This is a genomic window from Achromobacter pulmonis, assembly GCF_021733725.1.
GTDB lineage: Bacteria > Pseudomonadota > Gammaproteobacteria > Burkholderiales > Burkholderiaceae_B > Achromobacter > Achromobacter pulmonis.
Window position 1 is genome coordinate 1,246,905 of record NZ_JAIFOT010000001.1, and the last position, 905,392, is coordinate 2,152,296.

Below are 905,392 nucleotides of genomic sequence, written 5' to 3' on the forward strand. Positions count from 1 at the left end.
GTCGAGGCCAGCTGCGACTTGTCGGTCGTGAAGGCATCGCAACGGCCAGCCGCGAAGGCGCGGATGATTTCGTCGTACTTGTCGATCACGACCGGCTTGAATTCGATCTTCTGGCTGCGGAACCAGTCGGCCAGGTTCAGTTCGGTGGTGGTGCCCGGCTGCACGCAGATGGTGGCGCCGTTCAGTTCTTTCGCGCTCTTGACGTTCAGGTCTTTCGAGACCATGACGCCCTGGCTGTCGTAGTAGTTCACGCCCACGCCGATCAGGCCCAGCGTGGTGTCGCGCGTCAGCGTGACGGTGGTGTTGCGGGTCAGCACGTCCACTTCGCCGGACTGCAGGGCGGTGAAGCGCTGCTGCGTGTTCAGCGGCGTGACCTTGAACTTGCTGGCATCGCCGAACATGGTGGCGGCGATGGCGCGGCACATGTCCACGTCCAGGCCCTTGTATTCACCCTTGCTGTCCGCGATCGAGAAGCCCGGAATGCCGGTCGAAACACCGCATTGGACAAACCCTTTTTTCTTGACGTTATCGAAGGTCGCACCTGCGTTAGCGGCCGCGGATACCGCGAACAGGGCAGCGCCAATGGCAGCGAGTTTCAGTACTTTCATCGTGATCTCCGTAGGGGTGTTGCGAAGCCGAACGCAAGGCCGGGTTGGGCTTTACGCATGGGGCGGATGGTAGCGTCCGCACAGCAGCCTCCGCATCCGGGAATTCCCTTGAAATATAGGGACACTGGATGAAATCAAACAGGGTTTGACGACAAAAACGGGGACACTTCTTTGCGTCCGAAAAGAGTGTCCAGGTGGTCACTTGGTCCGACCCATGAGTGGTCACATCGGGACACTTTTTCCGGCCGTGCCCGCTGCGCCGTTTTAGGCCAGCTCACTGTCCCCGAGTTACTATTGCGGCTTCATCCGACAGCCGCCATGATCGAATTCCAGCACGTCTTCAAATCGTATGGCCGCGGCCGCAATATCCTGGCCGACATCAACTTCCGCGTAAGCGCGGGCGAGTTCGTTTTCGTGTCGGGTCCCTCCGGCGCGGGCAAGTCCACCCTGCTCAAGCTGATCGGCGGGCTCGAGCCCGCCAGCCGCGGCGCGATCCAGGTCAACGGCCAGCGGCTCGACAAGCTGCCGGCGCGCGCCCGGCCCTACCTGCGCCGCGCCGTCGGCGTGATCCTGCAGGACACCCACCTGCTGTTCGATCGCAGCGCCTTTGAAAACGTGATGCTGCCGCTGGCGGTCACCGGCCACCCCTGGGACTCGGCCGCCGCCCGCGCGCGCGCCGCGCTCGACAAGGTCGGGCTGTCGGGCAAGGAAGACCTCAACCCCATCGAACTGTCCGGCGGCGAACAGCAGCGCCTGGCGATCGCCCGCGCCATCGTCAACCGGCCCGCCATCCTGATCGCCGACGAGCCCACCGCCAACCTCGACCACGACAACGCGCAGCGCATCATGAACGTGTTCCGCGACTTCAACCGCGTCGGCGTCACCACGCTGATCGCCTCGCACGACCAGGAACTCATGGCGCGCTACGCCACCCGCACCCTGCGCATCGACCCCGGCAAGTTCTCCGACTCGCACGGCGCCCCCACGCCCGCGGCCAACGCTGGCCAAGGCATCGCGGGAGAACCGGCATGAACGCCTGGCTGCGGCAGCATCGCTATGCCCTCATGGTCACCTTGCGCCGGCTGGTGAAACAACCCTTCTCGTCGCTCGCCAACCTGCTGGTGATGGCCCTGGCCCTGGCCCTGCCGCTGCTGGGCAGCGCCATCCTGGTATCGGTGCAGCCGGTGGCGCGGCAGATGTCCGTCACCCCTGAAGTCACCGTCTTCATGCGGGTCGACGCGCCCGCCGGCGCCGCCGCCGACGTGGCCAGGCGCATCCAGGGCGAGTACGCCGGCGACGTGCGCGCGGTGCGCGTGGTCGGCCGCGACGACGCCCTCGCCGCCCTGCGCGCCAACCCGGCCTGGCAACAGGCGCTGGCCGTGCTGCCGGGCAATCCCCTGCCTGACGCGGTGGTGGTGACCCTGGCCGACGGCGAAGACCTGGCCGGCCGCGCCGACAAACTGGCGCGCGCCTGGAAGCAATGGGATCAGGTGGATCTGGTGCAGCTGGACAGCGCCTGGGTCCAGCGCCTGGAGGCGATCCTGCGTTTCGCCCGTATCGGACTGGGCTTCCTGGCTGCCTGCGTGGCGGTGGTGGTGCTGGCCACGGTGTTCAACACCGTGCGCATGCAGGCCCTGTCGCAACGCGAGGAGATCGCGGTGGCGCGGCTGGTGGGCGCCACCGAATCGTTCGTGCGGCGCCCCTTCCTGTACCTGGGCGCCCTGTCCGGCGCCCTGGCTTCGCTGCTGGCCATCGGCGTGGCGGCCGTGGCGCTGTCGCCGCTGAACAACGCCCTGCTCGGCCTGGCCCGCAGCTATGGGGCGGAATTCGCCTTGCATTTGCCCGGCGCCCCGGCATTGCTGGCCGCCATCATCGCCTCAGCCGCCCTCGGCGCGTTGTCGGCGCGCTGGTCCGTGACCCGCAGCACGCGCTTCTGACCCGGGATCGGGCGGCCGGCGCGGGCCTCTTCCCGCCCGGCCGTCTCCGGGCACATTCCCCTAAAGCCACGTATAGCCCCCGTTCGCCCCCGTGATCCGGGGAACGGCCGCGCCCAGCCGTGGTTAGGATGCAACCGATGGACAAACGGTCATATTTCCGGGGGCCATCGCAACGTTGCGGTTACATAGCTTTTCCCCCTATTTCCGGCCAAATGTGCAAGAATAAAGCGACATTTTTCTACATATTTTGAAACGTTTTTCTGTCCTACGAGCGCCGCCTTTCGTGATCCAACCGTTGTCCTTGCCCCTGATTCCGCCCCATGGTCGCCCGTCTTGACGCCCGCGCGACGCGCCATTACTTCGATAGCGCGTTCCAATCCCAGGCGGTGAAGGTACTTCCCAACGAGTACTACGTCACCGACGAAGACATCATGATCTCGACCGTGCTCGGCTCGTGCGTGGCTGCCTGCATTCACGACCCGGTCAACGGAGTCGGCGGCATGAACCACTTCATGCTGCCCGAGGGCGACATGCAGTCGCCCGCCTCGGCCACCATGCGCTATGGCGCCTTCGCCATGGAAGTGCTGATCAACGAACTGCTCAAGGCCGGCGCGGTGCGCGACCGCCTCGAAGCCAAGGTGTTCGGCGGCGGCGCGGTGCTGTCGGCGATGCAGCAGATGAACATCGGCGAGCGCAACGGCCAGTTCGTGCTGAACTACCTGCGCACCGAAGGCATCCCGGTCAAGGCCCAGGACCTGGGCGACGTGCATGCGCGCCGCATCAACTATTTCCCGCGCAACGGCCGCGTGATGGTGCGCAAGATGGCGCCGCACCATCAGCGCGCCGAAGAAATCATCGCCAAGCGCGAACAGGCTGCCGCCGAAAGCGTGCAGGCCAAGACCCAAAGCCCGCCGCGGGTCGAGCGCTTTGCGCGGCCCGGCGTGGAACGTTTCGACCGGCCCGCCGCCCGTGCGGGCGGCGATCGCCCCGGCGTCGAACGATTCGACCGTCCGGGGGTCGAGCGCTTCGATCGTCCCGCCACGCGTCCCGGCGTGGAGCGCTTCGATACCGGCGTCACCCGCCGCCGCAAGCCGGAAACCGCGGGCGGCTGAACCCGCCGCCCCGTCAGCAGCCGAAGCTGGCGCGGTACTGGCTGGGCGACACGCCCAGCCGCCGCTGGAACACCTCGCGCAGGTGCCGCGCATCACGGAAGCCGCAATCAAACGCCACGGTCTTGAGCGGCGCCGACGCGCGCTCCAGCCGCGCGCGGGCCGCATCCAGCCGGACGCTTTCGACGAAATCCGCCGGCGTGACGCCCGCATCCCGCAGAAACACCCGAGAGAAGTTGCGGCGGCTCATGTTGGCCACCGCCGCCAGCGCGTCCACGCCGAGATCGTCGGCCAGATGCCCCAGCACGTACTGCTGCACCTGCGCCACCGCCGAGGTCTCCTCGACGAAGGGCGTCAGAAACGGGCTGAACTGCGATTGCCCGCCAGCGCGCTGCATGAACACCACCAGCCGCTTGGCCACGTTCAGCGCCACCTCCTGCCCGTGGTCCTGTGCCACCAGATACAGCGCCAGGTCGATGCCGGCGGTCACCCCCGCCGACGTGTGCAGCCGGCCGTCCTGCGCGTACAGGCGGTCGGTCTCGACCCGCAGGTCCGGATAGCGCGCCGCCAACGCCGGCGCGTCGTTCCAGTGGGTGGTGACCGTGGCGCCCGCGGGCAGGCCGGCACGCGCCAGCAGGAAAACGCCATTGCAGATCGAGCCGTAGCGCTCGGCCCGCGCGCAGGCCGCGCGCAGCCAGGCCAGCGCGTCATCCGATTCCCGCGCCGCCGGCAGGCCCGGGCCGCCGGCCGCCAGCAGCAGATCGGGCACGTCCGCGACCTCGGCGTAGTGGCGCTGCGGCGTCAGCAGCATGCCGTTGGAACAGGGCACCACGCCGCGCGTCAGGCCGATCAGTTCCATCCGGTACTGGCGCGCGGGCAACAGGAAACGGTTGGCCTCGGCGAACACATCCAGCGGTCCGCAGACGTCCAGCGACTGCACGCCGGGAAACACGAGGATGGCAACGGATTTCATGGGGTCGAGGGCGAGAGGGTGGGCGCGGCGCGACTGAGCGCTGCCGCCGCTAAACGCTACCTTAGCCCAAGCCTTCCAGCATGCCGATCCCCCGCGTCAGGCGTGGCCGCAAACCGTGCCACGGCGGCCGCAATCCGCCGCCTTCCGGGGCCTTGGCCGTCAGCTGCGCCATGCTGGCCGGAATCCGTCCCGCCCGACGCTGGCCCGTGGCCGGACGTCCGCGCAGACTGTCTTGCATCGCCCTCCGGGCTCGCCACGCAAGGAAATGCAGCATGCAAACGCCCTCCTCCGACCCCAGCGAACGCGTCGGTCCCGCCTTTTCCGTCGACGGCATGCTACTGGCTCGCAACAAGACACGCCAGGCCATCGAGGATATCGCCACGCGCATCCGCCCCGGCATGATCGAGGAAGACGCCGTCGCCATGGCCAAGCAGACCCTGATCGACGCCGGCCTGGCGCTCAGCTGGCATCCCACCCGCGTGCGCTTCGGCGCCAACACCATGAAGGCCATGCGCCAGGCGTCCGCGCCCGGTGTGGCGCTGGGCGAACACGACATCTTCTTTCTCGACATCGCGCCGCGCCTGGACGCCTGGGAAGGCGACGGCGGCAAGAGCTACGTGGTGGGCGATGACCCCGGGCAGGCGCGCTGCGCGCGCGACGCCGAGGCGCTGTTCCACGATGTGCGCGGCGTCTGGCTGCGCGAGCGGCTGAGCGGCCAGGCGCTGTACGCCTACGCCGACCGCCAGGCGCGCGCCATGGGCTGGGAACTGAATTTCGACCTGCCCGGCCACCGCGTGTCCGACTTCCCGCACGCGGCGATCCACACCGGCTCGCTCGCCGACCTGGCGATCCGACCGTCGGAGATGCGCTGGATCCTGGAGATCCACCTGCGCGATCCGCAGGGTCGCTACGGCGCGTTCTTCGAGGACATGCTGCTGGACGACGCGCACTATCCGGCGTGAAAGCCGCACGGGGCGCCGGCGCGCAGGGCGGCCGGCACTATCCAGCGGCCCGACGGCCGCCCCCCGCTACGCCGCACGCACGCCGCCGATCGACACCACGCTGGCGCTGAAGTCCTTGAGCAGGGCCTCGCGCCGCGCGGCGGCCTTCTCCATCGCCGCCTCTTTCACGTGGCCGTAGCCACGGATCTCTTCGGGCACGCTGGCCAGCGCCACCGCGCGCTCCAGGTTGCCGCGATTGAGCTTGCACAGGATCGCGGTCAGCGTCTCGTGATACTCGCGCGCCAGCTCGCGCTCGGCGCGGCGCTCGCGGGTGTAGCCGAAAGGATCCAGGCGCGTGCCGCGCAGGCGCTTCATGCGCGCCAACAGACGGAACACCCGCAACATGCCGGGACCGTAGGCCTTCTTGACCAGATGTCCGTCCGGGCCGCGGCGCGCGAACAGCGGCGGCGCCAGGTGAAAGCGCAGCTTCCAGTCGCCCTCGAACTGCTCGCCGACGCGCTTGAGGAATTCGCCGTCCGTATACAGCCGCGCCACCTCGTACTCATCCTTGTAGGCCAGCAGCTTGAAGTAGTAGCGCGCCACTGCCAGCGCCAGGCGCTGGGTGCCGGTGGCCTCATGCTCGGCATGCGCCACCTTGGCCACCAGGTCGGTGTACTGCTTGGCGTAGGCGGCGTCCTGATACTGCGTCAGGAACGCGCGGCGCGCCTCGACCAGGCGTTCCAGTTCGCCGGCCGGCTTCTTCAGTTCCACCACCGGGCTGGGCGCGCGCGGGCGGCGGATCTCGATGATGCCTTCCGGATGCGCCGGCGCGCCGCCATTGGCCAGCAGGCGCGTGACGCCGGCCAGGTCATGGGCCGCGCGCCGGCCCCAGGCGAAAGCGGCCAGGTTATTGGGCACCTGTTGGCCATTGAGCTCGATGGCGCGCAGCAAGGCCTCGCGTGACAGCGGCAGCCAGCCCTTCTGGTAGGCATAGCCCATCATCAACGGGTTGGAATAGATGGCGTCACCCAGCAGGCCCACGGCCAGCGCCGAGGCATCCACCGTGTGCAGGTTGTCCTTGCCGCAGGCGGCCTGCAGGTCCGCCGCCAGGTTGCCGCCCGGCAGCGTCCAGTCGGGATTGGTGACGAACGCGGCGGTGGGCGCGGTGTCGCTGTTGAGCAGCGCGCGCGAGCGGCCGGGACGCAGCCGCGCCATGGCGTCGGCGCTGGTCGCCACCACCAGGTCGCCGGCCAGCATCAGGTCGGCCTCGCCCATGGCCACGCGCGTGTTCATCAGGTGTTCCGGCGTCTGCGCCAGCACCACGTGCGAATACACCGCGCCGCCCTTCTGCGCCAGGCCGGCCATGTCCAGCACCGAACAGCCCTTGCCCTCCAGGTGCGCCGCCATGCCCAGCAACTGGCCGATGGTGACCACGCCGGTGCCGCCCACGCCGGCGATGAACACGCCATAAGCCTGCGCCAGCGCCGGCAACGCCGGCTGCGGCACGTCGTCATCGACCGCGCCCTCCGGCGCCAGCGCGCGCGGCTTGCGCAGCTTGCCGCCTTCCACCGTGACGAAGCTGGGGCAGAAGCCCTTCAGACAGGAGAAGTCCTTGTTGCAGCTGGACTGGTTGATGGCGCGCTTGCGGCCGAACTCGGTCTCCAGCGGTTCCACCGACAGGCAATGCGATTTCTGCGAACAGTCACCGCAGCCTTCGCACACGCGCTCGTTGATGACCACGCGCCGCGCCGGATCGGGATAGGCGCCGCGCTTGCGGCGGCGGCGCTTCTCGGTGGCGCAGGTCTGGTCGTAGATCAGCACCGACACGCCGGGGTGTTCGCGCAGTTCGCGCATCACCGCGTCCAGCTCGTCGCGGTGCTTGACCGGCACGCCCGGCGCCATGCCGGCCATGCCCTGGTATTTCTCCGGCTCGTCGGTGACCACTACGATCTTGTCGATGCCCTCGGCCGCCACCTGGCGGCTGATCATCGGCACGCTGATGGGGCCGTCCACCGGCTGCCCGCCGGTCATGGCCACCGCGTCGTTGAACAGGATCTTGTAGGTGATCGGCGCCTTGGCCGCCACCGCCGCGCGGATCGCCAGCAGGCCCGAATGAAAGTAGGTGCCGTCGCCGAGGTTGGCGAACACGTGCTTTTCTTCGGTGAACGGCGCCTGCCCCAGCCACGGCACGCCCTCGCCGCCCATCTGGGTGTAGACCTGGGTATTGCGGCCCATCCAGGTCACCATGTAGTGGCAGCCGATGCCGGCCATGCCGCGCGAGCCTTCCGGCACCCGCGTGGACGTATTGTGCGGACAGCCCGAACAGAACCACGGCTTGCGGTCCTCCACCACGCGCGGACGCGCCAGTGCCTGTTCGCGATCGGCGATGAAAGCCAGCCGCGCCTCGATGCCGGCGCGCACGTCGGCCGGCAACTCGAAGCGCAGCAGGCGCGCGGCGATGGCCTTGGCCACCATCGCCGGCGAAAACTCGTAATGCGCCGGCAGCAGCCAGTTGCCCTGCGGCACCGCCCATTCGCCACCGTCCTTGTCGTCGAACTTGCCGACCACGCGCGGAATCTTCTTGCCGCTGCCGATCCAGCTGAACAGTTCTTCCTTGAGCTGGTATTCCAGCACCTGGCGCTTTTCCTCGACCACCAGGATCTCGTCCAGGCCGTCGGCAAAGCGCGCCATACCGGTGGACTCCAGCGGCCATACCATGCCGACCTTGAACAGCCTCAGGCCGATGCGCTGGCACACGGCATCGCTGAGCCCCAGGTCGGACAGCGCCTGGCGCGTGTCCAGGTAGGCCTTGCCCGAGGTCATGATGCCGAAGCGCGCATCGCGCGCCGGCACCTGCCACAGCTCGCGGTTCAGGTTGTTGGCCCGGGCGTAGGCCAGCGCCGCGTACAGCTTGTAGTCCAGCAGCCGCGCCTCCTGCTGCAGCGGCGTGTCGGGGATGCGGATGTTCAGGCCGTCCGGCGGCAGCAGGAAATCCTCGGGCAGCACGATCTGCACTCGGTACGGGTCCACGTCCACCGAGGCCGACACCTCGACGATGTCGGTGATGCACTTCATCCCGACCCAGACGCCGGCATAGCGGCTCATGGCCCAGCCATGCAGGCCGTAGTCCAGCACCTCCTGCACGCTCGACGGAAACAACGCCGGGATCATGCAGGCCTTGAGGATGTGGTCGCTCTGGTGCGGCAGCGTCGACGACTTGGCCGGGTGATCATCGCCGGCCACCACCAGCACGCCGCCGTGCGGCGAGGTGCCGGCCGCGTTGGCGTGCTTGAACACGTCGCCGCAGCGGTCCACGCCCGGCCCCTTGCCGTACCACATGCCGAACACGCCGTCGTACTTGGCGCCGGGGAACAGATTGACCTGCTGCGTGCCCCACACCGCCGTGGCCGCCAGGTCCTCGTTGATGCCCGGCTGGAACTCGACGTGGTGCGCCTTCAGGTACTTGGCCGCCTTCCACATGTTCTGGTCGACCCCGCCCAATGGCGAGCCCCGGTAGCCCGACACGAAGCCCGCCGTGTTCAGCCCCGCGCGCAGGTCGCGCAGCCGCTGCATCATCGGCAGGCGCACCAGGGCGTGGATGCCGCTCATCCAGGCGCGGCCGCTTTCCAGGGTGTACTTGTCGTCCAGCTGGACGGTCTCGAGCGCCGCGCGCAGCGCGGGCGTAAGGGGGGCATTCATGTCTACTCCGAGGGTCGTGGAACGCCCGCGGCAGCCAACGCATCACGCCCTCTTGAAGCGCATGCGGACAAGCGGCGGGAGGTGAATTCCGGGCGCTCGATGCGCCTCTGTCCTACGGTTGTAACCGCTCCCCCCACCCCCGGCAATAGGGCGATGCGATAATTGCGGGCATGGACTTCGCCCCCCGCATCGTCGCCTGGCAACGCCAGCATGGCCGCCACGATCTCCCCTGGCAGAACACCCGGGACCCCTACCGCATCTGGCTCTCCGAGATCATGCTGCAGCAGACGCAGGTGGCCACGGTGATCCCCTACTACGAACGTTTCCTGCAGCGTTTCCCCGACGTCGCCGCGCTGGCCGCCGCCGCCCAGGAAGACGTGATGCCCTACTGGGCCGGCCTGGGCTACTACGCCCGCGCCCGCAACCTGCACCGCTGCGCCCAGGAGATCGCGCGCGACTGGAACGGCCGCTTCCCGCCCAGCGCCGAAGCCATCGCCACCCTGCCCGGCATCGGCCGCTCCACCGCCGCCGCCATTGCTGCCTTCGCTTATGGCGAACGCTCGCCGATCCTGGACGGCAACGTCAAGCGCGTCTTCACCCGCCACTTCGGCATCGCCGGCGATCCCGCCAAGCGCGAGGTCGAACAGCGCCTGTGGGCCCTGGCCGACGCCCAGGTCGAGGCCGCCCCCGGCCTGGACATGGCCGCCTACACGCAGGGCCTGATGGACCTGGGCGCTACGCTCTGTACGCGCGGCAAGCCGGCCTGCGACCGCTGCCCGGTCGCCGATACCTGCGTCGCCCGGCGCGAAGGCCGCCAGGCCGAACTGCCCACGCCCAAGGCCCGCAAGGCGATTCCGGAACGCGAGATCGCCATGCTGGTGCTGCAATGGCGCGGCGCCTATCTGCTGCAGCAACGGCCCGAACCCGGCATCTGGGGCGGTCTGTGGAGCCTGCCGGAATTCGACGTGGCCGGCGACCCTGGCGCGGCCTCGCGGGCGCTGGGGCTGGAGCCGGAACGGCACAGCGCCCTGGCGGCGTTCTCGCACACCTTCACGCACTACCGGCTGCATGTACGGCCCTGGTGGGTCGAGGTGCGCGCGGCCAGCCAGGTCGTCGGCCATCCGCCCAGCCGCTGGGTGGCGCCCGACGACCTGGCGGCCACGGCGCTGCCGGCGCCGGTCAAGAAATTGCTGTTGGGACTGGCACAGGCGAACGCGGCGCACGGCACGCTGTTCTGAGCATCGTCCCGCGCCGGGCGGGACTACGGAGCCGCCCGGCGTCCCGGCGCGCCACCTCAGCCCGGCCCGGCCCCGTCCAGCAGCATCACCAGCTTCAGGTCCAGGTGCGTCGCCAGGCGGAAGGTGATCTGCTGAAAGGCCACGCGGCCGCGCCGCGGGTGCGCGAACTCGCGCAGCCCCCCTTCGCGCTCGACCACCGCGTGCCGGTTCCACCAATGGGCAAACACCGCGCTCTGCCGGTTCAGCGTATCGATCAGGGCCAGCACCGCCGGCTCATCCAGATGCGCGCCGGCATCCGCCCGGAACTCGGCCACCACGCGCCGCGCGCGCTGCTCCCAGTCCACCACCAGCGCGCGCGCCGCCGGGTCCAGAAAGATGTAGCGCAGCAGGTTCGGCTCGGGATCGCGCGCCGGCCAATCGTCGAACAGTTCGCGCAGCGGTTCATTGCAGGCCAGCACGTTCCAGGCACGGTCCAGCACGTAAGCCGGCGCGGTAATGGCGTCCACGCATTCGCGCAACGAACCCGGCGCGCCCAGCGCGTCATCGCGCGCATGCTGCGGATCGGCGCAGTCGGCCAGGTCGAACAGATAGGCTCGCTCGGCCCGCGCCAATTGCAGCACCCCCGCGATGCGCGACCACACCGACGGCGATACCGACACCTCGCGGCCCTGCTCGATCCAGGTGTACCAGGTGACGCTGATGCCGCACAGTTGCGCCACCTCTTCGCGCCGCAGTCCCGGCGTGCGGCGGCGCATGCCTTCGGGCAGGCCGGCCATCTGCGGCGTGATGCGCGAGCGGGCGCTGCGCACGAATTCGCCCAGCGCCTGGCGGCGCAGGCGGGAGCCTTCGTGGCCGGCGGCGCCGGCTGGGGGGGAGGCATTCATACCAGGATAAGCAAGGGACTTGTACGTGTATAAGGGTCGCCTATCTTAGCGCCAGAGGCGCCCGGGCGCGCGGCTGGCGACCACGGGGCGGACCGCCCGCCGGGCGCGCGGCGCTCGACAATGCTACGGTCGACCCTGTATAGAAGGGATCGACCCGAAAAGCCGCAATCGACAAACATCGAACCGACGAGAAGGATTCACCGCCATGGCCACCCCCGAGCCCCCCCTGACCTGCCCGACCGTGACCGAAGCCGCGGCACTGCTGCGCGACGGCCGCGTCACCAGCGCGGCCCTCACGCAGGCCTGCCTGGACCGCATCGCGTCGCGCCAGGACCTCAACGCCTTCATCACCGTCGACGCCGACGGCGCGTTGGCGCAGGCACGGGCGGCCGACGCGGCGCGCGCCGCCGGCCGCGCTGCGCGGCCCCTGGAGGGCGTGCCCCTGGCCATCAAGGACAACATCCACGTCGCCGGACTGTCCAATACCGCGGGCACCCCGGCCTTGCGCGACTTCGTCCCCGCCGAGGATGCCCCGGTCGTGCGGCGCCTGCGCGAAGCCGGCGCCGTCATCGTCGGCAAGACCCACATGCACGAACTGGCCTTCGGCGTCTCCGGCTACAACACCGCTTACCCCGGCCCGCGCGGCGCGGGCACGCGCAACGCCTACGACCCGGAACGCATCGCCGGCGGCTCGTCCTCGGGCAGCGGCGCCGCCGTGGGCGCGCGCCTGGTGCCAGCCGCGCTCGGCACCGACACGGGCGCCTCGGTGCGCCTGCCGGCCGCGCTCAATGGCGCCGTCGGCTTCCGGCCGTCGGTGGGCCGCTATGACGGTTCGGGCATCACGCCGATTTCGCATACCCGCGATACGCCCGGGCCCATCGCCAACAGCATGGCCGACATCGCGCTGCTGGATGCCGTGCTGGCCGGCGAGGCCACCCCTCTGCCCCCCCTGCCCGCGGCCGAGCTGCGCCTGGGCCTGCCCGGCTATTTCTGGCAGGACCTGGACCCGCAGGTGGCGGCCACGGCCCAGGCCGCCCTGGAGCGGCTGCGCGCCGCTGGCGTCACCCTCATCCCGCTGGACATGCCCGGCCTGGAAGCCAGCAACGCCGCCACCGGCATGCCGCTGTGCCTGTACGAACAAAAGCCCGATCTCATCGCCTACCTGCAACGCCATGGCGTCGGCGTCAGTTTCGAGGAACTGGTGGCGCAGATCTCCAGCCCGGACGTCAAGGCCATCTTCGACGACATGATCGTGCCAGGCGTGCTGCCCACGCCCTCGGGCGAACGGCTGCCATTGCAGCCCCTGTACGACAGCGCCATCGCGGTGCATCGCGACGCGCTCATCGACGTCTACCGCCATGCCTTCCAGCAGCATGCGCTGCACGGACTGCTGTTCCCCACGGTTCCCGTGACGCCGCCCCTGGCCGGACCGCAGGCCAGCAGCCTGGAATCGTTCATGCGGCTGGCGCGCAACGTCGACCCCGGTAGCAACGCGGGGCTGCCCGGGCTCAGCCTGCCGGCGGGATTGTCGGACGGGGGCCTGCCGGTCGGGCTGGAGGTGGATGGCTTGCCTGGCGCGGACCGCACGATTCTTGCGGTCGGGCTGGCGCTCGAAAGCGTCCTGGGACGCTTGGCGCCGCCGGCGCGGGCTGGCGCGTCGGCGCTGGACTGACGGCGGAACGCCCGGAAAGCCGGCCGCCAACGGCGGCAGGCTAGTCAAGCGACAGCATGGGCGTTTGCGAGACGATGTCCACAAGGTAATCCATGACGACGCGCACCGGCTTCAGGCGGCGAAGGTCGCGATGCACGACCAGCCAGATGTCCCGCGAGAAAGCGTCACCCGGATGCGCCAGCCGCGTCAGGTCGGCATGCGCGTCGCCAATGAAGCAGGGCAGTCCTGCCACGCCCGCTCCCGCGCGGGCCGCGGCCAGATGGCCGCTGATATCGCTCAATTCGCAGACCACCGGCCTGCCGCCCGCGAATTCCAGCAACCAGCTTTGCTGAGGCATGTCGGCCAGGGACTCATCGTAGGCGATGAACGCCCAATCCGCTGGCGCCACCGTGGCGGCGTAGTCGCGCTGCGCATAGAGCGCGAACGGCATGCGCCCGATGCGCCGGATCACGTTGCTGGATTCCTTTGGCCGCACCAGCCGCAAGGCGATGTCCGCCTCGCGCCGGCTCAGCGATACCTGTTGCGCCTGCGCCAGCACCGCGAGCTGGAGCCTGGGGTGGGCCAGCCGCAGAGCCGCCAGATGGCGCGCCAACAAATGCGTCGCCAAGACGGGAGGCGCGCTCAAGGTGACTTTCGCGTCCAGCGGCGCTTGATGGGCACGGGCGCGGCGCGCAATGCCAAAAGCCGCCGTTTCCATCTGCTGCGCCAGTTCCAGGATCTGCCCGCCGCGCGCCGTCAGCCGGCAGGCGCGCGGCAGCCGCTCGACCAGTTGCATCTGCAGTTCGGCTTCCAGCGCGCCCAGGCGGCGGCTGACCGTCGCGTGATCAACGCGCAATGCCCGCGCCGCGCCGGAGAGTGTCCCGGCACGGGCGATCGCCACGAAATAGCGCAGGTTCTCCCAGTCGAACATCTGTGCGTTTTCTCCAGTCTGACTGGCAATTTTATGGAATTTACGCACATATTCATACTGCCTAGCATGGCGTCAGATCAACGTCCCCCGGATTCTCGTCATGCCTTCTCGTCCTCACTCCCCGCGCGGCACGCTGCTGGCCGCGGCCACGGGTTTCGCCCTCGTGCTGCTCGATGTCAGTGTCGTCAATGTCGCCCTGGAAGCCCTGCGCCAGGAGTTTTCAACAGGCATTACCGGATTGCAGTGGGTGGTCAACGCCTACACCCTGGCATTCGCCGCGCTATTGCTGACCAGTGGCGCCCTGGGCGATCGCATCGGCGCGCGCCGCATGTTCTTGTGGGGCCTGACACTGTTCACGCTGTCATCACTGCTGTGCGGCCTGGCGAACAGCCTGGAGTTGCTGATCGCGGCCCGCCTTGCGCAGGGCATCGGCGCCGCGCTGCTGGTGCCCAATTCACTATCGATGCTGCAACGGGCGTTTCAGTCCGCGATTGCGCGCAATCGCGCGGTCGGCTGGTGGGGCGCGGTCGGCGCGCTTGCGCTGGCGGCCGGGCCGGTGCTGGGCGGCGTACTGGTCACGCATCTCGGCTGGCGCGCCATCTTCCTGTTGAATCTGCCGCTCGGCATGATCGGCCTCGTCCTGACGCTGCGCCACGTACCGCGCGATACCGCAGGCGCGCGGCGGGATCTGGATTGGCCGGGCCAGGCGGCCGCCGCGGTGGCGCTCGCGGCGCTCACGGCCAGCCTGATCGAAGCAGGTTCGCGGGGCTGGGGCGATGCGTGGGTCCTGGCCGGCCTCGCAGCCTTCGCGCTGGGACTCGGCGCCTTTCTCTGGATCGAATCGCATGCGCCAACGCCGATGCTGCCACTGGCGTTGTTCCGCGTGCCGATGTTCACGGTTTCATCCGTGTCCGGCATGATGGTGAACTTCGCGTACTACGGCCTGGTGTTCGTGCTGAGTCTGTTCTTCCAGATCCAGCAGCACCTGTCGCCCCAACAGGCGGGATTTGCATTCCTGCCCATGACAGTCGTCCTGATCGGCGCGAATATCGTGGCAGGCCGGCTTATTGCCCGCTTGGGCGCGCGCCGCCTGATGGTGCTGGGGTTGGGGCTCGCGACCGCCGGCTACCTGATGCTGCTGCTGGCCAGCCGCGACGGTCGCTACGCACTGCTTGTCGTGCCGATGCTGATGGCCGGCGGCGGCATCGCGCTGACGATCCCCACCATGACCAATGCCACGCTCTCGTCGGTGGATGTGTCGCGCGCCGGCATTGCCTCGGGCGTACTCAACTCGGCCAGGCAGATTGGCGGCATGCTGGGCGTTGCCGTGTTCGGGTATCTGGTGCGCGACACCGCGCCACGGGCATTCATGCATGGCATGTACGCATCGATGGCGTTGGCGGTCGCCTCTCTGGCCCTTGGGGCGCTCCTGTGCCTGGCGGGCATGCCAGGCGCCCCACGCCGGGAAAGGCCATAAAGGCCAATCCCTCGCCGCCCGGCCTTCAACCCAGGTTCGGCGCCAGCGTGCGCTTCAGATCCTCGATGCTGCGGCCGCTGCGCGCGGCGTAGTCCTGCAACTGGTCTTCGCCGATGATGCCGACGTTGAAGTACTGCGACTGCGGGTGGCTGAAGTAGAAGCCCGACACGCTCGAAGCGGGGAACATGGCATAGCTGTCGGTCAGCATCATGCCGATGTCGGCGCCGTCCAGCACGCGGAACATGTCGGTCTTGACCACGTGTTCCGGGCAGGCCGGATAGCCGGGCGCCGGGCGGATGCCGACGTACTTCTCGGCGATCATGTCGTCGTTGGACAGCGCCTCGTCGGGCGCGTAGCCCCACAGGTCCTGGCGCACGCGGGCGTGCAGGCATTCGGCGAAAGCTTCGGCCAGGCGGTCGGCCAGCGACTTGAGCATGATGCCGGAGTAGTCGTCCAGCGCCTTCTCGAATTCGGCTTCCTTCTTCTCGATGCCCAGACCGGCGGTCACCGCGAACATGCCGATGTAGTCCAGCTTGCCGCTGGACTTGGGCGCGATGAAATCGGCCAGCGACTTGTTGCTGACCCCCTCGCGCTTGGCGCCCTGCTGGCGCAGGTTGCGGTAGGTGAACAGCACCTCGCTGCGGCTCTCGTCCTTGTAGACCTCGATGTCCTCGTCGTTGACGCGGTTGGCCGGATAGAAGCCGACCACGCCATTGGCAGTCAGCCAGCGGCCCTCGACGATGCGCTTCATCATGGCCAGGCCGTCGGCATAGACCTTGCGCGCCTGCTCGCCCACCACCTTGTCGTCCAGGATCGCCGGGAACGGGCCGAACAGGCTCCAGGTCTGGAAGAATGGGCCCCAATCCACGTATTTGGCGATCTCGGCCAGGTCGTAGCTCTTGAAGGTGCGGCGGCCGATGAACTTGGGGCGCGGCGGCGTATAGCGGTCCCAGTCGATCTGCGGGCGCGAGGCGCGCGCCTCGGCCAGCGGCAGGATCGGCGTGGCCTTGCGGTTGGCGTGGCGGCGGCGCACGTCCTCGTATTCCTTGGCCAATTCCGCCAGGTAGGCGTCCGCCTGGTCGGACATGAGGCTGGTGGCCACGCCCACCGAGCGGCTGGCGTCCGGCACGTAGATCACCGGGCCTTCGTAGTTGGGCGCGATCTTCACGGCGGTATGCACGCGGCTGGTGGTGGCGCCGCCGATCATCAGCGGCACCTTGCGGCTGCGGAAATACTCGTCGCGCTGCATTTCCGAGGCGACGTAAGCCATTTCCTCCAGGCTCGGCGTGATCAGGCCCGACAGGCCGACGATGTCGGCATTCTCTTCCTTGGCCTTCTCCAGGATCTGGGCGCAGGGCACCATCACGCCCATGTTCACCACTTCGAAGTTGTTGCACTGCAGGACCACCGACACGATGTTCTTGCCGATGTCGTGCACGTCGCCCTTGACCGTGGCGATGACGATCTTGCCCTTGGCGCGCACGTCGCCGCCAGCCGCCGCGATCTGGCGCTTTTCCTCTTCGATGAAGGGAATCAGGTGGGCCACGGCCTGCTTCATCACGCGCGCCGACTTCACCACCTGCGGCAGGAACATCTTGCCGGCGCCGAACAGGTCGCCGACCACGTTCATGCCGTCCATCAGCGGGCCTTCGATCACCTCGATCGGGCGGCCGCCGCGCGCGGCGATCTTCTGCCGCACCTCTTCGGTGTCCTCGACGATGAAGGCGGTGATGCCGTGCACCAGCGCATGCGACAGGCGCGCCTCGACCTCCGCGTTGCGCCAGGCCAGATCTTCTTCCTTCTTGGCGCCCGAGCCCTTCACCGTGTCGGCGAACTGCACCAGGCGTTCGGTCGGCGTGCGCTCATCGGCCGGATCGGTCTTGCCGACCGGCTCGGCGCGGTCCAGCACCACGTCCTCGACCAGGTCGCGCAGCGTGGGATCGAGGTCGGCGTACACGCCCAGCTGGCCGGCGTTGACGATGCCCATCGTCATGCCTTCCTTGACCGCGTAGTACAGGAACACCGTGTGGATGGCTTCGCGCATCGGCTCGTTGCCGCGGAACGAGAAGCTCACGTTCGACACCCCGCCCGAAATACGGGCATGGGGCAGGTTGTCGCGGATCCAGCGGGTGCCCTCGATGAAATCGACGGCGTAATGGTTGTGCTCGTCGATGCCGGTGGCGACCGCGAACACGTTGGGATCGAAAATGATGTCTTCCGGCGGGAAGCCTTCTTCCTCGACCAGGATCTTGTAGGCGCGGCCGCAGATTTCCTTGCGGCGCTCCAGCGTGTCGGCCTGGCCCAGCTCGTCGAACGCCATCACCACCACCGCCGCGCCATAGCGGCGGCACAGGCGGGCGTGGTGGCGGAACGGCTCCAGGCCTTCCTTCATCGAGATCGAGTTGACCACCGGCTTGCCCTGCACGCACTTCAGGCCGGTTTCGATCACTTCCCATTTGGAACTGTCGATCATCACCGGCACCCGCGCGATGTCGGGCTCGGAGGCGATCAGGTTCAGGAAGCGGTGCATGCACGCCACCGAGTCCAGCATCGCCTCGTCCATGTTGATGTCGATGATCTGCGCGCCGTTCTCGACCTGCTGACGGGCCACGGCCAGCGCCTCGTCGTATTTCTCTTCGCGGATCAGGCGCGCGAACATCTTGCTGCCGGTGACGTTGGTGCGTTCGCCCACGTTCACGAACAGCGTGTCTTCGTCGATGTTCAGCGGCTCCAGGCCCGACAGGCGGGTCTTGACGGGGATCTCCGGCACCACCCGCGGCGTCAGCGCCGTGACCTTGTCGGCGATGGCGCGGATGTGGTCGGGCGTGGTGCCGCAGCAGCCGCCCGACATGTTCACCAGCCCGGCGCGGGCGAATTCCTCCAGCAGCGCCGAGGTGTCGGCCGGCGTCTCGTCGAAGCCGGTTTCGGCCATCGGGTTGGGCAGGCCGGCGTTGGGATAGACGCAGACGTAGGTGTCGCAGATCTTGGACAGCTCGGCCACGTACGGGCGCATCAGCGCCGCGCCCAGCGCGCAGTTCAGGCCGATGGTGACCGGACGCGCGTGGCGCACCGAATTCCAGAAAGCCTCGACCGTCTGGCCCGACAGGATGCGGCCGGAGGCGTCGGTGACGGTGCCCGAGATCATCACCGGCAGGCGCACGCCGCGCTGCTCGAACACTTCCTCGGTGGCGAAGATCGCCGCCTTGGCGTTGAGCGTATCGAAGATGGTTTCGATCAGCACGATGTCGATGCCGCCATCCAGCAGGCCATTGAGCTGCTCGATATAGGCCACCCGCAGCTCGTCGAAGGTGACGTTGCGCGCGCCCGGATCGTTCACGTCGGGCGAGATCGACGCCGTTTTGGGCTGGGGGCCGAGCGCGCCGGCCACGAAGCGCGGCTTGTCCGGCGTGCTGTACTGGTCACAGGCCGCGCGCGCCAGCTGTGCCGACACCAGGTTCAATTCGTAGGCCAGTTCCGGCAGGTCGTAGTCGCCCTGCGCGATCGAGGTGGCGCCGAAGGTGTTGGTTTCGATGACGTCGGCGCCAGCCTCCAGGTACTGGCGGTGGATCTCCGCGATCACGTCCGGCCGCACCAGCGACAGCAATTCGTTGTCGCCCTTCAGGTCCTTGCCGTGGTCGGCGAAACGCTCGCCACGGAAATCGGCCTCGCCCAGCTTGTAGCGCTGGATCATCGTGCCCATGGCGCCATCCAGGATCAGGATGCGCTGGCCGAGCAATCGGGCGAAATCGCCGCCACGGGTAAAGCTCTCGGGCGGATAAGGCAGGCGGGGATACGGCACGTTCGGGTCCGGAAGGAAAGTTTGGGACAGCAGGGACGACGGCGCGAATGTCGCGAAAATGCGATAAACGCCGAAAAATCAACCCCTGATCGTAACAAAACGGACCCTGTTACGGCCCGCGATGATACAGTTTCGGCCCCGAACCGGTGCTTTCGGCGCAACGGGACAGGCAAGAACGCAACACTTGCCGGTCCGCGTGCGAAAGGTAAACGGGAAACAGGAAGACGTCCGCCCCGCCGCCCACCAGGCTGGCATGGCGGGTATCCAGCCTGTGCTGCCCCCGCAACGGTCCCCATGCGCGCGATGCGCCCATGGCAGCCCGATACCGGCCTGTTCGATCGCCAGGACGCCCGTCCGGCACCCGCCCCCTCCCGGGACGCGGCGTGGCCCGGGTTTCCTCCCCATCGTGATTGACCTGCGGGGTCGCGGGTCGCATCGAGGTCCAGTAGATGAAATCCCGCTCCATCCGGCGCTACGCCGGCGCCCTGCTCTGCTCCGCCCCGGCCCTGTCGGCCGCCCAGCAAGCCGCCACCCCCGAACTTGACGCCATCACCGTCACCGCCCAGCGCGTGCCGACCGATGGCCGCACGCTGCCGGTGTCGATCTCGGTCATCACCGCCGAAGACATCGCCGCCAGCAGCGCCCGCACCATGCAGGACCTGCTGTCGACGCAAGCCGGCATCCACCTGATCAACACCACCAGCGCCAGCGACAACGCCATCGTCGACCTGCGCGGCTTCGGCATCACCGGCGCCAGCAACACGCTGATCATGATCGACGGCGTCAAGCAGAACACCAACGACCTGTCGGCCCCGAGCCTGGGCGTGGTGCCGCTGGATCAGGTCGAACGCGTCGAAATCGTGCGCGGCAGCGGCTCGGTGCAATACGGCGGCGGCGCCACCGGCGGCGTGATCAACATCATCACCCGCAAGGATTTCGCCAAGGAACCGGTCACGGCCCGCGCCACCGCCACCTTCGGCAGCTACGGCCTGCGCCAGTACGACGCCGCCGTGGCCCTGAACAACCAGAAAGTGGGCGTGGATGCCTACATGCAATCGCTGCACAGCGACGGCTACCGCGAGCACAGCGGCGAAAGCCGCGAGGGCGGCGGCGGCGGCATCACCTTCCGCCACGACAGCGGCTCGATCCGCCTGTTCGGCAACACCACCACGCAGAAACTGGACCTGCCCGGCCCGCGCCTGATCAACCCGACCACCGGCGAAAACCAGTTCGAAAGCGACCCGCGCGGCGCCAAGAACAAGGTCGACTTCGTCAAGACCACCACCACCACCTTCGGCCTGCAGGTCGAGCAGCAGCTCGGCGTGGGCACGCTGTACGCCGACGCCTCGACCCGCGAGAAGAAGCTCAACGGCCTGTCGTACGACGGTTTCGGTGACACGCTGCGCCAGCAGAAGCTGGAAGAGAACCTGGCCAGCCTGCGCTACCGCCTGCCGATCAACGGCGGCCACAGCGTGGTGTTCGGCGCCGACGCGCAGGAAGCCAAGACCTCCGCCGACCAGAACGCCTACTACGACTTCGCCCCCTCCAAGTGGCAGTCGCGCCAGCACCAGTACGGCCTGTTCGCCGAAGGCCAGATCCGCGCCACCGACAGCACCTACGTCACCCTGGGCGCGCGCCGCCAGTACGCCTCCGACAAGCTCGAAGTGATTTCCGGCTCGGGCGAGGAATCGGACAAGGGCCACCACCTGACCGCCTGGCAACTGGGCGTGCGCCAGGACCTGGCCGCCGGTTTCGGCCTGTACGGCAAGGTCGGCCGCAGCTTCCGCCTGCCCAACGCCGATGAAGCGCTGTCGGTGCAGTCGCCGCTGGCGCCGCAGACGTCCACCGACAAGGAACTGGGCGTGACCTGGGCCTCGGACACCACCAGCGCGCGCCTGTCGTGGTTCCGCTATGACCTGACCAACGAGATCCAGTACAACCCGCTGGCCGACGGCATGTGGGGCCCGGGCACGGGCGCCAACACCAACCTCGATCCGACCCGCCGCCAGGGCATCGAGCTGGAAGGCCACCACAAGCTGACCAGCAGCCTGACGCTGGACGCCAACCTGACCTGGATGGAAGCGCAATTCCGCTCGGGCACCTACGCCGGCGTCGACCTGTCGGGCAAGACCGTGCCGCTGGCGCCCAAGTGGCTGGCCAACGCCGGCGTGACCTGGCGCCCCACCGACGCCTTCCTGTGGAACGTGACGGCGCAGTACGTGGGCAAGTCGCGCATGGACAACGACCAGGCCAACCAGTTCGATACCCAGCTGGACGCCTACGTGCTCTTCAATACCAAGGTGGCCTACAAGTTCACCCGCAACATCGAAGGCGCGTTCGGCATCAACAACATCCTGGACCGCAAGTACGCCACCTACGGCATCCGTGGCGGCGATGCCTCGTTCCAGATGCTGGGCCCGGTTGCCAACTACAACCTGTACCCCGCGCCCGGCCGCAACTTCTACGCGTCCCTCACGGTGCGTTACTGAGCGGCGATCCGATATAGTCGGCGTTGTTCCACGCCGACCTATCGATCCCTCGCATGACCTGCGTCCGCGCCCTTTCGCTCGCCGTCCTGGGGCTGCTGTCCGCCCCGGGCGCGGCGGCGGCCGATACCGCCGCAGGCAGCCCGGCGGCCATCCACGCGCGCGACGATCGCGGCCGCGAGGTCACCTTGGCCGCGCCAGCGCGGCGCGCGGTCACCCTGGCGCCACACGCCACCGAGCTGGTCTACGCGGCCGGCGCCGGCGACTACCTGGTCGCCACCATCCGCGGCAGCGACTATCCGCCCGCCGCCCGCGCCCTGCCCGTCATCGGCGACGGCACCCAGCCCGATCCCGAACGCGTGGCCGCCACCCGGCCCGACCTGGTCATCGCCTGGCAACCGTCCGCCGCCGCGCCGCTGGCGCGCGTGATGGACAAGCTGGGCGTGGCCCTCTACTACAGCGATCCGCAGACGCTGGCGGCCATTCCCGACGCGGTCGAGCGCCTGGGCGTGCTGTTCGGCACCGAGGCGCGGGCCGCCCCCGCCGCCCGGGCCCTGCGCGCGCGCCTGGACGCGCTGGCCGCGCGCTACGCCGGCCGCGCGCCGGTGCGCGTGTTCGTGCAGGCGGGCCTGGCCCCCCTCTACACCCTCAACCACACCAGCATCGTCAGCGACGCGCTGCGCCTGTGCGGCGGCGTCAATGTGTTTGGCGACGCGCCCGTGGTGGCGCCGCAGGTCGGCCTGGAAAGCGTGCTGGCGGCGCGGCCCGACGCGGTGCTGGCCGGCGTCTCCACGCCCGCCGACACCGCCCGCAACCTGGCCGCCTGGCGCGCCATGGGCCTGCCGGCGGCGCAGGCCGGCCACGTCTACGGCATCGATGCCGACGCGCTCTATCGCCCTGGCCCGCGCCTGGTCGACGCGGCCGAGCAGTTGTGCGCGGACCTGGACCGGTTGCGCCAACCCTAGGCGGCCCAGCGCGCGCAGCCCCGCGCAGCCTCGCCACGCCGGCCGCCAGGGATACCCCTGCCGCCGACCCGGTCATTGGCGCGCCCCATGGCTGCGCGCCAAGCGCGATTTCTGGAACGCCGCGGCCCCGCCGCGCGGGCGGGCGCGCCGCCCCGTGCTTTATCATTCGCCTAACCGTGATCAACCCGTTGATCCGCCCGATGATCAGCCAGCCCCGCGGGTCCCGCAGCGCGCGCCCGCCCTTTGACACACCGCCATGACCACTCAAGACACTCTCACCATCGCCGGCCGCGCCTACTCGTCGCGCCTGCTCGTCGGCACCGGCAAGTACAAGGATTTCGAACAGACCCGCGCCGCGCTGGACGCCAGCGGCACGGAGATCGTCACGGTCGCCATCCGCCGCACCAACATCGGCCAGAACCCGGGCGAGCCCAACCTGCTCGACTACGTGCCGATGTCCAAGTTCACGCTGCTGCCCAACACCGCCGGCTGCTACTCGGCCGACGACGCGGTGCGCACGCTGCGCCTGGCGCGCGAACTGCTGGACGGCCACGCCCTGGTCAAGCTGGAAGTGCTGGGCGATCCGCACACGCTGTTCCCCAACATGCCCGAAACCCTCAAGGCCACCAAGACGCTGGTCGATGAGGGCTTCCAGGTCATGGTCTATTGCACCGACGATCCCATCCAGTGCCGCATGCTCGAAGACATGGGCGCCGTGGCCGTGATGCCGCTGGCCTCGCTGATCGGCTCCGGCATGGGCATCCTCAACCCCTGGAACCTGCGCCTGATCATCGACCAGGCCCGCGTGCCGGTGGTGGTGGACGCCGGCGTGGGCACCGCCTCGGACGCCGCCATTGCCATGGAACTGGGCTGCGATGCCGTGCTGATGAACACCGCCATCGCCGCCGCGCGCGACCCGGTGCTGATGGCCAGCGCCATGAAGAAGGGCGTGGAATCCGGCCGCGAGGCTTTCCTGGCCGGCCGCATGCCCAGGAAGCTCTACAGCGGCGCGCCCAGCTCGCCCACCGAGGGCCTGATCACCGCCGCCCCCGGCGCCGCCAAATGAGCAGCCGCCAAGCGGCCGGCGGCGGCCGTCCCATCCCCAACGCGCTCACCATTGCCGGCGTCGACCCGTCCGGCGGCGCCGGCATCCTGGCCGACGTCAAGGCCATGAGCGCCCTGGGCGCCTACGGCTGCGCCGTGATCGCCGCGCTCACCGCCCAGAATACCCAGGGCGTCAGCGGCATCTCGCCGGTGCCGCCGGCCTTCGTCGGCCAGCAGATCGACACCCTGTTCGCCGATGTGCGCATCGATGCCGTCAAGATCGGCATGCTGGGCCAGCAGCCGGTCATCCAGGTGGTGGCCGAAAAACTGGCCAAGTGGACCCCGGCTCACGTGGTGCTGGACCCGGTCATGGTGGCCAAGAGCGGCGACCTGCTGCTGGAGCGCGATGCCGTCGGCGCCATGCGCGAAGCCCTGCTGCCGCAGGCCACGCTGCTGACCCCCAACCTGCCTGAAGCCGGCGTGCTGCTCGAAGAGCGGCCGGTGGAAACGGTCAAGGAGATGCGGCGCGTGGCCGAGCGCCTGCGCAACAAGCTGGCGCACGCGGGCCAGCGCTGGGTCATGGTCAAGGGTGGCCACCTGCCCGGCAACGACACCATCGACCTGCTGCACGACGGCGACCGCATGATCGAGCTGCCCGGCCACCGCATCGAGACCGCCAATACCCACGGCACCGGCTGCACCCTGTCGGCCGCCCTGGCCGCCCTGCTGCCGCAGGTCGAGGATGTGCCCGAGGCCGCCCGCCGCGCCAAGGCCTACCTGACCGAGGCCATCCGCCACGCCGAACGCCTGTCGGTCGGCTCCGGCCACGGGCCGGTGCATCACTTCCACGCCTGGTGGTAAGGTCGGCCGGGGGCATACCGTCCCCGGTTGCCGGCTCCTCGCGCGCCACGCAATGCCCCCTCATCGCGTCCGAAAGCGCCGGGCGGGCGGGCGCTTTGCCCAGGCGATAACCCGCCGGCCCACCCGGCGGCGTCACAGGACGCTACGAATCGGTACAATGGTCGGCTGATTCCTCCGCTTTTTTTCAGACCGTCATGAACGCTTCGACCCTGCCCGACGTAGAACAAGCCCGCTTCAACATGGTGGAACAGCAGATCCGCCCGTGGGACGTCCTGGACGCCAACGTGCTGCAAGCGCTGTTCGATGTGCGCCGCGAACAGTTCGTTCCGCCGGCCCTGCGCGCCCTGGCGTTTTCCGACCTGGAACTGCCGCTGGAAATCAACGCGGTCAACACCCGCCAGAACATGCTGGCGCCCAAGGTCGAGGCCCGCCTGGCCCAGGAACTGCAACTGAGCAAATCCGACTGCGTGCTGGAAATCGGCACCGGCTCGGGCTACCAGGCCGCCTTGCTGGGCTACCTGGCGCAGCAGGTCACCTCGGTCGAGATCGACAGCCGCCTGGTCACGTTCGCGCAGCAGAACCTGCAGATGAACAACGTCACCAACGTCAAGGTCGAGACCGGCGACGGCCGCAACGGCTGGGGTTCCACCGAATACGACGCGATCCTGGTGACAGGCTCCGTGCCGGTCGTGCCGGATGCCCTCAAGTACCAGTTGCGCGTGGGTGGCCGCCTGGTCGTCGTCGTCGGCCAGGCCCCCGTCATGACGGCCTGTCGCATCACCCGCACCACCGCCGCCAGCTTCGAAACCGTCAATCTGTTCGAAACGGTCATCAAGCCCCTGCGCGGCGCCACGGTGTCGCAGTTCAAGTTCTGAATCCCCTGGGCCGGTCCGCCCGGCAACGGGCTCCCGGCCCCGGATTCCCTGGAGCAGCCCCCCTCCTCCTGACACATCATGCGCGTCCGACTGCTTACGGCTTTACTGGTTTTTACCTCCGCCGCAAGTGTCGGTCCGTCCCTCGCGTGCGCGCAGAACCTGCTGCAGGTGTGGCAATCCGCCCTCGGCAATGACCCGATCTACGCCGCGGCGCGCGCCAAATACCGCGCCGGCCTGGAAAAGGAACCGCAGGCGCGCGCCCTGCTGCTGCCCGAAGTCTCGGCCGGCGTCGGTGGCGCTTACCAGGAAACCCGCAGCACCCGCGGCCTGAGCATGGCCTACAGCGGCGGCCGCGGCGTCTGGGACCTGGCGCTGACCCAACCCCTGTTCGACTGGGCCCGCTGGCAGAACTACGAGCAGTCCAAGCTGATCGTGGCCGACGTCGAAGTGCAGTTGCGGCAGGCCTACCAGGACCTGCTGCTGCGCGTGGCCGACGCCTATTTCAATGTGCTGTACGCCCAGGATGCCCTGACCGCGACCGAGGCCGAAAAAGCCGCCGTGGCCGGGCAGCTGGAGTCGGCCAAGCGCAATTTCGAACTCGGCAACGCCACCATCACCGACACCTACGAGGCGCAGGCGCGCTATGACCTGGTGGTGGCGCAGGAGCTGCGGCTGCAGAATGACCTGGACGTGCGCCGCGACGAGCTGGCCCGGATCATCGGCAGCCCGCCCGGGGCGCTGGCCGAGCTGCCGCCCGGCGTGCAACTACCGGCGCCGCAGCCGGCGCGGGTGGCCGACTGGAGCACGCAGGCCGAGTCCTCCAGCCTCGAGGTGCTGCGGGCCCAACTGCTGACCCGCATCGCCGGCCGCGAGATCCAGATCGCCAAGAGCGGCCACTACCCCACGCTGAACCTGCGCGCCACCAGCGGCAGCGCCAGCGACGCCGTGATGCGCAACGCCGCGCCGGGCAAGCCGATCGACAGCACCATCGGCGTGGTGCTGTCGATTCCGCTGTATTCGGGCGGCGGCGTGTCGTCGCAGGTGACGGAAAAAGTGCAGTTGGAACAAAAGGCGCGCCATGATTTCGAGGCCGCGCGGCGCCAGGCGGTGCAGGCCGCGCGCCAGTACTACACCGGCGTCACCAGCGGCCTGGCGCGCATCCAGGCGCTCGAGGCCGGCGAGAAGTCCAGCCGCGCCGCGGTCGAGGCCAACCGCACGGGTTATGAAGTGGGCGTGCGCATCAACCTGGACGTGCTCAACGCCCAGCAGCAGCTCTATGCCACCCAGCGCGACCTGGCGCTGGCGCGCTACAGCACGGTATTGGCGGGGCTGCGCCTGAAGGCCACCAGCGGCATCCTCGGCGAAGCCGACCTGGACGCCATCAACCGCCTGCTGCGCGAGCCGCGCTGAGCGCGGGAGGGCCGCCTCAGGCGCCCTGGATCTTCCTGACCAGCGCCGTGGTGGAGCGCTCGAACTCGAACGGAATCGCCACCGCGCGCCCGCCCCAGGACTTGACCAGGGCCGTCTCGGGCAGTTTCTCCATGTCGTAGTCGCCGCCCTTGACGATCAGGTCAGGCTTGAGCTGGCCGATCAGGGCCTCGGGCGTGTCCTCGTGGAACGACGTGACCACGGTGACGAAGCCCAGCGCCGCCAGCAGCGCGGCGCGGTCCTCCATGCGGTTCAGGGGACGCTCTTCGCCCTTGCCCAGCCGGCGCACCGATTCATCGGTGTTGACCGCCACGACCAGCGTGGCGCCCAACTGGGCGGCCTGGTCCAGGTAGGTGGCGTGCCCGCGATGCAGGATGTCGAAGACGCCATTGGTGAACACCAGCGGCCGCGGATAGCGGCCAGCGGCGACGGCGGCGACGCAGTCGTCGCGGGACAGGACTTTGGATTCGAAACGGGCGGCTGGCATGGCGCGATTGTACGACGGCGGCCGCCCCGGCCGGCCTGTGCGGCCAACCCCGGGGGACAGCGCCGGCTCAGGCGCCGGCCAGCACGATGTCCTTTTCCCGGGGCAACACCAGCGCCGTCATTTCCTTGCGGTAGCGGTTCAAGTCCTTGACCGTCTCGAAGCTGCGGTCCATCAGCTTGGACAGGATGTGCAGGATGCGGGTGGCGACCTTCTGCTCCCAGACGCCGTCAAAGCGGATCTGGCTGTCCAGCCAGTGCTCCAGCCAGCCCGGCTCGGGCAGGCGCGACTGCACCGTATCGTTGGGGAACAGGTCCTTGTTGACGTGCAGGTTGGTCGGGTGCAGCGCCTGCTGGGTGCGGCCGGCCGAGGCCATCAGCACGCCGATCTTGGAGAACGCCAGGCGCGCCTGGACGCTGGTGTCCTCGCCGCGGTTGTGCAGCGCGCGGCGCATGTACTGCAGGTAGGCGCCGGCGTGGCGGGCCTCGTCCTGCGCCACGGTCTTGTAGATGGCCTTGATGACCGGCTCGGTATGCCATTCGGCGGCGCGGCGGTACCAATGGTTCAGGCGCACTTCGCCGCAGAAGTGCAGCATCAGCGTTTCCAGCTCGGGCGCAACGTCGAATTCGAAACGCACGTTGTGCAGCTCTTCTTCGGTGGGCACCAGGTCGGGACGGAAACGGCGCAGGTATTCGATCAGCACCAGGGAATGCTTCTGTTCCTCGAAGAACCACACCGACATGAACGCGCAGAAATCGCTGTCGCCGCGATTGTCGCGCAGGAACATCTCGGTGGCCGGCAGCGCGGCCCATTCGGTGATGGCGTTCATCTTGATCGTTTGCGCCTGCTCGTCCGAGAGCTTGCTGCGATCGAAGTCGCCCCAGGGAATATCGTGCGCCATGTTCCAGCGCACCGCTTCCATGGTCTTGAAGAGTTCAGGATAAAGCATGTTCTGCCCTTGTTTTCGTCCCGCTAGTGGGGCTATGGAAATTGATGAATGGCGCACGCGCTTGCCGGCGTGACGCTGCACAAGCCTCCGCAGCGCTATTTTTCGCCGTCTCCCGCGAAGCTATGATGACCGTTTCATGAATGAAACATGACAGGGGATCGCACCTACATCATCGCGCCGCCTATCGGGTCAAGGCCCACAGCGCCACCCCGATGCCCAGGGCCAGCACGCCAACCAGCGCCGCGATGAGCCGGTTGCCCTGCTCCTGGGCCCGCCGCAGTTGCACCATCTCGGCCAGCAGCGCCGGCGACAGGTTCGGGCGGTTCAGGTGGTCATGGACCAGCCTGGGAAGCGCCGGCAGCATCTGCGACCACTGCGCGGCTTCTTTTTCCAGGCTCTGCCGCAAGCCCTTGATCCCGACACGCTGGCGCATCCAGCGTTCCAGGTAGGGCTTGGCGGTCTTCCAGAGATCCAGGTTGGGGTCGAGCTGCCGCCCCAGGCCTTCGACGTTCAGCAACGTCTTTTGCAGCAGCACCAGCTGCGGCTGGATCTCCACATTGAACCGGCGCGAAGTCTGGAACAGGCGCAGCAGCACCTGGCCCAGCGAAATCTCCGACAACGGCCGGTCAAAATAGGGTTCGCAGACGGCGCGCACCGCGCCCTCCAGCTCTTCCTCGCGCGTGTCGGGCGGCACCCAGCCCGACTCGATATGCAATTGCGCCACGCGGCGGTAGTCGCGGTGGAAGAAGGCCAGGAAGTTCTGCGCCAGGTAGTTCTTGTCGAATTCCGACAGCGAACCGACGATGCCGAAGTCCAGCGCGATGTAGCTGCCCAGCGTCTCGGGCCGGTCGGACACGTAGATATTGCCCGGGTGCATGTCGGCGTGGAAAAAGCCGTCGGTGAACACCTGCGTGAAGAAGATCTCGACGCCGGTGCGCGCCAGGGTCGGGATGTCGATGCCGGCCGCGCGCATGCGCTCGACCTGGCCCACCGGCACGCCATACATGCGTTGCATGGTGAACACGGTGGAGGTGGTGTATTCCCAGATCACCTCGGGCACCATCAGCATGTCGCCGCGGCCCGATTCCGGACCGAAGTTGCGGCGCAGCTGGCTGCAATTGGACGCCTCGCGCACCAGGTCGAGTTCGTCGTGCAGGTATTTGTCGAACTCGGCCACCACCTCGCGTGGCTTGAGACGGCGGCCATCGGCGCCCAGGCGCTCGATGATGCGCGCCACGATCTTGAGCAGCGACAGGTCTTTCTCGATGATGCTGAGCATGCCCGGGCGCAGCACCTTGACCGCCACCTCGCGGCCGTCGTGCAGCACCGCGAAGTGCACCTGGGCGATGGATGCCGACGCCACCGGGTCGACCTCGAACTGCGCGAACAGCTTTTCCGGCGGCGCGCCCAGCGCGGCCTCGATGCAGGCGGCGGCGCGAGCCGATGGGAACGGCGGCACGCGATCCTGCAGCAGCGCCAGTTCATTGGCGATGTCGGCCGGGATCAGGTCGCGGCGGGTCGACAGCACCTGGCCGAACTTGACGAAGATGGGGCCCAGCGATTCCAGCGCCAGCCGCAACCGCAGACCGCGCGGCTGGCGCGGCCGGGTGCCCAGGCGGATGACGCGCAGCAGGCAGGTCGCCAGCGGGTGGTTGAGGCTGGAGAGCACCAGCTCGTCCAGGCCATAGCGCAGCGAAACCAGGATGATGCGGAACAGGCGCAGCAAGGGGAACATGGGTCAGGCGCCTCGCTTGGCGGCAGCCGAGGCCAGCCGGGTTTGCAAGGCGGCGGCCGAGCGCGCCAGCGCGTCGGCGCGGGCATTCAGCTCGGCCAGGTCCAGACGCCATTGATCCAGCGCCGGACGGCCCAACAGCATGCCGTTTTCCTCGGCCAGGTATTCGGACACGTTCTCGGCCAGGCGCTGGCCGGCCTGACGCGCGCCGCCCGCCGCCGCGCGCAGCCCGCCGGCGATGCGCAACGCGGGAATGTCGCCCACCAGCCGCGCCAGACTGTCTTCCGGGTCCCAGCGCAGCTGCTTGGACAGGTCCGCCACCACCTGCGCCAGCGCGGCATCGCCGGAAATGTGCGTGGCCTCGGCGAAATCGGGCGCCTCGCCGCCCGCGCCCAGCCGCGGCAACGGCAGCTTCTCGGGCGCCACCGTCAGGGTCACGTCGGGCACCACCGCGGCGTCGGCCTGGGCCGCCAGCCCCTCACTGTCGATAGTCAGGCCCAGGGTGAATCCGCCCAGCGCGAAACGCACGGTCTTGCCAGCATGGCGCGCCAGGCGTTCGCGCGCCCAGTCCTCGCGCTGCAACAGGGTGTTGAGCGCGCCGACGGCCAACCGGGAGGGAGTGGGCAGAAACGAAAAGGGCAACATGACAGTCCGCGGCCCCGGGCGACGGGGCTGACGAAGTTGATGGGTAAATCGGGAGTGTACCGGGTTGGATGAGGGTATGTTCCGGGCAGTCTGGGCGGGGTTTGCGCCCGCGCATGGAAAAACCGGCCCTGATGGGCCGGTTGGGGCGGCGGCCACGCGGCCGCCGTGATATCGGGAGACAGGCGCCAGCCAGATCAGCTGGCGTATTCCACCGGGATCTGCTGGATGCCGGCCAGCAGCCAGCCGCCGTTGGCGGGCTTGAACAGGTTCCAGACTTCCTCGAAGCGGAAGGCTTCGGCGCCCGGCGCCTCGCGCAGCATGCCCGAGAAGCGCACGCTGGCCAGGTGGCCGTCGGACACGGTTTCGATGCCCAGCAGCTCGGCGTTCAGCAGCACCACCTCGGTCTTGTTGGGCGAGGCGCCGCGCTCGGCCAGCTGCGGCTTGAGCTCGGTGATCAGGTCGTCGGTCAGGTAGTCGCGCAGGCGGTCGGTGCTGCCGCTGTCCCAGATGGCCTGGATGCGCACGAACTGGTCCTTGGCCTGCTTCAGGAAGTTGGGCGTGTCGAAGTCGCCCGGCACGAACCAGTTGTTGTCGTCGCCCGCCTTGGGCAGCACGGCGGCCGGGGCGGCAGCGGCGGCGGCAACCGGCGCTGCGGCCGGAGCGGACGGCTTCAGCGCCTCACGCCACATGGGCTGCTGCTGCGGCTGGCCGGGCGCATTGTTGGCGCCGCCGAAGGCGCCCTGGGTGGCCGGACGCGGCGCCGCGCCGCGCAGGCGGCGGATGATGAACATCACGGCGAACACGACCGCGGCGATCAGCAGGGCCGACCCCAGGAACTCGGCGAAGGCGCCCGACAGGCCCATGCTCGACAGCAGCGCGGCGATGCCCAGGCCGGCGGCAATGCCGGCGATGGGGCCGAGCCAGCGCGACGCGCCGCTCTTGGCGGCGGCGCCCGCGGCACCCGCCGTGGCCGCGCCCGCGGCGGCCGGCGCCGCGGTGGCGCCCGCGGTGTTGCTGGCGGCGGTCGGCGGCGTGGTGGCCTGGCGCTGCTGGGTCACATTGGAGGATTGGCGGCCGAAGCTGCCGCCGCCGCCGGCTCGGCGGGCTTCGGCGTCAAACGACGCCGTTACCAGCGCGGCGCCGGAAATGGCGATGAGCGCCGCGGCGACAAACCGCGAGAAACAGAATTTGGTCATGGATGTGCTCCCTCGTACCCGCGCCCCCGCTGCCCCGAGCAGCGGAAAGCCGCACGGATCGTGCGGTCCTTCAGCGCGACTTCCTTACATTAATCTGAATGACGTAAGAATAACGGACAAGCCGTCGCCCCACAAGTTCCCCCGGGGCGAAGGCAAGCCGTATCGGACCAAGGCGCGTCAGGCCAGGCGCACGCCCTCGTGCAGGGCGGCGATGCCGGCGGTCAGGTTGAAGTACTGCACCCGTTCCAGGCCGGCGGTACGCAGCATGTCGGCCAGGGTTTCCTGGTCGGGGTGCATGCGGATGGATTCGGCCAGGTAGCGGTAGCTGGCTTCGTCCTTGGCCACGGTCTTGCCCAGCCAGGGCAGCACGTTGAAGGAATACCAGTCGTAGGCCGGCGCCAGCGGCTTGGCGATGCGCGAGAATTCCAGCACCAGCAGCTTGCCTCCCGGCTTGAGCACGCGGGTCATCTCGGCCAGGGCGCGGTCCTTGTGGGTCATGTTGCGCAGGCCGAAGGCCACGCTGACGCGGTCGAAATAGCCCGACGGGAACGGCAGGCGCTCGGCGTCACAGACGGCGGTGGGCACCAGCAGGCCGGCATCGGCCAGGCGGTCGCGGCCGACCCGCAGCATGGAATCGTTGATGTCGGTCAGCCAGACCTCGCCGGTGGGGCCGGCGCGCTTGGCGAAGGCGCGGGCCAGGTCGCCCGTGCCCCCGGCAATGTCCAGCACCTTCATGCCGGGGCGGATGGCGGCGCGGCCGATGGTGAAGGCCTTCCAGACGCGGTGCAGCCCGGCCGACATGAAATCGTTCATGATGTCGTAGCGCTGCGCGACCGAGTGGAAGACTTCGGCGACTTTGCGGGCTTTTTCGGTTTCCGGCACCGATTGGAAGCCGAAATGCGTCGATTGGGGCGCGGAATCCGCGGAATGTTGCGATTCGGAGGGGTTTTGCATGGTGAATTCCCGATATATCGTCCAATGGTAGCCTATCGGGGGCCGCCGAATGCCGCCCTCGGACGCGGGACGACGCCTGGCGGTCACATACCTGAAATATTGCGGCCATACTATCGCAATGTTCGCGCCGCGCCGGCGCTCAGAAGCGTGCCCAATTCGCCATGTCCAGCACCATCCTCGTCGTCGAAGACGAACCCGCCATCCAGGAACTGATCGCCGTCAACCTGTCCTTCGCCGGCCACAAAGTGCTGCGCGCGTTCGACGCCGACCAGGCCCAGACCCTGATCCGCGCCGAACTGCCGGACCTGATTCTGCTGGACTGGATGCTGCCCGGCACCTCCGGCCTGGCCATGGCGCGCAAGCTGCGCAACGACGAGCGCACCCGCGCCGTGCCGGTCATCATGCTGACCGCCAAGGGCTCCGAGCAGGACAAGGTCGACGGCCTCGAAGCCGGCGCCGACGACTACATCACCAAGCCCTTCTCGCCCAAGGAGCTGATGGCCCGCATCAAGGCTGTCCTGCGCCGCCGCGCGCCGCAGCTGACCGACGACGTGATCGACGTCGGCGGCCTCAAGCTGGACCCCGTCACGCACCGCCTGTCGGGCAACAGCCAATCGCTGCAGATCGGCCCCACCGAATTCCGCCTGCTGCATTTCTTCATGACCCACCCGGAACGCGTGTTCTCGCGCTCGCAATTGCTGGACCAGGTCTGGGGCGATCACGTGTTCGTCGAGGAACGCACCGTCGACGTCCACATCCGCCGCCTGCGCAAGGCGCTGGAACCCAGCGGTCACGATGCGCACGTGGAAACGGTGCGCGGCAGCGGCTACCGGTTTACGGCACAGGTCCCGGCGCGGTAAAACTGCCGCACGATGATCTGGCTGCGCACCCTTATCCTGGTCGCCCTGTGGGCGGCGATCGCGCTCTTGGCGCAATGGCTCATTGGCGATCCGGCCGGCTGGGCGCTGTTCAGCGCCGCGCTGGTCACCATGCTGCTGTGGCGCAGCTGGCGCCTGCACCTGGTTTCCCATTGGGCCAGGCACCCGGACACCTCCCCGCCCGCTTCGGTGGGCCCCTGGGACGACATCCTCGCCCCGCTCTACCGCTACACCCGGGCCCGCGCCCGCGAGCTGGCCGAAACCCGCGACACCATGCAAGGCATGCTGGCAGCGGCCCAGGCCCTGCCGGACGGCGCGGTCACGCTCAATGAAGATTTCCAGATCGACTGGTGCAACCGCATGGCGCGCCAGCATCTGGGCCTGCGGCTGCCGGCCGACCGCGGCCACAACCTGCTGAACCTGCTGCGCGCGCCGGAATTCGTCGAGTACGCCCACCGCGCCGCCTGGCCCGACCCGATCCTGGTGCGCCTGGGCCAGAACGGCCAGGAACGGCTGATGATGATGCAACTGACGGCCTACGCCAGCAACCAGCGCCTGCTCATCACCCGCGACGTCACCCAGATCGAGCGCCTCGAAACCACCCGCCGCGATTTCGTCGCCAACGTCTCGCACGAACTGCGCACGCCGCTGACGGTGCTGGCCGGCTTCCTCGAAACGCTGCGCGACATGCCCGCCGACGCCCTGCCGCCCGAGCAGCGCGCGCAGTACCTGGACATGATGCACGAGCAGGCGCAGCGCATGCAGGCCATCGTCGAGGACCTGCTGACACTATCGACGCTGGAGTCGTCGCCCGGCAGCGACCCGCGCGCGGTCAACATGGGCGCGCTGCTGCAGAAGGCGCGCCAACAGATCGAGGCCCTGTCGGGCGGCCGCCACGTGCTCGAATGGCACGTCGACGAAACCCTCGACGTGCTTGGCGCCGAGACCGAACTGACCTCGGCCCTGTCCAACCTGCTGACCAATGCCGTACGCTACACGCCGGACGGCGGCACCATCACCGTGCGCTGGGAACGCGAAGCCGACGGCGGCGCCCGCTACAGCGTGCAGGACACCGGCATCGGCATCCCCGCGCGGCACATCCCGCGCCTGACCGAGCGCTTCTACCGCGTCGACCGCGGCCGTTCGCGCGCCGTCGGCGGCACCGGCCTGGGCCTGGCCATCACCAAGCACATCGCCATGCGCCACGACGCCGAACTGCTCATCAGCAGCGAGCCGGGCAAGGGCAGCGTGTTCGCGCTGCGCTTCCCGCCCGACCGCATCGCCATCGACCCGGCCGCCTGAGCCGCCGCGCCCCCGTGCCGCAAGCGCGGCACGGATGGTAAATTTCCGGCCATGCGCATCCTGGTCATCGAAGACGAACCCAAGCTGGCCGACTACCTCAAGAAAGGGTTGTCGGAACAGAGCCACGTCGTCGACCTGGCGCGCGACGGCGTCAACGGCCTGCACCTGGCGCTGGAAGTCGCCTACGACCTGATCGTGCTGGACGTGATGCTGCCCGGCCTGGACGGCTTCGGCATCCTGGCCGCCGTGCGCGCCAACAAGGACACGCCGATCCTGATGCTGACCGCGCGCGATGCCGTCGAAGACCGCGTGCGCGGGCTCGAAGGCGGCGCCGACGACTACCTGGTCAAGCCCTTCGCCTTCTCCGAGCTGCTGGCGCGCGTGCAGGCCCTGCTGCGGCGCGGCCGTTCGCAGGAACCCACCGTGTTCCGCCTGGCCGACCTGGAGCTGGACCTGGCGCGCCGCAAGGTTGCGCGCGGCGGCCGCCGCCTGGACCTGACCGCCAAGGAATTCAACCTGCTGGCCTTGCTGCTGCGGCGCCAGGGCCAGGTGCTGTCGCGCACCACCCTGGCCGAGCAGGTCTGGGACATGAATTTCGACAGCGACACCAACGTCATCGACGTGGCCGTGCGGCGCCTGCGCGGCAAGCTGGACGACCCGTTCGAGGCCAAGCTGCTGCACACCGTGCGCGGCATGGGCTACGTGCTCGAAGCGCGGCCGGAGCCGGCGCGCGAATGAAGCTGCCGCGCGTGCGCTCGATGCAGGCGCGCCTGACCCTGCTGCTGGGCGCCATCGCCCTGCTGGTCTCCAGCCTGGCCGGGGCCACCCTGTTCTGGGCCCTCAAGCGCGAAGTCGAGCGCCAGGAGATCACCGAAGTCAGCGGCAAGCTGGAGCTGATCAATCACCTGATCGACATGCAGAACAGCGCGCGCGGCCTGCGCGAGCTGGCCGCCACCTTCGACGACATGCGCGCCGGCCAGAGCCAGCTGGGCATCTGGATCGTCGACGCGCAAGGGCACCCGGTCTACGGCGGCGAGGCGCCCGACACGCTGCAGACTCTGCCGGACCGGCAGGTGCTGCTGCAGCGCGCCGACGGCACCCGCATGCGCGGCCTGCGTGTCGCGGTCGATGACCGCATCCTGCCCGGCGCGCAACTGACGGTGGCGGTCAGCACCCGCACCAGCTCGCAGTTCCTCTATGCCTACGGCACCGCACTGGCGCTGATCTGCGCGCTATGGGTCGGCGCCACTGTTGTGCTGGCGGCCTGGGCCGTGCGCCGCAGCATGGCGCCCACGCGCCGGCTGTCGGAACAGGCCGCGCGCATCCAGCCGGACAATCTGGCCGTGCGCCTGCCGCTGCGCGACACCGACCGCGAATTGCATGAACTGGTGCTGTCGTTCAACCGCACGCTGGAGCGGCTGCAGACCGCCTACCAGCAGATGGAAGGCTTCAACGCCGACGTCGCGCACGAACTGCGCACGCCGCTGGCCACGCTGATCAACGGCACCCAGGTGACCCTGTCCAGCGGCCGCGATGCCGCCGAACTGCGCGACGCGCTCGAATCCAACCTGGAAACGCTGGAAGACCTGAAGACGCTGGTCAACGACATGCTGTTCCTGGCCCGCGCCGACCGCGGCGAACGGGCCGTCGACCTGGCGCCGGTGTCGCTGGCCGCCGAGGCCCGGCGCGTCGCCGACTTCTACGAGGCGGCGCTGGAGGACAGCGGCGTCACGCTGCGCTGCGACGGCGATGCCCGCGTCGCCGCCAACCCCGGGCTGGTGCGCCGCGCGCTCGCCAACCTGATCTCCAACGCCATCAGGGCCACGCCGCGCGGCGGCGAGATCGTGCTGGCCTGCCAACCGCTGCCGACCGGCGCGCGGATCGAGGTACGCAACCCCGGCGTGCCGATCCCGGCCGCCGACCTGCCGCGCATCTTCGACCGCTTCTTCCGCTCGGGCCAGGCGCACGCGCCGCGCAGCGAAGGCCACGGCCTGGGCCTGGCGATCGTGCGCGCCATCGCCCGCATGCACGGCGGCGAGGTCGACGCCGCCTGCGGCGCCGCCGGCACGGTGGTCGGCATCACCCTGCGCGGGCCCGCGCCCACGGCCGTCGGCGCCAACATTACAAAGAAGTAATCCAACCGACAGAACCGGGTCACCCCGGTTTTCCTAAAGTGCCGCCATGGTCAACCCCTATGAAGGGAACAGCATGACAGGCACTTTGCCCCGCATCACCCGCGGCGTCGCCGCCAATCCGCCATGAAAGCCTTCCCCATTCCCGCGCGCCGCCGCTTCGTGCAGGGGCTGGCTGCCGGCGGCGCGCTGGCGGCGCTGGGCGGCTGGCGCGCCGCCAGCGCGACCCCGCCTGCGGCCCCGGCCATGCCCGCCGAACTGCGCGGCACCGAATTCCACCTGGAGATCGGCGAGACCCCGGTGAACTACACCGGCGCCGCCCGCATCGCCACCACGGTCAACGGCCAGGTGCCCGCGCCCCTGCTGCGCTGGCGCGAGGGCGACACGGTCACGCTGCACGTCACCAACCGCCTGCGCGAACAGACCTCGATCCACTGGCACGGCATCCTGCTGCCCACCGGCATGGACGGCGTGCCGGGCCTGAGCTTTGCCGGCATCGATCCGGGCCAGACCTTCACCTACCGCTTCGACCTGCGCCAGAGCGGCACCTACTGGTACCACAGCCATTCGGGCTTCCAGGAACAGACCGGCCTATACGGCGCCATCGTGATCGAGCCGCGGCGGCCCGATCCCATCGCTTCGGATCGTGACTACATCGTGCTGCTGTCGGACTGGACGGACGAAGATCCGATGCGGGTCTTCAACAAGCTCAAGGCCATGCCCGACTACTACAACCACAACCAGCCCAGCGTGCAGAGCCTGATCCGCGACGCGGGTGAGAAGGGTTGGCGCGCGGCGTTGTCCGAGCGCCTGATGTGGGAACAGATGCGCATGAACCCGTCCGACCTGGCGGACGTGTCCGGCGCCACCTATACCTTCCTGACCAACGGCGCAACGCCCGCCGGCAACTGGACCGGGCTGTTCAAGCCCGGCGAGCGCGTGCGGCTGCGCTTCATCAACGGCTCGGCCATGACGTATTTCGACGTGCGCATTCCCGGCCTGAAGATGACGGTGGTGGCGGCCGACGGCCAGGACGTGCGGCCGGTCGAGGTGGAGGAATTCCGCATCGCCGTGGCCGAGACTTACGACGTGATCGTGGAGCCCGCCGAAGACCGCGCCTACACCATCTTCTCGCAGGCCATGGACCGTTCCGGCTACGCCCGCGCCACCCTGGCGCCGCGCCCCGGCATGCAGGCGGCGGTGCCGCAGGTGGACCGCGTGCAACTGCTCGGCATGATGGACATGGGCATGAAGCACGACATGGGCGGCGGCGGCCACGACATGGCGGGGACGAGCGGCATGAACCACGGGACGGCCCCCGCCGCCGACGCGATGGCGGGCATGGACCACGGCGCCAGCCATGGCGACGGCGCCGCTCAGGGCGGCATCGTCGAGGTCAGGCATCCCTATCCGGCAGAACGCGGCCCCGGCAATTCGATGCTGCCCGACGTGGTGTCCACCCGCCTGGACGACCCCGGCATCGGCCTGCGCAACAACGGCCGCCGCGTGCTGACCTACGCCGACCTGCGCGCGATCCGCGAACCCGACGACAACCGCGCACCGACCCGCGAGATCGAATTGCACCTGACCGGCAACATGGAACGCTACATGTGGTCATTCAACGGCGTGAAGTTCTCCGACGCCAAGCCCATCTTGCTGCGCTACGGCGAGCGCGTGCGCTTCGTGCTGGTCAACGACACCATGATGACTCACCCCATCCACCTGCACGGCCTGTGGAGCGACCTGGAATCGCCCGACGGCGCCTTCCAGGTACGCAAGCACACCCTGTCGCTCAACCCCGCGCAGCGCCTGAGCTACCGCGTCAGCGCCGATGCGCGCGGCAACTGGGCCTACCACTGCCACCTGCTGTACCACATGGAGGCCGGCATGTTCAGGGCGGTCGTGGTGGCGTAGGCGATGAGAAACCGGACGATGCGTACTTCCTTTCCCCTGTTCCGCCGCGCCGCGCCCGCCGCCGCCCTGCTGGCGTTCCTGGCCGGCCAGCCCGCCCTGGGCCAGGCCATGAGCGACCACGCCGGCATGGATCACGGTTCGATGCCAGACATGAACCCGGGCGCCCCCAAGCCGCAGCCGGCGACACCGCCCGCCATGGATCATTCGTCCATGACCGGCATGGACCACGGCACGCCCGCCGCCGTCCCCCCCGTCGGCAGCCTGCCGTCCAGCGACGGCGCCAGCCCGCGCGGCTATGACAGCTACGGCATCCACCCGCACATGATGGACAACGACGCCTCGTCGCGGCTGCTGTTCGACAAGTTCGGCGGGTCGCGCAACCGCGACGGCCAGAACGCGCTGGAATGGGACGGCCGTTTCTGGTGGGGCACCGCCACCGACCGGCTGGTGGTCAAGAGCGAAGGCGAACGCGAAAGCGGCGGCGGCTCCGGCGCCAAGGTCGAGGCCTTCTGGAGCCACGCCATCTCGCCGTTCTGGGACCTGCAAGTGGGCGCGCGGCGTGATTTCGGCACCGGCCCCAAACGCAACTGGGCCGCGCTCGGCATCGAGGGCGTGCTGCCCTACAACATCGAGTTCGAAACCACCGCCTACGCCGGCCCGTCCGGCCGCACCGCGCTGGCCATGAAGGCCGAATACGACCTGCTGCTTACCCAGCGTCTGATTTTCACCCCCGAAATCGAAGCCAGCGCCTACGGTCGCAACGATCCCGAACGCGGCGTGGGCTCCGGTCTGTCCAGCGGTTCGCTGTCGCTGCGCCTGCGTTACGAGGTCACGCGCCAGTTCGCGCCCTACGTCGGGGTATCCTTTGCGCGTAAATTCGGCCGCACCGCGGACTACGCCTCCGCCGCCGGCCAAGGCCGCTCGCAGGCCGCCGTGCTGGCGGGCGTGCGCTTCTGGTTCTGATCCTTCTCGCGGAGATCCATGAAAACAATCCTCGTTCCCGCCCGCCTGATCGTGGCGGCCGCGCTGTCCCTGCCGCTTTATGCGCCAATCCTCGCGCAGGCCCAGTCCGCGCCCAAGGTCCAGGTCTGGAAGACCCCCACCTGCGGCTGTTGCGAGGATTGGGTCAAGCACATGCGCGACAACGGCTTCGAAGTCACCACCCACGACGTCCAGGACACCGGCCCGGTGCGCCGCAACGCCGGCATGGCCGACTATGGCTCCTGCCACACGGCCGTGGTGGACGGCTACGCCATCGAGGGCCACGTGCCCGCCAGCGACGTACGCCGCCTGCTGCTGGAGAAACCCGACGCCGCCGGCCTGGCCGCCCCCGGGATGCCGCTGGGCTCGCCCGGCATGGACGGCCCCGAATACGGCGGCCGCAAGACCCCGCACGATGTCCTGCTGGTGGACAGGCGCGGCGGCGCCAAGGTGTTCCAGGCGTATCGCTGAGCGCCGTGGTCGGGCACGCCCCGGCCACCCGCCTGAAACAATTCATCCCCACCATGGCTATGGGTACCTTTTGCACCGCAGCGGAAATGCGCCACAATAAATAGAACGCATTTCCTACCTCACCCCTGGCAGTCATGGCACACATCGTCCTGTTCGAGAACATCCATCCGAGCGCCCGCGCCGTCTTCGAAGCCGCCGGCCATACCGACATCGTCACGCACGCCGCGGCCCTGCCGCCAGCGCAGTTGCAGGACGCCCTGCGCGGCGCCCATGTCGTCGGCATCCGTTCTCGCACCCATCTGGATGCCGCCCTGCTGTCCGGCAATCCCGACCTGCGCGTCGTCGGCTGCTTCTGCATCGGCACCAATCAGGTCGACCTCGACACCGCCATGCAGCGTGGCATCCCGGTGTTCAACGCGCCCTTCTCCAATACCCGCTCGGTGGCCGAGCTGGTGCTGGGCGAAGCCATCCTGCTGCTGCGCCGCATCCCCGAGAAGAACGCCCGCGTGCATCTCGGCCACTGGGACAAGAGCGCCGCCGGCGCCTTCGAAACGCGCGGCAAGACCCTCGGCATCGTCGGCTACGGCAATATCGGCTCGCAGATCAGCACCCTGGCCGAAGGCCTCGGCATGCGCGTCATCTACCATGACGTCGAAGCCAAGCTGCCGCTGGGCAACGCACGCCCGGCCGGCTCGCTCAACGACCTGCTGGAACAGGCCGACGTGGTCACCCTGCACGTGCCCGGCGGCAAGTCGACCGAGAACATAATGAATGCGCAGACCATCGCGCGCATGCGCCGCGGCGCCATCCTCATCAACGCCTCGCGCGGCACCGTGGTCGACATCGACGCCCTGCACGCCGCGCTCAAGTCCGGCCACCTGGCCGGCGCCGCGCTCGACGTGTTCCCCACCGAACCCAAGAGCGCCGATGAACCGCTGGCCAGCCCGCTGATCGGCCTGCCCAACGTCATCCTGACCCCGCACATCGGCGGCAGCACGCAGGAATCGCAAGAGAACATCGGCCGCGAAGTGGCCGAAAAACTGGTGCGCTTCCTGCAGGCCGGCACCACCAAGGGCGCGGTCAATTTCCCCGAGCTGCCCTACCTGGAGCCGGCCGGCGCCACGCGCATCCTGCATGTGCACCGCAACGCCCCCGGCGCGCTCGGCACGCTCGACAACCTGATGGCGCAGCACGGCCTGAACATCGTCAGCCAGACGCTGCAGACCAAGGGCCAGATCGGCTATGTCATCACCGACGTCGAAGGCCAGGTCGACGACGTCGTCATGACGGCGCTGCGCGATCATCCGATCACGGTGCGCTGCGACCGCGTCTAAGACGCGGCCACGCCCCCCCGCAGCCCGCGATACGCGGGCTTGATGAGAAGGGCAGCCCGATCCCCACGAAGCGGCACGCCGAGTGGGGATTGTTCTTTTTGCGAGGCCGCTCATGCGCGCTATCGCGCTGGCTGGCATCGATCCGGGCACGCATCGCTTCGCGAGCCGCTGGCGCGCGGCATTGCGCGACGATACGGACTTCAGGTATAAACGATAACCATTCCTATCCATATCGCAATTGGCGCGGTTGCCGCGCCCAAGTCCGTCCGATGTCCGCCGCCGATCTTCCCGTGCAGCAAGACCTGCACGCTCTCTACAGCGATCATCATGGCTGGTTGCTGGGATGGCTGCGGCGCCGCCTGGGCAACGCCGCGGATGCCGCCGACCTGGCGCACGACGCGTTCCTGCGGCTGATCGTGCGGCCCGCGCCGGAGGGCTTTGCCAGCGCCGGCGCCGCGCGGGCCTATCTGCGCGCCATGGCCCAGGGCCTGTGCACCGACCTCTGGCGCCGCCGGCAGGTGGAACAGGCCTGGCTGGACAGCCTGGCCGCCCTGCCGCAAGCCTGCGCGCCATCGCCCGAGCACCAGGCGCTGGTCATCGAGACCCTGCTGGAAGTCGGCGAATGGCTCGGCCGCCTGCCGGAAAAAACGCGCACGGCATTCATCCAGGCACAGATTCATGGACGCTCTACCCGCGAGATCGCCGCCCAGATGGGGGTATCGCCGCGGATGGTACAGAAATACCTGGCCCAGGCCATGCTGCACCTGGCGTTGATCGACGCCGGGTTGAACTAGTGGCGGCGCCCCGCCCCGCCATGGCGTCGGACCTCGCGGCACGCGCGGATCATGAGAGCCTGAAAGTCGCGGCCGAGTGGTATGCGCGCCTGCAGAATGCCGATATCGGCACCCAGCAGCGTCTGGCCTGGCAACAGTGGCTCGACGCGCGGCCCGAACACCGCAGCGCATGGGCACACGTCGAGGCGGTGAGCCGCCGCTTCGCCGTGCTGCGCGCCGACGGTGAACGCGATGCCGGCGAGCAGGCAATACAGGTCGCCTCGCAGCGCCCGTCCGCGCGCCGCCGGGCGGCGGGACGCATCCTCGCGCTCGGCGGTGTCGGCCTGCTGGGCTGGTTCGGTTGGCGGTTCACACCGCTGCCCGCCGTGGTGACGGCCTGGCGCGCCGACTACGCCACCGGAATCGGCGAGCAACGCCGGCTCGTCCTGGACGACGGCACCCGCGTCTGGCTCAACACCCGCAGCGCCATCGACGTGCGCTTGGACGACACGCAACGCCTGTTGACCCTGGCTGGCGGCGAAATCCTCATCGACACCGCCCAAGACCCGCGCCAGCGCCCGTTCTTCGTCGACACCCGCTTCGGCCGGCTGCAGGCCCTGGGCACCCGCTACACCGTCAGGCAGGCCGACGACGACATCCTGCTGGCGGTCTACGAGGGTCAGGTACGGATCCGCACGCTCTCCGGGCGGGAAGCGCTCGTTAACCGTGGCGAACAAAAACGCTACAGCGCCGACGCCATCTCGGCGGCCGCGCCGGCCGACCCCGCCCGGCAAGCCTGGTCACGCGGCGTGCTCCTGGCCGAAAACCTGCCGCTGGGCGAGCTCGTCGCGGAATTGGGGCGTTATCACCTCGGCTACACCGGCGTCGATCCCCGCATCGCCAGCCTGCGCGTGATCGGCCGCTATCCGGCCAACGACCTGCCGCGCACGCTGGCGATGCTCGAACGCGAGTTGCCGATACGCGTCCAGCGCACCTTGCCTTGGTGGGTGACGCTGGAACCGAAGTAAACCGGTCCGCGCCGCCGGCCGCGCGCGGCCCCTCCAAAAAAAATGCGCGTCCTGGTTCGCTTTTCCGTCGCTCGTCCGATCAACAAGGAAAGAGGACCCCGCGGACCGCAACGCCCCCCCCCTGCGGCCCGGCCCCTGCCGGGCCGCAGGCCGACGCGCCGTATGCGCAAGCGGTTGGCCCCTCCTTGTCCACCCCTACTCCAAGGAAGACCGCTCCATGCGCCGCCCGCAACACCCCGCCCGTCCCGGGTCGTCTCCCCCTTCATTGCCACGGCCGGCCGCCGTGAATCGCATGTTGCGCCAGACCGTGCTGGGCGCGCTCCTGATGACCGCGACGGCTGTCACAACGGCGCACGCGCAGAACGCGGCGCCCGCCGCCAGCGCCCCCCATGCCTATGACGTCCCCGCCGGCCCGCTGGCCGGCGCGCTGAGCCGCTTCGCAGAACAGTCGAACATCCTGCTCAGCGTGCCGGCCGACATGACGGCGGGCAAAACCAGCCCCGGCGTGCGCGGCGCCTACCGCGTGGACACCGCATTCCGGATCCTGCTGAGCAACACCGGCCTGCAAGCCGTGCGTCGGCCCGAGGGCGGCTATGCGCTGCGGCCCGCGCCGGCGGCCTCGGCCACCACCTTGCCCGCCGTCGTGGTGACAGGCGCCAGCGCCTCGGGCCTGCCCGAAGCGTACGCGGGCGGTGAAGTGGCGCGCGGCGCGCGCATCGGCCTGCTCGGCAACCGCGACTTCCTCGACACCCCCTTCAGCGCAACGGCGTACACCGCCAAGTTGATCGAAGACCAGCAGGCGCAAAACATTGGCGATGTGCTGATCAACGATCCCTCGGTGCGCAACACCTACGCGCGCGGCGCTGGCCGCGACGAATTCAACATCCGCGGCTTCACACTGTTCAATTACGACGTCGCCTATAACGGCCTGTACGGCATTTCGCCGCGCAACGCCACGTCCCTGATCGGCATCGAACGCGTCGAGGTGCTGCGCGGCCCCAATGCGCTGCTCAACGGCATGGCGCCCTTCGGCTCGATCGGCGGCGCGATCAACCTGGTGCCCAAGCGCGCTGGCGACGAGCCGCTCAACCGCGTGACGCTGTCGTACATCGAGAACAGCCAGTTCGGCGCGCAGGCAGACATTTCGCGCCGTTTCGGCGAGGATGACCGCGCCGGCGTGCGGCTGAACGTGCTGCGCAGCGGCGGCGACATGAACATCTCCGGCGCCAGCGAGGACCTGGGCGCGCTTTCGCTCGGGCTGGACTATCGCGGCAACCGTTTCCGCATCGACGGCGACATCAACTACCAGAACCGCGTGACGGACGCCCGCAGCGGCCTGCTGTTCCCGCCCGGCGCGGGCCAGGAGATCGGCCGCGCGCCGGATCCGAAACGCAACGTCTTCCCCGACTGGACCTACTGGAAGGCGAAGGAATGGAGCGGCGACGTGCGGGCCGAATATGATCTTTCCGATGACTGGACGGTCTACGGCGCGCTGGGCGCGCGGCGCCACGATTTCGAGAGCTTGCAAACAACCTGGCTGATGCTCGACGGCACCGGACGGATCGGTTCGGTGCCCGCCCGCCTCAACGAAAGGCTGTTGAGCAAGACCGGAGAAATCGGCCTCCGCGGCCGCTTCGACACCGGCCCGATCCAGCACGAACCCACCCTGTCCGCCAGCTTCCTCGACATTGATTATTCGTCGGCGCGGGTGCGCGCTTCCACCGTGTTCTCCAACCTTTACGATCCCGTCGACCTGGCCAGGCCAGACATCGCCAAGCCCACCGATCTGGGCAAGACCAGCGACACGCGGCTGTACAGCGTGGCGCTGGCCGACACCCTGTCCGTGCTGGACGGCGCGGTGCAGTTGACGGCCGGCCTGCGCCAGCAACGCGTGCAATCGGTGAACTACAACCCGGCGACCGGCGACCGCACTTCGGACTACGGCAAGTCGGCCCTCACGCCGGCGTTCGCCCTGACGCTCAAGCCCGGCCCGCATCTGTCCCTGTACGGCAATTACATCGAGGGCCTGAGCCAGGGCGGCACCGCGCCGGCCGAGGCCGCGAATGCGGGCGAAACGCTCAAGCCGGACGTGTCCAGGCAGTACGAGATCGGAGCCAAGTACGACTTCGGCACCCTCGCCACCACGTTGAGCGCGTTCCAGATCGAGCAGCCCAGCGCCTACGTCGACCCCGATACGCTGCGCTACCAGGCCGATGGCCGGCAGCGTAACCGCGGCGTGGAATTCCTGCTGCAAGGCGAACTGGCGCGGCGTGTGCGCCTGCTTGGCGGCGTGGCCTATACCCAGGGCATGCTGACCAAGACCCGCGGCGGCGCGAACGACGGGCACGCCGCGCCCGCCGTGCCACGCTGGCAATTCAACGCCGCGGCGGAATGGGACACGCCGTTCGCGCAGGGCCTGACCCTGACGGCGCGCGTGCTGCGCACCAGCACCCAGTACGTCGACGCGGCCAATACGCAGCAACTGCCGGGCTGGACCCGCTTCGACGTGGGCGCGCGCTATGCGACGAACATCAACCGCACGCCCGTGACCTTGCGGGCGACGCTGGAAAACGTGTTCAACAAGCGTTACTGGCAATCCGCCGCGCGCGAAGGCCTGACCGTGGCGGCGCCGCGCACGCTGCTGCTGTCGGTGACCGCGGCGTTCTAGCGCGGCCGGTGTCAGGGGGCCGGCATCGCGCCGGCCGCCCTGGCCAGGCACTCCGCCATCTTGCCGCCGACGCTGCCCGAGTCAAACGGCAACCGTCCGATCAGGCCGATCTCGCGGTAAAAGGCGGCCTCCCCCAGCGACACCAGCCGCAGGCCGTCCGTGTCCAGTCCGCGCAGGCGCGGCAGCAACGCCACGCCCAAGCCATGGCGCACCATGTTGGCGATGGCCTCGATCTCGTCCAGTTCCACCGCTTCGTGCACGGCGATGCGCTGCTTCTTCAGGAACAGGTCGACCACCCGCCCCCCGAACGAGGCGCGGTCGTAGCGGATGAACGGCTGCGTGGTCAGCGCCTCGCGCCACGGCGTCGGCGCCAGCGCCGCGGGCATCGCCAGCACCACTTCCTCGCGCAGCAGCGGCTGCCAGCCCAGTTCCGGCGGCAGCGCGAACGGCGGCCGGATCAGCAGCGCCATGTCGACCTCGCCCGCGTCCACCTGCCCCAGCAGCGCCAGCGACACCCCGGGCACGATGCGCACGCGCACGTCGGGGTAGCCGGCGCGGAATTCGGCCAGCGCCCGCACCAGCAGGTCCTGCTGCGCCGAGGCGATGGCGCCGATGCGCAGCGAGCCGCTGACATGGCCGCCCCCGGCACTGGCCGCCATGCGCTCGGCCATGGCCACCAGTTCCTCGGCCTGCGGCAGCATCTCGCGGCCGTGGGCGTTCAACACCGCGGCGCGCGCGCTGCGATCGAACAATGCCACCCCCAGGTAGTCCTCCAACCGCCGGATCTGGGCGCTGACCGCCGACTGCGTCAGGCCCAGGCGGGTCCCCGCCCCGGTGAAGGTACCGTCGCGCGCGACCGCAATGAAGGTTTTGAATTCTTTGATCACAATCAATATTTTCGATGCTAAGACACAAAAAATATCGTTTTTCAATCAAAAAAACAATTCATAAACTTACGGGTCCGGACACGCCCCACTGGTGACGGTCCGCATTCTGAATTACCTTTTCCGTCTGACCCGGAGCTTTTCATGACCGCTCAAACCAATCTGCCGCCGTTCCACCTGGCCTTCCCGGTCCGCGACCTGGCCGAAGCCCGCGCCTTCTATGGTGAAAAGCTCGGCTGTCCGGAGGGCCGCAGCTCGCCCGACTGGATCGACTTCAATTTCTACGGCCACCAGATCGTCGCCCACCTGGCCCCCAGCGAGTGCGGCCACAAGGCCACCAGCGCGGTCGACTCGCACAATGTGCCGGTGCGCCATTTCGGCGCGGTGCTTTCCATGGAACAATGGGAAGCCATGGCCAAGCGCCTGACCGATGCCGGCACCGAGTTCGTCATCGAGCCCTACATCCGCTTCAAGGGCGAAGTCGGCGAGCAGGCCACCATGTTCTTCCTGGACCCGTCGGGCAATGCGCTGGAATTCAAGGCGTTCAAGAACCTGGACTCGTTGTTCGCCAAGTAATCCGTCTCTACAGGTTTCGTGCCGTTGAACGCAATATCAGACACATCTTCTCCGGCCGAAGCCGCCTGGCGCATCCAGCCCCAGGGTGATCGCTGCCTGCTCATCACGTTCGGCGACCAGATCGACGCCGCCATCGGCCGTACCTGCCTGGCGGCGGCGCGCCGACTGCGCGAGGCCGGCCTGCCGGGCGTGACCGACGTGGTGCCGTCGTTCGTGGCGGTGGCGGTGCACTACCGGCCCGACGGCCTGGGCAACGGCCCCACCTACGCCGATCTGGCCGAGCGCATCGAAGCGCTGCTGGCCGACGGCATCGCGGTGGACGCCGCCGCCGGCCGCGAGATCGACGTCCCCGTTTGCTACGGCGGCGAGCACGGTCCCGACCTCGACGAGGTCGCCCGCGCCGCCGGCCTGACTGCCGACCAGGTCATCGCGCTGCACAGCGGCCCGCGCAGCATGGTGTTCATGCTGGGCTTCGCCCCCGGCCACGCCTACCTGGGCGTACACGACGAAAAACTGAATCTGCCGCGACGCGCCTCGCCGCGCACCGCCGTGCCGCCCGGCGCGGTGGCCATCGCCAACCGCCAGACCGTGATCTACCCCAACCGCCTGCCGGGCGGCTGGCACATCATCGGCACCACGCCCCTGACCATGTTCGACCCCGCACGCGAACCCGCCGCCTACCTGCAACCGGGCGACTCGGTGCGCTTCGTGCCGATCAGCGCCGACGAATTCGAGCGCCTGCGGGAGGCCCGGCCATGAGCATCACCGTCATCAAGCCGGGCATGCTGTCCAGCTTCCAGGACCGCGGCCGCGAGGGCTACCAACACCAGGGCATCCCGGCCGCCGGCGCCATGGACGAACGCGGCCACCGCCTGGCCAACGCGCTGGCCGGCAACAGCGGCGACCCGGCCACGCTCGAAATGACGCTGACCGGCCCGACCTTGCGCTTTGACGCGCCGGCCTGCTTCGCGCTGGCCGGGGCCGACCTGGGCGCCACGCTCAACGGCCAGGAGATCGCGCTGCATCGCCCGCTGATCGCCCGCGCCGGCGACGTGCTGGCCTTCGGCGCCCGGCCCGCCAACGGCGTGCGCGGCTATCTGGCCGTCCATGGCGGCTTCGCGCTGACGCCGGTGATGGGCAGCGAAACCACCTACCTGCGCAGCGGTTTCGGCGGTTTCAAGGGCCGCGCGCTGACCAAGGGCGACCAGGTCGGCCTGCGCCACACGCTGGCCGGCGACGACCTCGACGCGCTGCAAAAGGCGCTGTGGGACTTGCGCATCTACCTGCCCGGCGCGCTCGGCGCCAAGCAGCGCGACACCATCCGCTTCCTGCCCGGCCTGCAGTGGCAGGAATTCACCGAGGCCAGCCGCCAGGCCTTTGGCGGCGCCGAGTTCCGCATCAGTCCGCAGTCGGACCGCATGGGCTACCGCCTGCAAGGCCCGGCGCTGTCCATGAGCCAGCCGCGCCAGATGCTGTCGGAAGCCGCCTGCTTCGGCACCGTGCAGGTGCCGGCCGGCGGCGAAGCCATCATTCTCATGGCCGACCGGCAGACCACTGGCGGCTATCCCAAGATCGCGCAGATCGCCACCGTCGACCTGCCGCTACTGGCGCAATCGGCGCCCGGCCGCACGCTGCGCTTTGCGCGCATCGAGCTGGACGAGGCGCAGCGCCTGGACGGCGAGCGCGAGCGCGCCTTCACCCAATTGCTGGACGCGCTGGCGCCGCTGCGCGCGCGGCTGGCAACGACAGGAACCCCCTCATGAGCACAAGCATCGACCTGAACTGCGACATGGGCGAAAGCTACGGCGCCTGGAGCATGGGCAACGACGCCGCGGTGCTGGCCTTCGTCAGCTCGGCCAACATCGCCTGCGGCTTCCATGGCGGCGACCCCGCCACCATGCGCAAGACCGTGGCCGCCGCCCTCGCGCAGGGCGTGGCGCTGGGCGCGCACCCCAGCCTGCAGGACCTGGCCGGCTTCGGCCGCCGCGCCATCCCGACCACGCCGGACGAGGCCTACGACATCACGGTCTACCAGATCGGCGCGCTGGCCGGCGTGGCCGCTTCGCAAGGCGCGCGGCTGCATCACGTCAAGGCGCATGGCGCGCTCTACAACATGGCTGCCAAGGACGAAGGCCTGGCGCGCGCCATCTGCCAGGCGATCAAGGACGTCGATGCCTCGCTGGTGCTGTACGGGCTGGCGGGCAGCAAGCTGATCGACGCCGCGCGCGCCATCGGGCTGGCGGCGGCCAACGAGGTCTTCGCCGACCGCTCCTACCAGGACGATGGCTCGCTGACCCCGCGCACCCGCGCCGGCGCCATGATCGAAGACGTCGGCCAGGCGGTGGCGCAGGTGGTGCGCATGGTCAGGGAAGGCAAGGTGCGCTCGGTCGACGGCAAGGACGTAGCGGTGCAGGCCGACACGCTCTGTATCCATGGCGACCAGCCCAATGCGCTGGTCTTCGCCCGCGCCATCCGCGAGGCGCTGGAACAGGCCGGCATCGCCGTGCGCACGCCGTCGGCACAGGCCTGAGACCCCGTCTGGGCCGCCGGCCGGCGAGGCGCGCCCTGGCCGCCGGCTAGCGCCACCGGCGCGGCGGGCCGCCGGCGCTAGCCGCGCCCGTAGCGTGGCGCCGGCTCTTCCGCGTCCAGCAGCGAAGCCTCGCGGTAGGCGCGCAGGATACCCGGCAACACTTCCAGCACGTAGTTGCGGGTCAGCTCGGCGGCACGGTCGAAATCACGGCTGGCCAGGGCCTGCGTGATGCCGTGGGGATAGGCCTGCAGATTGTTCGATTCCATGCTCTGGCGCGCCCGCAGGTAGCGCAGCGGCTCGACCTGCTCGTACAGCCGGGTCAGCACGTCCGCCAGCGGCGAGTTGCCGGTGTAGCGGGCAATGGCCAGGTAGAACTCGCGCTGCGCCACGATGTAAGCGCGCACGTCGCGCTTGGCCAAGGCGGCGGCAATCGCCGCGTCATAGCCTTGCAACTCGGCCACCAGCGGCGAAATATCGTCCACCTCGGCGACCTGGCGAATGCAATAGGCCTCCAGTTCCGCGCGCAGCTTGTACAGGTGGCGGATCTGGCTTTCGGTATACAGGGTGACCCGGAAACCTTTGCGCTGGACATGAGTCACCAGGCCGCTCAGTTCCAGCAGGCGCAGCGCTTCCCGGATGGGGCTGCGGCTGGTGCCGAAACGCTGCTCCAGTTCTTGTTCCCGCAATGGCTGCCCGGGCCTGATAGTGCCATCCACTATCAACTCACGAATCTGTTCCTGTAGGAAGTACGGAATCGTGGCGGGCGCTTTGACGTCCAATCGGCTCCCCTTGTACTGCGTGATGCAAGTATTGCGATATCGAGAAGATACTAGAAAAAAATTGAAACATAAATAGGAAAATTGTTGCAGGAATGCGCATCGACACCCGGCTCAGTGCCAATCGTCCCGATACACGAACTTCGGCATCTGCCAATTGAAGCGCAGCGCCAGCAAACGCAGCGCCAGCCCGGCCGCCAGGGCGATCGGCACCGCCGCATTGGCCGGCAGGCCCAGGGCCTGCGCGCCCAGGTAAAGCGCCCCGGTCACCACTGACACACTGGCATACAGTTCCTTGCGGAACAGCAGTGGCACTTCGTTACAAAGCACATCGCGCAGCACCCCGCCGGCACAGCCGGTGATCATGCCGCTGATGAGCACCACCGTGATCGGCAGCTGCATCAGCTGCGCCACCTGGCAGCCGATCACCGTGAACGCCACCAGGCCCAGCGCATCGGCCAGCAGGAACACGCTGCGCAGGCGCCGCATCACCGGCGCGATCAGCGCCGTCAGCAACGCCGCCCCCGCCGTCATCCACAGGTATTCGGGATGGATCACCCAGGTCAGCGGATAGTGCCCCAGCAGCACGTCGCGCAACGAACCTCCGCCCAGCGCGGTGACGCAGGCGATGATGCAGACTCCCATCCAGTCCATGTCGCGGCGGCCAGCCGACAGCGCCGCCGTCATGGCCTCGGCCACGATGGCGACCAGGTAAAGGGAATGCAGCAGAACGGGCGAAAGATCGTAGAACATGGACCGGGCCGGTGGACGGACAGGTCCGCGGCAGAACCGGAGACGGTCGCGCGGCGGACGGCAGGCCTCATTGTATTGACAGCGCGGCCGCCGGGCGATTGCCGCTCGCGCGCGCCTGTCTGACGCTGGAAGCGCGTTGATATCGGTCAAGCCGCCGCCCCTGGTCCGGCGGGACAATGGGGTATGCCCGCAAGGGCGATTTCGGCCAGCCGGAGGCTAGCGGGAGCCAACGGCCGGCCCCATATCGGGAGAAACGCATGTCACAACACACCGGCCCCATCCTTCTGGCCACGGACCTGAGCGCGCGGGGCGATCGCGCCCTGGACCGCGCGCTGCAACTGGCCAAGGAACTCAATACCAAACTGGTGGTGCTGCACGTCATGGAAAACCATGCCGCGCCGGCCCGCCTGACCACGCCGGTCTGGCGGCGGCTGGCGGCCGACCACAAGGCCCTGGCCGAGCGTGAACTGGCCGAGGACCTGGCCAACGCTGGCGTGCCCACCGAAGTCGTGGTCACCAAGGGCGATCCGCTGACATGCATCATGGAAACGGCCGACAGCTTCGGCTGCTCGCTGATCATCGCCGGCATCGCGCGCGACGAAACCCTGGGCCGCCTGCTGCTGGGCACCACGGTCGAAAAGCTGGTGCGCCAGGCGCGCCAGCCCGTGCTGGTGGTCAAGAACCGGCCGCGCAAGCCGTATCGCGACGTGCTGGTCGCCACCGACTTTTCGGCCGGCTCGCGCCAGGCGCTGCGCGCCGCGCTGCAACTGGTGCCTAACGCCAGCCTGACGCTGTTCCATGCCTACGACGTGCCGTTCCAGGGCAAGAACCCCGTGCCGGACGACGCCGTGACCCGCAGCTTCTACCACGCGGCCGAGCAGAGTTCGCGCGAGTTCATCGCCGCCACGCCAGAACTGGCCGACGTGGCGCCGCCCAACGTCGTAATGGAATGCGGCCAGCCGGAAACGGTGCTGTCGGAATATTCGTTCAACCATCGTTCCGATCTGGTCGTCACCGGCACCCATGGCCGTACCGGCCTGCTGCGCACGGCTATCGGCAGCGTCGCCGAGCGGTTGCTGGAAGCCTTGCCCAGCGACGTGCTGATCGTCCGGCTGACCGGCGAGGAATAACGCGAAGGCGGGCGCCGGGCCCAGGCGGCCCCGGCGTCAGCCGTCGCCGTTCTGGATCATGGCCTCGATGCGGCCGCGCATCGCGTGCAGCAGCAGCAGGCCCGGCAAGGCGATCGCCACCGTCACCAGGAAGAACCCGGGCCAGCCCAGGTGCTCGACCAGGGGCGGCGTCAGCGGCCCGGCCAGGTAGGTGCGGCCAACCGCCGATAGCGCGGACAGCAGCGCGAACTGCGTGGCCGAGAAGCGCTGGCGGCACAGGGCCATCAAGAGCCCGACGAAGGCCGCCGTGCCCAGGCCGCCGCACAGGTTTTCCAGCCCGACCGCCGCGCCCATCAGCCAGATGTTCTTGGGACTGACCGAGATCAGCCAGTAGCCCAGGTTGGACACCGCCTGCAGCAGCCCGAAGACCATCAGCGAGCGGTACAGGCTCCAGCGCGACATGACGAGGCCGCCGGCCAGGGCGCCAATGACGGTCGCGGCCATGCCCATGACCTTGTTGACCGCGCCGACCTCGGTGGGCGTGTAGCCCGCGCCGCGGATCAGGAAGGTAGTCGAGAGCGCGCCGGCAAAGGCGTCGCCCAGCTTGTACAGCACGATCAACAACAATATCGCCAGCGCGCCGCGCCGGGTGAAGAATTCCTGCAACGGCGCCGATACCGCCTCGCCCAGGCTGCGCGGGGGCTGCGACAGCTGCTCCGGTTCGGGCGCCCACAACGTCGCAAACGCGCACAGCAGCATCAGCCCCCCCATCACCACATAGGTATAGCCCCAGCCGATCCATCGATCCGCCATGATCAGCGCCAGCCCGCCGGAGACGATCATGGCCACGCGGTAGCCCATGACCTTGATAGCCGCGCCGGCGCCGCGTTCGTCCTTGCGCAGCACATCGGTGCAATAGGCGTCGAAGGCAATGTCCTGGGTGGCCGACAGGAACGCCACCAGCACCGCCAGCAGGGCCAGCCCCTGCAAGGCCGACGACGGCGACATCGTGCCCATGACCATGATCGCCAGCCCCAGCAACACCTGCGTCACCAGCATCCAGCCCCGGCGCCTTCCAAGCAGCGGCGGCGCATAGCGGTCCACCAGCGGCGCCCACAGAAACTTGAGCGTGTAGGCCGAACCCACCAGGGTCAGGAAACCGATCTGCTGCAGCGGCACGCCGGCCACCGTGGCCCAGGCCTGCAAGGTGCCGCTGGTCAGGGCCAGCGGCAATCCGCTGGCGAACCCCAGGACCAGCAGAGGCGCAACGCGGCGACTGGTGTAGACATTGGAAGCAAAGAAAATGACGGTCTCCTGAAACGGGCCGGCGCCACGCGCGGCCGGGCGCGGCGGGCCTGCGGCATTTTAGGCGCTGCCACCCAGGCCGTCAGCCGGCGTTTCAGAATATCAGGGCGAGGCGAAGCGGTACACCGCCAGGGTGCTGCGCCAGCTCGGAAAGACCTTGATCTCGCGCCCTTCGTTGAAGGTGGCGCGCTCCAGGATGCGCAGGCCGAGTTCGGCGGCCAGTTGCTCGAAGTCGCGCAACGTGCACAGGTGGATGTTGGGCGTGTTGTACCACTGGTAGGGCATCTGGCCCGTCACCGGCATGCGGCCGCGCAGGATGGCCCAGCCATGCGGCCAGTAGCCGAAATTGGGAAACGACACCACCCCATGGCGCGCCACCCGCGCCATCTCGCGCAGGATGTGCTCGGTGCGGTGCATGGACTGCAGCGTCTGCGACAGCACCACGGTGTCGAACTGCTTGTCGTCGAACAGCGCCAGGCCGTCTTCCAGGTTCTGTTGGATCACCTCGACGCCGCGCCGCACGCAGGCGATGACGCAGGTGTCGTCCAGTTCGACGCCCGCGCCGCGCACCTGGCGGTGGTCGCGCAGGTGCGCCAGCAGCGCGCCGTCGCCGCACCCCAGGTCCAGCACCCGGCTGCCGGGTTCGATCCAGCTGGCGATGCGCGCCAGGTCGGGGCGCAGCGTGTTGACGGCGGGACGGGGAGTCACGGGATTCATGCGGAGCGTCCTTCGGTCTGAGCGGCGGTCAGCCCCAATTCGCGGGCAATGCGCTCGTAATAGCCGCGCACCACGGCATGGTAGCGCGCATCGTCCAGCAGGAAGGCATCGTGCCCGTGCGGCGCGTCGATCTCGGCGTAAGTGACGGGGCTGGAATTCTTGAGCAAGGCGCGCACGATCTCGCGCGAGCGCTCCGGCGGAAAGCGCCAGTCGGTCGTGAACGACACCAAGAGGAAATCCGACTTGGCCGGCGCCAGCGCGCGCGCCAGATCGCCGCCGGTCTCGCGGGCCGGATCGAAATAATCCAGCGCGCGGGTGATCAGCAGATAGGTATTGGCGTCGAAATAGCGCGTGAACTTCTCGCCCTGGTAGCGCAGGTACGACTCGACCTCGAATTCAACGTCGTAGCCATAGCGGTAGGCGCCGTCGGCGGCCGGCTCGCGTTGGGCGCGGCCGAATTTCTCGGCCATGTCGTCGTCGGACAGGTACGTGATATGGCCGATCATGCGCGCCACCGACAGGCCGCGGCGCGGCACGGTGTCCTGCGCGTAGTAATCGCCGCCGTGGAAATCCGGGTCGGTGATGATGGCGCGGCGCGCCACCTCATTGAAGCCGATGTTCTGCGCCGACAGGCGCGGCGTGCTGGCGATGACCACGCAGTGGGCCACGCGCTCGGGCAGCGTGATGGCCCAGCTCAGGGCCTGCATGCCGCCCAGCGAGCCGCCCATCACGGCGGCGAAGCGCTCGATGCCGAAATGGTCCGCGACCCGCGCCTGCGCCCGCACCCAGTCCTCCACCGTCAACACGGGAAACGCCGCGCCCCAGGGCTTGCCGGTCTCGGGGTTGATGCTGGCCGGCCCGGTCGAGCCGAAGCACGACCCCAGGTTGTTGACGCCGATGACGAAGAACACGTTGGTGTCCACCGGCTTGCCCGGGCCCACCATGTTGTCCCACCAGCCGACGTCGCCGGGGTTGTCCGCGGCCTGGCCCGCGACGTGGTGCGAGGCATTCAGGGCGTGGCAGATCAGCACCGCGTTGCTGCGGGTGGCGTTGAGCGTGCCATAGGTTTCGACCGCCAGCTCGTAGCTGGCCAGCGACTGGCCGCTGAGCAGCGGCAAGGGCTCGTCGAAACGCAGGAAGACGGGAGCGACCGGTCCGACGGAACCGGGATCAGCGGCATCGGACCGAACAATGGCGGCGGGCAGGTTCGCGGGCGCGGCACTGGCCGGATCACCGGCCAAATTCTGGGCAGGAGTGGTCATACGGACCTCTTTAGCTGGATTTATTGGAAGGCGCCCGCAAGCGGATCAGGCAAATCGGCGCCGAAAATTGGGTGGTGCGGCAGGAATTCTAGCACTGCTGGCGGCGGGGTCGGCAAGCGGCTGGGCGGGCGGCGGGCAGCGGGTCCGCGCCCGGTCCGGCTCAGGCGCCCGCCTCCCAGGGCTCATGGCCGAGGTATTCATAGCGCCCGGTGTTGACGCGCGAGATGCGCCATTCGACCGGCTGACGGTTGTACGAATAGGCCACGCGGCGGATCTCTAGCAACGCCGCGCCTTCGGCCACGCCCAGCCAGCGCGCGTGGGCACGGTCCGCCAGGCAGGTGCGCAGGCGTTCGTCGGTGGCGATGACGTTGACGCCGAACACATCCTGGTAAAGCGCATACAGCGTGCTGGCGCGCTCGCGCAGGTGCGCTTCGGTCATGCCCGGAAAGCGCGATTCCGGCAGGCAGATGTCGTCGACCATCACCACGTCGCCGTTGAGCGACAGCATGTTGAGGAATTCGAACACGTAGGCGCCCGCGGCCAGGCCGAGCTTGTCGCGGGCCTCGGCCGAGGCCTTGACGCGGCGAAAACGCAGCAGCTCGGTGGTCGGGTACGACTTGTGGCCATCCTGGCGCAGGATGCGGAAGAACTTGAAGAAGTGGTGGTTGCGGGTGTGCGCCGCCACATAGGTGCCGCGGCCCTGGTGCCGCACCAGGATGTTCTCGGCGGCCAGTTCGTCGATCGCCTTGCGCAGCGTGCCGATCGACACGCCGAAACGCTCGGCCAGGTGCTTCTCCGGCGGAATCGCCTCGCCCTGCTTCCACTCGCCTTGCGCCAGCGCGGCAAGCACGGCCAGCTTGACCTGCTCGTACAAGGGACTGCCCAAAGGCACAGTCGATGACAGGCTGGTGTTCATGGGTGCATCGCAATAAATCAGGACCTCCAGTGTAGCGGCGCGCGCGGCACCTTCTCAAGTCATTCAATTCATATATATGATTTAGTTGACATGGAAAAAAGCCGGCCCTAAGATTTGCCGGACGTTGTGATCCGAAGCGCCCGCGGCAGTCCGCCGCGGCGCTCACCCAGGAGAGGAAGACGATGATTCACGCCGTATTGCACGATGCCAAGGACACGGTGGCGGTCGCCGTGGTGGAAGGCCTGACCGCCGGAACGGAGCTCAATGCCTGGATCATGGACGAGGACAAGATCGTCCATGTGCGGGCCTCGCAGGACATCCCCATCGGCCACAAGGTGGCGATGAAGGACATGGCCGTGGGCGACACGGTCTACAAGTACGGCGTGGACATCGGCCGCGTGGTGGCGCCGATCCAGGCCGGCCAGCACGCCCATGTGCACAACATCAAGACCAAGCGCTGGTAAGCCGCTCCCTTCGCCCACACAGGAAACCATCATGTCCGTCATCAATGCTCAGACCACCTTCCAGGGCTACCGCCGCGACAACGGCCGGGTCGGCGTGCGCAACCACGTCATCGTGCTGCCCGTGGACGACATCTCCAACGCCGCGGCCGAGGCCGTGGCCAACAACATCAAGGGCACCCTGGCCCTGCCCCACCCCTACGGCCGCCTGCAATTCGGCGAGGACCTGGAACTGCACTTCCGCACGCTCATCGGCACCGGCTGCAACCCCAACGTGGCGGCGGTGGTGGTGATCGGCATCGAGGAAGGCTGGACCAAGCGCGTGGTCGACGGCATCGCCGCCACCGGCAAGCCGGTCATGGGCTTCAGCATCGAACTGCATGGCGACCACGACACCATCATGCGGGCCTCGCGCTGCGCCAAGGAGTTCGTGCACTACGCCACCGCCCTGACCCGCAGCACGTGTCCGATCTCGGACCTGTGGGTCTCGACCAAATGCGGCGAGTCCGACACCACCTCCGGCTGCGGCGCCAACCCGACCGTGGGCAACGCCTTCGACAAGCTCTACGCGCTGGGCTCGACCCTGGTGTTCGGCGAAACCTCGGAACTGACCGGCGGCGAGCACATCGTCGCGGCGCGCTGCGCCAACGACGCGGTGCGCGAGCGCTTCATGTTCATGTTCGACCGCTACCAGGCCATGATCGACCGCTGGAAGACCAGCGACCTGTCCGAATCGCAACCCACCAAGGGCAACATCGCCGGCGGCCTGACCACCATCGAGGAAAAGGCGCTGGGCAACATCCAGAAGATCGGCAAGCAGTGCCGCGTCGACGGCGTGCTGGACAAGGCCGAGATCCCCGACGGCCCGGGTCTGTGGTTCATGGATTCGTCCTCAGCCGCGGCCGAGATGGTGACGCTGTGCGCGGCCTCCGGCTACGCGGTGCACTTCTTTCCCACCGGCCAGGGCAACGTCATCGGCAACCCGATCCTGCCGGTCATCAAGATCTGCGCCAACCCGCGCACGGTGCGCACCATGTCGGAACACATCGACGTCGACACCAGCGGCCTGCTGCAGCGCGAGATCGACCTGAACCAGGCTGGCGACGAGCTGCTCGAATCCATGCTGGCCACCGCCAACGGCCGCTGGACCGCGGCCGAAGCCCTGGGCCACCGCGAATTCGTCCTGACCCGCATCTTCGAAAGCGCCTGACGGCGCACCGGCGCGGCCGGGTTGCGCCGCAACCCCGGCCGCGCCGCGCGCCAACCGCCGTCCATGCCGTACGGACGGCATTCCCGCAGCACCGCAGTTCCCTCGGAGCACACGCACAAAAGCATGCAGACCCGGGCGCAAGCCGCCACGGCAGCACAGGCGTAAGCATTCCTACCCGGGCGCCACCCCCAAGGAGGAAGACAGATGAATCGCGAGCAACACCCCCCTATCGACGACGCCCAGCGCCGCCGCGTACTGGCCACGCTCGGCGCGGCCGGCCTCTGTGCGCTGACCCCATGGCAACGGGCGCTGGCGCAGAAAGGCGCCTGGCCGGACCGGCCCATCAGCTATGTGGTGCCGTTCCCGCCCGGCGGCCTGACCGACGTGGCCGCGCGCCAGGTAGGCAAGGCCTTGAACGATGCCGAAAGCTGGAACATCGTGATCGAGAACCGCCCCGGCGGCAGCGCCAACATCGGCGCGGCGCATGTGTCGCACGCCGCGCCCGATGGCTACACCTGGCTGGCGATCACCCTGTCGCATGCCGCCAATGCCACGCTGTTCGCCGGCAAGGCAGGCTACGACCTGACCCGCGACCTGGTGCCGCTGGCCGGGCTGGCGTCTTCGCCCATCATGGTGGTGGTCAACGCCAAGAGCCCCATCAAGACCATGGCGGACCTGGCACGCGCGGCCGCCGCCAAGCCGCTGGCGGCCGGCTCCAGCGGCAACGGCACGCCGCCGCACCTGACGCTGGCGCTCTACCAGAAGCTGACCGGCGTCCAGTTGATGCACGTGCCTTACAAAGGCGGCGCGCCGTCGCTGACCGACCTCATCGGCGGCCACCTGGACGTGGTCTTCTCCAATTACCCCGAATCGCTGGCGCACGTGAAGAACGGCTCGCTGCGCGCTCTGGCCATTACCACGCGCGCCCGCAGCGCCGACCTGCCCGACGTGCCGACGGTGGCGCAGGCCGGCCTGCCCGACCTGATCGTGGAGAATTTCACCGGGGTCATGGCGCCGGCCAACACGCCGCCGGAACTCGTGCAGCGCATCGGCGATGCCATCGTCAAGCAGGTCTCGCAACCCGCCATGAAGCAGGCGCTGACACAACTGGGCTTTGTGCCACAGCCGCGCGGACCGGCGGAATTCGGCAGCTACCTGCGCACCGAGGTGGACCGCTGGGCCAAGATCATCCGCGACGCCAACATCCAGATCGCCTGACGCCGGAGCCGACCCATGCATGTGCTTATCTCGGAGTTCATGGACGCGCCCGCCGTCGATGCCTTGCGGCAGCGTTTCGACGTGCGCTACGCCCCCGACCTGGTGGAACGGCGCGACGACCTGCTGCGGGCGGCCAGCGCGGCCGACGCCCTCATCGTGCGCAACCGCAGCCAGGTGGACGCGGCGCTGCTGGCGGCCGCGCCGCGCCTGCGGGCGGTTGGCCGGCTGGGCGTGGGGCTGGACAACATCGACCTGCCCGGCTGCGCGGCGCGCGGCATCCAGGTGGTGCCAGCCACCGGCGCCAACGCGCGCGCGGTGGCCGAATACGTCATCGGCACGCTGCTCGCGCTACTGCGCAGCGCGTATGCCGCCAGCGCCGAAGTGGCCGCCGGCCAGTGGCCGCGCACGGTCCTGTCGCAAGGGCTGGAGGCGCACGGCCGCACCCTGGGCGTGGTGGGCTTTGGCGGCATCGGCCAGTTGACCGCGCGGCTGGCCGCCGGCCTGGGCATGCGCGTGGTCGCCTGCGACGCGGCGCTGCCGGCGACCCACCCGGCCTGGGCCGAGACCGGGGCCACGCGGCTGGAACTGGACGAGCTGCTGGCCCAGGCCGACGCCGTCACCCTGCATGTGCCGCTGACCGCCGCCACCCGGCATCTGCTGGACGCCGACCGTATCGCCGCCATGCGGCCGGGCGCGGTACTGATCAACACGGCGCGCGGCGGCATCGTCGACGAGGCCGCGCTGGCGGCGGCGCTGCGCGCCGGCCAGTTGCGCGGCGCGGCGCTGGACGTGTTCGAACAGGAACCCCTGCCCGCCGGCGGCGCGCTGGCCGGCGCTCCCAACCTGATCCTGACCCCGCACATTGCTGGCCTGACTCAGGAAGCCAACACCCGGGTTTCCGATATGGTGGCCGCCGGGGTGACAATAGCGCTTACCGGCGGCGCCGAATAAAACGCGGCGCGCCTCGCTGACGGGAAGGATATGACTCACATTTATCTGGACGAACTGCAACACCTGGCCGCGGCAGGCCTGGCCGCCGCGGGCGCCAACCCAGCCATGGCCGATAGCACCGCCCGCGCGCTGGTCTTCGCCGAAAGCCAGGGCCTGAGCTCGCATGGCCTGTCGCGCGTGCCGTTCTATGCCGGCCACCTGCGCACCGGCCGCGCCATCGGTAGCGCCGTGCCGCGCATCGTGCGCGAGCGCGGCGGCGCGGCGCTGATCGACGCCGGCTCGGGCCTGGCGTTCCCGGCCTGCGCCCTGGCGGTGGCCGAGGCCGGCCGCCGCGCGCGCGAGCAGGGCGTGGCCTTCATCGGGGTGGCCAACAGCCACCACTTCGGCGAGGCCGGCTATCACCTGGAAGCCCTGGCCGACGCCGGCCTGGTCGCGCTGGCGCTGAGCAATTCGCCCGCCGCCATGCCGGCCTGGGGCGGCAAACGCCCGCTGTTCGGCACCAACCCGATCGCCGCCGTGTTCCCCCGGCGCGGCGGCGGCCGCATCGTCATCGACCTGTCCTTGTCGCAGGTGGCGCGCGGCAAGCTCATGATCGCCGCGCGCGACAACCAGCCGATTCCGCTGGGCTGGGCGCTGGACGCCGATGGCCAGCCCACCACCGACCCCAAGGCCGGACTGGCCGGCAGCATGCTGCCGGCCGGCGGCGTCAAGGGCGCGATGCTGGCGCTGATCATTGAACTGCTGGCGTGCGCCCTGACCGGCTCACAATTCGGTTTCGAGACGGAGTCGTTCTTCGTCGATGCAGGCGGCCCGGCGCGGCTGGGCCAGGCCTTCATGGCCATCGACCCTGGCGCGCTGGCCGGCGACGACGCTTACCTGGAGCGGGTCGAGACCCTGGTGGAAGCGATGCTGGAAGACGACGGCGTGCGCCTGCCCGGCGACCGCCGTCGCAAACTGCGTGACGAGGCGCTCAAGCATGGCGTGGAGATTCCCGATGCGCTGATGGCACAACTACGCGCGATGGCGGGCGCGGCGTAAGCGCTGGCCGCACGCCACCGCCCGACCGCGACGCGCCAGGCGCGTCGTGGCCGGCCCCGGGGGCGCTAGGGATTGGCCGCGTCAGCCCTCCATCAAGCCAACCCAGTCGACCTGGAACTCCTCGATGATCTGGTGCCCCGCCGCATCGGTGGCCGTCAGCTCGAAGAACCCGACGATGTGCGCGGTGGGGTCGGTAACCGTTTCCGGATGCCGGGCCACCACGACCTTGATCGCATCGCGGCCGGTTGGGCCGCCGTCCGACACCGTGATGTACTTCATCAATGTCGCGTCCGTGGATTCATCCGGCTTCAGGGTGATGGTGACGTTTCCGACCCCGCCCGACACCGTCGCGAAATCATCGGCGGAAACGTCATTAACCTGGTTGGACCTGACCAGAACGTCCGTCGTCAGCGTCACTTCAAGCGCTGGACGGATCTCCAGGCTGAAAAAGCCGCCCTGGGCCACCACCCCTGCCACCGCCGGGTCCCAGACCCCGACGCTGTAGGTGTCCTCTCCGAGCGCCTCGTTCGCGGTGCCGGTGATGACGCCGGTATCGGGATCTATCTGCATTCCCGCCGGCAAGCCTCCGCCATTCATGCGGTACTTGAGCTGCCGGTTGCCCGCGCCCGTGCCTTTCACGGGCTGGAAACTGATGGCATCGCCGAGCATGTAGGTCTTTTTGGCCTCCAGGACGGTCGCCGTCACGGGCTCGTACACCACGAGACCGAACCGGGCGGTGGCCGTGTGCGCGGGCGTGGCGCTGTCGGTGACCGTGACGGTGTATTTCTCGGGATCGGCGTCGATCTGCTCGGCGGTCGGCGTCCCGGAGATCACGCCGGTGGCCGGGTCCATGGCCAGGCCGGCCGGCAATGGCGGGCTCACGCTATACGTGAACGCCCCAACCCCGCCGGAGACCGTCACCGGACTGCCGGTGGCGGCCAGCGGTTGATTGAGGGCCATCGGCGGCAACGGCGTGGCCGCGGGCGCGGCGACGATGCCTGGGGCCACCGCCAGGGTGAATCGGCCAGTCACGGTTTGGCGGGGCTCCGCGCTGTCGACAACGGTGACGGTGTATTCGCGGGCGGCGGACACCTCTATGGGGGTCCCGGCAACGCTTTCGATAGTGCCGCTCAAGGCATCCATCTTGAGACCGGCGGGCAGGTCGGGTTGCACGCTGAAGTGATGCAACCCAAGGCCGCCCTCAGCCTTGACCGGTGTCACATTGACCGTGTCCGTGGCAAGCACGGATATCGTCTGCGCCTGGACCGTCGCGGCGAGCGCCGCCGCGATCTCCAGCGAGAAGCTGCCGCTCGCCGAATGGGGCGTTGGCGTGGCGCTATCCAACACGGTGTACGTGTAGGTGGTGTACGGAGACGGCGCGGTCGCGACCCCCTTGATGTTACCGGTGGCCGCGTCCATGGACAGGCCCGCGGGCAGCGCCGGCGTCACCGAGAACTGATATGGCGGCACCCCACCGAAGGTGTTGGCCGGCGTGTAGTCCACCGGGTCCGTGACGCGGTGCGTCTCGGCCGCGTTGAATAAATTCGACGTCAGGCCCACATTGACCTGCAGCGGGAAGGTGGCGGTGGCCGAATGCGCGGCGTCGTCGGTGACCGTGACGGTGTACGTGGTTTCCTTCGATTCGGCCGTCGGTGTGCCAGTGATGGCGCCGGTGGTGGCGTTCATCGTCAGCCCGGCCGGCAGGGGCGGCGCCACGCCGAAGTGCAGCGTGCCGGCGCCCCCGGCGGCTGTCACCGGTGTGATGCTAACGGTATCGCCCATGACCACGACCTGCGCGACAGTCGCCGCCTTGGTGGCCGACAGGCTCTCGGCGATGCCCAGCGAGAAGCTGGCGTTGATCGAATGCCGGGGCGTGGCGTCGTCGGTCACGGTGACGGTGTAGGTGGCGGCGGGCGAGGCCGTCGTGGCCGTGCCCGTGATGGCGCCGGTGGCCGCATCCAACTGCAGGCCAGCGGGCAGCGTCGGCGATACCGCGTAATGCAGGTCGCCGACGCCGCCGGCGGCCGTCAACGGGCGAAAATCGACGGCGTCGCCGGCCACGACGTTTTGGGTCGTCACCGCGGACGTCGCCGCGAGCACGCCATTGACGGCCAGCGTGAAACTGCCGGTGGTGGTGTGAGCGGGCGAGGCCCCGTCCGTCACGGTGACGGTGTAGGTGGCGGCGGGCGAGGCCGTCGTGGCCGTGCCCGTGATGGCGCCGGTGGCCGCATCCATCCGCAGCCCGGCGGGCAATGTGGGCGTTACCTCGTAATGCAGGTTGCCCATGCCGCCGGCGGCCGTCACCGGGCGGAAGTCGACGGCATCGCCAGCCATGACGCTTTGGTTCGTCACTGCGGGCGTTGCCGCAAGCATGCCATTGACGGCCAGCGTGAAACTGCCGGTGGTGGTGTGAGCGGGTGAGGCCCCGTCCGTCACGGTGACGGTGTAGGTGGCGGCGGGCGAGGCCGTCGTGGCCGTGCCCGTGATGGCGCCGGTGGCCACATCCAGGCGCAGGCCAGCGGGCAGCGTCGGCGATACCGCGTAATGCAAGTCTCCCACGCCGCCAGTGGCCGTCACCGGACGGAAGTCGATGGCATCGCCGGCCACGACGTTCTGGGTCGTCACCGCAGGCGTCGTCGCGAGCACGCCATTGACGGCCAGCGTGAAACTGCCGGTGGTGGTGTGAGCGGGCGAAGCGTCGTCCGTCACGGTGACGGTGTAGGTGGCGGCGGCCGAGGCGGTCGTGGCCGTGCCGGTGATGGCGCCCGTGGCCGCATCCAGGCGCAGGCCAGCGGGCAGCGTGGGGGATACCGCGTAATGCAGGTTGCCGACGCCACCGGCGGCCGTCACCGGGTGGAAGTCGACGGCATCGCCGGCCATGACGCTCCGGTCCGCCACCGCGGGCGTCGCCTCAAGCATGCCATTGACGGCCAGCGTGAAACTGCCGGTGGTGGTGTGGGCGGGCGAGGCGTCGTCCGCGACGGTGACGGTGTAGGTGGTGGCGGGCGAGGCCGTCGTGGCCGTGCCCGTGATGGCGCCGGTGGCCGCATCCAGACGCAGGCCAGCGGGCAGCGTGGGCGATACCGCGTAATGCAGGCTGCCGACGCCGCCGGCGGCCGTCACCGGGTGGAAGTCGATGGCATCGCCGGCCACGACGTCCTGGTTCGCCGCCACCGGCGTCGCCGCGAGCATGCCATTGACGGCCAGCGTGAAACTGCCAGTGATCGTGTGGGCGGGCGAGGCGCCGTCGGTGACGGTGACGGTATAGCTGGCCGCGGCCGAAACGGCCGCCGGGGTACCGCTGATGGCCCCGGTGTCCGGGTCCATGGTCAGGCCAGCCGGCAACGCCGGGGTAATGGCATAGCGCAGTGTGCCGACCCCGCCCGCGACGGTCAGCGGCGCCGTTCCGGTGAAGGGGGTGTTCGCCAGCGCCGTCATGTCGCCATGCGTGACGTCGAACCGCAACGCGGGCGCCACGCCCAGCGTGAATGTCGCTTCGATCGGCGGCGCCGATGCGCCGCTGTCGCTGACCCGCACGGTATAGGCGGTCAAGGGCGATTCGGCCGTGGCGCTGCCCGACAGCACGCCGGTATCGGCGGCAAAGGTCAGCCCGGCGGGCAACGCCGGCGTGATGGTGTAGCGCAGCGGGCCGTTGATGGCGCCGGTAACGCCCACGGGCGTGAACGGCTCGACGGGCTCATCGACCAGCCAGGTCCGCGACGTGAGGGCGGTGACAGCCGCCCAACCGCCGATGACGCTGAGCGGATAGCTGCCGGTGCCCGCCTCGAAAGCGGGTGGGTCGGCAGCCTGGACGGCGGTAATGGTGACCGTGCCGGGCGCGACCGCTTCGACCGAGCCATCGGCGGCAACCCGCGCGATCGCCGGATCGCTCGACAGGTAGCTGATGGCGCCCTTGCTGGCGGGCTGGTCGCTGCTTGCCGGGTTGGCCAGCACGCCCCCGACCCGGACCGCGAGCGGGGCCGGGTCCCGGAAGACCATATTCGGGGTGGCGCTGAGCCGCTCGATCACCACATTGACCACGTCGAGCCGCGACGCGGCGAACGCCGCGCCAGCGCTGGACACGGACAGGACAAAGCCCGCCCCGATGAGGCAGTGGAAAACCAGCTCGGAAGCCGCTTGGAGGGGTTTGGACATCTTCATCGGACGGTTCATTTACGGCCCACGGTGATCTTGACGTTGTAGGAGGCCATGGTGGCGTCGGTGACACGCGCGACGTACTCGTCGATCTGCGCCGGAACGGGCAGCGTGAACAAGTCGACCGTGAGTTGCGCCGGCGCGACCGAGAACTGCGGCGGCGCGGACAGCACGGCGCCGTTTCTCTGCACGGCGTCCAGCGTCAGGCCGCCGCTGCCCACGGCCACGACCAGGCGCTGGCCGTCGGCGCTGACGGTGGCGCCCGGCGGCAGGCCGGCCTTCTCGACGAAGACTTCCCGAACGCCGGTGCGATCGACCTTGGCCAGGAAGGTTTGCGGAATATGGTCTGGACGCGAAACGGCCTTGTCGAGCAGGCGCTCGCCCGTGAATTGCCGCAACGATTCGCGCATCGCCAGTGAACTGGCGTCAGCCGTGTAGCGCGCGGGCGAGATCAGCTTCATCAGGTCGACGTAGACCATGACCGTCTTGCTGTTCAGGGCGCCGTCGCGGCCGCGCGACAGGCCGAACGACAGGCGCGCCTTGTCGCCAGCCAGGGTGGCGACGAAATCGCGCGACACGCCGTTCGACACGCGCATGTCCAGCAGGTAGTCCTTGTAGAACTCGAACTTCAGCCCGCCCGACAGGTAGGGACGGCGGCGGCTTTCGACGGAGCCATCGCCCATCGGGTAGCGTTCGTGCTCCATGCCCAGCGAAGTGCTGAGCACGAGCGAGGAGAACGGCGCGTATTGCAGGTCCAGGCTGGCGCCGTACAACCGGCCGGTGGAGATGCGCCGCGGATCGTAGAGCAGCCGGGTGTAGTCGGCGTAGTCCTGGATCACCGTGCGGCTGGAAAGGTCGTTGGGGCTGCGGGCCCGCGCGCCCCACGCGGACGCGCCCAGCGACTGCAGCCCCACCCCCGATTCCGGCGCGAACAGCCGGCGCGCGGCCAGCACGCCAGCCAGCTGCGTGACCGGCACGCGCGCGCTGCCGGAATCGAAATCGAACGATGGCCGGCCCTTCATGAGCGACACGGCGGCATCGAACTCATACTGCTTGCTGGCATCGACGAAGATGCCGCGGCCGATCAGTTCGCGCTGGTACTGGCCCACCTGCATGCTTGCGCCCAACGCGAAACGGTCGGTGATGAGGTGGGAATATTCGACGCGGCCGATCGGCGCATCGTCCATGGCGCCGCCGCCGATGCGGAAACGCGAATCGGGCGTGGACAGCGCGAAGGCGTCCCGCGCCAGCGACAGGCGGCTGTCGCCCATGGGCACGGTCAGGCTGGGCCTCGAAGCGCCCGCGCGCGCGCCGCTGGCCGCGGCCATCAGCGGATTGCCGCGCGCATCGCGGCGCACCTGCTCGGACCGGGCCGCTTCCCGCAGGAACGACGCGAAGGCGCGTTCGAGTTCACGCTTGTCGGAAGCTTGCGGCGCGGGCAGGTCTGGCAGCGCGGCCCATGCCGGTACGCACCAGGCAGCGGCCAGCGCCAGCAACAGCATCGACATGCCGCGGACAGGCACCGGGCGGGATGGAAACCCCGCCCGCCGGCAGTCGGAGATTGCAGGGCCACGCGACGGCCGGTGAGGTTTCCGCGGACGGACAGGTTGAGACATTTTGATTGTTTTCCAACATCGGCCACGGCGAGGCGCCGGAGCCGGGAATCACAGGTGACGCGTTGATTCTGGGTAGCAGGAAGCGGCGCCATGCGCCTCGGGTCCGACACACCAAACCAAGTGAGTGAATCGACCATCACGGCCAATTGGCTATGAAAAATATCTGAAGGCCGGGCGTGAAAGAAGCGCATGCCGCCCAGAATCGGACAGCCTGAATGCGCAGCCGTCGATTGCCGGAAAACCGGGCGAGGAAATGACACGGTGCGTGACATTGCGCCCGCGTGGCGGACGTGCGCGCGGCGCAAAAAAACGCGGCCGCCGTTGACCGGCGCCGCGCGGCGGCAGGACCACGGCCGTGCTACATGCCGGCGTGGCTGAACCAGAGCATCAGTGGCGCCAGCAGCAGGAACACCACCGTTGACACCAGTACGGCGCCCGCGGCGGTATCGCCCATGGCGGTGTAGCGCTTGGCGTACATGTAGCTGACCACCGCGCAGGGCATGGCCATCTGCAAGGTCAGGGCGCCGGCCAGCACCGGTTCCAGGTTCAGGACCCAGACAATCGCCAGGCCCGCGGCCAGGCCGGTCACCAACCGCATCAGCGCCACCTTGGCGCCATCGCGCAGGCCGTTGGCGGGGATCAGCGCCAGCGCGTGGCCCAGGCTCAGCAGCATCAGGGGCACCGTCACCGCGCCCAGCATGCGGGCCGTCTCGATCAGCCAGGCGGGCACCGGAATATTCAGCAGCCGCATCGCGACCGCCACCACCGACGCCAACAGGATGGGACTTTTCCAGCTGCCCTTGGTGTTGACCCCGGGCAACAACCGCACCGCGATGGTGTGCATGACAAACGAGTTGACAGCGAAGAACGCCACCGCCACGGACAGGCCGGCATCGCCGAACGCCAGTTGCGAAATCGGCAGGCCGAGGTTGCCGGCGTTGGGCAGGAACGCCGTCGGCAGCAGCGTGCGCACCGGCAGGCGGCCCAGCTTGAGCAGCGCGGCGCAAGCCAGCGCGCACAGCAATAACGCCAGCAGCGTGGCGGCCGCCACGTCGGCCAGCGCGCGGTCGTCCAGACGCGTGGTGACGAAGGTGTGGAACACCAGCGCCGGCGTGGTCACCGACGTCACCAGCGTGGTGATGAAGGCGCCGCCGAACGGCAGGTCGCGCTTGCCCCAGAACACGCCAATGCCGACGCAGGACAGCAGCGGCAACATCAATACGATGGCCGACAAATAGAACTGCACGATGGCCAGCATCCGTTTATTCCATCAGAGATTCAAAGTGAGATACGTGCCGGCATCGGCGCTTGTCGGCCGCGCGCCGCCGATCGGAGCATGGGTTGTCTTTGCCAGCCACTTCGCGCCGAATCCGCCATGTCCGCCAAATCCGCTTTCGCCCCTCCGCCCGCCGTCGTCCGGCTGTCGCCGCGAGAATCGGCCTCGCTGCACTGGAGCGCCATCGGCAAGACCAGTTGGGAAACCGCCCGCATCCTCGACATCAGCGAAAGCACCGTCAACTTCCACCTGCGCAACGCCTGCCGCAAGCTGCAGGTGCGGGGCCGGCGCGCCGCGGTGGCGACGGCCATCAGGCGCGGACTGCTGCATCCGGTCACGGCTTGACCACGACCGACCTCAGGAATTCACGCGCCCGCTCCTCGGGCAGGCTGGCCTCGGTGCCCGCCGCCACCGCCTCGATCAGCATGGTGTCGGTGATCCACACCCGCGCCCGCAGCCAGCCGGGCTTGCCCATGGCCTTGCCCTGCACGTCGATGTCCTGCCCGTAGGGCGGCCATGCGGTGGGCGGCGGCGCCTGCATGTTGACGTACAACGAGCGCATCAGCGCCACGCCCAGCGCCTGGCGGGCTACCGGATCGGCGGCGATCTCGGGCGGCAGCGGCGCCGAGCCGATGGCGAACACCGCCTCGCCAACGGTCGCGCTGGCCAGGGTGAAATCCAGCGTATGGGTATCCAGCCGCAATTTACGGGTCTCGGTCTGCACCCGGTTCGGGAAAGCCGCCCGCGCGTGGCCGTCGGCCACATCGACCTCGCGCCAGTTGTAACGCGGCGAACAGGCGCTGACCAGCAGCGCCAGCGCAAGAATTACGCCGGCTTTCTTGAACATGAAACGAAACAGCGATGAAATCGTCATTACCGTAAAGACCCACGGTCTTTTCATTTCGAGGACAGCCCCAAATTGTCGCCGATTTCGATGACCCCAGCGCCCGACGGCACGCCCCTGGCCAATTATGTCTGGCCCGCCGCCCCGAATGTGCCCCCGCCGGTAGTCGGCCCGGGCACGCCCAGCATCTACCTGCTGCACGGCCTGAGCGAGCATGCCGGGCGCTACGACCGGCTGGCGCGCTGGCTGGCCGCCCGCGGCTGGACCGTGGGCGCGCATGACCACCGCGGCCATGGCCGCTCGGGTGGACGCCCGGCCACCCTGGCGCACCAGGAAGACCTGGTGACCGACGCCGCTGCCCGCCTGGCCGCCTGGAGCAGCGCCCAGGGCCGTCCGCCCATCCTGCTGGGCCACAGCCTGGGCGCCCTGGTGTCGGTGCGGCTCGCGCTGCGGCAGCTGGCGCCCATCGACGCCCTGGTGCTCAGTTCGCCCCCGTTTGTGGTCAATGTGCCGCCCTGGGTGCGCCGCACCCTGACCTGGATGTCGCTGCACGCGCCCGACCTGCGGGTCCCCCACGGCCTGGCGCCGGCCCGCATCTCGCATGACCGGGCCGTGGTCAAGGCGTACCGGTCCGACCCGCTGGTGCGCCGCAGCATGACCGGCCGGCTGGCCCGTTTCGTCGACGAAGGTGGCCGCGAATCGCTGCGCGAGGCGCACCTGCTGCCCTGTCGCACCCTGCTGATGGTGGCCGGCGACGACTCGATCGTGGCAGCCGAAGGCAGCCGCCAGTTCGCCCAGCGGGCCCCGGCCGAATTGCTGACATTGCGCTGGTACGACACCGCCTGGCACGAGATTTTCAACGAAACCGCCCCCATCGCCGACCCGGTCTACGCCGACCTGGACGAATGGCTGGCGCGCACCGCCGCACAATTGTCCCTGTCTCCAGTACTGGCTCCCTCGGCAGAGGAGGCCAGCACCCCGTAAAATCCGGCGACGACCCCTCCGAGAAGATTCCGTGACTGATACCGCCGCCCAACGCCTCTCCCGCCTGGAAGCCAACCGCGCGCTCCTGGCCCAGACCCTGCGAGGCATCGAAAAAGAAGGCCTGCGCGTCGATGAGCAAGGCATCCTGGCCCGCACGCCGCACCCGGCCGGGCTCGGCTCCGCGCTGACCAACGAACACGTCACCACCGACTATTCGGAATCCCTGCTCGAACTGATCACCGGCACCCACGACAACGTCGACGCCCTGCTGGCCGAGCTGACCGCCACCCACCGCCACGTCTACAGCGTGCTGGACCACGAACTGATCTGGAACCAGTCGATGCCGGCCACCCTGCCGGCCGAGGCCGACATTCCCATCGCCTGGTACGGCACGTCCAACACCGGCATGCTCAAGCATGTCTATCGCCGCGGCCTGGCCGAGCGCTACGGCAAGACCATGCAGTGCATTGCCGGCGTGCATTACAACTTCTCGCTGCCCGAGGCGCTGTGGCAGGTGCTCGACACCCAGCCCGGCACCGACCAGGAGCGGCGCTCGCGCGGCTACATCGGCCTGATCCGCAACTTCACGCGCTACTCCTGGCTGCTGATGTACCTGTTCGGCGCCGCGCCCGCGCTGGCGCGCGACTTCCTGCGCGATGGCGAACACGGCCTGCAGCGGCTGGGCGACCACACCCTGTACCTGCCCCATGCCACCAGCCTGCGCATGAGCGACCTGGGCTACCAGAACAAGGCCCAATCACAGCTCAAGCTCTGCTACAACGACCTCGACACGTTCCTGGGCCGCCTGTACGACGCGGTCACGCAGCCCTGGCCCGACTACCAGAAGATCGGCACGCATCGCAACGGCGAATGGATCCAGCTCAACACCAACGTGCTGCAGATCGAAAACGAGTACTACTCCAGCATCCGCCCCAAGCGCGCCACCGGCCGCTGCGAACGCCCGATCACCGCGCTGGCCGAGCGCGGCGTGCAGTACGTGGAAGTGCGCTGCCTGGACATCAACCCCGATTCGCCCGTGGGCATCGACGCCGACACCAGCCGCTTCGTTGACGCCTTTCTGCTGTTCTGCGCCGCCGCCGACAGCCCGTTCTTCCCCGCCAACGGCTACTGTCAACGCAGCGCCGACAACTTCGCCACCGTGGTCAAGGAAGGCCGCAAGCCCGGCCTGCAGCTGAACCGCGACGGCCAGGCCATCGGCCTGGCGCAATGGGGCCAGGAACTGCTGGACCAGATCGCGCCCTATGCCGCCCTGTACGACGCGGCCCTGGGCGGCAGCGCCTACGCCGACAGCCTGGCCGTGCAGCGCGCCAAGCTCGGCCAGCCCGACGCCACGCCGTCGGCGCGCCTGCTGGCCGCGCTGAGCGACAGCGGCGAATCGTTCCACGACTATTCGCTGCGCCAGAGCCGGGGCCATGCGCAGGCCCTGCGCGCCGAGCCGCTGGCCGCAGCGGTCGCGGCCGAGTACCGCCAGGCCGCGCTCGATTCCAGCGCCGAACAATTGCGCATCGAGCAGTCCGATGACGTCGACTTCGACACCTACGTCGCCCGCTATCACGCCGCCCTGAAGGCCCCGCGCAAATAAGGCGTATTGTTAGGGTTTTGGATCAGGAGGCTTTCCCCATGCGCCGCATTGCAACATTACTGCTGGCCCTGGCCGCCGGCGCGGCCGGGATCTCCCACGCCGCGCCGCCGCCCATGCAGACCGTGGCATCGGTCGACCTGAAGCGCTATGCCGGCAAGTGGTACGAGATCGCCAATTTTCCGATGTTCTTCCAGCGCAACTGCGTGGGCGACACCACCGCCGAGTACACGCAACACCCGGACGGCACCGTCGGGGTGAACAACCGCTGCCGCACCAAGGACGGCGACATCGACTCGGCCTCGGGCACCGCCACCGTGGTCGAAGGCAGCAACAACGCCAAGCTCGAAGTGTCGTTCTTCAAGCCGTTCAAAGGCGACTATTGGATCATCGGACTCGATCCGGATTACCGTTGGGCCGTGGTCGGCACGCCCAACCGCAAGTACCTGTGGATCCTGTCACGCTCGCCGCAGTTGCCCAAGGAAGACCTGGACCGCGCCCTGGCGGCCGCGACCGCGCAAGGCTATCAGCTCGACGAGCTGCGCTATACGCCGCAGCAGTGACGGCCTCGGGGCGCCGCCCGCGGTCGACGACCGCGGCGCCGCGCTCGCCGTGCGCTGTGCGCGCCTTCAGCCCGCGTAGGCACGCGCCAGCCGCACCACCGTCACGCCCGGCTTGAGCTGGCGCAGCGACGGCATCACCAGGGTGCAATTGTCATAGGGCGTGACGATCGCCCGGCCGTCGGCGCGGCCGATCTCCGACCCCGCCTTCTCCAGCGTTTCCAGGCCCTGCCAGGGTTGCGAGAAGCGCAGGTCCATCGACGGCGCCACCACCGCGTCGGTGACTTCCAGCACGCGCTGCGTGGCCGCGTCCGGCTGCCGCCAGCCGGCCGGCACATCGTCCGCATCGATCACGCCCGACTCGACCAACATGCGCGCCACCATGTCGCGCGCCACACCGCGCGCGGCTGGATCGCCATGAAACCCGCATTCGATCAACAACGCGCAGGCGTCGTCGTTCGATGCATCGCCGAAGCGGCCATAGTCGCGCATGCGCACGCCGTCCTTGTGGCCGGCGTCCACGATCACGTGCTGCGGCGCCTTCAGGCGTCGCGCCAGCGCAATATTGCGCGGCAGCACACCGGTCAGCAGCAGGGGTGCGCCCGGTTCATGCATGGAATGCAGGTCCAGCAGCCAGTCGGCGCGCTCGACCCAGGGCCGCAATTGCGCCGCGCGCCGGCGATCGCTGCTGGTGGGATTGTCCAGCCGCTCGGCGCTCCAGACACGGTTCATATCCTCGTCCACGAAACGCGAGGCGTCGTGGCGCGCCAGATCGAAACGGTCGAACGCCGGCAGGTTGCAAAAGGCCAATGTCAGGCGCCCACGCCGCGGCCGCAGCCCCGCCGCCAGCAGATCCTTGAGCGCCCAGGCGCCGCATAGTTCGTTGCCGTGCACCAGCGCCGACAGCATCAGGGCGCGGCCCGGCAAGCCCGAATCGAAATGCCAGACGCCCGGTGTGTCGGTATTGCCCAGGCGCTCGGCGGCGAGGTCGGGAACGGGAAGCGTGAAATCCATGGTGTTGCCTGCGTTGCTGCGGAAAAGGATGATGGAAAACGTGTAGCCGGACACGGCGACGGCCGCCAAGGGGCGGCCGTCGCCGTCCGGCCCGGATGCGCGCTACTGCGCCTCGATCCTGGCGGCCTTGACCAGCGCGCCGTACTTGCGCGCTTCCTCGGCCTGGTAGGCCACCGGATCCACGCCCACTTGCGCCAGCACGCCGCCGGCCTCCTGCATCTTGGTGCGGAATTGTTCAGACTTGAGCGTGTCGGCCAGCGCCGCGCGCAGCTTCGATGCCACCGGTTCCGGCAGGCCGGCCGGGCCATACAGCGAGAACGACACGCTGACATCGACCGCTTCGAAGCCCGGAGTCTCGGCCAGCGCGGGGATGTCCGGCGCCACCGGCGAGCGCTGCTTCTGCGTCACGCCCACCGCCACGATATTGCCGCCACGGACCTGCGGCAGGCCGGATGACAGCACCAGCATGCCGAAGTCCAGCTGTCCGCTCATCAGGTCGGTCACCAGCGGCGACACGCCGCGGTACGGGACATGCTCGGCGCGCGTGGCGGTGGACTGGTTGACCATTTCGCCGGCCAGATGCAGCGACGTGCCCACGCCGGATGAGCCGTAATTGAAGGTGCCCGGCGCCGCGGCGCGCAGCTTCTGCAGATAGTCGGCCGCGTTCTTGACGCCCGACTGCTTGCTGGCCGCCAACAGCATGGGCTGGGACGCGATCACGCCCAGCGCGGTGAAATCCTTGGCGCCGTCGTACTTCACGGCGCTGTTGATCATGCGGGCGATGACCATCTCATTGGTCGCGCCCAGCAGCAGCGTGTAGCCATCCGGTGCGGCCCGGGCCACCCGCTGCGCGCCGATGGTGCCGCCGGCGCCGCCGGCGTTCTCGATCACCACGCTCTGGCCCAGGCGCTTGGCCAGTTCCTCGCCGAACAGGCGCGCAGTCAGGTCGACGCTGCCGCCGGCGGGATAACCGACGACCAGCGAAATCGGATGATCGGGGTAGCCGGCGGCGCCGGCCGGCGCGGCGATGGCCAGCGTCGACGCGGCGCAGAGCGCGGCCAACGCGCCGCGTAGCGGATGCGTAATGGAAATCATGAGTTTCTCCCTGGGGTGCTGTCGTGGACGGCGGCGCCGTCTCGTTTGAAATGTCGGAAGACATTCTGCGGCGCGCTGCCGGGCCATAATGTGCCAAATCAGCACATTCCAGTGCTGATTGGGTTGGCAGGAGGCAAGCTTCACGATGTTCGCCCGTACGCCGGGCGGCCCGCGGCAGCCTCCCTGAAAGACGCCTCGCCCAGGCCCTAGGCCTTGCGGTTGGCGGTGGCTTCCCAGGCCGCCTCGGCCACGTCCGCCAGGCGCGCCCGCGAGCGGTACAGGCGCACTTCGAAAGCGATTTCGTCGCTGCGTCCGCCCAGCGATACCAGGGTGCCACGGCGGCAATCGGCCGCCACCATCGACCACGGCAGCCAGGCCACGCCCAGCCCCTTGGCCGCCGCGCCATGGGCGGCGTCGAGCGAATCACTGCGCACAAACGGCACCAGCGCATAGGGCGTGGATTCGAGCCGATCGCCGAGGATGCGTTCCATCGACAAGCCGCCGGCGTAGGTGATGAGCGGCACCGGATGGCCGCCTTCGCCCAACACGTAACGGGCGCGACCGCGGCCATCGGCCTGGCTCACCGGCACCAGCTTGTCGGTGCCCAGCGTCATGTAGCGGTAGCGCACCGGATTGAGCGGCATCGACAGGGCCGGATGCTCGTAGCAGCAAAGCAGGTCGACCTTGCCCTGCTCCAGCCGCACCGCCATGTCTTCCATCTTGCCCGTGGAGATTTCCAGCTGGGTGCCCTCGGTCAACACCTTGGGCGCGCGATGCCGCAGGCGCGCGATCCAGTCGGCCACCAGGGTGCGCGCCAGGCTGCGGCCGGTGGCAATGCGCAGCACCGCTTCGCCGCCCGCGCCGGAACTGCGGATCCGGTGGCGCACCAAGCCCATCTGCTCGACCACCTGGGTGGCGGTCTTGAGCAGCGCCTCGCCTTCGGCGGTCAGCGTGACCGGCACGCGCTGGCGGTCCACCAGCGGCGCGCCGGCCCAGGCCTCCAGGGCGCGGATGCGGCGGCCGAACGCGGGGTGCGTCACGTGCCGCGCCTCGGCGGCGCGCACGAAACTGCCGCTCTGCGCCAGCGCGATCAGGTCTTCGAGCAGCTTCAGGTCGGCCATGACGCGCCCGCTTACGGCTGCGGCGCCAGGCCCATCATCGCCAGCGTGGCGCGGGTCAGATCGCTGGCCGGGTCCTCCAGTTCGTTCACCAGGTCGAAGTGATTGCAATGCGGCGTGGGGACGCGCGTGGCTTGCAGGCCCGCGCCGGTCCAGGCCCGCTCGAACGCCTCGGTCTGGTTCTTGAAACCCTGCGTCTCCAGGCCACCCACCGCGAGCAGCATCGGGCCCGCGCGCTCGGGCAGGTTGAAGATCGGGCTGTGACGCGCCGCCTGGTCCGGCGTCAGCTGCAGCCAGGTATTGGGCAGGATGTCGCACAGCGGCCGCAGGTCGAACAGGCCGCTCAGCGCCAGCGTGCCCTTGACGATGTCGTCCGGCACCCCGTAGCGGGCCGGCCAGCCGGGCGCGGCCAGCATCCCCGCCAGATGGCCGCCGGCGGAGCTGCCGCCAACATAAATGCGGTCGGGGTCGATGCCGTAGGTGGCGGCGTTGCGGTACAGCCAGGCCAGCGCCGAACGCATTTCGCGCACCACTTCGGGCAGGGTCGCCTCGGGCGCCAGGGTGTATTCCGGCACCGCCACGGCCGCGCCGGCCGCGTTGAAGGCTTCGGCCATGACCGGCGCGTCTTCCTTGCGCTGCGCGCGCCAATAGCCGCCGTGGATGAACACGAACAGCGGCGCCGGCGCGCGGCTGGCGGCGGGCAGGAACAGGTCCAGCCGCTCGTCCTCGCCCATGCCGTAGCGCAGGTCCAGCAGGCCCGGGCGGCGCGATTTCACCGCGGCGGCCGATTCGGCGTAGCGGCGCACGCAGGCGTCGAAATCCGCCACTGACTCGCGAGCGTTGTATTGCACCTCGCGCTCGGCGATGGTGGGGAAAAAGAGATCGATAACCGAGTCACGCATGAATGGCCTGCCTGTCGTCCTGGGAAATGATGTGTTCGATGAATTGCGCGGTCTTGCGATAGTGCGCCGCCAGCATCGCCACCGAGCGCTCGGCATCGCGCGACAGCGCCGCCTCCAGCAGTTGGCGGTGCTCGTCGTCGACATTGCGTTCGGGGCCATAGGCGGTGGCGCCGGCGCGCGCCGGGCGCCGGTAGCGCTCGGTCTGCGCATACAGCTGCGTGGACAGGTCCAGCAGCCAGTGCGAGCGGCAGGCGCCGATCAGCGCGTGATGGAAATCCAGATGGCGCGCTTCCAGCGAGTCTTCCAGCTCCTGGCTGGGCGGCACGGCTTCGCTGGCGCGCTGCGCGGCCCGCGTCAGCGCGTGGTAGGCGCCGACCAGGCGCGCCTCCCAGGCGTCGTCGGCGTTGGCCAGCGAGCGCCGCAAGGCATCGCAATCGATCAGGATGCGGGTTTCGCAGGCATCCCACATTTCCTCGACCGATAGCGGCGCGATGCGAAAGCCGCGCGAGGTGGTGGTGATCACCATGCGTTCGCTGCGCAGGCGGTTCAGCGCCTCGCGGATCGGCGAGAAACTGCTGCCATAGCGTTGCTTGAGCAACTCCAGGCGCAACGACTGGCCGGGCGCGAACGCGCCGCTCATGATGTCGCGCCGCAGCAGGCGGTAGACCTGCTCGGACAGCGTGATTTCCTCGACCTCGGCGCTCCCGTCGGCGCCGGGCTCGTCCTGGCGGGAAGCTTTGATTCTTGGCTTCAACGTACTCTCCAGATGTCAGCGGCCTGGGGCCGGGGCCGGCGGGCGCTCAGGCGGCCCATTCTACCCGCGGCCCGGCCGCCCTCACCCGCGCGCCTCACGCGGCGCCTCGGGCAAGGGTTCGAAGCCGCCATCCAGGTCGGCCGCGCCCGAGTCGGCCAGGTCGTCATAGCGCGCCGCCTGCAGCGGCCGCCGGTTCACGCGCAGGTCGAACACATCGAAACGGTTGTAGTGGCCGACGATGTCGTGCATCTGGCGCGGCTGGATGCAGCGCGACAGGTCGATATCGGCATAGACGATGCCTTCGTCGTCGATCAGCGGCTCGCCGATCACGCGGCCGTCCGGCCCCAATATCCCCGAAAACGCGCTGTTGCGGCGCGCCAGCATTTCGCGCGCCTCCGGATGGCTGGCGCTGATGGCGTCCTGGATTTCGGTGGAAATGGTGGAGCAGGACACCACCGTGAACACCTTGCCCTCGAACGAGTGCGCCGCCGCCCGCAGGCGGATGGCCTCGGCCATGTCGTAGTCGGGCGGCGCCACCGGCAGCGAGATATAGCTGGCGACGTGCACCATTTCGCCCTGCGCCAGCAGCGCGAAGCGCGCCAGCGTGTTGGTGTTCTCGCCGCAGGCCAGGCCGCCGAGCTTGCCGACCGAGGTGTCATAGACGCGCAGCGATTCGCCGTCGCCGTGGGCCCAGGTCAGCTTTTCGGCCCAGGTCGGCACCAGCTTGCGGTGGCGGCCGAGGATGCGGCCCTCGTCGTTGATGAAGACCATGGTGTTGTAGATCGTGCCCACGCCATGGCGGCTGCGCTCGTTCACGCCCACCACCACGTTGACGCGGTGCTGGCGCGCGGCCTGCGCGATGCGGCGGATCTCCGGCCCGGGCAGTTCGATTGCGCTCTTGCAGAGCTTCTCGAACCACGGACTGCCCTGCACCGGGTTCATGACCCAGCTCCAGTAGGGATAGGCCGAAACAAACACCTCGGGAAAGGCCACCAGGGTGGCGCCGTGGCCGGCGGCCTCGGCGATCAGCGCACAGGTCTTGTCGACGGTGGCGTCGGTGTCCAGGAACACCGGGGCCGCCTGGACGGCAGCGGCCTTGAAGACGGGCAGGTTCAACATGCGTATGGCTCCCAGATACGGTCAGATGCCGAGATAACGTTGCGCCAGTTCGGGCTGCGCGGACAATTCCGCGGGCGCGCCGGACCAGGCCACGCGGCCCTTGTCGACGATGTAGTGGCGGTCCACCAGCGTCGCCATTTCGGGCAGATTCTTGTCGATCACCAGGATGGTCTGGCCTTCGGCCTTCAACGCGCGCAGGCAACGCCAGATCTCCTGGCGGATCAGCGGCGCCAACCCTTCGGTGGCTTCGTCCAGGATCAGCAGCTTGGGATTGGTCATCAGCGCGCGGCCCACCACCAGCATCTGCTGCTCGCCGCCCGAGAGCGTGCGCGACGACTGCGCGCGGCGTTCCCTCAGACGCGGGAACAGCGCGTAGACGCGCGCCAGGTCCCAGCCGCCGGGCGCGGCGCGCGAGGTGGCCACCAGGTTCTCCTCCACCGAAAGCGAGCCGAACACGCGGCGCCCTTCCGGCACCAGCCCCACGCCCAGCCGCGCCACCGCGCTCGGCGCCGGCCGCGACAGCGCCTGGCCCCGGAATTGCACCTGGCCGCCGGTGGCCGGCAGCATGCCCATCAGTGTCTTGATGGTGGTGGTCTTGCCCATGCCGTTGCGGCCGATCAGCGAGATCACCTCGCCCTCGGCGGCCTCGAAGGCCATGCCGAACAGCACCTTGCTCGACCCGTAGCCGCCGGTCAGGCCCTCAACCTTCAACATGCTCTTCTCCCAGGTAGGCGGCGCGCACTTCCGGATGACGCCGCACCTCGTCGGGCGCGCCGCTGAACACCACCTTGCCGTAGACCAGCACACTGATGCGGTCGGCCAGCGCGAACACCGCATCCATGTCGTGCTCGACCAGCAGGATGCCGTAGTCGCCCTTCATGCCCAGCAGCAGGCGCGTCATGCGCGCCGATTCCTCCGGCCCCATGCCGGCCATGGGCTCGTCCAGCAGCAGCAGGCGCGGCGCGCGCGCCAGGGCCACCGCCAGTTCCAGTTGGCGCTTCTCGCCGTGGGCCAGGTCCGCGGTGCGCACGTGGCGGCGCTCGGCCAGCCCGACGTGCGTGAGCCATTGCATGGCCTGCGCTTTCAGGCCGGCATCGCGACGCGGATCGGACCAGGCCCCAAAGGCGCGGCCGCCCTTGAGCATGCTGGACAGGATCACGTTTTCCAGCGCGGTGTATTCCTGGCACAGTTCGGTGATCTGGAACGAGCGCCCCAGCCCCAGTCGGGCGCGCTCGAAGGCGCGCAGCGCCGTCACGTCGCGCCCGTCCAGCTCGATGGTGCCCGAGTCCGGCCGGATCTCGCCGCAGATCTGTGCGATCAGCGTCGACTTGCCGGCGCCGTTCGGGCCGATGATGGCGTGGATTTCCCCGGCGCGCACGTCCAGGTCCACGCCATTGGTGGCGACCACCGCGTCGAACGCCTTGCGCAGCTGCGTCAGGCGCAGCAGGGAGGTGGGTTCAATCCGCATGGCGCGTCTCCAAGAGGCGGCCGAACAGACCCTTCTGGCCCCACAGCACCACCAGCACCAATATCGGCCCCATGTACAGCAGCCAATGCTCGGTCAGCGACGACAGCATCTGCTCCAGCCCCAGGAACACCGCCGCGCCGGCGATCGGGCCCAGCAGCGTGCCCACGCCACCGAGAATGACGATCGCCATCAGCTCGCCCGACTTGGTCCAGGCCGCCATGTCGGGCGTCACCAGCCCGGCGTAGTTGGCCCACAGCACGCCCGCCAGCCCCGTGCCCACCGCCGACAGCACGAAGGCGCTCAGGCGGTACGGCGTGGGCGCCACGCCCAGGTTGATGGCGCGCCGCTCGCTCTGGCGCAGCGCCTGCAACACCATGCCGAAACGCGAGTTGGTGATGCGGATGCACAGCAGCGTCCAGATCGTCAGCAGCGCCAGGCAGACGTAGTAGAACGTCAGCGGATTCTCCAGGTTGAGGCCTGGCAGCACGTTGCGCTGCGAGATCATCAAGCCATCGTCACCGCCATAGAACTGCAGCGACACCAGGATGAAATACACCATCTGCCCGAACGCCAGGGTGATCATGATGAACTGCACGCCGCGCGTGCGCAGCGCCAGGTAGCCGAACAACCAGCCCGCCAGCGCGCACACGACCAGCGCGATCGGCCACACCACCAGCGCGGCGTTGCTGCCGGCCCAGCCGAACAGCGGCCCGGCTTCCGTGGTGTGGAAGGCGATGATGCCCACCGCATAGCCGCCCAGCCCGAAGAACATCGCATGGCCGAAACTGACCATGGCGCCATAGCCGATCACCAGGTCCAGGCTGACCGCGGCCAGGCCGTAGATCAGAAAGCGCGTCACCACGCCGACCAGGAACGGCGTGTCCGTGGCCGCTGCCGCGCCCGGCAGCGCCAGCAGCAGGATCAACCCGGCCAGCCCCCAGCGCGCGCGATTCGAAAGTCTCTTTGCCATCATCATCCCCGCGCCGGGAACAGGCCGCCCGGCTTGGCGATCAGCACAATCGCCATCAACACATAGATACTGGCCGATGCCAGGCCCGCCGCCAGCGGATCGGCCGTGGCCGGGGAAAACACCGCGCCCAGCAGTTGCGGCAGGAAGGCCCGCCCCATGCTGTCGACCATGCCCACCAGCAGCGCCCCCGCCAGCGCGCCGCGCACCGAGCCCACGCCGCCAATCACAATGACCACGAAGGTGGTGATCAGGATGCGTTCGCCCATGCCGATTTCCACCGCCAGCAGCGGCGCCGCCATCACCCCCGCCAGGCCGCAGAGCAGAGCGCCCAGGCCGAACACCAGGGTGTAGAGCTTCTTGATGTCCACGCCCAGCGCGTCGACCATTTCGCGGTCGTCGGCGCCGGCGCGGATCAGCATGCCGATGCGGGTGCGGTTCACCAGCCACCACAGCCCCACGGCCACCAGCGCGCCGACCGCGATGAACGACAGCCGGATCAGCGGATACTGGAACCCCGGCGCCAGCGTCACCGCGCCTTCCAGGAAGGACGGGATGCCCACCAGCGGCGGCCGCCGCCCGAATATCAGGCTGACCGCCTCGTTGGAGAACAGCAGCAGGCCGAACGTCGCCAGCACCTGGTACAGGTGATCGCGCTTGTACAGTTTGCGGATCACCAGCAACTCCACCGACACGCCGTACAGCCCCGCCCCCAGCAGCGCCGCCAGCACGCCCGCCAGGAACGAGCCGGTGGTGCCGATGGCATAGGCCGCGCAGTACGCGCCCACCATGTAGAACGAGCCGTGGGTCAGATTCACCACGCCCATGATCCCGAAGATCAGGGTCAGCCCGGCCGCGAGCAGGAACAGCATCGCGCCGAACTGCAGCCCGTTGAGCATCTGTTCGAAGAACAAGGTCATGACGGCATCTTGCAGAATTGGGCGTAGGCGTCCTTGTCATCGGACACCAGCTTGCGCACCCGGTGCGGCGCCAGGTTGCCGTCGGCATCCTTCTCGATCCGCATCAGGTACAGGTCCTGTACCGGGTGCTGGTTGGTGTTCATGCTGAACTTGCCGCGCAGCGAGGCGAACGCCGGCTGGCGCAGCGCAGCGCGGAACTCGGCCTGGCGCGACAGGTCGCCGCCGGTGGCCTTCAGGCCGGCGCCGATCAGCTGCGCCGTGTCATAGGCCTGCATGGCGTAGTCGGTGGGCACGCGGCCATAGGCCTCCTTGAAAGCCCGCACGAAGGCCTTGGACTGCGGATTGTCGAAGTCCTGCGACCAGATGCCGGTGGTGTACGCGCCCAGTGACGCCTCGCCGGTGGCCTTGATCATGCGCGCGTCCATCGAGAAGCTCGGCATCAGCATCGGCACAGTCTTGTTCAGGCCCGCCGCCGCGTACTGCTTGACGAAGTTGATGCCGGTGCCGCCCGGATGGAACTGGTAGACCGCGTCCGGCGCCAGCGACCGCACCCGCGCCAGCTCGACCGAGAAGTCCGACTGGTCCAGCTTGGTGTAGATCTCGGCGGCCACCTCGCCCTTGTAGGTGCGCTTGAAGCCTTCGATGGCATCGCGCCCGGCCTGGTAGTTGGGCGCCAGCAGCGCCACGCGCTTGTAGCCCAGTTCGTTGGCCGCCACGCCGCCGGCCGTGTGGAAGGCGTCGTTCTGGTACGAAGCCACGAAGTAGTTCTGGTCGCACTTCTCGCCGGCGAAGTTCGACGGCCCCGGGTTCAGGCTGACGTAGAACGCGCCCGACCTGACCACGCCCGGCACCACCGCCGCCAGCACGTTCGAGAAGTTGACGCCGGTGAACAGCTTGATGCCCGATTGCAGCATGCGGTCCGCCGCCTGCTTGGCGTTGGCCGGCTTCAAGCCATCGTCCTCGATCACCAGTTGCACCGGCACCCCGCCCAGCATGCCGCCGCCCTGCTTGATCGCCAGGTTGAAGGCGTCGCGCTCGTCCTCGCCGATATAGCCGGCCGGCGTCGACAGCGTGGCGATGAAGCCGATCTTGACCGGTTCGGCCGCCTGCGCCGCGCCGCCCAGCGTCCAGGCCAGGCCCGCCGCCCACAGTGTTTGCTTGATCATTGTTTTCCCCTTGGAGACCGCCGCGCGACGCGCGCCGGAATTTCGCCTAGACCGCCACCACCGGATGGCGCAGCGTGCCGATGCCTTCCACGCACGCCACCACCACATCGCCCGGCCACAGCCATTCCTGCGGCTTGCGGCCCGCGCCCACGCCTTCCGGCGTGCCGGTGGCGATGATGTCGCCCGGCTCCAGCGTGATGCCGGCGCTGATGTCCGCGATCAGGAATGGCACCTTGAACAACATGTGGCGCGTGTTCGAGCCCTGCTTTTTCTCGCCGTTGACCGTCAGCCACAGGTCCAGCACCTGCGGATCGGGAATCTCGTCGGCCGTGACGATGCAGGGGCCGAACGGCGCATAGGTATCCTGGCCCTTGGAATAGATCCACTGGCCGGCGCGGCGGCAGTCGCGCGCGCTCATGTCGAGCATCACGCTGTAGCCGAACACGTACGACAGCGCATCGGCCTCGGCCACGCGCGAGGCGCGGCGGCCCATGATCACCGCCAGTTCCACTTCCCAATCCAGTTGCTGGGTGATCTTGGCGTTATGCTCGATGGGATCGCCCGGGCCGATCACGGTAGTGGGCGGCTTGGAGAAAATCACCGGCTGCTTGGGCAGGTCGGCCGAGGTATCCAGCGTGCGGCTCGATTCGGCCACGTGTTCGACGTAGTTCAGGCCGATGCCGAAGATGTTCTTGCGCGGGCGCGGAATCGGCGCCAGCAGCTTGACGTTCTCCTGTGGCAACGCGGTGCCCACAGGCCAGGCGCCGCGGTACGCCTCCATCAGCCTGGCGGCCTGCGCCACGGCCACGGGGCCCAGATCGATGAAGGCCAGCATGTCGTCCGGCAGCGCCACGCCGCCGGCCGCGCCCAACAGGGCCAGGTCGATCACATAGCCTTCGGCCAGCGCGCCCAGGCGGGCGGCGGCGGTGGGATGGGCGCGAAAAGTTACCAAGCGCATAGGAACTCCAGGAAATTCAAAACGAGTTGAGACAGGCGCCCGGCTTGCGCCGGGCGGCGGATAAAGATTCAGTAGGGTGGGCGCCAGCCGCTAGATCAGTTTCTGGTGGCCGTCGTTGTCCTTGACCGCTTCCTCGCGGTACAGCGCCAGCGCGCGCATCACCGGCAGGTCGTTGAAACAGAACAGGCAGGCATCGTCGTTGGACGACAGGTTGGCGTGCTCGTGCACGGCCCACGACGGCACACAGAAGATGTCGCGCTCGGTCCAGTCGTAGCGCTTGCCGTCGATGACCGAAAAGCCGCTGCCCTTGGCCACCTGGTAGAGGAAGCTGCCGGTGTGGCGGTGCGCCTTGGTGTGCTCGCCCGGACGCAGCAGCTGCATGCTGGCGCCGATGGTCGGCATGACCGGGCCGCCGGTGGCGGGGTTGACGTACTCCATCAGGATGCCGTCGTAGGGGCTGCCCGCCGACACCCGCGCATGGCGGCGCAGCGCTTCGTAGGTGGGCTCCCATTCGTACTTGAACAGCGGCGAATACGGCTTGGTCCAGCCCGTCGTCTGCGGCCGCAGCGCGGCATTGCCCCAGGCGGCGCTGGTGTCATCCACCGGGTGCGTCACGGTCTGGTTCAGGTCGGGATGCACGGCATAGAAACCGGCCTCGAAGGCGTTGACCAGCGGGATGTCCAGGCCGTCCTGCCAGATGCAGGTGGTGCCGTCTTCGGCCACGCCATGTTCGTGCCAGGTGCCGTTGGGCGTGAGCACGAAATCGTTCGCGCCCAGCGTCATCTTGTGGCCGTCCACCACCGTGAAGGCGCCCTGGCCTTCCATGATGAAACGCAGCGCCGAATGCGAATGCTTGTGCGCCGAGGCCAGTTCGCCCGGCCGCATCACCTGCAGGCCCGAATACAGCCAGCCGACCGCGGCGGCGACGTCGCGCCGGCCCGGGTTGTTCAGGTAGATCACGCGGCGGCCGGCTTCTTCGGGCGACACCAGCTCGGCCGAGCGCAACACGTGGCCACGCAGCTCCTGGTAGCGCCAGACCACCGGCACCGACGCCGAGCGCGGCGCCCACGGTTCGATCTTGTTGGCGACGGTCCAGAGCGCGCCGGTTTCGAGCCGCGCCAGGTCCTGGTAATAGGCGATGCGCTCGGGCGAATCCGCCACGTTGGCGCGGCCGGCGGTGTCTTCCCGATAGGCGTCGTACCTGTTCGCTTCCATCCCTTGCCTCTTTTTATAAAAATCAAAAGATTTTCGAAAATATTAGAGGTGACGGTGGAATCGGGCAATGATTGCGCGCTAGGGGTTTTCCTTGAGCCCGTCATTCCTGGCGAAAAAAACCGTCAGCGCCACGAAAAATACTGTACAAAAACACAGTTCACCGTGCTACATTTCGCTCGCCCCAGAAACGTCGTCCAGGAGACTCCTGTGTCCGAAGCCGCCCATATCGCCCAGACTCACGTCATCCAATACATCGTCGTTCCCTACCGCGCCGCCGCCAATGGCGTGGCCCCCGGCGAGATCCGGCCCGCCAGCAGCGAGTTCGGCGCCATCCGCATCGCCAACGCCATGGCTGCCAAGTTCGCCGGCGTGGCCGCCTACGAGGTCATGATCGACAAGGAAACCGGCGACATGGAGTCGCCGCGCATCCTGGCGCAGATCGGCACGGTGCCGTCGCTGGACGACTGACCGCGCCGCCTTGGCCGCGCCCAATGCCAACGCCGCCGACGCCACATCGCGGCGCCGGCGGCGCATGGACCGCTGAACGTGTGCGCATCCCGCCGAAGTTGGGGTGAGCGGACTGAGAGTGGAGCTAGGGAGGTGGCCGCTTTTTTCGCGTCTGTGGCCGGGTAAGACGCCCAGTCCGCTCAATACAACCGCGGCGCTCCGGCAACGCGCATCCCGCGCGCGCCGCCGGAGCGCTGGCCGCCGCTTAGAAGCGGTGACGCACGCCCACCATGCCGACGGTGCTCTTCACGCCGTCGACGAAGGCGAAGTTCGTCGCATACGACGCCAGCGCGTACAGGTTGGTGCGCTTGGACAAGTTGTAGGTGTAGCCCAGGCTGTAGATGTTCATGGTCGCATCGTCGCCCGTCAACGAGGTGTTGTTGGCGTCGGCACGCTGCCACGACACCATCAGGTTGCCAGCGCCACCGAGCGGCGCCGACAGGCCGACCAGGTACGCATTCGACTTGAAGTCCTTGGCGATCGCATTGGTGCTCAGGCCCTTGGCGGCGGGGCTGCCACTGCCGAAGGCGTTGATCGATTGGCCGCCGAACCAGCCGTCACGCGTCTGGCCATAAGCCAGGCCAAGCTTGACCACTTCGAAGTCATACGAAGCGCCAATGATCCATTGTTTCGGCGTCTCGTCGGTGCCGAGCTGGTTGGCCGGGTTCAACTGGTCGTAGGTCAGCGCCACATTCAGGGGACCGTTGACATAGCGCAGGCCGGTGGTGATGCCACGCGTGTTGTCGGCGGTCTTGAAGCCGGTTTGCGCGGAGGTCGTGTCGGCCACGTTGAACGAGTAGCCCAAGCCGAACTGGAAGCCGCTGAACGACGGGGTCTGATACATGACCATGTTGTCGTAGCGGACCGTGTTGGCGGCGCTGAAGGCAGCGCCCACGTTGGCCTGGCCGTAGCTGGCGCTGAACGGATCGATCGGGGCGATGTACTTCGAAGCGATGTTGGTCTGGCGGCCGAAGTCCAGCTGGCCCCAGGCATTGCTCTTCAGGCCGACGGTGGCTTGGCGGCCAAACAGGCGGCCGCTCTGGCCCGACTGGCCGTTGGTCGAGTTGAAGCCGCTTTCCAGCGTGAACACCGCGCTCAGGCCATCGCCCAGGTCTTCGGCACCGCGCAGGCCCCAGCGCGAACCGCTGGACACGCCGTTGGACATGCCGACCTTCGATTCCTTGTAGCCATCGTTACCCTTGATGCGCTGGAAACCCACGCCGGTATCGATCAGGCCGTACAGAGTCACCGAGGTTTCAGCCTGCGCCACGCCGGACAGCGCGGCGAAGAGAGCGGTGACGAGCAGAGTTTTCTTCATTACAGATTCCCGTTGATTGACAAGACATGCATATGCGGAGCGGCACGCAGGCGGCGGCTTCCGCGCATGACCGGAACGGATTCTAGGGACGCTGTATGTCAGTCTTTTTGCGCGGCGCCGCAAAAGCCGCGCAATCCGCGCAATTCACGGGAATCGGACGGCATCGTGGCGCGCAGCCGACATCCGCCCTGGCCTCGCCCACGTGCCCAGGCCTGTCATTGCGATGTGCTATGAAAGTGCGCGCGGCTTGTCTGGCCCCGGCCGGCTGCGGCAAAATGTTCGTACCCTGCCTTCCCTCTCCTCCCCGCCATGACCGATTCGGTGACCCAGTTCGATCGTCATCGCCCCCGCCTGTATGCCATCGCCTACCGCATGCTCGGTGAAGTGGCCGAGGCCGAGGACGTGGTGCAGGATGCCTGGCTGCGCTGGCACGGCGCCGACCGCGCCCGCGTGGACAACGCCGAGGCGTGGCTGGTCACCACCACCACCCGCCTGGCCATCGACCGCCTGCGCCTGGCCAAGGCCGAGCGCGCACGCTACGTCGGCGTGTGGCTGCCCGAACCCATGCTGATGGCCGCCCCGGCCACGCCCGAGCAGATCCACGAACGGGCCGATGACGTATCGGTGGCGTTCCTGTTCATGCTGGAACGCCTGTCGCCGGACGCCCGCGCCGCCTTCCTGATGCGCGATGTCTTCGACGCCGACTACGAAGACATCGCGCGGACCCTGGACAAGCGTCCCGCCGCGGTCCGCCAGCTGGTGCACCGGGCCCGCTTGCAGTTGCGCCAGGGCGCCCCGCGCGAGGCCGTGCCGCGGGCCACGCTGCGGCGCCTGCTGCTGGCCTTCGCCGACGCCATGCAGCGCAGCGATTTCCATGGCCTGCACGCCCTGTTGAGCGATGACGCCGAACTCATCGGCGATGGCGGCGGCAAGGTCGGCAGCTTCGCCAGCCTGGTGGGTGGCAAACGGTTGGCGCAATTGTTCTATGCGGGCAAGCGCCGCTACCGCGATGCGCTGCGCATCGAGGTGGTCGAAGTGAATGGGCAATGGACGCTGCTGCGCTTCATCGACGGCCAGCTCGAATCCGTGCAGTCCTACGACACGGATGGTGAACGCCTGACGCGCGTCCTGGTGCAGCGCAATCCCGACAAACTGGCACGCATCGCCGCCACGCTGGCCCACGCCTGAGCGCCCGCCGCGTTGGTGCCTGGCGGGCAACATGGTGATCCCCTGCAGGGGACTACCGCCTGGCCGGCGGCACTTCTACGATGCGCCTGTCTCCATTGAATCGAGGACCGGCCATGTCAACGCCCGGAAAGATCGCCATCACCCTTGCCGCCGTCGGCGTGTCGCTGCTGGGCCCGCTGGCCCAGGCCGCCGCCCCCCATTCCCCGCATACCGGCGGCGCGGCCGATCCGGTCGTCACGGAACTCATGAGTAAGGCCTTGCCGGGCGTCCCCGGCAAGGAAGCGCTGATGATCACCGTCGACTACCCGCCCGGCGCCGCCGACCCCATCCACCGCCATGACGCCTCCGCCTTCGTCTACGTGCTCGAAGGCAGCATCGTCATGCAGGTCAAGGGCGGCAAGGCGGTCACCCTGACCGCCGGCCAGACCTACTACGAAGGGCCGGACGACATTCACACGGTGGGGCGCAACGCCAGCCAGACCCGGCCCGCCCGCTTCCTGGTGGTGCTGATCAAGAATCCCGGCGCGCCCGCGCTGGTTCCCATCCAGTAGGCAATACCCATGGCGGCCCCGCATGCCCCGGGGGCCGCCGATGCAGACCGCTTTTTTTCGGGGACGATGTCACAAAGCCGGCGGGCGCCGCGTCTTGGAGGGTAGGATCAACCCACTCGCCGAGCCGCCATCATGTCGATCTCCCCTCTCGCCTCGTCTTCTTCCCCCGCGTGCGCCGCGTCGGATTCGCTGGCCGACAGTTTCGCCACCAGCTATGCCGGCGTGGTCGCCTTCATCGCCGTCGCCGCCGAAGGCAATTTCGCCAAAGCCGGCGACCGCCTGGGTATCGGCCGTTCGGCCGTCAGCCGCAGCGTCCAGAAGCTGGAAGACCAACTGGGCACGCGCCTGTTCCTGCGCACCACCCGCAGCACCTCACTGACCGTCGAAGGCAAGCGCTTCTATGAACAGTGCCACCCCGGCGTGGAACACATCGTGCGGGCCCTGGACGACATGCGCGAGCTGCGCGAGGGGCCGCCCGCGGGCCAATTGCGGGTGTGCTCGACCGTGGGGTTCGGCCGCAAGGTGGTCGCGCCCCTGCTGCAGGCGTTCCGCGCCGCCCATCCGGGCATCTCGGTGGAACTGTTGCTGGACGACGGCCCCACCGACTTCACCACCGACCGCGTCGACATCTCGTTCCGCAATGGCCGCATGGAAGACAGCCAGGTGATCGCCCGCAAGGTGATTCCCATGCAGATGATGCTGTGCGCCTCGCCGGAGTATGCGGCACGCCACGGTCTGCCGGACAGCGTCGACGCCATCGGCCGCCACCGCTGCGTCAACTTCCGACTGGCCTCGGGCCGGGTCTACGAATGGGAATTCAAGGTCGACGGCCGCCTGCGCAAAGTGACCCCACCCGCGATGCTCACGTTCAACGACGCCGACCTGGTGTTGCAGGCGGTACTGGACGGCCACGGCCTGGCGCAGATCGCCGGCTACCAGGCCTGTGAACACCTGCGCGCCGGCACGCTGGTGGCCTGCCTGCCGCACCACGCGCCGGACGACCGCGGACATTACCTGTGCTTCCTGAGCCGGCAGCACCTGCCGACGCGCATGCGCGTCTTCATCGACTACATGACCGAACGCATCCGCGCGCTGGACCTGCAGATCATCGACAGCCTGTCGCCGCCTGCCACGTGACGCTCATTGCGTCAGCGCCACCACGCTTTCGATGCCGCCTTGCGTCATCTTGGCGTAGGGACACAGGCGCTCGGTGTCGCGCACCAGCGCCTGGTCGACGCCGGGCAGATGGATGTTGACGTCCGCGCTCAACGCGAACAGGCCATCGACCGGGTCGCGACCAAAGGCGAGCCCTTCGCTACGGTCGCGCGCCCGAGCGGCCGAACCAGGTATCGAAGTCGATCGCGCCCAGGCGCGCGCCGGCGGCTGGCACCAACGTCGCGTCATCGAGCGCCGCGCCGAAATAGCGCGCCTGCGCATCCGCCTGCACACTTCGCAGGTCGCCGATCCGGGCCATATAGCGCTGCGCCAGCTCGGCCAGGCGCACGCGCTCAGGCCCGGCGATTTCCACGATGCCATTGACCGGCGCGGCCAGCGTCGCATCGGCCATGGCCAACGCCACGTCGTCGGCAGCGATCGGCTGGACGTAGGCCGGCGACAGCCGCACCTGGTCGCCCTCGGTGCTCGACTGCACGATGCCGGCCAGGAACTCGAAGAATTGCGTGCTATGGACGATGGTGTAGGGAATGCCGGCCGCCTGGATCAGGGCCTCCTGCGCGATCTTGCCACGGAAATAGCCACTTTCGGACAGCCGCTGCGTGCCCACCACCGACAGCGCCACGTGGTGGCGCACACCGGCGCGCGCCTCGGCGGCCAGCAGATTGCGTCCCGACGTCTGGAAAAACGCCAATACGGCCTTGTCTTCGAACGATGGCGAGTTGGCCACGTCGACCACCGTGTCGACGCCGGCCAGCGCGGCGTCCAGGCCTTCGCCGGTAAGGGTGTTGACGCCCGTCGCGGGCGATGCGGCAATTGCGTCATGGCCGCGCTCGACAAGCCGCCTGACGAGTCTGGCGCCGATCAGGCCTGTGCCGCCGATTACCAGGATCTTCATGCTGTCTCCTCAGTTGAACTTGGCCTTGTCCAGGCCATAGGCTTTATCGGCCGAACCCGGCACGGTCCGGAAGCCCACGTTCAAGCGGTTCCAGCCATTGATCGCCATGATGGCGAAACTCAGGTCGGCAATCTCCTTCTCCGACAATTGCGTGCGCACGCGCTCGTACACCTCATCAGGCACGCCCTGCGCGCCCAGCGTGGTCAGGGCCTCGGTCCACGCCAGGCAGGCGCGTTCGCGCGGCGAGAATTCGGTCGACTCGCGCCAGATCGCGACGTGATGCAGGCGCAGTTCGCGCTCGCCGTGGATCTTGGCTTCTTTCACATGCATGTCCAGGCAGAAGCCGCAGCCGTTGATCTGCGAAGCCCTGATTTCGACCAGGGACAGGATTGACGGCTCGATCGCGCCGGATTTCACGAGCATGCCGAACTCGACGAATTTCTTGAACAGTTCGGGCGATTGGGCGAAAGCGTTCAGGCGTTGACTCATGGTGATTCCCTCGATGGACAGGTGCGTCCAGCCCGTACCGCGCCGGACGGCGCGCCTGCTGGAACAATGATGCCCAGATCGTAGGTCAGCCCGGCAGGCCGCGGTAGGTACGGCGCCGGGCACACGGTGTTGCCCTGGCGGCAACAATCAGCGCGTACCGGCGTGGGCGGAGGCCAGGAAAGCCGCGGCGCGGCGCCACAGTTCCGGCCACTGCGCTTGCCAGCAGCAATGGTGCGTCGCGTCCGGGACGCTGACGACCGGTGGCCGCGCGGCCTGGGGATAGCGGGCGGCATAGCCGCGCGCGAGCGCCGGCGGCACAACCGTATCGCGCGCGCCGGTGAAATGGTATTGCGCCACGCCCGCGAGCCGGTCCGTTTCCAGGGCGGGATCGAGCGATCCGGTCAATGGCGCCAGGTCATGCAAGCGCGCCCAGCCGGCCAGGTCGAGGTTACCGGCCACGGTCACCAGCCCGATCACGTCATGACGGCGAGCGGCGGCCAGGGCCGCAATCGCCGCCCCGCCCGAGTACCCGACGAGCACCAGATCGCGCGGCCCCAGCCGGCGTTGCAAGGCATCCAGCGCCGCATTGGTAGCGGCCACCACTTCCGGCGAGAAACGCCGCGCGGTCCAATACGCGGCAGAACAGGGCGGGCGTTGCGCGCCCGTGTACTGGCAGGGACGCGCCAGATAGGCGGCCAGCCCGTCGGGCTGCGCCAAGGCCAGGCGCAACCCGACAGGCTCTGCCGGCGTCGGATCCCCTGACGCTTGGGATGGCGTCAGCCACGCCAGGCCATCGCCTTCGATGTACACGGTCAGCCATCCCGGCTGCGCTGGCCGCGCCGCCGGCACATACGCGCGCAGCGCAAAACCGGCCGCGGGCAAGGTCAACGCGGTCCAACCGCGCGACGCGGCCACTGCGTCGGCGTGCGCGACGCGCGCATCCCGCGTCGGGGGCACACTACAGCCGGCGGCCAGCGCCAGCAGCGCCGCCAACGCGGCCCGCCAGGCCAGGCCGCCAGGACGACGGCGCGCGCCCTTAGAACAGCCAGCGGACACGCAGCGAAGCCGTCTGGCCGAAGAAGCCATCGCGACGTGTGGCGTCATAGCGGCCCGAGATCTCCGTGCCATTCTGCGTGGTGTACGCCAGGCCCGCCCCAGCGCGCAACAGCCAGGGAGACTGGCTGGTGCCGTAGGTCACGAAGGCCGCGTCGGCCGCGCCGGCGAAAGCGGCCGTGATGCGGGCATCGCGGTTGTAGAGGTCATAGCCGGCGCCCAGATTGGCCGTGGCGGTGAAGCGGTCCGTCAGCGCGTGCGTGAACTTGCCGTCCAGCCCGAGCACCAACGCATCCGTGCTGCGGGACTTGACCTGCAGGTTCAGGCCGCCCGCGCCCTGCTCGCGATAAGCGTCATCCTTGATCCAGGTGTAGTCCAGGCGCAACGACGGCGCGAAGACACTGCGTTCACTCAGCGCGTAGCGCCGGTCCACGCCAATCCCGGCATGCACGGTCTTGCTGTCATAGCGCGATTGCGCGCTCAGGCCGGCAAGGTCGATCTGTCGCTGGCCCTTGTTGCGCATCCGGCCGCCATCGAACTGGTAGAACAGGTCGGACCGGCTGTCCAGCGCCTGCGAGCCATAGGCAATCAGTTGATAGCTGTCGATGTCGGACTTCTGCCGCGGACCGCTCGGGTTGCTCGACACGTCGGTGTGCGAATAGGCAAAGGCCAGGCCCAGGTCGGTACCGGGCCTCAAGCTGCCATCCAGGCCGATGACCAGGCCGCCGGTATCGGCGCTGTAGCCGGTCACGCCGTCCTGGTCCTGCTGACGCGAGTGCGTGCCAAAAGGCTTGATCCAGATATGACGGTCACTGAAAAAGCCGTCGCCCGAGGCCATGCCGCGACCGGCGTCGATGCGCGCCTGCACCACCGAATTGACGGTGGCCATCGTATTGTTGGCCAGCGACAGCCCGTTGCCCGTCAGTAGCGGCAGCGTCTGCTGCACGACGGCGTTGACTTCGCTGCTGTTACTGCTGTTGACGATCGTGTCCAGCGCGCGCTGCAGCTCGGGCGAGGAGGTTCCCTGGGCCAGCAGCGCGTCGAAGACCGCGGCGGCGCCGCGAGCGCCGGGCGCCTGCGAGCCCACCGCACCCTGGATGCTGCGCATGCCAGTATCGCGCGCGGCCAGGTCCACGCCATTGGCGCCGAACACGGCCGAGAAGGCGTAGCGCAACGAATTGTCGGTCACCGCCAGGCCATTGTTGGTGACGCCGCCCGTTGCCGTGACCACATTGGCCAGGGTATCGCCGCCATAGCTCGACTTGACGTCCACATCAATCGTGCCGCCCAGCGTGGCGCTGCCACCCACCGCCAGCTTGCTGTAGTCGCTGGCGCTGGCGGCCGCGATGCGCAAGGTGCCGCCGCCGGCCTGGGTGAAATCGCCGCCGACGCGGCCTGCGAGCGCGGTACCGGTGTAGCGCGGATTGGCCAGGTCGGCGCCCTGCTTGAGCAGGATGACGCCGGCGTTCGCCAGGCGGGTCCGGTCGCCCAGCGACAAGCCGCCGGACAGCACGCCACCGGCCTGGTTGTCGACGCGGAAACTGACGCCATCGGCCACGCGCACGGCATCGCCCGCGCTGGCGATGGTGCCGCTGTTGGCCAGCGAGCCCCCCGCCGCCGCGGCCGTGACATAAACCCCGGCGCCGGTCGCATCGCTGACCGTCATGGTGCCCTGGTTGGTCAGGTTGACCTGGCCGCCGCTCGAGCTGGCCTGAATGCCATAGCGGGCATTGATGCGGCCCGCATTCAAGACCGAGACATTGCCCAGGTCGGTGGCGGCGTTGATCCCCGCGTCCGCCGTGGCGTTGAGCACGCCGCTGGCGGTATTGGTGGCGGTGACCGCGCCATTGCCGTCGGTGTAGACGCGGATGGCCGAGAATCCGGGTCCGGTCTGCGGCTGGCCAGCCTGGCGATTGGCGGTGATCGTGCCGCTGTTGTAGACCAGGGTATCGGCGCCGGTGCCGGCGGCCACCACCGCATCATAGTGATCGGCGATCACCGTGCCGCTGTTGACGATTTCCGCGCCGCCATTGCTCGACCATGCGACCAGCCCCTGGAGGGTCGTCGAGCGCACGCTGCCCGCGTTTTCGATCCGCGACGTGCCCGCGTAATTGATCGCGCGCGCGGCGGCCTGGTAGGCCTGCACCGTGCCCAGGTTGCGGATCAGGACCGTGCCCGGCCGGGCGACGTTGCCGCCGTCGGCATACAGGCCGCGCGCCTGGGTGGAAGTCACGGCGCCGCGATTGATCAGGGTAACGGTGCCATTGTTGGAGGTGGCGGAAATGCCATAGGTATCGCTGCCGGTGGCGACCACGGTCGCCGCGCTGTCGATATAGATATCGTTGCGAAATGCCGTGTCCGCGCTTTCCGAGCGGATCCAGAGCGCGCCGAACGGTCCGGCCGAGCGCAACGTGACGCCCGTGCCGATAGTGACGTTCACGCTCCAGTCATTCGCGCTCGAATTCAGGAATACGGCGGGATAGTCGTTGCGCTCGAGCGTGGTGTTGCCGCTGATGGTCAGGTTCTGCACGAACGGCCCCGTCGAAACGGACGGATCGTTGCGCAGGGACACGGACGAGGCGGTGACATCCTTGACCACCAGCGACGAAGTGCCGGCGCCGCCGCGAAGTTCGATCTCGGTGGGACCGCATTGCAGCGCGACGACGCTGCCGGTCGCGCTACAGCCATCCAGCGGCGCGGGCGCGGCGAAAAGCGGGGCCGAGCCCGCGACGAGCAGCGCCGGCAACAGCGCATAGGAAAAGGGCAGATCTTTGGGCAGGCGCATCGCAATTTTTCAGATTTTGTAACAAAACGCTATTTAAAGATACCTCGGTCGATATCGTCAATCGATTAGTCGTTTTCTTGATCTTGGTATAGGAAGCCTGCCAAGCCGCCTGAGCCTGCTTTGTCCAGTGCCTCAATCTGAATCCGCGCCGCTCTCCACCCGCCAGGGCCTATAACAACAACTGAATAGCCGGCAGGCTGGCATCCGCGTTAAGCAGGACGACCTTTTTCATGCGCAGCTTGAATGCGCCCGGCGTGCCTTCAATGGTGTGATGGGCGGTTGCGGCCAGCATGCGTTGCGCATCACCTTGCGTCTCCACATACAGGAAGGGGGTGCGCGTCTGGTGCAAGGTAGAGCCGGGCTCGGCTTGAACCCACTGCGGCGCCTGCAGGATGCGTAGCCCGCGCACCGCCGGATGCAGCGAGTGTGCACGGGGATTGCCATACCGCTGCATGCGTAGCCGCAACAGCAGCAGATCTTCGTAGAGCAAGGATGGCGCCTCGTCCCCCAGGGGCTGGTCCGGCGACAGCGGCATCCAATACAAGCCCCCCTCCGCGTACAAAGACAGCCACTCGTCGTAGCGCTGCGTGTCCAGCAGCATGGCCTCGTGGTAGACGAATGCGCCCAGGGCTGCCTGTAGCGTCATGGTATCCAGGTCGATCCGATCCGTTGTCACGCCGTGTCTCCCATCAGGTTCAGCCAGCCACGGTGCTGGTTGCGTATGACCCACTCGTTATTGCCGCTCTCAATTGAACTGGCGCCGGCATGAAGTTCGCCTTCCCGATAGCCTCGGTGCAGGCTCAACCATTCATTACCGTCACAGGCCAGGCCACGTTGCTGGCTTTCGAACAGATGCACGTCATCATGCGCGACAACCGACATGGGCGAGAACACCAACCTGGCGTACGAAGCGGCGCGCTGGCGCAGGCGGGCCGGCGCGTTCTTGGGCGCGAAAGCCCAGGTTTCGATCAGGGTCTCATTGACCGCCAGCGGACGCAGCACGCGGAGGATCATGGGCGACGCCTTGGCTGCCAGGCTGGGATAAAGCACCGTGTTTTGCGGGGAAAACGCCAGGATCTGTTGCGCCCCCTCTTTGCCATGGCGCGCTTCCAGTTCGGCTTGATAGTCGGGCAGCGGGGCGTAGCCAGTATGGATGCTGAACTTCGTGCCCAGGATGCTGTGCCCGTGCGGCAGCACCCGCGCGCCCATCTCCGAATAAAAGCTGTAGCCCGCGCCGAAGGGAAGCAATTGCTCCATGGCCAAGACGGTGTCGCCGCCTTCGGGCAGGTCTTGCGCCACGTGCTTCGCGGCGCTGGCGGCCGATTCGTGCGTCGAGATGGGATGCACGGTGTCGTTGACGTTTTCCAGGTAGAGCTTCCAGTTGCAGCCGATGCGGTTGCGCAAGGGCGCGCCCAGCACGCACAGTTCGCCGTCCGGCGCGCGCGCCACCATGTTGTCGAGCGTGGCAAGGGCTTCCCCGAAATAGGACTCGAAGTCCGGGCCGTCGTGGCTGATCCGAGCAAACACAAAGCCCTTGTAGTTCACGTAGGCGCCCGGCGATGCCAGGCCTTTTCCGGACGGGCAGGCAGACAGGTTCGTGCCCTCGTAGTCGTTCTTCAAGGGGATGGACAGCAGGCTGCCATCCAGGCGATAGGACCAGGCGTGATAAGGGCAACGCAATACCTTGCCGCAATTGCCCGCGCGCTCGTGCACCAACTGGCTGCCCTTGTGCGCGCACCGGTTCATCAGCACCACCACCTCGTTCGCGCTGCCGCGCAGCATGATCATCGACTGCCCGGCAATGTCGGTGGTAGTGTAGTCGCCCACGGCGGGCGTCTGGCTCTCATGCCCCACGTACACCCAGGCGCGCGTCCACAACCGGGCCTGCTCGGCGCGATACACATCGGGGTCGGTGTACAAGTCCCGGTGCACCTGGTCTGGCCCGACCAGATGTTCGAACCCCTGCTGAAAAGAACCGTCCTTCATAGCGTCTCCTGAGCATTCATGGTTTGGCGTCAAGCCGCCGCTTGCGCCAGGTTCGGCGCGGGCGTATCGCCAACGGATATAGGCGTCCAGGCGCGGCTGGCGGAATCCGGGGGCACGGCCGCGATCAGCGCGCGGGTGTAGGGATGCCGGGGCCGTTCAAAGACCTCATCGACGGGGCCTTGTTCCACGACGTTGCCCTGGTGCAGCACCAGCACACGCGTGCACAGATAGCGGACGACGGCCAGGTCGTGCGACACGAACACCAGGGCGATGCCCAGTTCCTGCTTCAACCGCAGCAACAGGTTCAGGATCAGCGCCTGTACCGACACATCCAGACCTGAGACGATTTCGTCGGCCACGATCAGACGCGGCGTCACGCATAGCGCGCGGGCGATGTTGACGCGCTGCTTCTGTCCGCCGGATAGCTGCGAGGGCAAGCGGTCCACGGCCTCCGGCGGCAGGCCGACCGACGCCAACAGGCGCAGCGCCGCCTCCAGGCGCGCCGAACGCCCCGTGCCGGCGCCTGCGTCGGCGGGCGCAGCTTCCAAGATCTGGGTTACCAGCGAACCCACGGTGCGCCGCGGATTCAGGGCGGAATCGGGGTTCTGAAATACCAATTGCACGTCATGCGGGTTCGCCAGCGGCGCGCGGCCAGTGGCCGGCCGCAACGGCTTTGCGGAAGGCGTGTTGGCGGGAGGCCCGGATGTGCCATACACAATGCGGCCCGCGCTTGCCGGGACCATTCCGGCGATAAGGCGGGCAAGGCTGGTCTTGCCGCTGCCGCTTTCACCGACGATACCCAGAAACTCCCCTTGCGCGACGGACAGCGACAAGGGCTGCAGGATCTGCAGTTGGGGCCTGGCCTTGAACAGGCGCGCGCGCCCGGGATAGCTGAGCGCAACGTCGCTGAGCGTCACGACCGGTTCCGCGCGTGAAGACGGCATGGCGCGCATCGCCAGGAACGTGGCTCCGCCGTCGTCTGCCGGAGCGCGCAAGGGCGGAATGGACGGCAGGCAACGCGCGGCGCGCTCGCCGCCACGGTCGAGCAACGCGATATCGCGCTGGCCGCAAACGTCTTGACGCGACGGGCAGCGAGACGCAAACCGGCATCCGCGTAGCGTCGCGAAGTCACGCAAGCCGGGCATGAAGTCGGGCAAGGTGCGCAGGGCCTGCGTCGGTGCCGTCATGCCTGGCGCGGATTCCTTCAGGCTGCGCGTGTAGGGATGCAGGGGCTCGTCCAGCACCTGGCGCGCCGAACCGAATTCCACCACTTCGCCGGCGTACAGGACGGCGATCGAATCGCAGACGTGCGCGGCCAAGCGCAGATCATGGGTCACCAACACCACCGACGTCTTGTGGCGCCGCTGTTGTTCCGCCAGCACCCGCATGATCTGCGCCTGGGTGATGACGTCCAGCGCGGTGGTGGGTTCGTCGGCAAAGATCAGTGCCGGGTCGCCGCAGAACGCCATGGCGATCAGAATGCGCTGGCACTGTCCGCCCGACATCTGGTGCGGATACCGCGCCAGCATGCCGGCCGCGTCGGCCAAGCCGACCTCGTGCAGGCGCTCCCTGGCATAAGACTCGTGCCGCGCCGCCGGGATGCCCACATGGCGCAGGTGTTCGAACAGTTGCTGGCGTATCGTCAGCGCGGGGTTGAGGCCGGACAGCGGCTCTTGCGGAATGAACGCAATCTGCCTCCCCAACATGGCGCGGTGCTGCGCGGCGGACAGCAGGGTCAAATCGACGCCACGAAAATATATCGCGCCCTGCGTGATCGTGAACCCGGGAGGCAGGTTGCCCGCCACCATGCGGCCAACCATGCTTTTTCCCGCGCCCGATTCGCCGACCAGGCCCAGCATGCGCCCCTCGGGAACCTCCAGGTCTATGCCGCGCAAAACGGCGGCGGGCAGGCGCTTGCCGCCCACGTCGACGGTTACGGTAAGCGTCAGGTTCTGCAAGCTCAACAGCGACATGGCCCTAGTTCCTTCCACGCTTGCGCGGATCCAGCATCTGGCGCATGCCGTCGCTGAGCAAATTGAATCCGAACACCGTCAACACAATGCCGGTCACCGGCGCGATCAGGGTCCAGATGGCTTCCTGCATGGTGCTGCGGGCGTCGGCGATCATGACACCCCAGGCAACAACATCAGCGGGCACCGACAGCCCGACAAAGCTGAGGATGGCCTCGACAATGATGGCGATGCCGATCTGCAGGCTGAACAAGGTGAGGATCAGCGGCACCAGGCCCGGCAGCATCTCGCGCACCATCACCCGCAGGTGGCCAAAGCCCATCAGCCGCGCCGCCGTCACATAGTCGTTGCGGCGGATCTTCAAAGCCTCGGCCCGCACCACCCGGCAGAACCGCGTCCAGTCCACCAGCACGATGGCAAGAATCACGTTACCCACGCCGGTGCCCAGTCCCACCATCAGGATCAGCGACAGCACCACCGGCGGAAACGACATCCACAGGTCCACCAGATAGCCGATGGCCTTGTCCACGCGGCCGCCGAAATAGGCCGCCACCAGGGCCAGGGTGCAGCCGACCAGCATCGCGCCCGTGGCGGCGCAAAGGCCCACCCACAAGGCCACGCGCGTGCCGAAGATCAGGCGCGACAGCACACAGCGGCCCAGGCTGTCGGTACCCAGCGGGTATTGCGACAACCCGTCCGCCGCCCAGGCCGGCGGCAACAAGGGAGATAGCAGGTCCTGCGCCAGCGGATCGTTCGGCGCAATGACGGGCGCAAACAGCGCCACCGCCAGCAGCGCCAGCACAATCGCCCCGCCCAGCGCCGCCTTGGGCGATGCGCGCAGCGCAGCCCACCAGCCAGACAGACGGACGGCAACCGGGACCGCGTGAAAATTCAGCGTCGTCATCAGAGGTCTCTCAGGCGTGGGTCGATCACGGCATACAGGCAGTCAACGCTGGCATTGATCAGCAGGATCACCGCGCAAAAGACCAGCGAAATGCCCTGGATCAACGGCAGGTCATGGTTGCGCACCGCCTGCACCATCATGTTGCCCAGGCCGGGGAAAGAGAAGATCATCTCGATCAGCAAGGTGCCGCCAAACAGAAAACCGAACTGCACGCCGATCAGCGTCAGCGTGGGCAAGAACGCGTTGCGCAGCATGTGGCGCAGAATCACGCGCCGTTCGGGCTGACCGCGCAGCCGCGCAACGGTTACGTATTGTTCGTGGCTGGCTTCCAGCAGGCTGGCGCGCAGCACCCGCACGATCAAGGGGCTGAACCCCAGCGCTAACGCCAGGGCCGGCAACACCAGGTGCGATGCCGCGTCGCCCCATGCCGCCCAGCGACCCTGCAACAGGAAGTCCAGCAGCACGAAGCCGGTTGGCCCCGACATGGCCACGTCCGAACTGAACCTGCCCGAGAACGGCAGAATGGGCCAATGCACGCCGAAGCCCAGCATCAGGAATATTCCCCACAGGAACCCGGGAATGGAGATCAGCAGCACCAGTCCCGTGTCGGCGATCAGTTCGCCGCGGCGGTCGTGCAGCACGTACAGCAGCAAGCCGCCCGGAACGCTGATGGCAAGCGCCATGATGAGCGCGACGATCGATAGCTCCAACGTGGCCGGCAAGGTGGTTGCGATCAGTTGCGTGACCGGCACGCCGGAGCTGATGGAACGCCCCAGGTCGCCGTGCAGCACCTGCCCCAGCCAGATGCCGTATTGCACGATCAGGGACCGGTCCAGCCCCATCGTGTGCCGCAAGGCCTCGACTTCAGCGCTGGTTGCGCTGGGCGGCAGCATCATGCCCAAGGGGTCCGCGGGCAACAAGCGCAACACCACGAAGACCACTACGGACAGCGCCAGCATGGTGGGCACCGCCACCGCCAGCCGCCGCACAAAATGGGATACCAGCGCAGCCCACATCAGCGGCTCCAGCGATAGGTCGCGGGCAGGATGTAGCCGGTTTGATAGACCTGCATGTCCACGGATTTCTTGGACGCCACCGTGGCCACGGATTGCAACAGCGGCAGGCTCCAGGCGTGTTCGGTGGCCAGGCGCGCCAGGTCGCGGTAGCCCTGGATGCGCTTGTCTGGGTCGGCCTGGGCCGCCAGCGCGTCGATGGTCTTGGCCAGTTCCGGTTCTTTCCAGGTGGAAAAGCGCAGGCGCGGGTCCAGGATCTTGCCGGCGAATATTTCGGGGTCGCCGGTGGCGTTGGCCCAGCTGTACAGCATTACGCCGGGCACCTTCGATGAATGGCTCAGTTCCAGGTACTTCGCCAGCGTGATCTCTTGCAAATCGGCCTGCACCCCGATCTGCGACCACATCTGCACAATGGCGCGCGCCATTTCGTAGTCGCTGGGAAAGGTGTTGTTGGTCGACAGGAATTGGATCTTCAGCGGTTTGTCCGGTCCGTATCCCGCGCGAGCCAGCTCGGCCTGCGCCGCAGCCTTGTCAAACGCATAGTTGAAGCCGGCCACATCGCCCGGCGACCCGGGCGTGGCCAACACGGAAAGCGGCTTGGCCACGTTGGCATAGAACGCCTTGGAAATGGCCTGCTTGTTGATGGCCAGGTGCAAGGCGCGGCGCACGTGCTCATTCTGGAATGCCGGCACATAGCTGGGAATCTGCAGGATGAAGATCTCGCTGTACGGATAGACCTCGGCCTTGAGCGCGGGGCTTTTGTTCAGGCGGTTCACTTCGCGCAGCGGAATCTGCACCGCGACGTCGGCCCGGCCCGATTCCAGCATCGCCACGCGCGCCGACGAATCCGGCACGAACTCGAACACGACGCGCTTGATGGCGGGTTTTGGCCCCCAGTATTTGTCATACGCCTCCAGCACCACGCGAGACCCGCGTTCATAGCGCACGACCTTGTACGGACCGGCGCCAATGGGCGCGGCCTGGAAGCCGTCTTCGCCCACTTTTTCGAAGTAGGCGTGGGGCAGGATGTACGAGGTAAGAAAACCCAGATAGTTCGGCGCCGTCGGGGTCGGCGTGGAAAAAACCATCGTGGCTTCGGTGGGGCTGCTGACTTGAATGTCTTGCAGCGCGCCGAAGAAGCCGTTGATGGCCAGGCGCTTGTCCTGCTTGGGGCGGTCCAGGAAACTGAACTTGAAATCGTCGGTCGTCAGCTTGGAGCCATCGTGGAACGTCACGTCGTCGCGCAGCACGATGCCCAGCCGCATATTCTTGTCGTCCAGCCAGCGCCAGCTTTTGATCAGCGCCGGTTGCAGCTTCAGATCCCCGTCTATGAACAGCGCGGAATCGAATACCGCCTTGTACAGCGACTGCCCCGCCGGGAACGTGACGGCGGTGGGATCCCATGACGGCACATCCACCGGATACGCGATTTTCAGTTCTTCCGGCGGCGCCGCTGGCTTGTCCGACTGCGCCCACGCGGAGGACGCCATAAGCCCGCTGCACACCATTGCCAGACAGGCCACCAGGGCTCTGCCAAACCACCTTACCCACCCTGCGTCAATCATGAACGGCCTCCGATATCGGAATCGTTGCAAAGGCGCCCGGCACTGCCGCGCGAACAGTATACTGTTGTGGATTTAAGCACTATTAGTTGAACTTTAAACTAATTATTTACCCTAATATCAGTGGTTTACTAATCGCTTAAACAATATATTGTTAAGGGATAACCCCGCCCTGAGAGCCGCTACACCCGCCTCCACGCCCCGCCGGCCCGGCTATGGAACAGATCAAATGGGACAACTGCAAGAACGCTTGGTATGGGACGCCGATGCAGGCGCCATCCTGGATGCCGACCGCCGCTACGTCATGCTGCGCGCCGACGTACTGATGGGGCTGTTCGCCGCCCTGCCCCCCGCGCAACGCGACGCCGCACTTGGCAGCCTGCAGGCATCGGTGCGCAGCCACGGCGGCGCATCCGCGCGGGCCTATCAGACGCAAGGCGCGCCCGACCGCGCGCAGTTTCTGCAAGTGATGGCGCAGGCCGCCGCCGACCTGGGCTGGGGAGTCTGGCGCTTCCAGACGGCCGGCGCGGACGCGCTGGCGCTAGAGGTGGACAACAGCCCGTTCGCGATGGCAATCACCGGGTCCGACCGCCCGGTCTGCCATGCGATTACAGGTATGCTGGAGGCCGTCAGCGCATTGGTCGCCGGCAAAGCAAGCACGTTTCGCGAGACCCGGTGCGCCAGCATGGGCGCGCCTTGTTGCACGTTCCAGGCGCAAAACGATTAAGGCCGACAGGCAGTGATGAAGGCAAAAAACAGAACCAGAGACACGGCGCGCAAGCCGAACCTGCGCGAACAGGTGTACGGCATCGTCCGAGAGCGCATACAGATGGGCCTGATCCGTCTGGAAGACCGGCTGGTGGATCACGACATTGCCGAAGAGCTCGAGGTGTCGCGCATGCCCGTGCGCGAAGCGCTGATGCAGCTCAAGAGCGAAGGCCTGCTGGAAGGCACGGCGCGCGGCTTCGTGCTGCGCCGGTTCACGCTGGGCGAGATGAACGAGATTTTCGAGATCCGCACGTTGCTTGAGCCCGCCGCGGCCGCCTCGGCCTCGGTGCACGCCGGCCCCAAGGGCCTGGCCGACATGAAGGCTGCCCTGGAATGCGCCGAAGACGCGCATGCCCGCACCGACATTGACGAATTCATGCGCAGCAACGCGCATTTCCGGTGGGCCTGGCTGACCATGGTGCCCAACCGCGAGCTGGCCGAGGTGATCTCACGCTACATCGATCACGTGCAGGTGGTGCGCCTGGTGACGATGGACGACAAGGAAATCCGCAGCATCATCCTTCAGGGCATGCGGGGCCTGTACGAAGCGTTTCTATCCGGCGACACCGAACTCGTGCGTATCCGCATGCTGGGCCACGCCCGCGCGGCGGCGGCCTGTTATTACAGCGCCTATCAAAAGATGCTGGAGCAGTCCGCCCAAGAGCAGGCCACGAACCGCGCCTAGCGTGTGCGCGGCCGTCGCCGCGCTATTCCAGCGCCACCGGCACCGGCTTGGCGCGGAGGACGGGAAGAGGCCAAAGAACACGCGCGAATTTGCGCTGCCTGGGCCCAAAAAAGTAAGTCGTTGATGCTATGGCGCGCCCGACAGGAATCGAATCTGTGCATGCGCCAATTAGAACCAAATAGCGCGACTTTTCCCAGAAGTTAGGCGTGTTTTAGCGGCGCCAAGTGGCACTAAATGGTGCCGATGGTCCCAAAAATGGACACACTCGGTCGTGCTCGAACGGCCACTCTGGCTAGGACCCGGCGGCCTTGCAATAACCATTCCAGTACGCGAAAGCCCGTCCCGCAGGGGCACTCCCCCTAGGAATCCGACACCATGACGATTACCCACCGATCGGGCAGGCTAACGCCTGGCCGCCATGAACCCCGCTTTGAATACCCGTCCACAGCTCGGGCTGCTCGCCAAGCAGCTCGCACCTGGTTCGAAGCGGCTCCCGATGCCAGCCCGGCCAGATTTCGCGATCTCAAGTTCATCGAGCACTGCAAAGGCAAGTTTGACACATCCCTTGAGCGCCGCATTCGGCAAGACGCCTTCAAGCAAGCATTTGCGGAAGCCATAGGACACATCGTCGTAGAGGAGGGCCGCCTGTTTGAAGCCCCTGCTTGAACGTCCGGTCAGCTTTCGGCTATCCGCCGACGCTCACCAGCGCTATGAGGCCGCCGCGGCCCAAGTCGGCATGCGCCTGTCGCAATACCTACGGTTTCGCTTGGAAGCCGAGGACAGTGTTTCGGATCAGGTAGCCCAATTGCGCCTAAGTCTGCTCGACGTGGGACTGCCAACCGAGGAGGCCAAGGGCACACTCTCCATCCATCTGGAAATCCTCCTACTGTTGCGCCGGCTTGCATCACCAGCCGACGTGCGTGCCGTTCGTCATGAACTCGAACGCCAGCAAATAGAGCCTTGGTCCACCTCACGCGCCACTTGAGCGCTAAAGCTTTCGAGACGCGGCTCTTCTGCAGCCTGCTCGACTAAGACACCCACCCGCGCCATTCACCTGGCTGCTCCATCCCGTCATCGACGCGGGAGCCACGTCCTACCTCATCGGAGTTCATCCCATGCATGCCCGTCTTCTGGCGGCCGTCGTCTCGGTCGCCTGCGTTCTTTCGGCCTGCGGCTTCGTACCGCCCGCCGCGCCCACACCCGGCGATGGCCCCCGCATCGCAATCAACCACGGCGATCCGCGCAAGACAGATCAGCCGACTGCAACGGCGACGGCAACGGCAACCACGGCGACCGACCCAGCGCAGACCACTGCCCCGGTCGCCGTGGCCGCCATTCCGATTCCTGATGCGCCACCGGAGCCACCCGCCGTCGCCGCCCCTTCGGCTTCGCCGGCTCCGGAGCCCGAGGCCACGCCGCCCTCCAGTGAACCTATCCGGATTGCGAGCGCCACGCTCACCACGTCGGATGCACTTCCTGCGCTGCCGGCTACGGCCGACCCCGCCCCGCCGACTGATCTCCCACCCCCGCCCGAAGCCCCAACGGCGTTGCCGACGCCCGAAGCCGTGCCCGCGCCCGAACCCTTTATCCCCAAGCCCGTCTGGCTGATCCAACCAGAAGACGGCACGGTGCGCCAGGCCCTCGCGCGCTGGGCCACCAAGGCCGGCTGGACGTTCGGCCCGGATCAGTGGGAGCTGAACTTCGACCTGCCCATCCAAGCCCCGGCCCAGTTCGAAGCCGACTCGTTCGAAGACGCGATCCGCGCGCTCTCCGAGGCGATCGCCATGACCGATTCGCCCGTGCGGCCCTGCTTCTACGCCAACCACGTGCTGCGCATCATCCCCTTCACGCGCAGTTGCAACCGCGCTGCAGCGGCTACGCCCTCGCCCTGACCGCGCTCCACCAGGACCTTCCCTATGCCCCGTCTCCGTTTCTTGGCCCCGCTGCTGGCCTTCGCCGCGCTGGCCGGCTGCTCGGCACTGCAGGCCACCGACCGCCTTCACGATCGCGCCACCACCCAACGCGAGCGCAGCGATCTTGCGCTTCACGCCTTCAAAGACCAGGTCCGCGATCCGGCTCGCGCACGTGGGCAAGTGGTCGATCTGCCCTGGGTCGCGGGACGGCCCCAGCCACTCGCCCGCGACGTTACCCTGCCGCTGGCTCTGCGCGCCAACGTTAACACCACCCTGCTCTTTGAGAGCGGCGCCGCCGACCTCACCACGCTGGCCCAGCGCATCCAGTTGGCCACTGGCATCCTCACCCAGGTTGCCCCGGACGCCCTCCTGCCGCGCGAGTATTTCCTGCCGCGCCTTGGCAATGAACAGATGGCCGTCCAGGTGGCCACCAGTTCGGGCGCGGTCGCCAGCGCCGATACGCTGGTGCCCGCCCTGGTGCCCGAGGCCGGCGTAGACCGTGTCGCGGGCCCGGCGCTGCCCCAGGGGGTGGCCCGCACCAAGATGGAACCGCTGCCGGCCGGCCAGGCGCCGCTGTCAACCGTCCTCGACGCCATGGCCCTGCACCTGGGCATCTACTGGCGCTATGACGAAAAGGTCGGCGCTATCCGCTTTTACCGCACTGAGACCCGGACCTTCTATGTCAAGGCGCTCGAGCTGACGCCCGAGACGAGCCTGGAGCTGGGCCTGACGGGTCAAGGGGGTTCACTAAGCGCGAATGGTCAGTTCGCCTCGCAGAACCGATCCAAGTACACGACAGCTAGCCAAACCCTGCCTGCACAAGCAGTCATCACCAAGGTCAGCCAGTATCTGACGCGCGCCGGCGTGGTCAAGGCGGCAAACGGTGCAGCAAACAGTATTGTGATCACCGACACCAAGGATGCGCTTGATGCAGTGGGCCGGTTTCTCGACTCGGAGAACCGCATCATGTCGCGCAGCGTGCGCATGCTCTTCGAAGAGATCACGGTGCAGTTGGACCACACCAGCCAGGCTGCGGTGGACTGGCACCTGATTTACAACAGTCTTGGGCGTGCGAACGCGGCCGCAGGCGACGCTCCGGGCGCGCTGCTGGACTCCACCAAAGCCGCCGGCGCCCTGGGCGCGACAGTCGGTAACGGTCCCTTCGCCGGCACGAAATTCCTGCTGAGCGCCTTGAACGAAGTCGGCACTGTTGTGCGCCACACCAGCATCCCGCTCCTGGCCTCCAACCTTCGCCCGGCAACCTTCGCCATGCACCAAAACGTGCCGTACATCAAGGATCTGCAGCAAACGCAGAGCTACTCGGATGCTTCGGGGCCGACAGTGAGCGTCACGCAGGACGAGAAGACTGTGGGCACATTCCTGACCGTCGTGCCCAACGCCCAGGACGACGGCCGCGTGCAACTCACGCTCTCCTACGACGACAAGCGGCTGATCGGCGCGCTGCAGAAAGTGGAGTTCGGCTCGCCCGACTCCCCCTCTTTTGTGCAGCAGGCCAACATCGGCGGGCAAGGCGCCATTCTGCAGGTCGAACTCAGCCCCGGGCGGCCCTCAATCGTCGGCGGGTTCGAGCAGGCAGCAGGCAACAGCACGCGCCGGCGCCTGGACGAACGCGCCCCGATCGTCGCAGGCGGCTCTGACGCGGCGCAGGACAAGCAACAAGTCACGCTGCTGCTGATGACCGCCATCCCCGAAGAAGGATACTGATCGTGGCCCGGCAACCGCGCTATCACACATTACCCATCGCCGGCACGCAGAACGCGCTGGTGGTTGGCATGAGTTGGCAAACCGTACTTGGCCAGGATCTGACTGCCGCGGCGATGAAAGCCGCGCACCAGGCTGGCGCCACGCACTTCACCCAAGCCGGCCCGCGTAGCCCCGCAGTGGGCCTTCTCACCGCCATGGGGCGCGATCGCCGCGCCAGCGCCAAAACCCGTCTGTACTCGGCCGCGGCCGCCTTCGCGCAGTTGTACCGGCACGGCACACAGATCGTATGCACCGAACTGCCGGACGGCAGCTTCTGGGTAGCCGTGGCCATCAATGGCACAGTCCAGACAGGTGGCGACCGCATCCTGGAAAACGCTCAAGCCGCCCGCAAGGCGCTCGATGCCCTGATCGACCGCTATCGTGACGCCGCCATCCACGGGGCCGATCACCCGGGAGCGCTGCCTTTCCAGTTCAGTCAGTTGGCCGCACTTGCAAATGCGCAGTCGTCTCTGCGCCGGGCGTCCTTCCGACTGTCCATGATCTCGCCCCTATGGTGGGTCGTGCTGGCGCTCATCCTTGCCTATTTCGTCTGGGACACCTTCCAGACTTGGTGGCACGAGCGCGAAGCCCTCGAGCGTCAACGCTTGGAACAAGTGCGCACCGCCGTGGATGCGCACGCGCCCTGGCGCCAAGCACTCGACCAGTGGGCACAGAGCACCCGAACCGATGGGCAGGCAGGGTTGGCACACCTGCTGGATGTCATCACCCGGGTGCCGGTTACGCCCGGCCGCTGGGTACTCAAGGAAGTGGCCTGCACGCCCGCTACCGGCACGTGCGCGGCCGAATACGCGCGCGGCAAGCTTGCCGACAACAACACGCTCAAGGCGGTGCTGCCCCCTGCGTGGAAAGTGTCCTTCCAGAGCCTGGAGACGGCACGCGTGACGTGGGCGTTGTCGCCGGCGTCTGCCGTGCAGCCGCTGCTGCTGGCGGACATCCCACGATCAGCCGACCTGGACCGCACCTGGATCCCAGGCTGGCAGGGCCTAAGTCCGGCGCTGCAGGACGTCAAGCTCGATGCCACCAAGGCCGCACCGGTACGCGTTCCCAATATCCGACTGCCCAATGGGCTGGAGCAGCCCGTGGAGTTGCCCGCCGACATGGCAATTCCCGCCATGCGCACCTTCACGATCAATGCGCCCCTGCGCTCGCTCTATGGCCTGGCGCTCCCCGCTACCTCGGCCATCACGCAATTACAGGTGCGCTACCAGCCCGAAGCCCAGGCGCGGCTCACCGCCAGCCGCCTGGACGCCACTCTCGACGGAGTTCTCTATGTTCACCCCCACTAAGCCGCGACGTGCGTGCTGGCCGATGCTCTTCGGTCTGCTGACCAGCGTGGCCGCGCCGCTTTCGGCCGCCGCGCAATCGGCGACGGATCACGTCGTCCCCGCGCCGCCGCCCGCCCCGCCCGCGCATCTCGTGCGCGAGCTGCTGGAAGAAGACGCTCAACGTGCTCTGGCCACCGAGCGGCGCTCCGGCGCCATCCAGGGTACCGCCGCGCTTCCCACTGCGGTCAACCTTCCAGCCACAGTTAACGCTCCCTCTCCGCCTGCGCCGGCGCCGATCCCGACTAAGTCCAAGCCCAATGCCCGCCTCAAGGGCATTGTCGGTGTTGGGGGTCACCTCGCTGCCATCGTCCAGATCGACGGACAGGACCTGCTCTATCGCACCGGGCAGCCGCTGCCGGCCACCGGGCGCGATACAAGCTTGCGCCTAGTCAAGATCGCCACGCCCTGCGCCCAGTTCGTTGACCACCGCCACGATACCGAGACCACGATATCGGTCTGCCTGAATGAGGATCACCCATGACGTCCCCGATCCAGTGGCTGCGCCGCATGTTCTCGCGCCGCCTGGCCGAAGACATTTCAGCCGCCAATAACGAGCGGGCATTCCCCCATGATGCGCATGCACCGCAACCTCACTCCGACAATCCGCCCAGCGATGAACCCCGCGCAGACCTCGGAACCATGAAAGACGTGGCCGATCTGCAACCGCGCTTTCGGGCGCTCAAGGTCGATTGGTCTGGCCCCGACGCGGCGGTCATCGCGTGCGTGGCCGAACTCGAGGCGGATCACTACGCCGTCTTCGTCAAACGCGGCCAGCTCGATACCGACATCTTCCGGGCCGTGCTCGAGCGTGCTAGGCGAGCCGACAAGCACCGGCGCGGGGTGGCGATCTACACGGTGGCCCCGGTCGTGCTGCTCACGCTGGTGCGCGAGCGGCTGGGCGGCAAGGAACTGGCCGCCAAGGTGGGAGCCGACGGCGGACGTTCGGCGGTGCGCACGGGGTTTCATGACCTGATCGCATGGGCCATTCGTAACGGCGCAAGTGACCTACATCTGAACATCGATGATTCCAGCGCACTCTCCAAGGTAAGCGCCACCATTGATGGCCGGTACGTCACACCGGCACACTTGTCCATGCCTACCGAGCGCCTGCGCGAAATGGCCCAAGTGGCCTGGCAAGATGTGTCCGGGGGCAATGGCGCCGTGTTCAACACCAAGCAAGAACAGCAAGGTCGGTTATACGAAGTCATTGACGACCGCAACTACCTGCTGCGCTGGGGGTCATTCATCGCCGACTCGGGGCCATCCATCACGCTGCGCGTCCTGGACCTGGATGCCAAGGTCGAATCGGTCGATTTTGCGAGCCTGGGCTTTCTGCCGTCCCAGATCGAGCAGTTCGAGCGCGCCATGCAAAGCCTGGGCGGAGCCATCGTGTTTGGCGGCGTGCCGGGCTCTGGCAAGACCACCAGCAACGGCCAGCTCATCATTCGCCTGCCTGCCACGCGCAAAGTCATGACGCTGGAAGATCCGGTCGAGCAAAGGCTGCCCAATACGCTACAGGCCAGCTTGCCGCGCAGCAACGCCGAAGCCGACAAGGAAGCGTTCCAGTCCAAACTGATGGCGCTCAAGCGCGCGGCCGCCAGCGACGTGTTCCTCGGCGAAATCCGCGACATCCTGACAGGCCAAGCGTTTCTGGACATCACCCAGTCCGGCGCCAGTTGCTACGCCACCTTGCACGTGGGTCGCGCCCTCGGGATCCCCTCGCGGCTCGCCTCGGCGCAAATCGGTGTGCCCTGGGACGCGTTGGGTGCGCCCGGATTCCTCAAGCTGCTCGTACACCAGACGTTGCTTCCGGTCTTATGCGAGTGTGCACTGCCGGCCGGCGCCCTCTTTGAGGGTGCTCCAGACCTCATCGGAGAGCCGCGCTCGGGCGACTGGTGGCGGGCCTACATCGGCCGCATCGAACGGCTCTACGGTGTAGATCAGCCCCTTATCCGCGTGCGCAACCCCGAGGGTTGCCCATGCTGTCGCGCCAAAGGCATCCCTGAACTCTATGGCTACGCAGGACGTACCGTCGTGGCCGAGCTCTTCGAGCCGGGTATGGACCCCGAGGCGCTGCGCGCCATTGCCCAAGGCAACGAACTTCGCCTCTTGGAGATCTTCCAGGCCCAACGCACCGCGGCATTCGATGACCCGGATATGAATGGTAAGAGTTCGATGGAGTGCGCGGTCTACAAGATGAGCCAAGGCATGCTCGATCCCCGGGACATCGAGCAGCACTTCGTCACCTTCGCGTCCCTCGATCGGGGCAAGCCATGAGAGCCCTTATCACGCGGCTACGCATCAAGCTCGCCGCCGACCGTTTTGCCAAGCACCGCGACGACTGGTACGAGTACCTGGCGGACATGATCTCCGACAGCGCCGGCCAGCGCACCTTGCTGCGGATCTTCCAGGCAGACGCAGCACGCTACGGCCCAAGCACCGCCCGCGGGCTTCTCTCGGCGCACTGGGCCTATGGCATGGCCGATGGCGGTGATCTCGGCCACGCCACCCAGGGCACGCTGCCGGCGCGCGAAGTGGCCGACCTGGCCACGCTACAGCGCCGCGGCGATGACATCCTCATCGATGGACTGCGTGACATGGCCTCGCAGGTGCGATTGACCAACACTCTAAAGTCCATCCTGAAGTGGACGCTGCTCGCGGGGCTGGTCGCCCTGGCGATCCTGTGGGTGGTCATCATGATCTTCGTGCCCTACGTGACGGCGCCAGAACTTCTGGCCGCCTTCCCGCCCCTGGACCAGAGCTACTACGGCCCCTGGGCGAGCACGTTCTTCGGCCTTGCGCAGTGGATCCGCGACCGGGGCATTGTTCTGTGGCTGGTCTCGATCGGCTGCCTCGTCGCGCTGCCCCTGTCCTTTGCGCACTGGGATGGTCGGGTGCGGCGCTGGCTCGACACTTGGGGGCCTTATCGACTGTACCGCGACATTCAGGCCGTGGCGGTGGTCAGTTCCTTGGCCACCGCACTCAAAGCCCGCGCCGGCGTCTCGGTGCCGCTGCGTGAAGCGATCAGCGCGCAACGCGCCAGCGCCTCGCGCTGGTTGAGCGCCCGCCTGCAAGCCATGATCACCAAGCTCGATGATGTCGCTGACGGCGCGGCCATCTTCGATGTGGGTCTACTGGATCGCGAAAGTTACTGGTATCTCGAGGATCTGGCCGATGCCCTTGGCCTGGACGTGGCCTTGCAAAAAACCCGCATCCGGTTGGAGACCGCCATGGTCAAGCGCATCGAGCGCCGCGCGCTCGTCATCCGCTGGATTCTCCTGCTCGGCTCTGTCGCTGCCCTCCTGGGCATCCTCGCCTGGCACTACGCCGTCATCTTCGATCTGCGCAGCGCCATGATGCTCTCGAGCTTCTGACGCCTGGCCTCGGTCGTCACGTAAGTCCTGCATTTCCTGCCCCTATCTGCTTTTCTTATCAGGAGTTTTCTCTGATGCATCGTCCTCGCCTAACACCTGCCGCATGCCGCGCGCCGTTCCACATACGGGCATTCGGCTTGAGCACCCGCATGAAGCGCACCAACCCGGCCGCCTACCGCCAACTCGGCCAGTTCAGCCTGGTCGAAGTGGCCGTGGTCGCAGGCCTGCTGATCCTGGCCGTCGTCTTTGGCGTGCCGGCCGTCAATGGTTTTCTCATCGAAATGCGCGTGCCCTACGCCGCCGGCGAGCTGCAACGCTTCATGGCCCGCACCCGCGTACTCGGCGAATCCGACACAGTGACCCCGTACGCCAACATCAACACCGCCAGCAACCTGGTGCCGTCGCTGCAAGGCTCGTCGGTCTTTCGGGTTTCCACCACCACGGTGTCCCACCGTCTGGGCGGCTCGGGCGTGGGCAGCAATGGCACCATCACGCTGGCGCCCGCGGCGCTCGGCGGCGGTGCCATGGGTAGCGCCTTCTCCATCACGCTCACCAACGTCAACGCGAAGGCCTGCCCGACGCTTGCCTCCACGCTCAACTCAGTCGCCGAGACTATCTCGGTCAACGGCTCGGCGGCCAAAACCCTGGGCAGCAACAACGAAGTAGGCGCCTACGACCCTTCCACCGCCCAGGGCCTGTGCGAGAAGGGTGACTCCAACACCTTCGTTTTTGCCACGCGATAGCCCTGTACCTCGCCCGGCCTCGGCCGGGTATCACCGGACGTTCCCCATGCCCGCCTCATTCCAAACCGACCAGGCTGCGCGCAAAGCGCAACTGGCCCCCCTCAAGCGCAAGCGCCGCCACTTGCGGCGGATCGCCAACACTTACCGCAAAATCTCGGTGTTCCGTCTCATCTCGCCACGCGAAGACTTTGCGCGCCTGATCGCATTTCTTGTCGTGGTCGGCTTGGTGGGTACCACCCATCAGTTGATCGACCAGGCCGTCACCACGAACTTCCTCATCGGCTTCTACGGCCTGGTCCTGCTCGCGGGCTTCGTCGCGCACCGACTCGCCCTGCGCTGGAGCAAGCGCCCGTGGACCTACGTGTCGCTGCTCGACAGCTTGCTCGCCCGATATGACCCGGTCGACATTGACGCCTATCGCCGCTTGCAGGACGACGCGCGCAACCGAGGCTCGATCGCAAAGGCAAACGTAAGAGCATGGCTCGACAGCGAGTTCCTTGCCCTGGCCAACGCCATGCCGACCGTACCTCCGGACACCCACCTCTTTCTGGACAAGAAGCTCTAGCTCTCTTTACGGGCTCGGCCCCTCGCCTCTTATGAAGGATCCGCCGTGATCGCCATCATCATCACCATCGCGCTGGCCACGCTTGCGTCCATCTTCGTAGGTGGCCAGCAGCGCGACGCCATCGACGACAACGCGGCCGCCAGCACCGGCCGCTACCTCCTACAAGTGCGGGGCGCCGTCGTGGATCTGCAGCTCAAGTACCAGTCCTGGATCCGCGACGATCCCTTGGTCGCCGGAGACGCCGCGCCGGCAGGCTTGACCTGGTCCAACGTGCAGGGAGCCCAAGTGGCCCGCGGCAGTGTCACCGATCTCGTAAACCTCGGACTTCTACCCACCACCACGCCGCGCTTCCCTATTCTGGGCGACAACGTCCGCTTCGTGCTGGTACGCGAAGGGACCTGCCCAGGCGTGGACTGCCAGACCACGGCGTTTGTATATACCTGCCATCCGATCAACGCGCAGCGCAGCCGACGCGTCCCGGGCGACTGCACGACGCCCTCGAGTGATCGGGCGCGCTTCTCCCCTTCGCTCTTGGCCAAGGTGCTGCTATCCACCGATGGCTACGCGGGCCACGACGCGCGCGGCGGCACTCAAGTCACAGGTGCGCTCCTGAATGCACCCCGAGCCTGGTTTGACTTCAGCCCGCAACCGGGACACGCCGTGCTAGCTGCTGGGCTTGACGCCACGCCCTTCGGGCAATTCGTGCGTCACGGAGAAACCCGGCCCGTCACCCTGCACAACTCGCTTACGGTTGACCAGACGATCCAGTCCAACCAGGGCCTGCTGCTCAACACCGCCGTCGTGCCTGGTACCTCCTGCTCGCCCGAAGGCCTATACGCCTCGACTGCGAACAAGATGCTGGCCGTGTGCGTGAGCGGTACCTGGTTCGCGGCCGCGAGCCATCTCGTCACCGGCGTCTTCGAGAATCTGCCCAACAACGCCACCGTGCCGGCGCTGGCCTGCCCCCCCGGCCTGACCCCCTGGCGTCATGTTGCCCTCCAGGGCCTGGGAGTCACTGTCACCGGCGAAGATGTGAACGTTGCTGGCATCGTCAACGGCACCATCCAAGGCAGCGGCAACGTCAACGCCGCTGGCGCCGTATCCGTCAACGGCACCTTTGCCGGCACATTCCAGAATGCCGGCGCCAGCTACGTGCGCGTCACCCAGGGTGCCACGCTTGCAAATGACCGCATCGTCATCACTCCGACCGACGCCACAGCGCGTGCCGGAGTCATCCAAGGCTGCAAGGGATAGTTCGCCTTACCTCCCGGAGATTCCCCATGAAATTCCGCCTTCTCTCTCGGGCGCGCGCCTATACGCTCGCCTTCCTCTCCACTCTCGGAATGGTTCCGGTTGCCAACGCTGTCGCACAAGCCGATGTGCAACTGCAGACAGATCTGCAGCACCTGTCCGTACAGATCAACCAGAGTGCCCCTCTGCCACCTGGTGGGTGCGTTGCAGGTCACTCCTGGCACACGACCTATGGTGGATGCCGACGCGCCGAAACGCAGACCGAATCGACCCAATGCCCAACCGGCTACACGGGTAGCCAAGTCCGGTACCGCACAGCCTACATCCTGCAGGCCAACCCCAATGATGTGGCGTACACAAGCTGGGGAGCTTGGCAATCCAGTTGTCAGGCCGTAGCTCCCTCGCAGGCCGTTTTCACGATCCTCACGCGGCCCAATGGCGTGAACTGCCGCAGCACCGAATACAAGGTCCGGGCCAACTACCCGGACGGCTCCGCCGCGGCCGGCGTCACCTTGAACTGGTCGGTGGTTGGCATTGGTGCGATCAACACCAACACGACCACCACCAATGGCCGTGGCGAGGCCAGCGTCTTCGGCATGTATTTCCACAACCAGGTCTTGAAGCTGAGGGTCAGCTTTGGATCTTCGTCGCAGGAGATCATGGGCATCTGCGTTGCCGGCACTTGATGATGGTCTCAGTTCCGACATTGCCTCCCCCCCGTGACCTGACAATCCTCGCCTGCTTCTCCTGGAGATAACCCGTCATGCAACTCCTGCAACGCCTGATGATGCTCTTTGTCCTGACATTCTTGCCCAGCCTGGCCCCCGCCACCGGCATCCCTCTCACCTTTCCCTTGCCCGACACCTCAACCCTCGAAGGCGACCCGGGCCTGGCCTGCGCGGCGATCCTGTGCCTGGCGGGCAGCAAGCCGCCCCACGAATGCGATCCCGCGCTGTCGCGGTTCTTCAGTATCAAGAAGCGCAAGCTCTCGGACACGATCGATGCCCGCAGGGATTTCCTGAACCTATGCCCGTCGGCCAAGGAATCCTCGCCCATGCAGCGCCTGGTCGACGCCATGGCGCGCGGGGCCGGCCGGTGCGATGCCGCCATGCTCAACGCCACCTTACGCTATGACCTGGGTCCGGGTGGCGACTACGGCACGACGGGTTCGGCCATCGCCGACCGCATGCCCTCCTACTGCGCCGCCTACATCCTGCACGAGTACGTGCGCATCACCGATGAGCTGCCGCGCTACGTGGGTAAGCCCGAAGAGGACGGCTTCTGGGTCGAAGCCAACCGCTACGAAGCCGCCCTGACCCGCTATCAGCGCGAGCAAGCCGCCAAGAAGGCCGCCCGTGAAAACTATGGCAGCGCGGGAAACTGAACCATGGACCTGCTAGCCATGGACTTCCCCACCCTCGCTCGCCAATGCGCGCCAGACGTGCACATCAGCACCTTGGCAGCCGTCGTGCGCCACGAGTCCGCCTTCAACCCGCTCGTAATTGGGGTGAACAGTAAGCCCCACCGCAGCATCCGCCCCGCCTCGCGCCAAGAAGCGGTGCGGGAAGTGCGCAAGCTGATCGACCATGGCGTGAACTTCGACGTGGGCTATGGCCAGATCAATGTACGCAACTGGAAGTGGCTTGGCGTCACGCCTGAGACGATTTTTGACCCGTGCGTGAACCTCGCCTCGGCGCAGCGCGTCCTCGTCAACTGCTATCAGCGTGCTCAAGCGCGGCACGGTCGCAACCAGGCCGCGCTCTACGCCGCGTTCAGTTGCTACAACACCGGAAATCTCACCGATGGATTCAGAAACGGCTATGTGAGCAAAGTGCTCGCCGGCGCCGGTGTTCCCGTGCCAGCGCTGGCCCAGGACCCTAGATCCGCCCGTTCATCGAGCGCGCCCCGATCGTCAGCATCATCCTCCGCCTCAACTCGGCGACCTGGTGCTTTTGAACGCAAGCGTGCAGACGCCTTCGCCAACCCACGCGGCGATGCCTTCGCAACCACTGAGGCCGCCGCCATCGACACTGAACGCGAAGACGCACCGACCGCCGTCTTCGGCGCTCCCATTGCTCGTCCTCCGCGGTAATCCGTACAAAGGCTAGCCGCTCACACTCATGTTTAGCAGCTAAACACGGCTGCTAGACGAACGTGCCCCTGTTTTCCCATTTCCACCTGCTGCCGCCCTGCGCTCATGCGCCAGGCGGCGCTCCTGTATGGAGTTTCCAATGCGTATGTCCTCCCAAACCGCCGTCAACCTCCCCGCTTCGTCCCAGACGTCCTGCGGTACCTCGACACCGCCTATGTCGCAGTCGGTCATGGTTCTCGGCTACCTGGCTGTCGCCGCACTCCTCTTGCTGCACCCCGACCCCGCCTTCGCTCAACTCGAAAAGGGCACCTCGGCCCTGCAGAACTTCAAGGACTGGCTCTGGCTCATCATCCCAATCTGCGCGACCATGATTGGCGGGCTGATTGGCCTGGCCTATGCGAGCGACCTGGTCCGTAAAGACACCGCCATCCAATGGGGCGTGGGCGTCGTCTTCGCTGGCGCCATCGCCGGCGGCTTCATCAAATACTTCTGGGGCTGACGATGGCAGCGCCCGGCAAGGCCCCCACGGTCGCGCCCGCAACCTCGCCCCACATCGAACCCTCAAGCGTCCCGTCGAACCATTACCCGCTCTTCAAGGGCGCCACGCGCGCGGCCACCATCAAAGGCGGCGTGCCCACCCGCGCCTTCGTCGCCTTGGTTCTGCTCACGCTCTTTGTGGCCATGTTCACGCTCTGGGGCTGGGCGATTGGCCCCATCCTCTACCCGGTTGTGGCCGTCCTGAGCCGCAACGACGACCGCGCCTTCTGGATCTGGGAGCTGTGGCTCAAGACCAAGTTCTTCGCCAACAACAAGCGCTTCTGGGGCGCGATCTCGCTCACGCCCTCCCCCTATAGCAAGCGCCGGCCCTGGTGTCGGCTGCTCTCTCGCCAAAGCCAATGACTCACCTATCGCCCACGCTGCCCGCCCATGAGCCGGCCGTCAGCCATTACGTTCCCTTCTCGCATCACGTCACCGACGCCATCGTCGCCACACGCGACTGGGAGTACCTGAGCGTCTGGCGCATCGACGGTCGGACCTTCCAAGGCTATTCCGAGGAAGAGCATTGCCTGTGGCTCGAGGAGATCAACAACGTCCTGCGAGGCTGGCCCGCCGGCTTCGGCCTGTGGAGCCACCTGGTACGCCGCTGCGTCTCGGAATACCCCGAGAGCGACTATCCGGATGCGTTCTCACGCGCCCACGACGCTGCCTACCGCAAGGCCTTCGACGGCAAGCCCCCGATGATCAACGAGATGTACCTGACCATCCTGATGCGCGCCCAGGTCGACCCGGCCCTGCGCCTGCTGTCGAACTTCGAGCGGCGCACCGCCAGCCAGGCACTCGCCTGGCAGACCCAGGCAATCAATCACCTGGAGGAAATCAACAAGACGCTGGCGGGCACGCTCAAGCGCTATTCGCCCGAGCTGCTCAAGATCGTCGAGCGTAGCGTTGCGACCGAAGACAAGACGGGGAGCGACGGCATCGCCATCGAGGACAGCCAGCAAGAGAGCGCAGTCAACGCTCCCAAACGCGTCGGACTGTTCTCGGAGCCGGCTGAGTTCTTCGGCTTCCTGCTCAACGGCAAGATGTCGCCAGTCCCTGTCACCGACGCCCGGCTATACAACTACCTGCCCACCAGTCGCCAGTTCTTTTCCACGCACGGCGAACAGGCCGAGATGCGCGGCCCGGACTGGACACGGCGCTACGTGATGCTCGAAGTGCGCGAGTACTGCAACAATACCAAGCCCGGGCACCTGAACGACCTTCTCAACCAGCCCTACGAATTCGTGCTCTCGCAGTCCTTCGGCTCCATGCCCAAGGCAGAAGGTCTGAAAGCCCTGACCCGTCAGATCAAATGGCTGGAGGACTCGGGCGATTACTCGGCCAGTCAGATCGCCGACCTGAAGAAAGCACGCGATGACCTGTCCTCGGGAAAGTTCGTCATGGGTGATCACCACGCCACGTTGCAGGTATTTGGCGAGAACAGCGAGCACGCACTGCGCGCGGCCGCCGAGATCAGCGGGACCCTCGCTAGCAGCGAGATCGTGGCGCGCCTGGTGGACCGTGCGCTCATCGCTGGCTGGGCTGCACAACTTCCCGGCAACTGGAAATGGCGCCCGCGGCCCTGCCCGATCACGTCTCTGAACTTCCTGTGCTTCTCGTCCATGCACAACTATCTCTATGGCAAACCAGCGGGCAACCCGTGGGGGCCGGCGGTGACAATGCTCAAAACAACGGGCGGCACGCCGTACTACATGAATTTCCACGCGTCCCTGGAGGAAGCCGACGAAACCGGCAAGCGGCGTTTGGGAAACACCTCGATCATCGGCAAGTCCGGCACCGGCAAGACCGTGGCCCTGGGTCATTTCATCTCACAAGCCCGTAAGTTCGGCTACACCGCCGCGGTCTTTGACAAGGATCGCGGCATGCAAGTAGCAATCATGCAGATGGGCGGTAGGTACTTCCCCATGCAGATGGGCACGGCCACGGGTTGGAACTACCTGCAGCTCGAGCCCACCGCCAAGAGCATCGCCTTCATGGTCACGATGACCAAGCAGTTGGCGGCCGACGGGGCTCAGGCGGCAACCATGAGCGAACAAAAACAGATCGAGGCCGCGGTCCAAAAGCTGGTGAGCTTTTTGCCACGCGCTCAAAGGCGTCTGTCCACGCTCCTGCAGTTTCTGCCGGCAGCGCCTTCCGAGGGCGCCACGCTCAGCCTGCGTGAGCGCCTGCAGCGCTGGTGCGTGGGCCACGCCAACGGATGGCTCCTGGACAATGAGACCGATCTCCTGGATCTGTCGGTCACAAACCTGTTTGGCTTTGATCTGACCGAGTTCCTGGACCACGACGAGATCCGCGACGCGGCCATCACTTATCTGCTCTACCGCACTGAACAAATGGTCGATGGCCGGCGCTTTGCGTACTTCTTCGATGAGGTTCAGCACCCGCTCAAGGTGCCGTACTTCCAGTGGTTCATGCAGAACGTGAGCCGCACGATCCGCAAGAAGAACGGTGTCTTCGCCTACGCCACCCAGGAACCCGAGGCGATCAGCGAGATCCCCGTGGGCCGCTCCATGATCCAGCAGTCGGCCACCCAGATCTACCTGCCCAACCCCGAAGCCACAGCGACCACCTACATCGACCAGTTCAAGCTCACGCCGGCCGAGTTCAGGCTCGTGAAGAACCTGGGCGAATTCAGTCGCCAGTTTGTCATCAAGCAAGGCGGCTCGACCGTCACCGCCACGCTGGATCTGTCGACCTGCCCCGATTCGATCCTCGTCTTCTCGGGATCCGCTGACATGGCTGAACTCGCTGAGCAAGCGATTGCCGCGTGCGGCGAAGATCCCGAACAGTGGTTGCAGCACTACCTTACTCTCGCCCGCGAGGCGACCAGGAACTGAACATGCCCAACATGACACCCCCCCTGCGGCGCGTGGCCGCCTTCATCCTCAGCGCCACCCTGGCCACGACCGCCATCACGCCGGCGCACGCCAGCGGCATCCCAGTCGTGGACGGCGCCGCGATCGCCGACCGCGCCATCAAGCATGCCGAATCCATCGCCAAGTACGCAGAGCAGATCGCCGTTCTCAAAGACCAGCTCGATAACCAGCGCCGCCACCTCGAATCCTTGACCGGCACTCGCAATCTAGGCGACATCCTGAATAACCCCGCCATCCGCGAAGCCCTGCCCGAAGATGCGCGCCAGGTGCTGCGCGCGGCTAACGCCACGGGAGGTGATTTTGGCGAGATCCTCAAGCGCATCGAGCGCGAAGAACGCCTGACGGGCAACTACGAGGCCGATCGCAAGAACCTGGATGCCCGTGCCGACAGCCTCGCGCTGCGCAGCCAGGCGCTCATGGAACAGACTCAAAAGGCCATGACGGCACGAATGGCCCAAGTCAACAAGCTGCAGTCCCAGATCAACCAGACGCAGGATCCCAAGGCGATTGCAGATCTGCAGGCGCGTCTACTGGTGGAACAGGCGAACATCCAGGTCGACCAAAGTCGCGCCGATGGCCTGCAGCGCCAGTTGCAAGCCGAGCAAGCCCTGATGGAAGCCCAGGCCGACAAGCTTGCGGCCAGCGCCTTTAGCCTCGACGCGATCCGCGCACCGTTGCCGGGAGTACGGTAATGGCCGCCCCGACGACTGGTGTCCAGCTCTTTAGCCTGGGCTGGATCGCGGACTGGATCGACAAGTCAATCACTAAGATGCTGGTCGACGTTGTCACGCCGTTGGTGGCCTCCGTCACTGAAAGGATCATGCCGGTCGTTGGGTTGGGATTGTCGATCGCGCTGATTTGGTACGGTTGGCTCATCATGACCGGCGCCATCCAGACGCCGATCCTACAAGCTACGCGCAAGCTCGTGACCATTGCCGTTATCGTGGGCATTGCCGGCGCCGGCGGTCTGTATCAAAAACAGATCGCCGGCGTCATGCTTGAGCTTCCGACCGACGTCGCCAAGCTTTTCACGGGAACGCTCAAGACGCCGGCACAGATCATGGACGATGCGGCCAACAACGGCACCGAGATCAGCACCCGACTACAGGAGCGTGCGCCCACCGGCATCAAGAACATTGGCAAGGCCTTCGTCTTCGTGCTGATCGCCCTCATCATCACGGTAATCTCGTCCATCATGAGTGCCATCGGCATGATCGTGCTGATCACGGTCAAGCTCGGCATGGGGCTGGTGGTGGTGCTGGGGCCTATCTGCATCCTTGCGCTGCTGTTTGACGTCACCAAAGACTTCTTCAATAGGTGGCTTCGGCAGGCGGTCTATTACGCGATCTACGCCGGCCTTTTCATGCTTGTCTTTATGTTCATCATGGGCATGTTCGGCATGCTGCAACAAGGACTACTGGACACAACGAGTGCTGACCAGATCAATGTCTTTGGAATGTTGACTGCGCTCATTTTCTTCATGATGTGCGCGAAACAGATGCTGGCGCAGGTTTCAACGATTACGGCGAAAATTAGCGGTGGGGATGGTGGTGGCGTATCTGTTCCCTTCCTTGGGAGGATCGGCTAACATGATTTCTGCTCGTTAGCAAAACCTAGATTTCAATAGTGTCCTACGAGAGAACCACATGAGTCTGATCACACCGCTGGGTAAACCGCTGACACAAAGGCCGGTTGCAGGTGCTGACATTCCTGTCACGCCCGCAGCAGCAGCCTCGGCCGAGCAGCCGGTCACGGCATTTCAGTGGTTCAGCTTGGCTCGTGCAAGCTGGAACTGGATAGTCCGCCCGCTTTGGTACATCTGCGTCAAGTGGCCAACGCTGCTGATGGTTGGCACTGGATCGGCATCTGCCATCCGCGACGAGGAAATGCCTGCATGGCGAAAGCGCCATAAACGACAAATGGATGAAGAAAACTGGTAATTCTTCGTCCGTCCTGCATACAGCGTCCTCAGAAAGGCACGGCATTCGTCGTGCCTTTCTCATTGTGCGGTGCACTTTCATCCCGCTGACCCGATCTGCCCCCCTCCTCAGGCATTCTCCCGCCTACCCTGACGCGTCTGGTCTGACACCGACGCGCCCGCATTAGCCCCCCTCCTTTTCTCCCCGGAGAACCGATGAAGCTCCCTATTCTGGCCGCGCTCGCCGCGGCTCGCCCGTTGTCGTCCATTTCCCCCGCACGACACGCCACGCTCCTGCTTTCGCGAGGTCCCCATGCCGACCGATGATCCGAAGCTCTCCATCCAACAAGAGGTCGAGCGCAAACGTGGCCTGGAGCGCGATCTGCTCACCGAACTGCTCACCTCACGGCGCGTCGCCTGGCGCGTGGCTATCGGAGCGATGGCCATGGCCATCCTGTCGGCCGGCGCGCTGGCCTCGATCTTTCCGCTCAAGGAAGCCCCGCTGCCCTACGTGGTGCGCGTGAACGACGCCACCGGCGAGATCGAGCACGTCACGCAGCTCGGCAACGGCAAGGAAGACTACGGCGAACGCATCGCCCGGTTCTTCATCCACCAGTACGTGCTCGCCTGCGAAGGCTATGACTGGAACACCATCCAGAACAACTACGACCGCTGCGGCCTCTTTAGCGCCCCGGATGTCCAGCGCGCCTACTACGCCAAGTTCCAGGACAACGCGAACACCGGCTATGAGGCCCTGGACACGCGCTACGGCAAGCACACCCGAATCATCGTGAACGTGCGCAGCATCTCGCTTGGACCCAACCGGAGCGCCACCGTCCGCTTCACTCGCCATCTGGAAGGCGCGGACGCCAATCACAAACCCGAGCAGCTCATCGCCACGCTCGCCTACCGCTATGTAAACACCCCTCTGACCGAAAGCATCGGGCGTGACAACCCGCTGGGCTTTCAGGTCATCACCTACACCACTGACGTGGAAACGCTGAGGTAATCGTCATGAAGAAACAGCACATCACCGAGCTGGCCAGCCGCCTGGAGAAGGCTCACAGCCTGTCCAACGCCGAGCGCACGGCCCTTTTGCGCGACCTCGAGCGCTACGCCAAGACCGATCTCTACGGCGCCGCCCGTCTGGCCAAGGATCACCTGCACAAGGACTCCAACCTGCGTCTGCCCACCATCGTCATGGCCGCCGATCGCATCGGCAAGCACTTTGAGGAACGCATCCGCGAAGCGCGCCGCCCGGTCGAACTCTACGGCGAACAGGATCGTCAGATCCGGCAGCCCGAAGATGGCCGCGAGTACCGCGGCCCGGTCGTGGGCACCACACCGAACTGCCTGATCCAGCTCGACCGCGACACGGGCGATCTCATCGTGCATGCGCGCAACACGCTGAACCGTTCGTTCGAGCTGAGTGGCCAGGAGGAGTCGCTCGCCATCAGCTACCCCTTCAAGGCGGTTGGCGGCGTGGGCCTGGTGCGCGATGCCGATCACGACAAGCAGGCCGGCATGGAGATGCAGCACCTGCACCAACACCATCGTGGCCACACTCACGGGATGGAACACAGCCGATGAGAACCCGCATTCACTGCGCCGTGGCGGCGGCGCTCGCACTTGCCTTGTGCGCGGCCGCGCCGCCCGCCTGGGCACTTGATCGGCCCGCCGCCTCCCCCAAGGATCAGCGTATCCGCTGGACCGACTACGATCCGGCCGACGTCGTGCAGATCGACACCACGTTGGGCGTGGCCACGCAGATCCAGTTGAACGACGATGAGGACTACGTGACACACGCCTTTGGCGACTCGGCCGCCTATGACTTTCAGCAGATCGGCAAGCACCTGTTGCTCAAGCCCATCGTGGAGCAGGCCGACACGAACCTGATCTACATCACTACCAAACGCAATTACTCGTTCCTGCTCAAGTACGCCAAGCAGCGCAACGGCCGGGAGGTGTTCCGGGTCGTGCTGCGCTACCCCGAAGCCGAACAAGCCAGGTCGGCCGCACAGGCAGAGAAGGATCGCGTGCAGCAGGATCTGGCCACGGACGACCTGGCCATCAACTGGCAGAGCTACACCATGAGCGGTGACACTGTCATCGGACCCGAGGCGGCCTGGGACGATGGTGCGCAGACCTGGTTGCGCTTCGCGCCTGGCCAGGACCTGCCCACGGTGTATTTCGTGGATCCGGATGGTCACGAGGTGATCACCAACCGTCATATGGACGGCGATCGCACGATCGTACTGCACCGCACAGCCGCGCGCTGGCACCTGCGTCTGGGCGAGAAAGTGGTTGCAATCCACAATGATGCACCGGCCGCGGCGCGCACACTGCCCACTGGCACCGTCTCGCCCACGGTCCAACGGGTACTGCGCGAGGAGCCGCTGCCATGAAGCTTCTCAAACGCAAACGGGGCTCCAGCGCCCCGGTGGATGCGGTTGCCGAGATCGAGCGACAGCAGGCCCAGATCGAGGCACGGGGCCGGCCGGATCTTCAAGGCGCGGCCAAACCGCGTACACCCGGCGCCAAGGCGTTCTTCATGCTATTGCTGCTGATGGCGCTCATGATCGTGGGGTCGCTGTTCTGGCGGTGGTTTAACGGCATTGACCAGGCTGATCCGCATGCTGTCGCCGGAATCCCGGCACGGATCGAGAACATCATGCCTGGCCTGAAGCTGCGCAGTCCACCGGAACCCGCCCCTGCCCCGCCGCCGCCGTCGCCGCCCGCCGAATCGTCCCCCACAGCAACCGCAGTGCCCGCGACAGAGGCTGGCCTGGGCGAAATCGCCAAGTCCATCGTGGTGGATCCGGTCATGCAACGACGGTTGTCCAGTAGCCTGCAAGCGAAGAAGGACGGGGAGCAGCAAAGCGCCAACACGGCGCCAGCCGCCGCGCCCGCCCGCGAGGCTGACAGCGGCCCCATGTCCGAGCGTCTCAAGCCCATGAAACTCAACGCGGCGCGTGCTGGCACTCTGGGCAACCGCGACATGCTCGTGACCCAAGGCACCATGATCGATTGCCTGCAGGACACGAAGTTCGTGAGCGCCCAGGCCGGCATGATCACTTGCTATGCGCCGCATGATGTGCGCTCGACCAGCGGGCGGGTCGTCCTGATCGACGCAGGCACGAAGTTCATCGGCTACCAGCAAGGCGTTCTCGCGCAAGGCCAGCCTCGCATCGGCGTGGTCTGGTCCCGGCTGGAGACGCCCAAGGGGGTCATCATCCATCTTGATTCGCCGGGTACGGGGCCATTGGGCGAAGCAGGCCTAGACGGGCATATTGACACTCACTTTGCCGAGCGCTTTGGCGGCGCCATCCTGGTGAGCCTTATCGGCGACCTAGGGAGCTGGGCTTCGTCTCGGGGTGGCAACGGGAGCGGGTCGATTCGCTTTGACTCGACCGGGGACGCGGCCCAAAACGCCGTCAGCACCGTGCTGGACAACTCGATCAACATCCCCCCCACCCTGTACCGCAACCAGGGTGGCCGTATTGGCATCTATGTCGCGCGCGACCTGGATTTCAGTTCGGTCTACGACCTGCGCCCGATTGCCCGGTAATGCACCAGGCAGCGGCGCCAGCACGTCCCTTCCTCAACAGCCAGGTCCGGCCGCCCTTCCCAAGGGGGACCGGGTCTGCCCACCCCTACCCTATCAATATGAATGGCTTTCCCTCTGCCACCACCGGCGCGGCGGTGGCCAGCGACATCGCGCTGCGCCAAATGATGCAGCCCATTGCCCAATACATGGCCGAAGACCTGGTGCGCGAAGTCACCATCCCCCGCCCAGGCCTCATCCTGGTTCGGCGCTGGGGGCAATGGCACCGCTGCGAAGATGCTTCGCTCTCGTTTGACTATCTGCAGGCGCTGGTCTCGGCCATGGCAAGCTTCAACGGCGTGAACTTCTCGCCCATCATGTCGCTGCTGATGCCCGATGGCGAACGCGGCCAGGTCGCCCAGCCCCCGGCCGTGGTCAACGGCACGCTGTCGGTCAACATCCGCAAGCACGCCAACCTGGTCAAAACACTGCCTGAACTCCAGACCGACGGCGCGTTCGACAACTGGGTCAACGTCAGTCCGGCGCCGGCAACGCGCGAGACGCTTTCCCCACAAGATCGCGAGTTGCTGGATCTGTTGGACCGTCGCGACATGCTGGGCTTTCTGACCCAGGCAGTGCTCGGGCGCAAGAACATCATTGTCTCGGGCAAGACTGGCTCCGGCAAAACCACCTTTGCCCGCAGCCTCATCGAATGCGTTCCGACCACCGAGCGCCTGCTCACCGTTGAGGACGTCCACGAGCTCATGCTGCCCAACCATGACAACAAGGTCCACATGATCTACGGCGCGAGCGCCGGTCGTATTTCGGCCACGGACTGCATCGCAGCCGCCATGCGCAGCTCGCCCGACCGGATCTTTCTGTCCGAGCTGCGCGGCCCTGAAGCCTGGGATTACCTGAGTGCGCTCAATACCGGCCACCCGGGATCGGTCACCACCACCCACTCCAACGGTCCGCTAGACACGTTCCCGCGCGTGGCGCTGCTGGTCAAGCAGTCCGTTGCCGGCAACTCGCTGGATGTGCCCACGATCCTGCAATACCTGCACTCGACGTTGGACATCTCGCTCTACTTCGCCGACTACAAGCTCGTCCAGGTTTATTTCAATCCCGGCGCCAGCGCCGGCCTGTAATCGTCCCCTCGCAGTACACGCCCTTTGGCCCGCCGCAGCACCTCTCCACGCCGGCGGTATCGCTTAGGACTTCGCGGGCCACTGCAATACCCGCGTGCCCCGGGCTGGCGAACACTGGCAAACAAATCACGCAGCGGCCCGCCGGCACGCTGCGCGATGCCCGGCCCCTAAACAGTGCCCCTCGCCATGGGGCGAGCGCCACACGCCATACCGTCGACGCGCCCGCGTCTGCCCGACATTTCTCTCTCGCTCTGTCAGCACCATCGTTGGCCGAGCGCCTGTACTTCCCGGAGACTTCCATGACCCAAGCGATCCGCCAACGCGGCGCGCAGGAAGCGCGCACTCGCATGGCTTACAAGATCATGCAGCAGGTGTATCAAGACGGCCAGGCCAATGGCCTGTCCCTGGACCAGATCCACCTTGCCATCCGTGATGCCTACCCCTGGGGCGAGCGCCGCGCCTGGCCCTACAAGGCCTGGCTGCTGGCCCGCCGCGAGTTCTACGAAAAGCACGGCCTGCCGCTTCGGCCGCGCGCCTCCATCGCCGAATCTGTCCAGGAGGGCCACGCGTGATCGGCCCGACACGAACCCATCCGTTACCCGGTAAAAACCTTCAGCAGCACAAGGGGCGACCATGAGTGTCGAAGCATGCAAATGGGCCAGAATGGCCGACGTCCAGAAGTCATCGTCCAAGTTGATCCTCTTGAGCCTGGCCCAACTCGTTCGCTACGACGCCCGGGACTGGACGGTGTTCGCCTCCATTGAGTACCTGGCCAAGATCACACACCTGAACCGTAAGACCGTCATTGAGGCTCTGGCCAGGCTGCGTCAGTTGGGTGCCATCCAGGACACGCTCATGCGCGCGGGCGAAAACCGCAGCAGCGTCGTCTATCGCTTGTGTCCGAATGCCGTCCCCCGCATCAATATGGCCACTGCGGCTCACCAGGCCGACTATCAGCACGCATCCAAGCCCGCCCAGCAGGGCCTCGACTTAGCAGCGCCGACGCCTGACACCGTTCAGGATGCGGGAGACAGCAAGGACAACGCAGACCGCGGTGTCGAGACCGATCGGGTCGCCGAATACGCGGTAGCGTCTTTCTGCCCCGCCCAGCAGGCGCAGGATCACGACCAAGCGCTCAAGACGGCCGGCGGGATTGTCGGGGCCACGCGAAACGTTTGGCCAGACATCGAGTCAGATCCCGCCACGCCGTGCCTGGCCACTTCGACCACACCATCGGCCGCCGAAGTCCCGTCGGCGCGACCGGCAACGCCGGCCCAAATGCAGGGCATGCAGACGCGTGGCCACCGACGCAGATCTGCAGCCCGGGCGTATAGCGGCGCCGGTGCCACGCGGCTGCCGGCAGAGTGGAGCTTGCCCGCCCGCTGGCGAACCTGGGCGCAACGCGAGCGGCCGCACTGGACTGCTGAGAAGATCGACGCCATGGCTGCCACGTTCAGCGCGTACATGCGCTCACGGCCGGGCGAGGCGGGCATGTCCGAAGACTGGTTCGAATCCTGGCGCCTATGGGTGTTCCGCGAATGGGAAAGGCAGTCGTCCACGCGCAAGTCGTGGCAAAGCAGTTGGTCCGGCATCGTGGCCAAGGGCAAGGCCCTGGGGCTTGAACAGGCCCCCGATGAGCCCCCGCCCGATTTCAAGGCCCGGGTATTTCGAGCGGCCGGGCTTGTGCCACCACCCTGACCGGTTATACACAGCCGGTCCCAATTTCTTCGCCTGTCCCAAATTCGGGCTTAGCCCAAGATCACGTTTTGCCCGTCCCGTTTTTGGCTGGCGCTAGTCCCAAAAAAGGCGTTTTGCTAGTCCCAAAAACGGGCCTCTATAGGTATTTATAGGTTTATAGGTTTCAAAGAGGGTCGCGCGCGAGGCGCTGCGGCAAATCGCCGGCCGATCCGCCTACCCTTCGGTCGCTTTCGCTCCCTTCGCCCCGACGCCTGCGGCGCCGGCCTGAAACCCATAGCTTCAGTCCCCCTCTCCGCCGGCGCTGCGCCCCGCCGGGCGGGGGAAAGGTAGCCCCCCGGGGCGCTGCGGGCCTTTGGCCGCGCCACGCCCCAACTGCTGGCCACGGCCCCGCCCCGTGGCACCGCCTGCGACTCGCGCAGGTCGCTTGCCCAGATCCGCCACAGCAACTCCCCCTCGGCCCCGAGAGCAAGCGTCCCTTTCCCGGCGAAAACCCCGCTCGCCGGGCGGAGATGAACGGCCCCCAAAGCGCGGGGGCTGCTGCCCCCCTGGCCGGCCGCCTTGCGGCGTCCGCGCTTCCGACCCCCCTGGGGAACCGCAACGGTTCCCCCACGCCCGCCATGCGGGCGCGGCTCCCCCTCCCATCAACCCCGTCTGCAGCCCGGAGGCTCCGGGCATTTTCATCATGCGAAAAAGCCAATCCCCGCCACCGACGTCCGACACCCAGGATGCCGTTCAGCAGCTAAACGCCCTACGACAATCTGAAGTTCGCGCCCGATTTCGAACGTTGCTGCCGCTCATTGATGAACTGGTTCAGCAAGGCGTCCCGTATGTGGCCATCGCTGCCGCACTAGAAAGTGCTGGAATCCCCATGAAGGCGGCTTCCATTCGTCAAGCACGCTATCGATGGCGCACACAACAGTCCAAAGTCACCGCACGCATATCTCCGGGTGCGTCCCGTGAAGCTTCTGCCATGACCGCAATGGCGTCTACACCGCAACCGCCTTCCCCCGCCCCTGACATGCGCCGCCCCGGCACCGTCACCACCAAGGGCGATCTCGTTCAACTGCGTAGATCCGCCGACACCATTGACCTCAACCAACTGGCCGAACTCGGCCGCCAGAAATAGGAATTCTCCCCAATGAAAATCGCTACCCTGAACTATTCCGGCTCCGTCGGTAAGACCATGGCCACCAGCCACGTCTTCGCTCCGCGCGTGCCGGACGCGGAGATCATCGCGGTCGAATCCACCAACGAAAGCGCCGCAGACCTCGGCCTGGACGTCGAGCAGCTACGCGGCGAACAATTCGGACGCCTCTTTCGCAAGCTGCTTATGGCCGAAGCGGCGATCGTCGACGTGGGCGCGTCGAACATCGAGGACTTCCTGGCCGAACTGGTGAAGTACGACCAGGCCCACCTCGAGGTCGACTACTACGTGTTGCCTGTCGTTGCTTCCGGAAAAGCGCAACGCGAGACCATCAAGACGATCCAGGCCCTGGCCCAGATCGGCGTGCCGGCAGAACGCGTGCGCGTGCTCTTTAACCGCGTCGACGCCGACGTGCGCGACGAGTTCGCCGCCATCTTCGGTTACGCACGCCAGGCAGGCGGCTTTCTGGCAAACCCGGAGGCCGCGATCTTCGAGAACGAGGTCTTTGACCTCCTGGCCAACAAGCGCACTACCATCAAGGAGATCCTGGCCGACACGACCGACTACCGCCAGTTGCTGCGCGAAGCTGATCGCACGGACACCGCGCTCACCTCCCATCTGAGCGACATGCATGCACTGCAATCGCTGGCCCGGCCCGTCGATCGGCAGCTTGACCATGCCTTCAACGCGCTCTTTGCTTAGGAGCGGGTCATGACCGATGCCCCGCAGACCGCGCCGGCACACGCGCCGCCCCGAAGCAAGGTGGAGCTGCTCTACCAGGAGATCCTGCGCGAGAGCCACCAGTTGATCGGTCGCCTCGAGCAGATCGCCCTACAGCAGGCCGATATCCAGCAGGCGCTGGCGGCGTTGCCCGGCACCATCCGCCAAGCCGGCCAGGAGGCCGCCACTCAAGCGGCCGACCACGCCAGCCGGGCCATGCTGGATACAACCCGAACCCTCGCCCACGCCACGAGCGAGCTGCGCGGCGCATCACGCTTGGCCCAGGGCGCACTTCCCGCCACCGCCTGGCGGGCCGGCCTGCTCTGCGTGGCCAGCAGTTTCTTGGGCGCCACCCTCTGCGCGGCCGTCCTCGCCATCACCCTCTGACCCGCCCTCTCTTGCCGGCCTGGTCAACGTCCGACCGGCGCCTCGCGCCACGCGCGTGGCACTTCCCCCCTCTCGCAAGGATATCCATGGCACCCGATACTCGCCGGCGCATCCTCCGGCTCGCCGTCCTACTTCTGCCCTGCTTTGCCTGGTTCTTTACCGCCAAGGCGATGTCGGGCATCCCGTTCAACCGGATCACCTGGCTGATTCTCGCGCGCTGGATCCAGGCCACGCCCGAGCATATCCCGCTCATCGCCGCCCCGATCCTCGGATTGGTCATCGCCTTCTCACTTGCCTTCGCGCTCAAGCGCCATGCCACCAAGAAGGGCTTTGATGGTGCGGGCTACGCCAAACACATCCGCGGCACCGAAGCTGTCCCCATCAAGAAGCTGCGCAAGCTGTGCGCGGAGCCCCATGCCGCCCAGATCGATGTGGCGGGCGTCCCGATGCCCACCAACATCGAGAACCTGCACACGTTGCTCAACGGCGCCACCGGCAGCGGCAAATCCGTGCTGCTGCGTGGCCTGGTTTTCTCGGCGCAAAAGCGCGCCGACCGCATGGTCATCGTGGACCCCGACGGCGATCTGTACAGCCGCTTCGGGCGTCCGACCGACGTCCTGCTCAACCCCTACGATCAGCGCACCGAAGGCTGGTCGTTCTTCAACGAAGTTCGCGCCGAGTATGACTGGAAGCGGATTGCGCTTTCCATCGTGCCCCTTGGCAAGGACGCCAATACCGAAGAATGGAATGGTTATGCCCGCCTCCTGCTGCGGGAGACTGCGCGCAAGCTCCATGATTTGGGTACACCATCCGTGGAAGAGCTGTTCCGCTGGACGACCATCGCATCCGACAAGGATCTGCGCACCTTCCTGACCGGCACCCTGGCCGAATCGCTTTTCGCCGGCTCGGCCGAAGCCAGCAAGGCGCTTACCAGTGCGCGGTTCGTGCTGTCCAAGTATCTGGCCGAACACGTCACCGTACCGGCCGGCAAGTTCAGCATCCGAGACTGGATGGAGGTAGGCACCGGGAACCTCTACATCACCTGGCGCGAAGACATGAAGGAAGCCATGAAGCCGCTCGTCTCGACCTGGGTTGATGTCTTTTGCTCAGCCCTGCTGTCGCTACCCGAGAGCTATTTCCGGCGTTGGTGGCTCGTGATCGATGAACTGGCCTCGATGGAAAAGCTCGCCAGTATCGAAGACTACCTGACCAAGGGCCGGCGCAAAGGCGGCTGCTGCCTGGCGGGCCTGCAGACCGTCTCGCAGTTGGACGATATCTTCGGCGAGAAGATGGCGCAGACTCTGCGCGCGAGCTTCCGCTCGCTCGTCGTGCTCGGCGGATCCAAGACGGACCCGGCGACCGCCGAAGAAATGTCCAAGGCCCTGGGCGAGCACGAGGTCGCGCGTCCCGAGTACACCGACAGCCGAAATCCGGGCAGCGCGCGCAACACCAGCGAGCGCATGGTGCGTTCGACTGAACGCGTCGTCACGCCCGCGCAGGTCCAGACGCTGCCGGATCTGACGGGCTGGGTCGCCTTCGCCGGTGACCGCCCGATCGCCAAGTTCGTCCTGGAGCCCGTCACCTTCGCCGTGCGCAACGCGCCCTTCGAAGAGTCCACGCGCGTCAAGGCTCGCGCCGCCAGCCACCAGGCCGCCAACACGCCCCAGCCTTGGCAGCAAGTTGACCTGCCCGAAGACCCGACCTTGGCGGCATAACCGTCAATGCCCGCCGCCGGCCAGCGCTCCGGCGGCGCTCAACCCGATGGCATCATCATGATCTCGATGAAAACCGTACACCGCATTGCCGCCACCATGGCGTCGCACTACTACGCGGACCAGAAGGATGACTACTACAGCCGCGATGGCACGGCTGCGCAGTGGCAAGGCAAGGGCGCCGCGGCGCTCGGCTTGACTGGCGCGGTCGAACACGAGGAATTTCTGCGTGCGCTGAAAGGAGATTTTGGCCCCGACGTGCAGCTCTCTCGCTCTGTGCGCCTGGATTCAGAGGCCCGCGCCGCACTGGATATGACCTTCTCCCCGCCCAAAAGCGTGAGCATCCAGGCCCTGATCGGCAAAGACGGCGCCGTTATTAACGCTCACGATCTCGCGGTCACGAAGGCGCTGGAATTCATCGAACAGGAGCTAGTTCGCGCGCGCCATACCGAGAAGGGCGTCACCACAATGGAGCGAACCGGCAACGCGGTGATCGCCAAGTTCCGCCACGAGACCGCTCGGCCCACCGAGGGCCAGTATTCGGATCCGCAACTACACACGCATGCGGTGTTGATGAACGTCACGCAGCGCGCCGATGGAAAGTGGGCGGCGATCTCCAATGATGAAATTTTCCGCCTAAAAGCAATCGCCGAGTCCGTATATCAGGCTGAGTTGGCCAGCGAGTTGGAGAAGTCCGGCCATACCATACGCTACGAGGGTAAGAGCTTCGAATTGGCCCACGTCTCGCGCGAGCAGATCGAGGCGCTGTCCAAGCGCTCACAAGACGTCAACGCTGAGCTGGAAGCGATGGGGCTGGACCGACAAACCGCCAGTCGTGCGCAGAAGCAGACCATCGCACTGAAGACCCGCAAGGGAAAAGCCGCTGAGATTACCCGGGACGAGCTGCAGCGCGATTGGGAACGCCAGGCCGTCGAACTCAATATTGACTTCACGCCGACCAAAACGCGTGAAGACAAGACCATCGAGCGATCACCCGAAGCGCTTGCCATCGTCGCCGATGAATGCCTGCGGTGGGCCATCAAACACCACACCGAACGTGAGTCGGTGATGGATGGCAAGGCGCTTCTCAAGACAGCGCTGCTGCGCTCCCGAGGGACCGGCATGGAGTTGGGCGATATCAAGGCGGCCGTCAGGCGATCCCTGGACAAGGGGCATTTGATCCTGGGCACGCTGGAGTACCGCCAATCTCACGAGCGCGATGGCAAAGGGCTGTCTCGATCAGCCTGGATCAGCCAGCATCAAGAGGACGGGATGACCAAGAAGCAAGCCGAAGCCCATGTTCGTCAGGCAATCGCTCGTGGCGAACTCGTTCCCACGAACGCCCGGTATACCACGCAAGTAGCCCGCGAACGGGAAAAGCGAATCCTGCAGATCGAACGCGAAGGAAGAGACATGGTCGAGCCCATCCTACAGGTCGAAGCTGCCCAAGCGGCGTTGTCGGGTCGACGGCTCAAACCTGGTCAGTTGGCGGCCGCTGAGTTGATCCTCACGAGCACCAACCGCTTTATAGGCATACAAGGTCTTGCCGGCACGGGCAAGTCCCATATGTTGGCGCAGGTCAAGACGGCCGCCCAATCTGCTGGGTTCACGGTCAAGGCGGTGGCCTCCTACGGCAAGCAGATCGAAGCGCTGCGCGAACTCGGGATGGAAGCGCGCACCGTCGCATCGGTCCTGGAAGCGCGCCAGCAGGACCGCTTCAAACTGGACGCGAGTACCGTCCTGGTGATCGACGAGGCGGGCGTAGTGCCGGCGCGCATCATGGAACGCCTCATGAAGATGGCCGAAGCGGACGGCGCGCGCGTGGTCATGCTGGGCGATACTGGCCAGACCAAGGCGATTGAGGCGGGGCGCCCTTTCCACCAACTGCAGGATGCCGGTATGGCCACCGCCCTGATGGGCGACATTATCCGGCAGAAATCTCCTGAGTTGAAAGAGGCGGTTGAGCATGCCGCGCGAGGTCGGGCGTCCACCTCGTTGGGCGTCATCAAAACAAAGCTGCGATCTGTACACACCATCGGCGAAGACGTCGCGCGTTATCGGCGCATCGCAGCCGAATACGCGGCACAAGACATCGACGACCGGCGCGAAACGCTCATCGTGACGGGAACGAACAAGTCGCGCAACGCGCTTAACGAAGCGACGCATCAGGCTCTAGGCTTGGCCGGCCGCGGCTTCGAATTTAACTTGCTCACTCGGCGCGATACCACACAGGCCGAACGCCGTGTGGCGCACTACTACCGCCATAACGACATCATCCAGCCTGAGCGAGACTACAAAATCGGAGGTCTCAAGCAAGACGAGATGTACCGCGTAGTCGGCGCCAATCCTGATAAGCCGAACGAGCTGGAGGTCGAGCATATCGCCACGAAGACGAGGTTGACATTTAATCCGGCGAGAACGACGAAACTCTCGGTTTATCAGCCGGTGGAAGCCGAGCTGTCCGCGGGTGACTGGGTTCGCGTGACGCGGAACGATGCCAAGTTGGACCTGGTAAATGGTGGCCGCTTCGAGGTCCTGGCGGTCACCCCGACCACAGTGACGATCGGCAACGGCGGAAGGCGCCTGACGCTGGACGCAGCGTCTACCCCACTCCACTTGGATCGCGCCTATGCGACGACGAGCCATAGCGCGCAAGGGCTGACGTGCAATCGGGTACTCATCAATGCCGAAAGCTACAGCCGAACAACGCAGCGCGACGTCTACTACGTCGCCATCTCACGGGCCCGCTTTCAAGCGGACATCTACACTAACAACGCTGAGAAGCTTGGACGCGCAGTCGATCGTCTTGAAGAGAAGACTGCCGCACTCGATATTGGCCTGGAAACCACACGGCCATGGCGCCCGAAACCGAGACTGCAGCAGATAGAGATGGAAACTTGAGAAAGGCTGCTCGATACTGTGGCCAAGGGGCGGGAAACGCTACCGTGTTTGCCTGGCTGGCTTTCGTCTTCGGGTGCAGCAGACTAACACTAGAAGGGCCCCGTTGGTCAGTGACTGCCCATGTCCGGGAGCCGTTTGTTGTCATAGACGGCTCCCGGACACAACCTGGCGGTCCCTACAGCTTCATGCCTGGGCGCTTCGAAGCTGCCGGGGGACTAGGTGGCGGCGTTTGTTGAAGCGCACGATGCAACTCCTCCAGTCCAACTCTCTTGATCGTGGCATCCCCCTGCCCTCGCATTACCAAGCGTATTTTTTCTTGCCCGCCTTGCTGAGTAAAAACCCAATCTACATAGCGACGAAGGGCCGCAAAATCTACACCTCTGGTGCTTATCCTCGCGAAGAAGCTTTGAGCGAAGGTGTCAGCGCGAATTCGCTCCTTTTCGTTCGGCTTTTCCTGTGCCAGCCCGCAATCCGTGCCCATTCGACTGCAGTTACATACTTCGTGTCGGTAGATGTTCAGCCATAGAGCAAGGTCTTGTCGGCCTGCCCACGAGATGAAATGACATCTATCATGGAGTTTTGCAATCAAAGGCTCGCACTCCAGAGCTTTGCAGAGCTTATGCCGTTTAGGTTTCTCTCGCTCGGAGTTCAGGTCGCCATCCGAATCTTTGAACTCGACTAGCACGTATCGGCTCTCGCTAGAAAGTAAGTAATCTGCGAGGTCCTTATCGCTTGATCCAAAGGCAAACGGTCGGTAGGTTACTCCATTGGCTCGGGCAGCCTCCCGCATGTATTCATTGAAGACATCGATTACTCCTGGCTCGTTTCCGCTCATTGTTGGCCGGTTTCAAGTAAAGCAATAGTTTATCGTCAAGGGGCGACCAATGTGAACGCCCATTGAAATGGTTGTAATTGGTCGGAAGGCGCCAATCGTGTCTGGCTGCTCTCGGCCAAGACCGGTCACTAGCCCACGCACCGAAATCCGGCCAAAAACGGAAATTAGTCCTGTAAATTTACGAGCTAAGAAAAACTCAAGAGGAGAGGCGTATGAGTTCTGGCAAATACTACATTTCCAACGGTTACATCTACGGCCCCAAAGAGTCAGGTCGTTTCTATATTCAGAATGGCTACATTTATGGGCCAAGAAATAGCGGCAAATACTACATCTCAGATGGCTACATCTACGGTCCGAAGAAGAGCGGAAAGTTCTACATTTCTGACGACTACATTTACGGCCCCAACGAAGAACTCCCCTGGCTCGAAGATTAACTTTGTAGTAACCCACATTGCAGATGCGACGAATGGCCACGAGTGACATTTGATGGTCCCCCAAAAATCTCAACCGAGGATTCCCATGAGATGAATCATGGGGTATCTGTGAGTATTCACGGGGCAACAAGGGAAATCTCCAGTACTTTTGCTTCCCGGCAACCCAATCTCCGGTGAACTCAGCCCATCAGGCCAGAATCCCTATCTCTTCGCCCTCAAACCAGCCAGTTTTCAAAACGGCCTCGCGCGCCGCTTGAGGGTTCTTCGACCAGAGGACTAGAGCCAGGCTCTCCTCCGCTCGACTGCAGGTGACGTAGAGCAATCGAAGGGTCCGGTCGACTGATGTCTCATCGCCCTCTTCGATGCTCTCCAAGTCGGAATCGTTCAGCGCCTCGACTCCGAATACCCTTTCGTAAGAGAAGCCGCTGCCCTTCGCTTCAAGGTCATCCATAACGACCATGACGTGCGGAAACTCTGAACCTTTGACCACCTGGTGGGTGGCCAACTCGGTTTCACCACGCAAGTACTGCCGATAGCGCCCAATCTCCTCCCATTCAGTGTCGAAGAGTGCACACCAACCCCTGCGCCGTCTGACTTCCTTGTCCTCCTTGCCTCGGCCAACTGGAGCCGGCGGAGGCTCAGACTCATCATTGAACGCCGTCACAAAGCGGGCATCAACTTCAAAGACACCCGCTTCAAGCAACGGACGCATAACGTCGCGAACAGTACTCCCTGGCTTACGAGTGAGCGTCGCGAACTCTGCTATCGCTGAACTGAGTTTGTCCAAGGCCGCTCGCTTTTCGACCACATCATCGGGAAGGTTTGCTAATGCTGCGGCCTGTCTAAGTACCTCCATCGAGGAGAACTCGTCGAGCTGACCGGCTATGTCGACGCATTCCGCCAAGTCAAGGACCGAGCCAAGTAGCGGTCGCACCATGTTCGGACCCGAGCGCTCACCATTGCTCTTGGGGTTCGCAGCATCCTTGTCCAGGAGCTGCATCGCGCTGTACGCGTCGAGGAACCGTCCTCGCTTGGCCGCAAGCTTGTGTTCCAGCGCCAGCGTCTTGTATCCCTTCTCAGCATCACTCCAGGCGTTTTGTCCTGTAACTTGAGCCATGACACGAGCACAGCCCGCCTCCTTCTCCATCTTCGACTCCGTGACCTCGTTCGCATTGCCAATGAAGATTCGAACGATGCCACCGGTCTTCTCCGTCCGCGGGTGCTGAGCGAAGCCTGTCTTCGGCTGGGTCCGCCCAACCACGTCGGCATCCCAGATTGCGTTGATGAGGTCGACGATTCGCTTCTGGCTCCGATGGTTCATCTTCAGCGCTGGCACAGCCCACGTGTCCGGCACATGCGATGGCAGGTCCCTATGGCCATCGGGATAAATGCGCTGTCGATGGTCTCCCAGTAGACCGAGATGGAATCTCCCCGGTCGCTCCTTAGCGACGCCGAGCAACGCATCTAGTATGCCCTTCATGGTGTCCTGCGACTCGTCGATGAGAACGAGGGGATGGCGGTCCTCAAGGATTCGACGCAGCGTAGGTCGGTTGCTGATGAGCCACGCCGCAACGCTCAGCACGCTCGTGTGCGACAACGCTCCCATACCATGGGTTGTCTTGTCAGGGTGATAGAGGAACTTGGTGATGCCGCGGATCTCATCGGCCTTCTCTTCAATCTCGGCATACTTTCTGCGGTCCGTCTCGGTCTCTCCACGCTTCTTCGCCGCTGCTGCCGCCTTGGCTTCCGCAAGGGCGTTAGCGTTCAACGCGAGCAGAGCATCTTGGATGTCCCCATCGAAGCCTTGGATGAGTTCCCAGCAGAACGAGTGGATGGTGGAGACTACGGTCAGGTGATTCTCCCCCAACCTGCCGCCAACCACTGCCGTGGCGTTCTTCGTGTACGTGATAACTCGGACCGTTTGACCTCGGCTACGCAGGCGCTTAGCGAACTCGCCGCCGGCTTGATGCTCAACCACTCCCGTGATTCGGCGGAGTACTTCCACCAGGGTGCGAGTCTTTCCTGAGCCAGCTCCAGCGAACAGGAAAAAGCTGCGCGGTGCCGCGGCGGTGACATAGCCGCAGATGTCCTCAACCACATAAGCATCGCGCTCATTGCCTCTAGGCTCCACGTCCGCGCTCATGGAGTCTCCCCCTCGGTGACCTTCAGCTGAGCACTCAACCAAGTCAGTGCGTCAGCGATATAGTCCGGGCACTTCAGATTCGTGCCAGCGTTTAGCCGCTCAAACAGCGTCGCGGCAAAGTCCCCCTTGCTGAATGAGCCATGAAGCATGTCGTGCAGTTCCTCGAGAAGCTCCGCGTGGTCAGGGTGGTCGAGAACGAGCCCCAAGACCTTGCCCAGCGTCCCGACGTGCTTCACCTTCTTCCCATCGACATCCTTCTCGTTGTCCAGTTTCTTGAACCAGTCGATGTTCGTAAGGATGAGAGAGTCTTCGAACGAACTCGGCCACTGGTTACTCGCTGCAGTCACCGGAGCCTGCCAGGCAAAGCGCACCTTCAGGCCCGTGGGAGACACCCACTCAAGATGTGCCGCAGTCGGCTTGCCGTAGTCGTTGAAGCTCGGCAGGTTCGGATGCCACTTCGTCAGCGTGTCGTTCCCGCACTCGAGCTCCGCTTGGCCCGCGATGTGGACTGCAGCCCGGACCAAGCGACCCTTCTTGTTGATCTTGGGGATGACCGGGTCGAGGTCGGTGACGACGGCCGTCGGGATGCCTAGACGCTCCACAAGTGGTTTAAGCCTGTGCGCATGGCTCCCTCCGATGTCCAGGAACGACAGGTACTTCTTGGCAAGCCTAGGGAAGTCCCGTTCGATAAACAGCGGCACAAGCATTCGCTCTGCTGTTCCTTCCACAAAGATGGCGGCATCAGCGAACAGCAGGTCGGTGTGCTGTACCTGGAAATAGCGCTCCGCAAATGTCCGGGTTTCGATGTCGTCGCCGAACACATCGCCAAGGTTCACCACCTCCGTGCTCGGCTTTGCTCCAGTAGCTGTACCTGGAATCCGCTTGACATATCGAAGTCGGGTGAAGCTGTCTCCATGGGCCAGATGGCTTGAGTGAGTGCTGATGAGCAGTTGGCTCTTGAGGCTCGAATGCGGCTCGCCCTTTGGCTTAATGAGACCCAACGCGTTGGATGAGAAGTTGCGCTGGACCTGCACGTGAAGGTGAGCTTCAGGCTCCTCCACCATCACAATGTGAACCGCAGCCGGCGCCCCCTCGGGTGGATTCAATCGAGCCGTCCGGAAGGAAACCAGCATGAAGCTGAGCGACTGCAGGTTCTGATATCCGAGACCGATGGAGTGCTCTGGAAGGGCCTCATCTAGGACCGTTTTGTCGGCGCTGTACTGCACAGCAGTACTGTGGGCAAGTAGGTCGGTCGTCTTGATTCGGGTGCGGAAGTGGAACTGCTGTGGGTCGTGTAGGCCCGGGTATCCGAGCACCTCGACGTCTTCCATCGCTGGCTGCAGTGCGTTGTAGACGGACTTGTCCAACTCTGCCTGCGCTTTCGCAATCGCAGCAATCAGCTCCTCGCCGTTCCCATAGCTGCTGGTCGAGACGTTCAGATGTTGCCGCGCAAACTTCAAAAGCTGGCTTGAGAACAAGCCTGGGCGAGAGTTCGCCGTCTCCGACTTTGCTTCGTCCTCCTCGGCACCGAGGCCTCGCTGCGCCGCAACGAAGTCAACACGAATGAGCTTGCGAAGGTGGCTGATTTCGACTTGCGTCGCGCCTGCCGCCAAGTCCTGAAGGGTCACGCCCTTCTTGACCGCAAGCGGCCCCTTTGCCGGGTCAAGGCGATATGCAGAAACACGGCGAAGGTCGGCGGGATTACCGAGCCAGTAGTCGATGATGTCAACGGGCCAAGCATGGCCGTTCTTCGGCAGAGCCTTCACGGGCGCCCGGGCAGCGCGATACGCGCCGGCCAGCTTTCGTAGGTCCTTGGTAGTCGACACCGGCTCCAGACGAACTCGGACGCCTACAGCCCCGCCTGCCCACTTCAGCGATGTGATGAACGGCGCTACGTAGTTGTAGGCGCCCTCCTTCACGTCGAACCAAAGGTCCACGAACGGCATGCATGCGAGAAGTTTCTGAAGCTGCGCCGCCCAAGCCTCCTCATCTTTGGTCTCGGTTGTCGGGTCATCAGCAAGCACCTCCCAGGCCTTGCTGAGGTCGCGCAGCTTGGCCCAGTTCGACAGGCTCAAGTCGTAGGCGCGGAAAGCCGATGTCTCGCTCAGAAAGTTCCGAAGGACCGTAAGCAGCGAGGTCTTCCCGCTATTGTTGGCCCCCACCAGTATGGTGGTCTCCTCATCGAGGTCAAGACGAGTGCGCGACAGCCGCCGAAAGTTACAGACTTCTATGCAAGCTAAGCGGACGGGCGAAGAGGCGAACCCTGCTGCGCTTGTAGCCGCTGTGGCTGTTCCAGGCGCTTCTGGGAAAGCTACAGGGACTGCTATACGAGCGGATTCCGCAGCAGCCGGGATTTCATGTGTCTTCATGTCACTAGATTTGTTATCGTCGATGCTACGGCGGTTGTTATGTGTAGAGGTACAGGAAACCGAGCTCAAGCGAACTCTCCCCAAACTTCATTCTGACGTCCTCCCCCTTCGTCTTCTAACCGGCATTTTGATACAAAACCGATATGGCGCCTAATGTTCCGTCAATATCGGCATACATCTGCCGTATCGCCGTCGGTTAAAGCACCTCAGAAACAGAAGAGCCATGAAGAGTAGCCTTGGCACGCCAACCAACCGGCTTCAAGTGGCCAACCGCAGCGCGTCTGTAGCGTGTCTCGGCGGAAGAAGCTTAAGAACAATCGCCTCAACCTCTGCTCGGCCAATCGGTTTAAAGTCCATGGGCTTCCTTGCATCGTTGTAGCGGGCCTCGTTGGGATCCTGACGAAATTGCATTAAGCAATCGTCCTCCGACGAGGTTCGCCTGTGTCCGCTTGGGGAACTGTCGTACTTCCGCTTCGGGTCGAAAATCGACCATAGACGACTTCCGACCAGAAGCGGGCCTTCGAAGCGCGACACGGCAGAACCCTGGGAGTAAAGGCGGCTTCGCCGGAGATACAGCCCAAACGGGCGCTTGACGGCATTGCGACCGAAATGACTATGGGGTAGAGCCGCTCGGCGACAAGCCTTAAGCGGAGGCCTACTGGCGCCGCAACTCAGCGCAAATTCCTAGGCACGCGATACTTGAGAAAATATCTGCGAGTGCATTCCAGATGCGCAGGCTCCCAGTAAAGCGTCATCAGGTTCTCAATTTACATCGTATTAGCGCGGTGCACGATTTGTCCGGCTTATCCGGCGTGCTCTATATTTGTGCACATGACAGACGATCTACCCGAAGACAGCCCGCGTTATGTGCCGTCCAGCTTTATGCGGAAGCGGCGCCCATACCTGTTTTCAGACACACGAGACGGCACAGAATTCGCGCTCACACGGGAGGTGCTGGCAAACCACCTGGATACGATCACGGCGCGCAACGAAGAGAATGTTTTCGAGAAATTCGCGCGCAAGCTGGCCGCCGTCGAAATCTGCCCAAATTTGCGTCCAAACACTGGCCCTAGTGGCGGAGGAGATGGCAAGGTTGATACTGAAACCTACGAAGTCAGCCCGGAGATCTCCGACCGCTGGTACATAGGGCAGCCAGAGGCCGCGTCTGAACGCTGGGCATTTGCGATCAGCGCCAAGGAGCAGTGGAAGGGCAAGGTCCGCAGCGACGTTAAAAAGATAGCCGAGACGGATCGCGGCTACACCAAAATCTACTTCATCACGAGCCGCAATGCGCGCGCGAAAGACCGGGCCGACATCGAGTTGGCGCTCCTGAAAGAGCATGGCGTGCCGGTCACCATCCTTGATCAGGCCTGGATTCTGGAGTGCGTGTTCGAGCACGGGCGCGCGCCGCTTGCCGTGACCGCCCTCGGCATGAGCGATGAACTCAAGCGCCAAACCACTGAAACCGGCCCACGTGACCAAGTGCGCATCAAAGAGCTTGAGACGCTGGACGCGCAGATTGCGGATACGTCCCGGCTGCCGACCCTTGTCGCTGAAGACATGCTGGAGGCCGCGCTTGCGGCCCGAGGCCTTGAACGACCCCGCTCTGAAGTTGAGGGGCGGTTTACGCAGGCCCGCCGCGTCGCACGGAAGGCGGGAAACCATCTGCTCGAATACAAGATCGTCTATAACTGGGCGTGGACAGCGAACTTCTGGTTCGACGACTTCGACCTTCTGTCAGAGCTGTACGGTGATGCCGCAGACCTCGTGGTGGACCTAAGAAATGCAGAGCTGGCCTCCAAGCTGACAAACCTGTGGTCCGTGCTGCGCATGGCCGTACTCGCCGGCGCCCTGGACGAAACGCAGGCCAAGATCTCGGAGCGTAAAGCCACGCTCGCGAAAATTCTCGCCGATATCGCGGCCGATAAGACCCGGCCCAACAGCGCGCTGCATGCCCGCTCGCTGCAATTGTTCGTCGAGATGATCAATCGCCGCCATGAGCGCCCCGATGAGCCCATGGACGATATCTGGGTGGCGCTTCGCGAAGTGGTCGCCGGCGCCGACGGATACGGCATGTTTCCTTTCGAAGAGCTCGCGGACTCGCTCACGGAGCTTGGAACTTATATCAAGGACAGTGACGCTTTCGACGCGCTGTTTTCCGCCATCGCAGAAGTGCAGGCACAGCGAACCGGTGAGGGTGAAGCGGCGACCATGTTGGTGACCCGCGGCCATCAGAAGCTGGAGCAAGGCGAAACCTACGAGGCGATCCGCTGGTTCGGCAAGGCGATCGATCGCCTTGTGAAGAAAGAGTTCGAACGCGAACTGATGCTCGCGCTGGGCGGCCTTGCCATGGCGTACAACAAGGTCGGATTATGGTGGGCGGCGCGGGTCTGCGCACTCTCCGTCATCAGCCATCAGGTTACGGCGGGCACCATGGTAGACGGCAGTCTGGGCGCAATTAGCCCCGCCATGCTGCACGGACTAATGCGTATGGAACTATCTCTTGGGCGGGTGGGCTACGCCATACTCACACATCAGCTCGAGCTAATCGTTCAAAACGCACGTGGAATGAACGACGAAGCCGTTGATCGGTGCCGCCATGGCAACGCGATGCTGATGAGCGCGCTGCTGATCAGAGCGCCGTTCAATCGGCGAGAAGACCTCACGCGTCTGCCTGATATTCTTGATGAGTATGCGCTGTTTGAAGCGCGGATGCCGGTCCTGTTCCTTCTTGGCCGGCTCGACCAGCTACGAGAAGAAAGCTCGATTCCGCCAGATGTCGGCGATAACGAAATGCAGGCCCTCATCCAAGCGCTATGGGATGCCGGGCCGGAACACGGCATCCGAACGGCGCCGAAGTTGACCCTTGATGACATGCGCGTGCTCTCAACCCGCATCCTCGGCGTTAAGCTGACCTTTGAGACAGACGCAGATGTGCAGGGAATACAGATCGCGGAAACGATCCTGGGTGTGATCGAGAGCTTCGTCGCCACGAGCCTCGGCGCGCGAGTGCTGCCAAACGTCGACAGGTTGACCGTGCGTGTGGCTGCGGATGTGGCGCATATCGCTGCGCCCTCGATCCGGTTCGAGAGCGCGCGGGGCTCCTCCCTTGGCATCATAACCTACAGCCCGAGCTTTGCAGGTGAGTCGCGGGAAGACGCCCAAGCATTCCGAAATTTTTGCCATCAGGCACTCGCCCTGATCGTTGGCCGCATGATGGGCTTCGCCGAACCCCAGCAATGGCTTGAGCAACTTGCCGTCGAAGAGCGGGTATTCGACCGTGCGCTCATCTTCTGCAACGTGCCGCTGATGACGTGCAACGTCTTCGGCAAAGGCGTCCCCGTACCGCTGGCCCTCGCTGAGAAAGAGCCCGTTCTCTATCCCGATCAACGCACCCAAGCTTGGGCGCCTACTGGAGACGAACATCCCGCAGGCCCGCCGGTCTTTGGTGAAGGCGAGCCGCCGCCTGGCAGCTTTGACATGAAGGAGATGCCGCATACTGTTTATGAAGTGCGCTCTCCGATCGACGTGGAGGCGTGGAACCGGGCACAGTGGAACGGCTCAGCCTTCATATACACGCCCGCGCCATGTGACGACATTCCGTTTCTTGGCCTCTGCTTCGAGAACCGTGAAGCCGCCGAAGAGATTTTTGCCGGCTGGCATGCGCGCATCGGCAGCGACGATGGCACCGAGCATTTGCGGATCACCATCCTGCGTGGCGTCGATAACAAAGATTCCAATGCCTATTGCGTGTCGATCGGCCCGCCGATGCATTTCGGGGACGAGCTGAAGGGCGGGCAGCTGTTCGGCTACGTCACTCGCAACAACCGCATGTATCCAAAAAGTAGCGCGCATCTTGATGCTTTCCTTGGAGCCTATGCCCACGCGGGCTCGTTTCTGCTTGTGCCGTTTCATCTTCCAGGGAGGCGCGGCCAGCCAATCCCTATCCCGGTCAAACCGATCCCCATGCGCGAACTTCACGTCAGGCAGGCGTGGGAGGTTAGCGACAACGATCCCGATTTGATGGCGCTACGACCGGACGACGATCCCTACATACCGCCCGGCATCGGGAACCCTCCGGTGCTGCGCGCGCTGGCGCGCGTTCGCCGAATCAAGGATAGGGCTTAGGGCGACCGACCGCTTAGGGTCGTCATCGGCCGGTCGACAAGGGCGGCTCTCGGCCAGGAGCTGTCATCGATTGTATTCGTTAGGAGTTATATCTCTGAGCGTAGCGTTTTAACGTGGTCCGAAAGCACCTTAGGGTTGCCACAGCGCAACTGCACGCCAAATCAATTACCATCTCGCGTTTAAATAGTGCTGATGGTGAGTTCCAATGGAAGTAACAACAACTGAGTGGACTGGGGCGGTAGGTGTTGCCGCGTGCAGTGTCGCAGTACAGTTTTTGATCGCTTATCTAAGTCGTCGACAAATTGCGAAGCAGCTTGATCTGCAGCACCTGGTATCACATCGCACAACGGCAACTTTCGTTGCAGATAAGCGCCAAAAGTGGATTGATGAGCTTCGCACAGACATGGCGTTCTATCTGGCTTTGTCGCAAGAGATCGTATGGAAGTGGGATGGTATGCGCTCCCGTGCGGCATTGCGAGTCCAGGAGGACGCGAAAAATGATGCGGGAGAAATCGACCCAGTGATGGCCAGCAAGATTTTTCAGGACGTCGCTGACGCTTTTTCACCGGAGAACGGTGCGCGTGACCGCGAGCATCAGGAGCGACATATCCGCCTCATGTTCCGACTGAACCCGAAAAAGGACCTACACGTCAAGCTTCGGGAGTGCCTCGACCTCATCAGGAAATCGCTGCATCGTACCCAAGGCGCGCGCACACGAGCTGAGGCGAAGGAGCTGCTAGACAGAACGATTCACCTGATCCGCGAAGCGCAAGACCAGACGGAAGCCATCTTGAAAGCCGAGTGGCAGCGTGTGAAGCAGGAGGTTGCCTACCCCGAAGTGTTGATGTCGACAATTCCCAAGCCCGTCGCAAAGAAGTAATAAAACTTTGGGTTTTCGGGGCTCTGGCATGTACAACTGGCCGGGCAATCTCCAGGCCCTCGTCGACTACCGTTGGCTACAGCACGATCGACCGCTTCCGGCCGATTTTGTTGAAAAACTCGATTGCGCGTCGCGATTTGTCGCGCTTACAAGGCCGATGACCTGGCGGCTTTCGCCATTTTTTCGATTGGAACCGGGTACTGATGCCCGATTGCCTTGTTAATCGGTGGGTTTCGCCTCAACTGGGCGCACCTGTGCCCTGAACCGGTGGCCCCGGAGAGGTAAGCATCGCGAGACGACGTAGGTTTTGAACGGCTGCTGCAAGCGTGAATTCGTCTGCTGCACCAGTAAGTCCGCGTAGCCGCAAGCGGTTGGTCTTCAAAATACGTTTGAGGTGTGCAAACAGCACCTCGACTTTCTTTCGTTCGTGACGTGAGCGCTGGTACTGCACGGTGGCGCCGATACGCCTGGCTACATCGCGTGCATCCTCGTGAATGCTGCGAGCGATCTTGCGCATCGGCGTATTGGGGCAGCATCGGGGCTACATCGCGCACTTACCGCAGTCCGTGTTGCTGGCCCGGTAGATTACGGTGCCCGCCTTGGTGACGTGAGTGCGTTCGATCATGAACATGCGCCGCTCGCTGCGCAGTGCATGGCCCTCGGGGCAACGATATTCGTTGGCCTCGCCATCCCATTCGAAGTCGCTGCTCGATAGACTGTCGTCCTTGCGCTGGGTTCTGTCCCAGACGGGGACGTGCGGCTCTATCCCCTTGTCTTGCACCATCCACGCTAGCATCGGCGCCGTGCCGTAAGCGGTATCGCCGATGAGTCGATCAGGGATGATGTCGAATCGTTCCTCGACACGATCCACCATCGTCTTGGTAGAGTCCACTTCTGCGGTGCGATGTGCAGGGGTGGCTTCGACATCGAGGATCACGCCATGCTCGGTATCGAGCAGATAGTTTGTCGAATAAGCGAAGAATGCGGGACCGCCAGGGGCGGCCGTCCACTGTGACTGCGGATCGGTCAGCGAGATTCGCCGGGGAACGGATTGTTCGAACGCTTCGTCGTCGAGCGCTTCGAGATACTCGCGCACGGCACGCGTGCTGAGTGCGGGGTTCGACCAGTCAGTGGCCTCACTGGCAGGAACACCGCGCTGGCGGCTAGCATCAGCAGCCACGACGCTGGCATCGACAGCGAAGCCTTCGCCTTTGACTAGGCCCACAGCCATGCAACGGCGGACCACTTCATCGAACAACCAGCGGAAGGTATCGCTGGCGCGGAAACGTCCATGTCGGTTCTTGGAGAAGGTCGAGTGATCGGGCACTGCATCCTCGAGGCCGAGACGACAGAACCATCGATATGCAAGATTCAGTTGAACTTCTTCGCACAGACGACGCTCGGAGCGGATGCCGTAGCAATACCCAATGATCAGCATCCGGATCATAAGTTCGGGGTCAATGGACGGACGGCCCGTATGGCTGTAGTGCTCCGCCAGGTGTTGGTGGAGGTTCTTCAGATCCAGACAGCGATCGATGGCTCTAAGAAGATGGGTCGGCGGAACGACGTCTTCAAGGTTGAAAGCGTAGAACAACCGCTCTTGCCCGCTCGCTTGATGACCCATCATGTCGGTGCTCTCCGAACTCGTTGGCGCTTTGCAAATTCTGCCAGACGACCGAGACGGCCGCGAGTTTTTCAACAGAATCGGCCATAAGCGGTCGCCGGCCATCCGCGGCGGGTCGAGTGGCGTGACAGTCACCGCATCCATGACACTGCGGACCCTTGCATGCAGTGCTTAAAAGATGCTGCATCAATCTGTCGCACTGAGAGCTACCTCAACAGCCTTGTAGGATGCCACAGCGAGAGTGCCCGCGGCCCCGCTCAACGTCAAATATTTCTCATTGCTCTTCATTTCTATGCGATAATTCGTCAATTATTGGAAAGCATAAATGCCCGCTATTCATAGGAAGACCGCAATAAAAAGTGACGACCTCTCAGAATTGGAAGAGGATTTCGCTATTTTAGCGCAACTCGCCGCGTCGGAGTCGCCTGACGCGGTGCGCCTGCTGCTCGCCAAGATGGTACGCAAGTACAGGATGTCGCACCCCGTTCTCGCTAGCCGCTTCGGCGAGGCGCTGCGGGCAACCCCAACTCGCAGCGCCTCACAGTCGGTCCTGCGTCGCGTGATGCCGGATGCGGCCGCGGAAGCGATGACGTTGCCGATTGACTCGGATTCGCGGAACTCATTGATTCGGGTGTTCGACGATCTAGAGGGTCTGGAGCCGCCACTGCTCACCGATGAACTCGACCGCGGAATTCAGACAATCATCAAGGAACGGCAGCAGAGGTCGTTGCTTGAAACGCACGGAATGCTGCCGACCCGTTCGGCGATCCTCGTCGGTCCGCCGGGAGTGGGCAAGACCCTTTCAGCCCGCTGGATTGCATTTCAACTGGGCAAACCACTGTGGGTGCTCGACCTCACCACTGTCATGAGCAGCCTATTGGGAAAGACCGGTAACAATCTTCGCGCCGTGTTTGACCATGCCAAGCGTTCCGAAGCCGTTCTGCTGCTGGACGAAGTAGATGCAATCGCCAAGCGCCGCAGTGATGAGTCTGATGTCGGAGAACTAAAGCGGCTGGTAACCGCAATCCTTCAGGAGGTCGATGCGTGGCCTTCCTCTGGCCTCCTGCTCGCCGCGACGAACCACCCCGAGCTGGTGGACCCGGCGCTGTGGCGGCGATTCGACCATGTGTTGCATTTCGACAAGCCTCCTGCTGGTCTGATGGAGACTGCGGTTCGTCGTTTCCTGGGCAGCGCCCAGGAATCCTTTTCCGGCGTGATTCCCTTACTCGCGTACTCCATGGAAGGATTGTCGCTGTCGGACGTCGAGCGCGCCATCGCGGCGCTGCGCAGGGCCGCACTGCTGGACGAGGTCGATCCGGTGGACCTGGCAATGTCGCTTGCCGCCCAGCACGCCCACAAGCTAGAGCTTGGGCAGCGGCGCGAGCTGGCTGTACGACTCGCCAAGTCGGGCTTCCCCCACGACAAGATACGCGCGCTTACTGGCGTGTCGCGCGACACCATCCGCAAACACGCCGGCCCCTCTGCTGTTCGTGGCAGACCTAGAAAGGACACTTGATGGCCACACGTTTCATCATAGGACGCGGTGAACTACTCACCTATGACATCGACCCCCCGCCGATGATTGCGGAGAAAGTGCGGCCCTACACGCTTGCGCAGGCGCGTCAGCATTTGATGCCGCAGGTCCTGCAGGCGTTGAGCGACATCAATGAACTGCCCAGCGCCGCGTGCCCCGACGGCTACGCGGTCGCCAAGTTGGACCTGCATCCGACCTTCATCGCCAAGACGTTCTTCCCGAAAGGGTTCCTGCGGCAAGCGGGTCTAACATCCGTAGGAAGCAAGACCATCCGCAAGAAACCGCGCGTCGAGTTGCGCAAGACGGCACCCGAGGAGTCCGATACGACCCAGCTGTTTGTGGCAGGGCGGCGCGACACCTTCGCCCGCCTGCCTGGTGTGATCGCGTCACTTCAGGAACTCACAGGGCCAGCTTTGCAGTTCGCTGAAATCGAGGACATTGCCGCAATGGACTCGGCCGACCGCGTTCGCCACGGCGTAGCCGATGCTGCCGAGGATGTCTTTGAGGTGGGCCTGCACCTTCTGCCAGACGGCGGGCCCGCTCGCACGCAGCACGCCTTCGTTGCCTACGCCGAGCAGTGCGGCTTCAAGGTGCATACGGAGCTAGCGATTCCGGTGGGCGGGATGATGTTCCTGCCCGTCCGGGGCAATGCCGAGCGCCTATCGGAACTTGCCCAGTTCGCACTGATGCGGGTCGTGCGCCCGATGCCGCCGCTGCGCAGCTTCCGGCCGTTCATGCGCGCTACGTCGCTGTCGGTGCCCTTCGAGGTGCCGCGGGCCGAGCCGCTGTCCCGAGAACCCACGGTGGCGGTCCTCGATGGTGGTCTCCCTTCGCAGCACGTGCTCGGCCAGTTCGTGGAGAAGTATGTCGAGTCAGATCCTTCCGGTAACGACGTCACCGAGTATCTTGACCACGGTTTGGGCGTGACATCCGCGGTGCTGTTCGGTCCGATTGAGCCAGGACAGGCGGCCGCTCGTCCGTACTCTTACGTCGACCACTACCGGGTGTTGGACGACCAAACCGGCAACGAGGACCGGCTGGAGCTGTACAGAACGCTGGGCCACATCGAAGAAGTGTTACTGACCGGGCAGTACCAATTCATCAACCTCAGCCTGGGCCCCGAACTACCGATGGACGACGATGATGTCCATGGCTGGACGGCACTTATCGACAGCCTGCTGTCCGACGGCGAAACGCTACTAACGGTTGCTGCTGGCAACAATGGCGAGCAACCGTCGCTTGGTGGCTTGAATCGCATTCAGGTGCCGGCCGACAGCGTGAACGCTCTTTCGGTCGGCGCTTGTACACACACCGGAAAGTCGTGGGCTAAGGCGGGCTATAGTGCCGTCGGACCAGGCCGCAGCCCAGGTCGCCGCAAGCCAGACGTAGTCGCCTTCGGCGGCTGCCCCAAGGAGTACTTCCATATCGCTGCGACCGGTCACCGCCCCACGCTGTCCACGACGATGGGAACGAGTTTCGCCGCACCGCTGGCCTTGCGCAGCGCAATCGGCGTGCGCGCCGTGCTCGGTGAGGCGGTCAGGCCGCTGACGATCAAGGCGCTCGTGATCCATGCTTCGCATGCACATGACACGGACCCAGCGGAGGAGACGGGCTGGGGACGCGTGCCATCAGATCTGAATGAGCTGATCGTGTGCGGCGACGGAATGGCCCGCATTGTTTATCAGGGGCGCCTGAATCCTGGCAAGTTTTTGCGTGCGCACGTGCCCTTGCCGAAGGGGCCACTGGAAGGCATGGTGAAGCTGACGGCGACCTTCTGCTATGCCAGCCCGGTCGATGTCGAGGATGCAGCGGCGTACACCAAAGCCGGCCTGAAGATCACTTTCCGACCGCATTCGAGCAAGTCGTCGGGTAAGCAGGTCAAGACGCGGTCGTTCTTCTCCTCGAAAGAGTTCCGCACCGAGCAGGAGGAAAGGGCCGACCTGGGCAAGTGGGAAACCGTCCTCCACGCCAGCCACACGATGCGTGGCACGAGCCTGCAGGAGTCCACTTTCGATATTCACTACAACGCGCGCGAAGGCGGGGGGCAGGCTAGTGCCGGCAGCGAACTCATTCCATATGCCTTGGTGCTCACCGTGGAGGCCCTCCGCCACACGAACCTGCACGAGGAGATCCTGCAGGCCCATAGCGTGCTGAAGGCACTTGAGCCGAAGATCACACTGCCGATCCGCATTGGCGATCAATAATGAGGTGAATATGACCAAGTCCGTAAAACTTTCCAACGGCCGGCACTGGCGCACTCAGAGTGAAGCCATGGATCATTTCAAGGGAATGCTCTTCCGCAGCACCCTGGGTGAGCGTGTCACGGACGTCGACGACCACTCCGATCTAGCGGCATTACTGCAGGTCTATGACAGCGTGCTACCTCCAGGCGCTGCCACGAAGGCTGGCGCTGGTGTCGCCTTCTTCTCAAAGCAACGCAATCGCGGCGAGGGTTGGAGCAGCGACGGCTTTCACGTGCATCGGGTAGACGGCACCCAAATCGACTTCAGTTACAAGGAAGCCGTCCGAGTCGCTTCAGGTCGGCCTGGCTGAGCACGGGCGCCTTCCAATCCATCCCGCGATGGGTCTCAAAATGACCACAGTTCACGCAACAGCGTGCCGTACGGGCCCATAATTACAGACGAAAACCAAGATGTTCTATTCGCGAAAACTTAACCGAGAAACCGGCCTCGTTGAGGTGTGGGAGTGCGAGTGGTCAAATCCCGGCACGGGGATGGCCAAGAAGGAGTTTCTCAAGAGGCTCGGTAACGAGGAGGATCTCGAACTCGGCCTGGACCATCGTGACTTCTCCGCTGCTTCAGCAATCTGTTGGGCTGCCGGGCGGACAATCGGGAATATCGCAGTCAGTTCCGAAGAGGTTTTTGGCCATTTTGAAGGCAAGTCAGGAAACGACGCGATCCTTCCCTGTCACATCATTCCGTGCGGTAAATTTCGCAACGGCGCCAAGCGCTGGTATTGCAAAACGCACCAAATGCACTGGGGCACGATAGCTGACCGCGAAGCACTTCCCCCTACGGGCGAGGTGCGTTGCAGCAATCACGCGATGCCCATGAGTTACGTCGTCGACCCTCTCGTGGTCGATTTCAACGAATTCGAGGAAATCGGCATCTGGTGCTCGCTGCCGCCCGCACTCTCAAGTCGCCCAATTGAAAAACGGGCACCGAAAATCCATGTTCACAAGCGCTTCGCCGGGGTGGAGCGCAAAACTCTTGATCGCGATTTCGACGCGATTGTGTGCTCGTACAATCAGGATGCGGGGCTATTCGCGAGTACGGAGATCACCCACATCCAGGTAACCCCGCCTGCGGCATTTGAATTCGTGCGTTCGATCGAGACTAAGGCTGAAGCCGATTGCGTGACCTGCAAGAAGTGCGGATATCCGCATTTGGATCTAGGAAGTTTTGCCCGCCATCCACACTCGAAGCATTTCTGCGGCAACTGTGGCAACGATAGCGTCATCAGTGCAGGGAAAATCGTTTCTACACCACTCAAGCCGCTTCATGATCAGTTTCACCGCGCGAACGAATACATCCGTCCCGAGCGCTCGATCAATCTGGACGAGTACGACGGACATCACTTCGACATTTGGTCATCGACTCCCGCTGTATTGTGGACCGCCAATCGAGCGCAAGAGCAAGGTATACACGTACACATTTATCAAGGCGATGGTCCTCGCCGCATCATCGACGAAACCTTCGGCGAAGTGATCTATCGCGGACGACGGTTGGACCGAAAAATACTGTGGCAAAACATGACCGATAACACGCTCTATTGAGCGCACAGGTGCACGTGATCCCTCTTCCTTTGGGCAGTTCGCAGTCCAGACTACGGCGCGAGCCGATTTTCACAAAGCGAGTTCCGCCCCAGGATAGTCGTCACTATTTCCGAGTCCAGTACCCGGGGCCGAAAACATATTGCCAACACTTTCCCCTTTGACTCGCGTCGAACATGGCGTTCCATTCGTGCGCAAATTATCTGACCATGCGGGTTAAGTAGATCACCCGTTCAGGAGTTCACGAAGGCTTGAGCACGGGGCATCCATGTCTCTTGAGGGTCGGATGCGGTCGGTCGTGATTTGCGGGACGGGGAAATCGCTGAATCTTGTACCGGAAGTGGCCGTTAGTGTGAGGTGGCCAGCCGCACTCGATTGGATGCTAAAAGGGAGCGGCGCTTTGGCCGCTTGCTCTTCTGCACTTTTTTCGACGCCTGTCACTGCGCGTAGACATGGAGTCACAACGGGTCGACAACAGGACGCACCATGTCGACACCATGTCACAGCTCGTAGACGCAGCGTCACGTTCCATAGACGTAACGTCACAAGAGGGCCTATCGCGACGCCGAAATCAGCCTAACCCGGCATTTGTATACGCGGGCACTAGCGTCAAGAGTCAAGCCTAGCGCAGGTTTCGCGGTTTGAAGCCTTTTTCGTTGTCATACAAAAGAAAACCACTCTGCGCAGAAAAAACACAAGAAAATCAGAAAGATGACCGCACCCGCAGGGTGCGTCCTGTGTGGTGGCCTTAAGGGGCCCGACGCCGCCCTGGCGGCGGGGACCTTAAGGGCGCCGGTGAGCGTCCGGGGGACGCTCACATCGTCCGACGGACGGCCCCGCCGGCGCAGCCGGTGGGATCAGCCGCCCCGCACAAAGCCACCGCCTCCACAAAGCAAATGGGCCACCCGAAGGTGGCCCATTTGCTTTGGCGCAGGTTTAGCGCGTAGGTATAGCCCGGTGCTGGTCAGGTCAACTGGTGAGTCTCAAGCCAGTCCCTCAAGGCATTGTTCATGCGCGTCTGCCACCCCTGCCCAGTCGCCTTGAAAGCAGCCAGGACCTCTACATCAAGACGAATGGTGGTAGCGGATTTACGCACGGCCGCAGTGCTTCCGACAGGCCGGCCCCGGCGGCGCGCCGAGATTTGCTCCGGCGTGTGGACGCGGGCGTACCGCCCCGCAACAGCCTGGTCAGCACTGCGCAAGAGCGCGGCTTCGAATTCAGCCACTTCGGGATCAATTTTCTTGGGCATCGAATTTCTCCTTCAATTTCGCCAGGACGGCAGCCGAGATGTTGTCGAACTTCGCCTTGGCGTACACAATCAGCAGCACCACTTCGCCGTTAGCCAACCGCAAGTAGTAGATGACCCTCGCGCCACCACGCTTTCCCATGCCGGCGCGAGACCAACGCACCTTCCGGCACCCTCCCGAGCCAGGAATCACGTCACCCGCCTCCGGGTTTGCCGCGATCCAATCCACGAATGCCTCCCGCTCGGATTCGCTCCAGACCTTCTCGGCCCAGGCACTAAATTCGTCGGTTTCGATAACGGTTAGCATGATTTAATTGTACTAACAATTTAATTGAAGGGCAAGCCCTACCCATCTGACCGCCGTTCACCTGCGCAACGCGAGCAAGGCCGCCTTCGGACGGCCTTGCATTGGAGGGCGTCGCGGGTTACGCCTCCATCTCGCCCATTGGGTGTTCAACCGGCATTTCGATCTCAAGAGGTTGAACGCGCATCATTTCAGGCACCCAGCCGTTCCCTTCCAGCAGTTGCTCGGCTGCGGCAGCGGCCTGGGCCTTCTTCATGGCAAGCAGCGGCTTCGCCTGCTCTGCATCGAGCGCCTCGGTGACCACCGCCGCAATTCGGTCCTTTGACACGTGGGCAAGGTAGGATTGCGTGGTCGGCTTCCACCACTTGGCCATGTCCAGGCCAATCACTGCGCTCAAGCGGTCAAGGTGACGGGGTTCTTCACCATAGGCATGGCTTTGGCGGCGGTAAATCGAAACGCTGGTAAGCACAGCCAGCAAATCGATGAGGTCCGCGTGCGATTGCTTCAACAGCCATGGCAGTACCGCCGCGCCGTCTTCTGGAACCTGCTTCGTCACGGCCTCAATTTGAGCGTGGACCGCCGACCAGGCCGCACTTTCCTTGATGCCTTCGTCCGTCTTCGCCAGTTCGTAGTGTGCAGTCCGAATCGAAAGATCGAACGTGTCTCCGGCGCTGCTGCGGCGAGTCCTGTCGAAATCACCCAGCATCTGCTCGATAAGCAGGCTGAGCGCGAGCGTCGGGCGAGCCATGATTTCGGCCTGGAGGGCAATGACGCGCTGCGATTGGAGCCGGTTGGTGAGGGCCTCGGAATGCACAGGACGGGTCATGACGGGGGGCAAGTCCACCCCCGCCGTCGGCTGGCCGTCTCCGTCGCCGCTGCGCATGGCCTGGGCCACCGCGTCACGCTCGTCCTGGCGGATCAGGCCACGGGTGACGGTTAATTCGCCTTGATAGTCCAGGTGCACAATCGCACCGCACAGGGCTTTCAAGTCGGCCGGGTAGTTGTAAAGCTCGGCCCGGATTTCCCGGATTTGCCCTTCGTAGCCGCGAATGACACCACGAACCTTGTCCAGGTCGGCATCGTCGTAGCCGTCAACCTCTTGCAGTTCAGCAAGCTTCGGCCGCGCCGTTTCGATCTTCTTTTGCAGTCCGTCGATCAGCTTGGCCAGGGCCTTGCTGGGCTCCTGGTGGACGCGCTGAATTTCGCCAAACGGCTTTTTGTCCGCATACTCGAAAGACACGCGGCATTCCACCCACAACCAGCCCTCTGCCTGCACCGCTTTGAACAGCTTGGATCGCTGCATCTTGGCATCGGCCATGCTGCGCGCCTTCTCCGGATCGGCGAGATAGGCGTCGTTCTCAAAGAGGTCCCGGCGAACCTCGCCGCCCGCCTTCTCGTATGCGGCGACCGTCACGTACCGCGCCAAGGGCGAATCGCCGCGCATTTCCGTTTCGGCCAGCAACTGGCGAATGTGGTCATCGCGGTTCCAGTATTGGCCCGCCGACGCCTTCCATGCCGCCTCCTGGCGGGCATGGTCAGAGACAGACGCCAGCGCCTGCATTTCGTCCATCTTGATCTTGCCGTCCCGGAACAACTGCATGAGCGTGGGTGACACGCTACCCAGCGCCAGCAGCTTCTTGACGGCCGACTCCGACGCACCATGCGCGGCGGCGATGGCCGCCACCGTCCAGTTTTCGGCCCGCAGCCGCGCATATCCCGCATACACGTCTGCCGGGTGCATCGCTTTGCGTCCGACGTTTTCGATCAGGCTGGCGTGGTGCGCATAATCGCCCGGAATCACGAGGCACGGGACCGGGTAATCGGCGGGAAAAACCCCGTCGTCGATCAGCAGGCCGAGGGCCGTCCAGCGCCGGCCGCCCGCGCACACCTCATAGGAACCGTCCGGCGCGGCCACAACAACGAGGTTCTGCAACAAACCGCCCATCGCCTGGATAGTAGCTTTCAGTTCAAAAATCTCCGCGTCCTGCTTGCGGTCCTGCGCGCCACGGGCTTGATACGTGTCGCTCAGACGCAGTTGCGAATGGGGGATATCCATGCGCGTTGCGGCGGCGTGAACGGCGGCGAGTTCGTTGGAATCGAGGTTCATGATTGGGTTCCAGTCGTTATCGAGATCAGTGCAGTTGGGCGGGGACTTCGGCCGCGTCGAGCGCGGCAATGAGGGCGGTAAGCTGGCGCATCGTCATCGCGGGGATGCGAAAGCTCAGGCCCAGCCGATGGGCGCGGCGCATGTCATGCGCCAATCTGATAAAGTCGTGGTTCATCACGATTCTCCTTTTGACGGGTGGGTCGAGGTGCAAGCCCCTATCGGTTGCAGCCGAGTAGGGGCTTTTCGTTTAGTAGCCGAGCCAGTTCAACAGGTCGCGCCCGCGATACAGCGGGTGGTTTCCGTGATCGGCGAAAAAGCCTTCGGCGCTCAGTTGATGGTCGCGAATCTCCTGCATGACTTTGAACCGGGTCAGCACCGCGTCCTCTGCCACGTCCCTGTCGCGCAGGCCGTGCGCACCAACCGGGCCGGTGTCCATCAAGTCGGCCAGCATTTCGATCAGCTCCGGGCGATGGCCTTCCCATGCGATCAACTCGTTCTCAACTGTGACGGTCAACACGGGCGCGGACGAGAAGCCTTTGGCCGAGAGGGCGGCTGCGTAATCCGTGGCGCTGCGCAAAGTGAACTTGATCCCACGATCGGTCAGAGCGACTTTAGAAAGGTCACTTTGGGCGCAAGCGGGCCGGATGTAGAGCACGACGTTAGTAGGCATTTGGGCTCCTTGTCAGAAAGATTCGGGCAAGGTCCAGGTGTAGGCGTGATCCCATCCCTTGGACCAAGAAGCCGCCAATTCCGGGACATCCGCGAGCAGCGGCGGGACGTCAGTCCAAGCACGTCCGGCTTGAAAGTCGTGGTAGCCGTCGCCCTCTGCGGCTTGCATGGCGGAAATCGAGTCGCCTTCACGACCTGCTTTTGCCCATCCAAGGCGGGCGTTCAAGCCGCGAAGAAAAACTGCAACCGGCTTGGAGTCATTTGCAATCTGTACGGTGTTAGCCATGGAATTTCCTGTGCAATCGTTTGGTTTGAAGTGCTGACCTGGACTGAAGATTCCGAGCCCCTGCGTAGGTTTTCGAATCGGGTTTCGCAGTTCGGCGGCTGCGCGTTGTTTGCCGCCCGTCCTGTTAGTTCGTCGCCCTTGCCGTGCTGGATCACGGAGAGACGACTGGAAAGGGCGGGCGCGGATGCCGCATGCGGAGCGCAGGCCGAAGGCCGAGCACCGAACGGGAGAGCACCCGGCGAAGCGAACCCTTGGAACGAGGAACGCAGTGATACAGTCGGCGGTTTAGGGCGGCGGACTTACAGGACAGGCATTGCGCCTGCTCGATAGCGATCCCGAGTCGGCCGCGCGGCGAGCGCCCCAAGCCCGTAGGGCTCAAATTCGGCCGAAGGCCGTGGGCAAGCGACAGCGCGCAGCGCCGCCAGGCCCGATGCGTAGCATGAGAGCCCGGCCCGTAGCCGTCAGGCGTAGGGACACGCCCTAGTGTCTCTTCCGGTAGTGATCCACCATCCCGGCCAGGTAGGCGGCCTCCAGGGCATCTCTAATGCACCAGACCGCTTGCCCCCGAAAATCCAAGCCACTTTTTCGGGTTTCAAGCGTCTCCAAAAATAGATGCTCGCGTGCAATACGCAACAGTTCCTGCTGCGCACCTTCGGAAAGTGTGGGTTTTTCCATGGTTTACTCCATCTCCAGATTGGCCAGAATTTCGCGGGCAAAGTCGTTGAGATGAATTTCGCCATTCGCTATGGCGACCACTTCGAGATGCGGAAGTGATTCCAGTACCTTCTCCATACGTCGGTCCACCTCCCTGCGGGCAAGTGCCGGCCATCCGCGATATTCGGCAATGGTCACCAGACCATCACGGTTCGTGCGCCCGTACCCCCGCATGAAAGAAGACAACCCCTCCAAATCGATGCTCTTGTGGTTCATGCTGCGATCCTCTCTTGCTGGGCCAGATGTAGACGCTCCACCGCGGCCGCGTGATATTTCGGGTCCATTTCGATCCCGTAGAACCGCCGTCCGACCTGGCGGGCGGCAACGCACGTCGAACCGGAACCAGCAAAGGGATCCAACACAATGTCCCGCGGGCGGCTGAAAGACTCAATCAGCGGCGCCAGGCACCCGACGGGCTTTTGCGTGGGATGGTGGCGGTTGCCGCTGTACTTCCACTGCATGACGTCCGGCAAGGGCTCGGCCGGCAACGCCGGCTGGCCCTTAGCCAACAAGTACGCGGACTCATGCTGATACGCCAGAAATCGGGCCTTGGATTGGTACTGCTTTGCGAAAACCAGGTGGCCGACAACGCGAAAGCCGGCGGCGCGCCAGGCCGCAAAGAATCGGTCAACACGATTCCAGCCGTAGAACGAAATGCAGAAAGCGTCATCGCGAAGGACGCGGAACATCTGCGCGAATGCGGGCGCCAGCCACTCATCAGTACGATCGTTCGCAATGCTCCGGCCGGAGCGGTCCACGTAGTTGACGAGATATGGCGGATCGGTCAGCACCAGGTCGACGCAGCGATCCGGCAAGGTGGGGAGAATGGACAGGCAATCGCCCAGGACAACACGACTCATGGTTGGCTCCTTGCGTGCAGCAATGTCAGCCGATCTGCATTGCACTGCACGGGGCATGCGGGCGCAGCCCATGAGAGCGCGGTCAAGGGACGTGGAATAAATAGTGAGCGTAGCGAACGGTTTATGCCGCGAAAGCCCTTGAAGATGGGCCGCGGCTACAAAGCCGCGTGCCGCGGCCCGGTCGTCCGTGCGGGAGGGGGATGCGACTGTGTGCACCGTGCAGTGCTTGATGGCACCCACGGGAAGAGGATGGCGCGCCGCCGGCGCGCCTGGCCCCGGGTGGGGCTATCGCAACCTCACTAGAAGAGCGACATCTGGCCAGCTACGGCAGCCTGGCGAATCGACTTCGGAATCACCTGCAGCGGCTGCTCGACCTCGGGCACGTCAGCGTCAGCCGCACCCAGGTCAGCACGCGCCACTACCTTGGCCACCGGCTCCTGCACGAGCGCTCGAGCGCCCTCTTCCGCTTCCCGGCGCCGAAGCCGTGCGCTCCAGCCGCCCAGGATATGAGCCGGCGTGAACCACTGGCCACGGCATTCCCCTGTCAGGCCGTTGCCGTGAATGACCACGGCAGGCACGTGCAGCAGCGCGAGTTGGATGAACGTCATGTACACGCAGCGCTGATCGATGTCGATCGCCGTCGCGTGCATGCACTGCTGGTAGTTCAGGCCAGCTTCGTGCATCGCGTGTGCTGCCGCTATCAGCATGCCGCCTGCGCCGCAGGCCGGCTCCAGCACGCGGACGAATCCTTGCTCGTTTGTCTTGTCGACCAGCGCCTGGCCATCGCCCATCATCATGCCTCCCATCAGGCGCGACACCTCGTATGGCGTGAAAAATTGACCGGCGCCCGCGTTGCCCATATCCAGCATCATGAAGGTGCTCCCCAGGACATCGCCAAAGTCTGCCGCCTCAACGCGCAGTTCGTAGGACATCACCAAGTGCGCGAAGGCCTGCACGAGCTTGTCGAGTTCGGACCGCTCGTACTGGGCGATCATCTGCAGGTAGCGCTGCTCGCGCACCTCCTGTTGCGCGAGATCGGCACGGGCCAATGCGATCGCGCAGATCTCCACCCAATCGCTCCAGACGCGGTCGATCCCCCGCGTGTGTGCCACTTGGCGTAGCAGGCCGACGATCTCCTTCCGGTGTGCGTCGGCGTTGTTCAGAAAGCGACGCTGTTGTGCATTTGAGGTTTTGGCCATTTGATCTCTCCGGTTGCCAGGGCGGGAATGCCCGGAACTTGAGAGGCACGGCGCAGCGCAGCGCTCAAGTGTCGAAGACGGCCGCGGCCGCAAGCGGTGCCGGCAAAGCCGGCACCGCGCCGCACTTGAACGCGAGAACGGCGTGGCATCATGACCGGGAAAGCAGACCCGCCACCCCGTATGGCTTTCAACGGTCCAACTTCAAAGCGCAGCCGTTGCCCTGCAGCGCCACTTAGCAGGGACTGCGCCTCGATAGCCTGATGGCGCGCAGAAGAAGGGCCCGCCGAAGCGGGCCGGGATAGCGTCAATCGATCGCCGCGAAGATGGCGTTTGCCTCGGCGTGTTCGCCGGCGAAGTCGCGCAGCGCGTGGTACTTCTCGATCAAGTCGACCCTCGGATACTGACCGCACAATTCGCAGAGGGTGAAGAGCGTGGCCACGATGCCGGCGGCGTCCGCCGACATGATGCGATCGCACCAGTTCGTCGGCCATTCGATGCGAAGCGATTTGTAGTCGGCCGGCGCCATGTAAAAGCCGTTCGGAATTTCGTAGTAGTGCCAGTAGCCGCCCGCATAATCTTTCGAAAGACGGTCGAGCCAGTTGTAGACACTGATTTCGCCGCGCAGCATCAGGCGGCGCCCGAACGCCCTGGGCAGAAAGTCGGTGCGATCGCCATCGGGCACCAGGCGTGCGACGGATAGAATGGGTTGGGTCATATCGTGCTCCTCAGAAGTAGGGCCCGGCCGGGTGGCGGGACGGGAGCACTGGCGCCCTGCGGAACAAGCGCCGGGGGCAAGGGGTCGTGGAATATAAAGCGAGCGCAGCGAGCGGCTATATGCCGCGAAAGCCCCTTGAGCCCGGCGTGCGCAGGGCAAAGATGCGCCCAAGGCCTGACACCAGCGCCAGGCCAGGCGCTGCAGGTCAAGGCATGATCCCCTTCTCTACGAACGAGACGATCTTGCCGCCACCCACGATCAGGTGGTCGAGGACGTTGGTGCCGACCAACGCAAGTGCATCTTTGAGATGACGCGTTATGTTGATGTCGGCCGCGCTCGGCTCGGCATGGCCGCTCGGATGGTTGTGCGCCAAGATCACGCTCGCCGCGTTGTGCGCCAGGGCAGCTTTGACGATCTCGCGTGGGTATACAGGCGCGCTGCTCAACGTGCCACGGAACGGCTCTTCATATGCGATCAGTTCGGCACGCGGGTTCAGGTACATGATGCCGAACACTTCGTGCTCCAGACTGCGGTTCAACCGCAGCTGCAGGAACTCGCGCACGAGCTTCGGCGAATCCATAGGCTGGCCACGCCGGATCTCCTGCAGAACGACCTCGCGTGCCGCGGCGAGGATTTCTTTTGGCTCAAGCTGGACATGGCTCACTGAATTTTCTATTGAGGATCAACGTCTACATACGAAAAAACCAATGAGCAGCATTCCAATTAATGTTCCGCCAATAGCGACCGCTGCGCGCTCAGCACGCTCAGAGCCATAAAAATACAAAACGCACGAGATCGCGGCGGTGAAGACAATCAGCAGGCCCAGGACAAACGGGCGCCAATTGTTCAGAAACGCATGGTATACCCCGCTCAAGGCAAATCTATGTTTGCTCATCGGCATCCGCGAAAAAACATGACCGGGTCTTGATTCTGCCAAATATTCCGCCAATGGGATAGTCTTTTCCAGTGGCCAATATAATCGGACGAGTCCAGATTTGCCGGGGGGGCTTCGTGCAGGGAGTTCACTGACGAGTATTTCGCGCGACCGAATACTTACCAAGGCAGCTGCGCTAATCGGAGCAAGGAGAACTAGGCTCTTGTGCCGAAGATCTCAATTCTTCCTTCCTCTTGAGGTCGTCTTAAAAGGCAGGAAATAAAGTGAGCCAAGCCAATCCCAACTCTCCCTCGCGATAACAGTAACGGCTCGCCTCAGTGGCAGCTAAGTTTGTCTGCGTAAGTTCTCCACCGTGCAAATCCCTGCACCCTTCTGGAGATGCTCATGTACCGCTACACCAAACTCGCCCTACTGGCCATCGTCATTGCTACGACTGGCGCTGCCGCCTATGCCGCCAAAGGCAGCATGGAAAACGACGCCCTGGCGATCACCAAGGCCAAGATTGCTCTCACCCAGGCCGTCGCCGTTGCCGAGCAGCACGCCAATGGCAAGGCATCACGCGCCGAGTACGAAAACTCGAAGCAAGGCTGGGTCTACGACGTGGAAGTTGTCAGCGGGGCAAAAGTCTTCGATGTCCGGGTCGATGCCGAAAAGGGCACGGTCATCTCGTCTGCCGAGGACAAGGCGGATCACGATGATGGCCACGACAAGCAAGATTGACCGCCCGCCAGTGTGGCCGGATCGCGCATGACGCCGTGATCCGGCACGGAGACTTGATGGAACACCTCAATCAAACAATCTTCCTGTGGCTCAATGCGCCTGAACACCCGAATGCTCTGGTGGTGACTCTGGCCACTTTCTTTGCGGAATGGCTCATCTGGGCCGTCCCGATCCTGATCGGCATCGGCTGGCTGCGTGGCAACGAGAACACCCGAAAGACGCTGCTGATAGCTACCGCGTCCGGCTTGGTTGGACTGCTGGCCAACCAAGTCATCGGCCTGGTTTGGTCGCACCCCCGGCCTTTCATGATCGGGCTGGGGCGTACGCTCATTCCCCACGTTGCCGACTCGTCATTTCCCAGCGATCACCTGACGCTCTGGTGGTCGGTCGCCCTCAGCATTCTGATGCAGCGAGGACTGCGAAGAGTTGGTATCGCTTTGGCACTGTTTGCCCTCCCCATCGCCTGGTCGCGCATCTACCTGGGGGTTCACTTTCCGCTGGACATGGTTGGTGCCATCGTGGTCGCAGCGTTCAGTGCCGCTCTGACGCTACACGGAGCACGTTGGTATCTGGGACCGATCTACCGATTGGCCGCCTGTATCTATCGCAAGTTGTTCGGCAGGCTGATCGCGCTGGGATGGGTGCGCGAGTGAGCCTATGGATCGGCTAAGTCTGCTTGGTCAGACTAGCGGCAATCCCTTTCACCTCGGCAGGAGAACGCCATGAACAATTTGCCCACGGTCGGAGCAAGCGGCTGGCTCAACAAAGTCCCTGAAGTAACGTTGTCGTTTTGGATCATCAAGATCATGTCCACCACGGTGGGCGAGACGGGGGCTGACTTCCTGGCGGTCAACGCGGGCTGGGGCCAAGGCGTGACCCGTACGGTCATGGCCACTTTGCTAGCAGCCGCATTGTTCATGCAGTTGCGTACTCGCCGCTACACCCCTTGGATCTACTGGCTGACAGTCTTGCTGGTCAGCGTGGTCGGTACCCAGATAACTGACCTATTAACAGATGGCCTGGGTGTCAGCCTATACGTCAGCACCTCGGTTTTCGCCGCAGCGCTCGCCGCGATCTTCTTCGTCTGGTATCGGGTTGAACGTACCCTATCCATCCATAACGTCGTGACGCGCAAGCGGGAACTGTTCTATTGGTCAGCCATCCTGTGCACATTTGCGCTGGGCACCGCTGCCGGCGATCTGGCGACCGAGGCGCTGGGCTTGGGCTTTACTTGGGGCGCAGTCGCCTTTGGTGCGCTGATCGGCATCACCTTTGCCGCATGGCGCATGGGTGGAAATGCCGTTTTGACTTTCTGGATCGGCTACATCCTGACTCGTCCCTTCGGCGCTGCGCTCGGCGACCTGCTGACGCAAGCCAAGACTTATGGGGGCCTCGGCATGGGGGCTATGTGGACTAGCGCCCTGTTCCTCTCCGTCATTGTCATGCTGGTGGCCGTTGCGCAGTTCGGCATGAACGCAGGACGCTCAGTCCAAGCCGCCAAGTAACCCTCTTCTCAATTTTCAAGGAGAAACCATGCGCAAGCAGCACTCTATCGCCCGCTTTGCCGCGACCGCTTCGGCGGTGGCACTCGTCGCCCTCGCCGCTGGCTGCTCCAAGCCAGCCGACCAAGGCGGCGCGAGCGCCGAGCCCGCTGCCGCGGCCAACGCTAGCACGACGTCGCCGGGTAAAACTGCTTCCAAGCTAGGTGACCTGAATGCATTTCGTAATATTGCTGCCGATGTAGCCGCCATCGTAGACAACGGTGATCTGCCCGCTGCCAAGAGACGCATCAAGGATTTGGAGACGGAATGGGATTCGGCTGAGGCAGGCCTAAAGCCTCGAGCCGCCAATGACTGGCATGCCCTCGACAAGGCCATCGATAAGGCGTTGGCAGCACTGCGCGCTGAAACGCCGAATCAAGCCGACTGCAAGGCTGAGATGGGTGCGCTGCTGAAAACCTTCGACTCACTCGAAGGTAGGAACTGAACATGGACATTGCCAGCTGGGTCCAGAGCTGGGGCCTGCCAGCCGTGGCCGTTGGGAGCTTTCTCGAAGGCGAGTCCGTACTGCTGATCGCCGGCGCCGCCGCAGCGCGCGGCCATCTTTCAATCCAGGCGGTAATGGTCGTGGCGGCGGTGGCCAGCTTTATCGGAGATCAGTTGTTCTTTCTGATTGGTCGGCACTACGGGGCTACTCTGCTGACACGCTTTCCTGCGTTGCAGCCCCGCGCTCTGCGGGTGGCCCTTTTGCTCGAGCGTCATCACCTGCCGTTGATTCTGTCAATTCGCTTCCTCTACGGCCTGCGCGTTGCCGGGCCGATCGCGATCGGCATGAGCCGCGTGCCTTGGTCCCGCTTTCTGGTGCTTAACTTCGTTGGCGCCGTGTTCTGGGCCGTGCTGATTGGCGGTCTCGGCTACGGCACGGGTCATGCACTGGCGTACGCACTGCAAAGCGTCGATGCCGATGAACTATGGGGCTTGGCGCTGCTTGCCGTGTCAATTTTTCTCGCCTGGCTGATTGCGCGACACAGCCCACGAGGGACATCGGGTAGAGAGGGGGCACATCCCGATCTGACTCAAGCAGCAAAGAACCACATTTGGAGAAGAAAATGAACACCAATGAATCGACTGTCGGCCTCCAAGATGCATTGGCCAAGGTGCCCGAAGTTACGCTGGGCTTTTGGCTCATCAAAATCGCCGCCACAACGCTCGGCGAAACTGGAGGCGACGCTGTCTCGATGTCCATGAACCTGGGCTACCTGGTCGGGACAGGCATATTCGCAGTGGTCTTCCTGGCCGCCGTTGTCGCGCAGGTCAAGGCCAAGCGCTTCCACCCCTTTCTGTATTGGGTCACCATCATCGCTACTACGACAGTCGGCACGACGCTAGCCGATTTTGCGGATCGTTCACTCGGAATCGGGTACGCTGGCGGTTCGAGTTTGCTGCTGGTCTTGTTGCTAGGTTCGCTCTTAGTCTGGCATCGCAGTCTCGGCTCTGTGTCAGTGAGCACCGTCAGTTCACCCAAGGCGGAAGCGTTTTATTGGCTGACGATTATGTTTTCCCAGACTCTAGGCACGGCGTTGGGTGACTGGACGGCTGATACGGCGGGCCTGGGCTATACAGGCGCAGCCGTCGTGTTTAGTGGGTTGCTTGCTCTGATTGTGGCAGCCTACTACTGGACGGGTATATCCCGCACGCTGCTTTTCTGGGCGGCGTTTATCCTGACCCGCCCACTGGGTGCCGTGGTGGGCGATTTTCTGGACAAGCCGCTGAGCGCCGGCGGTCTGGCGCTGGATCGCTACTCGGCGTCGGCCGCGCTGCTGGCATTCATGCTAGCCGCCATCCTGCTCTTCAAGCAACAGGCAGCCAGGACCGCGCATTAAACTTAAGCCGCGGCGCAAGCGGCGCGGCAAATTCCAGGAGAGAAAATGAGCAAGACCGAAGCCATTCACTACGACGGAATCAGCAAGACCTTTCACTGGCTCACCGTCATCCTCATTCTTGCCGCCTTTGTTCTCGGCCCCGGAGATTTCGGACGCCTGGTCCATGCCAATGGCGATCCCGGCGCACGACTGGACATCGTGTGGCACGAAACGTTGGGAATAAGCATCTTTGCCCTGACCTTTCTGCGCCTGTTGTGGGTTGCCGTGCGCTCGGGCGCGCCTGATCACAAGCTCGAACCCAAGCTGCATCTGGCCTCCAGATTGATGCACATAGCCTTGTGGACCCTGCTGTTTGCATTGCCGTTGACCGCTTTGCTGACACTGGCTACGGAAGGCCAACCACTGACGCTGCTGGGCGGCTTGCGCATTACCGAACTGCCTTGGATCGCGTCCGCTCCGATCCTTGGCATGACCGATTGGGGCGATATCCACTCCTTCCTGGGAGATGCCATCATCTGGCTGGCGGGTATTCATGCGGTTGCCGCCCTCTACCACCACTTCGTGCTCAAAGACGGTGTATTCAGATCGATGCTGCCTTGAGCCGCTTACCCGGACTGCCTGGAGAAAATATGCGGGTTTTGCTGGTCGAAGACGATCTCATGATTGGCGAGGCGGTCCAAGGCGCATTGAAGGACGCCGCGTACGCGGTCGATTGGGTGCGGGATGGGCAAAGCGCGCTGGCGGCATTGGGCAGCCAGCATTACGACCTGCTCCTGCTGGACCTTGGCCTGCCGGGCAAGGACGGGTTGCAGGTCTTGCGCGATGTCCGCGCCAGCGACAACGGCGTGCCGCTGATCATCATCACCGCTCGGGACGGCCTCGATGACCGGCTGCGCGGCCTGGATGGCGGAGCCGACGATTACGTGCTCAAGCCTTTTGAGATGACGGAGCTGCAGGCCCGCATGCGCGCCGTGCTGCGCCGCAAAGCCGGGGCATCCGGACCGATGATGAGCAATGGCGTGGTTTCCCTCGATCTGGCCACCAAAGAGGCGCGTGTCAATGGCGCCGCCGCCCAGCAACTCTCCAATCGCGAGTTCTCGCTGCTGCAAGCCCTGCTGGCCAGGCCCGGAGCCATTCTCTCGCGCAGCGAACTGGAGGATCGCATATACGGGTGGGGCGAAGAAGTCGAAAGCAACGCCGTTGAGTATTTGATCCACGCACTGCGGCGCAAGCTCGGAAGCGAAATCATCAAGAATGTCAGGGGGCTCGGATGGATGGTCTCAAAAGGCGCTTGAACGAGTCGGTTCAGCTCAAGCTGTCCGTCACCCTATCGCTGGCCATCCTCGTGGTGGCCGTCGTGGCAGGTGTCTTTTCGTTCCTATCGGCCTTCGACGAAGCCCATGAGCTACAGGACGATGTTCTACGCCAGGTGGCACAGATCATGGATCGGCAGCGCCTGTCACCGGCCCCGCCGACAATAGATGTTCACCCCAACGATTTCGATGAAGAATCGCGTGTGATCGTCCAGCGCTTAGGCGAAGTCAATCCATCTGAGGCAAGCGTGGATGCAGGCGGCACACTTCCCCTTCCGACGACACTCGCCGATGGATTGCACACGCTCGAGGTCGGTGGCGAGTCGTTCCGCGTGCTGGTCAAGACCACGGCTGCCGGTGAAGGCATTGCCGTGGCACAAGAAGCTGGCTTCCGCAATGAAATCGCCCGCGATGCAGCGCTGCGCACCGTGATGCCTTTTCTGATTCTTATGCCGGTACTGCTATTGATCGTCGCCGACCTGGTGCGCAAGATGTTCCGCCCCATTGCCGCGCTTTCCAAGGAAATAGACCTGCGCGCCGAACAGGAACTGCACCCCATCGAAGACCGTCACCTTCCGGCCGAGGTGCGTCCGTTCGTCGTCGCAATCAATCGCCTGCTCGCCCGTGTCGGCCAGTCTTTGGAAACCCAGCGCCGCTTTGTGGCGGATGCCGCGCACGAGCTACGCTCGCCTCTGACTGCTCTCTCGCTGCAAGCCGAGCGGCTGGCAGATGCGGAAATGTCCGGCCAGGCACGTGAGAGACTAACGGTCTTGCGCCAAGGGATCGAGCGCGGCCGAAGCCTGCTAAATCAACTCCTAGCTTTGGCCAAGGCACAGTCGGCCACTGACGGACCGAAGTCGCCGGTATCCGTCCAAAGCATCTACCGCCGTGTGCTGGAAGATCTCATGCCGTTGGCCGAGTCCAAGCACATCGATATCGGGGTCGAAGGCACGCAAGATGCAGAGGTGTGGGCGAGCGAGATGGACATGATCACCCTGGTCAAAAATCTGGTGGACAACGCCATTCGCTACACGCCGGAGGGCGGGAGGGTCGATCTTTTCGTGAGTGCATCAGAAGGGAAGACCGAGCTTTGTGTTCAGGACAACGGACCAGGCATTCCGCTAGCCGAACGGGACCGGGTTTTTGATCCCTTCTACCGCACGCTCGGCAACGAGCAGATCGGTTCGGGACTGGGGCTATCCATCGTCCAAACGGTTGCCCATCGCGTCGGCGCAGAGATTCGACTCGACTTCTCGGATGAAGAGAGGCAAACCGGCCTGAGCGTCATCGTCCAATTTTCGAGATCCGGTTTGCCGCACGCATCGGATTAGTTGTTCGCGTAGGCTCCATCCCAAGTCAGATTTAGATCATCATGGGGCACTAATTTGAGGGCCCACACAGATAGGTGAAGCCCCATGTTCATACAGTATTCTCAGCCATGCCTTTCCGTCCACCCCTGACCGCCGAGCAGCTGCGCGCCATATATGAGCGCCAGCCGTGGAACCCTGATGTGATTGCCCTGCTATGGGAGGTCAAGCGCCTGCGCACCTGGCCGTTACGCTTTCACCAGATGGTCGACGAGCTGAAGCGCCCCGTCGGCATAACGGGCGTGGTCTATGACCAAGCAGTGGAAGATCTCCCCCAAGAGCCCTGTGTGCAGGAGCAAGAGCAAATGACGGCCGAGCTGCTGGAAGATCCGCGCAAGCTGCGCAAGGGCATGGGGCCGCTGTAGAAGACGACCATGGACTACAACGGAATTCTGGAACGGGTCCAGGGCACGTACGTGGCCCAGGCCGCCCTCACTCCGCCGCCGGCCGTGACCGCCGAGGACCGCGACTACCCAGTCGAAATTGACGCAGGCCACGCCGGTCTGGTGCGCATCACCTTCCGGCGCCAGAAGGCCAGACGAGCCAAACACAGCCATTGGTTCTGGTCGGCCAAGCGGGCGGACCCGGTCTAGGGCTCCCACGCATTCACAACAGGCCAGTGAGGCTCGGCGCACTCTGCATATTGGCCGCCCGGCCCCAGATGCACGTGCACCACGTCGTCCTAGGAACCCGAATCAATGCGAGGTTTAGCGGCTAAACCATAGCGGGCGCTGCAGAAGAACTTCTGTTGTGAAGTCCGTATTTCAAATTGGGATCTGGTGGGGACCGGTGGATATGTGGGTGAAGCCTGGTAGCCGGTGGGCATACCCTGTGGTCAAGCGCGTGGGCAGGCAAAGCCTGTCCACCGTTTGTCCAGCAGGGTTGTCCACGGGCCGAGCGTAGCGAGCCAGGCGGTCGCGCAGCGATCATCCACATATCCACGGGTTCGAATGAACGCGGATTCGAATGAGTTGCACGGTGGGCGACAATCTAGGCACAGAGGTCCTACATTGGGCCAAGGAGACGCAGTGAAGAATCTTTTCCCTAACTTGGCACGTGAGTCCAACGCGGACAACGAGGTACTTAGTCCGACGCAATGGTCTCGCGTATTCACGGAAATGAGGAAGGACGGCCTGTTCTTCGGCCTGCTTGGCATCGTGCTTGGATTTGTCCAAAAGTACGGTTACGACAATTTTGGCGGGAAGAATTGGGGAAGTGACCTACTTCAAGAGCATATCGCGTTCGAGTCGCTGGTTATTCTGACTGGGCTGGTCTGGTTACTCAAGCTGCTCCATCTTCTGTTGCTCCGCGTCCTGCCCCGTGTGGAATCAATAGGCCGCTTAATGCATATGGTTGCGCATGTGGAATTGCGAGTAATGGCGCTTGGATCTGTAGCCACACTTACCACTCTTGGATTCGCGCTCAGTGCACTTTGCTTTGGCGCGATTCATCCAGGCATAGTTTTCGTCGTCGGCGCTGCCTATTTTTCCGGAATCACAGCATTTGCCGTCACTCCAGCACGAAGAGCAGAGATCAAACGCCCAGGTTTTATTGTGGCTTGGGTATTGACTTGGGCTATCCCTTTGGCGTTCGTGTTAATGCCGTTGATGAGGCGACTTATAGTCGACGGCTAGTGTCAAATTTCGTTCAACTTGACATTGGCTCGCTGAAGTTGGAGGTAGCCTGGGAGGAAGGTACCTTGAGCCGTTCGACCGCTTCCGACCCTTCTCCGACATACCGTTCTGCGGGCGGAACGGCCGCTAACCGTAGTTGAACCGTCAGATCGCGCCCGTGTACATCAAAGATCGCGGAGAAACTCAATCAATGTCGCGTTGACGAAATCCGGCGCCTCCTGTTGCAGCCAATGCCCTGCTCGCGGAACGACCCGAGAAGCCGACAGCCTGGGCACGATCTGGGGCATGCCGTCGATAATTTCGTGCATGCCTGGCATTGCCAGACCTGTGTCTCGCTCGCCGACAAGGTACAGGGCAGGAACCTCGACGAGCAGGCCCTCCAAAGCCGATTGCACTTCCCAATTGCGATCGAGGTTGCGGTAGTAATTCAATCCACCGCGAAAGCCAGAAATGCTGAATGCTTGCACAAACTTGTCAAGGTCGGTGGGTGCGAGCCACGCGGGCAACAAAGGTGGATCAATCAGAGAGTCAAGGAGTCCACCACTTCGCGGCACGAGTCCGAATGGATTGGGCGTATTTGCGTCGCGGGCTCCGACGTCGCCTGATGCGGAAAAATAGATCTTGCGCAATGTCGTGGCAACGTCACGCTCAAGTTCGGTTTCGGCCAACCCAGGTTCGGAAAAGTAATGCGTATAGAACCTCGTTTGGTCGGTCTGCGGAAAAAGCCGGCTCGGCGTCATCGGCGCGCGGCCCATCATTGGCACCCCAAGCGCAACGACAGCGCGAAAGCGGTCAGGCCGAAGCAACGCGGCTTGCCAAGCAATGGTTGCACCCCAATCGTTTCCTACAACAACTGCGTCGCGCTCTCCGAGAATGTCAACGAGCGCCACCAGGTCACCGACAACGTCTAACGTCGTGTACTGTCCGATTGCCGTTGGGCATTCGCTTGATCCGTAGCCACGCAGATCCGGTGCTATTGCGTGGAAGCCGGCGTGCGCAAGTGCCGCCAGTTGATGGCGCCAAGCATGCGAGGTTTCAGGAAAGCCGTGACAAAGGAGCACCAACGGGCCGTCGCCCTGTTCAGCGACATGCAGGCGAATTCCGTTTGCTTCAATAAACGTTTGACGGTATGCGGTCATGGTTGCTCTGGCAGAGATGTATGCACACAAGAATCCCGAGATAGCGTAACATTAAAAGTTGCGCATTACCAAGCTTCTTAATATGCAACGCGATACCCGACTGGCTCGACTTCTGCACATCCTTATCCACATGCATCTTCGAGGAGGTGCGACCACCTCAGAGACGATTGCGCTGATGCTGCATACGAACCCCGTCTTTGTCCGCCGAACGATGGCTGCGCTACGCGAATCGGGGTACGTAAAGTCGACTGGTGGTCCAGGCGGAGGCTGGGCGCTCGCCTGTGACCTCAACGATCTTACGGTGAGAGATGTCTACCAGGCCATTGGACATACCGCGCCGTTTGTGATCGGCCTAGCCGACGACAATCACACTTGTCCGGTGGAGGCGGCGGTAAATCGCCACGTCAATGAGGCGTTGGGTTCAGCAGAAAATACGTTGCTTCAATTGCTCGGTGATAAGCGACTCTCCGAGATCGCGCACGACGTGACGTCGTCAAAGTCGCGCAAAACGACTAGGTAATCTCGCGGAGCAACGGAATGGGTGGCAATGGAGGCAAGCATCAAGCACCTGGCCGATAGCGATTTGCGGCATGAACGTGTGTCAGCTTCCAGCCCGCAAGCGGCCGTCGGCTTGCGGGCTGTCAATGCCTCTTGTTGGCCGGGAGCTGTCATCAACGACAGAAAGCTCCCGACCCAAAGCGCCCCTTTCGAAGCTTGTCACGTCGGGCGACCAGCTACAACGCTTCTATGACAAGCGGACGATAGATGTCGCCTTTCCGCCTTCAACGAACTTCGACTGCTAGCGTTCCAGATCTTTGTCGCGGGTCCGTTCAAGATCGTGATCCAACAACGGCACTGGCCTTTCACCACTTTGACCTTTGACCAGGCCGACGCCGCCGTGTGGATAGCGCACTGCGACAGAGTTTCCCGCTTCCAATATGGGCGTTTGGAGCAACGAGCGCTTGAAATGAAGCGCTATCTCATCACCGTGTTCTTGCACGACATGGCGCTCGGTCACACCTAGGATGACGCCTTCGTATGTACGACTAGGTGTCGCCGGGTGGACCGCCACTTTTCGCCGACAATAGCCCTAGCCAGGTCGATCGCCCGTTCCTGATCCAGATCGCAGATGTTGGTGCGTATCAGGCTCGCCATGCGGGTGGAGTCGACCTCGTAGGCCTCTATGGACGCTCGGATCATGTCAGCGCGGTCCACTCCCTTCCAGTCGATCGCATAGCCGGCCCCTCGCGCCACTTGGCCAACAAACTCGCGGATGGAACGGCCGTTACGATACTCTTCACGGCTCTTGCTAGCACCCTCCTCGGCAGCCAACCACCGCGGCGTCCGTCCTCTGCCCCTCCAAGATGCTCCTGTGGCTGGGTGGCGGTACTTGGCGGCAACGGGCCCCCGGGCGCGTCCCTTGTTGGGATTCCCCGCTTTAGGCTTCGTGGAACGGCGAGCGCCAAACGCCTCGGGAACTTCTTGAGGTGTGATGGCGGTGTCTCGCATCAGCACGATGATCTTCCTCACTTCTTCCGTGCGTCGCAGCGTTGCCTTCAGTCGTTCCTGCTCCTGCTGCAGCCTGCTGATTTGCGCATCGATGTTCTTGAGTGCAATGTCCATCCGTAGCTCCATGGGTTGTGTTGTTTAGCCGCTAAACGTTGGCATTCGTGGTCCGCCAGGAATCATCGCCATAGAAATCCCTGAACCCCCAGTCCTTCGCCAGCGCCTCCCAGATCTTCGACCCGTGCTCGAAATAGCGATGTACTTCCTGCTGCGGGCGAGCATCCATTCGCAGCACCGCAATGCAGTCTTCTACAAGCTCGTTGTCCAATCGACGCAGATCGGTGTTGTCGAACGGGAATCTGTTTCCGTTATAGAGATTCAACAGGAACCGGGCTATCACCTGCGACTGGCCTGTATCCCTCTGCGCGATCGGCAGCAGCCGCTTTAGCGCGGCTTCTCCAGCCTCCATTCGCGCCGGTCGCTCGGCGAGTTCACGAGACCGTTCCTCGCACATCTTGGCAAATGCCGCCTGTACGCTGGGCGGATTTTCAGGAGCTTGGCGCGACGTACCAGTGTCGTCGTTGAGGATGACGTACGTAGAAGCTTGTCGGACTATCCGCATTGCGTCCTCCGCGCTTGGAGTTACCTCCGCAGCACCCTGATGTCCGCTATCGGGTTGTTCCTTGCCTTGTGCCTTCGCCGACTTTCTGATCGCCTTGACTTCTGCCCGCGTGGGCTTTCTTTCCGGAGATTGCAGGAGGCCCTCAACAGCCTTCGGATCTTCGCGATGAGCAACGGCCAGTTCTTTTGCCAACGTGACGTCAGTCAGCTGCCCGTTCGCAACTGCATCGGCAACAGGTTCGGGAAGGCTAAGCATCGAAACGTGCATGCTGACCCACGCCTTAGATTTGCCCAATTTGCGGGCAATGTCGGCTTGCGTCATTCCTTCCGCGAGTTTCCCGCCGATGAAATCCGCCAATTCTCGGCCGTTGAGCTTTTCGCGTTGGAGGTTCTCGATTACTTGGTCGAAGTCATCGAAATCATGATCTTCGTGCCCGGGGATCTGCTGGAGACCCGCCTCGATCGTTCCCAGATAGCGACGGTGACCGTGGTTGATGATGAAGTCGCCGGGAATAGTGGGGTGCGGTCGCAACGAGATGGGGACCATCACCCCCCTCTTCCCCTGGCGCTGGCGTTCCTGAATGGAGGCGGCCATTTCACCGATGCTTTCCTTCGTCAGGCCTTGGTTGCCATCACGTCGTTTGTTGTTCTTGTCCGGGTGAATTCGGGCGACGTCATACATCTTGTAGCCCTCGGCCTGCTTGGGGCCATCCAGCAGCGATGCAAGGTCGCCCAGGCCATCCAGATCGAGGCCTCCCGGCATGATGTGCGATGCAGAGGTCATCTGGCGATCCCCATCATTTGCAGTACGTGCTGACCCAGCGCATGCATTTCGGCACCAGCCGCACGCGCGGTCGTCTTCTTGCTTTTCCAGACTGGTTCACCAGCAGCGAGAGCTTCCGCCACGCTGGCGCGCAGGCCAACGACGACGGGCGCAAGCAGCTTGGCATGAGCGGCCTGGACTTCTTCCAAGTGCTTGACTTGGCGAGGATTGCGGCGGTCGACGCGGTTGGGCACGATGCCGAGAAATTGCAGACTCGGATTCCTCTGCTTGGCTCCCACGATTACGCGCATCATGTCCTTGATGCCCTCGATGCTGTAGTCCTCCATTTCCACCGGGCTGATGACCGCGTCAGCGGAACTCAGCGCGGTGATTGTTGCGATGCCGATGTTCGCTGGCGTGTCGACGACGCAGAGGTCAAATCCACGGGCTTCGAACTCATGCAGGTTTGCCGGGTAATTCTTGAAGGCCTTCTCCGCAGGCATGTAGATGACATTTGCAAGCAGGCGGTCCGCATGCACCAAGCTTATGGCCCCGGAGATCGACGGTATGGCGGGCGGCTGATCGAGGAACAATGCGCTCGCCGGCACTTCCAGCCGGTGCTGGCGCATCGTCTTGGAGAGGTTGCCGGTATCGAGGTCGATCACCAGGGTTTTGTAGCCCGCTTCGGCCGCATGGAATGCGATGTGGGCAGCGTCGGCGGTCTTTCCAACTCCGCCTTTGCCGTTCGCGATCACAACAGTCTTCATCATTGCCTCTCGAGAGGATAAGGTCTGGCGGCTGGGCGATGGTTCCTCGTTTAGCCGCTAAACGCAGTCAGGGTTTGTGCAGAGTGGGGGGTGATGGCCGCTGCAGGTCGGGCCAAACCTCCCAATAGTCGGTGGGCCTTAGCTCTTCCCGCGGGATGCCAAGGGTTTTGAAAATCCGCACACAGTGCGTCGACCCCAGGGGGGCCTTGCTCTTGAGCATTTTGTTGACGGCCGGCTGGGTCACTCCCAAGATTCGGGCGAGCGCCTCTTGCGTCCCTCCAGCCAGTGCAATTGCCCTCTTAAGAGCAGGTTGGGAAGGTCCTAGGTCGTCTGAACGATCAGTCATAGATCTCATTTTATAACTATAGTTATTTTTAGTCCAACAGAATTTTATTCCTATAGTTTTTGACGCGCCACAACTACAAGAATACGCTCCGCGCATGAATCAGACGGCGATTGGCGCCAGGATCAAGCAACGCCGCAAAGAGCTAAGGCTCACCCAAGAACAGCTTGCGGACCTGGCCAACCTCACACAAGCAGCGATCGCCAAAATCGAGCGCGGCGGAGCCACGCGCCATATCACCGACATTGCCAAGGCTCTTGGGGTGGATACCAATTGGCTTGTTTACGGCCAAGAGGCGGAGAACACGCCATCTTCCGGGTACTGGCCGTTCAAGATCGCCCGTCTGCATGACTTCGAGTCCCTTTCTGCTGCCAAGCGTCACGAACTGGATGTCCGGCTTGCAGACTTCATCGCGGGCGCCATCGAGACCAAAAGAACCGCGTAGGCGCAAGGCCTCAGTGCGTTCCTGCCATCTGCAAGGGCTTCCGGCAAATCCCATCCCGAAGCGCTCGCCAGCCCGAGCAAACCTAGCGGTAGTACCTACGTTGTATAGATTTGCCTTCAAAGTAAGCAAATGAGATTTGCGAAACCAAATATTCCTATTTTTATAACTAGAGTATTGCGCTATTTTATGACTTTCGTTATATTTTAGCTCACCGGGAAAAAACCCGTTTTGTTCTTTCACAATCCGAAATGTTTGACCGTCCTGCGCTCGCTGTGAAGCGACGCCAAGGGGAGCTTGCCGTGAGGAATGAAAGGCCCCGGGGACAAAAACAAGCGGCAAGAATTGATGTGTCAGCTGGCGACCCGTGAAGTCCGCTGGTCTACCGGGGAAGCGAAAACAACAAAAACAGGGTAGGCGCCGGTGCAAAAGTCAGCGTCCACATCAATCTCGGAGACGTCGAGGCAGAGGCACGAAGTGCCCCCTGACGTCGTGTGAAGCATTCCGAGTGGCTAGCGCTGCCGGAGGAGCCCAGCCCGAGCGCCCAAGCAGTATCTGCGTGCCTTCCGTGGCGAGTAACGGATAGGGCGAACACCGAAAGGGCCCAACCTTTTTGCGCCGTGCAAGTCGGCAGGAAGTCGCATGCGTTGTGGTATCTCGCATGCGACATCCGAATCGGCATTCCTGTGACGCCCTGTTTAGCGGCTAAACACTTCCGGGGCGAGTGCTCCGATTCGGATGAAGAAGGGCCGGAGCCTATCGGTCCATACCGGGCGGCTAACCCGCTCGCGTCAACCTTGATGACGCTTATGAGAACTGCACTTTTCATATTTGCCGTGGCCGCTGGAATGGGTATTGTCCTGGCACTCAAAGGGTACCAAGAGGATTACGTCAAGCGTCACGTCAACCCAGATATAGCGCCTTTTGGAACAATTGAGGAGTCTACTAACTGTGTCAAACAACAAAGAACGCCGCGGAGTAACACCGGCCAAAGCGGCCAGGGATAGCGCCATCCTGGTGGTGACCATTGCGATCGGGGTGGTAGCCATAGCAGCTGTGGTCGCAATTTGCGTCGCCTCTATGTCGGTAGCCATCACCAAATGGCATGACATTGCGTGGGCTGTCACCGTGGGCGGAAGTTTCTGGGGCGGGTTCACCGTCGCCGTACTCGGACTATTTGCCGGGGCATGGCTTCTCGACACGGCTTGGCAGCTCGACAAGGATAAGCACTATCGCGCCATCTTCTGGCTAAAGGTCGCCGGACGCGTGGGGATCGGCCTATCGGTGCTCGTGCAAGCCAGTCTGCTCGGGCTCTGGATAAGCGGCGAATTGGGGAAACTCACTACACCTCAAGTGCTCGCCCTTGGATTCCCCATCAGTTGCACCATGATGTATCTGCTTTACCAGTCATATGCCGCAGCGGCCGAACGCACTTAAACACGCGAGGAAGTCCGGCCTGGGCCGCTTGGGCCGCTGCTTCCCCTGCCTGCCAAACGACAAATAGCATCCGGTTGCGAAACTGGCGAACGGAGGAACCCCACATGGACAGAAGGCTCTATCCTGTCGAGATCCGGGTGGGCGGCGCACCCCGCTCCTACTCGCCGCAATTCCAAACTGAAGAGCAATACGCCGACGCATGGAAGCGAGTGTTGCTCCTCTCCCATGGCAAGGCTGAAGTACGCTGCCTTTGCCCTGGAGCCGGCGATAAACGCCTGTCGATTCACAGCCGGCCAAGCTCCGATCGCTTCCACTTGGCGCGGTTCCCGGAAACGGGAAGCGAACATAGCGAAGACTGCCTTTACTACGCTGCAGACCCCGCAATGTCGGGCCTGGGCTCATACCGGCGCGGTGTCGTTCAAGAGCTGGACGATGGTGCCACGAAGATCAAATTGAAGGTCGGCCTACAGCAACGGCCAACAGCGGCGCCCGAAAGCGCTGACACAACATCGCCGGGTAAGCCCAAGGCTCCGCCATCACGCTCGCGATCCAGCCAGGCCAGCATGACCCTGAAAGGTCTGCTCCACTTCCTTTGGACCCAAGCGGCGCTGAACACCTGGTCACCCGGCATGGAAGGCAAGCGCAATGTGGGTGTCGTTCACCATCATGTCATGCGTGTTGCCGCGACTACGTATGCGGGCCGTGTGCGCCTCGCACAGAATCTGATTGTCGCCACGCCCACCAGCGCAGGCCAGCAGGCCAGCTACAACAAGGCGAAAACCCTGGATGCCGTGAGCCACCGCCGGCGCCTGGTCGTGGTTGCACCGTTGGCGCAACACCAGGAAGGCATGGACGGCGCAAGCTTGATGCCCATATCAGCATTTCATGGAATCCCGCACCTGGCGCTTGACGAGGGCATCTGGCACGCGCTCGAGCGCAGTTTCGGTCGGGAGTTGGATGCCTGGCGTGCAGGCAACCCTGTTGTGGCAATTGTGCAGACAGACCCACCGAAGTCCTCTGGCGGCACGGTTCGCGCTCAAGTCGTCGACGCGGCGCTGATGCACGTAACTCGCGAGTGGATTCCGGTGGACTCTGGGTACGAGGCGTTGATTGCGGACCAACTGATTGCAACCAAGCGCCGATTCGAAAAGCCTCTTCGCTTTGACGCTGGCGAAGATGCGACCTTTCCGGACTTTTGGCTCAAGGACATGGAGAACCCCATGCCGCTGGAGGTCTGGGGTATGGCCACCGCTGAATACCAAGCTCGGAAAGCTGAAAAGGCTGTGTTCTACAACGGCACGTATGGCGAAGACGGATGGTGGTCATGGAATGCCGCTATCGGCGATCCAGTGCCCGACTTCCCCCCAAAATTAGGAAGCCGCCCTCCGACGCCATTCCAGGCGGCTAGACCCGTCTTGTAGGCGTCAGCGCTGCCGCCGGAGCTTGGCGCAAGCCAAAGCTCGTCGCGGCCCGATAGCGTCACACTCAAAGAGAAGCAATCATGGTCCTCAACTACCGCCCTGTGAACTGGGTTTTGATGGAAAAGGCTTGCGAAGTTACGGGCCGCTCCCTCGACTCATTCCGACACTTGATCCGCAACGGCCATCTCATCGAAGGCACACACTGGAAGTGGTCCCAGGACAACCGACAACACATCAATTTGGGAGCCTACGACGAATGGGTATCAAAGAGCACCTCGAAGGGGTCTACCCGCGGACGACGTCGATCCTCGTCGATTTCCGCTGGAACGGAAAGCGCTATCGCGAGCGCGTAAATCTCCGCCCGACCATCGCCAATCAACGCGTCGCCGCGAGGTTGCGCGACGAAATTCTGCATTCGATCCGCCTCGACAAGTTCACCTGGGCGGACTTCTCTCGGTACTTTCCAGATTCGCCCCGAGCGGTCAATGCGACAGAGTCGGCAGGTCCCATGACGTTCGACGCCGCGGCAGATCGCTGGCTTCTGGTCGTCAAGCCACAAGTCGCCGCCACAACCCTGGATGAATACGAGAACACGCTGAACAACTATTGGCGCCCAACTCTCGGTGAGCGGGAAATCGCGGATATCACCTACGAAGACCTGCTGCTTGAAATCTCGGAGCTTCCGCCGCTCGCGGCCAAGACGTTCAACAATGCCATGACGCCTCTACGTGGAATCTGGGCGATGGCAACGAAGACCGGCAGGGTGCCCACGAATATCACGTTGGAAATTGACAGCCGGAAGGGGCAGAAACCGCCACCGGATCCGCTTGAAATCAACGAAGTGCTGTTAGTGCTGGACCACCTGCGAGACCATTTCGCCGAGGGTTGGTGGAACTACTTCGCCGTCGCCTTCTTTGCTGGCCTGCGTCCATCTGAAGCGATAGCCCTCCGCTGGAACCGGGTCGATTTTCGGCGGGAGCAAGTCCGAATCGATAGCGCGAGGGTGCGTCGCGTAGACAAGGGCACCAAGACGATGGTGGTCAGGGATGTCGATCTTCAAGAACTTGCGCTTGAGGCCCTGCAGCGGCAGAAACGCATCACCTACGACTGCGGAGAAATGGTATTTCTGAACCCCGTGACTGGCGATCGGCTGACCGATACTGCAGCCCCTCTCGCAATCTGGCACCAGGCCCTAGCGGAACTTGGGATCCGCGAGCGCGACGCAAGGCAAACGCGCCACACCTACGCCACCATGGGCCTGCATGCGGGTATGAACCCCGGTTACCTGTCGAGGCAGATGGGCCACAAGAACGCCAAGATGTTCTTCGAGGTGTATTCGAAATGGATTGATGGCGCAGCCAATCAACGCGAGAAGGACAAGATGCGCCAGCTCGTCGCCCAGCACCAGCCTGCAGAGTCGGGACAGGCCGACTAGAGGGAACTCACTTAGGCGTTTTGGTCACGCTGCGGTCACACACAACGCCTAAGTCTTTGATTTTTTGGCGCGCCCGACAGGAATCGAACCTGTATCAAGAGCTTCGGAAACTCTCATTCTATCCATTGAACTACGGGCGCAGCGCAAGGAGGCGGTATTGTACCCAGTTTTCCGCAATCTGCATGAAGGTGATGGATTCGCCGGGAAAACTGCGTGAAAACCCCGTCCGGCTGTTGGACGCGCGTCCCTGACACCGTTATATAATCCAGCGTTTGCTTGCAAGGCGGTCTGCTTTTTGCCGCCCTTTGTGCAGTACTGATTTTCTGTTGCCGCCGCCAGGCGCCCCGGTACCCGTTAGCAGGATTTGGTCATGAGCAACGAGCAGGAACACATAGAAGAGCACTCCTCCCCCATCAAGACCCCGAAGCAACTGATCGTCACGGTCATTCTGGCTTTCGTGGTGCCTATCGCCATCATCATCCTACTGGTGAACATGGTCGCCTCGGGCGCCAAGGTCGGCGCCGGCTCGGACACGCTATCGAGTGAGGCCGTCACCAAGCGCATCGCCCCTGTTGCCGGGTTCGAATTGGTCGACGCCAATGCCCCCAAGGTATTCAAGACCGGCGAGCAAGTCTTCGCCGCGGTCTGTACGGCCTGTCATACCGCCGGCGTGGCGGGCGCGCCCAAGGTCGGTGACAACGCCGCTTGGGCCCCCTTCATCCAGTCCGGCTTCGACACCATGCTGAACGTGGCCCTGCACGGCAAGGGCGGCATGCCCGCCAAGGGCGGCAACCCGACGCTGTCCGATTACGAAGTCGCACGCGCCGTGGTCTACATGGCCAACAAGTCCGGCGGGTCGCTGCCGGAGCCGGCCGCGCCGGCTGAAGACGGCGCCAAGAAGGAAGCCGAGGCTGCGCCGGCTGCCGCGGCTCCCGTTGCCGCTGCGGCTCCTGCCGCTGCGGCTCCTGCCGTTGCTGCCCCCGCAGCCGCTGCTGCCCCCGCCGCTGCCGCTGCTGCCCCGGCCGCCGCCGCACCCGCGCCGCAACAGACTGCCGCGGTCAACCCCGCCGGCGAAAAGCTCTACAAGAGCGTCTGTTTCGCCTGCCACGCCACCGGCGTGGCCAACGCCCCCAAGTTCGGCGACAAGGCCGCCTGGGAGCCCTACATCAAGACCGGCATGGACGCCATGGTCAAGGTCGCGATGCAGGGCAAGCCGCCCATGCCGCCCAAGGGCGGCGCGGCCAACGCCTCGGAAGACGACATCCGCGCGGCCGTGCAATACATGGTGAACGCGGCCAAGTAAGCCACGCGCACACCCTTCGCGCCGCCCGGCGCAGGACGAAAAAAAGCCCTTCGATGCGTCGAAGGGCTTTTTACTTGGCGCGGCCTCAATCGGCCGCGTACGTCTTGAGCAACGACATGCCCAGCTGCACGCGACGCTGCAGCCACAGGCTGGGACGATAGCGCGGATCGCCCGTGACGCGCTGCATGCTCTTGAGGATTTCGAGGATGCGTTCCGCGCCCAGCGCATCGCCCAGGGCCAGCGGCCCCACCGGATAGCCCAGGCCCAGCGTCACCGCGCGGTCGATGTCCTCGGGCGTGGCGATCTGCTGCTGCGCGATGTCGGCGGCGATGTTGACGATCATGGCCACGATGCGCTGGGCCACGAAGCCCGGCGAATCCTGGATCACCGAGACCGGCACGCCATCGCCGGCCAGCAGCGCGTGCGCGGCATCGCGCCACTTGTCCTGCGTGGCCGGCGACACCATGACGGTGCGGCGGGCGGCCTTGTCGAAGGCATGCAGGGTATCCAGGCCGACGCAGCGCGCCGGGTCCAGGCCCTGCGCCGACACGGTGGTGGAGACGTCCTCACCGAACGGCGTGACGATGATGAGCGTGTCGGCCGCCGGCGCGGCGCCGGAGACCAGCGGCGCGCCCAGCTTTTCCAGCAACGCGGTGGCGCGCGCGTAGCCTTCCGCATGGCGCGGGCTGACCCAGACCTTCAGGCCTTGCGGCAATGCCGGCACGGGCGGCTCGGCGGGCACCTGCTTCTGGCCGTCCACATATTTGTAGAAGCCTTCGCCGGCCTTGCGGCCGATCAGGCCGCCGGCCAGACGCACGGTGGTGATGGGTGACGGACGGAAGCGCGGCTCGTCGAAGAACTGGCGGTAGATGGATTCCATCACCGGATGCGAGACGTCCAGCGCGGTCAGGTCCAGCAGCTCGAACGGGCCCATGCGGAAACCGGCTTGCTCGCGCATGATGGCATCCACTTGCGCAAAGGTGGCCACCGACTCCTGCGCCACGCGCAGGCCTTCGGTGTTCATGCCACGGCCCGCGTGATTCACGATGAAGCCCGGCATATCCTTGGCGCGCACCGGCGTGTGGCCCATGCGGCGCGCCAGCTCGGCCAGCGCATCGCCGGTCTCGGGCGCGCTGCGCAGACCGTCGATCACCTCGACCACCTTCATCAGCGCCACCGGATTGAAGAAGTGGTAGCCCGCGACGCGCTGCGGCAGCTTGCAGGCGGCGGCAATGGCGGTGATCGACAGCGACGAGGTGTTGGAGGCCAGGATGCAGTCATCGGCCACCACGCCTTCCAGGGCGGCGAACAGGTCGCGCTTGACGTCCAGGCGCTCGACGATGGCTTCGACCACCAGCTGGCACGCCGCCATGTCGGTCAGCGCGGTGGCGGACTCGACCCGCTCCAGCGCGGCCTGTGCGTCGGCGGCCGTCAGCTTGCCCTTCTGCGCCAGCTTGTCCCAGACCTGGCGCAGCGACTCGCGCGCGGCGGCCACGGCGTCGGCGCTGGTGTCATACAGGCGCACCCGCAGGCCGGCCTGCGCCGCGATCTGGGCAATGCCTCGCCCCATGGCCCCGGCGCCCACGACGCCGATGGTTTGAATCTCCGTCATCAACTTCTCCTGCCAGTCATTGGAATGGTGTATGCGCGGCGGCCGCGCGATGCCTGTAGATCAGGACGGGCTTTGCGCCAGCGCCTGGATTTCCGCCGCCGAGAGCCCGAGCTTTTCGGACAGCACCTGCGCGGTGTGTTCGCCCAGCATGGGCGGCGCGCGCCGGTACTCGACCGGGCTGCCCGAGAACTTCAGGGGGCTGGCGGCCATCGGCACGGTGCCCGCCGCCGGATGCGGCAGTTCGCGCTTCATGCCGCGCGCCAGCACCTGCGGGTCTTCGTAGACCTGATCGAGCGTGTTGATCGGGCCGGCCGGCACGCCCACCGCTTCGAGCGCGGCGAGCCAGTGGTCGCGCGCGCCGGTGGCCATGCGTTCGGCCAGCAACGGCACCAGCGCCTCGCGGTTCTTGACGCGCTGCGGGTTGGTGGCAAAACGCGGATCGGCCGACAGCTCGGGCAAGCCGATGGCGCCGCAGTAGTTGCGGAACTGGCTGTCGTTGCCCACGGCGACGATCAGGTGGCCGTCGCTGGCCGCGAAGACCTGGTACGGCACCAGGTTCTGGTGGGCGTTGCCGGCGCGGCGCGGCGCCTTGCCGGAGGTCATGAAGTTCAGGTTCTGGTTCGCCAGCATGGCGACCTGGCAGTCCAGCAGCGCCATGTCGATGTGCTGGCCCAGGCCGCTGACGGAACGCTCGTGCAGCGCGGCCAGGATGCCGACGGTGGAGTACATGCCGGTCATCAGGTCAGCCACCGCCACGCCCGCCTTTTGCGGACCGCCGCCGGGCAGGTCGTCGCGCTCGCCGGTGATGCTCATCAGGCCGCCCATGCCCTGGATCATGAAGTCGTAGCCGGGACGGCTGGCGTAAGGGCCGGTCTGGCCGAAGCCGGTAATGGAGCAATAGATCAGGCGCGGGTTCACTTCCTTGAGGCTGGCGTAGTCCAGGCCGTATTTGGCCAGGCCGCCGACCTTGAAATTCTCGACCAGGATGTCGCTCTGCATGGCCAGTTCACGCACCAGCTCAGCGCCGCGCGGGGAAGCGATATCAAGGGCGACGGAGAACTTGTTGCGGTTGGCCGAGAGGTAGTAGGCGGCTTCGGTGGTGTCGTTGCCGGCCGCGTCCTTCAGGTACGGAGGGCCCCAGGCGCGGGTGTCGTCACCGGCCCCGGGGCGTTCGATCTTGATGACTTCGGCGCCAAGGTCGGCCAGGTTCTGGGTACACCAGGGGCCGGCTAGCACGCGGGTCAGGTCCAGGACGCGGATGCCTGTTAGGGGAGCGGGACGTTGCGACATCTTTTCTCTTTTCGCCAAAGGATGTGGGTCAAAGGGGATATTAGCCGGTGGGGGCTTGGGTGTGTTGGGGTGGTCGGTGGGCGGACGCGTCTGGGTTCTTGAGACGCCTTTTGCTGTGGGGCGCCGGGGTGGGCGGTGTGCTCAGCTATGCGCCTTGATGACCTCGCGGGCGATGACCAGTTGCTGGATCTGCGAGGTGCCTTCGAAGATGCGGAACAGGCGCACGTCGCGGTAGAAGCGTTCCACGGCGTATTCGGACATGTAGCCGGCGCCGCCGTGGATCTGGACGGCGCGGTCGGCGACGCGGCCGACCATTTCGGTGGCGTAGAGCTTGCAGCAGGCGGCCTGCATGGTGGTGTTCTCGCCGCGGTCGCGCATGCGGGCGGCATCCAGCACCATGCAGCGCGCGGCGTAGAGTTCGGCCTGGCTGTCGGCGATCATGGCCTGGATCAGCTGGAATTCGGCGATGGGCTGGCCGAACTGCTTGCGTTCGGTGGCGTATTGGACAGCGTCGCGCAGCAGGCGGTCGGCAATGCCGACGCACAGGGCCGAGATGTGCAGGCGACCTTTGTCCAGCACCCGCATCGAGGTGCGGAAACCGTTGCCCTCCTCGCCGCCCAGCAGGGCCGAGGCGGGGACACGGCAGTTGTCGAAGACCACGTCGCTGGTCAGCGCGCCGGCCTGGCCCATTTTCTTGTCGGGCTTGCCGATGATGAGCCCCGGCGTGCCGGCTTCGACCAGGAAGCACGAGATCGAGTTGGCGCGGCGTTCGGGCGCGGTGCGCGCCATCACCGAGAACAGGCCGGCGATGGGCGCGTTGGTGATGTAGCGCTTGGTGCCGTTGAGCACATAGTGGTCGCCGTCGCGTTCGGCCGACAGGCGCAGCGCCATGGCGTCGGAGCCGGCGTCGGGTTCGGTCAGGGCAAACGAGCCGATCAGCTCGCCGCTGGCCAGGCGCGGCAGATAGCGGGCGCGCTGTTCGTCGGTGCCGGCCAGCACGATGGCCTGCGAGCCGATGCCGATGTTGGTGCCGGCCAGCGAGCGGAATGCGGGCGAGGTCTGGCCCAGCTCGAACACCACCTTCACTTCCTCTTCCATCGTCAGGCCCAGGCCGCCGTGGTCGGGCGAGATCGACAGGCCGAACAGCCCCAGCTCGCGCATTTCGGCGACGATGTCCGGCGGCACCTGACCGCTGGCGGCCAGTTCGTCCTCGGCGGGAATCAGGCGTTCGTGCACGAAGCGGCGCACGGCGTCCAGCAACAGGTTCAGGGTTTCGGTATCCAGGGCCATGATCAAAGTCTCTCGGAGTGCGGGGCGGCAGCGCTCAGGGGCGCATGCCGCCAACCAGTAAATCGAAATAGCCGGCGGCGATGGTCTCGGCGCTGTCGCCCTGGCCGGGCTTGTACCAGCGCACCATCCAGTTCAGCATCGACAGCACGGCGCGACCGGTGGCGGGCACGTCCAGCGGCCGGAAGGCGCCCTCGGCCACGCCTTGGGCGATCAAGTCGCGCAGGCGCTTCTCGTAGCCATCGCGCAGGCGCGCGGCATCCTCGCGCTCGGGCAGCGCCATGCCGGAATAGCCGATCAGCATGGTGACGAACTCGGCGTGATGCTGCTCGAAGTAACGCGCGTGTCCCACCATGAAAGCGCGCAGGCGGGCGGCGCCTCCCTCGGCACGCGCCACGTCCTGGCCCACGTTCTGGGTCAGGCCATTGAGCACGGCCAGAATGATGGCGTCGTAGATGTCCTGCTTGGTGGTGAAGTAGTGATAGATGGCGGCCTTGGACACGCCGATGGCGGCGGCCAGATCCGACACCGAACTGCCGTCGTAGCCGCTGCGCGCGAACAGCTTGGCGGCTTCGGCCAGGATGCGTTCGCGCGGCGCCACCAGGGTCGGCGGACGGCCGGCGCGGGCGCGTTTGGTGGCGGGGGCTGCGGAAGTCGCCATGGAAGGCCTGTTCAGGGCGGCATCGAGCGCGCCAATGCCGGATCGCGTGCGGTTCCGTTCCATTGACAGCGGTTCGACGCTTGCCGTTAAATAAAGATTAATTAATTACCGGACGGTCGGTAGGTAATTATAGACACATCCCTTTCCGCGACTCAAGCGCGGCCAGGGCGCTCAACCCGAAACCACACGCGACGACGACGTTATGCCCCATTCCCTCGTGACAGATCTGTATGGCCAGATGTCCCTGCCGGTCATCAGCGCCCCCATGTTCATCGTGTCCAACCCGAAGCTGGTCATCGCGCAATGCACGAGCGGCATCGTCGGTTCGTTTCCCGCCCTCAACGCGCGCCCGCAGAGTCTGCTGACCGACTGGCTCGACGAGATCCAGGCCGGCCTGGCCTCGTACCGCGAGGCCAACCCGGGCGCGGCGGTCGCGCCCTACGCCGTCAACCAGATCATCCACCAGTCCAACGACCGGCTCGAACAGGACCTGGCGGTGTGCGCCAGCCATCGCGTGCCGCTGATCATCACCAGCCTGCGCGCGCCCGGCGACCTGGTCAAAGGCATCCACGACTGGGGCGGCAAGGTGTTCCATGACGTCACCACCATCCGCCACGCCGAAAAAGCGCTGGAAGCGGGCGTGGATGGCCTGATCCTGGTGTGTGCGGGCGCAGGCGGCCATGCCGGCACGCTCAGCCCGTTCGCGCTGGTGTCCGAAGTGCGCCGCTTCTATGATGGCCCGCTGATCCTGTCGGGCGCCATCACCTCCGGCGCCCAGATACTGGCCGCGCTCGCCATGGGCGTGGACTTCGCCTATATGGGCACGCGCTTCATCGCCAGCGAGGAAGCCAACGCCAGCGACGGCTACAAGGCCGCCATCGTCGAGGCCAGCGCCACCGACATCCTCTACACCCCTTTCTTCACCGGCATTCCGGGCAACTATCTCAAGGCCAGCATTGCCGCCGCCGGCCTCGATCCGGCCAACCTGCCGCAGCCGGACAGCGGCGCCTCCAATTTCGGTTCCAGCCGCGTCAAGCCCTGGAAGGACATCTGGGGCGCGGGCCAGGGCGTCGGCAACATCGCCAGCGTGCAACCCACGCGCCAGATCGTCGACACGCTGCGCCGCGAATACGCCGAGGCCAAGGCGCAACTGGCCGCCAGGACCTTCGCATGAGCGCCGGCTTGCGCGTCACGCGCGAGGGCGCGGTGCTGACGCTGGTGATCGACCGCCAGGAACGCCGCAACGCGCTCGACACGGCCACCTACGCCGCGTTGACCGAACAGCTCGCGCTGGCCAGCGCCGACACCAGCGTGTCGGCGGTAATCCTGGCCGGCGCCGGCGAACATTTCACCGCCGGCAACGACCTGCGCGATTTCCAGGCCGAGCGGGGCGCCGGCGACAGCGCCGGCCTGACCTTCCTGCGCGCCCTGACACAGGCCGACGTGCCGGTCATCGCCGCCGTCGAGGGCTATGCCATCGGCATCGGCGTGACGCTGCTGCAGCACTGCGACTTCGTCTACATCGGCGAAGGCGCCACGCTGCGCCTGCCGTTCGTGGCGCTGGGCCTGTGCCCCGAAGGCGCCTCCAGCCTGCTGCTGCCGCGCCTGGCCGGCGCCCGCCGCGCCGCCGAATGGCTGTTGCAAGGCAAGGCGTTCTCGGCCCGGGAGGCCTGCGATGCCGGCCTGGCCACGGCAGTCACCGCCCAGGGCGGCGCCCTGGCGGCGGCGCAGGCCACCGCCGCCAGCCTGGCCAAGCAGCCTCCCGCCGCGCTGCGGCTCACCAAGGCCATGCTCAAGCGGCCGGACCGGCAGGCGATCCAGGACACGCTCGATGATGAGGCGCAGCAGTTTCGCGCCCGCCTGCAGACCGAAGAGGCGCAGGCCGCGTTCGCGGCGTTCTTCAAGAAGTAGGTCCGGCCAGCGCGTCCCAGTGGGCGCGCCTTGCCGGGCCGGCGTATCCGGCACGGCGGAGCGACAGCCGCGCCCGCCCGCCTCAGAATGGCGAATCAGGCCGGAAGTTCGGCGCGCGCCGCTCGCGCAGCGACTGCACGCCTTCGCGTACGTCCGGGCCGCCGAACCCCATGAATTCCAGCGCCAGCGAGGTGTCGAACGTCGGGCCGGCCATGCGCAGCCAGTTGTTCAGCGAATACTTGGTCCAGCGGATCGCGGTCTGCGAACCAGCCGCCAGGCGGTTGGCCACCTCGAAGGCGCGGCCGATCAGCTCGGCCTCGTCCACGCACAGCGACACCAGGCCGATGCGCTCGGCCTCTTCGCCGCTCACGGTCTCGCACAGCATCAGGTAGTACTTGGCGCGCGCCATGCCGCACAGCAGCGGCCAGACGATGGCGGCGTGGTCGCCCGCGGTGACGCCCAAACGGGTGTGGCCGTCGATGATGCGGGCATCGCGCGCGGCGATCGAGATGTCGGCCAGCAGGCCGGCCACCAGGCCGGCGCCCACGGCGGCGCCGTGCATCGCCGAGACGATCGGCTTGCTGCAATTGATGATGTTGTAGACCAGGTCGCGCGCCTCGCGCCAGACGCGGGTGCGCACATCGAAGTCTTCCGCCATCTGCTGCACCAGGTCCAGATCGCCGCCGCCCGAGAAGCCCTTGCCCTCGCCGCGAATCACCACCACCCGGGTGTCCGGGTCGGTGTCGATATCGCGCCAGATGTCGGCCAGCTCGCGGTGCATCCGGTCGTCGGCGGTGGACAGCTTGCCCGGCTTGCCATCCTTGGACCCCATGATCAGCTCCAGCACGCCGTTGGGATGGCGGCGCAGCTTGAGGGACTCATAGGCGGAATAGTGTTCCAGCGTGATATCGGTCATCGTCGTCTCCGGTGGCGCGGGCGGAAGGCCGCGCGTTTTGGGGCACTATAGTGGATGGCACCCGTTCCGATGCCGCTCGCCGATCCTGGAGCCTCAGCCCATGAACACCTCCGCCTCCCGCTTTGCCGGCGAAATCCGCCGCGATGACCTGCCGGCCTTGTTCGCCGTGCGCGGCGCCGACACCCACAAAGGCAGTTTCGGCACCGTCGGCGTGGTGGGCGGCGGACGCGGCATGGAAGGCGCGGCGCTGCTGGCCGCGCGCGCCGCGCTCAAGACCGGCGCCGGCAAGGTCCTGGTGGGCTTCGCCCAGGACAGCGCGCCGCTGCCCTGCGATCCGCTGCAACCCGAGTTGATGCTGCGCGATGCGCGTTCGCTGCTGGACACGGACTGGGGCGTCACCGCCTGGGTCGCCGGTTGCGGCATCGGCGCCGGCGCGGGCGCCGCCAACGCCCTGTCGGAACTGTTCGTGCTGCGCCACCGCGCGCCGCTGGTGCTGGATGCCGATGGCCTGAACCTGCTGGCCAACGGCGGCATCCAGCCCAACTGGGGCGATGGCCCGGTGGTGCTGACCCCGCACCCGGCCGAGGCCGGCCGCCTGCTGCGCCAGGAAACCGCCCGCATCCAGGCCGACCGCCCCGCCGCCGCCCAGGCCTTGGCGCGGCGCTTCAGCGCCTGGGTAGTCCTGAAGGGCGCGGGTACGGTGGTCTGCGCCCCCGACGGCCAATGGCGCTGCAACACCAGCGGCAACCCCGGGCTGGCCACCGCCGGAACCGGGGACGTATTGGCTGGCATGCTGGGCTCGCTGCTGGCCCAGCGCCTGCCACTGGACCAGGCCGTGGCCGGCGCGGTCTGGCTGCACGGCGCGGCGGCGGACGCCCTGGTGGCCCGGGGCATCGGGCCGATCGGGCTGACTGCGGGCGAGCTGGCCGACGCCGCCAGGGGGCTGCGCAATGGCGGTCCTTCGGCCTAAGTCCCCGTGCCACATACATTTTTACAACATACTAGGGTTTTCCCTTAAAAACGCGTTGCTTTTAATTTAGGGTTATCCCTATAATGGTTTACCCCAAGACGAAACGGACTGGAGCCAACCATGAGCGAACTGACCCTGAACCACACTGCCCGCCTGACCGACGCGCTGGAGCGTGACCTGCTCCGCGGCGCTCTCGAGAACCAACCGAATTCCCACCCGCTGACCAGCCTGAAGAAGGCCGGCAAGGCCATCGCCGCCGCTGTCTCTGGCGTGTTCGCCTTCATCGACGAAGTCAACGAATCGATGAACCAGGCCCGCGCCGCCAGCTCGCGCTTCTCCGGCTCGCAGTGGTAAGACCAGCCGTGGCAGGCTGATTCGCGACCGATCTCCCGCGATTCAGCCTGACGCGCTGCCGGTGCAACGCCCGCCGCCGATGCGGCGCCCTTTGCATCGGACCCTGGCGCCCCCCGGCCAGGAGCCTTGCTCCCCTTACCGGCCGCGCTTGCGCCGCGCCGGCCCCGCTTGCGGGGTCCCCGCGACGCCCTGCCTCCCATTGCGCAGCACTCATCCCTGTCGCCCCAGTGCGAAGCCGTCCCGAAGCGGGACCGTTTCACGCTGGGGCGATTGGCATTTGGCGCGCGGCGACAGCGGATTTTCGCCTCTTGGCGTTTACCCTAGCGTCGGCCCGGCGCGCATTGACAGCGCGCGAACCGCCTACCGATAATCGGCCCCTTGCCGTCGTGCCTGGCGCAAAAACACCGCAAGCCCCCCCGGCCGACGTCCAGTTCCCCCGGTTGGCTGATCCGCTGTTTGCCGCCGCAAAGCACGATCCGGTTCGTTTCCCATCCGGAGTTGTCACCATGAAGTTGCGTACTACCCTGGCCCTCGTGGCCGCCGCCATTCCCTTGGCCGCAGCCCAGGCCCAGACGCTGAAGATCGGCCTGTCGGCCGAACCCACCTCGGCCGATCCCCACTACCACAAGATGACGCAGAACGACGCGCTCTCGGCGCACGTCTACAGTTCGCTGGTGGGCCGCAGCGCCGACATGAAGCTGGTGCCGGCGCTGGCCACGTCCTGGAAGAACCTGGATGACCTGACCTGGGAATTCAAGCTGCGCGACGACGTCAAGTTCTCGAACGGCAAACCGTTCACGTCCGAGGACGTGCTGTTCACGATCTGCCGCACGCTGAACAACGAAACCAATGTGTCGCAGTCCTACATGGACACGACCAAGCTGATCACCGACGTGCAGACGCCGGATGCGCACACCGTCATCATCAAGACCGGCACCCCCTTCCCGCTGATGCCCGCCGAACTGGCGCGCTCGCTGCCGATCATCTGGAACGGCATCGTCGAGCACGGCAAGCTGACGTTCGACCCGAAGAAGGGTTGCGGCGTGACCGGCGCCTGGCCGACCGTGGCCGACTTCAACAACGGCAAGGACGCCATCGGCACCGGCCCGTACACCCTGAAGTCCTACGTCAAGGGCACCGGCATCGAGCTGGTGCGCAACGAGAACTACTGGGGCCCGAAGCCCTACTGGAAGGAAGTGAAGTTCGTGCCGGTGCCGGCCGCCGGCCCGCGCCTGACCGGCCTGCTGTCGGGCGACTTCGACATGATCGAAAACCCCGCCGCGCGTGACCTGCAGCGCCTGAAGGACAATCCCAAGTTCGGTTTCGTGGCCACGCCCTCGACCCGCCTGGTGTTCTTCCAGCCCGACGTGGCGCGCAATCCGAGCCCGTTCGTCAAGAGCGCCGACGGCAAGAATCCGCTGCAGGACCTGCGCGTGCGCAAGGCCATCTCGATGGCCATCGATCGCAAGACCATCACCGCCCGCATCATGGACGGCATGGCCACCCCGGCCTACCAGTACATGCCCGACGGCATGTTCGGCGCGCTGCCCAAGGCCCCGGAAATCAAGTACGACCCGGAAGGCGCCAAGAAGCTGCTAGCCGAAGCCGGCTACCCCAACGGCTTCGAACTGACGCTGTCGTCGACCAACGACCGCTACGTCAATGACGGCCAGGTAGCGCAGGCCGTGGCCCAGTACCTGGCCCGCGTCGGCATCAAGACGCATGTCGATGCCATGACCGCCTCGATCTACTTCCCCAAGCGCGCCAAGCGCGAGTTCAGCTTCTCGATGGGCGGCTGGCCGGCGGAAACGGGCGAAGCCTCGGCGCTGTTCCAGCTGTGGGTCGCCTCGCTCGATTCGCCCAAGAGCCTGGGCACCAGCAACTATGGCGGTTTCAGCAACGCCGACTTCGACAAGGTCTACAAGCAGGCCATCGTCACCGTCGACGCGCCCAAGCGCGAAAAGCTGCTGCAGGAAGCCACCCAGATCGCGCTGGACAACGTGCCGCTGATCCCGCTGCACTTCGAAAGCAGCATCTGGGCCTTCCGCAAGGGCATCTCCTACGAAGGCCGCCGCGACCAGTTCACGCTGGCCACGTCGGTCAAGCCCGACGCCAAGTAAGCCATCCGTCGCGCGCGTTGAAAAACGGCTGCCTTCGGGCAGCCGTTTTTGCTGGGGCGCGCCCCGCGAGCCGGCGCCTCAGGCGCCCGGCCCCTGCGCCAGCAGCACGTCCAGTTCGCGCGACAGCAGGTCGATGAAGGCTTCCGTCTTGGACGGCAGCCGGCGCCCCTGCATGACATGCAGCTGCAGCGTGCGCGACTGCAATTGCGCGTTGGAGATGGGCACCGCCACCAATTCGTCGCGCTTCAGGCTCCAGGCCACCGAGATATAGCCGCTGAGCATGATGGCGTCGGAACCGAACACGAAACCGTGCAGCGGCGAGGAATCGTTGCAGGTGAAGGTGGGTTCGAGCTGCACCGACTCCAACAGGCAGCCCATCTCGAACAGGTGGCGGGTGGTGGTGCCCGGGCCGGTCAGCGCCAGCGGATAGCGGCCCAGGTCCTGCAGGCTGACGCTCTTGCGTCCGGCCAGGGGATGGCCCGCCGCCATCACCGCGTGCACCGGCGCGCGCCGCGAATAGCGCACGCTGACGCCACTGAGGCGTTCGACGTTGAAGGTCATGCCCAGCTCGACGCTGCCCTCGGCGACCCGCCGCGCGACGTCGGCCGGCGTGCCGACGTACAGATCGAAGCGGACCTCGGGCCAGTCGCGGCGGAACCGCGCCATGGCGGAGGGCAGGAAGATCCGCGCCACGCCCTCGACCGCCGCCATGCGGATCTCGTTGCGCGCCATGCCCTTGAGCGCGGCGATCTCCTGCAGCACCGAGTCCGATTCCAGCAAGGTGCGGCGCGCATGCGCCAGCAGCAGCCGGCCGGCCTCGCTCAGCAGCATGCCGCGCGCGGCGCGCTCGAACAGCGGCGCGCCAGCCTCTTCTTCCAGCTTGGCGATCTGCCGGCTGATGGCTGACACCGCCACGTGCAGGCGCTCGGATGCGCCGCTCAGGCTGCCGGCCTGGGCGACCTCGACAAAGTACCGCAAGGCAATGCCATGCATGTTCGGCCTCGTTGGGGCGGGAAGTGGTCACCATGAGCCTTGCCTTTTATGCAAAGCTCCCGATAAATATTCTAATTGTAGAGAAAGCTCCCCTGATCCTAGAATTTGCGCAACGATCCAGCCGGGCCTCCTGACGCGCCCGGCCACGAAAAGGGGAAGTCCGTGTCAGCAGCAGTCACCCACCCGAGCCGCGCCGCCGCTATCGGCCGCGCGGTCGCGTACGCCGAAAGCGGCGCCTTGCAACGCGACCTGGCGGAACTGGTCGCCCACCAAACCGAAAGCCAGGACCCCGGCCAGCGCGCGGCGCTGCACGACTATCTGCGCGCGGCGGTGGCGCCGCGCCTGGCGGGGCTGGGCTGCGCCTGGCATGTCGCGGACAATCCGGCGGCTGGCGGCCCGCCCTTCCTGCTGGCCGAACACATCGAAGACCCGGGCCTGCCCACCGTGCTGATGTACGCCCATGGCGACGTCGTGCGTGGCTACGACGACCAGTGGCGCGCCGGACTGTCACCGTGGCGGCTGACGGCCGAAGGCGATCGCTGGTACGGCCGCGGCACAGCCGACAACAAAGGACAGTACTGCATCAATATGACCGCGCTGGAACAGGTCCGGGCCGAACGCGGCGGACGGCTGGGCTTCAACCTGCGCATGCTGGTGGAATGCGGCGAGGAGGTCGGCTCGCCCGGCCTGCACCAGGCCTGCGACGCCTGGCGCGAGTCGCTGGCCGCCGATGTCTTCATTGCTTCCGACGGACCGCGGCTGGCGGCCGACCGGCCGACGCTGTTCCTGGGATCGCGCGGCACGCTGCTGTTCGACCTGACGGTCGACCTGCGCGGCCATGCCCACCATTCCGGCAACTGGGGCGGCGTGCTGCCCAACCCCGGCATCATTCTGGCGAATGCGCTGGCCAGCCTGGTGGACGCGCGGGGCCGGCTGCTGGTGGACGGCCTGCGCCCGCCCCCCATCCCGCCGGCCGTGCGCCAGGCCCTGGCGGACATCCAGGTCGGGCAGGACGACGACGCACCCGACATCGACCCGGCATGGGGCGAGCCCGGCCTGTCGCTGGCCGAACGCCTGTTCGGCTGGAACACGCTGGAAGTGCTGGCCTACAAGACCGGCAATCCCGACAATCCGGTGGGCGCGATTCCGCCGCGCGCCAGCGCCACCTGCAATCTGCGTTTCGTGGTCGGCACCGACTGGCGCCAGGCCGAGGGCATCCTGCGCCGGCACCTGGACGCGCAGGGCCTGTCGCAGGTCGCCGTCCGCGTGCGGCGCGGCACGCCGGCCACGCGGCTGGACCCGGACGACCCGTGGGCGCGTTGGGCCGTGGCCTCGCTGGCCGCCACCACCGGCAAGACGCCCGCGCTGCTGCCAAACCTGGGCGGCACGGTGCCCAACGACGCCTTTTCGGAGGTGCTGGGACTGCCCACGATCTGGGTGCCGCATTCCTACCCCGCCTGTTGCCAGCACGGCCCGGACGAACACCTGCTCGCGTCCGTGGCGCGCGAGGCCGTGGCGGTGATGGCCGGCCTGTTCTGGGACCTGGGCGAACAGGGCGCGGCCGTGGCCGCGCAACGCCGGCGAACGGCCGCCGGTTGAACGCCGCCTGACCGTCGTTCCGCGCCATCCCCTATACAATCCCCTTCGCTTGATCGGAGTTCCCATGTCCTCGTCCCCTACCGCGTCCCGTCCGCGCCCTTTCCTGCTCGCCTGTCCGGATCTGGCGGCCGAGCGCGTGGGCAACACGGATACCCCCGGCGTCTGGCATTTCGACACCGGCGTGCCGGGCAAGCGCGTGATCCTCAGCGCGCTGATCCACGGCAATGAACTGTGCGGCGCCTGGGCCCTGAAGGACGCGCTGGCCGCCGGCCTGCGACCGCGCCGCGGCTCGCTGACGCTGGCATTCTGCAACCTGGCCGCGTTCGATCGCTTCGATCCGGCCAACTACGCGCCGGCGCGCTTCGTCGATGAGGACATGAACCGGGTCTGGAGCGACGACAAGCTGGCCCAGCCCATCAGCCAGGAACGCCGCCGCGCCGCCGCCCTGCGTCCATGGGTGGCGCAGGCCGACTGGCTGCTGGACTTCCACTCGATGAGCAATTCCGACGTGCCGCTGCAGCTGACCGGCCTGGAACAACGCAACATCGACCTGGCCCTGTCGCTGGGCAACCCCGCCACCATCATCGCCGACGCCGGCCACGCCGCTGGCGTGCGCATGCGCGACTACGGCCGCTTCGGCGAGGCCGGCGACAACGGCACCCGTTCGCTGCTGATCGAATGCGGCTTCCATGGCGCGCCCGAGGCGCGCGGCGTGGCGCTCGACCAGATGGCGCGTTTCCTGGTGGCCGCCGGCACGGTCGACCAGGCCGACCTGCCCGCCGCCTGGTTCGCGCCGCAGGCCAGCGCCCAGCGCGCGCTGCGCGTGACCCACGCCATCGCCGCCAAGAGCGCCGATTTCCGTTTCGCCGAGCCCTGGAAGGGCCTGGAGACGCTGGCGCGCGCCGGCACCCTCATCGGCTGGTCCGAAGGCGAGCCGGTGACCACGCCCTACGATGACTGCGTGCTGATCATGCCGTCGACCGCCAACCTGCGGGCCGGGGTCACGGTGGTGCGGCTGGCGCAACCCATCGTCTGATGCCGCGCGCGGCGCGCCCTCGATGGCGCGCCGCCTCATATAAAAACCGCCAAGGGAAGCAGCATGTCCGCAAACGTTTTCATCCACAGCGCGTTATCCACCTGTACGCTGGCGAAGGCCCAGTACCTGTCGCGCGTGGGCATCAAGACCACCGCGGACGCGATGACGCGATCGGTCTACTTCCCCAAGCGCGCCCCGACCACCGTCGGTCCGGCCGCGCGCCAAAAGCGGCTGCAAGAGTCCCTGACCCTGGCCATGTCGGCCAGGCCCGCCCAATAAGATCGCCGTTCCGGCGCCTGCAACCCCCCGAGCCCACCAAGGAAATATCACGTGGCCCTTTTCATCCTACGCAGACTGATCCAGAGTCTGTTCGTGCTGCTGGCCGTCTCGGTCGTGGTCTTCTTCGCGGTGTATGCCGTGGGCGACCCGATCGAACTGCTGGTCAGCCCCGAAGCCAGCCAGGCGGCGCGCGAGGCGATGATCGCCCGCCTCGGCCTGGACCTGCCCGTGTGGCAGCAATACACAGGATTCCTGTGGCGCGCGCTGCACGGCGACCTGGGCACCTCGTTCGTGCATGGTATCCCGGCCATCGAGCTGATCGTGCAGCGCATCCCCGCCACCTTCGAACTGGTGATCGTGGCCATCGGACTGACCTGTGTGATCGGCATTCCGCTGGGCCTGGTGGCCGGCCTGTACCGCGATGAACCGCTGGGCCGCGGCATCATGTCGTCGTCGGTGCTGGGTTTTTCGCTGCCCAACTTCTGGCAGGGCATGATGCTGATCCTGCTGTTCGCGGTCTGGCTCGGCTGGCTGCCCGCCACCGGCCGGGGCGACACCGTGACGGTGCTGGGCGTGCGCCTGTCGATCCTGACGGCCGACGGCTGGGCGCACCTGATCATGCCGGCCATCAACCTGGCGCTGGCCAACATCGCACTGGTGCTGCGCCTGACCGCCTCGGGCGTGGTCGAGGCCCGTAGCCAGGACTACGTGAAATTCGCGCGCGCCAAGGGCATCAAGCCCGGCCGCATCGTGCGCCGCCACATCCTGCGCAACATCCTGATCCCGGTGGTCACCGTCATCGGCATGGAATTCGGCAGCCTGATCGCCTATTCCACCATCACCGAGACCGTGTTCGCCTGGCCCGGCATGGGCAAGCTGCTCATCGACAGCGTCTACCAGCTCGACCGCCCCGTGGTGGTCGCCTACGTGATGCTGGTGACCCTGATTTTCGTCGTCATCAACCTGGTCGTGGACATTCTGTACGCCGCGCTCGACCCGCGCGTGCAGCTCGTGACCCCCGCTCAATAACTTCCATGGCTCAATCTCCCAACTCCGGCCGCACCCGTACCGTCCAGCCCCTGGCCGATACACCCAAGCGCGCCTCGATCCTGAAGAAACTGCGGGCCCGCCCCACCGTGCGCGGGTCGGCCATCGCCCTGGCCGTCCTGGTGCTGCTGGTGGTGTTCGCGCCCTACTTCGCGCCGCAGAATCCCTATGATCTGGCCAACCTGTCGCTGCTGGACGGCCGCCTGGCGCCGCGCCAGGCGCTGATGGACGGCAGCATCGCCTGGCTCGGCACCGACGACCAGGGCCGCGACATGCTCAGCGCCATCCTCTACGGCCTGCGCATCAGCCTGATGGTGGGTCTGTCGGCGGTGACGCTGGCCACCGCCGTGGGCGGCGCGGTCGGCCTGGTGGCCGCCTACGTCGGCGGCCTGGTCGACACCGTGCTGATGCGCATCGTCGACTTCATCCTGGGCTTTCCGACCATCCTGGTGGCGCTGGTGCTGCTGGTGGTGCTGGGGCGCGGGGTCGACAAGGTGATCCTGGCGCTGGTGCTGGTGCAGTGGGGCCACTATGCCCGCATCATGCGCAGCCGCGCGCTGCAGGAGCGGCGCAAGGAATACGTCGAGGCCGCCACCAACCTGGGCTTCCCGGCCTGGCGCATCATGGTGTTCCACCTGCTGCCCAACTGCCTGGGCCCGGTCATGGTGTTCGCCACCATCCAGATCGCCACCGCCATCGCGCTGGAAGCAACGCTGTCGTTCCTGGGCGTCGGCGTGCCGATCACCGAACCGTCGCTGGGCCTGCTGATCTCGAACGGCTTCCAGTATCTGCTGTCGGGCGACTACTGGATCAGCCTGTTCCCGGGCATTGCGCTGTTGTTGCTTATTCTTTCCATCAATATCGTCGGCGACCGCCTGCGCGAAAGCCTGGACCCCAAGCGATGAGTGAAGTCCTTCTTGATGTGCGCGGCTTGCGCACCGCATTCCATACCGAGGCCGGCGCATGGCTGGCGGTCGACGGCGTCGACCTGACGGTGCGCCGCGGCGAAATCGTGGGCCTGGTCGGCGAGTCCGGCTCGGGCAAGTCGGTCACCGGTTTCTCGCTGCTGGGGCTGATCGACCCGCCCGGAGAGGTCGTCGACGGCGAAGTGAAGTTCAAGGGCAATGATCTGCGCAAGCTCTCCGAAGAGCAGATGCGGCAACTGCGCGGCAATCGCATCGCCATGATCTTCCAGGACCCGCTGATGACGCTCAATCCGGTGCTGCGCATCGGCGAGCAGATGATGGAAGCCATCCTGACGCACGAGAACGTGCCGCGCGCCGAAGCGCTGGAACGCTGCCGCGAGGCGCTCGCCATGGTCGGCATCCCCGCGCCGGAGAAGCGCCTGAAAAGCTATCCGCATGAGTTCTCGGGCGGCATGCGCCAGCGCGTGGCGATCGCCATCGCCATGCTCAACAAGCCCGACCTGATCATCTGTGACGAGCCGACCACGGCGCTGGACGTGACCATCCAGGGCCAGATCCTGTACCGCATGCAGGAGATCTGCCGCGAGCACAACACCGCGCTGATCTGGATCACCCACGACCTGGGCGTGGTGGCCGAGCTGGCCGACCGCGTCGCCGTCATGTATGCCGGCCGCATCGTCGAGAGCGGCCCGGTCGAACAGGTGCTGGACGCGCCGCGCCATCCCTACACCCGCGGTCTGCTCGATTCGATGCCCGGCGCCACCGCGCCGGGCGCGCGGCTGCACCAGATCAACGGCATGGCGCCGAGCCTGGCCGGCCGCCCGTCGGGCTGTGCGTTCCGGCCGCGCTGCACCCACGCGGTCACGCGCTGCACCGAGCAAGCCCCCACCGTCACCACCGAAGGTTCGCGCAGCTATCGCTGTTACGTCCCGATTGCCCGCGAGGCCGAGCAAGCATGAGTCAAGCCGATACCCCTGTCATCGAGCTCAGGAACGTCCACAAGCGCTTCGAACAGCGCCCGGATCTGGCGCAGCGCATCCTGGCCCTGGCCGGCCGCCCGATCGACCGCCGCACCGTCTATGCCGTCAATGGCGTCGACCTGCGCATCGGCCGCGGCGAAGTCGTCGGGCTGGTGGGCGAGTCCGGCTGCGGCAAGTCCACCCTGGGCCGCGTGGTCGCCGGCCTGCATCGCCAGACCGAAGGCGAATTGCTGTACCAGGGCCAGGACCCGCGCCGCCTGAGCGGCCGCGAGAAACTGGCCTACACGCTGGGCGTGCAGATGATTTTCCAGGACCCGCAGGCCTCGCTCAATCCGCGCCAGCGCCTGCGCCAGATCCTGGGCGAATCGCTCAAGGTGCACAAGCTGGCGCCGCCGGCCGAGATCCCCGCGCGCATCGACCAGGCCTTGACCGAAGTGGGCCTGGACACCGAATACCGTGACCGCTTCCCGCACCAGATCTCGGGCGGCCAGCGCCAGCGCATCGGCATCGCCCGCGCGCTGATGGTGGCGCCCAAATTCCTGGTGTGCGACGAGCCGGTGGCGGCGCTGGACGTATCGATCCAGGCGCAGGTGATCAACCTGTTCATGGATCTGCGCGAACAGCACGGCTTCACCTACCTGTTCATCAGCCACGACCTGGGCGTGGTGCGCCACATTTCGGATCGCGTGGCCATCATGTACCTGGGCAAGATCGTCGAAATCTCGACGTCGGCCGAGATCTTCGCGCGCGCCAACCACCCCTACACCCAGGCCCTGATGGCCGAGGTGCCGGACGTGGCGCGGCGCGGCCGCAAGTTCACCCCGATCAAGGGCGAGATCCCGTCGCCGCTGAACCCACCGTCGGGCTGTACCTTCAACCCGCGCTGCCCGCACGCCATGCCGCGCTGCCGCGAGCAGGCGCCGGCGTTGCAGGAAATATCCCCGGGCCACTGGTCGGCCTGCCATCTGAACGAAGCCACCGCCTGAACGCCATGAAACCCTCTGACATGTCCAACGTGGACCGCATCGCCATCGAAATGGGCCATGCCGGCCGCAACGCCATCGCCTATATCGACGAGGATCGCAATTCCGATCGCCCGTTCAAGCTGCAGACCTACCGCCCCTACGGCTACACCCCGGACCGTCCGGTGGTGATCGTGCAACACGGCGTGCTGCGCAACGGCGACGAATACCGCGACTTCTGGGTCGAGGCCGCCGACAAGCACAAGCTGCTGATCGTGGCGCTGACCTTCTCCAACGAGATCTGGCCGGGCGTGGAAAGCTACAACAATGGCCGCGTGTTCTCGGCCGGCGGCAACCCGCGCCACATCGACGGCTGGACCTACGCGCTGGTGGGCAACGTGATCCGCGACATGATCGACGCCGAGATCACCGATGGTGAAAACGTGTATCTGTTCGGCCACTCGGCAGGCGGCCAGTTCGTGCACCGCCTGATGAGCAGCCAGTCGCACGCGCCGTTCAAGGCGGTGGCGGCCGGCAACCCCGGCTGGTACACGCTGCCGACCTTCGACTATCCGTTCCCCGAAGGCATGGACGGTGTCGGCCTGACCGAAGACCACCTGGTCAAGCTGCTGGGCTACCCGATGATGATCCTGGCCGGCGACCAGGACATCGCCACCGACGATCCCAACCTGCCATCGGAACCGGCCGCCATGCGCCAGGGCCCGCACCGCTACGCCCGCGCCCACAACTACTTCGAGGCCGGCCGCAAGGAGGCCGAGCGCCGCGGCGTGCCGTTCAACTGGACGCTGCAAGTGGTGCCCGGCATCGGCCACGATGGCCGCGCCATGTCCGCCGTCTGCGCCAGCCTGTGGTTCGACGGCGCCATGCCGAGCGATGCCGAACTGGCTCGCCTGGCCGGCCAGCAGGTCGCCTGAACGCCCCCTTTCATTCCCGCTAGCAGAATCGCCATGTCATCCACTTCCCGCACTGAACAACTCGTCGCCGGCATCCAGAGCTGGCTGCAATGCGAATCGCCCTCGAACTTTCCCGATGGCATCGCCGCCATGGCCCGCATCATCGCCGACTACGCGGCCGCGGCCGGCCTGACGGTGGAACTGTCCTCGCTCGGCCCGGCCACCGGCCCGCTGCTGTACGCCACCAACCGCGCCGCCGGCGACACCCGCCCGGGCATCCTGATCCTGGCCCACATGGACACGGTGCACCCGGTCGGCACGCTGCTGGAGAACCCGGTGCGCATCGACGGCGACCGCCTCTACGGCCCCGGCAGCTATGACATGAAGGCCGGCATTTATCTGGCGCTGACGGCGCTGGCCGGCGTGGCGCGCCCCGGCGCGACGCAACTGCCGGTGGACTTCCTGGTGGTGCCCGACGAGGAAACCGGCAGCCATGCCTCGCGCGCCCATATCGAACGCTTCGCCGCCAACGCCAAGTACGCGCTGGTGTGCGAGCCGGCCCGCCCCAACGGCGGCAAGTGCGTGACGGCGCGCAAGGGCACCGGCATGCTGAACCTGAACGTCAAGGGCCGTCCGGCCCATGCCGGCATGCAGCATGAAAAGGGCCGCAGTGCGATCCGCGAGATGGCGCACCAGGTGCTGGCGCTGGAAGCGATGACGGACTATGAGCGCGGCATCACCGTGAGCGTGGGCACGATCGCCGGCGGCACCGTGACCAACACGGTGCCGGCCCTGTGCCGCTGCGTGGTGGACTTCCGCGTGCCCGACATGGGCGCGGCCGAGGACGTGCTGCGCCGCATGCGCGAGCTGTGCGCGGTGGGTCCGGACGTGGAACTGGATATCGACGTGGAACTGAACCGCCCGCCGATGGTGAAGACCGAGGAAGCCGCCGCCTTGCTGGCGCTGGTGCAGGGCTATGCCGAACGCGCCGGCTTCCTGCTGGAAGACGCGCCGATGACCGGCGGCGGCAGCGATGCCAACTTCACCTCCGCCATGGGGATTCCGACGCTGGACGGCCTGGGGGCCGACGGCGACGGCGCGCATACGTTGAATGAGTACATCCTGATTTCAACGCTGGCGCAGCGCCTGACGTTCTGGGAACTGCTGCTCAAGGAACTGGCGTAAGTTCTGGAAGCCGCAGTTGAAGGAGCTGGCGTAACGCCAGCTCGATGAGGCGGCGAAGCGTGGCCACGCAGGAACGGCAGAACGACTTCGCTGACGATCCGGAACATTCCTTTCGGATCGGTCTTGCATACGCATGCCCATGCCCATGCCCTCGGGGTTCTGGAATCGGCATAGATTATCAATCGATACTCTTACCGATCTATTCTCGTGCAAAAGACATGACGTCTGCCCCGGCAAGACAGGTCTCTCATGCACGGCAGCCCACCAGGTATTCCCAGACATGCGCATCCTGATCGCGATCATTCTATTTATCAGTCTCGCGGGATGCGGGGCAACATTGAAGCCGGTCAAGCCCGATGCCACCACGGGATTGTTCTCCACCACCGTCGGGATCGCGCCATCCGATATCGAAGTCGCCGAGCGCTTTGATCCCGCCTACCGGCGCATGCTGTTCATCAACGTCAAATCCAACTGGGGCTACCTGGAGACCATCGATTACTTCCAGACGTCCATCGAGCACCTTGGAACCTTCGAGCAGGTGCTGACGAGAAAAGACATCGATCAGAAGATCATTGCCTGGCATTTGCAGGACAAGGTGTCAGACGTCTCGAACTTGCTGGGGCTGAACCTGCTCAGCAAGCAAATCGGGAATTTCCTCATCCTCGACGTGGGCAACTGGTGGAAGGGCGGCTATCACTACGAAGGTTCGTTGCAGGCCATGGATGCCAGCACAGGCAAGACGGTGTTCAAGACGACGCTCCAGGCATTCAACTGGGACGGCTTGGACGCGTCGTTGTTCCGCCCGCTGCTCAACGCGTTCGTGCTCTGGACCAAGAACGAATTGCCCGGCCCACAGCCAGGCAGCAAGTAGGCGCCTCCCCAATCTGCAACGCGCTGGCGGGCCGGCGCCGCCAGCAGGCGAACGCAGCAGCCCGCCGTACCCTGCGGCCTAGAATTTCTCCGGCACGAACATCTCTTCGGGCACCGGGTGGCGCAGGTAGTCCTGGTGGTGAACCCGCTCGGGTAACACCACCTCCGCATGCGTCACGGGATGGTAGGGCACCTGTTCCAGCAGATGGCTGATGCAGTTCAGCCGCGCCGTCTTCTTGTCATCGGCGCGCACCACCCACCAGGGTGATTCCGGAATGTGCGAGCGTTCCAGCATGACTTCCTTGGCCTGCGTGTAGGCCTCCCAGCGACGACGGCTTTCCAGGTCCATCGGGCTCAGCTTCCATTGCTTGAGCGGATCGTCGATGCGGCTCTGGAAGCGCGACTCCTGTTCGTTGTCGGACACCGAGAACCAGTATTTGACGATCTGGATGCCGCTGCGCACGAGCATCTTCTCGAACTCGGGCACCGAGCGGAAGAATTCCTCGTACTCTGCGTCGCTGCAAAAGCCCATGACGCGCTCCACGCCCGCCCGGTTGTACCAGCTGCGATCGAACAACACGATCTCGCCGGCGGCGGGCAGGTGCGCAGCGTAGCGCTGGAAATACCATTGCGTGCGCTCGCGCGAACTCGGCGCGGGCAGCGCGGCCACCCGGCACACGCGCGGGTTCAGGCGCTGCGTGATGCGCTTGATGACGCCTCCCTTGCCGGCCGCGTCGCGCCCTTCGAACAGCACCACCAGGCGATGTCCGCTGTGCATCACCCAGTCCTGCAGCTTGACCAGCTCCCCCTGCAGGCGCAGCAGCTCGCGGAAGTACCGACGCCGCTGCGCGTGCCAGGACTCGCCCCTGGCGTCGCCGTTGTCGCCGCGCCAGTCGTCGAGCTCCATTTCCAGCTCTTCATCCAGACTGTCGATCAGGTCTTCCTGCAGGCGCATATGTCGCTGCAAGGTGTCGGCGCCGCGTTCAGGCATGTTTTCCATGGTGGCCTCCCATTGTCGTTTCACCCGTCGGCGCACCTGGCGTGCGTCCGAACTGCGCCAGGGTGACGGGTAAATATGACAGGCAATCAAGGCGCCTGCGGGCGGCAGTCTGGCCCTAAAATGGGCGCCGAGAGAGACGTCCCCGCAAAGAAGCCATGCAAGAAAAAACCGCAAACAGCGCCATCGCCTACGGCCTGGCCACGATCGCCGCCGACGGAACCATCCTGGACACCTGGTATCCCCGTCCGTCCCTGGCCGACAACACGCCCGCTGGCGGCACGCGGCACCTGACGCCGGAAGAAGCCCGCGCCGCGCTCGGCGAGCACGTTCCCACTTCGCTGGGACGCGACACCCGCCGCAAGGTCGACATCGTCGCCGTGCGTACCGCCATCGCCTCGCTCGACGCGCCGCCCGCCGACGCGCACGACGCCTATCTGCGCCTGCACCTGCTCAGCCACCGGCTGATCCGGCCGCATGGCGCCAACCTGGACGGCCTGTTCAACGTGCTGGCCAATGTGGCCTGGACCTCTGCCGGCCCTTGCGCCGTCGATCAGGTCGATGCCTTGCGTTGGCAATTGCGTGCCACCGGGCAAGTGCTGGAGATCCGCGGCGTCGACAAGATCCCGCGCATGACCGACTACGTGGTGCCCGCCGGCGTGCGCATCGCCGACACCGCCCGCGTGCGCCTGGGCGCGCACCTGGCGGCCGGCACCACCGTGCTGCACGAGGGCTTCTGCAACTTCAACGCCGGCACCCTGGGCGCCTCCATGGTCGAAGGCCGCATCAGCGCCGGCGTCATCGTCGATGACGGCACCGACATCGGCGGCGGCGCATCCATCATGGGCACCATGTCCGGCGGTGGCAAACAGGTGGTGGCCATTGGCAAGCGCTGCCTGCTGGGCGCCAATTCCGGCATCGGCATCTCGCTGGGCGATGACTGCGTGGTGGAGGCAGGCTGCTACATCACCGCCGGCACACGCGTGCTGACGCCGGAGGGCGCGGTGGTCAAGGCCGTGGAACTGGCGGGCCAGCACGGGCTGCTGTTTCGCCGCAACTCGCAGACGGGCGCGGTCGAAACGCTGGTGCGCACGGCCGCCTGGGGCACGCTGAACCCGGCGTTGCATACGGGACACTGAGCGGGCCAGCCACCGGTGTCGGCCGCATGCCGCTCGATGGCGGCGCGTCGGGTCCGCGCGGACATGTCCCGCCAGAGGTGGCCCAGCCGCGCAATGCGGCAGGCTTCAAGCGCCCGGCGGCTGCGGCACGAACGGATAATGCTCGACCCGGCCATGGCCCGCGATGATGGCGGTGGACTCGGGCACCTCTTCCCAGACGCCGGGCATTTCGCTCAACGGTTCGGACAGCAGCAGGAAGGCATCGTCATCCAGGGCCGCGACCTTCGGGTCGTCGGGATAGAGTTCGCGCAAGTGGCGCACGCAGGTGTTATGGAACAGCGTGCGCGAATCGCGCTCGCTGGAATAGCGCACCGCGATCAGGCGCTCGCCGTCCAGCGCGCAGACCGTCATGTTGATCGGCCGGGCCACGCCATGGCGCCGGCCGGTTTCCTCGACCGCGCCGACCATGCGCGCCAGCGCCGGCAGCGGGTCTGTCTCCAGGCCGAAGCTCAGCGCCAGCAGGAACATCACCTCGGAATCGGTCGACCCTTCCAGCGAGCCGAAGTACGCCGGCGCGATCATCAGCATCAGGTCGCGCCGCAGCAAGGGATAGTCGCGGATGACGCCGTTGTGCACGAACAGCCAGTTGCCGTGGCGGAACGGGTGGCAATTGGTTTCCTGGGCCGGCGTGTCGGTGGCGGCGCGGATGTGGGCCACGAACAGCGGCGAATGGATGGCGCGCGCGGCCTCGCGCAGATTGCGGTCGTTCCAGGCCGGATGCACGCTGCGGTAGCGGAACGGCGGCTCCACGGGCTTGCCGTACCAGCCCAGGCCGAAGCCGTCGCCGTTGGTGGTGGTGGCGCCCATGCGCGAATGCAGGCTCTGGTCGATCAGCGAGTGCCTGGCCTTGAACAGCACGCTCTCCATTTGCAGGGGACTCCCGGTATAAGCCAGCCAGCGGCACATGATGCGCTCCTTGGAAACAACCCCGGCGCGAGGCGGCGGGTGTGCCCCAGTGTAGGAGCCGGGCGCAATTTTCTACAAGCCCGGCGCGGCGGCGCGCGACATAGTGCGGGACTGACAGCTTCTCCGGAGCCTTCCATTTTGCATCCCCCCACCGCTTTCACGCCACAGCTGGGCTTTGCCAGCGACAACACCGCCGGCGCCAGCCCGCAGATCCTGGCCGCGCTGCAACAGGCCAATGAGGGACAGGCTCCCGCCTACGGCGCCGACGACATCACGCTGCGTGTCGAGCGCCGCCTGGCCGAGATCTTCGAGCGCGACGTCGACGTGCTGCTGGTGCCCACCGGCACGGCCGCCAACTCGCTGGCGCTGGCGGCGCTGACACCGCCATGGGGCAGCGTGCTGTGCCACGCGCACAGCCACATCGCCAACGACGAATGCGGCGCGCCGCAGTTCTACAGCGGCGGCGCGCGCCTGGCGCTGCTCGACGGCGCCGCATCCAAGCTCGACCCCGCCCTGCTCGCCCAGGAAGCGCGTCGCAAGGCCGGCGACGTGCACTCGATGCCGCCTGCCTGCGTCAGCATCACCCAGGCCACGGAAACCGGCAGCGTGTACACGCTGGACGAGATCCAGGCCATCGGCGCCGTCTGCCGCGATGCCGGACTGCCCCTGCACATGGATGGCGCGCGCTTCGCCAATGCCTTGGTCAGCCTGGGCTGCACGCCCGCGGAAATGACCTGGAAAGCCGGGGTCGCGGCGCTGTCGTTCGGCGCCACCAAAAACGGCGTACTGGGCGCCGAGGCCATCGTGCTGTTCGAACCCGGACGCGCCGCCGAGCTGGCCTACCGGCGCAAGCGCGGCGGCCACCTGTTCTCGAAGATGCGGCTGCTGTCGGCGCAAATGGACGCCTATCTGGCCGACGACTTGTGGCTGCGCAACGCGCGCCAGGCCAACGCCATGGCGGCGCGGCTGGCGGCCGGCATGGCGGGGCTGCCCGGCATCGAACTGCAGGGACCGGCCGAGGCCAACATCCTGTTCTGCCGGCTGCCCACCGCCGCGATCGACGGCCTGCTGGCGCAGGGCTTTCGCTTCTATCATGACCGCTGGGGCCCGGGGGTGGCGCGGCTGGTCACCTCGTTCACCACGCGTGAAGCCGATGTCGACCATTTCCTGGCGGCATTGCGGGCGCAGTTGCGATAGGCTCGTCGCGGTGGACTGGCGCGGCGGCCCGTCCGCGCTCAGGCCGCGCGCCGGTAGGCCGACGGCGCCACGCCGTAGGCCGAGCGAAAAGCGCGGTTGAAATGGCTCTGATCGTAGAAGCCGACCTCGGCCGCGACCTGCGCGATCGAGGCCGGCGCCCGCGCCAGCGTGGCGCAGGCCCGCTCCAGCCGCAGCCGCGTCAGCCAGGCGTGGGGCGTCAGGCCCACCGACAGCGCGAAGCGGCGCAGGAACTGATAGCGGCTCAGCCCGCACAGGCGCGCCAGATCCTCCAGCCCGATCTTCTCGCCCAGGTGCGCCTGGCAATAATCCAGCACCCCCCGCAGATGGGACGCCGACAGGCCTCCGCGCACCTGCTGCGGCTTCACCACGCCGGTACGCGCGAACAGCGCGCCCATCAAGGCCAGCGACGCGGCCTCGTGCGCCAGCGGCCCGGCGGCGGCGTCCGCCATCCATGACGCGTGCAGGGCCACGAAGCGGGCGGCCAGGCCGGCGTCTTCGATCAGGGTGCCCAGGAAGCATTCGTCGGGCGCGCCGTCCGAAACCTCGGCGATGAAGCCGCGCATCAGCTCTGGCGCGATGCGAAACGTGTTCAGGGTATGGGAATGGCCATAGTCGGCCACGCCGGCGCCGTCATGCACCTCGCCCGGCGGCATCAGGGCGATGCCCCCCGGGCCCAGCAGCGTGCTGCGGCCGCGGAAGGTCTGGCGCTGCACGCCCTGGGTCACCAGGCCGATGTGGTAGTCGACGTGGTAATGCCGCTCGAACCGGAAATCGACCAGGCGCGCCACGCCCAGCACCAGGCCCGGCGTACCGGGCACCGGTCGATAACGCACATCGTCCTTCATCGTCAGCGCCATGGTGCAAAGCGGCAGGTATAGCCCCGCGCGCGCCTCCCGGTCTTGTAATTTATTGCGGCATCACTTCTTCAGCAATGCCTTGAGCATGGCCATGCGCTCCTTGGGATTCATGGCGGCGGTGGTCTCGTCTTCCTGGATGCCCGGGGCGTCCAGGCCCATTTCCTCGATGAAGCGCGAAGGCTCGCGCACCAGGTCCTCGCGCGCCCGGCGGCGGCGCTTGCACCAGCTCAAATGCAGGCTGCGCTGGGCGCGGGTGATGCCCACGTACATCAGCCGCCGTTCTTCCTGGATGCGGGTGGCCAGGTTCTCGGCGGCGCGCGCCGGGTCGCCAACCTCGTCGTCCTTGCCCAGGTGCGGCAGCAGGCCTTCCTCGACACCGGCCAGGTAGACGTGCGGATACTCCAGGCCCTTGGACGCGTGCAGCGTCGACATCTTGACCGCGTCCGGCTCTTCTTCCTCGCCGCGTTCGAGCATAGTCACCAGCGCCACGTGCTGCACCAGCTCGAACAGGGACATGTTGTCCTCCTCGGCCTTGCGCTTGAGCCAGCCGGTCAGTTCCAGCACATTCTGCCAGCGGGTCTGGGCCGGGCGTTCGTCGAACAGCTCGAACAGGTGGCGTTCGTACTGGATGGCCTGCACCAGGTCGTCCAGGATGACGCCGGCGGGCTCGGCCGGCGCGCCGTCGGTGCCGGCGGTGGCGCCACGGCCGGCGCGCCACTGCATGCGGCGGATGAATTCGGTGAACGTGCGCAGCGGTTCGAGCTGGCGCGGCGCCAGCAGGCTTTCCAGCCCGGTCTCGGCGACCGCGGCCAGCAGCGACAGCTCGCGGCTGGCCGCGTACTGTCCCAGCGTCTGCAAGGTGGCCTGGCCGATGCCGCGCTTGGGTGTGGTGGCGGCGCGGATGAAGGCCGGATCGTCCTCGTCGTTGGCCAGCAGCCGCAGATAGGCCAGGATATCGCGCACCTCGGCCTTGTCGAAAAAGCTCTGGCCGCCCGCGATCGTGTAGGGGATCTTCAGGTTGCGCAGCGCCTGCTCCAGGATGCGCGACTGGTGATTGCCGCGATACAGGATGGCGAAATCCTTCCACTGTGCCTGGCGCTCGAAACGCGACGCCGAGATCTTCATGGCGATGGATTCGGCCTCGTGTTCCTCGCCATCCATGGCGCACACCACGATCGGCTCGCCCACGCCCAGGTCCGACCACAGCTTCTTTTCGAACAGCTTGGGGTTCTTCTCGATCACCTGGTTGGCCGCCGCCAGGATGCGCTGCACCGAGCGGTAGTTCTGCTCCAGCTTGATGAGCTTGAGATTGGGATAGTCGGTGGTGAGCTTGGCCAAGTTCTCGATGGTCGCGCCACGCCAGGCGTAGATGGCCTGGTCGTCGTCGCCCACGGCGGTGAACATGGCGCGCGAGCCGGTTAGCAACTGCACCAGGCGGTACTGACAGACGTTGGTGTCCTGGTACTCGTCGACCAGCAGGTAGCGCACGCGGTTCTGCCAGCGCGTGCGCACCTCTTCATTGTTGGCCAGCAGGATGGCCGGGATGCGGATCAGGTCGTCGAAGTCCACCGCCTGATAGGCGGCCAGCGTGGCGGCATAGCTGCGATAGACGTTGGCGGCTTCGACGTCGCCCGGCGTGATGGCCTCGCGCGCGGCGTCGTCGGGTTCCATCAGCGCGTTCTTCCACAACGAGATGATGCCCTGCACGTGGCGCAGGCGGCCCTTGTCGGTGGTGGCCAGCAGTTCCTGGATGATCGCCATGGCGTCATCGGCGTCGAGGATCGAGAAGGTCGGCTTCAGGCCAGCGTTGCGCGCTTCTTCGCGCAACAGCTTCACGCCCAGCGAATGGAAGGTACTGATGGTCAGACCCTTGCCCAGCTTGCGGTCCACCAGCGTCCTGACGCGCTCGTCCATCTCGCGCGCGGCCTTGTTGGTGAACGTCAGCGCCACCACGTTGCGGCCCATGTAGCCGCATTCGCGCAACAGATAGGCGATCTTCTGCGTGATGACGCGCGTCTTGCCGCTGCCGGCGCCGGCCAGCACCAGGCAGGGGCCATCCAGGTACAGCACCGCCTCTTTCTGCGCGGGATTCAGGCCGTGGCCGATGGGTTCGTGTGCGGACATGGGATTCGGGAAAACGGGAACGACATAGAGTAAACGGGTACGCGGCGGGCGCGCCGGTCAGATTTCCAGCGGATCGACCTCCAACTGCCAGCGCACCCGGGCCTCGTTGGCCAGGTACGGTAGGTGGTGCGACCATGACGCCAGGAACGTCTGCAAGGCGGGACGGCTACTGCTTTCCACCAGCAGTTGGGCGCGCTCGATGTTGGCCACCCGCACCACGCGCAGCGGCACCGGGTCGTACAGCATGACCGCGTCCAGCCCCGGGAAATCGGCAGCCCATTCGCCTTCGGGCAAGGCGCGCGCCTGTTGCAGGAACGCCTGCGCCACCGCCAGCTCGCGCGCCTCGGCCGTCAGCAACGCCTGATACGCAAACGGCGGCAGGCCGGTGCTTTCGCGCTCCTGCAGCGCATGGCGCGCGAAACCCGCGTAATCGTGCCGCAGCAAGGCCTGATACACCGGCTGCTCGGGATAGCCGGTCTGGATGATGACCTGGCCGTTGCCATGATGGCGGCCGGCGCGGCCAGCCACCTGCATCAACTGCGCGAACAGCCGCTCCGGCGCGCGGAAATCGTGCGCAAACAACGCCGAATCCGGATTGAGCACGCCCACCAGGCCGAGCCGCGCGAAGTCGTGGCCCTTGGCCACCATCTGCGTGCCCACCAGGATATCGACCTCGCCCGCATGCACCGACGCGAACAGGGCCTCGGCGCTGCCCTTCTTGCGGGTGCTGTCGGCATCGATGCGCAGGATGCGCGCCTCGGGAAACAGTTCGGCCAGGTGTTCCTCGACGCGCTGCGTGCCGCGCCCCATCGGCGCCAGGTCCTGGTCGCCGCATTCGGGGCAGGCATGCGGCACCGGCGCCTGGTAGCCGCAATGGTGGCAATGCAGGCGGTGGCCATGGCCGGCGGTGCGATGCAATACGGTGAAAGCGGTACAGCGCGGACAATTGCTGACCCAGCCGCAGGACTGGCAATGCAGCACCGGGGCGAAGCCGCGCCGATTCAGGAAAATCAGCGACTGCTCCTTGCGCGCCAGCCGCTCGCCGACAGCCTCCAGCAGTTGTGGCGACATGCCGTGCTTCATCGGCAAGCGGCGGGTATCGACCAGCTTCATGGCCGGCAGCGAACTGGCGCGGGCGCGCGCCGGCAGGGACAGGCGCAAGTAGCGGCCGCGCTCGGCGTGCTGCCAGGTTTCCAACGACGGCGTGGCCGAACCGAGCACCACCGGAATGCCCAGGTCATGCGCGCGCCATACCGCCAGATCCCGCGCGGAATAGCGCAGGCCATCCTGCTGCTTGTAGGAGGCATCGTGTTCTTCATCGACCACGATCAGCCCCAGCTCGCTCATGGGCGCGAAGATCGCCATGCGCGTGCCGAGCAGCATGCGCGCCTGGCCGCGCTGCGCGCGCGCCCATGCCTGCAATCGCTCGCCATCGGACAGGCCGCTGTGCATCACCGCCAGCCCATCCGATCCGAGCAAGCCTTCGAGCCGGGCGCGCAGGGCGCCTTCCAGCTGCGGCGTCAGGTTGATTTCCGGCACCATCAAGAGCACCTGGCGGCCGGCCGCCAGCACTTTCTCGGCGGCGCGCAGGTAGACCTCGGTCTTGCCGCTGCCGGTCACGCCGTACAACAGCACCGCCTTGAACCCGGAAAGTCCGGCGATGGTATCGACCGCCTCGCGCTGGGCGTCATTCAATTCGGGCGGCTGGTCGGCCGCGGCCGGCTGGCGGACGACCTTGCGCTTGCGCCCGTCCAGCCGCGCCACCGGACCGCCGGCCGAGCGCTTGCCCTGGTAGGCGGTCGGTTTGCGCAGCGGCGGCGGCAGGGTCGGCAGCATCACTTCGCCCAGCGGCCGCTGGTAATACTCGGCGGCAAAGCGCGCCAGGCGCAGCCAGCCCTCATCGAAGGGCGGCAGATCCTGCAATACCTCCTCGATCGGTTTGATCTGCTTCGGCTCGTAGGAAGGCTCGGCCGGGTTGTCGACCACCACGCCGACCAGCTTGCGGCGGCCGAACGGCACGATCACCCGCAGGCCGGCGGCGATCGGCTCATGGTGGCGGTAGTCGAACGGGCCGGGCAGCGGCACGTCCAGCGCGACCCGCACCCAGCAGACGGCCGCGGCCGGCGTGGATTCGACCAGTGCGAAGACTTCAGACATGGATCAGGGAGCGCGGCATGGACAGGGCGAACCGGCCGGGACCGGGAAAAACGGCATCAGGATGATGGGCCGGCCGAAAACCGGGCCAGCAGGGATTGTCGCCGCAAGCGGGTCCGGAACTCCAGACCCAGCCTGTGGATAACTTTGGGGAAAAGGCAAGAGCAACGTCAAAAATTGGAATAAGGCAAGATTGCATCAACTCTTGCAACTTTGTTGAAAACCCATTTTATTCCAATAAAAACAGTGGCTTATACAAACTTCCAAGATTGTAAGCCAGCTTCTAAAGGGTTTTCCCCGAGCGTAATCTTGCTGTGCACAACTGTGTCCGGCAGCCCTCGACGCCCGGCCCTGCGGACCGAAGCGTTCACTCACTTACCCCCTGAGCGAGCGGCTGTGATGGTGGACTTCGTCGACCAATTCGGCTACCGCTTCGGGTGGGGTGAAACGCGAAATGCCGTGGCCCAGATTGAACACATGGCCCCCCTTGCCCACCGGCCCGAACGCATCCAGCACGCGGCGCGCCTCGGCGCGGATGGCGTCGGCGCCGCCGAACAGGGCCATCGGATCGAGGTTGCCCTGGAACGCGACCGAGTCGCCGGTGCGGCGCCGCGCCGCGGCCAGGTCGACCGTCCAGTCCAGGCCCACGGCATCGCAGCCGCAGGCGGCGATGTCTTCGAGCCACTGCCCACCGCCCTTGGTGAAGACGATGACCGGCACGCGGCGCCCTTCGTGTTCGCGCGTCAGGCCGGCCACCACCTTGCGGGTGTAGGCCAGTGAAAATTGCTGGAACAAGCCGTCGGCCAGCACGCCGCCCCAACTGTCGAACAGCATGACGGCCTGCGCGCCCGCGGCGATCTGCGCGTTCAGGTATTGCAGCGTGGCCTCGGCGTTGATTTCCAGGATGCGGTGCAGCAGGTCCGGGCGCGAATACAGCATGGTCTTGATCAGGCGGTAGTCGTCGCTACCCCGCCCCTCGACCATGTAGCAGGCGATGGTCCAGGGACTGCCGGCAAAGCCGATCAGCGGGACCTTGCCGTCCAGGTCGCGGCGGATGGTGCCGACGGCGTCGAACACGTAGCGCAGCTTATCCATGTCGGGCACGGCCAGGCGCGCCACGTCTTCCTCGGTGCGCACCGGGCGGGCGAAGCGCGGCCCCTCGCCTTCGGCGAAGTCCAGGCCCAGGCCCATGGCGTGCGGCACGGTAAGAATGTCGGAGAACAGGATGGCCGCGTCCAGGTCGTAGCGCTCGAGCGGCTGCAGGGTGACCTCCGAGGCGTAGTCCGGGTTCTGTGCCAGCCCCATGAAGGAACCGGCCCGGGCCCGCGTCTGGCGGTACTCGGGCAGGTAGCGGCCCGCCTGGCGCATCAGCCAGATGGGGGTGTAGGGCACGGGCTCGCGCAGCAGCGCGCGCAAGAACACATCGTTCTTCAAAACGGAAGCGGACACGACTATCCTCGATGATCGGAAGCCATGATTCTACTGCCCCAAGCTGACAGGGCGCGGCGCCGCCGGCAGACCCGCTTGCCGTGGCGCAAAACCGCGCGGATTGCCTCAATCGGGTTGTGGCGCCTGCTCGGCCATGCGGCGATAAGGCGCGGCATCGATGCCGTGCTTGCGCATCAGCGCCCAGAATGCACGGCGGTGCTTGCTGGAGGCGCGCGCCGCCCGCGCCACATTGCCCTGGTGGCGCGACAGGGCCAGGCGGATGTAGTCTGACTCGAAGCCGTCGACCACGCGCGACTTGGCCTGCCGGAAGGGTTCCTGTGTGGTGCGATCGGGCTGGTAGCGCAGCCCTGCCAGCCCCTGCTGCAACACCTGCCGCGCGACCCGCGGCCGCGCATGCAGCCGGCCGGCGGGCCGCTGCGCCGGCCCGGCGTAGACCGCCGCCGGTTCTTCCAGCGTCGGCGCCAGCAGCGGCGCCCGGCGTGCCAGCCGCGCCAGCCGTACGCGCAGGCTTTCAAGGCAGCACGGCGCCGTGATGAAATCGGCGGCGCCCAGCCGCAGCAGGTCTTCGATGGCTGGCGCGGTCATGTCGTGCACCAGCAGCAGCAGCGGCGTGACCAAGGCGCGGCTGGCCTGCTGCAAGGACATGCGGGTCCAGGCCAGCGATGCCAGCGCCACCGGCAGGATGCAATGATCGTAGCGGCGCAGGCTGACCGCGAGCTCGGCCAGGGCGTGGGTGTCGAGTCCGCCAGGCACGCTGCCGGGCGCACGCAGCGGCACCAGATGCAGGCGCACGCGCGCCAGCCGGGGTTGATCGCGCGCGACCCAGGCGCCCATGGCGGTTTCGTGGCCGGGGGCCAGCAATACCCCGCAATCCATGGTTTCTCGCATGCCGTTCCTCCAGGCTCGAATTGCAATACCTGGAGACTAACGGCGCGCCCGGCGTGTCGCTATTCGTAGAGAACGCAAGCCGGTCGCGGGTGACCGAGGGTGGCCGCCCGCAAGCCGGCGCCGATTGCCCCGCGCGACCGCGAGCGCCGGCGGTTCCAATGAAAAAAGCGGCCATTGGCCGCTTTTTTCGATCCGGGGCGAACCCCGGCGGGTCGTGCGCTCAGTGCGAGCGGCCGCCTTGACGCAGCTTGCGCGCGGCAATGGCTTGCGCCGCCAGCATCGCCAGCTCGGCCTCGACAACCGCGATGTCGGCCTTGTCCTTGGCGTTGGCCAGGGCCTCTTCGGCGCGCTTGCGCGCTTCCAGGGCACGGGCTTCGTCCAGGTCGGCGGCGCGGATGGCGGTGTCGGCCAGGACCGTCACGCTGCCCGGCTGCACTTCCAGAATGCCCCCGGCGACGAAGATGTTTTCCTCGCCTTGGTCGGCACGGACGATCTTGACCGTCCCGGGGCGTATGCGCGAGATCAGCGGGGTGTGACCGGGCAGAATGCCCAGCTCACCCGCTTCGCCAGGCAGCACCACGAACTTCGCCTCACCGGAGAAGATCGCTTCCTCTGCGCTGACGACATCCACATGCAGGGTAGCCATATCGGTTCCTTATTGCAGTTTCTTGGCCTTCTCGAAGGCCTCGTCGATCGAGCCGACCATGTAGAAGGCCTGTTCCGGCAGCGCATCGCACTCGCCGTTCACGATCATCTTGAAACCACGGATGGTTTCGGCCAGCGGCACGTACTTGCCGGGCGAACCGGTGAACACTTCGGCCACGTGGAACGGCTGCGACAGGAAACGCTGGATCTTACGGGCGCGGGCCACGGCCTGCTTGTCTTCCGGCGACAGTTCGTCCATGCCCAGAATCGCGATGATGTCGCGCAGTTCCTTGTAGCGCTGCAGCGTCTGCTGCACGCCACGGGCCACGGCGTAGTGTTCTTCGCCGACGACTTGCGGGTCGAGCTGGCGGCTGGACGAATCCAGCGGGTCCACGGCCGGGTAGATACCCAGGGCGGCGATGTCACGCGACAGCACGACGGTCGAGTCCAAATGCTGGAAGGTGGTGGCGGGCGACGGGTCGGTCAAGTCGTCAGCGGGCACGTACACGGCCTGGATCGAGGTGATCGAGCCGGTCTTGGTGGACGTGATGCGCTCTTGCAGCTTGCCCATTTCCTCGGCCAGCGTGGGCTGGTAGCCCACCGCCGACGGCATACGGCCCAGCAGCGCCGACACTTCGGTACCGGCCAGCGTGTAGCGGTAGATGTTGTCGACGAAGAACAGGATGTCGCGGCCTTCGTCGCGGAACTTCTCGGCCATGGTCAGGCCGGTCAGCGCCACGCGCAGACGGTTGCCCGGGGGTTCGTTCATCTGACCGAACACCATCGCCACCTTGTCCAGAACGTTCGACTCTTCCATTTCGTGGTAGAAGTCGTTGCCTTCACGGGTACGCTCACCCACGCCGGCGAACACCGACAAGCCGCTGTGCTGCTTGGCGATGTTGTTAATCAGTTCCATCATGTTGACGGTCTTGCCCACGCCGGCGCCGCCGAACAGGCCGACCTTGCCGCCCTTGGCGAACGGGCACACCAGGTCGATAACCTTGATGCCGGTTTCCAGCAGTTCCACCGACGGCGACAGCTCGTCGAAACGGGGGGCCGGTTGGTGGATGCCACGCTTTTCTTCGTGCTGGATCGGGCCGGCTTCGTCGATGGGACGACCCAGCACGTCCATGATGCGGCCGAGCGTGCCGGTGCCGACGGGCACCGAGATCGGGGCGCCGGTGCCGGCGACCTTCATGCCGCGGCGCAGGCCGTCGCTGGAGCCCAGGGCGATGGTACGCACCACGCCGTCACCCAGCTGTTGCTGCACTTCCAGCGTCAGACCCTTTTCGGCGAACGAGGAACCCTCGTCGACCAGAGTAAGCGCTTCGTAGATCTTGGGCATGTGATCGCGGGGGAACTGAATATCCACCACGGCGCCGATGCACTGAACGATGGTTCCGTTGCTCATGTCGATTCCTTGCTTGATAGCTTTTGACGGGATGCTGCCTGCCTCAGACGGCGGCAGCGCCCCCTACGATTTCCGAAATTTCCTTGGTGATCGCGGCCTGGCGGGTCTTGTTGTAGACCAGCTGCAGATCGCCGATGACCTTCTTGGCGTTGTCCGACGCCGCCTTCATGGCGACCATCCGGGCCGACTGCTCCGAAGCCATGTTCTCGGCCACGGCTTGGTACAGCAGGCCTTCCACGTAACGCTGCAGCAGGTCGTCGATCACGCTACGAGCGTCGGGTTCGTAGATGTAATCCCAGCTGTAATCCGATTTCACTTCCGAAGTCTTGGCCAGGCTTTCGGCGCCCGTCTGGTACGGATCTTCCAAACCGCTGGCCAGGGGCAGCAGACGCAGGAACAGCGGCTCCTGCTTCATCGTATTGACGAAGCGGGTCGAGGCCACGTACAGCGCATCGATGCGGCCTTCCAGGTAGGCGTCCAGCTGCACCTTGATCGCGCCCAACAGGCGATCCAGCTGCGGCTTGTCGCCCAGTTGCACTTCCTGGGAAACCAGCTTGGCGCCGATACGGGACAGCACGCCCACGCCCTTGTTGCCGAAAGCGGTCGCCTGAACGGTGATGCCGTTCTTTTCGAACTCTTTCAGCTTCGACAGCACCACGCGGGTGATGTTGGTGTTCAAGCCGCCGCACAGACCCTTGTCCGTCGTCACCATGACCACGCCGACCGCCTTGACTTCGCGCTCGACCAGGTACGGGTGGCTGTACTCGGGGTTGGCCTGCATCAGGTGCGCGGCGATCTCGCGCACCTTGGTGGCGTACGGACGGCCCGCGCGCATCCGTTCCTGCGCCTTGCGCATCTTGGATGCGGCGACCATTTCCATCGCCTTGGTGATCTTGCGCGTGTTTTGCACGCTCTTGATCTTGGTTCGGATTTCCTTAATTCCGGGCATTGCGCTTTCCTGTGAAGACTGGCCGATGGGTTGGCGCTTGCGCCTCAACCATCCGATAAGGATGGGTGAGGCGCCGCTGACGCCTAACCCATCACTTTCTTAAAAAGCACCGTGCTTCTTGAATTCCTGGATGGCGGCGGCGAGTTCGCTTTCGTCGTCCTTGGACAGTTCCTTGGTGTCTTCGACGCGCTGGATCAGGTCGGCGTGCTTGGCCTTGAGCTGGTCCTTGAGCGACTTCTCGAACGACAGCACCTGGGCCACGTCCACGTCGTCGAGGTAGCCGTTGTTCACCGTGTACAGCGTGACGGCCAGTTCCCACACTTGCAGCGGCTGGTATTGCGGCTGCTTGAGCAGTTCGACCACGCGCTTGCCGCGCTCGAGCTGGCGACGGGTGGCGTCGTCCAGATCCGAGGCGAACTGCGCGAAGGCGGCCAGTTCACGGTACTGCGCCAGGTCGGTACGGATACCGCCGGACAGCTTCTTGACGACCTTGGTCTGGGCGGCGCCGCCCACGCGCGACACCGAGATACCGGCGTTGATGGCGGGACGCACACCTGCGTTGAACAGGTCGGTTTCCAGGAAGATCTGGCCGTCCGTGATCGAGATCACGTTGGTCGGAACGAAGGCCGACACGTCGCCCGCCTGGGTTTCGATGATCGGCAGCGCGGTCAGCGAGCCGGTCTTGCCCTTGACGGCGCCACCGGTGAACTTCTCGACGTAGTCTTCGTTCACGCGGGCGGCGCGTTCCAGCAGGCGCGAGTGCAGGTAGAACACGTCGCCCGGGTAGGCTTCGCGGCCGGGCGGACGGCGCAACAGCAGCGAGACCTGGCGGTAGGCCCAGGCTTGCTTGGTCAGGTCGTCATAGACGATCAGCGCGTCTTCGCCACGATCGCGGAAGTATTCGCCCATCGTGCAGCCGGCGTAGGCGGCCAGGTACTGCATGGCGGCCGAGTCGGAGGCCGAGGCGGCCACGACGATGGTGTATTCCAGCGCGCCGTGCTCTTCGAGCTTGCGCACCACGTTGTTGATGGTCGACGCCTTCTGGCCGATGGCGACGTACACGCAGGTGACGCCCTTGCCCTTCTGGCTGATGATGGTGTCGACGGCCACGGCGGTCTTGCCGGTCTGGCGGTCGCCGATGATCAGTTCGCGCTGGCCACGGCCGATGGGAACCATCGAGTCGATAGCCTTGATGCCGGTTTGCAGCGGCTGCGACACCGAGCGGCGGGCGATAACGCCGGGGGCCACTTTTTCGATGATGTCGGTGGCCTTGGCATTGATCGGGCCCTTGCCGTCGATCGGCTCGCCCAGCGTGTTGACCACGCGGCCTTTCAGTTCGGGGCCGACCGGCACTTCCAGAATGCGGCCGGTCGTCTTGACCGCGTCGCCTTCGGACACGCCGGTGTAGTCACCGAGAATAACGGCGCCAACGGAATCGCGCTCGAGGTTGAGCGCCAAGCCGAAGACGTTGTTGGGGAATTCGAGCATTTCGCCCTGCATCACGTCGGACAGGCCGTGGATGCGGGTAATACCGTCGGTCACGGACACGACGGTGCCCTGAGTACGGACATCAGCCGAAGCGCCCAGGCCCTCGATGCGGCTCTTGAGCAGTTCGCTGATCTCGGAGGGATTGAGTTGCATATTGACTCCTGGAATCCTGTTAGTGCTGCCTTTAAGCGGCGAGCGTATCGCGCATGCGGGCCAATTGGGCTTGTACGGAAGTATCGAGCACCTGGTCTCCGACGGCCACGCGCACGCCGCCGATCAACGACTGGTCGACAGTGACGACGGGCTTGAGCTTCAGGCCGAATTTCTTCTCGAGGCCGGCGACCAGTTCTTGGACCTGGGCATCGCTCAGCTCGAACGCGCTGGTGATTTCCGCCTGCGCCGTGCCGTCGTGACGGTTCCGCAACGCCACGAATTGCGTGGCGATTTCGGGCAACAGCAGCAGCCGGTCGTTTTCGACCAGCAGCGCGATGAAATTGCGGGCGGCCTGGGGCAGTTCGGCCTTCACCAGGCCGGAGAACAGCTCGACGCGCTGCGTGTCGCCCAGACGCGGATCGGCCATGGCCTCGCGCACGTCGGGGTTGGAGGCGACCTGCGACAGCTCGCTGACCAGGTCGGCCCAAGCCTGCAGGCCGGCCTTGTCGTCGCACGCGGCGGCGAACAAGGCTTCGGCGTAGGGCCTGGCAACAGTGGAAAGTTCAGCCATGACGGTCCCGGATTAAAGCTGCGCGCGAAGCTGGTTCAGCAGCTCGGCGTGGGCGCGGGCGTCAACCTCGCGCTTGAGGATCTGTTCAGCACCCTTGACAGCCAGCGCGGCAACGTCGTCGCGCAGCGCGTCACGGGCGCGCTGGACTTCCTGCGCGGCGTCCTGTGCGGCTTGCGCCACGATGCGGGCACGCTCGGCTTCCGCTTCACGGCGGGCCTGCTCGATCAGGGAGGCGGCTTGCTTTTCGGCCTCGATGATGCGGGCGTGGTTTTCGGACTTGGCAGAAGCCTCGATCAGACTGACGCGCGCCTGGGCCTGGGCCAGATCGGCCTTGCCCTTCTCCGCGGCGGCAAGGCCATCGGCGATTTTTTGGCGGCGCTCGTCCATCGCCTTCGTCAGAGGAGGCCACACGAATTTCATCGTGAACCAGCCCAGAACGAAGAACACGAGCATCTGGAAAATGATCGTCGCGTTCAGATTCACGGTCGTTCCTTTAACACCTTGCGGCTCCGACGGCACCCGGGACGGGCAACGCGGAGCACTCGATACTTTGCCGGTCGGCGACGGGGCTCAAGCCCGCATCGCCACCAGCGTCATGACCCGCCTTTTCGCCGGCGGGCGTGCCTTAGCCGACGAACGGGTTGGCGAAGGCGAACAGCATGGCGATACCCACGCCGATCAGGAATGCCGCGTCGATCAGGCCAGCCAGCAGGAACATCTTGGTTTGCAGAGCGTTCATCAGTTCAGGCTGACGAGCCGAAGCTTCCAGATATTTGCCGCCCATCAGTGCGATGCCGATGCAAGCGCCGATAGCGCCCAGACCGATGATAAGACCGCAAGCGAGAGCAACGAAAGCGACGTTGGTCATGACAACTCCTTGGTTAGAAATCTGAAGTCAAAAAATAAAAGATTGGGTACTGCTCAATGCAAGAGGATCTTGCTATCCAGCGCCGCCCGGATGGCCGGCGCCGGAAATTCGGGGGATCAGTGGCCTTCGTGCGCCTGGCCGAGATACACCAGGGTCAGCATCATGAAGATGAAGGCCTGGAGCAAGACGATCAGGATGTGGAAGATGGCCCAGATCGAGCCGGCCAGCACATGGCCGATTCCCAAGCCGATGCTGGCACCGTTGAAGCCGGTCCAGGCGCCGCCCAAGAGGGCGATCAGCATGAAAATCAGTTCGCCGGCGAACATGTTGCCGAACAACCGCATGCCCAGCGACACCGACTTGGCGGCGTATTCGATCAGGTTCAGCAGCAGGTTGAACGGCGCCAGGACGAGAGCGCCCAGGCCATGCGCGTGGAACGGCGCGGTGAACAGTTCCTTGACGAAGCCGCCCGGGTGCTTGATCTTGATGCCGTAGTAGAACATCAGCAGCAGCACGCCCAGCGACATGCCCATCGGCACGTTCAGGTCGGCGGTCGGCAGCACGCGGTGGTAATAGAGGGGGTCGCCATGGTGCGCGCCCAGGCCGGTCCAGCGCCAGATCGACGGCAGCAGGTCGACAGGCAGCAGGTCCAGCGCGTTCATCAGGATGATCCAGAGGAACACGGTGAGCGCGAGCGGAGCAATGAAGAGACGGCTCTTGGCATTGTGGACGATGCCCTTGGCCTGGTCGTCGACCATGTCGACGATCATTTCCACGAAAGCCTGGAAGCGGCCCGGGACGCCGGCGGTCGCGCGGCGGGCGGCGCGCCACAGGAAGAAGATGACGATCAGGCCCGTCAGGCCGGACCAGAACAACGAGTCGTAGTTGATGATGTCAAACTGAGCAATTGCAGTCTGTTTTTCGCCCGTATTGTTCAGGTGCACCAGGTGGTGCTGAATATAAGCGGACTGAGGCGACACGTCGCTGGCAGCAGCCATTTGAATCCTACCCTATTTGCTGTATGCCCGAGCCCTTGCGAGCCGGACGATTCCACGATTCCGTTTGCCGTACACCTACCCGGCGCGCTATGACAACTTGCGGAACATCAAAAGCAGGAGATATCCCTTCAAGGTGAGTATCAGACCCAGCAGCACCGCAGGCCAGACCAGGCTGTCCTGCGCCACACGCGAAAGCAGCCACAACAGCAATGCCGTTGCGAACAACTTGATCAACTCACCAGAGAGAAAGGTAAAGGGACTGGCCTTACCGGTCCGGACACTGACAGCCAGGCGCAATGCGAACAACGCATTGGGTATGAAATACGCTCCTGCCCCCGCCAGCGCCGACCAACCTGCCGCCGCCCCTCCGACAACCCCCGCTATTACTGCTGCTGCGAGCCCCATGGCGCCTTGCGCCGCCAGTGCCAACAAGAGACCGCGGCCAGCTTGCGCATCCAGCGCCGCACGATCCGCGTCGCTGAGAACCAGTACCCGGTCCACCGGATCCTGATCCGCCAGAACCTGGCGTGCCCCGCCCTGTTGCGCCGACTGATGGGAGGCGTCTCCCCCGGGGATGTTTCCCCTGGAGTGATGTCCTTCGGGATCATCTTCCCTGAAGGGTTGCTCCCCCCGGCGCGCAGGTTCGTGCCGCACTGTGTTCTGCTGCATCAAACTTTCCCCGCTCAAAGCCATACTGCAAGCCTTGCCCCTGTCAGAACTCAGGCGAAATTACCGCCACGTGTTCTTATCCCGCAAGCGTCAAACCCGCAGAGTATAGCGTGTTTCTTTTTACCCGAGCAAATGAACTTTCGGCAGTTTGTAAGGCGGCAACATGCCCCTCAACGCGCGCGGCGCGGCCGGAAAATTGGGGACGCGAATTGGCGCGGCGGCCAGCCCGGGACCGCCGCGCGTGTGCCGACCGATGGCCCGAAAAGGCCGAAAAAAAGCCCCTTGCGGGGCCCCGGGGCAAAGCTGGCCGGGCGAGACTCCCGGCCATCCCGATTCAATCTTCCTTGACGGGCGGCGGCGCCCACAGTCCGTCGAGCGCCACGTCCTGCGGCCAGTACAGGCGCATGCTGAGCAGGAACGGGCCGTCGGCGGCCGGGGTGGCGAGCCAGTTGGCGCGCTTGCGCTCGCCCGGGTCGCGGCGCTGGATATAGAGATCGAGCGAGCCGTCGGCGTTGTACTTCAGGCCGTCGGTGCTGCGCAGCACGTAGCGGTTGGCGGGATTATCGGGAAAGCCATGCTTGGCGTTGTAGACGTGCAGCGACCAGAAAGCATTGGCCGGCGGCAACTGGCCCTTGTCGAAATGCAGCACGTAGTCTTCATCCGAATTCAGCGCCCGCCCCTTGCTGTCGGCAGCGGTGACAGGATAGAGCACGTCCTCCGGCGTCGGCGCGCCCAGGCCGGCGTAGGCGATGGCGGCGCGGCGGGTGTAGTCGGTGCCATAGGTGCCGATACCGGTGAGCACGGTGTTCCAGCCATTGATGGGCGTGGCCAGGCGCGACACGCCGTCGGCGATGCGGCGGCCAGCCAGCGGCTGCGCGTCGGCCAGCGCCTGCTGCACGGCCGGACTCAGGCGGCCGTACGAAAACGGCTGGCGCCCGTCCAGACCGATGCGGCGCATGCGATCCAGCATCGGCGTGTCGTTGGCATGCGGCGGGTTGTTGCGCATGACGTCGAAGAACAGCGTGAAGAACGAAGCGGCATCCATGCTCGCGGCCTGCTCGGCCGGCGTGCCGTCGGGCACGTTGACGGGCATCGGCATGGGAACGTCGCTGCCGATCGGCGCCGTGCCCACGCCCGGGCCGGTCTGCGGATAGGGCCTGGTGCTGCCGGCGCCACGATGACGCCCGGGCACTGGCGCCACCGGCGGCACCATCGGGCTGGCCGACATATTGGCCTGGATCTGGTTGACCGCGGCGTAGTCCTGCGGGCCGCCGGTCTGCGTCCAGCCGATCAGCCAGCCGGTCGAGGTGGGGCTATGGATCACGTCCATGCCCGGCGGCAGCGCGCCCTGCCAGTTCGGGCCGACGATGGCGAACGACTGGGCGCCGGGGCCGTTGGTGCGCGTGCCGCGCGAGGCGAACACGTCGCTCCACATGTCCAGCGCCGACAGCACGGTGTAGCGGTTGCCGCTGTCGGGCAGGCGTACGATCAGCGGTGCGCGCGACACGTCAAACCAGAGACTGGAATACAACGCGTCGGCGCTGGGCCACGGCGTGTCGGCGGCGCGCGGATCGGGGAACGCGGCCTTGTGGCCGAACTGGTTGACGGGCGCCTTGCCATCCAGCGGCGCCTGCACCGCGGTGGCCTTGCGGCGCGCCAGCTCCATCAACACCATGGGATAGGCGTAGACATAGGCGTCGATGGCAATGTCGCGCAGTTCCTGCGCGCTCATTTGCGGCGCGGGCGCGGCCGCTGCGGGGTACGGCGTTTCGGACACCAGCCGCAGCGTCGGCCGCGGCGATTGGGCTTGCGTAGCGGTCACGAAGCAGAGACTGAGGGCACCCGCGAGCGCGGCGGCGGGCCACCGGCGATGAAAGGGGAAAGTACGCATGCAAGGCTCCTTGTTGCTTATTGTTTGCACACAAGCCGCCGCGCATGGGGCTTACCAGGTCGGGCAAACCCCTCTGGCGCGACAGCTCGTTTTCAGAGTGACGCCTTTTCAGGGTAGGGCTGATCGCTGCAACAATGTGCTATTCAAAAGTTTCAAGGCGCAACGCCTGCTCCCACCGCCCGCGCATGAAAAACGCGCCCTGGGCGGGCGCGTGATCGGACCGGCCGCGCGGCTTGCGGGGACCGTGTATGGACCCGCAAGCGGCGCGACAGGGCTCAACGGTGCTTGAAGTCCGGCTTGCGCTTCTCGGTGAACGCGGCCATGCCTTCCTTCTGGTCCTCGGTGGCGAACAGCGAATGGAACAGGCGGCGCTCGAACAGCAGGCCTTCGTTGAGCGACCCTTCGAAGGCGCGGTTGACGCATTCCTTGGCCATCATGACCGACGGCAGCGACATCGAGGCGATCACGGTAGCCGCCTCCATGGCCTCGTCCATCAGCTTGTCGGCCGGCACCACGCGCGACACCAGGCCGGCGCGCTCGGCTTCCTCGGCGCCCATCATGCGGGCGGTCAGGGCCATGTCCATGGCCTTGGCCTTGCCCACCGCGCGCGGCAGGCGCTGGGTGCCGCCGGCGCCCGGAATGACGCCCAGCTTGATCTCGGGCTGGCCGAACTTGGCCGTGTCGGCGGCAATGATGATGTCGCACATCATGGCCAGCTCGCAGCCGCCGCCCAGCGCGTAGCCGGCAACCGCGGCGATCACGGGCTTGCGGATGCGCTTGAGGGTCTCCCAGTTGCGCGTGATGTATTCGCTGCCGTACACGTCCATGTACGACCAGTCCTTCATGGCGCCGATGTCGGCCCCCGCGGCAAAGGCCTTTTCACTGCCGGTGATGACCACGGCGCCGATGTCCGCATCCGCCTCGAAAGCCAGCAGCGCCGCTCCGAGTTCGTTCATCAGTTGATCGTTGAGCGCGTTGAGCGCCTTGGGGCGGTTCAGCGTCAGCACACCGACGCGGCCGCGGGTTTCGACCAGCACAAACGACTCGCTCATTACCTGTCTCCAGAGGATGGGATGAAATAAGATATACGCATGGAAAAAACCGATGCTTTCCCCATACTTTACCGCCTCGCGCCCCACGACCCCGCGGGGCACCGCTACCGGATAACCCTAACCATCCAGTCGCCCTCGCCCGACGGCCAGCGCCTGTCGCTGCCGGCCTGGATTCCGGGCAGCTATCTGATCCGCGATTTCTCGCGCCAGATCGAGTCGCTGACGGCCCATTCGGGCAACCGCCGCGTGGTTGTCGACAAAATAGACAACCACACCTGGCAGGCCGCGCCTTGCGCAGGCCCGCTGCGGATCGAGTACACGGTCTATGCCTGGGACCTGTCGGTGCGCGGCGCGCACCTGGACGAAACGCACGGTTTCTTCAACGGCACCAGCGTGTTCCTGCGAGTGCATGGGCAGGATCACCTGCCCTGCCTGGTGGACCTGGCGCCGCCGCGCGGCATCGAAGGCTGGAAGGTCTACACCAGCCTGCCCGAGGCGCGCGGCCACCGGGGCGCGGCACGGCGGCACGGCTTCGGCCTGTACCTGGCCCCGGACTACGACGCGCTGATCGACCATCCGGTGGAAATGGGCACGCCGCAGGTGGCCCGTTTCACCGCGCATGGCGCCGAACACGAGCTGGTGTTCACGGGCGTCGCGCCCAACCTGGACCTGGCCCGCATCACCGCCGACGTGCGCAAGATCTGCGAAACCCAGATCGCCTTCTTCGAACCGCGCAGCAAGCGCGCGCCGTTCCTGGACAGCGCCGACCGCTACGTTTTCATGACGATGGTCACCGGCGACGGCTACGGTGGCCTGGAGCATCGCGCCAGCACCGCGCTGATGACGGCGCGCAAGGACCTGCCAGTGCTGGGCCAGCTGGGCCAGGGCGAAGGCTATCGCGGGTTCCTGGGGCTGGTCAGCCACGAGTATTTCCACACCTGGAACGTCAAGCGCATCAAGCCGCAGGCGTTTGTGCCGTACAACCTGGCGCAGCCGGACCTGACGCGGCTGCTGTGGGTGTTCGAGGGCTTCACGTCCTACTACGATGATCTGCTGCTGCTGCGTTCCAACGCCATCACGCAGAACGATTACCTGCGCCTGCTGGCCAAGACCATCACCAGCGTGGCGCGCACGCCGGGGCGGCACAAGCAGTCGGTGGCGGAAAGTTCGTTCGATGCCTGGACCCGCTATTACAAGCCGGACGAGAACTCCCCCAATGCGCTGGTCAGCTATTACACCAAGGGCGCGCTGGTGGCGCTGGGGCTGGACCTGCTGATCCGCCAGGAATCAGGCGGCGCGCATTCGCTGGATGATGTGATGCGCCTGCTGTGGCAGCGTTACGGGCGCGATTTCTATCGCGGCAAGGCGCAGGGCCTGCCAGAGGATGGGCTGCCGGCGCTGATCCAGGAAGCCACCGGGGTGGATGCGCGGCGCTTCATCGCGCGGCATGCCTACGGCACGGCGGATGTGCCGCTGGCGGCGTTGCTGGCGCCGCAGGGGGTGAAACTGCAATGGAAGGCTTCGGCCAACATTCCTGCCCTGGATGCGCGCACCCGCAAGCAGGGGGATTCACTGACGCTGGCGACGGTGCTGGAAGGTGGCGCCGCGCATAAGGGCGGGTTGTCGGCTGGCGATGTGCTGGTGGCGATCGATGGCCTGAAGGTCGACGGGGCCGCCGGCCTGGAGGTGCTGCTGGGACACTATCGGGCGGGGGACCGCGTGAGCGTGCATGTGTTCAGGCGCGATGAATTGAGGGTGTTCCAGGTGCGGCTCGGCGAGCCCGAGGCCTTGGATTGCGTGTTGTCGTTTGGGTGAGTCTCCTGGGGCCTTCTTCTGAAGGCCCTCTTCGTATCTGGGTCAGTTCAACTTGGCGCCGGAGGCCTCGACGGCTCGTTTCCAGGTGTCCAGTTCCCTGTCGATGTGGCCGGCAAAGGCGGCGGGGGTGGAGCCTACGGTTTCGTAGCCGTAGCTATTCAGTTGAGCCTTCAGGTCGGGCGCGTCGATCGCGGCGGCGATGGCCCTGCTGAGGGTGTCGAGGATGGCGGGCGGGGTGGCGGCGGGAGCGAGGATGCCGTACCAGCCGTTAACGACGAAACCGGGAACGGTTTCGGCGACGGTCGGCACATCGGGCAGCAGCGGCGAGCGATGTTCGCCGGTGACGGCCAGGGCCTTGAGTTTGCCGGCCTGGACTTGCGGCAGCGAGGTGGAGATGCTGTCGAACATCAGCGAGACTTCGCCCCCGAGCAGGGCGACGACGGCGGGGCCGCTGCCCTTGTAGGGGACATGCAGCATATCGGTGCCGGTCTGGTGCTTGAACATTTCGGCGGCCAGGTGGCTGGTGTTGCCGTTGCCGGCGGAGGCGAAGCTGAGCTTGCCGGGATGCGCCCTGGCGTAGGCGATGAGCTGCGGGATGGTGTCGGCCGGCGTGGAGGGCGGAGCCGCCACCAGCATGGGCAAGGTCGCGACCAGCGAGACCGGCGCGAAGTCGCGGCGCGTGTCGTAGGGCAGCGAGGGGTAGAGGCTGGGGTTGATGGCGTGGGCAGCCAGCACCATCAGCAGGGTATAGCCGTCGGGCCTGGCGCGGGCCAGTTGGGCGGAAGCGATGGCGCCGCCGGCGCCCGGCTTGTACTCCAGCACCACGGGCTGGTTCCACTTCTTCTGCAGGGCCGCGCCCAGCGGACGCGCCAGCATGTCGGCGCTGCCGCCAGGCGGGTACGGGATCAGCAGCGTGATGGGTTTGTCGGGGTAGCCGTCGGCGGCCGGCGCCGGCGCGGACTGGAGCAGTCCGGCAGCGAGGGCTAGCGCGGCAAAGCATGAACGGTGCATGAGCGGCTCCGGAAAGTTCAGGCGTAACGCGGCACGCCGGCGGCGTCCAGCGTGATGCGGCGCGGCGTGGCGTCGAACCCCAAGGGCGCTTCGGTCGCGACCTGCAGGTCCCCGGCGCTGACGCCTTGCAAAATGGCGTACACGCGCAGGCCGGCGGGCGTGACGTCGATCACGGCCAGGTCGCTGTAGATGCGCGTGACGACGCCGGCGCCGGTGAGCGGATAGCGGCACTGGCGCAGGATCTTGGGCGCGCCGTCGCGGCCACGGTGTTCCATCATGGCCAGCACCTGGCGGGCGCCGACGGCCAGGTCCATCGCGCCGCCCACGGCGGGAATGGCGTCGGCGGCGTCGGTTTTCCAGTTGGCCAGATCGCCGCGTTCCGACACCTGGAAAGCGCCCAGCACGGCGTAGTCGAGGTGGCCGCCGCGCATCATGGCGAACGACACGGTGTGCTCGGTAATGGAGGCGCCCGGCAACAGGGTGACAGGCTGGCGGCTGGCGTTGATGAGGTCGGGATCGATGGCCTCGCCCGCGGCCGCCGGCCCCATGCCAGTGATGCCGTTCTCGCTGTGCAGCAGGATGTCCTTGTCGGATGGCAGGTAGTCGCCGACCAGGGTCGGCATACCGATGCCGAGATTGACGACCGAGCCATCCGGAATGTCGCCGGCCAGCAATTGCGCGACCTGCTGGCGGGTCAGGGGGGTGATCGTCGGCATCTCAGGTCTCCACGCGCACCACGGTTTTGACGAACAGGCCGGGCGTCATGACCTGCTCGGGCGCGAAGGCGCCCAGCGGCACGACCTCGTCGACCTGGGCGATGGCATGGCCGGCGGCCATGCACATCACCGGATTGAAATTACGCGCGGCGTGGCGGTACATCAGGTTGCCCCAGCGGTCGCCCTGGTGCGCGCGGATCAGCGCGTAATCGCCGCGCAGCGGCTGTTCGAGCACGTAGCCGACGCCGTCGATCACCTCCTGGCGGCGGCCTTGCGCCAGCTCGGTGCCGTAGCCGGTGGGCGTGTAGAACGGCCCCAGGCCGGCGCCGGCCGCGCGCAGGCGCTCGGCCAGGGTGCCTTGCGGCACGCATTCCAGCTCCACTTCGCCGGCGCGATAGGCGCGGGCGAAGGCCTCGGAATTGGGCGGGCGCGGATGTGAGCAGATGATCTTGCGCACCTGCCGCCGATCGAGCAGCGCGGCGATGCCGCGGTCGTAGGTGCCGGCGTTGTTGGCGATAACGGTCAGGTCGCGCCGGCCCAGCTCGGCCAGGCAGTGCAATAACTCGTACGGCACGCCGGCTTCGCCAAAGCCCCCCACCAGCACGCTGGCGCCGTCGGGGATGATGGCCACGGCGTCGATCATGCGAGCCTGAATCTTGTCGATCACTTAGCGCTCCTGGGCAAGGCCGGCGGTGTCCACGGTCCGCGTCCAGCGGGCGTGTTCCTGGCCGATGAAGGCGATGTACTCGGCCGGCGCGTTGCCACCGGCCTGCCCGCCCATGGCGCGAAAGCGCGCGGTGATGTCGGCGCAGCGTTGCGGATGCGGCATGCTTGTCTCCCTGCGTGATCATTGCGCGGATCAGCTTGTGCGGGAGAGTGTGGCCGCGATGCCGCCGAATGCCTATTCCGGAATCTGGAGGAGCGGCTTCGCCTGCGCAAAAGAGCGCCGCCGCGGTCAGCGCGCCGGGCGCGCCGCCATCTGCGCCGCCGTGCGCAGGAAAGCCTGCAGCGCGCGGTTGCCGTCGTCGCGCCGCGTGACGGCGTAGACCATGCCGCTGCCGACCGTGGCCGGCAGCGCGCACACCGCGATCCGCGCGCCGAAGTGGCCGCAGGTCGACCGCGGCACCAGCGCCACGCCCAGTCCGGCCGCCACCAGCGCCAACTGCGCCGGCACTTCCGCCACGCGCTGCGCCACCGCCTGCGCCAGACCGGCGCGGGCGCAGGTGTCGGCCAGCTCGCGGGCAAAGGCCGAGGTGTCGGTGCGCAGCATCACGAACGCGTCCCGCGCCAGATCGGACAATGCCAGCCGCTTGCGGCCGGCCAGTCGGTGGCCGGCGGGCAGCGCCGCCACCACCGGATCGGGCCATAGCGCCAGCGATTGCAGTTCGTCGTCATCGACCGCCGTGCGCGAGATGCTGACGTCGATGCGATGGCCGCGCAGCGCTTCCAACTGCGCCGCCGGGTTCATTTCGTTGAGCAGCACCGAGACCTGCGGATGGCTGGCGGCATGGCGCGCGATCAGCGCCGGCACCGGCCCCAAGAAATGCGAGCCGGACAGGCCGATCTCGACCCGCCCCGCCCTGCCCTGGTCCACCGCGCGCGCCCGCACCGTGGCGTCCTTGAGACCGGCGAGCGTGGCGCGCACGTCGTTCAGGAAGGCCGCGCCGGCCGCGGTCAGCGCTACCCGGCGGTTGGTGCGGTCGAACAGCCTGACCTCCAGTTCGCGTTCGAGCTGGGCGATCTGCAGACTCAGCGGCGGCTGCGAAATATGCAGCCGAGCGGCCGCGCGGGTGAAGTTGAGTTCTTCGGCCAGCACGGCGAAATAACGGAGTTGGCGGATTTCCATGGCGGCCAATGATTTGCGAAAGATATGAAACCAGACAAAAACTATATTGGAAACTATCGTTCGCGGCGAGCAGAATTGCTTGCGCGCCACCTTGGGCGCAGACAATGCCCACCGGAGACCCGCCATGACCCAGTCGCCCCGCGTCCTGCGCATCGGCCAGATCGTTCCCAGTTCCAACACCACCATGGAAACGGAAATCCCCGCCATGCTGCGCCGGCGCGAGACCATCGCGCCCGAACGCTTCACCTTCCACTCCAGCCGCATGCGCATGAAGCAGGTGACGGCGGCGGAGCTGGCCTCAATGGACCGCGAATCCGACCGCTGTGCGCAGGAACTGTCGGACGCCCGCGTCGACGTGCTGGGCTATGCCTGCCTGGTGGCCATCATGGCGCAAGGCCTGGGCTACCATCGCGCCTCGCAGGAACGGCTGCACCAGGCCACTGTGGCCAACGGCGCCCCTGCGCCCATCGTCTCCAGCGCCGGCGCGCTGGTCGAAGGCCTGCACGCCATCGGCGCGCGCAAGGTCGCGATCCTGACGCCCTACATGAAACCGCTGACCAAACTGGTGGTGGACTACATCGAACACGAAGGCATCGAAGTGCACGACAGCCTGTCGCTGGAGATCGCCGACAACCTGAAGGTGGGCGCGCAGGACCCGATGGCGCCGGCCAGCCACGTCGAGCGCCTGGATACGCGCGGCGTTGATGCCGTGGTGCTGTCGGCCTGCGTGCAGATGCCATCGCTGGCGTCGATCCAGCCGGTGCAGGACCGCTTGGGCCTGCCGGTGGTGACCGCCGCCGCGGCCACGGTCTATCGCATGCTCAAGGTGCTGGACCTGGAAACGCGCGTGCCCGACGCCGGTGAACTGCTGACGGGCAAATACTGAGCGGCACGGCCGCACTACGGCATGCGGCGGATCACGCTGTTGGCATACATCGGCCCCTGCACGTGGTGCCCCGTGACGACGTTGGTCTGGTAGCGCTGCACCACGCCTTCGAGCGATTGCGGATCGAGCAGCGCGCGCATTGTGGCAAAGCCCGCCGAGTCCACGCGCGCGGGCGCCTTGCCCTTGGGATAGAGGCGGCGCTTGCCCTCGTCCATCGGCGCCTGCAGCACGCCGCCGCTGGCGGTCAGGTCCAGCACCAGCTGGCCATCGCGCAACCGCGCCGAACCGTGGGCGCCGAGTTCGGCATCGTCCAGCAGCAGGCTGCCGGTCAGGACGTAATCGCCCGATGGCAGCGGCTGCACGTACAGCCGCAAGGTGTAGGGCGGCTCACCGTTGCGATCGTCGATGTGCCAGCGGTACTCGCCGGCGGCCCAGGCGGACGCGGCCGGCGCCGACGCCGGAGTGACGGGCGCGGCGGACTGCGCCATGGCGCCCGCGCACAGCGCCAGCCCCAGGACGGCGGCGCGCAATGGCTGCGACAGGAAGGCGTGCATGGTGTTCTCCTTGTGATGCGTGCCCCGAGGGCACTCGGTTGATGCGTTCCAGGCCGGCGTCAGTACTTGACGCGCATGCTCAGCATGAAACTGCGCGGCTCGCCATAGGCGTTGCCCATGTCGGCGTTGCCCAGGCGCTGGTAATAGACCTTGTCGAACAGGTTGTTGACGTTCAGCCCCAGTGAGACGTGCTCGTTGACGCGGTAGCCGACGCGCGCGTTCCAGATCGCGTAACCGCCTTGCGACACGCGCACGGCGCTGCCGCTGACCGGCCCCTGGGCCGCGCTTTCGGTGTAGATGCCGCTCTTGACGTTGACGCCGCCGCCCACGCTCCAGCGGTTCCATAGGCCGGGAAGCTGGTAGGTGGTCCACAGCTGGAAGATGTGCCGGGGCGTGAAGGTGCGGAAGACCGCGCCGCCGTGGTTGTTGTCCTTCAGGTAACGCGTGGTGTTGAAGGTGTAGCCGCCCGCTACTTCCCAGCCCGGCGCGAGCCGCCCCGACACCTCGGTCTCGAAGCCCTGGCTGCGCACCTGGCCGCTGGCCTCGTAGCAGCAATCGCCGACCTCGGGGTAGTTCGGGTCACGCTGCGCGCGGTTGCGTTCGGTGATGCGGAACAACGCGAACGAGGTATTCAGCCTGCCGTCCAGCCATTCGCTTTTCAGGCCCGTTTCGTAGTTGGACCCCACCACCGGCGGCAGCGATCCGCCGCTGGCCGAGCGCAGGTCGCTCTGCACGCGGAAGATGTCGGCGTAGCTGGCGTAGGCGGTCCAGTGGCTGTCGATGTCGTACACCAGCCCGGCGTAGGGCGTCATGCGGCCATGTTCGCTGATGGCCGGATCGCCGCGGCCGCTGATCAGATTGGTGCTCTGCGTGCGCCACCAGCTCATCCGCGAGCCCAGCACCAGCGTCAGCGGGTCGGCCACCTTCAGGCGCGCCATCGCGTAGATGCCCGACTGGCGCGTCTTGACATCGCTCTTGCTGCCCCATTGCGGATCGGCCGGCTCCGGATAGTCGTGCACGTCGTAATGGAAGACGTCCACCGGCCGCGCCGCGAAGCCCGGCAGCGAATAGGCGTTGTAGGTACGCGCGCTGCGGTCGTACCAGTTGCCGCCAAATACCAGTTCGTGGCGGCGTCCCAGCGCCTCGAACGCGCCGGTCACCATCAGGTCCACGCCCAGCTGTTCATTGCGATACTGGTTGCCGCCGCCGTACAGTCGCGGCCCCAGGCCGGTCTGGCGGTCGACGGCGCCGCGCACGTAGGCGTACTTGAGCTTGCTGGTTTCCTCGGCCTGGTTGACGTTGAGCTTGACGCTCCAGTCCGACGAGAACTGGTGCGCCAGCTCGGCGAACACCTGCGTGTTCTCGAAGTCCCAGCGGTTCCAGTCGGCGCCCAGGTAGGTGCCGCGCGTCAGGCCGAGATCGCCGCCATCCTTGTAACGTGGCAGCTGCATCATGTAGGGCAACCAGTCGCGCTTCTGGTAGCTGCCGCCCACGGTCAGCAGCGTGCGCTCGCCCAGGTCGGCTTCGACGATGCCGTAGTAGGCCTGCTTGCGCGAATTGGCCACGTCGTAGAAGTACTTGCGGTCTTCCTGCGCGGTGGCGATGCGGCCGCGCACCGAACCTGATGCGTTCAGCGGCGTCGACAGGTCGAGTTCGCCGCGATAGTTGTCCCACGACCCGGCGCTGGCCGAGCCGCTGAATTGCAGCTCACGCGTGGGACGCTTGCGCACCAGGTTGATGACGCCGCCCGGCTGGCCGGCGCCGTTGAACAGGCCGGCCGCGCCGCGCAACAGCTCGACGTGGTCGAACATGAACAGATCGGGCTGCGCCCATGACGCACCGCCGGTCTGCATCGGCACGCCGTCGTACTGGAAGTACTCGATCTGGAAGCCACGCGAATAGAACTGCGGCACCGCGGCGGTGCCCATCAGGTCGATGGTGATGCCCGGCGTCTGCGCCATGGCGTCCTCCAGCGACGCCAGGTTCTGGTCCTCGATGCGCTGGCGCGTGATGACCGACACCGATTGCGGAATCTCGCGCAGCGACAACGGCAGCTTGCCGCCGATGGTGACGCTGGGCGCGGTGTAGGACGCGCTGCCTTCGGTGACGCCGACCTGCTCGCCCCGCACCGTCACCGGCGCCAGCGTGGCCGTATCGGCCGGCCCAGCCGTTTGCGCACCGGCGTGCGCGCCCGCCGCCAGGCCCATCATCATGGCGCCGCGCCGCAGCCATGCGGCGCCGTTGTGGGAAGCGGCCCGCCCGCGCGCCGGACGCCCCCGTTTCGCGCGAATCCCACGTGTCTCGATACCCACCATTCCCTCCGCTTCCAGCCCGTTCAACAAGATTGATAATCATCTTCAACGGCGCCGCGGCGGGCAATGCAAAAGGCTTTCGAATTCCGGATTAAGGCTTTCGTTTTTTCACCGGCGACACCGCCTGGCGGATGGCCGGCGCGTGGGCGCGCAGGGCGTCCCACAGGCGCGCTATGACCGGCCCCTGCGGCCGGTCGGCGCGCCGCGCGGCGGCCAGCGTCTCGGTGCTGCCCGGCAGGTAGCGGTTGGCCAGCGACAGCAGGCGGCCGTCGCGCAATTCCTCTTCGACCAGGAAGCGCGGCATGTGGCCCCAGCCCAGGCCCAGCAGGATGATCTCCTTCTTCATCAGCTGGTCGGCCACGGTGCACTGGCGCGCCCCCTCGACCATGAAGTAGTCGCGCGCCGGCGTGTGGCGGGCGGTGTCGCGCATGACGCACTGGGTGTAGTCGTGCAGGTGTTCGGGCCGCAGGGCGCGCGGCGACGGCGCCAGATAGCCCGGCGCGGCCACCGGCACGAACGGCACGCTGCCCAGTTCCAGCCATTCGACGCGCGCATCGCCCGGTTCCACGCGATGCAGGATCAGGTCGGCATCCCCATCCATCAGCCGTTCCCACGGCCCGGTCACGGCCTCGAAGTGCAGGTTCAGGCGCGTGGCCGGCCACTGCGCGAAAAACTGGCCCAGCAGCCTCAGCAGCAGCGGGCGCGGGCAGAAGTCGCCGAGCACCACGTTCAATTCGCTTTCCTGGCCCATCGCCAGTTGCTCGGCATGGGCCCGCAGGCCCGCCAGTTCGCGCAGCAGCGCCTGGGCGCGCGCATGGAACGACTGCCCGGCGGCGGTGGGCCGTACACGGTAGCCGCTGCGGTCCAGCAGCGCCAGATCCAGTTGCCGTTCCAGCTTGGCCACGGCCGCGAACACCGCGGGGTGCGAGCGATGTAGCGTCTCGGCCGCGGCCTGGAAGCCGCCGGCCCGCACCACCGCGTCGAAGCACTGCAGGTCGTGCAGCGTGAATTCGCTCATGTCAGGTTTTCCTACAGTGACTGTGCGATCTTTGTAATTTCTTTCAGGATGGGCCGCAACTACGATCCGTCTCACGGTCGACACCGTTGCCCGGCCCGGCAGATGAGCGCGACATCGCCCCGAGCCCCGCACCTCCCTCATACAAGACAGGACGCTCATCATGACTACCGACACGACTTTCATCACCACGGGCGACGGCGCCCGCATCGCTTACCGCTGGGACGGCGACGCCGGCCTGCCGGTGCTGGCCCTGTCCAACTCCATCGGCACCACGCTGCGCATGTGGGACGACCTGGTGCCGGCGCTGGCGCGGCACTTCTGCGTGCTGCGCTTCGACACCCGCGGCCATGGCGATTCCAGCGTGCCGGCCGGCCCTTATTCGCTGGACCGGCTCGGCCGCGACGTGCTGGAGCTGTTCGATGCGCTGGGCGTGGAACGCGCCCACTTCCTCGGCCTGTCGCTGGGCGGCATCATCGGCCAATGGCTGGGCGTGCATGCGCCGGACCGCATCGACCGCCTGATCCTGGCCAACACCTCGCCCTATCTCGGGCCCGCGCCGCAATGGGACGAGCGCATCGCCGCCACGCTGCAGGCGCCGGACATGAAGGAGTCCGCCGAGACCTTCCTGGCGAACTGGTTCCCGGCCGCGATGCTGCAGGCCGGCGGACCGGTCATCGACACGTTCCGCGACATGCTGCTCAACACCGACCGGCACGGCCTGGCGGGCGCGTTCGCGGCGGTGCGCGATGCCGACCTGCGCCGCACCATCGCGCTGATCCCGCGGCCGACGCTGGTGATCGCGGGCCGTGACGACACCGTCACCGCCGCCAGCCATGGCGAGCAGATCGCCGCGACCGTGCCCGGCGCGCAATGGCGCCTGCTGGAGGCGGTGCACCTGTCCAACATCGAACAACCGGATGAATTCCGCGAAGCGGTGCTGGGGTTCCTACTGGCGCGCTGAAGCCCGTGCTTGTCGCACCCGACGGCCCCGGCGCGCTCAGCGCAGGCTGCTGGGCACGGCGCCGAAACGGCGCCGGAAGGCCACCGAGAAATGCGCGGGCGCGTAGCCCACGTGCCAAGCCGCTTCGGACACGCTCAGGCCGCCGTTCAGGATCAGCTCGCGGCCGCGCGTCAGGCGCGTTTCCTGCAGATGGCTCGCCATGCTGACGCCGAAGGCGCGCTTGAACGCCAGGTCCAGCTGACGCGCGTTGAGCCCGAGTTCGCGCGCCAGCGCCGCGGGCGATGGCGCCTCGCGCAGATCGGCGGCCAGGCGGCGGTGCGCCTCGTGCGCCGCATCCAGTTCGCGGGCGGCGGCCACGGGCGACGCGGCGCCGCCAGCGGGCAACGCCTGCCCGGCCTGGGCCAGGGCCACCGCCGCCAATTCCAGGCTCTTGGCCGCCAGATACAGCGCGCGCGCCGCGCCCTCGTAGGGGCAGACCCGCACCTGGGCCGCGACGCGCCGCGCCTCGCGGCCCGCCGCGCCGTGCCAGAAGACGGGGCCGTCGGCGCCCGCCGCGGGATCCAGGCCCCGCAGGAAATCAGGGTCGATGCCCAGTTCGTCGCGCAGTTGCCCCGCCGGCAACGTCGCCAGCGTAAATTGCTGGTCGACGCCGGCCTCGAACGCGTCGGCGCCGCGCGCCTGCCCCGGCGCCCAGGCCAGGCACAGCACCGGGCCGCGCAGGGCCAGCGACTGGCGGTCCTCGACCCGGCTGCTGACGCGCCCGTCGAGCAGGATGACCTTCAGGCCGGGATACAGGGCTTCTTCGCGCCATTCGGTGCGGCCACGGCGGAACACGCCGGCGCGCAGGCCGCGGCCGTTGGCGAGATCGAAGGCCGCGTCGATGCGGTGATAGTCGGCGGCGGCCGTAGCGCGGCTGGCGCGGGAATGGAACATGGGAAACGATCCGGGAGGACCGGACAGGCTTATTTGAGAATAATTATTATTACCCGTGCGCTGGCGGAACTCAATCCGGACGCGTGCGCAGCCGGCGGCGCATCGTGGCGGCGCGCCCGGCGCTACTCCCCGGCTCGTTCCCAGCGCCGCTGGATCGCCTTGGCGGCCACCACGCCGTCCGCCATCGACGTGACCACGCAGGGATGCATGCGGTGGGCCACCTCGCCGATGGCGTAGATGTCCGGCACGCTGGTCTCGGCGGTGGCGAAATCGGTGCGGATGTAGCCACGCTCGTCGCGCGCCAGCTGCAGGCCGTCGGCAAACGCCGCCTGCGGCTCCCAGCCGTAGAACACCAGGATCAGGTCATAGCGCTGGCCGTCGACGCTGCGCGTGGCCGGGTCGACCTGATACGGGCCGATGCGCACGCCTTCCTTGCCGGCGCGCAGCACCCATTGCTGCTGCGCCCGCACGCTGCGGGCGTACAGGTGCACCGCGCGGGCGCCGCGGTTGCGCACGTAGACGTAGTTCTCGAAAGCGTTGTCGCCGCCGCCCAGCACCGCCACCGACAGGCCGGAGTAGTCCTGCGCCACGATGGGCGAACCCGGCCCGATCAGCACGCCGGGCCAGCTGGAGCCGGGCGGATGTTCCGGAAAGCCCTTGGCACGCACGCCCGAGGCGATCACCAGGGTGCGGCCGCGCACCTGCGATACGTCCCCATTGGTGCCGGAAAGCGTTGCCTCGATGCCGCCCTTGCACGGCCGCACGGCCGTCACCCGGGTGTCCAGGCGCAGCGGCACGCCCGCGGCGCGCACGCTGGTGTCGATGTTGGCGGCCACCTGTTCGCCGGTCATGCCGGGCAGCACCGCGATCCAGTCGTCGACGAATGGGTTGCCCGCGCTCAGGCCGCCCAGGCGGCCGCCGGCCTCGACCAGCAGCGGCGCCAGGCCGAGCCGGGCCAGCCAGAGGGCGCAGGAGGCGCCGGCCGGGCCGCCCCCTACAATGACCGCATCGTGCATCTGTTGCATTTCATCCCTTGTTCGCCGTCGCCGCCCCCGCGCGGGCGCCCGGCCATGGCCGGATTGTAGCCAGCGGACCCGGCCCGGTCCGCCGCCGCCTTACAATTCCGGGATTCCACCCAGGTTTTCATCATGCCCACTCGCCGCATCATCCTTTCCGGGCTCGCGCTCGACGCCCGCATCGGCATCCTCGAACACGAACGCCGCGCGACCCAGCCGCTGCACGTCGATGCCGAATTCGACGTCGACATCCAGCGCTCGGTCGATGACCACGACATCCACAGCGTGCTGGACTACCGCCGCCTGCGCGAGGCCATCGTCGAGGAATGCACCCAGGCGCACGTGAACCTGATCGAAACCCTGGTGGAACAAGTCGCCGCGCGCCTGTTGGCCGACTTCCATGAAATCCGCTCGCTGCGCCTGCGCATCAGCAAGCCCATGGCCTTTTCCGACTGTGCGGCGGTGGGCGTGGAAATCCAGATCTCGCGTTGACCATGAACGATATCGCCTCCCCTGACATCCGCGCCGTGGCGGAAAACACCGATGCGGCAGCGCCGGCTGGCGCCGCCGTGGCCGGCCCCGACGACAAGAAGGCCCGCCACGAAGGCAACAAGCTGACCAAGCGGCTGGCGCGCGAAACCACGCGCGCCATTTCCGACTACAACATGATCGAGTCGGGCGACCGCGTGATGGTGTGCCTGTCGGGCGGCAAGGACTCCTACGCCATGCTGGACATCCTGCTCCAGCTGCAAAAGCGCGCGCCGTTCCCGTTCGAGCTGATCGCGGTCAACCTCGACCAGAAGCAGCCCGGCTTTCCCGCCGACATCCTGCCGCGCTACCTCACCGAGCTGGGCGTGAAGTTCCACATCGAGACCCAGGACACCTACTCCATCGTCACGCGCGTGCTCGAAGAGGGCAAGACGATGTGCTCGCTCTGTTCGCGCCTGCGCCGCGGCATCCTTTACCGCGTGGCCTCGGAGCTGGGCGCCACCAAGATTGCGCTCGGCCATCACCGCGACGACATCCTTGGCACCTTCTTCCTGAACCTGTTCTACGGCGGCAAGGCCAAGGGCATGCCGCCCAAGCTGGTGTCCGATGACGGCCGCCACACCGTCATCCGGCCGCTGGCCTACGTGCCGGAAACCGACCTGATCGCCTACGCCGAACTCAAGCAGTTCCCGATCATCCCCTGCAACCTGTGCGGCTCCCAGGAAAACCTGAAGCGCAAGGAAGTCGGCCGCATGATCAAGGAATGGGACCGGCAGCATCCGGGCCGTTCATGGAACGTCTTCAACGCGCTCTCGCGGGTAGTGCCGTCGCACCTGATGGACCGCGACCTGTTCGATTTCGTCGGCCTCAAGCCGACCGGGGTGCCGGATGCCAATGGCGACACGGCATTCGACGCGGTCGATCCGTCGGCGGCAACCGCCGAGGCCTGTGGCGATACGCCCGCCACGCCGGATGCGGCCGGCATCGTCGAAAAGAAAGTCATCTTCACCCGCGGCTGAACGCCGCCCCGCGCGCGCCGAACGCGCACGGCAAAAGGCCCCGAAGACCCACCCGCCGGTGGATTTTCGGGGCCTTTTCGTCGAGCCGGCTCAGGCGTTCAACACCCGCACCGGCTGACCGTCACGCCAGGCCTTCACGGCCTCCAACGCGTTGCGGTAGAAGGCCTCGAAGTTCTCGCGGCTGACATAGCCCAGGTGTGGCGTCAGGATGACATTGTCCAGGTCGCGCACGCTGTCGGTTGGCGATAGCGGCTCTTCCGGATACACGTCCAGGCCGGCGCCGGCGATGCGGAACTTCACCAGCGCGTCCATCAACGCCTCCTGGTCCACCAGTCCGGCGCGCGAGGTGTTCACCAGGTAGGCGGTCGGCTTCATCGCGGCCAACGCGGCGGCATCGACGATATGGCGGCTGCGCTCGGACAGGATCAGATGCAGGCTGACCACGTCGGAGGTCGAGAACAGTTCGTGCTTGTCGACCCGCGTGACGCCGGCCTCGCGGGCGCGCTCGTCGGTCAGGTTGGGGCTCCAGGCCACCACGTCCATGCCGAAGGCCAGCCCGACCCTGGCCACCGCGGCGCCCAGCTTGCCCAGCCCCAGCACGCCGAGCCGCTTGCCGGCCAGGGGTTCGGGCATGCCGGTCTGCCACATGCCGCGGCGCATTGCCGCGTCTTCGGCGGGCAAGTGCTTGAACAGGCCCAGGATATGGGCCCAGGCCAGTTCGGCGGTGGCGGTGCTGGCGTCAGCGCTGCCCGGCGCGCCGCTGACCACGATGCCCTGCGCGGCACAGGCCGGCAGGTCGATGGCGTTGTTGCGCATGCCGGTGGTGACCAGCAGGCGCAGGTTCGGCAGCGCGCGGATGCGGCCGGCGGGGAATGGCGTGCGTTCGCGCATGGCCACGATCACGTCGAAGGGTTCGAGCGTCGCGTCTACCTGGTCATCGGGGATGAAGTTGTTGAAGATCCGCACTTCGGCATCGCCGCCGAGGGATTCCCAATCCGCGTAGCGCTTGGCGACGTCGTGGTAATCGTCGAGTATTGCGATTTTCAAGTCTGTCTCCGGGTGGCGTGGCGCTTGCCGCGCCAGCCGCCCGGCCGACGCGACCCGCGCCGGTCAGTTCAATCGTGCCTTGAGCTGGTCCAGCGGCAGCGCGCCGCTGATGCGCGAGCCGTCGGCAAAAAACAGGGTCGGGGTGCCGCGCACCATCAGTTGCTTGCCCAGCGCCAGCAGCTTGTCCTCGGGCACGCTGCAATCGGCGGCGGCCGGCTTCTTGCCGCGCAGCATCCAGTCATCCCAGGCCTGGCCCGGGTCCGAGGCGCACCAGACATCGCGCACCTTGGTATTGGAGTCCGGCGACAGGATTGGATAGAGGAAGGTGTAGACGGTGATGTTGTCAACGTCTTCCAGCGTCTTGCGCAGCTGCTTGCAGTAGCCGCAGTTGGGATCTTCGAAAATCGCGACCTTGCGCGAACCATCGCCCTTGACCTGCTTGAGGGCCAGGTCCAGCGGCAGCTGATCGAACGGGACCGAACCGAGCTTTTCCTGCGACTCGCGCGTGACGTCGCGGCGCGTCATGGCGTCGATCAGCGGCCCTTCCATGACCCAGGTCACTTTTTCATCGGTGTAGATCAGGTCCATGCCCACCTGCACCTCGAACAGCCCATAGGGCGTGCGGCGCACCGCGGTCACGTCCATGCCGGTGAAGCGCTGCCGGAAACGGTCCTTGACCGCGTCCGCCACCGGGTCAGCCGGCGCCACCTGGGTGGTGGCATAGCGCTTGCTGCCCTTGTCCGTCTGGCCGACCGCAGTGGTGGAGACGGATTTGTCGCCGGCGGCGTGCGCCAGGGCGCCGGACAGGCCCAGACCCGCGGCCATGCAACTGGCGGCCAATACGGCGGGGAAACGGAAATTCATGCGGACTCCTGTTTGGATCGTGACATATCGCGGTCTACGGCCGAAAGCGTAACCGATGCATTCCCCGCGCCGCGGGAATGCGCGCCCGGGGGAGCCGGAATCAGACCTGCCGGCCGCCGCCGGGTTCCACGCCGGCGGCTGATGCTCAGTTGGTCGACGCCCCGGCGATCAGGCGCCGCTTGATCAACGGCGCGCGCTCGACCCAATGCATGCCGGCGTTGCGCAGCCAGGCCAGCGGCGTGGCGCGCGAGCCGAACAGCTTGTGCAGGCCGTCGGTGGCCAGCCGCAGGGCCAACACCGGCTCGGCGCGGGCGCGCTGGTAGCGGTGCAGCACCCGCAGGTCGCCGGCCTGGCGGTAGGACTCGCGCCCGGCCACGGTGCGCGCCAGCGCCTCGACGTCGCCCAGGCCCAGGTTCAGCCCCTGCCCCGCCAGCGGATGCAGGCGGTGGGCGGCGTCGCCGGCCAGCGCGATGCCAGGCGCCACCATCTGCGCGCGTTCCAGCGTCAGCGGGAAGCCATGCAGCTTGCTGCGCACCTTCAGGCGGCCCAACCGGCCCTGCGCTGCGTGCTCCAGCAGCGACTCCAGCCGGGGCGCCTGTGCGTCGGGGGGCAAGGCCAGCAATTCCCGCGCCTGCGCGTCGCGCATCGACCAGACCATCGACACCTGCGGACCGTCGGCCGTATCCGGCAGCGGCAGCAGCGCCAGCACGCCGTCGTCGCGGAACCACTGGAAGGCGGTGCCCTGGTGGGCGCGCTCGGCGTCCAGGTTCACCACCAGCCCGGTGTCGTTGTAGGAGACGGCGTCGTGCTTGAGGCCGGCGGCGGTGCGCAGCGGCGAGGCCGCGCCATCGGCGCCGACGAACAATTCGGCCTGGATGCGCGCGCCGCTCTCGGTTTCCACCGTGCCGGCCTGGTAGCCGGTGCAGCGGTCTTCCAGCCAGGGGATGCCGAACATGCGCACCGCCTGGATCAGCACCCGCTCGATTTCGCCGGATTCGACGATCCAGGCCAATTGCGGCAGCGCCGCCTGCCAGGCGTTCAGGTGCACCAGGCCGTCGGCGTCGCCATGGATCTCCATGGCCTGCACCGGCGTCAGGCGGGCCGACGGCATCGCCTCCCACACGCCCAGCTCGGCCAGGAAACGCTGGCTGGCGGGCGAAATGGCGTAGACGCGCGCATGGTAATGGTTGGGATCGGCCGGCGGCACGGTCACGCGCGGCGCCAGCAGGGCCACGCGCTGGCCGCGGCGGGCCAGCGCCAGGGCCGAGGACAGGCCGACGATGCCGGCCCCGCAAACCACGATCTGGTGTGTCATCTTGCGGTCGGCTCCCCGGCCTGTTTCGGCCACAGCAGCCACATCTGGCCGCGTTGCTTCATGCGTCCGGCCTGCTGGCCGGCCTCATCGCCGAAGCCCCAGTAGAAGTCGGCGCGCGCCGCGCCGCGGATGGCGGTGCCGGTGTCCTGCGCGAACACCAGGCGCTGCAGCGGCCGGTCGGAAGCCGGGAAGGTGGTGGCCAGGAACACCGGCGTGCCCAGCGGCACGAAACCGGCGTCCACCGCGATGGCGCGTTTCGGCGCCAGGTTGACGCCATAGGCGCCCTTGGGCCCGAGTTCGGGGTCGATCACCGGCTCTTCGCGGAAGAACACCACGGCCGGGTTGGCATTGAGCATTTCGGGCACGCGCTTGGGATTGCGCCGGGCCCAGGCGCGGATGTTCTGCATCGAGGCCTGGTCGGCGGACAGTTCGCCGCGCTCGGCCAGCCAGCGGCCGATGGATACGTAGGGCTGGCCGTTGTGGTCGGCGTAGGCCACGCGGATGGTCTTGCCGCTGTCGGGGCCGTCGGTCAGCAGCACGCGGCCCGAGCCCTGCACCTGCAGGAAGAAATTGTCGACCGGGTCGTCCACCCACACCACTACCGGCGGGCGGCGGCCGGAGGCCTCGATGGCAGCGCGGGTGTCGTAGGGCACGACGCGCTTGCCTTCGAGCTTGCCGCGCACACGCTTGCCGGCCAGGTCGGGGTAGACCGAGCCCAGGTCGATGGTCAGCAGGTCGGCCGGCACCGCGTACAGCGGCCATTGGTAGTGGCCGCCCTGGCGGCGCGAGCCGCGCACCAGCGGCTCGTAGTAGCCGGTGACGGTATTGGTGGCCGGCTTGCCGTCGGCCGTGTTCAGGCGCCACGGTTGCAGATAGGTCTGCAGAAAGCGGCGCACGCCCTCGGGATCGTTGGCGGCCGGCGCCCGCGACGGGTCGGCCGCGGCGGCACAGACCGGCTGCCAGGCGCGCGGCGTGGCGCGCGCGGGCGCGGCCAGGTTGCCGCTGGTCGGGCGCATCAGCCCCTTGCAGTTGCGCAGGAACAGGGGCCAGAACTGGCTCAGGTCGTCGCTGCTCCAGCCCGGCATCTCGGCCCAGGTGCCGGCCTTGTACTTGCCGGCCAGGGCGCGCGGCGGCGTATCGGGCAGGGCCGACAGCGCCGGCACCACCAGCGGGCCGTCGACGGCCGCGGGGCGGGCGCCGGGCGCGCCGGGCGCGCCGGACTCGGGCGGGATCTCTGAAGGGGTGGTACACGCCGCCAGCAGGACCGACAGCACGGACAGGCTAAGAATGCGCTTCATGAGCAGATGGAAAACCGTACAACGTATGGCCGCGTCCCGTCAGTGCAGGGTGCGCGGCATGGCCAGGACGAATTCGGAAATCGGCACTTCGAACGGAATGCCGTTCTCGCCGACGCAATGATAGGTGCCGCGCATCGTGCCGACCGGCGTGGGCAGCGGGCAGCCGCTGGTGTATTCGAAGGTCTCGCCCGGCGCCAGCAGCGGCTGCTGGCCCACCACGCCCAGCCCGCGCACTTCCTGCACGCGCTGGTTGCCATCGGTGATAATCCAGTGGCGGCTGATCACCTGGGCCGGATGCTCACCGGTGTTGGTGATGCGCACGGTATAGGCGAACACGAACTGCTGTTCGCCGGGATCGGACTGTTCAGGCACGAAGCGCGGAGTGACAGAGACGCTCAGGTCGTAGGGTTTCACAGTCCTTTCCTGTGTGGCACGAGCAAGCTGCAATAATGGCACATTATGCCCTTACCCACCCCGAACGCCATGTCTACCACCACCCGCATCACCCCCAGCATCCTGTCCGCCGACTTCGCCCGCCTGGGCGAGGAAGTGCGCGATGTGGTCGCCGCCGGCGCCGACTGGATCCACTTCGATGTGATGGACAACCACTATGTGCCCAACCTGACCATCGGCCCCATGGTCTGCGCGGCGATCCGTCCCCATGTTTCCGTGCCGATCGACGTGCACCTGATGGTCGAGCCGGTGGACGCCCTGGTGCCGATGTTCGCCAAGGCCGGCGCCAATTACATCAGCTTCCACCCGGAAGCCAGCCGCCACGTCGACCGCACCCTGTCGCTGATCCGCGAGAACGGCTGTAAGGCCGGCCTGGTGTTCAACCCCGCCACGCCCCTGTCCTACCTGGACCACGTCATGGACAAGGTCGACCTGGTGCTGATCATGTCGGTCAACCCCGGCTTCGGCGGCCAGAGCTTCATCCCCGGCGCGCTGACCAAGCTGCGCGAGGCCCGCGCCCGCATCGACGCCTGGACCCAGGCCGGCGGCCAGGAAATCGTGCTGCAGGTGGACGGCGGCGTGAAGATCGACAACATCGCCGAGATCCGCCGCGCCGGCGCCGACACCTTCGTGGCCGGCTCGGCCATCTTCGGCAAGCCCGACTACCCCGGCATCATCAAGTCCATGCGCGAGCAGATCGCCATCGGCGAAACCACCGCCGTCTGAGGAACCCCGCCATGACTCCCTTTCGCGCCGCGCTGCTGGACCTGGACGGCACCCTGCTCGACTCCATCCCCGACCTGGCCTTCGCCGCCAACGCCATGCGCGTGGAACTCGGCATGATCGCCCTGCGCGAGGATGTCGTGGCCACCTTCGTCGGCAAAGGGGTGGACAACCTGGTGCGCCGCAGCCTGGCCGGCAGCCTGGACGCCGCCGATCCCTCGCCCGAGGACTTCGACCGGGCGCGCGAGGCCTTCTACCGCCACTACCACCTGGTCAACGGCGAACGCGCCCAGGTCTACCCGGGCGTCATCGAGGGCCTCAAGCACATGCGCGAACAGGGCCTGAAGCTGGCCGTGGTCACCAACAAGCCCACCGAATTCACCCTGCCGCTGCTGCAACGCACCGGCCTGGCCGGGTTTTTCGACGCGGTGGTGTGCGGCGACACCTGCACCCGCCGCAAGCCCGACCCGGACCAGGTGCTGCACGCCTGCGAACTGCTGGGCGTGACGGTGGCCGAGGCCGTCACTATCGGCGATTCCATCAACGACGCCCAGGCCGGCCGCAGCGCCGGCACCCAGGTGCTGGTGGTGCCGTATGGCTACAACGAAGGACGTGACGTGCGCGAGCTCGATGTCGATGGTATAGTGGACACGCTCGTCAACGCCGCCCAGTGGGTGGAGCTCTGGAATCAAAACCAGAACGCCGCGAAAGCCCAGGCCTGAAGCCGGGGTCCACGCCTTTGACGGCATACCTGACTATCGAACCGATATCTCCCTGATGAACGTTTCCATCCAGAACCAAATGCTCGGCGCCTCGTGGCGCTGGTGGCGTTTGTCTTCCGGGTGGCGATGATTCCCTTCCCGGCCCTAGACGCGTACCACACCGCCTAGCGCCGATACTGTGTAGAACACAGAGCCAAGCCCGGAACCAGTAACCTGGACCGGGCTTTTTGTTGTGTGCCTGGTCCCAAGCAGATACCCATCGCCCCCGAGACCGACATGACCGAAATCGAATTCAAAGCCCTCGCCGCCCAAGGCTACAACCGCATCCCGCTGGTCGCCGAGACCTACGCCGACCTGGACACCCCGCTGGGCATCTACCTGAAGTTGGCCCACGCCGGCCCGCAGGGCGGCCGCATGACCTGCCTGATGGAATCGGTGGTGGGCGGCGAACGCTTCGGCCGCTATTCCTTCATCGGCCTGCCGGCCCGCACGGTGATCCGCGCCAGCGGCACCCGCACCGAAGTGCTGCACGACGGCCAGGTGGTGGAAACCCATGACGGCGATCCGCTGGCCTTCATCGAGCAGTACCAGGCCCGTTTCAAGGTGGCCCTGCGCCCCGGCATGCCGCGCTTCTGCGGCGGCCTGGCCGGCTATTTCGGCTACGACACGGTGCGCCACATCGAGCCGTGCCTGGGCCCCGCCGTCAAACCGTTCCCGGCCGGCATGGAAGGCGGCACCCCCGACCTGATGCTGATGCACGTGGACGAGCTGGTCATCGTCGACAACCTGGCCGGCCGCATCTACCTGATGGTCTACGCCGACCCGGGCCAGCCCGAAAGCTACAGCCGCGCGCAGCAGCGCCTGCACGACCTGCGCGCGCGCCTGCGACGCCCGGTCGAGATCCCCTACAGCCACGCCAGCATGCAGACCGAGGAACGGCGCGACTTCAAGAAGGAAGACTACCTGGCGGCCGTGCGCCGCGCCAAGGAGCACATCGCCGCCGGCGACCTGATGCAGGTGCAGATCGGCCAGGTCATCGCCAAGCCCTTCCGCGACTCCCCCCTCTCGCTGTACCGCGCCCTGCGCTCGCTCAATCCCTCTCCCTACATGTACTTCTGGAACTTCGGTGATTTCCAGGTGGTCGGCGCCTCGCCCGAGATCCTGGTGCGCCAGGAGCGCGTGGTGGTGGACGGCGCGCCCAAGTCGCAGGTCACCATCCGCCCGCTGGCCGGCACCCGCAAGCGCGGCGCCACGCCCGAGGAAGACGCCGCCCTGGCCGCCGAGCTCAAGGCCGATCCCAAGGAAGTGGCCGAGCACGTGATGCTGATCGACCTGGCCCGCAACGACGTCGGCCGCGTCGCCGAAGTGGGTTCGGTCAAGGTCAGCGACACCATGGTGATCGAGCGCTATTCGCACGTGATGCATCTGGTGTCCAACGTCACCGGCAACCTGAATCCCGGCATGAGCAGCATGGACGTGCTGCGCGCCTCGTTCCCGGCCGGCACCTTGACCGGCGCGCCCAAGGTCGAGGCCATGAAGATCATCGACGAACTCGAACCCGTGCGCCGCGGCATCTACGGCGGCGCGGCCGGCTACCTCAGCTATGGCGGCGAAATGGACGTGGCCATCGCCATCCGCACCGGCGTCATCAAGGACGGCACGCTGTACGTGCAGGCCGCCGCCGGCATCGTTGCCGACTCCAATCCCGAAGCCGAATGGGCCGAGACCGAGGCCAAGGCCCGCGCCGTGCTGCGCGCCGCCGAGCAGGTCCAGCACGGCCTGGACGAGCCCATCTGAGACGCCCGACGCCCCCAATGACCGCCCCGGGCCGCGCGCCGGCCCGCCTGGAGAAAAAAATGCTGTTGATGATCGACAACTACGACTCGTTTACCTACAACCTGGTCCAGTACTTCGGTGAGCTGGGCGAGGACGTGCGCGTGGCGCGCAACGACCAGATCACCCTGGAAGAGATCGCCGCGCTCAACCCCGACCGCATCTGCGTGTCGCCCGGCCCCTGCTCGCCGGCCGAGGCCGGCATCTCGGTGCCCGTCATCCAGGCCTTCGCCGGCAAGAAGCCGATCCTGGGCGTATGCCTGGGCCACCAGGCCATCGGCGCCGCCTATGGCGGCGACATCGTCCGCGCCCAGCAGATCATGCACGGCAAGACCGTGCAGATTTCGCATACCGGAACGGACATCTTCACCGGCCTGCCGACGCCGTACACTGTCATCCGCTACAACTCGCTGACCATCGACCCGGCGACCCTGCCCGACTGCCTGGCCGTGACCGCCACGGCCCCGGATGGCGACATCATGGGCGTGCGCCACAAGACGCTGCCCCTGTACGGAGTACAGTTCCATCCCGAATCCGTGCTCAGCGAACACGGCCACGCCCTGCTGCGCAATTTCCTGAACCTCGCCTAAGAAGGACGCACCGTGACGATCTCCCCCTCCGAAGCGCTGACGCGCTGTATCGAACACCGCGAAATTTTCCACGACGAAATGCTGCACCTGATGCGCACGCTGATGCGCGGCGAGATGTCGCCGCAGATCGCCAGCGCGCTGCTGATGGGCCTGCGCGTGAAAAAGGAAACGATCGGCGAAATCACCGCGGCTGCGCAGGTCATGCGCGAATTCGCCACGCCGGTGGTCACGCCCAACCCCGAAGACCTGCTCGACATGTGCGGCACCGGCGGCGACGGCAGCCACACCTTCAACATTTCCACCACCGCCATGTTCGTGGCGGCGGCGGCCGGCGTGCCCATCGCCAAGCACGGCAACCGCAGCGCCTCGTCCTCGAGCGGCAGCGCCGACGTGCTGGAAGCGCTGGGCGCCAACCTGGTGCTGACGCCCGAGCAGGTGGCCGAGTGCATCCAGGCCACCGGCATCGGCTTCATGTTCGCGCCGGCCCACCACGGCGCGATGAAGAACGTGGCCGCGGTCCGCAAGGAACTGGCGGTGCGCACCATCTTCAACATCCTCGGCCCGCTGACCAATCCGGCCGGCGCCGCCAACCAGTTGATGGGCGTGTTCCACCCCGACCTGGTCGGCATCCAGGTGCGCGTGCTGGAACGCCTGAGCTCGCGCCACGTGCTGGTGGTGCATGGCAAGGACGGCATGGACGAGGCCTCGCTGGGCGGCGCCACCCTGGTGGGCGAGCTCAAGGACGGCAAGATCAGCGAGTACGAAATCCACCCCGAGGACTACGGGCTATCCATGATGTCCAACCGCGGCATCAAGGTGTCCAATCGCGAACAATCGCGCGAGCTTGTCATTGAAGCGCTGGACAATGTCCCGGGCACCGCCCGTGATATCGTCGCGCTCAATGCGGGCCTGGCCATTTACGCAGGCAACAAAGCCGATTCCATTCCCGCAGCGTTAGCGCTAGCATTTGAACTGATCTCCACCGGCGCGGCGCGAGCCAAGCTGGAAGATTTCTGCGCATATACCCGGAAATTCCAGAAATGAACGATATTCTCGCGAAGATCCTCGCCGTCAAGGCCGAGGAAGTCGCCGCCGCGCGCCAGATGCGCAGCGAAGCCGAAGTCCTGCGCGAAGCGCAGGCGCGCCAGGACGTGCGCGGCTTCGCCCAGGCCATCGAAGACAAGATCTCGCAGGGCAAGGCCGGCGTCATCGCCGAAATCAAGAAGGCCTCGCCGTCCAAGGGCGTGCTGCGCGAGACCTTTCAACCGGCTGAAATTGCATCCTCGTATGCCGTGCATGGCGCGGCCTGCCTGTCGGTGCTGACCGACGTGCAGTTCTTCCAGGGCTCGCACGACCACCTGCGCCAGGCGCGCGCGGCGTGCTCGCTGCCGGTGCTGCGCAAGGACTTCGTGATCGACCCCTACCAGATCATCTCGGCGCGCGCGATGGGCGCCGACTGCGTGCTGCTGATCGTGGCCGCGCTCACCCCGGCGCAACTGCGCGAGATGGAAACGCTGGCCATGGAGCTGGGCATGGACGTGCTGGTGGAAGTGCACGATGCCCAGGAACTGGACATCGCGCTGACCCTCAAGACGCCGCTGCTGGGCATCAACAACCGCAATCTGCGCACCTTCGAGACCAGCCTGCAGAACACGCTGGATCTGTTGCCGCGCATTCCCGCCGGCAAGCGCGTGGTGACCGAGAGCGGCATCCTGGCGCCCGAGGACGTGCGCCGCATGCGCGAGCACAAGGTCGATGCCTTCCTGGTCGGCGAGGCCTTCATGCGCGCCCCCGACCCGGGCGCCGAGCTGGCCCGGCTGGTCGGCTGACCCCGGATCAGCGCGGACGCGCCACCCCCAGTGCGGCGGCGCGCCGGTATAACGTGCTGCGATGCACGCCCAGTGCGCGCGCCGCGGCGCTGACGTTGCCCGCGTGCGCGGCCAGCGCCGCCCGGATCGCATCGTCGGCCACCGCCTGCAGGCTGGTCGCGGGCGGCAGGGACGGCGCCGCCGCCGCGCCGCCGATGTCGGCCGGCAGCATGTTGCGCTCGACCACGCCTGACGCGCCCGCCAGCACATGCAGCGTGCGCAGCACCGCCGCCAGTTGGCGGTAGTTGCCGGGCCAGGCATAGCGCACCAGGGTTTCCTCGATCTCGGCCGGCAACACCGGCCCCGCGCCTTGCGCGGCCCACTGCGCGCGCAATAGTTCACGCAGATCGACGCGCTCGCGCAGCGGCGCCAGCGTCACGGTGTATTCGGCGATGCGGAAATACAGGTCGGCGCGCACCGGCGCGCCGGCCCCTTCATGCGCCAGCGGACGATGGGTGGCGCACACCAGCGTGAAATCCACCGGCACCGGCCGCGCCGCGCCCAGCGGCGACACTTCGCGCGATTGCAGCACCCGCAGCAGGCGCGACTGCAATGCCAGCGGCATGTCGCCGATCTCGTCCAGGAACAGCACGCCGCCGTGCGCCTGCCGCAGCAAGCCCTTGCTGCCCTGGCGGCGCGCACCAGTGAACGCGCCGTCTTCGTAGCCGAACAATTCGGATTCGATCAGGGTTTCGGGCAGCGCCGCGCAATTGACCGCCACGAACGGGCCGCCGGCGCGGCGGCTGCGCGCGTGCAGCTGGCGCGCGAACACTTCCTTGCCGGCCCCCGTCTCGCCTTGCAGCAGAATCGAAACACCCGCGTCCGACAGATGCACCGCGCGCGCCAGCGCGCTCAGGGTGGCGGCGTCGAAGCTGGCCGCCTCGCCGCGCGCCAGCGGCGCCGGCGTGGCCGGCGTGGCTGGCAGGCGCGGCGGCGCCACCGGCGGGCGGGCGCGGGGCCGGCGCAAGCGCGCGTGATAGATGGCGCCGCCGCGCGCATGCACGCGCCCAGCCGCGTCGGGCGCCTGCTCCAGGTCGCCGTCGAACAGATCCGCATAGCGATAGACGCCCAGCGCCGTGGCCGCCAGGCCGAGGGCCTGCATGGCGCGGCGGTTGGCCCCGACCAGCAGGTCCCCCTGGAAGGCCAGCAACCCCTCGCCGGGCGTGCCCAGGCCGGAACGGTCGACGTGCAGATGCAGCACCGCGCAGGGTTCATGCGCCGTATCGAACAACTGGTGTTCGATCAGGTCGACGGCCGCGCGCACCCGCGCCAGCACGTCGGGGCGCACCTCGCGCGCCGGGCTGGACAGGTCCAGTACCCCCAGCATGCGGCCTTCGCTGTCGGTGATCGGCACCGCCGCGCAGGTCAGGATGCGGTTCGGCTCGAAGTAGTGTTCGGCGCCGTCGACGATGATAGAGCGGCCTTCCGCCAGCGCGGTGCCGATGGCATTGGTGCCGGCCGCCGCTTCGTCCCATGGGGCGCCGGGCATCAGGGCCACGCGCGAGGCGCGTTGCGCGAAATCGATGTCGCCGTCGCTGTCCAGCACCAGCCCCTGCGCATCTGACAGGATCACCAGCCCATCGCTGCCGCCCTCGCGGCGCAACAGCGCCATGGCCGGTTCCGACATGCGCCGCAGGGCTTCGTTGCGCTGGCGCGCCTCGCGCAATTCGGCGGCGGTCATGGGTTCGGCGCGGCGGGCGCCGCGCATGTCGATACCCAGGTCGGCGCAGCGCCGCCAGGAACGCAGGATGGGCTCGGCGACCAGCCCGCCGGGCACCACGCCCTGCTGGTTGAACAGCTGGCGCGCGTGCGTCAGCGATTGCCAACGGGATTGAGTGGCCATGCATGTCTCCTTGGACGGTGTTCTGCGACACCTGTTCCGCGACGGTGTCGCGAAACGCGACACCCTGGGGCGGCGCCAGACCGCCCACGCCCTTGCCGGCGCGTGGAAATGTACTTTCGCACGCGGCACGCGCGCTTGTCCAGCCGCGTCCCCCGACATGGCACGCGGTTTGCTTGATACGAAGCAGGCACCCGACTGCCGTTACACCGATCTATACGGAGACAAGCATGGACATCGCAACCCGCGTCACCCCCGAATCCTATGGCATGCGCCTGGACCTCAGGACGCAGTACGACAACTTCATCGACGGCAAATGGCAGGCGCCCGCCGACGGCGAATACTTCGACAACGTCACGCCCGTCACCGGCCAGGTGCTGACCCGCAACGCCCGCTCGAAAGAACGCGACATCGAACTGGCGCTGGACGCCGCGCATCGCGCCGCGCCCAAATGGGGTGCGACCCCGGCGGCCGAACGCGCGCAGATCCTGATGCGCATCGCCGACGTGATGGAAGCCAACCTCGAACGCCTGGCCACCGCCGAGACCTGGGACAACGGCAAGCCGATCCGGGAGGCCCGCGCCGCCGACATCCCGCTGGCGATCGACCACTTCCGCTATTTCGCCTCGTGCATCCGCAGCCAGGAAGGCGGGCTGTCCGAGATCGACCACGACACCGTGGCCTATCACTTCAACGAGCCGCTGGGCGTGGTCGGCCAGATCATCCCGTGGAACTTTCCCATCCTGATGGCCGCCTGGAAGCTGGCGCCGGCGCTGGCCGCGGGCAACTGCGTGGTGCTCAAGCCGGCCGAGCAGACGCCGCTGGGCATCCTGCTGCTGATGGAGCTGGTGGGGGACCTGCTGCCGCCGGGCGTGGTCAACGTGGTCACCGGCTTCGGCCTGGAAGCGGGCAAGCCGCTGGCCTCCAGCAAGCGCATCGCCAAGATCGCCTTCACCGGCGAAACCACCACCGGCCGCCTGATCATGCAGTATGCGTCGCAGAACATCATCCCGGTGACGCTGGAGCTGGGCGGCAAGTCGCCCAACATCTTCTTTGCCGACGTGGCCGCGCAGGACGATGACTTCCTGGACAAGGCCATCGAAGGCTTCGTCATGTTCGCGCTCAACCAGGGCGAGGTCTGCACCTGCCCCAGCCGCGCGCTGATCCAGGAATCGCTCTACGACAAGTTCATGGAGCGCGCGCTCAAGCGCGTGGCCGAGATCAAGCAGGGTAACCCGCTCGATGGCGACACCATGCTGGGCGCGCAGGCGTCGACCGAGCAATTGGAGAAGATCCTGTCGTACCTGGACATCGGCAAGCAGGAAGGCGCGGCGGTGCTGGCCGGCGGCGCGCGCGCGCAGCTGCCGGGCGCGCTCGAAGGCGGCTACTACGTGCAGCCCACCGTCTTCAAGGGCCACAACAAGATGCGCGTGTTCCAGGAAGAGATCTTCGGGCCCGTGGTGGCGGTGACCACGTTCAAGGACGCCGATGACGCGCTGGCGCTGGCCAACGACACGCTCTACGGCCTGGGCGCGGGCGTCTGGTCGCGCGATGCCAACACGTGCTATCGCATGGGCCGCGCCATCAAGGCCGGGCGCGTATGGACCAATTGCTATCACGCCTATCCCGCGCATGCGGCCTTCGGCGGCTACAAGCAATCGGGCATCGGCCGCGAGAACCACAAGATGATGCTCAACCACTACCAGCAGACCAAGAACCTGCTGGTGAGCTATTCGCCCAAGAAGCTGGGGTTCTTCTGACCCCCGGGGCGGCGAGGAGCCCATCATGCCAGGACCCACTCCCCGCGTGGTCGCCACCGACGCGGCCCGTGCCTTGATCGAGACCCTGCGAGCCAGGCACGGGCCGCTGATGTTCCACCAGTCCGGCGGCTGCTGCGACGGCAGCTCGCCCATGTGCTATGCGCAGGGCGAGTTCATGGTGGGCGCTTCGGACGTGCTGCTGGGCGATCTGGAGGGTTGCCCGTTCTACATGGGCGAAGACCAGTTCGCCTACTGGGAGCACACCCAGTTGATCATCGACGCGGTGCCCGGACGCGGCGGCGCCTTTTCGCTCGATAGCGCCGAAGGCCAGCGCTTTCTGCTGCGTTCCCGGCTGTACTCGGACGAGGAGTGGGCCAACGTGGCGCCGGTCACGCACGGCTGAGGCCCCCCCCAGGGCGGGCGCGGCGCGTCAGGTGCGCTGCGGCCCGCCGCCCTTGGCGGCCGGCTCTGCGCTGCCGGACTGCTGCTGCCACTGGAACGAAACGCGACGGATGCGCGCGGCGCGGAATTGCGTGAACGAACGGCCACCCGGCATGGGTGCGCCGCGAAGCGGACTGCTGCTGTTTTTCATTGCGGATAAAACGTCGAGGAAAAAAGGAACAAACGTCCGTAAAGCGACGATGCCGCCGCCAGGCGATGGCGGCACGGCAATGGCTCGGACGGTTTCAGCCGTTGGCCGCGGCCCGGACGCCGACGGCCGCGCGGCGGGTCCATTCAAGCGCGTCTTCGAGGCGGTCATTGCCCCAGAACATCTCGCCATCGACAAAGAAGGTGGGCGCGCCGAACAGGCCCAGGTTGCGCGCCTGGTCCACCTGGCGGCGCAACGCCTCCTTGGCGGCCTCGGACTTGCCACGCGCGATCAATGCATCGGCATCGAGCGACAGGCCGGTCAACAGCGTATGCACCACGTCCTCGGCCTGGATGTCCTGGTCATGCTGGAAATTGGCGCGGAACACGGCCAGGCAGAAATCGCGGCACCACGGTTCGTCCTGACCCAGCCGCGCGATGCGGGCGGGCAGCACGCTCATGCGCGGAAACAAACTCGGACGGTGGTAAGGCACGCCGTATTTTTCGGCCAGGCGGGCGATGTCGCGCATCATGTAGGCGCCCTTGCCAGGAAACAGCCGGAAAGGCGTGTCGTGCCAACCCTGGGCCTGGAAGATCGGCCCCAGCAGGAACGGCCGCAGGTCGACCCGCACGTCAGCCTGCCTCGCCAAGGCCTCGATGCGCTCGATCGCCAGGTAGCTGTATGGGCTGGCGAAATCGAACCACATCTCGAGGCGGGGCATGGCAGGCAGGGGCGCATTCATGACAAAAGCTCCAACGACGGGGAAACCCGGGATATCAGGGCGACCTGCGCTTGCGGCAGGCCGCTGAGGACGACGTCGCGATTGCTGGCCACGATGATGGACTCGCCGGCTTGCAGCACGCTGTCATCGCGGCACCGATACTCGGACATCCAGACCGTGCCGGCATGACAGACGATGCGAACCCCCGAGGCGCGCCTGAGCAGCATAGTCGAACCCTGGGCCAAACGGAATGACATTCCCGCAGTGCAACATATTCGGATCATGGCGCAACCCCCCGCCGCGATGGCGGCCATCATGGCGGGCGTCATCGGCTTGCCACCGCTTCACCCGTCGTCTGAGTCATATTGGACGCCGCAGGCGTTATATTGCTCAAGCGACATTTCCGCCGCATACGCATGAGTTTTACGAATGTCATACCCCTTGGCCAAACTCCCTCCGCTTGACCTGGTGCGCGGCTTCGTCGCCGTCGGCCGCCGCATGAGCATCACGTTGGCGGCTCAGGACCTGCACGTGACACAGTCGGCGGTCAGCCGGCAGATCCGGGCGCTGGAGGCCCATCTGGGCGTGCCGCTGCTGGTGCGGGGCTTTCGCAGCGTCTCATTCACCTCCGAGGGCGCGCAACTGTTCCGGATGGCCGACACCTGGCTGAGCCAGCTGGGCGATCTGACCGAACAACTGCGCGCGCCGGAACGCCGCACGCCGGTCACGGTCACCACCACCATCGGCGTGGCGTCGCTGTGGCTGCTGCCGCGGCTGGGGGACTTCCAGGCGGCCTATCCGAATATCGACGTGCGCGTGGCGGCCGACAACCGGGTCATCGACATCGACCGCGAAAGCGTCGACATCGCCATCCGCTACAGCCTGCGCGACACGGTGCCGGACGGCGCTATCTGGCTGTTCGGCGAATCCGTGGTGCCGGTGGCCCATCCCTCGCTCCAGGCGCGCGCCCTGGACGCGCGCGAATTGCAGCGCCACGTACTGCTCGAATTCGACGATCCCACCCGGCCCTGGCTGCAATGGTCGGAATGGCTCAATGCGCGCGGCCTGGGCCGAGTGCGGCCCAAAGGCATGCTGCGCTTCAACCAGTACGACCAGATCGTGCACGCGGCGCTGGCCGGCCACGGCATCGCGCTGGGACGGCTGGCGTTGATCGCGCCGATGCTGGCAGACCGCCGCCTAGTCACGGTGGGGGGCCAACCGGCAGACGCCACCGAACACGCCTACTGGCTGGTGCGCAACGCCCGCCGCAGCACGCCCGATGCCGAGATCGTGACGCGCTGGCTGGTGCAGCAAGCCACGGCCACGGCGCCGCTGCTGACACCGGAATCGGACCGATAAATACCGATATCCGCCCGCGCGCCAACATTGTCGGACTGACAGACCCGGCCTCTCCCTGGGCGGCACGCTACAAGTTCTATACAAACCTTCATAGATTCGCGCCTCCCCTGCGGTAGATTGCGGCCTGCATAGCCCGCATCGATCCGAACTCCCCCTGCGAATGCCCCCCGCGCCCCCCTGTCGGGCGCGGGTCCGTTGCCGCCGTTTTCCGGCGGCTTCCCCGCCTTTTCTCTTCATGGCGCAGATGAAGCTCTTCCGTTCCGCCGACGCCTGGCAAACCTGGTTTCTCAATTTCCAACGTTCCTTTCTGATCCTGCTGGCGCCGTGGCTGGTGTCGGTACTCGCGCAGGGCGCCGGCCGCGCCTACCTGCTGGCCGCGTATGCGCCTCCCGGCGCCTACGCGGCGCTGACGCAGGACATCAACCGCACGCTGCTGGTCGGCCTGCTGTTCGACATCAAGGTCGCGGCGATCGCGTTCGCGGCGCCGCTGCTGGCGGCGCTGGTGCTGGCGGCCCGCCCGGCGATGCAGGCCCGGTGGCTGCGCTGCCTGCCGGGTCTGGGCGCCGTGCTGGCAACCCTGTTCGCCGCCAGCACGGTGGTCAGCGTGTACTACTTCGCCACCTTTTCGCGCTCGATCGACATCTTCGTGTTCGGCCTGATGGACGACGACACCCACGCCATCCTGGTGACGCTGTGGCACGGCTATCCGGTGTTGCGGACCCTGGCGTTGCTGGCGGCGGTGCTGGGCGCCACCTACTGGCTGGCGCGCCGCTGGGGCGCCGGGGTCCTGCGCGCGCGACTGGCACGGCGCGGCCTGGCGCACAGCGCGGCGCGGCTGGCGCTGATCCTCGGCCTCACCGTGCTGGCCTGCCGCGGCTCGCTCGGCACCTTCCCGCTCAACAAGGACGACGCCGGCATCTCGTCGCTGCGCCTGCTCAACGATATTGCGCCCAATGGCATTTCGGCGTTCTTCTGGGCATTGTCCGAGCGCGGCAACGACAAACGCTTCACGCCGGTCAGCGACGATGAGGGCGCGCAACTGTACCAGCGCTTCCTGGGCCGCCCCGGCCATGGCCTGCAGCCCTTCATGGCCAGCACCGGCGCCAATCCGCAGGCCCGCGACCAGCCTCCCCATGTCGTGCTGCAGGTGATGGAGAGCATGGGGCATCACATGGCCATGTACGACCTGCCCGGCCGCGACCTGCTCGGCGCACTGCGGCCGCATTGGCGGCAGGACTGGCGCTTCGACCGCTTCCTGTCCGAAGGCAACGGCACCATCGATTCACTCAGCCGCCTGCTGGTGCGCAGCCCGGTGCCGGCCATCAGCCAATCGTCGGCGGCTCACGCCGACTTTGCAAGCAATGCCTTCACGCCCTTCCTGGCGCGCGGCTACCGGGTGGTGTTCGTCACCTCGGGCGCGGCCACCTGGCGCAACCTGGGGCGCTTTGCCAGCCATCTGGGCGCGCACGAATTCGCCGACCAACTGACCCTGAAACAGCGCTATCCCGAGGCCCGGCCGGGCGCCTGGGGCGTGCCGGACGAATACATGTTCCGCTATATCGCCGAGCGGCTGGCGCGGGCCGACCGCGATGGCGAACGGCTGTTCATCGTCGCCCTGTCCACGACCCACCATCCGCCTTTCCTGGTGCCCGAGGGCGGCCAGCGCGGCGGCCTGGACCTGCGCGATATCAAGCGGCTGCCCTACTACGCCCACTGGTCGGGCCTGGAGGATGCGTTCGACACCTTGCGCTATGCCAATGACCAATTGGGCCGCTTCCTGACCGGCTTGAAAAGCTCGCCCCAGGGCGCCCGCACCATCGTCGCCGTCACTGGCGACCACAATATCCTGGGCGTCGACTATGCCCGGGAGACCGATGCCGCGCTGGCCCACGCGGTGCCCTTCTATCTGTACGTGCCGGCCGCCTATCGCGGGCAGTCGACCTACGATCCCTCGCGGCCGGGCAGCCACAAGGACATCCTGCCGACGCTGTATCACCTGAGCCTGCCGGACACGCCATACTTCCGCAGCGGCTGCGACCTGCTGGCCGCGCGGCCCGATCCGCAATGGTGCTTCGGCTTCAACAACCCGCGCCTGCTGATCACGCGCGATGGCGCCTACCGCAGCGACCGGCAGGGCCGCATCCTGCCATGGGCCGCGCAGACGGGCCTGGCACTGGCCGCCGAGCAGGCGGCAACGCCGGCCCAGGCGGCCGAACAGGCCCGGCTCGACGCCTATGCCCCCTTGCTGCAATGGCAGATCAATTATCAGGTGCAGCACCAGGTGTCATTGCGGCCTGACCGGCCCTGAGACGGCCGGGGCGGCAACGTATGGCGGGCTAGTCGACGCGCACCAGCGCCTCGCCCGCGCGCATCTCGCCGACAACGGCGGCATCGGCGAAGCCCTGCTGGCGGAACAGGTCCAGCACCGCCGGCGCCGCTTCGGGCGCGCAGGCCACCAACAGCCCTCCGGAGGTCTGCGGATCGGTCAGCAGGGCGCGCTCGGTATCGGTGACATCCGCGCCCAGCCGGATCGAGGCGCCGTACGAGGCCCAGTTGCGGCCCGATGCGCCCGTGATCACGCCATCGGCGGCCAAGGCGCGCACGCCCGGCAACCACGGTAGCGCCTCGCGCCGCAAGGTGGCCGTCAGCCCCGCGCCGCGCGCCATCTCCAGCGCATGGCCCAGCAGGCCGAAACCGGTGACGTCGGTGATGGCGTGCACGCCATCCATCGCCGCCAACGCCGCGCCGGGGCGGTTCAGGCGGGTGGTGGTGTCGATCATCACGCGGTAGCCGTCCGCATCCAGCCGGTTCTTCTTCAAGGCCGCCGACAGGATGCCTACCCCCAATCCCTTGCCCAGCACCAGCACATCGCCGGCGCGCGCGTCCGCATTGCGCTTGATGCGGTCCGGATGCACCAGCCCCATCGCCGCCAGGCCGTAGATCGGCTCGACCGAATCGATGCTGTGGCCGCCCGCGACCGGGATGCCGGCATCCCGGCAGACCGACTCGCCGCCGCGCAGGATATCGGCGATGACCGCGTGCGGCAGCACGTTGATCGGCATGCCGACAATCGCCAGCGCCATGATCGGCGTGCCGCCCATGGCGTACACGTCCGACAGCGCGTTGGTGGCGGCGATGCGGCCGAAATCGTAGGGATCGTCGACGATCGGCATGAAGAAGTCGGTGGTCGCGATCAGCGCCTGCTCGTCGTTGAGGCGGTAGACGGCGGCATCGTCGGCGGTTTCGGTACCCACCAGCAGGCCGGGGTAGGCGGTAGCCGGCCCACAGCGCGCCAGCAGCTGCGACAGCACGCCGGGCGCGATCTTGCAGCCGCAGCCGCCGCCATGCGATAACGAAGTCAAGCGCGGCACCGCCGCGGACGCTGCATCCTGGGTCATGTCGGTCTCTCCGTAGGGGATGGGAAAAGGATAGCACCGCGCCCCCAAATAGCCCTATGATGAGCCAAGCAGCAGGCAGCAACGGACGGCCGCCCGCCACCGGGCGCACCGACAGCCAACATTCACCACGCGTGAGGGCTTCATGGACCGCCGACACTTTCTCCGTTTCTCGGGCGCCCTGTGCGCCACCCAAGCGGCCTTGCCCCTGGCCGCGCGCGCCGCGCAGGCGCCTGTGGACGCCGGTTGGCGTACCTTCGAATTGACCACCCTGGTCCGCCTCCAGGACCCCGGCGCCCAGGCCCGCATCTGGATTCCCGTGCCCTATGCCACCGACACCGACTACCAGCGCGGCGTGCAGAGCGCCTGGCTGGTCAGCGGTGGCGGCGAGGCGCAGTTGGTGCAGGCGCCCGGCTACGATGTGCGGATGCTGGCGGTGCAATGGCCCGACGCCCAGGCGCCGCGCGAGGTCAAAGTCACCAGCCGATTCCAGACCCGCAACCGGCGCGTCGACCTGACCCGACCGTCCCCGGGCGCGCCGCGCGAAAGCGCCGCCACCCTGCGTGAATTCCTCAGGCCCACCGCTTTGCTGCCGACCGACGGCATCGTCAAAAGCACCGCCGACCGCATCACCGCAGGCCACCAGGGCGCCCTGGCGCGCGCTCGCGCCCTCTATGACTGGGTGGTCGCCAACACCTGCCGCACCGCCGCCACCCCGGGCTGCGGCACCGGCGACGTGCGCTACATGCTCACCGCCAACGACCTGAACGGCAAATGCGCCGACATCAACGCGCTGTTCGTCGCCCTGGCGCGCGCGGCCGGCATCCCTGCCCGCGATGCCTACGGGCTGCGCGTGGCCAACTCGCAGCTTGGCTTCAAGAGCCTAGGCAAAGCCGGCGACGTGACAAAGGCGCAGCATTGCCGCGCCGAGTTCTACGCCGACGGCTACGGCTGGATCCCGGTCGACCCGGCCGACGTGCGCAAGGTCATGCTGGAAGAACCGCCCGGCGACCTGCCCGCCACCGACGCGCGCGTGCGTGCCGCCCGCGTCATGCTGTTCGGCGCCTGGGAAATGAACTGGGTGGCCTACAACCACGGCCACGACGTCGCCCTGCCCGGCACCGCCCACGGTCCCATCCCGTTCCTGATGTACCCCAACGGCGAAACCGCCGACGGCCGCCTCGACAGCCTCGACCCCGACAGCTTCCGCTACACCCTGAGCGCGCGCCAGCTAGCCACGTGACCCGGCGGCGTCGCCATGGCCAGCCGCCGCCTGCTCCTGCAATCCGCCCTGTCGCTGGCGGCGCTGCCCGCCTGGGCCCGCGCCGCCGCCAGCGACAGCGCCCTGAAGGCTGCCACCGGCCCCGACTGGGCGCCCTGGACCCTGCCCACCCCGCCTCTGGTCCTGCCAGACCTCTCGGGGCGCGAACAGAAACTTGCCGCCTGGCGCGGCAATGTCGTCATCGTCAGCTTCTGGGCCACCTGGTGCGATCCCTGCCGCGACGAAATCCCCCTCATGTCCGCCATGGCCAAACGCCACCGCGAAGAAGGCCTGCGCCTGGTCGCCGTCAACGTTGGCGAAGCCCTGGGAAAGATCACCACCTTTCTGGCCAAATGGCCCATCGCCGGCACCGTCCTGCACGACCGCAACAGCACGACCTCAAGGAAATGGAACGCCGCAGGCCTGCCCGCCAACTATCTGGTCGACCGCAGCGGCAGCATCCGCCACTGGCATCTCGGCGCCCTTGACTGGCAGGCCGAGAACATCAACCGCGTCGTCACCAGGATGTTGCGCGCGGCGCCGCGCTGACGCCAGCGCGATGGCAGAACCGGGGACCGCCCGCGAGAAGGATTGGCGGAAGGCAGCAGGAGTCGAACCTACCTGGGAGCGTCTGACGCCCCCAACCGGGTTTGAAGCCCGGCCGTGCCACCGGACACGGATGCCTTCCGGAAAGACCTGCCTATGATAGCGCCTGTCCGTCAGCCAAGTAGGCGCTATCGGCCCGCAGCACATGCGTGTCCCGCACCCGCCGCGTCAGCCCCGTCCGGTCGAAGAACTCCAGGATCTGGATCGCGCGTTTGCGCCCCAGGCCGGTGGCATCGCGGAAGGCCGCCGCGTTCAACCCATCCGGCTTCGCGGCAAGCTCGACCGCCAGCGCCGCCAGTTGCGTCACCCGTTCGCGGTGATAGAACAGATCCTTCACCACCTGCGCCACGTCCGCGCGCCGCAGCAGTTTGCGCAGCACTTGCCGCACCCGCTCCTCCGGCTCGCCCAACGCGCGCGCCAGGTCGCGCACCCACGGCGGATCGTAGGCCCCGGCCGCCAGCAGCGGCAGCAGGCGTTGCGCCAGTTGCGCCTCGGCCTCGGCCAGCGCCGCGGTGTGGCCCGGCAGATGCAGCCACGGCCCATTGCGCAGCACCCGGCCCTGCTGCCGCAGATCGTCCAACAGCCCCTGCCACAGCGCCTCGGGCGCCGCCGGCAAAGCCATGCGGCGCAGGCGTGAGCCGTCCGGCCCCGGCTCGTCCGGCGCCCCCTGGTGGAATGTCGCCAGCGCCTGCTCCACCCGCGCCCGCAGCGCTTCCCAGTGCGTGGCCAGGATCAGCGTGCGCGTGCCCTGCGGCGTGCGCGGCTCGATCCAGACCGCGCCATCCGGCGCCGGCAGTTCACGCACCGGCTTGCCGGTCAGGCGTTGCAGCGCCGTTTCGTCCAGGCCCAGCGCGGCCTGCGCCAGCAGCGGCTGCAACCCGCCCCCTTGCAGCATGTCCGCCACGCCTTGCAGCCATTGCAGCCGCGCCGGCGCGCGGCGCTTGCGGTCCGGCGCATTCGGATCGAGCACCCGGCCGCCGCCCACGGTGCGCGTGGCCTGCGCGTTGCGCACGATGTAGCGGTCGCCCGGCATCGCGCACACCGGCGCATCGAAAACCAGCTGCACCCAGCCCGATTGCCCCGGCGCCAGCGCATCGGCCGACAGCGGCACCACGTGCGCCATGTGCCGCGCCGCGCCCAGATGCACATGCAGCGGCGTCCAGGGGCGCAAGGGCGCATCGGCCGAAGACAGCAACGCCAGCGTCACGTCGACATGGCGCGACGGCTGGAAGCAGCGCGCGTCCGCGATCCAGTCGCCGCGCGTGATCGCATCCTTGTCGATGCCCGCCAGGTTGAGCGCGCAACGCTGCCCGGCCGCGCCGGTCTCGCTGGGCTGGTTCTGCGCGTGGATGCCGCGCACTCGCACCCGCGTCCCGGCCGGCATCAGGCGCAGATCGGCGTCTTCGTCGCCGACGCGGGCGCGCCCGCCATGGACGGTGCCGGTCACCACCGTGCCATGGCCGGCCAGCGTAAAGACCCTGTCCACCGCCAGCCGGAACAGGCCCGCGCCGTCGCGCGCGCCAAGCGCCTGCGCGGCCTCGTCCAGATGCTGCTTGAGCCGCGCCACGCCCGCGTCACCGGCGCGGGCCGCGCACACCTCGAACACCGGCGCGTCATGCAGGAACGTGCCGGCCGCCAGCGCCGCGATATCGGCCCGCACCGCCGCCAGCCGGTCCGTGTCGGCGCGGTCGGCCTTGGTCAACGCCACCGCGCCACGCGCCACGCCCAGCAACGCCAGGATCGCCAGATGTTCGCGCGTCTGCGGCATGACGCCGTCGTCGGCGGCCACCACCAGCAGGCCAAAGTCGATGCCGCTGGCGCCCGCAGCCATAGTGTGCACCAGCTTCTCATGGCCTGGCACGTCGATGAAACCCAGCACGTCGCCGTTGGGCAGCGGCGTGTAGGCGTAGCCCAGCTCGATGGAAATGCCGCGCGCCTTCTCTTCCTTCAGGCGATCGGTATCGACGCCCGTCAGCGCCCGCACCAGCGTGGTCTTGCCATGATCGATATGGCCGGCGGTGCCGACGATCATGCCAGCGGCTCCGCCAATTGCGCCGCGAAGGCGTCCTCGTCGCGCGCTTCCAGGCAGCGCAGGTCGAGCCACAGGGCATCGTCGGCGATGCGGCCGATCACCGGCACCGGCAGGTTGCGCAAGCGCGTCTCCAGGCGGTCCAGGTGACGCCCGGGGCGCCCCTTGCCGCGATAGCGCACCGCCAGCCCGTAGCTGGACAGTTGGTCCACCGGCAGCGCGCCGCTGCCGATCTGGCTGAACATCGGCACCGCCTCGACCTCGTAATCCGCGCCCGCCGCGTGCGCCAGCGCGCCGCGCAGGCGCTCGGCCTGCGGCTGGATCTCGCGCTGCGGCCGGGTCAACAGGCGCAGCGTGGTCAGGCGCTGCGCCAGGAATTCGGGCGCGCGGTACAGCTGCAGCACCGGCTCGAGCGCGGCCAGCGTCAGCTTGCCCACGCGCAGGGCGCGCTTGAGCGGGTTCTTCTTGATCTTGCGGATCAGGTCGGCGCGTCCCACCAGCAGGCCGGCCTGCGGGCCGCCCAGCAGCTTGTCGCCGCTGAAGGTCACCAGGTCGGCGCCGGCGGCGATGGTCTCGCGCACGGTGTCCTCGCGCGGCAGGCCGAACTGGGTCAGGTCCACCAGCGTGCCGCTGCCCAGGTCCACCGTGGCGGGCAGGCCGCGCGCATGCGCCAGCGCCGCCACCTCGGCCACGCTGACGCTCTTGGTGAAGCCGGTGACGGCGTAGTTGCTGCAATGCACTTTCATCAGCATCGCGGTGCGCGGGCCAATGGCGTTCTCGTAGTCGGCGGCATGGGTGCGGTTGGTGGTGCCGACCTCGACCAACCTGGCGCCGGCGCGCTTCATGATGTCCGGGATGCGGAAAGCGCCGCCAATCTCGACCAGCTCGCCGCGCGACACCACCGCCTCGCGGCGGTCGGCCAGCGCGTTCAGCATCAGCAGCACGGCGGCCGCGTTGTTGTTGACCACGGTGGCGGCCTCGGCGCCGGTCAGTTCGCACAGCAGGTCGTCGATCAGGTCGTCGCGGTCGCCACGGCCGCCCGTGTCCAGGTCGAATTCCAGATTGGCCGGCGTGGTCAGCGCGCGCAGCACCGAGGCCACCGCCTCGTCAGGCAGCAGGGCGCGCCCGAGGTTGGTGTGCAACACGGTGCCGGTCAGGTTGTAGACGGCGCGCAGGCGCGGCGCACTGGCACGCGCCAACGCGGCATCGACGGCTGCCGCCACGCAGCTTTCGGCCAGTTCCGCGCGCGGCAATTCGCCCGCCACGGCGCGTTGCCGCAACGCATCCAGGTGACGGCGCAAGGCCGCCACCACCTGGGTGCGGCCATGCACATCCAGCGCCGCGGCCACGGCCGGTGCGTTCAGCAACCGGTCGAGCGCGGGAATCTCGGCGGCGGCGGCAAACCCGGTCATGCTCACTCCTCCTCGGCGCCGTGCCATAGCAACGGATTGCCGCTGGCGCGCGAATAGCCGGCTTCGCCCACCAGCACGTCCAACATCAGGCTGGCGAGATCGTCGGCCACCGGCTCGACGTTCAAGTCCTTGTCCTGGTAGAAGATCTTGCGATAGGTGTGGCAATGGTCGCAGGTCTCGGCCTTGATGGCCGGCGTGCGCCCCTCGATGGCCTGGTAGGCGACCGATTCGACGTCCTCGCAATGCGAGCATTTGACGCGCACCATGTGCCATTGCGTTGCGCACAGGCTGCAACACAGGTAGCGGTAGCCTTCGAATTGTCCTCCCACGCGCACCACGCTGGCCACCGGCAAGCTGGCGCAGACCGGGCAAACGCCGAAGGGCGAGGCAACCGGCAATTGCTTTTCGTCGAAACGGCTGGCCAGGTCGGTCCAATAGACCTGCAGCGCGGCCATGACGAAGGGCGCGGCGGCGCCATCGACGCCGCGATGCTGCTCCGACAGCAGCGCCTCGGCCAGGTCCTCCAGCGATTCGGTGTCTTCATCCAGCGCGCGGCGCAACGCCGCGCAAACCTCCAGCGCCTCGGCCGGCACGTCCTGGCCGCCGGCCACGTCGTCGACCAGCCGGCGCAGGATATCGCGCCACAGCGCGGTGCGCGGCCAACCCACCGCCTGCAACGGCGGCATGCCATGGGCCTGCGCCAGCGCAATGCGATCTTCCGATGCCGGCGGCGCGGCGCAGTCGCGCAGCGCCCGCTGTTGCGCGTCCACCAGCCGCGCCATCAGCAGCAGGTAATCGGCCACCGGACTGTCGACAGCCAACTGCCGCAGGCGCGCGGCGCGCGTCGCGAAAACCGACTCGCGCGCGGGCAGCTGGACGCGGGGAATGGTGTTGTGGTCTAGCGCTTCGATTTCGCCACGCGGAAGAATTCGCTGCAATTGCGTCTCCAGATAAACGAACACGGCTGCCGCCCCACAAAGGGGCGACAGCCGTGCGGTGGGATCGGGAAGTGCCAACCCGGCCGGCCCGCCACGCCAGGGACGCGGACGCCAGCCAGGCGGCGCCCGCTTACTTCGTGGTGGACTGCTTGCCGATTTGCTCGCGGAACCAGGCGCGGTGGTGTTTCCACGCCCAGCCCGCGGTCACGTAGCCGCGCAGCATCGCCGTGAGCGAGCCCTTGACCCAGATCGCCGCATAAATATGCACAATGATCGCGCAAATCAGCACCAATGCACAAACGGCATGCAGCACCGAGGCCGCGCGCACGACCCAGATCGGGAAATAGAAGGCGAAGTAATCGCGCCAGATCACGATGCCGCTGGCGAACAGCCCCAGCATGCACAGGATCAGCACGTAGAACAGCAGCTTCTGGCCGGCGTTGTACTTGCCGACCTCGGGCAGCTTGTCCTCGCGGTTCTCGACCACGTCATTGAGCTGGCTCAGCCACTGGCGGTCGGCCTTGGTCATCAGGTTGTGGCGCCACATGTGGCCGGCGAACACCACGAAGCAGAAGAACATCACCAGCCCGATGAACGGGTGCAGGATGCGGGTCCAGGGACCGCCGCCGAACAGGTTGGCGAGCCAGAACATCGACGGGTGGAACAGCGCCAGCCCGGACAACGCCAGCAGGATGAACGTGAGGGCGATGATCCAGTGGTTGGTGCGCTCGCCGGGCGAATAGCGCTTGATCCGGCGGTGATGGCGATCGTCAGTCATGGCGGATCTCCTCTTCGGCACGGCGTTCGTCTTCCTCGTCGACCTCGTTGCGGCCGACGCGGGCGTAATGGAAGAAACCGGCCAGCGCCGTCAGGGCCATGGCGGCCACCCCCAGCGGCTTGGCGATGCCCTTCCACAGCGCCACCATCGGGCTGATCTGCGGGTCCTGCGGCAGTCCGTGGTACAGCCCGGGCTGGTCGGCGTGATGCAGCACGTACATCACATGGGTGCCGCCCACGCCCTGCGGGTCATACAGGCCGGCCTGCTCGAAGCCGCGCGACTTCAGGTCCTCGATGCGCTCGGCGGCGTGTTGCTTCATGTCGTCCTTGGTGCCGAACACGATGGCGCCGGTGGGACAGGCCTTGACGCAGGCCGGCTCCTGGCCGACGGCCACGCGGTCGGAACACAGGGTGCACTTGTACGCCTTGTGGTCCTTCTTGCTGATGCGCGGCACGTTGAACGGGCAGCCGGTGATGCAGTAGCCGCAACCGATGCAGTTCTCTTCGTGGAAATCGACGATGCCGTTGTTGTACTGGATGATGGCGCCCGGGGAGGGGCAGGCCTTCAGGCAGCCCGGGTCCTCGCAGTGCATGCAGCCGTCCTTGCGGATCAGCCACTCCAGGTCGCCTTGCGTGTTCTCGTATTCCGAGAAGCGCATCACGGTCCAGGAATGCTCGGTCAGGTCGGCCGGGTTGTCGTAGACGCCGACGTTGGTGCCGATCTCGTCGCGCAGGTCGTTCCACTCCATGCAGGCGCTCTGGCAGGCCTTGCAGCCGATGCACTTGGAGACGTCGATCAGCTTGGCCACGGACCCGGTGATGGGTTCGCGAATGCCGGGAGGCGGCGTGGTGGTGGCCGAGCGCCGTTTGATGTCGAGGGATTGCATAGACATGTGCGCTCTCCTAGATCTTCTCGACCTGCACCAGGAACGACTTGAATTCCGGTGTCTGGGAATTGCCGTCGCCCACGAATGGCGTCAGGGTGTTGGCCAGGAAGCCGGGCTTCGCGATACCGACAAAGCCCCAGTGGATCGGAATGCCGACGTGGTAGACGGTCTTGCCCTCGATGGTCAGCGGCCGCAGGCGCTTGGTGACCAGCGCCACCGCCTTGATGTAGCCGCGGTTGGACGACACCTTGACGCGCGAGCCGTTGGCGATTCCCAATTCCTTGGCCATGACTTCGCTGATCTCGACGAACTGCTCGGGTTGCAGGATCGCGTTGATGCGGACGTTCTTGGTCCAGTAATGGAAGTGCTCGGTCAGGCGGTAGGTGGTGGCCACGTACGGAAACTTGTCCACCGTGCCCATCGCCGCCAGGTCGTCCTTGAACACGCGCGCCGCCGGGTTGTTAGTGACGCCCTTGGCCTGCGGATACAGCGGGTTGTAGCCCAGCGGCGTCTCGAACGGCTCGTAGTGTTCCGGGAATGGCCCTTCGGCCATGCCGGCGCGCGCGAAGAAGCGCGCCACGCCCTCGGGGTTCATGATGAACGGCCCCATGCCGCCGTCAGGGTTCTCGTCGCCCTTGAAATCGGGAATGTCGGCGCCGACCCAGGCCTTGCCGTTCCAGGAAATCAGGCTGCGGCGCGGGTCGAACGGCTTGCCCGAGACGTCACAGGACGCCCGGTTGTACAGGATGCGGCGGTTGGCCGGCCAGGCCCAGGCCCAGTTCAGGGTCTGGCCGATGCCGGTCGGATCGCTGTTGTCGCGGCGCGCCATCAGGTTGCCGCCCGGCCCCCAGGCGCCGGCGAAGATCCAGCAGCCGCTGGCGGTGGAACCGTCGTCGCGCAGCTCGGCGAAACCGGCCAATTGCTCGCCGCCCTTGCGCGTGATCCTGGCGGGGTCCTTGGGATCGGCCAGGTCGACCAGGGCCTTGCCGGAATATTCCTTGGCCAGTTCCTCCGGGGTCGGGCTTTGCGGGTTGGAATACGGCCACGACAGGTTGACGATGGGGTCGGGATACTTGCCGCCTTCTTCCTGGTACATCTTGCGCAGGCGCGTGAAGATCTGCGACATGATCTCGATATCGCTCTTGGCCTCGCCCGGCGGCTCGGCGCCCTTCCAGTGCCATTGCAACCAGCGCCCGGAGTTCACCAGCGCGCCATCTTCCTCGGCGAAGCAGGTGGTGGGCAGGCGGAACACCTCGGTCTGGATCTGCTTGGGATCGACGTCGTTGGCCTCGCCGGCGTTGCGCCAGAACTCCGAGGTCTCGGTGGCCAGCGGGTCCATGATCACCAGATACTTCAACTTGGCGAAACCCTGGTTCAGCTTGGCCTTGTTGGGCGCGGCCGCCAGCGGGTTGAAGCCCTGCGCCAGATAGCCGTTCATCTTGCCCTGGTGCATCAGCTCGTAGACCTGCAGCATGTCGTAGAGCTTGTCGAGCTTGGGCAGGTAGTCGAACGCCCAGTTGTTCTCGGCGGTCGCGGCCTTGCCCCACCAGGCCTTCATCAGGCTGACGTGGAACTTGCCGTAGTTCTGCCAGTAGCTGAGCTGGTTGGGCCTGAGCGGCTTGAGCGCGCGCGCGGCGATGTACTGACCGTAGTCCTGCTCGGGCTCGTTGGGCAGGGTCAGGTAGCCGGGCAGCAGATTCGACATCAGGCCCAGGTCTGTCAGGCCCTGGATGTTCGAGTGCCCGCGCAGCGCGTTCATGCCGCCGCCGGCTACGCCGATATTGCCCAGCAGCAGCTGCACCATGGCGCCGGTGCGGATGATCTGCGAGCCGATGGAATGCTGCGTCCAGCCCAGCGCGTACATGACGCTGGTGGCGCGATCGGGGGTGGCGGTGGACGCCAGCATCTCGCATACCTTCAGGAACTTGTCCCGCGGCGTGCCGCAGACCCGCTCGACCATTTCCTCGGTATAGCGCGAGTAGTGCTTCTTCAGCAGCTGGTAGACCGTGCGCGGATGCTGCAGCGTCGGGTCGGTCTTGACATAGCCGTCATCGCCGCGCTCGTAGTCCCAGCTGGCCTTGTCGTAGCTGCGCTTCTCGGCGTTGTAGCCCGAATACAGCCCCGCGTCGAAGGCGAAGTCCTCGCGCACGATAAACGAGAAGTCGGTGTAGTTGCGCACGTACTCGTGCTGGATCTTGTCGTGATCCAACAGGTACTTGATGACGCCACCCAGGAAGATGATGTCGGTGCCGGTACGGATGGGCGCGTAGAAGTCCGCCACGGATGCCGAGCGCGTAAAGCGCGGATCCACGACGATCAGCTTCGCCTTGTTGTGGGCTTTCGCTTCCGTGACCCATTTGAACCCGCACGGGTGGGCCTCGGCGGCATTGCCACCCATGATCAGTACTACGTCCGCGTTCTTGATGTCGACCCAATGGTTCGTCATCGCTCCACGGCCAAACGTCGGGGCAAGACCTGCCACCGTCGGGCCATGTCAGACACGGGCTTGGTTGTCGAACGCCAGCATCCCCATGCTGCGCACGGTCTTGTGCGTGATGTAGCCCACCTCGTTGCTGCTTGCCGAGGCGGCCAGCATGCCGGTGGTCAGCCACCGGTTGACCGTTTTGCCGTCTTCGGTCTTTTCGACGAAGTTGGCGTCACGGTCGGCCTTCATGAGCTTGGTGATGCGGGTCAGGGCCTCGTCCCACGACATCCGCACCCACTTGTCCGAACCGGGTGCCCGGTACTCCGGGTACATCAGGCGGTTGGGGCTGTGGATGAAGTCGATCAGGGCCGCGCCCTTGGGACAGAGCGTGCCGCGGTTGACGGGGTGGTCGGGGTCGCCCTCGATGTGCATGATGCTGGCGCGGGCGTTCTTGGCGCCGTCGCCCAGGCCGTACATCAGCAGACCACAGGCGACCGAACAGTAGGGACAGGTGTTGCGCGTTTCCGTCATGCGCGCAAGCTTGTACTGGCGCACCTCGGCCATGGCCGTGCCGGGGGCTGCCCCCAGCAAGGCCAGGCTCGAGCCGGCCAGCGTAGTACCGGTCACCTTGAAGAACTGGCGGCGGTTCATGTTGACCATGAAGCACTCCTCTCCGGGTGAAATGGGGGAAGCCGAGGGCCGGTCCGGGCAAAGCCCCTACGGATCCCAAGGATATGAAATCAAGTATAGGCTCAGCGCGGAGCGGGCGCCATGCCTGGCGATCCCGCCGCGACGAAATCAGTCGCTGCGAACCGATAAGCCGCCAGAATCAGGGTTCTTCGCGGATTTTGGATCATCGCGCGACTGCTACCATTGCCGGCGGCGGGTTCCGACCCGCTTTTCCGCCCGTCCCGCCTGCCTGTTGGAGCGCCGATGCGCTGTTTCGCCCCCTTGCTCCTGTCCCTGTCACTGGCCGCGCCGAGCCTGGCCCCGGCCGCCGCCGCGCCGCCGCTGACCCCGGCGGCGGCGGCCACCGAGTCCGCCCGCGAGGCGGCGATGGCAGGCTATCTGTATTTCTACCCGTTGCTCACGCTGGACCTGACACGGCGCCAGTTCACGCATCCGTCGCAGGGCGCCGAAGGCGCGCCGGCCAATGCCTTCCTGCACGCGCGCGCCCTACCGCGTCCCGGCGCGGCCACGCCCTGGGCCAATCCCGACATGCTGCGCAGTACCGCCTGGCTCGACCTGAGCGCCGGCCCGGTGGTGCTGTCGGTGCCCGACAGCCAGGGCCGCCTGTATACGCTGACGCTGCTGGACCTGTGGAATGAGGCCTTCGCCACCTTCGGCAAGCGCAGCACCGGCACCACCCGCGGCAACACCGCGATCGTACCGCCGGGCTGGACCGGCACCCTGCCCTCGGGCATGCCGCGCATCGACGCGCCCACCGCCTACGTCTGGGCCCGCTCGCTGATCCAGACCGGCGGCCCGGCCGACTATCCGGCGGTGCACGCGCTGCAGGATGGCTTCACCCTGACGCCGCTGGCGCAGTGGAATCTGCCGCCGCAATCGCAGCGGATCAAGGCCGACCCGTCACTGGACCTGACAACGCCGGTACGCGAACAGGTCGAGTCGATGCCGACCGACGCCTTCTTCACCTACGCCGCCGAATTGCTGCGCCGCAACCCCGCGCACGCCACCGACCAGCCGGTGCTGGCCCAGTTGCGCCGGGTCGGGCTGATCCCCGGGCGGCCGTTCGACTTTTACAAGCTCGACCACCCCGTCAAGCAGGGCCTGCGGCGCGGCCTGCGCGACGCGCGCGAACGTATGCAGGCGGCCGCCGGCGTCAGCCTGACCAGTGTCAACGGCTGGCAGCGGGAGACGGCCAGCGTCGGCGTCTACGGCAACGCATACCTGCGGCGCGCGTTGTCGGCCCAGGCCCAGCCCGGCGCCGGGCTGGCCGAAGACCTGTCGGCGCTGCTGCTGGCGGCCGACAGCCAGGGCCGGCCGCTGGACGGCGCCCACCGCTACACGCTGCATTTCGACAGCGGCCAGTTGCCGCCGGCAGGCGCGCTGTGGTCGCTGGCCGCCTATGACGCGCAGGGCCAGCCGATGGCCAACCCGATCGGGCGCTACGCGCTGGGCGTGCGCGATCCGCTGCAATACAACGCCGATGGCTCGCTCGACCTGCTGCTCAGCCACGGCGCCCCCGAGCCCGGGGCCCAGTCCAACTGGCTGCCGCTGGCCGCCAGCGGGCCGGTATACGTGCTGCTGCGCGTCTATGCCCCCGGGCCGGCCTTGCTGGACGGCCTGTGGGCGCCGCCGCCCGCCGTGCGCGACGAACCCGAGCCTGAGCCGGAACCCGAGCCGCAGGCCGCGCCGGCACCCGCAGTCCCGCCCGCCGTGGGCGCATCCACGCCCGCCGCCCCCGCGAAGAAACCCTGACAGACGCGCCGCCGACGGCGTCATGACAGGGTTTCGCCACTACCATAGGCGTTTTTGTCGCCGAGTAGAACGCCCGCCATGGACGAAGCCTTTAGCCACCAACTGTCGATGACCATCCTGATGACGCCCGATATGGCGAATTTCTCGGGTAATGTGCACGGCGGAACCATCCTCAAGTACCTCGACCAGGTCGCCTATGCCTGTGCCAGCCGCTATGCGGGCCAGTACGTCGTGACCCTGTCGGTCGACCAGGTCGTGTTCCGCGAACCGATCCACGTCGGCGAGCTGGTGACTTTCCTGGCGGCGGTGAACTACACCGGCCGCACCTCGATGGAAATCGGCATCAAGGTGGTGACCGAGGACATCCGCAAGAAGCTGGTGCGCCACACCAATAGCTGTTACTTCACGATGGTGGCGGTGGACGACCAGGGCGCGCCCACCGCGGTGCCGCCGCTGGCGCCGCGCAACCTCGAGGAAAAGCAGCGCTTCGAGGCCGCCCGCCTGCGCCGCGAACTGCGCCAGGAAATGGAACGGCGCCACGACGAGATCAAGCGCGAGACCACTCATGAAGGGGGTTGAGCGCCACGCCGCGCGCTAGCTGCCCCCGAGAGGGCTGCCCGCCCTTGGGGCGGCCCGGCGAGGGGCGGCTATTCTTGCGACGGCCAGCGTTCGGGTCGCAAGAATAGCCAACATGAAAAAACCGGGCCTTGAAGGCCCGGTTTCTCTTGGCGACGATGCCGCGCGGCGCGTCAGGCCCCCTCGGCCGCGCCCGGCGGGCGCGACGGCGACGGCGACGCCGTCACGGCCGGCTCGCGGTCGCGGCCCACCATGCGCTTGAGACCCAGCCACTGCTGCGCCCAGAAGCCCCGGCCGTAGTCGCGGCCGCCCAGTTCCGGCTGCTGATCATGGATGCCGGTGGGGCCGTAGCCGACGCCGAAGCGCGCCGAGCGGAACAGCACGTCCCAGACCGGGAACAGCGCGGCGAAGTTGTAGCCGCCGGCCGCCCCCGGGGTCGAGGCGTCGTAGGCGATGGAATGGTGATGGCGGTGAAAGCGCGGGCTGACCAGCAGGCGCTCGCCGATGGCGCCAAAGTGCATGCGCAGATTGGCGTGCGAGAAGCTCTGCGCCAGCTGGGTGATGGCCACGATCGCCACGAACTGCGCCGGCGGCACACCCACCAGCTGCGACACGAACACCACCACCACGTCGCGCAGCATGTCGTCTAGCAGGTGGTTGCGGTCGTCGCTCCAGATGGTCATCTGGCGCTGGCTGTGATGCACCGCGTGCAGCGCCCAGAGCCAGGCGAAACGGTGCTGGGCACGGTGGTACAGGTAGTCCACCAGATCGAACAGCAGCAGGTAGATGATCAGGCTGACCCAGGCCTGGTCGGTCACGCCGGGCCAGTACTGGTCGAGCTGGAACGGCGCGAAACCCCAGATGTGCAGTTGCCCGAAGATGCTGTCCCAGAATGGGTCGATGGTGAAAAACAGCGCCAGGCGGAACAGGCCCAGGCGGTGGATCAGGGTATAGATCACGTCGATGCCGATCTGGCGCCGGTCGACGACCGGCTCGACCGGGCGCAGGCGCTGCAGCGGGCCGAACACCAACACCAGCACGGCCACCTGCAGCAGGCCGACCAGCAGCCACATGGTGGCGTCATAGCCGTCCTCGATGAAATTGCTCAGGCCCAGGTGGAACAGCGCCGGCTGCACCAGGGTTTCGAACAGCCATTGCTGGCAGTTCCCGAACCATTGACTCAGCGTATCCATGATCAGTGATGCGTGGCGATCCAGTCGCGGTAAGCGGGATGCGTATCCAAGGTGGCAAAACAATACCCCTTGCGCTGCAGGCCTTCAATCAGCGGTTCCAGCACGGCCGGGGCCCAGGGGTCCTGGCGCGACCAGATGCCCAGGTGCGCCAGCAGGATGTCACCCGGCTTGATGGTGCGCAGCGCCTGCTCCAGCAGCCTGGCGTTGGGGTATTTGTCGCTGGGCAGTTCGTCGCCCAGGAAGCCGGCCGGCGCCCAGCCCACGTGCGCGTAACCGCAGGCCTTGGCCGCGCGCAGCAAGGCCGGCGAGGTCTTGCCCCCCGGCGCGCGGTACAGCGGCAGCATCTGCTTGCCGGTCATCTGCGTGAAACGGGTGGCGGAACGCTTGATCTCGGCGCAGTACTGCTCGGCCGTCCAGGTCTGGCGCTTGCCGGCGTCGGGGCCGGCGCTGGGTTTGACGCGGAACTTGCCATCCGGCAGGTCGCCCTGCCAGTAGACGTGGTCGTAGGTGTGCGAGCCAAACACGTGGCCCTCGGCGGCGCGCGCCCTCCACCAGGGCGCCCAGTGGTCGTCCAGGCTGCTGCCGTCGGTCAGGGTGCGCTCGTTGGCCAGGAAGAACGTGACCTTGACGTGATGGCGCGCCAGCACCTCGGCGATCAGCGGCGCCACGCCCATGTGGCCGGTGTCGAAGGTCAGGTAGACCGGCTTGTCACAGGACGCCGGGGCCGCCGTGGCGGCCTGCGCCGCCAGCGCCAGGCAGACGGCGGCGGCCAGCCGTTCAGCGGGTCGGCGCATGGTTCAGCGTCCAGACGCCGTGCGGCGATTTGCCGACATTGACCTGCTTGACGACTTTCTTCTGCTCCAGGTCCACCACGGTGAGCTTGCGGGCCCAGCGCGAGGTGACCAGCAGGGTCTTGCCGTCAGCCAGCACGTCCATGCAGTCGGGACCGCCCGGCACCGGGAAGGTATCGACCACCGCCAGCGTCTGCATGTCGATGCGGCTGATGGAGTTGGCGGTGCGGTTGCTGACAAACAGGTGGCGGTGGTCGCCCTGGGCGCGGAAGGCGTGCGCGCCGGCGGCGGTCTTGATGCGCGAAATCAGCTTGGCCGGGCCCTTGCTGACGTCATAGGCCTCGACGTAGGAATCGCCGGTCAGCGCCACCAGCAGCGTCTTCTGGTCGGGCGTGAGGAACACGTCGGCCGGCGTCTTGCCCACCGAAACGGTCCACTTGGGCGTCTGCGTGGCCAGGTCGATGGCGATGAGCTGATCGCTGTCCTGCAACGTGACGTACGCCGTGGTGCTCTTGGCGTCGATCATGATGTGGCTGGGCGTCTTGCCGGCCGGGATGCGCTTGACCAGTTTCAGGTCGAAGCCCTTTTCCAGCGGCTGCCAGGCGTAGATGTCGATGTGGTCCAGGCGGTTGGCCGCCGTGACGAACCACTTCATGTCCGGCGAGAACTGCAGCTGGTAGGGATCGACAATGCCGGTCAGGGTGCGCTGCACTTCGCCGGTCTTGGGATCCATCAGCGTGATCGAATCGCCGGTGGCATTGGCCACCATCAGCGACTTCCGGTCAGGCGTGAGATACAGGTGGTGCGGTTCCTTGCCGGTGGGAACACGCCGCAGTTCGGTGTAGGTGGCCGGATCGACGATGCTGACGTTCGCATCCAGGGAATTCAGGACAAAAATCGGGGCCGACGCCGCGACGGCGCTGAGCGCCATCCCTGCGCCGAAAATGGCGCAGCGGACAAAATGCAAGGGATTCAATTTCCAGGTCCGACAAAAGGGGATCGGGCACCGATCCCGGCGGCTGCCATTTTGGCATAGCCGCCTGTCAAAAAACCGTAAGTCGGCGCCGGGTCGGCAAACCCGAAAGCGTGTTGCCGCCCCGCAACAGGCGGGGATTTATCCGATCGCAACAATCGCAAAAAAACATTGCTGGCCAGCCGCGCGACTCGGCCGAAAGCCGTACTGGATCGCGCCAGGGCGCCGCCCTATACTGGACCTGCCCTTGCTGGACGTTCCTTTTCCCAAAGGAGACGCAACATGTACAGGCATCTGCTCATCGCCGTGGACGGCTCGCTGCTGTCCGAATCGGCCTTCAAGAAAGCGCTCGCGTTCGCCAAGGAAATGAACGCGACGGTCACCCTGCTGCGCGCCATCCCTGAAGACCACCTGACCATCTACCAGGCGGAAATGCTGGGCGCCCACCAGGCCCAGCACACCGACCAGGCCCGCAAAAACGCCACCGCCTACCTCGAAGGCCTTGAAGCCGAGGCGCGCCACGCGCTGGTGCCGTGCGACAGCGCCGTGGTGATCAACGACCATCCGCACGAAGCCATCGTCGACACCGCGCAGCAGCGCGGCTGCGACCTGATCGTGATGGGGTCGCACGGCCGCCACGGCATGACCGGCTTCCTGCTGGGCAGCGAAACCCAGCGCGTGCTGGCGCGCACCAAGTTGCCGGTGTTGGTGTTCCGCTAGCGGGCGTTCCCGAGGCTGCCGCGCGGCGGCGCCTTTCCGGGCTGACGGCGCCGGGCCGCTGCGGCTACGGCATCACGGCCGTGGCCGGCGCGTGCTGGAAGGTGAAGCTGTCGGCGTAGACGTGGTCCAGACTGGCGCCGCGCTCTGCCAGCAACGCGGTCGCCTCGCTGATCATGGCCGGCGCGCCGCACAGGTAGAAGGCGTGCTCGGACAGATCGGCATGGTCCGCCACCACCGCCTGCTGCACGTGGCCACGCCGTCCCCGCCAATCGGCACTGGCGCGCGACAGCACCGGAACGAAATTGAATTCGTACAGGCGCCCGGCCCAACTCTCGATCACGTCGCGCAGATACAGGTCGGCCTCGGTGCGCATGCCCCAGTAGAGCGTCACCGGCGGGCAATCTTCATTGTCCAGCAGCGATTCCAGGATGGCCTTGATCGGCGCGATGCCGGTGCCAGTGGCCATCATGATCATGGGCCGCCAGTCTTGCTCGTGATAGCTGAACACCCCCAGCGGCGCTTCGATCTCGAGCGTCGCGCCAGGCCGTGCCTGGCCCAGCCAATGATCGGTATAGCGGCCGCCGGGAATGCGCCGCACATGGAAATCGAGCCGGTTGGCGGCCGGCGCCGACGCCATCGAGAAGCTGCGGGTGGCGCCGTCGGGCAGCACCACGTTCATGTACTGGCCGGGCGCATAGTCCAGCGGCGTGTCCGGCGGCAGCGCCAGCGTCAGGTGGATGACGTCGTCGCACAGCGCCGTGATCTCCTGCACGCTGGCCGCCAGGCGGCGGGGCTCGGCGAACGGGCGCGGATTCGGCACGCTGATGCACAGGTCGCCGCAAGGCCGCGCCTGGCAGGCCAGGGCATAGCCCTGCGCCGCCTCTTGCGGCGTCAGCGCCATGGGGAATTCCTCATACGTGACGGCGCCTTCGGCCAGCTTGACGCGGCAGGTGCCGCAGCCGCCGAAGGTACATTCGTGCGGCAGCCGGATCGCGGCGCGCTCGGCCGCCTGCAACACGGATTCATCCGGTTCGACCATGAAGGCCTGTCCGGTTTCGAGGATCTGCACGCGATATGCCATGACCGCCAGCCGCCTATTTCTTGATGTCGGCCTGCACCAGCACTTTCATGCCGCGCGGCTCCAGCAGTTCGGCCAGCGCGGTCAGCGCCGCCAGCCCCGCCTGGGTATCCTGCTCGCCATTGCCGCCGCTCAGGCCGACGCCGCCGATCACCTCGTCATTGACCACGATCGGAAAGCCGCCCACGAACGCGGCGAACTTGCCCTCGAAGCTCCACTGGATGCCAAAGGCCTCATTGCCCGGCAGGGCGGGGCCGTTGGGCGGGGTCGTGAACAGGTGCGTGGAGCGCTTGTGCCCGGCCGCCGTGAAGGCCTTGTTCCAGGCGATCTGCGGGCCGGTGATGCGGGCGCCGTCCATGCGTTCCAGCGCGATCGGATAGCCGCCATCGTCGACGATGCATACCGATTCGAGCACGCCAATCTGCTCCGAACGGGCTATGGCCGCGCGCACCATGAGACGCGCTTCTTCGAGTTCCAGGCGATATATCTGCTTCATGTCCTTGCTCCAGGTGGGCCGTCAGCCGGCGCGGTAGACGGTCTTGATCTGCGTGTAGAACTCCAATCCGACGCGGCCCGACTCGCGGAACGTCGAGGTGCTGGAGCTTTTCAGGCCGCCGAACGGGGCGTTGATGAGGTTGCCGGTGGTGGTGCGGTTGATCTTGACGGTGCCGGCCTGGATGTCGCGGGCAAAGCGATGGGCATAGCGCGCATCCGTGGTGGCGATGGCGGCCGACAGGCCGTACTCGGTGTCGTTGGCGCAGGCGATGGCCTCGTCGTAGCCATCCACCGCGATCAGCGCCAGCACCGGGCCGAAGATTTCCTCGCGCGCGATCCGCATCTGCTGCGTCACGTCGGCGAACAGGGCCGGCGTCACGAAATAGCCGTGGTCGAAGCCCGGGCCTTGCAGGCGCTCGCCGCCGGTCAGGTGGGTCGCTTCCTGCTTGCCCAACGCGATATAGCTCAGCACCGTATCGAGCTGCTTGCGCGTGGCCAGCGGCCCCAGGTCGAAATTGCCGTCCAGGCCGTTGCCGATGGTCAGCTTGCCCATGCGCGCCAGCAGCTTGTCGGTGAACGCCGCCATCACCTTGCGGTCGACCAGCAGCCGGCTGGTGCCGGTGCAGGCCTGGCCGCTGAGCGAAAAGCCGCCCTTGACCGCCAGATCCACCGCGCGGTCCAGGTCCGCGTCCGCCAGCACGATCAGCGGGTTCTTGCCGCCCAGTTCCATCTGCGTGCGCGTGGTCAGACCGGCGCCGCGGTGGATCTGTTCACCGGCGGCGGTCGAGCCGGTGAAGGAGATGGCGCGCACCGCCGGCGCGGTGGTGATGGCCTGGCCCACCTTCGAGGCGGGGCCGGTGAGGAAATTCAGCACCCCGGGCGGCAGGCCGGCGTCGACAAACGCCTCGGCCAGCCGGTAACCGCTCAATGGCGCATCGGATGAGGGCTTGAACACCACCGTGTTGCCGGTGATGAGCGCCGGCGCGATCTTGCGGGCCGGAATCGAGATGGGGAAATTCCATGGCGAGATCACCGTGACCACGCCCAGCGGTTCGCGCTGGCTGTAGACCACCATGTCGGGATCGTCATTGACGAAGGTCTCGCCCGTGAACGACTGCCCCTCCACGGCGTAGAAACGCAGGGTCTGGGCCGAGCGCAGCACTTCGTCGCGCGCCAGCCCCAGGCTCTTGCCTTCCTCGCGGGTCAATTCCCGCGCCACGCGGTCGGCCCGGTCTTCCAGGATCTGGGCCGCGCGAAACAGGATGGCGGCGCGCTTGGAGATCGGCGTGTCGCGCCAGGCGGCGAACGCGTTGGCGGCGGCCGCCACCGCGCGGGCGGCATCGGCCGCGTCCGATTGCTGAAAGTGCCCCACCACGTCCGACGTGTCGGCGGGGTTCAGGTTGGGCGCCGTAGCGCCCGAGGCGCACGCCACCCATTCACCGCCGATGTAGTTGAGAAATGCCTGCTGCGAGAGATCGTCCACGGAGGTTGTTCCTTTGCCGGGCTGGCCGGAATGCCCGGAAATTGGCCGTCTTAGGTAATTTCTGAACATTGTATACTTTAATCCGTTTGATTCGATCCACGTAAACCCGAACCCGCCCTCAACCCCAGATCAGCACGGCGCAGATGGTGGACACGCATAGCGCCAGCACGACGGGCAATAGCAGCGCCCGCACCAGCGACAACACATGCACCCGCGCGAACCCCGCCACCGCGATCAGCGATGACCAGGCGATCAGTGTGCCGCCGCCGGTCCAGACCGCGCCCATCTGCCCGACCGCCGCCAGGGTCGCCGGGTCCACACCTACCACCGGTCCGAGCGCGCCCGAGAGCGTGCCGGTCAACGGCAGGCCGGCGAAGCCCGAGCCGTCAATGCCGGTGATCATGCCCACCAGCAACACGCCGAACGCCACCAGGAAGTGGTTTTCCGGAATCAGGTGCTGCCCGGCCGAAATCACTTCGAACAGCAGGCCCGGCGCCTGCGCTTGCGGCATGCCCAGAATCTGCGCGGCGGTCTCGTTGGCGCCGATGAAGAAAAAACCCGCGATGGGCAACACCGAGCCCATTGCCTTGAAGGCGAACACGAAACCATCGGTGACGTGCTCGGGGCAGACGTCGAGCATCTTGCGCGGCCCCTCGGCGGCCAGCGTCACCAGCATCATCACCACGAACGCCACACCGCCCACCAGCGCCGCCGCGTCGCCGCCGCGCAGGGCCGGCAGCGCCGGGAACAGCCGCGGCAGCACCATCACCGCGATCACGCCCAGGAAAGCCAGCGGCGTCACCACCGCGAACACCCGCGACCAGCGCACCCGGCGCCGCTCCTCGTCGTCCAGGCCGGGGCCGCGCGGCAGCGCCGGGTTGGCGCCCATGGTGCCGCGCGCCAGCTCGGCCTTGTCGAACGAACCGGAATGCTCGATCTCGGCCAGGCTGCCGTCCTGCGCCCGCGCCTGCCAGGCCGACAACAGGCGCGCGTCGGCCGGCACGATGTGCTTGCGTATCAACAGATAGGCCGCCGTCAACGCCACCGCTCCGGTGATCAGCGACAGCACCAGCGCCCGGTCCGCCACCACCGCGGCGCTGACGGCGGCGCCGGCAGCCTTGGCGCTGATGCCCGGCGCCACGCCGATCACGTAGTCCGACGACAGCGCCATGCCCTGCCCGGCGATGGCGATCGCCATGGCCCCCGCCAGCGGCGGCAGCCCGGCCGCGATGGCTGCGGGCAGCAGGATCGCCGACACCAGCGGCACCGCCGGCGTGGGCCAGAAGAACAGCGAGATCACATACGTACAGAGGGCGATGATGATGAACGACGAGTGCCCGCCGCGCATCACCCGCCGGAATGGCTGCACCATGCGCACGTCCGCCTGCAGCGTCTTGAGCGCATTGAGCAGGGCGGTCATGAAAGTGATCACCAAGAAAATATTGAAGAGCTCTTTGGCGGCCACGAAGCTGGCCGAGAAAATCCCGATCAGCGCGCTGATCGGATTGCCGGTGATGGCCAGCACGACCAGGAAAGTGCCGATCACCGACGGCACCACCACATTGGCCCGCAGGATCATCGTCAGGATGATCGCGGCGACGCTGATCAGGTACATCCAGTGAGCGGCGTTGAGCACGACGTCCGATTGCATGCGCTATTCCCCTTGTCTACGTGGCTGTTAAGTCGCCACGTCGGTATACTATATTTCGTTGTGCGCTATACCAATTGAAATATGCAGTGCTTAGGGAAAGCGATAATTCTGAAAATTCCATGAATATTCGTGGAAAATCAGCGCATTATGTTGGGGCATCGGCCCAATGTTGGTGCATCGCCCATTCTTCTATAGACTATCGTATACAAAAAGACGCGACGTCGGCATGGCAAACTACCTTCCGGATTTCTGGCATTACGCCGCCATGGCCGCGGTGGTGTTCGGCGCGGCGCTGGCACAGGGCGTGGGCGGCATCGGCTTCGCCATGTTCGCCGCGCCGGTGGCGGCGTTGTGCTTCCCGCAACTCGCGCCGGGGCCGCTATTGACCCTGGGCGGCTTCATTTCCCTGCTGACCGCGCTGCGCGAACGCGCCGCCATCGACTGGCCAGCGGTCGCCTACGCTCTGGGCGGACGCGCCGCCGGCACGCTCATCGCCATCTACGCCATGGCGCGTTTCGCGCCGCAGACATTGGGACTGTTGTTCGCCGCCATGATCCTGGCGGCAGTCGCGCTCAGCGTGGCCGGGCTGCGGTTTACCGCCACGCCCGGACGCGTCTCGGGCGCGGGCGTGGCCTCGGGCATCATGGGCACCATGACCTCGGTCGGCGCCCCGCCGATCGCCCTGGTGCTGCAGCACACTGAACCGGCGCGGCTGCGCGCCACGCTCGGCATGGTGCTGTTCCTGGGCTCGATCTTCTCGCTGGCCATGCTGGCCTGGGCGCGCCGCTACACCGGCTACCACGCCGGCCTGGCCCTGAGCCTGGCGCCTTTCCTGCTGGCGGGATTCGCGGTTTCGGGGCGCCTGCGCCATCGGCTGCCGCCGCGCGCCGTGCGCGCCGTGCTGCTGGCGGCCTGCGCCCTGGGCGCGCTGGGCGTGATCGGCAAGGCCCTGTGGGCCGGCTGAGGTCCGCGTGACCCGCCGCCGGCGCGCCGCCCGGTAATACAATGAAGACTGTATCCATTCCGCCAGACCTGCTCGCCATGACCACTACGCCCGTCAGCCCGCAAGCCGTAGACACCCAGTCATCTGCCCCGCTGAAAATCGGCGAGCAGCATCCGCAGTTGTTCGCGGTCATCCGCGACAAGCTGCGCGAGCGCATCCTCAGCGGTGAATTCACCCCTGGCGACCGCCTGGTCGAAGGGCGGCTGTCCGAGGAGATGGGCGTGTCGCGCATCCCGGTGCGCGAGGCGCTGCGGGCGCTGGCGGCCGAAGGCCTGGTCACCATCGAACCGCGCCGCGGCGCGTCGGTCTCGGTGCTGTCGGACGCGGTGGCCTATGACATGGTGGAAGTGCGCGCCACGCTCGAGGGCCTGAACGCCAAGTTGGCGGCCCAGCGCCGCGATAACGAAACGGTCGAGCGCCTGCAGGCATTCCTGCGCGAGGGCGCCGAGGCCGCGCGCAGCGAGCAGTTGGACAAGTTCCTGGCGCTGAATTCGCAATTCCACGAAATGCTGGCCACCATCGGCGGCAATGTGGTGCTGACCGACCTGATGCGGTCGTTGCGCGACCGCACCGCGCTGCTGTTCGCGCCCAGCAACATGCACCGCGCCAAGCAGAACTGGGACGAGCACTCGCAGATCCTGAACGCCGTCATCGCCGGCAACGGCGACCTGGCCGCGCTATTGGCCAGCCAGCACGTGCATAACGCCGCCAAGGCCTACACCGACACGCGCCAGGCGCATTCGTCGGCCGCCTGAGGGCGGCGCCGCGCCATCAGGGTATCGCCGGCGCCGGCTGGCTGCTGGCGCCGTCCACCACCACGCCCTTGCCGTCACGCACCACCCACGATACCGCCACGTCGCCCAGCACGAAAGTCTGGCAGGCCATGCGGTAGCCGGCCTCGAAGTCCTCGGGCCGCAGGTGCTTGCGCTCCTTGGGTTTGATGGCGTCGGTGTTTTCCACCCCCTGTTCGATGCGGCATTTGCAGGTGCCGCACAGGCCGCCGCCGCACTTGAAGGGGATGCCGCCCTGCTCCTTGAGCGACACCCGCAGCAAGTTGCTGTTCTCGGGCGCCTGGGCCACCTTGCCGCCATTCGATAGAAACGTAATCTTGACCATATGCTGCTCACTGCTCCGCGACGGGGCCGGGACGCCGCGTCAAGGTGGTTTGCATGCTGCCGAAGCGGCTCAGGTGCGCCAGCTCGCGGCGCGCGGCCTCGAGCGTGGCGAACGCGTCCAGGAACTTGGACGGCACGCGGTTGACGATATAGGGCGGGGTTTCCTCGGTGACCAGCAGGCGCGCCGGCCCGTGCAGGCGGGCAATGCTGAACACGGCGCGCGTCCTGCCATCGCAGGCGTAGTCATAGGTCTCGACGATCTCGGCCTGCGCGTCCACCTCGGTGCGGTACACGCCGGGCTTGGACGTCAGGATCACGAACACGGCGTCATTCGCGTCGCGGGTCATGCGCGGTTCCTTTGCATCGGGTTGAGCGGCGGCGCCGGGGCTGGTGGACGGGGAGCACGCGCGGCGCGCTAGGGCTGCCCGACCGTGGCCGCGGGCACGGGCACGGACGCGACCGCCACCTCGGCATCCTGGGCCAGTTCGATGTCATGGCCCAGCCACAACTGGCAAGCCAGCCGGTAGCCCGCGTCGATGCGCTCGCCCAACTGCTTTTTTTCCTTCCAGTTCACTGGCGGCAGGTGTTCCGCGCCCGCCAGCACGCGGCAGGCACATTTGGCGCATTTGCCCATGCCACACTCGTAGCGCAGGTGCGGGAAGGGGAATTGCCGGATGCCGGCGCGGACCACCAGGTTGGCGTTGTCCGGCACCTCACCGGTATAGGTCTGGTCGCCTTTGTGGAATACGACGGTAGGCATGGATGGGTTATCCGGTTGGACCCCGCGGCGATGGCCCGCGCCAGGGCGCGGGCCGTCGCCGCGAATGGGGCATCAGGCCGCCAGGCCCAGTTCCGGCAGCGCGATTTCCTGCTGCACGTAATCGGTATAGAGCGCGGTGGTATAGAGCAGACGCATCTGCGCGCCGATTTCGCAGATCTTCAGGCAACGTTGCTGCAGCTCGACCGTGTTGGCATGCTCCAGCACGATCTGGTAGCCGCGTTCACCGTGGATTTCATCGGACACGATGTGCAGGTCGAAGAATTCCACTTCCTCGTCGGTGAAGCCGTATTTTTCGCGCAAGGTCGGCGTCTGCTTGCGGTAGATCGACGGCACTTGCGATTCCAGACCCACCACCAGGCCGGCCACGGCCACGATGGGGTCTTCGCGCATCGCCACGGCATAGCACCAGCTTTGCAGGGCCCGGGTGGTGGGCGACATGTTGTCCGGATTGGTGACCCGTTCGCGGCTGGTGCCGCAGGCCTCGGCGAAACGGATCAGCAGGTCGGTATGGCGGTCGCCGCCGATTTCCTCTTCGTACATGTTGGCCAGCAGGAAGTCCTTGGCCTCGGTGTAGGTGTCGGGCGTGCGGGCGTACAGATAGCCCAGATAGTCGGCGAACGGACCGACATAGTGATAGTGATTCTCGGCCCAGCGCGCCAGATGCTCGCGGCTGAGCTTGCCTTCGGCCCAGGCAATGGAAAAGGGCGACGCGTTGGCGCTCTTGCCCTTGATCGCGTTTTCCAACGCGGTACGGAATTCATCTCGGTTCATCAGTTCTGCCATGACGCGCTCCAGGTCTAGGTGGGGGCCGGCCGAAAACCTCGACCGATGCAGAACATTGTATACCGTCTACTGTTTTGATCGACTAGGGTATTCCCGTTGCCATGACTGCCAACGGGGACTGTCCCTTTGACATCAACGTGTTGGATGAAGGTGCCGAGGTTGGAACTCCGGGTTTACCCTGGTACAATGAATACACTTTCAATGCAATCCGGAAATACCATGACTACCCGCCACCCCCTGGGAGACGCCCCGATCGGCCAGCAATTGCTGGCGCATTACGCCCGCCGCGATGCGGTCCGCCACGCCACGCCCCTGTTACCCTCGTCCTGGGCCGAATGCCTGGCCCCCTTCCGCAATGCGCGGCTGCGCGCGCAGGCAGCGCGCGCCGGGCAGGCTGGCGAAGGCACGCCGGTCGGTCAGGCCGGCTGAGCGTGCGCGGGGGCCGCGCCCCGCATTGCATGCGAGTCGGGCAAACGCCCGCCGCGCAATCGCCTCAGGGCCGAACGTCGCGTTCGGCGGCGCGGCCGCCAGCGTCTTGCGGGCGCGGCCGCCGCCGCGCCGTCAGCAGCAGCACCAGGAAGAACCCCAGCGTATAGGCCAGCATGTCCCACCAATCGGGCACGCTGCCCAGAACCACGCGCAGCACCGGTTGTTCCAGGCGCCAGCCAAAGTGGCGCGCCAGGTACTGGCCCAGTTCAACCGCATAGCCGGTCAGCAGGGCCGCCAGCGCCAAAGGCAGCACGCTGGCGCGGATGAAGCTGCGGTACACCAGATAAGCCCAACCCACCGCCACCACATCGCCCACGAATCCGCGCAACAGCGGATAGGGCTTGCCCAGGGTCGCGATCAGCACCTCCACGGCGGTCACCGCGAGCAGGGCCGCGAAGGCTCTTCGATTGAAAGTCAGTCTCATTCTGGCGTCAGGCGCGCGGCGCGGAAAACCCGGTTATTGAAACGGCCGATGCAACTGTTAACGTATTTTTCAGGCCGGCAGGCGTAGCCTGAATCGACCGCGCCGCAGGCGAGGGTACTAGAAAACACGAGGAGACAAGCATGAGCGCATTCGATCCGGATGGGCGCCGACGCTTCCTGCGCCAGGCCTGCACCCTGGGCGCGACCAGCACACTGGCCGGCCACGCCCTCACCAGCCTGGCGGCCCCGGCCACCGTCACCCTGCCTTTCGCCAACGGAGAGCGCGACCTGATCGCCTACCCGCAGAAGCGCCCCCTGATCCGGCAGACCTCGCGGCCCCCGCAACTGGAAACACCGTTCGCCGTCTTCAATGAAGACCTGATCACGCCCAACGATGCCTTCTTCGTGCGCTACCACCTGGCCAATATTCCCACTGCCATCGACCCCGCCGCCTACCGGCTGCGCGTGGGCGGAATGGTGGCCACGCCGCTGGAACTGTCGCTGGCCGACCTGAAGCAGCAGTTCGGCGCACCGGTCGAGCTGGTGGCGGTGACCCAGTGCTCCGGCAACAGCCGCGGCTTTTTCGAGCCGCGTGTCGGTGGCGGCCAATCGGGCAACGGCGCCATGGGCAACGCCCGCTGGCTCGGCATCCCGCTCAAGCGGGTGCTGGACAAGGCCGGCATCAAGGCTGGCGCGCGCCAGGTGACCTTCGAGGGGCTGGACCGGCCGGTGCTGCAAGGCACGCCCGAGTTCATCAAGGCGCTGGACGCGGCCCACGCGCTCGACGGCGAGGTGATGCTGGCCTATGCCATGAACGGCGCCGACCTGCCCATGCTCAACGGCTATCCGGTGCGGCTGGTGGTGCCGGGCTATTACGGCACCTACTGGGTCAAGCACCTGGCCGACATCCAGGTGCTCGACCGGGAATTCGACGGCTTCTGGATGCAGAAGGCCTATCGCATCCCCGACAACGACTGCGCCTGTACGCCGCCGGGCAAGGCACCCGGCAAGACCCGTCCCATCGGCCGCTATAACGTGCGCAGCTTCATCACCAGCCTGGCCGATGGCGCCCGTGTGGCCAAGGGCAAGCGCGTGCCGGTGCGCGGTATCGCCTTCGACGGCGGCCAGGGCATCCGCGGCGTCCAGTTCTCCGCCGACGGCGGCAAGACCTGGCATGCCGCCAAGCTGGGCCGCGATCTGGGCCGCTATTCCTTCCGCGAATGGCACGCCGATTTCACCCCGGCGCAAGCCGGCGCCTACCAACTGATGGCACGCGCCACCAACATGGCCGGCGAGACCCAGCCGCTGGAGGCGCGCTGGAATCCGGCCGGGTACATGCGCAATGTGGTCGAAACCGTGCGCGTCGACGCCGCCTGAGGAGAGCGCCATGATCCGACTCGTCCGCCTCGTCCTGGCCTTGGCCGCCGCCTGCGCCGCCACCCCCGCGCTGGCCCTGGACATCCAGCTGCCCCAGGAGACCGCCACCCTGCGCCCCGGCACCGGCCCCGGCGCCCAGGGCGCCACCCTGTGCCTGATGTGCCATTCGGTCGACTATCTCTCGTCGCAACCGCCCATGCCGCCGGGCTTCTGGGAGGCCGAAGTCAAGAAGATGGCCGGCACCTACGGCGCGCCGATACCGGCCGAACAGGTGCCGCTCATCGTCGAATACCTGAATCAGGCCTATCCGCCGCGCGGGCCGTCCGCCAAGCCCTGAGCCCCGTGCCGCGCGCCCCTGCGGACGCGCGGCCCGGCACTCCCCCGCCGACTCGTCGCCACCGTGACGCCCCAATAGGCGTACCATTGGACGGCTCCCGCCCGCCGCCGCCGGGCGATGACAAAAGCCGCCATGCTCCAGCCCGTTTCGGCCACCAACGATCTGCCCCCCACCGCGCCGGGTACGGCCGCCGCGCCGCCGCGCCCGGTGCTGCGAGCCGGCACGCTGTCTCCCTTCGCCTTCCCCGCCTTCCGCCTCATCTGGATCGCCAATCTGTTCGCCAACCTCGGCACCTGGGCCCAGTCGGTCGCCGCGGCCTGGGTCATCACCACCGAGCAGAGCAGTCCGCTGATGGTTGCCATGATCCAGGTGGCCGCGGCCTTTCCGCTGGTGGCGCTGTCGATCCTGACCGGCGTGCTGGCGGACAACTACGACCGCCGCAAGGTCATGCTGACCGGCATGCTGCTGGAACTGGCCGGCGGCATCTTCATCACCATCCTGGCCTATCTCGGCCTGCTGCACCCGGTCACCCTGATCGTGTCGGTCTTCTGCATCGCCATCGGCAGCGCCATCGTCACGCCCGCCTGGCAGGCGGCGGTGGGCGAACAGGTGCCGCGCGAGCACATCGGCAGCGCGGTGCTGCTCAATAGCGTCAACTACAACGTGGCGCGCGCGGTCGGGCCGGCGATCGGCGGCCTGCTGTTGGGCGCGGCCGGCGCGCCCACCGTGTTCCTGCTGAACTGCGTCTGCTATGGCAGCCTGATCTGGGCCATCTGGCGCTGGCGCCACGATGTCCCGGCGCGGCGGTTGCCGCCAGAACGGCTACTCGAAGGCGTGGTGGCCGCCCTGCGCTATACCCAGCATTCCACCGTGACGCGAGTGGTGATGCTGCGCGCCTTCGCCTTCGGCCTGTCGGCCAGCGCGCTGTGGGCGCTGCTGCCCTTGCTGGCCTACGCCCACGAACAGGGCAACGCCCTGCTGTACGGCTACATGCTGGGCGCGCTGGGCCTGGGCGCCATCCTCGGCAGCGTCGTGGTGCGGCGGCTGCAGGCGGCCTGGGGCGCCAGCGGCCTGGTGAGCGCCGCGGCGGGCCTGCTGGCCGCCTGCCTGCTGGGGCTGGGGCTGACCCGCACGCTGTGGCTGGCGTTTCCGGCGTTGCTGCTGTCCGGCGCCTGCTGGATCGGGGTGCTGGCCACCTACAACACCACCGTGCAGATGCTGGTGCCCGACTGGGTCAAGGCGCGTTCGCTGGCGCTGTACCAGACGGCGATCTTCGGCGGACTGGCGGCCGGTTCGTTCATGTGGGGCCACTTCGCCGGCACCATGGGCGTGTCCGGCGCCCTGTCGGCCGCGGGCATCACGCTGGCGGTCACCGTCGCGCTGCTATACCGCTCCCGCCTGCCCGAGCCGGTGGACACGCAATCGCTGGCGCGCGCCGACGCCGCCGAACCGGCGCTGTCGGCGGCTGGCTTCAACACCCGGCATGGCGCGGTGCTGGTGGCGGTGGAATACCTGATCCCCACGGAAAAGCTGTCCGCCCTGATCCACGCGGCGCGCCCGCTGCGCCTGCTGCGGCTGCGCAACGGCGCGCAGCAATGGCAGCTGTTCCGCGACCTGGAGCGCGAGGGCGTATGGCGCGAGGTATTCCTGGTCGAAAGCTGGATGCAGTATCTGCGCATGATCGACCGTATGACGCTGGCCGACAAGATGGTGCTGGACGAACTGCGGGCGATGCACAGCGGCGACCAGCCGCCGCGGGTCTCGCGCAATGTCAGCTATCTGACCATGAACGACGCGCAGGGCTTTTCACTGCGGCGTGAACCCGAACCGTCCTGACCCGCGCGAGGCTCCCATGCTGAACTCCCTCTGGCGTAAATGGCTTGCGTCGCGGCATGGCGGGCCGCAACTCGACACCATCCTGGCCAGCGCCGATCCTGAAGCGCCGCTGGCGCAGCGCAACCTGTGGATGGTGGACCTGTGCCGCTGGATCGACCGCCCCGGGCGCGACCCGGCCGAAGATGGCCGCCACCCGCAACATGCGCGGCTGCGCTACGCGCTGCAGGTGCTGGAGAACAACCCGGCGCTGGCTGCCCCGGTGGCTGCCACGCTGCGCTCGCTGGTTGCCGATAACGATCCCACCTCGCTGCTATGCGATACGGGCGTGGCCTCGCACCCTGGCTTCTGGGGTGAATTCTGGGAACGCGCGCAGGCGCGGCTGCTGCCGCCACCGCCGAACCGCAGCGACATGTTCGGACTGTTCTCTCTGATTTTCCGCAAATCCCATGACGCCGCCTGGATCGAAGCGCTGGACGAGGACACCCGCGCCCGCATGCGGCGCCTGTTGCGCCACGGCGATGGCATCGACCGCATCGACGCGGCCGCCCCCGAAGCCCCTCCACGCCACCTGGTCGATGCACTCACCAGCAGCATCCAGGTGCTGGCCAGCCAGGTGCGCGCCACCGGCCTGAGCCAGGACATCCGCTCGCGCCTGCCGGGCCGGGTGCGGGAAAGCCCGTTCTTCGCCCTGGCGGCCGCCGCCGCCGAACTCTGCGACAGCCCAGCCGACACACCGCGCGAGGTCTTCGCCCGCCGCCTCAACCTGTTTCGCGCGCAACTCGACAGCTGCCGCGCCGCCTCGCAGCATGTCTACGCCGAACTGGAACAGAACGGGGTATCGGTCGAAGTCGTCTTCCAGATCGAACGCATGAAGCTGCGGCTGGCGCGCATCGAGTTGCTGCTGGGCGTGTGGGTCGACCCGACGCAGCGCCACAAATACGTGCATCTGATCGCCGAGCTGATCCGCTCGACCCAGGCGCGCAGCAGTATCCGCCACCTGGCGGCCTCGTCGTTCGCCCAGTTGGCGCGCCGCGTCATGGACCGCACCGCCGAAACCGGCGAGCATTACATCGCGCGCGACAGTGCGGAATACCTGGCGATGCTCAAGGCCTCGGCCGGCGGCGGCCTGTTGATGGTGCTGACCGTCTACCTGAAGTTCTTCATCGTTTCGCTGCACCTGGACAAGTTCATCGAAGGGCTGCTGGCCGCGCTGAACTACGCCGGCGGTTTCCTGGCCATCCATTTCTCCCATTTCACGCTGGCGACGAAACAGCCGGCCATGACCGGGCCGGCGCTGGCGCACCGCCTGGATGAAGCCAACACGCCCGAGGGCCGCGAAGCCTTCCTCGACGACACCCTGTCGATGATCCGCTCGAACGCCGCGGCCATCCTGGGCAACCTGGCGGTGGTGTTTCCGCTGGCCTGGGCGGCGCAATGGGTGGCGCAGCATGGGCTGCAACGGCCGCTGATCGATGCGCACAAGGCGCAGGCGACGCTGGACTCCTTTTCGATCTGGGGGCCCACGCCGATCTACGCCGCGGCCACCGGCGTGCTGCTGTGGCTGTCCAGCCTGATCGCCGGCTGGGCCGACAACTGGTTCGCGCTGCACCGCGTGCACGACGTGATGGCCTACGACCGCCGCATGCGCCACCTGTTCGGCGCGCGCGGCGCGGCGCGCTGGGCCGGGTTCTGGCAGCGCAATATCGCCGGTATCGCCGGCAATGTGTCGCTGGGCCTGATGCTGGGCCTGGGCCCGGCCATCGTCAGCTTCTTCGGTCCGCACGTCGAAGTGCGCCACGTGACGCTGAGCGCAGGCCAGCTCGGCTCGGCCATCGGCGCGCTGGGCTGGGAAGTGGTGCACACGCCGGCGTTCTGGCTGGCAGTCGCGGGCACCGCGTTGACCGGCGTGCTGAACGTGGGCGTCAGCTTCGCGCTGGCCTTCGACGTGGCGCTGCGCTCGCGCAACCTGCGCCGCGGCGACCGCCAGGCATTGACCCTTGGCGTGCGCCGACGCATCTGGCAACGGCCGGCCACGCTGTTCTGGCCGGTCAAGCCACGGCCGCCGGGTCCGCAATCGTAATGGGGTTCAGAACGTAAACTAGAATCAACCCTCACCCAAAGCCGGCGTGCTCCCGCGCCCCGGTCTCTTGCCGCGGCGCCCCATGCTCTCTTTCTCGCACCACACCATCCATCCCGCGGGCCAGGGTCTGCCCGCGTCCGAGCGCCTGGGCGCGCTGCTGGCTGTGATGCTGGCCGTTTGCATGGCCAGCCTCGACACTGCCATCGCCAACACCGCGCTGCCGACCATCGCCCGCGACCTGCGCGCCAGCGATGCCGGCTCCATCTGGGTCATCAGCGGGTACCAGCTGGCCATGGTCGCCGGCCTGCTGCCGGCCGCCGCGCTGGGCGAGATCCTGGGACACCGCCGCGTCTACATGGTCGGCATCGCGGTCTTCACGCTGGCCTCGCTGGCCTGCGGGCTGGCCCCGTCGCTGCCGGTACTGGTGGCCGCCCGCATCCTGCAAGGGCTGGGCGCCGCCGGCGTCATGAGCGTGAATGCCGCCCTGCTGCGCTTTATCTACCCCGCGCCGGTGCTGGGGCGCGGCATGGGCCTGAACGCCATGGTGGTGGGGCTGTCGTTCGCCGCCGGGCCGACCGCGGCATCGGCCATCCTCTTGCTGGGCTCTTGGCATTGGCTGTTCCTGATCAATGTGCCGATCGGCCTGCTGGCGGTCGGCCTGGGCCTGCGCGGCCTGCCCCAGACCACACGCGCGCCGCATGGCTTCGACGGTCTTGCCGCGGCGCTGTGCGCGCTGACGCTGGGGCTGTTCGTGCTGGGGTCGAATGAATTGGCGCACAGCGCGCCGTGGCAACGCGTCGCCCTGGAATGGGGCCTGACGGTCGCCAGCCTCTGGCTGCTGATGCGGCGACAAGCCGGCCATCCCGCGCCGATCCTGGCGGTGGACCTGCTGCGCCGGCCGCTGTTCGCGCTGTCGGCCGCCACTGCGGTCTGCGCTTTCGCGGCGCAAGCGCTGGCCTTCGTGTCGCTGCCGTTCCTGTTCCAGACCGTACTGGGCTACAGCCAGGTGCATACCGGCTTTCTGATCACGCCCTGGCCGGTTGTGGTGGCCTTCATGGCGCCCATCGCCGGGCGCATGTCGGACCGCTATCCGGCCGGCATCCTGGGCGGGGTCGGGCTGGCGCTGCTGGCCCTGGGCATGGTCTCGCTGGCGCTGCTGCCGGCGACGCCATCGGCATGGGACATCGCCTGGCGCATGGCGCTGTGCGGCGCCGGCTTCGGCTTTTTCCAGTCACCCAACCTGCGCGCCATCATGACCTCGGCGCCGCCCTCGCGCGCCGGTGGCGCCAGCGGCATGATCGGCACGGTGCGATTGCTCGGGCAGGCCAGCGGCGCGGCCCTGGTGGCGGCCTGTTTCAATGTCTCGAGCAGCCATGGCGCGGTGATGGCGCTGTGGCTTGGCGGGCTGAGCGCCGCGCTGGCGAGCCTGGCCAGCTTCGCGCGGCTGCGCTTTGGCGCGCTCGAACCGGCCGAAATGCCCGCCGCCCGCTGAACCCGCTTTTTATTGCGTTTTATGTCGTTATAAATCAGGCCGCGCCAGACATATACGTAAGATGTGCAACACCCGCTAAATATCGGTGGCGCGGGGACGTTGTCCGGGATGTAGCAGTCTCCTACACCCTGGAAAGACACGTATGACAAAGTTCCTGAAAGACATCACCATCCGCCGCATGATCCTGTGCACGCTGCTCCTGATCAGCGCCCTGCTCGCGGGCCAGTCGGCCATCAGCGTAAAAGGCCTGCGCAACTCCGGGGAAGCGCTCACTGCCAGCTATGCGCTCCTGAATGAAGTTTCCGCCCTTTCCCGCGTCAACGACCAGATCATGCGGGCGCGCCTGCGGCTGTCGCGCCAGCTGGAATATGCGCGCGACGGCCTGGCCGGACCGGCGGCCGAGGAAAACCGCAGCATCGACGCCGCCATGACGCTGGCGCGAAAGTACCAGGCCGCCTTCCTGGCGTCGGCCAAGGACGACACCCCCGCCGCCATCCTGGAGCCGCTGCAGCGCGGGTTCGACGCCCTGGTCGGCGACATCGACACGCAGCGCAGGCTGCTCGCCGCGGACGAGGTCGAGAAGGCGCGCGCCCATGCCACCGGCCCGGTGATCGTCGCCAGCCGGGCCTTCGGGGCGAGCATCGAAAAATACGAGGTCTATGCGCAGGAACGCCAGGATTCGATGCGGGCCGATGCGATCGGCGAGCGCCGCAACGCCTATGCCGGCATCGGCATCGTGCTGGGCGTGACGCTGCTGCTGCTGTTCCTGGGCGACCGCTACGTGGTGCTCTTCGTGCGCCGGCCGCTGGACGACATCAAGCGGCATTTCCAGCATATCGCCGCCGGCGACCTGACCGTGCCCATCGCGCCCTTCGGCCGCAACTGTGTCGGCCAGTTGATTCCGTATCTGCAGGAAATGCAGTCCAGCCTGGTGCGCACCGTGCACACGGTGCGTGACGGGGTGGCCGAGATCAACACGGGCTCCAGCGAAATCGCCGCCGGCAACCAGGATCTGTCCAGCCGGACCGAACAACAAGCAGCCTCGCTCGAAGAAACCGCGGCCAGCATGGAACAGTTGCTGTCCACCGTCACCAGCAACGCCGACAACGCGCGCCAGGCCAACGCCATGGCCACCGAGGCTTCGGATGTGGCCCGCCGCGGCGGCGCGGCGGTGCGCAGCGCGGTGAGCACCATGCGCGAAATCGCCCAGGACTCCGGGCGTATCGAGGATATTGTCGGCGTCATCGACGGCATTGCGTTCCAGACCAATATCCTGGCCTTGAACGCCGCCGTGGAAGCGGCCCGGGCCGGTGAACAGGGCAAGGGCTTCGCGGTGGTGGCCGGCGAAGTGCGCTCGCTGGCGCAGCGCAGCGCCAGCGCCGCCAAGGAAATCAAGCAACTGCTGGCGACCTCGGGGTCAACCGTGCAAGCCGGCGCGGCCCAGGTGGAAACGGCCGGGCGCACCATGGAGGAAATCCAGGCCGCGATCGAGCGGCTCACCACCCTGGTCGGCGACATCGCCACCGCCTCGCAAGAACAGGTCACAGGCATCGACCAGGTCAATACGGCGGTCACGCAGATGGACCAGGTCACGCAACAGAACGCGGCCCTGGTCGAACAGGCGGCCGCCGCGGCGGCTTCGCTCGAATCGCAGGCCCAGCGGCTGCAACAGTCGGTCAGCGCCTTCCGGCTGCCGACCCATCCGCTCGAACACGAACAGCGTACCCTGCCGGTGCGCGAGCGGCTGGCGCTGTCGGCCTGAGGCGCCGTGGCGGCCATGCCGGCATCGCCGGCGCGGCCGTCCACACGCGTCAGGCCAGCGAGGTGGCGCAGACCTGTTGGCCGTGGCGAATGACCCGCTTGGGCAATTCGCCGCCGATCCAATACGCCAGCTCGGCGGGGTGCGCAATCTCCCATGCCACGAAATCCGCGGTCATGCCGGCCGCCAGCACACCGTGGCTGGCCTGCAGGCCGAGCGCGCGCGCCGCGTGGACCGTGGCGCCCGCCAGCGCCTCCTCCGGCGTGAGGCGCAACAGCGTACACGCCATGCTCAACATCAGCCGCAACGACAACGCCGGCGAAGTGCCCGGATTGAGGTCGGTGGATATCGCGATGGGCACCCCATGACGGCGCAGCAGGTCTACGGGCGGCAGCTGCGTTTCGCGCAGGGCATAGAACGCGCCCGGCAGCAGCACCGCCACGGTGCCGGAGGCGGCCATGGCGCGCACGTCGGCTTCGGTCAGGTATTCCAGGTGATCGGCGGATAGCGCGTCGTAACGCGCGGCCAGGCTGGCGCCATGCAGCGGCGACAACTGCTCGGCGTGCAGTTTCACCGGCAAGCCAAGCTGGGCCGCGGCCTGGAACACCCGTTCAACCTGCGCCGGCGAGAACGCCAGGTGCTCGCAGAACGCGTCCACCGCATCCACCAGGCCCTCGGCCGCCAGCATTGGCAACATGCGGCGCGCGACCTCGTCGATGTAATCATCGGCACGGCCGGCGAATTCCGGCGGCAACGCATGCGCCGCCAGACAGGTGGCGCGCACGGTCAGCGGCAGCGTCTGTCCCAGGTGGCGCGCCACCCGCAACATCTTGCGTTCATTGGGCAGATCCAGACCATAGCCGGACTTGATCTCCAGCGTGGTCACGCCGTCTCGCAGCAGGTGCAGCGCGCGCAGCCGGGCGCTGGCATACAGTTCCTGCTCAGTGGCAGCGCGGGTGGCGCGCACCGTGCTGGCGATGCCGCCGCCCTGGGCCGCGATCACCGCGTAATCCACCCCCTGCAGGCGCTGCTCGAACTCCTGGCTGCGGTTGCCGCCGAACACCAGGTGGGTATGGCAGTCGATCAGGCCCGGCGTCACCCAGGCGCCGCCCAGGTCGTGCGAGGGCGCATCGATACCGCCGGGCAGCGCCCGCTCCGGGCCGATCCATTCGATCCGCTCGTCCCGGGTCACCAGCGCGGCCCGCTCGATCACCGCGTACCGCCCGCCAGCCATCGTCGCCGCTTGGCAATTGCGCCATACCTGCTTCATCGAAAGACTCCTGTCATCCGCCATGCCGGCGGCTCAATCCGCGGCCTCGGCGCGCGGGGCGCCGACGCCGCAGCCAGGGCCCTGGGGCCGTACCCACAGGCGATAGACCTGGCGCCACAGCCCGACCCATGTCGCGCCGGCAGGCCTCGCCTGAGATTCTTCTCCTGAGTCTGCATCCTTGTCTCCATATTTTTTGGCCGAGCGACGGCCAGCGTCCAGGGGACGGCGCCTCGCCCGGCGCGCGCCGGCCGCCGGCAGACATCACAGGCTGGGCAACAGGCCGGCCGGCATCAGCGCGTTCAGTTGGCGGCCGGCGATCAGTTGGCTGGCGGCCTCGATGTCGGGCGCGAAGAAACGGTCTCTCTCGTAATGCGCCACCTTTTCGCGCAGCAGGGCGCGGGCGCGCTCCAGCTTGGGCGATGTCTTCAGGCCGGCGCGGAAGTCCAGACCCTGGCAGGCGCCCAGCCACTCGATCGCCAGAATGTCGCGCACGTTGTCGGCCATCGGCCAGAGCCGCTTGCCGGCGTTGGGCGCCATCGACACGTGGTCTTCCTGGTTGGCCGAGGTTGGCAGGCTGTCGACGCTGGCCGGGTGGGCCAGCGCCTTGTTATCGCTGGCCAGCGCGGCCGCGGTCACCTGCGCGATCATGAAGCCCGAGTTGACGCCGCCGTTGCTCACCAGGAATGGCGGCAGCTGCGACATGTGCTTGTCCATCATGAGCGAAATGCGGCGCTCGGACAGCGCGCCGATCTCGGCCAACGCCAGGGCCAGGTTGTCGGCCACCAGCGCCACCGGCTCGGCGTGGAAGTTGCCGCCCGACAGCACGTCGCCCTGTTCGGCGAACACCAGCGGGTTGTCGGAGACGGCATTGGCCTCGATCCGCAGCACCTGCGCCACATGACGGATCTGCGTCAGGCAGGCGCCCATCACCTGCGGCTGGCAGCGCAGCGAATAGGGGTCCTGCACCTTGTCGCAGTCGGCGTGCGAATGGCCGACTTCGCTGTCATCGGTCAGCAGGTCACGGTAGACGGCGGCCACGTCGATCTGGCCCGGCTGACCCCGGGCGTCGTGGATACGGGCGTCGAACGGCACGCGCGACCCGAGCATGGCCTCGACGCTGAGGCTGCCGCAGACCAGGCCGGCGGCCAGCAGGTCCTCGGCCTCGAACAACCCGCGCAAGGCGTAGGCGGTGGACACCTGGGTGCCGTTCAGCAACGCCAGGCCTTCCTTGGCCGCCAGCGTCAGCGGCTCCAGCCCGGCGCGGGCCAGCGCCGCCTTGGCGGGCAGCCACTGGCCGTCGCAGCGGGCGCGGCTTTCGCCCAGCAACAGCAGCGACATGTGCGCCAGCGGCGCCAGGTCGCCGGAAGCGCCCACCGACCCCTTCAGCGGGATATGCGGATAGACGCCGGCGTTGACCAGCGCGATCAGGCTGTCGATGACCCGGCGGCGGATGCCCGAACGGCCGCGCGCCAGGCTGTTGATCTTGAGCACCATGATCAGGCGCACCAGGGCGTCGTCCAGCGCCTCGCCCACGCCGGCCGCGTGCGACAGCACCAGCGAGCGTTGCAGCGCCTGCAGGTCCTCGCGCGCGATCCTGGTGGACGCCAGCAGGCCGAAGCCGGTGTTGATGCCGTAGGCCGTGCGGCCTTCGGCGATGATGCGCTCGACGCAGGCGACGCTGGCGTCGATCGGGCCGTAGGCGGTCGGGTCCAGCGTCAGGCGGACCGGATGCTGGTACGCCTGGCGCAGTTGCGCCAGCGTCAGGCGGCCGGGTTCGAGGTGCAGGTCCATTTCTTGTTCTCCAGGATGAGGCTGCGGTGTCATGCAATATCGTGGCCGCGCCGCGCCGGCACGCGCGCGGGTTGCCCGGCGCGGCGGGCGAAGATGAAGTAGAGGATGCCGGGCACCACCAGCCCGATGATCCAGGAAATATCCACGCCGCCCAGGTGCGCGACCATCGGACCGGTGTAGAGCTTGGTCGAGATGAAGGGCATCTGCACCAGCACGCCCGTCACGTAGACCAGGATGCCGGGCCAGTTCCAGCGGCCGTAGCGGCCATCGGGGTCCGACAGCGCGGCCACGTCGTAGCGTTCGCGGTTGATCAAGTAGTAGTCGACCAGGTTGACGGCGCTCCAGGGCGTGAAGAAGGCCAGCAGGAACAGGATGAACGACTTGAAGGCGTTCAGGAACGAGTGCTGCCCCGCCAGCGCCACACAGGTGGCCGCGCCCACGATCAGCAGCACGAACACCAGCCGCTGGCGCCGCGAGATGTCCACATGGCCGCGAAAGCCGCTGATGATGGTGGCGATGCACATGAAGCTGCCATACGAATTCAGCGTCGAGATGGTGACCTTGCCGAACGCGATGCTGAAGTACAGCAGCGCCGCCGTGGCGCCCGCGCCGCCCAGGCCGACGATGTAGGCCACCTCGCGGCCGGCGAACTGTCCGGCCGCCATGGCCGCCGCCAGCACGCCCAGCGTCATGGCGATCTGCGCGCCCAGCACCGAGCCCGCGCCGACCGCCAGAAAGGTCCTGAGCGGCGACGTGCGGCTGGGCAGGTAGCGCGAATAGTCGGCCACGTAGGGGCCGTAAGCGATCTGCCAGGAGGCCGCCAGCGATACCGCCAGCAGGAACGCGGTCCAGCTGAAATGGCGGATCCGCAGCAACTGGCTGAGGTCGCCCAGCGCGACCACGCGGCTGAACAGGTAAACGAAGGCGACCAGCCCCAGCACGCTGGCCACGCGGCCGATGAGGTGGATCATGCGGTAGCCGAACACAGTCACCAGCACGATGACGGCGGCGAACAGCAGGATGCCCGCGCTGTCGCTGACCCCGAGCAGCTGGCCGATGGCCTGGCCCGACAGCACCGTGCCCGTGGCGGTGAAGCCCAGGTACATCAGGCACACCAGTACGATGGGGATCGCCGCGCCGTAGACGCCGAACTGCACCCGGCTGGAGATCATCTGCGGCAGGCCCAGCCTGGGCCCCTGCGCCGCGTGCAGGGCCATCACGGCGCCGCCGAACACTTGGCCGATGAACGGGCCGATCAGCGACCAGAACACATCGCCACCCAGCACCACCGCCAGCGCGCCCGTGACAATGGCGGTGATCTGCAGGTTGGCGCCGAGCCAGAGCGTGAACTGGCTGTAGAGCCGGCCGTGGCGCTCGCTCTCCGGGATGTGGTCGATGGAGCGTCGTTCGATCAACGCCCCTTTTTGCGCCGCGCGGTCCTGCTGCATGAGAGGTCTCCTCGTGGACACCGTCCGGCGGCGCCCTGGTTGTTCCACAGCGTGCCGCCGTCTCAACGGATGGCGTCGACCATGGGCAGGTCCAGGCCCTGTTCGCGGGCGCAGTCGATGGCGATGTCGTAGCCGGCATCGGCATGGCGCATCACGCCGGTTCCCGGATCGTTGGTCAGCACGCGGGCGATGCGCTCGGCCGCCGCGTCGGTGCCATCGCACACGATCACCATGCCGGCGTGCTGCGAGAAGCCCATGCCCACGCCGCCGCCGTGATGCAGCGAGACCCAGGTGGCGCCGCCCGCGGTGTTCAGCAGGGCGTTGAGCAGCGGCCAATCGGACACCGCGTCGGTGCCATCGCGCATGGCCTCGGTCTCGCGGTTGGGGCTGGCCACCGAGCCGGAGTCCAGGTGGTCGCGGCCAATCACCACGGGCGCCGACAGTTCGCCGCTGCGCACCATCTCGTTGAACGCCAGGCCCAGCCTGGCGCGCTGGCCCAGGCCGACCCAGCAGATGCGCGCCGGCAGGCCCTGAAAGCGGATGCGTTCGCGCGCCATGTCGAGCCAGCGATGCAGGTGGGCATCGTCGGGAATCAGTTCCTTGACCTTGGCGTCGGTCTTGTAGATGTCCTGCGGGTCGCCCGACAGCGCGGCCCAGCGGAACGGACCGACGCCGCGGCAGAACAGCGGCCGGATGTAGGCGGGTACGAAGCCCGGGAAATCGAAGGCGTTGGCCACGCCTTCCTCCTTGGCCATCTGGCGGATGTTGTTGCCATAGTCGAAGGTCGGCACCCCCAGCTGCTGGAAAGCCAGCATGGCGCGCACGTGGACGGCCATCGACTGCTTGGCGGCCTTGACCACCGCGGCCGGTTCGCGCGCCGCGCGTTCGCGGTACTCGGCCCAGGTCCAGCCGACCGGCAGGTAGCCGTTGAGCGGATCGTGGGCGCTGGTCTGGTCGGTCACCATGTCCGGCCGCACGCCGCGGCGCACCAGTTCGGGCAGCACCTCGGCGGCGTTGCCGCACAGCGCGATCGATACCGCGCGGCCTTCCGCGGTGTAGCGAGCGATGCGCGCCAGCGCGTCGTCCAGGTCGCGGGCCTGCTCGTCGACGTAGCGGGTGCGCAGGCGAAAGTCGATGCTGGCCTGCTGGCACTCGATGTTCAGCGAGCAGGCGCCGGCCAGCGTCGCGGCCAGCGGCTGCGCGCCGCCCATGCCGCCCAGGCCGGCGGTCAGCACCCAGCGGCCGGCCAGGTCGCCGCCGTAGTGCTGGCGGCCGGCCTCCACGAAGGTCTCGTAGGTGCCTTGCACGATGCCCTGGCTGCCGATGTAGATCCAGCTGCCGGCGGTCATCTGGCCATACATCGCCAGGCCCTTGGCGTCCAGCTCGTTGAAGTGTTCCCAGGTGGCCCAGTGCGGCACCAGGTTGGAATTGGCGATCAGCACGCGCGGCGCGTTGGCGTGGGTCTTGAACACGCCCACCGGCTTGCCCGACTGTACCAGCAGGGTTTCGTCGTCCTCCAGCCGCTTGAGCGTCTCGACGATCCGGTCGTAGCAGTCCCAGTCGCGCGCGGCGCGGCCAATGCCGCCGTACACCACCAGCTCCCTGGGATTCTCGGCCACGTCCGGGTCGAGGTTGTTCATCAGCATCCGCAGCGGCGCTTCGGTCAGCCAGCTCTTGGCCGTCAGCTGGTTGCCGCGCGGGGCGCGGATCTCGACGTCGCGGTATCGGTTCGATTTTTCCAAGGCAGTCTCCGTGTTCGAGGGCGGCGCGCGGTGAAACGCGGCGGATGCCGAATCATAGGATGCCTATGCTTGTATATACAAGTCCGATGGAGTTGTTTTGCGGTCAGGGATTTCCCGTACAAAAACGACCGATCAGTGGCTGAGGCCGTTCAACCGTGGCGCCGCTGCAGTTCGATCAGGCAGGCGTCCAGCATCGACGCCGACGCCAGCCGGTACTCGGCCAGATCATCGCGGCCGTCCTCGCGCGCCGCGGCCTGCTGTTCGATGTGCAGGCAGTCGTAGCGCGCTGGTTCGAGCAAGGCGCGGCCGTCACGCTGGACGGTCAGCGCCTGCCCCGCATTCAGCAGCAACACCGTGCTGGCGGCGCTATGGAACGCCCACTCGCGCACGCCGCCGATCCACTGCAGCCGGGCGCGGTAGTGACGCGGCGAGTAGATCAGATTGAAGTCGCGGATGGCGCCCGCCAGCAGGCGGCAGTCGACCCGCGCTTCGCCGGAGAACGCATAGGCCTGGCGCGGCCGCAACGGCGCCTGCGCCTGGCCGTCGACAGTCAGCGCGATGCCGGCGCCTTCGAGCACCGTGATGATGCGTTGCTGGCCGCGAAAGAGCGAGAACCCGCCGTCCTGCGCCACGTCGGCGATGGACAGGCGCCATTCGAACGCGGCGCTGCTGCCGCCTTCATTGCAGGCCACTTCCTGGGTGGTGCCGCCGCCATTGCGCCAGGGCATGCGCGGGTAATCCTGTGCCCGGTACAGGCGCACATCGAACGGAGTCATGTGGTGAACTTTCCTTCAAGGCGATGGCGCGAACCGGGGTGGATCAAGCGCGCCAGGGTGACGGCGCGTTCGCCCGACCAGGTGCGGCGGCGGATCAGCAGACAGGGTTCGCTGCGCTCGATCTGCAGCAACTGGCACTCGCGCGGCTTGGCGACAATGGCCTCGACCACATGCTCGCCCTCGGTCAGCGGCGCCACGCGCGTCAGGTATTCATAAGGCGTATGGCGGGTGAAGTCCTGCTTCAGATAGTCAGGCGCCAGACGCACGTTGACGTAGCGGTCCTCGAGCTGGATCGGCACGTCGTCCTCGTAATGCACGATAAGCGAATGGAATAGCGGCTGGCCCTCGCGAATGTCGAGCGCGGCGGCCTGCTCGCCGCCGGCCGGTTCCTCGGCCAGCCGCACCACGCGCGCGTGGTGGCGATGGCCGCGCGCGGTGATCTCATCGGCGATGTTGTTGACCGCGAACAGCGCCGAGCGGGTCTTGGGCTGGGCCACGAACGTGCCCACGCCCTGCATGCGCACCAGCAGCCCCTCGGCCGTCAGTTCGCGCAGCGCGCGGTTGACCGTCATGCGGGAATAGCCCAGCTCCCGCACCAGCTCGCTTTCCGAGGGCACGCGGTAATGCGCCGGCCATGCGCCGCTGCGGATCTGCTGGGCGATCATCTGCTTGAGCTGGGCGTACAGCGGCGCCGGCAGGGCCGAGGGCTGGGCCGGCAGACGGGGCGGGGGAGAGGCCAAGAGGTATCCTGTGTCGTGCCATGGGACGAATCCCGATTATAGGGGTCAGCTCGACATGTACAGACAGGCGGCCCGCGCTGGACGCGGCGGCCTCGCTTGCGTATACTCCCCCCCTGTATCTAACGGAGCCTGCCGTGCCCCATTCCCCCGCAGAGAAGAAACGTGTCACCACGCGCCTGCGCCGCATCCAGGGCCAGGCGCTGGCGCTCGAGCGCGCGGTCAACGAGGGCACGGAATGCGGCGCGCTGCTGCAACAACTGGCCGCCCTGCGCGGCGCGGCCACCGGCCTGATGGCCGAAGTGCTCGAAAGCCATCTGCGGGAGACCTTCCTGCAATCCTCGCAGGGTGAACGGCCCGGCGCCGCGATCGAACCCGAAGCGGAGATCGACCAGATCATGCGGATCGTCCGTTCCTACCTGAAATAACCCCATCCGACCTCGTGGAGCCCCTTATGAAATCACGCGCAGCCGTCGCATTCGGCCCTGGCAAGCCGCTGGAAATCGTTGAAATCGACGTCGCGCCGCCCCAACGCGGCGAGGTGCTGGTGCGGATCACGCACACCGGCGTCTGTCACACCGACGCCTTCACCCTGAGCGGTGACGATCCCGAAGGCCTGTTTCCCGCCGTGCTCGGCCATGAAGGCGCCGGCGTGGTGGTCGAGGTCGGCGAGGGCGTGACCTCGCTCAAGCCGGGCGATCATGTCATCCCGCTCTATACCGCGGAATGCCGCGAGTGCAAGTTCTGCCTGTCGGGCAAGACCAACCTGTGCCAGAAAGTGCGCGCCACGCAAGGCAAGGGCGTGATGCCCGACGGCACCTCGCGCTTCAGCTACGAGGGCAAGCCGCTCTACCACTACATGGGCTGCTCGACCTTCAGCGAATACACCGTGGTCAACGAGATCTCGCTGGCCAAGATCAACCCGGCCGCTCCGCACGAGAAGGTGTGCCTGCTGGGCTGCGGCGTCACCACCGGCCTGGGCGCGGTGCACAACACCGCCAAGGTCAAGGAAGGCGACACCGTGGCCGTGTTCGGCCTGGGCGGCATCGGCCTGGCGGTGATCCAGGGCGCGGTGCAGGCCAAGGCCGGCCGTATCATCGCGGTCGACACCAATCCCAACAAGTTCGTGTTGGCCAGCGCCATGGGCGCCACCGACTGCATCAACCCCAAGGACTACGACAAGCCGATCCAGGACGTGATCGTCGAACTCACCGACGGCGGCGTGGACTTCTCGTTCGAATGCATCGGCAACGTGCACGTGATGCGCGCCGCGCTCGAATGCTGCCACAAGGGCTGGGGCGAGAGCATCATCATCGGCGTGGCCGGCGCCGGCCAGGAAATCAGCACGCGCCCGTTCCAGCTGGTCACCGGCCGCGTCTGGCGCGGCTCGGCTTTCGGCGGCGTCAAGGGCCGCACGCAGTTGCCCGGCATGGTCGAGGATGCCATGAGCGGCAAAATCGACCTGGATCCGTTCGTGACCCACACCCTGCCGCTGAGCCGCATCAACGAGGCCTTCGACCTGATGCACGACGGCAAGTCGATCCGCACCGTGATCCACTACTGACGCCACGGCAGTGTCCCCGCGCGGGCCCGGTGCGCAAGCACCGGGCCCGCGCCGTTTCATGACGGCCGCGCGATAACGGCCGGGTCCGGATGTGACAGGCCTGTCATTCATCTTCACGTCATCTCGGCCCGCGACCATGCGTCCTCCGACGACAGAGGATGCGCGCGAATGATCACGTGGAAAAGGAACGCCAGCGCGGCCGCCTTGAGCCTGGCGGCGCTGCTGGCCGGTTGTGGCGGCAACGAGGACGACAAAACGCCCGCCAGCCCCGCCCCGGCCGCCAGCCGGCCGATGGCACTGACCATCCTGCATATCAACGATCATCATTCCAACCTGGACAGCAAGAAGAAAGACCTGAAGCTGCTGGACGCGGCCGGCACGCGTGTCGCCGTCAACACCCAGGTGGGCGGCTTCGCGCGCGTGACGGCCGCCTTCGAAGCGCTCGCCGCGCAAGCGCCCAATGTGCTCAAGCTGCATGCCGGCGATGCCACCACCGGCACGCTCTATTTCAACCGCGCGGGCGAGCCCGGCGAGGCCGACGCCACCCTCATGAACACGGTCTGCTTCGACGCCATGACGCTCGGCAACCATGAGTTCGACAAGGGCGACAGCGGCCTGAAGCGCTTCATCGAGCTGCTGCATGCCGGAACCTGCCAGACGCCCCTGCTCAGCGCCAACGTCACCTTCGGCGCCAACTCGGCGTTGAACCCGGCGCGCGCGCCCGGCCTGGTCAGGCCATCTATCGTGCTGCAGCGCGATGGCCAGCCCATCGGCCTGGTCGGGCTGACCATCGCCAACAAGACGCAACAGTCGTCCAGTCCCGATCCCGGCACGCGCTTCTCCGACGAGACCGCCGCCGCGCAGCAACAGATCGACGCGCTGCGCGCGCAAGGCGTCAACAAGATCGTGGTGATGAGCCACATCGGCTACGACTACGACAAGCGGATCATCCCCAATCTGAGCGGCGTCGACGTGGTGGTGGGCGGCGATTCGCACACCCTGCTGGGCCCGGATGCGTTATCGGCCTACGGCGTCGGCACGCCCGCCGGCGCTTACCCCACCGAACTGCGCGACAAGGACGGCAAGCGCGTCTGCCTGGTCCAGGCCTGGGAGTACTCGCAGGTGGTCGGCGAACTCAAGGTCAGCTTCGACGCCAATGGCGATGTGACGGCCTGCGCCGGCACCCCGCACGTGCTGATCGGCGATACCTTCACAATCGCTGGCGCCGAGCCTTCCGCGCCCGATCTGGCCGCCATCCAGGCCGATGTGGCCGCCAGCGGTTTCCTGCGGGAACAGGCGCCGGACGCGCGGGCCATGGCGGTGCTGCAGCCGTTCAAGGCCAAGGTAGATGCCTTCAGCGCCAGCCTGGTGGCGACAGTGCCCCAGGAACTGTGCTCGCGGCGCGTACCCGGCGGCCCGGGCTCGCGCGACTATGGCCGTTCCAGCGTCGCCTGCAACACACTGGGCAACGTCAGCCTGCATGGCGGTGACATCCAGCAACTGGTGGCGCAGGCCTATCTCGACGTGGCCAATACCCGCTACGGCGGCGCCGACATCTCGCTGCAGAGCGGCGGCGGCGTGCGCGTGCCGCTGCTGGGCAATGTGACCGCCGCCAACGTGATCGAGGTGGTGCCCTTCGGCAATATGCTGTGGCGCCTGGAGATCACCGGCGCCGAAGTCAAGAGCATGCTGGAGGACGGCATGCAGGCGGTCTATGGGCCGGGGGGTTCCACCGGCCCCTACCCCTATGCCGGCGGGCTGCGTTGGGACGTGAATGCGGCCCTGGCCGAGGGCAACCGCGTCTCCAACATCGAGGTGTTCGACAACGCCGGCGGCGGTTGGCTGCCGCTCGACCCGGACCGCACGTACAAGCTGTTCGTCCTGAGCTTCAACGCCACCGGCGGCGACGGCTACAAGACGCTGGCCAGTGTGCCGGCGGCGCGGCGCCAGGACATCGGCGTGCTCGACGCCGATGTCCTGCAGGCCTACATCGACAAACAGGCCAAGGACCCCGTGTCCGGCCTGCCGGTGCTGAACCGGCTGCCGATCAGCCTGTACAGCACCAAGACGTACAGCGAGTGAGGGCGGGGCGGCGCGACGGCGGTTCAGCGCGCGCCGCGCAGGCGCATCAGGCTCAGGATCTCGAACAGGATCTGCGCGCCGGCGTGCGCCGTGTTGGCGGTGGCGTCGTACGACGGCGCCACCTCCACCAGGTCGCCGCCGACGATGTCCAGGCCCGCCAGCCCACGCAGCATGGCCTGGGCCTCGCGCACCGTCACGCCGCCGACCTCGGGCGTGCCGGTGCCGGGCGCGAAGGCCGGGTCCAGGCAATCGATGTCGAACGACACATAGACAGGCGTATCGCCGACCACGGCGCGCGCCCGGGCGACGATGGCCTCTACGCCCAGGCGCGGAATGTCCTCGGCGTGGATCACCGTCATACCCGATTCGTACGAGAACTCCCAAAGATATTCGGCCGAACCGCGAATGCCGATCTGGATGGTGCGGGTGGGATCGAGCACGCCTTCCAGCACCGCCTGGCGAAACGGCCCGCCATGGTGGAAGCGGCTGCCGTCGAATGGGCCGCCGGTGTCACAGTGCGCATCGAAGTGCACCAGCGCCACCGGTTGCCTGGCCCCCAGCGCGCGCAGAATCGGCAGCGTCACCGAATGATCGCCGCCGACCGTTAGCGGCGTGACGCCGGCCGCCACGATCTTTTCGTAGGCCGCATGGATATCGGCGTGCGACTGCTCCAGGCTGAAGCGGCTGCGCATCGGCACATCGCCAATGTCGGCCACGCGCAATTCGCGCACCGGCACGCACTTGAGCGCGTGGTTGTAGGGACCGACCCGCTCGATGGCGCGCAAGGCGCGCGGCCCGAAACGACAGCCGCTGCGATTGCTCGCGCCCAGGTCCATCGGCACCCCCAGCAGCGCCACCTGCAGATCCCCGAAATCCGGCCGCTGCCAATCGATCTGCCGCGCCGGCGCGTCCAACAGTGTCGGCATGCCGGCATAGGGCGCGCTGCGCGTGCCGCTGTCGTCGATGACATTAGCCGCCACCGCGCGAAAATGCGGGTCGTGGATGACGGCCTCGTTGGATCCACCGAACCGGGCGCGCAAGGCGGCCAGTTTTTCGGGCGTGAAACTCATGGAGCACTCCTGGAAGAGGTTGCGCCAGGGGCGGGCGCGGGCGCCTGCCCCATCAGGCTGATAACAATGAAACTGATGGCGCTGACGGCCAGGCTGGCGTAGATCGGCGTATTGGCCGCCAGCCCGTCGCGGATCATGCAACCGACCGCCGTGGCGCAGCCCAGCAACATGCTGGCGATCGCCGCCGCCGTGGTCGCGCGGCGCCACCAGATCGCGCCCAGAATCGGCACCAGCATGCCGCCCACCAGCAGGTTGTAGGCGCAGGTCAGCGCATCGAGCACGTCATCCACCGCCAGCGCGATGCCCAGCGTGACCAGACCGACCAGCAGCGTCATCAGCCGATGGCTGCGCACGTGCGCAAAGCCGCGCCCGCCGCGCAGGGCCGGCAGCAGGTCTTCGGCCAGCACAGTGGCCGAGGCCAGCATCGCCGCACTGGCGGTGGACATCATCGCCGCCAGCGCCGCCGCGATCACCAGGCCGCGGATGCCGGCCGGCAGTTCGGCCTGCACGATGGCGGCAAAGGCATTGTTGACGTTGTCGAGATCCGGCAGCAGCACCCTGGCGGTCATGCCGATCAATGCCCCCACCAGGCCGTAGACAATGCAGTACATGCCCGCGGCCGCGCCCGCCAGGCGCGCCACCCGCTCGCTGCGGGCGGTGAAGACCCGTTGCCAGATATCCTGGCCGATCAGGATGCCGAAGAAGTAGATCAGGAAGTAGGTAAGAATGGTGGGCCAGCCGATCGCGGTGGCCTCGAAACTGGTCGGCGGCAATTTCGCCACCAACTGGTCCCAGCCGCCGACCCGGTACAGACAGATCGGCAGCAGCACCGCCATCAGGCCGACGGTCTTGATCAGGAACTGCACGATATCGGTCAGGGTGAGCGACCACATGCCGCCCACGGCCGAATACACGACCACCACGCCGCCACCCACCAGGATCGCCAGCCAGAAGGGCATGTCGAACAACACCTGCATCACCGTGCCGGTCGCGATCACCGAGGTCGCCGCCAGCATCAGCGCGTAGGCCATCATCACGAGCGCGCTGACATGCCGCGTGCGCGCGCTGTAGCGGAACTCCAGGATCTGCGTCACGGTGTAAATGCGCAGCTTCAGCAGCGGCCTGGCCAGGCACACATTGAGCACGATGATGCCCAGGCCCAGCATGGCGCACAGCCAGAAACCCGAGATGCCATGCACATACCCCAGCCGCACCGTGCCGACGGTGCTGGCGCCGCCCAGCACCGTGGCGGCCATCGTGCCCATGTAGAAGGCCGGCCCCAGATTGCGGCCCGCCACCAGGAAATCCTCCTGCGTCCTGGCGCGGCGCATGCCGTACCAGCCCAGCAGCAGCATCGCGGCCAGATAGACCGCGACCACGGCTATGTCGACAAACATGTCCTTCCCCTTGTCCGTTCGCGTGCGGCACGCACGCGGATTGGCCACCGCCGCCAAAACAACTATTGCAATAGAAGTGAATCTGGAAAATCAGGCTTTCCAGACCTCGATCCGCCCGCCCTCCGGCGACGGCACCGCAGCCGGGTCGAATCGATAACACCGGTGGAATAATAGGAATCCGGACTTTTTCCATCCATGCTTAGTTCGGAAAATTCACATCGATATTCATCAATGTTCTTTCGGTATTAACCCTATGCTCTCGAACGTTTCCGACCTCGACCTGCGCCTGATCCGCGTCTTCCTCACCATCGTCGACGCCGGCGGCGTATCGGCCGCGCAGGCCCTGCTGGGCGTGGGCCAGTCCACCATCAGCAGCCAGCTCGCCACGCTCGAAACACGGCTCGGATTCACGCTGTGCGAGCGCGGTCGCGGCGGCTTTCGCCTGAGCGCCAGAGGGCAACGCTTCGACAAGCTGGCGCGGCGCGCGCTGGCCTCGCTGGACGACTTCAGCGCGCAGGCCCGCAACATGCACCGGCAATTGGTCGGCAATCTCACGCTGGGCCTGATCGGCAACGCCACCATGGCGCAGAACGCGCGCATCGGCCACGCCATCGAGAAATTCCGCCGGCGCGACGAGGCGGTGCGGCTGTCGGTGCTGATCCGCAGCCCGCGCGAACTCGAAGAACTGATCCTGAAGGACGAAATGCAGGTGGCCATCGGCTACTTCCTGCACCGCGTGCCGATGCTCGACTACACGCCGTTGTTCCAGGAGCGGCAGATCGCCTATTGCGGCGCCACCCATCCGCTGGCCGGCAGCGCCGGCCGCGTCACCGAGGCGGATCTCGCCGATGCCGACTGGACCTGGCGCTCCTATCCGCTGCCCGAGTCCTCGTTCGCCGGCCGCCCGCGCCGCATTACTTCGGAAGCCGACAACATGGAGGCCGCGCTGATCCTGATCCTGTCCGGCGCGCACCTGGGCTACCTGCCCGAACACTATGCGGCGCCGTATGTCGCGGCCGGCCTGCTGCACGCGCTCGACGCCGACACTTACCAGTACGATGTCGAGATCAGTATGGTGGCCAAGCGGCGCAGCCAGCTGAACGACATTGCCGCCGCCTTTCTCGAGGACATGCGCGCGGCCCTGGCGGCTGCGCCCGGCGCCGCGTCGTGATATACCTTTGCGGCGCGCCACCCCCCGTACCCGGGCCGCGCGCGCCGCATACAGGAGCCTCGCATGTCTACCACCGCCACGTTGACTTCCGCACCCGCCGCGCCGCGCCGCATGACCGTCCCGGCGTTTCGCGCCCGCAAGCGCGCCGAGCCGCTGGTCATGCTCACCGCCTACACCGCGCGCATGGCCGAACTGCTGGACCCGCACTGCGACGCGCTGCTGGTGGGCGATAGCCTGGCGCAGACTCTCTACGGCCTGCCGTCCACCGTGCCGGTCACGCTCGACATGATGATCGCGCACGGCGCCGCCGTGGTGCGCGGCGCGCGCCAGGCATTGGTCGTCGTGGACATGCCTTTCGGCAGCTATGAGGCCAGCCCCGAGCAGGCGTTTCACTCGGCCGCGCGCATCCTGAAGGAAACCGGCGCCAGCGCGGTCAAGCTGGAGGGCGGTCAGGCCATGGCGCCGGCCATTGCCTGCCTGACGGCGCGCGGCATTCCGGTGATGGCGCACATCGGCCTGACCCCGCAGGCGGTCAACCTCCTCGGCGGCTACGGCGCGCGCGGCCGTGGCCAGGCCGAATACGCCCGCATCGCCGCCGACGCCAGCGCGGTGGCCGACGCGGGCGCGTTCGCGGTGGTGATCGAAGGCGTGGTCGAGCCGCTGGCGCTGGCCGTTACCGAGGCCATTGCCTGCCCCACCATCGGCATCGGCGCCTCGGCCGGCTGTGACGGCCAGGTGCTGGTAGTGGACGACATGCTGGGCATGTTCGACCGCACCGCCCGCTTCGTCAAACGCTATGACAGCCTGGCCGAGCGCATCCAGGCCGCCGCCCGCGATTATGCGGCCGACGTGCGGTCCCGCCGCTTCCCGCAAGCGGAACACCTGTACGGCTGACACGCCCGGCGCGGTCCGGCCCGCGCGCGCATTTGTCGCTAGAATCAGGCCATGCCCGACTTTCGCGCCGTCCGCCAGCCATGAATCCGCCTCGCCATGACACCCCGCAGTTGCAGGACGCGATCGCCGACGCGATCAGCACCGCCACCCGCGGCGCCGGCCGCGTCAACATCCTGGTCGCCGGCAAGACCGGCGTCGGCAAGAGCACCCTCATCAACGCGGTGTTCCGCGGCGACCTGGCCAGGACCGGCGCCGGCAAGCCGGTCACGCAAACCACCCAGGAGTTCTCGCGTCCCGGCCACCCGCTGACCATCATCGATACCCGCGGGCTGGAGGTCGGCGACTACGCGCGCTCGCGCCAGCAACTGGCCGACCTGATCGGCGAGCGCGCCGCCGCGCAAGACCCGGACCGGCATTTGCACGTCGCCTGGCTCTGCCTCCAGGAAAGCAGCCACCGTGTCGAAGACGCCGAAATCGAATTGTGCGCGCTGCTGGCCGATGCCGGCATTCCGGTGATCGGCGTGCTCACCAAGGCGCGCAAGAACAGCCCGTTCCTGGAACAGGTCCGCGCGCTGCTGCCGCGCGCGCGGCAGGTGGTGGCGGTGCGCGCCCTGCCCGAGCACATCGAGGAGCTGGGCGCCGACCTGCCGCCCATGGGGCTGGACGCGCTGATCGAAGCCACCGCGCAGTACATCCCCGAATCGCAACAGCGCGCCTACGCCAACGCCCTATCGACCCGCAATCTCAAGGCCCTCGAAGTAAAAAAAAAGCGGGCTGAAATAGAGGTCAACGTCGCCGCCGGCCTGGCCGCATCGGCCGCCGCCGCGCCGATCCCGTTCTCGGACGCGGTAGCCCTGGTGCCGATCCAGGTCGGCATGATCGCCAAGATCGGCATCACCTTCGGCATGGAACTGAACACCACCGCCATCAGCACGCTGGTGACCTCGTCGCTGGGCGCGTCCGCGGCCACGCTGGTCGGCCGCTCGGTGGTGTCGGGCCTGCTCAAGTTCATTCCCGGTGCCGGCAGCGCGGTGGGCGGCACCATCGCCGCCACCACCGCCGGCGCCATCACCAAGCTGCTCGGCAACGCCTATATCGCCGTGCTGTACGACTTCTGCGAGAAACATCCGGGCCAGGATCTCGACATCCCGATGATCACGCAGGCGCTGAAACAGCGCATGGGACGCTAGGCGCGGCACACGCCTGCTGCTTGCGCCAGGTCCGTTGCCCGGCGCAAGGATCCGACTTAATGCGTCAAGATCGGCAAGAATGCGCCTTTTCGCGCCATGCCGGTAAATAATCACGGCGGCACGACGTAAAGGGAGTGCCGCGAATCCCGCAACGCCCGCCCAATCCAATGATCCTCGAAAATTCCGACGTCATGTACCGGCACCTCGTGCAAGGTGTCGTCGACTACGCAATCTACATGCTGAACCCCGACGGCACGGTCGCCAATTGGAACGCCGGCGCGCAGCGCGCCAAGGGCTATACGCGCGACGAAATCGTGGGACGGCACTTCTCCTGCTTCTACAGCCCGTCCGACCAGGCCGCCGGCCTTCCCGCGCGCGGCCTGGCCACTGCCCGCGAGCAAGGCCGCTTCGAGGCCGAAGGCTGGCGCATCCGCAAGGACGGCACGCCGTTCTGGGCCCATGTCGTGATCGATGCCATTCACGACGACGCCGGCGCCCTCATCGGCTACGCCAAGATCACCCGCGACTGCACCGAGCGGCGTGAACGTGAATTGCAGCTGCTGCAAGCCAAGGATCTGGCCGAACGCTACAACAGCGAGCTGACCTCGCTATCGAGTTTCCTGGAAGCGGTGGTCTCGCACATCCCCTCTTGCGTGCTGGTGCTGGACGCCGTGTCGCGCCGCATCCTGCTGGCCAACCGCCAGACCGAGGCCGCCTTCGGCGCGCGCCGCGAACAGATGCTAGGGCTGACCATGCAGCAGTGCCTGCCGCCCGCCGTGCATGAGTTCTTCGAGCGCCTGACCAACGACGCCCTGCGCTCGGATGGCGCGCTGCGCGAGGCGGGCCAGGAGGAAGTGATGACGGGGCGCGGACCGCGCACCCTGCGCAGCCGGACGCTGGTATTCCACAGCAACGATCCGCGCTCGCGTTACGTGCTGCTGATCGCCGATGACATCACCGACGAGAACGCCGCGCAGGCTCAGGTGCGCTACATGGCGCACCACGACACCCTGACCGGCATTCCCAACCGCCGGCTGTTCCGCGAGCGGCTGCTCAAGGCGCTGGCGCCCGATGGCCGCGAACGCAGCGCCGCGGTGCTGTGCCTGGACCTGGACAACTTCAAGAGCGTCAACGACACGCTGGGTCACTTGCACGGCGACGAACTGCTGCGCCAGCTGGCGCGGCGCCTGGCCAAGAATCTGCGCGAACAGGACACGCTGGCGCGCCTGGGCGGCGACGAATTCGCGGTCGTGCTGCCCGGCATCGAGAAAACCGACGACCTGCGCCAGATGGCGCAACGCCTGATCGACGCAGTGCGCGAGCCGTTCCAGGTCGACGGCCATACCGTGCCGGTCAGCGTCAGCATCGGCATCGCGCGCGCCACCGCGCAGGAGTCAGGCGCAGACCACCTGCTGCGCTACGCCGACATGGCGCTCTACGAAGCCAAGCGCAATGGCCGCAACTGCCTGGCGTTCTTCAAGCCCGAAATGGAAGCCGCCGCGCTCAAGCGCCACGAAATGGAGATGGACCTGCGCCAGGCGATCCTGTCGCACCAGTTGCAGCTGTACTACCAGCCCATCAAAGACACCAGCCACGTGCGCACGGTGGGCCGCGAAGCCCTGATGCGCTGGCAACATCCGGCCAAGGGCCTGATCATGCCCAACGACTTCATCCCGATCGCCGAGGAAACCGGGCTGATCCACGAGTTGGGCGCCTTCACCTTGCATGAGGCCTGTCGCGAGGCCATGACCTGGGACGCGCACGAAACCGTGGCGGTGAACCTGTCGGCCACGCAGTTCAACAACAGCGCGCTGGTGTCGCTGGTGGAGTCCGCCCTGGCCACCTCGGGCCTGGCGGCCAGCCGGCTGGAGCTGGAGATCACCGAATCGGTGCTGCTGGCCAACTCCGAGGCCAACCTGAACACACTGAACCGGCTCAAGCAACTCGGCGTGAAAGTGGCGCTGGACGACTTCGGCACCGGCTATTCGTCGCTGGGATACCTGCGCACCTTCGAGTTCGACAAGATCAAGATCGACAAGTCCTTCACCCAGGACGTCGAATCGAGCAAGGAAGCGCTGGCCATCATCCGCGCCATCAACGGTATCGGCCGCAGCCTGGACATCCCCACCACCGCCGAGGGCGTCGAAACACCGGCGCAGCTGGAACGGCTGACCCAGGAAGGCTGCTCGCACTTCCAGGGATACCTGCTGGGGCGGCCGGTATCGCACGAACCGCCACCGCAGCCATAGCGCCGCGGCGGTGGCGCGTCAGCCCCGCAGCAATGCCTGGCTGGCGCGGGCCGCGGCCTGGCGGGCGCGCACCCGTTCGAACAGGTTCTTCGGATCGGCCAGGTCCGGCGCCACTTCGATGCGCGTACCAGCACCATGCTTGAGCGCGCTGTCGCGCAGCCAGCGCAGGGCCGAGAAATCCTCCAGCGCGAAGCCGACCGAGTCGAACACGGTCACGTCGCGTGCGTCCTGGCGGCCGGCACGCTGGCCGGTCAGCACTTGCCACAGCTCGGTCACCGCGAAGTCGGCCGGCATCTGCTGCAGATCGCCTTCGATGCGTGTCTGCGGCTCGTATTCGACGAACACGGGGCCGGCGCGCAGCACATCGGCATGCAACTCGGTCTTGCCGGGACAGTCGCCGCCGACGGCATTGATGTGCATGCCGGGCTCGACCATGTCGGCCGTGAGGATGGTGGCGTAGGCCTTGTCGGCCGTCACCGTGGTCACGATGTCCACGTCCCGGACGGCGGCGGCGGTGCTGTCGAAACGTCGCAGGCGCAGGCCCGGCACATCGGCCAGGTTGCGCGCCAGCTTGTCGCTGGCGGCCGGATCGACATCATGCAGGTGCAGCGTGTCGATGCCGAGGATGTGATGGAACGCCAGCGCCTGGAATTCGCTCTGCGCGCCATTGCCGATCAGCGCCATGCTGCGCGCCCCCGGCCGGGCCAGGGCGCGCGCGGCCAGCGCCGAGGTGGCGGCGGTGCGCAGCGCGGTGGTCAGGGTCATTTCACTGATCAGCAAAGGCTCGCCAGTGCTGACCTGCGCCAGGGCGCCAAAGGCCATCACGGTGCTCAGGCCGGCCGCCGGATTGCCGGGATGGCCATTGACGTACTTGAAACTGTAGAGATCATGATCGGCGATGGGCATCAACTCGATCACGCCGCTGGCCGAATGGCTGGCCACGCGCGCGCTTTTGTCGAACTCCGGCCAGCGCAGGAAGTCGGCCAGCAGGTAATCCAGCAGATCCTCGAACACCTTGCGCGGTCCCTGCGCGGCCACGATTTTCGCAACATCGGTGGTGGTGAGCAGTGTCGTCATTGTTTTCCCCTGATGGTCCTGATACGGAAATTCTGTCCGATGCCCAGGTCAATGCCTAGCGCCCACTTTCCACACGAAATGCGAGGAATCTGCCATTCTGGCAACGGCCGCTGCCACTTGTCGCAAACCGGCGCCATCGCCCTGGAGCGGCCCTCAGGCCTGGCGCGCGTCGGCGCGCAACTCCGATGGCAGGTGTTCGCGCATGGTCTCGATGAAGCGCCGCAGGCGCGCCGGCTGCAGCCGCGACGGCGCATAGACCAGGTACACCGGCAGCGGCGCGGCGCGCCATTGCGGCGCCAACTGCACCAACTGGCCTGTGGCCAGTTCCTCGCGTAGCGCCCAGGCCGATGCGATGCCCACGCCCAGGCCCAGCAAGGCTGCCTTGCGCAGCGCGTACAGGCCGTCGGTCGACAGGCGCGGCTGGATCTCGAAGCTCGCGACCTCGCCGGTATCCACGTGGGTCAGGCTGACCTGGTCGCGATAGAACGTGCGCAGCGCCAGCCAGGGCAGGCCGGCCAGTTCGGACGGATGCGCGGGAACCGGACCGCCGCCCAACAGCGACGGCGCCGCCATGACGCTGCGCGGCACCTCGCCCAGCTTGACCGCCACCACCGAGGGGTCCTCCACAGGACCGACCTTGATGGCGCAATCGATGTTTTCGGCAATGAAATCCGGCAACCGGTCATGCAGCAGCCATTCGACATGCATGCGCGGGTACTGGCGCAGGTACTGCGCCAGCGCGTCCATGAATTGATTCTGGCCGAACGCGTGCGGCGCCACCACGCGCAACGTACCCGCCAGCGCCTCGCCGGCCCCGCGCACATCGCTCTCGAACGACTGCCAGGAGGCCAGCAGTTCCTTGGCGCGCTCGTAGCAGCGCTGGCCGTCCTCGGTCAGGCCGATGGCGTGGGTCGAACGCTGCAGCAAGCGCACCGCCAGCGAACGTTCGAGCTGTTGCAGGCGGCGGCTGACCGTGGGCTGCGTGGCCCCCAATTGCGCCGCGGCGGCCGACAGGCTGCCGGCCTCCACGATGCGCACGAAGGTCTCGATCAACAATATGCGGTCGGAGCCGGTCGGGGCGGCCAGGGCGGGGATGGTCATACGTCTATCGTATAACGGATCTACCCGACGGACGGCTACTCAGGGCCCGCCCATGCGCGCAGAATCTGCGCCGTACCCACCTCGCGGTGCTTTTCCGAACGGATTCCGACTATGCCCTCCGATACCCGGGCGCACGACGCGCCCCCCACCCAAGAGCTCTCCGCCGGCCTGGTGCTGCTGCTGGCGATCGGCGCCGGCCTGGCGGTCGCGTCGCTGTACTACAACCAGCCCATGCTCGGCATCCTTGGCGCGGACCTGCGCGCCAGCCCCGCCGCGCTCGGCTGGATTCCCACGCTGACCCAGCTTGGTTATGCGTTCGGCATATTGACGCTGGCCCCGCTGGGCGACCGCTACGACCGCAAGCGCATTGTCCTGATCAAGGCCGCGGCGCTCAGCGCAGCCCTGCTGCTGGCCGCCCTCGCGCCCGCGATCGGCGTGCTGCTGGCCGCCAGTTTCGCCATCGGCCTGTCCGCCACCCTGGCCCAGGACATCGTGCCGGCCGCCGCCACGCTGGCGCCCCCGGCGCACCGCGGCCGCATCGTCGGCACGGTGATGACCGGCCTGCTGCTGGGCATTCTGCTGTCGCGCGTCATCAGCGGCGTGGTGGCCGAACAGCTCGGCTGGCGCACCATGTTCCTGGTCGCGGCGGTGTCCATCCTGGCGCTGGGCGCGGCCCTGTGGCGCGGCCTGCCAGCCTTCGCGCCAACCACCCGGCTGCCCTACCGCGAATTGCTGGCCTCGCTGCCGCGGCTGTGGCGCCAGCATGGCGAACTGCGCCGCGCCGCCACGGCACAAGGCCTGCTGTCGCTGGGTTTCAGCGCCTTCTGGTCGACGTTGGCGGTGATGCTGCACGAAGCGCCATTCCATCTCGGCGCCGCCGCCGCCGGCGCCTTTGGCCTGGCGGGCGCGGCGGGAGCGCTGGCCGCGCCACTGGCCGGACGCTATGCCGACCGGCGCGGCCCGCACGCCGTCAGCCGCCTGGGCGCCGCGCTCACGACCGTGTCGTTCGCCGCCATGGCGCTGCTGCCGCTGCTGTCCGCCCAATCCGGCCTGTGGCTGATCGCGGCCAGCGCCATCGGCTTCGACCTGGGCATTCAGGTGGCGCTGATCGCGCACCAGAGCATCGTCTACGGCATCGACCCGGCCGCCCGCAGCCGCCTCAACGCCGTGCTGATGGTCAGCGTCTTCATCGGTATGGCCGCGGGCGGAGCGCTGGGCAGCCTGGCGCTGGCGCACTGGGGCTGGATCGGCGTGACACTGGTGGCCACGGCGGCAGCCGGCGGGGCGTTGCTGTTGCGTCTCTGGCCGGCTGCGGGCGAACGCCGCGCCCGGGCGGGCTGCGCGGCCTGACCGGCGGCGGCATGGCGGCGCCGGCCCGGGGGAATCCCCGGCCCCTGCGGCGGGCCGGACCTCAAACGCCAATGTTCTCCGGCATAGGCCCCCCGGTGCGCCCGGCGGGAACGAGGGCCGGAACCCCCGGGAAAACATGGGTGGAAATCCCTCGGATCTGATTTATGCTTTCAATGAGCATAAATCAGCTCTTTTTTTCCCCAAAAAATGCTCAATATGAGCATTTAAAGCGCCCAAGGAGTCCATCATGACCGCCGCCCCCCTGCGCACCGTCGCCTTCGACCTGCCCACTGCCAGCCATCCCGGCGCCGTCGGCCAGGCTTGGGCCCGCGTGCCTGCGCCCCTGTCGACCGCCGGACGCGCCGAGGCGGCGCAACGCATCCGCGCGCTGCTGGCGCGCGAAAACGCAGTGCTGGTGGCGCATTACTACGTCGACGGCGACGTCCAGGAACTGGCCGAAGCCACTGGCGGCTGTGTCGGTGATTCGCTGGAGATGGCGCGCTTCGGCCGCGACCACCCGGCCGCGACCCTGGTGGTGGCCGGCGTGCGCTTCATGGGAGAGACCGCCAAGATCCTCAGCCCCGCCAAGCGCGTGCTGATGCCGGACCTCGACGCCAGTTGTTCGCTCGATCTGGGCTGCCCCGCCCCGGCCTTCGCCGACTGGTGCGATGCCCACCCGGATCGCACCGTGGTGGTCTACGCCAACACCAGCGCCGCCGTGAAAGCGCGTGCCGACTGGGTCGTGACCTCGTCGGTCGCGCTCGATCTGGTCGCCGACCTGCATGCGCGCGGCGAAAAGATCCTCTGGGCCCCCGACCGCCATCTGGGCCGCTATGTGCAGGCCCAGACCGGCGCCGACATGCTGCTGTGGCAGGGCGCCTGCCTGGTGCACGACGAGTTCAAGGGTACCGAGCTGGAACTGATGCGGGCCGCCTATCCCGACGCGCGCGTGCTGGCCCACCCCGAGTCGCCATCGTCCGTCCTGGCGCAGGCCGACGTGGTCGGCTCCACCACCCAGCTGATCGAAGCCGCCCGCCACCTGGACGCGCCGCGCCTGATCGTCGCCACTGACCAGGGCATCCTGCACAAGATGCGCCAGCGGGCGCCCGGCAAGACGTTCCTGGCGGCCCCCACCGCCGGCGACAGCGCCACCTGCAAAAGCTGCGCCCACTGTCCCTGGATGGCGATGAACGGATTGGCCGGCCTGGCTCACACGCTCGAACACGGCGCCAACGAAATCCTGCTGGACCCGGCCTTGGCGCGCCGCGCCAAGGCGCCGATCGACCGCATGCTGGACTTCGCCGACACGCGCAAGCGTCCGGTACGCGCCAGCGGCGACCTGGCGCGCGACGGCGCGCTGTTCCAGCGGGTCGGGCCGGCCTGATGCCGCACCCCGGAGCCTCCGCCATGGCATTCGACGTCATCATCATCGGCAGCGGCTTGGCCGGCCTGGCCGCTGCGCTGGAATTGGCGCCGCACCGGCGCGTGGCCCTGGTCAGCAAGGGCGCGCTGCGCTCCGGCGCCAGCCAGCATGCGCAGGGCGGTATCGCCGCGCCACTGGGTCCGGGCGACAGCGTGGCCGCGCACCTGCGCGATACCCTGGAGGCCGGCGCCGGCCTGTGCGACGCGAACGCCGCGCGCGCCATCATCGACCAGGCCTGCGCGGCCATCGGCTGGCTGCAGGCCCAGGGAGTGGCCTTCTCGACCGAGGGTGCGCACCTGCACCTGACGCGCGAAGGCGGCCATGGCCAACGCCGCATCGCCCATGCCGCCGATGCCACCGGCCGCGCCATCATCGCCGCGCTCGTGGCGCGGGTCGAGCAGCAGCCCGCGATCACCGTACTGGCGCGGCACTGCGCCATCGACCTGCTGCTGTCCGGCGCGCCCGGCAGCCGCTGCCACGGCGTGCGCCTGCTGGATCTGGACCGAGGCCTGCGCCGCGATATCGCCGCCGCGCAAGTCGTGATCGCCACCGGCGGCGCCGGCCAGGTCTACGCCAGCACCACCGCACCGCCCAGCGCCACCGGCGACGGCATTGCCATCGCCGCGCGCGCCGGCGCCCGGGTCGCCAACCTGGCGTTCACGCAATTCCACCCCACCGGCCTGCACCACCCGCGCGCCGACGGCTTCCTGATCTCGGAGGCCGTGCGCGGCGAAGGCGGAAGACTGTGCCTGCCCGACGGCAGCCGCTTCATGCCCGCCCACGATCCGCGCGCGGAGCTGGCGCCGCGCGACATCGTGGCGCGCGCCATCCATGCCGAGATGCAGCGCCACGCGCTCGACTGCGTCCATCTGGACATCCGCCACCAGCCCCGCGATTTCCTGCTGGCGCACTTTCCTCTGATCCACGGACGCTGCCTGGCCCTGGGCCTGGACATCGCGACCACGCCCATCCCCGTGGCGCCGACCGCCCACTACACCTGTGGCGGCATCGCCACCGACACCGACGGCCGCAGCAGCGTGCCCGGCCTGTATGCCGTGGGCGAAGCCGCCTGCACCGGCCTGCACGGCGCCAACCGGCTGGCCAGCAATTCGCTACTGGAATGTGTCGTCACCGGGCGCGCCGCGGCGCGCGATATCCTGGCCAGCCCCCTCGCCACGCCATCCGGCGCCGCCATGGCGACCGCCGTGGCGCCGGCCCATGCCGCGCCGGCCGACGCCGCGGCCATGGCCGCTTGCGTGGCGCGGCAGCGTCAGGCGCTGCGGGCCTCGATGAGCCGCGATGCGGGTATCGTGCGCAGTGATGCCTCGTTGCGGCGCGCCGCCGACCACATCCGCGCATTGCGGCGCGCGCTTGAAGCGCACGACCCTGCTGACGACGGCCTGGCGCTGCTGGAACTGCGCAATCTGGCCCTGGTCGCCGACCTGATCGTGGGCGACGCCCAGGCACGCCGTGAGAGCCGTGGCGCGCATTTCAACCAGGACTGGCCGGACCGCGCGGAAGCGGCCACTGGCCAGGCCGCGCCCCCTTGAACCGCCGACGGGCCCGGACCGGACCGATCACGACGGCGGAAACGAAGTCCGGACGCGGGGGTGCCGCGGGCCGTGCTCAGGGTAACTGCGATCCGACAGCGTATTGACGACCTGGTACCCCACCGCCTGCACCAGCAGGCCGATCAGGCCGCCATTGCTGTTGCTGGACTGCACCCCCTGTTATGGCGTAGTAGCCCGACTCCGCCAACGGTATGGTCGCCTGCGCCAGCACTGCGGCGCCGGCGGCCACATCGCCAACTGCTCGACCAGCGCCAACACGACGATACGCATGATCGGGTTCATGTCGGGCTCCCGTCCCGGTGGCTTGCGGTTGGCTGGGGAGACGCGGGCGCGTCGGCCGGAGCGCCGGCGGGTTCGGGGTCAGTCGCTGCGGTCGCCGGCCGGAGTGTTGACCTGCGAGGCGTCGATGATCTCCGTGACCAGCACCGCGTCCGGCCCGTGCAGGAAGTACTCGGTCTCCAGCGGCTCGCGCAGTCTCATGTAGCGGTCTTCGCCGATCTGCATGGTGTGTCCGGCGGCCAGCTCGGCGCCGCTCTCGCGCAGGTAGGCCATGATGTTGTTGAACATGTCCGAATACAGCTCGCCCTGGTGATGGCCCTCGGCCAGCGCGGCGAAATCCGGCAGCCCGAAGCGCCCGGCGCCATAGGTGCGCATCCACACGCCCTGGACGCCTTCGACCTCGTATTTCACGAAGCCGCAGTACAGCATGTTCAAGGGCAGCGAACGCAGCAGTTCCAGGCTCTCGTCGCCCATCGAGTCGCGCGCGAACACGCCCGCGGGCAACGATGTGCGGGCGCCTTCGTTCAGCACCGCGACGGCCTGCGAATCCGTCAGCGCCCCGGCCACCGCCGCCAGCGCCACGTACTGCTCGAGCGGGTCCGTTTCGAAACCTGCGTAGTACAGCAGCACATGGCTGACATGGCCGCGCACCTGTTCCTTGACCTCGGCGGGATAGTGGGCCGGCGCCACGCACGCTTCCAGCGCGTCATGCGGGAAGGGCGCGTCAAACCCCACCAGGCGCACCACATGCTTGCCCCAGCCGGCCAGGGCCAGCAGTTCCGGCATGTCCGGCTCGATCTCGGCGCGCGCCTCGCGCATCTCGGGGTGATAGGCGCGCAGCGCCGCCGCCAGCGCCTCGGCCCGCAGCGCCAAGGGCGCGGCAAACACCACCTGCAGGCACGGGCCGTCCTTCATCGCAGGATTGGCCACCAGGGAAGCGGCGGCGGCCGCGGGCGATTCGGCGCGGCCGAAGAAGCGGGAAAAGATACTCATGTGCGGGGGTCCTGACGATGCGGGAAAAGCGGGGATGCTAGCAAGGCGGCGCCACATGCACGCGGCGCATGTGCAACAAAACCAGGCCGCGCGCTACCGGACGTTAGCAGCCCCCCTGGCTACCGCACCGCTTCACTTCAATTCCCGCGTCGCGCCGATGACGCGCAAGGTCGGCATCAACTGACGCCAGGCGTCCTTGGGAATGACCGCCGGCCGCTTCAAGTCCGCCACGGCCGGATCGTCCAGCAAGTCCCCCTTGCAGGCAAACACGATGCTGTTGGTCATATCGTCGTCCACCACCTCGAACATGGCGCCGCCGAACGCAGCCCGTACCCGCTCGAGATAGACATGGTGCAGCGGATGGTTCACATGGAAATTGATCACCAGGATGCCGTCGTCGCGCAGCGCGCGATGGCAGTCCGCGTAGAAATCCGCGGAACACAGCCCGGGCGGAATGCCGGCGTCGTCGAAGCCGTCCAGCAGCAGCACGTCAGCGGCTTCGCGCAGCCCGCGCAGATGCTCGGCCGCATCGGCCAGGACCACCTTGAAGCGCTCGCCATCGGGCGGCACCATGAACGTGTCGCGCAAGGCGATGACCCCCGGGTCGACCTCGACCACCTCGATACGCGACTGCGCCAGGTAACGGTGGCAGAACTTGGCCAGCGAGCCGCCGCCCAGACCCACCATCAGGATGTCCGCGGGCGCCGGCGCGAACAGCACGAACCCCATCATCATGCGCGTGTATTCCAGGTCCAGCGCGTCCGGGCTGAGGGTGGACATGCGGCTCTGGATGACCTTATCGGAAAAGTGCAGCGTGCGCGTCGTGCCGGATGCCTGCACATAGGGCTGGGCCGGGCTGGCGCCGCGGCTGGCGGCATCCGGCGCCTGGGGCAGGGTGGACAGGGACGGAGAGGAATCTGGGGCGGACATGGGGCAGAAGATACCACCGCCACGGGTCATGGCACTTTCTCGGACAGATCCCAAGCAACCCGGTTAAAGAACCGGCGCCGGCCTGCCGTACATCCCGTATCACCGCAGCATCGCGGGTGCGGGCCGCGCCGGCCCGCCACGACGCCACGCGTCCCGCCACAACGGAATCCCCATGCAACCCCTGGCCCCCGACACCCCTCTTGCGCAAACCGTTCCCGCGGACCACGACGCCCGCGCCGCCGCCCGGCGCGCCGATACCGCCGCCGGACAAGACCGGGACGGCGCGCAAGCCGCCCAACCCGTCTCGATCCGTGTCGTCCTCAGCGACGAGGCCCTGGAGCGCGCCGCCAAGGCGCGCAAGGCGGCGCTCCACATCGCCGCCGACGCGGCCCAGTCGCGCCAGGACCTGGCGCGCGCCCGCATCGCGCAGATCAAACAGCGCATCGATACGCTCAAGAAGATGCTGATGTTCTTGGGCAAGGCCGCGGCCAAGGTCATCCTGCGCGAGCTGCGCCAACTGGCCGGCGAACTCGGCCAGGCCGCCAACGCGCTCAAGGACAGCGGCGGCGCACAACTCGCCACCGGCAGATCGGCGGGCGGCGCCGCCCCCGTGGTCCATGGCGCGCAGGGGGGCCAGGCCAGCGCCGACGCCGCCGGACCGGCCGCGGCCGCCACGGCCGATGGCACCGGTGCCGACGGCGAATCGCAGGCCCACGCCGCCACCTCGCGCGCCCTGTCGGCCTACGCCGCCGCCAGCGACAGCGCCATGGATCCCAGCGCCGAGGCCGACGCGACCCCTGCCGATCCGGCCGCGCAAGACGGCGCCGCCTCGGCCCGCGCCGCCGCGGACGACACCGCCACCTCCGGCGACACCGACACCGCCGGCAACCCGGACGACAAAGACGGCGTCACCGGCGCATCCCGCCAGGACCCGCAAGCCGCGCGCCAGCGCCGCCAGGAAGACGCTCAGGCCGTGCGCGACGCCATCCGCGCCATGAAGGAACTGCTCGCGATGCTCAAGAGCAAGCTGCGGCAACAGGACAAGGAAGCCCAGAAGCAGGTCGCCGAGGTGCGCGACGCCCTGGCCGAGGCCGAAAAAAGCGCACAGGCGATCGAAGGCGGCGCCATGGGCGGCGGCATGGATGGCGGCGCCAGCAGCGACGCCATGACAGGCGCGGCAATGGACGGCGGCGGCGGCCCTGCCGCCCCGGCCTGACCTCCCTCCTTCCCGCGCGGCATCGCCGCGGCCGGGCGCAGGCCGCGCCCGGCATATGATGGACCTCCCGCCACGCCGGACGTCCCCCGCCATGCCTTTCATCCGCCCGCTCTGCTTTGCCTGCCTGCTGGTTCCCTTCCTGGCCACGGCCCAGACCGATACCGACGCCGAGGCCGCTCGGGCGCGCGAAACCCTCAGACAACGGGCCGAGGATCCGGGCTGGATCGACGAGTGCTTCACCGCCGGCAATCCGTTCCGCTATTGCATCTACCTGGACAAGCCGTCCGGCGGCTTGCGCGTCGTCGACCAACACTTGCAGGAACCCTACCAGGTCTACCTGTTCGACAACGGCCCGGACTACCCGCGGGACGGCCGCTACCGCATCCGCCTGAACGGCAAGATCGGCTATGCCGACGAAGAGACCGGCGCCATCGTCATCGCCCCGGTCTATGACTGCGCCTTGCCCTTCGAAGAGGGCCGGACCCGGGCCGGCGTCGGCTGCCGGCAAGAAAGCGACGGCGAACACCGCTGGTGGTCGGGCGGCCGGTGGCAGACCATCGACCGGCAAGGCAAGACCATCGACTAGCTCGACCACTTCGGGAACGTACGTCTTGCCGCCGGCGATCGGGCGGACCTCGTGGGGTGAACGAGCCGGAAAGCGCCGTCAGACGCCCAGCTCATCGAGCCGGGCCTTCAATCGCGGCCCGGCGAAATCAAGAAAAGCGCGCAACTTCAGCGGCAGGATGCCCTGCCCGGGGTGGACCAGGCTGATGGGCCATGGCGCCGGCTCGAACGCGTCGAGCACGGTCCTGACCGCACCGGCACGCAGCGCATCCGCGATCTGGTAGGACAGCACGCGCGTCAGACCGACCCCGGCCATGGCCGCTTCGATTGCGGCTTCCGCGGTGCTCACGGCAAGCCGCGAGCGGATCGGCACCGCCACCTCCGCCTTGCCGGCCCCGAAGGTCCAGACTTGCCTGGACGCAATCTGTTCCATGGTGACGCATGCGTGACCAGCCAGCTCAAGCGGGTGCCTCGGCGTGCCATGCGCGGCGAAGTAGGCCGGACTGGCGCAGACCACCCGACGTGTCGTGCCAACCCGCCTGGCGATGAAACTGCTGTCGGAGAGCTCCGCGATCCGCACGGCCACGTCGATCTGATCTTCCAGGAGATGCATCACGCGATCGGTCAGCACCATCCGCACATCGACGTCCGGATAGGTCCTGAGGAATTCCGCGACCACGGGCACCAGATGCACGCGTCCGAAGACGACCGGCGCGGTCACGACCAGCTCCCCTTTGGGCGCCGCGTATTCCCCCGACGCGGCGCGCTCGGCCTCTCCCACTTCTTCCAGAATGCGCCGGCACGCGGCGACATAGGATTGACCGGCTTCGGTCAGGGCAAGTCGCCGGGTGGAGCGATGCAGCAGTCGGGTTTTCAGGTGCGACTCCAGATCCGCGACCTTGCGGCTGACCGTCGCAAGCGGAATCTCCAGCTTGCGGGCCGCCGCGGAAAGACTCCCTGCATCGACCACGGCAACCAGAATCGACATGGCTTCGAGACGATCGGTCATGTTCTCATTTCTTGAGAGGATGATTCCCAATTATGCGGGGTTATCTTTCCCCCGAGAAGCTCCTACGATCCAGACGTCCCCGGCGAACGCGCCGGACATCTGGAGATGCGCCGTGTCCACCCTTTCGAGCACCAAACCGGAGGCCCTGCAATGCAGCGCTTCCCTTGAACACTTGCCCGTCAACCTGTTCGCAGCGGTCATGGGCATTGCCGGACTCTCGATCGCATGGCGCCAAGCCAGCCAGCAATTCGGCGTTACGCCGCTGATATCCGCGGCAACCGGGCTGCTTGCCATTTTGGTGTTCCTGGTGCTTGGCGGCGGCTATCTCGCCAAGGCAATCAGGCATCCGGCGGCGGTCGCCGCCGAGTTTCGGCACCCGGTCGCGGGCAACTTCTTTGGCACGATCACAATTGCCGTCCTGCTGCTTTCCGCTGTGATTTCACCGGTGAGCCAGCCGCTCGCCGAAGCGGTCTGGGGGGTGGGGGCCGTTGCCACGGTCGCATTCAGCTTCACCATTGCAAGCCGGCTGCTGCAGGGCAAGATCGAAACCCGGCATGCGGTTCCCGCGTGGTTCATTCCCGGGGTCGCCACACTGGATATCGCGGTCGCCGGGGGCACCATGCCCATGCCGTGGGCCCATGAGCTCAACCTGTTCGCACTGGCCGTTGGAACAATGATTGCCCTCTTGTTCTTTACGATCATCATGTCGCGCGTGATTCATCACGAGCCCCTGCCGGCCGCCATGATTCCGTCGCTGTTGATCATGATGGCGCCGTTTGAAGTGGGGTTTCTCGCCTACACCAACTTCACCCAGCGTGTCGACACGTTCTCCGGGCTGCTGTTCTACTTCGGTCTCTTCCTCTTCCTGACACTGGCGCCCAAAGTATTTCGCAAGGGAATTCCGTTCGCTTCCGGATGGTGGGCCATCAGCTTTCCAATGGCGGCTCTCGCAAGTGCCGCGCTGAAGTACTCGATGTTCGCCCAGGCCTGGCCGGTCACGCTGATTGCAATCATCCTGCTCGCCCTGCTGAGCATCGCGATCGCGGTTCTCTTCTTCAGAACGCTGCAAATGCTCCTGAATGGCAGGCTGCTGACCGGTTGAAACCGTCATTGGCCAACGGCGCAGGGAAGGTTGCGCGTGGGAACGTATTGTAAGGTTACAATAAATGGTTTCCATTCTCATTGATGCGCGGGGTTTTGCGCATCCATCCTCTCCAGCCCTTCGCCGCCAGCCATCCCTGCCATGCACCTTCGTTCCGCTCCGGCATTCGCCGCCGCCGTGGCCCTTGCCGCGCCTTTCACCGCGCCTGCGCAGACGCCTGATTCCGCCGTACAACTGCCCGCCGTGCGCGTTACCGGGGAGGGCGATTCTGGCGAAGGCAACCTGTTCAACCCTGTCGCACCGCCGGCGGTCAACAAGTCATCCGTTCCCCTGGCCAAGACGCCCCAGTCGATCACCGTGGTACCGCGGGCGGTCCTGGACGCGCAGCAGGCGCAGACCCTGGCCGATGCGCTGCACAACGTGCCCGGCGTGGTCGCCAATCAGTTTGGCCGTCGCGGCTGGGACGACCTCATCATCCGCGGCCAGGTGGCCTCGGATTCCGTATTCCTGGACGGGCTGCGCACGGCGGCAAGCAATCGCATCGCCGAAACGCTTTTCGGCGTGGAACAAGTGGAGGTCCTGAAGGGGCCCGCCTCGCTGCTTTACGGCCAGGTTCTTCCTGGCGGCCTGGTCAACATGGTCAGCAAACGCCCGCGCGCCGAGGCCTTCGCCGATGTCGCCACCACCCTGGGCAGCCATGACTTCCGACAGGCCACGCTGGACATGGGCACGCCTTTGTCGGAGAACGGCAAGGCGGCCTTTCGCATCAATGCCCTGGCCATGAATTCGCATGACGAAACCGACCACGTGTGGTTCAAGAACCGGTTCATAGCCCCGTCGCTGTCATTGGATCTGGGTCCGCGCACGGATTTCACGATCCTGACCAGCTACCAGGAACGCCGTTACATCCGCCAGCAGGGCTTGCCGATCGTAGGATCGGTCAAGCCAAATCCCAATGGCGCGATCCCCCGCGACCGCTTTACCGGCGAGCCTGGCCAGGACCCCTATCGCGGCTACCAGAGCCGCGTGGGCTATGCGCTGACGCATCGCTTCGACAATGGCTGGACGGTCAATCAGAACGTGCGTTGGCAAACCTTCACCCTCAACGGCCAGTTGGTCGCCAACGGCCTATTGCGCGCCGACAATCAGACGCTGCGGCGCACCGCCACGGACCAGCATTGGGACGGCGACACGATCACGCTGGACACCAACGCGCAGCGGAAATTCGCAACGGGATTCGGCCGCCACGAAATCACCCTGGGCCTGGACTACCTGCGCACGCGCGAGAACAGTCTGTCGTACAACTGCTCGGTGCGGGACCTCAACGTGTACCAACCGGTTTACGGCAGCCCCATCAACTGCCCCGCCAATCCGCGCACCGACAGCAGCAGCACCGTCCGCTCGATCGGGCTGTATGCCCGCGACCAGATCGCTTTGGGAGAGAAATGGAACGCGGTCTTCGGCCTGCGCCATGACACCGCAACCACCTACTCGACCGACCATCGCACCCAATCGCGAGAGGACAGCAGCGACAACGCCATCACGGGATCAGGCGCATTGATGTACGAGGTCCTGCCAGGCGTGCGGCCCTATGTCAGCTATGCCACATCGTTCTATCCAAACAGCGGCACCGACGCGAACGGCAGCGCATTCAAGCCGGAAAGCGGCAGCCAATGGGAAGCCGGCGTAAAAATCGACCTTGACGAGGGCGCAACCAGCATCACCGTGGCGGCGTTCGATCTTGAGCGCCGCAACGTCCTCCAGGCGGACCCGTTGAACGACGGTTACAGCATCGCGGTCGGCAAGCAGCGCACGCGCGGCGCGGAACTGGGATGGGCGTCGGACCTGGGCAACGGCCTGAGCCTGACGGGAGGCTACGCGTATCTCTCGGCCGTTGTCGTCGACGATGGCGGCCAACAGCCGTCGACCGACAATACCCGCCTTAACAGCGTCCCGCGGCACAGCTTCAACGTGACCGCGCGCTATCGGATGCGCGGCAGCCTGACCGGCTGGGAACTGACCGGCGGCCTGCGCGGCGAAGGAAGCCGCTATACCTACGGCTACGACCTGCCTGGTTATGTCGTGGCGGATGCTGGCGTGGCCTATAACGCGGAACGCTGGCGCGCGGCGCTGACCGTCAACAACCTCCTCGATAAACACTACTACGCCGGAGGGGTGCGTAACGCCGTCGCGCTGGGCGATGGCCGCATTACCTTGCTTACGCTGTCGTACCGCCATTGAGATGACGGAGCGCTTCGGGGTGGCGGGAGCAACGCCGGCGGCCAGCCGGCCGGTACGGCGTGGCGCTCGCAGGTGGCGTTGATCGCGCAATGCCCGGAGCGCTCAGGCGGTCAGGAAGCGCATGACTTCGGCCCAATCGTTCGTCGACAGGGCGACATCCTCGAAGTCGCCAGCTTCCTCGTCGTAGCGTGACACGCAGAAGCGCTGGCTCCTGCCGGATTCGCGGTCGGCATAGTTGGCGTAGTCGACATACACCTTCAAACTACGCGCCTCGTTCTCGAACGAAGGAGCGGCATCGATATAGCTCGACGTGTCGAAATATCCTTCGGGAAGGGGCGGCAGGGTTGTTATGTCGAAGTCGGGAAATTCGCGACGTAGTCGTTCAAGATTCATAAGGGATGCATGTAGAGGCTGGAAGCCTGACATTTTACGTTGCTCAGCGCAATCGCCGCGATGGCCTCCGAAACTGGCGGTTCTCAGCGAGGGCCAGTCACTTGCTACCTGCGGGGACCAGGTCAAAGGCAAAGAACGACGGCGCCGTCGATGGCGAGCATGAAGGGCCACCCCGGGGGTGAACAGCAAGGCTCTCGAAGATCAACACAGAAAACGCCTTGGCGTATCGGGCTTCCCAAAAATCCTCCGATGGCGACGCCAGCAAGCCGATGCGCTCCCGCCCCATGATCGGCCCGGCCAGCGTCCAATGAGGGGGGGCTCAGAAAACGGAAAGCGAAGCGCGCGAGGCCGCTTTCAGCGGACGCTTGCACTATCGGGAAGCGTGCCGTTTCGCCATTCCCGTGGCGTCATGCTGCAATGTGCCTTGAATGCGCGAGAAAGCGCGGCTTCACTGCCGTAACCAACCTCAATCGCGATCATCTTCAACGGCCGCCCCTGTCGCAACGCCCGCTGCGCCAACCTGATGCGCCAGCCCTGTAAATAAACGCCAGGGGTACAACCGACAACGCTGCGGAAACTGTTGGCGAATACGGTACGGGACATTCCCGAGATGCCGGCCAGCGTATCCAGTGACCATGCTTGCCGCGGTTGATCGTGCATTGCCACGAGGGCGTGGCGCAACTTGGGGTGCGACAAGCCGGCCAGCATGCCCCCGCTGATCTTCCCTGTCTCCATCAAGTGCCGCAACACCTGAATCAACACCACCTCGAACAACCGGTCAATTAGCACATGCCGACCACAGTTGTTGCCGAATGCCTCATCGAACAGCAGCGTCAGCACTTGATCGACCCCATCGACGTCATCCAGCGCCAAGCAGATCACGTCGGGCAACGCACCCGCCACCGGATTTGAAATTCCGCCATCGAATTGAAGATCTGCACACACCAGGTCTGAGCCGCGCTGGGTGTCCGTCATAAAGCGCCTGGACATGGGGCGCGGATAGAGCAGCAGGCTTGGAGCGTTCACCTGGAGTGAGGGGCGCCCAGGATGGATGACCTCCACCGCCCCTGTCCTGACCAAATGCATCTGACCACCCTCGTTTGGGGCGGAGAAATCGGTGATGCCGCACATGGCACCCGAATGAAACATGCGTGCGCGTACCGGGAAGTGGTTCAGCAGTGCCCCCAAGCGGTCGGTACATGCATCGGTCAATTTGGAACTCCTAATCAAGTTTTATGCATTTTATGAACCCATCCGTACCGCGTCCAGTTCTAAAGTTCGTCCTGCCACCCGGCTCCATTCAACCTCAAGTCACAAGGAGGACCTTATGTCGATCAGAAAACTCCTGTACCGCGCCCAAGCCACTGCCATCGGCGGTCGTGAAGGGAGCGCCCCCTCTTCGGTTGGCGTCCTGAAAGTCCGGCTTTCCCCCCACGGGAACTTGGTGGCGCTGGCGGGTGCAATCCCAACCGGTTTCGGCATTGAGGTCGATCTGCAAATCAGCCGCGCTTGAGCCTCGTTTGAGTCTCACGGCCCTATTCATCTTCAACCAAAGGATCAGCATCATGAAGTTCACAAACAAGCTCATCGCCGCCTCTGCCATGGCTCTGGCGTCCACCCTGTCCCTGGCGGCAGGCAGTCCCGGTGTCGAGCGCAATACCCAAGCCTTCCTCGAAGCCTTGGCTAAAGGCGGTGGCCAGCCACTGGAAACGCTGTCGCCTGCCGATGCCCGCCAAGTGCTTGTTGGCGCACAGAAGGGCGCGAAGCTAGCGCCTGCCGACGTGAGCGAGAAAACGATCACCGTTGATGGCAAGCCGATCGTGTTGAACATCGTTCGTCCCGCCGGCTCCAAAGGCGTATTGCCCGCGTTCATCTTCGTGCATGGCGGCGGCTGGATTCTGGGCGATTTTCCGACGCACGAGCGCTTCGTTCGCGATCTGGTCGCCGACTCCGGCGTGGTGGGGATTTTCGTGAACTACACCCCTTCGCCCGAGGCGCGTTACCCCGTGGCCATCAACGAAATCTACGCGGCCACCAAGTGGGTAGCTGACAACGGCTCGCAGATAAATGTGGATGGTAAGCGGCTGGCCATTGTGGGCAACAGCGTAGGCGGCAACATGGCCACGGTGGTGGCGCTGATGGCCAAGGCCAAGGGCACGCCCAAGCTGCGCTCGCAAGTATTGTTCTGGCCCGTCACCAACGCCAACTTCGAGAATGCGTCCTACGACGAGTATGCCAACGGCCACTTCCTGACCAAGGGCATGATGAAGTGGTTCTGGGATGCCTATACCACCGACCCGAAGCAGCGCCAGGAGATTTACGCCTCGCCGCTGCTGGCAACATCCGAGCAGTTGAAGGGGCTTCCCCCGACGCTGATCCAGACGGCCGAGAAGGACGTGCTGCGCGATGAAGGTGAAGCCTACGCACGCAAGCTGGATGCCGCAGGTGTGAACGTGGTCTCAACCCGCTATAACGGCATGATTCACGACTTCGGCCTGCTCAATGTGCTAGCTGACGTGCCGGCTACGCGCGCCGCTTTGCATCAAGCTAGTGAAGAGTTGAAGGCGCGTTTGCGCTGAAGTGAAATAGCCGCACCCAAGCCATAGGGGTATCCGGTTTGGGTGTGATCATTTTTGCTGAAAAGCCGCGCGAACTTGGCTGGCCTGGCTGCGCCAGTGACCAGTCAAGCCCATTTCACGGTACCTGCTGGAGCACATCGAACGACGCAAGGCATGGCCGGCGACGCCATCGCCTTCCCGGCCGTCAATCATCCAGCACGCAGTGCGAGAGACTCCGCATCGCATCGATGGCGCGATCGGTGGATTCGCCCATCTGGGCATGCACGATGGCGCCGTCAATCGCGACCGTAAGGGCGGCGCCCAGGGTGTGACCAGGGCTCTCGAAGAGCACGTCCAGACATCTCGCGACGTCCTTCTTGTGCTCGCGCACGATCTTCAAAATGGCGGGATGCGTGGAGCCGAACTCGGCCACGGCATTCAGAAAGGCGCAACCGCGGAAATCCTCGCTGTCGAACCAATCGCGCAGCGTAAGCGCCAGCGAGTCGATCTTCGAGGCGCCGGAGTCCAGATTGGAAGCGAGACTCTCTCGAAACCACTGCATCCAGCGTTCGTGGCGGAACTCGAGATACGCCATCACCAGCAATTCCTTGCTGGGATAGTGCCGATAGAACGTCACCTTGGTGACAGCGGCGGCTTCGATGATCTTGTCGACCCCGGTGGCGCGGATGCCCTGGCCGTAAAACAGGGCATGGGCCGCATGCAGGATGCGTTCACGAGGCGAGAGCGTGTCGACGGGGGGAGTGTTGCGTGTCATGGCGCATTGTAGACAGATCGGTCCACTGCCCGCAATTTGAAGTAGACAGGTCGTTCCACTTGCATTAACCTGCGCATGTAGACAGATCGTTCTACTTTCTTTTGCCCAGGAGCAATCATGGAAACTCGTCCCCCCCTGCCGCCGTTCACGAAAGAAACCGCCATCCAGAAGGTACGGCTCGCGGAAGATGGCTGGAACTCGCGCGACGCCGCGAAGGTCGCACTGGCCTACACGCTGGATACCAAATGGCGCAATCGCGCCGAGTTCGCCAACAACCGGACGGAAGCCCAAGCCTTCCTGGATCGGAAATGGAAGAAGGAACTCGACTACCGGCTCATCAAGGAACTCTGGGCCCACGATGGCAACCGGATCGCCGTGCGTTATGCCTACGAGTGGCACGACGACGCGGGCAACTGGTTCCGTTCTTATGGAAACGAGAACTGGGAGTTCATGCCTGATGGACTGATGCAACGCCGCTACGCCTGCGTCAACGACATGCCGATCAAGGAATCGGAGCGAAAGTTCCATTGGCCGCTCGGCCGCCGGCCCGACGATCATCCGGGCCTGTCGGAGCTCGGCCTCTGAACGACCGCAAGAATGGTGAGTCGGAGCGTCCAGCCCGCATGCGCTTGACCTCCGCTCCCTATTTCGCCTTGCTAAGCCTGGCCTGACAGTCCCTCTGCGACCGACTTTATTTCCCGTTTTCAGCCGTGAAGAACAGGAATAAAGTTCGCTTGGTTACTCAAGCCAGCCGCGGCCGCGTACCATCCGCGAGCGTCAGCTTTCGGAATGGGGCTGGTTCCCCGGCTGCGCTACAGGCGGCCGTCCAGAGTGTGACTTGAATCCAGCCGCGGCGTATCCAGCAGTCGTGCCTTCACATCGAGTAGCTCGTCGTCAGACACATCGAAACGCTCTATCCACACTTCGCCTTTCAGTCCGGTCAGCCGCGGTTCGCCGGCGGCACTGGCTGCCAGGTGTAGCCCAAACACGGCGCTGCGCAGCTGTTTGAGCGCTGCGTTCGGAAGTGCGTACTGCGGAGGCTTAGGATCAATCGCCGTCGCAGCCAGGTCGGGCTCATTGCCAGCCTGAATGACGATACCGGCGCCATAGTCATAGAAGGCAAACCAGTCCGGAGGCAATTCCGAGCGCAACGTGTGCAAGCCGCCGGCCTGCGTCACCATGTCGCGATTGATTGCGGTCAGCCAAGACACCGTCTTGAGCGTGTTGGGTTTGAGCACCATGGCGGAGAATACTGGTGCCCCTACGTCAACGCCGCGGGCCTGCTCCGACGCGAAGGCTTCGGTGGGCTGGTTACTGTTCCATTCCGACGGGGACAGCACAAAACCAAAACCACCATGACCATGCAGTGCTTGCAGCCGGCCTGCAAACTCGACGAACAAGGCTTGAAAGACTTTGGGTTGCTCGACAATATCAACAAAGGGCAACGCAAACCGCAGCACGTCCAGACGGCCTGTTTTTTTAGCGGTCCAAGCCGGTGCGGCGTTGACATAAAAGGAGTTGGGACCGGCGTCCTCGCGCTTGATGCCGCTCGTGTACTGCAGGTCGAGCTTCTCGTCTTCGTCGAGCGTTTTGAAAAAATCGCGGATCTTCGGAGCTTTGGCGTAGGGCATGCACGGCGGGCCTGACGGGGGCTCTCCACGCCACAGCCATGTGAGAGCATCGCCCGCCTGCGCTACGTAATCGTCAAAACACTGTGCGATTGCGTCCCGCTTAACCTGTGTATGGCCCCCCTCAAAATACAAGGTGCCTGTGATGGCGATGACCGCGCCCACATAGTCGTGACGGCTCTTGGGCATGAGCATCGCCCCGGGGAACTGCTGCGCCTGCGTGTTCTCGCGAAGTGCTGCGGCAAACGCCTCGCGGCTCATGTCGGGATGAAAGTCTGTCATAGGTCGTCTCAGGGTACGGCGGGGGCGGGCTCAGGGATTCCACCGGGCAAGGGGGGCAGGCGACCGCGCATATACATCCGCAGCAAAGTGTAAAGCGCCTGGCTCGCCGGTACGGCGTACTTGTATTGACCCAGCGGAACCTGCCCAGGTTAAGCGGCTAAAGCAAATGCCTCAGCCGGTGTTTTCATGCCAAGCGCCTGGTGTGGTCGTCGGTCGCTGTAAAAGCCTATCCAGTCGCCGATCACGCGGCTGGCATGTTGGATCGTCTCGAAGCGATATCGATGCACACACTGCTCTTTGAGCGTGCGTATCACGCGCTTGACCATACCGTTCTGCTGAGGGCAATGCGGTGTGATGAACTCCTGGCGCAATTCATAACCGCGTACCAGTGCGGTGTAGCTGCGCGACGTGAACACCAGCCCATTATCCGAGCGCAACAGGAACGGTATCGGTACGCGGCCCAACGCCCCGAAGCGCGCAATCAAGGCATGTTCCAGGGCGCTACCCGCGGTGCCCGCCTTGCCGCTGCGAGACAGGTGCCAGCCTAAGAGTTCGCGCGTGTGGCAGTCGATCACCAGCGCCAGCGTTGCCCAACCGTCCCGGCCAGCCCACACCCGGCACATATCCGTGGACCAGCGTTCGTTAGGCATCGTTGCCACCGAGGGCAGCGCCTGGATCCGAGGCCTGAAGCCGATCGGCCGCTTACGAACTTGCCAGCCCATCAACTGAAACACGCGTTGCACGGTGTTCTTGTTGAACCCCAGCAGGGGCGCGACGGTCCGGTATCCAAACGACGGCGACTCCTCGATCACCGCCTTGATCGGCGAGGCGAACTTCGGGTCAACCTTTGGCGCGGACTTCACCGCCTTGTAGTACACCGTGCGGCGCGGCACACCGAACCAGCGACACAGCTTGGCGATCGAGACCGTGATGCCCTCGGCTTGCAGTCCCTGGCGGATCGTCGGGGACGCCGAGTCTCGATCACTTCTCGTCCTCGCCCAGCAGGGACTGCAATTTTTTTCTGGCGCGCAGCTCCAGCATCGCCTCGCCGTACGCCTCTTGCAGGCCTTTAAGCTGGCGCTCGTACTGTTCACGCACATCCTGCGGGTTGGCTCGCAAGGCGTTCTCCATCCCCCGCTTGCCGTCATCGACCCACCGCTCGACTTCCGATGGCGACAGGTCATATTGGCGGCTCGCCTCGGCCACTGTCGTCTTGCCTTGGATGATGTCCAGCACCAGCGCGCCTTTGCGCTTGGCTGTCCAGCGTTTGATGTCTTCTTCCATCTTCGTGCTCATCGTCATTTCCTCGATTATGACGTGAGCAGGTTTTTACTGGGTCAATACATGTGCTGCGACCGACTTTATTTCGCGTTTTCACGCGCCATAAAGCTGTCTCATCCAAACACCAAAAGCGAAAGAGACCGCGGCATGCGGCCTCTTTCGCTTTTTAAAGATACTTAGTGAATTTTGAAATCTAAACAAGCACTTTTTACAAACGTTGCTGGAGTACAGATTTTATTTCTTAATACAGACTTTATTTCTTATCTTCAATCTTCACCCAGCCTGCCTGGCGGCTCACTCCACCGTCACACTCTTGGCCAGATTGCGCGGCTTGTCCACGTCGGTGCCGCGAGCGCACGCGGTGTGGTACGACAGCAGCTGCAGCGGCACCGTATGCAGGATCGGCGACAGTTTGCCGTAGTGCTCGGGCATGCGGATCACGTGCATGCCTTCGGCGCTCTGAATCTTGCTGTCGGCGTCGGCGAACACGTACAGCTCGCCGCCACGCGCGCGCACTTCCTGCATGTTGGACTTCAGCTTTTCCAGCAGCTCGTCCTTGGGCGCGATGGTGACCACGGGCATGTGCTCGGTCACCAGGGCCAGCGGGCCGTGCTTGAGTTCGCCGGCCGGATAGGCCTCGGCGTGGATGTAGCTGATTTCCTTGAGCTTGAGCGCGCCTTCCAGCGCGATCGGGTAGTGCATGCCGCGGCCCAGGAACAGCGCGTTTTCCTTGGAGGCGAAGCGGTCGGCCCAGGCCATGATCTGCGGTTCCAGCGCCAGCACCGAGCCGATGGCCACCGGCAGGTGGCGCAGCGCTTTCAGGTGCTCGGCCTCCTGCTCGTCGGTCAGGCGGCCACGCACTTGGGCCAGCGCCAGCGTCAGCAGGAACAACGCGGTCAGCTGCGTGGTGAAGGCCTTGGTCGAGGCCACGCCGATTTCGACGCCGGCGCGCGTGATGTACGACAGCTTGCACTCGCGCACCATGGCGCTGGTGGACACGTTGCAGATGGTCAGCGTGTTTTCCATGCCCAGCGAGCGGGCGTGCTTGAGCGCCGCCAGGGTATCGGCGGTCTCGCCCGACTGCGAAATCGTCACGACCAGCGAGCGCGGGTTCGGCACGCTGTCGCGGTAGCGGTACTCACTGGCGATTTCGACGGCCACCGGGATCTTGGCGATGGACTCGATCCAGTATTTGGCGGTCAGGCCGGCGTAGTAGCTGGTGCCGCAGGCCAGGATCAGCAGGGAATCGACATCCTTGAAGATCTTGTAGGCCTGGTCGCCGAAGAGTTCGGGCGTGATGGACTCGATGTCCTGCAGCGTGTCGCCAACCGCGCGCGGTTGTTCGAAGATTTCCTTCTGCATGTAGTGGCGGTAGGGACCGAGTTCGGCCGCGCCGGTGTGCACGTGCACGGTGTGCACCTGGCGTTCCACGCTCTTGCCCTGGGCGTCCACGATCCAGACGCGCGCCAGTTGCAGATCGACGACGTCGCCGTCTTCCAGGTAGATGATCTGATCGGTGGTGCCGGCCAGCGCCAGCGCGTCCGAGGCCAGGAAATTCTCGTTCTGGCCCACGCCCACCACCAGGGGCGACCCCTGGCGCGCGCCGACCACGCGGTGCGGCTCGTCGCGGCAGAAGACGGCGATGGCGTAGGCGCCGTGCAGGCGACGCACGGCGTTCTGCACGGCCTCGAACAAGTCGCCGGCGTACAGGTGATTGACCAGATGCGCGATCACTTCGGTGTCGGTCTGGCTTTCGAAAACGTAACCCGCGGCCTGCAGTTCGGCGCGCAGTTCGTCGTGGTTCTCGATGATGCCGTTGTGCACCAGCGCGATGCGCGGCTCGTCGTTGCCCAGGTGCGAGAAATGCGGATGGGCGTTATGCGTGGCCGGCACGCCGTGCGTGGCCCAGCGCGTGTGGGCGATGCCGGTGAAACCTTGCAGGTGGTCCTGGGCAACCTGCTCGGCCAGCTCGGCCACGCGTTGGGTGCTGCGCGTGCGGCGCAGGTGGCCGTCGGCGTACACGGCCACGCCGCAGGAGTCATAGCCGCGGTATTCCAGGCGCTTGAGGCCTTCGACCAGGATCGGGGTGATGTCGCGCTGGGCGACGGCGCCAACAATGCCGCACATAGGGGGAGACTCCTGAAAGTTCGAGTACGGAACGCATTGTGCGCGCACCATCAAGAAATTTGATTTCTTTATCTGGTCAAATTTGACAGTTTATTCACTTACATATTTGTGATTAAATAATATTTCACTGAACATGCATTAATGAATTAATCATGCAAAATCAGCCGGTAACCCTGCCCGAGCTGGACGACCTGGATCTGCGGATTCTGGAACAACTCCAGGACGACAACTCCCTGACCAACCAGGAACTGGCCGCGCGTGTGCACGCCTCGCCGCCAACCTGCCTGCGGCGGGTGCGGCGCCTGGTGGAAGAAGGGGTGATCGCGCGCCAGGTCGCCATCCTGGCGCCCGGCAAGCTGGGCAGCACACTGACCGCCATTGTCGAGATCACGCTGGATGTGCAGGCGGCCGAAAGCCTGGATGCCTTCGAACGGATCATGCTGGCCGAACCGGCAGTGCTGCAGTGCTACCGCGTGTCGCCGGGACCCGACTTCGTGGTGATCGCGCAGGTCAAGGACATGCCGGCCTATCACGCGCTGGCGCACCGCGCCTTCACCGCGCACGCCAATGTGCGCAATGTGCGCACATTCTTCTCGGTGCATCGCGCCAAGTTCGAGACCCGCATCGATCCGCGCGGGTAAGCACCCCGCCGGCAGGCGCCGCGCGGTTCAGCGGGCGGCCAGCAGGCGCTCGAACTGCGCCAGGTAGCGGTTGCCCATCTTCTGCACGTCGTGTTCGTCACGCACGTAGCGATAGGCGCGCTCGGTGATCTCCTGGCGGAAGGCGGCGTCATCCAGGCAGCGCGCCATGCCCAGAGCCATGGCGTGGAAGTCGGCCACCGCGCACAGCACGCCGCGGCCGTCGGCCAGGCTTTCCTTCAGGCCGCCGGCATCGGTGGACACCACCGGCACGCGTTGCAGGAAGGCGTCCAGCACGCTGCTGCCCAGCGCCTCTTCCTCGGAACTCATGACGAACACGTCGAGGATGCTGTAGAAGTCCTCGACGCCCTTGCGAAAGCCGGCGAAGCGGTAGACGTCCTCGACGCCCAGCGTCCGCGCCTCGTCGCGCGCCTGCTGTTCGCGGTCGCCGCCGGCGCCGAAGTGCAGGAAGACAAAGTCGCGCCGCGTCTTCGCCAGTTCGGCCACCGCGCGCACCAGCGTCACCGGATCCTTGTCGCGGATCAGCGCAGCGGAGGTGGCCATGACCTTCTTGCCTTCCAGGCCGAACTCGCGCACCAGCGCGGCGACGTTGTCCTGGTCGATCTGGTGCGGCTCGACCGCGCTGCGGATGATGACCGGGTCCAGCCCCAGGCGCCGCGGCTCGCTCGCCGCCATGTCGCTGATCGCCACGAACAGGTCGGTGTGGCGCCACTTATAGCCGGTCTTCCATTCCTCGTTCGGCTTGACCACGAACGAGGTGCGGCGGGAAAACACCACCGGGCGGCGGTGCAGCCACTTGGTCAGCACGGCCCAGGTGATGGTGTTGGCGGTCTGGGCATGGATGATGTCGTAGCCGCTGCCCGCGCGCGCCAGGAAGGCCAGTTGCGCCGGCACGTTGCGGCAGGTGTGCGCCACGAAGCCTTCCTGGCGCGCGCGTTCGGCCAGCGGGCCGCCTTCGCGGCACAGCACTTCGACCTGGTGGCCGGCGTTGCGGAACGCGCGCATGCAGTACAGCGTCTGGCGTTCGCCGCCGCGCCAGCCTTTCTCGAAGTTGAGCTGCAGGATCTTCATGCGCGGCCGATGCCCGAGTACTCGAAGCCCTGGGCGCGCACGTCGGCCGGCGTGTAGAGGTTGCGGCCGTCGATGATCAGCGGCGTCTTGAGCAACGCCTTGACGCGGTCGAAGTCGGGCGCGCGGAAAACCTTCCATTCGGTGGCGATCAACAGCGCGTCGGCACCGTCGAGCGCGTCGTACATGTCGGTGGCGAAGCTCACGCCGGGCTTGCCGTCCAGCACCCGCGCGGCCTCGTGCATGGCCACCGGGTCGTAGGCGCGCACGCTGGCGCCGCGCCGCGTCAGCTCGGCGATCACGGTCAGGCTGGGCGCCTCGCGCATGTCATCGGTGTTGGGCTTGAACGACAGGCCCCACAGCGCGAACGTGCGGCCGCTCAGGTCCTCGCCATAGCGCGCCACCAGCTTTTCCGAGAGGCGGAACTTCTGCGCGTGGTTGGCGGCCTCGGCCGCCTCGATCACACGCATCGGCAGAGCCTTGTCGGCAGCGGTGTTGACCAGCGCCTGCACGTCCTTGGGAAAACACGAGCCGCCATAACCGGCGCCCGGATACAGGAAGTGGTAACCGATGCGCGGATCGGCGCCAATGCCGCGGCGGACCTGCTCGATGTCCGCGCCCAGCGCCTCGGCCAGGTTGGCCATTTCGTTCATGAACGAGATGCGGGTGGCCAGCATGGCATTGGCCGCGTATTTGGTGAGTTCGGCCGAGCGCACGTCCATCACCATCAGGCGGTCGTGGGTGCGCTGGAACGGTTCATAGATGCGGCGCATGACGCCGATGGTGTAGTCGTCGTCGGCGCCGACGATGACCCGGTCCGGGCTCATGAAGTCGTTGATCGCCGCGCCTTCCTTGAGGAATTCCGGGTTGGAGGCAACGCTGAACGGCACCTCGACGCCACGCTTGGCCAGTTCCTCGGCCACCGCGGCGCGCACCTTGTCGGCGGTGCCGACCGGCACGGTGGATTTGTCCACGATCAGCTTGCGGCTGGTCATGTGGCGGGCGATGTTGCGGGCGGCCGCCAGCACGTACTTCAGGTCGGCCGAGCCGTCCTCGCCCGGCGGCGTGCCGACGGCGATGAACTGCACGTCGCCGAAGTCCACGCTCTGGGCCACGTCATCGGTGAAATGCAGGCGGCCGGCCTGCACGTTGCGCCGCACCAGGTCTTCCAGGCCTGGCTCGTAGATGGGGATGCCGCCCTGGCGCAACAGGGCGATCTTGGCCGCGTCCACGTCCAGGCACATGACGTCGTTGCCCATATCGGCCAGGCACGCCCCCGACACCAACCCTACGTAACCGGTACCCACGACCGTGATTTTCATGCCTGAACGCCTTAAAAATAGGTAAACACCGCGCCGGGACCGTCCGCCGCGGCGCTGGCCGCCATTATAGAAGCCGGCCGGCCCGCAGGGCTTGCGGCGGGCTGCCGCGAGCCGCCGCCCGCGCGGAGCGCGGCGCGGCCGACCAGCCCCCCGGTCTGGCCGTCACGGCTCCGAGGGCGTACGCAGCTTGCTGAAGCGCACCGTGTTCACGACCACCGCCAGCGCGGCGCAGATCGTGCCCAGCACCAGCGCCAGCCCGGGGCCGTGCGCCAGGCTGATGCTGAAAGCGATCGCCACCAGCGCGGTGCCGAAGCTCTGGCCGAAGACCCGGGTGGTCGCCTGCAGGCCGCCCGCCGCGCCGCTGCGCGCGCGCGGCGCGGCCGACAGCATGGCGCGATTGTTCGGCGTCTGGAAGAAACCGAAGCCGACCCCGGCCACGAACATGCCCGCCATGATCGACACATTGCCCACCTCGGCCGGCAGCGCCGCCAGCCACAACATGCCGGCCACCATGGTGGCCGCGCCGATCCCGCTCAGGGTGGCGGCCGAATAGCGGTCCGACAGGCGTCCGGCCAATGGCGCGATCAACGCCGTGCCCACCGGCCAGGCGCCCATCAGCATGCCCACCTCCAGGTAGGGCCGGCCCAGCACCTGCTGAAAATAGAACGGCAGCGACACGTATGACGCCATCTGCGCCGCGAAGGTGCAGGCCGACGCCGCCACCGCGAACGCCAGCGGCCGGATTCGCAGCAGATCCACCGGCACCAGGGGCGCGGGCTGGCCGCTGGCGCGGCGCACCAGCACCAGGCCGGCCACGGCGGCGATCGCCACCAGGCCGATGCCGCGCAGCAGATCCTCGCCCATCATGTCGATGCCGGAAATGAACACCCCCAGCGTCACCATGCACAGCAACGCGCTGATCCAGTCCAGCCGCACATCATTGCGCGGCACTTCCGGCAGATGGCGCAGGCCGAACATGGCCAGCACGCAGATCGGCAGATTGACCGCGAAGATCCACGGCCACGGCGCCACCGACAGGATCGCCGATCCGATGGTCGGGCCCAGCACCGACATCACCGCCACCGTGGTGGCGTTGATGCTGATGCCGCGCCCCAGCATCCGCAACGGATAGATATTGCGCACCAGCCCGCCGAACAGGCACATCAGCGTCGCCGCCCCCACACCCTGGAACACGCGCGCCAGCGTCAACTGCAGCAGCGAGCCGGCCAGGGCGCAACCCAGCGACGCCAGCGTGAACAGCACCAGCCCGAAGGTGAACATGCGCCGGAAGCCGATGCGCTCGGCCAGCGCCGACAGGGGCAGCAGCATCATCACCACCGCCAGGTTGTAGGCGTTGACCACCCACACCGCCTGCGCCGGCGAGGCGTTCAGGTCGGTGGCGATGGTCGGCAGGGCGACGTTGGCGATGGTGGTGTCCAGCACCGACAGGCTGATGCCGGTCATGACGGTCGCCGCCGCCCAGTAGCGGCGCGGCACCGGCAGGCCGTCCGGGACGGCGGACCTGGCGCCGTCGGCCGGCGCCTGTGACGCCGGCGGCGTCACGACTTCTTGACCGGCCGTTGCCAACCGTCGACGGTGACCTGCTTGCCGCGCGACACCGTCAGCTTATCGGCCGGCGCATCGCGGGTCAGGGTGGTGCCTGCGCCCAGGGTCGCGCCGCGGCCCACGCGCACCGGGGCCACCAGCTGCGTATCCGATCCGATGAAGACGTCATCCTCGACGACGGTACGGTGCTTGTTGACGCCGTCGTAGTTGCAGGTGATGGTGCCCGCGCCCACGTTCACGCGCGCGCCGATGTCGGCGTCGCCGATGTAGGCCAGGTGGTTGGCCTTGCTGTCGGCGCCCAGCACGCTCTTCTTGATCTCGACGAAATTGCCGACGTGGGTGCGGTCGCCCAGCTCGGCGCCCGGACGCAGGCGGGCATACGGGCCGATGCGCGCGTCAGCGCCGACCTGGGCCTGCTGCAGATGGCTGAAGGCCTCGATCTGCGTGCCCGCGCCAATGCTGACGTCGCGCAGCACGCAGTGCGGCCCCACGCGCACGCCGTCGGCCAGCGTCACCTGGCCCTCGAACACGCAGCCCACGTCGATGAACACGTCGCGACCGCAAGTGAGCGTGCCGCGCACATCGAAGCGCGCCGGGTCGGCCAGCGTCACGCCGGCCTCGAGCAGGCGGCGCGCCTGCTCACCCTGCCAGCGGCGTTCCAGTTCGGCCTGCTGCACGCGGCTGTTCACGCCCAGCGTCTCCCACGACGCGCCCGGTTGGGCCGCGCCCACCGGCACGCCGTCGGCCACGGCCAGGCCCACCACATCGGTCAGGTAGTACTCGCCCTGGGCGTTGTTGTTGTCGATGCGCGAGAGCCAGTCCTTGAGCTGCGCGGTCGGCGCGGCCAGGATGCCGGTGTTGACTTCCTTGAGGGCGCGCTCGATCTCCGAAGCGTCCTTGTGCTCGACGATGCGGCAGACATTGCCGGCCGCGTCGCGCACGATGCGGCCATAGCCGGTGGAGTCGGCCAGCACTTCGGTCAGCACCGCAGCGCCGGCGCCGCGCGCCTGCAGCAGACGGCGCAGCGTCTCGGGCTGAACCAGCGGCACGTCGCCGTACAACACCAGAGTCACGTCGTCCTTGCCGTCGCCTTCGCGCAGCAACGGCACGGCCTGCTGGACCGCGTGGCCGGTGCCTTGCTGCGGCTGTTGCAGCGCGAACTGCAGATCGTCCTGGCCGCTGAAGGCCTGCTTGACACGATCGGCGCCATGGCCGACCACCACGATGATGCGAGCCGGTTCGAGCTGGCGGGCGCTGTCCAGCACGTGGGCCAGCATCGGTTTGCCGGCCAGGGTGTGCAGCACCTTGGGCAGGTCCGACTGCATGCGCTTGCCGAGTCCGGCGGCGAGAATCACTACATTAAGCATAGGTTCCGGTATCGAAAATGCCCGGCGCCGCCGTCTCGCGGCCCGGGCCTGGATTGAAAAAATCAGGGCTTGCCGTCGGCAGGCCCGCTGTTCCTGGCGGCCGCCTTGGCGGCCGGTTTGCGCGCGGTCTTGCGGGCGGGCTTGGCGCCCGTCTTGGCGGCCTTGGCCGCCGGGGCGGCCGGCTTGGCCTGGGATTTGTCGGCTTCGGCGGCGGGCTGGCTGCCGGGCATCGATGCCGCCGTCGCCGCCGCGATCTGGTTGAATTGCTGTTGCAGCAGGTCCCACCAGGCCTTGGAGGCCGACTGCGCCGCCGCGCCCATCTGCTCGCTCATGCCTGGCTGGGCGCCGGCCGCGCCGCCCTCGGCCTCGGATGCCTTGGAGTCAGGCTGCGCGGCGGCCGGAGCGTCTTGCGGGGCGCTTTTGGGCGCGCTCTTGGCGGCCGGGGCCGGCTTCAGGCCCAGCACCACCTCCAGCGGCGATGCCGCGCCGCTGTCGCGCACCGTACCCAGATCCAGGTTGGCGGCCGAATCGACAAAGGCGCGCAGGGTGCTGATGGTGGAGCGCTGCACTTCCATGCCCTGGATCGTGCTCGACAGCATCGACAGGTTCATGCGCAGCCAGTTCTCCACCGAACGCAGCTCGGCGATGCGGCGATCCAGGTCTTCCAGGTTCATGGGCGGCGCCATCGGCAGGCTGCTCGCCAGCCCGCCCGGTCCGGTCAGCCCGGCCCAGGCCTGGCGCATCATTTCCATGCTGGCCAGCAAGGGATTGCCCGACAGGTCGGAATTCTGGCCCATGCCGGGCAGGACGAACGGGTTGCTGTGTTGGTCGCTCATTCCGGTCTTCCCATAGATCAAGAAACGCTGCCGGCCGGCACGGTCATCCCGGCAGCAGCTGGTTGTTCTCCACGCGCACGTGATCGCCGGACGCGAAAGCGAACGGCTGCGCGCTGCGGAACTGGCGCGTGCTGCCGTCGTTCATGCGGACCGTGAGCTCATAGTGCGTCACCGTTTGTTGCTGCCTGATATTACGCTCAACTTCACGGCCTGCCAAAGCGCCGCCCACCGCCCCGAGCACGGTCAGCGCCGTCTTGCCGCTGCCGCCGCCGAACTGATTGCCGACCACCCCGCCCGCGACGCCGCCGGCGATGGTGCCGACCAGATGGTCGCTATTGTCCTTGACCGGCACCGGCACCTGGCGAATGGTTTCCACCACGCCGCAGGTGCGGCAGGCCTGCGCGGCCGGCGCGGGCGCGGGCGCGGGCCGGCCTTGCGCCTGGGCCTGAGCCTGGGCTGCTGGCGGTCGCGCGCCCGGGGCCTGCGGCTGGCCGGGGCTTGCGGGCTGGGCCGGCGCCAGGTTGCCGCCCTCGGGGCCAGCCTGGATCCGCGCATCCTCGGCGTGCGGCGTGGCCGATGGCGTCGGCAGCCAGCCCATCACGGCGGCCACACCGACCGAGCACATGACGATCACCGCGACGGCGGCGGCCGCGACCAGCGGATGCAGGCCGCGGCGGGGAGATTCGGTAGGGGCGGGATAATTCATGACGATGCTCCATCGTTACTAACCGGCAGTGGTATAGCACCCGGACGCAGTTTCGGCATGTTGCGATGGTGACGCTTCATTGCTGCGCCAAGGCGATTGGACAGCCCCCGGCATTCGTGGAAAATAGCCTCATGAATGCCATCACCTTGCCTCAGATCGAAGCGGCCATCAACTACTGGCGCAACCGCTCGCCTTCGACCGGCGATGAATGCCGCCTGTGTCCCGAAGCGGCCGCGCTGGCCGCCCCCTATGCCTTGATGATCATGTCGCACCGCCGCGAAGTGCCCGAGGCGGAACTCACCGACCCGGCCCGCGATGCGCTGGCCGGCTGGCGCGCGGCCGGCGGCCAATGACGCCTGCGGGCCTTTGAGCAAGCGCGCCCGGCCGCGACATCCGGCCGGGGGCCGGCGACGGTCGCGGCGTCAGCCCTTGAGCAGGGCCTGGATATCGTGCACCAGGGCATCCACCCCGATGTTGTTGTTGGCCAGCACCCGCGATTCGCCCTTGCCGTCGAGCAGGTAGAACGCCGCGGTATGGTCCATGGTGTAGTTGCCGTCCTTGGTCGGCGCCTTGGCGTAGTAGGCCTTGAACGCGGCCGCCGCCTTCTTCACCTGGTCGGGCGTGCCGGTCAAACCCAGAAAACGCGGGTCGAACGCCGTTACGTATTGCTTGAGCACTTCCGGCGTGTCGCGCTCGGGGTCCACGGTGATCAGCAGCACCTGCACGCGCTCGGCGTCCGGCCCCAGCTTCTTCATGACCTCGGTCAGCTCGGCCAGCGAGGTCGGGCAGACGTCGGGACATTGCGTGAAGCCGAAGAACACCACCACCACCTTGCCGGCGAAGTCCTGCAGCGTGCGCGTCTTGCCGTTGTAGTCCGACAGTTCCAAGCCGCGGCCCAGCTGGGTGCCGCTGATGTCGCTGCCCTTGAACTGGGGCGCCTGCTCACCGCAGGCGGCCAGGGCGGCGGTGAAAGCGGCGGCCGTGGCCAGGCGCAGGGCCAGGCACCGGCTGGCGGAAAATACGGACATCGACAACCTCCAGGGGGTCAGAGCAGCGCGACCCAGTGGTCCACCAGCAGGGCGCCGAACAGCAGCGCCAGGTAGAGAATGGAAAAACGGAACATGCTGCGGGCCAGTTCGTCGCTGTAGTTGCGGTACAGCCGCCAGGCGTACGACACGAACATGCCGCCCAGCACCAGCGCCGCCAGCAGATACAAGGCGCCACTCATGCGGATCGCGGTGGGCAGCAGCGTGGTGGCGACCAGCGCGATGCTGTAGAGCAGGATGTGCAAGCGGGTGAACTGCTGGCCATGCGTCACCGGCAGCATCGGCAGGCCGGCCTTGGCGTAGTCATGGTTGCGGTACAGCGCCAGCGCCCAGAAATGCGGCGGCGTCCAGATGAAGATGATCAGCACCAGCAGCCAGGCCTCGGCCGGCACCGAATCGGCCACCGCCGCCCAGCCCAGCGCCGGCGGCATGGCGCCCGACAGGCCGCCGATGACGATGTTCTGCGGCGTGCGCGGCTTGAGGATGATGGTGTAGATCACCGCGTAGCCGACGAAGGTGGCGAAGGTCAGCCACATGGTCAGCGGGTTGACCAGCGTGTACAGCACGAACATGCCGGCCCCGCCCAGCAGGCCCGACAGGCTCAGCACCTGGAACGCGGAAATGGTGCCGCGCGCGGTGGCGCGCCGCGCCGTGCGCAGCATGCGCGCGTCGACTTCCTGCTCGATCAGGCAATTGATGGCGAAGGCGGCCGCCGCCAGCAACCAGATGCCGATGGTGCCGAACAGCACCCGCCGCATGTCCGGCACGCCCGGCACGGCCAGGAACATGCCAATCACCGCGCAGAACACCGCCAACTGGGTGACGCGCGGCTTGGTGAGCACGAAATATTGGCGGAGCAATCCGGATTGGGGAGCGGCAAGACTGGTCATCATGGACCCTATTTTAAACGCGCACCGAATTGGGGCCGTAGCCCCCGGCCGGCGCCGCGCCCGCGGTGGACAGGCGCACCATCAACACCACGGCGGCCAGCGTCAGGCCAGCCGCCCCGCCATTGTGCAACACCGCGATCAAGAGTGGCCACTGGAAGAAGATGGTGGTCAGCCCTGTCAGCAGTTGCGCGCCCAGCAGAGCCAGCATCAGCGTGGCCGGGCCGCGCAGTCCGCGGTCGGCGCGCAGGCGCCAGGCCAGCACGCCCAGGTAGGCGAACACGACGAAGGCGAAATTGCGATGCACCCAGTGGATCGCCGTTAGCGCCGGCTGCGAGATCATCTCGCCGGACGGCAGTTCGCCCAGCCCGCGGATGATCGAATAGCCGCCATGGAAGTCCATGTCCGGCACCCACTTGCCGTGGCACATGGGGAAGTCCATGCAGGCCAGGGCCGCGTAGTTGGTGCTGACCCAGCCGCCCAGCGTCACCTGGATCAGCAGCAGGATGAAACCGCCCACCACCCAGGGCTTGAAACGCCGCGCCGCGGCGGCCACGGCGTGGTGCGGCCGCTCGCGCGCCGACAGCCAGGTCATCAGCGCCAGCACCGACAGACCGAATACCAGGTGCGCCGTAACCACGGCGGGCATCAGTTTGTGCGTCACGGTCCAGGCGCCGAACGCGCCCTGCACGCACACCGCCACCAGCGTGGTCACTGCGAGGGCCGGCGAACGGCCCAGCTCGCGCCGGTAGCGCCACGCCATGTAGACGATGCCGATGATCAGCATACCGAGGATCGAGCCGACATAGCGGTGGATCATCTCGATCCAGGCCTTGGACAGCGTCACCGGGCCGAACGGCATGGCCTGCGAGGCCTGGTGGATGTCGCCGATCGCCCCCAGCGGGGTGACATTGCCATAGCAGCCGGGCCAGTCCGGGCAGCCCAGGCCCGAATCCGTCAAGCGCACGAAGGCGCCGAACATGATCAGGTCCAGCGTCAGGAACCAGGTGAAGAAGACGAGTTTGCGATACCGCGCTTTGATGCGTTCCATGGAAACCAACTGAATAACCGATTCAACCGATGCGCGAGTTATAGACCAGCTTGCTGATGTCCTTGCGCACCTTCACGCCGTCGGCGTCGGCGGGATACTGCATCATCAGGTTGCCCAGGGGATCAATCACCCAGATCGGTTGCGCCAGCCCGGGTTGACCGGCCGCGCTGTCGCGCGCCAGCAGGAAACGCGCCAACTGATCGGGATCGGCGCGCAGCATGACCGTGCCCTGGTAGGCCTGCAGCACCTTGTCCGGCACCGGGCCGTCGTCGGTGATGAACCAGACCCGCGCCAGGCGGTCGACGTTCTTGCCCTGGCTGGCGTGGGTGTTGCGGGTGATGTAGAGCTTGCGGGCGCAGCTTTCAGGGCAGGCCGCGCCGTCGGCCGCCACCAGCAGCCACTTGCCCTTCAGGCTCCCCAGGTCGAACGGCTTGCCGTCCAGCGTGGTCAGCTTGAGCGCCTCGGGCGCCGGCATCGGCCGCTGCGGCTCGATCAGTTGGCCATAGTTGCTGGCGTCAGCCGGCCACCATTGCGGGTTCATATAGACCACGAAGGCCGCCACGATCGGCGCCAGCGTGCACAGGAACACCAGCACCATCGGCATCAGCGAGCGCCGGGCGGGTTGGGAAGCAGTCATGTCGCGAGCCACGTGGGTCATGGATTCTGTTGTCGGAAAAGGGGGTCAGGCCGCCGGATGGTCGGCCCCGCGTTGGCGCATGCGCTTGATGGCGCCCCCCAGCACCACCAGCCAGGCAATGGCGGCAAACAAGGCAAAGGAGAACCATTCGACGGCGTACACCGTGTTCTGCTGGAAATTCACCGACGGTTGCGGCCAGTCGTGCACCAGGCCGTCGTCCTCGCCGTTGCCGAACTGGCTCATCACGGTGGGCAGCAGCGTCAAGCCGGTGGCCTTTGCATAGGCGTCCAGCGGCAGGTTCTGCACCTGCGGCGCCGCGCCGCCGGCCGCGGGCAGTCTGGCCGGCAGGCTGGAGGCGTCCTGGCCGCCCAGCGACCACAATTCAAACATGCGCGGCACGCGTGGCGACAGCTCGCCCTTGATGGTCTGCACGCCCTCGGGCGTGGCCGGCAGCACCGGCGCGCCCTGGCCCTGGATCACCCGCGGCAGCCAGCCGCGCAGCACCAGCACCGCGCTGCGGCTGCCGGCATCCAGCAGCAGCGGCGTGGCCAGCCAGTAGCCGGGCTTGCCGTCGTGGTTGCGGTTGTCCAGCAGTACACTGAACTCGGGCAGCCAGGTGCCGCGGGCCTCGGCCACGCGCCACGGTTTCATGGCGGCCGGCGCGGTCGACGGCGCCAGCGCCAAGGGCGCTTGCTTGCGGCCGGCTTCGATAGCCGCCAGAATGTCGCGTCGCTCGTCGGCCCGCCGCAGCTGCCATTGGCCCAGCGAGGCCAGGATCACCACGGCGATCCCCAGCAGGAGCAAAGCGGCTACCGTGTAGCGGGTTGAATGCGGTCGGGCCATTTGTCTTGAATCAATCGATTTTGTCCGGAGACCATCATGCGCGTTTTCGTCGTACTGGCCTTCATCGGTATCCTGGCCAGTCTGGCATCCGCCCTGGTCTACCTGATGCGGGACAAAGGCAGCACCAACCGCACGGTCAATGCGCTGACGGTGCGCATCGGCCTGTCGGTGGCCCTGTTCCTGTTCGTGCTGTTCGCCCACCACATGGGCTGGATCGAAAGCACCGGTTTTAGATAGGCCCGCGCGCGGCCGGTTCCCCGGTCCGCGCCTCGCGGTCCAGCCGTATTGGAACACGGACCGCCAGCAAGCGAAGGGCGAGGCCCGTGGCGCCGGTTTCCCGGCGGCCCGCCAGCCTCGCCCCGTCCGGCGGATCGGCCCGGCGCTGCCGGGCCCCGCGTCTTAGAACCAGTAGACGAACAGATACAGGCCCAGCCACACCACGTCCACGAAGTGCCAGTACCAGGCGGCGCCCTCGAAGCCGAAGTGATGATCGGGCCGGAAATGGCCGCGCATCAGGCGGATCAGAATGACCGTCAGCATCGTGGCGCCCAGAATCACATGGAAACCATGGAAGCCGGTCAGCATGTAGAACAGCGAACCGTAGGCGCCCGAGTTGAACTTGAGGTTCAGCTCGGTGTACGCGTGGTGGTATTCAGCGGCCTGGCAGGCCACGAAGATGAAACCCAGGATGACCGTGGCGGCCAGCCAGAACATGGTCTTGCCGCGGTGGTTCTCGCGCAGCGCGTGGTGGGCGATGGTCAGCGTCACGCCCGAGCTCAGCAGCAGCGCGGTGTTGATGGTCGGCAGCCAGAACGGGCCCACGGTCTGGAAGGGCTCGACCACGCCGGCCGGGCCTAGGTTGGGCCACACCGCCTGGAAGTCGGGCCACAGCATCAGGCGGTGGTCCATGTCGCCGAGCCACGGCGTGGTGATGGTGCGCACGTACCAGAGGGCGCCAAAGAACGCCGCGAAGAACATCACTTCCGAGAAGATGAACCAGCTCATGCCCCAGCGGTAGGAGCCGTCGATGCGCTTGCTGTTCAGGCCGGCCTCGGACTCCTGGATGGCATCGCCGAACCAGTAATACAGCACCACGATCAGCCCGATGAAGCCGGCCAGCACCGACCATTTGGCCCAGCTCACGCCGTTGATCCAGCCCGCGGCGCCCAGGCCCATGAACAGCAGCGCCACGGCCGTGCGCACGGGGTGGCCCGAGTCGGCGGGCACGAAGTAATAGGGTGCCTCTTTACCTTGAACCGAGTGGCTTGCACTCATGGCTTTCTCCCTGGTACTGATTTATAGAATTAAGTGATTCAAGTCAGGCTGGATACCGCCCAACGCACAATTAACACCAGCACGGCCACGAAGATCGCCGCCGCCAGCAACCCCGCCACGATCACATGGACGGGATTGAGCCTGGCGCTGTCCTCGCGATAGCCCGCGCCCTTGCGGACGCCAAAAAATCCCCACGCCACCGCCTTCATCGTCTGGAAGAAGCTCAGCTTGCGCTGGGCGGATTCACGCAGGTCGTCGCTCATGGCTCGCTATCCGCCAATGGCCTTGCCCGCCAGCAGCGCCGAACCGCGGAACACGGTCCAGGCGAACACGGCGATGACGAATACCAGCAGAACCAGTCCTGCGATCTTGTTGCGTCGGCGCTGCTCGGGTGTCATGGCCATGCTGCCTGTTACGGGGTTGGAATCGGCGCTCACTTGACTTCGGGCGGCGTCTCGAAGGTGTGGAATGGCGCGGGCGACGGCACCGTCCATTCCAGCCCTTCGGCGCCCTCCCACGGCTTGGCCGTGGCCTTTTCGCCCTTGCCCATGTAGCAGCGCAGCACCGCCCACAGGAAGATCAGTTGCGACAGGCCGAACCAGAAAGCGCCGATGGTGGCGATCTGGTGGAACGTCGTGAACTGCGCAGCGTAGTCGGCGTAGCGACGCGGCATGCCGGCCAGGCCCAGGAAGTGCATCGGGAAGAAGGTCACGTTGAACGAGATCAGCGTCGACCAGAAGTGCAGCTTGCCCAGCTTTTCGCTGTACATGCGGCCCGTCCACTTGGGCAGCCAGTAGTAGGTGCCGGCGAACAGCGCGAACAGGGAGCCGGCCACCAGCACGTAGTGGAAGTGGGCCACCACGTAATAGGTGTCATGCACCTGGATGTCGATCGGCGCGACCGACAGGATCAGGCCGGTGAAGCCGCCCATCGTAAACACGAAGATAAAGCCGATCGAGAACAGCATCGGCGTCTCGAACGTCATCGAACCGCGCCACATGGTGGCAACCCAGTTGAACACCTTCACTCCGGTCGGAATGGAGATGAGCATGGTGGCGTACATGAAGTACAGTTGCCCGGTCACCGGCATGCCGGTGGTGAACATGTGGTGGGCCCAGACGATGAACGACAGCACGGCGATCGAGGCGGTGGCATATACCATCGAGGCATAGCCGAACAGCTTCTTGCGGGCGAACGCGGGCACGATGGCCGACACGATGCCGAACGCCGGCAGGATCATGATGTAGACCTCGGGGTGCCCGAAGAACCAGAACACGTGCTGGTACAGCACCGGGTCGCCGCCGGCGGCGGCGTTGAAGAAGCCGGTGCCGAAGTGGCGGTCGGTCAGCACCATGGTGATGGCGGCGGCCAGCACCGGCATCACGGCCAGCAGCAGGAAGGCGGTGATCAGCCAGGTCCAGCAGAACAGCGGCATCTTCATCAGCGTCATGCCGGGCGCGCGCATGTTCAGCACGGTCACGATGATGTTGATGGCGCCCATGATCGAGGACGCGCCCATGATGTGCATGGCGAAGATGGCCAGGTCCATGCCCGGGCCCATCTGCAGCGACAGCGGCGCGTACAGCGTCCAGCCGGCGGCGGTGGCGCCTCCCGGCACGAAGAACGACGCCGTCAGCATGATCGCGGCCACCGGCAGCAGCCAGAAGCTGAAGTTGTTCATGCGCGCGAAGGCCATGTCGGACGCGCCGATCTGCATCGGGATCATCCAGTTGGCGAAGCCCACGAAGGCCGGCATGATGGCGCCGAACACCATGATCAGGCCGTGCATGGTGGTGAACTGGTTGAACAGCTCGGGGCGGAAGAACTGCAGGCCCGGCTCGAACAGCTCGGTACGCAGCAGCAGCGCCAGCGTGCCGCCTTCGAGCAGCATGACGAACGAGAAGATGAGATACATCGTCCCGATGTCTTTGTGATTGGTGGCGAAAAGCCAGCGACGCCAGCCGGTGGGGGTGGCGTGGTGGTGGTCATCGTGACCGTGGCCGTGGCCCGGCGACACGTGGTCTACAGTGACGCTGCTCATGATGGACTCCTTCCTGCTGAGTGCCGGCCCCGTTCCACGGAACCGGCAGGGTATCTCTGACTAAACGGAACCAGCTCTGCGTTGGGAAGCGGGCGCGATCAACGCGCGGCCGCCACGTCCTTCGGCATCACTGTCGGGTCCTGCCCCTTGCCGGCATTGCTCCAGGCATGGCGCGTATAGCTGATGACCGCGGCGATCTCGACATCATTGAGCTGGGGACCGAACGCCGCCATGGCGGTGCCGGGCTTGCCCTTCAGCACGGTGTTGATCTGGACGTCTTTCGGGCCCAGCACAACCTTGTCTCCATCGAGGGCGGGGAAACTGCCCGGGATGCCCTTGCCGTTGGCCTGGTGACAGGCCACGCAATTGGCGGCGAAGACCTTCTCGCCACGGGCAACCAGTTCGGCTTCCGTCCACTCTTTATTGGGATCGTCGGCGTTTGCCGCCATCTTCTTTTTCTGGTCCTCAACCCACTTATCGTAGTCCGCTTGCGCCAGGACTTCCACGACGATGGGCATGAAGGCGTGGTCCTTGCCGCACAGTTCGGCGCACTGGCCACGGTAGATGCCGGGTTTTTCGGCGCGGAACCAGGCATCGCGCAGGAAACCGGGGATCGCATCCTGCTTGACGCCGAAGTCCGGAACCATCCACGAGTGGATGACGTCGGCGGCGGTCAGGACCACGCGCACCTTCTTGTCCACGGGCACCACCATGTGGTTGTCCGTTTCCATCAGGTAGAACTCGCCCTTGGGCTCGCGGCCTTCGATCTGGGCGCGCGGCGTCGACAGGGTGGCGAGGAATTTGACGCCGGCGGCGGGGCCATCGAGGTATTCGTAGCCCCACTTCCACTGGTAGCCGGTGACCTTGACGGTCAGGTCGGCGCTGGAAGTGTCTTTCATGGCGACGACCGTCTTGGTGGCCGGCAACGCCATGGCGATGACGATGATGAAGGGGATGACCGTCCAGGCCACTTCCACGCCGAGGTGCTCGTGGAAGGTCGCGGCCTTGTGTCCGCGCGATTTCCGGTGCGCCCAGATGGAGTAGAACATCACTCCGAAGACGCCGACGAAAATCACGATACAGATCGTGAGCAACAGCCAGTGCAACCACATCACATCACGCGTGATTTGCGTGACGCCTTCATGCAGGTTCAGCTGATTGACCTTCGGGCCGCCGGGCATGTCCTGCACCTGGGCAATGGCCGCGCTGCCAATCAGCAGCGCACAAGCGCCCAGTATCCCTCTCCACTTCTTCATGCTTACCTCGAAACACGGCGCGAGGGCCCTTGTCGCCTAGTGGCACGGATGTCACTGAACAGGACTACGCGCAATTATTAGATGGCAGGGTTAGGCAGGGGGAGATAGAGCGGCCCCCGCGTTCCCACTCGAAATCACAAAGAAACTGGCGGATTATAGCGGACGCGCAAATGGATGTAAGTTTGTGCTCTTGAATTCATACCGGCCGCCCCCATTTGCGCGCGTCCGTTGCGCACCAGGGTAAACAGGGGTGGCATAAAATCGCGGACAGTCTTATTAACAGCGCCTCAAGATGCCCAAACAGCTGTCCGATCTGTATGCCGCCCTGGGCGCCCGCGCCCAGGAACCCGCCCCCGTCGGCGCGCACGCGCTATATATAGCGGGGCGCCGCTGCGGCTGGGCCACGCATGCGGCCTGTGACGCGTTGCAAGGCGCCGCCCACATCCAGGCCGACGCCGACGCGCTGCGCATCGGCGCGGCCCTGCCCCCCGGCGCGGCGCTCGACGCCGTGCTGGAACAGGCCGCGCAACTGTTGCGCCAAGCCAACTGCCTGCGCGGTTGGCGCGATGAATTGCTGGACGTGCTGGACGGCGACACCGCGCTCGGCGTCATCGAGCGCGCCGCGGTGCGGCCGCTGGGCCTGCTGACCAAGGCCGTGCACCTGAACGCCTGGACCCCGGACGGCCGCATCTGGATCGCCCGGCGCGCGCTCAGCAAATCCACCGACCCTGGCATGTGGGACACCCTGGTGGGCGGACTGGCCGGCAGCGGCGAATCCCTGGACGCGGCGCTGGTGCGCGAATGCGGCGAGGAAGCCGGCCTGGACGCGCCGGACCTGGCGCAGCGCTCGCCGCTGCGCACCATCCTGCGTATCCATCGCCGCCTGCCCGAGGGTTACCAGGTCGAGGATGTGCTCACCAGCACCTGCGTGCTGGCGGCCGACGCCCGCCCCGCCAACCGCGACGGCGAAGTCATGGAGATCGCCGCCGCCGACGTCGATACGGTGGTGCGGCGCGTGGCCGAGGGCGAATTCACGCTGGAAGCGGCCCTGGTGATCATCGAAGACATCATGCAGCGCCGCGCGGCCGGCGAAATCTGAGCCGGCGCGCGCGGCCCGCCATCAGGCGCTGGCGCTTCCCGGCGCCGCTTCCGCGTCGCGCGGATCGACTGCGCGCGCCCCGGCCTGGCGCGTCTCGACCTGCTGCGGCATGACCGGCCGCGCATCGGCAGCCTGTGGCGCGGCCGAGGGGGCCGCCGACACGCCCGGCTCGACCGCCCGCAGCGCCTGCACCGCCCGCGTGTCGAGCTCGCTGTCGGCCGTCGCCCCCGCCGCTTCGGCCGCTTCCGCCGCCTGCGCCGGCGATGGCACGGGCGCCTGCGGCGCCGCCGCCGCGTTGTTCGCCTGCGAGAATTGTTTCCAGACCTCGATGGCGCGCAAGCGCTGCTTGGCCACCACCTGGATGCGCTCGCGCAGGTGCTCATCGCGCGCCAACAGGGCATGGAAATCGCGCGATGACAGCATCAACAGCTTGCTGTAACCCAGTGATGTCACCTCGGGCGCGATCTGCTGCTCGCCCAGCAGGCCAAGTTCACCGAAGAACTCGCCGCTGCCCAGCTCGATCATGGTGTTGTCCGGTAGGTGCACCGCCACCGCGCCCGAGGCCACGAAACACATTTCCTCGCCATGCCGGCCCTTGGTCAGCACACGCTGGTCGGGCAGCGACAGGCGCGGCTTGAGCAGCTTGCTGATGGCGCGCAGCGAATCAGCCGACAGCCCCTCGAACAATGGCACGCGCTTGATCAGGTCGGCCGCGCTCATTTCGATGTCCAGCGGCGGATGGGTGTCGATATGAGCCCAGCGGCTCTCCAATTGCGCCATCAGGTCGGCGTACACTTCGCCGCTGATCAGGAACTGCTCGAGCATGTCGCGGTAGCGGATCCGCTCCAGCTCGCGCGCCACCCGGCCCAGATAGCTCTCCTGCAGCCACTGTGCATACGACGGATACTGCAGGTTCAGGGCCTGCATGGCGTTCTCGATCAGGTCCAGCCGGCGCTGGTGCAGCGCCACGATGCGCTGCGTGGCGGTCTCGCCCAACAACGGTGAAATCTGTTCGCGCGCGAACACGATCAGGCGCTGCGCCACCGACCGCTTGCTCATCAGGTTGGCGAAACGCTGGCCCAGCTCGCGCGCCAGCCAGCCCTGGAAGCCGAACAGGTAGTGCAGCCGCAGGGCCAGCCGGAACGCGGTGGAATAGCGTACATCGGCGACGATGGCGCGCTCGAAGCCCGCCACCCCGCCCATGCGGATCGCATCCTCCAGGCGTTCGGCCCGCGCCAGCAGCGTTTCCGCCATGCGCCAGTCGACGATCTGCGCCTTGAGGATATCGAAGAACATTTCTTCCTCGCGCTGCGCCACGATCGCCAGCCCGACGGCCACGCGCTGTTCGTCGCTCATCTGGCTGACCTGACCATCGTGCACGCTGGTCAGGCTGGCATCGAACACGGCGCGGATGCGATCACGCACTTCCGTGCCGATATGCTCGGTCTTGGCCACCTCGTCGGTCTTGCCCTGCAGGTCTTCCAGCGCCACCGCCAGCGCCTGGTTGCGGATGGTGCGTTCGACCGGCGACAACTGGTTCAACCCCAGCATGCGGATCAGCGGCCGCAGGCTGATGCCATTGACGAACAGCGTCAGCAACACGAAGCCGGTGGTGGCCACGGCGATGAACTGGCGCGCCTCTTCGGGTACACCGGTCTGCTCGGTCACGGCCAGCGCCAACGCCAGCGACACCGCGCCGCGCAGGCCGCCCCACAGCATCACCGCCTTATAGGGATTGCTGACCTTGGTGCCGAGCCGGGTCAGGCCCAGCAGCGGCAGCAGGCCGAATACCACGATGGCGCGCGCCACCAGCGTCGCCACGAACACCACCGCCACCAGCACCAGTTCCTGCCAGTCGGCCGCCGCCATCAGCTTGGGGATCAACATGGCCGCGAACAGAAAGATCAGGGAGTTGGCCCAGAAGCCGAACTGTTCCCAGGCACTCGACAGGTACTCGAAGGTAGTTGGCGACATGCGGGTACGGCCGGTCGACCCGACCACCAGGCCGGCGATCACCGTGGCGACCACGCCCGACACATTGAGGTAGTGCTCGGAGATGAAGAAAGACAGGTAGGCCAGCGTCAGGGTCAGCGTGATCTCGGCGGTGGGAAAGCCGCGCAGCCAGGCAAACAGGAAGCAAGCCAGCCGCCCCATGGCGTAGCCGGCGATGCCGCCGCCGATGAAGTGCACGATGAAGTCATTGAAAATGCCGCTGACACTGAGTTCGCCATGACCACCCAGCACAGCCAGCAGCACCGAATACAGGGCAATGGACGCGGCGTCGTTGAACAGGCTTTCACCTTCCACCAGCGTGGTCAGCCGCTTGGGCGCGCCCACTTCGCGGAAAATGCCGACCACGGCCACCGGGTCGGTCGTGGCCACGATGGCGCCCAGCAGCAGGCACACCACCAGGCCATAGGAAGAAATGGCGTCCAGCGTCACCCCGACCACCACGGTGCATACCACCACCGCCACAATCGCCATCATCAGGATCGGGCCGATATCGTCCATCAGGCGCCGTACGTTCATGGCCAGCGCGGTCTCGAACAGCAGCACCGGCAGGAACACCATCAGGAAGGTCTCGGAGGAAATCTCGAAGCGTTCCAGCGAGTCGAGGAAATCGGCAATCCAGCTGGGCGCCCAGCCATGGAGATGCACGACGATCCCCAGCAGGCAACCGACGATCGCCAGCAGCACCGAATACGGCAGCTTGAGGCGGCCGGCCAGCGGCGGCATGAAGCACACCAGGGTGAGGAGACCGGCCAGGCCGAATACGAGAAACCCTACATCCATGGAAAACGCCCGCGTCCCGATCATGAAGCTTGTGAGAAGTTTCACAAGAATAGCGGGTTTCCGGCCGATTCCGGCGAGCGGCCATGACGGTGCACGTTTCGTTACCCCGATCGCGCCGCCCGATGCGCGCCGGGACGCGTTTTTTCGGTAAGGTAGGAGCCCGTGCACAAACTTCGCAGGAGCCGCACTTGGCACGCGTCCACACCCTGGCCCGCCGCAACGATGCCCCGGCCATGCTCGTCCAATTGACCGATTGCCATCTGTTCGGCGAACCCGACACGGTGATGCTGGGCGTCAACACCGACGCCAGCCTGCGCGCGGTGCTGCGCCAGATCGAAGCCGACGGCAAGCACCCCGACCTGCTGCTGGCGACCGGCGACCTGTCCCAGGACGGCGAGCCCGCGGCCTACCGGCGCCTGGCCGCCATGCTGGGCGCCGCGCCCGCGCTGGAGGGCGCCCGGATCCGCTGCCTGCCCGGCAACCATGACCTGCCCGCCGCCATGCGCCAGGAACTGCCCGACTGGTCGGCCCCGGTCAGCGACGTGGGCGCCTGGCGCGTGGTTTCGCTGGACACCACCGTGCCCGGCTCGAACGCCGGGCACCTGCCCGACAGCCAACTGGATCTGCTGGAAGCCGCGCTGGCCGCAGCGCCCGGCCGGCATACCTTGCTGGCCATGCACCACAACCCCATGCAGATCGACAGTCACTGGCATGACTCGATGATGATCGACAACCCGCAGGCGCTGTTCAAGTTGCTGACGCGCTGGCCGCAAGTGCGCGTGCTGCTGTGGGGCCATGTGCACCATGAATTCGACCGCCGCCGCCACAACCTGCGCATGCTGGCCACGCCGTCCACCTGCTTCCAGTTCAGCATCCGCGACGGCAAGCACGTGGTCGACAACCTGGCGCCCGGCTACCGCTGGATCAAGCTCTACCAGGACGGTTCCATGGCCACCGGCGTGCGGCGCGTGCAGGATGCGCTGTGGCACACGGCCACGCAACCCGATCCGGACAGCATGCGGGCGGCTTGAGCGCCGCACGCTGCGCGCGCGCATAAAAAACGGGGCACCATATGCGTGGTGCCCCGCAAGCATCCGTCTCATAGGGGAGGGGAAAGAGGAGAAGCCGAGACGGATGACAAGACTGCCAACCAAAGTTCGCGGTCTACGTGAAGTTAGGCGGCGCGTGCTCCATTAAGTTTCTGAAAACGCGCGTTAATTCGGGGTGAATTTGTATCAATTTATTGGCTTGACGCTACAACGGCCCCGGCGGCGCCCGTCCCCGGCGCCACGCCTGTGTCACCGCAAAAGAAAAGGGCCGCGATCGCGGCCCTTGGCATGCTTGCAGCGAGGAATCAGGCAGCCAGGCTGCCACGCATCTTCTTCAACGCGGCGGCTTCGATCTGGCGGATACGCTCGGCCGACACGCCGAATTCCTGTGCCAGCTCATGCAGCGTGGCGCCACCGTCATCCTGCAGCCAACGGGCTTCGACGATGCGGCGCGAACGCGGGTCCAGCGCTTCCAGCGCGCTCGACAGCCCCGCGCTCTGCAACTGGTCGCGCGCGGCGCGTTCCAGCACGCGGGTCGGTTCCTGGCGGCCGTCGTCGGACAGGTAGGCGATGGGCGCGAAGCTGTCGTCATCGTCGTCCTGGTTTTCGAGCGACATGTCGCGGCCGGACATGCGCACTTCCATTTCGCTGACGTCTTCGCGGCGCACGTTGAGTTCGCGCGCGATGTGATCGACCTGGTCCGGATCCAGCGTCTGGCCGTCCGGGCGCATGCGGCGCAGATTGAAGAACAGCTTGCGCTGGGCCTTGGTGGTCGCCACCTTGACCAGGCGCCAGTTGCGGATGATGTATTCGTGGATTTCGGCCTTGATCCAGTGCACGGCGAACGACACCAGGCGCACGCCGCGCTCGGGATCGAAGCGCTTGACGGCCTTCATGAGGCCGACATTGCCTTCCTGGATCAGGTCGGCATGGGGCAATCCGTAGCCCAGGTACTGGCGCGCCACCGACACCACCAGGCGCAGGTGCGACAGCACCAGCTCGCGCGCCGCGCCCAGGTCTTCGCTGTCGCGCAGGCGGCGACCGAGTTCGGTTTCACGTTCGGCCGACAACACCGGCAGGCGGTTCACGGCCGAGATGTAGGCATCAATGGTGCCAAGTGCGCCCGGATTGGCGATGGCCAACGCCAGGGCGTTGCCGGAAGTGGCCAACGAGGTACTGGGTTGCTTCATTGCGGCGGTCTCCGGAAAGCGAAGGGGTAAAGACATGGATTCGATGTTAGCACTCTAGCAAAGGGAGTGCTAATTCGACTATTGCGGCGCGTCAAAGTTTCGTTTTTCCGGTATGTCCCTATTTTAAATCCACACCGGTTGCCGGACCTGCGCCGGCCGGGAGCTTGCGCCTACCAGCCCAGCCGTTTCAGGCCGGCCGCGGTGGCCTCGCCGTCCGGACGCACGAACAACGCGCCACGGGGATCCATATAGACCTGGTACTTCGCGCCGTCGAACAGCGGCATATAGGCCGCGCTGCCAAATTGGACATCGACGAACGGGAACCAGTTCGGAAAGCGCTGCTTGAGCGAACCCAGGTCCGGCGCCGGCCAGTCATCCAGCGCATGGACGGATCGGGTGGCCGATGCCTCGCGCGCGGCGTCGCTGTAGCGGCCCGACAGGCGTTCCAGGCGGTACAGCGGCGGCGCGCCGGCCATCAGGGCCGGCAGACGCCAACGCACCACCCGCGCATCGATCTGCCACTGGTCGCCGTAGAGCACGTACGGCTTGTCGCCCACGCCTGACGCGCTGGCATTGACCAGGAACTGACCCTCAGCCTGCTGGCGCACCTCGATGCGGGCCACGGGTTCGTCGGCGGTCAGGCGGAAGAACTGCACCAGCGACAACGCCAGCAACCCCGACACCCCGCCCAGTAGCAGCAGCATCAGGCCGAACAGGCGCCGCACCGGGCGGAACTGGAAGGTACGCCGGCCGCGCTCGTCACGCGGGCCGCCGCGGCCCAACAGCATCGCCAGGCCCGGCAGGAATACGACCACCGCGGCCAGCAAGATCCAGACGAAGGGAGCGATTCCGTTGATCAAATCAGGCGATCCTATGCGGGGAACGCCGTGGTCGGGCCCCGGACGCCAGGCGTCGCGGGCCTGCCACGGCAGGCCGCCCAGTATAGAAGCGAGGCATCAGCCCGCCGGTTTTCCAAGCCGCTCGACGTGAAACCGGATGTGATCCTCGATGAAGGTCGAGATGAAGTAATAGCCATGGTCGTAACCTTCCTGGCGGCGCAGCGCCAGCGGCTGGCCGGCGGCGGCGCAGGCCGCCTCGAATACCTCGGGATACAACTGCTCGGCCAGGAACTGGTCGGCCGTGCCCTGGTCGACCAGGATGCCCGCGGGAAACGGCTGGCGCAGGCCGCGCATCAGCGCCGACGCATCATAGGCGGCCCAATCGTCGGGCTTGTCACCTAGGTAGGCGCCGAATGCCTTCTTGCCCCAGGGGCATTGGCTGGGCGCGGCGATCGGCGCGAAGGCCGAGACCGACCGGAACTTGCCCGGGTTGCGCAACGCCAGCACCAGGGCGCCATGACCGCCCATCGAATGCCCGAAGATGCCGACCCGCGCCGCATCGCCGGGCAGGACGCCAGTGACGATGGCATGCAGTTCACGCGTCACGTAGCTGTCCATGCGGTAATGATCGCGCCAGGGGCCGGTGGTGGCATCCAGGTAGAAGCCGGCGCCGGTGCCAAGATCCCAGCTTTCATCCTCGCCGGGCACGTTGGCGCCGCGGGGGCTGGTGTCGGGCGCCACCAGCATGACACCGAGCTCGGCCGCCAGGCGCTGGGCGCCAGCCTTGATCATGAAGGTTTCCTCGGTGCAGGTCAGGCCGGCCAGATAGAACAGTACCGGCACCGGCCCCTGCTCGGCCTGGGGCGGCACGAACACCGAGAACCGCATCGGCAGGCCGATCTCGGCCGAGTCGTGGCGGTAATAGCGCTGCGAGCCGCCGAAACAACGATGCTGGGAAATGAGTTCCAGGGCGGCGGGCATGGCAGGGGTCTCCGGGTCTGAAATAGGAAGAAAAATTCGGGCGGGATTAGGGTATATCCACGGTACGACGATCCGTCGCCGAATGTTAACCTGCCCGAAACGGAGTCCTTCCCACAAAAAGTATCGATTCCGTGCCCATATTGTGCTTACGGGGCTTGACCAGCGTCCACCGTGGCACTATTTATATACGTGAGAGAAGACAACCCGTTCTTCTGGAAGCGCAAGCCCTGACACTATGGCCCGTCTGCCCCGTCTGTACGCCCCTGGGCTGCCCCAACTGGTGCAGGCCAATTTCATCCAGCCGCTGGCGGCGCCGTCGCAGCCCGCCCCGGCCGATATCCTCAACCAGCTCGCCACGTGGCTGGGCGAATCCGCCCAGCGCCATCGCGTCTCAGTGCACGGCTGGCTGCTGGCCAACGATCGCATTCTGCTGCTCGCGACGCCGGCCGACGAAGAGGGCCTGCCGCGCCTGATGCAGACCCTGGGCCGCAACCTGGCCGCGCGCCTGCGTGGCGGGCGGGTGTTTGCCGGCCGCTACCGCTCGGCCTTGCTCGAACCCGGCGCCTGGGTGCTGCCCGCGCTGGTCTGGCTGGAAACCTACCCGGTACGCAGCGGCGCGTCGCAGGATCCCGACTCCTGGCCTTGGTCATCGGCCTCCAGCCACACCGGCAATACAACAGCCGCGCCGGCGCAATGGCAGTCCGACCACGCCGACTACTGGGCCTGCGGCAACACGCCGTTCGACCGCCAGGCCAATTACCGCAAGCGCCTGCAGGATGGCCTGTCGCGCGAGGAATCGCAGCGCATCGACCAGGCCGTCTCCGGCCAATGGGCGCTGGGCGGCCCGAGCTTCATCGCCAGCCTGGCCCATACCGCCAGCCGGCGCGTGGCGCCCGGCCAGCGGGGGCGTCCGCGCAAGAAACCCGCCGCGCCAGCCGGCGCCGATACCGACACGCCCCCGGCCACCACGCCGGCGCCGCCAGCCGGCAACGGCAACGGGCCCGGCCCGGGCGCCGGTTCCAGCTCCGCATCCTGACACAGCGCCTTCGGGCGCTTTTTTCATGCCTGCCCGACCCGCCCGTGGCGGGAGGGCACACCCATCCCGCGCGCCGCGAGGCCGTTCCCGCAGCCAAAAAGCATCACAATAAACAGGGACACATAAAGAGGGAAATAGGGATTCCACCTACCCGGAACCGACCCGGGAGACCCCATGGGTCTGGACAGCCTTTATTGGCGCGCCAGTTGCTATGTCCCTATATTAATGCCCTATGGCAGTGCGCCTAATTAAATAGGGTCACACCCCGTATGTTTCTGTTGCGCCCTACTGCGCGTGGGGGTATTGTCCGATCCTGCACTGCAACATTAGAACGCAGTCTTTACTGCGGAGCACGCCATGCCCCAAATCCTTCCGAACGATTCCTGTCCCACCCCCAAGGCGACCCCGATCGATGCCAGCCGCATCGGTCTGCCGCCTGCCCAGGGCCTGTACCACCCCAAGAACGAACATGACGCCTGTGGCGTGGGTTTCGTGGCGCATATCAAGGGCAAGAAAAGCCACGCCATCATCCAGCAAGGCCTGAAGATCCTGGAAAACCTGGATCACCGCGGCGCGGTGGGCGCTGACAAGCTGATGGGCGACGGCGCCGGCATCCTGATCCAGATTCCCGATACGCTGTACCGCGACGAGTTCGCGCAGCATGGCGTCACGCTGCCGCCGCCCGGCGAGTATGGCGTGGCGATGGTGTTCCTGCCCAAGGAAACCGCCTCGCGCCTGGCCTGCGAGCAGGAGCTGGAACGCTCGGTGCGCGCCGAAGGCCAGGTTGTGCTGGGTTGGCGCGACGTGCCGGTGGACGTCGACATGCCGATGTCGCCCACCGTGCGCGACTGCGAACCCGTGATCCGCCAGCTGTTCATCGGCCGCGGCGCCGACGTGATGGTGCCGGACGCGCTCGAGCGCAAGCTGTACGTGATCCGCAAGACCGCCAGCCACGCCATCCAGAACATGCACCTGGCGCATGGCAAGGAATACTTCGTGCCCTCGGCCTCGGTGCGCACCGTGGTCTACAAAGGCCTGCTGCTGGCCGACCAGGTCGGCCGCTACTACCGCGACCTGGCCGACCCGCGCACCGTGTCGGCCCTGGCGCTGGTGCACCAACGCTTCTCGACCAACACCTTCCCGGCCTGGCCGCTGGCCCACCCGTACCGCATGATCGCCCACAACGGCGAAATCAATACGGTCAAGGGCAACTTCAACTGGCTGCGCGCCCGCGAAGGCATGATGCAGTCGGCGGTGCTGGGCGACGACCTGAAGAAGCTGTACCCCATCGTCTACGAAGGCCAGTCGGACACCGCCACGTTCGACAACTGCCTCGAACTGCTGGTGAACTCGGGCTATTCGCTGGCCCACGCCATGATGATGATGATCCCGGAAGCCTGGGAGCAGCACACGCAGATGGACGAAAGCCGCCGCGCTTTCTACGAATACCACGCCGCCATGATGGAGCCGTGGGACGGCCCCGCCGCGGTCGCCTTCACCGACGGCCGCCAGATCGGCGCCACGCTCGACCGCAACGGCCTGCGCCCGGCCCGCTACCTGGTGACGGACGACGATATGGTCATCCTGGCCTCGGAAGCCGGCACCCTGTCGATTCCCGAGAACCGCATCGTCAAGAAGTGGCGCCTGCAGCCGGGCAAGATGTTCCTGATCGACCTGGAACAGGGCCGCATCATCGACGACGCCGAGATCAAGCTGCAACTGGCCAACAGCCGGCCGTACCGCCAATGGATCGAGCGCCTGCAGATCAAGCTGGAGTCGCTGCCGGCCCCGCGCCAGGCCGCTGTCGCCACGCAATCGTCGGTGTCGCTGCTGGATCGCCAGCAGGCTTTCGGCTGGACCCAGGAAGATTACAAGTTCATCCTGGAACCGATGGCCTCGACCGGCGAGGAAGTGATCGGCTCGATGGGCAACGACGCCCCGCTGGCTGTGCTGTCCGACCGCGCCAAGCCGTTCTACAACTATTTCCGCCAGCTGTTCGCCCAGGTCACCAACCCGCCGATCGACCCGATCCGTGAGCAGATGGTGATGTCGCTGGTGTCGTTCATCGGCCCCAAGCCCAACCTGCTGGACATCAACAACGTCAATCCGCCGCTGCGCCTGGAAGTGTCGCAGCCGGTGCTGGACTTCGCCGCCATGGCGCAGATCCGCGACATCGAGCAGGTGACGGGCAAGAAATTCCGCAGCTACGAACTCGACATCACCTATCCGGCGGCCTGGGGCTCCGAGGGTATCGAAGCCCGCGTGGCGGCGCTGTGCGCGCGCGCCGTGGACGCGGTGCAAAGCGGCTACAACATCCTGATCGTGTCCGACCGCCTGGTCGATAGCGAACGCGTGGCGATTCCGGCGCTGCTGGCCACCTCGGCGGTGCACCAGCACCTGATCCGCGCCGGCCTGCGTACCAACACCGGCCTGGTGGTGGAAACCGGCTCGGCCCGCGAAGTGCATCATTTCGCGCTGCTGGGCGGCTACGGCGCCGAAGCCATCCACCCCTACCTGGCGCTGGAATCGCTGGGCAAGATGAACGACCCGGACAAGGCCGTCAAGAACTTCATCAAGGCGATCGGCAAGGGCCTGAACAAAGTGATGTCCAAGATGGGCATCTCCACCTACATGTCGTACACCGGCGCGCAGATCTTCGAAGCGGTCGGCCTGCAGAGCAGTCTGGTGAACAAGTACTTCACCGGCACCGCCTCCAACATCGAAGGCATTGGCATTTTCCAGGTGGCCGAGGAAGCGCTGCGCCAGCATCGCGCCGCGTTCGGCAGCGACCCGGTCCTGGCCAACGACCTGGATGCGGGCGGCGAATACGCCTACCGCGTGCGTGGCGAAGAGCACATGTGGACGCCCGACTCCATCGCCAAGCTGCAGCACGCCTCGCGCGCCAACAACTACCGCACGTACAAAGAGTACGCGCAGATCATCAACGACCAGAGCCGCCGCCACATGACGCTGCGCGGCCTGTTCGAGTTCCGCTTCGATCCGTCGCGCGCCATCCCGCTCGATGACGTCGAACCGGCCAAGGAAATCGTCAAGCGCTTCGCCACCGGCGCCATGTCGCTCGGCTCGATCTCGACCGAAGCGCACTCGGTGCTGGCCGTGGCCATGAACCGCATCGGCGGCAAGTCCAACACCGGCGAAGGCGGCGAGGACGAACTGCGCTACCGCGCCGAAATGCGCGACGGCCGCAGCGGCATCAAGGACGGCGACACGCTGGCCTCGGTGCTGGGCTCGGATCGTATCGAAGCGGATGTCGCGCTCAAGAAGGGCGACTCGCTGCGCTCGAAGATCAAGCAGGTGGCCTCGGGCCGCTTCGGCGTCACCGCCGAATACCTGTCGTCGGCCGACCAGATCCAGATCAAGATGGCGCAGGGCGCCAAGCCCGGCGAAGGCGGCCAGTTGCCCGGCCACAAGGTCTCGGAATACATCGCCAAGCTGCGCTATTCGGTGCCGGGCGTGGGCCTGATCTCGCCGCCGCCGCACCATGACATCTACTCGATCGAAGACCTGGCGCAGCTGATCCACGACCTGAAGAACGTCAATGCCAAGGCCTCGATCTCGGTCAAGCTGGTGTCGGAAGTCGGCGTCGGCACGGTGGCCGCGGGCGTGGCCAAGGCCAAGGCCGACCACGTCGTGATCGCCGGCCATGACGGCGGCACGGGCGCCTCGCCGGTGTCGTCCATCAAGCATGTGGGCACGCCGTGGGAACTGGGCCTGGCCGAAACCCAGCAGACGCTGGTGCTGAACCGCCTGCGCAGCCGTATCCGCGTGCAGGCCGACGGCCAGATGAAGACCGGCCGCGACGTCGTCATCGGTGCGCTGCTGGGCGCCGACGAATTCGGCTTCGCCACGGCCCCGCTGGTCGTCGAAGGCTGCATCATGATGCGCAAGTGCCACCTGAATACCTGCCCGGTGGGCGTGGCCACGCAGGATCCGGAACTGCGCAAGAAGTTCCAGGGCAAGCCCGAACACGTCGTCAACTTCTTCTTCTTCATCGCCGAGGAAGTGCGCGAAATCATGGCCCAGTTGGGCATCCGCAAGTTCGACGACCTGATCGGCCGCGCCGATCTGCTCGACATGCGCTCGGGCGTGTCCCACTGGAAGGCGCAGGGCCTGGACTTCACCCGCGTGTTCCACCAGACCCAGTCCGACGCCGACGTGCGCCAGACCGAAACGCAGGATCACGGCCTGGCCGGCGCGCTGGATCACCAGTTGATCGAACGCAGCAAACCGGCGCTGGAACGGGGCGAGAAGGTCTCGTTCATCGTGCCGGTGCGCAACCGCAACCGCACCATCGGCGCCATGCTGTCGGGCGCGGTGGCGGCGCGCTACGGCCACGACGGCCTGCCCGATGACACCATCCACATCCAGTGCAACGGCACCGCCGGCCAGAGTTTCGGCGCGTTCCTGGCGCACGGCATCACCATGGATCTGGTGGGCGAGGGCAACGACTACGTCGGCAAGGGCCTGTCGGGCGGCCGCATCATCGTGCGTTCGCCCAATGATTTCCGCGGCTTCGGCCCCGACCACATCATCGCCGGCAACACCGTCCTGTACGGCGCGCTGGCGGGAGAGGCCTTCTTCAACGGCGTGGCCGGCGAACGCTTCGCGGTGCGCAACTCGGGCGCCGCCACCGTGGTGGAAGGCACTGGCGATCACGGCTGCGAATACATGACGGGTGGCACCGTGGTGGTGCTGGGCGCCACCGGCCGCAACTTCGCCGCCGGCATGTCGGGCGGCGTGGCCTACGTGTGGGATCCGGAACGCACGCTCAAGCAGCGCGCCAACCTGTCGATGGTCGAACTGGAACCCGTGCTGCCGCATGCCGAGCAACAGGCCCAGAACAACATCGACGTCTGGCACAGCGCGCAGCGCGGCGGCGAGCGCGAAACCGATGAAGCCATCCTGCGCCGCCTGGTGGAAGACCACTTCCGCTACACCGGCAGCTTCCGCGCCCGCGAAATCCTGGGCGACTGGGAGGCCTCGCGCGGCAAATTCGTAAAGATCATGCCGACGGACTACCGCCGCGCATTGGGTGAAATGTGGCGTGCAGCCAACCCGCAACAACTGGCTGCGTGAGGGATACCATGGGAAAGATTACCGGCTTTATGGAATATCAGCGCCTGCAGGAGGCCGCCGAGGCCCCGCAGAAGCGCTTGAAGAACTGGCGCGAATTCGTTCTGCACCTGACCGACGACCAGGCCAAGCAGCAGGCGGCGCGCTGCATGGACTGCGGCATCCCGTTCTGCAACAACGGCTGCCCGGTCAACAACATCATCCCCGACTGGAATGACCTGGTGTACAAGCAGGACTGGCGCCGCGCGCTGGACGTGCTGCACTCCACCAACAACTTCCCGGAGTTCACCGGCCGCATCTGTCCGGCGCCGTGTGAAGCCGCCTGTACCTTGAACATCAACAGCGACGCCGTGGGCATCAAGTCCATCGAGCACGCCATCATCGACAAGGGCTGGGAAGAAGGTTGGGTCGTGCCGCAAGTGCCGGCGCGCAAGACCGGGAAGAAGGTCGCCGTGGTCGGCTCGGGTCCGGCCGGCCTGGCTTGCTCGCAGCAGTTGGCGCGCGCCGGCCACTCCGTGACGCTGTTCGAGAAGAGCGACCGCATCGGCGGCCTGCTGCGCTACGGCATCCCCGACTTCAAGCTGGAAAAGCACCAGATCGACCGCCGCATTTCGCAGATGGAAGCCGAAGGCGTGGAATTCGCGCCCTCGACCTACATCGGCAACCCGTCCGACCCGGTGGCCGACGGCCTGACCGTGCGCACGCCCGAATCGCTGCTGGCCGAATTCGACGCCGTGGTGATGAGCGGCGGCTCGGAAACCCCGCGCGACCTGCCGGTGCCGGGCCGCGAGCTGTCGGGCGTGTACTTCGCCATGGACTTCCTGCGCCAGCAGAACAAGGCCGTGGCCGGCGACCGCCTGGCCAACCAGACGCTGGCCAAGGGCAAGCACGTGGTGGTGATCGGCGGCGGCGACACCGGTTCCGACTGCGTCGGCACCAGCAACCGCCACGGCGCCGCGTCGGTCACGCAGTTCGAACTGCTGCCGCAGCCGCCCGAGTCCGAGAACAAGACCATGACCTGGCCCTATTGGCCGCTGAAGCTGCGCACCTCGTCCTCGCACGAGGAAGGCTGCGAACGCGACTGGTCGGTGACCACCAAACTGCTCAAGGGCAGCAATGGCAAGGTCGAGAAACTGGTCGGCGCCCGCGTCGAGTGGTTCAAGGACGACTCGACCGGCCAGATGAAGATGCGCGAGGTCGAAGGCTCGGAATTCGAGATCAAGGCCGACCTGGTGTTGCTGGCCATGGGCTTCGTGTCGCCGGTGCAGACCGTGCTGGACGCTTTCGGTGTCGACCGCGACGCGCGCGGCAATGTGCGTGCGAACACCGACGACTACCGCACCAACGTGGAGAAGGTCTTCACCGCCGGGGACATGCGCCGCGGCCAGTCGCTGGTGGTCTGGGCGATCCGTGAAGGCCGCCAGTGCGCGCGCTCGGTGGACGCCTACCTGATGGGGTCGAGCGAACTGCCGCGCTGATCGCGCCCCTCGAAAAAGGCCGGGCCTCTCGCGAGGCCCGGCCTTTTTCATGCATCCGGGACGCCGATCCCCGGGTTCACGCGCCGCCGCGCTGCAGGCGCGGCCCGGACACCGCGGCACGCGCGAGCCAGTACACAAGGCCCGCCACCGCGAAGCTGGCCGGCGCCGCGAACGTGGCGGCCAGCCCGTTCACATGCATCAGCGCCAGGCCGCTGACCGCCCCCGCGAACCAGGCGCCCAGGCCACTGCGGTTATAGGCGCTGGCGCCGCCCGCCGCCTCGGGCGCATCGCCGGCCGCCAGAATGTGCACCAGCGCCACCGCGACCCACGCCACCACGAAGATGCCCTGATAGGCGAGCGCCTGCAGCAGATACGCGAACACGTCGAACAGCATCAGCGCATACGACACCAGGCCCACGATCACCGCCCACACCGCCTTGGACGGACCGCCCAGGCCGAAGCGCGCGAAGAAGGCCTGCATGTTGATGGTGGCCAGGTAATAGTTGGCGGTATTGATGCGGGTCTGCGTCACCCAGACGAAGAACAGGCCGCCCAGCCCCATCAGCTTGAGCAATGCCAGCACCACCGACACTTCGCTCAGGGCGCCGTCGCCCGGGATGATGCTGACCAGGTAGATCCCGGCCACGCCGTTGAGCAGGAAGGTGACCAGGTAGAACGGCATGCCGAAGTTGTAGCGGCCATGGTAGCGCGCGTCCTCGCGGCGGCCGAAGCGCGCGTAGTCGAAGGTGAACATCATCAGGATCCATACGCCCATGTAGTACACATAGGCATCCCACCAGCCGCCCGCCACCGGCCCGCCGGCCGGGCCAAAGGCCAGCCAGGCGTCGCTGTAGCCATATTCGCGCGTGGCCAGCGCCACCGCCAGCAGCAGGCCGCCCAGGTAGAACGGCAGCAGCACACCGTTGAACTTGTCGAGCCAGCGCTGCACGCTGCCGAAGATCAGCAGCACGCTGTAGATGACCACCATCAACGCGAACGCCCAATAGGGCACGGCGGGAAACATGTGGTGCGCGGCGACCGCCATCACCGAGCCTTCGAACACCGCGTAGTAAATGGCGGTGGCGAAGAAGATCAGGGTGGCCAGCGCCGCGCCCGAGGTGCCGAACACGGTGCGCGAGAACAGCGCCACCGATTGGCCGGTGCGTATCGCGTAACGCGAGATCACGGCGTTGATCAGGCCATAGGAGATCACCGACAGCACCATGCCGATGATGGCGTTGCGGGCGCCGTAGTTGAGCGCCAGCGTGGCCCCGACCACGATGTAGAAGATGGCGCTACAGACGGCCCACCAGGCCATGGTGAGCGGGAATCGGCCCATGCGGTCGGCATCGGCTACGGTGGCCAGGGAGGTGTCCCGGTCGGAGGATGAGGAGCTGGAAGCAAGGTTGGCCATGGAGGCTCTCCTGACGTGCTGAAGAACCGCGGAACGCGGACGGGTACGGCATGCAGCATGTGAAACGGGAAAAGCACAGGCGCGAGCGCGCCCGCCCGGCCTGTCGCGACAGGCCGGAGGGAAAGCGGCAATCAACGGGAAAGCGGGGCGGCGATCAGCCCAGGGCGGCGCGCAAGCGTTCGAGGCGGGCGCGGTAGTCCTTGCGGGCCTGCAAGGCCGCCGCCAGCGTGATGCGCTCGAAGCGGGCCTGCTGGTTGGGCTGCATCTGGCCGACCTTGTCCAGGTCGGCGCTGATCACCGTGCCGATCATGGCGTAGCCGCCGCCGGAAACGGCATCGCGGTGCAGGATGATGGGTTCCACCCCGGCCGGCACCTGGATCGACCCGATCGGATAGCAGGCATCGACGATGTTGGACGGGTCCGCCCCCGCGCCAAAGGGTTGCTCGCGCGGCTGGAACTTGAGCGCCCGTCCCTTCTTGTAGCGGTAGCCAATGCGGTCGGCCTCCGAGGTCACGCTCCAGGCGTCCTCGTAGAACGAGGCGGCCGACTCCGGCATCAGGCGGTGGTCGTACAGACCCGGCACCACGCGCAGCACCTGTTCCTTGGGGCATTCGCCGGCCAGTTCCGCCGGCAGCGCGCGGCCGGCCCGCGCCCCGGGACGCGGCGCGCCCACGCGCAGGCGGTCGCCGGCCTGCAGGCGGCGACCCTCGAAGCCGCCGATGGCGCCCAGCGTGTAGGTCGAGCGGCTGCCCAGCACCTCGGGCACGTCGATGCCGCCGGCGATCGCCAGGCAGGCGCGCGCGCCGGCCTGCACGAAGTCGAACGACAACCGGGCGCCGGCCGGCACCGCCAGCGCGACGTTGCAGGCCTGCGCCTGGCCGTCGATCCTGGGCACCATGGTGGCGCCGGTAACGGCGATCACCGCGGCGCGCGTGAAGCGCAGTTCGGGGCCCATCAGCGTGCATTCCAGCACGGCGGCGTCCTCGGGGTTGCCCACCAGCAGGTTGGCGGCGGCCAGCGCGTACTGGTCGAGCGCGCCCGACGGCGGAATGCCGAGGTGGTAGTAGCCCTGGCGGCCACGGTCCTGGACCGACGTCGCCAGCCCGGGCTTGATCACTTCGATGAGCGGTTCGTCATGCGACATGGAGCGTCTCCAGAAGGCGGGCGTTGTACTGCTGCGGCGCGGCCATGAATTCGGCCAGCGAGAACGACACCGGGCGGATGTCGAGCCGGAAGGTGCCGGCCTCGACCTCGGCCACCGCGGCGTCATAGTCGGCACGGCTGATCGGCTTGAACTTGACGATGTCGCCGGGACGGAAGAACACCATGGAATCGCGCAGGTGCGCCTGGCGCTGGGCCGGCTCGAAGATCGGCGCGGGCGTCACGCCGAACATCTGGTAGCCGCCGGCGCCGCGCACGGAATAGATGCAGGCGAAGCAGCCGCCATGCCCCACCGTGTGCTTGGGCGTGTCGGTGCGCGGCCGCAGGTACTTGGGCACTTCGAGCTGGCGCTCGCGCTCGACCATCTGGAACATGAACGGCAGGCCGGCCACGAAGCCGACCATCGACACGAACCAGGGCGCGCTGGAATGCGCCGCGATGAACTCGTCGACATCCGCAAAACCGTTGATGCGCGCGGCGTATTCCAGGTCGGTCGAGTCCGGGTCCTGGTGGCGCTCGCGAAAACGCATCAGCGTCTCGTGAGTCCAGGGGTCGTTGTAGAGCACCGGCACCTCGATGATGCGGGTGTCGAGCCGCAGGTTGTCCAGGTCGATGGAAGCCTCGATCTCGCGCAGGATGGCCAGCATGGCCTCGGGCGCGACCTGCTCGGGGTCGTAGCGGATCTGGTAGGAAGCGTTGGCCGGGCAAATCTCGCTGACGCCGGGCACGGCGCGTTCGCGCAGGGCACGGGTGATCGCCATGCCCTTGAAGAACGCAGCCAGCGACATCGATTCGCTGATCTCGGCGAAGATGAATTCATCGCCGCCATGGGTGTAGCGCACCGTCATTGGGTTCCCTCCCGCTGCTGCATCCAGCTTTCCAGATAGTTGGTGTGATAGTCGCCCGCGATCACGCCCGCGTCGGCCACCAGGGCGCGGTGCAGGGCCAGCGTCGACGGCACGCCTTCGAATTCGGTTTCGTCCAGCGCCCGCGCCATGCGCGCCAGCGCGGCGGCGCGATCCTCGTCCCAGACGATCAGCTTGGCCAGCAGCGAATCGTAATAGGGCGGCACCACGCTGCCGGCGTACACCATCGAGTCGATGCGCACCCCCGGGCCGGCCGGCCAGCGCACGTGCGACACGGTGCCGGGGCCAGGCGCAAAATTGCGCGCCGGGTCTTCCGCATTCAGGCGACATTCGATGGCGGCGCCGCGCATGACGATGTCCGATTGCGCGAGGCGCAGCGGTTCGCCGTCGGCAATGCGCAGCATCTCGCGCACCAGGTCGATGCCGGTGATGGCCTCGGTGATCGGATGCTCGACCTGGATGCGCGTGTTCATCTCGATGAAGTAGAACTCGCCGCGGACCTCGTCGTACAGGTATTCCAGCGTGCCGGCGCCGCGATAGCACACCGATTCGGTCAGGCGCAACGCCGATTCGCACAACGCCTGGCGCAGCGCGGGGCTGAGCGCCGGCGACGGCGCTTCCTCGAACACCTTCTGGCGGCGGCGCTGCAGCGAGCATTCGCGTTCGAACAGATGCACCGCGCGCGTGCCGTCGCCCAGCACCTGCACTTCGATATGGCGCGCGCGCGGCAGGTAGCGTTCCAGATAGACGCCGCCGTCGCCGAACGCGGCGCGCGCCTCGGCCTGCGCCATAGGGATGGCTTCGCGCAGTTGCGCCTCGTCGGCCGCCACGCGGATGCCGCGTCCGCCGCCGCCGGCGGACGCCTTGATCATCAGCGGATAGCCGATCTGCGCCGCGTGGCTCAGGGCCTCGTCCAGCGAACCGACCACGCCCTCGCTGCCCGGCACGGTGGGCACGCCCGCCGCCTTGGCGCAGGCGCGCGCCGCGGCCTTGTCGCCCATGCTGCGGATAGTACGGGCGTCGGGGCCGACGAACACCAGGCCGGCATCGGTCACGGCCTGGGAGAAGTCGGCGTTCTCGGCCAGGAAGCCATAGCCCGGATGGATCGCGTCGGCGCCGCTCTCGCGCGCCGCCGCCAGCAGGGCGTCGGCGTTCAGATAGCTGCGGCTGGCATGGGCCGGCCCGATATGCACGGCCGCGTCGGCCAGGCGCACCGCGAGCGCGTCGCGGTCGGCATCGCTATAGACGGCCACCGTGCGCATACCCAGTTCGCGCGCGGCGCGGATCACGCGCAGCGCGATTTCGCCGCGATTGGCGACCAGCAGCGTGTGGATGCGGCGGGGACGGTAGAAGGATTGCACGCCCATGCCTCAGCCCTCGATCCGCAGCAGCGCCTGGCCGGGTTCGACCGGATCGCCGTCGGCCACCAGGATCTCGGCGACCACGCCGCCGATCTCGGCCTCGATCTGGTTGAACTGCTTCATCACCTCGACAATGCCGACCACGTCGCCGGGCTTGACGCTGGCGCCGACCTCGACGAACGGCGCGGCGTCGGGGCTGGGACGGCGATAGAAGGTGCCGGGCAGGGGGCTCTGGATCTCTTGCTGCGACATGGTTTTCTCCTTGGAATGTGTAGGAATGTTGGGCGGATCAGGACAGTTGCGGCGGCGCGATGCGGATACCGCGCGCCTCCAGGCGGGCCCGGGTGGCCTGCACCAGCGCCAGCGCGCCGGGGGTATCGCTGTGGATGCAAACGGAATCGAAACCGATCGGAATATCGCGGCCGTCCACGGTGCGCACCTTGCCTTCGGTACACGCGCGCAGCACCTTGTCGGCCACCTGTTCCGGATCGAGCGCCTGGGTGTAGCGCGTGAACACGATCGAGCCGCTGCTGTCGTAGTCGCGATCGGCATAGAACTCGCGCACCACCGGCAGGCCCATTTCGCGCGCCACCTTGCAGGTCAGCGAGTTCTCCATGCAATACAGCATCAGCGTGGGCTCCAGGTCGCGCAGCGTCTGCACCAGCCGGCGCGACAGGGTCTCGTCGCGCGCGGCCCGCATGTAGAGCGCGCCATGCGGCTTGACGTGCTGCAGCCGCAGGCCATGGAGGCGGGCGAACTCGCGCAGCGCGCCGACCTGGTAGACGATGTCGTTGACCAGCCCTTCGGCGTTCTCGTTCAGGTCGCGGCGGCCGAAGCCGACCAGATCGCGAAAGCCCGGATGCGCGCCGATGCCGATGCCGTGTTCGCGCGCCATCACCACGGTGCGGTTCATGATGTTGGGATCGCCGGCATGAAAGCCGGTGGCGATGTTGGCCGAGCTGATCAGCGGCATGATGGCGTCATCGACGTCATCGCCGATCTTCCAGGAACCAAAGCCCTCGCCCATGTCGGAGTTCAGGTCTATCGTCGCCTTGCTCATGAAACAGGATCTCCTTCCATTTGCGGGCCGGTGGCCCGCGCAATGCCTGCACAGTAGCGAAGCGCCCAGGGGATAAAAAGTTCTTTTTTTGGATCAATGCTTATCTGAATTTTTGATGCCCCACATTGCGCACCAAATCAGGGCGATTGCCAGATTCCTATGAAATTTCAGGGATTTCCCTGAGATTCGCTGCACCCCTGTGATGCGGATAAACAGATATTCTGGTGGATGACTATCTATTAATCAGATATTTCCACCATGTCACTCACCCTCCGGCAGCTCAAATATTTCGTCGCCGCCGCCGAACTCGGACAGATATCGCAGGCAGCCATCCAGTTGGCGATCTCGCAATCGGCCGTCACCACGGCGATCCGCGAACTCGAGGACATCGTCGGCTCGCCGCTGTTCCTGCGCAGCGCCAGCGGGGTGGCGCTGACCGAGACCGGGCGCGGCTTCCTCAACCATGCCTACAACATCCTGTCGTCGGTCGACGAGGCGCTGCGCATGCCCAGCGCCGATGGGCGCGAAAGCGGGCGTCTGCTGCTGGCGGCGTCCTACACCGTGATTGGCTATTTCCTGCCCTATCACCTGCAGCGCCTGTCGCAGCTCTATCCGAACCTGGACATCCAACTGCACGAGCTGAACCGCAACGCCATCGAGGAAGGCCTGATCGCGCACCGCTACGACATGGCGGTGCTGCTGACCTCGAACGTGGTGAACCCGGAACTGGCGGTCGAACACTTCTTCGGCTCGCCGCGGCGGCTGTGGGTGGCGGCGCGCCATCCGCTGCTGGCGCGCGACACCGTGACACTGGAAGACGTGGCCCACGAGCCATTCATCATGCTGACCGTCGACGAGGCCGCGCATACCGCATTGCGCTACTGGAGCGAGACGCCGTTCCGCCCGGACGTGCGCCTGCGCACGTCGTCGGTCGAGGCGGTGCGCAGCATGGTGGCCAACGGCGGCGGCGTGGCGGTGCTGTCGGACATGGTCTATCGCCCCTGGTCACTGGAAGGCCGCCGCATCGAGACCATCCAGTTGAAGGACCCGATTCCGCCGATGAACGTGGGGCTGGCATGGCGCAAGGGCGCCGAGGTCACCGGACCCATGCGCGCCGTGCGCGACTATTTCCGCCATGCGTATGCGGTGCCGCGCGGCACCGACACCCTGCGCTGAGTCCGATTCAGCGCGCAGTTGTGGCGCAGCAACCACGCGCCATGTCCCCGCTTGATACACGTCAAGACCGGCTTTTCCCGCCTCTGCGAACCTGAGTGCCTGCATTCACGCAATACACGGAGAGAGGAAAATGTTCGCGATGTATCGGCGCACCCGCGCCCTGGCCCTGGCCACTGCCTGCGGCGCCCCCCTGATGCTTGCCGCCCCCGCCCACGCCCACGAAGCCGGCGATATCCTGTTCCGGGTCGGCGCCACCCAGGTGCGTCCCACGTCCAACAACGGCACGGTGCTCGACGGCAGCGTCAAGCTCGACGCCAGCAACAACGTGCGCCCCAGCTTCACGCTGGCCTACATGGCCACGCGCAACATCGGCATCGAGCTGCTGGGCGCCTGGCCGTTCCAGCACGACGTGCGCGGCAGCGGCCTGGGCAAGATCGGTTCCAGCAAGCAGCTGCCGCCGACACTCAGCCTGCAATGGCATATCCTGCCCGACAGCATGGTCCAGCCGTACATCGGCGTGGGCATCAACTACACCAAGTTCTTCGACACCAAGGCCGAGGGCGCGCTCAAGGGTTCCGACCTGAAGATGGGCGATTCCTGGGGCGTGGCCGCGCAACTGGGCGCGGACATCAAGATCAATGAACGCTGGTTCATGAACGCCGACATCCGCTACATCGACATCAAGTCGAAGGTGAAGCTCAACGGCGAGCACATCGGCACCGCCCGCATCAACCCGTGGGTCGCCACGCTGGGCGTCGGCTACCGCTTCTGATCGCCTCCCGCCCCAGGCTACTGGCGCCGCTGCGCCAGTAGTTGCCGCAACGCCTGCAATGCAGGCGTTTCGTCGTCCGCGCACCAGATCAATCGCGTCTGCGCACGGCCGTGTTTGCCGGACAGCGGCGTCACGCGCAGCGACGGCTCCGCGCCCAGCAGCGCCAGCACCGAGCGCGGCACGATCGCCACGCCCGAACCCGCCGCCACGCATGCGACGATGGCGTGGTACGACGCGAACTCCATCACCTTGCCCGGCGCCACGCCATCCTGGCCGAACCATGATTCGAGGATGCGGCGATACGAGCAGCCCGCGGCGAACGCGATCACGCTACGCTCGCCCACATCCTTGGGGCCATGGATCGCGGGCCAGGCCAGCGGCGAGATCAGGGCCAGCTCTTCGTCGAACGCCGGCTGCTGCGCCAACCCTTGCGACTCGAACGGCTGCGCCACGAACGCGGCCTCGATCTCGTAGTTGCGCACCATGGCGGCCAGCGCGCCCGAGGTGCCCGTCACCAGCTCGATACGCACCTGCGGCCAGGCCGCGTGATAGGCCGCCAGGATCGGCGGCAGGCGCGCCGCGGCCGTGCTTTCCATAGTGCCAAGCCGCAGCAGGCCTTGCGGCGCGCCGTCGCGCACCGCCGCCTGGGCCTCGGCCGACAGGCGCAGCAACCGGTCGGCGTAGGACAGCAGCACGCGCCCCTGTTCCGACAGCACCAGACGCCGGTTCTGGCGCCGGAACAACGGCGCCTCCAGCGAGGCTTCCAACTGCTTCAGGCGCGTGGACACATTTGACTGCACCCGGTTCAAGTGGGCGGCGGCGCGCGCCACGCCGCCCTGTTCGGCCACGGCCTTGAAGATCTGCAGCGCGTCGAGGTCCAAGTTTCTCATTTCAAGAACTCTAGTTCTTAATAATTCACTATTCAAGATATGAGTACAGCCGTAGAGTGGGAGCCATGTCAAGCGCTATCTCCCCTGATCCCGCCCGCCCGCGCGGCGCCTTCGCCCTGGCCTTGCCGGCCGCGCTGGCGCTGGCCGCCGCCATGGGTATCGGCCGCTTCGCCTTCACGCCGATCTGGCCGTTGATGGCGCAGGAAGCCGGCCTGTCGCTGGCGCAGGGCAGTTGGCTGGCCTCGGCCAATTACGCCGGCTATCTGCTGGGTGCGTTGGCCGCCGCCGCGCGGCCGCCACGCCATCCGCGCGCCACGCTGGCCGCCAGCCTGCTGGCCGTGGCGCTGCTGACGCTGGCCATGCCTTGGTGCCATGGCGTCCTGGCCTGGAGCCTGCTGCGGCTGGCGGCGGGCTACGGCAGCGCCAGCGCTTTCATCTGCGTGGCCGCGACGCGGCGCGTGGGTCCCGGCGACCCGCGCGCGCCGGCGGTGGCAGCCATCACCTACGCCGGGGTCGGCGCCGGCATCGCGCTGACAGGCCTGGCCTGTCTGGCGCTGATGGCCGCAGGCGCCGGCGCCAATGCCAACTGGACCGCGCTGGGCGCGCTGACCCTGGCGCTGTCGACACTGGCCTGGGCCGGCCTGAAACAGCCGGCGGCGGCCCGCCCGCAGGGCGCCGCGCCGGCCCCGGGGCCGCTGCCGCCGGGCCTGGGCCGGCTGGCGTTGCATTACGGCGTGTTCGGCGCCGGCTACATCATCCCCGCCACCTTCCTGCCGGCCATGGCGCGCGAGATCATCCCCGATCCCGCGGTGTTCGGCTGGGCTTGGCCGCTGTTCGGCCTGGCCGCCGCGCTGTCCTGCCTGCTGGCCCCGCGCGTGGCCCGGGCCCGCGACGACAAGACGGTGTGGCGCGGCGCGCAGGCGCTGATGGCGCTGGGCATGCTGGCTGTCGCGCTGTGGCACAACATCACCGCCGTCATTGTCGCGGCGCTGCTGGTCGGCGGCACATTCATGGTCATTACACAATCGGGCATGCTGGTGGCCCAGCGCCTGGCCGGGGCCGCCGCGCCGCGGGCCGCCGCCGTGATGACCTCGGCGTTCGCCGCCGGGCAGATCGTGGGGCCGCTGCTGGCCTCGGGCGCCGCGCGCTGGGGCGCGACGCTGCCGCAGGTGCTGGCCGGCGGCGCGGTCCTGTTGGCGCTGTCGGCCTGGCGCTTGGGAAAAATCAGCGCCGCGGGCAGCAACGCTGGGCATAATGCGATGGGTTCCCAGGAACCACCACATTAAGAATGAGGAGTCACCCCAGCATGAAATCGTTCCGTCCCCTGATCGCCGCCCTGGCTACCTGCGCCGCCCTCGGCGGCACCGCCCAGGCCCAAGCCACCGACTGGCCCACCAAGCCCATCACCATGATCGTGCCCTACGCGCCGGGCGGCTTCGCCGACACCCGCGTGCGCCTGCTGGCGCGCAAGCTGGGCGAGTCGCTGGGCCAGCCGATCGTGGTCGAGAACAAGGCGGGCGCGGGCGGCGTGGTCGGCACCAACCTGATCGCCAAGGCCGCCCCCGACGGCTACACCATCGGCACCGGCAACCTGGCGCCGATGGCGGTCAACCCGTCGTTGATGAAGGACATGCCGTACGACCCGCAAAAGGACCTGGCCCCCATCATCCTGATCGAAACCAGCCCGCTGGTGCTGAGCGTCAACAACGAGCTGCCGGTCAAGTCCCTGGCCGACCTGATCGCCCTGGCCAAGAAACAGCCAGGCAAGCTGTCGTTCGGCTCGTCCGGCGTGGGCGGCGCGCACCACCTGTCCGGCGAAATGTTCCGCGAACAGGCCAAGATCGACATCGTGCACGTCCCCTACAAGGGGGGCAGCCTGGCCGCGACCGACCTGATGGGCGGCCATATCTCGATGATGTTCGAGATGGGGTATTCGGCGCTGCCCGCCATCCAGGGCAAGAAGATCCACCCGATCGCGGTGACGTCGGCCCAGCGTCTGGCGGTGCTGCCGGACGTGCCGACCATGGCCGAATCCGGCCTGCCGGGCTTCGAGTCGTACAACTGGCAGGGCATCGTCGCCCCCGCCGGCACGCCGGCGCCCATCATCGCCAAGCTCAACACCGAATTCAACCGCATCCTGAAGGAAGCGGACGTGCAAAAGGCCATCGCCGACACCGGCAGCCAGGCCGGCGGCGGCACGCCCGAGGAATTCGGCGCCTTCATCAAGAATGAAACGGCCAAGTGGGCGCAGGTCATCAAGGCTGGAAACATCCAGCTCCAGTAAACCAACCAGGAGTATCCCCATGACATCCCGCCTGCTCGACCGGCTCCCGCTCGACCACCCCATCATCCAGGCGCCCATGGCGGGCGGCGCGACGACGGTGGAACTGGTGTCGGAGGCGTCGAAGGCGGGGGGTCTGGGTTCCCTCGGGGCCGCCTATATGAGCCCTGAACAGATCGAGGCGGCCGTCACCGCGATCCGCCAGCGCACCGACCGGCCATTCGCCATCAACCTGTTCGCCACGGTCCCCGAGGCCGCATTCACGGGCGATGCCAGCCGCATGCTGGCGCTGCTGGCGCGCTACCATGCCCAGCTCGGCCTGCCGCCCCCCGTGGCGCCCGGGCCGCAACCCGACCCGCTGCCCGGCCAGATCGAGGCAGTGCTGCGGCTGCGTCCGGCCGTCTTCAGCTTCACCTTCGGCCGCATGCCGGCCGCCGCACTGACGCGCTGCCGCGAACTGGGCATCCTGACGGTCGGCACCGCCACCACCGTGCGCGAGGCGGTAGCGCTGCAACAGGACGGAGTCGATGCCATCGTGGCCCAGGGCGCCGAGGCAGGCGGGCATCGCGGCACCTTCCTGGACGATTTCGAGCATTCGCTGATCGGCACCATGGCCCTGGTGCCGCAGATGGCCGACGCGGTGTCGGTCCCGGTGATCGCCTCGGGCGGCATCATGGATGGCCGCGGCATCGCCGCCGCGCTGGCCCTGGGCGCCGCCGCGGCGCAAATGGGGACGGCCTTCCTGGCCACCGATGAAGCCGGTATCGGCGAGGCCTACAAGGCGGTGCTGCCGGCCTCCCGGCCGGAACAATCGCGCATCACCCGGGCCTTTTCCGGCCGGCCGGCGCGCGGGATCGTAAACGCCTTCATGCGCGACGCCGACCAACTATCAGACGATATCCTGCCATACCCGCTGCAAAACGCCCTGACCCGGCCGATGCGCACCGCTGGCGGCAAGGCTGGCAATATTGCCGTCCTGTCGCTGTGGGCCGGGCAGGGCGCGCCCCTGGCACGCCGTGAAAGCACCGCTGCCCTGATGGCACGGCTGGTACGCGAGACGGCCGCCGCGCGCGGCCACGCCTGACACCGCCGCGGCGGGGTGGGAACGGGCCGGGACGGCTCGGATTGTTCCTAATGGCGAAAACACTGTTCCACGAACAGGCATATCCCACTGCGGTGACAATTGGTCGGGCTACAATGGCCCCTCGCCGCCGGGTGCGACTGGTTTTTCCGCGTCCCCGGCATATGAGTAACAGGGCGCTTCCCGACGCAGCCCGTCTCGCTCGCGCCGGCCGGATTCCCGCCCCGCACGAGCGCGGCGGCAGGGCATCCGCCACCGAAACACCCGTTTGTTGCCCATGCCCGATCAAACCCGCAGCACCCCGGAATTCGCCCTGCGCCTGGAAGGTGTGGCGCTAGGCTACGGCGATTTCACCGTCTTGCGCGACATTTCCATGGAAGCGCGTCCGGGCCAGGTGGTCGCCATCATGGGCGGCTCGGGCTCGGGCAAGACCACGCTGCTGCGGGCCGCCACCGGCCAGCTCACCGCGCAACAAGGCACGGTGCGGGCGTTCGGCCAGGACATCGCCCAGGCCACGCCGGCCGGGTTGCAGTCCCTGCGCAAGCGCATGGGCGTGCTGTTCCAGCAGGGCGCACTGTTCACCGACCTGAACGTGTTCGAAAACGTCGCCTTCCCGCTGCGCGAACATACCAGCCTGGCCGAATCCGAGATCACCACCCGCGTGCTGGACAAGCTCGACGCCGTCGGCCTGCGCGCCGCCGCCCACCTGAAGGTGGCCGAGATCTCCGGCGGCATGGCGCGCCGGGTGGCGCTGGCCCGCGCGATCGTGCTGGAGCCCGAACTCATTCTGTACGACGAGCCCTTCGCCGGCCTCGATCCGATTTCGCTGGGCATCACCGCCCGCCTGATCCGCAGCCTGGCCGACCGCCTGGGCTGCGCCTCGGTGCTCATCACCCACGACGTGCACGAGTCGTTCGCCATCGCCGACCAGGTCTATCTGGTGGGACAGGGCCAACTCAAGGCCGCCGGCACGCCGGACAGCCTGTCGTCCTCGCCGGACCCCTACGTGCAGCAATTCCTCAAGGGCGAACCCGACGGCCCGGTCGCGTTCCAGTATCCCGAAACGCCGGCTTTCCAGAAGTGGCTTTCGCAACAACAAGGGCGCAAGGCATGAGCGGATCCAACAACGCCGTGGGCGCGCTGGGCGGCTGGGTACGCACCCGCATCGCCGGCATCGGCTACTTCACCCGGTTCTTCGGCGCCATGCTGGCGCGCAGCGGCATCGCGCTGTCGCGGCCGCGGCTGGTGTCGCAGCAAGTCCATTTCATCGGCAACTACTCGCTGCTGATCATCGCCGTGTCCGGCATGTTCGTGGGCTTCGTGCTGGGCCTGCAGGGTTACTACACGCTGAACCGCTACGGCGCCGAGGAATCGCTCGGCCTGCTGGTGGCGCTGTCGCTGGTGCGCGAACTGGGCCCGGTGGTCACCGCGCTGCTGTTCGCCGGGCGCGCCGGCACCTCCCTGACCGCCGAGATCGGGCTGATGAAGGCCGGCGAGCAGCTGTCGGCCATGGAAGTCATGGCGGTCGACCCGATGCGGCGTGTGCTGGTGCCGCGCCTGTGGGGCGGCATCATCGCCATGCCGATCCTGGCCGCCGTGTTCTCCATGGTGGGCATCATGGGCGGCTGGGTGGTCGGGGTGCTGATGATCGGCGTGGACGCCGGCGCCTTCTGGTCGCAGATGCAAGGCGGCGTCGATGTCTGGGACGACGTCGCCAACGGCGTCATCAAAAGCCTGGTGTTCGGCGTCACGGTGACGCTGGTTGCGCTGTACGAGGGCTGGCAGGCCAAGCCCACGCCCGAGGGCGTCGCCCGCGCCACCACCCGTACGGTCGTGGTGGGTTCGCTGGCGGTGCTGGGGCTGGACTTCCTGCTCACCGCCTTGATGTTTGGAAACTGATTACGGATCGATCATGTCTCGTGAAAAAACCGATTTCTGGGTAGGCCTGTTCGTCTTGCTGGGCGCGGCCGCGCTGGCGTTCCTGGCGTTGCGCGCCGGCAACTTGAGCACCTTTTCTTTCGCGCCCACCTATACGCTGACGGCCAATTTCGATAACGTAGGCGGCCTCAAGGTGCGGGCCCCCGTGAAAAGCGCCGGGGTCGTGGTGGGACGGATCGCCAAGATTTCCTTTGACGACAAGACCTTCCAGGCGGTGGTCGCGATCAACCTGGAGACCGCCTACCAGTTTCCCAAGGACTCTTCCGCCGCCATTCTCACGTCTGGCCTGCTGGGCGAGCAGTATCTGGGCCTGACGCCGGGAAGCGACGAAAACAACCTGGCCGATGGCGGCAAGATCCGCTATACCCAGAGCGCCATCGTGCTGGAACAGCTGATCAGCAAGTTCCTGTATGGGTCGGCCGAGAAGGAAGGCACGAAAGCGCCGGCAAATTAAAGAGGATCCGTCACGCGCGGCAACAACCCGCCGCTTGACGCACGCTGCAATAAGAATACAAATCTGTTGATAGGGATGCCCTGATCATGAACAAGAACGCTCTCTCCCGAATCGCCACCATCGCCGCCGCCGGGGCGCTGATGGCGGGTTGCGCCGCGCCGCAACAGCCGGATCCGCGCGATCCCTGGGAAGGCTTCAACCGCGGCGTCTACAAGTTCAACGACACCGTCGACCGCGCGGTCTTCAAGCCGGTGGCGCAGGCCTATACCTACGTCACGCCGGAACCGGTGCGCAGCTGCGTGCACAACATCTTCAGCAACGTCGGCGACCTGTGGTCGGGCACCAACAGCTTCCTGCAGGGCCGCGGCCACGACTTCGTCAACACGCTCGGCCGTTTCCTGTTCAACACCACCATGGGCGTGGGCGGCTGTTTCGACGTCGCCTCGGCCAACGGCGCGCGCAAGATCCCCAACGACTTCGGCACCACCCTGGGCGTCTGGGGCTTGGGCCAGGGCCCGTACCTGGTGCTGCCGTTCTTCGGCTCGTCCAGCGTGCGCGATGGCGTCGGCCTGATCGGCGACTGGCAGGGCCGCATGCATGGCTACATGGGCGTGAGCGCCATCGACAACGTGCCGCTGCGCAACTCGCTGTGGGGCCTGGAAGTGGTCGACACCCGCGCCAGCCTGCTCAACGCCACCGACACCATCGACCGCGTGGCGCTCGACCCGTACAGCTTCGTGCGCGATGCCTATCTGCAACGCCGTGCCGCCATGGTGAACGGCCAGCGCGCGGATGACGAATCCAACCTGCCCAACTACGAGGACGACGAGGGCTCCGGCGCCGGCCAGGCCAAGGGCGCCCCCGCCCCCGTGACGAATCCCGCGACCAAGTAAGCTGTTGGATCGCGTTTTCAGTACAGCAAGGAGTTTCCATGCGGTTTTCTTTTTTCCCCCTGCTCCAGCGTCTGGCGTTTGCCGGTCTGCTGGGTCTGGCGGCTTCGGCCGCCGCGCAGGCGCAACCCGACGCCCACAGCGCGCCGGACCAGTTCGTGCTGGCCGTGGCCAATGAGACCCTGGACGTCCTGAAGGCCGACGGCGCCGCCAAGGCGGGCAACACGGCCCTCATCAACCAGGTCGTCAACGAGCACATCCTGCCCTACGTCAACTTCCAGAAGACCACGCGCCTGGCGGCTGGCCGCTACTGGCGCCAAGCCTCCGAGCAGCAGAAGACGGCCCTGGCCGATGCGTTCCGCGGCACGCTGGTGCGCACCTACAGCGGCGCGCTGACCCGCGTCACGTCCAGCACCAAGATCACGGCCCTGCCGTTCCGCGGCGACCCCAAGGCCGACGACGTGGTCGTGCGCACGCTCATCAGCCAGTCCAATGGCCAACCCACCGGCGTCGACTACCGCCTGGAAAAAACGCCCCAGGGCTGGAAGATCTACGACATGAACGTCGAAGGCATCTGGTTGATCGAGAACTACCGCAACCAGTTCGCCCAGCAGATCAACCAGAATGGCATCGACGGCCTGATCCAGGCGCTGAACCAGCGCAACCAATAGGTCAGGGTCCAGGCTGTTCCCGGCCCGGCGCGCCTTGCGGCCCGCCGGGCCAGTTATTTTGGGGACAATTCACTCCCGTCCGCCCCCACGGCCGCCGGGGCTATCGGCGCCTCGGGTAACGGGGCGCTTATATAATGATCAATTCGCTCTTTGCCGGGCTCCCTCGCCGCCGTCATGTCTGCCGTCAGTCTTGAGAACGTCTCCAAAATCTACTCGCCGCGCCGCAGCGGCTGGGACAGGCTCACCGGGCGCGCGCCCGGCGCCGGCTTCCAGGCGCTGGACAATGTCAGCCTGAACATCGAGCACGGCGAGTTCTTCGGCCTGCTCGGCCCCAACGGCGCCGGCAAGACCACCCTGATTTCCATCCTGGCCGGCCTGGCGCGCGCCACCACCGGCCGCGCCAGCGTCTGTGGCTACGATGTCGTGGCCGACTACAAGTCGGCACGGCGGTCGCTGGGCGTGGTGCCGCAGGAACTGGTCTATGACCCGTTCTTCACGGTGCGCGAGACGCTACGCATCCAGTCGGGCTACTTCGGCCTGCGCAAGAACGACGACTGGATCGACGAGATCCTCTTCAACCTGGGGCTGGCCGACAAGGCCAACGCGAACATGCGCGCGCTGTCCGGCGGCATGAAGCGCCGCGTGCTAGTGGCGCAGGCGCTGGTGCACCGCCCGCCCGTGATCGTGCTGGACGAACCCACCGCGGGCGTCGACGTCGACCTGCGCCGCACGCTGTGGGAATTCATCTCGCGCCTGAACAAGGCCGGCCACACCATCATGCTGACCACCCACTACCTGGAAGAGGCGGAAGCCCTGTGCGGCCGCATCGCCATGCTCAAGGGCGGCCGCATCGTGGCGCTGGACACCACCCAGGCGCTGCTGGCGCGTGTCGGCGGCGTCGATCTCGAAGACGCCTTCGTGCGCATCATGCACCAGGACGACACGCCGCAACCTGAAGAGATTTCGCAATGACGCAGTCCGCCGCCAACGCCAACCAGCCATTGGTGCAGCCCCGCCTGGACGCGGGCTCGGGCTTTCCGACCCTGCTGCGCAAGGAATTGCTGCGCTTCTGGAAAGTCAGCTTCCAGACCATCGCCGCGCCCGTCATCACCGCGCTGCTGTACCTGCTGGTGTTCGCCCACGTGCTCGAAGGGCGCGTCATGGTCTATGGCAGCGTGCCGTACACCGCGTTCCTGATCCCCGGGCTCATGATGATGAGCATGCTGCAAAACGCCTTCGCCAACCCGTCGTCGTCGCTGATCCAGAGCCGCATCACCGGCAACCTGGTGTTCATGCTGCTGCCGCCGCTGTCGCACCGTGACATCTTCGCCGCCTACGTGCTGGCGGCGGTGGTGCGCGGGCTGGCGGTGGGCCTGTGCGTCTGGCTGGTGGCGCTGTTCTTCGTCTCGCTGGTGCCGTCCAACCCGCTGTGGCTGCTGCTGTTCGCGGTGCTGGCCTGCGGCATCATGGGCGTGCTCGGCCTGATCGCCGGCCTGTGGTCCGAAAAATTCGACCAGCTGGCGGCGTTCCAGAATTTCCTCATCATGCCGGCCACCTTCCTGTCCGGCGTGTTCTATTCCATCCATACGCTCCCGGCCTTCTGGCAGGGGGTGTCCCACTGGAACCCCATCTTCTACACCATCGACGGTTTCCGCTACGGATTCTTCTCGGTGTCGGACGTCTCCCCCTGGCGCAGCCTGGCGGTGGTGACGGGGGTGTTCCTCGCGCTTTCGATCTATGCGCTGCGGCTCCTGGCCAGCGGCTACAAACTCAGGAACTGACGTCCATGCTTCCCACTCCCGCGCAAGTCCGCCAATACATCGCGGACGGCCTGCCCTGTGAACACCTCGACGTACAGGGCGACGGCTCGCATTTCGACGCGGTCATCGTCAGCGCGGCCTTCGAAGGCAAGCGCCTGATCCAGCGCCATCAGTTGGTCTACGCGGCGCTGGGCGACCGCATGAAGGCCGAGATCCATGCCTTGTCGATGCGCACCCTGACCCCGGCTGAATACGCCCAGGCGGGCAAGTGACCATGGACAAACTCCGCATTACCGGCGGCGCGAAACTGCACGGCGAGATCGCCATCTCCGGCGCCAAGAACTCGGCCCTGCCGATCCTGTGCGCCGGCCTGCTGACGGCCGACGCGCTGACCATCTCCAATGTGCCGCACCTGAACGACACCGCCACCATGCTGCGCCTCTTGGGCCGCATGGGCGTGCGCGCCGAACGCGGCAGCGATGGCATCGTCACCCTGCAGGCCGACCGCGTCGACAGCCTTGAAGCGCCGTACGACCTGGTCAAGACCATGCGCGCCTCGATCCTGGTGCTGGGCCCGCTGGTGGCGCGCTTCGGCGAGGCCCGCGTCAGCCTGCCGGGCGGCTGCACCATCGGCCAGCGGCCGGTGGACCAGCACATCAAGGGCCTGGCGGCGCTGGGCGCCGACATCAGCATCGAGCACGGCTTCGTGGTGGCGCGCGCCAAGCGCCTGAAGGGCGCTTCCATCCGCACCGACATGGTCACCGTCACCGGCACCGAGAACCTGCTGATGGCCGCGGTGCTGGCCGACGGCCAGACCGTGCTGGAAAACGCCGCGCGCGAGCCCGAAGTGGTGGACCTGGCCGAACTGCTCATCAAGATGGGCGCCCGCATCCAGGGCCACGGCACCGACCGCATCGTGATCGACGGCGTCGAGCGCCTGCACGGCGCCGCGCACCGCGTGATCTCCGACCGCATTGAGGCCGGCACCTTCCTGTGCGCGGTGGGCGCGGCCGGCGGCGACATCATGCTGCGCAACACCGACGCCGGCATTCTCGGCGCCACGCTGGACAAGCTGACCGAGGCCGGCCTGACCATCGAGACCGGGCCCGACTGGATCCGCGGCGCCATGTCCACGCGCCCCAGGGCCGTCGGCTTCCGCACCCACGAGTACCCCGGCTTCGCCACCGACATGCAGGCCCAGCTGATGACGCTGAATACGGTGGCCGAGGGCACCTCGGTGATCGTCGAGACCATCTTCGAGAACCGCTACATGCACGTGCAGGAACTGCGCCGCATGGGCGCGGACATCGACATCGACGGCCATACCGCCATCGTCCGCGGCATCCCCCGCCTGTCGGGCGCGACCGTCATGGCCACCGACCTGCGGGCCTCGGCCAGCCTGGTCATCGCCGGCCTGGCCGCCGACGGCGACACACTGGTCGACCGCATCTACCACCTGGATCGCGGCTACGACCGGATGGAAGTCAAGCTGCGCGCCCTGGGCGCCAACATTCAACGCGTTACCGGCAAGGAATCGGCATGAGCAATGCCCCGCTCGCCCCCCTGACCCTGGCTCTGTCCAAGGGGCGCATCTTCGAAGAAACCATGCCTCTGCTGGCCGAAGCCGGCATCGAGGTGCCCGAGAATCCCGAAAGCTCGCGCAAGCTGATCCTGCCGACCAGCGATCCCGGCCTGCGGCTGATCATCGTGCGCGCTTCCGACGTGCCCACCTACGTGCAGTACGGCGCGGCCGACCTCGGCATCGCCGGCAAGGACGTGCTGATCGAGCACGCCGCGCAGCAGCCCGGGGGCCTGTACCAGCCGATCGACCTGAACATCGCCAAGTGCCGCCTGGCCGTGGCCGTGCGCAACGGCTTCGACTACGAGGCCGCGGTGCACCAGGGCGCGCGCCTGCGCGTGGCCACCAAGTACGTGCAGTCAGCCCGTGAACACTTTGCGGCCAAGGGTGTGTACGTCGACATCATCAAGCTGTATGGTTCGATGGAACTGGCGCCGCTGGTGGGCCTGGCCGATTGCATCGTGGATCTGGTGTCCACCGGCGGTACGCTGCGCGCCAACGACCTGGTCGCGGTCGAGGACATCATGCCGATCTCCTCGCGCCTGATCGTCAACCAGGCCGCGCTCAAGACCCGCGGCGAACGCCTGCAACCGCTGCTGGACGCTTTCGAGCGCGCCGCTTCCCGCAACGCCTGACCCAGGCCGCCGCGCCCCGGCGCGGCCGCCGCCACCCGCCTGAACGCCATGGCCCTGATCAATCGTCTCGACTCTCGCGATCCCGGATTCGCATCCGCCCTGTCCAAGCTGCTGGCCTTCGAGGCCACCGAGGACGAGTCCATCGACCGCGCCGCCGCCGGCATCCTGGCCGACGTGCGCGCCCGCGGCGATGCCGCGCTGGTGGAATACACCCAGCGTTTCGACCGCATGCCGCATGTGTCCGCGGACACGCTCGAAATCCCCAAGGCCGACTGGCATGCGGCCCTGGCCGCGCTGCCGGCCGCCCAGCGCGACGCGCTGCAGGCCGCCGCCGAGCGCGTGCGCCGCTACCACGAGCGCCAGCGCGCCGAAACCTGGACCTACACCGAGACTGACGGCACCATGCTGGGCCAACAGATCACGCCGCTGGACCGCGTCGGCCTGTACGTGCCGGGCGGCAAGGCCGCGTATCCCTCGTCGGTGCTGATGAATGCCATCCCCGCCAAGGTCGCCGGGGTGCAGGAACTGGTCATGGTCACGCCCACGCCGGACGGCGCGCGCAACCCGATCGTGCTGGCCGCGGCCGCGATCAGCGGCGTCGACCGCGTGTTCGCCATCGGCGGCGCGCAGGCCGTGGGCGCGCTGGCCTACGGCACCGCCACCGTGCCCGCCGTGGACAAGATCGTCGGCCCCGGCAATGCCTACGTGGCCGCCGCCAAGCGCCGCGTGTTCGGCGTGGTCGGCATCGACATGATCGCCGGCCCCAGCGAAATCCTGGTGATCTGCGACGGCAAGACGCCGGCCGACTGGATCGCCATGGACCTGTTCTCGCAGGCCGAGCACGACGAGCTGGCCCAATCCATCCTGCTGTGCCCGGACGCCGCCTTCATCGCCGAGGTCGAGGCCGCCATCGCGCGCCTGCTGCCGACCATGCCGCGCGCCGACATCCTGCGCACCAGCCTGGCCAACCGCGGCGCGCTGATCCAGGTGCGCGACCTGGACGAAGCCTGCCGCATCGCCAACGACATCGCCCCGGAACACCTGGAGATCTCCACCGAGCAGCCCGAGGCCTGGACCGCGAAGATCCGCCACGCCGGCGCCATCTTCATGGGCCGCTTCAGCTCGGAAGCCCTGGGCGACTACTGTGCCGGCCCCAACCACGTGCTGCCGACCTCGCGCACCGCGCGTTTCTCGTCGCCGCTGGGTGTGTATGACTTCCAGAAGCGCTCCAGCCTGATCCAGGTGTCGCACCAGGGCGCCCAGACGCTTGGCCGCATCGCCGCGGAACTGGCGCTGGGCGAGGGCCTGCAGGCCCACGCCGCCAGCGCCCAGTACCGGATTGACCAGCCATGAGCGAGGTCGCCGGCCGCATCGCCGGCACCATCCGGCCCGATATCCGCGAACTGAGCGCCTATCCGGTCGCGCACGCCGAAGGCTGCATCAAGCTGGACGCGATGGAATCGCCCTACGAACTGCCCGAGGCGGTGCGCGACGACCTGGCGCGCGTGCTGCGCGACACGCCGCTGAACCGCTATCCGGCCGCCGACCTGGCCGAACTGCGCCAGGCGGTGAAATCGGCCTTCGGCGTGCCCGCCGAGGCCGGCGTGCTGTTCGGCAACGGTTCGGACGAACTGATCCACATGGCGGTGCAGGCCTGCTGCAACCCGGGCGAGGTGGTGCTGGCGCCGTGGCCATCTTTCGTCTATTTCGACATGGCCGCGCGCTTCGACCACGCCCGCTTCGTCGGCGTGCCGCTCACCGAAGATCTGTCCCTGGATCTTCCAGCCATGCTGGCGGCGATCCGCGAGCACCAGCCCAAGGTGGTGTTCCTGGCGGTGCCCAACAATCCCACCGGCGGCGCCTGGTCGGACGCGGACATGGCCGCCATCATCGCCGCCGCGCCCGGTCTGGTGGTGGTGGACGAGGCCTACCAGCCGTTCACCGACCGCAGTTGGATGCCGCGCCTGCTGGACGCGCCGAACGTGGTGGTGATGCGCACGGTGTCCAAGATCGGCCTGGCGGGCCTGCGCTTCGGCTACCTGGCCGGCCACCCCGACTGGATCGCCGAGCTGGACAAAGTGCGCCCGCCCTACAACCTGGACGTGCTGACCCAGGCCGCGCTGCTGACCGTGCTGCGCCACAAAACGGTGCTGGACGAACAGGCCGCCCGCCTGCGCGCCGACCGCGAGCCGCTGGCCGCGGCCCTGGCGGCGCTGCCCGGCGTCAGGGTATTCCCTTCCGCGGCCAACTTCGTACTCGCGCGCTTTTCCGGCAAGCTGGACGGCAACGCCGTGCATCTTGCCCTGAAACAGCGCAAAATATTGGTTCGTAACTTCGCCAACGCCCACCCGCTCCTGGCCGACTGCCTCCGCATCTCGGTAGGCGCGCCGGCCGAGAACGCCGCTTTGCTATCGGCACTGCAAGACATCCTCAGTGCCTAATCGAGTCCTGACATGCGTACCGCAGAGATCACCCGCAACACCAACGAAACCCGCATCCGCGTGGCCATCAACCTGGATGGCACCGGCAAGCAGACGATCGACACCGGCGTGCCGTTCCTGGACCACATGCTGGACCAGATCGCGCGCCATGGCCTGATCGACCTCGACATCAAGGCCGAGGGCGACCTGCACATCGATGCGCATCACACGGTGGAAGACGTGGGCATCACGCTGGGCATGGCCATCGCCAAGGCGGTCGGCACCAAGGCCGGCCTGCGCCGCTACGGCCACGCCTACGTGCCGCTGGACGAGGCGCTGTCGCGCGTGGTGGTCGACTTCTCCGGCCGCCCGGGCCTGGAATATCACATCCCCTTCACCCGTTCGCACATCGGCGCCTTCGACGTCGACCTGACGCGCGAGTTCTTCCAGGGGCTGGTCAACCACGCGCTGATCACCCTGCACATCGACAACCTGCGCGGCACCAACGCCCACCACCAATGCGAAACGGTCTTCAAGGCCTGTGGCCGCGCGCTGCGCATGGCCATCGAAGTCGACCCGCGCATGGGCGACGTCGTGCCCTCGACCAAGGGCGTGCTGTAAGCTGCGCGACCTCCCGCCACGCACCAGGTAAACCGAAGTGACCACTATCGCCATCGTCGACTACGGAATGGGCAACTTCCACTCCGTCGCGCGCGCGCTCAAGTACGCCGCCCCCGACGCGGACATCCGCATCTGCAACCAGCCCCAAGAAATCGACGCGGCCGACCGCGTGGTGTTTCCCGGGCAGGGCGCCATGGCGGACTGCATGCGCACCCTGAACGAATCCGGCCTGCGCGAAGCGGTCGTCAAGGCCGCCCGCAGCAAGCCCCTGCTGGGCGTCTGCGTGGGCGAACAGATGCTGTTCGAGTCCAGCGAAGAGGGCGATACCCCGTGCCTGGGCCTGTTCCCGGGCGTGGTGCGGCGCTTTGCCGGCCCGCGCTTCGCCGACCCGGTCGCGGCGGACGACGCGGCCTGCGAGGCCGACACTGGCGCCGCCGGACTGGTCGACGTCCGCCCCGAGCGCTTGAAAGTCCCGCACATGGGATGGAACAAAGTCCGCCAGACGCGCTCTCACCCTATCTGGGACGGCATTCCGGACGACACGCATTTCTATTTCGTCCATAGTTACTACGCCGACCCGGCCGATACCAGCCTGACCGTTGGTGAAACCGATTACGGCGTTGCCTTTACCTGCGCGGTGGCGGCAGCTAACATTTTCGCGGTGCAGTTCCACCCCGAGAAGAGCGCCGAGCACGGTTTGCGCCTGTATCGCAATTTTGTAGACTGGCAGCCGTAAGCCGCAAGCACACCGCTGCGGCCCACGCGCTCCAGACCATTCAACCCCATATTTTCCCGCTGCCCACCATGCTGCTGATCCCCGCCATCGATCTCAAAGACGGACGCTGCGTGCGTCTGCGCCAGGGCGACCTGGACGATGCAACGGTGTTCTCCGAAGACCCCGCCTCCATGGCCTCCAAGTGGCTCGAACAGGGCGCCCGCCGCCTGCACCTGGTCGACCTGAACGGCGCCGTCGCCGGCAAGCCCAAGAACGAAGCGCCCATCAAGGCCATCCTGGAAGCCGTCGGCGACGACATTCCCGTGCAGATCGGCGGCGGCATCCGCGACCTCGACACCATCGAGCGCTATCTCGACGCCGGCATCTCCTACGTGATCATCGGCACCGCCGCGGTCAAGAACCCGGGTTTCCTGCAGGACGCCTGCGGCGCCTTCCCCGGCCAGATCATCGTCGGCCTGGATGCCCGCGACGGCAAGATCGCCACCGACGGCTGGAGCAAGCTGACGCGCCACGACGTGCTCGACCTGGCCAAGAAGTTCGAGGACTACGGCTGCGAAGCCATCATCTACACCGACATCGGCCGCGACGGCATGCTGTCGGGCGTGAACGTCGAGGCCACCGTGCGCCTGGCGCAGCACGTGCGCATCCCGGTGTACGCCTCGGGCGGCATCGCCGGCATCCAGGACATCGAGGCACTGTGCGCCGTCGAGGAAGAGGGCGTCGAAGGCGCCATCCTGGGCCGCAGCATCTACGAAGGCACGCTCAACTTCCAGGCGGCGCAGGCCCGCGCCGACGAATTGGCCAAATGACCAACGCCAGCAGGTCCACCGGGGCCGGCGCGCCCGTCCAGAGCGCGCTGACCCGCCGCATCATTCCCTGCCTTGACGTCACCGCCGGCCGCGTCGTCAAGGGCGTCAATTTCGTCAACCTCGCCGATGCCGGCGATCCCGTCGAGATCGCCCGCCGCTACAACGAGCAGGGCGCCGACGAGCTCACCTTCCTGGACATCACCGCCACCAGCGACGGCCGCGACTTGATCCTGCCCATCATCGAGCAGGTCGCCTCGCAGGTCTTCATCCCCCTGACGGTGGGCGGCGGCGTGCGCCAGGTATCGGACATCCAGCGCCTGCTGAACGCCGGCGCCGACAAGATCAGCATCAACAGCGCCGCCGTGGCCAACCCGGAACTGGTGCGCGCGGCCTCCGACTACCACGGCTCGCAATGCGTGGTGGTGGCGATCGACGCGCGCCGCGTCTCGGCCGCGGGCGAGGCGCCGCGCTGGGAAGTCTTCACCCATGGCGGCCGCAAGGCCACCGGGCTGGACGCCGTGGCCTGGGCGCGCCGCATGGCGGCCTATGGCGCCGGCGAGATCCTGCTGACCAGCATGGACCGCGACGGCACCAAGTCGGGCTTCGACCTCGAACTGACCCGTACCGTGTCGGACGCCGTGCCGGTGCCCGTCATCGCCTCGGGCGGCGTCGGCACCCTGCAGCACCTGGCCGACGGCGTCACCACCGGCCGCGCCAGCGCCGTGCTGGCCGCCAGCATCTTCCACTTCGGCCAGCACACGGTCGGCGAATGCAAGCGCTTCATGGCCGCGCAGGGCATTGAAGTAAGGATATGACGATGAGCAACGAACCCGGCTGGATGGCCGATGTCGTCTTCGACGAGAACGGCCTGATCCCCGCCATCGCGCAGGACGCCGACAACGGCCAGATCATGATGGTGGCCTGGATGAACCGCGAATCGCTGGCCGAGACCGCCGCCACCGGCCGCGCGGTGTACTGGTCGCGCTCGCGCCAGCGCCTGTGGCGCAAGGGCGAGGAGTCCGGTCACGTGCAGCAGGTGCACGAGCTGCGCCTCGATTGCGACGGCGACGTGGTGCTGCTCAAGGTGCACCAGGAAGGCGGCATCGCCTGCCACACCGGCCGCGCCAGCTGCTTCTACCGCCGCCTGGAAGGCCCGACCGACCAGGCCTCCTGGGTCACGGTCGATCCGGTGCTGAAAGACCCCGAACTGATCTACAAATGACCGACTCGCCCCTGACCGCCCACGACGTCCTGGCCCGCATCGCCGACACCCTGGAGACCCGCCGCCCCGAGAACGGCGGTGATCCCAAGGCCTCGTACGCGGCCAAGCTGCTGTCCAAGGGCCCCGACGCCTTCCTCAAGAAGATCGGCGAAGAAGCCACCGAACTGGTCATGGCCGCCAAGGATGGCGTGCCCGAACGCATCGTCAGCGAAACCGCCGACCTGTGGTTTCATTGCCTGGTCGCGCTGACGCACTTCAACCTGCGCCCCGACGACGTGCTGGCCGAGCTGGCCCGCCGCGAAGGGCTGTCGGGCCTGGCCGAGAAGGCCAGCCGTCCCCAGGACTGACACGGAACCGGAAAAATGAGCGCCAACTGTATTTTCTGCAAGATCGCCGCCGGCGAGATCCCGTCCAAGAAGGTCTACGAGGACGAGGAGTTTGTTGCATTCCACGATATCAACCCGGCCGCACCGGTGCATTTATTGCTGATCCCTCGACGTCATGTCACATCCATGCAGGATATTACGGCCGAGGACGCAGGTTGGTTGGGTAGAATGATGGCATTGGCGCCGCGGCTTGCCGCTGAAAACGGTTGCCGTCCGGGCCCCGATGGCGGATTTCGCATCATGATCAACTCTGGCGTCGAAGGCGGCCAGGAAGTCCCGCATCTGCATTTCCACATCCTCGGCGGCCAGCGACCCTGGAAAGGGCGCATGGCCCCCACCGCGTAATACGGAGAACCGTCATGGGTAGCTTTAGCATTTGGCATTGGTTGGTCGTTCTGGTCATCGTGGCGCTGATTTTCGGCACCAAGAAACTGCGCAACATCGGGTCCGACCTCGGCGGCGCCGTCAAGGGCTTCAAGGAAGGCATGAAAGACGCCAACAGCGACAAACCGGCCGAGCCGATCGCGCAACAACGCGTCTCCGGCGATACCATCGACGTGCAGGCCAAGGAAAAATCCAACTCCTGAGCCCTGCCCCCCGGACCGGCCTGAAACCGCCGGTCCTCATTGCCTCAATTTCCGAGCGGCCGTCGAATGTTTGATGTCAGCCTCACTGAACTGATGGTGATCGGCGTCATCGCGCTGATCGTCATCGGCCCCGAACGCCTGCCCAAGGTCGCCCGCACGGTCGGCCACCTGCTTGGCCGCGCCCAGCGCTACGTCAATGATGTGAAGTCCGACATCCAGCGCGAAATCGAGCTGGACGAACTGCGCAAGTTCAAGAGCGAGATGGAAACCGCCGCGCAAGACGTGCAGCAATCGCTGCACGACACCCACAATGCGCTGCAGGAGCCGGTGCAGCAGTTCCGCGCCGAGCTCGACGAGGTGGCCCGCGAAGCCAGCGGCAAGCCCGCCATCGCGGCCGGAACGGCCGGCGCCACCGCCGCCAGCGGGCCACTGATGACACCGCTGGCCGCCGAGCCGGCCGAAGCGCCGCCGTCCATCGCGCCGCCCAGCCCCAACCTGAACCTGGACCTGGATCCGCCCGCCCCCGCGGCCGGCGGCCAGCCCGCTCCCGCCCCGCAACCCGCGCCCGCCCCGGCGCCCGCGGCCGACGCGCCCGCCGCCAGCGATCCTCCGCCGGCCGCCAAGCCCGCCACGCCCTCCGGAACGACAACGTGACCCAGGACGCCTCCCAAGAAGACGGCCAGCAGGAAAGCTTCATCTCCCACCTGGTCGAACTGCGCACCCGCCTGCTGCGCGCCGTCGGCGCGGTGGTGGTGGTGTTCATCATTCTGTTCATCTACCCCGGCGCGTCCGCCATCTACGACGTGCTGGCCCAGCCCATGCTGGCCTCGCTGCCCCAGGGCACGCGCATGATCGCCACCGGCGTCATCACGCCCTTCATGGTGCCGGTCAAGGTCACTATGATGGCGGCGTTCATCCTGGCGCTGCCGGTAGTGCTGTACCAGGCCTGGGCCTTCGTCGCCCCCGGCCTGTACAAGCACGAAAAGCGCCTGGCGCTGCCGCTGATCATTTCCAGCACGCTGCTGTTCATCGCGGGCATGGCGTTCTGCTATTTCGTGGTGTTCCGCACGGTCTTCCACTTCATCGCCACCTTCGCGCCGCAATCGATCACGCCGGCGCCAGACATCGAGGCCTACCTGAGCTTCGTCATGACCATGTTCATGGCGTTCGGCATCACCTTCGAGGTGCCGGTGGCGGTGGTGCTGCTGGTGCGCATGGGCGTGGTGGAACTGTCCAAGCTCAAAAGCGCGCGCGGCTACGTGGTGGTGGGCGCATTCATCATCGCCGCGGTGGTGACGCCGCCCGACGTGGTCAGCCAGTTCATGCTGGCGGTGCCACTGTGCCTGCTGTATGAACTGGGGCTGATCTGCGCGCGCATGGTCACGCCCAAACCCAGCGCCGATGACACCGCGGGCGACGGTTCGCTGACCGAGCGCCACTGAAGCCGCGGCGCGCTGGCGCAAACGGGGGCCGCGCGCCCCCGATTTTCCACAAGCGGACGCTTTCCGCTTGTCCCGCATCGACTGCAAACTTACATTGCAGCCATGTCGCTCGCCCTACGGCTGCGCACCCTGATGCGGTGGCGCGGCATCAAAAGCCAGAACCAGCTCGCCCGCATCTCCGGCGTGCCGCAGTCCTGCATCCACCGCATCCTCACCCGCGAAGAACGCTACGCGCCGACCCGCGCCACCCTGCAGCGGCTGGCGCGCGCGCTGGACACCCAGGTGCCCTGGCTGGCGGACGGCATGGTCGCGCAGGCCGCTGACGCATCCCCGCCGCACCAGGACGAGCAATCCGATGCCTATTGCGCCGAAATCTGTGCGCTGCTGCGGCACCAGCCCGAGGCCACGCGCAAGCGCGTGCTGCAGGTGGTGCGCCTGGTGCTCGACGCGCCTTGCCGGCCCCGCCGCCAGGTCGCGTCCCGCCAGCCCCAGGTCCGCTAGCGGCCCATCCGGCATGGCCGGCGCGCGGCGGCCGCCGGCCACCGCGTCATCGCGGCAGGCCCGGCCGCGTCCCCACCACCACCGCCACCTCGGCGATCTTGCCGCCGCGCAGCACACCCAGCGTGGCGCGCTGCCCCGGGGTCAACTGCGCGATCTCGGCCAGCAAGCCCGAGGTGTCCAGCATCGGTTTGCCGTTGACCGTCTGCACGATGTCGCCGACCCGCAATCCTCCCTTGGCGGCGGGGCCATCGCGCAGCACTCCCGCGATGATCACGCCGCGGGCGTTGCGGCCCATCTGGAAAGCGCGCGCCAGCTCGGCTGTCAGGTCCTGCGGTTCCACGCCCAGCCAGCCGCGCTTGACGCCGCCGGTCTTGACGATCTCGTCCATCACCTTGCGCGCGATATCGATCGGCGTGGCGAAGCCGATACCCATCGACCCGCCCGATTCGGAGTAGATCGCGGTATTGATCCCCACCAGGTTGCCGCGCGCATCGACCAGCGCGCCGCCCGAGTTGCCCGGGTTGATCGCCGCATCGGTCTGGATGAAGTTCTCGTAGGTATTCAGGCCGAGGCCGTTGCGGCCCAGCGCCGACACGATCCCCTGCGTGGTGGTCTGGCCCACGCCGAACGGATTGCCGATCGCCAGCACGACATCGCCCACGCGCAGGCCGCCGTCCGGCGCCAGGGTGGCCGCCGGCAGGTTGCGCAAGGTCGCCAGCTTCAATACCGCCAGATCGGTGTCCGGGTCCGCGCCCACCACCTTGGCCGAATCCTTGCGCCCATCGGCCAGCGCCACCTCGATGGCGTCGGCGGCCTGCACTACGTGATAATTGGTCAGCACATAGCCATCTTGGTTGACCACCACGCCCGACCCCAGGCTGGTACTGGCCTGGCGCCGGCTCACTCCCGGCACCTGGCCGAACAGCTGGCGCAGGATGGGGTCGTCCGGCAGCGGCACCAGGGGCACGTCCACGTGCTTGGTGGTATAGACGTTGACCACCGACGGCGCCGCCCGCGCCACGCCGTCGGCATATGACACCGGCCCCGTGGCGGCGCGCAACGCGGCCGTTCCCGGCGCCGTTGCCGCCCGCGGCGCGGTCGCGCCCGACGTGGCGGCGGGCCCGCCCAACCGCAGCAGATCCGGCCGCAAGGTGGTGACGACGAATAGAATACCCAGGCAGACCGTGACGGCCTGAGCGAAGATCAGCCAATATCGGCGCATGTTTCTGATAGGACTAGCAATGAGTAAAGTGGACTCCCACGTCCTGGCCGCCTGGCTGGACGACACCCTGCAAGCCGCGCGTTTCAAAGACTACTGCCCCAATGGGCTGCAGGTGGAAGGCCGATCCGAAGTCGGACACATTATCACCGGTGTCACCGCCAGCGAAGCCCTGTTGCGCATCGCCGTCGAGCGCGGCGCCGACGCGGTGCTGGTCCACCACGGCTGGATGTGGCGCAACGAAGACCGTCGCGTCATCGGCACGCGCCGTACCCGCATGGCACTGGCCTTGAAGAACGACCTCAACCTGTACGCCTACCACCTGCCCCTGGACGCGCATCCGAGCCTCGGCAACAACGCCCAGCTGGCCCGCGTCCTCGGCCTGGAACCCGAACGCCGCGACGACGGCACGCCGCGCACCTGTGGCGCCGACAACCTGGTCTGGCTCGGCGCCGCCCCCGACCTCGCCACCCTGGGCCAACTCGCCGCCCGCATCCAGCAACGGCTCGGCCGCCCGCCTCTGGTCGTCGGCAATCCCGACCAGCCCCTGGCCCGCATTGCCTGGTGCACCGGCGGCGCCCAGGGCATGCTGGCCGACGCCGTCGACGCTGGCGCCACCGCCTACATCACCGGCGAAGCCTCCGAATCCACCTTCCACCTTGCCCAGGAAACCGGCGTCGCCTTCCTCGGCGCCGGCCACCACGCCACCGAACGCTACGGCATCCAGGCCCTCGGTCAGGCCGTGGCGGAACGCTTTGGCATCAAGGTGGAATTCGTGGATCTGGACAACCCGGTGTAATCGAAGCCGCCCCGGACGGCCCACGCAGCATCGACGTCCGCCGGGCAATCAAACCACGAGCCCATGAAAAAGCGCCCCGCAGGGCGCTTTTATCTTCAGGCTCATGGCTTCTTCAGCAAATCCCGGATCTCGCGCAGCAGCGCCACATCCTCAGGCGTCGGGGCCGGCGCCGCCGGAGCCGGCGCTTCCTCGGCCTTGGTCCGCGCCTTGTAGATGGCCTTCACCATCCAGAAGATCACCAACGCCAGCAACACGAAATTGATGACGATGGTGAGGAAATTCCCCCAGGCAAAGACGATCGCTCCCGCCTTCGTCATCTCCGCATACGTCATCGGCCCGTTGTAGCCCGCGGGCATCGACAGCACCAGGAATTTGTTCGAGAAATCGACCGAACCGCCAAGCACGAAATTGACCAGCGGCATGACGATATCCTTGACCAGCGAGTCGACGATCTTGCCGAACGCCGCCCCGATGATCACACCAACCGCCAAATCGACCGCATTGCCTTTGACAGCGAAATCCCGGAATTCTTTGACGAAACCAGTCGCTTTGCTCATAAAAGCACTCCCTTCGTGATACGCCCACCAGTAGGCTGGCGCTATAATACGCGGTTGCTATGTTGTTACACATTCCCGCGAAGCCGATGCCGCAGAAGTGATGCTACTCGTAGAGCGGGCGCATCAACAAGGATAGGAAGATGAGTCAGGATACGCTGGTGCATGACGATGACGGTGCGGTTGATCCAAAGCTGCCGCCCGATCCTTCGCGACGTTTCTGGGTAACCACCGCCTGTGCTGTAGGTGGCGTAGCAGGTGTCGCAACGGCCATACCGCTTGTGAGCACGTTTTCCCCTTCTGAAAAAGCCCGCGCCGCCGGCGCCCCTGTCGAAGTCGACATCGGCGACATCCCGGTCGGCACCATGAAAACCGTGGAATGGCGTGGCAAGCCGGTCTGGATCATCCACCGGTCTCCTGAACAAATCGCCGGCCTCAAGACCCAGGACGCGCTCCTGGCGGACCCTGACTCGAAACGGCCCGGCTTCACTCCCAAATACGCAGAAAACGAAGGCCGCTCGCGCAAGCCCGAGCTCTTCGTCTGTGTTGGCATCTGTACCCATCTGGGCTGCTCGCCCACCGCCCACTTCGAAACGGGTGGCGGTGGCGGCATGGGCGCCTCCTGGCAAGGCGGATTCCTCTGTCCGTGCCACGGCTCCACGTTCGACCTGGCTGGCCGGGTCTACAAGAACAAGCCCGCTCCCGATAATCTCGAAGTTCCGCCGTACCAGTATCTCACCGACTCCCGCATCATCGTGGGCGTCGATGAAGAGAACAAGGCCTGACGCTCGCGTCGCGCTTTTTTCCCGAATTACGTAAGTAAAACAAAATACGCCACGTATTAGAGAAGGAGCTGTTACATGGCTGGCGAGAAAACCGTCGAGACGACAGGCCTGTTGGGCTGGCTGGACCGGCGCTTCCCGGTGACCTCCACCTGGAAAGCGCATCTGTCCGAATACTACGCACCGAAAAACTTCAACTTTTGGTATTTCTTCGGCTCCCTGGCACTGCTGGTGCTGGTGCTGCAGATCGTGACCGGCATCTTCCTGGTCATGCACTACAAGCCGGACGCCGAGCGCGCGTTCCAATCGGTCGAATACATCATGCGCGAAGTCCCGTGGGGCTGGCTGGTGCGCTACATGCACTCGACCGGCGCCTCGATGTTCTTCGTCGTCGTCTACCTGCACATGCTGCGCGGCCTGCTCTATGGCTCGTACCGCAAGCCGCGTGAGCTGGTCTGGATCTTCGGCGTGGCGATCTTCCTCTGTCTGATGGCCGAAGCATTCTTCGGCTACCTCCTGCCGTGGGGCCAGATGTCCTACTGGGGCGCACAGGTGATCGTGAACCTGTTCGCGGCCATCCCGTTCATCGGCCCCGAGCTGTCGATCTGGATCCGCGGCGACTACGTCGTGTCCGACGCCACGCTGAACCGCTTCTTCGCCTTCCACGTCATCGCCATTCCGCTGGTGCTGGTGGGACTGGTGGCGGCGCACCTGGTGGCGCTGCACGAAGTCGGTTCGAACAACCCGGACGGCATCGAGATCAAGGAAGGCCCCAAGGACAAGTACGGTCGCCCCAAGGATGGCATTCCGTTCCATCCGTTCTACACGGTGCACGACCTGGTCGGCGTCGCGGGCTTCCTGCTGGTGTTCGCCTTCATCGTGTTCTTCGCGCCGGAGATGGGCGGGTACTTCCTGGAGTTCAACAACTTCATCCCGGCCGACTCGCTCAAGACGCCGCCGCACATCGCCCCGGTGTGGTATTTCACGCCGTTCTACTCGATGCTGCGCGCCACCACCGACGAGTTCACGTGGGTGCTGGCCGGGGCCTCGGTGCTGGGCGCCATCGCGCTGCTGGTCAAGAGCAACCTGAAGGGCTTCATGCGCATCGCCGTGCCCGGCATCCTGATCGTCGTGGCCGTGCTGCTGCGCGTGATCGACGCCAAGTTCTGGGGCGTGGTCGCCATGGGCGGCACCGTGGTCATCCTGTTCTTCCTGCCGTGGCTGGACCATTCCCCGGTCAAGTCGATCCGCTACCGCCCCACTTGGCACAAGTGGATCTACGGCATCTTCATGGTCAACTTCCTGGTGCTCGGCTACATCGGTACGCAGCCGCCCAGTCCGCCGTTGAACATCACGTCGCAGATCGGCACGCTGCTGTACCTGGCATTCTTCTTCCTGATGCCGGTCTGGAGCCGCCTGGGCACTTTCAAGCAAGTGCCCGACCGCGTGACGTTCCACGCCCACTGAGCCAACCAGAATAACGGACCGACCATGATCAAGAAGCTGATTGGTGCCGTGGCCTTGATGCTCACGTGTACCGCTACGTTCGCCGCCGAGGGCGGCTATCCGCTGGACAAGGCGCCTTACCGCGTCAACGACATGGCGTCGCTGCAAAACGGCGCCAAGCTGTTCGTCAACTACTGTCTGAACTGCCATAGCGCATCGTCGATGCGCTACAACAAGCTCAAGGACATTGGCCTGACCGACCAGCAAATCAAGGAAAGCCTGCTGTTCACCGGCGAAAAGGTCGGCGACATGATGACCGTCGCCATGACGCCCAAGGACGCCAAGAAGTGGTTCGGCACCACGCCCCCGGACCTGTCCGTGATCGCGCGCGCCAAATCCGTCAACGCCGGCCCCTCGGGTTCCGACTACATCTATACCTACCTGCGCACGTTCTACCGTGATACCTCGCGCGCCACGGGCTGGAACAACCTGGTGTTCCCGGCCGTGGGCATGCCGCACGCGCTGTGGCAACGCCAGGGTCCGCGCGAGCTGACCACGGTGGCGATGCACGAGGTCGAAGGCAAGGACGGCGCGCCGAAAACCTGGGAACGGGTCACGACGGTGTACGATGCGCAAGGTTTTTCCACGGTCAAGGCCGAACCGGTAGCCAACTACCCCGGCCATGCCACCTTCGAGGCCAAATTCAAGGCCGCCGACCCGGCCCAAACCGCAACATACGACAACGACGTCGCTGACCTGACCGCGTTCATGGCATGGATGGCCGAACCCGTCCAGACCTTCCGCGTCCAGCTGGGCGTCGGTGTCATGTTGTTCCTGCTCTTGTTCTTCCTGGTGATGTGGCGCCTGAACGCCTCTTACTGGAAACACGTGCGCTAACCGCAACGCCCCGCCAGGCTCATCCGCCCCCATTTTCACGGCGGTGGATAATGGCGGGTTAGGGCTGTATGCCTACCCCCCGCCTGGCAATCGGGGCCAGCGCCTGCTAGATTAGGGCGCTGGCCTTTCGTTTTTAATAAAGGATTTATCGCCATGATGGTGCTCTATTCCGGAACCACGTGTCCGTTTTCGCAACGCTGCCGCTTCGTGTTGTTTGAAAAGGGCATGGATTTCGAGATCCGCGACATCGACCTGTACAACAAGCCCGAAGACATCTCGGTGATGAATCCGTACGGTCAAGTGCCCATTCTGGTCGAACGCGACCTGGTCCTGTACGAGTCGAACATCATCAACGAGTACATCGACGAGCGCTTCCCGCACCCGCAGCTCATGCCGGCCGATCCGGTGATGCGCGCGCGCACCCGCCTGTTCCTGTACAACTTCGAGAAAGAGTTGTTCGTCCACGTCTCGACGCTGGAAGACCGCAGCGCCAAGCCCGACGAGAAGAAGCTGGCCAACGCCCGCCAAAACATCCGCGACCGCCTGGCCCAACTGGCTCCCATGCTGCTCAAGAACAAGTACATGCTGGGCGAGGAATTCTCCATGCTCGACGTGGCCGTGGCCCCGCTGCTGTGGCGCCTGGACCACTACGGCATCGAACTGCCCAAGAACGCGGCCCCGCTGCAAAAGTACGCGGAACGCATTTTCTCGCGCCCGGCCTACATCGAAGCGCTGACGCCTTCGGAAAAAGTGATGCGTCGCTAAGGTTGTTGCGTGATGGGTGAAACTTCGACCAAACCGTATCTGATCCGCGCGCTGCACGAATGGTGCACCGATAACGGCTACACGCCGTACATCACCGTGCAAGTCGACGAGCACACCATGGTGCCCGTCGCCCATGTGCGCGACGGCCAGATCACCCTGAACGTGGGCACGCTGGCCACCAACCGCCTGGTGCTGGGCAACGAATTCATCGAATTCCAGGCCCGCTTCAGCGGCGTGACCGAAAACGTCTACGTGCCGGTGGGCGCCGTCAGCGCCATCTATGCGCGCGAAACCGGCGCCGGCATGGGCTTCGAAGTCCAGCCCTACGAACCGCCGGCGCCCGGTACACCCGGCGCGTCCGAGTCTGCCGCCCCCGAAACCGACGCGGACACCCCGCCGGGCGACGATGGCGGCGACGACGAACCCAAGCGTCCGCACCTGACGATCGTCAAGTGACGCGGCGCGCCGGAACCGGGATTCTCTTGCATCGACGGACCCGCGCCACGCACCGGCCGCGCCGGTAATGCCCGCTTGATCTGAAACGCCCCTGCCCAGGGGCGTTTCCCTGTCCGCCCCCGCTCCGCCCGCTTGACAATTCCCGCAATTCGGAACGATAGCGCGTATCATTTGCAAATATTGCCGGAATCCCGTCTCATACGGCTGAACCGGGCCTGATGTCGTCCGCCATGCGTCGTGCCGCGCGCCGCCGGGCCCCAGGAGCCGCAACAAACCATGCCGTACCTGATCGGAATGCCGCCCTTCGGCGTGTCGACACAATTCGTGCCGCAGATCGACCGTCAGTTGCTCGCCAAGCTCTGCCTGTTCGACGATCTGTCGGACGAGGACCTGGCGCGGATCCCGCGGCAGATCCGCCTGACCCTGCGCGGCGCAGGCCGTGTACCGGCGATCCTGGGCTGGGATGGCGGGCCGTTCGCGGTCAGCGCGCGCGTGCGCGAACTCATGGAATCGCTGGAGCCCGATACGCACCGGTTCCAGCCGATCGACGTCGAAACCATGACCACGGGCCGCAAGCGCCGCCCGTTCCGCACCTACCACCTGCTGGTGTGTCCGCCACGGGTCGATGCCGTGATCATCGAGAAAACCGAGTTCGCCCGCGGCATGGGGCAGGCTGGCTACGAAGCCAGCAACGGCTTTTCCTACCTGAAAGGCACGCCGCTGGTGCTGGACCAGGCCGCCATCGAGAACCGCTGCTTCTGGCGACTGCCGCGCCAGTTCGGCGTGCGGCCGACCCATCCGCACAGCGGCATCAGCGGTTATTTCTGCTCCGACGAGTTGTGGCGGGCGCTGCGCGCCGAGCGCCTGCATGGCTGGGAAACCAGACGGCGCTGCGCCACCGCCGTCCGGCCGGCATGAGCGACGCCGCGTCCTGCAAAGCGCTCCGGCGCCGGAAAGGATCTCCTTTTTTCATTACAATGCAGTCCCTGCGCGTGCCCCGTCACGCCAAGCCGGTGTAGCTCAGTTGGTAGAGCAGCTCACTTGTAATGAGAAGGTCGAGGGTTCGATTCCTTTCACCGGCACCATCCGCATCAACGGCCCGGGCTCCTTGCCCGGCAGCTCCACCCGCCTACCAGGCCTGGCCGAACGTTCCCGTTCGCTGATCGCTCACGTCGTCGCGCGCCGCGCCTCCCGTTAACGAGTTCAATGCATGTCGGCCTATCAAGCTTGGCCAGGCTTGTCTTGACCCCATGCACGGCACCCACGGCCACGCGACGGTCCATGGCATGGAGGATCGCTTGCCTATGAAGCGCTCGATCGGGAGATGCCGATCCATGTTCCGTCACATCACGGCCGGCGTCAGCGACCTGGCCCGCCCTCGGTTTTCTACGATGCGATTCTGGCGAGCCACGCCGAAGCCCTGTTCATCATCAAGATTGCGGGCGGTCGGTATCTGTTCTATCTGGGCTGCAAGGCGGCCCGCTCGGCGCCCATCATACGAGGCCGGTGGCGCCGTTCACCCCAGCGCCGGCAGCATGTTGAACAGCAGCACCATGACCAGGCCGACCACCGCCACGATGGACTGCACCACCGAGATCGTCTTGGTGGCCTCGCCCATGGTCATGCCGAACGATTCCTTCACCATCCAGAACCCGGCGTGGTTGGCGTAGTTGAAGAACAAGGAACCGCACCCGATGGACAGCGCCAGCAGCGGCAGGTTGAGGGTGGGGTCGGCTCCCGCCAGCGGCGCCAGCAGGCCGGCGGCGCCGACGATGCCAACCGTGGCCGAGCCGGTCGAGACCGACAACAGCATCGCAATCAGCCAGCCCAGGATCAGCGGCGGGAACGCGAACTGCTGAGTCAGGTGGACGATGGCATCGCCCACCTTGGCACTGGTCAGGACCTGCTGGAAGGCGCCGCCGCCGGCGATGATCAGCATGATGCCGGCGATCGGCTTGAGGCTCTTGCCGAGCGCATCGCGCAGCTTGTCGGCGTCGCCGCCGCGCAGCAGCACCAGCGTCACGGCCGCGAACAGCACGCCCAGCAGCATGGCGACCATCGGATTGCCCAGGAACGCCGCCACATGCAGCAGGGGCGAGGTCTTGGGCAACAGCATTTCGGCCACCGCGTGCAGCAGCATCAGCAGGGCGGGCAGCAACGCGGCCAGCACCCCCAGGCCGACACTGGGTTGGCCCTGACCGGCATCGGCCGCCCGGGTCACGGTGAACTGTTCGAGCAGGGCTTCGTCGGGGCGGGTGCGCATGCGCGGCGCGATGAAGGCGCCGTACAGCGGACCGCCCAGGACCATCGCCGGCAGCGCGGCCAGGAACCCATAGATCATGGTCGGGCCGACGCTGGTCTTGAGGCTGGCGATCGCGGTCAGCGGCCCCGGATGCGGCGGCACCATGCCATGCATGGCAGCCAGCGCCGAGATCACCGGCACGCCCACGTACACATAGGCCGAGCCCTTGAAGCGCTCCTGGCCTTCCAGTTTGCGGGCCACGCTGAAGATCAGCGGCAGCATCACCACCAGGCCGACCTCGAAGAACATCGGGATGCCGATGATGAAGGCCACCAGCGTCATGGTCCAGGGGATCATGCGCGGCGAGGTGCGTGTCAGGATGGCATTGGCCAGGCGCTCGGTGGTGCCGGAGTCCGCCAGGATCTTGCCGAGCATGGCGCCCAGCGCGATCACCACGCCCACGGCGCCAAGGGTCTTGCCCGCGCCGTCGGTCAGGTTCTTGGCGATGGCGGTGGGCGCCATGCCGGTGGCAAAGCCGACGCCAATGGAAACGATCAGGAGCGCCAGCAGCGGGTGCATGCGGATGCGCGAGACGATAAGGGCGACCAGCACCAGCACACTCACCAGGGCGGTAAGCAGCAATTGGATGTCGAACGAAGACATAGGTGAAATCCAGAGAAACGTGAGAGGTCGCGAACCTTCTGCGTGCCATGATAAGGGATTACCCCGGCGCGACCCGCCATAAACCCCGCGGCCAGCCGGGCCGTTTTGCATTCCCCGCGAAATTTGTGCATAATTCGCCCCCTCTACCTGTTCCCCGATAGCTCAGTCGGTAGAGCGACGGACTGTTAATCCGCAGGTCGCTGGTTCGAGCCCAGCTCGGGGAGCCAAAGAATTGCCATACCCAAAATGCACCACCGAAAGGCCCGCGACATGCTTGCGGGCCTTTTGCATGGGCGCCAGGGCAGGATTCGCGAACTCGGATTTTCGGACTTGATCACCCGCTGAACCGGCCGCGACCCGCCGAATGCATGACGGAAAGGTTTTACGATTGACGTTGAATCAACCGTCAAGCCTCGGCATCAGTCCGGCCCCGTCCATGCCTCAGTCCCCGAACACGCAGCCCATCGATTCAAAAACCGCCTTTGAACTTGTGTTTGGCCTGTTGCAGGACATCCCCTGGCTGGTTCGCGGCGTGTCCACGGCGCTGCCGGACATCGAGGTCATGAAGGCGCATCAGGCCGAGGCGGTCAATGCGATCCTGTGGATATGTGAAACCGGGGATCTGGCGAACTGGCCCAGGCAAACCCACCGCGACGCACAAGCCACGGCGTCCTACCTGCTGACGGACCTGGCCTTCCAACTGCTCGATCCGGCCTCGCCATCCGCCACGCGCACCTGGGACGTGGCCGCCGACCAGCCGCGGCATCGGCAGGCGCTGCAGGTCGTGCACCACGAAATCCTGCGCAGCAAACCCATCTCCACACGGCCGCGCTGATCCGGTTCCGCCACGGGGCCTGATTTGCGAGAATGAGGCTTCCGGCCGGATACTTCGGCCCCACCTCCTCCGCGCTGCGCCCGCTCCATGCGTTCCAACCGATCCCTGCCTGCCTTGGTCTCGCTGCGTGCTTTCGAGGCGGCCGCCCGGCGCCTGAGCTTCAGCCTGGCGGGCGAGGAACTGTTCGTCACGCAAAGCGCCATCAGCCACCATATCCAGCGGCTCGAAGCCGAGCTGGGCGTGACCCTGTTCGAGCGCCGTACACGCGCGGTGGCGCTGACGCCGGCCGGGCAGGCGTATTACGAGCGCGTGCACGCCGCCTTCGAATTGCTGCGCCAGGGTACCGAGACGATCCGCGCGCCGGCGGCCGCGCGCGACACGCTGCGGGTCGGCCTGCTGGCCTCGTTCGCCACGCGCTGGCTGGCGCCGCGCCTGCCGGACTTCGCCGCCAGCCATCCGGACATCGACCTGCAATTGCTGCCCGCCATCGGCCTGGCCGACGTGGCGGCCGGCGAAGTGGACGTGGCCATCCGCTACGGCCGCGGCACCTGGCCCGGGGTGCGGTCGCGACGCCTGATGCCGGAACGGCTGTCGGTGGTATGCGCGCCGGCCCTGGTGGCGGGCCGGCGCCGGCCGCGCGCGCCCGCCGACCTGCTGCGCTACCCGCTGCTGGTCTCGCACGCGCAGCTGCCGTTCGAATGGGACGCCTGGGCGCGGCAGCATGGCCTGGACCTGAGCCGCGCCCAGACCGTGCATCTGCACGACTACAACATCGTGGTGGAAGCGGCGCTGGCGGGACAGGGCATGGCCATGGGCCGCCACCGCCTGATCGCCACGCAGCTGGCCAGCGGCGCCCTGGTGGAAGCGCTGCCGGACACCGCGCTGGACGATCCGCGCATCGGCTGGTGGTTCGTCGGCCCGCGCGGCAAGTCCGGCGCCGCCGCCCAGGCGTTCCAGGCATGGCTGACCCAAGCGGCGGCGGATGCTTGACGCATTACTTTTTCTCATGCTTGACTCGCAATAATTGATTGGTCAGGCACGGCCCGCGCCGATAGCATGAGGGACCGTTCTTCCTCATCCCTCTCATAGGTGACACCCATGACCCGTACCATCTCCGGCCGCGTGGCCGAACTCGGCCTTGTGCTGGAAGCCGCGGCCGCGCCCGCCGCCAATTACGTCCCCTTCGTCCAGGAAGGCAACCTGCTGTACATCTCCGGCCAGATTTCGCGCAGCGGCGGCAAGGCCGTCTTCCTGGGCCAGCTTGGCAACCAGATTGCCGAAGCCGACGGCGTCTCGGCCGCGCGCTTGTCGGCGCTGGGCATCCTGGCACAGATCGCCGCCGCCACCGGCGACCGCCTGGATCGCGTGGCGCGCGTGGTGCGCCTGGGCGTGTTTGTCGCCAGCACGCCGGATTTCAATCGCCAGAGCGCGGTCGCCAATGGCGCTTCGGACCTGATGGTGGAAGTGTTCGGCGACGCCGGCCGCCATGCGCGCAGCGCGGTCGGCGTGGCCTCGCTGCCGCAGGGCGTGGCGGTGGAAGTGGAAGCCGTCGTCGCCCTCACGCCCGCCTGATGTCCCGGCGCCGGGTCAGCGCCCGGCGCCTCTTTCCTGGAACCGCCATGACCGCCGCCGTCCTGACTCCCGCCGCCCTCGACACGCTGCGCGCCGCCACGCCCGGCACGCGCACCACCGTCCACTTCAACCATGCCGGCGCATCGCTGCCGTCCGCGGCCACGCTCGATGCCATCCACGCCCATCTGCGGCGTGAAGCCGAGCTGGGGCCGATGGAGGCGGGCGTGGCCGCGCGCGCGCAGACGGGCGAGGCGCGACAACTGGCCGCGCGACTGCTCAATGCCCAGCCCGACGAGATCGCCCTGACCGGCGGCAACTCGCCCGGCTGGGGCGCAGCCTTCGCGGCACTGGGCCCCTGGCGCGCCGGCGACCGCATCCTGGTGGGCCGCCACGAGTGGGGCGGCAACCTTGCCGCCATGCGGCTGGCGGCACAACCGGCGGGCGTCCGGATCGAGACGATTCCATCGGACGACAGCGGCTGCGTCGACCCCGCCGCGCTGCAATCCATGCTGGACGAACGCGTGCGGCTGATCGCGCTGACCTGGCTGCCGGCCAATGGCGGCCTGATCAATCCGGCCGCCGCCATCGGCCGCGTCGCGCGCGCCGCCGGCGTGCCGTATTTCATTGATGCGGCCCAGGCCGTGGGCCAGTTGCCGATCGACGTCGCCGACGTCGGCTGCGATGTCTTGAGCGGCGCGGGCCGCAAGGCGCTGCGCGGCCCGCGCGGCACCGGCCTGCTTTATGTGCGGCGCGATTTCCTGCCGCGCCTGACCCCCGCCTTCGTCGACACCTATTCGGCGCCCCTGGACGCCGACGGCCGTCCGCAACTGCGGGACGACGCCGCGCGCTTCGAATCGGCCGAAGCCTCACTGGCCTTGCGCTGCGGGCTGGCCAACGCATTGCGCGAGGCCCTGGACATCGGGCTGGACGCCATCCGCGCCCGCATCGACACGATCGCCCAGACCCTGCGCCACGAACTGGCCGCCATCGACGGCATCGAGGTGCTGGATCAGGGCCGGGATCGTTCCGGCCTGGTGTCGTTCAATCTCGCGGGACACGATGCCGCCGACCTTCAGCGCGCCCTGGCCGCGCAGGGCATCATCATCGGCAGCAACGGCGTGCCGTACACGCCGCTGGACATGAATGCGCGCGGTCTGGCGCAGATCGCGCGCGCTTCGGTCAGCTACCTGACCCGCGACGACGAAATCGACCGCCTGCTCGGCGCATTGCGCGCGCTGTCACGCCGCGGCGCGTAAGGCCCCCCGGGCGCCGCGCGGGCGCGCCCGCACGGCATGCGCCGGGTCACGCCGCCACGCGGCGCGCGAACGGCGACCATCGGGTGAAGACCAGCAGGTTGCCGAACATCACCAGCGCCAGCCCCAACAATGCGGCCGGCGTCCATTGGTAGCCCTCGGCGAAGGTCGACACGCTCAACGCCACCACCGGAAACAGCACCGTGCAATAGGCGGCGCGCGCCGGGCCCATGCGCCCCACCAGCGTCAGATAGGCGGTGAAGCCGATCACCGAGCCCGGAATCGCCAGATAGAGCAGGGCGCCGACGTAGGCCGTCGAGGGGTCGAAGGCGAATGGCACGCCCGCCGCCGCGCAGCCCGCCAGCAACACGCTGGCGCCATACAACATGCTGTAGGCGTTGCCGGTCAGCGGCCGGATGCCGGCGCGCTGCTGCAGCGACGACAACATGTTGCCGGTGGAAAAGCAGAAGGTGCCCAGCAGCGCGAAGCCCAGCCCCAGCAGCGTCTCGTGGCTGGCCTCCTGGCCCGCGAGCTCGGGCCAGAACAGCAGCAGCAGGCCGGAGAATCCGATCACGCCGGCCCACATCACGCGCGGCGCGATCCGCGTGCCGAACCACAGTCGCGCATTCAGCGCATTCCACAGCGTCGCGGCCGAAAACACCACCGACACCAGGCCGCTTGGAATCCATTGCGTCGCCGTGTAGAAGCACAGGAAATTCAGGCAGAACAGGCACAGCCCCTGGCCCAGGCACAACGCATGCCCGCGACGATCCAGTCGCTGCAGTTTTCGGGTCAGCCACAGCGCGGCGAACAACACCAGGCCAGCCAGTGCGAAGCGGTAGAAGATGGACACGGGAATCGCCACCACCCCAAGCTGCAGCTTGATGGCGATCCAGGTGGTCCCCCAGATGACGACGGTCAGGAAATACAGGAAGAGGTTCACTTTGGGACACTCGGCGGGGCCAAAAAGGACATGAGATCCGGACCCGTGAAAATCGCGGGATCCGGCGCCCAGTCTGCAGCCGCCGAAGACGAAAAAATTGCCGGTTCTTGCGGTTTTTCGGCCTCCACGCGCGCCACGCGAACGGGGATCGCAGTAGCATTTCGGTTCCATGGGCACCACCGCTTCGGCTCCGTCCGACTTCTCCGTTTTTCGCACGCTGTCCGCATCGACCGCGACCCTGGCGCGCGCCGCCTCGCTGGGCGAGGGGATCGCCATCTCGCAATGGGGCCGCAGCGCCCGCGAAACGCTGGGTTACGACATGCCCGGGCACCACACGCTCTCGCTGTACCTGCACGGCGGCGAAAAGTCATTCCGCGTCGGCCATGCGCTGCACGGCGGCGCAGGCAAGTTCTGCGTGCTGCCCGCCGAACACTATTCGCGCTGGTGCATGAACGACACCGTGCATTTCCTGCATCTGTACATCGCGCCCGAGCGGCTGGCGCGCGAAGCCGTGCTGCGGCTCGACTGCGAACCGCGCGCGCTGGAATTGCGCGATCGCACCTACATCCACGATGACTCGCTGACCGACGTCTGCCGGACCCTGCTGGACACCGACTGGAACGCGCCGGCCGAGCGCCTGGCCGCCAGCAGCGCGGCCGAGACCGTGCTGCACCATCTGCTGCGCCAAGGCGTATCGCGCAAGGCCGCGCCGCCGGCGCGCGGCGGCCTCGCGCCGGCGGTGCGGCGGCGGATCATGGATTACGTCGACGCGCATCTGGCCGACCCCTTGACGCTGGACCAACTGGCCCGCGTGGCCGCGCTGTCCACCTATCATTTCGCCCGCATGTTCCACGCCTCGTTCGGCGCGCCGCCACACGCCTGGGTGCGCGCCCGGCGCCTGGCCCACGCGCGCGGCCTGCTGGCCGCCGGCAAGGGCGACCTGGCCGGCATCGCGCAGGCGGCCGGCTTCGGCAATGCCAGTCACCTGTCGCGCGTATTCCGAGACGCCGTCGGTGTCACGCCCGGCCAGTACCGCGCCGCGCATCGCCGCCACTGAAGACACGGGGCGCGCGGTCTACAATGGCGCATCGCCCTTCGCGGCCTGATCGCCTGTCCCGCCCGCGATGCCATCGCCGACTTCCCGCGACGTTTCCGCTACCTTCGATGCCTCCGGCCAGGCGCCGCTGCGCGCCTATTGGCTGGCCGAACTGATCCGCTTGCGCGAAGCGCACTGGGGGCCTCTCGAAGACACCGCCATCGTGCGCCAGGTACGCCAATTGGAAGTCGGGCTGCCGGACCGCATCCTGGCCCGCGCGCAGGCATTGGCGCAACAAGAGAACCTGGCGCCGCTGGTGGATGGCTGGCGCCGCAGCGCTTTCGCCGTGCTGGCGCTGTTGCTGCTGCTGGCGCTGCTATCCGGCGCCGGCGTGGCGGCCGGCGCGCTGGGAGACGGCACCCGGGCCGTCAATGTACTGTGGGCCATGGGCGCCTTGCTCGGCCTGCACCTGCTGACTTTCCTGCTGTGGCTGGCCAGTTTTCTGCTGCGGCCCGCCGCCATGACCCCGCTGGGGCGGCTGTGGCTCTGGATCACGCGCAAGCTGGCGCGCGGCCCCGACAGCGCGCTGGTGCCGCAGGCACTGCTCAACCTGCTGGCGCGCGCCGGCGCCCTGCGCGGCCTGTTCGGCGCGATCAGCCACGGACTGTGGCTGGCGGGGCTGGCGGCCGCGCTGGCGACGCTGCTGGCGTTGCTGTCCACCGCCAGCTACCGTTTCATCTGGGCCACCACGCTGCTGGCGCCGGACACCTTCGTCCGGCTGACCCAGGTCATCGGCTGGCTGCCCTCGCAGCTGGGCTTCCCGCTGCCCGATCCGGCCATGGTGCGCGCCAGCGACGGCACCCGGCCGCTGGCCGCCGACGCGCAGGTGCAATGGTCGCTGTGGCTGATCGGGGTATTCGTGACCTATGGCATCCTGCCGCGCCTGCTGGCCTGGCTGGCCTGCATCGCCGCCACCCGCCGCGCCCTGCGCGGCCTGGCCATTGACCCGGCGCTGGCGGGCCACGCCGCGCTGCGGGACCGCCTGGAACCACCGGCCCAGTCGACCGGCATCGACCGGCCGGTCGATCCGCTGCACCAGCCACGCGTGGCCACCGCCGTGCCCGCCGGACTGGGCGGCCAACCGGTGTTGCTGGGGCTGGAGCTGCCGGCCGACCTGGACTGGCCGCCCGCCACGCTGGCAGCGTCCATCCGCCAGGCAGGCAACCTCGATACCCGTGAACAACGCAACCGCCTGCTCGACGCGCTGGCGCAGGCGGCCGCCTCGCGCCTGCTGGTGGCCTGCGATGCGCGCCAGACTCCCGACCGCGGCACCCTGGCGCTGATCGCCGAGCTGGCGGCGCACGCCAACCAGACCCGCGTCTGGCTATTGGCGCCGGCCGGGGCCGAGACGCGCGAGCCGCAATGGCGCCAGCGCCTCTCCGCCCTCGGACTGGACGCCGCCGCCATCATCGGCCCGGGCGGCACGCCACTGGATTGGCTGGAGCATGGCCATGACTGAACCGGTCATCCCCATCGCCGTGGTGGGTCACACCAACACCGGCAAGACCTCGTTGCTGCGCACGCTGACGCGCGACACCGCTTTCGGCGAAGTCGCCGACCAGCCCGGCACCACCCGCCACGTCGAGGGCGCGCGCCTGCGGCTCGATGGCCGCGCGGTGTTGGAATGGTTCGACACCCCCGGCATGGAAGACAGCATCGCGCTGCTCGAATACCTGGAGCGGCTCGACTCGCCCGGCGAACGGCTGGACGGGCCGGCGCGCATCCGCCGCTTCCTCGACACCCCGCAAGCGCATGGCCGCTACGAACAGGAAGCGCGCGTCCTGAAGAAAATGCTCGACTGCGACGCCGCGCTGTACGTGATAGACGCGCGCGATCCGGTGCTGGGCAAGCATCGCGATGAACTCGCCATCCTGGCGGCCTGCGGCCGGCCCCTGCTGCCGGTGCTGAACTTCGTCAACGCGCCCGCCCACCGCGCCGCCGAATGGCGCGATGCCCTGGCCCGGCTGGGCCTGCACGCCGCGGTCGAATTCGATACGGTGGCGCCGCCGCTGGATGGCGAACAACAGCTGTATGCCAAGCTCGGCGTGCTGCTGGATCGCCACGCCGACACGCTGGCGCGGCTGGCCGACAGCCTGGCGCGCCAGCGCCGCGAACGCCATGCGGCGGCCTATGAATTGCTGGCCGATCTGCTGGTCGACGTCGCCGCCCTGCACATCGCCAGCGCGGGCGACGAGACAGCGCTGGCCGCGGCGTCACAACAACTGCGCGAGCAGGTACGCCAGCGCGAACAGGCCTGCGTCACCGCATTGCTGGCGCTCTACAACTTCCGTGCGTCCGATTTCGATGACGACGCGCTCCCCTTGCAAGGCGAGCGCTGGGGCATGGACCTGTTCCACCCGCAAGCGCTCAAGGACATGGGCGTACAGGTTGGCATGGGCGCCGCCGCCGGCGCCATGGCCGGCGCGGCGGTGGACCTGTTCAGCGCCGGCTTGAGCCTGGGCACCGGCATGCTGATCGGCGCCGCGGCCGGCGGCCTGTGGCAGGGCGTGGAAAAGCTCGGCAAGCGTGTCGCCGGCAAACTGCGCGGCTGGCGCGAAATCAGTGTCGACGACGCCGTGCTGCGCCTGCTGGCCTTGCGCCAGCGGCAACTGATCGACGCGCTTGAACGCCGTGGCCATGCCGCGCGCGCGCCGCTGCGGCTCGATCGTCCCGATGATGAAGTGCTGCGCCGCGGCCCCCTGCCCGAAGCATTGAAGGAAGCGCGCAGCCGGCCGGCCTGGTCGGCGCTGGCCAAGGGTCATGAAGACAGCGAGCGGCGCAAGCAGATCGTGCGCGAACTGGCGCGCAGCCTCGCCACCGAGCCCGTGTCCGGCCCCTGATTTAGCCGGCCCGGCGGCGCGCCAAACCCACCATTCGCAACGCGAAGCAAGCACGTAATAACCCCAATCCAAACCGATTGACGCTTAAACGAATCGATCGATAAGATTCGTTCTACATCGGTGTGGTCCTTCCCGCCATGACAATCACAAGGGGTTGGATCTGCCGTGAACCGCCTTTCCTCGTAAGCAGCAACGCCATGCCCCGGCTCCCCATGGGGCCAGGGCCCGATCACTTCTGTCGCGCAATCCGCGCATTACGGAGCATGAGGGCTATGCGTACTCTTCCCTATCTGAAACAAGCGGCACTGGTGGCGGCCCTGACCGCCTCGCTGGCATTCAGCGCCGGCGCCGCCGCCAAGACCTTCCACTGGGCATACCAGGGCGACGCCACCTCGATGGACCCGATGGCCCTGAACGAGACCTTCACGCTGGGTTTCCAGGGCAACATCTACGAAACGCTGGCCGGATATGACGGCAACCTGAAACTGACGCCGCTGCTGGCCGAGAGCTGGGAAAACCCCGAGCCCACCAAATGGGTCTTCAAGCTGCGCAAAGGCGTGAAATTCCACGACGGCTCGCCGTTCACCGCCGACGACGTGATCTTCTCCTGGAAGCGCAGCCTGACGCCCGGCTCCGACATGAAGGGGTATGGCGCCAAGGCCTCCGATATCAAGAAGATCGACGACTACACCATCGAAGTCACCACCCCGACGCCCAATCCGATCCTGCCGCGCGAATGGGTGTTTCTCTACATCATGAGCAAGTCGTGGGCGGAGAAGCACAAGACCACCGAGGCCACCAACGTCAAGGGCGACAACCAGGGCAACTACGCCAACCTGAACGCCAACGGCACCGGTCCGTTCATGCTGGTCTCGCGCCAGCCCGACGTGAAAACGGTGCTCAAGCGCTACGACGGCTACTGGAACAAGAACATCAAGACCAACATCGACGAGGTCATCTTCCAGCCCATCACGCAGGAAGCCACGCGCGTGGCCGCGCTGATCTCCGGCGAGATGGACCTGGTGCAGCCGGTGCCGGTGCAGGACTGGAAGCGCCTGGAAGACGCCAAGGGCGTCAAGCCCTTGACCGCACCCGAAGCCCGCGCCATCTTCATCGGCATGGACCAGGCGCGCGATGAATTGCTGTTCTCGGACGTGAAGGGCAAGAATCCCTTCAAGGACCCGAAGGTGCGCGAGGCGGTGGTGCTGGCCGTGGATACCAAGGCCATCAACGAGAAGATCATGCGCAACGCGGCCAAGCCGCTGGGCTCCTTGATCGCCACCTCGATCAATGGCTACGACGAATCGTTCGGCGCGCCCTACAAGCCCGATCCCGCGCGCGCCAAGAAACTGCTGGCCGAGGCCGGCTATCCGAAGGGCTTTACCGTCACCATGGACTGCCCCAACGATCGTTATGTCAACGACGAGAAGGTCTGCCAGGCGGTGGCCGGCATGCTGGCGCGCGTGGGCATCAAGATCAACCTGCTGGCGCAGACCAAGTCCAAGTATTTCGGCAAGATCCTGCTGCAGGCCGGCAACCAGACCAGCATGTACATGCTGGGGTGGACGCCCAGCTCGACCGACGCGCACAACACGCTGCTGAACCTCACCGCGTGCCGCGACGCCAAGACCGCGGCGGGCCAGTTCAACCTGGGCGGCTACTGCAACAAGAAGGTCGATGCGCTGATCGCCAAGATCGGGGTCGAAACCGACCAGGCCAAGCGCAACGCGATGATCAAGGAAGCCTTCGGCATCGTGCGCAGCGACTACGGCTACCTGCCGCTGCACCAGCAGCCGATGTCGTGGGGCGTGAAGGACAACATCAAGGTCACCCAGCGCGCCGACGACGTGCTCGACCTGCGCGACGTGGTCCTGCCTTAGTACCCGGGCGCCGCGCCTGGCCGGACGGCATGCGCGGCGCCAAGTTGATGCGACCCCCGCGGCGGCGCCAGCCGCCCGGGCGCGCCCGGCCCAGCCCCGCTTGCCGCGACCGGCAATGCGCGGCCCGGCGTTTTCCGACCAAGAGGGCATCCAACCATGCTTTCCTTTATTGCGCAGCGGCTGATCCAGTCGGTGCTGGTGATGTTGACGGTGGCGCTGATCGCGTTCTCCATGTTCCGCTATGTCGGCGATCCGATCGCCAGCATGGTCGGGCAGGACACCACGCCCGAACAGCGCGATCAACTGCGTGAACAGTTGGGTCTGAATGACCCGTTCGTCGTGCAATACGCCCATTTCGTCGCCAACGCCGTGCGGGGCGATTTCGGCATTTCCTATCGCCATCGGCGGCCGGTCAGCGAACTGCTGGAAGAGCGCCTGCCGGCCACGCTGGAACTGTCGCTGGTATCGGCCCTGATGGCGCTGGTGCTCGGCATTCCCATGGGTATCTACACCGCGCTCAAGCGCCATGGCGTGCTGTCCAAGACGTTCATGGCGATCTCGCTGGCCGGGATCTCGCTGCCGACCTTCCTCATCGGCATCCTGTTGATCCTGTTCTTTGGCGTGCAACTGCGCTGGCTGCCCAGCTTCGGACGCGGCGATGTGGTCCAACTGGGCTGGTGGACCACCGGCTTTCTGACCAAGTCCGGCCTGCTGGCGCTGATCATGCCGGCGATCACGCTGGCGCTGTTCCAGATGACCCTGATCATGCGGCTGGTGCGCGCCGAAATGCTGGAGGTGCTGCGCGCCGACTTCATCAAGTTCGCCCGCGCCCGCGGCCTGCCGGAACGGCTGATCAACTTCCGCCACGCGCTCAAGAACACCATGGTGCCGGTCATCACCATCACCGGGCTGCAGCTCGGCTCCATCATCGCTTTCGCCATCATCACCGAAACCGTGTTCCAGTGGCCTGGCATGGGCCTGCTGTTCATCCAGGCCATCAGCATGGTGGATATCCCGGTGATGGCCGCCTACCTGGTGCTGATCGCCTTCATGTTCGTTGTCATCAACCTCGTGGTCGACCTGCTGTATTTCGCCGTCGACCCGCGCCTGCGCGTGCAGAGCAAATAAGGGAACCCTCCATGAACGCCCGCATCGCTCCCTTCTTCGCGCGCGCCGCCGACAGCGACCTCTGGCACAGCTTCAAACGCTCGCCCGGCGCCATCATCGCCGCCGCGGTCACGCTGACCATCCTGCTGGGCGCGCTGTTCGCGCCGGTGATCGCGCCGCACAATCCCTTCGACCTGGCATCCCTGGACATCATGGACGCCAACACCCCGCCGGCCTGGCAGGAAGGCGGCAGCCCCGCCTTCCTGCTCGGCACCGATGACCAGGGCCGCGACATCCTGTCGGCGATCCTGTATGGCTCTCGTGTCTCGCTGCTCGTGGGTTTCGCGTCGGTGCTGTTCTCGATGGTGCTGGGCGTCACGCTGGGCTTGATCAGCGGCTATGTCGGCGGCCGTGTCGACAGCTTCATCATGCGCATCGCCGATGTGCAGCTGTCGTTCCCCGCCATCCTGGTGGCGCTGCTGATCGACGGCGTGGCGCGCGGGCTGCTGCCGCGCGACATGCACGACGAACTCGCGCTGTACGTGCTGATCTTCGCCATTGGCATTTCGGGCTGGGTGCAATACGCCCGCACCGTGCGCGGCTCGACCCTGGTCGAACGCCACAAGGAATACGTGCAGGCGGCGCGCCTGATCGGTATCGGGCCGGTCACCATCCTGCGCCGCCACATCCTGCCCAACGTCATGGGGCCGGTGCTGGTGATCGCCACCATCCACCTGGCCATCGCCATCATCACCGAAGCCACGCTGTCATTCCTGGGCGTGGGCGTGCCGCCGACCGCGCCGTCGCTGGGCACGCTGATCCGCATCGGCAACAGCTACCTGTTCTCGGGCATGTGGTGGATTTCCATCTTCCCCGGCATCGCGCTGGTCGCGCTGGTGCTGTCGGTCAATCTGCTGGGCGACTGGCTGCGCGACGCGCTCAACCCCAAGCTGCGCTGAGGACGTCATGGCCCTGCTGAACATCGAAGACATCCGCATCGAGTTTCCCAGCCGCCGCGGCACCCTGGTGGCGGTGGACGGCGTATCGCTGGCCCTGGAAAAGGGCGAAATCCTGGGCGTGGTCGGTGAATCCGGCGCCGGCAAGTCGACCATCGGCAACGCCGTCATCGGCCTGCTCGAAGCGCCCGGCCGCCTGGCGGGCGGCGCGGTGCTGCTCAACGGCGAACGCATCGACACGCTGACGCCGGCGCAGCAGCGCAAGGTGCGCGGCCGCCGCATCGGCATGATCTTCCAGGACCCGCTGACCTCGCTCGACCCGCTGCAGACCGTGGAAAGCCAACTGGTCGAGACCATGCTGGTGCACCTGGACCTGACGCACGACCAGGCCAAGCAGCGCGCGGTGCAGTTGCTGGAGCAGGTCGGCATCGACCAGCCCGAGCTGCGCGTGCAGCAGTATCCGCACCAATTCTCGGGCGGCATGCGGCAGCGCGTGGTGATCGCGCTGGCGCTGTGCTGCGAGCCCGAGGTCATCATCGCCGACGAACCCACCACCGCGCTCGACGTGTCGATCCAGGCGCAGATCCTGGAGCTGCTCAAGAAGCTCTGCCGGCAGGAAGAGGTCGGCATGATCATCATCACGCACGACATGGGCGTGATCGCCGACGTGACCGACCGCGTCGCGGTGCTGTACCACGGCAAACTGGTCGAGCAGGGCCCGACCGCCAAGATCCTGGGCGACCCCGACCACCCCTACACCCGCAGCCTGATCTCTGCCGTGCCACGGCCCGACATCAAGCTCAAGCGGTTCCCGCTGGTGACCTACATCGAGGACGTAAAGACCCCGGCCCAGCCGCTCGACCTGGCAACGCACTGGCTGGGCCAGCGGCGCGACTTCGGCGTGAGCAGCGACGGACCGCTGGTACAGGTACGGGACCTGAGCATGCGTTTCGTGCTCAAGAATGCCCTGCTCAAACGCAACCAGCGCACGCTGGACGCGGTCAAGCGCGTCAATTTCTCGATCGGCGAGGGCGAGGTGTTCGGCCTGGTGGGCGAGTCCGGCTCGGGCAAGTCGACCGTGGCCCGGCTGATCTCGGGCCTGTATACACCCAGCGCCGGCACGGTGAACTTCGGCGGCACGGACCTGACCGCGCTCAAGGGCGAGAAGCAGCTCAACCCGTTCCGGCGCCAGATCCAGATGATCTTCCAGGATCCGTTCTCATCGCTCAATCCGCGCATGCGCGTGCTGGACATCGTGGCCGAACCGATCCGCTTCCACAAACTGGCGGCCAGCGAAGCGGAGGCGCGCCGCGTCGTCGCCGACCTGCTCGACGTGGTCGGACTGGGCGATCGCGCCGCCGAACGCTTTCCGCACGAATTCTCGGGCGGGCAGCGCCAGCGCATCTGCATCGCGCGGGCGCTGGCCACGCGGCCGCGCTTCCTGATCTGTGATGAACCGACCTCGGCGCTGGACGTGTCGATCCAGGCGCAGATCCTGAACCTGCTCAAGGATCTGCAGGAACAGCTCGGCCTGACCATGCTGTTCATCAGCCACGACCTGCCCGTGATCCGCCAGATGTGCGACCGCGTGGGCGTAATGCGCTACGGCGAACTGCTGGAAGTGGCCGAGACCGAGGCCCTGTTCGAGCATCCGCAGCACCCCTACAGCCAGCACCTGCTGGGACTGATGCCACGGCTGCAATCCATGTCCCGCGCGGGACTGGAGGTGGCCGGTTGACCCCGGCCGACACGACGAGGAGCAAGACATGAGCGCGTTGCCACAGACCCTGTTCATCGGCGGCAAGGTATTCGATGGGCGCGGCGCGATACTGCCGGACCACGGCGTGCTGGTAGAGGGCGCCCGGGTGACCCGTGTGGCCCCGGCGGCCGAATTCACCGGCTTTGCCGGACGCCGCGTCGACACCCGCGGCATGACGCTGATGCCCGGCATGGCCGACTGCCACGTACACCTGGTCTATACCGGCGGCGCCGACCCGCAGACGCAGATGTCCAAGCAAGGTCCGGCGCAGATTACGCTGACCGCGCTGGAGAACGCCCAGGCCGCGCTGCGTGGCGGCTTCACGGCGCTGCGTGACTGCGGCGGCAAGGATTACCTGGAGTTCGGCGTGCGCGATGCCATCGCGCGCGGCGTGTTCCCGGGTCCGTCCATCAAGGCCTCGGGGCGCATCATCTGCATGACCGGCGGCCACGGCAACCGTATCGGCCGTGTCGCCGACGGCTGCGAAGAAGTGGTCAAGGCGGTCCGCGAGCAAGTCCATGCCGGCTGCGACCTGGTCAAGATTATGGCCACCGGCGGCGTCATGACGCCGGGCGTGAGTCCCATGGACGCGCACTACAGCTTCGACGAAATGAAAGCCGGCGTGCACGAAGCCAAACGTTTCCGCAAAAGCACGGCCAGCCACGCGCAAGGCACGCAGGGCATCCTGAACGCGGTGCGCGCCGGCATCGATTCCATCGAGCACGGCATCTTCATGGACGAGCAATGCCTGAGCGAAATGCTGGCGGCCGAAACTTATCTGGTGCCGACCATCGCCGCGGTGCGCAACATCGTCGCCAATGCCGACAACGGCATCCCCGCCTATGCGGTGGAGAAGGCGCGCGCGGTGGAGCAGCGCCACCGCGAATCGATCCAGATGTACTACAAGGCCGGCGGCCGCATCGCGCTGGGCACCGACGCCGGCACGCCGTTCAATCTGCACGGCGAGAACGCAATGGAGCTGGCCTACATGGTGGAGTTCGGCATGACGCCGGTCGACGCGCTGGTTGCCGCCACCTCGCGCGGCCACGACCTGATGGGCATGGATGGACATGGCGTGGTGGAACAGGGCGCCGTGGCGGATCTGCTGCTGGTGCAGGGCGACCCGAGCGAGGACATCATGCGCGCTGCCGACAAGCGCTTCCATGTGGCCGTACTGCGCAACGGCGAAGTGATGGCGGGCGCCTTGCCCCATTGATACCCGGCCTTGGCGCCCGGCCGGGCGCGCCGCGGCATCGCGCTTACGGGACGCCGCGCGATATCAGCAAGGCCAGAAAGCGCTCGACCGGCATGCGCTCGCCGTTGACGTCCACGTCGCCCCCCTGATAGCTCAGGCTCGCGACCAGCCTGCCGTCGTCCAGGCGTCCCCACGGGCCGCGCAGAACCTGGTCACGCAGGCCGTCAGCCTGTTGGCGCGCTGCGTCACGCGCAAGGTCCTCGGCGATACCGCCGGCCTGCAAGCGTGCCGCGATCAGGTCGGCCAGACTGGCAACCGGCATCGACAATCGGATATCGAGCTGGCGCACGGCTTCCTTGACGACTGCGGCCGGCGAGCGATTCCACAGCGTCGGCGCGGTCAGCCCCAGGTCCAGCTGCAAGGTCGCGGCCCCGCTGGCGGTCTCGACCCGTAATGACGACACCGAAACCTGCGGCTGGCCCAGCAGGAATTTCATCAAGTAGCCGGCCCCCACCATTTTGGCGCTCAGATCGCCGCCGTCCCGGGGTTGCTCCAGGCTCTCGCGGAACGCACGGAACGAGACCAGATCCAGATTGTTGGCGCTGGCGTCCAGGCGCAGGCTGGCGGCGCGTTGGCCGTTCAAATCGACACCAGCGATCCGCAGGGCCAGCGCGCCGCGCTTGGCGGTATCGGCGCCGCTGGCATCGGCGGTCACGGCGACATCGTGCAGCGTGACCGGCTTGCCATCGATATCCAGGGTCCATTGTTTCAGGCTTGCGCGGGTCTGGCTGGCCGCGGTCCCGTCGTCGGCGCGGGTCATCTCGTGCGCGATCGACAAGTCCTGCAAGGCCAGCCGGCGCATGCGGTCCGCCCCCGCCTTGGTGAACGGCTCGGCCAGGTCGACGTGATCGGCGCGGAGTGCCACCGCGACGTGCTTGCCGCCCCCGGCAAGCTCGGCCTGGAGGGTCAGGCCCGAGAAATTGAAGCGGGCCGCGCCGCGCACCCGCTCCAGCGGCGCCAGGGCCAGGGAAGCGGTAATGTCGCGGCCATAGCCCGCCACCGCGCTAGCGGTCAAGGGAATGGCGCCGCGGGCGGCGGCGAACCAGGGCTCGACCGCAGGCGTGGACACCAGCTCCGCGCGGGCGGCCGTCATGACCGGGATCAGATTGCCGCGCGACAGGCGTTGCCAGGGAAACGGCCCATGCGCCAGGCGCACCACGAACTCGACGTCGCGCCCTGCCGCGGCGGCGCCGTCGCCGGGTGACGGCTGCGCTTTCAGGCGGTAGCGCGCCTGCGACGCGAACACGCCGCGCTCGTATGACACCTGCTCGAACGACAACGATTCGTCCAGCGATGCGCCAAGCTGACGCACCTGCTGGTTGACGCTGTCGGCCAGCCGCGTCATGCCGCTCTCCAACCGCTTGCCGGTCACCCATGCCGCACCGGTCCAGATGGCGCCCAGCGCCAGCACGGCCACACCGGCAGCTACCCATTTCCTCATGACGCTCGCCCCTCCCGAATCAGGCTCGCCGGCGCAGGTCGGCGCCCGCCCGCGGCCGCATGAAAAACGGGCCGCCGCGCCCGATGGCGCCGCGGCCCGCATGAGGCGCCGGCCTCACGCCGGCGCCAGGTTCGGATGGCGCCTCAGCGCATGCCACCCATCGCACCGCTCATGACCATCATCATGAACTGCTGCAGCGGCATTTTCTTGCCATTGAAATCCACCTGGCCGTCGGCGTAGTTCAAGTAGGAAACGATGTTGTCGTTTTCCGTCTTGGCCACGCCCATCGCGACCGCCATGGTGCCGATCATTTCGGCCTGACCCTTGGCGGTCGTGGCGGCGCGATCGGCCGGCACGCCGCGCATCTGCGGTTCGATCGCCATCAGGTCGGCCAGGTTGCCCTTGGACAGCACCAGCTTGGCATCGAGCTTGCGGATGGCTTCCATGGCCAGGTCGCTGGCCGGCTTGTCGGTCGAAGCCGGCTTGGCCAGGTCCACATCCAGGTTGAAGGTCGAGGTACCGTTGGCCGTGCGCACCTGCAACGGCGACACCGACAGGCTGGGCTTGCCGGCCAGCAGCAGCTCGACGTTGGTCTTCAGGATCTGCTGCTCTTCGGGCGTGAACTCGGGCTTGGGCTCATTGCCGTCGGCTTGCATCATGCGGCGCGAGGAGGCTTCATAGACCTCGTTCAGCGCCTTGAGCGCCTTGGGGTCCATGTTCTTCAGGCCAATCGCCAGCTGCAGGCCCGCCATGTCCTTCTGCTGGACGTTGATCATGCCGAAGTCCAGCACCATCTTGGCGTTCACGCCGGTATCGGCCTCGGCCAGGTCCACGCCGATGCTGGTGTCCTTGAACAAGACCGGCGGCTTGGTCTTGGACGTGATGGCCCATTCCTTGAAGACCAGCTTCTGGCTGCCCATGGCAATGTCGTTCTTGCCCGGCGCCAGGTCGCTGTCGAGCGTGATGCCTTTGACCGCCATGCCCACGATATCGCTCTCGCCAGCCGGGCCGGCCAGCGCCAGGCTGTCGCTCTTGAGCGCCAGGATCGCATGCTTGGTGTTGGTATCGAAGTCGACATCGCCGGTCATGCCGGAGAAAGTCAGCTTGGTCTGGTTGCTGGTGGCTTCGGCGGGGGCCAGGTTGAACGTGCCGGAGACATGCTTGCCATAGCTGACGCTATAGGCGCCAGACAGTGGCGTGGCGCCCTTGGTGGCGGCGAACCAGCCCTTGACCGCCGGGGTTTCCTCGATCTGGAAGCGGCTCGCGACCATGGCCGGCGCCAGCTTGCCGGAAGCCAGGTTGCTGAACGGGAAGGGACCGTGCGACAGATGCTCGACGAACTGGATCTCGTGTTCCTCGGCGGGCTGGCTTCCCTTGGCGGGCAGCGTGAACTTCACGCGGTAGCGCTCGGTCGAGGAAAACACGCCGCGTTCGAACGACATCAGTTCGATCACCGGCGTCATGCCCCATTTTTCGCCGAACTTGCTCAGTTCGGCGTTGCCGTCTTCGATCGACTGCTTGACGAACGCCTCGGCCTTCTGGCCGGTGTACCAGGCCGTGCCGGTCCAGATTGCGCCCAGTGCAACGACCACACCCGCTATTGCCGCCTTTTTCATAGCAACCCTTAATTCTTTTGATGGAGGTAAGCCGTGGGATTATAGGGAGGACTGCCTAGGGATTACACTGATTTCGTTCATATTTCGTGCAAAATGTTACCCGGCGATACTGTTGCGACCGCCCCGCCTGCCCAGGCTGCGCATCGGCTACAATGGCTGCGCGTGCTTTGCCAATCTGCACGCGTCCGCTAGGCACTTCGCCGCCAAGCTTCGCCCCCTGGGGCGCTTCCCTTTTCTCCTTATTCGTCCGCCTGGATTGGAGTCTCTCAACTTGAGCGACGGGCTGCCGCTGGAGTTGTTTTGACTACCTCTTCCTCTTTCGCCGACCTCGGGCTGGCCGATTCCCTGTTGCGCGCCATTGCCGATACCGGCTACACCGCACCCACCCCCATCCAGGCCCAGGCGATTCCGCAGGTGCTGAAAGGTGGCGACCTGCTGGCCGCCGCCCAGACCGGCACCGGCAAGACCGCCGGCTTCACCCTGCCCATCCTGCACCTGCTGATGCAGCGCAAGCCGGAGGCCCGCAAGGCCGGCCGCCCGCGCTGCCTGATCCTGACCCCCACGCGCGAACTGACCGCGCAGGTCGCCGAATCGGTGCAGACCTACGGCAAGCACACCGCGCTGACGTCCATGGTGATGTTCGGCGGCGTCAACATCAACCCGCAGATCTCCGCGCTGCGCAAGCCGCTGGACATCCTGGTGGCCACCCCCGGCCGCCTGCTGGACCACTGCGGTCAGAAGACCGTCGACCTGTCCGGCGTCGAGATCCTGGTGCTGGACGAAGCCGACCGCATGCTCGACATGGGCTTCATCCGCGACATCCGCAAGATCCTGGCCCTGTTGCCCAAGCAACGCCAGAACCTGCTGTTCTCGGCCACCTTCTCGGACGAGATCCGCGCGCTAGCGCGCGGCGTGCTGAACAACCCGGGCGAAGTCTCGGTCACCCCGCGCAACACCGCCACCGAACTGGTCACCCAGACCGTGCACCTGGTCGAACAGCACCACAAGCGCGACCTGATCAGCCACATCATCCGTGAAAGCGGCTGGCACCAGGTGCTGGTGTTCACCCGCACCAAGCACGGCGCCAACCGCCTGGCCGAAAAACTGGTCAAGGACGGCCTGACCGCCGCCGCCATCCACGGCAACAAGAGCCAGTCGGCCCGCACCCGCGCGCTGGCCGGCTTCAAGGACGGCACCGTGACGGTGCTGGTGGCCACCGACATCGCCGCCCGCGGCCTGGACATCGACCAACTGCCCCAGGTGGTGAACTTCGAGCTGCCCAACGTGCCGGAAGACTACGTGCACCGCATCGGCCGCACCGGCCGCGCCGGCGCCACCGGCGCCGCCGTCTCGCTGGTCGACAACAGCGAAATCAAGCTGCTCAAGGACATCGAGCGCCTGATCAAGAAGACCATCGAGCGCAAGCCGGTGCTGGACTGGACCCCGCCCGCCACCAGCGCCGCGGCCTTCGAACGCCAGGAACGCGACGAAGATGCGCGCCAGCCGCGTGGCGGCGGCCGTAACGGCGGCCGTGGCGGCAATGCCGGCGCGCCCCGCTCGCGCCCGGCCAACGCCGCGCCGCGTAGCGCCAATGGCGGCCGCGCCCCGGCGCCGGCCCGTGCCGGCGGCGACAACCGCGGCGGCCAGGGCGCGCGCGACGGCAAGCCGGCCGAGCGCCCGGCCCATGCCGGCCGCAGCGATGCGCGTCCGGCGCAGAACCACCGCCGTCCCGACGGCAACGCGCGTCCCGCCGGCAACGGCGGCAACGGGCGCCCGGCCGGCGCCCCGCGCGCGGCGCTGCTCTCCAAGTAATATCAGCGGCATACCTGTTACTGCGACCCACGGACCCGCGCCATCATGCCTCTTTCCACCTGGTTGACGTTCTTCCTGGCCTCCTGGGCCATTTCGTTCTCGCCTGGCGCGGGGGCCATCTCGGCGATGTCCTCCGGACTGAAGTACGGGTTCGCCCGCGGCTACTGGAACACGGCCGGCCTGATCCTGGGCATCCTGTTCCAGTTCGTGGTGGTCGCGGTCGGCCTGGGCGCGGTGCTGGCCACTTCCGAAATGGCCTTCAACGTGGTCAAGTACCTGGGCGTGGCCTACCTGATCTACCTGGGTGTGCGCCAGATCCGCACCGACGCCGCGCCCGTCGCGGTCGATGCCGGCGATCCCAAGCAGGCCACGATCCGCGAGCTGGTGATGCGCGGCTTCCTGATCAACACCATGAACCCCAAGGGCACGGTGTTCCTGCTGGCGGTGGTGCCTCAGTTCGTCGACACCGCCTTGCCGCTGACGCCGCAGTACGCGGCGCTGGCCGGCACGCTGGCATTCACCGACCTGGTGGCGATGGGCATCTACACGCTGCTGGCGGCGCGCGTGCTGCGCCTGCTGCGCAGCGCCAGGCACATCCGCTGGATGAACCGCACCTTCGGTTCGCTGTTCATCCTGGCGGGCGTGTTCCTGGCCTCGTTCCGCCGCCATTCCTGAATTTCCACGCGCGGGGCACGCGCCGGCAACGGCGCGTGCCCCGCTTGTTTCGATGCACCATACCGGACCGCGCCGGGCTGAATCCGCGGCGTCAGGTTGAATCCTCCGATCATGAACATCCCACAAGAAGTAGCGCGGCGCCGTACCTTCGCCATCATTTCCCACCCCGACGCGGGCAAGACCACGCTGACCGAAAAGCTGCTGCTGTTCGCGGGCGCGATCCAGATCGCCGGCAGCGTCAAGGCGCGCAAGGCCTCGCGCCACGCGTCCTCCGACTGGATGGAAATCGAAAAGCAGCGCGGCATTTCGGTGGCCTCGTCGGTGATGCAGATGGAATACCGCGACTGCGTCATCAACCTGCTCGACACCCCGGGCCACCAGGACTTCTCGGAAGACACCTACCGCGTGCTGACGGCGGTCGATGCCGCGCTGATGGTGATCGACGCCGCCAACGGCGTCGAGCCCCAGACCATCCGCCTGCTGCAGGTCTGCCGCGCGCGCAACACGCCCATCATCACATTCATCAACAAGATGGACCGTGAAGTGCGCGAACCGCTCGAACTGCTGTCGGAAATCGAAGGCCACCTGGGCATGGACGCGGTGCCGTTCTCGTGGCCGGTGGGCATGGGCAAGGCCTTCGGCGGCGTGTTCGACATCCGCCGCGACCGCATGCGCGTGTTCCGCCCCGGCCAGGAGCGCCGCGCGGACAACGACGACTTCATCGAAGGCCTGACCAACCCCGAGATCGCGCGCCGCTTCGGCGCGGCCTTCGAGCAGGCCAGCGGCGAAATCGAACTGATCAACGAGGCCGCCCCAGCCTTCGACCGCGACCAGTTCCTGGCCGGCAAGCAGACCCCGGTGTTTTTCGGCTCGGCCATCAACAACTTCGGCGTGCAGGAAGTGCTGGACGCGCTGGTCGAACAGGCTCCCCCGCCCGGCCCGCGCGTGGCGCTGCAACGCGAGGTGCAGCCCGAGGAACCCAAGTTCACCGGCGTGGTGTTCAAGGTGCAAGCCAACATGGACCCGGCGCACCGCGACCGCGTCGCCTTCGTGCGCGTCAGCTCCGGCCGCTTCGAGCGCGGCATGCGCCTGAAGGTCGCCCGCACCAACAAGGAAATGCGCCCCAACAACGTGGTGTCGTTCCTGTCGCAACGCCGCGAGCTGCTGGACGAGGCCTATGCCGGCGACGTCATCGGCATTCCCAACCACGGCGTGCTGCAACTGGGCGACGTGCTGACCGAAGGCGAAACGCTGCAGTTCACCGGCCTGCCGTTCTTCGCGCCGGAACTGTTCCAGGCCGTCGAAGTGAAAGACCCGCTGCGCACCAAGCAGTTGCGCACCGGCCTGACACAACTGGGCGAAGAGGGCGCCATCCAGGTGTTCCGCCCCGAGGCCGCCGGCGGCTCGCTGCTGCTCGGCGCGGTCGGCCAGCTGCAGTTCGAAGTGGTCGCGCACCGCCTCAAGACCGAGTACGGCGTGGACGCGCGCATGATGCCTTCGCGCTACACAATGGCACGTTGGATTACTTCCGATAACCCCAAGGCGCTGCGCAAGTTCATGGATGCCAATGCTGCCCATATCGCCTATGATGTGGTCGATGCGGCGGCGTTTTTGATCGGTTCGCCCGCGCAGTTGCGCGTGGCCGAGGAACTGTATCCGGATGTGAAATTCCACGCGATGCGAGAGCATGGCGGCAAGGTTTTCGGAGACAAGGCGTAGACCCGTTCGGGTACCGCACGGCAGATTTGAGGGTAGCAATGTCTTGGCGTTTATTATTCGCAACGCTTCTGCTGGCGCTTGGCGCGTCGGCCTGGGGCGGCATTCAACTGGGTGATTGGCTGGTGGCGCACGCGCCACAGGCCGCGCCTGCACCCGGCCAGGATGCGGCCGCGTCGCAACAACCCGTGCTCGACGCCAACGGGCGTCCCTACGTGGCGCAGCCCCCGCAACCGCGCATCGACGGCACGCTCGGCGTGCCCGACAAACCGGCCGACCACGAATGGACCATCAACACGGTCTCGCTGTTCGACACCCTCAGCGATCCGGCTGTGCAGATTTCGCGCGAGCGCATCAGCCAGGACCAGGCGCGCGAAATCGCCGCGGCCTCGCAGGTACCGCTGCCGCAAGGCACCTCTGACGTCAGCACGCTCGACCTGCAGGCGCCGGGCACCGGCACCGCCATCAACGGCGGCCAGGCACCGGCCCAACAGGCCGCCGGCTACGGCAACACGCCCATGGTGCAGGCGCCGCCCCCGCCGAATTCGTCACCGGCGCCGGGCGCGCCCGGCTGGCAGGACGCGCTCAAGCGCGAACTGGCGCACTGCGCCACGCAGGGCTTCTTCGAACGCCCCTCGTGCTCGTGGGCGGCCCGCAACAAGTACTGCGGCCCCAACCGGGCCTGGGGCACGATGGCCGAATGCCCGGCCCGCCCGCAGTAAATCCGATCCCACGGCTCGCGCCAGACGCGAGCACTGCAAGAAAATGGCGCCCCGAGGGGCGCCATTTTGCATGCCGCGGCAAGCGCCTCAGTCGGGCACGGACATCTGGCTTTGCAGGTAGTTCTGCAGGCCCACCTTGTCGATCAGGTCGATCTGGGTTTCCAGGTAATCGATATGCTCTTCGGTGTCGTCCAGGATGTCCTGGAACAGATCGCGCGAGACGTAGTCGCGCACCGATTCGCAATAAGCCATGGCTTCCTTCACGGTGGCCTGGGCGCCTTGCTCCAGCTTCAGGTCACAGGCCAGCAGTTCCGGCACGTCTTCGCCGATCAGCAGCTTGTGCAGGTCTTGCAGGTTGGGCAGGCCGTCGAGCATGAAGATGCGCGCGATCAGGCGATCCGCATGCTTCATTTCGCCGATGGATTCCTCGTACTCGTGCTTGCCGAGCTTGTCGAAACCCCAATGATTCAACATGCGCGCATGCAGGAAGTATTGGTTGATCGCCGTCAACTCGTTGGTCAGCTGCTTGTTCAAGAATTGGATGACGGTTTTATCGCCTTTCATAATGGACTCCTTGCAGTCAGGCGCGACGCGCACTGCATCGCGACAAGAAGCGCACGATGCCGCGAGTACGCAACCCCGGCAGACTAACATCGGCCGCGGGGCCGCGCCTAGCCTTGGCGCGCATCTGGTAAACCGCTTTACGAGCGCAACCGGAAAGCGATACATAAATGAGAATGAGTATGCGTACTTGATGATTTGCATCCGACCACAAGGCATGGCGCGGGCTGCACGGGCATGCATCAGGCCAATTCGCAGGCATTCCGGGGGTCGCGCGGCGGCGCAAGCGGCACGATACGGCCCTGAATTTCTAGGACCACTCCCCGAGCGCGCCGCGTTGTGCGCGAACAACCGCTGAAACGCGGCCCTACGGCGCGCGCCGCGTCGCCAGCCAGATGCCGAACGCGATCGGCACAATGCCCAACAGGTCGAGCCACGATACCGGCTCGCGCAGCACCGCCCAACCGAACAACAGGCCCAGCGGCGGCATCAGGAAATGCAGCGCGCTGGCGGCCGTGGCGCTGGCCCGGCTCAGGATCATGAACCACAGGTAATAGCCGCCGATCGATACCGCGACGATCATGTATGCCATGCTCCAGAACAGACTGGCCGTCATGCGTGCATCGCCCATGCTCTCGTGCAGCAGCGCCACCGGCAGGAGCGCCGCCGCGCCGGCCAGCGACTGGATCCCCGTCGCCATCCACAGGCCCGCGGCCGGCTTGAGGCGCTTGTAGAGCAGCGTACCCGCGACCAGCGCCACCAGCCCGCCGGTCACCAGCAGCGTGCCGTGCGTATCTTCCTGCATGCCGGACAGGCGCGAGCGCAGCACCAGCGCCACGCCCCCCAGCCCCAGGCACAGCCCGAACATCTTGCGCCAGCCCAGCCGCTCGCCCAGCACTGGCCCGGCCAACACGCCGATCAGCAGGGGATTGGTGCTGATCAGCACCGCCGTGAACGCCGACGAGACCGTGGTCATGCCGCTCCAGCTCAAACCCAGATACGCGGCGTTGTTCAACACGCCCAGCAGGATCAGCGCCGCCAGGTCGCGGCCGCCGGGCCGCGACCAGCGCCCACTGGCCGCCGCCACCCCCAGCATCAGGGCGCCAGCGATCAGGAAGCGGATCGTCAGCAGGGTCAGCGGCGGACAATCGCGCACCGCGATCTTGGCCGCGGCGAAGGCCGAACTCCACAGGAAACAGAACGCCGCGATGGGCGCCCAGGTCACGCCCATCGGCGCGTCGGCAGGCAAGGCGGCAACGCGCACGGCTGATGACACCTTCATGGCACATCCGATCCAGGCAGGAAACGAGGAGCCCATTCTGGGCGCCGCCTCATTCATTGACAAACGATTTATTCGGAGAGAGTCCCAACCTCATGGGGTTGCAGGCCGCATTGACAGGAGGGCTGGGCGTGGCATTGCAGGCATGCCGCGGCATCGCGCGCCGGGCCACCGCCTGGCGGGCGCGGCGCAGCCGGCGGTACCGTCGACGGAATCGGCGCTACGCCTACTGGCGTCGGGGATCAGGGAATTCTGTGAAGCGGAAACAAAACGGCTTGCAGGGCTGGGCCTGCAAGCCGTGGCAGGTGGCGGCGCCGCTCAGGCGACGGCGACCTGGATGACCGGATAGCTGCTGTTCGCCGCGGTCGCGCCCGCGTCGGCCAGGGGGGCCGGCGGATTGACCGGAACGGCGATCGAGCGCACGTCGCACACGCTGGAGCAGCGGCCGCCAGGCAGGTATTCGGCGGCGGTGGCCGCGCAGCAACCGCAACACGTGGCCACGCCCAACTCGAACTGCAGGTCGGAAAGCGACGTCGCGCCCGCGTCCACGCTGGCGCGGACTTGGCGTTCGGTGATGGCATTACATACGCAAATGTACATGAGAATAATTATCGGGATTTATTCCTGCAATGGCAAGTACCCTGCGTAAATAATTTGCAACCACGTACGCCTCTAACCCCTTGAAATAAGGGACGTTTTATTGCTGCGGCGCCACACACAGGCAGGCGCCACGGACGCGGTCCGGCGCCCGACGCCACCCCGTTTGCAGGCGGATTCAGCGCGCCGCGGCCTGCGCCTTGCGCAACGCGGCGGGCGCGATCCGCAGCGCCTCGCGATACTTGGCGACGGTGCGGCGGGCAATGACGATGCCCTGGTCCGCCAACTTTTCCATGATCTGGCTGTCGGATAGCGGCTTGGCCCGGTTCTCCTCGGCCACCATCTGGCGGATGAAGGTCTGCACTGCGGTGGCCGACGTGGCATCGCCGCCATCGGTCGACACCCCCGCCCCGAAGAAGCGCTTGAGCTCCAGCGTGCCGAACGGAGTGAGCATGTACTTCTGGGTGGTGGCGCGCGAAATCGTCGACTCATGCAAGCCGAGTTCCCCGGCGATGTCCTTCAGGATGAGCGGCCGCATGGCCGCGGGCCCCTGGCTGAAAAAGGCGGTCTGGCGATCGACGATGGCCTGCGCCACCCGCAGGATGGTGTCGAAGCGCTGCTCGACGTTGCGGATCATCCACTTGGCCTGTTGCAGTTGCGACTGCAGGCCGGCGTGGGCCGATTCCTTCTGGTTGGCCAGCATCTGCGCGTACAGGCCGTTGATCTGCAGGCGCGGCATGGCGGCGCTGTTGAGCGTCACCTGCCAACCACGGCGCGTCTTGCGCACGATGACATCCGGCACCGCATAGTCCGCCGCCGGCACCGTCCAGGCCCGGCCCGGACGCGGCTCCAGACGCAGGATCAGGGCATGGGCGGCGCGCAGTGTGGCCTCGTCGCAACCGGCCGCCGCGCACAGCCTGGCGTGGTTGCCCGTCGCCAGCAGCGCCAGATGCTGGGCACAGACCTGGCGGGCGCAGGCCAGCACTGCCGGGTCGGCGGCTTCGGGCAGGCGCGCCAGGTCAGGGTTGCGCAGTTGCAACAGCAGGCAGTCGGACATGTCGCGGGCGCCGATGCCCGGCGGGTCGAATGATTGCAGCAGCGACAACGCCGCGCGCAGCTCGTCCAGGTCCGGCTCCATTTCGGCCGGCAGCCAGCCCAGGATTTCCTCCAGCGGCGAGCCCAGGTAACCGTTCTCGTCCAGCTCGTCGATCAGCAACGCCGCCAGCGCGGCATCGCGCGGCGCGGCGCGGGTCAGCACCAATTGCCCCAGCAGGTGCTCGCGCAGGGTATCGGGCCGGGCCGCCTCGGGCATACCGGAATCGTCGTCGGGATAGACCCCGCCGGAACCCGGCATTTCCTCCACCGGCGCGTCGCGCTCGGGCGCGGGCTCGTCGTCCTGGACCGATGATTCGCGCTCGGATTCCGCCTGGGTCTCGGCCGACGCGGGCTCATCGTCGCGCTCCAGCAACGGATTGTCGGCGAGCACTTGCGAGATCTCCGCTTCGAGCTCGAGCGTGGACAGTTGCAGCAATCGGATCGATTGCTGCAATTGAGGGGTCAGCGTCAGATGCTGGCCGGGCCGCAGTTCTAAAATAGGACGGGTCATAGGTACAATATTTTGCATGATGAATCAGACTTCGCCCGCACGCGTTCGCCAGGATTGCCGACTTATCGGTCAGACCCTGCTAAAACTGGCGCTTCCCCGACTTCTCGTGCGCGCGATCGTGATCGCCGTGGCCGTGATCGTCTGGTATCTCGCCGCTTCCTGGATCCTGGATTTCGGCAAGCGCGTCAACTATGACTTCCTGCATACGCTGGGCCAGCCCACCATGGACATGGTGCAGAAGGTCAACCCCTACATCTGGTGGGTCGCGGCCGGCATCTGGACCCTGATTGTGTTCTTCATCGTACGCGCATGGCTGTCGTCCAGCCTGGCGTCCGGCCGCGCCACGCCGATTCGCATCGAAGTACTGGCCGACCTGGCGCCGCAGTTGAGCGCGGAATCGGTCGGCGTGCTGCGCTGGGCCTGGGGCAACCGCGAAGAACCGTTCACCGTCGGCGACCTGTACCGCTCCCTGTCGGAAATCCGCCACAATCGCATCGGCAAGATCGCCATGGTGGCCGAGCAAGCGGAAATTCTCGACGGCACGGCCGCGCGGCCCTCGGACGGCGGGCGCGACGACCGTCGCCGCGAGGCCCGCGAGCAGCGCTATGTCGAGCCGCGCATCGGCGATCCGGCGCGCTGAGGCGGGACGCCCGCCGGTTTGTGCCCCCGCCACCAGGCCGCCGCAAGGCGGCCTGGGCGTTTCAGTCCCGTGCCAGCCGGGCTCCCCTATACTGGCCCTCCAGGCTCGCGCAACCGCGGCCGCGCCCATACCCTGAAACATAACCGGCAGCCGAGACCTGCCGGATGCGCGGCCAGCCCCTGGAGTTTGCTTTACATGTTCCGCACCCCTGTCCGGTATGCCGCCGGCCTCATGCTGGCCTGCTCGGCCGCCTTCGCTGCCGCCCCGGCCTGCGCCGCCTGGCCCGACAAGCCCATCACGTTCGTCGCGCCCTTCAGCGCCGGCGGCGCCAACGACCTGGTCGCTCGCATCATCGCCAAGGCGGTGGGCAAGACCCTGGACCAGCCCGTGATCGTCGAAAACCGCCCTGGCGCCGGTGGCGTGGTCGGCGCCGCGCACGTCGCTCGCAGCGCCGCCGATGGCTACACCTACCTGGTGGGCAGCAACGGCACGGTCACCAATAGCCTGATCCGCTCGGATCAGCCCTACAAGGACGAAGAACTGACCCCGGTCGCGCTGCTGTCGATCACCCCGTCGGTGATCGTCGCCAATCCATCCAACCCGGCCAAGGACCTGAAGGACTTCGTCGCCCGCGCCAAACAGGCCAAGACCGACCGCATCACGTTCTCGACCGCCGGCAACGGCAGCACGCCGCATTTCGTCGCCGAGATGGTCAAGGAAGCCACCGGCCTGCCGATCGAGCCCATCGCCTACAAGAGCGGTTCGGAAGGCGTGACGGCAGTGATCGGCAACCAGGTCGTCGCCACGTCGGAAGCCAGCATCGTCACGCTGCCGCTGATACGCAGCGGCAAGCTCAAGGCGCTGGCCACGACCTGGGACAAGCGCATGGCCAGCGCGCCGGATATCCCCACCACCGCCGAAGAAGGCTTCCCGGGCGTGCGTATCGGCCACTGGGCCGGTCTGTTCGCGCCCGCCGGCACGCCGGCGGACGTGCTCGACAAGATGAACGCGGCGATCGAGAAGTGCCTGCAGACCAAGGAAGTGCAGGACGCGCTGCGCCAGAGCAGCATCGAGCCGGGCGGCGGCTCGCGCGCCAGTTTCGTCGCCTTCACCAAGAGCGAGCGCGAACGCTTGGGCAAGGTGGTGCAGAGCGGCCACATGCAGACGCAATAACGCCCGCCGCGCCACCCGCCCGCCGGACGCCGGCGGGCGCCGGGGACCGATCCGTCCCCGGCTTTTTTATCGCCTTTCCAATTGCGCTCGCCGCAAAAGTGTGTTTGACTAGCAACCTATGGCCGCTTACCGCACCTCCCTCGCGATTGCCACCGGACGCTCCGTCGCTCCGGTCGCCGGCCTGCGCGCTCGTACCGCCTTCATCGCGCTATCGCTATACCTACCGATCGGTTGCCGGGCCTAGTGTCCCCGTGGTAGCTCGGCAGCCACGCTTGCCACACGCGAATTCCTTTTTTCCAAACTGAATCTTGTGCCGCCAAACGCGGCCAACCCTGGCATATCAGGCCGCCATCCGGCCGCATGCCGGCCGAGGAAACCGATCCCGGGATTCACAAGAAACCGATCGAGGTGTAGTGATGATGCTTGCCAACCCCGCCACCAAATACGTCCCTTTCGCGCCCTTTGCCCGCGACTTTTCCGAGCGCACCTGGCCCAGCCGCCGCATCACGCAGCCGCCCATCTGGATGAGCACGGACCTGCGCGACGGCAACCAGGCCCTGATCGAACCGATGAGCGTCGAGCGCAAGCTCCGTTTCTTCGAGCAACTGGTCAAGATCGGCTTCAAGGAAATCGAAGTGGGTTTCCCGTCGGCCTCGCAGACCGACTTCGATTTCGTGCGCAAGCTCATCGACGAAAGACGCATCCCCGACGACGTCACCATCATCGTGCTGACCCAGTCGCGTGAAGACCTGATCAGCCGCACGGTGGAATCGGCCGCCGGCGCCAAACAGGCCATCGTCCACTTGTACAACGCCTGCGCCCCGGCGTTCCGCAAGGTCGTGTTCAACATGACCAAGGACGAAATCAAGAACATCGCCACGACCGGCACGCGCCTGGTCAAGCAGTACATGGCCAAGCACCCGGAAACGAAGTGGCGCTACCAGTACTCGCCCGAAGTCTTCAGCACGACCGAACCCGAATTCGCGCTGGAGGTCTCGAACGCCGTGGCCGACGTATGGGAGCCCACGCCGGACTGCAAGATGGTGCTGAACCTGCCCGCCACCATCGAGGCCACCACGCCCAACCTGTACGCCGACCAGATCGAGTGGATGCACAAGAACCTGGCGCGCCGCGACAGCATCGTCCTGAGCGTGCACCCGCACAATGACCGCGGCACCGCCGTGGCCGCCGCCGAGTTCGCCGTGATGGCCGGCGCCGATCGCATCGAAGGCTGCCTGTTCGGCAGCGGCGAGCGCACTGGCAACGTCGACCTGGTCACGCTGGCCTTGAACCTCTACACCCAAGGCGTGCACCCGGGCCTGGACTTCTCCGACATCGACGAAGTGCGCCGCTGCGCCGAGTACTGCAACCAGTTGCCCGTGCACCCGCGCCATCCGTATGCCGGCGACCTGGTTTTCACGGCCTTCTCCGGTTCGCACCAGGACGCCATCAAGAAGGGCTTCGCGCAACAGCAGCCCGACGCCGTCTGGGAAGTGCCGTACCTGCCGATCGACCCGGCCGACCTCGGCCGCAGTTATGACGCCGTGATCCGCGTCAACAGCCAGTCGGGCAAGGGCGGCGTGTCGTACCTGCTCGAACAGGAACACGGCCTGGTGTTGCCGCGCCGCCTGCAGATCGAATTCAGCCGCGCCATCCAGCGCGTCACCGACGAAACCGGCCGCGAAGTCACCGCCGACGACGTGCACACCATCTTCAACCGCGAGTACCTGGAACAGAAGGCGCCGTGGAAGCTGGTGCGCCATCGCATCGACGGCAACCCGGCAGCCGGCGAAGGCCAGCACTTCAGCATCGAGGCCGAACTCGAATACAACGGCGAACGCCGCATCGTGACCGGCAAGGGCGACGGCGCCATCTCGGCCTTCGTGGCCGCGCTGGACGTGCCCGTGCGCATCATGGACTACCACGAGCACGCCATCGGCACCGGCACTGACACCCGCGCCGCCTCCTATGTGGAACTGCGCGTCGGTGATTCGGGCACGGGCTTTGGCGTGGGCATCGACCGCGACATCGTCACGGCCTCGTTCCAGGCCGTGCTGAGCGCCGTGAACCGCCACATCAACGCCGGCGCCATCGCCGCCGAACAGGAAGCCGCTGAAGCCGCGTGATCCGCGCCCCGGCCGCAGGCGCGGGGGTTACCGCCTCCCGCGCCCAGGCCTGCTTCTTACCGTGAAGCGGCCCTGCGTAAAACGAAAAGCCCGATCCATGGATCGGGCTTTTTCATGGGCATCGGCGTTGGTCCACGCATGCGTGGCGCGCCGGCTCAGCCCCGCGGCCACATGCCGGATGCGCCGATGTCGGGCTCGCGCGCGGCCAACAGCCGCTCATGCACCCAGGCAGCGATCGCCAGCGTGCGATGGTCGTCGTGCCGCTTGCCGATCAACTGCAGGCCGACGGGCAGGCCCTGCGGGCCGGTGGCGAAGGGCAGACTCAGGCAGGGCAGGCCGAACAGGGTCCAGGCGCGCGAGAATTGCGGATCGCCCGTGCCAAGGTCGGCGAAAGGCGCCTCGCCGCTGGCGGCGGGCGCCAGCAGCACGTCGTACTTGTCGAACCAGCCGTCCACCCGCGCCCGCGATTCGGCGGCTCGCGCCAGGTTGGCGATGTGTTCCTCGGCGCAGATCCGCGCGCCGGCCTCCAGGATCGCCTGGATCTTGGGGCTGAGCTGCGCGGCGTGTTCCAGCCGCTCGTAGGCCAGCGCCTGCGACGACTCGAACGCCATGATGTCCGCATGCAACTGCACCAGCAAGCAATGCTCGGGCGGCAGCGGCACTTCTTCGACATGGGCGCCCGCACGCGACAGCGTGGCGGCGGCCTGGGCGAAGGCTTCCTTGGTCTCGGCCTGGGCGTGGCGCCATTGCAGGCTGCGATACATGCCGATGCGCGGCTTGGCGTCATAGGCGAGGTTCAGCAGGCGCGGATCGCGCATCAGCACCGAGGCGAACAGCGCCACGTCCGGCACCGAGCGGGCGAAACCGCCGACGGTGTCGAGCGATTCGGCCAGGCTCTTGACGCCGGCGCGCGAGATGGCGCCGAAGGTCGGCTTGTAGCCGACGATGCCGCAGTACGAGGCGGGACGGATGATGGAACCGGCGGTTTGCGAGCCCAGGGCAAACGGCACCATGTCGTCGGCAACCGCCGCGGCCGAGCCGCTGGAGGAACCGCCGGGCGTGTAGGCCGCGTTGCGCGGGTTGCGCGTGGGGCCGGCCTGGTAGGTGGCGAATTCGGTGGTGACGGTCTTGCCGATCACGACGGCGCCGGCATGGCGACACAGTGCCACGGCGGCGGCGTCGAGTCCGGGCTGGTGGCGCTCGTAGATGGCCGAACCGTAACGCGTGGGCAGGTCGACGGTGTCGAAGAGATCCTTGACGCCGATCGGCAGGCCGTGCAGCAGGCCGCGCAAGGCGCCTTGGTCGAGGGCTTCCGCGTGTTCGAGGGCGGCCTGCTTTTGCAGCGCCGTCCAGGCATGGATGGTGTTTTCGCGTTGCTCGATGCGAGCAAAACAGGCCCGCACCAATTGCACTGCCGTCAATTCGCGCCGTTGCAGCTTGTGCGCCGCCTCAAGCGCGCCAAGTCTGTTCAAGGCAGTAGACATGATCCTTTCCTCTATCCCGGTGCCGCGCGAGATACGCGGTACTGACTTACGCACCCGGTCCCCTTGACCCTCGGGTTTATCCTGATCCGGTGCGTCCCATGATGCGTGCCGGCCATGACAAACCCAACCATTGGGCGCGCCGCGTCAATTAGGAAAACCACTGAAAAAACCGCGTTTTCGCAGGGATTTCGTGTTGCGCCGCGCCTTGGCCTTATGTTGTTGCGTTGTTATCAGCATAGCGCAAACGCGTGCAACACAAAGGTCATAATTGTCTTGTAAGATGAAAACGTTTTCAGCAAATAACCAGCCACGTAGCCATGGCGTCGCGCGCATCGCCCCGATTCTCCATCATCGAAGTTGCCCGCAAGGCGGGGGTTTCGCCCGCCACGGTGTCGCGCGCGTTCAACCAGCCCGAGATCGTCCATCCGGAGACGCTGGCGCATATCCGCGCCATCGCCAAGCGCGCGGGCTTCCGGCCCAATCGCGTCGGCCGCAGCCTGCGCTCCGGCAGCACCCGCACCATCGGGCTGATCCTGCCGACGCTATCCAACCCGGTATTCGCCGAGTGCTTCGAAGGCGCCGAAAGGCGTGCCCGTGAATCCGGCTACAGCGTGATGCTGACCGCCACCGGCTACGACCCGGCGGTGGAATCGGCGGCGGTCCAGGGCCTGATCGACCATCAGGTCGACGGCCTGATCCTGACCGTGGCCGATGCCGCCCGCAGCGCCACGCTGGACGACCTGGACAGCGCCGGCGTGCCGTACGTGCTGGTCTATAACGAATCCTCCGACCATCCCTACGCGTCGGTCGACAACCGCGCCGCCGCCGTCGACATGGTCGCGCACCTGGCCGCGCTGGGACACCGCCGCATCGCCATCGTGACCGGCCCGCTGACCGCCTCGGACCGCGCCCGCCGCCGCCTGTCGGGCGCGCGCGCCTGCGCCAAGAAGCTGGGCCTGGCGCCGCTCCAGCATATCGCCATGAGCTCGCATACCGGCAGCGACGCCGACGCCCTCAAGACCGCGCTGCGCGGCAAGCAGGCTCCCACCGCACTGTTCTGCTCCAACGACCTGCTGGCCACGGCGGTCATCGCCGACCTGGTGGCGCTGGGGCTGTCGGTGCCTGGCGATATTTCGGTGTGCGGGTTCGACGGCATGCGCTTCGGCGCGCTGTTGACGCCGCCGCTGACCACCGTGGCGCAACCCAGCGACGGCATTGGCCAGGCGGCCTGCTCCAACCTGTTGGCGCAGATCCACGGCCAACCGCCGCAATCGAATCGCCTGCCGCATTGCATCGTGGTGGGCGGCACCGCGGCCCCGGTGCGCCGCTGATTTTTCCAGAATAAGCAAAGACCGAGACACGCTTCATGCTCATCGCACAGATCACCGACCTGCACATGCGCACCCCCGGCGACAAGGCCTACGGCATCATCGACTCGGCCGCCTTCCTGGGGCCGGCGGTGCGCGCGCTCAACGCCCTGACGCCGCGGCCCGACTGTGTGCTGATCACGGGCGACCTGACCGACCTGGGCCGGCCGCACGAATACCAGGCGTTGCGCGCGCAGTTGCAGGCGCTTGAAATTCCGTATTTCCTGCTGCCCGGCAACCACGACGACCGCGCGCAGCTGCGCGCCGCCTTTCCGGAACATGGCTATCTGCAAGGGCAGGGGCCGTTCATCCAGTACGCGGTCGAGACCTGGCCGCTGCGCCTGCTGGCGCTGGACACCGTCGTGCCGATGAAGAGCCACGGCGAATTGTGCGATGCGCGCCTGGGCTGGCTGGCCGCGCGCCTGGCCGAACAGCCTGGCCGGCCGACGCTGGTGCTGATGCACCATCCGCCGTTCCTGACCGGCATCGAGCACATGGACGACATCGGCCTGCTGGCCGGCGCACCCGAGCTCGAACGCATCGTGGCACGCTATCCCAACGTCGAACGGGTGCTGTGCGGACACCTGCATCGCACCATCTTCCGCCGCTTCGGCGGCACCATCGCATCGACCTGTCCCGGGACCGCGCACCAGTTGGCGCTGGAACTGGGCCCACGCCCGACGCTGCAGTACATCATGGAGCCGCCGGGCTACCAGTTGCACTGGTGGCATGACGGCGCCCTGGTCACCCACCATGCCGTGATTGGGGAATACCCCGGGCCATATCCCTTCGCCTGAGCGCCAATCTCGATTACAAACACTAAGCCCTGCCATATCTCCGTCATGTTTGCGCTGCACAATGAAAAGGTTTTCATCGCACGCGCCGCGGGCGGATCTGAAAATTAGATCTACGAGACAGCATGTCATCCATCGTTCTGGATAACCTCACCAAGCAATACGGCGACGCGGCCGCGATCCACGGCGTCAGCTTCACCGTGCCGGCCGGCAGTTTCACCGTGCTGCTGGGCCCCTCCGGCTGCGGCAAGTCCACCACCCTGCGCATGATCGCCGGGCTGGACACGCCCACGTCCGGCACCATCCGCATCGGCGACCGCGACGTGACCCAGTTGCCGCCGGCCAAGCGCCGCATTTCCATGGTGTTCCAGTCGTATGCGCTGTTCCCGCACCTGTCGGTGCGCGAGAACATTCTGTTCGGCCTGAAGGTGCGCAAGGAACCGGCGCGCGATTACGACCGGCGCCTGCAACGCGTGGCCTCGCTGCTGGGGCTGGGCCATCTGCTGGATCGCAAGCCGTCGCAACTATCGGGCGGCCAGCAACAGCGCGTGGCGCTGGGCCGCGCGGTGATTTCCGAAGCCCCGGTGTGCCTGATGGACGAACCGCTGTCCAACCTGGACGCGCAGTTGCGCCACGAGATGCGCCGCGAGATCCGCGCCTTGCAGCAGGACCTGGGCATCACCATGGTGTACGTCACGCACGACCAGACCGAGGCCATGAGCATGGCCGACCAGGTGGTGCTGCTGCGCGGCGGCCAGATCGAACAGCACGATACGCCGGACGGCCTCTATGCCCGTCCGGCCACCGAATTCGCGGCGCGCTTCATCGGCACGCCGCCCATGAACCTGATCACCCTGGCGAACCTGCACGGCGCCACCGTGATCGCCGGCACCCACGGCCCGGCCATCGCCGGCGCGCCCGCCGGCGCCGCCAAGCTGGGCGTGCGGCCGGAACACATCCGCATCGACCCCGATGGCATTGCCGCCACGGTGGAGAGCGTGGAGTACTTCGGCGCCGATTCCATCGTCGTCTGCCGCATCGGCGACAGCGGCGGCGTGGCAGTGCGCGTGGGGGGCCATCTGCGGGCCCGCGCCGGCGAATCCCTGCGACTGTCGTGGGCAGCCGAACAACAGCATTTCTTTGCCGCCGATTCGGCGGTCATCAACACCGTCGGGCGCTGAAGACGCCCAATCCACAGGAAAGGAAACGCAATCATGCGACGCATCGTACTCAAGACCCTGGCCGCCAGCCTTGCCGCCGCCTGCCTGTCGCTGCCCGCCCAGGCGCAGCAGAAGCCCGTCGAAGTGGAGTTCTATTACCCCGTCGCCGTGGGCGGCCCGATCACCAAGATCGTCGACGACATGGTGACGGACTTCGAGAAGGAAAATCCCAACATCAAGATCAAGCCGATCTATGCCGGTTCGTACCAGGACTCGATCGCCAAGGCGCTGACCGCGCTCAAGGGCGGCACGCCGCCGCAACTGGCGGTGCTGCTGTCGACCGACATGTTCACGCTGATCGACGAAGACGCCATCGTGCCGATCGACGGCCTGGCCAAGAGCGATGCCGACAAGAAGTGGCTGGGCGGCTTCTACGATGCCTTCATGCAGAACAGCCGCACCGGCGGCCACACCTGGGGCGTGCCGTTCCAGCGTTCGACCATCGTGATGTACTACAACAAGGATCTGTTCAAGGCCGCCGGCCTGGATCCCGAGCGCGCGCCCGCCACCTGGGCCGAGCTGGTCGAGTACGGCAAGAAACTGACCAAGCAGGACGCCAACGGCAACACCACGCAGTGGGGCATCGAGATCCCGTCGGGCGGCGCCTTCGCCTACTGGCTGTTCCAGGCCCTGACCACGCCCAACGGCGCCATCCTGATGAATGAGGCGGGCAACGAGGTCTACCTGGACAAGCCCGCCGTGGTCGAGGCCGCACAGTTCTGGCGCGACCTGTCGGCCAAGCACAAGATCATGCCCACCGGCACGATCGACTGGGGCACCACGCCCAAGGACTTCCTGGAAAAGAAGGCCGCCATGGTCTGGACCACCACCGGCAACCTGACCAACCTCCGCAAGAACGCTGATTTCCCGTTCGGCGTGGCCATGATGCCGCAGCAAAAGCGCGGCGGCAGCCCGACCGGCGGCGGCAATTTCTACATCTTCAAGAGCGGCACGCCGGAGCAGCAGCAGGCCGCGCTCAAGTTCGCGCAATGGGCCACCACGCCCGAGCGCGCCGCCGACTGGAGCATCGCCACGGGCTACGTGGCCGTGACCCCGGCCGCCTGGCAGACCGAGAAGATGAAGAAGTACGCGCAGGAAGTGCCGGCCGCCACGGTGGCGCGCGATCAGCTGAAGGTGAGCGTGGCGGAATTCTCGACCCACGAAAATCAGCGCGTCACCAAGACCCTGAACGATGCCCTGCAGGCCGCGTTGACGGGTTCCAAGACGCCGCAGCAGGCGCTGACCGACGCCCAGCGCGAAGCCGACCGCATACTGCGTTCCTACAAGTGATCCCGCAAGCACGATGAGCCGCTCTTTGAATGCGCTTTATGGCTGGCTGCTGTTGCTGCCAGCCATCGTGCTGCTCGCCGCGTTCACGCATTACCCGGCGCTGGCGACGCTCTGGCACAGTTTCTTTTCCACGCCCAAGGGCGCGCGCCCGGCCCGCTTTGTCGGGCTGGAGAACTACGCCGTCATGCGCGACGACCCGGTGTTCTGGCAGTCGCTCTGGAACAACCTGTGGTTCGCCCTGGGCACCATCCCCACCTCGATCGGCATCGCGCTGATCATGGCGCTGTGGGTCAACCGCAACCTGCGCGGGCGCGGTTTCCTGCGCATGGCCTACTTCACGCCGACGGTGCTGCCGATGGTGGCGGTGGCCAATATCTGGCTGTTCTTCTACACCCCGCAGTACGGCTTGATCGCGCAGGTGACGCAGCTGTTCGGCGTGCCCGGACCCAACTGGCTCGGCAACCGCGAAACGGCGCTGCCGGCGCTGATGCTGGTGACGGTGTGGAAGGAATCGGGCTTCTTCATGATCTTCTACCTGGCCGCGTTGCAGACGGTGTCGCCGTCGCTGCGTGAAGCGGCGATGCTGGAAGGCGCCTCGCGCTGGCAGTACTTCCGGCGCGTGCTGTGGCCGCTCTTGATGCCGACCACGCTGTTCGTACTGATCAATGCGCTGATCAATGCCTTCCGGCTGGTGGACCACGTGGTGGTCATGACCCGCGGCGGGCCCGACAACGCCAGCACGCTGCTGCTGTATTACATCTACCAGGTGGGATTCAGTTTCTGGGACACCGCGTACGCCGCGACGCTGACCGTCGTGCTGCTGGTGGTGCTGGCGCTGACGGCGCTGGTCAAGTTCCGCTGGCTGGACCGCAGGACGCACTATCAATGAAAGACAAGCTCGATACCCTGGGCGCGTGGGCGCTGGGCCTCTTGTGGATCCTGCCGCTGGCCTATGCCGTGTGGGCGGCGTTCCATCCGCCGGCCTACGCCACCCGCTTCGACCTGTTCGCGCCGCTCACGCTCGACAACTTCGCGCGCGCCTGGCACGCGGCGCCGTTCCCGCGCTATTTCGCCAATACCTTCCTGCTGGTGACGATGGTGCTGGCGGCGCAACTGGTGCTGTCGACCCTGGCCGGCTACGCCTTCGCGCGCTTCGAGTTCCGTGGCCGCGATTTCGTCTTCATGCTGGTGCTGCTGCAGCTGATGATCATGCCGGACGTGCTGCTGGTGGAGAACTACCGCTCCATGAGCCTGCTCGGCGTGCGCGACACCGTGTTCGCCATCGGCCTGCCGTACTTCGCCTCGGCCTTCGGCATCTTCCTGCTGCGCCAGACCTTCAAGACCGTGCCGCGCGAACTGGAAGAGGCGGCCCGCATGGAGGGCGCCAATGCCCTGCAGGTGCTGTGGAAGGTGTACGTGCCCCTGGCCAAGCCGATTTACGTGGCCTACGGCCTGGTGTCGGTCAGCCACCACTGGAACAATTTCCTGTGGCCGCTGATCATCACCAACTCGGTGGAATCGCGGCCGCTGACGGTGGGCCTGCAGGTGTTCTCGTCGACCGACCAGGGCATCGACTGGTCAGTCATCACCGCCGCCACGCTGATGTCGGCCGCGCCCCTGCTGATCGCCTTCCTGCTGTTCCAGCGCCAGTTCGTGCAGTCGTTCATGCGGGCCGGCATCCGCTGATGCCGTCGCGCGCGCGGGCCCGGGCCGCCGGGCCCGGCGCTCAGGCGCGCCCGGCCAGGAAGGCCGGGTTCTGCCAGTCCCGCAGGTCACGGACCTGCTGCTGGTCGCCCGCGACCAGCGTGACCTCGCGCTGCAACGCGGCCAGCAGCGAAGACTGATGCGCCTCCAGCTGTTCGCGTGACCAGCCGGAGAAATCCGCCTGCCGCTCGCCCGGCTGCGCCGGGCTGTGCAAGGCCTGGTACATGGCAAGCAAGACGCCATGCTCATTGGCCAACGGCGTGAACACCGGACGCGCGCGGTCGGCAACGAAGCGCACGCGCAGCTCGGCGGCGCCCTGCGCGTCGAGCGTGGTTTCAAATTGCATGCCGCGCGCGCCGTCCGGAAAACCGCGGCGGTAGTCGTCCAGCGTGAGCCGGCCCGGCTCGCCGCCCGGCTCGCCCGCCATGGAACCGGTGTAGACCGAAGGCGCATGCATCAGGAAGCTATAGAGTTTGCGGTCCGGATCGGCCACCGACAGGCTGCCATCGGTGTTGCGGGTGACGGCCGGTTGCTGGCCGTTGCCGCGCTCGGCGGCATCGGCCGCGCCCGCGAAGTACCAGGCCATGGCGCGCGCCGTGGTCAGGTTGGCGGTGGCGGCGACCTGTTGCAGGCCCGTGCCCACCGCGATCGCGCCGAACGCGGGGGAGTCATTGTCGCGCAGGGCGTGCGTGAGGTTCTCGCCGATGTACATCTGGCGGCGCACCTCGGCCAGCCCCTGGGACACGCCGCCGGCATCGACGGCGCGCTGCATGGTCCGCACGTCGACGCCATCGCGCACGATGCCGCCTTCACGCGGCGACGCCAGAAGATTGAGCGCGGCGCGCCCCGCGCCCCCGACGTAGGCCAGTTCGCTCTTGCCCGCGGCGCGGCGCTCGAGCAGCCGGCCCGGCACATTGGGCAGGTCGGCCAGGAAACGGCCGACGCTGGACAGGCCGCGCGCGATCGAGCCGAAGAACGATTGGAATGCCGACTTGGCGCGTTGTGCCAGGCCCAGCGTCTGCGCGCGAGCCTGACCATCGCCCAGGGCCACAGGATGGCGCGTGGCGGCGCCTTGCAGCGGCGCCGAGGGCGCGGCCTGCAGCGCTTCACCGACCTGCGCCAATTCGCGCTGCAGCGCTTCCATGCGCGCGCCGCGCTCCAGCGACACCAGCATGGTGCGCTCGGTGGCGGTCTGGCGCGATTGCTCCTGCGCGATCAGGTTGTCCAGTTCCTGGAACTGCGGCTGCAGCGCCTGCAAGGTGCTCTCGACCAGGCTGAGGGCGGCGCGGTTGCTCGCCAGCTCGGGGAAGTCGCGCAGGGCGGTCAGGCCCAGATAGGCGCCGCCGAGCGTGGCCGTGGCGTTGATGCCGATGCCGGTCGGCGTCCAGCCCATGGGCGAGGTAATGACACTGGTGGCGGTCGGGATGGCGACGGCGGCAGTGGTCCAGCCCAGCGTGGTCAGCCCGGCCGACATGGCGCCGCGCACCTGATGGTTCCAGCGCGACAAGGTGTCCCAGGCCGACAGCGTGGGGGCGTTCAGGCGTTCGCCATCGGGCACGCGCAGCGCGTCCCCGCCCATGCGCCGCAGTTGCTCATTGAGCTTGGCCATTTCCGCGTCGATCTTGACCGCGACCTCGCCGGCGCGCGCCAGATTACGCTCGGAGACGGTCTGGCCGGCGCTGACGCCGGCGCTCCCGGACACCGGCGTGCCGCCGCCCGGCAGGTAGCTCGCAACCGTGTTCATCACACTCGACGCGGTGCTGGTCACGGTCGCGGTGACCGCGCCCAAGGCATTGCCACCCATGGCCGCCAGCCGGCCCAAGATGCCTTGCTGCTGCTGTTGCGTCTGCTGCGCCACCTCCTCGCGCACGGGAGTCGGGTCGGTCTCGACGCCGCCCTGGACCTCCAGTTCGCCGCTCTCGCCCAGCAAGGACGACAGCGGCAGGACCGGCACGTCGCCCAGGGACGAGGGGCCGGTCGCGCCGCCCGGCATCGCCTGCCGCTCCAGCTGACGGGCGTTATAAGCGGCGACCCCCTCCTCATCGCAGTCGAAGAACTCGTCGTCGTCGTCCTCGATCTCGGTCAGCGTGGCGTCGTCGTCCTCTACCTCGCTCAGGGTGGCGTCATCGTCCGTGCGCAGACCGTCACCGGGGCCGCCTTCGGCGCGCACGTCGGTGTCCTCGTCCAGCGGGTCGCCGTGCATGGCGGCGGTGAACGCCTCGGCCGCCTGCCAGAACGCCGACAGCGCGCCGCTGAACCAACCCCGCGCCTGCGCCGCATCCTCGCGCAACGCGTCGGTGCCGCCTTCGCCGACGGCCACCAACGTGCCCTGCAACCCGCCCGCGCCGGGCCGGGGCGCCGTCGCGCCGACCACAGTGCCGGTCGTGTGATCCTGCGCTGGAAGCTGCTCGCCGCCGGGCACGCGGCCGGCATTGGGATTGATGAACATGGCGGCGCTCCGGGTCAGGCCGCGCGTTGCGGCAATTCGGGGGTGACGCGGCCCTGCACCACCTCGCGCCACAGCAGTCCGACATCGGCGAACGCATCCAGCGCGGCGGCCAGCGCCGGGGCATCGCACAAGGCCAGCGGCGCCCGGGCGCACAGCAGCACGGCGCCGGTGCCGGCCTGCAGGCCCAGCGTGCAGCCACCCGTGCCCACCCACAGGGCATTGGCCTCCAGCATCAGCTGCAACAGCGGCTCGCGCGCCACCTGCGGCGCCGGCCGGCCCAGCGAGGTGAAAAAGGCGATATCGCCACGGTCGGCATCGCCTTCGACCGTCAGGCCGATCACGAGATCGGCGATGACCAGTTCCTGGCTGGCCAGGAAATCCTCGACCGGCGCCAGGCCGGCGAGGCGCGCGTAGTCTGCGAGCAATGTTTGATAGCGGGACATGGGAAGCTCCTGTCGCGTAGCGGATTCAGCGGGGGCCGGCGGAGTCGCCCAGCCCTTGATCGATGGCGGCCGCCCATCCGGCCGCAACCTCGGCCAGGTCGCGCCAGGCTTGCGCCAGGCGCTCGGACGGCTGGTCCAGCGGTTGGCGGCTGGCCAGCACCAGATGGCCCGAGCGCTGCAAGCCCAGGGTGGCGCCGCGGGTGGCGGGGCCAAGCGTATTGGCCTGCAGCAGCAAGGGCAGCAGGCCCGCCGGCGGCTCGGCCGGCAAGGGCTGCGCGCCGACCCGGCAGGCGCCCTGCATGGCGCCGCCCAGGCCGTCGTCCACATAGGCCAGAGCGATGGCGGCGCCATCGATGATGAGTTCCTGGCGGGCGGCCAGCGCGGCTGCGTCCACGCCGATATGGACGGCAAGATCGGCCAGCGCGGTGTGATAGCGTGCTTCGGACATGGGGCTAGGCTCCAGCAGGAGGGCAGGCGGAATCAGGCGCGCAGGTGCAGCATGCCGGCCTCGGCGCCGGCGGCGGGCGGCGCAGCGCGGCGCGTCAATTGCGCGGCCCAGGTGCAGGCGTCGATGTGCAACTCGACCAACAGCGTGTCGAGCGTGGCGGCGCTCAGGGAACCGACGCGGCGCGCCGCGCTGAGCATCACAGTGTCGTGACCGCGCAGGCCCAGCGTGGCGCCATGCGTGCCAGCCCACAGGTTGTTGGCCTGCAACAGCAAGCGGCAGACCGCGGCGGGCAGGCCCGCGGGAAAGCGCGCCACATCGGTGCGGCACACCAACAGGGCGTCCTCGGCGTCGGCTTCGGCCTCGGCGGGCGCGCACCACAGGCTGATGGCGCGCCCGTCGATGACGACCTCTTGCGTGCGCGCCACGTCGGCATGGGCCGGACGGCGGCGCGCGTAGGCGTTCAACAGGGCGAGATAGCGATCCTGGCGCATGTCACGGGCTCCGCGCAAAGGGGTGATCGGCGGACGGCTCCAGGCCATCCCTGCCCATGAGTAACGGGCGCGCGGGATTGGTTCCGTGGCGGCGGGCGGCAGGCGCCGCCTCGGTCAATAACCGACCGTCAGGCCGGGCAGGTCCACGGTGATGCGCGGGCGCTCCAGCGCCAGCGCCAGGTTCTCGGCGAACTCGCGCGCTTCCTTTTCGTCGGTCGACAGGGTGTCATAGCCGAGCGCGTCGGCCACGCCCAGCACCTTGTCCAGCAGCAGCACCTTGCCGCTGGGACGCAGGGGTTCGCAGCCCAGGGTTTCCCAGGCGCCATCGAACCAGTCGCGGGCCTGGTTCTGGCGCTGCGGGCTGGGCTCGACGTTGGCCGAGAGGTCCAGCGAGCGCCGGGTATCGAAAACGATGGTGATATCGCTGCGCATGGGGCGGATTCCTTGAAGTGACGTAGCCGCAAAGGGTAGGCAAAAAACGCCGGGCAGATTGTCGGTCCGGCGACATTGGCCTACCAGCCGCGCGACACCTCCCAAGTGACCTCGGCGCCGGCCGCCTGCGACTGGCGCATCATGTCCAGCAACGGAAAGGCCCGTTCCTTCAGGCCGACCGCGCGCGCCATCGGCGCCACCGGCGCCTTGTCCACGTCTTCCTCGTCCTCGTCGGACTGCCCCTGGGCCTCTTCGATGGCCCGTTCGATTCCCTGGATGGCCGGGCCGAGCTGGTCGACGGTGAACACGCCGCGCTCGGGGATCTTGTCGCCGAAGGATTTGCCTGCCGCCTGCAGCAGGGCGCTGGCATGGTCCGTGAGCATCAGGACTTCGGCCACGACCTTGGAATGAAATGTAATCAGCATATTCCGGTCTCCTACGGATTGAATACCTTCCATACACTACCGCAACGCCCAGGGGATGCCAACTGGCCCCCTGGCCCGCCGCGCCCACGGCGGCCCGGCCCCGGGGCGCCCGGCCGGTGATGGCCGCCAAATCAAGCTATGATTCAGGAGATTCCCGTGACGGCAGGATCCGCGGCGGCCCAGAGCCGGCGTCCGCGCGGTGGTTGTGCTTCCCGACGCGCGCCGGCCAGCCGATCCCACCCCCCGGCGCCGCCGGTGGGTCGCCCGCGCGGGCCCGCGGCCCGGCCGCGCCCGCTGCCGCTCTCGTCACCCACCCAGAACTTCTCCAGACGCCCATGCTCCCCGAGCAACAAAAACAGCTTATCTCCCTGATCCAGGCCGCCGTCGCGCAGAGCCTGCCCGACGCCCAGGCCGATACGGCCCGAGCCAACGTGCTGCTGGAGCGCCCCAAGGTCGCCTCCCACGGCGACGTCGCCACCAACGTGGCCATGCAACTGGCCAAGCCGGCCAAGCGCAACCCGCGTGAACTGGCCCAGGCCATCGTCGACGCGCTGCTGGCGCAGCCCGGCGCCCGCGACCTGGTCGAGAGCGCCGAAATCGCCGGTCCCGGTTTCATCAACCTGCGCGTCACCGCCGCCGCCCGCCAGGCCGTCATCAACGCCGTGGCCGAGCAGGGCGAGGCCTTCGGCCGCGCCCCCCGCAGCGGCGAGAAGATCCTGGTGGAATTCGTGTCCGCCAACCCCACCGGCCCGCTGCACGTCGGCCACGCGCGCCAGGCCGCCCTGGGCGACGCCCTGTGCCGCCTGTACGACGCCATCGGCTGGGACGTGACGCGCGAGTTCTACTACAACGACGCCGGCAACCAGATCGAGAACCTGGCCATCAGCGTGCAGGCGCGCGCCCGCGGCCTGGACACCGATTCGCCCGACTGGCCCGCCGACGGCTACAAGGGCGACTACATCCTGGACATCGCCCGCGATTTCCAGGCCGGCAAGACCCTGCAGGCCTCTGACGGCGAACCCGTCACCGCCACTGGCAACATCGACAGCCTGGAAGACATCCGCGCCTTCGCCGTGGCCTACCTGCGCCGCGAGCAGGACCTGGACCTGCAGGCGTTCGGGCTGAAGTTCGACAACTACTACCTGGAAAGCTCGCTGTACACCTCGGGCCGCGTGGAAGCGACCGTCAAGGCGCTGATCGCCGGCGGCCACACCTACGAGGAAGGCGGCGCGCTGTGGCTGCGCACCACCGAGCTGGGCACCGGCGACGACAAAGACCGCGTCATGCGCAAGAGCGAGGGCGGCTACACCTATTTCGTGCCGGACGTGGCCTACCACAAGGCCAAGTGGGAACGCGGTTTCCACCGCGCCGTGAACATCCAGGGCAGCGACCACCACGGCACCGTGGCGCGCGTGCGCGCCGGCCTGCAGGCGCTGGGAGAGGGCATTCCCAAGGACTACCCGGCCTACGTGCTGCACAAGATGGTCAAGGTGATGCGCGGCGGCCAGGAGGTCAAGATCTCCAAGCGCGCCGGCAGCTACGTCACCATGCGCGACCTGATCGACTGGGTCGGCCGCGATGCGGTGCGCTATTTCCTGATCCAGCGCCGCGCCGACACCGAATTCGTGTTCGACGTCGACCTGGCGCTGTCCAAGAGCGACGAAAACCCGGTCTATTACATCCAGTACGCCCACGCGCGCATCTGCTCGGTGATCAATAACGCCGGCATGCCGGCGGCCGACGTGGCCGCGGCCGACGCGTCCCTGCTGACCGCGCCGAGCGAATTCGCGCTGATGCAGCGCCTGGCCGAGTTCCCCCACGTGGTGGCGCTGGCCGCCCAGGAACTGGCCCCGCACCACATTGCCTTCTGGCTGCGCGACTGCGCCGCGGATTTCCACGGCTGGTACAACGCCGAGCGCGTGCTGGTCGACGACCCCGCGCTCAAGCTGGCGCGCCTGCGCCTGGCCGCGACCACGCGCCAGGTGCTGGCCAACGGCCTGGCGCTGTTGGGCGTGTCCGCGCCCGAGCGGATGTAACATCGGGTCATGGCCACCAAGCGCAAAACCACCCGCCGGTCGGGCGAAAGCGGCAGCACCCTGTACGGGGCGCTGGCCGGATTGCTCCTCGGCTTGATCGTCGCCGCCGTCGTGGCGTTCTACGTCACCAAGGCACCTGTGCCCTTCGTCGACCGTGCCTCCCGGCAAGGCGATGCGGGCAAGCTGCCGGATCCACGCCAGGCGCCGGATCCCAACGCCGGGCTGTACGGCCGCGACGGCGCGGCGGGCTCCTCGCCCACCGGCCCCACCGCCACGGCCCCCGTACCGCTGCCGGGCGCGGGTGGCGGCGCCGAGCCGTCGCGCAAGTCCGACGACCTGGGCGCGCTGATCGCCACCCTGCCAAGCACCAGCAACGCGCCCGCCGCGGCGCCGGCCGCCAGCGCGCCGCCCACGCCTATCGCCAAGGCGGCCCCGGCCCCCGCCGCCAAGGCGCCAGCGGCCTCGGCCAACGGCAACTACTACCTGCAGGCCGGCGCGTTCCGAGGCCAGGACGATGCCGAGTCGCTCAAGGCCCGCATCATCCTGCTGGGACTGCCGGTGGCGGTGCAGAAGGCCGAGGTCAACGGCAAGCCGATCAATCGCGTCCGCGTCGGCCCGTTCGCGCGCCTGGACGACATGAACCGCGCCCGTGGCCGGCTGGGCGAGAACAAGATTGAAACGGCGGTGGTGCGCCAGTAACACGGCGCCCGCATCATGGTCTTGATTGAACTAAACCGGGCCTGGCCCTGTCTGTAACCTCTTTGTTCAGGAACCTCATTCCATCATGCTGTCCTCCAAGCTCATCCGCATCCTGGCAGCCACCGCGCTGACCGCCACCGCGTTCTTCAGCCCGGTCAGCCACGCCCAGGGCGCCCAGGCCTACGTGCCGATCAATCCGCCGCTGCCGTCGGATACCCCGGGCAAGATCGAGGTTCTGGAATTCTTCGCCTACACCTGCCCGCACTGCGCCGCCATGGAACCCATGGTCGAGGACTGGGCCAAGACCAAGCCCGACGATGTCGTGCTCAAGCAGGTGCCGATCGCCTTCAACGCCGGCATGCGGCCGCTGCAACAGCTGTACTACACCCTGATGGCCCTGGATCGCCCCGACCTGCACGCCAAGGTCTTCACCGCCATCCACGGCGAACACAAGCGCCTGATCGACAAGAAGGCCATGGGTGAATGGGCCGCCGCGCAAGGCGTGGACCGCGCCAAGTTCGACTCGGTGTTCGAGTCGTTCAGCGTGCAGACCCAGGTGCAGCGCGCCAACCAGTTGGCCGACGCCTACCGCATCGACGGCACGCCGTCGTTCGCCGTCGGCGGCAAGTTCATGACCTCGCCCGTCATGGCCGGCAACAGCTACGAAGGCGCCCTGAAGGAAGTGAACCAGCTGATCCCCATGGCCCGCGGTAAATAATCGCGCCAGACCCGGCATCGAGGCGTCGCGCGCGACGCCGGAACGCACCCCAGAGCGTGGATACGGATCCCGCCTCTGGGGTGTTTTTCATGGGGTCTTCCCCAGGGCGCGCGCAGGCGGCAAAGCGGACAGCGCGCGCTACACTTCCTCCAATAATTATTCGCCGCCACGCGCGGCCTACAAGGGGTGGAAGATGAGACAGCAATTCCTGCGCCGCATGGCGCTGGGCGTGAGCCTGGCCCTGGCCGGCATGGCCGCGCATGCCAATGACGCCGACGGCGTCAAGATCGGCGTCCTCACGGACATGGCCGGCGTCACCGCCGACGCCACCGGGCGCGGCTCGGTCGAGGCCGCCCGCCTGGCGATCGAGGAACTGGGCGGCAGCGTGCTCGGCAAACCCGTGTCGCTGGTATCCGGCGACCACCAGCACCGGCCCGACATCGGCAGCAGCATGGTGCGCAAGTGGTACGACACCGACGGCGTCGACGTGGTGGTGGACGTGCCCAATTCGTCGGTGGCCCTGGCGGTCCAGGGCATCGCGCGCGAAAAGAAGAAGCTGGTGCTGTTCTCCAGCCCCGGCACCACCGCGCTGACGCAGGCGCAATGCTCGCCCTATGGCGTGCAATGGACCTACACCACCTACGCGCTGTCGCGCGGCACGGCCACCGCCGTGGTCAAGGAAGGCAACAAGCGCTGGTTCATCCTGGCGTCCGACTACGCCTTCGGCAAGCAACTGGCCGCCGATACCGAAACCGTGGTCAAGGCCAACGGCGGCGAGGTCGTGGGCACGGTGTTCCATCCGCTCAACGCCTCGGATTTCGCCTCGTTCCTGCTGCAGGCGCAGGCCTCCAAGGCGCAGATCATCGCGGTCGCCAATGCCGGCGGCGACACGATCGCGGCGATCAAGCAGGCCGCCGAATTCGGCATCACCAACGCCGGACAGAAGCTGGCGGCGATGCTGTTGCTGCTGACCGACGTGCACAGCCTGGGATTGCAGGCGGCGCAGCACACGTACCTGACGGTGCCGTCCTACTGGGACATGAACGATGGCACGCGCGCCTTCAGCAAGAAATTCGAAGCCCGCCTGGGCCGCCCGCCCACCTTCCTGCAAGCCGGCGTCTACAGCTCGGTGCGCCACTACCTGCGCGCGGTGCAGGCGGCCGGCACCACCGATTCGGATGCGGTGATGGCGAAGATGAAGTCGATGCCGATCGACGACCCCTTCAGCCTGCACGCGCACATCCGCGCGGACGGCCTGGTGGTGCGCGACATGATGCTGGCGCAGGTCAAGTCCCCCGACCAGTCCAAGGCGCCCTGGGATTACTACAACGTGGTGCGCACCATTCCCGGCGACTCGCTCGCCTGGCCCCTGTCGGAAAGCCAATGCCCGCTGGTCAAGAAGTAGGCCCCCTGGCGCTGGCCGATTTCGGCAGCTTCTACGCAGGCGGGCGGCAGGCGCGCATCGCCGGCCGCCCGGTGCGCGAGATCGCCTTCACCAAGACCGCCTCGCTCTCGTACGACCCCAACGGGCTGTACCACGTCGAGCAGGCCTACGTGCAGTACTTCATTCCGGCCGCGCGCCGCCATCCGCTGCCGCTGGTGCTGCTGCACGGCGGCGGCATGACCGGCGCGATGTGGGAACAGACCCCGGACGGCCGCCACGGCTGGCTGCAGCACTTCGTGCGGCAGGGCCACGCGGTCTACGTGGTCGACAACGTCGAGCGCGGCCGCGCCGGCTGGACGCCGTTCGAGGAGATCTGGCCGGATGCGCCCATCGTGCGCAACGCCGAGGAAAGCTGGTCGCTGTTCCGCTTCGGCCGCGCCGAGGACTATGCGCAACGCCGCGCCTTCGACGGGCTGCGCTTTCCGCTGGCGGCCTTCGATGAGTTCATCCGCCACGCCGTGCCGCGCTGGCTGGGCAACAACGACGCGGCGCTGGCGGGCTTGTGCGCCGCGCTGGAACGCATCGGGCCGTGCCTGGTGCTGGCCCACAGCCATGGCGGCGAAGTGGCCTACCGCGCGCAGCAGGCGCGGCCGGACCTGGTGCGCGGGGTCATCGGCATCGAGCCGTCCGGGTTCTCGCAGGCGGTGGATCCGGCCGCCGTGGCGGGCAAGCCGTTCCTGTTCGTCTATGGCGATTATCTCGACGCCACGCCTCTGTGGGCCAGGCTGGACACCGCCGGGCAGGCCTACGCCGACCAGTTGGCGGCGCACGGCGGCCGCGTCACCAGCTGGCGCCTGGCCGCCATGGGCATCCGCGGCAATTCGCATATGCCGATGATGGACGACAACAGCGACGATATCGCGGCGCGCATCGGCGCGTGGATCCGCGCCAACGCCTGAGGCCGGCCCGGCAGGGAGCCCTGCGTCAGCCCTTGACCGCCGCGGCCTTTTCCAAGGCCTGGGTCAGGTCCGCGATGATGTCCTGCGGCGACTCCAGGCCGATGTGCAGGCGCACCAGTGCGTTCTCGCCTTCGCCCCAATAGCGATGGTGCGCCAGGTCCTTGGGCGACACCAGCTGCACCAGGCTTTCGTAGCCGCCCCACGAGAAACCGATGCCGAACAGTTCCAGTTCGTCCACGAACACGCGCGCGGCCGCTGGCGACAGGCGCAGCTCGACCGACAGCATGCCGTTCGAGCCGGTGCAGTCGCGCTGCCACAGCGCATGGCCCGGATCTTCCGGCCAGGCCGGATGGAACAGGCGCACGGTCTCGGGCCGGTGCTTGAAGAACTCGCACACTTGCAGCGCATGGCGTGCATGCTGCGCCATGCGGATCGGCATGGTGCGCACGCCGCGCAACGCCAGCCAGGCGTCGTCGGCACTGATGGAGTAGCCCATGGCGTACTGGGTACGGTTCAGCTTCTTGGCGATGGCTTCGTCATGGGTGACGACCGCGCCCAGCATCAGGTCGGAATGGCCGCCCACGTACTTGGTGCCGGCGATCACCGACACCTGCGCGCCCAGCGTCAGCGGCCGGTAGATGTAGCCCGAGCCCCAGGTATTGTCGGTGGCCAGCACCAGGCCGTGGCGCTGCGCGACGGCGGCCATGGCGCCCATGTCGAGCATCTCGAACAGCAGCGAGCCGGGCGATTCCACGTACAGCAGCGTGGTGTTGGGCTGCACCAGCGCGTCCAGGTCCTCGCCGGCGGCGAAGTAGGTGACCGAGATGTTCATGCGCTTGAGCACGGCGTCGTCAAGCTCGCGCATCGGGCCGTAGACGCAATCGGAGATCAGGGCATGGTCGCCGGCCGAGCACAGCGCCAGCATCACCATTGTCATCGCCGCCATGCCTGACGATGCCAGGTAGGCATGGGTGCCGCCTTCGAGCTGCGCGAACACCTGCTCCAGCGCGGCGTGCGTGTCCATGCCCATGCGGCCATAAGTGGTGGCGCGGCCGCCGGCGGCCTTGGTGCGCTGGGCCTTTTCCAATGCCGCCAGGTTCTCGAAGCGCACCGTGCTGGCCCGCATCGGCGGCAGCGGCACCGGCGCCGTGCCGGTCTCGGGGTTGAACGGGGCGGTGCCCGCGTGCTGCAAAACCGTATCGATGTGTTTGGGGATAGCCATCTTCTGGAGCCAATGCTTGCGTATTGTCGGGAATCGGAACCGTAGCAGGAACGCGCGGGAATGTCGCGCCCCAGGCAGGTCCGGTGTCAGTCGATCCAGCGCACCGCCGCGTCCAGGCCGGCGCGGCTGGTGCGGTAGCTGTTGGCCGGATGCGCACGATCGGCATGGCCGAACGAGATCGCGCAGACCACGCGGCGCTCGGCGCCGATGCCCAGCTGCTCGCGCAGCACTTCGGGATACATCGCCAGCGAGGCCTGGGCCACCGTGGCTACGCCGTTGGCCTGCGCCGCCAGCAGGAAATTGGCGACATAGCCGCCGCAATCGATGGCGCCGTATTCGCCCAGCGCTTCGTCCGTGGTGATGATGGCCACGTGCGGCGCGTCGAACAACTGGAAGTTGCGCAGCTCCTGGCGGCGGTAGGCCTCGCGGTCGCCGCGCGCCACGCCCACCGCGCCGTACAGCTGGAAGCCGGATTCGCGACGCCGTGCCAGGTAGTCGCCCTGGTACTCGCGCGGGAACGGGAAATCGGGGGTGAAACCGGCCTGCGCCGCGCGTTGCACCAGGGCCCGGCTCAGGCGCCGCGCGCCGTCGCCCGACACCACCGTCACCTGCCACGGCTGGCAGTTGCACCAGGACGCGGTGCGCTGCGCCAGCGTCAGGATGCGTTCGATGGTGGCGCGCGGCACCGGCTCGGGCAGGAAGGCGCGGCAACTGTGACGCGCGCGCAGCCAGTCTTCGAGCGCGGCGTCGGGGCGCGCGGCGGGCGCTTGCGGTACGGCGGGCATGGTGTCTCCTTGGTTTCCTCGTATGATGCCACTTGATTGCCGGCGCGCAAGGCGCCGCCCGACTCTGGCGAGACCCCATGCTACCTCTCGACGCCCTGATCGCGTTCTTCGGCATTGCCGTATTGCTGGCCCTCACACCCGGGCCCGACAACCTGTTCGTGCTGATGCAATCGGCCATCTGGGGCCGCAAGGCCGGGCTGTTCGTGGTGCTGGGGCTGTGCACCGGCCTGCTGGGCCACACGGCCGCCGTGGCGCTGGGGCTGGCCGCGGTGTTCGCCGCCTCGCCGCTGGCCTTCACGCTGCTCAAGCTGATCGGCGCGGCGTATCTGGCCTACCTGGCGTGGCAGATCCTGCGGGCGCCGGTGCACGCCGAGGACGGCCCCCGGCCCGAGCCGCTGAAGCCGTCGGCCCTGTATCGCCGCGGCATCGTCATGAACCTGACCAATCCCAAGGTGCTGCTGTTTTTCTTCGCCTTCCTGCCGCAGTTCACCTCGCCCAAGCTCGGGCCGGTGGGCTGGCAGACGGTGCAGCTGGGCGCGGTGTTCATGCTGGCCACGCTGCTGGTGTTCGGCGCCATCGCCTTTTTCTCGGGCGCGTTCGGCGAACTGCTGCAGCGCTCGGTCACGGCCAAGCGCTGGCTCAACCGGATCGCGGCGCTGGTGTTCGTGGGTCTGGCCGTGCGGCTGGCGACGGCCACGCGCTGAAGCGGCCTCAGGCCGCCTTGAAGCGGACGATGCCGTCCGCGCCTTCGCTGCGCGTCAGCTTGCCCTCGAAGTACAGCGCATGCAGATGCGCCAGCGCCTCGCCCATGGCGAAGGTGAGTTGATGCAGGTCGAGCTTGCGCTTGAACAGCACCGGCACGATGTCCGAGGTCGATTGCGGACCGGCCTTACAGGCCTCCAGCACCTCGGCCAGGCGGTCGCGGTGGTGTTCGTGCTGTTGCGCGATGCGCTCGTGCAGGCCCTTGAACGGCCGGCCGTGCGACGGCAGCACCAGGGTGTCGCGCGGCACGTCGGCGTAGCGGTCGAGCGAGCGCAGGTACAACGGCAGCGGATTGGCGTCGGGTTCGTAGTCGAACACGCTGACGTTGGTGGAGATGCGCGGCAGCACCATGTCACCGGAAATCAGCACGCCCAGGTCGGGTGAATGCAGCGAGGCGTGCTCGGGCGCGTGGCCGTAGCCGACGATGACGCGCCAGTCGTGCGCGCCGATGCGCACCGGGTCGCCATGCATGATGCGCGTGTAACGCGCGGGCACCGCCGGCACCAGGTTGGGGAAATAGTTGGCGCGCTGGCGGATCTGTTCCTGCGCATCCGGGTCGGTCAAGCCGTGGCGGGCAAAGTGGTCCACGGCCGACTGGCCGCCAGGGCCGGCGCCTGCATCGTTGCGGCGTGACGACCATAGCGATGCGACCATGAAGTCCGTCATGGTCATCCACAGCCGCGCGTCCCAGCGTTCGCACAGCCAGTAGGCCAGGCCGATGTGGTCGGGGTGCATGTGGGTGACGATGACGCGCAGCACCGGCAGGCCTTCCAGTTCGTTCTCGAACACCTGCTCCCATAGCGTCTTGACCTCGTCGCGCGAGATGCCGCAATCGACGATGGTCCAGCCGTCGCGGCCGTCGATGCGGTCACGCAACAGCCAGAGATTGATATGATCCAGCGCGAACGGCAGCGGCATGCGGATCCATTTCACGCCCTCGGCCACCTCATGGGCGCGGCCGGCTTCGGGCTGGAAATCAGCGAAGGGATACTGCAGCTTCTGTTCGTTGGGGTTCATTGCCTCGCTCTCCACGCTTGACGATCGCGTCAAGTCATCATAATTTACGTTTACGTAAACTGCCACACGTCGCATGTCCCCGTCAACCTGGACCATCTCCGAGCTCGCCCGCGAGTTCGACGTCACGCCCCGCACGATCCGCTTCTATGAAGACCAGGGGATCGTGAGCCCGGCGCGCGAGGGCCGCAACCGCATCTTCGGGCCGCGCGACCGCACGCGCCTGAAGCTGGCCCTGCGCGGCAAGCGCCTGGGGCTGCAGTTGTCGGAGATCCTGACGCTGATCGACATGTACGACGGCCCCGGCGACACCGAGGTGCAGTTGCGCCAGTATCTGGCGGTGCTGGCCCAGCACCGCGCCACGCTGGAACAGCAGCGCCGCGACATCGAAGATACGCTGCAGGAGATCGCCGTGCAGGAACGCCAGTGCCGCGAGCTGCTGGCGGCGCAGCAGTCCTGAGGCCGTTCCATGGCCATGCTGCAAACGCTTGCGCTGTTCGTCCTGACCGCGCTGGCCGAGATCGTCGGCTGCTATCTGCCGTACCTGTGGCTGCGCCGCGGCCATTCCATCTGGCTGCTGGCGCCGGCCGCCGTCAGCCTGGCGCTGTTTGCCTGGCTGTTGACGCTGCATCCGACGGCGTCCGGGCGCGTGTACGCGGCCTATGGCGGCGTGTACATCGGCATGGCCTTGCTGTGGCTGTGGGCCGTCGATGGCGTGCGGCCCAGCGTCAGCGACTATGTCGGCATGGGGCTGTGCCTGGCGGGGATGCTGGTGATCATGTTCGGGCCTAAAGCCGCCTGACGCCGTTGCCGCGGATAACCGGGAGACGCCCCTCCCGGCACCCCGCCCGATTCGCCTGGCGCAACCGGCCCGCCCTCGCCGCGCAGCGCGTCGGCTACCCCCCCTTGTGCCGGCGCGGTGCTCTTCTTAGCAGAGCTCGGGAGGGGCATGCAGGCCGCGCCGCAGCGCCACAATATCGTCGAGATTGGCCAGGTCGGACACCCCTTACTCCGTCCCGCATCTCAAGTGTCAAGGACCGGGAGGGCATCGTACCCACGGCCATTCCCCGGGGCGCAAACATTTGCCTAGGGAAAACCCGACTCTTATTTACGTTTACGTAAACGTAATATTTGCGCTGCATCATTGCGTAGCCATCGCCGATCGGCGCATCATGGGCCACGCGGCAAGATCCGGCGCGGCTCCTTGCGCCCATAAGAATGTAAGCACCTACTATCACGGAGACAGCGATGAACCTTCCTGGCCTGAACTTCGATCTGGGCGAAGACCTGGACATGCTGCGCGACGCCGTGCGCACTTTCGCGCAGGCCGAGATCGCGCCGCGCGCCGCCGAAGTCGACCGCAGCGACCAGTTCCCCATGGACCTGTGGCGCAAGTTCGGCGACCTGGGCGTGCTGGGCATGACGGCCAGCGAAGAATATGGCGGCGCCAACATGGGCTACCTGGCCCACATGGTGGCGATGGAGGAAATCTCCCGCGCCAGCGCGTCCATCGGCCTGTCCTATGGCGCGCACTCCAACCTGTGCGTCAACCAGATCAACCGCAACGGCACCCCGGCGCAGAAGGCCAAGTACCTGCCCAAGCTGATCTCCGGCGAGCACGTGGGCGCGCTGGCCATGAGCGAACCGGGCGCCGGCTCGGACGTGGTCAGCATGAAGCTGCGCGCCGACAAGAAGGGCGACCGCTACGTGCTCAACGGCACCAAGATGTGGATCACCAACGGCCCCGACGCCGACACCCTGGTGGTCTACGCCAAGACCGACCCCGAGGCGCACCAGCGCGGCATCACCGCCTTCCTGGTGGAAAAGAGCTTCAAGGGTTTCTCGGTGGCGCAAAAGCTGGACAAGCTCGGCATGCGCGGCAGCCACACCGGTGAACTGGTGTTCCAGGATTGCGAGATCCCCGAGGAAAACGTGCTGGGTCAGGTCAACGGCGGCGTCAAGGTGCTGATGAGCGGCCTGGACTACGAACGCGCCGTGCTGTCCGGCGGCCCGGTCGGCATCATGCAGGCCGTCATGGACGTGGTGGTGCCGTACATCCACGACCGCAAGCAGTTCGGCCAGGCCATCGGCGAATTCCAGCTGATCCAGGGCAAAGTGGCCGACCTGTACACCACGCTGCAGGCCAGCCGCGCCTTCTGCTACCAGGTCGGCAAGAACCTCGACCGCCTCGGCGCCGAACACGTGCGCCAGGTGCGCAAGGACTGCGCCGCGCTGATCCTCTACACCGCCGAGAAGGCCACCTGGATGGCCGGCGAAGGCGTGCAGATCCTGGGCGGCAACGGCTACATCAACGAGTACCCGGTGGGCCGCCTGTGGCGCGATGCCAAGCTGTATGAAATCGGCGCCGGCACCAGCGAGATCCGCCGCATGCTGATCGGCCGCGAACTATTCGCCGAGACCCTCTGAGCGGCCTGGCCATGATCCGCACGTCCGACGTCCAGCATATCGAGCAGGCGCCCGTCCAGGGCCCCTCGCCGCTGGACGTCGCGCGCCGCATCCTGGCCGGCTTCGACCGCCACTACGCCCTGTTCCGCTACAGCGCGCAGCGTGCCAAGGCGCTGTTCGAATCCGGCGACTGGCACGGCATCCAGCACCTGTCGCGCGAACGCATCGAGTATTACGACATGCGCGTGCGCGAATGCGCCAGCCAGCTCGAAGGCGTGCTGCGCGGCCGGCCCGAGGGCGCTGTCGGCGTTCCCGGCGCCGAGGGCGGCAACGGCGCGGCCAGCCCCGCGCTGACCGCAACCCAGACCGCCTACTGGCAGCAGATCAAGCAGGAATTCGTGGGCCTGCTGGCCGAACACCGCCAGCCGGAATGCGCCGAGACCTTCTTCAATTCGGTGTCGTGCCGGCTGCTGCACCGCGATTATTTCCACAACGACTTCCTGTTCGTGCGGCCGGCCGTGGCCACCGACTACCTGGACAGCCGCGTGCCGTCGTACCGCGTCTACTACCCGGTGACCGAAGGCCTGCACAAGAGCCTGATCCGCATGGTGGCCGATTTCGGCCTGGCGCTGCCGTTCGAAGACCTGCCGCGCGATACCCGCCTGCTGGCGCGCGCCGCGGTCCGGCAACTGCGCCAGCAGCTGCCGCGCCACGTCGGCCGGCGCATCGCCAGCGACTGCCAGGTGCATGCGCTGGGTTCGCTGTTCTTTCGCAACAAGGGCGCCTACATCGTCGGCCGCCTGATCAACCAGGGCACCGTCTACCCCTTTGCCGTGGCGCTGATGCGCAATCCGGCCGGACAGGTGCGGCTCGATGCGCTGCTGCTGGGCGCCGACGACCTGAGCACGCTGTTCAGCTTCACGCGGGCGTATTTCCTGGTGGACATGGAAACGCCGGCCGCGGTGGTCAACTTCCTGGCCAGCCTGTTGCCGCGCAAGCCCAAGGCCGAGCTGTACACCATGATCGGCCTGCAGAAGCAGGGCAAGACGCTGTTCTACCGCGACTTCCTGCACCACCTGGCGCATTCGCGCGACGCCTTCGACATCGCGCCGGGGATCAAGGGCATGGTGATGTGCGTGTTCACGCTGCCGTCCTACCCCTATGTGTTCAAGCTGATCAAGGACCATATCGACAAAGACGGCATGGACCACGCCACGGTGCGGCGCAAGTACCAGATGGTCAAGCTGCACGACCGCGTCGGCCGCATGGCCGATACCTGGGAGTATTCGCAGGTGGCGCTGCCGCGCGCCCGGTTCGCGCCGCCATTGCTGGCGGAACTGCGGCGCCTGGTGCCGAGCCTGATCGAGGAAACCGGGGACACGGTGGTCATCCGCCACGTCTACATCGAACGGCGCATGACGCCGCTGAACCTGTACCTGAGCCAGGCGCCCGACGCGCTGCTGGAACCGGCCGTGCGCGAGTACGGCGATGCCATCCGCCAACTGGCCACGGCCAACATCTTCCCGGGCGACATGCTCTACAAGAACTTCGGCGTGACGCGGCTGGGCCGGGTGGTGTTCTACGACTACGACGAAATCCAGCGCATGACCGAAATGAATTTCAGACGGATCCCGCCGGCCCCCAATGAAGAAGCCGAAATGGCGTCGGAACCCTGGTACGCCGTCGGGCCCAACGACGTCTTCCCCGAGGAATTCGGCCGTTTCCTGCTGGGCGATGCGCGCGTGCGCGCCGCCTTCCTGCGCCACCATGCCGACCTGCTGGAACCGGAATGGTGGCAGGCCTGTCGCGACCAGGTGGCGCAAGGCCGAATTGAAGAATTTTTCCCTTACGATACAGACAGGCGCCTGCGCCCGGCCATTGCCGCCGCGGCCTCGTAAAAGACGCTGTCCCGATCCTCACAGGAGCTAGTCATGTCAGATCCCATCGTTATCGTTTCCGTCGCCCGCACGCCCATGGGCGGCATGCTCGGCAGCCTGTCCGGCCTGGCCGCGCACGAACTGGGCTCGGTCGCCATCAAGGCGGCCGTCGAACGCGCCGGCCTCAAGCCGGAGCAGATCGAAGAAGTCATCATGGGCAACGTGCTGCAGGCCGGCCAGGGCCAGGCCCCGGCGCGCCAGGCCGCGCTCGGCGCCGGCCTGCCGCTGGGCGTGGCGTGCACCACCATCCACAAGGTGTGCGGCTCGGGCCTGAAGGCCGCCATGTTCGGCCATGACCTGCTGGCCGCGGGGTCGGCCAACGTCATCGTCGCCGGCGGCCAGGAAAGCATGAGCAACGCCCCCTACCTGATGCTCAAGGGCCGCCAGGGCTACCGCTACGGCCACAGCACCATCTATGACCACATGGCCCTGGACGGCCTGGAAGACGCCTACGACAAGGGCAAGGCCATGGGCGTGTTCGCCGAGGATTGCGCCGCCAAGTATTCGTTCACCCGCGAACAGCAGGACGCGTTCTCGCTGGAATCGCTGCGCCGCGCCCGCGCCGCCACCGAAGATGGCAGCTTCAAGTGGGAAATCACCCCGGTCACGGTGGCCGGCCGCAAGGGCGACACCGTGGTCGACATCGACGAGGCCCCCACCAAGGCCATGCCGGAAAAGATCCCCACCCTCAAGCCGGCGTTCAAGAAGGACGGCACCGTCACCGCCGCCAACTCGTCGTCGATCTCCGACGGCGCCGCCGCCATGGTGCTGATGCGCGCGTCCACCGCCGAGAAGCTCGGCGTCAAGCCGCTGGCCCGCATCGTGGCGCACAGCCAGCATTCGCAGGAACCGAGCTGGTTCACCACCGCGCCGGTCGGCGCGCTCAAGAACCTGTTCGCCAAGACCGGCTGGAAGGCCGAGGACGTGGACCTGTACGAGATCAACGAAGCCTTCGCGGTGGTCACCATGGCCGCCATGGCCGACTTCAAGCTGCCGCATGACAAGGTCAACATCCACGGCGGCGCCACCGCCCTGGGCCACCCGATCGGCGCCTCCGGCGCGCGCCTGATGACCACGCTGATCGGCGCGCTGCGCAAGACCGGCGGCAAGCGCGGCGTGGCCACGCTGTGCATCGGCGGCGGCGAAGCCGTGGCCATGGCGATCGAGATGATCTAAGGCTGTATGCGGGAAGCGGGCCTTGCCCGCTTCCCGCGTCGGATTCCGCTGCGCCTTTCTGGTTTGGCGAAGTACGCGACGGGTCGGTCGCGGGCCTTGCCGGAAAGGCGCAACGAAATCCGGATCGAAAACCCGCATCAATGACAAGAATGCCCGGTTCAGCGGGCAGCGAGACAAACCGCTCGACCCCGAGCGCCTTCAACATCCCAATCAGCAGGACGGGTGGTACCCCATGCCCATCATCGAATCCCGCATCAATCCGCGGTCGCAGGACTACACCGACAACGCGCGCGCCATGCAGGCGCAGCTGGACGACCTGAGCCGGCAACTGGCGCAGACCGCGCTGGGCGGCAGCGAATCCTCGCGCGCCAAGCACGTGGCGCGCGGCAAGCTGCTGCCGCGCGACCGCGTCGAGCAACTGATTGATCCGGGTTCCCCGTTTCTGGAGCTGTCGCCGATGGCGGCGCACGGCATGTACGACGGCGATGCGCCGGGCGCGGGCGTCATCACCGGCATCGGCCGCATCGCCGGCACCGAATGCGTGATCGTCTGCAACGACGCCACCGTCAAGGGCGGCACCTACTACCCGATGACGGTCAAGAAGCACCTGCGGGCGCAGGAGATCGCGGCGCAGAACCGGCTGCCGTGCGTCTACCTGGTCGACTCCGGCGGCGCCAACCTGCCGCAGCAGGACGAGGTCTTTCCCGACCGCGACCACTTCGGCCGCATCTTCTACAACCAGGCGCAGATGTCGGCGCAGGGCATCGCGCAGATCGCGGTGGTGATGGGCTCGTGCACTGCCGGCGGCGCCTACGTGCCCGCCATGAGCGACGAGTCCATCATCGTCAAGAACCAGGGCACCATCTTCCTGGGCGGCCCGCCGCTGGTGAAGGCCGCCACTGGCGAGGAAGTCAGCGCCGAGGACCTGGGCGGCGGCGACGTGCACACGCGCCTGTCGGGCGTGGCCGACCACCTGGCCGCCAACGACATGCACGCGCTGCAACTGGCGCGCGGCGCCGTGGCGCGCCTGAACCGCAAGAAACCCGCGCCGCTGGCCACCGTGCCGGTGCGCGAGCCGCGCTACGACCCGGCCGAACTGAACGGCATCATCCCCGCCGACACGCGCAAGCCGTATGACGTGCGCGAGGTCATCGCCCGCATCGTCGACGGCTCCGAGTTCGACGAATTCAAGGCGCGCTTCGGCCCGACGCTGGTGACCGGCTTTGCCCACATCCACGGCATGCCGGTGGGCATCGTCGCCAACAACGGCATCCTGTTCTCGGAATCGGCGCAGAAGGGCGCGCACTTCATCGAGCTGTGCGCGCAGCGCAAGATCCCGCTGGTGTTCCTGCAGAACATCACCGGCTTCATGGTCGGCCGCAAGTACGAAAACGAAGGCATCGCGCGCCACGGCGCCAAGATGGTCACCGCGGTGGCCACCGCCAACGTGCCCAAGTTCACCGTGCTGATCGGCGGCTCGTTCGGCGCCGGCAACTATGGCATGTGCGGCCGCGCCTATTCCCCGCGCCTGCTGTTCATGTGGCCGAATGCGCGCATCTCGGTCATGGGCGGCGAGCAGGCCGCCAGCGTGCTGGCCACGGTCAAGCGCGACGGCATCGAGGCGCGCGGCGGCCAGTGGTCGGCGGCCGAGGAAGACGCCTTCAAGGCGCCGATCCGCGAGCAGTACGAACGCGAGGGCCATCCGTACTACGCCACCGCGCGGCTGTGGGACGACGGCATCATCGCGCCGGCCGACACGCGCCGCGTGCTGGGGCTGGCGCTGTCGGCGGCGCTGAATGCGCCGATCGAAGACACGCGCTTCGGCGTCTTCCGGATGTAGAGCGCGCTGCGCGCTCCATTTCGGCCCACGAATCATCCCAGTCTGGATAACGCCATGTTCGATACCCTGCTGATTGCCAACCGCGGCGAAATCGCCTGCCGCGTCGCCGCCACCGCCCGCCGCCTGGGCATCCGCACCGTCGCCGTCTATTCCGACGCCGACGCCAACGCCCGCCACGTCGCCGCCTGCGATCTCGCCGTGCACATCGGCGGCGCCGAGCCGCGCGCCAGCTATCTGCGCGCCGACGCCATCCTGCAGGCCGCGCGCGATACCGGCGCCGGCGCCATCCACCCCGGCTACGGCTTCCTGTCGGAAAACGAAGCCTTCGCCGAAGCCGCCGAACAGGCCGGCATCGCCTTCGTCGGCCCGCCTGCCTCGGCCATCGCCGCCATGGGCAGCAAGTCCGCCGCCAAGTCGCTGATGGAAAAAGCCGGCGTGCCGCTGGTGCCCGGCTACCACGGCGACAACCAGGACCCGCAATTCCTCAAGGAACAGGCCGACGCCATCGGCTACCCGGTGCTGATCAAGGCCAGCGCCGGCGGCGGCGGCAAGGGCATGCGCGTGGTCGAATCGTCCGGCGCCTTCCTGGACGCGCTGGCCTCGTGCCAGCGCGAAGCCGCCTCCAGCTTCGGCGATGAGCGCGTGCTGATCGAACGCTACCTGCAGAAGCCCCGCCACATCGAGATCCAGGTGTTCGCCGACTCCCACGGCAACTGCGTCTACCTGTTCGAGCGCGACTGCTCGGTGCAGCGCCGCCACCAGAAGGTGATCGAGGAAGCGCCCGCCCCCGGCATGACCGAGGAACGCCGCCGCGCCATGGGCGAGGCGGCGGTGGCCGCGGCGCGCGCCGTGGGGTACGTGGGCGCCGGCACGGTGGAATTCATCGCCGAACCCGACGGCCGCTTCTACTTCATGGAAATGAACACGCGCCTGCAGGTCGAGCACCCGGTCACCGAGATGATTACCGGCCACGACCTGGTCGAATGGCAGCTGCGCGTGGCCGCCGGCCAGCCGCTGCCGGCGCGCCAGGAAGACCTGCGCATCCACGGCCACGCCATCGAGGCCCGCATCTACGCCGAGAACCCCGAGAAGGGCTTCCTGCCGTCCATCGGTACGCTGGCCTACCTGGGCCTGCCGGCCCACGTCGCCTTCGCCAACGGCGACATCCGTGTCGATGGCGGAGTACGCACGGGCGACACCATCACGCCGTTCTACGACCCGATGATCGCCAAACTGATCGTGCACGGGGCCGACCGCGACCAGGCCCGCGCCCGCATGCTGCAGGCGCTGGCGCAGACCCAGGCGGTGGGAGTGCAGACCAACGTCGCCTTCCTGGCGCGCCTGATGCGCGACAGCGCTTTCGCCGCCGCGGACCTCGACACCGGCCTGATCGAACGCCAGCGCGCGACCCTGCTGCCCGAGCCGGCGCCGGCCGACGCCGCCACGCTGGCGCTGGCCACGGCCGCCGTGCTGGCCAGCCAGGGCCAGGCGCAATCGGCGCCGCATGCCGCCGCCGCCCCGGCCGATCCGTGGGCCGCGCGCGACGGCTGGCGCCTCGGCGGCCGCTACCAACGCCAACTGCAATGGATCGACAACGGCGAGACGCGCCACGTCACCGTCGCGCGCCAGGGCGCCGACTGGACACTGGACAGCGGCAACGGCGCCCAGCCCTTCGCCTGGCGCGCCGAAGACAAGCACGGCCCGGCGCGCGTGCTGCGCATCACCCTGGACGGCCGCGAGCGCGCCGGCACCGTGGTGCTGCATGCCGACAAGGCGCACGTCTTCGGCGACGGCGGCGCGCGCGTGCTGGACCTGTACGACCCGCTGGCGCACGCCCAGGACACCCAGGGCGACCACGGCGGCGGCCTGACCGCGCCCATGCCGGGCAAGATCATCTCCATCGCCGTCAAGGCCGGCGACGGCGTCACCAAGGGCCAGCCGCTGCTGGTGATGGAGGCCATGAAGATGGAGCACACCATCTCGGCGCCGGCCGACGGCAAGGTCGAGGAACTGTTCTACGCGGTCGGCGATCAGGTGGCCGAAGGCGCCGAACTGGTGGCGATCGGCGCCTGAAGCCGGCCGCCCCGGGCGGCGCGCAAGACCCCACGGCCGGCGGGCGCTTTAGTTTGGCGTCAGCCGGCTGTTTATAGAATGCGCATTCCGGCGCCATCCGCGCGCCTGCCGCGCGTTCCGCCCCGATGCCCGCCCCCGACTCGCCCAGTCCGCTTCACCGTGCCGCCTTCCTGCACTTCCTGTTCGCGCGCATCGGCGCCTCGCTGGCCTTCCAGATCGTCTCGGTGGCGGTGGGCTGGCAGATCTACGCGCTGTCGGGCAGCGCGCTCGACCTGGGCCTGATCGGCCTGGCGCAGTTCCTGCCGATGGCGGCGCTGACGCTGGTGGTGGGCCACGTCGCCGACCGCTACGACCGCCGCAAGATCGTCGCCGTCTGCATGGCGATCGAAGCGCTGGCCACGCTGCTGCTGGCCGTCGCCGCGCTGCATGGCGTCGGCGGCAAGACGCTGATCTACGCCACCCTCATCATCATGAGCGCGGCCCGCGCTTTCGAGGCGCCCACGCTGACCACCCTGATTCCGGCCATCGTGCCGCGTGAATGGCTGCCGCGCGCCACCGCGCTGTCCTCGTCCGGCGGCCAGATCGCCCAGATCGCCGGCCCGGCGCTGGGCGGCGTCGGCTACGGGCTGGGGGCCGGCTGGATCTATTGCGTGGCGGCGGCGCTGTACCTGTGCGGCTTTGCCTGCATCGCCAGCATGTCGATCGAGCGCGCCCTCCCGCGCAGGGAACCCACGACCTGGCGCACGCTGTTCGCCGGCATCACCTTCATCTTCCAGCGCCGCATCCTGCTGGGCACCCTGTCGCTGGACCTGTTCGCGGTGCTGCTGGGCGGGGCCACCGCGCTGCTGCCGATCTTCGCCAAGGACATCCTGCACGCCGGCCCCTGGGCGCTGGGCGCGCTGCGCGCCGCGCCGGCCTGCGGCGCCATGCTGATGTCGCTGACGCTGGCGCGCCTGAGCCTGGGCGAGCACGTCGGCCGCCTGCTGTTCGGCGCGCTGATCCTGTTCGGCCTGGCCACCACGGTGTTCGGCTTATCCACCTCGATCCCGCTGTCGGTAGGCGCGCTGGTGGTGCTGGGCGCGGCCGATGCCATCAGCGTGGTGGTGCGCTCGTCGCTGGTGCAGCTCAACACCCCCGACCACATGCTGGGCCGCGTCAGCGCGGTCAACACGCTGTTCGTCGGCGCCTCGAACCAGCTGGGGGAATTCGAGTCCGGCGTGATGGCGGCGCTGTTCGGCGCGGTGCCGGCGGTGGTGATCGGCGGCGTCGGCACCATCGCGGTGGCGGGGTTGTGGATGCGCTGGTTCCCGGAGCTGCGCAAGCTGCGTTCGCTGCATCCCGAAACCGAGCCGGCCTGACCCCGGCCGCATCCCCCGGCAAACCGCAATTGTTGCTGGGCGAAATTTTGTTGCAACGCAACTTTACCCCTGCCGCGGCCCTGCCTATCTTGTGACCATGTTCAGCCATCGGGTCCTGCCGCTGCCATGTCTTCACCGGATACAAGCCTTGTTTCTGCGACGAAAAAGGTCTGCCGCGTTCTCGCCAGCCTGTCGAACCGGCGCGTCCAGCGCCTGACCGACATCGCCCACGCGGCGCAGCTGGACGTGTCCACGGCGCTGCGTATCCTGAAAGACCTGGAGGCCGAGGATTTCGTGGAGCGAGACCCGGTCAGCAAGCATTACATGCTCGGTCCGCAGGTCTACGCCATGCATCACGCCATGGTCGACGGCCTCGATCTGCGCGCCCTGGCGCGGCCGGCGCTGATCCGCCTGGCGCGCAAGTTCGGCGACACGGTGATCCTGTCGATACCCACCGGCTGGGAGTCCGTCTGCCTGGACCTGTGCTTCGGCGACTATCCGATCCGCGCCAACTACCTGGAGGTCGGCAGCCGCCGACCGCTCGGCATCGGCGCCGGCAGCCTGGCGCTGCTGGCCGCCATGGACGAGAACGAAACACAGGCGGTGCTGCCGCCGGTGCGCCAGCGGTTGCAGGAACGCTACCCGCGCTATTCCGAGCGCCTGCTGGAACAGATGACGGCGCGCGCCCGCAAGCTCGGCCATGCCATGCTGCTGGACGTGGTGGTGGAAAAGATGGGCGGCCTGGGCGTGGCCGTGCGCGGCCCCAGCGGCCGCGCCATCGCCGCGCTCAGCGTGGCGGCATTGAGCGAGCGCGTTGAATCGCGCGAACAGGAACTGGCCCAGGCGCTGGCCGCCGAAGCCCGCGCCATCGAACGCGCCTGGATGCCCCATGCCTGATATTCAGCACGCCTACCTGCTGGCCGCGGCCACCACGCGCTTCGGCCGCCACGAAGGCCGCTCGGCCCTGGACCTGATGGCCGAGGCCGCCAACGCCGCGCTGGCGCAGGCCGGCCTGCGGCGCGCCGATATCGACGGCGTGCTGTGCGGCTACGCCACCACCTTCCCGCACCTGATGCTGGCCACGCTGCTCAGCGAAAAGCTGGGCCTGGACCCGCACTACGCCCACGGCATGCAGATGGGCGGCGCCACCGGCGCGGCCATGGCGATGCTGGCGCGCGAACTGGTGCGGGCCGGCCGCTGCCACCGGGTGCTGGTGGTGGCCGGCGAGAACCGCCTGACCGGGCAGGCCGTCGATGCCTCGATCCAGACGCTGGCGCAGGTCGGCGAAGCCGACACCGAAGTGCCCAACGGCGCGTCGGTGCCGGCCTACTACGCGCTGCTGGCCAGCGCCTACATGCACCAGACCGGCACCCGGCGCGAAGACCTGGCCGAATTCGCCGCGCTGATGCGGCGCCACGCCGCCAGCCACCCGCATGCGCATTTGAACGAAGCCATCAGTGTGGACCAGGTGCTGGCCTCGCGGCCCATTGCCACGCCGCTGCACCTGCTGGACTGCTGCCCGATCTCGGACGGCGCGGTGGCGCTGGTGGTCGGCGCCGACGAAGGGCCGGTGCGCATCAGCGGCGCCGGGCAGGCGCACCGCCACCAGCACCTGTCGGCGCTGCGCGACATCCTCGACACCGGCGCGGCGCGCGCGCTCAAGTTGGCCTATGCCGACGCCGGCATCGGCCAGGCCCAGGTCGACTACCTGGGCATCTACGATTCCTTCACCATCACGCTGGCCATGCTGCTGGAAGAACTGGGCTTCGCGCCGCGCGGCGGCGCGGGCGGACGCGCGCGCCGCGGCCACTTCGATGCGGCCGGGCCGCTGCCGCTGAATACGCACGGAGGCCTGCTGTCGTTCGGGCATTCCGGCGTGGCGGGCGGCATGGCGCACGTGGCCGAGGCCTGGACGCAACTGGCGGGACAGGCGGGCGCGCGGCAGCGCGGCGCGCCGCGCTGCGCGCTGGTGCATGCGGACGGCGGCGTGCTGTCCGCCCACGTCAGCCTGGTGCTGCAAGCGGAGACCGCACGATGACGCCACATGACCCACTCGACCTGCAGCGCTGCGAAGACTGCGGCGCCTGGTGGGCCCTGCGCCCCTACGCCTGCGCCCATTGCGGCGGCGCCAACCTGGCATGGCAACGCAGCGGCGGCGTTGGCCAAGTGCTGGCGCGCACCGAGATCCACCGCGCGCCCGACGCCTTCTGGCGCGCGCACGTGCCGTATGTGCTGGTGCTGGTGCGCCTGCAAGAGGGCGCGGTGCTGATGGGCCATGCCGACGCCGGCATCGCCATCGGCCAACAGGTCCAGGGCCGCGCGATCACGATCGACGGCCGCGCACTGCTCGGTTTCGAGGCGCGCCGGCCGCCTTGAAGCGCCGCCGGCAACACCATCCCAAAGCAGAACAACCTATCCGCACGACGGAGGAGACAATCATGCGCGCAATCGCAGCATGCCGCACGGCCCTGGCCGCGCTTTCCCTGGTGGCAGCCGCCGCCTCGGCCGCCCAGGACTGGCCCGCCAAACCCATCACCCTGGTGGTGCCGTACCCGCCGGGCGGCCCCACCGATATCGTGGCCCGCGTGGTCGCGCAGGGCCTGGGCGAAGAACTGAAGCAGACCATCATCGTCGACAACCGTTCCGGCGCCGGCGGCAACATCGGCGCCGACATGGTGGCCAAGGCCACGCCCGACGGCTATACGCTGCTGCTGGCGACGACGGCCCACGCCATCAACATGTCGCTGTTCAAGAACCTGAACTACGACACCCGCAAAAGCTTCGCGCCGGTGTCGCTGCTGACCGCCGGCCCGCTGGTGATCGTGGCGCGGCCGGACTTGCCGGCCGCCAACGTGGGCGAGTTGATCGCGCTGGCCAAATCGACGCCGGGCAAACTGACCTTCGCCTCATCGGGCAATGGCCAGTCCACGCACCTGGCGGCGGAACTGTTCGACGCCATGGCCGGCGTGCGCATGGTGCACGTGCCATATCGCGGCAGCGCGCCGGCGCTGACCGACGTCATGGGCGGCCAGGCCGATGTCATGTTCGACACCATGCTGTCGTCGATGCCCTACGTCAAGGGCGGCAAGCTCAAGGCGCTGGCCGTGACCGGCGCCAGCCGCTCGCCGGCCGCGCCCGATGTGCCCACCGTGGCCGAGGCCGGGCTGCCCGGCTACGAAGCCACCGCCTGGAACGGGCTGCTGGCGCCGGCCGGCACGCCGGCCGCGGTGGTGCAACGCCTGAGCAGCGCCTTGCAGAACGTACTGGGCCGCCCCGACATCCAGCAGAAATTCGCGGCCCAGGGCTTTGCCTCGCAATGGAAGACACCCGCCGACACGGCGCGCTTCCTCGATAGCGAGGTCAAGAAATGGGCCGGCGTGGTCAAGACTTCCGGCGCCACGGTCAACTGACCCGGCGCGCCCGCCTTCATCCTATCCAGGGGAGTTCCATGGCTTCTGTACCCGCCGGCGACGCCGGCCTCGCGCGCCTGCTCGATCCGGCCTCGATCGCGATCGTCGGCGCCTCCGACAATCCGGACAAGATCGGCGGCCGGCCCATCCACTACATGCGGCGCCACGGCTATGCGGGCACGCTGTACCCGATCAACCCGCAACGCGCCGAAGTGCAGGGCGAGCGCGCCTGGCCCAGCCTGGCCGCGCTGCCGGTGGCGCCGGACCTGGCGATCGTGGCGGTGGCGGGCGAGCAGGCGGTGCGGGCGGTGGATGACTGCGCCGCGCTGGGCGTGGCGGCGGCCATCGTCATCTCGGCCGGCTTCTCGGAAACCGGCGAGGCCGGCCGCGCCCTGCAGGATGCGATGACCGCGCGCGCCCGCGCCGCCGGCATGCGCATCGTCGGCCCCAACTCGCAAGGGTTGGCCAACTTCGGCAACGGCGCCATCGCCAGCTTTTCCACCATGTTCCTGGAAGTGGCGCCGGGCGACGGGCCGGTAGCGGTCATCAGCCAGAGCGGCGGCATGTGCGCCATGGTCTACGGCCTGCTGCGCCAGCGCGGCATCGGCGTGCGCCATGTGCACGCCACCGGCAACGAGGCCGACGTGTCGGTGGCCGAGCTGGCCTGCGCGACCCTGCGCGATCCGCAAGTCGGCTGCGTGTTGCTGTACCTGGAATCGCTGCGCGAAGCCGGGCCGCTGGCCGACGCGGCGGCGCTGGCGCGAGCGCGCGGCGTGCCGCTGATCGTGGTGAAGTCGGGCCGCTCCGAGGCCGGCGCCCGCGCGGCCGCCTCGCATACCGGCGCGCTGGCCAACGAAGACCGCGCCGTCGACGCCTTCTTCGAACACCACGGCATCCTGCGGGCGCGCGATCCGCAGGAACTGGTGCGCTACGCCGAATTGGCCCTGCGCGCCCCCTTGCCGCAAGGGCCGCGCGTGGTGGTGGTCAGCAACTCCGGCGCCAGCTGCGTGTTGGCCTCGGACGCCGCCGCCGAGCGTGGCCTGGAGATCGCGCCGCTGGCCGATGCCACCCAGCAGGCGCTGGCCGACCGGCTGCCCGGCTATGCCACCACGGTGAACCCGGTGGACATCACCGCCGCGCTGCTGTCGAACAACGGCCTGTTTGGCCAGGTGCTGCCGGTGATCGGCAGCGACCCGGCGGCCGACATGTTCCTGCTGGACATCCCGGTGGCGGGGCGCGGCTACGACGTCGCTTCGTTCGCAACGGATGCGGCCAATTTTGCGCGGGCGGCGTCCAAGCCGGTGGCGGTGGTGGCCTGGCAGGACAACGTAGCGGCCACCTTCCGCGCGCACGGCCTGCCGGTGTACGCCGACGAGATCCAGGCGATGGATGCGCTGTTGGCGCTGTTGCGGCTGCGCCGCTTGCGCGAGCGCGACGGCGGGGCCCCCGCATCGCACGGCGTCGTGGCGGCCGATCCGGCGCCGGAGGCGGCCGGCGGCTTCCTGTCCGAAGCGGCCAGTCTTGCGCTGCTGGCCGGCAACGGGCTGGCGGTGATCGAACATGCCGTCTGCCACACGGCCGACGAGGCCGTGGCCGCGTGGCGCCGGATTGGCGCGCCGGTGGCCTTGAAGGCCTGCTCGGCGCAATTGCCACACAAATCCGAGCACGGACTGGTGGCGCTGGGCCTGGACGACGACGCGTCGCTGCGCGCGGCGTTTTCCCATCAGGCCCAAACCTTGGGTAAGCTGGGTGTTCGCGACGGCGCCTGGCTGGTGGCGCGGATGCACCGCGGCCTGCACGAATGCGCCTTGGGCGCGCGCGTCGATCCGGTGCTGGGGCCGGTTGTCATGATCGGCAGCGGCGGCAAGTACGTCGAGGCGCTGCGCGACGTGGCGGTGCTGATGCCGCCGTTCGATGCCGCGCAGGTGGTCGAGAAACTGCGCGGCCTGCGCATCGGCGCGCTGCTGCAAGGGGTACGGGGCGATCCGCCAGCCGACGTCGAGGCGCTGGCGCGGCAGGCCGTGGCGTTGGGCGAATACGCGCGGGCGGCCGGTCCGCGGCTGGCGTCGATCGACATCAACCCGGTGATGGTCGGCGCCGAGGGGCAAGGCGCGGTGGCGGTGGATGCGCTGGTGGAACTGCATCCCGCCAACGCGCGCGAGGCGGCCTGATGCCGCCCGTATGCAAACAAAGGAGACGCACCGATGTTTGAAGACCTGAAGTCCAAGACCGCGCTGGTCACCGGCGCCTACAGCGGCCTGGGCCGCCATTTCGCGCTGCGGCTGGCCGAGGCCGGCGCGCGCGTGGCCTTGTGCGGCCGCAGGACCGAATTGGGCGAGGCGCTGGCGCAGGAGATCCGCGCCGGTGGCGGCCAGGCCTGCGTCGCGGGCATGGACGTCACCCATCCCGACAGCGTGCAGGCCGCGTTCGCGCAGGCGCAGCAGGCGCTGGGCCCGGTGGACATCGTCGTCAACAACGCCGGCATCGCCATGACGCGCCCGGCGCTGGAGATCAGCGAGGACGAATGGACCGGCCTGATCGACGTCAACCTGAACGGCGCGTGGCGCGTGGCCCAATGCGCCGCGCGCCACTTCCACGGCCACGGCCGGCCCGGCGCCATCATCAACATCGCCTCGATCCTGGGCCAGCGCGTGGCCTCGCACGTGGCCGCCTACACCGCCGCCAAGGCCGGCCTGCTGCACCTGACCCGCGCGCTGGCGCTGGAATGGGCGCGCCATGGCATCCGCGTGAACGCGCTGGCGCCCGGCTACATCGGCACCGACCTCAATCGCGATTTCTTCGCCACGCCCGCCGGCGAGGCCCTGGTCAAACGCATCCCGCAGCGCCGCCTGGGCACGCCGCAAGACCTGGACGGCCCCTTGCTGCTGCTGGCCTCCGACGCCTCGGCCTACATGACGGGCGCCGTCATCGACGTGGACGGCGGCCACCTGGCCAGCTCGCTCTGAACCTGCATCCCCATCCGGAGACCCCGCCATGGATTTTTCGCTGCCCCCTGAACTGGAAGACTACCGCCAGCGCGTGCGCGCCTTCGTCGACCGCGAGCTGATTCCGCTGGAAGCCGACCGCGCCAACTACGACGCCCACGAGAACATCGACGAAGCCCTGCTGGACCGCGTGCGCGCCAAGGCCCGCGAGGCCGGCCTGTGGGCCTTGCAGATGCCGCGCCAGCGCGGCGGCCAGGGCCTGCCGATGGTGGGCCTGGCCGCCTGCTACGAAGAAATGAACCGTTCCATCTTCGGCCCGGCCGCCTTCAACGCCGCCGCCCCCGACGACGGCAACATGCGCGTGCTGGCGCAGGTGGCGCGGCCCGACCAGCAGGACCGCTGGCTGCAACCCATCATCGACGGCAAGGTGCGCTCGTCCTTCGTTATGACCGAACCCAATCCGGGCAGCGGCTCGGACCCATCGATGATGCGCACCACCGCCACCCGCCAGGGCGACAAATGGCTGATCCATGGCCGCAAGTGGTTCATCACCGGCGCCGGCGCGGCGCAACACTTCATCCTGATCGCGCGCACCTCGGACGATACGCGCAAGGGCCTGTCGGCCTTTCTGTTCGACGCCGGCCAGCCCGGCTGGCGCATCGTGCGCCGCATTCCCATCATGGGCCCCGAAGAACACGGCGGCCATTGCGAACTGGAATTCGACGGCCTGGAGATCCCCGACGAGAACCGCCTGATGGACGTGGGCGACGGCCTCAAGCTGACGCAGATCCGCCTGGGCCCGGCGCGCCTGACGCACTGCATGCGCTGGCTGGGCCTGGCGCGGCGCGCCATGGCGGTGGCGGTGGACTATGTCGGCGAACGCAGCAGCTTCGGCCAGAAGCTGGCCGACCGCGAGGGCGTGCAGTGGCTGCTGGGCGACGCCGCCATGCAGATCGAGATCGGCCGCCTGCTCACCATGCGCGCCGCCGCGCGGCTGGACCAGGGCGACTTCGCGCGCAAGGAAATCTCCATGGCCAAGATCGTGGTGTCGGAAACCCTGCACAAGGTGGTCGACACTGCCTTGCAGCTGAACGGCGCACGCGGCTATTCCAAGGACACACCGCTGGAATGGATCTACCGTTACGCGCGCCAGGCGCGGCTGGTGGATGGCGCCTCCGAAGTGCACAAGATGGTGTTGGCGCGCTACCTGATGGACCAGGGCGACGCGTTCTGGCATTGGGACGACGCGGACGCCCCGCGCAAGGCGCTGGTATGAACGCGCCCGACCATGCGCCGAACGCCGCCCCTGAATGGCTGCCCGCGCTGGCCGCCTACCTGTCGGCCCAAGGCCTGGGCAGCGCCGACGGCCTGCGCGCGCGGGCGCTGACGGGCGGCCAGTCCAACCCGACCTACCTGCTGCAAGACGCCAGCGGCGCGCGCGTGCTGCGCAAGCAGCCGCCCGGCACGCTGCTGCCGTCCGCCCACGCCATCGACCGCGAATACCGCGTCATGGCCGCGCTGGCCGGCACCGCCGTGCCCGTGCCGGCCATGCTGCACTACTGCGCCGATCCGGCCATCATCGGCACGCCGTTCTACCTGATGGGCTACGCCCGCGGCCGGGTCTTCATGGACCCCGCGCTACCCGGCCTGGCGCCCGCCGAACGCGCCGCGTTGTACGCCGAAACCGGCCGCGTGCTGGCCGCGCTGCATGCGGTGGAACCGGCCACCGTCGGCCTGGCGGACTACGGCAAGGCCGGCGACTACTTCGCGCGGCAGGTAGCGCGCTGGACCCGCCAGTACCGCGACACCGAGACCACCGCCATCGCCGCCATGGACGCGCTGATCGACTGGTTGCCGCAACACCTGCCGCATGACGACCAGACCCGCCTGGTGCACGGCGACTACCGCATCGACAACCTGGTGTTCGCGCCCGACGCACCGCGCGCCATCGCGCTGCTGGACTGGGAGTTGTCCACGCTGGGTCACCCCCTGGCGGACCTGGCCTATCACTGCATGTGCTGGCGCATCCCGCCGGCCCTGTGGCGCGGCATCGCCGGCCTGGACCTGGCGGCGCTGGGCATTCCCGACGAAGCCGCGTTCGTGCACGCCTATTGCGACACGCGCGGCATCACGCCGCCAGCCAACTGGGATTTCTACCTGGCCTACAGCTTCTTTCGCATCGCCGCGATCCTGCAGGGCGTGTATGCCCGCGCCCGCGCCGGCAACGCCGCCGCCACTGACGCGCTGGAAATGGGCGCGCGCGTCGCGCCGCTGGCGGCGCTGGGCTGGCAGGCCGCGCAACGGGAATCCGCACGCCTGGCCGCCGCCGGCCGATAGGAGCGCATCATGACCGCATCGCCCCCCGACGCGCTGCCGCGCAACGCCGCCAATCACCAGCCGCTGACACCGCTGGGCTTTCTGCAATGGGCCGCGGCCGTCTACCCGGAGCGCGCCGCGCTGCTGCACGGCGACCGTAGCCAAAGCTGGCGCGCGACCTACGCGCGCTGCCGGCAGATGGCCGCGGCGCTCACCGCCTGGGGCGTGCGCCGAGGCGAGGTGGTGGCGGTGCTGGCGCCGAACACGCCGGCCCTGTACGAAGCGCATTTTGGCGTGCCGATGGCCGGCGCGGTGCTGAACGCGCTCAACACCCGGCTGGACGCGCGCACCCTGGCATTCATCCTGCAACACGGCGGCGCCACCGTGCTGCTGTACGACAGCGAATACGCGCCCCTGGTGCGCGAGGTGCTGGCCCACCTGCCGACCCCGCCGCGCACCGTGCGCATCGAGGACAGCGAGTACGCCTGCCCCCACGGCGACCTAGGCGATGCGCAATACGAAGCCTGGCTCGCCGCGCAACCGCCCGACGCGCCCTGGGAAGGGCCGCGGGACGAATGGGACAACCTCTGCCTGAACTACACCTCGGGCACCACCGGCAACCCCAAAGGCGTGCTCTATCACCATCGCGGCGCCTACCTGAACGCCAGCGGCAACGTGCTGGCCTGCGGCATGCCGCCGCACGCGGTCTACCTGTGGACCCTGCCCATGTTCCACTGCAACGGCTGGTGCTTCCCGTGGACCATGGCGGCGCTGGCCGGCACCAACGTCTGCCTGCGGCGCGTGGAGCCGGCGGCCATCTTCGAGGCCATCCGCCGCCACCAGGTCGGCTTCTTCTGCGCCGCCCCCGTGGTGCTGAACATGCTGGTCAACGCCCCGGCCGACGTCCGCCATCGCGCCACCCATCGCGTGCAGGCCATGACCGGCGGCGCCGCGCCGCCCGCCGCCATCATCGAAGCGATGGAACAGCTGGGCGTGGGCGTCACGCACCTGTACGGCTTGACCGAAACCTATGGCCCGTCGATCAGCTGCGCCTGGCACGAGGAATGGGACGGCCTGCCGCTGGCCGAGCGCGCCGCGCTCAAGGCGCGCATCGGCGTGCGCAAGCTCAACGTCGAAGCGGTGCAAGTGATGGACGCCGACCTGCAACCGGTGCCGGCCGACGGCGCCACGCTGGGCGAGATCATGCTGCGCGGCAATACGCTGATGAAGGGCTACCTGCACAACCCCGACGCCACCGCCGACGCCTTCGCCGGCGGCTGGTTCCATTCCGGCGACCTGGCCGTGGTGCATCCCGACGGCTACATCGAGATCAAGGACCGCGCCAAGGACATCATCATCTCGGGCGGCGAAAACATCTCGACCGTGGAAATCGAAAGCGTGCTGTACCGCCACCCCGACGTGCTGGAAGCCGCCGTGGTGGCGCGGCCCGACGCGGTATGGGGCGAAACCCCATGCGCCTTCGTCACGCTGAAAGAGGGCGCGTCGCGCAGCGCCGACGACCTGATCGCCTACTGCCGCGAACACCTGGCGCGCTTCAAGACGCCGCGCACCGTGGTGTTCGGCGCCCTGCCCAAGACCTCGACCGGCAAGATCCAGAAATTCGTGCTGCGCGAGCAGGCGGCGGCATTGGGGCGCGGCGAGCCTCCCGCATGAGGCACGGGGCCCGGCGGCCCAGCCCGCCTGGCCCCGTAACGGCGCGGGCACAACGCGCTAGTCGCATTGATACATGACACGCGCCAGATCGAACCGGCGCGCCGCGATATCCTGTTCGCGCATCAGGACATAGTAGGCGCCGGGCTGCGGAATGCCGGCATGCGGGTCCGCGCCGATCTGCAGCACCAGCCGCCATTCGTGCGCGCCGGGCAGCAAGGCCTGCGCCGCCTGGCTCTTCCAGGCCGCATGGCCGCCGCAATCCAGGCCGTGCGACACCAGTTGGCAGGTCGCCTGCATGCCGTTCTGCAACGATTGCGGATAGCCGCCAAGCTGATGGTTGTCGCGGCCGTCCATGTCCGGCGTGCCGAACCGCGAGCGCCAATCCTGGTAGCTTTCGTAGCTATCCTCATCGTCGAACGCAAATGCATCCCAGCCTGCGTCATCGACGCCGATCGGCGTCAGCACCGTGCGCGCCGAGACCGGGGCCGCTCGGAACACGCAGGTCCACTCGTCATCCGACAGCGAGGCCAACGCCCGCGGCACCGGCGCCCGTTGCAGCGCCGCCGCCGGCGTGGTGTCCCACAGCACCCGCCAGCCCACCGAGGCGGCGGGGGTGAAACTCTCGGCCTGCTCCAGGAAATCGTAGAACACCAGCAGCCGGCCCTCGCGCGGCAATGCGGCGTCGAATCCCGGTTCGCGCGACAGCGTGACCAGGTCGAACTGTCCCAGGAACGTCAACGGGAAGGTCGTCTCCACCGCATCCGCCCGGGCGCGGGCATCGGCGCTGAAGCGCTCGCCTTGCGCCGGCGTCATCCACGACCCTTGCTTCTTCGACTCCGCCAGCAGGCGGTCGGCCTCCCTTCGATGCCCCGCCGCGCGCTCGGCCGCATCCGGATAGGCGGGCCGCGTCGGCCAGGCCATGCCGGGCGGCAGGTCGGGGCGCCCGCCGATCTTGCTGGCGCCCAACGGAATCGCCGCCTCGTCGGCGGCGGCGGTCGCCAGCACCAGCGCGGGACGTGCCTGCGCCAGCAAACGCGCAACTACATCGGCCGGCAGATCAATGTCGTCCAGCGATCGGCGCAGGGCGTCCAGATCCGAAGGGAGCGGGGTGATATCCATCATCGGCGAATCCTCCTTGGGTGGGCCGCGCCGCGGCGCGGGCAACGGGCATGCCGTTCAACAGCCCCATTCTAGGACGGCGGCATGACATGCCCCTTCGCCCCTCCCGGCCGGCGCATCATCGGCCACCCATACCTACCTACGTCTATCTATTGACGCGCAAAAGCCGTCGATATCATGGGCACATGGAAGGGCATTGCCTGCCGCGATGCCCGTGATCCGCATCAGGAGCTGCCCCATGTCCCATCACCTGTCCAGTGAAGAAGCCGCGGCCTTCGAGAAAGACGGATTCCTCATCGTCCACGAATTGTTCGACCGTGACGCGGTCGCCTCGATGCGGACCGCCATCGACACGGTCATCGCCGGCGCGCCCGACCTGCGCCAGATCGCCGAACTCGAACCCGGCGATGCGCGCATCATCCGCCGCATCTGGCAGCCCTCGAAAAAGCACGAGGCCTTCCGCCGCATCCAGGAAGACGCGCGCCTGCTCGACCGCCTGGAATCGCTGATCGGGCCCGACATCGTGTTCCACCACAGCAAGCTCAACATGAAGGGGCCACGCATCGGCTCGCCAGTGGAATGGCACCAGGACTTCTCGTACTACCCGCACACCAATTCCAAGCTGGTGGCCTGCCTGACCTACCTGGACGACGCCACCGAGGACAACGGCTGTCTGCGGCTGCTGGCCGGTTCGCACAAGGCCAACGTCTACGATCACACCGAAGACGGCGCCTTTCGCGGCAAGGTCAGCCCCGCCAACCTGCCGTCGGGCTGCCAGGAAGTGGTGGCCGCCGGCAAGGCCGGCACGGTCGTGTTCCTGCACTGCAAAGTGCTGCACCGCTCCGACGCCAACCATTCCGACCAGTACCGCCGCGTCTTCATCCCGGCCTATCGCGCCGCCGACGCGCTGCCGATCTACTTCGGCCCGCACGCCGCGCACAACGAACCCGACGTCTATCTGCTGCGCGGCCGCCACCGCGCCGAGGTGACGCTGGAAGGCGGGCGCTACCCGCTGCCGATCGCGGCCAAGGCGTTCAACTCGCTGTACGCGCTGCAGCAGGGCGAGCACCTGCTCAAGGAAGAACTGCACACCCGCGCCAGCGGCTACGCCACCCACGCCTGATGCGCGTCAGCGTCCAAGGAGACTGGCGTGAAACCGCATATCCTGGTGCTCAACCGCTGGCCGCAGCATCGCGGCGGCCCGAAGTGGGACCACGAGCTGTGCCGCTATGACGAGATCATCCCGCCGCACTGCGATGTCTCGTACCTGTGCGACGCGGAAGGCACGATCGGACTGCCGGCCTCGGTCGATGGCGCGCGCGTGCGGGTGGCGGACGACATCGGCAACGCCGCCGAAGCGGCCTCGCACGCGGCGCGCCTGGCGGCCCGCCATGGCCCCATCACGCACGTGTTCGCCGGTTCCGAATACCTGCTGGACACGGCGGCGGCGATCCGCGCGCGGCTCGGCATCGCCGGCCATACGCCCGAACAGGCTGACCGCTTCCGCGACAAGACCATCATGAAGCGCATCCTGCACACCGCCGGCCTGCGCGTGCCACGTTGGCACGCCTGTACGGACGCCGCCCAGCTCACCGAACAGGCCCGCGAACTGGGCTTTCCGCTGATCATCAAGCCGGTGCGTGGCGCCTCCAGCAAAGGCGTGCGGCGGATCGACTCGCCGGATGAACTGGCCGCCTTCCTGCGTGCCACGGACCCGGCCGGCCACGAAGTCGAGGAGTTCATCGACGGCGACATCCTGCACGTCGACGGCGTCATCGACCAGGCGGGCGATTGCCCCTTCCTCTGCGTCAGCCGCTACATCTCGTCCTGCCTGGGCTTCGAGACCGGCGGCCAGCCACTGGGCTCGGTAATCCAGCACGACACGCCGCTGGCCACGGATTGCAAGGCCTTCGCGCTGGCCTGCCTGAACGCGCTGGAACTGCGCGGCTCGGCCTTCCACCTGGAACTGTTCCACCGCGACGGCGAACTGGTATTCCTGGAGGTGGGCGCGCGCGTGCCGGGCGCCGACGTGCCCTACACCATCCACCGCGCCTACGGCGTCAACCTGTTCCAACTGTGGGTCGAGGTGATGCTGGGCCAGCCCGCGCGCCCACGCGCGGCCGCCGCGCCGAAGGCGGCCGGCTGGATCACCTTTCCGCGGCCCCGCCCGCTGCCGCGCAAGGTGGTATCGGCCAACTCGCTGGTCGGCGTCGTGCCCGGCGTGTATCGCGAGCTGATCCCGGCGCCCGAGCAATACCTGAAGGACACCGGCGGCGGCTACACGCACATGCAAGGCGGCCGCTTCCTGGTCGAAGGGGAAGACGAAAGCCAGGTGCTGGCCGCCCTGGACGCCATCAAGCAGCGCTACGTACTGAAGACCCTGCCCGCCTGAGCGCCGCTCCGGCAACCACCTTTGGGAGATTTGAATGGACACGCTTTCTCATGCTGAACTGCTTGCCAAGCCTTGCGTGGTGTTCGCCGAAGGCTGCTTCGGACTGTTCACCAGCAAGGTCGCCGCCTCGTTCCTGCGCTATCGCCCGGAAAACTGCCTGGCCGTTATCGACAGCACGCAGGCGGGCAAGCGGGTACAGGACGTGATCGGCTGGGGCGGCGACATCCCCATCGTCAAGGACATCGAAAGCGCGCTGGCGCTCAAGCCCGAGGTGCTGGTGATCGGCAAGGGCCTGCATTCGGCGCAGTTGCCGCCGGAGTGGAAGGCGCCCATCAAGACCGCCATGCTCAACGGCCTGCACATCATCAACTGCATCCACTTCCGGCTGCGCTCCGATCCCGACCTGGCGCGCGCCGCCGACCAGACCGGCATCACCATCTGGGAAACCAAGGAACCGGTGCCGCTGGAACTGAACAAGGCGCGCGTGCTGGAACTGTCGTGCTTCGTGGCGCATACCTGTGGCAGTGATTCCAACATCGGCAAGAAGACCACCGCCCTGGAAATCACCCGCGAAGCCACGCGCCGCGGCATCGCCACGGGCTTCGCCGCCACCGGCCAAAGCGGCATGATGATCTCGGGCACCGGCATCGTGGTGGACTGCATCCCCAGCGACTTCGTCGCCGGCGCAGCCGAAAAAGCGGTGCTGGACGCGGCCGAGGGCAACGACTGGGTGGTGCTGGAAGGGCAGGGGTCGCTCAACCACATCGGCGCCAGCGGCATCGCCCTGGCCCTGCTGCACGGCGGCCTGCCGCATGCGCTGGTGTTCTGCCACCGCCTCGGGCTGGAACGCACCAAGGTCTGGAACACGCCGCTGCGGCCCATCCCCGAACTGATCCGCCTGAACGAGCAACTGACCGTGTTCGAACGCCCCGCCAAGGTGGTGGCCATCAGCGTCAACAGCGCCGGTTTCAGCGACGCCGACTACCGCGCGCAGGTCAAGCAGCTTGAGGACGAAACCGGCCTGCCGGTGGTGGATCCGTGCCGCGAAGGCGCCGGCATCCTGGTCGATGCGCTGCAGGCCTATCAGCGCAGCTTGCAGCAGCGCGAACAGCTGGCCGAGGCCTGACCATGAAGGAAGCCGTGCTGCTCCTGATGCACCAGGGCAATTCCTTCACCGCCGAGCTGCATGAGCGGCTGGCCGCGCGCGGCATCGCGCTGGTCGCCATCAGCTCGCGGCCGGCGGACATGGCGGTGCTGGAGCGCAACCAGCCGCTGCTGGACGCCTGGGTGGTGGGCGCAGGCCCCGAGCTGTCCGACGCCGACGTGCGCGCGGGCGTGGCGCAACTGGCGCAGCGCGGCTACCGCTTCCTGGCCGCCATTGCCACCTTCGAAGGCTACCGCCTGTTCATGGCGGACCTGAACCACGCTTTCGGCGCGCCCGACGTGCCGCGCGTGGCGCTGGAACGGGCGCTGCACAAGCATCGCTGCCGCGAGTTCCTGCTGATGCAGGGCCTGAGCGCCGCCACCTGCCGCCTGATCCCGGCCGGCAGCGGCGCCGATGCCGCCGGCCTGGATCCGCAGCGCAAATGGTTCATCAAGCCGGTGCGCGGCGCGGCCTCGTTCGGCTGCTTCATCCTGGAAAACCGCGACGACTTGACCGACGTGCCGGCGATGCAGGCGCAGATGCTCAAGGACGGCAAGCTGGCGGCGATCTTCATGGGCCGCTATGACTTCTTCGCCGAGGAATACATCGAAGGCCCGGAGTTCAGCTACGAGATCGTGGCGGCGGCAGGCCGGCCGCGCGTTCTCTGCGTGCATGAAAAGGCGCGGGTCGAACGCCTGCCGCGCACCACCCTGGAAAGCATGTCGATATCGCCGCCGCTCTCGCTGCCGGTGGACACGCTGCGCGAAGGCGAACGCTTCGTGGCCGAATGCCTGACGCGCATGGGGCTGGGCGAGGGCGCCTACCACGTCGAAATGAAGTACTGGCAGGCTCGGCGGCGCTGGGAAATCATCGAGATCAACCCACGCATGGGCGGCAGCCTGATCAACGCCAGCACCACGCGCGCCACCGGCGCATCCATCCTCGACCTGTGGCTGCGGACGCTGCTGGCGCGCGCGCCGGACGACATCGCCGCCTTCCATGCGCAGGCCGACGCCGTGGCGCAGCTCGATCGCCTGGACCGCGACGACGACCGCCGCGCGGTCGTTTTCATCAGCAAGTACGGCAAGAAGGGGGCCACTGTGGATTCCATCGACTACGACACCAGCGGGCATTCGCCGGACCTGCTGGAATTCCATGTCAAACCCGGCACGCGGCTGGAGGACTCCGACCGCGCCATCTGCGTCATGGACGCGCTGTGGCAGGTCGACCGCGCCGCGCTGGCGGACGCCGTTGAATCCATCGACCGCGAATCGGACGAGAACTTCCGCATCACCTACCAGGCCGCCCAGGGCGTGTGACCCGCAAGCGCCATCGCACCCTCCCACCCTCGCAGAGGCACGATCCATGACCGAAGCACTGCTGGCGCCGCAGGACCTGACCCATCCCGCCTTCGATGTCCACCTGGGCGGCAAGCTGGAAATCCGCGGCCGCGTCGCCATCGAGTCGCGCGAAGACCTGGCGCGTGCCTACACGCCGGGCTTTGCCTACGTGGCCGCCGCGATCCAGCGCGACCCCGCGCTGCTGGCGCGTTACACCATGCGCCAGAACACCGTGGCCATTGTCACCGACGGCACGGCGGTTTCCGGCATCGGCGACGTCGGCCCCAAGGCCGCTCTGCCGGTCATGGAGGGCAAGGCGCTGGTGTTCAAGCGCTTCGCCGGCATCAACGCGATCCCGATCTGCCTGGACACCAAGCACAGTGGCGAGATCATCGACACGGTGCGGCGCATCGCGCCGGGCTTCGGCGCCATCATGCTGGAAGACATCTCGGCGCCGCGCTGCTTCGAGATCGAAGACGCGCTGCACCGCGAATTGCAGATTCCCGTGCTGCACGACGACCAGCATGCCACCGCGATTTCGGCCGGCGCGGCGCTGATCAACGCCCTCAAACGCGTCGGCAAGCGGCTGGACCAGATCAAGGTGGTGATGGTGGGCGCGGGCGCCGCCGGCACCGGCTGCGCCAAGATCTTCCTGGCCCTGGGCGTGCAGCGGCTGATCGCCTGCGACCGCGCCGGCGCCATCCACCGCAAGCGCACCGACCTGAACCCGGCCAAGGCCTGGTTCGCCGCGCATACCAACCCGCTGCAGGAAAGCGGCAGCCTGGGCGAAGTCATGGCCGGCGCCGACGTATTCCTGGGCGTCTCCGGCCCCGGCGTCATCACGGTGGCGGACGTGGCGCGCATGGCGCGCGACCCGATCCTGTTCGCGCTGGCCAACCCCACCCCCGAGATCCTGCCCAGCGAAGTGGCCGGCCTGGCCGCCATCGTCGCCACCGGCCGCAGCGACCTGCCCAACCAGATCGACGGCGGCCTGGCGTATCCGGGACTGTTCAAGGGCATCCTGGACAGCGGCGCGCCGCGTTTCACCGATGCGATGAAGTGCGCGGCGGTCTACGCCCTGGCCGGATTGGTCGACGCCGCCGAGCTGGACGCCGGCCGCATCATTCCCGACATCTTCGACGAACTGGTGATGCCGTCGGTGGCGGCCGCGGTGGCCGCCGCCGCGTGACCCTCGGCCCACCGCCGGGCTCGCTCGCACCGCCGGCCCGGCCCGTGCGCGGCATCATGAACGATCCAGCAGCGCGGCCCGCACCCGCGCCGGCAGGGCGTAATCCGCCGCGCAGGCCCGCGCCGGGGCGCCGCGATGGCGGCGGCCATGGTGACGCGAACCGGCATCGCTCAGCAACTCGACGCCGCGTACCGCCGCCATGGTGCGATTGGTCACGCCGAGCTTCTTGAACAGCATGCCGACATGCATCTTGACCGTCACCAGCTCGATGCCAAGCAGATCGGCGATGGTCTTGTTCTGATGCCCTTCGATGATGTATTGGAGGATCTCGTGCTGGCGCGACGACAGGGGAATGAAGGCGGGTTCGGCATCCGCCTCATGCGCGCCGGACCCATGGCCCGGCGCAGCGGTCCGGCCTTCCGCGTCTTCACGTGCATCGCCGGCCTCGGCCGGTTCGGCCGGCGCGTTTTCATGTGTCGCATTCGTGTAGAGCTTGATTTGTCTGGCCACGTATACCTCCCACATCGCCTTAACGAAGTTGCGTTCGAATCGCGGGCGCCAGGGCGGCGCCGGCGACGTGCTACTCATCGGCCGCTTCCAGGTAATACTGCCGGGCCGTGGCGCAGGACACGCCCAGGCCGCGGAACTGGTCGATGAAATCAGGAAAGGAACAGATCACATCGGCGTAGCCGTCGAGGTGGCAGGCCTCCTCGCAGCGCAGCGACGCGACGAACAGCGACATGAAATTGCGATGGTCGCCACGGCTGCTGAGCGTCACGCCGCCGGCATAGCGTGGCCGTCCGCGCGTCACGAAGCCGTCGATGTGGCCATCGACATGCCGCAGCATTTCGATGTCGGCACCCAGCTTGCGCACCTCGCCGATCATCGACTCCACCCGCGACGACTTGTGAAACCGCGTGACCGATCCTCCGGTCACCGTGAACGTGCCGCGCACGAACAGACTCAAGGCCACCAGCGTGGGAATCACATTGGGGCCGTTGCGCACGTCGAAGGTGTAGTTGCCCTCCAGGCGCGCACTGGTGCTGTCAACGTGCAGCATGCCATCGTCGTAGCGCAGCCGCACCCCCAGCGCCTCGACGATGTCGGCGAACAGCTTTTCGCCCTGCAGCGTCTCTTCTTCGATGCCGCCGATCCGGTAGCGGCCCGGAAACAGCGTACACGCCATCAGCAAGTACGACAGCGAGGTGTAGTCGGCATTGATGCGGGTCTCGAACGGCTGGTACACCCCCGGCGCGACGTGGTAGCGCGTGTACTCGGGGTTGACCTGCGCATCGATGCCGCAACAGCGCAGCGTTTCCACCGTCTGCGCCAGGTAGGACTGCGACAGCACTGGCGGCGTCACCTCCAGGCTGATGCCTTGCCGCGTCAGCGGCGCCGCCATCAGAATCGCGGTGATGAACTGCGAGCTGATGTCGCCCGCCAGCCGGCAGTGCTTGCCGCTCAGCGACGCGCCCCAGTTGATCACCGGCGCCTTGCCCTCATCGCCCAGGCAGGCGAAGTTCGCCCCCAGGTGGCGCAGGCCATCCAGTAGCGGTTGCATCACCCGGCGGCGCAGGGTCGCGTCGCCGGTCAGGATGGTGGGGGTCGCCTTCATGCAGCTCAGCGCCATCATGGTGCGGAACACCAGGCCGGATCCCTTGGCGTCGATGACCTCGATGCTCGACGCGAAGCGGCCGCCGGTGCCTGTGATGAACAGCGCCTCGGCGGCCTCTTCGATCTTCGCGCCGAGTTGGCCACAGGCGATCTTCATGGTCTCGGTCTCGGTGCAGCGCAGATCGTTGCGGATGATGGACGTGCCGTCCGCCAGCGTGGCGGCGAGGATGGCGCGTTGCGTTTCGGGCTTGGACGCCGGAACGTTCATCCGGGTGCCCAGTTCCTTGATCGGTTCGACGCGTAGATACATGCTTTCTCCACGTAAGTTGAAGGCTGACAGGCCCCCGCGGGAACAGCGCCCCGCGCGCGCGGGCCGACGCCGCCGGCCCCGCGGCCGCGCCTGCCGGGGCGCGCCGCTCGGGGCCCGGCCAGGCGCCTTATCAGGCGGCCGCCTTTTCGGCCGGCCGCTGCACCGTGTCCTCGTAGATTTCGCGGAAGAACATCGCCAGGATGGCCTGGACGTCGTCGATGTACTTGAAGACGGCGTTGTAGTCGTCTTCGCTGAGAATCAGCTGGTTCAGGATCTTCCACATCTCCATCGAATGGTCGTCGCGCGTATCGACCGTCAGATGGGCTTCCTGGCCCTTGACCATGTCATGGCCCAGCGTGGTGCGCAGGTTCTTGACGATGTCGGGCTGCAGCTTGGCCTGGGTGTATTCGACCAGATAGTTCGACACCACCGGGGCCATCGGATGCTCGTGTTCCAGCGTGTAGTAGAAAAAGCCCTCGAACAGCCGCGTCGACAGGTAAGGCTCGGTCTTGAGCACCTCGTCCATCGTCACCCCCGCCGCCTCGCAGTCGTGGATATACAGCTTGTCGTGCAGCATCTCGTCGGCCTGGTAGTGGGCATAGTCCTGCGCCGCCGAGGGTGAGATCTGGGCGATCTTGTAGATCGCCTTGGACTGGCTGACCCGCGACAGGCGGATGCGCCAGATGTGCTCGATCAGGGTGCGGCGGTAATACGCCATGTTGATGTTCTTGTCCTTCATGTGGGACGCGTACGGAATGGTCTGCCGCCATTCCTCCATCTTCTTGTCCAGATAGCGGTCGATCTTGGCCTTGCGCTTGAGGCCTTCGGCTTCGTTGAAGTAGGGGGTGGGATGCTGTATGCCGGAATGGCGCACTCGGTTCATGTGTGGCTCCGTGGTGACTGTAGATGCACCTTGGCGGTGCAAGGCTTATTCACATAGACCGGCGGAGTTGTGTGGAGCAGGCGTCAGGCACCCCGCCCGCTGAAAGGCGTATCGGGGCGCAACGCTGTCCGTGCCGGGACGAGACTATCGCGTTGGCACCGATGCCATTCTCTGGAGGCGGTACAGGCCGCGGACAGGCGCGCAACACGCGCCGCCCCGGCTGCTGTCCACCCGCTCTCGATGGCTATCGGGTCCAATCGCATGTCACATAATAGGCGTCCTATCTGAGCGGAAAAGCTATCCATAGGTATAGGCGTGCGCACGGTTGCAACCGCCGTTTCGCGCACGCGCGGCGCGTATCGCCGCGTCGTCCGCGCGCGCCGTCATTCACGTGCAAGAATCCGTAAAAAACTCACAACACACGCGACAGCCGCCAGCAGGGCGCCGATCCACAGCGCCGCCTGCGCGCCTGCGGCGCCCAGCAACGTGAAACAGGCCGCCACCAGCGCCGCCCCCGACGCCTGGCCGATCAGCCGGGCCGTGGGGATGATGCCGCTGGCCGCGCCGCTGCGCTCGGCCGGCGCGCTGGTCGTCAAGGCCTTGAGATTGGGCGACTGGAAGAATCCGAAGCCGGCCCCACACACCGCCAGCCGCCAGATGATGTCCGCATCCGACGCCCGCGCCGGCAGCAGCGCCACCAGCACCATGCCGACGCACAGCACCAGCAGCCCGCCGCCGCCCAGCAGCGCCACCGAACGGCGTTCCGACAGGAAGCCGGCCAGCGGCGCGGTCACCGCCACCACCACCGGCCAGGCGGTCAGGAGCAGGCCCGTCTGCACATCGGAACGCCCCAGGCTCATCTGGAACAGAAACGGCAACGCCACCAGCGCCAAGCCCTGCGACGCGTACGACAGCACGGACGTGGCCACCGACATGGCGAACAGCGGCCGCCGGAACAGGTCCACCGGCAGCATGGGCGCCGGATGCGCGCGCTGGCGCCGCAGCAGCAGGGCGCAGCACAGCGCCGCGGCGGCGGCCTCGGGCAGGATGCGCGCCCAGCCCGCATGGTGGGCCGCGTCGCCCAGCGCCAGCACGGCCAGCGCGAAGGTCGCGCCCAGCAGCAACGCCGCCACGCCATCGAAACGCGGCGGCGCCTTGCGCGGCGGATTGTGCGGCAGCGTGCGCCAGGCCATCGCCATGGCCAGCGCCCCCAGCGGGATATTGATCAGGAACAGCCAGTGCCACGTGCTGACCGCCAGCACCGCCGACGCCACCGAGGGCCCCACCACGTAGAACACCGCCACGGTGAACGCATTGATGCCCTGCGCGCGGCCGATCTGACTGCTGGGAAACGTCAGCCGGATCAGCGCGGTGCCGACCCCCAGAATGCCCGACGCGCCCACGCCCTGCAGCACGCGCGCCGCCGTCAGCATCGGCAGCGAATCGGCCACGCCACAGGCCAGCGACGCCAGCGTGAACACCAGCAGGCCATACAGGTAGACACGGCGGTGGCCGACGATGTCGCCCAGCGCCGCGAACGGCAGCAGCGTGGCGACCATGGCGATCTGGTAGGCGTTGATGATCCAGATCGACGCGTCCGGCGTGGTGCGCAGGTCCGCCGCGATGGTCGGCAGCGCGGTGTTGGCGATGGAGGTATCGAGCGTGGCGATGGCGCTGCCCAGGATGAGCGTGGACACCGCCCAGAGCCTTTGCCGGCCCGGCAGGCCGTCGCCGATCTGCGGCAACGCCAGGGTGCTTTCAGAGGAGGACGACATGCGGGACGGCTCCTGGGCGGCGTCCGGGGCGCGCGGCGGATACGGCCGTGGCAGGGCGCGGGGAAGGCGGTCGGTTGTCAGGCTGTAAGACAGCATAGCAAGGCATGACCCGCCCCGCAACGGGACCGCGCCCGGCGCCGGGCGAAGCGATATCATGACGCCATGGCGCTGCCCGCCGGCGTTGTTGCGCCTTTGGATAGGAAGCAGACATGCAAGTCATCGAGCGTCCGCAGACCCTGGTGGACCAGGTCATCGCGGCCCTGCGCAAAGAGATCGCCGAAGGCCGCTTCGCGCCCGCCTCGCGCCTGCCGGCCGAACAGGAACTGGCGCGCACGCTGGGCTGTAGCCGCCCGGTCATCCGCGAAGCCGTCTCGCAACTGAAGGCCGACGGCATCCTCGTCACCACCAAGGGCGTGGGCGCCCACGTCGCCGCCAACCCCGCCGGCAGCGTGTTGCGCCTGCCGCGCGGCGATGCCTCGGCCAAGGACCTGGCGCAGCTGTTCGAGCTGCGCTTCTGGATGGAAACCGCCGCCGCCGAAGCCGCCGCCCTGCGCCGCAAGACCGCCGACCTGGCGCGCATGCGCGACGCGCTCACGCGCATGGAACGGCACGCCGGCGACTATCCCGCCGCGTCCAAGGCCGACGTCGACTTCCACGCCGCCATCGCCGGCTCGACCCAGAACGCCTACCTGGTGGCCTTCAGCGGCTTCATCGAAGGCCAACTGCTCAAGGCGCGCGAAATGGGCTGGCAGAATTCCGCCCGGCTGGCCGGCGGACCGCGCCCCGCGCAACAGGAACATCTGCGCCTGTTCGACGCCATCCGGGCCAAGGACCCCGAAGGCGCGCGGCAGGCCGCCGCCGCGCATCTGCTGGCCTCGGGCCGGCGCATGGGCCTGGACGTGCAGAAACTGGAACGCTTCGGCCCTGCCGCCGGGCGCTGAGCCCCCGCAGCCCGCCCCACGATTGCAGTCCGACACAATTGGCAAACTGCTGTTCGACGCCAACCGCGGCAGGCCACTAACATGGCGCCGCACCGCGCCGCGGCGCATCCATACCGAAGGCCGACAAGAAGATCTCCAACATGAAAACGCGTCCGCAAGACACTCCCTCCCGCGCCCGCCTGCTGCGCGGCGCGCTGACCGGCCTGTTCGCCGCCGCCGTGACCGCCGCCGCCAGCCCCGCCGCCCTGGCCGCCGGCCCCGCGGCGCGCCTGGATGCCGCGCAAGCCACCCAAACCGCCCAGGCGGCCGCCGTGGCGCCCCCCGACGCGCCCGCGGTGATGTACGCCATCTACCAGATCGACGGCAAGGGCGCCGACTCGTACGAAGTGGCCAACGGCAGCATCGCCACCTATTGGTTCGGCCATGCTTTCGAACTGGGCGGCACGCAGTACTTCACCGGCTTCACCTGGGACACGCGCGAGCGCTACGGCAAACCCGGCGAGGACGAAGCCGGCCCCGAGACCCAGGTCAACCTGGCCGAAGCCACCTTCACCCTGACCGGGTCCAGCCCCGAGCGCCCCTGGAAATTCCGCGGCATGGAGCACACCATCGGCATGTTCGGCGCCTACGAACGGCCCGAAGCCATCGACACCCGCCGCCAGCCGCTCGAATACCGCACGCCCGCCGGCAAGCTGGTGCTGGCCGTGCCGACGCAAGGCTTCGATAACGGCACCAGTTTCGAGGGCTACGCGCTGTTCGTCTTCAACATCGGCCCGCGCGATGAACTCAAGGACAAGGTCTGGGCCTACATCGGCAGCATCAACACCGGTGACGACAACAGCGCCGCCTGCGCCGACGGCGACGTCATGCCCTGTGTCGCCAGGACCGGCAAGCTGACCTTTGCCGCGCAGCCCGGCGGCGACATGCCTCGCATCACCGTCACCCCCAGCGGCACCGAGATCGCCGGCCCGGGCAAGACCCGCCAACTGGGCGCGGCCGACGCGGTCACCTACGTCTACGACGAAGCCGGCAAGCAGTACGCCGAGAAATAGACGACAACGCGGAAGGCGCGCGGGCCAATCACCCGATCCGCGCCGCCGCGCGCCCCGACGCCGCCCGACTGCCGCTACACTGACAGGTCATGACGACCCTCTTCGCGGAGCGACACATGACCGCCCAGCCCCTGGCCATCGCCCCGGCGCGCAGCGCCCTGTTGGTCATGCATTACCAGACCGACATCATGGACCTGTTCCCGTCGGTCGCCCCCACGCTGCTGGCCAATACGCGGCAACTTTGCGATGCCGCCCGCCGCGCCGGTGTGAGCGTCTACTTCGCCAAGCTCCATTTCAGCCCAGGCTACCCGGAAGTCAGTCCGCGCAACAAGAACGGGCAGGGCATCAAACAACTGGGCCGCTTCGTGCATGACCGCGTCTCGCCCGAACTCGGCCCGCGCGACGACGAACCCGTCATCCTCGCCCACCGCGCCAGCGTGTTCTTCGGCACCGACCTGCAACCGCGCCTGTCGGCGCAGGGCATCGACACCCTGATCATGGTGGGCGTGGCCTCCACCGGCGTCATGCTGTCGTCCATCGCCCACGCCAGCGACGCCGACTACCGCCTGCTGACCGTCAAGGACTGTTGCTACGACCCCGACCCGGTGGTGCACGACCACCTGTTCGCGACGGCTTTCGAGTCACGCACGACCGTGCTGTCGCTGGACGCCGCCCTGTCCCTGCTGGGCGGTCTATCGAACGAATGAGTTGACCCATGCGTACCCTGATCATTGCCTCCTTTGCCATCGCCCTGAACCTGTCATTCGCCGCCACGGTGCAAGCTGAGCACGGCTGCCCCGCCGGCTACACCCCCAGCGCCGTCACGCCCGGCCAGCAATGCGTGCCGATCCCGGGCGAAATCCGCGCGGACGGGCCATCCGCCCCCGTCTCGCGCGACGCCCAGCGCTGGGGCGCCGTCGCCTATGACGCGCCCTCGGGCGTGATCGGCATCGCCGCCGAGTGGGCCAGCAAGGCCAAGGCCGAAAAAGACGCGCTGGCCCAATGCACCGCCAAGGGCGGCGCCCGCTGCGAGATCAACATCAGCTACCGCGACCAGTGCGTGGCGGTCGCCTACGGCCCGTCGCCCAAGGGCAGTGGCGTCATGGTGCGTTCCGCCACCGCCGCCAGCGAAGAACTGGCCCGCATGCGCGCCATGGAAACCTGCGCAAAAGACAGCGGCACCAGTTGCCAGACGTTCTACACCGGTTGCAGCCTGCCCCAGCAGCCCCGCTAAGACCCCGTCCACGCCCCGCCCGCCGAAGAACCTTCCATGCTCGATCCCGCCACGCTAGTCCTCTTTGGCGGCGCCTGCGTCGCCCTGGCCATGACCCCCGGGCCCGACATGCTACTGATCGCCTCGCGCAGCGCCGCCCAGGGCCGCGCCGCCGGCTTCGCCTCGCTGGCCGGCATCCAGGCCGGCACCTACTGCCACGCGCTACTGGCCGCCTTTGGCCTGTCGCAGCTATTCGTGGCGGTGCCCATGGCGTACGACGCGGTGCGCTTCGTCGGCGCGCTCTACCTGCTGTACCTGGCCGTGCGCGCGTTCCGCTCGCGCCCCGTGTCGCACATGCCCGATGCCGGCCGGGCCCGCTCGCCCGTGCGCGAAGTCTTCCTGCAAGGCCTGCTGACCAACCTGCTCAACCCCAAGATGGCGCTGTTCGTGCTGGCGCTATTCCCGCAATTCGTGCGCCCGCAGGACGGCTCGGTGGCGATACAGATCCTGGTGCTGGCCACCATCCTCAACGTCATCGGCCTGTTCATCAACGGCGCCGTCATCCTCGCCGCGCACCAGCTCAGCCGGCGCTGGGCCGGCCGCCAACGCGTGTCGCGCTGGCCGCAATACGTGCTGGGGTCGGTCTTCCTGGCGCTGGCGCTGCGCCTGGCCACCGCCAGCCGCAACTGACACGCACGCTCCATGCAAAAGATCGAAGGCCAGGAATTGCGCATGGCCCTGGACAAGGGCAACGCGCATTTTCACGACCGGCACCTACACGAAGACGTTTCCCGTTGCCGACAGCGTTTTGCGCGGCCTCGATGAATCCGACAAACCGGCCATACTGCTGACGGCGCCGATGGGCACGCCAAAGAAGCGGCGCGATGAAGAGCTGGGCGCGATCCAGGAACTGCGCAGGCTCGGGTTTCTGGAAGATTGAACCGGGCGCCGCGTCAGCGCCATAGCCAGTAGCCAACCGCCGCCACCGCCGCCGTCCACAATGCCACGATCACCACGGCACCCACCCGACTGCGCGGCTTTTCGCGCTTCGCGTCCATCCACGCGTCCGCCTGGTTGCGGCATTCCTGCAGAACATCGGGCGGCGACAGCTTGACGGCCAACCAGATCAGGCCCGGCAGCAACAGCACGTCATCCAGATAACCCAGCACCGGGATGAAATCGGGAATCAGGTCGATGGGACTGAGGGCGTAGGCCACCACGAACACGCCCAGCGCCTTGGCGTGCCATGGCGTGCGGGGATGCTTTGCTGCGAACCAGAGGATCAGGCCGTCGCGCTTGACGCGCCGGGCCCACGTTTGGAGGCGGTCGCGGGTTGACATGGGATGGGCTCTGCGGCTCGGGGAACGGCGATGAATTCCAGGTTGATAACCCGAAGGATAAAACCACAGTCGGGCGATCCATATAGGCTGGCGTTTGTGCAGGGGGTCTGATCTACATCCGTGGCAAATCAGACCGGTAGCTATGTGGGATGAGCAACCCTGGTACTACCTTCAATGGACTGCAAAAGTCGGTTGCAGCGTTTGCGGCCGACGATAGACGACCACCATGCCAAGCCAGTCCCCCTTTATCGAGCCGGTTTTTCTTCCTCGTCCATGGCATATACAATTTGGCATATGCCAAAAGGAAGACGCCATGACGATTCCGACCTCCCCCGCCAAACCCCGCGAAGCCAAGCTCTTTCGCAACAACCGCAGCCAGGCGGTGCGCATTCCCGCAGAGTTCGAATTGCCAGGTGATCGCGTGCTGATCCATCGTGAGGGCACGAAGCTCATCATCGAACCGGTAAACGGGCCGCGCGACATCGTGGAATTGTTGGCCCAATGGCGGCAGGACGAACCGCTTGGGCCGGAAGACCAATTTCCAGACATCGCCGACGCGCCGCTCAAGCCTGAGGACGTCCTGTGAGCGGTTATCTGCTGGACACCAACGTCATCAGTGCGCTGCTGCGTGATCCCAACGGCCCGGCGGCCCGCCACATCGAGCGCGTAGGCCCAAAGGTGATCTTCACCAGTGTCGTCGTCGCGGCGGAACTGCGCTACGGCTGCGCCAAAAAGGGGTCCGCGAAGCTGCAAGCGAAAGTCGAAAGCCTGTTGGGCGCGCTCCCCGTCCTGCCCCTGGATGTGCCCGTCGACATCAAGTGCGGCAACCTGCGCGCCGAACTGGAAGCCGCTGGCGAGCCGATTGGCGCAAACGATCTGTGGATAGGCGCGCACGCCTGCACGCTCGGGCTGACGCTGGTGACGGGTAATACCCGGGAATTCGAACGCATCCCCGGGCTCGTCCTGGAAAACTGGCTGGCCTGAATCGAGCACATCGTCTCGTTCTTTTGCAGCATCGAGACCACGCGCCCCATACCGCCAATCTGCAATAGCTCCATTCGACGGAGCAACTTCGGCCGCGTTCAAGGCTAGATCACCCCTCCACCAGCCTTGGAGGCGTTGAGGTTCGGTCTGCCCAACTGCTCCCCCCATTGGCAATCCTCAGATATCAGTTCCTTTCGCCGCTCCTTGAAATAACGGAGCGCGTGGGCCGCTTGGCTCATTCATCGCTTTCTGGCCAAACTTCGGCTTCGGGTTCTATGGCGTATCAGAATTGTCACCGCCATACCTTGACTGCACCTTGGGGCGACCAGCAAATGGCTTGATGCCTAGCATCGACGCCTTCGATGCGTACATCCCGACTGAACCGATCAAGAAGCCCAACAAAATCACGAGGTAGGAGCCATACCTAAGCCCACCAAGTAGCAACGAAATGCCCACAAGGGAGAGTAGGCCGCGTACCAAGCGCTTGAAGTTTCCATTTTCTATAAGCACGTTCTTCTACCCATTTAAAACAAAGCCGACATACCAAATCCAGCCAGCATTCCAAATTTGATATCTGCAACTCCTGCCAAATGACAGCAGCCGCGGCCGCTACCAAAAAAATAGAAGAATGGCATCTGATCTAACTAAGGTAATAAACCCCGCAACTCCAAGAGAAAATAATGCCAATGGCCACTTGCTCGCCCAAGGCCAGCGTATGCACATCCATATGAACACGAGCAACCCACTTACCAGGGAAGACTTGAACCAATACATGAATCCCCCAAGCCATCCTTTTATTTCTTTTCGTCCAAATAAAAACCACGTGAGGCCCAGCGATAGCACAGAAATTACCAGCACCCCAAAGGCAGTGAAGTCCGTTTTCAATAAATGCATCAAAACTACTCTCCAGGAGGTCTTTCCTTAATATCATGCACCCCCGCCGCAAAAGTGCTTCCTGCCCGCATCCCTACGCCTGCACCGGAAAAATTTTCTTACCCCAAGGAATATTGTTTTCAGCAAAAGTTTTCTCGATTTCATCGATAAATGGTTTGCAGACAGAATATTCTTTCCCTGCCTCATAGCTTTCTAACGTAGCCAAATCATATTTTTTAACCAATTGCTCGCCCAAATCGGAGGAGTAAATTAGAGGTGCTAGCCAATACATCATCCCTTCGTTCGAAAGCTTATGTGGATTGAATTGGGCCAGTTTGCTGCAAAAATCTTCGTAATTCCGCAATTGGCGTGCTTTCATCCACCCCTCACTCCAAAGATTCCAATAACCAACTTTCAAGCATCTATATATAATCTCAACGGCGTACTGCCATGCGCCAGGAGAAGTGCCAGCGAACCAAATGGGTGGATAGTCATCTAAGGTCAATAGATAGAAATCATATTGGATACGTGCTGCGTAATCGGGATAAATATTACTCATGGTGCCACCTCACTTTTCCCGGGACGGCTTAGCATTGGTCATGGCCGCCTTCGCTGCGTACATTCCAACCGACTCGACAACCATTCCGATCAACGTAAAAACAAAAATATCAAATTCCAACCCAAGCCAGACCAATATCGCGCCAACGCACAATAACGACCCTCGTAGCCAGCGTTTGAGATCCCCTTGCGAATGAAAGATCGAAAAATCATACCCCCATCCCCCACTGAAAATTGACAGCGACTGCGCCCGCTACCAAAAAAATAATAGAAGGATCGCATTCGATCTACATAAGGTAATAAATCCTGCAAGCCCAAGAGACAATAATGCCAACGGCCATTTGCTCACCCCTGGCCAACGTATGCACATCCACATGAACACGAGCAACCCACTTACCAGGGAAGACTTGAACCAATACATGAATCCCCCAAGCCATCCTTTTATTTCTTTTCGTCCAAATAAAAACCACGTGAGGCCCAGCGATAGCACAGAAATTACCAGCACCCCAAAGGCAGTGAAGTCCGTTTTCATTAAATGCATCAAAACTACTCTCCAGGAGGTCTTTACTTAATATTATGTGCCCCCGCCGCAAAAGTGCTTCCTGCCCGCATCCCTACGCCTTCACCGGAAAAAGTTTCTTACCCCAAGGAATATTGTTTTCAGCAAAAGTATTCTCGATTTCATCGATAAATGGTTTGCAAACAAAATTTGGCTTGCAAACAAAACTATCCCCCCCTTCCTCATAGTCTTCTAACGGAGCCAAGTTATACTTTTCAACCAATTGCTCGCCCAAATCGGAGGCATAAATGAGAGGTTGTAGCCAATATACCGCCCCTTCGTCCGAAATCTTATCTGGATTGAATTGGGATAGTTTGTTGCAAAAATCTTCGTAATTCCGCAATTGACGTGCTTTCATCCACCCCTCATTCCAAAGATTCCAATAACCAACCTTTAAGCACCTATACATAATTTCAACAACGTACTGCCATTCTGATGAAAAATTCGTCAAAAAAGGAATGGTGCCAAAGAGTCCGCGGGGGGAATAGTCATCAAACGTCAATTGATAGAACTCAGTTTGAATAATTGCTGCGTACTTGGGAGAAATATTACTCATGGTGCCACCTCACTTTTTCACCGGAAATTTAAGTTTTAGAATATTACCTGCGCCTTTTTTATCTGCATTCAGTGCCTTAATGACATCGCTATTGATCTCTACCGTCGCGGTGGTCGAGGATGTTCTGGCGCCAGCCTGACCCGCAGGACGATAAGTAACCAATGTGCCATCTGCGGTCTTGGCCACCCAGCAACCAGGGCAGTCGTCCAATAACAACTTGTCGATCCTGGCCCCCTCAAATATCTGCTCCGCGAAATTCTCCGCAGTAGCGTTGGGGTTTGCACTGCCTGGCATACTTCTTGGCGAACCCGGGCCCTTTCTGGGCGTACCAGGCAGCTTTCCTGCTTTCAAATCAATAAGCGCTTGTGCGTTGACAGCGCTATTGGGAGCCTTGTTTTCGTGATCAGGCCCTTTGGGGTTCCGTGCAATGCGATCAAGTGCGGCCGTTTCTGCATCGGCCAGCGGATTTCCCGTCGCTTTGAGGCCGATCGTTGACGCTATCGACGCCTTGCCCTTCGCCACGATGCCGCGCAGTTGGCCAATCGAGAGCGTCCCATCCAGGCCGGCACTCAATGCCAAGCCGACCCCTATGCGATCCTCTATCGGCAGTGACCGTAAGTCATATTCACCGCCACGCTGGATGAGATCGATCGTCGCCAGCGTGCTATCAAACACCCCGACCAATGGGTACTTTTCCGCGCGTTGCGCGATCTCACGCTCGTCCTGCAAAGTCCGGATCAGCTTGGCCACGTCATCGGGGTGAGTCGAGTAACTGTCGACGTCTTGCGCCGCTTCAATCAACGCGAGGTTCGAGCGCGTCAGTACATTGCGCGGCGAGCGCTTCCCTGCTTGCCGCCAGGCCCCTGCGCGATCGTAGAGATCGGCCAGATCAGCGTCTTCCTTGATACCTCCGGCAAATACCAGCGCATGCCCGTACGAGGCGTCCGCGTTGCCATCGAAATAGACAAAACCCGGTCCCTGGGTCCCCGATGCGATTTCCGCCAGGAATGCACGGGCCTTCTGGTTCTCGTCATAGTGTTCAGCGGCCCAGGAATCGGTCTGCCGCAACGCCTGCGCGGTGAGTTCTTCCTCGGCCTGGGAAACGGATATCCCATTCTTTTCGGCGTAGCGCTTTGCGCTTTTTCGGATCAACGAACCTTCGTCAGGATGCAGTTGCCGGTTGTACATATCGGCCAACGACGCACCCGAGGCGCCGCTCATACCGCCGGTCGCGCCCCCCGCCGCGCTCGCCACGACGTTCAGAATGACCTTGGACACCTGATCGCGCGCATCCGCCGGCAAACCAGCAACCGCCTGATTGACCTGATCGCGCAAGAGGTCAGAGGCCGCGTCACCGGCCAGCGTGCCCGAGATGGCGCCGGCCACATCGCCACCGCCCAGCGCCGCGCCAATCGCGGCGATGGCCGCATGCAGCGCCATGCGCCCAGGCTTGCCCTCGCCCCAGAGTTGTTGATCGTCCGCCGTGAGCCTATCGGCAACATCCCCCGCAATCTGCATCCCCAACTGCCCAAACGCCTGCTGGAACTCCAGTTGCTCGCGGACCTTGTCCTTGTCGAAGATCTTCCCAATACTGCCGTTCGCCCCAGCCGTATCCCGGCTCAACCCGGCCGTGCTATCTCGGCCCGTTTCCTTGTCCGAGCGCACCTCGAGCATGCCGGCAGACACCGCCGCGCGGGTCGTGCCCGTTTCGCTGCCGCTGGTGCTGGCGAAGCTCAATCCCGATGGCCCGGCGCCCAGCGCGGCGCCTTTGTTCGGCTTGTCGAACGCACCCGACATGCCCAGGTTGATGCCGACCGTGGTCGACTTGTATTGCGCCGTGTTGTGGATATCGCGGAATCCCAGCGTCTCGGTGGACAGCCGGTTTGTCGCCGTATCGGCATCGCTGGCGACGACCGCGCCGTCCAATTGCGTGTGCTTGCCCACGTGGATGTCATAACCGCCCGCGCCCGCATACAGCCCCGTCTGCTCGACGACGCTGTCGTAGTTGGACTTGGTCTTGCCGACACTCGCACCCAGATAGGCATTGCCTGTCATCGAACCAAAGCTGAAGCTCCCCCCGGCGTTGACCTGCTTCTGCTTGGCGTCGTAGCGATCCGAATCCTGCTGGCTCGCCAGTGTCAGGTTGCGGCCGATATCGGCGCGGATGCGGTCGGCGCGCGCCTGGGTGCCCTCCAGCAAGGTGTCCCGGCCGGAAATCAGCGCGAGGTTGTCTCGCGCGCTGACCTGCGTCTCGCGATGGGTCGTGCCGTTGCCATGGGCCTTGCCACTGCCCACGAAGCCGCTGGCAAAGACGTTGATGCCGCCGCCGCTACCGCTATCGGACACGCCGATGCCGACACCGACCTTCCAGCCGCTGTTCTTGCTGGTGGAGACTTCGGTGGTGGTCTCGGCCTGACTTTGCAGAATCAAGTCATCGGTGGCCGCCAGCAAGATGTTCCTGCCGGCCAGATCGCTGCCGATGATGGACACGTTGCCCGTGCCTGCAGCGTCTTTTTCGCCCGCGGCCATGAGAGAAAGATTGCCCCCGGCCATAACGGATGAGGCGAAGGCGGTGTCCTGGGTGCGCCTGGTTTCACTAACGGATTTGCTGGCGCCCAGGCTGATCTGGATCTGGGCGCTGGCGGCTTCCTTCTGCGCCGCCGATGCGTTGTCGGCCTTTGCAGCCTCCATCATCCGATTGGCCTGCACGGCCTGATAGGCGGCCTGCCCGACCTTGACGGCGGCCAGGCGGCTATCCTTGGCCTCGCCGGCTTGCTGCAAGGTTCCCTGAATCTGTTGGGCCGCGCCCAGCATGCCGCCAGCCACGCCGATGGTCAGGCCGGACCGTTTGACCTCGTGATATTCGTGTTGCCGCGCGTCGCCAACGCCGGCGCGGACCGCGACGTTGCTGCCGGCAACGGAAATGTTGCCATCCTGGGCCAGCAGGTTGCTGGCCATGACATCGACATTGCGTCCCGCATCGATACCGAGGTTGCCGCCGGCGCTGCCCACCGTGCTGGCCGAATAGCCCCCGCTGGCGCCGCGCATCCAATCGGTGCGCTGTTGCGTGCTGTAGCCGATGCTGAATCCGCCACCGCCACCCAAGCCCGACTTCTTGACCTTTTCGTACTGGTAGTCCTTGTAGGTTTCGCCCTTGGCCAGGGCCTGCAAGTCCCTGCCGACGGCAATTCCGACGTCGCGGTCGCCCAGGACGTTCGAGCCAAGGACGGTCATGTCACGCCCGGTCAGCATCGCGACCGTGTCGCCGCCAAAGGTCGAGCTCACGCCTCGCGTCCAATCCGTCTCGCTCTTGCGATGGGTCTTCTTGCTGGACAGGAATCCTTTTTCCTTGAAGTAGGTCTCGTTGTACGTGTAGCCGGCCGAGTCTCCCGCCAGCACGTTGATATCGCGCTGCGCGTTCACGCCCAGGCCGCCCGCCGCCGAGACATCGGCGGCGCGGGCGTTGACATCGTTGCCGGCGATCAGCGTCAGGTCGCCGCCCGCGGCGATGCGCGTGCCAACATCGGTCGCGGCGCGCATCTCGGCGCGGTTGCGGCTGTCGTAGCGGAAAGATTCGGCGTAGCGGGTCTCGGCGCTGGTCAGGTTGATGTCGTGGCCAGCCTGGATGCGCGCAGCGCCCGTGGCGTCGATGACGGCAGCCTGGGCCGAGAGGTCACGCCCGGCCTGGATGTCGAGCGTGCCGGCGTCGATGCGCGACACGCCGTCGATGCGGGTGCTGGAGACGCCGCCGCTGGCGCTGGATCGGGTCGAAGCCGACAGCGTGATGTCGCGGCCCGCCTTGAGCGCGATGGCGCCGCCCTTGATCAGCCCCGCCAGGTCGTGGATGTCGTTGCGGGCGTTCAGGTCGATGCCGCCGGCCTGCAGGGTGCCGACGACGTTACGCAGGTCGCCGGCGTTAATGACCAGGGCGCGGCGCGCGCCCAGCGTGCCGCTGTTGGTCACGTCGCCGGCCACGTCGATGTGGGTATCGCGGCCGGCGATCAAGGTGCCGTCGCCGCGCAGGTCGCCCGGCTTGACGGCCAGGTAGACCTGGGGCGCAAGCACCTTCTGACGCGAGCCGTCGGGCAGCGTAACGGTGGTCTCGACCAGCCAGACGATGTCGCCGGTCAGCCGGCGCATCTGGTCTTCGGTAAGGGCGGTGCCCAGCGTCAGGTCGAATCGGCCGGCAAAGTCGGCGCCGGCCGCGAGCAGCGCCTTGTACTGCGATTCATTGTCGGCGTAGTCGCCGACAAAGCGGCTGCCGGTGGCCAGCATGATCTGCTCGGCCACCTGCCGCTGTTCGTAGAACCCATCGCCCAGGCGCTTGAGCGTCAGGCCCGGGTCCTGGTTGAGGCGACGCAGCAGCATGTCGCTGGAGACGGCACTGCGCGAACCGGTGAATTGGCGGTCGGTGACGACCAGGGCCGGCGCATCCGGCGAGGCGACCACTTGATACAGCCTGTTGGTTGGCAATACCGGCGGCAGGGTGACCACGCGTACCGTCTGATTGCCCGGAGCGCCCACGTCGATGATGCGTGCGACGGGCCGCCGGGACGGTGCCGCGCTGGCCGGCGGATTCGACAGAAGCGCGGCAGGCGGCGCAGCATGACCGCTGTCGGGCAATGCGGCGTGGTCCATCGTCGACCCGACTGCCACGTCCAGACGCGCGGGGTCGGTGACACTTTCGTAGTGCCCCCAGGAGTCGTTGCGATGACGCCGGCGGGTAACCGTGTACACGATCGAGCCGACCCGCTCGATATGCGTTTCGCCGGGCGCGCCCCGGTTGTCGATGCCCGGGCCATTCACGGTCAAGGCACCGCCCGCTACGATGCGGCTCTTGTCATTGATGACCGCACCGCTGAAGGCGGCATCGCCACCGGCCACGATGCTGGCGGGGTCCGACGACGTGACGCGAGTCTCGCTGACGTCCTCGCGCACGATGTAATAGAAGAAGTTGCGAACGAGGCGGTTATTGAAGTCGGCGTTGAAGGCGCGGATTCTGGCTTGCAGTTCGTCGTGGCGCGCCTTGTTGATCGCCAGCGCTTCTTCGCGCGCTGCGGTGGCTGCCTTTGTGCAATCATCGGTGTTGCACTGGCTTTGCTGTGGGACGGGAACGGGCATCGGTTCGTCCACGCCGAACACTTGCCAGACGCGATCGCCGGCCTGGTAGCGAGGGACAGGAACGCGTGCCGAGAGTACGCCCCCTGACCGTACCCACGCATAGGCTGGGGGAATAGGTGCGTCCACGCCCTCTTCGCCCTTGATTCGAGGCACGTAGTCGAACGGCGGACCGTAGCGCGACTCCGGATACTTGGCCGACGGCAGCAACAGGCTGCGGTCGGGGTCGTCGTTGAGGAACACCGGATCCTTGCCGCACGAGGTGGTGACCGAATCGCATAGCCACGTGGTGGCGCCGTCCAGCAGTTCGGTGCCGTTCTCCAGCCGGTAGTAGATCTTGCGGTCGGCATGGCTGACCTGGACCTGTTCGCTGGTGAAATGCGGATTGAGGTTTTCGATGCGATCGACGGCGATGCGGGCGTCACCGCCGGCCTCGAGGGTGGCGGATACGTTCGAGACCGTGTCCGCCTGGCCCGTCGCCAGACTTGCGGTATCCAACTCGCGCCCGATCCGCAGGTCTCCCGCCGCGTACAGCAGGGCATGCTCGCGGTTGGTCAGCGTGCCCACGCCCAGATCGATATCACCACGCGAGGCGATGACGGCGTCGGCGTCATTCAACAGCACCGGCGCCTGGATGGCAATGCGGTCGCCGTAGAGGCGCCCGCTGTTGCGCAGGCTGCCCGCACGGATGTGGCTGTACCCTCCGTCGATCAGGCCGGCATTGGCCAGATCGCCGCTGATAGCGAGGTCGATGCCGCGCAGGCCAATGAGTTCCCCCGTCGCGCCATTGGTCAGTGCGTCGGCGGTGATCCGCAAGTCATGCCCCGCGTGCAGCTTGCCGTCGTTGTGCAGCGTGCCGGTGGCCAAGGCCAGCGACCCGGCCGTGGCCAGCTCGCCCTCGGCATTGCGCAGATCACCGACCTGAAGCCGTGCATCGCCTTGGGATGAGAGTCTGCCGCCGTCGTTGTCGAGCGCGCCGGCGGTCAGGTCCAGTTCGCGGCCGGCGTCGATGCGGCCAGCCCGGTTGTCGAAGGCATCCGTCTCCAGCGCGATACGCGTCCCCGCCAACCCGAGGCGAACGGGGAGGGGATCGGTATCGGCCGCGCGGGTGTCCGTGGCGCCGGCAACACGGCTCACGATACCGTCGGCCAGCGTGTCGCGGTTGTCCACGTGGCTCGCGCGCAGGACCAGCGCATCGTCTCCCTGGATCCGTCCGGCACGGTTGTCGAGCATGCCTTGCGTCTGAAGAGTGAGAGCGTCGGCGGCAATCAGGCCGTTTGCGTTCGCCACCTCCTGCGCACGCAGCAATGCCACGCCCTCGGCGGCGAAGGTGCCACCCACGTTGTCGATCTTGCCGCCGGCATTCAGCGTAAGTTCACCAGCGCCAAGAATCTTGCCTCGCGCATTGTGCACGCCCGCGGCGCGGATGTCGGCCACGCCCCCGTAGACGCTGCCGCCCTGATTGCGCAGGTCGCCTCGGATATCCAACGACAACCTCTCGGCCGCGACGTGACCGCGTTCGTTGAACATGTCTGCCGCGCCCAGCGTAGCGCGGCCCTGAGCGAGCAAGGTGCCGTCCGTGTTGTCGAGGCGATCCGCGATGGCAATGTCCAAGGCGCCAGCGCTGGCGAGCTTGCCTGCGGTGTTGACCAGACTGCCGGCATCGATGCCGACCACGCCGCCGTATACGCGACCGCCCTGGTTCCGCATCGCGCCCACGCTGGCGACCGCCAGCGGGCCTTGCGCCTGCAGGACGCCATCGCGGTTATCGATATCGGCCGCCTGTAGCGCGATGTCGCCGCCAAGCAGCTTGCCGCCCTGGTTGTGGAACGTGCCACCGCTATCGATACGTACGGTGTCGCTGGCCTGGATCACGCCGTCCTGGTTATCGATTCGGCGGGTGGCGCTGATCGCCACGGCACGGCCGGACACCACGCCACCAGCCGCGTTGACGATGACGTTTCCGCCAAGCGCTACCGTATCCACGCCGGCGATCGTGCCCCCGCCGTTATCGATGGCGCCGACCACGTGGCCATTGAGTACGCCACCGCTGGTGAGCTTGCCAAGCGTGTTGTCCAGGCTGCCGGCATGCAGCGAGACCGATGCGCCATATAGCGCACCGCCTCGGTTGACGAGCGCGCCCGTGGCGTCCAAGGCCAATACGCCGCTGGCCGCCAACTGGCCGTCCGACAGATCGAGGGTGTCACCACGCAACAGGGCATCGCCGCCGGCCAGCAGAGTGCCCGCATTGCCGATGCGCGCGGCCTGCACGTCCAGCGTGGCCGGCCGCACCGAGCCATCCGCTTGCAGGCCGACGGTCGCCGCACCCACGTTATCGAACCGGCCCGCCACGAAGCGGCTGCCTGCGCCCGAGGACATGGCCCCGTTGTTGGCGATCCTGCCTGCGGCATCCAACGCCAATGCGCCGGCCGCGGCGACCTCGCCTGCGTTGGCGACATCGCCCGCGCTACGTACCGCCAAGTCGGTAGCGGCCTGTATATGCCCCGACGGCTGGATACGGACATCACCGTTGACGTCGACCGACAGGGCGCCCGTCAACGCCGCCAGATTGCCGCCGATGTTCACTCCCACGCCGGCCTCGGTGCCAACCAGGCGGATGCTGTTGGCGTACATGCCGCCCAGCGCGGCCGTATCCAGCGCCACGGCGGGTGCAGGGCCATCACCCGCCTGCGCGGATACGGCGCCCGTGCCGTAGTCAACGCGCGATGCGCCGGCCGTCACGTTCAGACGGTTCGCCCAGATGCCCGCGTTGATCTCCAGCGTGCGCGCGATCAGGTCCATCTGGCTCAGGTTCATGCCGTTCAGGCCTTCCCCTTCGACCGCGAGCCGGCCCCCCGCCACATCAAATCCGATGCCCCCATCTGGCCCGACGCGCGGCGTGCCGGTGGTCAGGGTGGCGCGGTCCGCGTTCAGAAACCCGCAGCCATTGCACGTAATGCCCGCCGGGTTGGCGACGATGACGTTCGCCCGATTTCCAGCCACTTCCAGCGTGCCGAGCAGTTGCGACGGATTCGGCGCGGTCACCTGGTTGAGGATGGTGCCCGCATGCCGATTGCCCAACATCGGGTTGCCCGCCACGTGCCCGGCCAGTTGCGTCTGGCTGGCGCCGCCGCTGTTGTTGAGCACCACCCCAGACGGGCCGACGTTGAATTGCGTGTAGCGGTTATTCGACACGCCGCCGGCCGAAGGCGGCGCGATGTTGATGACGGGCACGCCATTGCTGACACCCACGAAGGGCTTAGCGCCCGGCACGCTCCTGTCCACCGCGATCGGCAGCGTCTGCGCCAGCACCGGCGACCAGACCTGCGTGAAAACCACGGACCACACGATCAGGGAACGGAGCTTGGACATCATGCGTACTCGGTTGAAGAAGGCCTGGAGGGAGGACAGCGCAAGCGTCTTGATGGCCGCGGGGACATCCTGTTGCCCGCGGCAAATCAGCGGCGACATCTGGGATCGGCAATTGCGCGTTTCGCAAAGCGCCATGCAGGACTTCGTTTTTAGTCGCGCTCCGTTCGTACAAGACGTAGGAACGATCCGAGATTCGGCGAGACACGCACGAAAATCGGATGAATGGCGTGTTGTGTGGGCGATCCGCGCAGCGGCAGCCATCGCGCTGGATCGAGGCCATCCAACGCCACGGAATGGGCGTGCGGCGGACGCGTTCGTCTCGGCTACCGGGCAGGCATCATTGCGGAATGACGCCGCCAATACGGACGATCATGAGGGGGACGAATTCTCCGGTGGAGATCGTGGGGACGAGCCCGAAGGGGTATCGGCGGGCGTTCCGACAGGCGGGGTGAGGGTGGCTGGGGCTGCCTGATGCTTGGGGGATGGGGGGCCTGACGCTTGGTGGCCTGGAACTGGCCTGACGCGTTGCGCGGCAGGCCGTTGGTCTTTTTCGGGTTACTGGATCGAGCGCGGCGCGGTGTGCGTGGCGGCGTCGAAGGCGGCGTCATCGGCGTAGGCGCGGGCCGATTCCAGCATGGCGTCGGTCAGGGTGCCGAGGTGTTCGCACAGGCCTTCCACGCCGCCCATCAACGCGGCCACCGTCCATGCGTCCAGCGGCTGGCTGCCGGTGGCGGCGGGTTCCAAGGCGCTGTTGCCGACCAGGCGGGCGATGGTCTGGATCGCGTAGCGGGCGCGTTCGATGTTGTAGAGGTGGGAGAGGGGGACCGGGCCGTGTTCGGGGTCGGTGTCGACCAGCCAGGGGTTTTGGGTGAGGGGGTGGGATTGCATGACAGGCTCCAAAGACTGATGAAGCCCGCTCCCCACTTCCAAATGGGGTGGGCGGGCGCAAGGCAAGGTTGGAAGACCGGCGTCTTTGGAAACCGGCGTGCGCGAACGCACCCTCGCCAGGGCCCGCCCATAGGGACGTGCAAAGGCATACGGACGTGAAAAAGCCGCCAAGCGGCGGCGGTCCGCCAAAGACATTGCCGGCTTCCAAACCGGGGCTACCGTTGGTGTGGTAGTCGAGAAAGTATAGACCGTAAAAGAGGCTGTACGGGTGAGGAATGATAGTTTGGAATACGGGCGGTCTACCACGCAGAAACGCCACTATCTGACTAACAGCAGCGATTGATATGTGACGTCAACAAGCTTCTCTGTAGCGATGGTCAACCAGGCAGGTAGGTCGATCCCTGGCCTCTCCTGCATCACCAATCGACTAGGCCGAATTCCTTACTTATCCCACTTGCGACAGTCATCCCAAGTAAGATCGACCACTGTTGGTTATACGTCCAGACCTACCCGATCGTAATCCAGCCTGGCACTTCAATAGCTTTCTCAATGCAAGGCCGAACGAGCGGCACCGCCTTATCAAACGCCATTCATGGAGAACCGACATTCACACTTGCTGAACGAGAATTTCCACAAATAATATCGGCATAGTAATTAGATTGGCGCGATTAAAAACTAGATGCCACTTACCTCATGTGCATCGCTCCTCGCCGTATCATTTTCTTCAGCGAGAAACTGCTCGGAATTCTCTGAAAAGTATCGTTCCATCGCATTTGCTCGCGACCACATAAATATAGTGGGCACGATCCAAATTCCCAATGCCGATAGCCAAAAGGTCACGCTATCCCAATGAGAAATTGGAGCGACAGCTCGATCTATCCTCATACCACCGAGCACTAGCGCAAGCATGCTAATTTCAACGGCCACAATGAAGACCGCATTCGAATGCTCGCGAAGATGGGAATATGTATCACGCACATCTCTCGCTCCAGCTTTACGCCTTGCTGCAAAAAGCTTCTTATAGAATTCGTAGTTATCCTTCGAGCCACTGAAGATTTTAAAAAGCACAAAATACTGCGCAAGACCAATCCAAACAACAGGCGCCCCGATTACAAGAAGCCTAATATCGGATATCTGCGGTTCAACCCCAAAGTATAGAGGAATGAATTGAGAGAAAGACCAGATTGCGCAGGAAAATATAAAAACCAGTAGATAATCACGCTTTCTGTAATCAACGCCCCCCGGCTCAGGCACTATTGCATTCGACCTATCGACAACCGCATTGCTTGCATGATTAACACGCTCGCCCTTATCAAATCGCCAAAAGGCAATTAATAGAGCAGAAATTAAAAACGTGACCACATAAGAAAATAATGCACATGAAAACTGAACTTTCGCCAACTGTGGGAAAAACATTAAAATGCTTAGCACAAAAACCCAACCGAACCAAAAGAACCGCGACAGCCTGTCGGCCGCCCCCTTGCTATATCGCCCCGCATGCAAAACAGTAATCGGAGTGCTAGCCACATAACAATATGCTAGTCCCAGCAAAGCAACCGCCACGACAATTGATGTCACCCCGTACTTGGGCTCAGTGGAAGCTACCCGTGACGCCTCATTTGCTACAAATAGTGCCCCGGGTATCAGGCCACCGTATACCACAATGATTGCAATGCATATGGCGCCAACCACGAATCCCAGGAAATATCTAACGAGATAAGACTCCCACCACCTGTTATTAGAATTTGAGGTTTCTGATTTTTCTGGTGCAACCATTTTTTCCTGCCGGAATAAAAGAGTAAAAACAACTGAACAATGCACCTCGGCCGGCACATACGAACTTCGTTTCACCACAAAGTTTTCAGACTATGGGGCAGATTTTTATTATTAGCATTTTGCACCAAACAGCCGTTGCGATTTACTAAATGTAGACAGGTTGGCTTAGCGAAGAAACCGCCTGATCAAACGATATTTTCTCCGAAAATATTAGAACCTCATCTCCGACACGATTGGAGGCACTTTGCGAGAGTTTGTACATGACCTTTTTTCGGTCGGCGTAAAGATTCAAAATAAAGTCGTGATTATCATAGGACACCATCCATTTATTTTTTATTTTTTCAACATGCCTAGATAGCTTTTTGTGATCAGCTTCAGAGTAGAAATTCATATACAAATCAGACCCTTTTTGAAAATAAGGAGGATCCAGATATATAAATACCTCTTCCCGCATGGCATCCATTTTTTTTACGAAGGACAGCCCATCCAGATTTGACACATTTATTCTATCTTTGAATCGCGCGATTTTTCTTATCCTTGCTATTAAATCGCTTTTATTGAAGCGAGCATCTATTTTAAATTTTCCCTTCTGCTCATAACCACCAATAACCCCTCCCTTTAGCACCCCAGAAACATTAGTTCTATTGAGAAAAAATGTTGTTTTCGCGATTTCAAAGAAATCTAAATCTTGGCCTTGCTGCTTCTTAAAGTAATGCCAATTGTGCATTGAAACCTCTACTTGGCCTATCCAATCGCACAACTCATCTGATCTTTCGAGAACAGTCTTCCAGAACGCGTAAATCGCAGGATCCAAATCATTAATATATATTCGATCCACGTACTCCTCGAACAATAAGCGCAATGCAAGTCCGGCCCCCCCCGCATAAGGTTCCGCATATGCGACGCCGACAAGGTCGTTTTCATAAAAAAGATTGGAGACAAATGGAAAAATGGAATTTTTCCCACCTGGATATCGTAACGGGGAGCAATAGCGGCTCACGACTTGGCTGCCTTACCATGTGAATCAGTTAGTATTGCTCCAATTATAACGGACACTGCAATAGTTTGATCCAAACCTGCGGCGGCAGAATAATTGTGAGCGCCAGTATGCAATAGCTGCACCAGGCTTCCCTCATTCACGTTGTGATTAGAAAGCGTTGTCTTTGCATTAGTATCAAGCGTACTCTTTGCAGCTTGAAAATGTGAACTTACATAGGCTTTTAAATCTTTCCCCTTATCTTTTGCTGCTGTTTCGGTGAGCAAGCGAAGGGCCATGCGGATCAAGCAAGGGAACATCGCGGATAGATCTTTCTTATTTTCTCTGTAGTATCTATGTAGGTCAGCGATGTCGCGATACAGGTTGCTGACATCTCCGGCGTTTAAATACAGAGGACCTCCGAATATCTCATGCCCCTTTCCTCTTACGCGCCTGGTTTGCCGCAGCCCATCATTGCTAGGAGGAGTCGATTCTGTGACATTCTTAAGATCAACCTCTTTAGCCGATTTTTTTTTGCCGGAATCAATAACACGTCTATTATCAGGGTTCAACACACCCAGCACATCCCCTCTATTTTTGCGCGTCGAAATTGTCCTATTTTTAATTTTCTCGGAAATATCTTCGAGTATTTCTCTCGTTTCCTTCGGGTCGAACTTGCTCAGTAACTTCCCATCTTCCAAAAAAATTCCTAATTCTTCTAGCGTATCCGGACGGAAAATCTCCTCCTTCACGAAACGTTGATTCAAATGTGGGTTCTTACTAATTAAACCCGTATTCTCTTCCATCATTAAAAATGGCGTTTTTGGCTTTCCCATGAATTTATGCAGAAAAATATCACGCTCCAACGGCTGCCATGAACCTGTATCAGCGTGCTTTCTAAAAATATTTGCGAGAGCTATATCTCGCGAACATAAATTGCAAGGAATTTTTTCTGGAAAATCGGGAATAGCGGCAACGTCAATGCCATCGGCCTTAACATGACCATGCTTTATTTTTCCTAGAATTATTCTCCTATTTCCGTCATAAACGATCGGAGTCTGCCCATGCAAAACTACCGTTGGTAATTCACTGAAATCGTAGTACTCCCCCATTTCTTGCGCCAACTTCGGAAGAGTCCATTTTCCCCGTTGATCAGCAATTGCTCTATCAACAATAGTTTGGTCGCTTGCTCGCGCATCAATCACATCACGAGGGTTTTCTGTCCAGAGCCTTAAATCCTTAAGATGGAACGTTGTAACCTTTTGACTCATGAGCCCCTCCTTAGCGGATGTCAAAAAAGGCACTTATTCACCGTGCTTGTGATCGTACGAACCGGCGCTTAAGCACAAAAATATGGTTTGAGTAACTAGAATAGTACAAATTAAATAATTTTTATCATAATAGACAAAACATAAGGGTAAACCCTTACATCCCATCCTCGACACGCAAGAAATTGCTACGGCGGTTACTCGCCGAGCGAACTTAACAGGGGACGGACCCTACCCTGATTTGGCTTTCCATGCGAACGGGGCATTGTCTTTTTGACTCATCACGAGAACTGTTCCCAATCACTTAACGGTTTCTCCTATTGGAGCCTCCAACCTACCAATTGAAACAGATTCGTTCTAGAATCTATCAACGAACAGGCCACTTTTATCGCTATTCAAGCGGCGTCACCAATAAATAGTATTCAGACATTAGTTTCGTGCACATAAGTTCCCAGTCTTCGCAGGTGGGACGATCTGAACATGGACCTCACCGACAGATCTTCGCCCACAAAATGCGAACGTTGGTACCGCCTGTTATGGCGGCCAACACCGATTAATATTAGTCATCTACCTTCAACGCACAGACATGGCTCACTTTTCCACAGAATTCCCGATCGATTCAAAGAACACTGTCGAAGAAGTCATGCGCCTTGCGTGTGAGTGGATAGCAGGAAGTCCACACACCAAAACCCAAAGATCTGATCTGTCGGATCTACCAAAAGAGGGGGAACGCATCGTCACTATCGGGGATGAACAAGTAACTTTGGCGAGAGCTGGTGGAAGAGATTTTGAGATTGGCGGTCTGCACTATGTACGAATGGAAGAAGGACTTCAGTGGACAACTGCCATAGTTACGTTTAAGACACATGAGAAACAAAGCCTCAGCATTCAAACCGTCTGTGAAGCTTTGAGCACTGCTGCTAGGCTACCTCCGCCCAAAAAGCCGTACTTCATTCGGCAAGCACTTAATCAACTTGGTGGAGGTACAGATGGCGAAATTCCAGTTACGGACCGCCCATTTCGACTAGGAGAGGAAGAGGCAGAAGTTGCCGCAGATCTCATTCTCGGTACCGCAAATAATTCGCTTCCCATCGTTTATGTAAGCACCGGTTTCCGGGGTGGGCATCTAATTGACCCTGATGTGTTAGCGAAATCAGTTTCGGGTATGGCCCACGTGGTGGTAGAACCGTCCAGGACCTTTTCCATAAAAGTGAAAGGTTTAACCCGGGCAAGAAATGTGTTTGGCGGCACCGTTGGTGTGTACTGGCCGAATTCTCAGTCTAGAAAAGCATACTTTCTAGATGACGAAACCCCTGATCCGCGAGCGCTGCAATTCGAGGTTGCAAGGGACATCCGCATTGCCTTGTCTAACCGGCGCCTGGCAACTCCGTGTACGTGGTCTAACCTCAAGGAGGCGGTGGCTCGCAATCGGATTGATCAACTTAAGTCCGCAGGATCCACTGAACTTCACGCATATATTGAGGCCTTTGACGCAGACCTAGCAGCAAAAGAAGCACGCGCAAAAGAGGCCGAGGAGGAGGTATCTCGGCTTTCCTCTGAAAATCGTCGACTTTCTGTGGCGAACCAGTCCTCAGCAGACGGACTAATCCAACGCGGCAATGAACAAGACCTGTATCAACACGAGATCGCGGATATCATCATAGAAGCCCTCAGGGATGCGAGCCGCAGTGCTCGCGAGGGCAGTCGTCGTCAACATGTACTGCAAGACTTGATTACGGCCAACCTTGCATCTGGCGCGGGCCAAGCGCTAGGAAACGAGATCAAGACTCTACTCAAGACTTACCAAGAAATGGATGCAAAAACCCGGAACGCGCTGGGTCGCCTCGGCTTTGATCTCACTGACGATGGAAAGCACTACAAGGCCATTTTTCAAGGTGATGGCCGTTACACTTTTTCTTTCTCAAAAACTAGTAGCGACCATCGTACCGGCAAGAACTTAGCAAGTGATATAAACAACAAACTTTTTTAATATTGCGCGTGCATATTTAATAGTGCCCATGACTCGTGAATAAATATCATAAGCCCCGTTTCTGCGCGACGCTATCAATAAAAGTAAAATACGCAATGTAACGATGGTGTAAAATAAAGTGCTCTTTACTTCAACCTCTTTTCAACCTTTACGCGCTCGCGCGATCAATCCAACTGCGCCAGCATCGCCTCAATCTCCTCAGCCGTCACATTCAACGCTGGCATATTGACGTCACCCCCGTTTCGCAGCAGTTGAAAACTAGAATTCGGTCGGCTCAGGCAGGCTGACCTGCTGTGTTTTGGCGTATTCACTCGGGGTCAGCATGCCGAGGGAGCCATGGGGTCGGTGGTCATTGTAATCAGCACGCCATGCTTCAATGACCGTCTTCGCATGCTCAAGCGATAGGAATTCATGCGCGTTCAGGCACTCATCCCGTAGCCGGCCGTTAAACGACTCGCAAAGGCCGTTATCTGTGGGTTTGCCCGGCCGAGTGAAGTCCAGCAACACTTTGTTCTCCCAAGCCCATAAATCCAGTGCTTTGGACGTGAATTCTGTTCCATGGTCGACGGTGATACTGGCCGGCAAAGCAACCCTCTTGGCGACTCGATCGAGCGCCTGAACCACGCTGTCACCGGTTAGCCGAAAACCCACCTCCAACACGGGACTCTCACGGCTCCAGTTATCCACGACGGTCAGCACCCGAAACGCTCGCCCGTCAGCTAATTGATCATGCACGAAATCCATGCTCCAGCGCTGCCCAGCACCTGTTGCTTGCGGTGCGGGCCCCCGATGCAGACTCAACCGCTTATTGCGGCGGACGCGCATCCGAACCTGCAGCCCTTCCAGGCGGTACAGGCGATGGACTCGCTTGAGATTGACCTGCCAACCTTCTCGGCGCAAAAGGATATGAATCCGCTCATAACCAAATCTCGGTCTGCTCATCGCGATGTCTCGAATGCGCATCCGCAATGCCGACTGATCTCGCGCGCTGCTTTTGCGATACCAACTGCCGCTGGAAAATTGACCCAGCCGACACGCCCTCTGGACACCTACCTGATGCACGTCCAGGATCCATTGAACCACCTCCCGGCGGCGTGTCGGCGTCAGACCTTTTTTCGGATCACGTCCTGCAGAATATGCTTGTCCAAAGTCAGGTCGGCCACAACCCGCTTGAGCCTCGCGTTTTCCTCTTCAAGCTGGCGCAGCCGACGAATCTTGCTAGCCGCAAGATCGCCGTACTTCTTCCTCCAGTTGTAGAACGTCGCCTCTGATATCCCCAATCCGCGGCAAACATCCGATACAGGCGTACCGGCTTCTGCTTGGCGCAGTGCGTATGTCACTTGCGCCTCGGAGTAGCGTGACTTCTTCATCGCGTCCTGCTCCTTCTTCAAAAAGAGCCTGAAGCGACCTTACTCTAGTTTTGAGATACCCACGTTTTTTGGGAGAACGTCAGGCAGAAGCCTTGCACGAATGAGTACGTAAACTGGATGGAAAAGATAAGGGCCGCTTTTGCGGCCCTTATCTTCATGGCTTAACGAATCGCTTCCATCAAGCCTTACGCACCCGCCCAATCAACCCATCCAACTGCGTAAGCATCGTATCGATTTCTTCCGCCGTCACATTCAACGCCGGCATAAACCGCAGCAAATTCCCCCGCGGCGCATTCAGCAGGAGTCCATTCGGCGTCAGATTCCGCGCAGCCTCGACAATCGCCGGACCATCATCGCGATCCATCACCAGCGCGCGCAGCAGGCCCATCCCACGCTCACCCTTCATCCCATACTTGGCCGACAGGGCCAGCAGGCCTTCGGACAATTGCTTGGCGCGGGCATTCACCGATTCCATGAAGCCCGGCGCAGCCAGCGCATCAAACACCGCCACACCAACCGCAGCCATCAACGGATTCCCGTTATACGTGCCGCCCTGGTCCCCATGCGAAAACACGCAGACTTCCTGACGGGCCAACAAAGCAGCCAACGGCACGCCACCGCCAATCCCCTTGGCCAGCGTCATGATGTCCGGCACCACGTCGGATTGCTGGTAGGCGAACAGGGTGCCGGTGCGGCCCATCCCCGTCTGCACTTCATCAACGATGAACAGCAGCTTGTGCTCATCGGCCAGCTTGCGCAGGCCCTGCATGAATTCCTTGGTGGCGGGGATGACACCGGCTTCGCCCTGGACGGGTTCGAGCATGATGGCGACGGTCTGATCGTCGATCAACGCACGCACCGATTCCAGATCATTGATCTCGGCCTTCAGGAAACCTTCCACCTGCGGCGCGAACATCTTGTCCCAGCCCGGCTTGCCGGACGCCGACATCGTGGCCAGCGTGCGGCCGTGGAAGCCGTGATTCATGGTGATGATCTTGTAGGCGCCCTTCTTGTTGACCTGGCCCCATTTGCGCGCCAGCTTGATGGCGCCTTCGTTGGCTTCGCCGCCGCTGTTGGCGAAGAACACGCGGTCGAACACCGACGCGCCGGTCAGGCGGCTGGCCAGTTCGATGGACGGCAGGTTGTAGAAGGCCGGCGACGGGTTCATCAGCAGCTTGGACTGGTCCAGCAGGGCCTTTTGCATTTCCGGGGCGCAGTGGCCCAGGGTGTTGACGGCCCAGCCCTGGATGAAGTCCAGGTATCGCTTGCCCGCGTGATCCTCCAGCCAGGACCCCTGACCGCGCACGAACACGAGGTCCGGGCGGGAGGTGATCTCCATGAGGGCGTTGACGTTGTACTGGCTGAATTCCATGGCGGTGCCTGCTGAATTGTGAGAACCGGGTTGAAAAAGGGTGGGGAAACGCGTAAATGCCGAATTTAGCATCGGCGGCGGGATGCTATCGTGACGCACCCCCAGCCGATCCGCCCCACGGCCGCCTCAAAAGGGCCGCTTGCGCGGGGCTCCCTATTTTATGCAACAGGGCCGGCGCCAGGCGCCGCCCTTTGTCGCTTTTTACTGACCGATCATGACACGAATTCTTTCCAGTCTTGCCGCCGGCCTGGTGCTGGCGGCGGCCACGACGGCCGCGCATGCGGCGTATCCCGACCGTCCCATCCGCCTGGTGGTGCCGTTCCCGCCGGGGCAGGCCACCGATATCTTCGCCCGCGCGCTGGCCGAGAAGCTGGGCGCGGCGCTCAAGCAGCCGATCGTGGTGGAGAACCGCGCCGGCGCCGGTAGCAATATCGGCATGGAGCAGGCCGCGCGCGCGACGCCGGACGGCTACACGCTGGTGATCGCGGGTTCGGCCGCGGCGGTGAACCAGACGCTGTACAAGACCATCAACTACAGCCTGACCAAGGATTTCGCGCCGGTGTCGGGGGTGTTCTCGGTGCCGCTGATGTTCCTGGCGACGCCGGCTTCGGGCATCACGTCGCTGCAGCAGCTGGTGAAGCAGGCGCGCGCCAATCCGGGCGAGCTGGCGTATGCCAGCGCCGGCATCGGCGGCACGCAGCATTTGTCGGCCGAGATGTTCAAGGCGGCGGCCAATATCGACATTCGCCATATTCCGTACAAGGGCAGCGGCCCGGCGCAGGCGGATTTCCTGGGCCATCAGGTGCCGCTGATGGTGGATTCGGTGACGGCGGGCCTGCCGCACGTGCAGAGCAAGAAGGCGGTGGCGCTGGCAGTGACGACGGCCAAGCGCCTGCCGCAGTTGCCGGACGTGCCGACGGTGGCTGAAAGCGGTTATCCGGGTTTCGAGGCGATTGGCTGGGCGTCGGTGCTGGCCCCGCGCGGCACGCCGCCCGAGGTGACCCACTACCTGAGCCAGCAGATCGGCCACGTGCTGGGCACGCCCGAGATGCAGAAGTTCTTCCATGACCGCGGCGCGGAACCGATGCCGATGACGCCCGAGGCCACCGCCACCTTCATCGCCAGCGAGGTCGAGAAGTGGGGCAAGGCGGTCAAGCAGTCGGGCGCGCAGGTGGACTGACGGCGCGGTGGGAGGGCGGGCGCGGCGGCCTTGCGGGGCATCACGTCGGGCGCCTGCCCCAAAGCAAGCCGCGCAATGACAAACGCCGGGCCCAGGCCCGGCGTTTTTGCGTCAGTTGATGACGACGTGGTTGTTGTCCTTCTCGCTGCCTTCGATGGCGCCGTGCGGGCCGATCTGCACGTAGGATGCGCTGGAGCCGATGTGCATGCCCCACGACAGCATGTGGCCGCCGAATTCCTGGGCCCATTCGCCCCAACCTTGCTGCGGGTTGCCGACGCCGTGCGATTCCAGTTGGAAGAAGCTGTCGCCGTTGTTGGTGCGGCCGATCAGCAGGTGGCCGACGCCGGGCAGGTCCATGCCGTGTTGCTGGTGCGGCGAGCCCTTGTAGTGGCTGGAGCCGCGCGCCTGCATCTGGCCGCCGCCATCCTGTTGCAGTTGGTTGGCGAGCGCGCCGCCATCGTTGACGACGAAGTGGCCGCCGCACATCAGGGCGGCATGGAACTGTTGCTGGGTCATTTGCAGGGCCTGGCCGCCGCGCGTCAGGTTATTGAGCGCAACGCCGTTCAGGCGGTTCATGACGTCGGTTTCCTGCTGAGTCGCCTGATTGTTGTTCAAGGCGTTGGTGAAACGCCCCGACAGCACGCCGCCATCGTTGATCGCGCTCTGGAAGCCCGGAGCGTTGGGCAGCGAACCCAGCACGGTGGTGCGCGAGATCTCGTCCAGGTCCGGCGCCGGCGCATTGCCGAGCGCATGGGCCTCGGACTGCACGTAAAGATCGATTCCCCGCACGACGTTCGACAAGGCATGCACGGTGCCGCCGATCACGTTTTCCACCAGGGTGTTGAGGGTACTGGCCCAGGACCCGCCCTGCGCCTGCTGCACGTTGCCGTTCTGCGGCGCCTGCTGCACCCCGACGGGCGCCACGGCGTTGACCTGGCCACCGCCGACCTGTCCGATTCCTCCTGCGACCATGTCGTTCTCCTTCAGGCAAGGTTGAGGGCGGGGGACATGCCCGGCGCCGCGGCGGCCGGGGCCGGCGTGTCCTGCGCGGTCAGCTTGCCGTCGGCGTAGGCCTTGCGCCAGGTCTGCTGCACCAGGCGGAAGTCGCCCAGCGCGCGCACCAGGCCGTCGGCGTCCAGGCCGTCCAGCGGCAGCGTCTTGAACAACAGGATCTTGCTGGCGTCGGCGTCGACGCTGAAGGCACAGCCGTCGGTCAGCAGGCCGTACAGCTGGGCTTGCAATAGCGTTTCGAACAGGCGGGCCTGCTGCGCCTGCGGCGGATAGAAGCCGATGGCGCCGGCCAGGCTGATCTGGCCGCGGCTGTCGTGGTGCTCGATGCGCACCGGGTGGTCGTCCTGGAACTGGATGTCCAGCGCCTGGGCCTTGGCGTCGACGCCGCCGCCCAGTTGCAAGCGGTCGGCGGCCGCGTTGATGAGGTCATGAAACGCCATTGCCATTCTCCTTGGGTTGGATCGATAGACAAGGCGTGAGTAACGCGGGAGGCCGCCCCGGTTCCGTAGCGTTACGAATTCGGCCGGCGCGAGGCCGGCCGGACGGGCGGGTCAGGTGTTGTCTTTGACCGTGGTGCTGGGGCCGTTGGTCTTGACCGACGCGATGCCGTTGTCGCGGGCCGCGGTGCTCGAATACATCTCGCTGCGGCCGATGGTCTGGCCATTGGTGGCGGTCAGGGTGAAGTAGGGCGAGCCGTCGGTGGCCGTCTTGCGCTCGTAGCGCGCGTCGACCTGCGAATTCTGCCGGACCGAGGCGATGCCGTCCTGGGCACTGGCCTTGCTGGTGTAGCGCTCGCTGGTGAGGATGACTTCATGGTTCGCGGCTTTCAGGTTGAACATGAACTGATCGCCGCTGCGCTTCAACTCGTAGTAACCACTCATGGAAATCTCCTTCAGGGGGATGGATTCGACAATTGGCCAACCTGCGATGCGTCCGCGAGAACACTGGCCGATAGTAGTGGATACCAACCGGCGTGGCCAATTTCCAGACGCGTGGAGGCGCGGGGCCGGCGCGGTCCATGGCGGTGCGCGCGCTGCGCCACGGTGGCGCGCGGCGCACCACGGCGGTGCGGGCGCATCCGCCTCGGCCGGGCGTGGTCCGGGGGCCGCGAAATGGCACGGAACTTGCTTTTCCCGTTTTGTATACCGAATTGGTGTGCAACGCTCGACCCCGCTCCCGGGGCGGCGCGCCCTGGAGAGTTCCTCATGAACCGTAGAACCCTGTTGCTGTCCCTTTGCACCGCCGCCACCTTGCTGGCCGCGCCGCTCACGCATGCCGACACACTGGACGATATCGTCAAGGCCGGCACCATCAAGATCGCCGTGCCGCAGGACTTTCCGCCGTTCGGCTCGGTCGGCGCCGACATGAAGCCGCTGGGCTATGACATCGACACCGCCGCGCTGATTGCCAAGCAGTTGGGCGTGAAGCTGGAACTGGTGCCGGTGACCAGCGCCAACCGCATTCCCTACCTGCAGACGCGCAAGGTGGACCTGGTGATTTCCAGCCTGGGCAAGAACGCCGAGCGCGAAAAGGCGATCGACTTCTCCGACGCGTATGCGCCGTTCTTCAACGGCGTGTTCGGCCCGGCCGACCTGAAGGTGGCGTCGGCCGCCGATCTGGCGGGCAAGACCATCGGCGTGACGCGCGGCGCGGTCGAGGACATCGAACTGAGCAAGATCGCTCCGCCCACGGCCACGCTCAAGCGCTATGAAGACAACAACGGCACCATCACCGCCTTCCTGTCGGGCCAGGTGCCGCTGATCGCCACCGGCAACGTGGTGGCCGCCGCGATCCTGGCGCGCAACCCGCCCAAGAAGCCGGAGACCAAGTTCCTGATCAAGAATTCGCCGTGCTACATCGGCCTGAACAAGGATGAGCCCAAGCTGCGCGCCAAGGTCAACGAGATCCTGGCCAACGCCAAGCGCGATGGTTCGCTGGCGGCGATTTCCAAGAAGTGGCTGGGCGCCGACCTGCCCAAGGACCTGTAAGGCGGGCGCGTCGGAGCGCGGTTCATGGCTTACCAATTCGACTTCGCTTCCGTGTTCGATTACACGCCGGTGCTCATCAAGGGCATCGGCGTGACGGTCGAGCTGATCGCCTTTGGCGCGGTGGCCGGCGTGGCGCTGGGCATCGGCTGCGCCTGGGCCCGCACGCAGGGGCCGCGCTGGCTGCGCGCGCCGGTCACCGCCTATGTGGAGGTGGTGCGCAATACGCCGTTCCTGATTCAGTTGTTCTTCGTGTTCTTCGGGCTGCCGTCGCTGGGCGTGCAGTTCAGCGAGATGCAGGCGGCCTGCCTGGCGATGGCGCTGAACCTGGGCGCCTATAGCGCCGAGATCATCCGCGCCGGCATCGACGCCACGCCCAGGGGCCAGTACGAGGCTGGCGCCAGCCTGGCGATGACACGCTGGCAGGTGTTCCGCCATATCGTGCTCAAACCCGCATTGGCGCGCATCTGGCCGGCCCTGTCGTCGCAGATCGTGATCGTGATGCTGGGCTCGGCGGTGTGTTCGCAGATCGCGGCCGAGGACCTGACGTTCGCGGCCAATTTCATCCAGTCGCGCAATTTCCGCGCGTTCGAGGTGTATTTCGTGACCACCGGCATCTATCTGGCGCTGGCGGTATCGTTGCGCCAGTTGCTGCGCATGACGGGCAAGCGGTTGTTCCGCAGGGCGGTGCGATGATCGAGTTCTCTACCTGGGACATCGTCCGCAATCTGCTGCTGGCGGCGCGCTGGACCGTTGTGCTGTCGCTGGTGGCGTTCGTCGGCGGCGCGCTGATGGGCGGGCTGGCGCTGATGATGCGAACCTCGCGCGTGCCGCTGATGCGGCGCGTGAGCTGGGCCTATATCGAACTGTTCCAGGGCACGCCGCTGCTGATGCAGTTGTTCCTGGCGTTCTTCGGGTTGTCGCTGCTGGGGCTGGAAGTGCCGCCGTGGCTGGCGGCGGGCGCGGCGCTGACGCTGTGGGCGGGCGCCTTCCTGGCCGAGATCTGGCGCGGCTGCGTGGAAGCGATTCCGAAAGGCCAGTGGGAAGCCTCGGCCAGCCTGGCGCTGGGCTATGTGCAGCAGATGCGCTACGTGGTGCTGCCGCAGGCGCTGCGCATCGCGGTGGCGCCCACCGTCGGCTTCGCGGTGCAGATCGTCAAGAGCACGGCGCTGACCTCCATCATCGGTTTCACCGAGCTGTCCAAGGCCAGCACGGTGATCACCAACGCCACCTTCAGTCCCTTCACCGTCTATGCCTGCGCCGCGCTGATCTACTTCGCGCTGTGCTGGCCCCTGTCGCGCCTCAGCCTGCTGCTGGAAAGGAAGTTGCATGCCCCTCATCGCCCTTGAAGACGTCCGCAAGAAGTTCGGCGACAACGAAGTCCTGAAAGGGGTGACGTTGCGCGTCGAGCCCGGCGAGGTGATCGCCATCATCGGCAAAAGCGGTTCCGGCAAGAGCACGCTGCTGCGCTGCATCAACGGGCTGGAGCAGATCGACGGCGGCGCCATCATGGTGGCCGACGCGCAACTGGGCGACGACGAGTTGCGGTTGCGCGCGCTGCGGCTGAAGGTGGGCATGATCTTCCAGCAGTTCAACCTGTTCCCGCACCTGACGGTGGGACGCAATGTGATGCTGTCGCCGATGGTGGCCAAGCGCATGCCGCAGGACCAGGCCGCCGATCTGGCGCGGGCCATGCTGACGCGGGTGGGGCTGGAGCACAAGTTCGACGCCTGGCCCGATGAATTGTCGGGCGGCCAGCAGCAGCGCGTGGCGATCGCCCGCGCCCTGGCGATGCAGCCGCTGGCGCTGCTGTGCGACGAGATCACCTCGGCGCTGGACCCGGAGCTGGTCAACGAGGTGCTGGCGGTGGTGCGCGAACTGGCCGCCGACGGCATGACGCTGCTGATGGTGACGCACGAGATGCGCTTTGCGCGCGAGGTGTGCGACCGGGTGGTGTTCATGCACCAGGGCCGCGTGCATGAGATCGGGCCGCCCGAGGAACTGTTCACGGCGCCGGCGACGCCGGAGCTGCGGCAGTTCCTGGGGATGACGGACCTGGCGCGTTGAGCGCGCGTCCCGGCGGCCGGCCCGGCGCCTCAGCGCGAGAAGCCGCGCGCCGATATCTCCCAGATGTCCTGCACGATGCCGTCGCGGTAGACCACCAGCCCGTCGTGCAGGTTGAAGGTGGGATCGACGTGCGACGGCACCAGCAACAAGGTGTCGCCCAACGCCAGCGCCCGCGCATCGGCCGCCACGCGCACCACGCCATGCTCGTCGTTGATGGCGGCGTATTGCAGCCCCGGGGCGCCGTGGATCGCGGGCGGGCCGCATTCGGCGGTGGTGGACTTCAGGCCGGCATCGAGGATGACGCGGTCCGGCGCGGGCGTGCTCATCACGGTCGACAGCAGGAACAGGCTGTGCTGGAAGGCCAGCGCGCCGTCCCAGTCGTTGGCGCCGTAGTCGCCGTCCATGAAGGCGTAGGAACCGGCCTGCAATTCGGTGAAGACGCCGCTGGCGGCGTCGAATTCGACGCTGCCGGTGCCGCCGCCGGTGATGACATCGCAGGCAATGCCGCTTTCGCGCAACAGCAATTGGTACGACGCCGCGATGCGCGCGGCCTGGCGGCAGACGGCGGCGCGTTCCTCGCGGGTGCGCAGGTGCTGCACCGAGCCGTGGTAGGCCTGCAGCCCGACGAAGTTCACGCCCGGCAGGGCGCGCGCCTGCTGCGCCAGCGCCAGCACGGTGGCGTCGTCGGCCACGCCGCAGCGGCCCTGGCCCACGTCCACCTCCACCAGCACGTCGATCTCGGCGCCGGCCGCGGCCATGGCCTGCGAGACCTGGGTCAGGTTGGCGGCGTTGTCGACGCAGACGCTGAACTTGGCGGCGCGCGCCAGCTGGCCCAAGAGGCGCAGCTTGGCCGGGCCGACCACTTCGTTGCTGATGTGGATGTCGGTGATGCCGGCGGCCACGAAGGGCACCGCCTCGCTGACCTTCTGGCAACAGATGCCGCGCGCGCCCAGCGCCAGCTGGCGGCGGGCGATTTCGGGGCATTTGTGGGCCTTGGCGTGCGGGCGCAGCGCGACCTCGTGGCGGTCGGCCCAGGCCTGCATGGTGCGCAGGTTGGCCTCGAACGCGGCCAGGTCCAGGACCAGGCTGGGCGTATCGACGCTGGCCAGGGGATCGCCGGCCTGGGCGGGCGGCGGCAGCGCAATGCCGCGAATGACTTCTTGGGACATCGAATGGCTCCGTGATAAAACCTGCTGCGCCGCCGTGGGCCAGCGCGCTTGCGACGGCCCGCCCGGCGGGGGATTTTGCCGCGGTGCAGCACCCCCCTGGTAAACGATAGCCTCCAGGCCATTGGCGCGCGGCGGCCGGCATGCCAGAATTTCAACACAACAAACAATAGGTTACTTCCACTTATTTTGGAGAAGCTCGCATGAAACTCAGGAATTGGATCGCTACCCTGGCCATGGCCGTTGCCGCCGTCGGCGCCACCGGATCGGCACAGGCCCAGCAGTTCTTCCGCATCGGTACCGGCGGTACCGCCGGCACCTACTACCCCATCGGCGGCATCATCGCCAATGCCGTGTCCCAGCCCGGCAAGCTGATCGCGACCGCGGTTGCCTCCAATGGCTCGGTGGCCAACATCAACGGCATCATGGGCGGGTCGTTCGAAGCAGGCTTCACGCAATCGGACGTTGCCTTCTGGGCCTACAGCGGCACCGGCACCTTCGAAGGCAAGCCCAAGGCGCAAGACCTGCGCCTGATCGCCACCCTGTATCCGGAAAGCATCCACCTGGTGACGCGCAAGGGCGCCGGCATCAAGAGCGTGGCCGACCTGAAGGGCAAGCGCGTGTCGATGGACGAGCCGGGCTCGGGCACGCTGGTGGACGTGCGCCTGATCCTGGGCGCCTATGGCATGACCGACAAGGACGTCAAGGCCGAATACCTCAAGCCCAACCAGGCCGGTGACAAGCTCAAGGACGGCGGCCTGGACGCGTTCTTCTTCGTCGGCGGCGCCCCCGCCGGCGCCATCGCCGAACTGGCCTCCAGCGGCGCCGGTATCGACATCGTGCCGCTGGTCGGCCCCGAAATCGATGCGCTGCGCGCCAAGCAGGAGTTCTTCACGCCCGACACCATTGCCGCCAATACCTACCAGAACGTGGGCGAGGTCAAGACCATCTCGGTCAACGCGCAGATGGTGACGTCGGCCAAGCTGCCCGAGCAGGTGGTGTACGAAGTCACCAAGGCGCTGTACAGCGACGCCACGCGCAAGACGCTGGACAACGGCCATGCCAAGGGCAAGCTCATCACCCGCGAAAACGCGGTCAAGGGCGCCGGCATCCCGTTCCACCCGGGCGCCGAGAAGTTCTACAAGGAAATCGGCCTGCTGAAGTAAGCGCCGGTCGTCTCCCTTGCGGGAGTGCGCGGCGCCCAGCGCCGCGAATGCACAGGGCCGCCGCGGGCGGCCCTGTTCACGGAATCACATGAGAAGCACGGCTATGCAAATAGACCACGAAAAAACGCAGCAGCTGGCGGAGAAATACGATTCGGAAATCCGCTTCCGGCCGCTGCACAAAAGCGCCACCTGGATTGTCTCGGGCCTGCTGGTGGCGTTGTCACTGTTCCATTACTACACCGCCGGCTTCGGCCTGCTGCGCGAAGCCACGCACCGGGGGGTGCACCTGGCCTTCGTGCTGAGCCTGATCTTCCTGGTGTTCGGCTTTTCCAAGGCGCACTACCAGCGCGAGCCGAAATCGACCTGGTACGCGCCCGGCGGCGTGCCGCTGTATGACTGGATCATCGCCATCGCGCTGGCCCTGTCGGTGCTGTACATCCCCTACATCTTCGAGGACCTGGCGTTCCGCGTGGGCAATCCGCTGCCGCAGGACGTGTTCATGGGGTCGATCCTGCTGATCGGGCTGCTCGAAGCGACGCGCCGCGCCATGGGCTGGCCGCTGCCGATCATCGCCCTGGTGTTCATGGCCTACGCCGCGTTCGGGCCGTATTTCCCCGGGCTGCTGCAGCACGCGGGCAATACGTGGTCGCAGATCGTCAACCACATGTACCTGACCAGCCAGGGCGTGTACGGCGTGGCTGTCGGCGTGGTGGCCACCTACGTGTTCCACTTCGTGCTGTTCGGCGTGCTGGCCACGCGCATCGGCCTGGGCCAGTTGTTCCTGGACGTGGCCTCGACCATTGCCGGCCGCTATGCCGGCGGCCCGGCCAAGGTGTCGGTGTTCGGCTCGGCGATGTTCGGCATGCTGTCCGGCTCGTCGGTGGCGAACGCGGTGACGGTGGGTTCGCTGACCATCCCGGCGATGATCCGCATCGGCTATCCGCGCCATTTCGCCGCGGGCGTGGAAGCGGCCAGCAGCACCGGCGGCCAGATCACGCCGCCGATCATGGGCGCGGCGGCGTTCCTGATGATCGAGTTTCTCGGCATCCCGTACCAACAGATCGCCATCGCGGGCATTTTCCCCGCGCTGCTGTATTTCTTCGGCATGTTCATGCAGGTGCACTTCGAAGCCAAGCGCGAAGGGCTGCGCGGGCTGACGCCGGAAGAAATGCCGCGCCTGCGCGAGTCCTTCAAGAAGCGCTGGCCGACGCTGATCCCGCTGGCGCTGCTGATCGGGGTGCTGGCCAGCGGCCGCACGCCGTACCTGGCGGCGTTCGCCGGCATCACCGGCTGCATCATCGTGGGCCTGCTCAACCCGTTCCAGCGGCTGCACTGGCGCGACCTGTACGAGGCCTTCGAGACCGGCGCCAAATACGCGCTGGCGGTGGGCGCGGCGGCCGGCACGGTGGGCATCGTGATCGGCGTGGTGACGCTGACCGGGGTGGGCTTCAAGATCTCGTACATCGTGATCTCTGCGGCGCAATCGATCGCCGGAGCTGCCGGCGCGATCATTCCCGACGCCATCGCCAACACCCAGTCGCTGACGCTGGTCGCGGCGCTGATCATGACGGGGGTGGTCTGCATCCTGATGGGCTGCGGCATTCCCACGACCGCCAACTACCTGATCATGGTGGCGGTGGCCGCGCCGACGCTGGTGCAACTGGGGGTGCAGCCGATCGCCGCGCACTTCTTCGTGTTCTATTTCGGCATCCTGGCCGACATCACGCCACCCGTGGCGCTGGCGGCGTATGCGGCGGCGGGCATGGCGGGCAGTGATCCGTTCAAGACCGGCAATACCGCGTTCCGGCTAGGCATCACCAAGCTGATCGTGCCGTTCGTGTTCGTGTTCTCGCCCTCGCTGCTGATCTCGGTGCAGGGCTTCACGTGGTACGACTTCTTCGTGACGCTGTTCGGCTGCATGATCGGCCTGGTGCTGCTGTCGGCGGCCTTCTCGCGCTATCTGCTGGTGGGCATGAAGCGCTGGGAACGCTGGCTGTGCGCCCTGGGCGCCTTGCTGACCATTCTGCCGGGCCTGACCAGCGGATTGATCGGCCTGCTCGTCTGCATCCCGGTGTTCATGCGACAGCTGACGCAGTACAAGCTGGTGTCGGCGCCGAAGACCGCATAGGCTTCAGGGGTATTAAAGAGGGGCGGACCCAGGAAAGTCCGCCCCGCCTGGGGAATTCTCGATTCTGCCGGCATCGGGGCGGGGATTTCGCGACTGTCGCGAGGCCGCTACGCCCCCTTTACTCCGCCTTTGCGGCGGTTGCCCGGGGATATAAATCAGCGTACAGTAAAATCCATGTTTGCTGGTCTGCCGATATGCGGGCCGACTGTGCAAACAGGCACAAGACTGCGCCATATGTTCGATATCCTGGTTTATCTGTACGAGAATTACTACACGCCGCAAGCCTGTCCCGCCGCTGACGTACTGGCCAAGCGGCTGGCTGCCGCCGGGTTCGAGCACGAAGACATCGACGACGCGCTCGGCTGGCTGTATGGCCTGGCCGAAACCACCGAACGCTGTGTGGATCTCGCCCAAGCCCCCACCACGGGCACCCGCATCTACACCGATAACGAATACCAGCAACTCGGCTCCGAATCCATCGGCTTCATCGCCTTCCTGGAATCGGCCGGCGTGCTGCCCGCGCCGCTGCGCGAGATCGTCATCGACCGGGGCCTGGCCGCGTCGGAATCGCCCGTGCCGCTCGCCAAGATCAAGATCATCGCCCTCATGGTTCTCTGGAGCCAGGAAGCCGAGATCGACAACCTGGTCCTGGAAGAGCTGCTGGACGAAGACGGCGCCCGCTTGCTGCACTGACGGCGCCGGCCCACGCCGGCGTCCGTATCCGCCTGGCCCGCGCGCCGCGAGCGCGCGGCGCCGTGTCGCCGCAACCCCACTGCTTTCACTCGCTTCGTGACTTACATCGGCCGCTTCGCCCCCAGCCCCAGCGGCCCGTTGCACGCCGGCTCGCTGGTGGCCGCGCTGGCTAGTTGGCTGGACGCGCGCGCCCATCACGGGCGCTGGCTGCTGCGCATCGAGGATGTCGACACGCCGCGCACCGTGGCGGGCGCGGCCGAGACCATCATGGGCCAGCTCCAGGCCCTGGGCCTGCGCTGGGACGGCGACGTCATGTGGCAATCGGCGCGCGGCGATGCCTACCAGGCGGCTTTCGACGCGCTGGCCGCGCGCGGCCTGGTCTATGGCTGCGGCTGCACCCGCCGCGAGATCGCCGATTCCGCGCTACGCGGCCAGACCGCCCCGGGCGCGGATGGCGAACGCCCCTATCCCGGCACCTGCCGCCACGGCCTGCCGCCCGGCCGCCAGGCGCGCGCCTGGCGCGTCATCCTGCCAGCCGGGCTGGAACGCTTCGAGGACCGCTGGCTCGGGCCGCAGGAACAGGACGTGGCGCAGGCGGTGGGCGACATCGCCGTCAAGCGCGCCGACGGCCTGTGGGCGTATCAACTGGCGGTGGTGGTGGACGATGGCGCGCAGGGCGTGACCGACGTGGTGCGCGGCGCCGACCTGCTCAGCTCGACCGCGCGCCAGCGCGTGCTGGGCCGGCTGCTGGGGCTGCCGCCGGTGCGCTACCTGCACGTGCCGCTGATCCTGGACGCCGCCAGCGGCCTGAAGCTGTCCAAGCAGAACGGCGCCCCGGCCATCGACACGGGCGCGCCGCTGGCGGCGCTGCAAGACGCGTGGCGCGCGCTGGGCTTCGCGCCGCTGGACGCGCCCGACCTGGGTATGTTCCTGCGCGAGGCGACGGCGCGCTGGGCGGCGCGCTTTCCGTTGCCCTGATGCGCGGTCCCGCCACCGGGTGGCGGGCGGCGGGCCCTACAACGGCTGCAGCTCCGCGCCCAGCATGCGCACCAGCAGGGCATCGCCATTCTCGGCCACGCGCAGCTCGCCGAACTTGGCGGCTTCATAGCGCTTGGCCTGGCCTTCGGGGAAGAAATAGGCGTTGGTGACGATGCGCACCCGGTTGTCGCGCACCCGATAGCGCAGCGGCACCTCGCCGTCGGCGCGCGGATCGGCAGCCTGCTGGATGCGCACCGGCTGCGCCACGCCGCGCGCATCCAGCGTCAGCATCACGTAGCCGTCGGACGCTTCGTCCAGGATGGAAGCGTCCGCGTCCTGGCGCTCGCCCCCCAGCCGCAAGCGCGTGACCTCGCGCGCGGCGGCGAAGTTGAGCGCCATGTAATCGCCCTGCATCAGCGAGCGCGGGTCGACCGGCGCCAGCTCCAGGATCACCACCTTGCCGCTGGCCAGCAGCTTCTCGCGCTGCCAGATGCCGCCATTGGCGAAGGCCAGCGCCAGCGCCAGCCCGCCAAGGATGCCCAGGGTGCGCCAGCGCAACGGCGCCGAAATGGGCGGCAGCGGCGCGCGGCGCGAAGGCGCTTGCGTGCGCATCAGCCGCGGCACCAGCCACACCAGCGCCCGCAGCACGAACAGCAGCAGCGCGCCGCCGCCCAGCCACAGCGCCTTCTGCAGCAGCGGCACGTCGAGCTGGTAGTAGTAGACGCCCAGGTAGGCCAGCAGGCTCAGCACGCCGAACAGCGTCACGCCTAACTGGTTCAGGCCGAATCCCAGCAGCAGCCACGCCAGCGCGAAACCGACCCCGGGACTGGGCAGCCAGAACAGCGCCAACAGCAGCAGGGCGATCGGCACGCCCCAGGTGACGCCGGCGGTCAGCACATGGCGGCGCGGCCACAGCACCGCCATCGCCGCCGCCGCGGGCAGCAGGGCGCCGGCGCACACCAGCAGCGCGGTCTGCGCGTGCAATTGCCACATGACCGGCAGTTGCAGCACCGACAGGCCGCTGGCCAGCCAGACCATGCCCTGCACCGACAGCAGGAAGGCCCAGGCCAGCGGTTGCAGCGCATGGCCGCGCTTGCCGCCCAGCCGGTGCGCCAGGGTCAGGATCACCGCCGTGGCCCAGGCGCCAGTCACGGCGATCGGCAGCCAGACGAAGGCGGCGCGGGCCATGTCGAAGCCCAGCAGGGCGTCCAGCAGATCGTCGCGCAGCAGCTCGGGCGCCAGGACGCGCCAGATCAGGCCGGCGCCGGCCGCCGCGATCAGCCCGCCGCTCAGGAAGCGCAGGATCACGTCCGGCCCCAGCGCGTACACCGCCGTGGCCATCAGCAGCACGAACAGGCAGGCGCTGGCGAACGAGGTCGAGCTGGACATGCCGTAGATGATGAGGATCTGGCCGGCGAAGGCCATGGCCGTGCCGCACTGGCGCCAGAACGGACCGGCGTCGCTGCGCAGCACCGCCACGCCGACGGCGCACAGCACCAGGCCGGCCACCAACGCGCCTTCCTCGGAATTGACGATGCCGGAGAAGGCCACGAACGCCAGCAGCAACAGGGTCGCCAACCAGGCGCTCAGGCCCAGGATGCATTGCACGTACCAGGGCGGCTCGGTGTGCGGCACGGCGGGCGGCGCGACCTGGGCCACGGGTTCGCCCGCCTCGGCCGGGTCGACCGCGTTGCCGGCCGAGGCGGCGGCCGGCTCGGCATCGGCGGGCGCGGCAGCGGCGGCGGCCCGCGCCGGCTGGGCCAGCCCGCGCAGCCAGCGCGCGGCCCACACGCCTTCGGCCATCAGCAGCGCCGCCAGGGGCAGGGCCGCCCAGACGCCGGGCTCCAGTCGCAGCAGCCATTCGCCGACGATGCGCAGCGACACGCAGATGACGCCAGCCACCAGCATGGCCAGGATGACCAAGTCGCGGCGGCCGCGCTGGTAATAGAAACCCAGGCCCAGCGTCACCGCGATCCAGGCCAGGCCGTTGATGGAACCCAGGCCGCCCGCCATGCCGTTGCCGATCACCAGCACCGTCACCATCGGGCCGAACACCAGTGCCGTCACCAGCGCGCTGATCACCAGCGCCGCCAGGACCCGCGGTCCGACCAAGGTGCTGGCGCGCCAGCGGTGCGCGGCCAGTTCCCAGCCCAGCAACAGCAGCAGGTTCCAGGCGGCCACGATCAGGCTGGCGACCTCGGGGCCGCCGAGGATCAGCCACCAGCTGAGGGCGTGCTCACCCAGCCACAGGACCAGGGCGACGTTGGTCACCAGCGCCCACAGCAGCCAGACCGCCTGGCTGGCCGCGGCCAGCGCCCAGGGCAGCAGCAGAAGCGCCCACCAGGCGAACAATTCCCAGGTATCGGCGCCAGTCTGGTAAGTTTGACCTAATAACGCGAGCAGCGCGCCCAGCAGGATGCCGGCCAGGGCCAGCAGCGCGCCGGGGATGCTGCGGCGTACGCCGGGGGTGCCGCGCAGGCGCAACCCGGCCCACGCCGCGGCCAGCGCGCACAGGGCCAGCAAGCCCTGCGCGCCGGCAAAGCGCTGCACTTTGGTCATGTCCTGCCAGTTCGCGGCGACCCAGCAAATGGCGGCGCTGCCGAGCAGCAGCACCCCCAGCCAAAGGGTGCTGCGTGCCAGGAATTGGCGCCATGCGTGAAGTTCCGATCCCACTTGCCGTTCAATGCCGACTTGCATATCGCGAAACTCCGATCTTATTATCCGCGCTACTACGGCGGGTCTGCCGCCACTGGATACACATGAATAAAACGCTGATTATTGCCGAGAAGCCCTCGGTGGCCCTTGATATATCACGCGCCTTGGGAGGCTTCGCGCGCGAGGGCGACTATTTTGAAAGCGAACGTTACGTGCTGGCGTCGAGCATCGGCCATTTGCTTAGCTTGGTCGCGCCCAACGATCCGGTCAAGGGGAAGTGGAGCTTCACGCACCTGCCCGTAATTCCGCCTGAATTCGAACTGGGCCCGACCGACAAAAAATCGGCCGAGCGCCTCAAGCTGCTGGTGCGGCTGGCCAAGCGCAAGGACGTCGATGCCATCATCAACGCCTGTGACGCGGGACGCGAGGGCGAGCTGATCTTCCGCTACATCATCCAGTACGCCGGGGTGAAAAAGCCGATCCAGCGCCTGTGGCTGCAATCCATGACGCAGGCCGCCATCCGCGAGGCCTTCGCCAATCTGCGCGACGACGCCCAGCTCAAGCCGCTGGAGGCCGCCGCCCGTTCGCGCGCCGAGGCCGACTGGCTGGTCGGCATCAATGGCACGCGCGCCATGACCGCCTTCAACAGCAAGGACGGCGGCTTCTTCAAGACGCCGGTGGGCCGGGTGCAGACGCCCACGCTGGCCATCGTGGCCGAGCGCGAGGAACGCATCCGCCGCTTCGTGCCGCGCGACTACTGGGAAGTGCGCGCCACCTTCGTGGCGGCCGCCGGCCTGTACGAGGGCCGCTGGATCGATCCGGACTTCAAAAAGGACGAGCGCGACCCCGAGAAGCGCGAATCGCGCCTGTGGTCGCAGGCCGCCGCCCAGAGCGTGGTGGCCGCCTGCCGCGAACAGCCGGGCAGCGTCACCGAGGAATCCAAGCCGTCGACCCAGATGTCGCCGGCCCTGTACGACCTGACCTCGCTGCAACGCGAGGCCAACGGCCGCTTTGGCTTCTCGGCCAAGACCACCCTGGCGCTGGCCCAGACCCTGTACGAACGTCACAAGGCGCTGACCTATCCGCGTACCGATTCGCGCTATCTGCCCGAGGACTACATCGGCACGGTGCAGGAAACCATGCGCGCGCTGGCCCAGGGCGGCTCGAACGCCGTCGGCGGGCTGTCGCGCCATGCCGGCACCGTGGTCAGCCAGCAATGGGTCAAGCCGAACCGCCGCATCTTCGACAACAAGAAGGTGTCGGATCACTTTGCGATCATCCCGACGCTGCAGATCCCGCACGACCTGAGCGAGGCCGAGGCCAAGCTCTACGACCTGGTGCTCAAGCGCTTCCTGGCGGTGTTCTTCCCGGCCGCCGAGTATCGCGTCACCACCCGCATGACCGAAGTGCAGGGGCATCGCTTCCGCACCGACGGCAAGGTGCTGGTCAACCCGGGCTGGCTGGCCGTGTACGGCAAGGAAGCCCAGGGCGAGGACGCCAACCTGGTGCCGGTGGGCGACGGCGAGACCGTGCGCACCGAGGACGTCGAAGCCGTGGGCCTGACCACCAAGCCGCCGGCGCGCTTTAACGAAGGCACGCTGCTGTCGGCCATGGAAGGCGCCGGCAAGCTGGTGGACGACGAGGAACTGCGCGAGGCCATGTCCGAGCGCGGCCTGGGCACGCCAGCCACGCGCGCGGCCATTATCGAAGGCCTGCTCAACGAGCTGTACCTGCGCCGCGAGGGCCGCGACCTGGTGCCGACCGCCAAGGCGCGCCAGCTGATGACGCTGCTGTCGGGCCTGGACGTGTCGGAACTGACCTCGCCCGAACTGACCGGCGAATGGGAACACAAGCTCAAGCAGATCGAGCAGGGCGCGCTGGACCGCCAGGCCTTCATGCGCGAGATCGCCCAGATGACGCAGGTGATCGTCAAGCGCGCCAAGGAATACGAGCGCGACACGGTGCCCGGCGACTACGCCACGCTGCAGACGCCGTGCCCCAAGTGCGGCGCGGTGGTCAAGGAGAACTACCGCCGCTTTGCCTGCACCCACTGCGACTTCTCGATCGGCAAGCACCCTGGCGGACGCACCTTCGAGCTGCCGGAAGTCGAGGAACTGCTGGCCAAGCGCGAGATCGGGCCGCTGCAGGGCTTCATCAGCAAGATGGGCCGGCCGTTCGCCGCCATCCTGCGCATCAGCGACGAGTACAAGCTGGAATTCGACTTCGGCCAGAACGACGAGGACGACAACGAGGCGGTGGACTTCTCCGGCCACACGCCGGTGGGCAACTGCCCCAAGTGCCAGTCGCGCGTGTTCGAGCACGGCATGAGCTACGTCTGCGAGAAGTCGGTCGGCCCTGAGAAGAGTTGCGACTTCCGCTCCGGCAAGGTCATCCTGCAGCAGGAAATCTCGCGCGAGCAGATGGAAAAGCTGCTGACCGACGGCCGCACCGACCTGCTCGACGGCTTTGTCTCCAGCCGCACCAACCGCAAGTTCAAGGCCTTCCTGGTGCGCCAGCCCGACGGCAAGATCGGCTTCGAGTTCGAGCCGCGTCCCGAGAAGCCCGGCCGTGGCCGCGCCCCCGCCAAGACCGCCGCCAGCGCGACCAAGACGGCGGCCAAGAAAGCGCCGGCCAAGAAAGCCGCGGTGAAAAAGACCGCAACGAAAACGGCCACCAAGACGGCGACCAAAGCGGCAACCAAGACCGCCGCCAAGAAGGCCGTGAAGAAAGCCGCGCCCAAGAAGACCGCGGCCTGAGCCGCCACGGTCTACACTGGCGTGGCACGACGAGAACGCCCGGGCAACCGGGCGTTTTCCATTGTTGGACGGCAAGCGCCGCTGCGGTATTGTTGACGCCAAACAATCACAACCCGATCAAGACCGAGGACGACATGAGCACCAGCCCCCACTTCACCACCCGCCGCCGCGTGCTGGCCGCCACCGGGGCGCTGGCCGGCGTGACCTTGATCGGCGGCCGTGTCGCCTTCGCCCAGCCCAGGCTGGGCCGCGTGGTCTACGGGCAGGGCAGCATCGATCCGTTTTTCGCGGCCGGCTACGTGGCGCTCAAGAAGGGCTATTTCGGCGAAGCCGGCCTGGAGGTCGAGTACCTGAATTCGCAAAGCGGCCCGCGCACCAACCAGCTGCTGGCGGCCGGCCAGATCGCCTTCGGCGCCACCGCCGCCACCGCCGCGCCGGCCCTGACGCTGGCTGGCAAGCCGGCCACGCTGGTGTTCGGCTTCGACCGCAAGCTGACCTACGCCAACGTCATCGTGCGGCGCGAGGACTTCGACAGCGGCAAGATCACGTCGCTCAAGGACCTGGCCGGCAAGCGCGTGGGCGCGACCCAGCCGCAGTCCAGCACCTGGCTGATGGCGTTGTACCTGATGCAGAAGGCCGGCGTGGCCGACAAGGTCGACATCCGCCCCCTGGGCGACCTGGCCACCATGCTGGGCGCGCTCAAGACCGGCTCGGTGGCCGCCAGCATGGCCACCATGTCGATGATGGAACAAGCCAAACAGGAAGGCTGGGGCGTGCCGATCTTCGACGCCACCACCGAAGCCTCGTGGAACGAGTTCATGGGCGGCGACGTGCCGGGCATCGCCGCGCTGACACTGCAGGACACCATCCAGAAGCGGCCCGAGACGGTGCAGGCCTTCGTCACCGGGCTGGTGCGGGCGCAGGATTTCATCACGGCCCATAGCGCCGCCGAGATCGCCGACACGATCTACGACGATTATCTGAACGCCTTCCCGCGCGCCGCCATCGAGAAGACGCTCGGGGTGTACAAGGACACGGTGTTCCTGAAGGACAACCTCATCACCCAGGACGCCTACGATCGCATGACCGCGATCATGGGCGACGGCCGCCAGTTCTCGAACGACGAGATCAAGACCGTGCCCTACGCCAAGTGCGTCGACATGGGCTTCGTGCGCCGCGCCCGGGGCCTTTGATGATCACGCTGGACCGGGTAGGCAAGGCCTACCAGACGCGCCAGGGCGCCACCCACGCGGTGGGCGAGGTCAGCCTGGAGATCGCGGCGGGCGAGTTCGTGTCCATCGTCGGCCCCTCGGGCTGCGGCAAGAGCACGCTGCTGAACATGATCGCCGGCTTCCTGCCGCCCACCACCGGCCGCATCGTGGTGGACGGCCAGGTGGTCGACGGCCAGGTGCCGCCAGCGCTCGGCTACATCTTCCAGAAGGACACGCTGCTGCCCTGGTTCAGCGTGAAAAAGAACGTGGCGCTGGGCCTGAAGTTCCAGGGCGTGCCGGCCGCGCGCATCGCCAGCCGCGTGGCCGAGCTGCTGGAACTGGGCCACCTGACGGCCTTCGCCGACGCCTTTCCGCACCAACTGTCGGGCGGCATGCGGCGGCGCGTGGCGCTGCTGATGAGCCTGGCGGTGGAGCCGCGCATCCTGCTGCTGGACGAGCCATTCGGCGCGCTGGACACGCACACCAAGACCCACCTGCACCGCGAGCTGATGGAGATCTGGCGCAAGCTGGGCCAGACCGTGGTGCTGGTCACGCACGACCTGGACGAGGCCATCCTGCTGTCGGACCGCGTGGTGGTGCTGTCCGGCCCGCCCAGCCGCGTGCTGCTGGACGAGCGCATCGCCATCCCGCATCCGCGCGACGTCTTCACCCTGCGCGAAACGCCGCAGTTCGTTGCCCATGTGCAAAGCCTCTGGAGCGTGCTGGGCCAGCAGTTCCGCGCCGCCGCCTGATTCCGCCATGACCGCTCCCGAATTCACCGATAGCCTGCAGGATCAGTTGCGGCTGGACCGCCGCGCCAGCGCCTTGCGGCGCGTACGCATCACGCTGTGGCAGGTCCTGATCCTGGCCCTCATCCTGGGCGCCTGGGAAACGCTGACGCGCATCCCGTGGTTCACGCAGAACACGCTGTTCGATCCGTTCTTCATCAGCCAGCCTTCGCGCGTGGCGGTGCGGCTGTGGGAATGGCTGCAGCCCGGACCGCGCTCGGTCTGGCCGCATCTGTGGCTGACGTTGCAGGCCACGCTGATCGGGCTGCTGGTGGGCGTGGGCAGCGGCTTCCTGGTGGGCATGACCCTGAGCCGCAGCCGCTTCCTGGCGGACGTGTTCAACCCGTTCATCGTGGCCTTCAACTCGATGCCGCGCATCGCTTTCGTGCCGCTCATCACCATGTTCTTCGGCCTGGGGCTGGCCTCGAAAGTCGTGACCTCGTGGTTCGTGGTGTTCTTCCTGGTGTTCTTCAACACCTACAAGGGCGGGCGCAGCGTCGAGCGCGAGCTGGTCGACTTCTGCCGCACGCTGGGCGGCTCGCCGCGCCAGATCCTGTGGCGCGTGCGTATCCCGACCGCGGCGGCCTGGACCTTCGCCGCGCTGCCCAACGCCATCAGCTTCGCGCTGATCGGCGTGGTGTTGGCCGAGTTCGTCGGTTCCACCACCGGCATGGGCTACCTGATGATCACCGCGCTGGCTACACTGAACGCCACCGACATGTTCGCCGCGGTCACGCTGCTGTCCATCGTCGGCATCGCGCTGGTGTACTGCGTGACCTGGCTGGAACGGCGGCTGCTGCACTGGGCGCCCGAATTCCGCGAATGAACCGAGCCCGACCATGACGACTTCCTTGCCCTACCTGCGCAACTTCGACCTGAGCGGCCAGGTCGCGCTGGTGACCGGCTCGGCCCGCGGGCTGGGCTTCTGTATCGCCCGCGCGCTGGCCGGCAGCGGCGCGCGCGTGCTGATCAACGGCCGCAACGAACCGGCCGCCGCCAGCGCCGCCGCCGCGCTGCGGGGCGACGGCCTGGACGCGCACGCGCTGGCCTTCGACGTCAGCGACGACGCGGCCATGGCGCGGGCGTTCGCGCGCATCGACGCCGAGCACGGCCGCCTGGACATCCTGGTGAACAACGTCGGCGCGCGCAACCGCAAGACGCTGGCCGCCACCAGCGCCGCCGAGATCCGCGAACTGATCGACACCGACATGGTGGCCGGCATCCTGCTGGCCAAGCACGCCACCGAACGCATGGTGCGCCAGGGCGGCGGCCGGCTGATCGCCATCACCTCGGTGGTGGGGGAACTGGCGCGCGCCGGCGACGCGGTCTATCCGGCCGCCAAGCAGGGGCTGACCGGCATGGTGCGAGCGCTGGCGGCGGAGTTCGGCGGGCGCGGCATCACCAGCAACGCGATCGCGCCGGGCACCTTCGCCACCGAGACCAATGCCGGCATGGTGGCCGACCCGGCTGTCGGACCGCGCATCGCGGCGCGCAACCCCACCGGGCGCTGGGGCGACCCGGAAGAGATCGCCGGCGCGGCGGTGTTCCTGGCGTCCAAGGCGGCCTCGTATGTGAACGGCCACGTGCTGGTGGTGGACGGCGGCCTGTCGATCCAGTTCTAGCAGGCGATCAGGTCGTCTCGTCCTGGTACCAGACGCCCTCGGCCAGCATCATCTTGTGATGGCCATGGCCGGCCGGCATCATGGGAAAGCAGTTCTCCTGCGCCGTCACTGCCACGTCGAGGAAGTAGGGGCCGTCGTGCGCCAGGCATTCGGCCAGCGCCGCATCCAGTTGCGCCGGGTCCTCGACCCGCGCCGCGCCCCAGCCAAAGGCCCGCGCCAGCGCCACGAAGTCGGGCAGCGAGGCGTTGTAGCTGTGGCTGTAGCGGCCGCCGTGGATCAGTTCCTGCCACTGGCGCACCATGCCCATGTAGCCGTTGTTACACAGCACGACCTTGACCGGCGTCTGGTGCTGCATGGCGGTGGACAGTTCCTGGATGTTCATCAGCACCGAGGCATCGCCGCTGACGCACACCACGGTCTTGTCCGGATGCGCGACCTGCGCGCCGATGGCGGCGGGCACGCCGTAGCCCATGGTGCCGGCGCCGCCCGAGGTGAGCCAGCGGTACGGCTGGTCGAAGCGCAGGTACTGCGCCGCCCACATCTGGTGCTGGCCGACGTCGGTCGAGACGATGGCGTCGCGCCCGGCCAGCGCCGCGTTCAGGCGCGACATCAGGTGCTGCGGCAGGATGGCGTCGGCCGCCGGGGTGTAGCCCAGGCAGTCCTGCGCGCGCCAGGCCTGCACCCGCGCCCACCACGGCGCCAGCCGCGCCGCGTCGAGCGGCCCGCCCAGTTCGGCGTGCAGGGCGCGCACCAGGGGCAGGCAGTCGCCCACCAGGGCCACGTCCACCCGCACCACCTTGTTGATGGAAGCCGGGTCGATGTCGATGTGGATCTTGCGCGCATGCGGGCAGAACTCGGACAGCTTGCCGGTGATGCGGTCGTCGAAACGGGCGCCGATGCATACCACCAGGTCGGCGTTGTGCATGGCCAGGTTGGCCTCGACCGTGCCGTGCATGCCCAGCATGCCGACGAACTGCGGATCGGAGGCGGGGAACGCCCCCAGGCCCATCAGCGTCAGGGTGCAGGGCGCGCCGGTGGCGCGCACCAGCTCGGTGAAGGCGGCGCAGGCCTCGGGGCCGGCGTTCACCAGGCCGCCGCCGCCGTAGAAGATGGGGCGCTTGGCCTGCGCGATCAGCGCGGCGGCGCGGCGCACCGCCGACTGCGGCAGCTTGGGCGCCAACTTGCCCGACTGGCGCCGCGCGCGCAGCGCCGCCAGACGTTGCTGCGAGGGCGCATAAGGCGCATCGTCGTCGGCGTCACGCGGCACCGCCAGTTGCACGTCCTTGGGAAAGTCCAGCAGCACCGGGCCGGGGCGGCCCTGGCGCGTCAGTTCGAAGGCGCGGGCGGTGACGCTGGCGACATCGTCCACCGCACGCACCTGGGTGTTCCACTTGGTCACGGAGCGCGAAATGCCGATGGCGTCGCATTCCTGGAAGGCGTCGGTGCCGATGGCGCTGGTGGCGACCTGACCGCTGATGCACAGCACCGGGATCGAATCGCACATGGCGTCCAGCAGGCCCGAGGTGGTGTTGGCCATGCCCGGCCCGGAAGTCACGAACACCACGCCGGTGCGGCCGGTGGTGCGGGCGTAGCCCTCGGCGGCATGCACCGCGGCCTGTTCATGGCGCACCAGCACATGGCGCAGGCGCGGCTCGGCATAGAGTGCGTCGTACAGCGGCAGCACGGCGCCGCCGGGATAGCCGAACACGGTGTCCACGCCGTGCGCAATCAGCGTTTCCAGCAGAATCCTGGCCCCATTCGCGGGGGGAGTTTCAGGCGCGGCAAGCGCGGCGACGGCAGAGGGGTGCAGGCGATCGTTCATGCTATCCATCTTATTGGGAATCCGGGAGAATATTTATCTTCTTTTCCGCAAATTGCCGGCAAACGCAGTAAATTTATCTTTGGATAGGAGGAAACAAAGAAAATGAACCTGGACAAGTTTGATTTGGCGATTCTGCGCGTGCTGCAGGAGAACGCCCGCGCCAGCCTCAACGACATCGGCGCGGCGGTCGGCCTGTCGTCCACGCCCTGCTGGAACCGGATCAAGCGCATGGAGGCGGCCGGCGTCATCCGCGGCTACACGGTCGACATCGACCCGGCCAGCCTGGGCTTCATGGACACGGTCATCGTCCACGTGACCCTGGAAAGCCACAGCGAGGAAACGCTTTATGAATTCGGGCGCGCGCTGGCGCAGATCCCGGAAGTGCTGGAAGCCTTCCTGGTGTCGGGTGACTACGACTACTACATCCGCATCGCCGTGCGCGACACCCGCGATTACGAGCGGCTGCTGCGCGAGCAGCTGTACCGCATCCCCGGCATCCGCCACAGCAAATCCTGTTTCGTGCTGCGGCGCCTGAAGGAAACCATGCTGCCGCTGAACGGGCCGGCGGGCTGAACGGGCAGCAGGCAGGGCCGGCCCAGGCAACGCATCCCGCGTCCCTGAATACGCGACGGCCGCGGCGATGTCAGCGCAGCACGCAATCGACCGGCTGCGCCGGTTCGGGCAGCGGCCGCACGCCCAGCCCGTCCAGCAGGTCAATCTCGATCACCCGCGCCAGCGCCGACAGCGGCAGGTCGTTTTCCTCCAGGCCGAACGGATCTTCCAGTTCGTCGCCCAGCGCGTCCAGCCCGAAGAAGGTGTAGGCGATGATGGTGACCGCCACCGGCATCATGTATTCCAGCGTGCCCACCAGCCCGAACGGCAGCAGCAGGCAGAACAGCCAGGCGGTGCGATGCAGCAGCAGCGAATAGGCGAAGGGCGTCGGCGTGTACTTGATGCGTTCGCAGGCCGCCTGGATCGCCGCGCATTGCGCCACCCGCTGGGTCAGCGCCTGGTACAGGATGTCGGTCAGTTCGCCGCGCCGCAGGCAGGCCGCCAGGTCGCGGTTGATCGCCAGCAGCAACGCGTCAGGCACGTTGCGGTTGCCAGCCAGTGTCTCCAGCTCGTCCGGCTGTACCCACGGCTGCACCGCCGCCAGCATGTCCTGGTCGCGCAGCCGCGCCGCCAGCGCATAACCGAAGCCGATGCAGCGCCGCACCAGCCGCTCCTGCACCGGATTGGCGGTACTGGCCGCCAGCAGCACCGCGCTTTCGCGCGCCAGGCTGCGCGCCTGCACGATCAGGTCGCCCCATTGCTTGCGCGCTTCCCACCAGCGGTCATAGCAGACGTTGTTGCGAAACCCCATGAACACCGACAGCGCCAGCCCGAAAAGGGAAAACGGCACCGCCGACAGATGCGCGGGCGAGAACCCGTGCCGGTGATACATCCACACCACCACGCACGACAACACGGTGATCACCAGGATGCGGCTGAAGATGCGCGGGATGATCGAACCGCGCAAGACAAAGAACAGAGCCAGCGCGGAAGGCCGCGGACGGACAATCATGGTGCGGGTACGGAAAAAACAAGGCGGCGCTCACTATACGCCTGTCATCGTGTCATGAGCGCGCCGATATAATTCTGTTTCGTCTCACCGCCCCACTGCCGCCAATCAATGACCACCGAAGACACCCCCATCAAGCCCTGGTACGTCGTGCGCCGCTCCAAGCTGCACGGCAACGGCGTCTTCGCCGCCCGCAAGATTCCCGCGGGCACCCGCATCATCGAATACGGCGGCGCCCGCATCAGCGCCAAGGAAGCCGATCGCCGCCACCCCACCAACCCCGACGATCCCTTCCACACCTTTTTCTTCGCCCTGAGCTCCGGCCGCGTCATCGACGGCGGCGACAACGGCAATGACGCCCGCTGGATCAACCATTCCTGCGAGCCCAACTGCGAAGCCCAGGAAGGCAAGCACGGCAAGCGCGTCTACATCGTCGCCCTGCAAGACATCCCGCGCGGCACCGAACTGTCGTACGACTACGGCCTGGTCCTGGACGGCCGCATCACCAAGGCCCTGAAAGAAGGCTACAAATGCCTCTGCGGCACCCCGCCGTGCCGCGGCACCATGCTGGCCCTGCCGGAGAAGAAGAAAAAGAAAAAGGCTGAAGCGCAAACCGAAGCCGCGAAGTAATCGAGCGGCGAGGGCGCCAACCGCGCAGCCACGCTGGCTGCGCTCACCCGACACCCGATATCCAGGCCCCCAGCCCCGCTCCCCCGGCGTCCCAAGAACCCCACCCAGACGCCAACAAACCCCCACCCCGAATAAGCATATTCCGCCCCATTCCCAAGACAGGCGTAAAATCCCCGATGTCGTTAACACGACAAACAAGCAGTACGTCTTCAGGGCGGGGCGAAATTCCCCACCGGCGGTATGCCAAGCAATTTGGCGAGCCCGCGAGCGCCCGGCGTCCATCACGGACACCGGGGTCAGCAGATCTGGTGAGATGCCAGGGCCGACGGTCACAGTCCGGATGAGAGAAGATGTGCCGTCACATGACCCCCTGTCCGGGCGCCAAACGCCTGGGCAGACGGTTTGCGTTCGGCTGTCGATGAGCCCTGAAACGTTTTTCGCCCACTTTTTCGCGAGAGCGTTTCAATGTCCAACGTTACCCTTACCCCGCAGTCCCCCAGCCTGGCCGCCCAGCCCTTCGCCGTGCGCCTGCAACGCGCCCTGCATCACCTGCGCCTGGGCCGTCCCGTCATCCTCATGGATGACTTCGACCGTGAAAACGAGGCCGACCTCATCGTCGCCGCCGACAAGCTGACCGTGCCCGTCATGGCCAAGCTGATCCGCGACGGCAGCGGCATCGTCTGCCTGTGCCTGCCCGGCGAAGTGCTCGACCGCCTGGACCTGGCCCCCATGGTCCAGCGCAACCAAAGCCGCTTCGCCACCGCCTTCACCGTCTCGATCGAGGCGCGCGAAGGCGTCAGCACCGGCGTGTCGGCCGTGGACCGCGTCACCACCATCCGCGCCGCCATCGCGCCCACCGCCCAGGCCGACGACATCGTCAGCCCCGGCCACGTCTTCCCGCTGCGGGCCCAGGCCGGCGGCGTGCTGACCCGCCGCGGCCACACCGAAGGCTCGGTCGACCTGGCCACCCTGGCCGGCCTGCGTCCGGCCGGCGTGTTGTGCGAACTGATGAACGCCGACGGCACCATGATGCGCGGCGCCGCGCTCGAACGTTATGCCGCCCAACACGGCCTGGTCGCCCTGACCATCGCCGAACTGGCCGACCACCTGCAGCAGCTGCGCGACGGCCAGGCAGCGCCGGTGGACGACGAAGTGCTGGAAATGGCCGCCACCGTCTGAACGCAAACGGCGCCCGCCGCGGCGGGCGCCGTAACCGTCAATCAGATCGCCCCACGCGCGGCCCTGCGCTGGGCGCAGCCTATGCGGCGGCGGCGCGGCCACGCAGCGCCATCGCCACCAGCATCGCGCCCAGCGCGCACCCGCCGCCCAGCGCATAGACCGCGCCATAGCCCTGCATGCCCGCCAACCAGCCGGCAACGGGGCTGGCGATGCCCAGCGCCACATCCAGGAACGCCACATACGCCCCCATTGCCGCGCCCCGGCTGGCCGGCGGTACGCGCCGCACCGCTTCCACGCCGAACGCCGGGAACGCCAGCGAGTAACCCGCGCCGCTCAACAGCGCGCCGCCGAACGCCCATGCCGGCGTCGGGCCCATCCAGATCAGCCATTGGCCGGCCGCCTCGATCAGCACGCACACCAGCGCCACGCGCGCCCCGCCCAGCTTGTCCGGCAGGCCCGCGAAGAACAGCCGCGCCACGATGAAGCCCACCCCGAACAGGCTGAACATCCAGGCCGCGCCATTCCAGCCGCGCTCGGCGAACAACAGGCTGATGAAAGCGGTGATGACGCCAAAGCCGACGCTGGTCAACGCCAGGCCCAGGCCGGGCAGCACCACCAGGCCCAGCACCCGGTAGAACGGCGTGCGCACACCGCCGGCCGCGGGCGCGCCGCGTTGCGGCAGCACCAGCGCCAACGCCACCACGGGGATGAACACCGTGGCCCAGGCAATGCCGCCAAAACCGGCCGCGCCGTACAGCTGCATGCCGGCGGGCGCGCCCAGCCCGAAGGCGGCGTAGATCGCCACGCCGATCCAGGCCATGACCCGGCCAGCGTGCTGCGGCCCGACGCGGCCCACGCCCCAGCTGAGCGCGCCGGTGACAATCAGGCTCTCGGCGCAGCCCATGATGGCGCGGCCCGCCATCAGCGCGGCCAGCGCCGCGCGCGGTTGCTGCCGCGCCAGGTCGTCGGCCAGCAGGTAGAGCAGGCCGGCGACCGAGCCCAGCAGAAAGCCGCTGACCACGGCGCGCCGGGCGCCGCGACGGTCGGCCAGCGCGCCGGCGTAGGCACGCGACAGCAGCGCCGAGGCAAATTGCAGGCCGGCCACGATACCCACCACCAGCGCGCCCTGCGCCAGCACGCCATCGACGTAGAGCGGCAGCACCGGCATTGGCAGGCCAACCATAAAGAAGCCAACGAACACCGCCAGCGCCAGGGGCAATATCTGCATGAATACGGGGCGCGCGGCCCCGCCGGCCGCGGGCAGCGCCGCGGCCTTCGATGCACTCGACATGAGGATTCCTTGAAGAGGGGGAAAAGCGGCGCCGGGCGGCCGGCTCGCTGTAATCAGCGATGGCATAATCCGCCGGTGCTCGACGCAATTGCATTGCGTATCGAAATTTTATGAGCCCGTACTCAGGTTTGAAACTCGCTTTCCCCGCCGCCCATGACATCCATTCCGCAGCCCCGTAAATCGCCGCGCCAGCAGCGTTCACAGCAAACCGTGGACGCCATTTTGCAGGCGACAGCTCGCGTTCTGGCCGAGCACGGCTACGCCGGCACCAACACCAACCGGATCGCCGAGACCGCCGGCGTCAGCATCGGCTCGCTGTACCAGTACTTCCCCAACAAGAACGCGCTGATCGCGGCGCTGCACGACCGCCACGACCAGCAGATGCTGGCGCTGATCGACCAGGTGCTGGACGGCAACCCCGCAGCCACGCTGCGCGAGCGGGTCGCGGCCATCGTCGCCGCCTCGCTGCGCGCGCACCAGCTGGAGCCGGCGTTGCACCGCGTGCTGGAGCGGGAATTCCCGTTGTTCGACCCGCCGCGCGACCACAGCCGCGCCGACCAGGACATCCACCGGCGCATGCGCCACCTGCTGGAACTGCATCGCGCCGAGATCGCGCAGCCCGACCGCGAGCTGGCCACCTACGTGGTGCTGCGCATCATGGAATCCATGGTGCACGCGGCCGCGCTGGAGCCGCCGGCCGGATTCAGCGCCGGGCAGCTGGAACAGGCGGTGGTGGACGCGGTGATGGGATATCTGGGCATGGCGCCGGCCCGCGCCACGGCCCGGCCCGCCCGCACCCGCAAGACGGCGCGCTAGCCGCGCGCCATGCGCGCCAGGCAGTCGGCGGCGTTGCCCACCACGATGCGGGCGCTGCACGCCAGCATCAGGTTCAGGTTCAAGCCGAAGTCCTCGACGGTGAAGCCTTGCGCGTCCACCGCGCGCGCCGCATCGTCGGCGGCCACGCCCACGGCGACCTGCTCGCGCACGCTGCCAGCCTGCGACGTATAGCCCCACACCGGCTTGCCCAGGGCGATGGCGTAGCCGACCTCGAAGGCCGTGCCCGAGTCGGGTTCGGCGCCACGGAATGTGTTGAGGTTGGCCATCACCAGGTCGGCGCGCCGGATCATCGCCACGTTGGCCTGGTAGATCCATTGCGCCAGCGCCACGCCGGACAGGCCGGCCGGCGGCGCGTTGTCCAGCGGGTAGAGGCCTTCGAAGCCATTCGCGGCCGCCAGCGCCTTGAGTCGTTCGCCGTGCGCCACCGCGTCGGGCAGGAACACGTCGAAGCCGGCGAGGTAGACACGGCGCATGGGCTTACTCCGGGTCGGGGACGGCAAACGCTTCGCCGGTGGCGAAGAACGAACCGCCGGCGACGTAATGCACCGAGCGGCGCGCGTCGTCGTTGAAGTGCCAGCGGTTGCCGGAGAACACGTCGGGCGCGGCCCAGGCCGCCACCACTTCGCCGATGAACAGGTCGTAGGCCTGCTGGTTGTGCGGCTCGGGCACCACCTTGCATTCGAGCCAGCCGAGGCAGCCTTCGATCAGCGGCGCGCCGATCTTGCTGGCGGGGAAGGTGGTCAGGCCGCTGGCCTGGAACTTGTCTTCGTCGCGGCCCGAATGCGAGCCGACCTGCAGGGTGGCCTGGGCCTGCGCGCGCGACGGGATGCACAGCGCGAATTCGCCGGAGGCCTCGATCAGGGCGCGGGTGTAGGTGTTCTTGTCCACCACCACCAGCATCTTGGGTGGGTTGAAATCCAACGGCATGGCCCAGGCCGCGGCCATGACGTTGCGCTCGGCGCCGTCGGCGCTGGTGACCAGCACGGTGGGGCCATGGTTCAGCAGCAGGTAGGCGCGGGGCAGGTCGACGGGTTCGATGGCGGACATGGGCGGGCGGCTCAGAACATGCCGTTCTGGTTGGCGGGGTTGTCGGGGATTTCCTGGCTCACGTCCCAGTGCTCGACGATCTTGCCGTTCTCGACGCGGAAGATGTCGACCACGGCCTGGCCGCGGTCTTCCGGCGATTCCTTCCACAAGTTGTGGATCATCACCAGGTCGCCCTCGGCGATGACGCGCTTGATGTCGACGCTGGCCTGCGGGTGCTGTTCGAAGTACCGGGGAAAGAAGTCCAGCATCGGCTCGACGCCATCGCGCATGTAGGGATTGTGCTGGATGTAGGGCTTGCCGAGGTACAGGCGTGCCGCCTCGTCGATCTCGCGGTCCTGGAACATCATGCGGAAGAAGGCCATCACGATGTCCTTGTTGGACTGCGGCGCGGCCGCCTGGACCGGCGCCACACAGCTGGCGGCCAGCAACAGGCAAAAGACCAATGATTTCAACTTCATGCTCATGCGAACGACTCAGGGTAGGGCCGCCGGCTGGCGGTTTGCCAGTTTACAAACAAAACCGGCCGATTCGACCCTACCGCGACCACGGCATTCGCCTGAGAATGACACGGCCGCCCGCCGCGCGGGCAGGCCGTGCCAGCCCTGCGCCGCAAAGCGGCGCGGACCGGCTCAGTAGCCGACGGTGAAGCGGCGGCGCGAGTGCTTGGGCGCTTCGATCTCGTCGGCCAGGGCGATGGCGTAGTCTTCCATCGAAATCCAGCTCTTGCCGTCGGCATCGGCCAGCAGGCTGTCGTCGCCCAGGCGGAAGGCGCCGGTGCGCTCGCCCGGCTCGAACAGCGCCGACGGCGACAGGAAGGTCCAGTTCAGCACGCTTTCCTGGCGCAGCGTGTCCAGGAACACCACGCCGGCACGGGCCTCGGGCTTGTAGGCGTCAGGAAATTCCGGGGTGTCGATCAGCATCTTGCCGGGCGCGACTTCCAGGCTGCCCGCGCCACCGACCACCAGCAGGCGCGGCACGCCGGCGTCCTTGACGGCGGCCAGCAACGGCTTGGCGTCGGTCGAGACAAAGCGCGAGGCGCTGATGACGGCATCATGGCCCTTGAGCAGCGGTGTGAGCGCCTGCGGGTCGGTGGCATCGCCCTGCTGGACGGTCAGGCCGGGCTGGGGATTGACGTCGCCCGGGTTGCGGGCGATGCCCGTGACCTGGTGGCCGCGCTTGAGCAGTTCGTCCGCCACGCGCGAGCCGACACGGCCCGTGATTCCGATCAATGCGATTTTCATGGTCTTGCTCCTGGAAGGTGGGCTCCGGACGGTGGCCGCGACGCGCGGCGCTGTGCGGTCCGGAGCACAGGCAAAGCCATACTATTCGGCCGGATCGGATCCAGGAACCCACGGACACGGAAGAATTTTTTGCAATCCATGCACCAATGGGTTCCGGTCACGGCATCAGGCCGCGGCGCGTTGCGCCTGGTAGACCTGCAGGTGGGCGTAGGCGGTGCGCAGGGTGGTGGCGTCCACCCCCAGCATGCGCGCGCGCCGCACCATGTCGCCGACGATGTGGTCGGCCTCGACCGGCAAACCCTGGCGCAGATCGCGGAACATCGAGGCGGTCATGGGCTGGGACGGGTCGGTCAGGATCTTGAGCGCATTCGCGTCGGCCTCGGGCCGGACCGCGTGGCCGCTGGCGGCGGCCACCGCCTGCGATTCGCGCAGCAGGCCGCGCATGATGTCGGCGCCGTCGTCGGTGGACGCGATCTGGCCGACCGTGCCGCGCATCAGGCAGGTGGCGGCGGCCAGCGTCGTCAGGAACACGTATTTTTCCCAGATGTCCTGGTAGATGTCTTCGCTCAGGCGGCTGACGTACTCGCCGCCGGCCAGGGCCTCGGCCAGCGCTTCGCAACGGGCGCTGCGGGCCGGGCCGGCGCGTTCGCCGAAGACGATACTGGCGTGCTTGCCCAGGTGCACCACCTGGCCTTCGGGGCCGAGCGTGGCGTTGATCTGGCACAGGCCGCCCAGCACGCGGTGCGGTTCGAATTCGCGGTCCAGCACGTCGTACTGAAGCACGCCGTTCATGATGGGCAGCACCGCGGTGTCCGGGCCGACGGCGGGGCGGATGGCGTCGATGGCGCTTGGCAGGTCATAGGCCTTGCAACTGAGCACCACCACGTCGTAGAAGCCTTTGAGCGTGTCGGCGGTGACCAGCTGCGGTTGCAGCGTGGCGTCGCCGAACGGGCTTTCGATGCGCAGTCCCTGCTGGCGCAGGCGCGCGGCGCGGGCCTCGCGCACCAGGAAGGTTACGTCCGCGCCCGCCTGGGCGGCGCGGCCGCCGAAATAGCCGCCGGTTCCGCCGGCGCCCAAGAACAACAACTTCATGCCTGTCTCCCTGGCCCGTCAAAGGCGCGGGCCGATGGAGCGATTATGCCCCCGTGGCAAAACCAGGCGCGGGCCGGCGCCGCCAGGATGCCCACGGCCCGGACAGACGGCGGCGGCCGGCGGCGCGCCGCAACCCTATGTCCCATGCGCAAAAGTGTCCACGCACCGCAACGGTGCGCACCGTGCTGGTGCCACGCTTGCCCGCCAGGGTGCCTATAATCGCGCCCGGCCATCCGGATTCCCCCGACTTGTCGCGGGGACACCCCATGGCATACAACTTGCTTGGCCAGGACAGGCCGCGAACCCGCCATTCGGACGGGGCGCGCCGCCCCGGCGCCCCCCATCCGATGACCGATCCCACGCCTTCGTTCCCGCCCGCCCACGCGTGCCGCACCGCGACGCCCGGACATCGCGGCCATCCCTCTCATTCCCTTTCCATCCCCGCGAAGGAGACTTGCGCATGAAATCCCTTTCCCTCCCGGCCGCCGGCGGCATTGCCCGCCGTGGCCTGCTGAAGCTGGCCGCCGCCGCCGCCGGCGCGCTGCTGCTGTCGGCCGGCGCCCAGGCCCAGGCGCCCGCCAAGACCAAGGTCGCCGCCATCTACACGGTGCCGGTCGAACAGCAATGGGTATCGCGCATCCACAAGGCGCTGACCGCCGCGCGCGACCGGGGTGAAATCGAATACACGTTCTCGGAAAACGTCACCAACGCCGACTACGAGCGCGTCATGCGCCAGTACGCCGAGCAGGGCAACAAGCTGGTGGTGGGCGAGGCCTTCGCGGTGGAAGCCGCCGCCCGCAAGGTGGCCAAGGACTACCCGCAGACCGCCTTCCTGATGGGTTCGTCCGGCAAGCCGCAGCAGCCCAACTTTTCGGTGTTCGACAACTACATCCAGGAACCGGCCTACCTGACCGGCATGATCGCCGGCGGCATGAGCAAGACCGGCAAGATCGGCCTGGTGGGCGGCTACCCCATCCCCGAAGTGAACCGCTTGATGCAGGCCTTCATCGCGGGCGCCAAGGAAATCAATCCCAAGGCCGAATTCACCGTGACCTTCATCGGCTCGTGGTTCGATCCCCCGAAGGCCAAGGAAGCCGCCTTCGCCATGATCGACAAGGGCGCTGACGTCCTGTACGCCGAACGCTTCGGCGTGTCGGACGCCGCCAAGGAACGCGGCAAACTGGCCATCGGCAACGTCATCGACACCCAGCCGCAGTACCCCGAAACCGTGGTGGCCTCGGCCCTGTGGAGCATGGAGCCAACCATCGACGAGGCGCTCAAGCAGGTCAAGGCCGGCACCTTCAAGGCCGCCGACTTCGGCCAGTACTCGCTGATGAAGTACAAGGGTTCGTCGCTGGCGCCGCTGGGCACCTTCGAAAACAAGATCCCCGCCGACCTGATCGCCAAGGTGCAGGCCAAGCAGAAGGCCATCCTGGACGGCAGCTTCAGCGTGCAGGTCAACGACAAAGAACCCAAGTCCTCGGCACGATGAACCAAGCGCCTCTCGCCCTGCGGCTGGCAGGGATCACCAAACGCTTCGGCAGCCTGACGGCCAATGACGATGTCTCGCTGACGCTGGCGCAAGGCGAAGTGCTGGCCCTGCTGGGCGAGAACGGCGCCGGCAAATCGACCCTGGTGTCGATCCTGTTCGGCCACTATGTGGCCGACGCCGGCAGTATCGAAGTCTTCGGCCAGCCGCTGCCTCCTGGCCGGCCCGACGCCGCGCTGGCGGCGGGCGTGGGCATGGTGCACCAGCACTTCACGCTGGCCGACAACCTGACCGTGCTGGACAACATCATGGTCGGCACCGAATCGCTGTGGAAGCTGGCCTCGGGCCGCGGCCCGGCGCGCCGCCGACTGGTCGAGCTGGGCCAGCGCTTCGGACTGGGGGTGGACCCGGACGCGCGCGTCGGCAGCCTGTCGGTCGGCGAGAAGCAGCGCGTGGAAATCCTCAAGGCGCTGTACCGTGGCGCCAAGGTGCTGATCCTGGACGAACCCACCGCCGTCCTGACGCCGCAGGAAGTGCAGGACCTGTTCGCCACGCTGCGCGGCTTCGTCGACGAGGGCCTGGCCGTCATCTTCATTTCGCACAAGCTGGACGAAGTCATGGCCGTGTCGCGCCGCGTCGCGGTGCTGCGCCAGGGCAAGCTGGTGGCCGAGCGCGACACCGCCGCCACCACGCCGGCCGAACTGGCCGAGCTGATGGTGGGCCGCAAGGTCGCCATGCCGCACGCCGAGGCCATGGCGGCGGCCGGCCAGGCCGCCCCCGTGGTCACGCTGTCCCAGGTCACCGTGCGCGACCCGCGCGGCGGCGCGCCGCGCCTGGACAACCTGGACCTGGTGGTGCACAAGCACGAAATCGTCGCCATCGCCGGCGTCGCCGGCAACGGCCAGCAGGCGCTGGTGTCGGTGCTGACCGGCCTGCGGCAACCGTCCGACGGCGCCATCCGCCTGGGGCCGGAACACGCGGCCGCGCCCACCACGCCGGCCGGCTGGACCGCCGCGCACGTGGGCCGCATCCCCGAAGACCGCCACGGCGAAGGCATGATCGGCGACAGCCCCCTGTGGGAAAACGCCATCGTCGAAGACCTGAAGGACCCGCGCTTCTCGCGCTTCGGGCTGATCCGCGCCAAGGCCGGCCGCGCCTACGCGGCGGCGCTGGCCAAGCAGTTCGACGTGCGCGCCGCCTCGCTCGACGTGCGCACCCGCAGCCTGTCCGGCGGCAACATGCAGAAGCTGATCCTGGGCCGCACCCTGGCGCGCGAACCGCGCTTCATCGTCGCCGACCAGCCCACCTGGGGCCTGGATATCGGCGCGGTCGCCTACGTGCGCGAACAGTTGCTGGCTGCGCGCCGCCGCGGCGCCGGCATCCTGCTGGTGTCGGAAGACCTGGAGGAGATCTTCGCGCTGGCCGACCGCATCGCCGTGCTGTGCGGCGGCAAGCTGGTCGCCGACAAGCCGGTCGCGCAATGGACGCCCGCCAGCGTCGGCCTGGCCATGACGGGCACGCGCGCCTGACGCCGCGCCCCTTCTACTGAGCATTTCTCGAATGAAACTGATCCTGGAACGCCGCCCCGAGCCCAGCCGCGCCGCGCTGGCGCTGGCCCCGATCGCGGCCATCCTCTTTACGCTGGCGGTGTGCACGCTGCTGGTGGCCTGGGCCGGCGCGCCGGTGGGCCGCACCTACGCGCTGCTGTTCGAAGGCGCGTTCGGCTCCAAATTCGCGCTGTCCGAAACCCTGACCCGCGCCACGCCGCTGATGCTGACCGGGCTGGCCTGTGCCGTGGCCTTTCGCGCGCGCTTCTACAACATCGGCGCCGAGGGCCAGCTGTACCTGGGCGCACTGGCGGCGGTGGCGGTGGGCGGCCTGCATGACGGCACCGGCTTCGACCTGCCCGTGCCGGTGCTGTTCGGCGGCATGATGCTGGCGGCGGCGCTGGCCGGCGCCTTGCTGCTGCTGATCCCGGCCCTGCTCAAGACGCGCCTGGGCGTGGACGAAGTGGTGACCACGCTGCTGGGCAACTTCATCGTGCTGCTATTCGTGTCGATGATGCTGGACGGCCCCATGAAAGACCCGATGGCCATGGGCTGGCCGCAATCGGTGGCGCTCAATCCCGACCTGGAACTGGGCAAGCTGATCGAACGCACCCGCGCCCACACCGGCCTGCTGTGGGCCGCCGGCCTGGCGCTGGGCCTGTGGCTGCTAAACCGCTATACGGTGTTCGGTTTCCAGATGCGCGCGGTCGGCGCCAACGCCCACGCCTCGCGCTTTCTGGGCCTGCCGGTGAACCGCGTGATGCTGGGCACCGCCATGCTGTCGGGCGCGCTGGCCGGGCTGGCCGGCGCCATCGAGGTGGCCGGGCGCACCAGCTACGTCACGCTCGACATGTCGCCGGGCTACGGCTACACCGGCGTGGTGGTGGCCATGCTGGCGGGCCTGCATCCGCTCGGCGTGATTCTGGCCAGCATCTTCGTGGCCGGCATGCTGGTGGGCGCGGACAGCATGAGCCGCGCCATCGCGGTGCCGAACTACATCGCCGACGTCATCGTCGCCACATCGTTGCTCGCCATGCTGGTCGCGACGCTGTTCGCGCAGTACCGCCTGCGCCGCAACCGGGCTTGAGGAGCACGCCATGGAATGGATGGACCTGTTGAGTTCCGCGGCCTTCTGGGTCGCGGTGTTGCGGCTGGCGACGCCGCTGATCCTGGGCACGCTGGGTGTGCTGCTGTGCGAGCGCGCCGGCGTGCTGAACCTGGGCATCGAAGGCATCATGGCCGCCGGCGCCTTCACCGGCTGGCTGGTGGTATACCTGGGCGCACCGCTGTACGTGGGCGTGCTGGCGGCCGCGCTGGCGGGCGCGGTGTTCGGCTTGCTGCACGCGGTGCTGACGGTGCCACTGGGCCTGTCGCAGCACGTCTCGGGCCTGGGCGTGACGCTGCTGGCCACCAGCCTGAGCTACTTCGCCTACCGCGTCACCTTCCCCAGCGTGAACACGCCGCCCACCATCACGCCGTTCGCCGAAATGAAATTCCTGGACGGCATTCCGCTGATCGGCCCGGTGCTGGCCGGGCAAACGCCGATGACGCTGCTGGCGCTGGCCGCGGTGCCGATCCTGGCCTGGGTGCTGAACCGCACCCCGGTCGGCCTGGCGATCCGCATGGTGGGCGAGAACCCCGCCGCGGCCGAAGGCCAGGGCCTGTCGGTAACCAAACTGCGCATGGGCGCCATCGTCGCCGGCTCGGCACTGATGGGCGTGGCCGGCAGCTTCCTGACACTGGCGGCCTTCAACGCCTTCTTCTTCAACATGGTCAACGGCCGCGGCTGGGTCTGCGTGGCGCTGGTGGTGTTCGCCTCGTGGCGGCCCGGCAAGGCGCTGCTGGGCGCGTTGATCTTCGCCTTCTTCGACGCGCTGCAGCTGCGGCTGCAGCAGGGCGGGGCGGCGTTGCCGGGCCTGCCCGAGCTGCCCTATCAGGTCTACCTGATGCTGCCCTATATTCTGTCCATCCTGGCCCTGGTGGTGATGGCGCGCCGCGCCGCCTACCCGCAGGCCCTGATGAAGCCCTACCGCAAGGGCGAACGGTAATCCACAAGGTTTGACTATGCTCGATCTGATCCTCAAGCACTGCACGCTGCCCGACGGCCGCCAGCACATCGACATCGGCGTGGCCCAGGGCCGCATCGTGGCGCTGGAACCGGCGCTGAAGGCCGAGGCCGCGCAGACCATCGACGCCGCCGGCCAGTTGGTGACTTCGCCGTTCGTCGACGCCCACTTCCACATGGACTCGACGCTGTCATTCGGCCTGCCGCGCGTGAACCAGTCGGGCACGCTGCTCGAAGGCATCGCGCTGTGGGGCGAACTCAAGCCGCTGCTGACGCAGGAAGCGCTGGTCGAACGCGCGCTGGCCTATTGCGACTGGGCGGTGGCGCGCGGCCTGCTGGCGATCCGCTCGCACGTCGACGTGTGCGACCCGCGCCTGCTGGCCGTGGAAGCGCTGCTGCACGTGCGCGAGCAAGTCAAACCATACCTGGACCTGCAACTGGTCGCCTTCCCGCAGGACGGCGTGCTGCGCGCGCCGGGCGCGCTCGACAACCTGAAGCGCGCGCTGGACATGGGCGTGGACGTGGTCGGCGGCATTCCGCACTTCGAGCGCACCATGCAGGACGGCGCCGAATCCGTGCGCATCCTGTGCGAACTGGCCGCCGAGCGCGGCCTGCGCGTCGACATGCACTGCGACGAAAGCGACGACCCGCTGTCGCGCCACATCGAGACGCTGGCCTATCACACGCAGCGCCTGGGCCTGCAAGGCCGTGTCACGGGTTCGCACCTGACCTCGATGCATTCGATGGACAACTACTACGTGTCCAAGCTGATCCCGCTGATGCGCGAGGCCGGCGTGTCCGCCATCGCCAACCCGCTCATCAACATCACGCTGCAAGGCCGCCACGACACCTATCCGAAGCGCCGCGGCATGACGCGCGTGCCCGAGCTGCTGGCCGCCGGCGTGCCGGTGGCGTTCGGCCACGACTGCGTGATGGACCCCTGGTACAGCCTGGGTTCAGGCGACATGCTGGAAGTGGCGCACATGGGCCTGCACGTGGCGCAGATGACCGGCCAGGATGCGATGCGCGCCTGTTTCCAGGCCGTCACGGCCACGCCGGCGAAGATTCTTGGCCTGGACGAGACCGGGCTGGAAGTGGGCAAGCGCGCCGACATGGTGCTGCTGCAGGCCCGCGACCCGGTCGAAGCGCTGCGCCTGCGCGCCACGCGCCTGATGGTGCTGCGCGCCGGGCAGGTCGTGGCGACGACGCCGCCGGCGACGGCGACGTTGAATCTGCCGGGGCGGCCGGGGCGGGTGAGTTTTCAGATGGTGGGGTGAGTGATCGGGCTGGTCGGCGTAGTCTGACTCAAGCTGACCGGCCTCTGCGAAAACCCGGGATGTTCATTTCGCACCAATGGCTCAATAGGAGCCATCTCGTGAACCTCCCGTAAAAGATCTCGACGAGTTTGAGACCTTGCAGTTCCAGTTGAGTAACCACAAATGGAAATGCTCATTCTAGAACATCGGGAATCAACACACGGCATACGGGCTTAGCCATTATCTACTCTCAGAAAAGACCTTGACGTTACCTTCGAAAAATATCTTTGTTGCAAGGTTGATTGCTGTTGGCATCGTGTTTTTTCGACAGTACTGGGAACCGTCTCGGCGGAGAGAAATCGACTTTCCACACATCAAGCTCATATATGTCTCCATACTCATCCAGATTAATTGCCACCCGAACGGGAACCCCATCGCTATCTACGAATTCTCTGTCGATTAGTCTCTTAGCGAAATGACGGGACTTCGAATCAGAATAATGAAATCGTAGACTTCCCATCCCCCCGTCGTCCATTTCTTCAACCAAAACCTGATTGAGAGACTCAACAAGCTGTGTTGCTTGGAGACTTTCCATCATTAGCGCAGTTAGCAGCGCTCTCTCTTTATCTTTCAATAATCTTAAAGTCCGCATGCTTATCTCGCTGGTGTAATGCGTCCGACGTTAATCGTGCCGGTGGGGAATTTGTAGGGTAATCCCCCATTTATAGCGATTGTGGATTCAGACGGTCAGCGCAACATTGCGTCCAGCGCTTCAGCCGGGGTCTTGAATCCCAACGTTTTTCTGGGCCGGGAGTTTAGCTTGGCGGCAACTGCATCAAGCTCGCACTGCGTATAGTTTGCCAAGCCTGTTCTTTTTGGGAAGTACTGGCGTAGCAGGCCATTCGTATTTTCGTTGGTGCCTCGCTGCCAGGGGCTGCCCGGATCGCAGGAGTAAACGACCATGTTGGTAGCAATATCCTAGGCGAGATGCCTCCGTGGTACAGGAGATATGAATAGACAGTCGCAGGAGGCTTAGATATGTCGCGCGCAATGGAGCTCATCGGGGTCCCCTTGCGCCATAGCTCCCAAATCCTAGACTTCCTCTCCGTAGTCATGGCGCCGTAAATACTGACCATTGCACACCTCTATCCATCAGGCTTTCAATAGGGTGTTGCACTGACCGTCTGAATCCACAGGTACTAAAAACTGGGTTAGGGTCATCGTGGCTCGATTTAGAACTCGGTTCCTTTTTCACCAACTTATTGGTGAGAAGCTAAAGTCTTAGTCGCCTGATGCAAAGCAATCATAAGGTCCTCAAGCTTGAAATTCCATTTTCCTCCCGCAATGGGGGGGTAAATTTCTATTTCGATTGGTCTCCCTGGCTCATTTGATACCTCAGCCAACTGACGCGATCCCGCCCAAATCTCGAATACACAATTCTCTCGATCTGGGGGGCTTGTTATCACAGTAGATAAAATATTCATGGCTTCGGAGGCTCCAAAAAAACCAATAAATTTTCCATTCGAATCGTAGCGAAGCCACGTCCATCGGGGGCAATCACATGGTAATCCCCCTATTTTTAGCTATTGCCAGAAGTAGGAACGCTACGCGGCCATGGCCAACCGCTGTTTTAGGGTAAATCCGCCCAGAGCCATATTTGGGCGCTCGTGATAGTAGGACCACATTCACTGCGTGGCGACGCGCTGTACGTGGTCCAGATCGTCCCAGTGATATTGGGACAGCCATTCGTAGCGCACGGTCCTGTTAAACCATTCGACGTAGGCATTCTGTTGTGGCTTGCCCGGCTGGATGTATTCGAGCTTTATGCTCCATACCCCGGTCCACTCGACAATTGCCGCGCTCAGATATTTTCTCTTTTTCATTTTCACCCCGCCCTATTTTGGCGACACCAACCCATAGGCCCCATTGCTCACTTATCACACAAACATACGACTTCAGCCCCCCAGGAGGGCTCTAAAAAAAACAGTCTAAAACTCCCGTCTCTAACTCCCACTTTAATTTCATCCATAGCACCATCATCTATTAATCGAGTGCCATCCGATAACGTGTACAGCCACTCAACTTTATTATCAAGGCACATGGAAGAGTTAGACCCAACAAGAGTGGAATCAAAAACGCGCGACACCACATTTTGCCAAATAAAATCACAAACCCTAATAAATCTAACCTTCTCTAAAACCACCTCCCTTCTGACACCATTAACAAGCTTAAAAGAAAGAATCACACGATCATCGGATGAGTAGTCAACCCCTACAAACCTTGCATCATGAAAATCAGCATACGTCGATAACATTTCTTTCATACATACCTCAGCAATTACCAAGTATTAGTTCCGGGGCCATTTTGATACAGAAACCCCAGGCCCTCTTACTGGAGCACCGTTAGCATCCCTATCCCAGTTGTGCGCATGTGGAGTCCCCTGCCCATGGTCGTGATCTGAATCTAGATCGACAAGCGGCCGCCCATCGTTTCCATATAGCCGTTCTTGGCCACTACCTGGATTTTTAACCCACTCTCCTGCCTCACCTTTATTTGGAGTTTTTGACGATCTCTCATTAGATTCGCTTATTATGGGAGAAAATAACTCGTTCCATTTCCGCTGCAGTGCACTCGCAATCTCCTCATTAAGAGTCATCGAGCTTGATTTACGTCCGCGCAGAACATCGACGACATCCTGGCCACTTCTCCCTCCCCCAACGATTCCTCCTATCAGGCTCCCGACTGAAGGCATGGCAGGCGGCGGCACCACAAACTGGTTGTTCTCCAACTCCAGCCGCGCTGCGTCGTTCACCGCCGCCACAGCATTCGGGTCCAACGCCGCCGTCAGCCCGCCAAGCACGCTGGTCACCAGATTGATGCGCGCCTCGCGCTCCACGGGGTCGAGCTTGCTTGATGGCTTGCCGGACACCTGCTCCATGAGCTGGCTGATGACGATGCCCGCGGATGCACCGGTGGCGGCTGCGCCGCAGCTTGTGCGGGTTGCCGCGGCGCCCGTGCAACCGAGCAAAGCATGGAGTGCCACATGTCCGGCAGAACCTTCGCCGCCAAGTAACGGCGCAATTTCCTTGATCTTGGTCGCACTCAGGCTCTGCAAGTAATTCACGGTGGCCGCTTGCACGAACCCGCTTGCGCTACCCGTCACGTTTGCGCCAGTCGCCAAGCTCACGGCCATCAGCGCTTCACGGTATCTGCCTCCCGGTCCCCATTTCTGGGCCGCTTCGTATTGGGCGCGCAATTGCTCTTTACGCGGCCCCTCTGGCGTACCCTTCAGCGCATCTTCAAGCGCCTTGGCTTCCCTGGCCCGAGCCTCCAGGAACTGCCCGACCTGCTTCTGCGCCTCCGACGCAATCTCGAATCCCGCCTCGATCTTTTCCTTGTCGAAGATCGGCTTAAGCGCGTTCAACGTATCGGACGAAGTGGCGCGATTCAGGGCCGCGACCGTTTCCGTCGCCGTCATTCCCGTCAGATCCTGCTGCGCGGCCTCATCGCGAATCACGACGTTGCCGCCGCTGATCGCGCTGCGCGTGGTCGAGCTGGCATTGCCGGACGCGCCTACGACAGCAGGCAGGCCTGCCGACGCGCCGCTCTTGTCGGCCGGGTCTCGCGCCTTGTCGGCGCCGCCCGCCGCCTGGCCGTGGGTGTTCGCGCCTACGTCCGCTTTGCCTGCGTCGTCTTTCTTGGGTGCGCCCCCGCCGTCGCCGCCCCAGCTATAGCCCCCGCTGAGCGCAATCTGGTCGGCCTTGTATCGCGCCGTGTTCTTGACGTCCTGAACGACCAGCGTGCCGGTAGTGAGCGCGTTTCGGCCATCGAGCGCCGCGCGCTCGCTGCTGGATATCAGCCCGCCGATCAATGTCGTGTTTCGCGCGACATCCAACTGGAATCCGCCGTCACCGGCCTTCAGTCCCGCCTGTTCGCTGGCGGACTTGAAGTTGCTGTCCATCCGGCCTTGCGCCACGTTGCCGGATACGGAACTCTTGCAGTAGCCATAAACGCAGATCTTGGCTTGGACACCGGCGCTCTGCTGCTTGGAGGCGTACGTGCTGACATCCTGCAAGGTCTCGATGCGCAAGCCACCGCCTACCGACGCCATGATCCGGTCGGCCTGTGCCGCCGCGCCGATCAAGGAGGTGTCGCCGCCGGAGTGCAGCGCAAGCACATTGCCAACGCTCACGTTGCTGTAGGCCCAACTCGCATCCCGGCCATCGGCATGGCCGCGAGCGCCGCTGACGCCGATGCTGACCATGACGCCAGCCCCGTTCTCGCTATCGGCCGACACGCCGATACCCACGCTTGCGCTGGAACTCTTGTTCTTTGTGCGCTGCTCGTATGTGTTTTGCGCGGCCCGCAGCAGGATGCTTCCCTCGGCCTCAAGCAAGACATTGCCGCCCGCCGACAAGCGCGATCCCGTGACCGCAATGTCCGATGCGGCCCCAGCGCCCCGGGCCAGGAGCGTGATATCCCTGCCGGCAGCCACGGTCGAGCCGGCCGTCGATGCAGACGCGCGGTCCGTGGCGCTCTGGCTCTTGCTGGCGCCCAGGTCGATGCTCAGGCTTGCGCCGCCGGCGCTCTTGGGATCCGCCATCACCGAGTCGTAGGCATTGAGCGCGGCCATGCCCGTGGTCGCCAGCGCCAGGCCCTGCATGACCTTGTTGTCGGTCTTGCCGGCGGCCTGGTGCATTTTTCCCGCCGTCTGCATCGCATCGATCACGGGTGCCCTGGCGTTGATGCTGAAGCCGGACTGCTTGACCTCGTGGTATTCCTTGTCGCGCGTGGTGTCGATCGCCGCGGCGATATTGACGCCGCGCCCGATCAGCGCCACATCGCCCTGGCGCGCCACGATGTTGCTGCCCGTCAGGTTCAGCGCGCGGTTCGCGCGAATCAGCGTGTCGCCCTCAACGCTGCCCACCATGCTCGCGGTATGGAACACGTTCTTGCCATCGAGCGAGTCGGTTTGCTTGCGGCTGCCGTAGCTCAGCCCGCCCATGGCGCCCATGCCGGACTGCTTGTCCTGCTCGTAGTGGCGGATGTCCATGGTGTTGGCGCCGGCGGCGATCTTCACATCCCGCGCGCCCGACACTGCCAGGTCATGCTGCGCGCCCAGATTCGAGCCGCTGACCACTACGTCCCGGCCGGCCGTCAGCGTTGCCGTGTCGCCCGTGAAGGTCGTGGCCTGCGCCCGCTCGGTCGTGATGGCGTTGACCATGTGATTGGAACGGCTGGACAGGAAGCCGCGCTGCTTGCTGTAGGACTCGATATAGGAGTGCTGCGTCCGCACGCCGGCCGTCGCGTTGATGTCGCGCCCGGCTTGCACCGCCAGATGCTTGCCCGCGGTGACATCGGCCGCGCGCGCGTTGATGTCCCGGCCCGCCGCCAGGGTCAGGCTGCCGCCGGCGGCAAGCGCCGCGCCGATCTCGCGGCCCGTGCTCAGTTCGTAGCGGTTGCGCGGGTCGCGCTCGAGGCGCTCGCCCTTGCGCTCGGTCAGGGTGGCCATGTTGACGTCGCGGCCGGCTTGCAGGCGCGCGTGGTCCCGGGCGGCGATTTGCGCCGTGGTCAGGCGCAGGTCGCGCCCCGCCCGCACATCCAGGCTGCCCGCGTCGATCCGCGCCATGCCCGTGAGATAGGTGCCCCAGGTATTGCTGGCGCGTTCGGACGCCGAGGTCGAGGTCAGTGCAATGTCGTGTCCGGCGCTCAGGCCAATCTTGTCGCCCTTGATCAGCGATGCCAGATTGGTCAGGTCTTCGCGCGCGATCAGGTCGATGGTGCCGCCCGCCTGGAGGGTGCCGCCGGCCTGGTTGACGATGTTGCCGGCGCGGATCACGGTGGCTTGACGCGCCGCGACGGCGCCACTGTTGACGAAATCGCTCTCAGCGGTGATGTCGACGTCGCGCCCGGCGATCAACGTGCCGTCCCCCTTCAGGTCGTCTTTCCGGACCAGGAGATACACCTGCGGCACCAGCACCGACTGGACGCTGCCATCGGCCAGGGTCACGGGCTGTTCCACCAGCCATACCAGATCGGTGAGGAGCAACTGCTGCTGGGCTTCGGTCAGCCTGGCGCCCAGCTTGATGCCGTGCGCCTGTGCGAAGCGGGCGCCGGCCGCGAGCAAGGCCTTGTACTGCGCATCCTGATTGCTGTAGTTCTCCAGGAAGCGCTGGCCGCTGGTGGCGAGAATCTGGTCAGATACCACCTTTTGCTCATGGAATCCGTCGCCCAGGCGCCGGGGCTGGCCCGCCGGCGTGAGGAACGTGGCGCCCGGCGGGATCAGGTCGTCCCAGCCGCCCAGGCGCGCCACCGGCAAGGCGTCCCCCGCGCCTGCCATATCGTCGTTCTGGCGCGCGGGTGGCGATACCAGGACGGGATCGCCGGCGCGGCGATCGCCACCGCCCGCGGTTTCGCCGGCCAAGACCCCAGGCAGCGTGCCGGGCTGCCGCAGCAGATCGAGCAGGTAGTCGCTGGAGACGTGGGCGTGGCCGGCAGTAAAGCGCGGGTCGGTCGCCACCAGGTAGGGCGCCTGCGGCTGCCTGTTGACCACGAAGAGCTGGTTGTCGGGAATACCGGCCGGATGGGAAACGGTGCGGACGGCCTTGCCGCCCGGCAGATCGACACTGACGACCTGCACCGGCTCCGGCGCGCCTATGGGGGTCGCGGCCGGCGCGGCGCCCGACAGCGTCAGGGCGGCGCCGCCCGTCGCGGTGGCGACCGGCACGTCAATCGCTTCGGCCGCCAAGGTGCTGGCGTAGGGGCTGCTGCTTTCCCAGCGCGTGGATTTGCGCGCGTGCCGCTGCTTCTCGAAGCTCAAGGTCATGACGCCTTCGCGCGTCACGGTACGCGTGCCGCTGGCGCCGATGTTGTCGATGGCGGGTCCGACCACGGACAGCGCGCCGCCGGCGGCGATGCGGCTCTTGTCGTTGGTGACCGACCCGGTCAAGGTCATCGCGGCGCCAGACAGGATCTGCCCGGGATCGGACGACACCGTCCGGGTCTCGACGACCGTCTCATTGACGCGGTAGTACATGAACGCGTGTTGCCAGCGGCTGTTCACGTCGCGATTGAATTCCTTGATGCGCGCGTCCAGTTCGAGGTGCCGCGCCTTGTAGTCGGCGTAGGCTTGCTCATACGCGCCGCGGCGCGCGGCATAGGCTTCGCAAACCGATGAGTTGCCGTTACGGCATGCCGCCGGTTCGGTTTCGTCCCATTGCGGCAGCGGGCCGTCGGGCGGGGTGACCCCGAAGACCGACCAGATCCGTGCATCCGGGGCATACGCGAAGATGTCTTGCGAGATCTCGCAGTCATCGTCGGTTATGCCCGCGCAGCCCGGCTCCGCCGGGGTGTAGGAGGGCGCGATCGGCCAGGTGGTCGCCGTCGGATCCAGGCCCCAGTCTCCATACCAGTTCGGCACGCCATAGTCGAAGGGCGGCCCATAGCGCGCGGCCGGGTACTTCTCGCTGGGTGGCAATAGCAGCAGCCAGTTCTGCTTGCCCACGCCCTGCGCGGGATTCTGCGAGCAGATTCCCCGGTACTCATGGCACACCCAGAAGAACTCGCTGCCGTCCATCAACGGCCCGAACTCCTGCCGGTCCTGATTGACCTGCCGGAAATAGAACTTCGGCTCGGACGAGACCTGCTCCGTGCGGCTCGCATAGCTTGGGTTCAAGTTCTCGATCAACGCCGCGGCGATGCTGGCCTGGCCTGCCGCCTCGATCGTCGCCGCGCTGTTGCGCACCCGCGCGGCCTGGCCCGTGGCGGCTCCCGCCGCGTCCAGCGCGCCGCCCACTCGCACGTCCGCCGCCGAGTAGATCAGGGCGCCCTGCTCGTTGACGAGCGAGCCGGCGCCCAGATCCATGTCCGCTCGCGAGGCGATCACCGCCGCGCCCGTGGTTCCAACCGTGTTGATCAGTTTGCCGGCGCCGATCGATACCTGGTCGCCGTAAATGCGGCCCCGGTTATTCACAAAGCCGGCCGCAATGCGGGTGGTCTTGCCATCGATCAGGCCGTCATTGACCAGCCCGTTGGCGACATCGATCGTGTTGCCACGGCCGGCAATCCATTCGCCCGTTTCATGGTTCACGAACGACTCGGCGCGGATGCCGAGGTCGCGTCCGGCACTGACGCGCGCCCGGTTATCAAGCGCGCCGCCCAGCTTCAGTGTCAGGTCACGGCCCGCGGTGATATCACTATCCAGGTTCAGCGAGCCGGCGTAATCCAGCAACAGATCGCCGCCCGCGCGCAGCGCGCCCAGAGTCCGCGAGGCCTTGATGCCGAGCGCCAGGTTCCGGCCCGCCGCCAGCTCGCCTTGGCCGTTTTGCAGAACGTCGGTCGCTATGCTGGCATCGCCTTGCGAGACGATCCGGCCCGCGGTGTTGTCAATGTCACGGGCCTTGAGCGACAGGCCTTCGATGGCGTTGATCGCGCCGCCCTGATTGTTGATGCCATCAGCCTCGACGGCGACCACCCGGCCCAGCAAGCCACGAGCCGGCGCGGTGGCTGCGCGGTTGTCCAGGCTTGCGGCTGACAGCGCCAGCGTGCCATCCGCCTGGATCAGGCCACTGCGGTTGTCGACCGCGCCCGGGGTGGCGATGGTCAGATCGCCGCCGGCGAGCGTGCCGTGGGTGTTGTCCAGACTTGCACTCAGTGTGACGCGGGCTTCGCCCTCGGCGGTGAGCCTGCCGTTCTGGTTGCGCAGGTGAACCGCCGACAGATCCAGCGCCCCGGCGTGCAGGGCGGCCCCCGCCGTGTCGATGTCGCCCGTGGATGCCAGCGTCATCTGGCCCGCCGCCGACAGCACGCCTCCCTCCAACTGCAATCCGTTGGCGGACAACGTCATGGCCTTGCCCGCCAGGCTGGCGCCGGGATGCTGGATCGTGCCCGCGTTGACCTGAAGGCTGCCTGGCAGGCGCAAGCGGCCATCGGCGTCGACACCGGCCACAAGGCGGCCGGCGTTGTGCAGCAGACCCGGAACGCGAACGCGCAGATCACCGGCGGCGAGCACCGAGCCGGTATTGCTCAATGCGGTATTGGCGCTCAGGTCTGCCTGTGCGCCCGCAACGGCGAGACCCTCATGCGTCAGGACGTCGCCGGCCGCCAGGGCCAGTCCGGCGCCTGCTTGCAGGCGGCCGCCCGCCGCTATCCGCAGGTCGCGGGCGGCGGTGGCCGCGAGCATGCCTTGCCGCGTGGCGATCACGCCATCGAGCAGGGCATCGGTGCCGGCGCGCAAGGACAGATCCTGGCCGGCGCTGCTGCTGCCCGACATCTGCAATGCGCCGCCCGCCGTCAACATGAGCGAGCCGCCCGCCTGTTGGCGCGATGCCGCGCCGAAGATGGCATCGCCGCGCGTGGCGGCCAGAGACAGATCGCCCTGCAAAGCCGCGACCGTGCCCGCGACCGACAGGCGCTCGCCCGCGCCCAGCGATTGCGTGCGGCCCGCCACCGCGCGGCCCGCGATCGTCATCGAGCGGTCGGCCACGCCAGCCATCGTGGCAGCCGCCTGGATCAGGCCCGGGTCGCCCACCGTGATGTCGCGCCCGGTCAACGTCAAACCCGCGTCGCTGGCCGCCACGCCATCCACGCGTATGTCGCGCGCAGCGGCCAGCGTCAGATCCGCGATCGAAGCCAGCGTCCCCGCGACGGTCAGGTCGCGGCCTGCGCGCATGTCCAACGTGGTGGCCGCCCGCAGGTGCGCGTCTTGCCCGACCCGCAGGTCGCCCAGGCCCTTGCCCGCCGTGACGTTCAACAGGCCGTTGGCGGCCGTGTTGCCGTTTAGCACCGCGTCCGACGTGGCGGACAGGTGAATGTCGCTGTCGCCCTGTATCGCGCCGTCGGCAAGCAACGCGCCGCCAGCTCGCGCGGTCAGCAGTCCGCCCGCCTTCATGGCGCTGGATGCGGCCAGTTTCAGATCGCCGCCGCTGGCCAGCGTGAGCGCGCTTCCGGGTGCCAGCAAGCTACCGTCCAGAAGCAGTTCGCCGTTCGTGCGCAGATTGGTCACGCCCCCAGCGACGACTTGGCCGGCCAGCGTCGCCGAATCGGCGTTCGCGCTCAACGCGCCGTTGGCCTGCGTCTGCGCGCTGGAGGCGCTGACGAGCCTGCCACCCGCATTCAGGCGCACGTCGCCGGTGGCGAGACTCTGGCCCTGCAAGGTCAGGTTCCTGCTTGCCGCCAATGCCAGGTCGGCTAGCGATGACAACATTCCCGCGCTGGCCAACGCTCCGCCGGCCTGCGCCTTCAATGGGCCGCTCGCCAAGGCGCTGCCGTTCGCGCCCAACGTCAGGTCCTGTTCGGCATTCATGGTCAGCGCACCTTGCGCCGACGCGATCAAGCCCTGCACATTCAGCGTGCCGCCCGCATTGACCGCCGCGCCGCCATCGCCACGCAGCTCGCCGGCGACGGCGACTTCGCCGTCCGCGCGCAGCGTGGCCAGACCCGCCGATTGCAGACGCCCCGCCTCGCCAATCCGCGCGTCGCCCTGAGCGGACAGATCCAGCTTGCCATCGGCAACGATCGCGCCGTCTGCGCTCAGGTCATGGCCGGCAGCCAGATTGACGTCCGCGAAGGACACCAGTTGGCCATCCTGGCTCAAGTCGCCACCAGCGCGCGCGTCCACGCCCAGGCCTTGCAGGCGGCTGCCCGCTTCCAACCGCGCATTCTGGCCGACCTCCAGGCGTAACCGCCCGCCGAAAGCGAATGCCTCGCCCGCCATCGTCAGGTCACGCGCCGCGTTCAAGACCATGCCACCGTCCGCCGCCGCCATGCCGGCCAGCGCCAGATCCTGGCTGCCGTGCAGCGCCAATTCGCCATCGCTGCGGGCGCTGGCGCCGCGCAGCAGGGCAAGGTCGCCGCCGGCCGCCATGCGCAACGAGGTTGCGGCATGCAGCTTGCCGCCGGCCCGCGCATCGCGCGCCGCCTGCACAGACAGTTCGTCCAACGAACTGAGTTCGCCATCGATCACCAGATCCGCGCCCGCCGTCACCCCCATGCGATCCCTGGAAACCAGGCGGCCCGTCACGCCGATGGACAACGCGTCCCCCGCCGCGCTCAGCAGTCCGCCTTCGGCCGTGGTGACGAGGCCGTCGACGGACAGCCGGCGCGCGGCATCCAGCGCGATGCCGCGATTGGCGCGCAGGGCGCCTGCCCATGCCGCATCGTGCCCGGCCGCGATCGTTGCGCCGCCGTTCGCCTCCCAAAGCCCATTGGCGTCGGTGAACAGGTCGCGCCTGGCCTGCAGGCCGAGATTGCCCGAGGCCGCGCTCTTGCCCGAAAGCCGCAGATCGCGGCCGGACAGGAGCCCGATATCACCCCGTGCGCCCATTTCGCCTCGGGCGTCCACATCGCTGCCCGCGCGCGCGATGAGGTCCCAACCTTGCACGCGGCTCGCGGCGCCTAGCGTCAACGCCTGGCCCGCGGTCATGGACACGGAGCCGCCATCGGCCAACGCGCCGCCATCGACCTGCAGATCACGGCTGGATGACAAGATCAGGCCAGCATTGCTTTGCGCGAGGCCAGCCAGCGAGAGGTCGCCGGCCGCGTGCATGCGCGCCTGGCCCGACGCGTCTGCTTGCCCGTCGGCGCCAACCCGCAGATGACGCCCCGCATCCAGATCCAACGATCCACCGGCGCTGAGTTTTCCGTCCACGCGCACATCGCGCTTGGCCCGCGCCTGAGCATCGGCTGCGGACACCCATGCGCCGCCCAAGGCCAGGTCGCGGCCGGCACTGGCCTGCACCTGCTTGCCTTGCAGCCTGCCCGCCGCGCCCTGCACCAGATCGCCGCCACTGATCAGGCTCAGCGCCGCGTCGGTCAGGACCGCTCCGCCCAGGGCCATGTCCTGGCCCGCTCGTATCGTCACGTTGCCGGCCGACTGCAATTGCGTGCCGGCCGCCAAGGCCACGCGCCCGTCTGCCTCGGTGAGCAGCGTTCCCGACACCAGCACCTGTTGCGGCAGCACCAGGTCGCGGCCCGCTTGCAGCGTGACGCCATCTTGCGCGGACACCACGCCGTCCACCGTGGATACGCCGCCGGGCGGCTCGCCGGGCGCGGCTGGGCCGGATGGCTTGCCCGGCTGCGCACGTGCCTCCGCGTCCGCGCCAGCGCCGCTTTCGGTGGCTCCGCCGCGGGCGGGTGGCGGCATTGCCGCCTGAGCGGCCGCCGTCAGATTGCGGCCCGATTGCGCGCGCGCGTCCTGACCGGACGTTAGCAGTCCTCCCGACAGCGAAAGATCCCGGCCTGCGGCCACGCGCAAGGCGCCCTGGGTGCGCAGGCTGCCTTGTGCGCCCACCGCCGCATCGCCGCCCGCCTCGATACTCAGCGACGAGCCCGCGCCGACCGCGCCCGGGATCGTCACGTTGCGCGTGGCGACGAGCGCGGCCGCGCCTGTCGCCTGCGCCGCGCCCTGCACGGCCAGATCGCCGCCGCTCTCCACCCGCAGATCGCCGGCCGCCTGCACGGTGGCGCGTGGCGCAATGCGCACATCGCCAGCGGCGCTGACCAGCAAATCGCCCGTCAGCGCCGCCAGGTTGCCGCCGATGTTCACCCCCACGCCGGCCTCGGTGCCGATCAGGCGGATGCTGTTGGCGTACATGCCGCCCAGCGCGGCCGTATCCAGCGCCACGGCGGGTGCAGGGCCATCACCCGCCTGCGCGGATACGGCGCCCGTGCCGTAGTCGACCCGCGATGCGCCGGCCGTCACGCTCAGACGGTTCGCCCAGATGCCCGCGTTGATTTCCAGCGTGCGCGCGATCAGGTCCATCTGGCTCAGGTTCATGCCGTTCAGGCCTTCCCCTTCGACCGCGAGCCGGCCTCCCGCCACATCAAAGCCGATGCCCCCATCTGGCCCGATGCGCGGCGTGCCCGTGGTCAGGGTGGCGCGGTCCGCGTTCAGAAACCCGCAGCCATTGCACGTAATGCCCGCCGGGTTGGCGACGATGACGTTCGCCCGATTTCCAGCCACTTCCAGCGTGCCGAGCAGTTGCGACGGATTCGGCGCGGTCACCTGGTTGAGGATGGTGCCCGCATGCCGATTGCCCAACATCGGGTTGCCCGCCACGTGCCCGGCCAGTTGCGTCTGGCTTGCGCCGCCGCTGTTGTTGAGCACCACCCCAGACGGGCCGACGTTGAATTGCGTGTAGCGGTTATTTGACACGCCGCCTGCCGAAGGCGGCGCGATGTTGATGACGGGCACGCCATTGCTGACGCCCACGAAGGGCTTGGCACCCGGCACGCTTCGGTCCACCGCGATCGGCAGCGTCTGCGCCAGCACCGGCGACCAGACCTGCGTGAAGACCACGGACCACACGATCAGGGAACGGAGCTTGGACATCATGCGTACTCGGTTAAAACAAGAAGGTGGGACGGCTTTGCGGGCATTGCGGCCACGCAAAGGGGCGGGATCAGAACTCGAACATCAGCGTGGCGGCGAAGACGGTGCTTTGTGTTTTCAGGTTGTCGGGCTTTTTCAGGGGCCAGCCGGCCGACAGGTCGTAGCTGGCGTTGACATAGGGCATGGCGATGCGGCCGCGCAGGCCGGCCACCGCGCCGACCAGCGTGCGGCTGGCCAGGTACTGGGCCGACGGGCCGCCAACGCGGCCGGCGTCCAGCCCGGCATAAAGCTGCTGGCCCGGCATGCCCGCCAACCCGCCCAGGTCCAGCGACAGGTCATTGCGCAAGGTCCAGCCGTCTTCCGCGGCCAGCGTCATCTGCCCGTCGAAGCCGCGCACCGCATAGCGGTTGCCGATGGTGAAGTAATCGGCGGGCACGACCGGTGTCTTGGCGTGCTGGATCTGCCAGTTGGCCTGGTAGGCCAGTTGCTGCCCCGCCACCTTGAACGGCAGATACAGACCAGCGTTGGCGCTCAGGATGGTGCTGCGCCCATTCCAGTCCGGGTCGCCGTAGACGTAGCCGGGCTGGTTCGAAAACTGCGGCAGCGTGCCGCGCACGCCGCCGCCGATGTCCAGCACCATCTGGTCGATGTAATGACGATGGCCGTAGCTGAATTCGTAGCCGGCCACGTCGCGCCGCTGCACCTCGATGTCGATGTCGTTGAGCGTGCTGTTGGCGCGCTTGCGCAGGAACTTGAGCACGGCGGTGCCCTTGTAGCTGGCGCCGCGATACGGCACCACCGACACGCCCACCTCCACCTGCTTGCTGGTGCCGCCGTAGACGATGGGTTCCTCGAAGCCGGCCACGGTCTGGCGGTAGCGCGACTTGCTGGCCCCGGCGAACAAGGTCCAGTAGCCAAACGGGATGCTGTAGTTGATGGAGGCCGCGCGCGAGCCGGCATCGCCGTTGCGCAGGTCGGCGTTGCTGTTCCAGGACACCGACAACTGGTCGTACAGGAACAGCGGCGAATCGAGCGTGAGGCCGGCGTTGACCTGGTTCTTGCCGGTCGATTCCAGGCCGGCGTTGTCGCCGCCCACGTAGGCGTGCCAGCGCTTGCCGCTGCCGGGTTTGATGATGATGTCGGAGTCGCCCAGCTCGGGGCCGGGAGCGACGTCGATGGAGGCGTCGGCCTGGCCACCGAGGCGGCGGATGTTCTCCAGCGCCTGGTCCAGGTCGCGCTGGTTGACCTCGCCGCCGGGCCAGGTGGGCAGCGCGGTGCGCCACCAGCCGGGCGCGCCGTCGCTCCTGACCCCGGAGATGCGGCCGGGTACGTAACGCAGGGTCAGCGTGCCGCTGGCCAGCGACTGTTCGGGCACCAGCACCCGCGCGGTGATCAGGCCGCGATCGATCAGGCGCGCCATCAGGTGTTCCTGCAAGGCGCGCAACCCTTGGCCGCCGACGCATTGACCCAGTGCCGCCTCGCTGGCGCGGCGCAGCGCGGCCGGTGGTGCTGCGCCGTCCCAGATCACCTGGCTGATTCGGAAGCAGGGCGATTCGTCGGGGAAGACGAGCGCACCCTCGCCAGCGACGGCCGGCGGCGCCGACAACACGTCCGGCCGTTCCGCGGCGCGGGCGCGCTGCGCGTCCAGGTCCTGTTCCTGGCGGCGCTGGATGTCGCCGGCGCGCGCGGCCGCGTCGGCCGGCAGGGGTTGCGCGGCCAGCAAAGGGGGGAGGGTCAGGGCGATGAACCCGACGCACAGCGCCAGGCAGACGCTATCGCGCAGGGCGGCCAGCGTGCGGCGCCAGCCGCCTTGCCGCAAGCCATGACGTTCGCGGCAGGATGCCTCGATACTGCGGGTAAAGAACTGACCGGTAGGCACGATACGAATTCCCGGAGGCCGAGCTTGCCGGCCAATCCAAAACACTTCCTTTTCAACGCGCCGATTATCAACAGCGAGGAAGCGTAAAACCGGGAAAATGCATCACGGGATAACGAAATAAGGCGTGTCCGAGGCCAGACGCCGCCTTCACCCGCCGCTGTCGGGGCAGCGACGGCCTACCACTGACACGAGCCGGCGTCATGCTGCCGGCTCGTGCCGGCCGATCAGGCTTCCGACACCGGCCCGCCGACGTATCCCGGCCGCTTCGCGGCCGTGACGACGATTTCTACCAACAGTTCGGGCGAAGCCAGTTTGGCCTCGCAGGTGGCGCGGGTCGGCAGCGCATTGGCCGGGGCCCACTCGGCCCACACCGCGTTCATGCCGGCGAAATCACGCTCGATGTCCTTGAGCCAGATCTGCACCGACAGCAGGCGCGTCTTGTCGGTGTCGGCGCGCGTCAGGTAGCCGTCGATCTTGGCCAGCACGTCGCGCGTCTGCGCGGTGATGCCGCCTTCGGCCGACGAGGTCACGCCCGCCACGTACACGGTGTCGCCGTGCATCACGATGCGGCTCAGCCGCTCGTTGGAATCCTTGCGCACGATATCAGTCATGGGTGCTGCTCCTTGGAGGTGGATGCCGGCGCGTCCGTGGCGCCGGCGAAACGATCGATGGCGAACGGCGCGATCGGCAGGTCGGTGGCGCCAGTGGTGATCAGGTCGGCCATGATACGGCCGACGATCGGTCCCAGTTCGAAGCCGTGCGCCGAGAAGCCGAAAGCGTGAAAAGCGCTGTCATGGCGGCGGCTGCGGCCGATCACCGGGATCTCGTCGGGCATGGCGGCCTCGATGCCGGCCCAGCCCCGGTTCACGATGGCGTGCCGCATGTGCGGGAACAGGTCGCAGACGGTGCGCGCGCCCTCGGCCAGCGAGCGGAAATCCAGCTCGGTCCATTCGGCGTCGCGGTCGACCCAGGCGCGGCGCCCGCCGCCGATCAGCACGGTGCCATTGGCGCGCTGCTTGAACGACAGCGGCCGGCCGGTGCCCAGCACCACCGCGTCCAGGAAATGATCCATGCGCAGCGTCACCAGCATCATCGGGCTGATGGCGGTCAGCGGCACCGGCTCGCCCCATTCGGCGGCGATACGGTCGGCCCAAGCGCCGGCGCAGTTGAGCACCTGGGGCGCGGTGTAGACGCCGGCGTCGGTTTCGACCCGCCATTGTCCATGCTCATGCGACGTGCGCAGCACGCGCACGCCTTCCAGGAAACGCGCGCCCAGGCCGGCGGCCTTGCGGCGGAACGCCAGCGTGGTGCGGTAGGGGTCGGCGGCGGCGTCTTCGCGCGCGATCAGGCCGCCCTGCACGGTGGGCGTCAAGGCGGGAATCATTGCCAGCAGATCGTCGCGCTCGATCCATTGCTCATGCGTGTAGCCATGCTGCTGCATGATCGCGAGCCGTTCGCGCAGCGCCGCCGCGTCGGCCGCGTTCTCGGCCACGCGCACCTGCCCGTGCTGCTCAAAGCCGCAATCGTCGTCGACCAGATCACCAATGCGATACCACAGCGCGCGCGAGGCCAGCGCCAGCGGCACTTCGGCCAGGTGCCGCGACAGCGTGCGCACGCCGCCCGCATTCACGCCCGAGGCGTGGCGGCCAACGTAGTTCTTCTCGATCACCAGCACCGGCACGCCGGCGCGCGCCAGGTGCAGCGCGGCCGAGCTGCCGTGCAGGCCGCCGCCGATGACGATGACGGCGGCCGAACGCGAAGCGTCCGTCATGGCGGGCTCCTATTTCTTCAGGCGCACCACCGCCTGGCGGGATTCATCGGTCTGCGGCAGCGACGCCAGTTCGCCCAGCGTCAGCGGCTTGGTCGGGAAGCGCAGGCGGTAGTAGCCGACCTCGGGCACCGGCACGCCGCGTTCCTCGGCGATGAGTTCCGACACCGTCAGGCCACAGAAGCGGCCCTGACACGGCCCCATGCCGCATCGCAGGAAGGCCTTCATCTGGTTCGGGCCGCTGCAACCGAGCTTGACGGTCTCGCGCACCTGGGCGGCGGTCACTTCCTCGCAGCGGCACACGATGGTGTCACCGGTGGGGCGGCGGAAGGTCTCCGGCGCCTTGTAGAGCGTGTCGAAGAATTCGCGTCCGCGTACCGCCCGCGCCAGCGCGGCGCGCGGCGCGGCGGCCTCGTGGTCGCGCCGCGCCGCGTCGATGCGGCCCAGCAGATGCGCGGCCTGCAACGCCGCCAACCGGCCGCGCTGTTCGGCCGCCAGCGCGCCGGCGATGCCGGCCCCGTCACCCGCCATGCCGACGCCGTCGACCGAGGTCAGGCCCCAGTCGTCGACCTCCGGCTCCCAGCAATCCAGCGCCGCGTTCCAGCGGTGCTCGGCGCCGATGGCGCGCGACAGGTTGACGTTGGGCACCACCCCCTGGTGCAGCATCAGTTGCTGCGCCGGCAAGGTCTTGGTTACCCCCGCCGCGGTGGTATAGCGCACGCTTTCCAGCGCGTCCTGGCCCAGCGCTTGCAGCGCCGTCACGCCCTTGACGATGGGCACCGCCGCTTTGACCGCGCGCAGCAGCGACAGCCCCTTGCCCAGATAGGGCGAGCGCAGGAAGTCCCACACCTTGGGCAATGCCTGGCGCAGGCGGCCGGGCGGCGTGGTTTCAAGCAGCGCGTCGACTTTCACGCCAGCGTTCAGGTACTGCCAGGCCACCAGATACAGCAGCGGCCCGCAGCCGGCCAGCACCGTGCGGTCGGCCGGCACCACGCCCGCCGACTTCAGCAGGATCTGCGCGGCGCCGGCGGTGATGACGCCGGGCAGGGTCCAGCCGGGAATCGGGAACGGCCGTTCCTGCGCGCCGGTGGCCAGCAGCAAGCGCCGCGCGTGCAGCACACGCGCCTGGCCCGCCACCGAGTAGGCCACCTCGAACCCGCGTTCCGGCTCGGGCGCGGTACGCTCGGCCACCGCCCACACGGTCGCGCCCGGCAAGTAGCGCGCGCCCGACTGGCGGAAGGGCTCGACCAGCGAGGCGCCGTGCCAATAGTCCGGCCCCAGCACCGTGCGGTCGGTCACCGGCGTGGTGGTGATGGCGCGGTAGATCTGGCCGCCCGGCGCGGGTTGTTCATCCAGCAGCACTGTGTCCACGCCCAGGCGTGCGGCCGTGGTGGCGGCGGCCAGTCCGGCGGGGCCCGCGCCCACTACCAGCAAATCGCATTGCGTCGTTTCGATCATGCCTGCACCTTGCGCGCGCCCAACTGGCGCTCGATCTTCATGCCGTCACGCACGGCCGTCATGCAGCCCTGCTGGTTGGCCTGGCCGTCGATCGTGACCAGGCAGTCGTAGCACACGCCCATCATGCAATAGGGCCCGCGCGGCACCTCGCCCACCGCGGTATCGCGACAGGCCTGCACGCCGCCGGCGAACAACGCCGCGGCCACGCTGTCGCCGGCGCGGCATTGCAGTTCGGCGCCGTTGACCGTCACGCGTACCGGCGCGCCCTGCGCCTGGCGCTGCGCCTCGTCAAGCCTCTTGAACATGGAACCTCCGGGTCGAGAAGGGCGCCATGTCGTCGGCCAATTGGCCGGCGGCGATCATGGGCGCCAGTTTGAACGCGTGCGCGGCGGCCAGGGTGACGCCGCTGTGACAGGTGGCGACGAAGGCGCCGGGGCACGTTTCGGATTGCTGGTAGATGGGAAAGCCGTCCTGCGACATCACGCGCAGCGCGGCCCAGCTGCGCACCACGCGCACCTCCCGCAGCGCCGGCAGCGTGCGCACGGCGCGATCGGCCAGCGTGCCAAGAATGGGCAGGCCCACATGGTTGTCCACATAACCGGCTTCTTCCTGTGAATCGCCGATCAGCCAGGTGCCTTCGTCGGTCTGGCGCAGCGTGGACAGCGGCGTTTCCAGCAAGCGGCGGGTGCGCTCCAGCACCACGATCTGGCCGCGCTGCGGGCGCACCGGCACGACCAGGCCAATCTGTTCGCCCAAGGCCTTGTTGGACAGGCCGCCGGCCAGCACCAGCTTGCGCGCGCGCACCGTGCCGGTAGGCGTGGTGATCTCGAACACGCCGTCGCGCTGCCGGATTTTTTGCGCCGGACAGCGCGGCAGGTAATCCACAATCCGCTGTGCAAAACTCATGTGCAGCGCCCGCAGCAGCTTGAGCGGGTTGGCGATGCCGTCCACCGGTGTCCAGGTGGCGCCGCGTACCTCGGGGCCGATACCGGGCACCAGGTCCGCCACTTCATTGCGGTCGAGCAGTTTCCAGTCGTACTGCGCCATGCCGGGCTGCGCCAGCAGGGTACGCATGAAGGTGGCCCGCGCCTGCATTTCCTCGTCGCTCAGCAACACGTGCAGGCCGCCGCGCTGCTCCAGGTGCACGTCCACGCCGGTCTGTTCCAACAGTTCTTCCGCCAGCTGCGGCCACGCGCCAGCCGAGGCCATGGTCCACACGCCATAGCGTGGCAGGCCCATGCCCTTGCTTTGCACCCACACCAACCCGAAATTGCCGCGCGAAGCGCGATAGGCCACGTCGCCCTCGTCCAGCACGGCAACGTGGTCGAGCGCGCGCCGCAGCCCGTAGGCCACGGCAGAGCCGACCAGGCCGCCACCGATCACCACGGCATCGTAGATGCCGCGATGCGCTGGCGCGCGCGGCGCCAGTTGTTTCTCGTCCGTCATTAGCGTCCCTTTCCGACAAACAGCTTTTCCAGGCCCACGAAGCGGTCCAGGATGAAGATGGCGATGATGGTCACGTAGATCAGCACGGCGGACACCGCCGTCACCAGCGGGTCGATGGTGTCCTCGATGTGCAGGAAGATGCGCACCGGCAGCGTGGTGGTCGACGGCGAGGCGATGAAGATCGACATGGTCAGCTCGTCGAAACTGGTGATGAAGGCAATCACCCAGCCACTGACCACGCCCGGCAGCAACAGCGGCAACACCACGCGCCGGAACGCGGTCCAGTTCGACGCGCCCAGCGATTGCGCGGCACGCTCCAGCGCCGGGTCGATGCCGGTGGCCGACGCCAGCACCAGGCGCAATGCGTACGGCATGATGAGGATGACGTGCGCCACCACCAACCCCACATAGGTGCCCGCCAGATCCACGGTGGTGAAGAACTTCAGGAAAGCCAGCCCCAACACGACGTGCGGAATCATCAGCGGCGACAGGAAAAAGGCCACCAGCGCCTCGCGGCCGCGAAAGCGGTTGCGGGCCAGCGCCAGCGCGCTCGGCACCGCCAGCCCGATCGCCAGGGTGGCCGACAATGCGCCCAACCCCAGGCTGAACCAGAACGCCTCGATGAAACGGGGGTTGTCGAGAATGGCGCGGAACCAACGCAGCGACAGGCCGCCGCTGGGCAGCGAGATGAAGCCTTCGGCGGTGAAGGCCACCGCGCACACCATGACGATGGGCGCCAGGATGAACAGGATGAAAACCGTATGGAACAGCAGGCCGATCGGGCCATTGCGGAAGTTCATGTCAGGCCCCCGACGGATTGAAGACCGCGCCATAGCGGCGCTCGATCAACCGGTTGGCCGACAGCAGCACCACCACGGTCGCCACCAGCAACACCACCGCCAGCGCCGCGCCCAGCGGCCAGTTGAGCGTGTTCAGGAACTCGTCGTAGGCGGCGGTCGCCACGTTCTTCAGGCGCCTTCCGCCGATAATCGCCGGCGTGGCGAAGGAGCTGGCCGCCATCGCGAACACCATGATCGAGCCGGACAGGATGCCGGGCATCACCTGCGGCACGATCACGCGCCGGATCACGGTGAACTGGCTGGCGCCCAGCGACAGCGCGGCGGCCTCGGTCGACGGATTGATCCGCTGCAGCGAGGCCCACACCGAGATCACCATGAACGGCACCAGCACGTGCGTCAGCGCAATGCCCACGCCCAGGTTGCTGTACATCAGGTCGATCGGCGTCGAGATCAGGCCAATGCCCATCAGCGCCTTGTTGATCAGGCCGGTGGAGCCGAACAGCAATGCCCAGCCCAGTGTGCGCACCACCACCGAAATCAGCAGCGGCCCCAGCACCACCATCAGGAACAGGCCCTTCCACGGATTGGCCATGCGCGACAGCACGTAGGCCTCGGCCGTGCCCAGAAGCAGGCAGGCCACCGTCACCAGCGCCGCGACGCCGAAGGTGCGGGCGTAGATCTCGTAGTAGTAGCCGTCGCTGAAGATCTCGATGTAGTTCTTCCAGGTGAAGGTGGCTTGCATGCCGCCATAGAACTGGAAGTCGAAGAAACTGATCAGCAACACCAGCGCCATCGGCACCACCAGGAAGGTGGCGTAGACGGCCAGCGCCGGCGCGCTCAACAGCCAGGGGTTGGCGCGCGCGCTCATTGCGGGGACTCCTGGCCGGCCACGGCGCACATGTCTTGCGCGCGCCAGCGCAGATGCACGGTTTCACCTTCGGCCGGCACCGGCACGCCGTCGTTCTGGCGGATCACCAGCACCTCGCCCACCGATGTATCGACCTGGCACAGCCAGTGGTTGCCCTGGAACACGCGCGTCTTCATGCGGCCGGGCAGGGCACAGGCGCCGGCCTCGGCGAACAGGATTTTCTCAGGCCGCACGATTACCGCACCCTGGGGCACCGGCTGGCCCTCCATGGGAATGTGGGCCTCGCCGATGCGCGCGCGCACCTCATCCGCATAAGTCTGCGGCGTCGGCGTGAAGATGTTGGCCTTGCCCAGGAATCCGCCGACAAAACGGCTGTTCGGCGCCTCGTAGGCGGCGAACGGCTCCGCCACTTGCTCGACCCGCCCCTGGTTCATCACCACCACCCGATCCGACAGGGCCAGCGCTTCGGACTGGTCGTGCGTCACCAGGATGGTGGTGGTGCCGACGGTACGCTGGATGCTGCGCAGCTCCAGCTGCATTTCCTCGCGCAGCTTGGCATCCAGATTCGACAGCGGCTCGTCCAGCAGCAACACGCTAGGCCGGATCACCAGCGCACGCGCCAACGCCACGCGCTGCTGCTGGCCGCCCGACATGCGCGCCGGATGGCGGTCGGCCAGGTGCGCCAGGCCCACCAGCTTGAGCGCCTCGGCCACGCGCGCCTGCCGTTCCTGCTTGCCGACGCGCTGCATCTCCAGGCCGAACGACACGTTCTCGGCCGCGGTCATGTGCGGAAACAGCGCATAGTTCTGGAACACCATGCCCAGCCCGCGTTTGTTGGCCGGTATGCGACTGACGTCCTTGCCGTCGAGCACGATGCTGCCGCCGCTGGGTTCGACGAACCCGGCGATCATCTGCAAGGTGGTGGTCTTGCCGCAACCGGACGGTCCCAGCAGCGAGATGAACTCGCCCCGCTCGACCGACAGGCTCAGGTCTTCCACCGCCGTCAGGTCGCCGTAGCGCTTGGACAGGCGGTTCAATACGAGATAGGTCATGGATGCTCCCGCTGGCGGCGCGCCCGCGCCGCCGTTGCGTGCTGGTGTACGAACTTCAACGCTCGATTTCGCGCGTCCAGCGCTTGTTCCAGTCTTCGCGGTTCTGGTTGACCGTGTCCCAGTCGATCACGATCAGGGCATCGGCGCGCTTGCCGATCGGTAGCGGCACGCGCGGATCGTCGGCCACCTTGGCCAGCTTGTTGACCGGACCGTAGCCATAGGCGCTGGCCAGCTTTTCCTGCACCGGCGGGCTGACCAGGTAGTTCACGAAAGCCTGCGCCAGCGGATTGGCATTGGCCTTGGCCACCGGACACACCGACGACAACAAGGCATAGGCGCCTTCGCGCGGATAGACGAAGCCCACCGGGAAGCCGGTGTCGGCGAATGCCTTGACGCGCCCGCTGCCCCATACGGCGATGGCGGCTTGCCCGCTGGAGAACAGTTCCGTCATCTTGCCGGGCGAGGGTTCGTAGACCAACACGTTGGGGCCGATCTCGTCCTTGAAGGTCTTGAAACCCGGATCGATGTTCTTTTCGCCGCCCCCGCCTTCGCGGGCGTATTCCACCAGCGCGTGCAGGCCATAGGTGTTGTTCAGCGGCGGCACCACCAGTTGCTTCTTGTACTTGGGATCCTTCAGGTCCTTCCATGAGGTGGGCGGAGCCCACTTGCGTTCTTCGAAGACCTTCTTGTTGTACATGATGCCGGTGGCCACGATGCCGATGGCCACCGCCTTGTCGTCCTTGTAGCGGGCCGTGCCGTAGAGATCGTTGGCCGGCAGGCCCTGGATCGGCGCGCAGAAGCCGAGCGCGATGGCCTGGTACATCGGACCGTCGTCGATGATCGCCACGTCGATCTGCTGGTTGCTTTTCTGCGCCTGCAGGCGCGCCACCGTGTTGGTGGAGTTGCCGGCCACATAGTCCAGCTCTACGCCATGCTGCTTGGCGAAGGGCGGGAAGATGTCTTTGCGCATGATGTCTTCGAACGAACCGCCGTAGCCGGCGACCACCAGTTTCTGCTGCGCCTGCGCGTTGGCGCACACACCGGCGGCCACCGTGGCCGCCGTCAGGACTGCGAGTAACTTGCCCATGAAAACCCCCGTTTATTGGAAGAAAACTGCAAGAACTACCGATGCCGCCTGAATCCGGGGATGGACTCGCCGCTGAAAAAAAAGCGGCCCCGCTTGCCCCGCAACCTCATGTCCGCCGTACAATTTGTCCGTACATGAATGTCCGGACAAATAATGGATCCGCAGAGACTGTCTTGTCAATCGGTTATTGTCCGGACAAACCCCGATAGAAATAGGACAAAAAAAGGAGCCACCCATGACCCGATCCTCCGACCGCGCGCCCGATCCGGCCGTCGCGCGCGAGGCCCGCGGCCAGGCCTCGGTGCCGGACGATGAGGCCGGCGGCCCGCGCTACAAGAGCATCTACCAGCAATTGGCGCGCGACATCGGCAGCGGCCGCTACCCTGTCATGACTCTGCTGCCGACCGAGCATGAGCTGTGCGACCAGTTCGGCGCCAGCCGCCACACCATCCGCGAGGCCATCCGCATGCTGACGGTGGCCGGCATGGTGTCGCGCCGCCCCGGCGTGGGCACGCGGGTCGAGACCGCCCATGCCAGCACGCGCTTCACGCAGCGCATTTCGCAGTTCCCGGACTTGCTGCAATACGCGCGCAACGCCGCGCTGCTGGTGCAGGAAGTGCGCACCGTCAAGCTGACCCGGCGCCTGGCCGAGACGCTCGGGACCGAGGCCGGCCGTTCATGGCTGCATATCAATTCCATCAAGACGCTGGGCGACCAGGACACGCCGGTGGCCTGCACGCTGATCTACGCCGACCCGGCGCACTCGGACCTGCGCGCCGACATCCAGCCGCGCATTTCGCTGCTGCGGTTGATCGAAGATCATTTCGGCAACCGCATCCACGAGGTCAACCAGGAATTCTCGGCCACGCCAATCGCCGCGGGCATCGCCCGACAGCTCCATGTGGAACCGCGGACGGCGGGCTTTGTGATCACGCGCCGCTACTACGGCGGCGGCGGGGTGCTGCTGCTGGCCACCATCACCACGTTCCCGCACGACAAGATGAAGTACTCGATGTCGCTCAACGTGGCCTGACGGGCGCGCACGCCGGCGGCGGGTCCTGATGGACGCGGCCGCCGCCGCGGGCGCTTACTTCAGCGGCATGCAGATGCGCGTGCGCAATTGCGCGGGCGGCGTCGTGCGCGGGTCGTTCAGGTACTGCTCGAACATCGGAAAGTCGGCCGGCACGCTGCCGCTGCCCGGCAGCCATTCCGAGAACATCCAGTTATAGGCCTTGTCCATCTCGTTGTACGGACCGGTGTAGGTCAGCATGGCGCAGCGCAGGGCGGGAATCTCGAACCGCTCCAGTTCGTCGCCCAGATCGGCGTCGGGCGCGACCGGCATGCCGGCCATGGACCGCAGCCGGGCCGCGGGCACTTGCTCGGGATCGTCGAAATACACGCCAAAGCCAATGGCCTCGGGGCCGGCCAGGCCACGGCTGACGGCGAGCATGAAGGCGCGGGAGAAGACCGGGCCGATTTCCTGGTAGCTGCCCTGATGCGGCAAGGCGGCCAGCACGGCGCCGGGGAAGGTTTCGATGGTGATGGGGTACATGCCTAGCTCCTTGGGATTGAAGGGTCGGGAGCGGGTCGCGCGGTAGCGCCCCGGCGCAATGCCGAAGGTCGCGCCGAACGCGCGATTGAAGGCGGCGTCCGACTCGTAGCCGGCGCGCTGCGCAACGTCACGCAAGGAATCCCCGGTGCTGCCCAGCGAGACGGCCGCGCGGTGCATGCGGATGCGCTGCACGGTGGCGTTCACGGTTTCGCCCATCAGCGCGCGGTAGACGCGGTGGAAATGATAGGGCGACAGGCAAGCCAGGTCGGCCAACCGGTACAGGTCAGGGTCGGCGTCGGGGTGGCTGGCCAGCCAGCGCAGGACGGGGTCCATGCGCCGGGCGTAGGCGGTGCGGGTCTGGGGTTTCACTTGCGCGGCTCCTTGAGGAGCAATGTAGGCGGGGCGGGTTTGCAGATTTTGCGGTTTTTTGTGTGGGGGGGAGATCTTTTTGCGGGTGGCGGGCGGCGTTCTGTAGGCGCCAGGAGAGCCGAGCCGAGGGCGGCGCGGGGAAAACAAGTTTTCCACAGCCCATGGGGTTTTAGCGCAACGAGCCAGCTGTGGATAACTGCTTTGCCGGGTTTTCAGTAGCCGCGCGCGGGGTCGTAGATATTGGGCAGGGCCTCGCCGCGTTCGTTGGCGGCGATCAGCCAGGCGGTGTGGCGGGCGCGCTCGCGGCGGTCGGGGATGGCGGCGCAGTGGGGCGTGATGATGATGCCGGGGTGGGCCCAGAGCGCAGACTCGGGAGGCAGGGGTTCGGGGTCGAACACATCGAGCACGGCCTGGTGCAGGTGGCCGTCGTCGAGGGCATCGAGCAGATCCTGCGTGACCAGGTGGGCGCCGCGGCCGGCGTTGATGAGGCTGGCGCCGCGCGGCAGCTGGGCGAAGGTGTCGCGATTGAGAATACCGCGGGTGGCATCGGTGGCCGGCAGCAGGCAGACCAGCAGGTCGGCGCCTGCGAGGAACTCGCCGAATTGCGCCTGTCCGGCATAGGACGGCAAGCCATCGGGCAGGGCGCTGGCGCCGCGCGACCAGCCGCTGACCGGAAAGCCGACCCGCGACAGCAGGCGCGCGGCGGCGATGCCGAGATGGCCCAGGCCCATGATGCCGACGCGCACGTCGGCGGCCACGCGCAGCGAGTCGTAAAGTTCCCAGTGGCGGCGGGCCTGCTGGTCGATGGCGCGCTTGAGGTCGCGGGTCAGCATCAAGGCGCTGGTGAGCACGAATTCGGCCATCTCGGTCTCGGTGCGCGGCGTGACCATGCGGGCGACGGGCAGATGGCGCGGCCAGGCCGGGTCGGCGACGATGTGATCGACGCCGGCGCCCGCGCTGATGATGAGCTTGAGATTGGGGAAAGCGGCCAGGCGGCCGGGCTCGGGGGCCCACACCAGGGCGTAGTCGATGGAAGCGGGATCGACCTTATCGCGCCAGCCGACGATCTCCAGGCCGGGCGCGTACACGCGAAAATGCGCGCGCCATTCCTGCATGGCCGATTCGTCGCCGGACCTGATGATGAGCCGCATGCCTTGCCTACTCCGTTGCGGGCGCGCGCGCCCTGGGTGGGATCGACGCCGCGCTGCCCGCGAGCGCTCGCGGACGGCGCGGCGCGCCGGTCGTCAGCGTTCGACCGTGCGGTTCCAGCGCGCGTTGAAGGCCGGACGGGTGGCGTTGATCTGCTCCCAGTCCAGGATCTTGGCGTTGGCCATGTAGCCTTGGAAACGCTTGAGCGTCTCTTCGCTGCCGGCCGGCGGTTGAACCTTCGTATTGGACGGGAAATGGCCGCCCATTTCCAGTGCCTTGGCCTGCGCCTGCGGCGACAGCAGGTACAGCGCCAGCTTCTGCGCCAGTTCCGGTTCGCTGTTCTTGGCGATGACGCATTCGGCCACCATCAGGATCACCGAGCCTTCCTTGGGCTGGACGTATTCCACCGGGATGTCGCGCTTCTTCAGGCGCGCGATGGCGGTCGGGGTCAGCGGGAAGATGGCGGCTTCATTGGACTGGATCATCTCGGCCAGCTTGGCCGAATTGGGGATGTACTCCAGCACGTTGGGGCCGATGGTGGACCCCCACTTCTTGAAGCCGGGCTCGGTGTTCTGGTCGGTGCCGCCCTCGATGCGGTTGAACATCAGGAAGCCGTGCAGGCCGAAGGTGCTGCTGGATGCCGACTGGAACACCACCTTGCCCTTGAACTTGGGATCGGCCAGGTCCATCCACGAGGTCGGCGGCGCCCAGCCCTTTTCGCTGAACAGGCGGGTGTTGTAGCCCAGTCCGGTCATGCCGATATCGATGCCGGCAGCCATGCGGTCCTTCATGACGGCGGTGGGGTACAGATCCTTGAGCACCGGCGCGTCATCCAGCGGCGCACACAGGCCCATGGAAATGGCGCGCGACATGATGCCGTCATCCAGGAACATGACGTGCATCTGCGGCTTGTCCTTGAAAGCCTGGGCCTTGGCCAGCACATCCGTGGAGGTGCCCGGCACCACCACGATCTTGACGTTGTTGGCCTTCTCGAAATCCGGGAACACATACTGCGTGAAGGCGCGTTCCATGTCGCCGCCGTTCATGCCGACGTACAGCGTCTTCTGCTGCGCCATGGCGCCCGCCGATAGCGCGGCCAGCGCCAGGCCCAGCAACCACTTCCCCTTGGACGGGCGGCGAACGCCCTGTTTCTTGTGCATCATGGTGACTCCAGCGTTTGCTCACGAACAGGACCCAACCGAGCCACGGCGCCGTGAGCGGCCCCCGTGTATCGTCCGATGCCGAAGGCGTCGATGGGAATGGAAGACCGGCCGCGCACGACCAGCTCGGAAAGCACTTCGCCCACGGCCGGGCCGATCTGGAAACCCGCGCCCGACAGGCCAAAGGCATGGAACAGGCCCGGCACGGTGGCGCTGGGCCCCAGCACCGGGTTGTGGTCGGGCATGTTGCCCTCCACGCCAGTCCAGAAGCGGATGACCTGCGCGCCGCGCAAGGGCGGCAGCAGGCGCGCGGCGTTGGCCATCAGGGCGCCCAGCGCGTCGCGGCCGGGGCGGGCGTAGTCGGGCCCGGACGACACGGCGCGGCCGCCGCCGATGACACAGTTGCCGCGGGCCACCTGGCGCGCGTAAATGCCGCCACCCTGCATGCCCAGGCTGACGTCCATGAACGGCGGCAGCGGCTCGGTCACCATCATCAACGGATGGTTCGAGGTTTCGGGCACCGGCTCGCCAAAATCCTGCGCGAAACGGCCGGCCCAGGCGCCGGCGCAATTGAGCAGGACGCGCGAACGCACTTCGAGCGCGTCGCCCGCCCGCAGGATGAAGCGGTCGCCGTCATGGACCGCCGCGGTAACGGTGGTGGACTCGCGCACGTCGGCGCCCAGCGCGCGCGCGGCACGGCCGAAGGCAGGCGACACCAGGCGCGGGTTGGCGTGGCCGTCCTCGGGGCAGAACGAGCCGCCCACCACGTGCGCGCCGAGCCAGCCGAAGCGTTGCGCCAGCGCGGCGCGGTCCAGCATCTGCAGATGCATGCCGAATCCGCGCGTGTGCGCCCGATAGGCGTGCAGCGCCTGCATATCCTCGTCGGAACAGGCCAGCTTCAAATGTCCCGAGCGCACGTATTCGCCGTCGATGCCGATCAGCTGCGGCAGCTGGCCCCACAGTTCGTGGGCGCGACGCGCCAGCGGCATCTGCTCCAGCCCGCGGCCCTGGCGGCGCACGCCGCCGTAGTTGACGCCGCTGGCGCGCGCGCCGCACAACGCGGCTTCCAGCAGCACCACCGGCACGCCCAGGCGGCGCAGGAACAGCGCGGCGCTACCGCCGACGATGCCGCCGCCCAGGATGGCGACTTCGGTGTCGATGCGCTCGGTCATGGCGCGGCCTTTGCCGGACGGTCCAGGCAGACGATATCCACGGGAATGGGCTTGACCGGGGGCTGGCCGCGCAGGCGGCCGACCGCGTCGGGCCCGGCGCCGCAGGCATGCGCCAGCACCTCGGCCGCGCCGGCGCCGCACATGCGGCCCTGGCAGCGGCCCATGCCGACGCGGGTCAGCGCCTTCAGGCGGTTCAATTCATGCGCGCCGGTGGTATGGACGGCAGCCCGCAACGTGCCCGCGGTGACTTCCTCGCAGCGGCACACCACGGTGTCGTCGGCGATATCGGCGGCCCAATCGGCGGGAAACGGGAAAGCGCGCTCCAGCGCATCGCGCACGCGGCCGTTGGCGGCCAGACGCGCCTCCAGTTCACGCGCCCGCGCCGACGACGCGGCATACCCGGCGTCTTGCAGCAAGGCCAGCGCGGCGCGCTCACCCGCCCATTCCGCCGCATCCGCGCCCCCAATGGCGGCGCCGTCGCCGGCCAGGTACACGCCGGCAACGCTGCTGCGTCCCGCCGCATCCAGGCGCGGCGTCCAGGCCCGGTCCCGCGCATTGAAGGCGAACTCGCATCCCACCAGGCTGGCCAGCTGGGTCTCGGAGCGCAGCGACAGGCCGTAACCCAGCGCATCGCAATCCACCCGCCGCTGGCGCGCCCCCTGGCGATACACCAGCCCGGTTACGCGCGCCTCGCCCTCGACCCGCACCGGCCGCACGCCGCTGGCCAGCGGCACGCCGTGGGCGCGCAGCCAGGCCATGTAGTACAGCCCCTTGGCCAGCAGGCCAGGCGCGCGCAGCAGGCCGGGCAATGCCGCGCAATGGTCGGCCAGGCGCGACGTGTCCAGCACCGCCGCCACCTGGGCGCCGGCCTTGGCGTACTGGTACGCAACCAGGTAGAGCAGGGGGCCCGTGCCCAGGAAGGCGACGCGCCCGCCGATGGCGCAGCCCTGGTGCTTCAACGCCACCTGCGACCCGCCCAGTGTGTAGACGCCCGGCTTCAGCCAGCCGGGGAAGGGCAGGACGCGGTCGGTGGCGCCGGTGGCCAGGATCAGGTGGGTATAGGGCACGGGCGCGCTGGCGCCGTTGCACAGCACATCCAACGTCTTGCCTTCGGCATTCCATACCAGGCTGCCGGGACGGTAATCCACCTGTGCCCGCAGCGCGTCCATCTGGCGATGCAGGGCGTCGGCCTTGCGGTGCTCGAAGCCATACAGGGCCGTCTTGGGCCGCGCGAATCCCGGCGGCGGCTGGCGGTAGATCTGGCCGCCGGCGCGCGGCGCTTCGTCCAGCAGCACCGGCCGCAGGCCCTGCGCCGCCAGCGCCTGCGCGGCACGGACGCCGGCCGGGCCGGCGCCCACGATCACGGGCAGGATCATGCTCATGGCGCCTGCTCTCCGGCCACGGCAGCCGCCAGCGTGCCCGCCACCTGGGCGGCGGGCGGCGGCAGGCTGCGCAGGCGCATGCCCGGTTCGATGTACGTGGAACACGCGCGCAGCCGGGTGCCGTCCTCGCGCTGCATCCAGCAGTCCTGGCAAGCGCCCATCATGCAGAAGCCGGCGCGCGGGCCGCCGCCAAACTCCGAGACGCGCAGCTGTTCGGCCTGTGTCAGCACCGCGGTCAGCACGGTATCGCCGGCCAGCGCGCTGCAGGCTTTGCCGTCCAGCGTGAAGGCGACAGGGGGCCGGGCCGTTTCAGCCAGGCGTTTCAGTATTGCCATGATTGCGGGATCTCCCGTTCTGCTTGCGGCACGGTCTTCATTTCTGTCCCACCAGCACGCGATCGAGCCCATAGACGCGATCCAGCAGCAGCATGGTGGCCGCGGTCAGGCCGATCACCAGCGCCGACACCGCCGCCATCATCGGATCGATCGACTCGGTCGCATACATGTACATGCGCACCGGCAGCGTGATGGTCGACGGCGAGGTGATGAACACCGACATGGTCAGTTCATCGAAGCTGTTGATGAAAGCCAGCAACCAGCCGCCCGACACGCCCGGGATGATGAGCGGCAGCGTCATCTGGAAGAACACCGTGGCGCGGCTCGCGCCCAGGGACAGCGCGGCGTGCTCGACCGAACGGTCGAAACCCACCAGCGCGCCGATCACCAGCCGCATCACATAAGGCGTGATCACCACCACGTGGCTGAACACCAGCCAGCCGAAGCTGCCGGTGGTGCCCATCAGCGCGAAAAAGCGCAGCAGCGCCACGCCCAGCACCAGGTGCGGAATCATCAGCGGCGACAGGAACAGGCCATTGAGCGCATTGCGCCCGGGAAAGCGGTAGCGCGTGATGGCGATGGCCGCCGGCACCGCCAGGCACACCGCGATGCTGGCCGACAGGAACGCCAGCCACAGGCTGTTCTGGAACGCCTGCATGAAGTTGGAATGCTCGAACACCGCGCGGAACCAGCGCAGCGAAAACACGGTGGTCGGCACCGTCAACGTGGACTCGGGCGTGAACGCCACCAGGCACACGATGACCAGGGGCGCCAGCACGAACAGCACCACCAGGGCGTTAAAGAGCAGGGCGAAGGGACCGTTTTTCTGCATGATCGTTGCCCTCGCTCAGCCCAGGCTGCGCCGGTAGGAGCGCTCCACCACGCGGTTGTACGCCATCATGATGACCACGTTGACCACCAGCAGCACGATGGCAATGGCCGCGCCCATCGGCCAGTTCAGTTCGGTCAGGAACTCATCGTAGACCACGGTGGCCACCATCTTCAGGCGCCGGCCGCCCAGCAGCGCCGGGATCGCGAACGAGCTGGCCGACAGGCCAAACACGATCAGGCTGCCCGACAGGATGCCCGGCATGGCCTGCGGCAGCACGATGCGCAACAACGTCTGCAAGCGCGAGGCGTTGAGCGACAGCGCCGCGTGCTCGACGGTGGGGTCCAGCTTCTGCAGCGAGGTCCACACCGGAATCACCATGAACGGCAACATCACATGCACCAGGCCGATGATGACGGCGGTGGGCGTGTAGAGCAGCGGCCCCAGGCCCAGCGCCTCGGCGGCGCGGCCGATGGCGCCGCCCGGCCCCAGCAGCATGCTCCAGCCAAAGGCCCGCACCACCAGCGAAATCAGCAAGGGCGACAGCACCACCAGCAGGAAGATCGAACGCCACGGCTTGCCCATGCGCGACAGGATGTAGGCCTCGGGCGCGCCGATCAGCACGCAGATCAGCGTGGTCACGGCCGCGATCCAGAACGTGCGCCAGAAGATCTCCAGGAAATAGCTGTCGGTCACCACCGCCAGGTAATGCTCGAAGGTATGCCCCGGCAGGATGCCCGCGTTGTAGTCGAACGGACGGAACGACAGGACCAGCGTCAACGCCAGCGGCGTCAGCACCAGCGTCAGGAACACAAGGGCCAGCGGAATCGAACCGAGAATGGCCAGCAGGCCGTCGGTGCGCGGCTTGGGCGCGCTGGCGGCGCCCGGTCGGGTCAGGGTCGCCATGTCAGGCCTCGCTGGCGGCGGCGGCCGGCGCGCGCAGCACGCGCAGCACGCCCTCGGCCCAGTCCAGGCCGATGGCATCGCCATCCTCGTGCGGACGGCGGCCATCGTTGGGGGTCAGCACCGTCAAGGCCCCTAGCGGCGAATCCAGTCCGTACATCCACTGGCTGCCCAGGAAGTAGCGCGTACTGACCACACAGGCCAGCTTGCCCTGGCCCGCGGGCACCGGCACCAGCTTTTCCGGGCGCAACGACAACTGCACGCTGTCGCCATGGCGCAGGCCCGCGCCATCGACCCGCACGCGCAGCGCGCCCGTTTCCACTTCCGCCTGCTCGCCGCAGCGGGTCACGCGGCCCGGCAGCAGATTGGTCTTGCCGACGAAACGCGAGATGAACTCGCTCTGCGGATGCTCGTACATCCGGTACGGCGCATCCACCTGCGTGGCGCGGCCATCCTGCATCACCACCACGCGATCGCTGATCGACAGCGCCTCGGCCTGGTCGTGCGTCACCATCACGGTGGTGGTGCCGATCTGCTTCTGGATGCCGCGCAACTCGAATTGCATGTCCTCGCGCAGCTTGGCGTCAAGGTTGGACAGGGGCTCGTCCAGCAGCAGCACCGGCGGCCGGATCACCAGCGCCCGCGCCAGCGCCACCCGCTGGCGCTGCCCGCCCGACAGTTCACGCGGAAAGCGGTCGGCATGCTTGTCCAGCTTCACCAGCGCCAGCGCCTCGCGCACACGCGCCTGGCGTTCGGCGCGCTCGACCTTGCGCATCTTCAACCCGAACGCGACGTTGTCGGCAACCGTCAGGTGCGGAAACAGCGCGTAGCTCTGGAACACGATGCCCAGCCCGCGCGTGTTCGGTTTGGCATGGGTGATATCGCGGCCGTCGAGCGTGATACTGCCGTGCGTCACCTCGGCAAAGCCCGCGATCATCTGCAGCGTGGTGGTCTTGCCGCAGCCCGACGGCCCAAGCAAGGACACGAATTCCCCTTTCTCGACCGCCAGGCTCAGATCCGAGACGACGCGCAGGTCGCCGTAATTCTTGGAGACGTTGTCCAACCGCAGAAATGTCATTTTCCAAACCCCGTGCCCGGTGAGAAGCGGTACGCGAGGCGGGCCCCGCGTTGCAATCGATGCAGGGCAGTCTAGGAGCCGCCGAAAAGGCCGGTCAATTAGGGTTTTCCGAATAATCGAATTTTTATCTTGTTAATTCCGTATAACTGAATTTTCTGATAAAAATACGTCTGTATATTTTGATTATCGGAATTGAATAATGAAGAAATCAGAACTCAATGAAGACACCGGCGCCCAGGGCGTGCTGCAACGCGCCTTCGCCGTGCTGCGCGTCCTGTCCGACGCCAAGGGCGAAAAACTGCGCCTGACCGACATCGCCAGCCGCACCGGCCAGGCCCAGGCCACCGTCCACCGGGTGCTGCAAGGCCTGGTGCAGGAAGGCATGGTGGAGCAACCCGCGCAAAGCAAGGGCTACCAGCTCAGCGTCGCTTTCTTCTCGCTCGCGGCCAACGCCGGCAACCACCAATCGACCCTGCGCTCGATCTACCGCCCCGCCATGCTGCGCCTGAGCGGCATGCTCAACGACACCATCTTCCTGTTGGTGCGCAGCGGCTTCGACGCCGTCTGCCTGGACCGCATCGACGGCGCCTTCCCGGTTCGCTCGCACACTGGCGACATCGGCGGCCGCGTCCCGCTCGGCCTGGGCCAGGGCGGCCTGCTGTTGCTGGCCAACCTGCCCGACGCCGAACGCGAAGAAGTCCTGCGCTTCAACATCCCGCGCCTGCACCACCTGGGTTTTGTCGACGAAATCTCGATGCGCGCCGGCATCAAGGAATGCCAGGAACTCCAATACGCGCGCAGCAAGGGCCAGGGCATCTTCCCCAACATCGCCGGCCTTGCCGTGCCCGTCCACGACCCCAACGGCGTCACCGTCGCCGCCCTCAGCATCGCCGCCCCCGTCGAACGCATCAGCGACGACCGCCTGCCTTTGATCGTGGAAATCCTGCGCCGCGAAGCCGCCGGCATCAGCGCCCAGCTCAACCCGTTCGACCCGGCGCTAAGGCGCCCCAGCCAGTTCCTGGGCACCGGCAACCGGGAGTGAGGCAGCCGGCCAACCTACGAAGAACGCAAGACAGCAAAAAGCCGGCAAGCCGCACCCAGCGACCCACCGGCTTCAAGCCGATCAAGAAACCTCAGACGGGGTAAGTCCCCGGCAACAAGATACTCCGATCCCCAACCTCGATATTGCGCCGTCCGCAAAGCGCCATCGTCGTATCCATTTCCTTGTAAAGGATCTCCAACACGCGCGTCACCCCTGCCTGCCCGTAAGCACCCAACCCGTACAGGAAGGCCCGCCCGATCATCGCGCCCCGCGCGCCCAGCGCCACCGCCTTGAGGATGTCCTGCCCCGAGCGCACGCCGCCATCCATCCACACTTCGATCTTCGACCCCACCGCATCCGCAATCGAGGGCAGCGCCGCGATCGACGACATCGCCCCGTCCAGCTGGCGCCCGCCGTGGTTGCTGACGATCAGCGCATCGGCGCCGCTGTTGGCCGCCAGCTGCGCATCCTCGACATCCAGGATGCCCTTGATGATCAGCTTGCCGCCCCAACGCTGCTTGATCCATTCCACGTCGTCCCAGCTCAGCCTAGGATCGAACTGCTCGGCCGTCCACGCCGACAGCGACGACAGATCGCTCACGCCCTTCGCATGGCCGACGATGTTGCCGAAGGTGCGGCGCTTGGTCCCCAGCATGCCCATGCACCAGCGCGGCTTGGTCGCCAGGTTGATGAGGTTGCGCAGGGTCGGCTTGGGCGGCGTCGACAGCCCGTTCTTGATGTCCTTGTGGCGCTGGCCCAGGATCTGCAGGTCCAGCGTGAGCACCAGCGCCGAACAACCGGCCGCCTTGGCGCGGTCGATCAGATCGCCGACGAACTCGCGGTCGCGCATCACGTAGAGCTGGAACCAGAACGGCTTGCCGGTCGCCGCCGCCACGTCTTCCAGCGAGCAAATGCTCATGGTCGACAACGTGAACGGCACGCCGAAATCCGCCGCCGCCTTGGCCGCGAGGATCTCGCCGTCGGCGTGCTGCATGCCGGTCAGGCCCGTCGGCGAAATCGCCAGCGGCATCACCACATCGTGGCCCACCAGCGTCGTGCGCAGCGAACGGCCCTCCATGTTCACCGCCACCCGCTGGCGCAGCTTGATCTTCTGGAAATCGCTTTCGTTGGCGCGATAGGTGCCTTCGGTCCAGGCGCCCGAATCGGCGTAGTCGTAGAACATGCGCGGCACGCGCTTGCGCGCAATCGCGCGCAGATCTTCGATGCAGGTGATCGTGGAAAGGTCAGCGGTCATGGTTATTTTTCTGGGGAAAGTGGGACGCGATACCGCGGCGCCCGGTCCCGCGCGAACCTGCCGCGCCTTTTGGGGCACGCGCCGTCCACGCCGGGCGGCACGGCCCCGCAGCGCCGCCCAGTATACGCGCCGGGGCCGGCAAGCGTCCCCCTGCCGGCCCCGATTTCCCCTGTATGGCGACCGCGGCGCATGACTCGCGGACGGTCGCGCGCGCCCCGCTAGCGCGGCCAGACCTTGCTGACGGCGCGGATCGTGGCCCACGCCACCCAGCGCGGACTGGTCAACCGCGCCGCCGGCAGGCGCCGCATCACATCCACCGCCAGGCCACCGCGCCGGTGCCATTCCTTCTTGCGCGTCTGGCTATCGGTCCAGCGGCCTTCCAGCCACGGGAACTCGCGCCGCCCCGGCTTGTAGACCGGCGGCGTGTTGTAGATCAGGATGTACGCCAGCCGCGGCTGCGGCGAGGTGTTGGCCCCCGTGAAATGCAGGGTGCGCGCATCGTGCACGGTGCAGCCGCCCGGCTGCAGCGGTTCGGCCACCGCCAGATGGCGCGGGAAATCGGCGCAGCATTCGAGCGGATGCAGCGCCTTGTCGCCACCCGGCGAACGATGCTCCAGCACCTCGCTCTTGTTCGAGCCCGGAATGAACTGCATGCAGCCGTTCTCCAGCGTGGCCGGCTGCAGCGCCAGCCAGATGCTCAACTCGTTGTAGACGAAGTCCGGCGAGCGGAACGCCTCGTCCTGGTGCCATGGCGTCTCCGGCCCGACCAGCGCCGGCTTGAGCAGCGCGTGCTCGCCATACAGCGCGGCATCCTCGCCCAGCAGCTGGCGCGCCAGCTCCAGGGTGCGCTCGTGATAGGTCGTTTTCAGCAGGCCCGGGGCATAATGGCGCGGATCATGCAGACTGGGAAACTTGGCCGGCTTGGAAGGATCGTCGCGGCTGATGAAGTCGTATTGCGCTCCCTCGTTGTAGCCGGTCTTGTTCGCGAACAATTCCAGCAGCGTGCGGCGGATGTAACCCACCTCATCGGCCGGGCACATGTCCTGCAGGGCCAGGTATCCCTGATCCCTGTAGCGCGCTGTTTCTGCTTCCGACAACAGACTGGTCTCTTCCATAATGGCTTCTCCAAGCTTTGCTTGCGGGGATCCCGTTGGCACGTTTTGACATGAGCTCTAACGTATCGCTTCGATGCCCGGGGGGCCTATCGACCATCCGCTGTAGCCGGAACCGCCTAGATAATTGGCGCGCTGCGGCGCATCACCCGAAGGAAATCCAATGCAAGACACCGCCATAGAAACCGTCCACGTCACCGTCAGCGGCACCGTGCAGGGCGTGGGCTATCGGCATGCCACGGTGCGCCGCGCGCACCTGCTGGGCGCCCGCGGCTGGGTGCAGAACATGCTGGACGGCACGGTCGAAGCCCTGGTGCAGGGCACGCCCGACCAGGTCGATCACATGCTGGAATGGCTGCGGCGCGGCCCGCCCGGAGCCAGCGTCACCGAGATGGTCACGCGTCGGGAGTACACCGACAAGCGCTACGCGCACTTCGAACAGCTGTAGGGCACCGGGCCACTCATCCCAAAGGAGGGAGGAGACACGGCCGGTAAAGGATGACCTGTTCCGGATGAGGCCCCGGGGCCAGGACCGCACCGCGGCATCCTGACAGCGGCCGGAACGCTTCAGCGGTGGCGCAGCCAGCGCCCGCCCACCTGGTTGATCACCAGCCCCGCCAGCACGCCGCCCGCGCCCACCCACTGCAATGGCAGCAGGCGCTCGCCAAAGGCCGCGGACGCCGCCCACAGCCCCACCACCGGCACCAGCAGCGAGAACGGGGCGATCTTCGCGGCCGGGTGGCGTGTCAACAGCCGGGTCCACAAGGTATAGGCCAGCAGCGTGGCCAGCACCGCCAGATACAGCACCGACAGCGCCTCGCCCCAGCCGATGCCCAGGATCATGCCCGCCACTGCGTCCCAGCCATCGGCCCACGCCGCCAGCGCCAGGAACGGCAGCACCGGGGCGGCACTGCTCCACGCGATGAAAGCGAAAGGGTCGTAGCCGGGCGCCTTGCGGCTGGCCAGCCGCACGATGATGTTGGACACGGCCCACATGGCAGCGGCGCCCAGCGTCAGCACGAAGCCCACCATGGTCATCTGCCCCGGCCCTTCGCCACGGCCGCCGGCAATCACCGCCAGCCCCAGCGCCGCCACGCCCAGTCCGACCCAATGATGCGGCCGGGCCCGCTCGCGCAGCGCCGGCGCGGCCAGCAGCAAGGTGAAGAACGCCTGGGTCTGGATCACCAGCGAGGCCATGCCCGCCGGCATGCCGAACTTGAGCGCCGTGAACAGCAGGCCGAACTGGCCCAGGCCCTGCACCAGTCCGTAGGCCGCGATCCATTGCCACGGCAGGCGCGGCGGCCGCACGAACAACACCAGGGGAAACGCCGCCAGGGCGAATCGCAGGGCCCCAAGCATCATGGGCGAGAGACCCTTGAGGCCGATCTTCATGACGACGAAGTTCAGACCCCAGATCACCACTACCGTCAGTGCGCAGAGATAATCTTTCTTGGAGAGGTGGGTGGCGGACATGCGCGTATTATCGCATCGCCCGCCCTCGAAAAACGCCGACTCAGCGGCTCGCCAACACCTTTTTGAAGGCCTCGATGGCGCGGTCGATGGCCGCGTCGTCGATATGGCGATGGGTCACGCAACGCAAGCGCGTGCGGCCCCACGGACGGGTCAGCAGGCCCGCGTCTTCCAGCGCCGTGACCCATTGCACATTGGTCATGCCGGTATCGGCGGTTTCGACCTGCACGATGTTGGTCTGCGGCACCGTGGCCGACAGCGCCGGGGCCAGCCGGTTCAGGCCGTCGCTCAGGCGGCGGGCGCGGGCGTGGTCCTCGATCAGCCGATCGCCCATGGCCTGCACGCCTTCCAACCCGGCCGCGGCCATGATGCCGGCCTGGCGCTGGGTGCCGCCCAGCATGCGACGCAGCACGCGGGCCCGCGCCAGCACCGGCCGCGCGCCGGTCAGCACCGCGCCCACCGGCGCGCTCAGGCCCTTGGACAGGCATAGCGAGACCGTATCCGCATGGCGCGTGATCTCGGCCGGCGCCACGCCCAGCGCCACGGCGGCGTTGAACAGGCGCGCGCCATCCAGGTGCACCGGCACCCCGGCGGCCTGCGCCATGCCATACACCGCCTGCATGTGCGCCAGCGGCAGCACCGCGCCCCCGGCGTTGTTGTGCGACGTCTCCATCGCCACCAGCGCCGTCTTGAGCCTGTGGCCGCCCGACAGCATGGCGTCTTCCAGACGGTTCAGGTCCATGGCGCCATTGGCGCCGGTCACGCCCTGGTAGAACAGGCCGGTAAACGTGGCCGCGCCACGCTCGGACGTATACATGTGCGCGGTGGACTCCAGCACCACCTGCTCATTGCGCTGCGACTGCGCCAGCACGGCCAGCAGATTGGCCATGGTGCAGCTGGGCACGAACAGCCCGGCCTCCTTGCCCAGCCGCGTGGCCACATACGCTTCCAGCTCGCGCACGCTGGGGTCGCCGTCCAGCCCATCATCGCCGATCGGCGCCGCGCGCATGCGCTCGTACATGGCGGCGGTGGGGTGGGTCACCGTATCGCTGCGCAGGTCGATGCGTGCGCGGGAGGGGTCGACGGGAGTCCGTTCAGTCATGACTATCAGTGCTGCAGAATTTTGGAAAGAAACTGGCGCGTGCGAGGCGCGCGCGCCTGGACATCATCGAAAAAGGCCGCCTTCGGGCAATCCTCGACGATCTTGCCGCCGTCCATGAAGATGACGCGGTCGGCGACGCGGCGGGCGAAGCCCATTTCATGGGTCACCACCATCATCGTCATGCCCTCGCCGGCCAGGTCGGTCATCACGTCCAGCACCTCGTTGACCATCTCCGGGTCCAGCGCCGAGGTCGGCTCGTCGAACAGCATCACCACCGGATCCATCGACAGGGCGCGGGCGATGGCCACGCGCTGCTGCTGGCCGCCGGACAACTCGCCGGGGTGCTTGTCCTTGTGCGCCGACAGGCCAACCCGCTCCAGCAGCGTCAGGGCACGGGCGCGGGCCTCGTCCTTGCCGCGCTTGAGTACCTTGACCTGGCCCAGGCACAGGTTCTCGGTCACCGACAGATGCGGGAACAGCTCGAAGTGCTGGAACACCATGCCGGCCACCGAACGCAGCTTGGGCAGGTCGGTGCGCGGATCGCCGACGTGGATGCCGTTGACCATGATGTCGCCTTTCTGGAAGGGTTCGAGCGCGTTGACGGTCTTGATCAGGGTCGACTTGCCCGACCCGGACGGGCCGCACACCACCACCACTTCGCCGCGGCCAACCGTGGTGGAGCAGTCATCCAGCACCTGGAAATCGCCATACCATTTGCTGACCTGCTTGATCTCGATCATCGGGGGTTTCGAAGAGATTTGCATCGTTGGACCTGTGGATAACCTGGGCGCCTAGCGCAGCACCCGCACGCGCTTTTCCAGCCGTTTGACCAGACGGGATGCCGTGAAGCAGATCACGAAATACACCACCGCCACGAAGAGATAGAGTTCCACCAGCCGGCCGTCGCGCTGGCCGATCTTGGACGCGGCGCCCAGGAAGTCGGTCAGCGACAGTACGTACACCAGCGAGGTGTCCTGGAACAGGATGATGACCCGCGTCAGCAGCGCCGGCACCATGTTGCGGATCGCCTGCGGCAGGATCACGTAGCGCATGCCTTGCCAATGGTTCAGCCCCAGCGCCATGCTGGCCGACACCTGGCCGCGCGAAATCGACTGGATGCCGGCGCGCATGATTTCGCAGAAGTAGGCCGCCTCGAACAGCGTGAACGTGACCACCGCCGAGTTGAATGCGCCCACCCGCAGCGGCGTGGACGAGCCCACGATCCACGCCGCGATATACGGCACCAGGAAATAGAACCAGAAGATCACCAGCAGCAGCGGCACCGAACGCATCACGTTCACATAGATGCCGGCCGGCACCGACAGGATCCTGAAGCGCGACAGCCGCATCATGGCCAGCAGCGTGCCCAGCGCCAGCCCCATCACCGCCGCCAGCAGCGTCAGGGTCAGCGTGAACGTCATGCCGGTCTTGAACAGGTACGGCAGCGCGCTGCCGATCACGTCGAAATCGAATTTGCCCATGTCGATGCCTAGCGTCCGTTCTTCGCCGCCGCGCCGATCAGGCCGGGGACCGCCACACGGCGTTCAAGCAGGCGCATGCCCAGGACCACGATGCCGTTCAGGATCAGGTAGATCACGGTCGCGGCCGTGAAGGCCTCGAAGATATGGAAGCTGAACTCCGCCATCGAGCGGGTCTGGCCGGTCAGCTCCAAAAGCCCGATGGTCAATGCCACCGAGGAATACTTGATGGTGCCCATGAATTCCGAAGTCAGCGGCGGCAAGACAATGCGATAGGCCTCGGGCAGGATGATGTAGCGGTACACCTGCGTCTCGGTCAGGCCAAGCGCAGTGCCCGCCTGGAACTGGCCGCGCGGCAGCGACTGGATGCCGGCGCGCAGTTGCTCTGACACGCGCGCCGAACCATAGAAGCCCAGGCACAGCACGGCGGGCACGAATTGCCCCCAGGGTTGCGGCATCTGCTTCATGGCCAGGCCCCAGGCATGCGGCAACAGTTCCGGCAGCACGAAGTACCACAGGAACATCTGCACCAGCAGCGGCACGTTGCGGAAAATCTCGACGTAGGTCGCGCCGGCAGCATTGGCCAGGCGCGACGAGGCGGTGCGCATCACGCCCAGGCACGATCCCAACAACAGCGAAAACACCCACGCCGTCAGGGCCAGCGCCAGGGTCCAGCCCACACCGATCAGGATGGTCTCCAGGAACGTGTGCACGCCATCGGGCGACATGTCCAGGAAGACACTCCAGCTCCAGTTGTAATTCATGCTTCAGGACCTGTGGACAACGAAAGAAAAAGGCGCCGGCGGGCGGCGCCCCGGGTCGCGCGGCGCCGCGGCGCCCATGGCGGGCCGCCGCGGCGTGCCGGCTTACTCGTAGGCCTTGGGGTCGCCAGAGTCGGTGGGATGCGCCAGCGCGCGCTTGAGCGCGTCGCTCATCGGGTACTTCAGGTTGATCTGCTTGGGCGGGATCGGCGAATTGAAGTACTTGTCGTAGATCGCCGCGACGCGGCCGGTCTTGATCATGTCCAGCACCGCATCGTCGACGGCCTTCTTGAAGGCCGGGTCGTCCTTGGGTTCCATGATGCCGTACGGGGCGATCTCCAGGCCCTTGGTGCCGATCACGAACACATCCGGGTTCTTCGACGACGCCACCACGCCATAGGCGATGCCATCATCATTGGCCGAACCGGCGGCGCGGCCCGATTCCACCATCAGCAGCGTTTCCGCCGTATCCTTGGTGGGCGCCATGGTGATGCCCAGGTTGCCCTCGGCGTTCAAGCGCGAAATCAGCTTGAAGGTCTGGCCGCCGGCCTGCGCGGCGATGGTCTTGCCGCGGAACGAAGCCAGGTTGTTGGGGTCGACGCCACCGTCCTTGCGCGCCACCAGCACCACTTGCGCCACGAAGGTCGTGGGCGCGAACGACACCAGCTTGTGGCGTTCCAGGTTGTTGGTGGTGTTGCCGCACTCCAGATCGATGGTACCGTTGGCAAGCAACGGAATGCGGGTGGCCGACGTGGTCGGGTTGTAGCGCACTTCCAGCTTGGGCAGCTTGAGGGCGGTCTTGATGTGCTGGGCGATTTCCTGGCAGATCTCGACGGTGTAGCCGATCGGCTTCTGGTTGCCGTCCAGGTAGGCGAACGGCACCGAGGTCTCGGGGTGGCCGATGGTAATCACGCCGCTTTCGCGGATCTTGTCCAGGCGGCTGGCGCCTTCGGCGTGGGCGGCGGCGCCGCCGAGCAGGGCGGCGGCGACAGAAATCGCGGCAAATGCTTTCATCGTATTCCCTTGGCGCCGGTCGAGCGGCGCGTGTTTATGTTCACGAACAGCGGTGCCGGATTGCATAGGTACCGCCGCGTCCCGCGATGAGCCCCGCGGCTGGCAAAAAGTATCAACTAGCGTTATGGTTTTATCCAGTTCCAATCGGGTATTCCTCTATACGGATTTGATATGGCCATTACACGAATGGGCTTGCGACACATCGAGGCTTTCCGGGCCGTCATGATGACCGGATCCATGACCGCCGCGGCACGCAGAGTGCATACCTCGCAGCCGCACGTTAGCCGCTTAATTGCGCAATTGGAAGCCATTACCCAGTTTCCCCTGTTCGATCGCAACGGCAGCCGCCTGACCCCGACCCAGGATGGTTCCCGCTTCTTCCAGGAGGTGGAAAAGACCTTCATCGGCCTGGCCGGACTGGAGTCCGCGGCCGCCAGCATCCGCTCGTTCAGCGCCAGCCGCTTGAGCGTGGCGGCCATGCCGCGCCTGGCCGGCGGCCTGCTGGCGCGCATCGTGGCCGCCTTCAAGACCGAATACCCCGACGTCATGGTCTCGATCCATTCCGGCAACGCCAGCGCCGTGCACAACTGGATCAGCTCGGGCTTCTGCGACACCGGCCTGGCCATGCTGTCGGGCGACAGCCCGGGTATCCAGGTAGAACCGGTACTGACCATGAACTGCGTGGCGGTGCTGCCCAAGGGGCACCGGCTGACCAAGCTGAAAAAACTCAAGCCGGCCGACTTCGCCGGCGAACCCTTCATTGCCTTCCCCAGCGCCACCCCGCTGCGGGAAAAGATCGACGCCGTCTTCAAGGCCGCCAAGGTCGAACGCCAGACCGTGGCCGAGGCCGGGCTGGGCTCGTCGGTCTGTGCGCTGGTCGGCGCCGGCCTGGGCGTGGCGCTGATCAACCCGCTGGCCGCGCGCGAGGAATACGAGGCCAACGGCGTCGAAGTGCGGCCCTTCAGTCCGGCGGTGCCGGTCACGGTGGCGCTGCTGTACCCGCCGTACCACACCCGCACCCGGCTGGTGAGCGTGTTCTCGCGCTATGCGCACCAGCTGATGCAGGAGGAAATGGCGGACCTGAAGGCGCGGCCGGCGCGGTAGGCGCAACGACCGCCCGCCAGCGAACACAACAGGGCCCCGTCAGCGGGGCCTTGTTGTGTTCGGGACGCGGCCATCTCAGGCCGTGGCTGCCGCCCCGGGACGGGGTGCGCGCAGGTCCAGCCACGCCACCAGCAGCAATCCTCCCGCCAGCCCCAGGTGCTCATAGAATGCATTGGCGGCCATGAAGCGTTCCTGGCCAGCCGGCATCTCCCAGTAGCGCAGCGCGATCGCCGTCGCCACCAACGTGAAGCCCGCCAGCGCCAACGCCCCCAGCCAGCGCAGCCGGCCGCTCAGGATCATGGCCGAGGCCAACAGCTCCAGCGCAATCACCAGCGCCGCGAACAGCGGCGCGGGCGCCAGCCCGAAATGCGCCATCTCGGCCAACGCGCCAGGAAAATCGGTCAGCTTGACCAGGCCGCCTTGCAGATACGCGGCGCACAGGCCCAGGTAGGCCAGGAACCGCACGGCGGCGGAACCGAACAACGGCCGGGCCAGGCCGGCCAGCCGCCGCTCCCATTGAAAGGTCGCGTTCATGGCCGGCCTCCTCAAACCGCCCAGCAGGAACAACCCAGGGCGCCGAAAAAGCCCTGCAGGTCTGAGCTGGGCGCGTTCGAGGTCCAGGCCTTGGCATGATCGTGGCCATGCAATCCGCAGCTGCTGGCGCAGCCGCAGGCCGCCATGTTGCGGTAGCCCAGCGAATTGCGGCCGGCGCCGTCGGGGTCGCCCCAGGCGGCATAGCCGCCGAACAGGCGCGTGGGCGACCAGTCCGGCATGGCCGGCGGCAGCGCGTTGTCGTCCAGCGGGCCGAATTCGCCCGCGCCATAGACCACGCGGCCGCCGACCACCGTCAGCTCGGACGTCAGAAACGAGATCTCCTCCTCGGCGCAGCGGAAGTAGTCCTTGCTCGGCACGATGAAGTCGGCCAGTTGGCCCGGTTGGATGCGGCCGCGCTTGCCTTCCTCGTTGGCGAACCAGGCCACGTTCTCGGTCCACATGCGCAGCGCGGTCTCGCGGTCCAGGCAGTTGCGCGCCGGATAGAGGCGGGTGCCGCCCACCGTCTTGCCCGTCACCATCCACGACAGCGACACCCACGGGTTGTAGGACGCGACCCGGGTGGCGTCGGTGCCGGCCGAAACCTTCACGCCGCGGTCCAGCATCTTGGCGATCGGCGGCGTGGCCTCGGCCGCGGCCGCGCCGTAGCGCTCGATAAAGTACTCGCCCTGGTAAGCCATGCGGTGCTGCACGGCGATGCCGCCGCCCAGCGCGGCGATGCGGTCGATCGACTGGTCGGAAATGGTCTCGGCGTGGTCGAAGAACCAGTTCAGGCCGGCCAGCGGCGTGTCCTGGTTGACCTTCTCGAACACATCCAGCGCGCGCGAGATGGTCTCGTCATAGGTGGCATGCAGGCGCCACGGCCACTTGTTCTGCACAAGCACCCGCACCACTTCCTCCAGCTCGCCTTCCATCTCCGGCGGCATATCCGGTCGTTCGACGCGGAAATCCTCGAAGTCGGCGGCCGAGAACACCAGCATCTCGCCGGCGCCGTTGTGGCGGAAGTAGTCGGTGCCCTGCTTGTACTTCACGCTCGACGTCCACTTCAGGAAGTCTTCCTTTTCCTGCTTGGGCTTCTGCGTGAACAGGTTGTAGGCCAGCCGCACCGTCATCTGGCCTTCGTCGGCCAGCTTCTGGATCACGGCGTAGTCATCGGGATAGTTCTGGAAACCGCCGCCCGCGTCGATCACGCCGGTCACGCCCAGGCGGTTCAGCTCGCGCATGAAGTGGCGCGTGGAATTGACCTGGTAGTCGAACGGCAGCTTGGGGCCCTTGGCCAAGGTCGCATATAGGATGGTCGCGTTCGGCTTGGCCAGCAGCAGGCCGGTGGGGTTGCCCTGCGCATCGCGGATGATTTCGCCGCCCGGCGGGTTGGGCGTGGTCTTGGTGTAGCCCACCGCGCGCAGCGCGGCGCCGTTGAGCAGGGCACGGTCGTACAGGTGCAACAGGAACACCGGCGTGTCGGGCGCGATGGCGTTGATCTCGTCGATGGTGGGCAGGCGCTTCTCGGCGAACTGGTGCTCGGTGAAGCCGCCCACCACGCGCACCCACTGCGGCGCGGGCGTGATGGCCACCTGGCGTTTGAGCATGGCCATGGCGTCGGCCAGCGAGCGCACGCCGTCCCAGCGCAGCTCCATGTTGTAGTTCAGGCCGCCGCGCACCACGTGGGTGTGGTTGTCGAACAGGCCGGGCAGGGCGCCGCGTTGTTTCAGGTCGACGCGCCGCGTGGCCGGGCCGGCCAGCGCCATGACTTCGGCATCGGTGCCGACGGCGACGAAGCGGCCGTCCTTGATCGCCACGGCGCTGGCCTGCGGCTTGGCGCGGTCCAGGGTGGTGATGCGGCCGTTGTGGAAAATGATGTCGGGGGTGGGGGTTGAAGCATTTGGCATGGGGATTCTCCTTTGGATCAGCTTTGATCTTTGTCCTGCGCCTGGCGGCCGGGCAATTGCCCGAACACGTGGCTCACCGCCCGCTCCTTGTCGCAGGCGGCGACGAAGGCGGTGCCGTTGAGCAGCTGCTTGCCCACCGGCACGATCTGCTCGCCGACCAGGATGCCGAGCAGACCAATCAGCGCCACCAGCGGCGGTGCGGGCGAGCGCACCTGCAGCAGGCTGTACACCACGCCGACCAGCAGGCCGGCGCCAAGGGAAAGTAGATAGATCTTCATAGGCATTCTCTCTGGGATGATGGGGTCAAGCGTGGATATCGGCCAACAGCAACTCGGCGTCGTCCAGCGCGGTGATGCGCACGTCGGTCTCGTCCAGGATCGCGGCGCCGTCGCCGCTGCCGATCTCCACGTCGTTGACGGTCAGCCGGCCTTTGGAAGAAACCAGGTAGCCTCGGCGGCGGCCGCGCGCGAATTGATAGGTGGCGGCTTCGCCCGCCTTGAGCGCCACGGTCAGCAGCCGCGCATCGCAGCAGATCGGCAAGGCATCGTCATCGCCTTCGATGCCGCTGGCGAGCGTGACGAAGCGGCCATTGCAGGCTTCCCGCGCAAACGATTTGCGGCCCCAGCTGGGCGGGATACCGCGGCGGTCCGGCTCGAACCAGATCTGGAACACGCGCGCCGGCCCGCCCTCCATGTTGAATTCGGCATGCGTCACGCCGCTGCCCGCACTCATGACCTGCACGTCGCCGGCGCGCGTGCGGCCGCGGTTGCCCAGGTCATCCTCATGCGTAAGGGCGCCTTCGCGCACGCAGGTGATGATCTCCATATCCATGTGCAGCAGCGGCGGGAAGCCCGCGCCCGGCGCGATGGTCTCGTCGTTCCAGGCCCGCAGCGCGCCCCAGCGCATGCGCCGGGGATCCTGGTAATGGGCGAACGAGAAATGATGCTTCACATCGAGCCAGCCGCGGCGGGCGTGGCCCAGGGTGGTGAGGGGACGGCGCTCGATCATGATGCGGCTCCAGGACGGGGACTCGAATGCGATGGCGATGCCATCAAGGCTTCAATGCCAGGAAGTGATGCACTTCGGGTTTGTCCGCGCCGGTATGGAAACGCAGCGCCTCGGCCTGCAGATCCGCGTCGGCATGCGAGACGCGGTGATGCTGGCGCAGGTGTTCGGCCCACGACTCCACGAAGAACCACTCCACCACGCGCTCCGGATCGCCGGTGTGCTCGACCACGCCCCAGGCATAGGCGCCGTCACGCAGACGCTCCTGCGACAGGCGCCGCATCGCGTCCAGGAACGCGGGACGGTCTTCCTGGCGAATGCGGTACTCGACCTGGATCAGCACCGGCCCGCGATCGTTCGCCACCGGTGCGGACACCAGCGGCTCCGGCCAGTGGTTCGACGCCTGCAGGTCGGCCTCGCCCACCGGCAGCCGCGCCCGGTGAAACAGCAACGCCACGATCACCAGGCCGGTGGCGCTGGCCACCAGCGCATACGGCACGCCGATTTCTCGCGCCACCAGGCCCCAGCCCAGGCTGCCGGCCGCCATCGCGCCGTTGAACACCATCAGGTACACCGCCAGGCCGCGGCCGCGCACCCAGTTCGGCAGGATCGCCTGGGCCACGCCGTTGAACGTCGTCAGCGCGGTGATCCAGCCCATGCCCAGCAGCACCAGCATCAGTACCGCCAGCCACTGGGGCGGCGCGAACACCAGCACGCCCATCACCCCCGCGCTGACCACCGAGGCCAGCAGCACCAGGCCATCGGCATCGAGCTTGGCGCCCAGCTTCGGCATGACCAGGGCGCCGATGATGGCCCCCGCCCCCACGGCGCCGAGCAGCACGCCGTAGAAGCCCGAAGACCCTCCCAGCATCTGCCGCGCCACCAGCGGCAGCAAAGCCCAGAGCGCGCTGGCGAACAGGAAGAACACGGCGGCGCGCAACAGCACGCGATGCAGCTCCTTGCTGGCCCGGGTATAGCGCAGGCCGGCCCGGAACGCGCCGAAGAAGTTCTCGGACAGGGCGCTGTCGGTCTTGGCCGGGCGCTTCCACCACAGCAGCGCTCCAATCACGAACACATAGCTCAATACGTCCATGCCGTAGGTCACCGCCGCGCCGAAGCTGGCCAGGATCAGGCCGCCGGCCGCCGGGCCGATGGCGCGCGCGATATTGATGCCCAGGGAATTGAGCGCGACCGCGCCCTTGAGGTCCTCGCGCGGCACCAGCTCCGGCACGATCGACTGCCAGGTCGGCCCCATCAGCGCCGCGCCAATGCCGCCGACAAAGGTCAGCGCGATCAGGTAATCGACCGTCAGCGCGCCGAAATGCGATAGCAGCAACAGCGTGCCGCTGACCGAGGCCAGCAACACCTGCACGAAGATCAGGAAGCGCCGGCGGTCGAGAATGTCCGACAGCACGCCGGCGGGAATCGCCAGCAGGAAGACGGGCAGCGTGGCCGCCGTCTGGATCAACGCCACCGCCGCCGGACTGGCCGACAGGTCGGTCACCAGCCAGGAACTGGCGACGTCGCGCATGAAGCTGCCGACGTTGCCCAGCACCGCGGCCGCCCACAGCACGGCAAAGACGGATTGGCGCAGGGGGGCGAAACCGCCCCGCGAGGGCGTGGAATTGACTGGCATGGAAGCGCTCCGGGATCGCCAGGGCGGCTCGTCGCGCGCCCCCGCCGTGGATAACGAGGAGAATCGCCGCGGGCGCCGGATCGCCGGTCACCCGCGGCTTGCGGCTTACTTGGCCGGATTGGGGCCGATGCGTTCGCCATGCTGCACGCGCTCGGCCAGTTTGTGGACGTGGGTCACGGCGTAATCGATACCCATGCCATAGGCGCCCGAGTGTTCCTTGGCGATGCCGGTCACGGCGTCATAGGTTTCCTTGCGGGCCCAGTCGCGCTGCCATTCCAGCATGACTTGCTGCCAGGTCACCGGCACCACGCCGGCCTGCACCATGCGGTCCATGGCGTACTTGTGCGCGTCGGCCGTCGTGCCACCCGAGGCGTCGGCCACCATGTAGATTTCGTAGTCGCCTTCCAGCATGGCGCACAGTGCGAACGTGGTGTTGCACACTTCAGTCCACAGGCCCGCCACCACGATCTTCTTGCGGCCGTTGGCGGCCAGCGCATCGCGCACATTCTGGTCGTCCCACGAGTTCATCGAGGTGCGTTCCAGGATCTTGTTCTCGGGGAACACGGCCAGCAACTCGGGGAAGGTGTTGCCTGAAAACCCATCGGTTTCCACGGTGGTGATGGTGGTCGGGATGTTGAAGGCGCGCGCGGCCTTGGCCAGGCCCACCACATTGTTCTTGAGCGTCTGGCGGTCGATCGACTGCACGCCGAACGCCATCTGCGGCTGCTGGTCGATGAAGATGATCTGGCTGTTTTGCGGGGTCAGGACTTCGAGGTATTTGTTGGCGGACATGATGGCTCTCTCTCTCAAGGAATCGTTCAGGAAAATGCGGCAAAGTGAATTCGGGGTCCTGCGCAAGCCGCTGCGGCCTGCTCCGTTGCCGTCGTGTCCGAACTGCCGCTTGCAGGGTTTCGTTCACGTCGTGTGTCGGTAGGGGCATATTAGGGAAGCACCCGCCGCCTGAGAATCCGCAACCGGGAATTCCATCCTTTCCATTTTTTGCATGATCCCCGTGACATGGCCGTTACCGGCCCACGCCGTCGGGGCATTCTTGTTCGCCACATAGTCAGCCGCTATCATCGACGCGACTTTCTTCGCGAGAACCACCATGAACAAACTGCCGGATCTGGAGGGCTGGGCGATCTTCGCCAAGGTCGCCGACACGGGCTCCTTCGCCAAGGCGGCGGCCGAACTGTCCCTGTCCCAGGCCACGGTCTCCAAGACCATCACGCGGCTGGAAACCAAGATGAAGACCATGCTGTTCCACCGCACCTCGCGCAGCATGTCCTTGACCGAATCCGGCTACGCGGCGCTGGAACGCGCCGCCCGCATCCTCGAAGAAGGCGAGGCGGTCGAGGCCGAGGTCACGGAAAAATCCACCAGCCTGCGCGGCAAGATCCGCCTGGCCGCGCCCATGTCGTTCGGCGTCACCCACCTGGCGCCGATGCTGCCGCCCTTCATGCAGGCCCATCCCGAGGTCGACCTGGAAGTCGAGTTCAACGACAAGCAATCCGACCTGGTGTCCGAACGCTTCGACCTGGCCCTGCGCATCTCCAACCTGGTGGACTCGACCCTGTTGGCGCGGCGCCTGTGCTCGGTGCGCATCCTGCTGGTGGGCGCGCCCAGCTACTTCAAGCGCGCCGGCCGGCCCAGGCACCCGCGCGACCTGGCGCAGCACACCGCGCTGCAATACATGTATGCGCGCAACGGGTCGAGCTGGCGCTTTCGCCACGACAAGCACGGCGAGTTCTCGCAATCGCTGCCGGTGCAGTTGAACGTCAACAATGCCGAGGCCTTGTCACCGGCGTTGCAAGCCGGCCTGGGCCTGGCGCTGCAGCCGGAGTTCCTGGCCTGGGAAGACCTGCAATCGGGCGCGCTGGAAACCGCCATGGACGATTGGCAGGTCGACCCGATCGCGCTGCACATCGTCACGCCGCCGGGACGCCGGCGGCCAGCGCGGGTGCAGGCGCTGATCGAATATCTGGCACAACGGTTGACGGCGGAGCCGTGGGCCAGCGACGTGCAGGGGTAGGCCACGCGCGGCGGCTCACGGGCCGATCGCACAGGAAATTAAAAAGGGGCTGCACACAGGCAGCCCCTTTTTCATGTATTCCGGATCGCGCAAGACGCGCCGGCGATACGATCAGACGTCGATGTTCCCCGCCGACAGCGCATGCGTCTCGATGAAGTTGCGGCGCGGTTCGACATCGTCGCCCATCAGCGTGGTGAAGACCTCGTCGGCCGCGATGGCGTCCTCGATCTGCACGCGCAGCAGGCGGCGCACCTTCGGGTCCATGGTGGTTTCCCACAGCTGGTCCGGGTTCATTTCGCCCAGGCCCTTGTAGCGCTGCTTGGAGATGCCGCGCTCGGCTTCGCTGCGCAGCCACTGCATGGCTTCGCGGAAGTCGGACACGGGCTGTTCCTTGCGCTTGTCGCCTTCGCCGCGGGCCACCAGCGACTGCGGGCCGACCTTGCCGGAGAAGCTCTTGGCCGCCTTGGACAGGATGGCGTAGTCCGAACCACCGACGAAATCGGCGTCGATGATGCTGACGCGCACATTGCCATGGTGCATGCGTTGGATCGACAGGCGGTGGCGCTCGGTGGCGGCGTCGAACTCGGGTACGACCTCCACGCCATTGCCACTGACCGGGTCGCGCATGGCGTCGGCCAGGCGCTTGGCCGAATCGGCGGCGGCCTCGGCCGTCTCCAGGTTGATCTCCACGCCCTCGGCCATGGCCGACAGCGCGGCCACGTCGAACACGCGCGACAGGCGCGCAATGACGCCGTCGGCAGCCACGTATTGGTGCGCCAGCTCGCCCAGCTCATCACCGCGGATGATCTTGCCGCCGGCAATGATCTCGGCGTCTTTCAGGGCCTGCTGCAGCATGAACTGCGCTTCTTCCTGGTCATCCTTCAGGTAGCGCTCTTCGCGGCCGACCTTGACCTTGTACAGCGGCGGCTGCGCGATGTAGACATAGCCGCGCTGCACCAGTTCGGGCATCTGGCGGTACAGCAGCGTCAGCAGCAGCGTGCGGATGTGCGCGCCGTCCACGTCCGCGTCGGTCATGATGATCAGGCGGTGGTAGCGCAGCTTGTCGACGTTGAAGTCGGGGCCGATGCTGGTGCCCAGCGCGGTGATCAGCGTGGCGATCTGTTCGCTGGCGATCAGGCGGTCAAAGCGTGCCTTCTCGACGTTCAGCACCTTGCCGCGCAGCGGCAGGATGGCCTGGAACTTGCGGTCGCGGCCTTGCTTGGCCGAGCCGCCCGCGGAGTCACCCTCGACGATGTACAGCTCGCACAGCGCCGGGTCTTTTTCCTGGCAGTCGGCCAGCTTGCCGGGCAGGCCGGCGCCTTCCAGCACGCTCTTGCGGCGCGTCATTTCGCGCGCCTTGCGAGCGGCTTCGCGCGCGCGGGCGGCCTCGACGATCTTGTTGCACAAGGCCTTGGCGTCGTTCGGGTGCTCCAGCAGCCAGGTCTCCAGCGTACGGGCCACCGCTTCCTCGACCGCCGGACGCACTTCGCTGGACACCAGCTTGTCCTTGGTCTGGCTGCTGAACTTGGGCTCGGGCACCTTCACGGACAACACGCAGGCCAGGCCTTCGCGCATGTCGTCGCCCGAGGTCTCGACCTTGGCCTTCTTGGCCAGTTCATTGTCAGTGATGTATTTGTTGATGATGCGGGTCATCGCCGCGCGCAGGCCGGTCAGGTGCGAGCCGCCGTCGCGCTGCGGGATGTTGTTGGTGAAGCACAGCACGCTTTCGCTGTAGCTGTCGTTCCACTGCATCGCCACTTCCACGCCCACCGGCACGCCGCCCGCCGACGATTCGGTGCTGACCGAGAACACGTTCGGATGCAGCACCGTCTTGGCGCGATTGATGTATTCGACGAACCCCTTCACGCCGCCGGAGAAGGCGAAGTTCTCTTCCTTGCCCTGGCGCTGGTCGATCAGACGGATCTTGACGCCGTTGTTCAGGAACGAGAGCTCGCGCAGGCGCTTGGAGAGGATCTCGTAGTGGTACTCAATGTTGTTGAAGATGATCGGGTCGGCCAGGAAGCGCACTTCGGTGCCGCGCTTGTCGGTCGTGCCGGTCACGGCCAGGGGCGCGACGCGCTCGCCCTGGCGGAATTCCATCTGGTGCACTTCGCCGTTGCGGCGGATGGTCAGACGCAGCCACTCGGACAGCGCGTTCACGCACGACACGCCCACGCCGTGCAGGCCGCCGGACACCTTGTACGAGTTCTGGTCGAACTTGCCGCCGGCGTGCAGTTCGGTCATGACGATTTCCGCCGCGCTGCGGTGGAATTCATCGTCCTTGTGGATATCCGTGGGAATGCCGCGGCCGTTGTCGGTCACCGAGATCGAGTTGTCGGTGTGGATCGTGACGACGATGTCGTCGCAATAACCGGCCAGCGCTTCGTCAATGGCGTTGTCGACGACTTCGAACACCATGTGGTGCAAGCCGGTACCGTCGGACGTGTCGCCGATGTACATGCCGGGGCGCTTGCGCACGGCCTCCAGCCCCTTGAGCATCTTGATCGAGTCCGCGCCGTAGCCGCTGTTCTCGGGAGTGGTGTTCTGCTGATCTGACATGTCTGTATCGATAACGCTTTAAAGAACGGCCTGGCGGCCGGACCGCCGGCGGGCCATCGGGCCCGCGGGCGGCACAAACCCACATTGACGCGGACTCAGATCCGCATGGGCATGACGACGTACTTGAACTGGTCGTCTTCGGGCAGGGTGATGAGCGCCGACGCATTGGCATCGGGCATGACCGACCACTGGATGTTGTCCACCTTGACGTTGGCCAGCACGTCGAGCAGGTAGCCGACGTTGAAGCCCACGTCCAGCGGTTCGTGGCCGTAATCGATGTCGATTTCTTCCTGCGCCTCTTCCTGCTCGGCGTTGGAGGACGAGATCTTCATCTGGTTCTGCGCCAGTTGCAGACGCACGCCCTTGAACTTGTCGGTGGTCAGAATGGCGGCGCGCTGCAGGCTGCCCTGCAGGGCCTCGCGGCCCACCAGGAAGTGGCGCGTGTAGTTGGTCGGGATGACGCGGGTGAAGTCGGGGAACTTGCCTTCGACCAGCTTGGACACCAGCTCGACATCGCCGAAGCGGAAACGGATCTGGCCCGGCGCCACGTCGATCGAGACGGGCTCATCGGAGTCTTCCAGCAGGCGCTGCATTTCCAGCACGGTCTTGCGCGGCACGATGACTTCGTGGCGTTCGCTGATGCCGTCGGCTTCGGTGGAGCAATGCGCCAGGCGGTGGCCGTCGGTGGCGACCGCGCGCACGCGGCCCGGTTCGAACACCAGCAGCATGCCGTTCAGGTAGTAGCGGATGTCCTGCTGCGCCATGGCGAAGTGCACCATGTTGAACAGGTGGCGCAGCGTGCGTTGCGGCATGGTCAGCGACACATCCCACTGCTCGGGCTGGGCCACGGTGGGGAATTCGCTGGCGGCCAGCGTCTGCAACGCGAAGCGGCTCTTGGCCGACTGCACCGACAGCTTGTTGCTGGCCAGCGCCAGGCGCACGTCGCCGGTGTCCGGCAGGGCCTTCAGGATGTCCAGCAACTTGCGCGCCGCGACCGTGGTGGACTCGTTGTCGTGACCCACGCCAAAGTCGGCATGCGTAGTGATCTGCACTTCCAGGTCGGTCGCAATGAAGGCAACCTTGTTGCCTTCCTTGCGCATCAGGATGTTCGCCAGGATGGGCAGGGTATGGCGTCTTTCGACGATGCCCGCCACGGTCGACAGCGGTTTCAGCAATGCATCGCGTGTGGTTTGTACGAGTTGCATGGTCATCCTTTTAGAGTTTGTTCCAACACGTGCAGGGTATGGTTGAGCTCCGCTTGCTTGGCGCGGGCGTCGGAAATCTTGCGTACGGCATGCAATACGGTGGTGTGGTCACGGCCACCGAACAGATCGCCGATTTCCGGCAGGCTTTTCTGGGTCAGCTCCTTGGCCAGGTACATGGCGACCTGGCGCGGCAAGGCGATATTGGCCGGCCGGCGTTTCGAATACATGTCGGCGACCTTGATCTTGTAGAAATCCGCCACCGTCTTCTGGATGTTCTCGACGGTGATCTGGCCGTTGGACACGGACAGCAGATCCTTCAGGGCTTCCTTGCAGACGTCCACGGTCAGCACGTCGCGGCCGTGGAAACGGGCATACGCCAGCACCTTGCGCAACGCGCCTTCGAGTTCACGCACGTTGCTGCGCAGGTGCTTGGCGATGAAGAACGCCACTTCCTCGGGCATCGGCACGCCCTCGGACTCGGCCTTGCGCAGCAGGATCGCCACGCGCATCTCGAGTTCGGGCGGCTCGATCGCGACCGTCAGGCCGGAATCGAAGCGCGAGATCAGGCGGCTGTCGATGCCCGACAGTTCCTTCGGATAGGTGTCGCTGGTGATGATGATCTGCTTGCGCTGCGCCACCATCGCCTCGAACGCATAGAAGAATTCTTCCTGCGTGCGGTTCTTGCCGGAGAAGAACTGGATATCGTCGATCAGCAGCAGGTCGAGCGAATGGTAGTAGCGCTTGAAGTCATCGAACGCCTTGCGCTGGTAGGCCTTGACCACGTCGGACACGTACTGGTCGGCGTGCACGTAGCGCACGCGCACCCCGGTGCCCGCGGCCACCATGGCGTTGCCGATGGCGTGGATCAGGTGGGTCTTGCCCAGGCCCACGCCGCCGTACAGGAACAGCGGGTTGTACGAAGTGCCCGGGTTCTCGGCCACCTGCAGCGCGGCGGCGCGCGCCAGCTGGTTGGCCTTACCCGTCACGAAGTTCTCGAACGTCAGGTCGGTGTTCAGGCGCGAGCGCTCGTACACGATGTTGGCGGCGTCCGCGTTCACGGCCGCGGCCGCCGCGGTGGTCGCGACGGGGGCGGGCGCGGCGGGCTGCGCCGGCATGCCTGGCGGTGGCGCGCCGCCCAGGGGCGCGGCGGCCGAAGGCGCGGTCGGCACGGGCGGCTGCGCGCGCACCGGCGCCACCGGCATGCGCGGGGTGGCGCCTTGCGTGGGCAATTCGAACAGGACCTGTACCGGACGCTCGAACCACTCCGCGGCCAACGCTTCGATCTGGTGGGAGAAGTTCTTGCGCACCCAGTCCAGCTTGAACCGGTTGGGGGCGGCAACGCGCAGCACCGCCTGCGTTTCGTCATACGCAAGCGGGACCAGCGGTCGTATCCACGCGCTGATTTGTTGGGGGGGGAGTTCCTGCTCAAGACGACTGACGCAGGTCTGCCAGAATTCTTTCATGTCGCTCTTATTCAAACCTCGATTCTACCTTGCCTGAGCGCGGGTTATCCACAGGGTAGGGCATGAGCCTGCACAGGGCCGCTGCTTAACTGTTTGACAAGACAGGGAAAACTTGCTGAAATGGTGGGCTTTTCCGAATTCTGTCTGTCAGAAGGTTTCGCAGAAGGCCCAGATTCGCACGGGTAACAGGGTAATGGTTACACTTACCCCGCCCCGACACTGTGCCTTGCTGAATAGGTCGCCCGGGGATTACCCGGACCAGAGCCCCGTCTACAAGCCTGTCTTTGCCAGTGAATCCGCATGTCACGTGCGATTCACAGCGAAACGCTTACTAGATACCCGCTACCGGATTTGCGACCAGGAACCCTCCGGGCAGGTCCCTTCTGACTTTTGTTCTTTTTGTGGATCGTCCATGAAACGCACCTACCAACCTTCCGTTACCCGCCGCAAGCGCACCCATGGTTTCCGCGTGCGCATGAAGACCCGCGCTGGCCGCGCCATCCTGAACGCCCGCCGCGCCAAGGGCCGCAAGCGTCTGGCCGTCTAAGTCTTGCCTTCGCGCAGACGCCAGACCCACGCCTGACCCGCAGTCCATGCCGCGCGCCACGCTTCCGCCGGAGGCGCGGCTGCATCGCCCCTCCGAGTTCGCCGCCGCCCTCAAAGGCCGGCGTCTTGCCCGAGGGGCGTTTTTCGTTGTGAGCGCCGCTTCCAACGATCTGCCCCCCGGCCAGGACGCCTGTGCCCGCCTGGGCCTGGTGATCGCCAAGCGCTTTGCCGCCCACGCCACCACGCGCAACGCCCTCAAGCGGGTCATCCGCGAAGCGTTCCGCCAACGGCGGCTGGGGCTGCCGGCAAAAGATTACGTCGTGCGGCTGCACAGTAAAGTGGCGCCCGCCACGCTCACCGCCCTGAAACAGGCGGCCCGGGCCGAAGCGGACGCTCACTTCGAGCGGATAGCGCGATGAATGGGCCCGCCCCCCGGCAGGCAGGCCGCCCGCGACGCGGGCGTTCCGTGGGGGCCGCCATCCTCATTGCCCCGATCCGGTTCTACAGGTTTTTCCTGAGCCCCTGGATCGGCCGGCAGTGCCGCTTCACCCCGACCTGCTCGGCTTACGCGATCGAAGCCATTGATCGCCACGGCCCCTGGCGCGGCTTCTGGCTGATGCTGCGCCGGATCGGCCGTTGCCATCCCTGGTCGCCCGGCGGCTGGGACCCCGTTCCCCCGGCCAAGGGAACCAATGGCGGTGCCTGCTGTTCCCATGGCCACCGCACCGAGCATGATTGACGCTAAACTGGCGGGCTTTGCTGGCCCGTATTCACTTCAGTAGGCACCATGGATATCCGACGAACCGTCCTCTGGATGATTTTCTCCTTCTCGCTGTTGCTCCTTTGGAACAACTGGCAGATCCATAACGGCAAACCGTCGTTGTTCGGGGGCCCCACGCCCACGGCCAGCACGAACGCCAACGGCACGCCGGCCGCCGCGAACAACGCGACGCCTTCGGTGCCCAACGCCCCGGCCGCCAGCGCCGCGGCCGCGCCTTCCACGGTGCCGGGAGCCGCCACGCCGGCGCCGACGCGCTCGGAAGAGGTGGTCGTCACCACCGACGTGCTGCGCCTGACCTTCGACACGCTGGGCGCCCAACTGGTGCGCGCCGAGCTGCTGAAGTACCCGGCCACCGGCCATCCCGACAAGCCCACCGTGCTGCTCGATCGCTCTGCCGGCCTGAACTACGTGGCCCAGACCGGCGTGGTCGGCGCTCCCAATGGCCAGAGCTTCCCGACCCACCAGACGCCGTTCCGCGTGGTCTCGACCGAGCGCCAGATGACCGGCGACAGCCTGGTGGTGACTTTCGAGGCGGAATCGGGCGGCGTCAAGGTCACCAAGACCTTCACCCTGCATCGCGGCCGCTACGACATCGACGTGCGCCACGACCTGGCCAACGTCGGCAGCGCCCCCGTGACGCCCGCGCTGTACTTGCAGCTCGAGCGCGACGGCAACGACCCGGCCGACACCTCCAGCTTCTATCACACCTTCACCGGCATCGCCGTCTACTCGGAACAGGACAAGTTCCAGAAGATGACCTTCGCCGACATCGAGAAGAAGAAGGCCAACTACATCAAGCAGGCCGATAACGGCTGGATCGCCGTGGTGCAGCACTACTTCGCCACCGCCTGGGTGCCGCCGCAAGGCAAGCCGCGCAACAACGAAGTGCTGGAAGTGCAGAAGAACCTGTACGCCGCCCGCACCATCGAAGCCGTGGGCGATATCGCCCCGGGCGCCTCCGCCCGCGTCGATTCGCATCTGTGGGTCGGTCCGCAGGACCAGAAGGCCATGGCGGCGCTCGCCCCCGGCCTGGAACTGGTGGTGGACTACGGCTGGCTGACCATCATCGCCAAGCCGCTGTTCAAGCTGATGACCTGGCTGCATTCGATCCTGGGCAACTGGGGTTGGACCATCGTCGCCCTGACCGTGCTCATCAAGGCGCTGTTCTACCCCCTGGCCGCCGCCAGCTACCGCTCCATGGCCCGCATGAAGCAGGTCGCCCCGCGCCTGCAGGCCCTGAAGGAAAAGTACGGCGACGACAAACAGAAGCTCAACGCGGCCATGATGGAGATGTACCGCACCGAGAAGATCAACCCGCTGGGCGGCTGCCTGCCGATGGTGGTGCAGATCCCGGTGTTCATCTCGCTGTACTGGGTGCTGCTGGCCAGCGTGGAAATGCGCGGCGCGCCGTGGATCCTGTGGGTGCACGACCTGTCGATCCGCGACCCGTACTTCATTCTGCCCGCCATCATGATGGCCACCATGTTCCTGCAGATCAAGCTGAACCCGACGCCCCCGGACCCCGTCCAGGCCAAGGTCATGATGATCATGCCGCTGGTGTTCGGCGGGATGATGTTCTTCTTCCCGGCCGGCCTGGTGCTCTACTGGTGCGTCAACAACACGCTGTCGATCGCCCAGCAATGGTCCATCACCCGCGCCATGCAGCGCAAGACGGAAGCCGCGGCCAATCGCTGATCTTCTGCCCGCGCAATGAAAAGCCGGCCCTCAGGGGCCGGTTTTTTTTGTCCGTGTTTCAGCGCGATTTGTCGGCGATGCGGGTCAAGTCGCGTTCGTCATAGTTATTTTCAATTGAATTTAGTCAATCAATCAACTTCACACTGCAAACGATGACCCCTATGATGTGTCGGAGATATCCCTCCGGCCGGCAATGATACGGAGCGGTATCCGATCACGTTGCGCGGCCCCTGAGGCGCCGCGCATTCCAGGAATTATGTAGGGAGTGTGTGCCATGACCGACAAGAAGCATCTGACCACCGCCTCGGGCGCCCCGGTGGCCGACAACAACAACACCCTGACCGCCGGCCCGCGCGGCCCGGCGCTGTTGCAGGACTTCTGGCTGATAGAAAAGCTGGCCCATTTCGACCGTGAACGCATTCCCGAACGCGTGGTGCATGCCAAGGGTTCGGGCGCCTATGGCACCTTCACCGTCACCCACGACATCACGCAGTACACCCGCGCCAGCATCTTCTCCAAGGTCGGTAAACAGACCCCGTTGTTCCTGCGCTTCTCGACCGTGGCCGGCGAACGCGGCGCGGCCGACGCCGAGCGCGACGTGCGCGGCTTCGCCATCAAGTTCTACACCGACGAAGGCAACTGGGACCTGGTGGGCAACAACACCCCGGTGTTCTTCATCCGCGACCCGCTCAAATTCCCCGACTTCATCCACACGCAGAAACGCGATCCCAAGACCAACCTGCGCAGCGCCACCGCGGCCTGGGATTTCTGGTCACTCAGCCCCGAATCGCTGCACCAGGTCACCATCCTGATGAGCGATCGCGGCATCCCGGCCAACCTGCGCCAGCAGCATGGCTTCGGCTCGCATACCTTCAGCTTCGTCAACGCCAAGGGTGAACGCTTCTATGTGAAGTTCCACTTCAAGTCGCAGCAGGGCATCGCCTGTCTGACTGACGAGGAGGCGGCGCAAGTGGTGGCCCATGACCGCGAAAGCTCGCAGCGCGACCTGTTCGACAACATCGAGCAAGGCAACTTCCCGAAGTGGACGCTGAAGGTGCAGATCATGCCCGCGGCCGACGCCGAGACCTATCACATCAACCCGTTCGACCTGACCAAGGTCTGGCCGCACGGCGATTACCCGCTGATCGAAGTGGGCGTGCTGGAACTGAACAAGAATCCCGAGAACTACTTCGCCGAGGTCGAGCAGGCCGCCTTCACGCCCGCCAACGTGGTGCCCGGCATCGACTTTTCGCCGGACAAGATGCTGCAGGGCCGGCTGTTCTCTTATGGCGATACGCACCGCTACCGCCTGGGCATCAACCACCACCAGATCCCGGTGAACGCGCCACGCTGCCCGTTCCACAGCTACCACCGCGACGGCGCGGCGCGCGTGGACGGCAATGCCGGCGGCACGCTCAACTACGAGCCCAACAGCGCCGGCCAGTGGCAGGAAACCCCGTCGGCTGGCGAACCGCCGCTGCCGCTGGACGGCCAGGCCGCCGCGCGCTGGAACCACCGCGTGGACGATGACTACTACTCGCAGCCGGGCGCCTTGTTCCGCCTGATGACGCCAGCGCAACAGGAGCAGTTGTTCGGCAACATCGGCCGCCATATGGCCGGCGTGCCCGAGGAAATCCAGCGCCGCCAGCTGGAGCACTTCCGCAAGGCCGATCCGGCCTATGCCGCGGGCGTGGCCCAGGCGCTGGGCCTGAAGCTGTAGAAGCGGCGTCCCGGCGCGGCCAATACGCCGCGCAACACGCTATGGGCGGCCCCTGGGCCGCCCGTTTTATTGCCGGCTGCGCGTTTTTTTGCCGCTTTTACGGCTTTTTTGCGTCGGTTCCGGTTTTTTCCGCCAGCGTTTTGCTCCGAAAGCCGCTGCAGGCGACTTTTCCACAACTGGGCCGAAAAAAGTTATCCCCATTCATCCACAGGCTATTCACAGGCAATCCACAGGAATCCCACTGGCCTTGTGGATAGCACCGCCCGGGCATGTTGTGGAAAACCCGCTTTCCCCGTATTCAGGTCCGGATCGCACAGCACCGGCCACGGCGGGCGTGGGCGACGCCAGGGCCACGAGCGCCAGCGCCAATGCCACGCCGGCACCGCTGGCGGTGCGAATCAGTCGTTCGCGCAGGTCGGAGGACAGTTGCATGGCATTCCTTGGGGATAGATCGCGACCAGCCGGCCCGGCGCCGCGGCCCGGTCGGATGCATCAGGAAGGACCCATTATGAAAAGCGCGCAACCTATATCAAACGAAGTTCTGGGTGTTTGGACAAAGCCTGGCGTCATATAGAAAAGCCGCCCGGGCGCAGGCGGGCGGCTTGCTGGGGCATTCCTGCCGGACAGACGGCCGGAATGCCCGGAACACCTTGGAACGGCGTTATTTCTGCACTGGCAGATAGGCCTGAACCAGCTTGACCCAATAGGTCGCGCCCACCGGCAGCAGCGCATCGTTGAAGTCGTAGTTCGGGTTGTGCAACTGGCACGGCCCCATGCCGTGATAAGTCTCCATGCGGTGGTCGCCATCGCCGTTGCCCAGGAACAGGTAGGCGCCCGGAAGCGCCTCCAGGAAGAACGAGAAGTCCTCGGCTCCCATGAAGGGCGGCATGTCGCGCACCACGTTCTCGGCGCCGAAGGTGTCCTCGGCCACCTGCGCGGCAAACGCGGTTTCCTTTTCCCAGTTCACCAGCGGCGGATAGGCGCGCACGAAGTCCAGCGTGCCGGTGCCCCCGTACACCTGCGGCAGGGTGGTGGCGATGCGGCGCATGTCTTGCTCGATCTTGTCGAGCACCTCGACCGAATAGGTGCGCACCGTGCCGCGCAGCACCGCTTCGCCAGGAATCACGTTGTAGGCATCGCCGGCGTGGATCTGCGTGATCGACAGCACCGCCTGCTCCAGCGGATTCTTGCTGCGCGAAATCACCGTCTGCAGCGCATGCACCATGTCGGCGGCGACGATGATCGGGTCGACCGACGCGTGCGGCTGCGCGGCATGGCCGCCTACCCCCTTGATGACGATGTCCCAGCGGTTGCTCGACGCCATGGTCGGCCCCGCGCGAAAGCCGAACTGGTTGACCGGCATGCCGGGCATATTGTGGATGCCGAACACCGCGTCACAGGGAAACCTGTCGAGCAGGCCGTCCTGCATCATCGCGCGCGCGCCGGCGTTGCCGCCTTCCTCGGCCGGCTGGAAGATGAACACCACGGTGCCATCGAAATCGCGATGGGTCGACAGGTACTGCGCCGCGCCCAGCAGCATCGCGGTGTGGCCATCATGGCCGCAACCATGCATGCGGCCGCTGATGGTGGACTTGTGGGCGAAGCGATTGTGCTCGGGCATGGGCAGCGCGTCCATGTCGGCGCGCAGGCCGATGGTCTTGCCGCCGCTGCCGGCGCGCAGCACGCCCACCACGCCGGTTTTCCCCAGCCCGGTATGGACTTCCAGTCCCCATTGGCGCAGGCGGTCGGCCACCAGGTTGGACGTGCGCGTTTCCTGGAAGGCCAGTTCGGGATGGGCGTGGATGTCACGGCGCAGCTCGGTCAGTTCACCGTGGGCGCGTTCGATTTCGGCTAGGGTTTTCATGGCGGTGGATAAGCTGAAAGAATAGAGGCGGAAACGAGAGAACGGATGTCGTATGACAGGGTATCGGGAAATTCTCGCGCCCGTCGCCGGCCGCGTCCAGCGCTGTTACCGATTGGCGTCAGCCCGCGTCGTTCAGGTGGCAGGCGCTGAACTGCAGTGGCGCCACCTCGCGCAGCAGCGGCCGTTCGGTCTTGCAACGCGGCATAGCCTGTGGACAACGCGGATGGAACGCACAGCCGCCCGGCGGATCCAGCGGCGACGGCAACTCGCCCTTGATCGGCTGGTAGTTGCGGCGCCCCGGCGTCAGTGTCGGCAATTCCTTGAGCAGCGCCTGCGTGTACGGATGGTTGGCGCGCTGGAACACGATATCGGTCGGCGCCAGCTCGACCACGCGGCCAAGGTACATGATGGCGACGCGATCCGAGATATGACTGACCACACTCAGGTTGTGGCTGATGAACAGATACGTCAGGTCCAGTTCATCGCGCAACTTTTCAAACAGATTCAGCACCTGCGCCTGGATCGACACGTCCAGCGCCGCCACGGCCTCATCGCATACGATCACCGAGGGCTTGAGCGCCAGGGCCCGCGCGATGCCGATGCGCTGGCGCTGGCCACCCGAGAACTGGTGCGGATAGCGCTGCGCGAAAGTCGGATCGAGTCCCACCTGGCGCATCAGGCCGGCCACGTATTCGCCCTTGTCGCGCGCGCGGATCAGGCCATGCGCCACCGGCGCCTCGCCAATGATCTCGCGCACCCGCATGCGCGGATTGAGCGATGCATACGGATCCTGGAAGATCATCTGCACGCCCAGCTCGTAGGCGCGCCGCTGCGGCGGCGCCATGCCGTGGACCGCATGGCCCTGGTAGCGCACCTCGCCGGCGCTGGGCGGCAGAATCCCCGACACCACCCGCCCCAGCGTCGACTTGCCGCAACCCGACTCCCCGACAATACCGATGACCTCGCCCGGCTGCACGTCCAGGTCCACGCCAGCCACGGCGTGCACCACCTGCGTCTTCAAACCCGCGCCCAGCAGGTTGGCAATGCGGCCGGCCAGGTCAACGTGTTGCGTGAAGCGCAGCTCCACGCCGCGCAGCGACAGGATGGGGGCGGTGGCGTGATCCGTTGTACTCATTGGGCCTCCGGGGCGCCGGCATGCCAGCAACGCACCCATTGCGCCGGGCGCACTTGCACCGGCTGCGGTTCGGCCAGACAGGCATCGCTGGCACGCGGACAGCGTCCGCGAAACGCACAGCCCTGCGGCAGATTGAGCAAGGACGGTGTCATGCCGGGAATCGGCACCAGCGGCCGGCCGCGCGACTGCGGCGTAGGAATCGAGGCGATCAGGCCGTGCGTGTAGGGATGCATCGGATGGCTGATGACATCGTACGTGCTGCCGGTTTCGACCACGCGGCCGGCGTACATCACCGACACGCGGTCGGCCAGGCCCGCCACCACCGCCAGGTCGTGTGTGATCCACACCAGGCCGGTGCCGGTCTCGCGGCACAGCTTCTGCACTTCGAACAGGATCTGGCCTTGGATGGTTACGTCCAGCGCCGTGGTGGGTTCATCGGCAATGATGACGCGCGGCGAATTCAGCAACGCGATCGCAATCGCCACGCGCTGCCGCATGCCACCCGACAACTGATGCGGATACGCGCGCAGGCGTTCCTGCGGCGACGGGATGCCAACCATCGTCAGCGTCTGCAGCGCGCGGTCACGCGCCTGTTCGCGCGATACCCGATGATGCGCCCGCACCGCCTCGATCATCTGCGTATCGACGCGCAGCACCGGATTCAACGTCATCATCGGATCCTGGAAGATCATGGCGATCTCCTGGCCGCGCAACTGCCGCCAGCGCGCCGGCGATGCGCCGCGCAGGTCCTCGCCGTTCAGGCGCAACTCGCCTTCGACAATGCGGCCGGGTTCATCCAGCAGGCCCATCAACGAGAAACCAGTGATGCTCTTGCCCGAGCCGGATTCGCCCACCAGTCCCAGGATCTCGCCCTCGGCCAGCGTCAGGTCGACGCCGTCGACCGCCTTGACCACGCCGTTGCGCGTGAAGAAATGCGTCTTCAACCCCCGCACATCGAGCACGGCGGGGGCGGGCGACTTTTCCACAGCTTGTGTCTGCATCGCGTCCGCCCTCAGTTCGCGTGGCGCGGGTTGAGCACATCGCGCAGATGGTCGCCCACCAGGTTGATGGCGATGATCGCCAGCGCCAGCGCGATGCCAGGGAAGAACGAAATCCAGTACTGCCCCGACAGCAGGTACTCGAAGCCGTTGTAGATCAGCATGCCAAGCGACGGCTCGGTCACCGGCACGCCCACGCCCAGGAACGACAACGTGGCTTCCAGCGCGATGGCATGCGCCAGGTCGATGGTGGCGATCACGATCAGCGGCGGCATGCAATTGGGCAGCACGTGGCGGAACAGCACCCGCCCCCAGGACAGGGACATGCAGCGCGCCGCCTCGACGTATTCCTTGCCACGTTCGACCAGCGCGGCGCCGCGCGCCGCGCGGGCGAAGTAGGCCCACTGCACCACGATCAGCGCGATGATCACCTTGTCCACACCCTTGCCCAATATGGCCAGCAGCATCAGCGCCACCAGGATCGCCGGGAACGACAACTGGATATCCACAACCCGCATCAGCAGGGCATCGATGCGCCCACCGAAATATGCCGCGATCAATCCGACCGTGGCGCCAATGCCGAAAGCCGCCAGTACTGACACGGTGGCCACCAGCAGGCTGGTGCGCATGCCGTAGAGAATCGCCGACAACAGGTCGCGCGCCTGCCCGTCGGTGCCCAGCCAGTAGTGCAGGGCGCCGTCGCCGCTTTCGCTGCCGGGCTTGAGCTTGGAATCCATGATGTCCAGCGTGGCCAGGTCATACGGGTTCTGCGGCGCGATCCATGGCGCCAGCAGCGCGGCGCCGACGATCAGCACCAGCATCACCAGGCCCAGCGTGGCCAGCTTGCTGGCGAAGAAATCGCCCAGGAAGCGGCGCCAGGGCGTCTGTTCCTTGGCGGGAGCGGTCGGCACGGTGGCGGTCGCGGGGGCGGTCATCGGCGGCTATCCAGGCGTACGCGGGGATCCAGCACCGTATAGATGATGTCCACCACGAGGTTCAGCATCACAAGGAAGAACACGATCAGCAGCAGGTACGCCACCACCACCGGCCGGTCCAGGTTGATGATGGAGTCGATCAGCAGCTTGCCCATGCCGGGCCACGAGAACACCGTCTCGGTCACCACCGCGAAGGCCATGACCTGGCCGAACTCCAGGCCCGCGACCGTCACCACGGGAATCAGGATGTTCTTGAGCAGGTGCACGCCCAGCACGCGTTTCTCCGACAGCCCCTTGGCGCGCGCGAACTTGATGTAGTCCATCGGCAGGGCTTCGCGCGTGGCGGCGCGCGTCACGCGGATGATCATGGCGCACTTGGCGAAGGCGATGGTGGTGGCCGGCAGGGCCAGGCTCAGCCAGCCATCCAGGGTCAGCACGCTCAACTGCAGCGAGCCGATGCTGACGGTGTCGCCACGGCCGCCGGCCGGCACCCAGCCCAGCATCACGGCGAACACCATGATGAGCATCAGGCCGACCCAAAAGTTGGGCAGCGAGAACCCCAGCACCGAGCCGGTCATGATGGCGCGCGAGCCGACCGCCTTGGGCTTGAGCCCGGCCAGGATGCCCAGCGGCACGCCGATCAACACCGACAACAGCATGGCGACGCTGGCCAGCTCGACGGTGGCCGGCATGCGCTCGAGGATCAGGCGCATGGCCGGTTCGCCGGTCAGGAAGCTGTTGCCGAAATCGCCGCGCACCGCCTGGCCCATGAAGATCAGGTACTGCCGCCACAGCGGCAGGTCCAGGCCGAGCGAAGCGCGGATGGCCGCGCGCTGGGCCTCGGTGGCTTCCGGACTGGCCAGCATCGACACCGGATCGCCGACCATGTAGATGCCGGCGAACACCAACGCCGACATCACCAGCATGACGACGATGGTTTGCAGCAGCCTTCGTACGATTGTCGCTAGCACGTCATACCGCCCGCTGCGCGCATTACTTCTTCAGCGTTGCAAACTGCGCCAGCGTGACCTGGTCGGGACGGCCCTGGTAGCGGATGTCGTTCTTCATCGCCCATACCGACAGCTCGAAGTGCACCGGCAGCATCGCATAGCCGTCCATGGCCATATTGCTGGCCTTGGACAGCAACTCGGCGCGCTTGGTGTCATCCATGGTGGAGGAAGCCTGCTTGACCAGCTCATCCATCTTCGGGTTGGAATAGCGGCTGCGATTGGTGGTGCCCAAGCCGGCTTCGGGATTGCGCGTCACCAACAGCGAGGTCAGGGCGTTCGACATTTCGCCGCTGGTCACCGACCATCCCGCCAGGTAGGCCGAGAACGCATAGCTGTCGCGGCTCTTGAAGAACACCGGCGGCGACAGGGCATCGACGCTGGTTTTCACGCCGACGCGCGTCCACATCGAGGCGATGGCCTGCGCCACCTTGGAATCATTGACGTAGCGGCCCGACGGCGACCCCAGCGTGATCGAGAAACCGTTGGGATAACCGGCTTCCTTCAGCAAGGCCTTGGCCTTTTCCACATCGGCCTTGGGCGCCTTGGAATGTTCCTTGCTCGACCCGAACATGGGGTAAGGCAGCAGGTTGCCCGCGGGCAGGGCCACGCCGCCCATCACCCGCTGGACCAGCGCGTCGCGGTTGATCGCCAGCGACAGCGCCTCGCGCACGCGCTTGTCCTTCAACGGGTTCTTGTCGGTACCCTGGATCCCGGGCGACGGTTCGGCATACTGGTCCAGCGCCACATATATCACGCGCACCGAAGGCGTCTCCTCGACGAACAGCTTCTTGTCGCCCTTGAGCTTGGGCAGATCGTCGGTCGGAGGATCCTCGATCATGTCGACGTCACCGGCCAGCAGGGCCGCCACGCGCGCCGCGGCATTGCTGATCGGGCGGTAGATGACCTTGTCCCAGGTGGGCTTCTTGCCCCAGTAGTTGTCATTGCGCGCCAGCACGAATTCGGCGCCGCGCTTCCATGACACGAACTTGTACGGGCCGGTTCCGACCAGGCCGTCGCCGCTGTTCAGTTCGGTGGTGGTCTTGCCCTCGGGCGCGGGGCCGGACGCGGCCTTCTTCGACATGATCGGCAATTGCGCCAGATTCACCAACAGGTTGGGCGCCACCTCCTTGGTGGTGATGCGCAGCGTCAGCGGATCCACCGCTTCAGTCTTGGCCACCGCGCCCAGGTAGAGCGTGAAAGGCGACGGGCTGTTCGGCACCTTCGGCACGCGATCATAGGTAAAGACCACGTCTTCCGCGGTGAATGGCGAGCCATCGGAGAATTTGACGCCGGGCCGCAGCTTGAAGGTCCATACCTTGCCATCGACGGTCCAGGATTCGGCCAGCGCCGGCACCGGCTTGAGCTGGGCGTCAGTGGCCACCAATGGGTCGAAGATGGTCTGGGAGATCTGCGTATTCGGGGTCAGCGCGTGGTACTGCGGATCCATCGACGACGGCTCGGTCTTGAGCCCGATCACCAGGTCGCGCGCCAGCGCCGAATTAAGGGTGCCAAAGGCCAGCAGGACGGCCACCGAGCCACAGGCCAACACACGCGAAAACCGAGATGCCATCATGATCTCCCAGGGATGTTTCGGGTTCTAAACCTCTGGCGCACCTTAACCAGCAAACAAGGCCCCGCGCAACAGTTATATTCCCCTATTGTCCTAGCCTCGCGTTGTCCTTGATATGTCCGCCCACGCCCCCATCGCCGCCATTGCCACCGCCCCCGGAAGAGGGGGCATTGGCGTCGTGCGCATTTCTGGTGCAGACCTGTCCGAACTGGTGCGTCGCCTCTTCCAGCGCGAACTCACGCCGCGTCATGCGCACTACCTGCCGTTCAAGGCGGTCGATGGCGAACGGCTCGACGAGGGCCTCGCGCTGTACTTCAAGGGACCGCATTCCTACACCGGCGAAGACGTGCTCGAACTGCAGGGCCACGGCGGTCCCGCGGTGCTGCGCCGCGTGCTCGACAGCTGCCTGGCGGCGGGCCGCGACCTCGGCCTGCGCCTGGCCGAACCGGGTGAATTCACCCGCCGTGCATTTCTCAATGACCGCATGGATCTGGCGCAAGCCGAGGCCGTCGCCGACCTGATCGAAGCGTCCTCGGTGGCCGCCGCGCGCGGCGCCATGGCGTCGCTATCGGGCGACTTCTCCAATCGCGTCAACGATCTGTCCGACCGCATCGTCCATTTGCGCATGCTGGTCGAGGCCACGCTCGATTTCCCCGAAGAGGAAATCGACTTCCTCGAGAAGTACCAGGCGCGCCCCACGCTGGAAAAGCTGGCCGGGGACCTGGATCATCTCATCGCCCAGGCGCGCCAGGGCGTGATCCTGCGCGAAGGCCTGCATGTGGTGCTGGCGGGCCAGCCCAACGTCGGCAAATCCAGCCTGCTGAACGCGCTGGCCGGCGACGACGTCGCCATCGTCACGCCGATCGCCGGCACCACGCGCGACAAAGTGGTGCAGCAGATCCATATCGACGGCGTACCGCTGCACATCGTAGACACCGCCGGCCTGCGAGAAACCGAAGACACCGTCGAGAGCATCGGCATCGCCCGCAGCTGGCAGGAGATCGAACGCGCCGACGTCATCTTGCACCTGCAGGACGCCACCCAGCCGGGCCACGAGCTGGACGCGCAGATCACCGCGCGGCTGCCGCCGCGTACGCCGGTATTGAAGGTCTTCAACAAGGTGGACCTGTTGTCCACAGCTTTTGCCGCCGGCCCCGGCGAACTCGGCATCTCCGCCAAGCGCGGCGCCGGCCTGGACGCGCTGCGCGCCGAACTGCTGCGGATCGCCGGCTGGAACCCGGGCGCCGAATCGCCCTGGCTGGCGCGCGAGCGCCACCTGCATGCGCTGCAGGATGCCGCCGAACACTTGGCGCTGGCGGCCGGACACGCCGAGCAGGACGACCGCGTGCTCGACCTGTTCGCCGAGGAATTGCGGCTGGCGCATGACAGCCTGTCGAGCATCACCGGAAAATTCACCAGCGACGATTTGCTGGGGGAGATCTTTTCCAGTTTTTGCATCGGGAAATAGGCCAATGCGCTGATCGGCCCTTTTACAGAATGGCAGGACGCATTCGCGCTCTGTGCCAATGGTCAGGTCATCGGGAGCGCACCATCAGCTCGAGGGGACAGATAACTTCAACTCAGCGGACATGTTGTAAAGGCGTCTGCCGACTGTTTCACCATGTTGGTCAAACGGCATGACCGTCACGTATATGGGCTCCCCAGTCTCCGGCACAGGCAGTTCTACACGAGTAGATTTCGTTTCGAAGAATGCAATGTTGCGGGGGGGCGTCTTAAAAAGATGGTCATACATTTCTGGCTTCCAGCCGCCCACAAAGTACTTCTTGACGCTGGCGGAGGCATTGATGTCCTGGTAATTCCAGCCCCTGCTTTTGGTCGCCACAAATATGCGATAACCCAGCAGATCATTGTCCGAATCGAGCGCAGGGAGCCACTCGACGACGAACTTCCCTCCCTTCACGCTCACGTTCTTGAAGTTGGGTGGAGCGGGTTCGTACTTTGGTCCAAAATCGCTGAGCTTCCATCGATTAGTGGTGGTCTTGTAGTAGTTCCACCCATACCACTTGGATTGCGCAGCTTCTTCGGGTGTAGCAGTTTTGTAGTAGTAAGCTGCATCCAGACCCTCCAGCGCTTGCTTGGAGAAGAAGTAATAGGATGGATAGACGGGCGACTCGTCTCCACCCATTCCCGACCCGGGCGAAACCAATCCCGCAAAGTGCGATGGTGATCTGTCTATAAGAAACGGATTATCGGCAAGTTCGGCTACAGAAGGGATGTGCCCGTTGATCAGGACAGGCGGGCCACCAACTAAATCCGCCTCGAAAAGGTGCCACCCTCCATCATAGAAGATCTCCGTGGTGATGTGCGCCTGTGCCTGCACCAGACGGGTTTTATAGCCGGCGGCTTCGAACAGATCAGCGGCGACACGGGCCACACCACCACAACGCATTTCGCCCAGTTTGAGGAGTACGATAGGATCGTACACCGCTTGCTTATCTTCATACATCGGCTGGACATAAGCATTGTGATATGCAGCCTTGTACAGAAAATCCAGGACAGCCAAATGACGTTCGAGGTTGTTCTTGGACTCAGACGTTATCTTTCGAAAGATTCCTTGCAGGGCGATGCGACGATCGATATTACTGAGCTTGGCCTCGACCTTCTCAAGGTACTCAAAAGGATAATCGTACGTTATGTCGATTTGGTCCAGCGGTTTGTTGAGGCGAGCCGGGCTGTATCTGGGATTGAAGAAATCCGTGCCAGCGCGCATGTAGCGGTTAGGATCGAAACGACGCAGGTAATCCTCTGTAGAAGAATAGGCCTGTGCCGCCTCCAGCCCCGTCTTGCCATCAATGGGAGCCGCCTTATAAGCGTAGCCCCCCGCCGCCATAACAATCACCAAGGGCAGCAATACCTTGGACTTTATTTTCCTCAACAAACCCTGCATCTCCGTAATTAACACGTGCAAATCTAACTACAGATAGCATACGCATCTGATTTTCATGTTGTTAATTTGAAATGCACTGTGACAGTTCTTTTGCTCCGTAGGTTGATTGAACCCAGGCCTCACGAGGAAAAGAATATCATTTTTTTAAATGAGATTGGCTTTTATTCATATGACACAAACCTGTGTCCACGCGCGGTACCTACTATTTCTCTTGCGCCGGCAGGAAGACTTCTTCTGCATAATTTATGCAAGCTTCCACTCACTATTCTGCTCACGCCTTTTCTCGCGAATTCTGTCTATCAGGCATCGCGAGGCCTATCCGATGGCAACACCGGCGCGGCCTTCAGCGTCTCGCGCGCGATGCGATTGCTGGCCAGTGATTTCGCATACACCGAATCCGGCCGAATGCGCTGCGCAATCACGAACCCCGTGATGCACGCCAGCATCAACGGCAACATCACCTCGTAGCTCAACGTCATCTCGAAGATCATCAGGATCGACATCAACGGCGCATGGGTCGTGGCCGCCAGCAGCGCCCCCATGCCCACGACCGCGTAGCTCGACACCGCCGACAGGTCCGCGGCCGGGAACAGCGCATGCAGGCCGGCACCATACAAGGCCCCGACCGCCGCGCCCACAAACAAGGTGGGCGTGAACACCCCGCCGATTGCCCCCGACCCCACGCTGGCGCCGGTGGCCAGGATCTTGAACAGCAGAATCGCGGCCACCGCCTGCCAGGCCCATTCCGTATGCAGCATGCTGTTGACCACGCTGTAGCCATTGCCCCAGACCTCGGGCTTGAACACCGACAGGGCGCCAACCACGAGGCCGCCAATCGCCATCTTGGTCCACAACGGCAGCGAAAAGCGGCGGAACAACGCCTTGCATGCGTCGAGAAACCGCAGGAATTGCGGCGCCACCATGCCCGCGATCAGGCCCAGTCCCAGGTAATTGGCGACTTCCCAGCCGGAAACGAAATCGAACGGCGGCATATGAAAGACCGCGTCGTAGTGCAGGATCTGGCGCGTCACGATATTGGCCACCACCGACGACACCACCAGGGGCACCAATGTGGCCGAGGAAATCGCGCCATAGACAATCTCGGAGATGAACAATGCGCCGGCGATCGGCGCGTTGTAGGCCGCGGTGATCCCCGCGGTTGCGCCGCAGGCCACCAACAATCGCAAATGCCGCGGCGGCAGCACCAGGTAACGGCCGGACAGCGACGAGAACATCGCCGCCAGTTGCACCATCGGCCCTTCGCGGCCGATCGAAGCGCCCGAACTAATTGAAAACAAAGAAGAAATGCTGCGCGCCACCGTCTGCCGGAAACCGATCACGCCGCGCCCGATGGCAATGGCTTCCATATAGTCGGCAGCGCCGCGCGGCGGCAGTCGCTTGGCGGCCAACTGCAGGAGCAGTCCGGCGATCGCTCCGCCGACACCCGGCAGCAGGAATCGCTCCCAGGGCGCCAGCCCGCGCGCCAGGGACACCATGCCATGGGGCGAATCGGCGCCGCCCAGCAGCATCTGGCTCCATCCCAGCAGTTCCCGAAAAATCACGGTCGCCAGCGCGCCAGCCAGCCCCATCAGGGCGGCCACGCAGAGCGTTGTGGGCAAATTGTCGGCCAGCAAGCGGCCTCTCAGCCAGGTCACCCAGGCCGGTTTCTTGATTCTGAGTTGTCGTGCCATGGGCGGATTCTACGGCGGAAACCTGCTCACTTTTTGTTCAGCCGAACGTCAACCGGACAAGGACGCCCCCCCCCGCATGCGCGATTCCCGCGGCGCCTCCAGACCCCTCTACGGCCTCGGAAAGGGGCAAAAACAAGGGTAGGCAAGTCGCGTTTTTTCGCGGTAAAAGGGCCCCTGCCGATCCCGGTTTGGCAAAAAGGGCCTGTGGATAACTCCTAAGGCGGCAGGTTGTGCACATTGTGTGGAGGCAAGTTGAACAAGCGGGGCTTTTGGACCGGCCCCGAAATCTTGTCCAACTTCGGCTCTTTTCCCACACAGAGTTCTTGCACAGCCAAAAACGGCCGCAAGTCGATGAAAAAAAACAGGTTTTCAAGGTTAAGGTAGTTATCCACAGGCCTTATTAATCATTAGTCTTTATATAAAGAGAAATACAGGGAAAAGACAAACATGCTTTCTCCTACCTCCCAGCCACACCCCCCCGGACTCCGTCCATGCGCATCCTCCTGATAGAAGACGAAGCTGAACTTGCCCGCTGGCTTTCGCGCAGCCTGGCCCGCCATGCCGGCTTTGTGGTCGAATGGGCCGATGACGGACTGGTCGCCGAAAGAAGATTGGCAATCGAAGAATTCGATGCGGTCATCCTTGACCTGGGACTTCCCGGCATGGATGGCCATACCTTGCTGGCGAAGATTCGCGCGCGCGACGACCGTACGCCGGTGCTGGTCCTGACCGCGCGCGATTCACTGGCCGAAAAAATCGGGACACTTCATGAAGGCGCGGACGATTTCCTGCCAAAACCCTTCGTCATGGAAGAGTTGGAGGCGCGCCTGATGGCGTTGGTACGCCGTAGCCGGGGCCGTGAACATCCGCGGCTGACCCTGGGAAACCTGGTTTTTGATACGGCCGCACAAAAATTCACGGTCTCTGGACAGACTTTGCAGTTATCCCCACGTGAACACGCGGTCCTGCGAGTGCTGATCCAGAAAAGTGGCGAACCCATCAACAAGCAGCAAATCCTGGATCGCATCGTGACGGACGATGCCGATATCAACCTGGAGGCCATCGAGGTGCTGGTGCACCGGTTGCGCAAAAAATTGGCGGACACCGGCGTGCAGATCACCACCATGCGGGGCATGGGCTACTGCCTGGAGAACGCTGTTGACAACTAGTTTTCCGGAAAAAACCCCGGTTTCCAGGAAAAAAAAACGCAACCGCACCTTGAAGACGCAGTTGCTGTGGTGGCTGATTCCGACGCTGGTTCTGGTGATGATGGGCGCCCTGTGGTTGTCCAACCACCAACTGCGCAACCAGGTCGACATGGCCTACGACCGCTCGCTTGCCGGCGCGCTGCGCGCGATCGACCACAACATATCCACAGCCAGCGGTGGATTAGCCATGGAGCAGCCGTACCTGATGCTGGAATTCTTCGAGCTGACGGCCAATGGCAGCGTGTTCTACCGGGTCGCCACCGAGGATGGGCTGGCCGAAATCGGCCATCCCGGGCTGCCCATGCCGGCCCAGCCGCTGGTCTCGGGCGAGCCGCAGTTTTTCTACGCCACCTACCAGGGCGCGCCGGTACGGGTTGCGGCCCTGGCCCGGGCCATGGATCCCCCGCTATACGCGAACAAAGGGGGACGGGTTATCGTCCAGGTCGCCGAGGGTCTGGAAAGCCGCCAGGCCTTCCTGCACCTGGTGCTGCTGCGCTCGGTCGAGCGCGATCTGGCCGTGATCCTGATCAGCGTGCTGGTGATCGTCCTGGGGGTTTTCATGGCCCTGCGTCCCCTCGAGCGGCTGCGCCAGGAAGTGGAAGGGCGTTCCGCGGACGATTTAAGCCCCGTCAGCGCGTCCGAGATGCCTGGTGAGGTCCTACCCCTGGTCGCCGCCGTAAACCTCCACATGGCCCGCTACGCGGCCCAGGCGAGGGTCCAGAGCCAGTTCCTGGACGACGCCTCGCACCAATTGCGCACGCCATTGTCGGTTTTGCGGACCCAGACCGCCTATGCCTTGCGCGAAACATGCCCCCAGGAGGTCCGTACAGCCCTTCTGGCGATGCAGGAGGGCTTGGACAGGGCGGTACGCACCACCAACCAGATGCTGGCCCTGGCGCGCGCAAAAGACGCTTCGCTGGCCGAAGGCGGCCTGGCGGCCGAGCCGGTCGACCTGGCAGACCTGGCCGATGGGGTTATCCGCAGCCTGCTGCCCACCGCCCGCGCGCGGCAGATCGACATCGGCCTGGACGCCGGCGATGACCCGGTCGTGGTCCCGGGCGTCGACTGGCTGTTGCGCGAGGCGCTCAGCAATCTGGTCGACAACGCCATCCGTTACACCGCCCCCGGTGGTGTGGTCACCGTGGAGGTGCGGGCCGCTGACGGCCAGGCCTGGCTGGCGGTGGAGGACAGCGGGCCGGGCATGTCGGTCGAGGATATCGCCCGGGCCGGCATCCGCTTTCGCCGGGGGGCCGCCGGCAAGAACAAGCCTGGCGCCGGCCTCGGGCTGGCCATCGTCGGTACCATTGCCGAACTGCTGGGCGCCCGGCTCGTGCTGGAAAACCGCGTGCCCCTGCCGGGCTTGCGCGCCGCGCTGGTGTTTTCCCTGGAAACGTCAGCGGATGCTGCGCCGCATCAAAAAAATAGCGGTTTTTGAAAGGGTTTGGAAAGCTTCGATTTTGTACGGTTACGTCCGCAAGGCCTGGATCGGGTGGCATACCCTGATCGCCAGCCCTGCCTAGACCTATAAATTCGGAGACGCAAGAATGCAGACCAGCCTCAAGCTGCGCCTGGCCGCTGTCGCGGCGCTCGGCGCGATCACCCTGTCCCTGGGCGCCGCCCATGCCGCCGATGAACCGCGCCGGCCGGAATGCATCGCGCCGGCCCAGCCTGGTGGCGGTTTCGACCTGACCTGCCGCCTGGCCACGGAGGGCCTGAAGCAGAGCGGGGCGCTCAAGAGCGCCATGCGCATCGTCTATATGCCCGGCGGCATTGGCGCCGTGGCCTACAACAACATCGTGGCGCAGCATCCCAACGAGCCCGGCACCATCGTCGCGTTCTCGGGCGGATCGCTGTTGAATCTGGCGCAGGGCAAATTCGGCAAATACAACGTCAACGACGTGCGCTGGCTGGCCGCCATCGGCACCGACTATGGCGTGGCGGTGGTGCGCAATGATTCGCCGTACACCGACCTAAAGGGCCTGATGGAAGCCTTCAAGCAGGATCCGACCAAGATCGTGCTGGGTGCTGGCGGCACCGTCGGCAGCCAGGACTGGATGAAGGCCGCGCTGACCGCCAAGGCGGCAGGCGTGGACTTCAAGAAGATGCGCTTCGTTGCCTTCGAAGGCGGCGGCGAGGCCGTGACGGCGCTGCGCGGTGGCCATATCCAGGCTTATATGGGCGATGCCGCCGAGGCCTTCACCATGCTCGAGGGCGGCGCTCCCATCCGGGTGCTGGCGGTGTTCAACGACCAACGCCTGCCGGGCAAGCTGGGCACCGTGCCGACCGCGAAGGAACAGGGTTACGACATCGTCTGGCCCATCATTCGCGGGTTCTACGTCGGTCCCAAGGTGTCGGACGCCGATTACCAGTTCTGGGTCGACGCCTTCAACCGCGTCGGCGCCGCGCCCGAGTTCGCCAAGTTGCGCGAGCAGCAAGGCCTGTTCCCCTTCAACAAGACCGGCCCGGAGCTGGACGCCTACGTGAAGGATCAGGTCAAGAAGTACGCCGAATTGGCCGATAGCTTCGGCCTGATCAAGAAATAAGCCGCGAGGCTTGCCTTCCGATCGCGCGGGCGTGCCCGCATCCCGCGCCGCCGGCCGCTGCCGGCGGCCAGGACAGGCGCGCGCCGCGCGGTCTCTCTACCAACGGAAAGCTGATCATGAACGATCGAACTCTGGGCATCGCGGCGCTTGCGCTGGCTGCCTTCATGACCTGGGCGGGATGGGGCATCGAAGCGCCGTTCGCCTATGAGCCGGTGGGCCCGCGCGCCTTCCCGCTGCTGCTGGCGCTGATCATCGGCTTGTGCGGACTGCGCCTGGCCTACAAAGGCGGCAATGCGGTCGAACCGAACCCCGCGGGGGCCAATAGCCGCATCGTGTTGATGGTGGCGTTTGCCACCGCCTACGCATTCCTGTTCCAGTGGCTCGGTTTCGTCATTGCGACCGCGTTGATGACTGTGTTCGTCGGCCGGCTGTTCGGCGGCGGCTGGGCCAAGTGCGCCATCGGCGGAATCGTCATGAGCGCTTTCTTTTTCGTCCTGTTCGACAAGGTGCTGGACGTGGTCCTGCCCGGCGGGCTGCTGGAGAACCTGATATGAGCGGCATTCTTGATCATCTGTCGATCGGCTTCGGCGTGGCGTTTTCCTGGACCAACATCCTGGTGGCGGCGATCGGTTCGTTCTTCGGCACCATGGTGGGGGTACTGCCGGGTCTGGGGCCGATCAACGGCGTGGCGATGCTGATCCCGATCGCTTTCGCCATGAATCTGCCGCCCGAAACCGCGCTGATTCTGCTGGCGGCCGTATATGTGGGCGCCGAGTATGGCGGGCGCATCACCTCGATCCTGCTGAATGTGCCCGGCGAGGCCAGCGCCATCATGACCACGCTGGACGGTTATCCGCTGGCGCGCCAGGGCTTGGCCAATGTGGCCCTGTCCCTGTCGGCCTGGTCGGCGTTCTTCGGCGCCATCGTATCGGTGGTGGGCATCATCCTGCTGGCGCCGCTGCTGGCCAAGTGGGCGCTGGCCTTCGGTCCGGCCGAATACTTCGTGCTGATGGTGTTTGCCTTCTGCTGCCTGACCAGCCTGCTTGGCAAGGAACCGATCAAGGGCGTGCTGGCGGCCATGATCGGCCTGTCGATCTCGGTGATCGGCGTGGACGCAAACTCGGGCGTATATCGCTATACCTTCGATTCCGTGCATCTGGCCGATGGCATCGATTTCGTGGTGGTGGTGATCGCCCTGTTCGCGGTCAGCGAGATGCTGGAAATGCTCGAGAAAGTGGCGGCGGGCCAGAGTGTCGAGGTCAAGTCCAGTGGCCGCAAATTGTTCAATCTGAAGGAACTGGCGTTCACTTGGTGGAGCGTGGTGCGCAGCGCCTTCGTCGGTTTCGGCGTGGGCGTGCTGCCTGGCGCGGGCGCCAGTGTTGCCGCGGCCGTCGCCTATTCGCAAGAGAAGCGCATCATCGAGGCCAAGGACCCGAATGCCAAGTTCGGCAAGGGCGATTTGCGCGGGCTGGTCGCTCCGGAAGCCGCCGCCACGTCGTCGGCCATCGGCTCGTTCGTGCCGATGCTGACGCTGGGCGTACCGGGATCGGGCACGACCGCGGTGATGATGGGGGCGCTGACGCTCTACAACATCACGCCGGGGCCGGTGTTGTTCGACACCAAGCCGGAGCTGGTGTGGGGCCTGATCGCTTCGCTGTTCGTCGCCAACGTGCTGCTGTTCGTCATGAACGTGCCGATGGTGCGCCTGTTCTCGAAGGTGCTGTCTGTGCCGGGCTGGCTGATGGTGCCGGGCATCCTTTGCATCAGCTATATCGGCGTGTATGCCATCAACGCCGGCACTTTCGATCTGCTGTTGGTGGCTGGCATCGGTACGCTGGGTTATTTCCTGCGCAAGTTCGGTGTGCCCATGGCGCCGCTGGTACTGGGCGTGGTGCTGGGTGACATGATGGAACAGAACCTGCGCCGCGCCTTGTCGATCACCGACGGCAATGTCTCGGTGCTGTTCGGCAGCCCGGTCGCCATCGGGTTGTGGGTGGCGGCGGCCTCGGTGGTCGTGGTGCCGCAGGTTCTGCGCCGCTTGCGCAAGGCCAGGAAGATTGCCGCCGAATCGGTGTGACGCTGGCCGGTGCAGGCCCGCCCGCCAGGGCCTGCCTGCATCGGGCGACGCACCGGTTATTGCATAGGAGCGCTGCGGCGCTCCTTTTTTTGGGCCGCGGCCATTCCCGGCTGATTCGAGGAAGGCGCGGACGCTTTCCTCTGCGTGATGCCTGCCGTCAGACCCGCGCCAACCGTTCCAGTGCCGCGTCCAGCGTGGCATCTTGCTTGGCGAAGCAGAAGCGCACGATGCGGTGATTCGACTCGGCCGCATCGGGCCTTTGATAGAAAGCGGAAACCGGAATCACCGTGACGCCGTGGCGCACCGTGAGATCGCGGGCGAAGTCGGCTTCGCCCTGTCTGGAGATCTCGCTGTAATCGGCCAGCAGGAAGAACGTGCCGGGACTGGGCAGTGGCTTGAAACGCGTCTTGGCCAGGCCTTGCGCCAGGCGGTCGCGCTTGGCTTGGTAGAAGGCCGGCAGCGTCAGGTAGGGCTTGGGATCGCGCATGAACTCGGCGAGCGCGAACTGCATCGGCGACGGTACCGTGAACACCATGAACTGGTGCACCTTGCGCAGCTCGGCACTGAGCTGGCGCGGCGCGCAGCAGTACCCGATCTTCCAGCCGGTGGTGTGGTAGGTCTTGCCGAACGACGAGATCACGAAGGCATGCTCGGCCAGCACCGGACGGCGTGCCACGCTCGCATGCGGCTTGCCGTCGAACACGATGTGTTCATAGACCTCGTCCGACACCAGCAGCACTCCGGTATCGCGCACGATGGCTTCGAGGGCATCCAGGTCGCTATCGTCCAGCACGGCGCCCGTCGGGTTGTGCGGAAAGTTCAGCATCAACAGGCGAGTCTTGGACGTGATGGCATCGCGAACGCGCTGCCAGTCGATGCGGTAGTACGGGTCGTCCGCGGTGGGCGCGCGCAGCGGCACCGGCACGGCGGTGCCGCCGGCCAGGCGGATGGCGGGCAGGTACGAGTCGTAGCACGGCTCGATGACGACGACTTCGTCGCCGCTGCCGACGGCGGCCAGCACGGTGGCCATCAGCGCTTCGGTCGCGCCGCTGGTCACGGTGATCTCGGTTTCGGGATCATAGGCATGGCCATACAGGGCCTGCACCTTGGCGGCGATGGCCTGGCGCAGCGGCGCCACGCCGGGCATGTAGGGATACTGGTTATGACCGTCGGCCATGGCCTGGGTGACCAGCGCGCACAGGGCGGGATCAGGATCGAAGTCAGGGAAGCCCTGGCCCAGGTTGATGGCCTGGTGCTCGATGGCCAGGCGGCTCATGACGGTGAAGATGGTGGTGCCGACGTCGGGAAGTTTGGATCGGATCATGGTGGACGCGAAAAGGAACGCGGTATGTGCTCGAGAGTTTTCGTAAGTATCCCACTAACTCATAATTCAGGATTCTCGTGAGCTTATGGCGTGGGCGGTGGCGTGGCGCAAAACATGGGGTACAGGATTCTGGCCGGACTGGCGATCGCATTGGCTGGCGCGTTGCTGGCGGTATGGGCGCATATGCCCCTGCCGTGGATGCTGGGGGCGCTGCTGTTGACGGCGGCGGTGCGCATCGCTGGCGGTGGCACCTTCTGTCCGCGGCCGGCGCGCAACGCCGGGCAATGGGTCATCGGGACTTCGCTGGGCCTGTATTTCACGCCGCAGGTGATCGGGCATATCGGCAGCAATGCCGGTCCCATCATTGTCGGCATGTTGTTCGCACTGGGGCTGGCGTGCATTGGCACGGTGCTGTTGCGACGCTACACCGACGCCGATTTCAAGACCGCGTGGTTCGCCTCGGCGATTGGCGGCGCCAGCGAAATGGCCAGCCTGGCCGAGCGGCACGGCGCCCGTATCGATCGCGTGGCCACCGCGCACAGCGTGCGTGTCTTGCTGGTGGTCGTCACGGTGCCGTTCATCTTTCAGTGGTGGGGAGTGGCAGGGCTGGATCCGACCGTGCCGGGGCCACGCACGGTGGATGCCGCCGGCTTGGCGGCGTTGGTCGCGTTGACGAGTGTCGGCGGGCTGGGCTTCCTGAAGCTGCGCTGGCCCAATCCATGGGTGCTCGGTCCGATGCTGGTTGCAATGACGTTGACCGCATGCGGCATCGAGCTGTCGGCATTGCCAGACTATGTGCCGAAGGTCGGGCAATTGCTCATTGGCTGGTCGCTGGGCGACCGCTACCGGCCCGACTTCTTCCGCGCGGCGCCGCGCTTCATTGCAGTGGTGGCGGCCTTCACCATGGTGGCGCTGGGGCTGGCCTTTGGCCTGGGCGCCTTGCTTTCTTTGTGGTCCGCCGCGCCCATACCGACCTTGATCCTGGGCACCACGCCTGGGGGGATTGCGGAGATGGCGATCACGGCGAAGGTGCTGCAGCTGGGCGTGCCGGTGGTGACCGCATTTCACGTGACGCGCATGGTGTTCGTGGTGCTTGTCACCGGCCCCCTGTACGCGTGGCTGGCGCGGCGCCAGGCAAATTCCGCGTAGCGGTATCGGGCTTCCAGTCAGAAAAATACGACATTGGGGAAAACAACAATATGACGCTGTAATGTGGGATGAGTATGCTGGTTCCGCAGTTGATTCAAGCAGCGCGCGGACTCGTTCGCCGCTTTTTGCGGCATGCGAGAACGCAGCAGCAACGCAGGTATCCCTACCGGTCGTTCAGTTCTCACGGCGTCCTTGATTCATTGCATCTCGTTAATTACAGGACGCTAGGAAAATGGCTCAGAAGGGCAAAGTTAAGTGGTTCAACGCTGACAAGGGTTACGGTTTCATTACGCCGGACGCCGGCGGTACCGATGTTTTCGCACACTTTTCCGCCATCCAGGGCCGCGGCTATCGCAGCCTGAACGAAGGGCAGGAAGTCGAATTCGAAGTCAAGGATGGTCCGAAAGGACCTCAAGCGGCCGAAATTCGCCCGCTCTAAATCGGGAAATCCCAATTTCCCGTCCGCCAGGCAAGGCCTGGCCGCAACGCCCCAGAACCGCAAGGTCTGGGGCGTTGTTTCATCTGGGCCATGATTATTTCCCGCTTTCTCGCCATTGGTTAGTGTTCACTAACTTATTCTCATGCCTTGGATAAGTTTGTGGATAATTATTTTTGGCCGCGGCGATTTCGGTGCGTAGTATTGAAGCAAAGCCATGGTGTGGCAGTGGTTTTGCACATTTTCATGTCCGCGCGTATTCATGGACCGGCTCAGGTCGGACGAGGGGATTTGAGGCCAGCAGGCTCAATAGGTTTCCGGTGAAACATGGATTTTTCCCAATAAATCCAGGCCCTTACCTCTTTTCTTGCCGTTCACGGCGATGCTGGCTGGGCCGGGGCGTGTGGTACGGAGAGCGCGATTGAGCCGATCATCGGCCTTGTCGAGTCCGGTTGTTCACAGAGATATCCCCACCACGGTTATGCACAGATTGACACCCGAGATAGCCGAAAGATGGGTGCGCAAGCTGTGGATAGAAATGGGGATATTCATGTTGCAACGCATTTGGAACAGGACCGAACAATCATTACCGGAAGATTTTCTGCCATGATCAGTGGCAGGTCTGAAGGCGAGATCCAAGCATGACAGAACGCGGCTAGCCGCTCGAGCTGCAAGGTTTTCCACAGCCGGACGGATATGTTTGCGGTTGGCCGAAATGCCTCGTCCGAAAGGACGATGGCATAACCTGGCCGACACGGGCAAGATGAAAGTGGAATCGCGCGGGCTGCCGATACGCTACCGGCATGGAGAACGGCATCTCCGGGCGCGTGGCGGGGTGTGGATAAACCTCGGATGAAGGCCGGCGGCGATTGGACTGAAACGTCACGCCGAAGTTCCTTATCGGGTCGATAGTCCGGGTTTATCCACATTTTTGTCCACTGCTGCGCAAAGGGTTGCGGCCGCCGCAGGAGCGTCAATCCGGGTCGCCGCGTTGAACCACCCGCGGGCATGGCGGAGCACGCTTCTCCTGGGCAGGGTTGCGCTTTTGTGTGTTTTCCTGGATCTGGGCATTTATCGCGACAGCACGTTGCGAGGCCAGATACCGTCATACGGCCCGGTGCGTTCTCCCTCGCGCAGGCAAGTTATCCCCAAAGTTGTTCCACGTGAAACTGGCGCCGACGGGCATGTGAATGTCACTGTTGATAAGTCGCCGGCAATTTGGTTTCACGGGGTAAGGGTTGCGCGACGGGTGCGAATCATATTCCAGATTTCTGGCCACGAGGGTATGTGGACAATTTGGTCACGGAAATCACGACCGTGTTGATCTAGCAAGACGGTCTTGATTGAGGCCGATGCGGTTGCCCCATACTTATTGGCGGTGCGACGGCGCCTGTGCGTATTCCCGGAATTCCCGCGCGGCTCTTTTCATAGACGGCCGATGTTTCAGCTGAGTGACGGTTGTGGGTCATCGCCCCGCCAGGAAATGCTCGAATGGCTGAAGTCTCGGGATCGCGCACCAAGGGGATATTCGGTGGGATCTTCATGAGGAAAAAGATCTTTTTTGGGGGTAGGGGTAGGGTAGGGTGCAAAACATCGCTTTATTTCTCAGTTTCACGTGAAACGTCTTGTCGTTGTGTCTACGCCTATCGCCCTGGAATGAGGGTGCGGCTCCTGGTCCGCTCTTCGGACTTGGGCTCTGCTCCGTACCGGCAGGTTCGGCGGTGCCACGTGTTTCACGTGAAACACCCCATTTGCTGAGCCCTTCAACCAGGGTATTAAGAGGTACGTGTTCGCGTTCATTCTGCCCGGCAAGTGGCATTGGCCCGTACCGGCACGACTATCTTTCTGCCGAGTTGATAGATAGATGGGCCTGCTCTCGATTTTTTTGGCACAGGGAAACAACTGTTGGTATAGCCCCTTCGTATGTTCCACGTGAAACATCGCAGTTGGTTCATTGCTGCCCCGGGGTTTCGCCCTCGATCAGACACCGTTGCTCAACCGTAGAGGTATCACTCTTGATGCTGATGTTTCACGTGGAACATCGAGCGCTCCATCAAGGGGTAGGGCGAAGACAGGGTTTCTATGTCCGGCAAGCACTCGCGGTCCTTTGATGACCTGTCTTGGACACGGTGATCTGATTGATATCTCGGATGTTTCACGTGAAACAGCCTCAGGGGTAGCGGGATAGCACCGCTGTTTCACGTGGAACATCCGCAAGACACCGGCAGATGCCGACATATTTGAACCATGTTTGACTCGGAAAACTGGTGCAACTTCAGGGCATGGTTCCCGCCGCCGCGATGTCTGTTGCTTAACGCTAGCGGGATTGACCGTAACTTGCCGCACTCAACACCCGATTGCCCGACTTGGCGTTGTCATTCCGCACGCCTGGCGTACATGTTTACGCCGCTTTTCCTGGCCGACCCATGTTTCACGTGAAACATGCTGACCCTGCCTCTATAATGAGCACCGAACGCTCTCTTACCTTCCCCATCATGGATTATCCCCGCGAATTCGATGTCATCGTCGTCGGAGGCGGTCACGCCGGTACCGAAGCGGCGCTGGCTGCGGCGCGCACAGGCGCCCAGACGCTGCTACTGACCCACAACATCGAAACCCTAGGCCAAATGTCCTGCAATCCCTCCATCGGCGGGATCGGCAAGGGGCATCTCGTCAAAGAAGTCGACGCCCTTGGCGGCGCCATGGCCCTGGCCACTGACGAGGCAGGGATTCAGTTCCGCATCCTGAACAGTTCCAAGGGGCCAGCCGTCCGGGCAACCCGGGCGCAGGCCGACCGGGTCCTGTACCGCAAGGCGATTCGCGGGCGGCTCGAGAATCAGCCCAACCTGTGGCTGTTCCAGCAGGCGGTGGAAGACCTGATGGTGGAGGGCGATCGTGTGGTCGGCGCCGTGACCCAGGTTGGTCTGAAGTTCAGGGCCAAGACCGTGGTCCTGACCGCGGGCACCTTTTTGAATGGCCTGATCCACGTGGGGCTGCAGAACTACTCCGGCGGCCGCGCCGGTGACCCGCCTGCCATTTCCCTCGGCCAGCGCCTGAAAGAATTGCAATTGCCGCAGGGACGCCTGAAGACCGGAACACCGCCGCGCATCGACGGCCGCAGTATCAACTACAGCATCCTCGAAGAACAACCGGGTGACCTGAATCCGATCCCGGTGTTCTCGTACCTGGGCAACGTGGCAATGCACCCCCGCCAGTTGCCGTGCTGGATCACGCATACCAACACGCGCACCCACGACATCATCCGCGGCGGCCTGGATCGTTCGCCCATGTACAGCGGCGTCATCGAGGGCGTGGGCCCGCGCTACTGCCCGTCGATCGAGGACAAGATCCATCGTTTCGCCGACAAGGAATCACACCAGGTCTTCCTGGAGCCGGAAGGGTTGGACACGCACGAGGTCTATCCCAACGGCGTCTCCACCAGCCTGCCATTCGATGTGCAGCTGGCGTTGATCCATTCCTTGCCCGGCCTGGAAAACGCCCATATCCTGCGCCCTGGCTACGCCATCGAATATGACTACTTCGATCCACGTGGATTGAAGAGCACGCTGGAAACCAAGGCAATAGCCGGCCTGTATTTCGCCGGCCAGATCAATGGCACCACCGGCTACGAAGAAGCCGCCGCGCAGGGTCTGCTGGCCGGGGTCAATGCCGCCTTGTCGGCGCTGGATCGCGAACAGTGGACGCCGCGGCGCGATGAAGCCTACCTGGGCGTTCTGGTCGATGACCTGGTTACGCGCGGCGTGACCGAGCCGTACCGCATGTTCACCTCGCGCGCCGAATATCGTCTGAGCCTGCGCGAGGACAATGCCGATCTGCGCCTGACCGAGATCGGCCGCCAGCTGGGCATCGTCGACGATATCCGTTGGGATGCCTTCAACCGCAAGCGGGACGCGGTGGCCGCCGAAGTCGAACGGCTCAAGTCCTCCTGGGTCAATCCGCGCGTGCTGCCGCAGGAAGTGGCCGAGCCTCTGCTGGGCAAGGCAATTGAACGTGAGTACTCACTAGCAGATCTGCTGAAACGGCCCAATGTTTCCTATGAAGCGCTGATGGCCGCCCGCAACACCGACGGCACGCTGCTGGCCGGCCCGGGGGTGGCGGCCGACGAGGTGTTGGCCGAGCAGGTCGAAATCCAGGTGAAATACGCGGGCTATATCGCCCGCCAGCAGGACGAGGTCCAGAAACAGATCGCGCACGAGCAACAGCGAATTCCGGATGACGTCGATTACGACGCCGTGACGAGCCTGTCGTTCGAAGTGCGCCAGAAACTCAAGACGCACCGGCCCGAGACCATCGGCCAGGCCGGGCGTATCTCCGGCGTGACGCCGGCGGCGATCTCGCTATTGCTCATCCACCTGAAGCGCCTGCATTACGGCTCGCGCAAGCAAGCCGCATGAGCGCCCATGCCAACCCGGCCGGCGCGGACATGGCCGGCCGCCTCGCCCATGCCTTCGAGCAACTGGGCTTGCAGGCCGACGCCGCGGCCACGGCCAAGCTGCTCGACTACCTGGCGCAGATGCAGCGCTGGAATCGCACCTACAACCTGACCGCGATCCGTGACCCGCAACAGATGCTGGTGCAGCACCTGTTCGACAGCCTGGCCGCGGTGGGGCCGTTCAGCGCAGCGCTGGGCGCGCCCGGCACGCCCGCCAAGGTATACGACGTCGGCTCCGGTGGCGGCCTGCCTGGCGTGGTCCTGGCCATCATGCGGCCTGAGTGGTCGGTGACCTGCGTGGACGCCGTGGAAAAGAAAACCGCCTTCGTCCGGCAGATGAGCGGCGTCCTGGCGCTGCCCAATCTCCAGGCGCGTCACGCGCGCATCGAGACGCTGGAACCGGCCGGTTGCAACATTGTGACGTCGCGTGCCTTCGCTTCCTTGGAGGATTTTGCGATGCTCGCGGGCCGACATGTGGGCAACGATGGTACCCTCATCGCCATGAAGGGCAAGGTCCCGGATGAAGAGATCCAGGCGCTGCACGCGCATGGGCAATGGCAGGTCGACCATATTCAGCCGCTCCAGGTGCCGGAGCTGCAAGCCGAACGCTGCCTGATCTGGATGCGCCGTAGTCAAGGAACCCTATGAAGAACTTACCCCCCAGCTCGACCGCCCGCGTTTTCTGCATCGCCAACCAGAAGGGCGGTGTCGGCAAGACGACCACCGCCATCAACCTGGCGGCCGGGCTGGCCACGCACAAGCAACGCGTGCTGCTGGTGGACCTGGATCCGCAGGGCAATGCGACCATGGGCAGCGGCATCGACAAGAATTCCCTCGAGTCGAACCTGTACCAGGTGCTGATCGGCGAAGCCACCATCGAGCAGGCCCGCGTGCGTTCGGAGTCGGGGGGCTACGACGTGCTGCCCGCCAACCGCGAACTGTCCGGCGCGGAAATCGACCTGGTGCAGATGGACCAGCGCGAGCGCCAGCTCAAGGCCGCCATCGATACCGTCGCCACGCAGTATGACTTCGTGCTGATCGATTGTCCGCCCACGCTCTCGCTGCTGACGCTGAACGGCCTGGCCGCGGCGCATGGCGTCATCATTCCCATGCAGTGCGAGTACTTCGCGCTCGAAGGCCTGTCCGACCTGGTCAACACCATCAAGCGGGTGCATCGCAATATCAACGACGACCTGCGCGTCATCGGCTTGCTGCGCGTGATGTTCGATCCGCGCATGACCCTGCAGCAGCAGGTGTCGGCGCAGCTCGAATCGCACTTTGGCGACAAGGTCTTCAAGACCGTGGTGCCGCGCAACGTGCGCCTGGCCGAAGCACCCAGCTACGGCATGCCGGGCGTGATCTACGACCGCGCCTCGCGCGGCGCGCAGGCGTACATCTCGTTCGGCGCCGAAATGATCGAACGCGTGCGCGAACTCAACTGACACTCCGCATGTCCGCTGTCATGCCTCTTCCTCCGGACGCCGTCCGTTCCCACCCGCCGCGCCGCGACCTGCGGGACACGCTGCGCGCGCGCCTGGAAGAGGCCGCGCTCAACGCCACGGCGGTGCGCGCGCAGGTGCTGTACGACGGCTGGCTGGTGCGGTTCGCGCCATCGTCGGCCAAGCGGGTGCGCAGCATCAACGTGCTGGGGTTATCCACACGTCCGCTGGATGAGCGGCTGGCGTATTGTTCAACGTTGTACGCGCGCCATGGCTTGCCCATGGTGCTGCGCCTGACCTCCATCGGCCCTGATTTCGCCCTGGACGCCGAGCTGGCCTCCCGGGGCTACCTCCTTACCGAAGAGACCCGAGTCATGAGCATGCCGCTCGCCCCCCGGCCGCCCGCCCGGGGCGATCTGCTTTTCAGGACAGTGGACCCTGCCCGTTTCGCGGCGGCGGTCGGACGCATGCGCGCCGCCCGTGCCGAGCATGTGGCCGAGCACCAGGCGCGGCTCGAAGGCTTGGCGGTGGATATCCTGCCGGTGTTGGCTTTCGATGCCGCGGGCGCCTGCGTGGCCGGTGGCATGGCCGTGCGCGATGGTGACCTGGCGGGCCTGTTCGATGTGGTGACGGACCCGGCGCAGCGGCGCAAGGGTCACGCGGCGGGGCTGGTCGAGCACCTGTTGGCCGAGTGCGCCGAAAACGGCGCCACCACGGCCTATCTGCAGGTGGAGCCACAAAACACCGCCGCGCGCGCTTTGTATGACCGCTACGGATTCAAAGACTGTTACGCGTATTGGTACCGCCTGCCCGCCGAGCAGGCGGCCGCCTGAGCCCGGTTCGGGATACCAAAAACAGAAGGAAAGAGGATTTAACTATGGCCACCAAGAAACCCAAGGGATTGGGTCGCGGACTTGACGCCTTGCTGGGCGCCGATGCGCCCGCCATCGACAACATCGGCAAGGCCCCGGCCAAGCCCGAGGGTTTGCCGTCCACCTTGCCTGTTTCGAAGATGCGAGCCGGCAAGTACCAGCCGCGTACCCGCATGGACGAGGGCGCGTTGGGCGAGCTGGCCGAGTCGATTCGCACACAAGGCATCATGCAGCCCATTCTGGTGCGCGCGCTGGGCGATGCGCCCGGCCATTACGAGATCATCGCGGGCGAGCGCCGTTTCCGCGCCGCGCAACTGGCCGGTCTGAAGGAAGTGCCGGTGCTGGTGCGCGAAGTCGCCGACGAGAACGCGGCCGTCATGGCGCTGATCGAGAACATCCAGCGCGAAGACCTGAACCCGCTGGAAGAGGCGCATGGCGTGCGCCGCCTGCTGGACGAATTTGGCCTGACCCACGAGCAGGCCGCCCAGGCCATCGGCCGTTCGCGTTCGGCCACCAGCAACCTGCTGCGCCTGTTGAACCTGGCGTCCGCCGTGCAGACCATGCTGCTGGCCGGCGACGTCGACATGGGCCATGCGCGCGCGTTGCTGGCGGTGGATGCCGCGACGCAGATCCAGCTGGCCAACCAGATCATCGCGCGCCGCCTGTCGGTGCGCGAAGCCGAAAAGCTGGTCGCCAAGACCGCCAAGGAAGCCGAGAGCGCGGCCTCGCCCAAGAAGAAGGCCAACGGCGTTTCGCGCGACCTGACGCGCCTGGAAGAGGCCCTGTCCGATCATCTCGGCACGCGCGTGGCGCTCAAGGTCGGCGCCAAGGAAAAGGGCCAGATCGTGATTGATTTCCATGGCTGGGAACATCTGAACTCGCTGCTCGAACGCCAGGGCCTGTCCGGGGTGGTCGATGCCTGAGCAGGCGTTGCCCGTCATCGCGGTGCTGGCCACGGGCGGCACCATCGCCGGCGCCCAGGCTGACGCCACGTCCGCCGGCTACAAGGCTGGTTCGTTCTCGGTGGGCGACCTGCTGGCCGCGGTGCCGCAATTGGCGGGCCTGGCCGATATCCGTGCCGAACAGGTCGCCAACGTTGGCAGCCAGAACATGACGCACGGCGTCTGGCGCGCGCTGGCGCAGCGGGTCGAGGCCTTGTGCGCGGATCATTCCGTTGCCGGCATCGTCATCACGCACGGCACCGACACGCTTGAGGAAACCGCGTACTTCCTCAGTCTGGTGGTCCGCCATGACAAACCCGTGGTGCTGGTGGGCGCGATGCGGCCGGCCACGGCGCTCGGCGCCGAAGGCCCCGCCAACCTGTACAACGCGGTGGCGCTGGCGCGCCATCCCGACGCGCGCGGGCGTGGCCCGCTGGTCGTCATGAACGAAGACGTGCATTACGCGCGCGAAATCCAGAAGATCGCCTGCGCCGGCATCAATGCCTTCGCCTCGCCCAACCGGGGGCGCGCCGGTGTGATGCACGGCGGCACGCCATGTTTCTATTCGCGCAACACCACGGTCCACACGACACAAAGCGAGTTTTCACTCGCATTGCTGGAAAAAGCCGGCTGGCCGCGCGTGGATATCGTCTATGCGCACGCCGATCTCCAGGGCGACGTCATTGACTTCATCGCGAGCCAGGCCGAAGGCATCGTGCTGGCCGGGGTGGGCGATGGCAACGCCACCGATCTGGCCATCGACGGCTTGACGCGGGCCGCGGCCAATGGCGTCGCGGTGGTGCGTTCCAGCCGTACCGGCAGCGGTTTTGTCGCGCGTGACGTCGAACTCGACGACGCCGCGCTCGGCTTTGTCGCCGCTGCTGACCTGAATCCGCAGAAGGCCCGCATCCTGTTGATGCTGGCGCTGTGCATAACGCGTGACACTACGGTCCTGCAGCGCTGCTTCGATCGCTATTGAGGCGATCCGCGGCATTCGCGGGCATGCCTTGCGTGCCCGTCGCCCTTACGGATCGGGCGATGCGTCAGCGCCGTGCGCCAGCCCCAGGCTGGTGCGCAGCATATCGTAGACCTGTCGCGTCAGTGGATTGATCAGGTCACGTCTTATCCACAGAAAGTAGGTCACGTCCGGCAGCGGCGGCAGGCCTTCCTTTTCTCCCAGCACCCGCATTTCCGGCGCCAGCAGTTCCACGCTGCGCGCCGTCACGCCCAGGCCCGCCCGCAGCGCGGCCTTGATGCCCACCAGGTTGGGCGCGACGTAGTTGGTGTGCCACCGCACCTGCGCCTGTTCCAGCGCAGTCAACGCCAGGCGGCGGAAGATGCTGGGCTCGTCGGCCAGCACCAGTGGCACCGGCGCATTCATGTCATGCACATAGTCGGCCGAGGCCAGCCACACCGTGGGCGAGGTGCGCAACGCCACGCCTTCGAAATCCTGGTCGAAGCGCGTCGAGATCGTCAGGTCCAGCTCGCCCGCGCGCAGCGCGTCCATCAGGATAGGGCTGCGGTCGGTGCGGATCTCCAGTTTCACGCGCGGCGCCGAGCGCGCGATATGGGTCAGCAGCGTCGGCAGGATGGTGTCGGCCACGTCGAGCGGCGCGCCCAGCCGCAGGTCGCCCTCCAGCGGGCCGTCCTGCAGCGCGCGCAGGGCTTCGTCATTGATGGCCAGCATGTGGCGCGCATATTCCACCAGGCGCCTGCCATGGGTGGACAGGGTCTTGTTGCGGCCTTGCTTTTCGAACAGGGGCAGGCCAAGGGTCGCCTCCAGGCGCTGCATCTGCTGGGTCACGGCCGACTGGGTCTTGTGCAGCCGGTTGGCGGCTTCGGAAAAGGTCTCGTAGCGCGCGATCGCGGTCAACGTACGCAGCAGGTCCAGATCGAGATTACGCATGAGGAACGGGGATATCGCCTAAATACATTAGAGATGCTTATGGAATATTAAGGCAATTTAAATTGTTGGCGCCGACGCTCGGCGATACAGTGACTGTAATAACTCGTGAAACAAGAGAAAGTCATCGTGAGCACCCCGCATCCCCATCAGCTCGGCATCGACAGCGCCGTCGGAAATATTAAAAATACTTTAGGAAATAAGGGGCTGAACCGCGACAGCCTGAAGGTGGTGCTGGACGAACTCATCGGTCTGGCGGGCCACACCGACTGGTGGGCCCAGGACCGCTACCCGGCACCGGAAGACGGCGAGCGCCAAGCGCGCTACCTGATCAGCGAGGACGCCGACAAAAGTTACGCGCTCTACCTGAACGTGATGCGGCCCGGCAAGCAGATCGTGCCGCACAACCACACCACCTGGGCCTGTATCGCGGCCGTCGAAGGGGTCGAATACAACTACGTCTACGATCGCACCGACGATGGCTCGGTGCCCGGCGTCGGTCACCTGAAGCAACGCGGCACCGTGGTGGTCGGGCCGGGCGCCGGCATTGCGCTCATGCCCGACGATATCCACGCGGTCGAGATCCAGGGCGACAGCGTGATCCGTCACCTGCACATGTATGGCCGCGCCCTTGAAACGCTGAACGAACGGCTGGCCTTCGACCTGGCCGCCGGTACCTGCAAAGTCATGCCGATCGGCGTGCAGACCCGCCGCTGACCGCCATGAACAAGCCCCTGCGGCCCGCGACGCGCTTGCTGCGCGCCGGGCGTCCCCACGCCGGCTGGGTCAATACCCCGGTCACGCGCGCCAGCACTTATGTGTTCGACAGCGTCGCGGCCTGGCGTGATACCCGCGCCCGCCGCGAACAGGAACGCCTGGCGTCATATGGCGCGCGCGGCACCGACAGCACGCACGCGCTGGAAGACGCGCTGGTCGAGCTGGAGCAGGGCCATCGCGCCCAGTTGTACCCGACCGGACAGGCCGCCATCGCCACCGTGCTGCTGGCCTATCTGCGCAGCGGCGATCATGTGCTGGTGACCGACGCGGTATATGAACCGGTGCGGCGCTTCTGCGCCGAGCACCTGGCGCGGCTGGGCATCGAGGTCACCTTCTACCCGCCGGATGGCGCCGGCCTGGCGCAGTTGCTGCGTCCCAACACACGCATGATCTATGCCGAGTCGCCCGGCTCGCTCACTTACGAGATGCCCGGCTTGCGACAGATGGCCGATCTGGCGCGGCGCCATGGGTGCTGGCTGGCTGTGGACAATACCTGGGCGTCCGGCTTGCTGTGCCAGCCGCTGGCGCTGGGCGCGGATATCTCGATTCTGGCGGCCACCAAATACCTGGGTGGACATGCCGACGTGATGATGGGCGCGGTCGTGACCAATGTCCGGGCATGGCGCGCGCTGGAACGGGCCAGTATCGATTTCGGCCAGACCGTCGGCGCCGACGATGCGTTCCTGGTGCTGCGCGGCATGCGATCGCTGCCGCTGCGCCTGGCGCAGCATGCCCGCAGCGCCTTGCGCGTGGCGCAATGGCTGCAGGGCAGGGCGCAGGTGGCGCGCGTGCTGTACCCGGCCTTGCCCGGCGACCCCGCGCATACGGTCTGGCGGCGCGAATGTTCAGGCGCCAATGGCCTGTTGACGCTGGAGTTCGCCGCGGGCATCGCCGACGCAGACATGGAGCGCGTTATCGATGCCCTGCGCCTGTTTGGCATCGGCGCCTCCTGGGGCGGTTTCGAGAGCCTCGTGATTCCCGTCAATCTGGCCAAGGCCCGGTCCCTGCCTGTCGCCCCGCATGGCGCCATGCTGCGCCTGCATATCGGGCTTGAAGATCCGGACGACCTGATTGCCGATCTCGAACAGGCATTGGACCAACTGCGGCCAGCCTTGAATTCCCATTCTCCCGATTCCCTGCGGATTTGATGATGCATTCCCCTTCCCACCCGACGCTGGCCGACATCGACTCGCACACGCTCAAAGGCTGGTTGCACGATGGCGACGAGATCGCGTTGCTGGACGTGCGCGAGCATGGCCAGTATGGCGAGTCCCACCTGTTCTATGCGGCGCCGGTGCCCTTCAGCCGCCTGGAAGCCGACATCGCGCGGCTGGCGCCGCGCCGCGATGTGCGCCTGGTGGTGTATGACGCCGGCGCCGAGGATGACGTCGCCCTGCGCGCGGCCTCGGCTTTGCGCGCGCTGGGCTATACCCGTGTCTATCGCCTGGCCGGGGGCATCGCGCAATGGCAGCGCGATGGCTATGCCACGTTCGCCGGCGTCAACGTACCCAGCAAGACTTTTGGCGAACTGGCTGAAGAGGTCTTCCATACGCCGCGCATCAGCGCGGCCGAACTGGCCGAGCGCCAGCGCCGCGGCGACAACCTGATCGTGCTCGACGGCCGGCCCTACGCTGAATACCAGAAGATGAGCATCCCCGGCGGCATCTGCTGCCCCAACGGCGAACTGGCGCTGCGCGCCCACACCCTGGCGCGCGACCCGAGCACCACCATCGTGGTCAATTGTGCTGGCCGCACGCGCAGCATCATTGGCGCGCAGACGCTGATCAACCTGGGTGTGCCCAATCCGGTCTATGCGCTGGAAAACGGCACTCAGGGCTGGTATCTGGCGGACTTCATGCTCGACCACGGCGCCAGCCGCCGCTACGACGAGGCCATCGCGCCGCAAGACCTGCCCGCGCTGGCGCAACGCTCGGCCGGCCTGGCCGAACGCCACGGCGTGCCGATCGTGGACGCGGCCCAGGTGCGGGCCTGGCTGGGCGACACGGCCCGCAGCACCTTTCTGTGCGATGTGCGCAGCGCCGAGGAATACGCGCAAGGCTCGCTGCCCGGCGCGCAGCATGCCCCGGGTGGCCAGTTGATCCAGGCCACCGACCAGTACCTGGCCGTGCGCGGCGCCCGCATCGTGGTGTTCGATGGCGAAGGCGTGCGCGCGCCGGTGGTGGCCAGCTGGCTGTGCCAGATGGGCTGGGACGCATGTGTGCTCAAGGAAGGCCTGGCCGCAGACCTTCCAGCACCGGTCGCGCCGCCGGTCGAGCCCGCCCTGCGGCTGCTGGATGATCGCGCTCTGGCCGCGGCGCAGGCGCGGGGCGCGCGGCTGATCGATATCCGTTCCAGCATGCGTTATCGCGCCCAGCATATCGCGGGGGCGCAATGGTCGATCCGGCCGCGCTTTGCCGGCCTGGCGCTGGAGCCGTCGCAGCCGCTGGTGCTGCTGGCCGACGAACGCGCCGTGGCCGCCTGGGCCGTGGCCGATCTGCGCGCGCTCGGTGCGCACGATGTGGCGGTAAACCTGGGCACGCCGGCCAGCTGGTCGGCCGCCGGCATCCCCCTGGTTGCGACGCCCGACGAACCGGCCGACCGGGATTGCATCGACTACCTGTTTTTCGTGCATGACCGCCACGACGGCAATAAGGCCGCCGCGCGTCAGTACCTGGCTTGGGAAACCAATCTGGTCAGGCAGATCGACGCGCGCGAGCGCGCCGCCTATCGCTTCCCGGCAGGATAACCATCGCAGCTCGGCCGCCACGGCGGCCGGGTGAAACGCTTCATCCGATCAGCACGCCCCGGCGCTTTGCCGGCGGGGCGCGGACGGTTCATGGCGAACCGGAATGCAATGGACGGCCGAGCATCCGGCCGCCAACCACAAGGGGAAATACCGATGAACAAGTACATCGTGCAACATGCATGCAAGACCGCCGCCGCCCTGGCCTGCCTGGCGTGGGGACTCAATGCCCATGCCCAGACGCTCGCGCCCCTGGCCGACTATCCCAGGCAGGCCATTACCGTGGTGTCGCCATTCCCGCCCGGCGGCGGCAACGATGGCGTGGCACGCCTGATCGCGCAGGAACTCGGCGTCATCACCGGCCAGAGCGTGGTGGTGGAAAACCGCTCCGGCGCCGGCGGCAACGTTGGCACGTCACAGGTCTCGCGCGCCAAGCCTGACGGTTATACGCTGGTGATGTCGCAGACCAGCGTCATGGCGGTCAACCCGCGCCTGTACAAGAACGTCGGTTTCGATCCGCTCAAGGACTTCGTGCCGATCTCGCAGATCACCTCGGCGCCGCTGGTGCTGGTGGCGCGCAGCGAAAGCGCCTACAAGTCGCTGGGCGACTACCTGGACGCGGCGCGCAAGCAGCCGGACGTCATCACCTACGCCACGCCCGGCAACGGCACGATGAGCCACTTGATGGGGGCGCTGCTGTCGCAGAAGGCCAACGTCAAGCTGGTGCACGTGCCGTATCGCGGCGCCGCGCCCGCCATCACCGACCTGATGGGCGGCACCGTCGACATGCTGATCACTTCGCCGGCCTCGGCCGAGCCGATGGTCACGGCCGGCAAGCTGCGCATCCTGGCGCTCAGCCACGAGAACGGCATCGGCATCTTCAAGGGCGCGCCCACGCTTGGCCAGGCCGGCATGGATGGCATCACGGCCGACGACTGGTACGGCCTGTTCGCGCCGGCGGGGACGCCGCCCGAGCGCGTTGCCTACCTGGCGCAGGCCGTGGCGCAGGCGATGAAGTCGCCCAATGTGATCGCCAAAATCCGGGCTGGCGGCAGCCAGCCCGTGGGCAGTGCGCCCGACGCGTTCGGCAAGCGGTTGCAGCAGGACACCGCGTACTGGGCCGACATGGTGAAGGTGGCGGGGGTGTCGGTCGACTGACGCGCCGCTATACCACCAGCAGCTTGCCGACCGCGGCCGCCAGGGCCGCGAACGCAGGCTGCTTCTGTGCCTGGGTGTTGGTGATGAGGTGGTCGATGCGATTGACCTCGCAATACGACACCCGGCTGCACAGGCCGATCTTGCTGAAGTCGGCCAGCAGGATGCGCTGCTTGGCGTTGGCCGCCATGGCGCGGGCCACTTCGGCCTCGCGCAGGTCGTAGCTGGTGGCGCCGCATTCTGCGTCCACGCCCACCGGCGACAGCAGCGCGACGTCGGCGCGGTAGCGGTGGATCTCGGCGATGGTGATGTCGCCGGCGGTGGCGCAGACCGGGCCGCCCACCGAGCCTCCCAGCATGATCAGTTCGTTGGCGCCATGGCCGGCGGCGCCCACCTTGAGCGCCACATCGAATGAATTGGTGATGATGGTCAGTCCGCTCAGCTTGGCCAGCTCATCGGCCAGTGTGCTGGTGGTGCTGCCCGCGTCCAGGAACAGCGTCTGGCCGCTGGCCACCAACCCGGCGGCGGCGCGCGCGATGGCGCGCTTGTACTTGACGCGGGTGTGCACGCGTTCGGTGATCGGCGGCTCGCTATGCACCGGCACGGCGCCGCCATGCACGCGGCGCAACTCGCCCATGGCCTCCAGTTCCAGCAGATCGCGCCGGACCGTCTCCCGCGATACGCCCAGTTCACCGACGATACGGTCGGTCGATACCTGCTGCAGCGAAGACAGCAGGGCGCGGATTCTCTGATACCGCTCTTCTTGCCACATATCGGATGCTTCCTAATCTTATTTGGGGCGCCGCGCCGGCAGCGCGATCAATGCGCGCATCGCCAGCAGCGAACCACCTACGACCAGCATGATAAGCGTCGAATAGGCCGCGGCCTGCGAGACGAAGCCGGCTTCGTCCAGCCGCAGTACGGAAACGGGCGCCACGCTGATTGACGGCGTCACCAGGAATATCACCGCCGACAGCGTCACCATGGAACGCATGAACAGGAAGAAGAACACGCCCAGCACCGTCGCGCCTATTTGCGGCAACACCGCGTCGCGCAGCACGTGCGCGGTGCCCCCGCCCAGGCAGCTCACCGCTTCCTCCAGGGCCTGCGGCACCGCGCGCATGCCGGTCATCATCGTCAGGAAACCCTGCGTGTGATAGTGGTAGAAGTTGCAAAGCGCGATCAGCGCGGCGCTGCCATACAGCGCGTAGAGCGGCGTGGAAGGGGAGTTGAAGGCGAAGATATAGGACAGCCCCAGCACCAGTCCCGGCACGCCCACGGGCAGCACCGATACCAGGTAGACCAGTTTGGCCCAGGCACGTGGAATGCGGCACACCCCGAAGGTCAGGAAGAACAGCAACAGCACGCCACCGGCCGCGGCCGCCAGCGATAGGTACAGCGATGTCCACAGTGGCGCATAACCGCCGCTGACCGTGATGTCGTAGTGCTTCAGGGTCCACTCCATACGGTACGGCCATAGCCGCATGAAGCTGGCGAACACCACCGTGGCCACCGTCGCCACGATGGCGCCCGCGCACAGCGACACTCCCAGCGTGAACGCGAGGTCGCGCCCGCGCGCCGATTGCGGCGTCACCCGCAGGCCGCTGGGCGAGGCGGCGCCGAACTGGCGCTGCGAGGCCACGCGCTCGATCTGCACCGAGATCAGCGACGGCAGCAGCAGCAGGATGCCGACCACCGAGCCCATGCCGAAATTCATCTGGCCCGACACCTGGCTGTAGATCTCGGTGGCCAGCACGCGGTAGTTGCCGCCGATCACCGCGGCATTGCCGAAGTCGGTGATGGTGATGACGAACACCACGAAGGCCGCGCTCAACAGACCGAACCTGCAGTTTGGCAGCGTGATGTCGAAGAACTGCCGCAGGCTCGACGCGCCCATCACCTCGGCCGCATCGTAATAGCGCGCGTCGGTGTTGCGCAGCGCCGCCTGCAGAATCAGCACGGCCTGGGGCAGGGCATAGAACACGTTCGAGATCAGCAATCCCCAGAAGCCGTAGATGTCGATCTCCCAACCGGTCCAGCGGTGCACCAGGCCATTGCGGCCGAGAATGAAGATCAGTCCAAGCCCTTGCACCAGCGACGGCGCCAGCAGCGGCAGCACCAGCGCCAGTTTGACGAAAGCCTTGCCGCGCATGCGGCTGCGGTCCAAGCCGAAGGCAATGGCAAAACCCAGCAGCAGGCTGACGGCGGTGGTGGCCGCGCTCATCGTCAGGCTGTTGGCGGTGGCGGTCAGGATGCCGCGCGTGGCGAACACCTCGGTGTAATTGCCCAGGCCGATGCCGCCGTCCTTTTCCACCAGGCTGCGCCAGCCTACCGTGGCCAACGGATACAGGAAAAACAGCGCCAGGCCCGTCATCGGGATGCCGACGCAGGCCCACAGCAACAGCCGATCCAGCGATGCGGGCGCGCGGCTGGCGCGGGACGAAGCGGTGGCGTCGATACGAGCGGTATTCATGTCCGGGCTCCCGCGCGAATCGGCGTGGCGGATACGTTCATACATGAACCCAGGCGCATTGTTCCGGCGCCATGTCCAGGCGCACCGGCGTGCCCCGCGACAGGCCCGCCGCGCCTTGCTGTTCGACCAGCAATTCGCGGCCCCGCCAGTCCACCCGCACGCGTGTCAGGTTGCCCATGAAAGTCATCTCGCGCACGCGCCCCGGTCCGCGTTCATCGGCGGCGATGCGCAGGCTCTCCGGCCGCAGACACGCCTCGAAACGCTCGCTGGCGCCATCCGGCCGGGTCGCCAGCAGCGCTGGCATGGCCTCGCGCACCCAGTCGGTCGGCAACAGGTTGCTCAAGCCGACGAAGTTGGCGACAAAACGCGTGCGCGGCCGCAGGTACAGGTCAGACGGCGATCCCACCTGTTCGACGCGGCCATCGTTCATGCAGACGATCTTGTCGGCCAGCGTCAGCGCCTCCTCCTGGTCGTGCGTCACCATGATGGTGGGGATCTGCAGGCGACGCTGCACCTCGTGGATCTCGGCGCGCATGTCGGTGCGCACGCGCGCATCCAGCGCCGACAGCGGCTCGTCCAGCAGGATCAGCGCGGGATCCACCGCCAGTGCGCGCGCCAGCGCCACGCGTTGCTGCTGGCCGCCGGACAACTGATGGGGATAACGCTGTGCATAATCCGGCAGCTTGATCAGCGCCAGCAATTCGCGCACGCGCGCGTCGATGCGCTCGCGGCCTTCGCCGCGGATGCGCAGGCCGTAGCCCACGTTCTGGGCGACGGTCATGTTGGGGAACAGCGAATACGACTGGAACACGATGCCGAAGCCGCGTTTGCGCGCGGGCAGCGCCGACAGGTCGCGTCCGCCCAGCGTGAGGGTACCGCTGTCGAAGGGCAGCAGCCCGGCGACGATGCGCAGCAGGGTCGTCTTGCCGCAGCCGCTGGGCCCCAGCAGGCAGACGAATTCGTGCTCGCCGACGGACAGGTCGATGCCTTCCAGCGCCACCGCGCCGTCGAAGGTCTTGCGGATTCCGCGCAATTCCAGGTACATGGCCACTCCAGGCGGTGGCGTGGCGGCCGGCGGCGCCGGCCGCGCGCGCCGTCAGCGTTTGATGGTTTCCTGCCAGGTCTTGATGGTGGTGTCGCGTTCCGCCGCCGATTTCTGGAAGTCCACCGGGTACAGCACGGCGGTCAGGTCCTTGGGCAGGCCCGCGGCCTCGGCCGCCTTGTTGGGGGCGGCGCCCGGAATCGTCACCAGTTCCTTGTACTTGCTGTACAGCTCGCCGGCCTGCGCCGACAGCGTCCAGTCGAGGAAACGCTTGGCATCCGCGGGATTCTTGGCGGTCTTCATGAGGCCGGAGGCTTCGAGTTCATAGCCGACCCATTTCGACGGGATCACCATCTTCACCGGAAAGCCCTCCTCGATCGACTGCATCGCCGGAAACGCGAACGACACGCCGATTGCATACTCGCCGGCGCGCGCCATCTTGCAGGGGCGCGAGCCCGACGACGTGTACTGCGCTACGTTCTTGTCCAAGTCCTTGAGCAGCGCCCAGCCTTTCTCGGCGCCCAGCCCCTGCAGCAATGCCACGATCTGCAGATAGCCGGTGCCGGATGCCGCCGGGCTGGGGATGACAATCTCGCCCTTGTAGACCGGCTTGGTCAGATCCTCCCACGAGGTTGGCAGCGGCAGGTTCTTCGATTTGAGCCGGTCGGTGTTGACGCAGAACGCGGCCACATAGCCGGTGGCGGCGAACCACTTGTTGTCGGCGGCCTTGTATTGCGCCGGCAGGGCGTCGATGCCCTTGGCCGCATACGGCTCCAGCAGCTTCTGCAGACGCGGGTCCAACATGTTGCTGACGGCGAAGCCCCAGATCACGTCCTGCTGTGGATTGTCCGCCTCGGCGATCAGGCGCGCGCCCAGATCGCCGGTGGACAGGCGCAGCACGTTCACCTTCACGTCCGGCATGGCGGCATTGGCCGCCTTCAAGTAGGCGGCGATCTCGTCTTCCTCCAGCGCGGTATAGACGGTGATGGCGCCGGCATGGACGGCCTGGGCGAAACCTAGGGAAATTACTGCAACCACAAGACCAAGCTTCTTCTTACATTGCATGATGGAACTCCGGAAAGGAATACACGGCAACGGCGATGAGCTGCTTTTCTGCGAACGGCGGGGCGGTAAAGTTGCGCGAGGAAACGTTGCGTTTCCCGGGTTGCGTTTTTAGGTATATTTGCAAATTTGTGGCAACGTGTCTAGACTGGAAAAACCCGAATCGCATGGGTTTTTCTGCGCCGCGCCACGCCTCGGAGCTCGTCATGCAAACTTCGCCGCCGCTTACCGCGCAGCAATTGGCCGTGTTTTCCTCGTTCGCCCAGACGCTGGCGGATCAGGTCCGGCCTTTGTCGCGCCAGTGGTTCCGCCACCCCTTGACGGTGGAAACCAAAGCGGACGAAAGTCCCGTCACCCGGGCCGACCGCGAGGTCGAGGCAGCCTTGCGCGAGACCATCGCGCAGCACTACCCGGACCATGGCATCTTCGGCGAGGAATACGGCGCCAGCCATGCGGAGGCCGAATGGGTGTGGTCGCTCGATCCCATCGACGGCACCCGCGCCTTCATCTCAGGCAATCCCCTGTGGGGCACATTGCTGGCGCTGCTGCATCGCGGCCGCCCGGTGCTGGGACTGATCGACATCCCCATGATGGCCGAGCGCTGGCTGGGCGCCAGCGGTTCGCCCGCTCGCCTGAACGGCGAGCCCTGCCGGGTCAGCGCCTGCACCCAGCTGGACCAGGCCATCCTCTACGCCACCTCGCCCGACATATTCGACGGCCCCGACCTGGACGCGTTCGACACGCTGGCCGGCACGGTGCGCATGCGTCGCTACGGTGGCGATTGCTACAGCTATGGGCTGCTGGCCAGCGGCCATGTCGACCTGGTGGTCGAGGCCGGCCTGCAGCCTTATGACTATCTGGCGCTGATGCCCGTGATCGAAGGCGCGGGCGGCGTCATTACCGATTGGTCGGGGCAGCCGTTAGGCCTCGCGTCGCAGGGCCGCGTGATCGCGGCCGCCACACCGCAACTGCATCGCGAGGCGATGCGGGCGCTGGGGCGGCCGTGACCTGAAACACCGCGCCCCGCGACCCCGCACGTCAACGCAACGCTTCAGCCACGACAAGGTGAACGAGCCATGCATGCACTAGGGGTAGCAACGGTGGAAGACGCGGAGCGGCTGGTCCAGGCCAGTACGCTCTCGCATATCAAGATCGGCCTGTCCGACGTCGATGGCGTCATGCTGGGCAAGTACGTCAGGCGCGACAAGTTCCTGGCCGCGCTACGCGGCGGGCTGGCGTTCTGCGACGTCGTGTTCGGCTGGGATCTGGACGACCAGCTCTACGACAACGCCAAGTACACCGGCTGGCACACGGCGTATCCCGACGCGCAGCTGCGCATCGTGCCCAGCACATGCCGCCGGCTGCCGCTGGAGCAGGGGCCCGGCGGCGAAGACATGCTGCTGTTCCTGGCCGAATTCGACGGCCCCGCGGCCGACATCTGCCCGCGCCGCCTGCTGCACCGCACGCTAGACCGCGCCGCCGGCATGGGCTTCGAGGTCTATGCCGCGCTCGAATACGAGTTCTTCATGTTCCGCGAAACGCCGCACTCGGTGCGCGCCAAGCACTACCGCGACATGGAGAACTGGACCCCCGGCAACTTCGGCTATTCGATGCTGCGCAGCACGGTGCAGGGCGATTTCTATCGCAAGCTGCTCGACATGTGCGAGCGCATGGACATGCCGATCGAAGGCCTGCATACCGAGACCGGGCCCGGCGTGCTGGAAGCGGCCATCGCCGTCGACCAGGCTAGCGCCGCTGGCGACAAGGCCTTCCTCTTCAAGACCTTCACCAAGGCGCTGGCACAGCAGAACGGCCTGATGGCCACCTTCATGGCGAAGTGGTCGCACGATCATCCCGGCCAGAGCGGCCACATCCACCTGTCGCTACGCGACCGCACCAGCGGCCGCTCGGCGTTCTACGATGAATCGCGCCCGCACGGCATGAGCGCGACGCAGACGGCCTTCATGGCCGGCGTGCAGCGCTACCTGCCCGAATTCATGGCGCTCTACGCGCAGACCATCAACAGCTATTCACGCCTGGTGCCGGGCTACTGGGCGCCGCTGGACGCCACCTGGGGTATGGAAAACCGCACTACCGCGCTGCGCCTGATTCCCGGCAGCGACAAGTCGCAACGCGTCGAAGTGCGCATCGGCTCGGCCGACGCCAATCCGTATCTGGCGCTGTCCGCCGCGCTGGCGTCGGGCCTGTACGGTATCGAGCAGGGCCTCGAACCCGAACCGATGGTGCAGGGCAACGCCTACACGCAGCAGTTCCCCGAACACCTACGGTTGCCCACCACGTTGTGGGAGGCGGCGCAGCGCCTGCGGCAGTCGGAGGCGGCGCGCGAGCTGTTCGGCGATGCTTTCGTCGAGCACTACGCCGCCACGCGCGAATGGGAAGAACGCCAGTTCCGCCGCCACGTCACCGATTGGGAACTGGCCCGCTACTTCGAGATCATCTGAACGCCGCCGCTTCCTTCATTCACCACGCATGCACAGGGTCGCCATGACGCAGGAACTCATCACCATCAGTCCCATAGACGGGCGCGAAGTCGTGCGCCGCTCCTACGCCAGCGAGGCGCAGGTTGCGCAGGCGCTGGCTGACGCGCAGGCCGCGCAGGCCGCGTGGCACGCGCTCGGCATCGAGCAGCGCGGCCGCATCCTGTCCGACGCGGTATCGCGCTTCGTCGCCGCCAAGACGGAGATCGCGCATGCCATCACGATCCAGATGGGACGCCCCTTGCGTTATACGCCCGGTGAAGTGGATGGCTTCGAGCAGCGCGCGCGCCACATGATCGGCATTGCGCAAGAAGCGCTGGCGCCGATCCAGGTGCCGGAACTGGCGGGCTTCACGCGCTTCATCAGCCGCGAGCCGATCGGCGTGGCGCTGACGATCGCGCCGTGGAATTATCCATTGCTGACGGCGGTCAACAGCATCGTGCCGGCGCTGATGGCCGGCAACACCGTCATCCTCAAGCATTCCGACCAGACCCCGCTGTGCGCCGAACTGATCGACCGCGCCTTCAGCGAGGCCGGCGTGCCGCGCGGCGTGTTCCAGTATCTGCACGCCAATCACGACATTGCGCAGCGCCTGATCCGCGCACCCGAGATCGGCTACGTGTCCTTCACCGGCTCGGTGCGCGGCGGCCAGAGCGTTGAACAGGCCGCCGCCGGCCGATTCATCGGCGTGGGCCTGGAGCTGGGCGGCAACGACCCCGCATACGTGCGCGCCGACGCCAATCTGGCGCATGCGGTCGAGACGCTGGTGGACGGCGCCTTCTTCAACTCTGGCCAGTCCTGCTGCGGCATCCAGCGTATCTACGTGGCGCGCGAGCGCTACCAGGACTTCATCGACCGCGCCGCGGCCTTGACCCGCGAATACGTGCTGGGCGATCCCTTGCAGCCAGACACCACGCTCGGGCCGGTGGTGCGCACGCGCGCCGCCGATGAGGTGCGCGAAGTGATTGCCGAGGCCGAGTCCCGCGGCGCCCGCAACCTGGTCGACGCCACGCGTTTTGACGCCGCGCGCGCCGGCACGCCATACGTGGCGCCGGCGCTGTTGACGCAGGTGGATCACCGCATGCGCGTGATGAACGACGAGTGCTTCGGCCCGGTGGTCGGCGTGATGCCGGTCGACAGCGACGAAGAAGCCGTGGCCTTGATGAACGACAGCCCCTATGGCCTGACCGCCGCCGTCTTCACGCAGGACGAGCAGGCCGCCTTGCATCTCGGCCGCCAGCTGCACACCGGCACCGTCTTCATGAACCGCTGCGACTATCTCGATCCCGCGCTGGCGTGGACAGGCGTCAAGCACACCGGCCGCGGCGTTTCGTTGTCGCGCGTCGGCTACGAACAACTCACCCAGGCCAAATCCTTCCATTTGCGCCGCAACGCCTGAGCGCGCGACCAGGAGCCGACATGACCGTCCCCAGCGTCAACTGGAACTATCCCACCGCCATCAAGGCGGGCCCCGGCCGCATCGAGGAACTGCCCGACTGGTGCCGCGAACTCGGCATGGCGCGGCCGCTGCTGGTCACCGACCCAGGCCTGGCCGCGCTGCCCATGATCGCCGACGCGGTGCGCGGCTGCCGCCAGGCCGGACTCGAATGCGGCCTGTTCCACGAAGTGAAGGGCAACCCCACCGGCAGGAATGTGGACGATGGCGTGGCGCGCTATCGCGAGGGCCGCCACGACGGCGTCATCGCGTTCGGCGGCGGCTCGGCGTTGGATGCGGCCAAGGCCATTGCGCTGATGGCCGGGCAGAAGCGTCCCCTGTGGGACTTCGAAGACGTGGGCGACAACTACCTGCGCGTGAACGTTGCCGGCATGGCGCCGGTGGTGGCGGTGCCGACCACCGCCGGCACCGGCTCGGAAGTGGGGCGCGCATCCGTCATCACCGACGAGGCGGCGCAGGTCAAGCGCATCATCTTCCACGCGCGCATGCTGCCGGCCATTGTCATCCTCGACCCCGAACTGACCGTCGGCCTGCCGCCGCGCATCACGGCGGCGACCGGCATGGATGCGCTGTCGCACAATCTCGAAGCCTACTGTTCGCCGTTCTTTCATCCGATGGCCGCCGGCATCGCGCTGGAAGGCATGCGCATGATCAAGGAATACCTGCCGCTGGCTGTGACGGACGGCGCCGATCTGCAGGCGCGCCATCAGATGCTGGTGGCATCCAGCATGGGCGCCACCGCGTTCCAGCGCGGCCTGGGGGCGATGCATGCGCTGGCGCACCCGCTGGGGGCGCTGTACGACGCACACCATGGCATGCTCAACGCCATCCTGATGCCCTACGTGCTCAAGGCCAACCAGCACGCGATCGCGCCGCGGTTGCAGGCGCTGGCGCGCTACCTGGCGCTTGCGGACGATCGTCCGGGCGCCGTGCTCGACTGGGTGCTGGGCCTGCGCGAGTCCATCGGCATCCCCCACACCCTGGCCGACATCGGCATCGACGACGCGCAGGCCGAGCGGGTAGGGCGCATGGCGAGCGAGGATCCGTCCGGCGGCACCAACCCCGTCGCCTACACCGCGGACCAGTACGCCGAACTTTTTCGTGCAGCCGTTCGCGGAATCTTGTAAGCTTCGCCCCCTCTGCGCGCAAATGCGGCAGGCAGAACGAAAGTTTTGAATATTTTTCGTCCCAGGCGTTTGACAGCGGATTTGAAAGTGTTCATAATCTCAAGTTCTCCGCTGGAGGGGTGCCCGAGTGGTTAAAGGGGGCAGACTGTAAATCTGTTGGCCTTGCGCCTACGTTGGTTCGAATCCAACCTCCTCCACCAGAGACCCAAACCTGAATCCAGGCGATGTTTGCCTGGATTTTAAAATGCAGGCCTAGTGAACTGGGCGGCCTTCGCAACGAAGGCGGCAGGTTTTCCAAGGCCTTCGTTTTGAAAGTCTGGGATAGATAGTGAGGTGGTGAAAGGACAGCCGCGGGTGTAGCTCAATGGTAGAGCAGAAGCCTTCCAAGCTTACGACGAGGGTTCGATTCCCTTCACCCGCTCCAAGCAGTACACATGCCCATGTGGCTCAGTGGTAGAGCACTCCCTTGGTAAGGGAGAGGTCGCGCGTTCGATCCGCGCCATGGGCACCACAAATTCCAAAGTCTTTTCTTCAGTCAGCAGCTTCAGTCAAAAGCGCAATCCAGGTCAGGAGTCAGCCATGGCAAAAGGCAAGTTTGAACGTACCAAGCCGCACGTGAACGTGGGTACGATTGGTCACGTTGACCACGGCAAAACGACGTTGACGGCGGCCATCACGACCGTTCTGTCGACCAAGTTCGGTGGCGAAGCCAAGGGCTACGACCAGATCGACGCGGCTCCCGAAGAAAAGGCTCGCGGCATCACGATCAACACGGCGCACGTCGAGTACGAAACGGAAACGCGTCACTACGCGCACGTTGACTGCCCGGGCCACGCTGACTACGTCAAGAACATGATCACGGGCGCGGCGCAGATGGACGGCGCGATCCTGGTTGTGTCGGCCGCTGACGGCCCGATGCCGCAAACGCGTGAACACATCCTGCTGAGCCGCCAGGTTGGCGTGCCGTACATCATCGTCTTCCTGAACAAGGCCGACATGGTTGACGACGCCGAGCTGCTCGAGCTGGTGGAAATGGAAGTTCGCGAACTGCTGAGCAAGTACGACTTCCCGGGCGACGACACCCCGATCGTGAAGGGTTCGGCCAAGCTGGCGCTGGAAGGCGACAAGGGCGAACTGGGCGAGCAAGCGATCCTGTCGCTGGCGCAAGCGCTGGACACCTACATCCCGACGCCCGAGCGTGCCGTTGACGGCGCGTTCCTGATGCCGGTCGAAGACGTGTTCTCGATCTCGGGTCGCGGCACCGTGGTGACCGGCCGTATCGAACGCGGCATCATCAAGGTCGGCGAAGAAATCGAAATCGTCGGTATCGTGCCGACGGTCAAGACGACCTGCACCGGCGTGGAAATGTTCCGCAAGCTGCTGGACCAAGGTCAAGCCGGCGACAACGTGGGCATCCTGCTGCGCGGCACCAAGCGTGAAGACGTCCAGCGCGGCCAGGTTCTGGCCAAGCCGGGCTCGATCACCCCGCACACGGACTTCACGTCCGAGGTGTACATCCTGTCCAAGGAAGAAGGCGGCCGCCACACCCCGTTCTTCAACGGCTACCGTCCCCAGTTCTACTTCCGCACGACGGACGTGACGGGCACGATCGACCTGCCGGCCGACAAGGAAATGGTTCTGCCGGGCGACAACGTGACGATGACCGTCAAGCTGCTGGCCCCGATCGCCATGGAAGAAGGCCTGCGTTTCGCCATCCGTGAAGGCGGTCGTACCGTCGGCGCCGGCGTCGTCGCCAAGATCCTGAAGTAAGCAATACCCGGGTGGGTAGAGTGGACTCTCAAGTCCCTCTATCCATCTTTGCTGTAAAAGTAGTATGATGTATGGTTCCGCAAGCTGCTGCGCGTGGCGGTTTGCCTGGAACGAAAAGCGAAGTGCACGTGAATGTGAGTGTTTTAGGGGCATAGCTCAATTGGCAGAGCGTCGGTCTCCAAAACCGAAGGTTGTAGGTTCGATTCCTACTGCCCCTGCCACCGCCAGGATAAACCCGCGGGAGATCATCGCGAGTTACGCATTCACGGCGGCTCGCGTCGCAATATGTCTAATACCAGCGTAGAAACCGTAACCAGTACCGCCGACCGGGTCAAGCTCGGGCTGGCGGTTCTTGTCGTTATTGCTGGCATCGTCGGGTTTTCCGTGCTCAGCGCGCAACCGATGCCTGCTCGTATCGGCGTCTTTGTCGGCGGTCTCGTGATCGCAGCCGTGATCGCCTGGTTCAGCGAACCCGGCCGTCGCACCCTGAGCTTTGCCAGCGAGTCGTACAACGAAGTCAAGCGTGTCTCCTGGCCCACGCGCAAGGAAACGACCCAGATGACGGGCATCGTTTTCGCGTTCGTGGCGGTCATGGGCATTTTCATGTGGGTGCTCGACAAGGGCATCGAATGGATTCTCTACGGCCTGTTGTTGGGCTGGAAATAAGGACGGCGAATGAGTAAGCGTTGGTATGTCGTCCATGTGTACTCCGGCATGGAAAAAAGCGTACACAAGGCCCTGAACGAGCGCATCGAGCGCGCGGGCCTGCAAACGTCTTTCGGCCGCATTCTTGTGCCCTCCGAGGAAGTCGTCGAGGTCAAGGGTGGCCAGAAGTCGATCACCGAGCGCCGCATTTTCCCCGGTTACGTCCTGGTTGAAATGGACCTGACCGACGAAACGTGGCACCTGGTCAAGAACACCAACCGTGTCACCGGCTTTCTGGGTGGCTCGGGCAATCGTCCGACCCCGATTTCCGAGAAGGAAGTCGAAAAGATCCTCTCCCAGATGGAAGAGGGCGTCGAGAAACCCCGCCCCAAGATCCTGTTCGAAGTGGGCGAGATGGTTCGGGTCAAGGAAGGTCCGTTTGCGGACTTCAACGGCAACGTCGAAGAAGTCAACTACGAAAAGAGCAAGGTTCGCGTGTCTGTCACGATCTTCGGTCGTGCCACTCCCGTCGAACTGGATTTCAGCCAGGTCGAAAAGACCTGATTTCAAACCCCGGGGAGCCCTGGCCTCGCGCTAGGGCGATATAACCCGCAAGGAGCAAAGCATGGCGAAGAAGATCGTCGGCTTTATCAAGCTGCAAGTGCCGGCTGGTAAGGCTAACCCCTCCCCCCCGATTGGCCCGGCCCTGGGTCAGCGTGGCCTGAACATCATGGAATTCTGCAAGGCGTTCAACGCCAAGACCCAAGGCATGGAGCCTGGTCTGCCGATTCCGGTGGTGATCACCGCCTTCGCCGACAAGAGCTTCACCTTCATCATGAAGACCCCGCCCGCGACGGTCCTCATCAAGAAGGCCGCCGGCGTGCAGAAGGGTTCGTCCAAGCCGCATACCGACAAGGTCGGCACGCTGACCCGTGCGCAAGCTGAAGAAATCGCCAAGGCCAAGGGCCCCGATCTGACCGCCGCTGATCTGGACGCCGCCGTCCGCACGATCGCTGGCAGCGCCCGCAGCATGGGCATCACGGTTGAGGGGATCTAATCATGGCAAAACTGAGCAAGCGCGCCGCCGCCATTGCGCAAAAGATCGACCGCACCAAGCTGTACCCGGTCGCCGAAGCCCTGACCCTGGTCAAGGAAACCGCTGTCGCCAAGTTCAACGAATCGATTGACGTGGCCGTGCAGCTGGGCATCGACCCGAAGAAGTCGGATCAACTGGTCCGCGGTTCGGTCGTGCTGCCCGCCGGCACCGGCAAGACGGTTCGCGTCGCCGTGTTCGCCCAGGGCGACAAGGCTGAGGCCGCCAAGGCCGCCGGCGCCGACATCGTCGGTCTGGACGATCTGGCCGAGCGCATCAAGGCTGGCCAGATGGATTTCGACATCGTCATCGCTTCGCCCGACACGATGCGTGTCGTGGGTGCCCTGGGTCAGGTCCTGGGTCCCCGTGGCCTGATGCCGAACCCGAAGGTCGGCACCGTGACGCCCGACGTCGCCACCGCCGTCAAGAACGCCAAGGCCGGTCAGGTCCAGTACCGTACCGACAAGGCCGGCATCATCCACGTCACGATCGGCCGCGCGTCGTTCGACGTGGAACAGCTGCAAACCAACCTGGCCGCGTTGGTCGACGCCTTGCAAAAGGCCCGTCCCGCCGCTGCCAAGGGCATCTACCTGCGCAAGCTGGCCGTCTCGTCCACGATGGGCGGCGGTGCGCGCGTGGAAATTGCCTCGCTGTCGGCTGCTTAAGCCTACAGCTGTAAACGTACTTTGGGCCGCATCCGGATTCCTCCGGATGCTGCTGTCAAAGACCGCTGGAGCAGGTCGGCGCGAAGGTCCTCCTTCCGCTGGAAGCAGTACCCTGCTGATCCGCTTAATCCCGAAGCTTGCATAGTTCGGATCCAGCGTAGACGGCGTCCCCAGGAAGATTTCTTTACCCGAAGAACTCGACCAGGCGCCGCATTCGGTTGACGCGCAAGGCTCCGGCCCCAGGCGTCTTTTGATGGAGTGTTCAAACCGTGAGTCTCAATCGTCAAGAGAAAGCGGTGGTGATCGAGGAAGTCTCGGCCGAAGTGGCCAAGGCGCAATCGATTGTTATCGCCGAGTACCGTGGTCTGGACGTCGCCTCTGTCACCGTACTGCGCAAAACTGCGCGTGAATCGGGCGTGTATCTGCGTGTTCTGAAGAACTCGCTGGCCCGTCGTGCTGTTGCCGGCACGGCTTTCGAGCCGTTGGCCGAGCAACTGACCGGTCCGCTGATCTATGGCATCAGCACCGACCCGGTCACGGCGGCCAAGGTCCTCGCAGGTTTCGCGAAAAGCAACGACAAGCTGGTCATCAAGGCGGGCGCTCTGCCCAACAGCCTGCTGAACCAAGAAGGTGTGAAGGCCCTGGCCACCATGCCCTCGCGCGAAGAGTTGCTGTCGAAACTGCTGGGCACCATGCAAGCCCCCATCGCGCAATTCGTGCGTACGCTCAACGAAGTTCCGACCAAGTTCGCCCGTGGCCTCGCCGCCGTGCGCGACCAGAAGGCCGCGGCTTAATCGCCGTCCTTCCCGGAATTCGCTGAACGACCGAGCGACACCCAAACCCTGGCATTACCCAATATTTGGAGTTCTTAAAAATGGCACTTAACAAAGCTGAAATCCTTGACGCCATCGCTGGCATGACCGTGCTCGAACTGTCCGAGCTGATCAAGGAAATGGAAGAGAAGTTCGGCGTGTCGGCTGCTGCCGCCGCTGTGGCCGTGGCCGCTCCGGCCGCCGGTGGCGCTGCCGCCGCTGCTGAAGAGCAGACCGAGTTCACCGTTGTCCTGGCTGAAGCCGGCGCCAACAAGGTTTCCGTCATCAAGGCCGTGCGCGAGCTGACCGGCCTGGGCCTGAAGGAAGCCAAGGACCTGGTCGACGGCGCGCCGAAGCCCGTCAAGGAAGGCGTTGCCAAGGCTGACGCCGAAGCCGCCAAGAAGAAGCTGGAAGAAGCTGGCGCCAAGGTCGAAGTCAAGTAAGACCTGCGTCAATTTGCCCGGGGACAGCGCAATTTGCCGTCCCCGGGCTTTTGCGTTTCCAGGAAACCCCTGCTGGGGTCAGGCCCTTTCCAGAGGGGTTTCCTGGAGTCGTATCACCTGGGGCCGTGGTTGACGGCCCATGCAACCTCGAGTCGGAGTGCTCATGCCTTACTCGTACACCGAAAAAAAGCGCATCCGCAAAAGCTTCGCCAAGCGTGAAGACGTTCAAAACGTTCCCTTCCTCCTGGCGACTCAGCTTCAATCCTACCTAACTTTCCTGCAGGCGGATACCGCCCCGTCCGAACGCGTAGCCGACGGTTTGCAGGCGGCGTTTACGTCGATTTTCCCGATCGTTAGTCACAACGGTATGGCGCGCTTGGAGTTCGTGAGCTACGTGCTCGGCGAACCGGTGTTCGATGTCAAGGAATGTCAGCAACGTGGTCTGACCTATGCCTCGCCCCTGCGAGCCAAGGTCCGCCTGGTGCTGCTTGACCGCGAAGTCAGCAAGCCCACCGTCAAGGAAGTGAAGGAACAGGAAGTCTACATGGGCGAGATTCCGCTCATGACGGGCACCGGTTCCTTCGTCATCAACGGCACCGAACGTGTCATCGTGTCGCAGCTGCACCGTTCGCCCGGCGTGTTCTTCGAACACGACCGCGGCAAGACGCACAGCTCCGGCAAGCTGCTGTTCTCGGCCCGCGTGATTCCCTACCGCGGCTCGTGGCTGGACTTCGAGTTCGACCCCAAGGACGTCCTGTTCTTCCGCGTCGACCGTCGCCGCAAGATGCCCGTCACGATCCTGTGCAAGGCCATCGGCATGACGCCGGAGTCGATCCTGGCCAACTTCTTCGATTTCGACAATTTCGAGTTGAAGAGCGAAGGCGCCATGATGGAATTCGTGCCCGAGCGTTGGAAGGGCGAAATGGCCCGTTTCGACATTGCGGACCGTTCCGGCAAAGTCATCGTCGAGAAAGACAAGCGTATCAACGCCAAGCATCTGCGCGATCTGGCTGCCGGCGGCATCCAGCGCATTTCCGTGCCGGAAGACTTCCTGTACGGCCGCGTGCTGGCCAAGAACATCGTTGATGCCGACACCGGCGAAGTCATCGCCAACGCCAACGACGAGATCACCGAAAGCGTGCTGAGCAATCTGCGCGCGGCCAACGTGCACGACATCCAGACGCTCTACACGAACGATCTGGACCGTGGCCCGTACATCTCGCAGACGCTGCGCACCGATGAGACCGCCGACCAGATGGCCGCGCGCGTTGCCATCTATCGCATGATGCGTCCTGGCGAGCCGCCCACCGAGGAAGCGGTGGAAGCGCTGTTCCAGCGCCTGTTCTACAGCGAAGAAACCTACGATCTGTCGCGCGTCGGCCGCATGAAGGTCAACAGCCGCCTGGGCCGTGGTGAGGATATCACCGGCCCGATGACGCTGACCAACGAAGACATCCTTGAGACCATCAAGGTGCTGGTTGAGCTGCGTAACGGCCGTGGCCAGATCGACGACATCGATCACCTGGGCAACCGCCGCGTGCGTTGCGTCGGCGAACTGGCCGAAAACCAGTTCCGCGCCGGCCTCGTGCGCGTGGAGCGCGCCGTCAAGGAACGTCTGGGCCAGGCCGAGACCGAAAACCTGATGCCGCACGACCTGATCAATTCCAAGCCGATCTCGGCCGCCATCAAGGAATTCTTCGGTTCGAGCCAGCTGTCGCAGTTCATGGACCAGACCAACCCGCTGTCGGAAATCACGCACAAGCGCCGCGTTTCCGCACTGGGCCCGGGCGGTCTGACCCGCGAGCGCGCCGGCTTCGAAGTCCGTGACGTGCATCCGACCCACTACGGCCGCGTCTGCCCGATCGAAACGCCGGAAGGTCCGAACATCGGCCTGATCAACTCCATGGCGCTGTATGCTCGCCTGAACGAGTACGGCTTCCTGGAAACGCCTTACCGCAAGATCGTCGACGGCCGCGTCAGCGACCAGATCGACTACCTGTCGGCCATCGAGGAAAGCCACTACGTGATCGCGCAGGCCAACGCCGCGCTCGATGACGAAGGCAAGTTCGTGGACGACCTGGTGGCTTGCCGTGAAGCCGGCGAAACCATGCTGACCGCCCCGGCCAACGTGCACTACATGGACGTGGCTCCGTCGCAGATCGTGTCGGTCGCCGCCTCGCTGATTCCGTTCCTGGAGCACGACGACGCGAACCGTGCGCTGATGGGCGCCAACATGCAACGTCAGGCCGTGCCTTGCCTGCGTCCGGAAAAGCCGGTCGTGGGTACGGGTATCGAGCGCACCGTGGCCGTTGACTCGGGCACCACCGTGCAGGCGCTGCGTGGCGGCCTGGTCGACCACGTCGACGCCGAGCGCGTGGTGATCCGCGTGAACGACGAAGAAAACGTCGCCGGCGAAGTCGGTGTCGATATCTACAACCTGATCAAGTACACGCGTTCCAACCAGAACACGAACATCAACCAGCGTCCCATCGTCAAGCGCGGCGACCGTGTCGCCAAGGGTGACGTGCTGGCCGACGGCGCATCGACGGACCTGGGTGAACTCGCCCTGGGCCAGAACATGCTGATCGCGTTCATGCCCTGGAACGGCTACAACTTCGAAGACTCGATCCTGATCTCCGAGAAGGTCGTGGCCGATGACCGCTATACCTCGGTGCACATCGAGGAACTGACGGTCGTTGCCCGTGACACCAAGCTCGGTCCGGAAGAAATCACGCGCGACATCAGCAACCTGGCCGAGACGCAACTGAACCGTCTGGACGATTCCGGCATCACCTACATCGGCGCCGAAGTCAGCGCCGACGACGTGCTGGTCGGCAAGGTCACGCCCAAGGGCGAAACTCAGCTGACGCCGGAAGAAAAGCTGCTGCGCGCCATCTTCGGTGAAAAGGCTTCCGACGTTAAGGACACCTCGCTGCGCGTGCCCTCGGGCATGACCGGCACGGTGATCGACGTGCAGGTGTTCACCCGCGAAGGCATCGTGCGCGACAAGCGTGCCCAGTCCATCATCGACGATGAACTGCGCCGCTATCGCCAGGACCTGAACGACCAGTTGCGCATCGTTGAAAACGACCAGTTCGACCGTATCGAGAAGATGCTGGTCGGCAAGACCGTCAACGGCGGCCCGCGCAAGCTGGCCAAGGGCGCGACGATCACCAAGGCCTACCTGGCCGACCTGGATCGCTGGCAGTGGTTCGACATCCGTCTGGCCGACGAGCCCCACGCCGTGGTGCTGGAGCAGGCCAAGGAATCGCTCGAGCAGAAGCGCCACCAGTTCGACCTGGCCTTCGAAGAGAAGCGCAAGAAGCTGACGCAGGGCGACGAGCTGCCCCCGGGCGTGCTGAAGATGATCAAGGTCTACCTGGCCGTGAAGCGTCGTCTGCAGCCTGGCGACAAGATGGCAGGCCGTCACGGCAACAAGGGCGTGGTCTCGCGCATCACCCCGGTCGAAGACATGCCGCACATGGCTGACGGCACGCCGGCCGACATCGTTCTGAACCCGCTGGGCGTGCCCTCGCGGATGAACGTGGGTCAGGTGCTGGAAGTGCACTTGGGCTGGGCCGCCAAGGGCGTGGGTCATCGCATCGCCGATATGCTGCGCGACGAGCGCACCGCGCAGGTCAAGAACGTCCGCGCTTACCTGGACAAGGTCTACAACACGACCGGCACCGGCGCGCGCATCGACGAGCTGACCGACGAAGAAGTCATGGAAATGGCCCAGAACCTCAAGAACGGCGTGCCGTTCGCGACGCCCGTCTTCGACGGCGCGACCGAAGAGGAAATTACCAAGATGCTGGAACTGGCCTATCCGGACGACGTCGCCAAGCGCATGGCGCTGACGCCCTCGCGCACGCAGGCGTGGCTGTACGACGGCCGCACCGGCGAGAAGTTCGAGCGTCCGGTCACCGTCGGCTACATGCACTACCTGAAGCTGCACCACTTGGTCGACGACAAGATGCACGCGCGTTCGACCGGCCCGTACTCGCTCGTGACCCAGCAGCCGCTGGGCGGCAAGGCGCAGTTCGGTGGCCAGCGTTTCGGGGAAATGGAAGTGTGGGCGCTGGAAGCCTACGGCGCCGCCTACACCCTGCAGGAAATGCTGACGGTGAAGTCCGACGACATCACCGGTCGCACCAAGGTATACGAAAACATCGTCAAGGGCGATCACGTCATCGATGCCGGCATGCCGGAATCGTTCAACGTGCTGGTCAAGGAAATCCGCTCGTTGGCCCTGGACATGGATTTGGAGCGTAACTAATGAAAGCGCTACTCGACCTCTTTAAGCAAGTCTCGCAAGACGAGCAATTCGATGCCATCAAGATCGGCATCGCCTCGCCCGAGAAGATCCGTTCGTGGTCCTACGGCGAAGTTCGCAAGCCCGAGACCATCAACTACCGCACGTTCAAGCCTGAGCGCGACGGCCTGTTCTGCTCCAAGATCTTCGGCCCGATCAAGGACTACGAGTGCCTGTGCGGCAAGTACAAGCGCTTGAAGCACCGTGGCGTGATCTGCGAGAAGTGCGGCGTTGAAGTCACCGTTGCCAAGGTTCGCCGTGAACGCATGGGCCACATCGAGCTGGCCAGCCCCGTCGCGCACATCTGGTTCCTGAAGAGCCTGCCGTCGCGTCTGGGCATGGTGCTCGACATGACCCTGCGCGACATCGAACGCGTGCTGTACTTCGAAGCCTGGTGCGTGATCGAGCCCGGCATGACGCCGCTCAAGCGCGGCCAGATCATGTCGGACGACGATTTCCTGGCCAAGACCGAGGAATACGGCGATGACTTCCGTGCCCTGATGGGCGCCGAAGCCGTGCGTGAACTGCTGCGCACCATCGACATCGACCGTGAAGTGGAAACGCTGCGCGGCGAACTGAAGGCCACCAGCTCGGAAGCCAAGATCAAGAAGATCTCCAAGCGCCTGAAGGTGCTGGAAGGCTTCCAGAAGTCCGGCATCAAGGCCGAGTGGATGGTCATGGAAGTGCTGCCCGTGCTGCCGCCGGACCTGCGTCCGCTGGTGCCGCTGGACGGCGGCCGCTTCGCGACCTCCGACCTGAACGACCTGTACCGCCGCGTCATCAACCGCAACAACCGTCTGAAGCGCCTGCTGGAGCTGAAGGCTCCTGAAATCATCCTGCGCAACGAAAAGCGCATGCTGCAGGAAGCCGTCGACTCGCTGCTGGACAACGGTCGCCGCGGCAAGGCCATGACCGGCGCCAACAAGCGTCAGCTCAAGTCCCTGGCCGACATGATCAAGGGCAAGAGCGGTCGTTTCCGTCAGAACCTGTTGGGCAAGCGCGTCGACTACTCGGGCCGTTCGGTCATCGTGGTGGGTCCGCAGCTCAAGCTGCACCAGTGCGGCCTGCCCAAGCTGATGGCCCTGGAACTGTTCAAGCCGTTCATCTTCAATCGCCTGGAGATGATGGGCCTGGCCACGACCATCAAGGCCGCCAAGAAATTGGTGGAAAGCCAGGAACCGGTGGTCTGGGACATCCTGGAAGAAGTCATCCGCGAACACCCGGTGATGCTGAACCGCGCGCCGACGCTGCACCGTCTGGGCATCCAGGCGTTCGAGCCGGTGTTGATCGAAGGCAAGGCCATCCAGCTGCACCCGCTGGTCTGCGCGGCGTTCAACGCCGACTTCGACGGTGACCAGATGGCCGTCCACGTGCCGCTGTCGCTGGAAGCCCAGCTGGAAGCGCGCACGCTGATGCTGGCTTCGAACAACGTGCTGTTCCCGGCCAACGGCGAACCGTCGATCGTGCCGTCCCAGGACATCGTGCTGGGTCTGTACTACACGACGCGCGAGCGCATCAACGGCAAGGGCGAAGGCATCTTCTTCACCGACGTGGCCGAAGTGCAACGTGCCTACGACAATGGTGAAGTCGAGCTGCAAAGCCGCATCACCGTGCGTCTGAAGGAACACGAGCGTGACGAGAATGGCGAATGGCAGCCGGTGATCCGCCGCCATGAGACCACCGTCGGCCGCGCGCTGCTGTCCGAGATCCTGCCCAAGGGCCTGCCCTTCACCGTCCTGAACAAGGCGCTGAAGAAGAAGGAAATCTCGCGCCTGATCAACCAGTCGTTCCGCCGTTGCGGCCTGCGCGACACGGTGATCTTCGCCGACAAGCTGATGCAGTCGGGCTTCCGTCTGGCCACCCGTGGCGGTATCTCGATCGCCATGGGCGACATGCTGATCCCGTCGGCCAAGGAAGGCATCCTGGCCGAAGCCAGCCGCGAAGTGAAGGAAATCGACAAGCAGTACTCGTCGGGTCTGGTCACGTCCCAGGAACGCTACAACAACGTGGTGGACATCTGGGGCAAGGCCGGCGACAAGGTCGGCAAGGCGATGATGGAACAACTGGCCACCGAACCCGTGATCAACCGTCACGGCGAGGAAGTGCGCCAGGAGTCGTTCAACTCCATCTACATGATGGCCGACTCGGGCGCGCGCGGTTCGGCCGCCCAGATCCGCCAGCTGGCCGGTATGCGCGGCCTGATGGCCAAGCCGGATGGCTCGATCATCGAAACGCCCATCACCGCGAACTTCCGTGAAGGCCTGAACGTGCTTCAGTACTTCATCTCGACGCACGGTGCGCGTAAGGGTCTGGCCGACACGGCGCTGAAGACCGCGAACTCGGGTTACCTGACCCGTCGTCTGGTCGACGTGACGCAAGACCTGGTGATCACCGAGGACGATTGCGGCACCTCGCAGGGCTACAACATGAAGGCCCTGGTGGAAGGCGGTGAAGTCATCGAGCCGCTGCGCGACCGTATCCTCGGCCGCGTTGCCGCCGTGGACATCGTCAACCCGGACACGCAGGAAACCGCCATCACGGCCGGTACCTTGCTGGACGAGGACATGGTCGACACCATCGACCGCATCGGCGTGGACGAAGTCAAGGTCCGCACCCCGCTGACCTGCGAAACGCGCCATGGCCTGTGCGCGCGCTGCTACGGCCGTGATCTCGGCCGCGGCTCGTCGGTCAACCAGGGCGAGGCGGTTGGCGTCATCGCCGCCCAGTCCATCGGTGAACCCGGCACGCAGCTCACGATGCGTACGTTCCACATCGGTGGCGCGGCGTCGCGCTCGGCCTTGGCCAGCGCGGTGGAAACCAAGTCCAGCGGCGTGGTCGGCTTTGCCAGCACCATGCGCTACGTCACCAACGCCAAGGGCGAGCGCGTTGCCATCTCGCGCTCGGGCGAACTGGCGATCTTCGATGACAACGGCCGCGAGCGCGAACGCCACAAGATCCCGTACGGCGCGACCGTGCTGGTGGGCGATGGCGAGGCCGTGAAGGCCGGCGCGCGCCTGGCGACGTGGGATCCGCTGACCCGTCCGATCGTGTCGGAATACGGTGGCGCCGTCCGCTTCGAGAACATCGAGGAAGGCGTGACCGTGGCCAAGCAGGTGGACGAAGTCACCGGCCTGTCGACGCTGGTCGTCATCACGCCCAAGACCCGTGGCGGCAAGATCGTCATGCGTCCGCAGATCAAGCTGGTCAACGAGAACGGCGAAGACGTCAAGATCGCCGGCACCGATCACTCGGTGAACATCTCGTTCCCGGTCGGCGCGCTGATCACCGTGCGTGACGGCCAGCAGGTTGCCGTGGGTGAGGTGCTGGCGCGTATTCCGCAGGAATCGCAAAAGACCCGCGACATTACCGGCGGTCTGCCGCGCGTGGCCGAGCTGTTCGAAGCCCGCTCGCCCAAGGATGCCGGCATGCTCGCCGACGTTACCGGTACGGTCTCGTTCGGCAAGGACACCAAGGGCAAGCAGCGCCTGGTCATCACCGACCTGGAAGGCGTCAGCCACGAGTTCCTGATTCCGAAGGAAAAGCAGGTGCTGGTGCACGACGGCCAGGTGGTGAACAAGGGCGAAATGATCGTGGACGGCCCGGCCGATCCCCACGACATCCTGCGCCTGCAGGGCATCGAGAAGCTGGCGACCTACATCGTCGACGAAGTGCAGGACGTTTACCGTCTGCAGGGCGTGAAGATCAACGACAAGCACATCGAAGTGATTGTTCGCCAGATGCTGCGTCGTGTGAACATCGTCGATGCGGGCGATACCGAGTTCATCCCGGGCGAGCAGGTCGAGCGCTCCGAGCTGTTGAACGAGAACGACCGTGTCAACGCCGAGAACAAGCGTCCGGCCACCTACGAAAACGTGCTGCTGGGTATCACCAAGGCCTCGCTGTCGACCGACTCGTTCATCTCGGCCGCCTCGTTCCAGGAGACCACGCGTGTCCTGACCGAAGCCGCCATCATGGGCAAGCGCGACGACCTGCGTGGCCTGAAGGAAAACGTCATCGTCGGCCGCCTGATCCCGGCCGGTACCGGCCTGGCGTATCACCATGCCCGCAAGGACAAGGAAGCCCTGGAGGCCGCGGAACGCGAAGCCGCCCGCCAGCTGGCCAACCCGTTCGAGGACGCGCCGGTCACGGTGGGTTCGGACGCCGATGCCCCGTCGACTGACCTGGGTAGCGAGGACGCCGCCGAGTAACGGCGCGCGTCGGTATATCCCCCGCGCGGTCCGGGCGGGGGAGGCCAGAAGCAAAAAGGCCGCTGATGCGAATCAGCGGCCTTTTTTTGCGCGTGGCAGGGCCCGGTTATCTGGCCGCCTGGGCCTTGGCGTGCTGGAACACGGGGCCCCAGATCGGATGGCCAGCTTCGTTGGGTGCCAGTTCGAAGGAGGGATCGATCTGCAGGATGCGGCGGAAGCTGTCTTCGCACAGTTGTGCATAGCGGCTGACGCAGTAGCTGAACGCCTGCAGCTTGTACGCCTCGATGCGAACGGCCTTGCTGGAGGCCGCCAGTTCATCGGAGCGCGCTACCCGTCGGATGACTTCGCCATAATGGCCGGCCATGTATTGGTCACGCACCTGTTGCAACTGTTCCAGTGCCTCGGGCGTGGGGGCGCGGTCGGGGGCGGTAGCGCTCAGGCCGGAACAACCGGCCAGCCCGAACGATAATCCGAGCGCACCATAGAGAAGGCGAATTTTCATAGGCTTCCAGCGAATTCGGAGAAACTTGACGATACGCTATCGTGCCACAGCCTGATGCGCTCGGACATTTTCGGCAATGTCCTTACGTAACGGATTGGCTAATATTCCGCCTACCAGCCGTCAACCCGATTTCTTGCGCCCGTCGCGCAGCCTTTTGATTATGTCTTCATCCGTCGGCCTGCATACGCCGCGCAGCCCCTTTTCAGGCGCTGCGCCGCTCGCTTTGCGCCCATTGAGCGCCATCGCCGCCAGTTCGGCGGGGGGCGTGCCGGAGGCGCGCATCAAGCGTTTGCTGGCGGACCTGCTGCCGTCGCTGATGGGGCTGCATGCCCAGGGCGAGATCTGCGGCGACATTTCCCTGGATACGGTGGGCATGGATGAGGGCGCGCACGCGCACCTGCTGCCGGAACTGGCGGTGCCGCGCTCGCGCCGGGCAGGAGTGACGCCGGCTCCGGGGTTCGCGCCTTTCGAACTGTATACCGATTCCGCACAATGGCCTCGCGGTCCCTGGACCGACGTTTACGCGCTCTGTGCGGTCATGCATGCCCTGGTCATCGGCCTGCGTCCGCCCCCGGCGCCGGAGCGCCGCGCGACCGACAGTTATGAGCCGTTGATGGCGCTGGGCCTGACGAAGTACAGCCCGGCATTCCTGGAGGCTATCGATCGCGGCCTGGCGATGCAGCCTGCCGACCGGCCACAGACCTTGGGCGAACTGGCGGCCATGCTGGATATCTCCGCGGATGCCGAAATCGTGCCCGTCGTTCCGGAGGCATCCCGGGCCGCGGCGACAACCGTTCCCGCCGCGCCGGCGGCGGCCGCCGGCAAGCCGCGTGGCGCCGGCCGGCCATTGCTCATGCTGCTGTTGCTGGTGGCGTTGATGGGTGCTGGCGTCTATGCCTGGATGCGTGCCGGCGGTGGCGGCACCAACGCCGTGATCACCCGTTCCGAAGTCGTGCAGCCGAATCCCCCAGTCACCTCGCCCGCGCCGGTGGCGGCCCGCCCTGCGGCAACGGCCATGGCGCCGTCAGGACCGCCGCTGTCCGCAGCATCGCGGCAGGCTGAGCCCGAGGCGGGAGCGGCAGGCATGACGATCGCGCCGCAGGCGCCAGCCGCCGCCCCGGCCGATGCCGGTACCGCGAGCCCGATTCCGCCCGCGCCGGCTACCTCGGCCGAGGCCGGCGTGCCAGCGGTCGAGGAACCGGCCGCGCCATCGGAGCCGGTTCAGGATGAAACGCCGAAACCCAAGCCGGCGCCGGTTCTGGTGCGCCTGGATATCCGGCCCTGGGGCGAGGTATGGGTCAACGGTGTTGCGCGCGGCGTCAGTCCGCCGGTCAAGGAATTGCGCCTGGTTCCCGGCAAATACCAGGTGGTGCTGCGCAACGCCGACCTGCCTCCCTATCGGACCACACTGGAAGTCAGGGCCGGCAGACCCGCCGTCATTTCGCACGTTTTCCAATAAGGCGCGGATCCGCCTTCCCTGCCGGCCCTAGGCCGAGGCTTCCTCGGGGGCGACAGGCAGGCGGAGCGTGAATACCGAGCCCACGCCGGCCTCGCTTGTCACCTCGACGTCGCCGCCATGGCGCAGCGCCACGGTGCGCACAAAGGCCAGCCCCAGCCCCGCGCCGCCCACATCCCCCCGTGTGGCGACGCCTACCCGCGAGAATGGCTCGAAAAGGCGCGCCAGATCCTCTGGCGCGATACCCTGTCCCTGGTCGCGGATGTGGACGCGCCAATAGCCCTGCGCCGCGTCGATGTGGCACGCAATGCGGGTGCGCGGCGGGCTGTACTTGATCGCGTTGTCGATCAGGTTGCTCAAGGCGCGCATCAGCAGCGTCTGGTCGCCGCGTACATAGGCCACCGGCAGCGGCGGGATCACTTCCAGCGTGATGCCGCGCTTGTGCGCGGCAGCCCAGAATTCATCGACGCCGTCCTGCAGCAGGCTGCCCAGATCCAGGTCGACAGCGCTGATGGCCATCGATTCGGCGCGCGTCAGGTGCACGAAATCGTCGACCAGGTGCAAGGTACGGTTGGCCAGGGCGGCGATGCGCGCCAGGGTATCGTCTTTGCCATCCGGCGCGGCGCCGTCCTGGGTCATTTCGACCAGCGCGAGGATGGAACTCTGCGGCGCCCGCATGTCGTGCGAAATGAAGCGCAGCGTCTCCTCGCGTTGCCGCTCGGCTTGGCGGATGCCGGAAATGTCCGTCAGCGTGGCGACGGTGCCGGCGAAGTTGCCTTCGGCCGTGTGGATCGGCGCGCACTTCAGGATCAAATCACGGCCGGCGTGGTCGCGGACCTCCAGGTCGGCACTCCACGGTGACTGTTCCGCCACCGGCCCCTGGCCGCTCAACACCTGGGCCACGCGCTGCCGTGTCGGTTCGTCGCCGATGGTCTTTTCCAGCAGATGGATCGCCGGATGCCCGACGCGCGGCGGCCGCATGCCCAAGCGCTGGAAATACATCACCGCGGCCTGGTTGCGGAATTGCATGCGGCCATCCTGGTCGAATACCAGCGTTGCGTCGGGCATGCCGTCCAACCCGTCGGCCAGGAAGCGCCGCAGATTGCGCACGCGCGCCAGCGCCCGCCGCAATTCGCCGACGCGACTCTCGAGCGAGGCGCTGGGCCCGCCGGACTGTGCCCTGGCTTCATTCAGCACGGGCGGATACTCGCGTTGCAACCGCCGCAGTTCGTTGTCCATATAGCGCAGCGCGGCTTCCTGGCTGCGCCAGCTCCATAGCGGATAGCACAGGGCCACGCCCAGCAGCGCCGCGGTTGGCGCGAACCACAGATAGCTGTGGCCCAGCAGCAGCAGGCTGCAGAGCAACACCAGCGCCAGCAGGGCAATGTTCACCAGCAGTGCCAGGTTGGGAGACAGGCGCCAGAGCGCCAGGCAGGCCAACAGCACCGGCAGCGCCGAGAACAGGGCGTTGAGCCAGGGGGCGGGCGGCTGGAAGGCGATGTCGTCATTGGCCGCCTGCAGCAGATTGGCAATGATCTCCACGCCCGGCATGCCGCTGACGTCATGCGATACCGGCGTGGTGTAGGCATCGCCCAGGCCCGTGGCCCAGGCGCCTACCAGGATGTACTTGCCGCGCAGTTGATCGGCCGGCACGTCGCCGCGCAGCACCGACAGATACGACACGGCACGCGTATGCGCCACCGGCCCGGCGTATGGAATCAGTATGCTGCCTTCCGTGCCGGCGTGTCGCAGCAGCCTGTCGGCCAGGGCCTGTTGCCCGCCTACGTCAAGCATGCTCAGCGCGAAGTGTTGCCAGCGTTCGCCGCCGTAGCGGGTCGTCAGTTGCGCCGAGCGCAGCACGCCATCCGCATCCAGGCTGGCGTTGATGAAGCCGCTGCCGGCCGCGGCCTGGGCCAGGGCGGGAATGGGCGTGCTGATCGACGAAGGGTGCCGCAGGCGATCCAGCACCACCGGCAGCACGACGCGGCCATTGCGCCGGATGCTGTCGGCAAGAATGCCATCGTCGCCGGGATGGGTGGTGTCGGGTTCGGCGAAGATCAGGTCCAGGCCGACCGCGCGGGCGCCTTGCAGGCGGTCCAGCAGCGCGGCGTGCACCGCCCGCCGCCATGGCCAGCGGCCGAGCGCGTCGATGCTGGCGTCGTCGATCGCGACGATCAGGATGTCGGGCGAGATGTCACGCCCGGTCAAGCCGACGGCGCGGTCATACAGGATCTGATCGATACGTCCCAGGCCGTTGAACCCGCCGAGCAAGGCGGCCAACAGCGCCAGCGCCACCGTCAACCACAGGCCTGATCGCGAGGTCCGGTCGATGGGATCGACGGCGTCCGCCATGAGCACCCGTCTAGTATTCGGTCAGCGTCACGAATCCGCCGCTGCCGGTGGCGACACCCAGGCCGCTGCTGGTCATCAGCTGGTTCACGCCGGTGAAAGTGGCCGTGGCGTCCTGGCCGCCCAGGCCGAGCTCATCGATGGCCCGCACCGACACGTAAAAGGTCCCAGGGCCGGGGGCGCTGAAGCGGATGTCCGGGGTGGCAAATCGGGTGGAGGACACCAGCTGGGTGCCATCGGCATCGCGCGCCACGCGCACCAGGTAGCCCTGCGCGCCGGGCACGGGCGCGAAGGCGCTGGTCCAGACGCCGCCACCCGCACGCACCGGTTCGCCCAGTCGCGGCGCCGCGAGCAGTCGGCGCACGCCCGCGACCTGGCCGTCGGCACCGATGGCCGCGCCATAGCCCTTGGCCACGGCCACCGGCTGCGCCGGCGCCGCGCCGGGCGCGTGCGGTTGCAACCTCACGCTGCCTTCCAGGACTTCGCTGCGTACCCCCTGGCTGCCACTCTGCACGCGAAACCGCGTGCCGCGCACGCCCGTCACGGCCACCGGCGTACGCACCTCGAAACGGCCGACTCCCTGCCCGCTAGGCGCGACGCTGGATTCGACACTGCCGCGTTCGACGTGGATGACCGAGTCGGTCAGGTCGGTGCCTTCGAATTGGCGCAGGCGGGTCAGTTCCACGGCGCCGTCGGCCGGCAGCGTGAGCTTGGAGCCGTCGGCCAGCTCCAGCGTGACGAAGCCATTGGGCGCGGTGACGACTTTGCTGCCTTCGGACACGTTGGCCCCCGCCTTGAGCGCCTGTCCGTCCAGCTTCGCCTGGCCGCTGACGTGCACCACGCGTGCCTCGGCGGCACGCTCTGGAATCATCGACAGGGGGATGCGCAGTTCCAGTCCGATCGGCAGGCGCTCGGGCGTGGTGACGTTATTGAGCGCCTGCAGCGGGTTCCAGTTGGCCGGATTGCGCGTATAGGCGGAGGCAATATTGATCAGCGTATCGCCCTGGCGCACGCGGTAGATGAAATCCTCGCCCAGCGCGCCAGCGGGTTGACCATGCGAGGAAGTTGCGAGCAGCAGGCCGGAAAACAAGGCAAGCAGGGAAAGCGCGCGGCAGCGGCTCATGACGTTCAGATCTCCAGTTAGTGCCGCTTGGCGCTAGGGCGCCGCAGGCGTGCTGTCTTCGGACGCGCCGATCAATTCCAGCCGGTAGCCGAGCGCGTAGGAAGAACTCAGCCGCACGCCATGCTCCGGCCGCAGCTGCAGCTTCTGGCGGATGTTCGACAGGTGCGTGTCGAGCGTGCGGGAAGTGGCGGGAATCTCGCGGTTCCAGACGCATTCGGCCAGCACGTCGCGCGACATGAGCCGGCCCAGGTTGCGGAAGAACAGCAGCGCGAGTTCGAACTCCTTGGGCGCCAGCGCGATCGCCGCGCCATCGAGCGCGATCGAGCGCGCGGCCGGATCGACGCGATAGTTGGCCACGTCGAAGGCCTGGTCGGCAGGCTCGGCGATCTGGCTGCGGCGCAGCAATGCCGCGACACGCGCCAGCAATTCCAGCGGCCGCAGGGGCTTGACGATGTAGTCGTCGGCACCGGCGCGCAGGCCCTCGACCAGGTCGTCCTCGCTGGAACGATTGGTGAGAAAAATGACCGGAATGCGCGGGCCGATATTGGCGCGCAACCAGCGCACCACATCGTCGCCATCGATATCGGGTAAGTGCCAGTCCAGTAGCACCAGGTCAAACGCTTCATTGCGCAAAGCGGCGAGCAGGTCGCGGCTTTGCTGATAGCTGGTGCAGGCGTATCCGGCGGCAGTCAGGACTTGCTGGATGCGTTTCGCCTGGTCCAGGTCGTCTTCCAGCGACGCGATTTTCATCAGACGGGGTCTCTCTCGCGAAGGTTGGCTGCGCAAGCGCGCCCTGTGGCGCCCTACTGCAATAAGGAGAAAGGATTGTGTAATGGAATGATAACTCGCGTCGCGTCACTGTTGGCTACGTTGTGCCAACAACTGTCAAACATTGCAAAGTTGACGAATCTTGACTGGAGTTGTTGCAGAACAACGGGCCAAACTGTCCCCAACCTCCCCATCAGCCGGCGCGGTCAGCCGGCGCGCGGGGGGAGGCAGAAGGGATGGAAGAAACCTATGAATCAATTGCGCGTACTGATGATGTCGCCGGACGAGGCCGCACGCAACGCCGCGGTGTCCGCACTGCTTCAAGCTGGAATTTCGGCCCGTGGCTGTTCGACTTCTCTGGAATTATTCGGCCTGTTGAGCAACAGCACCTACGATGCCGTGGTCCTGAACGTGGGGACGCTGGGTGAAATCGGCTATGCCCTGGTGGCGCGGTTGCATGGCTCCTCGCCGCTGGGAATTGTGGTGACGGGCAACAATCTGTCGCTGGAAACCCGCCTGCGTTGCCTGCAGAGTGGCGCTGACGCCTGCCTGCCGCCGCCGCATGACCCTCGCGAACTGGCCTGCATTCTGTTGGCGCTGGCCCGCCGTCTGCCCATCGGGCAGGACAGTGCTCCGGTCGAAGAGCCTGGGTCGGGCCAATGGGAGTTGCGCGACCAGGGGTGGACCCTCGCGGCGCCTTCCGGCACGACGATCTCCCTGTCGGCCAATGAACGACTGATCGTGCGTTCGCTGCTGGAAGTGGCGGGCAGGGCGGTCGGGCGCAACGAATTGGGTGACGAGTTGCGGGAGGAAGGGGGCGGAGCGCGCTCCAGCGGCACACGCAGTATTGACGTCATCGTCAGCCGCCTGCGGCGCAAGGCCGAACTGGCGGGCGTGATGTTGCCAATCCGCACGGTCTACGGCAGTGGCTACCTGTTCGCCGACCAATAAACCACCCGTGGCGCGTGCCTTGCGCTATCCTGCCGGCAGGGGCTTCGGCCTCTTTGGTTGGGGCGAGGAGCACGCTTGCCGACCAGGGAATATCCCGCAGCGGTCGTCATCTTCCCGCCTCGGCAATTTGGCCCCATTTTTGCCGACTTGCCCTTGAGCTGCGCCTAACGCGTCGTCTTTTGCCGGCAACACGCCTGGGCGCGGCGCTTACAAAAGTTTTTGACAGTGCGCCTGGTTCTAAGCTATGCTAAAGGGCTTACTGCTTTATTTGCGCGCAAAGTTTGATGCCAGGAATGGCAATCAACAAGTGAAGCGCCAGGAAGACGGGTCCGGTCAATCACCCAGGCAACCTTTGCCTGGCGACCCAAGGCCAAAGGGGTGCGTCACGAGCCCCTGTCAACCGACGCTGCCATCTCCGAAGCATCCGGTTTGTGCGTTTTCATGGTTTGTTGGCAAGCCCGCTCTTTTACGTATTTGAACGTTTGAGGCGGTCTTGCGCGAGCCGCCTTCTCCGAGAGTCACCACTCGCGGAGACGAGTACGTAAGTACTTACCCAGTGGTACGTAAAAGGGATTTCAAAGGTCATGCCTACCATTAGCCAACTCGTGCGCAAGCCGCGCGAAGTCAGCATCATCAAAAGCAAGAGCCCCGCGCTCGAAAACTGCCCGCAACGCCGCGGCGTGTGCACTCGCGTGTACACCACCACCCCCAAGAAGCCGAACTCCGCTCTGCGTAAGGTTGCCAAAGTGCGTCTGACCAACGGTTACGAAGTCATTTCGTACATCGGCGGTGAAGGCCACAACCTGCAAGAGCACTCGGTGGTTCTGGTGCGTGGCGGTCGTGTAAAGGACTTGCCCGGTGTGCGTTATCACATCGTGCGCGGTTCCCTCGACCTGCAAGGCGTCAAGGATCGTAAGCAAGCCCGCTCGAAGTACGGCGCCAAGCGCCCGAAGAAGGCCTGATCACGAATCAGCAGTACCCCCGCGTGGCGGCCATCCGTCATTAGGGAAGTGCAACCGCGCCATCCGCAATGCAAGGGAAGGTGCGCGGCACGTAAGGGGTCGTCTTATTGGACGGCCATGGCCGTGTAACGAAACACGGTTCAACTGAACAGACACAAGGAAGCAACAATGCCCCGTCGTCGCGAAGTACCCAAGCGCGAGATTCTGCCCGATCCCAAGTTCGGCAGCGTCGAACTCGCCAAGTTCATGAACGTCGTCATGCTGGACGGCAAGAAGGCCGTCGCCGAGCGCATCGTCTACGGTGCCCTCGAGCAAGTCGCCACCAAGACCGGCAAGGAGCCGATCGAGGTTTTCAGCCTGGCGATCAACAACATCAAGCCGATCGTCGAAGTCAAGAGCCGCCGCGTTGGCGGTGCCAACTACCAAGTGCCGGTTGAAGTGCGCCCCGTGCGCCGCCTGGCCCTGGCTATGCGTTGGCTCCGTGAAGCCGCCAAGAAGCGTGGCGAAAAGTCGATGGATCTGCGTCTTGCTGGCGAACTGATCGACGCCTCCGAAGGTCGTGGCGCCGCGATGAAGAAGCGCGAAGACACGCACAAGATGGCCGAGGCCAACAAGGCCTTCAGCCATTTCCGCTGGTAATTTAAGGACTAACCCACCATGGCCCGCAAAACCCCGATCGAGCGCTATCGCAACATTGGTATCTCTGCGCACATCGATGCAGGGAAAACCACCACGACCGAACGTATCCTGTTCTACACCGGCGTCAATCACAAGATTGGCGAAGTGCATGATGGCGCCGCCACCATGGACTGGATGGAGCAAGAGCAAGAGCGTGGCATCACCATTACGTCGGCTGCAACGACGGCGTTTTGGCGTGGCATGGCCGGCAACTACCCCGAGCATCGCATCAACATCATCGACACCCCGGGACACGTGGACTTCACCATCGAGGTGGAACGTTCCATGCGCGTCCTGGACGGTGCCTGCATGGTCTACTGCGCGGTGGGTGGTGTTCAGCCCCAGTCCGAAACCGTGTGGCGTCAAGCCAACAAGTACGGCGTGCCGCGTCTGGCGTTCGTCAACAAGATGGACCGTACCGGCGCGAACTTCTTCAAGGTCTATGACCAACTGAAGACGCGTCTGCGCGCGAACCCCGTGCCCATCGTGATCCCCATCGGCGCCGAAGACACGTTCCAAGGCGTGATCGACCTGGTCAAGATGAAGGCGATCATCTGGGACGAGGCCAGCCAAGGCACCAAGTTCGACTACAAGGACATTCCGGCCGAGCTGGAAGGCACCGCCGCCGAATGGCGCGAAAAGCTGGTTGAAGCTGCCGCCGAGTCGTCGGAAGAGCTGATGAACAAGTACCTGGAGTCGGGTACGCTGGACGAGGCCGAGATCAACCTGGCCATTCGTCAACGCACCATCGCTGGCGAAATCCAGCCGATGCTGTGCGGCACCGCCTTCAAGAACAAGGGCGTGCAGCGCATGCTGGACGCGGTCATCGACTACCTGCCTTCGCCCGTGGACATCCCCCCGGTCGACGGCCAGGACGACGAAGGCAACGCCATCAACCGCAATGCCGACGACAACGAGAAGTTCTCGGCGCTGGCATTCAAGCTGATGAGCGATCCGTTCGTCGGCCAGCTGACCTTCGTGCGCGTTTACTCGGGCATCCTGAAGTCGGGCGACACGGTCTACAACCCCATCAAGGGCAAGAAGGAACGTATCGGCCGCATCCTGCAGATGCACGCGAACAACCGCGAGGAAATCAAGGAAGTTCTGGCCGGTGACATCGCCGCCGTGGTGGGCCTGAAGGACGTGACGACCGGCGAAACGCTGTGCGACGTCGATTCGCACATCCTGCTGGAGCGTATGGAGTTCCCCGAGCCCGTGATTTCGCAGGCCGTCGAACCCAAGTCGAAGGCTGACCAGGAAAAGATGGGCCTGGCGCTGTCGCGCCTGGCACAGGAAGATCCGTCGTTCCGCGTGCGCAGCGACGAAGAATCCGGCCAAACCATCATTTCCGGCATGGGCGAGCTGCACCTGGAAATTCTGGTCGACCGCATGAAGCGCGAATTCGGCGTGGAAGCCAACGTCGGCAAGCCGCAAGTGGCCTACCGTGAAACCATCCGCAAGACCTGCGAAGAAGTCGAAGGCAAGTTCGTCAAGCAGTCGGGCGGTCGCGGTCAGTACGGTCACGTGGTCCTGAAGGTCGAACCGCTCCAACCGGGCGGCGGCTACGAGTTCGTCGACGCCATCAAGGGCGGTGTGGTTCCTCGCGAATTCATCCCCGCGGTGGACAAGGGCATCCAGGAAACGCTGCCTGCCGGCATCCTGGCCGGTTACCCGGTCGTGGACGTCAAGGTCACGCTGTTCTTCGGTTCGTACCACGATGTGGACTCGAACGAAAACGCGTTCAAGATGGCCGGCTCGATGGCGTTCAAGGAAGGCATGCGCAAGGCCAGCCCCGTGCTGCTGGAACCGATGATGGCCGTTGAAGTCGAAACGCCTGAAGACTACGCCGGTACCGTGATGGGCGATCTGTCCTCGCGTCGCGGCATGGTCCAGGGCATGGACGACATGGTCGGTGGTGGCAAGACCATCAAGGCTGAAGTTCCGCTGGCCGAGATGTTCGGTTACGCCACGAACCTGCGTTCGCTGACGCAAGGTCGTGCCACGTACACGATGGAATTCAAGCATTACTCCGAGGCCCCCAAGAACGTCGCTGACGAAGTCATCGCCGCTCGGGCCAAGTAAATAACCCTCGCCGCGCCCGCCCACAAGGCGGCGCGGCAAATATCGAAATTTCCTTGAAAGTCAAAGGATAGAGATCATGGCAAAAGGCAAGTTTGAACGTACCAAGCCGCACGTGAACGTGGGTACGATTGGTCACGTTGACCACGGCAAAACGACGTTGACGGCGGCCATCACGACCGTTCTGTCGACCAAGTTCGGTGGCGAAGCCAAGGGCTACGACCAGATCGACGCGGCTCCCGAAGAAAAGGCTCGCGGCATCACGATCAACACGGCGCACGTCGAGTACGAAACGGAAACGCGTCACTACGCGCACGTTGACTGCCCGGGCCACGCTGACTACGTCAAGAACATGATCACGGGCGCGGCGCAGATGGACGGCGCGATCCTGGTTGTGTCGGCCGCTGACGGCCCGATGCCGCAAACGCGTGAACACATCCTGCTGAGCCGCCAGGTTGGCGTGCCGTACATCATCGTCTTCCTGAACAAGGCCGACATGGTTGACGACGCCGAGCTGCTCGAGCTGGTGGAAATGGAAGTTCGCGAACTGCTGAGCAAGTACGACTTCCCGGGCGACGACACCCCGATCGTGAAGGGTTCGGCCAAGCTGGCGCTGGAAGGCGACAAGGGCGAACTGGGCGAGCAAGCGATCCTGTCGCTGGCGCAAGCGCTGGACACCTACATCCCGACGCCCGAGCGTGCCGTTGACGGCGCGTTCCTGATGCCGGTCGAAGACGTGTTCTCGATCTCGGGTCGCGGCACCGTGGTGACCGGCCGTATCGAACGCGGCATCATCAAGGTCGGCGAAGAAATCGAAATCGTCGGTATCGTGCCGACGGTCAAGACGACCTGCACCGGCGTGGAAATGTTCCGCAAGCTGCTGGACCAAGGTCAAGCCGGCGACAACGTGGGCATCCTGCTGCGCGGCACCAAGCGTGAAGACGTCCAGCGCGGCCAGGTTCTGGCCAAGCCGGGCTCGATCACCCCGCACACGGACTTCACGTCCGAGGTGTACATCCTGTCCAAGGAAGAAGGCGGCCGCCACACCCCGTTCTTCAACGGCTACCGTCCCCAGTTCTACTTCCGCACGACGGACGTGACGGGCACGATCGACCTGCCGGCCGACAAGGAAATGGTTCTGCCGGGCGACAACGTGACGATGACCGTCAAGCTGCTGGCCCCGATCGCCATGGAAGAAGGCCTGCGTTTCGCCATCCGTGAAGGCGGTCGTACCGTCGGCGCCGGCGTCGTCGCCAAGATCCTGAAGTAATCCGGATCACCCAAGCAGCACACAACCAGCGGGGGCGCTCGCGCCCTCGCCTCTCGTTCTTTAGGAAACGCCATGAAAAACCAAAAGATCCGTATCCGCTTGAAAGCCTTCGATTACAAGCTGATCGATCAATCGGCCGCTGAAATCGTCGACACCGCCAAGCGCACGGGCGCCGTTGTCCGCGGCCCGGTGCCGCTGCCCACGCGTATCCGTCGTTACGACGTGCTGCGTTCGCCGCACGTCAACAAGACGTCGCGTGACCAGTTCGAAATCCGTACCCATCAGCGCCTGATGGACATCGTTGATCCTACCGACAAGACCGTTGACGCTCTGATGCGTCTGGACCTGCCGGCCGGCGTCGACGTCGAAATCGCGCTGCAGTAAGGCGCTCCCCGGGGCCGCCACCTTCGCCGGCGGGCCCGTGAAAAATGGCCGCAGTCCTTCGGGAGTGCGGCCATTTGTTTTTGCGCCACAGCCAGGCGCGTGGGTGGCGGGGCAGGGCGCTTTTGCTGCTAAGTGCTTGTGCTGCCTGAAAAAAACGTGCTAATATGCCAAGCTTGCCATTTTGTGGCAGGTCTAACTACGGCGAGGCCCATGCGTATCCGAGCTTTCGGGGCGTGCAAGCCACAGCCAGGTTGAACATAGTCGTAGGGCAAAGGCCGTTACCTTTTGCCTGATTAGCCCCGACCAATCGCAGTCGGGAATGGAGAAAACGATGTCGAATTCGACACCCACGCCCGCCGCTCACCGGCTGGGGCTGGTGGGTCGCAAGGTCGGCATGACCCGCATTTTTACCGAGGAAGGTGAATCCATCCCGGTGACCGTGCTGGACGTGTCGAACAACCGCGTGACCCAAGTTAAGTCGCTGGAAACCGACGGCTACGCCGCGATCCAGGTGGCTTATGGCACTCGTCGTGCCTCGCGTGTGCCGCAAGCGCAAACGGGCCACTACGCCAAGGCCGGCGCTGAAGCCGGCAGCATCCTCAAGGAATTCCGCCTCGATCCCGCCCGCGCCGCCGAATTCTCGGCCGGTGCCGTGATCGCCGTGGAATCGGTGTTCGAAGCCGGCCAACAGGTCGACGTCACGGGCACCACGATCGGTAAGGGCTTTGCCGGTACCATCAAGCGCCACAACTTCGGCTCGCAACGCGCCTCGCACGGTAACTCCCGTTCGCACCGCGTTCCCGGCTCGATCGGTCAGGCTCAAGATCCGGGTCGTATTTTCCCGGGTAAGCGCATGGCGGGTCACCTGGGTGATGTCACCCGCACCGTTCAAAACCTCGACGTCGTTCGCGTTGACGTGGAGCGCGGCCTGCTGCTGGTCAAGGGCGCTGTCCCCGGCCACGCTGGTGCCGACATCGTCGTGCGTCCGGCCATCAAGGCCCCGGCCAAGAAGGGAGCGTAAGTAAATGGATCTCAAGCTCCTGAACGACCAAGGTCAGGCCGCGACTTTCAGCGCGCCCGACACGATCTTCGGCCGTGACTTCAACGAAGCGCTGATTCACCAGATCGTGGTGGCCTTCCAGGCCAACGCCCGTGCCGGCAACCGCGCTCAGAAGGATCGCTCGGAAGTCAAGCACTCGACCAAGAAGCCCTGGCGCCAGAAGGGTACCGGCCGCGCTCGCGCCGGTATGACTTCGTCGCCGCTGTGGCGTGGCGGTGGTCGGATTTTCCCGAACTCGCCGGAAGAGAACTTCAGCCAGAAGGTCAACAAGAAGATGTACCGCGCCGGGATCCGTTCGATCCTGTCGCAGCTGGCTCGCGAAGACCGCATCGCCGTCGTCGAATCGTTCGATCTGGAATCGCCCAAGACCAAGGCCGCCGCTGCAAAGCTGAAGAGCCTGGGCCTGGACTCGGTCCTGATCATCACCGACAACGTCGATGAGAATGTTTACCTCGCCACCCGCAACCTGCCGCACGTTGCCGTTGTCGAGCCCCGTTATGCCGATCCGTTGTCGCTGGTCCACTACAAGAAAGTGCTGATCACCAAGCCGGCCATCGCTCAACTCGAGGAGATGCTGGGATGAACGCTGAACGCTTGATGCAAGTCATTCTGGCTCCGATCGTGACCGAAAAGGCCACGTTCGTCGCTGAGAAGAATCAGCAAGTCGCTTTCCGTGTCGTGGCTGACGCTACCAAGCCGGAAATCAAGGCTGCCGTCGAACTGCTCTTCAAGGTGCAGGTCGAGTCCGTGCAGGTCCTCAACCGTAAGGGCAAAGTCAAGCGCTTTGGCCGATTCGTTGGCCGTCGTCGCGACGAGCGCAAGGCCTACGTTTCGCTCAAGGACGGCCAGGAAATCGACTTTGCGGAGGTGAAGTAAATGGCCCTCGTAAAAGTTAAGCCGACTTCGGCTGGCCGTCGTGGCATGGTGAAGGTTGTCAGCCCGAACCTGCACAAGGGTGAGCCCTACGCGCCGCTGCTGGAAAAGAAGACCCGTGGTTCGGGCCGTAACAACAACGGTCACATCACGATCCGCCACCGTGGCGGCGGTCACAAGCAACACTACCGTGTCGTTGACTTCCGTCGTGACAAGGATGGCATCCCCGCGAAGGTCGAGCGTCTGGAATATGACCCGAACCGTACGGCGCACATCGCTCTGCTGTGCTACGCCGACGGCGAGCGTCGCTACATCATCGCTCCGCGCGGCCTGGAAGTGGGCGCCACGTTGATCTCGGGCATCGAAGCCCCGATCCGCGCCGGCAACACGCTGCCGATCCGCAACATCCCGGTGGGTACGACGATTCACTGCGTCGAAATGCTGCCCGGCAAGGGTGCCCAGATGGTCCGTTCGGCCGGCGCTTCCGCCGTCCTGCTGGCCCGCGAAGGCACCTACGCTCAGGTGCGTCTGCGCTCGGGTGAAGTCCGCCGTGTGCATATCGAATGCCGTGCCACCATCGGTGAAGTCGGTAACGAAGAACACAGCCTGCGCCAGATCGGCAAGGCCGGTGCAATGCGTTGGCGCGGTGTCCGCCCGACGGTTCGTGGCGTGGCCATGAACCCGGTCGATCACCCGCACGGTGGCGGCGAAGGCCGTACCGGTGAAGCACGCGAACCGGTCAGCCCGTGGGGCACTCCGGCGAAGGGTTTCAAGACCCGTCGCAACAAGCGGACGAACAATATGATCGTCCAACGGCGCAAGCGCAAGTAAGAGGCGAACACTATGTCACGTTCGATCAAGAAAGGCCCGTTTGTCGATGCTCACCTGATCAAAAAGGTGGACACGGCCGTCGCGGGCAAAGACAAGAAGCCGATCAAGACCTGGTCGCGTCGCTCGACGATCCTGCCCGAGTTCATCGGTCTGACGATCGCTGTGCACAACGGCAAGCAGCATGTTCCCGTTTACATCAACGAGAACATGGTCGGTCACAAGCTGGGCGAGTTCGCGCTGACCCGTACGTTCAAGGGTCACGCCGCGGACAAGAAGGCGAAGAGGTAAGCGATGGAAACTACTGCCATTATCCGTGGGGTTCACATCTCCGCTCAAAAGACGCGTCTGGTTGCGGATCTGATCCGCGGCCAGAAGGTCGGCCGTGCGCTCGAGATCCTCACCTTCTCGCCGAAGAAGGCCGCCGTCATCCTGAAGAAGGCTGTCGAGTCCGCCATCGCCAACGCCGAGCACAACGACGGCGCCGATATCGACGAACTGAAAGTCACCACGATCTTCGTGGACAAGGCTCAGTCGATGAAGCGCTTCTCCGCTCGCGCCAAGGGCCGCGGCAACCGTATCGAGAAGCAGACCTGCCACATCACGGTCAAGGTCGGAGCTTAAGGAGTCACGATGGGTCAGAAAATTCACCCCACTGGGTTCCGTCTCGCGGTCACCCGTAATTGGTCCTCGCGTTGGTTCGCCGACGACAAGGCCTTCGGCAGCATGCTGGCCGAAGACATCCGCGTCCGCGAGTACCTGAAGAAGAAGCTCAAGAGCGCCTCCGTTGGTCGCGTGATCATCGAGCGTCCCGCCAAGAATGCCCGCATCACCGTCTACTCGGCTCGTCCGGGCGTGGTGATCGGCAAGCGCGGCGAAGACATCGAAAGCCTGAAGGCTGATCTGCAGCGCCTGATGGGCGTGCCCGTGCACGTCAACATCGAAGAAATCCGCAAGCCGGAAACCGATGCTCAACTGATCGCCGACTCGATCTCGCAACAGCTCGAGAAGCGCATCATGTTCCGTCGCGCCATGAAGCGCGCGATGCAGAACGCCATGCGTCTGGGTGCCCAAGGCATCAAGATCATGAGCTCGGGCCGTCTGAACGGTATCGAAATTGCCCGCACCGAGTGGTATCGCGAAGGCCGTGTGCCGCTGCACACCCTCAAGGCCAACATCGACTACGGCACCTCCGAAGCCCACACCACGTACGGCGTGATCGGCATCAAGGTCTGGGTCTACAAGGGCGACATGCTGGCCAACGGCGAACTGCCGCCGGAAACCGCCGCCCCGCGTGAAGAAGAACGTCGTCCGCGCCGCGCTCCGCGTGGTGATCGTCCGGACGGTGCTCGCACCGGTCGTCCGGGTGGTCGTGGCCGTGGTCCCCGCAAGGCGGACGCTGCTCCGGCGCCTGAAGGAGAATAACCATGCTGCAACCCTCTCGCAGAAAGTATCGCAAAGAGCAGAAGGGCCGCAACACCGGTCTGGCGACCCGTGGCACCCACGTGTCGTTCGGCGAATTCGGTCTGAAGGCCACCGGCCGTGGCCGTCTGACCGCCCGCCAGATCGAAGCCGCTCGTCGTGCCATCAACCGTCACATCAAGCGCGGCGGCCGCATCTGGATTCGCATTTTCCCGGACAAGCCCATCTCGCAAAAACCTGCCGAAGTCCGTATGGGTAACGGTAAGGGCAACCCGGAGTACTGGGTCGCCGAGATTCAGCCCGGCAAGGTGCTCTACGAAATGGAAGGGGTTAGCGAAGAGCTCGCGCGTGAAGCTTTCCGCCTGGCCGCTGCCAAGTTGCCGATTTCGACCACGTTCGTCGCGCGTCATATCGGTGCTTAAGGAGTACTAAGACATGAAAGCCAGCGAACTCCGTTCGAAAGACGCCGCAGAGCTCGGCAAAGAGCTCGAAAGCCTGCTGAAGGCGCAATTCGGTCTGCGTATGCAGAAGGCCACGCAGCAGCTTGCCAACACCAGCCAGCTGCGTAACGTGCGCCGCGACATCGCGCGCGTGCGTACCTTGCTGACCGAGAAGGCAGGGAAATAAAGATGAGCGAAACTCAAAACACCCAAGTGGCCAAGCGCCAGCGTACGCTGGTCGGCAAGGTCGTCAGCAACAAGATGGACAAGACTGTCGTCGTTCTGGTTGAGCGCCGCGTCAAGCACCCCATCTTCGGCAAGATCATCATGCGTTCCGCGAAGTACAAGGCGCACGATGAATCGAACCAGTACAACGAAGGCGATACGGTTGAAATCGCTGAAGGCCGTCCCATCTCGCGCTCGAAGTCGTGGAGCGTGGTGCGTCTGGTCGAAGCCGCGCGTATCATCTAAGTGAAGATTTCAGAACGGTTCGCCGTTCTGAGGTAAAACGGCAAGGGTTCAGGCCCTTGCCGTTTTTTTTCGTCCGGCAGCTTTATCGCGTCGGGATTCCAAGGACATCATGCACGGTTCCAGTAAGGTGGCGTTGCTCGTGCTGCTATGCATTGGCGGGCAGTTCGCCGTGCCCGCGCGGGCACAGGCGCCGATGCCGGCCAGTGAGATGGCAGGCAGGCGCGCCGGGGCTCCCGGGGTGATGACGCCCGCTCCGGATCCTGCGGCGATCGGCCGCAACGTATTGAATGCGGGACCAGATCCTCGTGTGCGGCTCGATGGCCTGTCTCGCGATCACGCCGCGATCTTCGGTACCCAGGATGAAGACGAACAGGCCTTGCTGGACAATGAACAGGCACTGCAGCAGCAGCGCGACCAGCTCCGCATGCTCGAGCGCCTTTTCATGCAGAGACCGGCGCAGGCGGATCCGCGACCGCCGGCGATGATGCCGTTGAAGAACGGAGCATCCATGAATATGGCGCCCCTTGTGCCCACGCCCTCCGGCTCGCAACTGGCCGGCGGCCAGGCGCAACGCAGCGTCGACCAGATGCAGCGGCGGGTCGACGATCTGCGGCGCGGCGCCGAGGCGCCGAAACCGGCGTCGCGCTAGTTTCTCGGCGCCGCCCGACGGGCGTCGTCAGGAACCTGGCGACGTAGGCATTGAAACCGAACGAAGCAACTGCCGGCAGGCAGTGCTCGTCCTCGGGCTCCGCCCTTGATATAACGGGCGAGGAAGAGCAATCCGCCCTTCAGCATCGACCGGATCGGGAGTCTGACATATGCGTGCATCGCTAAGCAAACTCGGGTTGGCGCGGGTGGCCGTATTGGTTGCCGCGGGGCTGATGGCGTCGACGGCATATGCCTGGGATATCATGCTGAAGGACTGGTCGGTAGAACGGCCAACCTATGACCGGTTGTTCGTGGTGGGCAGCGATGGCCGACTACGCACCGGCCCGAACGTGCGCGACCTGGAAGCGTTGATGCAGAAGGTCTCCGATCAGTCCAAGGCGCTTGACGAACTGCGTGGCAGGAACGACGCCCTGAGCCGCAAGCTGGACGAGCAGGCTCAGAAGATCGCGGACCTGGAGCGCAAACAGGGCGATGGCGGCCGCAGCAGCGACAGCCAGAAAGGAGAGATCGATAAGCTGACGCGCGCGGTCGATAACCAGAAGAATGAACTGGACAAGCTGTCGCGCAGCGTTTCGCAACTGAGCAACTCAGGCAGCGCCGGAGATCGCAAGATTGATGATCTGCAGCGTCGTGTCGATGACGTCAAGCGCAGTGTGGATGACCTGCGCAGCCGCGTGAAGTAGCTTGTCTGCGCGGCCGCGGGTGTGCTCCGTGGGGCGCACCCGCGCGAGCGGCTAGCGTTGCTTCAGTTCCCGCAATCGCCCGGCTACGCCGCTCGGGAAGTAATACACCGACAGCACGAACAGGATGCCCAGCCACAGCAGCCAGCGGTCCGGCTCGAACAGCAGCGCCAGCGGCGCCACGCTGCCGACCGCATCGTGGATCACATGCAGACCGTCCTGCAGGTAGCTTTGCGCGAACACGAACAGGCTGGCGCCGATGACCGCTCCGTACATGGTGCCCATGCCGCCAATCACCACCATCAGCAGAATGTTGAGCATGATCTCGAACGACAGCGAGGTGTCCGGTCCGTTGTAGCGCAGCCAAAGCGCATACAGCGCGCCAGCCAGCGTGGCGAAGGCCGCCGCCAGCAGGTTCGACAGGCTGCGGTAAAGCACGGTGCGATAACCGATGGCCTCGGCGCGAAACGGATTTTCGCGAATGGCCTGCAACACCCTTCCGAATGGCGAGTTGACGATGCGCAGCAGCATCAGGAACAGCACGACGCAGACCGCCGCGATCAGGTAATAAGTGATGATGCGGCCATCGACCGTGATGCCGAAGACAGGCTCGGAGAATGGCCGGAAGGCAGGACGCAGCATTTGCGGCACCTTGAAGCTCAGGCCGTCCTCGCCGCCGGTCAGCTCAGACAGTTGCGACACCAGGGTTTGGAAGGCCGCCGCCACGGCCAATGTGATCATGGCGTAGAAGATGGCGCGCACCCGCAGGCTGGCCAGGCCGATGATCAGCGCGAACACCAGCGATATGGCGAGGCCGGCGGCCGTGCCGGTCAGTACCGCGAGCCAGCCCGCCTCCATGCGCACGCTGGCGATGGCCACGCCATAGGCGCCGATACCGAAGAACATGGTGTGGGCGAAGCTGACGATGCCGGTGTAGCCCAGCAACAGGTCATAGCTGGCGACCAGGATCACGAACACCAGTATCTTGGCCGCCACCGCCAGCGACTTGGGGCCGGGAAACAGGAAAGGCGCGGCGGCGAGCGCGACGGCAATGGCGATCAGCATGACCGCCAGCAGCGCGCTGCGCGGGGTATCGCCGGAAAGCAGGCGGAAGGACATGGAGGCGATTCCTAGCGATTCGTGACCGGGTACACACCCTGGGGACGCCATAGCAGAATGGCGACCATCAGCGCGATGTTCGAGAACAGCGCCGCTTTGGGCATCAGGAAGCCGGTGTAGTTGGCCATCAACCCGACCAGCAGCGCGCCGATCAGGCAGCCCACCGTCGAACCCAGGCCGCCGATCATGATGACGATGAAGATCAGCACGTTCACCTGGGCCCCCAGCTGCGGCACGATGGACTGCTGGTATAGTCCCCACAACACGCCGCCCAGCCCGGCCAGCATCGAGCCGGCCACGAATACGCCGACGAACAGGTGGCGGATGCGATAGCCCAGGCTTTCGACCATCTCGCGGTCCTCGACCCCGGCCCGGATCAACAGGCCGAGTTTGGTGCGGTTGAGCAGCCACAGCATGCCGCCCAGCACCGCCACGCCCACCACCAGCGCGACGATGCGGAACTTCTCGATGGCGGCGTCGCCCACCAGCAGCGCGCCGCGCAACGCCTCGGGCAGGGGCAGCGACAGCGTCTGCGGACCCCACAGCATCTTGATGATCTCTTCACCGATGATCATGCCGCCCATGGTGATGAGAATCTGCTTGAGGTGCTGCCCGTAGACCGGCCGCACGATCACGCGTTCGAACGCCACACCCACCGCGCCGGCCACCAGCATGCCGACGATCATGGCCGGCAGCACCGCCGCCAGGTTGAGCCACAGGCTGCCGGACTGGGTCCAGTCGGACATCGAGCCGAGCACCGTGGCCGCCATGTAGGCGCCGATGGCGATGAACAAACCGTGGCCGAAGTTCAACACGTCCATCAGGCCGAACACCAGCGTCATGCCAGAGGCAACGATGAAGATGATCATGCCCATCGCCAGGCCGGCGAAGGTCAGCGTCATCCAGGTCGAGAACGAGCCGATCAGTGGCAAGGCGATGGCGGCCAGCCCCAGTACCAGCATCACCGGACGCAGGTCGGCGCGGGTCTGCGGCAGCGGCGTATCGAGATCGGCGGCGCTCATTGGTGCGCTCCCAGCGACAGGCCCAGCAGGCGCGTCTGCAGCGCGTCGTCCTGCGCCAGGTCGGCCATGCCGCCAGCGTGCACCACGCGGCCGTTGTCCATGACGGCGACGTGGTCGCCCACCTGGCGCGCGAAGTTGAAGTTCTGCTCCACCAGCAGAATGGTGGTGGCGGCCTGCTTGAGTTCGATGAAGGCGTCGATCATGTTCTGGATGATGGCGGGCGCCAGGCCCTTGCTGGGTTCGTCGACCAGCAGCAGGCGGCGTGGTTCGATGATGGCGCGAGCAACGGCCAGCATCTGCTTCTGGCCGCCCGACAGCTTACCGGCGGGGTACAGCCAGAATTTCCGCAGCGCGGGGAAGAAGCCGAAGATCCATTCCAGCCGCGCGGTGTCCAACTGCGCGGCGCTGCGCGCCTGGCGCGCGGCCAGCAGGATGTTCTCTTTGACTGACAGGTCGGCGAAGATGCCCATGTTCTCTGGCACATAGGCGATGCCCAGGCGCGCCATATCCGGCGGCGAGGTGCGCACACCGGGGCCGCCGACCGCGGCGCTGTCGAAGCCGATATGGCCCTGCGTCGCTTTCCACAGGCCCATGATGGTGCGCAGCGTAGTGGTCTTGCCGGCGCCGTTGCGGCCCAGCAGCATGGTGACGCCCGCGGCCGGCACGGACAGGTCCACACCGTGCAGTATGTGATACGCGCCGATGTGCGTGTGCACATCCTTCAGTTCCAACAAGGCTGCCGCGCTCATGTCGTTTTCTCCGGCAGGGCGGCGCCCAGATAGGCCTGCTGCACGATCGGCGAGGCGATCACCTCGGCCGGATCGCCGTCCGCCATCAGCTCGCCGTTGTGCAGCACCACGATGCGGTCCGCCAGTTCACGCACCACGTCCATCTTGTGTTCCACCAGCAGAATGGTCTTGGACCGATCGGTCTTGATTTCGCGGATCAGGTCCAGCACCACGGGCACGTCGTCCACGCTCATGCCGGCAGTGGGCTCGTCGAACATGAAGACCTGCGGCTCCAGCGCGATCAACATGGCGATCTCGAGCTTGCGCTGGTCGCCATGGGGCAGGTCGGCGGCGGCCTGGTCGCGGCAGGAGGTGAGCCGGGTGCGTTCCAGCAGGGCGTCGGCGCGCGCCAGCAGCGCGCGATCGTCGTCCCAGGTACGCCAGAAGCGGATCTGACGCCAACTCAGGCCTTGCTGGCGCGATTGCAGCGCCAGCCGGACATTCTCGCGCACCGACAGCCGCGGGAACAGCTGGGTCAGCTGGAAGGCGCGGCCAAGACCGGCATGCATGCGGGCCGGCGCCGACAGGCCGGTCAGGTCGCGGCCGTCCAGGTGCACCGATCCGGCGCTGGCACGCAGCTGGCCCGAGATCAGGTTGAAGTAAGTGGTCTTGCCCGCGCCGTTGGGCCCGACGATGGCCGTCAGGGTGCCCGGGGCGAAGCGGCAGCTCACCGCGTTGACAGCCACATGGCCGCCGAAGCGGATCGTGAGCGATTGGGTTTCCAGCATGAAGGGCAGGGCTCAGCGTTTGTTCTGGATCGGCACCGCCATCTGGTCGGGCGTGATTTCCTTGACCAGGTCCTGCACCGCCCACGGCACCGAGGCGTCGTTCTTGATGCGGAAGTGATACATCGACTGCATGGCCTGGTGGTCTTGCGGACGGAAGGTCATCTTGCCCTTGGGCGTGTCGAAGCTCATGCCTTCCATCGCCTTGATCAGCGTGTCGGTGTCGCTCTTGCCGGCGGTCTTGTTCAACGCCGTCACGATGGCGATGCCGGCCGACATGCCGCCCGCGGTGAAGAAATCCGGGGGCTGTCCGTAGCGCTTCTGGTGTTCGGCCACCAGCCAGTCGTTGATCGGGTTCTTGGGGATGCCGTAGTAGTAATAGGTCGCGCCTTCCATGCCGGCCAGTGACTTGAGCGGCGTCATCGCGGCCAGGGTATTGCCGCCGGTGGCGATCTCGATGCCGAAGCGCTGCGGATCCAGATCGGCGATCTTGAACGGATTGCCGGCGCCAGCCCACAGGATGAAGATGATCTTGCGGCCGGGTTGGTCCTTGAGCGCATCGAACAGGCGCTGCGCGCCGGCGGTGAAGTCGGTGGCATTGGCCGGCAGGTATTCCTCGTGCACGATCTTGGCCTGCTTGAGCGCGCCCTTGAAGGCCTTGACGCCGTCGCGGCCGAACGCATAGTCCTGCGCCAGCATCGCGATGGAGGTGCCGGGCTGGTCGAAGGCCACGGCATTGGCGATGGCGTCCTGCGAGGAATTGCGGCCGGTGCGGAAGACGTACTTGTTCCACTTGGCGCCGGTGATCGAATCGGCGACTGCCGGTTCGACCAGCAGGATCTTCTCGTACTCCTCGGCGATCGGCAACATGGCCAGCGCCACGCCAGACGAGGTCGGACCCACCGCGATGTCGGCGTCGTCGTCGGCATAGGCCGAGGCGAGCTGGGCGCGGGCAACGTCGGGCTTGCCCTGGTTGTCTTTCTCGATCACGCGGATCTTGCGGCCGGCGACCGTCATGGTGCCCTGCGTGGCGTATTCCAGGCCGAGCATCAGGCCGTTCTGGGTCTGTTTGGCGTAGGCCTCCAGCGGTCCGGTCTTGTCGTAGACGTGCGCCACGACGAAGTCCTTGGCCACGGCGGTGGAAGTCAGGCACAGGCCGGCCAGTGCGGCGAGCAGGATGCGTTTCATGGGAGTCTCCTTGTTCTTAGCGTGCGACGGCGGCAGCGGTGGCGGCCGGCGTGGCGAGAAAGTGGCGAACGGCGTCGATCTGCGGGGCGACGTTCAAGGCCGGCGCATGGCCGCAGTCCGGGAAGTCGATGCGGTGTGCGCACGGTCCGCGCCGCGTCATGGCGTCGGCGATCTCGGGCAGCAGCAGATCGGAGTTGGCGCCGCGCAGCAATAGCAGCGGCATGCGCAGCGTGTCGTATTCGGCCCAGCGTTCGTAGTCCGCCGGATGATGCCGGAACTGGCCGACGATGGCCGGATCGTAGTGCGCCGTGACGCGGCCGTCGGGCAGGCGGCGCATGGAGGTCTCGGCCATGCGCCGCCATTGTTCATCGCTCTGCCAGCCATAGGGTTTATAGGCGGCGCGCAGCCAGGTTTCCAGTTCGGTGACCGTGTCGAAGGCCGGCGGGTTGCCGGCATAGGCCAGGATGCGGTCGATGGCCGGCTGCGGCAGCGACGGGCCGATGTCGTTGACCACCAGGTGCGAGACGCGGTCCCGCAGCGTGGTGGCCGCCGCGTACATACCGGTAGCGCCACCCATCGAGGTGCCGACCCAACGCACCTGTTCCAGGCCGAGGCCGTCGAGCAGGGCGCGCGCCAGCAGGGCGTAGAACTCGAGCCGGTATTCCGCCACCGGATCCGGGCTCCATTGCGACAGGCCGCGGCCAATCGTGTCGGGGCAGATGATGCGGTAGTCGTCCGCCAGCGCCTGCGCCAGTTCGTCGAAGTCGCGACCCGTACGGGCCAGGCCGTGCCACATGATGAGCGCGGGGGCGTCGGCGTCGCCCCATTCGGTGTAATGCAGCTCGCGGCCCTCGCAGCGCAGATAGCGCGAAGCCGGTATGTGGCGAGCGGCCTGTGTGGGCGCGTTGGCCATGCGTCTCCTCCCGGGTTGTCCAGGTTGTATGCTTGTGGCGCTGACTATAGACTTGCGCGAGGCGCGGCCACAATGCGCCGGACCACCCGCGACACGGTGAGTCAAGAATATGTAGACGCAGGGTCAACAACACCTACCGCGCCCGCGAACCAGGAGACCGCGCCATGCCCGACACGGAATTCGTCACTTCGGCCATCGCCGGCGCCGAGCGGTACGAACAATGGCGCGCGGCGCTTTCGGATGCGTTCGGACCGTTCGAAGTGCATTGCGGTCAGGCCGGCCAGTTCGCCGGCCATGTGCGCTACGTGCGGCGCGCCAGTCTTCAGTTCAACGACCTGCACTATCAGGGACAGAGGCTGGAACGCACCGCCGGCAACATTTCGCGGTTGGACCAGGAGTTCTATACCTTCGGCCTGCCGTTGGCGGGCCCGCTGGCCGTGCGGCAACAGGGGCGTGAATTCCAGGTCGAACCTGGCTGCGTGTACCTGATGAACCAGAGCCTGCCCTACCAGGCCACCGCGCTCGGCGCCGATGGCTACCGCAGCCTGAGCGTGTCCTTTCCGCGCAGCGCGCTGTCGCAGCGCGATTCTCGCATCGGTCCCTTTTACAAGCTGCGCGTCGACGACGGCTCGCCGCGCGGCGCGATGCTGGCCAGCTACATGGATCACCTGTTCCAGGGGCTCGAAGGCTGGTCGCCGGCCGAGGCGGCCGAGCTGGGCGAACGATTGATCGACTTGATCGTGCTGTTCCTGGTGCAGCCCGGGCAGGGCCACGCCTCGCAAGCGGACAGCAGTGTGACGATCGCGCATCGCCAGCGCGCCATGGCCTACATCCGCCAGCACCTGGCTGATCCGGCGCTGTCTCCGCAACGGGTCGCGCAGGGTTGCGGCCTGTCGGTGGCATACCTGCACCGCGTGTTCCAGGCGGGCGATCTGTCGGTGGAGAGCTTCGTCTTCGACCAGCGCCTGGAGCGCTGCCGCGAATTGCTGCTGAACCCGGCGCAGCGTCACCGCGGCATCGCTGAGCTGGCGTACCAGGCCGGGTTCGCCCATCCTTCGCACTTCAGCCGGCTGTTCAGGCGCCGCTTCGGCATGTCGCCGCGTGAGTGGCGCGCCGGCCAGCAATGAAAAAGGCCCGCTTGCGCGGGCCTTGTCGCAGCGGGCCGTCGGCCCGTGGCGAAAGCAAGCGGGTCAGATGTGCGTGATGTACTTCGTGACCAGGTAGCCGTCGAACGTTTCCAGGCCGCCTTCGCTGCCGATGCCGCTGTCCTTGATGCCGCCGAACGGCGTCTCGGCCAGCGCGCTGCCGAAATGGTTGATGTTGACCATGCCGGCTTCCAGCCCGTTGGAGACCTTGGTGGCGGTCTGCAGCGAGTTGGTGAAGACGTAGGAGGACAGGCCGAACGGCAGGCTGTTGGCGCGCGCCAGCACCTCATCGGTGTCGGTGAAGCGGACCACCGGCGCCACCGGGCCGAAGGGCTCTTCGGTCATCAGCATGGCGTTGTCGGGCAGGTCGGTCACGACCGTGGGGGCGAAGAAGAAGCCCTTGCGATCCAGCGGGCCGCCGCCCACCACCACCTTGCCGCCATGCTTCTTGGCGTCGTCGATGAAGGCGCTCATGGCGGGCACGCGGCGTTCGTGCGCCAGCGGGCCCATGTCGGTGCCGGCTTCCAGGCCGTCGCCGACCTTGATGTTCTTGAGCACGTCGGAAAAGCGCGCCAGGAACTGCTCGTAGGCGCCGTTCTGGACGTAGAAGCGGGTCGGCGAAACACACACCTGGCCGGCATTGCGGACCTTGAACTTGGCCAGCATGGTGGCGGCGCGATCGATGTCGGCGTCGTCGAACACCAGCACCGGCGAGTGGCCGCCCAATTCCATGGTGACGCGCTTCATGTGGGCGCCGGCCAGCGCGGCCAGCTGCTTGCCCACCGGCACGGAACCAGTGAACGAAACCTTGCGCACGATCGGCGAGCGGATCAGGTAGTCGGAAATCTTGGCCGGTTCGCCCCAGACGATGTTCAGGCAGCCCTTGGGCAGGCCGGCGTCGTGGAACATGCGGGCGATCGCCATGACGGCGCTGGGGGAGTCTTCGGGGCCCTTGAGCACGACCGTGCAGCCGGCGCCGAGCGCGGCGGCGATCTTGCGAATAGCCTGGTTGTACGGGAAGTTCCAGGGCGTGAAGGCGGCGCAGACGCCGATCGGCTCGCGCACCACGATCTGGCGCACGTCCGGGTTGCGCGGCGGGATCACGCGGCCGTAGATGCGGCGGCATTCCTCGGCGTGCCAGTCGGCGTGTTCGGCGCAGGAGGTGACTTCGCCGACGGCTTCGGCCAGAGGCTTGCCCTGGTCCAGCGTCATGTTGCGGCCGATTTCCTTGGCGCGCTCGCGCGACAGGGTGGCGACTTTGCGCAGGATGGCGGAACGATCCATGGGAGAAGATTTCTTCCAGGATTCGAACGCGCGCTGGGCGGCTGCCAGTGCACGGTCCAGATCCGCTTCGGTGGCGTGGGGCAACTGGCCTAGCACTTCCAGCGTGGCCGGGTTGATGACGTCCTGGGTGCGCCTGCCCTCGCCGGCGATGAATTCGCCGTCGATATACAGCGCCAACTGTTCATACATGCCTGTTTTTCCTTGCGAAATAGGAGTGGATAGCGATCGCAATCGCCCATGCCAGTCTAAACCAGCTTGTACGCCGCGGGGAGATCCAATCCCCGCCGCTGGCTAGGAGCCAATGGCCAGGCACTTGCATGCGCGAGTCCGGGTGGACAAAATGGTGCATCTTTGGCTGTCTCTATAGTAGATACCTATTGTGCAACCCGTCGATACGCGTCCGCCCAGCCAGCCCAGTGCTTATTCCCGCATCTTCTTCCGTTTCATCGATTGGTTGCGCCACCGCATCGCGCAGGCCTCCCTGGTGGGGGACCACCCCATCTTCCAGAACCGCCAGTTTCCCTGGCTGGGGCGACTGGAGGCCCAGGCGCCCGCCATCCGCGCCGAACTGACCGCCTTGCTGGCCGAACGCGAGCAGCTACCTTCCTTCCATGAGCTGTCCCCAGATGTGGGCATGATCACTTCCGATGACCAATGGAAGACCTTTGTCTTCATGGGCTACGGCTTGCGTTCGGACCGCAACCTGGCCCGCTGCCCGGCAACCGCCCAGGCGCTGCGCGGCATCCCCGGACTGCGTACCGCGTTCTTTTCCATCCTGGAGCCGGGCAAGCGCATTCCCCTGCATACCGGACCCTACAACGGGGTGCTGCGCCTGCACCTGGGGCTTGTGGTGCCGGAGCCGGCCGAGCGTTGCTGGATCGAGGTGGGCGGCGAGCGCTACCACTGGAGGGAAGGCGAGGCGGTGGTGTTCGATGATCTCTATCCCCACCAGGTGCATAACGACACTGACGGCCTGCGGGCGGTCCTGTTCGTCGATTTCGAGCGCCCCTGTCGCGCACCGATCCGATGGCTCAATCGCCTGGTGCTGATGGCCGCGCCGTTCACCGACGAAATTCGCCGAGGCAAGGCCAACCACGATGCCTGGGAGCGCAAGTACTACCAGAATAAAACGGGGGCGGACTGAAGGTCGCACCCAGCGGGACGGCAGGCAGTTGTCCACAGGCGCTGTGGCGTATTTGCTCACTCTGCACGAAAGGACTTGCGCTCAAAATATAACCAGGCTAGAATGGTCAGCTTTCCCAGATTGTCGATTGGCCTGGAACTAGCCGGGCCAGCGTGTTGGGGGAATACCCGCAGGATTTCAACCCAGGGTCGTTGCGTTGCCACCGGTTGATGGTCTTCGAGGCGAAAGCTCGATGCACCAGCCAACAACAAAGCAGGGCGGCTGACCTGACGGGACCAAAACTGGCAGGAATTGCAGTGTTCCCTTTTTTGGGGAAAACCGTATTTCCAGTTAAGTTGGAACAGGAAAAATCATGATCCAAATGCAGACCACGCTGGACGTGGCCGATAACACTGGTGCGCGTCATGTCATGTGCATTAAGGTGCTCGGTGGCTCCAAGCGCCGTTATGCCGGTATCGGCGACATCATCAAGGTGAGCGTCAAAGATGCGGCTCCGCGCGGACGCGTCAAGAAAGGCGAAATTTACAATGCCGTGGTGGTTCGTACCGCCAAGGGCGTGCGCCGTAAGGACGGTTCGCTGATTCGTTTCGGTGGCAATGCCGCCGTGTTGCTCAATGCCAAGCTGGAGCCCATCGGCACCCGCATCTTCGGACCCGTTACGCGTGAACTGCGTACCGAGAAGTTCATGAAGATCGTGTCGCTGGCCCCGGAAGTGCTGTAAGGAGCCCTACGATGAACAACATTCGTAAAGGCGACGAAGTCATCGTCCTGACCGGCCGCGACAAGAAGCGTCGCGGCACCGTGCTGGCGCGCGTCGATGCCGACCACGTTCTGGTCGAAGGCGTCAACGTCGTCAAGAAGCACGTGAAAGCCAACCCGATGGCCAACAACCCGGGTGGCATCGTCGAAAAGACCATGCCGATCCACATCTCGAATGTGGCGCTCTTCAACCCCGCCACCGGTCGTGGCGACCGCGTGGGCGTGCAAGAAGTCGAAGGCCGCAAGGTTCGCGTGTTCCGTTCCAATGGTGCCGTTGTCGGCGCCAAGGCGTAAGGGGCGATAGACATGTCTCGTTTGCAAGATTTCTACAAGAGCAAGGTCGCTGGCGACCTGCAGGCCAAGTTCGGCTACAAGAGCGCCATGGAAGTGCCGCGCATCACCAAGATCACCCTGAACATGGGTGTCTCGGAAGCCGTCGCCGACAAGAAGGTCATCGAGCACGCCGTCTCGGACCTGACCAAGATCGCTGGCCAAAAGCCTGTCGTGACCAAGACCAAGAAGGCTATCGCCGGTTTCAAGATCCGCGAAAACTACCCGATCGGTTGCATGGTCACGCTGCGTGGTCAACGCATGTACGAATTCCTGGATCGCCTGGTGGCGGTTGCGCTGCCTCGCGTGCGCGACTTCCGCGGGATCTCGGGTCGTGCGTTCGACGGCCGTGGCAACTACAACATCGGGGTGAAAGAGCAGATCATTTTCCCCGAAATCGAGTACGACAAGATCGACGCGCTGCGTGGGCTGAACATCAGCATCACCACCACCGCGAAGACCGACGAAGAAGCCAAGGCGCTGTTGACGGCCTTCAGCTTCCCGTTCCGTAACTAAGGGGCTGATGACGTGGCTAAACTTTCCCTCATCAATCGCGACATCAAGCGCGCCAAGCTGGCTGACAAGTTCGCCGCCAAGCGCGCTGAGTTGAAGTCGATCATCGACGACCAGTCGAAGACCGACGAAGAACGTTACCAAGCTCGGCTCAAGCTGCAACAGCTGCCGCGCAATGCCAACCCGACGCGTCAACGTAACCGTTGCGTGGTCACCGGTCGTCCGCGCGGTGTGTTCCGCAAGTTCGGCCTGACGCGCCACAAACTGCGTGAAATGGCGATGAAGGGTGAAATCCCCGGCATCACCAAGGCCAGCTGGTAGGAGAAAGAATATGAGCATGAGCGATCCCATCGCCGATATGCTGACCCGCATTCGCAATGCGCAGCAAGTGGACAAAGCTACGGTGAGCATGCCCTCCTCGAAGCTGAAGGCGGCCATTGCCGCTGTGCTGAAGGACGAAGGCTACATCGACGGCTTCGAAATCAAGGGCACCCAGGCCAAGCCTGAGCTCGAGATCACCCTGAAGTACTACGCTGGCCGTCCGGTCATCGAGCGCATCGAACGCGTCTCGCGCCCCGGTCTGCGTATCTACAAGGGCCGTACCAGCATTCCTCAGGTCATGAATGGCCTGGGCGTGGCTATCGTGTCGACCTCGCGCGGCGTCATGACCGACCGTAAGGCTCGCGCCAACGGTGTCGGCGGCGAAGTGCTGTGCTACGTGGCCTAAGGAGAAATTCGAATGTCACGTATCGCTAAGTATCCGGTCGACCTGCCCAAAGGTGTCGAAGCCGACATCAAGCAGGATCAGATCATCGTCAAGGGCCCGTTGGGCTCCCTGACCCAAGCCCTGACCGGCGACGTCACGATCCAGTTGGACAACGGCAAGCTGACGTTTGCCGCCGCCAACGAAAGCCGTCACGCCAACGCCATGTCGGGTACCCTGCGCGCGCTGGTGGCCAACATGGTCAACGGTGTGAGCAAGGGTTTCGAGCGCAAGCTGAACCTGGTTGGCGTGGGTTACCGCGCCTCGGTTCAAGGCGACGCCGTTAAGCTGCAGCTCGGTTTCTCGCACGACGTTTTGCACAAGTTGCCGGCCGGCATCAAGGCCGAGTGCCCCACCCAGACGGAAATCGTCATCAAGGGCTCCAACAAGCAAGTCGTCGGCCAGGTGGCCGCTGAAATCCGCGCGTACCGCGAACCCGAACCCTACAAGGGCAAGGGTGTGCGTTACTCGGACGAACGCGTCGTCATCAAAGAAACCAAGAAGAAATAACGGCGCACGCAAGGACGAATCATGGACAAAAAAGTTTCCCGTTTGCGTCGTGCGGTTCCGACCCGCCGGAAGATCAACGAGCTGCGCGTTCATCGCCTCTCGGTTTTCCGCTCGAACCAGCACATCTACGCCAATATCATTTCGCCGGAAGGCGATCGCGTTCTGGTCAGCGCCTCGACGGTGGAAGCCGAAGTGCGCGCCCAGCTGGCTGGCCAGTCTGGCCAAGGTGGCAACAAGGCTGCCGCTTCGCTGGTTGGCAAGCGCGTGGCTGAAAAGGCCAAGGCTGCCGGTATCGAACTGGTCGCTTTCGATCGCTCGGGCTTTCGTTACCATGGCCGCGTGAAAGCGCTGGCCGACGCCGCGCGTGAAGCCGGCCTGAAGTTCTAAGCGAGGATCTGTCAAATGGCTAAAGTACAAGGCAAGAACGCCGCGGAAAAAGAGAACGATGACGGCCTCCGCGAAAAGATGATCGCGGTCAACCGCGTGAGCAAAGTGGTCAAGGGTGGTCGCACCATGAGCTTTGCCGCGCTGACCGTGGTTGGCGATGGCGATGGCCGCGTCGGCATGGGCAAGGGCAAGGCGCGTGAAGTGCCGGTGTCGGTTCAGAAGGCGATGGAACAGGCCCGTCGCGGCATGTTCAAGGTGGCCCTGAAGAACGGCACGCTGCACCACACCGTGGTCGGCAAGCATGGCGCCGCTACCGTGCTGATTTCGCCCGCTGCAGAAGGTACCGGTGTCATCGCCGGCGGCCCGATGCGCGCTATTTTCGAAGTGATGGGTGTGCGTAACGTGGTTGCCAAGAGCCTGGGCTCGAGCAACCCCTACAACATGGTTCGCGCCACGTTGAACGGCCTGCGCGCCTCCCTGACCCCGGCGGACGTCGCTGCCAAGCGCGGCAAGTCCGTCGAAGAGATCCTGGGGTAAATCATGGCTCAGAAGCAGATCAAAGTGACCCTCGTGCGCTCCGTGATCGGTACCAAGCAATCGCACCGTGACACGATTCGCGGTCTGGGCTTGGGCCGTATCAACAGCAGCCGCGTGCTGGTCGATACGCCCGAGGTGCGTGGGATGATCCGTAAGGTGGATTATCTCGTTTCCGTCTCGGAAGCCTAAGGAATCACCATGTCGGATATGCAACTTAATACGCTGAAGCCCGCTGAGGGCAGCAAGCACGCCAAGCGCCGCGTCGGCCGTGGCATCGGTTCGGGTCTGGGTAAGACCGCCGGCCGTGGTCACAAGGGTCAGAAGTCGCGCTCGGGCGGTTTCCATAAGGTTGGCTTCGAAGGCGGTCAAATGCCGCTGCAGCGTCGCCTGCCCAAGCGTGGTTTCACCCCGCTGGGTCAGCACCTGTACGCCGAAGTCCGTCTGTCGGACCTGCAAGCCGTGCCCGTCGACGAAATCGACGTGCAAGTGCTGAAGGCGGCTGGCGTGATTGGCCAGGCGGTTCGTTACGCCAAGGTCATCAAGTCGGGTGAACTCTCGCGCAAGGTGGTGCTCAAGGGCATTACCGCGACGGCCGGCGCTCGCGCCGCCATCGAAGCCGCGGGCGGCTCGCTTGCTTGATCACGAGGTGACGAGTGGCTAACGCGCAGGCATTGGGTAAAACCGGAACGCGGTACGGCGATCTCAAGCGCCGCCTCGTGTTCCTGGTGCTCGCCCTGGTGGTTTACCGTTTGGGTACACACATCCCCGTTCCGGGCATCAACCCGGACGCGCTGGCGGACTTGTTCCGCCAGAACCAGGGCGGGATCCTGGGCCTGTTCAACATGTTCTCGGGCGGGGCGCTCTCGCGCTTCTCGATTTTTGCCCTGGGGATCATGCCGTACATTTCGGCATCCATCATCATGCAGTTGATGTCGGTGGTGGTGCCGTCGCTGGAAGCGCTCAAGAAAGAGGGCGAGGCCGGCCGTCGGAAGATTACCCAATACACCCGCTACGGCACGGTCGTGCTGGCGCTGGTGCAGGCTGTGGGCATTTCGGTTGCGCTTGAGTCCCAGCAGGGACTGGTGATCGATCCGGGCATGTTGTTCCGCTTCACGACCGTCGTGACCCTGGTCACCGGCACCATGTTCGTCATGTGGCTGGGTGAGCAGATCACGGAACGCGGTCTCGGCAACGGGATTTCCATCCTGATCTTCGCAGGTATCGTTGCGGGTCTGCCCGCCGCGCTGGCTGCACTGTTGGACCTGGTTCGCACCAACGCGATGTCCGTGCTGTCGGCACTGTTCATCGTGGCCCTGGTGGTGCTGGTTACCGCTTTTGTGGTGTTCGTGGAACGCGGACAGCGCAAGATCACGGTGAACTACGCCAAGCGTCAGGTCGGCAACAAGGTCTACGGTGGTCAAAGCTCGCACCTGCCGTTGAAGCTGAACATGGCCGGGGTGATTCCGCCGATCTTCGCGTCGTCGATCATCCTGTTCCCGGCCACGATCACGAGCTGGTTCTCCAGCAGCGAGAACATGCGCTGGCTTAGCGACCTGGCTGCGGCCCTGTCGCCTCGTCAACCGCTCTACATCACGCTGTATTCGGTCGCGATTATTTTCTTCTGCTTTTTCTACACGGCTCTGGTGTTCAACAGCCGCGAAACGGCGGACAACCTGAAGAAGAGTGGTGCGTTTGTTCCGGGCATCCGTCCGGGCGAACAGACGGCCCGCTACATCGACAAGATCCTGATGCGTCTGACGCTCGCAGGTGCCATCTACATCACGTTGGTGTGCCTGTTGCCGGAATTCCTGGTGATGCGGTGGAACGTTCCCTTCTACTTCGGTGGTACGTCTCTGTTGATTATTGTGGTGGTGACGATGGATTTCATGGCGCAGGTCCAGGCCTACATGATGTCTCACCAGTACGACTCGTTGCTCAAGAAGGCCAACTTCAAGGGCGCGGGTTTGCCGATGCGGTAAGCAAAAGATGTCCAAGGACGACGTCATTCAGATGCAAGGGGAGGTTCTTGAGAACCTCCCGAACGCGACATTTCGCGTCAAGCTCGAAAACGGCCACGTGGTGTTGGGCCATATTTCCGGCAAGATGCGTATGCATTACATCCGGATCCTGCCGGGTGACAAGGTCACAGTGGAGCTCACGCCCTATGATCTGACGCGAGCCAGGATTGTTTTCCGCTCCAAGTGAGCGAAACCGGATTACGGAAAATTAGGAGTCAACCATGAAAGTAATGGCATCGGTTAAGCGGATCTGCCGCAACTGCAAAGTTATCAAACGTCACGGCGTGGTGCGCGTTATCTGCACCGACCCGCGTCACAAGCAGCGTCAAGGCTAACTCGGGTTAGCGACTACGCAACGGATTTATTCAAGGAACAGTCATGGCCCGTATTGCTGGCATTAACATTCCGCCGCATCAGCACGCCGAGATCGGCCTGACCGCCATTTTTGGCATCGGTCGTACGCGCGCTCGCAAGATCTGCGAAGCGGCTAACGTCCCGTTTGACAAAAAGGTCAAGGATCTGAGCGACGCTGAACTGGAACGCGTCCGTGAACACGTTGGTGTGTTCACGGTCGAAGGTGACCTGCGTCGTGAAGTGCAGCTCTCGATCAAGCGTTTGATCGACCTGGGAACTTACCGCGGCATGCGCCACAAGCGCGGCCTGCCCGTGCGCGGCCAGCGCACTCGCACCAACGCTCGCACCCGCAAGGGCCCGCGTCGTGCTGCTGCGTCCCTGAAGAAATAATCGAGGAACTGGATTATGGCGAAAGCTTCCACCAGCGGCGCTTCGCGCGTGCGCAAAAAGGTCAAGAAGAACGTCTCGGACGGCATCGCGCACGTTCACGCTTCGTTCAACAACACCATCATCACCATCACCGACCGTCAGGGCAACGCTTTGTCGTGGGCCACGTCGGGCGGTGCGGGCTTCAAGGGTTCGCGCAAGTCGACTCCGTTCGCCGCGCAGGTCGCCGCCGAAACGGCTGGCCGCGTTGCGCTGGAATACGGCATCAAGACGCTGGAAGTGCGTATCAAGGGCCCCGGCCCCGGCCGTGAGTCGTCGGTCCGCGCGCTGAACGCGCTGGGCATCAAGATCTCGTCCATCGCCGACATCACGCCCGTTCCGCACAACGGCTGCCGTCCGCCGAAGCGTCGTCGTATCTAAAGGGAATCCACATGGCACGTTATATTGGACCCAAATGCAAGCTCTCGCGCCGCGAGGGTACTGACCTGTTCCTGAAGAGCGCCCGCCGCTCGCTGGATTCCAAGTGCAAGCTGGATTCCAAGCCTGGCCAACACGGCCGCACTTCGGGTGCCCGCACTTCCGACTACGGCCTGCAGCTGCGCGAAAAGCAAAAGCTCAAGCGCATGTACGGCGTGCTGGAAAAGCAATTCCGCAAGTACTTCGCTGAAGCCGAGCGTCGCCGTGGCAACACCGGCGAAACGCTGATCCAGCTGCTGGAATCGCGCCTGGACAACGTCGTCTACCGCATGGGCTTCGGCTCGACCCGCGCCGAAGCTCGCCAGCTGGTGAGCCACCGCGCCATCGAACTGAACGGCCACACCGCCGACATCGCTTCGATGCTGGTCAAGGCTGGCGACGTCATCTCGATCCGCGAAAAGGCCAAGAAGCAAGGCCGTATCAAGGAATCGCTCGACCTGGCTACCAGCATCGGCATGCCCCAGTGGGTGGAAGTCGACACGACCAAGCTGGCCGGCACGTTCAAGTCGGTCCCCGATCGCGCTGACGTCGCTCGCGACATCAACGAATCGATGGTCGTCGAACTGTACTCGCGTTAATCACGCCTGCCGGCGCCTCCTTCGCAAGGTCGCTGGCTCGCTGGTTTCGCGACCGGTTTGCAAGTCTCGCAGCAGCCCGCTTTCCGCCTTTTGGCGGGGCGGGCTTTGCGGTAAGTATCGGCCGGCGGTTTTGCGCCGTCCGCGTTTCACGTATCACCCTGTCCATCAGCCTTATCGGTGTAACGAGCCGAGGGTATTGAAAAGGAACACAGTACATGTCCACTCAAGGTTTCCTGAAGCCGCGCTCCATTGAAGTCGAACCGGTCGGCACCCACCATGCCAAGATCGTGATGGAGCCGTTCGAGCGCGGCTACGGCCATACGCTGGGCAACGCCCTGCGCCGCATCCTGCTGTCCTCGATGACCGGCTACGCGCCGACCGAAGTCCAGATGACGGGCGTGGTGCACGAATACTCGACCATCCCGGGCGTTCGCGAAGATGTCGTCGACATCCTGCTGAACCTGAAGGGCGTGGTTTTCAAGCTGCACAACCGTGACGAAGTCACCCTGGTCCTGCGCAAGACCGGCGCCGGCACCGTGCTGGCCAGCGACATCGAGCTGCCGCACGACGTCGAGATCATCAACCCCGGCCATGCCATCTGCAACCTGACGGACGCGGGCAAGCTGGAAATGCAGATCAAGGTCGAAAAGGGCCGCGGTTACGTGCCGGGCAACGTGCGCGCGCTGTCGGAAGACCGCACCCACACCATCGGCCGCATCGTGCTGGACGCTTCGTTCAGCCCGGTCCGTCGCGTCAGCTACGCGGTTGAAAGTGCCCGCGTGGAACAGCGCACCGACCTGGACAAGCTGGTCCTGGACATCGAAACCAACGGCGTTATCTCGCCCGAGGAAGCGGTGCGCCAGTCGGCCCGCATCCTGATGGACCAGATCTCGGTCTTCGCCGCCCTGGAAGGCGCCGGCGATTCGTACGAAGCCCCGGTCCGCGGCACGCCGCAGATCGACCCGGTTCTGCTGCGTCCGGTCGACGACCTGGAACTGACCGTGCGTTCGGCCAACTGCCTGAAGGCCGAAAACATCTACTACATCGGCGACCTGATCCAGCGTACCGAGAACGAACTGCTCAAGACCCCGAACCTGGGTCGCAAGTCGCTCAACGAGATCAAGGAAGTTCTGGCCGCGCGCGGCCTGACGCTGGGCATGAAGCTCGAAAACTGGCCCCCCCTGGGCCTGGAGCGTCCGTAAGTCTCGAAGGGTGGCGCCCCTGTCGCAGGGGCGTTTCCCGCGGCGCCCGGCCTGACCGCCGGGCGATTTGCGAAACCGTCGTAAAATGCACCGTTTTCCACCGGACCGCGGCCTGGTTGCAGGTCGATAGAAGAGCCGGATAACCCGATGGCGGAAACGCCTTCATTAGATTCAAAGGATACTTATCATGCGTCACGGTAATGGCTTGCGTAAGCTCAACCGCACCAGCAGTCACCGTCTTGCCATGTTCCGCAACATGGCCGTTTCGTTGATCACCCACGAAGCCATCAAGACCACGCTGCCCAAGGCGAAAGAACTGCGCCGCGTCATCGAGCCCCTGATCACGCTGGGTAAAGAACCCACCCTCGCGAACAAGCGTCTGGCTTTTGCCCGTCTGCGCGATCGCGACGCCGTGGTGAAGCTGTTCGCCGAAATCGGTCCGCGCTACGCGGCCCGCAACGGTGGCTACACCCGCGTGCTGAAGATGGGTTTCCGTCAAGGCGACAACGCTCCCATGGCCTTCATGGAGCTGGTCGACCGTCCGGAAGTCGATGAAGCCGCTGAGGACAGCGCCGAATAAGTCTCGGTGTCTAGATAAGCGACAAGGGCGGGTCTTCGGACCCGCCCTTGTTTTTTGCGCGGCGTCTGCGGGCCGTCCTGGCGGCGCTGGCGCGCCGATCGCTATGAGGCGTGCAACTCGCCCTGCAACTGCGCGGCGATGGCCGCCAGCGCCTCCTGCGGCGCCTGGGCAGGCATGCGGAAGGTGAGGTCCTGCTGCTCGATGTATTGGGTCGAGGTCACGTCCTGCGGGTGATGCATGGGGATCACATGCGCATGCGTATGCGCCACGTGGATGCCAGTGAAGGCGAAGCCGACGCGGTCCACGCCATACAGCCGCTTCATGTGGCGGCCCAGCTTCTGCCCCAGGTTGAGGATGTGGCCGGCCAGGTCGGCGGGCATGTCCTCGTAGTAGGGATAGTGCTGCTTGGGGATGATGAGCGTGTGCCCGGGCCGCACCGGTTGGATGTCCAGGAAGGCCATCAGGCGCTCGTCTTCGTGGATGATGTGGGCCGGGATCTCGTGGCGGGCGATGCGGCAGAACAGGCAGTTGTCGGACATGCTTGCCTCGGGTGGGGAAGGATGCGCGGCGGCCGCGGTCTGATTGTTGGCGGACGCGAGCGGCGATACCGATAAAATACCCCGAGTTACATCCGACACGGGTATTCCCAGGAGGCTCCATGTTGCGCGATGACGACGTCGTGCTGGTCATCAGCAATGCGCCGGACCTGTTGCTGGCCAAGCGTATCGCTCACGTGCTGGTCGAAGACGGACTGGCCGCCTGCGTGAACCTCGGCGCGCCGGGCCTGTCCATCTACCAGTGGCAAGGCGAGGTGGAAGGGGCCGAGGAAATCCCCATCCATATCAAGACCACCTACGCGCGCCATCCAGCCGTGGTCCAGGCCCTGGCGCAGATGCATCCCTACGACGTGCCCGAAATCATCGTGCTGCCGGTCATTGGCGGCGCCGCGCCCTATCTCGACTGGGTGCGCCAGCAGACGGCCGTCGTGCAGAACAAGAGAGACTGATGTTGCAACCCGCAGTCCGGTTTCACGCCCCGATGCGTGCCTTTTTCCCCAAGCTGCTGGCATTGCTGGCCATGGCCATGCTGTGGCTGGCCTGGAACGCGCCGGCGCGCGCCGAGGCCGAGTTCCTCGAACCCGAGAAGGCCTTTGTCTTCAGTGCGGTGATGGTCGCGCCCGATACGGTCGAACTGCGTTTCCGCGTGGCGCCCGGCTACTACATGTACCGCGAGCGTTTCGGCATCAGCATCAGTCCGCTGGGCGCGGCCACACTGGGCGAGCCGGTCTATCCGAAGGGCGACGTCAAGTATGACCCGACCTTCGAGAAGGACATGGAGGTCTATCACCAGGACGTGGCGATCCGCGTGCCGGTGACGCCCGGCGGCCAGCCGTTCACGCTGACGCTGACCGGTCAGGGCTGCGCCGATGCCGGCCTGTGCTATCCGCCGATGGACAGCAGCGTGAAGCTGACGCCGGTGGCGGGCGGCTACGCGCTGGCGGGCGGCGGTGGCGCATCCGCCGCGCCGACGGCTTCGAGCGGCGGCCTGAGCGCGCTGGTGAACGCAGGCGATACCGGCCTGGCCGACGCCCTGGGCGGCCTGGGCTGGATCAAGACGGCTGGCGTGTTCCTGGTGCTGGGCCTGTTGCTGGCGTTCACGCCGTGCGTGCTGCCCATGATTCCCATCCTGTCCTCGATCGTGCTGGGCGGCGCCGCCAGCCAGCAGCGCCCGACGCGCGGCCGCGGGCTGGCGCTGGCGGCGACCTACGTGCTGGGCATGTCCGTGGTCTACACCGCGCTGGGCGTGGCCGCTGGCCTGAGCGGCGCGGGCCTGGCCGCGTGGCTGCAGACGCCGTGGATCCTGACGCTGTTCGCGGTCCTGCTGGCGGTGCTGGCGTTGGCGATGTTCGATGCCTTCACCTTCCAGATGCCGTCCGGCATTCAGGCACGGTTGGCCGAGCGGTCGTCGCGCATTCCCGGCGGCCGCTATACCGGCGCCTTGCTGATGGGCGCGCTGTCGGCGCTGATCGTCGGGCCGTGCGTGGCCGCGCCGCTGGCCGGCGCGCTGCTGTACATCTCGCAGACCGGCGACGTCGTGCTGGGCGGCTCGGCCCTGTTCGCGATGGCGTGGGGCATGGGCGTGCCGCTGCTGATCGTCGGCGCCTCGTCGGGCGCGCTGCTGCCCAAGGCCGGTCCGTGGATGGATGGCGTCAAGCGGTTGTTCGGCATGCTGCTGCTGGCGACCGCGTGGTGGATGCTGATCCCGGTGGTGCCGACCTGGGTGCAGATGACCGGCTGGGCCTTCCTGGCGATCGTCGGCGCGGTGATGCTGCGGGCCTTCGATGCGCTGCCGGCTGGCGCCGGTTCGGCGCGCATGTTCGGCAAGGGCATCGGCCTGTTGCTGGCCCTGGCCGCCGCCGCGTGGCTGATCGGCGCGGCCAGCGGTGGCCGCGATGTGCTGCAGCCGCTCTCGCACTTTGCCTCGGGTGGTCCGGCCGTGGCCGGCGCCGCGGCGCCGGCTGGCGAGGTCCAGTTCAAGCGGGTGCGCAACAACGCCGAGCTGGACGCGCTGCTGGCGCAGAGCCAGCAACCGGTGATGCTGGATTTCTACGCCGACTGGTGCGTGTCGTGCCGCGAGATGGAGCGCTTCACGTTCACCGATCCCGGCGTGGCGCAACGCATGGCCGGCATGCTGCTGGTGCAGGCCGACGTGACCGCCAACAACGCCGATGACCGCGCGCTGCTCAAGCGCTTCCGCTTGTTCGGGCCGCCGGGAATCATGTTCTTCGAACCGGGCGGCAAGGAATTGCCGGACGCGCGCGTGGTCGGTTTCCAGGACGCCAAGCGTTTCACCCAGTCGCTGGACCGCGTGCTATTGCGCTGAGCGGCAGCCGGCCGCTACCATGAGCGCTTGCGCCGCGTGGGCGGCGCCTCCAACCCCTCAGGCCGGCGCCCGTGACGTCTCCGACAGTCGATGCAAGCCAGGACCGTACCGGTCTGATCTATCTGCAATTGATGTTCGTCATGGCCACCTGGGGCCTGAACATCGTCTCCATCAAGTACCTGACACAGCACATGGATATCCGCGCCCTGGCGGCCTTGCGGATCGCCGTGGCGTTCGTCGCGGTCACGCTCATCGTCAAGGCGCGCCGTGGCCGCATTCCCAGGCTGGGGCGGCAGGAGCTGGGCTGGGTCGCGCTGGCGGGCTTCCTGGTGGTGTACGCGCACCAGACCGCGCTGGTGTACGGACTGCAGTTCTCGTCGGCCGCCAACGGCACGCTGCTGATGGCCACCAGTCCCTTGCTGTCTGCGCTGCTGGCTGCGCTGTTCTATCGCGAAAGGCTGACGTGGCTGCGGATCGCCGGCGCCTTGCTCGGCCTGACAGGGGTGGCGATGGTGGTGGTGGGCAGCGGCGCGCGGCTGGGGCTGACCGGCTGGGGCGACGCCATCGTGTTCCTGGCGGTGGCGGTGTTCGTGTTCGGTGGGTTGGTGATCCAGCGTATCTCGCGCACGCTCGATCCGTTGGCGATGCTCTGGTACATGTATCTGGCTGGCGGTCTGATGCTGATAGTGCACGCGGCCATGACGCCGTCGTCCTACGATGCGGACAACTGGAGCATGACGTGGTGGCCGTGGCTGGTGCTGCTGTTTTCGGCGGTGATCGCCTCGGGCGTCAGCAACATCCTGTGGAACGCGGGCATTGCCAGGCTGGGTATCAGCCGCGCGGCGCTGTTCGTGAACTGGCTGCCGATCTTCGGCCTGCTGTTTGCCGCGTTGTTCCTGGACGAGCACGTCACGTGGGTGCACGTGGCGGGGCTGGCCTGTATTCTCAGCGGCACTTGGCTGGGCTTGCGGCGCGGGGCGCCGGCGTCGCGTTGAAAGCGGGCGGGCGTTGCCAGGGCAGGCCGGGAGCCGCCCCGGCGGCGCACGCCGAATGTGTCATGCGCGCCGCCGACAGGCGGGACCGGCAGGCCCCGCCATCCGGCATCAGCGTTGTTGCTTGAGCAGCCGCGCCGCTTCGATCGCGAAGTACGTCAGGATGCCATCGGCGCCGGCGCGCTTGAAGGCCAGCAGCGCTTCCATCATGACCTTGTCGTGGTCCAGCCAGCCGTTGGCCGAGGCCGCCTTGATCATCGCGTATTCGCCGCTCACCTGGTAGGCGAAGGTCGGCACGCGGAAGGTGTCCTTGACGCGGCGCAGCACGTCCAGATAGGGCATGCCGGGCTTGACCATGACCATGTCGGCGCCCTCCTGCAGGTCGGCGGCCACTTCGCGCAGCGCCTCGTCCAGGTTGCCCGGATCCATTTGGTAGGCCATTTTGTTGGACTTGCCCAGGTTGGTGGCCGAGCCCACCGCATCGCGGAACGGACCGTAGAAGGCGCTGGCGTACTTGGCCGAGTAGGCCATGATCTGGGTGTGGATGTAGCCGTTGGCCTCGAGCGCGCGGCGCACGGCGCCGATGCGGCCGTCCATCATGTCGCTGGGGGCGACCATGTCGACGCCGGCCGCGGCCTGCGTCAGCGCCTGCTTGACCAGGATCTCGACGGTCGGCTCGTTGACGACGTAGCCGTTTTCATCGATGACGCCGTCCTGGCCGTGGCTGGTGTAGGGATCCAGCGCCACGTCGCACAGCACGCCGAGGTCGGGGAATTGTTTTTTCAGTTCACGCACCACGCGCGGAATCAGGCCGTCGGGGTTGGTGGCTTCGATGCCGTCGGGCGTTTTGAGCGCCGGGTCGATGGCAGGAAACAGCGACAGCACCGGGATTCCCAGCGCCACGCATTCCTCGGCCACCGGCAACAGCGTATCCAACGAATAGCGCACCACACCCGGCAGCGACGGCACGGCCTGCTTCAGGCCATGGCCCTCGGCCACGAAAACCGGGTAGATCAAGTCATTGACGGTGAGGGCGTTTTCGCGCACCAGGCGGCGGGTGTAGTCGTCGCGACGCAGGCGGCGGGGGCGGGAAACCGGGAAGTCGGGGGTGATGATCTGCGGGTTCATGGTACGACCTTGGGAGAAATCCAGTTTTCTATGTGCGCGCCAGCTTCTTCCAGACCGATGCGCTCCGGCGCCGAGAAGGGGATGGTGTGCAGCGCGCCGATGTCCGCCAGGTCTTTGCGCACCGAGAACACGGTACGCATGCGTTGGCCGTAGGGCAGCTTGTCGGCCTTGGTGAGCAGCGCCAGGACCGGGCGGCCGGTGGGGGCGATGAAGTTGGCCAGGCGGCGGTCCAGTTCGGTGACGCCGCGGCGGATGTCGATGAGCAGCACGATGCCGGCGAGCGATTCGCGGTCGCGCAGGTAACCGCCCAGGATGTCCGCCCACTTTTCCTTTTCATCGCGGGCCACGGAGGCATAGCCGTAGCCGGGCAGGTCGACCAGATAGCCGATGTGGCCTTCGGGGTTCAGGGGGTCCGGCAGGCCGAACATGTTGATCAGGCGCGTGCGGCCCGGCGTCTTGCTGGAAAAGGCCAGGCGACGCTGGTTGCACAGCACGTTGATGGCCGTGGACTTGCCGGCGTTGGAGCGGCCGACGAAGCAAACCTCGGGCGCGTCAGGAGGCGGCAACTGGTCGAGGCGAGCGGCCGACGTAAGGAAAGAGGCGCGATGTAGGAGGGACACGGATTGGCTTTGGCTACAGTTGGTTTCGAGCCCTATTGTATAATCCGGCGTTTGCAACAGTGGTCCCCGTGCGCGGAGCCGTCTCGTTTGCTTACAAGCAGGCAAGCGAGCAAACCAGGTTCGATACGGTTTTCCAGATGTGCGGGCAGGCGTGGGCGCCTTTTTGCGCCTTGATCGATGTGATCGTCGAGGTCTTCATGAAGCGTGTGCTGTCCCGGATGTTGGTTGCGAGCGGGCTGTTGCTCGGCGCCTCCGCCTTTTCTACTACGAGCTTCGCCGCTGATGGCGCCGCGGGCCCGGCCAAACCAGATGCCGCCAAGGGCGGCCAGTTGTTTGACCAGGGCGACGCCTCGCGCGGCATCATCGCCTGTGCGTCCTGTCATGGCGCGGCGGGCAACAGCACCATACCGGTGAACCCCAACCTGGCCGCGCAACCCCACGAATATCTGGTCAAGCAACTGACCAACTTCCAGGTCAAGCAGGGCGCCAAGCTGCCCCTGCGCAACGGCCCCGGCGGCAATCCCACCCCCATGACCGCCATGGCGCAGAACCTGACGCCGGCCGACATGCAGAACATCGCGCTGTACCTGGCGCAGCAGCCGCTGAAAGAGCCGGCCACCGCTGGCCATGAAAAGCTGGTTGAGCTGGGTCAAAAGATCTGGCGCGGCGGTTTGCCCGAGCGCAATGTGCCCGCCTGTGCGGCATGCCATTCTGCCAATGGCGCGGGTATTCCGGGCCAGTATCCCCGCCTGTCGGGCCAGTTCCCCATGTATATTGAAGAGCAGCTCAAGCTGTTCCGCAGCGGCGATCGCGCCAACGACGTGATGCACGCCGTGGCGGACCGGATGTCGGACGCCGACATCAAGGCCGTGGCGGACTACGCGGCTGGCCTGCGGTAGCCGTACGCCGGCCAGGCGCGCGGCTGGTCCGCGTTCACGCAACCTGAGCATGATGGAACCTGGTTCCGTCATGCGCTGTCTACGAGGGGGGTAGCCGATCGTGCGGCCCCCCTTTTTTCATGAATTCGACTCAGACACATTCCCGTCCCTCCCTGCGCAGCCTGCCCCGCGATCTGTTTGAATTGCTGGGCTCGATGCGTTTCGCGGTCAGCCTGCTGATGTTCATTTGCGTGGCGAGCCTGGTGGGGACGGTGCTGCAGCAGAACCGCTCATCCAACAACTACATCGACCAGTTCGGCCCGTTCTGGTTCGAGGTGTTCGACAAGTTCTCGATCTGGCACGTCTACAACAGCTGGTGGTTCCTGCTGATCATGGCGTTCCTGGTCATTTCGACGTCAGTCTGCCTGACCCGCAACGCACCCAAGATGCTGCGCGATGCGCGTTCGTTCCGCGAGCACGTGCGCGGCGGCAGCCTGCGCGCCTTTCCGCACCGCGTCGAGACCGAGGCGCCCACCGACGTGCCGCAGACGGCGGCGGGCCTGACGGCGCTGCTCAAGCGCATGGGCTACGCGGTGCGCGAGCGCCAGGACAGCACCGGCGTGCTGTTGGCGGCCAAGAAGGGCAGCGCCAACCGGTTGGGGTATGTGTTCGCCCATGCCGCCATGGTCATCATCTGCATTGGCGGGCTGCTCGACAGCGAGCTGCCGGTGCGCTTGCAGGTGATGTTCGGCGGCAAGAAGCCGATCGTCGAGAACATGCTGATCTCCGAGGTGCCGGAAAGCGGCCGCCTGTCGGTGGACAACCCCAGTTTCCGTGCCAGCGTATTGGTGCCCGAGAACGGGCAGGCCAGCACCGCGGTGGTGATGGTGGGGGACGGCGCCCTGGTGCAGCCGATGCCCTTCACGCTGAAGCTCAAGAAGTTTGTCGTCGATTACTACTCGACGGGTATGCCGAGCCGCTTTGCCAGCGAGGTGGAGGTGACGGATCCGGATACCGGCAAGAGCTTCGATTCGACCATCGAGGTCAACGAGCCGCTGCGCTTCAAGGGCATGACCGTGTACCAGTCCAGTTTCGATGATGGCGGCAGCACGGTAGTGCTCAAGGGCTATCCGCTGGTGGGGGCGGACAGCGCCACCTTCAAGGTTGACGGCACCGTGGGCAAGACCTCCGAAGTAACCGCTCACACCGCGCGTGGCCCGCGCAGCATGGGCGTGGAAATCATGGCGCTGCGCCCGATCAATGTCGAAGACATGACCGGCGGCGAGCCCAAGGGCGGCAACCAGAGCTTTGCCGAGCACGTGGCGTCGGTGGCCGGCAGTGCCGCGGGCAAGAAGAACGAGAACCTGCGTAATGTGGGGCCCAGTGTCGAATACAAGCTGATCGACGATGCCGGCCAGGCGCATGAGTTCCAGAACTACATGCTGCCGGTGCAACTGGACGGCGCCAGTGTGTTCCTGGCCGGGGTGCGCAACAACCCGTCCGAACCGTTCCGCTACCTGCGGATTCCGGCCGACGACGATAGCTCGGTGGCGGAATTCATGCGCCTGCGGGCCACGCTGGCCGATCCGGCGGCGCGCCAGGAGGCGGCGCGCCGCTTCGCCGAGCGCAACAGCCCCAGCGGCGCCGACCGCCAGCCGTTGCAGACGGCCGCCGAGCGCGCCCTGGAAACCTATGCAGGCGGCGGCCTGCAGGCCGTGGCGGCGTTCCTGCAGGCCAACACGCCGGCGGCCGACCTGGAGCGTGCGGCTGACGTGGTGATCCGGCTGATCGGCGCCAGCATGAACGAACTGCGCGCCATCGAGCGCGAACGGGCGGGGCTGCCGCCTGTGCCCACCGACGGCCCCGAGGCCGAGCGTGCCGCGCAGTGGTCGCGTCTGGCGGTGGCGGCGCTGTCGGACCTTACCGTTTATCCGGCGCCGGTGTTTTTCTCCCTGGCGGATTTCAACCATGTGCAGGCCAGCGTGTTTCAGGTCAGCCGCACGCCGGGCAAGAACACCGTCTACCTGGGCAGCCTGCTGCTGGTGCTGGGCGTGTTCTCGATGTTCTATATTCGGGATCGCCGCGTCTGGATCTGGATCAGGCCGCAGGAAGGCGGCAGCGGCATCCTGGCGGCGATGACGTCGCAGAAGCGTACACTCGACTTCAACCAGGAGTTCGATCGCTTCAAGCAGGCGCTGTTGCGCCAGAAAGGGTCTTAAGGTTTCCTATGTCCACGACGACCACCACGCATTCCCCCACGCCCGAAAACCTCTGGCAGGACAACCTGTCCGAAACCGGTGATAGCCGCGCGCAGCGCGGCCGGCCGGATTGGACGGACGTCGTGTTCTTCCTGCTGCTGGCGGCGGGCGCCGGTTTCGCGCTGACGCGTTTCAGCGGCGCGATGGACTATTACGAGAAGATCATCCTGTGCGGCACGGTGCCGGTGCTGGCCTGGATGGGGTGGCTGTGGCGTCCGTTGCGCCGCCTGATGGTGGCCTGTGCGATCGCGGCCGGCCTGGCGTTGATGCTCTACGGTAATGACCTGGCGCGGGCCGAGCAGGTATTCTTCCTGAAATACCTGCTCTCATCACAGTCGGCCATCCTGTGGATGAGCGCACTGTTCGCGCTGGCCATGGTCTGCTACTGGATCGGCTTTTTCAGCCCGACCGCGGCGTGGCTGGGCACCGCCCTGACCTGGGGCGCGGTGTTCGCCGGCCTGACCGGGCTGCTGGTGCGCTGGCGCGAGGGCCATCTGATGGGCCCGGACCTGGGTCATATCCCGGTCAGCAACCTGTACGAAGTCTTCGTGCTGTTCGCATTGATCACGGCCCTGTTCTACCTGTACTACGAGCGCAAGTACGCCACCCGCGCACTGGGCGGTTTCGTGCTGCTGGTGGTGACCTCGGCGGTGGTGTTCCTGCTGTGGTATTCGTTCACGCGCGATGCCGGGCAGATCCAGCCGCTGGTGCCGGCGCTCAAGAGCTGGTGGATGAAACTGCACGTGCCCGCCAACTTCATCGGCTATGGCACCTTCTCGCTGGCGGCGATGGTCGGCTTCGCCTACCTGGTCAAGCAGCACGGCCAGACCTCGTCGTGGCTCAAGCTGGCGCCGCTGTTCGTGCTGGGCGTGCTGCTGTGCGCCGAGCCCATGGTATTCCGCTCCGATGGCCTGTCGGCGACCTGGATGCTGTATTTCGGCATCGGCGCCGTCATCGTTGGCGCCATCCTGCTGGGACGGCGCCGCATCGCCGCTGCACTGCCGCCGCTGGAGGTGCTGGACGACATCATGTACCGCGCCATCGCCATCGGCTTTGCCTTCTTCACGGTGGCGACCATCCTGGGCGCGCTGTGGGCGGCGGACGCCTGGGGCGCGTATTGGCAGTGGGATCCCAAGGAAACCTGGGCCCTGATCGTCTGGCTGAACTATGCGGCCTGGCTGCACATGCGGCTGATCAAGGGCCTGCGCGGCACCATGGCGGCCTATTGGGCGCTGACCGGCCTGTTGATCACCGGTTTTGCTTTCCTGGGCGTGAACATGTTCCTGTCGGGGCTGCATTCGTACGGCCAGCTCTGATCCTGGCGCGCATCGCAATAGGCCCCGTCTCGACGGGGCCTATTTCATGGCGCGGGGAACCGGTTCAGGGCAGGGTGGATTCGCCGCGCAACAGGTCGTCCAGCGTTTCACGCTGGCGCACCACATGGTAGTGGCCGCCGTCGACCATGACTTCAGCCGCGCGCGGCCGCGTATTGTAGTTGCCGGCCATCGTCATGCCGTAGGCGCCGGCTGACTCCAGCGCCAGTACGTCGCCCTGCTCGAGCACCAGCGCGCGTTGCCGCGCCAGCCAGTCGGCGCTTTCGCAGACGGGGCCGACGACGTCGTAGTCGAGCGCGTCGCCGGCGCGTGGCCGCAGCGGCAGCAAGCCGTGCCAGGCGTCGTACAGGGCCGGCCGCAACAGGTCGTTCATGGCGGCATCGACGATGGCGAAATTGCGCGCCTCGCCGTGCTTCAGGTACTGGACCGTGGTCAGCAGCACGCCGGCGTTGCCCACCAGGGAACGGCCGGGTTCCAGCACCAGTCGCAAATGGCCTTGGCCTCGTGCCTGCAGGCGCTGGAACACGCCATCCAGCAGCGCCTTGGGCGAGGGAGGGGCTTCATCGTGGTAGCGAATGCCTAGCCCTCCGCCCAGGTCCAGGTGTGACAGGCGGATGCCGATGCCCTCCAGGTCGGCGACCAGGTCCAGGAGCTTTTCCAGCGCGTCGAAATAGGGACTGATGTCGGTCAGCTGCGATCCGATATGGCAGTCCAGGCCGGTGATTTCCAGACCGGGTAGCAGGCGGGCGCTACGATAGGCGTCGAGCGCGGCGGCGATGGGAATGCCGAATTTGTTCTCTTTGAGGCCGGTGGAAATGTACGGGTGGGTCTGCGCATCGACATCCGGGTTGACGCGCAGCGCCACCCTGGCGCGGCGGCCGGCTTCCCGGGCGACGTCGGACAGGCGCTGCAGCTCGGCTTCGGATTCGACGTTGAAGCACATGACGCCAGCGTTCAGCGCCGCGCGCATCTCCCAGGCCTGCTTGCCGACTCCGGAGAAGACGATGCGGGCGGGATTGGCGCCCACGGCCAGGGCGCGCTTGAGTTCGCCACCCGAGACGATGTCGAACCCGGCGCCCAGGCGGACGAATTCCTTCAGGACCGCCAGGTTGGAGTTGGCCTTCATGCCGTAGCAGATCTGCACGGGACGCTGGCCGATGGCGCTGTGGTAGGTGTTCCAGGCGGCGCGCAGCGCCGCGCGGGAGTAGACGTAGAGCGGTGTTCCCAGTTTTCCGGCCAGATGGTCCAGCGGCACGTCTTCGGCGTACAGCACGTTGTTGCGGTACTGGAAGAACGGATGCCCGGCCAGTTCGGGCGGAACCGGGAACGCGGTGGTCATGGCAGCGTGGGCGCGGACGGGATCTGCGGCACCTGGGGCGTGCTCTGGCGCTGCCCGGGAGGCGGTGGCTTGCCGTCAGGGGTGGGCATGTACAAAGGACCCTTGTAGCCGCAGGCCGCAACCATGCCGGTCAGCGCGAGCGTGGCTACAATGCGTAGAGACATGCGGCTGAATGCCAATTGGAACACTGGGAACTCCGTAATTCTTGCAGGCTCGATTATGACCGAATCCGAATTTCTTGCGTTGATCGACCAGGTGCTGGACAGCATCGAAAGCCAGGCCGATGACTGGGCGGCTTCGCTCGACGTCGACGTCGAAACCAGCCGCAGCGGCAATGTGCTGACCATGGTGTTCGAAGACAATACCCATGTGGTGGTGAACAGCCAGGCCGCCATGCAGGAACTGTGGGTGGCCGCGCGCAGCGGTGGTTTCCACTACCGTTACGACGGTCAGCACTGGAACGATACCCGAGGCGGCCCGAATCTGCCCGATGCGCTCTCGCAGATCTGTTCCGCCGCTGCCGGCGTGCCCGTCGCGGTTCGCCTGTAGCGTTCGCCGCACCTCAAGGCCGGCGATTTCATTGACCCCCGAAGGTTGGATTGATATCCCGCTTTCGGGGGTCAATTCATTGATCGCGGCCCTTCTTCAGTCCGCTCAGAATGGGATCTTCTGCGACCAGGGCTGGGCGCTTTGCGTGCCCACGCCTGGCGCCACCTTGATGCGGTTGTCTTCGCCGCTGTCGCTGTTCAGGCCGTTCAGGAACTCGCCCAGCGTGTCGGCTTGCGGCAGGCCCAGGCGCGCCACGGCCTGGCCGGGCGGGAATTCCGAGAAGTAGTATTCGCCGTTTTCGACGATGATGCCATCGGGGCGGGGGCGCTGCTTTTCTTCGGGTACGCCCTTGAGCACGTCCTGCATGTAGTCGACCCAGATCGGCATGGCCACGCCGCCGCCGGTTTCGCGCGAACCCAGCGACTTGGGCTGGTCGAAGCCCAGCCAGGCGGTGGCCACCAGCGACGGGGTGTAGCCCGAGAACCAGGCATCCACCGATTCATTGGTGGTGCCGGTCTTGCCGGCAATGTCGTTGCGCTTGAGCAGCGACCGGGCGCGGGCCGCGGTGCCATAGGTGGCGACGCCGCGCAGCACGTCATCCATGATCCAGGCCGTGCGCGGGTCGATGGCGCGGGCCGCGGCGTCGCCGGCCACGACCGGTTTGGCCTGCATCACGATCTTGCCGCTGCTGTCGGTGACGCGGTCGATCAGGTAGGGGGTGACGCGGTAGCCGCCGTTGGCGAATACGGAGAACGCGCCGGCCAGTTGCAGCGGGGTGACCGAGCCGGCGCCCAGCGCCAGCGGCAGCACCGCGGGCTGGCGCGCCTTGTCGAAACCGAAGCGGGTCAGGTAGTCCTGCGCATACTGCGGGCCGATGGCTTGCAGGATGCGGATCGAGACCATGTTCTTGGACTTGTACAGACCCTGGCGCAGCGTCAGCATGGGTTCGTACTGGTTGCCGTAGTTTTTCGGATTCCAGGCCTTGGATCCGGTCTGCGCGGCGGTCAGCTCGAAGGGCTGATCGGAGATCTGCGTGGCCGGGGTCAGGCCGCGCTCGAGCGAGGCGGCGTAGATGAACGGCTTGATGTTCGAGCCGGGCTGGCGCCAGGCCTGCGTCACGCGGTTGAAGTTGCCGCGGTAGAAGTCGAAGCCGCCGACCATGGCGCGGATCGCCCCGTCCTGCGGCGACAGCGCCACGAACGCGGCCTGCACCGACGGCATGTTGATGATTTCCCAGTTGTCGCCGAACTTGTGGATGTAGACCACCGAGCCGCGCTTGATGCGTTGCTCGGGCTTGGCCTTGTCCGTGAGCGCGCGCGCCACCACGCTCAGCACCTTCTTGTCGGTGACGGTGATGATCTCGCGCGAGCTGCGCGCCAGCTTCACTTCGGTGGGACTGGCCGACAGCACCACCGCGGTCAGCAGGTCGCCGCTGTCGCTGAACTTGTCGAACACGCCGTCCAGGAATTCATCCAGGGCCTGCGGGTTGTTCTCGGTGCCGGGCGGCAGGTCGAGCTGTTCCTCGGGGCCGGGGTAGGGCGCGCGGCGGGTGTATTCCAGCACGCCTTCGCGCACGGCGCGGTAGGCTGCCTCCTGGTCTTTGGAATGCACCGTGGTGTAGATGTTGATGCCGCGCGAGTAGACGTTGTCCTGGTACACGTTGAACAGCAGCTGGCGCGCCAGTTCGGCCACATACTCGCCATGGATGCTGTAGCCACCGGCCGGCGTGCCTTCGGCCGACTTCATGACGATCTGCTGCGCCATCGCCTGCTTGTATTCGGGTTCGGTCAGGTAACCCAGCGACAGCATGCGGCCCAGCACGTAGCGCTGGCGCAGTTCGGCGCGGGGGCGGTTGGAGATCGGATTGAAGCGCGAGGGCGCCTTGGGGATGCCGGCCAGCATGGCGGCCTCGGCCGGGGTGACTTCCGCCAGCGGCTTGCCAAAGTAGGTGCGCGAGGCGGCGGCGAAGCCATAGGCGCGGTGCCCCAGATAGATCTGGTTCATGTAGAGCTCGAGGATCTGATCCTTGGAGAGCTCGGACTCGATCTTGAACGTCAGCAGCAGCTCGTAGAACTTGCGCGAGTAGGTCTTTTCAGACGACAGGTAAAAATTGCGCGCCACCTGCATGGTGATGGTGCTGGCGCCCTGTGTCTTGGACATGTTGATCAGGTTGGTCAGGCCGGCGCGCACCACGCCGGTCCAGTCGATGCCGCCGTGCTGGTAAAAGCGGTCGTCTTCGGCCGCCAATACCGCGGACTTCATGACGTCCGGGATTTCATTGAAGCGCAGCACGTTGCGGCGCTCTTCGCCGAATTCGCCGATCAGCACCTTGTCGGCCGTATAGACGCGCAACGGCACCCGCGGGCGGTAGTCCGTCATGGCGTGCAGGTCGGGCAGGTTGGGCCACGCCAGCGCCAGCGCCATGCCGGCCAGCAGCACGCCACACAGGAACAGGCCGGCAAACAAAATGCCGGTCTTGACGAAAAAACGCAATATCGGGGAACCGTTATTGGCGGGCTTGTCTTTTTTGGAGGAATTCTGCGGCTTGCTCATCGCGGCGATTTTACGGGTATCTCCGGTCCTACCTCAGCGGGCGAGACCGGTTTCTGTAACAAGATAGTTCAATGTGGCGCGCGGGCAACTTGGCGGCAGATGTGATAATGCCGTCATGAACTTTTCCGCTCACTCATGTCCGGAGGCTGACCCGGACCCGGCGCCCACCGGCGAGGCGCCCGAAACCCCGCCTTGCGCTTCGGAATGCGCAGGCAAGGCCGTGTCGCTGCCGCACGATCTGCCCGTCTTCCTGGTGGGGATGATGGGGGCGGGCAAGACGACCATCGGCCGTGGCCTGGCGCGTGCCCTGGGGCGCGAGTTTGTCGATCTGGACCATGAGCTCGAGGCGCGTTGCGGCGTACGGGTGCCGGTAATCTTCGAAATCGAGGGCGAGGCCGGTTTTCGTCGCCGGGAATCCGCCGCTCTGGAAGAGTGTACCCAACGGCGCAACATAATTCTCGCCACGGGGGGCGGCGCGATCCTGGCCGCCGACAACCGGGCGCGGCTGCGCGAGCGGGGCATCGTGGTCTATTTGAGGGCCAGCGTGGACGAATTGTTCCGCCGCACCTGCCGCGACCGCAACCGGCCGCTGCTGGCCACCGCCGATCCGCGCGGCACCCTGCGGGATCTGATGACGCTGCGCGAACCCCTTTACAAGGAAGTTGCCGACCTGGTGGTGGAAACCGGCTCCATGCCCATCCACACCCTGGTCAAGGCGCTGCTGCCGCAATTACAAGCCTTCGAGAAGCAGATATGAACGTTGTTGAGGTTGACACCCCGGGCGGACAGTATCCGATCCGCATCGCGCCGGGGCGCCTGGATGCCCTGGACGAGAGCATTCCCGCCGACGCCACCGCCATCGCGGTGGTGACCAACCCGACCGTGGCGGCGCTGTACGGCGAACGCGCCGAAGCCGCCCTGGCGCGCAGCGGCAAGCGGGTGCTGCGCATCGAGCTGCCTGACGGCGAGTCGTACAAGGACTGGCAGTCGCTGAACCTGATCTTCGATGCCCTGCTGACCCATCGCCTGGACCGCCGCTGCGTGCTGGTGGCGCTGGGCGGCGGCGTGATCGGCGACATGACCGGTTTCGCCGCCGCGGTGTACATGCGTGGCGTGCGCTTCGTGCAGGTGCCCACGACCCTGCTGGCCCAGGTCGATTCGTCGGTCGGCGGCAAGACGGCCGTGAACCACCCGCTCGGCAAGAACATGGTCGGCGCGTTCTACCAGCCGCTGGCGGTCGAGATCGATACCGCCGTGCTGGCCACCCTGCCGGCGCGCGAAGTGTCGGCCGGCCTGGCCGAAGTCATCAAGTACGGCCTGATCCTGGACCCGGAATTCTGGACCTGGTGCGAGCAGAATGCACAAAAACTGCGCAACCTGGACCCGCAGGCCATCGCCTATGCCATTCGCCGCTCCTGCGAGCTGAAGGCGCAGGTGGTGGGCAAGGACGAACGCGAATCCGGCCTGCGCGCGATCCTGAACCTGGGCCATACCTTCGGCCACGCCATCGAGGCGGGCCTGGGCTACGGCGCCTGGCTGCACGGCGAGGCTGTCGGTTGCGGCATGGTGCAGGCGGCGGAATTGTCCGCCGATGTGGCCGGTTTCCCGCGCGCCGACGTGGCCCGGGTGCGCGCCCTGGTCGAGGCCATCGGCTGTCCCGTGGTTGCGCCCGACCTGGGCGCCGACCGTTGGCTCGACCTGATGCAGGTCGACAAGAAGACCGAAGGCGGCGAAATCCGCTATGTGCTCATGTCCCGTATCGGCGCGGCGATGATGCGGGCGGCGCCCGCAGACGCCGTGCGCGCCGTGCTGGCCCGAACCACTCAATAACGACCGCAGGAGAGACGGTGTCGCAGATGAAAGAACTGGCCTCCTACGCATCCGACCCGTCCCGATCGCGCGGCCGGACCTACGCCGAGCCGGCCCCGGAAAACCGCAGCGAATTCCAGCGCGACCGTGACCGCATCGTGCATTCGGGCGCGTTCCGGCGCCTGGAGTACAAGACCCAGGTGTTCGTGAACCACGAGGGGGATCTGTTCCGCACCCGGCTCACGCACAGCCTGGAAGTGGCGCAGATCGCGCGCACTCTGGCGCGCAGCCTGGGGCTGTCCGAAGACTTGACCGAAGCCATTTCGCTGGCGCATGACCTGGGTCATACGCCGTTCGGCCATGCCGGCCAGGATGAACTCAACGCCTGCATGCGCGAACTGGCGCCCGAGGCCGGCGGCTTCGAACACAATCTGCAGAGCCTGCGTGTGGTCGACGAGCTTGAAGAGCGCTATGCGGACTTCAACGGCCTGAATCTGTGTTTCGAGACCCGCGAGGGTATTCTCAAGCACTGCTCGGCGGCCCACGCGCGGCAGCTGGGCGCGGTGGGCGAGCGCTTCCTGGCGCGCACCCAGCCGTCGCTGGAGGCGCAGATCGCCAATCTGGCCGATGAAGTGGCCTACAACAACCACGACATCGACGATGGCCTGCGCTCGGGGCTGATCACGCTGGAGCAGTTGCAGGACGTGTCCATCTTCCAGCGCCACCATGCCGAAGTGCTGGCGCGCTATCCCGACCTGGCTTCGCGCCGCGCGGTGGCCGAGACCATCCGCCGCATGATCAATACGCTGATCGGCGACCTGACGCGCACCACGTTGGCGCGCATTCGCGATGCCGCGCCGGCCAGCGCCGACGACGTGCGCCGCGCGCCGCCGCTGGCGGGATTTTCGGAAGGTATCCGGCGCGAAGCCGACGAACTGAAGAAGTTCCTGTTCGACAACCTCTATCGCCACTATCGCGTGTTGCGCATGACCACCAAGGCGCGGCGCATCGTGCGCGAGCTGTTCGCGGCGTTCCTGGATGATCCACGCCTGCTGCCGCCGGACTACCGCCGCGCGGCGTTCAATGACCAGGCGCGTGCCATCGCCGACTACATCGCCGGCATGACTGACCGCTACGCCATCCGCGAGCACCGGCGTTTGTTCGACATGGTTTGAGGGGCGTGCGCCATACCCTGGCGGCGCCCGCTCACGGACGCGGCGGCCGCCGCGTACGCCGCGTTCAGCGATGCTTGCGGTAAGGCTCGTCGGCCTCGACGAAGGTGGCCTCGGCACGTGCGTCGCGCATCCATTCCTGCATCGCCGGCAACGCCAGCACGGCGTCCATGTAGTCGCGCACCGGGCCCGCCGCGGCGATGCCGTAGGTGACGAAGCGCGACACGACCGGCGCGAAGAACGCATCGGCGATCGAGAAGGCGCCGAACAGGAACGGCCCGCCCTGGCCGAATTCGGCGCGCGTGTCCTGCCAGATGGCGTGCATGCGGGAAATGTCCTGGCGCGCGGCCTCGGGGATGTCGATGCCCGGCAGATGCGCCTCGATATTCATCGGCATCGCCTGGCGCAGCGCGCCAAAGCCGCTGTGCATCTGCGCGGCCAGCGAGCGGGCGCGAGCACGGGCGCGGGTGTCCTGCGGCCAGAGGCGGGCCTCGGGCCGCTGTTCGGCCACGTATTCGCAGATCGCCAGCGAGTCCCAGACCGCCAGGTCGCCGTCCAGCAGCACCGGCACCAGCCCAGCGGGTGTGAGTGCTTCCAGGTGGCGGGCGAAGGCTTCCGTGAACAGGCCCAGTTTCTGTTCGGTGAACGCGACGCCGGTGGCGCGCAGCGCCAGCCACGGGCGCAGCGACCACGAGGAGTAGTTCTTGTTGCCGATGATCAAGGTGTACATGCCGATTTCCCTTAGTGACTGGCGCTGCCGCGCCGCGCGGCTCAGCCGCCTGGCGTGCGGCGCAGCAGCTTGCCGAGATAGTGTCCGGTATGGCTTTCGGGTGTGGCCGCCACGTCTTCCGGCGTGCCTTGCGCCACCACCCGGCCGCCGCCGTCGCCGCCTTCCGGGCCCATGTCGATGAGCCAGTCGGCGGTCTTGATGACGTCCAGGTTGTGCTCGATGATGAGCACGGTATTGCCGCTGTCCACCAACTGGTTGAGCACCTGCAGCAGCAGTTCGATGTCGCGGAAATGCAAGCCGGTGGTGGGCTCGTCCAGGATGTACAGGGTGCGGCCGGTGCTGCGCCGCGACAGTTCCTGGGACAGCTTCACGCGCTGCGCCTCGCCGCCCGACAGGGTGGTGGCGCTCTGGCCCAGGCGGATGTACGACAGGCCGACGTCGATCAGCGTGTGCAGCTTGCGGGAGATCGCCGGCACCGATTCGAAATACTCCAGCGCCTGCTCGACCGTCAGGTCCAGCACTTCGCTGATGTTGCGGCCACGGTAGCGGATTTCCAGCGTCTCGCGGTTGTAGCGCTTGCCGTGGCAGACGTCGCAGGGCACGTACATATCCGGCAGGAAGTGCATTTCGACCTTGACCACGCCGTCGCCCTGGCAGGCTTCGCAGCGCCCGCCCTTGACGTTGAAACTGAAGCGGCCGGGGTCATAGCCGCGGGTGCGGGCCTCGGGCACGCCGGCGAACAACTCGCGGATCGGCGTGAACAGGCCGGTGTAGGTGGCCGGATTGCTGCGCGGCGTGCGGCCGATGGGGCTCTGGTCGACGCTGATGATCTTGTCGAAGTTCTCCAGGCCCTGCATCGCGGTGTAGGGCGCGGGTTCACTTTGCGCATGGTGCAGTTGGCGCGATACGGCCACGGCCAGTGTGTCGTTGATCAGGGTCGATTTGCCCGAGCCGGACACGCCGGTGACGCAGATCAGCCGGCCGGCGGGCAGGCGCAGGTCGACGTTCTTGAGGTTATTGCCGCTAGCGCCGGTGAGCGTCAGCCAGGGCAGGTCGTCGGTGACCGGGCGGCGCTTGGGGATGGCGATGGCCCGCTGGCCGCTCAGGTATTGGCCGGTGAGTGAATTCGGGTCACGCTGCACGGTTTCGGGATCGCCCTGCGCCACCACTTGGCCGCCATGCTCGCCCGCGCCCGGCCCCATGTCCACGACCCAGTCGGCCATGCGGATCATGTCTTCGTCGTGCTCGACCACGATGACACTGTTGCCCAGGTCGCGCAGGTGCTGCAGCGTGCCGATGAGGCGGTCGTTGTCGCGCTGGTGCAGGCCGATGGAGGGCTCGTCCAGTACGTACATCACGCCGGTCAGGCCGGAGCCGATCTGGCTGGCCAGGCGGATGCGCTGGGCCTCGCCGCCGGAGATGGTGTCGGCGCTGCGATCCAGCGACAGATAGTTCAGGCCGACGTTGTTCAGGAAGCTCAGGCGTGCCTCGATCTCGCGCACGATGCGCTGCGCGATCTCCTGCTTGGCGCCGGTCAGGGTCAGGTCGCGGAACCACCCCAGGCAGGTCGACAACGGCATCGCCTCGACCTCGTAGATGGCCTGGCCGTGACGCTCGCCGCCGCGCGGGTCCTGGCCGATCAGCACGTTGCGCGCTTCCGGGCGCAGGCGCGAACCGCCGCAGTCGGGGCAGGTCTTGATGTTGCGGTACTTGCCCAGTTCCTCGCGCACGGTGGCCGAATCGGTTTCGCGCCAGCGGCGCTCCAGGTTCGGGATGACGCCCTCGAAAGTGTGGCGCTTGACGGTGCTGCGGCCCTTTTCATTCAGGTACAGGAACGAGATCTCCTCTTCGCCCGAGCCGTACAGGACCTTTTCGCGTAGCGCCTCGGGCAGGTCCTCGAAGGGCGCCTCGATATCGAATTCATAGTGCGCCGCCAGGCTGGTCAGCAGCGAATGGGTGAAGGCATTGCGGCGGTCCCAGCCACGGATGGCGCCGGCCGCCAGGCTCAGCTCGGGGAAGGCGACCACGCGCTTGGGGTCGAAGAAGCCGACCTGGCCGATGCCGTCGCAGCTGGGGCAGGCGCCCATCGGGTTGTTGAAGCTGAACAGGCGCGGTTCCAGTTCCGGCAGGCTGTGGCTGCAGACCGGGCAGGCGTAGCGGCTGGAAAAGACCTGCTCGCGGCTGTCGTCCATGTCCAGCGCCAGCGCGCGGCCGTCGGCCAGCTGCAGTGCGGTCTCGAAGCTCTCGGCCAGGCGCTGCTTGCTTTCGGGCTTGATGCGCAAGCGGTCGATGACCACGTCGATGTCGTGCTTCTCGGTTTTCTTCAGCGGCGCCATGCCGTCGATTTCCACCATCTGGCCGTCCACGCGCAGGCGCACGTAGCCCTGCGCCTGCAGGCTGGCGCATTCGTCCTCGAAGCTGCCCTTCTTGCCGCGGGCGATGGGGGCCAGCACCGCCAGGCGGGTCTCGGCCGGCCATGACAGCACCGCGTCCACCATCTGGCTGACGCTCTGCGCCTGCAGCGGCAGGCCGTGGTCCGGGCAGTAGGGCGTGCCGACCCGCGCATACAGGAGACGCAGGTAATCGTGGATTTCGGTGATGGTGCCGACGGTGGAGCGCGGGTTGTGGCCCGCCGCCTTCTGTTCGATCGAGATGGCCGGCGACAGACCCTCGATCAGGTCGACGTCGGGCTTGTCCATCAGCTGCAGGAACTGGCGGGCGTAGGCGGACAGGCTCTCGACGTAGCGCCGCTGCCCCTCCGCGTAAAGCGTATCGAACGCCAGCGAGGACTTGCCCGAGCCGGACAGCCCGGTCACCACCACCAGCTTGTGGCGCGGCAGGTCCAGCGAGACGTTCTTGAGATTGTGGGTGCGGGCACCCCGAATGCGTATGGTCACGTCTATCGGGCTCTTTTAAGCAGTTGCAAAGGCCAACTTGGTACTATAGCGCGCCGAGTCCCCAGGCCATAGATCAGACTGCAAGCGCATGACAATTGCGCGGACCGGTCCCAGTCATTCTCGAAATTTCCGCATGCCGGCAGATACGAAACTGAAATTGACCTCATCCGAGCGCCGTGCCAGCGTGGCGCTGGCCGGCCTGTTCGCGGCGCGGATGCTGGGGCTGTTCCTGTTATTGCCGGTGTTCGCGGTTGCCGCCCGCGGCCTGCCGGGGGGCGACGATCCGGCCCGGGTCGGCCTGGCGTTGGGCATTTATGGCCTGACTCAGGCGTTCATGCAGATTCCCTTCGGCCTGGCCTCCGACCGTTGGGGGCGTCGTCCCGTGGTGTTGTTCGGCCTGCTGTTGTTCGTCGCGGGCAGTATCGTGTGCGCGCAGGCCACCGACGTGTACTGGATCACCATCGGCCGCGCCATCCAGGGCGCGGGCGCCATATCTGCCGCCGTGACGGCCTGGTTGGCTGACGCCACCCGCGACGAGGTGCGCACCCGGGCCATGGCCATGGTGGGCGGTTCGATCGGCCTGTCGTTTGCCGCGGCGCTGGTGCTGTCGCCGCTGCTGGTGGGTTGGTGGGGGCTGTCGGGCCTGTTCTGGACCATCGCCTGTCTGGGCGTGATCTGCCTGGCGGTGGCCGGCTGGGTGGTGCCGGTGGTCCCGCGCACCCAGACCCGCAGCATGCAGGCCGCCCGGCCGCGCGAGGTGCTTGCCCATGGTGATCTGCTGCGGCTGAATTTCGGCGTGTTCGTGCTGCACCTGATCCAGGTGTCGCTGTTCGTGGTGGTGCCGGCGCTGCTGGCCAAGGCCGGCGGCCTGGACGCGCGCGAGTTGTGGAAAGTCTATCTGCCGGTGATTCTGGTGTCGTTCGTGCTGATGGTGCCGGTGGTGTTCGTGGCGGAAAAGCGGCGCGCCCATCGTGGCGCGCTGCGCGCGGCGGTGGCCGGGCTGGTGCTGGTATGCGCGTTGCTGCCGGCCGCCAGCCATGGCTTCCTGACCCTGGCGGCCGCCCTGACGGGTTTCTTCGTGGCCTTCAACGTACTCGAGGCGCTGCAGCCGTCGCTGGTGTCGCGCGTGGCGCCGCAAGCCTATAAGGGCCTGGCGCTGGGGTTCTACAACACGGCCCAGGCCGCTGGCTTGTTCACCGGCGGCGCGCTCGGCGGTTGGGTGGCTTCGCACTCGGGCCCCAGCGCGGTATTCATCGGGGCAGCCGTGCTGGCCGCGGTCTGGTTGGCCGTGAGTTGGGCGCTCAAGCCGTTGGCCTGATAGGCCCGTTGGCGAAAGTCGCGGATCGCGCCGCCAACGGTGGCCAACAGCGGTGAAATCGTTACCTGCGGTGGATGGCTTTGTCACCAATCCGGTTTGGCGTGGCGGACGCTTTTCGTCGATAATAGAAGGCAAATTAGGGCTTCACCGGCGTCGCCGGTCATCGTTGCGGTGACCGGCGAGTTTCATGAAGCCGGTCTTCAACATCGCTTTTATGTTGTTGCCGGCGCGCTCGCGGCAACGCGTGGCACAGGTCAACAACAGAGGGACAACGGCATGGCATCGGTTAACAAAGTCATTCTCGTGGGCAACCTGGGTCGCGACCCGGAAGTCCGCTACAGCCCCGATGGGGCCGCAATCTGCAACATGTCCATTGCCACTACCTCCACCTGGAAGGACAAGGCATCGGGCGAGCGCCGCGAAGAAACCGAATGGCATCGCGTGGTCATGTACAACCGCCTGGCCGAGATCGCCGGCGAATACCTGAAGAAGGGCCGTTCGGTCTACATCGAGGGGCGTCTGAAAACCCGCAAGTGGCAGGACAAGGATACTGGTGCTGATCGCTACAGCACCGAAATCGTCGCCGACCAGATGCAGATGCTGGGTGGCCGCGAAGACGGTGGTGGCGGTGGTGGCAGCTACGGTGGTGGCGGCGGCTACGATGATGCGCCGGCGCGTCAGCCGCAGCAGCGCGCTCCGGCCCAGCGGCCCGCTCCCCAGCAACGCCCGGCACCGCAGGCAGCGCCCGCGGGGGGGGGCGCCAATCTGGCCGACATGGACGACGATATTCCGTTCTGATATCGCCGCCACGGCAGTACCGGTCAAAGCCCGGCCAGCCTAGTGCTTGCCGGGCTTTGTGCCATTTGGACAGAGGGTCGCGCGGCAGGCCGCCATCGCGTGCAGGCCGGCCCCGGGGCAGGGACTCCTTCGGCTATCCACAGCCTGTGCACCGCATTTCCACAGCCTGTCCACCGGTTTTCGTGTCTTTTCCACAGCTTATGCACAAGGCCCGCGCAGACGCGGATTCCGCCATATTCCGGGCTGGCGCCCGCATACCGTTATCCCAGCTCGTACTCGCCTATCCCGACCGGCCGCAAACCCGCATGCAGACTCGATCCATGTCCGGGCGCCGGGTATTCATCCACAGGCTGTGCACAGCATCTACACAGCTTGTGCACCGTAATTCGCGGCTTTTCCACAGCTTTTCAACAGGTGCGGGATCGCGGCCAAGCGCGTCCGGCTGGCTAAGATGAAATATTTAGTTTCACAATAACGACTTGCGCTATCTATCTAGTAGTAGGTAAGATTCATCCATCGACGCAGCACCCAAGCAACAACGCGGCGTCGCCCAGACCAGAAATACAGTAGTCCCTTTTTATTTACCCAGTTATCTACCTATAAGTAGATAGTTTTATTGAAGCCTCACTTAGTCATTTTTATCCGGAGATCAACCATGAAGACCCTCGTATCCGCTCTGATCCTGTCCGCTTCCGTCATTGGCGTCGCCCAAGCCGGCGAGCTGGATTACCCGCCCGCGCTCGACACGCACAGCACGGTGACCCGCGCCCAGGTGCAGCAAGAACTGGCCGCCGCCCGCGCCAATGGCGAACTGGTCAGCACCGAAGAAGGTTATGCCGCCGTGTCCTTCGTCAGCGCCGGTGACAAGAGCCGCGCGCAAGTGAAGCAGGAGCTGGCCGCCGCGCGCGCCCAGGGCCTGACCGAAAGCGGCGAACTGGAATACCCGCCCACTGCAGGCTGAATTTTTCAGTCTGAATCTATCTACAAATAGATAGCTCAATTTCACTGCACCCTACCGATCCATACTGGAGAAGCCTCATGAAGACCCTCGTATCCGCCTTGATCCTGACCGCCTCGTTCCTCGGCGCCGCCCATGCCGGCGAACTGGATTACCCGCCCGCGCTCGACACGCACAGCACGGTGACCCGCGCCCAGGTGCAACAAGAGCTGGCCGCCGCCCGCGCCAATGGTGAATTGGTCAGCGATGAGGAAGGCTATGCCGCGACCGCCTTCGCCAGCGCCGGTGACAAGAGCCGCGCGCAAGTGAAGCAGGAGCTGGCCGCTGCCCGCGCCCAGGGCCTGACCGAAAGCGGCGAACTGGACTATCCGCCCGTGCAAGGCTGAGTCTGATGTCGGCCACGGCGAACCCTGGGGGCGGGATCTTTCCCGGCCGGGGTTCGCGCGGTTGCATCGGAGCGCCGCGACGGGCGTCTAGGGATTTCCGCCGATGACGTACCGATCTATTAGTAGGTAATATGCACCCATGGACACTCCGACCCCCAACTCCACCCGCGACCAGTTGCTGGCCCATGCCGAGAAACTGATCCGCACGCGCGGCTGCAACGGTTTCAGCTATCGGGACCTGGCCGAGCATGTGGGCGTGAAGACGTCCAGCATCCACTATTACTTTCCCTGCAAAGACGACCTCCTGTACGAGGCCGTCGAAGCGTACAGCGCTCGCGCGCTGGCGTCCGTGCGTGCCATCGACACTGCGCAGCCGGCCCATGCCCAGCTTGATGCCTATCTTTCGATGATGGAGTCGAAAGCCTGCGGCGACGGCGAACTGTGTCTGGGTGGAATGCTGGCCGCCGAAATGATGAGCCTGCCGGATCGCGTCCGCGGCGCATTGCAGGGATTCTTCCGGGCGCACGAGGCTTGGCTGGCCCGCGTACTGGCGCAGGGCGTCCAGGAGGGCACCTTGAAATTCTCGGGCAGCGCCGAAGCGGCGGGGCGAGCGGTTTTCGCCACGGTGCAGGGGTGCCTGTTGGTGTCACGGCTGTTCCAGGCGCCGCCCGCCCTGTGCGAAGCGATCAGCGCCCTGTATGTCGAGTGCCGGGATCAGCCCGCCGCCTGACGCCGTATTTTCCGTCTATCGTCGCGGCCGCAACGCGCAAGCTTGCGGCTGCTTGCGCTGGTGACGCCGGACCACGGCGGACATGACCCGCGTACCGCGGATCATGCCGTCAGCGCGCGTGCCATGTCGGCACTGTCGCGCGCCTGTACGCCCAGATCGCGCATGCGTTGCACGAAGGCGGCCTGCGCGTCCGCGAACCCCGTGACCGGACTGATGCAATCGTTCAACAGCACGACGCGCGACAGATTGCCGCCGGGCAGGTATTCGGCGATGTGCTCGACCGTCGCCTTGATGCAATGGCTGCCGGCTTCGCCCGCCACGACGATGAGATCGGCGCGATCCAGCGATTCGAGCAGTCTGCGATTGAGCTGGCTGCGCGGATCGTCGGCATCGGGCACTTCGGCCATGAGCGCGCTGTAGTGTTCGGTCCAGGGGTTGGCGCCCTTGGGCACCTTGCGCACGATGAACTGGTGTTCGTCTTCCCACCGCGCATAGGCCGCGCGCACGTCGGCGTGCACGTTGTGGCCCCAGGTGCCGATCTCGCAATGCACCGGCCACACCATCAGCGTGTAGCGGCCGCGGGCTTCCAGTTCGTCCAGGTAGGTCAGTGTGCGCGGCAGGTCGTCGGCATGGCGCGGCAGGAAAGCGCCCGAACGCACCTGGCTGGCGGTGATGGGCGTGAAGGGCGCGACCGCCCGGCCGTCCCCGGTGCGCCAGAAGGTGGGATGGGCAATGTCCAGCCGGTGATGCGAGTCCAGTGTGACCGTGATGGCAGACAGCGCGGGCGCGGTGGCGTCGATGAAACGCGCCAGTCGCTGCATGTCGGCGTGCGCGCCAGGCACCGGCAGCGCGGGCGCGACCGCCTGGCCAGTCAAGGGATCGACAGGCAGATGGCTGGCGGGAAGGTCGCAGAAATCATTCTGCGGATCGATGATCAGGAGATGAACGGAACGCGACATGGCGGCACAGGCGGGGAGTGAATACGGAATATAGACCGGGACAGACGCCGCGCGCGAGGGTCATGGCCGGATCCGGTGCAGGTTGCCGCCCGGCTGGCGGCATGGCTCAGAACAGCACCAGATGCCGGGACAGGTTGGGTAGTTGGCGCAGCAGGGTGCGCCATAGGAACCAGATGCGGGCCAATCCCGCCACGATGACTGCTGCGCCGACATAGTAGAAAGCCATGATCCACTCCGGATTCAAAATTCGCACGACCGTGCGAAATTAAGCGAAAACAATACCGGCTCGCGCCGGCGGGGTGATTACTCGATGTACTTGAAACTGCGATACGTGGAAATCAACCGCTCATACGCGGCACGCACCCGTTCGTGGGCGTTGGGATCGCGTAGGAAGCGGGCATCGTGCATCAGCCCGATCATGAGGCTGTATATCTCGAACACCAGTTGTTCGGGGTCGGTGTCCGGGCGCAGATGGCCTTCTTCCAGCGCTTGCCGCACCGTGCGCACCATGACGCCGCGCCAGCGCCGCAGATTGTTCTCCAGGACTTCACGCAAGGGGGACTCGACATCGTCGAATTCGAAGGCGCCGGCGATGTAGATGCAGCCGGTCAGCCGTTCGACGTTGCAGGCGCGCTCGATCCAGAGGCTCACCAGGGCGTTCAGCCGCGGCAGGCCGCGGGGCTGCGCCATGGCGGGCGTGAAAATCGCGGCGACGAAGCGGCGTTCGTACTCGTCTAGCACCGCCTGTTGCAAGGCTTCACGCGATCCCACTCGCGAGAACACCCCGCTTTTGCTGATGTCCAGGCGTTTGGCCACCTGGCCGAGCGACAGGCTTTCGAGCCCCTGGGCGGCGGCCATGTCCAGGGCCGCATCCACGATGGCCGCGAAAGTCAGTTCGCTTTTTTCGGTCTTGGCAGTCATGCGAGCAATTTAGCACGATCGTGCGAAAAAATGGCTGCCTGGTCGGCTCGGTATGCGCGCATTGGCGGCATCGCGCGGTGGCCGTGCCGCCAAAAGAAAACCGGGCAGCCTGGGGCTGCCCGGTCAGCGGCGTTGCGCGCCGGCTGCTATCACCGCGGAATCAGGCGTGCGCGGCCTTGAATTCCAGGCGGAACTTGTGCAGCAGGGGTTCGGTGTAGCCGTTGGGCTGGGTCAGCCCTTCGAATACCAGCGCGCAAGCGGCCTTGAACGCCAGAGAATGGTCGAAGTTGCCGGCCATCGGCAGGTAGTGGGGATCGCCGGCATTCTGGCCGTCGACCACCTTGGCCATGCGCTGGAAAGTCTCCATGACCTGCTCGCGGTTGGTGACGCCATGCCGCAGCCAGTTGGCGATGTGCTGGCTGGAGATACGCAGCGTGGCACGGTCTTCCATGAGGCCGACGTTATGGATGTCCGGCACCTTGGAGCAGCCTACGCCCTGGTCGATCCAGCGCACCACGTAGCCCAGGATACCCTGCACGTTGTTGTCCAGCTCCTGCTGGATGTCGGCGGCGGACCACTTCGAGCGATCACCCACCGGCACCGTCAGCAGGCCGGCCAGCAGCTCGTCGCGCACGCTGTCGAGTTGGGTGCGTTCGAGTTCCTGCTGGACTGCCTGCACATCCACCTGATGGTAGTGCAGCGCATGCAGAGTGGCGGCGGTGGGCGACGGCACCCAGGCGGTATTGGCGCCGGCCTTGGGGTGCGCGATTTTCTGTTCCAGCATGGCGGCCATCAGGTCGGGCATGGCCCACATACCCTTGCCGATCTGGGCGCGGCCGCGCAGCCCGGCGTCCAGGCCGACCAGCACGTTGTTGCGTTCGTAGGCGGTGATCCAGGCGGTGGACTTCATGTCACCCTTGCGCAGCATGGGGCCGGCCTCCATGCTGGAGTGCATCTCGTCGCCCGTGCGGTCGAGAAAGCCCGTATTGATGAACGCCACGCGCGCCGCCGCGGCCGCGATGCAGGCCTTGAGGTTGATGCTGGTGCGGCGCTCTTCGTCCATGATGCCCATTTTCAGGGTGTTGCGCGGCAGGCCCAGCAGGTCTTCGACGCGATCGAACAGCTCGCTGGCGAACGCGGCTTCGACGGGGCCGTGCATCTTGGGCTTGACGATATAGACCGAGCCGGTGCGCGAGTTGAGCTTGCGTTCGCGGTCCTGCAGCGCGGCCAGGCTGGTGACCACGGCATCGAGAATGCCTTCGGGGATCTCCTGGCCGTCGCGATCGAGCACGGCCGGATTGGTCATGAGGTGGCCGACATTGCGCACGAACATCAGCGAACGGCCGTGCAGGGTCAGCGCCGAGCCGTCGGGACGGGTGTACTGGCGGTCGGGATTGAGCTTGCGGGTGAAGGTCTTGCCACCCTTGGTGACCGCTTCGGTGAGATCGCCCTTCATCAGGCCGAGCCAATTGCGGTAGATATGGACCTTGTCCTCGGCGTCGACCGCGGCGACCGAGTCCTCGCAATCCATGATGGTGGTCAGCGCGGCCTCGACCAGCACGTCCTTGACGCCGGCGGCGTCGGTGGCGCCGATGGTGTGGGCGCGGTCGATCTGGATCTCGAAATGCAAGCCGTTGTTCTTGAGCAGGATGGCGCTGGGCGCTCCGGCATCGCCCTGGTAGCCCATGAACTGGGCCGGCGTCTTGAGCGTGGTGCTGCCGTCGGCCAGCGCCACCTTGAGCTGGCCGTCTTCGACCGAGTAAGCGCGGGCGTCGGCGTGCGAGCCCTGGGCCAGCGGCGCGGCGCCGTCCAGGAAGGCGCGGGCACGGGCGATGACGGCGCGGCCGCGCTCGGGGTTGTAGCCGCTGCCGCTGTCGCCAGGCGTGGCGGGAATCGCGTCGGTGCCATAGAGCGCGTCGTACAGGCTGCCCCAGCGCGCGTTGGCGGCGTTCAGGGCATAGCGGGAGTTCGACACCGGCACCACCAACTGCGGGCCGGCCTGTTGCGAAATTTCGGTGTCGACGTTGTCGGTGGTGGCGCGCACGCTGGCCGGCTGGGGCAGCAGGTAGCCGATGCCTTCCAGGAACTGGCGGTAGGCGGCGGGATCGGCGATGGGGCCGGGATGGGCGCGGTGCCAGGCGTCGAGTTCAGCCTGCAGGCGATCGCGCTCGGCGAGCAGCGCACGGTTCTTGGGCGCCAGGTCATGTACCAGGGCCGCGAACCCTTTCCAGAACGCGTCGGCGGCCAGCCCGGAGCCGGGCAGCGCCTCTTGTTCGATGAACTGGCTGAGATTGGCCGCCACTTGCAGGCCGTGGTGCTGGATGCGTTGAGTCATGCGGGTCTCTGACGGTAGTAGATCTGGGCGGCACGTACGCCGGTCGAAGCGATGCCCACATCATCGTTCGCGTATGCCGCAAAGTCCATATCAAAACTTGCTGGTCATACCAGTTTGTTTGCGCCTGGGCCAGCAGGAGAGGCTTTTTTATGGTTTTATATCAGCAACTTAAGAGAGTGGTCCGCGGCGGTGGGCATATGGCGCACGCTTGGTCATACCACTGGTCCGGAGAATGCATGCACGCGGAAACTGAAGCGAAACCCCGCCAGGTGGCGGACGAGGTGGCAGAGCGTATCGAGCGCCTGATCCTGGACGGCGTCCTGAAGGCCGGTCAGGCGTTGCCATCCGAACGGCGCTTGACCGAAAAGCTGGGTGTGTCGCGCACCGCGCTGCGCGAGGGCCTGAAACTGCTGCGGGCGCGCGAAATCATCCACACCGCGCAGGGCAAGGGCTCGTTCGTGGCGCGCATCTCGCAGGTGGACGCCGGGCCGCTGATGCACCTGTTCAATTCGCAGCCACGCACGCTGTATGACCTGCTGGAAGTGCGGTCGCTGCTGGAAGCGGACTCGGCGCGGCTGGCGGCCCTGCGCGGCACCGAGGCCGATTTCATCATGATCCGCCGCCGCTACGACGACATGGTGAATGCGCAGGCCGCCGACACCGCCACGCACGCGCACCTGGACCATGCCTTCCACCTGGCCATCTGCGAGGCCTCGCACAACCCGGTGTTGGTGCACACATTGCAGTCGCTCAACGACCTGATGCTCGGGTCGGTGTTCGCCTGTGTCAACAACCTGTACCACCGCGCGCCCGAGAAGCGCCAGATCGACAAGCAGCACGCGCGGCTGTTCAATGCCGTGATCGGCCGCCAGCCGGAGCAGGCGCGCCGCGCGGCGGCCGACCATGTCGACAGCGTGCGGCAGAACCTGGCCGAAATCGAGCAGGAAGAGCAGCGCCTGGTGCGGGCGACATTGCGGCTGGAGGGCTGGACCTAACGCGTCACGCGCTCGCGGGGTTCAGCGATCCGCCGTCACCGCGCCGGCCAGGGCCAGCGGCTTGCCCGCATAGACCCGCCCGTAGCGGTTGCTCAGCAGGGCCTCCAGCGTGATTTGTTCCTGGCCGAGGAAACCCCGTTGCGGCAGCACCCCTTGCGCGACCAGATCCAGCGCCGCGCAGATGCCGGCGGCGGTCGACAGTTGGATGGCGCTGAGCCGGTGGCCGTCGACATCCGCGCCGAACACGCGGACAGGATATGACTCTTCTTCCAGGCGGCCATGGCGGTGGCCCGAGGCCTGCGCCTGGATGACGATCACGTCCTGTTCGGTAGTGGGGATGGCGGTCTCGAAAATGTCCTTGAGCAGGTCGCGGCGATCGCGCAGGCGCAGATCGTTGAGCAGCAGCTTCATCAGGTTGCAGTGGCCAGGATAGCGCACCGACTTGTAGTCGACGTTGCGCGCGCGGCCCAGCAGCGTGGCGGGCAACGTACCCAGGCCGCCCGAGGTGTTGAAGGCTTCGTACTCGACGCCGTCCAGCGTGAAGGTCTCGTAGCCCTCGAGCGCGGGCACGCTGGTCAGTTGTCCGTCGACGATCGCCTCGCACGGATTGCAGTATTCGTTGATCAACCCCTCCGTGCTCCAGGTCAGGTTGTAGCGCAGGCTGTTGGACGGATAGCGCGGCAGCGCGCCCACGCGCATGCGCAGGTCCAGCAGCGTATCGAAACGCCGCGCCAGCGCATTGCCGACGATGCCGATGAAGCCCGGCGCCAGGCCGCATTGCGGCATCAGCACGGTGCGCGCATCGTCGGCCAGCGCCTGGATCGCATGCGTGCTGGCGACGTCTTCGGTCAGGTCGAAATAGTGCACTCCGGCGCGGGCGCACGCTTGTGCGACCGCGATGGCGCGATGGAACGGCAGGGCGTTGACGACCGCATAGCGGCCCTCGATGCAGCGCGTCAACGCCGCGTCATCGGCGACCTGACGGGTGTCGCAACCCAATTCGGCGACGGCGCGCAGCCGCTCGGCATCCTGGTCGGCAACCAGGACCGAATAGTCGCCACTGCGTTCCAGCATCAGGGCGATGGCGAAACCGATTTTTCCGGCACCCAGGAGAAGGACGGGCTTGGTGGAGGTGGACATGTTGCGGCTCCTGCATAGAGGGGGATGGGTTGGCCTCATCCTATGCGTGAGCACTGTCGATTTGTAGATAGCAAACCGTCGTAACGGTTATATCTAACGTCGATATGACTTAATTAAGTGTCGAAACGTCAAAACAAAAGCCCTCCGGATGAACCGGAGGGCTTTGCGGGGCGAATGCCAGGGCCTGCTGCCAGGCCAGGCAATCAGCTGCCCATGGGGGGGTAGTCCATGTTGCCGAAGGTGACCAGGCCATCCGCCTTGGCCTGGGCCAGTTCGGCCTTGACCTCGCTGCGGCTCAGCGACGTGGCGTCGGCGGCGCGGGCAACGGGCGGGTAGTCCAGATTGCCGAAGGTGACTTCGCCGGCGTTCTTGGCTTGGGCCAGTTGTTCCTGCACTTGTTGCGAAGTCAGGCTCGACTTCGAGGCGATCGCCGCGGGGTAGCCTTCTTCGCCGAAGGTGTATTGGCCGGAAATCTTGGCTTGTTGCAGTTCGGCCTGGACCTGGGCACGCGTGGGGCCTTGGTTGGCTTCAGCGGCTTGGGCGCCGGCGGCGGCGAAAACGGACATGGACAGCATCAAAGCGGTAGCAAGGGTTTTCATAGCAGACCTCCATTTGTCTTGAGCTTGGGATCCGAACCTCTGGCCTGATTGCCGGGGGGTCGCTTGCTGTGTCCCGATGCGTTGCATTCTGGGCGCAAATTACCCTGGGATAAACCCTTATTCCCTGAAAACATCTTTCCAAAATAACCACTAATCACCTAAATCTTTACCAAATGGCACCATAGATGGCGATATTTCCATTTGATGACGCAATAGCTGGGGGTCGGCGGGCGCAGCGCGGCCCGCCCGATGATCAGGGAGCGGCGGTGCAGCAAGGGGGCAATGGGCGGAGGCGCCCGCAAGAAGGGGCCAGGCGGGAAGCGCCGCCCCAGGTCCGGGCCTGGAGCGGGAACGGCGGGAAGGTCAGCGATTCAGGTCGGCCAGTGCGGCGTCGTATTCGGCGCGGGCTTCGTCCAGCTTGCGCCGGGCCTTGTCGATCTTGTCCTGCCTGCCCTTGGCCCGAGCGGCCTTGAGTTCATCTTCGCGTTCGGCCACTTTGTTCTGCTTGTCGCGCACACGGGCCTCGCGTTCGGCTTCCAGGCGGCCGTCGGTGCAATGGGCCCGGGTCTCGGCCAGCGCTCTTTGCAGACCCGCCACGCGATGCGAGTTGCCGTGGGCGCGAGCGTAGGTGAGCTCGCGTTCGAGGTGGCAGATCTTTGCGGCGCAACCACGTTGCGCGGAGCAGTCGGCGGCAGTCTGGGCGTGAGCCGGCAGGATGCCGGACAGTGCGCTGGCCACGGTGGCGGCCAGCAGGGTTTTGGTCAAAGCGGACATGCGGGTCTCCGTAAAACACGTCTCGGAGCGGCCATCATCTCCCAAGCGTGAGATGCCCGCAATGCACCGGATCAGCCGATCAGCGTGCCCGCAAGCGCCGCCGCGACCAGGATTGCGCCCAGCCATAGGTTGGCGCGGAACAGCATGAAGTTGCGGTCCGGACGCTGAATGTCGAAGACTTTCAATTGCCAAGCCAGGTGTACCGCGACCGCCGCCATGCCGACCTGATAAGCCCACGACAGGCCGATCGCATGGCCGCCCCAGGACCACAGGATCACCGTGGCCAGATAGAAGCCGCCGATCCACAGCTTGCCCTGGTCGCCGAAGCGCATAGCCGTGGAATGCAGGCCCAGACTGCGGTCATCGCGCACATCGACGTAGGCATAGATGCTGTCGTAACCCACCTGCCAGAGCACCGCGCCGAACCACATCGCGATGGCGGCAAGGGGCACATGATTCTGCGTATCCGACCACGCCATCAGCATGCCCCAGTTGAAGCAGATGCCCAGCACGACCTGCGGCCAGTAGGTGACACGCTTGCACAGCGGATAGATGAAAACGAATGGCAGAACCGCCACGGCGAGCCAGCGGCTCATGCCATTCAGGAAGAACAAAAGCGAGCCGCAGACCAATAATTGGCCGATCAAAAACCAGACTGCATTACGCATGCTGAGCTGGCCGCTGGTCAGCGGACGGAAGCGGGTGCGTTCGACATGCTTGTCGAAGTTGCGATCGCACATGTCGTTGACGGTACAGCCGATGCCGCGCATCAGCAGCGCGCCCAGCGAGAACACCACCAGGCGTTGCAGGTCGGGCAGGCCGCCGGCGGCCTGGACCAGCGCGGCGATACAGGGCAGCAGCGTCAGCCACGTGCCGATGGGGCGGTCGAGCCGGCACAGCCGGGCATAGGGCCGCCAGGATTTGGGCAGCCAACGTTCGACCCAATCGGTGAAAACGATGTCGCTGAGGTCGACGGGAGAGGATTGCGGAGCGCTCACTGTCACGGCGAAAGAAATGGAAGGAAAGGTGACAGCATAAAACAACGGCCGGGCACTGCGCCCGGCCGTGGAACCGTCAAGGGTGGTCAGGACCCGGTTTTCAGGCCGTGTATTCCTTGAGCAGCTTGCCCAGGATGGCGATGCCGGTGCGGATCTTGTCTTCCGGCACGGTGGCAAAGCTCAGGCGCAGCGTGTTGGCGCGGCCGGCGCCGCAGTAGAAGGGGGCGCCGGGCACGAAGGCGACGTTCTGGGCGATGGCCTTTTCCAGCAGCTTGGTGCTGTCGATGTGCTCGGGCAGCGTCAACCAGATGAACATGCCGCCTTCGGGCTTGGTCCAGCTGACGGTGGCCGGGAATTCGCGCGCGATGGCTTCCAGCATGCAACTGCCCTGGGCGCGGTAGATCTCGCGCACGTTGGGCAGGTGTTGTTCAAGGAAGCCGTCCTTGACGATTTCGTACACGGCCATCTGGGTCAGCGTGGGCGTATGCAGGTCGGTGGCCTGCTTGGCCTGTACCAGCTTGTCGATCAGCGGACGCGCGGCGGCGATGTAGCCCAGGCGCAGGCCGGGGGCCAGCACCTTGGAGAACGTGCCCAGGCGCACCACGTTGGCGCCGTATTCAGCAGCCAGTGCGATCAGGCCCGGTTGCGGCTCGCCAGCGTAGCGCAGTTCACCGTAGGGATCGTCCTCGATGATGGTCAGGCCCAGCTCGGCGGCGCGTTTGACCAGCGCGATGCGGCGTTCCAGGCTGAGGGTGCGGCCAGTGGGGTTCTGGAAGTTGGGCAGCGCGTACAGGAAGCGGGCGCCGGCGGCCAGTTCCGGGGTGATGGCTTCGGGGATGAGGCCACCGTCGTCGGTGGGCACCGGCACGAACTTGGGCTGGTACAGGCTGAACGATTGCAGCGCGCCGAGGTAGCTGGGGTCTTCGACCAGCACCTTGCTGTCCTTGTCGATCAGCACCTTGCCCAGCAGGTCCAGGGCCTGCTGCGAGCCCGACACGATCAGGGTCTGGTCGGCGGTGATGTTGGCGCCGGCGCGGTTCAGGTCGTCAGCGACCCACTGGCGCAGCGGCGCGTAACCTTCGGTGGGGCCGTATTGCAGGGCCGCTCGGCCATTGGTGGACAGTACCTTGTCGAATGCCGCACGAACCACTTCCACCGGAAAGCCGCCGGGCGCCGGCAGGCCGCCTGCGAACGAAATGACCTCGGGCCGTTCGGTGACCTTGAGGATCTCGCGGATGGCGGAGCTGGTGAGTTGCTGGGCGCGTTCGGAAAAGGCGAACGTCGGTTCGAGAGGCTTGTCCATGGCTTGCTTCTTAATCAAGAAGAGGGGTGACGGGGGGATGACAACGGGGCGGTAAAGACGTTACTGCGTAAACTATTGTCCCACAGCGTAGCAAGGCGGCCCCTTTATCGCGGGCTGCCCCTAAAATCACTTGCGCCGATAATCGCCTGTACAGTTACATTTAGATATATGTTTGAAGCCGCCCCGATTGCCGCCCATTCCAAGGCCGCGCTGTATGCCGAACTGGCCAAGCAGGCCCGCGCTCTGCTCGACGGCGAACATGACCGCATCGCCAATGCCGCCAACCTGAGCGCGCTGGCCTACCAGGCGCTGCCCGATCTGAACTGGGTGGGTTTCTACCTGTTCGACGGCACGGAACTGGTGCTGGGGCCGTTCCAGGGCAAGCCGGCCTGCGTGCGCATTCCGCTCGATCGCGGCGTGTGCGGCGCGGCCGCCCGCCAGCGCCAGACGCAGTTGGTGCCCGATGTGCATGCGTTTCCCGGCCACATCGCCTGCGATGCGGCTTCGCGCTCCGAGATCGTGGTGCCCTTGGTGCACCAGGGCGAGCTGATCGGCGTGTGGGACGTGGACAGTCCCGTGCCGGACCGGTTCGACGAAGACGATCGCCAGGGCATGGAAGCGCTGTGCGCGGTCTTCCTGGCGAGCCTGCGTTGACAGCGTGGCGGCGGCCCGGTAGATTTGCGCATCGGTCGTCCGCGGCCGGTTTCAACCCTTTATTCCATTCATGATTTCCCAGGCCATCCAATCCGCTTTCCTGTTCCGCGCCCTCGGCGCGGCGACGGTTCGCGCCGGCCTGAAATCCAAAAAACAGCCGCTCATCTGACCGGAGCATGCTGTTCCGTCAGATGGGCGACGGAACAGCGGCCTCACGGCGGCGCCACGGCGCCCTCGCGCGCACCCCCTGATATCCCGAGCACTTCTGTACGGTCCAACCACGGTCCGCTTACACCGAAGGAGTGTTCATGCAAACTCGACAATCCCTGTTCCAAGGCGTCTGGATTCCCCTGGTGACGCCGTTTTCCGGCGGCGCCGTCGATGGCGGGGCCCTGCGCCGCCTGGTGCGCCATTTCGCGGCGGCGGGCGTCAACGGGCTGATCGTCTGCGGCAGTACCGGCGAAGCCGCGGCGCTCGATGACGCCGAGCAACTGGCGGTGCTGGATGCCGTGCTGAACGAGGCCGGCGCGATGCCGGTGGTGATGGGCCTGGCGGGCAATCACCAGGGCCACGTGCTGCAGCGCCTGGCCGCGTTCGGCACCCGGCCTCTGGCGGGTATTCTGGCGCCCGCGCCGTACTATGTGCGCCCCGGCCAGGACGGCGCCGCCGCCTATTTCCGCAGCCTGGCCGATGCCTCGCGCTTTCCCCTGGTGCTGTATGACATTCCGTACCGCACAGGGACGACATTGGAAACCGCGACCCTGTTATCGCTGGCCGCGCATCCCAACATCGCGGCCATCAAGGATTGCGGCGGCTCGCTCGAAAAGACCCTGGCGCTGATCGCCGACGGCAACATGGACGTGCTGGCGGGCGAGGACCTGCAATCGCTGTCGCTGCTGTGCCTGGGCGGCAGCGGCCTGATCGCGGCGGCCGCGCACATCCGGCCCGATCTGTTCGTGGCCATGTACCAGGCGGTGCGGGCGCAGCAATTGGATCTGGCGCGCAAGCTGTTCCAGGCGCTGGCGCCGGTGATTCAACTGGCCTTTGCCGAACCCAATCCGGGGCCGGTCAAGGCGCAGCTGGGGCGCCAGGGGCTGCTCAGCGATGAGCTGCGCGAGCCCATGCCGGCGGCCAGCGCCGCCCTGGCGCGGCGCATGGATGCGGCGGTAGCAGGGCTGAACCGGCAGTTTCCCTGCCAATAGCGGGAAGTTGCGCGCGGGGCCCGCCGCTTTGTGGCGGTCGGATTCATTTGGTAATAAATGTCTCCCCGCTAAGCTGACGGATTGCTTATGATGCGGCCATTCTCCGGGGTGAAACAAAACGTTCATGGCCCAAGCTTTTGTCGCATTGTCCGCCTGGCAGGTCATGCTGGCGGGCCTGCTGTTCTTCGGCGGTATCTACCTGCTCTTCGGCGCGGCCACCTGGCTGCTGACCCAGCGCATCCTGCCGGCGCTGGGCATCGGCCGGCCGCTCGACCCGCGGCCGCTGGCGCCGGGCCAGTTGCGGCGCGAGTTCATGCAGTCGGGGCTGTCGATCCTGTTGTTCGGCACCGGCATGATCTTTCCCTGGGGCCTGCTGCAACTGGGCTGGGCGCATCTGGACCCGGACGCCGGCTGGCAGCAGATCACGCTCGAAATCCTGGCGCTGGTGGCCTGGAACGACGTGCATTTCTGGATCAACCACCGGCTGCTGCACACCAAGCTGCTGCGCCGCTTCCACCTGCCGCACCACCGCTCGGTGGTGACCACGCCTTTCTCGACCTATAGCTTCCATCCGATCGAGGCGCTGATGCTGGGCAACGTGATCATGCTGCCGATGGTGCTGCATGATTTCAGCTTCTGGTCGCTGGCGTCGGTGCCGCTGTTCAGCCTGTTCTTCAACTGCATCGGCCACGCCAATTACGACTTCTTTCCCAACGTGTCCTATTCGCACTGGTTCGCCGCCAGCCGCCGGCATCACCTGCACCATGCCTGTTACCACGGTAATTTCGGCTTCCAGTTCACCTTCATGGACCGCCTGTTCCGCACGCGCTTGCAGGCCGAGGCGGCCACGCCCCAGCTGGAGGCATTCCGGCAGCGAGAATCGCTTGGCGGACGGGCTTAGCAGGACGCGCCGGCTGCCCGTGCTGCGCAACCGGCGCGATTGGCAGAGCCTGGCCTACCTGGTCGCCTTGCCCGCGCTGGCGGCATGGCAGTGGCGGCATGGCTTCTGGTGGCCGCTGTACGCGTTGATGCTGTTTCTGACGCTGGGCATCGGCGTGATCCACCACAACCACACGCACATCCGCATGTGGCACGGCCGCTGGAGCAATCGCGCCACCGATTTCTGGATCACGTTGCTGCAGGGGCATCCCACCTTTGTGTTCTATCCGGCGCATGTGGCCAACCATCACCGCTTCAAGCACGGCGCGCGCGACGTGGCGCGCACCTACCGGTTCGGGGGCGATACCAACCACCTGTGGGGCTACCTGATTCATCCGGCACAAGCCGTGTGGGTGCTGTACCCGCTGTTCTACGCCTGGCTCGGACGATTGCGCCGGCACTGGCCGGGCGCGTGGCGCTATTGCCTGTGCCAGTACGGTGCCTGGCTGGGGCTGTGGGGCGGCCTGCTGGCGGTCAATCCGGTCAAGGCGCTGGTGTTCGTCATCATTCCGCAACTGCATGGCCTGCACTGGCTGCTGGCCACCAATTACCTGCAGCACGCGCACGCCGATGGCGGGCCGCGCACCGTGGCGGGCCTGAACTACGCCCGCAATTTCGAGGGGCTGGTCAACCCGTTGCTGTTCAATATCGGTCTGCATACCGCGCACCACGAGCATCCGCGCGCGCACTGGTCCGAACTGACGCGGTTGCACCGCGACCACTACCGGGCCCGCGTGATGCCCGCGCTGAACGAGGGCGGCCTGACGCCGTACATGTTCCGCGTGTTCGTGCTGGGCATATTCCTGCCGCGCTTTCGCAGCCGCTCGTGCATGGCGCCCGAGCACGTGCGCTAGCGCCGCCCACCCTTTCGCCACTAGAGACCCGCTATGCCTATCGCGTTCAATCGAGTCTATCTGGAAAGCGCCGGCTACTTCATGCCGGGCGAACCCGTGTCCAACGAGGCCATGGACAGCTACATCGCGCCGCTGAACCGCATGTCCAGCCGCATCAAGAGCCGCATCCTGGCCGAGAACGGCATCAAGCAGCGCTACTACGCGATCGACGCCGAGGGCAGCACCGTTTTCACCAATGCGCAGTTGGCCGCCAACGCCATCCGCGACTGCCTGCGGCGCAATGACGGCGACCTGGCGGACGTGTCGCTGCTGACCAGCGGCTCGTCCGGCGGCGATGCGCTGATGCCGGGTTTCGCCAACATGATCCAGGGCGAACTGGCCGCGCATCCGATGGAGACGCTGTCGGTGCATGGCATCTGCGCGGCGGGCGTGTCGGCCATCCAGGTGGCGGCGCAGGGCGTCGAGATGGGCGGCCATGCCAGCGCGCTGGCGGTGGCGGCCGAGCTGCCTTCACGCCTGTTCAAGCGCTCGCGCTTTGCCGCGCGCGGCTACGACGCCGACTTCGACGCGCATTTCCTGCGCTGGATGCTGTCGGACGGCGCCGGCGCACTGCTGCTGGGGCGCGGCGGCCGGCCGCTGCCGGGCGCATCACAGGGCGTGCGGTTGCGGTTGAAGTGGGTGCATCAGCGTTCGTTTTCGGGTGACTACCCGGTCTGCATGCAGCTGGGCCTGTCGGCCGACCGCCAGCAGGGGCACCTGGACTATCCGTCGTGGAACGAGGCCGAGGCCGACGGCGCGCTGTCGCTGCGCCAGGACATCCGCCTGCTGCCGCACTTGTTCGACATTGGCATCCACGAGTATGCCAAGCTGGTGCGCGATGGCTGGCTCGATCCCGATCAGGTGGACCATTTCCTGTGCCATTACTCGTCCGAGAAATTCATTCCGGTGGTCGAGGATCTGATGGACAAGGCGGGCCTGGTGATCCCGCGCGAGCGCTGGTTCAGCAACCTGGCCTGGCGCGGCAACACCGGCGCGGCGTCGATCCTGATCATGCTGGCCGAGTTCCTGGAAACGCGCGAGATCAAGCCGGGCGAACAGATCTTCTGCTACATCCCCGAGTCGGGCCGGTTCATGGCGGCCTATATGCTGCTGGAGGCCGAGGCCGCGCATGACGCCGCGCCGTCGGTGGCCGTCGGCGCCACGCCGGCCGCGGCCGGACGCGGGGATGCCCACAGCGCCGATGCCGACGCCATCGCGCCGCCGCACGATCCGGATATGGCGCCGCAGGGCCTGGGCCAACTGCTGACCGAACTGGCGGCGATCTGGCACGACTACCGCTCGCGCGTCTGGCGCACGCCGGTAGTGCGGCGCCTGCGCAATCGCCGCTTCGAGACCGCCGACTACCTGAACTGGATGGAGAACTGGATTCCGCAGGTGCGCGAGGGCAGCAAGTGGATGCGCGAAGGCGCGGCCTCGCTGACCGAGCAATACCAGCCGCTGGCCGCGCTGATCGACCTGCACGCGGGCGAGGAACAGAACGACTTCCAGATCCTGTTCCAGGACTATCGCACTGCCGGCGGCGCCATCGACGACATCGACGCGTTGCGCCGCAATCCGGGCGGCGAGGCGCTCAACGCGTATCTGCACAGCCTGGCCGCCACGCGCGACCCGATCGGTCTCTTGGGCGCCATCTACATCATCGAGGGCACCGGCCAGCGCATCGTGCCGGCCTTGTTGCCGCTGCTCAAGGCCAGCCTGAAACTGCCGCCGGATGCGTTCCGCTTCCTGGAATACCATGGCCACAACGACGAGAACCACCTGGCGCGCTGGCTCAGCGCGGTGGAGCTGGCGCTGGACTGTGACGAGGACGGCCGCGCCGAGCAGCGCATTGTCGACACGGCGCGCCGCACGGCCGCGCTGTACCTGATGCAGTTTCATCATGTGATGGAGGACGACGCCGCATGAACAAGGAACCGGAATTCCTTGCCCAGGGGCATGATCCCGCCGACCCCAGCCCCTGGCTGGCGTTATACCTGGACCGCAGCACTCCGCTGCCTGACAAGGTCAAGAAGGCCTGGCTGACCGATTCGAGCTGCGGCTCGCGCCAGTACCTGCTGCCGTTCCTGCGGCCGCTGGCGCGCGCCTGCATCATCCTGATCCAGATCATCAAGACCTTCCTGCCGCGGCGCTGGTCGCATTCGCGGCTGCTGCACCGCATCCTGGCATGGGGCTTGAAGCGCTTCGTTTCGCCCGAGGCCAACTGGCTGATCCTGCGGCATTTCCACCTGGGCGCGCAGATCCTGGCGTTCATCGCGGCCAATTCGCCGGTGCGCATCAGCACCACGCCGCTCGAACCGATGGAGATCGACGACCTCAAGGACGAGCTGTTCGTCAAGCACGACCTGAACCTGTTCAACTTCGTCATCCGCCTGAACCAGGCGCTGCGCGATGCGGGCGTGGAGATGCACGCGCCCGAGCGTGTCGATTTCTCGATGATCCGCGACCCGGATCTCAAACTCGAGGACATGCCGCAGGGCAAGCTGAATTTCCTCGACCTGCAAAGCGCCATCGAACTGTTCACGCCGCTCTACCAGCTGATGCTGACCGACAACGACTTCTGGCGCGCGGCCAATTCGCTGCAGCTGGACGAGACCATCGGCATCTACGCGGCCAAGCTGCTGGGCGCGCCGCAGCATCTAATCCTGGTGAACAACAGCCATCCGCTGGTGCCGATGTCGACGTTGCGCGCCGGCTACCGGCTGGTGCTGCATGGCCTGTCGACCGAGATGCTGCACAGCCTGCTGATGGAGATGCGGGCCGCGCAGGAAGGGGCCGAGCCGCCCGCGCCGATCGCCTGAAAAACGGGCCGATCCTGGTGTTGTCCCTGTAGGGCGGGCCAGGCCCGCTACGCTATAGTGCGACCCTTGTCCGACGATTCCGGGCCGCGCGCGCGGCCCGGATCCTCATTCCGGAAGCGCTTTCGATGCCCCAGCCCATAGAAATCATCGCCACCGTCCTGTTCGGCGTGGCGGTGCTGCATACCTTTTCCGTTCCCGCCTTCGCCCGCCTGGCTCATCGTGGCGGGCCCCATGCCGGCTTCTGGCACCTGCTCGCCGAGGTCGAGGCGGTGTTCGGCGTGTGGGCGTTCGCCCTGATCGTGGCGATGGCGGCGTTGTCCGGGCCTGCTTCGGCCATTGGCTACATGGACACGCGCAACTTCACCGAGCCGCTGTTCGTGTTCACCATCATGGTGGTGGCGGCCAGCCGGCCGGTCCTGGAACTGGTTGGGTTGCTGGTGCGCGCGACGGCGCGCGCCTTGCCCCTGCCGCGCGAATTGGCGACATTCTTCGTGGTGATGTCGCTGGTGCCGCTGGGCGGCTCGTTCATCACCGAGCCGGCGGCCATGACACTGGCGGCGATCCTGCTGCGCGATGCCTATTTCCGCAGCAGCGGCCGCGCCGGCTTCAAGTACCTGACCCTCGGCGTGCTGTTCGTCAACGTCTCGATTGGCGGCGTGCTGAGCTCGTACGCCGCGCCGCCGGTATTGATGGTGGCCTCCACCTTCGGCTGGGATTCGACCTTCATGGTGCAGCATTTCGGTTGGCGCGCCGCGATCGCGGTATGCCTGAACGCGGCCCTGCTGACCTTCGTGTGCCGCAAGGCGCTGCTGGAGCGTTCCGTCGGCACCGGCGGCGGCGTGGACGCGCCCGAGGGCAAGGACAAGCGCCCGCCGGTGCCCGCATGGGTGATGCTGGTCCACTTGGTGTTTCTGGTGGCGGTGGTGCTGACCGCGCATCATCCGGCGATCTTCCTGGGCCTGCTGATGATGTTCATCGGCTTCGCCGAGGCCTACAAGCGCCATCAGAACCGCCTGCTGATCAAAGAGGGGCTGATGGTCGGGTTCTTCCTGGCGGGCCTGGTGGTGCTGGGCGGCCTGCAGAAATGGTGGCTGCAGGACCTGTTGGGCGGGCTCGAGCCGTTCGTGCTGTTCTGGGGCGCGACCGCCCTGACGGCGATTACCGACAACGCCGCGCTGACCTACCTCGGTTCGCTGGTGGAGGGGACCAGCGAGGCCTGGCGCTACATGCTGGTGGCCGGCGCGGTAACGGGGGGCGGCTTGACGGTGATCGCCAACGCGCCCAATCCGGCGGGCTTCGCCATCCTGAAAAACCACTTTCCGGACGGCAGCATTTCGTCCGGACGGCTGTTTTTGTCCGCTCTGGCACCGACCTTGGTTGCCGCCCTGATGTTCCTGCTACCCCTCTGACGGGAGGGGGCGCATGCGCCCGGCGGGCCGCTTGGGCTGCCCGCCTTGGGGGTGTCGCCGGCTCTTCACGAAAAACCGCTAAAATTCAAGACTTTCCCGTATTTTTCCGGCCCTGCCCGCCCGTCATCCGGACCGGAGCCAGTCCCGGCCCCGGGACCTTCCCTTGGAGGGTCCCTCGCGCCTCTGGCTTTGCGCTACGTCCGGCCGACGGTCATTGATACCTCGGGCCCGCGCCTGGGAGCCCTCGATGCCCATCTACGCATACAAGTGCAGCGCCTGCGGCCATGCCAAAGACGTCCTGCAGAAGATTTCCGACGCGCCGCTTTCGGTTTGCCCCGAATGCGGCCAGAACACGTTTTCCAAGCAAGTGACCGCGGCTGGCTTCCAGCTCAAGGGCTCGGGCTGGTACGTCACCGATTTTCGTGGCAACGGCGGTGGCGGCCAGCCGGCCGCTGGCGCCGGCGCCGCGTCGACCCCTGCTGCAGGCGCCGCGCCGGCCGCCAGCGCGGCGGCCGCGCCTGCGCCCGCGCCCGCCGCGGGATCGCCCGCCGCGGGATCGACCGCTTCCTGAGTACACGCCCGATGCGTATGCGCGTCATCAAGAAGTACTTCATCACCGGCCTGTTGATCTGGGTTCCCCTGGTCATCACGGTGTGGGTGCTGGGGCTGCTGGTCGCGACCCTAGAAGGGTTCGTGCCTGGCTTTCTGTCGTCCGAGTCGCTGTTCGGCGTCGACATTCCCGGCTTCCGCGTCGTCCTGGTCATCGTGGTGGTGCTGTTGACGGGCATATTCGCGGCCAACCTGATCGGCCGTACCATGGTGGACCAGTGGGAAAACCTGCTGGGCCGCATCCCGTTGGTGCGTTCGATCTACAACTCGGTCAAGCAGGTCAGCGACACGGTGCTGGCACCCAACGGCCAGGCGTTTCGCCGCGCGGTGCTGCTGCAGTATCCGCGCGCTGGCAGCTGGACCATCGCGTTCGTCACCGGCACGCCCAGCGGTGAAGTGGCCGACCGGCTGCCCGGCGACCACATCAGCGTGTATGTGCCAACCACGCCGAATCCCACGTCCGGCTTTTTCCTGATGGTGCCCCGTGCCGACACGGTGGACCTGCAGATGAGCGTGGACGCGGCCCTGAAGTACATCGTTTCCATGGGCGTCGTCGCCCCGGCCCCGGCCTCCGCGCCAGGGGGCCGGCCGGCGCCGCTCCCTCCGGCCTCGGACGCGCCGCGCGCGCCCGGCGTCGACCTGTAACCTTTTACGCTACTACCAAGCACACAACGGAGTTATCCCGATGCGTACCTGCTACACCGGCCAGGTTTGCCGCGACCATCTCGGCCAGACCGTCACCCTGTATGGCTGGGTGAACCGCCGCCGCGACCACGGCGGGGTCATCTTCATCGACTTGCGCGACCGCGCGGGCCTGGCGCAGATCGTGTTCGATCCGGATAACGCCGCCTTCGCCACCGCCGAGCGCCTGCGCAACGAATTCTGCATCCGCGTCACCGGCCTGGTGCGCGAGCGTCCGGCGGGCACGGCCAACACCGAGCTGGCCTCGGGCGAAGTCGAAGTGCTGTGCAAGGAAGTCGAGATCCTGAACGCATCGGTCACGCCGCCGTTCCAGCTGGACGACGACAATCTGTCGGAAACCACCCGCCTGACGCACCGCGTGCTGGACCTGCGCCGTCCGCAGATGCAGCGCAACCTGATGCTGCGCTACCGCGTGTCCATCGAAGTGCGCAAGTTCCTGGACCAATTGGGCTTCATCGACATCGAAACCCCGATGCTGACCAAGAGCACGCCGGAAGGGGCGCGCGACTATCTGGTGCCCTCGCGTGTGAACGCCGGCCACTTCTTCGCGCTGCCGCAATCGCCGCAGCTGTTCAAGCAGATGCTGATGGTGTCCGGTTTCGACCGCTACTACCAGATCACCAAGTGCTTCCGCGACGAAGACCTGCGCGCCGATCGCCAACCCGAATTCACCCAGATCGACTGCGAAACCTCGTTCCTGGACGAGTTCGAGATCCGTGAAATCTTCGAGAACATGATCCGCCACGTGTTCAAGGTGGTGCAGGACGTCGACCTGCCGACGCCGTTCCCGATCATGACCTGGACGGAAGCCATGCGCCGCTATGGGTCGGACAAGCCGGACCTGCGCGTGAACCTGGAATTCACCGACATGACCGACGTCATGCGCGATGTGGACTTCAAGGTGTTCGCCGCCGCCGCCACGGCGCCTGGCAGCCGCGTGGTCGCGCTGCGCGTGCCCGGCGGCGCCGAGCTGTCGCGCAGCGAGATCGACGCCTACACCCAGTTCGTCGGCATCTACGGCGCCAAGGGCCTGGCCTACATCAAGGTCAACGAAGTGGCCAAGGGCCGCGACGGCCTGCAATCGCCCATCGTCAAGAACCTGCATGACGCCGCCCTGGCCGAACTGGTCAAGCGCACCGGCGCGCAGGACGGCGACATCATCTTCTTCGGCGCCGACCGCGAGAAGATCGTCAACGACGCCATCGGCGCGCTGCGTGTAAAGATCGGCCACAGCGAGTTCGGCAAGAAGGCCGGCCTGTCCTCTTCGGGCTGGATGCCGCTGTGGGTGGTGGACTTCCCGATGTTCGAATACGACGAGGAAGATGGCCGCTACACCGCTGCCCACCACCCCTTCACCAGCCCGAAGGATGGCCACGAGGACTTCCTGGAATCCGATCCCAGCAAGGCGTTCGCCAAGGCCTATGACATGGTGCTCAACGGTTGGGAAATCGGCGGCGGCTCGGTTCGTATCCACCGCGAGGAAGTGCAGAGCAAGGTGTTCCGCGCGCTCAAGATCGGCGCCGAGGAAGCCCGCGAGAAGTTCGGTTTCCTGCTCGATGCGCTGCAATACGGCGCGCCGCCGCATGGCGGCATCGCCTTCGGCCTGGACCGCATCGTCACGATGATGACCGGCGCTGAATCGATCCGCGACGTGATCGCCTTCCCGAAGACCCAGCGCGCTCAGTGTCTGCTGACGCAAGCGCCGTCCGAGGTCGACGAGAAGCAACTGCGCGAACTGCACATCCGCCTGCGCAACACCGAAGTGAAGTAAACCCATCTCCGGGCGCCTGCGGCGCTCCCCCCTCAAGGGGGGCGCCGCGCGGGACCGGCAAAGCCGGATCCCGGTGGCCCGGCTTGGAGCGGTGTCTCGGGCTCGTGGCCTGGATTTCTGCTTCGCCGCTGGCTTTGTGAGGCCATTTCCGGATGTGTCGCGCTGGCATGAGCTGGCCTGGCCGATACCGTTTCAGGGTGTCTCCGAGGTGGGTAGGTTGCACGGAATTGGAGTAATCTGAAAAACGCCGCCTGCGTTGGCGGTGCTTGCCGCAATTCCGCTTTTGCGAACCACGGCCGGCGGTCTCACTGTCTTGAGAAGGCGCCATCTCCTCCATGTCGCTCATTCGTGTCGTCAGCTACAACATCCACAAGGGCCGCTCGGCACTAGGCCGCCGCGACTCCCTGAACGAACTGCGCCTGGGCCTGTACGGGCTGCGCCCCGACCTGGTCTTCCTGCAGGAAGTACAGGGCCGCAACGAGCAGAAATCGCTGCTCGATGCCCAGCACGAATCGCTGGCCGCCGCGCTCAAGCTGGACGTGGCCTATGGCCGCAACGCCATCCGCCACGAGACCGACCACGGCAACGCCCTGCTGTCGCGCTTTCCCATCCTCGAACACGAGAACCAGGACATCTCCGACCACCGCCTCGAACAGCGCGGGCTGCTGCACGCGCGCATCGAGCTCGATGGCCGCGCCGTGCATTGCTTCGTGGTGCACCTGGGCCTGTTCGCCGGCAGCCGCAGCCGCCAGATCCTGGCGCTGACCGAGCGCATCCGGCGCATGGTGCCGGACGGCGAGCCGATCCTGATCGCAGGCGATTTCAACGATTGGGGCGACCGGCTTGCGCCGCTGTTCGTGCAGCAGCTCGGCCTGTACGAAGTGTTCTCGCACGCGCCGCGCAGCCATGGCGGCGAATTGCCGCGCCTGCGCGATTCGGTCAAGCGCCTGAGCAACGCCTTGCGCGGCCTGCCCAGCAGCGGCGTGTCGGTGCTCGAACGCACCAACCAGCTGGGCATGGAGGGCAGCTCGCGCCTGTTGCTGCCGCCGCCGCGCACATTCCCCGCCGTCTTCCCCTGGTTCCGCCTGGACCGCATCTACCAGCGCGGCTTCGCCGTGCGCAGCGCGCGCGTGCTGCGCGGCCGCGAGTGGGCGCGGCTGTCCGATCATTCCCCCTTGCTGGCCGAGCTGGAACTTCCGTGAAGGCTGAGCAGGTCAGGCTGGAGTGGACCGACGGCAACGATATCCGGCTGCTGCAGAACGGCACCGACTTTTTCCCGGCGCTGTGCCAGGCGATCGACGCGGCGCAGTCCAGCGTGCATCTGGAAACCTACATCTTCATGTTGGATCGCACCGGCTTGAAGGTGCTGGATTGCCTGATGGCGGCGGCCGTCCGTGGCGTCAAAGTCCGCGTGGTGCTAGACGGCTTCGGCGCGGCCGAGAGCGCGGATAGCTTGCGCGAACGGCTGATCGCCGCGGGGGCGCAGTGCCGTGTGTTCCGTCCGGAGCCGCGCTGGTTCGCCCGGTTCATTCCGTCGCGCAGCCGCCTGCGGCGCCTGCACCGCAAGGTCACCATCGTCGATGGCAACGTCGCCTTCATCGGCGGCATCAACATCATCGACGACTACGATGACCTCGATCCCACCGATGGCATTTCGGCGCCGCGCTTCGATTTCGCGGTGCAGGTGCGCGGCCCGCTGGTGACCGAGGCGGCCTACGCCCAGGACCTGCTCTGGGTGCGCCTGAACTGGGCGCGCCTGCGGCGCCATCCGCGCGACTGGAGCCGCATGCGGCTGACCAAGCCCAGCCACGCGCCCGTGGCGCCCTGTGGCAACTTGCGCGCCGCGCTGGTGCTGCGCGACAACCTGCGTTTTCGCCAGACCTTCGAGCGCGCCTATCTCTACGGCATCAGCCAGGCGCGGCGCGACATCCTCATCGCCAACGCCTATTTCTTCCCCGGACGCCAGTTCCGACGCGCCCTGGCCAAGGCCGCCGCGCGCGGCGTGCGGGTGCGGCTGCTGCTGCAGGGCAAGGTCGAATACCGCATGCAGTACCACGCCACGCGCTCGCTCTACGACCAACTGCTGCGTGACGGCATCGAGATCTACGAATACATGCCGAGCTACCTGCATGCCAAAGTGGCGGTGATCGACAATGTGGCCACGGTCGGTTCGTCCAACCTGGATCCCTTCAGCCTGCTGCTGGCGCGCGAGGCCAACGTGGTGATCGATGACCAGCCGTTCGCCTGGGACCTGCAGGAGCGGCTGGAGGCGGCCATCCAGCAAGGCGGGCGTTTCATCCGGCCGCTGGAGTATCAGCGGCGCGGGTGGGTGCGGCGGTGGGTGGATGCGGTGTCGTATACGTTGCTGCGGATCGGGGTGGCGTTGACGGGGACGTCGGATAAGTATTGAAGCGGCGGCCACGGCGGTAAACTGCTGGGCTGGAAGGCAGCGCCTTCATTCGGGCACTAGGCAATGAGCATTCTCGTCACCGGCGGCGCCGGATTCATCGGTTCCAACTTTGTGCTGGATTGGCTGGCACAAAGCGATGAGCCCGTGGTCAACCTGGACAAGCTGACCTATGCCGGCAACCGGCACAGTCTGGATGGGTTGAAAGACGACGCGCGCCATGCATTCGTGGTGGGCGATGTCGGCGACATCGCGTTGGTGACACGCCTGCTGCGAACGCACCAGCCCCGCGCGATCCTGCATTTCGCGGCGGAGTCACATGTGGATCGTTCCATTGCCGGATCCGGGGACTTCATCCAGAGCAACATCTGCGGCACCCATGGTCTGCTGGAGGCGGCGCGCGCGTATTGGGCGGGCCTGGCCGGTCCGGCGCGCGACGACTTTCGCTTCCTGCATGTTTCTACCGACGAGGTCTACGGCTCGTTGTCGCCCGATGCCCCTGCCTTCACCGAATCCAGTCCCTTTCAGCCTAACAACCCTTATTCCGCCAGCAAGGCGGCCAGCGATCATCTGGTGCGGGCCTGCGGCAAGACCCACGGCCTGCCGGTGCTGACGACGCATTGTTCCAACAATTTCGGGCCGCGGCAGTTTCCGGAAAAATTGATCCCCCTGGTGCTACGCAATGCGTTGGCTGGCAAACCTCTGCCGGTATATGGCGATGGCCTGCATGTGCGCGACTGGCTCTATGTGGCGGATCATTGTCGTGGACTATGCCAGGTGCTGGCGCAGGGACGCCCGGGCGAGACCTACAACCTGGGGGGGGGCAACGAGCGCACCAACCTCGAGGTGGTGCTGGCGGTCTGTGCGTTGCTGGACCAGGTGCGTCCGCGTGCCGATGGCGCGTCGTACAAGGTGCAGATCACGAGAGTGGCGGACCGCGCCGGGCACGACCGCCGCTACGCTATCGATACCTCGCGCGTCCAGCGCGAACTGGGCTGGCGGCCCGTCGAAACGTTCCAATCAGGGCTCGAGAAAACCCTGCATTGGTATCTGGACAATCCCCAATGGGTGGCCGAGATCGAGGCACGGGCCCATCGGTGCGGAGGTTTGCTGCCATGAAGGCATCAGCGCCGCGCAAAGGCATCATCCTCGCCGGCGGCTCCGGAACGCGGCTGCATCCGGCGACGCTGGCCATCAGCAAGCAGCTGATGCCGGTGTACGACAAGCCGATGATTTACTACCCGCTCAGCACCTTGATGCTGGCGGGCATACGCGACATCCTGGTGATCGCCACGCCGGACGATGCGCCGCGCTTTGCCCATTTGCTGGGAGACGGCAGCCGTTGGGGCCTGAACCTGCGCTATGCGGTGCAGCCGTCGCCGGACGGCTTGGCGCAGGCCTTCCTGATCGGCGCCGATTTCATCGGCGGCGCGCCTTGCGCCCTGGTGCTGGGTGATAACCTCTTCTATGGCCATGATCTGCCGCAATTGCTGGCGCAGGCCGACGCGCGCCGGCAAGGCGCCACCGTGTTCGCCTATCATGTGCAGGACCCGCAGCGCTATGGCGTGGTGCATTTCGACGGCCGCGGCCAGGCATTGCGCATCGAAGAGAAGCCGGCGGTGCCACAGTCCAGCTATGCCGTGACCGGCCTCTACTTCTACGACAACCAGGTGGTGGAGCTGGCGCGCGGCATTCGGCCATCGGCTCGCAACGAGCTGGAAATCACCGACCTGAACCAGGCGTATCTCGATCAGGGCCGGCTGCATGTCGAGATCATGGGACGGGGTCACGCCTGGCTCGATACCGGCACCCATGACAGCCTGCTCGAGGCCAGTCAGTTCATCGCCACGCTGGAACGCCGACAGGGCCTGAAAGTGGCCTGTCCCGAAGAGATCGCCTTCCGCAAGCAATGGATCGATGCCGCGCAACTGGAAGCGCTGGCCCGCCCGCTGCAGAAAAGCGGCTATGGCGATTATTTGATGAGCTTGCTCAAGCGGCTGCCGTTCTGATGATCATCACTCCCCTGGCCCTGCCTGACGTCCTGCTGATCCAACCCGAGGTGCACCGGGACGCGCGCGGCTGCTTCTTCGAGACCTATCGGCAAGCGGAGCTGGATGCCGCGGTGGGACGGCAATTGCGTTTCGTGCAGGACAACCAATCGGAGTCGCACCGCCACGTGTTGCGTGGCTTGCACTATCAGACTGTGGATCCCCAGGGCAAGTTGTTGCGCGTGACCGAGGGAGAGATCTACGACGTCGCGGTAGATGTGCGCCAGGGCTCGCCGACGTTCGGACAATGGGTCGCCCAGCGCCTGTCCGGCGACAACCGGCTGCAACTCTGGATTCCGGAAGGCTTCGCGCATGGCTTTCTGGCGCTGTCCGAGCGTGCCGTGGTGTCGTACAAGGCGACGGCGTACTACCAGCCGGCGCACCAGCAATGCCTTCTGTGGAACGACCCCGACCTGGGAGTGGCCTGGCCCCTGGCTGCCGCCGCTCCGCTGTTGTCGGCCAACGACCAGCGGGGTTTGCCCCTGGCGCGAACAGCCGGCGTCCGGATCGCCTAGGTTACGGTCCGGAAAGATCCGGCGCGCTGGCGGTCATCGGCCCTGGCCGGCCATGGCGCGGGCCTTGCCGCCAACCAGGCCGAGCGCCAGCGCCGTGCCCACCAGGATGATGCCGGCGCCAACCAGGATGGACGCGGTGATGGCCTCGTCCAGGAACCAGGCACCCCAGACCACGCCGAACACCGGCACCAGGAAGGTAACGCTGACCGCGCCGGTCGGCCCGACATTGGCGATCAGCCGGAAGAAGATGATGTACGCCGCCCCGGTGCAGACAACGGCCAGCAGGACGGTGGCGCCCCAGGCCCCGGCCGATATCGGCGCTTCGGGCCAGGTCGCCAACGCCAGCGGCAGCAGCACCAGGGAAGCGGCAAGCATGCTGCCGGTGGCGTTGGACAGAGCGTCCACGCCCGTCAGGAAACGCTTGGTCCAGTTGGCTGCAATGCCGTAGAAAATCGGGGCCGACACCGCCGCCAGCACGGCGGGGCCGGTGCCGCCAGCCTGGAAATCGAGCTTGTCCCAGACCAGCACGACGATGCCCAGCAGGCCGATCGCCAGGCCCAGTGAGCGCGACCAGGGCAGCCGATCCTTCAGCCACAGCCAGCCGACCACCGCGCCCCACACTGGCGTGACCGCGTTGGCCACGGAAAGAAACCCCGCGCCGAGCGATTGGGCGGCGTAGGCGTACAAGAGGAATGGCAGCGCGGCGTTGAAAACGCCCACCACCAGTATGGCCCTCCAATGTCTGGCGATGATGGGCAGCTTTCCGCGCCACAGGGCGGCCGGCAGCAGAAACAGAGCAGCCAGGCCAACGCGCAGTTCGATCAGCGCGACTGGTCCGAACTCGCCCACGGCCAAGCGCATGAACAGGAAAGAGCCGCCCCAGACGGAGGCCAGGAGCAGAAGGTCCAGCAGGTCGCGGCGGCGCATGATCGGTAGTGAATCAGGATTGAGCCCGCGTGGTGGCCAGGTTTTTCATCTTGACCCGATGCGCAAGCACTGCGCAGATCAGGCACAGCACGATACACACGACCAGGCCGGTGCGCACTCCGTTTAGTATCGTGCTGTGCGAAATCAGGATGCCCACCACTGCGGTGCCCAGTGCGCTGCCGATGGCGCGGGTGGTCTGCACCAGGGCAGAGGCCACGCCCACATCGCGGCGTTCGCTCAGCATCTGCATGAACAGCGTCAGGTTGGGCAGCAGGAAGCCCAGGGCACAGCCGTTGACGAAGAACGCGGCCAGGATCCACCAGGCCGAGGTGCCCGGTGAAATCAGCAACACCATCAGCGTGCCCACGGCCAGCATGCCGGCGCCGAACACCATCAGGCGCTGCGGTTCCGTCTGCCGGGGAAACAGGCGGCCATTGATGATGCTGCCCACCGAGATCGCGGCCACCAGCGGGGTCAGCAGCAGGCCGGCCTCGCTCGGGGTGTAGCCCAGCACCTGCTGCAGCAGCAGGGGGCTGTAGAAGATCAGCACGAACATCACTGCGCCGACGGTCATTGCAGCCAGGTTCAGCAACTGTGGTTCGCGGCTGGCCAGGACGCGTAGCGGAAAGATCGGTGAGGCGACCCGGCGTTCGATAGGAATCAGCAGGGCGATGGCGGCAATGCCGGCCACCGCTAGCACCAGGCCCATGGTGGGGTGGGCATGCTCGCCTTCGGCAAAGCCCAATTCCAGCGCCGCCAAGGGCGCGCCTACGGCCACCACCAGCAGGACGGCGCCAACCCAGTCGATACGCCGTTCGCTGGTGTGGACTGGCCGGATGCGTGGGAAGTATCTGGCCAGCAGGAACAAGGCCACCGCCGCGGCGATCGGGGAGATGAAAAAGGCGGCGCGCCAGCCCAGGGCCTGGGTGGCCGCGCCGCCCAGCACGGGGCCGATACCGCTGGCCATGGCGAAAGCTGCCGACACCAGCGCCATCCATTTCACCCGTTGCTTGGCATCCGGGAACAAATCTGCCGGCGCCGCGAAGGCGGTGGCGATCATCATGCCGCCGCCGATGCCCTGCAGGGTGCGAAAGAGGATCAGCTGGCCCATGGTTTGCGACAAGCCACAGGCGATGGAGCCCAGCGCGATGATCAAGACCGACACCAGCATCAGGGGCTTGCGGCCGAACATGTCGCCCAGTCGTCCGAAGATCATGATCGACGCGGCGGTGGCCAGCAGGTAGCCCGTTCCCACCCAGGCATACAGCGCCATGCCGTTCAGGGCCTCCGCCACCCGTGGCAGCGTGGTACTGATGATGGTGGAATCAAAGGCCGCCAGCACCACGGTGGCAGCCACCCCGGCCATGCCCATCAGCAGGTCGTGGCGGGAATGGGCGGGTTCTGGTGGGGGCGATGGCAGAGACGGGGCGGTCATGCCGTCAAGGATATCACCGGCCCCACGGGTTTTTACTTATAGAAGGCGTGGTAGCTCCAGAACACGGCGATCACCAGTACCACCAGCGCCCACGACCAGCGGGAGTTCGCCAACCCCCGGGGTTCGGGTTCCGGCGGCGGCGGGGGGGGCGCCAGCCGCGGCTGGGCGGCCATGTAGTCGATGAAGGCAGTGAAGAACTTGTCGATGATCTTCTCCCCGGCCTTGAGCACCAACCCTTCGCCGCACTCGGCCAGCTTGCCTCCGGTCATGCCGGCGACCGTGTAGGCAAGCCGGGTGCCTTCGTCTTTTGTCGACAAATTGACCTGGGCGGTGCCGATGGCCAGGCAGGCGGCGCGCCCCTTACCCTCGAACACCAGGGTGCAGCTGTTGGGGGGATCGACATCCGAGAGCAGGATCTCGCCTTCGTAGTCGGTGTCCAGACCGGCGATCTTGGCCCGCAGGGTGACGGCATACTCGGTGGGGCTGCGCTGGACGACTTCGACGCAACCGGGAATACACCGCTGCAGTACGGCGGGATCGGTCAACGCATCCCACGTCTGGTGCTGGGTTGAAGGAATCCACTGGGCATCTGCAATGCGCATGGTTGTCTCCGAGAAGACTCTTCGTGGAACTCTTGCGCTTATTCTGATCCTTTCGCGGGCAATTGGCTACTACCGAATTTTACAATTTCAGTTTGCGCAAGAGGTTGGTGGATTGATTGCGACCGACATCAGCAAATGCCGTATCTGTTGGGAGTCCTGGTCTCGGATCAGCTCCGACAGGCGCTGTAAATACTCCTCCAGTGAGGCCGATTCCAAGGCATGCTCGCTGGCCATCTTGATCTTCGGATGGGGCGTGGGACGCGCGTTCTGATCCGAAATCAGCAATTCTTCGTATAGCTTTTCGCCAGGTCGCAGGCCCGTCACGACGATCTCGATGTCGCCATCGGGCGTTGCGGGCGAGCGTTCAGTCTGGCCCGCCATACGGATCATCTTGTGAGCAAGATCCAGGATCTTGACTGGTTCTCCCATATCCAGAAGGAACACTTCCCCGCCAGTTGCCATGCTGCTTGCCTGGATGACGAGTTCCACTGCTTCGTGGATGGACATGAAATAGCGGGTAACTTCGGCGTGCGTGACTGTTACAGGGCCACCTTGAGCGATCTGTTCCTTGAAAAGAGGAATAACCGATCCGCTGGACCCCAGCACATTGCCGAATCGCACAGCCGAAAAATGCTGGCGAGTTCCTGCCCGCGAAGCGCGGGAGGCAAAATCCTGGACGATCAATTCGGCCCAGCGCTTGGTCGCACCCATGACATTGGTCGGACGTACGGCCTTGTCGGTCGAGATTAGCAGAAATGTCTCTACACCTGCTGTGAACGCCGCTTTTGCGAGCGAGTACGTGCCCATCGTATTGTTGCGGGCGCCTTCCACGACATTGGATTCGACCAGGGGCACGTGCTTATGGGCGGCGGCATGATATATAGTTTGTACGCCATGTCGCGCAAGCAGGCTTTTCATCGTCGCATAATCCTCGACAGATCCAAGGTAGGCATGGACCTCGAAGTCGGCTATCGACCGGATGATGCGATCAATCTGATAGAGCGCAAACTCATTCGCATCCAACATCAGAAGTTGTTTGGGTCGCAGCGCAGCAACTTGCCGACATAGCTCGGAGCCAATGGAACCACCGGCCCCCGTAATCAGTACTACCTTGTCGCGTATGCACTTGTTCAGCAGCGCGGGGTCCGCGACAACGGCATCTCGCCCTAGCAAATCGCCAATGTCGACTTCTCGCAGCATATTGACCAAATGGCGCCCATTCGCAATGTCTGACAGGGCAGGCAGGACGCGAACGCGGACGGGGAACTGTTCCAGGTAGGCGAGGATTTCCTTACGCCGGACATGGGAGACTCTGGGCAATGTGACGATCACATCGTGGATATCGAACTGTTCAGTCAGGTAAGGCAATTGAGACGGCGCATAGACACGCAAGCCTCCCACGTCCTTGCCTTGCAGTGCGCCATTGTCGTCAAGAAAGCCGGCAGGGAAAAATCCCCGCCCTTGTCTGAGCGTCGCGGCCAATTGACGGCCCGCATCTCCGGCACCATAGATCAGCACCTGCCTGCCTGCAAACCGCTCTCGAACCGGTAGCCACAGCATCCAGCGCGCGGTGAAGCGTGCTCCGCCGACGAATACCACCCCTAGCAGCCAATAAAGAAGGGGAACCGCCCGGGGGACGCCGCTGGCTCCGGTCATTTGAGTCATGAATGCCAGTACGGCCCAAATCAAGGCGGCCAGCGTCATTCCCTTGATGATGGACCACAACGCGTGTTCACCCATGTACCGGATGACTGAACGGTACAGTCCAGCCTTCAGGAAAATCGGTAGGGCTATCAGGGGGGCGATCAACATGAGAAAAGTCTGCTCGCGATTGGGCACAAACCATTCCCCGAAGCGCAGGGCATAAGATGCCCAGACACAAAAAGTGAGCAGCACGATATCGCCCAAGACCATGAGCGTTTGCTTGAGAGGGCGGCTCAAATGGACAACATGGCGCCCGATGTACTCAGGTAACATCAGATTGTCCTCCGCCCGCCAGCAATACACCTGCCACCGGTGGGGCGTAGGCGAGCATGATGGCTGCATACTGGAACTGGTCCCAGTACATGGTTGAAAATGCCAAGGGCAGTACCCATAGAATGTTGAATGCGATAAGTAGTGCGACTACCGAGCGGTGGCTTGCCCAGCGACGTGCCAGGCGCTGGTATGCGTGGCTTCGATGGGCTTGATGCCATTTCTCGCCGCGCAACATTCTGGTCAGCAGGGTGATCGTGGCATCTACGGCAAACGCCGCGCCCAGTATCACCCAAGTTGACCAGTGCAGCCAGTTATCGCTGATCGAGATGATGGCGAATGAGAAGATCATGAACGCCAGATAGGTGCTCCCCACATCTCCCATGAAGATTCGGGCTGGCGGCCAATTTAGCAGTAGAAATCCCATGACGCCTGCCAGTGTGGCGACCATCCACAGCCATACAGGCTCAGACTGGGAGTTCGGCGTGGATGCTGATGCAATAAGCGCCGCGGCTCCGAGCATGAATATCGCTTGCGTTGCGGCAATGCCGTCGATTCCGTCCATGAAGTTGAACAGGTTGATCCACCATACCCCCAATACGAGTACCAAACCGAGCTGCAGCCCGATCATGAAGTGGGTCGGCCACGTTTGGTTGGTCAGGGCGGCAACCAGCAGTAATGCGCAACAAAGCGTTTGTATTGCGAACCGGGCGCGTGCGGAGAGTGAATACAGGTCGTCGAGAAAGCCGGTCGCCGCGATCACCGTAGACAACACTAATACCTGCCATCCCAGCGGGAGGGAGTATTGGTACACCAGGTACATGCCAACCGAGGTGCCGGCGGCAAAGATGCCCATGCCACCCCCGCGGGGCGTGGCTGTGCTGTGAGAGGACCTCCTGTTGGGGACATCCAGCAGGCGTAGCCAGGCCGCGTGTCTGATCAGTGCGTACGCGACCGAGTACGCGATCGCGCCCGCCAACAGTACCAGCAAAAGAATCAAGGTTGATCCCCTGAAGAGATCGCGTTCTGATGGCCGGAGGCCTTCAGAAGGATTTGTTCCATCTTCTGCCGTGCGGCTGCAGCGGAGAAGTGCTGGCGCACATACTGCAAACCGGCAGTGCCCATGCGGGTACGTGTCTGCGGATTTTGGGCCATTTGTTCGACGAGCCGTGCCAATGCCTGACCATCGTTGGGCTCAAAGCAGGTCCCCGCTCCTGATTCGGACAGAATCTGCTCGGCTTCGCCGCGTATACCGCAAAGGACGGGTTTGGCGCAAGCCATATAGTCCAGCAGCTTGGTGGGTATGGCCCCATGGAACAAGGGGATGTCCAACAGCGTGGCCAGTCCGATATCTGCTGCGCTCAGGTATTTCCGGGCCTGGTCCTTTGCCACCGGGTCCAGAACTTGTACGTTGGGCAGGCTACCCGACGCGATACTCGTGAGTATTTCGCTTTTCTTGGCACCATCGCCCATTAGGACAAAAAGAATATCCGAGCGAGCGCGCAGATGGTCGGCCGCCTGCAAAATAACGGAAATATTATTGGCGATACCCAATGCACCAAAATACAGAGCGACCGTCTTGCCGTTCCAGTCGTGCTTGTCCCTGATTGATTGGGCGCTTTCGTCATCTGGGAAAAGGCGATCGAAATCCACACCACAAGTGACAACTTCAATCTTGTCCGGAGACCAGCCGCGGGTGACGATGTCACTTTTGATGCCGGCGGTCAAGGTTACGATGGTTTTTGAGTGGTTATAGAGAAATCGTTCCATGTAGGACATGACCGCAATGAGTTTTTTGTTTCGCAAAATACCCATTTCTACGGCCGAAGAGGGCCAGAGATCGCGCACTTCGATCACGAAAGGAATGTGGCGTAGTTTGCACACCAAAGCTGCTGTGTACATCGGCATGATGGGAGGCGATGACGCCAGCAGGATGTCGGGTTTGCGGATGAACAGCAGACCCAGCGGGCAGGATATGGCGAACGAAATGAAGTTCAGAATCCGCCCTAGTGTGTTGCGCTTTTTTTCTACGTAGGTGTAGGTTCGTAGTACGTTGACGCTACCGTCCTGTTCTTTGCGTATCAGCCGCTTATACCAGGGCAGGGCAGCTAGTTTGCGATCCATATAGCCGGCTTCGCCCGATACGACGGACACGTCGTGCCGCAGGGCTAGGTGCTGCGTCAATTCGTAGACCAGCGAATGGCCGGGCGCATCGTGCCCTTGATAGTACTGATATGCGATCGTGACTTTCACCGGAACGCCTCAAAAATGGAGATGAGCTTCTCTTCCTCTTCTTCCCAGCAGAGTTGTGAGCGAGCCACGGCGGCGTTGTGACGCCACTGGTCAAGACGATCCGGATCCGAAAAGAACATTTCAATACCTTTTGCCACCGACTCGGCGCCATTGAAATCCACCGTCAAGCCCAGATCGAATTGGCGCACGATTCGTGCTATCTCAGGCAGGTCGCTCGCAAGGATTGGCAGTTGGGCCGCGACATACTCGAACAGCTTGTTCGGCGTGCAGTATCGGTTGTTCAGACAGGTTGCCAGATAGGGGATGCTTCCCGCATCGGCGCCAGCGGTGTAGCTGGGCAATGCTTCCTGTGGCACGGCGGAGAGGAAATGCACGCGACGGGAAATCTTCAGCTGGCTTGCCAACTGCGTCATCTGCTGTTTGAGCTGCCCGTCGCCCAGCAGTACCAGATGCACATCCTGGTTCCGTACCCGGCTCATGGCCTGAACCAACGTCTCGATATTGCGGCCTGCGGAGAGTCCCCCTTGCATGAGCAGGACGCGCGCGGTCGGCGGCAGGTGCAGCATCTCATGGAAAATGCGGCTGCTCTCCGTTTGGGTTTCCAGCGGTGCGGCGTTGTAGATGACGTTGACGGGGGCGGTGAGCCGATAGCGTTGCTCGAGTTCACGCGCAATGGAAGGATTGACCGTGATCACCGCGTCGCAGGCTCTGATGTGCTTGCTCTCGATGTCGCGCCATTTGTTGCGTTCAAATGGCGAGAATTCCTGCTCGGCGTAGAGCTCGTGGCTATCGTAGACAAGTCGCGCACCACAGGCCTGCGCGGCTTGTCTTGCGACCGCCAGCATAGGAAGGTCGTGCGCGACGAACACCGTGGGTGTGAACCGCAGGGCGGCCTCGCCATACAGCCGTTGATAGAATTGCTCTTGGTCCACGAAATAGCGCCACGCTAACCGTTTAGCCAATCGCATTGTGCGGCCATTCATAGGCACCAGGCCTCGCAAAACACGGTACACGGAGAGAATGAAGTTCTCGCGCCGTGGGGCGGGCGAGTCCTGGCTCGCACCCACGCGAACGACCTCCGAGCCCTCTTGCGCACGGTTGGAGTCGTCCAACGGCATGGCGATCAACGTCACCTGCCAGCCATGGCTTCTCAGGCTTTGTGCTTGCTGGAGGATGCGCCGGTCTATTTGTCGGTCCGCCGTGAGCATTACCACGGACGGAGACGGTACCCTCATTGTCAGGCTCCGACCGGTTGCATGTCGCCATCGACGAAGATGCGGTGCCACAGTTCCAGGCATAGCAATCCCCATACGACCCGGCCGAACTCCCGCTCATTGTCCAACACTCGCTCCAGTTGCGATACGTCATACAGGCCGCGTTCACGGGCGTTCCTGGAAAGCAGAATGTCGCGGACGAAATCGCGTGCGACGCCTTTAGTCCATTGGGCCAAAGGCGTGGGGAAGCCCATCTTGTCCTTGCGGTCGAAGATCGGCTGCGGCACGGTGTTGCGCACGGCCTCCTTGAACAGGTGCTTCATCCGTCCGCCAGCGAACTTGATGTTCGGCGGAATCCTGGCCATGAACTCTACGATGCGGTGATCCAACAATGGCACTCGCGATTCCAGCGAGGCGGACATGCTGGTACGGTCTTCGACGTGGAGCAAGGCGGGCAGCGACCCCTTCAAGTCGAAATACGTCATCTGGTTGATTAGCGAGTGCAGGTCCTTGCGGTTGAAGATTTCCTGCATCGACTCAAACGGGGAATAGCCGCCGCGTGCGATCTCCGGATTGAACAGCTGCGTCATGCCTTCGCTACGATCGAGTAGCTTGAAATAGCGCTTGTCGGCGGAATCAAACAGGCCATCGCGCCACAGGCCTTGCAGCATTGGCCGGTACGTCTGCAGCAACGGTAGGTTCGGCACGATGGACTCGAGCGAAACGGCATACTGCTGATTGTGCGCGGTTTCATAGATGGCGCCGGACAAGCACTGTTCCAGGTAGGCAACGAGGTAGCGCGCGTACCCTATGAAGAGTTCGTCTCCGCCCTGGCCACCGAGCACGACTTTCACATGCTTGGCGGCCAACTGCGAAACGTAGTACTGGGGTATCACGCCGGGTCCGGCCAATGGTTCATCCATGTAGTACATCAGGCGGGGCAGAACGTCTGGAAGTTCTTTACCCTGGATGAAGACTTCATGGTAATCGGCTCCCGCAGCCTGCGCCACCAGTTTGGCATAGCCAGTTTCGTCATACTGGGGGCCTTCGGGAAAGGCACCCGTGAACGTTTTTAGTCGTTCGCCGCTGAGCAGGCTCGAGGATAAGCACACCACCGTGCTTGAGTCGAGTCCGCCGGACAGGTGCGCACCCAATGGAACGTCGGAACGCAGGTGCATCCGAGTGGCGTCTTCAATGAGACCGGCCAAGTGGTCAACGAACCAGCGTTCATCGTGCGAATGATCGATGTCGAAATTGACGTCCCAATATTCCTGCTGGTCAAGCTTCAGGTGGTCGCAGTCGAACGAGACTGTCAGCTTCCAGCCCGGCTTCAATTTCTGAATCTGACTGAAGAGCGTTTTCTCACCGAGGCAAAATTGAAAAGTGAGGTAGTCTTGAAGACCGGCGGAGTCGGATTTTGCCTGAACCGCGCCCGAAGCCAGGATCGCCTTGATTTCTGAGGCGAATACGAAACTCGACCCATCGAAGAAATAGTAGAACGGCTTGATGCCAACCCGATCACGGGCGCAAAAGATACGGCGGTTCTTGCGGTCCCAGATGGCGAACGCAAACATCCCCAACAAGCGGTCCAGGCAGCCCTCGCCCCACTCTCTGTAGGCATACAGCAATACCTCCGTATCAGAATACGAGCGTATCGGATGGCCCTTGGAAATCAACTCCCGACGCAATTCAAGGTAGTTGTAGATCTCACCGTTGAAGATGATGGTCAGGCTACCATCGGCAGTGGTCATGGGCTGACGACCGTGTTCCGGATCAATGATGGCCAGGCGTGCGTGGCCGAGGCTCAGAAAGCTATCTGCACGCTCTTCTATCTCCGTGCCATTGCCATCCGGACCACGATGACGGATCGTATTTAGCAGCTTGTCCATGGGGGGCCAAGCTGCCCGTCCCTTGCTTGTCGAGAGAATTCCGATAATTCCGCACATGGCTTTCTTGCTTAAGCAAAAGGGCCGTTCCCAGAGGAGCGGCCACAAAATTTATCATCAGGGAGGCGAGTGCTGCTGCCGGGCTAGGGGCTCGGCGGGTGCTCCACCCGGTTACCCTGTTCGTCGACCCACCCAATGATTTTGGCCGGATTGCCCGCAACAAGCGCGTAGTCGGGGACATCGCGGGTGACGACCGAGCCTGCGCCAACCAATGCAAACCGTCCCACCGTGACATTGGGAAGAATAATCGAACCCGCGCCCAACGCCGCGCCGTAGCATATGCGGATCGGGCCGACCACCCAGTCTGAATTGCCCTTCAGCGAACCATCGGCCGAAATGGCCCGAGGCTGCTTGTCATTGGTCAAGATGACATGTGGTCCGACGAAGACGCCATCTTCGAGTTCGGCGCCATGATAAATGGAACAGTTGTTTTGGATTTTGCAGCGCGAGCCAATGCGTACATCGAAGTCGATATACGCGTTCTTGCCGATGATGCACTCGCTCCCGAGCTTGACGCCTTCACGCACCTGCGCGTAGTTCCAGATCTTGGTGCCGTCGCCGATTTGCGCTTTGGGAGAAACCTCGGCGGTGGCGTGTACGAAGAATTTATTCTCGTTGGTCACGGTGTGTTCCTAAGCTTGTAGCGCGATGCGAAGCGCCTGGATGGCGAAAGAGTTGTCGATTTCATCGCCCTTTGAAACAGCGCGGACGAAGTACGAAATCTGTTCTTTCAATGGTTCACGCTTGGCCACCTGAATCTCGACGAGATCAGGCTCCATATACTTCAACACATAGTCGGAATAACCGCTGACGTGACCAGGTTCGTCGCGGTATTTCTCGTAGTTGCTCTTGTAGAACTGAATCTTCTGGTTGATGTAGTCCATCTCCAGATAGCCGTCGGTGCCGGTAATGTTGAGTTTGCGGATCTTGACGGGGGTGATCCAGTTGGCTTGCACGTATGCGGCCGCCGACGGGTAGCGCAGGAAGAACTCTACCGAGTCTTCGCGCAGTTCAATGTGGTTGCGCCGCTTGTCCGAAGTAACCTCGGTGGGAAACTCGTCCAGCAGATAACTGACGATGTCCAGATCGTGGATCGCTAGGTCCACAGCGATATTTGCGTCGCGGATTTGGGGTGGGAAGACACCGACGCGGCGCGCCATCACGGAAACGACTCGACCTATCTCGTTGTTGCTCAGCAATTCCTTGACCTTGACGACCGCCGGGTTGAAGCGTTCGATATGGCCGACCATCAGCTGTACACCTTGCTGACGGGCAAAAGCTTGTAACTGCAGTCCTTCCTCGACCGTTGGTGCAATGGGCTTTTCCAACAGGACATGCTTGCCACGCCGCAGGCACTCCATCGCGACGGCCGTATGCAGCGTTGTCGGGACACAAATCGAAACGGCGTCGATCTCGCACTCGTCAAGCATCTTGATGTAGTCATCGAAGGCTTGGCAGTTATAGAGCTTGGCGATCGTATTGACAGTTTGCGGAGAGGCGTCAGCCACCGCAACCAGTTCGGTCATCTCGAGCTCGTGCACGGCGCGGGCGTGGTTCTTGCCCATGTTGCCAACACCAATAATTGCATATTTCATGTAAAGCTCCTAAGACGCCGCGTTCAGGCGCTCAGAACGGTACGGACGGTTTCCACGACTTCGGCAATTTCGGCCTGCGTCATGTAGGGAAACAGGGGCAGGTTGATGACATGGCTGCAAAGCCACGCCGCCGTTTCTCCACCCGCTTTCCCCTTCAGATGGGGCGCAGCGCCAGGCTGCTTGGACAATGGCGATGGATAGATATTGCCGAAGCCGATCTGGCGTTCTTTCAATGCCGCTTCCAGGCGGGCCTTGACCGCCAAGTCGTCCACGAAGCACACGTTGCAGTAGCCATTCTCTTCGTAGCCGGCGGGGGCGTCGGCGACCGTGAAGCCGGGGAACTTGTTGCCGAGCTCAGCGCGGTAGATGTTCGCGGCCTCTCGCCGGGATGCCAGGCGCGCCTCGATGTGATCGAGGCCCAGATTGAGGAAGGCTGCCTGCAGGGCGTCCAGGCGGGAGTTCCAGCCTACATCGCCGTGTCCGTAGTGGGCGGTGCGTCCATGGTTGGACAGGCGACGTACCGCATCGGCAAGTTCCTTGTCTTCGCAGAAAACCGCACCGCCGTCGCCCGCCGCGCCGAGTACCTTGGCCGGGTAGAACGAAGTGGTGGCAATCTGGGCCCCTTGGAAGATGGAAACGCCGTCGACTTTGACGCCGAAGGCCTGAGCCGAATCTTCGATCAGCACGACACCGGCCTTACGGCACAACGTGCGCAATTCCTGCAGGCGGGCGGTTCCCCAACCGTACAGATGAACAACGATCACCGCCTTGGGCTTGACCGTACCGAGCAGTTCGGCGACCAGGTCGACATCCATGCTCTGGTCAGCCTTGTTGCAATCGACCGTATACGGCGTGGCGTTGACATTCACGACAGCTTCGAACGTGGCCCAGAAGGTCAGGTCGGGCACCAGGACGATATCGCCTTTGCCCACGCCGGCGGCACGCAATGCCAGTTGGATGGCGTCGGTGCCGTTCGCGCAACTCACGACCTCTTTGGCGCCCGTGGCTTCACGCAGCCGTTGTTCCAGGCGGGCGACGCTTTGGCCGCCGATAAACTCGGCACGCGCCGACATTTCGGCGACTTGTTTCTGCCATGCTTCTTGGAAGCCAGGTTCGAAGCGGCGCAAGTCTATAAAGCTGACTGCCATTTGAGTAACTCCGTAAAAAACGCGTAGATATGTTGGTAGTTGATCGCAATTTTCCCTCTTCTCGACCAGGTGCGCGAGAAGGGAGAGGGATCAATAGCAATTAGATGTGTCGATGTTCTTCCAGAGCGCCTTTTCATCCACGTCAACCATCCCGATTCTGCCGCCGTGCTCTGCGCCGAACGGGATGCCGTTGAAGAACAGCCGGAGCTTGCCATCTGCGGGACGGAAGAAACTCATGCCGTACTGGTAGTCGTCCCATTGTCCGGGGCGTTCGCCCAACACGTAGAACGGTGCTCTGGACGCGGTGATCAGCGTGGAATCCTGCGCCCTGCACATCACGCCCCATTCGATTCGTCCGGGGGCAAGAAAGCGTTCCATCATGAAGAAGTCTTTCTTGCCGGGAAGGCGGGCAAGGGTGTAGAAGCCGGCGTGAAGGGTGGAGCGCATGCTGGCAATCGAGGTCGGAAGTGTCCATGATAGACGATCCAGGGACTGCATTTCCATCACGTGGAAGGAGGCCCCGTCCTTGATTGTATAGGCCACGTGATAGCGGATGCCGTCGTTCCAGATTATTGGCGCCAGGCCCCCTTCCGCCGAGATCGTGCTTGGAATGGTCCATGTTTTCAGATCGACCGACTCGGTCAGCATCACGGCGTCGTAGTGTCCGGCGCCGGCATGATCGGCGGAAAACACCATCGAATAACGTTGCCGCTGCTTGTCGTAGATGATCGAAGGAAACGCATAGCTTCCCTTGAACGGCATCGTTGCTTCGTCAAATACTCTTTCGCCTTGGCTCCAGGTTTTACCTTGGTCGGTTGATATCGATTGTAGAATACGCCAGCGGCTGTCCTCGCCAATGGCCGAATAGTACATTTGCCACCGGGCGTCCTGCTCGAACACCGCGGGGTACTCAGTGTGCCAAGCCTCCTGGCCGTTGCCATTGGGAGCCTGGACTTGAGTCGGCTTGCCGAGGAGCCATTTAATGCGGGCGCTCGCGTCGAACTGGCCGGGGGTCAGCGAGGTGGACGGCTCCAGCAAGCGCGCTGCGCGTTGCAGAGTGATCGATCCGCTTGCCTGGGCCAGCAACAGCAGTCGAACAGGATGACACGAATTAATGTATTGGTACGAGTGCGGGCGCGTGTTCGTTATTTTGAGAGAAATCGTCATTTTGCTTTTTTCTTCACCACGCGATCATAGATTTCAAATAACTGGGTTTCTTGAGCCTGCCAGGAGTATTTGTATTGGGCTGCTGTCAACGCAGGCTTGAAACGCGTCGCACCGCCGCGGGCGGGATCGAACATTTCATTGATCGCAATAGAAAGTGCGTCCAGCGATTTCATGTCGGCAACCAAGCCAATGCCGTCCGTGCCGATGACGTCCCGCAAATACGGCAGGTCGTTGGCAATGATTGGCAGCCGAGACTGCACGAATTCAAAAAGCTTATTGGGCGAGCAGAACCAATGGTTCAGATCGACGGGTTGGTACGGGATGATGCCGGCATCGGCGGAGGCGGTCCAATAGAGTAATTCGGATTGAGGCACTGCATTCTTGAAATGCACCCGGTCCAATACCTTGACCTCTTGCGCAATTCTCGTCAGGTCTGCGACAAGTTCGCCATAGCCCATGAAGACCAGATGAACTTCCTCGCGGACGTTTGCCAAGGCTCGCACCAAGTCTTGCAAGCCCCGGTCCGGGGACATCCAACCTTGGAAAAGAAGAATTTGCTTGGACTTCGGAATGCCCAGTTCTTCCCGGAATAAATCTCGTGGCTGATCATGCAGGTCAGCGAATGGGTCGATCGCATTCAAGATCACATCGGGTGCGGCAATGCGATAGCGGCGGGAAAACTCGCCGGCCAAATGCGGATTGACGGTTATGACTGCATCGCACTCCTTGATCAGCCTCTTTTCGATGCGGCCGAGTCGCTTTTGCTGTTCCGGGGTGAGCGTACATATCTCTGGATAGAGTTCATGGGCGTCGTATATCAATGGCACTTTCAACGCTCGCGCTGAATCCACCCCGGCTCGCAGCTGCGGCAAGTCATGGGCATGAATAATATCGGGGTTATAGAACTTTGCCCGCTCAAGTAATGTCGCGTCACGACTTGTAGCCCTGGCGACACGATGGATGACTCGCAAAGTAAGGGTGTATAGCCGGTTCGAAAGAACAGCACATAGCCAGAAAAAGCGTGATGCGATGAACATTCCGCCGCCCTGCATCTTTGCTTTGGCACGTGAAAGGCTAGGTGAATGTGGGGCTGGTTTGGTGGGGTGTATGACACGCCAAATTGCACGACGTACCAAATTCAGGACTCTGAACGGCATTTCGATGATTTTAGCGACCACTCGTTGGCTTAACGTAGATCCCGCATTGGCGAACTCGATGGAACGTCCGTGGATGCGTGTCACGATCACTTCAATCAGCCGCTGACGGCCGGTCGCAAAATTCACACGCTCGACCTTGACTCCTTCTATGATCTCGGCTGGTGCGAGATTTTTCCCGGGCGCCGCAAGCAGGATGACTTCGTGGTTTCGGGCGATGAGCGACTTGGCTTCCTGGATGATGCGGCGGTCGATTTGCACATCATCGGTCATCATTAGTATTCGCATGGGAAATAAAATCGCTAATTTTCGTATCTATTTAATATCGTATTTATTAATTGCTATTTTTGCGACCGCAAGCGAATCATGATATTTTCGGGCATAGGCCAGTCCTGCTTCACCAAGGGCCTTCCATGAATCCGGACTGCATACCAATTCTTCGAGTGCTGCTGCAATGGTGCTTGGGTTGGCCGAAATAATAGGAAGATCGGGAGGGTATAATGGTAGCAAGTCGTCGCGGATATAACAGACAGTTGGCTTTCCCAGGGCCATCATTTCCACGGAAAACTGGCCATAGGCGCCGATCAATAATTGGTCAACGATAATGTCGGCGTCCAGGCAGGTCTGCATTGCTTCCGCGTGACTCATGTTTTCCACTAGGATGAGTTCGACATCCAGATGGCGGGCTCGCAGTTTTGCAATGGCGGCTTCAAGGTAGCTGGTGCCTTTGAGCATACGGCTGGACGGCCCATGAGCGATGCGCACCTTGCGGCTGGTTTGCTCGTCCTGGACCGGATTCGAGCGTAACGACATCCGCAGTGCGTCGAATTGCTCGAAGCTGAGGGGCTGTGGCAACCAAGTTGCTCCGTCTACGAACTCCAGCAGGTCCGGTGTACTGACGAAAATGCCGTCACAAGTCGCCGCCGTAGCCATCGCCTTCAAACGATTGGCGCTGCATGCGGCAGGCCAGCAGACTTTGCAGGCACTGTACTCATATTTTGCGATAACGGCCTTGGCATCCCGCAGATCACATCCACAAAAATAGAAAAAGATCTTTTTCCCCATCCGTTTCAACCAGGGTATATCGTACAGGCTGCCGCCCGTCAGTGATTGGCCGAAATAGAAGTGAAATACATCGTGTGTTAAGCTTTCACGCACGACTGAAGTGGCGCGATCAGACATCGTGCGCTTCAAGTACCGGTCTGCCGGATATCCATAAGTGGCCGTTCTGTAACAGACAGCTTCTGCGTCATATCCAAGCGCACGCTGTGCTTTTGCCAGTACGCCAGCTGCGCCTGCGATGTTATTGGGCCCGTGGAATATTTTCATGCGCTGAGTAATGCCGGTTAAACAATTTATTTAAGATGCGCAGTACGGGGCCTTGTTTTCACAAGGCCCCGTGCCATTATTGATTTTATTATCGGCCCTGATTTAATCTACTTGCGGAGTTTTTTTTCTGCGGCCGCGCGGCGTGCTTCTATATCGTTGGCCAATTGGTTGAGTGAATCGATTTTTGCCTCATACTCACGACGCTGTATCTCGAGTTGAGTCCGCATCTTCAGCGCGGCAACACCAAATTCAAATGCTCGATTGAAGCACTGCGTCAGATCAAGGGGCTTGGGCCACTGGAATTGTAATAACGATATGCCCGCGGACTTAGGGATGCGAATCCGATATCCCACGGTGCTTGGGCACACAGCAGGGCACCTGAATGCCCATTGTCCGCCTTCCTGCTGCTGGACAGGAATCGGGACGTATTCTTCACTTACGGCATCGTACGCGTGTAGGATGGGGGCCTGCGCCTGTTCGGATTGTGCAAAAAATACTTCAGGCAATGCCGGCAGCAGCAGCACATCGAATTGATCGCCGTCGGGCACGATATAGGACTGCCGAGGGAAATTCAGCAGGTGTCCCATGCGAGCGCAATCGCCAAGCGCTAGCGTCTCATGCCGCTCGAACGCACCCGAGAACTCCGGTTCTTCGATGGGCTGGGGTGACGCTGTGGTACCAGCATCGCGCCGCTTCAGCAGCACAAGCAATTCTGACGGCGGTGGGGCGGCTTCCAAGCCGTGTTCGCAGCGCATATATTGCAGGGCGGCCAGTTGCTTCTCAAGAATACCCGTGTGTGCTGATGGGACGCGAACCCCACGAAGCGTGCCACAGGAAGGGCATATCGCCGACGGAAAGTCATAGTCCAGATCCGAGAGCTGTAAACAGGTTTGCGCAAGCGTAGCATTGCTGAATGGCCAACGTTCGCCGGCCAAGTTGGTGGAAATGACCTCAAAATCTGCCGGGAATAGGCCATTAAAATCGGCAGCACTGTAGGAGCGTTGGTGATAATGGGCATGGAACCGCGTGCGGCAATTGGGGCATTGCACTGCGGAGGCTTCAAGTATCTCGCGATACGGGACCGCGATCAGAATGTATTTGCCCGCGACGCGCGCTATTTCGTTAATGGCCGTGCGATAAGCGCTGTCAGGAATGTGTTCGATGACATCGCTGGACAGCACGAGATCGAAATTTCGGTTCTCGAACGGCAGATTGGTCAGGTCGGCTTGAATCGTAGGAGCCTTAACCTGCGCCAAAGCAGTTTGGCTGATGTCACATCCCATCACTTCCCAGGTATCTATGAGCACGTTGGTCACGATGCCGCTGCCACAGCCTGCATCAAGCACGGTGCGCACGTCTGTGGGAATCATCGCCTTCAACGCTTGAGCGACGTCCACCTGCGCCGCGCTCGGAGCGGCGTCCCATAATGTTGCTTGATCGTAATAGGTGGAGCTCATTTGCTCTCCCCGGAGATCAGTCGGCTGATTTTCCATTGGGCATCATCCACAACCACGCCGCGTTCCAAGGCCGCATGCACAGGGGGAGTGATTTTCAAGCGGTATTTGCGATCTTGGACGTCGAACGCGACGGCATCACCGCTAGTCTCGGTGGTCAGGCCATCAAAGATACCGATGGAAACCAGATAGTCTCCTTTGCCAATGCGTAGCGGTTCGAAGGAGGCAGTGATCGTGCCTTGTGAATCCGCGGCTTGTGTTGAGATGAAAGGGGACACAACTTGGGAGACACAGCGGCCGTCCAGGCCATAAACGCAGACGGCGAACACCAGACGGTCCAACGCTTTCTTGGCTCTCCAGCTGATATTTACATACATTGGCTCGGAAAAATGAAACAACCTGTGTGAGACACCATGGGCGTCTAGAAAATCGACGTCGGTGATCCACGCGTCACCCGTTCCATACGTGAAATCGTCACGTTCGGGTTGATCGGTTTCCCGTGGCGGCTCCGCATTGGAGGTGGCCATGGCTTTCAGAGGGATCAAGGTCTCGTGGATGGGTTGGTCGCCGTTGCACAAGTTGCCCAGGGTGACGTATTCCACCCCGTCGAACATCTGCAAAATGAGTGGTTCATTGGCGTTAATGGCGCCGTGAGTAATCTTGAGACTGAAATTCACGTCCTCACCCATGCCTACCGGAAGGCGCAGGCTGATCGGCGCATGGTTGTAAGAGCCCTTGAAGCGACCAACTAACCGGAATGGTCGTCCATCCGGCCCCTTCGAGGCGGGTCCCCATTCCATGAAGCCCTTAGCCGTCAATAGATGCAAACGTTCCGCACGGTCGTCGTCGCGGGCATCGCCGACAATGACTGAATCCAGGGGGTCTTCGTGGTGCAGCAGGTCAATACGGTAAATAGGGACTGGGTTTTCAGGAGCGCAGAAAGCGGGTGTGACCAGGCGCAAGATATGTGTCTTGTCCAGATCTGTGCCTGTCAGTAATTCACTGACATCGCCGCGCTGCAACTTGAGGTTGATGGCGCGCAGGCGCAATTCCTCCTGCTTGCGAATCGACGCTGCGTAGCGCTTGGACACATCATTAGGATCACTATCCATGATCATGCGTCCACGCTCGATCCAGATGCAGCGGTCGCAGATCATCTGCACCGCCGACATATCGTGCGAAACGAAAAGGACCGTGGTCCCCTGTGACGTCAATTCACGCATGCGGGCTGCGGACTTCGCCGAAAAGTAGGCATCGCCCGCGCCCAGAATCTCGTCGATAATCAGGATTTCTGGCCGAACGGCAGTTGCGACCGCGAAGGCGAGGCGGGAGTACATGCCGGCGGAGTACGTCTTGACTGGCTTGTCCATGAACTCATCGAGTTCCGAAAAATCGATGACATCATTCAGCAGTCTTTTGGCTTCCCTTCCGGTGATTCCCTGGTATGCCAGCGATGAAATAACGTTGGCGTGCCCGGTGAATTCGGGGTGAAAACCGGTGCCAAGCTCCATCAACGCCTGGACTTCGCCGCGCACGCGGGCATGACCAGCCGAAGGGCGAAGCAAACCTGCCACGATCTTGAGCAGCGTGCTTTTGCCGGCGCCATTACGACCTATGAGGCCAATGCGTTCGCCAGGTTGAATTGAAAAGGACACGTCTCGCAGTGCCCAGAACTCTTCGTAGCTGTTGGATGGGACCGGTAGCCCTAGCGTTTCCATCATCCGGTAGCGGGGCGACCGGAACATGCGAAACATTTTGGAGAGATCCGAGATCTCGATAATCGGTTCAGACATAGTCGGCGAACAGCGGTTTCAGACGGGAAAACACATAGCCGCCCAGCATGAAGAATCCACCTGCGATCAATGTAAAAATGAGCAGCATGGAGGTAGGTATGATGCCGATGAACGCGACATCGCGGTACAGCATGATCAGGTAGTACAGCGGATTGGGATACATGAATGGCACGAGTGCCGGAGGGATCATCTCGTGTGTGTAGGCGATTGGCGACACGAGCATGAGGAACAGTGTCATGATCGACACAGTCTGTGCGATATCGGGAATGAACACGTTCATGGCCGAGAGCAGCCAGATGAGCCCAATCGTGAATATCAACTGCAACACGATGATGACGGGCAGCATGAGCTGCGTGGCATGTACGATGCCGTTGCCCCACAGGAAGATCAAGAGCAGCGCCAGGCCCACCAGCATTGTGACCGAGCTGGCCAGCACGGCTTTGACGGGAATGAGCTCGATGGGGAATAGGGTGTTCTTGACCAATCCCTTATTGCCCAGCACGCAGCCGACGCCGCCACCCAATGCCTCGGAAAAACCGAGGAAAGGGATCAGTCCGCTGAAGATTAGCAGGACGTATTCAAACGTGGAGTAGTTGCCGAGCTTGATCTTGAAGATCATCGTGTACACGACAGCGTACAGACCGAGGAACATCAGTGGATACAGCAACGTCCAAAGGCGGCCCAGAATCGTTCCTGAAAAACGCATTTTCACGTCGGTCAAGGTAGTCGCCCACAGAAGTCTGCGGTGCTTCCACAACAATTGCGATCTATCAAACATTACGTGCTTCCAGGCAATCCAAGGTGCGCTTTGAGGCATCACCATGCCCAAATAGAGATGGCGTCGAGGCGGGGACGGCAATACTCGAGGCCGCGGCCAAGATTCTGGCGCAATTCGCGCCCACCAATTGATTCCAACCGGAATCAATGGTTTCAACCCATTCCGTTTCATCCCGGAACGTAATGCAAGGAACCTTGTAGAAGAAGGCTTCCTTTTGGACGCCGCCAGAGTCGGTCAAAATGGCGTTGGCGGTTTGCTCCAACGCGATCATGTCGAGGAAGGCCAGAGGATCGACAATTCGGACGTTGCGCAGCAGGGGTTCCAGCTTGGCACCGCTGATGAGCTTGCGCGTACGCGGATGCAGCGGCAGCACTACCGTCTGCTGGTCGGAAATCTGCGCCAACGCGGAGAGGATCTCGGTGAGCCGGGCTGGGTCGTCGGTGTTCTCGGCACGATGGCAGGTCGCTAGCACGAACGATTTTTCTGTCAGGCCGAGCTGTTGCAGGATTGTGCTGGTGCGCCGGGCTTTCTCGCCGTAATAGAGCGCGACGTCAAACATGACGTCGCCGACGTTGTGCACTCCCTTAGTGACGCCTTCGTTGGCCAGGTTGCGTACCGCTGTCTCAGTGGGACAAAGCAGCAAAGTGGAAACGCGGTCGGAAAGGATGCGGTTCACTTCTTCCGGCATGCGCATATTGAACGAACGCAAGCCGGCCTCCACGTGGGCCACGGGGATATGGAGTTTGGCGGCAGCCAACGCACCGGCCAGGGTCGAGTTGGTATCGCCGTATATCAGGACCCAGTCGGGCTTTTCTTTCAGTAGGATATCTTCGATGGCTTCCAACATGCGGCCGGTCATGACTCCATGCGAACCGCCGGCGATGTTGAAGTTATGCTTCGGAGCTGGAATATCCAGTTCATCGAAGAAGACCCGGGACATGTTGTCGTCGTAGTGCTGGCCCGTATGAACCAGGACTTCTTCGATACGGCCTTGGCGATTGTTTTGAATCTCTCGGGAGATTGCGCTGGCCTTGATGAACTGGGGACGAGCGCCGACAATCGTGACGATCTTCAGACTCATTGCAGCAGCGCCTTTTTCAGTGCCGTGCAAACGCTCTCGATGGTGGCGTCATCCATATACGGGTGCATGGGTAGGCTCATGACGCGTTCTGCCAATACGTCCGAGACCGGCGTGGCGCCATCTTCCAGGGCAAACTGGGCATAGGCCGGCTGCGCGTGGATCGGACGAGGATAGTGGATGGCCGTCGGGATGCCGGCTTCCTTCAGGTGCGCGATCACGGCTTCGCGATTCGGGACCATGACCGTGAACTGGGCCCAGACGCTGTTGCGATCCGGACGCACCGTGACCGTACGCGCGCCGCCCGGCAGGTCGGCCAGCAACTCCTGGTAGCGCGCACCGATCTTGATGCGTTGCTCCACTTCCCAGTCGAAGCGTTCCAGCTTGCCCAGCACGACGGCGCATTGCAGCGTATCCATGCGGCCACCCACGCCGATGCGGCTGTGGTAGTAGCGGGCCGACTGGCCGTGCACACGGATTTCGCGCATGGCCTGCGCCAGGGCGTCGTCATTGGTGAACAGCGCGCCGCCGTCGCCATAGCAGCCCAGGGGCTTGCTGGGGAAGAAGCTGGTGCAGCCGATGGTGGACAGGTTGCAGCTCTTCTTGCCCTTGTAGGAAGCGCCAAAGCTTTGCGCGGCGTCTTCGACGACCGCGATGCCGTGCTTGGCGGCGATGGCGTTGACTTCGTCCATGTCACCGCACTGGCCGTACAGCGACACCGGGATGATGGCCTTGGTGCGAGGCGTGATCTTGGCTTCGATTTCCGACACTTTGATGTTGCAGGTGTCGGGCTCGACGTCCACGAACACCGGCACGGCGCCCAGCAGCACGATGACTTCCGCCGTCGCTACGAAAGTGAACGAGGTGGTGATGACTTCATCGCCGGCCTTCACCCCCAGTGCCATGAGCGCGATCAGCAGCGCCTCGGTGCCCGACGCGACCGTGACGCAATGCTTGGCGCCGGTGTGGGCGCACAGCGCGGCTTCCAGTTCCTTGACCTCGGGGCCCATGATGTATTGGCCATGGTCGAGCACGGCCTGGATGCGGGCGTTGATCGGGTCGCGCAGGACTTGGTATTGCTTTTTCAGGTCAATGAATTGCATGTTGTCTCACACCAGTTGGCACACGCCGTCTTTGAGTACGTATTGGTCGCCGGTCGCCGGGCAGGTGGTCTGCCCGTTGCCGGTCAGCGGCAGGTCCAGTTGTTCTCCGTGGCGGCTCATCCAGCCGATCTGGCGGGCGGGTACGCCGACCACCAGGGCGAAATCGGGCACGTCGCGGTTGACCACGGCGCCGGCACCGACGAAGGCGTAGCGGCCGACCGTCGAGCCGCACACGATGGTGCAGTTGGCGCCCAGCGTGGCGCCCTGACGCACGACGGTGTCGCGGTATTCGTTCTTGCGTTCGATGGCCGCGCGCGGGTTGTACACGTTGGTGAAGACCATGCTGGGGCCACAGAACACGTCGTCTTCAAGAGTCACGTTGTCGTAGACGGAGACGTTGTTCTGGATCTTGACGCGGTTGCCGATCTTGACGCGGTTGCCGACGTAGACGTTCTGTCCCAGGGAGCAGGCCTCGCCGATGACGGCGCCGCCCGAAACGTGGACCCAGTGCCAGACGCGGGTACCGGCACCGATTTGTGCGCCGTCGTCGACGATGGCGGTGGAATGGATGCTCATGATGGTCAATCCAGCGGCAGCGGCACGCGCAGGCCGTCGCGGGCGGAACGGTAGATGGCGGTCAGCAGGGCCAGCGACTGCAGGCCTTCGCGACCATCGGTTTCGGGTTCGCATTCGCCGCGCAGCACGCGGATGACGTTGTCATAGTAGAGCGGGTGCCCAAAGCCATACACCGAGGTGGTCTCGTAGTTGGCTTCGCGGATCTTGGCATCGTCGGGGTGTTCGTCGGCGAACTTCCATTCGTCGATGCGGTTGACGGCCACGCCACCGACGCGCACGGTGCCCTTCTCACCCAGGATGGTGATCGAGCCTTCCAGGTTCTGCGGATAGGTGAGCATGGTGACGTTGATCGAACCCATGGCGCCATGGCGCCAGCGGATCGCGGCCACGCCGGTGTCTTCGGCTTCGATGCGGCGGGCCAGCGTGGCGGTGTAGGCATACACGCTTTCCACGGGGCCAACCAGCCAGTCAAGCAGGTCGACATAATGGCTGGCCTGGTTCATGAAGGCGCCGCCATCCCATTCCCATTTGCCGCGCCAGCGGGCGGCGTCGTAATAATCCTGGGGACGGGTCCAGAATACGTTGACCGTCACCATGTAGATACGGCCGAAACGGCCATTTTCGATGGCCTTCTTGAGCAGTTGCAGCGTGGCGTTGCGGCGGTTCTGCTTGACGACGAACAGGCGCACGCCGGCTTCGTCGCAGGCCTTGACCATGCGCTTGCCGTCTTCCCAGCGGGTCGCCATCGGCTTTTCGCTGACCACGTGGCGGCCCGATTGCGCCACTTCGATCGCCTGCCAGGGATGCAGGCCGGACGGGGTGGCCAGAATGACCGCGTCGGCGGTGGTATGCGCCAGCATTTCCGTCAGGGACGAGAACGGTCGGGCACCGGTGGCTTCCGCGGCGGCTTTCAGCGCGGCGGGGTTGGTGTCACAGACGTCCACGAGCTCGGCGCGGTCGCTGTGTTGCGCAATGGCGCCGATATGATTCTTGGAAATGCGCCCACATCCTACCAGGGCGAAACGGACCTTGCGGTCGGTAACTGGATTAGCGGTCATCGGGAGATTAGGTTGTTTTGTTGTAAATTGCCGGGATAATTCGACAGTCCCTCCCGGAATAGAGCGTAATAATACTTTAAGACCGGGTAGGGGCACGAGCGCATAATCCGCCATTTCCAATCGATGCCAACTCGCATTCTCATTGTCCGCACGTCGTCACTCGGCGATCTGGTGCACATGCTGCCCGCCATCTCCGACATCGCCCGCCATGTGCCGGACGCCGAAATCGACTGGGTTGCCGAAGAGGCTTTCGCCGAGATTCCCGCATGGCATCCGGCCGTCAACGAGGTCATCAAGGTGGCCCACCGCCGCTGGCGCAAGGCCTGGTGGTCGTCCCAGGTGCGGGCGGAGCGCAAGGCGCTGCGGGAGCGGCTGCGGTCCAAGCAATACGACATCGTGCTGGATATGCAGGCACTGTTGAAGTCTGCGTGGCTGGTGCGCCAGGCGCGCGGGGTGCGCCACGGGCTGGATTGGCGTTCGGCGCGCGAGCCGCTGGCATCGCTGTTCTATAACGTCCGCCACCGGGTGGAATTCTGGCAGCCGGCGGTCATCCGCCAACGCAAGTTGGCGGCGTTGACGTTCGGTTACCAGCACGGCGGGCTGCCCGATTTCGGCCTGCAGGCGTTTTCGCGCCAGGGCGGGCAGGGGCTGGGTGCCGATCCCGTGCATGAGGTGTCCGCCGACGGCCTGGATGCGACCGAATTGCCGCGCCTGCACCACCTGGATACCGACCGAGGCTATGCCGTGATCATGCCGTCGGCCAGCCGCGACGACAAGCTGTGGCCCGAGGACGACTGGCGCGCGGTGTTCCGGCGTCTGCGCGATGCCGGCTGTGCGCTCAAGCTGCTGGCCGGCAACGACCAGGAGGCCGAGCGCGCCCGGTTGCTGGTGGCTGGCATGGAGGACGTCGAGGTGATGCCGCGCATGGATCTGACTTCGGTTGCCCGGCTGCTGGCCGGCTCGCGCCTGATGGTCGGCCTGGACAGCGGCTTGACCCACTTGTCGGCCGCGCTGGGGCGGCCCACCATCGGCATCTACCGCGCCTCCACGCCAGTGCGCACGCCGCTGGTCGGGTCGAACTACACCGCCAGCCTGGGCGACCGGGGCGCCTCGCCGTCGCGCGAGGCCGTCATGGCTTCGGTGGAGCAGGCGCTGGCCGCGCGCTGATGAACCGCGCCGTCTATACCTTCGGGTTGCGGGCGCTGGCGCCCCTGGTCTGGTTGTGGATGGCCCGGCGCGCCAGGCGCGCCGGGGGCGAGTGGGAAATCTTTTCGCCGGAACGATTCGGTCGAGCCGTCCCTGGCCGAGCCGTGTCCGACGCGGCCACGGCGGATAAGTGGGGCGGGGCGCCGGTATGGGTGCACGCCGTGAGCCTGGGCGAGACGCGCGCCGCGCTGCCGCTGTTGCAGGCGCTGCTGGATCGCGGCTTGCCGGTACTGTTGACGCATATCACCGCCACCGGCCGTGCCGAGGGCGCGCGCCTGTTTGCCGCTGCCATTGCCAGCGGCCGGTTGCGCCAGGCCTGGCTGCCCTATGATTTTCCTGGCGCCACGCGCCGTTTCCTGGCTGCCGCCCAGCCGCGTTGCGGCATTCTGATAGAACGCGAGATCTGGCCGAACCTGCTGGCCGCGGCGCGCCGCGCGAGGTTACCGATGGCGTTGGTGAGTGCCCGTTTCTCGGCGTCTTCGCTGCGGCAGGCCGGGCGCATGGGGCGGGTCATGCGTGAGGCGCTGGCCGGGTTGCAGTTGGTGCTGGCCCAGTCCGCGACCGACGCTGAACGGCTCGCGCAGGCCGGCGCGCCGCGGCCGTTGGTGTCCGGCAATCTCAAATTCGACCTGTCGTTGCCTGCGGGCCAGGTACGGGAGGGCCAGGCCTGGCGCGAGCGTCTGGGCCGGCCGGTGGTGGCCGTGGCCAGCACCCGCGAGGGCGAGGACGAGCCGTTCATCGATGCCATCAAGCGTCTCGCGGACAGGCCCGGCGGGCCGCTGTTCCTGTTGATCCCGCGCCATCCCCAGCGTTTCGACGCCGCCGCCGCGCTGCTGGAGCAGGCCGGGTTGAGTTATGTCAGGCGCTCGGGCGGGCAGGAGCCGGAGCCGCGCACGGTGGTGCTGCTGGGCGACACGCTGGGTGAAATGGCGTTCTATTACGCCGCCGCCGATGTGGCGGTGGTGGCGGGCAGTTTCGCGCCGCTGGGCGGGCAGAATCTGATCGAAGCCTGCGCCGCTGGCGTGCCGGTCATCGTCGGGCCGCACACCTTCAATTTCCAGCAGGCGGCCAGCGATGCGATCGAGGCCGGCGCGGCGCAACGCCAGCCGGACCCGGCGCAGGCCGTGGCGGCCGCGCTGGCGCTGTTGGCCAACCCTGCCGCGCGGCACGCAGCCAGCGATGCGGCGCGGGCCTGGTTCGCCAGCCACGCCGGCGCTACCGCGCGGACCATGGACGCGCTGGCGCCCTGGTTGCGTTGAGGCCGGCGGTCAGTCCATCCTTCAGCCGGGCTTGCGCGGCACCAGGGTGATGGCCCCCGGATTCAGTTCCTGGCTGAAGCGGCGCGTGTCGCGCCCTTCGTCTTCCGGGCGCACGCCCAGCCAGCCCTGGCCGAGCGCGTAGACGCCCAGGTTGGCCAGCAGAATCAGGATGAAGAGTACTCGCATGACGCGGCCTCGCGAGGGTCAGGCATGCGGCGCCGGGTTGGCGCGCGCCATGGCGGCCAGCCCGTCCAGGACGGGATGGTTCAGGTAGATCGGCACTGGCGCGGCGCCGAAGCCGCCGCCGGTGTCGGCCAGCAGGTGTTCGATTTCCTGGCGCACTTCCGGCCAGCCGCCGCCGGCGGCGAAGATCTGCGGCGCCTCGCCGTAGCGCTGGCGCCCGGCCAGCCACTGGCGCACGACCGCGCCGGCCTGCGCGGCGGCGATGCCGGAGGCGATGGCCTCATGGGTATCGGTGGGATAGGGCACGACCTGGCCATCGGCGATCGGCAGGTTGGCGGTGCCGTGCGCCAGCGCGTTGCGCATCATGGCCGGGCCCGGCAGGATCAGGCCGCCGGCGAAGACGTTGTCCGGTCCCACGGTGTCGATGGTGGTGGCGGTGCCGAAGCTCGCCAGCAGGAAGGGCGGGTGCGTGCCGGGCAGGCGCGACAGCACCCCCAGCAGCGAGGCCCAGCGGTCCGCGCCCAGCTGCGATGGGTTCTTGTAGCAATTGACCAGCCCGAGGGTGGTGGGCTGGGAGGTGGCCCAGGCCACGGCGCAGCCGTGTCGTTGCAGGACGCCGGCAATGGCCGCGCCCCGGTCGGCGCCAGCCACGTTCACGCCCAGCGCCCGCGATGGCCGCCGCGGCAGGGCGGTGAGCCAGCGGTCCAGGGCGTTCAGGTCCAGGCCGTCGAAAGCGACCGTGGCCGGTTCGCGCGGCATGTCGGGGCTGGCAGGATCGAGCCAGCCCACCTTGAGGCGGCTGTTGCCGGAGTCGATGAGGATGATCATGCTTGCCGCCGAATCGAGATTTCTCCGACCGAGATCGGGCTGATGCCTTCGGGGGTTCGCACCAGCAGGCGGCCCTGGCCGTCGACACCGCAGGCGGCGCCGCTGAGGATCACCTGGCCCTTGTCCAGCACGTTGATGGCGCGGCCGGCGAGGGCGTCCACCTGGTCGAAGCGCCGCGCGAAGGCGTCGAAGCTCTCGCGCTCGAGGGTGCGGACGGCTTCGTGCCAGGCGGTCGCCGCGGCGCAGACCAGGTCGGCGGCGGTGGCGGCGGGGTTGGATGCGTGGCGGGTGACACAGGTCCAGTCCGCGACCTGGCGCCCCAGCGCCTGCGACAGCGCGTCGGCGTCGACCAGGTTCACGCCCATGCCGATGACCACGGTGTAGCCGGTTTCGCGGCCGCCCGGGTTGCGGGTGGTCTCGACCAGCACGCCCGCCAGCTTGGCGTCGTGCCATTGCACGTCATTGGGCCATTTCATGCAGAGGCCGTCGGCGCCGGGGCCGGCCACGGCCCGCAGGGCCTCGCAGGCGGCCAGGCCGGCCAGCGGCGACAGGGCTGGCAACTGTGCGGCAGGCAGGTGGACGTCGAAGGCGCACGAGAACATCAGCGCCGCGCCGACCCGGTTCTGCCAGGGCCGGCCGGCGCGACCGCGGCCGGTTTCCTGCAGATGGGTGCCCAGCAGCCAGGGTTTGCCGGCGCCGCCGCCCGCGCGAGCGCGCGTCAGCAGGTCGGCATTGGTCGAGCCGGTGGTGGCAGTCCAGGCGATGTCTTGGAAGGCGGGCAGGCGCGAACCCAGCATCCGGGCCAGGTCGTCTGGCGCGGGCAGGTCGATGGGGCGGACGTGAGCGGACATGGCGGCGATTGTAGGGCACGCGCGCGCGGCTCGCGGCGTGCCAGCGCCTGCGTATATGATTGTGGATACATTTTGCATCGGTATTCCGCTACATGCCGCGTTCCGCCTTGCCCGCGTCCCATGCCGCCACGCCCTTCCGCCAGGAAGCCGGCGTGTGCCATGTCGGGGGCGACTGGAGCGTGCTGGCACTGGCCGAGCCGGGCGAGGTCGAGCGCCGCCGCGCGGCCATGGCCAAGGCCGCCGCTGCTGGCGCGCGCTGGGATCTGCAGGGCATCAGCCGGCTCGATACCATTGGCGCGCTGCTGATCTGGCAGGCCTGGGGCGAGAAGCTGCCCGAGCGGGTGCGCTGGTCCGCCGGCCAGCAGGACGTATTCACCACCCTGGCCACCAACAAGGGGGGCAAGCCGGCCCCGCCTCGTCCCGAACCGTCCTGGGGTTGGCTGCGTGCCCTCGGGGGCGGGGTGCTGCAGGCGGCCGAGAACGGGCGTGCCTTGCTCATCATGCTGGGGCAATTGGTGCTGGACCTGTTCGGTATGTTGCGCCAGCCATCGCGCGGACCGTGGCGCGAGATCTCGGCCCAGGTATACCGCACCGGGGCGCAGGCGCTGGGCATCACCGCCCTGGTGGGCTTCCTGATCGGTGTGGTGCTGTCATACCTGTCCGCCCAGCAATTGCAGATGATCGGCGCCGACCGGTTCATCGTGCGGCTGCTGGGGGTGTCGATCGTGCGTGAGCTGGGGCCGGTGCTAGCGGCCATCCTGGTGGCCGGTCGATCCGGATCGGCCATCACCGCGCAGATCGGCGTCATGCGCGTCACCCAGGAGCTGGACGCGATGCTGGTGATGGGTATTTCGCACGGCCAGCGGCTGATCCTGCCGCGGGTGGTGGCGCTGGCCGTGACCATGCCGCTGCTGGTGCTCTGGACCGACGCCATGGCGATCCTGGGCGGGATGCTGGCGGCCCAGGTGCAGCTGGGCATTTCGGCGCAGTGGTTCCTGCAGTCGCTGCCGGACGCCATTTCCCTCACCAATTACTGGATCGGGATCCTGAAGGGCGTCACCTTCGGCATCCTGATCGCGCTGATCGCCTGCCATTTTGGCCTGCGCATCCAGCCCAACACGGAAAGCCTGGGCCGCGGCACCACGACCTCGGTGGTGACCTCGATCACCGGCGTGATCCTGCTGGACGCCCTGTACGCGGTCATTTTCAGTTCGGTGGGCATTTGATGACCGGCGCCGAGCAGCAACGCCTGTTTATCGAGGACGATGTCACGGTCGCGCCCGTGATCACCGTGCGCGGCCTGCGTACGGCCTTTGGCGACCACGTGGTGCACGACAACCTGGACCTGACCGTCTTTCCTGGCGAGATCCTGGTGCTGGTGGGCGGTTCGGGCACCGGCAAGACGGTGCTGCTGCGGCAGATCATCGGGTTGGAACGGCCGGCGGCCGGCACTATTCAGGTGCTGGGCAATACCCTGTCCGAACTGACGCCGGGCGAACGCCGCCGCCTGTCCTATCGCTGGGGCATGCTGTTCCAGGCCGGCGCACTGTTCTCGGCGCTGTCGGTGTACGACAACGTCGCGCTGCCCTTGCGCGAATTGCGCACGGTACCGGAAGACCTGGTGCGCGATGTGGTCATGTGCCGCCTGGCGATGGTCGGCCTGTCGGCGCAGGACGCGGATAAACGGCCGTCGGATCTTTCCGGCGGCATGGTCAAGCGCGTGGCGTTGGCGCGCGCACTGTCGCTGGACCCGGAGCTGGTGTTCCTGGACGAACCCACGGCGGGCCTGGATCCGCTGCGGTCGGACGAGTTCGTGGATCTGGTGCGTAGCCTGCACCGGCAGTTGGGATTCACTGTCGTCATGGTGACGCACGATCTGGACACGCTGCTCGCGCTGGCCACCCGTGTCGCCGTGCTGGCGGACAAGCGGGTGATCGTGTGCGATACGGTGCCGGAAGTGCTGAAGGTCGACCACCCGTTCATTCATACATTCTTCCTGGGCGAGCGCGGCTTGCGCGCGCTCGGGGACATGGCGCCGAAGGGAACGCATCATGGAAAACCGTAGTCACGCGCTCTTGGCCGGCATCTTCACGCTGGTCCTGCTGGCCGCCGCTGCGCTGGTGGCCGTCTGGATCGGCCGCGACCGGACCAAACTGCAAGCCTATGAAATCGTGTCGGCCACCGCCGTCAGCGGCCTCAATCCGCAGTCGACCGTCCGTTACCAGGGGGTGCCGGTGGGCAAGGTGCAGTCGCTGGCGCTGAACCCCGACAAGCCTGGCCAGGTGCGCATCCGCATCGGCGTGGCGCCGGGCACGCCGATCACGGAGTCGACCTGGGCTGAACTGGGCGTGCAGGGCGTCACCGGAATGGCCAATGTTGAACTGCGCGACGACGGCAGTTCGCTCAAGCGCCTGGCTTCGAGCGACGCCAATCCGGCGGCGATTCCATTGCGTCCGGGCTTTCTCGATCGGGTCGAGCAGCGCGGCGGACGGCTCATTTCCAACGTGGAAGACGCCACCGAGCAGCTGCGGCGGCTGTTGAGCGAGCAGAATGTGCAGGCCCTGACCGCCAGTCTGCAGAATGCCGCCGACATCACCCAGTCGTTGAAAGAGGCCAGCCGCGAGCTGGGGCCGGCGCTGGCCAAGCTGGGGCCGCTGGTCGATTCGCTCGACAGCACTTCGCGCCAGGCCGACCGCGCGGCGCGCGAAGTGGCGGACCTGGCGCGGCAGGCGCGCCAATCGCTGGCGCGCCTGAATGCGCCCGATGGCGCGCTGGCCGCCGCCACGCGCAGCTTGAACGACATCGCCCTGGCCGCGTCGCGGCTGGATGGCGAGACGCTGCCGGCGGTCACCGGCATGGCGGCCAGCGTCAGCGAGGCCGCGCGCGGCGCCACCTTCACGCTGCGTCGCGTGGATAACACGCCGCAATCGTTATTGTTCGGGCCGCCGCCGGCCGCGCCCGGTCCCGGCGAGGCGGGGTTCGCCGGTTTTGGGAGACAGCGGAAATGAAGATGCGTAGCGCGATTCTGGTTCTGACCCTGGTGTTGGCGGGCTGCGGCGTGGGCCGCGTGGGTGCGCCGCCGGCGGTGTTCGACCTGGGCCTGGATGCCCGTCCGGCGCCGCAATTGCCCGCGCGTGAACCGATTGCGCTGGCGTTCTCGGCCGTGCCGGCGCTGTCGAGTACCGGGGTCATCTGGCGTGTCGGCGATAGCGCCGCGCCGCAATCGTATGCGACCTATCGCTGGGCCTCGTCGCCGGCGGAGTTGGTGCGCCAGCGCCTGATCGAGCGCCTGTCGCGGCAGGGGCCGGTGCTGGCCGAGCGCGCCAGCAGTCAGACGCCGCAATTGCAGGTCTACCTGTCGCAATTCGAACAGGTGTTCGCGCCCGACGGTTCGGCCAGCGAGGGCCGCGTGTTGCTGCAGGCGGTACTGCTCGACGGCCGCCGTGTGGTGGGCCAGTTGCGGATCGCGACGCAGGCGCCTGCGCCGACGCAGGATGCCGCGGGCGGCGTGGCCGCGTTGCGCCAGGCCACCGATGATGCCGCCGATCAGTTGGCGCGATGGCTCGCCAGCCAGCCCAGGGCCGCGGCCCGGCCGGGCGGTTAACATTCCCTTTTTTCCAAGCAGCACGAGTCCGCCATGCCCGCAAGCACTGAAACCCAAGCCTTTACCGGCGCCGCCGGCCGCATCGATTGCGCGGTGGACTGGCCCGACGGCACGCCACGGGGCTGGGCCCTGGTGCTGCACCCGCATCCTTTGCAGGGCGGCGCGCGCGAGAACAAGGTCGTGACCACATTGTCGCGCGCCTGTGTCCAGCATGGCCTGGTGGCGGTGCGCCCCAATTTCCGCGGTGTCGGGTTGTCCGAGGGCGCGTTCGACAAATCCGTGGGCGAGACCCAGGACATGCTGGCGCTGGTCGCGCAGATGCGCGAGCGCCACCCGGAACTGGCGGCCGCGCCCTGGGTGCTGGCCGGATTTTCCTTTGGCACGGCGGTGGCCGCGCAGACCTACGCCGCGCTGGTCGACCAGGGGGATGCCGTGCTGCCGAGCGCGCTGATGCTGATGGGACCTGCCGTCAACCGTTTCCAGCCGCATGAGGTGCAGGTGCCTGGCGATACGTTGATGGTGCATGGCGAACAGGACGAAGTCGTGCCCCTGTCCGAGGCCATGGACTGGGCTCGGCCGCGTTCGATTCCGGTGGTGGTGATCCCGGGCGCTTCGCACTTTTTCCACGGCAAGCTGCTGGTGCTGCGCCAACTGGTGCAGGCGCACCTGAAGGTCAAGCTTGATTGAATGCGTGTGCCGCGCTAGGCGCGGCGTAGCATCAAGTTGCATGTTTTAAATGCCCGCGGAACCCATCCCGGGCCGGACGAGTCTCATCGACTGCCTATAATTGTCAGCCATCAGCCCCGCGCCGGCGGGCGTCTTTCCAGGACCCACGTTGCCGATGAAGAATCTGTCTTACCCCACTCTCTCCCCCGTAGTCTTTGCCCGCCGCGCCCTCGCCGGCGCGGTGTTGTCGGCGATGCTGGCGGCGTCGCTGCCAGCCTGGGCCCAGCAGGCGCCCGCCGCTGCGCCTGCCGCCGCGGGAGCCACGGCCGGCGCGCCGTCGGCAACGGGAGCGGTGCCGGTGGGCGATGTGTCGGCGGTTCCCGCGCCCACCATCGCGGCCAAGGCCTGGATCGTGCTGGACGTGAACAGCGGCCAGACCCTGGCGGCCTCCAATCCCGACATGAAGGTCGAGCCCGCATCGCTCACCAAGATCATGACGGCCTATGTGGTTTTCAACGCGCTCGAGGAAAAGCGCCTGACGCTGGAGCAGACCGTGCCCGTGTCCGAGCACGCCTGGCGCACCGGCGGTTCGCGCATGTTCATCGAGCCGCGCAAGCCGGTTACTGTCGATGAGCTGAACCAGGGCATGATCGTGCAGTCCGGCAACGACGCCTCGGTCGCGCTGGCTGAAGCGGTCGGCGGCAGCGAAACCGCGTTCGCCTCGCTCATGAACCAGGAAGCCGAGCGCCTGGGCATGCGCAACACCCACTTCATGAACGCCACCGGCTTGCCCGATCCGCAGCACATGACGTCGGCGCGCGACCTGGCCACGCTGTCGGCGCACCTGATCACCGATCATCCGCAGTTCTTCCACTATTACAAGCAGAAGAGCTTCACCTACAACAAGATCACCCAGCCCAACCGCAACCGCCTGTTGTGGGCCGACCCGTCGGTCGACGGCATGAAGACCGGCCATACCGATTCGGCAGGCTATTGCCTGGTGTCGACCGCGGTGCGCGGCGATCGCCGCATCCTGGTGGTGGTGGTGGGCACCGACAGCGAAGCCACGCGCGCCGAGGAAAGCCTCAAGTTGCTGAACTGGAGCTTCCAGAACTTCGACACGGTCAAGCTGTTCGACAAGAGCCAGCCCGGTATCGATGCCCGCGTATGGGAAGGCACCGCCGACAACGTCAAGCTCGGCCCGCCCAACCCGGTCTCCATCGCGGTGCCGCGCGGCAAGGCCGGCGAACTCAAGCCGGTGGCGCAACGCACGGATCCGTTGATCGCGCCGCTGGCCAAGGGCCAGCAGGTCGGCACGCTGCAATTCACGCTGGACGGCAAGGTGCTGCGCACCGAACCGCTGGTGGTGCAGGATGCGGTCGAGCGCGCCGGTTTCTTCGGCCGCATGGTCGATACCGTCAAGCGCTGGTTCCAGTAAGCGGGCGCGCCATGGGCGCGGCCGCGGGTGTAAGCTAGCAACGGGCGTTTCGTGCGCGAAACGCCCGTTTTGCATGCTTCCAGGGGCGGGCCGGCAGGCCCGTCCCTATTCCATTTCAAATTCAGGAGTGCCTCATGATTCCGGGCGTGCCGGGCGAAAGCCAGGTGTATCTCAACGGTGAGTTCCTGCGCGTGGACGAGGCCAAGGTCTCCGTCCTCGACCGCGGCTTCATTTTCGGCGATGGCATCTACGAAGTCGTCCCTGTGTACCAAGGCAATGCCTTTCGCATGGCCGAGCACCTCGACCGCCTGGACCGCAGCCTGGCCGCCCTGCGCATCGCGCAACCGTTCGACCGCAGTGGCTGGATCGACCTGATCCGGCAATTGCTCGACCGCACGCGCCTGGATACCTGCATCGTCTATCTGCAGGTGACGCGCGGCGTGGCCAAGCGGGACCACCCGTTTCCCTCGCCGGCTGTGAGCCCCACGGTGTTTGGCATGGTCTCGGCCTGGACGCCGCCGTCGGCCGCCCAGCGCGCGCAGGGGCTTGGCGCGATCAGCATTCCCGACGAGCGCTGGCTGCACTGCGAAATCAAATCGGTTTCGCTGCTGGGCAACGTGCTGGCCAAGCAGCAGGCGGTGGACGCCCACGTCGACGAGGTGCTGCAGTTCCGCGACGGCTTTCTCACGGAAGGCTCGTCCACCAATATCTGGGTGGTGTCCGGCGGCAAGCTGCTCGCGCCGCCCAAGAACAACCTGATCCTGGAAGGCATCCGCTATGGCCTGATGGGCGAGCTGGCGGCCGAGGCCGGCATTCCGTTCGAGGCGCGCCGCCTCGCCCAGGATGAAGTGATCCGGGCCGACGAGCTGATGCTTTCCTCGGCCACCAAGGAAGTCTTGCCGATCGTCGCGCTGGATGGCCGGCCGGTCGGTTCGGGCAAGCCCGGCCCTGTTTATGAGCTATTGCGCGCGGGTTATGATGCCCGCATCGCCGCGCTCTAGGCCCCGCGGGGCGGCCGGCCGGCCGCCCACGCCGCGCGCCCCGGCGGCGGGCCTTGCCTGCACGATGCCTGCCCCCATATAGAAATATTGACGTTCCAGGCCATCCATCATGCATATTCCGCCCGAAGACTCCCTTATCGAATATCCCAGCGACTTTCCCATCAAGGTCATGGGCAAGCAGCACCCTGAATTCGCCCAGACGCTGACTGAAGTCGTGCTGCGCTTCGACCCGGGCTTCGATGTGGCGACGGTCGAGATGCGGCCCAGCAAGGGCGGCAACTACATGGGGCTGACCTTCACGGTGCGCGCCACCTCGCGCGAGCAGCTCGACGAGCTCTACCGTGCCTTGCATGGCCATCCGATGGTGTCAATCGTCCTGTAGACGTAGAGGCCAGCAGTTGTGATCAAGTGGCTCGCGCGGCCCGCGGACTACCTGTCCGTGTGGCGGGACATGCAGGCGTACACCGACCAGCGTTCGGCCGATACGCCCGACGCAATCTGGCTGTGCGAGCATGCACCGGTCTATACGCTGGGGCAGGCGGGCCTGCCCGAGCACGTGCTCAACCCCGGTGCGATTCCCCTGGTGCAGTGCGACCGCGGCGGGCAGGTCACCTATCACGGCCCGGGCCAGGTCATGGCGTATGCGCTGTTCGACCTGCGCCGCGTCGATATGTACGTGAAGGAATACGTGGCTCTGCTGGAGGCCGCGGTGATCGACACGCTCGATGCGATGGGGGTGGCCGGCGCCTGCCGCAAGCCGGGCGCGCCCGGGGTGTATGTGCCGGATCCCGATGGCGGCAGCGAATTGGCCAAGATCGCCGCGCTGGGCATCAAGATCCGCAATGGCCGTGCCTATCACGGCGTATCGCTCAACGTGGCGATGGATCTGACGCCGTTTCTCGGCATCAATCCCTGCGGCTACGCCGGCCTGCGCACCGTCGACATGGCATCCTGTGGCACGCGGCGCGATCCCACCGAGGTGGGCGACGCGCTGGCGGGCAACCTGGCCCGCTTGTGGCGCCAGGCACGGACACCCATATGAAGACAACCCGCTATACCCCGGCCGAGGTGGCCGCGACCACCCCCGAGCAATTGGCCAGCCTGCGCGCCGGGCCGGCGCCGCAATACGCCGCCTGGATTCGCACGGCGGCCGAAATGGGCCTGGTCGAGGCGCAGACCATCTTCGGCCAGATGCTGCTCGATGGCATCGGCGTGCCGCGTGACCCCGCCGAAGGGCTGGCGTGGTTCAAGCGCGCCGCCAACGCCGATCACCCCATGGCCATCAACATGATCGGCCGTTGCTATGAGAACGGCTGGGGCGTGCCGGCGGACGATACCGTGGCGGCCTACTGGTTCCGGCTGGCCGCGGATCGTGGGCTGGACTGGGGCATGTACAACTATGCCCATCTGCTCAAGAGCGGCCGCGGAGGCGTGGCGCGAAACGGCGCGGCGGCGCTGGCCCTGTACCAGCAGGCGGCGCAGATGGGCCACGTCAAATCCATGGGCGTTGTCGGCCGCTTCTACGAAGCCGGCGAGGTGGTGGAACAGGATCTGGAGCGCGCGTTCGATTGCTACCGGCGTTGCGCCGAGGGCGGCGATTTTCGCGGCATGTTCCACCTGGGCCGCATGCTGTTGCTGCGGGGCCGCAAGCAAGAGGCGGTGCAGTGGCTGGCGCGCGTGCCCGAGACCTCCACGGCGGCGTTTCTGCGCGAAGCCGATGCGATGCTGCGCGATTGCGGCTTTCCGCCGTTGTACGAGACGGGGGCCTGAGCGGCTTACGGGGCGGACCATGGCGCCCGCGCGAACCCGCCGAGTCGTGGCGCGGCCGGCGGGCCCGCCACGTACCCGCTAAGTACTCAGGCGCGCCTCGAACACGACGTCGAGCGTCAGCCGCGTGCCGGCCGGCTGCTCGCCGTCGAGCCGGTCCAGCAGCAGTTGTCCCGCGCGCCGGCCCAGTTCGGCTGCGTCCACGCCCAGCGTCGTCAGCCCCTGGACCCACTGCGCTGCGCTGCCGTCCTCGGTGAACCCCAGCACCGCCAGGTCCTGCGGTACGTGCAGGTCGCGGTTGTGGGCCTCCGACACCGTGGCGGCGGCCAGCAAGTCCGAGGTGCAGAACACCGCGTCGAAAATCGTATTGGTGGCCAGCAGGCGCAGGAATGCCATGCGGCCGTCGTTCAGTTGCTGGGCCTCGGGCTGCACGATATCGGCGACCAGGTCGCGCCCCAGCGCGGCCGCGCTGGCGATGAACCCTTCGCGGCGGGCGCGTTCCCATGGGGTGTCGGCGCTGATGCAGGCCACGCGGGCATGGCCTTTTTCGGCGAGATGGCGGGCCGCCAGGCGGCCTGCCTCGGTGTTGTCGGCAGTGACCAGGCTGTCCAATGGGGCGGCCGGCGCACTCCAGGTTTCCACTACCGGGATTTCCAGCGCCGCCACGGCGGCGCGCAATGGCGGGTCGTCGAGCGGCCCGATCGCCAGCGCCGCGGCCGGCGCCAATTGGGCCAGCCGTGGCAGCAGGGAGGCATCGCGCCAGGGGCCGGCGGCCAGATAGTAGCCGGCCGGCGCCAGTCGTTCGGCGCATGCCTGTATGGCGCGGGCCGCCGGCGCGTAATCGAGCCGGGGGGCGAGCAGGGCGATGGGGCGGGGCGAAGGCAAGGCGGGCATCGGGAAGGCGGTGTGGATTCGTCAGGCGTGACGATAACCCGAGGCGGCCCGGCGTCGGACCATTCGAGCGGATTCGGGCGCAAGGGGTAAAATGTCTTCTTTTGTCTCAGACCGGGGCGTGTGCGTGCCGGTCGTGAAGGTGCCCCATGTCCACGCTTGCCGAGTCGCCTGTGCCCTCGAACGAACCCGCCGCCACGCCCGCGGAACCGGCGTACGATCCGACGCAGAAACAGAAATCCCAGGCCAAGACGGCGCGCATTCCGATCAAGATCATTCCCGCCGAACGCCTGAAGAAGCCGGAGTGGATCCGCGTCAAGGCGGCCCAGCCGGGTTCGCGCTTCTACGACATCAAACGCATCCTGCGCGAACACAATCTGCACACGGTGTGCGAGGAAGCCTCCTGCCCGAACATCGGCGAGTGCTTCGGCAAGGGTACGGCCACGTTCATGATCATGGGGGACAAGTGCACCCGCCGCTGCCCGTTCTGTGATGTGGGCCATGGCCGTCCCGATCCGCTCGACACCAAGGAACCCGAAAACCTGGCGCGCACCATCGCCGCGATGAAGCTGTCGTACGTGGTCATCACCTCGGTCGACCGCGATGACCTGCGCGACGGCGGCGCCGGCCACTTCGTCGACTGTATCACCCAGATCCGCGAACGGTCGCCCTCCACCCGTATCGAGGTGCTGGTGCCCGACTTCCGCGGCCGCCTGGATCGCGCGTTGACCATCCTGAATGCCGGTCCCCCGGACGTGATGAACCACAACCTGGAAACGGTGCCGCGCCTGTACAAGCAGGCCCGCCCGGGCTCGGACTACATGCACTCGCTCAAGCTGCTGGCCGAGTTCAAGAAGCTGCACCCCGATGTGCCGACCAAGTCTGGCCTGATGCTTGGCCTGGGCGAGACCGATGAGGAAATCCTGCAGGTGATGCGCGACATGCGCGAGCACAACGTCGACATGCTCACCATCGGCCAGTACCTGCAGCCGTCGGAGCACCATCTGCCGGTGCTGCGCTACGTGCATCCCGACACCTTCGCGATGTTCGAGCGCGAGGCCTATGCGATGGGCTTCTCGCACGCGGCGGTTGGGGCCATGGTGCGTTCGTCGTACCACGCCGATGAGCAGGCGCATGCGGCGGGCGTGCCCAACTGAGCATTGCGGCAACCCCGATCAGAAATGCCCCGCAAGGGGCATTTTTTCATTCCGCAGCCTGGCGCGACACGCGGCTGGTCCAGAACACGTCGGGTCTGCCTGCCTCGCGATTCAGATAGCGCGCCAGCACGAACATCAGGTCCGACAGCCGGTTCAGGTACTGCCGCACCGGCGCGTTCACCGTTTCCGCGCGGGCCAGCGCCACCACCGCGCGCTCGGCGCGGCGGCACGCGGTGCGGGCCAGGTGGGCGTGTGCCGCCGCCCGCGAACCGCCCGGCAGGATGAATTCGCGCAGGGGCGGCAGGGCCGCGTTGTAGTGGGCCAGCCGCGCATCCAGGTGCGCCACCTGCTCGTCGGCCAGGGCGACGTGGCCAGGAATGCACAATTCGGCACCCATATCGAACAAATCGTGTTGGATCGTCAGCAAATCGGCCGCCACGTCGGCCGGCATGGGCTCGGTCAGCAGCAGGCCGATGACGCTGTTCAATTCATCCACATCACCCAGCGCGGCGATGCGGGCGGCGTCCTTGGGTACGCGCGATCCGTCCCCTAGTCCGGTGCTGCCGTCGTCTCCGGTGCGGGTGGCGATGACTGAAAGGCGATTGGCCATGGGGTGTCCTTTGCAAACAACCGTCAGGATTGTTGCGTTATTACCGGGAAACTATTGCATGAGGGCGGTATCCTAGCATTGTGGAAACCGCGTGCGGGCTGCCAGGCCGGCATCGTGCTTTCGTCGCAATCGGAGGATAACGCATGGCTTTCAACCGCAAATACGCAACGCCCTTGGCCGTCGCTACCGCGATGGCCGTCGTCTCGCTGGCTACGCCGCTGGCATTCGCCCAACAGGCCGAGGCCAGTGGCGAGGTGCGGCGGGTCGATCCGGGCGCGGGCAAGGTCACCATCAAGCACGACGCCATCAAGGCGCTGGACCTGCCGGCCATGACGCTGGTCTACGACGCCAACCCGGCGCTGTTGGCCAAGATCAAGGCCGGCGACAAGGTGCGCTTTACCGCCGAGCGCAAGGATGGCAAATATGTGGTGACGGCGATCACCAATTGAACGCGCTGCGGGCGCCGGCCGGGCGTCCGCATGGTGACAGGCGCTGCGGGCGCGTCGGGCGCGGGCCTCGCCTTCGCCGACAAAAGGCCCGCCGCAATCGCTTGCGGCGGGCCTTTTGTCGGGGTGCCGCCGGTTGTGAGGCCGGCGGCGAGGCCTACAGCACGTAGCGGGCCAGGTCCTGGCTGCTGGCGGCTTCGGCCAGTTGCGCGTTGACGTAAGCGGCGTCGATCTTGACCGTCTTGTTGCTGGAGGCGGTGGCGTCGAACGACAGTTCGTCCAGCAGCTTTTCCATCACGGTGTAGAGGCGGCGGGCACCGATGTTCTCGGTGGTTTCGTTGACCTCGTAGGCCAGTTCGGCCAAGCGGCGCACGCCTTCGTCGGTGAATTCCAGCTGCACGTCTTCGGTGGCCAGCAGCGCCGTGTACTGCTTGGTCAGCGAGGCGTCGGTATCGCTCAGGATGCGCACGAAGTCCTCGGCGGTCAGCGATTCGAGTTCGACGCGGATCGGGAAGCGGCCTTGCAGTTCGGGGATCAGGTCGGAAGGACGCGCCAGGTGGAAGGCGCCCGAGGCGATGAACAGGATGTGGTCGGTGCGGACCATCCCGTAGCGCGTGTTGACGGTGGTGCCTTCGACCAGCGGCAGCAGGTCGCGCTGCACGCCCTGGCGCGAGACGTCGGCGCCACCGCTTTCCTGACGTGCCGCGATCTTGTCGATCTCGTCCAGGAACACGATGCCGTTCTGTTCGACGTTGGTGATGGCGGCGGCGCGCAGGTCTTCCTCGTTGACGCGCTTGGCGGCTTCCTCGTCGACGATCAGCTTGAAGGCTTCGCGCACCTTCATCTTCTTGGGTTTTTTCTTGTCGCGCGCCATGCCGGCGAACATGCCGCGCAACTGCTCGGCCATTTCCTCCATGCCCGGGGGCGTCATGACATCCATTTGCGGCACGGCCTGCGCCACTTCGATCTCGATTTCGAGATCGTCGATCTTGCCTTCGCGCAGGCGCTTGCGGAAGGTCTGGCGGGCGCTGTTGTCCTCGCCGCGCTCGGGCTCGCCCGAGGCGCCGCGCGGCGGCGGCACCAGCGCGTCGAGAATGCGGTCTTCGGCGGCATCCTCGGCCTGGGTGCGCACGCGGCGCATTTCCAGTTCGCGGGTCTGCTTGATCGAGTATTCGGTCAGGTCGCGGATGATGGTGTCGACGTCGCGGCCGACGTAGCCCACCTCGGTGAACTTGGTGGCCTCGATCTTGATGAAGGGCGCGTTGGCCAGCTTGGCCAGGCGGCGCGCGATCTCGGTCTTGCCCACGCCGGTGGGGCCGATCATGAGGATGTTCTTGGGGTGGATTTCGTGGCGCAGCGGCTCGGCCACCTGCTGGCGGCGCCAGCGGTTGCGCAGGGCCACCGCCACCGCGCGCTTGGCGCGGTTCTGGCCGACGATGTACTTGTCGAGTTCGGAGACGATTTCTCCGGGCGTCATGTTGGAGGCGGACATGAGGGCGGATCCTTGAAGCGGAGGCTGGCTGGGGGCATGCCGCGGCGCCGCGAGTGGCGCCGCGCGGCGGGTGTCAGTCGCCCAGCGTTTCGATGACGTGGTTCTGGTTGGTGTAGATGCAGATGTCGCCGGCGATCTCGAGCGATTGCTTGACGATGGCCTCGGGCGCCAGTTCGGTGTTGCGCAGCAGCGCCAGGGCGGCGGACTGGGCATAGGCCCCGCCCGAGCCGATGGCGGCCAGGCCGTACTCGGGTTCGAGCACGTCGCCATTGCCGGTCAGCACCAGGGTGTGCTCGGCGTCGGCCACGATCAGCATGGCTTCGAGCCGGCGCAGGACGCGGTCGGTGCGCCAGTCGCGGGTCAGTTCGACCGCGGCGCGCATCAGGTTGCCCTGGTGCTTGTCGAGCTTGGCCTCGAAGCGTTCCTGCAGGGTGAACGCGTCGGCGGTGGCGCCGGCGAAGCCGGCCAGGATCTTGTCGTGGTACAGGCGGCGGATTTTGCGGGCCGTGCCCTTGATGACGATGTTGCCCAGGGTGACCTGGCCATCGCCGCCGAGCGCGACGCGGTTGCCGCGGCGGACACACACGATGGTGGTGGCGTGAAATTGTTCCATGCGTTCCTTCCTTTGAAAGGACTAGCTGGGGGCGATGCCGGTGAAATCAAGGCTTGCCGGGCGCCACCGCCAGAACCGGCCGGCCGGTGGGCGGCGAGAAAAAAAAAGGCCATGCTGGAAACCAGCATAGCCTTTCAGTGTGGCGCTTGAATAACGGGACGGATCAGTCGCCGTACAGCTTCTGCCGCATTTCACGCCGTTCCTGCGCTTCCAGCGACAGGGTGGCGGTGGGGCGGGCCAACAGGCGCGGGATGCCGATGGGTTCGCCGGTTTCCTCGCACCAGCCGTATTCGCCGCTGTCGATGCGGGCGATGGACTGTTGCACTTTCTTCAGCAGCTTGCGCTCGCGGTCGCGGGTGCGCAGCTCGAGCGCGTGTTCTTCCTCGATGGTGGCGCGGTCGGCGGGGTCGGGCACGAATTGCGTTTCACGCAGGTGCTCGGTGGTCTCGCCGGCGTTGGCCAGGATGTCCTGTTCGAGTTGTTTGAGCCGTTCTTTGAAGAACGCCAGTTGGCGATCGTTCATGTAGTCGGACTCGGGCATGGCCAGCAATTCCTTCTCGCTGGGCAGATCAATCGCCGTATCGCTCGTCGACTTGCTTGATTTTTTGGTTGCTGCCTTGGTAGCCATGAAAACACTCCACTATGAATCGATCCTGGCGCGGGATTGTCTTCCCGGTCCGTGTGCTTGCTGCCTACGCTATTCGTACCTCACAGTACTGCCTTCGTCGCACCGCGTCACGTATCCAAAAAGGGGATCACCCCGCCAGGCACTGCTCCAAGCCCCGGGTGAAAATCTCCTGGGGCAGTTTGCGTCCGATGAAGACCATCTTGGTGGACGGCTTTTCGGCCGCGGTCCACGGTTTGCCGGGTTCGGCGCCCATCATCATGTGGACACCCTGGAACAACATGCGGCGGTTGATGCCCTTCATGTACAGGATGCCCTTGTAGCGCAGCAGGTCGGAACCATAGACTTGTACGACGCCACCGAGGAATTCCTCAAGGCGCGCGGGATCGAACGGCTTGTTGGAACGGAATACGAACGCGCCGATTTCATCGTCGTGCTTGGGGTGGTGGTGATGCGCATGATTGCAGTGCGCGCCACATTCGCCCTCGTGATCATGATCGTGGCCGTGATGGTCATGACCGTGATCGTGGCCATGGTCGTGATGGTCATGGTCGTGGTCGTGGGCAGCGTCGGGATGTTCGTCGGCCAGGAAGTCCGGGTCGATGTCCAGGATCGAGTTCAGGTTGAAACCGCTGATGTCGATGATGGACTTCAGGTCGACGTCGCCGAAGTTGACCGGCGTGATCGGCGCGCGCGGGTTCATCCGCAACAGGCGGCTGCGCAGCGCTTCGTAGTCGATGTCGTTGACCAGGTCTTTCTTGGAGACCAGGATGCGGTCGGCGAAGCCGACCTGCTTCTGCGCCTCGGGCTGTTCATCCAGCGTCACCATGCCGTGCTTGGCGTCAACCACCGTGACCACCGCGTCCAGGCGGTAGTACTCGGCGATGTCGTCGTCCATGAAGAACGTCTGGCACACCGGGCCGGGGTTGGCCATGCCGGTGGTTTCCAGGATGACGCGTTCGAAATTCAGGGTGCCGGCCTCGCGCTTGGCGCGCAGGTCGGACAGCGTGCGCATCAGATCGCCACGCACCGTGCAGCAGACGCAGCCGTTCGACAGTTCGATGATTTCTTCATCGCTGTCCTGCACCAGCAGGTCGTTGTCGATGCTTTCCGGTCCGAATTCGTTTTCGATGACGGCGACGCGGCGGCCGTGGAACTCGGTCAGGATGCGCTTGAGCAGGGTGGTCTTGCCCGCACCGAGAAAGCCGGTGAGGATGGTGACGGGAACCATTTTGTCCAAACTGCGCGGGGTGTTCATGGCGAAGCTGCTTGCGTGAAGTAAAGGCGGTTAAACACGGCGGTCAAACGCGGGATCTGGCGGGGCGGCAGCGGCTGCCGATTGCCTGCCAGACATCGTTCGACCGATGTTACTGCCACAGGCTGCGAGGGCCGCGGATCGCGGCCGGACGCAGGATTACAGCACAGTCGGGGGCAGGGGGCAAACCCCGGGCCAACCCGGGGGCCGTAGCCGCCCAGATCGCGGCTGTACGCCGTCAAGTATCAGGCGATATCCCTATTTTGGGGCGATTTTCCGGATTTCAAGCGCCCGGGCGGGGGCGCCGGTGGCAGAGCCTGCCGCCAGCGCCAAACCGTCAGTGGTGTTGGTGCCCGGCGTCCGCGGGCTGCTGCTTCTGGCATTGGGGGCAGAGGGCCCGGATTTCGGTTTCATGGGTGGCCAGGACGTAGCCGGTTTGCGCAACGCGCTCGGCGAGCTGGCGGCTCATGGCCGGGTCGGAAATTTCGGCGACCGCCCCGCAGCCGGTACAGACCACCAGCAGGTCGTGCGGCGCGCCGCCGACGTCATGGCACGCGCTCCAGGCGTTGACGGCGTCCAGGCGGTGGATCAGGCCTTCGTCCATCAGGAAGTCCAGGGCACGGTATACCGTGGGGGGCGCCGCGCCAGGATGCACCTCGCGCATGGCGTCGAGCAGTTCGTAGGCCTTCAGGCTGCGGCCGTGGCGCAGCAACAGTTCCAGCACCTTGCGGCGGATGGGGGTCAGGCGGCGGCCACGCTGTTCGCACAGCGCCTCGGCGACGCTGAGTTGGGCGCCTACGGTGTCGCTGCGGGGAGAACGGGGCGGAGCGGGCATGGCGGGCTTCATCTGGAATAAGGAACGCGCGCGACGCGCGCGAGATGCCTGGAAGGTAGCAGAAAACACCCAGCTGCGGGCGAAACCCCGCGATTCAAGCCTGTTGGTTATGATATAACATAATGAGCTTTGGCCATTCCACCCCGTTTCACCCTGCCTTGCCGCCCGCCGTCTCCATGTCCCAGTCTTCCACCCCATCCACGCGGACCGAGGCCACGCCGCGTCCTGGCGTTGCCTTGCGCTCTGCCTTTCTCGTGTCCGCCTGGCGCCGCATGGCCTATGCGCTGGCCGCGGCGCTCGCATTGTGGGCGCTGACGGGCTGGGCGCTGGGCTGGTGGCCGCGATGAACCGCGCGCCGGTTGCCATCGAACTGCGCAATGCCTCGTTCGGCTGGCACGGACATGCGGCCCTGCGCGGGGTCTCGGGCCGGTTCGAGCCGGGCTCTATGACGGCGGTGGTCGGGCCCAACGGCGCCGGCAAGTCGACGCTGATCAAGGGCATCATGGGGGTGTTGCGGCCCATGTCCGGCCGCGTCGACATCGGCGGCGCCGGCCGCGCCGAGCTGGCCTGGCTGCCGCAGGCGGCCGAGCTGGACCGCGCCTTTCCCGCCCGGGTCCTGGATCTGGTGGCCATGGGGGCGTGGCGCCGGGTCGGCAGTTGGCGTGGCCATGGCCCCGAGGAACTCGACCGCAGCATGAGCGCGCTGGAAACCGTTGGCCTGGCGGACATGGCTGGCCGAGGCGTCGATACGCTGTCGGGCGGCCAGATGCAGCGCACCCTGTTCGCCCGCATGCTGGTGCAGGATGCGCCGGTATTGCTGCTGGACGAGCCCTTCGCCGCCGTCGACAGCCATACCGCCGATGAGTTGATGGCCTTGCTGTGCGAGCTGCATGGCCAGGGCCGCTCGGTGGTCGCCGTGCTGCACGACTTCGACCTGGTGCGCGCGCATTTTCCGCAATGCCTGCTGTTGTCCGGGTCGGTGGTGGCCTGGGGCGCGACCGCGGCCGCGCTGACCGAAGAGCATCTGCGGACGGCGCGCGACTGGCATATGAGGGCTTTTGCATGACGGCGCTGCAATGGGTCGTGGCGCCCTTTCTCGATTACGGCTTCATGCGGCGCGCGCTGGCCGGCGCCAGTGCCCTGTCGTTGGGGGCCGCGCCGCTGGGCGTGTTCCTGGTGCTGCGGCGCATGAGCCTGATGGGCGACGCCATGTCGCATGCCATCCTGCCGGGCGTGGCGGCGGGTTTCCTGCTGTCCGGCCTGTCGCTGGGCGCCATGATGCTGGGCGGCATCCTCACCGGCCTGGCGGTGGCGTTGCTGGCGGGCCTGGTGGCCCGCCTGACGCCGCTGCGCGAGGACGCCAGTTTTGCCGCCTTTTATCTGATCTCGCTGGGCCTGGGGGTGTTGCTGGTGTCGCTGCGCGGCTCCAACATGGATCTGCTGCATGTGCTCTTCGGCACGGTGCTGGGGCTGGACGATGACGCCTTGTTGCTGGTGACGGCGACTGCCAGCATCACGCTGCTGGCGTTGGCCGCGCTGTATCGCCTGTTGGTGGCCGAATGCCTCGATCCTGGCTTCCTGCGCGCCAGCGGCGGTCATGGCGGCTTAGTGCACATGAGTTTTCTGGTGTTGGTGGTGGTGAACCTGGTGGCCGGATTTCAGGTACTGGGCACGCTCATGGTGGTCGGCATCATGATGCTGCCGGCCGCCGCCGCCCGTTTCTGGATGCGTTCGGCGGCCAGCCAGATTCCGTTGGCCGCCGCCATCGGCGTGGCCGCTTCGATCGCCGGCCTGCTGGTGTCGTACCACTTCAACGTGCCCGCCTCGCCGGCCATCATCCTGGCCGCGGGCGTTTGCTACCTGTTTTCCATCGTTGGCGGCCCGCATGGCGGGTTGCTGCGGGCGCGGCGCGTATCGCGCCGCGCCTGAACTCCAAGGAGATTCGCTATGCGTTCCATTCTGCTGCCGCTTTCGCGCCGCCGCGCCTTGCTGGCCGCCGCTGGCTTGTGGCTGTCCGCGACCTTCGGCGCGGCTCATGCCGCCGAACCCTTGCCGGTCGTGGCCAGTTTCTCGATCCTTGGCGACATCGTGCGCGAGGTCGGCGGCAATGACATCAGGCTCGACACCCTGGTCGGCCCGGACGGCGACGCCCACGAATACGAGCCCACTCCGGGCGACGCCAAGAAGCTGGCGGCGGCCAAGGTGCTGTTCGTCAACGGCCTGGATTTCGAGGCCTGGCTGCCGCGCTTGGTCAAGGCATCCGGTTTCGCCGGATCGACCGTAATCGCTTCCAAGGGCGTGACGCCGCGCAAGTTCGCCGGCCATGGCGACAAGGATCACGACCATGACCATGACCATGATCACGATCACGCCCATGGCGCGGAAGGAGGCCACCATCATCATGGCGATGTCGATCCGCACGCCTGGCAGAACCTGGCCAATGGTGTGCTCTACGCGCGCAATGTGGCCGATGGCCTGGCGGCCGTCGACCCGGCCCATGCCGACGCCTACCGCAAGCGGGCCGACGCCTATATCGCCCGTCTGCAGGCCGCCGATGCGGCCGCCCGCAAGACCTTCGCCGCGATCGCGGCCGAGCGCCGCAAGGTGGTCACCTCGCACGATGCCTTCGGCTATTTCGGCGACGCCTACGGCGTCGAGTTCATCTCCGCGATGGGCATCTCGACCGCGGCCGAACCGTCGGCCGGCGACGTGGCGCGCATCATCGAGCAGGTCAAGCGCGACAAGGTGCCGGCGGTGTTTGTCGAGAACATCACCAGTCCGCGCCTGGTGCAGCAGATCGCGCGCGAAACGGGCGCCAAGGTGGGTGGTACGCTGTATTCCGACGCCCTGTCCAAACCCGGACAGCCCGGCGCCACCTATCTGGAAATGTTCGAATGGAACGTACGTCAGCTCGCCGCGGCCTTGCGGCCCTGAGCGCCGTGGCGGGCGCGTTGGCGGCCACGGCCGCCAGCGCCCATCCCCACATGTGGATCGATGCCCGCGCCGTGATCGACCTGGACGAACAGCATCGGGTCACCGCCGTGCGGCAGGTCTGGCTGTTCGACGAAATGTTCGGCGCCTACGCCACCCAGGGGCTCAAGAAGGGCAAGGACGGCACGTTGCCGGATGACACCCTGAAGGGCATGGCGCGCGATTGGATGAAGGCGCTGGGTGAACCGATTTCGCACTATTTCACGCGTGTCACTGTCGCCGGCAAGACCATGGCGTTCGCCGCGCCGCGCGATGCGCGCGTGACCTGGAACCCGAAGACCGGGCGGCTGGCGCTGGCCTTCACGCTGCCGCTGGCCGCGCCCGCCGCCGCGGATGCCGCGGGCGCGCAGGTCGACATCTACGACCCGACGTATTTCGTGGCCTATGCCTTCGAGGAAAAGGGGGCGGTCGCGCTGGATGGACCTGGCGCGGCGGCCTGCAAGCAGGCTTACCGCAAGCCCAAGGAACTGGATTGGAAGACCATGCAGCAACTGGCCGCAATCCCGGCCGATCCGGACGCGTTGCCCGAGGAGCTTTTCGCCATCACCAAGGGCCTGACGCATCGTATCGAAGTGCAATGCCGGTAGCGCGCGGCCGCCGAGTGCCGGCCCTGCTCGCGGGGCTGCTCGCATTGGCCGTCCTGGCCTGGGGCGGCGTGGCCGCGGCGCAGGGCGCGCATCCCTTCGGTGTGCCCGAGAGCGGCGGCGCGGGGCTTGGCGGTCCCGGCTGGCTGGCGAGTTTTTTCGGCCAGGTGTCGGTATGGCAGACCCATTTCTATCGCCAGCTCACGGCGGCGGTGCGGGCCTGGCAGGCCGATGGCGGTGGCTGGCTGCTGATCGGCCTGTCGTTCGCCTATGGCGTGTTTCATGCGTTGGGGCCGGGCCATGGCAAGGCGGTGATTTCCTCGTACGTGCTGGCCAATCGCCAGACCGCGCGCAACGGCGCATTGCTGGCCTTGTTGTCGTCATTGGTACAGGCCCTGGTGGCGATCGCGATGGTGGCGGTGTTGGCCGTGGTGTTCAATGCCACGGCGGCGGCCATGAACCAGGCAACGCGCTGGCTGGAGTTGGCGTCGTATGCATTGGTGACGTTGCTGGGCGTCTGGCTGGTGTGGGTCAAGGCGATCCGGCCATTGTGGCGGCGGCGGACCTCCCGGGCGGCAGCCGCACCCGATGGGGCCATGCCCGCCGCGGCGGCGAGCGCCGACGCGCCGGCTTTGAAGGGGGCGGCGGCATTGCGCGCGATCACGGTGCAGGCGGTTGCGCCGCGCGCGCAGGCCGGACATCAGGGCCATGCCCATACGCACACTCAAGCGCATCATCACCATGACCATGACGACGCCTGCGGTTGTGGCCATGCCCACGTGCCGCCGGCGGAGCAGATGGCCGGGCCGCTGAATTGGCGCCGCGCCTGGTCTGCCGTGTTCGCGGTGGGCCTGCGCCCGTGCAGCGGCGCGCTGATCGTGCTGGTGTTCGCGTTGTCGCAGGGGTTTTTCCTGGCGGGGGTGGCCTCGGCGTTGGCGATGGGCCTGGGCACGGGCCTCACCGTGGCCGCGCTGGCCTGCCTGGCGGTCGCGGCCGGGGGCGCAGCCAACGCGCTGGGCACGCGCCTGTCGAGCGTGGCGGCGGCGCGCCTGCGCTATGCGGTGGAAGCGCTGGCCGCCTTGGCCGTGCTGGCCCTGGGGGTGCTGCTGTTGGGCGGCATGCTGGCCGGCGGGGGCTGAGCGCCCCGCTCAGGACTTGCGTCCGGCGCGCGGATGCGCCTGGTCGTAGGCGCGCGCCAGATGCTGGAAGTCGAGCCGGGTATAGATCTGGGTGGTGGAGATGTTGGCGTGGCCCAGCATCTCTTGCACGGCGCGCAGGTCTTGCGCCGATTGCAACACATGGCTGGCGAAGCTGTGGCGCAGCACGTGCGGATGCACGTGGGTCGGCAGGCCGGCGGCCTGCGCGACCTGCGCCAACTGCAGTTGCACCACGCGCGGCGAGATGCGTCGCCCGCGCGCGCCCAGGAACAGCGCGGCGGCATCGTCGGCCGATGCCGCCGGCGGCGCCAGTTGCGGCCGCGCCTCGATCCAGCGCCGCAGCGCTGCCAGCGCGGCCTGGCCGACTGGCACCGAGCGGCGCTTGCCGCCCTTGCCCAGCACGATGACCTCGGCGTCGTCCAGGTTGAGCCAGCCGCGCGATTCATGGTCGGCCGAGCGCGTGTAGCGCAGGTCCAGACCAACCAGTTCCGACAGGCGCAGGCCACTGGAATACAACAGCTCGAACATGGCCTGGTCGCGCAGCGCGGCCGGCTCGGTTGCCACCCGGGCCGGCGCGCGGTCCAGCAGGGCCTGAGTCTGTTCCACCGACAAGGCCTTGGGCAGGCCGCGCGGCGCCTTGGGCGCGCGCACGCCGGCCACTGGATTGCCGGCCAGGCCGATCATGGGCGCCCACCATTGATAGAAGCCGCGCCAGGCCGCCAGCGTGCGGGCCAGGCTGCGCGGGCCGCGGCCCTGGGCATGCAGCCGCGCCACGAATTGGCGGATGTGGCCGTTGCCGAGTTGGTCGAGCGGCAATCTGGCGCGTTCGGCCAGCTCCAGCAGGAAACGCAGTTCACGCCGGTAGCCGTCCAGCGTGTGGGGGGAATAGCGGCGGTTGCTTTCCAGATGGCGCAACCAGGCGGTCATCGGGTCGGGCAGGGGAGCGTCCGGCGCCGGGCGCTGTGTGGCGTGCTCCGGGGCTCCCGTGTTCATGGCTCGATCACGCCTTGGGCGCGGCGGGGCTCAGCCGGTGCAGCGCGGCGGAGGCCAGCTGGCCGATGGCGTCGAGGAACGCGGTGCCCATCTCGGGGGTGAAGCGTTCGGGGTCGTCCGAGCCCAGCACCAGCAGGCCGACGCTGGCGCCGTCGGCTTCCAGGCGCAGCGGCACCAGCGCCAGCGACTTGGGCTTGGCGTCCAGCCAGGCGACAGCCTCGAAGCCGGTGTCGGTGCCGCAGTACGGCGTCTTCAGGCTGTCGGTGAAGGTACGCAGGTCCTGGCTGACGGGTTCGCCATAGCCGGTTTCGGACAGTTCAGGCAGATTCCACAGGCGCAGCGCCACGTGGTTCAGTTCGAATTGCTCGGCCAGGCCCAGGGCGATTTCGCCGGGCACGCGTTGCGGGTCCGGTTCGGACAGCAGGCGGCAGCACCACTTGGAGATGTGGCTGCCGATGGTCTCGTTGGCGGTGGCGTTGCGCACCAGTTCGTTCAGGCGCCATTCGAGTTCGCGATTGCGTTCGCGCAGCGTGAGGATCTGGCGCTCGCCCAGCGAGATGGCGCGCGAGCCGTGCGGATGCGGCACTTGCAGCGTGGCGAAGACGTCCGCGTGCTGGTCGAAGAAGCCGGGGTGCTCCTGCAGGAACGTGGCGATGTCGTGGGCGGTGAAAGCGGTATCGGTCATGGGGTCAGCGGTTCAGCGCCATGGAAAAGACGAGCTTGTCGATATCGACCTGGCCCGTGAAGACGGATTCGGCCGGTCCGGTCATGCGTAGCTGTTCGCCATTCCAGGCGATGGTCAGCACGCCGCCGCGCGTCTGCACGCGCACCGGCGAATCGAGCAGGCCGCGGCGGATGCCCGCCGCCACCGCGGCGCAGGCGCCGGTGCCACAGGCCAGCGTTTCGCCGGCGCCGCGCTCGTGCACGCGCAGGCGGATGTTGTTGCGGTCGACGATCTGCATGAAGCCGGCGTTGACGCGGCGGGCAAAGCGCGGATGGGTTTCGATCAGCGGGCCGACGATGGCGACGGGCGCGGTGTCGACGTTGTCCACCACTTGCACCGCGTGCGGATTGGAGATGGCCACGGCCGACAGGGCCACCGTGCGGGGCAGGCCGGCGGGCACGTCGAGTTCCAGTTCCCAGAGGGTGTCCTGGCCTTCGCTGCGCGAGGCCAGGCCGGCGGTGTCGAAGGGCAGGGCGGCCGGGTCGAAGCGGGTGCTGCCCATGTCGACCGTGACCTGTTCGTCGTCGCCTTCGTCCAGCACCAGGATGCCTGTGGCGATCTCGGCGCGCAGCGGGTTGCGGTCGGACAGGCCCTGTTCATGCACGAAGCGCACGAAGCAGCGCGCGCCGTTGCCGCAGTGTTCGACCTCGCTGCCGTCGGCGTTGAAGATGCGGTAGCGGAAGTCGGCGTCGGGCCGGGTGGCGCGTTCGACCAGCAGGATCTGGTCGGCGCCGATGCCGAAGTGGCGATCGCCCAGGGCGCGGGCGCGCTCGGGCGTCATGTCGATGGCCTGGCGGACCCCGTCCAGGACGACGAAGTCGTTGCCCGCGCCATGCATTTTGGTGAAGTTCCAGTTCATGCGGGGATTATCGCCCATTCTGGCCGGGGAAACCGCGATGTCACCGGATGGCTTGCTCTTGCCGCGAGCCGGCCGTCGCGTCAGTAGATCTTGGGCTCGCCCGGCGGCCGCGTCTTGAAACGGCGATGCACCCAGTAGTACTGGCTGGGGCAGCGGCGCACCCAGGCTTCCAGCTCGCGATTCAGGCGCGCGGTGGCTGCTTCCAGCGAGTCGTCGCCGGGGAAGTTTTCCAGCGGCGGCAGCACTTCGGCGTGGTAACGGCCGGTTTCCGGATTCCAGAAGTCCAGGATCGGCAGCACCGCCGCGTCCCACTTCTTGGCCAGCTGGGCGGTGGCCAGCAGCGTTGCCGCCTGGACGCCGAAGAACGGCGCGAACACCGCGCCCTGGCGGCCGAAGTCCATGTCGGGCAGGTAATACACCGGCCGCGGCGCGCGCAGGTGGCGGATCAGTTCGCGCACGCCGTCCTTGCGGCTGACCAGGAACACCTCGTTGAAGCGGGCGCGGCCGGCGGCGACCACCGCGTCGATATGCGGATCGCTTTGCGGCGTGTACATGGTGGCCGCGCTCGGCACTTCCATGGTGAGCCGGGTGGCGGCGGCGTCCAGGCCGATGAAGTGCGGGGCCAGCAGGATCACCGCGCGGCCCTGGGCGGTCAGCGCGTTGATGCGTTCGGCGCCGCTCTGTGTGACCATATCCTTGATGGCCTCGGGCGTGCCGTACCACAGCACGCCACGGTCGACGATGGATTGCGCCAGTGCCCGGAAGTGCTCGCGCACCCAGCGCTCGCGCACCGCCTCGGGCTGGTCCGGGAAGCACAGTTCGAGGTTGCGCCGCACGATGCGGGTGCGCGATTTGGCCAGGCGCATGGCCAGCCAGCCGAGCGCGGCGCCGATGCGTAGCCGGGTGGCCGGCCGCATGCGGCCGAACCATTTCAGCAGGTTGACCAGCGTGCGCGTTTTCGATTCGTTCATGGGTAGATTGGGCATAAGACCAGGGCGGCGGGGCTGCGGCGGCGTCAGCGGGACGCGGCGTCCGTGTCCTCGGCGGGCGCGGGCGGGGCGCCGCGCGGGGTCTTGTAGCGGTTGTAGCTCCAGAGATACTGCTGCGGGCAGCGGCGGATCAGCGTTTCCATGGCGGCGTTGAGCAGCGCGGCCTGGGCCTGGGGATCGGCGGGCAAGGGCTCGGGCACCCGCACATAATGGATGCGCCAGCCGCGGCCGCCGGGCAGGCGTTCGCCGGCGGTCAGGATGATCGGCACGCCGGTCTGGGTGGCCAGCTTGCCGGGCAGGGTCATGGTGTAGGCCATTCGTCCGAAAAATGGCGCCCAGACGCCGTCGCCGACGCCCGGCGCCTGATCCGGCAGCATGCCGACCGATTCGCCGCGCCGCAGGGCGCGCACGAACTCCCGCACGCCCTGCATGGTGGCGGGCACGGCGTTGACGGCCGAGCTGTTGCGCGCGGTTTCCAGCAGCGGCGCCAGGATGTCCTTGCGCGGCGGGCGGAACATCACTGTCATGGGCATCAGGCGGGCCAGGTAGCGCGCGGTGATCTCGAAACAGCCCAGGTGCGGGGTCAGAAACAGGATGCCGCGGTTTTCGGCACGGGCGGCTTGCACCACCGCGTTGTCGTCCGACACGACCTGGGCCAGGCTTTGTTCATTGCGGAACCAGACCCGTGGCATCTCCAGGATCATGGCGCCGGCCTCGCCGGCCGCCCGGCGCGCGAAGGCCGCGTCCGGGTAGCCGGCCTGGGTCGCGTTGGCCCGCAGGCGGCGCCGGTACTTACCCGGAAAGGCATAGGCGATGCGGCCGAGCACGCGCCCGAGCGCGTGCGCGACGGGCAGGGGCAGAGAAGCGAACAGGCGAAATAAGACGAGCAGCATGCGGCAAATGAGCGATATCGGGCATGGTAATGCTGGTGCTCGGGGGAAAGACCCCACCCGTGGCGCAAGCATGAGACCCGCATTTTCGCTTAAAATCGACCCGTCGCCGAGTTAACCGACAACTTGCGGGGCGACGGCAAGGTTACGGCGCGTCTGCGTCGCTTGCCAAATCCGCTAAAGCGTCGCGCCCAGATCAGCGTATTTCATGCAGTCCGGGGTGCAACGCGCCCGTGAACCTACGTTCCGGCCTTGCCGGACACCAAAGGACGCATCTGTGGCCAACAACGACTTTCTCTTCACTTCCGAATCCGTTTCCGAAGGGCACCCCGACAAGGTAGCCGACCAGGTTTCCGACGCGATTCTGGACGCCATCTTCACCCAGGACCCCAACGCCCGCGTGGCGGCGGAAACCCTGTGCAACACGGGCCTGGTCGTGCTGGCTGGTGAAATCACCACCACCGCCAACGTCGACTACATCCAGGTCGCGCGCGACACGATCCGCCGCATCGGCTACGACAACACCGAATACGGCATCGACTACAAGGGTTGCGCGGTGCTGGTCGCCTACGACAAGCAGTCGCCCGACATCGCCCAGGGCGTGGACCGCAGCTCGGAAGACTACCTGAACCAGGGCGCGGGCGACCAAGGCCTGATGTTCGGCTACGCCTGCGACGAAACGCCCGACCTGATGCCGGCGCCGATCTGGTACGCGCACCGCCTGGTGCAGCGCCAGAGCGAACTGCGCAAGGACGGCCGCCTGCCGTGGCTGCGTCCCGACGCCAAGTCGCAGGTGACCTTCCGCTATGTCGACGGCCGCCCGGCGGAAGTCGACACCGTGGTGCTGTCGACCCAGCACGCCCCGGAAGTCACGCAAGAGACCATCCGCGAAGCGGTCATCGAAGACATCATCAAGCCCAGCTTCCCCGAAGGCCTGATCACGCCCAAGACCAAGTTCCTGGTCAACCCGACCGGCCGCTTCGTCATCGGCGGCCCGCAAGGCGATTGCGGCCTGACCGGCCGCAAGATCATCGTCGACACCTACGGCGGCGCGTGCCCGCACGGCGGCGGCGCGTTCTCGGGCAAGGATCCGTCCAAGGTCGACCGTTCGGCCGCCTACGCCGCCCGCTACGTGGCCAAGAACATCGTGGCCGCCGGCCTGGCGCGCCAGTGCCAGGTGCAGGTCAGCTACGCCATCGGCGTGGCCGAACCCATCAACATCACCGTCTACACCGAAGGCACCGGCGTCATTCCCGACGACCAGATCGCCAAGCTGGTGCGCGAGCACTTCGACCTGCGTCCGAAGGGCATCGTCAACATGCTGGACCTGCTGCGCCCGATCTACACCAAGACCGCCGCGTATGGCCACTTCGGCCGTTCCGAGCCGGAATTCTCGTGGGAAGCCACGGACAAGGTCCAGGAACTGAAGAAGGCGCTGTAAAGCGTACTGCCGCGGCAGAAAAAGCCGCGGCTTGAACTGACCCCTGAACGTTGGGCCTCGATCCAACCTTCGGGGGTTTTTTCATGGGCGCAGCGGTTGTGGTCAAAGGCCCCAGGCCGACAGATCGGGGGTGCGTGCCACTGGCGCCAGCACTGGCTCCAACATCGCGGCGTGGTCCAGCAGGGCCGCGTCGCTGCCGGCCGGGGCCAGCAACTGCACCGCCATCGGCATGCCTTGCGCGTCGCAGCCGGCCGGCAAGGCGATCGCGGCCGCGCCCAGGAAGTTGGCGGGGCGCAACAGTTTGCCCAGGCCGGCGTGGCGGACGTCGGCGGCGTCCAGCGCCTGGGCGGCCTGGTCGCAGGCCGGCATCAGCAGGGCGTCGAAACCCTGCATGGCGGCGGCGAACGTCGCCATGTCGTCCTGGCGCCGTTGCAGCGCGGCCTCGTAGTCGGCCCGCGCGATACGGCCGCCGGCGGCGATGCGGCCGCGCACCACTTCCCACAGCGGCTGGGCCGGGTCTTCGGCCAGCGCGCCGAAGTAGCGATAGGCCTCGTAGGCCAGCACCAGCGAGTTGTCGTCCGCCATGCGCGCGAACGACAGCGATGCCGGCGGGTGCCAGGTCTTGGAGGGGATGCTGGCCTGAGCCAGCCGTTCCTGCGCTTCGAGCCAGATGCGCAGGCCTGCGTCGGCCAGCGCGGTCGGCCACGCCTGCGGCGTCAGTATGGCGATGGCGCCGCCACGGCGCGCGGCCGGCCGGCGCAGGGCGGCGATGCTGGCCGCGGGCAAGGCCAGCGTGGCGCCGTCGTCAATGTCGGGGCCAGCCAGCAATTGCGTCAGCAGGCGGGCGTCGGCCACGCTGCGGGCAATAGGGCCAAGTACATCCAGCGTGTCCGACAGCGGCAGACAGCCGGCTCGGCTGATGACACCCGATGACGGTTTGTAGCCCACCACGCCGTTCAGCGCGGCGGGCGCGCGCACCGAACCGCCCGTGTCGCCGCCCAGCGCCAGGGGCGCCAGGCCCGCCGCCACCGCGACGCCGGCGCCGCTGGACGAACCGCCGGGCGCGCGCGCGGTGGCCGCGTCCCAGGGATTGCGGGCCGTGCCCTGGGTGGGATTCTGGCCCGACAGGCCGAAGGCGAATTCGGTCATGCGGGTCTTGCCCAGGATCACCATGCCCTGCGCGGCCAGGCCGCGAGCGGCGGCGGCGCTCTGTTCGCTGACGATGCCGCGCCGGGCCAGCGAGCCGCCGCTGGCGGTGGTGCCGGCCCATTGCACGCTGTCTTTCACCGCTATCGGTACGCCGTGCAATGGGCCCAGCGAGATGCCGGCGGCCAGCAGGCGGTCTGCGGCCTCGGCCTGGGCCAGCGCGCGCTCGGCGGTGACTTCGCTGTACGCGGCCAGGGCCGGCGCGCGCGCGATGCGGTCCAGAAAGTGGAGCGTGACCTGGCGTGAATTCAGCGCGCCGGCGCGGATGGCGCGGGCGAGTTCGCGGGCTTCTCGGAAATGCAGGGCGGTGTCTTGATCGGGCATGGCGCTCATGAAAAGGAAAAGCTCTCCGGCCCCTTGGGGGAGCCGGAAAGCAATGTTAGGGGGCGTGGAAGCCTGGGGTGCGTGCTACTTGAGCGATTGGCCCCGGGTCTCCGGCATGCGGATGAAGGTGATCAGCGTGATGACAGCGCCCGCCAGTACGTAGTAGAAGAACCAACGCTCCATGCCCTTGCTTTGCAGCCAGGTCAGCAGGTATGGCGTGGTGCCGCCCAGCAGCGCCACAACCAGGTTGTAGGGCGTGCCGATGCCCACGGCGCGCACGCTGGTGGGGAATTGCTCCGACATGATGGCCGGCGCGATCGACGTGTACATGGCGTACAGCACCAGGCCGAACAGTTCCACGGCCAGGATCGAGCCGAACGACGGGCCCAGCGTGGTCATCAGCGGATAGAAGAACAGCAGGTAGCCGGCGGCGAAGAAGATCAGTTGCGGCTTGCGGCCGATGCGGTCGGACAGCAGGCCGAACAGGGGTTGCACCAGCATGAACACGATCAGCGCCACGGTGTTGGCGGCGAACGCCACTTGCGGATCGGCCTTGACCTGGCGGATGGCGTAGGTGGGCACGTAGGCCACGAAGATGTAGAACGCGAATGTGGTCAGGATGGAGAAGCCGACGATACGCAGCACTTCACGCGGATGCTCGCGCAGCAGGGTGCGCAGCGGCTGCTTTTCGACGCCGGCCTTCTTGGCGTGCGAGAACGCCTCGGTTTCGGGCACCGAGCGGCGGATCCACATGCCGGCCAGACCGCCCAGCGCGCCCAGGAAGAACGGAATGCGCCAGCCCCAGGCGGCCATCTCGGCCTTGGTCAGGACCGAGGTCAGCAGCCAGCCCACGGCCGAGGCGGCCAGGATGCCCACGGCGGCGCTGAAAAAGACGAAGCTGGAATAGAAGCCGCGTTTGTTGGGCGGCGCCATTTCCGCCAGGAAAGTCGTGGCCGAGGCATACTCACCCCCCAGGGACAGGCCTTGCAGCAAACGCGCGGCGGTCAGCAGCAGGGGGGCGGCCAGTCCGATGGTGGCATAGGTCGGCGTGACCGCGATGATCAGCGAGCCGCCGGCCATCATCAGGATGGTCAGGCCCAGCGCCGCCTTGCGGCCATAGCGGTCGGAAAAAATGCCCAGCACCCAGCCGCCCACCGGGCGCATGAAGAAGCCGACGGCGAAAATGCCGAAGGTGGCCAGCAGGGCGGCGGTCTCGTTGCCTTCGGGGAAGAACTGGCGGGAGAAGAAGATGGCGAACGACGCGTAGATGGTCCAATCGAACCATTCCACCGCATTGCCTACACTACCGGCCAGAATCGTGCGGGCGCGCGATACGGGCGCGGCGTTTGCCCCCTGCGCGGCGCGCAGGGTTGCGGAAGGGGTACTCATAAGGGCCTCGGGATTTATTTTTTGGTCAAATAAACCAGAAAATTTTGTTTTTTTATCAATGCGCGAACGTTAGATTAATGAATATAGTCACGTCAAGTAAGGGTAAGTCCCTAATGCCGTCGCTCGATGACACCGATCTGGCCTGCCTGATGGCACTGCAGGCCGACCCGCGCGCCTCCTGGCGCGAGCTGGGTGCGGCCACCGGCATCGCCGAGCGCACCGTGGCCCGGCGCATCAAGCGATTGATGGACGCCGACGCCCTGCGCGTCATCGCCGAGGCCGATCCGCTCGCGACCGGGCGCGGTGTGGTGCTGCACGCCTGGGTGCGCTGTCGCTCGGGCCGGGTGGCCGAGGCGGCCGAGGCGCTGGCGCAGCTCGGCATCGCGCAGCTGGTGGTGACCCTGGCGGGCAGGGCCGATCTGATGGCCGAACTGACTCTGGCGGATGCGGCCGACATGCCCGACGTGGTGACGCGGGTGCTGCCTTCGATCGATGGGGTCGAGCAGGTGGAGGCACGGCTGGTGCTGCGGCCTTTTCGCCGCGCCGGTCAATGGCGTATCCAGCCCGATGGCAGCACGCCCGTCGCGCCGGAACCCGCCCCGCCGCAGGCGCCCGTGGCGTTGACCGACCCCGAACAACGCATCGTTGCCCACTTGATGCGCGACGGGCGCGCCAGCCTGGCCGAATTGGCCGCGCAGGCCGAGGTCAGCGAGCCCACCGCCCATCGCCTGTTGCAGCATCTGGTGGAGCGGCGCGCACTGAGTTTTCGCGTGGAGGTCGAGCCGGCCCTGGTGGGATTTCCCGTCGAGGCGGTGATTTCGGTGCAGGTGCGGCCGCAGGCGGTCGACGCCCTGGCGGCCCATCTGGCGCTGGATCCGAACACGCGCTGCCTGTTCGGCACCAGTGGCGCCTCCCAATTGTTCTGGCACGTCCTGTGCCGCGACAGCCTGCATTTGTGGGATGTGGTCACGCGCAGGCTGGGCGAGCTCGATGGCGTGCTGGCCTGCGAAGTGGGGGTGGTGATGCGCGCCTACAAGCGTTGCGGCATCGTGCGCGCCGGCGCGCGGCTGGGCGCCGAGGCGGCCTGATCGGCCGGCCGCGGGGGCGTGCCGGGCGCCTTGCAGCCGGCCCCTAGGCGCCCAGATAGGCCCGCGCCAACGCGCCGTCCGCGGCGATCTCGCGCGCCGCGCCCTGCGCCGCCACGCGGCCGGATTCCAGCACGTAAGCGCGGTCGGCCAGCGACAGGGCCAGCGCCGCCATCTGGTCCACCAGCAGGATCGTCATGGATTCGGCCCGCAGTTGATCCAGCGCCTCGAACAGTTCGTCGATGATCTTCGGCGCCAGCCCCAGCGATGGCTCGTCCAGCAGCAGGATCACTGGTTTGGACATCAGTCCGCGGGCGATCGCCAGCATCTGCTGTTCACCCCCGGACAGCAGGCCGGCGCGCTGGTGCAGCCGTTCGCGCAGGCGTGGAAAGCGCGCCAGCATTTCCTGCACGCGCGCTTCGCGGTCGGCCGGATGCAGGAAAGCGCCCAACCGGATGTTGTCCAGCACGCTCAAATCCGCGAATACCTGGCGCCCCTCGGGCACCAGTACCAGGCCGCGCGCCACGATGCGGTCGGCGCTCAAACCCTGCAATTCCTGTCCCTGCAGGTGCATGCCGCCTTGCGCCGGGCGATGCAGGCCGGCCAGCGTGCGCATCAACGTCGATTTGCCGGCGCCGTTGGCGCCCAGCAGCGCCACCATTTCGCCCTGGCGGACTTGCAGGTCGATGCCATGCAATACCGGATTGGCGCCGTAGCCGGTGGTCAGGTTGCCTACGCCCAGCACTTCCGGCGTGAGACCCGTGGTGGCCGGGCGCGCACGCGCCGCTGGCGTATGCCGGGCCGCGTCGTCGCCCAGATAGGCCTGTCGCACCGCGTCGGATTGCTGGATGTCGCCGGGACCGCCCTGGGCCAGCTCGCGTCCCGCGTCGATGGCCACGATGTGGTCGGAGACCCCCATCACCAACGCCATGTCGTGTTCCACCAGCAGTATCCCGGCGCCGGCGTCGGCGATGCGTCGCAGCAGGGCCGCCAGCCGTGTCTTGTCTTCGCGCGACAGGCCGGCCGCGGGTTCGTCCATCAGCAGGATGTCGGCATCAGTGGCCAGCGCGCGGGCGATTTCCACCAGGCGCCGGTCGACGTGCGCCAGATCGGCGGCGGGCGCGTCCAGTGCGCCTTCATAACCGCAGAAGGCCAGCAGCGCGCGGGCCCGTTCGCGGGCGTCGGGCGACAGATAACGCCGCGCGGCCAGCAGGCCGCCCAGCCGGCCGCGCAATAGGCCGAGGGCGACGTTGTCCTCCACGCTCAGCGTGTCGAACAATTGCGAGGTCTGGTAGGTGCGCGCGATGCCCGCGCGCGCCACGCGGTAAGCGGGCAGGCGCGCCAGGGGCACGGTCCCCAATGCAACCCGGCCGTCCGTCGGCTGGTAATAGCCGCTGAGCATGTTGATGACGGTGGATTTGCCCGCGCCATTGGGACCGATCAGCGCGGTAATGGCGCCGGGCGCGACCTGGAAGGACACGCCCTGTACCGCGCGCACGCCGCCGAAAGTCATTGTCAGCGCATCGGCGCGCAGGGCGCGGCGAGTCCGGCCCGAGGCCGCCAGCGCGCCCTGGCGCGGCGCCAGCCTTGGCGTCATGCGGCGCCGCTGCCAGCGCGCCAGCAGGCCGGCGGCGCCATCGGGCGCCGCCCACAACACCACCAGCAGGAAGGCGCCGAAGAACAGCAGGCGGTATTCCTCCAGGCTCGACAGCAGTTCCGGCAGCAGGCCGACCACCACCGCGCCCAGCAGCGGCCCGGCCAACGAGCCCGCGCCGCCGATCGTCACGGCCAGCACGAACAGGATCGACTGCATGAAATTGAAATTGTGCGGCGTGATCATGCCGGCCTGCGATGCATACAGGCCGCCGGCCAGGCCCACCACGGCCGCCGACACCATGAACGCCATGGCCTTGACCAGCAGGGGACTGATGCCGATGGATTCGCTGGCCGTCTCGCTGTCCTTGACCGCGCGCATCGCCGCGCCCCATGTGCCGCGCGCCAGCAACGCATAGCCGCCCAGGGCCGCGAACACGGCCACGATCGCCAGCATCGCCACGCCGCGATCGCCGCCCAAGGCACCGAGGGCCGGCTGTGCGATGCCCATCAAGCCGTTCTGGCCGCCGCTGATATCGCCGCCTTCGATCAGCGCGTGCTCCACGATGAAGCCGAAAGCGATGGTGATCATTGCCAGGTAAGGCCCCTGGACCCGCAGCGCCGGAATCGCCAGCAGCAATCCGAACGCGCCCGCCACCAGGGCCGCGGCCGGCCACGCCAGCCAGAAGCTCCAGCCCGCCTGGCCGGTCAGGATCGCCACCGTGTACGCGCCGATGGCGTAGAACGCCGCGTGGCCGAAAGACATCTGCCCGGTCAGCCCCAGCAGCACGTTCAGGCCGATGCCGGCCAGCGCCAGCAGCGCCACATTGCCCAACACGAAAACGTAGTACCCATTGACGGTGGCCGCCAGGGCCAGGCTGGCGATGGCCAGCAGGGCGTAGGCGGCCAGGGCCGGCCGCCAGGCCGCATTTCGCTTCTGCATCAGACTTTCCTTACCGCGGCGCGGCCGAACAATCCATTGGGGCGCATGGCCAGGATGACGATGACCAGCGCGAAGCTGATGATCTGGGTATAGCCAGAGCCGAGCGCGACCGTGATCAATGCTTCGGCCACGCCGAACAGCAGGCCCGCGAGCATTACGCCCCAGGCGCTGGTGATACCGCCCAGGATGGCGACCACGAAAGCCTTCAATCCGAACAACGTGCCCATGTCCGCCTGCACATTGAACAGGGGCGCGACCAGTGCGCCGGCCACGCCCGCGAACAGGGTCGATACGGCAAAGGCCGCCATGATGGCGCGCCGCACCGGGATGCCCATCAGGCGCGCCGCGTTCGGGTTCTGCACCACCGCCAGCAGCGCCACGCCCCAGCGGGTACGACGCGACAGGGTGTGCAGGGCCGCGGCCAGCGCCAACCCCACCAGCGGGATCAGCAACTGCAGCGGATAGATGCCCAGGCCCAGCCCGCCGATCTCCACCGGCGCCTGCGCCAGGGGCGAGGGCAGGCTGCGGGGTTCCTTGCCGAACGTGAACATCACCACGTTGTCCAGCACGATGCCCAGCGCCACGGTCGACATCAGCCAGGCGTTCGAACCGCGGCTGGCAAAGGGGCGCACCGCCAGCCGCTCGACCACCAGGCCATACAGGGCGCACAGGGCCAGGGCCGGCGGCAGCGCCGCCAGCAACGGCCAGCCCAGCGTCTGCGCGAAGGTATAGGTCAGCACCGCGCCCAGCATCATGGAGCTGCCCTGGGCGAAATTGACCGTGCCCGACACGGCATAGGTCAGGTAGAAGCCCAGGGCCATCAGCCCATACATGCTACCCAGGCCCAGGCCGCTGACGATGGCGGACATCCACAGCATGCGTCTCTCCCTTCCGGCTACTGCACGCCCTTGACGGGCAGGATGCGGTTGTCGACGAAGTGGGTCCAGACATAGTCGTCTTCGCGCAGGGCATCGTGCGAAGCCGGCGTGAAGGGTTGCTCATAGGTCTTGATCAGGCCTTCGTACTTGCCGATCTTGTAGAAGCCCTGGCGTACCGCGTCGCCGTCGGTCGAGCCGGCCTGCGCAATGGCCAGTGCCGCCAGTTGCATGCCGTCGTAGGCGTTGGCCACGCCCACGGCCGGGGTTATGTCCTGCGGCCCTTTGATGTCGGCATACTTGGTCTTGAGCGCCTGCATCACTTTCTCGCCCACCGGGCCGAGCTTGCCGAAGAAACTGTAGGTCTGTACGAAATGCACGTTCTTGGCGTTGGGACCGGCCAGTTCGGTGAAGCGGCCGCCGGCGGGCCCCCAATGCGATACCACCGGCACTTTCCAGCCCATGCGGTCCAGCGATTTCACGACCTGCGCGGAGGGCCCCACGTTACCCACCATGAACAGCGTATCGGCGCCCGCCGCCTTCAGGCGGCTCAGTTGCGGCGTCACGTCCAGGTCGTTCGGCTGGAATTTCTCGACGCCGGCCGGGGCGATCCCGGCGGTCGCCAGGGCCGCGGCCAGGCCCTTTTCGTTCGATTCGCCCCAGGGGTTGTTGACCAGAATCATGCCGGGCTTGGCGCTCTGGAAGGTCTTGCGGGCGTACTGCACCATGGCGCTGTCGACGATCTCATCCATCGCCGAGACGCGGAACACGAAATTGGGGTTGCCCTTGTTGTGGGTGATCGCGGTGCCCGCGGCCCAGGGGCCCATGAACGGCACCTTCTCCTGGTTGACGATGGGCACGATCGCCATCGATACCGGCGTGTCCAGGCCACCGAACAGCACGGTCACCTTTTCCTTGTAGATCAGCTCGCGCGCGGCGGCCATGCCCTTGGCCGGGTTGCCTTCGTCATCGCGGCGCACCAGCACGATCTGGCGGCCGCCGAGCAGGCCGCCCTTGGCGTTGATTTCGTCGATGGCGATGGTCATGCCACGCGTCAGCGCCTCGCCGGCGCGCGCCGACTCGCCCGAGAGGGCGGTGATCAGGCCGATCTTGATCGGGTCGGCGGCCAGCGCGGGTTGCGCGGCCAGGCCGGCCGCGAAGAGGGTGGCGGCGGTCGCGCGGAGCATGAAGGAACGGCGGGTCGGGCGCATCAGGCACTCCTGGAAAAGTGGAATGGATCTTGCATGGGTCAAGTGCTGCTGCCGTTCCCGACGCAAGATCCGTGCCACCCCCGCCAGGGGGGCTCGGCGCAGGGGGGATGCGGTTGTTTGTCAACGTTGATAGCTTGCTTTTGTTCTCAAAAATCCAGAATTTTGTTCACAATCATGCATCAGGATTTGCACCAAAATGAATCCATCCCAGCTTCAAAGCACTAATGCGGGGCGTGCCGCGCCCTGGTCGCCCGCGCCGCTGGCCGGCCATGACCGCTTTGCCTACCGGCCCATCTCCGGCCGGCCGGACTACCTCTGGCCGAACGGCGCGCGCCTGGCGGTTTACCTGGGGTTCAACATTGAGCATTTCGCCTTTGGCGAGGGGCTGGGCGCGGAACTGGGGCCCGCGTCGCCGCATCCCGACGTGCTCAATTACGCCTGGCGCGAGTACGGCAACCGGGTCGGCGCGTGGCGTTGCCTGGAGCTGTTCGACGCCCTGGGGCTGCCGGCCGGCGCCTTGATCAATACCGCGCTGTATGACCATTGCCCCGAGCTGGTCGATGCCTGTCTGGCGCGCGGCGATGAGTTGATCGGCCATGGGTACAGCAATGCGCATCGCCAGGGCGGGATGGCCGAAGCCGAGGAACGGGCGCTGCTGGAGCACTGCCGCGACCGCATCAGCAGCCATGCCGGCGGTGCGCCCGCCGGCTGGCTGTCGCCCTGGATCTCGGAAAGCCGCGCCACCCCCGACCTGCTGGCAGAAACCGGGTACCGCTATACGCTGAACTGGTGCCATGATGACCAACCCACGCGCATGCGCACCCGGTCTGGCGATCTGTGGGCAATTCCGTATCCGCAGGAGCTGAACGACATTCCCATGATCGTGGGCCGCAAGATGGATGCGCGCGACTTTGCCGATATGATTCTTGACCAGTTCGAGGAAATGCGGACGCAGGCGCAGCGCCAGCCCCTGGTGATGGGCATTGCGCTGCATCCGTACATCGTCGGCCAGCCCTACCGCTTGCGGCATCTGCGCCGGGCGCTGGCGCCGCTGGCGGCCGCGCGCGACCGTGGCGAGATCTGGTTCGCCACGCCGGGCGAGATTTGCCGCCATGTCGATGCCCTGGCGCCGGCGCTGGTCCCATGAATGCCGTCTTTTCCCCACGCAGCCACCGAGTTCCGCCATGCCTACCCGCCGCCCCGCCCCGCCTCGCGCCAAAGCCGTCCCCGCGCGTCGACGCGCCATCGCCGTTGCCGCTTCCGACGATGCGGATGACGCGGCGCCCGATGCCGATATGGAACGCCGCATCTGCGAAGCGGTATACGAAAGCGTCATGAGCCAGCGGCTCACGCCCGGCACCAAACTGCCCGAGGCGGCCCTGTGCGAAATCTTCGGGGTGTCGCGCTCGGTCGCGCGCAAGGCCCTGCAACGGCTGGCGCACGAGCACGTGGTCGACCTGCACCACAATCGCGGCGCGGTGGTGGCCGAACCCACGCCCGAAGACACGCGCCAGATCTTTCAGGCGCGGCGGGCCCTGGAGGCGGCGCTGTTGCCGTTGGCGGCGGCGCGCGCCACCAAGGCCGACTACGCCTCGCTGCGCAAGCAACTGCGCGACGAACACGCCTTGCTGCACCGGGCCGGCCAGCCGGCCTGGGCGCGCCAGGCCAGCGCGTTCCACGTGCGCCTGGGCGAGTTGTCCGGCAATGGCATCCTGCATGGCTACCTGGCCGAGCTGGTGTCGCGCTGTTCGCTGATCGTGGCGTTGTACGAGCCGCCCGGCAACGCCGCTTGCGAGCATGGCGAGCACGTGCAGATCGTCGACCTGATGGAACGCGGGCAGGTGGCAGAGGCCGTACGGATCAATGACAACCATCTCGCGGACCTGGAGCGGCGCATCAGCCTGGAGCGCCCGCAGCCCGCCCAAACCCTTGCCCAGATGCTGGGACTGGCCTGACATGGACATCGACTTCGATTCAATCACCGAATATCAGCGCTATAAGCTCATGGCGAGCCTGATCGTGCCGCGCCCGATCGCGCTGATCACCACCCTGTCCGAAAACGGCGTGGTCAACGCCGCGCCCTTCAGCATGTTCAACATGCTGGGCGAGGACCCGCCCATCGTCATGGTCAGCATCAATCGCCTGGACGACGGCAACCTGAAGGACACGGCGCGCAACATTGCGCGCGATCGAGAATTCGTGGTGCACCTGACCGACGAGGCCATGGCCGAAAAAATGCACCGCTGCGGCGATCGCCTGCCGGCCGATGTCAGCGAGCTGGCGCACGCCGGCCTGGACGCCGCGCCCAGCCAGCGGGTGGCGCCGCCGCGCATCGCACAGGCGCCGGTGGCGTTCGAATGTACGCTGTTCGAAACGCTGGAGACCGCCAGCCGTCAGATTTTCATCGGCCAGGTGCGCTGGCTGCACGCGCGCGATGGCCTGATCGATACCGACACCTGGCGCGTGCGGCTGCAGGAGTATTTCCCGGTGGGCCGTTTCGGCGCCAGCTTCTACGTCACCACCCGCGACCGTTACGCCATCGGCGACGCGCCCGCCAGCACCGCCATCGACGAGATCTGAATGGCGGCCGGCCGCGGTTTCACCACGGCGCGGCCGGCGAGCCCGGCGTGCGCAGGTGGCGGGCGAAGCGCTGCGCCAGGAAGTCGACGAATGCCAGCGTCTTGGCGGGCAGGTTCAGGCGCTCCGGGTACAGCACGTGGATATCGGCCGGCGGTGTAGCCCATTCGGGCAGCACCTGGCGCAAGCGGCCGGCGCGCAACAGGGCGGCGGTTTCCCACTCCGAACGCATGACGATGCCGTGGCCGTCCAGCGCCCATTCCAGCGCGCTCTGGCCGTCATTGGAACTGACCGGACCACGTACCTTCACGGTTTCCGCGCGGGCGCCGGATTCCAGCCGCCAGGTGCCGTAGGCCACGTCGTTCTCGCGCACCACGATGCAGCGATGGCGCTGCAATTCCCCTGGCGTGCGCGGCTCGCCAAAGGTCTCCAGGTAGCGCGGTGATGCGCACAGCAGGCGCCGGTTGGAGGCGATCTTGCGGGCGGTCAGGCGCGCGTCGGGCAGGTCGCCGAAACGCACCGCGGCATCGAAACCCTCTTCGATCAGATTCAGCGGCCTGTCGGTCAGGCGCAGTTGCACCTCGACTTCGGGGTATTGCCGCGCGAAGTCGGAGACGGCAGGCGCCACGTGGGCGCGGCCAAAGCCGAAGGTGGCGTTCAGGCGCAGCAGCCCTTGCGGCTGGGCGCGGCTGCTGGACACCGAGCGTTCCAGCGCCTGCAGGTCGGCCAGGATGCGGCTGCCCTCGGCCAGGTACAGCTCGCCTTCCTGAGTGACGCTGACGCGCCGCGTGCTGCGGTTCAGCAGGCGCACGCCCAAGCGCTGCTCCAGCTTGGCCAGCCGGGTGCTGACGGCGGGTGGCGTCAGGCCCAGTTCGCGCGCGGCCGCCGACAGGTTGCCGTGCTTGACCAGCAGGGAGAAGAAAGCCAGATCCGACAGGGCATCCATAGGGCTATTTATAAATTCAATTTAATAAAGATTTATTTTATTCATCCATTATAAGAATGGAACGGGCTTATACACTGGGTTGACCGATACGCAGAGCCGCCTGACGCGGCCACCCTTGAGGAGACCCCACCCATGAAGCCCCCCCATTCGTTGCGCGCGCTGTGCGCGCTGGCCGCCGCCGCGTCCTGCTGGATGGCGCCGGCCACGGCGGCCGACGCTTTCCCGCAGCGCCCGGTGACCCTGATCGTGCCGTTCGCGCCCGGCGGCAGCGTCGATATCGCCGCCCGCCTGATTTCCGACGCCTGGGGCAAGGCGCTGGGTCAGAGCGTGATCGTCGAGAACCGCGCGGGCGCCTCCGGCAACATCGGCATGGCCGCCGTGACCCGCGCCGAGCCCAACGGCTACACGCTGGCCATCAACACCATGTCGCTGGCGATCAACCCGGCGCTGTTTCGCAACATGCCGTTCGACACCGAGCGCGACCTGCGCTCGGTCGGCACCGTGGGCACCTCGCAGCACGTGCTGACGGTGTCGCCGTCGCTGCCGGTCAACAACGTCAAGGAACTGCTCGCCTATATCCGCGCCCGCCCTGCCAACGAACTGAGTTTCGGCTCGGCCGGCACCGGCAGCACCTTCCATATGGCCGCCGAGCTGTTCAAGTCGGTCTCGGGCACGCAGATCCTGCACGTGCCCTACAAAGGAGGCGGTCCGGCCATGGTCGATACCATCAGCGGCCAGGTGCAGATGAGCTTCCCGGTGTTGTCGGCGGCCAAGCCGCAGGTCGATGGCAAAAAGCTCAAGGCGCTGGGCGTGACGGGCACCTCGCGTTCGCCGCTGCTGCCGGACGTGCCGACCATCGCCGAATCGGGTCTGCCCGGTTACGCCTTCACGACCTGGTTCGTGGTCAGCGCGCCGGCAGGCACGCCGCAGGCCGTGGTGGACCGCCTCAATGCCAAGCTGGCGCAGGCGCTGCAATCGTCCGCATTGTCCGAGCGCATGCGCCGCGAGGGCTTCGACCCGCTCATCTCCACGCCGGCCGCGACCGACGCCATGGTCAAGGCCGAGATGGCGCGCTGGGCCGGCATCGTCAAGGACGCCGGCATCCAGGCCAACTGAGGCCCGGGAATACCCCGCGCCCCGCGTGGACGCGTTTTTTCGCAAGGAAGCACCGACATGCCCGGCATGACGCTATACGACAAACTGGTGGCGAGCCACGAGGTGGCCCGCGTCGACCATGAGCACATCCTGCTGTACGTCGACCTGCACATCATGAACGAGTACACCAGCCCGCAGGCCTTCAGCGGCCTGGCCGCGCGCGGCCGCCAGGCGCTGCGGCCTGGCCAGCAGATGGCGGTGGTGGACCACATCATCCCCACCCATCCGGTGCCGGCGGCGCTGCGCGTGATTGCCGACGAGGCGTCGTCGCGCCAGGCGCGCAATCTGAAGCGCCATTGCGACGCACAGGGCATTGCGCTGTTCGACACCACCGATCCGCTGCAAGGCATCGAACACGTGATCGCGCCCGAGCACGGCATGATCCTGCCGGGCATGGTGGTGCTGTGCGGCGACAGCCACACCACCACCTACGGCGCGCTGGGGGCGCTGGGCTTCGGCATCGGCACGTCAGAAGTCGAACACATCCTGGCGACCCAGACCCTGGTGTACCGGGTGGCGCGCAATATGCGCATCCGCGTCGATGGCCATCTGCCCCCTGGCGTGTCGGCCAAGGATCTGGTGATCTACGTGGTGCACCGTATCGGCGCGCAAGGCGCACGCGGCCATGCGGTCGAATACTGCGGCAGCGCCATCGACGGCCTGTCGGCCGAAGCCCGTATGACCCTGTGCAACATGACGGTGGAAGCCGGCGCCCGCGCCGCGCTGATCGCGCCGGACGCCACCACCGACGCGTATGTCGCCGCCCGCGCCCGGCACCTGGACGCCTCGGAACTGGCACAGGCGCGGACCTATTGGGCGACCCTGCATTCGGACGCCGATGCGGTGTTCGACGCCGAGCATGTCTTCGACGCCACGCAGATCGCGCCCTTCGTGACTTGGGGCACCAGCCCCGACCAGGCCGTGCCGGTCACTGGCGCCGTGCCCGACCCCCGCGGCGAGCCCGATGCCCTGGCGCGCCTGGCGCTGGAGAAGGCCGTGGAATACATCGGCCTGCAAGCGGGCGCGCCGATCGCCGGCGTTGCCATCGATCGGGTCTTCATCGGTTCCTGCACCAACGGCCGCATGGAAGACCTGCGCGTGGTGGCCGACGTGGTACGCGGGCGCAAGGTGGCCGGCGGCGTGCGCGCGATGGTGGTGCCGGGTTCCGGCGCCGTGCGTGCGCAGGCCGAGGCCGAGGGTATTGCCGCCACGCTGATCGAGGCCGGCTTCGAATGGCGCCAGCCCGGCTGTTCCATGTGCCTGGCCATGAACGACGACGTGCTGCGTCCGGGCGAACGCTGCGCCTCCACCACCAACCGCAACTTCGAAGGCCGCCAGGGGCGCGCCGGCCGTACCCATCTGATGAGTCCCGCCATGGCCGCCGCCGCCGCACTGGCCGGGCGCATCGTCGACGTGCGCGACCTGGAGCAGACGCAATGAACCAGATCATCCGCGGCGTGGCCGCGCCCTTGCCGTATTCCAATCTGGACACCGACCAGATCATGCCCAAGCAGTTCCTGCGCATCATCGACAAGGCCGGCCTGGATCGCGGCCTGCTCTATGACCTGCGCTTCGACGCCAACGGCGCGCCGCGCCCGGATTGCGTGCTGAACCAGCCCGCCTACGCCGGCGCGTCGGTCCTGGTGGCCGGGCCCAATTTCGGCTGTGGCTCCAGCCGCGAACACGCGGTCTGGGGCCTGATGCAGTTCGGCATTCGCGCGGTGGTCGCCGCCAGTTTCGGCGAGATCTTCTACTTCAATGCGCTCAACAACGGCCTGCTGCTGGTGAGTCTGCCGCCGGCCGAGGTCGACGCCCTGCTGGCGCGGGTGTCCAATATGGCAGGCAATCCCGTCGAGATCGACGCGCTGGCAGGCGCGCTGCGGACGGCGGACGGCTGGACCGCGCACTTCGACCTGCCGGCGCGCCACCGCCGCATGTTCGCGCAGGGCCAGGACATGGTGGGCGCCTCGTTGCAGCAATTGCCGGATGTGGAACACTTCGAGGCCGGCCACTGGGCCCGGCACCCCTGGATGAAAGACGTGGCGCGCCGGGTGCGCAGCCGGCTTGGCAACTGAGAGGCACAGACCGCAATGACCGCATTCTTCGATCTTCCCGTGCGCCGCCATGAGGTCAATGGCATCCACATCGCCGCCCGCGTCGATGGCGCGGGGCCGCCCCTGCTGCTGTTGCACGGCCATCCGCAGACCCATGCTATCTGGCACCGCGTCTGGCCGCGACTGACGCGCCACCATACCTGCGTGGCGGCCGACCTGCGCGGCTATGGCGACAGCGACAAGCCGGCGGCCACGCCGGACCACGCCGCGCATTCCAAGCGCGCCATGGCGGCCGACATGGTGGCGCTGATGCGCGTCCTGGGGCATGAGCGCTTCGACGTGCTGGCCCACGACCGCGGCGCCCGCGTGGCGCATCGCCTGGCCCTGGACCATGCTGACGCCGTCGGGCGCATGATGCTGCTGGATATCGCGCCGACCCTGGATATGTACGAGAACACCACCCGCGCCTTCGCCCAGGCCTATTACCACTGGTTCTGGCTGATCCAGCCCGCGCCCATGCCGGAGACGATGATCGAACGCGACCCGGTGTTCTACCTGCGTTCGGTGATGGGGGGGCGCCCCGGCGGGTTGGCGCATTTTTCCGACGCGGCGATGGCCGAGTACGAGCGTGCGGCGCGCCTGCCGGGCTGGGCCACCGGCATCTGCGAGGACTACCGCGCCTCGGCCACCCTGGATCTGGAACACGACCGCCAGGGCCGCGCGGCCGGCGAGCGCCTGCGCCTGCCGCTGCGCGTCCTGTGGGGCGAGCGCGGCGCGGTGGGGCGCAATTTCGATGTCCTGGGGCTGTGGCGGGCGGTGGCCGACGAGGTCTCGGGCGGGCCGCTGCCGGGAGCCCACTATCTGGCCGAGGAATCGCCGGACGCGCTGCTGCGCGAGGTGGCGGTTTTCTTCGGATGGGCCGGACAGCGGGACGCTGGCTGAGCGTCATGCGCCGGGCGTGGCGGCGCGCCGGAGGGCGACCGCCGCGGCCTTTGGCGGCTGTCAATCAAGCCACGCCGGGCGATAGGGCTATCCAAAAAGGGACGCACCGCTGGTGGTAACCTTCGCCCATGAATCGTTCCTTTGCCGATCTGACCGAATTGCCCGAACCCGAGGACGCGCAGCGCGCCTTCCGGGCCTCGGATTCCCCCTGCGTTGCCGTATGTTCCACGCTGTTCGACGATATTTGCCGGGGCTGCGGCCGTACGGCCATGGAAGTGGCCAATTGGGTCTTCATGACGGAAGAGGAAAAACGCGAGGTCTGGGTCCGCATCAAGGCGCAGGGGTATCCGCGCCGCAATAACTAGCTGCCGGGCCGGCCACGCGCGCTGTGGTCTTGAGGGTGTCACATGGCGCGGGCTAAATCGCGCTATTGCCCACTTCCGGCTCCATCATGCGCATCGTCCTGGTTACGGATGCCTGGCATCCGCAAGTCAACGGCGTCGTCCGCACCTGGACGACCATGCAGCAGATCCTCACCGATTGGGGCCACGAGCTGATCGTGGTCAATCCCCAGGGCAGCCGGACCGTGCCGGCGCCGTCCGAGCCGGACCTGCGGCTATGCCTGCAGCCCGGCAGGCACTTGCGCCGCACCCTCGGCGATATCGTGCCCGACGCCTTGCACATCGCCACCGAAGGTCCGCTGGGCCTGGCGGCGCGGCGCATGGCGCTGGCGCGCGGCTGGCGCTTCACCACGTCGTTCCATACGATGTTTCCCGACTACCTGCAGGCGCGCATGGGCATTCCCGCCGCGCTGCCATGGCGCTTCCTGCGCTGGTTCCACCGGCCGTCACAGTGCGTGCTGGTGCCCACGCCGACCGTGCGCGACATCCTGGTGCGGCGCGGCTTCGCCAATCTGCGCATCTGGTCGCGCGGCGTCGATCCCCGCAAGTTCCAGCCCACCCCCGGCCAGGCGTTTCAGGACCTGCCGCGCCCCGTCTTCCTGTCGGTCGGCCGGGTGGCGCGCGAGAAGAACCTGGACGCCTTCCTGGCGCTGGACCTGCCGGGCAGCAAGGTGGTGGTGGGAGCCGGGCCCGACGAGACGCGGCTGAAGAAGCGCTTTCCGGAGGCCGTGTTCCTGGGCATGCAGAACGATGACGCCTTGCCGGCGTTGTACGGCGCGGCGGATGTTTTCGTGTTCCCCAGCCTGACCGACACCTTCGGCCTGGTGATGCTGGAGGCCATGGCCTGCGGCACCCCGGTGGCGGCGTTCCGCAGCGAGGCGCCGCTGGCGGTGGTGACCCAAGGCGTCACCGGTTGCCTCGATGATGACCTGGCCCACGCCTGCCGCGCTGCGCTGCCGCTGGACCGGCATGCCGTGCGCGAGCACGCCCTGACGCGTAGCTGGGACGCGGTGGCCTCGGATCTGCTGGCCTCGCTGGTGCCGCTGACCTGCGGCGCGGAACCGGCGCGCTCCCTGGCCCAGGCGGGTTGACGGCGGCTGATCCGACATTGCACGCCGGGCTTTCCTCTGTCCCGGCCAAACCGGTACAATGCCGGTCAATCCTGAGGAGCGTTGCGACGACCTTGCGGTTCCCGTCATGCACCATGACTCGCGGAATCCGGTTCGCCAGGCTCAGGAATCCCTGTTCAAGCGCCGTGCCATGCACGGCGTTACAGCAACGGCGCTCACCTTTGTCGCGTATGGCGGAAAAGGCGAGCACTCGATTGTCGTGGGTGGGTTCGCGTTGTCCGGCCGTATCGTGCGCCGTTCGTTATTCACGTGGAGCCTACACACCATGAACGCTGTAACCGATAAATCCTTCTCCGACTACATCGTCGCCGACCTGTCCCTGGCAGGCTGGGGCCGCCGCGAGCTGGCCATCGCCGAAACCGAAATGCCCGGCCTGATGGCCATCCGCGAAGAGTTCGCCGCCAAGCAGCCGCTCAAGGGCGCCCGCATCGCCGGCAGCCTGCACATGACCATCCAGACCGGCGTGCTGATCGAAACGCTGGTGGCCCTGGGCGCCGAAGTGCGCTGGGCCTCGTGCAACATCTTCTCCACGCAAGACCACGCCGCCGCCGCCATCGCCGCGTCGGGCACGCCGGTCTTCGCCGTCAAGGGCGAAACGCTGGAAGAGTACTGGCAGTACACCCACAAGATCTTCGAATGGCCCAATGGCCAGAACGCCAACATGATTCTCGACGACGGCGGCGACGCCACGTTGATGCTGCACCTGGGCACCAAGGCCGAGAAAGACATCTCAGTGCTGGCCAACCCCGGCAGCGAGGAAGAGCGCGTGCTGTTCGCCGCCATCAAGAAAACGCTCGAGCGCGACCCCAAGTGGTACTCGACCCGCCTGGCCCTGATCAAGGGCGTGACCGAGGAAACCACCACCGGCGTGCACCGCCTGTACCAGATGTCGCAGAAGGGCGAACTGGCCTTTGCCGCCATCAACGTCAACGACTCGGTCACCAAGTCCAAGTTCGACAACCTGTACGGCTGCCGTGAATCGCTGGTCGACGGCATCAAGCGCGCCACCGACGTGATGGTCGCCGGCAAGATCGCCGTGGTCGCCGGCTACGGCGACGTGGGCAAGGGTTGCGCCCAGGCGCTGGTCGCCCTGCGCGCCCAGGTGTGGGTCACCGAAATCGACCCGATCTGCGCTCTGCAGGCCGCCATGGAAGGCTTCAAGGTCGTGACCATGGAAGAGGCCGCCGCCCACGGCGACATCTTCGTCACCGCCACCGGCAACTACCACGTCATCACCCGCGAACACATGAACGCCATGAAAGACCAGGCGATCGTGTGCAATATCGGCCACTTCGACAACGAAATCGACGTCGCCAGCCTGGCCGACTGCAAGTGGGAAGAGATCAAGCCGCAGGTCGACCACGTCATCTTCCCGGACGGCAAGCGCATCATCCTGCTGGCCCAGGGCCGCCTGGTGAACCTGGGTTGCGCCACCGGCCACCCCTCGTTCGTGATGTCGTCGTCGTTCGCCAACCAGACCATCGCCCAGATCGAGCTGTTCACGCGCAACGACGCCTACAAGTCGGGTGAAGTCTACGTGCTGCCCAAGCACCTGGACGAGAAGGTCGCGCGCCTGCATCTGAAGAAGCTCGGCGTGAAACTGACCACGCTGCGCAAGGATCAGGCCGACTACATCAGCGTGCCGGTCGAAGGTCCTTACAAGCCGAATCACTACCGCTACTGATGCTTGTAGCAAAATAGGGAAGTACCGCGCCATGTCGGCGCGGGCTTTCCGGTCCGCGGGGATCCCGGGTCGCCTGGCGATGACGGGACCGCGGAGCGTACAACAGGAGGTCGAACATGGCATTGATACTCGTCTGGATACTGAACGCGGTGGCCCTGCTGGCCGTTGCCTATCTGTTGCCCGGCATCGTCGTGGCCAGCTTCGGATCGGCGCTCATCGCCGCGCTGGTGCTGGGCCTGGTCAACATGCTGGTCAAGCCGGTGCTGGTGCTGCTGACGCTGCCCATCACCATCGTCACGCTTGGCCTCTTCCTGATCGTCATCAACGCCTTGTTGTTCTGGTTCGTCGGCTCCGTGCTGAAGGGCTTCCAGGTCAACGGGTTCTGGTGGGCCGTCGGCGGTGCGATCCTGTACAGCATCATTTCGGGCCTGCTTACCAAACTGATCCCCTGAATTCCCACCCCCGAGCGCTACGCGCTCCCCCTCAAGGGGGCGTGCCAGCGGACCGGCAAAGCCGGCTCCGCGGCACCCCGATGGGGCGGGACCTGGTTCATGCGATGCGCATAGCGCCATGGATAACTGATCCGATATGTCCGACTCGATTTCTCCCGCATTCAGCCTGGAATTCTTCCCGCCGCGCGACCTGGCCGGCCAGGAGCGGCTGGTGCGCGCGGCCAAGCAGATGCTGGCGATCCAGCCCAAATACGTCAGCGTGACCTTCGGCGCGGGCGGCTCCACCCGCGCCGGCACGGCCGATGCCGTGCGCACGCTGCGCAACCTGGGCTGCGACGCGGCGCCGCACCTGTCGTGCGTGGGCGCCTCGCGTCAGGACCTGCGCGAGATCCTCCTGGCCTACAAGAACGAAGGCGTGCGGCGGGTGGTCGCCTTGCGCGGCGACCTGCCCTCGGGCATGGGCGGCGACGCTGGCGAACTGCGCTACGCCAACGAACTGGTCTCTTTCATCCGCCAGGAAACGGGCGACTGGTTCCACATCGAAGTGGCGGCCTATCCCGAAATGCATCCCCAGGCGGCCAGCGTGTCGGCCGACATGGACCATTTCGTGGCCAAGGTCAATGCCGGCGCCGATGCGGCCATTACCCAGTACTTCTTCAATGCCGACGCCTACTTCGATTTCGTCGACCGGGCCCAGGCCAAGGGCGTGCGGGTGCCGATCGTGCCGGGCATCATGCCCATCACCAACCATACCCAGCTGCTGCGCTTTTCGGAGATGTGCGGTGCCGAAGTGCCGCGCTGGATCCGCCTGCGCCTGTCCGAGTTCGGCGACGACAAAGCCTCGATCCGCGCGTTCGGCGTGGACGTGGTCACCGAGCTGTGCCAGAACCTGCTGGACAACGGCGCGCCGGGCCTGCATTTCTACACCCTCAACCACGCCGAGGCGCCAATGGCGGTGTGGAAGGAACTGAGCAGGTGATACCCGCGCCGCGTCTTGCGCGGCAACGGAAAGGCCGGCAACCCTCGCCGGCCTTTTTTTTTCGACCTCATTGCGGCCGCGTCACGATACCGGCCGCCGGGCGCACCCTGCCGCCGCGGCCGGTCGGCAAGGTGGCGCTGACCGTTGCCAGTCGCTGGCGCGAGCCAGGCGCGTCAGTCGGCGTACACGCCCGCCTTGCGGATGATCGGCCCCCACTTGTCCACTTCCGACTGCAGCCAGCTTTGCAGGCTGGCCGGCGTCTGCTTGGCCTCGGGCACGATCTCGGCGCCCAACTCGGCCATCTTCTGCGTGAAGGCCGGGTCCTTCAGCGCGGTGCGCAAGGCCTCGTTGAACTTGGCTATTGCTTGCGGGGGCGTGCCCTTGGGCGCATACACGCCGTGCCAGACCTTGACCTCGAAGCCCTTCAGTCCGCTTTCCTGCATCGTCGGCGAGTCCGGCAGCGTCTTGATGCGGTCGAGCGTGGTGACGCCGTAGAGTTTCACGCGTTGCGCCCTGATGTGCGGAAGCGTCTGCGTGGTCTGATCGCACAGCACGTCCACCTGGCCGCCCAGCAGCGCCGTCAGCGCGGGCGCCGTTCCCGCATACGGAATGGCGGTGAACTGCGTGCCCAGCGCCTCCTGCAGCAGCATGCCGCACAGCTGCGACACCGCGCCCAGGCCGGCGTTGGCCAGATTGATCTTGCTGCCGTTGGCACGCGCATACTGGATGAACTCGGCCATGTCGGCCGGCGGCAGATCCTTGCGGCCCAGCAGTGTCATGGGCACGTCGGCCACCTGGCCGACATAGGCGAAATCGGTGAGTGGATTGAACGGCAGCTTGCGGTACAGCGCCGGCGCCGTGGCCATGCCGTTGTGATGGATCAGGAAGGTGTAGCCGTCCGGCGCCGCGCGGGCCACATGCGTGGCCGCCAGCGTGCCGCCCGCGCCCGGGCGGTTCTCGACGACGATGCTCTGGCCCAGGGTCTGCGACATGGCGGCGCCCAGGCTGCGCGCCACCACGTCGGTGGGACCGCCCGCCGCGAAGGGTACGACCAATGAAATGGCATGGTTGGGATAGCCGCTCTGGGCCATGGCGGGGCCGCCGGCCAGGCAGCCCAGGGCCAGCAGCGGCCCGGCCAGGCGCCACAGGGCGCGCGGGGAATTTGGGGTCATGTCTCGTCCTCATGGTTTTATGGCGGCCCGCAAGGCGAAGCATGACGGGCTGGCGCCAGTGTGGCGCGCCAGCCGCAAGATGAGAATTTGTGGTTTTACAAGCCGGGTTTAGCGTAGCGGAAAGCCGGGTTTGTACGGTGGGACCAGTCTTAGCCCTAGTTCGGCTGATCCTTGCCCGGGTCCTCCGCCAGCACCTGCGGCGTCGGGTAGGTTGGGGGCGCCACATCCACCGGCTCGGCGCGCAGCGGTTGGTGTTCGCGGCTGGCGGGGACCAGCGAGCCGGGGTCTTCCGGGCGGGTCCAGAGCGGGTCGGGGATTTCGGCGAATACCTGGCGCAGGCGTTCGCCCCAGGTGTTGCGGATCATGCGGAAGTACTCGTTGTGCTCGTCGATGCTGGCGAAATGCGTGACGCGCAGGGCGTCGGCGTCGTAGACCAGCAGGTCCAGCGGCAGGCCCACCGAGATGTTCGAGCGCAGCGTCGAATCCATCGAGATCAGCGCGCACTTGGCGGCCTCGTCCAGCGATGTGTCGGGACGCAGCACGCGGTCCAGGATGGGCTTGCCGTACTTGGCCTCGCCGATCTGGAAGTACGGGCATTCGGACCCCGCCTCGATGAAGTTGCCGGCCGAATACACCTGGAACAGGCGGCAGTGCTCGGTGCCGATCTGGCCGCCGAAGATCAGGCTGACATTGAAATCCACGCCCTGCTCGTGCAGGGCCGCGGCCTCGCGGTGGTAGACCGCGCGCACCGCCGCGCCAACGCGGCGGGTCGCTTCGAACATGTCGGGCGCGTTCCAGATGGTTTCGCCGCTGTCGTCGTGCTGGCGCGCCAGCGCATTCAGCACGGCCTGGCTGACCGCCAGGTTGCCCGAGGTCATCAGCACCATCATGCGTTCGCCCGGCCGCTCGAAGACGGTCATCTTGCGGAATACGCTGATCTGGTCGACCCCGGCGTTGGTGCGGGAATCGGACAGGAACACCAAGCCGGCATCGAGGCGGGCGGCTACGCAGTAGGTCATGATCGAAAAATGGGAAAAGCCACGCCGCATTGTATTGCGGCGCGGCCGGATAGGGTTATTGCTGCGAGGCGGTCTGCACCTGCACATTGACCTCCATCGATTCCTCGCCGCCCCCGCTGCGCACCCCGCGCACCGGCGCGGCCGAGTCATAGTCGCGGCCCACCGCCAGGCGGCAGTGGCAATCGGACGCGAACTGCCGGTTGGTGACATCCACGCTGGTCCAGCCGGAGCCGGCCAGCCAGACGTCGGCCCAGGCGTGGCTGGCGGCATGCTGGGAGGTGGTGTACAGGTAGCCGCTGACGTAGCGCGCCGGCACACCCAGGCCGCGCACGCAGGCCAGGAACAGATGGGCGTGGTCCTGGCAGACGCCATGGCCCAGGGCCAGCACCTGGCCGGCGGCGGTGGTGACGTCGGTGGTGCCGGGTTCGTACGCGACCCGGTCGTAGATGGCGGATGCCAGGGTCAGCACATCGGCCGGCGTGTTCAGGCCGTCGGGCAGCACATTGCGGGCGAAGGCGAGGATGGTGTCGTCGGCCTGCGTCAGCGGCGTCTGCACGCAATAGGCATGCACCGGCAGGCGGCTGTCTTCGCCACCCAGCGCGCCCTGCTCCAGCGCGCCGACCAGCACCTGGCCGACGACGCGCAGCTCGATCTCGGTGTGAGGCCGGTTCAGGGTCAGCGTGTGGGTGATGTTGCCATAGGCATCCACCTGCTTCTCGAGCACGCCGGGCGCCTCGATGTGCCAGCGCAGCACGCGCTGGTGTTCATCGTCCCGCGGCGTCAGCCGCAGGGTCTGGATGCTGTAGGTGACGGGCGCGGTATAGCGGTAGTGCGTGACGTGCGTGATGATCTGCTTCATGCCTGTCTCCTTGTCATGCCGACAGCGGTACCAGGAAGTCCTGGCTGATGCGGTTGCCCAGATCGTTGATGCGGTCCAGGAAATGCTCCAGGTACTGGTGCAGGCCGCTGCCCAGGATGTCCTCGACGCGGCCGAACTGCAGCTCGGCGCACAGCATGCCGGCGCGCCGCTGCGTCTCGGTCGAACGCTGGTTCGAGACCCGTGCCAGATCGTCGGCCACTGCGCGCATGGCGGCCAGCAACGAGCGCGGCATGTCCGGATGCAGGATCAGCAGTTCGGCCACGCGGTCTGGCGTGATGACGTCGCGGTAGACCTTGCGATAGATTTCCAGCCCCGACACCGAACTGAGCAGTGCCGACCAGCGATAGAACTCGCTTTGCAGCGCGCCCGGCGCACTGCCTTCGCCGCGGCCGTCCTGCTGTTGTTGCGGCGTGCCGTCGGCGTCGCGTTCGTGGAATTTCACATCCAGCATGCGCGCGGTGTTGTCGGCCCGTTCCAGGTGCATGCCGATGCGCAGGAAGTACAGCGCCTCGTCTTCCAGCATGGTGCCGATGGTGACGCCACGCGCCAGGTGCGAGCGGAACTTGACCCACTCGAAGAACTCGCCGGGGTTGCGCTCCAGCAGCCCGGTATGCAGGTGCTTGAGCAGTTCCAGCCAGGTGGTGTTGTAGGTCTCCCAGACTTCGGTAGTGAGGCTGCCACGCACGGCGCGCGCATTCTCGCGGGCGGCGCGCATGCAGCTGTAGATGGACGAGGGGTTCTCGGCGTCGCGCACCATGTACTGCAGCACGTCCTGCGGCGATACCGCGGCATGCTTGGCGTGGTACAGCCGCTGCAATTCGGAGATGCGCAGCACGGCGTTCCATGAACCTTCGCGCGTTTGCGCGTCCTGCGGCAGCAGCGACATCTGCAGGTTCACGTCCAGCATGCGCGCGGTGTTCTCGGCGCGCTCGGTGTAGCGGCACATCCAGAACAGGTTGTCGGCGGTTCGGCTCAGCATCGTTATTCCTCCAGAACCCAGGTGTCCTTGGTGCCGCCGCCCTGGCTGCTGTTGACCACCAGCGAGCCTTCGGTCAGCGCCACGCGGCACAGGCCGCCCGGCACCGTGCGGATGTCCTTGCCGCACAGCACGTAGGGGCGCAGATCGACGTGGCGCGGCGCCACGCCCGATTCGACATAGGTCGGCACGGTGGACAACGCCAGCGTCGGTTGGGCAATGTAGTTGGCGGGGGCGGCGCGCACGCGTTCCTTGAACGCCTCGACCTGCGCCTTTGACGCCGCCGGGCCCACCAGCATGCCGTAGCCGCCGGCGCCATGCACTTCCTTGACGACCAGATCGTGCATATTGGCCAGCACGTGCGACAGTTCGTCCGGGCGGCTGCAGCGCCAGGTCGGCACGTTCGACAGGATCGGCTCTTCGCTCAGGTAGAAGCGGATCATGTCCGGCACGTACAGATAGGTGGATTTGTCGTCGGCGATGCCGGTGCCGATGGCGTTGGCCAGGGTGACCCGGCCGGCGCGGTACACCGACAGCAGGCCGGGCACGCCCAACGCCGAATCGGCGCGGAACGACAGCGGGTCGAGGAAGTCGTCATCCAGCCGGCGGTAGATCACGTCGACCTTGCGCGGCCCTTGCGTGGTGCGCATGTAGACCGTGTTCTGCTCGACGAACAGATCCTGGCCTTCCACCAGCTCCACGCCCATCTGCTGCGCCAGGAAAGCGTGCTCGAAGTAGGCCGAGTTGTACATGCCGGGCGTCAGCACCACCACGGTGGGATCGTCGCCGCCGTGCGGCGCCACTTCCCGCAGATTGTCCAGCAGCAGGTCGGGATAGTGCGCCACCGGTTCGACCTTGACGCGGCCGAATGCATCGGGCATCAGCCGCATCGACATCTTGCGGTTCTCCAGCATGTACGACACACCGGACGGCACCCGCAGGTTGTCTTCCAGCACGTAGAACTCGCCGGCGCCGGCGCGCACGATGTCGACCCCGGCGATGTGGCAGTAGATGTCCTCGGCCACGTCCACGTCCTGCATTTCGGGGCGGTACTGGGCGTTCAGGAACACCTGTTCGGCCGGGACGACGCCGGCGCGCACGATGTCGTGGCCGTGGTAGATGTCGTGGATGAACATGTTCAGCGCCCGCACGCGCTGCTTCAGGCCGGCTTCCAGGCGGCGCCATTCGTCGGCGGGGATGATGCGCGGAATCAGGTCGAACGGGATCAGGCGCTCGGTGCCGGCGGCATCGCCGGCCACCGAAAAGGTGATGCCGACCCGCCGGAAACTCAGGTCGGCCTCCAGGCGGCGCGCCGCCATGGCTTCCGCCGATTGCTCCTGGTGCCAGCGCTCGAAGGCCTGGTAGTGGGAGCGTATGCCGCCGGCGCTGTCGCGCATTTCGTCATAGGCGGCGGGACGGGATGGTCTGTCCTTCATGGCTCCTCCGTTGCAGATGCTGACGGCCGGCTTGGGCGCGGCCGTTGTCCGGCCAATGCGAGGCCGGTCTGAATGAATAAGCAACCCGTGTGCCAACTTGGATTGGCGTGGACGGGAGGCCGCCTAGGAGCTAAATATCCTCTGGTCGGCGGCCGATGGCTAGCCTGCGAATGAACGCGGGCGTGGTGAGGCAGGCGGGACGGCTGTCCCGCTGGGGGGATGGCGTGGCGGAACGGGTCCGGATCGGGCGGCTGCGTGGCGGCCGCCTTCGGTATCAGGGGCGGATCAAGAGGATTGCACCATTATGGTGCAATCCGGCGGGCAAAACTGGTGCGTCAGCGTAGCGTATAGCGGTGCACCGTGGCATCGCCGGTGCCGGATTGCGCATGCGGGGCATGGGGAACCCAGCCGTCCGGTGTGATGACGGCGTCCAGGCGGAAGTCGTGGCCGGCCGGTTCATAGCCAGGGTCCAGTTCGCCGTTGCTCCAGGCCACGCCGATGCTGGTGAAGGCGTGGCCGCGGTCGCGCAACGCCGCCAGGGTGCGGTCATAGTAACCGCCGCCGTAGCCGAGACGGTCGGCGGATTCGGTGTAACCCAGGGTGGGCACCAGCACCACGTCGGGCTGCACTTCGGCGCCCTGTGCCGGCTCCTGGATGCCGTAGGGGCCGGCGCGCAACGCCGCGTCCGGCGTCCAGGGCAGGAAAACCAGCGGCGCGTTGCGTTCGCGCACCACCGGCAGCGCCACCGTGACACCGTTTTCGACCCATTGTTGCAAGAGCGGCCGCAGATCCGGTTCATCGGCCATCGGCCAGAATGCCGCCACAACGGAAGGGATGCGGCCGCCGCCGCGCCCGGCTTCGTCGCGGGCCACGTTGAGCCAGGTGAACAGACGCGCGCGCATCAGCAGACCACCGCGGCTGCGTTGGTCTTCTGGCAGTTCGGCTCGCAGTTTCCGCAATCGCGTGCGTAGCTGGCTTGCGGTATCCTCTGGAGTATTTTGCGTAGTCATGCGGTAGCTGTAACAGGGGTGAAAAATGAAGGCGACAATGCGGGTCAGCGATAACACGTATCACGGCGCGAACCTGCGCGCCGCTCATCACGTCGGTGAGCAAACCCGTGAGCAAACCCGCGCCGATCGCCGCGTGAGCGCCCGTGCCTGTTGCCGCGCCCATCACTGCGCGGACCCGCAAGCCGTCGCCACGGGGGGCGTATGAAGCCGGCGCACGCGCACTCGGGAAGGGGTCGGGCCCCGCACTCCGGACGGTATCAGAAAACCAGCGGGAAATCCCCGCACGGCGCCGAAGTCCGTATCGGCCTGCGCCGCTGGCTGCCGTTGCTGGCGTTGTTCACGGCCGCCTGCGCCCCGGTCGACGCCCAGCAGCGTACCGCGTCTGTGAGCGCCGCGCCGCAATCCGCTGCGCCAGCCGCGCAGCCGGCCATCGCCGTGCCGCCGGCCGTGCTGGCGGGCTTGCCGCCGACTGCCGAGACGCCGGCCCTGGCCGCCGTAGTGGCCGCGCGCGAGGCCATGAGCCGCAAGCAGTGGTCGATACTGGGCGCCCTGGTGCCCCAGGCCAAGTCCGATCCCCTGGGCATGTACCCGGAATACTGGCTGCTGCGCTACCAGCTGTGGAGCCCGCCCGCCGGCGGCCGGCCCACCGCGGCACTGCAGAAATTCATCAATGGCAATGGCGATGCCTACCTGGCCGACCGGCTGCGCGCCGATTGGTTATTGGCGGCCGCGCGCAGCGGCGACTTCGACACCGTGCGCAAGCTGGCTCCCGTCAAGAACAGCAATGCCCAGGTCGAGTGCGCGATCCTCAATGCCAAGCACATGACCGGCCAGCGCGCTACCGCCGCGCAGGCCATGGCCGTGTTCTCCCCGGGCGGAGCCTGCTGGACGCTATATGACCAACTGGTGGCCGATAACGTCCTGGGCTGGGAGCAACTCGAACCGCAATTGCGCGATGCCATCGAGGCCAACAAAACCGCCGACGCGCGCAAGTTCGTGCAGTACATGTTCGAGCCGCGCGATCAGAAGGCCTACGACATTCTCATCAAGGACCCGATGCGCTGGCTCACGCGACAGGATCGCCTGCCGGTGGGCCGCAACGAAAAGGAACTGGTCACCATCGCGCTGGCGCGCCTGGCGCGCTCCGACATCAACGTGGCCGATTCCTACCTGCGGCGCGAATGGGCCAAGTCCATGGCCAAGTCGAACCTGGCCTGGATCCGCGGCCAGTACGCGCTGGTGGCCGCGCTCAACCTGGACAGCCGTGCCGACGACTGGTACCACGAGGCCGGCCACATCCGCATGACCGAGTACAACGCCGGCTGGAAAGTGCGCGCCGCGCTGCGTCAGCCCAAAATCGACTGGAAGTGGGTCATCGCTTCCATCGAGCAGATGCCGGCGGCGCAGCAGGCCGACCCGTCCTGGGTCTACTGGAAGGCGCGCGGCCTGGCCGCCACCGGCCACCGCGACCAGGCCAACGCGGCCTACGCCTCCATTGCCGACCGCTTTGATTTCTACGGCCAGTTGTCCGCCGAGGAGCTGGGCCGCCGTATCACCGTGCCGCCGCGCCCCGCGCCGGTCACCGACCAGGAGATCGCCGAGGCCCGCGCCAATCCGGGGCTGCGCCGCGCGGTGCAGTTGTTCCGCCTCGGCTGGCGCCAGGAAGCCGTGCCGGAGTGGAACTTCACCTTGCGCGGGATGACGGACCGCCAACTGCTCGCCGCCGCCGAACTGGCCCGCGCCGAGAACATCTACGACCGCGTGGTCAACACGTCGGACCGCACCGAAAAGGAATTCGACTTCAGCCAGCGCTTCATCGCGCCGTTCGAAGGTCGCGTCACCGCCAAGGCCAACGCCATCGCGCTGGATCCGGCCTGGGTCTACGGCCTGATCCGCCAGGAATCGCGCTTCATCATGGACGCGCGCTCGCACGTCGGCGCCTCTGGCCTGATGCAGCTGATGCCGGCCACCGCCAAGTGGGTCGCCGGCAAGATCGGCATGAGCGACTTCACGCCCGACAGCGTCAACGACTTCGACACCAACACCGAGCTGGGCACCAACTACCTGAACATGGTGCTGCGCGACCTGGACGGTTCGCAGATGCTGGCCAGCGCCGGCTACAACGCCGGCCCGCGCCGCCCGCACAACTGGCGCTCGACCTTCACTCATCCGGTCGAGGGCGCGATCTTCGCCGAGACCATCCCGTTCAACGAAACCCGTACCTACGTCAAGAACGTGATGTCCAATGCGGTGTACTACGCCGCGATGTTCAGCGGCCAACCGCAGTCGCTCAAGGAACGCCTGGGCAACGTGGTGCCGCTGGGGGCGGAAAGCTCAAGCGTGCCATGACGGGAGATGTGGCGACGCAGGGCCTGCGGGTCTATATCGTGGGCGGCGCGGTGCGCGACGCGCTGCTCGGCCTGACGCCCGGCGACCACGACTGGGTGGTGGTCGGCGCCACGCCGGAAGACATGGCGCGGCGCGGCTTCATTCCCGTGGGCGGCGATTTCCCGGTGTTCCTGCATCCGGTGACCAAAGAGGAATACGCGCTGGCGCGCACCGAGCGCAAGTCGGGCCGCGGCTACAAGGGCTTCACCTTCTACACCGGCGCCGACGTCACGCTGGAAGAAGACCTGCGCCGCCGCGACCTGACCGTCAATGCCATCGCGCAGACGCGGGACGGCGAGCTGGTGGACCCGCTCGGCGGCGCCGGCGACGTCAAGGCACGCGTGTTCCGCCATGTAGGGGAGGCGTTCGAGGAAGATCCCGTGCGCATCCTGCGCCTGGCCCGCTTCGCGGCGCGTTTCCCCGATTTCGGCGTGGCGCCCGAGACCCTGGCGCTGTGCCGCCGCATGGTCGAGGCCGGCGAGGCCGATGCCCTGGTGCCCGAGCGCGTCTGGAAAGAGGTCTCGCGTGGCCTGATGGCCGCCGCGCCCTCGCGCATGCTGGATGTGTTGCGGCAGTCGGGCGCATTGGATCGCGTCATGCCCGAGTTGCAGGAATCCGGGGAAACCGGCGGCGACGTCGATCGCGCGGCCGCGCGCAAGCTGTCCCTGCCGGGGCGTTATGCGTTGTTGTGCCGCCTGTCGCCCGGGCGCGACGCCCTGGGCCGGCGTTTGCGCGTACCCACCGAGTGCAATGACTATGCGCGCCTGCTGCCCGAGGTGCTGTCGGGCCTGGAGGCGGCACAGGCGGCCAGCGCCGATGCCGCCGAAACCCAGCTCGCGCTGCTGGAGCGCGTCGACGCGCTGCGCAAGCCCGAGCGCTTCTTCGATCTGCTGGAGACCGTGGCGGTGTTGCGGCCGGTGGACATCGGCGCCTGGCGCGCTCGCGCGCAGGCGGTGCGTGAGGTGGATGCCGGCGCCATTGCCCGGGCCTGCGCCGGTGACCCCGCGCGGATCAAGCAGAGCGTGCGTCAAGCGCGCCTGCAGCGGTTGCGCGACGCCTGAAGCGGCGTGTTCTACAGCTTGCCGAGGCGGTCGCCGCGCGCAAAGCCGATCAGCGGTTCCGTGACGCCGCGGCCTACCGCCAGCACCTTGAACAGCTCGCCCATCTCGGCTTCCGAGAGCAGCTTCTGCACCGGCGCCACCGCCTGGGCGTAGGCCCGCGCATCGCTGGGATCGAGTTGGGCCAGCAGCTCCATCAGGCCGGCGTTCATCAGGAAACGCGCCTGCGACGTATAGCCCAGCACTTGCAAACCGGCCGCCTGCGCCGCATCGGCCATGGCGGTGAAGTCGACGTGCGCGGTGATGTCCTGCAGTCCCGGCGCGGTGAACGGATCGCCATGCGCGTGATGACGCAGGTGGCACATCAGCGTACCGCCCGCGCGTTGGGGGTGGTAGTACTCGCCTTGCGGAAAGCCATAATCGATCAGCAGCGCCGCGCCTTGGTCCAGCCAGCCGGCCATGCCCCCGATCCAGGCTTCGGCCTGCAGGTTGATCTCGGACACATAGCCCGGCAGCGCGGGCATGCGCGCCGTCACCGCATCGGCCAGGCGTGGCGGGGCCGGCCGGTCTTCCCAGACAAAGCCCTGGGCGGCATCCAAGGCGACGCCGCGTTCCAGCACCGCGCCCTCGTCGCTCCAGCGGAACAGCGACACCGGCATGGCGTCCAGTACTTCGTTGGCCAGCACGCATCCACGAAAACCCGTGGGTAGCGCATCCAGCCAGCGCACGCGCTCGCCGAACGGCGCCAGCCGCTCGGCCTGGCGGGCGCGCAGGTCGGCCGAGACTTCAAGAATCAGGTACTGCGCGTCCGCCAGCCCCAGCGCATCCAGTTCACGCAGCACGCCTTCGGCCAGCGCGCCGGTGCCCGCGCCAAACTCCAGCACGGTGTGGGTGCCGGTCTGGCGCAGCACCTGGGCCGCTTGGCGCGCCAGGGTGCGGGCGAACAGCGGCGTCAGCTGCGGGGCGGTGACGAAATCGCCCGCGGGCGCACGGGCATCGGCCTCGGCCAGCTTGACGTTGCCGGCCGCGTAATAGCCCAGCCCCGGTGCATACAGCGCTTCGGCCATCCAATGATCGAACGGCAGCCAGCCCGAGGCGGCGCCAATGGCGGCGCGCAGATGCGCGGCGGCGGCATCGCCGTGGGCCTGGGCGGCGGGGGAGAGCGGGGGCAGGTTAGCGGGAGCGGGGCGTTGCATGGCGGGAAACAGGGGCGTCGTGAATAGGGCATTTTCCCAAAAAACAAACCCCGCGACAGGCGCGGGGTTTGCTGGAAGCCTTCAGGCCTTAGCCGCGACGGGCGCCGGCCGGCTTGTTGAAGCGCTTGGCGGGGCCGCCGGGGCGCTTGTCGAAGCTGGGGCGGTCGCTGCCGCGGAAGCCGCCTTCGCGTTGCGGACGGTCGCCGAAGCTGGGGCGATCGCTGAAGCTCGGGCGCGAATCGCGGTCACCGCCACGGAAGCCGCCTTCGCGCGGGGCGCGCTCGTTGAACGGACGCGGATCGCGCTGCGGACGGTCGCCGAAACTGGGGCGGTCGCTGAAGCTCGGACGGGCGTCACGGTCGCCGCCGCGGAAACCGCCTTCACGTTGCGGACGGTCACCGAAGGGACGATTGCCCTGGTAACCGCCTTCGCGCTGGGGGCGATCACCGAAGCTGGGGCGATCACTGAACGAACGGGCCGGGCGGTCGCCGAACGGGCGGTTGCCCTGGTACCCACCTGCGCCGCCTTCGCGGGCGCCCTGGTAACCGCCTTCACGCGGCTTGAATTCGCCACGCGGGCCGCCGAACGAGCGGCCTTCACGCGAACCGCCTTCACGGTGACCTTGATAGCCGCCGCCAAAACCGCCCGGGCGCTTGCCAAACGGCTTGCCGCCGCGCGGCGCGCCGCCGGTCGACGGACGCGGGGTGCGCTTCGGTTCCAGGCCGGCGATCACTTCGGGGGTGATGGACTGGCCGATGTAGTGCTCGATGCGGCGCACTTTGTGGCGCTCGGAGTGCGTGGCCAGCGTGAACGCCAGGCCGTTGCGGCCGGCACGGCCGGTACGGCCGATGCGGTGCACGTAGTCCTCGGCCTGCATCGGCAGGTCGAAGTTGACGGCGTGGCTGATGCCTTGCACGTCGATGCCACGGGCGGCCACGTCGGTGGCGACCAGGATGCGCAGTTGGCCGCGTTGCAGTTGCGACAGCGTGCGGGTGCGCTGGCGCTGGTTCATGTCACCGTGCAAGGCGGCGGCGGCAAAGCCCTGGTCGGCCAGGCGGTCGGCCAGGTCGTCGGCGCCGCGCTTGGTGGACGTGAAGACGATGGCCTGATCCAGCGTGGCGTCACGCAGGACGTGATCCAGCAACTGCATCTTGTGGCTGGCATCGTCGGCGTACAGCAGGCTTTGCGTGATGTTGGTGTGCTTTTCCTTGGCACCGGCGACTTCGATGCGTTGCGGGTCGCGCATCATGCGCGCGGCCAGCTTGGCCACGGTACCGTCCAGGGTGGCCGAGAACAGCAGCGTCTGGCGGTCGGCGGGCAGGCGGCTGACGATGGTCTCGATGTCCTCGATGAAGCCCATGTCCAGCATGCGGTCGGCTTCGTCCAGCACCAGAGTGTGCACGGTGTTGAGTTTGACGCGGCCCGAATTCAGGTGATCGATCAGGCGGCCAGGCGTGGCCACCAGCACGTCGACGCGACGCGACAGCGCCTTGAGCTGCGCGCCATAAGGCATGCCGCCGACGACGGTGGCGGTGCGCAGGTCGGCCAGCTTGCGGCCGTAGGCGGCGGTGGCTTCGGTGACCTGCAGGGCCAGCTCGCGGGTCGGGGCCAGCACCAGCACTTGCACGCCGACGCCCTTGTTGGCGGGCGTCTGGGCGATGCGGTGCAGCGCGGGCAGCATGAAGGCGGCGGTCTTGCCGCTACCGGTCTGCGACGAGACCATCAGGTCGTGGCCGGCCAGCGCCTGCGGAATGGCCGAAGCCTGAACGGTGGTGGGAGTGGTGAAACCGGCCTCTTGCAGGGCCGACAACAGGGCGGGCGCCAGGCCCAGGTTTTCGAAAGACATAACTTTCCCTTGCCGCGATCAAATGCGGCGCAGTGCTTGGTCGGGCCAGGGGATTAGGCGGCCGGATCCAGGCGACGGTTGATGGAGCATCGTGCCGACCGAATCAACCGTGCGCGTGGCGCGTTCCCGTAATGCTGCTCGGAACGCAGGGCGAAAGGAAAGGAGGTCAGGAATCGATGATGTTCGGCATGGGCTGGGCTTGGTTGCCCGGCAGACTGCTGAAATTTCCGCTAAATCAAGGCGGTAAATGCCGAACTCGTTTTGTGCAGTGCGGCGATCATAACCTGAATTCGCCTTGCATGGGAATTAATTTTTTGTCCAGCTGCCAATCAATAGGGTTTTTCCCTTGGTCGACCAGCCACTGATTGGTCTTGAGGAAATGGCCGCAGCCCAGGAACGGCACGGGCGGACGCCGGGCGGACAGCGGCGAAGGGTGATTGGCCAGCAGCACCAGGTGGCCGCTGTCGCGTGGCAGCAACGCCTGCTTGGCTTGGGCATGGGCGCCCCACAGCATGAAGACCTTGGGCGACGGGTCCTGCGCGACCAGGCTGATCAGGGCGTCCGTCACCGTTTCCCAGCCCCGCTTGGCATGCGAGGCGGGCTGGCCGTCCTCGACTGTCAGCGCGGTGTTCAGCAGCAGCACGCCCTGGTCGGCCCACGGACTCAGGTCATTGCCGGCCGGCACGGGCGTACCTGGGTATTCCTGGGCGATTTCGTTGAAGATGTTGCGCAGGCTGGGCGGACGCTTGCAATCGTCCGGCACGGAAAACGCCAGTCCCTGCGCCTGGCCGGGACCGTGATAAGGATCCTGGCCCAAGATGACCACCCGCACATCCGACGGCGCCAGACCCTGCAGGGCGCGCAGCGGCGTGGCGGGATACACCACGGCGCCCTCGGCCAGGCGCTTTTCCACGTGAGCGGTCACGGCCTGCAACGCCTCGGCGACGCGCGGCGCGCACAGGGCGGCCTGCCAGGGGGCGGGCAACTGCGCTGCCTGGGTGGCGAGGGCGGTGGGGATCAGTCGGTTATCGGTCGGCATGGCCGCGATTTTGGCACAGCACCAGCGAAGTCGCGTGGGGGCAAATCGCGTTCGCCTTTGCGGCTTTCAGACTCTTCTTACCCTCAGAATCCTTGTGCACGGGTAAGGTATGAGCGTAATTACATGTTGCGAATCGAGGCTGCTGCTCAAAACGGTATTTTCTATACAAGCGAGAAAATCGGTGAAAAAGACGGCATAAATTGAAATATGCACTTAATTAACTGAAAAACCTTCCGTTATGAAAAGAAACCGGCAATTTCAATAAGAAACAAGTGCATACCATCGTATCGCGAAGCCGCCTCCGGCAGAGGTGGTTTCCCTGCCTGGCGCTGTGCGTTTCGTTCGTCGCCTTACTGATCTCCCCGCCCCCCCTGGCCGCGCAACCCCTGCCGGCCGACGCGGCCGCGCGTGCCGGCGACATCCAGCGCCGCCAGGAACAGGACCTGGACGCGCAGCGCGCCCGCGCCGCCGAGCGGCCGGACGTGCTGTCGGCGCCCGCCGCGCCCGCCGCGGGCGAGGGGCCGCTGGTGTTTCCCGTGGAGTCCCCCTGCTTCACGCTGGACAAGGTGATCTGGGACGGCGCAGCACCACCGGCCGCGCTGCGCCGCGCCAGCGAGGCGGCGCTGGGTCAATGCGTCGGCGGCCAAGGGTTGCGCGCCTTGCAGGAACACCTGATGGCGCGCCTGATCGATCGCGGCCTGATCACCGCGCGGGTGCTGGTGCCCGAACAGTCGCTGGCCAGCGGCACGCTGACCCTGCGTTACGTACCCGGCCGCATCTCCGGGGTCAGGAGCGACGGCGCGCCCGGCTGGTGGCGCACCGCGCTGCCCACCTGGCCCGGCGGCGAGGTCAACCAGCGCGACCTGGACCAGGCGCTGGAGAACATCCGCCGCCTCGGTGGCCAGGCCGACGCCTCCATCGACGTCGCTCCCGGCCCCGAGCTGGGCGACTCCGACATCATCATCAAACCCGGCAGCGGCAAGCGCTGGCACGCCTACGTGGGCGGCGACAACGCCGGCCTGGAATCGACCGGCAAGAACCAGGTCAACGCCGGCCTCACGCTCGATTCGCCGCTGTTCCTGTACGACCAGTTGTCGGTGTCCTGGAACAGCAACGCCGACCTGCGCAACGGCGATGCCGGCTCGCGCGCGGCCTCCATCAACTACAGCATCCCGTTTGGCTACTGGACCTTGTTCGCCGGGGCCAGCAAGTCGCGCTACCGCCAGACCGTGGCCGGCTTCGAGGAACCCATCGTCTACGGCGGCACCAGCAAGCAGGTGGAGGTGGGCGTGTCGGTGGTGCCGTATCGCGGCGCCAGCTACAAGGGCACCGCCGTGCTCAAGTTCCTGCGCAAGCGCGCCAACAGCACGCTCAACGACATCGACATCGAGGTGCAGCGGCGCGACGTGGCCGGCTACGAATTCAGCTACGGCCATCGTCATTACATCGACCAGATGGTGCTGGACATCGGCGGCGGCGTGCGCGGCACGCTGCCGCAGTTTTCGAACCAGCCCGGCTACGTCTACGGCGACCCGGACTGGAATGGGCGCAGCACCATCCTGAGCGCCAACGCTGGTCTGTATCTGCCGTTCAAGGTGGCGGGGCAGCAACTGGCCTACCAGGCCAACTGGCAGATCCAGCACGCCAAGACACCGGTCGTGCCCGCCGATTACTTCACCATCGGCAACCGCTATGCGGTGCGCGGCTTCGACGGGCAGATGACGCTGGCCGCGGAAGACGGCTGGACCTTGCGCAATGACCTGTCGCTGGACCTGGGCGGGTTGGCGGGCCTGCCGGGCCAGCAGCTTTATGCCGGGCTGGACGCCGGCCGGGTCGGGGGGCCGTCGGCCGAGTACCTGGCCAGCCGCACGCTGGTCGGCGCGGTGGCCGGCCTGCGCGGCCGCATCGCCATGCCCTATGTCAACGCCAGCTACGACCTGTCGGCCGGCTGGCCCCTGAAAAAGCCCGACAACCTGAAAACGCAAAGCACCGTCTTCGCCGCCACGCTGATGTTCGAGTTCTAGACCGTTCGGGGCTCGTGCACCCCGGCCGTCGTCCATTCAGTTGCTTCACGCTTACCGAGAGTTGCCTCGCCATGTCCAAGCTTCGCTCCGCAGTCGTCTGGTTGGTCCTGACCACGCAGATCTGGACGCCCGTGCTGGCGCAGACGCTACCCATCTCCGTCGACAAGAGCGTGGCGGGCCAGAAGCCCGTGGTGGGCGTTGCCAACGGCGTGCCGGTGGTCAATATCGCGCCGCCCTCGGCCGGTGGCGTGTCGAACAATCGTTTCACCCAGTTCAACGTCGGCCCGTCGGGCGTGGTGCTCAACAACAGCGGCGCGGCCAGCCAGACGCAACTGGCCGGACAGGTGGCGGGCAACCCGATGCTGGGCAACCAGCGCGCCGCCACCATCCTGAACCAGGTCACTACCGCCAACCCGTCGCGCCTGATGGGCATGCTGGAAGTGGCGGGCAACCGTGCCAACGTCATCGTCGCCAACCCGGCGGGTATCACCTGCAACGGCTGCGGCTTTCTGAATGCCAATCGCGCCACGCTCACCACCGGCAAGCCGGTCATCGGCCCGGACGGCACGCTGGGTTTTGACATCGCCAGCGGCCGCCTCGCGATCGAGGGCGCGGGCCTGTATGGCGCCAATCTCAGCCAGCTCGACCTGCTGGCCCGCACGCTGGAGCTGAACGCGCAGGTCTGGGCCGACCGCCTCAACGTGGTCGCGGGCGCGGCGCGGGTGGGCTACGACGGCATTGATGTATCCGCATTGGCCGGGGATGGCGCGGGCACCGGCGTTGCGCTCGATGTGGCGGCGCTGGGCGGCATGTACGCCAACAGCATCCGCCTGATCGGCACCGAAGCCGGCGTGGGCGTGAACGTGGGCGGCAACCTGGCGGCCTTGACCGGCACGCTGTCCGTCAGCGCCAATGGCGACGTCAGGATCCTGCCTTCGGCCCGCGTGCAGGCCGCCCGCGATCTGTCGCTGCAAAGCGGACGCGACATCGTCAACCAGGGCACCGCCACCGCGGGCGGTGCGTTGGCCTTCAACGCCGCCGGCAAGATCGTCAACCACAGCGCCATCTCGTCGGGCTCGGGCGCTAGCATCGTGGCGCGCCAGATGGAGAACCGTGGCGCGTTCACGGCGGGCCTGCAGGCCGATGGGTCGGTCAGCCCGTTGGGCACGTTGAGCGTGCAGGTCGATCAGTTGCTCAACCCCGGCGTGTTGGTGGCGGGCGGCAATGCCGCCGTCACCGCCGGCGTGCTGGGCCTGTCGGGCGGCAAGTTCGTTGCGGGCGGTGCGTTGACGCTGGATGCCACGGGCGCGGTCAGCAACCGCGCCGGCGAAGTGTATGGCGGCTCGGTGGTGCTGCGCGCCGCCAGTCTCGACAACAGCGGCGGCAAGCTCGCCAGCGGCGGCGCGCTTCGTGGCCGCGTGACGGGCGCCATCGACAACACCGGCGGCACGCTGGCAGGCGCGGGCGCGGTCGATGTCACGGGCAGGTCCGTGGTCAACGCGGCGAGCGGCGTGGTGTCGGGCGACAACGTGGCGCTGCGCGGCACCGATGCCATCGACAACCAGGGCGGCACGGTGCAGGCCAACGGCGCCTTGCGTGTCGAGACTGCCGGTGCACTCGACAACCGAGGCGGCAAGCTGCTGGGCGGCAGCGCCGACATTCAGGCGGCGAGCGTGGACAACCGCAACGGCGTGGCCCAGGCCGATGGCAAGTTGGCGATCACGAGCGGCGGCGTCTTGCGGAACCAGGACGGCGGCCTGTATGGCGGCACGGCGGATTTGAAGAGCGGCAGCCTGGAGAACGGCGCCGGACGCATCGCGACGGACGGCGCGCTGGATGTCACCGTCACCGGCGCCATCGACAACACCGGCGGCACCATCGCCGCCCAAGGCCTGGCCTCGTTGGACGCGCAACGCCTGACCAACGCCCGCGGCATCGTCGCGGCTAATGGCCTCTCGCTCGAGACGCAAGGCGTGCTGGACAACAATGCCGGCCTGATCCAGGCCGACAATGCCCTGGCCCTGAGCGCCGGAAGCCTGATTAACCGCGACACGCTCGTCAACGGCGTCGCCGGCGCGGGCGGCACGGTCGCCGGCGCTCTCGGCATGATGGGCAAGCAGGTCACGCTCAACGCCGGTTCCATCGACAACCAGGCCGGCCGCATCGGCGCCGGCCAGGACCTCGGCGTGACCACCGGCGCGCTCGACAACGCGCGCGGCAACGTGTCATCCGACGCCAACGCCAAGCTCGCGTTCAGCAGCCTGACCAACACGGGCGGCGCCCTGACCGCCGGCACTTCGCTGGAACTGGTCACCGGCAACCTCGACAACGACGGCAAGATCCATTCCGGCCAGGATCTGAAGATCACCGCCAATACGCTGACCAACCGCGCCGGCGGCGAACTGATCGCGGTGCGCAACAACGAGCTGGTCATCGGCGGCCTGCTGGCCAACGCCGGCCTGATCGACGGCGGCTACACCCGCATCCATGCCGGCAGCCTGACCAACACCGGCCGCATCTACGGCGACCGCATCGGCATCCAGACCCCGGTCCTGCTGAACGACGCCAACGCGGTCATCGCCTCGCGCGGCGATATCGACCTGGGCGTGGGCACGCTGACCAACCGCGAACATGCGCTGATCTACGCGGCGGGAGATCTGCGGATCGGCGGCACGCTGGACGCCGGCGGCAAGGCGGCGGGGCAGGCGACGCTGCTGGCCAACGAATCGGCCACCATCGAAGCCGAGCGCAACGCAGACATCGCCGCGGCCAGTATCCAGAATCGCAATCTGCACTTTGCCAGCGAAACCGTCGAAGTCAGCCGCGAAGCCAAATGGTTCTATCGCTTGGACGGCACCACCGACATCGTCGACGGCGAGGGCATGTGGTTCTGCAACACCGTCAAATCCATCTGCGGCCGCGGGCCGAGCTGGATGGGACAGTACGACGAGCGGCGCCTGCTGATGCCGTCGGCGCGCTATCCGGAAAGCCAGTATGGGCCGCCGTTTGACTACAGCAATATCCAGAATGACCAGGAGGGGCGGGCGGGTATCAGTGCGCCGATTGGCCTGGCGTACATTCCCTCGACATATGAATGCGGCGGCGGAGATGCTGGCGAATGCTACAGCAACCCTGCTCAGTTCCTTTACAAGCCAGACGCCAAGATCTGGTCCGTATTCCAAGTAGAGCGCCCCAGCGGCCTCCGGCAGCCGTCGTCGTCCGGCGAATGCGACCTGAGTTGCCTGGCCCAGTACAGGCACGACGTGGAGCTGTACGACACGCTGAACGAGAAGATCAAGGCGTTCAACGCCGACTTCCGCAACAACCGCATGATCAAGGACTTCACCTTCTACGAGGTGACCGAGATCACGCGCGAAACGCGCATCACGCAAAGCGATCCGGGCAAGATCATCGTTGGCGGCAACGCCCGCCTTGCCGGCAATATCGTCAACGATAAGAGTCGCATCCTCGCCGGCGGCACCCTGAAGACCGAAGGCGGCACGCTGAGCAACGTCGGCGCCGAGGGGCTGCGCACGGTCGACCGTGTCGGCACCATGGCCTACACCTACGAGAAGAACGACTCCCGCAAGTACAACCGCTCCGACTACAACGCCACCGTCCTGGCCGAACGCATCGAGACCGGCCTGGGCGACGCGCAAGGCGGCGCCTCCGTCGCGCCGTCCGGCCAGACGCCGGGGGGCAGCACCATCGTCCAGGCGCTGCCGCCAGCCACGCTGACGCGCATCACGCTACCCGGCAACCAGACCATTGCCGTCGTCGTGCTGCCGCCGACCATCCCGACCAGCAAGCTGTACCAGGTCGTTCCGGCGCCCAACGCGCCTTACCTGATCGCCACCGACAGCCAGTTCATCGGCTCGCGCACCGTGGTGTCCAGCGACTTCCTGCTGGAGAAACTGAACCAGGATCCTGGCCATATCCTCAAGCGCCTGGGCGACGGCTTCTACGAGCAGAAGCTGGTCGCCGAGCAGGTCATGCTGGCCAGCGGCCAACGCTTCGTCGGCGACTACACCGACAACGAAACCCAGTACAAGGCGCTGCTGTCGGCAGGCGCCGACTTCGCCAACCAGTTCGGCCTGGCGGTGGGCACCGCGCTGACCGAAGAGCAGATGCGCCACCTGACCAGCGATATCGTCTGGATGGTGGAGCAGACCGTCACGCTGCCCGACGGCACGCAGCAAAAGGTGCTGGCGCCGCAGGTCTACCTGGCCGTCAAGCCGGGCGACCTGCGCGGCGACGGCACGTTGATTGCAGGCCGCGACACGCAGATCAGCGCGACGGGCGACGTGGCCAACAGCGGCACCATCGGTGCGCGCAATGCGCTGGTGGTCGATGCGCAGAACGTGCGCAACACCGTGGGCACGATCCAGGGCAAGACCGTCAACCTGAATGCGCGCAATGACATTGATAATCTGGCGGGACTGCTCAAGGGGGATGGCGTCACGCTGACCGCGGGCCGCGACATCAACCTCACGGCCAGCACCCAATCGAACGTGCGCGGCGGGATCAGCAACACCATCGTCGACGGGGTGGCCCGTATCGACGCCGGGACGCTGAATGCGCAGGCGGGCCGCGACGTCAACGCGCAGGCTGCCGCCATCGTCACCAGCGGTGATGCGAGCATTCGCGCCGGCAACGATATCAACCTGACCGCCGCGGGGACGAGCTACGGCGAGTCGTTCAACTTCGGCAAGAAGAACCGGTCGGAGATGCGTACGACGGAGGATATCGGTACGCAGATCGCCGCAGGTGGCAACCTGACGCTGATGGCAGTGAGGGACGTCAACGCCATCGCCGCGCAAGTCGCATCGGACAAGCAATTGGCTGTTGGCGCGGGACGCGACATCAACGTGCTGGCGGGGGACGCCAGTGGCTACACGTACAACGAGATCTACTACAAGACGAAAGGCTTCCTTTCCAGTAAGACGACGCACCGCATCCGCGAGACGGAATGGACCAAGGGAGTTAGTTCGACCTTTGGCGGCGACACGGTCGCGATGCTGGCCGGACGCGATATGACGGTCGTCGGCTCGAATATCGTCGGTGATCGCGATGTCGAGATCGCGGTTGGCAGAGATCTGCAGGTTCTGGCCAAGGACGAAACCTACAAGGACTATCAGTACGAAAAGGTCAAAAAGTCGGGCTTTGGCGGCGGCGGGTTCAGCATCGGCTACAACAAGCAAGAACGCACGGATTGGATGCGCGGGGCCAGTGGCGGCTATGCCGCGAGCACGATTGGCAGTGCTGGCGGTAACCTCACTATCGACGCGGGACGCGATGTCGGCGTCATGGCGAGCAATCTGCTGGCCCAGGATGGCAATATCTCCATCGTCGGCAGCAACGTCGCGATCATTGCCGGCGTCGGCGAAGCACGCCAGCATGAGTATCACGAGTTCAAACAGTCCGGCCTGACTATTGGCGTGGCAGGCGGCATGTTGGGCGCTGCCCAGCAGATTCAGGGCACCTTGCAGCAAGCTGGCGACGCCAAGAGCGGCAGGCTGGCCGCGGTCAAGGTGGGGCAGGCGGCTTATCAAGCGGTGCAGGCCAACCGGATGATGGACGCGGCAAAGGCTGACGATGCGTCGGTCGCGCAGAAGGACGCCGCCAGCGCCCAGATCCAGATTAGCCTGGGCTCCAGCAAGTCTGTCAGCGAAACGAAGCGCACCCAGGAAACCGCCTTTGGCTCTTCCGTCATGGCGGGCGGCAATATCTCCATCATCGCTTTGGGCGAAAAGGGCGTTGCCGGCTCGGGCAATCTCTCCATCATCGGCAGCGACCTGGCCGGCAAGAATGTACTGCTGGCGGCGACCAATGACCTGATGCTGCAAAGTCAGGCTCAGACATCCACCGAAGTCTCCACCAATAAGAACAGCGGCTGGAAGGTCGGCGTCGGCATCGGTGTCTCTGATAGCGGTAGCGGCGGCGGCATCAATATCTTTGCCAGCGGCTACGTCGGAAGCGGCAACGCCAAGGGGAACGGCACGACGTATCGCGAGACCCAGGTCAGCGCGCGCGACAACCTGACGTTGATCTCCGGCCGTGACACCGTGCTCGAAGGCGCCCAGGCGCGGGCGGACCGCATCCGCGCCGATATCGGCCGAAACCTGATTCTGGCGAGCCAGCAGGATTCGGATCGCTATGACGCCAAGCAAAAACAGGCCAATGCGGGGGCCAGCTTCAGTTTTGGGTCGATGACCGGCAACGCCTATCTCGGCGCGAGCATCGGCAAGACCAAGTCCAACTATGACAGCGTGATCGAGCAGACGGGGCTGTTCGCGGGCTCTGGGGGGTATGACATCTACGTCGGTAAACACACGCAACTTGACGGAGCGGTCATCGCAAGCGGTGCCGATGCGAGCAAAAATTGGTTGTCCACCGAGACCTTGGGGTTCAGCAATCTGCATAACAAGGCGGAATACAAATCGACCACCGTGGGTATCAACCTGGGTATGTCTGGCGCGTTCGACAAGCCGAACAAGGGTGACGCATTGGGGGCTGGCCCATCGGGCTTAAGCTTCGGGAGCACCAGTGGAAGTGAATCAGGGACTACCCGCGCAGCGGTATCGGCGGGCACGATCGAGGTACGTTCGGATAAAGACACGGGTAGGGATAGTACGGCCGGGCTGAGCCGTGACACCGAAGGCGCGAACGGTAGTATTGGAAAGATCTTCGACAAGGACAAGGTTCGCGAGCAACTTGAGTTCCAGCAGGCTTTTGGGCAATTGGGGATGCAGATTGCGGGCGACGTAACCAAAAAACTCGCGAAAGACAATCCCGACATCTGGGGTGAAGGAAAAGTTGGGAAAATCGCTGTTCACTCCATTGTCGCGGCGGCGGGCGCTGCACTGGGCGGGGGGAATGTTGCAGGCGCGATTAGCGGGACAGTTGCAGGGGATTTAGCCTCGGCTGCGTTCAAAGATGCAATAGATGAGGTGATGAGTGGTTTGCCCCCTGCCATCCAGAGGGAGGTGGCCAGTATCGCCCTGAATGCGCTAGCGGGCGCGGCCGGTGGTTTGGCGGGTGGCGTAAGCGGTGCCGGTGCGGCCCTGTCTGCGGATATGTTCAATCGTCAGCTTCATCCCGACGAAAAAGAACTCGCTAAGAAATTGGCGCTAGAGGCAAAGAATGTAGGATACGACGTGACTGTCGAGCAGATTGAAACGCAGTTGCGCAGGATGGATGTGACGTTACTGGATGGGGAGACTCATGCAGGAACTGCGGCTGTTGTGATAGGCGACGATGGGATATTCGACAAGGCTACCAATTTTGTTCTGGTCGGTCGTGCTGAGGACGGTAGGAACATCTGGATGGAAGTCCCTTCGCCAGCCGACAGGCAGCTACAGGAATTCATCGTGGCCAATGCCAACGCGCGGGACATCCCTACGGGTCTGAACTACAGGCTCGAACCGGATCGCACGAACTACTGGGATAACTTTGCATCGCCTGGATCCACGGTGAAACCCTCATCTGCCGCCTCTCGATACTGCGTAACCGCTGAATGCGCTGCAGGCTTGGCAAGGGTAATGAGCGCCGCTGACTATGACGATCGTCGCAACCAGAATGCCGATGTGATTGCATATTTGGCCAAAGCAAATGGCCGATTTGGCGCTATAGCTGGAACCGTGGGGAGCGTGCCAGGAAATCCGTATGGAGGGCTATTTCTCGGCGCAGCCAAGACGGCTGACGTCAGTAGTTGGGTATTGGGGGGGCTGGAGCAAATGCTCAGACCGAAACCCATCGCCTATGCTACAGGTGGAGTTATTGACGTAGGAGTACATCTGGGCAGTAATTCGATGCCCTATGGTTCTATTATATTCAATGAGATTGGTGAATACCTAAAATCCAGATATGCAAATTAAGCCATGAACAAATTTATGGAAATGATGCGTCGAATTTTTATACGTGATGATAATATTGCACCCGTATATAGATATTTATTTGCAATATGTGGTGCCGCTCTTTTTTTTGCAGATATAGAAATTTGGAATACTGGCTGGGTTTGGTATGTTGGTTTTGTTGTGGCCTTGGTGGGTGGATATTCCGCTCGGGCGGCGCAATTGAAGATTCGCCCTTTCTCCCTTGCGCCGTATCCGCGAGGATGGCTAAAGTCGAGGAGGAAGAAACGACCGGCGGATGAAGATTGATATGCCTATCACTTTTGTGTCTGGAGAAATCTACCGTTGCCATAGCCGAAGCCGCCGGTTGAAGGTGGGGTAATCGGCAGTGAAAGTACGTACCTAAAAAATCGCGAGCATAGTGCGATTGGATTTCCTTAAATTACTCTGGATGTGCATTCAATTTACGCCCTGGTTGGAAAAATAGAATCTGGATTGAGTGGATGATCTGGAGCTTAATTGTGCAAGCTCTAGATTTTTCACTGTGAATGATTTTCTCCATCTTGTTTTGGATTCAAAAACTCCATGGAGTCCTGCTTCAAAAATATTCTTGCTTTCGCTACGCTGTTGTTGACGTCAGGCTGCTCCTTCATCATGGGTTCGCCTCCCGAGGCACTCGCCACCAACCCTGAGCCAGGCGAAGTCATCAGTCCCGTACTGATCTACACCTCTAATTGCGATTATCAGAAGGAAATCGACGACACGGGATGGATTGGTGCCGGCACTACGCTGCCAGCGTCATACGCTGCCGAGGCCGTCTGCAATGCGCTGAATGCCGAGCTACCTGGCGCCATGGACGCCGCAGGCATCAAAGCGACGTTCAAGTTGCGCAAGGTTGATCCGAAGTCCGCCCGTCCACCGACCTTGAAAGAAGACGCTGCGACGATCGGTGCAAAGTACGTGATTGCATTGGGCGAACCCAATGGCTTCGGCGGCTACCAACAGTACGGCCCCTCAGTTGGCATCAAGGTGCGGTTGTATGACGCCGTTTCAGGTGAGCACCGGGGCTGGGCGGATGATTCCTATCCGATTTCCTTGCGTGACTATTCCAACCGTGGGCCGGCGAAGGATGGGCTACGCATCGCGGCGGATTTTGCCAATCGATTGGCTCGGACGATGCGCCAACGGTGCGTAGCGGCCTATCCCTACCAGTGCGCTCAGTCCGGCTTGCTACGACTAGCAGAGCCTCGCGACTAGGACTCATTGTCGCGGCGATCGGAGGGTATTCGGCCAGGGCCTCGTAGTTGAATATTCGGCCCTTTGATCGAGCGCCCTATCCCGCCGGGTGGCTGGCGGATAGGAATGGTGGGCGAGTGCGCGACAAGGATGAAAAAGAGTAAGTTGATGGTCGGATCACGCTTGCTTCGCATCAGCGTGGGCTCTGCATCCACCTTCAGTCTGATATCGCCTCCCATCCTCAGTTACCTAGCGCCCGCTCAATGCATCCCCCCTTCCTGCCGAAGACAAGGGGGACTCATGACGGTGGACAAAGCGCGACCAATCTCGATTCCCTAGGCTTTCTACAAGGGGCAAATCAATCGTTGCTACCCCTGACCTGCTCTGAGAAATTCGTACCACTGGGTATTTGAGAAAATAGCTTCTGACGCGAGAAGGAAGCGAGATGAAGAAGGCAAGGTACAGCGAAGAGCAGATAGTTCGGATACTGCGGGAGGGTGACCGAGACCCGGTGGCCGGCGTGGCCAAGCGGCACGGAGTGAGCGAGCAGAGCATCTATGGCTGGCGCAAGCATTTCGGGGAGTTTGGGGTGGACGAGGTGCGCCGGCTCAAGGAAATAGAGACCGAGAACGCTCGGCTGCGCAAGCTGCTGGTCGAGCGGGATCTGGAGATCGAGGCGATGAAGGAGGTCAATCGCCGAAAGTGGTGAGCGTACTAGGTTCGGCAGGAGCAAGCCCGTCTGGTTTGCTCGCTTGGGGTTTCCCAGCGCCGGGCCTGTACGCTGTATGAAGTGTCTCGTTCGGGTTTGCGTTATGAGCCGAGCAAGGCGAGCGCGGACGCGCCGGTCGTGGCGAGGATGAAGGCGCTCTCGGCCCAGTATCCCCGGTATGGTTATCGGCGGATCAGCATATTTCTGGCCCGGGAGGGGCACACGATGAGTATGTCCCGCGCGTGGCGATTGTGGAACGTGGCGGGGCTGCAAGTGCCCCATAAACGGCCTCGGCGCCGCGTGGCAGCTTCTCGCCCGCGACCGCTGACGCCGGCGCGAGCCAACCAGGTCTGGTCCTATGATTTCGTCTTTGACGCGTGCGCCAACGGTCAGCAGATCAAATGCCTGACGCTGGTCGATGAGTACACGAGGGAATGCCTGGCTATTGATGTGGCCGGGTCAATCCGCTCACGCAGAGTGATCGAGATATTGACCCGCGTCATCAGTGACCGCGGAACTCCCCGATATCTGCGTTCGGACAATGGCCCGGAGTTCGTCTCGCGCGCCTTGCTGCAATGGATTGCGGATCAAGGCATTGAGACGGCGCTGATCGACCCGGGCAAGCCCTGGCAGAACGGCACGACCGAGAGTTTTAACGGTAAGCTGCGCGACGAGTGCTTGAATATGGAATGGTTCTGGAACCGGACCGAGGCACGCATCGTGATCGAAGACTGGCGCGAGCATTACAACACTGTCAGGCTGCATTCCAGTCTGGGGTATTTGACACCGCAGCAGGCCGCCCAGGTCGCTGCATCAGGATTACTAACCGAAGCTAAATCCCAAATCCCGGTGGTGTGAAAAATCCGAGCAGGTCATGGTCCTGGAACTCCTATTCCTATGTCTCCTACCCAGAATCCCGATCTGACGGCAGAAGAGTTTGCTCGCGCCGCCTTTAATGGGCAGAAACCCTTGAGGGTCAAGGATAATATCTCTGGACCAGGGAGTTGGGTGGCGATCATGCCGGATTGCACGGCAATTACGTATAGACCAGTAGGTCAAGCCTCGTCCAAAACCGCGGAGACAACCGCGACCGTGGAAGTAAATAGCAGAGCAATACGGGAAATAAATAGCGGGGAACAGGCAAAATTTAAATTCCCCGCCCTTTGAGGATTTTTTTCATGAATAGCGATCTAAGATTGCGCTATCAGCGCCAGCTTATATATGCCGGGCTCGATGACTTTACGCCGAATGGGGTGTTTCCCGCTTATCTTGGGGGGAGAGATGGCCACAATGTCGCTGAATGGAAGCGCGAGGTCGTTGCCTTTCTTAAAGTAAGTACTCAACGAGGGGCGGTAAAAATAGTTAACTGGAATAATTTGTTTTCTTCCTTGGAGCCGGTTAATTTGGATAATCTTATGTTGGCTGACGAAAAAAAAGGTAATGCCAGACTGGATGAGGATATTGTCTGGAATTCCCTCTATTTTTTTGGAACTGATAGTCTGATTAAGGATTTAGAGAGGTTTGGTCTATTGGATTGGGATGCGTTGATGCTTCCAGAGAGGGTGGATTTTATTAATTTTATTCAAGATAAATATCGAATTGTTTTTTCTTAAATTTACTGCGCGGGGCGCAATCGTGAGGCCAGGGAATGATTGTGCTGAAAAATAAAATGGTGCGTTTTATCTTTAAGGAAAGCAGCCTTTCGGGTGGTGCGCAAGCGTTTTTATGCGTGTTCATCTTGAATCAATTTTTCTGATGGGTTATTGATATAACTGATTATGTCCTTTGGTTTCCCGGGGGGGGGTTGGGATGCGCTATACGGCTGTTTGAGGGCCCTGAGCTGGATGCTTTGTGAAAAGATTAGCAAATTCAGTTCTCTCAAAAATGAGTTGGCTGATGCCGCTGATCGCGGTTCGGAGTCGGGGCATAGCGTCGAGCTGTATTGACCCAGTAAAAACCTGCTCACGTCATAATCGAGGAAATGACGATGAGCACGAAGATGGAAGAAAGACATCAAACGTTGGACAGCCAAGCGCAAAAGCGCGCTGGTGCTGGACATCATCCAAGGCAAGACGACAGTGGCCGAGGCGAGCCGCCAATATGACCTGTCGCCATCGGAAGTCGAGCAGTGGGTCGATGACGGCAAGCGGGGGATGGAGAACGCCTTGCGAGCCAACCCGCAGGATGTGCGTGAACAGTACGAGCGCCAGCTTAAAGGCCTGCAAGAGGCGTACGGCGAGGCGATGCTGGAGCTGCGCGCCAGAAAAAAATTGCAGTCCCTGCTGGGCGAGGACGAGAAGTGATCGAAACGATCCACCAGGGACTGCAAGCCGAGGGCATCACCGTCTCGATCGCCAAGCTGTGTCGCTGGTTCGGTGTGCCGCGCCGCACGGTGTACTACAAGCCAGTGAAGTCCGCGCCGAAGGTTGATCCGAAGTTCGCCTCGCCGATCAAGGCGATGATCAAGGAGTCGCCGTCGTTTGGATACCGGACCGTCGCGCACCTGCTGGGGTTCAACAAGAACACCGTGCAGCGCGTGTTCCAGCTGATGGGCTGGCAGGTTCGTAAGCGGCCGATCGGCTTCAGGCCGCGGATACAGGCGCTGCCATCGGTGGCAACGATGCCTAACGAGCGCTGGTCCACGGATATGTGCCGGATGTGGGCTGGCCGGGACGGTTGGCAACGCTGGCGCTGGTGATCGACTGCCACACGCGCGAACTCTTAGGCTGGCACCTGTCTCGCAGCGGCAAGGCCGGCACCGCGGGTAGCGCCCTGGAACATGCCTTGATTGCGCGCTTCGGGACGTTGGGCCGCGTGCCGATGCCGTTTCTGTTGCGCTCGGATAATGGGCTGGTGTTCACGTCGCGCAGCTACACCGCACTGGTACGCGGCTATGGGTTGCGCCAGGAGTTCATCACGCCGCATTGCCCTCAGCAGAACGGTATGGTCGAGCGTGTGATCCGCACGCTCAAAGAGCAGTGCGTGCATCGGCATCGCTTCGAGACGATCCAACATGCCAGCCGCGTGATCGGCGACTGGATACGCCTCTACAACGACCGACGACCACACCAAGCGCTCGGCATGAAGACACCGGCTGAGGCATTTGCTTTAGCCGCTTAACCTGAGCAGGTTTCGCTGGGTCAATACAGACAGCCCGAACGGGCGGTCGAACTGCTTCGGAAAATGCTTCAGGACAACATGGGGCTGAAAGGCAAGGGCACCACCCCAGGCATGCCGAGTTACTACCATCTTGGCCGGGCACTGATCGATGCACGGCAGTGGTCTAGTGCGGCAGAAGCCTTTTCCGAAGGGATGACTTACCAACAGGATTATGTTTGGGCATACGCCTATCGCAGCCTGGCCTGCGACCGGATGGAGCTGCCGGAGCGGGCGCGGGCCGACATCGACAAGGTGCGTTCCTTGGTCAGGAACTCCCAACCGGATGCCCGCGAGGAACACCGCCGGACCCTCCAGAAACCTCCATTCGTAGAATTATTGAAAAAGTATCCTGAGCGAGGAAGCTAGGCGGTAGGGCGTATCGTTGTGTCGCCAAGACACAGCCCCGCCACAGGTGACAAATTCCGCCGTTCGCATCAAGGTGCGCTGTATGACACCGTTTCGGGTGAGTGCCTGGGCTGGGCGGATGATTTCCTTAAGTGACTATTCCAACCGCGCGTAGAGGCTTACCCCTACCGGTGCACTCAGCCCGGCTTGTTCCGCCTGGCCGAGCCTCGCGACTCCTATGGCAAATGAGCACCGCGTTTGCCGTGGCTAATTTATTCTCTTTTGAGTGAGTGGTAGATGATTGCTGTGTTGCGTTGCATGGCGCCCGCTGTGTTGCTGGGCGGCGCCTTGGCGGGTTGCTCCGCCACCAACCCCAATATCCTCAGCCGTTACGACGCTGGCAGCAGTGCGCGGGTTCGCGTGTATGTGTATACGGCGGATCGCATCCGCCTGGATTTTGACAGGACGTGCTTCCTGCCCGCGTCGGGTCTGTTCGGCCATGGCGACGGCCTGGAGACGATCCAGCGCTCGCACATGCGCGGCAGCGGCAGCGTTGGAATGCCGCCTTCGCCGAACATTTGGGGCCAGGTGTTCGACGAATTCATCATCAAGGCGGGTATTCCGGTAACCATCTACGGTCAGGTCGGCGGGACGTACAGAAGCGCCGGGCCTTATGGGTCCGTGACCACCACGAGTTGGCCCGAGACGAAGAATGCCGGGTATTTCACGCCAGCCGCTGGCAAGGACTACGAGGTCTATGTGGAGCGGCGCGCGGTCTTGGTGCAGGACATCACGGTGCCCGGCGCCAGCGCAGCGGAACGGGTGGTGCCATTGATGCCGGCTTCGCCCTGCCCGGAACCCTCTGCGACCGTGATGCCGAAGGTCTGACCGTGGTCGCAGGGCCTATCTGATACGCGGCGTCTCAAATCGGCCATTCCCCCAACCGATACGCCGAATCCCAGAATATCCATTCCAACTGCGCCGCATGCGTATACGCCCGATGCATCTCATCGCGCGTCTGCGCCGACGCTTTCTCCGCTGCCTGATCCACCGACGCGATCACTTCACGCACCAGCGCGTGGAATTCGTCGCCGGCGTACGTATCGATCCAGGCCCCATACGGATTGGGACGCGTCGCCCGCGCGTGGATGTCGCGCCCGATCTCGGCATAGATCCAGAAGCACGGCAGCAACGCGGCCAACGCCACCGGGTACGGCGCGCTCCACGCCGTGGCGATGAGGAAGCTGGTGTAGTGATGGCTGGCGGGCGACAGCGGGGTGCGGGCGAACGTCTCGGCGTCGATGCCGAACTGCTTCATGAAGCCTTCGTGCAGGCTGCGTTCGACCACCACGGCGTTCTTGGCCGCGTCGGCGAACTGCACCACGCCGTCGGCATGGTCGGCCTTGGCGGCGGCCACGGCCAGGGCGCGGCCGAAGGCCAGCAGGTAGTGCGCGTCCTGGATCATGTAGTGGCGGAACGCCTGTTCGCTGAGTTGGCCGCTGGCCAGTTCCTGGTTGAACGGCATGGTGCGCGTTTTTTCGTACAGCGCGGCGTTGCGCGCCCAGGCGTCGGTGCTGAAAGACATGGCAATCCTCAAGGCGAAATCGGACGGCGCGTGCGCGCGCGTCGAGGGTGAGGACCAAGGGTATCAACAATTGCGCGGCGCGTCGGCGGGGGGGGCGCCGCGGCCGCGGGCTGTCAGACGTCGTCGAAGTAGAACGCCTTGTTTATCTTGGCTTCGAGCTTGAGATAGGCGGCGGATTCCTGCCAGACCTGGCAGGCGCCGATCAGAAACAGCACGCCGACGACGGCGGCAATGGCGCCCAGCCAGCTGAAGCTCACTGCCAGCAGGATCAGCGGCACGGCACAGACTAGCGCCAGCCACCATTGCAGCAGCAGCTTCAGCAGCATGCCGAGGAAGAAATAACCGGCCACCAGTCCCACCAGCACGGCGACGACGATCAGGAATTCCATGGCTGTCAGGCCGCCAGGATGCGCGCTTTCTGCTCGGCGAACTCCGCGTCGGTCAGTATGCCGCGGTCGCGCAGGCTGGCCAGTCGCTCCAGCTTGGCGATGATGTCGTCATCCGGAACGGCGGCCTTGGCGGCGGGCTGCTGCATGAAGCGCGCCTTGCGTGCCTCAATGGCCTCCTGCACGCGGTTGGCGAACCGCATGACGGTCTTTTTCCAGACGTTGCGTATCTGGTAGCTGCCGGCGCTGTCCTGGATGGCGATGTTGCCGAACATGAGGCCGGTCTCGCCGGACACGGCGTTGACCTTGTCCAGGTCGATCGCGGTCTGGCGCAGTCCGTAGATCAGGCCCTTGTCGAGGAAGATGATGCGCTTGTCGGTCAGCGTGATGAGCCAGGTGTTGTTGTTCATCATGCCGGAGGTGAAGGCCAGGATTTCCTCGTCGTCGTACAGCACGTGGGGCAGGTGGTTCAGTTCCTTCTTGGTGAAGAACTGGTCGTCGCCGATTTCACGGGCGATTTCGTCATAGCGCGCTTTCAGTTGTTCGGGCGACGCGTTTTTATAGTCGAAGGCCATGCACTTCCTTGCATCCGGTTATGGCATCGGCAGCCAAAGCGCGCCTATCTTAAGCCATACTGTGGTCTCGCGTGGCGGCGCACAGTCAATACTCCGGGCCCTGCGCGGGGCCGGGAGGTTGTCTGTCGATTGTCGAGATTCGAAGCGACGCAACGCCTGCTGCGCGCGCCGCATGCCAGAGGGCGCAGGGCCTATTGCATGTACCACCCATGGCTGACCACGAACGACTGCCCCGTGAACGCCGCGCTGGGGAAGGTCGACAGGAACAGCGCCGTCTGCGCCACGTCCTCGACCGTGGTGAAGATGCCGTCGACGGTATCGCCCAGCATCACCTTCTTGACCACGTCTTCCTCGCTGATGCCGAGCTCCTTGGCCTGCTCGGGAATCTGCTTTTCGACCAGCGGGGTACGCACGAAGCCGGGGCAGATGACGTGCGAGCGCACGTTGTGCTTGGCGCCTTCCTTGGCCAGCACGCGTGCCAGGCCCAGCAGCGCATGCTTGGCGGCGACGTAGGCGGACTTGAGCGGCGAGGCTTCGTGCGAATGCACCGAGCCCATGTAGATCACGACGCCGCCGCGATCGTCCTTGTACATGTGCTTGAGCGCGGCTTTGGTGGTGAGAAAGGCGCCGTCCACGTGGATGGCCTGCATCTTCTTCCAGTCGGCGAAAGCGAAGTTCTCGATGGGGTTGACGATCTGGATGCCGGCGTTCGAGATCAGGATGTCGATGCTGCCGTAGGCGGCAGCGACGCGGTCGATGCCTTGGTTGACGGCGTCTTCGTTGGTGACGTCCATGGCCACGCCCATGGCCTTGCCGCCGGCCTGTTCGATTTCATGGGCGACGGCCTCGGCGCCGGCCAGGTTCAGGTCGGCGATGGCGACTGCGGCGCCGGCGCGCGACAGGGTCAGCGCGATTTCCTTGCCGATGCCGCTGGCGGCGCCGGTGACGACCGCGACTTTTCCGTTCAGATTGCTCATGCTGGGGACCTCCGGGTATGGATGCCGCGAGCCGGGATGCGCCCGCGGATGCGAGGGGCATGGGTTGATGGTAACGCGCCAGGATGAGAGGCGCCTGAATGGTCCGGTCAGGTAACTTTCTATGTCATTTGCTTCGGACGACGGCGCAGCACGGTGCGCAGGGCCGGCCTAGCGCATGTGGCGATACCGGGGCTGCGGCAGGTTGGCGGCCGCCCGCTACGCCCCGGCTGCTGTTACCAACCGCACTGCGGCCTGCATTCAGCGGTTGCCGGCTGCTCCCGGCTGCGCGAGAATCCGCGGCATTCGAGCCCGCCGCGCAGGCGGGATCCTGGTTTCTTACAGAGCGAAGACTAGCGTGTCATCAGTCATGGATGGTCGGGCGGGCAAAGGCGGCAGGATGGCGGACAGGTGGGCGCGGCGCATGGCGGCGTTGCTGCTGGCCCTGGGGGCTGGCGTGGCGCAGGCCGCGCATGTGGTGGTGGACACGGGCCATACCCCCAGCCAGCCTGGCGCGACGGGCGCCAGCGGCCGGGTGGAGTATCAGTACAACCTGGACTTGAGCGGCGCGGTGGCCACCGACCTGCTGGCCCTGGGGGATCGGGTGACGCGGGTGTCGGCCGATGGCGCCGAGATACCGTTGGGCCGCCGTACCCGGGTCGCGCCGGATGCGGACCTCTTCATATCGATCCACCACGATTCGATGCAGCAGCAGTACATTGACGCCGGTCGCCAGCGCGAATTCTCGGGATTCTCCATTTTTGTCTCACAGCGCAATCCGCGCTACGCCGACAGCCTGCGCTGTGCCAAGGCGATCGGCGAGGCGTTGCTGGCGGCGGGCGAGAAGCCGTCGCTGTATCACGCCGAGCCCATCGCCGGCGAGAACCGGCCATTGCTGGACCGCCGCCTGGGCGTGCATCGCTACGACGGGCTGGCGGTACTCAAGACCGCCACCATGCCGGCGGTGTTGGTGGAGGCGGGCGTGATCGTGAATCCGGACGAGGAAGCCAGGCTGGCCAGGCCGGAGACCATTCAGCGGCTGGCAGGCGCGATCGCCGGCGGCGTGCACGCTTGCCAGGTGCGCTAACGCGCGGCGTGCGACATCCGACCTGGGGCATGGCGATCCCGGGCGGGATGGATAAAATCCCGGTTTCGAGGGGCGGGCCGCGCCGCCTGGTTGACGTGGCGGCGCGAAGCGGAGGCGATCCGGCTCGCGGCATGCGTTCCGAGCACAAGGACTGATAATGCTGAAAAGAAAACTGACGGCACTGGGCATGGGCCTGGCGTTCACCCTGATGGGCGGTCTGTCCACCGCGCCCGCGCAGGCCCAGGCGCCGGCGCAGCAGCAAGAGACGCCCGAGCGCTATGGCCCGTTCTTCTATCTGCCGAGCGAGCCGAACCTGCTGATCTATGTGGGCGCGGTCAGCGCCAATGATTTGCTGCACATGAAGAAGGCGCTGCGCGAGCATCCGACCATCTCCACCCTCATCCTGCAGAACAACGGCGGCGGACTGGTGCACATTGGGCTGGTGGTGGCCGAAGAGGTCTATGAGCGCGGGCTCAATACCTATATTCCCAAAGACAGCTACTGTGCCTCGGCCTGCGCGTTCGTGTTCTTTGCCGGGCGTCAGCGCCTGGCCGAGGGCCGCCTGGGCGTGCACCAGATCACCGCGCCTGAGATGACGGGCGAACAGGCCCAGTTCGGCGTGTCGGATATCGTCGCCACCTTGCCGAAGTATGGCGTGTCTGCGGATGTCCTGGGCATCATGTTCAGCACGCCGTCCAAGGAGATGTATTTCTTCTCGCCTCAGGAGATCGCCAAGTACGGCATCAACCGCACGGGCAACGTGAAGACGGCGGCCAGCGAGCCGCGGCAGGCGGGTAGCCCGCGCACGCCGCCCGCGTCCGCGCCCGCCGCCACGCCCGCGCCGCAGGCACAGGCGCCAGCCGACGATACCCGCCTGCCGCCGCGCCGTCCGGCCGCGTCGCCGGCGCCCTCCGGCCCCGCGCCGGTGGCGAATCCGTATATGACCAAGGAGCCCGCGCCGGCGCCGCTTTCCGACGAACAACGGGCGATCAATGCTGCGACCCTGATGATCCAGGCGGGTAGCGGCACCAATGAAGAGGCGATGAACTTCACGCGCGAGTTCTATGCGGATACGGTCGACTATTTCAAGAAGACGCGCCCGAAATCGGAGATCCTGGCGGACAAGACGGCCTATTTCGCGCGCTGGCCGGTGCGGCGCTTCGTGGTGGACCAGAACTCGCTCCGGGCCAAATGCCAGGACCAGATGTGCATGGTCAAGGGCCTCTACGATTTCAAGGTATCGAGCCCGGCGCGCGGCAAGACCGCGACCGGCACGTCCAATTTCACGTATGTCCTGGACCTGCGCAACCGTTATCGCATCGTCATGGAAGACAGTGAGGTCGTCAGCCGTTGAAGCCGCGGCGCGACGCCAGGGAGAAGCACAATGCGTTTCATGAACCGCGTGGCCCGGTTGCTGTGCCTGGTAGGGGTGGGCGCCTTGTCGGCTCCCGTGTGGGCGATCGATTGCCACAAGGCCGGCAACCCCGCCGAGAAGCTGATCTGCTCGGACCGCGCGGCGGTGGCCGCCGACGCCGAGTTGAACCGCGCCTACGCCGCATTGCTCAAGCAGGCGCCCGACGCGGAGATCCGCAAGATGCTGGTGGAAAGCCAGCGCCGCTGGATCGAGGCCCGCGACATGCGCCTGGAAGGTCTGGTCTCCGATGCCGAATCGTTGCCTGACGACAAGACGCCGGGCGCTGTCGCGGCCGATCTGATCCGCGCCCGTGCCGGCGAGTTAAGGGAGCGCAGCAAGGGCGACAACATTCCAAGGCTGATCCGGACGGCCTTGAAGCAGCGTGAGTTTCGCGGCCAGTTCACCGGTGGCCCCTATTCCGGCTATGAGGTGTCGTGCGATGTGCTGCCGCCGGACTACAAGTATTACGCTTGCTTCGCGACCCGCCACTACCAGAACAATGAGCGCGTCTGCAGCGCGCAAGAGTATTGGGCCACCGGCTCGGTCTACGCGCAGCGCTATGTGGCCAAGGTCGTCGACAACAAACCGGTGCCGGTCGCGTCCTGCTCGTATAACGGCGATGACGCTGCCTGCCCGGGTAGCATTGCCGATGATGCGCGCTGGAATACCGGGCCCAAAGTGCATGCGCCGACGTATTCGTCCAAGCCCTTGCCGCAGGTCGATGGCGAGGTCGACGACAGCGACGATTATGGCTGGATCAAGGCCTGCCTGACCGACGGCAACTTCCCGTTGTCCAATCCGACGGCGGCAGGCCGCTAGGGCGGGCGAGGTTCGCCTCAGGGGGGCGGCGCGCTGGTCGAGGCGCTAGCCCGGTGCGCGGGCGAGACGCTTGCGGTGGCGCCTGGCGTAGTCCTGCAGCGCATCGCGCAACACCACCGCCTGGTTGTGCTCGCTGTCGCGGGCGCCGTACAGCAGGGTCAGCGGACGCTCGCCAGCGGCGTGCAGCAGAGCCTGCATACGCGCCTGCTGCTCGGGCTTGGCCAATTCGGCCAGGTATTGCTCGCGGAACGTGTCCCAGTGTTCATCCACGTGGCAGAACCACTTGCGCAGTTCGGCGCTGGGAGCGAGGTCCTTGGCCCATTCGTCCAGTGCCAGGTCGGCGCGGCGCAGGCCGCGCGGCCATAGGCGGTCCACCAGGGCCCGGTAGTGCCCATCGGGACCGATGCCTTCGTAGACGCGTTGCACGGAGATGGCGGACGGCTTCATGGCGGCTCCTGTCTGCGGTGCCACCAGTCTACTCCCGCCGGGCGCGATGCTAGGCCGTGGCTTTGGCCTGCGGCACGGTGGCGCCGCCGGCGCGCAGCAGCAGAAAGCCCACCACCGCCGAGGCCAGCGAACCGGTCAGCACGCCGATCTTGGTGGCGTCGACCGCGGCCGGATCGGAGAAGGCCAGCGCGCCGATGAACAGGCTCATGGTGAAGCCGATGCCGCACAGCAGCGCCACGCCGTACAGCTGGGTGAAGCTGGCGTGACGCGGCAGGCTGGCGATGCCGGACTTGATGGCCAGCCAGGCGAAGCCGAACACCCCCAGCTGCTTGCCCAGGAACAGCCCCAGCGCCACGCCCAGCGGCACCGGTTGCGCCAGGCTGGACAGGCCCATGCCGGCAAATGACACCCCCGCATTGGCGAAGCCGAACAGCGGCACGATCAGCAGGGCCACGGGCTTGTGCAGCGCATGTTCCAGCGCGTGCAGCGGCGAATGCTCGCCGGCGTGGCCCTGGCTCTGTGGACGCAGCGGAATGGTCAGCGCCAGCGCCACGCCGGCCAGCGTGGCATGTATGCCGGACTTCAGCACGAAATACCAGAGCACCATGCCGATCAGCAGATATGGCGTCAGGCGCAGCACGCCGGCCCGGTTCAGACACACCAGGCAGGCCAGCAGCGCCCCGGCCATGGCCAGCGCGAACAGGTTCAGTTCGGAGGTGTAGAACAACGCAATGATGACGATGGCGCCCAGGTCGTCCAGGATCGCCAGCGCTGTCAGAAACACTTTCAGGGAGGTTGGCACGCGGCTGCCCAGCAGGGCCAGGATGCCCAGCGCGAAGGCGATGTCGGTGGCGGCCGGAATGGCCCAGCCGCGCAGGGTGTCCGGGCTGCCCAGGTTGATCAGGACGTAGATCAGGGCCGGCATGACCATGCCGCCCAGGGCGGCAATGCCGGGCAACACGATGCGGGCCGCGCCGCGCAGTTGGCCATCCAGCACTTCGCGTTTGATCTCCAGGCCTACCAGCAGGAAGAACACCGCCATCAGGCCATCGTTGATCCAGTGCAGCACCGATTCCTTGAGCGTTACGGGCCCGGCCTGGAACCCCAGCTTGGCGCCGAGCACGTCGAAATAATGAGGGGCGAGCGGGCTATTGGCGATGATCAGCGCGACGACCGCGGCCAGCATCAGGACGTAGCCGCCCAGCGCTTCCGAGCGCAGGAATGCCTGCATGAAAGAAACGGGCCGGTTCGCGGGAGAGGCCTGCAAGGTCAATATCCACTCCTTGATTGCTGCGGTGCAGCGTAAAACGACAAATATTGAATATTACCTGAATTCAGACTGATCCTAGATAGAAAGGGTGTTGATTTCTATAGGATTTGACTCTGTTCGCTTGGATGGGCCGGCGCCTGGCCGCCGTCTCCAACGCTGTCATTCCGCCTTCCTGGAGATCCCGCCTTGTCGCCGCTTTATGTTTTGACGTATCACCCGACAGCGGACGCTCCCGGCCGGATGGTGGAAGTACAGCCGCAGCCCATGGTAGCGCCCGACGCCGCCTATCGGGTGGCTCGATTGGAGGCCAGCGCGCAGGTGCTCGATTGGGCCGCGCAGGGCGCGCGTTTCGATCTGTCCGCCACCGGCGCCATCCGGGTCTGGCAGGATGGCGCACTGATTGCCGCCGAAGCGCCCCACGATGGCGCCGCGCCGCTGGCGCCCGCCGATTGCGCCTACCTGGGCGCCTACCTGATCTGGCAAGGTCACAGCTGGAGCGAAGGGGCCGCCGGGCCGGCGGCCGCGGTGCAGGGCGCCCGGCCGCAGTTGCGCATCCTGCACACCGAGGCCGCCACCTCGTTCGGTGGCCAGGAATACTGCATCTACAAGGAAATGCTGGCGATGCGCGCGCGCGGCCACGAACTCGAAGCGGTCTGCCAGCCGCACTCGGAGCTGGCGCGGCGGCTGCAGGAGGCCGGTTTTCGGGTGCACACGATGCCGATGGATGGCGTGGTTCATGGCTGGCGTGCCATCGCCTGGATCCGCCGGCTCCTGCGCCGCACGCCCTTCGATGTGGTCCACACGCACAGCCGGCGCGATACCGTGCTGGGGGCCATTGTCGCCCGTCTGGCAGGCACGCCGTTGATCGTGCGCACGCGCCACCTGGCCAAGCCGATCCATTCCCTCTATGCCTACACCTGGCTGGCGCACGGCGTGATCGCCGTCAGCGAATTCGTGCGCCGCCAATTGCTCGATAGGGGCGCGCCGCCGCGCAAGGTCGCCATGGTGCATTCCCCGGTCGAGTTCCCCGCCGCTGGCGACGCGACCCGCGTGCGGCGCGAATTGGGGCTATCGGCCGACACGCCTGTCGTCGGCTGTGTCGCGGCCATGCGCGCGGACAAGGGCCATTACGACCTGCTGGACGCGTTCGAGCGTATCAGCAGCCGCCATCCGCGGGCGCATCTGGTGCTGGCGGGCGATGGCGAACCGATGTTGTCGTTGCTGCGGGCCCGTGCCGTGGCGCTGGGGCTGGCTGGACGTATCCATTTCCTGGGGTGGCGCGAAGACATCGCCGAGGTCATGATGGCATTCGATATCTTCGCGCTGCCCACCCGCCGCGAAGCGCTGGGGACGGTGTTCATCGAAGCCGCGGCGCTGGGCGTGCCGGTGATCGGGGGCGATGTGGACGGCGTTCCGGAGACCCTGTTGCCCGGGGTCTCGGGCTTGCTGGTGCCGCCCGGCGATGTGCCCGCGCTGGCGCAGGCGCTCGATGTGCTGCTGGGCGACGAGCCGCGCCGGCGCGAGATGGGCCGGATGGGCCGCGCCTACGTGGCGAGCGGCCGGTTCAGCCCGGCCGCCACGGCCGCCCAGCTCGAGACCGTCTATCTGCGCTGGCTGGCGCGCCGCGGGCGGCGCGCCGGTGGTCAACGGTGACGCCGGGAGGCCGGTGGCCTTGTCACGGGTTCAGTGCCACAGCAGCGCGTTCATGGCTTCGACCAGCCGGTCGCGGTAGCGCGGCAGCAGGGCGCGCACGCGTGCCTGGCGTGCGTGCCAGTCGGCGGATTCGGCGCCCGGGGCGATACGCGGGGCCGCCCAGATCGGGTCGGGGAAATGGCGGTCGCCGCGCCAGCGCGGGATGACGTGCCAGTGCAGGTGCGGCACCATGTTGCCCAACGAGGCCAGATTGATCTTATCCGGCGCCAGGATCGACTGCTGCGCCTCTTCCACCACGTACACCGCGCGCATCAGCAGGTCGCGGCCGTGGGCCGACAGGCTGGTCATCTCGGCCAGGTGGCCGTTCCACACCACGCGGGTGAAGCCGGGGTAGTCGGGATCATCGACCTCGATCAGGCGCAGGTGCGGCCCGCGCCACAGCAGCGCGCCGCCGTCGTCCTGGCACAGCGGACAGTCCGGATCGCGCGCGCTCATGGCAGCGCCTTGCGGTATTGGATGAAGCCGGAGCGGTCGGCGATGCGGTCGTACAGTTGCATGGCGGTGGCGTTGGTCTCGTGGGTCAGCCAGTACACGCGGGCGCAGTTGGCGTTGGCGGCCTGCGCATAGACGTGTTCGATCAGCTTGCGGCCGGCGCCGGTGCCACGGGTGTCGGGGGCCACGTACAGGTCTTGCAGGTAGCAGTAGTCGCCCGCCGTCCAGGTGGAGCGGTGGAAGATCCAGTGCACCAGGCCGACGGCCTTGCCGCTGTCGTAGGCCAGGGCGGCGTGCATCGGCTCGGCCGGGTCCAGGAAGCGGCCCCAGGTGTTGCGGGTGACGGCATCGGCGATGTCGACGCGGTAGAAGTCCTGGTAGCCCTTCCACAGGGGCAGCCAGACGTCAAAATCGGCGGCGACGACGGGGCGGATTTCGGCGGAACTCATGAGACGGGCCTCCAGCGGGTCAGAGTTGGTTTTCCAGGGCTTCGACGATGTGCCATAGCACTTGCAGGCGCGCGTAGCGCTTGTCGTTGGCGGATATCAGATGCCACGGCGCGTGCTTGACGTCGGTACGCGCCAGCATTTCGTTGGTGGCGGCGGCGTATTCCTTCCATTTGTCGCGGTTGCGCCAGTCGTCGGGGGTGATCTTGAAGTTCTTGAACGGCGATTTCTCGCGGTCCTTGAAGCGTTCGAGCTGCACGTCCGCGGTGATCGCCAGCCAGAACTTCAGCACCAGCGCGCCGCTGCCGGCCAACTGCGCCTCGAAGTCGTTGATTTCGGCATAGGCGCGGCGCCAGTGCGACGGTGGGGTGATTTTCTCGACCCGCTCGACCAGCACCCGTCCGTACCAGGAGCGGTCGAAGATGGCGATACGGCCGCGCCCCGGCACATGGCGCCAGAAGCGCCACAGATAGGGGCGCGACGATTCGTAGCTGTTGGGCGCGGCCACCGGCGTGATGTCATACTGGCGCGCGTCCAGCGCATGCGTGATACGGCGGATAGCGCCACCCTTGCCGGCGGCGTCCTGACCCTCGAATACCAGCACCAGCGAGCGTTCCTGGAACTTCTTCGAGCGCGCGGCGCGCGCCAGGCGGCCTTGCAGCAGGCCCAGCTCGGACTCATAGTCCTCGCGGTCGAGCTTGGCGTCATAGTCGAGCTGGCCGAGCCGGTCGAGGATGCGGGCCGGGCCGGTATGGGCCACGAAGGCCGGCGGGATGCGTGGCACGCTCTGCTGGCGCATGGCGGCCAGCACCGCTTCGGCGGTGCGCGCCGCGCGCATGTTCTCGTCGGCGCTGGGAATCACCACCCATGGTGCGTGGCCGCTGTCGGTGTGATTGATGACGACCTGGCCGCTATTGCGGATGCGGTCGTACTTCTTGTGTACCTTGAGATCGATCGGGCTGACCTGCCAGGAGGTCTCGGGACTGGCCAGCAGGCGCTTGGCGCGCGCCCGCTGGGCGTCGCTCGACAGGTGGAACCAGAGCTTGACGATCTGCGTGCCTTCGGCCGCCAGCATGGCCTCGAAGCGACGGATGGCCACCGACTGGGCCTCGATGCTGTCCTGGTTGGGGTGCTTGCGCGACGCTTCGCGGATCAGCGGGGCATACCAGGAGCCGAAGACGATGCCGGTGCTGCCCTTGGGGGGCAGGTCTTTCCAATAGCGCCACATCGGCGGCCGTTCGAGTTCCTCGCCTTCCGGCGGGCCATAGGCCAGCGTCTTGATGTGGCGCGGGTCCATCCACTCGTTGAGCAGGTTGACGGTGGCGCCTTTGCCGGCGCCGTCGATGCCGGCGACCACGACCAGCAGGGATTTTTCAGCCTTTTGCAGGCGCTGGTATTGCGCATTCAGGAGCGCGACACGCAGCTTGGCTTCCAGCGGCTTGAAGGCTTCCTTGGTCAGGACTGGGTCGGCTTCGGCTTCGGCGAACATGGAGGGGTTCCGTCTGATCGGCAATCGGGTGATCGGCCGATCTTGCGGGATATCCCGGCGGCGCGCAAGTGCGTCGCCGGGGGCGCCGTGCCAGGTGCGGAACTAGAGGGCGTCCACCGGGATCTTGAGGTAGCGCACGCCGTTGTCTTCGGCTGGCGGGAAATGGCCCGCGCGGATATTGACCTGGATGGCCGGCAGAATCAGCGTGGGCATGGCCAGGGTGGCATCGCGTCCGGTGCGCATGGCGACGAAGTCGTCTTCGGAGATGCCATCGCGCACATGGATGTTGCCGGCGCGCTGCGCGGCCACAGTGGTTCGCCAGGCGGCCTCGCGGCCGGCGGGCGGGTAGTCATGGCACATGTACAGGGTGGTGTCGGCGGGCAGGCTCAGCAGGCGCTGGATGGAGCGGTACAACTGGTGCGCGTCGCCGCCGGGGAAATCGCAACGCGCGGTGCCGACGTCGGGCATGAAAAGGGTGTCGCCGACGAAGACCGCATCGCCGATGCGGTAGGCCATGTCGGCCGGTGTATGGCCGGGCACATGTATGGCGCTGGCGGCCAGCGCGCCGATATGGAAGGTCTCGCCATCGGCAAAAAGGTGGCCGAACTGGGAGCCGTCGAGCTGGAACTGCGGTTCGAGGTTGAAGATCTTCTTGAATACGCCCTGCACGGTGCGGATGCTCTCGCCGATGGCGATGGTTCCGCCCAACTGGCGCTGCAGGTACGGAGCCGCCGACAGGTGATCGGCATGGGCGTGGGTTTCCAGCAGCCATTCGGTATGCAGGCCATGCTCGCGCACATAGGCGGCGACGCGGTCGGCGCTGGCGGTGGTGGTGCGGCCGGACTTGGGATCGTAGTCCAGCACCGAGTCGATGATGGCGCAGGCGCCGCCAGGGGCGGGCTCGTGCACCACATAGGTGACGGTGGCAGTGACCGGGTCGAAAAAGGCTTGGATCTGCGGAGTCATGGCGGTTGCCTTGGCCGGATGGTGGCGGAGTCGATGAAACAATATACTTTTTTAAATAATATTGTTGAATAGTTTATTCGTCAATATAATGATCAAACTATTTTCTGGTGATTGACCCCCATCAAATGAATGCTCCCCTTACCGAATGCGAAGTCGCCGCGCTGCGCGAGTCCGCCTCGCAGGCCTGCACCTTGCTCAAGGCGCTGGCCAATGAAGACCGCCTGCTCCTGCTGTGCCAATTGGTGCAGGGCGAGCGCAATGTCGGCGAACTCGAATCCCTGACCGGTATCCGCCAGCCGACCCTGTCGCAGCAATTGGGCGTGCTGCGCGACGAAGGCCTGGCAACCACGCGCCGCCAGGGCAAGTATGTGTACTACCAGCTGGCCAGCTTCGAGGTCAGCCAGGTCATGAAGACCCTGTCCAGCCTGTATTGCGGCCGGACCATGGCGGCGCTCGCATCATGATCGACGCCGCCGCTTTCACGCCCTGGAGCGCGCTGGCCGGCGGCGCCGTCATCGGCGCGGCCGCCGTCCTGATGATGCTGGGCGCGGGCCGCATCGCCGGGATCAGCGGCATCCTTGGCGGGTTGCTGCCGCCTGATCGCAATGCCTCCTGGCGCCTGGCGTTTTTGCTCGGGCTATGTCTGTCACCCTGGCTGTATCAATGGGGCAGCGCGCTGCCGCCGATCGTGGTGGAGGCGGGCAACGGCCGCCTGATCGCCGCCGGCCTGCTGGTGGGCATCGGCACCCGATACGCCTCGGGCTGCACCAGCGGTCACGGTGTTTGCGGCCTGGCGCGCGGCTCGCGCCGTTCCTTGCTGGCGACCGCCCTGTTCATGGCAGCCGGATTCGCCATGGTGTATGTCGTGCGACATCTGATCGGAGCCTGACATGGCGGCATTGTTCGCGTTTCTCGCAGGGCTGGTGTTCGGGCTGGGGTTGATCATCTCCGGCATGGCCAACCCCGCCAAGGTTCTGGGTTTCCTGGATCTGGCCGGGCGTTGGGATCCTTCGCTGGCGCTGGTGATGGGCGGCGCGCTGGCGGTGACCGCCGCGGGTTTTGCCTGGCTGCGCCGGCGCCGCGTCAGCCTGTCCGGCGAGCCGCTGCAATGGCCCACTGCCACGCGTATCGACCCGCGACTGGCGCTGGGCAGCCTGGCGTTCGGCGCGGGCTGGGGCCTGGCGGGGTTCTGCCCGGGGCCGGCGCTGGTGGCGGCCGCGGCCGGCGTGCCCGAGGCCCTGATCTTCGTGGCGGCCATGGTGGCCGGCATGGCGCTGTTCTCGGCAATTCAGTACATGACGAACCGGCCGCCCCGGACCGGTCGATAGAAGGGAGACAAGCATGCAGACGGCAGCACAGGCACAGCGTGATTTCGATGTGGTGGTGGTGGGCGGCGGTTCTGCGGGCATCGGCGTGACCGCCAGCCTGCTGCGGCGGCGGCCGGATTTGCGTATCGCGGTGGTCGAACCGAGCGACAGGCACTATTACCAACCGGCCTGGACGCTGGTGGGCGGGGGCGCGTTCGACATCGCCAGGACCGTGCGTCCGACGCGGGCGGTGATGCCGCGGCGCGCCACCTGGCTGCAGGCCGCGGCCGCTGGTTTCGAGCCCGAGGCCAACCAACTGCGCTTGGCCGATGGCAGCGTGGTCGGCTATCAGCAGTTGATCGTCTGTCCGGGCCTGCGCCTGGCCTGGGACAAGGTGGAGGGTCTGTCCGATACTCTGGGCAAGAACGGCGTCACCTCGAACTACCGTTTCGATCTGGCGCCCTACACGTGGGAACTGGTGCGCGGGCTCAAGGGCGGCAAGGCCCTGTTCACCCAGCCGGCCATGCCGATCAAGTGTGCCGGCGCGCCGCAGAAGGCCATGTATCTGGCTTGCGACCACTGGCGTCGCAGCGGCGTGCTCGATCGCATCGAGGTCGAGTTCGACCTGGCCGGCGCGGTGCTGTTCGGCGTGCCGACCTTTGTGCCGCCCCTGATGCGCTACGTCGAAAGCTACGGCATTTCGCTGGCCTTCAATTCGAACCTGGTGGCGGTGGACGGTCCGGCGCGCAAGGCCTGGTTCGACGTCAAGGACACCGAGGGCGCGGTCATTCGCGTCGAGAAGCCGTTCGACATGCTGCACGCGGTGCCGCCGCAGGTGCCGCACGACTTCCTGCGCCAGAGCGCGCTGGCGGACGCGGCGGGTTGGTGCGAGGTCGATCCGGCCACGCTGCGTCATGTGCGCTACGGCAATATCTTCGGATTGGGCGACAGCATCAGCACCACCAATGCCAAGACCGCGGCGGCGGCGCGCAAGCAGATCGTCACGGTGGCCGAGAACCTGCTGGCGCTGCGCGAGGGCCATGCGCTGCCGGTCGCGTACGACGGCTACGGCTCGTGCCCGCTGACGGTCGAGCGTGGGCGTATCGTGCTGGCCGAGTTCGGGTACGGCGGCAAGTTGCTGCCCACGTTCCCGCTGGACCCAACAGTGCCGCGCAGGAGCGCGTGGTTCCTGAAGGCGACGATGCTGCCGTGGATCTACTGGAACGGCATGCTCAAGGGCCGCGAGTGGCTGGCCCGTCCGCTGGGCAACTGAGCCGGGCGCGGCCGCGAAAGAGGCGGTGCCGCGCCCGGGCTTTGCCGGTCCCGGGCGCGCGCCTTTCTTCTTCTTATCCTTGTTATTCGTAGGTGCGGATGTCGTCGATGACCTTGCCGTCGTTCGGCAGGGAGCCGGCCTCGGCCCATTCGACGTCGCTGCGCAGCTTGGTCACGTCGCGCACGGATTCGGCGATGCGCGCGGCCAGGTCTTCGCCACGCACCCGCGACTCCACCCGCAACACCATCTTGTCCGATCCGGTGGTGCCGCTGATGACCAGCCGCGCCCGCAGGATTTCCGGATGGCGCCGCGCCACGTCGGCCACCTGCGAGGGATGCACGAACATGCCGCGCACTTTGGTGGTCTGGTCGGCGCGGCCCATCCAGCCCTTGATGCGGGTGTTGGTGCGGCCGCAGGGCGAGATGCCGGGCATCACCGCCGACAGGTCGCCGGTGCCGAAGCGCACCAGCGGGTAATCGGGGTTGAGCGTGGTGACCACGACTTCCCCCACTTCACCATCGGGCACCGGCTCGCCGGTGCCGGGGCGCACGATCTCGACGATGATGTCTTCGCCCAGCACCAGGCCCTGGCGCGCCGGCGTTTCGAACGCGATCATGCCCAGGTCGGCACTGCCATAGGCCTGGTAGCCCTCGATGCCGCGCGCTGCCAGCCAGTCGCGCAGCGAGGGCGGGAAGGCTTCGCCCGATACCAGGGCGCGGCGCAATGAATCCAGCTTCACGCCGAGTTCGTCGGCTTTTTCGAGGATGATCTTCAGGAAGCTGGGGGTGCCGGTGTAGCCGCTGGGCGACAGATCCTGGATCGCGCGGACCTGTTGTTCGGTCTGGCCGGTGCCGCCGGGGAACACGGTGCAGCCGACTGCGTGCGCGGCGGTCTCCATCATCGAACCGGCCGGGGTGAAGTGGTACGAAAAACAGTTGTAGGCCAGTTCGCCGGCGCGGAAGCCGGCGGCGTACAGGGCGCGGGCAAAGCGCCAGTAGTCGGCACGGGCGCTTTCGGGTTCATAGATCGGGCCGGGCGAGGCGAATACGCGCATGGCTTCGCCCCAGCCGATGGCCGAGAAGCCGCCAAAGGCTTTCTGCGGGCCGGCCGGCTGCGTGGCCTGAGCGCGGCTGTGCTGTTGTCGTTCCAGCAGTTCGTGCTTGCGCAGCACCGGCAGGCGCGCCAGCGCGGCGCGCGAGGTGACGGTGGCGGGGTCGATACCGCGCAGTTGCTCGGCAATGGCCGGCGCGCGGGCGATGGCGCGCGCGATGGCGCCGGGCAGGGCCGCCATCAGCTCGCGCTCGCGTTGCTCGGGCGCTCGGGTTTCCAGGACATCGAAAAACTCGGACATGGGATCGCACCCTCTCGTGTGCCGTACTGCGGTGTCGTTGCCGGCGGCGGCACCGGCCCGCGCCGGCATCGCCGCTCCAGGGATCAGGCCAGCCAGCGCTTGCGGCGGCGATAGAACTTGTTGTCGCGGAAACTCTTGCGTTCGCCGCTGGAAATGCCCAGGTAGAACTCTTTCACGTCCTCGTTCTGGGCCAGGTCTTGGGCGGCGCCGTCCATCATCACGCGGCCGTTTTCCAGGATGTAGCCGTAGTCGGCGTAGCGCAGCGCGATGTTGGTGTTCTGCTCGGCCAGCAGGAAGCTGACGCGCTCGCGCTGGTTCAGGTCGCGCACGATCTCGAAGATTTCCTCGACGATCTGCGGCGCAAGGCCCATGGACGGTTCATCGAGCAGGATCATGTTGGGGTTGGCCATCAGCGCGCGGCCGATGGCGGTCATCTGTTGTTCGCCGCCCGAGGTGTAGCCGGCCTGGCTGGTGCGGCGCTGCTTCAGGCGCGGGAAATACTGGTAGACGCGGTCGAGCGCGGCGCTGGTGTCGCCGCGGCTGAGATCGCGGGTATAGGCACCGGTCAGCAGGTTTTCCTCGATCGTCAGGTGGGCGAAGCAATGACGGCCCTCCATCACCTGCACCACGCCGCGCTTGACCAGCTCGGCCGGCGACAACTTCTCGATGCGTTGGTCGCGGTACTGGATGTGGCCTTTGGTGACATCGCCGCGCTCGCCCTTGAGCAGGTTCGAGATGGCGCGCAACGTGGTGGTCTTGCCGGCGCCGTTGGCGCCCAGCAAGGCCACGATTCTGCCTTCGGGCACTTGCAGGGAGACGCCCTTGAGCACCAGGATGACGTGGTTGTAGATCACCTCGATGCCGTTCACATCGAGCAGCACCTTGGGGGTGTCGGCGGTAGTAGCGGTAGTCGTTGCTGCGGTCATGGCGGTTCCTGCGGCATGGTGGCGGCCGACGCCCTGGGGCGCCGGCCGCCGGTTCACATCAGTTCTCGCAAGTGCGGGGCGTGATGTTCTTTTCCTTGGCGTACTTCGCCGCGGCTTCCTTCACCATCGGGTCGAGCAGGGTCTTGTCGGCCTGGTACCAGTCCGAAACGACCTTGAACTTGGCGCCGTCCCACTGCACGATGCGGGCCCAGTCGTCACCCTTGTGGTTGCTGCATGAGGTCTTTACCGGACGCATGATGTGGCCGAAGCCAAGCTGGTCCAGGCGTTCCTGGGTGATGTTCAGGTTCTCGAAGCCCCAGCGCACCTGCTCCGGCGTCATGGCCTTGCCCTTGCCATACTTTTCCTGCGCGGTGCGGATCGCTTCGACCTGCAGCATCGAGATCATCATGCCGCGGGTATGGGCAATGGTGCCGAGCGTGGTCTTGCCGGTCTTGTCCGCGCCCTGGCCCTTGTCGTAGACGTACTTCTTCAGATCGTCGTAGACCTTGTCGTGCTCGGCGCCGCTGTTGTGGATGGTGATGGCGTTGTAGCCCTTGGCGACATCGCCCAGGTCCTTCACATCGCCTTCCGAGCCGGCCCACCAGATGGCGTACATCTTGTCGCGCGGATAGCCGCTGGCCTGCGCTTCGCGGATGGCGGTGGGCGTCATGATGCCCGCGCTCCACAGCAGCACGTAGGCCGGACGGGCCTGGCGGATCTGCAGCCAGGTGGACTTCTGCTCCACGCCCGGCGCGGTCACCGGATACAGCAGCAGTTCGAAGCCTTCCTTGGCGGCGCGCTTTTGCAGCAGCGGGATCGGTTCCTTGCCGTAGGGCGAGTCGTGATAGACCAGGGCGATCTTCTTGCCCTTGAGCTTGGCCATGCCGCCTTCTTTTTTGGCGATGTCCTGGATCATCACGTCGGCCGCGGTCCAGTAGGTGCCCAGCAGCGGGAAGTTCCATTCGAACACGCTGCCATCGACCGATTGCGACAGGCCGTAGCCCATCGTCTCGACCGGCACCTTGTCGACGATGGCCTTGTCGCTGACCGCGAAAGTGATGCCGGTGGACTGGGTGTCGAAGCCGGAGGCGCCGGTACCCTTGCCCTTCAGGCGCTCGTAGCACTCCACGCCGCGGTCGGTGGCGTAGGCGGTTTCGCACTCCTCGTAGGTGATCTTGACGCCGTTGACGCCGCCATCGCGTTCGTTGACCAGCTTCAGGTAATCCAGCTTGCCGTCGGCCCAGGGAATGCCCAGCGGCGCGAAGGAGCCGGTGCGGTACACCAGCAACGGAACGAACTGCTCTTCCGCCGCCATTGCCGGCGTGGCCACGGCGCCCACGGCGCCGGCTGCGGCCACCAAGGCTGCCGCCAACTTCAGGTTAAGACGCTTCATCTCCATTTACCTCCTGCGTGGTGTTTGGGTCATAAACCCTCGGACACCGGGGTTGGCCCGGTCTGGAGCCGGGTATTCAGGATGTCGGTCGTGGCGCGCATACCGCTACTACCGACGATGATCACAACGGGAGCCACACCATTCGGGCCGCGGCGGATCCGGCTTTGCCGGTCCCCTGCGGCGCCCCCTTGAGGGGGAAGCGCCGCAGGCGCTTCGGGGGTGGGCCCTCCTTAATGGGGGAACGGCCAGATGCGGAGTTTCTCCTTGCCGATGCTCCACAAGCGTGCCAGTCCGTGCGGTTCGGCGATCAGGAAGAACACGATCAGCGCGCCGAACACCATGTGCTCGACGTGCGCGGCGATGTCCACCGACAGCGACAGGCCCAGCATGTGCGGCACATTGGTCAGCGCCACCGGCACCAGCACGATGAAGGCCGCGCCGAAGAAGCTGCCGATGATCGAGCCCAGGCCGCCGATGATGACCATGAACAGCAGTTGGAACGAGCGGGTCAGGTCAAAGGCCAGCGGTTCCCACGAGCCCAGATGGATGTAGCCCCACAGCGCGCCGGCCACGCCGACGATGAAGGAACTGACCGCGAAGGCGGTGAGCTTGGCGTACATCGGGCGGATGCCGATGACCGAGGCGGCCACGTCCATGTCGCGGATCGCCATCCATTGGCGGCCGATGGCGCCGCGCACCAGGTTCTTGGCCAGCAGGCTGAAGAGCACGACCAGGATCAGCACGAACAGGTATTTCTCGAGAGCGCTCTGCACCGGCAGGCCGAAGGCGGTCAGCGGCGGCACGGAGACGTTGCCCGACGACGAGTAGTTGGTGAAGAACGGGATGCGCAGGAACGCCCAGTCGACGAAGAACTGCGCCGCCAGCGTCGCCACGGCCAGGTACAGGCCGCGGATGCGCAGGCTGGGGATGCCGAATATCACGCCAACGATGGTGGCGAAGCAGCCGCCCAGCAGGATCTGGACGATCAGCGGCATGCCCGGAAAGCGCACGCCGAAGTTCCAGGCGGCATACGCGCCCACCGCCATGAAGGCGCCCGTGCCCAGCGAGATCTGGCCGCAATAGCCCACCAGGATGTTCAGGCCGACGGCGGCCAGCGACAGGATCAGGAAGGGGATCAGGATGGCGCGCAGCAGATAGTCGCTGGACAGCGCCGGGATGGCGATGAACGCCACCGCCAGCAGCAGCCAGATGAAGACGCGGTCCTGGCGGATCGGAAAGATCTGCTGGTCAGCGCGATAGCTGGTCTTGAATTGGCCGTTTTCGCGATAGAACATGTTTTTATCCTAGAAGGCGCTCAGACGCGGTCGATGATCTTCTCGCCGAACAGTCCTTGCGGACGGAACAGCAGGAACACCAGCGCCAGCACGTAGGCGAACCAGATCTCGATACCGCCGCCGACCAGCGACCCCAGATAGACTTCGGACAGCTTTTCGCCCACGCCGATGATCAGGCCGCCCAGGATGGCGCCCGGCACCGAGGTCAGCCCGCCCAGGATCACCACCGGCAGCGCCCGCAGCGCCGCGGTCGAGAGCGTGAATTGCACGCCGAACTTGGAGCCCCAGATGATGCCGGCCACCAGCGCCACCAAGCCGGCAACGCTCCAGACGATGACCCAGATGCGGTTCAGCGGAATGCCGATGGACTGCGCCGCCTGATGGTCGTCCGCCACGGCGCGCAGGGCGCGGCCGGTGGAGGTGAACTGGAAGAACAGTGCCAGCGCCGCCACCAGCAGCGCGGCGATGACGGCGGCGGTCAGGTCTTCGAGATTGATCAGCAGGCCGCCCTCGAACATCGTGTCCAGGATCAGCAGCGGATCTTTCGGCATGCCGACGTTGATGGAATAGACCGAGCTGCCGAAGGCGATCTGGCCCAGGCCGTCCAGGAAGTAGCTGATGCCGAGCGTGGCCATGAGCAGCGTGGTGGCCTCCTGGTTGACCAGGTGGCGCAGCACGAAACGCTCGATCGCCACGGCCAGCAGGAACATCACGATGGCGCTGACGATGAACGCCAGCACATTGGCCAGGATCATGTTCTCGAAGCCGAACCAGCGTGGAAGCCACTCCGAGAAGCGCGCCATGGACAACGCGGCCACCAGCACCATCGCGCCCTGGGCGAAATTGAATACGCCCGAGGCCTTGAAGATCAGCACGAAGCCCAGGCCGATCAACGCGTACAGCATGCCGCTCATCAGGCCGCCGAACAAGGTTTCCAGAAAAAATCCCATCATTCGCCCCTTATGTCCGTGCAGCCATTGATTTATCTCCCTGCCCCTCATGGGGAGGGTTGGGGGCGGGGGGCGTCGCCTGCGCTTCGGCGCCCTGGGCGGGAGCGCTGTCCACGCCCAGGTACGCGCGGATGACGTCTTCGTTGGCGCGGACTTCTTCCGGCTTGCCGTCGCCGATCTTCTTGCCGTAGTCCAGCACCACGACGCGATCGGAGATGTCCATGACCACGCCCATGTCGTGCTCGATCAGCACGATGGTGGTGCCGAACTCGTCGTTCACGTCGAGGATGAAGCGGCTCATGTCCTGCTTTTCCTCGATGTTCATGCCGGCCATGGGTTCGTCCAGCAGCAGCAGGCGCGGTTCCATGGCCAGCGCGCGGCCCAGGTCGACGCGCTTTTGCAGGCCATAGGGCAGGCGCCCGACGGGCGTCTTGCGGTAGGCCTGGATTTCGAGAAAGTCGATGATGTTCTCGACGAACTGGCGGTGCTCGATCTCTTCGCGTTCGGCGGCGCCCAGGCGGAAAGCCTGCGCCAGCAGCCCGCACTTCATGCGCAGGTTGCGGCCGGTCATGATGTTGTCGAGCACGCTCATGCCCTTGAACAGCGCCAGGTTCTGGAAGGTGCGGGCGATGCCCATTTCGGCGGCGCGGCGCGGGTTCATGCGCGAGAAGCGCTTGCCGAGGAACTCGATGCCGCCCTGTTGCGGGGTGTAGACGCCGTTGATGACGTTCAGCATCGAGCTCTTGCCGGCGCCGTTGGGGCCGATGATGGCGCGGATCTCGTGTTCGCGCACATTGAAGGAAATGTCCGTCAGCGCCTTGACGCCGCCGAAGGACAGCGAGATGTTCTGCATGTCCAGCATCACGTCGCCGATGCGCTGGTCGCGGTCGTTGTTGCTCATGGTCTCTACGCGGCTCGGGCTGTGATGGCGGGGAACGTCTTGACCGGGCGGATCTTCAGGTCGGCGGCGATCTTGCCGCTGCGGCCGTCCTCGAATTTCACTTCGGTTTCGATGTACTGGGAGGGCTTGTTCTGGAAGAGGGCGTCGATCAGCACGCCGTACTTCTGCGCAATGAATGCGCGGCGCACCTTGCGGGTGCGGGTCAGTTCGTCATCGTCCGGGTCCAGTTCCTTGTGCAGGATCAGGAAGCGGCTGATCTGCGATGCCGACAGTTTCGGGTCGGTGGCCAGATCGGCGTTGACCTGTTCGACGCATTCGGCGATGAGCTGGTAGACCTCGTCCTTGCCCGCCAGGTCGGTGTAACCGGCATAGGCCAGACCGCGGCGCTCGGCCCAGTTGCCCACCGCTTCCAGGTCGATGTTGATGAAGGCGCAGACGTCGTCGCGGCCGGCGCCGAAGGCCACGGCCTCTTTGATGTGCGGGAAGAACTTGAGCTTGTTCTCGAGGTATTTGGGCGCGAACAGGCTGCCGTCGGCCAGCTTGCCGACGTCCTTGGCGCGGTCGATGATCTTGAGCTGGCCGTCGGTGTCCAGGTAGCCCGCATCGCCTGTGTGGAACCAGCCATCGGCGCTGCGCGCCTCCTGCGTGGCGTCCGGGTTGCGGTAGTACTCCTTGAACAGGCCGGGACTCTTGACCAGGATTTCGCCGTTGTCGGCCACGCGGATCTCGACGCCGGCCACGGGCGGCCCGACGGTGTCGTCGCGCACCTGGCCGTCCGGCTGCACGCAGACGAACACCGAGGTCTCGGTGGAGCCATAGAGTTGCTTGAGATTGATGCCGATGGAGCGGTAGAACACGAACAGGTCGGGGCCGATGGCCTCGCCCGCGGTATAGGCCACGCGCACGCGGCTCATGCCGAGCGCGTTGCGCAGCGGGCCATAGATCAGCACATTGCCCAGCGCGTAGCGCAGGCGGTCCCAGGGGTTGACCGATTCGCCATCCAGGATGCGGGTGCCGACGCGGCGCGCCAGCTTCATGCAGGCATGGAACAGCTTGCGCTTGAGATAGCCGGCATCTTCCATGCGGATCATCACATGGGTCAGCAGGCCTTCCAGCACGCGCGGCGGCGCGAAGTAGTAGGTGGGCCCGATGTCGCGCATGTCGATCGAGACCGTGTCGGGCGATTCCGGATGGTTCACGGTGAAGCCGGTGACCAGCAATTGCGTGTACGAGAACATGTTCTGCCCGATCCAGGCCGGCGGCAGGTAGGCCAGCACGTCCTCGCGGTCGGTCAGCTTTTCCATTTCGGACACCGCGCGGGCGCGATCGATCAGCGCATGGTGCGTCAGCACCACGCCTTTGGGCTTGCCGGTGGTGCCCGAGGTATAGAACATCGCCGCCGCGTCATGCGGCTGCACCGCGGCGACGGCGCGGGCGAAGAAATCGGGATGTTGCGCGGCGTATTCGCGGCCGATCTCCTCGAGCCGGTCATACGACAGCAGCATCGCATCGGTATAGTGGCGCAGGCCGCGCGGGTCATCGTAGACCACGTGCTTGAGCGCGGGGCATTGGTCGCGCACTTCCAGCATCTTGTCGACCTGTTCCTGGTCCTCGACCACCGCGACGCTGACTTCGGCGTCCTGCAGCACGTAGACCATTTCCTGGGCCACGGCGTCCTGGTAGAGCGGAACGGGGATCGCGCCGAGCGATTGCGCGGCCATCATGGCCATGTACAGGCGCGGGCGGTTCTCGCCGATCACGGCCACATGCATGCCCGGCAGGATGCCCAGCGACGCGAGCCCGTGGGCGACCTGGCGCACGTGCTCGGCCACTTCCGACCAGGTAAGGGTTTGCCAGATGCCCAGGTCTTTCTCGCGTATCGCGGGCCGCGACCCGCGTACGTCGGCATGCGCGAACAGCAGCGCTGGAAAGGTGTCCAGCGCCGCCGGCATCTGTGCGGATGCGGGCGATGAATGTGCCACGTTGTCTCCTCCGGTTTGGGCGCATCGGACCCGGGGCCGCGAGATGCGGCGCGCGGGCGATCGCGCTTGACCAGTTGGTTTTAGATTTACGGCAGGAGTTAAGGTATAAGGTTGGGTTGCTACCAACTGTCACCATCGCGACATTCAAGGAACTTTTAGGGTATTCCCGATGCAGCTATCCGACTCCCTGCAACTTGCCGCGGCCTGGTTTCGCGTGCTCGACAGCGAACAGCAAACGCGCGTCGAGCGAGACCTTTCCGTGCAGCAGGTGGCCGCCGGGTCGATCATAGAGCGCAAAGGCGAACTCGCCCAGGCATGGATCGGCGTGCTGGCCGGTCTGGTCAAGGTATCGGTGGGCAATGCCGAAGGCAAGGTCGCGTCGCTGACCGGCGTGCCGGCCGGCGGCTGGATCGGCGAGGGCTCGCTGCTCAAGCGAGAAGTCCGCAAGTACGACATCGTGGCGTTGCGCGATTCGGTCGTCGCGCGCCTGCCGGCCGCGACCTTCGACTGGCTGCTCGATAGCAGCATCCCGTTCAACCGCTACCTGCTGCACCAACTGAACGAGCGCGTCGCCCAGTTCATCGGCAAGGCCGAATACGACCGCCTGTTGGACCCGGACGCGCGCGTGGCGCGCTGCCTGGCTGAACTGTTCAATCCCCTGCTGTATCCCGGCATGGGGATGCGTTTGACGATCACGCAGGAAGAGGTCGGCTACCTGGCCCGGGTCTCGCGCCAGCGCGCCAACCAGGCGCTGCGCAAGCTGGAAGAGGCGGGCCTGCTGAACGTCGAGTACGGCGCCGTGCGGGTGCTGGACCTGGACGGCCTCAAGCGGTACGGCTCCGACCGCGGCGCGCAGGAAGGCGAGCACGCCGCCTGAGCGCCGGCGGCGGCCGCGCTTGCCGTGACGCCGTTCGCGGGCAGGCTGGCCGTTACAAAAATTGGCGGGAAGAGGGCTTGACGATAAGTAGCGCGCTATTTAATATTGCGCAATGAAATCCAGATCCCAGCCCAAAGGCGCGCTCAACCCGCTGCTGCTAGACAACCAGCTGTGTTTCGCCCTGTACTCGACCTCTCTGGCGATGAACAAGGTGTACCGCAGGCTGCTGCGCGGCCTGGATCTGACGTACCCGCAGTACCTGGTCATGCTGGTGCTGTGGGAACGCGACGAGATCACGGTCACCGATATCGGCGCGCGCCTGTTCCTGGACTCGGCCACGCTGACGCCCCTGCTCAAGCGGCTGGAAGCGGCGGGCCTGGTCACCCGGACCCGCGCACACGATGACGAACGCCAGGTCATCGTTGCCCTGACCAGGCAGGGCCGCGACCTGCGCAACCAGGCCGAGGCCGTGCCCCACGCCATTGCCGCCGCGGCCCAGTGCTCGCTGGAAGAAGTGCAGGGCACCATGAAGTCGTTGCACGAATTGCGGGAAAAGTTGGTCGGCAGTCTTTGAGCCGCAGTCTTTGAGGCGGATGATAGTTAGTGCTGTCATTCCCGGTTAAAGGTAGTGCGCTATGAAATAGCATGCTATTTGATTAGTAAGGGCCGAAGCGGGAAGGGTCCCGCCAGCCTGGCAGTCCCACCTTCATCCAAAAGGAACACACCATGTCCATCGAAAAAGTTCTCTACCGCGCCCACGCTCACGTCACCGGCGGCCGTGAAGGCACTGGCGTCTCCAGCGACGGCAACCTGAACGTCAAGCTGACCACGCCGAAGGAACTGGGTGGCGCCGGCGCGGCCGGCACCAATCCCGAGCAGCTGTTCGCCGTCGGTTATTCGGCCTGCTTCATGGGCGCCATGAAGTTCGTCGCCGGCCGCGACAAGATCGCCATGCCCGCCAACGCCACCATCGATGGCTCGGTCGGCATCGGCCCCATCCCCACCGGTTTCGGCATCGAAGCCGAACTGAAGATCTCGCTGCCCGGCATGGACCGCGCCGAAGCCGAAAAGCTGGTCGCCGCCGCCCACATCGTCTGCCCGTACTCGAACGCCACCCGCGGCAACATCGACGTCACCCTGACCATCGACGTCTGATCGCGGCGCGGGTCTCCGCGCGCCCAAGGAAAAGGCAGGATTGCGCGCACCGCGCAATCCTGCCTTTGTCATCGGTCGCCCTCCCGGCACGAACGGCACGCCCGCCAAATCCGTCGGCGGCCAGGCCGTACGCCTGAAGGACTCACGGTCCGGGCGAGACACGCCTGGCTAGTGAGACCCCCCAAGATAGGCCGCCACCACTGCCGGATCGTGCTTGAGCTTGTCGGCACTCCCGTGCACCGAGATCCGTCCGTTCTCCAGCACGTACCCATAGTCGGCGACATTCAACGCCGCCGCCGCGAACTGCTCGACCAGCAGCATCGTCACCCCTTCGTCCTTGAGCCGCGCGATGATCCGGAACACCTCCTCCACCAGAATCGGCGCCAGTCCCATCGACGGCTCGTCCAGCAACACCAGCTCGGGATTGAGCATCACCGCCCGCGCCATCGCCAGCATCTGCTGCTCGCCGCCCGACAGTGTTCCCGCGAGCTGATCGCGCCGCTCCTTCAGGCGCGGAAACAGGTCCATTGCCCGTTCCAGATCCGCCTGCACGTTGCCCTTGGGGCGGCTCCCGGTGAGCCGGGGAAACGCGCCCAGCAGCAGATTGTCAGTGACGGACAGCGTCGGAAACACGCGCCGCCCCTCGGGCGAATGCGCCAGTCCCAGCCGCGCGATCCGGTGCGATTCCAGGCCGTCGATGCGCTTGCCGCTCAGCGTAACCTCGCCCGCCGTGGGCCGGATCATCCCCGACAGCGCCCGCATCGTCGTTGTCTTGCCGGCCCCGTTCGAGCCGATCAACGTCACCACCTTGGCCTTGGGGACTTCCATGCTGATGCCGTGCAGCACCTTCACTTTCCCGTAGCCCGCTTCCAGATTCTTGATCGATAGCATGTTGTCGTCCTCGGCGTCAGGCGGGCGCGCCGCCCAGATACGCCTCGATAACCTTGGCGTTGCTCTGTACTTCGTTGGGCAGCCCCTCGGCGATCTTCTGGCCGAAGTCCAGCACCGACACGGTATCGCACACGCCCATCACCACATCCATGTGGTGCTCGATCAGGATCAGGGTGATGCCGTGGTCGCGCACCTTGCGGATGATGGCCAGCAGTT

The 905,392-nt window shown here is 66.0% G+C and carries 835 protein-coding genes, 8 tRNA genes, 6 pseudogenes and 3 riboswitches (2 of these 852 only partly in view); of the genes and pseudogenes, 468 read left to right on the top strand and 381 right to left on the bottom strand.

All coding sequences use genetic code 11. The features are described from left to right. A protein-coding gene (locus K2W61_RS05725) for an amino acid ABC transporter substrate-binding protein (protein ID WP_175134974.1) crosses the window boundary here: on the bottom strand, window positions 1-608 show its 5' portion. 409 nt of this gene lie to the left of the window's left edge; the window shows 608 of its 1,017 coding nt (coding positions 1-608); the start codon lies at window positions 606-608; its stop codon lies off the left edge, out of view. A 318-nt stretch (window positions 609-926) separates the two neighbouring features. Here K2W61_RS05725 and K2W61_RS05730 point away from each other — a divergent pair, with 318 nt between their 5' ends. The 3 genes from K2W61_RS05730 to cheD all read left to right on the top strand — a co-directional run bounded on the left by K2W61_RS05730 (window position 927) and on the right by cheD (window position 3,657). After that, window positions 927-1,640, top strand: coding sequence for a cell division ATP-binding protein FtsE (locus tag K2W61_RS05730; RefSeq protein WP_175134973.1), 714 nt, complete (start codon window positions 927-929; stop codon window positions 1,638-1,640). Continuing rightward, a complete protein-coding gene (locus tag K2W61_RS05735) occupies window positions 1,637-2,545 on the top strand; it encodes a cell division protein FtsX (RefSeq protein ID WP_175134972.1) in 909 nt (302 codons plus the stop codon). Before K2W61_RS05730 ends, K2W61_RS05735 begins: the two co-directional genes overlap by 4 nt. Before the next feature lie 320 nt (window positions 2,546-2,865). Beyond that, entirely contained in the window at window positions 2,866-3,657 is a 792-nt protein-coding gene (gene cheD / locus K2W61_RS05740; RefSeq protein WP_175134971.1) for a chemoreceptor glutamine deamidase CheD, read from the top strand. Between the two features lie 13 nt (window positions 3,658-3,670). Here cheD and K2W61_RS05745 read toward each other — a convergent pair whose 3' ends face one another. Continuing rightward, entirely contained in the window at window positions 3,671-4,627 is a 957-nt protein-coding gene (locus tag K2W61_RS05745; protein ID WP_236755174.1) for a GlxA family transcriptional regulator, read from the bottom strand. 272 nt (window positions 4,628-4,899) lie between these two features. Between K2W61_RS05745 and K2W61_RS05750 the strand changes: the two genes are divergently transcribed. Next, window positions 4,900-5,589: a M24 family metallopeptidase gene (locus K2W61_RS05750; RefSeq protein WP_175140172.1), complete on the top strand. Its 690-nt coding sequence runs from the start codon at window positions 4,900-4,902 to the stop codon at window positions 5,587-5,589. 66 nt (window positions 5,590-5,655) lie between these two features. On the opposite strand, the gene K2W61_RS05755 is transcribed toward K2W61_RS05750, so the two are convergent. Then, window positions 5,656-9,267 (bottom strand): indolepyruvate ferredoxin oxidoreductase family protein, encoded by a 3,612-nt coding sequence (locus K2W61_RS05755; protein ID WP_236755175.1) that lies wholly within the window; start codon window positions 9,265-9,267, stop codon window positions 5,656-5,658. A 170-nt stretch (window positions 9,268-9,437) separates the two neighbouring features. Between K2W61_RS05755 and mutY the strand changes: the two genes are divergently transcribed. After that, the gene (mutY, locus tag K2W61_RS05760) at window positions 9,438-10,505 is read left to right on the top strand and encodes an A/G-specific adenine glycosylase (protein WP_236755176.1); all 1,068 of its coding nucleotides are present in this window, start codon (window positions 9,438-9,440) and stop codon (window positions 10,503-10,505) included. 56 nt (window positions 10,506-10,561) lie between these two features. Here the strand turns inward: mutY and K2W61_RS05765 are convergent, their stop codons facing one another. Beyond that, complete coding sequence (locus tag K2W61_RS05765; protein ID WP_175134967.1) at window positions 10,562-11,389, bottom strand: helix-turn-helix transcriptional regulator; 828 nt, start codon at window positions 11,387-11,389, stop codon at window positions 10,562-10,564. Between the two features lie 205 nt (window positions 11,390-11,594). Here K2W61_RS05765 and iaaH point away from each other — a divergent pair, with 205 nt between their 5' ends. Continuing rightward, window positions 11,595-13,061, top strand: coding sequence for an indoleacetamide hydrolase (iaaH, locus tag K2W61_RS05770; protein ID WP_236755177.1), 1,467 nt, complete (start codon window positions 11,595-11,597; stop codon window positions 13,059-13,061). A gap of 40 nt (window positions 13,062-13,101) precedes the next feature. Here the strand turns inward: iaaH and K2W61_RS05775 are convergent, their stop codons facing one another. After that, window positions 13,102-13,971, bottom strand: a complete 870-nt coding sequence (locus K2W61_RS05775; protein WP_175134965.1) for a LysR family transcriptional regulator — start codon at window positions 13,969-13,971, stop codon at window positions 13,102-13,104. Window positions 13,972-14,071: 100 nt separating this feature from the next. Between K2W61_RS05775 and K2W61_RS05780 the strand changes: the two genes are divergently transcribed. Beyond that, a complete protein-coding gene (locus K2W61_RS05780; protein ID WP_236755178.1) occupies window positions 14,072-15,448 on the top strand; it encodes an MFS transporter in 1,377 nt (458 codons plus the stop codon). A 25-nt stretch (window positions 15,449-15,473) separates the two neighbouring features. On the opposite strand, the gene metH is transcribed toward K2W61_RS05780, so the two are convergent. After that, window positions 15,474-19,247 carry a methionine synthase gene (metH, locus tag K2W61_RS05785; RefSeq protein ID WP_175134963.1) on the bottom strand — a complete coding sequence of 1,258 codons (3,774 nt, stop codon included), beginning with the start codon at window positions 19,245-19,247 and terminating at the stop codon, window positions 15,474-15,476. 449 nt (window positions 19,248-19,696) lie between these two features. Between metH and K2W61_RS05790 the strand changes: the two genes are divergently transcribed. The 6 genes from K2W61_RS05790 to K2W61_RS05815 all read left to right on the top strand — a co-directional run bounded on the left by K2W61_RS05790 (window position 19,697) and on the right by K2W61_RS05815 (window position 26,888). Beyond that, window positions 19,697-21,736: a TonB-dependent receptor gene (locus tag K2W61_RS05790; RefSeq protein WP_236755179.1), complete on the top strand. Its 2,040-nt coding sequence runs from the start codon at window positions 19,697-19,699 to the stop codon at window positions 21,734-21,736. A gap of 53 nt (window positions 21,737-21,789) precedes the next feature. Next, window positions 21,790-22,698, top strand: a complete 909-nt coding sequence (locus K2W61_RS05795) for a cobalamin-binding protein (protein WP_236755180.1) — start codon at window positions 21,790-21,792, stop codon at window positions 22,696-22,698. A gap of 256 nt (window positions 22,699-22,954) precedes the next feature. Further along, window positions 22,955-23,764, top strand: a complete 810-nt coding sequence (locus K2W61_RS05800) for a thiazole synthase (protein WP_175134960.1) — start codon at window positions 22,955-22,957, stop codon at window positions 23,762-23,764. Next, the gene (gene thiD, locus K2W61_RS05805; RefSeq protein WP_175134959.1) at window positions 23,761-24,603 is read left to right on the top strand and encodes a bifunctional hydroxymethylpyrimidine kinase/phosphomethylpyrimidine kinase; all 843 of its coding nucleotides are present in this window, start codon (window positions 23,761-23,763) and stop codon (window positions 24,601-24,603) included. Before K2W61_RS05800 ends, thiD begins: the two co-directional genes overlap by 4 nt. 194 nt (window positions 24,604-24,797) lie before the next feature. Continuing rightward, window positions 24,798-25,478, top strand: coding sequence for a protein-L-isoaspartate O-methyltransferase family protein (locus K2W61_RS05810; RefSeq protein WP_175134958.1), 681 nt, complete (start codon window positions 24,798-24,800; stop codon window positions 25,476-25,478). Between the two features lie 78 nt (window positions 25,479-25,556). Beyond that, window positions 25,557-26,888, top strand: coding sequence for a TolC family outer membrane protein (locus K2W61_RS05815; protein ID WP_236755181.1), 1,332 nt, complete (start codon window positions 25,557-25,559; stop codon window positions 26,886-26,888). Between the two features lie 16 nt (window positions 26,889-26,904). Here the strand turns inward: K2W61_RS05815 and rfaE2 are convergent, their stop codons facing one another. The 6 genes from rfaE2 to ubiE form a co-directional block, all read right to left on the bottom strand. Next, entirely contained in the window at window positions 26,905-27,393 is a 489-nt protein-coding gene (gene rfaE2, locus K2W61_RS05820; protein WP_175134957.1) for a D-glycero-beta-D-manno-heptose 1-phosphate adenylyltransferase, read from the bottom strand. A gap of 67 nt (window positions 27,394-27,460) precedes the next feature. Next, on the bottom strand, window positions 27,461-28,339 hold the full coding sequence (locus K2W61_RS05825; protein ID WP_175134956.1) for a ferritin family protein: 879 nt from the start codon (window positions 28,337-28,339) through the stop codon (window positions 27,461-27,463). A 181-nt stretch (window positions 28,340-28,520) separates the two neighbouring features. After that, window positions 28,521-30,074 carry a ubiquinone biosynthesis regulatory protein kinase UbiB gene (ubiB, locus tag K2W61_RS05830; RefSeq protein WP_175134955.1) on the bottom strand — a complete coding sequence of 518 codons (1,554 nt, stop codon included), beginning with the start codon at window positions 30,072-30,074 and terminating at the stop codon, window positions 28,521-28,523. Between the two features lie 3 nt (window positions 30,075-30,077). Beyond that, the gene (locus K2W61_RS05835; RefSeq protein ID WP_236755182.1) at window positions 30,078-30,716 is read right to left on the bottom strand and encodes a ubiquinone biosynthesis accessory factor UbiJ; all 639 of its coding nucleotides are present in this window, start codon (window positions 30,714-30,716) and stop codon (window positions 30,078-30,080) included. Between the two features lie 194 nt (window positions 30,717-30,910). Then, complete coding sequence (locus K2W61_RS05840) at window positions 30,911-31,912, bottom strand: Tim44 domain-containing protein (protein ID WP_236755183.1); 1,002 nt, start codon at window positions 31,910-31,912, stop codon at window positions 30,911-30,913. 177 nt (window positions 31,913-32,089) lie between these two features. Then, a complete protein-coding gene (gene ubiE, locus K2W61_RS05845) occupies window positions 32,090-32,866 on the bottom strand; it encodes a bifunctional demethylmenaquinone methyltransferase/2-methoxy-6-polyprenyl-1,4-benzoquinol methylase UbiE (protein WP_175131851.1) in 777 nt (258 codons plus the stop codon). Window positions 32,867-33,027: 161 nt separating this feature from the next. Between ubiE and phoB the strand changes: the two genes are divergently transcribed. The 11 genes from phoB (at window position 33,028) to K2W61_RS05900 (ending at window position 46,347) form a co-directional block, all read left to right on the top strand. Next, on the top strand, window positions 33,028-33,726 hold the full coding sequence (gene phoB, locus K2W61_RS05850) for a phosphate regulon transcriptional regulator PhoB (RefSeq protein ID WP_006386862.1): 699 nt from the start codon (window positions 33,028-33,030) through the stop codon (window positions 33,724-33,726). A gap of 12 nt (window positions 33,727-33,738) precedes the next feature. Continuing rightward, on the top strand, window positions 33,739-35,046 hold the full coding sequence (gene phoR / locus K2W61_RS05855; protein ID WP_175131852.1) for a phosphate regulon sensor histidine kinase PhoR: 1,308 nt from the start codon (window positions 33,739-33,741) through the stop codon (window positions 35,044-35,046). Between the two features lie 51 nt (window positions 35,047-35,097). Then, window positions 35,098-35,784: a heavy metal response regulator transcription factor gene (locus tag K2W61_RS05860; RefSeq protein WP_175131853.1), complete on the top strand. Its 687-nt coding sequence runs from the start codon at window positions 35,098-35,100 to the stop codon at window positions 35,782-35,784. Continuing rightward, window positions 35,781-37,181: a heavy metal sensor histidine kinase gene (locus K2W61_RS05865; RefSeq protein ID WP_236755184.1), complete on the top strand. Its 1,401-nt coding sequence runs from the start codon at window positions 35,781-35,783 to the stop codon at window positions 37,179-37,181. Before K2W61_RS05860 ends, K2W61_RS05865 begins: the two co-directional genes overlap by 4 nt. Window positions 37,182-37,304: 123 nt before the next feature. Further along, a complete protein-coding gene (locus K2W61_RS05870; protein WP_236755185.1) occupies window positions 37,305-39,092 on the top strand; it encodes a copper resistance system multicopper oxidase in 1,788 nt (595 codons plus the stop codon). Between the two features lie 18 nt (window positions 39,093-39,110). Beyond that, entirely contained in the window at window positions 39,111-40,055 is a 945-nt protein-coding gene (locus K2W61_RS05875) for a copper resistance protein B (RefSeq protein ID WP_419761589.1), read from the top strand. 18 nt (window positions 40,056-40,073) lie between these two features. Continuing rightward, window positions 40,074-40,544: a DUF411 domain-containing protein gene (locus K2W61_RS05880; protein ID WP_236755186.1), complete on the top strand. Its 471-nt coding sequence runs from the start codon at window positions 40,074-40,076 to the stop codon at window positions 40,542-40,544. 134 nt (window positions 40,545-40,678) lie between these two features. Continuing rightward, the gene (gene serA, locus K2W61_RS05885) at window positions 40,679-41,878 is read left to right on the top strand and encodes a phosphoglycerate dehydrogenase (RefSeq protein WP_175140185.1); all 1,200 of its coding nucleotides are present in this window, start codon (window positions 40,679-40,681) and stop codon (window positions 41,876-41,878) included. Window positions 41,879-42,147: 269 nt separating this feature from the next. Next, window positions 42,148-42,672: a sigma-70 family RNA polymerase sigma factor gene (locus K2W61_RS05890; RefSeq protein ID WP_175140186.1), complete on the top strand. Its 525-nt coding sequence runs from the start codon at window positions 42,148-42,150 to the stop codon at window positions 42,670-42,672. A gap of 20 nt (window positions 42,673-42,692) precedes the next feature. Beyond that, window positions 42,693-43,679, top strand: coding sequence for a FecR domain-containing protein (locus tag K2W61_RS05895; protein ID WP_236755187.1), 987 nt, complete (start codon window positions 42,693-42,695; stop codon window positions 43,677-43,679). A 292-nt stretch (window positions 43,680-43,971) separates the two neighbouring features. Continuing rightward, window positions 43,972-46,347: a TonB-dependent receptor gene (locus K2W61_RS05900; protein WP_236755188.1), complete on the top strand. Its 2,376-nt coding sequence runs from the start codon at window positions 43,972-43,974 to the stop codon at window positions 46,345-46,347. A gap of 11 nt (window positions 46,348-46,358) precedes the next feature. Here K2W61_RS05900 and K2W61_RS05905 read toward each other — a convergent pair whose 3' ends face one another. After that, window positions 46,359-47,234, bottom strand: a complete 876-nt coding sequence (locus K2W61_RS05905; RefSeq protein ID WP_175131856.1) for a LysR family transcriptional regulator — start codon at window positions 47,232-47,234, stop codon at window positions 46,359-46,361. A 141-nt stretch (window positions 47,235-47,375) separates the two neighbouring features. On the opposite strand from K2W61_RS05905, the gene K2W61_RS05910 reads away from it, so the two are divergent. Genes K2W61_RS05910 through K2W61_RS05925 form a run of 4 tightly spaced genes read left to right on the top strand, consistent with a single transcriptional unit; the run spans window position 47,376 to window position 50,337 of the window. Beyond that, on the top strand, window positions 47,376-47,807 hold the full coding sequence (locus K2W61_RS05910) for a VOC family protein (RefSeq protein WP_054503561.1): 432 nt from the start codon (window positions 47,376-47,378) through the stop codon (window positions 47,805-47,807). Window positions 47,808-47,831: 24 nt separating this feature from the next. Then, window positions 47,832-48,566 (top strand): 5-oxoprolinase subunit PxpB, encoded by a 735-nt coding sequence (pxpB, locus tag K2W61_RS05915; protein ID WP_175131857.1) that lies wholly within the window; start codon window positions 47,832-47,834, stop codon window positions 48,564-48,566. After that, entirely contained in the window at window positions 48,563-49,570 is a 1,008-nt protein-coding gene (locus tag K2W61_RS05920) for a 5-oxoprolinase subunit C family protein (RefSeq protein ID WP_175131858.1), read from the top strand. The genes pxpB and K2W61_RS05920 overlap by 4 nt, the downstream gene beginning before the upstream one ends. Continuing rightward, entirely contained in the window at window positions 49,567-50,337 is a 771-nt protein-coding gene (locus K2W61_RS05925; RefSeq protein WP_236755189.1) for a LamB/YcsF family protein, read from the top strand. Before K2W61_RS05920 ends, K2W61_RS05925 begins: the two co-directional genes overlap by 4 nt. A 77-nt stretch (window positions 50,338-50,414) precedes the next feature. Here K2W61_RS05925 and K2W61_RS05930 read toward each other — a convergent pair whose 3' ends face one another. Together K2W61_RS05930 and K2W61_RS05935 are read right to left on the bottom strand one after the other, a co-directional pair. Beyond that, entirely contained in the window at window positions 50,415-51,140 is a 726-nt protein-coding gene (locus tag K2W61_RS05930; protein WP_419761633.1) for a GntR family transcriptional regulator, read from the bottom strand. Window positions 51,141-51,227: 87 nt separating this feature from the next. Further along, window positions 51,228-51,866 (bottom strand): trimeric intracellular cation channel family protein, encoded by a 639-nt coding sequence (locus K2W61_RS05935; protein ID WP_175131861.1) that lies wholly within the window; start codon window positions 51,864-51,866, stop codon window positions 51,228-51,230. Window positions 51,867-52,123: 257 nt separating this feature from the next. On the opposite strand from K2W61_RS05935, the gene K2W61_RS05940 reads away from it, so the two are divergent. Continuing rightward, the gene (locus tag K2W61_RS05940) at window positions 52,124-52,996 is read left to right on the top strand and encodes a universal stress protein (RefSeq protein ID WP_236755191.1); all 873 of its coding nucleotides are present in this window, start codon (window positions 52,124-52,126) and stop codon (window positions 52,994-52,996) included. Between the two features lie 36 nt (window positions 52,997-53,032). Here the strand turns inward: K2W61_RS05940 and K2W61_RS05945 are convergent, their stop codons facing one another. The 4 genes from K2W61_RS05945 to K2W61_RS05960 form a co-directional block, all read right to left on the bottom strand. After that, window positions 53,033-54,280, bottom strand: a complete 1,248-nt coding sequence (locus K2W61_RS05945; RefSeq protein WP_175131979.1) for a muropeptide transporter — start codon at window positions 54,278-54,280, stop codon at window positions 53,033-53,035. Between the two features lie 102 nt (window positions 54,281-54,382). Then, a complete protein-coding gene (gene metW / locus K2W61_RS05950) occupies window positions 54,383-54,997 on the bottom strand; it encodes a methionine biosynthesis protein MetW (RefSeq protein WP_175131863.1) in 615 nt (204 codons plus the stop codon). Beyond that, window positions 54,994-56,259 (bottom strand): homoserine O-succinyltransferase MetX, encoded by a 1,266-nt coding sequence (gene metX / locus K2W61_RS05955; RefSeq protein WP_175140191.1) that lies wholly within the window; start codon window positions 56,257-56,259, stop codon window positions 54,994-54,996. Before metX ends, metW begins: the two co-directional genes overlap by 4 nt. Further along, window positions 56,249-56,330, bottom strand: a riboswitch (SAM riboswitch). (Overlaps the previous gene by 11 nt.) Window positions 56,331-56,419: 89 nt before the next feature. Beyond that, window positions 56,420-57,175, bottom strand: a complete 756-nt coding sequence (locus tag K2W61_RS05960; protein WP_175131865.1) for a GntR family transcriptional regulator — start codon at window positions 57,173-57,175, stop codon at window positions 56,420-56,422. A 182-nt stretch (window positions 57,176-57,357) separates the two neighbouring features. Here K2W61_RS05960 and K2W61_RS05965 point away from each other — a divergent pair, with 182 nt between their 5' ends. From K2W61_RS05965 to K2W61_RS05985, 5 genes are all read left to right on the top strand, one after another. After that, window positions 57,358-57,639 carry a UxaA family hydrolase gene (locus K2W61_RS05965; protein ID WP_049070913.1) on the top strand — a complete coding sequence of 94 codons (282 nt, stop codon included), beginning with the start codon at window positions 57,358-57,360 and terminating at the stop codon, window positions 57,637-57,639. Window positions 57,640-57,670: 31 nt separating this feature from the next. Beyond that, the gene (locus K2W61_RS05970) at window positions 57,671-58,846 is read left to right on the top strand and encodes a UxaA family hydrolase (RefSeq protein ID WP_236755192.1); all 1,176 of its coding nucleotides are present in this window, start codon (window positions 57,671-57,673) and stop codon (window positions 58,844-58,846) included. A 204-nt stretch (window positions 58,847-59,050) separates the two neighbouring features. Further along, window positions 59,051-60,064: a Bug family tripartite tricarboxylate transporter substrate binding protein gene (locus tag K2W61_RS05975; protein WP_175131867.1), complete on the top strand. Its 1,014-nt coding sequence runs from the start codon at window positions 59,051-59,053 to the stop codon at window positions 60,062-60,064. A 15-nt stretch (window positions 60,065-60,079) separates the two neighbouring features. Beyond that, a complete protein-coding gene (locus K2W61_RS05980) occupies window positions 60,080-61,015 on the top strand; it encodes a hydroxyacid dehydrogenase (RefSeq protein WP_175131868.1) in 936 nt (311 codons plus the stop codon). A 30-nt stretch (window positions 61,016-61,045) separates the two neighbouring features. Then, window positions 61,046-62,053, top strand: a complete 1,008-nt coding sequence (locus tag K2W61_RS05985) for an Ldh family oxidoreductase (protein ID WP_175131869.1) — start codon at window positions 61,046-61,048, stop codon at window positions 62,051-62,053. Between the two features lie 81 nt (window positions 62,054-62,134). Here the strand turns inward: K2W61_RS05985 and K2W61_RS05990 are convergent, their stop codons facing one another. The 3 genes from K2W61_RS05990 to K2W61_RS06000 all read right to left on the bottom strand — a co-directional run bounded on the left by K2W61_RS05990 (window position 62,135) and on the right by K2W61_RS06000 (window position 69,082). Further along, window positions 62,135-66,208: an Ig domain-containing protein gene (locus tag K2W61_RS05990; protein WP_236755193.1), complete on the bottom strand. Its 4,074-nt coding sequence runs from the start codon at window positions 66,206-66,208 to the stop codon at window positions 62,135-62,137. Between the two features lie 14 nt (window positions 66,209-66,222). After that, complete coding sequence (locus K2W61_RS05995) at window positions 66,223-67,716, bottom strand: hypothetical protein (protein ID WP_236755194.1); 1,494 nt, start codon at window positions 67,714-67,716, stop codon at window positions 66,223-66,225. 466 nt (window positions 67,717-68,182) lie between these two features. After that, window positions 68,183-69,082, bottom strand: coding sequence for an AEC family transporter (locus K2W61_RS06000; protein ID WP_175131872.1), 900 nt, complete (start codon window positions 69,080-69,082; stop codon window positions 68,183-68,185). Window positions 69,083-69,199: 117 nt separating this feature from the next. Between K2W61_RS06000 and K2W61_RS06005 the strand changes: the two genes are divergently transcribed. After that, window positions 69,200-69,445 carry a helix-turn-helix domain-containing protein gene (locus tag K2W61_RS06005; RefSeq protein ID WP_175131873.1) on the top strand — a complete coding sequence of 82 codons (246 nt, stop codon included), beginning with the start codon at window positions 69,200-69,202 and terminating at the stop codon, window positions 69,443-69,445. Here the strand turns inward: K2W61_RS06005 and K2W61_RS06010 are convergent. Then, window positions 69,435-69,974: a hypothetical protein gene (locus K2W61_RS06010; RefSeq protein WP_175131874.1), complete on the bottom strand. Its 540-nt coding sequence runs from the start codon at window positions 69,972-69,974 to the stop codon at window positions 69,435-69,437. The two genes, K2W61_RS06005 and K2W61_RS06010, sit on opposite strands and share 11 nt — an antisense overlap. 60 nt (window positions 69,975-70,034) lie before the next feature. On the opposite strand from K2W61_RS06010, the gene K2W61_RS06015 reads away from it, so the two are divergent. The 3 genes from K2W61_RS06015 to K2W61_RS06025 are packed head-to-tail and all read left to right on the top strand — an operon-like array spanning window position 70,035 to window position 73,091. Further along, window positions 70,035-70,928: an alpha/beta hydrolase gene (locus K2W61_RS06015; RefSeq protein ID WP_175140197.1), complete on the top strand. Its 894-nt coding sequence runs from the start codon at window positions 70,035-70,037 to the stop codon at window positions 70,926-70,928. 31 nt (window positions 70,929-70,959) lie between these two features. Continuing rightward, window positions 70,960-72,531: a glutamate--cysteine ligase gene (gshA, locus tag K2W61_RS06020; protein ID WP_236755195.1), complete on the top strand. Its 1,572-nt coding sequence runs from the start codon at window positions 70,960-70,962 to the stop codon at window positions 72,529-72,531. Window positions 72,532-72,569: 38 nt separating this feature from the next. Next, window positions 72,570-73,091, top strand: coding sequence for a lipocalin family protein (locus K2W61_RS06025; RefSeq protein WP_175131877.1), 522 nt, complete (start codon window positions 72,570-72,572; stop codon window positions 73,089-73,091). A 66-nt stretch (window positions 73,092-73,157) separates the two neighbouring features. Here the strand turns inward: K2W61_RS06025 and K2W61_RS06030 are convergent, their stop codons facing one another. The 13 genes from K2W61_RS06030 to K2W61_RS06090 form a co-directional block, all read right to left on the bottom strand. Beyond that, window positions 73,158-74,102, bottom strand: coding sequence for a M14 family metallopeptidase (locus K2W61_RS06030; protein WP_236755196.1), 945 nt, complete (start codon window positions 74,100-74,102; stop codon window positions 73,158-73,160). A gap of 102 nt (window positions 74,103-74,204) precedes the next feature. Beyond that, window positions 74,205-75,197: a Bug family tripartite tricarboxylate transporter substrate binding protein gene (locus tag K2W61_RS06035; RefSeq protein WP_175131879.1), complete on the bottom strand. Its 993-nt coding sequence runs from the start codon at window positions 75,195-75,197 to the stop codon at window positions 74,205-74,207. 206 nt (window positions 75,198-75,403) lie between these two features. Further along, the gene (locus K2W61_RS06040; protein WP_175131880.1) at window positions 75,404-76,318 is read right to left on the bottom strand and encodes a LysR family transcriptional regulator; all 915 of its coding nucleotides are present in this window, start codon (window positions 76,316-76,318) and stop codon (window positions 75,404-75,406) included. Between the two features lie 11 nt (window positions 76,319-76,329). Next, window positions 76,330-77,217, bottom strand: a complete 888-nt coding sequence (locus K2W61_RS06045) for an alpha/beta hydrolase (protein WP_175131881.1) — start codon at window positions 77,215-77,217, stop codon at window positions 76,330-76,332. Then, window positions 77,210-77,971, bottom strand: a complete 762-nt coding sequence (locus tag K2W61_RS06050) for a GntR family transcriptional regulator (RefSeq protein ID WP_175131882.1) — start codon at window positions 77,969-77,971, stop codon at window positions 77,210-77,212. Before K2W61_RS06050 ends, K2W61_RS06045 begins: the two co-directional genes overlap by 8 nt. A gap of 81 nt (window positions 77,972-78,052) precedes the next feature. Next, window positions 78,053-79,090, bottom strand: a complete 1,038-nt coding sequence (locus K2W61_RS06055) for a carbon-nitrogen hydrolase family protein (RefSeq protein WP_175131883.1) — start codon at window positions 79,088-79,090, stop codon at window positions 78,053-78,055. A gap of 21 nt (window positions 79,091-79,111) precedes the next feature. Then, window positions 79,112-79,804, bottom strand: coding sequence for an ABC transporter ATP-binding protein (locus tag K2W61_RS06060; protein WP_236755197.1), 693 nt, complete (start codon window positions 79,802-79,804; stop codon window positions 79,112-79,114). Beyond that, complete coding sequence (locus K2W61_RS06065) at window positions 79,791-80,558, bottom strand: ABC transporter ATP-binding protein (protein ID WP_175131885.1); 768 nt, start codon at window positions 80,556-80,558, stop codon at window positions 79,791-79,793. Before K2W61_RS06065 ends, K2W61_RS06060 begins: the two co-directional genes overlap by 14 nt. Further along, complete coding sequence (locus K2W61_RS06070; RefSeq protein ID WP_236755198.1) at window positions 80,548-81,534, bottom strand: branched-chain amino acid ABC transporter permease; 987 nt, start codon at window positions 81,532-81,534, stop codon at window positions 80,548-80,550. Before K2W61_RS06070 ends, K2W61_RS06065 begins: the two co-directional genes overlap by 11 nt. Beyond that, entirely contained in the window at window positions 81,531-82,445 is a 915-nt protein-coding gene (locus K2W61_RS06075; protein ID WP_175131887.1) for a branched-chain amino acid ABC transporter permease, read from the bottom strand. The genes K2W61_RS06070 and K2W61_RS06075 overlap by 4 nt, the downstream gene beginning before the upstream one ends. Continuing rightward, entirely contained in the window at window positions 82,442-83,611 is a 1,170-nt protein-coding gene (locus tag K2W61_RS06080; RefSeq protein WP_175140202.1) for an ABC transporter substrate-binding protein, read from the bottom strand. The genes K2W61_RS06075 and K2W61_RS06080 overlap by 4 nt, the downstream gene beginning before the upstream one ends. 46 nt (window positions 83,612-83,657) lie before the next feature. Then, complete coding sequence (locus K2W61_RS06085) at window positions 83,658-84,569, bottom strand: fumarylacetoacetate hydrolase family protein (RefSeq protein WP_175131889.1); 912 nt, start codon at window positions 84,567-84,569, stop codon at window positions 83,658-83,660. Between the two features lie 90 nt (window positions 84,570-84,659). Then, window positions 84,660-85,784 carry a cupin domain-containing protein gene (locus K2W61_RS06090; RefSeq protein WP_175131890.1) on the bottom strand — a complete coding sequence of 375 codons (1,125 nt, stop codon included), beginning with the start codon at window positions 85,782-85,784 and terminating at the stop codon, window positions 84,660-84,662. Window positions 85,785-85,991: 207 nt separating this feature from the next. Here K2W61_RS06090 and K2W61_RS06095 point away from each other — a divergent pair, with 207 nt between their 5' ends. Next, window positions 85,992-86,252 carry a hypothetical protein gene (locus K2W61_RS06095; RefSeq protein ID WP_175131891.1) on the top strand — a complete coding sequence of 87 codons (261 nt, stop codon included), beginning with the start codon at window positions 85,992-85,994 and terminating at the stop codon, window positions 86,250-86,252. A gap of 244 nt (window positions 86,253-86,496) precedes the next feature. Here the strand turns inward: K2W61_RS06095 and K2W61_RS06100 are convergent, their stop codons facing one another. Continuing rightward, on the bottom strand, window positions 86,497-87,609 hold the full coding sequence (locus tag K2W61_RS06100; RefSeq protein WP_175131892.1) for a porin: 1,113 nt from the start codon (window positions 87,607-87,609) through the stop codon (window positions 86,497-86,499). A 309-nt stretch (window positions 87,610-87,918) separates the two neighbouring features. Between K2W61_RS06100 and K2W61_RS06105 the strand changes: the two genes are divergently transcribed. The 3 genes from K2W61_RS06105 to K2W61_RS06115 all read left to right on the top strand — a co-directional run bounded on the left by K2W61_RS06105 (window position 87,919) and on the right by K2W61_RS06115 (window position 90,485). Next, window positions 87,919-88,797 carry an RNA polymerase sigma-70 factor gene (locus tag K2W61_RS06105; RefSeq protein ID WP_175131893.1) on the top strand — a complete coding sequence of 293 codons (879 nt, stop codon included), beginning with the start codon at window positions 87,919-87,921 and terminating at the stop codon, window positions 88,795-88,797. A gap of 113 nt (window positions 88,798-88,910) precedes the next feature. Then, window positions 88,911-89,348 carry a cupin domain-containing protein gene (locus K2W61_RS06110; RefSeq protein ID WP_236755199.1) on the top strand — a complete coding sequence of 146 codons (438 nt, stop codon included), beginning with the start codon at window positions 88,911-88,913 and terminating at the stop codon, window positions 89,346-89,348. 132 nt (window positions 89,349-89,480) lie between these two features. Next, a complete protein-coding gene (locus K2W61_RS06115) occupies window positions 89,481-90,485 on the top strand; it encodes a LysR family transcriptional regulator (RefSeq protein WP_175140207.1) in 1,005 nt (334 codons plus the stop codon). A gap of 3 nt (window positions 90,486-90,488) precedes the next feature. On the opposite strand, the pseudogene K2W61_RS06120 reads toward K2W61_RS06115, so the two are convergent. The 11 genes and pseudogenes from K2W61_RS06120 to K2W61_RS06170 form a co-directional block, all read right to left on the bottom strand. After that, window positions 90,489-90,656: pseudogene (locus K2W61_RS06120) on the bottom strand (peroxiredoxin); the annotation flags it as partial. Between the two features lie 7 nt (window positions 90,657-90,663). Next, on the bottom strand, window positions 90,664-91,419 hold the full coding sequence (locus K2W61_RS06125) for an SDR family oxidoreductase (RefSeq protein ID WP_236755200.1): 756 nt from the start codon (window positions 91,417-91,419) through the stop codon (window positions 90,664-90,666). A gap of 9 nt (window positions 91,420-91,428) precedes the next feature. Further along, window positions 91,429-91,908 carry a carboxymuconolactone decarboxylase family protein gene (locus K2W61_RS06130; RefSeq protein ID WP_175131896.1) on the bottom strand — a complete coding sequence of 160 codons (480 nt, stop codon included), beginning with the start codon at window positions 91,906-91,908 and terminating at the stop codon, window positions 91,429-91,431. A 147-nt stretch (window positions 91,909-92,055) separates the two neighbouring features. Continuing rightward, window positions 92,056-92,901: an alpha/beta fold hydrolase gene (locus K2W61_RS06135; RefSeq protein WP_236755201.1), complete on the bottom strand. Its 846-nt coding sequence runs from the start codon at window positions 92,899-92,901 to the stop codon at window positions 92,056-92,058. 43 nt (window positions 92,902-92,944) lie between these two features. Then, a complete protein-coding gene (locus tag K2W61_RS06140; protein WP_236755202.1) occupies window positions 92,945-95,746 on the bottom strand; it encodes an autotransporter outer membrane beta-barrel domain-containing protein in 2,802 nt (933 codons plus the stop codon). A 169-nt stretch (window positions 95,747-95,915) separates the two neighbouring features. Next, window positions 95,916-96,422, bottom strand: a complete 507-nt coding sequence (locus K2W61_RS06145) for an aromatic-ring-hydroxylating dioxygenase subunit beta (protein WP_236755203.1) — start codon at window positions 96,420-96,422, stop codon at window positions 95,916-95,918. Then, window positions 96,419-97,732: an aromatic ring-hydroxylating dioxygenase subunit alpha gene (locus K2W61_RS06150; protein WP_236755204.1), complete on the bottom strand. Its 1,314-nt coding sequence runs from the start codon at window positions 97,730-97,732 to the stop codon at window positions 96,419-96,421. Before K2W61_RS06150 ends, K2W61_RS06145 begins: the two co-directional genes overlap by 4 nt. A 29-nt stretch (window positions 97,733-97,761) precedes the next feature. Continuing rightward, window positions 97,762-99,705 (bottom strand): ABC transporter ATP-binding protein, encoded by a 1,944-nt coding sequence (locus tag K2W61_RS06155; protein WP_175131901.1) that lies wholly within the window; start codon window positions 99,703-99,705, stop codon window positions 97,762-97,764. Between the two features lie 4 nt (window positions 99,706-99,709). Further along, window positions 99,710-100,606: an ABC transporter permease gene (locus K2W61_RS06160; protein ID WP_236755205.1), complete on the bottom strand. Its 897-nt coding sequence runs from the start codon at window positions 100,604-100,606 to the stop codon at window positions 99,710-99,712. Further along, a complete protein-coding gene (locus K2W61_RS06165; RefSeq protein ID WP_175131903.1) occupies window positions 100,606-101,622 on the bottom strand; it encodes an ABC transporter permease in 1,017 nt (338 codons plus the stop codon). Before K2W61_RS06165 ends, K2W61_RS06160 begins: the two co-directional genes overlap by 1 nt. Then, complete coding sequence (locus K2W61_RS06170; RefSeq protein WP_236755206.1) at window positions 101,622-103,109, bottom strand: ABC transporter substrate-binding protein; 1,488 nt, start codon at window positions 103,107-103,109, stop codon at window positions 101,622-101,624. Before K2W61_RS06170 ends, K2W61_RS06165 begins: the two co-directional genes overlap by 1 nt. 301 nt (window positions 103,110-103,410) lie before the next feature. Between K2W61_RS06170 and K2W61_RS06175 the strand changes: the two genes are divergently transcribed. The 36 genes and pseudogenes from K2W61_RS06175 to K2W61_RS06345 all read left to right on the top strand — a co-directional run bounded on the left by K2W61_RS06175 (window position 103,411) and on the right by K2W61_RS06345 (window position 137,560). Continuing rightward, complete coding sequence (locus tag K2W61_RS06175; RefSeq protein WP_175131904.1) at window positions 103,411-103,908, top strand: V4R domain-containing protein; 498 nt, start codon at window positions 103,411-103,413, stop codon at window positions 103,906-103,908. 15 nt (window positions 103,909-103,923) lie between these two features. Then, on the top strand, window positions 103,924-104,634 hold the full coding sequence (locus K2W61_RS06180) for a GntR family transcriptional regulator (protein ID WP_175131905.1): 711 nt from the start codon (window positions 103,924-103,926) through the stop codon (window positions 104,632-104,634). Between the two features lie 375 nt (window positions 104,635-105,009). Then, entirely contained in the window at window positions 105,010-105,300 is a 291-nt protein-coding gene (locus K2W61_RS06185) for a hypothetical protein (RefSeq protein WP_236755207.1), read from the top strand. Continuing rightward, window positions 105,284-105,619 carry a hypothetical protein gene (locus K2W61_RS06190; RefSeq protein ID WP_236755208.1) on the top strand — a complete coding sequence of 112 codons (336 nt, stop codon included), beginning with the start codon at window positions 105,284-105,286 and terminating at the stop codon, window positions 105,617-105,619. The genes K2W61_RS06185 and K2W61_RS06190 overlap by 17 nt, the downstream gene beginning before the upstream one ends. Window positions 105,620-105,749: 130 nt before the next feature. Further along, complete coding sequence (locus K2W61_RS27720; RefSeq protein ID WP_272909262.1) at window positions 105,750-106,526, top strand: toxin co-regulated pilus biosynthesis Q family protein; 777 nt, start codon at window positions 105,750-105,752, stop codon at window positions 106,524-106,526. A gap of 24 nt (window positions 106,527-106,550) precedes the next feature. Beyond that, the gene (locus tag K2W61_RS06200; RefSeq protein WP_236755210.1) at window positions 106,551-108,272 is read left to right on the top strand and encodes a type II secretion system protein GspD; all 1,722 of its coding nucleotides are present in this window, start codon (window positions 106,551-106,553) and stop codon (window positions 108,270-108,272) included. 2 nt (window positions 108,273-108,274) lie between these two features. Then, complete coding sequence (locus K2W61_RS06205) at window positions 108,275-109,618, top strand: type IV pilus inner membrane component PilO (protein ID WP_236755211.1); 1,344 nt, start codon at window positions 108,275-108,277, stop codon at window positions 109,616-109,618. Then, window positions 109,602-110,138, top strand: a complete 537-nt coding sequence (locus K2W61_RS06210) for a hypothetical protein (RefSeq protein ID WP_236755212.1) — start codon at window positions 109,602-109,604, stop codon at window positions 110,136-110,138. Before K2W61_RS06205 ends, K2W61_RS06210 begins: the two co-directional genes overlap by 17 nt. Next, a complete protein-coding gene (locus K2W61_RS06215) occupies window positions 110,135-111,934 on the top strand; it encodes an ATPase, T2SS/T4P/T4SS family (protein ID WP_236755213.1) in 1,800 nt (599 codons plus the stop codon). The genes K2W61_RS06210 and K2W61_RS06215 overlap by 4 nt, the downstream gene beginning before the upstream one ends. Next, the gene (locus K2W61_RS06220) at window positions 111,931-113,031 is read left to right on the top strand and encodes a general secretion pathway protein (protein ID WP_236755214.1); all 1,101 of its coding nucleotides are present in this window, start codon (window positions 111,931-111,933) and stop codon (window positions 113,029-113,031) included. The genes K2W61_RS06215 and K2W61_RS06220 overlap by 4 nt, the downstream gene beginning before the upstream one ends. 149 nt (window positions 113,032-113,180) lie before the next feature. Next, on the top strand, window positions 113,181-113,774 hold the full coding sequence (locus tag K2W61_RS06225; RefSeq protein ID WP_236755215.1) for a type 4 pilus major pilin: 594 nt from the start codon (window positions 113,181-113,183) through the stop codon (window positions 113,772-113,774). A gap of 46 nt (window positions 113,775-113,820) precedes the next feature. After that, window positions 113,821-114,339 carry a hypothetical protein gene (locus K2W61_RS06230; RefSeq protein WP_236755216.1) on the top strand — a complete coding sequence of 173 codons (519 nt, stop codon included), beginning with the start codon at window positions 113,821-113,823 and terminating at the stop codon, window positions 114,337-114,339. A gap of 45 nt (window positions 114,340-114,384) precedes the next feature. Continuing rightward, window positions 114,385-115,593 (top strand): hypothetical protein, encoded by a 1,209-nt coding sequence (locus K2W61_RS06235; protein WP_236755217.1) that lies wholly within the window; start codon window positions 114,385-114,387, stop codon window positions 115,591-115,593. A 26-nt stretch (window positions 115,594-115,619) separates the two neighbouring features. Next, window positions 115,620-116,276, top strand: coding sequence for a hypothetical protein (locus K2W61_RS06240; RefSeq protein ID WP_236755218.1), 657 nt, complete (start codon window positions 115,620-115,622; stop codon window positions 116,274-116,276). 77 nt (window positions 116,277-116,353) lie between these two features. Beyond that, window positions 116,354-116,974, top strand: coding sequence for a TrbM/KikA/MpfK family conjugal transfer protein (locus tag K2W61_RS06245; RefSeq protein WP_236755219.1), 621 nt, complete (start codon window positions 116,354-116,356; stop codon window positions 116,972-116,974). Between the two features lie 3 nt (window positions 116,975-116,977). Further along, the gene (locus K2W61_RS06250; protein WP_236755220.1) at window positions 116,978-117,682 is read left to right on the top strand and encodes a lytic transglycosylase domain-containing protein; all 705 of its coding nucleotides are present in this window, start codon (window positions 116,978-116,980) and stop codon (window positions 117,680-117,682) included. A gap of 214 nt (window positions 117,683-117,896) precedes the next feature. Further along, window positions 117,897-118,181: a TrbC/VirB2 family protein gene (locus K2W61_RS06255; protein WP_236755221.1), complete on the top strand. Its 285-nt coding sequence runs from the start codon at window positions 117,897-117,899 to the stop codon at window positions 118,179-118,181. 2 nt (window positions 118,182-118,183) lie between these two features. Further along, window positions 118,184-118,582 (top strand): VirB3 family type IV secretion system protein, encoded by a 399-nt coding sequence (locus K2W61_RS06260; protein WP_236755222.1) that lies wholly within the window; start codon window positions 118,184-118,186, stop codon window positions 118,580-118,582. After that, window positions 118,579-121,080 (top strand): VirB4 family type IV secretion/conjugal transfer ATPase, encoded by a 2,502-nt coding sequence (locus tag K2W61_RS06265; RefSeq protein WP_236755223.1) that lies wholly within the window; start codon window positions 118,579-118,581, stop codon window positions 121,078-121,080. Before K2W61_RS06260 ends, K2W61_RS06265 begins: the two co-directional genes overlap by 4 nt. A gap of 2 nt (window positions 121,081-121,082) precedes the next feature. Next, a complete protein-coding gene (gene virB5 / locus K2W61_RS06270; RefSeq protein WP_236755224.1) occupies window positions 121,083-121,811 on the top strand; it encodes a P-type DNA transfer protein VirB5 in 729 nt (242 codons plus the stop codon). Continuing rightward, window positions 121,811-122,707 carry a TrbL/VirB6 family protein gene (locus K2W61_RS06275; protein ID WP_236755225.1) on the top strand — a complete coding sequence of 299 codons (897 nt, stop codon included), beginning with the start codon at window positions 121,811-121,813 and terminating at the stop codon, window positions 122,705-122,707. Before virB5 ends, K2W61_RS06275 begins: the two co-directional genes overlap by 1 nt. Window positions 122,708-122,765: 58 nt before the next feature. Then, entirely contained in the window at window positions 122,766-123,059 is a 294-nt protein-coding gene (locus tag K2W61_RS06280) for a hypothetical protein (protein ID WP_236755226.1), read from the top strand. A 291-nt stretch (window positions 123,060-123,350) separates the two neighbouring features. Next, window positions 123,351-124,046, top strand: coding sequence for a VirB8 family type IV secretion system protein (locus K2W61_RS06285; RefSeq protein WP_236755227.1), 696 nt, complete (start codon window positions 123,351-123,353; stop codon window positions 124,044-124,046). A 5-nt stretch (window positions 124,047-124,051) separates the two neighbouring features. After that, window positions 124,052-124,627: a hypothetical protein gene (locus K2W61_RS06290; protein ID WP_236755228.1), complete on the top strand. Its 576-nt coding sequence runs from the start codon at window positions 124,052-124,054 to the stop codon at window positions 124,625-124,627. Further along, window positions 124,624-125,442, top strand: coding sequence for a TrbG/VirB9 family P-type conjugative transfer protein (locus K2W61_RS06295; RefSeq protein ID WP_236755229.1), 819 nt, complete (start codon window positions 124,624-124,626; stop codon window positions 125,440-125,442). The genes K2W61_RS06290 and K2W61_RS06295 overlap by 4 nt, the downstream gene beginning before the upstream one ends. Next, window positions 125,439-126,605: a type IV secretion system protein VirB10 gene (gene virB10, locus K2W61_RS06300; RefSeq protein WP_236755230.1), complete on the top strand. Its 1,167-nt coding sequence runs from the start codon at window positions 125,439-125,441 to the stop codon at window positions 126,603-126,605. The genes K2W61_RS06295 and virB10 overlap by 4 nt, the downstream gene beginning before the upstream one ends. Window positions 126,606-126,703: 98 nt before the next feature. Continuing rightward, on the top strand, window positions 126,704-127,729 hold the full coding sequence (gene virB11 / locus K2W61_RS06305) for a P-type DNA transfer ATPase VirB11 (protein WP_236755231.1): 1,026 nt from the start codon (window positions 126,704-126,706) through the stop codon (window positions 127,727-127,729). A 299-nt stretch (window positions 127,730-128,028) separates the two neighbouring features. After that, complete coding sequence (locus K2W61_RS06310) at window positions 128,029-128,301, top strand: hypothetical protein (protein WP_236755232.1); 273 nt, start codon at window positions 128,029-128,031, stop codon at window positions 128,299-128,301. 61 nt (window positions 128,302-128,362) lie between these two features. Continuing rightward, window positions 128,363-129,427 carry a helix-turn-helix domain-containing protein gene (locus K2W61_RS06315; RefSeq protein WP_236755233.1) on the top strand — a complete coding sequence of 355 codons (1,065 nt, stop codon included), beginning with the start codon at window positions 128,363-128,365 and terminating at the stop codon, window positions 129,425-129,427. A gap of 682 nt (window positions 129,428-130,109) precedes the next feature. Beyond that, complete coding sequence (locus K2W61_RS06320; RefSeq protein WP_236755234.1) at window positions 130,110-130,553, top strand: hypothetical protein; 444 nt, start codon at window positions 130,110-130,112, stop codon at window positions 130,551-130,553. Between the two features lie 12 nt (window positions 130,554-130,565). Next, on the top strand, window positions 130,566-131,273 hold the full coding sequence (gene stbB, locus K2W61_RS06325; protein ID WP_236755235.1) for a StbB family protein: 708 nt from the start codon (window positions 130,566-130,568) through the stop codon (window positions 131,271-131,273). 9 nt (window positions 131,274-131,282) lie between these two features. Further along, window positions 131,283-131,678, top strand: coding sequence for a hypothetical protein (locus tag K2W61_RS06330; RefSeq protein WP_236755236.1), 396 nt, complete (start codon window positions 131,283-131,285; stop codon window positions 131,676-131,678). 86 nt (window positions 131,679-131,764) lie between these two features. Then, window positions 131,765-133,393, top strand: coding sequence for a type IV secretion system DNA-binding domain-containing protein (locus K2W61_RS06335; protein ID WP_236755237.1), 1,629 nt, complete (start codon window positions 131,765-131,767; stop codon window positions 133,391-133,393). 96 nt (window positions 133,394-133,489) lie between these two features. Next, a pseudogene (gene mobF / locus K2W61_RS27845) lies at window positions 133,490-134,281 on the top strand (MobF family relaxase); the annotation flags it as partial. 522 nt (window positions 134,282-134,803) lie between these two features. Then, window positions 134,804-136,291, top strand: a complete 1,488-nt coding sequence (locus K2W61_RS27850) for an ATP-dependent DNA helicase (protein ID WP_419761634.1) — start codon at window positions 134,804-134,806, stop codon at window positions 136,289-136,291. A 1,047-nt stretch (window positions 136,292-137,338) separates the two neighbouring features. Continuing rightward, window positions 137,339-137,560 carry a hypothetical protein gene (locus K2W61_RS06345; protein ID WP_236755239.1) on the top strand — a complete coding sequence of 74 codons (222 nt, stop codon included), beginning with the start codon at window positions 137,339-137,341 and terminating at the stop codon, window positions 137,558-137,560. A 187-nt stretch (window positions 137,561-137,747) separates the two neighbouring features. On the opposite strand, the gene K2W61_RS06350 is transcribed toward K2W61_RS06345, so the two are convergent. Beyond that, window positions 137,748-139,703 (bottom strand): UvrD-helicase domain-containing protein, encoded by a 1,956-nt coding sequence (locus tag K2W61_RS06350; protein WP_236755240.1) that lies wholly within the window; start codon window positions 139,701-139,703, stop codon window positions 137,748-137,750. Continuing rightward, window positions 139,700-142,030 carry an AAA family ATPase gene (locus K2W61_RS06355; protein WP_419761635.1) on the bottom strand — a complete coding sequence of 777 codons (2,331 nt, stop codon included), beginning with the start codon at window positions 142,028-142,030 and terminating at the stop codon, window positions 139,700-139,702. Before K2W61_RS06355 ends, K2W61_RS06350 begins: the two co-directional genes overlap by 4 nt. 873 nt (window positions 142,031-142,903) lie before the next feature. Between K2W61_RS06355 and K2W61_RS06360 the strand changes: the two genes are divergently transcribed. Both K2W61_RS06360 and K2W61_RS06365 read left to right on the top strand, forming a co-directional pair. After that, entirely contained in the window at window positions 142,904-146,200 is a 3,297-nt protein-coding gene (locus tag K2W61_RS06360) for a hypothetical protein (RefSeq protein WP_236755241.1), read from the top strand. A gap of 205 nt (window positions 146,201-146,405) precedes the next feature. After that, window positions 146,406-147,080, top strand: coding sequence for a hypothetical protein (locus K2W61_RS06365; RefSeq protein ID WP_236755242.1), 675 nt, complete (start codon window positions 146,406-146,408; stop codon window positions 147,078-147,080). A 238-nt stretch (window positions 147,081-147,318) separates the two neighbouring features. Here K2W61_RS06365 and K2W61_RS06370 read toward each other — a convergent pair. Beyond that, window positions 147,319-148,707, bottom strand: a pseudogene (locus K2W61_RS06370) (transposase). Window positions 148,708-149,029: 322 nt separating this feature from the next. Between K2W61_RS06370 and K2W61_RS06375 the strand changes: the two are divergent. The 4 genes from K2W61_RS06375 (at window position 149,030) to K2W61_RS06390 (ending at window position 154,034) form a co-directional block, all read left to right on the top strand. Continuing rightward, window positions 149,030-150,220 (top strand): AAA family ATPase, encoded by a 1,191-nt coding sequence (locus tag K2W61_RS06375; protein ID WP_236755243.1) that lies wholly within the window; start codon window positions 149,030-149,032, stop codon window positions 150,218-150,220. Next, entirely contained in the window at window positions 150,220-152,442 is a 2,223-nt protein-coding gene (locus tag K2W61_RS06380) for a S8 family peptidase (RefSeq protein WP_236755244.1), read from the top strand. The genes K2W61_RS06375 and K2W61_RS06380 overlap by 1 nt, the downstream gene beginning before the upstream one ends. A 10-nt stretch (window positions 152,443-152,452) precedes the next feature. Further along, a complete protein-coding gene (locus K2W61_RS06385) occupies window positions 152,453-152,791 on the top strand; it encodes a DUF3223 domain-containing protein (RefSeq protein ID WP_236755245.1) in 339 nt (112 codons plus the stop codon). 100 nt (window positions 152,792-152,891) lie between these two features. Further along, window positions 152,892-154,034 carry a hypothetical protein gene (locus K2W61_RS06390; protein ID WP_125285059.1) on the top strand — a complete coding sequence of 381 codons (1,143 nt, stop codon included), beginning with the start codon at window positions 152,892-152,894 and terminating at the stop codon, window positions 154,032-154,034. 961 nt (window positions 154,035-154,995) lie between these two features. Here K2W61_RS06390 and K2W61_RS06395 read toward each other — a convergent pair. The 12 genes from K2W61_RS06395 to radC all read right to left on the bottom strand — a co-directional run bounded on the left by K2W61_RS06395 (window position 154,996) and on the right by radC (window position 162,795). Next, window positions 154,996-155,280, bottom strand: a complete 285-nt coding sequence (locus tag K2W61_RS06395; protein WP_054490081.1) for a BrnA antitoxin family protein — start codon at window positions 155,278-155,280, stop codon at window positions 154,996-154,998. Next, window positions 155,264-155,584 (bottom strand): type II toxin-antitoxin system RelE/ParE family toxin, encoded by a 321-nt coding sequence (locus tag K2W61_RS06400; protein WP_236755246.1) that lies wholly within the window; start codon window positions 155,582-155,584, stop codon window positions 155,264-155,266. Before K2W61_RS06400 ends, K2W61_RS06395 begins: the two co-directional genes overlap by 17 nt. 118 nt (window positions 155,585-155,702) lie before the next feature. Next, window positions 155,703-157,688, bottom strand: coding sequence for a ParB/RepB/Spo0J family partition protein (locus K2W61_RS06405; RefSeq protein WP_236755247.1), 1,986 nt, complete (start codon window positions 157,686-157,688; stop codon window positions 155,703-155,705). Window positions 157,689-157,713: 25 nt separating this feature from the next. Next, entirely contained in the window at window positions 157,714-157,863 is a 150-nt protein-coding gene (locus tag K2W61_RS06410) for a hypothetical protein (RefSeq protein WP_236755248.1), read from the bottom strand. A gap of 72 nt (window positions 157,864-157,935) precedes the next feature. Further along, window positions 157,936-158,358, bottom strand: coding sequence for a thioredoxin domain-containing protein (locus tag K2W61_RS06415; RefSeq protein WP_236755249.1), 423 nt, complete (start codon window positions 158,356-158,358; stop codon window positions 157,936-157,938). A gap of 12 nt (window positions 158,359-158,370) precedes the next feature. After that, the gene (locus tag K2W61_RS06420) at window positions 158,371-158,643 is read right to left on the bottom strand and encodes a hypothetical protein (protein WP_236755250.1); all 273 of its coding nucleotides are present in this window, start codon (window positions 158,641-158,643) and stop codon (window positions 158,371-158,373) included. Window positions 158,644-159,123: 480 nt separating this feature from the next. Next, entirely contained in the window at window positions 159,124-159,318 is a 195-nt protein-coding gene (locus K2W61_RS06425; RefSeq protein ID WP_236755251.1) for a DUF6900 domain-containing protein, read from the bottom strand. 3 nt (window positions 159,319-159,321) lie between these two features. Continuing rightward, complete coding sequence (locus K2W61_RS06430; RefSeq protein ID WP_236755252.1) at window positions 159,322-159,573, bottom strand: hypothetical protein; 252 nt, start codon at window positions 159,571-159,573, stop codon at window positions 159,322-159,324. After that, window positions 159,570-160,217 (bottom strand): DNA methyltransferase, encoded by a 648-nt coding sequence (locus K2W61_RS06435; RefSeq protein ID WP_236755253.1) that lies wholly within the window; start codon window positions 160,215-160,217, stop codon window positions 159,570-159,572. The genes K2W61_RS06430 and K2W61_RS06435 overlap by 4 nt, the downstream gene beginning before the upstream one ends. Window positions 160,218-160,516: 299 nt before the next feature. Next, window positions 160,517-161,416 (bottom strand): N-6 DNA methylase, encoded by a 900-nt coding sequence (locus tag K2W61_RS06440; RefSeq protein ID WP_236755254.1) that lies wholly within the window; start codon window positions 161,414-161,416, stop codon window positions 160,517-160,519. Between the two features lie 304 nt (window positions 161,417-161,720). Then, window positions 161,721-162,131, bottom strand: a complete 411-nt coding sequence (locus K2W61_RS06445; protein ID WP_236755255.1) for an antirestriction protein — start codon at window positions 162,129-162,131, stop codon at window positions 161,721-161,723. Between the two features lie 205 nt (window positions 162,132-162,336). Next, the gene (gene radC / locus K2W61_RS06450; protein WP_236755256.1) at window positions 162,337-162,795 is read right to left on the bottom strand and encodes a RadC family protein; all 459 of its coding nucleotides are present in this window, start codon (window positions 162,793-162,795) and stop codon (window positions 162,337-162,339) included. Between the two features lie 615 nt (window positions 162,796-163,410). Here radC and K2W61_RS06455 point away from each other — a divergent pair. The 12 genes from K2W61_RS06455 to K2W61_RS06510 all read left to right on the top strand — a co-directional run bounded on the left by K2W61_RS06455 (window position 163,411) and on the right by K2W61_RS06510 (window position 171,442). Next, window positions 163,411-163,746: a PepSY domain-containing protein gene (locus K2W61_RS06455; protein WP_236755257.1), complete on the top strand. Its 336-nt coding sequence runs from the start codon at window positions 163,411-163,413 to the stop codon at window positions 163,744-163,746. 56 nt (window positions 163,747-163,802) lie between these two features. Continuing rightward, the gene (locus K2W61_RS06460) at window positions 163,803-164,399 is read left to right on the top strand and encodes an undecaprenyl-diphosphatase (RefSeq protein WP_236755258.1); all 597 of its coding nucleotides are present in this window, start codon (window positions 163,803-163,805) and stop codon (window positions 164,397-164,399) included. A gap of 69 nt (window positions 164,400-164,468) precedes the next feature. Continuing rightward, on the top strand, window positions 164,469-165,251 hold the full coding sequence (locus K2W61_RS06465; RefSeq protein WP_236755259.1) for a COG4705 family protein: 783 nt from the start codon (window positions 164,469-164,471) through the stop codon (window positions 165,249-165,251). Between the two features lie 28 nt (window positions 165,252-165,279). Further along, window positions 165,280-165,732 carry a hypothetical protein gene (locus K2W61_RS06470; protein WP_236755260.1) on the top strand — a complete coding sequence of 151 codons (453 nt, stop codon included), beginning with the start codon at window positions 165,280-165,282 and terminating at the stop codon, window positions 165,730-165,732. A gap of 2 nt (window positions 165,733-165,734) precedes the next feature. Further along, window positions 165,735-166,358 (top strand): DedA family protein, encoded by a 624-nt coding sequence (locus tag K2W61_RS06475; RefSeq protein ID WP_236755261.1) that lies wholly within the window; start codon window positions 165,735-165,737, stop codon window positions 166,356-166,358. Beyond that, the gene (locus K2W61_RS06480; protein ID WP_236755262.1) at window positions 166,355-167,128 is read left to right on the top strand and encodes a COG4705 family protein; all 774 of its coding nucleotides are present in this window, start codon (window positions 166,355-166,357) and stop codon (window positions 167,126-167,128) included. Before K2W61_RS06475 ends, K2W61_RS06480 begins: the two co-directional genes overlap by 4 nt. A gap of 45 nt (window positions 167,129-167,173) precedes the next feature. Continuing rightward, a complete protein-coding gene (locus K2W61_RS06485; protein WP_236755263.1) occupies window positions 167,174-167,728 on the top strand; it encodes a cytochrome b in 555 nt (184 codons plus the stop codon). 29 nt (window positions 167,729-167,757) lie between these two features. After that, complete coding sequence (locus K2W61_RS06490; RefSeq protein ID WP_236755264.1) at window positions 167,758-168,423, top strand: response regulator transcription factor; 666 nt, start codon at window positions 167,758-167,760, stop codon at window positions 168,421-168,423. Continuing rightward, window positions 168,399-169,772, top strand: a complete 1,374-nt coding sequence (locus tag K2W61_RS06495; RefSeq protein WP_236755265.1) for an ATP-binding protein — start codon at window positions 168,399-168,401, stop codon at window positions 169,770-169,772. Before K2W61_RS06490 ends, K2W61_RS06495 begins: the two co-directional genes overlap by 25 nt. Before the next feature lie 107 nt (window positions 169,773-169,879). Next, complete coding sequence (locus tag K2W61_RS06500) at window positions 169,880-170,173, top strand: hypothetical protein (RefSeq protein ID WP_236755266.1); 294 nt, start codon at window positions 169,880-169,882, stop codon at window positions 170,171-170,173. A gap of 9 nt (window positions 170,174-170,182) precedes the next feature. Continuing rightward, window positions 170,183-170,401, top strand: a complete 219-nt coding sequence (locus K2W61_RS06505) for a hypothetical protein (RefSeq protein ID WP_236755267.1) — start codon at window positions 170,183-170,185, stop codon at window positions 170,399-170,401. Between the two features lie 435 nt (window positions 170,402-170,836). After that, window positions 170,837-171,442, top strand: coding sequence for a hypothetical protein (locus tag K2W61_RS06510; protein ID WP_236755268.1), 606 nt, complete (start codon window positions 170,837-170,839; stop codon window positions 171,440-171,442). Between the two features lie 164 nt (window positions 171,443-171,606). Here K2W61_RS06510 and K2W61_RS06515 read toward each other — a convergent pair whose 3' ends face one another. Then, window positions 171,607-172,581, bottom strand: a complete 975-nt coding sequence (locus K2W61_RS06515; RefSeq protein WP_236755269.1) for an alpha/beta fold hydrolase — start codon at window positions 172,579-172,581, stop codon at window positions 171,607-171,609. An 82-nt stretch (window positions 172,582-172,663) separates the two neighbouring features. Between K2W61_RS06515 and K2W61_RS06520 the strand changes: the two genes are divergently transcribed. Beyond that, window positions 172,664-173,101, top strand: coding sequence for an RrF2 family transcriptional regulator (locus K2W61_RS06520; RefSeq protein ID WP_236755270.1), 438 nt, complete (start codon window positions 172,664-172,666; stop codon window positions 173,099-173,101). 279 nt (window positions 173,102-173,380) lie between these two features. Here K2W61_RS06520 and K2W61_RS27855 read toward each other — a convergent pair whose 3' ends face one another. The 5 genes from K2W61_RS27855 to K2W61_RS27860 form a co-directional block, all read right to left on the bottom strand. Continuing rightward, window positions 173,381-173,653: a KfrB domain-containing protein gene (locus tag K2W61_RS27855; RefSeq protein ID WP_419761590.1), complete on the bottom strand. Its 273-nt coding sequence runs from the start codon at window positions 173,651-173,653 to the stop codon at window positions 173,381-173,383. Next, window positions 173,602-174,204, bottom strand: coding sequence for an H-NS histone family protein (locus K2W61_RS06525; protein WP_236755271.1), 603 nt, complete (start codon window positions 174,202-174,204; stop codon window positions 173,602-173,604). The genes K2W61_RS27855 and K2W61_RS06525 overlap by 52 nt, the downstream gene beginning before the upstream one ends. A 31-nt stretch (window positions 174,205-174,235) precedes the next feature. Further along, window positions 174,236-175,492, bottom strand: a complete 1,257-nt coding sequence (locus K2W61_RS06530) for a DUF7673 family protein (RefSeq protein ID WP_236755272.1) — start codon at window positions 175,490-175,492, stop codon at window positions 174,236-174,238. Further along, complete coding sequence (locus K2W61_RS06535) at window positions 175,489-176,241, bottom strand: ParA family protein (RefSeq protein ID WP_236755273.1); 753 nt, start codon at window positions 176,239-176,241, stop codon at window positions 175,489-175,491. The genes K2W61_RS06530 and K2W61_RS06535 overlap by 4 nt, the downstream gene beginning before the upstream one ends. 64 nt (window positions 176,242-176,305) lie before the next feature. Next, a complete protein-coding gene (locus K2W61_RS27860) occupies window positions 176,306-176,680 on the bottom strand; it encodes a transcriptional regulator (RefSeq protein WP_419761591.1) in 375 nt (124 codons plus the stop codon). Here K2W61_RS27860 and K2W61_RS06540 point away from each other — a divergent pair. From K2W61_RS06540 to K2W61_RS06555, 4 genes are all read left to right on the top strand, one after another. Continuing rightward, window positions 176,679-177,026: a helix-turn-helix domain-containing protein gene (locus K2W61_RS06540; RefSeq protein WP_236755274.1), complete on the top strand. Its 348-nt coding sequence runs from the start codon at window positions 176,679-176,681 to the stop codon at window positions 177,024-177,026. The genes K2W61_RS27860 and K2W61_RS06540 overlap by 2 nt on opposite strands. A gap of 948 nt (window positions 177,027-177,974) precedes the next feature. After that, complete coding sequence (locus tag K2W61_RS06545) at window positions 177,975-178,460, top strand: hypothetical protein (protein ID WP_236755275.1); 486 nt, start codon at window positions 177,975-177,977, stop codon at window positions 178,458-178,460. A 104-nt stretch (window positions 178,461-178,564) separates the two neighbouring features. Then, window positions 178,565-179,881, top strand: a complete 1,317-nt coding sequence (locus K2W61_RS06550; RefSeq protein ID WP_236755276.1) for a DUF1173 family protein — start codon at window positions 178,565-178,567, stop codon at window positions 179,879-179,881. A gap of 256 nt (window positions 179,882-180,137) precedes the next feature. Continuing rightward, window positions 180,138-181,316, top strand: coding sequence for a site-specific integrase (locus tag K2W61_RS06555; protein ID WP_236755277.1), 1,179 nt, complete (start codon window positions 180,138-180,140; stop codon window positions 181,314-181,316). A gap of 65 nt (window positions 181,317-181,381) precedes the next feature. On the opposite strand, the gene K2W61_RS06560 is transcribed toward K2W61_RS06555, so the two are convergent. Next, window positions 181,382-181,456, bottom strand: a tRNA-Arg gene (locus tag K2W61_RS06560). Between the two features lie 230 nt (window positions 181,457-181,686). On the opposite strand from K2W61_RS06560, the gene K2W61_RS06565 reads away from it, so the two are divergent. After that, complete coding sequence (locus tag K2W61_RS06565; protein ID WP_236755278.1) at window positions 181,687-182,619, top strand: c-type cytochrome; 933 nt, start codon at window positions 181,687-181,689, stop codon at window positions 182,617-182,619. Between the two features lie 85 nt (window positions 182,620-182,704). Here K2W61_RS06565 and K2W61_RS06570 read toward each other — a convergent pair whose 3' ends face one another. The 4 genes from K2W61_RS06570 to K2W61_RS06585 all read right to left on the bottom strand — a co-directional run bounded on the left by K2W61_RS06570 (window position 182,705) and on the right by K2W61_RS06585 (window position 187,469). Beyond that, on the bottom strand, window positions 182,705-184,231 hold the full coding sequence (locus K2W61_RS06570) for a 3-hydroxyacyl-CoA dehydrogenase (protein WP_175131907.1): 1,527 nt from the start codon (window positions 184,229-184,231) through the stop codon (window positions 182,705-182,707). Between the two features lie 60 nt (window positions 184,232-184,291). Further along, on the bottom strand, window positions 184,292-185,521 hold the full coding sequence (locus tag K2W61_RS06575) for a CaiB/BaiF CoA transferase family protein (RefSeq protein WP_175131908.1): 1,230 nt from the start codon (window positions 185,519-185,521) through the stop codon (window positions 184,292-184,294). Between the two features lie 141 nt (window positions 185,522-185,662). Then, a complete protein-coding gene (locus K2W61_RS06580; protein ID WP_175131909.1) occupies window positions 185,663-186,811 on the bottom strand; it encodes an acyl-CoA dehydrogenase family protein in 1,149 nt (382 codons plus the stop codon). Between the two features lie 34 nt (window positions 186,812-186,845). Next, window positions 186,846-187,469 carry a TetR/AcrR family transcriptional regulator gene (locus K2W61_RS06585; RefSeq protein ID WP_175131910.1) on the bottom strand — a complete coding sequence of 208 codons (624 nt, stop codon included), beginning with the start codon at window positions 187,467-187,469 and terminating at the stop codon, window positions 186,846-186,848. Between the two features lie 202 nt (window positions 187,470-187,671). Between K2W61_RS06585 and K2W61_RS06590 the strand changes: the two genes are divergently transcribed. Then, window positions 187,672-188,643 carry an NAD(P)H-dependent flavin oxidoreductase gene (locus K2W61_RS06590; protein WP_175131911.1) on the top strand — a complete coding sequence of 324 codons (972 nt, stop codon included), beginning with the start codon at window positions 187,672-187,674 and terminating at the stop codon, window positions 188,641-188,643. Further along, window positions 188,640-189,380, top strand: coding sequence for an enoyl-CoA hydratase-related protein (locus K2W61_RS06595; RefSeq protein WP_175131912.1), 741 nt, complete (start codon window positions 188,640-188,642; stop codon window positions 189,378-189,380). Before K2W61_RS06590 ends, K2W61_RS06595 begins: the two co-directional genes overlap by 4 nt. Before the next feature lie 82 nt (window positions 189,381-189,462). Here K2W61_RS06595 and K2W61_RS06600 read toward each other — a convergent pair whose 3' ends face one another. Next, a complete protein-coding gene (locus K2W61_RS06600) occupies window positions 189,463-190,296 on the bottom strand; it encodes an enoyl-CoA hydratase/isomerase family protein (RefSeq protein WP_020925438.1) in 834 nt (277 codons plus the stop codon). A 100-nt stretch (window positions 190,297-190,396) separates the two neighbouring features. Here K2W61_RS06600 and K2W61_RS06605 point away from each other — a divergent pair, with 100 nt between their 5' ends. From K2W61_RS06605 to K2W61_RS06615, 3 genes are all read left to right on the top strand, one after another. Beyond that, window positions 190,397-191,266 carry an NAD(P)H-hydrate dehydratase gene (locus K2W61_RS06605; RefSeq protein WP_236755279.1) on the top strand — a complete coding sequence of 290 codons (870 nt, stop codon included), beginning with the start codon at window positions 190,397-190,399 and terminating at the stop codon, window positions 191,264-191,266. Between the two features lie 120 nt (window positions 191,267-191,386). Further along, window positions 191,387-191,620, top strand: coding sequence for a hypothetical protein (locus K2W61_RS06610; protein WP_175131914.1), 234 nt, complete (start codon window positions 191,387-191,389; stop codon window positions 191,618-191,620). 506 nt (window positions 191,621-192,126) lie between these two features. Next, window positions 192,127-193,740, top strand: coding sequence for an ABC transporter substrate-binding protein (locus tag K2W61_RS06615; protein WP_175131915.1), 1,614 nt, complete (start codon window positions 192,127-192,129; stop codon window positions 193,738-193,740). Between the two features lie 78 nt (window positions 193,741-193,818). Here K2W61_RS06615 and K2W61_RS06620 read toward each other — a convergent pair whose 3' ends face one another. Beyond that, the gene (locus tag K2W61_RS06620; RefSeq protein WP_175131916.1) at window positions 193,819-194,733 is read right to left on the bottom strand and encodes a LysR family transcriptional regulator; all 915 of its coding nucleotides are present in this window, start codon (window positions 194,731-194,733) and stop codon (window positions 193,819-193,821) included. Between the two features lie 162 nt (window positions 194,734-194,895). Here K2W61_RS06620 and K2W61_RS06625 point away from each other — a divergent pair, with 162 nt between their 5' ends. The 10 genes from K2W61_RS06625 (at window position 194,896) to K2W61_RS06670 (ending at window position 204,532) form a co-directional block, all read left to right on the top strand. Beyond that, entirely contained in the window at window positions 194,896-196,332 is a 1,437-nt protein-coding gene (locus tag K2W61_RS06625) for a M20 family metallopeptidase (RefSeq protein WP_175131917.1), read from the top strand. Between the two features lie 64 nt (window positions 196,333-196,396). Further along, on the top strand, window positions 196,397-197,368 hold the full coding sequence (locus tag K2W61_RS06630) for a M14 family metallopeptidase (protein WP_236755280.1): 972 nt from the start codon (window positions 196,397-196,399) through the stop codon (window positions 197,366-197,368). 63 nt (window positions 197,369-197,431) lie between these two features. After that, window positions 197,432-197,647: a hypothetical protein gene (locus K2W61_RS06635; RefSeq protein WP_175140129.1), complete on the top strand. Its 216-nt coding sequence runs from the start codon at window positions 197,432-197,434 to the stop codon at window positions 197,645-197,647. Between the two features lie 51 nt (window positions 197,648-197,698). Beyond that, complete coding sequence (locus K2W61_RS06640; protein WP_175131919.1) at window positions 197,699-198,676, top strand: ABC transporter permease; 978 nt, start codon at window positions 197,699-197,701, stop codon at window positions 198,674-198,676. 5 nt (window positions 198,677-198,681) lie between these two features. Next, entirely contained in the window at window positions 198,682-199,599 is a 918-nt protein-coding gene (locus K2W61_RS06645; protein WP_236755281.1) for an ABC transporter permease, read from the top strand. Then, on the top strand, window positions 199,596-200,579 hold the full coding sequence (locus K2W61_RS06650) for an ABC transporter ATP-binding protein (RefSeq protein ID WP_175131921.1): 984 nt from the start codon (window positions 199,596-199,598) through the stop codon (window positions 200,577-200,579). Before K2W61_RS06645 ends, K2W61_RS06650 begins: the two co-directional genes overlap by 4 nt. Continuing rightward, entirely contained in the window at window positions 200,576-201,586 is a 1,011-nt protein-coding gene (locus tag K2W61_RS06655; RefSeq protein ID WP_175140223.1) for an ABC transporter ATP-binding protein, read from the top strand. The genes K2W61_RS06650 and K2W61_RS06655 overlap by 4 nt, the downstream gene beginning before the upstream one ends. Window positions 201,587-201,591: 5 nt before the next feature. After that, window positions 201,592-202,497 carry a prolyl oligopeptidase family serine peptidase gene (locus K2W61_RS06660; RefSeq protein ID WP_175131923.1) on the top strand — a complete coding sequence of 302 codons (906 nt, stop codon included), beginning with the start codon at window positions 201,592-201,594 and terminating at the stop codon, window positions 202,495-202,497. A 33-nt stretch (window positions 202,498-202,530) separates the two neighbouring features. Further along, the gene (locus K2W61_RS06665; RefSeq protein WP_236755282.1) at window positions 202,531-203,661 is read left to right on the top strand and encodes a M20 family metallopeptidase; all 1,131 of its coding nucleotides are present in this window, start codon (window positions 202,531-202,533) and stop codon (window positions 203,659-203,661) included. 280 nt (window positions 203,662-203,941) lie between these two features. Further along, the gene (locus K2W61_RS06670; protein ID WP_175131925.1) at window positions 203,942-204,532 is read left to right on the top strand and encodes a hypothetical protein; all 591 of its coding nucleotides are present in this window, start codon (window positions 203,942-203,944) and stop codon (window positions 204,530-204,532) included. Window positions 204,533-204,610: 78 nt separating this feature from the next. On the opposite strand, the gene ppk2 is transcribed toward K2W61_RS06670, so the two are convergent. Next, a complete protein-coding gene (gene ppk2 / locus K2W61_RS06675) occupies window positions 204,611-205,522 on the bottom strand; it encodes a polyphosphate kinase 2 (protein ID WP_419761636.1) in 912 nt (303 codons plus the stop codon). Between the two features lie 164 nt (window positions 205,523-205,686). Between ppk2 and dapD the strand changes: the two genes are divergently transcribed. Next, on the top strand, window positions 205,687-206,667 hold the full coding sequence (gene dapD, locus K2W61_RS06680; RefSeq protein WP_175131927.1) for a 2,3,4,5-tetrahydropyridine-2,6-dicarboxylate N-succinyltransferase: 981 nt from the start codon (window positions 205,687-205,689) through the stop codon (window positions 206,665-206,667). Window positions 206,668-206,772: 105 nt separating this feature from the next. Here dapD and K2W61_RS06685 read toward each other — a convergent pair whose 3' ends face one another. Continuing rightward, entirely contained in the window at window positions 206,773-207,612 is an 840-nt protein-coding gene (locus K2W61_RS06685; protein WP_175131928.1) for a class II glutamine amidotransferase, read from the bottom strand. Between the two features lie 135 nt (window positions 207,613-207,747). On the opposite strand from K2W61_RS06685, the gene K2W61_RS06690 reads away from it, so the two are divergent. Continuing rightward, a complete protein-coding gene (locus tag K2W61_RS06690) occupies window positions 207,748-208,809 on the top strand; it encodes a threonine aldolase family protein (RefSeq protein WP_419761637.1) in 1,062 nt (353 codons plus the stop codon). 38 nt (window positions 208,810-208,847) lie between these two features. On the opposite strand, the gene K2W61_RS06695 is transcribed toward K2W61_RS06690, so the two are convergent. The 16 genes from K2W61_RS06695 to K2W61_RS06770 form a co-directional block, all read right to left on the bottom strand. Continuing rightward, window positions 208,848-209,675, bottom strand: coding sequence for an AraC family transcriptional regulator (locus tag K2W61_RS06695; RefSeq protein WP_175131981.1), 828 nt, complete (start codon window positions 209,673-209,675; stop codon window positions 208,848-208,850). Between the two features lie 72 nt (window positions 209,676-209,747). Next, window positions 209,748-211,811, bottom strand: coding sequence for a UvrD-helicase domain-containing protein (locus tag K2W61_RS06700; protein ID WP_175131930.1), 2,064 nt, complete (start codon window positions 211,809-211,811; stop codon window positions 209,748-209,750). Window positions 211,812-211,868: 57 nt separating this feature from the next. Then, complete coding sequence (locus tag K2W61_RS06705; protein WP_175131931.1) at window positions 211,869-213,968, bottom strand: primosomal protein N'; 2,100 nt, start codon at window positions 213,966-213,968, stop codon at window positions 211,869-211,871. Between the two features lie 372 nt (window positions 213,969-214,340). Then, entirely contained in the window at window positions 214,341-215,414 is a 1,074-nt protein-coding gene (hemE, locus tag K2W61_RS06710) for a uroporphyrinogen decarboxylase (RefSeq protein WP_175131932.1), read from the bottom strand. Window positions 215,415-215,519: 105 nt separating this feature from the next. Continuing rightward, the gene (locus K2W61_RS06715) at window positions 215,520-216,302 is read right to left on the bottom strand and encodes a hypothetical protein (RefSeq protein WP_175140227.1); all 783 of its coding nucleotides are present in this window, start codon (window positions 216,300-216,302) and stop codon (window positions 215,520-215,522) included. Window positions 216,303-216,522: 220 nt separating this feature from the next. Continuing rightward, window positions 216,523-216,948 (bottom strand): F0F1 ATP synthase subunit epsilon, encoded by a 426-nt coding sequence (locus tag K2W61_RS06720; protein ID WP_006392535.1) that lies wholly within the window; start codon window positions 216,946-216,948, stop codon window positions 216,523-216,525. 9 nt (window positions 216,949-216,957) lie between these two features. After that, on the bottom strand, window positions 216,958-218,358 hold the full coding sequence (gene atpD / locus K2W61_RS06725; RefSeq protein WP_054434844.1) for a F0F1 ATP synthase subunit beta: 1,401 nt from the start codon (window positions 218,356-218,358) through the stop codon (window positions 216,958-216,960). 43 nt (window positions 218,359-218,401) lie between these two features. After that, window positions 218,402-219,307 carry a F0F1 ATP synthase subunit gamma gene (gene atpG / locus K2W61_RS06730; protein WP_175131934.1) on the bottom strand — a complete coding sequence of 302 codons (906 nt, stop codon included), beginning with the start codon at window positions 219,305-219,307 and terminating at the stop codon, window positions 218,402-218,404. 99 nt (window positions 219,308-219,406) lie between these two features. Next, window positions 219,407-220,948, bottom strand: coding sequence for a F0F1 ATP synthase subunit alpha (gene atpA, locus K2W61_RS06735; protein WP_175131935.1), 1,542 nt, complete (start codon window positions 220,946-220,948; stop codon window positions 219,407-219,409). Window positions 220,949-220,979: 31 nt separating this feature from the next. Continuing rightward, window positions 220,980-221,519 carry a F0F1 ATP synthase subunit delta gene (locus K2W61_RS06740; protein ID WP_175131936.1) on the bottom strand — a complete coding sequence of 180 codons (540 nt, stop codon included), beginning with the start codon at window positions 221,517-221,519 and terminating at the stop codon, window positions 220,980-220,982. 12 nt (window positions 221,520-221,531) lie between these two features. Beyond that, window positions 221,532-222,002 (bottom strand): F0F1 ATP synthase subunit B, encoded by a 471-nt coding sequence (locus K2W61_RS06745; protein ID WP_039882659.1) that lies wholly within the window; start codon window positions 222,000-222,002, stop codon window positions 221,532-221,534. 142 nt (window positions 222,003-222,144) lie between these two features. Continuing rightward, a complete protein-coding gene (gene atpE / locus K2W61_RS06750) occupies window positions 222,145-222,387 on the bottom strand; it encodes a F0F1 ATP synthase subunit C (protein ID WP_003815363.1) in 243 nt (80 codons plus the stop codon). Between the two features lie 116 nt (window positions 222,388-222,503). Beyond that, window positions 222,504-223,385, bottom strand: a complete 882-nt coding sequence (gene atpB, locus K2W61_RS06755; RefSeq protein ID WP_175131937.1) for a F0F1 ATP synthase subunit A — start codon at window positions 223,383-223,385, stop codon at window positions 222,504-222,506. Window positions 223,386-223,472: 87 nt separating this feature from the next. Beyond that, window positions 223,473-223,886 (bottom strand): ATP synthase subunit I, encoded by a 414-nt coding sequence (locus K2W61_RS06760; protein WP_175131982.1) that lies wholly within the window; start codon window positions 223,884-223,886, stop codon window positions 223,473-223,475. A 502-nt stretch (window positions 223,887-224,388) separates the two neighbouring features. Beyond that, window positions 224,389-225,945 carry a DUF1254 domain-containing protein gene (locus K2W61_RS06765; RefSeq protein ID WP_175140228.1) on the bottom strand — a complete coding sequence of 519 codons (1,557 nt, stop codon included), beginning with the start codon at window positions 225,943-225,945 and terminating at the stop codon, window positions 224,389-224,391. Between the two features lie 275 nt (window positions 225,946-226,220). Then, the gene (locus K2W61_RS06770; protein ID WP_175131939.1) at window positions 226,221-226,997 is read right to left on the bottom strand and encodes an enoyl-CoA hydratase; all 777 of its coding nucleotides are present in this window, start codon (window positions 226,995-226,997) and stop codon (window positions 226,221-226,223) included. Window positions 226,998-227,036: 39 nt separating this feature from the next. Between K2W61_RS06770 and K2W61_RS06775 the strand changes: the two genes are divergently transcribed. Further along, window positions 227,037-228,812 carry a M61 family metallopeptidase gene (locus K2W61_RS06775; protein WP_175131940.1) on the top strand — a complete coding sequence of 592 codons (1,776 nt, stop codon included), beginning with the start codon at window positions 227,037-227,039 and terminating at the stop codon, window positions 228,810-228,812. Between the two features lie 42 nt (window positions 228,813-228,854). Here K2W61_RS06775 and K2W61_RS06780 read toward each other — a convergent pair whose 3' ends face one another. The 5 genes from K2W61_RS06780 to K2W61_RS06800 all read right to left on the bottom strand — a co-directional run bounded on the left by K2W61_RS06780 (window position 228,855) and on the right by K2W61_RS06800 (window position 232,385). Then, the gene (locus K2W61_RS06780; protein ID WP_175131941.1) at window positions 228,855-229,823 is read right to left on the bottom strand and encodes a tripartite tricarboxylate transporter substrate binding protein; all 969 of its coding nucleotides are present in this window, start codon (window positions 229,821-229,823) and stop codon (window positions 228,855-228,857) included. A 17-nt stretch (window positions 229,824-229,840) separates the two neighbouring features. Further along, window positions 229,841-230,539, bottom strand: coding sequence for a 3-oxoacid CoA-transferase subunit B (locus tag K2W61_RS06785; RefSeq protein WP_175140231.1), 699 nt, complete (start codon window positions 230,537-230,539; stop codon window positions 229,841-229,843). 1 nt (window position 230,540) lies between these two features. Further along, a complete protein-coding gene (locus K2W61_RS06790; protein ID WP_175131943.1) occupies window positions 230,541-231,206 on the bottom strand; it encodes a 3-oxoacid CoA-transferase subunit A in 666 nt (221 codons plus the stop codon). Beyond that, the gene (locus K2W61_RS06795; RefSeq protein WP_236755283.1) at window positions 231,207-231,368 is read right to left on the bottom strand and encodes a hypothetical protein; all 162 of its coding nucleotides are present in this window, start codon (window positions 231,366-231,368) and stop codon (window positions 231,207-231,209) included. It abuts the gene before it with no gap. Window positions 231,369-231,494: 126 nt separating this feature from the next. Continuing rightward, window positions 231,495-232,385, bottom strand: coding sequence for a LysR substrate-binding domain-containing protein (locus K2W61_RS06800; protein ID WP_175131944.1), 891 nt, complete (start codon window positions 232,383-232,385; stop codon window positions 231,495-231,497). Window positions 232,386-232,509: 124 nt separating this feature from the next. On the opposite strand from K2W61_RS06800, the gene K2W61_RS06805 reads away from it, so the two are divergent. Continuing rightward, on the top strand, window positions 232,510-233,271 hold the full coding sequence (locus tag K2W61_RS06805; protein WP_175131945.1) for a maleate cis-trans isomerase family protein: 762 nt from the start codon (window positions 232,510-232,512) through the stop codon (window positions 233,269-233,271). 14 nt (window positions 233,272-233,285) lie between these two features. On the opposite strand, the gene K2W61_RS06810 is transcribed toward K2W61_RS06805, so the two are convergent. The 3 genes from K2W61_RS06810 to K2W61_RS06820 form a co-directional block, all read right to left on the bottom strand. Continuing rightward, window positions 233,286-233,825, bottom strand: coding sequence for a hypothetical protein (locus K2W61_RS06810; RefSeq protein ID WP_175131946.1), 540 nt, complete (start codon window positions 233,823-233,825; stop codon window positions 233,286-233,288). A gap of 59 nt (window positions 233,826-233,884) precedes the next feature. Then, window positions 233,885-236,038, bottom strand: coding sequence for a TonB-dependent siderophore receptor (locus K2W61_RS06815; protein WP_236755284.1), 2,154 nt, complete (start codon window positions 236,036-236,038; stop codon window positions 233,885-233,887). Between the two features lie 190 nt (window positions 236,039-236,228). Beyond that, the gene (locus K2W61_RS06820) at window positions 236,229-237,155 is read right to left on the bottom strand and encodes a LysR family transcriptional regulator (protein ID WP_236755285.1); all 927 of its coding nucleotides are present in this window, start codon (window positions 237,153-237,155) and stop codon (window positions 236,229-236,231) included. A gap of 160 nt (window positions 237,156-237,315) precedes the next feature. On the opposite strand from K2W61_RS06820, the gene pcaD reads away from it, so the two are divergent. Beyond that, window positions 237,316-238,116: a 3-oxoadipate enol-lactonase gene (gene pcaD, locus K2W61_RS06825; RefSeq protein WP_175131948.1), complete on the top strand. Its 801-nt coding sequence runs from the start codon at window positions 237,316-237,318 to the stop codon at window positions 238,114-238,116. A 36-nt stretch (window positions 238,117-238,152) separates the two neighbouring features. Here pcaD and K2W61_RS06830 read toward each other — a convergent pair whose 3' ends face one another. Both K2W61_RS06830 and K2W61_RS06835 read right to left on the bottom strand, forming a co-directional pair. Further along, window positions 238,153-239,049 (bottom strand): helix-turn-helix transcriptional regulator, encoded by an 897-nt coding sequence (locus tag K2W61_RS06830; protein ID WP_236755286.1) that lies wholly within the window; start codon window positions 239,047-239,049, stop codon window positions 238,153-238,155. Window positions 239,050-239,171: 122 nt separating this feature from the next. Further along, complete coding sequence (locus K2W61_RS06835) at window positions 239,172-240,074, bottom strand: NAD(P)/FAD-dependent oxidoreductase (protein WP_236755287.1); 903 nt, start codon at window positions 240,072-240,074, stop codon at window positions 239,172-239,174. Between the two features lie 123 nt (window positions 240,075-240,197). Between K2W61_RS06835 and folB the strand changes: the two genes are divergently transcribed. Continuing rightward, on the top strand, window positions 240,198-240,557 hold the full coding sequence (gene folB / locus K2W61_RS06840; RefSeq protein ID WP_006392515.1) for a dihydroneopterin aldolase: 360 nt from the start codon (window positions 240,198-240,200) through the stop codon (window positions 240,555-240,557). A 2-nt stretch (window positions 240,558-240,559) separates the two neighbouring features. Then, complete coding sequence (ttcA, locus tag K2W61_RS06845; RefSeq protein ID WP_236755288.1) at window positions 240,560-241,573, top strand: tRNA 2-thiocytidine(32) synthetase TtcA; 1,014 nt, start codon at window positions 240,560-240,562, stop codon at window positions 241,571-241,573. Window positions 241,574-241,663: 90 nt separating this feature from the next. Here the strand turns inward: ttcA and K2W61_RS06850 are convergent, their stop codons facing one another. The 5 genes from K2W61_RS06850 to apaG all read right to left on the bottom strand — a co-directional run bounded on the left by K2W61_RS06850 (window position 241,664) and on the right by apaG (window position 246,511). Continuing rightward, a complete protein-coding gene (locus tag K2W61_RS06850; protein ID WP_175131951.1) occupies window positions 241,664-242,620 on the bottom strand; it encodes a D-2-hydroxyacid dehydrogenase family protein in 957 nt (318 codons plus the stop codon). A gap of 63 nt (window positions 242,621-242,683) precedes the next feature. Further along, window positions 242,684-243,484: a DsbC family protein gene (locus tag K2W61_RS06855; RefSeq protein ID WP_236755289.1), complete on the bottom strand. Its 801-nt coding sequence runs from the start codon at window positions 243,482-243,484 to the stop codon at window positions 242,684-242,686. A 145-nt stretch (window positions 243,485-243,629) separates the two neighbouring features. Further along, window positions 243,630-244,799: a UbiH/UbiF family hydroxylase gene (locus K2W61_RS06860; protein ID WP_175131953.1), complete on the bottom strand. Its 1,170-nt coding sequence runs from the start codon at window positions 244,797-244,799 to the stop codon at window positions 243,630-243,632. Then, the gene (gene mltA, locus K2W61_RS06865; RefSeq protein ID WP_236755290.1) at window positions 244,796-246,097 is read right to left on the bottom strand and encodes a murein transglycosylase A; all 1,302 of its coding nucleotides are present in this window, start codon (window positions 246,095-246,097) and stop codon (window positions 244,796-244,798) included. The genes K2W61_RS06860 and mltA overlap by 4 nt, the downstream gene beginning before the upstream one ends. A gap of 39 nt (window positions 246,098-246,136) precedes the next feature. Then, a complete protein-coding gene (gene apaG / locus K2W61_RS06870) occupies window positions 246,137-246,511 on the bottom strand; it encodes a Co2+/Mg2+ efflux protein ApaG (protein ID WP_054503625.1) in 375 nt (124 codons plus the stop codon). Between the two features lie 45 nt (window positions 246,512-246,556). Here apaG and rpe point away from each other — a divergent pair, with 45 nt between their 5' ends. The 6 genes from rpe (at window position 246,557) to trpC (ending at window position 252,247) form a co-directional block, all read left to right on the top strand. Further along, complete coding sequence (gene rpe / locus K2W61_RS06875) at window positions 246,557-247,276, top strand: ribulose-phosphate 3-epimerase (RefSeq protein ID WP_236755291.1); 720 nt, start codon at window positions 246,557-246,559, stop codon at window positions 247,274-247,276. 11 nt (window positions 247,277-247,287) lie between these two features. Then, window positions 247,288-247,995: a phosphoglycolate phosphatase gene (locus K2W61_RS06880; RefSeq protein ID WP_236755292.1), complete on the top strand. Its 708-nt coding sequence runs from the start codon at window positions 247,288-247,290 to the stop codon at window positions 247,993-247,995. A 276-nt stretch (window positions 247,996-248,271) separates the two neighbouring features. After that, window positions 248,272-249,792 (top strand): anthranilate synthase component I, encoded by a 1,521-nt coding sequence (gene trpE, locus K2W61_RS06885; RefSeq protein WP_175131957.1) that lies wholly within the window; start codon window positions 248,272-248,274, stop codon window positions 249,790-249,792. Between the two features lie 59 nt (window positions 249,793-249,851). After that, window positions 249,852-250,418 (top strand): aminodeoxychorismate/anthranilate synthase component II, encoded by a 567-nt coding sequence (locus K2W61_RS06890; RefSeq protein WP_175131958.1) that lies wholly within the window; start codon window positions 249,852-249,854, stop codon window positions 250,416-250,418. A gap of 12 nt (window positions 250,419-250,430) precedes the next feature. Further along, the gene (gene trpD / locus K2W61_RS06895) at window positions 250,431-251,462 is read left to right on the top strand and encodes an anthranilate phosphoribosyltransferase (RefSeq protein WP_236755293.1); all 1,032 of its coding nucleotides are present in this window, start codon (window positions 250,431-250,433) and stop codon (window positions 251,460-251,462) included. Next, a complete protein-coding gene (gene trpC, locus K2W61_RS06900; protein WP_175131960.1) occupies window positions 251,459-252,247 on the top strand; it encodes an indole-3-glycerol phosphate synthase TrpC in 789 nt (262 codons plus the stop codon). The genes trpD and trpC overlap by 4 nt, the downstream gene beginning before the upstream one ends. 7 nt (window positions 252,248-252,254) lie before the next feature. Here the strand turns inward: trpC and K2W61_RS06905 are convergent, their stop codons facing one another. Then, window positions 252,255-254,129, bottom strand: a complete 1,875-nt coding sequence (locus K2W61_RS06905; RefSeq protein WP_236755294.1) for a sigma-54-dependent Fis family transcriptional regulator — start codon at window positions 254,127-254,129, stop codon at window positions 252,255-252,257. Between the two features lie 227 nt (window positions 254,130-254,356). On the opposite strand from K2W61_RS06905, the gene adh reads away from it, so the two are divergent. Further along, complete coding sequence (adh, locus tag K2W61_RS06910) at window positions 254,357-255,886, top strand: aldehyde dehydrogenase (protein WP_175133271.1); 1,530 nt, start codon at window positions 254,357-254,359, stop codon at window positions 255,884-255,886. A 25-nt stretch (window positions 255,887-255,911) separates the two neighbouring features. Next, complete coding sequence (locus K2W61_RS06915; RefSeq protein ID WP_175133272.1) at window positions 255,912-256,289, top strand: DUF779 domain-containing protein; 378 nt, start codon at window positions 255,912-255,914, stop codon at window positions 256,287-256,289. 27 nt (window positions 256,290-256,316) lie between these two features. On the opposite strand, the gene K2W61_RS06920 is transcribed toward K2W61_RS06915, so the two are convergent. Genes K2W61_RS06920 through K2W61_RS06930 form a run of 3 tightly spaced genes read right to left on the bottom strand, consistent with a single transcriptional unit; the run spans window position 256,317 to window position 257,453 of the window. Then, window positions 256,317-256,553 carry a hypothetical protein gene (locus tag K2W61_RS06920; RefSeq protein ID WP_236755295.1) on the bottom strand — a complete coding sequence of 79 codons (237 nt, stop codon included), beginning with the start codon at window positions 256,551-256,553 and terminating at the stop codon, window positions 256,317-256,319. Window positions 256,554-256,572: 19 nt separating this feature from the next. After that, the gene (locus K2W61_RS06925) at window positions 256,573-257,217 is read right to left on the bottom strand and encodes a 2-hydroxychromene-2-carboxylate isomerase (protein ID WP_175133273.1); all 645 of its coding nucleotides are present in this window, start codon (window positions 257,215-257,217) and stop codon (window positions 256,573-256,575) included. Beyond that, on the bottom strand, window positions 257,214-257,453 hold the full coding sequence (locus tag K2W61_RS06930) for a DUF2917 domain-containing protein (RefSeq protein ID WP_175133274.1): 240 nt from the start codon (window positions 257,451-257,453) through the stop codon (window positions 257,214-257,216). Before K2W61_RS06930 ends, K2W61_RS06925 begins: the two co-directional genes overlap by 4 nt. Window positions 257,454-257,625: 172 nt before the next feature. On the opposite strand from K2W61_RS06930, the gene K2W61_RS06935 reads away from it, so the two are divergent. Both K2W61_RS06935 and K2W61_RS06940 read left to right on the top strand, forming a co-directional pair. Continuing rightward, on the top strand, window positions 257,626-258,555 hold the full coding sequence (locus K2W61_RS06935) for a LysR substrate-binding domain-containing protein (protein WP_175133275.1): 930 nt from the start codon (window positions 257,626-257,628) through the stop codon (window positions 258,553-258,555). A gap of 244 nt (window positions 258,556-258,799) precedes the next feature. Then, a complete protein-coding gene (locus K2W61_RS06940; protein WP_236755296.1) occupies window positions 258,800-260,863 on the top strand; it encodes an LTA synthase family protein in 2,064 nt (687 codons plus the stop codon). A gap of 28 nt (window positions 260,864-260,891) precedes the next feature. Here K2W61_RS06940 and selD read toward each other — a convergent pair whose 3' ends face one another. After that, complete coding sequence (gene selD / locus K2W61_RS06945) at window positions 260,892-261,953, bottom strand: selenide, water dikinase SelD (protein WP_236755297.1); 1,062 nt, start codon at window positions 261,951-261,953, stop codon at window positions 260,892-260,894. 142 nt (window positions 261,954-262,095) lie between these two features. Between selD and K2W61_RS06950 the strand changes: the two genes are divergently transcribed. Together K2W61_RS06950 and K2W61_RS06955 are read left to right on the top strand one after the other, a co-directional pair. Further along, window positions 262,096-263,193 (top strand): transglutaminase-like domain-containing protein, encoded by a 1,098-nt coding sequence (locus K2W61_RS06950; RefSeq protein WP_175133278.1) that lies wholly within the window; start codon window positions 262,096-262,098, stop codon window positions 263,191-263,193. A 15-nt stretch (window positions 263,194-263,208) separates the two neighbouring features. Further along, a complete protein-coding gene (locus tag K2W61_RS06955; protein ID WP_175133279.1) occupies window positions 263,209-263,760 on the top strand; it encodes a TlpA disulfide reductase family protein in 552 nt (183 codons plus the stop codon). 43 nt (window positions 263,761-263,803) lie between these two features. On the opposite strand, the gene K2W61_RS06960 is transcribed toward K2W61_RS06955, so the two are convergent. The 7 genes from K2W61_RS06960 to fdnG form a co-directional block, all read right to left on the bottom strand. Beyond that, window positions 263,804-263,899: transfer RNA gene (locus K2W61_RS06960), tRNA-Sec, on the bottom strand. 12 nt (window positions 263,900-263,911) lie between these two features. Then, on the bottom strand, window positions 263,912-265,849 hold the full coding sequence (selB, locus tag K2W61_RS06965) for a selenocysteine-specific translation elongation factor (protein WP_175133280.1): 1,938 nt from the start codon (window positions 265,847-265,849) through the stop codon (window positions 263,912-263,914). After that, complete coding sequence (selA, locus tag K2W61_RS06970) at window positions 265,846-267,258, bottom strand: L-seryl-tRNA(Sec) selenium transferase (RefSeq protein ID WP_236755299.1); 1,413 nt, start codon at window positions 267,256-267,258, stop codon at window positions 265,846-265,848. The genes selB and selA overlap by 4 nt, the downstream gene beginning before the upstream one ends. Window positions 267,259-267,260: 2 nt before the next feature. Next, window positions 267,261-268,196, bottom strand: coding sequence for a formate dehydrogenase accessory protein FdhE (fdhE, locus tag K2W61_RS06975; protein ID WP_175133282.1), 936 nt, complete (start codon window positions 268,194-268,196; stop codon window positions 267,261-267,263). 130 nt (window positions 268,197-268,326) lie between these two features. Continuing rightward, on the bottom strand, window positions 268,327-268,974 hold the full coding sequence (locus K2W61_RS06980) for a formate dehydrogenase subunit gamma (RefSeq protein ID WP_175133283.1): 648 nt from the start codon (window positions 268,972-268,974) through the stop codon (window positions 268,327-268,329). Continuing rightward, complete coding sequence (fdxH, locus tag K2W61_RS06985; RefSeq protein WP_175133284.1) at window positions 268,967-269,866, bottom strand: formate dehydrogenase subunit beta; 900 nt, start codon at window positions 269,864-269,866, stop codon at window positions 268,967-268,969. The genes K2W61_RS06980 and fdxH overlap by 8 nt, the downstream gene beginning before the upstream one ends. 10 nt (window positions 269,867-269,876) lie before the next feature. Next, window positions 269,877-272,945: a formate dehydrogenase-N subunit alpha gene (gene fdnG / locus K2W61_RS06990; RefSeq protein WP_175133285.1), complete on the bottom strand. Its 3,069-nt coding sequence runs from the start codon at window positions 272,943-272,945 to the stop codon at window positions 269,877-269,879. A gap of 273 nt (window positions 272,946-273,218) precedes the next feature. On the opposite strand from fdnG, the gene K2W61_RS06995 reads away from it, so the two are divergent. Beyond that, window positions 273,219-274,727, top strand: coding sequence for a DUF1254 domain-containing protein (locus K2W61_RS06995; RefSeq protein WP_175133286.1), 1,509 nt, complete (start codon window positions 273,219-273,221; stop codon window positions 274,725-274,727). Window positions 274,728-274,805: 78 nt separating this feature from the next. Beyond that, window positions 274,806-275,306 carry an acyl-CoA thioesterase gene (locus K2W61_RS07000; RefSeq protein WP_175133287.1) on the top strand — a complete coding sequence of 167 codons (501 nt, stop codon included), beginning with the start codon at window positions 274,806-274,808 and terminating at the stop codon, window positions 275,304-275,306. A 170-nt stretch (window positions 275,307-275,476) separates the two neighbouring features. On the opposite strand, the gene K2W61_RS07005 is transcribed toward K2W61_RS07000, so the two are convergent. The 3 genes from K2W61_RS07005 to K2W61_RS07015 are packed head-to-tail and all read right to left on the bottom strand — an operon-like array spanning window position 275,477 to window position 278,218. Beyond that, window positions 275,477-276,496, bottom strand: a complete 1,020-nt coding sequence (locus K2W61_RS07005; RefSeq protein WP_236755301.1) for a sterol desaturase family protein — start codon at window positions 276,494-276,496, stop codon at window positions 275,477-275,479. 2 nt (window positions 276,497-276,498) lie between these two features. After that, window positions 276,499-277,290, bottom strand: a complete 792-nt coding sequence (locus tag K2W61_RS07010; RefSeq protein WP_175133289.1) for a polysaccharide deacetylase family protein — start codon at window positions 277,288-277,290, stop codon at window positions 276,499-276,501. After that, entirely contained in the window at window positions 277,274-278,218 is a 945-nt protein-coding gene (locus tag K2W61_RS07015; protein WP_236755302.1) for a YVTN family beta-propeller repeat protein, read from the bottom strand. Before K2W61_RS07015 ends, K2W61_RS07010 begins: the two co-directional genes overlap by 17 nt. Window positions 278,219-278,542: 324 nt before the next feature. On the opposite strand from K2W61_RS07015, the gene K2W61_RS07020 reads away from it, so the two are divergent. Further along, on the top strand, window positions 278,543-278,980 hold the full coding sequence (locus K2W61_RS07020) for a universal stress protein (protein ID WP_236755303.1): 438 nt from the start codon (window positions 278,543-278,545) through the stop codon (window positions 278,978-278,980). Between the two features lie 64 nt (window positions 278,981-279,044). On the opposite strand, the gene K2W61_RS07025 is transcribed toward K2W61_RS07020, so the two are convergent. From K2W61_RS07025 to K2W61_RS07040, 4 genes are all read right to left on the bottom strand, one after another. Beyond that, window positions 279,045-280,061: a 2Fe-2S iron-sulfur cluster-binding protein gene (locus K2W61_RS07025; protein ID WP_236755304.1), complete on the bottom strand. Its 1,017-nt coding sequence runs from the start codon at window positions 280,059-280,061 to the stop codon at window positions 279,045-279,047. A gap of 13 nt (window positions 280,062-280,074) precedes the next feature. Further along, a complete protein-coding gene (locus K2W61_RS07030) occupies window positions 280,075-280,554 on the bottom strand; it encodes a GlcG/HbpS family heme-binding protein (RefSeq protein ID WP_175133293.1) in 480 nt (159 codons plus the stop codon). Window positions 280,555-280,575: 21 nt separating this feature from the next. Next, a complete protein-coding gene (locus tag K2W61_RS07035; protein WP_175140253.1) occupies window positions 280,576-282,036 on the bottom strand; it encodes an aldehyde dehydrogenase family protein in 1,461 nt (486 codons plus the stop codon). Window positions 282,037-282,154: 118 nt separating this feature from the next. Continuing rightward, on the bottom strand, window positions 282,155-283,687 hold the full coding sequence (locus K2W61_RS07040; RefSeq protein ID WP_175133295.1) for a hypothetical protein: 1,533 nt from the start codon (window positions 283,685-283,687) through the stop codon (window positions 282,155-282,157). 226 nt (window positions 283,688-283,913) lie between these two features. Here K2W61_RS07040 and K2W61_RS07045 point away from each other — a divergent pair, with 226 nt between their 5' ends. Further along, the gene (locus tag K2W61_RS07045) at window positions 283,914-284,651 is read left to right on the top strand and encodes a sulfite exporter TauE/SafE family protein (protein WP_175133296.1); all 738 of its coding nucleotides are present in this window, start codon (window positions 283,914-283,916) and stop codon (window positions 284,649-284,651) included. A 77-nt stretch (window positions 284,652-284,728) separates the two neighbouring features. Then, complete coding sequence (locus K2W61_RS07050; protein ID WP_175133391.1) at window positions 284,729-285,445, top strand: GntR family transcriptional regulator; 717 nt, start codon at window positions 284,729-284,731, stop codon at window positions 285,443-285,445. Between the two features lie 16 nt (window positions 285,446-285,461). Here the strand turns inward: K2W61_RS07050 and K2W61_RS07055 are convergent, their stop codons facing one another. The 4 genes from K2W61_RS07055 to K2W61_RS07070 form a co-directional block, all read right to left on the bottom strand. After that, window positions 285,462-285,806, bottom strand: a complete 345-nt coding sequence (locus K2W61_RS07055; RefSeq protein WP_175133297.1) for a 2Fe-2S iron-sulfur cluster-binding protein — start codon at window positions 285,804-285,806, stop codon at window positions 285,462-285,464. A 7-nt stretch (window positions 285,807-285,813) separates the two neighbouring features. Beyond that, entirely contained in the window at window positions 285,814-286,152 is a 339-nt protein-coding gene (locus tag K2W61_RS07060) for a ferredoxin (protein WP_175133298.1), read from the bottom strand. A gap of 68 nt (window positions 286,153-286,220) precedes the next feature. Next, window positions 286,221-286,565 carry a 2Fe-2S iron-sulfur cluster-binding protein gene (locus K2W61_RS07065; RefSeq protein WP_175133299.1) on the bottom strand — a complete coding sequence of 115 codons (345 nt, stop codon included), beginning with the start codon at window positions 286,563-286,565 and terminating at the stop codon, window positions 286,221-286,223. A gap of 72 nt (window positions 286,566-286,637) precedes the next feature. Beyond that, the gene (locus K2W61_RS07070; protein ID WP_175133300.1) at window positions 286,638-287,369 is read right to left on the bottom strand and encodes an iron-containing redox enzyme family protein; all 732 of its coding nucleotides are present in this window, start codon (window positions 287,367-287,369) and stop codon (window positions 286,638-286,640) included. A gap of 219 nt (window positions 287,370-287,588) precedes the next feature. Between K2W61_RS07070 and K2W61_RS07075 the strand changes: the two genes are divergently transcribed. After that, complete coding sequence (locus tag K2W61_RS07075) at window positions 287,589-287,798, top strand: hypothetical protein (RefSeq protein ID WP_175133301.1); 210 nt, start codon at window positions 287,589-287,591, stop codon at window positions 287,796-287,798. Window positions 287,799-287,862: 64 nt separating this feature from the next. Here K2W61_RS07075 and K2W61_RS07080 read toward each other — a convergent pair whose 3' ends face one another. Continuing rightward, window positions 287,863-288,282 carry a DUF2809 domain-containing protein gene (locus tag K2W61_RS07080; RefSeq protein ID WP_236755305.1) on the bottom strand — a complete coding sequence of 140 codons (420 nt, stop codon included), beginning with the start codon at window positions 288,280-288,282 and terminating at the stop codon, window positions 287,863-287,865. A gap of 140 nt (window positions 288,283-288,422) precedes the next feature. Between K2W61_RS07080 and sorA the strand changes: the two genes are divergently transcribed. The 6 genes from sorA to K2W61_RS07110 all read left to right on the top strand — a co-directional run bounded on the left by sorA (window position 288,423) and on the right by K2W61_RS07110 (window position 297,165). Continuing rightward, entirely contained in the window at window positions 288,423-289,658 is a 1,236-nt protein-coding gene (sorA, locus tag K2W61_RS07085; protein WP_236755306.1) for a SorA family sulfite dehydrogenase catalytic subunit, read from the top strand. A 10-nt stretch (window positions 289,659-289,668) separates the two neighbouring features. Continuing rightward, window positions 289,669-289,995, top strand: coding sequence for a SorB family sulfite dehydrogenase c-type cytochrome subunit (gene sorB, locus K2W61_RS07090; protein ID WP_236755307.1), 327 nt, complete (start codon window positions 289,669-289,671; stop codon window positions 289,993-289,995). 132 nt (window positions 289,996-290,127) lie between these two features. Further along, a complete protein-coding gene (locus tag K2W61_RS07095; protein ID WP_236755308.1) occupies window positions 290,128-291,831 on the top strand; it encodes an MFS transporter in 1,704 nt (567 codons plus the stop codon). Between the two features lie 16 nt (window positions 291,832-291,847). Next, a complete protein-coding gene (locus K2W61_RS07100) occupies window positions 291,848-293,911 on the top strand; it encodes a site-specific recombinase (protein WP_175133305.1) in 2,064 nt (687 codons plus the stop codon). A gap of 82 nt (window positions 293,912-293,993) precedes the next feature. Further along, the gene (locus tag K2W61_RS07105) at window positions 293,994-295,403 is read left to right on the top strand and encodes an MFS transporter (protein ID WP_175140258.1); all 1,410 of its coding nucleotides are present in this window, start codon (window positions 293,994-293,996) and stop codon (window positions 295,401-295,403) included. Between the two features lie 142 nt (window positions 295,404-295,545). Continuing rightward, window positions 295,546-297,165, top strand: a complete 1,620-nt coding sequence (locus K2W61_RS07110; RefSeq protein WP_175133307.1) for a methyl-accepting chemotaxis protein — start codon at window positions 295,546-295,548, stop codon at window positions 297,163-297,165. A 49-nt stretch (window positions 297,166-297,214) separates the two neighbouring features. Here K2W61_RS07110 and hutI read toward each other — a convergent pair whose 3' ends face one another. The 6 genes from hutI to hutC all read right to left on the bottom strand — a co-directional run bounded on the left by hutI (window position 297,215) and on the right by hutC (window position 304,929). Further along, window positions 297,215-298,432: an imidazolonepropionase gene (hutI, locus tag K2W61_RS07115; protein WP_236755310.1), complete on the bottom strand. Its 1,218-nt coding sequence runs from the start codon at window positions 298,430-298,432 to the stop codon at window positions 297,215-297,217. A 261-nt stretch (window positions 298,433-298,693) separates the two neighbouring features. Further along, window positions 298,694-300,223: a histidine ammonia-lyase gene (hutH, locus tag K2W61_RS07120; protein WP_175133309.1), complete on the bottom strand. Its 1,530-nt coding sequence runs from the start codon at window positions 300,221-300,223 to the stop codon at window positions 298,694-298,696. A 29-nt stretch (window positions 300,224-300,252) separates the two neighbouring features. Then, window positions 300,253-301,671 carry a purine-cytosine permease family protein gene (locus tag K2W61_RS07125; RefSeq protein ID WP_236755311.1) on the bottom strand — a complete coding sequence of 473 codons (1,419 nt, stop codon included), beginning with the start codon at window positions 301,669-301,671 and terminating at the stop codon, window positions 300,253-300,255. Window positions 301,672-301,733: 62 nt separating this feature from the next. Then, window positions 301,734-303,413 (bottom strand): urocanate hydratase, encoded by a 1,680-nt coding sequence (hutU, locus tag K2W61_RS07130; RefSeq protein WP_236755313.1) that lies wholly within the window; start codon window positions 303,411-303,413, stop codon window positions 301,734-301,736. Between the two features lie 149 nt (window positions 303,414-303,562). After that, the gene (locus K2W61_RS07135) at window positions 303,563-304,189 is read right to left on the bottom strand and encodes a HutD/Ves family protein (RefSeq protein WP_236755314.1); all 627 of its coding nucleotides are present in this window, start codon (window positions 304,187-304,189) and stop codon (window positions 303,563-303,565) included. Beyond that, window positions 304,186-304,929: a histidine utilization repressor gene (gene hutC / locus K2W61_RS07140; RefSeq protein WP_175133312.1), complete on the bottom strand. Its 744-nt coding sequence runs from the start codon at window positions 304,927-304,929 to the stop codon at window positions 304,186-304,188. Before hutC ends, K2W61_RS07135 begins: the two co-directional genes overlap by 4 nt. A gap of 134 nt (window positions 304,930-305,063) precedes the next feature. On the opposite strand from hutC, the gene K2W61_RS07145 reads away from it, so the two are divergent. The 3 genes from K2W61_RS07145 to K2W61_RS07155 all read left to right on the top strand — a co-directional run bounded on the left by K2W61_RS07145 (window position 305,064) and on the right by K2W61_RS07155 (window position 308,572). Next, window positions 305,064-305,354, top strand: a complete 291-nt coding sequence (locus tag K2W61_RS07145) for a metal/formaldehyde-sensitive transcriptional repressor (protein ID WP_175133313.1) — start codon at window positions 305,064-305,066, stop codon at window positions 305,352-305,354. 26 nt (window positions 305,355-305,380) lie between these two features. Next, window positions 305,381-306,490 carry an S-(hydroxymethyl)glutathione dehydrogenase/class III alcohol dehydrogenase gene (locus tag K2W61_RS07150; protein WP_175133314.1) on the top strand — a complete coding sequence of 370 codons (1,110 nt, stop codon included), beginning with the start codon at window positions 305,381-305,383 and terminating at the stop codon, window positions 306,488-306,490. A 168-nt stretch (window positions 306,491-306,658) separates the two neighbouring features. Next, window positions 306,659-308,572 (top strand): bifunctional metallophosphatase/5'-nucleotidase, encoded by a 1,914-nt coding sequence (locus K2W61_RS07155; protein WP_236755315.1) that lies wholly within the window; start codon window positions 306,659-306,661, stop codon window positions 308,570-308,572. 23 nt (window positions 308,573-308,595) lie between these two features. Here the strand turns inward: K2W61_RS07155 and speB are convergent, their stop codons facing one another. After that, complete coding sequence (gene speB / locus K2W61_RS07160) at window positions 308,596-309,642, bottom strand: agmatinase (RefSeq protein ID WP_236755316.1); 1,047 nt, start codon at window positions 309,640-309,642, stop codon at window positions 308,596-308,598. Continuing rightward, complete coding sequence (locus tag K2W61_RS07165) at window positions 309,639-311,039, bottom strand: sodium:solute symporter family protein (protein ID WP_175133317.1); 1,401 nt, start codon at window positions 311,037-311,039, stop codon at window positions 309,639-309,641. Before K2W61_RS07165 ends, speB begins: the two co-directional genes overlap by 4 nt. A gap of 253 nt (window positions 311,040-311,292) precedes the next feature. Here K2W61_RS07165 and K2W61_RS07170 point away from each other — a divergent pair, with 253 nt between their 5' ends. From K2W61_RS07170 to K2W61_RS07185, 4 genes are all read left to right on the top strand, one after another. After that, complete coding sequence (locus K2W61_RS07170; RefSeq protein ID WP_236755317.1) at window positions 311,293-312,210, top strand: LysR family transcriptional regulator; 918 nt, start codon at window positions 311,293-311,295, stop codon at window positions 312,208-312,210. Window positions 312,211-312,273: 63 nt separating this feature from the next. Next, complete coding sequence (gene panB / locus K2W61_RS07175) at window positions 312,274-313,104, top strand: 3-methyl-2-oxobutanoate hydroxymethyltransferase (protein ID WP_419761592.1); 831 nt, start codon at window positions 312,274-312,276, stop codon at window positions 313,102-313,104. An 80-nt stretch (window positions 313,105-313,184) separates the two neighbouring features. After that, window positions 313,185-314,294, top strand: coding sequence for a YcjF family protein (locus tag K2W61_RS07180; protein WP_236755318.1), 1,110 nt, complete (start codon window positions 313,185-313,187; stop codon window positions 314,292-314,294). A 167-nt stretch (window positions 314,295-314,461) separates the two neighbouring features. Further along, window positions 314,462-316,543, top strand: coding sequence for a putative bifunctional diguanylate cyclase/phosphodiesterase (locus K2W61_RS07185; protein ID WP_175133321.1), 2,082 nt, complete (start codon window positions 314,462-314,464; stop codon window positions 316,541-316,543). Between the two features lie 18 nt (window positions 316,544-316,561). On the opposite strand, the gene K2W61_RS07190 is transcribed toward K2W61_RS07185, so the two are convergent. Both K2W61_RS07190 and K2W61_RS07195 read right to left on the bottom strand, forming a co-directional pair. Beyond that, entirely contained in the window at window positions 316,562-317,620 is a 1,059-nt protein-coding gene (locus tag K2W61_RS07190) for an ornithine cyclodeaminase (RefSeq protein WP_236755319.1), read from the bottom strand. 153 nt (window positions 317,621-317,773) lie between these two features. Then, window positions 317,774-318,721: a LysR family transcriptional regulator gene (locus K2W61_RS07195; protein ID WP_236755320.1), complete on the bottom strand. Its 948-nt coding sequence runs from the start codon at window positions 318,719-318,721 to the stop codon at window positions 317,774-317,776. A 111-nt stretch (window positions 318,722-318,832) separates the two neighbouring features. Here K2W61_RS07195 and K2W61_RS07200 point away from each other — a divergent pair, with 111 nt between their 5' ends. The 3 genes from K2W61_RS07200 to nadB all read left to right on the top strand — a co-directional run bounded on the left by K2W61_RS07200 (window position 318,833) and on the right by nadB (window position 323,044). Continuing rightward, a complete protein-coding gene (locus K2W61_RS07200) occupies window positions 318,833-320,071 on the top strand; it encodes an MFS transporter (protein ID WP_236755323.1) in 1,239 nt (412 codons plus the stop codon). A gap of 247 nt (window positions 320,072-320,318) precedes the next feature. After that, a complete protein-coding gene (gene nadA, locus K2W61_RS07205; RefSeq protein WP_236755325.1) occupies window positions 320,319-321,455 on the top strand; it encodes a quinolinate synthase NadA in 1,137 nt (378 codons plus the stop codon). 23 nt (window positions 321,456-321,478) lie between these two features. Beyond that, window positions 321,479-323,044 (top strand): L-aspartate oxidase, encoded by a 1,566-nt coding sequence (gene nadB / locus K2W61_RS07210; RefSeq protein ID WP_236755327.1) that lies wholly within the window; start codon window positions 321,479-321,481, stop codon window positions 323,042-323,044. A gap of 381 nt (window positions 323,045-323,425) precedes the next feature. Here nadB and K2W61_RS07215 read toward each other — a convergent pair whose 3' ends face one another. Next, window positions 323,426-324,337, bottom strand: coding sequence for a DUF4261 domain-containing protein (locus tag K2W61_RS07215; RefSeq protein ID WP_236755329.1), 912 nt, complete (start codon window positions 324,335-324,337; stop codon window positions 323,426-323,428). Between the two features lie 132 nt (window positions 324,338-324,469). Next, a complete protein-coding gene (locus K2W61_RS07220; RefSeq protein ID WP_236755330.1) occupies window positions 324,470-325,267 on the bottom strand; it encodes a fused MFS/spermidine synthase in 798 nt (265 codons plus the stop codon). Window positions 325,268-325,439: 172 nt separating this feature from the next. Here K2W61_RS07220 and K2W61_RS07225 point away from each other — a divergent pair, with 172 nt between their 5' ends. Beyond that, complete coding sequence (locus K2W61_RS07225; RefSeq protein ID WP_236755332.1) at window positions 325,440-326,483, top strand: hypothetical protein; 1,044 nt, start codon at window positions 325,440-325,442, stop codon at window positions 326,481-326,483. A 91-nt stretch (window positions 326,484-326,574) separates the two neighbouring features. Next, window positions 326,575-327,069 (top strand): WG repeat-containing protein, encoded by a 495-nt coding sequence (locus K2W61_RS07230; protein ID WP_236755334.1) that lies wholly within the window; start codon window positions 326,575-326,577, stop codon window positions 327,067-327,069. Between the two features lie 78 nt (window positions 327,070-327,147). On the opposite strand, the gene K2W61_RS07235 is transcribed toward K2W61_RS07230, so the two are convergent. Next, a complete protein-coding gene (locus tag K2W61_RS07235; protein WP_217483957.1) occupies window positions 327,148-328,056 on the bottom strand; it encodes a LysR family transcriptional regulator in 909 nt (302 codons plus the stop codon). Window positions 328,057-328,168: 112 nt separating this feature from the next. Between K2W61_RS07235 and K2W61_RS07240 the strand changes: the two genes are divergently transcribed. Continuing rightward, window positions 328,169-329,158 (top strand): SLAC1 anion channel family protein, encoded by a 990-nt coding sequence (locus K2W61_RS07240; RefSeq protein WP_236755336.1) that lies wholly within the window; start codon window positions 328,169-328,171, stop codon window positions 329,156-329,158. 141 nt (window positions 329,159-329,299) lie between these two features. Then, entirely contained in the window at window positions 329,300-331,399 is a 2,100-nt protein-coding gene (locus K2W61_RS07245) for a TonB-dependent siderophore receptor (RefSeq protein WP_236755337.1), read from the top strand. A 102-nt stretch (window positions 331,400-331,501) separates the two neighbouring features. On the opposite strand, the gene K2W61_RS07250 is transcribed toward K2W61_RS07245, so the two are convergent. Next, on the bottom strand, window positions 331,502-331,792 hold the full coding sequence (locus K2W61_RS07250) for a hypothetical protein (protein ID WP_175133333.1): 291 nt from the start codon (window positions 331,790-331,792) through the stop codon (window positions 331,502-331,504). Between the two features lie 354 nt (window positions 331,793-332,146). Next, window positions 332,147-333,004, bottom strand: coding sequence for an AraC family transcriptional regulator (locus K2W61_RS07255; protein ID WP_175133334.1), 858 nt, complete (start codon window positions 333,002-333,004; stop codon window positions 332,147-332,149). Window positions 333,005-333,119: 115 nt separating this feature from the next. Between K2W61_RS07255 and K2W61_RS07260 the strand changes: the two genes are divergently transcribed. Both K2W61_RS07260 and K2W61_RS07265 read left to right on the top strand, forming a co-directional pair. Beyond that, on the top strand, window positions 333,120-333,305 hold the full coding sequence (locus K2W61_RS07260; protein WP_175133335.1) for a hypothetical protein: 186 nt from the start codon (window positions 333,120-333,122) through the stop codon (window positions 333,303-333,305). Window positions 333,306-333,357: 52 nt separating this feature from the next. Continuing rightward, window positions 333,358-334,371, top strand: coding sequence for an alpha/beta hydrolase (locus K2W61_RS07265; RefSeq protein ID WP_236755339.1), 1,014 nt, complete (start codon window positions 333,358-333,360; stop codon window positions 334,369-334,371). A 184-nt stretch (window positions 334,372-334,555) separates the two neighbouring features. Here the strand turns inward: K2W61_RS07265 and K2W61_RS07270 are convergent, their stop codons facing one another. Continuing rightward, on the bottom strand, window positions 334,556-335,125 hold the full coding sequence (locus K2W61_RS07270) for a TetR/AcrR family transcriptional regulator (RefSeq protein WP_175133337.1): 570 nt from the start codon (window positions 335,123-335,125) through the stop codon (window positions 334,556-334,558). 117 nt (window positions 335,126-335,242) lie between these two features. Between K2W61_RS07270 and K2W61_RS07275 the strand changes: the two genes are divergently transcribed. Then, window positions 335,243-335,710 (top strand): nuclear transport factor 2 family protein, encoded by a 468-nt coding sequence (locus tag K2W61_RS07275; RefSeq protein ID WP_175133338.1) that lies wholly within the window; start codon window positions 335,243-335,245, stop codon window positions 335,708-335,710. Window positions 335,711-335,937: 227 nt separating this feature from the next. Here K2W61_RS07275 and K2W61_RS07280 read toward each other — a convergent pair whose 3' ends face one another. The 4 genes from K2W61_RS07280 to glmS all read right to left on the bottom strand — a co-directional run bounded on the left by K2W61_RS07280 (window position 335,938) and on the right by glmS (window position 340,443). Beyond that, window positions 335,938-337,035 (bottom strand): type VI immunity family protein, encoded by a 1,098-nt coding sequence (locus K2W61_RS07280; protein ID WP_236755340.1) that lies wholly within the window; start codon window positions 337,033-337,035, stop codon window positions 335,938-335,940. Between the two features lie 149 nt (window positions 337,036-337,184). Continuing rightward, window positions 337,185-337,994: an IS3 family transposase gene (locus K2W61_RS07285; protein ID WP_236756956.1), complete on the bottom strand. Its 810-nt coding sequence runs from the start codon at window positions 337,992-337,994 to the stop codon at window positions 337,185-337,187. Between the two features lie 22 nt (window positions 337,995-338,016). After that, the gene (locus tag K2W61_RS07290) at window positions 338,017-338,331 is read right to left on the bottom strand and encodes a DUF1153 domain-containing protein (RefSeq protein WP_236755342.1); all 315 of its coding nucleotides are present in this window, start codon (window positions 338,329-338,331) and stop codon (window positions 338,017-338,019) included. Between the two features lie 279 nt (window positions 338,332-338,610). Further along, window positions 338,611-340,443 carry a glutamine--fructose-6-phosphate transaminase (isomerizing) gene (gene glmS, locus K2W61_RS07295; RefSeq protein WP_175133339.1) on the bottom strand — a complete coding sequence of 611 codons (1,833 nt, stop codon included), beginning with the start codon at window positions 340,441-340,443 and terminating at the stop codon, window positions 338,611-338,613. Between the two features lie 152 nt (window positions 340,444-340,595). Between glmS and K2W61_RS07300 the strand changes: the two genes are divergently transcribed. Continuing rightward, window positions 340,596-341,084 carry an Lrp/AsnC family transcriptional regulator gene (locus K2W61_RS07300; RefSeq protein WP_175140278.1) on the top strand — a complete coding sequence of 163 codons (489 nt, stop codon included), beginning with the start codon at window positions 340,596-340,598 and terminating at the stop codon, window positions 341,082-341,084. A 27-nt stretch (window positions 341,085-341,111) separates the two neighbouring features. On the opposite strand, the gene K2W61_RS07305 is transcribed toward K2W61_RS07300, so the two are convergent. From K2W61_RS07305 to K2W61_RS07330, 6 genes are all read right to left on the bottom strand, one after another. Then, entirely contained in the window at window positions 341,112-342,173 is a 1,062-nt protein-coding gene (locus tag K2W61_RS07305) for a glycosyltransferase family 4 protein (RefSeq protein WP_236755343.1), read from the bottom strand. After that, window positions 342,170-343,492: a UDP-glucose dehydrogenase family protein gene (locus tag K2W61_RS07310; protein ID WP_175133342.1), complete on the bottom strand. Its 1,323-nt coding sequence runs from the start codon at window positions 343,490-343,492 to the stop codon at window positions 342,170-342,172. The genes K2W61_RS07305 and K2W61_RS07310 overlap by 4 nt, the downstream gene beginning before the upstream one ends. A gap of 162 nt (window positions 343,493-343,654) precedes the next feature. Then, a complete protein-coding gene (locus tag K2W61_RS07315; RefSeq protein WP_175133343.1) occupies window positions 343,655-345,055 on the bottom strand; it encodes an MFS transporter in 1,401 nt (466 codons plus the stop codon). Continuing rightward, on the bottom strand, window positions 345,052-346,425 hold the full coding sequence (gene glmU / locus K2W61_RS07320) for a bifunctional UDP-N-acetylglucosamine diphosphorylase/glucosamine-1-phosphate N-acetyltransferase GlmU (protein ID WP_236755345.1): 1,374 nt from the start codon (window positions 346,423-346,425) through the stop codon (window positions 345,052-345,054). The genes K2W61_RS07315 and glmU overlap by 4 nt, the downstream gene beginning before the upstream one ends. A 62-nt stretch (window positions 346,426-346,487) precedes the next feature. Next, complete coding sequence (locus tag K2W61_RS07325; RefSeq protein ID WP_175140281.1) at window positions 346,488-347,261, bottom strand: PhaM family polyhydroxyalkanoate granule multifunctional regulatory protein; 774 nt, start codon at window positions 347,259-347,261, stop codon at window positions 346,488-346,490. Between the two features lie 43 nt (window positions 347,262-347,304). Further along, window positions 347,305-347,967 carry an outer membrane lipoprotein gene (locus tag K2W61_RS07330; protein WP_236755347.1) on the bottom strand — a complete coding sequence of 221 codons (663 nt, stop codon included), beginning with the start codon at window positions 347,965-347,967 and terminating at the stop codon, window positions 347,305-347,307. 131 nt (window positions 347,968-348,098) lie between these two features. On the opposite strand from K2W61_RS07330, the gene K2W61_RS07335 reads away from it, so the two are divergent. Beyond that, window positions 348,099-348,320, top strand: a complete 222-nt coding sequence (locus tag K2W61_RS07335; protein WP_175133347.1) for a DUF3717 domain-containing protein — start codon at window positions 348,099-348,101, stop codon at window positions 348,318-348,320. Between the two features lie 69 nt (window positions 348,321-348,389). On the opposite strand, the gene K2W61_RS07340 is transcribed toward K2W61_RS07335, so the two are convergent. Genes K2W61_RS07340 through K2W61_RS07360 form a run of 5 tightly spaced genes read right to left on the bottom strand, consistent with a single transcriptional unit; the run spans window position 348,390 to window position 352,431 of the window. Continuing rightward, window positions 348,390-348,995, bottom strand: coding sequence for an SCO family protein (locus K2W61_RS07340; RefSeq protein WP_236755348.1), 606 nt, complete (start codon window positions 348,993-348,995; stop codon window positions 348,390-348,392). 17 nt (window positions 348,996-349,012) lie between these two features. Then, a complete protein-coding gene (cyoE, locus tag K2W61_RS07345) occupies window positions 349,013-349,903 on the bottom strand; it encodes a heme o synthase (protein ID WP_175133394.1) in 891 nt (296 codons plus the stop codon). A 13-nt stretch (window positions 349,904-349,916) separates the two neighbouring features. Next, window positions 349,917-350,951 (bottom strand): COX15/CtaA family protein, encoded by a 1,035-nt coding sequence (locus K2W61_RS07350; protein WP_236755350.1) that lies wholly within the window; start codon window positions 350,949-350,951, stop codon window positions 349,917-349,919. A gap of 22 nt (window positions 350,952-350,973) precedes the next feature. Then, a complete protein-coding gene (locus K2W61_RS07355; protein WP_236755351.1) occupies window positions 350,974-351,588 on the bottom strand; it encodes an SCO family protein in 615 nt (204 codons plus the stop codon). A gap of 45 nt (window positions 351,589-351,633) precedes the next feature. Then, window positions 351,634-352,431, bottom strand: a complete 798-nt coding sequence (locus K2W61_RS07360) for an SURF1 family protein (RefSeq protein ID WP_236755352.1) — start codon at window positions 352,429-352,431, stop codon at window positions 351,634-351,636. Between the two features lie 36 nt (window positions 352,432-352,467). On the opposite strand from K2W61_RS07360, the gene K2W61_RS07365 reads away from it, so the two are divergent. Beyond that, the gene (locus K2W61_RS07365) at window positions 352,468-352,668 is read left to right on the top strand and encodes a twin transmembrane helix small protein (protein WP_006388096.1); all 201 of its coding nucleotides are present in this window, start codon (window positions 352,468-352,470) and stop codon (window positions 352,666-352,668) included. A gap of 162 nt (window positions 352,669-352,830) precedes the next feature. On the opposite strand, the gene K2W61_RS07370 is transcribed toward K2W61_RS07365, so the two are convergent. The 5 genes from K2W61_RS07370 to coxB all read right to left on the bottom strand — a co-directional run bounded on the left by K2W61_RS07370 (window position 352,831) and on the right by coxB (window position 357,003). Beyond that, window positions 352,831-353,706, bottom strand: coding sequence for a cytochrome c oxidase subunit 3 (locus tag K2W61_RS07370; protein ID WP_175133351.1), 876 nt, complete (start codon window positions 353,704-353,706; stop codon window positions 352,831-352,833). A 38-nt stretch (window positions 353,707-353,744) separates the two neighbouring features. Beyond that, window positions 353,745-353,969: a DUF2970 domain-containing protein gene (locus tag K2W61_RS07375; RefSeq protein ID WP_006388094.1), complete on the bottom strand. Its 225-nt coding sequence runs from the start codon at window positions 353,967-353,969 to the stop codon at window positions 353,745-353,747. 6 nt (window positions 353,970-353,975) lie between these two features. Next, entirely contained in the window at window positions 353,976-354,104 is a 129-nt protein-coding gene (locus K2W61_RS07380; protein WP_020925592.1) for a cytochrome oxidase small assembly protein, read from the bottom strand. A gap of 35 nt (window positions 354,105-354,139) precedes the next feature. Then, a complete protein-coding gene (gene ctaD / locus K2W61_RS07385) occupies window positions 354,140-355,747 on the bottom strand; it encodes a cytochrome c oxidase subunit I (protein WP_049070636.1) in 1,608 nt (535 codons plus the stop codon). A gap of 98 nt (window positions 355,748-355,845) precedes the next feature. Beyond that, entirely contained in the window at window positions 355,846-357,003 is a 1,158-nt protein-coding gene (coxB, locus tag K2W61_RS07390; protein ID WP_175133352.1) for a cytochrome c oxidase subunit II, read from the bottom strand. 292 nt (window positions 357,004-357,295) lie between these two features. Between coxB and K2W61_RS07395 the strand changes: the two genes are divergently transcribed. Further along, entirely contained in the window at window positions 357,296-358,102 is an 807-nt protein-coding gene (locus tag K2W61_RS07395) for an NUDIX hydrolase (protein WP_236755353.1), read from the top strand. A 21-nt stretch (window positions 358,103-358,123) separates the two neighbouring features. Here K2W61_RS07395 and K2W61_RS07400 read toward each other — a convergent pair whose 3' ends face one another. Further along, a complete protein-coding gene (locus K2W61_RS07400; protein ID WP_175133354.1) occupies window positions 358,124-360,895 on the bottom strand; it encodes a cation:proton antiporter in 2,772 nt (923 codons plus the stop codon). Between the two features lie 188 nt (window positions 360,896-361,083). On the opposite strand from K2W61_RS07400, the gene cpdA reads away from it, so the two are divergent. After that, entirely contained in the window at window positions 361,084-361,926 is an 843-nt protein-coding gene (gene cpdA, locus K2W61_RS07405) for a 3',5'-cyclic-AMP phosphodiesterase (protein WP_175133355.1), read from the top strand. Between the two features lie 323 nt (window positions 361,927-362,249). Here cpdA and rpoH read toward each other — a convergent pair whose 3' ends face one another. The 3 genes from rpoH to fghA form a co-directional block, all read right to left on the bottom strand. After that, the gene (gene rpoH, locus K2W61_RS07410; protein ID WP_236755354.1) at window positions 362,250-363,134 is read right to left on the bottom strand and encodes an RNA polymerase sigma factor RpoH; all 885 of its coding nucleotides are present in this window, start codon (window positions 363,132-363,134) and stop codon (window positions 362,250-362,252) included. Between the two features lie 170 nt (window positions 363,135-363,304). Continuing rightward, window positions 363,305-363,994, bottom strand: a complete 690-nt coding sequence (locus K2W61_RS07415) for a hypothetical protein (protein ID WP_175140285.1) — start codon at window positions 363,992-363,994, stop codon at window positions 363,305-363,307. Window positions 363,995-364,090: 96 nt separating this feature from the next. Further along, window positions 364,091-364,954, bottom strand: coding sequence for an S-formylglutathione hydrolase (gene fghA, locus K2W61_RS07420; RefSeq protein ID WP_175133358.1), 864 nt, complete (start codon window positions 364,952-364,954; stop codon window positions 364,091-364,093). A gap of 235 nt (window positions 364,955-365,189) precedes the next feature. On the opposite strand from fghA, the gene K2W61_RS07425 reads away from it, so the two are divergent. From K2W61_RS07425 to K2W61_RS07435, 3 genes are all read left to right on the top strand, one after another. Continuing rightward, on the top strand, window positions 365,190-365,990 hold the full coding sequence (locus tag K2W61_RS07425; RefSeq protein WP_175133359.1) for a hypothetical protein: 801 nt from the start codon (window positions 365,190-365,192) through the stop codon (window positions 365,988-365,990). A gap of 357 nt (window positions 365,991-366,347) precedes the next feature. Further along, window positions 366,348-371,087 (top strand): glutamate synthase-related protein, encoded by a 4,740-nt coding sequence (locus K2W61_RS07430; RefSeq protein ID WP_175133360.1) that lies wholly within the window; start codon window positions 366,348-366,350, stop codon window positions 371,085-371,087. Window positions 371,088-371,095: 8 nt separating this feature from the next. After that, the gene (locus K2W61_RS07435) at window positions 371,096-372,562 is read left to right on the top strand and encodes a glutamate synthase subunit beta (RefSeq protein WP_175140288.1); all 1,467 of its coding nucleotides are present in this window, start codon (window positions 371,096-371,098) and stop codon (window positions 372,560-372,562) included. Window positions 372,563-372,638: 76 nt separating this feature from the next. On the opposite strand, the gene K2W61_RS07440 is transcribed toward K2W61_RS07435, so the two are convergent. The 6 genes from K2W61_RS07440 to K2W61_RS07465 all read right to left on the bottom strand — a co-directional run bounded on the left by K2W61_RS07440 (window position 372,639) and on the right by K2W61_RS07465 (window position 378,424). Beyond that, window positions 372,639-373,976, bottom strand: a complete 1,338-nt coding sequence (locus tag K2W61_RS07440; RefSeq protein WP_175140289.1) for a purine-cytosine permease family protein — start codon at window positions 373,974-373,976, stop codon at window positions 372,639-372,641. A 154-nt stretch (window positions 373,977-374,130) separates the two neighbouring features. Continuing rightward, complete coding sequence (locus tag K2W61_RS07445; protein WP_175133363.1) at window positions 374,131-375,120, bottom strand: 5-oxoprolinase subunit C family protein; 990 nt, start codon at window positions 375,118-375,120, stop codon at window positions 374,131-374,133. After that, entirely contained in the window at window positions 375,110-375,985 is an 876-nt protein-coding gene (locus tag K2W61_RS07450; RefSeq protein ID WP_175133364.1) for a 5-oxoprolinase subunit B family protein, read from the bottom strand. Before K2W61_RS07450 ends, K2W61_RS07445 begins: the two co-directional genes overlap by 11 nt. Beyond that, the gene (locus K2W61_RS07455; RefSeq protein ID WP_236755355.1) at window positions 375,982-377,370 is read right to left on the bottom strand and encodes an acetyl-CoA carboxylase biotin carboxylase subunit; all 1,389 of its coding nucleotides are present in this window, start codon (window positions 377,368-377,370) and stop codon (window positions 375,982-375,984) included. Before K2W61_RS07455 ends, K2W61_RS07450 begins: the two co-directional genes overlap by 4 nt. Window positions 377,371-377,373: 3 nt before the next feature. Then, window positions 377,374-377,616, bottom strand: coding sequence for an acetyl-CoA carboxylase (locus K2W61_RS07460; RefSeq protein ID WP_175133366.1), 243 nt, complete (start codon window positions 377,614-377,616; stop codon window positions 377,374-377,376). Window positions 377,617-377,653: 37 nt separating this feature from the next. Continuing rightward, entirely contained in the window at window positions 377,654-378,424 is a 771-nt protein-coding gene (locus K2W61_RS07465) for a 5-oxoprolinase subunit PxpA (protein WP_175133367.1), read from the bottom strand. A 258-nt stretch (window positions 378,425-378,682) separates the two neighbouring features. Here K2W61_RS07465 and K2W61_RS07470 point away from each other — a divergent pair, with 258 nt between their 5' ends. Further along, window positions 378,683-379,600, top strand: a complete 918-nt coding sequence (locus K2W61_RS07470) for a LysR family transcriptional regulator (RefSeq protein ID WP_175133368.1) — start codon at window positions 378,683-378,685, stop codon at window positions 379,598-379,600. A 130-nt stretch (window positions 379,601-379,730) separates the two neighbouring features. Further along, complete coding sequence (locus K2W61_RS07475; protein ID WP_236755357.1) at window positions 379,731-380,372, top strand: OmpW/AlkL family protein; 642 nt, start codon at window positions 379,731-379,733, stop codon at window positions 380,370-380,372. Window positions 380,373-380,389: 17 nt separating this feature from the next. Here K2W61_RS07475 and K2W61_RS07480 read toward each other — a convergent pair whose 3' ends face one another. Continuing rightward, window positions 380,390-381,262 carry a LysR family transcriptional regulator gene (locus K2W61_RS07480; RefSeq protein ID WP_236755358.1) on the bottom strand — a complete coding sequence of 291 codons (873 nt, stop codon included), beginning with the start codon at window positions 381,260-381,262 and terminating at the stop codon, window positions 380,390-380,392. 65 nt (window positions 381,263-381,327) lie between these two features. Here K2W61_RS07480 and K2W61_RS07485 point away from each other — a divergent pair, with 65 nt between their 5' ends. The 26 genes from K2W61_RS07485 to K2W61_RS07610 all read left to right on the top strand — a co-directional run bounded on the left by K2W61_RS07485 (window position 381,328) and on the right by K2W61_RS07610 (window position 401,275). Beyond that, window positions 381,328-382,548: a YbfB/YjiJ family MFS transporter gene (locus K2W61_RS07485; protein WP_236755360.1), complete on the top strand. Its 1,221-nt coding sequence runs from the start codon at window positions 381,328-381,330 to the stop codon at window positions 382,546-382,548. Window positions 382,549-382,568: 20 nt separating this feature from the next. After that, window positions 382,569-383,546 (top strand): Bug family tripartite tricarboxylate transporter substrate binding protein, encoded by a 978-nt coding sequence (locus tag K2W61_RS07490; RefSeq protein ID WP_175133372.1) that lies wholly within the window; start codon window positions 382,569-382,571, stop codon window positions 383,544-383,546. A 19-nt stretch (window positions 383,547-383,565) separates the two neighbouring features. Beyond that, entirely contained in the window at window positions 383,566-384,627 is a 1,062-nt protein-coding gene (locus K2W61_RS07495; RefSeq protein WP_236755361.1) for an NAD(P)H-dependent flavin oxidoreductase, read from the top strand. 274 nt (window positions 384,628-384,901) lie between these two features. After that, a complete protein-coding gene (locus tag K2W61_RS07500; protein ID WP_175133374.1) occupies window positions 384,902-385,738 on the top strand; it encodes an ABC transporter ATP-binding protein in 837 nt (278 codons plus the stop codon). Further along, window positions 385,735-386,523: a lipid asymmetry maintenance ABC transporter permease subunit MlaE gene (gene mlaE, locus K2W61_RS07505; protein WP_175133375.1), complete on the top strand. Its 789-nt coding sequence runs from the start codon at window positions 385,735-385,737 to the stop codon at window positions 386,521-386,523. Before K2W61_RS07500 ends, mlaE begins: the two co-directional genes overlap by 4 nt. Before the next feature lie 13 nt (window positions 386,524-386,536). Further along, window positions 386,537-387,016, top strand: coding sequence for an outer membrane lipid asymmetry maintenance protein MlaD (mlaD, locus tag K2W61_RS07510; protein ID WP_175133376.1), 480 nt, complete (start codon window positions 386,537-386,539; stop codon window positions 387,014-387,016). 86 nt (window positions 387,017-387,102) lie between these two features. Beyond that, window positions 387,103-387,909 (top strand): MlaA family lipoprotein, encoded by an 807-nt coding sequence (locus K2W61_RS07515; RefSeq protein ID WP_175133377.1) that lies wholly within the window; start codon window positions 387,103-387,105, stop codon window positions 387,907-387,909. A gap of 38 nt (window positions 387,910-387,947) precedes the next feature. Then, the gene (locus K2W61_RS07520) at window positions 387,948-388,577 is read left to right on the top strand and encodes an MlaC/ttg2D family ABC transporter substrate-binding protein (protein ID WP_175133378.1); all 630 of its coding nucleotides are present in this window, start codon (window positions 387,948-387,950) and stop codon (window positions 388,575-388,577) included. Window positions 388,578-388,751: 174 nt separating this feature from the next. Continuing rightward, on the top strand, window positions 388,752-389,549 hold the full coding sequence (locus K2W61_RS07525; RefSeq protein WP_175133379.1) for an ABC transporter ATP-binding protein: 798 nt from the start codon (window positions 388,752-388,754) through the stop codon (window positions 389,547-389,549). After that, on the top strand, window positions 389,546-390,358 hold the full coding sequence (locus tag K2W61_RS07530) for an ABC transporter permease (protein ID WP_175133380.1): 813 nt from the start codon (window positions 389,546-389,548) through the stop codon (window positions 390,356-390,358). The genes K2W61_RS07525 and K2W61_RS07530 overlap by 4 nt, the downstream gene beginning before the upstream one ends. Before the next feature lie 5 nt (window positions 390,359-390,363). Further along, complete coding sequence (locus tag K2W61_RS07535; RefSeq protein ID WP_006388061.1) at window positions 390,364-390,609, top strand: BolA family protein; 246 nt, start codon at window positions 390,364-390,366, stop codon at window positions 390,607-390,609. A gap of 2 nt (window positions 390,610-390,611) precedes the next feature. After that, entirely contained in the window at window positions 390,612-391,880 is a 1,269-nt protein-coding gene (gene murA / locus K2W61_RS07540) for a UDP-N-acetylglucosamine 1-carboxyvinyltransferase (protein WP_175140294.1), read from the top strand. Continuing rightward, complete coding sequence (gene hisG, locus K2W61_RS07545) at window positions 391,877-392,551, top strand: ATP phosphoribosyltransferase (RefSeq protein ID WP_175133382.1); 675 nt, start codon at window positions 391,877-391,879, stop codon at window positions 392,549-392,551. Before murA ends, hisG begins: the two co-directional genes overlap by 4 nt. Before the next feature lie 48 nt (window positions 392,552-392,599). Continuing rightward, entirely contained in the window at window positions 392,600-393,904 is a 1,305-nt protein-coding gene (hisD, locus tag K2W61_RS07550) for a histidinol dehydrogenase (protein WP_175133383.1), read from the top strand. After that, a complete protein-coding gene (gene hisC / locus K2W61_RS07555; protein WP_175133384.1) occupies window positions 393,901-394,992 on the top strand; it encodes a histidinol-phosphate transaminase in 1,092 nt (363 codons plus the stop codon). The genes hisD and hisC overlap by 4 nt, the downstream gene beginning before the upstream one ends. Before the next feature lie 12 nt (window positions 394,993-395,004). After that, a complete protein-coding gene (gene hisB / locus K2W61_RS07560; protein ID WP_006388056.1) occupies window positions 395,005-395,592 on the top strand; it encodes an imidazoleglycerol-phosphate dehydratase HisB in 588 nt (195 codons plus the stop codon). A 37-nt stretch (window positions 395,593-395,629) separates the two neighbouring features. Further along, a complete protein-coding gene (hisH, locus tag K2W61_RS07565; RefSeq protein ID WP_175133385.1) occupies window positions 395,630-396,328 on the top strand; it encodes an imidazole glycerol phosphate synthase subunit HisH in 699 nt (232 codons plus the stop codon). A gap of 68 nt (window positions 396,329-396,396) precedes the next feature. Then, entirely contained in the window at window positions 396,397-397,137 is a 741-nt protein-coding gene (gene hisA / locus K2W61_RS07570; protein ID WP_175133386.1) for a 1-(5-phosphoribosyl)-5-[(5-phosphoribosylamino)methylideneamino]imidazole-4-carboxamide isomerase, read from the top strand. Next, complete coding sequence (hisF, locus tag K2W61_RS07575; RefSeq protein WP_175133387.1) at window positions 397,134-397,952, top strand: imidazole glycerol phosphate synthase subunit HisF; 819 nt, start codon at window positions 397,134-397,136, stop codon at window positions 397,950-397,952. Before hisA ends, hisF begins: the two co-directional genes overlap by 4 nt. Window positions 397,953-397,954: 2 nt before the next feature. Then, window positions 397,955-398,359, top strand: a complete 405-nt coding sequence (gene hisI / locus K2W61_RS07580; protein WP_175133388.1) for a phosphoribosyl-AMP cyclohydrolase — start codon at window positions 397,955-397,957, stop codon at window positions 398,357-398,359. Next, window positions 398,356-398,706 carry a phosphoribosyl-ATP diphosphatase gene (locus K2W61_RS07585; RefSeq protein ID WP_006392326.1) on the top strand — a complete coding sequence of 117 codons (351 nt, stop codon included), beginning with the start codon at window positions 398,356-398,358 and terminating at the stop codon, window positions 398,704-398,706. Before hisI ends, K2W61_RS07585 begins: the two co-directional genes overlap by 4 nt. Before the next feature lie 15 nt (window positions 398,707-398,721). Next, on the top strand, window positions 398,722-399,090 hold the full coding sequence (locus tag K2W61_RS07590) for a histidine triad nucleotide-binding protein (RefSeq protein ID WP_175133389.1): 369 nt from the start codon (window positions 398,722-398,724) through the stop codon (window positions 399,088-399,090). A 14-nt stretch (window positions 399,091-399,104) separates the two neighbouring features. Then, the gene (tatA, locus tag K2W61_RS07595; RefSeq protein ID WP_175133390.1) at window positions 399,105-399,332 is read left to right on the top strand and encodes a Sec-independent protein translocase subunit TatA; all 228 of its coding nucleotides are present in this window, start codon (window positions 399,105-399,107) and stop codon (window positions 399,330-399,332) included. 66 nt (window positions 399,333-399,398) lie between these two features. Then, a complete protein-coding gene (gene tatB, locus K2W61_RS07600) occupies window positions 399,399-399,986 on the top strand; it encodes a Sec-independent protein translocase protein TatB (RefSeq protein WP_175140296.1) in 588 nt (195 codons plus the stop codon). Further along, the gene (gene tatC, locus K2W61_RS07605) at window positions 399,983-400,774 is read left to right on the top strand and encodes a twin-arginine translocase subunit TatC (RefSeq protein WP_175135565.1); all 792 of its coding nucleotides are present in this window, start codon (window positions 399,983-399,985) and stop codon (window positions 400,772-400,774) included. The genes tatB and tatC overlap by 4 nt, the downstream gene beginning before the upstream one ends. 102 nt (window positions 400,775-400,876) lie before the next feature. Continuing rightward, complete coding sequence (locus K2W61_RS07610) at window positions 400,877-401,275, top strand: helix-turn-helix domain-containing protein (protein ID WP_175135566.1); 399 nt, start codon at window positions 400,877-400,879, stop codon at window positions 401,273-401,275. A 46-nt stretch (window positions 401,276-401,321) separates the two neighbouring features. On the opposite strand, the gene K2W61_RS07615 is transcribed toward K2W61_RS07610, so the two are convergent. After that, the gene (locus K2W61_RS07615) at window positions 401,322-402,497 is read right to left on the bottom strand and encodes a trypsin-like peptidase domain-containing protein (protein ID WP_175135567.1); all 1,176 of its coding nucleotides are present in this window, start codon (window positions 402,495-402,497) and stop codon (window positions 401,322-401,324) included. A gap of 19 nt (window positions 402,498-402,516) precedes the next feature. On the opposite strand from K2W61_RS07615, the gene K2W61_RS07620 reads away from it, so the two are divergent. Further along, the gene (locus K2W61_RS07620; RefSeq protein ID WP_175135568.1) at window positions 402,517-403,293 is read left to right on the top strand and encodes a Nif3-like dinuclear metal center hexameric protein; all 777 of its coding nucleotides are present in this window, start codon (window positions 402,517-402,519) and stop codon (window positions 403,291-403,293) included. 101 nt (window positions 403,294-403,394) lie between these two features. Here the strand turns inward: K2W61_RS07620 and mscL are convergent, their stop codons facing one another. Beyond that, window positions 403,395-403,850 (bottom strand): large conductance mechanosensitive channel protein MscL, encoded by a 456-nt coding sequence (gene mscL, locus K2W61_RS07625; RefSeq protein ID WP_175140298.1) that lies wholly within the window; start codon window positions 403,848-403,850, stop codon window positions 403,395-403,397. A 140-nt stretch (window positions 403,851-403,990) separates the two neighbouring features. Between mscL and petA the strand changes: the two genes are divergently transcribed. The 7 genes from petA to K2W61_RS07660 all read left to right on the top strand — a co-directional run bounded on the left by petA (window position 403,991) and on the right by K2W61_RS07660 (window position 409,278). Further along, window positions 403,991-404,632: a ubiquinol-cytochrome c reductase iron-sulfur subunit gene (gene petA / locus K2W61_RS07630; protein WP_175135570.1), complete on the top strand. Its 642-nt coding sequence runs from the start codon at window positions 403,991-403,993 to the stop codon at window positions 404,630-404,632. Between the two features lie 75 nt (window positions 404,633-404,707). Further along, window positions 404,708-406,096, top strand: coding sequence for a cytochrome b (locus tag K2W61_RS07635; protein WP_020925626.1), 1,389 nt, complete (start codon window positions 404,708-404,710; stop codon window positions 406,094-406,096). 24 nt (window positions 406,097-406,120) lie between these two features. After that, window positions 406,121-406,972: a cytochrome c1 gene (locus K2W61_RS07640; protein ID WP_175135571.1), complete on the top strand. Its 852-nt coding sequence runs from the start codon at window positions 406,121-406,123 to the stop codon at window positions 406,970-406,972. Between the two features lie 153 nt (window positions 406,973-407,125). Then, on the top strand, window positions 407,126-407,737 hold the full coding sequence (locus tag K2W61_RS07645) for a glutathione S-transferase N-terminal domain-containing protein (protein ID WP_006388039.1): 612 nt from the start codon (window positions 407,126-407,128) through the stop codon (window positions 407,735-407,737). 12 nt (window positions 407,738-407,749) lie between these two features. Further along, window positions 407,750-408,193 carry a ClpXP protease specificity-enhancing factor gene (locus K2W61_RS07650; protein ID WP_175135572.1) on the top strand — a complete coding sequence of 148 codons (444 nt, stop codon included), beginning with the start codon at window positions 407,750-407,752 and terminating at the stop codon, window positions 408,191-408,193. Between the two features lie 276 nt (window positions 408,194-408,469). After that, a complete protein-coding gene (locus tag K2W61_RS07655; protein ID WP_236755362.1) occupies window positions 408,470-409,111 on the top strand; it encodes an imm11 family protein in 642 nt (213 codons plus the stop codon). 91 nt (window positions 409,112-409,202) lie between these two features. Further along, window positions 409,203-409,278 (top strand) — tRNA-Thr (locus K2W61_RS07660). A gap of 431 nt (window positions 409,279-409,709) precedes the next feature. On the opposite strand, the gene K2W61_RS07665 is transcribed toward K2W61_RS07660, so the two are convergent. Beyond that, entirely contained in the window at window positions 409,710-411,098 is a 1,389-nt protein-coding gene (locus tag K2W61_RS07665) for a GntP family permease (protein ID WP_175140299.1), read from the bottom strand. 151 nt (window positions 411,099-411,249) lie between these two features. Here K2W61_RS07665 and K2W61_RS07670 point away from each other — a divergent pair. The 5 genes from K2W61_RS07670 (at window position 411,250) to K2W61_RS07690 (ending at window position 414,761) form a co-directional block, all read left to right on the top strand. Beyond that, window positions 411,250-411,325: transfer RNA gene (locus K2W61_RS07670), tRNA-Asn, on the top strand. Window positions 411,326-411,534: 209 nt separating this feature from the next. Then, a complete protein-coding gene (locus tag K2W61_RS07675; RefSeq protein WP_236755363.1) occupies window positions 411,535-411,933 on the top strand; it encodes a hypothetical protein in 399 nt (132 codons plus the stop codon). An 87-nt stretch (window positions 411,934-412,020) separates the two neighbouring features. Beyond that, window positions 412,021-412,923, top strand: a complete 903-nt coding sequence (gene gcvA / locus K2W61_RS07680; RefSeq protein ID WP_175135575.1) for a transcriptional regulator GcvA — start codon at window positions 412,021-412,023, stop codon at window positions 412,921-412,923. 108 nt (window positions 412,924-413,031) lie between these two features. Then, window positions 413,032-413,505, top strand: a complete 474-nt coding sequence (locus K2W61_RS07685) for a RidA family protein (RefSeq protein WP_175135576.1) — start codon at window positions 413,032-413,034, stop codon at window positions 413,503-413,505. Window positions 413,506-413,552: 47 nt separating this feature from the next. Next, window positions 413,553-414,761 carry an aminotransferase class V-fold PLP-dependent enzyme gene (locus K2W61_RS07690; protein ID WP_236755364.1) on the top strand — a complete coding sequence of 403 codons (1,209 nt, stop codon included), beginning with the start codon at window positions 413,553-413,555 and terminating at the stop codon, window positions 414,759-414,761. Between the two features lie 46 nt (window positions 414,762-414,807). On the opposite strand, the gene K2W61_RS07695 is transcribed toward K2W61_RS07690, so the two are convergent. Next, window positions 414,808-415,701 (bottom strand): DMT family transporter, encoded by an 894-nt coding sequence (locus K2W61_RS07695; protein ID WP_175135578.1) that lies wholly within the window; start codon window positions 415,699-415,701, stop codon window positions 414,808-414,810. Between the two features lie 169 nt (window positions 415,702-415,870). Between K2W61_RS07695 and K2W61_RS07700 the strand changes: the two genes are divergently transcribed. From K2W61_RS07700 to K2W61_RS07735, 8 genes are all read left to right on the top strand, one after another. Next, the gene (locus tag K2W61_RS07700) at window positions 415,871-416,758 is read left to right on the top strand and encodes a helix-turn-helix domain-containing protein (RefSeq protein WP_175140302.1); all 888 of its coding nucleotides are present in this window, start codon (window positions 415,871-415,873) and stop codon (window positions 416,756-416,758) included. A gap of 67 nt (window positions 416,759-416,825) precedes the next feature. Next, on the top strand, window positions 416,826-418,256 hold the full coding sequence (locus tag K2W61_RS07705; protein ID WP_175140303.1) for a DUF2868 domain-containing protein: 1,431 nt from the start codon (window positions 416,826-416,828) through the stop codon (window positions 418,254-418,256). Beyond that, on the top strand, window positions 418,249-419,637 hold the full coding sequence (locus tag K2W61_RS07710; RefSeq protein ID WP_236755365.1) for a GTPase/DUF3482 domain-containing protein: 1,389 nt from the start codon (window positions 418,249-418,251) through the stop codon (window positions 419,635-419,637). The genes K2W61_RS07705 and K2W61_RS07710 overlap by 8 nt, the downstream gene beginning before the upstream one ends. 272 nt (window positions 419,638-419,909) lie before the next feature. Then, on the top strand, window positions 419,910-421,517 hold the full coding sequence (locus K2W61_RS07715; protein ID WP_175135582.1) for an ABC transporter substrate-binding protein: 1,608 nt from the start codon (window positions 419,910-419,912) through the stop codon (window positions 421,515-421,517). Between the two features lie 156 nt (window positions 421,518-421,673). Continuing rightward, on the top strand, window positions 421,674-422,645 hold the full coding sequence (locus K2W61_RS07720) for an ABC transporter permease (RefSeq protein ID WP_175135583.1): 972 nt from the start codon (window positions 421,674-421,676) through the stop codon (window positions 422,643-422,645). Between the two features lie 11 nt (window positions 422,646-422,656). Beyond that, window positions 422,657-423,583, top strand: coding sequence for an ABC transporter permease (locus tag K2W61_RS07725; protein ID WP_175135584.1), 927 nt, complete (start codon window positions 422,657-422,659; stop codon window positions 423,581-423,583). Between the two features lie 7 nt (window positions 423,584-423,590). Next, window positions 423,591-425,318 (top strand): dipeptide ABC transporter ATP-binding protein, encoded by a 1,728-nt coding sequence (locus tag K2W61_RS07730; RefSeq protein WP_175135585.1) that lies wholly within the window; start codon window positions 423,591-423,593, stop codon window positions 425,316-425,318. Window positions 425,319-425,346: 28 nt separating this feature from the next. Next, window positions 425,347-426,555 carry a metal-dependent hydrolase family protein gene (locus K2W61_RS07735; protein ID WP_175135586.1) on the top strand — a complete coding sequence of 403 codons (1,209 nt, stop codon included), beginning with the start codon at window positions 425,347-425,349 and terminating at the stop codon, window positions 426,553-426,555. A gap of 43 nt (window positions 426,556-426,598) precedes the next feature. Here the strand turns inward: K2W61_RS07735 and K2W61_RS07740 are convergent, their stop codons facing one another. Further along, entirely contained in the window at window positions 426,599-428,035 is a 1,437-nt protein-coding gene (locus K2W61_RS07740; RefSeq protein WP_175135587.1) for a YdgA family protein, read from the bottom strand. 143 nt (window positions 428,036-428,178) lie between these two features. Beyond that, window positions 428,179-429,651: a YdgA family protein gene (locus K2W61_RS07745; RefSeq protein WP_175140306.1), complete on the bottom strand. Its 1,473-nt coding sequence runs from the start codon at window positions 429,649-429,651 to the stop codon at window positions 428,179-428,181. Window positions 429,652-429,951: 300 nt separating this feature from the next. Here K2W61_RS07745 and K2W61_RS07750 point away from each other — a divergent pair, with 300 nt between their 5' ends. The 4 genes from K2W61_RS07750 (at window position 429,952) to K2W61_RS07765 (ending at window position 434,576) form a co-directional block, all read left to right on the top strand. Continuing rightward, window positions 429,952-431,463, top strand: a complete 1,512-nt coding sequence (locus K2W61_RS07750; RefSeq protein ID WP_236755369.1) for a DEAD/DEAH box helicase — start codon at window positions 429,952-429,954, stop codon at window positions 431,461-431,463. 45 nt (window positions 431,464-431,508) lie between these two features. After that, on the top strand, window positions 431,509-432,138 hold the full coding sequence (locus K2W61_RS07755) for a LysE family translocator (protein ID WP_175134243.1): 630 nt from the start codon (window positions 431,509-431,511) through the stop codon (window positions 432,136-432,138). Between the two features lie 111 nt (window positions 432,139-432,249). Further along, window positions 432,250-433,857, top strand: a complete 1,608-nt coding sequence (locus K2W61_RS07760; RefSeq protein ID WP_175134244.1) for a peptide chain release factor 3 — start codon at window positions 432,250-432,252, stop codon at window positions 433,855-433,857. 38 nt (window positions 433,858-433,895) lie between these two features. Continuing rightward, complete coding sequence (locus K2W61_RS07765) at window positions 433,896-434,576, top strand: hypothetical protein (protein ID WP_175134245.1); 681 nt, start codon at window positions 433,896-433,898, stop codon at window positions 434,574-434,576. An 87-nt stretch (window positions 434,577-434,663) separates the two neighbouring features. On the opposite strand, the gene bfr is transcribed toward K2W61_RS07765, so the two are convergent. From bfr to rpoN, 4 genes are all read right to left on the bottom strand, one after another. Then, complete coding sequence (bfr, locus tag K2W61_RS07770; RefSeq protein WP_175134246.1) at window positions 434,664-435,140, bottom strand: bacterioferritin; 477 nt, start codon at window positions 435,138-435,140, stop codon at window positions 434,664-434,666. A gap of 364 nt (window positions 435,141-435,504) precedes the next feature. Continuing rightward, window positions 435,505-436,419, bottom strand: coding sequence for a DMT family transporter (locus K2W61_RS07775; protein WP_419761593.1), 915 nt, complete (start codon window positions 436,417-436,419; stop codon window positions 435,505-435,507). 315 nt (window positions 436,420-436,734) lie between these two features. After that, entirely contained in the window at window positions 436,735-437,016 is a 282-nt protein-coding gene (locus K2W61_RS07780) for a (2Fe-2S)-binding protein (protein ID WP_272909276.1), read from the bottom strand. Window positions 437,017-437,191: 175 nt separating this feature from the next. Further along, window positions 437,192-438,619 (bottom strand): RNA polymerase factor sigma-54, encoded by a 1,428-nt coding sequence (gene rpoN, locus K2W61_RS07785; protein WP_474001608.1) that lies wholly within the window; start codon window positions 438,617-438,619, stop codon window positions 437,192-437,194. A 16-nt stretch (window positions 438,620-438,635) separates the two neighbouring features. Here rpoN and K2W61_RS07790 point away from each other — a divergent pair, with 16 nt between their 5' ends. From K2W61_RS07790 to leuA, 3 genes are all read left to right on the top strand, one after another. Continuing rightward, window positions 438,636-439,259, top strand: coding sequence for a hypothetical protein (locus K2W61_RS07790; RefSeq protein ID WP_236755370.1), 624 nt, complete (start codon window positions 438,636-438,638; stop codon window positions 439,257-439,259). Window positions 439,260-439,454: 195 nt separating this feature from the next. After that, window positions 439,455-440,432 carry a tripartite tricarboxylate transporter substrate binding protein gene (locus tag K2W61_RS07795; RefSeq protein WP_175134250.1) on the top strand — a complete coding sequence of 326 codons (978 nt, stop codon included), beginning with the start codon at window positions 439,455-439,457 and terminating at the stop codon, window positions 440,430-440,432. Between the two features lie 416 nt (window positions 440,433-440,848). Then, on the top strand, window positions 440,849-442,558 hold the full coding sequence (gene leuA / locus K2W61_RS07800; protein WP_175134251.1) for a 2-isopropylmalate synthase: 1,710 nt from the start codon (window positions 440,849-440,851) through the stop codon (window positions 442,556-442,558). Window positions 442,559-442,713: 155 nt separating this feature from the next. Here the strand turns inward: leuA and K2W61_RS07805 are convergent, their stop codons facing one another. Beyond that, window positions 442,714-444,042, bottom strand: coding sequence for an amidase (locus K2W61_RS07805; protein ID WP_175141841.1), 1,329 nt, complete (start codon window positions 444,040-444,042; stop codon window positions 442,714-442,716). A 317-nt stretch (window positions 444,043-444,359) separates the two neighbouring features. Here K2W61_RS07805 and K2W61_RS07810 point away from each other — a divergent pair, with 317 nt between their 5' ends. The 6 genes from K2W61_RS07810 (at window position 444,360) to K2W61_RS07835 (ending at window position 450,399) form a co-directional block, all read left to right on the top strand. Then, a complete protein-coding gene (locus K2W61_RS07810; protein ID WP_175134253.1) occupies window positions 444,360-445,373 on the top strand; it encodes a LacI family DNA-binding transcriptional regulator in 1,014 nt (337 codons plus the stop codon). 35 nt (window positions 445,374-445,408) lie between these two features. Then, window positions 445,409-446,206 (top strand): phosphodiesterase, encoded by a 798-nt coding sequence (locus K2W61_RS07815; RefSeq protein ID WP_236755371.1) that lies wholly within the window; start codon window positions 445,409-445,411, stop codon window positions 446,204-446,206. A gap of 122 nt (window positions 446,207-446,328) precedes the next feature. Beyond that, on the top strand, window positions 446,329-447,384 hold the full coding sequence (locus K2W61_RS07820; protein ID WP_175134255.1) for an ABC transporter ATP-binding protein: 1,056 nt from the start codon (window positions 446,329-446,331) through the stop codon (window positions 447,382-447,384). 33 nt (window positions 447,385-447,417) lie between these two features. Then, window positions 447,418-448,713, top strand: coding sequence for an ABC transporter substrate-binding protein (locus tag K2W61_RS07825; RefSeq protein WP_175134256.1), 1,296 nt, complete (start codon window positions 447,418-447,420; stop codon window positions 448,711-448,713). A gap of 13 nt (window positions 448,714-448,726) precedes the next feature. Further along, window positions 448,727-449,602, top strand: a complete 876-nt coding sequence (locus K2W61_RS07830) for a carbohydrate ABC transporter permease (protein ID WP_175134257.1) — start codon at window positions 448,727-448,729, stop codon at window positions 449,600-449,602. Then, window positions 449,599-450,399, top strand: a complete 801-nt coding sequence (locus tag K2W61_RS07835; RefSeq protein ID WP_175134258.1) for a carbohydrate ABC transporter permease — start codon at window positions 449,599-449,601, stop codon at window positions 450,397-450,399. The genes K2W61_RS07830 and K2W61_RS07835 overlap by 4 nt, the downstream gene beginning before the upstream one ends. A gap of 40 nt (window positions 450,400-450,439) precedes the next feature. Here K2W61_RS07835 and K2W61_RS07840 read toward each other — a convergent pair whose 3' ends face one another. From K2W61_RS07840 to K2W61_RS07865, 6 genes are all read right to left on the bottom strand, one after another. Further along, entirely contained in the window at window positions 450,440-452,866 is a 2,427-nt protein-coding gene (locus K2W61_RS07840; protein ID WP_236755372.1) for an aminoacyl-tRNA hydrolase, read from the bottom strand. 14 nt (window positions 452,867-452,880) lie between these two features. Continuing rightward, window positions 452,881-453,309: a type III secretion system chaperone gene (locus K2W61_RS07845; RefSeq protein WP_175141837.1), complete on the bottom strand. Its 429-nt coding sequence runs from the start codon at window positions 453,307-453,309 to the stop codon at window positions 452,881-452,883. Window positions 453,310-453,334: 25 nt separating this feature from the next. Further along, on the bottom strand, window positions 453,335-453,757 hold the full coding sequence (locus K2W61_RS07850; protein ID WP_236755373.1) for a type III secretion system chaperone: 423 nt from the start codon (window positions 453,755-453,757) through the stop codon (window positions 453,335-453,337). A 32-nt stretch (window positions 453,758-453,789) separates the two neighbouring features. Continuing rightward, window positions 453,790-454,248: a type III secretion system chaperone gene (locus K2W61_RS07855; RefSeq protein WP_236755374.1), complete on the bottom strand. Its 459-nt coding sequence runs from the start codon at window positions 454,246-454,248 to the stop codon at window positions 453,790-453,792. A gap of 114 nt (window positions 454,249-454,362) precedes the next feature. Continuing rightward, on the bottom strand, window positions 454,363-454,680 hold the full coding sequence (locus tag K2W61_RS07860) for a hypothetical protein (protein ID WP_025139991.1): 318 nt from the start codon (window positions 454,678-454,680) through the stop codon (window positions 454,363-454,365). 80 nt (window positions 454,681-454,760) lie between these two features. Then, window positions 454,761-455,105 (bottom strand): DUF1840 domain-containing protein, encoded by a 345-nt coding sequence (locus K2W61_RS07865; RefSeq protein ID WP_175134263.1) that lies wholly within the window; start codon window positions 455,103-455,105, stop codon window positions 454,761-454,763. 335 nt (window positions 455,106-455,440) lie between these two features. Between K2W61_RS07865 and argS the strand changes: the two genes are divergently transcribed. From argS to K2W61_RS07890, 5 genes are all read left to right on the top strand, one after another. Then, entirely contained in the window at window positions 455,441-457,141 is a 1,701-nt protein-coding gene (gene argS, locus K2W61_RS07870; protein WP_175134264.1) for an arginine--tRNA ligase, read from the top strand. Between the two features lie 9 nt (window positions 457,142-457,150). Continuing rightward, entirely contained in the window at window positions 457,151-457,840 is a 690-nt protein-coding gene (locus tag K2W61_RS07875) for an SPOR domain-containing protein (protein WP_175134265.1), read from the top strand. A gap of 85 nt (window positions 457,841-457,925) precedes the next feature. Further along, the gene (locus K2W61_RS07880) at window positions 457,926-458,558 is read left to right on the top strand and encodes a thiol:disulfide interchange protein DsbA/DsbL (protein WP_175134266.1); all 633 of its coding nucleotides are present in this window, start codon (window positions 457,926-457,928) and stop codon (window positions 458,556-458,558) included. 193 nt (window positions 458,559-458,751) lie between these two features. Next, entirely contained in the window at window positions 458,752-459,963 is a 1,212-nt protein-coding gene (locus tag K2W61_RS07885) for an ABC transporter substrate-binding protein (RefSeq protein ID WP_175134267.1), read from the top strand. Next, window positions 459,942-460,901 carry an alpha/beta hydrolase gene (locus K2W61_RS07890; protein WP_236755375.1) on the top strand — a complete coding sequence of 320 codons (960 nt, stop codon included), beginning with the start codon at window positions 459,942-459,944 and terminating at the stop codon, window positions 460,899-460,901. Before K2W61_RS07885 ends, K2W61_RS07890 begins: the two co-directional genes overlap by 22 nt. Before the next feature lie 25 nt (window positions 460,902-460,926). On the opposite strand, the gene metC (K2W61_RS07895) is transcribed toward K2W61_RS07890, so the two are convergent. Next, a complete protein-coding gene (metC, locus tag K2W61_RS07895) occupies window positions 460,927-462,123 on the bottom strand; it encodes a cystathionine beta-lyase (RefSeq protein ID WP_236755377.1) in 1,197 nt (398 codons plus the stop codon). 86 nt (window positions 462,124-462,209) lie between these two features. Next, the gene (locus K2W61_RS07900) at window positions 462,210-462,908 is read right to left on the bottom strand and encodes a nitroreductase (RefSeq protein ID WP_236755379.1); all 699 of its coding nucleotides are present in this window, start codon (window positions 462,906-462,908) and stop codon (window positions 462,210-462,212) included. Window positions 462,909-462,985: 77 nt separating this feature from the next. Here K2W61_RS07900 and K2W61_RS07905 point away from each other — a divergent pair, with 77 nt between their 5' ends. Beyond that, window positions 462,986-463,612 (top strand): LysE family translocator, encoded by a 627-nt coding sequence (locus K2W61_RS07905; protein WP_175134271.1) that lies wholly within the window; start codon window positions 462,986-462,988, stop codon window positions 463,610-463,612. Window positions 463,613-463,619: 7 nt separating this feature from the next. On the opposite strand, the gene K2W61_RS07910 is transcribed toward K2W61_RS07905, so the two are convergent. Beyond that, window positions 463,620-464,687, bottom strand: coding sequence for an MBL fold metallo-hydrolase (locus tag K2W61_RS07910; RefSeq protein ID WP_175141833.1), 1,068 nt, complete (start codon window positions 464,685-464,687; stop codon window positions 463,620-463,622). Window positions 464,688-464,760: 73 nt separating this feature from the next. Between K2W61_RS07910 and K2W61_RS07915 the strand changes: the two genes are divergently transcribed. The 17 genes from K2W61_RS07915 to K2W61_RS07995 all read left to right on the top strand — a co-directional run bounded on the left by K2W61_RS07915 (window position 464,761) and on the right by K2W61_RS07995 (window position 485,819). Then, window positions 464,761-465,144 carry a MerR family transcriptional regulator gene (locus tag K2W61_RS07915; RefSeq protein WP_175134273.1) on the top strand — a complete coding sequence of 128 codons (384 nt, stop codon included), beginning with the start codon at window positions 464,761-464,763 and terminating at the stop codon, window positions 465,142-465,144. Between the two features lie 9 nt (window positions 465,145-465,153). Beyond that, on the top strand, window positions 465,154-465,486 hold the full coding sequence (locus tag K2W61_RS07920) for a YnfA family protein (RefSeq protein WP_175134274.1): 333 nt from the start codon (window positions 465,154-465,156) through the stop codon (window positions 465,484-465,486). A 446-nt stretch (window positions 465,487-465,932) separates the two neighbouring features. Next, window positions 465,933-467,111 carry an isovaleryl-CoA dehydrogenase gene (locus tag K2W61_RS07925; protein WP_175134275.1) on the top strand — a complete coding sequence of 393 codons (1,179 nt, stop codon included), beginning with the start codon at window positions 465,933-465,935 and terminating at the stop codon, window positions 467,109-467,111. A gap of 11 nt (window positions 467,112-467,122) precedes the next feature. Beyond that, a complete protein-coding gene (gene aceK / locus K2W61_RS07930) occupies window positions 467,123-468,988 on the top strand; it encodes a bifunctional isocitrate dehydrogenase kinase/phosphatase (protein WP_175134276.1) in 1,866 nt (621 codons plus the stop codon). Window positions 468,989-469,021: 33 nt separating this feature from the next. Then, complete coding sequence (locus K2W61_RS07935) at window positions 469,022-470,203, top strand: acetyl-CoA C-acetyltransferase (protein WP_175141832.1); 1,182 nt, start codon at window positions 469,022-469,024, stop codon at window positions 470,201-470,203. 232 nt (window positions 470,204-470,435) lie between these two features. Further along, complete coding sequence (locus K2W61_RS07940) at window positions 470,436-472,043, top strand: carboxyl transferase domain-containing protein (RefSeq protein WP_175134278.1); 1,608 nt, start codon at window positions 470,436-470,438, stop codon at window positions 472,041-472,043. 54 nt (window positions 472,044-472,097) lie between these two features. Next, window positions 472,098-474,116, top strand: coding sequence for an acetyl/propionyl/methylcrotonyl-CoA carboxylase subunit alpha (locus K2W61_RS07945; protein ID WP_175141830.1), 2,019 nt, complete (start codon window positions 472,098-472,100; stop codon window positions 474,114-474,116). 125 nt (window positions 474,117-474,241) lie between these two features. After that, on the top strand, window positions 474,242-475,474 hold the full coding sequence (locus K2W61_RS07950; protein WP_175134280.1) for an MFS transporter: 1,233 nt from the start codon (window positions 474,242-474,244) through the stop codon (window positions 475,472-475,474). A 126-nt stretch (window positions 475,475-475,600) separates the two neighbouring features. Further along, entirely contained in the window at window positions 475,601-476,371 is a 771-nt protein-coding gene (locus K2W61_RS07955) for an IclR family transcriptional regulator (protein WP_175141829.1), read from the top strand. Beyond that, window positions 476,364-477,512 (top strand): thiolase family protein, encoded by a 1,149-nt coding sequence (locus tag K2W61_RS07960; RefSeq protein WP_175141828.1) that lies wholly within the window; start codon window positions 476,364-476,366, stop codon window positions 477,510-477,512. Before K2W61_RS07955 ends, K2W61_RS07960 begins: the two co-directional genes overlap by 8 nt. Next, the gene (locus tag K2W61_RS07965; protein ID WP_175134283.1) at window positions 477,509-477,850 is read left to right on the top strand and encodes a Zn-ribbon domain-containing OB-fold protein; all 342 of its coding nucleotides are present in this window, start codon (window positions 477,509-477,511) and stop codon (window positions 477,848-477,850) included. The genes K2W61_RS07960 and K2W61_RS07965 overlap by 4 nt, the downstream gene beginning before the upstream one ends. 62 nt (window positions 477,851-477,912) lie before the next feature. Beyond that, window positions 477,913-478,884 carry a tripartite tricarboxylate transporter substrate binding protein gene (locus K2W61_RS07970; RefSeq protein WP_175134284.1) on the top strand — a complete coding sequence of 324 codons (972 nt, stop codon included), beginning with the start codon at window positions 477,913-477,915 and terminating at the stop codon, window positions 478,882-478,884. A 38-nt stretch (window positions 478,885-478,922) separates the two neighbouring features. Beyond that, window positions 478,923-481,055 carry an acetate--CoA ligase family protein gene (locus K2W61_RS07975; RefSeq protein ID WP_236755380.1) on the top strand — a complete coding sequence of 711 codons (2,133 nt, stop codon included), beginning with the start codon at window positions 478,923-478,925 and terminating at the stop codon, window positions 481,053-481,055. A gap of 33 nt (window positions 481,056-481,088) precedes the next feature. Further along, window positions 481,089-481,850, top strand: coding sequence for an SDR family NAD(P)-dependent oxidoreductase (locus K2W61_RS07980; protein WP_175134286.1), 762 nt, complete (start codon window positions 481,089-481,091; stop codon window positions 481,848-481,850). A gap of 28 nt (window positions 481,851-481,878) precedes the next feature. Then, window positions 481,879-483,105 (top strand): acyl-CoA dehydrogenase family protein, encoded by a 1,227-nt coding sequence (locus tag K2W61_RS07985; protein WP_236755381.1) that lies wholly within the window; start codon window positions 481,879-481,881, stop codon window positions 483,103-483,105. Beyond that, on the top strand, window positions 483,102-484,166 hold the full coding sequence (locus tag K2W61_RS07990; protein WP_236755382.1) for a phosphotransferase family protein: 1,065 nt from the start codon (window positions 483,102-483,104) through the stop codon (window positions 484,164-484,166). The genes K2W61_RS07985 and K2W61_RS07990 overlap by 4 nt, the downstream gene beginning before the upstream one ends. 9 nt (window positions 484,167-484,175) lie before the next feature. Continuing rightward, window positions 484,176-485,819 (top strand): acyl-CoA synthetase, encoded by a 1,644-nt coding sequence (locus K2W61_RS07995; protein WP_236755383.1) that lies wholly within the window; start codon window positions 484,176-484,178, stop codon window positions 485,817-485,819. Between the two features lie 57 nt (window positions 485,820-485,876). On the opposite strand, the gene K2W61_RS08000 is transcribed toward K2W61_RS07995, so the two are convergent. Beyond that, on the bottom strand, window positions 485,877-486,941 hold the full coding sequence (locus K2W61_RS08000) for a YwqG family protein (protein WP_236755384.1): 1,065 nt from the start codon (window positions 486,939-486,941) through the stop codon (window positions 485,877-485,879). Window positions 486,942-487,176: 235 nt separating this feature from the next. Between K2W61_RS08000 and K2W61_RS08005 the strand changes: the two genes are divergently transcribed. Genes K2W61_RS08005 through K2W61_RS08025 form a run of 5 tightly spaced genes read left to right on the top strand, consistent with a single transcriptional unit; the run spans window position 487,177 to window position 493,003 of the window. Beyond that, window positions 487,177-488,061, top strand: a complete 885-nt coding sequence (locus K2W61_RS08005; RefSeq protein WP_175134291.1) for a phytanoyl-CoA dioxygenase family protein — start codon at window positions 487,177-487,179, stop codon at window positions 488,059-488,061. Window positions 488,062-488,088: 27 nt separating this feature from the next. After that, a complete protein-coding gene (locus tag K2W61_RS08010; RefSeq protein ID WP_236755385.1) occupies window positions 488,089-489,330 on the top strand; it encodes an ATP-grasp domain-containing protein in 1,242 nt (413 codons plus the stop codon). A gap of 34 nt (window positions 489,331-489,364) precedes the next feature. Beyond that, window positions 489,365-490,456 carry an N-acetyltransferase DgcN family protein gene (locus tag K2W61_RS08015; protein WP_236755386.1) on the top strand — a complete coding sequence of 364 codons (1,092 nt, stop codon included), beginning with the start codon at window positions 489,365-489,367 and terminating at the stop codon, window positions 490,454-490,456. Between the two features lie 2 nt (window positions 490,457-490,458). Beyond that, on the top strand, window positions 490,459-491,793 hold the full coding sequence (locus K2W61_RS08020; RefSeq protein WP_175134294.1) for an ATP-grasp domain-containing protein: 1,335 nt from the start codon (window positions 490,459-490,461) through the stop codon (window positions 491,791-491,793). 46 nt (window positions 491,794-491,839) lie between these two features. After that, a complete protein-coding gene (locus K2W61_RS08025; RefSeq protein WP_175134295.1) occupies window positions 491,840-493,003 on the top strand; it encodes an NAD(P)-dependent malic enzyme in 1,164 nt (387 codons plus the stop codon). A gap of 54 nt (window positions 493,004-493,057) precedes the next feature. Here the strand turns inward: K2W61_RS08025 and K2W61_RS08030 are convergent, their stop codons facing one another. The 4 genes from K2W61_RS08030 to K2W61_RS08045 all read right to left on the bottom strand — a co-directional run bounded on the left by K2W61_RS08030 (window position 493,058) and on the right by K2W61_RS08045 (window position 497,585). Then, window positions 493,058-493,513 carry a helix-turn-helix domain-containing protein gene (locus K2W61_RS08030; RefSeq protein ID WP_236755387.1) on the bottom strand — a complete coding sequence of 152 codons (456 nt, stop codon included), beginning with the start codon at window positions 493,511-493,513 and terminating at the stop codon, window positions 493,058-493,060. Between the two features lie 70 nt (window positions 493,514-493,583). After that, a complete protein-coding gene (locus K2W61_RS08035) occupies window positions 493,584-494,927 on the bottom strand; it encodes a 3-phosphoshikimate 1-carboxyvinyltransferase (RefSeq protein WP_236755388.1) in 1,344 nt (447 codons plus the stop codon). 130 nt (window positions 494,928-495,057) lie between these two features. Beyond that, complete coding sequence (locus K2W61_RS08040) at window positions 495,058-495,810, bottom strand: iron-containing redox enzyme family protein (protein ID WP_175134297.1); 753 nt, start codon at window positions 495,808-495,810, stop codon at window positions 495,058-495,060. A gap of 383 nt (window positions 495,811-496,193) precedes the next feature. Next, a complete protein-coding gene (locus K2W61_RS08045) occupies window positions 496,194-497,585 on the bottom strand; it encodes an MFS transporter (RefSeq protein WP_236755389.1) in 1,392 nt (463 codons plus the stop codon). 209 nt (window positions 497,586-497,794) lie between these two features. On the opposite strand from K2W61_RS08045, the gene K2W61_RS08050 reads away from it, so the two are divergent. The 6 genes from K2W61_RS08050 (at window position 497,795) to K2W61_RS27725 (ending at window position 501,731) form a co-directional block, all read left to right on the top strand. After that, entirely contained in the window at window positions 497,795-498,526 is a 732-nt protein-coding gene (locus K2W61_RS08050) for a FadR/GntR family transcriptional regulator (protein WP_175134299.1), read from the top strand. Window positions 498,527-498,666: 140 nt separating this feature from the next. Next, window positions 498,667-499,578: a hypothetical protein gene (locus K2W61_RS08055; protein ID WP_236755390.1), complete on the top strand. Its 912-nt coding sequence runs from the start codon at window positions 498,667-498,669 to the stop codon at window positions 499,576-499,578. 116 nt (window positions 499,579-499,694) lie between these two features. Continuing rightward, on the top strand, window positions 499,695-500,285 hold the full coding sequence (locus K2W61_RS08060; RefSeq protein WP_236755391.1) for a cysteine hydrolase family protein: 591 nt from the start codon (window positions 499,695-499,697) through the stop codon (window positions 500,283-500,285). An 8-nt stretch (window positions 500,286-500,293) separates the two neighbouring features. Then, a complete protein-coding gene (locus K2W61_RS08065) occupies window positions 500,294-500,812 on the top strand; it encodes a DUF4189 domain-containing protein (protein ID WP_236755392.1) in 519 nt (172 codons plus the stop codon). A gap of 36 nt (window positions 500,813-500,848) precedes the next feature. Continuing rightward, window positions 500,849-501,481, top strand: a complete 633-nt coding sequence (locus tag K2W61_RS08070; RefSeq protein WP_236755393.1) for a LysE family translocator — start codon at window positions 500,849-500,851, stop codon at window positions 501,479-501,481. A gap of 118 nt (window positions 501,482-501,599) precedes the next feature. Further along, window positions 501,600-501,731: a hypothetical protein gene (locus K2W61_RS27725; RefSeq protein WP_272909279.1), complete on the top strand. Its 132-nt coding sequence runs from the start codon at window positions 501,600-501,602 to the stop codon at window positions 501,729-501,731. Between the two features lie 13 nt (window positions 501,732-501,744). Here the strand turns inward: K2W61_RS27725 and K2W61_RS08075 are convergent, their stop codons facing one another. Then, the gene (locus K2W61_RS08075; protein ID WP_236755394.1) at window positions 501,745-502,131 is read right to left on the bottom strand and encodes a YkvA family protein; all 387 of its coding nucleotides are present in this window, start codon (window positions 502,129-502,131) and stop codon (window positions 501,745-501,747) included. A 313-nt stretch (window positions 502,132-502,444) separates the two neighbouring features. On the opposite strand from K2W61_RS08075, the gene K2W61_RS08080 reads away from it, so the two are divergent. Next, on the top strand, window positions 502,445-502,717 hold the full coding sequence (locus K2W61_RS08080) for an antitoxin (protein WP_175134305.1): 273 nt from the start codon (window positions 502,445-502,447) through the stop codon (window positions 502,715-502,717). Then, a complete protein-coding gene (locus K2W61_RS08085; RefSeq protein WP_236755395.1) occupies window positions 502,714-503,115 on the top strand; it encodes a type II toxin-antitoxin system VapC family toxin in 402 nt (133 codons plus the stop codon). Before K2W61_RS08080 ends, K2W61_RS08085 begins: the two co-directional genes overlap by 4 nt. Window positions 503,116-504,082: 967 nt before the next feature. Here the strand turns inward: K2W61_RS08085 and K2W61_RS08090 are convergent. The 7 genes from K2W61_RS08090 to K2W61_RS08120 form a co-directional block, all read right to left on the bottom strand. Then, the gene (locus tag K2W61_RS08090; protein ID WP_236755397.1) at window positions 504,083-504,547 is read right to left on the bottom strand and encodes a hypothetical protein; all 465 of its coding nucleotides are present in this window, start codon (window positions 504,545-504,547) and stop codon (window positions 504,083-504,085) included. A 613-nt stretch (window positions 504,548-505,160) separates the two neighbouring features. After that, window positions 505,161-505,661, bottom strand: a complete 501-nt coding sequence (locus tag K2W61_RS08095; protein WP_236755398.1) for a hypothetical protein — start codon at window positions 505,659-505,661, stop codon at window positions 505,161-505,163. Window positions 505,662-505,670: 9 nt separating this feature from the next. Then, window positions 505,671-514,250, bottom strand: a complete 8,580-nt coding sequence (locus K2W61_RS08100) for a two-partner secretion domain-containing protein (protein ID WP_236755399.1) — start codon at window positions 514,248-514,250, stop codon at window positions 505,671-505,673. A 456-nt stretch (window positions 514,251-514,706) separates the two neighbouring features. After that, window positions 514,707-515,039: a hypothetical protein gene (locus K2W61_RS08105; RefSeq protein WP_236755400.1), complete on the bottom strand. Its 333-nt coding sequence runs from the start codon at window positions 515,037-515,039 to the stop codon at window positions 514,707-514,709. A gap of 675 nt (window positions 515,040-515,714) precedes the next feature. Continuing rightward, window positions 515,715-516,890, bottom strand: a complete 1,176-nt coding sequence (locus K2W61_RS08110) for a hypothetical protein (RefSeq protein WP_236755401.1) — start codon at window positions 516,888-516,890, stop codon at window positions 515,715-515,717. A 70-nt stretch (window positions 516,891-516,960) separates the two neighbouring features. Further along, window positions 516,961-517,815 (bottom strand): DNA adenine methylase, encoded by an 855-nt coding sequence (locus tag K2W61_RS08115; protein ID WP_236755402.1) that lies wholly within the window; start codon window positions 517,813-517,815, stop codon window positions 516,961-516,963. Then, window positions 517,812-519,062, bottom strand: coding sequence for a hypothetical protein (locus K2W61_RS08120; RefSeq protein WP_236755403.1), 1,251 nt, complete (start codon window positions 519,060-519,062; stop codon window positions 517,812-517,814). Before K2W61_RS08120 ends, K2W61_RS08115 begins: the two co-directional genes overlap by 4 nt. Before the next feature lie 583 nt (window positions 519,063-519,645). Here K2W61_RS08120 and K2W61_RS08125 point away from each other — a divergent pair. Further along, window positions 519,646-521,049 carry a hypothetical protein gene (locus K2W61_RS08125; RefSeq protein ID WP_236755404.1) on the top strand — a complete coding sequence of 468 codons (1,404 nt, stop codon included), beginning with the start codon at window positions 519,646-519,648 and terminating at the stop codon, window positions 521,047-521,049. Between the two features lie 258 nt (window positions 521,050-521,307). Here K2W61_RS08125 and K2W61_RS08130 read toward each other — a convergent pair. Both K2W61_RS08130 and K2W61_RS08135 read right to left on the bottom strand, forming a co-directional pair. Next, window positions 521,308-522,419 (bottom strand): IS3 family transposase gene (locus tag K2W61_RS08130; RefSeq protein WP_419761594.1). Its coding sequence is split into 2 segments (ribosomal slippage): window positions 521,308-522,167 and window positions 522,167-522,419, totalling 1,113 coding nucleotides; the frame shifts between segments, so codons are not numbered across the junction. A 178-nt stretch (window positions 522,420-522,597) separates the two neighbouring features. Further along, entirely contained in the window at window positions 522,598-523,791 is a 1,194-nt protein-coding gene (locus K2W61_RS08135; protein WP_236755406.1) for an acetylornithine transaminase, read from the bottom strand. A 214-nt stretch (window positions 523,792-524,005) separates the two neighbouring features. Between K2W61_RS08135 and K2W61_RS08140 the strand changes: the two genes are divergently transcribed. After that, window positions 524,006-524,971 carry a Bug family tripartite tricarboxylate transporter substrate binding protein gene (locus K2W61_RS08140; protein ID WP_236755407.1) on the top strand — a complete coding sequence of 322 codons (966 nt, stop codon included), beginning with the start codon at window positions 524,006-524,008 and terminating at the stop codon, window positions 524,969-524,971. A gap of 111 nt (window positions 524,972-525,082) precedes the next feature. Here K2W61_RS08140 and K2W61_RS08145 read toward each other — a convergent pair whose 3' ends face one another. The 3 genes from K2W61_RS08145 to K2W61_RS08155 all read right to left on the bottom strand — a co-directional run bounded on the left by K2W61_RS08145 (window position 525,083) and on the right by K2W61_RS08155 (window position 526,863). After that, window positions 525,083-525,943 carry a hypothetical protein gene (locus tag K2W61_RS08145; protein WP_175134313.1) on the bottom strand — a complete coding sequence of 287 codons (861 nt, stop codon included), beginning with the start codon at window positions 525,941-525,943 and terminating at the stop codon, window positions 525,083-525,085. Window positions 525,944-525,954: 11 nt separating this feature from the next. Beyond that, a complete protein-coding gene (locus tag K2W61_RS08150; RefSeq protein WP_236755409.1) occupies window positions 525,955-526,422 on the bottom strand; it encodes a type III secretion system chaperone in 468 nt (155 codons plus the stop codon). A gap of 111 nt (window positions 526,423-526,533) precedes the next feature. Further along, the gene (locus tag K2W61_RS08155) at window positions 526,534-526,863 is read right to left on the bottom strand and encodes a YegP family protein (protein WP_175141899.1); all 330 of its coding nucleotides are present in this window, start codon (window positions 526,861-526,863) and stop codon (window positions 526,534-526,536) included. A gap of 324 nt (window positions 526,864-527,187) precedes the next feature. Between K2W61_RS08155 and K2W61_RS08160 the strand changes: the two genes are divergently transcribed. The 4 genes from K2W61_RS08160 to K2W61_RS08175 are packed head-to-tail and all read left to right on the top strand — an operon-like array spanning window position 527,188 to window position 530,034. Beyond that, window positions 527,188-527,970, top strand: a complete 783-nt coding sequence (locus tag K2W61_RS08160) for a transporter substrate-binding domain-containing protein (protein ID WP_175134316.1) — start codon at window positions 527,188-527,190, stop codon at window positions 527,968-527,970. A 24-nt stretch (window positions 527,971-527,994) separates the two neighbouring features. Continuing rightward, the gene (locus K2W61_RS08165) at window positions 527,995-528,663 is read left to right on the top strand and encodes an amino acid ABC transporter permease (RefSeq protein ID WP_175134317.1); all 669 of its coding nucleotides are present in this window, start codon (window positions 527,995-527,997) and stop codon (window positions 528,661-528,663) included. Then, window positions 528,660-529,316, top strand: a complete 657-nt coding sequence (locus K2W61_RS08170) for an amino acid ABC transporter permease (RefSeq protein ID WP_175134318.1) — start codon at window positions 528,660-528,662, stop codon at window positions 529,314-529,316. The genes K2W61_RS08165 and K2W61_RS08170 overlap by 4 nt, the downstream gene beginning before the upstream one ends. Continuing rightward, the gene (locus K2W61_RS08175) at window positions 529,297-530,034 is read left to right on the top strand and encodes an amino acid ABC transporter ATP-binding protein (protein ID WP_175134319.1); all 738 of its coding nucleotides are present in this window, start codon (window positions 529,297-529,299) and stop codon (window positions 530,032-530,034) included. Before K2W61_RS08170 ends, K2W61_RS08175 begins: the two co-directional genes overlap by 20 nt. Window positions 530,035-530,063: 29 nt before the next feature. Here K2W61_RS08175 and K2W61_RS08180 read toward each other — a convergent pair whose 3' ends face one another. Further along, window positions 530,064-531,203 (bottom strand): DSD1 family PLP-dependent enzyme, encoded by a 1,140-nt coding sequence (locus K2W61_RS08180; RefSeq protein WP_236755410.1) that lies wholly within the window; start codon window positions 531,201-531,203, stop codon window positions 530,064-530,066. A 200-nt stretch (window positions 531,204-531,403) separates the two neighbouring features. Between K2W61_RS08180 and K2W61_RS08185 the strand changes: the two genes are divergently transcribed. The 4 genes from K2W61_RS08185 (at window position 531,404) to gluQRS (ending at window position 536,165) form a co-directional block, all read left to right on the top strand. Beyond that, window positions 531,404-532,366: a TAXI family TRAP transporter solute-binding subunit gene (locus K2W61_RS08185; protein WP_175141901.1), complete on the top strand. Its 963-nt coding sequence runs from the start codon at window positions 531,404-531,406 to the stop codon at window positions 532,364-532,366. Window positions 532,367-532,469: 103 nt separating this feature from the next. Then, a complete protein-coding gene (locus K2W61_RS08190; protein WP_175141902.1) occupies window positions 532,470-534,494 on the top strand; it encodes a TRAP transporter permease in 2,025 nt (674 codons plus the stop codon). Window positions 534,495-534,728: 234 nt separating this feature from the next. Then, window positions 534,729-535,187, top strand: a complete 459-nt coding sequence (locus K2W61_RS08195; protein ID WP_175134322.1) for a Smg family protein — start codon at window positions 534,729-534,731, stop codon at window positions 535,185-535,187. 96 nt (window positions 535,188-535,283) lie between these two features. Continuing rightward, window positions 535,284-536,165: a tRNA glutamyl-Q(34) synthetase GluQRS gene (gene gluQRS, locus K2W61_RS08200; RefSeq protein ID WP_236755411.1), complete on the top strand. Its 882-nt coding sequence runs from the start codon at window positions 535,284-535,286 to the stop codon at window positions 536,163-536,165. A gap of 36 nt (window positions 536,166-536,201) precedes the next feature. Here the strand turns inward: gluQRS and K2W61_RS08205 are convergent, their stop codons facing one another. Continuing rightward, window positions 536,202-538,862, bottom strand: a complete 2,661-nt coding sequence (locus tag K2W61_RS08205; RefSeq protein WP_175141904.1) for a GDYXXLXY domain-containing protein — start codon at window positions 538,860-538,862, stop codon at window positions 536,202-536,204. Between the two features lie 62 nt (window positions 538,863-538,924). Between K2W61_RS08205 and K2W61_RS08210 the strand changes: the two genes are divergently transcribed. The 5 genes from K2W61_RS08210 (at window position 538,925) to K2W61_RS08230 (ending at window position 545,197) form a co-directional block, all read left to right on the top strand. Next, a complete protein-coding gene (locus K2W61_RS08210; protein WP_236755412.1) occupies window positions 538,925-541,576 on the top strand; it encodes a DNA topoisomerase III in 2,652 nt (883 codons plus the stop codon). Between the two features lie 134 nt (window positions 541,577-541,710). Next, on the top strand, window positions 541,711-542,769 hold the full coding sequence (locus tag K2W61_RS08215) for an ABC transporter substrate-binding protein (RefSeq protein WP_236755413.1): 1,059 nt from the start codon (window positions 541,711-541,713) through the stop codon (window positions 542,767-542,769). Next, window positions 542,769-543,539: an ABC transporter ATP-binding protein gene (locus K2W61_RS08220; RefSeq protein ID WP_236755414.1), complete on the top strand. Its 771-nt coding sequence runs from the start codon at window positions 542,769-542,771 to the stop codon at window positions 543,537-543,539. Before K2W61_RS08215 ends, K2W61_RS08220 begins: the two co-directional genes overlap by 1 nt. Before the next feature lie 7 nt (window positions 543,540-543,546). After that, window positions 543,547-544,401: an ABC transporter permease gene (locus K2W61_RS08225; RefSeq protein ID WP_175135378.1), complete on the top strand. Its 855-nt coding sequence runs from the start codon at window positions 543,547-543,549 to the stop codon at window positions 544,399-544,401. A 13-nt stretch (window positions 544,402-544,414) separates the two neighbouring features. Beyond that, window positions 544,415-545,197 (top strand): SDR family oxidoreductase, encoded by a 783-nt coding sequence (locus tag K2W61_RS08230; protein WP_175135379.1) that lies wholly within the window; start codon window positions 544,415-544,417, stop codon window positions 545,195-545,197. Window positions 545,198-545,204: 7 nt separating this feature from the next. Here K2W61_RS08230 and ilvB read toward each other — a convergent pair whose 3' ends face one another. Continuing rightward, window positions 545,205-547,028 (bottom strand): biosynthetic-type acetolactate synthase large subunit, encoded by a 1,824-nt coding sequence (gene ilvB / locus K2W61_RS08235; RefSeq protein ID WP_175141906.1) that lies wholly within the window; start codon window positions 547,026-547,028, stop codon window positions 545,205-545,207. 93 nt (window positions 547,029-547,121) lie between these two features. On the opposite strand from ilvB, the gene K2W61_RS08240 reads away from it, so the two are divergent. Continuing rightward, entirely contained in the window at window positions 547,122-547,592 is a 471-nt protein-coding gene (locus K2W61_RS08240; protein ID WP_175135381.1) for an Lrp/AsnC family transcriptional regulator, read from the top strand. Window positions 547,593-547,662: 70 nt separating this feature from the next. Here the strand turns inward: K2W61_RS08240 and K2W61_RS08245 are convergent, their stop codons facing one another. Then, window positions 547,663-548,583, bottom strand: coding sequence for a bestrophin family protein (locus tag K2W61_RS08245; protein WP_175135382.1), 921 nt, complete (start codon window positions 548,581-548,583; stop codon window positions 547,663-547,665). A gap of 108 nt (window positions 548,584-548,691) precedes the next feature. Between K2W61_RS08245 and K2W61_RS08250 the strand changes: the two genes are divergently transcribed. Beyond that, on the top strand, window positions 548,692-549,210 hold the full coding sequence (locus K2W61_RS08250) for an SET domain-containing protein (protein ID WP_175141907.1): 519 nt from the start codon (window positions 548,692-548,694) through the stop codon (window positions 549,208-549,210). A 201-nt stretch (window positions 549,211-549,411) separates the two neighbouring features. Further along, window positions 549,412-549,566: riboswitch (FMN riboswitch) on the top strand. A 109-nt stretch (window positions 549,567-549,675) separates the two neighbouring features. Further along, window positions 549,676-550,389: a 3,4-dihydroxy-2-butanone-4-phosphate synthase gene (ribB, locus tag K2W61_RS08255; protein ID WP_236755415.1), complete on the top strand. Its 714-nt coding sequence runs from the start codon at window positions 549,676-549,678 to the stop codon at window positions 550,387-550,389. Between the two features lie 79 nt (window positions 550,390-550,468). Here ribB and K2W61_RS08260 read toward each other — a convergent pair whose 3' ends face one another. Beyond that, a complete protein-coding gene (locus K2W61_RS08260) occupies window positions 550,469-551,680 on the bottom strand; it encodes an MFS transporter (RefSeq protein WP_236755417.1) in 1,212 nt (403 codons plus the stop codon). A gap of 153 nt (window positions 551,681-551,833) precedes the next feature. On the opposite strand from K2W61_RS08260, the gene K2W61_RS08265 reads away from it, so the two are divergent. Then, on the top strand, window positions 551,834-552,496 hold the full coding sequence (locus K2W61_RS08265; protein WP_236755419.1) for a TetR/AcrR family transcriptional regulator: 663 nt from the start codon (window positions 551,834-551,836) through the stop codon (window positions 552,494-552,496). Here K2W61_RS08265 and K2W61_RS08270 read toward each other — a convergent pair. The 5 genes from K2W61_RS08270 to panE form a co-directional block, all read right to left on the bottom strand. Continuing rightward, window positions 552,493-552,990, bottom strand: coding sequence for a nucleoside 2-deoxyribosyltransferase (locus tag K2W61_RS08270; RefSeq protein WP_236755420.1), 498 nt, complete (start codon window positions 552,988-552,990; stop codon window positions 552,493-552,495). The genes K2W61_RS08265 and K2W61_RS08270 overlap by 4 nt on opposite strands. Before the next feature lie 4 nt (window positions 552,991-552,994). Continuing rightward, on the bottom strand, window positions 552,995-553,564 hold the full coding sequence (locus K2W61_RS08275; protein ID WP_236755421.1) for a flavin reductase family protein: 570 nt from the start codon (window positions 553,562-553,564) through the stop codon (window positions 552,995-552,997). Between the two features lie 11 nt (window positions 553,565-553,575). Continuing rightward, window positions 553,576-554,028: a nuclear transport factor 2 family protein gene (locus K2W61_RS08280; protein ID WP_236755422.1), complete on the bottom strand. Its 453-nt coding sequence runs from the start codon at window positions 554,026-554,028 to the stop codon at window positions 553,576-553,578. A 165-nt stretch (window positions 554,029-554,193) separates the two neighbouring features. Further along, complete coding sequence (locus K2W61_RS08285; RefSeq protein WP_175135390.1) at window positions 554,194-554,805, bottom strand: NAD(P)-dependent oxidoreductase; 612 nt, start codon at window positions 554,803-554,805, stop codon at window positions 554,194-554,196. 165 nt (window positions 554,806-554,970) lie between these two features. Then, window positions 554,971-555,897: a 2-dehydropantoate 2-reductase gene (gene panE, locus K2W61_RS08290; protein WP_175141912.1), complete on the bottom strand. Its 927-nt coding sequence runs from the start codon at window positions 555,895-555,897 to the stop codon at window positions 554,971-554,973. 460 nt (window positions 555,898-556,357) lie between these two features. On the opposite strand from panE, the gene K2W61_RS08295 reads away from it, so the two are divergent. The 5 genes from K2W61_RS08295 to K2W61_RS08315 are packed head-to-tail and all read left to right on the top strand — an operon-like array spanning window position 556,358 to window position 562,275. Further along, window positions 556,358-557,389: a BMP family protein gene (locus tag K2W61_RS08295; protein ID WP_175135392.1), complete on the top strand. Its 1,032-nt coding sequence runs from the start codon at window positions 556,358-556,360 to the stop codon at window positions 557,387-557,389. Further along, the gene (locus tag K2W61_RS08300; RefSeq protein ID WP_175141913.1) at window positions 557,386-558,915 is read left to right on the top strand and encodes an ABC transporter ATP-binding protein; all 1,530 of its coding nucleotides are present in this window, start codon (window positions 557,386-557,388) and stop codon (window positions 558,913-558,915) included. The genes K2W61_RS08295 and K2W61_RS08300 overlap by 4 nt, the downstream gene beginning before the upstream one ends. Before the next feature lie 31 nt (window positions 558,916-558,946). Continuing rightward, window positions 558,947-560,020, top strand: coding sequence for an ABC transporter permease (locus tag K2W61_RS08305; protein ID WP_236755423.1), 1,074 nt, complete (start codon window positions 558,947-558,949; stop codon window positions 560,018-560,020). Window positions 560,021-560,030: 10 nt separating this feature from the next. Next, complete coding sequence (locus K2W61_RS08310) at window positions 560,031-560,981, top strand: ABC transporter permease (protein WP_054418758.1); 951 nt, start codon at window positions 560,031-560,033, stop codon at window positions 560,979-560,981. A gap of 16 nt (window positions 560,982-560,997) precedes the next feature. Next, the gene (locus K2W61_RS08315; RefSeq protein WP_236755424.1) at window positions 560,998-562,275 is read left to right on the top strand and encodes an amidohydrolase family protein; all 1,278 of its coding nucleotides are present in this window, start codon (window positions 560,998-561,000) and stop codon (window positions 562,273-562,275) included. 247 nt (window positions 562,276-562,522) lie between these two features. Here K2W61_RS08315 and K2W61_RS27865 read toward each other — a convergent pair whose 3' ends face one another. The 15 genes and pseudogenes from K2W61_RS27865 to K2W61_RS08385 form a co-directional block, all read right to left on the bottom strand. Next, window positions 562,523-562,906, bottom strand: coding sequence for a DUF6984 family protein (locus tag K2W61_RS27865; RefSeq protein WP_419761595.1), 384 nt, complete (start codon window positions 562,904-562,906; stop codon window positions 562,523-562,525). A 95-nt stretch (window positions 562,907-563,001) separates the two neighbouring features. Further along, window positions 563,002-563,223 (bottom strand): annotated as a pseudogene (locus K2W61_RS08320) (IS30 family transposase); the annotation flags it as partial. A 716-nt stretch (window positions 563,224-563,939) separates the two neighbouring features. After that, a complete protein-coding gene (locus tag K2W61_RS27870) occupies window positions 563,940-564,137 on the bottom strand; it encodes an integrase core domain-containing protein (RefSeq protein ID WP_059268763.1) in 198 nt (65 codons plus the stop codon). Window positions 564,138-564,184: 47 nt separating this feature from the next. Next, a complete protein-coding gene (locus tag K2W61_RS08330; RefSeq protein WP_141702692.1) occupies window positions 564,185-564,577 on the bottom strand; it encodes a hypothetical protein in 393 nt (130 codons plus the stop codon). Between the two features lie 24 nt (window positions 564,578-564,601). Next, a complete protein-coding gene (locus K2W61_RS08335) occupies window positions 564,602-575,587 on the bottom strand; it encodes a two-partner secretion domain-containing protein (RefSeq protein ID WP_236755425.1) in 10,986 nt (3,661 codons plus the stop codon). 67 nt (window positions 575,588-575,654) lie between these two features. Continuing rightward, entirely contained in the window at window positions 575,655-577,349 is a 1,695-nt protein-coding gene (locus tag K2W61_RS08340) for a ShlB/FhaC/HecB family hemolysin secretion/activation protein (RefSeq protein ID WP_419761638.1), read from the bottom strand. 338 nt (window positions 577,350-577,687) lie between these two features. Beyond that, window positions 577,688-578,074: a RidA family protein gene (locus K2W61_RS08345; protein ID WP_175135479.1), complete on the bottom strand. Its 387-nt coding sequence runs from the start codon at window positions 578,072-578,074 to the stop codon at window positions 577,688-577,690. Beyond that, window positions 578,071-579,234, bottom strand: a complete 1,164-nt coding sequence (locus K2W61_RS08350; protein WP_236755428.1) for an NAD(P)/FAD-dependent oxidoreductase — start codon at window positions 579,232-579,234, stop codon at window positions 578,071-578,073. Before K2W61_RS08350 ends, K2W61_RS08345 begins: the two co-directional genes overlap by 4 nt. Before the next feature lie 9 nt (window positions 579,235-579,243). Further along, complete coding sequence (locus K2W61_RS08355) at window positions 579,244-580,689, bottom strand: FAD/NAD(P)-dependent oxidoreductase (RefSeq protein ID WP_175135477.1); 1,446 nt, start codon at window positions 580,687-580,689, stop codon at window positions 579,244-579,246. Beyond that, complete coding sequence (locus tag K2W61_RS08360) at window positions 580,686-580,994, bottom strand: (2Fe-2S)-binding protein (RefSeq protein WP_175135476.1); 309 nt, start codon at window positions 580,992-580,994, stop codon at window positions 580,686-580,688. Before K2W61_RS08360 ends, K2W61_RS08355 begins: the two co-directional genes overlap by 4 nt. Then, window positions 580,978-582,135 (bottom strand): NAD(P)/FAD-dependent oxidoreductase, encoded by a 1,158-nt coding sequence (locus K2W61_RS08365; protein WP_236755429.1) that lies wholly within the window; start codon window positions 582,133-582,135, stop codon window positions 580,978-580,980. Before K2W61_RS08365 ends, K2W61_RS08360 begins: the two co-directional genes overlap by 17 nt. Then, complete coding sequence (locus K2W61_RS08370) at window positions 582,135-582,935, bottom strand: ABC transporter permease (protein ID WP_175135474.1); 801 nt, start codon at window positions 582,933-582,935, stop codon at window positions 582,135-582,137. The genes K2W61_RS08365 and K2W61_RS08370 overlap by 1 nt, the downstream gene beginning before the upstream one ends. A 1-nt stretch (window position 582,936) precedes the next feature. Then, on the bottom strand, window positions 582,937-583,803 hold the full coding sequence (locus K2W61_RS08375; protein WP_175135473.1) for an ABC transporter permease: 867 nt from the start codon (window positions 583,801-583,803) through the stop codon (window positions 582,937-582,939). Beyond that, window positions 583,800-584,855: an ABC transporter ATP-binding protein gene (locus tag K2W61_RS08380; protein ID WP_175135472.1), complete on the bottom strand. Its 1,056-nt coding sequence runs from the start codon at window positions 584,853-584,855 to the stop codon at window positions 583,800-583,802. Before K2W61_RS08380 ends, K2W61_RS08375 begins: the two co-directional genes overlap by 4 nt. A gap of 55 nt (window positions 584,856-584,910) precedes the next feature. Beyond that, the gene (locus K2W61_RS08385; protein ID WP_175135471.1) at window positions 584,911-585,942 is read right to left on the bottom strand and encodes an ABC transporter substrate-binding protein; all 1,032 of its coding nucleotides are present in this window, start codon (window positions 585,940-585,942) and stop codon (window positions 584,911-584,913) included. Window positions 585,943-586,177: 235 nt separating this feature from the next. On the opposite strand from K2W61_RS08385, the gene K2W61_RS08390 reads away from it, so the two are divergent. After that, window positions 586,178-586,975, top strand: a complete 798-nt coding sequence (locus K2W61_RS08390) for a GntR family transcriptional regulator (protein ID WP_175135470.1) — start codon at window positions 586,178-586,180, stop codon at window positions 586,973-586,975. Window positions 586,976-587,029: 54 nt separating this feature from the next. Here K2W61_RS08390 and K2W61_RS08395 read toward each other — a convergent pair whose 3' ends face one another. The 9 genes from K2W61_RS08395 to K2W61_RS08435 form a co-directional block, all read right to left on the bottom strand. Further along, window positions 587,030-587,863, bottom strand: coding sequence for an AraC family transcriptional regulator (locus K2W61_RS08395; RefSeq protein ID WP_175135469.1), 834 nt, complete (start codon window positions 587,861-587,863; stop codon window positions 587,030-587,032). Between the two features lie 212 nt (window positions 587,864-588,075). Beyond that, a complete protein-coding gene (locus K2W61_RS08400; protein ID WP_236755430.1) occupies window positions 588,076-589,014 on the bottom strand; it encodes a 2-hydroxyacid dehydrogenase in 939 nt (312 codons plus the stop codon). 93 nt (window positions 589,015-589,107) lie between these two features. Then, window positions 589,108-590,175 carry an ABC transporter substrate-binding protein gene (locus K2W61_RS08405; protein WP_175135467.1) on the bottom strand — a complete coding sequence of 356 codons (1,068 nt, stop codon included), beginning with the start codon at window positions 590,173-590,175 and terminating at the stop codon, window positions 589,108-589,110. Beyond that, window positions 590,172-591,344: an NAD(P)/FAD-dependent oxidoreductase gene (locus tag K2W61_RS08410; protein ID WP_175135466.1), complete on the bottom strand. Its 1,173-nt coding sequence runs from the start codon at window positions 591,342-591,344 to the stop codon at window positions 590,172-590,174. The genes K2W61_RS08405 and K2W61_RS08410 overlap by 4 nt, the downstream gene beginning before the upstream one ends. After that, complete coding sequence (locus K2W61_RS08415; protein ID WP_175135465.1) at window positions 591,341-592,726, bottom strand: FAD/NAD(P)-dependent oxidoreductase; 1,386 nt, start codon at window positions 592,724-592,726, stop codon at window positions 591,341-591,343. The genes K2W61_RS08410 and K2W61_RS08415 overlap by 4 nt, the downstream gene beginning before the upstream one ends. Then, window positions 592,723-593,061, bottom strand: a complete 339-nt coding sequence (locus K2W61_RS08420; RefSeq protein ID WP_236755431.1) for a (2Fe-2S)-binding protein — start codon at window positions 593,059-593,061, stop codon at window positions 592,723-592,725. The genes K2W61_RS08415 and K2W61_RS08420 overlap by 4 nt, the downstream gene beginning before the upstream one ends. Window positions 593,062-593,098: 37 nt before the next feature. Continuing rightward, window positions 593,099-593,893, bottom strand: coding sequence for an ABC transporter permease (locus tag K2W61_RS08425; protein WP_175135463.1), 795 nt, complete (start codon window positions 593,891-593,893; stop codon window positions 593,099-593,101). Between the two features lie 15 nt (window positions 593,894-593,908). Beyond that, window positions 593,909-594,796, bottom strand: a complete 888-nt coding sequence (locus K2W61_RS08430; protein WP_175135462.1) for an ABC transporter permease — start codon at window positions 594,794-594,796, stop codon at window positions 593,909-593,911. 1 nt (window position 594,797) lies between these two features. Continuing rightward, window positions 594,798-595,871: an ABC transporter ATP-binding protein gene (locus tag K2W61_RS08435; protein WP_236755432.1), complete on the bottom strand. Its 1,074-nt coding sequence runs from the start codon at window positions 595,869-595,871 to the stop codon at window positions 594,798-594,800. Between the two features lie 199 nt (window positions 595,872-596,070). Here K2W61_RS08435 and K2W61_RS08440 point away from each other — a divergent pair, with 199 nt between their 5' ends. Continuing rightward, window positions 596,071-596,913, top strand: coding sequence for an IclR family transcriptional regulator (locus K2W61_RS08440; protein WP_175135460.1), 843 nt, complete (start codon window positions 596,071-596,073; stop codon window positions 596,911-596,913). 91 nt (window positions 596,914-597,004) lie between these two features. On the opposite strand, the gene K2W61_RS08445 is transcribed toward K2W61_RS08440, so the two are convergent. Both K2W61_RS08445 and K2W61_RS08450 read right to left on the bottom strand, forming a co-directional pair. Then, window positions 597,005-598,168 carry an alpha-hydroxy acid oxidase gene (locus K2W61_RS08445; RefSeq protein WP_175135459.1) on the bottom strand — a complete coding sequence of 388 codons (1,164 nt, stop codon included), beginning with the start codon at window positions 598,166-598,168 and terminating at the stop codon, window positions 597,005-597,007. Window positions 598,169-598,386: 218 nt separating this feature from the next. Next, window positions 598,387-599,283: a phytanoyl-CoA dioxygenase family protein gene (locus K2W61_RS08450; protein ID WP_175135458.1), complete on the bottom strand. Its 897-nt coding sequence runs from the start codon at window positions 599,281-599,283 to the stop codon at window positions 598,387-598,389. A gap of 160 nt (window positions 599,284-599,443) precedes the next feature. Between K2W61_RS08450 and K2W61_RS08455 the strand changes: the two genes are divergently transcribed. After that, entirely contained in the window at window positions 599,444-599,728 is a 285-nt protein-coding gene (locus K2W61_RS08455) for an acylphosphatase (protein WP_175135457.1), read from the top strand. Window positions 599,729-599,847: 119 nt separating this feature from the next. On the opposite strand, the gene K2W61_RS08460 is transcribed toward K2W61_RS08455, so the two are convergent. The 6 genes from K2W61_RS08460 to K2W61_RS08485 all read right to left on the bottom strand — a co-directional run bounded on the left by K2W61_RS08460 (window position 599,848) and on the right by K2W61_RS08485 (window position 605,105). Continuing rightward, window positions 599,848-600,753, bottom strand: coding sequence for an EamA family transporter (locus K2W61_RS08460; RefSeq protein WP_175135456.1), 906 nt, complete (start codon window positions 600,751-600,753; stop codon window positions 599,848-599,850). A 40-nt stretch (window positions 600,754-600,793) separates the two neighbouring features. After that, a complete protein-coding gene (locus K2W61_RS08465) occupies window positions 600,794-601,852 on the bottom strand; it encodes a threonine aldolase family protein (protein WP_236755433.1) in 1,059 nt (352 codons plus the stop codon). Between the two features lie 5 nt (window positions 601,853-601,857). After that, window positions 601,858-602,592 carry an amino acid ABC transporter ATP-binding protein gene (locus tag K2W61_RS08470; RefSeq protein WP_175135454.1) on the bottom strand — a complete coding sequence of 245 codons (735 nt, stop codon included), beginning with the start codon at window positions 602,590-602,592 and terminating at the stop codon, window positions 601,858-601,860. 51 nt (window positions 602,593-602,643) lie between these two features. Continuing rightward, window positions 602,644-603,333 carry an amino acid ABC transporter permease gene (locus K2W61_RS08475; protein WP_175135453.1) on the bottom strand — a complete coding sequence of 230 codons (690 nt, stop codon included), beginning with the start codon at window positions 603,331-603,333 and terminating at the stop codon, window positions 602,644-602,646. A gap of 8 nt (window positions 603,334-603,341) precedes the next feature. Beyond that, the gene (locus K2W61_RS08480; protein ID WP_175141070.1) at window positions 603,342-604,094 is read right to left on the bottom strand and encodes an amino acid ABC transporter permease; all 753 of its coding nucleotides are present in this window, start codon (window positions 604,092-604,094) and stop codon (window positions 603,342-603,344) included. A 102-nt stretch (window positions 604,095-604,196) separates the two neighbouring features. Then, window positions 604,197-605,105, bottom strand: a complete 909-nt coding sequence (locus K2W61_RS08485; RefSeq protein WP_175135451.1) for an amino acid ABC transporter substrate-binding protein — start codon at window positions 605,103-605,105, stop codon at window positions 604,197-604,199. 171 nt (window positions 605,106-605,276) lie between these two features. On the opposite strand from K2W61_RS08485, the gene K2W61_RS08490 reads away from it, so the two are divergent. Continuing rightward, a complete protein-coding gene (locus K2W61_RS08490; protein ID WP_025140419.1) occupies window positions 605,277-606,209 on the top strand; it encodes a LysR substrate-binding domain-containing protein in 933 nt (310 codons plus the stop codon). A 75-nt stretch (window positions 606,210-606,284) separates the two neighbouring features. On the opposite strand, the gene K2W61_RS08495 is transcribed toward K2W61_RS08490, so the two are convergent. The 6 genes from K2W61_RS08495 to K2W61_RS08520 all read right to left on the bottom strand — a co-directional run bounded on the left by K2W61_RS08495 (window position 606,285) and on the right by K2W61_RS08520 (window position 612,083). Beyond that, on the bottom strand, window positions 606,285-606,743 hold the full coding sequence (locus tag K2W61_RS08495; protein ID WP_175135450.1) for a DoxX family protein: 459 nt from the start codon (window positions 606,741-606,743) through the stop codon (window positions 606,285-606,287). Between the two features lie 11 nt (window positions 606,744-606,754). Beyond that, window positions 606,755-608,650, bottom strand: a complete 1,896-nt coding sequence (locus K2W61_RS08500; protein ID WP_236755435.1) for an amidohydrolase — start codon at window positions 608,648-608,650, stop codon at window positions 606,755-606,757. Between the two features lie 17 nt (window positions 608,651-608,667). Further along, window positions 608,668-608,928 (bottom strand): XapX domain-containing protein, encoded by a 261-nt coding sequence (locus tag K2W61_RS08505; RefSeq protein ID WP_175135448.1) that lies wholly within the window; start codon window positions 608,926-608,928, stop codon window positions 608,668-608,670. 25 nt (window positions 608,929-608,953) lie between these two features. After that, window positions 608,954-609,658, bottom strand: a complete 705-nt coding sequence (locus tag K2W61_RS08510) for a pirin family protein (RefSeq protein ID WP_236755437.1) — start codon at window positions 609,656-609,658, stop codon at window positions 608,954-608,956. 43 nt (window positions 609,659-609,701) lie between these two features. Then, window positions 609,702-611,291 carry an MFS transporter gene (locus tag K2W61_RS08515; RefSeq protein ID WP_175135446.1) on the bottom strand — a complete coding sequence of 530 codons (1,590 nt, stop codon included), beginning with the start codon at window positions 611,289-611,291 and terminating at the stop codon, window positions 609,702-609,704. Window positions 611,292-611,396: 105 nt separating this feature from the next. Further along, a complete protein-coding gene (locus K2W61_RS08520) occupies window positions 611,397-612,083 on the bottom strand; it encodes a hydrolase (RefSeq protein ID WP_175135445.1) in 687 nt (228 codons plus the stop codon). Window positions 612,084-612,399: 316 nt separating this feature from the next. Here K2W61_RS08520 and K2W61_RS08525 point away from each other — a divergent pair, with 316 nt between their 5' ends. Beyond that, window positions 612,400-613,323 (top strand): LysR family transcriptional regulator, encoded by a 924-nt coding sequence (locus tag K2W61_RS08525; protein WP_175135444.1) that lies wholly within the window; start codon window positions 612,400-612,402, stop codon window positions 613,321-613,323. A gap of 111 nt (window positions 613,324-613,434) precedes the next feature. Here K2W61_RS08525 and gyrB read toward each other — a convergent pair whose 3' ends face one another. The 3 genes from gyrB to dnaA form a co-directional block, all read right to left on the bottom strand. Then, window positions 613,435-615,882, bottom strand: a complete 2,448-nt coding sequence (gyrB, locus tag K2W61_RS08530; RefSeq protein ID WP_175135443.1) for a DNA topoisomerase (ATP-hydrolyzing) subunit B — start codon at window positions 615,880-615,882, stop codon at window positions 613,435-613,437. A 95-nt stretch (window positions 615,883-615,977) separates the two neighbouring features. Next, window positions 615,978-617,087, bottom strand: coding sequence for a DNA polymerase III subunit beta (gene dnaN / locus K2W61_RS08535; protein ID WP_175135442.1), 1,110 nt, complete (start codon window positions 617,085-617,087; stop codon window positions 615,978-615,980). Window positions 617,088-617,089: 2 nt separating this feature from the next. Continuing rightward, the gene (gene dnaA / locus K2W61_RS08540) at window positions 617,090-618,550 is read right to left on the bottom strand and encodes a chromosomal replication initiator protein DnaA (RefSeq protein ID WP_236755439.1); all 1,461 of its coding nucleotides are present in this window, start codon (window positions 618,548-618,550) and stop codon (window positions 617,090-617,092) included. Between the two features lie 412 nt (window positions 618,551-618,962). Between dnaA and rpmH the strand changes: the two genes are divergently transcribed. The 5 genes from rpmH to K2W61_RS08565 all read left to right on the top strand — a co-directional run bounded on the left by rpmH (window position 618,963) and on the right by K2W61_RS08565 (window position 623,292). After that, window positions 618,963-619,097, top strand: coding sequence for a 50S ribosomal protein L34 (gene rpmH, locus K2W61_RS08545; RefSeq protein ID WP_003816025.1), 135 nt, complete (start codon window positions 618,963-618,965; stop codon window positions 619,095-619,097). A gap of 46 nt (window positions 619,098-619,143) precedes the next feature. Continuing rightward, window positions 619,144-619,515, top strand: coding sequence for a ribonuclease P protein component (locus K2W61_RS08550; RefSeq protein ID WP_175133260.1), 372 nt, complete (start codon window positions 619,144-619,146; stop codon window positions 619,513-619,515). Beyond that, entirely contained in the window at window positions 619,512-619,835 is a 324-nt protein-coding gene (gene yidD / locus K2W61_RS08555) for a membrane protein insertion efficiency factor YidD (RefSeq protein WP_272909281.1), read from the top strand. Before K2W61_RS08550 ends, yidD begins: the two co-directional genes overlap by 4 nt. Window positions 619,836-619,883: 48 nt before the next feature. Then, window positions 619,884-621,572, top strand: a complete 1,689-nt coding sequence (yidC, locus tag K2W61_RS08560; protein ID WP_236755440.1) for a membrane protein insertase YidC — start codon at window positions 619,884-619,886, stop codon at window positions 621,570-621,572. Between the two features lie 274 nt (window positions 621,573-621,846). Continuing rightward, window positions 621,847-623,292, top strand: a complete 1,446-nt coding sequence (locus K2W61_RS08565) for a catalase (protein ID WP_236755441.1) — start codon at window positions 621,847-621,849, stop codon at window positions 623,290-623,292. Window positions 623,293-623,508: 216 nt separating this feature from the next. On the opposite strand, the gene K2W61_RS08570 is transcribed toward K2W61_RS08565, so the two are convergent. The 7 genes from K2W61_RS08570 to K2W61_RS08600 form a co-directional block, all read right to left on the bottom strand. Next, complete coding sequence (locus K2W61_RS08570; protein WP_175133162.1) at window positions 623,509-623,724, bottom strand: hypothetical protein; 216 nt, start codon at window positions 623,722-623,724, stop codon at window positions 623,509-623,511. A 229-nt stretch (window positions 623,725-623,953) separates the two neighbouring features. After that, on the bottom strand, window positions 623,954-625,156 hold the full coding sequence (locus tag K2W61_RS08575) for a M20 aminoacylase family protein (RefSeq protein ID WP_236755442.1): 1,203 nt from the start codon (window positions 625,154-625,156) through the stop codon (window positions 623,954-623,956). A gap of 118 nt (window positions 625,157-625,274) precedes the next feature. After that, window positions 625,275-626,291 carry an ABC transporter ATP-binding protein gene (locus tag K2W61_RS08580; protein ID WP_175133255.1) on the bottom strand — a complete coding sequence of 339 codons (1,017 nt, stop codon included), beginning with the start codon at window positions 626,289-626,291 and terminating at the stop codon, window positions 625,275-625,277. Further along, complete coding sequence (locus K2W61_RS08585) at window positions 626,288-627,292, bottom strand: ABC transporter ATP-binding protein (protein WP_175133254.1); 1,005 nt, start codon at window positions 627,290-627,292, stop codon at window positions 626,288-626,290. The genes K2W61_RS08580 and K2W61_RS08585 overlap by 4 nt, the downstream gene beginning before the upstream one ends. Before the next feature lie 11 nt (window positions 627,293-627,303). Further along, window positions 627,304-628,224 (bottom strand): ABC transporter permease, encoded by a 921-nt coding sequence (locus K2W61_RS08590; RefSeq protein ID WP_236755443.1) that lies wholly within the window; start codon window positions 628,222-628,224, stop codon window positions 627,304-627,306. Then, window positions 628,221-629,195, bottom strand: a complete 975-nt coding sequence (locus K2W61_RS08595) for an ABC transporter permease (RefSeq protein WP_175133252.1) — start codon at window positions 629,193-629,195, stop codon at window positions 628,221-628,223. Before K2W61_RS08595 ends, K2W61_RS08590 begins: the two co-directional genes overlap by 4 nt. A 22-nt stretch (window positions 629,196-629,217) precedes the next feature. Continuing rightward, the gene (locus K2W61_RS08600) at window positions 629,218-630,804 is read right to left on the bottom strand and encodes an ABC transporter substrate-binding protein (protein ID WP_236755444.1); all 1,587 of its coding nucleotides are present in this window, start codon (window positions 630,802-630,804) and stop codon (window positions 629,218-629,220) included. Window positions 630,805-630,919: 115 nt separating this feature from the next. On the opposite strand from K2W61_RS08600, the gene mnmE reads away from it, so the two are divergent. Continuing rightward, on the top strand, window positions 630,920-632,272 hold the full coding sequence (gene mnmE, locus K2W61_RS08605; protein ID WP_175133251.1) for a tRNA uridine-5-carboxymethylaminomethyl(34) synthesis GTPase MnmE: 1,353 nt from the start codon (window positions 630,920-630,922) through the stop codon (window positions 632,270-632,272). Window positions 632,273-632,356: 84 nt separating this feature from the next. On the opposite strand, the gene K2W61_RS08610 is transcribed toward mnmE, so the two are convergent. Together K2W61_RS08610 and K2W61_RS08615 are read right to left on the bottom strand one after the other, a co-directional pair. Continuing rightward, window positions 632,357-633,727: a hypothetical protein gene (locus K2W61_RS08610; protein ID WP_175141065.1), complete on the bottom strand. Its 1,371-nt coding sequence runs from the start codon at window positions 633,725-633,727 to the stop codon at window positions 632,357-632,359. A gap of 284 nt (window positions 633,728-634,011) precedes the next feature. Then, entirely contained in the window at window positions 634,012-635,403 is a 1,392-nt protein-coding gene (locus tag K2W61_RS08615) for a ClcB-like voltage-gated chloride channel protein (RefSeq protein WP_175133249.1), read from the bottom strand. 491 nt (window positions 635,404-635,894) lie between these two features. On the opposite strand from K2W61_RS08615, the gene K2W61_RS08620 reads away from it, so the two are divergent. The 5 genes from K2W61_RS08620 (at window position 635,895) to K2W61_RS08640 (ending at window position 641,231) form a co-directional block, all read left to right on the top strand. Then, window positions 635,895-636,572, top strand: a complete 678-nt coding sequence (locus tag K2W61_RS08620) for a response regulator (protein WP_175133248.1) — start codon at window positions 635,895-635,897, stop codon at window positions 636,570-636,572. A gap of 97 nt (window positions 636,573-636,669) precedes the next feature. Continuing rightward, window positions 636,670-638,046: a sensor histidine kinase gene (locus K2W61_RS08625; RefSeq protein WP_236756959.1), complete on the top strand. Its 1,377-nt coding sequence runs from the start codon at window positions 636,670-636,672 to the stop codon at window positions 638,044-638,046. Between the two features lie 109 nt (window positions 638,047-638,155). Beyond that, complete coding sequence (locus tag K2W61_RS08630; protein ID WP_175133246.1) at window positions 638,156-639,154, top strand: Bug family tripartite tricarboxylate transporter substrate binding protein; 999 nt, start codon at window positions 638,156-638,158, stop codon at window positions 639,152-639,154. A gap of 116 nt (window positions 639,155-639,270) precedes the next feature. Continuing rightward, on the top strand, window positions 639,271-639,708 hold the full coding sequence (locus tag K2W61_RS08635; protein ID WP_175133245.1) for a tripartite tricarboxylate transporter TctB family protein: 438 nt from the start codon (window positions 639,271-639,273) through the stop codon (window positions 639,706-639,708). Beyond that, the gene (locus K2W61_RS08640; protein ID WP_175133244.1) at window positions 639,705-641,231 is read left to right on the top strand and encodes a tripartite tricarboxylate transporter permease; all 1,527 of its coding nucleotides are present in this window, start codon (window positions 639,705-639,707) and stop codon (window positions 641,229-641,231) included. Before K2W61_RS08635 ends, K2W61_RS08640 begins: the two co-directional genes overlap by 4 nt. A 157-nt stretch (window positions 641,232-641,388) precedes the next feature. On the opposite strand, the gene K2W61_RS08645 is transcribed toward K2W61_RS08640, so the two are convergent. Beyond that, on the bottom strand, window positions 641,389-642,555 hold the full coding sequence (locus tag K2W61_RS08645; protein ID WP_236755445.1) for a pyridoxal phosphate-dependent aminotransferase: 1,167 nt from the start codon (window positions 642,553-642,555) through the stop codon (window positions 641,389-641,391). A gap of 114 nt (window positions 642,556-642,669) precedes the next feature. Here K2W61_RS08645 and K2W61_RS08650 point away from each other — a divergent pair, with 114 nt between their 5' ends. From K2W61_RS08650 to K2W61_RS08685, 8 genes are all read left to right on the top strand, one after another. Then, entirely contained in the window at window positions 642,670-643,704 is a 1,035-nt protein-coding gene (locus K2W61_RS08650; RefSeq protein ID WP_175141063.1) for an AbrB family transcriptional regulator, read from the top strand. Between the two features lie 232 nt (window positions 643,705-643,936). Continuing rightward, entirely contained in the window at window positions 643,937-644,143 is a 207-nt protein-coding gene (locus K2W61_RS08655) for a cold-shock protein (protein WP_006389561.1), read from the top strand. A gap of 2,492 nt (window positions 644,144-646,635) precedes the next feature. Continuing rightward, window positions 646,636-648,555, top strand: coding sequence for a tRNA uridine-5-carboxymethylaminomethyl(34) synthesis enzyme MnmG (gene mnmG / locus K2W61_RS08660; protein WP_175141080.1), 1,920 nt, complete (start codon window positions 646,636-646,638; stop codon window positions 648,553-648,555). Further along, window positions 648,552-649,241 (top strand): 16S rRNA (guanine(527)-N(7))-methyltransferase RsmG, encoded by a 690-nt coding sequence (gene rsmG / locus K2W61_RS08665; protein ID WP_175133241.1) that lies wholly within the window; start codon window positions 648,552-648,554, stop codon window positions 649,239-649,241. The genes mnmG and rsmG overlap by 4 nt, the downstream gene beginning before the upstream one ends. Next, window positions 649,238-650,035, top strand: a complete 798-nt coding sequence (locus K2W61_RS08670) for a ParA family protein (RefSeq protein WP_175133240.1) — start codon at window positions 649,238-649,240, stop codon at window positions 650,033-650,035. Before rsmG ends, K2W61_RS08670 begins: the two co-directional genes overlap by 4 nt. 8 nt (window positions 650,036-650,043) lie before the next feature. Then, window positions 650,044-650,865, top strand: a complete 822-nt coding sequence (locus K2W61_RS08675; protein ID WP_175141062.1) for a GNAT family N-acetyltransferase — start codon at window positions 650,044-650,046, stop codon at window positions 650,863-650,865. Between the two features lie 44 nt (window positions 650,866-650,909). After that, window positions 650,910-651,827, top strand: coding sequence for a ParB/RepB/Spo0J family partition protein (locus K2W61_RS08680; protein ID WP_006389566.1), 918 nt, complete (start codon window positions 650,910-650,912; stop codon window positions 651,825-651,827). Further along, window positions 651,820-652,824 (top strand): asparaginase, encoded by a 1,005-nt coding sequence (locus K2W61_RS08685; protein WP_175133238.1) that lies wholly within the window; start codon window positions 651,820-651,822, stop codon window positions 652,822-652,824. The genes K2W61_RS08680 and K2W61_RS08685 overlap by 8 nt, the downstream gene beginning before the upstream one ends. Window positions 652,825-652,869: 45 nt before the next feature. Here the strand turns inward: K2W61_RS08685 and K2W61_RS08690 are convergent, their stop codons facing one another. Beyond that, window positions 652,870-653,751 (bottom strand): LysR substrate-binding domain-containing protein, encoded by an 882-nt coding sequence (locus K2W61_RS08690; protein WP_175133237.1) that lies wholly within the window; start codon window positions 653,749-653,751, stop codon window positions 652,870-652,872. Between the two features lie 126 nt (window positions 653,752-653,877). On the opposite strand from K2W61_RS08690, the gene K2W61_RS08695 reads away from it, so the two are divergent. The 4 genes from K2W61_RS08695 (at window position 653,878) to K2W61_RS08710 (ending at window position 658,426) form a co-directional block, all read left to right on the top strand. Further along, a complete protein-coding gene (locus tag K2W61_RS08695) occupies window positions 653,878-654,465 on the top strand; it encodes a cysteine dioxygenase family protein (protein ID WP_336885388.1) in 588 nt (195 codons plus the stop codon). A gap of 5 nt (window positions 654,466-654,470) precedes the next feature. After that, entirely contained in the window at window positions 654,471-655,673 is a 1,203-nt protein-coding gene (metC, locus tag K2W61_RS08700) for a cystathionine beta-lyase (RefSeq protein WP_175141060.1), read from the top strand. Window positions 655,674-655,675: 2 nt separating this feature from the next. Continuing rightward, a complete protein-coding gene (locus K2W61_RS08705) occupies window positions 655,676-657,271 on the top strand; it encodes a rhodanese-like domain-containing protein (protein ID WP_236755446.1) in 1,596 nt (531 codons plus the stop codon). 153 nt (window positions 657,272-657,424) lie between these two features. Beyond that, a complete protein-coding gene (locus K2W61_RS08710; RefSeq protein WP_236755447.1) occupies window positions 657,425-658,426 on the top strand; it encodes a Bug family tripartite tricarboxylate transporter substrate binding protein in 1,002 nt (333 codons plus the stop codon). A 7-nt stretch (window positions 658,427-658,433) separates the two neighbouring features. On the opposite strand, the gene K2W61_RS08715 is transcribed toward K2W61_RS08710, so the two are convergent. Genes K2W61_RS08715 through K2W61_RS08730 form a run of 4 tightly spaced genes read right to left on the bottom strand, consistent with a single transcriptional unit; the run spans window position 658,434 to window position 663,003 of the window. Continuing rightward, window positions 658,434-659,195 (bottom strand): DeoR/GlpR family DNA-binding transcription regulator, encoded by a 762-nt coding sequence (locus K2W61_RS08715; protein WP_175133232.1) that lies wholly within the window; start codon window positions 659,193-659,195, stop codon window positions 658,434-658,436. 18 nt (window positions 659,196-659,213) lie between these two features. Continuing rightward, entirely contained in the window at window positions 659,214-660,896 is a 1,683-nt protein-coding gene (locus tag K2W61_RS08720; RefSeq protein ID WP_236755448.1) for an ABC transporter permease subunit, read from the bottom strand. Window positions 660,897-660,933: 37 nt separating this feature from the next. Continuing rightward, window positions 660,934-661,941 carry an ABC transporter ATP-binding protein gene (locus tag K2W61_RS08725; protein ID WP_175133230.1) on the bottom strand — a complete coding sequence of 336 codons (1,008 nt, stop codon included), beginning with the start codon at window positions 661,939-661,941 and terminating at the stop codon, window positions 660,934-660,936. A gap of 51 nt (window positions 661,942-661,992) precedes the next feature. Beyond that, window positions 661,993-663,003, bottom strand: coding sequence for an ABC transporter substrate-binding protein (locus K2W61_RS08730; RefSeq protein WP_175141057.1), 1,011 nt, complete (start codon window positions 663,001-663,003; stop codon window positions 661,993-661,995). Between the two features lie 203 nt (window positions 663,004-663,206). On the opposite strand from K2W61_RS08730, the gene hisN reads away from it, so the two are divergent. The 17 genes from hisN (at window position 663,207) to rpoC (ending at window position 682,029) form a co-directional block, all read left to right on the top strand. Then, window positions 663,207-664,007 carry a histidinol-phosphatase gene (hisN, locus tag K2W61_RS08735; RefSeq protein ID WP_175133228.1) on the top strand — a complete coding sequence of 267 codons (801 nt, stop codon included), beginning with the start codon at window positions 663,207-663,209 and terminating at the stop codon, window positions 664,005-664,007. Between the two features lie 69 nt (window positions 664,008-664,076). Beyond that, window positions 664,077-665,462, top strand: coding sequence for a glutamine synthetase family protein (locus tag K2W61_RS08740; RefSeq protein WP_175133227.1), 1,386 nt, complete (start codon window positions 664,077-664,079; stop codon window positions 665,460-665,462). Between the two features lie 43 nt (window positions 665,463-665,505). After that, complete coding sequence (locus K2W61_RS08745; RefSeq protein WP_236755449.1) at window positions 665,506-666,897, top strand: aldehyde dehydrogenase family protein; 1,392 nt, start codon at window positions 665,506-665,508, stop codon at window positions 666,895-666,897. Window positions 666,898-666,917: 20 nt separating this feature from the next. After that, the gene (locus K2W61_RS08750; protein WP_175141054.1) at window positions 666,918-668,081 is read left to right on the top strand and encodes an iron-containing alcohol dehydrogenase; all 1,164 of its coding nucleotides are present in this window, start codon (window positions 666,918-666,920) and stop codon (window positions 668,079-668,081) included. Between the two features lie 113 nt (window positions 668,082-668,194). Next, window positions 668,195-668,281 (top strand) — tRNA-Tyr (locus K2W61_RS08755). Between the two features lie 150 nt (window positions 668,282-668,431). After that, window positions 668,432-668,505 (top strand) — tRNA-Gly (locus K2W61_RS08760). A 12-nt stretch (window positions 668,506-668,517) separates the two neighbouring features. Next, window positions 668,518-668,592 (top strand) — tRNA-Thr (locus K2W61_RS08765). 68 nt (window positions 668,593-668,660) lie between these two features. Beyond that, entirely contained in the window at window positions 668,661-669,851 is a 1,191-nt protein-coding gene (gene tuf, locus K2W61_RS08770) for an elongation factor Tu (protein WP_236755450.1), read from the top strand. A 145-nt stretch (window positions 669,852-669,996) separates the two neighbouring features. Then, window positions 669,997-670,072 (top strand) — tRNA-Trp (locus tag K2W61_RS08775). A 64-nt stretch (window positions 670,073-670,136) separates the two neighbouring features. Then, on the top strand, window positions 670,137-670,517 hold the full coding sequence (secE, locus tag K2W61_RS08780) for a preprotein translocase subunit SecE (protein WP_006389585.1): 381 nt from the start codon (window positions 670,137-670,139) through the stop codon (window positions 670,515-670,517). A 9-nt stretch (window positions 670,518-670,526) separates the two neighbouring features. Further along, entirely contained in the window at window positions 670,527-671,060 is a 534-nt protein-coding gene (gene nusG / locus K2W61_RS08785; protein ID WP_006389586.1) for a transcription termination/antitermination protein NusG, read from the top strand. A 61-nt stretch (window positions 671,061-671,121) separates the two neighbouring features. Then, complete coding sequence (gene rplK, locus K2W61_RS08790; RefSeq protein ID WP_006389587.1) at window positions 671,122-671,553, top strand: 50S ribosomal protein L11; 432 nt, start codon at window positions 671,122-671,124, stop codon at window positions 671,551-671,553. Window positions 671,554-671,555: 2 nt separating this feature from the next. Next, window positions 671,556-672,254, top strand: coding sequence for a 50S ribosomal protein L1 (gene rplA / locus K2W61_RS08795; RefSeq protein ID WP_236755451.1), 699 nt, complete (start codon window positions 671,556-671,558; stop codon window positions 672,252-672,254). Between the two features lie 269 nt (window positions 672,255-672,523). Further along, entirely contained in the window at window positions 672,524-673,048 is a 525-nt protein-coding gene (rplJ, locus tag K2W61_RS08800; protein WP_175133223.1) for a 50S ribosomal protein L10, read from the top strand. An 80-nt stretch (window positions 673,049-673,128) separates the two neighbouring features. Next, entirely contained in the window at window positions 673,129-673,509 is a 381-nt protein-coding gene (rplL, locus tag K2W61_RS08805) for a 50S ribosomal protein L7/L12 (RefSeq protein ID WP_006389590.1), read from the top strand. 163 nt (window positions 673,510-673,672) lie between these two features. Beyond that, entirely contained in the window at window positions 673,673-677,785 is a 4,113-nt protein-coding gene (rpoB, locus tag K2W61_RS08810) for a DNA-directed RNA polymerase subunit beta (RefSeq protein WP_175133222.1), read from the top strand. After that, window positions 677,785-682,029: a DNA-directed RNA polymerase subunit beta' gene (gene rpoC, locus K2W61_RS08815; protein ID WP_175141053.1), complete on the top strand. Its 4,245-nt coding sequence runs from the start codon at window positions 677,785-677,787 to the stop codon at window positions 682,027-682,029. Before rpoB ends, rpoC begins: the two co-directional genes overlap by 1 nt. 106 nt (window positions 682,030-682,135) lie before the next feature. On the opposite strand, the gene K2W61_RS08820 is transcribed toward rpoC, so the two are convergent. Continuing rightward, the gene (locus tag K2W61_RS08820; protein WP_175133220.1) at window positions 682,136-682,531 is read right to left on the bottom strand and encodes a TssQ family T6SS-associated lipoprotein; all 396 of its coding nucleotides are present in this window, start codon (window positions 682,529-682,531) and stop codon (window positions 682,136-682,138) included. 160 nt (window positions 682,532-682,691) lie between these two features. Here K2W61_RS08820 and K2W61_RS08825 point away from each other — a divergent pair, with 160 nt between their 5' ends. After that, window positions 682,692-683,990, top strand: a complete 1,299-nt coding sequence (locus K2W61_RS08825) for a serine/threonine-protein kinase (protein WP_236755453.1) — start codon at window positions 682,692-682,694, stop codon at window positions 683,988-683,990. A 27-nt stretch (window positions 683,991-684,017) separates the two neighbouring features. On the opposite strand, the gene K2W61_RS08830 is transcribed toward K2W61_RS08825, so the two are convergent. Genes K2W61_RS08830 through K2W61_RS08840 form a run of 3 tightly spaced genes read right to left on the bottom strand, consistent with a single transcriptional unit; the run spans window position 684,018 to window position 688,209 of the window. After that, window positions 684,018-686,339 carry a CHASE2 domain-containing protein gene (locus K2W61_RS08830; protein ID WP_175141051.1) on the bottom strand — a complete coding sequence of 774 codons (2,322 nt, stop codon included), beginning with the start codon at window positions 686,337-686,339 and terminating at the stop codon, window positions 684,018-684,020. Window positions 686,340-686,349: 10 nt separating this feature from the next. Next, window positions 686,350-687,459, bottom strand: coding sequence for a FecR domain-containing protein (locus K2W61_RS08835; protein WP_175133217.1), 1,110 nt, complete (start codon window positions 687,457-687,459; stop codon window positions 686,350-686,352). Window positions 687,460-687,492: 33 nt separating this feature from the next. After that, window positions 687,493-688,209, bottom strand: coding sequence for a response regulator transcription factor (locus K2W61_RS08840; protein WP_175133216.1), 717 nt, complete (start codon window positions 688,207-688,209; stop codon window positions 687,493-687,495). Between the two features lie 267 nt (window positions 688,210-688,476). Between K2W61_RS08840 and K2W61_RS08845 the strand changes: the two genes are divergently transcribed. From K2W61_RS08845 to K2W61_RS08930, 18 genes are all read left to right on the top strand, one after another. Next, a complete protein-coding gene (locus K2W61_RS08845) occupies window positions 688,477-689,178 on the top strand; it encodes a response regulator transcription factor (protein ID WP_175133215.1) in 702 nt (233 codons plus the stop codon). 584 nt (window positions 689,179-689,762) lie between these two features. Further along, the gene (gene rpsL / locus K2W61_RS08850; protein WP_005017264.1) at window positions 689,763-690,140 is read left to right on the top strand and encodes a 30S ribosomal protein S12; all 378 of its coding nucleotides are present in this window, start codon (window positions 689,763-689,765) and stop codon (window positions 690,138-690,140) included. Between the two features lie 168 nt (window positions 690,141-690,308). Continuing rightward, window positions 690,309-690,779, top strand: a complete 471-nt coding sequence (rpsG, locus tag K2W61_RS08855) for a 30S ribosomal protein S7 (RefSeq protein ID WP_006389600.1) — start codon at window positions 690,309-690,311, stop codon at window positions 690,777-690,779. A gap of 18 nt (window positions 690,780-690,797) precedes the next feature. Next, entirely contained in the window at window positions 690,798-692,900 is a 2,103-nt protein-coding gene (gene fusA / locus K2W61_RS08860; protein ID WP_175133213.1) for an elongation factor G, read from the top strand. 76 nt (window positions 692,901-692,976) lie between these two features. Then, complete coding sequence (gene tuf / locus K2W61_RS08865; RefSeq protein WP_236755450.1) at window positions 692,977-694,167, top strand: elongation factor Tu; 1,191 nt, start codon at window positions 692,977-692,979, stop codon at window positions 694,165-694,167. Between the two features lie 72 nt (window positions 694,168-694,239). Next, the gene (gene rpsJ, locus K2W61_RS08870; RefSeq protein ID WP_003806903.1) at window positions 694,240-694,551 is read left to right on the top strand and encodes a 30S ribosomal protein S10; all 312 of its coding nucleotides are present in this window, start codon (window positions 694,240-694,242) and stop codon (window positions 694,549-694,551) included. Between the two features lie 331 nt (window positions 694,552-694,882). Beyond that, complete coding sequence (gene rplC / locus K2W61_RS08875) at window positions 694,883-695,572, top strand: 50S ribosomal protein L3 (RefSeq protein ID WP_006389604.1); 690 nt, start codon at window positions 694,883-694,885, stop codon at window positions 695,570-695,572. Between the two features lie 4 nt (window positions 695,573-695,576). Continuing rightward, entirely contained in the window at window positions 695,577-696,194 is a 618-nt protein-coding gene (rplD, locus tag K2W61_RS08880) for a 50S ribosomal protein L4 (RefSeq protein WP_006389605.1), read from the top strand. Next, window positions 696,191-696,487 carry a 50S ribosomal protein L23 gene (gene rplW / locus K2W61_RS08885; protein WP_006389606.1) on the top strand — a complete coding sequence of 99 codons (297 nt, stop codon included), beginning with the start codon at window positions 696,191-696,193 and terminating at the stop codon, window positions 696,485-696,487. Before rplD ends, rplW begins: the two co-directional genes overlap by 4 nt. Then, complete coding sequence (rplB, locus tag K2W61_RS08890) at window positions 696,488-697,315, top strand: 50S ribosomal protein L2 (RefSeq protein ID WP_175133212.1); 828 nt, start codon at window positions 696,488-696,490, stop codon at window positions 697,313-697,315. Window positions 697,316-697,327: 12 nt separating this feature from the next. After that, window positions 697,328-697,603 carry a 30S ribosomal protein S19 gene (gene rpsS, locus K2W61_RS08895; protein ID WP_006216555.1) on the top strand — a complete coding sequence of 92 codons (276 nt, stop codon included), beginning with the start codon at window positions 697,328-697,330 and terminating at the stop codon, window positions 697,601-697,603. Window positions 697,604-697,606: 3 nt separating this feature from the next. Further along, window positions 697,607-697,936 carry a 50S ribosomal protein L22 gene (gene rplV, locus K2W61_RS08900; RefSeq protein WP_006227021.1) on the top strand — a complete coding sequence of 110 codons (330 nt, stop codon included), beginning with the start codon at window positions 697,607-697,609 and terminating at the stop codon, window positions 697,934-697,936. Between the two features lie 9 nt (window positions 697,937-697,945). Continuing rightward, a complete protein-coding gene (rpsC, locus tag K2W61_RS08905) occupies window positions 697,946-698,737 on the top strand; it encodes a 30S ribosomal protein S3 (RefSeq protein ID WP_006389609.1) in 792 nt (263 codons plus the stop codon). Window positions 698,738-698,739: 2 nt separating this feature from the next. After that, window positions 698,740-699,156 (top strand): 50S ribosomal protein L16, encoded by a 417-nt coding sequence (rplP, locus tag K2W61_RS08910; protein WP_006389610.1) that lies wholly within the window; start codon window positions 698,740-698,742, stop codon window positions 699,154-699,156. Between the two features lie 13 nt (window positions 699,157-699,169). Beyond that, window positions 699,170-699,361, top strand: coding sequence for a 50S ribosomal protein L29 (gene rpmC, locus K2W61_RS08915; RefSeq protein WP_003806912.1), 192 nt, complete (start codon window positions 699,170-699,172; stop codon window positions 699,359-699,361). Window positions 699,362-699,363: 2 nt separating this feature from the next. Beyond that, entirely contained in the window at window positions 699,364-699,645 is a 282-nt protein-coding gene (rpsQ, locus tag K2W61_RS08920; protein WP_175133211.1) for a 30S ribosomal protein S17, read from the top strand. 109 nt (window positions 699,646-699,754) lie between these two features. After that, window positions 699,755-700,294 carry a hypothetical protein gene (locus K2W61_RS08925; RefSeq protein ID WP_236755454.1) on the top strand — a complete coding sequence of 180 codons (540 nt, stop codon included), beginning with the start codon at window positions 699,755-699,757 and terminating at the stop codon, window positions 700,292-700,294. A 169-nt stretch (window positions 700,295-700,463) separates the two neighbouring features. After that, complete coding sequence (locus tag K2W61_RS08930) at window positions 700,464-700,997, top strand: hypothetical protein (RefSeq protein ID WP_236755455.1); 534 nt, start codon at window positions 700,464-700,466, stop codon at window positions 700,995-700,997. 51 nt (window positions 700,998-701,048) lie between these two features. Here K2W61_RS08930 and K2W61_RS08935 read toward each other — a convergent pair whose 3' ends face one another. Genes K2W61_RS08935 through K2W61_RS08960 form a run of 6 tightly spaced genes read right to left on the bottom strand, consistent with a single transcriptional unit; the run spans window position 701,049 to window position 706,749 of the window. Next, entirely contained in the window at window positions 701,049-702,113 is a 1,065-nt protein-coding gene (locus K2W61_RS08935; RefSeq protein WP_236755456.1) for a branched-chain amino acid ABC transporter permease, read from the bottom strand. An 11-nt stretch (window positions 702,114-702,124) separates the two neighbouring features. Then, complete coding sequence (locus K2W61_RS08940) at window positions 702,125-703,135, bottom strand: branched-chain amino acid ABC transporter permease (RefSeq protein ID WP_175133208.1); 1,011 nt, start codon at window positions 703,133-703,135, stop codon at window positions 702,125-702,127. Next, the gene (locus K2W61_RS08945; protein WP_236755457.1) at window positions 703,132-703,884 is read right to left on the bottom strand and encodes an ABC transporter ATP-binding protein; all 753 of its coding nucleotides are present in this window, start codon (window positions 703,882-703,884) and stop codon (window positions 703,132-703,134) included. Before K2W61_RS08945 ends, K2W61_RS08940 begins: the two co-directional genes overlap by 4 nt. Further along, the gene (locus K2W61_RS08950; protein ID WP_236755458.1) at window positions 703,881-704,651 is read right to left on the bottom strand and encodes an ABC transporter ATP-binding protein; all 771 of its coding nucleotides are present in this window, start codon (window positions 704,649-704,651) and stop codon (window positions 703,881-703,883) included. Before K2W61_RS08950 ends, K2W61_RS08945 begins: the two co-directional genes overlap by 4 nt. 12 nt (window positions 704,652-704,663) lie before the next feature. Then, window positions 704,664-705,836 (bottom strand): substrate-binding domain-containing protein, encoded by a 1,173-nt coding sequence (locus tag K2W61_RS08955; protein WP_175133205.1) that lies wholly within the window; start codon window positions 705,834-705,836, stop codon window positions 704,664-704,666. 16 nt (window positions 705,837-705,852) lie between these two features. Further along, entirely contained in the window at window positions 705,853-706,749 is an 897-nt protein-coding gene (locus K2W61_RS08960; protein ID WP_175133204.1) for an alpha/beta fold hydrolase, read from the bottom strand. A 164-nt stretch (window positions 706,750-706,913) separates the two neighbouring features. On the opposite strand from K2W61_RS08960, the gene K2W61_RS08965 reads away from it, so the two are divergent. Further along, window positions 706,914-707,876: an AraC-like ligand-binding domain-containing protein gene (locus K2W61_RS08965; protein WP_175133203.1), complete on the top strand. Its 963-nt coding sequence runs from the start codon at window positions 706,914-706,916 to the stop codon at window positions 707,874-707,876. Window positions 707,877-707,939: 63 nt separating this feature from the next. On the opposite strand, the gene K2W61_RS08970 is transcribed toward K2W61_RS08965, so the two are convergent. Next, a complete protein-coding gene (locus K2W61_RS08970) occupies window positions 707,940-709,367 on the bottom strand; it encodes an NAD-dependent succinate-semialdehyde dehydrogenase (RefSeq protein ID WP_175133202.1) in 1,428 nt (475 codons plus the stop codon). Window positions 709,368-709,557: 190 nt separating this feature from the next. Between K2W61_RS08970 and K2W61_RS08975 the strand changes: the two genes are divergently transcribed. From K2W61_RS08975 to rplQ, 19 genes are all read left to right on the top strand, one after another. Beyond that, entirely contained in the window at window positions 709,558-710,322 is a 765-nt protein-coding gene (locus tag K2W61_RS08975) for an aspartyl/asparaginyl beta-hydroxylase domain-containing protein (protein ID WP_175141047.1), read from the top strand. A 352-nt stretch (window positions 710,323-710,674) separates the two neighbouring features. Next, the gene (gene rplN, locus K2W61_RS08980; RefSeq protein WP_006216531.1) at window positions 710,675-711,043 is read left to right on the top strand and encodes a 50S ribosomal protein L14; all 369 of its coding nucleotides are present in this window, start codon (window positions 710,675-710,677) and stop codon (window positions 711,041-711,043) included. Between the two features lie 11 nt (window positions 711,044-711,054). After that, window positions 711,055-711,375, top strand: coding sequence for a 50S ribosomal protein L24 (gene rplX / locus K2W61_RS08985; RefSeq protein ID WP_006389623.1), 321 nt, complete (start codon window positions 711,055-711,057; stop codon window positions 711,373-711,375). Window positions 711,376-711,387: 12 nt separating this feature from the next. Further along, window positions 711,388-711,927: a 50S ribosomal protein L5 gene (gene rplE / locus K2W61_RS08990; protein ID WP_006389624.1), complete on the top strand. Its 540-nt coding sequence runs from the start codon at window positions 711,388-711,390 to the stop codon at window positions 711,925-711,927. A 12-nt stretch (window positions 711,928-711,939) separates the two neighbouring features. Then, window positions 711,940-712,245, top strand: coding sequence for a 30S ribosomal protein S14 (rpsN, locus tag K2W61_RS08995; RefSeq protein ID WP_006227037.1), 306 nt, complete (start codon window positions 711,940-711,942; stop codon window positions 712,243-712,245). A gap of 10 nt (window positions 712,246-712,255) precedes the next feature. Next, window positions 712,256-712,651: a 30S ribosomal protein S8 gene (gene rpsH, locus K2W61_RS09000; RefSeq protein WP_175133200.1), complete on the top strand. Its 396-nt coding sequence runs from the start codon at window positions 712,256-712,258 to the stop codon at window positions 712,649-712,651. Window positions 712,652-712,663: 12 nt separating this feature from the next. After that, window positions 712,664-713,197, top strand: a complete 534-nt coding sequence (rplF, locus tag K2W61_RS09005; RefSeq protein WP_175133199.1) for a 50S ribosomal protein L6 — start codon at window positions 712,664-712,666, stop codon at window positions 713,195-713,197. A gap of 21 nt (window positions 713,198-713,218) precedes the next feature. Then, window positions 713,219-713,584: a 50S ribosomal protein L18 gene (gene rplR / locus K2W61_RS09010; RefSeq protein ID WP_175133198.1), complete on the top strand. Its 366-nt coding sequence runs from the start codon at window positions 713,219-713,221 to the stop codon at window positions 713,582-713,584. 15 nt (window positions 713,585-713,599) lie between these two features. Beyond that, window positions 713,600-714,121, top strand: a complete 522-nt coding sequence (gene rpsE, locus K2W61_RS09015; protein WP_006216521.1) for a 30S ribosomal protein S5 — start codon at window positions 713,600-713,602, stop codon at window positions 714,119-714,121. Window positions 714,122-714,124: 3 nt separating this feature from the next. Further along, window positions 714,125-714,310: a 50S ribosomal protein L30 gene (gene rpmD / locus K2W61_RS09020; RefSeq protein ID WP_175133197.1), complete on the top strand. Its 186-nt coding sequence runs from the start codon at window positions 714,125-714,127 to the stop codon at window positions 714,308-714,310. A 9-nt stretch (window positions 714,311-714,319) separates the two neighbouring features. Beyond that, window positions 714,320-714,760 carry a 50S ribosomal protein L15 gene (rplO, locus tag K2W61_RS09025; protein ID WP_020925824.1) on the top strand — a complete coding sequence of 147 codons (441 nt, stop codon included), beginning with the start codon at window positions 714,320-714,322 and terminating at the stop codon, window positions 714,758-714,760. A gap of 14 nt (window positions 714,761-714,774) precedes the next feature. Next, complete coding sequence (secY, locus tag K2W61_RS09030) at window positions 714,775-716,100, top strand: preprotein translocase subunit SecY (RefSeq protein WP_006389630.1); 1,326 nt, start codon at window positions 714,775-714,777, stop codon at window positions 716,098-716,100. 7 nt (window positions 716,101-716,107) lie between these two features. Then, window positions 716,108-716,326: a translation initiation factor IF-1 gene (gene infA / locus K2W61_RS09035; protein WP_003806927.1), complete on the top strand. Its 219-nt coding sequence runs from the start codon at window positions 716,108-716,110 to the stop codon at window positions 716,324-716,326. A 34-nt stretch (window positions 716,327-716,360) separates the two neighbouring features. Then, on the top strand, window positions 716,361-716,474 hold the full coding sequence (rpmJ, locus tag K2W61_RS09040; protein WP_003806928.1) for a 50S ribosomal protein L36: 114 nt from the start codon (window positions 716,361-716,363) through the stop codon (window positions 716,472-716,474). Window positions 716,475-716,517: 43 nt separating this feature from the next. Further along, complete coding sequence (gene rpsM / locus K2W61_RS09045; protein ID WP_006389632.1) at window positions 716,518-716,883, top strand: 30S ribosomal protein S13; 366 nt, start codon at window positions 716,518-716,520, stop codon at window positions 716,881-716,883. Between the two features lie 15 nt (window positions 716,884-716,898). After that, window positions 716,899-717,300: a 30S ribosomal protein S11 gene (gene rpsK / locus K2W61_RS09050; RefSeq protein WP_006216516.1), complete on the top strand. Its 402-nt coding sequence runs from the start codon at window positions 716,899-716,901 to the stop codon at window positions 717,298-717,300. 11 nt (window positions 717,301-717,311) lie between these two features. Then, the gene (gene rpsD, locus K2W61_RS09055; RefSeq protein WP_175133196.1) at window positions 717,312-717,935 is read left to right on the top strand and encodes a 30S ribosomal protein S4; all 624 of its coding nucleotides are present in this window, start codon (window positions 717,312-717,314) and stop codon (window positions 717,933-717,935) included. 215 nt (window positions 717,936-718,150) lie between these two features. Further along, window positions 718,151-719,137, top strand: coding sequence for a DNA-directed RNA polymerase subunit alpha (locus tag K2W61_RS09060; protein ID WP_006216514.1), 987 nt, complete (start codon window positions 718,151-718,153; stop codon window positions 719,135-719,137). A 187-nt stretch (window positions 719,138-719,324) separates the two neighbouring features. Then, complete coding sequence (gene rplQ, locus K2W61_RS09065; RefSeq protein ID WP_006389635.1) at window positions 719,325-719,717, top strand: 50S ribosomal protein L17; 393 nt, start codon at window positions 719,325-719,327, stop codon at window positions 719,715-719,717. A gap of 101 nt (window positions 719,718-719,818) precedes the next feature. On the opposite strand, the gene K2W61_RS09070 is transcribed toward rplQ, so the two are convergent. Continuing rightward, window positions 719,819-720,256: an HIT family protein gene (locus tag K2W61_RS09070; RefSeq protein ID WP_175133195.1), complete on the bottom strand. Its 438-nt coding sequence runs from the start codon at window positions 720,254-720,256 to the stop codon at window positions 719,819-719,821. Window positions 720,257-720,375: 119 nt separating this feature from the next. Between K2W61_RS09070 and cutA the strand changes: the two genes are divergently transcribed. The 3 genes from cutA (at window position 720,376) to K2W61_RS09085 (ending at window position 723,595) form a co-directional block, all read left to right on the top strand. Continuing rightward, window positions 720,376-720,723 carry a divalent-cation tolerance protein CutA gene (cutA, locus tag K2W61_RS09075; RefSeq protein ID WP_006392025.1) on the top strand — a complete coding sequence of 116 codons (348 nt, stop codon included), beginning with the start codon at window positions 720,376-720,378 and terminating at the stop codon, window positions 720,721-720,723. 32 nt (window positions 720,724-720,755) lie between these two features. After that, window positions 720,756-722,600 carry a protein-disulfide reductase DsbD gene (gene dsbD, locus K2W61_RS09080; RefSeq protein WP_419761639.1) on the top strand — a complete coding sequence of 615 codons (1,845 nt, stop codon included), beginning with the start codon at window positions 720,756-720,758 and terminating at the stop codon, window positions 722,598-722,600. Between the two features lie 131 nt (window positions 722,601-722,731). Beyond that, window positions 722,732-723,595 (top strand): DMT family transporter, encoded by an 864-nt coding sequence (locus K2W61_RS09085; RefSeq protein WP_175133265.1) that lies wholly within the window; start codon window positions 722,732-722,734, stop codon window positions 723,593-723,595. A gap of 108 nt (window positions 723,596-723,703) precedes the next feature. On the opposite strand, the gene hemB is transcribed toward K2W61_RS09085, so the two are convergent. Together hemB and yihA are read right to left on the bottom strand one after the other, a co-directional pair. Beyond that, window positions 723,704-724,720 (bottom strand): porphobilinogen synthase, encoded by a 1,017-nt coding sequence (hemB, locus tag K2W61_RS09090; RefSeq protein ID WP_236755459.1) that lies wholly within the window; start codon window positions 724,718-724,720, stop codon window positions 723,704-723,706. Then, the gene (yihA, locus tag K2W61_RS09095; RefSeq protein WP_175133192.1) at window positions 724,717-725,340 is read right to left on the bottom strand and encodes a ribosome biogenesis GTP-binding protein YihA/YsxC; all 624 of its coding nucleotides are present in this window, start codon (window positions 725,338-725,340) and stop codon (window positions 724,717-724,719) included. The genes hemB and yihA overlap by 4 nt, the downstream gene beginning before the upstream one ends. A 197-nt stretch (window positions 725,341-725,537) precedes the next feature. On the opposite strand from yihA, the gene K2W61_RS09100 reads away from it, so the two are divergent. The 3 genes from K2W61_RS09100 (at window position 725,538) to ccsB (ending at window position 729,792) form a co-directional block, all read left to right on the top strand. Beyond that, window positions 725,538-726,239: a c-type cytochrome gene (locus tag K2W61_RS09100; RefSeq protein ID WP_175133264.1), complete on the top strand. Its 702-nt coding sequence runs from the start codon at window positions 725,538-725,540 to the stop codon at window positions 726,237-726,239. A gap of 119 nt (window positions 726,240-726,358) precedes the next feature. Next, on the top strand, window positions 726,359-728,437 hold the full coding sequence (locus tag K2W61_RS09105; RefSeq protein ID WP_175133191.1) for a cytochrome c biogenesis protein ResB: 2,079 nt from the start codon (window positions 726,359-726,361) through the stop codon (window positions 728,435-728,437). A gap of 8 nt (window positions 728,438-728,445) precedes the next feature. Then, a complete protein-coding gene (ccsB, locus tag K2W61_RS09110) occupies window positions 728,446-729,792 on the top strand; it encodes a c-type cytochrome biogenesis protein CcsB (protein WP_175133190.1) in 1,347 nt (448 codons plus the stop codon). 64 nt (window positions 729,793-729,856) lie between these two features. Here the strand turns inward: ccsB and lysA are convergent, their stop codons facing one another. Together lysA and lptM are read right to left on the bottom strand one after the other, a co-directional pair. Then, the gene (lysA, locus tag K2W61_RS09115; protein ID WP_236755461.1) at window positions 729,857-731,149 is read right to left on the bottom strand and encodes a diaminopimelate decarboxylase; all 1,293 of its coding nucleotides are present in this window, start codon (window positions 731,147-731,149) and stop codon (window positions 729,857-729,859) included. Next, on the bottom strand, window positions 731,146-731,313 hold the full coding sequence (lptM, locus tag K2W61_RS09120; protein WP_236755462.1) for an LPS translocon maturation chaperone LptM: 168 nt from the start codon (window positions 731,311-731,313) through the stop codon (window positions 731,146-731,148). Before lptM ends, lysA begins: the two co-directional genes overlap by 4 nt. A 55-nt stretch (window positions 731,314-731,368) precedes the next feature. On the opposite strand from lptM, the gene cyaY reads away from it, so the two are divergent. Continuing rightward, entirely contained in the window at window positions 731,369-731,698 is a 330-nt protein-coding gene (cyaY, locus tag K2W61_RS09125) for an iron donor protein CyaY (protein ID WP_175133187.1), read from the top strand. Between the two features lie 105 nt (window positions 731,699-731,803). Here the strand turns inward: cyaY and K2W61_RS09130 are convergent, their stop codons facing one another. Continuing rightward, window positions 731,804-734,251, bottom strand: a complete 2,448-nt coding sequence (locus K2W61_RS09130; RefSeq protein WP_175133186.1) for a penicillin-binding protein 1A — start codon at window positions 734,249-734,251, stop codon at window positions 731,804-731,806. A gap of 115 nt (window positions 734,252-734,366) precedes the next feature. Here K2W61_RS09130 and K2W61_RS09135 point away from each other — a divergent pair, with 115 nt between their 5' ends. Genes K2W61_RS09135 through K2W61_RS09145 form a run of 3 tightly spaced genes read left to right on the top strand, consistent with a single transcriptional unit; the run spans window position 734,367 to window position 737,235 of the window. Continuing rightward, window positions 734,367-735,008 (top strand): shikimate kinase, encoded by a 642-nt coding sequence (locus K2W61_RS09135; protein ID WP_175133263.1) that lies wholly within the window; start codon window positions 734,367-734,369, stop codon window positions 735,006-735,008. Beyond that, window positions 735,005-736,081, top strand: a complete 1,077-nt coding sequence (gene aroB, locus K2W61_RS09140) for a 3-dehydroquinate synthase (RefSeq protein WP_236755463.1) — start codon at window positions 735,005-735,007, stop codon at window positions 736,079-736,081. Before K2W61_RS09135 ends, aroB begins: the two co-directional genes overlap by 4 nt. Before the next feature lie 26 nt (window positions 736,082-736,107). Then, complete coding sequence (locus K2W61_RS09145) at window positions 736,108-737,235, top strand: deoxyguanosinetriphosphate triphosphohydrolase (protein WP_175133262.1); 1,128 nt, start codon at window positions 736,108-736,110, stop codon at window positions 737,233-737,235. A 64-nt stretch (window positions 737,236-737,299) separates the two neighbouring features. Here the strand turns inward: K2W61_RS09145 and K2W61_RS09150 are convergent, their stop codons facing one another. Both K2W61_RS09150 and uvrA read right to left on the bottom strand, forming a co-directional pair. Beyond that, window positions 737,300-737,962 carry a glutathione S-transferase family protein gene (locus tag K2W61_RS09150; protein ID WP_236755464.1) on the bottom strand — a complete coding sequence of 221 codons (663 nt, stop codon included), beginning with the start codon at window positions 737,960-737,962 and terminating at the stop codon, window positions 737,300-737,302. Window positions 737,963-738,003: 41 nt separating this feature from the next. Further along, entirely contained in the window at window positions 738,004-740,859 is a 2,856-nt protein-coding gene (uvrA, locus tag K2W61_RS09155) for an excinuclease ABC subunit UvrA (RefSeq protein ID WP_419761596.1), read from the bottom strand. A gap of 133 nt (window positions 740,860-740,992) precedes the next feature. Between uvrA and K2W61_RS09160 the strand changes: the two genes are divergently transcribed. The 5 genes from K2W61_RS09160 to K2W61_RS09180 all read left to right on the top strand — a co-directional run bounded on the left by K2W61_RS09160 (window position 740,993) and on the right by K2W61_RS09180 (window position 745,049). Then, window positions 740,993-742,177 carry an MFS transporter gene (locus K2W61_RS09160; protein ID WP_175133183.1) on the top strand — a complete coding sequence of 395 codons (1,185 nt, stop codon included), beginning with the start codon at window positions 740,993-740,995 and terminating at the stop codon, window positions 742,175-742,177. Between the two features lie 276 nt (window positions 742,178-742,453). Then, complete coding sequence (gene ssb, locus K2W61_RS09165) at window positions 742,454-742,975, top strand: single-stranded DNA-binding protein (RefSeq protein ID WP_026382027.1); 522 nt, start codon at window positions 742,454-742,456, stop codon at window positions 742,973-742,975. Between the two features lie 655 nt (window positions 742,976-743,630). Then, complete coding sequence (locus K2W61_RS09170; RefSeq protein WP_236755465.1) at window positions 743,631-743,936, top strand: DUF4148 domain-containing protein; 306 nt, start codon at window positions 743,631-743,633, stop codon at window positions 743,934-743,936. Between the two features lie 77 nt (window positions 743,937-744,013). Then, a complete protein-coding gene (locus K2W61_RS09175; RefSeq protein WP_175133181.1) occupies window positions 744,014-744,319 on the top strand; it encodes a DUF4148 domain-containing protein in 306 nt (101 codons plus the stop codon). 139 nt (window positions 744,320-744,458) lie between these two features. Further along, entirely contained in the window at window positions 744,459-745,049 is a 591-nt protein-coding gene (locus K2W61_RS09180; RefSeq protein ID WP_175133180.1) for a TetR/AcrR family transcriptional regulator, read from the top strand. A gap of 101 nt (window positions 745,050-745,150) precedes the next feature. Here the strand turns inward: K2W61_RS09180 and K2W61_RS09185 are convergent, their stop codons facing one another. The 3 genes from K2W61_RS09185 to K2W61_RS09195 form a co-directional block, all read right to left on the bottom strand. Continuing rightward, complete coding sequence (locus K2W61_RS09185) at window positions 745,151-746,008, bottom strand: cysteine hydrolase family protein (protein ID WP_175133179.1); 858 nt, start codon at window positions 746,006-746,008, stop codon at window positions 745,151-745,153. Between the two features lie 303 nt (window positions 746,009-746,311). After that, window positions 746,312-746,929: a TetR/AcrR family transcriptional regulator gene (locus K2W61_RS09190; RefSeq protein ID WP_175133178.1), complete on the bottom strand. Its 618-nt coding sequence runs from the start codon at window positions 746,927-746,929 to the stop codon at window positions 746,312-746,314. Window positions 746,930-747,089: 160 nt separating this feature from the next. Then, window positions 747,090-749,264 (bottom strand): malate synthase G, encoded by a 2,175-nt coding sequence (locus tag K2W61_RS09195; protein ID WP_236755466.1) that lies wholly within the window; start codon window positions 749,262-749,264, stop codon window positions 747,090-747,092. 236 nt (window positions 749,265-749,500) lie between these two features. Here K2W61_RS09195 and glcC point away from each other — a divergent pair, with 236 nt between their 5' ends. Further along, a complete protein-coding gene (gene glcC, locus K2W61_RS09200; RefSeq protein ID WP_175133176.1) occupies window positions 749,501-750,259 on the top strand; it encodes a transcriptional regulator GlcC in 759 nt (252 codons plus the stop codon). Between the two features lie 21 nt (window positions 750,260-750,280). Here glcC and K2W61_RS09205 read toward each other — a convergent pair whose 3' ends face one another. The 5 genes from K2W61_RS09205 to K2W61_RS09225 all read right to left on the bottom strand — a co-directional run bounded on the left by K2W61_RS09205 (window position 750,281) and on the right by K2W61_RS09225 (window position 755,073). Continuing rightward, window positions 750,281-751,399, bottom strand: coding sequence for a saccharopine dehydrogenase family protein (locus tag K2W61_RS09205; protein ID WP_175133175.1), 1,119 nt, complete (start codon window positions 751,397-751,399; stop codon window positions 750,281-750,283). A 203-nt stretch (window positions 751,400-751,602) separates the two neighbouring features. Continuing rightward, window positions 751,603-751,998, bottom strand: a complete 396-nt coding sequence (locus K2W61_RS09210) for a DUF4148 domain-containing protein (protein ID WP_175133174.1) — start codon at window positions 751,996-751,998, stop codon at window positions 751,603-751,605. A gap of 363 nt (window positions 751,999-752,361) precedes the next feature. Continuing rightward, a complete protein-coding gene (locus tag K2W61_RS09215; RefSeq protein ID WP_175141042.1) occupies window positions 752,362-752,772 on the bottom strand; it encodes a DUF1090 domain-containing protein in 411 nt (136 codons plus the stop codon). 71 nt (window positions 752,773-752,843) lie between these two features. After that, window positions 752,844-753,770: a 4-hydroxybenzoate octaprenyltransferase gene (ubiA, locus tag K2W61_RS09220; RefSeq protein WP_175133172.1), complete on the bottom strand. Its 927-nt coding sequence runs from the start codon at window positions 753,768-753,770 to the stop codon at window positions 752,844-752,846. Window positions 753,771-753,870: 100 nt separating this feature from the next. After that, on the bottom strand, window positions 753,871-755,073 hold the full coding sequence (locus tag K2W61_RS09225) for an aminotransferase-like domain-containing protein (protein WP_175133171.1): 1,203 nt from the start codon (window positions 755,071-755,073) through the stop codon (window positions 753,871-753,873). Window positions 755,074-755,241: 168 nt separating this feature from the next. Between K2W61_RS09225 and K2W61_RS09230 the strand changes: the two genes are divergently transcribed. The 15 genes from K2W61_RS09230 to rfbC all read left to right on the top strand — a co-directional run bounded on the left by K2W61_RS09230 (window position 755,242) and on the right by rfbC (window position 771,041). Beyond that, window positions 755,242-755,727, top strand: coding sequence for a GAF domain-containing protein (locus K2W61_RS09230; protein ID WP_175133170.1), 486 nt, complete (start codon window positions 755,242-755,244; stop codon window positions 755,725-755,727). Window positions 755,728-756,035: 308 nt separating this feature from the next. Continuing rightward, window positions 756,036-756,929, top strand: a complete 894-nt coding sequence (gene dapA, locus K2W61_RS09235) for a 4-hydroxy-tetrahydrodipicolinate synthase (protein WP_236755467.1) — start codon at window positions 756,036-756,038, stop codon at window positions 756,927-756,929. Window positions 756,930-757,053: 124 nt separating this feature from the next. Beyond that, window positions 757,054-757,830, top strand: coding sequence for a sterol desaturase family protein (locus tag K2W61_RS09240; protein WP_236755468.1), 777 nt, complete (start codon window positions 757,054-757,056; stop codon window positions 757,828-757,830). Further along, the gene (locus tag K2W61_RS09245; protein ID WP_175133167.1) at window positions 757,814-758,722 is read left to right on the top strand and encodes a fatty acid desaturase; all 909 of its coding nucleotides are present in this window, start codon (window positions 757,814-757,816) and stop codon (window positions 758,720-758,722) included. Before K2W61_RS09240 ends, K2W61_RS09245 begins: the two co-directional genes overlap by 17 nt. Window positions 758,723-758,755: 33 nt before the next feature. Next, window positions 758,756-760,687, top strand: a complete 1,932-nt coding sequence (locus K2W61_RS09250) for an iron-containing redox enzyme family protein (RefSeq protein ID WP_175133166.1) — start codon at window positions 758,756-758,758, stop codon at window positions 760,685-760,687. Next, window positions 760,684-761,580, top strand: coding sequence for a DUF6999 family protein (locus K2W61_RS09255; RefSeq protein WP_175133165.1), 897 nt, complete (start codon window positions 760,684-760,686; stop codon window positions 761,578-761,580). Before K2W61_RS09250 ends, K2W61_RS09255 begins: the two co-directional genes overlap by 4 nt. Window positions 761,581-761,705: 125 nt before the next feature. After that, window positions 761,706-762,989: a putative Na+/H+ antiporter gene (locus K2W61_RS09260; RefSeq protein WP_175133164.1), complete on the top strand. Its 1,284-nt coding sequence runs from the start codon at window positions 761,706-761,708 to the stop codon at window positions 762,987-762,989. Window positions 762,990-763,236: 247 nt separating this feature from the next. Continuing rightward, a complete protein-coding gene (locus K2W61_RS09265) occupies window positions 763,237-763,560 on the top strand; it encodes an FmdB family zinc ribbon protein (protein WP_175141040.1) in 324 nt (107 codons plus the stop codon). A 17-nt stretch (window positions 763,561-763,577) separates the two neighbouring features. Next, on the top strand, window positions 763,578-764,243 hold the full coding sequence (locus K2W61_RS09270; RefSeq protein WP_175141078.1) for a DUF502 domain-containing protein: 666 nt from the start codon (window positions 763,578-763,580) through the stop codon (window positions 764,241-764,243). Window positions 764,244-764,283: 40 nt separating this feature from the next. After that, window positions 764,284-766,071, top strand: coding sequence for an aspartate--tRNA ligase (gene aspS / locus K2W61_RS09275; protein ID WP_175133660.1), 1,788 nt, complete (start codon window positions 764,284-764,286; stop codon window positions 766,069-766,071). Window positions 766,072-766,406: 335 nt separating this feature from the next. Beyond that, window positions 766,407-767,273 (top strand): endonuclease/exonuclease/phosphatase family protein, encoded by an 867-nt coding sequence (locus K2W61_RS09280; RefSeq protein ID WP_236755470.1) that lies wholly within the window; start codon window positions 766,407-766,409, stop codon window positions 767,271-767,273. Beyond that, window positions 767,270-768,481, top strand: a complete 1,212-nt coding sequence (clsB, locus tag K2W61_RS09285; protein WP_175141039.1) for a cardiolipin synthase ClsB — start codon at window positions 767,270-767,272, stop codon at window positions 768,479-768,481. The genes K2W61_RS09280 and clsB overlap by 4 nt, the downstream gene beginning before the upstream one ends. Before the next feature lie 63 nt (window positions 768,482-768,544). Then, window positions 768,545-769,597 carry a dTDP-glucose 4,6-dehydratase gene (gene rfbB, locus K2W61_RS09290; protein WP_175141038.1) on the top strand — a complete coding sequence of 351 codons (1,053 nt, stop codon included), beginning with the start codon at window positions 768,545-768,547 and terminating at the stop codon, window positions 769,595-769,597. Then, window positions 769,594-770,487, top strand: coding sequence for a glucose-1-phosphate thymidylyltransferase RfbA (rfbA, locus tag K2W61_RS09295; protein WP_236755472.1), 894 nt, complete (start codon window positions 769,594-769,596; stop codon window positions 770,485-770,487). Before rfbB ends, rfbA begins: the two co-directional genes overlap by 4 nt. Then, window positions 770,487-771,041, top strand: a complete 555-nt coding sequence (gene rfbC, locus K2W61_RS09300) for a dTDP-4-dehydrorhamnose 3,5-epimerase (RefSeq protein ID WP_175133665.1) — start codon at window positions 770,487-770,489, stop codon at window positions 771,039-771,041. Before rfbA ends, rfbC begins: the two co-directional genes overlap by 1 nt. A 33-nt stretch (window positions 771,042-771,074) precedes the next feature. Here the strand turns inward: rfbC and K2W61_RS09305 are convergent, their stop codons facing one another. The 21 genes from K2W61_RS09305 to K2W61_RS09405 form a co-directional block, all read right to left on the bottom strand. After that, window positions 771,075-771,968, bottom strand: coding sequence for a DMT family transporter (locus K2W61_RS09305; RefSeq protein ID WP_236755474.1), 894 nt, complete (start codon window positions 771,966-771,968; stop codon window positions 771,075-771,077). A gap of 13 nt (window positions 771,969-771,981) precedes the next feature. Beyond that, window positions 771,982-773,340 carry an MFS transporter gene (locus K2W61_RS09310; protein ID WP_175133757.1) on the bottom strand — a complete coding sequence of 453 codons (1,359 nt, stop codon included), beginning with the start codon at window positions 773,338-773,340 and terminating at the stop codon, window positions 771,982-771,984. 95 nt (window positions 773,341-773,435) lie between these two features. Then, a complete protein-coding gene (locus tag K2W61_RS09315) occupies window positions 773,436-774,005 on the bottom strand; it encodes an SRPBCC family protein (protein ID WP_175133667.1) in 570 nt (189 codons plus the stop codon). 87 nt (window positions 774,006-774,092) lie between these two features. After that, a complete protein-coding gene (locus K2W61_RS09320) occupies window positions 774,093-775,982 on the bottom strand; it encodes a polysaccharide biosynthesis protein (RefSeq protein WP_236755476.1) in 1,890 nt (629 codons plus the stop codon). Continuing rightward, window positions 775,972-776,979 carry an MraY family glycosyltransferase gene (locus tag K2W61_RS09325; protein ID WP_236755479.1) on the bottom strand — a complete coding sequence of 336 codons (1,008 nt, stop codon included), beginning with the start codon at window positions 776,977-776,979 and terminating at the stop codon, window positions 775,972-775,974. Before K2W61_RS09325 ends, K2W61_RS09320 begins: the two co-directional genes overlap by 11 nt. Next, window positions 776,976-778,232 carry a glycosyltransferase family 4 protein gene (locus K2W61_RS09330; protein WP_236755481.1) on the bottom strand — a complete coding sequence of 419 codons (1,257 nt, stop codon included), beginning with the start codon at window positions 778,230-778,232 and terminating at the stop codon, window positions 776,976-776,978. Before K2W61_RS09330 ends, K2W61_RS09325 begins: the two co-directional genes overlap by 4 nt. Further along, window positions 778,229-779,467 carry a glycosyltransferase gene (locus K2W61_RS09335; protein WP_236755482.1) on the bottom strand — a complete coding sequence of 413 codons (1,239 nt, stop codon included), beginning with the start codon at window positions 779,465-779,467 and terminating at the stop codon, window positions 778,229-778,231. Before K2W61_RS09335 ends, K2W61_RS09330 begins: the two co-directional genes overlap by 4 nt. A gap of 2 nt (window positions 779,468-779,469) precedes the next feature. After that, the gene (gene asnB, locus K2W61_RS09340; protein WP_272909283.1) at window positions 779,470-781,392 is read right to left on the bottom strand and encodes an asparagine synthase (glutamine-hydrolyzing); all 1,923 of its coding nucleotides are present in this window, start codon (window positions 781,390-781,392) and stop codon (window positions 779,470-779,472) included. A gap of 83 nt (window positions 781,393-781,475) precedes the next feature. After that, entirely contained in the window at window positions 781,476-782,015 is a 540-nt protein-coding gene (locus tag K2W61_RS27790; RefSeq protein ID WP_236755484.1) for an acyltransferase, read from the bottom strand. Between the two features lie 9 nt (window positions 782,016-782,024). Next, entirely contained in the window at window positions 782,025-782,987 is a 963-nt protein-coding gene (locus K2W61_RS09350; RefSeq protein WP_236755485.1) for a Gfo/Idh/MocA family protein, read from the bottom strand. Between the two features lie 23 nt (window positions 782,988-783,010). Beyond that, window positions 783,011-784,135: a DegT/DnrJ/EryC1/StrS family aminotransferase gene (locus K2W61_RS09355; protein WP_236755486.1), complete on the bottom strand. Its 1,125-nt coding sequence runs from the start codon at window positions 784,133-784,135 to the stop codon at window positions 783,011-783,013. 90 nt (window positions 784,136-784,225) lie between these two features. Beyond that, a complete protein-coding gene (locus K2W61_RS09360; RefSeq protein ID WP_236755487.1) occupies window positions 784,226-785,302 on the bottom strand; it encodes a sialidase family protein in 1,077 nt (358 codons plus the stop codon). Beyond that, window positions 785,299-786,732, bottom strand: a complete 1,434-nt coding sequence (locus K2W61_RS09365; RefSeq protein ID WP_236755488.1) for a glycosyltransferase family 4 protein — start codon at window positions 786,730-786,732, stop codon at window positions 785,299-785,301. Before K2W61_RS09365 ends, K2W61_RS09360 begins: the two co-directional genes overlap by 4 nt. A gap of 39 nt (window positions 786,733-786,771) precedes the next feature. Further along, complete coding sequence (locus K2W61_RS09370) at window positions 786,772-787,785, bottom strand: glycosyltransferase family protein (protein ID WP_236755489.1); 1,014 nt, start codon at window positions 787,783-787,785, stop codon at window positions 786,772-786,774. A 107-nt stretch (window positions 787,786-787,892) separates the two neighbouring features. Further along, complete coding sequence (locus tag K2W61_RS09375; RefSeq protein WP_236755490.1) at window positions 787,893-789,242, bottom strand: class I SAM-dependent methyltransferase; 1,350 nt, start codon at window positions 789,240-789,242, stop codon at window positions 787,893-787,895. Beyond that, window positions 789,239-791,032: an ABC transporter ATP-binding protein gene (locus K2W61_RS09380; protein WP_236755491.1), complete on the bottom strand. Its 1,794-nt coding sequence runs from the start codon at window positions 791,030-791,032 to the stop codon at window positions 789,239-789,241. Before K2W61_RS09380 ends, K2W61_RS09375 begins: the two co-directional genes overlap by 4 nt. Beyond that, entirely contained in the window at window positions 791,025-791,753 is a 729-nt protein-coding gene (locus K2W61_RS09385; protein WP_336885389.1) for an ABC transporter permease, read from the bottom strand. The genes K2W61_RS09380 and K2W61_RS09385 overlap by 8 nt, the downstream gene beginning before the upstream one ends. A gap of 49 nt (window positions 791,754-791,802) precedes the next feature. Then, window positions 791,803-792,891 (bottom strand): non-hydrolyzing UDP-N-acetylglucosamine 2-epimerase, encoded by a 1,089-nt coding sequence (gene wecB / locus K2W61_RS09390; protein ID WP_236755492.1) that lies wholly within the window; start codon window positions 792,889-792,891, stop codon window positions 791,803-791,805. Then, the gene (locus tag K2W61_RS09395) at window positions 792,888-793,991 is read right to left on the bottom strand and encodes a DegT/DnrJ/EryC1/StrS family aminotransferase (protein WP_236755493.1); all 1,104 of its coding nucleotides are present in this window, start codon (window positions 793,989-793,991) and stop codon (window positions 792,888-792,890) included. The genes wecB and K2W61_RS09395 overlap by 4 nt, the downstream gene beginning before the upstream one ends. A 6-nt stretch (window positions 793,992-793,997) precedes the next feature. After that, window positions 793,998-794,570: an acyltransferase gene (locus K2W61_RS09400; RefSeq protein ID WP_419761640.1), complete on the bottom strand. Its 573-nt coding sequence runs from the start codon at window positions 794,568-794,570 to the stop codon at window positions 793,998-794,000. A gap of 2 nt (window positions 794,571-794,572) precedes the next feature. Then, window positions 794,573-795,625, bottom strand: coding sequence for a Gfo/Idh/MocA family protein (locus tag K2W61_RS09405; protein ID WP_175133694.1), 1,053 nt, complete (start codon window positions 795,623-795,625; stop codon window positions 794,573-794,575). 123 nt (window positions 795,626-795,748) lie between these two features. On the opposite strand from K2W61_RS09405, the gene waaC reads away from it, so the two are divergent. Next, window positions 795,749-796,792, top strand: coding sequence for a lipopolysaccharide heptosyltransferase I (gene waaC, locus K2W61_RS09410; RefSeq protein ID WP_236755494.1), 1,044 nt, complete (start codon window positions 795,749-795,751; stop codon window positions 796,790-796,792). Next, window positions 796,792-798,090, top strand: coding sequence for a 3-deoxy-D-manno-octulosonic acid transferase (locus tag K2W61_RS09415; protein WP_236755495.1), 1,299 nt, complete (start codon window positions 796,792-796,794; stop codon window positions 798,088-798,090). Before waaC ends, K2W61_RS09415 begins: the two co-directional genes overlap by 1 nt. Window positions 798,091-798,111: 21 nt before the next feature. On the opposite strand, the gene K2W61_RS09420 is transcribed toward K2W61_RS09415, so the two are convergent. From K2W61_RS09420 to K2W61_RS09430, 3 genes are read right to left on the bottom strand one after another with little or no spacing between them, the layout of a single operon-like run. Further along, entirely contained in the window at window positions 798,112-798,276 is a 165-nt protein-coding gene (locus K2W61_RS09420; protein WP_175133697.1) for a hypothetical protein, read from the bottom strand. Between the two features lie 18 nt (window positions 798,277-798,294). Beyond that, window positions 798,295-799,101: a type III pantothenate kinase gene (locus K2W61_RS09425; protein ID WP_236755496.1), complete on the bottom strand. Its 807-nt coding sequence runs from the start codon at window positions 799,099-799,101 to the stop codon at window positions 798,295-798,297. After that, entirely contained in the window at window positions 799,098-799,952 is an 855-nt protein-coding gene (locus tag K2W61_RS09430) for a biotin--[acetyl-CoA-carboxylase] ligase (protein WP_175133699.1), read from the bottom strand. The genes K2W61_RS09425 and K2W61_RS09430 overlap by 4 nt, the downstream gene beginning before the upstream one ends. 92 nt (window positions 799,953-800,044) lie before the next feature. Between K2W61_RS09430 and K2W61_RS09435 the strand changes: the two genes are divergently transcribed. The 10 genes from K2W61_RS09435 to K2W61_RS09480 all read left to right on the top strand — a co-directional run bounded on the left by K2W61_RS09435 (window position 800,045) and on the right by K2W61_RS09480 (window position 808,431). Further along, window positions 800,045-801,178, top strand: coding sequence for an MlaE family ABC transporter permease (locus tag K2W61_RS09435; protein ID WP_175141025.1), 1,134 nt, complete (start codon window positions 800,045-800,047; stop codon window positions 801,176-801,178). Further along, complete coding sequence (locus K2W61_RS09440; protein WP_175133701.1) at window positions 801,178-802,017, top strand: ABC transporter ATP-binding protein; 840 nt, start codon at window positions 801,178-801,180, stop codon at window positions 802,015-802,017. The genes K2W61_RS09435 and K2W61_RS09440 overlap by 1 nt, the downstream gene beginning before the upstream one ends. Next, a complete protein-coding gene (locus tag K2W61_RS09445; RefSeq protein WP_175133702.1) occupies window positions 802,004-802,960 on the top strand; it encodes an MlaD family protein in 957 nt (318 codons plus the stop codon). The genes K2W61_RS09440 and K2W61_RS09445 overlap by 14 nt, the downstream gene beginning before the upstream one ends. Beyond that, entirely contained in the window at window positions 802,957-803,556 is a 600-nt protein-coding gene (locus K2W61_RS09450; protein ID WP_236755497.1) for an ABC-type transport auxiliary lipoprotein family protein, read from the top strand. Before K2W61_RS09445 ends, K2W61_RS09450 begins: the two co-directional genes overlap by 4 nt. Before the next feature lie 33 nt (window positions 803,557-803,589). Beyond that, a complete protein-coding gene (locus tag K2W61_RS09455) occupies window positions 803,590-804,243 on the top strand; it encodes an alpha/beta hydrolase (RefSeq protein WP_175133704.1) in 654 nt (217 codons plus the stop codon). Window positions 804,244-804,397: 154 nt separating this feature from the next. Continuing rightward, window positions 804,398-805,660 carry a D-alanyl-D-alanine carboxypeptidase family protein gene (locus tag K2W61_RS09460; protein ID WP_175133705.1) on the top strand — a complete coding sequence of 421 codons (1,263 nt, stop codon included), beginning with the start codon at window positions 804,398-804,400 and terminating at the stop codon, window positions 805,658-805,660. Window positions 805,661-805,794: 134 nt separating this feature from the next. Next, entirely contained in the window at window positions 805,795-806,661 is an 867-nt protein-coding gene (locus tag K2W61_RS09465; RefSeq protein ID WP_175133706.1) for a D-amino acid aminotransferase, read from the top strand. 109 nt (window positions 806,662-806,770) lie between these two features. Next, the gene (locus tag K2W61_RS09470; RefSeq protein ID WP_175133707.1) at window positions 806,771-807,043 is read left to right on the top strand and encodes a YbeD family protein; all 273 of its coding nucleotides are present in this window, start codon (window positions 806,771-806,773) and stop codon (window positions 807,041-807,043) included. Between the two features lie 18 nt (window positions 807,044-807,061). Further along, window positions 807,062-807,703 carry a lipoyl(octanoyl) transferase LipB gene (lipB, locus tag K2W61_RS09475; protein ID WP_175133708.1) on the top strand — a complete coding sequence of 214 codons (642 nt, stop codon included), beginning with the start codon at window positions 807,062-807,064 and terminating at the stop codon, window positions 807,701-807,703. Continuing rightward, window positions 807,700-808,431 carry a tetratricopeptide repeat protein gene (locus tag K2W61_RS09480; protein ID WP_175133709.1) on the top strand — a complete coding sequence of 244 codons (732 nt, stop codon included), beginning with the start codon at window positions 807,700-807,702 and terminating at the stop codon, window positions 808,429-808,431. The genes lipB and K2W61_RS09480 overlap by 4 nt, the downstream gene beginning before the upstream one ends. Window positions 808,432-808,509: 78 nt before the next feature. On the opposite strand, the gene K2W61_RS09485 is transcribed toward K2W61_RS09480, so the two are convergent. Then, window positions 808,510-809,322: a substrate-binding domain-containing protein gene (locus tag K2W61_RS09485; RefSeq protein ID WP_175133710.1), complete on the bottom strand. Its 813-nt coding sequence runs from the start codon at window positions 809,320-809,322 to the stop codon at window positions 808,510-808,512. A 146-nt stretch (window positions 809,323-809,468) separates the two neighbouring features. Between K2W61_RS09485 and lipA the strand changes: the two genes are divergently transcribed. Beyond that, complete coding sequence (lipA, locus tag K2W61_RS09490) at window positions 809,469-810,476, top strand: lipoyl synthase (protein ID WP_175133711.1); 1,008 nt, start codon at window positions 809,469-809,471, stop codon at window positions 810,474-810,476. 46 nt (window positions 810,477-810,522) lie between these two features. Here lipA and K2W61_RS09495 read toward each other — a convergent pair whose 3' ends face one another. Next, window positions 810,523-811,086 (bottom strand): cob(I)yrinic acid a,c-diamide adenosyltransferase, encoded by a 564-nt coding sequence (locus K2W61_RS09495; RefSeq protein ID WP_175133712.1) that lies wholly within the window; start codon window positions 811,084-811,086, stop codon window positions 810,523-810,525. 143 nt (window positions 811,087-811,229) lie between these two features. Here K2W61_RS09495 and K2W61_RS09500 point away from each other — a divergent pair, with 143 nt between their 5' ends. Beyond that, on the top strand, window positions 811,230-811,535 hold the full coding sequence (locus K2W61_RS09500) for a copper-binding protein (RefSeq protein WP_175133713.1): 306 nt from the start codon (window positions 811,230-811,232) through the stop codon (window positions 811,533-811,535). 154 nt (window positions 811,536-811,689) lie between these two features. Here K2W61_RS09500 and hslU read toward each other — a convergent pair whose 3' ends face one another. From hslU to K2W61_RS09525, 5 genes are all read right to left on the bottom strand, one after another. Then, a complete protein-coding gene (hslU, locus tag K2W61_RS09505; RefSeq protein ID WP_175133714.1) occupies window positions 811,690-813,024 on the bottom strand; it encodes an ATP-dependent protease ATPase subunit HslU in 1,335 nt (444 codons plus the stop codon). Between the two features lie 73 nt (window positions 813,025-813,097). Further along, a complete protein-coding gene (gene hslV / locus K2W61_RS09510; RefSeq protein ID WP_175133715.1) occupies window positions 813,098-813,637 on the bottom strand; it encodes an ATP-dependent protease subunit HslV in 540 nt (179 codons plus the stop codon). Window positions 813,638-813,800: 163 nt separating this feature from the next. Continuing rightward, a complete protein-coding gene (dksA, locus tag K2W61_RS09515; protein ID WP_056327244.1) occupies window positions 813,801-814,265 on the bottom strand; it encodes an RNA polymerase-binding protein DksA in 465 nt (154 codons plus the stop codon). A 127-nt stretch (window positions 814,266-814,392) separates the two neighbouring features. After that, entirely contained in the window at window positions 814,393-815,520 is a 1,128-nt protein-coding gene (locus K2W61_RS09520; protein ID WP_175133716.1) for a CobW family GTP-binding protein, read from the bottom strand. 334 nt (window positions 815,521-815,854) lie between these two features. After that, window positions 815,855-816,352 carry a Fur family transcriptional regulator gene (locus K2W61_RS09525; protein ID WP_236755498.1) on the bottom strand — a complete coding sequence of 166 codons (498 nt, stop codon included), beginning with the start codon at window positions 816,350-816,352 and terminating at the stop codon, window positions 815,855-815,857. Between the two features lie 176 nt (window positions 816,353-816,528). Between K2W61_RS09525 and K2W61_RS09530 the strand changes: the two genes are divergently transcribed. From K2W61_RS09530 to K2W61_RS09555, 6 genes are read left to right on the top strand one after another with little or no spacing between them, the layout of a single operon-like run. After that, window positions 816,529-816,699, top strand: a complete 171-nt coding sequence (locus tag K2W61_RS09530) for a hypothetical protein (RefSeq protein WP_236755500.1) — start codon at window positions 816,529-816,531, stop codon at window positions 816,697-816,699. Beyond that, on the top strand, window positions 816,696-817,418 hold the full coding sequence (locus K2W61_RS09535) for a metal ABC transporter ATP-binding protein (protein WP_236755501.1): 723 nt from the start codon (window positions 816,696-816,698) through the stop codon (window positions 817,416-817,418). The genes K2W61_RS09530 and K2W61_RS09535 overlap by 4 nt, the downstream gene beginning before the upstream one ends. Continuing rightward, the gene (locus K2W61_RS09540; RefSeq protein WP_175141022.1) at window positions 817,415-818,281 is read left to right on the top strand and encodes a metal ABC transporter permease; all 867 of its coding nucleotides are present in this window, start codon (window positions 817,415-817,417) and stop codon (window positions 818,279-818,281) included. Before K2W61_RS09535 ends, K2W61_RS09540 begins: the two co-directional genes overlap by 4 nt. An 18-nt stretch (window positions 818,282-818,299) precedes the next feature. Then, on the top strand, window positions 818,300-819,286 hold the full coding sequence (locus K2W61_RS09545; protein ID WP_236755502.1) for a metal ABC transporter substrate-binding protein: 987 nt from the start codon (window positions 818,300-818,302) through the stop codon (window positions 819,284-819,286). Further along, window positions 819,247-819,930 (top strand): DUF1007 family protein, encoded by a 684-nt coding sequence (locus K2W61_RS09550; RefSeq protein WP_236755503.1) that lies wholly within the window; start codon window positions 819,247-819,249, stop codon window positions 819,928-819,930. Before K2W61_RS09545 ends, K2W61_RS09550 begins: the two co-directional genes overlap by 40 nt. Further along, window positions 819,921-821,066 (top strand): nickel/cobalt transporter, encoded by a 1,146-nt coding sequence (locus tag K2W61_RS09555; RefSeq protein ID WP_236755504.1) that lies wholly within the window; start codon window positions 819,921-819,923, stop codon window positions 821,064-821,066. Before K2W61_RS09550 ends, K2W61_RS09555 begins: the two co-directional genes overlap by 10 nt. 9 nt (window positions 821,067-821,075) lie before the next feature. Here K2W61_RS09555 and xerC read toward each other — a convergent pair whose 3' ends face one another. The 5 genes from xerC to K2W61_RS09580 all read right to left on the bottom strand — a co-directional run bounded on the left by xerC (window position 821,076) and on the right by K2W61_RS09580 (window position 825,614). Then, the gene (gene xerC / locus K2W61_RS09560) at window positions 821,076-822,077 is read right to left on the bottom strand and encodes a tyrosine recombinase XerC (RefSeq protein WP_272909285.1); all 1,002 of its coding nucleotides are present in this window, start codon (window positions 822,075-822,077) and stop codon (window positions 821,076-821,078) included. 7 nt (window positions 822,078-822,084) lie between these two features. After that, window positions 822,085-822,762 carry a DUF484 family protein gene (locus tag K2W61_RS09565; protein ID WP_175133724.1) on the bottom strand — a complete coding sequence of 226 codons (678 nt, stop codon included), beginning with the start codon at window positions 822,760-822,762 and terminating at the stop codon, window positions 822,085-822,087. Between the two features lie 4 nt (window positions 822,763-822,766). Next, complete coding sequence (dapF, locus tag K2W61_RS09570) at window positions 822,767-823,678, bottom strand: diaminopimelate epimerase (RefSeq protein WP_175133725.1); 912 nt, start codon at window positions 823,676-823,678, stop codon at window positions 822,767-822,769. 62 nt (window positions 823,679-823,740) lie between these two features. Continuing rightward, on the bottom strand, window positions 823,741-824,631 hold the full coding sequence (locus K2W61_RS09575) for a lysophospholipid acyltransferase family protein (RefSeq protein WP_175133726.1): 891 nt from the start codon (window positions 824,629-824,631) through the stop codon (window positions 823,741-823,743). Window positions 824,632-824,675: 44 nt separating this feature from the next. Further along, the gene (locus K2W61_RS09580) at window positions 824,676-825,614 is read right to left on the bottom strand and encodes a lysophospholipid acyltransferase family protein (protein ID WP_419761597.1); all 939 of its coding nucleotides are present in this window, start codon (window positions 825,612-825,614) and stop codon (window positions 824,676-824,678) included. Between the two features lie 202 nt (window positions 825,615-825,816). On the opposite strand from K2W61_RS09580, the gene metK reads away from it, so the two are divergent. Beyond that, complete coding sequence (gene metK / locus K2W61_RS09585; protein ID WP_175133728.1) at window positions 825,817-826,980, top strand: methionine adenosyltransferase; 1,164 nt, start codon at window positions 825,817-825,819, stop codon at window positions 826,978-826,980. A 102-nt stretch (window positions 826,981-827,082) separates the two neighbouring features. Here metK and K2W61_RS09590 read toward each other — a convergent pair whose 3' ends face one another. Beyond that, window positions 827,083-828,510, bottom strand: a complete 1,428-nt coding sequence (locus tag K2W61_RS09590) for an amidase (RefSeq protein WP_236755505.1) — start codon at window positions 828,508-828,510, stop codon at window positions 827,083-827,085. 84 nt (window positions 828,511-828,594) lie between these two features. Next, on the bottom strand, window positions 828,595-829,899 hold the full coding sequence (locus K2W61_RS09595; protein WP_175133729.1) for an MFS transporter: 1,305 nt from the start codon (window positions 829,897-829,899) through the stop codon (window positions 828,595-828,597). Window positions 829,900-830,012: 113 nt separating this feature from the next. On the opposite strand from K2W61_RS09595, the gene K2W61_RS09600 reads away from it, so the two are divergent. Continuing rightward, complete coding sequence (locus tag K2W61_RS09600; protein WP_236755506.1) at window positions 830,013-830,987, top strand: Lrp/AsnC family transcriptional regulator; 975 nt, start codon at window positions 830,013-830,015, stop codon at window positions 830,985-830,987. 43 nt (window positions 830,988-831,030) lie between these two features. On the opposite strand, the gene K2W61_RS09605 is transcribed toward K2W61_RS09600, so the two are convergent. From K2W61_RS09605 to K2W61_RS09615, 3 genes are read right to left on the bottom strand one after another with little or no spacing between them, the layout of a single operon-like run. Further along, a complete protein-coding gene (locus K2W61_RS09605; RefSeq protein ID WP_175141015.1) occupies window positions 831,031-833,520 on the bottom strand; it encodes a branched-chain amino acid ABC transporter ATP-binding protein/permease in 2,490 nt (829 codons plus the stop codon). Then, entirely contained in the window at window positions 833,520-834,398 is an 879-nt protein-coding gene (locus K2W61_RS09610; RefSeq protein ID WP_175141014.1) for a branched-chain amino acid ABC transporter permease, read from the bottom strand. The genes K2W61_RS09605 and K2W61_RS09610 overlap by 1 nt, the downstream gene beginning before the upstream one ends. A gap of 17 nt (window positions 834,399-834,415) precedes the next feature. After that, a complete protein-coding gene (locus tag K2W61_RS09615; RefSeq protein ID WP_175133733.1) occupies window positions 834,416-835,606 on the bottom strand; it encodes an ABC transporter substrate-binding protein in 1,191 nt (396 codons plus the stop codon). Window positions 835,607-835,802: 196 nt separating this feature from the next. Between K2W61_RS09615 and K2W61_RS09620 the strand changes: the two genes are divergently transcribed. From K2W61_RS09620 to K2W61_RS09630, 3 genes are read left to right on the top strand one after another with little or no spacing between them, the layout of a single operon-like run. After that, entirely contained in the window at window positions 835,803-836,753 is a 951-nt protein-coding gene (locus tag K2W61_RS09620; protein ID WP_175133734.1) for a polysaccharide deacetylase family protein, read from the top strand. A gap of 37 nt (window positions 836,754-836,790) precedes the next feature. Then, a complete protein-coding gene (locus tag K2W61_RS09625; RefSeq protein ID WP_175133735.1) occupies window positions 836,791-837,561 on the top strand; it encodes a GntR family transcriptional regulator in 771 nt (256 codons plus the stop codon). Window position 837,562: 1 nt separating this feature from the next. Further along, on the top strand, window positions 837,563-838,186 hold the full coding sequence (locus K2W61_RS09630) for a flavin reductase family protein (RefSeq protein ID WP_175141013.1): 624 nt from the start codon (window positions 837,563-837,565) through the stop codon (window positions 838,184-838,186). A 19-nt stretch (window positions 838,187-838,205) separates the two neighbouring features. On the opposite strand, the gene K2W61_RS09635 is transcribed toward K2W61_RS09630, so the two are convergent. Continuing rightward, on the bottom strand, window positions 838,206-839,129 hold the full coding sequence (locus K2W61_RS09635; RefSeq protein WP_175133737.1) for a LysR family transcriptional regulator: 924 nt from the start codon (window positions 839,127-839,129) through the stop codon (window positions 838,206-838,208). Window positions 839,130-839,261: 132 nt separating this feature from the next. On the opposite strand from K2W61_RS09635, the gene K2W61_RS09640 reads away from it, so the two are divergent. The 9 genes from K2W61_RS09640 (at window position 839,262) to metF (ending at window position 847,926) form a co-directional block, all read left to right on the top strand. Beyond that, on the top strand, window positions 839,262-840,245 hold the full coding sequence (locus tag K2W61_RS09640) for a tripartite tricarboxylate transporter substrate binding protein (RefSeq protein WP_236755507.1): 984 nt from the start codon (window positions 839,262-839,264) through the stop codon (window positions 840,243-840,245). A 57-nt stretch (window positions 840,246-840,302) separates the two neighbouring features. Continuing rightward, window positions 840,303-841,724 (top strand): 3-isopropylmalate dehydratase large subunit, encoded by a 1,422-nt coding sequence (gene leuC / locus K2W61_RS09645; RefSeq protein ID WP_236755508.1) that lies wholly within the window; start codon window positions 840,303-840,305, stop codon window positions 841,722-841,724. Continuing rightward, on the top strand, window positions 841,721-842,359 hold the full coding sequence (leuD, locus tag K2W61_RS09650; protein ID WP_175133740.1) for a 3-isopropylmalate dehydratase small subunit: 639 nt from the start codon (window positions 841,721-841,723) through the stop codon (window positions 842,357-842,359). Before leuC ends, leuD begins: the two co-directional genes overlap by 4 nt. 15 nt (window positions 842,360-842,374) lie before the next feature. Further along, window positions 842,375-843,280, top strand: a complete 906-nt coding sequence (locus tag K2W61_RS09655) for an alpha/beta fold hydrolase (RefSeq protein WP_175141010.1) — start codon at window positions 842,375-842,377, stop codon at window positions 843,278-843,280. Window positions 843,281-843,408: 128 nt separating this feature from the next. After that, entirely contained in the window at window positions 843,409-843,645 is a 237-nt protein-coding gene (locus tag K2W61_RS09660; RefSeq protein ID WP_175141009.1) for a DUF1289 domain-containing protein, read from the top strand. A gap of 86 nt (window positions 843,646-843,731) precedes the next feature. After that, window positions 843,732-844,772, top strand: a complete 1,041-nt coding sequence (locus K2W61_RS09665; RefSeq protein ID WP_175133743.1) for a glycosyltransferase family 4 protein — start codon at window positions 843,732-843,734, stop codon at window positions 844,770-844,772. Between the two features lie 67 nt (window positions 844,773-844,839). Continuing rightward, window positions 844,840-844,975: riboswitch (S-adenosyl-L-homocysteine riboswitch) on the top strand. Window positions 844,976-845,076: 101 nt separating this feature from the next. Then, on the top strand, window positions 845,077-846,495 hold the full coding sequence (gene ahcY, locus K2W61_RS09670; protein ID WP_175133744.1) for an adenosylhomocysteinase: 1,419 nt from the start codon (window positions 845,077-845,079) through the stop codon (window positions 846,493-846,495). 116 nt (window positions 846,496-846,611) lie between these two features. Beyond that, window positions 846,612-846,947, top strand: a complete 336-nt coding sequence (locus K2W61_RS09675; protein WP_050446250.1) for a phage holin family protein — start codon at window positions 846,612-846,614, stop codon at window positions 846,945-846,947. Window positions 846,948-847,083: 136 nt separating this feature from the next. Then, window positions 847,084-847,926, top strand: coding sequence for a methylenetetrahydrofolate reductase [NAD(P)H] (gene metF / locus K2W61_RS09680; RefSeq protein WP_236755509.1), 843 nt, complete (start codon window positions 847,084-847,086; stop codon window positions 847,924-847,926). A gap of 173 nt (window positions 847,927-848,099) precedes the next feature. Here metF and K2W61_RS09685 read toward each other — a convergent pair whose 3' ends face one another. The 6 genes from K2W61_RS09685 to K2W61_RS09710 form a co-directional block, all read right to left on the bottom strand. Continuing rightward, on the bottom strand, window positions 848,100-849,098 hold the full coding sequence (locus K2W61_RS09685) for a tripartite tricarboxylate transporter substrate-binding protein (RefSeq protein WP_175133746.1): 999 nt from the start codon (window positions 849,096-849,098) through the stop codon (window positions 848,100-848,102). Window positions 849,099-849,253: 155 nt separating this feature from the next. Continuing rightward, window positions 849,254-850,117 (bottom strand): proteasome-type protease, encoded by an 864-nt coding sequence (locus K2W61_RS09690; RefSeq protein WP_175133747.1) that lies wholly within the window; start codon window positions 850,115-850,117, stop codon window positions 849,254-849,256. 55 nt (window positions 850,118-850,172) lie between these two features. Continuing rightward, entirely contained in the window at window positions 850,173-850,976 is an 804-nt protein-coding gene (locus K2W61_RS09695; RefSeq protein ID WP_175141007.1) for a transglutaminase family protein, read from the bottom strand. 13 nt (window positions 850,977-850,989) lie between these two features. Then, entirely contained in the window at window positions 850,990-851,976 is a 987-nt protein-coding gene (locus K2W61_RS09700) for an alpha-E domain-containing protein (protein ID WP_175133749.1), read from the bottom strand. A gap of 2 nt (window positions 851,977-851,978) precedes the next feature. Further along, the gene (locus K2W61_RS09705; protein WP_175133750.1) at window positions 851,979-853,409 is read right to left on the bottom strand and encodes a circularly permuted type 2 ATP-grasp protein; all 1,431 of its coding nucleotides are present in this window, start codon (window positions 853,407-853,409) and stop codon (window positions 851,979-851,981) included. A 335-nt stretch (window positions 853,410-853,744) separates the two neighbouring features. Further along, a complete protein-coding gene (locus tag K2W61_RS09710) occupies window positions 853,745-854,419 on the bottom strand; it encodes a 5-formyltetrahydrofolate cyclo-ligase (protein ID WP_175133751.1) in 675 nt (224 codons plus the stop codon). Between the two features lie 306 nt (window positions 854,420-854,725). Here K2W61_RS09710 and K2W61_RS09715 point away from each other — a divergent pair, with 306 nt between their 5' ends. Both K2W61_RS09715 and K2W61_RS09720 read left to right on the top strand, forming a co-directional pair. After that, window positions 854,726-856,768: a lytic transglycosylase domain-containing protein gene (locus tag K2W61_RS09715; RefSeq protein ID WP_419761641.1), complete on the top strand. Its 2,043-nt coding sequence runs from the start codon at window positions 854,726-854,728 to the stop codon at window positions 856,766-856,768. After that, window positions 856,765-857,868, top strand: a complete 1,104-nt coding sequence (locus K2W61_RS09720) for a tRNA nucleotidyltransferase/poly(A) polymerase-related protein (protein WP_272909286.1) — start codon at window positions 856,765-856,767, stop codon at window positions 857,866-857,868. Before K2W61_RS09715 ends, K2W61_RS09720 begins: the two co-directional genes overlap by 4 nt. 11 nt (window positions 857,869-857,879) lie before the next feature. On the opposite strand, the gene K2W61_RS09725 is transcribed toward K2W61_RS09720, so the two are convergent. The 3 genes from K2W61_RS09725 to K2W61_RS09735 all read right to left on the bottom strand — a co-directional run bounded on the left by K2W61_RS09725 (window position 857,880) and on the right by K2W61_RS09735 (window position 861,946). Beyond that, the gene (locus K2W61_RS09725) at window positions 857,880-859,061 is read right to left on the bottom strand and encodes a class I SAM-dependent methyltransferase (protein WP_175141005.1); all 1,182 of its coding nucleotides are present in this window, start codon (window positions 859,059-859,061) and stop codon (window positions 857,880-857,882) included. Between the two features lie 88 nt (window positions 859,062-859,149). Continuing rightward, a complete protein-coding gene (locus tag K2W61_RS09730) occupies window positions 859,150-860,907 on the bottom strand; it encodes a DEAD/DEAH box helicase (protein WP_175141004.1) in 1,758 nt (585 codons plus the stop codon). A 277-nt stretch (window positions 860,908-861,184) separates the two neighbouring features. Beyond that, the gene (locus K2W61_RS09735; RefSeq protein ID WP_175133755.1) at window positions 861,185-861,946 is read right to left on the bottom strand and encodes a uracil-DNA glycosylase; all 762 of its coding nucleotides are present in this window, start codon (window positions 861,944-861,946) and stop codon (window positions 861,185-861,187) included. Window positions 861,947-862,218: 272 nt separating this feature from the next. Here K2W61_RS09735 and K2W61_RS09740 point away from each other — a divergent pair, with 272 nt between their 5' ends. From K2W61_RS09740 to K2W61_RS09790, 11 genes and pseudogenes are all read left to right on the top strand, one after another. Beyond that, window positions 862,219-863,970: a ShlB/FhaC/HecB family hemolysin secretion/activation protein gene (locus K2W61_RS09740; RefSeq protein WP_236755512.1), complete on the top strand. Its 1,752-nt coding sequence runs from the start codon at window positions 862,219-862,221 to the stop codon at window positions 863,968-863,970. Between the two features lie 71 nt (window positions 863,971-864,041). Next, the gene (locus tag K2W61_RS09745) at window positions 864,042-871,847 is read left to right on the top strand and encodes a hemagglutinin repeat-containing protein (RefSeq protein WP_236755513.1); all 7,806 of its coding nucleotides are present in this window, start codon (window positions 864,042-864,044) and stop codon (window positions 871,845-871,847) included. Between the two features lie 3 nt (window positions 871,848-871,850). After that, on the top strand, window positions 871,851-872,132 hold the full coding sequence (locus K2W61_RS09750; RefSeq protein ID WP_236755514.1) for a hypothetical protein: 282 nt from the start codon (window positions 871,851-871,853) through the stop codon (window positions 872,130-872,132). A gap of 276 nt (window positions 872,133-872,408) precedes the next feature. Then, window positions 872,409-873,080, top strand: a complete 672-nt coding sequence (locus tag K2W61_RS09755) for a hypothetical protein (RefSeq protein WP_236755515.1) — start codon at window positions 872,409-872,411, stop codon at window positions 873,078-873,080. A gap of 424 nt (window positions 873,081-873,504) precedes the next feature. After that, window positions 873,505-874,626, top strand: a pseudogene (locus K2W61_RS09760) (IS3 family transposase). A 320-nt stretch (window positions 874,627-874,946) separates the two neighbouring features. Next, complete coding sequence (locus K2W61_RS09765; RefSeq protein ID WP_236755516.1) at window positions 874,947-875,381, top strand: hypothetical protein; 435 nt, start codon at window positions 874,947-874,949, stop codon at window positions 875,379-875,381. Between the two features lie 374 nt (window positions 875,382-875,755). After that, window positions 875,756-876,071, top strand: a pseudogene (locus K2W61_RS09770) (transposase). After that, on the top strand, window positions 876,068-876,466 hold the full coding sequence (locus tag K2W61_RS09775; protein ID WP_236755517.1) for a hypothetical protein: 399 nt from the start codon (window positions 876,068-876,070) through the stop codon (window positions 876,464-876,466). Before K2W61_RS09770 ends, K2W61_RS09775 begins: the two are co-directional and overlap by 4 nt. Then, complete coding sequence (locus K2W61_RS09780) at window positions 876,445-876,888, top strand: integrase core domain-containing protein (protein ID WP_236755518.1); 444 nt, start codon at window positions 876,445-876,447, stop codon at window positions 876,886-876,888. Before K2W61_RS09775 ends, K2W61_RS09780 begins: the two co-directional genes overlap by 22 nt. Window positions 876,889-876,951: 63 nt before the next feature. Then, window positions 876,952-877,293 carry a tetratricopeptide repeat protein gene (locus K2W61_RS09785; protein WP_236755519.1) on the top strand — a complete coding sequence of 114 codons (342 nt, stop codon included), beginning with the start codon at window positions 876,952-876,954 and terminating at the stop codon, window positions 877,291-877,293. 276 nt (window positions 877,294-877,569) lie between these two features. Beyond that, window positions 877,570-878,160, top strand: coding sequence for a hypothetical protein (locus K2W61_RS09790; RefSeq protein WP_236755520.1), 591 nt, complete (start codon window positions 877,570-877,572; stop codon window positions 878,158-878,160). Between the two features lie 34 nt (window positions 878,161-878,194). Here K2W61_RS09790 and tenA read toward each other — a convergent pair whose 3' ends face one another. From tenA to K2W61_RS09810, 4 genes are all read right to left on the bottom strand, one after another. Next, entirely contained in the window at window positions 878,195-878,857 is a 663-nt protein-coding gene (gene tenA / locus K2W61_RS09795; RefSeq protein ID WP_175141319.1) for a thiaminase II, read from the bottom strand. Window positions 878,858-878,970: 113 nt separating this feature from the next. Next, window positions 878,971-879,246 carry a hypothetical protein gene (locus tag K2W61_RS09800; RefSeq protein WP_175135016.1) on the bottom strand — a complete coding sequence of 92 codons (276 nt, stop codon included), beginning with the start codon at window positions 879,244-879,246 and terminating at the stop codon, window positions 878,971-878,973. Between the two features lie 5 nt (window positions 879,247-879,251). Next, window positions 879,252-879,818 carry a PH domain-containing protein gene (locus tag K2W61_RS09805; protein ID WP_175135017.1) on the bottom strand — a complete coding sequence of 189 codons (567 nt, stop codon included), beginning with the start codon at window positions 879,816-879,818 and terminating at the stop codon, window positions 879,252-879,254. 191 nt (window positions 879,819-880,009) lie between these two features. Further along, on the bottom strand, window positions 880,010-880,795 hold the full coding sequence (locus K2W61_RS09810; protein ID WP_175141318.1) for a 3-hydroxybutyrate dehydrogenase: 786 nt from the start codon (window positions 880,793-880,795) through the stop codon (window positions 880,010-880,012). A gap of 421 nt (window positions 880,796-881,216) precedes the next feature. Between K2W61_RS09810 and K2W61_RS09815 the strand changes: the two genes are divergently transcribed. The 3 genes from K2W61_RS09815 (at window position 881,217) to K2W61_RS09825 (ending at window position 884,112) form a co-directional block, all read left to right on the top strand. Next, window positions 881,217-881,879, top strand: coding sequence for an N-acetylmuramoyl-L-alanine amidase family protein (locus tag K2W61_RS09815; protein ID WP_236756967.1), 663 nt, complete (start codon window positions 881,217-881,219; stop codon window positions 881,877-881,879). Between the two features lie 157 nt (window positions 881,880-882,036). Next, window positions 882,037-883,233: a COG3904 family protein gene (locus tag K2W61_RS09820; RefSeq protein ID WP_236755521.1), complete on the top strand. Its 1,197-nt coding sequence runs from the start codon at window positions 882,037-882,039 to the stop codon at window positions 883,231-883,233. A gap of 30 nt (window positions 883,234-883,263) precedes the next feature. Further along, a complete protein-coding gene (locus tag K2W61_RS09825) occupies window positions 883,264-884,112 on the top strand; it encodes a lysozyme inhibitor LprI family protein (RefSeq protein WP_175135020.1) in 849 nt (282 codons plus the stop codon). A gap of 45 nt (window positions 884,113-884,157) precedes the next feature. Here the strand turns inward: K2W61_RS09825 and K2W61_RS09830 are convergent, their stop codons facing one another. Together K2W61_RS09830 and nhaA are read right to left on the bottom strand one after the other, a co-directional pair. Next, complete coding sequence (locus tag K2W61_RS09830; RefSeq protein ID WP_236755522.1) at window positions 884,158-884,559, bottom strand: DUF488 domain-containing protein; 402 nt, start codon at window positions 884,557-884,559, stop codon at window positions 884,158-884,160. Between the two features lie 49 nt (window positions 884,560-884,608). Then, the gene (gene nhaA / locus K2W61_RS09835; RefSeq protein WP_236755523.1) at window positions 884,609-885,790 is read right to left on the bottom strand and encodes a Na+/H+ antiporter NhaA; all 1,182 of its coding nucleotides are present in this window, start codon (window positions 885,788-885,790) and stop codon (window positions 884,609-884,611) included. Between the two features lie 585 nt (window positions 885,791-886,375). On the opposite strand from nhaA, the gene K2W61_RS09840 reads away from it, so the two are divergent. Continuing rightward, a complete protein-coding gene (locus tag K2W61_RS09840; protein ID WP_236756968.1) occupies window positions 886,376-887,482 on the top strand; it encodes a glycosyltransferase in 1,107 nt (368 codons plus the stop codon). Between the two features lie 30 nt (window positions 887,483-887,512). Here K2W61_RS09840 and K2W61_RS09845 read toward each other — a convergent pair whose 3' ends face one another. The 4 genes from K2W61_RS09845 to K2W61_RS09860 form a co-directional block, all read right to left on the bottom strand. Further along, entirely contained in the window at window positions 887,513-887,977 is a 465-nt protein-coding gene (locus tag K2W61_RS09845) for an HIT family protein (RefSeq protein WP_175135024.1), read from the bottom strand. Then, window positions 887,974-888,423, bottom strand: a complete 450-nt coding sequence (locus K2W61_RS09850) for a GNAT family N-acetyltransferase (RefSeq protein ID WP_175135025.1) — start codon at window positions 888,421-888,423, stop codon at window positions 887,974-887,976. The genes K2W61_RS09845 and K2W61_RS09850 overlap by 4 nt, the downstream gene beginning before the upstream one ends. Window positions 888,424-888,442: 19 nt before the next feature. Continuing rightward, window positions 888,443-889,909, bottom strand: coding sequence for a polyphosphate:AMP phosphotransferase (pap, locus tag K2W61_RS09855; protein WP_236755525.1), 1,467 nt, complete (start codon window positions 889,907-889,909; stop codon window positions 888,443-888,445). Window positions 889,910-890,011: 102 nt separating this feature from the next. Next, window positions 890,012-890,875 (bottom strand): MBL fold metallo-hydrolase, encoded by an 864-nt coding sequence (locus tag K2W61_RS09860; protein ID WP_175135027.1) that lies wholly within the window; start codon window positions 890,873-890,875, stop codon window positions 890,012-890,014. Window positions 890,876-891,000: 125 nt separating this feature from the next. Here K2W61_RS09860 and K2W61_RS09865 point away from each other — a divergent pair, with 125 nt between their 5' ends. Genes K2W61_RS09865 through K2W61_RS09880 form a run of 4 tightly spaced genes read left to right on the top strand, consistent with a single transcriptional unit; the run spans window position 891,001 to window position 893,455 of the window. After that, window positions 891,001-891,339, top strand: coding sequence for an ArsR/SmtB family transcription factor (locus K2W61_RS09865; RefSeq protein WP_236755527.1), 339 nt, complete (start codon window positions 891,001-891,003; stop codon window positions 891,337-891,339). Continuing rightward, window positions 891,333-891,764 carry a YeeE/YedE family protein gene (locus tag K2W61_RS09870; RefSeq protein ID WP_175141324.1) on the top strand — a complete coding sequence of 144 codons (432 nt, stop codon included), beginning with the start codon at window positions 891,333-891,335 and terminating at the stop codon, window positions 891,762-891,764. Before K2W61_RS09865 ends, K2W61_RS09870 begins: the two co-directional genes overlap by 7 nt. Before the next feature lies 1 nt (window position 891,765). Next, on the top strand, window positions 891,766-892,203 hold the full coding sequence (locus K2W61_RS09875) for a YeeE/YedE family protein (RefSeq protein ID WP_175141312.1): 438 nt from the start codon (window positions 891,766-891,768) through the stop codon (window positions 892,201-892,203). Window positions 892,204-892,216: 13 nt separating this feature from the next. Beyond that, window positions 892,217-893,455 (top strand): NAD(P)/FAD-dependent oxidoreductase, encoded by a 1,239-nt coding sequence (locus K2W61_RS09880; protein ID WP_175141311.1) that lies wholly within the window; start codon window positions 892,217-892,219, stop codon window positions 893,453-893,455. Between the two features lie 82 nt (window positions 893,456-893,537). Here the strand turns inward: K2W61_RS09880 and K2W61_RS09885 are convergent, their stop codons facing one another. The 7 genes from K2W61_RS09885 to K2W61_RS09915 form a co-directional block, all read right to left on the bottom strand. Continuing rightward, window positions 893,538-894,806: a phenylacetate--CoA ligase family protein gene (locus K2W61_RS09885; protein WP_175135031.1), complete on the bottom strand. Its 1,269-nt coding sequence runs from the start codon at window positions 894,804-894,806 to the stop codon at window positions 893,538-893,540. A gap of 83 nt (window positions 894,807-894,889) precedes the next feature. After that, window positions 894,890-895,732 (bottom strand): ABC transporter ATP-binding protein, encoded by an 843-nt coding sequence (locus K2W61_RS09890; protein WP_175135032.1) that lies wholly within the window; start codon window positions 895,730-895,732, stop codon window positions 894,890-894,892. Between the two features lie 58 nt (window positions 895,733-895,790). Beyond that, the gene (locus tag K2W61_RS09895) at window positions 895,791-897,131 is read right to left on the bottom strand and encodes an ABC transporter substrate-binding protein (RefSeq protein WP_175135033.1); all 1,341 of its coding nucleotides are present in this window, start codon (window positions 897,129-897,131) and stop codon (window positions 895,791-895,793) included. A gap of 224 nt (window positions 897,132-897,355) precedes the next feature. Beyond that, window positions 897,356-898,420 (bottom strand): branched-chain amino acid ABC transporter permease, encoded by a 1,065-nt coding sequence (locus K2W61_RS09900; RefSeq protein ID WP_175135034.1) that lies wholly within the window; start codon window positions 898,418-898,420, stop codon window positions 897,356-897,358. 20 nt (window positions 898,421-898,440) lie between these two features. Further along, a complete protein-coding gene (locus K2W61_RS09905) occupies window positions 898,441-899,370 on the bottom strand; it encodes a branched-chain amino acid ABC transporter permease (protein ID WP_175135071.1) in 930 nt (309 codons plus the stop codon). A 10-nt stretch (window positions 899,371-899,380) separates the two neighbouring features. After that, window positions 899,381-900,271, bottom strand: a complete 891-nt coding sequence (locus K2W61_RS09910) for an ABC transporter ATP-binding protein (protein WP_236755529.1) — start codon at window positions 900,269-900,271, stop codon at window positions 899,381-899,383. A 5-nt stretch (window positions 900,272-900,276) separates the two neighbouring features. Next, entirely contained in the window at window positions 900,277-902,253 is a 1,977-nt protein-coding gene (locus tag K2W61_RS09915) for an AMP-dependent synthetase/ligase (protein WP_175135036.1), read from the bottom strand. 169 nt (window positions 902,254-902,422) lie between these two features. Between K2W61_RS09915 and K2W61_RS09920 the strand changes: the two genes are divergently transcribed. From K2W61_RS09920 to K2W61_RS09930, 3 genes are all read left to right on the top strand, one after another. Next, window positions 902,423-903,130, top strand: a complete 708-nt coding sequence (locus K2W61_RS09920; protein ID WP_175135037.1) for a Crp/Fnr family transcriptional regulator — start codon at window positions 902,423-902,425, stop codon at window positions 903,128-903,130. A gap of 112 nt (window positions 903,131-903,242) precedes the next feature. After that, window positions 903,243-903,704, top strand: a complete 462-nt coding sequence (locus tag K2W61_RS09925) for a MarR family winged helix-turn-helix transcriptional regulator (RefSeq protein WP_236755530.1) — start codon at window positions 903,243-903,245, stop codon at window positions 903,702-903,704. 152 nt (window positions 903,705-903,856) lie between these two features. Continuing rightward, window positions 903,857-904,285 (top strand): organic hydroperoxide resistance protein, encoded by a 429-nt coding sequence (locus K2W61_RS09930; protein WP_175135039.1) that lies wholly within the window; start codon window positions 903,857-903,859, stop codon window positions 904,283-904,285. Window positions 904,286-904,453: 168 nt separating this feature from the next. On the opposite strand, the gene K2W61_RS09935 is transcribed toward K2W61_RS09930, so the two are convergent. Next, a complete protein-coding gene (locus K2W61_RS09935; protein ID WP_175135040.1) occupies window positions 904,454-905,176 on the bottom strand; it encodes an ABC transporter ATP-binding protein in 723 nt (240 codons plus the stop codon). 16 nt (window positions 905,177-905,192) lie between these two features. Continuing rightward, window positions 905,193-905,392 carry the final stretch of a branched-chain amino acid ABC transporter ATP-binding protein/permease gene (locus K2W61_RS09940; protein WP_236755531.1) on the bottom strand. 1,723 nt of this gene lie beyond the right edge of the window, so only the last 200 of its 1,923 coding nucleotides appear in the window; the start codon falls outside the window, past its right edge; the stop codon is at window positions 905,193-905,195.

Bases quoted from the DNA above. Each gene is read 5' to 3' on its own strand.
- K2W61_RS05730 (WP_175134973.1), top strand. From the start codon at position 927: ATGATCGAATTCCAGCACGTCTTCAAATCGTATGGCCGCGGCCGCAAT.
- K2W61_RS05735 (WP_175134972.1), top strand. From the start codon at position 1,637: ATGAACGCCTGGCTGCGGCAGCATCGCTATGCCCTCATGGTCACCTTG.
- cheD (WP_175134971.1), top strand. From the start codon at position 2,866: ATGGTCGCCCGTCTTGACGCCCGCGCGACGCGCCATTACTTCGATAGC.
- K2W61_RS05745 (WP_236755174.1), bottom strand. From the start codon at position 4,627: ATGAAATCCGTTGCCATCCTCGTGTTTCCCGGCGTGCAGTCGCTGGAC.
- K2W61_RS05750 (WP_175140172.1), top strand. From the start codon at position 4,900: ATGCAAACGCCCTCCTCCGACCCCAGCGAACGCGTCGGTCCCGCCTTT.
- K2W61_RS05755 (WP_236755175.1), bottom strand. From the start codon at position 9,267: ATGAATGCCCCCCTTACGCCCGCGCTGCGCGCGGCGCTCGAGACCGTC.
- mutY (WP_236755176.1), top strand. From the start codon at position 9,438: ATGGACTTCGCCCCCCGCATCGTCGCCTGGCAACGCCAGCATGGCCGC.
- K2W61_RS05765 (WP_175134967.1), bottom strand. From the start codon at position 11,389: ATGAATGCCTCCCCCCCAGCCGGCGCCGCCGGCCACGAAGGCTCCCGC.
- iaaH (WP_236755177.1), top strand. From the start codon at position 11,595: ATGGCCACCCCCGAGCCCCCCCTGACCTGCCCGACCGTGACCGAAGCC.
- K2W61_RS05775 (WP_175134965.1), bottom strand. From the start codon at position 13,971: ATGTTCGACTGGGAGAACCTGCGCTATTTCGTGGCGATCGCCCGTGCC.
- K2W61_RS05780 (WP_236755178.1), top strand. From the start codon at position 14,072: ATGCCTTCTCGTCCTCACTCCCCGCGCGGCACGCTGCTGGCCGCGGCC.
- K2W61_RS05790 (WP_236755179.1), top strand. From the start codon at position 19,697: ATGAAATCCCGCTCCATCCGGCGCTACGCCGGCGCCCTGCTCTGCTCC.
- K2W61_RS05795 (WP_236755180.1), top strand. From the start codon at position 21,790: ATGACCTGCGTCCGCGCCCTTTCGCTCGCCGTCCTGGGGCTGCTGTCC.
- K2W61_RS05800 (WP_175134960.1), top strand. From the start codon at position 22,955: ATGACCACTCAAGACACTCTCACCATCGCCGGCCGCGCCTACTCGTCG.
- thiD (WP_175134959.1), top strand. From the start codon at position 23,761: ATGAGCAGCCGCCAAGCGGCCGGCGGCGGCCGTCCCATCCCCAACGCG.
- K2W61_RS05810 (WP_175134958.1), top strand. From the start codon at position 24,798: ATGAACGCTTCGACCCTGCCCGACGTAGAACAAGCCCGCTTCAACATG.
- K2W61_RS05815 (WP_236755181.1), top strand. From the start codon at position 25,557: ATGCGCGTCCGACTGCTTACGGCTTTACTGGTTTTTACCTCCGCCGCA.
- rfaE2 (WP_175134957.1), bottom strand. From the start codon at position 27,393: ATGCCAGCCGCCCGTTTCGAATCCAAAGTCCTGTCCCGCGACGACTGC.
- K2W61_RS05825 (WP_175134956.1), bottom strand. From the start codon at position 28,339: ATGCTTTATCCTGAACTCTTCAAGACCATGGAAGCGGTGCGCTGGAAC.
- ubiB (WP_175134955.1), bottom strand. From the start codon at position 30,074: ATGTTCCCCTTGCTGCGCCTGTTCCGCATCATCCTGGTTTCGCTGCGC.
- K2W61_RS05835 (WP_236755182.1), bottom strand. From the start codon at position 30,716: ATGTTGCCCTTTTCGTTTCTGCCCACTCCCTCCCGGTTGGCCGTCGGC.
- K2W61_RS05840 (WP_236755183.1), bottom strand. From the start codon at position 31,912: ATGACCAAATTCTGTTTCTCGCGGTTTGTCGCCGCGGCGCTCATCGCC.
- ubiE (WP_175131851.1), bottom strand. From the start codon at position 32,866: ATGCAAAACCCCTCCGAATCGCAACATTCCGCGGATTCCGCGCCCCAA.
- phoB (WP_006386862.1), top strand. From the start codon at position 33,028: ATGTCCAGCACCATCCTCGTCGTCGAAGACGAACCCGCCATCCAGGAA.
- phoR (WP_175131852.1), top strand. From the start codon at position 33,739: ATGATCTGGCTGCGCACCCTTATCCTGGTCGCCCTGTGGGCGGCGATC.
- K2W61_RS05860 (WP_175131853.1), top strand. From the start codon at position 35,098: ATGCGCATCCTGGTCATCGAAGACGAACCCAAGCTGGCCGACTACCTC.
- K2W61_RS05865 (WP_236755184.1), top strand. From the start codon at position 35,781: ATGAAGCTGCCGCGCGTGCGCTCGATGCAGGCGCGCCTGACCCTGCTG.
- K2W61_RS05870 (WP_236755185.1), top strand. From the start codon at position 37,305: ATGAAAGCCTTCCCCATTCCCGCGCGCCGCCGCTTCGTGCAGGGGCTG.
- K2W61_RS05875 (WP_419761589.1), top strand. From the start codon at position 39,111: ATGCGTACTTCCTTTCCCCTGTTCCGCCGCGCCGCGCCCGCCGCCGCC.
- K2W61_RS05880 (WP_236755186.1), top strand. From the start codon at position 40,074: ATGAAAACAATCCTCGTTCCCGCCCGCCTGATCGTGGCGGCCGCGCTG.
- serA (WP_175140185.1), top strand. From the start codon at position 40,679: ATGGCACACATCGTCCTGTTCGAGAACATCCATCCGAGCGCCCGCGCC.
- K2W61_RS05890 (WP_175140186.1), top strand. From the start codon at position 42,148: ATGTCCGCCGCCGATCTTCCCGTGCAGCAAGACCTGCACGCTCTCTAC.
- K2W61_RS05895 (WP_236755187.1), top strand. From the start codon at position 42,693: ATGGCGTCGGACCTCGCGGCACGCGCGGATCATGAGAGCCTGAAAGTC.
- K2W61_RS05900 (WP_236755188.1), top strand. From the start codon at position 43,972: ATGTTGCGCCAGACCGTGCTGGGCGCGCTCCTGATGACCGCGACGGCT.
- K2W61_RS05910 (WP_054503561.1), top strand. From the start codon at position 47,376: ATGACCGCTCAAACCAATCTGCCGCCGTTCCACCTGGCCTTCCCGGTC.
- K2W61_RS05920 (WP_175131858.1), top strand. From the start codon at position 48,563: ATGAGCATCACCGTCATCAAGCCGGGCATGCTGTCCAGCTTCCAGGAC.
- K2W61_RS05925 (WP_236755189.1), top strand. From the start codon at position 49,567: ATGAGCACAAGCATCGACCTGAACTGCGACATGGGCGAAAGCTACGGC.
- K2W61_RS05935 (WP_175131861.1), bottom strand. From the start codon at position 51,866: ATGTTCTACGATCTTTCGCCCGTTCTGCTGCATTCCCTTTACCTGGTC.
- K2W61_RS05940 (WP_236755191.1), top strand. From the start codon at position 52,124: ATGTCACAACACACCGGCCCCATCCTTCTGGCCACGGACCTGAGCGCG.
- metW (WP_175131863.1), bottom strand. From the start codon at position 54,997: ATGAATCCCGTGACTCCCCGTCCCGCCGTCAACACGCTGCGCCCCGAC.
- metX (WP_175140191.1), bottom strand. From the start codon at position 56,259: ATGACCACTCCTGCCCAGAATTTGGCCGGTGATCCGGCCAGTGCCGCG.
- K2W61_RS05960 (WP_175131865.1), bottom strand. From the start codon at position 57,175: ATGAACACCAGCCTGTCATCGACTGTGCCTTTGGGCAGTCCCTTGTAC.
- K2W61_RS05965 (WP_049070913.1), top strand. From the start codon at position 57,358: ATGATTCACGCCGTATTGCACGATGCCAAGGACACGGTGGCGGTCGCC.
- K2W61_RS05970 (WP_236755192.1), top strand. From the start codon at position 57,671: ATGTCCGTCATCAATGCTCAGACCACCTTCCAGGGCTACCGCCGCGAC.
- K2W61_RS05975 (WP_175131867.1), top strand. From the start codon at position 59,051: ATGAATCGCGAGCAACACCCCCCTATCGACGACGCCCAGCGCCGCCGC.
- K2W61_RS05980 (WP_175131868.1), top strand. From the start codon at position 60,080: ATGCATGTGCTTATCTCGGAGTTCATGGACGCGCCCGCCGTCGATGCC.
- K2W61_RS05985 (WP_175131869.1), top strand. From the start codon at position 61,046: ATGACTCACATTTATCTGGACGAACTGCAACACCTGGCCGCGGCAGGC.
- K2W61_RS05990 (WP_236755193.1), bottom strand. From the start codon at position 66,208: ATGTCCAAACCCCTCCAAGCGGCTTCCGAGCTGGTTTTCCACTGCCTC.
- K2W61_RS05995 (WP_236755194.1), bottom strand. From the start codon at position 67,716: ATGTCGATGCTGTTGCTGGCGCTGGCCGCTGCCTGGTGCGTACCGGCA.
- K2W61_RS06000 (WP_175131872.1), bottom strand. From the start codon at position 69,082: ATGCTGGCCATCGTGCAGTTCTATTTGTCGGCCATCGTATTGATGTTG.
- K2W61_RS06005 (WP_175131873.1), top strand. From the start codon at position 69,200: ATGTCCGCCAAATCCGCTTTCGCCCCTCCGCCCGCCGTCGTCCGGCTG.
- K2W61_RS06010 (WP_175131874.1), bottom strand. From the start codon at position 69,974: ATGACGATTTCATCGCTGTTTCGTTTCATGTTCAAGAAAGCCGGCGTA.
- K2W61_RS06015 (WP_175140197.1), top strand. From the start codon at position 70,035: ATGACCCCAGCGCCCGACGGCACGCCCCTGGCCAATTATGTCTGGCCC.
- K2W61_RS06025 (WP_175131877.1), top strand. From the start codon at position 72,570: ATGCGCCGCATTGCAACATTACTGCTGGCCCTGGCCGCCGGCGCGGCC.
- K2W61_RS06030 (WP_236755196.1), bottom strand. From the start codon at position 74,102: ATGGATTTCACGCTTCCCGTTCCCGACCTCGCCGCCGAGCGCCTGGGC.
- K2W61_RS06035 (WP_175131879.1), bottom strand. From the start codon at position 75,197: ATGATTTCCATTACGCATCCGCTACGCGGCGCGTTGGCCGCGCTCTGC.
- K2W61_RS06040 (WP_175131880.1), bottom strand. From the start codon at position 76,318: ATGGCCGACCTGAAGCTGCTCGAAGACCTGATCGCGCTGGCGCAGAGC.
- K2W61_RS06045 (WP_175131881.1), bottom strand. From the start codon at position 77,217: ATGCGTGACTCGGTTATCGATCTCTTTTTCCCCACCATCGCCGAGCGC.
- K2W61_RS06055 (WP_175131883.1), bottom strand. From the start codon at position 79,090: ATGTTGAACCTGCCCGTCTTCAAGGCCGCTGCCGTCCAGGCGGCCCCG.
- K2W61_RS06060 (WP_236755197.1), bottom strand. From the start codon at position 79,804: ATGTTGAAGGTTGAGGGCCTGACCGGCGGCTACGGGTCGAGCAAGGTG.
- K2W61_RS06065 (WP_175131885.1), bottom strand. From the start codon at position 80,558: ATGCGGATTGAACCCACCTCCCTGCTGCGCCTGACGCAGCTGCGCAAG.
- K2W61_RS06070 (WP_236755198.1), bottom strand. From the start codon at position 81,534: ATGATGATGGCAAAGAGACTTTCGAATCGCGCGCGCTGGGGGCTGGCC.
- K2W61_RS06075 (WP_175131887.1), bottom strand. From the start codon at position 82,445: ATGACCTTGTTCTTCGAACAGATGCTCAACGGGCTGCAGTTCGGCGCG.
- K2W61_RS06080 (WP_175140202.1), bottom strand. From the start codon at position 83,611: ATGATCAAGCAAACACTGTGGGCGGCGGGCCTGGCCTGGACGCTGGGC.
- K2W61_RS06085 (WP_175131889.1), bottom strand. From the start codon at position 84,569: ATGCGCTTGGTAACTTTTCGCGCCCATCCCACCGCCGCCGCCCGCCTG.
- K2W61_RS06090 (WP_175131890.1), bottom strand. From the start codon at position 85,784: ATGGAAGCGAACAGGTACGACGCCTATCGGGAAGACACCGCCGGCCGC.
- K2W61_RS06100 (WP_175131892.1), bottom strand. From the start codon at position 87,609: ATGAAGAAAACTCTGCTCGTCACCGCTCTCTTCGCCGCGCTGTCCGGC.
- K2W61_RS06105 (WP_175131893.1), top strand. From the start codon at position 87,919: ATGACCGATTCGGTGACCCAGTTCGATCGTCATCGCCCCCGCCTGTAT.
- K2W61_RS06110 (WP_236755199.1), top strand. From the start codon at position 88,911: ATGTCAACGCCCGGAAAGATCGCCATCACCCTTGCCGCCGTCGGCGTG.
- K2W61_RS06115 (WP_175140207.1), top strand. From the start codon at position 89,481: ATGTCGATCTCCCCTCTCGCCTCGTCTTCTTCCCCCGCGTGCGCCGCG.
- K2W61_RS06125 (WP_236755200.1), bottom strand. From the start codon at position 91,419: ATGAAGATCCTGGTAATCGGCGGCACAGGCCTGATCGGCGCCAGACTC.
- K2W61_RS06130 (WP_175131896.1), bottom strand. From the start codon at position 91,908: ATGAGTCAACGCCTGAACGCTTTCGCCCAATCGCCCGAACTGTTCAAG.
- K2W61_RS06140 (WP_236755202.1), bottom strand. From the start codon at position 95,746: ATGCGCCTGCCCAAAGATCTGCCCTTTTCCTATGCGCTGTTGCCGGCG.
- K2W61_RS06150 (WP_236755204.1), bottom strand. From the start codon at position 97,732: ATGAAGGACGGTTCTTTTCAGCAGGGGTTCGAACATCTGGTCGGGCCA.
- K2W61_RS06155 (WP_175131901.1), bottom strand. From the start codon at position 99,705: ATGTCGCTGTTGAGCTTGCAGAACCTGACGCTTACCGTAACCGTCGAC.
- K2W61_RS06160 (WP_236755205.1), bottom strand. From the start codon at position 100,606: ATGACGACGCTGAATTTTCACGCGGTCCCGGTTGCCGTCCGTCTGTCT.
- K2W61_RS06165 (WP_175131903.1), bottom strand. From the start codon at position 101,622: ATGTGGGCTGCGCTGGTATCCCATTTTGTGCGGCGGCTGGCGGTGGCG.
- K2W61_RS06170 (WP_236755206.1), bottom strand. From the start codon at position 103,109: ATGGCGTCCTCCGCGTGGGCGCAGTCGGACAAGCCAGCGGCGCCGCCG.
- K2W61_RS06175 (WP_175131904.1), top strand. From the start codon at position 103,411: ATGGGACAACTGCAAGAACGCTTGGTATGGGACGCCGATGCAGGCGCC.
- K2W61_RS06180 (WP_175131905.1), top strand. From the start codon at position 103,924: ATGAAGGCAAAAAACAGAACCAGAGACACGGCGCGCAAGCCGAACCTG.
- K2W61_RS06185 (WP_236755207.1), top strand. From the start codon at position 105,010: ATGACGATTACCCACCGATCGGGCAGGCTAACGCCTGGCCGCCATGAA.
- K2W61_RS27720 (WP_272909262.1), top strand. From the start codon at position 105,750: ATGCATGCCCGTCTTCTGGCGGCCGTCGTCTCGGTCGCCTGCGTTCTT.
- K2W61_RS06200 (WP_236755210.1), top strand. From the start codon at position 106,551: ATGCCCCGTCTCCGTTTCTTGGCCCCGCTGCTGGCCTTCGCCGCGCTG.
- K2W61_RS06210 (WP_236755212.1), top strand. From the start codon at position 109,602: ATGTTCACCCCCACTAAGCCGCGACGTGCGTGCTGGCCGATGCTCTTC.
- K2W61_RS06215 (WP_236755213.1), top strand. From the start codon at position 110,135: ATGACGTCCCCGATCCAGTGGCTGCGCCGCATGTTCTCGCGCCGCCTG.
- K2W61_RS06220 (WP_236755214.1), top strand. From the start codon at position 111,931: ATGAGAGCCCTTATCACGCGGCTACGCATCAAGCTCGCCGCCGACCGT.
- K2W61_RS06225 (WP_236755215.1), top strand. From the start codon at position 113,181: ATGAAGCGCACCAACCCGGCCGCCTACCGCCAACTCGGCCAGTTCAGC.
- K2W61_RS06230 (WP_236755216.1), top strand. From the start codon at position 113,821: ATGCCCGCCTCATTCCAAACCGACCAGGCTGCGCGCAAAGCGCAACTG.
- K2W61_RS06240 (WP_236755218.1), top strand. From the start codon at position 115,620: ATGAAATTCCGCCTTCTCTCTCGGGCGCGCGCCTATACGCTCGCCTTC.
- K2W61_RS06245 (WP_236755219.1), top strand. From the start codon at position 116,354: ATGCAACTCCTGCAACGCCTGATGATGCTCTTTGTCCTGACATTCTTG.
- K2W61_RS06250 (WP_236755220.1), top strand. From the start codon at position 116,978: ATGGACCTGCTAGCCATGGACTTCCCCACCCTCGCTCGCCAATGCGCG.
- K2W61_RS06255 (WP_236755221.1), top strand. From the start codon at position 117,897: ATGTCGCAGTCGGTCATGGTTCTCGGCTACCTGGCTGTCGCCGCACTC.
- K2W61_RS06260 (WP_236755222.1), top strand. From the start codon at position 118,184: ATGGCAGCGCCCGGCAAGGCCCCCACGGTCGCGCCCGCAACCTCGCCC.
- K2W61_RS06265 (WP_236755223.1), top strand. From the start codon at position 118,579: ATGACTCACCTATCGCCCACGCTGCCCGCCCATGAGCCGGCCGTCAGC.
- virB5 (WP_236755224.1), top strand. From the start codon at position 121,083: ATGCCCAACATGACACCCCCCCTGCGGCGCGTGGCCGCCTTCATCCTC.
- K2W61_RS06275 (WP_236755225.1), top strand. From the start codon at position 121,811: ATGGCCGCCCCGACGACTGGTGTCCAGCTCTTTAGCCTGGGCTGGATC.
- K2W61_RS06280 (WP_236755226.1), top strand. From the start codon at position 122,766: ATGAGTCTGATCACACCGCTGGGTAAACCGCTGACACAAAGGCCGGTT.
- K2W61_RS06285 (WP_236755227.1), top strand. From the start codon at position 123,351: ATGCCGACCGATGATCCGAAGCTCTCCATCCAACAAGAGGTCGAGCGC.
- K2W61_RS06290 (WP_236755228.1), top strand. From the start codon at position 124,052: ATGAAGAAACAGCACATCACCGAGCTGGCCAGCCGCCTGGAGAAGGCT.
- K2W61_RS06295 (WP_236755229.1), top strand. From the start codon at position 124,624: ATGAGAACCCGCATTCACTGCGCCGTGGCGGCGGCGCTCGCACTTGCC.
- virB10 (WP_236755230.1), top strand. From the start codon at position 125,439: ATGAAGCTTCTCAAACGCAAACGGGGCTCCAGCGCCCCGGTGGATGCG.
- virB11 (WP_236755231.1), top strand. From the start codon at position 126,704: ATGAATGGCTTTCCCTCTGCCACCACCGGCGCGGCGGTGGCCAGCGAC.
- K2W61_RS06310 (WP_236755232.1), top strand. From the start codon at position 128,029: ATGACCCAAGCGATCCGCCAACGCGGCGCGCAGGAAGCGCGCACTCGC.
- K2W61_RS06315 (WP_236755233.1), top strand. From the start codon at position 128,363: ATGAGTGTCGAAGCATGCAAATGGGCCAGAATGGCCGACGTCCAGAAG.
- K2W61_RS06320 (WP_236755234.1), top strand. From the start codon at position 130,110: ATGCGAAAAAGCCAATCCCCGCCACCGACGTCCGACACCCAGGATGCC.
- stbB (WP_236755235.1), top strand. From the start codon at position 130,566: ATGAAAATCGCTACCCTGAACTATTCCGGCTCCGTCGGTAAGACCATG.
- K2W61_RS06330 (WP_236755236.1), top strand. From the start codon at position 131,283: ATGACCGATGCCCCGCAGACCGCGCCGGCACACGCGCCGCCCCGAAGC.
- K2W61_RS06335 (WP_236755237.1), top strand. From the start codon at position 131,765: ATGGCACCCGATACTCGCCGGCGCATCCTCCGGCTCGCCGTCCTACTT.
- K2W61_RS27850 (WP_419761634.1), top strand. From the start codon at position 134,804: ATGGTCGAGCCCATCCTACAGGTCGAAGCTGCCCAAGCGGCGTTGTCG.
- K2W61_RS06345 (WP_236755239.1), top strand. From the start codon at position 137,339: ATGAGTTCTGGCAAATACTACATTTCCAACGGTTACATCTACGGCCCC.
- K2W61_RS06350 (WP_236755240.1), bottom strand. From the start codon at position 139,703: ATGAGCGCGGACGTGGAGCCTAGAGGCAATGAGCGCGATGCTTATGTG.
- K2W61_RS06360 (WP_236755241.1), top strand. From the start codon at position 142,904: ATGACAGACGATCTACCCGAAGACAGCCCGCGTTATGTGCCGTCCAGC.
- K2W61_RS06365 (WP_236755242.1), top strand. From the start codon at position 146,406: ATGGAAGTAACAACAACTGAGTGGACTGGGGCGGTAGGTGTTGCCGCG.
- K2W61_RS06375 (WP_236755243.1), top strand. From the start codon at position 149,030: ATGCCCGCTATTCATAGGAAGACCGCAATAAAAAGTGACGACCTCTCA.
- K2W61_RS06380 (WP_236755244.1), top strand. From the start codon at position 150,220: ATGGCCACACGTTTCATCATAGGACGCGGTGAACTACTCACCTATGAC.
- K2W61_RS06385 (WP_236755245.1), top strand. From the start codon at position 152,453: ATGACCAAGTCCGTAAAACTTTCCAACGGCCGGCACTGGCGCACTCAG.
- K2W61_RS06390 (WP_125285059.1), top strand. From the start codon at position 152,892: ATGTTCTATTCGCGAAAACTTAACCGAGAAACCGGCCTCGTTGAGGTG.
- K2W61_RS06395 (WP_054490081.1), bottom strand. From the start codon at position 155,280: ATGCCCAAGAAAATTGATCCCGAAGTGGCTGAATTCGAAGCCGCGCTC.
- K2W61_RS06400 (WP_236755246.1), bottom strand. From the start codon at position 155,584: ATGCTAACCGTTATCGAAACCGACGAATTTAGTGCCTGGGCCGAGAAG.
- K2W61_RS06405 (WP_236755247.1), bottom strand. From the start codon at position 157,688: ATGAACCTCGATTCCAACGAACTCGCCGCCGTTCACGCCGCCGCAACG.
- K2W61_RS06410 (WP_236755248.1), bottom strand. From the start codon at position 157,863: ATGAACCACGACTTTATCAGATTGGCGCATGACATGCGCCGCGCCCAT.
- K2W61_RS06415 (WP_236755249.1), bottom strand. From the start codon at position 158,358: ATGCCTACTAACGTCGTGCTCTACATCCGGCCCGCTTGCGCCCAAAGT.
- K2W61_RS06420 (WP_236755250.1), bottom strand. From the start codon at position 158,643: ATGGCTAACACCGTACAGATTGCAAATGACTCCAAGCCGGTTGCAGTT.
- K2W61_RS06425 (WP_236755251.1), bottom strand. From the start codon at position 159,318: ATGGAAAAACCCACACTTTCCGAAGGTGCGCAGCAGGAACTGTTGCGT.
- K2W61_RS06430 (WP_236755252.1), bottom strand. From the start codon at position 159,573: ATGAACCACAAGAGCATCGATTTGGAGGGGTTGTCTTCTTTCATGCGG.
- K2W61_RS06435 (WP_236755253.1), bottom strand. From the start codon at position 160,217: ATGAGTCGTGTTGTCCTGGGCGATTGCCTGTCCATTCTCCCCACCTTG.
- K2W61_RS06440 (WP_236755254.1), bottom strand. From the start codon at position 161,416: ATGGCCAAAACCTCAAATGCACAACAGCGTCGCTTTCTGAACAACGCC.
- K2W61_RS06445 (WP_236755255.1), bottom strand. From the start codon at position 162,131: ATGACCCAACCCATTCTATCCGTCGCACGCCTGGTGCCCGATGGCGAT.
- K2W61_RS06455 (WP_236755257.1), top strand. From the start codon at position 163,411: ATGTACCGCTACACCAAACTCGCCCTACTGGCCATCGTCATTGCTACG.
- K2W61_RS06460 (WP_236755258.1), top strand. From the start codon at position 163,803: ATGGAACACCTCAATCAAACAATCTTCCTGTGGCTCAATGCGCCTGAA.
- K2W61_RS06465 (WP_236755259.1), top strand. From the start codon at position 164,469: ATGAACAATTTGCCCACGGTCGGAGCAAGCGGCTGGCTCAACAAAGTC.
- K2W61_RS06470 (WP_236755260.1), top strand. From the start codon at position 165,280: ATGCGCAAGCAGCACTCTATCGCCCGCTTTGCCGCGACCGCTTCGGCG.
- K2W61_RS06475 (WP_236755261.1), top strand. From the start codon at position 165,735: ATGGACATTGCCAGCTGGGTCCAGAGCTGGGGCCTGCCAGCCGTGGCC.
- K2W61_RS06480 (WP_236755262.1), top strand. From the start codon at position 166,355: ATGAACACCAATGAATCGACTGTCGGCCTCCAAGATGCATTGGCCAAG.
- K2W61_RS06485 (WP_236755263.1), top strand. From the start codon at position 167,174: ATGAGCAAGACCGAAGCCATTCACTACGACGGAATCAGCAAGACCTTT.
- K2W61_RS06490 (WP_236755264.1), top strand. From the start codon at position 167,758: ATGCGGGTTTTGCTGGTCGAAGACGATCTCATGATTGGCGAGGCGGTC.
- K2W61_RS06495 (WP_236755265.1), top strand. From the start codon at position 168,399: ATGGATGGTCTCAAAAGGCGCTTGAACGAGTCGGTTCAGCTCAAGCTG.
- K2W61_RS06500 (WP_236755266.1), top strand. From the start codon at position 169,880: ATGCCTTTCCGTCCACCCCTGACCGCCGAGCAGCTGCGCGCCATATAT.
- K2W61_RS06505 (WP_236755267.1), top strand. From the start codon at position 170,183: ATGGACTACAACGGAATTCTGGAACGGGTCCAGGGCACGTACGTGGCC.
- K2W61_RS06515 (WP_236755269.1), bottom strand. From the start codon at position 172,581: ATGACCGCATACCGTCAAACGTTTATTGAAGCAAACGGAATTCGCCTG.
- K2W61_RS06520 (WP_236755270.1), top strand. From the start codon at position 172,664: ATGCAACGCGATACCCGACTGGCTCGACTTCTGCACATCCTTATCCAC.
- K2W61_RS06525 (WP_236755271.1), bottom strand. From the start codon at position 174,204: ATGGACATTGCACTCAAGAACATCGATGCGCAAATCAGCAGGCTGCAG.
- K2W61_RS06530 (WP_236755272.1), bottom strand. From the start codon at position 175,492: ATGACCTCTGCATCGCACATCATGCCGGGAGGCCTCGATCTGGATGGC.
- K2W61_RS06535 (WP_236755273.1), bottom strand. From the start codon at position 176,241: ATGATGAAGACTGTTGTGATCGCGAACGGCAAAGGCGGAGTTGGAAAG.
- K2W61_RS06540 (WP_236755274.1), top strand. From the start codon at position 176,679: ATGAATCAGACGGCGATTGGCGCCAGGATCAAGCAACGCCGCAAAGAG.
- K2W61_RS27860 (WP_419761591.1), bottom strand. From the start codon at position 176,680: ATGCGCGGAGCGTATTCTTGTAGTTGTGGCGCGTCAAAAACTATAGGA.
- K2W61_RS06550 (WP_236755276.1), top strand. From the start codon at position 178,565: ATGGACAGAAGGCTCTATCCTGTCGAGATCCGGGTGGGCGGCGCACCC.
- K2W61_RS06555 (WP_236755277.1), top strand. From the start codon at position 180,138: ATGGGTATCAAAGAGCACCTCGAAGGGGTCTACCCGCGGACGACGTCG.
- K2W61_RS06565 (WP_236755278.1), top strand. From the start codon at position 181,687: ATGAGCAACGAGCAGGAACACATAGAAGAGCACTCCTCCCCCATCAAG.
- K2W61_RS06570 (WP_175131907.1), bottom strand. From the start codon at position 184,231: ATGACGGAGATTCAAACCATCGGCGTCGTGGGCGCCGGGGCCATGGGG.
- K2W61_RS06575 (WP_175131908.1), bottom strand. From the start codon at position 185,521: ATGTCGCAACGTCCCGCTCCCCTAACAGGCATCCGCGTCCTGGACCTG.
- K2W61_RS06580 (WP_175131909.1), bottom strand. From the start codon at position 186,811: ATGGCCCTGGATACCGAAACCCTGAACCTGTTGCTGGACGCCGTGCGC.
- K2W61_RS06585 (WP_175131910.1), bottom strand. From the start codon at position 187,469: ATGGCGACTTCCGCAGCCCCCGCCACCAAACGCGCCCGCGCCGGCCGT.
- K2W61_RS06590 (WP_175131911.1), top strand. From the start codon at position 187,672: ATGCCCCATTCCCTCGTGACAGATCTGTATGGCCAGATGTCCCTGCCG.
- K2W61_RS06595 (WP_175131912.1), top strand. From the start codon at position 188,640: ATGAGCGCCGGCTTGCGCGTCACGCGCGAGGGCGCGGTGCTGACGCTG.
- K2W61_RS06600 (WP_020925438.1), bottom strand. From the start codon at position 190,296: ATGACCGATATCACGCTGGAACACTATTCCGCCTATGAGTCCCTCAAG.
- K2W61_RS06605 (WP_236755279.1), top strand. From the start codon at position 190,397: ATGAACACCTCCGCCTCCCGCTTTGCCGGCGAAATCCGCCGCGATGAC.
- K2W61_RS06610 (WP_175131914.1), top strand. From the start codon at position 191,387: ATGAGCGAACTGACCCTGAACCACACTGCCCGCCTGACCGACGCGCTG.
- K2W61_RS06615 (WP_175131915.1), top strand. From the start codon at position 192,127: ATGAAGTTGCGTACTACCCTGGCCCTCGTGGCCGCCGCCATTCCCTTG.
- K2W61_RS06620 (WP_175131916.1), bottom strand. From the start codon at position 194,733: ATGCATGGCATTGCCTTGCGGTACTTTGTCGAGGTCGCCCAGGCCGGC.
- K2W61_RS06630 (WP_236755280.1), top strand. From the start codon at position 196,397: ATGTCCTCGTCCCCTACCGCGTCCCGTCCGCGCCCTTTCCTGCTCGCC.
- K2W61_RS06635 (WP_175140129.1), top strand. From the start codon at position 197,432: ATGTCCGCAAACGTTTTCATCCACAGCGCGTTATCCACCTGTACGCTG.
- K2W61_RS06645 (WP_236755281.1), top strand. From the start codon at position 198,682: ATGGCTCAATCTCCCAACTCCGGCCGCACCCGTACCGTCCAGCCCCTG.
- K2W61_RS06650 (WP_175131921.1), top strand. From the start codon at position 199,596: ATGAGTGAAGTCCTTCTTGATGTGCGCGGCTTGCGCACCGCATTCCAT.
- K2W61_RS06655 (WP_175140223.1), top strand. From the start codon at position 200,576: ATGAGTCAAGCCGATACCCCTGTCATCGAGCTCAGGAACGTCCACAAG.
- K2W61_RS06660 (WP_175131923.1), top strand. From the start codon at position 201,592: ATGAAACCCTCTGACATGTCCAACGTGGACCGCATCGCCATCGAAATG.
- K2W61_RS06665 (WP_236755282.1), top strand. From the start codon at position 202,531: ATGTCATCCACTTCCCGCACTGAACAACTCGTCGCCGGCATCCAGAGC.
- K2W61_RS06670 (WP_175131925.1), top strand. From the start codon at position 203,942: ATGCGCATCCTGATCGCGATCATTCTATTTATCAGTCTCGCGGGATGC.
- ppk2 (WP_419761636.1), bottom strand. From the start codon at position 205,522: ATGCCTGAACGCGGCGCCGACACCTTGCAGCGACATATGCGCCTGCAG.
- dapD (WP_175131927.1), top strand. From the start codon at position 205,687: ATGCAAGAAAAAACCGCAAACAGCGCCATCGCCTACGGCCTGGCCACG.
- K2W61_RS06685 (WP_175131928.1), bottom strand. From the start codon at position 207,612: ATGTGCCGCTGGCTGGCTTATACCGGGAGTCCCCTGCAAATGGAGAGC.
- K2W61_RS06695 (WP_175131981.1), bottom strand. From the start codon at position 209,675: ATGAAGGACGATGTGCGTTATCGACCGGTGCCCGGTACGCCGGGCCTG.
- K2W61_RS06700 (WP_175131930.1), bottom strand. From the start codon at position 211,811: ATGTCCGCACACGAACCCATCGGCCACGGCCTGAATCCCGCGCAGAAA.
- K2W61_RS06705 (WP_175131931.1), bottom strand. From the start codon at position 213,968: ATGTCTGAAGTCTTCGCACTGGTCGAATCCACGCCGGCCGCGGCCGTC.
- K2W61_RS06715 (WP_175140227.1), bottom strand. From the start codon at position 216,302: ATGCGAGAAACCATGGATTGCGGGGTATTGCTGGCCCCCGGCCACGAA.
- K2W61_RS06720 (WP_006392535.1), bottom strand. From the start codon at position 216,948: ATGGCTACCCTGCATGTGGATGTCGTCAGCGCAGAGGAAGCGATCTTC.
- atpD (WP_054434844.1), bottom strand. From the start codon at position 218,358: ATGAGCAACGGAACCATCGTTCAGTGCATCGGCGCCGTGGTGGATATT.
- atpG (WP_175131934.1), bottom strand. From the start codon at position 219,307: ATGCCCGGAATTAAGGAAATCCGAACCAAGATCAAGAGCGTGCAAAAC.
- atpA (WP_175131935.1), bottom strand. From the start codon at position 220,948: ATGCAACTCAATCCCTCCGAGATCAGCGAACTGCTCAAGAGCCGCATC.
- K2W61_RS06740 (WP_175131936.1), bottom strand. From the start codon at position 221,519: ATGGCTGAACTTTCCACTGTTGCCAGGCCCTACGCCGAAGCCTTGTTC.
- atpE (WP_003815363.1), bottom strand. From the start codon at position 222,387: ATGACCAACGTCGCTTTCGTTGCTCTCGCTTGCGGTCTTATCATCGGT.
- atpB (WP_175131937.1), bottom strand. From the start codon at position 223,385: ATGGCTGCTGCCAGCGACGTGTCGCCTCAGTCCGCTTATATTCAGCAC.
- K2W61_RS06765 (WP_175140228.1), bottom strand. From the start codon at position 225,945: ATGCGTACTTTCCCCTTTCATCGCCGGTGGCCCGCCGCCGCGCTCGCG.
- K2W61_RS06770 (WP_175131939.1), bottom strand. From the start codon at position 226,997: ATGAGCGAGTCGTTTGTGCTGGTCGAAACCCGCGGCCGCGTCGGTGTG.
- K2W61_RS06775 (WP_175131940.1), top strand. From the start codon at position 227,037: ATGGAAAAAACCGATGCTTTCCCCATACTTTACCGCCTCGCGCCCCAC.
- K2W61_RS06780 (WP_175131941.1), bottom strand. From the start codon at position 229,823: ATGCACCGTTCATGCTTTGCCGCGCTAGCCCTCGCTGCCGGACTGCTC.
- K2W61_RS06785 (WP_175140231.1), bottom strand. From the start codon at position 230,539: ATGCCGACGATCACCCCCCTGACCCGCCAGCAGGTCGCGCAATTGCTG.
- K2W61_RS06795 (WP_236755283.1), bottom strand. From the start codon at position 231,368: ATGCCGCATCCGCAACGCTGCGCCGACATCACCGCGCGCTTTCGCGCC.
- K2W61_RS06800 (WP_175131944.1), bottom strand. From the start codon at position 232,385: ATGGAAATCCGCCAACTCCGTTATTTCGCCGTGCTGGCCGAAGAACTC.
- K2W61_RS06805 (WP_175131945.1), top strand. From the start codon at position 232,510: ATGACCCAGTCGCCCCGCGTCCTGCGCATCGGCCAGATCGTTCCCAGT.
- K2W61_RS06810 (WP_175131946.1), bottom strand. From the start codon at position 233,825: ATGCACGCCTTCCTGTCGCAGCCATTGCGCGCCGCCGTCCTGGGGCTG.
- K2W61_RS06815 (WP_236755284.1), bottom strand. From the start codon at position 236,038: ATGATGATGGGCCTGGCGGCGGGCGCGCACGCCGGTGCGCAAACGGCT.
- K2W61_RS06820 (WP_236755285.1), bottom strand. From the start codon at position 237,155: ATGAGCGAATTCACGCTGCACGACCTGCAGTGCTTCGACGCGGTGGTG.
- pcaD (WP_175131948.1), top strand. From the start codon at position 237,316: ATGACTACCGACACGACTTTCATCACCACGGGCGACGGCGCCCGCATC.
- K2W61_RS06830 (WP_236755286.1), bottom strand. From the start codon at position 239,049: ATGTTCCATTCCCGCGCCAGCCGCGCTACGGCCGCCGCCGACTATCAC.
- K2W61_RS06835 (WP_236755287.1), bottom strand. From the start codon at position 240,074: ATGCAACAGATGCACGATGCGGTCATTGTAGGGGGCGGCCCGGCCGGC.
- folB (WP_006392515.1), top strand. From the start codon at position 240,198: ATGCCCACTCGCCGCATCATCCTTTCCGGGCTCGCGCTCGACGCCCGC.
- ttcA (WP_236755288.1), top strand. From the start codon at position 240,560: ATGAACGATATCGCCTCCCCTGACATCCGCGCCGTGGCGGAAAACACC.
- K2W61_RS06855 (WP_236755289.1), bottom strand. From the start codon at position 243,484: ATGAATTTCCGTTTCCCCGCCGTATTGGCCGCCAGTTGCATGGCCGCG.
- K2W61_RS06860 (WP_175131953.1), bottom strand. From the start codon at position 244,799: ATGACACACCAGATCGTGGTTTGCGGGGCCGGCATCGTCGGCCTGTCC.
- mltA (WP_236755290.1), bottom strand. From the start codon at position 246,097: ATGAAGCGCATTCTTAGCCTGTCCGTGCTGTCGGTCCTGCTGGCGGCG.
- rpe (WP_236755291.1), top strand. From the start codon at position 246,557: ATGCCCTTACCCACCCCGAACGCCATGTCTACCACCACCCGCATCACC.
- K2W61_RS06880 (WP_236755292.1), top strand. From the start codon at position 247,288: ATGACTCCCTTTCGCGCCGCGCTGCTGGACCTGGACGGCACCCTGCTC.
- trpE (WP_175131957.1), top strand. From the start codon at position 248,272: ATGACCGAAATCGAATTCAAAGCCCTCGCCGCCCAAGGCTACAACCGC.
- K2W61_RS06890 (WP_175131958.1), top strand. From the start codon at position 249,852: ATGCTGTTGATGATCGACAACTACGACTCGTTTACCTACAACCTGGTC.
- trpC (WP_175131960.1), top strand. From the start codon at position 251,459: ATGAACGATATTCTCGCGAAGATCCTCGCCGTCAAGGCCGAGGAAGTC.
- K2W61_RS06905 (WP_236755294.1), bottom strand. From the start codon at position 254,129: ATGGCCACTCAATCCCGTTGGCAATCGCTGACGCACGCGCGCCAGCTG.
- adh (WP_175133271.1), top strand. From the start codon at position 254,357: ATGGACATCGCAACCCGCGTCACCCCCGAATCCTATGGCATGCGCCTG.
- K2W61_RS06915 (WP_175133272.1), top strand. From the start codon at position 255,912: ATGCCAGGACCCACTCCCCGCGTGGTCGCCACCGACGCGGCCCGTGCC.
- K2W61_RS06925 (WP_175133273.1), bottom strand. From the start codon at position 257,217: ATGAATGCGCCCCTGCCTGCCATGCCCCGCCTCGAGATGTGGTTCGAT.
- K2W61_RS06930 (WP_175133274.1), bottom strand. From the start codon at position 257,453: ATGTCATTCCGTTTGGCCCAGGGTTCGACTATGCTGCTCAGGCGCGCC.
- K2W61_RS06935 (WP_175133275.1), top strand. From the start codon at position 257,626: ATGTCATACCCCTTGGCCAAACTCCCTCCGCTTGACCTGGTGCGCGGC.
- K2W61_RS06940 (WP_236755296.1), top strand. From the start codon at position 258,800: ATGAAGCTCTTCCGTTCCGCCGACGCCTGGCAAACCTGGTTTCTCAAT.
- selD (WP_236755297.1), bottom strand. From the start codon at position 261,953: ATGACCCAGGATGCAGCGTCCGCGGCGGTGCCGCGCTTGACTTCGTTA.
- K2W61_RS06950 (WP_175133278.1), top strand. From the start codon at position 262,096: ATGGACCGCCGACACTTTCTCCGTTTCTCGGGCGCCCTGTGCGCCACC.
- K2W61_RS06955 (WP_175133279.1), top strand. From the start codon at position 263,209: ATGGCCAGCCGCCGCCTGCTCCTGCAATCCGCCCTGTCGCTGGCGGCG.
- selB (WP_175133280.1), bottom strand. From the start codon at position 265,849: ATGATCGTCGGCACCGCCGGCCATATCGATCATGGCAAGACCACGCTG.
- selA (WP_236755299.1), bottom strand. From the start codon at position 267,258: ATGACCGGGTTTGCCGCCGCCGCCGAGATTCCCGCGCTCGACCGGTTG.
- K2W61_RS06980 (WP_175133283.1), bottom strand. From the start codon at position 268,974: ATGACTGACGATCGCCATCACCGCCGGATCAAGCGCTATTCGCCCGGC.
- fdxH (WP_175133284.1), bottom strand. From the start codon at position 269,866: ATGTCTATGCAATCCCTCGACATCAAACGGCGCTCGGCCACCACCACG.
- K2W61_RS06995 (WP_175133286.1), top strand. From the start codon at position 273,219: ATGCGCTGTTTCGCCCCCTTGCTCCTGTCCCTGTCACTGGCCGCGCCG.
- K2W61_RS07000 (WP_175133287.1), top strand. From the start codon at position 274,806: ATGGACGAAGCCTTTAGCCACCAACTGTCGATGACCATCCTGATGACG.
- K2W61_RS07005 (WP_236755301.1), bottom strand. From the start codon at position 276,496: ATGGATACGCTGAGTCAATGGTTCGGGAACTGCCAGCAATGGCTGTTC.
- K2W61_RS07010 (WP_175133289.1), bottom strand. From the start codon at position 277,290: ATGCGCCGACCCGCTGAACGGCTGGCCGCCGCCGTCTGCCTGGCGCTG.
- K2W61_RS07015 (WP_236755302.1), bottom strand. From the start codon at position 278,218: ATGGCGCTCAGCGCCGTCGCGGCGTCGGCCCCGATTTTTGTCCTGAAT.
- K2W61_RS07020 (WP_236755303.1), top strand. From the start codon at position 278,543: ATGTACAGGCATCTGCTCATCGCCGTGGACGGCTCGCTGCTGTCCGAA.
- K2W61_RS07025 (WP_236755304.1), bottom strand. From the start codon at position 280,061: ATGGCATATCGCGTGCAGATCCTCGAAACCGGACAGGCCTTCATGGTC.
- K2W61_RS07030 (WP_175133293.1), bottom strand. From the start codon at position 280,554: ATGAAGCAGATATATCGCCTGGAACTCGAAGAAGCGCGTCTCATGGTG.
- K2W61_RS07040 (WP_175133295.1), bottom strand. From the start codon at position 283,687: ATGCAATCGGACGTCGTGCTCAACGCCGCTCACTGGATGTACCTGATC.
- K2W61_RS07045 (WP_175133296.1), top strand. From the start codon at position 283,914: ATGGCAAACTACCTTCCGGATTTCTGGCATTACGCCGCCATGGCCGCG.
- K2W61_RS07050 (WP_175133391.1), top strand. From the start codon at position 284,729: ATGACCACTACGCCCGTCAGCCCGCAAGCCGTAGACACCCAGTCATCT.
- K2W61_RS07055 (WP_175133297.1), bottom strand. From the start codon at position 285,806: ATGGTCAAGATTACGTTTCTATCGAATGGCGGCAAGGTGGCCCAGGCG.
- K2W61_RS07060 (WP_175133298.1), bottom strand. From the start codon at position 286,152: ATGACCCGCGACGCGAATGACGCCGTGTTCGTGATCCTGACGTCCAAG.
- K2W61_RS07065 (WP_175133299.1), bottom strand. From the start codon at position 286,565: ATGCCTACCGTCGTATTCCACAAAGGCGACCAGACCTATACCGGTGAG.
- K2W61_RS07070 (WP_175133300.1), bottom strand. From the start codon at position 287,369: ATGGCAGAACTGATGAACCGAGATGAATTCCGTACCGCGTTGGAAAAC.
- K2W61_RS07075 (WP_175133301.1), top strand. From the start codon at position 287,589: ATGACTACCCGCCACCCCCTGGGAGACGCCCCGATCGGCCAGCAATTG.
- K2W61_RS07080 (WP_236755305.1), bottom strand. From the start codon at position 288,282: ATGAGACTGACTTTCAATCGAAGAGCCTTCGCGGCCCTGCTCGCGGTG.
- sorA (WP_236755306.1), top strand. From the start codon at position 288,423: ATGAGCGCATTCGATCCGGATGGGCGCCGACGCTTCCTGCGCCAGGCC.
- sorB (WP_236755307.1), top strand. From the start codon at position 289,669: ATGATCCGACTCGTCCGCCTCGTCCTGGCCTTGGCCGCCGCCTGCGCC.
- K2W61_RS07095 (WP_236755308.1), top strand. From the start codon at position 290,128: ATGCTCCAGCCCGTTTCGGCCACCAACGATCTGCCCCCCACCGCGCCG.
- K2W61_RS07100 (WP_175133305.1), top strand. From the start codon at position 291,848: ATGCTGAACTCCCTCTGGCGTAAATGGCTTGCGTCGCGGCATGGCGGG.
- K2W61_RS07105 (WP_175140258.1), top strand. From the start codon at position 293,994: ATGCTCTCTTTCTCGCACCACACCATCCATCCCGCGGGCCAGGGTCTG.
- K2W61_RS07110 (WP_175133307.1), top strand. From the start codon at position 295,546: ATGACAAAGTTCCTGAAAGACATCACCATCCGCCGCATGATCCTGTGC.
- hutI (WP_236755310.1), bottom strand. From the start codon at position 298,432: ATGAAGCAGGTATGGCGCAATTGCCAAGCGGCGACGATGGCTGGCGGG.
- hutH (WP_175133309.1), bottom strand. From the start codon at position 300,223: ATGGACCTGCACCTCGAACCCGGCCGCCTGACGCTGGCGCAACTGCGC.
- K2W61_RS07125 (WP_236755311.1), bottom strand. From the start codon at position 301,671: ATGCAGCAGGACCGCGCGGCGCAAAAAGGGGCGTTGATCGAACGACGC.
- K2W61_RS07135 (WP_236755314.1), bottom strand. From the start codon at position 304,189: ATGACTCCGTTCGATGTGCGCCTGTACCGGGCACAGGATTACCCGCGC.
- K2W61_RS07150 (WP_175133314.1), top strand. From the start codon at position 305,381: ATGAAATCACGCGCAGCCGTCGCATTCGGCCCTGGCAAGCCGCTGGAA.
- K2W61_RS07155 (WP_236755315.1), top strand. From the start codon at position 306,659: ATGATCACGTGGAAAAGGAACGCCAGCGCGGCCGCCTTGAGCCTGGCG.
- speB (WP_236755316.1), bottom strand. From the start codon at position 309,642: ATGAGTTTCACGCCCGAAAAACTGGCCGCCTTGCGCGCCCGGTTCGGT.
- K2W61_RS07165 (WP_175133317.1), bottom strand. From the start codon at position 311,039: ATGTTTGTCGACATAGCCGTGGTCGCGGTCTATCTGGCCGCGATGCTG.
- K2W61_RS07170 (WP_236755317.1), top strand. From the start codon at position 311,293: ATGCTCTCGAACGTTTCCGACCTCGACCTGCGCCTGATCCGCGTCTTC.
- panB (WP_419761592.1), top strand. From the start codon at position 312,274: ATGTCTACCACCGCCACGTTGACTTCCGCACCCGCCGCGCCGCGCCGC.
- K2W61_RS07180 (WP_236755318.1), top strand. From the start codon at position 313,185: ATGAATCCGCCTCGCCATGACACCCCGCAGTTGCAGGACGCGATCGCC.
- K2W61_RS07185 (WP_175133321.1), top strand. From the start codon at position 314,462: ATGATCCTCGAAAATTCCGACGTCATGTACCGGCACCTCGTGCAAGGT.
- K2W61_RS07190 (WP_236755319.1), bottom strand. From the start codon at position 317,620: ATGACGACACTGCTCACCACCACCGATGTTGCGAAAATCGTGGCCGCG.
- K2W61_RS07195 (WP_236755320.1), bottom strand. From the start codon at position 318,721: ATGACCATCCCCGCCCTGGCCGCCCCGACCGGCTCCGACCGCATATTG.
- K2W61_RS07200 (WP_236755323.1), top strand. From the start codon at position 318,833: ATGCCCTCCGATACCCGGGCGCACGACGCGCCCCCCACCCAAGAGCTC.
- nadA (WP_236755325.1), top strand. From the start codon at position 320,319: ATGACCGCCGCCCCCCTGCGCACCGTCGCCTTCGACCTGCCCACTGCC.
- nadB (WP_236755327.1), top strand. From the start codon at position 321,479: ATGGCATTCGACGTCATCATCATCGGCAGCGGCTTGGCCGGCCTGGCC.
- K2W61_RS07215 (WP_236755329.1), bottom strand. From the start codon at position 324,337: ATGAGTATCTTTTCCCGCTTCTTCGGCCGCGCCGAATCGCCCGCGGCC.
- K2W61_RS07220 (WP_236755330.1), bottom strand. From the start codon at position 325,267: ATGTCCGCCCCAGATTCCTCTCCGTCCCTGTCCACCCTGCCCCAGGCG.
- K2W61_RS07225 (WP_236755332.1), top strand. From the start codon at position 325,440: ATGCAACCCCTGGCCCCCGACACCCCTCTTGCGCAAACCGTTCCCGCG.
- K2W61_RS07230 (WP_236755334.1), top strand. From the start codon at position 326,575: ATGCCTTTCATCCGCCCGCTCTGCTTTGCCTGCCTGCTGGTTCCCTTC.
- K2W61_RS07235 (WP_217483957.1), bottom strand. From the start codon at position 328,056: ATGACCGATCGTCTCGAAGCCATGTCGATTCTGGTTGCCGTGGTCGAT.
- K2W61_RS07245 (WP_236755337.1), top strand. From the start codon at position 329,300: ATGCACCTTCGTTCCGCTCCGGCATTCGCCGCCGCCGTGGCCCTTGCC.
- K2W61_RS07250 (WP_175133333.1), bottom strand. From the start codon at position 331,792: ATGAATCTTGAACGACTACGTCGCGAATTTCCCGACTTCGACATAACA.
- K2W61_RS07260 (WP_175133335.1), top strand. From the start codon at position 333,120: ATGTCGATCAGAAAACTCCTGTACCGCGCCCAAGCCACTGCCATCGGC.
- K2W61_RS07265 (WP_236755339.1), top strand. From the start codon at position 333,358: ATGAAGTTCACAAACAAGCTCATCGCCGCCTCTGCCATGGCTCTGGCG.
- K2W61_RS07270 (WP_175133337.1), bottom strand. From the start codon at position 335,125: ATGACACGCAACACTCCCCCCGTCGACACGCTCTCGCCTCGTGAACGC.
- K2W61_RS07275 (WP_175133338.1), top strand. From the start codon at position 335,243: ATGGAAACTCGTCCCCCCCTGCCGCCGTTCACGAAAGAAACCGCCATC.
- K2W61_RS07280 (WP_236755340.1), bottom strand. From the start codon at position 337,035: ATGACAGACTTTCATCCCGACATGAGCCGCGAGGCGTTTGCCGCAGCA.
- K2W61_RS07290 (WP_236755342.1), bottom strand. From the start codon at position 338,331: ATGAGCACGAAGATGGAAGAAGACATCAAACGCTGGACAGCCAAGCGC.
- glmS (WP_175133339.1), bottom strand. From the start codon at position 340,443: ATGTGCGGCATTGTTGGCGCCGTCGCCCAGCGCGACATCACCCCGATC.
- K2W61_RS07300 (WP_175140278.1), top strand. From the start codon at position 340,596: ATGCAAAATCAGCCGGTAACCCTGCCCGAGCTGGACGACCTGGATCTG.
- K2W61_RS07305 (WP_236755343.1), bottom strand. From the start codon at position 342,173: ATGAAGATCCTGCAGCTCAACTTCGAGAAAGGCTGGCGCGGCGGCGAA.
- K2W61_RS07310 (WP_175133342.1), bottom strand. From the start codon at position 343,492: ATGAAAATCACGGTCGTGGGTACCGGTTACGTAGGGTTGGTGTCGGGG.
- glmU (WP_236755345.1), bottom strand. From the start codon at position 346,425: ATGCTTAATGTAGTGATTCTCGCCGCCGGACTCGGCAAGCGCATGCAG.
- K2W61_RS07325 (WP_175140281.1), bottom strand. From the start codon at position 347,261: ATGAGCGACCAACACAGCAACCCGTTCGTCCTGCCCGGCATGGGCCAG.
- K2W61_RS07330 (WP_236755347.1), bottom strand. From the start codon at position 347,967: ATGAATTATCCCGCCCCTACCGAATCTCCCCGCCGCGGCCTGCATCCG.
- K2W61_RS07335 (WP_175133347.1), top strand. From the start codon at position 348,099: ATGAATGCCATCACCTTGCCTCAGATCGAAGCGGCCATCAACTACTGG.
- K2W61_RS07340 (WP_236755348.1), bottom strand. From the start codon at position 348,995: ATGTCCGTATTTTCCGCCAGCCGGTGCCTGGCCCTGCGCCTGGCCACG.
- cyoE (WP_175133394.1), bottom strand. From the start codon at position 349,903: ATGACCAGTCTTGCCGCTCCCCAATCCGGATTGCTCCGCCAATATTTC.
- K2W61_RS07350 (WP_236755350.1), bottom strand. From the start codon at position 350,951: ATGGAACGCATCAAAGCGCGGTATCGCAAACTCGTCTTCTTCACCTGG.
- K2W61_RS07355 (WP_236755351.1), bottom strand. From the start codon at position 351,588: ATGACTGCTTCCCAACCCGCCCGGCGCTCGCTGATGCCGATGGTGCTG.
- K2W61_RS07360 (WP_236755352.1), bottom strand. From the start codon at position 352,431: ATGGCCCGACCGCATTCAACCCGCTACACGGTAGCCGCTTTGCTCCTG.
- K2W61_RS07365 (WP_006388096.1), top strand. From the start codon at position 352,468: ATGCGCGTTTTCGTCGTACTGGCCTTCATCGGTATCCTGGCCAGTCTG.
- K2W61_RS07370 (WP_175133351.1), bottom strand. From the start codon at position 353,706: ATGAGTGCAAGCCACTCGGTTCAAGGTAAAGAGGCACCCTATTACTTC.
- K2W61_RS07375 (WP_006388094.1), bottom strand. From the start codon at position 353,969: ATGAGCGACGACCTGCGTGAATCCGCCCAGCGCAAGCTGAGCTTCTTC.
- K2W61_RS07380 (WP_020925592.1), bottom strand. From the start codon at position 354,104: ATGACACCCGAGCAGCGCCGACGCAACAAGATCGCAGGACTGGTTCTG.
- ctaD (WP_049070636.1), bottom strand. From the start codon at position 355,747: ATGAGCAGCGTCACTGTAGACCACGTGTCGCCGGGCCACGGCCACGGT.
- coxB (WP_175133352.1), bottom strand. From the start codon at position 357,003: ATGAAGAAGTGGAGAGGGATACTGGGCGCTTGTGCGCTGCTGATTGGC.
- K2W61_RS07395 (WP_236755353.1), top strand. From the start codon at position 357,296: ATGCCCAAACAGCTGTCCGATCTGTATGCCGCCCTGGGCGCCCGCGCC.
- K2W61_RS07400 (WP_175133354.1), bottom strand. From the start codon at position 360,895: ATGGATGTAGGGTTTCTCGTATTCGGCCTGGCCGGTCTCCTCACCCTG.
- rpoH (WP_236755354.1), bottom strand. From the start codon at position 363,134: ATGAAGCAACCCAGTACCTCGTTGGCCACTTCCGGCAACGCCCTGGCG.
- fghA (WP_175133358.1), bottom strand. From the start codon at position 364,954: ATGCCCGCCGCCCTGGAACTCATTTCCCAGCATCGTTGTTTCGGCGGC.
- K2W61_RS07425 (WP_175133359.1), top strand. From the start codon at position 365,190: ATGGCCCGTCTGCCCCGTCTGTACGCCCCTGGGCTGCCCCAACTGGTG.
- K2W61_RS07430 (WP_175133360.1), top strand. From the start codon at position 366,348: ATGCCCCAAATCCTTCCGAACGATTCCTGTCCCACCCCCAAGGCGACC.
- K2W61_RS07435 (WP_175140288.1), top strand. From the start codon at position 371,096: ATGGGAAAGATTACCGGCTTTATGGAATATCAGCGCCTGCAGGAGGCC.
- K2W61_RS07440 (WP_175140289.1), bottom strand. From the start codon at position 373,976: ATGGCCAACCTTGCTTCCAGCTCCTCATCCTCCGACCGGGACACCTCC.
- K2W61_RS07445 (WP_175133363.1), bottom strand. From the start codon at position 375,120: ATGTCGCATGACGAACCGCTCATCGAAGTGATCAAGCCCGGGCTGGCG.
- K2W61_RS07450 (WP_175133364.1), bottom strand. From the start codon at position 375,985: ATGACGGTGCGCTACACCCATGGCGGCGATGAATTCATCTTCGCCGAG.
- K2W61_RS07455 (WP_236755355.1), bottom strand. From the start codon at position 377,370: ATGGGCGTGCAATCCTTCTACCGTCCCCGCCGCATCCACACGCTGCTG.
- K2W61_RS07460 (WP_175133366.1), bottom strand. From the start codon at position 377,616: ATGTCGCAGCAAGAGATCCAGAGCCCCCTGCCCGGCACCTTCTATCGC.
- K2W61_RS07465 (WP_175133367.1), bottom strand. From the start codon at position 378,424: ATGAGCAAGGCGACGATAGACCTGAACTCCGACATGGGCGAGGGCTTT.
- K2W61_RS07470 (WP_175133368.1), top strand. From the start codon at position 378,683: ATGTCACTCACCCTCCGGCAGCTCAAATATTTCGTCGCCGCCGCCGAA.
- K2W61_RS07475 (WP_236755357.1), top strand. From the start codon at position 379,731: ATGTTCGCGATGTATCGGCGCACCCGCGCCCTGGCCCTGGCCACTGCC.
- K2W61_RS07480 (WP_236755358.1), bottom strand. From the start codon at position 381,262: ATGAGAAACTTGGACCTCGACGCGCTGCAGATCTTCAAGGCCGTGGCC.
- K2W61_RS07485 (WP_236755360.1), top strand. From the start codon at position 381,328: ATGTCAAGCGCTATCTCCCCTGATCCCGCCCGCCCGCGCGGCGCCTTC.
- K2W61_RS07490 (WP_175133372.1), top strand. From the start codon at position 382,569: ATGAAATCGTTCCGTCCCCTGATCGCCGCCCTGGCTACCTGCGCCGCC.
- K2W61_RS07495 (WP_236755361.1), top strand. From the start codon at position 383,566: ATGACATCCCGCCTGCTCGACCGGCTCCCGCTCGACCACCCCATCATC.
- K2W61_RS07500 (WP_175133374.1), top strand. From the start codon at position 384,902: ATGCCCGATCAAACCCGCAGCACCCCGGAATTCGCCCTGCGCCTGGAA.
- mlaE (WP_175133375.1), top strand. From the start codon at position 385,735: ATGAGCGGATCCAACAACGCCGTGGGCGCGCTGGGCGGCTGGGTACGC.
- mlaD (WP_175133376.1), top strand. From the start codon at position 386,537: ATGTCTCGTGAAAAAACCGATTTCTGGGTAGGCCTGTTCGTCTTGCTG.
- K2W61_RS07515 (WP_175133377.1), top strand. From the start codon at position 387,103: ATGAACAAGAACGCTCTCTCCCGAATCGCCACCATCGCCGCCGCCGGG.
- K2W61_RS07520 (WP_175133378.1), top strand. From the start codon at position 387,948: ATGCGGTTTTCTTTTTTCCCCCTGCTCCAGCGTCTGGCGTTTGCCGGT.
- K2W61_RS07525 (WP_175133379.1), top strand. From the start codon at position 388,752: ATGTCTGCCGTCAGTCTTGAGAACGTCTCCAAAATCTACTCGCCGCGC.
- K2W61_RS07530 (WP_175133380.1), top strand. From the start codon at position 389,546: ATGACGCAGTCCGCCGCCAACGCCAACCAGCCATTGGTGCAGCCCCGC.
- K2W61_RS07535 (WP_006388061.1), top strand. From the start codon at position 390,364: ATGCTTCCCACTCCCGCGCAAGTCCGCCAATACATCGCGGACGGCCTG.
- murA (WP_175140294.1), top strand. From the start codon at position 390,612: ATGGACAAACTCCGCATTACCGGCGGCGCGAAACTGCACGGCGAGATC.
- hisG (WP_175133382.1), top strand. From the start codon at position 391,877: ATGAGCAATGCCCCGCTCGCCCCCCTGACCCTGGCTCTGTCCAAGGGG.
- hisD (WP_175133383.1), top strand. From the start codon at position 392,600: ATGGCCCTGATCAATCGTCTCGACTCTCGCGATCCCGGATTCGCATCC.
- hisC (WP_175133384.1), top strand. From the start codon at position 393,901: ATGAGCGAGGTCGCCGGCCGCATCGCCGGCACCATCCGGCCCGATATC.
- hisB (WP_006388056.1), top strand. From the start codon at position 395,005: ATGCGTACCGCAGAGATCACCCGCAACACCAACGAAACCCGCATCCGC.
- hisA (WP_175133386.1), top strand. From the start codon at position 396,397: ATGCTGCTGATCCCCGCCATCGATCTCAAAGACGGACGCTGCGTGCGT.
- hisF (WP_175133387.1), top strand. From the start codon at position 397,134: ATGACCAACGCCAGCAGGTCCACCGGGGCCGGCGCGCCCGTCCAGAGC.
- hisI (WP_175133388.1), top strand. From the start codon at position 397,955: ATGAGCAACGAACCCGGCTGGATGGCCGATGTCGTCTTCGACGAGAAC.
- K2W61_RS07585 (WP_006392326.1), top strand. From the start codon at position 398,356: ATGACCGACTCGCCCCTGACCGCCCACGACGTCCTGGCCCGCATCGCC.
- K2W61_RS07590 (WP_175133389.1), top strand. From the start codon at position 398,722: ATGAGCGCCAACTGTATTTTCTGCAAGATCGCCGCCGGCGAGATCCCG.
- tatA (WP_175133390.1), top strand. From the start codon at position 399,105: ATGGGTAGCTTTAGCATTTGGCATTGGTTGGTCGTTCTGGTCATCGTG.
- tatB (WP_175140296.1), top strand. From the start codon at position 399,399: ATGTTTGATGTCAGCCTCACTGAACTGATGGTGATCGGCGTCATCGCG.
- K2W61_RS07610 (WP_175135566.1), top strand. From the start codon at position 400,877: ATGTCGCTCGCCCTACGGCTGCGCACCCTGATGCGGTGGCGCGGCATC.
- K2W61_RS07615 (WP_175135567.1), bottom strand. From the start codon at position 402,497: ATGCGCCGATATTGGCTGATCTTCGCTCAGGCCGTCACGGTCTGCCTG.
- K2W61_RS07620 (WP_175135568.1), top strand. From the start codon at position 402,517: ATGAGTAAAGTGGACTCCCACGTCCTGGCCGCCTGGCTGGACGACACC.
- mscL (WP_175140298.1), bottom strand. From the start codon at position 403,850: ATGAGCAAAGCGACTGGTTTCGTCAAAGAATTCCGGGATTTCGCTGTC.
- petA (WP_175135570.1), top strand. From the start codon at position 403,991: ATGAGTCAGGATACGCTGGTGCATGACGATGACGGTGCGGTTGATCCA.
- K2W61_RS07635 (WP_020925626.1), top strand. From the start codon at position 404,708: ATGGCTGGCGAGAAAACCGTCGAGACGACAGGCCTGTTGGGCTGGCTG.
- K2W61_RS07640 (WP_175135571.1), top strand. From the start codon at position 406,121: ATGATCAAGAAGCTGATTGGTGCCGTGGCCTTGATGCTCACGTGTACC.
- K2W61_RS07645 (WP_006388039.1), top strand. From the start codon at position 407,126: ATGATGGTGCTCTATTCCGGAACCACGTGTCCGTTTTCGCAACGCTGC.
- K2W61_RS07650 (WP_175135572.1), top strand. From the start codon at position 407,750: ATGGGTGAAACTTCGACCAAACCGTATCTGATCCGCGCGCTGCACGAA.
- K2W61_RS07655 (WP_236755362.1), top strand. From the start codon at position 408,470: ATGCCGTACCTGATCGGAATGCCGCCCTTCGGCGTGTCGACACAATTC.
- K2W61_RS07665 (WP_175140299.1), bottom strand. From the start codon at position 411,098: ATGTCTTCGTTCGACATCCAATTGCTGCTTACCGCCCTGGTGAGTGTG.
- K2W61_RS07675 (WP_236755363.1), top strand. From the start codon at position 411,535: ATGCCTCAGTCCCCGAACACGCAGCCCATCGATTCAAAAACCGCCTTT.
- gcvA (WP_175135575.1), top strand. From the start codon at position 412,021: ATGCGTTCCAACCGATCCCTGCCTGCCTTGGTCTCGCTGCGTGCTTTC.
- K2W61_RS07685 (WP_175135576.1), top strand. From the start codon at position 413,032: ATGACCCGTACCATCTCCGGCCGCGTGGCCGAACTCGGCCTTGTGCTG.
- K2W61_RS07690 (WP_236755364.1), top strand. From the start codon at position 413,553: ATGACCGCCGCCGTCCTGACTCCCGCCGCCCTCGACACGCTGCGCGCC.
- K2W61_RS07700 (WP_175140302.1), top strand. From the start codon at position 415,871: ATGGGCACCACCGCTTCGGCTCCGTCCGACTTCTCCGTTTTTCGCACG.
- K2W61_RS07705 (WP_175140303.1), top strand. From the start codon at position 416,826: ATGCCATCGCCGACTTCCCGCGACGTTTCCGCTACCTTCGATGCCTCC.
- K2W61_RS07710 (WP_236755365.1), top strand. From the start codon at position 418,249: ATGACTGAACCGGTCATCCCCATCGCCGTGGTGGGTCACACCAACACC.
- K2W61_RS07715 (WP_175135582.1), top strand. From the start codon at position 419,910: ATGCGTACTCTTCCCTATCTGAAACAAGCGGCACTGGTGGCGGCCCTG.
- K2W61_RS07720 (WP_175135583.1), top strand. From the start codon at position 421,674: ATGCTTTCCTTTATTGCGCAGCGGCTGATCCAGTCGGTGCTGGTGATG.
- K2W61_RS07725 (WP_175135584.1), top strand. From the start codon at position 422,657: ATGAACGCCCGCATCGCTCCCTTCTTCGCGCGCGCCGCCGACAGCGAC.
- K2W61_RS07730 (WP_175135585.1), top strand. From the start codon at position 423,591: ATGGCCCTGCTGAACATCGAAGACATCCGCATCGAGTTTCCCAGCCGC.
- K2W61_RS07735 (WP_175135586.1), top strand. From the start codon at position 425,347: ATGAGCGCGTTGCCACAGACCCTGTTCATCGGCGGCAAGGTATTCGAT.
- K2W61_RS07740 (WP_175135587.1), bottom strand. From the start codon at position 428,035: ATGAGGAAATGGGTAGCTGCCGGTGTGGCCGTGCTGGCGCTGGGCGCC.
- K2W61_RS07745 (WP_175140306.1), bottom strand. From the start codon at position 429,651: ATGAAAAAGGCGGCAATAGCGGGTGTGGTCGTTGCACTGGGCGCAATC.
- K2W61_RS07755 (WP_175134243.1), top strand. From the start codon at position 431,509: ATGCCTCTTTCCACCTGGTTGACGTTCTTCCTGGCCTCCTGGGCCATT.
- K2W61_RS07760 (WP_175134244.1), top strand. From the start codon at position 432,250: ATGAACATCCCACAAGAAGTAGCGCGGCGCCGTACCTTCGCCATCATT.
- K2W61_RS07765 (WP_175134245.1), top strand. From the start codon at position 433,896: ATGTCTTGGCGTTTATTATTCGCAACGCTTCTGCTGGCGCTTGGCGCG.
- bfr (WP_175134246.1), bottom strand. From the start codon at position 435,140: ATGAAAGGCGATAAAACCGTCATCCAATTCTTGAACAAGCAGCTGACC.
- K2W61_RS07775 (WP_419761593.1), bottom strand. From the start codon at position 436,419: ATGAAGGTGTCATCAGCCGTGCGCGTTGCCGCCTTGCCTGCCGACGCG.
- K2W61_RS07780 (WP_272909276.1), bottom strand. From the start codon at position 437,016: ATGTACATTTGCGTATGTAATGCCATCACCGAACGCCAAGTCCGCGCC.
- rpoN (WP_474001608.1), bottom strand. From the start codon at position 438,619: ATGACCCGTCCTATTTTAGAACTGCGGCCCGGCCAGCATCTGACGCTG.
- K2W61_RS07790 (WP_236755370.1), top strand. From the start codon at position 438,636: ATGATGAATCAGACTTCGCCCGCACGCGTTCGCCAGGATTGCCGACTT.
- K2W61_RS07795 (WP_175134250.1), top strand. From the start codon at position 439,455: ATGTTCCGCACCCCTGTCCGGTATGCCGCCGGCCTCATGCTGGCCTGC.
- leuA (WP_175134251.1), top strand. From the start codon at position 440,849: ATGATGCTTGCCAACCCCGCCACCAAATACGTCCCTTTCGCGCCCTTT.
- K2W61_RS07805 (WP_175141841.1), bottom strand. From the start codon at position 444,042: ATGTCTACTGCCTTGAACAGACTTGGCGCGCTTGAGGCGGCGCACAAG.
- K2W61_RS07810 (WP_175134253.1), top strand. From the start codon at position 444,360: ATGGCGTCGCGCGCATCGCCCCGATTCTCCATCATCGAAGTTGCCCGC.
- K2W61_RS07815 (WP_236755371.1), top strand. From the start codon at position 445,409: ATGCTCATCGCACAGATCACCGACCTGCACATGCGCACCCCCGGCGAC.
- K2W61_RS07820 (WP_175134255.1), top strand. From the start codon at position 446,329: ATGTCATCCATCGTTCTGGATAACCTCACCAAGCAATACGGCGACGCG.
- K2W61_RS07825 (WP_175134256.1), top strand. From the start codon at position 447,418: ATGCGACGCATCGTACTCAAGACCCTGGCCGCCAGCCTTGCCGCCGCC.
- K2W61_RS07830 (WP_175134257.1), top strand. From the start codon at position 448,727: ATGAGCCGCTCTTTGAATGCGCTTTATGGCTGGCTGCTGTTGCTGCCA.
- K2W61_RS07835 (WP_175134258.1), top strand. From the start codon at position 449,599: ATGAAAGACAAGCTCGATACCCTGGGCGCGTGGGCGCTGGGCCTCTTG.
- K2W61_RS07840 (WP_236755372.1), bottom strand. From the start codon at position 452,866: ATGTTCATCAATCCCAATGCCGGCCGCGTGCCCGGCGGCGAGCAGCTT.
- K2W61_RS07845 (WP_175141837.1), bottom strand. From the start codon at position 453,309: ATGTCCCGCTATCAAACATTGCTCGCAGACTACGCGCGCCTCGCCGGC.
- K2W61_RS07850 (WP_236755373.1), bottom strand. From the start codon at position 453,757: ATGTCCGAAGCACGCTATCACACCGCGCTGGCCGATCTTGCCGTCCAT.
- K2W61_RS07855 (WP_236755374.1), bottom strand. From the start codon at position 454,248: ATGCGCCAGGATCGCTATCTCGCCCTGTTGAACGCCTACGCGCGCCGC.
- K2W61_RS07860 (WP_025139991.1), bottom strand. From the start codon at position 454,680: ATGCGCAGCGATATCACCATCGTTTTCGATACCCGGCGCTCGCTGGAC.
- K2W61_RS07865 (WP_175134263.1), bottom strand. From the start codon at position 455,105: ATGCTGATTACATTTCATTCCAAGGTCGTGGCCGAAGTCCTGATGCTC.
- argS (WP_175134264.1), top strand. From the start codon at position 455,441: ATGCTCCCCGAGCAACAAAAACAGCTTATCTCCCTGATCCAGGCCGCC.
- K2W61_RS07875 (WP_175134265.1), top strand. From the start codon at position 457,151: ATGGCCACCAAGCGCAAAACCACCCGCCGGTCGGGCGAAAGCGGCAGC.
- K2W61_RS07880 (WP_175134266.1), top strand. From the start codon at position 457,926: ATGCTGTCCTCCAAGCTCATCCGCATCCTGGCAGCCACCGCGCTGACC.
- K2W61_RS07885 (WP_175134267.1), top strand. From the start codon at position 458,752: ATGAGACAGCAATTCCTGCGCCGCATGGCGCTGGGCGTGAGCCTGGCC.
- K2W61_RS07890 (WP_236755375.1), top strand. From the start codon at position 459,942: ATGCCCGCTGGTCAAGAAGTAGGCCCCCTGGCGCTGGCCGATTTCGGC.
- metC (WP_236755377.1), bottom strand. From the start codon at position 462,123: ATGGCTATCCCCAAACACATCGATACGGTTTTGCAGCACGCGGGCACC.
- K2W61_RS07900 (WP_236755379.1), bottom strand. From the start codon at position 462,908: ATGCCCGCCGTACCGCAAGCGCCCGCCGCGCGCCCCGACGCCGCGCTC.
- K2W61_RS07905 (WP_175134271.1), top strand. From the start codon at position 462,986: ATGCTACCTCTCGACGCCCTGATCGCGTTCTTCGGCATTGCCGTATTG.
- K2W61_RS07910 (WP_175141833.1), bottom strand. From the start codon at position 464,687: ATGAACCCCAACGAACAGAAGCTGCAGTATCCCTTCGCTGATTTCCAG.
- K2W61_RS07915 (WP_175134273.1), top strand. From the start codon at position 464,761: ATGTCCCCGTCAACCTGGACCATCTCCGAGCTCGCCCGCGAGTTCGAC.
- K2W61_RS07920 (WP_175134274.1), top strand. From the start codon at position 465,154: ATGGCCATGCTGCAAACGCTTGCGCTGTTCGTCCTGACCGCGCTGGCC.
- K2W61_RS07925 (WP_175134275.1), top strand. From the start codon at position 465,933: ATGAACCTTCCTGGCCTGAACTTCGATCTGGGCGAAGACCTGGACATG.
- aceK (WP_175134276.1), top strand. From the start codon at position 467,123: ATGATCCGCACGTCCGACGTCCAGCATATCGAGCAGGCGCCCGTCCAG.
- K2W61_RS07935 (WP_175141832.1), top strand. From the start codon at position 469,022: ATGTCAGATCCCATCGTTATCGTTTCCGTCGCCCGCACGCCCATGGGC.
- K2W61_RS07940 (WP_175134278.1), top strand. From the start codon at position 470,436: ATGCCCATCATCGAATCCCGCATCAATCCGCGGTCGCAGGACTACACC.
- K2W61_RS07945 (WP_175141830.1), top strand. From the start codon at position 472,098: ATGTTCGATACCCTGCTGATTGCCAACCGCGGCGAAATCGCCTGCCGC.
- K2W61_RS07950 (WP_175134280.1), top strand. From the start codon at position 474,242: ATGCCCGCCCCCGACTCGCCCAGTCCGCTTCACCGTGCCGCCTTCCTG.
- K2W61_RS07955 (WP_175141829.1), top strand. From the start codon at position 475,601: ATGTCTTCACCGGATACAAGCCTTGTTTCTGCGACGAAAAAGGTCTGC.
- K2W61_RS07960 (WP_175141828.1), top strand. From the start codon at position 476,364: ATGCCTGATATTCAGCACGCCTACCTGCTGGCCGCGGCCACCACGCGC.
- K2W61_RS07965 (WP_175134283.1), top strand. From the start codon at position 477,509: ATGACGCCACATGACCCACTCGACCTGCAGCGCTGCGAAGACTGCGGC.
- K2W61_RS07970 (WP_175134284.1), top strand. From the start codon at position 477,913: ATGCGCGCAATCGCAGCATGCCGCACGGCCCTGGCCGCGCTTTCCCTG.
- K2W61_RS07975 (WP_236755380.1), top strand. From the start codon at position 478,923: ATGGCTTCTGTACCCGCCGGCGACGCCGGCCTCGCGCGCCTGCTCGAT.
- K2W61_RS07980 (WP_175134286.1), top strand. From the start codon at position 481,089: ATGTTTGAAGACCTGAAGTCCAAGACCGCGCTGGTCACCGGCGCCTAC.
- K2W61_RS07985 (WP_236755381.1), top strand. From the start codon at position 481,879: ATGGATTTTTCGCTGCCCCCTGAACTGGAAGACTACCGCCAGCGCGTG.
- K2W61_RS07990 (WP_236755382.1), top strand. From the start codon at position 483,102: ATGAACGCGCCCGACCATGCGCCGAACGCCGCCCCTGAATGGCTGCCC.
- K2W61_RS07995 (WP_236755383.1), top strand. From the start codon at position 484,176: ATGACCGCATCGCCCCCCGACGCGCTGCCGCGCAACGCCGCCAATCAC.
- K2W61_RS08000 (WP_236755384.1), bottom strand. From the start codon at position 486,941: ATGATGGATATCACCCCGCTCCCTTCGGATCTGGACGCCCTGCGCCGA.
- K2W61_RS08005 (WP_175134291.1), top strand. From the start codon at position 487,177: ATGTCCCATCACCTGTCCAGTGAAGAAGCCGCGGCCTTCGAGAAAGAC.
- K2W61_RS08015 (WP_236755386.1), top strand. From the start codon at position 489,365: ATGGACACGCTTTCTCATGCTGAACTGCTTGCCAAGCCTTGCGTGGTG.
- K2W61_RS08020 (WP_175134294.1), top strand. From the start codon at position 490,459: ATGAAGGAAGCCGTGCTGCTCCTGATGCACCAGGGCAATTCCTTCACC.
- K2W61_RS08025 (WP_175134295.1), top strand. From the start codon at position 491,840: ATGACCGAAGCACTGCTGGCGCCGCAGGACCTGACCCATCCCGCCTTC.
- K2W61_RS08035 (WP_236755388.1), bottom strand. From the start codon at position 494,927: ATGTATCTACGCGTCGAACCGATCAAGGAACTGGGCACCCGGATGAAC.
- K2W61_RS08040 (WP_175134297.1), bottom strand. From the start codon at position 495,810: ATGAACCGAGTGCGCCATTCCGGCATACAGCATCCCACCCCCTACTTC.
- K2W61_RS08045 (WP_236755389.1), bottom strand. From the start codon at position 497,585: ATGTCGTCCTCCTCTGAAAGCACCCTGGCGTTGCCGCAGATCGGCGAC.
- K2W61_RS08050 (WP_175134299.1), top strand. From the start codon at position 497,795: ATGCAAGTCATCGAGCGTCCGCAGACCCTGGTGGACCAGGTCATCGCG.
- K2W61_RS08055 (WP_236755390.1), top strand. From the start codon at position 498,667: ATGAAAACGCGTCCGCAAGACACTCCCTCCCGCGCCCGCCTGCTGCGC.
- K2W61_RS08060 (WP_236755391.1), top strand. From the start codon at position 499,695: ATGACCGCCCAGCCCCTGGCCATCGCCCCGGCGCGCAGCGCCCTGTTG.
- K2W61_RS08065 (WP_236755392.1), top strand. From the start codon at position 500,294: ATGCGTACCCTGATCATTGCCTCCTTTGCCATCGCCCTGAACCTGTCA.
- K2W61_RS08070 (WP_236755393.1), top strand. From the start codon at position 500,849: ATGCTCGATCCCGCCACGCTAGTCCTCTTTGGCGGCGCCTGCGTCGCC.
- K2W61_RS08075 (WP_236755394.1), bottom strand. From the start codon at position 502,131: ATGTCAACCCGCGACCGCCTCCAAACGTGGGCCCGGCGCGTCAAGCGC.
- K2W61_RS08080 (WP_175134305.1), top strand. From the start codon at position 502,445: ATGACGATTCCGACCTCCCCCGCCAAACCCCGCGAAGCCAAGCTCTTT.
- K2W61_RS08090 (WP_236755397.1), bottom strand. From the start codon at position 504,547: ATGAGTAATATTTATCCCGATTACGCAGCACGTATCCAATATGATTTC.
- K2W61_RS08095 (WP_236755398.1), bottom strand. From the start codon at position 505,661: ATGAGTAATATTTCTCCCAAGTACGCAGCAATTATTCAAACTGAGTTC.
- K2W61_RS08100 (WP_236755399.1), bottom strand. From the start codon at position 514,250: ATGTCGCCGCTGATTTGCCGCGGGCAACAGGATGTCCCCGCGGCCATC.
- K2W61_RS08105 (WP_236755400.1), bottom strand. From the start codon at position 515,039: ATGCAATCCCACCCCCTCACCCAAAACCCCTGGCTGGTCGACACCGAC.
- K2W61_RS08120 (WP_236755403.1), bottom strand. From the start codon at position 519,062: ATGAGTCAAAAGGTTACAACGTTCCATCTTAAGGATTTAAGGCTCTGG.
- K2W61_RS08125 (WP_236755404.1), top strand. From the start codon at position 519,646: ATGGCTCACTTTTCCACAGAATTCCCGATCGATTCAAAGAACACTGTC.
- K2W61_RS08135 (WP_236755406.1), bottom strand. From the start codon at position 523,791: ATGGAATTCAGCCAGTACAACGTCAACGCCCTCATGGAGATCACCTCC.
- K2W61_RS08140 (WP_236755407.1), top strand. From the start codon at position 524,006: ATGACACGAATTCTTTCCAGTCTTGCCGCCGGCCTGGTGCTGGCGGCG.
- K2W61_RS08145 (WP_175134313.1), bottom strand. From the start codon at position 525,943: ATGGTCGCAGGAGGAATCGGACAGGTCGGCGGTGGCCAGGTCAACGCC.
- K2W61_RS08150 (WP_236755409.1), bottom strand. From the start codon at position 526,422: ATGGCGTTTCATGACCTCATCAACGCGGCCGCCGACCGCTTGCAACTG.
- K2W61_RS08155 (WP_175141899.1), bottom strand. From the start codon at position 526,863: ATGAGTGGTTACTACGAGTTGAAGCGCAGCGGCGATCAGTTCATGTTC.
- K2W61_RS08160 (WP_175134316.1), top strand. From the start codon at position 527,188: ATGAACCGTAGAACCCTGTTGCTGTCCCTTTGCACCGCCGCCACCTTG.
- K2W61_RS08165 (WP_175134317.1), top strand. From the start codon at position 527,995: ATGGCTTACCAATTCGACTTCGCTTCCGTGTTCGATTACACGCCGGTG.
- K2W61_RS08170 (WP_175134318.1), top strand. From the start codon at position 528,660: ATGATCGAGTTCTCTACCTGGGACATCGTCCGCAATCTGCTGCTGGCG.
- K2W61_RS08175 (WP_175134319.1), top strand. From the start codon at position 529,297: ATGCCCCTCATCGCCCTTGAAGACGTCCGCAAGAAGTTCGGCGACAAC.
- K2W61_RS08180 (WP_236755410.1), bottom strand. From the start codon at position 531,203: ATGTCCCAAGAAGTCATTCGCGGCATTGCGCTGCCGCCGCCCGCCCAG.
- K2W61_RS08185 (WP_175141901.1), top strand. From the start codon at position 531,404: ATGAAACTCAGGAATTGGATCGCTACCCTGGCCATGGCCGTTGCCGCC.
- K2W61_RS08190 (WP_175141902.1), top strand. From the start codon at position 532,470: ATGCAAATAGACCACGAAAAAACGCAGCAGCTGGCGGAGAAATACGAT.
- K2W61_RS08195 (WP_175134322.1), top strand. From the start codon at position 534,729: ATGTTCGATATCCTGGTTTATCTGTACGAGAATTACTACACGCCGCAA.
- K2W61_RS08205 (WP_175141904.1), bottom strand. From the start codon at position 538,862: ATGCAAGTCGGCATTGAACGGCAAGTGGGATCGGAACTTCACGCATGG.
- K2W61_RS08210 (WP_236755412.1), top strand. From the start codon at position 538,925: ATGAATAAAACGCTGATTATTGCCGAGAAGCCCTCGGTGGCCCTTGAT.
- K2W61_RS08215 (WP_236755413.1), top strand. From the start codon at position 541,711: ATGAGCACCAGCCCCCACTTCACCACCCGCCGCCGCGTGCTGGCCGCC.
- K2W61_RS08220 (WP_236755414.1), top strand. From the start codon at position 542,769: ATGATCACGCTGGACCGGGTAGGCAAGGCCTACCAGACGCGCCAGGGC.
- K2W61_RS08225 (WP_175135378.1), top strand. From the start codon at position 543,547: ATGACCGCTCCCGAATTCACCGATAGCCTGCAGGATCAGTTGCGGCTG.
- K2W61_RS08230 (WP_175135379.1), top strand. From the start codon at position 544,415: ATGACGACTTCCTTGCCCTACCTGCGCAACTTCGACCTGAGCGGCCAG.
- ilvB (WP_175141906.1), bottom strand. From the start codon at position 547,028: ATGGATAGCATGAACGATCGCCTGCACCCCTCTGCCGTCGCCGCGCTT.
- K2W61_RS08240 (WP_175135381.1), top strand. From the start codon at position 547,122: ATGAACCTGGACAAGTTTGATTTGGCGATTCTGCGCGTGCTGCAGGAG.
- K2W61_RS08245 (WP_175135382.1), bottom strand. From the start codon at position 548,583: ATGATTGTCCGTCCGCGGCCTTCCGCGCTGGCTCTGTTCTTTGTCTTG.
- K2W61_RS08250 (WP_175141907.1), top strand. From the start codon at position 548,692: ATGACCACCGAAGACACCCCCATCAAGCCCTGGTACGTCGTGCGCCGC.
- ribB (WP_236755415.1), top strand. From the start codon at position 549,676: ATGTCCAACGTTACCCTTACCCCGCAGTCCCCCAGCCTGGCCGCCCAG.
- K2W61_RS08260 (WP_236755417.1), bottom strand. From the start codon at position 551,680: ATGTCGAGTGCATCGAAGGCCGCGGCGCTGCCCGCGGCCGGCGGGGCC.
- K2W61_RS08265 (WP_236755419.1), top strand. From the start codon at position 551,834: ATGACATCCATTCCGCAGCCCCGTAAATCGCCGCGCCAGCAGCGTTCA.
- K2W61_RS08270 (WP_236755420.1), bottom strand. From the start codon at position 552,990: ATGCGCCGTGTCTACCTCGCCGGCTTCGACGTGTTCCTGCCCGACGCG.
- K2W61_RS08275 (WP_236755421.1), bottom strand. From the start codon at position 553,564: ATGTCCGCCATCGAACCCGTCGACCTGCCCCGCGCCTACCTGCTGCTG.
- K2W61_RS08280 (WP_236755422.1), bottom strand. From the start codon at position 554,028: ATGAGCATGAAGTTGAAATCATTGGTCTTTTGCCTGTTGCTGGCCGCC.
- K2W61_RS08285 (WP_175135390.1), bottom strand. From the start codon at position 554,805: ATGAAAATCGCATTGATCGGAATCACGGGCCGTGTCGGCTCGCGCGTG.
- panE (WP_175141912.1), bottom strand. From the start codon at position 555,897: ATGAAGTTGTTGTTCTTGGGCGCCGGCGGAACCGGCGGCTATTTCGGC.
- K2W61_RS08295 (WP_175135392.1), top strand. From the start codon at position 556,358: ATGAAATCCCTTTCCCTCCCGGCCGCCGGCGGCATTGCCCGCCGTGGC.
- K2W61_RS08300 (WP_175141913.1), top strand. From the start codon at position 557,386: ATGAACCAAGCGCCTCTCGCCCTGCGGCTGGCAGGGATCACCAAACGC.
- K2W61_RS08305 (WP_236755423.1), top strand. From the start codon at position 558,947: ATGAAACTGATCCTGGAACGCCGCCCCGAGCCCAGCCGCGCCGCGCTG.
- K2W61_RS08310 (WP_054418758.1), top strand. From the start codon at position 560,031: ATGGAATGGATGGACCTGTTGAGTTCCGCGGCCTTCTGGGTCGCGGTG.
- K2W61_RS08315 (WP_236755424.1), top strand. From the start codon at position 560,998: ATGCTCGATCTGATCCTCAAGCACTGCACGCTGCCCGACGGCCGCCAG.
- K2W61_RS27865 (WP_419761595.1), bottom strand. From the start codon at position 562,906: ATGCGGACTTTAAGATTATTGAAAGATAAAGAGAGAGCGCTGCTAACT.
- K2W61_RS27870 (WP_059268763.1), bottom strand. From the start codon at position 564,137: ATGAAAAAGAGAAAATATCTGAGCGCGGCAATTGTCGAGTGGACCGGG.
- K2W61_RS08330 (WP_141702692.1), bottom strand. From the start codon at position 564,577: ATGAAAGAAATGTTATCGACGTATGCTGATTTTCATGATGCAAGGTTT.
- K2W61_RS08335 (WP_236755425.1), bottom strand. From the start codon at position 575,587: ATGATGTCCAAGCTCCGTTCCCTGATCGTGTGGTCCGTGGTCTTCACG.
- K2W61_RS08345 (WP_175135479.1), bottom strand. From the start codon at position 578,074: ATGACTGATATCGTGCGCAAGGATTCCAACGAGCGGCTGAGCCGCATC.
- K2W61_RS08350 (WP_236755428.1), bottom strand. From the start codon at position 579,234: ATGACGGACGCTTCGCGTTCGGCCGCCGTCATCGTCATCGGCGGCGGC.
- K2W61_RS08355 (WP_175135477.1), bottom strand. From the start codon at position 580,689: ATGATCGAAACGACGCAATGCGATTTGCTGGTAGTGGGCGCGGGCCCC.
- K2W61_RS08360 (WP_175135476.1), bottom strand. From the start codon at position 580,994: ATGTTCAAGAGGCTTGACGAGGCGCAGCGCCAGGCGCAGGGCGCGCCG.
- K2W61_RS08365 (WP_236755429.1), bottom strand. From the start codon at position 582,135: ATGACGGACGAGAAACAACTGGCGCCGCGCGCGCCAGCGCATCGCGGC.
- K2W61_RS08370 (WP_175135474.1), bottom strand. From the start codon at position 582,935: ATGAACTTCCGCAATGGCCCGATCGGCCTGCTGTTCCATACGGTTTTC.
- K2W61_RS08375 (WP_175135473.1), bottom strand. From the start codon at position 583,803: ATGAGCGCGCGCGCCAACCCCTGGCTGTTGAGCGCGCCGGCGCTGGCC.
- K2W61_RS08380 (WP_175135472.1), bottom strand. From the start codon at position 584,855: ATGACCTATCTCGTATTGAACCGCCTGTCCAAGCGCTACGGCGACCTG.
- K2W61_RS08385 (WP_175135471.1), bottom strand. From the start codon at position 585,942: ATGGGCAAGTTACTCGCAGTCCTGACGGCGGCCACGGTGGCCGCCGGT.
- K2W61_RS08390 (WP_175135470.1), top strand. From the start codon at position 586,178: ATGACCCGATCCTCCGACCGCGCGCCCGATCCGGCCGTCGCGCGCGAG.
- K2W61_RS08400 (WP_236755430.1), bottom strand. From the start codon at position 589,014: ATGCGGCTCATCATCAGGTCCGGCGACGAATCGGCCATGCAGGAATGG.
- K2W61_RS08405 (WP_175135467.1), bottom strand. From the start codon at position 590,175: ATGATGCACAAGAAACAGGGCGTTCGCCGCCCGTCCAAGGGGAAGTGG.
- K2W61_RS08410 (WP_175135466.1), bottom strand. From the start codon at position 591,344: ATGACCGAGCGCATCGACACCGAAGTCGCCATCCTGGGCGGCGGCATC.
- K2W61_RS08415 (WP_175135465.1), bottom strand. From the start codon at position 592,726: ATGAGCATGATCCTGCCCGTGATCGTGGGCGCCGGCCCGGCCGGCGTC.
- K2W61_RS08420 (WP_236755431.1), bottom strand. From the start codon at position 593,061: ATGGCAATACTGAAACGCCTGGCTGAAACGGCCCGGCCCCCTGTCGCC.
- K2W61_RS08425 (WP_175135463.1), bottom strand. From the start codon at position 593,893: ATGCAGAAAAACGGTCCCTTCGCCCTGCTCTTTAACGCCCTGGTGGTG.
- K2W61_RS08430 (WP_175135462.1), bottom strand. From the start codon at position 594,796: ATGGCGACCCTGACCCGACCGGGCGCCGCCAGCGCGCCCAAGCCGCGC.
- K2W61_RS08435 (WP_236755432.1), bottom strand. From the start codon at position 595,871: ATGACATTTCTGCGGTTGGACAACGTCTCCAAGAATTACGGCGACCTG.
- K2W61_RS08440 (WP_175135460.1), top strand. From the start codon at position 596,071: ATGAAGAAATCAGAACTCAATGAAGACACCGGCGCCCAGGGCGTGCTG.
- K2W61_RS08445 (WP_175135459.1), bottom strand. From the start codon at position 598,168: ATGACCGCTGACCTTTCCACGATCACCTGCATCGAAGATCTGCGCGCG.
- K2W61_RS08450 (WP_175135458.1), bottom strand. From the start codon at position 599,283: ATGGAAGAGACCAGTCTGTTGTCGGAAGCAGAAACAGCGCGCTACAGG.
- K2W61_RS08455 (WP_175135457.1), top strand. From the start codon at position 599,444: ATGCAAGACACCGCCATAGAAACCGTCCACGTCACCGTCAGCGGCACC.
- K2W61_RS08460 (WP_175135456.1), bottom strand. From the start codon at position 600,753: ATGTCCGCCACCCACCTCTCCAAGAAAGATTATCTCTGCGCACTGACG.
- K2W61_RS08465 (WP_236755433.1), bottom strand. From the start codon at position 601,852: ATGACTGAACGGACTCCCGTCGACCCCTCCCGCGCACGCATCGACCTG.
- K2W61_RS08470 (WP_175135454.1), bottom strand. From the start codon at position 602,592: ATGATCGAGATCAAGCAGGTCAGCAAATGGTATGGCGATTTCCAGGTG.
- K2W61_RS08475 (WP_175135453.1), bottom strand. From the start codon at position 603,333: ATGGGCAAATTCGATTTCGACGTGATCGGCAGCGCGCTGCCGTACCTG.
- K2W61_RS08480 (WP_175141070.1), bottom strand. From the start codon at position 604,094: ATGAATTACAACTGGAGCTGGAGTGTCTTCCTGGACATGTCGCCCGAT.
- K2W61_RS08485 (WP_175135451.1), bottom strand. From the start codon at position 605,105: ATGAAAGCATTTGCCGCGATTTCTGTCGCCGCCGCCCTGCTCGGCGGC.
- K2W61_RS08490 (WP_025140419.1), top strand. From the start codon at position 605,277: ATGGCCATTACACGAATGGGCTTGCGACACATCGAGGCTTTCCGGGCC.
- K2W61_RS08495 (WP_175135450.1), bottom strand. From the start codon at position 606,743: ATGAACGCGACCTTTCAATGGGAGCGGCGGCTGGCCGGCCTGGCCCGG.
- K2W61_RS08500 (WP_236755435.1), bottom strand. From the start codon at position 608,650: ATGCCAAATGCTTCAACCCCCACCCCCGACATCATTTTCCACAACGGC.
- K2W61_RS08505 (WP_175135448.1), bottom strand. From the start codon at position 608,928: ATGAAGATCTATCTACTTTCCCTTGGCGCCGGCCTGCTGGTCGGCGTG.
- K2W61_RS08510 (WP_236755437.1), bottom strand. From the start codon at position 609,658: ATGATCGAGCGCCGTCCCCTCACCACCCTGGGCCACGCCCGCCGCGGC.
- K2W61_RS08515 (WP_175135446.1), bottom strand. From the start codon at position 611,291: ATGCCAGTCAATTCCACGCCCTCGCGGGGCGGTTTCGCCCCCCTGCGC.
- K2W61_RS08520 (WP_175135445.1), bottom strand. From the start codon at position 612,083: ATGTCCGCCAACAAATACCTCGAAGTCCTGACCCCGCAAAACAGCCAG.
- K2W61_RS08525 (WP_175135444.1), top strand. From the start codon at position 612,400: ATGAACAAACTGCCGGATCTGGAGGGCTGGGCGATCTTCGCCAAGGTC.
- gyrB (WP_175135443.1), bottom strand. From the start codon at position 615,882: ATGTCAGATCAGCAGAACACCACTCCCGAGAACAGCGGCTACGGCGCG.
- dnaN (WP_175135442.1), bottom strand. From the start codon at position 617,087: ATGCAACTCGTACAAACCACACGCGATGCATTGCTGAAACCGCTGTCG.
- dnaA (WP_236755439.1), bottom strand. From the start codon at position 618,550: ATGAAAGAATTCTGGCAGACCTGCGTCAGTCGTCTTGAGCAGGAACTC.
- rpmH (WP_003816025.1), top strand. From the start codon at position 618,963: ATGAAACGCACCTACCAACCTTCCGTTACCCGCCGCAAGCGCACCCAT.
- K2W61_RS08550 (WP_175133260.1), top strand. From the start codon at position 619,144: ATGCCGCGCGCCACGCTTCCGCCGGAGGCGCGGCTGCATCGCCCCTCC.
- yidD (WP_272909281.1), top strand. From the start codon at position 619,512: ATGAATGGGCCCGCCCCCCGGCAGGCAGGCCGCCCGCGACGCGGGCGT.
- yidC (WP_236755440.1), top strand. From the start codon at position 619,884: ATGGATATCCGACGAACCGTCCTCTGGATGATTTTCTCCTTCTCGCTG.
- K2W61_RS08565 (WP_236755441.1), top strand. From the start codon at position 621,847: ATGACCGACAAGAAGCATCTGACCACCGCCTCGGGCGCCCCGGTGGCC.
- K2W61_RS08570 (WP_175133162.1), bottom strand. From the start codon at position 623,724: ATGCAACTGTCCTCCGACCTGCGCGAACGACTGATTCGCACCGCCAGC.
- K2W61_RS08575 (WP_236755442.1), bottom strand. From the start codon at position 625,156: ATGAAAACCCTAGCCGAAATCGAACGCGCCCACGGTGAACTGACCGAG.
- K2W61_RS08580 (WP_175133255.1), bottom strand. From the start codon at position 626,291: ATGAGTACAACGGATCACGCCACCGCCCCCATCCTGTCGCTGCGCGGC.
- K2W61_RS08585 (WP_175133254.1), bottom strand. From the start codon at position 627,292: ATGCAGACACAAGCTGTGGAAAAGTCGCCCGCCCCCGCCGTGCTCGAT.
- K2W61_RS08590 (WP_236755443.1), bottom strand. From the start codon at position 628,224: ATGACCGCCCCCGCGACCGCCACCGTGCCGACCGCTCCCGCCAAGGAA.
- K2W61_RS08600 (WP_236755444.1), bottom strand. From the start codon at position 630,804: ATGGCATCTCGGTTTTCGCGTGTGTTGGCCTGTGGCTCGGTGGCCGTC.
- mnmE (WP_175133251.1), top strand. From the start codon at position 630,920: ATGTCCGCCCACGCCCCCATCGCCGCCATTGCCACCGCCCCCGGAAGA.
- K2W61_RS08615 (WP_175133249.1), bottom strand. From the start codon at position 635,403: ATGGCACGACAACTCAGAATCAAGAAACCGGCCTGGGTGACCTGGCTG.
- K2W61_RS08620 (WP_175133248.1), top strand. From the start codon at position 635,895: ATGCGCATCCTCCTGATAGAAGACGAAGCTGAACTTGCCCGCTGGCTT.
- K2W61_RS08625 (WP_236756959.1), top strand. From the start codon at position 636,670: ATGATGGGCGCCCTGTGGTTGTCCAACCACCAACTGCGCAACCAGGTC.
- K2W61_RS08630 (WP_175133246.1), top strand. From the start codon at position 638,156: ATGCAGACCAGCCTCAAGCTGCGCCTGGCCGCTGTCGCGGCGCTCGGC.
- K2W61_RS08635 (WP_175133245.1), top strand. From the start codon at position 639,271: ATGAACGATCGAACTCTGGGCATCGCGGCGCTTGCGCTGGCTGCCTTC.
- K2W61_RS08640 (WP_175133244.1), top strand. From the start codon at position 639,705: ATGAGCGGCATTCTTGATCATCTGTCGATCGGCTTCGGCGTGGCGTTT.
- K2W61_RS08645 (WP_236755445.1), bottom strand. From the start codon at position 642,555: ATGATCCGATCCAAACTTCCCGACGTCGGCACCACCATCTTCACCGTC.
- K2W61_RS08650 (WP_175141063.1), top strand. From the start codon at position 642,670: ATGGGGTACAGGATTCTGGCCGGACTGGCGATCGCATTGGCTGGCGCG.
- K2W61_RS08655 (WP_006389561.1), top strand. From the start codon at position 643,937: ATGGCTCAGAAGGGCAAAGTTAAGTGGTTCAACGCTGACAAGGGTTAC.
- mnmG (WP_175141080.1), top strand. From the start codon at position 646,636: ATGGATTATCCCCGCGAATTCGATGTCATCGTCGTCGGAGGCGGTCAC.
- rsmG (WP_175133241.1), top strand. From the start codon at position 648,552: ATGAGCGCCCATGCCAACCCGGCCGGCGCGGACATGGCCGGCCGCCTC.
- K2W61_RS08670 (WP_175133240.1), top strand. From the start codon at position 649,238: ATGAAGAACTTACCCCCCAGCTCGACCGCCCGCGTTTTCTGCATCGCC.
- K2W61_RS08675 (WP_175141062.1), top strand. From the start codon at position 650,044: ATGTCCGCTGTCATGCCTCTTCCTCCGGACGCCGTCCGTTCCCACCCG.
- K2W61_RS08680 (WP_006389566.1), top strand. From the start codon at position 650,910: ATGGCCACCAAGAAACCCAAGGGATTGGGTCGCGGACTTGACGCCTTG.
- K2W61_RS08685 (WP_175133238.1), top strand. From the start codon at position 651,820: ATGCCTGAGCAGGCGTTGCCCGTCATCGCGGTGCTGGCCACGGGCGGC.
- K2W61_RS08690 (WP_175133237.1), bottom strand. From the start codon at position 653,751: ATGCGTAATCTCGATCTGGACCTGCTGCGTACGTTGACCGCGATCGCG.
- metC (WP_175141060.1), top strand. From the start codon at position 654,471: ATGAACAAGCCCCTGCGGCCCGCGACGCGCTTGCTGCGCGCCGGGCGT.
- K2W61_RS08705 (WP_236755446.1), top strand. From the start codon at position 655,676: ATGCATTCCCCTTCCCACCCGACGCTGGCCGACATCGACTCGCACACG.
- K2W61_RS08710 (WP_236755447.1), top strand. From the start codon at position 657,425: ATGAACAAGTACATCGTGCAACATGCATGCAAGACCGCCGCCGCCCTG.
- K2W61_RS08715 (WP_175133232.1), bottom strand. From the start codon at position 659,195: ATGTGGCAAGAAGAGCGGTATCAGAGAATCCGCGCCCTGCTGTCTTCG.
- K2W61_RS08720 (WP_236755448.1), bottom strand. From the start codon at position 660,896: ATGAATACCGCTCGTATCGACGCCACCGCTTCGTCCCGCGCCAGCCGC.
- K2W61_RS08725 (WP_175133230.1), bottom strand. From the start codon at position 661,941: ATGTACCTGGAATTGCGCGGAATCCGCAAGACCTTCGACGGCGCGGTG.
- K2W61_RS08730 (WP_175141057.1), bottom strand. From the start codon at position 663,003: ATGCAATGTAAGAAGAAGCTTGGTCTTGTGGTTGCAGTAATTTCCCTA.
- hisN (WP_175133228.1), top strand. From the start codon at position 663,207: ATGCAAACTTCGCCGCCGCTTACCGCGCAGCAATTGGCCGTGTTTTCC.
- K2W61_RS08740 (WP_175133227.1), top strand. From the start codon at position 664,077: ATGCATGCACTAGGGGTAGCAACGGTGGAAGACGCGGAGCGGCTGGTC.
- K2W61_RS08745 (WP_236755449.1), top strand. From the start codon at position 665,506: ATGACGCAGGAACTCATCACCATCAGTCCCATAGACGGGCGCGAAGTC.
- K2W61_RS08750 (WP_175141054.1), top strand. From the start codon at position 666,918: ATGACCGTCCCCAGCGTCAACTGGAACTATCCCACCGCCATCAAGGCG.
- tuf (WP_236755450.1), top strand. From the start codon at position 668,661: ATGGCAAAAGGCAAGTTTGAACGTACCAAGCCGCACGTGAACGTGGGT.
- secE (WP_006389585.1), top strand. From the start codon at position 670,137: ATGTCTAATACCAGCGTAGAAACCGTAACCAGTACCGCCGACCGGGTC.
- nusG (WP_006389586.1), top strand. From the start codon at position 670,527: ATGAGTAAGCGTTGGTATGTCGTCCATGTGTACTCCGGCATGGAAAAA.
- rplK (WP_006389587.1), top strand. From the start codon at position 671,122: ATGGCGAAGAAGATCGTCGGCTTTATCAAGCTGCAAGTGCCGGCTGGT.
- rplA (WP_236755451.1), top strand. From the start codon at position 671,556: ATGGCAAAACTGAGCAAGCGCGCCGCCGCCATTGCGCAAAAGATCGAC.
- rplL (WP_006389590.1), top strand. From the start codon at position 673,129: ATGGCACTTAACAAAGCTGAAATCCTTGACGCCATCGCTGGCATGACC.
- rpoB (WP_175133222.1), top strand. From the start codon at position 673,673: ATGCCTTACTCGTACACCGAAAAAAAGCGCATCCGCAAAAGCTTCGCC.
- rpoC (WP_175141053.1), top strand. From the start codon at position 677,785: ATGAAAGCGCTACTCGACCTCTTTAAGCAAGTCTCGCAAGACGAGCAA.
- K2W61_RS08820 (WP_175133220.1), bottom strand. From the start codon at position 682,531: ATGAAAATTCGCCTTCTCTATGGTGCGCTCGGATTATCGTTCGGGCTG.
- K2W61_RS08825 (WP_236755453.1), top strand. From the start codon at position 682,692: ATGTCTTCATCCGTCGGCCTGCATACGCCGCGCAGCCCCTTTTCAGGC.
- K2W61_RS08830 (WP_175141051.1), bottom strand. From the start codon at position 686,339: ATGGCGGACGCCGTCGATCCCATCGACCGGACCTCGCGATCAGGCCTG.
- K2W61_RS08835 (WP_175133217.1), bottom strand. From the start codon at position 687,459: ATGAGCCGCTGCCGCGCGCTTTCCCTGCTTGCCTTGTTTTCCGGCCTG.
- K2W61_RS08840 (WP_175133216.1), bottom strand. From the start codon at position 688,209: ATGAAAATCGCGTCGCTGGAAGACGACCTGGACCAGGCGAAACGCATC.
- K2W61_RS08845 (WP_175133215.1), top strand. From the start codon at position 688,477: ATGAATCAATTGCGCGTACTGATGATGTCGCCGGACGAGGCCGCACGC.
- rpsL (WP_005017264.1), top strand. From the start codon at position 689,763: ATGCCTACCATTAGCCAACTCGTGCGCAAGCCGCGCGAAGTCAGCATC.
- rpsG (WP_006389600.1), top strand. From the start codon at position 690,309: ATGCCCCGTCGTCGCGAAGTACCCAAGCGCGAGATTCTGCCCGATCCC.
- fusA (WP_175133213.1), top strand. From the start codon at position 690,798: ATGGCCCGCAAAACCCCGATCGAGCGCTATCGCAACATTGGTATCTCT.
- tuf (WP_236755450.1), top strand. From the start codon at position 692,977: ATGGCAAAAGGCAAGTTTGAACGTACCAAGCCGCACGTGAACGTGGGT.
- rpsJ (WP_003806903.1), top strand. From the start codon at position 694,240: ATGAAAAACCAAAAGATCCGTATCCGCTTGAAAGCCTTCGATTACAAG.
- rplC (WP_006389604.1), top strand. From the start codon at position 694,883: ATGTCGAATTCGACACCCACGCCCGCCGCTCACCGGCTGGGGCTGGTG.
- rplD (WP_006389605.1), top strand. From the start codon at position 695,577: ATGGATCTCAAGCTCCTGAACGACCAAGGTCAGGCCGCGACTTTCAGC.
- rplW (WP_006389606.1), top strand. From the start codon at position 696,191: ATGAACGCTGAACGCTTGATGCAAGTCATTCTGGCTCCGATCGTGACC.
- rplB (WP_175133212.1), top strand. From the start codon at position 696,488: ATGGCCCTCGTAAAAGTTAAGCCGACTTCGGCTGGCCGTCGTGGCATG.
- rpsS (WP_006216555.1), top strand. From the start codon at position 697,328: ATGTCACGTTCGATCAAGAAAGGCCCGTTTGTCGATGCTCACCTGATC.
- rplV (WP_006227021.1), top strand. From the start codon at position 697,607: ATGGAAACTACTGCCATTATCCGTGGGGTTCACATCTCCGCTCAAAAG.
- rpsC (WP_006389609.1), top strand. From the start codon at position 697,946: ATGGGTCAGAAAATTCACCCCACTGGGTTCCGTCTCGCGGTCACCCGT.
- rplP (WP_006389610.1), top strand. From the start codon at position 698,740: ATGCTGCAACCCTCTCGCAGAAAGTATCGCAAAGAGCAGAAGGGCCGC.
- rpmC (WP_003806912.1), top strand. From the start codon at position 699,170: ATGAAAGCCAGCGAACTCCGTTCGAAAGACGCCGCAGAGCTCGGCAAA.
- rpsQ (WP_175133211.1), top strand. From the start codon at position 699,364: ATGAGCGAAACTCAAAACACCCAAGTGGCCAAGCGCCAGCGTACGCTG.
- K2W61_RS08925 (WP_236755454.1), top strand. From the start codon at position 699,755: ATGCACGGTTCCAGTAAGGTGGCGTTGCTCGTGCTGCTATGCATTGGC.
- K2W61_RS08930 (WP_236755455.1), top strand. From the start codon at position 700,464: ATGCGTGCATCGCTAAGCAAACTCGGGTTGGCGCGGGTGGCCGTATTG.
- K2W61_RS08935 (WP_236755456.1), bottom strand. From the start codon at position 702,113: ATGTCCTTCCGCCTGCTTTCCGGCGATACCCCGCGCAGCGCGCTGCTG.
- K2W61_RS08940 (WP_175133208.1), bottom strand. From the start codon at position 703,135: ATGAGCGCCGCCGATCTCGATACGCCGCTGCCGCAGACCCGCGCCGAC.
- K2W61_RS08945 (WP_236755457.1), bottom strand. From the start codon at position 703,884: ATGAGCGCGGCAGCCTTGTTGGAACTGAAGGATGTGCACACGCACATC.
- K2W61_RS08950 (WP_236755458.1), bottom strand. From the start codon at position 704,651: ATGCTGGAAACCCAATCGCTCACGATCCGCTTCGGCGGCCATGTGGCT.
- K2W61_RS08955 (WP_175133205.1), bottom strand. From the start codon at position 705,836: ATGAAACGCATCCTGCTCGCCGCACTGGCCGGCCTGTGCCTGACTTCC.
- K2W61_RS08960 (WP_175133204.1), bottom strand. From the start codon at position 706,749: ATGGCCAACGCGCCCACACAGGCCGCTCGCCACATACCGGCTTCGCGC.
- K2W61_RS08965 (WP_175133203.1), top strand. From the start codon at position 706,914: ATGCCCGACACGGAATTCGTCACTTCGGCCATCGCCGGCGCCGAGCGG.
- K2W61_RS08970 (WP_175133202.1), bottom strand. From the start codon at position 709,367: ATGTATGAACAGTTGGCGCTGTATATCGACGGCGAATTCATCGCCGGC.
- rplN (WP_006216531.1), top strand. From the start codon at position 710,675: ATGATCCAAATGCAGACCACGCTGGACGTGGCCGATAACACTGGTGCG.
- rplX (WP_006389623.1), top strand. From the start codon at position 711,055: ATGAACAACATTCGTAAAGGCGACGAAGTCATCGTCCTGACCGGCCGC.
- rplE (WP_006389624.1), top strand. From the start codon at position 711,388: ATGTCTCGTTTGCAAGATTTCTACAAGAGCAAGGTCGCTGGCGACCTG.
- rpsH (WP_175133200.1), top strand. From the start codon at position 712,256: ATGAGCATGAGCGATCCCATCGCCGATATGCTGACCCGCATTCGCAAT.
- rplF (WP_175133199.1), top strand. From the start codon at position 712,664: ATGTCACGTATCGCTAAGTATCCGGTCGACCTGCCCAAAGGTGTCGAA.
- rplR (WP_175133198.1), top strand. From the start codon at position 713,219: ATGGACAAAAAAGTTTCCCGTTTGCGTCGTGCGGTTCCGACCCGCCGG.
- rpsE (WP_006216521.1), top strand. From the start codon at position 713,600: ATGGCTAAAGTACAAGGCAAGAACGCCGCGGAAAAAGAGAACGATGAC.
- rpmD (WP_175133197.1), top strand. From the start codon at position 714,125: ATGGCTCAGAAGCAGATCAAAGTGACCCTCGTGCGCTCCGTGATCGGT.
- rplO (WP_020925824.1), top strand. From the start codon at position 714,320: ATGTCGGATATGCAACTTAATACGCTGAAGCCCGCTGAGGGCAGCAAG.
- infA (WP_003806927.1), top strand. From the start codon at position 716,108: ATGTCCAAGGACGACGTCATTCAGATGCAAGGGGAGGTTCTTGAGAAC.
- rpmJ (WP_003806928.1), top strand. From the start codon at position 716,361: ATGAAAGTAATGGCATCGGTTAAGCGGATCTGCCGCAACTGCAAAGTT.
- rpsM (WP_006389632.1), top strand. From the start codon at position 716,518: ATGGCCCGTATTGCTGGCATTAACATTCCGCCGCATCAGCACGCCGAG.
- rpsK (WP_006216516.1), top strand. From the start codon at position 716,899: ATGGCGAAAGCTTCCACCAGCGGCGCTTCGCGCGTGCGCAAAAAGGTC.
- rpsD (WP_175133196.1), top strand. From the start codon at position 717,312: ATGGCACGTTATATTGGACCCAAATGCAAGCTCTCGCGCCGCGAGGGT.
- K2W61_RS09060 (WP_006216514.1), top strand. From the start codon at position 718,151: ATGTCCACTCAAGGTTTCCTGAAGCCGCGCTCCATTGAAGTCGAACCG.
- rplQ (WP_006389635.1), top strand. From the start codon at position 719,325: ATGCGTCACGGTAATGGCTTGCGTAAGCTCAACCGCACCAGCAGTCAC.
- K2W61_RS09070 (WP_175133195.1), bottom strand. From the start codon at position 720,256: ATGTCCGACAACTGCCTGTTCTGCCGCATCGCCCGCCACGAGATCCCG.
- cutA (WP_006392025.1), top strand. From the start codon at position 720,376: ATGTTGCGCGATGACGACGTCGTGCTGGTCATCAGCAATGCGCCGGAC.
- dsbD (WP_419761639.1), top strand. From the start codon at position 720,756: ATGCGTGCCTTTTTCCCCAAGCTGCTGGCATTGCTGGCCATGGCCATG.
- K2W61_RS09085 (WP_175133265.1), top strand. From the start codon at position 722,732: ATGTTCGTCATGGCCACCTGGGGCCTGAACATCGTCTCCATCAAGTAC.
- hemB (WP_236755459.1), bottom strand. From the start codon at position 724,720: ATGAACCCGCAGATCATCACCCCCGACTTCCCGGTTTCCCGCCCCCGC.
- K2W61_RS09100 (WP_175133264.1), top strand. From the start codon at position 725,538: ATGAAGCGTGTGCTGTCCCGGATGTTGGTTGCGAGCGGGCTGTTGCTC.
- K2W61_RS09105 (WP_175133191.1), top strand. From the start codon at position 726,359: ATGAATTCGACTCAGACACATTCCCGTCCCTCCCTGCGCAGCCTGCCC.
- ccsB (WP_175133190.1), top strand. From the start codon at position 728,446: ATGTCCACGACGACCACCACGCATTCCCCCACGCCCGAAAACCTCTGG.
- lysA (WP_236755461.1), bottom strand. From the start codon at position 731,149: ATGACCACCGCGTTCCCGGTTCCGCCCGAACTGGCCGGGCATCCGTTC.
- lptM (WP_236755462.1), bottom strand. From the start codon at position 731,313: ATGTCTCTACGCATTGTAGCCACGCTCGCGCTGACCGGCATGGTTGCG.
- cyaY (WP_175133187.1), top strand. From the start codon at position 731,369: ATGACCGAATCCGAATTTCTTGCGTTGATCGACCAGGTGCTGGACAGC.
- K2W61_RS09130 (WP_175133186.1), bottom strand. From the start codon at position 734,251: ATGAGCAAGCCGCAGAATTCCTCCAAAAAAGACAAGCCCGCCAATAAC.
- K2W61_RS09135 (WP_175133263.1), top strand. From the start codon at position 734,367: ATGAACTTTTCCGCTCACTCATGTCCGGAGGCTGACCCGGACCCGGCG.
- aroB (WP_236755463.1), top strand. From the start codon at position 735,005: ATGAACGTTGTTGAGGTTGACACCCCGGGCGGACAGTATCCGATCCGC.
- K2W61_RS09145 (WP_175133262.1), top strand. From the start codon at position 736,108: ATGAAAGAACTGGCCTCCTACGCATCCGACCCGTCCCGATCGCGCGGC.
- K2W61_RS09150 (WP_236755464.1), bottom strand. From the start codon at position 737,962: ATGTACACCTTGATCATCGGCAACAAGAACTACTCCTCGTGGTCGCTG.
- K2W61_RS09160 (WP_175133183.1), top strand. From the start codon at position 740,993: ATGCCGGCAGATACGAAACTGAAATTGACCTCATCCGAGCGCCGTGCC.
- ssb (WP_026382027.1), top strand. From the start codon at position 742,454: ATGGCATCGGTTAACAAAGTCATTCTCGTGGGCAACCTGGGTCGCGAC.
- K2W61_RS09170 (WP_236755465.1), top strand. From the start codon at position 743,631: ATGAAGACCCTCGTATCCGCTCTGATCCTGTCCGCTTCCGTCATTGGC.
- K2W61_RS09175 (WP_175133181.1), top strand. From the start codon at position 744,014: ATGAAGACCCTCGTATCCGCCTTGATCCTGACCGCCTCGTTCCTCGGC.
- K2W61_RS09180 (WP_175133180.1), top strand. From the start codon at position 744,459: ATGGACACTCCGACCCCCAACTCCACCCGCGACCAGTTGCTGGCCCAT.
- K2W61_RS09185 (WP_175133179.1), bottom strand. From the start codon at position 746,008: ATGTCGCGTTCCGTTCATCTCCTGATCATCGATCCGCAGAATGATTTC.
- K2W61_RS09190 (WP_175133178.1), bottom strand. From the start codon at position 746,929: ATGACTGCCAAGACCGAAAAAAGCGAACTGACTTTCGCGGCCATCGTG.
- K2W61_RS09195 (WP_236755466.1), bottom strand. From the start codon at position 749,264: ATGACTCAACGCATCCAGCACCACGGCCTGCAAGTGGCGGCCAATCTC.
- glcC (WP_175133176.1), top strand. From the start codon at position 749,501: ATGCACGCGGAAACTGAAGCGAAACCCCGCCAGGTGGCGGACGAGGTG.
- K2W61_RS09205 (WP_175133175.1), bottom strand. From the start codon at position 751,399: ATGTCCACCTCCACCAAGCCCGTCCTTCTCCTGGGTGCCGGAAAAATC.
- K2W61_RS09210 (WP_175133174.1), bottom strand. From the start codon at position 751,998: ATGAAAACCCTTGCTACCGCTTTGATGCTGTCCATGTCCGTTTTCGCC.
- K2W61_RS09215 (WP_175141042.1), bottom strand. From the start codon at position 752,772: ATGTCCGCTTTGACCAAAACCCTGCTGGCCGCCACCGTGGCCAGCGCA.
- K2W61_RS09225 (WP_175133171.1), bottom strand. From the start codon at position 755,073: ATGGACAAGCCTCTCGAACCGACGTTCGCCTTTTCCGAACGCGCCCAG.
- K2W61_RS09230 (WP_175133170.1), top strand. From the start codon at position 755,242: ATGTTTGAAGCCGCCCCGATTGCCGCCCATTCCAAGGCCGCGCTGTAT.
- dapA (WP_236755467.1), top strand. From the start codon at position 756,036: ATGCAAACTCGACAATCCCTGTTCCAAGGCGTCTGGATTCCCCTGGTG.
- K2W61_RS09240 (WP_236755468.1), top strand. From the start codon at position 757,054: ATGGCCCAAGCTTTTGTCGCATTGTCCGCCTGGCAGGTCATGCTGGCG.
- K2W61_RS09250 (WP_175133166.1), top strand. From the start codon at position 758,756: ATGCCTATCGCGTTCAATCGAGTCTATCTGGAAAGCGCCGGCTACTTC.
- K2W61_RS09255 (WP_175133165.1), top strand. From the start codon at position 760,684: ATGAACAAGGAACCGGAATTCCTTGCCCAGGGGCATGATCCCGCCGAC.
- K2W61_RS09260 (WP_175133164.1), top strand. From the start codon at position 761,706: ATGCCCCAGCCCATAGAAATCATCGCCACCGTCCTGTTCGGCGTGGCG.
- K2W61_RS09265 (WP_175141040.1), top strand. From the start codon at position 763,237: ATGCCCATCTACGCATACAAGTGCAGCGCCTGCGGCCATGCCAAAGAC.
- K2W61_RS09270 (WP_175141078.1), top strand. From the start codon at position 763,578: ATGCGCGTCATCAAGAAGTACTTCATCACCGGCCTGTTGATCTGGGTT.
- aspS (WP_175133660.1), top strand. From the start codon at position 764,284: ATGCGTACCTGCTACACCGGCCAGGTTTGCCGCGACCATCTCGGCCAG.
- K2W61_RS09280 (WP_236755470.1), top strand. From the start codon at position 766,407: ATGTCGCTCATTCGTGTCGTCAGCTACAACATCCACAAGGGCCGCTCG.
- rfbB (WP_175141038.1), top strand. From the start codon at position 768,545: ATGAGCATTCTCGTCACCGGCGGCGCCGGATTCATCGGTTCCAACTTT.
- rfbA (WP_236755472.1), top strand. From the start codon at position 769,594: ATGAAGGCATCAGCGCCGCGCAAAGGCATCATCCTCGCCGGCGGCTCC.
- rfbC (WP_175133665.1), top strand. From the start codon at position 770,487: ATGATCATCACTCCCCTGGCCCTGCCTGACGTCCTGCTGATCCAACCC.
- K2W61_RS09305 (WP_236755474.1), bottom strand. From the start codon at position 771,968: ATGCGCCGCCGCGACCTGCTGGACCTTCTGCTCCTGGCCTCCGTCTGG.
- K2W61_RS09310 (WP_175133757.1), bottom strand. From the start codon at position 773,340: ATGGGCATGGCCGGGGTGGCTGCCACCGTGGTGCTGGCGGCCTTTGAT.
- K2W61_RS09315 (WP_175133667.1), bottom strand. From the start codon at position 774,005: ATGCGCATTGCAGATGCCCAGTGGATTCCTTCAACCCAGCACCAGACG.
- K2W61_RS09320 (WP_236755476.1), bottom strand. From the start codon at position 775,982: ATGTTACCTGAGTACATCGGGCGCCATGTTGTCCATTTGAGCCGCCCT.
- K2W61_RS09335 (WP_236755482.1), bottom strand. From the start codon at position 779,467: ATGAGGGTACCGTCTCCGTCCGTGGTAATGCTCACGGCGGACCGACAA.
- asnB (WP_272909283.1), bottom strand. From the start codon at position 781,392: ATGTGCGGAATTATCGGAATTCTCTCGACAAGCAAGGGACGGGCAGCT.
- K2W61_RS09350 (WP_236755485.1), bottom strand. From the start codon at position 782,987: ATGAAATATGCAATTATTGGTGTTGGCAACATGGGCAAGAACCACGCC.
- K2W61_RS09355 (WP_236755486.1), bottom strand. From the start codon at position 784,135: ATGGCAGTCAGCTTTATAGACTTGCGCCGCTTCGAACCTGGCTTCCAA.
- K2W61_RS09360 (WP_236755487.1), bottom strand. From the start codon at position 785,302: ATGACGATTTCTCTCAAAATAACGAACACGCGCCCGCACTCGTACCAA.
- K2W61_RS09365 (WP_236755488.1), bottom strand. From the start codon at position 786,732: ATGATGACCGATGATGTGCAAATCGACCGCCGCATCATCCAGGAAGCC.
- K2W61_RS09370 (WP_236755489.1), bottom strand. From the start codon at position 787,785: ATGAAAATATTCCACGGGCCCAATAACATCGCAGGCGCAGCTGGCGTA.
- K2W61_RS09375 (WP_236755490.1), bottom strand. From the start codon at position 789,242: ATGAGCTCCACCTATTACGATCAAGCAACATTATGGGACGCCGCTCCG.
- K2W61_RS09380 (WP_236755491.1), bottom strand. From the start codon at position 791,032: ATGTCTGAACCGATTATCGAGATCTCGGATCTCTCCAAAATGTTTCGC.
- wecB (WP_236755492.1), bottom strand. From the start codon at position 792,891: ATGAGTCTGAAGATCGTCACGATTGTCGGCGCTCGTCCCCAGTTCATC.
- K2W61_RS09395 (WP_236755493.1), bottom strand. From the start codon at position 793,991: ATGCAATTCATTGACCTGAAAAAGCAATACCAAGTCCTGCGCGACCCG.
- K2W61_RS09405 (WP_175133694.1), bottom strand. From the start codon at position 795,625: ATGACCGCTAATCCAGTTACCGACCGCAAGGTCCGTTTCGCCCTGGTA.
- waaC (WP_236755494.1), top strand. From the start codon at position 795,749: ATGCCAACTCGCATTCTCATTGTCCGCACGTCGTCACTCGGCGATCTG.
- K2W61_RS09415 (WP_236755495.1), top strand. From the start codon at position 796,792: ATGAACCGCGCCGTCTATACCTTCGGGTTGCGGGCGCTGGCGCCCCTG.
- K2W61_RS09420 (WP_175133697.1), bottom strand. From the start codon at position 798,276: ATGCGAGTACTCTTCATCCTGATTCTGCTGGCCAACCTGGGCGTCTAC.
- K2W61_RS09425 (WP_236755496.1), bottom strand. From the start codon at position 799,101: ATGATCATCCTCATCGACTCCGGCAACAGCCGCCTCAAGGTGGGCTGG.
- K2W61_RS09430 (WP_175133699.1), bottom strand. From the start codon at position 799,952: ATGTCCGCTCACGTCCGCCCCATCGACCTGCCCGCGCCAGACGACCTG.
- K2W61_RS09435 (WP_175141025.1), top strand. From the start codon at position 800,045: ATGCCGCGTTCCGCCTTGCCCGCGTCCCATGCCGCCACGCCCTTCCGC.
- K2W61_RS09440 (WP_175133701.1), top strand. From the start codon at position 801,178: ATGACCGGCGCCGAGCAGCAACGCCTGTTTATCGAGGACGATGTCACG.
- K2W61_RS09445 (WP_175133702.1), top strand. From the start codon at position 802,004: ATGGAAAACCGTAGTCACGCGCTCTTGGCCGGCATCTTCACGCTGGTC.
- K2W61_RS09450 (WP_236755497.1), top strand. From the start codon at position 802,957: ATGAAGATGCGTAGCGCGATTCTGGTTCTGACCCTGGTGTTGGCGGGC.
- K2W61_RS09455 (WP_175133704.1), top strand. From the start codon at position 803,590: ATGCCCGCAAGCACTGAAACCCAAGCCTTTACCGGCGCCGCCGGCCGC.
- K2W61_RS09460 (WP_175133705.1), top strand. From the start codon at position 804,398: ATGAAGAATCTGTCTTACCCCACTCTCTCCCCCGTAGTCTTTGCCCGC.
- K2W61_RS09465 (WP_175133706.1), top strand. From the start codon at position 805,795: ATGATTCCGGGCGTGCCGGGCGAAAGCCAGGTGTATCTCAACGGTGAG.
- K2W61_RS09470 (WP_175133707.1), top strand. From the start codon at position 806,771: ATGCATATTCCGCCCGAAGACTCCCTTATCGAATATCCCAGCGACTTT.
- K2W61_RS09480 (WP_175133709.1), top strand. From the start codon at position 807,700: ATGAAGACAACCCGCTATACCCCGGCCGAGGTGGCCGCGACCACCCCC.
- K2W61_RS09485 (WP_175133710.1), bottom strand. From the start codon at position 809,322: ATGCCCGCCTTGCCTTCGCCCCGCCCCATCGCCCTGCTCGCCCCCCGG.
- lipA (WP_175133711.1), top strand. From the start codon at position 809,469: ATGTCCACGCTTGCCGAGTCGCCTGTGCCCTCGAACGAACCCGCCGCC.
- K2W61_RS09495 (WP_175133712.1), bottom strand. From the start codon at position 811,086: ATGGCCAATCGCCTTTCAGTCATCGCCACCCGCACCGGAGACGACGGC.
- K2W61_RS09500 (WP_175133713.1), top strand. From the start codon at position 811,230: ATGGCTTTCAACCGCAAATACGCAACGCCCTTGGCCGTCGCTACCGCG.
- hslU (WP_175133714.1), bottom strand. From the start codon at position 813,024: ATGTCCGCCTCCAACATGACGCCCGGAGAAATCGTCTCCGAACTCGAC.
- hslV (WP_175133715.1), bottom strand. From the start codon at position 813,637: ATGGAACAATTTCACGCCACCACCATCGTGTGTGTCCGCCGCGGCAAC.
- dksA (WP_056327244.1), bottom strand. From the start codon at position 814,265: ATGGCTACCAAGGCAGCAACCAAAAAATCAAGCAAGTCGACGAGCGAT.
- K2W61_RS09520 (WP_175133716.1), bottom strand. From the start codon at position 815,520: ATGAACACCCCGCGCAGTTTGGACAAAATGGTTCCCGTCACCATCCTC.
- K2W61_RS09525 (WP_236755498.1), bottom strand. From the start codon at position 816,352: ATGCCCGCTCCGCCCCGTTCTCCCCGCAGCGACACCGTAGGCGCCCAA.
- K2W61_RS09530 (WP_236755500.1), top strand. From the start codon at position 816,529: ATGTCCCAGTCTTCCACCCCATCCACGCGGACCGAGGCCACGCCGCGT.
- K2W61_RS09535 (WP_236755501.1), top strand. From the start codon at position 816,696: ATGAACCGCGCGCCGGTTGCCATCGAACTGCGCAATGCCTCGTTCGGC.
- K2W61_RS09540 (WP_175141022.1), top strand. From the start codon at position 817,415: ATGACGGCGCTGCAATGGGTCGTGGCGCCCTTTCTCGATTACGGCTTC.
- K2W61_RS09545 (WP_236755502.1), top strand. From the start codon at position 818,300: ATGCGTTCCATTCTGCTGCCGCTTTCGCGCCGCCGCGCCTTGCTGGCC.
- K2W61_RS09550 (WP_236755503.1), top strand. From the start codon at position 819,247: ATGGAACGTACGTCAGCTCGCCGCGGCCTTGCGGCCCTGAGCGCCGTG.
- K2W61_RS09555 (WP_236755504.1), top strand. From the start codon at position 819,921: ATGCCGGTAGCGCGCGGCCGCCGAGTGCCGGCCCTGCTCGCGGGGCTG.
- xerC (WP_272909285.1), bottom strand. From the start codon at position 822,077: ATGAACACGGGAGCCCCGGAGCACGCCACACAGCGCCCGGCGCCGGAC.
- K2W61_RS09565 (WP_175133724.1), bottom strand. From the start codon at position 822,762: ATGACCGATACCGCTTTCACCGCCCACGACATCGCCACGTTCCTGCAG.
- dapF (WP_175133725.1), bottom strand. From the start codon at position 823,678: ATGGGCGATAATCCCCGCATGAACTGGAACTTCACCAAAATGCATGGC.
- K2W61_RS09575 (WP_175133726.1), bottom strand. From the start codon at position 824,631: ATGAACGAATCGAAAACGCGCACGCTGGTCAACCTGCTGAAATGGTTC.
- K2W61_RS09580 (WP_419761597.1), bottom strand. From the start codon at position 825,614: ATGCTTGCGCCACGGGTGGGGTCTTTCCCCCGAGCACCAGCATTACCA.
- K2W61_RS09590 (WP_236755505.1), bottom strand. From the start codon at position 828,510: ATGCCCGATCAAGACACCGCCCTGCATTTCCGAGAAGCCCGCGAACTC.
- K2W61_RS09595 (WP_175133729.1), bottom strand. From the start codon at position 829,899: ATGAGTACCCCTTCCGCAACCCTGCGCGCCGCGCAGGGGGCAAACGCC.
- K2W61_RS09600 (WP_236755506.1), top strand. From the start codon at position 830,013: ATGCCGTCGCTCGATGACACCGATCTGGCCTGCCTGATGGCACTGCAG.
- K2W61_RS09605 (WP_175141015.1), bottom strand. From the start codon at position 833,520: ATGCAGAAGCGAAATGCGGCCTGGCGGCCGGCCCTGGCCGCCTACGCC.
- K2W61_RS09610 (WP_175141014.1), bottom strand. From the start codon at position 834,398: ATGCTGTGGATGTCCGCCATCGTCAGCGGCCTGGGCCTGGGTAGCATG.
- K2W61_RS09615 (WP_175133733.1), bottom strand. From the start codon at position 835,606: ATGCGCCCGACCCGCCGTTCCTTCATGCTCCGCGCGACCGCCGCCACC.
- K2W61_RS09620 (WP_175133734.1), top strand. From the start codon at position 835,803: ATGAATCCATCCCAGCTTCAAAGCACTAATGCGGGGCGTGCCGCGCCC.
- K2W61_RS09625 (WP_175133735.1), top strand. From the start codon at position 836,791: ATGCCTACCCGCCGCCCCGCCCCGCCTCGCGCCAAAGCCGTCCCCGCG.
- K2W61_RS09630 (WP_175141013.1), top strand. From the start codon at position 837,563: ATGGACATCGACTTCGATTCAATCACCGAATATCAGCGCTATAAGCTC.
- K2W61_RS09635 (WP_175133737.1), bottom strand. From the start codon at position 839,129: ATGGATGCCCTGTCGGATCTGGCTTTCTTCTCCCTGCTGGTCAAGCAC.
- K2W61_RS09640 (WP_236755507.1), top strand. From the start codon at position 839,262: ATGAAGCCCCCCCATTCGTTGCGCGCGCTGTGCGCGCTGGCCGCCGCC.
- leuC (WP_236755508.1), top strand. From the start codon at position 840,303: ATGCCCGGCATGACGCTATACGACAAACTGGTGGCGAGCCACGAGGTG.
- leuD (WP_175133740.1), top strand. From the start codon at position 841,721: ATGAACCAGATCATCCGCGGCGTGGCCGCGCCCTTGCCGTATTCCAAT.
- K2W61_RS09655 (WP_175141010.1), top strand. From the start codon at position 842,375: ATGACCGCATTCTTCGATCTTCCCGTGCGCCGCCATGAGGTCAATGGC.
- K2W61_RS09660 (WP_175141009.1), top strand. From the start codon at position 843,409: ATGAATCGTTCCTTTGCCGATCTGACCGAATTGCCCGAACCCGAGGAC.
- K2W61_RS09665 (WP_175133743.1), top strand. From the start codon at position 843,732: ATGCGCATCGTCCTGGTTACGGATGCCTGGCATCCGCAAGTCAACGGC.
- ahcY (WP_175133744.1), top strand. From the start codon at position 845,077: ATGAACGCTGTAACCGATAAATCCTTCTCCGACTACATCGTCGCCGAC.
- K2W61_RS09675 (WP_050446250.1), top strand. From the start codon at position 846,612: ATGGCATTGATACTCGTCTGGATACTGAACGCGGTGGCCCTGCTGGCC.
- metF (WP_236755509.1), top strand. From the start codon at position 847,084: ATGTCCGACTCGATTTCTCCCGCATTCAGCCTGGAATTCTTCCCGCCG.
- K2W61_RS09685 (WP_175133746.1), bottom strand. From the start codon at position 849,098: ATGACCCCAAATTCCCCGCGCGCCCTGTGGCGCCTGGCCGGGCCGCTG.
- K2W61_RS09690 (WP_175133747.1), bottom strand. From the start codon at position 850,117: ATGACCTACTGCGTAGCCGCCCGCCTCGATGCCGGCTTGGTGTTCCTG.
- K2W61_RS09695 (WP_175141007.1), bottom strand. From the start codon at position 850,976: ATGAAGCAGATCATCACGCACGTCACGCACTACCGCTATACCGCGCCC.
- K2W61_RS09700 (WP_175133749.1), bottom strand. From the start codon at position 851,976: ATGCTGAGCCGAACCGCCGACAACCTGTTCTGGATGTGCCGCTACACC.
- K2W61_RS09705 (WP_175133750.1), bottom strand. From the start codon at position 853,409: ATGAAGGACAGACCATCCCGTCCCGCCGCCTATGACGAAATGCGCGAC.
- K2W61_RS09710 (WP_175133751.1), bottom strand. From the start codon at position 854,419: ATGACTACGCAAAATACTCCAGAGGATACCGCAAGCCAGCTACGCACG.
- K2W61_RS09720 (WP_272909286.1), top strand. From the start codon at position 856,765: ATGACGGGAGATGTGGCGACGCAGGGCCTGCGGGTCTATATCGTGGGC.
- K2W61_RS09725 (WP_175141005.1), bottom strand. From the start codon at position 859,061: ATGCAACGCCCCGCTCCCGCTAACCTGCCCCCGCTCTCCCCCGCCGCC.
- K2W61_RS09730 (WP_175141004.1), bottom strand. From the start codon at position 860,907: ATGTCTTTCGAAAACCTGGGCCTGGCGCCCGCCCTGTTGTCGGCCCTG.
- K2W61_RS09735 (WP_175133755.1), bottom strand. From the start codon at position 861,946: ATGCCGACCGATAACCGACTGATCCCCACCGCCCTCGCCACCCAGGCA.
- K2W61_RS09745 (WP_236755513.1), top strand. From the start codon at position 864,042: ATGTCCAAGCTTCGCTCCGCAGTCGTCTGGTTGGTCCTGACCACGCAG.
- K2W61_RS09750 (WP_236755514.1), top strand. From the start codon at position 871,851: ATGAACAAATTTATGGAAATGATGCGTCGAATTTTTATACGTGATGAT.
- K2W61_RS09755 (WP_236755515.1), top strand. From the start codon at position 872,409: ATGGAGTCCTGCTTCAAAAATATTCTTGCTTTCGCTACGCTGTTGTTG.
- K2W61_RS09765 (WP_236755516.1), top strand. From the start codon at position 874,947: ATGAATAGCGATCTAAGATTGCGCTATCAGCGCCAGCTTATATATGCC.
- K2W61_RS09785 (WP_236755519.1), top strand. From the start codon at position 876,952: ATGCTTCAGGACAACATGGGGCTGAAAGGCAAGGGCACCACCCCAGGC.
- K2W61_RS09790 (WP_236755520.1), top strand. From the start codon at position 877,570: ATGATTGCTGTGTTGCGTTGCATGGCGCCCGCTGTGTTGCTGGGCGGC.
- tenA (WP_175141319.1), bottom strand. From the start codon at position 878,857: ATGTCTTTCAGCACCGACGCCTGGGCGCGCAACGCCGCGCTGTACGAA.
- K2W61_RS09800 (WP_175135016.1), bottom strand. From the start codon at position 879,246: ATGGAATTCCTGATCGTCGTCGCCGTGCTGGTGGGACTGGTGGCCGGT.
- K2W61_RS09805 (WP_175135017.1), bottom strand. From the start codon at position 879,818: ATGGCCTTCGACTATAAAAACGCGTCGCCCGAACAACTGAAAGCGCGC.
- K2W61_RS09810 (WP_175141318.1), bottom strand. From the start codon at position 880,795: ATGAGCAATCTGAACGGAAAAGTCGCGGTCGTCACCGGCGCCGCCAGC.
- K2W61_RS09815 (WP_236756967.1), top strand. From the start codon at position 881,217: ATGGCGGCGTTGCTGCTGGCCCTGGGGGCTGGCGTGGCGCAGGCCGCG.
- K2W61_RS09820 (WP_236755521.1), top strand. From the start codon at position 882,037: ATGCTGAAAAGAAAACTGACGGCACTGGGCATGGGCCTGGCGTTCACC.
- K2W61_RS09825 (WP_175135020.1), top strand. From the start codon at position 883,264: ATGCGTTTCATGAACCGCGTGGCCCGGTTGCTGTGCCTGGTAGGGGTG.
- K2W61_RS09830 (WP_236755522.1), bottom strand. From the start codon at position 884,559: ATGAAGCCGTCCGCCATCTCCGTGCAACGCGTCTACGAAGGCATCGGT.
- nhaA (WP_236755523.1), bottom strand. From the start codon at position 885,790: ATGCAGGCATTCCTGCGCTCGGAAGCGCTGGGCGGCTACGTCCTGATG.
- K2W61_RS09845 (WP_175135024.1), bottom strand. From the start codon at position 887,977: ATGAGCGCGCGCGATCCGGACTGTCCGCTGTGCCAGGACGACGGCGGC.
- K2W61_RS09850 (WP_175135025.1), bottom strand. From the start codon at position 888,423: ATGAGTTCCGCCGAAATCCGCCCCGTCGTCGCCGCCGATTTTGACGTC.
- pap (WP_236755525.1), bottom strand. From the start codon at position 889,909: ATGTTCGCCGAAGCCGAAGCCGACCCAGTCCTGACCAAGGAAGCCTTC.
- K2W61_RS09860 (WP_175135027.1), bottom strand. From the start codon at position 890,875: ATGACTCCGCAGATCCAAGCCTTTTTCGACCCGGTCACTGCCACCGTC.
- K2W61_RS09865 (WP_236755527.1), top strand. From the start codon at position 891,001: ATGAATGCTCCCCTTACCGAATGCGAAGTCGCCGCGCTGCGCGAGTCC.
- K2W61_RS09875 (WP_175141312.1), top strand. From the start codon at position 891,766: ATGGCGGCATTGTTCGCGTTTCTCGCAGGGCTGGTGTTCGGGCTGGGG.
- K2W61_RS09880 (WP_175141311.1), top strand. From the start codon at position 892,217: ATGCAGACGGCAGCACAGGCACAGCGTGATTTCGATGTGGTGGTGGTG.
- K2W61_RS09885 (WP_175135031.1), bottom strand. From the start codon at position 894,806: ATGTCCGAGTTTTTCGATGTCCTGGAAACCCGAGCGCCCGAGCAACGC.
- K2W61_RS09890 (WP_175135032.1), bottom strand. From the start codon at position 895,732: ATGACCGCAGCAACGACTACCGCTACTACCGCCGACACCCCCAAGGTG.
- K2W61_RS09895 (WP_175135033.1), bottom strand. From the start codon at position 897,131: ATGGAGATGAAGCGTCTTAACCTGAAGTTGGCGGCAGCCTTGGTGGCC.
- K2W61_RS09900 (WP_175135034.1), bottom strand. From the start codon at position 898,420: ATGTTCTATCGCGAAAACGGCCAATTCAAGACCAGCTATCGCGCTGAC.
- K2W61_RS09905 (WP_175135071.1), bottom strand. From the start codon at position 899,370: ATGGGATTTTTTCTGGAAACCTTGTTCGGCGGCCTGATGAGCGGCATG.
- K2W61_RS09910 (WP_236755529.1), bottom strand. From the start codon at position 900,271: ATGAGCAACAACGACCGCGACCAGCGCATCGGCGACGTGATGCTGGAC.
- K2W61_RS09920 (WP_175135037.1), top strand. From the start codon at position 902,423: ATGCAGCTATCCGACTCCCTGCAACTTGCCGCGGCCTGGTTTCGCGTG.
- K2W61_RS09925 (WP_236755530.1), top strand. From the start codon at position 903,243: ATGAAATCCAGATCCCAGCCCAAAGGCGCGCTCAACCCGCTGCTGCTA.
- K2W61_RS09930 (WP_175135039.1), top strand. From the start codon at position 903,857: ATGTCCATCGAAAAAGTTCTCTACCGCGCCCACGCTCACGTCACCGGC.
- K2W61_RS09935 (WP_175135040.1), bottom strand. From the start codon at position 905,176: ATGCTATCGATCAAGAATCTGGAAGCGGGCTACGGGAAAGTGAAGGTG.